Origin of the sequence: Corynebacterium limaceinasi (assembly GCF_046717465.1) — a bacterium.
Classification (GTDB): Bacteria; Actinomycetota; Actinomycetes; order Mycobacteriales; family Mycobacteriaceae; genus Corynebacterium.
This window is the reverse complement of record NZ_CP177100.1, coordinates 340,544-1,246,670: the sequence shown is the minus strand read 5'-3', so window position 1 is coordinate 1,246,670 and position 906,127 is coordinate 340,544. Positions and strand designations below refer to the sequence as shown.

General features: G+C 59.1%; 848 protein-coding genes, 13 tRNA genes, 3 rRNA genes, 1 other RNA gene, 18 pseudogenes and 1 riboswitch (2 of these 884 cut by a window edge). Of the genes and pseudogenes, 353 read left to right on the top strand and 530 right to left on the bottom strand.

The window, feature by feature from the left end; translation table 11 throughout:
• The 5 genes in view from ACLI1Q_RS06130 to ACLI1Q_RS06110 are tightly spaced (at most 38 nt apart) and all read left to right on the top strand, a layout consistent with a single transcriptional unit that may run on beyond the window.
• Positions 1-156 carry the end of a thiamine phosphate synthase gene (locus tag ACLI1Q_RS06130; RefSeq protein ID WP_284772185.1) on the top strand. It extends 519 nt beyond the left edge of the window, so 156 of the gene's 675 nt are visible here — the last part of the coding sequence; the start codon falls outside the window, past its left edge; it ends in the stop codon at positions 154-156.
• Positions 149-1,270 (top strand): glycine oxidase ThiO, encoded by a 1,122-nt coding sequence (thiO, locus tag ACLI1Q_RS06125; protein ID WP_284772186.1) that lies wholly within the window; start codon positions 149-151, stop codon positions 1,268-1,270. The genes ACLI1Q_RS06130 and thiO overlap by 8 nt, the downstream gene beginning before the upstream one ends.
• A 38-nt stretch (positions 1,271-1,308) precedes the next feature.
• Positions 1,309-1,512 (top strand): sulfur carrier protein ThiS, encoded by a 204-nt coding sequence (gene thiS, locus ACLI1Q_RS06120; RefSeq protein WP_284772187.1) that lies wholly within the window; start codon positions 1,309-1,311, stop codon positions 1,510-1,512.
• A 9-nt stretch (positions 1,513-1,521) separates the two neighbouring features.
• A complete protein-coding gene (locus ACLI1Q_RS06115; RefSeq protein ID WP_284772188.1) occupies positions 1,522-2,304 on the top strand; it encodes a thiazole synthase in 783 nt (260 codons plus the stop codon).
• On the top strand, positions 2,304-3,464 hold the full coding sequence (locus ACLI1Q_RS06110; protein ID WP_284849749.1) for a ThiF family adenylyltransferase: 1,161 nt from the start codon (positions 2,304-2,306) through the stop codon (positions 3,462-3,464). The genes ACLI1Q_RS06115 and ACLI1Q_RS06110 overlap by 1 nt, the downstream gene beginning before the upstream one ends.
• 53 nt (positions 3,465-3,517) lie before the next feature.
• Here ACLI1Q_RS06110 and argH read toward each other — a convergent pair whose 3' ends face one another.
• The 17 genes from argH to uvrA all read right to left on the bottom strand — a co-directional run bounded on the left by argH (position 3,518) and on the right by uvrA (position 22,633).
• On the bottom strand, positions 3,518-4,957 hold the full coding sequence (gene argH / locus ACLI1Q_RS06105) for an argininosuccinate lyase (protein WP_284772190.1): 1,440 nt from the start codon (positions 4,955-4,957) through the stop codon (positions 3,518-3,520).
• 6 nt (positions 4,958-4,963) lie between these two features.
• Positions 4,964-6,184 carry an argininosuccinate synthase gene (locus tag ACLI1Q_RS06100; RefSeq protein ID WP_284772191.1) on the bottom strand — a complete coding sequence of 407 codons (1,221 nt, stop codon included), beginning with the start codon at positions 6,182-6,184 and terminating at the stop codon, positions 4,964-4,966.
• Between the two features lie 78 nt (positions 6,185-6,262).
• Positions 6,263-6,745, bottom strand: a complete 483-nt coding sequence (locus ACLI1Q_RS06095) for an arginine repressor (RefSeq protein ID WP_005282729.1) — start codon at positions 6,743-6,745, stop codon at positions 6,263-6,265.
• A 3-nt stretch (positions 6,746-6,748) separates the two neighbouring features.
• Positions 6,749-7,669: an ornithine carbamoyltransferase gene (gene argF, locus ACLI1Q_RS06090; RefSeq protein WP_284772192.1), complete on the bottom strand. Its 921-nt coding sequence runs from the start codon at positions 7,667-7,669 to the stop codon at positions 6,749-6,751.
• Positions 7,666-8,844 carry an acetylornithine transaminase gene (locus ACLI1Q_RS06085; RefSeq protein ID WP_284772193.1) on the bottom strand — a complete coding sequence of 393 codons (1,179 nt, stop codon included), beginning with the start codon at positions 8,842-8,844 and terminating at the stop codon, positions 7,666-7,668. The genes argF and ACLI1Q_RS06085 overlap by 4 nt, the downstream gene beginning before the upstream one ends.
• Positions 8,841-9,776 carry an acetylglutamate kinase gene (gene argB, locus ACLI1Q_RS06080; RefSeq protein ID WP_284772194.1) on the bottom strand — a complete coding sequence of 312 codons (936 nt, stop codon included), beginning with the start codon at positions 9,774-9,776 and terminating at the stop codon, positions 8,841-8,843. The genes ACLI1Q_RS06085 and argB overlap by 4 nt, the downstream gene beginning before the upstream one ends.
• A gap of 8 nt (positions 9,777-9,784) precedes the next feature.
• Positions 9,785-10,954 carry a bifunctional glutamate N-acetyltransferase/amino-acid acetyltransferase ArgJ gene (argJ, locus tag ACLI1Q_RS06075; RefSeq protein ID WP_284849750.1) on the bottom strand — a complete coding sequence of 390 codons (1,170 nt, stop codon included), beginning with the start codon at positions 10,952-10,954 and terminating at the stop codon, positions 9,785-9,787.
• Between the two features lie 28 nt (positions 10,955-10,982).
• Positions 10,983-12,026 (bottom strand): N-acetyl-gamma-glutamyl-phosphate reductase, encoded by a 1,044-nt coding sequence (argC, locus tag ACLI1Q_RS06070; protein WP_284772196.1) that lies wholly within the window; start codon positions 12,024-12,026, stop codon positions 10,983-10,985.
• 202 nt (positions 12,027-12,228) lie between these two features.
• Positions 12,229-14,745 carry a phenylalanine--tRNA ligase subunit beta gene (gene pheT / locus ACLI1Q_RS06065; RefSeq protein WP_411697141.1) on the bottom strand — a complete coding sequence of 839 codons (2,517 nt, stop codon included), beginning with the start codon at positions 14,743-14,745 and terminating at the stop codon, positions 12,229-12,231.
• Between the two features lie 23 nt (positions 14,746-14,768).
• On the bottom strand, positions 14,769-15,815 hold the full coding sequence (pheS, locus tag ACLI1Q_RS06060; RefSeq protein ID WP_239269862.1) for a phenylalanine--tRNA ligase subunit alpha: 1,047 nt from the start codon (positions 15,813-15,815) through the stop codon (positions 14,769-14,771).
• A gap of 120 nt (positions 15,816-15,935) precedes the next feature.
• Positions 15,936-16,742 (bottom strand): TrmH family RNA methyltransferase, encoded by an 807-nt coding sequence (locus ACLI1Q_RS06055; RefSeq protein WP_239269863.1) that lies wholly within the window; start codon positions 16,740-16,742, stop codon positions 15,936-15,938.
• 93 nt (positions 16,743-16,835) lie between these two features.
• Positions 16,836-17,246, bottom strand: a complete 411-nt coding sequence (locus ACLI1Q_RS06050) for a TM2 domain-containing protein (protein ID WP_239275777.1) — start codon at positions 17,244-17,246, stop codon at positions 16,836-16,838.
• A 163-nt stretch (positions 17,247-17,409) separates the two neighbouring features.
• Complete coding sequence (gene rplT, locus ACLI1Q_RS06045) at positions 17,410-17,793, bottom strand: 50S ribosomal protein L20 (protein ID WP_023017886.1); 384 nt, start codon at positions 17,791-17,793, stop codon at positions 17,410-17,412.
• 56 nt (positions 17,794-17,849) lie between these two features.
• Positions 17,850-18,044, bottom strand: a complete 195-nt coding sequence (gene rpmI / locus ACLI1Q_RS06040) for a 50S ribosomal protein L35 (protein ID WP_239269865.1) — start codon at positions 18,042-18,044, stop codon at positions 17,850-17,852.
• A gap of 35 nt (positions 18,045-18,079) precedes the next feature.
• Positions 18,080-18,601, bottom strand: a complete 522-nt coding sequence (gene infC / locus ACLI1Q_RS06035) for a translation initiation factor IF-3 (protein WP_081443661.1) — start codon at positions 18,599-18,601, stop codon at positions 18,080-18,082.
• A gap of 270 nt (positions 18,602-18,871) precedes the next feature.
• On the bottom strand, positions 18,872-19,708 hold the full coding sequence (locus ACLI1Q_RS06030; protein ID WP_239269866.1) for a hypothetical protein: 837 nt from the start codon (positions 19,706-19,708) through the stop codon (positions 18,872-18,874).
• A gap of 84 nt (positions 19,709-19,792) precedes the next feature.
• Positions 19,793-22,633: an excinuclease ABC subunit UvrA gene (gene uvrA / locus ACLI1Q_RS06025; protein ID WP_239269867.1), complete on the bottom strand. Its 2,841-nt coding sequence runs from the start codon at positions 22,631-22,633 to the stop codon at positions 19,793-19,795.
• Positions 22,634-22,697: 64 nt separating this feature from the next.
• On the opposite strand from uvrA, the gene ACLI1Q_RS06020 reads away from it, so the two are divergent.
• The 3 genes from ACLI1Q_RS06020 to ACLI1Q_RS06010 all read left to right on the top strand — a co-directional run bounded on the left by ACLI1Q_RS06020 (position 22,698) and on the right by ACLI1Q_RS06010 (position 26,796).
• Entirely contained in the window at positions 22,698-23,300 is a 603-nt protein-coding gene (locus ACLI1Q_RS06020) for an MBL fold metallo-hydrolase (RefSeq protein WP_239269868.1), read from the top strand.
• A gap of 77 nt (positions 23,301-23,377) precedes the next feature.
• Positions 23,378-24,394, top strand: a complete 1,017-nt coding sequence (locus ACLI1Q_RS06015; protein ID WP_239269869.1) for a DoxX family protein — start codon at positions 23,378-23,380, stop codon at positions 24,392-24,394.
• Between the two features lie 143 nt (positions 24,395-24,537).
• Positions 24,538-26,796 (top strand): HelD family protein, encoded by a 2,259-nt coding sequence (locus ACLI1Q_RS06010; RefSeq protein ID WP_239269870.1) that lies wholly within the window; start codon positions 24,538-24,540, stop codon positions 26,794-26,796.
• Positions 26,797-26,885: 89 nt separating this feature from the next.
• Here ACLI1Q_RS06010 and ACLI1Q_RS06005 read toward each other — a convergent pair whose 3' ends face one another.
• The 7 genes from ACLI1Q_RS06005 to rpsA form a co-directional block, all read right to left on the bottom strand.
• Positions 26,886-27,326, bottom strand: a complete 441-nt coding sequence (locus ACLI1Q_RS06005) for a universal stress protein (RefSeq protein ID WP_005282685.1) — start codon at positions 27,324-27,326, stop codon at positions 26,886-26,888.
• 83 nt (positions 27,327-27,409) lie between these two features.
• Positions 27,410-27,862: a universal stress protein gene (locus tag ACLI1Q_RS06000; protein ID WP_239269871.1), complete on the bottom strand. Its 453-nt coding sequence runs from the start codon at positions 27,860-27,862 to the stop codon at positions 27,410-27,412.
• A 149-nt stretch (positions 27,863-28,011) separates the two neighbouring features.
• Positions 28,012-30,105 carry an excinuclease ABC subunit UvrB gene (gene uvrB / locus ACLI1Q_RS05995; RefSeq protein ID WP_239269872.1) on the bottom strand — a complete coding sequence of 698 codons (2,094 nt, stop codon included), beginning with the start codon at positions 30,103-30,105 and terminating at the stop codon, positions 28,012-28,014.
• Positions 30,106-30,144: 39 nt separating this feature from the next.
• Positions 30,145-30,507 (bottom strand): DUF4259 domain-containing protein, encoded by a 363-nt coding sequence (locus tag ACLI1Q_RS05990; protein WP_239275779.1) that lies wholly within the window; start codon positions 30,505-30,507, stop codon positions 30,145-30,147.
• Between the two features lie 75 nt (positions 30,508-30,582).
• Positions 30,583-31,185: a dephospho-CoA kinase gene (gene coaE, locus ACLI1Q_RS05985; RefSeq protein ID WP_239269874.1), complete on the bottom strand. Its 603-nt coding sequence runs from the start codon at positions 31,183-31,185 to the stop codon at positions 30,583-30,585.
• A 74-nt stretch (positions 31,186-31,259) separates the two neighbouring features.
• Complete coding sequence (locus ACLI1Q_RS05980; protein WP_239269875.1) at positions 31,260-33,323, bottom strand: glucose PTS transporter subunit IIA; 2,064 nt, start codon at positions 33,321-33,323, stop codon at positions 31,260-31,262.
• A gap of 297 nt (positions 33,324-33,620) precedes the next feature.
• Positions 33,621-35,084 carry a 30S ribosomal protein S1 gene (rpsA, locus tag ACLI1Q_RS05975; RefSeq protein WP_411697140.1) on the bottom strand — a complete coding sequence of 488 codons (1,464 nt, stop codon included), beginning with the start codon at positions 35,082-35,084 and terminating at the stop codon, positions 33,621-33,623.
• 249 nt (positions 35,085-35,333) lie between these two features.
• On the opposite strand from rpsA, the gene ACLI1Q_RS05970 reads away from it, so the two are divergent.
• Positions 35,334-36,065, top strand: coding sequence for a class I SAM-dependent methyltransferase (locus ACLI1Q_RS05970; protein ID WP_239269877.1), 732 nt, complete (start codon positions 35,334-35,336; stop codon positions 36,063-36,065).
• A gap of 113 nt (positions 36,066-36,178) precedes the next feature.
• A complete protein-coding gene (locus ACLI1Q_RS05965) occupies positions 36,179-36,544 on the top strand; it encodes a hypothetical protein (RefSeq protein ID WP_349883490.1) in 366 nt (121 codons plus the stop codon).
• On the opposite strand, the gene ACLI1Q_RS05960 is transcribed toward ACLI1Q_RS05965, so the two are convergent.
• Genes ACLI1Q_RS05960 through polA form a run of 3 tightly spaced genes read right to left on the bottom strand, consistent with a single transcriptional unit; the run spans position 36,508 to position 40,509 of the window.
• Complete coding sequence (locus ACLI1Q_RS05960; RefSeq protein WP_239275783.1) at positions 36,508-36,879, bottom strand: hypothetical protein; 372 nt, start codon at positions 36,877-36,879, stop codon at positions 36,508-36,510. The two genes, ACLI1Q_RS05965 and ACLI1Q_RS05960, sit on opposite strands and share 37 nt — an antisense overlap.
• A gap of 38 nt (positions 36,880-36,917) precedes the next feature.
• Positions 36,918-37,895, bottom strand: coding sequence for a DNA glycosylase AlkZ-like family protein (locus ACLI1Q_RS05955; protein WP_411697139.1), 978 nt, complete (start codon positions 37,893-37,895; stop codon positions 36,918-36,920).
• Positions 37,861-40,509, bottom strand: coding sequence for a DNA polymerase I (gene polA / locus ACLI1Q_RS05950; RefSeq protein ID WP_239269881.1), 2,649 nt, complete (start codon positions 40,507-40,509; stop codon positions 37,861-37,863). The genes ACLI1Q_RS05955 and polA overlap by 35 nt, the downstream gene beginning before the upstream one ends.
• 144 nt (positions 40,510-40,653) lie before the next feature.
• On the opposite strand from polA, the gene ACLI1Q_RS05945 reads away from it, so the two are divergent.
• Positions 40,654-40,727 (top strand) — tRNA-Leu (locus tag ACLI1Q_RS05945).
• A 357-nt stretch (positions 40,728-41,084) separates the two neighbouring features.
• Here the strand turns inward: ACLI1Q_RS05945 and ACLI1Q_RS05940 are convergent.
• The 3 genes and pseudogenes from ACLI1Q_RS05940 to ACLI1Q_RS05930 all read right to left on the bottom strand — a co-directional run.
• On the bottom strand, positions 41,085-41,366 hold the full coding sequence (locus ACLI1Q_RS05940; protein WP_411697138.1) for an IS3 family transposase: 282 nt from the start codon (positions 41,364-41,366) through the stop codon (positions 41,085-41,087).
• Positions 41,367-41,459: 93 nt separating this feature from the next.
• A pseudogene (locus ACLI1Q_RS05935) lies at positions 41,460-41,802 on the bottom strand (transposase).
• Between the two features lie 303 nt (positions 41,803-42,105).
• Positions 42,106-43,061, bottom strand: a pseudogene (locus ACLI1Q_RS05930) (IS3 family transposase); the annotation flags it as partial.
• A gap of 61 nt (positions 43,062-43,122) precedes the next feature.
• Here ACLI1Q_RS05930 and ACLI1Q_RS05925 point away from each other — a divergent pair.
• Positions 43,123-43,374 (top strand): annotated as a pseudogene (locus ACLI1Q_RS05925) (IS110 family transposase); the annotation flags it as partial.
• A 169-nt stretch (positions 43,375-43,543) separates the two neighbouring features.
• On the opposite strand, the pseudogene ACLI1Q_RS05920 reads toward ACLI1Q_RS05925, so the two are convergent.
• Positions 43,544-44,716, bottom strand: a pseudogene (locus ACLI1Q_RS05920) (IS3 family transposase); the annotation flags it as partial.
• A 636-nt stretch (positions 44,717-45,352) separates the two neighbouring features.
• Between ACLI1Q_RS05920 and ACLI1Q_RS05915 the strand changes: the two are divergent.
• From ACLI1Q_RS05915 to ACLI1Q_RS05900, 4 genes are read left to right on the top strand one after another with little or no spacing between them, the layout of a single operon-like run.
• Entirely contained in the window at positions 45,353-46,189 is an 837-nt protein-coding gene (locus ACLI1Q_RS05915; RefSeq protein WP_239267614.1) for a DUF368 domain-containing protein, read from the top strand.
• A gap of 15 nt (positions 46,190-46,204) precedes the next feature.
• Positions 46,205-47,065, top strand: coding sequence for an ABC transporter substrate-binding protein (locus ACLI1Q_RS05910; RefSeq protein WP_411697146.1), 861 nt, complete (start codon positions 46,205-46,207; stop codon positions 47,063-47,065).
• The gene (locus ACLI1Q_RS05905) at positions 47,058-48,011 is read left to right on the top strand and encodes an amino acid ABC transporter permease (RefSeq protein ID WP_239267978.1); all 954 of its coding nucleotides are present in this window, start codon (positions 47,058-47,060) and stop codon (positions 48,009-48,011) included. The genes ACLI1Q_RS05910 and ACLI1Q_RS05905 overlap by 8 nt, the downstream gene beginning before the upstream one ends.
• On the top strand, positions 48,011-48,775 hold the full coding sequence (locus tag ACLI1Q_RS05900; protein WP_284849490.1) for an amino acid ABC transporter ATP-binding protein: 765 nt from the start codon (positions 48,011-48,013) through the stop codon (positions 48,773-48,775). The genes ACLI1Q_RS05905 and ACLI1Q_RS05900 overlap by 1 nt, the downstream gene beginning before the upstream one ends.
• A 28-nt stretch (positions 48,776-48,803) precedes the next feature.
• Here the strand turns inward: ACLI1Q_RS05900 and ACLI1Q_RS05895 are convergent, their stop codons facing one another.
• The 8 genes from ACLI1Q_RS05895 to ACLI1Q_RS05860 are packed head-to-tail and all read right to left on the bottom strand — an operon-like array spanning position 48,804 to position 56,038.
• A complete protein-coding gene (locus ACLI1Q_RS05895; protein WP_239267618.1) occupies positions 48,804-49,550 on the bottom strand; it encodes a sulfite exporter TauE/SafE family protein in 747 nt (248 codons plus the stop codon).
• Positions 49,547-50,020 carry a pantetheine-phosphate adenylyltransferase gene (gene coaD / locus ACLI1Q_RS05890; protein ID WP_023031110.1) on the bottom strand — a complete coding sequence of 158 codons (474 nt, stop codon included), beginning with the start codon at positions 50,018-50,020 and terminating at the stop codon, positions 49,547-49,549. The genes ACLI1Q_RS05895 and coaD overlap by 4 nt, the downstream gene beginning before the upstream one ends.
• Positions 50,021-50,035: 15 nt before the next feature.
• Complete coding sequence (rsmD, locus tag ACLI1Q_RS05885) at positions 50,036-50,629, bottom strand: 16S rRNA (guanine(966)-N(2))-methyltransferase RsmD (protein ID WP_239267620.1); 594 nt, start codon at positions 50,627-50,629, stop codon at positions 50,036-50,038.
• Positions 50,630-50,842 carry an acetyl-CoA carboxylase biotin carboxyl carrier protein subunit gene (locus tag ACLI1Q_RS05880; RefSeq protein WP_239267622.1) on the bottom strand — a complete coding sequence of 71 codons (213 nt, stop codon included), beginning with the start codon at positions 50,840-50,842 and terminating at the stop codon, positions 50,630-50,632.
• A gap of 19 nt (positions 50,843-50,861) precedes the next feature.
• Entirely contained in the window at positions 50,862-52,994 is a 2,133-nt protein-coding gene (locus ACLI1Q_RS05875) for an ATP-dependent DNA helicase RecG (RefSeq protein WP_284849489.1), read from the bottom strand.
• Between the two features lie 2 nt (positions 52,995-52,996).
• Positions 52,997-54,349 (bottom strand): DAK2 domain-containing protein, encoded by a 1,353-nt coding sequence (locus ACLI1Q_RS05870; protein WP_239267626.1) that lies wholly within the window; start codon positions 54,347-54,349, stop codon positions 52,997-52,999.
• A 10-nt stretch (positions 54,350-54,359) separates the two neighbouring features.
• Positions 54,360-54,998 carry a uracil-DNA glycosylase gene (locus ACLI1Q_RS05865; protein ID WP_239267628.1) on the bottom strand — a complete coding sequence of 213 codons (639 nt, stop codon included), beginning with the start codon at positions 54,996-54,998 and terminating at the stop codon, positions 54,360-54,362.
• A 2-nt stretch (positions 54,999-55,000) separates the two neighbouring features.
• The gene (locus tag ACLI1Q_RS05860) at positions 55,001-56,038 is read right to left on the bottom strand and encodes a thiamine-phosphate kinase (protein ID WP_239267630.1); all 1,038 of its coding nucleotides are present in this window, start codon (positions 56,036-56,038) and stop codon (positions 55,001-55,003) included.
• On the opposite strand from ACLI1Q_RS05860, the gene ACLI1Q_RS05855 reads away from it, so the two are divergent.
• Positions 55,986-56,885 carry a DUF3515 domain-containing protein gene (locus ACLI1Q_RS05855; RefSeq protein ID WP_239267633.1) on the top strand — a complete coding sequence of 300 codons (900 nt, stop codon included), beginning with the start codon at positions 55,986-55,988 and terminating at the stop codon, positions 56,883-56,885. The two genes, ACLI1Q_RS05860 and ACLI1Q_RS05855, sit on opposite strands and share 53 nt — an antisense overlap.
• Positions 56,886-56,899: 14 nt before the next feature.
• On the opposite strand, the gene ACLI1Q_RS05850 is transcribed toward ACLI1Q_RS05855, so the two are convergent.
• Both ACLI1Q_RS05850 and ACLI1Q_RS05845 read right to left on the bottom strand, forming a co-directional pair.
• Positions 56,900-57,967: a D-alanine--D-alanine ligase family protein gene (locus ACLI1Q_RS05850; protein WP_239267635.1), complete on the bottom strand. Its 1,068-nt coding sequence runs from the start codon at positions 57,965-57,967 to the stop codon at positions 56,900-56,902.
• A 22-nt stretch (positions 57,968-57,989) separates the two neighbouring features.
• Positions 57,990-58,988 carry an NAD(P)H-dependent glycerol-3-phosphate dehydrogenase gene (locus ACLI1Q_RS05845; RefSeq protein ID WP_239275843.1) on the bottom strand — a complete coding sequence of 333 codons (999 nt, stop codon included), beginning with the start codon at positions 58,986-58,988 and terminating at the stop codon, positions 57,990-57,992.
• Positions 58,989-59,137: 149 nt separating this feature from the next.
• Here ACLI1Q_RS05845 and ACLI1Q_RS05840 point away from each other — a divergent pair, with 149 nt between their 5' ends.
• Positions 59,138-60,136 carry an NUDIX hydrolase gene (locus tag ACLI1Q_RS05840; protein ID WP_239267639.1) on the top strand — a complete coding sequence of 333 codons (999 nt, stop codon included), beginning with the start codon at positions 59,138-59,140 and terminating at the stop codon, positions 60,134-60,136.
• Between the two features lie 29 nt (positions 60,137-60,165).
• Here the strand turns inward: ACLI1Q_RS05840 and ACLI1Q_RS05835 are convergent, their stop codons facing one another.
• The 3 genes from ACLI1Q_RS05835 to leuC form a co-directional block, all read right to left on the bottom strand.
• On the bottom strand, positions 60,166-60,954 hold the full coding sequence (locus ACLI1Q_RS05835) for a hypothetical protein (protein ID WP_411697137.1): 789 nt from the start codon (positions 60,952-60,954) through the stop codon (positions 60,166-60,168).
• 136 nt (positions 60,955-61,090) lie between these two features.
• Entirely contained in the window at positions 61,091-61,681 is a 591-nt protein-coding gene (leuD, locus tag ACLI1Q_RS05830) for a 3-isopropylmalate dehydratase small subunit (RefSeq protein ID WP_239267643.1), read from the bottom strand.
• A gap of 22 nt (positions 61,682-61,703) precedes the next feature.
• The gene (gene leuC / locus ACLI1Q_RS05825; RefSeq protein ID WP_239267645.1) at positions 61,704-63,125 is read right to left on the bottom strand and encodes a 3-isopropylmalate dehydratase large subunit; all 1,422 of its coding nucleotides are present in this window, start codon (positions 63,123-63,125) and stop codon (positions 61,704-61,706) included.
• A gap of 52 nt (positions 63,126-63,177) precedes the next feature.
• On the opposite strand from leuC, the gene ACLI1Q_RS05820 reads away from it, so the two are divergent.
• From ACLI1Q_RS05820 to ACLI1Q_RS05800, 5 genes are all read left to right on the top strand, one after another.
• The gene (locus ACLI1Q_RS05820; RefSeq protein ID WP_239267647.1) at positions 63,178-63,861 is read left to right on the top strand and encodes an IclR family transcriptional regulator; all 684 of its coding nucleotides are present in this window, start codon (positions 63,178-63,180) and stop codon (positions 63,859-63,861) included.
• A gap of 206 nt (positions 63,862-64,067) precedes the next feature.
• Positions 64,068-64,361 (top strand): hypothetical protein, encoded by a 294-nt coding sequence (locus ACLI1Q_RS05815; RefSeq protein ID WP_239267650.1) that lies wholly within the window; start codon positions 64,068-64,070, stop codon positions 64,359-64,361.
• A 213-nt stretch (positions 64,362-64,574) separates the two neighbouring features.
• A protein-coding gene (locus ACLI1Q_RS05810) for an IS3 family transposase (RefSeq protein ID WP_232208497.1) occupies positions 64,575-65,788 on the top strand; the annotation gives its coding sequence in 2 pieces (ribosomal slippage) (positions 64,575-64,848 and positions 64,848-65,788; 1,215 coding nt in all).
• A gap of 130 nt (positions 65,789-65,918) precedes the next feature.
• A complete protein-coding gene (locus tag ACLI1Q_RS05805; protein ID WP_284849485.1) occupies positions 65,919-68,591 on the top strand; it encodes a YhgE/Pip domain-containing protein in 2,673 nt (890 codons plus the stop codon).
• Complete coding sequence (locus tag ACLI1Q_RS05800) at positions 68,588-70,777, top strand: YhgE/Pip domain-containing protein (protein ID WP_239267654.1); 2,190 nt, start codon at positions 68,588-68,590, stop codon at positions 70,775-70,777. The genes ACLI1Q_RS05805 and ACLI1Q_RS05800 overlap by 4 nt, the downstream gene beginning before the upstream one ends.
• A 331-nt stretch (positions 70,778-71,108) precedes the next feature.
• On the opposite strand, the gene ACLI1Q_RS05795 is transcribed toward ACLI1Q_RS05800, so the two are convergent.
• A tRNA-Glu gene (locus tag ACLI1Q_RS05795) sits at positions 71,109-71,181 on the bottom strand.
• A 352-nt stretch (positions 71,182-71,533) separates the two neighbouring features.
• Here ACLI1Q_RS05795 and ACLI1Q_RS05790 point away from each other — a divergent pair.
• Positions 71,534-72,748 (top strand): IS1249 family transposase, encoded by a 1,215-nt coding sequence (locus ACLI1Q_RS05790; protein WP_239267656.1) that lies wholly within the window; start codon positions 71,534-71,536, stop codon positions 72,746-72,748.
• A gap of 107 nt (positions 72,749-72,855) precedes the next feature.
• On the opposite strand, the gene ACLI1Q_RS05785 is transcribed toward ACLI1Q_RS05790, so the two are convergent.
• The 3 genes from ACLI1Q_RS05785 to gltX form a co-directional block, all read right to left on the bottom strand.
• Positions 72,856-72,928, bottom strand: a tRNA-Glu gene (locus ACLI1Q_RS05785).
• 40 nt (positions 72,929-72,968) lie between these two features.
• Positions 72,969-73,040 (bottom strand) — tRNA-Gln (locus tag ACLI1Q_RS05780).
• Between the two features lie 226 nt (positions 73,041-73,266).
• On the bottom strand, positions 73,267-74,760 hold the full coding sequence (gene gltX / locus ACLI1Q_RS05775) for a glutamate--tRNA ligase (RefSeq protein ID WP_239267982.1): 1,494 nt from the start codon (positions 74,758-74,760) through the stop codon (positions 73,267-73,269).
• A 233-nt stretch (positions 74,761-74,993) separates the two neighbouring features.
• On the opposite strand from gltX, the gene ACLI1Q_RS05770 reads away from it, so the two are divergent.
• The 7 genes from ACLI1Q_RS05770 to ACLI1Q_RS05740 are packed head-to-tail and all read left to right on the top strand — an operon-like array spanning position 74,994 to position 84,694.
• Positions 74,994-77,456: a choice-of-anchor M domain-containing protein gene (locus ACLI1Q_RS05770; RefSeq protein ID WP_239267658.1), complete on the top strand. Its 2,463-nt coding sequence runs from the start codon at positions 74,994-74,996 to the stop codon at positions 77,454-77,456.
• Between the two features lie 57 nt (positions 77,457-77,513).
• Positions 77,514-79,106, top strand: a complete 1,593-nt coding sequence (locus ACLI1Q_RS05765; protein ID WP_239267660.1) for a choice-of-anchor M domain-containing protein — start codon at positions 77,514-77,516, stop codon at positions 79,104-79,106.
• Positions 79,106-80,611: an anchored repeat ABC transporter, substrate-binding protein gene (locus tag ACLI1Q_RS05760; protein ID WP_239267662.1), complete on the top strand. Its 1,506-nt coding sequence runs from the start codon at positions 79,106-79,108 to the stop codon at positions 80,609-80,611. The genes ACLI1Q_RS05765 and ACLI1Q_RS05760 overlap by 1 nt, the downstream gene beginning before the upstream one ends.
• Positions 80,604-81,494, top strand: coding sequence for a choice-of-anchor M domain-containing protein (locus tag ACLI1Q_RS05755; protein WP_239267664.1), 891 nt, complete (start codon positions 80,604-80,606; stop codon positions 81,492-81,494). The genes ACLI1Q_RS05760 and ACLI1Q_RS05755 overlap by 8 nt, the downstream gene beginning before the upstream one ends.
• Complete coding sequence (locus ACLI1Q_RS05750; protein ID WP_370657774.1) at positions 81,481-82,215, top strand: anchored repeat-type ABC transporter ATP-binding subunit; 735 nt, start codon at positions 81,481-81,483, stop codon at positions 82,213-82,215. Before ACLI1Q_RS05755 ends, ACLI1Q_RS05750 begins: the two co-directional genes overlap by 14 nt.
• The gene (locus ACLI1Q_RS05745) at positions 82,212-83,132 is read left to right on the top strand and encodes an anchored repeat-type ABC transporter permease subunit (RefSeq protein ID WP_239267668.1); all 921 of its coding nucleotides are present in this window, start codon (positions 82,212-82,214) and stop codon (positions 83,130-83,132) included. Before ACLI1Q_RS05750 ends, ACLI1Q_RS05745 begins: the two co-directional genes overlap by 4 nt.
• A complete protein-coding gene (locus ACLI1Q_RS05740) occupies positions 83,129-84,694 on the top strand; it encodes a choice-of-anchor M domain-containing protein (RefSeq protein WP_411697136.1) in 1,566 nt (521 codons plus the stop codon). Before ACLI1Q_RS05745 ends, ACLI1Q_RS05740 begins: the two co-directional genes overlap by 4 nt.
• Positions 84,695-84,718: 24 nt before the next feature.
• Here the strand turns inward: ACLI1Q_RS05740 and ACLI1Q_RS05735 are convergent, their stop codons facing one another.
• Complete coding sequence (locus ACLI1Q_RS05735) at positions 84,719-85,825, bottom strand: alpha/beta hydrolase family esterase (protein ID WP_239267672.1); 1,107 nt, start codon at positions 85,823-85,825, stop codon at positions 84,719-84,721.
• Between the two features lie 108 nt (positions 85,826-85,933).
• Between ACLI1Q_RS05735 and ACLI1Q_RS05730 the strand changes: the two genes are divergently transcribed.
• On the top strand, positions 85,934-87,037 hold the full coding sequence (locus tag ACLI1Q_RS05730; RefSeq protein ID WP_239267674.1) for an isochorismate synthase MenF: 1,104 nt from the start codon (positions 85,934-85,936) through the stop codon (positions 87,035-87,037).
• A gap of 10 nt (positions 87,038-87,047) precedes the next feature.
• Here the strand turns inward: ACLI1Q_RS05730 and ACLI1Q_RS05725 are convergent, their stop codons facing one another.
• From ACLI1Q_RS05725 to ACLI1Q_RS05685, 9 genes are all read right to left on the bottom strand, one after another.
• Positions 87,048-87,566 carry a class I SAM-dependent methyltransferase gene (locus tag ACLI1Q_RS05725; protein ID WP_255716810.1) on the bottom strand — a complete coding sequence of 173 codons (519 nt, stop codon included), beginning with the start codon at positions 87,564-87,566 and terminating at the stop codon, positions 87,048-87,050.
• A 106-nt stretch (positions 87,567-87,672) separates the two neighbouring features.
• Positions 87,673-88,485 carry a fumarylacetoacetate hydrolase family protein gene (locus tag ACLI1Q_RS05720; RefSeq protein ID WP_239267678.1) on the bottom strand — a complete coding sequence of 271 codons (813 nt, stop codon included), beginning with the start codon at positions 88,483-88,485 and terminating at the stop codon, positions 87,673-87,675.
• A 115-nt stretch (positions 88,486-88,600) separates the two neighbouring features.
• Complete coding sequence (locus ACLI1Q_RS05715) at positions 88,601-89,620, bottom strand: 3-isopropylmalate dehydrogenase (RefSeq protein WP_239267680.1); 1,020 nt, start codon at positions 89,618-89,620, stop codon at positions 88,601-88,603.
• A 133-nt stretch (positions 89,621-89,753) separates the two neighbouring features.
• Positions 89,754-91,340: a phosphoglycerate dehydrogenase gene (gene serA / locus ACLI1Q_RS05710; RefSeq protein ID WP_023026408.1), complete on the bottom strand. Its 1,587-nt coding sequence runs from the start codon at positions 91,338-91,340 to the stop codon at positions 89,754-89,756.
• Positions 91,341-91,404: 64 nt separating this feature from the next.
• Positions 91,405-92,316, bottom strand: coding sequence for a hypothetical protein (locus tag ACLI1Q_RS05705; RefSeq protein ID WP_023026406.1), 912 nt, complete (start codon positions 92,314-92,316; stop codon positions 91,405-91,407).
• Positions 92,300-94,090 carry a DUF262 domain-containing protein gene (locus ACLI1Q_RS05700; RefSeq protein WP_239267682.1) on the bottom strand — a complete coding sequence of 597 codons (1,791 nt, stop codon included), beginning with the start codon at positions 94,088-94,090 and terminating at the stop codon, positions 92,300-92,302. Before ACLI1Q_RS05700 ends, ACLI1Q_RS05705 begins: the two co-directional genes overlap by 17 nt.
• 127 nt (positions 94,091-94,217) lie before the next feature.
• Positions 94,218-95,231: a ketol-acid reductoisomerase gene (gene ilvC, locus ACLI1Q_RS05695; RefSeq protein WP_005280254.1), complete on the bottom strand. Its 1,014-nt coding sequence runs from the start codon at positions 95,229-95,231 to the stop codon at positions 94,218-94,220.
• 102 nt (positions 95,232-95,333) lie between these two features.
• On the bottom strand, positions 95,334-95,849 hold the full coding sequence (gene ilvN, locus ACLI1Q_RS05690) for an acetolactate synthase small subunit (RefSeq protein ID WP_023026400.1): 516 nt from the start codon (positions 95,847-95,849) through the stop codon (positions 95,334-95,336).
• A gap of 3 nt (positions 95,850-95,852) precedes the next feature.
• Positions 95,853-97,703, bottom strand: a complete 1,851-nt coding sequence (locus tag ACLI1Q_RS05685; RefSeq protein ID WP_411697135.1) for an acetolactate synthase large subunit — start codon at positions 97,701-97,703, stop codon at positions 95,853-95,855.
• A gap of 302 nt (positions 97,704-98,005) precedes the next feature.
• Between ACLI1Q_RS05685 and ACLI1Q_RS05680 the strand changes: the two genes are divergently transcribed.
• The 3 genes from ACLI1Q_RS05680 to ACLI1Q_RS05670 all read left to right on the top strand — a co-directional run bounded on the left by ACLI1Q_RS05680 (position 98,006) and on the right by ACLI1Q_RS05670 (position 101,805).
• Positions 98,006-98,548, top strand: coding sequence for a PH domain-containing protein (locus ACLI1Q_RS05680; protein ID WP_023026397.1), 543 nt, complete (start codon positions 98,006-98,008; stop codon positions 98,546-98,548).
• Positions 98,549-98,602: 54 nt separating this feature from the next.
• A complete protein-coding gene (gene ilvD, locus ACLI1Q_RS05675) occupies positions 98,603-100,456 on the top strand; it encodes a dihydroxy-acid dehydratase (RefSeq protein ID WP_239267686.1) in 1,854 nt (617 codons plus the stop codon).
• A gap of 77 nt (positions 100,457-100,533) precedes the next feature.
• Entirely contained in the window at positions 100,534-101,805 is a 1,272-nt protein-coding gene (locus tag ACLI1Q_RS05670) for a glycosyltransferase family 87 protein (RefSeq protein ID WP_239267688.1), read from the top strand.
• Here the strand turns inward: ACLI1Q_RS05670 and ACLI1Q_RS05665 are convergent.
• From ACLI1Q_RS05665 to ACLI1Q_RS05655, 3 genes are all read right to left on the bottom strand, one after another.
• The gene (locus ACLI1Q_RS05665; protein ID WP_239267690.1) at positions 101,780-102,097 is read right to left on the bottom strand and encodes a transcriptional regulator; all 318 of its coding nucleotides are present in this window, start codon (positions 102,095-102,097) and stop codon (positions 101,780-101,782) included. The two genes, ACLI1Q_RS05670 and ACLI1Q_RS05665, sit on opposite strands and share 26 nt — an antisense overlap.
• Positions 102,087-102,542, bottom strand: coding sequence for a cb-type cytochrome C oxidase subunit IV (locus tag ACLI1Q_RS05660; RefSeq protein WP_239267692.1), 456 nt, complete (start codon positions 102,540-102,542; stop codon positions 102,087-102,089). Before ACLI1Q_RS05660 ends, ACLI1Q_RS05665 begins: the two co-directional genes overlap by 11 nt.
• A 146-nt stretch (positions 102,543-102,688) precedes the next feature.
• Positions 102,689-103,576, bottom strand: a complete 888-nt coding sequence (locus tag ACLI1Q_RS05655; protein WP_239267694.1) for a DoxX family protein — start codon at positions 103,574-103,576, stop codon at positions 102,689-102,691.
• A 195-nt stretch (positions 103,577-103,771) separates the two neighbouring features.
• On the opposite strand from ACLI1Q_RS05655, the gene ACLI1Q_RS05650 reads away from it, so the two are divergent.
• The gene (locus ACLI1Q_RS05650) at positions 103,772-104,869 is read left to right on the top strand and encodes a glutathione S-transferase family protein (RefSeq protein ID WP_239267695.1); all 1,098 of its coding nucleotides are present in this window, start codon (positions 103,772-103,774) and stop codon (positions 104,867-104,869) included.
• Here the strand turns inward: ACLI1Q_RS05650 and ACLI1Q_RS05645 are convergent.
• The gene (locus ACLI1Q_RS05645) at positions 104,838-105,710 is read right to left on the bottom strand and encodes an ArgP/LysG family DNA-binding transcriptional regulator (RefSeq protein WP_239267697.1); all 873 of its coding nucleotides are present in this window, start codon (positions 105,708-105,710) and stop codon (positions 104,838-104,840) included. The two genes, ACLI1Q_RS05650 and ACLI1Q_RS05645, sit on opposite strands and share 32 nt — an antisense overlap.
• Positions 105,711-105,779: 69 nt before the next feature.
• Here ACLI1Q_RS05645 and ACLI1Q_RS05640 point away from each other — a divergent pair, with 69 nt between their 5' ends.
• Complete coding sequence (locus ACLI1Q_RS05640; protein ID WP_239267699.1) at positions 105,780-106,499, top strand: LysE/ArgO family amino acid transporter; 720 nt, start codon at positions 105,780-105,782, stop codon at positions 106,497-106,499.
• A gap of 113 nt (positions 106,500-106,612) precedes the next feature.
• On the opposite strand, the gene ACLI1Q_RS05635 is transcribed toward ACLI1Q_RS05640, so the two are convergent.
• The 3 genes from ACLI1Q_RS05635 to gatB all read right to left on the bottom strand — a co-directional run bounded on the left by ACLI1Q_RS05635 (position 106,613) and on the right by gatB (position 110,931).
• On the bottom strand, positions 106,613-108,043 hold the full coding sequence (locus ACLI1Q_RS05635; protein ID WP_239267701.1) for a hypothetical protein: 1,431 nt from the start codon (positions 108,041-108,043) through the stop codon (positions 106,613-106,615).
• A 202-nt stretch (positions 108,044-108,245) separates the two neighbouring features.
• The gene (locus ACLI1Q_RS05630) at positions 108,246-109,298 is read right to left on the bottom strand and encodes an NAD(P)-dependent alcohol dehydrogenase (protein WP_239267703.1); all 1,053 of its coding nucleotides are present in this window, start codon (positions 109,296-109,298) and stop codon (positions 108,246-108,248) included.
• Between the two features lie 127 nt (positions 109,299-109,425).
• A complete protein-coding gene (gene gatB / locus ACLI1Q_RS05625) occupies positions 109,426-110,931 on the bottom strand; it encodes an Asp-tRNA(Asn)/Glu-tRNA(Gln) amidotransferase subunit GatB (protein ID WP_239275322.1) in 1,506 nt (501 codons plus the stop codon).
• Positions 110,932-110,988: 57 nt separating this feature from the next.
• Here gatB and ACLI1Q_RS05620 point away from each other — a divergent pair, with 57 nt between their 5' ends.
• Complete coding sequence (locus ACLI1Q_RS05620) at positions 110,989-111,774, top strand: DUF4261 domain-containing protein (protein WP_284849478.1); 786 nt, start codon at positions 110,989-110,991, stop codon at positions 111,772-111,774.
• Here the strand turns inward: ACLI1Q_RS05620 and ACLI1Q_RS05615 are convergent.
• The 3 genes from ACLI1Q_RS05615 to ACLI1Q_RS05605 form a co-directional block, all read right to left on the bottom strand.
• A complete protein-coding gene (locus ACLI1Q_RS05615; protein ID WP_411697134.1) occupies positions 111,771-112,736 on the bottom strand; it encodes a bile acid:sodium symporter family protein in 966 nt (321 codons plus the stop codon). The genes ACLI1Q_RS05620 and ACLI1Q_RS05615 overlap by 4 nt on opposite strands.
• A gap of 72 nt (positions 112,737-112,808) precedes the next feature.
• Positions 112,809-113,840, bottom strand: a complete 1,032-nt coding sequence (locus ACLI1Q_RS05610) for an ATP-dependent 6-phosphofructokinase (protein ID WP_005280236.1) — start codon at positions 113,838-113,840, stop codon at positions 112,809-112,811.
• A 24-nt stretch (positions 113,841-113,864) separates the two neighbouring features.
• Positions 113,865-115,241, bottom strand: coding sequence for a DHA2 family efflux MFS transporter permease subunit (locus tag ACLI1Q_RS05605; protein ID WP_284631832.1), 1,377 nt, complete (start codon positions 115,239-115,241; stop codon positions 113,865-113,867).
• Positions 115,242-115,288: 47 nt separating this feature from the next.
• Here ACLI1Q_RS05605 and ACLI1Q_RS05600 point away from each other — a divergent pair, with 47 nt between their 5' ends.
• Complete coding sequence (locus ACLI1Q_RS05600; RefSeq protein WP_005282483.1) at positions 115,289-115,612, top strand: membrane protein; 324 nt, start codon at positions 115,289-115,291, stop codon at positions 115,610-115,612.
• A gap of 77 nt (positions 115,613-115,689) precedes the next feature.
• Here ACLI1Q_RS05600 and ACLI1Q_RS05595 read toward each other — a convergent pair whose 3' ends face one another.
• From ACLI1Q_RS05595 to gatC, 3 genes are all read right to left on the bottom strand, one after another.
• Positions 115,690-116,205: an META domain-containing protein gene (locus tag ACLI1Q_RS05595; protein WP_239267715.1), complete on the bottom strand. Its 516-nt coding sequence runs from the start codon at positions 116,203-116,205 to the stop codon at positions 115,690-115,692.
• Between the two features lie 104 nt (positions 116,206-116,309).
• Positions 116,310-117,797, bottom strand: coding sequence for an Asp-tRNA(Asn)/Glu-tRNA(Gln) amidotransferase subunit GatA (gene gatA / locus ACLI1Q_RS05590; protein WP_239267716.1), 1,488 nt, complete (start codon positions 117,795-117,797; stop codon positions 116,310-116,312).
• Entirely contained in the window at positions 117,798-118,094 is a 297-nt protein-coding gene (gatC, locus tag ACLI1Q_RS05585) for an Asp-tRNA(Asn)/Glu-tRNA(Gln) amidotransferase subunit GatC (protein ID WP_005280231.1), read from the bottom strand.
• Between the two features lie 207 nt (positions 118,095-118,301).
• Here gatC and ACLI1Q_RS05580 point away from each other — a divergent pair, with 207 nt between their 5' ends.
• A complete protein-coding gene (locus ACLI1Q_RS05580) occupies positions 118,302-118,964 on the top strand; it encodes an amino acid-binding ACT (RefSeq protein ID WP_005280230.1) in 663 nt (220 codons plus the stop codon).
• 17 nt (positions 118,965-118,981) lie between these two features.
• Here the strand turns inward: ACLI1Q_RS05580 and ligA are convergent, their stop codons facing one another.
• Positions 118,982-121,051, bottom strand: coding sequence for an NAD-dependent DNA ligase LigA (gene ligA / locus ACLI1Q_RS05575; protein ID WP_255716799.1), 2,070 nt, complete (start codon positions 121,049-121,051; stop codon positions 118,982-118,984).
• A gap of 45 nt (positions 121,052-121,096) precedes the next feature.
• Here ligA and ACLI1Q_RS05570 point away from each other — a divergent pair, with 45 nt between their 5' ends.
• Genes ACLI1Q_RS05570 through ACLI1Q_RS05555 form a run of 4 tightly spaced genes read left to right on the top strand, consistent with a single transcriptional unit; the run spans position 121,097 to position 123,604 of the window.
• Positions 121,097-121,768, top strand: a complete 672-nt coding sequence (locus ACLI1Q_RS05570) for a 3'-5' exonuclease (protein WP_239267720.1) — start codon at positions 121,097-121,099, stop codon at positions 121,766-121,768.
• Positions 121,769-121,808: 40 nt separating this feature from the next.
• Positions 121,809-122,306: an ArsR/SmtB family transcription factor gene (locus ACLI1Q_RS05565; RefSeq protein ID WP_239267722.1), complete on the top strand. Its 498-nt coding sequence runs from the start codon at positions 121,809-121,811 to the stop codon at positions 122,304-122,306.
• Positions 122,306-123,304 carry a serine hydrolase domain-containing protein gene (locus ACLI1Q_RS05560; protein ID WP_239267724.1) on the top strand — a complete coding sequence of 333 codons (999 nt, stop codon included), beginning with the start codon at positions 122,306-122,308 and terminating at the stop codon, positions 123,302-123,304. Before ACLI1Q_RS05565 ends, ACLI1Q_RS05560 begins: the two co-directional genes overlap by 1 nt.
• A 9-nt stretch (positions 123,305-123,313) precedes the next feature.
• Positions 123,314-123,604 (top strand): hypothetical protein, encoded by a 291-nt coding sequence (locus ACLI1Q_RS05555; RefSeq protein WP_239267725.1) that lies wholly within the window; start codon positions 123,314-123,316, stop codon positions 123,602-123,604.
• Here the strand turns inward: ACLI1Q_RS05555 and ACLI1Q_RS05550 are convergent.
• Complete coding sequence (locus ACLI1Q_RS05550) at positions 123,601-124,518, bottom strand: methionine synthase (RefSeq protein ID WP_411697133.1); 918 nt, start codon at positions 124,516-124,518, stop codon at positions 123,601-123,603. The two genes, ACLI1Q_RS05555 and ACLI1Q_RS05550, sit on opposite strands and share 4 nt — an antisense overlap.
• Complete coding sequence (gene mnmA / locus ACLI1Q_RS05545; protein ID WP_239267729.1) at positions 124,519-125,604, bottom strand: tRNA 2-thiouridine(34) synthase MnmA; 1,086 nt, start codon at positions 125,602-125,604, stop codon at positions 124,519-124,521.
• A gap of 97 nt (positions 125,605-125,701) precedes the next feature.
• Between mnmA and ACLI1Q_RS05540 the strand changes: the two are divergent.
• Positions 125,702-126,538, top strand: a pseudogene (locus tag ACLI1Q_RS05540) (spermidine synthase).
• On the opposite strand, the gene ACLI1Q_RS05535 reads toward ACLI1Q_RS05540, so the two are convergent.
• Positions 126,519-127,682: a glycoside hydrolase family 25 protein gene (locus tag ACLI1Q_RS05535; RefSeq protein ID WP_239267733.1), complete on the bottom strand. Its 1,164-nt coding sequence runs from the start codon at positions 127,680-127,682 to the stop codon at positions 126,519-126,521. The pseudogene ACLI1Q_RS05540 and the gene ACLI1Q_RS05535 sit on opposite strands and share 20 nt — an antisense overlap.
• A 206-nt stretch (positions 127,683-127,888) precedes the next feature.
• Between ACLI1Q_RS05535 and ACLI1Q_RS05530 the strand changes: the two genes are divergently transcribed.
• Positions 127,889-129,067: an HNH endonuclease signature motif containing protein gene (locus tag ACLI1Q_RS05530; RefSeq protein ID WP_284610942.1), complete on the top strand. Its 1,179-nt coding sequence runs from the start codon at positions 127,889-127,891 to the stop codon at positions 129,065-129,067.
• Here the strand turns inward: ACLI1Q_RS05530 and ACLI1Q_RS05525 are convergent.
• The 25 genes from ACLI1Q_RS05525 to rho form a co-directional block, all read right to left on the bottom strand.
• The gene (locus ACLI1Q_RS05525) at positions 129,064-130,179 is read right to left on the bottom strand and encodes a cysteine desulfurase family protein (RefSeq protein ID WP_239267737.1); all 1,116 of its coding nucleotides are present in this window, start codon (positions 130,177-130,179) and stop codon (positions 129,064-129,066) included. The genes ACLI1Q_RS05530 and ACLI1Q_RS05525 overlap by 4 nt on opposite strands.
• Positions 130,179-131,120, bottom strand: coding sequence for an electron transfer flavoprotein subunit alpha/FixB family protein (locus ACLI1Q_RS05520; protein ID WP_239267739.1), 942 nt, complete (start codon positions 131,118-131,120; stop codon positions 130,179-130,181). The genes ACLI1Q_RS05525 and ACLI1Q_RS05520 overlap by 1 nt, the downstream gene beginning before the upstream one ends.
• 8 nt (positions 131,121-131,128) lie before the next feature.
• On the bottom strand, positions 131,129-131,911 hold the full coding sequence (locus ACLI1Q_RS05515; protein ID WP_239275318.1) for an electron transfer flavoprotein subunit beta/FixA family protein: 783 nt from the start codon (positions 131,909-131,911) through the stop codon (positions 131,129-131,131).
• A gap of 26 nt (positions 131,912-131,937) precedes the next feature.
• Entirely contained in the window at positions 131,938-133,071 is a 1,134-nt protein-coding gene (locus tag ACLI1Q_RS05510; RefSeq protein WP_239267742.1) for a class I SAM-dependent methyltransferase, read from the bottom strand.
• Positions 133,068-133,895 carry an NUDIX hydrolase gene (locus ACLI1Q_RS05505; RefSeq protein ID WP_411697132.1) on the bottom strand — a complete coding sequence of 276 codons (828 nt, stop codon included), beginning with the start codon at positions 133,893-133,895 and terminating at the stop codon, positions 133,068-133,070. Before ACLI1Q_RS05505 ends, ACLI1Q_RS05510 begins: the two co-directional genes overlap by 4 nt.
• Positions 133,895-134,713 carry an ABC transporter ATP-binding protein gene (locus ACLI1Q_RS05500; protein WP_239267745.1) on the bottom strand — a complete coding sequence of 273 codons (819 nt, stop codon included), beginning with the start codon at positions 134,711-134,713 and terminating at the stop codon, positions 133,895-133,897. Before ACLI1Q_RS05500 ends, ACLI1Q_RS05505 begins: the two co-directional genes overlap by 1 nt.
• 50 nt (positions 134,714-134,763) lie before the next feature.
• On the bottom strand, positions 134,764-135,681 hold the full coding sequence (locus tag ACLI1Q_RS05495; RefSeq protein WP_239267747.1) for a tetratricopeptide repeat protein: 918 nt from the start codon (positions 135,679-135,681) through the stop codon (positions 134,764-134,766).
• On the bottom strand, positions 135,681-135,989 hold the full coding sequence (locus ACLI1Q_RS05490; RefSeq protein ID WP_034653892.1) for an MTH1187 family thiamine-binding protein: 309 nt from the start codon (positions 135,987-135,989) through the stop codon (positions 135,681-135,683). Before ACLI1Q_RS05490 ends, ACLI1Q_RS05495 begins: the two co-directional genes overlap by 1 nt.
• 10 nt (positions 135,990-135,999) lie before the next feature.
• The gene (locus ACLI1Q_RS05485; protein ID WP_239267748.1) at positions 136,000-136,284 is read right to left on the bottom strand and encodes a hypothetical protein; all 285 of its coding nucleotides are present in this window, start codon (positions 136,282-136,284) and stop codon (positions 136,000-136,002) included.
• Positions 136,284-136,976, bottom strand: coding sequence for an endonuclease NucS (gene nucS, locus ACLI1Q_RS05480; RefSeq protein WP_005280206.1), 693 nt, complete (start codon positions 136,974-136,976; stop codon positions 136,284-136,286). Before nucS ends, ACLI1Q_RS05485 begins: the two co-directional genes overlap by 1 nt.
• Positions 136,977-136,997: 21 nt before the next feature.
• Positions 136,998-137,477: a DUF2550 domain-containing protein gene (locus ACLI1Q_RS05475; RefSeq protein ID WP_411697131.1), complete on the bottom strand. Its 480-nt coding sequence runs from the start codon at positions 137,475-137,477 to the stop codon at positions 136,998-137,000.
• Positions 137,478-137,660: 183 nt separating this feature from the next.
• On the bottom strand, positions 137,661-138,035 hold the full coding sequence (locus ACLI1Q_RS05470) for a F0F1 ATP synthase subunit epsilon (protein WP_005280202.1): 375 nt from the start codon (positions 138,033-138,035) through the stop codon (positions 137,661-137,663).
• A 10-nt stretch (positions 138,036-138,045) separates the two neighbouring features.
• Complete coding sequence (gene atpD / locus ACLI1Q_RS05465; RefSeq protein WP_005280201.1) at positions 138,046-139,491, bottom strand: F0F1 ATP synthase subunit beta; 1,446 nt, start codon at positions 139,489-139,491, stop codon at positions 138,046-138,048.
• Positions 139,492-139,494: 3 nt separating this feature from the next.
• Positions 139,495-140,484: a F0F1 ATP synthase subunit gamma gene (locus tag ACLI1Q_RS05460; RefSeq protein ID WP_239267750.1), complete on the bottom strand. Its 990-nt coding sequence runs from the start codon at positions 140,482-140,484 to the stop codon at positions 139,495-139,497.
• A gap of 50 nt (positions 140,485-140,534) precedes the next feature.
• Positions 140,535-142,175 (bottom strand): F0F1 ATP synthase subunit alpha, encoded by a 1,641-nt coding sequence (gene atpA, locus ACLI1Q_RS05455; protein ID WP_023017789.1) that lies wholly within the window; start codon positions 142,173-142,175, stop codon positions 140,535-140,537.
• A 60-nt stretch (positions 142,176-142,235) separates the two neighbouring features.
• The gene (locus tag ACLI1Q_RS05450; RefSeq protein ID WP_239267752.1) at positions 142,236-143,051 is read right to left on the bottom strand and encodes a F0F1 ATP synthase subunit delta; all 816 of its coding nucleotides are present in this window, start codon (positions 143,049-143,051) and stop codon (positions 142,236-142,238) included.
• Between the two features lie 6 nt (positions 143,052-143,057).
• Positions 143,058-143,627, bottom strand: a complete 570-nt coding sequence (locus ACLI1Q_RS05445) for a F0F1 ATP synthase subunit B (protein WP_005280197.1) — start codon at positions 143,625-143,627, stop codon at positions 143,058-143,060.
• Positions 143,628-143,670: 43 nt separating this feature from the next.
• Positions 143,671-143,910: an ATP synthase F0 subunit C gene (locus tag ACLI1Q_RS05440; protein WP_005280196.1), complete on the bottom strand. Its 240-nt coding sequence runs from the start codon at positions 143,908-143,910 to the stop codon at positions 143,671-143,673.
• A gap of 104 nt (positions 143,911-144,014) precedes the next feature.
• Positions 144,015-144,815: a F0F1 ATP synthase subunit A gene (gene atpB / locus ACLI1Q_RS05435; protein WP_005280195.1), complete on the bottom strand. Its 801-nt coding sequence runs from the start codon at positions 144,813-144,815 to the stop codon at positions 144,015-144,017.
• A 445-nt stretch (positions 144,816-145,260) separates the two neighbouring features.
• A complete protein-coding gene (locus ACLI1Q_RS05430) occupies positions 145,261-145,692 on the bottom strand; it encodes a hypothetical protein (protein ID WP_239267753.1) in 432 nt (143 codons plus the stop codon).
• Positions 145,693-145,702: 10 nt separating this feature from the next.
• Positions 145,703-146,878, bottom strand: a complete 1,176-nt coding sequence (locus ACLI1Q_RS05425) for an MraY family glycosyltransferase (RefSeq protein ID WP_239267754.1) — start codon at positions 146,876-146,878, stop codon at positions 145,703-145,705.
• A gap of 14 nt (positions 146,879-146,892) precedes the next feature.
• Positions 146,893-147,561 carry an L-threonylcarbamoyladenylate synthase gene (locus tag ACLI1Q_RS05420; RefSeq protein ID WP_239267756.1) on the bottom strand — a complete coding sequence of 223 codons (669 nt, stop codon included), beginning with the start codon at positions 147,559-147,561 and terminating at the stop codon, positions 146,893-146,895.
• Positions 147,562-147,593: 32 nt separating this feature from the next.
• Positions 147,594-148,427 (bottom strand): peptide chain release factor N(5)-glutamine methyltransferase, encoded by an 834-nt coding sequence (gene prmC, locus ACLI1Q_RS05415; protein ID WP_239267758.1) that lies wholly within the window; start codon positions 148,425-148,427, stop codon positions 147,594-147,596.
• Positions 148,428-148,436: 9 nt separating this feature from the next.
• Entirely contained in the window at positions 148,437-149,513 is a 1,077-nt protein-coding gene (prfA, locus tag ACLI1Q_RS05410; RefSeq protein ID WP_005282411.1) for a peptide chain release factor 1, read from the bottom strand.
• The gene (rho, locus tag ACLI1Q_RS05405) at positions 149,506-151,383 is read right to left on the bottom strand and encodes a transcription termination factor Rho (protein WP_239267760.1); all 1,878 of its coding nucleotides are present in this window, start codon (positions 151,381-151,383) and stop codon (positions 149,506-149,508) included. Before rho ends, prfA begins: the two co-directional genes overlap by 8 nt.
• Positions 151,384-151,757: 374 nt before the next feature.
• Here rho and ACLI1Q_RS05400 point away from each other — a divergent pair, with 374 nt between their 5' ends.
• The 5 genes from ACLI1Q_RS05400 to ACLI1Q_RS05380 all read left to right on the top strand — a co-directional run bounded on the left by ACLI1Q_RS05400 (position 151,758) and on the right by ACLI1Q_RS05380 (position 157,009).
• Positions 151,758-153,545: a long-chain fatty-acid--CoA ligase gene (locus ACLI1Q_RS05400; RefSeq protein WP_284869747.1), complete on the top strand. Its 1,788-nt coding sequence runs from the start codon at positions 151,758-151,760 to the stop codon at positions 153,543-153,545.
• Positions 153,546-153,606: 61 nt separating this feature from the next.
• On the top strand, positions 153,607-154,722 hold the full coding sequence (moaA, locus tag ACLI1Q_RS05395; protein WP_239267764.1) for a GTP 3',8-cyclase MoaA: 1,116 nt from the start codon (positions 153,607-153,609) through the stop codon (positions 154,720-154,722).
• 11 nt (positions 154,723-154,733) lie between these two features.
• Positions 154,734-155,939, top strand: a complete 1,206-nt coding sequence (locus ACLI1Q_RS05390) for a molybdopterin molybdotransferase MoeA (protein ID WP_239267766.1) — start codon at positions 154,734-154,736, stop codon at positions 155,937-155,939.
• Positions 155,940-155,954: 15 nt separating this feature from the next.
• Entirely contained in the window at positions 155,955-156,434 is a 480-nt protein-coding gene (moaC, locus tag ACLI1Q_RS05385; protein WP_239267767.1) for a cyclic pyranopterin monophosphate synthase MoaC, read from the top strand.
• Positions 156,434-157,009: a molybdenum cofactor guanylyltransferase gene (locus tag ACLI1Q_RS05380; RefSeq protein WP_239267769.1), complete on the top strand. Its 576-nt coding sequence runs from the start codon at positions 156,434-156,436 to the stop codon at positions 157,007-157,009. The genes moaC and ACLI1Q_RS05380 overlap by 1 nt, the downstream gene beginning before the upstream one ends.
• Before the next feature lie 63 nt (positions 157,010-157,072).
• On the opposite strand, the gene ACLI1Q_RS05375 is transcribed toward ACLI1Q_RS05380, so the two are convergent.
• Positions 157,073-157,552, bottom strand: coding sequence for a molybdopterin-binding protein (locus ACLI1Q_RS05375; protein ID WP_239267771.1), 480 nt, complete (start codon positions 157,550-157,552; stop codon positions 157,073-157,075).
• 228 nt (positions 157,553-157,780) lie between these two features.
• Here ACLI1Q_RS05375 and ACLI1Q_RS05370 point away from each other — a divergent pair, with 228 nt between their 5' ends.
• From ACLI1Q_RS05370 to narI, 5 genes are read left to right on the top strand one after another with little or no spacing between them, the layout of a single operon-like run.
• Entirely contained in the window at positions 157,781-159,106 is a 1,326-nt protein-coding gene (locus ACLI1Q_RS05370; RefSeq protein ID WP_239267773.1) for a nitrate/nitrite transporter, read from the top strand.
• 19 nt (positions 159,107-159,125) lie between these two features.
• On the top strand, positions 159,126-162,863 hold the full coding sequence (locus ACLI1Q_RS05365) for a nitrate reductase subunit alpha (RefSeq protein WP_239267774.1): 3,738 nt from the start codon (positions 159,126-159,128) through the stop codon (positions 162,861-162,863).
• Positions 162,863-164,455, top strand: a complete 1,593-nt coding sequence (gene narH, locus ACLI1Q_RS05360) for a nitrate reductase subunit beta (protein WP_411697130.1) — start codon at positions 162,863-162,865, stop codon at positions 164,453-164,455. The genes ACLI1Q_RS05365 and narH overlap by 1 nt, the downstream gene beginning before the upstream one ends.
• Before the next feature lie 7 nt (positions 164,456-164,462).
• The gene (gene narJ / locus ACLI1Q_RS05355) at positions 164,463-165,290 is read left to right on the top strand and encodes a nitrate reductase molybdenum cofactor assembly chaperone (protein ID WP_005280179.1); all 828 of its coding nucleotides are present in this window, start codon (positions 164,463-164,465) and stop codon (positions 165,288-165,290) included.
• A gap of 10 nt (positions 165,291-165,300) precedes the next feature.
• Positions 165,301-166,080: a respiratory nitrate reductase subunit gamma gene (gene narI / locus ACLI1Q_RS05350; RefSeq protein WP_005280178.1), complete on the top strand. Its 780-nt coding sequence runs from the start codon at positions 165,301-165,303 to the stop codon at positions 166,078-166,080.
• Between the two features lie 403 nt (positions 166,081-166,483).
• Here the strand turns inward: narI and ACLI1Q_RS05345 are convergent, their stop codons facing one another.
• Genes ACLI1Q_RS05345 through ACLI1Q_RS05335 form a run of 3 tightly spaced genes read right to left on the bottom strand, consistent with a single transcriptional unit; the run spans position 166,484 to position 170,132 of the window.
• The gene (locus ACLI1Q_RS05345; RefSeq protein WP_411697129.1) at positions 166,484-167,866 is read right to left on the bottom strand and encodes a multicopper oxidase domain-containing protein; all 1,383 of its coding nucleotides are present in this window, start codon (positions 167,864-167,866) and stop codon (positions 166,484-166,486) included.
• Positions 167,867-169,066, bottom strand: a complete 1,200-nt coding sequence (locus tag ACLI1Q_RS05340; protein ID WP_411697128.1) for a beta-carotene 15,15'-monooxygenase — start codon at positions 169,064-169,066, stop codon at positions 167,867-167,869.
• Positions 169,056-170,132, bottom strand: a complete 1,077-nt coding sequence (locus tag ACLI1Q_RS05335; protein WP_239267780.1) for a hypothetical protein — start codon at positions 170,130-170,132, stop codon at positions 169,056-169,058. The genes ACLI1Q_RS05340 and ACLI1Q_RS05335 overlap by 11 nt, the downstream gene beginning before the upstream one ends.
• Positions 170,133-170,202: 70 nt before the next feature.
• Here ACLI1Q_RS05335 and ACLI1Q_RS05330 point away from each other — a divergent pair, with 70 nt between their 5' ends.
• The 4 genes from ACLI1Q_RS05330 to ACLI1Q_RS05315 all read left to right on the top strand — a co-directional run bounded on the left by ACLI1Q_RS05330 (position 170,203) and on the right by ACLI1Q_RS05315 (position 173,833).
• Positions 170,203-170,463, top strand: a complete 261-nt coding sequence (locus tag ACLI1Q_RS05330; RefSeq protein ID WP_239267782.1) for a DUF2249 domain-containing protein — start codon at positions 170,203-170,205, stop codon at positions 170,461-170,463.
• Positions 170,464-170,547: 84 nt separating this feature from the next.
• Positions 170,548-171,309, top strand: coding sequence for a molybdate ABC transporter substrate-binding protein (gene modA, locus ACLI1Q_RS05325; RefSeq protein ID WP_239267784.1), 762 nt, complete (start codon positions 170,548-170,550; stop codon positions 171,307-171,309).
• A gap of 3 nt (positions 171,310-171,312) precedes the next feature.
• Entirely contained in the window at positions 171,313-173,169 is a 1,857-nt protein-coding gene (locus tag ACLI1Q_RS05320; RefSeq protein WP_239267786.1) for an ATP-binding cassette domain-containing protein, read from the top strand.
• Positions 173,170-173,173: 4 nt separating this feature from the next.
• Entirely contained in the window at positions 173,174-173,833 is a 660-nt protein-coding gene (locus tag ACLI1Q_RS05315; RefSeq protein ID WP_239267788.1) for a helix-turn-helix transcriptional regulator, read from the top strand.
• Here ACLI1Q_RS05315 and thrB read toward each other — a convergent pair.
• The 4 genes from thrB to argS form a co-directional block, all read right to left on the bottom strand.
• Complete coding sequence (gene thrB, locus ACLI1Q_RS05310; protein ID WP_239267790.1) at positions 173,820-174,749, bottom strand: homoserine kinase; 930 nt, start codon at positions 174,747-174,749, stop codon at positions 173,820-173,822. The two genes, ACLI1Q_RS05315 and thrB, sit on opposite strands and share 14 nt — an antisense overlap.
• Positions 174,750-174,772: 23 nt before the next feature.
• Positions 174,773-176,116, bottom strand: a complete 1,344-nt coding sequence (locus ACLI1Q_RS05305; protein ID WP_239267792.1) for a homoserine dehydrogenase — start codon at positions 176,114-176,116, stop codon at positions 174,773-174,775.
• A gap of 178 nt (positions 176,117-176,294) precedes the next feature.
• The gene (lysA, locus tag ACLI1Q_RS05300; RefSeq protein WP_239267794.1) at positions 176,295-177,632 is read right to left on the bottom strand and encodes a diaminopimelate decarboxylase; all 1,338 of its coding nucleotides are present in this window, start codon (positions 177,630-177,632) and stop codon (positions 176,295-176,297) included.
• Positions 177,633-179,285, bottom strand: coding sequence for an arginine--tRNA ligase (argS, locus tag ACLI1Q_RS05295; RefSeq protein WP_411697126.1), 1,653 nt, complete (start codon positions 179,283-179,285; stop codon positions 177,633-177,635).
• A 224-nt stretch (positions 179,286-179,509) separates the two neighbouring features.
• Here argS and ACLI1Q_RS05290 point away from each other — a divergent pair, with 224 nt between their 5' ends.
• The 7 genes from ACLI1Q_RS05290 to ACLI1Q_RS05260 all read left to right on the top strand — a co-directional run bounded on the left by ACLI1Q_RS05290 (position 179,510) and on the right by ACLI1Q_RS05260 (position 186,597).
• Positions 179,510-180,295: a (Fe-S)-binding protein gene (locus ACLI1Q_RS05290; RefSeq protein ID WP_239267798.1), complete on the top strand. Its 786-nt coding sequence runs from the start codon at positions 179,510-179,512 to the stop codon at positions 180,293-180,295.
• Positions 180,295-181,800 carry a lactate utilization protein B gene (locus ACLI1Q_RS05285; protein WP_284771526.1) on the top strand — a complete coding sequence of 502 codons (1,506 nt, stop codon included), beginning with the start codon at positions 180,295-180,297 and terminating at the stop codon, positions 181,798-181,800. The genes ACLI1Q_RS05290 and ACLI1Q_RS05285 overlap by 1 nt, the downstream gene beginning before the upstream one ends.
• Positions 181,797-182,417, top strand: coding sequence for a lactate utilization protein C (locus ACLI1Q_RS05280; RefSeq protein ID WP_239267802.1), 621 nt, complete (start codon positions 181,797-181,799; stop codon positions 182,415-182,417). Before ACLI1Q_RS05285 ends, ACLI1Q_RS05280 begins: the two co-directional genes overlap by 4 nt.
• Before the next feature lie 111 nt (positions 182,418-182,528).
• Positions 182,529-184,085 carry an alpha/beta fold hydrolase gene (locus tag ACLI1Q_RS05275; RefSeq protein WP_411697124.1) on the top strand — a complete coding sequence of 519 codons (1,557 nt, stop codon included), beginning with the start codon at positions 182,529-182,531 and terminating at the stop codon, positions 184,083-184,085.
• A 53-nt stretch (positions 184,086-184,138) separates the two neighbouring features.
• Positions 184,139-184,212 (top strand) — tRNA-Arg (locus ACLI1Q_RS05270).
• A gap of 553 nt (positions 184,213-184,765) precedes the next feature.
• Positions 184,766-186,400 carry an IS21 family transposase gene (gene istA, locus ACLI1Q_RS05265; RefSeq protein WP_239270169.1) on the top strand — a complete coding sequence of 545 codons (1,635 nt, stop codon included), beginning with the start codon at positions 184,766-184,768 and terminating at the stop codon, positions 186,398-186,400.
• A 2-nt stretch (positions 186,401-186,402) separates the two neighbouring features.
• Positions 186,403-186,597 (top strand): hypothetical protein, encoded by a 195-nt coding sequence (locus tag ACLI1Q_RS05260; protein WP_284849815.1) that lies wholly within the window; start codon positions 186,403-186,405, stop codon positions 186,595-186,597.
• Here ACLI1Q_RS05260 and ACLI1Q_RS05255 read toward each other — a convergent pair.
• A pseudogene (locus ACLI1Q_RS05255) lies at positions 186,594-187,811 on the bottom strand (IS3 family transposase). The gene ACLI1Q_RS05260 and the pseudogene ACLI1Q_RS05255 overlap by 4 nt on opposite strands.
• Before the next feature lie 69 nt (positions 187,812-187,880).
• Between ACLI1Q_RS05255 and ACLI1Q_RS05250 the strand changes: the two are divergent.
• A pseudogene (locus ACLI1Q_RS05250) lies at positions 187,881-188,528 on the top strand (ATP-binding protein); the annotation flags it as partial.
• A 279-nt stretch (positions 188,529-188,807) separates the two neighbouring features.
• On the opposite strand, the gene ACLI1Q_RS05245 reads toward ACLI1Q_RS05250, so the two are convergent.
• Positions 188,808-189,257, bottom strand: coding sequence for a Panacea domain-containing protein (locus ACLI1Q_RS05245; RefSeq protein WP_239267806.1), 450 nt, complete (start codon positions 189,255-189,257; stop codon positions 188,808-188,810).
• 197 nt (positions 189,258-189,454) lie between these two features.
• Here ACLI1Q_RS05245 and ACLI1Q_RS05240 point away from each other — a divergent pair, with 197 nt between their 5' ends.
• Positions 189,455-190,354, top strand: a complete 900-nt coding sequence (locus ACLI1Q_RS05240) for an ABC transporter ATP-binding protein (RefSeq protein WP_239267808.1) — start codon at positions 189,455-189,457, stop codon at positions 190,352-190,354.
• 3 nt (positions 190,355-190,357) lie between these two features.
• Positions 190,358-191,527, top strand: a complete 1,170-nt coding sequence (locus ACLI1Q_RS05235; RefSeq protein ID WP_239267810.1) for an ABC transporter permease — start codon at positions 190,358-190,360, stop codon at positions 191,525-191,527.
• 56 nt (positions 191,528-191,583) lie between these two features.
• Here ACLI1Q_RS05235 and ACLI1Q_RS05230 read toward each other — a convergent pair whose 3' ends face one another.
• The 7 genes from ACLI1Q_RS05230 to ACLI1Q_RS05200 form a co-directional block, all read right to left on the bottom strand.
• A complete protein-coding gene (locus tag ACLI1Q_RS05230) occupies positions 191,584-191,787 on the bottom strand; it encodes a hypothetical protein (protein ID WP_023017763.1) in 204 nt (67 codons plus the stop codon).
• A gap of 72 nt (positions 191,788-191,859) precedes the next feature.
• A complete protein-coding gene (locus tag ACLI1Q_RS05225; RefSeq protein WP_239267812.1) occupies positions 191,860-192,180 on the bottom strand; it encodes a molecular chaperone GrpE in 321 nt (106 codons plus the stop codon).
• A complete protein-coding gene (locus ACLI1Q_RS05220; RefSeq protein WP_239267814.1) occupies positions 192,167-192,673 on the bottom strand; it encodes a MarR family winged helix-turn-helix transcriptional regulator in 507 nt (168 codons plus the stop codon). The genes ACLI1Q_RS05225 and ACLI1Q_RS05220 overlap by 14 nt, the downstream gene beginning before the upstream one ends.
• 5 nt (positions 192,674-192,678) lie before the next feature.
• On the bottom strand, positions 192,679-195,264 hold the full coding sequence (locus ACLI1Q_RS05215; RefSeq protein ID WP_239267816.1) for an AAA family ATPase: 2,586 nt from the start codon (positions 195,262-195,264) through the stop codon (positions 192,679-192,681).
• 5 nt (positions 195,265-195,269) lie between these two features.
• Entirely contained in the window at positions 195,270-196,385 is a 1,116-nt protein-coding gene (locus tag ACLI1Q_RS05210; protein ID WP_239267818.1) for an exonuclease SbcCD subunit D, read from the bottom strand.
• A 2-nt stretch (positions 196,386-196,387) separates the two neighbouring features.
• The gene (locus tag ACLI1Q_RS05205; protein WP_411697123.1) at positions 196,388-197,209 is read right to left on the bottom strand and encodes an SWIM zinc finger family protein; all 822 of its coding nucleotides are present in this window, start codon (positions 197,207-197,209) and stop codon (positions 196,388-196,390) included.
• Between the two features lie 4 nt (positions 197,210-197,213).
• Positions 197,214-200,243, bottom strand: a complete 3,030-nt coding sequence (locus ACLI1Q_RS05200; RefSeq protein WP_349819901.1) for a DEAD/DEAH box helicase — start codon at positions 200,241-200,243, stop codon at positions 197,214-197,216.
• Positions 200,244-200,411: 168 nt separating this feature from the next.
• On the opposite strand from ACLI1Q_RS05200, the gene putP reads away from it, so the two are divergent.
• Genes putP through ACLI1Q_RS05185 form a run of 3 tightly spaced genes read left to right on the top strand, consistent with a single transcriptional unit; the run spans position 200,412 to position 203,084 of the window.
• Entirely contained in the window at positions 200,412-201,983 is a 1,572-nt protein-coding gene (putP, locus tag ACLI1Q_RS05195; protein ID WP_239267824.1) for a sodium/proline symporter PutP, read from the top strand.
• A gap of 34 nt (positions 201,984-202,017) precedes the next feature.
• Complete coding sequence (locus tag ACLI1Q_RS05190; protein ID WP_255716798.1) at positions 202,018-202,584, top strand: HNH endonuclease family protein; 567 nt, start codon at positions 202,018-202,020, stop codon at positions 202,582-202,584.
• A gap of 56 nt (positions 202,585-202,640) precedes the next feature.
• A complete protein-coding gene (locus tag ACLI1Q_RS05185) occupies positions 202,641-203,084 on the top strand; it encodes a hypothetical protein (RefSeq protein WP_005282326.1) in 444 nt (147 codons plus the stop codon).
• Positions 203,085-203,092: 8 nt separating this feature from the next.
• On the opposite strand, the gene ACLI1Q_RS05180 is transcribed toward ACLI1Q_RS05185, so the two are convergent.
• The 4 genes from ACLI1Q_RS05180 to ACLI1Q_RS05165 all read right to left on the bottom strand — a co-directional run bounded on the left by ACLI1Q_RS05180 (position 203,093) and on the right by ACLI1Q_RS05165 (position 209,242).
• On the bottom strand, positions 203,093-204,331 hold the full coding sequence (locus tag ACLI1Q_RS05180) for an HNH endonuclease signature motif containing protein (protein WP_239267828.1): 1,239 nt from the start codon (positions 204,329-204,331) through the stop codon (positions 203,093-203,095).
• A gap of 146 nt (positions 204,332-204,477) precedes the next feature.
• Positions 204,478-206,349 carry a DEAD/DEAH box helicase gene (locus ACLI1Q_RS05175; protein ID WP_239267830.1) on the bottom strand — a complete coding sequence of 624 codons (1,872 nt, stop codon included), beginning with the start codon at positions 206,347-206,349 and terminating at the stop codon, positions 204,478-204,480.
• Between the two features lie 46 nt (positions 206,350-206,395).
• Positions 206,396-207,565 (bottom strand): imidazolonepropionase, encoded by a 1,170-nt coding sequence (gene hutI, locus ACLI1Q_RS05170; protein WP_239267832.1) that lies wholly within the window; start codon positions 207,563-207,565, stop codon positions 206,396-206,398.
• Positions 207,566-209,242, bottom strand: a complete 1,677-nt coding sequence (locus ACLI1Q_RS05165; RefSeq protein ID WP_239267834.1) for a urocanate hydratase — start codon at positions 209,240-209,242, stop codon at positions 207,566-207,568. It abuts the gene before it with no gap.
• A 181-nt stretch (positions 209,243-209,423) separates the two neighbouring features.
• Here ACLI1Q_RS05165 and ACLI1Q_RS05160 point away from each other — a divergent pair, with 181 nt between their 5' ends.
• Positions 209,424-210,230, top strand: coding sequence for an SGNH/GDSL hydrolase family protein (locus ACLI1Q_RS05160; protein WP_239267836.1), 807 nt, complete (start codon positions 209,424-209,426; stop codon positions 210,228-210,230).
• On the opposite strand, the gene ACLI1Q_RS05155 is transcribed toward ACLI1Q_RS05160, so the two are convergent.
• From ACLI1Q_RS05155 to ACLI1Q_RS05145, 3 genes are all read right to left on the bottom strand, one after another.
• Positions 210,213-210,875: a flavin reductase family protein gene (locus ACLI1Q_RS05155; RefSeq protein ID WP_023021803.1), complete on the bottom strand. Its 663-nt coding sequence runs from the start codon at positions 210,873-210,875 to the stop codon at positions 210,213-210,215. The two genes, ACLI1Q_RS05160 and ACLI1Q_RS05155, sit on opposite strands and share 18 nt — an antisense overlap.
• Position 210,876: 1 nt before the next feature.
• Entirely contained in the window at positions 210,877-212,430 is a 1,554-nt protein-coding gene (gene hutH / locus ACLI1Q_RS05150) for a histidine ammonia-lyase (RefSeq protein ID WP_239267838.1), read from the bottom strand.
• Positions 212,431-212,504: 74 nt separating this feature from the next.
• Positions 212,505-213,248 (bottom strand): IclR family transcriptional regulator, encoded by a 744-nt coding sequence (locus ACLI1Q_RS05145; RefSeq protein ID WP_239267841.1) that lies wholly within the window; start codon positions 213,246-213,248, stop codon positions 212,505-212,507.
• Positions 213,249-213,310: 62 nt separating this feature from the next.
• On the opposite strand from ACLI1Q_RS05145, the gene hutG reads away from it, so the two are divergent.
• A complete protein-coding gene (gene hutG / locus ACLI1Q_RS05140; protein ID WP_239267843.1) occupies positions 213,311-214,249 on the top strand; it encodes a formimidoylglutamase in 939 nt (312 codons plus the stop codon).
• A 3-nt stretch (positions 214,250-214,252) separates the two neighbouring features.
• Here hutG and ACLI1Q_RS05135 read toward each other — a convergent pair whose 3' ends face one another.
• The gene (locus ACLI1Q_RS05135; RefSeq protein ID WP_239267845.1) at positions 214,253-215,599 is read right to left on the bottom strand and encodes a YjiH family protein; all 1,347 of its coding nucleotides are present in this window, start codon (positions 215,597-215,599) and stop codon (positions 214,253-214,255) included.
• 127 nt (positions 215,600-215,726) lie between these two features.
• Here ACLI1Q_RS05135 and ACLI1Q_RS05130 point away from each other — a divergent pair, with 127 nt between their 5' ends.
• The 3 genes from ACLI1Q_RS05130 (at position 215,727) to ACLI1Q_RS05120 (ending at position 220,634) form a co-directional block, all read left to right on the top strand.
• On the top strand, positions 215,727-216,113 hold the full coding sequence (locus ACLI1Q_RS05130; RefSeq protein ID WP_239267847.1) for a (deoxy)nucleoside triphosphate pyrophosphohydrolase: 387 nt from the start codon (positions 215,727-215,729) through the stop codon (positions 216,111-216,113).
• 12 nt (positions 216,114-216,125) lie between these two features.
• The gene (locus tag ACLI1Q_RS05125; protein ID WP_239267849.1) at positions 216,126-219,248 is read left to right on the top strand and encodes a DUF3427 domain-containing protein; all 3,123 of its coding nucleotides are present in this window, start codon (positions 216,126-216,128) and stop codon (positions 219,246-219,248) included.
• A 93-nt stretch (positions 219,249-219,341) separates the two neighbouring features.
• Positions 219,342-220,634, top strand: a complete 1,293-nt coding sequence (locus tag ACLI1Q_RS05120) for an Nramp family divalent metal transporter (RefSeq protein WP_239267851.1) — start codon at positions 219,342-219,344, stop codon at positions 220,632-220,634.
• On the opposite strand, the gene ACLI1Q_RS05115 is transcribed toward ACLI1Q_RS05120, so the two are convergent.
• Positions 220,631-220,858 carry a hypothetical protein gene (locus tag ACLI1Q_RS05115; protein WP_239267853.1) on the bottom strand — a complete coding sequence of 76 codons (228 nt, stop codon included), beginning with the start codon at positions 220,856-220,858 and terminating at the stop codon, positions 220,631-220,633. The genes ACLI1Q_RS05120 and ACLI1Q_RS05115 overlap by 4 nt on opposite strands.
• Positions 220,859-220,897: 39 nt before the next feature.
• Complete coding sequence (locus ACLI1Q_RS05110; RefSeq protein WP_284849465.1) at positions 220,898-222,133, bottom strand: MFS transporter; 1,236 nt, start codon at positions 222,131-222,133, stop codon at positions 220,898-220,900.
• 112 nt (positions 222,134-222,245) lie between these two features.
• On the opposite strand from ACLI1Q_RS05110, the gene ACLI1Q_RS05105 reads away from it, so the two are divergent.
• Complete coding sequence (locus ACLI1Q_RS05105; protein WP_411697122.1) at positions 222,246-222,758, top strand: hypothetical protein; 513 nt, start codon at positions 222,246-222,248, stop codon at positions 222,756-222,758.
• A gap of 4 nt (positions 222,759-222,762) precedes the next feature.
• On the opposite strand, the gene ACLI1Q_RS05100 is transcribed toward ACLI1Q_RS05105, so the two are convergent.
• On the bottom strand, positions 222,763-223,617 hold the full coding sequence (locus tag ACLI1Q_RS05100) for a DNA primase (protein WP_239267859.1): 855 nt from the start codon (positions 223,615-223,617) through the stop codon (positions 222,763-222,765).
• An 81-nt stretch (positions 223,618-223,698) separates the two neighbouring features.
• Positions 223,699-225,402 carry a carboxylesterase/lipase family protein gene (locus tag ACLI1Q_RS05095; RefSeq protein ID WP_239267860.1) on the bottom strand — a complete coding sequence of 568 codons (1,704 nt, stop codon included), beginning with the start codon at positions 225,400-225,402 and terminating at the stop codon, positions 223,699-223,701.
• A gap of 143 nt (positions 225,403-225,545) precedes the next feature.
• Between ACLI1Q_RS05095 and ACLI1Q_RS05090 the strand changes: the two genes are divergently transcribed.
• Together ACLI1Q_RS05090 and ACLI1Q_RS05085 are read left to right on the top strand one after the other, a co-directional pair.
• A complete protein-coding gene (locus ACLI1Q_RS05090; protein WP_239267862.1) occupies positions 225,546-226,277 on the top strand; it encodes an EcsC family protein in 732 nt (243 codons plus the stop codon).
• 169 nt (positions 226,278-226,446) lie between these two features.
• Positions 226,447-230,202 carry a multifunctional oxoglutarate decarboxylase/oxoglutarate dehydrogenase thiamine pyrophosphate-binding subunit/dihydrolipoyllysine-residue succinyltransferase subunit gene (locus tag ACLI1Q_RS05085; RefSeq protein WP_411697121.1) on the top strand — a complete coding sequence of 1,252 codons (3,756 nt, stop codon included), beginning with the start codon at positions 226,447-226,449 and terminating at the stop codon, positions 230,200-230,202.
• A gap of 373 nt (positions 230,203-230,575) precedes the next feature.
• Here the strand turns inward: ACLI1Q_RS05085 and ACLI1Q_RS05080 are convergent, their stop codons facing one another.
• Complete coding sequence (locus ACLI1Q_RS05080; RefSeq protein WP_239267866.1) at positions 230,576-231,322, bottom strand: hypothetical protein; 747 nt, start codon at positions 231,320-231,322, stop codon at positions 230,576-230,578.
• A gap of 123 nt (positions 231,323-231,445) precedes the next feature.
• On the opposite strand from ACLI1Q_RS05080, the gene ACLI1Q_RS05075 reads away from it, so the two are divergent.
• Positions 231,446-232,576: an Mrp/NBP35 family ATP-binding protein gene (locus ACLI1Q_RS05075; RefSeq protein WP_239267868.1), complete on the top strand. Its 1,131-nt coding sequence runs from the start codon at positions 231,446-231,448 to the stop codon at positions 232,574-232,576.
• 12 nt (positions 232,577-232,588) lie between these two features.
• Here ACLI1Q_RS05075 and ACLI1Q_RS05070 read toward each other — a convergent pair whose 3' ends face one another.
• The 3 genes from ACLI1Q_RS05070 to sigE all read right to left on the bottom strand — a co-directional run bounded on the left by ACLI1Q_RS05070 (position 232,589) and on the right by sigE (position 234,315).
• Positions 232,589-233,122: a twin-arginine translocase TatA/TatE family subunit gene (locus ACLI1Q_RS05070; RefSeq protein ID WP_239267870.1), complete on the bottom strand. Its 534-nt coding sequence runs from the start codon at positions 233,120-233,122 to the stop codon at positions 232,589-232,591.
• 21 nt (positions 233,123-233,143) lie between these two features.
• Complete coding sequence (locus ACLI1Q_RS05065; RefSeq protein WP_239267872.1) at positions 233,144-233,620, bottom strand: anti-sigma factor family protein; 477 nt, start codon at positions 233,618-233,620, stop codon at positions 233,144-233,146.
• Between the two features lie 65 nt (positions 233,621-233,685).
• Positions 233,686-234,315: an RNA polymerase sigma factor SigE gene (sigE, locus tag ACLI1Q_RS05060; RefSeq protein ID WP_239267874.1), complete on the bottom strand. Its 630-nt coding sequence runs from the start codon at positions 234,313-234,315 to the stop codon at positions 233,686-233,688.
• A gap of 151 nt (positions 234,316-234,466) precedes the next feature.
• On the opposite strand from sigE, the gene ACLI1Q_RS05055 reads away from it, so the two are divergent.
• Both ACLI1Q_RS05055 and ACLI1Q_RS05050 read left to right on the top strand, forming a co-directional pair.
• Positions 234,467-235,114 (top strand): O-methyltransferase, encoded by a 648-nt coding sequence (locus ACLI1Q_RS05055; RefSeq protein ID WP_239267876.1) that lies wholly within the window; start codon positions 234,467-234,469, stop codon positions 235,112-235,114.
• 190 nt (positions 235,115-235,304) lie between these two features.
• A complete protein-coding gene (locus ACLI1Q_RS05050; RefSeq protein WP_239267878.1) occupies positions 235,305-236,747 on the top strand; it encodes a GH32 C-terminal domain-containing protein in 1,443 nt (480 codons plus the stop codon).
• A 533-nt stretch (positions 236,748-237,280) separates the two neighbouring features.
• Here the strand turns inward: ACLI1Q_RS05050 and ACLI1Q_RS05045 are convergent.
• Genes ACLI1Q_RS05045 through dapE form a run of 7 tightly spaced genes read right to left on the bottom strand, consistent with a single transcriptional unit; the run spans position 237,281 to position 242,046 of the window.
• Complete coding sequence (locus ACLI1Q_RS05045) at positions 237,281-238,147, bottom strand: methyltransferase domain-containing protein (RefSeq protein WP_239267880.1); 867 nt, start codon at positions 238,145-238,147, stop codon at positions 237,281-237,283.
• Positions 238,148-238,156: 9 nt separating this feature from the next.
• The gene (locus ACLI1Q_RS05040) at positions 238,157-238,324 is read right to left on the bottom strand and encodes a DUF3117 domain-containing protein (RefSeq protein WP_005280113.1); all 168 of its coding nucleotides are present in this window, start codon (positions 238,322-238,324) and stop codon (positions 238,157-238,159) included.
• Between the two features lie 11 nt (positions 238,325-238,335).
• Positions 238,336-238,641 (bottom strand): DivIVA domain-containing protein, encoded by a 306-nt coding sequence (locus ACLI1Q_RS05035; RefSeq protein ID WP_239267882.1) that lies wholly within the window; start codon positions 238,639-238,641, stop codon positions 238,336-238,338.
• A gap of 3 nt (positions 238,642-238,644) precedes the next feature.
• On the bottom strand, positions 238,645-239,367 hold the full coding sequence (locus tag ACLI1Q_RS05030; RefSeq protein ID WP_239267884.1) for a glucosyl-3-phosphoglycerate synthase: 723 nt from the start codon (positions 239,365-239,367) through the stop codon (positions 238,645-238,647).
• Positions 239,364-240,176: a dihydropteroate synthase gene (gene folP / locus ACLI1Q_RS05025; RefSeq protein ID WP_411697145.1), complete on the bottom strand. Its 813-nt coding sequence runs from the start codon at positions 240,174-240,176 to the stop codon at positions 239,364-239,366. Before folP ends, ACLI1Q_RS05030 begins: the two co-directional genes overlap by 4 nt.
• A 14-nt stretch (positions 240,177-240,190) precedes the next feature.
• A complete protein-coding gene (locus ACLI1Q_RS05020) occupies positions 240,191-240,955 on the bottom strand; it encodes a TIGR00730 family Rossman fold protein (protein WP_239267886.1) in 765 nt (254 codons plus the stop codon).
• A 2-nt stretch (positions 240,956-240,957) separates the two neighbouring features.
• Positions 240,958-242,046 (bottom strand): succinyl-diaminopimelate desuccinylase, encoded by a 1,089-nt coding sequence (gene dapE / locus ACLI1Q_RS05015; protein ID WP_239267888.1) that lies wholly within the window; start codon positions 242,044-242,046, stop codon positions 240,958-240,960.
• Between the two features lie 88 nt (positions 242,047-242,134).
• Between dapE and ACLI1Q_RS05010 the strand changes: the two genes are divergently transcribed.
• The 7 genes from ACLI1Q_RS05010 to ACLI1Q_RS04980 all read left to right on the top strand — a co-directional run bounded on the left by ACLI1Q_RS05010 (position 242,135) and on the right by ACLI1Q_RS04980 (position 247,972).
• Positions 242,135-243,493 (top strand): amino acid permease, encoded by a 1,359-nt coding sequence (locus tag ACLI1Q_RS05010; RefSeq protein WP_239275294.1) that lies wholly within the window; start codon positions 242,135-242,137, stop codon positions 243,491-243,493.
• Between the two features lie 17 nt (positions 243,494-243,510).
• Positions 243,511-244,482 (top strand): 2,3,4,5-tetrahydropyridine-2,6-dicarboxylate N-succinyltransferase, encoded by a 972-nt coding sequence (gene dapD, locus ACLI1Q_RS05005; protein WP_411697120.1) that lies wholly within the window; start codon positions 243,511-243,513, stop codon positions 244,480-244,482.
• A gap of 101 nt (positions 244,483-244,583) precedes the next feature.
• Positions 244,584-245,915, top strand: a complete 1,332-nt coding sequence (locus ACLI1Q_RS05000) for an amino acid permease (RefSeq protein ID WP_349819867.1) — start codon at positions 244,584-244,586, stop codon at positions 245,913-245,915.
• A 461-nt stretch (positions 245,916-246,376) separates the two neighbouring features.
• Positions 246,377-247,222 (top strand): DUF559 domain-containing protein, encoded by an 846-nt coding sequence (locus ACLI1Q_RS04995; RefSeq protein ID WP_411697119.1) that lies wholly within the window; start codon positions 246,377-246,379, stop codon positions 247,220-247,222.
• 65 nt (positions 247,223-247,287) lie between these two features.
• The gene (locus ACLI1Q_RS04990) at positions 247,288-247,497 is read left to right on the top strand and encodes a helix-turn-helix transcriptional regulator (protein ID WP_023017728.1); all 210 of its coding nucleotides are present in this window, start codon (positions 247,288-247,290) and stop codon (positions 247,495-247,497) included.
• Positions 247,490-247,768 (top strand): hypothetical protein, encoded by a 279-nt coding sequence (locus ACLI1Q_RS04985; protein ID WP_239267898.1) that lies wholly within the window; start codon positions 247,490-247,492, stop codon positions 247,766-247,768. The genes ACLI1Q_RS04990 and ACLI1Q_RS04985 overlap by 8 nt, the downstream gene beginning before the upstream one ends.
• Positions 247,769-247,837: 69 nt before the next feature.
• Complete coding sequence (locus ACLI1Q_RS04980; protein WP_255716967.1) at positions 247,838-247,972, top strand: hypothetical protein; 135 nt, start codon at positions 247,838-247,840, stop codon at positions 247,970-247,972.
• Positions 247,973-248,403: 431 nt separating this feature from the next.
• Here ACLI1Q_RS04980 and ACLI1Q_RS04975 read toward each other — a convergent pair whose 3' ends face one another.
• From ACLI1Q_RS04975 to ACLI1Q_RS04945, 7 genes are read right to left on the bottom strand one after another with little or no spacing between them, the layout of a single operon-like run.
• The gene (locus ACLI1Q_RS04975) at positions 248,404-248,964 is read right to left on the bottom strand and encodes a GtrA family protein (protein ID WP_005280100.1); all 561 of its coding nucleotides are present in this window, start codon (positions 248,962-248,964) and stop codon (positions 248,404-248,406) included.
• Between the two features lie 29 nt (positions 248,965-248,993).
• Positions 248,994-249,782: a pseudouridine synthase gene (locus tag ACLI1Q_RS04970; protein WP_411697144.1), complete on the bottom strand. Its 789-nt coding sequence runs from the start codon at positions 249,780-249,782 to the stop codon at positions 248,994-248,996.
• Positions 249,783-249,834: 52 nt separating this feature from the next.
• Complete coding sequence (dapC, locus tag ACLI1Q_RS04965; RefSeq protein WP_239275754.1) at positions 249,835-250,923, bottom strand: succinyldiaminopimelate transaminase; 1,089 nt, start codon at positions 250,921-250,923, stop codon at positions 249,835-249,837.
• Between the two features lie 3 nt (positions 250,924-250,926).
• Positions 250,927-251,250, bottom strand: coding sequence for a ferredoxin (gene fdxA, locus ACLI1Q_RS04960; protein ID WP_023017724.1), 324 nt, complete (start codon positions 251,248-251,250; stop codon positions 250,927-250,929).
• A 54-nt stretch (positions 251,251-251,304) separates the two neighbouring features.
• Positions 251,305-251,682, bottom strand: a complete 378-nt coding sequence (locus ACLI1Q_RS04955) for a hypothetical protein (protein WP_239267902.1) — start codon at positions 251,680-251,682, stop codon at positions 251,305-251,307.
• Entirely contained in the window at positions 251,682-252,551 is an 870-nt protein-coding gene (locus ACLI1Q_RS04950; RefSeq protein ID WP_239267904.1) for a PIG-L family deacetylase, read from the bottom strand. Before ACLI1Q_RS04950 ends, ACLI1Q_RS04955 begins: the two co-directional genes overlap by 1 nt.
• Positions 252,541-254,160, bottom strand: a complete 1,620-nt coding sequence (locus ACLI1Q_RS04945; RefSeq protein WP_239267906.1) for an ABC transporter family substrate-binding protein — start codon at positions 254,158-254,160, stop codon at positions 252,541-252,543. Before ACLI1Q_RS04945 ends, ACLI1Q_RS04950 begins: the two co-directional genes overlap by 11 nt.
• A gap of 89 nt (positions 254,161-254,249) precedes the next feature.
• Here ACLI1Q_RS04945 and ACLI1Q_RS04940 point away from each other — a divergent pair, with 89 nt between their 5' ends.
• On the top strand, positions 254,250-254,906 hold the full coding sequence (locus tag ACLI1Q_RS04940) for a GPP34 family phosphoprotein (RefSeq protein WP_239267908.1): 657 nt from the start codon (positions 254,250-254,252) through the stop codon (positions 254,904-254,906).
• A 12-nt stretch (positions 254,907-254,918) separates the two neighbouring features.
• Here the strand turns inward: ACLI1Q_RS04940 and typA are convergent, their stop codons facing one another.
• Positions 254,919-256,829, bottom strand: a complete 1,911-nt coding sequence (gene typA / locus ACLI1Q_RS04935) for a translational GTPase TypA (RefSeq protein WP_239267910.1) — start codon at positions 256,827-256,829, stop codon at positions 254,919-254,921.
• Positions 256,830-257,100: 271 nt separating this feature from the next.
• On the opposite strand from typA, the gene ACLI1Q_RS04930 reads away from it, so the two are divergent.
• The 3 genes from ACLI1Q_RS04930 to ACLI1Q_RS04920 are packed head-to-tail and all read left to right on the top strand — an operon-like array spanning position 257,101 to position 259,310.
• Positions 257,101-257,829 carry a hypothetical protein gene (locus ACLI1Q_RS04930; protein ID WP_239267912.1) on the top strand — a complete coding sequence of 243 codons (729 nt, stop codon included), beginning with the start codon at positions 257,101-257,103 and terminating at the stop codon, positions 257,827-257,829.
• Entirely contained in the window at positions 257,829-258,365 is a 537-nt protein-coding gene (locus ACLI1Q_RS04925) for a DUF402 domain-containing protein (RefSeq protein ID WP_239267914.1), read from the top strand. The genes ACLI1Q_RS04930 and ACLI1Q_RS04925 overlap by 1 nt, the downstream gene beginning before the upstream one ends.
• Positions 258,366-258,368: 3 nt before the next feature.
• A complete protein-coding gene (locus ACLI1Q_RS04920; RefSeq protein WP_239275750.1) occupies positions 258,369-259,310 on the top strand; it encodes a DUF808 domain-containing protein in 942 nt (313 codons plus the stop codon).
• A 1-nt stretch (position 259,311) separates the two neighbouring features.
• On the opposite strand, the gene zupT is transcribed toward ACLI1Q_RS04920, so the two are convergent.
• Together zupT and ACLI1Q_RS04910 are read right to left on the bottom strand one after the other, a co-directional pair.
• Complete coding sequence (gene zupT / locus ACLI1Q_RS04915) at positions 259,312-260,109, bottom strand: zinc transporter ZupT (protein ID WP_239267918.1); 798 nt, start codon at positions 260,107-260,109, stop codon at positions 259,312-259,314.
• A gap of 35 nt (positions 260,110-260,144) precedes the next feature.
• The gene (locus ACLI1Q_RS04910; RefSeq protein ID WP_370657776.1) at positions 260,145-262,061 is read right to left on the bottom strand and encodes a BCCT family transporter; all 1,917 of its coding nucleotides are present in this window, start codon (positions 262,059-262,061) and stop codon (positions 260,145-260,147) included.
• A gap of 250 nt (positions 262,062-262,311) precedes the next feature.
• Between ACLI1Q_RS04910 and ACLI1Q_RS04905 the strand changes: the two genes are divergently transcribed.
• Entirely contained in the window at positions 262,312-263,418 is a 1,107-nt protein-coding gene (locus ACLI1Q_RS04905) for a hypothetical protein (protein ID WP_239267919.1), read from the top strand.
• Positions 263,419-263,433: 15 nt separating this feature from the next.
• Here the strand turns inward: ACLI1Q_RS04905 and selB are convergent, their stop codons facing one another.
• The 3 genes from selB to ACLI1Q_RS04890 form a co-directional block, all read right to left on the bottom strand.
• Positions 263,434-265,218: a selenocysteine-specific translation elongation factor gene (selB, locus tag ACLI1Q_RS04900; protein ID WP_239267922.1), complete on the bottom strand. Its 1,785-nt coding sequence runs from the start codon at positions 265,216-265,218 to the stop codon at positions 263,434-263,436.
• Positions 265,219-266,547, bottom strand: a complete 1,329-nt coding sequence (gene selA, locus ACLI1Q_RS04895; RefSeq protein ID WP_284849459.1) for an L-seryl-tRNA(Sec) selenium transferase — start codon at positions 266,545-266,547, stop codon at positions 265,219-265,221.
• 23 nt (positions 266,548-266,570) lie between these two features.
• Positions 266,571-266,665, bottom strand: a tRNA-Sec gene (locus ACLI1Q_RS04890).
• Positions 266,666-266,741: 76 nt separating this feature from the next.
• Here ACLI1Q_RS04890 and selD point away from each other — a divergent pair.
• Positions 266,742-267,731: a selenide, water dikinase SelD gene (gene selD / locus ACLI1Q_RS04885; protein ID WP_284771512.1), complete on the top strand. Its 990-nt coding sequence runs from the start codon at positions 266,742-266,744 to the stop codon at positions 267,729-267,731.
• Position 267,732: 1 nt separating this feature from the next.
• Positions 267,733-268,314 (top strand): hypothetical protein, encoded by a 582-nt coding sequence (locus ACLI1Q_RS04880; protein ID WP_284771511.1) that lies wholly within the window; start codon positions 267,733-267,735, stop codon positions 268,312-268,314.
• A 16-nt stretch (positions 268,315-268,330) separates the two neighbouring features.
• Here the strand turns inward: ACLI1Q_RS04880 and nrfD are convergent, their stop codons facing one another.
• Genes nrfD through pcp form a run of 4 tightly spaced genes read right to left on the bottom strand, consistent with a single transcriptional unit; the run spans position 268,331 to position 274,421 of the window.
• Entirely contained in the window at positions 268,331-269,446 is a 1,116-nt protein-coding gene (gene nrfD, locus ACLI1Q_RS04875; protein ID WP_411697118.1) for an NrfD/PsrC family molybdoenzyme membrane anchor subunit, read from the bottom strand.
• A complete protein-coding gene (locus ACLI1Q_RS04870; protein WP_284771509.1) occupies positions 269,443-270,501 on the bottom strand; it encodes a 4Fe-4S dicluster domain-containing protein in 1,059 nt (352 codons plus the stop codon). The genes nrfD and ACLI1Q_RS04870 overlap by 4 nt, the downstream gene beginning before the upstream one ends.
• Complete coding sequence (gene fdnG / locus ACLI1Q_RS04865; protein ID WP_284771508.1) at positions 270,502-273,777, bottom strand: formate dehydrogenase-N subunit alpha; 3,276 nt, start codon at positions 273,775-273,777, stop codon at positions 270,502-270,504.
• Between the two features lie 47 nt (positions 273,778-273,824).
• On the bottom strand, positions 273,825-274,421 hold the full coding sequence (gene pcp / locus ACLI1Q_RS04860) for a pyroglutamyl-peptidase I (RefSeq protein ID WP_284771507.1): 597 nt from the start codon (positions 274,419-274,421) through the stop codon (positions 273,825-273,827).
• Between the two features lie 505 nt (positions 274,422-274,926).
• Here pcp and ACLI1Q_RS04855 point away from each other — a divergent pair.
• Positions 274,927-276,288: a dicarboxylate/amino acid:cation symporter gene (locus tag ACLI1Q_RS04855; protein ID WP_284771506.1), complete on the top strand. Its 1,362-nt coding sequence runs from the start codon at positions 274,927-274,929 to the stop codon at positions 276,286-276,288.
• Between the two features lie 45 nt (positions 276,289-276,333).
• Here ACLI1Q_RS04855 and ACLI1Q_RS04850 read toward each other — a convergent pair whose 3' ends face one another.
• The 3 genes from ACLI1Q_RS04850 to ychF all read right to left on the bottom strand — a co-directional run bounded on the left by ACLI1Q_RS04850 (position 276,334) and on the right by ychF (position 279,276).
• Complete coding sequence (locus ACLI1Q_RS04850; RefSeq protein ID WP_284771579.1) at positions 276,334-277,206, bottom strand: cation diffusion facilitator family transporter; 873 nt, start codon at positions 277,204-277,206, stop codon at positions 276,334-276,336.
• 352 nt (positions 277,207-277,558) lie between these two features.
• Positions 277,559-278,092, bottom strand: a complete 534-nt coding sequence (locus ACLI1Q_RS04845) for a type 1 glutamine amidotransferase domain-containing protein (RefSeq protein WP_005282146.1) — start codon at positions 278,090-278,092, stop codon at positions 277,559-277,561.
• A gap of 98 nt (positions 278,093-278,190) precedes the next feature.
• A complete protein-coding gene (gene ychF, locus ACLI1Q_RS04840) occupies positions 278,191-279,276 on the bottom strand; it encodes a redox-regulated ATPase YchF (protein ID WP_284771505.1) in 1,086 nt (361 codons plus the stop codon).
• A 29-nt stretch (positions 279,277-279,305) separates the two neighbouring features.
• On the opposite strand from ychF, the gene ACLI1Q_RS04835 reads away from it, so the two are divergent.
• The 3 genes from ACLI1Q_RS04835 to ACLI1Q_RS04825 all read left to right on the top strand — a co-directional run bounded on the left by ACLI1Q_RS04835 (position 279,306) and on the right by ACLI1Q_RS04825 (position 282,775).
• A complete protein-coding gene (locus ACLI1Q_RS04835) occupies positions 279,306-280,793 on the top strand; it encodes an AI-2E family transporter (protein WP_411697117.1) in 1,488 nt (495 codons plus the stop codon).
• A 36-nt stretch (positions 280,794-280,829) separates the two neighbouring features.
• Complete coding sequence (locus tag ACLI1Q_RS04830) at positions 280,830-281,900, top strand: DNA recombination protein RmuC (protein ID WP_411697116.1); 1,071 nt, start codon at positions 280,830-280,832, stop codon at positions 281,898-281,900.
• A gap of 65 nt (positions 281,901-281,965) precedes the next feature.
• Positions 281,966-282,775 (top strand): DUF6542 domain-containing protein, encoded by an 810-nt coding sequence (locus ACLI1Q_RS04825; RefSeq protein ID WP_239267939.1) that lies wholly within the window; start codon positions 281,966-281,968, stop codon positions 282,773-282,775.
• A 74-nt stretch (positions 282,776-282,849) separates the two neighbouring features.
• Here ACLI1Q_RS04825 and ACLI1Q_RS04820 read toward each other — a convergent pair whose 3' ends face one another.
• Positions 282,850-283,800 carry a 4-hydroxy-3-methylbut-2-enyl diphosphate reductase gene (locus ACLI1Q_RS04820; protein WP_239267941.1) on the bottom strand — a complete coding sequence of 317 codons (951 nt, stop codon included), beginning with the start codon at positions 283,798-283,800 and terminating at the stop codon, positions 282,850-282,852.
• A 153-nt stretch (positions 283,801-283,953) separates the two neighbouring features.
• Between ACLI1Q_RS04820 and xseA the strand changes: the two genes are divergently transcribed.
• The 3 genes from xseA to ACLI1Q_RS04805 are packed head-to-tail and all read left to right on the top strand — an operon-like array spanning position 283,954 to position 285,877.
• Positions 283,954-285,195: an exodeoxyribonuclease VII large subunit gene (gene xseA / locus ACLI1Q_RS04815; RefSeq protein ID WP_411697115.1), complete on the top strand. Its 1,242-nt coding sequence runs from the start codon at positions 283,954-283,956 to the stop codon at positions 285,193-285,195.
• Between the two features lie 23 nt (positions 285,196-285,218).
• On the top strand, positions 285,219-285,497 hold the full coding sequence (locus ACLI1Q_RS04810) for an exodeoxyribonuclease VII small subunit (RefSeq protein ID WP_023026190.1): 279 nt from the start codon (positions 285,219-285,221) through the stop codon (positions 285,495-285,497).
• Positions 285,497-285,877, top strand: a complete 381-nt coding sequence (locus ACLI1Q_RS04805) for a hypothetical protein (protein WP_239267944.1) — start codon at positions 285,497-285,499, stop codon at positions 285,875-285,877. The genes ACLI1Q_RS04810 and ACLI1Q_RS04805 overlap by 1 nt, the downstream gene beginning before the upstream one ends.
• Here the strand turns inward: ACLI1Q_RS04805 and ACLI1Q_RS04800 are convergent.
• Positions 285,861-286,430, bottom strand: coding sequence for a DUF4245 domain-containing protein (locus ACLI1Q_RS04800; protein ID WP_239267945.1), 570 nt, complete (start codon positions 286,428-286,430; stop codon positions 285,861-285,863). The genes ACLI1Q_RS04805 and ACLI1Q_RS04800 overlap by 17 nt on opposite strands.
• A 217-nt stretch (positions 286,431-286,647) precedes the next feature.
• Between ACLI1Q_RS04800 and glpX the strand changes: the two genes are divergently transcribed.
• The 4 genes from glpX to ACLI1Q_RS04780 all read left to right on the top strand — a co-directional run bounded on the left by glpX (position 286,648) and on the right by ACLI1Q_RS04780 (position 291,573).
• Positions 286,648-287,661: a class II fructose-bisphosphatase gene (gene glpX / locus ACLI1Q_RS04795; protein WP_239267947.1), complete on the top strand. Its 1,014-nt coding sequence runs from the start codon at positions 286,648-286,650 to the stop codon at positions 287,659-287,661.
• A 108-nt stretch (positions 287,662-287,769) separates the two neighbouring features.
• Positions 287,770-289,170 (top strand): class II fumarate hydratase, encoded by a 1,401-nt coding sequence (locus ACLI1Q_RS04790; RefSeq protein ID WP_239267949.1) that lies wholly within the window; start codon positions 287,770-287,772, stop codon positions 289,168-289,170.
• A 217-nt stretch (positions 289,171-289,387) separates the two neighbouring features.
• On the top strand, positions 289,388-290,011 hold the full coding sequence (locus ACLI1Q_RS04785; protein WP_239267951.1) for a TetR/AcrR family transcriptional regulator: 624 nt from the start codon (positions 289,388-289,390) through the stop codon (positions 290,009-290,011).
• Positions 290,005-291,573, top strand: coding sequence for an MDR family MFS transporter (locus ACLI1Q_RS04780; protein ID WP_239267953.1), 1,569 nt, complete (start codon positions 290,005-290,007; stop codon positions 291,571-291,573). The genes ACLI1Q_RS04785 and ACLI1Q_RS04780 overlap by 7 nt, the downstream gene beginning before the upstream one ends.
• Here the strand turns inward: ACLI1Q_RS04780 and ACLI1Q_RS04775 are convergent.
• From ACLI1Q_RS04775 to ACLI1Q_RS04755, 5 genes are all read right to left on the bottom strand, one after another.
• Positions 291,570-291,713, bottom strand: a complete 144-nt coding sequence (locus ACLI1Q_RS04775; protein WP_239267955.1) for a hypothetical protein — start codon at positions 291,711-291,713, stop codon at positions 291,570-291,572. The two genes, ACLI1Q_RS04780 and ACLI1Q_RS04775, sit on opposite strands and share 4 nt — an antisense overlap.
• Positions 291,714-291,748: 35 nt before the next feature.
• Entirely contained in the window at positions 291,749-292,327 is a 579-nt protein-coding gene (locus tag ACLI1Q_RS04770; RefSeq protein ID WP_005280037.1) for a GNAT family N-acetyltransferase, read from the bottom strand.
• Positions 292,328-292,404: 77 nt separating this feature from the next.
• Entirely contained in the window at positions 292,405-293,769 is a 1,365-nt protein-coding gene (locus ACLI1Q_RS04765; RefSeq protein ID WP_239267957.1) for a PhoH family protein, read from the bottom strand.
• Between the two features lie 236 nt (positions 293,770-294,005).
• Positions 294,006-294,614, bottom strand: a complete 609-nt coding sequence (locus tag ACLI1Q_RS04760) for an LGFP repeat-containing protein (RefSeq protein WP_239267958.1) — start codon at positions 294,612-294,614, stop codon at positions 294,006-294,008.
• A gap of 146 nt (positions 294,615-294,760) precedes the next feature.
• Complete coding sequence (locus ACLI1Q_RS04755; protein WP_411697114.1) at positions 294,761-295,435, bottom strand: LysR family transcriptional regulator substrate-binding protein; 675 nt, start codon at positions 295,433-295,435, stop codon at positions 294,761-294,763.
• Positions 295,436-295,512: 77 nt separating this feature from the next.
• Between ACLI1Q_RS04755 and ACLI1Q_RS04750 the strand changes: the two genes are divergently transcribed.
• Positions 295,513-295,875, top strand: a complete 363-nt coding sequence (locus tag ACLI1Q_RS04750) for a DUF5997 family protein (RefSeq protein ID WP_239267993.1) — start codon at positions 295,513-295,515, stop codon at positions 295,873-295,875.
• On the opposite strand, the gene glyA is transcribed toward ACLI1Q_RS04750, so the two are convergent.
• Positions 295,872-297,155 (bottom strand): serine hydroxymethyltransferase, encoded by a 1,284-nt coding sequence (gene glyA / locus ACLI1Q_RS04745; protein WP_005282107.1) that lies wholly within the window; start codon positions 297,153-297,155, stop codon positions 295,872-295,874. The genes ACLI1Q_RS04750 and glyA overlap by 4 nt on opposite strands.
• A 119-nt stretch (positions 297,156-297,274) precedes the next feature.
• Between glyA and coaA the strand changes: the two genes are divergently transcribed.
• Positions 297,275-298,201 carry a type I pantothenate kinase gene (gene coaA, locus ACLI1Q_RS04740; RefSeq protein ID WP_411697113.1) on the top strand — a complete coding sequence of 309 codons (927 nt, stop codon included), beginning with the start codon at positions 297,275-297,277 and terminating at the stop codon, positions 298,199-298,201.
• Positions 298,202-298,204: 3 nt separating this feature from the next.
• Here the strand turns inward: coaA and ACLI1Q_RS04735 are convergent, their stop codons facing one another.
• Genes ACLI1Q_RS04735 through mca form a run of 3 tightly spaced genes read right to left on the bottom strand, consistent with a single transcriptional unit; the run spans position 298,205 to position 300,199 of the window.
• Complete coding sequence (locus ACLI1Q_RS04735) at positions 298,205-298,975, bottom strand: isoprenyl transferase (protein WP_284771501.1); 771 nt, start codon at positions 298,973-298,975, stop codon at positions 298,205-298,207.
• 18 nt (positions 298,976-298,993) lie between these two features.
• Positions 298,994-299,305 carry a hypothetical protein gene (locus tag ACLI1Q_RS04730; RefSeq protein ID WP_239267964.1) on the bottom strand — a complete coding sequence of 104 codons (312 nt, stop codon included), beginning with the start codon at positions 299,303-299,305 and terminating at the stop codon, positions 298,994-298,996.
• Between the two features lie 3 nt (positions 299,306-299,308).
• Entirely contained in the window at positions 299,309-300,199 is an 891-nt protein-coding gene (gene mca / locus ACLI1Q_RS04725) for a mycothiol conjugate amidase Mca (protein ID WP_239267966.1), read from the bottom strand.
• 92 nt (positions 300,200-300,291) lie between these two features.
• Here mca and ACLI1Q_RS04720 point away from each other — a divergent pair, with 92 nt between their 5' ends.
• The 3 genes from ACLI1Q_RS04720 (at position 300,292) to ACLI1Q_RS04710 (ending at position 301,733) form a co-directional block, all read left to right on the top strand.
• The gene (locus ACLI1Q_RS04720) at positions 300,292-300,762 is read left to right on the top strand and encodes a DUF4307 domain-containing protein (RefSeq protein WP_239267968.1); all 471 of its coding nucleotides are present in this window, start codon (positions 300,292-300,294) and stop codon (positions 300,760-300,762) included.
• 120 nt (positions 300,763-300,882) lie between these two features.
• Positions 300,883-301,404, top strand: coding sequence for a transcription elongation factor GreA (gene greA / locus ACLI1Q_RS04715; protein WP_005280026.1), 522 nt, complete (start codon positions 300,883-300,885; stop codon positions 301,402-301,404).
• 56 nt (positions 301,405-301,460) lie between these two features.
• Complete coding sequence (locus ACLI1Q_RS04710) at positions 301,461-301,733, top strand: thiamine biosynthesis protein X (RefSeq protein WP_239267970.1); 273 nt, start codon at positions 301,461-301,463, stop codon at positions 301,731-301,733.
• Between the two features lie 57 nt (positions 301,734-301,790).
• On the opposite strand, the gene ACLI1Q_RS04705 is transcribed toward ACLI1Q_RS04710, so the two are convergent.
• The 3 genes from ACLI1Q_RS04705 to ACLI1Q_RS04695 all read right to left on the bottom strand — a co-directional run bounded on the left by ACLI1Q_RS04705 (position 301,791) and on the right by ACLI1Q_RS04695 (position 305,603).
• Positions 301,791-303,455, bottom strand: coding sequence for a hypothetical protein (locus tag ACLI1Q_RS04705; protein WP_239267972.1), 1,665 nt, complete (start codon positions 303,453-303,455; stop codon positions 301,791-301,793).
• 306 nt (positions 303,456-303,761) lie between these two features.
• On the bottom strand, positions 303,762-304,487 hold the full coding sequence (locus tag ACLI1Q_RS04700) for a DUF3558 domain-containing protein (protein ID WP_239267974.1): 726 nt from the start codon (positions 304,485-304,487) through the stop codon (positions 303,762-303,764).
• 369 nt (positions 304,488-304,856) lie between these two features.
• Positions 304,857-305,603: a Bax inhibitor-1/YccA family membrane protein gene (locus ACLI1Q_RS04695; RefSeq protein ID WP_255716968.1), complete on the bottom strand. Its 747-nt coding sequence runs from the start codon at positions 305,601-305,603 to the stop codon at positions 304,857-304,859.
• Between the two features lie 297 nt (positions 305,604-305,900).
• Between ACLI1Q_RS04695 and istA (ACLI1Q_RS04690) the strand changes: the two genes are divergently transcribed.
• Both istA (ACLI1Q_RS04690) and ACLI1Q_RS04685 read left to right on the top strand, forming a co-directional pair.
• Positions 305,901-307,535 carry an IS21 family transposase gene (gene istA, locus ACLI1Q_RS04690; protein WP_239270169.1) on the top strand — a complete coding sequence of 545 codons (1,635 nt, stop codon included), beginning with the start codon at positions 305,901-305,903 and terminating at the stop codon, positions 307,533-307,535.
• 2 nt (positions 307,536-307,537) lie between these two features.
• Entirely contained in the window at positions 307,538-307,732 is a 195-nt protein-coding gene (locus ACLI1Q_RS04685) for a hypothetical protein (protein ID WP_284849815.1), read from the top strand.
• Here the strand turns inward: ACLI1Q_RS04685 and ACLI1Q_RS04680 are convergent.
• Positions 307,729-308,946, bottom strand: a pseudogene (locus tag ACLI1Q_RS04680) (IS3 family transposase). The gene ACLI1Q_RS04685 and the pseudogene ACLI1Q_RS04680 overlap by 4 nt on opposite strands.
• Positions 308,947-309,015: 69 nt before the next feature.
• Between ACLI1Q_RS04680 and ACLI1Q_RS04675 the strand changes: the two are divergent.
• Positions 309,016-309,663 (top strand): annotated as a pseudogene (locus tag ACLI1Q_RS04675) (ATP-binding protein); the annotation flags it as partial.
• Between the two features lie 742 nt (positions 309,664-310,405).
• On the opposite strand, the gene ACLI1Q_RS04670 reads toward ACLI1Q_RS04675, so the two are convergent.
• The 7 genes from ACLI1Q_RS04670 to ACLI1Q_RS04640 form a co-directional block, all read right to left on the bottom strand.
• Positions 310,406-310,479: transfer RNA gene (locus ACLI1Q_RS04670), tRNA-Leu, on the bottom strand.
• A 40-nt stretch (positions 310,480-310,519) separates the two neighbouring features.
• Complete coding sequence (locus tag ACLI1Q_RS04665; protein ID WP_005280018.1) at positions 310,520-311,485, bottom strand: Ppx/GppA phosphatase family protein; 966 nt, start codon at positions 311,483-311,485, stop codon at positions 310,520-310,522.
• Between the two features lie 9 nt (positions 311,486-311,494).
• Positions 311,495-312,043 carry a DUF501 domain-containing protein gene (locus ACLI1Q_RS04660; protein ID WP_023026136.1) on the bottom strand — a complete coding sequence of 183 codons (549 nt, stop codon included), beginning with the start codon at positions 312,041-312,043 and terminating at the stop codon, positions 311,495-311,497.
• 8 nt (positions 312,044-312,051) lie between these two features.
• Positions 312,052-312,612: a septum formation initiator family protein gene (locus tag ACLI1Q_RS04655; protein WP_239270114.1), complete on the bottom strand. Its 561-nt coding sequence runs from the start codon at positions 312,610-312,612 to the stop codon at positions 312,052-312,054.
• A gap of 178 nt (positions 312,613-312,790) precedes the next feature.
• On the bottom strand, positions 312,791-314,068 hold the full coding sequence (gene eno / locus ACLI1Q_RS04650; RefSeq protein ID WP_023026132.1) for a phosphopyruvate hydratase: 1,278 nt from the start codon (positions 314,066-314,068) through the stop codon (positions 312,791-312,793).
• A gap of 92 nt (positions 314,069-314,160) precedes the next feature.
• Positions 314,161-314,922 carry a lytic transglycosylase domain-containing protein gene (locus tag ACLI1Q_RS04645; protein ID WP_239270115.1) on the bottom strand — a complete coding sequence of 254 codons (762 nt, stop codon included), beginning with the start codon at positions 314,920-314,922 and terminating at the stop codon, positions 314,161-314,163.
• Between the two features lie 90 nt (positions 314,923-315,012).
• Positions 315,013-315,603 carry a MazG nucleotide pyrophosphohydrolase domain-containing protein gene (locus ACLI1Q_RS04640; RefSeq protein WP_239270116.1) on the bottom strand — a complete coding sequence of 197 codons (591 nt, stop codon included), beginning with the start codon at positions 315,601-315,603 and terminating at the stop codon, positions 315,013-315,015.
• A 69-nt stretch (positions 315,604-315,672) separates the two neighbouring features.
• Between ACLI1Q_RS04640 and ACLI1Q_RS04635 the strand changes: the two genes are divergently transcribed.
• From ACLI1Q_RS04635 to nadC, 3 genes are all read left to right on the top strand, one after another.
• Entirely contained in the window at positions 315,673-317,148 is a 1,476-nt protein-coding gene (locus ACLI1Q_RS04635; protein ID WP_239270117.1) for an amino acid permease, read from the top strand.
• A gap of 129 nt (positions 317,149-317,277) precedes the next feature.
• Positions 317,278-318,300, top strand: coding sequence for a quinolinate synthase NadA (nadA, locus tag ACLI1Q_RS04630; protein WP_370657804.1), 1,023 nt, complete (start codon positions 317,278-317,280; stop codon positions 318,298-318,300).
• Positions 318,301-319,236: a carboxylating nicotinate-nucleotide diphosphorylase gene (gene nadC, locus ACLI1Q_RS04625; RefSeq protein ID WP_411697112.1), complete on the top strand. Its 936-nt coding sequence runs from the start codon at positions 318,301-318,303 to the stop codon at positions 319,234-319,236.
• A 41-nt stretch (positions 319,237-319,277) separates the two neighbouring features.
• Here nadC and mfd read toward each other — a convergent pair whose 3' ends face one another.
• A complete protein-coding gene (gene mfd / locus ACLI1Q_RS04620) occupies positions 319,278-322,919 on the bottom strand; it encodes a transcription-repair coupling factor (protein ID WP_239270119.1) in 3,642 nt (1,213 codons plus the stop codon).
• Positions 322,920-323,537: a TetR/AcrR family transcriptional regulator gene (locus tag ACLI1Q_RS04615; protein ID WP_005282075.1), complete on the bottom strand. Its 618-nt coding sequence runs from the start codon at positions 323,535-323,537 to the stop codon at positions 322,920-322,922.
• Between the two features lie 610 nt (positions 323,538-324,147).
• On the opposite strand from ACLI1Q_RS04615, the gene ACLI1Q_RS04610 reads away from it, so the two are divergent.
• Positions 324,148-324,573, top strand: coding sequence for a hypothetical protein (locus ACLI1Q_RS04610; RefSeq protein ID WP_239275864.1), 426 nt, complete (start codon positions 324,148-324,150; stop codon positions 324,571-324,573).
• A 452-nt stretch (positions 324,574-325,025) separates the two neighbouring features.
• Here ACLI1Q_RS04610 and ACLI1Q_RS04605 read toward each other — a convergent pair whose 3' ends face one another.
• Together ACLI1Q_RS04605 and ACLI1Q_RS04600 are read right to left on the bottom strand one after the other, a co-directional pair.
• Positions 325,026-325,811 carry a DUF4300 family protein gene (locus ACLI1Q_RS04605; protein ID WP_239269133.1) on the bottom strand — a complete coding sequence of 262 codons (786 nt, stop codon included), beginning with the start codon at positions 325,809-325,811 and terminating at the stop codon, positions 325,026-325,028.
• A gap of 367 nt (positions 325,812-326,178) precedes the next feature.
• Entirely contained in the window at positions 326,179-327,087 is a 909-nt protein-coding gene (locus ACLI1Q_RS04600) for an NAD(P)/FAD-dependent oxidoreductase (RefSeq protein ID WP_239269134.1), read from the bottom strand.
• Positions 327,088-327,826: 739 nt separating this feature from the next.
• Here ACLI1Q_RS04600 and ACLI1Q_RS04595 point away from each other — a divergent pair.
• Together ACLI1Q_RS04595 and ACLI1Q_RS04590 are read left to right on the top strand one after the other, a co-directional pair.
• Entirely contained in the window at positions 327,827-328,453 is a 627-nt protein-coding gene (locus ACLI1Q_RS04595) for an Ltp family lipoprotein (protein ID WP_239269135.1), read from the top strand.
• A 119-nt stretch (positions 328,454-328,572) separates the two neighbouring features.
• The gene (locus ACLI1Q_RS04590) at positions 328,573-328,722 is read left to right on the top strand and encodes a hypothetical protein (protein WP_239269136.1); all 150 of its coding nucleotides are present in this window, start codon (positions 328,573-328,575) and stop codon (positions 328,720-328,722) included.
• 38 nt (positions 328,723-328,760) lie between these two features.
• Here the strand turns inward: ACLI1Q_RS04590 and ACLI1Q_RS04585 are convergent, their stop codons facing one another.
• Both ACLI1Q_RS04585 and ACLI1Q_RS04580 read right to left on the bottom strand, forming a co-directional pair.
• On the bottom strand, positions 328,761-329,477 hold the full coding sequence (locus ACLI1Q_RS04585; RefSeq protein WP_239269137.1) for a trimeric intracellular cation channel family protein: 717 nt from the start codon (positions 329,475-329,477) through the stop codon (positions 328,761-328,763).
• A gap of 161 nt (positions 329,478-329,638) precedes the next feature.
• Positions 329,639-330,876, bottom strand: a protein-coding gene (locus ACLI1Q_RS04580; protein WP_284853453.1) for an IS3 family transposase whose coding sequence is annotated in 2 segments (ribosomal slippage) — positions 329,639-330,549 and positions 330,549-330,876 — 1,239 coding nt in all. Because the reading frame shifts where the segments join, the coding sequence is not laid out codon by codon here.
• Between the two features lie 85 nt (positions 330,877-330,961).
• Here ACLI1Q_RS04580 and ACLI1Q_RS04575 point away from each other — a divergent pair.
• The 11 genes from ACLI1Q_RS04575 to ACLI1Q_RS04525 all read left to right on the top strand — a co-directional run bounded on the left by ACLI1Q_RS04575 (position 330,962) and on the right by ACLI1Q_RS04525 (position 342,484).
• Positions 330,962-332,158 carry an MFS transporter gene (locus ACLI1Q_RS04575; protein WP_239269138.1) on the top strand — a complete coding sequence of 399 codons (1,197 nt, stop codon included), beginning with the start codon at positions 330,962-330,964 and terminating at the stop codon, positions 332,156-332,158.
• 69 nt (positions 332,159-332,227) lie between these two features.
• A complete protein-coding gene (gene glmU, locus ACLI1Q_RS04570; protein ID WP_411697111.1) occupies positions 332,228-333,673 on the top strand; it encodes a bifunctional UDP-N-acetylglucosamine diphosphorylase/glucosamine-1-phosphate N-acetyltransferase GlmU in 1,446 nt (481 codons plus the stop codon).
• A gap of 16 nt (positions 333,674-333,689) precedes the next feature.
• On the top strand, positions 333,690-334,664 hold the full coding sequence (locus ACLI1Q_RS04565) for a ribose-phosphate diphosphokinase (RefSeq protein ID WP_005279993.1): 975 nt from the start codon (positions 333,690-333,692) through the stop codon (positions 334,662-334,664).
• A gap of 469 nt (positions 334,665-335,133) precedes the next feature.
• Entirely contained in the window at positions 335,134-335,793 is a 660-nt protein-coding gene (locus tag ACLI1Q_RS04560; protein WP_239269139.1) for a 50S ribosomal protein L25/general stress protein Ctc, read from the top strand.
• Positions 335,794-335,980: 187 nt separating this feature from the next.
• The gene (gene pth / locus ACLI1Q_RS04555; RefSeq protein ID WP_239269140.1) at positions 335,981-336,514 is read left to right on the top strand and encodes an aminoacyl-tRNA hydrolase; all 534 of its coding nucleotides are present in this window, start codon (positions 335,981-335,983) and stop codon (positions 336,512-336,514) included.
• 5 nt (positions 336,515-336,519) lie between these two features.
• A complete protein-coding gene (locus ACLI1Q_RS04550; protein WP_302518755.1) occupies positions 336,520-337,359 on the top strand; it encodes a fumarylacetoacetate hydrolase family protein in 840 nt (279 codons plus the stop codon).
• A gap of 100 nt (positions 337,360-337,459) precedes the next feature.
• On the top strand, positions 337,460-338,335 hold the full coding sequence (gene ppk2, locus ACLI1Q_RS04545; RefSeq protein WP_239269142.1) for a polyphosphate kinase 2: 876 nt from the start codon (positions 337,460-337,462) through the stop codon (positions 338,333-338,335).
• A gap of 30 nt (positions 338,336-338,365) precedes the next feature.
• Positions 338,366-339,544, top strand: a complete 1,179-nt coding sequence (locus tag ACLI1Q_RS04540) for a sensor histidine kinase (protein WP_239269143.1) — start codon at positions 338,366-338,368, stop codon at positions 339,542-339,544.
• Positions 339,537-340,196 (top strand): response regulator transcription factor, encoded by a 660-nt coding sequence (locus ACLI1Q_RS04535; protein WP_239269144.1) that lies wholly within the window; start codon positions 339,537-339,539, stop codon positions 340,194-340,196. The genes ACLI1Q_RS04540 and ACLI1Q_RS04535 overlap by 8 nt, the downstream gene beginning before the upstream one ends.
• A gap of 85 nt (positions 340,197-340,281) precedes the next feature.
• Complete coding sequence (locus ACLI1Q_RS04530) at positions 340,282-340,995, top strand: ATP-binding cassette domain-containing protein (RefSeq protein WP_239269145.1); 714 nt, start codon at positions 340,282-340,284, stop codon at positions 340,993-340,995.
• 91 nt (positions 340,996-341,086) lie between these two features.
• Positions 341,087-342,484 (top strand): hypothetical protein, encoded by a 1,398-nt coding sequence (locus ACLI1Q_RS04525; protein ID WP_411697110.1) that lies wholly within the window; start codon positions 341,087-341,089, stop codon positions 342,482-342,484.
• Positions 342,485-342,530: 46 nt separating this feature from the next.
• On the opposite strand, the gene ACLI1Q_RS04520 is transcribed toward ACLI1Q_RS04525, so the two are convergent.
• On the bottom strand, positions 342,531-343,985 hold the full coding sequence (locus ACLI1Q_RS04520; protein WP_239269147.1) for a glyceraldehyde-3-phosphate dehydrogenase: 1,455 nt from the start codon (positions 343,983-343,985) through the stop codon (positions 342,531-342,533).
• 63 nt (positions 343,986-344,048) lie between these two features.
• Positions 344,049-345,044 (bottom strand): nitronate monooxygenase, encoded by a 996-nt coding sequence (locus ACLI1Q_RS04515; protein ID WP_239269148.1) that lies wholly within the window; start codon positions 345,042-345,044, stop codon positions 344,049-344,051.
• Between the two features lie 35 nt (positions 345,045-345,079).
• Between ACLI1Q_RS04515 and pth (ACLI1Q_RS04510) the strand changes: the two genes are divergently transcribed.
• The gene (pth, locus tag ACLI1Q_RS04510; RefSeq protein ID WP_239269149.1) at positions 345,080-345,727 is read left to right on the top strand and encodes an aminoacyl-tRNA hydrolase; all 648 of its coding nucleotides are present in this window, start codon (positions 345,080-345,082) and stop codon (positions 345,725-345,727) included.
• Here pth (ACLI1Q_RS04510) and ACLI1Q_RS04505 read toward each other — a convergent pair.
• Together ACLI1Q_RS04505 and ACLI1Q_RS04500 are read right to left on the bottom strand one after the other, a co-directional pair.
• Positions 345,724-346,416 (bottom strand): potassium channel family protein, encoded by a 693-nt coding sequence (locus ACLI1Q_RS04505; RefSeq protein WP_239269150.1) that lies wholly within the window; start codon positions 346,414-346,416, stop codon positions 345,724-345,726. The two genes, pth (ACLI1Q_RS04510) and ACLI1Q_RS04505, sit on opposite strands and share 4 nt — an antisense overlap.
• Positions 346,409-347,761: a TrkH family potassium uptake protein gene (locus ACLI1Q_RS04500; RefSeq protein ID WP_411697109.1), complete on the bottom strand. Its 1,353-nt coding sequence runs from the start codon at positions 347,759-347,761 to the stop codon at positions 346,409-346,411. Before ACLI1Q_RS04500 ends, ACLI1Q_RS04505 begins: the two co-directional genes overlap by 8 nt.
• A 117-nt stretch (positions 347,762-347,878) precedes the next feature.
• On the opposite strand from ACLI1Q_RS04500, the gene ACLI1Q_RS04495 reads away from it, so the two are divergent.
• A complete protein-coding gene (locus ACLI1Q_RS04495; protein ID WP_239269152.1) occupies positions 347,879-348,715 on the top strand; it encodes an SDR family NAD(P)-dependent oxidoreductase in 837 nt (278 codons plus the stop codon).
• Positions 348,716-348,739: 24 nt separating this feature from the next.
• A complete protein-coding gene (locus tag ACLI1Q_RS04490) occupies positions 348,740-350,374 on the top strand; it encodes a peptide chain release factor 3 (RefSeq protein WP_239269153.1) in 1,635 nt (544 codons plus the stop codon).
• A 16-nt stretch (positions 350,375-350,390) separates the two neighbouring features.
• Here ACLI1Q_RS04490 and ACLI1Q_RS04485 read toward each other — a convergent pair whose 3' ends face one another.
• Together ACLI1Q_RS04485 and ACLI1Q_RS04480 are read right to left on the bottom strand one after the other, a co-directional pair.
• Positions 350,391-351,953, bottom strand: coding sequence for a TrkA C-terminal domain-containing protein (locus tag ACLI1Q_RS04485; protein ID WP_239269154.1), 1,563 nt, complete (start codon positions 351,951-351,953; stop codon positions 350,391-350,393).
• A 153-nt stretch (positions 351,954-352,106) separates the two neighbouring features.
• Positions 352,107-352,976: a patatin family protein gene (locus ACLI1Q_RS04480; RefSeq protein WP_239269155.1), complete on the bottom strand. Its 870-nt coding sequence runs from the start codon at positions 352,974-352,976 to the stop codon at positions 352,107-352,109.
• Between the two features lie 74 nt (positions 352,977-353,050).
• Between ACLI1Q_RS04480 and ACLI1Q_RS04475 the strand changes: the two genes are divergently transcribed.
• On the top strand, positions 353,051-353,455 hold the full coding sequence (locus ACLI1Q_RS04475; protein WP_411697108.1) for a hypothetical protein: 405 nt from the start codon (positions 353,051-353,053) through the stop codon (positions 353,453-353,455).
• Positions 353,455-353,994: a gamma carbonic anhydrase family protein gene (locus ACLI1Q_RS04470; RefSeq protein WP_239269157.1), complete on the top strand. Its 540-nt coding sequence runs from the start codon at positions 353,455-353,457 to the stop codon at positions 353,992-353,994. The genes ACLI1Q_RS04475 and ACLI1Q_RS04470 overlap by 1 nt, the downstream gene beginning before the upstream one ends.
• A gap of 7 nt (positions 353,995-354,001) precedes the next feature.
• Here ACLI1Q_RS04470 and ACLI1Q_RS04465 read toward each other — a convergent pair whose 3' ends face one another.
• Positions 354,002-354,655, bottom strand: coding sequence for a hypothetical protein (locus tag ACLI1Q_RS04465; RefSeq protein ID WP_239269158.1), 654 nt, complete (start codon positions 354,653-354,655; stop codon positions 354,002-354,004).
• A 184-nt stretch (positions 354,656-354,839) separates the two neighbouring features.
• Between ACLI1Q_RS04465 and ACLI1Q_RS04460 the strand changes: the two genes are divergently transcribed.
• Genes ACLI1Q_RS04460 through ACLI1Q_RS04450 form a run of 3 tightly spaced genes read left to right on the top strand, consistent with a single transcriptional unit; the run spans position 354,840 to position 359,017 of the window.
• A complete protein-coding gene (locus ACLI1Q_RS04460) occupies positions 354,840-357,218 on the top strand; it encodes an MMPL family transporter (RefSeq protein ID WP_411697107.1) in 2,379 nt (792 codons plus the stop codon).
• Positions 357,211-357,810, top strand: a complete 600-nt coding sequence (locus ACLI1Q_RS04455) for a TetR/AcrR family transcriptional regulator (protein WP_239269160.1) — start codon at positions 357,211-357,213, stop codon at positions 357,808-357,810. Before ACLI1Q_RS04460 ends, ACLI1Q_RS04455 begins: the two co-directional genes overlap by 8 nt.
• Positions 357,811-357,835: 25 nt before the next feature.
• A complete protein-coding gene (locus tag ACLI1Q_RS04450) occupies positions 357,836-359,017 on the top strand; it encodes a DUF6882 domain-containing protein (RefSeq protein WP_239269161.1) in 1,182 nt (393 codons plus the stop codon).
• On the opposite strand, the gene ACLI1Q_RS04445 is transcribed toward ACLI1Q_RS04450, so the two are convergent.
• Positions 359,007-360,041 (bottom strand): 3-hydroxyisobutyryl-CoA hydrolase, encoded by a 1,035-nt coding sequence (locus tag ACLI1Q_RS04445; RefSeq protein ID WP_239269162.1) that lies wholly within the window; start codon positions 360,039-360,041, stop codon positions 359,007-359,009. The genes ACLI1Q_RS04450 and ACLI1Q_RS04445 overlap by 11 nt on opposite strands.
• Positions 360,042-360,109: 68 nt before the next feature.
• Here ACLI1Q_RS04445 and ACLI1Q_RS04440 point away from each other — a divergent pair, with 68 nt between their 5' ends.
• Both ACLI1Q_RS04440 and ACLI1Q_RS04435 read left to right on the top strand, forming a co-directional pair.
• Positions 360,110-360,907 (top strand): HAD family hydrolase, encoded by a 798-nt coding sequence (locus ACLI1Q_RS04440; RefSeq protein WP_239269163.1) that lies wholly within the window; start codon positions 360,110-360,112, stop codon positions 360,905-360,907.
• A 138-nt stretch (positions 360,908-361,045) separates the two neighbouring features.
• Positions 361,046-364,225, top strand: a complete 3,180-nt coding sequence (locus ACLI1Q_RS04435) for an acyltransferase family protein (RefSeq protein ID WP_411697106.1) — start codon at positions 361,046-361,048, stop codon at positions 364,223-364,225.
• A gap of 225 nt (positions 364,226-364,450) precedes the next feature.
• On the opposite strand, the gene ACLI1Q_RS04430 is transcribed toward ACLI1Q_RS04435, so the two are convergent.
• The 4 genes from ACLI1Q_RS04430 to ACLI1Q_RS04415 form a co-directional block, all read right to left on the bottom strand.
• Positions 364,451-364,774, bottom strand: a complete 324-nt coding sequence (locus tag ACLI1Q_RS04430; RefSeq protein ID WP_239269165.1) for a putative quinol monooxygenase — start codon at positions 364,772-364,774, stop codon at positions 364,451-364,453.
• Between the two features lie 100 nt (positions 364,775-364,874).
• Positions 364,875-365,453: a hypothetical protein gene (locus tag ACLI1Q_RS04425; protein ID WP_239269166.1), complete on the bottom strand. Its 579-nt coding sequence runs from the start codon at positions 365,451-365,453 to the stop codon at positions 364,875-364,877.
• 138 nt (positions 365,454-365,591) lie between these two features.
• Positions 365,592-367,325 (bottom strand): alpha/beta-hydrolase family protein, encoded by a 1,734-nt coding sequence (locus tag ACLI1Q_RS04420; RefSeq protein ID WP_239269167.1) that lies wholly within the window; start codon positions 367,323-367,325, stop codon positions 365,592-365,594.
• Positions 367,292-369,100, bottom strand: a complete 1,809-nt coding sequence (locus tag ACLI1Q_RS04415) for an ABC-F family ATP-binding cassette domain-containing protein (RefSeq protein ID WP_239269168.1) — start codon at positions 369,098-369,100, stop codon at positions 367,292-367,294. The genes ACLI1Q_RS04420 and ACLI1Q_RS04415 overlap by 34 nt, the downstream gene beginning before the upstream one ends.
• Positions 369,101-369,191: 91 nt before the next feature.
• Here ACLI1Q_RS04415 and ACLI1Q_RS04410 point away from each other — a divergent pair, with 91 nt between their 5' ends.
• The gene (locus tag ACLI1Q_RS04410) at positions 369,192-370,523 is read left to right on the top strand and encodes a hypothetical protein (protein WP_239269169.1); all 1,332 of its coding nucleotides are present in this window, start codon (positions 369,192-369,194) and stop codon (positions 370,521-370,523) included.
• 51 nt (positions 370,524-370,574) lie between these two features.
• Here ACLI1Q_RS04410 and ACLI1Q_RS04405 read toward each other — a convergent pair whose 3' ends face one another.
• The 4 genes from ACLI1Q_RS04405 to ACLI1Q_RS04390 form a co-directional block, all read right to left on the bottom strand.
• Positions 370,575-371,555 (bottom strand): 4-(cytidine 5'-diphospho)-2-C-methyl-D-erythritol kinase, encoded by a 981-nt coding sequence (locus ACLI1Q_RS04405; RefSeq protein ID WP_239269170.1) that lies wholly within the window; start codon positions 371,553-371,555, stop codon positions 370,575-370,577.
• Complete coding sequence (gene rsmA, locus ACLI1Q_RS04400) at positions 371,555-372,415, bottom strand: 16S rRNA (adenine(1518)-N(6)/adenine(1519)-N(6))-dimethyltransferase RsmA (protein ID WP_239269171.1); 861 nt, start codon at positions 372,413-372,415, stop codon at positions 371,555-371,557. Before rsmA ends, ACLI1Q_RS04405 begins: the two co-directional genes overlap by 1 nt.
• Positions 372,416-372,502: 87 nt before the next feature.
• Positions 372,503-373,678, bottom strand: a complete 1,176-nt coding sequence (locus tag ACLI1Q_RS04395; protein WP_239269172.1) for a transglycosylase family protein — start codon at positions 373,676-373,678, stop codon at positions 372,503-372,505.
• A gap of 269 nt (positions 373,679-373,947) precedes the next feature.
• Positions 373,948-374,787: a TatD family hydrolase gene (locus tag ACLI1Q_RS04390; protein WP_239269173.1), complete on the bottom strand. Its 840-nt coding sequence runs from the start codon at positions 374,785-374,787 to the stop codon at positions 373,948-373,950.
• Between the two features lie 25 nt (positions 374,788-374,812).
• On the opposite strand from ACLI1Q_RS04390, the gene ACLI1Q_RS04385 reads away from it, so the two are divergent.
• Entirely contained in the window at positions 374,813-375,307 is a 495-nt protein-coding gene (locus tag ACLI1Q_RS04385) for a GNAT family N-acetyltransferase (protein ID WP_239269174.1), read from the top strand.
• Positions 375,308-375,317: 10 nt separating this feature from the next.
• The gene (locus ACLI1Q_RS04380; protein WP_239269175.1) at positions 375,318-375,818 is read left to right on the top strand and encodes a GNAT family N-acetyltransferase; all 501 of its coding nucleotides are present in this window, start codon (positions 375,318-375,320) and stop codon (positions 375,816-375,818) included.
• Positions 375,819-375,911: 93 nt separating this feature from the next.
• Here ACLI1Q_RS04380 and metG read toward each other — a convergent pair whose 3' ends face one another.
• From metG to rsmI, 3 genes are all read right to left on the bottom strand, one after another.
• Positions 375,912-377,744 (bottom strand): methionine--tRNA ligase, encoded by a 1,833-nt coding sequence (metG, locus tag ACLI1Q_RS04375; protein WP_023028548.1) that lies wholly within the window; start codon positions 377,742-377,744, stop codon positions 375,912-375,914.
• A gap of 134 nt (positions 377,745-377,878) precedes the next feature.
• Complete coding sequence (locus ACLI1Q_RS04370; RefSeq protein ID WP_284849635.1) at positions 377,879-379,735, bottom strand: BCCT family transporter; 1,857 nt, start codon at positions 379,733-379,735, stop codon at positions 377,879-377,881.
• A 282-nt stretch (positions 379,736-380,017) separates the two neighbouring features.
• A complete protein-coding gene (rsmI, locus tag ACLI1Q_RS04365) occupies positions 380,018-380,866 on the bottom strand; it encodes a 16S rRNA (cytidine(1402)-2'-O)-methyltransferase (RefSeq protein ID WP_411697105.1) in 849 nt (282 codons plus the stop codon).
• A 24-nt stretch (positions 380,867-380,890) separates the two neighbouring features.
• Here rsmI and ACLI1Q_RS04360 point away from each other — a divergent pair, with 24 nt between their 5' ends.
• Entirely contained in the window at positions 380,891-382,516 is a 1,626-nt protein-coding gene (locus ACLI1Q_RS04360) for a dolichyl-phosphate-mannose--protein mannosyltransferase (protein WP_239269177.1), read from the top strand.
• Positions 382,517-382,536: 20 nt separating this feature from the next.
• Here the strand turns inward: ACLI1Q_RS04360 and ACLI1Q_RS04355 are convergent, their stop codons facing one another.
• The gene (locus ACLI1Q_RS04355) at positions 382,537-383,238 is read right to left on the bottom strand and encodes a zf-HC2 domain-containing protein (RefSeq protein ID WP_239269178.1); all 702 of its coding nucleotides are present in this window, start codon (positions 383,236-383,238) and stop codon (positions 382,537-382,539) included.
• Entirely contained in the window at positions 383,225-383,638 is a 414-nt protein-coding gene (locus ACLI1Q_RS04350; RefSeq protein ID WP_239269179.1) for a DoxX family protein, read from the bottom strand. Before ACLI1Q_RS04350 ends, ACLI1Q_RS04355 begins: the two co-directional genes overlap by 14 nt.
• 171 nt (positions 383,639-383,809) lie before the next feature.
• On the opposite strand from ACLI1Q_RS04350, the gene ACLI1Q_RS04345 reads away from it, so the two are divergent.
• Positions 383,810-384,469 carry a DNA-3-methyladenine glycosylase I gene (locus ACLI1Q_RS04345; protein ID WP_239269180.1) on the top strand — a complete coding sequence of 220 codons (660 nt, stop codon included), beginning with the start codon at positions 383,810-383,812 and terminating at the stop codon, positions 384,467-384,469.
• On the opposite strand, the gene glpR is transcribed toward ACLI1Q_RS04345, so the two are convergent.
• The 4 genes from glpR to ACLI1Q_RS04325 form a co-directional block, all read right to left on the bottom strand.
• Positions 384,470-385,909 (bottom strand): gephyrin-like molybdotransferase receptor GlpR, encoded by a 1,440-nt coding sequence (gene glpR / locus ACLI1Q_RS04340; protein ID WP_370657790.1) that lies wholly within the window; start codon positions 385,907-385,909, stop codon positions 384,470-384,472.
• Positions 385,910-386,066: 157 nt separating this feature from the next.
• Complete coding sequence (locus ACLI1Q_RS04335) at positions 386,067-386,777, bottom strand: GNAT family N-acetyltransferase (RefSeq protein ID WP_239269182.1); 711 nt, start codon at positions 386,775-386,777, stop codon at positions 386,067-386,069.
• A complete protein-coding gene (glp, locus tag ACLI1Q_RS04330; RefSeq protein ID WP_411697104.1) occupies positions 386,777-388,111 on the bottom strand; it encodes a gephyrin-like molybdotransferase Glp in 1,335 nt (444 codons plus the stop codon). The genes ACLI1Q_RS04335 and glp overlap by 1 nt, the downstream gene beginning before the upstream one ends.
• Before the next feature lie 73 nt (positions 388,112-388,184).
• Positions 388,185-389,111 carry a UTP--glucose-1-phosphate uridylyltransferase gene (locus tag ACLI1Q_RS04325; RefSeq protein WP_239269184.1) on the bottom strand — a complete coding sequence of 309 codons (927 nt, stop codon included), beginning with the start codon at positions 389,109-389,111 and terminating at the stop codon, positions 388,185-388,187.
• A 68-nt stretch (positions 389,112-389,179) separates the two neighbouring features.
• Between ACLI1Q_RS04325 and ACLI1Q_RS04320 the strand changes: the two genes are divergently transcribed.
• Positions 389,180-389,761 (top strand): 5-formyltetrahydrofolate cyclo-ligase, encoded by a 582-nt coding sequence (locus ACLI1Q_RS04320; RefSeq protein ID WP_239275449.1) that lies wholly within the window; start codon positions 389,180-389,182, stop codon positions 389,759-389,761.
• 39 nt (positions 389,762-389,800) lie between these two features.
• Positions 389,801-390,526: an SAF domain-containing protein gene (locus ACLI1Q_RS04315; RefSeq protein ID WP_239269186.1), complete on the top strand. Its 726-nt coding sequence runs from the start codon at positions 389,801-389,803 to the stop codon at positions 390,524-390,526.
• 33 nt (positions 390,527-390,559) lie between these two features.
• On the opposite strand, the gene ACLI1Q_RS04310 is transcribed toward ACLI1Q_RS04315, so the two are convergent.
• Positions 390,560-391,891: a lyase family protein gene (locus ACLI1Q_RS04310; protein WP_239269187.1), complete on the bottom strand. Its 1,332-nt coding sequence runs from the start codon at positions 391,889-391,891 to the stop codon at positions 390,560-390,562.
• 48 nt (positions 391,892-391,939) lie between these two features.
• Positions 391,940-393,307 (bottom strand): C4-dicarboxylate transporter DcuC, encoded by a 1,368-nt coding sequence (gene dcuC, locus ACLI1Q_RS04305; protein WP_411697103.1) that lies wholly within the window; start codon positions 393,305-393,307, stop codon positions 391,940-391,942.
• Between the two features lie 242 nt (positions 393,308-393,549).
• On the opposite strand from dcuC, the gene mscL reads away from it, so the two are divergent.
• Positions 393,550-394,047, top strand: a complete 498-nt coding sequence (gene mscL / locus ACLI1Q_RS04300; RefSeq protein WP_239269189.1) for a large-conductance mechanosensitive channel protein MscL — start codon at positions 393,550-393,552, stop codon at positions 394,045-394,047.
• Positions 394,048-394,157: 110 nt separating this feature from the next.
• Here the strand turns inward: mscL and ACLI1Q_RS04295 are convergent, their stop codons facing one another.
• The 5 genes from ACLI1Q_RS04295 to ACLI1Q_RS04275 all read right to left on the bottom strand — a co-directional run bounded on the left by ACLI1Q_RS04295 (position 394,158) and on the right by ACLI1Q_RS04275 (position 397,488).
• Positions 394,158-394,391, bottom strand: coding sequence for a hypothetical protein (locus tag ACLI1Q_RS04295; RefSeq protein WP_239269190.1), 234 nt, complete (start codon positions 394,389-394,391; stop codon positions 394,158-394,160).
• A 28-nt stretch (positions 394,392-394,419) separates the two neighbouring features.
• Positions 394,420-395,028, bottom strand: a complete 609-nt coding sequence (locus ACLI1Q_RS04290; RefSeq protein ID WP_239269191.1) for a molybdenum cofactor biosynthesis protein B — start codon at positions 395,026-395,028, stop codon at positions 394,420-394,422.
• A gap of 60 nt (positions 395,029-395,088) precedes the next feature.
• Positions 395,089-396,570 carry a S1C family serine protease gene (locus ACLI1Q_RS04285; RefSeq protein ID WP_411697102.1) on the bottom strand — a complete coding sequence of 494 codons (1,482 nt, stop codon included), beginning with the start codon at positions 396,568-396,570 and terminating at the stop codon, positions 395,089-395,091.
• Positions 396,571-397,029: 459 nt separating this feature from the next.
• A complete protein-coding gene (gene rpmF, locus ACLI1Q_RS04280; protein ID WP_005279913.1) occupies positions 397,030-397,203 on the bottom strand; it encodes a 50S ribosomal protein L32 in 174 nt (57 codons plus the stop codon).
• A gap of 15 nt (positions 397,204-397,218) precedes the next feature.
• Positions 397,219-397,488, bottom strand: a complete 270-nt coding sequence (locus ACLI1Q_RS04275) for a type B 50S ribosomal protein L31 (protein WP_005279912.1) — start codon at positions 397,486-397,488, stop codon at positions 397,219-397,221.
• A 513-nt stretch (positions 397,489-398,001) separates the two neighbouring features.
• Here ACLI1Q_RS04275 and rpmB point away from each other — a divergent pair.
• From rpmB to ACLI1Q_RS04245, 6 genes are all read left to right on the top strand, one after another.
• Positions 398,002-398,238 (top strand): 50S ribosomal protein L28, encoded by a 237-nt coding sequence (gene rpmB, locus ACLI1Q_RS04270; RefSeq protein WP_005279911.1) that lies wholly within the window; start codon positions 398,002-398,004, stop codon positions 398,236-398,238.
• Between the two features lie 2 nt (positions 398,239-398,240).
• On the top strand, positions 398,241-398,405 hold the full coding sequence (gene rpmG / locus ACLI1Q_RS04265; protein ID WP_023025964.1) for a 50S ribosomal protein L33: 165 nt from the start codon (positions 398,241-398,243) through the stop codon (positions 398,403-398,405).
• Positions 398,406-398,408: 3 nt separating this feature from the next.
• On the top strand, positions 398,409-398,714 hold the full coding sequence (gene rpsN / locus ACLI1Q_RS04260) for a 30S ribosomal protein S14 (RefSeq protein WP_005279906.1): 306 nt from the start codon (positions 398,409-398,411) through the stop codon (positions 398,712-398,714).
• Positions 398,715-398,729: 15 nt separating this feature from the next.
• Complete coding sequence (gene rpsR, locus ACLI1Q_RS04255) at positions 398,730-398,984, top strand: 30S ribosomal protein S18 (protein ID WP_005279904.1); 255 nt, start codon at positions 398,730-398,732, stop codon at positions 398,982-398,984.
• A 331-nt stretch (positions 398,985-399,315) separates the two neighbouring features.
• Positions 399,316-400,098 (top strand): putative nucleotidyltransferase substrate binding domain-containing protein, encoded by a 783-nt coding sequence (locus ACLI1Q_RS04250; RefSeq protein WP_239269193.1) that lies wholly within the window; start codon positions 399,316-399,318, stop codon positions 400,096-400,098.
• A gap of 111 nt (positions 400,099-400,209) precedes the next feature.
• The gene (locus ACLI1Q_RS04245; protein ID WP_239269194.1) at positions 400,210-400,929 is read left to right on the top strand and encodes a TetR/AcrR family transcriptional regulator; all 720 of its coding nucleotides are present in this window, start codon (positions 400,210-400,212) and stop codon (positions 400,927-400,929) included.
• A gap of 37 nt (positions 400,930-400,966) precedes the next feature.
• Here ACLI1Q_RS04245 and ACLI1Q_RS04240 read toward each other — a convergent pair whose 3' ends face one another.
• The 5 genes from ACLI1Q_RS04240 to ACLI1Q_RS04220 are packed head-to-tail and all read right to left on the bottom strand — an operon-like array spanning position 400,967 to position 406,700.
• Positions 400,967-401,581: a hypothetical protein gene (locus tag ACLI1Q_RS04240; RefSeq protein ID WP_411697101.1), complete on the bottom strand. Its 615-nt coding sequence runs from the start codon at positions 401,579-401,581 to the stop codon at positions 400,967-400,969.
• A 32-nt stretch (positions 401,582-401,613) separates the two neighbouring features.
• Entirely contained in the window at positions 401,614-402,612 is a 999-nt protein-coding gene (locus ACLI1Q_RS04235) for a hypothetical protein (protein WP_239269196.1), read from the bottom strand.
• A gap of 31 nt (positions 402,613-402,643) precedes the next feature.
• Entirely contained in the window at positions 402,644-404,176 is a 1,533-nt protein-coding gene (gene purH / locus ACLI1Q_RS04230; RefSeq protein WP_239269197.1) for a bifunctional phosphoribosylaminoimidazolecarboxamide formyltransferase/IMP cyclohydrolase, read from the bottom strand.
• Between the two features lie 27 nt (positions 404,177-404,203).
• Positions 404,204-404,812 carry a phosphoribosylglycinamide formyltransferase gene (purN, locus tag ACLI1Q_RS04225; protein ID WP_239269241.1) on the bottom strand — a complete coding sequence of 203 codons (609 nt, stop codon included), beginning with the start codon at positions 404,810-404,812 and terminating at the stop codon, positions 404,204-404,206.
• 22 nt (positions 404,813-404,834) lie between these two features.
• Positions 404,835-406,700, bottom strand: a complete 1,866-nt coding sequence (locus tag ACLI1Q_RS04220) for a DUF6350 family protein (RefSeq protein WP_349889281.1) — start codon at positions 406,698-406,700, stop codon at positions 404,835-404,837.
• A 446-nt stretch (positions 406,701-407,146) separates the two neighbouring features.
• Here ACLI1Q_RS04220 and ACLI1Q_RS04215 point away from each other — a divergent pair, with 446 nt between their 5' ends.
• The 3 genes from ACLI1Q_RS04215 (at position 407,147) to ACLI1Q_RS04205 (ending at position 410,993) form a co-directional block, all read left to right on the top strand.
• On the top strand, positions 407,147-407,902 hold the full coding sequence (locus ACLI1Q_RS04215; RefSeq protein ID WP_239269199.1) for a M23 family metallopeptidase: 756 nt from the start codon (positions 407,147-407,149) through the stop codon (positions 407,900-407,902).
• A gap of 268 nt (positions 407,903-408,170) precedes the next feature.
• Complete coding sequence (locus tag ACLI1Q_RS04210; protein WP_239269200.1) at positions 408,171-409,811, top strand: histidine-type phosphatase; 1,641 nt, start codon at positions 408,171-408,173, stop codon at positions 409,809-409,811.
• Between the two features lie 423 nt (positions 409,812-410,234).
• On the top strand, positions 410,235-410,993 hold the full coding sequence (locus ACLI1Q_RS04205; RefSeq protein ID WP_239269201.1) for a M23 family metallopeptidase: 759 nt from the start codon (positions 410,235-410,237) through the stop codon (positions 410,991-410,993).
• Here ACLI1Q_RS04205 and pcrA read toward each other — a convergent pair.
• Entirely contained in the window at positions 410,990-413,533 is a 2,544-nt protein-coding gene (pcrA, locus tag ACLI1Q_RS04200; protein WP_239269202.1) for a DNA helicase PcrA, read from the bottom strand. The genes ACLI1Q_RS04205 and pcrA overlap by 4 nt on opposite strands.
• Positions 413,534-413,651: 118 nt before the next feature.
• Here pcrA and ACLI1Q_RS04195 point away from each other — a divergent pair, with 118 nt between their 5' ends.
• The 3 genes from ACLI1Q_RS04195 to pgi all read left to right on the top strand — a co-directional run bounded on the left by ACLI1Q_RS04195 (position 413,652) and on the right by pgi (position 417,120).
• Complete coding sequence (locus ACLI1Q_RS04195) at positions 413,652-413,975, top strand: chorismate mutase (protein WP_005279891.1); 324 nt, start codon at positions 413,652-413,654, stop codon at positions 413,973-413,975.
• A gap of 64 nt (positions 413,976-414,039) precedes the next feature.
• Positions 414,040-415,386 (top strand): Na+/H+ antiporter family protein, encoded by a 1,347-nt coding sequence (locus tag ACLI1Q_RS04190; protein WP_239269203.1) that lies wholly within the window; start codon positions 414,040-414,042, stop codon positions 415,384-415,386.
• Between the two features lie 96 nt (positions 415,387-415,482).
• Positions 415,483-417,120: a glucose-6-phosphate isomerase gene (pgi, locus tag ACLI1Q_RS04185; protein ID WP_239269204.1), complete on the top strand. Its 1,638-nt coding sequence runs from the start codon at positions 415,483-415,485 to the stop codon at positions 417,118-417,120.
• A 209-nt stretch (positions 417,121-417,329) separates the two neighbouring features.
• On the opposite strand, the gene ACLI1Q_RS04180 is transcribed toward pgi, so the two are convergent.
• The 3 genes from ACLI1Q_RS04180 to ACLI1Q_RS04170 form a co-directional block, all read right to left on the bottom strand.
• On the bottom strand, positions 417,330-417,755 hold the full coding sequence (locus ACLI1Q_RS04180; protein WP_239269205.1) for a YccF domain-containing protein: 426 nt from the start codon (positions 417,753-417,755) through the stop codon (positions 417,330-417,332).
• A gap of 35 nt (positions 417,756-417,790) precedes the next feature.
• A complete protein-coding gene (locus ACLI1Q_RS04175; protein ID WP_239269206.1) occupies positions 417,791-418,597 on the bottom strand; it encodes a DNA-formamidopyrimidine glycosylase family protein in 807 nt (268 codons plus the stop codon).
• Positions 418,598-418,667: 70 nt separating this feature from the next.
• Complete coding sequence (locus tag ACLI1Q_RS04170) at positions 418,668-423,584, bottom strand: DEAD/DEAH box helicase (RefSeq protein ID WP_239269207.1); 4,917 nt, start codon at positions 423,582-423,584, stop codon at positions 418,668-418,670.
• Between the two features lie 35 nt (positions 423,585-423,619).
• Between ACLI1Q_RS04170 and ACLI1Q_RS04165 the strand changes: the two genes are divergently transcribed.
• From ACLI1Q_RS04165 to ACLI1Q_RS04130, 8 genes are all read left to right on the top strand, one after another.
• Positions 423,620-424,378, top strand: coding sequence for a 3'(2'),5'-bisphosphate nucleotidase CysQ (locus ACLI1Q_RS04165; RefSeq protein ID WP_239269208.1), 759 nt, complete (start codon positions 423,620-423,622; stop codon positions 424,376-424,378).
• Between the two features lies 1 nt (position 424,379).
• On the top strand, positions 424,380-425,186 hold the full coding sequence (locus ACLI1Q_RS04160) for a thymidylate synthase (protein WP_239269242.1): 807 nt from the start codon (positions 424,380-424,382) through the stop codon (positions 425,184-425,186).
• Positions 425,186-425,716: a dihydrofolate reductase gene (locus ACLI1Q_RS04155; protein WP_023017603.1), complete on the top strand. Its 531-nt coding sequence runs from the start codon at positions 425,186-425,188 to the stop codon at positions 425,714-425,716. The genes ACLI1Q_RS04160 and ACLI1Q_RS04155 overlap by 1 nt, the downstream gene beginning before the upstream one ends.
• Positions 425,716-425,997, top strand: coding sequence for a glutaredoxin domain-containing protein (locus ACLI1Q_RS04150; protein WP_239269209.1), 282 nt, complete (start codon positions 425,716-425,718; stop codon positions 425,995-425,997). The genes ACLI1Q_RS04155 and ACLI1Q_RS04150 overlap by 1 nt, the downstream gene beginning before the upstream one ends.
• A gap of 131 nt (positions 425,998-426,128) precedes the next feature.
• A tRNA-Arg gene (locus tag ACLI1Q_RS04145) sits at positions 426,129-426,201 on the top strand.
• Between the two features lie 133 nt (positions 426,202-426,334).
• Entirely contained in the window at positions 426,335-427,132 is a 798-nt protein-coding gene (locus ACLI1Q_RS04140; RefSeq protein WP_239269210.1) for a protein phosphatase 2C domain-containing protein, read from the top strand.
• Complete coding sequence (locus tag ACLI1Q_RS04135) at positions 427,129-427,914, top strand: hypothetical protein (protein ID WP_239275443.1); 786 nt, start codon at positions 427,129-427,131, stop codon at positions 427,912-427,914. The genes ACLI1Q_RS04140 and ACLI1Q_RS04135 overlap by 4 nt, the downstream gene beginning before the upstream one ends.
• Before the next feature lie 193 nt (positions 427,915-428,107).
• On the top strand, positions 428,108-428,437 hold the full coding sequence (locus ACLI1Q_RS04130) for a malonyl-CoA-ACP transacylase (protein WP_239269212.1): 330 nt from the start codon (positions 428,108-428,110) through the stop codon (positions 428,435-428,437).
• An 11-nt stretch (positions 428,438-428,448) separates the two neighbouring features.
• Here ACLI1Q_RS04130 and ACLI1Q_RS04125 read toward each other — a convergent pair whose 3' ends face one another.
• The 3 genes and pseudogenes from ACLI1Q_RS04125 to ACLI1Q_RS04115 all read right to left on the bottom strand — a co-directional run bounded on the left by ACLI1Q_RS04125 (position 428,449) and on the right by ACLI1Q_RS04115 (position 430,760).
• Positions 428,449-428,658: a hypothetical protein gene (locus tag ACLI1Q_RS04125; RefSeq protein WP_239269213.1), complete on the bottom strand. Its 210-nt coding sequence runs from the start codon at positions 428,656-428,658 to the stop codon at positions 428,449-428,451.
• A 360-nt stretch (positions 428,659-429,018) separates the two neighbouring features.
• A pseudogene (locus ACLI1Q_RS04120) lies at positions 429,019-430,192 on the bottom strand (MFS transporter).
• A gap of 121 nt (positions 430,193-430,313) precedes the next feature.
• Positions 430,314-430,760, bottom strand: a complete 447-nt coding sequence (locus tag ACLI1Q_RS04115) for a DUF2871 domain-containing protein (protein WP_239275441.1) — start codon at positions 430,758-430,760, stop codon at positions 430,314-430,316.
• 227 nt (positions 430,761-430,987) lie between these two features.
• On the opposite strand from ACLI1Q_RS04115, the gene ACLI1Q_RS04110 reads away from it, so the two are divergent.
• The gene (locus ACLI1Q_RS04110; RefSeq protein WP_239269215.1) at positions 430,988-431,242 is read left to right on the top strand and encodes a hypothetical protein; all 255 of its coding nucleotides are present in this window, start codon (positions 430,988-430,990) and stop codon (positions 431,240-431,242) included.
• Between the two features lie 81 nt (positions 431,243-431,323).
• Here ACLI1Q_RS04110 and ACLI1Q_RS04105 read toward each other — a convergent pair whose 3' ends face one another.
• Positions 431,324-431,662, bottom strand: a complete 339-nt coding sequence (locus ACLI1Q_RS04105) for a P-II family nitrogen regulator (RefSeq protein WP_023025886.1) — start codon at positions 431,660-431,662, stop codon at positions 431,324-431,326.
• A gap of 27 nt (positions 431,663-431,689) precedes the next feature.
• The gene (locus ACLI1Q_RS04100; protein ID WP_239269216.1) at positions 431,690-433,012 is read right to left on the bottom strand and encodes an ammonium transporter; all 1,323 of its coding nucleotides are present in this window, start codon (positions 433,010-433,012) and stop codon (positions 431,690-431,692) included.
• Between the two features lie 304 nt (positions 433,013-433,316).
• On the opposite strand from ACLI1Q_RS04100, the gene ACLI1Q_RS04095 reads away from it, so the two are divergent.
• From ACLI1Q_RS04095 to ACLI1Q_RS04080, 4 genes are all read left to right on the top strand, one after another.
• On the top strand, positions 433,317-434,348 hold the full coding sequence (locus tag ACLI1Q_RS04095) for an ABC transporter substrate-binding protein (RefSeq protein ID WP_239269217.1): 1,032 nt from the start codon (positions 433,317-433,319) through the stop codon (positions 434,346-434,348).
• Between the two features lie 18 nt (positions 434,349-434,366).
• Complete coding sequence (locus ACLI1Q_RS04090) at positions 434,367-435,971, top strand: ABC transporter permease (protein ID WP_370657791.1); 1,605 nt, start codon at positions 434,367-434,369, stop codon at positions 435,969-435,971.
• Between the two features lie 2 nt (positions 435,972-435,973).
• Positions 435,974-437,002 (top strand): ABC transporter ATP-binding protein, encoded by a 1,029-nt coding sequence (locus ACLI1Q_RS04085; protein ID WP_411697100.1) that lies wholly within the window; start codon positions 435,974-435,976, stop codon positions 437,000-437,002.
• A gap of 179 nt (positions 437,003-437,181) precedes the next feature.
• A complete protein-coding gene (locus ACLI1Q_RS04080; RefSeq protein ID WP_411697099.1) occupies positions 437,182-438,924 on the top strand; it encodes a prolyl oligopeptidase family serine peptidase in 1,743 nt (580 codons plus the stop codon).
• On the opposite strand, the gene ACLI1Q_RS04075 is transcribed toward ACLI1Q_RS04080, so the two are convergent.
• A protein-coding gene (locus ACLI1Q_RS04075; protein ID WP_284853453.1) for an IS3 family transposase occupies positions 438,864-440,101 on the bottom strand; the annotation gives its coding sequence in 2 pieces (ribosomal slippage) (positions 438,864-439,774 and positions 439,774-440,101; 1,239 coding nt in all). The two genes, ACLI1Q_RS04080 and ACLI1Q_RS04075, sit on opposite strands and share 61 nt — an antisense overlap.
• A 71-nt stretch (positions 440,102-440,172) precedes the next feature.
• Between ACLI1Q_RS04075 and ACLI1Q_RS04070 the strand changes: the two genes are divergently transcribed.
• The 3 genes from ACLI1Q_RS04070 to ACLI1Q_RS04060 all read left to right on the top strand — a co-directional run bounded on the left by ACLI1Q_RS04070 (position 440,173) and on the right by ACLI1Q_RS04060 (position 441,952).
• Positions 440,173-440,529 carry a hypothetical protein gene (locus tag ACLI1Q_RS04070; RefSeq protein ID WP_411697098.1) on the top strand — a complete coding sequence of 119 codons (357 nt, stop codon included), beginning with the start codon at positions 440,173-440,175 and terminating at the stop codon, positions 440,527-440,529.
• A gap of 10 nt (positions 440,530-440,539) precedes the next feature.
• Positions 440,540-440,968 carry an OsmC family protein gene (locus ACLI1Q_RS04065; protein ID WP_239269221.1) on the top strand — a complete coding sequence of 143 codons (429 nt, stop codon included), beginning with the start codon at positions 440,540-440,542 and terminating at the stop codon, positions 440,966-440,968.
• A gap of 78 nt (positions 440,969-441,046) precedes the next feature.
• Complete coding sequence (locus ACLI1Q_RS04060) at positions 441,047-441,952, top strand: DUF1906 domain-containing protein (protein WP_239269222.1); 906 nt, start codon at positions 441,047-441,049, stop codon at positions 441,950-441,952.
• A gap of 2 nt (positions 441,953-441,954) precedes the next feature.
• Here the strand turns inward: ACLI1Q_RS04060 and ACLI1Q_RS04055 are convergent, their stop codons facing one another.
• The 6 genes from ACLI1Q_RS04055 to ACLI1Q_RS04030 form a co-directional block, all read right to left on the bottom strand.
• Positions 441,955-442,884 (bottom strand): hypothetical protein, encoded by a 930-nt coding sequence (locus ACLI1Q_RS04055; RefSeq protein ID WP_239269223.1) that lies wholly within the window; start codon positions 442,882-442,884, stop codon positions 441,955-441,957.
• A 39-nt stretch (positions 442,885-442,923) separates the two neighbouring features.
• On the bottom strand, positions 442,924-444,567 hold the full coding sequence (locus ACLI1Q_RS04050) for a cation acetate symporter (protein ID WP_239269224.1): 1,644 nt from the start codon (positions 444,565-444,567) through the stop codon (positions 442,924-442,926).
• Positions 444,568-444,915, bottom strand: a complete 348-nt coding sequence (locus ACLI1Q_RS04045; protein WP_005279845.1) for a DUF485 domain-containing protein — start codon at positions 444,913-444,915, stop codon at positions 444,568-444,570.
• Between the two features lie 395 nt (positions 444,916-445,310).
• Positions 445,311-446,174: an aldo/keto reductase gene (locus ACLI1Q_RS04040; protein WP_239269225.1), complete on the bottom strand. Its 864-nt coding sequence runs from the start codon at positions 446,172-446,174 to the stop codon at positions 445,311-445,313.
• 110 nt (positions 446,175-446,284) lie between these two features.
• Entirely contained in the window at positions 446,285-446,644 is a 360-nt protein-coding gene (locus ACLI1Q_RS04035; protein WP_023025863.1) for an FKBP-type peptidyl-prolyl cis-trans isomerase, read from the bottom strand.
• A 121-nt stretch (positions 446,645-446,765) separates the two neighbouring features.
• Positions 446,766-448,058 (bottom strand): citrate synthase, encoded by a 1,293-nt coding sequence (locus ACLI1Q_RS04030; RefSeq protein ID WP_239269226.1) that lies wholly within the window; start codon positions 448,056-448,058, stop codon positions 446,766-446,768.
• Between the two features lie 157 nt (positions 448,059-448,215).
• On the opposite strand from ACLI1Q_RS04030, the gene serC reads away from it, so the two are divergent.
• The 3 genes from serC (at position 448,216) to ACLI1Q_RS04015 (ending at position 451,123) form a co-directional block, all read left to right on the top strand.
• Complete coding sequence (serC, locus tag ACLI1Q_RS04025; protein WP_239269227.1) at positions 448,216-449,334, top strand: phosphoserine transaminase; 1,119 nt, start codon at positions 448,216-448,218, stop codon at positions 449,332-449,334.
• Between the two features lie 106 nt (positions 449,335-449,440).
• Positions 449,441-450,289, top strand: coding sequence for a septation protein SepH (sepH, locus tag ACLI1Q_RS04020; RefSeq protein WP_239269228.1), 849 nt, complete (start codon positions 449,441-449,443; stop codon positions 450,287-450,289).
• A 3-nt stretch (positions 450,290-450,292) separates the two neighbouring features.
• A complete protein-coding gene (locus ACLI1Q_RS04015; RefSeq protein ID WP_411697097.1) occupies positions 450,293-451,123 on the top strand; it encodes a DUF6928 family protein in 831 nt (276 codons plus the stop codon).
• Here ACLI1Q_RS04015 and ACLI1Q_RS04010 read toward each other — a convergent pair.
• Genes ACLI1Q_RS04010 through ACLI1Q_RS04000 form a run of 3 tightly spaced genes read right to left on the bottom strand, consistent with a single transcriptional unit; the run spans position 451,084 to position 454,023 of the window.
• On the bottom strand, positions 451,084-451,890 hold the full coding sequence (locus ACLI1Q_RS04010; protein WP_239269230.1) for a TrmH family RNA methyltransferase: 807 nt from the start codon (positions 451,888-451,890) through the stop codon (positions 451,084-451,086). The two genes, ACLI1Q_RS04015 and ACLI1Q_RS04010, sit on opposite strands and share 40 nt — an antisense overlap.
• 10 nt (positions 451,891-451,900) lie before the next feature.
• Positions 451,901-453,304, bottom strand: a complete 1,404-nt coding sequence (locus ACLI1Q_RS04005; RefSeq protein WP_239269231.1) for an NCS2 family permease — start codon at positions 453,302-453,304, stop codon at positions 451,901-451,903.
• Between the two features lie 50 nt (positions 453,305-453,354).
• Positions 453,355-454,023 (bottom strand): DUF3027 domain-containing protein, encoded by a 669-nt coding sequence (locus ACLI1Q_RS04000; RefSeq protein ID WP_239269232.1) that lies wholly within the window; start codon positions 454,021-454,023, stop codon positions 453,355-453,357.
• Between the two features lie 5 nt (positions 454,024-454,028).
• On the opposite strand from ACLI1Q_RS04000, the gene ACLI1Q_RS03995 reads away from it, so the two are divergent.
• Complete coding sequence (locus tag ACLI1Q_RS03995) at positions 454,029-454,835, top strand: glutaminyl-peptide cyclotransferase (protein ID WP_284849643.1); 807 nt, start codon at positions 454,029-454,031, stop codon at positions 454,833-454,835.
• 6 nt (positions 454,836-454,841) lie between these two features.
• Entirely contained in the window at positions 454,842-455,375 is a 534-nt protein-coding gene (locus ACLI1Q_RS03990) for a DUF2771 domain-containing protein (protein WP_239269234.1), read from the top strand.
• Here the strand turns inward: ACLI1Q_RS03990 and ACLI1Q_RS03985 are convergent.
• The gene (locus tag ACLI1Q_RS03985; RefSeq protein WP_239269235.1) at positions 455,372-455,752 is read right to left on the bottom strand and encodes a cold-shock protein; all 381 of its coding nucleotides are present in this window, start codon (positions 455,750-455,752) and stop codon (positions 455,372-455,374) included. The genes ACLI1Q_RS03990 and ACLI1Q_RS03985 overlap by 4 nt on opposite strands.
• Before the next feature lie 295 nt (positions 455,753-456,047).
• On the opposite strand from ACLI1Q_RS03985, the gene ACLI1Q_RS03980 reads away from it, so the two are divergent.
• Positions 456,048-456,668, top strand: coding sequence for a resuscitation-promoting factor Rpf1 domain-containing protein (locus ACLI1Q_RS03980; protein WP_005281857.1), 621 nt, complete (start codon positions 456,048-456,050; stop codon positions 456,666-456,668).
• A 48-nt stretch (positions 456,669-456,716) separates the two neighbouring features.
• Here ACLI1Q_RS03980 and ACLI1Q_RS03975 read toward each other — a convergent pair whose 3' ends face one another.
• The gene (locus tag ACLI1Q_RS03975; RefSeq protein WP_005279826.1) at positions 456,717-456,902 is read right to left on the bottom strand and encodes a hypothetical protein; all 186 of its coding nucleotides are present in this window, start codon (positions 456,900-456,902) and stop codon (positions 456,717-456,719) included.
• A 65-nt stretch (positions 456,903-456,967) separates the two neighbouring features.
• Here ACLI1Q_RS03975 and ACLI1Q_RS03970 point away from each other — a divergent pair, with 65 nt between their 5' ends.
• From ACLI1Q_RS03970 to ACLI1Q_RS03950, 5 genes are all read left to right on the top strand, one after another.
• Entirely contained in the window at positions 456,968-458,995 is a 2,028-nt protein-coding gene (locus ACLI1Q_RS03970) for a helicase-associated domain-containing protein (protein WP_239269236.1), read from the top strand.
• A complete protein-coding gene (locus tag ACLI1Q_RS03965) occupies positions 458,992-460,617 on the top strand; it encodes a DNA repair helicase XPB (RefSeq protein ID WP_239269237.1) in 1,626 nt (541 codons plus the stop codon). The genes ACLI1Q_RS03970 and ACLI1Q_RS03965 overlap by 4 nt, the downstream gene beginning before the upstream one ends.
• The gene (locus tag ACLI1Q_RS03960; protein ID WP_239269238.1) at positions 460,614-461,246 is read left to right on the top strand and encodes a DUF3239 domain-containing protein; all 633 of its coding nucleotides are present in this window, start codon (positions 460,614-460,616) and stop codon (positions 461,244-461,246) included. The genes ACLI1Q_RS03965 and ACLI1Q_RS03960 overlap by 4 nt, the downstream gene beginning before the upstream one ends.
• A 334-nt stretch (positions 461,247-461,580) precedes the next feature.
• Positions 461,581-463,215, top strand: a complete 1,635-nt coding sequence (gene istA / locus ACLI1Q_RS03955) for an IS21 family transposase (RefSeq protein ID WP_411696935.1) — start codon at positions 461,581-461,583, stop codon at positions 463,213-463,215.
• A 2-nt stretch (positions 463,216-463,217) separates the two neighbouring features.
• Entirely contained in the window at positions 463,218-464,015 is a 798-nt protein-coding gene (locus ACLI1Q_RS03950) for an ATP-binding protein (protein WP_349837246.1), read from the top strand.
• 256 nt (positions 464,016-464,271) lie between these two features.
• Here ACLI1Q_RS03950 and ACLI1Q_RS03945 read toward each other — a convergent pair whose 3' ends face one another.
• From ACLI1Q_RS03945 to ACLI1Q_RS03915, 7 genes are all read right to left on the bottom strand, one after another.
• Entirely contained in the window at positions 464,272-465,300 is a 1,029-nt protein-coding gene (locus ACLI1Q_RS03945; protein WP_284849798.1) for an Abi family protein, read from the bottom strand.
• Positions 465,301-466,071: 771 nt separating this feature from the next.
• Positions 466,072-467,253, bottom strand: coding sequence for a hypothetical protein (locus ACLI1Q_RS03940; RefSeq protein ID WP_411697096.1), 1,182 nt, complete (start codon positions 467,251-467,253; stop codon positions 466,072-466,074).
• A gap of 111 nt (positions 467,254-467,364) precedes the next feature.
• Positions 467,365-467,482 (bottom strand): 5S ribosomal RNA (gene rrf, locus ACLI1Q_RS03935).
• A 147-nt stretch (positions 467,483-467,629) separates the two neighbouring features.
• Positions 467,630-470,706: ribosomal RNA gene (locus ACLI1Q_RS03930) — 23S ribosomal RNA — on the bottom strand.
• A 519-nt stretch (positions 470,707-471,225) separates the two neighbouring features.
• A 16S ribosomal RNA gene (locus ACLI1Q_RS03925) occupies positions 471,226-472,743 on the bottom strand.
• Together the 16S, 23S and 5S rRNA genes form the textbook arrangement of a ribosomal RNA operon.
• A 591-nt stretch (positions 472,744-473,334) precedes the next feature.
• Positions 473,335-474,090, bottom strand: coding sequence for an ABC transporter ATP-binding protein (locus tag ACLI1Q_RS03920; protein WP_023025818.1), 756 nt, complete (start codon positions 474,088-474,090; stop codon positions 473,335-473,337).
• Positions 474,087-475,064 (bottom strand): iron chelate uptake ABC transporter family permease subunit, encoded by a 978-nt coding sequence (locus ACLI1Q_RS03915; protein WP_239270097.1) that lies wholly within the window; start codon positions 475,062-475,064, stop codon positions 474,087-474,089. The genes ACLI1Q_RS03920 and ACLI1Q_RS03915 overlap by 4 nt, the downstream gene beginning before the upstream one ends.
• A gap of 185 nt (positions 475,065-475,249) precedes the next feature.
• Between ACLI1Q_RS03915 and ACLI1Q_RS03910 the strand changes: the two genes are divergently transcribed.
• Positions 475,250-475,411: a hypothetical protein gene (locus ACLI1Q_RS03910; RefSeq protein WP_349883543.1), complete on the top strand. Its 162-nt coding sequence runs from the start codon at positions 475,250-475,252 to the stop codon at positions 475,409-475,411.
• Between the two features lie 36 nt (positions 475,412-475,447).
• On the opposite strand, the gene ACLI1Q_RS03905 is transcribed toward ACLI1Q_RS03910, so the two are convergent.
• From ACLI1Q_RS03905 to ACLI1Q_RS03775, 27 genes are all read right to left on the bottom strand, one after another.
• The gene (locus ACLI1Q_RS03905) at positions 475,448-475,822 is read right to left on the bottom strand and encodes a hypothetical protein (protein ID WP_349883542.1); all 375 of its coding nucleotides are present in this window, start codon (positions 475,820-475,822) and stop codon (positions 475,448-475,450) included.
• On the bottom strand, positions 475,819-476,232 hold the full coding sequence (locus ACLI1Q_RS03900; RefSeq protein WP_302522081.1) for a hypothetical protein: 414 nt from the start codon (positions 476,230-476,232) through the stop codon (positions 475,819-475,821). Before ACLI1Q_RS03900 ends, ACLI1Q_RS03905 begins: the two co-directional genes overlap by 4 nt.
• A gap of 5 nt (positions 476,233-476,237) precedes the next feature.
• Positions 476,238-476,603 (bottom strand): hypothetical protein, encoded by a 366-nt coding sequence (locus ACLI1Q_RS03895; RefSeq protein WP_349883541.1) that lies wholly within the window; start codon positions 476,601-476,603, stop codon positions 476,238-476,240.
• Complete coding sequence (locus ACLI1Q_RS03890; RefSeq protein WP_349883540.1) at positions 476,603-477,400, bottom strand: N-acetylmuramoyl-L-alanine amidase; 798 nt, start codon at positions 477,398-477,400, stop codon at positions 476,603-476,605. Before ACLI1Q_RS03890 ends, ACLI1Q_RS03895 begins: the two co-directional genes overlap by 1 nt.
• A 65-nt stretch (positions 477,401-477,465) precedes the next feature.
• A complete protein-coding gene (locus tag ACLI1Q_RS03885; protein WP_349883539.1) occupies positions 477,466-478,053 on the bottom strand; it encodes a hypothetical protein in 588 nt (195 codons plus the stop codon).
• Positions 478,054-478,063: 10 nt separating this feature from the next.
• Complete coding sequence (locus ACLI1Q_RS03880) at positions 478,064-478,780, bottom strand: hypothetical protein (protein ID WP_411697095.1); 717 nt, start codon at positions 478,778-478,780, stop codon at positions 478,064-478,066.
• 165 nt (positions 478,781-478,945) lie between these two features.
• Positions 478,946-479,998 (bottom strand): hypothetical protein, encoded by a 1,053-nt coding sequence (locus ACLI1Q_RS03875; protein ID WP_349889607.1) that lies wholly within the window; start codon positions 479,996-479,998, stop codon positions 478,946-478,948.
• 224 nt (positions 479,999-480,222) lie between these two features.
• The gene (locus ACLI1Q_RS03870; protein WP_411697094.1) at positions 480,223-481,863 is read right to left on the bottom strand and encodes a hypothetical protein; all 1,641 of its coding nucleotides are present in this window, start codon (positions 481,861-481,863) and stop codon (positions 480,223-480,225) included.
• Positions 481,860-482,738: a hypothetical protein gene (locus ACLI1Q_RS03865; RefSeq protein WP_411697093.1), complete on the bottom strand. Its 879-nt coding sequence runs from the start codon at positions 482,736-482,738 to the stop codon at positions 481,860-481,862. The genes ACLI1Q_RS03870 and ACLI1Q_RS03865 overlap by 4 nt, the downstream gene beginning before the upstream one ends.
• Positions 482,729-483,457 carry a hypothetical protein gene (locus ACLI1Q_RS03860; RefSeq protein WP_411697092.1) on the bottom strand — a complete coding sequence of 243 codons (729 nt, stop codon included), beginning with the start codon at positions 483,455-483,457 and terminating at the stop codon, positions 482,729-482,731. The genes ACLI1Q_RS03865 and ACLI1Q_RS03860 overlap by 10 nt, the downstream gene beginning before the upstream one ends.
• A gap of 20 nt (positions 483,458-483,477) precedes the next feature.
• Positions 483,478-489,285: a tape measure protein gene (locus ACLI1Q_RS03855; RefSeq protein ID WP_349883533.1), complete on the bottom strand. Its 5,808-nt coding sequence runs from the start codon at positions 489,283-489,285 to the stop codon at positions 483,478-483,480.
• 28 nt (positions 489,286-489,313) lie between these two features.
• Positions 489,314-489,694, bottom strand: a complete 381-nt coding sequence (locus ACLI1Q_RS03850; protein ID WP_349883532.1) for a hypothetical protein — start codon at positions 489,692-489,694, stop codon at positions 489,314-489,316.
• Positions 489,695-489,750: 56 nt separating this feature from the next.
• Positions 489,751-490,023 (bottom strand): hypothetical protein, encoded by a 273-nt coding sequence (locus ACLI1Q_RS03845; RefSeq protein WP_349883531.1) that lies wholly within the window; start codon positions 490,021-490,023, stop codon positions 489,751-489,753.
• A gap of 106 nt (positions 490,024-490,129) precedes the next feature.
• Positions 490,130-490,801, bottom strand: a complete 672-nt coding sequence (locus ACLI1Q_RS03840; RefSeq protein WP_349883530.1) for a hypothetical protein — start codon at positions 490,799-490,801, stop codon at positions 490,130-490,132.
• A gap of 40 nt (positions 490,802-490,841) precedes the next feature.
• Complete coding sequence (locus tag ACLI1Q_RS03835) at positions 490,842-491,081, bottom strand: hypothetical protein (protein WP_411697091.1); 240 nt, start codon at positions 491,079-491,081, stop codon at positions 490,842-490,844.
• Between the two features lie 132 nt (positions 491,082-491,213).
• Complete coding sequence (locus ACLI1Q_RS03830; protein ID WP_284612666.1) at positions 491,214-491,462, bottom strand: hypothetical protein; 249 nt, start codon at positions 491,460-491,462, stop codon at positions 491,214-491,216.
• Positions 491,463-491,468: 6 nt separating this feature from the next.
• The gene (locus tag ACLI1Q_RS03825) at positions 491,469-491,636 is read right to left on the bottom strand and encodes a hypothetical protein (RefSeq protein WP_023031001.1); all 168 of its coding nucleotides are present in this window, start codon (positions 491,634-491,636) and stop codon (positions 491,469-491,471) included.
• The gene (locus ACLI1Q_RS03820; RefSeq protein WP_411697090.1) at positions 491,633-491,974 is read right to left on the bottom strand and encodes a hypothetical protein; all 342 of its coding nucleotides are present in this window, start codon (positions 491,972-491,974) and stop codon (positions 491,633-491,635) included. The genes ACLI1Q_RS03825 and ACLI1Q_RS03820 overlap by 4 nt, the downstream gene beginning before the upstream one ends.
• Before the next feature lie 22 nt (positions 491,975-491,996).
• Positions 491,997-492,380 (bottom strand): hypothetical protein, encoded by a 384-nt coding sequence (locus ACLI1Q_RS03815; RefSeq protein ID WP_349883527.1) that lies wholly within the window; start codon positions 492,378-492,380, stop codon positions 491,997-491,999.
• A 128-nt stretch (positions 492,381-492,508) separates the two neighbouring features.
• Positions 492,509-493,531: a major capsid protein gene (locus tag ACLI1Q_RS03810; protein ID WP_349883526.1), complete on the bottom strand. Its 1,023-nt coding sequence runs from the start codon at positions 493,529-493,531 to the stop codon at positions 492,509-492,511.
• Between the two features lie 3 nt (positions 493,532-493,534).
• Positions 493,535-493,936, bottom strand: coding sequence for a hypothetical protein (locus tag ACLI1Q_RS03805; protein WP_023030997.1), 402 nt, complete (start codon positions 493,934-493,936; stop codon positions 493,535-493,537).
• Positions 493,937-493,939: 3 nt separating this feature from the next.
• Positions 493,940-494,515, bottom strand: coding sequence for a hypothetical protein (locus ACLI1Q_RS03800; protein ID WP_349883525.1), 576 nt, complete (start codon positions 494,513-494,515; stop codon positions 493,940-493,942).
• A 93-nt stretch (positions 494,516-494,608) separates the two neighbouring features.
• Positions 494,609-495,442 (bottom strand): hypothetical protein, encoded by an 834-nt coding sequence (locus ACLI1Q_RS03795; protein WP_349883524.1) that lies wholly within the window; start codon positions 495,440-495,442, stop codon positions 494,609-494,611.
• Positions 495,442-496,848 carry a phage portal protein gene (locus tag ACLI1Q_RS03790; RefSeq protein WP_411697089.1) on the bottom strand — a complete coding sequence of 469 codons (1,407 nt, stop codon included), beginning with the start codon at positions 496,846-496,848 and terminating at the stop codon, positions 495,442-495,444. Before ACLI1Q_RS03790 ends, ACLI1Q_RS03795 begins: the two co-directional genes overlap by 1 nt.
• Entirely contained in the window at positions 496,849-498,474 is a 1,626-nt protein-coding gene (locus ACLI1Q_RS03785) for a hypothetical protein (RefSeq protein ID WP_034658377.1), read from the bottom strand.
• A gap of 22 nt (positions 498,475-498,496) precedes the next feature.
• Positions 498,497-498,961 (bottom strand): hypothetical protein, encoded by a 465-nt coding sequence (locus ACLI1Q_RS03780; protein WP_023030992.1) that lies wholly within the window; start codon positions 498,959-498,961, stop codon positions 498,497-498,499.
• Positions 498,962-498,971: 10 nt separating this feature from the next.
• Entirely contained in the window at positions 498,972-499,364 is a 393-nt protein-coding gene (locus tag ACLI1Q_RS03775) for an HNH endonuclease (RefSeq protein WP_349883522.1), read from the bottom strand.
• Between the two features lie 139 nt (positions 499,365-499,503).
• Here ACLI1Q_RS03775 and ACLI1Q_RS03770 point away from each other — a divergent pair.
• Positions 499,504-500,720 (top strand): IS3 family transposase gene (locus ACLI1Q_RS03770; RefSeq protein WP_411697013.1). Its coding sequence is split into 2 segments (ribosomal slippage): positions 499,504-499,765 and positions 499,765-500,720, totalling 1,218 coding nucleotides; the frame shifts between segments, so codons are not numbered across the junction.
• Positions 500,721-501,355: 635 nt separating this feature from the next.
• On the opposite strand, the gene ACLI1Q_RS03765 is transcribed toward ACLI1Q_RS03770, so the two are convergent.
• The 28 genes from ACLI1Q_RS03765 to ACLI1Q_RS03630 form a co-directional block, all read right to left on the bottom strand.
• Positions 501,356-501,637, bottom strand: coding sequence for an HNH endonuclease (locus tag ACLI1Q_RS03765; protein ID WP_349883521.1), 282 nt, complete (start codon positions 501,635-501,637; stop codon positions 501,356-501,358).
• Between the two features lie 247 nt (positions 501,638-501,884).
• Positions 501,885-502,502, bottom strand: a complete 618-nt coding sequence (locus ACLI1Q_RS03760) for a hypothetical protein (RefSeq protein WP_349883520.1) — start codon at positions 502,500-502,502, stop codon at positions 501,885-501,887.
• Between the two features lie 7 nt (positions 502,503-502,509).
• Entirely contained in the window at positions 502,510-502,860 is a 351-nt protein-coding gene (locus ACLI1Q_RS03755; protein WP_349883519.1) for a hypothetical protein, read from the bottom strand.
• Positions 502,857-503,237 (bottom strand): hypothetical protein, encoded by a 381-nt coding sequence (locus ACLI1Q_RS03750; protein ID WP_349889203.1) that lies wholly within the window; start codon positions 503,235-503,237, stop codon positions 502,857-502,859. The genes ACLI1Q_RS03755 and ACLI1Q_RS03750 overlap by 4 nt, the downstream gene beginning before the upstream one ends.
• Positions 503,238-503,251: 14 nt before the next feature.
• Positions 503,252-503,491: a hypothetical protein gene (locus ACLI1Q_RS03745; protein WP_349883517.1), complete on the bottom strand. Its 240-nt coding sequence runs from the start codon at positions 503,489-503,491 to the stop codon at positions 503,252-503,254.
• Positions 503,491-503,811 carry a hypothetical protein gene (locus ACLI1Q_RS03740; protein ID WP_349838022.1) on the bottom strand — a complete coding sequence of 107 codons (321 nt, stop codon included), beginning with the start codon at positions 503,809-503,811 and terminating at the stop codon, positions 503,491-503,493. Before ACLI1Q_RS03740 ends, ACLI1Q_RS03745 begins: the two co-directional genes overlap by 1 nt.
• Positions 503,804-504,160: a hypothetical protein gene (locus ACLI1Q_RS03735; RefSeq protein WP_349883516.1), complete on the bottom strand. Its 357-nt coding sequence runs from the start codon at positions 504,158-504,160 to the stop codon at positions 503,804-503,806. The genes ACLI1Q_RS03740 and ACLI1Q_RS03735 overlap by 8 nt, the downstream gene beginning before the upstream one ends.
• Complete coding sequence (locus ACLI1Q_RS03730; RefSeq protein ID WP_349883515.1) at positions 504,153-504,434, bottom strand: hypothetical protein; 282 nt, start codon at positions 504,432-504,434, stop codon at positions 504,153-504,155. Before ACLI1Q_RS03730 ends, ACLI1Q_RS03735 begins: the two co-directional genes overlap by 8 nt.
• Positions 504,434-504,805 (bottom strand): hypothetical protein, encoded by a 372-nt coding sequence (locus tag ACLI1Q_RS03725; protein WP_349883514.1) that lies wholly within the window; start codon positions 504,803-504,805, stop codon positions 504,434-504,436. The genes ACLI1Q_RS03730 and ACLI1Q_RS03725 overlap by 1 nt, the downstream gene beginning before the upstream one ends.
• A complete protein-coding gene (locus ACLI1Q_RS03720; RefSeq protein ID WP_411697088.1) occupies positions 504,793-504,927 on the bottom strand; it encodes a hypothetical protein in 135 nt (44 codons plus the stop codon). The genes ACLI1Q_RS03725 and ACLI1Q_RS03720 overlap by 13 nt, the downstream gene beginning before the upstream one ends.
• Positions 504,928-504,929: 2 nt before the next feature.
• Entirely contained in the window at positions 504,930-505,295 is a 366-nt protein-coding gene (locus tag ACLI1Q_RS03715; protein ID WP_411697087.1) for a hypothetical protein, read from the bottom strand.
• Complete coding sequence (locus ACLI1Q_RS03710; RefSeq protein WP_411697086.1) at positions 505,292-506,200, bottom strand: hypothetical protein; 909 nt, start codon at positions 506,198-506,200, stop codon at positions 505,292-505,294. Before ACLI1Q_RS03710 ends, ACLI1Q_RS03715 begins: the two co-directional genes overlap by 4 nt.
• 229 nt (positions 506,201-506,429) lie before the next feature.
• Positions 506,430-507,206, bottom strand: coding sequence for a DNA-methyltransferase (locus ACLI1Q_RS03705; protein WP_284624393.1), 777 nt, complete (start codon positions 507,204-507,206; stop codon positions 506,430-506,432).
• A complete protein-coding gene (dut, locus tag ACLI1Q_RS03700; RefSeq protein ID WP_411697085.1) occupies positions 507,193-507,636 on the bottom strand; it encodes a dUTP diphosphatase in 444 nt (147 codons plus the stop codon). The genes ACLI1Q_RS03705 and dut overlap by 14 nt, the downstream gene beginning before the upstream one ends.
• A protein-coding gene (locus ACLI1Q_RS03695) for an IS3 family transposase (RefSeq protein WP_284853453.1) occupies positions 507,633-508,870 on the bottom strand; the annotation gives its coding sequence in 2 pieces (ribosomal slippage) (positions 507,633-508,543 and positions 508,543-508,870; 1,239 coding nt in all). Before ACLI1Q_RS03695 ends, dut begins: the two co-directional genes overlap by 4 nt.
• A 175-nt stretch (positions 508,871-509,045) precedes the next feature.
• Positions 509,046-509,915 (bottom strand): DNA cytosine methyltransferase, encoded by an 870-nt coding sequence (locus ACLI1Q_RS03690; RefSeq protein WP_349883506.1) that lies wholly within the window; start codon positions 509,913-509,915, stop codon positions 509,046-509,048.
• Between the two features lie 330 nt (positions 509,916-510,245).
• The gene (locus tag ACLI1Q_RS03685; protein WP_349883594.1) at positions 510,246-510,725 is read right to left on the bottom strand and encodes a single-stranded DNA-binding protein; all 480 of its coding nucleotides are present in this window, start codon (positions 510,723-510,725) and stop codon (positions 510,246-510,248) included.
• The gene (locus tag ACLI1Q_RS03680) at positions 510,726-511,565 is read right to left on the bottom strand and encodes a recombinase RecT (protein ID WP_349889194.1); all 840 of its coding nucleotides are present in this window, start codon (positions 511,563-511,565) and stop codon (positions 510,726-510,728) included.
• A 2-nt stretch (positions 511,566-511,567) separates the two neighbouring features.
• Entirely contained in the window at positions 511,568-511,732 is a 165-nt protein-coding gene (locus tag ACLI1Q_RS03675; RefSeq protein ID WP_349883573.1) for a hypothetical protein, read from the bottom strand.
• Positions 511,732-511,935, bottom strand: coding sequence for a hypothetical protein (locus ACLI1Q_RS03670; RefSeq protein WP_349883572.1), 204 nt, complete (start codon positions 511,933-511,935; stop codon positions 511,732-511,734). Before ACLI1Q_RS03670 ends, ACLI1Q_RS03675 begins: the two co-directional genes overlap by 1 nt.
• Entirely contained in the window at positions 511,932-512,102 is a 171-nt protein-coding gene (locus ACLI1Q_RS03665; protein WP_349883571.1) for a hypothetical protein, read from the bottom strand. Before ACLI1Q_RS03665 ends, ACLI1Q_RS03670 begins: the two co-directional genes overlap by 4 nt.
• Complete coding sequence (locus tag ACLI1Q_RS03660) at positions 512,102-513,019, bottom strand: YqaJ viral recombinase family protein (RefSeq protein WP_349883570.1); 918 nt, start codon at positions 513,017-513,019, stop codon at positions 512,102-512,104. Before ACLI1Q_RS03660 ends, ACLI1Q_RS03665 begins: the two co-directional genes overlap by 1 nt.
• Complete coding sequence (locus ACLI1Q_RS03655) at positions 513,006-513,311, bottom strand: hypothetical protein (RefSeq protein WP_349883569.1); 306 nt, start codon at positions 513,309-513,311, stop codon at positions 513,006-513,008. Before ACLI1Q_RS03655 ends, ACLI1Q_RS03660 begins: the two co-directional genes overlap by 14 nt.
• A gap of 4 nt (positions 513,312-513,315) precedes the next feature.
• On the bottom strand, positions 513,316-513,486 hold the full coding sequence (locus ACLI1Q_RS03650; RefSeq protein WP_349883568.1) for a hypothetical protein: 171 nt from the start codon (positions 513,484-513,486) through the stop codon (positions 513,316-513,318).
• A complete protein-coding gene (locus tag ACLI1Q_RS03645; RefSeq protein WP_302522126.1) occupies positions 513,473-513,667 on the bottom strand; it encodes a hypothetical protein in 195 nt (64 codons plus the stop codon). Before ACLI1Q_RS03645 ends, ACLI1Q_RS03650 begins: the two co-directional genes overlap by 14 nt.
• Before the next feature lie 81 nt (positions 513,668-513,748).
• A complete protein-coding gene (locus ACLI1Q_RS03640; protein ID WP_411697084.1) occupies positions 513,749-513,937 on the bottom strand; it encodes a helix-turn-helix transcriptional regulator in 189 nt (62 codons plus the stop codon).
• 489 nt (positions 513,938-514,426) lie between these two features.
• Positions 514,427-514,729, bottom strand: a complete 303-nt coding sequence (locus ACLI1Q_RS03635) for a hypothetical protein (protein ID WP_411697083.1) — start codon at positions 514,727-514,729, stop codon at positions 514,427-514,429.
• Positions 514,730-514,733: 4 nt separating this feature from the next.
• Complete coding sequence (locus ACLI1Q_RS03630; RefSeq protein WP_411697082.1) at positions 514,734-515,531, bottom strand: antA/AntB antirepressor family protein; 798 nt, start codon at positions 515,529-515,531, stop codon at positions 514,734-514,736.
• A gap of 105 nt (positions 515,532-515,636) precedes the next feature.
• Here ACLI1Q_RS03630 and ACLI1Q_RS03625 point away from each other — a divergent pair, with 105 nt between their 5' ends.
• Entirely contained in the window at positions 515,637-515,903 is a 267-nt protein-coding gene (locus ACLI1Q_RS03625; RefSeq protein ID WP_349889187.1) for a hypothetical protein, read from the top strand.
• A gap of 133 nt (positions 515,904-516,036) precedes the next feature.
• Here the strand turns inward: ACLI1Q_RS03625 and ACLI1Q_RS03620 are convergent, their stop codons facing one another.
• The gene (locus ACLI1Q_RS03620; RefSeq protein WP_411697081.1) at positions 516,037-516,267 is read right to left on the bottom strand and encodes a transcriptional regulator; all 231 of its coding nucleotides are present in this window, start codon (positions 516,265-516,267) and stop codon (positions 516,037-516,039) included.
• Between the two features lie 158 nt (positions 516,268-516,425).
• On the opposite strand from ACLI1Q_RS03620, the gene ACLI1Q_RS03615 reads away from it, so the two are divergent.
• From ACLI1Q_RS03615 to ACLI1Q_RS03600, 4 genes are all read left to right on the top strand, one after another.
• A complete protein-coding gene (locus ACLI1Q_RS03615; protein WP_411697080.1) occupies positions 516,426-516,911 on the top strand; it encodes a hypothetical protein in 486 nt (161 codons plus the stop codon).
• A 76-nt stretch (positions 516,912-516,987) separates the two neighbouring features.
• The gene (locus ACLI1Q_RS03610; protein ID WP_411697079.1) at positions 516,988-517,368 is read left to right on the top strand and encodes an ImmA/IrrE family metallo-endopeptidase; all 381 of its coding nucleotides are present in this window, start codon (positions 516,988-516,990) and stop codon (positions 517,366-517,368) included.
• Between the two features lie 33 nt (positions 517,369-517,401).
• Positions 517,402-517,905 (top strand): Ltp family lipoprotein, encoded by a 504-nt coding sequence (locus ACLI1Q_RS03605; RefSeq protein ID WP_411697078.1) that lies wholly within the window; start codon positions 517,402-517,404, stop codon positions 517,903-517,905.
• A 144-nt stretch (positions 517,906-518,049) separates the two neighbouring features.
• Positions 518,050-519,261, top strand: a complete 1,212-nt coding sequence (locus tag ACLI1Q_RS03600; protein WP_349883555.1) for a site-specific integrase — start codon at positions 518,050-518,052, stop codon at positions 519,259-519,261.
• Positions 519,262-519,292: 31 nt separating this feature from the next.
• Here the strand turns inward: ACLI1Q_RS03600 and ACLI1Q_RS03595 are convergent, their stop codons facing one another.
• The 8 genes and pseudogenes from ACLI1Q_RS03595 to ftsE form a co-directional block, all read right to left on the bottom strand.
• A complete protein-coding gene (locus tag ACLI1Q_RS03595) occupies positions 519,293-520,237 on the bottom strand; it encodes an ABC transporter permease (RefSeq protein ID WP_411697077.1) in 945 nt (314 codons plus the stop codon).
• 68 nt (positions 520,238-520,305) lie between these two features.
• Entirely contained in the window at positions 520,306-521,298 is a 993-nt protein-coding gene (locus tag ACLI1Q_RS03590; protein ID WP_370657801.1) for a siderophore ABC transporter substrate-binding protein, read from the bottom strand.
• A gap of 85 nt (positions 521,299-521,383) precedes the next feature.
• A pseudogene (locus ACLI1Q_RS03585) lies at positions 521,384-522,150 on the bottom strand (amidohydrolase family protein).
• A 74-nt stretch (positions 522,151-522,224) separates the two neighbouring features.
• Positions 522,225-522,607: a transfer-messenger RNA gene (ssrA, locus tag ACLI1Q_RS03580) on the bottom strand.
• A 67-nt stretch (positions 522,608-522,674) separates the two neighbouring features.
• Positions 522,675-523,040 carry a DUF488 domain-containing protein gene (locus ACLI1Q_RS03575; RefSeq protein ID WP_239270080.1) on the bottom strand — a complete coding sequence of 122 codons (366 nt, stop codon included), beginning with the start codon at positions 523,038-523,040 and terminating at the stop codon, positions 522,675-522,677.
• Positions 523,033-523,536: an SsrA-binding protein SmpB gene (smpB, locus tag ACLI1Q_RS03570; protein ID WP_023016945.1), complete on the bottom strand. Its 504-nt coding sequence runs from the start codon at positions 523,534-523,536 to the stop codon at positions 523,033-523,035. The genes ACLI1Q_RS03575 and smpB overlap by 8 nt, the downstream gene beginning before the upstream one ends.
• Positions 523,537-523,580: 44 nt before the next feature.
• Entirely contained in the window at positions 523,581-524,483 is a 903-nt protein-coding gene (ftsX, locus tag ACLI1Q_RS03565) for a permease-like cell division protein FtsX (protein ID WP_239270081.1), read from the bottom strand.
• Positions 524,480-525,178 carry a cell division ATP-binding protein FtsE gene (ftsE, locus tag ACLI1Q_RS03560; protein ID WP_239270082.1) on the bottom strand — a complete coding sequence of 233 codons (699 nt, stop codon included), beginning with the start codon at positions 525,176-525,178 and terminating at the stop codon, positions 524,480-524,482. The genes ftsX and ftsE overlap by 4 nt, the downstream gene beginning before the upstream one ends.
• 120 nt (positions 525,179-525,298) lie before the next feature.
• Between ftsE and ACLI1Q_RS03555 the strand changes: the two genes are divergently transcribed.
• Positions 525,299-526,927: an AbgT family transporter gene (locus tag ACLI1Q_RS03555; RefSeq protein WP_284849788.1), complete on the top strand. Its 1,629-nt coding sequence runs from the start codon at positions 525,299-525,301 to the stop codon at positions 526,925-526,927.
• Positions 526,928-526,948: 21 nt separating this feature from the next.
• Here ACLI1Q_RS03555 and prfB read toward each other — a convergent pair whose 3' ends face one another.
• The gene (gene prfB / locus ACLI1Q_RS03550) at positions 526,949-528,052 is read right to left on the bottom strand and encodes a peptide chain release factor 2 (protein WP_239270084.1); all 1,104 of its coding nucleotides are present in this window, start codon (positions 528,050-528,052) and stop codon (positions 526,949-526,951) included.
• Between the two features lie 60 nt (positions 528,053-528,112).
• Between prfB and ACLI1Q_RS03545 the strand changes: the two genes are divergently transcribed.
• Positions 528,113-528,949, top strand: a complete 837-nt coding sequence (locus tag ACLI1Q_RS03545; RefSeq protein ID WP_239270085.1) for an inositol monophosphatase family protein — start codon at positions 528,113-528,115, stop codon at positions 528,947-528,949.
• A complete protein-coding gene (hisN, locus tag ACLI1Q_RS03540; RefSeq protein ID WP_023016942.1) occupies positions 528,942-529,724 on the top strand; it encodes a histidinol-phosphatase in 783 nt (260 codons plus the stop codon). Before ACLI1Q_RS03545 ends, hisN begins: the two co-directional genes overlap by 8 nt.
• On the opposite strand, the gene ACLI1Q_RS03535 is transcribed toward hisN, so the two are convergent.
• The 4 genes from ACLI1Q_RS03535 to ACLI1Q_RS03520 all read right to left on the bottom strand — a co-directional run bounded on the left by ACLI1Q_RS03535 (position 529,721) and on the right by ACLI1Q_RS03520 (position 533,533).
• Positions 529,721-529,981 (bottom strand): MarR family transcriptional regulator, encoded by a 261-nt coding sequence (locus ACLI1Q_RS03535; protein WP_239270086.1) that lies wholly within the window; start codon positions 529,979-529,981, stop codon positions 529,721-529,723. The two genes, hisN and ACLI1Q_RS03535, sit on opposite strands and share 4 nt — an antisense overlap.
• Positions 529,978-531,915, bottom strand: a complete 1,938-nt coding sequence (gene feoB, locus ACLI1Q_RS03530) for a ferrous iron transport protein B (RefSeq protein ID WP_239270087.1) — start codon at positions 531,913-531,915, stop codon at positions 529,978-529,980. The genes ACLI1Q_RS03535 and feoB overlap by 4 nt, the downstream gene beginning before the upstream one ends.
• Positions 531,916-531,918: 3 nt before the next feature.
• Positions 531,919-532,203 carry a ferrous iron transport protein A gene (locus ACLI1Q_RS03525; RefSeq protein ID WP_239270088.1) on the bottom strand — a complete coding sequence of 95 codons (285 nt, stop codon included), beginning with the start codon at positions 532,201-532,203 and terminating at the stop codon, positions 531,919-531,921.
• Positions 532,204-532,441: 238 nt separating this feature from the next.
• Positions 532,442-533,533 carry a S1 family peptidase gene (locus ACLI1Q_RS03520; RefSeq protein ID WP_239270089.1) on the bottom strand — a complete coding sequence of 364 codons (1,092 nt, stop codon included), beginning with the start codon at positions 533,531-533,533 and terminating at the stop codon, positions 532,442-532,444.
• A 211-nt stretch (positions 533,534-533,744) separates the two neighbouring features.
• Here ACLI1Q_RS03520 and ACLI1Q_RS03515 point away from each other — a divergent pair, with 211 nt between their 5' ends.
• Positions 533,745-534,185, top strand: coding sequence for a DUF1990 family protein (locus ACLI1Q_RS03515; protein ID WP_239270090.1), 441 nt, complete (start codon positions 533,745-533,747; stop codon positions 534,183-534,185).
• 64 nt (positions 534,186-534,249) lie between these two features.
• Here the strand turns inward: ACLI1Q_RS03515 and ACLI1Q_RS03510 are convergent, their stop codons facing one another.
• Positions 534,250-534,867: a kinesin gene (locus tag ACLI1Q_RS03510; RefSeq protein ID WP_411697076.1), complete on the bottom strand. Its 618-nt coding sequence runs from the start codon at positions 534,865-534,867 to the stop codon at positions 534,250-534,252.
• Positions 534,868-534,939: 72 nt separating this feature from the next.
• Here ACLI1Q_RS03510 and ACLI1Q_RS03505 point away from each other — a divergent pair.
• Positions 534,940-535,297: pseudogene (locus ACLI1Q_RS03505) on the top strand (transposase).
• Between the two features lie 106 nt (positions 535,298-535,403).
• Here ACLI1Q_RS03505 and ACLI1Q_RS03500 read toward each other — a convergent pair.
• Positions 535,404-535,541, bottom strand: a complete 138-nt coding sequence (locus ACLI1Q_RS03500) for a hypothetical protein (protein WP_411697153.1) — start codon at positions 535,539-535,541, stop codon at positions 535,404-535,406.
• On the opposite strand from ACLI1Q_RS03500, the gene ACLI1Q_RS03495 reads away from it, so the two are divergent.
• From ACLI1Q_RS03495 to ACLI1Q_RS03485, 3 genes are all read left to right on the top strand, one after another.
• Entirely contained in the window at positions 535,485-535,655 is a 171-nt protein-coding gene (locus tag ACLI1Q_RS03495) for a hypothetical protein (protein WP_411697143.1), read from the top strand. The two genes, ACLI1Q_RS03500 and ACLI1Q_RS03495, sit on opposite strands and share 57 nt — an antisense overlap.
• An 804-nt stretch (positions 535,656-536,459) precedes the next feature.
• Positions 536,460-537,629: a P-loop ATPase, Sll1717 family gene (locus tag ACLI1Q_RS03490; protein ID WP_370657802.1), complete on the top strand. Its 1,170-nt coding sequence runs from the start codon at positions 536,460-536,462 to the stop codon at positions 537,627-537,629.
• Between the two features lie 393 nt (positions 537,630-538,022).
• A complete protein-coding gene (locus ACLI1Q_RS03485) occupies positions 538,023-539,222 on the top strand; it encodes an MFS transporter (RefSeq protein ID WP_239270094.1) in 1,200 nt (399 codons plus the stop codon).
• On the opposite strand, the gene ACLI1Q_RS03480 is transcribed toward ACLI1Q_RS03485, so the two are convergent.
• On the bottom strand, positions 539,152-540,951 hold the full coding sequence (locus tag ACLI1Q_RS03480) for a siderophore-interacting protein (RefSeq protein WP_239270095.1): 1,800 nt from the start codon (positions 540,949-540,951) through the stop codon (positions 539,152-539,154). The genes ACLI1Q_RS03485 and ACLI1Q_RS03480 overlap by 71 nt on opposite strands.
• A gap of 404 nt (positions 540,952-541,355) precedes the next feature.
• Positions 541,356-542,336 (bottom strand): ABC transporter substrate-binding protein, encoded by a 981-nt coding sequence (locus ACLI1Q_RS03475; RefSeq protein ID WP_239270096.1) that lies wholly within the window; start codon positions 542,334-542,336, stop codon positions 541,356-541,358.
• 557 nt (positions 542,337-542,893) lie between these two features.
• Here ACLI1Q_RS03475 and ACLI1Q_RS03470 point away from each other — a divergent pair.
• Entirely contained in the window at positions 542,894-543,961 is a 1,068-nt protein-coding gene (locus ACLI1Q_RS03470; RefSeq protein WP_239270170.1) for a FecCD family ABC transporter permease, read from the top strand.
• A 212-nt stretch (positions 543,962-544,173) separates the two neighbouring features.
• Here ACLI1Q_RS03470 and ACLI1Q_RS03465 read toward each other — a convergent pair.
• A protein-coding gene (locus ACLI1Q_RS03465) for an IS3 family transposase (RefSeq protein ID WP_284853453.1) occupies positions 544,174-545,411 on the bottom strand; the annotation gives its coding sequence in 2 pieces (ribosomal slippage) (positions 544,174-545,084 and positions 545,084-545,411; 1,239 coding nt in all).
• Between the two features lie 79 nt (positions 545,412-545,490).
• Here ACLI1Q_RS03465 and ACLI1Q_RS03460 point away from each other — a divergent pair.
• On the top strand, positions 545,491-546,396 hold the full coding sequence (locus tag ACLI1Q_RS03460; RefSeq protein WP_239269442.1) for a FecCD family ABC transporter permease: 906 nt from the start codon (positions 545,491-545,493) through the stop codon (positions 546,394-546,396).
• Complete coding sequence (locus tag ACLI1Q_RS03455; RefSeq protein WP_239269441.1) at positions 546,396-547,208, top strand: ABC transporter ATP-binding protein; 813 nt, start codon at positions 546,396-546,398, stop codon at positions 547,206-547,208. The genes ACLI1Q_RS03460 and ACLI1Q_RS03455 overlap by 1 nt, the downstream gene beginning before the upstream one ends.
• A 157-nt stretch (positions 547,209-547,365) precedes the next feature.
• Here ACLI1Q_RS03455 and ACLI1Q_RS03450 read toward each other — a convergent pair whose 3' ends face one another.
• Positions 547,366-548,196 (bottom strand): GDSL-type esterase/lipase family protein, encoded by an 831-nt coding sequence (locus ACLI1Q_RS03450; protein ID WP_239269440.1) that lies wholly within the window; start codon positions 548,194-548,196, stop codon positions 547,366-547,368.
• 653 nt (positions 548,197-548,849) lie between these two features.
• On the opposite strand from ACLI1Q_RS03450, the pseudogene ACLI1Q_RS03445 reads away from it, so the two are divergent.
• Both ACLI1Q_RS03445 and ACLI1Q_RS03440 read left to right on the top strand, forming a co-directional pair.
• Positions 548,850-549,206 (top strand): annotated as a pseudogene (locus ACLI1Q_RS03445) (transposase); the annotation flags it as partial.
• A 139-nt stretch (positions 549,207-549,345) separates the two neighbouring features.
• Positions 549,346-549,741, top strand: a complete 396-nt coding sequence (locus ACLI1Q_RS03440; protein ID WP_239269439.1) for a hypothetical protein — start codon at positions 549,346-549,348, stop codon at positions 549,739-549,741.
• 487 nt (positions 549,742-550,228) lie between these two features.
• Here the strand turns inward: ACLI1Q_RS03440 and ACLI1Q_RS03435 are convergent, their stop codons facing one another.
• Entirely contained in the window at positions 550,229-551,065 is an 837-nt protein-coding gene (locus ACLI1Q_RS03435) for a hypothetical protein (protein WP_239269438.1), read from the bottom strand.
• A gap of 354 nt (positions 551,066-551,419) precedes the next feature.
• On the opposite strand from ACLI1Q_RS03435, the gene ACLI1Q_RS03430 reads away from it, so the two are divergent.
• On the top strand, positions 551,420-551,569 hold the full coding sequence (locus ACLI1Q_RS03430; protein WP_255716953.1) for an HNH endonuclease signature motif containing protein: 150 nt from the start codon (positions 551,420-551,422) through the stop codon (positions 551,567-551,569).
• Positions 551,570-551,713: 144 nt separating this feature from the next.
• Here ACLI1Q_RS03430 and ACLI1Q_RS03425 read toward each other — a convergent pair.
• Positions 551,714-551,790 (bottom strand) — tRNA-Met (locus ACLI1Q_RS03425).
• A gap of 162 nt (positions 551,791-551,952) precedes the next feature.
• On the bottom strand, positions 551,953-554,922 hold the full coding sequence (locus tag ACLI1Q_RS03420; RefSeq protein WP_239269436.1) for a UPF0182 family protein: 2,970 nt from the start codon (positions 554,920-554,922) through the stop codon (positions 551,953-551,955).
• A 123-nt stretch (positions 554,923-555,045) separates the two neighbouring features.
• On the opposite strand from ACLI1Q_RS03420, the gene ACLI1Q_RS03415 reads away from it, so the two are divergent.
• Both ACLI1Q_RS03415 and ACLI1Q_RS03410 read left to right on the top strand, forming a co-directional pair.
• Positions 555,046-555,582, top strand: a complete 537-nt coding sequence (locus ACLI1Q_RS03415; RefSeq protein ID WP_005277569.1) for a PPA1309 family protein — start codon at positions 555,046-555,048, stop codon at positions 555,580-555,582.
• Positions 555,583-556,287, top strand: coding sequence for a beta-N-acetylglucosaminidase (locus tag ACLI1Q_RS03410; RefSeq protein WP_411697075.1), 705 nt, complete (start codon positions 555,583-555,585; stop codon positions 556,285-556,287). It begins immediately after the preceding gene.
• Positions 556,288-556,309: 22 nt separating this feature from the next.
• Here the strand turns inward: ACLI1Q_RS03410 and ACLI1Q_RS03405 are convergent, their stop codons facing one another.
• Positions 556,310-557,374, bottom strand: a complete 1,065-nt coding sequence (locus ACLI1Q_RS03405) for a PDZ domain-containing protein (RefSeq protein WP_239269434.1) — start codon at positions 557,372-557,374, stop codon at positions 556,310-556,312.
• A gap of 93 nt (positions 557,375-557,467) precedes the next feature.
• Here ACLI1Q_RS03405 and ACLI1Q_RS03400 point away from each other — a divergent pair, with 93 nt between their 5' ends.
• Positions 557,468-558,934 (top strand): zinc-dependent metalloprotease, encoded by a 1,467-nt coding sequence (locus tag ACLI1Q_RS03400; protein ID WP_239269433.1) that lies wholly within the window; start codon positions 557,468-557,470, stop codon positions 558,932-558,934.
• Positions 558,935-558,940: 6 nt separating this feature from the next.
• On the opposite strand, the gene ACLI1Q_RS03395 is transcribed toward ACLI1Q_RS03400, so the two are convergent.
• On the bottom strand, positions 558,941-559,462 hold the full coding sequence (locus ACLI1Q_RS03395; RefSeq protein ID WP_239269432.1) for a M48 family metallopeptidase: 522 nt from the start codon (positions 559,460-559,462) through the stop codon (positions 558,941-558,943).
• 90 nt (positions 559,463-559,552) lie between these two features.
• Here ACLI1Q_RS03395 and ACLI1Q_RS03390 point away from each other — a divergent pair, with 90 nt between their 5' ends.
• Positions 559,553-560,449, top strand: coding sequence for a hypothetical protein (locus ACLI1Q_RS03390; protein ID WP_284849710.1), 897 nt, complete (start codon positions 559,553-559,555; stop codon positions 560,447-560,449).
• Here ACLI1Q_RS03390 and ACLI1Q_RS03385 read toward each other — a convergent pair.
• The 8 genes from ACLI1Q_RS03385 to ACLI1Q_RS03350 all read right to left on the bottom strand — a co-directional run bounded on the left by ACLI1Q_RS03385 (position 560,427) and on the right by ACLI1Q_RS03350 (position 572,779).
• On the bottom strand, positions 560,427-562,481 hold the full coding sequence (locus ACLI1Q_RS03385) for an ATP-dependent DNA helicase UvrD2 (RefSeq protein ID WP_284849711.1): 2,055 nt from the start codon (positions 562,479-562,481) through the stop codon (positions 560,427-560,429). The genes ACLI1Q_RS03390 and ACLI1Q_RS03385 overlap by 23 nt on opposite strands.
• Positions 562,474-563,205 carry an NAD(+) diphosphatase gene (locus ACLI1Q_RS03380; RefSeq protein ID WP_239269429.1) on the bottom strand — a complete coding sequence of 244 codons (732 nt, stop codon included), beginning with the start codon at positions 563,203-563,205 and terminating at the stop codon, positions 562,474-562,476. Before ACLI1Q_RS03380 ends, ACLI1Q_RS03385 begins: the two co-directional genes overlap by 8 nt.
• Positions 563,206-564,324, bottom strand: a complete 1,119-nt coding sequence (locus tag ACLI1Q_RS03375) for a potassium channel family protein (RefSeq protein WP_239269428.1) — start codon at positions 564,322-564,324, stop codon at positions 563,206-563,208.
• Between the two features lie 99 nt (positions 564,325-564,423).
• Positions 564,424-567,603, bottom strand: a complete 3,180-nt coding sequence (locus tag ACLI1Q_RS03370) for an ATP-dependent helicase (RefSeq protein WP_239269427.1) — start codon at positions 567,601-567,603, stop codon at positions 564,424-564,426.
• On the bottom strand, positions 567,596-570,703 hold the full coding sequence (locus ACLI1Q_RS03365; RefSeq protein WP_284849720.1) for an ATP-dependent helicase: 3,108 nt from the start codon (positions 570,701-570,703) through the stop codon (positions 567,596-567,598). Before ACLI1Q_RS03365 ends, ACLI1Q_RS03370 begins: the two co-directional genes overlap by 8 nt.
• 32 nt (positions 570,704-570,735) lie before the next feature.
• A complete protein-coding gene (locus ACLI1Q_RS03360; RefSeq protein WP_239269426.1) occupies positions 570,736-571,524 on the bottom strand; it encodes a hypothetical protein in 789 nt (262 codons plus the stop codon).
• 10 nt (positions 571,525-571,534) lie between these two features.
• A complete protein-coding gene (locus tag ACLI1Q_RS03355) occupies positions 571,535-572,488 on the bottom strand; it encodes a DUF3152 domain-containing protein (protein ID WP_239269425.1) in 954 nt (317 codons plus the stop codon).
• 66 nt (positions 572,489-572,554) lie between these two features.
• A complete protein-coding gene (locus tag ACLI1Q_RS03350) occupies positions 572,555-572,779 on the bottom strand; it encodes a DUF3107 domain-containing protein (RefSeq protein WP_239269424.1) in 225 nt (74 codons plus the stop codon).
• 73 nt (positions 572,780-572,852) lie between these two features.
• Between ACLI1Q_RS03350 and ACLI1Q_RS03345 the strand changes: the two genes are divergently transcribed.
• Positions 572,853-574,193: a DEAD/DEAH box helicase gene (locus tag ACLI1Q_RS03345; protein WP_239269423.1), complete on the top strand. Its 1,341-nt coding sequence runs from the start codon at positions 572,853-572,855 to the stop codon at positions 574,191-574,193.
• A complete protein-coding gene (locus ACLI1Q_RS03340) occupies positions 574,190-575,428 on the top strand; it encodes a hypothetical protein (RefSeq protein WP_239269422.1) in 1,239 nt (412 codons plus the stop codon). The genes ACLI1Q_RS03345 and ACLI1Q_RS03340 overlap by 4 nt, the downstream gene beginning before the upstream one ends.
• Before the next feature lie 35 nt (positions 575,429-575,463).
• Here ACLI1Q_RS03340 and ACLI1Q_RS03335 read toward each other — a convergent pair whose 3' ends face one another.
• Positions 575,464-575,943, bottom strand: a complete 480-nt coding sequence (locus ACLI1Q_RS03335) for a hypothetical protein (protein ID WP_239269421.1) — start codon at positions 575,941-575,943, stop codon at positions 575,464-575,466.
• Between the two features lie 516 nt (positions 575,944-576,459).
• Between ACLI1Q_RS03335 and ACLI1Q_RS03330 the strand changes: the two genes are divergently transcribed.
• The 3 genes from ACLI1Q_RS03330 (at position 576,460) to ACLI1Q_RS03320 (ending at position 578,080) form a co-directional block, all read left to right on the top strand.
• Positions 576,460-576,720, top strand: coding sequence for a WhiB family transcriptional regulator (locus ACLI1Q_RS03330; RefSeq protein ID WP_005277545.1), 261 nt, complete (start codon positions 576,460-576,462; stop codon positions 576,718-576,720).
• A gap of 104 nt (positions 576,721-576,824) precedes the next feature.
• Positions 576,825-576,899, top strand: a complete 75-nt coding sequence (locus ACLI1Q_RS03325) for a 50S ribosomal protein bL37 (protein WP_369707509.1) — start codon at positions 576,825-576,827, stop codon at positions 576,897-576,899.
• A 731-nt stretch (positions 576,900-577,630) separates the two neighbouring features.
• Complete coding sequence (locus ACLI1Q_RS03320) at positions 577,631-578,080, top strand: hypothetical protein (RefSeq protein WP_239269420.1); 450 nt, start codon at positions 577,631-577,633, stop codon at positions 578,078-578,080.
• Positions 578,081-578,435: 355 nt separating this feature from the next.
• Here ACLI1Q_RS03320 and ACLI1Q_RS03315 read toward each other — a convergent pair whose 3' ends face one another.
• Entirely contained in the window at positions 578,436-578,708 is a 273-nt protein-coding gene (locus ACLI1Q_RS03315) for an anti-sigma factor (protein ID WP_239269419.1), read from the bottom strand.
• Positions 578,708-579,310 (bottom strand): sigma-70 family RNA polymerase sigma factor, encoded by a 603-nt coding sequence (locus ACLI1Q_RS03310; RefSeq protein ID WP_239269418.1) that lies wholly within the window; start codon positions 579,308-579,310, stop codon positions 578,708-578,710. The genes ACLI1Q_RS03315 and ACLI1Q_RS03310 overlap by 1 nt, the downstream gene beginning before the upstream one ends.
• Positions 579,311-579,346: 36 nt before the next feature.
• Here ACLI1Q_RS03310 and ybaK point away from each other — a divergent pair, with 36 nt between their 5' ends.
• Positions 579,347-579,853 carry a Cys-tRNA(Pro) deacylase gene (ybaK, locus tag ACLI1Q_RS03305; protein WP_239269417.1) on the top strand — a complete coding sequence of 169 codons (507 nt, stop codon included), beginning with the start codon at positions 579,347-579,349 and terminating at the stop codon, positions 579,851-579,853.
• Here the strand turns inward: ybaK and ACLI1Q_RS03300 are convergent.
• Complete coding sequence (locus ACLI1Q_RS03300) at positions 579,836-580,486, bottom strand: SOS response-associated peptidase (RefSeq protein WP_239269416.1); 651 nt, start codon at positions 580,484-580,486, stop codon at positions 579,836-579,838. The two genes, ybaK and ACLI1Q_RS03300, sit on opposite strands and share 18 nt — an antisense overlap.
• Between ACLI1Q_RS03300 and aroA the strand changes: the two genes are divergently transcribed.
• The gene (aroA, locus tag ACLI1Q_RS03295; protein WP_284849713.1) at positions 580,485-581,786 is read left to right on the top strand and encodes a 3-phosphoshikimate 1-carboxyvinyltransferase; all 1,302 of its coding nucleotides are present in this window, start codon (positions 580,485-580,487) and stop codon (positions 581,784-581,786) included. The two genes, ACLI1Q_RS03300 and aroA, sit on opposite strands and share 2 nt — an antisense overlap.
• Complete coding sequence (rsgA, locus tag ACLI1Q_RS03290; protein WP_239269414.1) at positions 581,779-582,813, top strand: ribosome small subunit-dependent GTPase A; 1,035 nt, start codon at positions 581,779-581,781, stop codon at positions 582,811-582,813. Before aroA ends, rsgA begins: the two co-directional genes overlap by 8 nt.
• A gap of 6 nt (positions 582,814-582,819) precedes the next feature.
• Here rsgA and ACLI1Q_RS03285 read toward each other — a convergent pair whose 3' ends face one another.
• On the bottom strand, positions 582,820-583,335 hold the full coding sequence (locus tag ACLI1Q_RS03285; RefSeq protein WP_411697074.1) for a DUF6912 family protein: 516 nt from the start codon (positions 583,333-583,335) through the stop codon (positions 582,820-582,822).
• Positions 583,335-583,745 (bottom strand): HAD-IA family hydrolase, encoded by a 411-nt coding sequence (locus ACLI1Q_RS03280; protein WP_005281786.1) that lies wholly within the window; start codon positions 583,743-583,745, stop codon positions 583,335-583,337. Before ACLI1Q_RS03280 ends, ACLI1Q_RS03285 begins: the two co-directional genes overlap by 1 nt.
• 176 nt (positions 583,746-583,921) lie before the next feature.
• Between ACLI1Q_RS03280 and ACLI1Q_RS03275 the strand changes: the two genes are divergently transcribed.
• Positions 583,922-584,305 (top strand): hypothetical protein, encoded by a 384-nt coding sequence (locus tag ACLI1Q_RS03275; protein ID WP_239269413.1) that lies wholly within the window; start codon positions 583,922-583,924, stop codon positions 584,303-584,305.
• A gap of 78 nt (positions 584,306-584,383) precedes the next feature.
• On the opposite strand, the gene secA is transcribed toward ACLI1Q_RS03275, so the two are convergent.
• From secA to ACLI1Q_RS03235, 8 genes are all read right to left on the bottom strand, one after another.
• Positions 584,384-586,969 (bottom strand): preprotein translocase subunit SecA, encoded by a 2,586-nt coding sequence (secA, locus tag ACLI1Q_RS03270; protein WP_239269412.1) that lies wholly within the window; start codon positions 586,967-586,969, stop codon positions 584,384-584,386.
• 236 nt (positions 586,970-587,205) lie between these two features.
• A complete protein-coding gene (gene hpf / locus ACLI1Q_RS03265; RefSeq protein WP_005277524.1) occupies positions 587,206-587,850 on the bottom strand; it encodes a ribosome hibernation-promoting factor, HPF/YfiA family in 645 nt (214 codons plus the stop codon).
• Positions 587,851-587,986: 136 nt separating this feature from the next.
• Positions 587,987-588,616, bottom strand: a complete 630-nt coding sequence (locus tag ACLI1Q_RS03260; protein ID WP_284771774.1) for a ComF family protein — start codon at positions 588,614-588,616, stop codon at positions 587,987-587,989.
• A 64-nt stretch (positions 588,617-588,680) separates the two neighbouring features.
• A complete protein-coding gene (lpqB, locus tag ACLI1Q_RS03255) occupies positions 588,681-590,426 on the bottom strand; it encodes an MtrAB system accessory lipoprotein LpqB (RefSeq protein WP_239269410.1) in 1,746 nt (581 codons plus the stop codon).
• Positions 590,427-592,256 carry an MtrAB system histidine kinase MtrB gene (gene mtrB, locus ACLI1Q_RS03250; RefSeq protein ID WP_411697142.1) on the bottom strand — a complete coding sequence of 610 codons (1,830 nt, stop codon included), beginning with the start codon at positions 592,254-592,256 and terminating at the stop codon, positions 590,427-590,429.
• Between the two features lie 90 nt (positions 592,257-592,346).
• On the bottom strand, positions 592,347-593,039 hold the full coding sequence (gene mtrA, locus ACLI1Q_RS03245; RefSeq protein WP_005281774.1) for an MtrAB system response regulator MtrA: 693 nt from the start codon (positions 593,037-593,039) through the stop codon (positions 592,347-592,349).
• 3 nt (positions 593,040-593,042) lie between these two features.
• Positions 593,043-593,657: a dTMP kinase gene (locus ACLI1Q_RS03240; RefSeq protein WP_239269409.1), complete on the bottom strand. Its 615-nt coding sequence runs from the start codon at positions 593,655-593,657 to the stop codon at positions 593,043-593,045.
• 63 nt (positions 593,658-593,720) lie between these two features.
• Positions 593,721-594,074: a DUF4259 domain-containing protein gene (locus ACLI1Q_RS03235; RefSeq protein WP_239269408.1), complete on the bottom strand. Its 354-nt coding sequence runs from the start codon at positions 594,072-594,074 to the stop codon at positions 593,721-593,723.
• Between the two features lie 212 nt (positions 594,075-594,286).
• Here ACLI1Q_RS03235 and ACLI1Q_RS03230 point away from each other — a divergent pair, with 212 nt between their 5' ends.
• On the top strand, positions 594,287-595,147 hold the full coding sequence (locus tag ACLI1Q_RS03230; protein ID WP_239269407.1) for a hypothetical protein: 861 nt from the start codon (positions 594,287-594,289) through the stop codon (positions 595,145-595,147).
• A 119-nt stretch (positions 595,148-595,266) separates the two neighbouring features.
• Here ACLI1Q_RS03230 and manA read toward each other — a convergent pair whose 3' ends face one another.
• The gene (gene manA, locus ACLI1Q_RS03225) at positions 595,267-596,520 is read right to left on the bottom strand and encodes a mannose-6-phosphate isomerase, class I (protein WP_239269406.1); all 1,254 of its coding nucleotides are present in this window, start codon (positions 596,518-596,520) and stop codon (positions 595,267-595,269) included.
• A gap of 6 nt (positions 596,521-596,526) precedes the next feature.
• Complete coding sequence (locus ACLI1Q_RS03220) at positions 596,527-597,576, bottom strand: exopolyphosphatase (protein WP_239269405.1); 1,050 nt, start codon at positions 597,574-597,576, stop codon at positions 596,527-596,529.
• A 41-nt stretch (positions 597,577-597,617) separates the two neighbouring features.
• Here ACLI1Q_RS03220 and cobA point away from each other — a divergent pair, with 41 nt between their 5' ends.
• Positions 597,618-598,370, top strand: a complete 753-nt coding sequence (cobA, locus tag ACLI1Q_RS03215; RefSeq protein WP_239275623.1) for a uroporphyrinogen-III C-methyltransferase — start codon at positions 597,618-597,620, stop codon at positions 598,368-598,370.
• Here the strand turns inward: cobA and ACLI1Q_RS03210 are convergent.
• From ACLI1Q_RS03210 to ACLI1Q_RS03195, 4 genes are read right to left on the bottom strand one after another with little or no spacing between them, the layout of a single operon-like run.
• Complete coding sequence (locus tag ACLI1Q_RS03210; RefSeq protein ID WP_239269403.1) at positions 598,367-599,386, bottom strand: sulfite exporter TauE/SafE family protein; 1,020 nt, start codon at positions 599,384-599,386, stop codon at positions 598,367-598,369. The two genes, cobA and ACLI1Q_RS03210, sit on opposite strands and share 4 nt — an antisense overlap.
• Positions 599,380-600,105: a sirohydrochlorin chelatase gene (locus ACLI1Q_RS03205; protein ID WP_239269402.1), complete on the bottom strand. Its 726-nt coding sequence runs from the start codon at positions 600,103-600,105 to the stop codon at positions 599,380-599,382. Before ACLI1Q_RS03205 ends, ACLI1Q_RS03210 begins: the two co-directional genes overlap by 7 nt.
• A 9-nt stretch (positions 600,106-600,114) precedes the next feature.
• Positions 600,115-600,366: a hypothetical protein gene (locus ACLI1Q_RS03200; protein WP_005277497.1), complete on the bottom strand. Its 252-nt coding sequence runs from the start codon at positions 600,364-600,366 to the stop codon at positions 600,115-600,117.
• Positions 600,363-602,039 carry a nitrite/sulfite reductase gene (locus ACLI1Q_RS03195; protein WP_411697073.1) on the bottom strand — a complete coding sequence of 559 codons (1,677 nt, stop codon included), beginning with the start codon at positions 602,037-602,039 and terminating at the stop codon, positions 600,363-600,365. The genes ACLI1Q_RS03200 and ACLI1Q_RS03195 overlap by 4 nt, the downstream gene beginning before the upstream one ends.
• 303 nt (positions 602,040-602,342) lie before the next feature.
• Between ACLI1Q_RS03195 and ACLI1Q_RS03190 the strand changes: the two genes are divergently transcribed.
• Positions 602,343-603,695: an FAD-dependent oxidoreductase gene (locus ACLI1Q_RS03190; RefSeq protein WP_239269400.1), complete on the top strand. Its 1,353-nt coding sequence runs from the start codon at positions 602,343-602,345 to the stop codon at positions 603,693-603,695.
• Positions 603,696-603,712: 17 nt separating this feature from the next.
• Here the strand turns inward: ACLI1Q_RS03190 and ACLI1Q_RS03185 are convergent, their stop codons facing one another.
• A complete protein-coding gene (locus tag ACLI1Q_RS03185; protein ID WP_239269399.1) occupies positions 603,713-605,080 on the bottom strand; it encodes a phosphomannomutase/phosphoglucomutase in 1,368 nt (455 codons plus the stop codon).
• Between the two features lie 104 nt (positions 605,081-605,184).
• The gene (locus ACLI1Q_RS03180; protein WP_239269398.1) at positions 605,185-605,694 is read right to left on the bottom strand and encodes a DUF3499 domain-containing protein; all 510 of its coding nucleotides are present in this window, start codon (positions 605,692-605,694) and stop codon (positions 605,185-605,187) included.
• A gap of 88 nt (positions 605,695-605,782) precedes the next feature.
• Between ACLI1Q_RS03180 and ACLI1Q_RS03175 the strand changes: the two genes are divergently transcribed.
• Complete coding sequence (locus tag ACLI1Q_RS03175) at positions 605,783-606,259, top strand: metallopeptidase family protein (RefSeq protein ID WP_239269397.1); 477 nt, start codon at positions 605,783-605,785, stop codon at positions 606,257-606,259.
• 85 nt (positions 606,260-606,344) lie between these two features.
• Here ACLI1Q_RS03175 and ACLI1Q_RS03170 read toward each other — a convergent pair whose 3' ends face one another.
• The 3 genes from ACLI1Q_RS03170 to ACLI1Q_RS03160 form a co-directional block, all read right to left on the bottom strand.
• A complete protein-coding gene (locus tag ACLI1Q_RS03170; RefSeq protein ID WP_005277485.1) occupies positions 606,345-606,638 on the bottom strand; it encodes a WhiB family transcriptional regulator in 294 nt (97 codons plus the stop codon).
• Between the two features lie 438 nt (positions 606,639-607,076).
• Positions 607,077-608,171 (bottom strand): sugar phosphate nucleotidyltransferase, encoded by a 1,095-nt coding sequence (locus ACLI1Q_RS03165; RefSeq protein ID WP_411697072.1) that lies wholly within the window; start codon positions 608,169-608,171, stop codon positions 607,077-607,079.
• 93 nt (positions 608,172-608,264) lie between these two features.
• Positions 608,265-609,173, bottom strand: coding sequence for a glycosyltransferase family 2 protein (locus ACLI1Q_RS03160; protein WP_239269395.1), 909 nt, complete (start codon positions 609,171-609,173; stop codon positions 608,265-608,267).
• Between the two features lie 134 nt (positions 609,174-609,307).
• Here ACLI1Q_RS03160 and ACLI1Q_RS03155 point away from each other — a divergent pair, with 134 nt between their 5' ends.
• From ACLI1Q_RS03155 to ACLI1Q_RS03125, 7 genes are all read left to right on the top strand, one after another.
• The gene (locus ACLI1Q_RS03155) at positions 609,308-610,939 is read left to right on the top strand and encodes an LCP family protein (RefSeq protein ID WP_411697071.1); all 1,632 of its coding nucleotides are present in this window, start codon (positions 609,308-609,310) and stop codon (positions 610,937-610,939) included.
• A 25-nt stretch (positions 610,940-610,964) separates the two neighbouring features.
• Positions 610,965-611,627 carry a TIGR03089 family protein gene (locus ACLI1Q_RS03150; RefSeq protein WP_239269393.1) on the top strand — a complete coding sequence of 221 codons (663 nt, stop codon included), beginning with the start codon at positions 610,965-610,967 and terminating at the stop codon, positions 611,625-611,627.
• A 28-nt stretch (positions 611,628-611,655) separates the two neighbouring features.
• Positions 611,656-612,393, top strand: a complete 738-nt coding sequence (locus tag ACLI1Q_RS03145; RefSeq protein WP_411697070.1) for a sulfite exporter TauE/SafE family protein — start codon at positions 611,656-611,658, stop codon at positions 612,391-612,393.
• Positions 612,394-612,582: 189 nt separating this feature from the next.
• The gene (locus ACLI1Q_RS03140; RefSeq protein ID WP_239275615.1) at positions 612,583-613,218 is read left to right on the top strand and encodes an ABC transporter permease; all 636 of its coding nucleotides are present in this window, start codon (positions 612,583-612,585) and stop codon (positions 613,216-613,218) included.
• A 2-nt stretch (positions 613,219-613,220) separates the two neighbouring features.
• Positions 613,221-614,435 (top strand): ABC transporter ATP-binding protein, encoded by a 1,215-nt coding sequence (locus ACLI1Q_RS03135; protein ID WP_239269390.1) that lies wholly within the window; start codon positions 613,221-613,223, stop codon positions 614,433-614,435.
• Positions 614,422-615,174 carry an ABC transporter permease gene (locus tag ACLI1Q_RS03130; protein ID WP_023016900.1) on the top strand — a complete coding sequence of 251 codons (753 nt, stop codon included), beginning with the start codon at positions 614,422-614,424 and terminating at the stop codon, positions 615,172-615,174. Before ACLI1Q_RS03135 ends, ACLI1Q_RS03130 begins: the two co-directional genes overlap by 14 nt.
• A complete protein-coding gene (locus ACLI1Q_RS03125; RefSeq protein WP_239269389.1) occupies positions 615,171-616,127 on the top strand; it encodes a glycine betaine ABC transporter substrate-binding protein in 957 nt (318 codons plus the stop codon). The genes ACLI1Q_RS03130 and ACLI1Q_RS03125 overlap by 4 nt, the downstream gene beginning before the upstream one ends.
• A 289-nt stretch (positions 616,128-616,416) precedes the next feature.
• On the opposite strand, the gene ACLI1Q_RS03120 is transcribed toward ACLI1Q_RS03125, so the two are convergent.
• Entirely contained in the window at positions 616,417-617,739 is a 1,323-nt protein-coding gene (locus tag ACLI1Q_RS03120) for an MFS transporter (RefSeq protein WP_239269388.1), read from the bottom strand.
• A gap of 452 nt (positions 617,740-618,191) precedes the next feature.
• On the bottom strand, positions 618,192-619,463 hold the full coding sequence (locus ACLI1Q_RS03115; protein WP_239269446.1) for a threonine/serine exporter ThrE family protein: 1,272 nt from the start codon (positions 619,461-619,463) through the stop codon (positions 618,192-618,194).
• A 536-nt stretch (positions 619,464-619,999) separates the two neighbouring features.
• Between ACLI1Q_RS03115 and ACLI1Q_RS03110 the strand changes: the two genes are divergently transcribed.
• From ACLI1Q_RS03110 to ACLI1Q_RS03085, 6 genes and pseudogenes are all read left to right on the top strand, one after another.
• A complete protein-coding gene (locus ACLI1Q_RS03110) occupies positions 620,000-620,884 on the top strand; it encodes a carbohydrate ABC transporter permease (RefSeq protein WP_239269445.1) in 885 nt (294 codons plus the stop codon).
• A gap of 29 nt (positions 620,885-620,913) precedes the next feature.
• Positions 620,914-621,759, top strand: coding sequence for a carbohydrate ABC transporter permease (locus tag ACLI1Q_RS03105; RefSeq protein ID WP_239269444.1), 846 nt, complete (start codon positions 620,914-620,916; stop codon positions 621,757-621,759).
• Positions 621,760-621,834: 75 nt separating this feature from the next.
• On the top strand, positions 621,835-623,157 hold the full coding sequence (locus ACLI1Q_RS03100) for an ABC transporter substrate-binding protein (RefSeq protein WP_239275588.1): 1,323 nt from the start codon (positions 621,835-621,837) through the stop codon (positions 623,155-623,157).
• 37 nt (positions 623,158-623,194) lie between these two features.
• Positions 623,195-624,288 (top strand): annotated as a pseudogene (locus ACLI1Q_RS03095) (ABC transporter ATP-binding protein).
• A gap of 167 nt (positions 624,289-624,455) precedes the next feature.
• Positions 624,456-625,073 carry a hypothetical protein gene (locus tag ACLI1Q_RS03090; RefSeq protein ID WP_239269385.1) on the top strand — a complete coding sequence of 206 codons (618 nt, stop codon included), beginning with the start codon at positions 624,456-624,458 and terminating at the stop codon, positions 625,071-625,073.
• A gap of 166 nt (positions 625,074-625,239) precedes the next feature.
• Complete coding sequence (locus ACLI1Q_RS03085) at positions 625,240-626,634, top strand: GntP family permease (RefSeq protein ID WP_239269384.1); 1,395 nt, start codon at positions 625,240-625,242, stop codon at positions 626,632-626,634.
• Here the strand turns inward: ACLI1Q_RS03085 and ACLI1Q_RS03080 are convergent.
• Entirely contained in the window at positions 626,631-627,140 is a 510-nt protein-coding gene (locus ACLI1Q_RS03080; RefSeq protein WP_239269383.1) for a gluconokinase, read from the bottom strand. The genes ACLI1Q_RS03085 and ACLI1Q_RS03080 overlap by 4 nt on opposite strands.
• Before the next feature lie 246 nt (positions 627,141-627,386).
• Here ACLI1Q_RS03080 and ACLI1Q_RS03075 point away from each other — a divergent pair, with 246 nt between their 5' ends.
• On the top strand, positions 627,387-629,816 hold the full coding sequence (locus tag ACLI1Q_RS03075; protein WP_411697069.1) for a DUF262 domain-containing protein: 2,430 nt from the start codon (positions 627,387-627,389) through the stop codon (positions 629,814-629,816).
• Between the two features lie 91 nt (positions 629,817-629,907).
• Here ACLI1Q_RS03075 and ACLI1Q_RS03070 read toward each other — a convergent pair whose 3' ends face one another.
• A complete protein-coding gene (locus tag ACLI1Q_RS03070) occupies positions 629,908-630,849 on the bottom strand; it encodes a nucleoside hydrolase (protein WP_239269381.1) in 942 nt (313 codons plus the stop codon).
• Between the two features lie 150 nt (positions 630,850-630,999).
• On the opposite strand from ACLI1Q_RS03070, the gene ACLI1Q_RS03065 reads away from it, so the two are divergent.
• From ACLI1Q_RS03065 to hepT, 3 genes are read left to right on the top strand one after another with little or no spacing between them, the layout of a single operon-like run.
• Positions 631,000-632,202 (top strand): amidase, encoded by a 1,203-nt coding sequence (locus tag ACLI1Q_RS03065; protein ID WP_239269380.1) that lies wholly within the window; start codon positions 631,000-631,002, stop codon positions 632,200-632,202.
• 56 nt (positions 632,203-632,258) lie between these two features.
• Positions 632,259-632,678, top strand: coding sequence for a hypothetical protein (locus ACLI1Q_RS03060; protein WP_239269379.1), 420 nt, complete (start codon positions 632,259-632,261; stop codon positions 632,676-632,678).
• The gene (hepT, locus tag ACLI1Q_RS03055) at positions 632,675-633,109 is read left to right on the top strand and encodes a type VII toxin-antitoxin system HepT family RNase toxin (protein ID WP_239269378.1); all 435 of its coding nucleotides are present in this window, start codon (positions 632,675-632,677) and stop codon (positions 633,107-633,109) included. Before ACLI1Q_RS03060 ends, hepT begins: the two co-directional genes overlap by 4 nt.
• On the opposite strand, the gene ACLI1Q_RS03050 is transcribed toward hepT, so the two are convergent.
• Positions 633,095-633,604, bottom strand: a complete 510-nt coding sequence (locus ACLI1Q_RS03050; RefSeq protein ID WP_239269377.1) for a 2'-5' RNA ligase family protein — start codon at positions 633,602-633,604, stop codon at positions 633,095-633,097. The genes hepT and ACLI1Q_RS03050 overlap by 15 nt on opposite strands.
• 349 nt (positions 633,605-633,953) lie before the next feature.
• Here ACLI1Q_RS03050 and ACLI1Q_RS03045 point away from each other — a divergent pair, with 349 nt between their 5' ends.
• The 4 genes from ACLI1Q_RS03045 (at position 633,954) to ACLI1Q_RS03030 (ending at position 640,185) form a co-directional block, all read left to right on the top strand.
• Entirely contained in the window at positions 633,954-635,900 is a 1,947-nt protein-coding gene (locus ACLI1Q_RS03045) for a fructose-specific PTS transporter subunit EIIC (RefSeq protein WP_239269376.1), read from the top strand.
• 145 nt (positions 635,901-636,045) lie between these two features.
• Positions 636,046-636,807: a LamB/YcsF family protein gene (locus ACLI1Q_RS03040; RefSeq protein ID WP_005277447.1), complete on the top strand. Its 762-nt coding sequence runs from the start codon at positions 636,046-636,048 to the stop codon at positions 636,805-636,807.
• On the top strand, positions 636,807-638,408 hold the full coding sequence (locus ACLI1Q_RS03035) for a 5-oxoprolinase/urea amidolyase family protein (protein ID WP_284771779.1): 1,602 nt from the start codon (positions 636,807-636,809) through the stop codon (positions 638,406-638,408). The genes ACLI1Q_RS03040 and ACLI1Q_RS03035 overlap by 1 nt, the downstream gene beginning before the upstream one ends.
• Positions 638,398-640,185 (top strand): acetyl/propionyl/methylcrotonyl-CoA carboxylase subunit alpha, encoded by a 1,788-nt coding sequence (locus tag ACLI1Q_RS03030; protein WP_284771780.1) that lies wholly within the window; start codon positions 638,398-638,400, stop codon positions 640,183-640,185. Before ACLI1Q_RS03035 ends, ACLI1Q_RS03030 begins: the two co-directional genes overlap by 11 nt.
• Before the next feature lie 30 nt (positions 640,186-640,215).
• On the opposite strand, the gene ACLI1Q_RS03025 is transcribed toward ACLI1Q_RS03030, so the two are convergent.
• Complete coding sequence (locus ACLI1Q_RS03025; protein ID WP_239269373.1) at positions 640,216-640,899, bottom strand: hypothetical protein; 684 nt, start codon at positions 640,897-640,899, stop codon at positions 640,216-640,218.
• Positions 640,896-641,042, bottom strand: a complete 147-nt coding sequence (locus ACLI1Q_RS03020) for a hypothetical protein (RefSeq protein WP_239269372.1) — start codon at positions 641,040-641,042, stop codon at positions 640,896-640,898. Before ACLI1Q_RS03020 ends, ACLI1Q_RS03025 begins: the two co-directional genes overlap by 4 nt.
• Before the next feature lie 116 nt (positions 641,043-641,158).
• Between ACLI1Q_RS03020 and ACLI1Q_RS03015 the strand changes: the two genes are divergently transcribed.
• A complete protein-coding gene (locus ACLI1Q_RS03015) occupies positions 641,159-641,776 on the top strand; it encodes a GntR family transcriptional regulator (RefSeq protein ID WP_239269371.1) in 618 nt (205 codons plus the stop codon).
• Between the two features lie 20 nt (positions 641,777-641,796).
• On the opposite strand, the gene ACLI1Q_RS03010 is transcribed toward ACLI1Q_RS03015, so the two are convergent.
• The 3 genes from ACLI1Q_RS03010 to ACLI1Q_RS03000 form a co-directional block, all read right to left on the bottom strand.
• Positions 641,797-642,576: a putative hydro-lyase gene (locus ACLI1Q_RS03010; RefSeq protein ID WP_239269370.1), complete on the bottom strand. Its 780-nt coding sequence runs from the start codon at positions 642,574-642,576 to the stop codon at positions 641,797-641,799.
• Positions 642,567-643,730: an NRAMP family divalent metal transporter gene (locus ACLI1Q_RS03005; protein ID WP_239269443.1), complete on the bottom strand. Its 1,164-nt coding sequence runs from the start codon at positions 643,728-643,730 to the stop codon at positions 642,567-642,569. The genes ACLI1Q_RS03010 and ACLI1Q_RS03005 overlap by 10 nt, the downstream gene beginning before the upstream one ends.
• Before the next feature lie 196 nt (positions 643,731-643,926).
• Entirely contained in the window at positions 643,927-644,826 is a 900-nt protein-coding gene (locus ACLI1Q_RS03000) for a DUF559 domain-containing protein (protein WP_239269369.1), read from the bottom strand.
• 541 nt (positions 644,827-645,367) lie between these two features.
• Between ACLI1Q_RS03000 and ACLI1Q_RS02995 the strand changes: the two genes are divergently transcribed.
• The gene (locus ACLI1Q_RS02995) at positions 645,368-646,411 is read left to right on the top strand and encodes an RNase H family protein (protein ID WP_239269368.1); all 1,044 of its coding nucleotides are present in this window, start codon (positions 645,368-645,370) and stop codon (positions 646,409-646,411) included.
• Between the two features lie 6 nt (positions 646,412-646,417).
• Here ACLI1Q_RS02995 and ACLI1Q_RS02990 read toward each other — a convergent pair whose 3' ends face one another.
• Positions 646,418-646,873 carry a YdcF family protein gene (locus tag ACLI1Q_RS02990; RefSeq protein WP_411697068.1) on the bottom strand — a complete coding sequence of 152 codons (456 nt, stop codon included), beginning with the start codon at positions 646,871-646,873 and terminating at the stop codon, positions 646,418-646,420.
• Positions 646,874-646,993: 120 nt separating this feature from the next.
• Here ACLI1Q_RS02990 and ACLI1Q_RS02985 point away from each other — a divergent pair, with 120 nt between their 5' ends.
• Positions 646,994-647,980 (top strand): LacI family DNA-binding transcriptional regulator, encoded by a 987-nt coding sequence (locus tag ACLI1Q_RS02985; RefSeq protein WP_239269366.1) that lies wholly within the window; start codon positions 646,994-646,996, stop codon positions 647,978-647,980.
• A gap of 11 nt (positions 647,981-647,991) precedes the next feature.
• Positions 647,992-648,900 (top strand): ribokinase, encoded by a 909-nt coding sequence (locus ACLI1Q_RS02980; RefSeq protein ID WP_239275598.1) that lies wholly within the window; start codon positions 647,992-647,994, stop codon positions 648,898-648,900.
• An 18-nt stretch (positions 648,901-648,918) separates the two neighbouring features.
• Here ACLI1Q_RS02980 and ACLI1Q_RS02975 read toward each other — a convergent pair whose 3' ends face one another.
• From ACLI1Q_RS02975 to ACLI1Q_RS02965, 3 genes are all read right to left on the bottom strand, one after another.
• Entirely contained in the window at positions 648,919-649,782 is an 864-nt protein-coding gene (locus ACLI1Q_RS02975) for an endonuclease domain-containing protein (protein ID WP_239269364.1), read from the bottom strand.
• 301 nt (positions 649,783-650,083) lie between these two features.
• Positions 650,084-650,584 (bottom strand): 5-(carboxyamino)imidazole ribonucleotide mutase, encoded by a 501-nt coding sequence (purE, locus tag ACLI1Q_RS02970; protein WP_239269363.1) that lies wholly within the window; start codon positions 650,582-650,584, stop codon positions 650,084-650,086.
• Positions 650,585-650,608: 24 nt separating this feature from the next.
• The gene (locus ACLI1Q_RS02965) at positions 650,609-651,817 is read right to left on the bottom strand and encodes a 5-(carboxyamino)imidazole ribonucleotide synthase (RefSeq protein ID WP_239269362.1); all 1,209 of its coding nucleotides are present in this window, start codon (positions 651,815-651,817) and stop codon (positions 650,609-650,611) included.
• Between ACLI1Q_RS02965 and budA the strand changes: the two genes are divergently transcribed.
• Positions 651,803-652,534: an acetolactate decarboxylase gene (gene budA / locus ACLI1Q_RS02960; RefSeq protein WP_239269361.1), complete on the top strand. Its 732-nt coding sequence runs from the start codon at positions 651,803-651,805 to the stop codon at positions 652,532-652,534. The genes ACLI1Q_RS02965 and budA overlap by 15 nt on opposite strands.
• Here budA and ACLI1Q_RS02955 read toward each other — a convergent pair.
• A complete protein-coding gene (locus ACLI1Q_RS02955) occupies positions 652,512-652,952 on the bottom strand; it encodes a hypothetical protein (protein ID WP_239269360.1) in 441 nt (146 codons plus the stop codon). The two genes, budA and ACLI1Q_RS02955, sit on opposite strands and share 23 nt — an antisense overlap.
• Positions 652,953-653,025: 73 nt before the next feature.
• Entirely contained in the window at positions 653,026-653,895 is an 870-nt protein-coding gene (locus ACLI1Q_RS02950; protein WP_239269359.1) for a biotin--[acetyl-CoA-carboxylase] ligase, read from the bottom strand.
• A 43-nt stretch (positions 653,896-653,938) separates the two neighbouring features.
• Here ACLI1Q_RS02950 and ACLI1Q_RS02945 point away from each other — a divergent pair, with 43 nt between their 5' ends.
• The 6 genes from ACLI1Q_RS02945 (at position 653,939) to ACLI1Q_RS02920 (ending at position 660,006) form a co-directional block, all read left to right on the top strand.
• Positions 653,939-654,931, top strand: coding sequence for an ABC transporter ATP-binding protein (locus ACLI1Q_RS02945; protein WP_239269358.1), 993 nt, complete (start codon positions 653,939-653,941; stop codon positions 654,929-654,931).
• Positions 654,932-655,032: 101 nt separating this feature from the next.
• On the top strand, positions 655,033-656,295 hold the full coding sequence (locus ACLI1Q_RS02940; protein WP_239269357.1) for an ABC transporter substrate-binding protein: 1,263 nt from the start codon (positions 655,033-655,035) through the stop codon (positions 656,293-656,295).
• 297 nt (positions 656,296-656,592) lie between these two features.
• Positions 656,593-657,498 (top strand): carbohydrate ABC transporter permease, encoded by a 906-nt coding sequence (locus ACLI1Q_RS02935; RefSeq protein ID WP_232207994.1) that lies wholly within the window; start codon positions 656,593-656,595, stop codon positions 657,496-657,498.
• Positions 657,498-658,319, top strand: coding sequence for a carbohydrate ABC transporter permease (locus ACLI1Q_RS02930; protein ID WP_023016855.1), 822 nt, complete (start codon positions 657,498-657,500; stop codon positions 658,317-658,319). Before ACLI1Q_RS02935 ends, ACLI1Q_RS02930 begins: the two co-directional genes overlap by 1 nt.
• Positions 658,319-658,504: a hypothetical protein gene (locus ACLI1Q_RS02925; protein WP_239269356.1), complete on the top strand. Its 186-nt coding sequence runs from the start codon at positions 658,319-658,321 to the stop codon at positions 658,502-658,504. Before ACLI1Q_RS02930 ends, ACLI1Q_RS02925 begins: the two co-directional genes overlap by 1 nt.
• Positions 658,501-660,006 (top strand): alpha-amylase family protein, encoded by a 1,506-nt coding sequence (locus ACLI1Q_RS02920; protein ID WP_411697067.1) that lies wholly within the window; start codon positions 658,501-658,503, stop codon positions 660,004-660,006. The genes ACLI1Q_RS02925 and ACLI1Q_RS02920 overlap by 4 nt, the downstream gene beginning before the upstream one ends.
• A gap of 269 nt (positions 660,007-660,275) precedes the next feature.
• Here the strand turns inward: ACLI1Q_RS02920 and ACLI1Q_RS02915 are convergent, their stop codons facing one another.
• From ACLI1Q_RS02915 to ACLI1Q_RS02905, 3 genes are read right to left on the bottom strand one after another with little or no spacing between them, the layout of a single operon-like run.
• Complete coding sequence (locus ACLI1Q_RS02915; RefSeq protein ID WP_239269354.1) at positions 660,276-660,854, bottom strand: hypothetical protein; 579 nt, start codon at positions 660,852-660,854, stop codon at positions 660,276-660,278.
• 3 nt (positions 660,855-660,857) lie between these two features.
• On the bottom strand, positions 660,858-661,430 hold the full coding sequence (locus tag ACLI1Q_RS02910; protein ID WP_239269353.1) for a hypothetical protein: 573 nt from the start codon (positions 661,428-661,430) through the stop codon (positions 660,858-660,860).
• Between the two features lie 22 nt (positions 661,431-661,452).
• Positions 661,453-662,721, bottom strand: coding sequence for a hypothetical protein (locus tag ACLI1Q_RS02905; protein WP_239269352.1), 1,269 nt, complete (start codon positions 662,719-662,721; stop codon positions 661,453-661,455).
• A 339-nt stretch (positions 662,722-663,060) separates the two neighbouring features.
• On the opposite strand from ACLI1Q_RS02905, the gene ACLI1Q_RS02900 reads away from it, so the two are divergent.
• From ACLI1Q_RS02900 to ACLI1Q_RS02880, 5 genes are read left to right on the top strand one after another with little or no spacing between them, the layout of a single operon-like run.
• Complete coding sequence (locus ACLI1Q_RS02900) at positions 663,061-664,521, top strand: acyl-CoA carboxylase subunit beta (RefSeq protein WP_239269351.1); 1,461 nt, start codon at positions 663,061-663,063, stop codon at positions 664,519-664,521.
• Positions 664,522-664,527: 6 nt separating this feature from the next.
• Positions 664,528-664,737, top strand: a complete 210-nt coding sequence (locus tag ACLI1Q_RS02895; protein WP_239269350.1) for an acyl-CoA carboxylase subunit epsilon — start codon at positions 664,528-664,530, stop codon at positions 664,735-664,737.
• Positions 664,737-665,324, top strand: a complete 588-nt coding sequence (locus ACLI1Q_RS02890; protein WP_239269349.1) for a Maf family protein — start codon at positions 664,737-664,739, stop codon at positions 665,322-665,324. Before ACLI1Q_RS02895 ends, ACLI1Q_RS02890 begins: the two co-directional genes overlap by 1 nt.
• Positions 665,325-665,354: 30 nt before the next feature.
• Positions 665,355-665,771, top strand: coding sequence for a DUF3151 domain-containing protein (locus ACLI1Q_RS02885; protein WP_239269348.1), 417 nt, complete (start codon positions 665,355-665,357; stop codon positions 665,769-665,771).
• Between the two features lie 2 nt (positions 665,772-665,773).
• Entirely contained in the window at positions 665,774-666,502 is a 729-nt protein-coding gene (locus ACLI1Q_RS02880) for an LppP/LprE family lipoprotein (RefSeq protein ID WP_239269347.1), read from the top strand.
• Between the two features lie 121 nt (positions 666,503-666,623).
• On the opposite strand, the gene ACLI1Q_RS02875 is transcribed toward ACLI1Q_RS02880, so the two are convergent.
• The gene (locus tag ACLI1Q_RS02875; RefSeq protein ID WP_411697066.1) at positions 666,624-667,535 is read right to left on the bottom strand and encodes a DUF4282 domain-containing protein; all 912 of its coding nucleotides are present in this window, start codon (positions 667,533-667,535) and stop codon (positions 666,624-666,626) included.
• A 275-nt stretch (positions 667,536-667,810) separates the two neighbouring features.
• On the opposite strand from ACLI1Q_RS02875, the gene ACLI1Q_RS02870 reads away from it, so the two are divergent.
• The 6 genes from ACLI1Q_RS02870 to ACLI1Q_RS02845 all read left to right on the top strand — a co-directional run bounded on the left by ACLI1Q_RS02870 (position 667,811) and on the right by ACLI1Q_RS02845 (position 674,305).
• Positions 667,811-668,674 (top strand): sulfurtransferase, encoded by an 864-nt coding sequence (locus ACLI1Q_RS02870; protein ID WP_411697065.1) that lies wholly within the window; start codon positions 667,811-667,813, stop codon positions 668,672-668,674.
• Positions 668,675-668,824: 150 nt separating this feature from the next.
• Positions 668,825-670,585, top strand: a complete 1,761-nt coding sequence (locus tag ACLI1Q_RS02865) for an acetyl/propionyl/methylcrotonyl-CoA carboxylase subunit alpha (RefSeq protein ID WP_239275602.1) — start codon at positions 668,825-668,827, stop codon at positions 670,583-670,585.
• A 22-nt stretch (positions 670,586-670,607) separates the two neighbouring features.
• Positions 670,608-671,066, top strand: a complete 459-nt coding sequence (locus ACLI1Q_RS02860; RefSeq protein WP_239275604.1) for a hypothetical protein — start codon at positions 670,608-670,610, stop codon at positions 671,064-671,066.
• A gap of 158 nt (positions 671,067-671,224) precedes the next feature.
• A complete protein-coding gene (locus ACLI1Q_RS02855; RefSeq protein ID WP_411697064.1) occupies positions 671,225-672,730 on the top strand; it encodes an ATP-binding cassette domain-containing protein in 1,506 nt (501 codons plus the stop codon).
• 85 nt (positions 672,731-672,815) lie between these two features.
• Complete coding sequence (locus ACLI1Q_RS02850; RefSeq protein WP_239270053.1) at positions 672,816-673,184, top strand: GntR family transcriptional regulator; 369 nt, start codon at positions 672,816-672,818, stop codon at positions 673,182-673,184.
• On the top strand, positions 673,181-674,305 hold the full coding sequence (locus ACLI1Q_RS02845) for a DUF1648 domain-containing protein (RefSeq protein ID WP_239270052.1): 1,125 nt from the start codon (positions 673,181-673,183) through the stop codon (positions 674,303-674,305). The genes ACLI1Q_RS02850 and ACLI1Q_RS02845 overlap by 4 nt, the downstream gene beginning before the upstream one ends.
• On the opposite strand, the gene ACLI1Q_RS02840 is transcribed toward ACLI1Q_RS02845, so the two are convergent.
• A complete protein-coding gene (locus ACLI1Q_RS02840; protein ID WP_411697063.1) occupies positions 674,302-675,588 on the bottom strand; it encodes a thymidine phosphorylase in 1,287 nt (428 codons plus the stop codon). The genes ACLI1Q_RS02845 and ACLI1Q_RS02840 overlap by 4 nt on opposite strands.
• Before the next feature lie 205 nt (positions 675,589-675,793).
• Between ACLI1Q_RS02840 and ACLI1Q_RS02835 the strand changes: the two genes are divergently transcribed.
• From ACLI1Q_RS02835 to ACLI1Q_RS02810, 6 genes and pseudogenes are all read left to right on the top strand, one after another.
• Entirely contained in the window at positions 675,794-676,234 is a 441-nt protein-coding gene (locus ACLI1Q_RS02835) for a cytidine deaminase (RefSeq protein WP_239270050.1), read from the top strand.
• A gap of 33 nt (positions 676,235-676,267) precedes the next feature.
• Positions 676,268-677,488: a NupC/NupG family nucleoside CNT transporter gene (locus tag ACLI1Q_RS02830; protein ID WP_239275610.1), complete on the top strand. Its 1,221-nt coding sequence runs from the start codon at positions 676,268-676,270 to the stop codon at positions 677,486-677,488.
• 595 nt (positions 677,489-678,083) lie between these two features.
• Positions 678,084-678,665 carry an ATP-binding cassette domain-containing protein gene (locus ACLI1Q_RS02825; protein ID WP_005281569.1) on the top strand — a complete coding sequence of 194 codons (582 nt, stop codon included), beginning with the start codon at positions 678,084-678,086 and terminating at the stop codon, positions 678,663-678,665.
• A gap of 259 nt (positions 678,666-678,924) precedes the next feature.
• Positions 678,925-679,683, top strand: coding sequence for an ABC transporter permease (locus tag ACLI1Q_RS02820; RefSeq protein ID WP_239275612.1), 759 nt, complete (start codon positions 678,925-678,927; stop codon positions 679,681-679,683).
• Between the two features lie 140 nt (positions 679,684-679,823).
• Positions 679,824-680,102 carry a GntR family transcriptional regulator gene (locus tag ACLI1Q_RS02815; protein WP_005281564.1) on the top strand — a complete coding sequence of 93 codons (279 nt, stop codon included), beginning with the start codon at positions 679,824-679,826 and terminating at the stop codon, positions 680,100-680,102.
• A 94-nt stretch (positions 680,103-680,196) separates the two neighbouring features.
• Positions 680,197-681,243 (top strand): annotated as a pseudogene (locus ACLI1Q_RS02810) (DUF1648 domain-containing protein); the annotation flags it as partial.
• A gap of 253 nt (positions 681,244-681,496) precedes the next feature.
• Here the strand turns inward: ACLI1Q_RS02810 and ACLI1Q_RS02805 are convergent.
• The 4 genes from ACLI1Q_RS02805 to prpD all read right to left on the bottom strand — a co-directional run bounded on the left by ACLI1Q_RS02805 (position 681,497) and on the right by prpD (position 689,029).
• On the bottom strand, positions 681,497-684,928 hold the full coding sequence (locus ACLI1Q_RS02805) for a pyruvate carboxylase (RefSeq protein ID WP_284771789.1): 3,432 nt from the start codon (positions 684,926-684,928) through the stop codon (positions 681,497-681,499).
• Positions 684,929-685,411: 483 nt separating this feature from the next.
• Positions 685,412-686,572 (bottom strand): bifunctional 2-methylcitrate synthase/citrate synthase, encoded by a 1,161-nt coding sequence (locus ACLI1Q_RS02800; protein WP_239270045.1) that lies wholly within the window; start codon positions 686,570-686,572, stop codon positions 685,412-685,414.
• Between the two features lie 13 nt (positions 686,573-686,585).
• Entirely contained in the window at positions 686,586-687,518 is a 933-nt protein-coding gene (gene prpB / locus ACLI1Q_RS02795) for a methylisocitrate lyase (protein ID WP_239270044.1), read from the bottom strand.
• Complete coding sequence (gene prpD, locus ACLI1Q_RS02790; RefSeq protein WP_239270043.1) at positions 687,518-689,029, bottom strand: 2-methylcitrate dehydratase PrpD; 1,512 nt, start codon at positions 689,027-689,029, stop codon at positions 687,518-687,520. Before prpD ends, prpB begins: the two co-directional genes overlap by 1 nt.
• Before the next feature lie 165 nt (positions 689,030-689,194).
• On the opposite strand from prpD, the gene ACLI1Q_RS02785 reads away from it, so the two are divergent.
• Complete coding sequence (locus tag ACLI1Q_RS02785; protein WP_239270042.1) at positions 689,195-690,508, top strand: short-chain fatty acyl-CoA regulator family protein; 1,314 nt, start codon at positions 689,195-689,197, stop codon at positions 690,506-690,508.
• A 9-nt stretch (positions 690,509-690,517) separates the two neighbouring features.
• Here ACLI1Q_RS02785 and ACLI1Q_RS02780 read toward each other — a convergent pair whose 3' ends face one another.
• From ACLI1Q_RS02780 to upp, 5 genes are all read right to left on the bottom strand, one after another.
• Complete coding sequence (locus ACLI1Q_RS02780) at positions 690,518-691,945, bottom strand: NAD(P)H-quinone dehydrogenase (protein WP_005281545.1); 1,428 nt, start codon at positions 691,943-691,945, stop codon at positions 690,518-690,520.
• A 70-nt stretch (positions 691,946-692,015) separates the two neighbouring features.
• Positions 692,016-693,206 carry a M20 family metallopeptidase gene (locus ACLI1Q_RS02775; RefSeq protein WP_005277354.1) on the bottom strand — a complete coding sequence of 397 codons (1,191 nt, stop codon included), beginning with the start codon at positions 693,204-693,206 and terminating at the stop codon, positions 692,016-692,018.
• 78 nt (positions 693,207-693,284) lie between these two features.
• A complete protein-coding gene (locus tag ACLI1Q_RS02770) occupies positions 693,285-693,479 on the bottom strand; it encodes a hypothetical protein (RefSeq protein ID WP_411697062.1) in 195 nt (64 codons plus the stop codon).
• A gap of 31 nt (positions 693,480-693,510) precedes the next feature.
• Positions 693,511-693,648, bottom strand: a complete 138-nt coding sequence (locus ACLI1Q_RS02765; RefSeq protein WP_411697061.1) for a hypothetical protein — start codon at positions 693,646-693,648, stop codon at positions 693,511-693,513.
• 54 nt (positions 693,649-693,702) lie between these two features.
• Positions 693,703-694,338 (bottom strand): uracil phosphoribosyltransferase, encoded by a 636-nt coding sequence (gene upp / locus ACLI1Q_RS02760; protein ID WP_411697060.1) that lies wholly within the window; start codon positions 694,336-694,338, stop codon positions 693,703-693,705.
• Between the two features lie 57 nt (positions 694,339-694,395).
• Here upp and ACLI1Q_RS02755 point away from each other — a divergent pair, with 57 nt between their 5' ends.
• The 5 genes from ACLI1Q_RS02755 (at position 694,396) to ACLI1Q_RS02735 (ending at position 699,570) form a co-directional block, all read left to right on the top strand.
• A complete protein-coding gene (locus ACLI1Q_RS02755) occupies positions 694,396-694,674 on the top strand; it encodes a chemotaxis protein (protein ID WP_239270040.1) in 279 nt (92 codons plus the stop codon).
• On the top strand, positions 694,675-695,583 hold the full coding sequence (locus ACLI1Q_RS02750) for a C40 family peptidase (RefSeq protein WP_411697059.1): 909 nt from the start codon (positions 694,675-694,677) through the stop codon (positions 695,581-695,583).
• Between the two features lie 54 nt (positions 695,584-695,637).
• A complete protein-coding gene (locus ACLI1Q_RS02745) occupies positions 695,638-696,876 on the top strand; it encodes a hypothetical protein (RefSeq protein ID WP_239270038.1) in 1,239 nt (412 codons plus the stop codon).
• A 259-nt stretch (positions 696,877-697,135) separates the two neighbouring features.
• On the top strand, positions 697,136-698,770 hold the full coding sequence (gene istA / locus ACLI1Q_RS02740) for an IS21 family transposase (RefSeq protein ID WP_239275901.1): 1,635 nt from the start codon (positions 697,136-697,138) through the stop codon (positions 698,768-698,770).
• 2 nt (positions 698,771-698,772) lie between these two features.
• The gene (locus tag ACLI1Q_RS02735; RefSeq protein WP_349837246.1) at positions 698,773-699,570 is read left to right on the top strand and encodes an ATP-binding protein; all 798 of its coding nucleotides are present in this window, start codon (positions 698,773-698,775) and stop codon (positions 699,568-699,570) included.
• A gap of 138 nt (positions 699,571-699,708) precedes the next feature.
• Here ACLI1Q_RS02735 and ACLI1Q_RS02730 read toward each other — a convergent pair whose 3' ends face one another.
• The 11 genes from ACLI1Q_RS02730 to ACLI1Q_RS02680 all read right to left on the bottom strand — a co-directional run bounded on the left by ACLI1Q_RS02730 (position 699,709) and on the right by ACLI1Q_RS02680 (position 709,411).
• Positions 699,709-700,533: an alpha/beta hydrolase fold domain-containing protein gene (locus ACLI1Q_RS02730; RefSeq protein ID WP_239275584.1), complete on the bottom strand. Its 825-nt coding sequence runs from the start codon at positions 700,531-700,533 to the stop codon at positions 699,709-699,711.
• Between the two features lie 179 nt (positions 700,534-700,712).
• Positions 700,713-701,390, bottom strand: a complete 678-nt coding sequence (locus tag ACLI1Q_RS02725; RefSeq protein ID WP_239270099.1) for a type 1 glutamine amidotransferase domain-containing protein — start codon at positions 701,388-701,390, stop codon at positions 700,713-700,715.
• Between the two features lie 31 nt (positions 701,391-701,421).
• Positions 701,422-702,333, bottom strand: coding sequence for an adenosine deaminase (locus tag ACLI1Q_RS02720; protein WP_411697058.1), 912 nt, complete (start codon positions 702,331-702,333; stop codon positions 701,422-701,424).
• Positions 702,334-702,378: 45 nt separating this feature from the next.
• A complete protein-coding gene (locus ACLI1Q_RS02715) occupies positions 702,379-703,272 on the bottom strand; it encodes an RDD family protein (RefSeq protein ID WP_239270101.1) in 894 nt (297 codons plus the stop codon).
• Between the two features lie 55 nt (positions 703,273-703,327).
• Complete coding sequence (locus ACLI1Q_RS02710; protein WP_239270102.1) at positions 703,328-704,407, bottom strand: YhjD/YihY/BrkB family envelope integrity protein; 1,080 nt, start codon at positions 704,405-704,407, stop codon at positions 703,328-703,330.
• A gap of 94 nt (positions 704,408-704,501) precedes the next feature.
• Positions 704,502-705,533, bottom strand: a complete 1,032-nt coding sequence (trpS, locus tag ACLI1Q_RS02705; RefSeq protein WP_411697057.1) for a tryptophan--tRNA ligase — start codon at positions 705,531-705,533, stop codon at positions 704,502-704,504.
• Positions 705,534-705,544: 11 nt separating this feature from the next.
• Complete coding sequence (locus tag ACLI1Q_RS02700) at positions 705,545-706,024, bottom strand: DinB family protein (RefSeq protein WP_239270104.1); 480 nt, start codon at positions 706,022-706,024, stop codon at positions 705,545-705,547.
• A gap of 15 nt (positions 706,025-706,039) precedes the next feature.
• A complete protein-coding gene (locus tag ACLI1Q_RS02695; protein WP_239270105.1) occupies positions 706,040-706,231 on the bottom strand; it encodes a hypothetical protein in 192 nt (63 codons plus the stop codon).
• A gap of 50 nt (positions 706,232-706,281) precedes the next feature.
• A complete protein-coding gene (locus ACLI1Q_RS02690) occupies positions 706,282-707,229 on the bottom strand; it encodes a trimeric intracellular cation channel family protein (protein ID WP_239270106.1) in 948 nt (315 codons plus the stop codon).
• Positions 707,229-708,122 (bottom strand): exodeoxyribonuclease III, encoded by an 894-nt coding sequence (locus tag ACLI1Q_RS02685; protein WP_239270107.1) that lies wholly within the window; start codon positions 708,120-708,122, stop codon positions 707,229-707,231. The genes ACLI1Q_RS02690 and ACLI1Q_RS02685 overlap by 1 nt, the downstream gene beginning before the upstream one ends.
• A gap of 35 nt (positions 708,123-708,157) precedes the next feature.
• Positions 708,158-709,411, bottom strand: a complete 1,254-nt coding sequence (locus ACLI1Q_RS02680) for an MFS transporter (protein WP_239270108.1) — start codon at positions 709,409-709,411, stop codon at positions 708,158-708,160.
• Positions 709,412-709,602: 191 nt separating this feature from the next.
• Between ACLI1Q_RS02680 and ACLI1Q_RS02675 the strand changes: the two genes are divergently transcribed.
• From ACLI1Q_RS02675 to ACLI1Q_RS02665, 3 genes are all read left to right on the top strand, one after another.
• Entirely contained in the window at positions 709,603-711,816 is a 2,214-nt protein-coding gene (locus ACLI1Q_RS02675) for an NADP-dependent isocitrate dehydrogenase (protein ID WP_411697056.1), read from the top strand.
• Between the two features lie 200 nt (positions 711,817-712,016).
• Entirely contained in the window at positions 712,017-713,438 is a 1,422-nt protein-coding gene (locus tag ACLI1Q_RS02670) for a PepSY-associated TM helix domain-containing protein (protein WP_284849561.1), read from the top strand.
• Positions 713,439-713,493: 55 nt separating this feature from the next.
• Complete coding sequence (locus ACLI1Q_RS02665) at positions 713,494-715,545, top strand: M3 family metallopeptidase (protein WP_239270111.1); 2,052 nt, start codon at positions 713,494-713,496, stop codon at positions 715,543-715,545.
• Here ACLI1Q_RS02665 and pdxT read toward each other — a convergent pair.
• Entirely contained in the window at positions 715,542-716,150 is a 609-nt protein-coding gene (gene pdxT, locus ACLI1Q_RS02660) for a pyridoxal 5'-phosphate synthase glutaminase subunit PdxT (RefSeq protein WP_239270112.1), read from the bottom strand. The genes ACLI1Q_RS02665 and pdxT overlap by 4 nt on opposite strands.
• Positions 716,151-716,160: 10 nt before the next feature.
• The gene (pdxS, locus tag ACLI1Q_RS02655; RefSeq protein WP_126318381.1) at positions 716,161-717,048 is read right to left on the bottom strand and encodes a pyridoxal 5'-phosphate synthase lyase subunit PdxS; all 888 of its coding nucleotides are present in this window, start codon (positions 717,046-717,048) and stop codon (positions 716,161-716,163) included.
• A gap of 81 nt (positions 717,049-717,129) precedes the next feature.
• On the opposite strand from pdxS, the gene ACLI1Q_RS02650 reads away from it, so the two are divergent.
• Positions 717,130-718,446: a PLP-dependent aminotransferase family protein gene (locus ACLI1Q_RS02650; RefSeq protein WP_284849562.1), complete on the top strand. Its 1,317-nt coding sequence runs from the start codon at positions 717,130-717,132 to the stop codon at positions 718,444-718,446.
• A gap of 37 nt (positions 718,447-718,483) precedes the next feature.
• Positions 718,484-718,681 (top strand): hypothetical protein, encoded by a 198-nt coding sequence (locus tag ACLI1Q_RS02645; protein WP_023016815.1) that lies wholly within the window; start codon positions 718,484-718,486, stop codon positions 718,679-718,681.
• A gap of 4 nt (positions 718,682-718,685) precedes the next feature.
• Here ACLI1Q_RS02645 and ACLI1Q_RS02640 read toward each other — a convergent pair whose 3' ends face one another.
• The 3 genes from ACLI1Q_RS02640 to ACLI1Q_RS02630 are packed head-to-tail and all read right to left on the bottom strand — an operon-like array spanning position 718,686 to position 722,731.
• Complete coding sequence (locus ACLI1Q_RS02640; protein WP_370657789.1) at positions 718,686-719,522, bottom strand: SPFH domain-containing protein; 837 nt, start codon at positions 719,520-719,522, stop codon at positions 718,686-718,688.
• Entirely contained in the window at positions 719,523-720,167 is a 645-nt protein-coding gene (locus ACLI1Q_RS02635; protein WP_239275580.1) for a hypothetical protein, read from the bottom strand.
• Positions 720,167-722,731 carry a nitric-oxide reductase large subunit gene (locus ACLI1Q_RS02630; protein ID WP_239268996.1) on the bottom strand — a complete coding sequence of 855 codons (2,565 nt, stop codon included), beginning with the start codon at positions 722,729-722,731 and terminating at the stop codon, positions 720,167-720,169. The genes ACLI1Q_RS02635 and ACLI1Q_RS02630 overlap by 1 nt, the downstream gene beginning before the upstream one ends.
• Positions 722,732-722,952: 221 nt before the next feature.
• On the opposite strand from ACLI1Q_RS02630, the gene ACLI1Q_RS02625 reads away from it, so the two are divergent.
• The 3 genes from ACLI1Q_RS02625 to metX all read left to right on the top strand — a co-directional run bounded on the left by ACLI1Q_RS02625 (position 722,953) and on the right by metX (position 725,837).
• Positions 722,953-723,165, top strand: a complete 213-nt coding sequence (locus ACLI1Q_RS02625; protein ID WP_239268998.1) for a hypothetical protein — start codon at positions 722,953-722,955, stop codon at positions 723,163-723,165.
• 252 nt (positions 723,166-723,417) lie between these two features.
• Positions 723,418-724,734 carry an O-acetylhomoserine/O-acetylserine sulfhydrylase gene (locus ACLI1Q_RS02620; protein ID WP_411697055.1) on the top strand — a complete coding sequence of 439 codons (1,317 nt, stop codon included), beginning with the start codon at positions 723,418-723,420 and terminating at the stop codon, positions 724,732-724,734.
• Positions 724,731-725,837, top strand: a complete 1,107-nt coding sequence (gene metX / locus ACLI1Q_RS02615; RefSeq protein ID WP_239269002.1) for a homoserine O-acetyltransferase MetX — start codon at positions 724,731-724,733, stop codon at positions 725,835-725,837. The genes ACLI1Q_RS02620 and metX overlap by 4 nt, the downstream gene beginning before the upstream one ends.
• Before the next feature lie 283 nt (positions 725,838-726,120).
• On the opposite strand, the gene ACLI1Q_RS02610 is transcribed toward metX, so the two are convergent.
• The 3 genes from ACLI1Q_RS02610 to ACLI1Q_RS02600 form a co-directional block, all read right to left on the bottom strand.
• The gene (locus ACLI1Q_RS02610) at positions 726,121-727,089 is read right to left on the bottom strand and encodes an HNH endonuclease signature motif containing protein (protein ID WP_239269004.1); all 969 of its coding nucleotides are present in this window, start codon (positions 727,087-727,089) and stop codon (positions 726,121-726,123) included.
• 115 nt (positions 727,090-727,204) lie between these two features.
• Positions 727,205-727,519 (bottom strand): DUF3017 domain-containing protein, encoded by a 315-nt coding sequence (locus tag ACLI1Q_RS02605; protein WP_239269006.1) that lies wholly within the window; start codon positions 727,517-727,519, stop codon positions 727,205-727,207.
• Positions 727,516-728,364 (bottom strand): bifunctional methylenetetrahydrofolate dehydrogenase/methenyltetrahydrofolate cyclohydrolase, encoded by an 849-nt coding sequence (locus ACLI1Q_RS02600; RefSeq protein ID WP_239269008.1) that lies wholly within the window; start codon positions 728,362-728,364, stop codon positions 727,516-727,518. The genes ACLI1Q_RS02605 and ACLI1Q_RS02600 overlap by 4 nt, the downstream gene beginning before the upstream one ends.
• Positions 728,365-728,387: 23 nt before the next feature.
• On the opposite strand from ACLI1Q_RS02600, the gene ACLI1Q_RS02595 reads away from it, so the two are divergent.
• Positions 728,388-728,858, top strand: coding sequence for a tRNA (cytidine(34)-2'-O)-methyltransferase (locus tag ACLI1Q_RS02595; RefSeq protein ID WP_239269010.1), 471 nt, complete (start codon positions 728,388-728,390; stop codon positions 728,856-728,858).
• On the opposite strand, the gene ACLI1Q_RS02590 is transcribed toward ACLI1Q_RS02595, so the two are convergent.
• Together ACLI1Q_RS02590 and ACLI1Q_RS02585 are read right to left on the bottom strand one after the other, a co-directional pair.
• Positions 728,842-730,158 carry a PH domain-containing protein gene (locus ACLI1Q_RS02590; RefSeq protein WP_239269012.1) on the bottom strand — a complete coding sequence of 439 codons (1,317 nt, stop codon included), beginning with the start codon at positions 730,156-730,158 and terminating at the stop codon, positions 728,842-728,844. The two genes, ACLI1Q_RS02595 and ACLI1Q_RS02590, sit on opposite strands and share 17 nt — an antisense overlap.
• Positions 730,155-730,616, bottom strand: a complete 462-nt coding sequence (locus ACLI1Q_RS02585) for a PH domain-containing protein (protein WP_239269014.1) — start codon at positions 730,614-730,616, stop codon at positions 730,155-730,157. The genes ACLI1Q_RS02590 and ACLI1Q_RS02585 overlap by 4 nt, the downstream gene beginning before the upstream one ends.
• Positions 730,617-730,923: 307 nt before the next feature.
• On the opposite strand from ACLI1Q_RS02585, the gene ACLI1Q_RS02580 reads away from it, so the two are divergent.
• The 3 genes and pseudogenes from ACLI1Q_RS02580 to ACLI1Q_RS02570 all read left to right on the top strand — a co-directional run bounded on the left by ACLI1Q_RS02580 (position 730,924) and on the right by ACLI1Q_RS02570 (position 731,795).
• Positions 730,924-731,277, top strand: a complete 354-nt coding sequence (locus ACLI1Q_RS02580) for a hypothetical protein (protein WP_239302398.1) — start codon at positions 730,924-730,926, stop codon at positions 731,275-731,277.
• The gene (locus tag ACLI1Q_RS02575) at positions 731,261-731,488 is read left to right on the top strand and encodes a helix-turn-helix domain-containing protein (protein WP_255716931.1); all 228 of its coding nucleotides are present in this window, start codon (positions 731,261-731,263) and stop codon (positions 731,486-731,488) included. The genes ACLI1Q_RS02580 and ACLI1Q_RS02575 overlap by 17 nt, the downstream gene beginning before the upstream one ends.
• 42 nt (positions 731,489-731,530) lie before the next feature.
• Positions 731,531-731,795, top strand: a pseudogene (locus ACLI1Q_RS02570) (helix-turn-helix transcriptional regulator).
• A gap of 113 nt (positions 731,796-731,908) precedes the next feature.
• On the opposite strand, the gene ACLI1Q_RS02565 reads toward ACLI1Q_RS02570, so the two are convergent.
• Positions 731,909-735,028: an error-prone DNA polymerase gene (locus tag ACLI1Q_RS02565; RefSeq protein ID WP_239269017.1), complete on the bottom strand. Its 3,120-nt coding sequence runs from the start codon at positions 735,026-735,028 to the stop codon at positions 731,909-731,911.
• Positions 735,029-735,164: 136 nt separating this feature from the next.
• Here ACLI1Q_RS02565 and ACLI1Q_RS02560 point away from each other — a divergent pair, with 136 nt between their 5' ends.
• From ACLI1Q_RS02560 to ACLI1Q_RS02550, 3 genes are all read left to right on the top strand, one after another.
• Positions 735,165-736,028 carry a MetQ/NlpA family ABC transporter substrate-binding protein gene (locus ACLI1Q_RS02560; protein ID WP_239269019.1) on the top strand — a complete coding sequence of 288 codons (864 nt, stop codon included), beginning with the start codon at positions 735,165-735,167 and terminating at the stop codon, positions 736,026-736,028.
• 72 nt (positions 736,029-736,100) lie between these two features.
• Positions 736,101-737,138, top strand: a complete 1,038-nt coding sequence (locus ACLI1Q_RS02555; protein WP_023025305.1) for a methionine ABC transporter ATP-binding protein — start codon at positions 736,101-736,103, stop codon at positions 737,136-737,138.
• Positions 737,135-737,815, top strand: a complete 681-nt coding sequence (locus ACLI1Q_RS02550; RefSeq protein ID WP_005277229.1) for a methionine ABC transporter permease — start codon at positions 737,135-737,137, stop codon at positions 737,813-737,815. Before ACLI1Q_RS02555 ends, ACLI1Q_RS02550 begins: the two co-directional genes overlap by 4 nt.
• Here the strand turns inward: ACLI1Q_RS02550 and ACLI1Q_RS02545 are convergent.
• Entirely contained in the window at positions 737,802-738,674 is an 873-nt protein-coding gene (locus ACLI1Q_RS02545; RefSeq protein ID WP_239269021.1) for a sucrase ferredoxin, read from the bottom strand. The genes ACLI1Q_RS02550 and ACLI1Q_RS02545 overlap by 14 nt on opposite strands.
• Positions 738,675-738,784: 110 nt before the next feature.
• Between ACLI1Q_RS02545 and ACLI1Q_RS02540 the strand changes: the two genes are divergently transcribed.
• Positions 738,785-739,342 carry a hypothetical protein gene (locus ACLI1Q_RS02540; protein ID WP_239269023.1) on the top strand — a complete coding sequence of 186 codons (558 nt, stop codon included), beginning with the start codon at positions 738,785-738,787 and terminating at the stop codon, positions 739,340-739,342.
• Here ACLI1Q_RS02540 and ACLI1Q_RS02535 read toward each other — a convergent pair.
• The gene (locus ACLI1Q_RS02535; RefSeq protein WP_239269025.1) at positions 739,339-740,871 is read right to left on the bottom strand and encodes a DNA polymerase Y family protein; all 1,533 of its coding nucleotides are present in this window, start codon (positions 740,869-740,871) and stop codon (positions 739,339-739,341) included. The two genes, ACLI1Q_RS02540 and ACLI1Q_RS02535, sit on opposite strands and share 4 nt — an antisense overlap.
• Positions 740,868-741,497 carry a hypothetical protein gene (locus tag ACLI1Q_RS02530; protein WP_239269128.1) on the bottom strand — a complete coding sequence of 210 codons (630 nt, stop codon included), beginning with the start codon at positions 741,495-741,497 and terminating at the stop codon, positions 740,868-740,870. Before ACLI1Q_RS02530 ends, ACLI1Q_RS02535 begins: the two co-directional genes overlap by 4 nt.
• A 97-nt stretch (positions 741,498-741,594) precedes the next feature.
• Here ACLI1Q_RS02530 and ACLI1Q_RS02525 point away from each other — a divergent pair, with 97 nt between their 5' ends.
• Positions 741,595-742,014: a hypothetical protein gene (locus ACLI1Q_RS02525; RefSeq protein ID WP_005277210.1), complete on the top strand. Its 420-nt coding sequence runs from the start codon at positions 741,595-741,597 to the stop codon at positions 742,012-742,014.
• 137 nt (positions 742,015-742,151) lie between these two features.
• Positions 742,152-743,210: an HNH endonuclease signature motif containing protein gene (locus tag ACLI1Q_RS02520; RefSeq protein WP_411697054.1), complete on the top strand. Its 1,059-nt coding sequence runs from the start codon at positions 742,152-742,154 to the stop codon at positions 743,208-743,210.
• A gap of 63 nt (positions 743,211-743,273) precedes the next feature.
• On the opposite strand, the gene guaA is transcribed toward ACLI1Q_RS02520, so the two are convergent.
• The 3 genes from guaA to guaB all read right to left on the bottom strand — a co-directional run bounded on the left by guaA (position 743,274) and on the right by guaB (position 747,721).
• The gene (gene guaA / locus ACLI1Q_RS02515) at positions 743,274-744,848 is read right to left on the bottom strand and encodes a glutamine-hydrolyzing GMP synthase (RefSeq protein ID WP_239275576.1); all 1,575 of its coding nucleotides are present in this window, start codon (positions 744,846-744,848) and stop codon (positions 743,274-743,276) included.
• Between the two features lie 193 nt (positions 744,849-745,041).
• Positions 745,042-746,193: a GuaB3 family IMP dehydrogenase-related protein gene (locus ACLI1Q_RS02510; protein ID WP_239269031.1), complete on the bottom strand. Its 1,152-nt coding sequence runs from the start codon at positions 746,191-746,193 to the stop codon at positions 745,042-745,044.
• Positions 746,194-746,200: 7 nt separating this feature from the next.
• Complete coding sequence (gene guaB, locus ACLI1Q_RS02505) at positions 746,201-747,721, bottom strand: IMP dehydrogenase (protein ID WP_023016786.1); 1,521 nt, start codon at positions 747,719-747,721, stop codon at positions 746,201-746,203.
• Between the two features lie 120 nt (positions 747,722-747,841).
• Here guaB and ACLI1Q_RS02500 point away from each other — a divergent pair, with 120 nt between their 5' ends.
• Positions 747,842-748,213, top strand: coding sequence for a DUF5319 domain-containing protein (locus ACLI1Q_RS02500; protein WP_239269033.1), 372 nt, complete (start codon positions 747,842-747,844; stop codon positions 748,211-748,213).
• A gap of 19 nt (positions 748,214-748,232) precedes the next feature.
• Here ACLI1Q_RS02500 and ACLI1Q_RS02495 read toward each other — a convergent pair whose 3' ends face one another.
• Together ACLI1Q_RS02495 and ACLI1Q_RS02490 are read right to left on the bottom strand one after the other, a co-directional pair.
• On the bottom strand, positions 748,233-748,991 hold the full coding sequence (locus ACLI1Q_RS02495; protein ID WP_239269035.1) for a hypothetical protein: 759 nt from the start codon (positions 748,989-748,991) through the stop codon (positions 748,233-748,235).
• Positions 748,992-749,056: 65 nt separating this feature from the next.
• Positions 749,057-749,629, bottom strand: a complete 573-nt coding sequence (locus ACLI1Q_RS02490) for a sigma-70 family RNA polymerase sigma factor (protein ID WP_239269037.1) — start codon at positions 749,627-749,629, stop codon at positions 749,057-749,059.
• Positions 749,630-750,048: 419 nt separating this feature from the next.
• On the opposite strand from ACLI1Q_RS02490, the gene ACLI1Q_RS02485 reads away from it, so the two are divergent.
• Positions 750,049-750,345 (top strand): WhiB family transcriptional regulator, encoded by a 297-nt coding sequence (locus ACLI1Q_RS02485; RefSeq protein WP_239269039.1) that lies wholly within the window; start codon positions 750,049-750,051, stop codon positions 750,343-750,345.
• A 374-nt stretch (positions 750,346-750,719) separates the two neighbouring features.
• Here ACLI1Q_RS02485 and groL read toward each other — a convergent pair whose 3' ends face one another.
• The 5 genes from groL to ACLI1Q_RS02460 form a co-directional block, all read right to left on the bottom strand.
• A complete protein-coding gene (groL, locus tag ACLI1Q_RS02480) occupies positions 750,720-752,339 on the bottom strand; it encodes a chaperonin GroEL (RefSeq protein ID WP_239269041.1) in 1,620 nt (539 codons plus the stop codon).
• A gap of 9 nt (positions 752,340-752,348) precedes the next feature.
• On the bottom strand, positions 752,349-752,642 hold the full coding sequence (groES, locus tag ACLI1Q_RS02475; RefSeq protein ID WP_005277188.1) for a co-chaperone GroES: 294 nt from the start codon (positions 752,640-752,642) through the stop codon (positions 752,349-752,351).
• Between the two features lie 176 nt (positions 752,643-752,818).
• Entirely contained in the window at positions 752,819-754,060 is a 1,242-nt protein-coding gene (locus tag ACLI1Q_RS02470) for an ATP-binding protein (RefSeq protein WP_239275574.1), read from the bottom strand.
• A 106-nt stretch (positions 754,061-754,166) separates the two neighbouring features.
• Positions 754,167-755,426, bottom strand: a complete 1,260-nt coding sequence (locus ACLI1Q_RS02465; RefSeq protein WP_239269045.1) for an FtsX-like permease family protein — start codon at positions 755,424-755,426, stop codon at positions 754,167-754,169.
• Positions 755,410-756,015, bottom strand: a complete 606-nt coding sequence (locus ACLI1Q_RS02460) for an ABC transporter ATP-binding protein (RefSeq protein ID WP_239269047.1) — start codon at positions 756,013-756,015, stop codon at positions 755,410-755,412. Before ACLI1Q_RS02460 ends, ACLI1Q_RS02465 begins: the two co-directional genes overlap by 17 nt.
• Positions 756,016-756,127: 112 nt before the next feature.
• Between ACLI1Q_RS02460 and ACLI1Q_RS02455 the strand changes: the two genes are divergently transcribed.
• Together ACLI1Q_RS02455 and ACLI1Q_RS02450 are read left to right on the top strand one after the other, a co-directional pair.
• Positions 756,128-757,324 carry a sensor histidine kinase gene (locus ACLI1Q_RS02455; protein WP_239275572.1) on the top strand — a complete coding sequence of 399 codons (1,197 nt, stop codon included), beginning with the start codon at positions 756,128-756,130 and terminating at the stop codon, positions 757,322-757,324.
• A complete protein-coding gene (locus ACLI1Q_RS02450; protein ID WP_239269051.1) occupies positions 757,321-757,956 on the top strand; it encodes a response regulator in 636 nt (211 codons plus the stop codon). The genes ACLI1Q_RS02455 and ACLI1Q_RS02450 overlap by 4 nt, the downstream gene beginning before the upstream one ends.
• Before the next feature lie 11 nt (positions 757,957-757,967).
• Here ACLI1Q_RS02450 and ACLI1Q_RS02445 read toward each other — a convergent pair whose 3' ends face one another.
• The 10 genes from ACLI1Q_RS02445 to ACLI1Q_RS02400 form a co-directional block, all read right to left on the bottom strand.
• Complete coding sequence (locus ACLI1Q_RS02445) at positions 757,968-758,396, bottom strand: hypothetical protein (protein WP_005277173.1); 429 nt, start codon at positions 758,394-758,396, stop codon at positions 757,968-757,970.
• Between the two features lie 89 nt (positions 758,397-758,485).
• Entirely contained in the window at positions 758,486-759,529 is a 1,044-nt protein-coding gene (gene tsaD / locus ACLI1Q_RS02440; protein WP_284771941.1) for a tRNA (adenosine(37)-N6)-threonylcarbamoyltransferase complex transferase subunit TsaD, read from the bottom strand.
• On the bottom strand, positions 759,529-760,050 hold the full coding sequence (locus ACLI1Q_RS02435) for a GNAT family N-acetyltransferase (RefSeq protein ID WP_284771940.1): 522 nt from the start codon (positions 760,048-760,050) through the stop codon (positions 759,529-759,531). Before ACLI1Q_RS02435 ends, tsaD begins: the two co-directional genes overlap by 1 nt.
• Entirely contained in the window at positions 760,047-760,739 is a 693-nt protein-coding gene (tsaB, locus tag ACLI1Q_RS02430) for a tRNA (adenosine(37)-N6)-threonylcarbamoyltransferase complex dimerization subunit type 1 TsaB (RefSeq protein ID WP_411697053.1), read from the bottom strand. Before tsaB ends, ACLI1Q_RS02435 begins: the two co-directional genes overlap by 4 nt.
• Entirely contained in the window at positions 760,739-761,248 is a 510-nt protein-coding gene (locus tag ACLI1Q_RS02425) for a hypothetical protein (protein ID WP_239269059.1), read from the bottom strand. Before ACLI1Q_RS02425 ends, tsaB begins: the two co-directional genes overlap by 1 nt.
• A 174-nt stretch (positions 761,249-761,422) precedes the next feature.
• A complete protein-coding gene (locus ACLI1Q_RS02420; protein ID WP_284849565.1) occupies positions 761,423-763,012 on the bottom strand; it encodes an aspartate:alanine exchanger family transporter in 1,590 nt (529 codons plus the stop codon).
• 88 nt (positions 763,013-763,100) lie between these two features.
• Positions 763,101-763,601 carry a tRNA (adenosine(37)-N6)-threonylcarbamoyltransferase complex ATPase subunit type 1 TsaE gene (gene tsaE, locus ACLI1Q_RS02415; RefSeq protein WP_284849566.1) on the bottom strand — a complete coding sequence of 167 codons (501 nt, stop codon included), beginning with the start codon at positions 763,599-763,601 and terminating at the stop codon, positions 763,101-763,103.
• Positions 763,591-764,688, bottom strand: a complete 1,098-nt coding sequence (gene alr / locus ACLI1Q_RS02410) for an alanine racemase (protein WP_284849567.1) — start codon at positions 764,686-764,688, stop codon at positions 763,591-763,593. Before alr ends, tsaE begins: the two co-directional genes overlap by 11 nt.
• A gap of 115 nt (positions 764,689-764,803) precedes the next feature.
• The gene (gene glmS / locus ACLI1Q_RS02405) at positions 764,804-766,675 is read right to left on the bottom strand and encodes a glutamine--fructose-6-phosphate transaminase (isomerizing) (RefSeq protein WP_284849568.1); all 1,872 of its coding nucleotides are present in this window, start codon (positions 766,673-766,675) and stop codon (positions 764,804-764,806) included.
• 224 nt (positions 766,676-766,899) lie between these two features.
• On the bottom strand, positions 766,900-769,704 hold the full coding sequence (locus tag ACLI1Q_RS02400; RefSeq protein WP_411697052.1) for an FAD-binding and (Fe-S)-binding domain-containing protein: 2,805 nt from the start codon (positions 769,702-769,704) through the stop codon (positions 766,900-766,902).
• A 202-nt stretch (positions 769,705-769,906) separates the two neighbouring features.
• Between ACLI1Q_RS02400 and ACLI1Q_RS02395 the strand changes: the two genes are divergently transcribed.
• Entirely contained in the window at positions 769,907-770,740 is an 834-nt protein-coding gene (locus tag ACLI1Q_RS02395) for a dienelactone hydrolase family protein (protein ID WP_284849570.1), read from the top strand.
• Between the two features lie 22 nt (positions 770,741-770,762).
• Here ACLI1Q_RS02395 and ACLI1Q_RS02390 read toward each other — a convergent pair whose 3' ends face one another.
• From ACLI1Q_RS02390 to glmM, 4 genes are all read right to left on the bottom strand, one after another.
• Positions 770,763-771,041 carry a hypothetical protein gene (locus ACLI1Q_RS02390; RefSeq protein ID WP_023016768.1) on the bottom strand — a complete coding sequence of 93 codons (279 nt, stop codon included), beginning with the start codon at positions 771,039-771,041 and terminating at the stop codon, positions 770,763-770,765.
• On the bottom strand, positions 771,041-772,771 hold the full coding sequence (locus ACLI1Q_RS02385; protein WP_284771935.1) for a hypothetical protein: 1,731 nt from the start codon (positions 772,769-772,771) through the stop codon (positions 771,041-771,043). Before ACLI1Q_RS02385 ends, ACLI1Q_RS02390 begins: the two co-directional genes overlap by 1 nt.
• On the bottom strand, positions 772,771-773,085 hold the full coding sequence (locus tag ACLI1Q_RS02380) for a hypothetical protein (RefSeq protein ID WP_034653448.1): 315 nt from the start codon (positions 773,083-773,085) through the stop codon (positions 772,771-772,773). The genes ACLI1Q_RS02385 and ACLI1Q_RS02380 overlap by 1 nt, the downstream gene beginning before the upstream one ends.
• A gap of 96 nt (positions 773,086-773,181) precedes the next feature.
• Entirely contained in the window at positions 773,182-774,525 is a 1,344-nt protein-coding gene (gene glmM / locus ACLI1Q_RS02375; RefSeq protein WP_005277129.1) for a phosphoglucosamine mutase, read from the bottom strand.
• A 195-nt stretch (positions 774,526-774,720) separates the two neighbouring features.
• Here glmM and ACLI1Q_RS02370 point away from each other — a divergent pair, with 195 nt between their 5' ends.
• Positions 774,721-776,646, top strand: a complete 1,926-nt coding sequence (locus tag ACLI1Q_RS02370; protein ID WP_239269070.1) for a BCCT family transporter — start codon at positions 774,721-774,723, stop codon at positions 776,644-776,646.
• Positions 776,647-776,981: 335 nt separating this feature from the next.
• On the opposite strand, the gene rpsI is transcribed toward ACLI1Q_RS02370, so the two are convergent.
• The 6 genes and pseudogenes from rpsI to eccCb form a co-directional block, all read right to left on the bottom strand.
• The gene (gene rpsI / locus ACLI1Q_RS02365; protein WP_005281349.1) at positions 776,982-777,524 is read right to left on the bottom strand and encodes a 30S ribosomal protein S9; all 543 of its coding nucleotides are present in this window, start codon (positions 777,522-777,524) and stop codon (positions 776,982-776,984) included.
• Positions 777,524-777,967, bottom strand: coding sequence for a 50S ribosomal protein L13 (rplM, locus tag ACLI1Q_RS02360; protein ID WP_239269129.1), 444 nt, complete (start codon positions 777,965-777,967; stop codon positions 777,524-777,526). The genes rpsI and rplM overlap by 1 nt, the downstream gene beginning before the upstream one ends.
• Positions 777,968-778,325: 358 nt before the next feature.
• Positions 778,326-778,613, bottom strand: a complete 288-nt coding sequence (locus tag ACLI1Q_RS02355; RefSeq protein WP_005277116.1) for a WXG100 family type VII secretion target — start codon at positions 778,611-778,613, stop codon at positions 778,326-778,328.
• Positions 778,614-778,657: 44 nt separating this feature from the next.
• The gene (locus ACLI1Q_RS02350; RefSeq protein ID WP_005277114.1) at positions 778,658-778,972 is read right to left on the bottom strand and encodes a WXG100 family type VII secretion target; all 315 of its coding nucleotides are present in this window, start codon (positions 778,970-778,972) and stop codon (positions 778,658-778,660) included.
• 133 nt (positions 778,973-779,105) lie between these two features.
• Positions 779,106-780,320 carry a type VII secretion-associated protein gene (locus ACLI1Q_RS02345; RefSeq protein WP_239269072.1) on the bottom strand — a complete coding sequence of 405 codons (1,215 nt, stop codon included), beginning with the start codon at positions 780,318-780,320 and terminating at the stop codon, positions 779,106-779,108.
• Positions 780,321-782,702: pseudogene (gene eccCb / locus ACLI1Q_RS02340) on the bottom strand (type VII secretion protein EccCb); the annotation flags it as partial.
• A 720-nt stretch (positions 782,703-783,422) separates the two neighbouring features.
• On the opposite strand from eccCb, the gene ACLI1Q_RS02335 reads away from it, so the two are divergent.
• From ACLI1Q_RS02335 to ACLI1Q_RS02305, 7 genes are all read left to right on the top strand, one after another.
• Positions 783,423-783,662 (top strand): helix-turn-helix domain-containing protein, encoded by a 240-nt coding sequence (locus ACLI1Q_RS02335; protein ID WP_396127270.1) that lies wholly within the window; start codon positions 783,423-783,425, stop codon positions 783,660-783,662.
• Complete coding sequence (locus ACLI1Q_RS02330) at positions 783,659-787,804, top strand: DNA polymerase (RefSeq protein ID WP_302518484.1); 4,146 nt, start codon at positions 783,659-783,661, stop codon at positions 787,802-787,804. Before ACLI1Q_RS02335 ends, ACLI1Q_RS02330 begins: the two co-directional genes overlap by 4 nt.
• Before the next feature lie 168 nt (positions 787,805-787,972).
• A complete protein-coding gene (locus ACLI1Q_RS02325; RefSeq protein ID WP_046203532.1) occupies positions 787,973-788,398 on the top strand; it encodes a hypothetical protein in 426 nt (141 codons plus the stop codon).
• Positions 788,395-788,913, top strand: coding sequence for a hypothetical protein (locus tag ACLI1Q_RS02320; RefSeq protein WP_239205759.1), 519 nt, complete (start codon positions 788,395-788,397; stop codon positions 788,911-788,913). The genes ACLI1Q_RS02325 and ACLI1Q_RS02320 overlap by 4 nt, the downstream gene beginning before the upstream one ends.
• Positions 788,914-789,318: 405 nt before the next feature.
• The gene (mobC, locus tag ACLI1Q_RS02315) at positions 789,319-789,531 is read left to right on the top strand and encodes a plasmid mobilization relaxosome protein MobC (protein ID WP_284798100.1); all 213 of its coding nucleotides are present in this window, start codon (positions 789,319-789,321) and stop codon (positions 789,529-789,531) included.
• Positions 789,512-791,164, top strand: a complete 1,653-nt coding sequence (locus ACLI1Q_RS02310; protein WP_302518493.1) for a relaxase/mobilization nuclease domain-containing protein — start codon at positions 789,512-789,514, stop codon at positions 791,162-791,164. The genes mobC and ACLI1Q_RS02310 overlap by 20 nt, the downstream gene beginning before the upstream one ends.
• On the top strand, positions 791,142-791,678 hold the full coding sequence (locus tag ACLI1Q_RS02305; RefSeq protein ID WP_236881326.1) for a hypothetical protein: 537 nt from the start codon (positions 791,142-791,144) through the stop codon (positions 791,676-791,678). Before ACLI1Q_RS02310 ends, ACLI1Q_RS02305 begins: the two co-directional genes overlap by 23 nt.
• Positions 791,679-791,823: 145 nt before the next feature.
• Here the strand turns inward: ACLI1Q_RS02305 and ACLI1Q_RS02300 are convergent, their stop codons facing one another.
• Complete coding sequence (locus ACLI1Q_RS02300) at positions 791,824-792,609, bottom strand: ArsR/SmtB family transcription factor (RefSeq protein ID WP_302518496.1); 786 nt, start codon at positions 792,607-792,609, stop codon at positions 791,824-791,826.
• A 29-nt stretch (positions 792,610-792,638) separates the two neighbouring features.
• Between ACLI1Q_RS02300 and ACLI1Q_RS02295 the strand changes: the two genes are divergently transcribed.
• On the top strand, positions 792,639-792,941 hold the full coding sequence (locus tag ACLI1Q_RS02295; RefSeq protein ID WP_197712571.1) for a hypothetical protein: 303 nt from the start codon (positions 792,639-792,641) through the stop codon (positions 792,939-792,941).
• Positions 792,938-794,302 (top strand): MFS transporter, encoded by a 1,365-nt coding sequence (locus ACLI1Q_RS02290; protein ID WP_302518503.1) that lies wholly within the window; start codon positions 792,938-792,940, stop codon positions 794,300-794,302. The genes ACLI1Q_RS02295 and ACLI1Q_RS02290 overlap by 4 nt, the downstream gene beginning before the upstream one ends.
• A gap of 1,907 nt (positions 794,303-796,209) precedes the next feature.
• Here ACLI1Q_RS02290 and ACLI1Q_RS02285 read toward each other — a convergent pair.
• Both ACLI1Q_RS02285 and ACLI1Q_RS02280 read right to left on the bottom strand, forming a co-directional pair.
• Positions 796,210-796,404, bottom strand: coding sequence for a hypothetical protein (locus ACLI1Q_RS02285; protein WP_232221025.1), 195 nt, complete (start codon positions 796,402-796,404; stop codon positions 796,210-796,212).
• Between the two features lie 340 nt (positions 796,405-796,744).
• Entirely contained in the window at positions 796,745-797,170 is a 426-nt protein-coding gene (locus tag ACLI1Q_RS02280) for a YjdF family protein (protein WP_302518507.1), read from the bottom strand.
• 1,306 nt (positions 797,171-798,476) lie between these two features.
• On the opposite strand from ACLI1Q_RS02280, the gene ACLI1Q_RS02275 reads away from it, so the two are divergent.
• Positions 798,477-799,711 (top strand): IS3 family transposase gene (locus ACLI1Q_RS02275; RefSeq protein ID WP_167315507.1). Its coding sequence is split into 2 segments (ribosomal slippage): positions 798,477-798,765 and positions 798,765-799,711, totalling 1,236 coding nucleotides; the frame shifts between segments, so codons are not numbered across the junction.
• Between the two features lie 632 nt (positions 799,712-800,343).
• On the opposite strand, the gene ACLI1Q_RS02270 is transcribed toward ACLI1Q_RS02275, so the two are convergent.
• Entirely contained in the window at positions 800,344-800,658 is a 315-nt protein-coding gene (locus tag ACLI1Q_RS02270) for a hypothetical protein (RefSeq protein ID WP_023022042.1), read from the bottom strand.
• Positions 800,659-800,689: 31 nt separating this feature from the next.
• Positions 800,690-801,217 carry a hypothetical protein gene (locus ACLI1Q_RS02265; protein ID WP_232212625.1) on the bottom strand — a complete coding sequence of 176 codons (528 nt, stop codon included), beginning with the start codon at positions 801,215-801,217 and terminating at the stop codon, positions 800,690-800,692.
• Between the two features lie 152 nt (positions 801,218-801,369).
• Between ACLI1Q_RS02265 and ACLI1Q_RS02260 the strand changes: the two genes are divergently transcribed.
• Together ACLI1Q_RS02260 and ACLI1Q_RS02255 are read left to right on the top strand one after the other, a co-directional pair.
• The gene (locus tag ACLI1Q_RS02260; RefSeq protein WP_023022044.1) at positions 801,370-801,510 is read left to right on the top strand and encodes a hypothetical protein; all 141 of its coding nucleotides are present in this window, start codon (positions 801,370-801,372) and stop codon (positions 801,508-801,510) included.
• Between the two features lie 1,114 nt (positions 801,511-802,624).
• On the top strand, positions 802,625-802,825 hold the full coding sequence (locus tag ACLI1Q_RS02255) for a CsbD family protein (RefSeq protein ID WP_250413150.1): 201 nt from the start codon (positions 802,625-802,627) through the stop codon (positions 802,823-802,825).
• Positions 802,826-803,168: 343 nt separating this feature from the next.
• On the opposite strand, the gene ACLI1Q_RS02250 is transcribed toward ACLI1Q_RS02255, so the two are convergent.
• The 5 genes from ACLI1Q_RS02250 to ACLI1Q_RS02230 form a co-directional block, all read right to left on the bottom strand.
• Complete coding sequence (locus ACLI1Q_RS02250; protein WP_239208482.1) at positions 803,169-803,762, bottom strand: recombinase family protein; 594 nt, start codon at positions 803,760-803,762, stop codon at positions 803,169-803,171.
• Positions 803,762-804,019: a hypothetical protein gene (locus ACLI1Q_RS02245; RefSeq protein WP_302518515.1), complete on the bottom strand. Its 258-nt coding sequence runs from the start codon at positions 804,017-804,019 to the stop codon at positions 803,762-803,764. Before ACLI1Q_RS02245 ends, ACLI1Q_RS02250 begins: the two co-directional genes overlap by 1 nt.
• Before the next feature lie 201 nt (positions 804,020-804,220).
• On the bottom strand, positions 804,221-804,649 hold the full coding sequence (locus ACLI1Q_RS02240) for a hypothetical protein (RefSeq protein ID WP_248100326.1): 429 nt from the start codon (positions 804,647-804,649) through the stop codon (positions 804,221-804,223).
• Positions 804,650-805,054: 405 nt separating this feature from the next.
• Positions 805,055-806,557 (bottom strand): recombinase family protein, encoded by a 1,503-nt coding sequence (locus ACLI1Q_RS02235; RefSeq protein ID WP_046202906.1) that lies wholly within the window; start codon positions 806,555-806,557, stop codon positions 805,055-805,057.
• Positions 806,536-807,879, bottom strand: coding sequence for a cell division protein FtsK (locus ACLI1Q_RS02230; RefSeq protein ID WP_411697051.1), 1,344 nt, complete (start codon positions 807,877-807,879; stop codon positions 806,536-806,538). The genes ACLI1Q_RS02235 and ACLI1Q_RS02230 overlap by 22 nt, the downstream gene beginning before the upstream one ends.
• Before the next feature lie 152 nt (positions 807,880-808,031).
• On the opposite strand from ACLI1Q_RS02230, the gene ACLI1Q_RS02225 reads away from it, so the two are divergent.
• Together ACLI1Q_RS02225 and ACLI1Q_RS02220 are read left to right on the top strand one after the other, a co-directional pair.
• Positions 808,032-809,477, top strand: coding sequence for a type VII secretion integral membrane protein EccD (locus ACLI1Q_RS02225; protein ID WP_239275519.1), 1,446 nt, complete (start codon positions 808,032-808,034; stop codon positions 809,475-809,477).
• A complete protein-coding gene (locus tag ACLI1Q_RS02220) occupies positions 809,477-810,718 on the top strand; it encodes a S8 family serine peptidase (protein ID WP_239269080.1) in 1,242 nt (413 codons plus the stop codon). Before ACLI1Q_RS02225 ends, ACLI1Q_RS02220 begins: the two co-directional genes overlap by 1 nt.
• Here ACLI1Q_RS02220 and eccB read toward each other — a convergent pair.
• The 12 genes from eccB to secY form a co-directional block, all read right to left on the bottom strand.
• On the bottom strand, positions 810,715-811,998 hold the full coding sequence (gene eccB, locus ACLI1Q_RS02215) for a type VII secretion protein EccB (RefSeq protein ID WP_239269082.1): 1,284 nt from the start codon (positions 811,996-811,998) through the stop codon (positions 810,715-810,717). The two genes, ACLI1Q_RS02220 and eccB, sit on opposite strands and share 4 nt — an antisense overlap.
• Before the next feature lie 92 nt (positions 811,999-812,090).
• On the bottom strand, positions 812,091-812,972 hold the full coding sequence (gene truA, locus ACLI1Q_RS02210; RefSeq protein ID WP_239269084.1) for a tRNA pseudouridine(38-40) synthase TruA: 882 nt from the start codon (positions 812,970-812,972) through the stop codon (positions 812,091-812,093).
• A gap of 381 nt (positions 812,973-813,353) precedes the next feature.
• Positions 813,354-813,866: a 50S ribosomal protein L17 gene (gene rplQ, locus ACLI1Q_RS02205; RefSeq protein ID WP_005277082.1), complete on the bottom strand. Its 513-nt coding sequence runs from the start codon at positions 813,864-813,866 to the stop codon at positions 813,354-813,356.
• A 67-nt stretch (positions 813,867-813,933) separates the two neighbouring features.
• On the bottom strand, positions 813,934-814,944 hold the full coding sequence (locus tag ACLI1Q_RS02200; RefSeq protein WP_239269086.1) for a DNA-directed RNA polymerase subunit alpha: 1,011 nt from the start codon (positions 814,942-814,944) through the stop codon (positions 813,934-813,936).
• Positions 814,945-815,058: 114 nt separating this feature from the next.
• The gene (gene rpsD, locus ACLI1Q_RS02195; protein WP_023016758.1) at positions 815,059-815,664 is read right to left on the bottom strand and encodes a 30S ribosomal protein S4; all 606 of its coding nucleotides are present in this window, start codon (positions 815,662-815,664) and stop codon (positions 815,059-815,061) included.
• 21 nt (positions 815,665-815,685) lie between these two features.
• Complete coding sequence (gene rpsK / locus ACLI1Q_RS02190) at positions 815,686-816,090, bottom strand: 30S ribosomal protein S11 (protein ID WP_005277076.1); 405 nt, start codon at positions 816,088-816,090, stop codon at positions 815,686-815,688.
• Between the two features lie 3 nt (positions 816,091-816,093).
• Entirely contained in the window at positions 816,094-816,462 is a 369-nt protein-coding gene (rpsM, locus tag ACLI1Q_RS02185) for a 30S ribosomal protein S13 (protein WP_023025213.1), read from the bottom strand.
• Positions 816,463-816,644: 182 nt separating this feature from the next.
• Positions 816,645-816,863 carry a translation initiation factor IF-1 gene (infA, locus tag ACLI1Q_RS02180; RefSeq protein WP_003854422.1) on the bottom strand — a complete coding sequence of 73 codons (219 nt, stop codon included), beginning with the start codon at positions 816,861-816,863 and terminating at the stop codon, positions 816,645-816,647.
• Between the two features lie 259 nt (positions 816,864-817,122).
• Positions 817,123-817,914 carry a L,D-transpeptidase gene (locus tag ACLI1Q_RS02175; RefSeq protein WP_239269088.1) on the bottom strand — a complete coding sequence of 264 codons (792 nt, stop codon included), beginning with the start codon at positions 817,912-817,914 and terminating at the stop codon, positions 817,123-817,125.
• Between the two features lie 68 nt (positions 817,915-817,982).
• Positions 817,983-818,777 carry a type I methionyl aminopeptidase gene (map, locus tag ACLI1Q_RS02170; protein WP_239269090.1) on the bottom strand — a complete coding sequence of 265 codons (795 nt, stop codon included), beginning with the start codon at positions 818,775-818,777 and terminating at the stop codon, positions 817,983-817,985.
• Positions 818,777-819,322, bottom strand: coding sequence for an adenylate kinase (locus tag ACLI1Q_RS02165; protein WP_411697050.1), 546 nt, complete (start codon positions 819,320-819,322; stop codon positions 818,777-818,779). Before ACLI1Q_RS02165 ends, map begins: the two co-directional genes overlap by 1 nt.
• Entirely contained in the window at positions 819,322-820,647 is a 1,326-nt protein-coding gene (gene secY, locus ACLI1Q_RS02160; RefSeq protein WP_411697049.1) for a preprotein translocase subunit SecY, read from the bottom strand. Before secY ends, ACLI1Q_RS02165 begins: the two co-directional genes overlap by 1 nt.
• A gap of 377 nt (positions 820,648-821,024) precedes the next feature.
• On the opposite strand from secY, the gene ACLI1Q_RS02155 reads away from it, so the two are divergent.
• Together ACLI1Q_RS02155 and ACLI1Q_RS02150 are read left to right on the top strand one after the other, a co-directional pair.
• Positions 821,025-822,332 (top strand): class I SAM-dependent methyltransferase, encoded by a 1,308-nt coding sequence (locus ACLI1Q_RS02155; protein ID WP_239269094.1) that lies wholly within the window; start codon positions 821,025-821,027, stop codon positions 822,330-822,332.
• A gap of 11 nt (positions 822,333-822,343) precedes the next feature.
• Positions 822,344-823,846, top strand: a complete 1,503-nt coding sequence (locus ACLI1Q_RS02150; RefSeq protein ID WP_411697048.1) for an FAD-binding oxidoreductase — start codon at positions 822,344-822,346, stop codon at positions 823,844-823,846.
• 106 nt (positions 823,847-823,952) lie between these two features.
• Here the strand turns inward: ACLI1Q_RS02150 and ACLI1Q_RS02145 are convergent, their stop codons facing one another.
• The 7 genes from ACLI1Q_RS02145 to rpsH form a co-directional block, all read right to left on the bottom strand.
• Entirely contained in the window at positions 823,953-824,093 is a 141-nt protein-coding gene (locus tag ACLI1Q_RS02145; RefSeq protein ID WP_239269098.1) for a hypothetical protein, read from the bottom strand.
• 142 nt (positions 824,094-824,235) lie between these two features.
• Positions 824,236-824,682, bottom strand: a complete 447-nt coding sequence (rplO, locus tag ACLI1Q_RS02140; RefSeq protein WP_005277000.1) for a 50S ribosomal protein L15 — start codon at positions 824,680-824,682, stop codon at positions 824,236-824,238.
• 3 nt (positions 824,683-824,685) lie between these two features.
• Positions 824,686-824,871 (bottom strand): 50S ribosomal protein L30, encoded by a 186-nt coding sequence (gene rpmD / locus ACLI1Q_RS02135; protein WP_005276997.1) that lies wholly within the window; start codon positions 824,869-824,871, stop codon positions 824,686-824,688.
• 3 nt (positions 824,872-824,874) lie between these two features.
• Positions 824,875-825,498, bottom strand: a complete 624-nt coding sequence (rpsE, locus tag ACLI1Q_RS02130; RefSeq protein ID WP_005276995.1) for a 30S ribosomal protein S5 — start codon at positions 825,496-825,498, stop codon at positions 824,875-824,877.
• A gap of 40 nt (positions 825,499-825,538) precedes the next feature.
• Entirely contained in the window at positions 825,539-825,940 is a 402-nt protein-coding gene (rplR, locus tag ACLI1Q_RS02125) for a 50S ribosomal protein L18 (RefSeq protein WP_023025204.1), read from the bottom strand.
• Positions 825,941-825,943: 3 nt separating this feature from the next.
• On the bottom strand, positions 825,944-826,480 hold the full coding sequence (gene rplF, locus ACLI1Q_RS02120; protein WP_023025203.1) for a 50S ribosomal protein L6: 537 nt from the start codon (positions 826,478-826,480) through the stop codon (positions 825,944-825,946).
• Positions 826,481-826,495: 15 nt separating this feature from the next.
• Positions 826,496-826,879 (bottom strand): 30S ribosomal protein S8, encoded by a 384-nt coding sequence (gene rpsH, locus ACLI1Q_RS02115; protein ID WP_005276990.1) that lies wholly within the window; start codon positions 826,877-826,879, stop codon positions 826,496-826,498.
• Between the two features lie 354 nt (positions 826,880-827,233).
• Between rpsH and ACLI1Q_RS02110 the strand changes: the two genes are divergently transcribed.
• Positions 827,234-827,482, top strand: a complete 249-nt coding sequence (locus ACLI1Q_RS02110) for a DUF6457 domain-containing protein (RefSeq protein WP_005276987.1) — start codon at positions 827,234-827,236, stop codon at positions 827,480-827,482.
• Complete coding sequence (gene fdhD, locus ACLI1Q_RS02105; RefSeq protein ID WP_239269102.1) at positions 827,482-828,300, top strand: formate dehydrogenase accessory sulfurtransferase FdhD; 819 nt, start codon at positions 827,482-827,484, stop codon at positions 828,298-828,300. The genes ACLI1Q_RS02110 and fdhD overlap by 1 nt, the downstream gene beginning before the upstream one ends.
• Here the strand turns inward: fdhD and ACLI1Q_RS02100 are convergent.
• Complete coding sequence (locus tag ACLI1Q_RS02100; protein ID WP_239269104.1) at positions 828,297-829,082, bottom strand: formate/nitrite transporter family protein; 786 nt, start codon at positions 829,080-829,082, stop codon at positions 828,297-828,299. The genes fdhD and ACLI1Q_RS02100 overlap by 4 nt on opposite strands.
• 610 nt (positions 829,083-829,692) lie before the next feature.
• Here ACLI1Q_RS02100 and ACLI1Q_RS02095 point away from each other — a divergent pair.
• The gene (locus ACLI1Q_RS02095) at positions 829,693-830,217 is read left to right on the top strand and encodes a sortase (RefSeq protein ID WP_239269105.1); all 525 of its coding nucleotides are present in this window, start codon (positions 829,693-829,695) and stop codon (positions 830,215-830,217) included.
• A gap of 233 nt (positions 830,218-830,450) precedes the next feature.
• Positions 830,451-833,867 (top strand): choice-of-anchor M domain-containing protein, encoded by a 3,417-nt coding sequence (locus ACLI1Q_RS02090; RefSeq protein ID WP_411697047.1) that lies wholly within the window; start codon positions 830,451-830,453, stop codon positions 833,865-833,867.
• A 1,210-nt stretch (positions 833,868-835,077) separates the two neighbouring features.
• Here the strand turns inward: ACLI1Q_RS02090 and rplE are convergent.
• The 5 genes from rplE to ACLI1Q_RS02065 form a co-directional block, all read right to left on the bottom strand.
• Positions 835,078-835,629 carry a 50S ribosomal protein L5 gene (gene rplE / locus ACLI1Q_RS02085; RefSeq protein ID WP_005276969.1) on the bottom strand — a complete coding sequence of 184 codons (552 nt, stop codon included), beginning with the start codon at positions 835,627-835,629 and terminating at the stop codon, positions 835,078-835,080.
• Positions 835,630-835,631: 2 nt separating this feature from the next.
• Positions 835,632-835,946 carry a 50S ribosomal protein L24 gene (rplX, locus tag ACLI1Q_RS02080; RefSeq protein WP_005276967.1) on the bottom strand — a complete coding sequence of 105 codons (315 nt, stop codon included), beginning with the start codon at positions 835,944-835,946 and terminating at the stop codon, positions 835,632-835,634.
• 4 nt (positions 835,947-835,950) lie between these two features.
• On the bottom strand, positions 835,951-836,319 hold the full coding sequence (rplN, locus tag ACLI1Q_RS02075) for a 50S ribosomal protein L14 (RefSeq protein WP_411697046.1): 369 nt from the start codon (positions 836,317-836,319) through the stop codon (positions 835,951-835,953).
• A gap of 1,174 nt (positions 836,320-837,493) precedes the next feature.
• Positions 837,494-839,521 carry a sucrose-specific PTS transporter subunit IIBC gene (locus ACLI1Q_RS02070; RefSeq protein WP_239269107.1) on the bottom strand — a complete coding sequence of 676 codons (2,028 nt, stop codon included), beginning with the start codon at positions 839,519-839,521 and terminating at the stop codon, positions 837,494-837,496.
• Positions 839,522-839,645: 124 nt separating this feature from the next.
• Positions 839,646-840,854: a glycoside hydrolase family 32 protein gene (locus ACLI1Q_RS02065; RefSeq protein WP_239269108.1), complete on the bottom strand. Its 1,209-nt coding sequence runs from the start codon at positions 840,852-840,854 to the stop codon at positions 839,646-839,648.
• Between the two features lie 20 nt (positions 840,855-840,874).
• Here ACLI1Q_RS02065 and ACLI1Q_RS02060 point away from each other — a divergent pair, with 20 nt between their 5' ends.
• Together ACLI1Q_RS02060 and ACLI1Q_RS02055 are read left to right on the top strand one after the other, a co-directional pair.
• Complete coding sequence (locus ACLI1Q_RS02060; protein ID WP_239275515.1) at positions 840,875-841,759, top strand: carbohydrate kinase family protein; 885 nt, start codon at positions 840,875-840,877, stop codon at positions 841,757-841,759.
• The gene (locus ACLI1Q_RS02055) at positions 841,756-842,151 is read left to right on the top strand and encodes a multidrug transporter (protein WP_239269110.1); all 396 of its coding nucleotides are present in this window, start codon (positions 841,756-841,758) and stop codon (positions 842,149-842,151) included. Before ACLI1Q_RS02060 ends, ACLI1Q_RS02055 begins: the two co-directional genes overlap by 4 nt.
• A gap of 38 nt (positions 842,152-842,189) precedes the next feature.
• Here the strand turns inward: ACLI1Q_RS02055 and ACLI1Q_RS02050 are convergent, their stop codons facing one another.
• The 4 genes from ACLI1Q_RS02050 to ACLI1Q_RS02035 form a co-directional block, all read right to left on the bottom strand.
• Positions 842,190-843,017: an ABC transporter ATP-binding protein gene (locus ACLI1Q_RS02050; RefSeq protein WP_284849572.1), complete on the bottom strand. Its 828-nt coding sequence runs from the start codon at positions 843,015-843,017 to the stop codon at positions 842,190-842,192.
• An 84-nt stretch (positions 843,018-843,101) separates the two neighbouring features.
• Complete coding sequence (locus tag ACLI1Q_RS02045) at positions 843,102-844,136, bottom strand: FecCD family ABC transporter permease (protein ID WP_411697045.1); 1,035 nt, start codon at positions 844,134-844,136, stop codon at positions 843,102-843,104.
• Positions 844,133-845,212, bottom strand: a complete 1,080-nt coding sequence (locus ACLI1Q_RS02040; RefSeq protein WP_349819804.1) for an iron ABC transporter permease — start codon at positions 845,210-845,212, stop codon at positions 844,133-844,135. Before ACLI1Q_RS02040 ends, ACLI1Q_RS02045 begins: the two co-directional genes overlap by 4 nt.
• Complete coding sequence (locus ACLI1Q_RS02035; protein WP_239275511.1) at positions 845,213-846,160, bottom strand: ABC transporter substrate-binding protein; 948 nt, start codon at positions 846,158-846,160, stop codon at positions 845,213-845,215.
• A 127-nt stretch (positions 846,161-846,287) separates the two neighbouring features.
• Between ACLI1Q_RS02035 and ACLI1Q_RS02030 the strand changes: the two genes are divergently transcribed.
• Complete coding sequence (locus ACLI1Q_RS02030) at positions 846,288-847,082, top strand: siderophore-interacting protein (protein ID WP_239275509.1); 795 nt, start codon at positions 846,288-846,290, stop codon at positions 847,080-847,082.
• 71 nt (positions 847,083-847,153) lie between these two features.
• On the opposite strand, the gene rpsQ is transcribed toward ACLI1Q_RS02030, so the two are convergent.
• The 11 genes from rpsQ to rpsJ are packed head-to-tail and all read right to left on the bottom strand — an operon-like array spanning position 847,154 to position 852,328.
• Positions 847,154-847,462 carry a 30S ribosomal protein S17 gene (rpsQ, locus tag ACLI1Q_RS02025; protein ID WP_239269114.1) on the bottom strand — a complete coding sequence of 103 codons (309 nt, stop codon included), beginning with the start codon at positions 847,460-847,462 and terminating at the stop codon, positions 847,154-847,156.
• A 2-nt stretch (positions 847,463-847,464) separates the two neighbouring features.
• Positions 847,465-847,695 (bottom strand): 50S ribosomal protein L29, encoded by a 231-nt coding sequence (rpmC, locus tag ACLI1Q_RS02020; RefSeq protein WP_005276944.1) that lies wholly within the window; start codon positions 847,693-847,695, stop codon positions 847,465-847,467.
• Positions 847,695-848,111: a 50S ribosomal protein L16 gene (gene rplP, locus ACLI1Q_RS02015; RefSeq protein WP_005276943.1), complete on the bottom strand. Its 417-nt coding sequence runs from the start codon at positions 848,109-848,111 to the stop codon at positions 847,695-847,697. The genes rpmC and rplP overlap by 1 nt, the downstream gene beginning before the upstream one ends.
• 3 nt (positions 848,112-848,114) lie before the next feature.
• Positions 848,115-848,861: a 30S ribosomal protein S3 gene (gene rpsC / locus ACLI1Q_RS02010; protein WP_005276941.1), complete on the bottom strand. Its 747-nt coding sequence runs from the start codon at positions 848,859-848,861 to the stop codon at positions 848,115-848,117.
• On the bottom strand, positions 848,861-849,223 hold the full coding sequence (gene rplV / locus ACLI1Q_RS02005; RefSeq protein ID WP_005276938.1) for a 50S ribosomal protein L22: 363 nt from the start codon (positions 849,221-849,223) through the stop codon (positions 848,861-848,863). Before rplV ends, rpsC begins: the two co-directional genes overlap by 1 nt.
• Positions 849,224-849,226: 3 nt before the next feature.
• On the bottom strand, positions 849,227-849,505 hold the full coding sequence (gene rpsS / locus ACLI1Q_RS02000; RefSeq protein ID WP_005276936.1) for a 30S ribosomal protein S19: 279 nt from the start codon (positions 849,503-849,505) through the stop codon (positions 849,227-849,229).
• 13 nt (positions 849,506-849,518) lie between these two features.
• Positions 849,519-850,355 carry a 50S ribosomal protein L2 gene (gene rplB / locus ACLI1Q_RS01995; RefSeq protein ID WP_005276935.1) on the bottom strand — a complete coding sequence of 279 codons (837 nt, stop codon included), beginning with the start codon at positions 850,353-850,355 and terminating at the stop codon, positions 849,519-849,521.
• 35 nt (positions 850,356-850,390) lie between these two features.
• Entirely contained in the window at positions 850,391-850,693 is a 303-nt protein-coding gene (gene rplW / locus ACLI1Q_RS01990) for a 50S ribosomal protein L23 (protein ID WP_005276934.1), read from the bottom strand.
• Positions 850,693-851,346 (bottom strand): 50S ribosomal protein L4, encoded by a 654-nt coding sequence (gene rplD / locus ACLI1Q_RS01985; RefSeq protein ID WP_239269115.1) that lies wholly within the window; start codon positions 851,344-851,346, stop codon positions 850,693-850,695. The genes rplW and rplD overlap by 1 nt, the downstream gene beginning before the upstream one ends.
• The gene (gene rplC / locus ACLI1Q_RS01980) at positions 851,343-851,999 is read right to left on the bottom strand and encodes a 50S ribosomal protein L3 (protein WP_005276932.1); all 657 of its coding nucleotides are present in this window, start codon (positions 851,997-851,999) and stop codon (positions 851,343-851,345) included. The genes rplD and rplC overlap by 4 nt, the downstream gene beginning before the upstream one ends.
• A 23-nt stretch (positions 852,000-852,022) precedes the next feature.
• A complete protein-coding gene (gene rpsJ, locus ACLI1Q_RS01975) occupies positions 852,023-852,328 on the bottom strand; it encodes a 30S ribosomal protein S10 (RefSeq protein ID WP_003848085.1) in 306 nt (101 codons plus the stop codon).
• A gap of 711 nt (positions 852,329-853,039) precedes the next feature.
• Here rpsJ and ACLI1Q_RS01970 point away from each other — a divergent pair.
• Genes ACLI1Q_RS01970 through amaP form a run of 6 tightly spaced genes read left to right on the top strand, consistent with a single transcriptional unit; the run spans position 853,040 to position 856,326 of the window.
• Complete coding sequence (locus ACLI1Q_RS01970) at positions 853,040-853,519, top strand: Asp23/Gls24 family envelope stress response protein (RefSeq protein WP_005276899.1); 480 nt, start codon at positions 853,040-853,042, stop codon at positions 853,517-853,519.
• Positions 853,520-853,524: 5 nt separating this feature from the next.
• A complete protein-coding gene (locus ACLI1Q_RS01965) occupies positions 853,525-853,872 on the top strand; it encodes a hypothetical protein (RefSeq protein WP_005276897.1) in 348 nt (115 codons plus the stop codon).
• Between the two features lie 2 nt (positions 853,873-853,874).
• Positions 853,875-854,069: a hypothetical protein gene (locus tag ACLI1Q_RS01960; protein WP_239269116.1), complete on the top strand. Its 195-nt coding sequence runs from the start codon at positions 853,875-853,877 to the stop codon at positions 854,067-854,069.
• Positions 854,069-855,199, top strand: a complete 1,131-nt coding sequence (locus ACLI1Q_RS01955; protein ID WP_239269117.1) for an Asp23/Gls24 family envelope stress response protein — start codon at positions 854,069-854,071, stop codon at positions 855,197-855,199. Before ACLI1Q_RS01960 ends, ACLI1Q_RS01955 begins: the two co-directional genes overlap by 1 nt.
• Entirely contained in the window at positions 855,192-855,758 is a 567-nt protein-coding gene (locus ACLI1Q_RS01950) for a DUF6286 domain-containing protein (RefSeq protein WP_023025174.1), read from the top strand. The genes ACLI1Q_RS01955 and ACLI1Q_RS01950 overlap by 8 nt, the downstream gene beginning before the upstream one ends.
• Positions 855,751-856,326, top strand: a complete 576-nt coding sequence (amaP, locus tag ACLI1Q_RS01945; RefSeq protein WP_239269118.1) for an alkaline shock response membrane anchor protein AmaP — start codon at positions 855,751-855,753, stop codon at positions 856,324-856,326. Before ACLI1Q_RS01950 ends, amaP begins: the two co-directional genes overlap by 8 nt.
• Here the strand turns inward: amaP and ACLI1Q_RS01940 are convergent.
• On the bottom strand, positions 856,315-857,013 hold the full coding sequence (locus ACLI1Q_RS01940) for a hypothetical protein (RefSeq protein WP_239269119.1): 699 nt from the start codon (positions 857,011-857,013) through the stop codon (positions 856,315-856,317). The genes amaP and ACLI1Q_RS01940 overlap by 12 nt on opposite strands.
• Positions 857,014-857,401: 388 nt before the next feature.
• Between ACLI1Q_RS01940 and ACLI1Q_RS01935 the strand changes: the two genes are divergently transcribed.
• From ACLI1Q_RS01935 to ACLI1Q_RS01920, 4 genes and pseudogenes are all read left to right on the top strand, one after another.
• On the top strand, positions 857,402-858,343 hold the full coding sequence (locus ACLI1Q_RS01935) for an ABC transporter permease (protein ID WP_239269132.1): 942 nt from the start codon (positions 857,402-857,404) through the stop codon (positions 858,341-858,343).
• A complete protein-coding gene (locus ACLI1Q_RS01930; protein WP_023016732.1) occupies positions 858,344-859,336 on the top strand; it encodes an ABC transporter permease in 993 nt (330 codons plus the stop codon). It begins immediately after the preceding gene.
• Complete coding sequence (locus ACLI1Q_RS01925) at positions 859,333-861,216, top strand: ABC transporter ATP-binding protein (RefSeq protein WP_239269120.1); 1,884 nt, start codon at positions 859,333-859,335, stop codon at positions 861,214-861,216. Before ACLI1Q_RS01930 ends, ACLI1Q_RS01925 begins: the two co-directional genes overlap by 4 nt.
• Positions 861,217-861,361: 145 nt before the next feature.
• Positions 861,362-863,067 (top strand): annotated as a pseudogene (locus tag ACLI1Q_RS01920) (ABC transporter family substrate-binding protein).
• Positions 863,068-863,606: 539 nt separating this feature from the next.
• On the opposite strand, the gene tuf reads toward ACLI1Q_RS01920, so the two are convergent.
• The 13 genes from tuf to istA (ACLI1Q_RS01855) form a co-directional block, all read right to left on the bottom strand.
• Positions 863,607-864,797, bottom strand: a complete 1,191-nt coding sequence (tuf, locus tag ACLI1Q_RS01915) for an elongation factor Tu (protein WP_023025170.1) — start codon at positions 864,795-864,797, stop codon at positions 863,607-863,609.
• A gap of 390 nt (positions 864,798-865,187) precedes the next feature.
• The gene (fusA, locus tag ACLI1Q_RS01910) at positions 865,188-867,317 is read right to left on the bottom strand and encodes an elongation factor G (RefSeq protein WP_237799365.1); all 2,130 of its coding nucleotides are present in this window, start codon (positions 867,315-867,317) and stop codon (positions 865,188-865,190) included.
• A 319-nt stretch (positions 867,318-867,636) separates the two neighbouring features.
• On the bottom strand, positions 867,637-868,104 hold the full coding sequence (rpsG, locus tag ACLI1Q_RS01905) for a 30S ribosomal protein S7 (protein WP_023025169.1): 468 nt from the start codon (positions 868,102-868,104) through the stop codon (positions 867,637-867,639).
• A gap of 6 nt (positions 868,105-868,110) precedes the next feature.
• Entirely contained in the window at positions 868,111-868,482 is a 372-nt protein-coding gene (rpsL, locus tag ACLI1Q_RS01900) for a 30S ribosomal protein S12 (RefSeq protein WP_005276879.1), read from the bottom strand.
• Between the two features lie 263 nt (positions 868,483-868,745).
• Positions 868,746-869,297, bottom strand: a complete 552-nt coding sequence (locus tag ACLI1Q_RS01895; protein ID WP_411697044.1) for a hypothetical protein — start codon at positions 869,295-869,297, stop codon at positions 868,746-868,748.
• Between the two features lie 26 nt (positions 869,298-869,323).
• Positions 869,324-870,094: an energy-coupling factor transporter transmembrane component T family protein gene (locus ACLI1Q_RS01890; RefSeq protein WP_239269123.1), complete on the bottom strand. Its 771-nt coding sequence runs from the start codon at positions 870,092-870,094 to the stop codon at positions 869,324-869,326.
• Positions 870,087-871,514 carry an ABC transporter ATP-binding protein gene (locus ACLI1Q_RS01885; RefSeq protein ID WP_239269124.1) on the bottom strand — a complete coding sequence of 476 codons (1,428 nt, stop codon included), beginning with the start codon at positions 871,512-871,514 and terminating at the stop codon, positions 870,087-870,089. The genes ACLI1Q_RS01890 and ACLI1Q_RS01885 overlap by 8 nt, the downstream gene beginning before the upstream one ends.
• 13 nt (positions 871,515-871,527) lie before the next feature.
• Complete coding sequence (locus ACLI1Q_RS01880; protein WP_411697043.1) at positions 871,528-872,088, bottom strand: ECF transporter S component; 561 nt, start codon at positions 872,086-872,088, stop codon at positions 871,528-871,530.
• Positions 872,089-872,131: 43 nt separating this feature from the next.
• Positions 872,132-872,287, bottom strand: a riboswitch (TPP riboswitch).
• 217 nt (positions 872,288-872,504) lie between these two features.
• Positions 872,505-876,500 carry a DNA-directed RNA polymerase subunit beta' gene (locus tag ACLI1Q_RS01875; RefSeq protein WP_239275503.1) on the bottom strand — a complete coding sequence of 1,332 codons (3,996 nt, stop codon included), beginning with the start codon at positions 876,498-876,500 and terminating at the stop codon, positions 872,505-872,507.
• Positions 876,501-876,632: 132 nt separating this feature from the next.
• Entirely contained in the window at positions 876,633-880,127 is a 3,495-nt protein-coding gene (locus tag ACLI1Q_RS01870) for a DNA-directed RNA polymerase subunit beta (RefSeq protein WP_023016723.1), read from the bottom strand.
• Between the two features lie 376 nt (positions 880,128-880,503).
• Positions 880,504-881,517, bottom strand: a complete 1,014-nt coding sequence (locus tag ACLI1Q_RS01865; RefSeq protein ID WP_239269126.1) for a DUF3068 domain-containing protein — start codon at positions 881,515-881,517, stop codon at positions 880,504-880,506.
• A gap of 494 nt (positions 881,518-882,011) precedes the next feature.
• On the bottom strand, positions 882,012-882,809 hold the full coding sequence (locus ACLI1Q_RS01860) for an ATP-binding protein (RefSeq protein WP_349837246.1): 798 nt from the start codon (positions 882,807-882,809) through the stop codon (positions 882,012-882,014).
• Between the two features lie 2 nt (positions 882,810-882,811).
• On the bottom strand, positions 882,812-884,446 hold the full coding sequence (gene istA / locus ACLI1Q_RS01855) for an IS21 family transposase (protein WP_239275901.1): 1,635 nt from the start codon (positions 884,444-884,446) through the stop codon (positions 882,812-882,814).
• A 385-nt stretch (positions 884,447-884,831) separates the two neighbouring features.
• Here istA (ACLI1Q_RS01855) and ACLI1Q_RS01850 point away from each other — a divergent pair, with 385 nt between their 5' ends.
• From ACLI1Q_RS01850 to ACLI1Q_RS01840, 3 genes are all read left to right on the top strand, one after another.
• On the top strand, positions 884,832-885,551 hold the full coding sequence (locus ACLI1Q_RS01850) for a RimK family alpha-L-glutamate ligase (protein ID WP_239270077.1): 720 nt from the start codon (positions 884,832-884,834) through the stop codon (positions 885,549-885,551).
• Between the two features lie 148 nt (positions 885,552-885,699).
• Positions 885,700-886,605, top strand: coding sequence for a SagB/ThcOx family dehydrogenase (locus tag ACLI1Q_RS01845; RefSeq protein ID WP_239270076.1), 906 nt, complete (start codon positions 885,700-885,702; stop codon positions 886,603-886,605).
• Between the two features lie 24 nt (positions 886,606-886,629).
• Positions 886,630-887,880, top strand: coding sequence for an MFS transporter (locus ACLI1Q_RS01840; RefSeq protein ID WP_239270075.1), 1,251 nt, complete (start codon positions 886,630-886,632; stop codon positions 887,878-887,880).
• Between the two features lie 7 nt (positions 887,881-887,887).
• Here the strand turns inward: ACLI1Q_RS01840 and ACLI1Q_RS01835 are convergent, their stop codons facing one another.
• The 3 genes from ACLI1Q_RS01835 to rplJ all read right to left on the bottom strand — a co-directional run bounded on the left by ACLI1Q_RS01835 (position 887,888) and on the right by rplJ (position 889,599).
• Positions 887,888-888,241: a HigA family addiction module antitoxin gene (locus ACLI1Q_RS01835; RefSeq protein ID WP_239270074.1), complete on the bottom strand. Its 354-nt coding sequence runs from the start codon at positions 888,239-888,241 to the stop codon at positions 887,888-887,890.
• A gap of 358 nt (positions 888,242-888,599) precedes the next feature.
• A complete protein-coding gene (gene rplL, locus ACLI1Q_RS01830) occupies positions 888,600-888,989 on the bottom strand; it encodes a 50S ribosomal protein L7/L12 (RefSeq protein WP_023025160.1) in 390 nt (129 codons plus the stop codon).
• Between the two features lie 88 nt (positions 888,990-889,077).
• The gene (rplJ, locus tag ACLI1Q_RS01825) at positions 889,078-889,599 is read right to left on the bottom strand and encodes a 50S ribosomal protein L10 (RefSeq protein ID WP_023025159.1); all 522 of its coding nucleotides are present in this window, start codon (positions 889,597-889,599) and stop codon (positions 889,078-889,080) included.
• 286 nt (positions 889,600-889,885) lie between these two features.
• Here rplJ and ACLI1Q_RS01820 point away from each other — a divergent pair, with 286 nt between their 5' ends.
• Positions 889,886-891,223, top strand: coding sequence for a cryptochrome/photolyase family protein (locus ACLI1Q_RS01820; RefSeq protein WP_239270073.1), 1,338 nt, complete (start codon positions 889,886-889,888; stop codon positions 891,221-891,223).
• Positions 891,224-891,333: 110 nt separating this feature from the next.
• Here ACLI1Q_RS01820 and rplA read toward each other — a convergent pair whose 3' ends face one another.
• The 7 genes from rplA to ACLI1Q_RS01785 form a co-directional block, all read right to left on the bottom strand.
• Complete coding sequence (gene rplA / locus ACLI1Q_RS01815; protein ID WP_239270072.1) at positions 891,334-892,038, bottom strand: 50S ribosomal protein L1; 705 nt, start codon at positions 892,036-892,038, stop codon at positions 891,334-891,336.
• A 68-nt stretch (positions 892,039-892,106) separates the two neighbouring features.
• Positions 892,107-892,550, bottom strand: a complete 444-nt coding sequence (gene rplK / locus ACLI1Q_RS01810) for a 50S ribosomal protein L11 (protein WP_237791528.1) — start codon at positions 892,548-892,550, stop codon at positions 892,107-892,109.
• A gap of 169 nt (positions 892,551-892,719) precedes the next feature.
• Entirely contained in the window at positions 892,720-893,637 is a 918-nt protein-coding gene (gene nusG / locus ACLI1Q_RS01805; protein ID WP_284849678.1) for a transcription termination/antitermination protein NusG, read from the bottom strand.
• A gap of 129 nt (positions 893,638-893,766) precedes the next feature.
• Positions 893,767-894,099 carry a preprotein translocase subunit SecE gene (gene secE, locus ACLI1Q_RS01800; RefSeq protein WP_284869936.1) on the bottom strand — a complete coding sequence of 111 codons (333 nt, stop codon included), beginning with the start codon at positions 894,097-894,099 and terminating at the stop codon, positions 893,767-893,769.
• A 172-nt stretch (positions 894,100-894,271) separates the two neighbouring features.
• Positions 894,272-894,344 (bottom strand) — tRNA-Trp (locus ACLI1Q_RS01795).
• Between the two features lie 137 nt (positions 894,345-894,481).
• Positions 894,482-894,553, bottom strand: a tRNA-Met gene (locus ACLI1Q_RS01790).
• A 48-nt stretch (positions 894,554-894,601) separates the two neighbouring features.
• Positions 894,602-894,677 (bottom strand) — tRNA-Thr (locus ACLI1Q_RS01785).
• Between the two features lie 174 nt (positions 894,678-894,851).
• On the opposite strand from ACLI1Q_RS01785, the gene ACLI1Q_RS01780 reads away from it, so the two are divergent.
• The 5 genes from ACLI1Q_RS01780 to ACLI1Q_RS01760 all read left to right on the top strand — a co-directional run bounded on the left by ACLI1Q_RS01780 (position 894,852) and on the right by ACLI1Q_RS01760 (position 900,237).
• On the top strand, positions 894,852-895,787 hold the full coding sequence (locus tag ACLI1Q_RS01780) for a sugar-binding transcriptional regulator (protein ID WP_239270069.1): 936 nt from the start codon (positions 894,852-894,854) through the stop codon (positions 895,785-895,787).
• 113 nt (positions 895,788-895,900) lie between these two features.
• Positions 895,901-896,626: a purine-nucleoside phosphorylase gene (deoD, locus tag ACLI1Q_RS01775; RefSeq protein ID WP_239270068.1), complete on the top strand. Its 726-nt coding sequence runs from the start codon at positions 895,901-895,903 to the stop codon at positions 896,624-896,626.
• A 15-nt stretch (positions 896,627-896,641) separates the two neighbouring features.
• The gene (locus ACLI1Q_RS01770; RefSeq protein WP_284772090.1) at positions 896,642-897,997 is read left to right on the top strand and encodes an MFS transporter; all 1,356 of its coding nucleotides are present in this window, start codon (positions 896,642-896,644) and stop codon (positions 897,995-897,997) included.
• An 11-nt stretch (positions 897,998-898,008) separates the two neighbouring features.
• Positions 898,009-898,656 (top strand): deoxyribose-phosphate aldolase, encoded by a 648-nt coding sequence (gene deoC, locus ACLI1Q_RS01765; protein ID WP_239270066.1) that lies wholly within the window; start codon positions 898,009-898,011, stop codon positions 898,654-898,656.
• A gap of 3 nt (positions 898,657-898,659) precedes the next feature.
• On the top strand, positions 898,660-900,237 hold the full coding sequence (locus ACLI1Q_RS01760; protein WP_239270065.1) for a phospho-sugar mutase: 1,578 nt from the start codon (positions 898,660-898,662) through the stop codon (positions 900,235-900,237).
• A 165-nt stretch (positions 900,238-900,402) separates the two neighbouring features.
• Here the strand turns inward: ACLI1Q_RS01760 and ACLI1Q_RS01755 are convergent, their stop codons facing one another.
• Positions 900,403-901,440: an ABC transporter substrate-binding protein gene (locus ACLI1Q_RS01755; RefSeq protein WP_239270064.1), complete on the bottom strand. Its 1,038-nt coding sequence runs from the start codon at positions 901,438-901,440 to the stop codon at positions 900,403-900,405.
• Between the two features lie 141 nt (positions 901,441-901,581).
• On the opposite strand from ACLI1Q_RS01755, the gene ACLI1Q_RS01750 reads away from it, so the two are divergent.
• Genes ACLI1Q_RS01750 through ACLI1Q_RS01740 form a run of 3 tightly spaced genes read left to right on the top strand, consistent with a single transcriptional unit; the run spans position 901,582 to position 904,407 of the window.
• The gene (locus tag ACLI1Q_RS01750; RefSeq protein ID WP_239275285.1) at positions 901,582-902,529 is read left to right on the top strand and encodes a FecCD family ABC transporter permease; all 948 of its coding nucleotides are present in this window, start codon (positions 901,582-901,584) and stop codon (positions 902,527-902,529) included.
• A complete protein-coding gene (locus ACLI1Q_RS01745) occupies positions 902,526-903,581 on the top strand; it encodes a FecCD family ABC transporter permease (RefSeq protein ID WP_239275283.1) in 1,056 nt (351 codons plus the stop codon). The genes ACLI1Q_RS01750 and ACLI1Q_RS01745 overlap by 4 nt, the downstream gene beginning before the upstream one ends.
• Positions 903,582-903,603: 22 nt before the next feature.
• Positions 903,604-904,407, top strand: coding sequence for an ABC transporter ATP-binding protein (locus ACLI1Q_RS01740; RefSeq protein ID WP_239270061.1), 804 nt, complete (start codon positions 903,604-903,606; stop codon positions 904,405-904,407).
• A gap of 223 nt (positions 904,408-904,630) precedes the next feature.
• Here ACLI1Q_RS01740 and ACLI1Q_RS01735 read toward each other — a convergent pair whose 3' ends face one another.
• The 4 genes from ACLI1Q_RS01735 to ACLI1Q_RS01720 form a co-directional block, all read right to left on the bottom strand.
• Positions 904,631-904,786: a hypothetical protein gene (locus ACLI1Q_RS01735; RefSeq protein WP_298692284.1), complete on the bottom strand. Its 156-nt coding sequence runs from the start codon at positions 904,784-904,786 to the stop codon at positions 904,631-904,633.
• A 95-nt stretch (positions 904,787-904,881) separates the two neighbouring features.
• A complete protein-coding gene (locus ACLI1Q_RS01730; protein ID WP_239270060.1) occupies positions 904,882-905,631 on the bottom strand; it encodes a hypothetical protein in 750 nt (249 codons plus the stop codon).
• 28 nt (positions 905,632-905,659) lie between these two features.
• Positions 905,660-905,741: transfer RNA gene (locus tag ACLI1Q_RS01725), tRNA-Tyr, on the bottom strand.
• A 109-nt stretch (positions 905,742-905,850) separates the two neighbouring features.
• Positions 905,851-906,127, bottom strand: partial view of a polyprenyl synthetase family protein gene (locus ACLI1Q_RS01720; RefSeq protein WP_239270059.1) — the final stretch only. 728 nt of this gene lie beyond the right edge of the window; 277 of the gene's 1,005 nt are visible here — the last part of the coding sequence; its start codon lies off the right edge, out of view; it ends in the stop codon at positions 905,851-905,853.

Here is a 906,127-nt window from a genome sequence, read left to right as displayed (position 1 = left end):
GTGCAAGCCACCGACGCCGAAGCGCTGGCGGAAACCGGTGTGGCTGGTGTCGCGATTGTGCGCGCATTTATGGACTCCGACGATCCGGCGGCGCTGGCGACCACGGTTGTCCGAGCTTTCGACCGCGCGAATGCAGCCACAGGTTCACATGAATAATGCCGAGCACGCCATCATTGGCGCGGGAATCATCGGGCTTAGCACCGCATTCGAGCTGGTGGATGCGGGTGTCGACCCACGGGAAATCGTGGTGATCGATCCCCACCCCATTAGCGGAGCCACGTTCGTGGCCGGCGGCATGCTGGCTCCGGTGGCGGAGGTGCAATACCGGCAAGAGCCGTTGTACCCGCTGATGGTTGCTTCAGGCGAGATGTTCCCGGATTTGCTAACCAGGTTGAGTGCGAAAACGACCGCTCCGACGGGGCATCGCCGTGAATCCACCCTGGTGGTGGGCGCCGACCGCGCCGATGGCGTGCACATCCGCGAACTGCTGGCGCTACAGCAGAAACACGGCATGGATGCCCACGCGCTGCCACTTCGGCAGGCCCGAAAGCTAGAGCCTGGGCTCAGCCCCCAGCTGGCCGCCGCAGTGGAAATCCCGGGCGATCACCAGATCAACCCGCGCATGTTCAGCGCGTGCCTGTTGGAATACCTGCAGCACGCCGGGGTTCGCTTCGTGGCTACGGCGGCAACGCGCATCGACGGGCACACTGTGCTGCTTGCCGATGCCCAGCTGGTCACCGCCGACATGATCTACCTCTGCAACGGTCTGGGCGCCAAAGACGTGGATGGCTGGTTCGAGGGCGCCAATCCCCTAGCGCTACGGCCGGTGTTGGGTGACATGCTAAGGCTGCGGGTACCAGAAGAGCTAGCGCCAATCACCCGAGTGGTGCGCGCATTCGTGGAGGATCGGCCGGTGTATGTTATCCCCCGCACCGACAGCACCATCGCTATCGGTGCCACCAGCCGCGAGGACAACCGCAAGGGCCCGTCCGTGGACGGTGTGCACACGCTCCTTCGCGATGCTATCCGCGTGGTGCCGGGGCTGGAGGACTGCGAGTTCATCGAGGCTATCGTTGGAGCCCGGCCTGGCACCCCCGATGATTTGCCCTACCTGGGCAAAGTACGCGACGGGCTAGTGGTTTCCACCGGCTACTTCCGCCACGGAATCCTCCTGTCCGCCCTGGGAGCTAAGGTGGGTGCCCAGTTGGGAATGGGCACGTCCCCGAGGATGGACATCTCGGCCTGCGATCCGCTACGCCACGCCCGATAGCCTCACAAGAATAGCCTCACAAGAAAGGAATAAGCACCATGGACTACACACTTAATGGCGAGCCCCGCCACAGCGATGGGCCGATCACCGTGAGCGCCATCGTAGAAGCAGAGACTGGCGATGCCTCGCCAAAGGGCGTGGCCGTGGCCATTAATGGCGATGTGATCCCCGCCAGCAACTGGTCTCATGAGGTTACCGACGGCGACCAATTGGATGTCCTCATCGCGGTACAGGGCGGGTAGGAATCTCCTATGCTTACTATTGCAGACAAACAATTCGATTCGCACCTAGTAATGGGAACCGGCGGGGCCAGCAGCCAGGACATGCTGGAGCAATCCCTGGTTGCCAGCGGTACGCAGCTCACCACCGTCGCCATGCGTCGGCACAGCGCTAAGAGTCCCGGTGGCGAGTCCATCTTCGAGCTCTTACAGCGGTTAAACATTGACGTGCTGCCCAACACTGCGGGATGCCGCACCGCCCGCGATGCCGTAACCACCGCCAAGTTAGCCCGCGAGGCGCTGGGCACCAATTGGGTGAAGGTAGAGGTGATCGCTGATGACCGTACGCTTTTGCCCGACGTGGTGGAGCTCGTGGATGCTTGCGAGATGCTGGTTGCTGAAGGATTCGTGGTGCTGGCATACACGAGTGACGATCCGGTCATCGCCAAGCGGCTAGAAGACGTGGGCGTGGATGCGGTGATGCCTTTGGGCTCGCCGATTGGTACAGGTCTGGGCATCCTGAACCCGCACAATATTGAGCTGATTTGTTCGCGCGCCCAGGTTCCCGTGCTGCTGGATGCCGGTGTGGGCACGGCCTCCGATGCGGCGCTGGCCATGGAGCTGGGCTGCGATGGGGTACTTTTAGCCAGTGCCATTAACCGCTGCCAGGATCCCCTGGCGATGGCCTCTGCAATGAAATACGCCGTGGAAGGCGGCCGGTTGGCCCGCCAAGCTGGTCGCATTCCGAAAAGGCAGCACGCCGTGGCCTCGTCCTCGTTTGAAGGTTTGGCTAGCTGGGAAGATAAGGTCCTGTAATGAGCCAACTGCCCCACGATGAGCTGCATAGAGTGGCCCGTCAAACCCTGCTGCCCGGCTTTGGCATCGCCCAGCAGGAAGCGCTGCACGGCACCCACGTATTCGTCATCGGCGCTGGCGGATTGGGATGTCCCCTGATGCAGCAACTGGCTGCCGCCGGTGTGGGCGAGATTTCTGTTATCGACGGCGACACGGTGGATCTCACCAATATCCACCGCCAGATCCTGTTCGGCGCCGAGGATGTGGGTAGATCCAAGGTGGAGATCGCCGCCGAAAAGCTCGAACAGCTACAGCCAGGCATCGTCGTGCATGCGATTCGCGACCGGCTCACCGCGGACAATGCGTTGGACTACCTCCGTGGAGTGGACATCCTGGTGGATGGTTCCGATACGTTTGCCACCAAGTTCCTAGCCGCCGATGCTGCGGAGATCACCGGCACCCCGCTGGTATGGGGTTCGGTGCTGCGATTTCGCGGTGACTGCGCAGTGTGGTGGTCTGGACCCGGTGCCGAATCGGGCGTGGGCATGCGCGATCTCTATCCTCTGCAACCCGATCCCGATTCCGTGCCGGATTGCGCCACCGCCGGCGTGCTGGGCGTAACCACCAGCGTGGTCGCGGGCCTGATGTCCACCGAGCTGATTCAGTTCGCCACCGGCATGAACCGCGACCGGGTAGGTTTGTTGAGCATCTACGATGCCCTGAGTTCCTCCATCACTCACTTCCGCGTGCCCCACGACCCAGCACGTGAGCTAACCACACAGCTGCAAAAAGACTACGGTGACGCTGCCTGTACCGTGCTGGGGGCCGAAGTTGCCGCCGCGATGTTCGACGATCTGCGCGAAGGCGCCGCGGCTATCGACGTACGCGAAGCCGGGGAAGCTGCCATCGATGATTTCTTTTTTGACGCCACCGCGAAGCATTACCACTTACCAACGTCCGAGTGGCAGGAAGATCCAGGGATAGTGCGCTCCCTGCTCGATTCCCTGCAGTCCGAGGGGCTTAGCGACGCCTGGGTATACTGCGCCTCCGGCAAGCGATCTGCCACTTTCATCTCGGCCTTCGCCGAGGAAGCCGAACAGCGTGACATTAAGCTGCACAACGTTGCAGGCGGCATAAAGAGCCAGCCCGCAACGTCTCATGGAATCCCTTCCTCTCATTGATGAGGGCATTTTTATCTTCCAGATGAGCCAAAGGACCCCTATCGGTCGCCCTTCTAGTTCTGCGTGCGCACCGGTTCGGTAGCCCACTTGCGCGCTGCGGCGGCATGTTCGCGGACGGTTTCGCGCTGTTCAGCAACGCGGACCCCGGCGGTTCCGCCCTTAGTTGTGCGGGAAGCGACCGCACCGTCAATGGTGAGGACCTCACGCACCTCTGGGGTCAGCCGCTTGTCGACGCCCATGAGTTCCTCATCAGTGAGATCCACCAGGTCCACTCCCCGCTCTTCGGCGATGCGTACGCACGCGCCGGAAGCTTCGTGTGCTTCGCGGAAGGGCACGCCTTGGCGCACCATCCACTCGGCCAAGTCGGTGGCCAAGGTGAATCCGCGTGGCGCCAACTCGCGCATCCTGTCTTCATTAAAGGACAAGGTGGACACGAGCCCGGTCATCGATGGCAACAATAGGTTGAGCTGTGCCACCGAGTCCACGATGGGTTCTTTGTCCTCTTGCAGGTCGCGGTTATAAGCCAGCGGCTGTGCCTTGAGCGTGGACAACAACCCGGTGAGATTGCCAATCAGGCGCCCAGTCTTGCCGCGGGTAAGTTCCGGGATATCCGGGTTCTTCTTCTGCGGCATGATGGATGAGCCCGTGGACCATGCATCGTCCAAGGTGACGTAGCCGTATTCCGGGGTGCACCAGTAAATGATCTCTTCTGCCAGCCGGGACATGTCAACGGCGATCTGTGCCAAGACAAAGGCCGTCTCCGAAGCGAAATCGCGAGAAGCGGTGCCATCCAAGGAGTTCTCCGCGGCTGAATCAAAGCCGAGTTCCGCGGCGATGGCCTCTGGATCGAGCTGCAGGGAGGAACCTGCGAGTGCACCCGAACCATATGGAGATACGGCTAGCCGCTTATCCAAGTCCTGCAGTCGCTGAATATCGCGCAACAGCGGCTGAGCGTGGCCCAGCAGCTCGTGCGCAAGCAAGATGGGCTGCGCGGCTTGGGAGTGCGTTTTACCCGGCATGATGGCCTCGGGGTGCGCGGCGGCTTGATCCGCTAGGGCATCGACAAGCTCGGAGACCTGCACTGCCGTATCGCGGATGGCATCGCGCACCCACATGCGAAAGAGCGTGGCGACCTGGTCATTGCGGGAACGTCCCGCGCGCAGGCGGCCGCCCACCTCGGGACCGACGATGTCGATAAGGCCGCGCTCCATGGCGCCGTGCACGTCTTCATCGGTGGGTGCTGGGACAAATTCGCCCGAAGCTACCCTCTCCCCGAGCTCGGTGAGCCCGGAAAGCATGGTGTCGAGGTTGGCATCGGAAAGCAGCCCTGCCTTGTGCAGCACCTTGGCATGCGCCTTCGAGGCAAACACGTCGTAAGGGGCAAGCACCCAGTCAAAATGGGTGGAAACCGAGAGGGCGAACATCGCCTCGGAAGGGCCGCCGGAGAATCGGCCGCCCCAGAGCGCGCCTTCGTTAGTCTTGTGTGGTTCCATCGGTGCCTATTTCTCTGCGCTGGTGGGGAAACCACCCTCGCGGTCACGCTGGTTGGAAATCTGGGTGGACAAGCCGTGCAACTGGACAAAGCCCTTTGCAGCGGTCTGGTCGAAGGCATCGCCGGTGTCGTAGGTAGCCAAATCGAAGGAGTACAGCGACTGGCCAGAGCGGCGGCCGGTCACGGTCGCGGTACCTGCGTGCAGGCTCAGGCGGATATCGCCAGTGACATTCTCCTGGGACTCCTCGATGAAGGCGTCCAGGGAGCGCTTGAGCGGCGAGTGCCACAGGCCGTCGTAGACCTCTTCGGACCACCGTGCATCCGTCAGGCGCTTGTAGCGCGCGAGCTCGCGCTCCACGGTGACATCCTCCAGCGCCTCGTGGGCCTGGATGAGCACCATGGCACCCGGTGCCTCGTAGACCTCGCGGGACTTAATGCCCACCAACCGGTCCTCTACCATGTCTAGGCGGCCGATGCCCTGGGCGCCGGCGCGGCGGTTGACCTCTTCGATGACCTGCAGCGGGGTCAGCTTCTTGCCATCGACAGCAACCGGAACACCCTTCTCAAAGGAAATGATGATCTCATCCGGAGCATTGCCCAGGCCCGGATCTTCCGTATATGCGTAGAGATCCTTTGTCGGTGGGTTCCACAGATCCTCAAGGAAGCCGGTTTCTACCGCACGGCCCCACAGGTTCTGGTCGATGGAAAATGGCGAGGCCGCCGACTGCTCAATGGGCAGGTTAATCTCTTCTGCAAAATCGATGGCCTTATCGCGAGTCCATGCATAATCGCGTGCTGGGGCCACAATCTCTAGCGATGGATCCTGGGCGCGGAAAGAAACCTCAAAGCGCACCTGGTCATTGCCCTTACCGGTACAACCGTGGGAGACGTGCGTCCCGCCGTGCTCCTGCGCGGCCTTCACGAGGTGCTTGGTAATAAGCGGGCGGGAAATGGCAGATACCAGCGGGTACTGCTTCATATACATGCCATTCGCCTTGATGGTGGGCACGCAGTATTGCTCCGCAAACTCATCTTTGGCATCGATAACGATGGACTCCACCGCGCCGCAATCGAGTGCGCGCTGGCGTACGGACTCCATGTCCTCGCCGCCCTGGCCCAAGTCAAGGGAGACGGCAACGACATCGCCGCCGGTCATTTTTGCCAGGTATGGAATGGCTACCGAGGTATCGAGGCCACCGGAATAGGCCAAGACTACGCGTGCAGACATGCTAAGACTCCTTAATTAATTGAAAACAATTCGGTTAGTTACATAATATACGATCGGTTGCGAGAATGCCACCATTTATTAAATCCTCTGCGAGGTCAGCGTCTCCGCCAATTCTGCGCCGGTAACTCCCTCGCGCGCCAGCACAAAAATGGTGTCATCACCAGCGATGCACCCCACCACGTCGTGCAGACCCACGCGGTCGATAAAGCTGGCGAGGTATTGCGCCGCGCCCGCTGGCGTGCGCAGCATTGCAATATTCATCGAGGAATCGTGAGAGACCACCAATTCATCCAACATGCGCCGCAGCTTCTCGCGCGGTCCGCCAACCTGGTCTTCGAATTGCTCCAGCTCGCCGGCGACCATATAGTACGAGCGCCCACCGTCTCGCTTGACCTTCTTCGCTCCCAGCTCATCAAGATCCCGCGACAGCGTGGCCTGCGTAATATCGATGCCTTCTGCCAACAAAAGCTCCGATAATTGCACCTGGCTCGTGACGCGATTGCGGTCCAGGATTTCCAAAATCTTTGCCTGCCGGGCAGTTCGAGTGCTCGGAGTGCTCATGACCTAGTTGTTCTCCTTATTGATATCAAGCAACCACACCAATAGTGCCTTTTGGGCGTGCAGGCGGTTTTCCGCCTCATCAAAAACCCGGGACTGCGGTCCGTCGATAACCTCTTCGGTCACCTCATTCCCACGATAGGCCGGCAGGCAGTGCAAGAAAATCGCGTCTTGCTTTGCCTTAGCCATCACGTCTTTAGAGACCTGATATGGCAAGAACGGGGTGCGCCTGTCCTGGCCATCGTTTTCCTGTCCCATAGATACCCAGGTATCCGTTATTACCACATCAGCGCCGGAAACTTCTTCCACATCATCGGTCACCGTCACATTGCCGCGCCGCCGTGCTCGCTCGACAAATTCGGGACGGGGCTGGAACCCTTCCGGCGACACGATGGAAATATCCATGCCTGCGGTAGCAAAGCCAATCATATAAGAATTGGCCATATTATTATTGCCATCCCCAAGATAGACCGCCTTGCGGCCAGCAAGATCGCCAAAGTTCTCCCGGCAGGTTAGAAGATCAGCCAGGATTTGGCAGGGATGCAGGTCATCGGAAAGCGCATTGACCAGCGGAACCGTCGATGTCTCCGCCATCTGTTCCAGGTTGTCGTGGGCATAGGTACGCCAGACGATGGCCTCCACGTAACGGGACAGGACCGCGGCCGTATCCTGGTAGGACTCGCCCTTGCCCATCTGCGTGCCCGAAGAGTCAACGGTAATGGCGCTGCCGCCCATGTGCGCGATTCCAGTTTCAAAAGAAAAGCGGGTGCGCGTAGACGTCTTATCAAAAAGGACGGCTACCGTCTTTGGGCCTTCCAACGGGCGACGCGCGAACGGATCGGCCTTGAGTTTAACCGCGAGATCGAGGACTTCTTTTTGTTCCTCTGGGCTAAGGTCATCATCGGCTAAGAAATGGCGCAAGCTCATACTAATTCCTCCACAACGGTGCGTAGCTTTTCCAAGGCAGTATCGATTTCCTGCTGGGAAATGACCAGTGGCGGGGTAAGGCGCAGGATCTTCTCGCTCGGGGCATTGAGGATAATCCCCTGCTCAAATCCACGCTTGACGGCCTCGCGAGCCACCGGTGCATTTAATACAACACCTAGCATAAGACCGCGGCCGCGCACATTGCTGACCCCGGAAATCTTTTTGACTTGCTGCGTTAAATACTCGCCCTTTGCGGAGACATCATTCAAAAACTTCTCATCGAGGGCATCGAGTACAACATTGGCCGCCGCACACGCCACGGGGTTTCCGCCAAAGGTGGTCCCATGGGAACCTGGCTGGAATAAGTCCTTGGCGCGACCGCGGGTGATGGTGGCGCCGATGGGCAATCCGGCACCCAACCCCTTGGCCATGGTGATGACATCGGGGGAAATATCTTCGAGCTCGTGGGCAAAGAATTGCCCCGTGCGCCCAGCTCCGGCCTGAACCTCATCGACGATGAGCAAAATACCGTGTTCATCGCATAAATCAGAAACGGCGCGCATAAAACCGGCGGGAGCTGGGATGACCCCGGTCTCGCCCTGAATTGGCTCGAAGATTATGGCGGCGGTATCCGCGGCATCTTGCTCCACCAACTGGCGCAGGTAGTCGATATCGCCGTAGGGGTAAAATTCCACGCCACTAGGCAGTGGGCGGAATGCCTTTTGTTTATCGGGCTGCCCAGTCATGGCCAAAGAGCCCATCGTGCGGCCGTGAAAACCATGGTGTGCAGCAAGGATGCGCCGCTTACCGGTCAGCCGTGCGAGTTTGAATGCCGCCTCGTTTGCCTCCGATCCGGAGTTGCAGAAAAATACGCGCGCCTCGCTATCGCCCACCCGTTCAATCAGCTTTGCCCCGGCGTCTAGCACGGGTTGGGTGGCAAAAAGATTGGAGGTATGCACAAGGGCGCGGCTTTGCTTGGCAACAGCATCTGCTACCTCCGCATTGCCATAACCCAAGGAAGTAACGGCGATACCCGCCAGCAGGTCAATGTAGGTTTTCCCGTTTTCATCAGTAAGGGTGGCGCCCTCCCCGGACACCAAGCCTAGCGGTGGCTGGCCATAGGTATTGGCCAGCGTTTCTGACCACCGGCCGGTTAGTGTTTCTTGCATGCTCATGCGATATCGTCCTTCCTAAACACTGTGCCTTCGGGATAATCATGTTTTTCGTAATCATCGGGCAGGACCATCGTTCCAATGCCGCCCGGGGTTAAAAGCTCAAGGAGCACGGAATGGCCTATTCGTCCATCGATGACGTGCGCCGCGGAAACCCCGCCCTGCACGGCGTTGAGGCAGGATTCCATCTTGGGAATCATGCCGGAGCTCAGGCCGGGAAGCAGTCCGGTAAGTTCATCGCTTTCGATTTTGGACACTAGGGAATCTTTATTTGGCCAGTCGGTATAAAGGCCTTCCACGTTGGTCAAAATGACCAGGCGTTCTGCTCCCAGTGCACTCGCTAGCGCACCCGCGGCGCTATCGGCGTTGATGTTATACACCTCGCCATCAGATCCTGGCGCGATGGTAGAGACCACCGGGATGCGGCCGGCCTCGATGATGTCATTGACGGCTGCCGGGTTGACCTCCACGATATCGCCCACCATGCCGATATCGGTTGCCTCTCCTTCTACGTCCACAAAGCGCTTGGTGGCGCGGAAGAGACCTGCGTCTTCACCGCTTGTGCCCACGGCGTATGGCCCGTGCGAGTTGATGAGGTTCACCAGTCCGCGGCCGACTTGACCAAAAAGGACCATGCGCACCACGTCCATGATTTCGGGTGAGGTGACGCGGAAACCGCCCTTAAATTCTCCTTCTATGCCGAGCTTATCCAGCATGGAATTGATCTGCGGGCCACCACCGTGGACGACGACGGGCTTTGCCCCGATGGTGCGCAGAAACACCATATCCGCCGCAAAGGCTTCCTTGAGTTCCTCATCCACCATGGCGTTGCCGCCATACTTGACGACGACGATTTTATCGCGGAAGTGCTGCAGCCATGGCAGGGCTTCAGCCAGCACCGTAGCGCGTTCCTGATTATTTAATCCGGGAAACATTTCTCCTCCTAGGAGCTATACGCCGAGTTGATCTCAACGTAGGAGTAGGACAGGTCCGTAGTGTAGACGAACGCCGTTCCCTCACCGCCGGTGCCGAGATCCACGCGGACATCGATATCCGCCCCGCTCAAGTCCACATCGCGGGCTCCGGGCGCGCCCGTCGAGTGCACGCATACCGGCTGGTCATTGAAGTAGACGGAGATATTGTCCGGATCCATGTCCGCATCCGCCATGCCGACGGCGGCCAGTACCCTGCCCCAGTTGGGATCGGAACCGAACATGGCGCACTTGAATAAGTTATCCCGCCCCAGGGTGCGAGCGGCATTAAGCGCCTGCTCATCAGAGCCCGTGCCTTCGACGGTGATCTTTACGCGCTTTGTCACTCCCTCAGCATCGGCCTGGAGCTGATCCGCAATATCCGCGCAGACCTCAAGGATTGCCTGATCCAACTCCTCTTCGCTGGGCTGGACGCCGGAGGCCCCGGAAGACATGACGATCACGGTGTCATTGGTAGAGGTCGAACCGTCCACATCCAAGGTATTAAACGTCTGTGCGCAGGCCTTCTCCAGCGAGCTTTGCAGGACCGCTGCGTCAGCGACGGCATCGGTAGTAATGCAGACCAACATCGTGGCAAGCGACGGCGCCATCATGCCAACGCCCTTGCCCATAGCGCCCACGGACCAACCATCACCCGTATAAACAGATTCCTTAGGAACGGTATCCGTGGTCATAATCGCAGTGGCGGCGTCATTGCCGTGCTGTGGGGTCGTGCCCACGTGATTGACTACGTCCGCGATGCCCGCAAGCGCATTGTCCATAGGCAGCGGCTCGCCGATGAGCCCGGTAGAACAAATGGCAATATCCTTCACGGCGATATCCGTGCCATGGGATACGGCATCGACCATTGCGCGTGCATCGACGTCGCCTTGCGCGCCGTTGCACGCATTGGCATTGCCGGAGTTGATGACTACGGCGCGCAGCTGGCCATCCGCTACGGCCTCGCGGGAGACCTTAACGGGGGACGCCACCACGCGATTGCGCGTGAACACTGCCGCGGCGTCCGAGCGCGGGCCTTCATTGATAATCAATGCCAAGTCCGACTTGCCAGAGGGCTTGATTCCGGCCTTCACGGCGCCGGCGCTAAATCCGGCGGGCCCGGTTATTCCAGGTGTAGTCATAAAATTCTCCTCTAATTAGTGCGCAGCCCTACGGGGCGACTGCGGCTTGGGGCAATCCCAAAGTTTCTGTCCATCCCAGCGCAAGGTTCATGCATTGCACGGCGGCACCGGCAGTACCCTTGCATAAATTGTCGAGCGCCGCGGTGATGATGAGGCGGTGGGAATTGTCATCGACATGGGCTTGGATATGCACCATGTTCGTGCCCACCACGTTCTGGGTTTCCGGTTGTTGGCCTTCTGGCAGCACGAGGCAGAAAGGCTCATCTGCATAAAATTCTTCGAAGGCGGTGCGCACCTGCTGCTTGCCGATGCCCCCTTTCAGCTCCGCCGTAATCGTCGCCAGAATCCCTCGGGGCATGGGTGCGAGCACCGGGGTGAAACTCACGGATACCTGGTCGCGAGAAAATGGTTGCAGGTTTTGTACGATTTCCGGGGTATGGCGGTGGGTGCCGCCTGGTTTATAGGCCTTGACGTTTCCCATGGTCTCCGCGCCCAATTGCGCGACGGATGCCTTCTTTCCCGCTCCGGAGACGCCGGTAATAGCGATGACGGACAGGGCGGGCTCCACGAGCTCGCGGGCAATGGCGGGCAACGCCCCCAAGGTAATGGCCGTGGGGAAACAACCAGGCACGGCGACCCGGTTTGTACCTTTAAGGTTCGACCTATTGCCCGGGATTTCCGGGATACCGTACGGCCACTGCCCCGCATAGTCCCCGCCGTAGTAGGCTGCCCAATCGCTCTCCTCGCGCAGCCGAAAGTCGGCGGCGCAATCGATGATGGTGACCTCATCGCCTAATTGCTCCGCGAGCCGCGCCGAGTGCCCGTGCGGCAAGCCCAAGAAGACGACGTCGTGTCCGGCTAACTCTTCGGGCGTGGTGTCAGCAATGACGCGATCTGCCAGCTGCGGCAGATGCGGCATGATTTCTGCGACGCGCTGGCCCACTTGGGAATTTCCCGTCAAGGAACCGATGCGCAGGTCACCGGAGTGATAGGCAGGGTGGGATAGCAGCAGGCGCAGTGTCTCACCGCCGGCGTATCCTGTGGCCCCTGCCACTGCGACTGAAATCGTCATACGAGGAACTATAGCAAGAAATACGTTCCGCTGTATGTTATTCAGTGAATTGGGTTACTTTCCCCAGTTCAGGCGGCATGAAAATAATTAACATGTTGCATGAAAACGCAAAACGGCGAAGACCCAAGACCCGAGTGGTTTATGTTCCACCAAAGTCTGGTTCTTCGCCGTTTAATGCAAAAGGCTGGGCTTCTGGCCCGTCCTATGCTCGCATTTCTGCGCCGAATCGCTGCTTGGCCAATTCGGCGGCCGTCGTGCGGTGCTCGTTGACTTCCTCATCGGTCAAGGTACGGTCCGCAGCGCGGAATTGCAGCTGGAAGGCCAAGGACTTCTTGCCCTCACCCAATTGCTCACCGCGGAAGATATCAAACAAGTCGACCGACTCGATGAGGTCTCCCGCACCCTCTTCCACCGTGGCGCGCACCTTTTCCGCTGGGATATCCTCATCCACTACCAACGCGATGTCCTGGTGCAAGGCTGGGAATGCCGACAGTACCGGCGCTGGGAAGCGCTCGGTCCGCGGCAGCGCGGTGATATCAAGCTCCATCGCGCACGTGCGCGGTGGCAGGTTGAGGGCCTCAAGCACCTGCGGGTGCAATTCGCCGGCATAGCCCACGATGTCATCGGCTCCTGCCACCTTGATGGCGGCGCACCGGCCTGGGTGCCACGGCAGGTGGTCCGCGGCTTCGACCTCGATATCCAGGCCAGCGGCGCGGGCCACCAAACGCGCGGATTCAATCGCGTCCGCGTAAGTGTAATCGCGGCCTTCGCCCCACGGCCCCTCGTGCTCCATCTTGCCGGTTGCAACGGTTGCCACGTGCAAGGGCTGTTCAGGAAGCGTGCGCAGGAGTTCTTCTACCACTTCATCGCCAGGACGCTGCGCAACAGACGGCATGGGCGAAGATTCTGCGCGCTTGAAGGCTACTTGCTGCAGGCCATAGAGGGCTAGATCCTTGCGTCCGCGAGCTACGTTGCGACCCAAAGCCTCAAGCGTTGCGGGGAGCAAGGTCGTGGCCAAGATGGCCTTGTCAGATTCCAAGGGGTTCTGCACGGCGACGGTATTGCGGCGAGCATCGTCAGCCGCAAGGCCCCACAAATCAAAGGTGTCGTTTGCGATAAACGGCGTGGGCAAAACCTCTGCATAGCCCGCATAAGCCAAACCGTGGCCAATGGCGCGGCGGCGCTTTTGCGTTGGGGTCAAACCGCGACCGCCAGCCGGCGTGGGCAGAACGGTGGGGATATCCTCTAGGCCTTCCAGGCGCAGGACCTCCTCAATGAGGTCAACGTCCATGGAAATATCGGTACGCCACGTCGCGGGCGTAACCTGCAGAACCGAATCCGATCCTTCCTCGACCGTGCAGCCCACCTCTTTAAGGCGGGAGATAACGGTCTCGCGGGAGTATTCGACGCCGGCGTATTCGCTCGGTTTTTCGGCACGCAAGCGAATGGCTTGGGGCTCGGCTATCTCTCCGACGAGGGTACGCCCCTTTTCGACCGTTCCGCCCGCAATGGAGTGCAATAGCGCGCACGCAATATCAAGGGCCACCTCAACGAGGGCAGGATCGACGCCGCGCTCAAATCGGCGGGATGCCTCAGAGGACAGCTTGTGGCGGCGAGAGGTACGGGCCACGGTAATGGGATCCCAGATAGCGGATTCGAAGTAGACATCCGTGGTCTGATCAGAAATCTCTGAGTGCGTGCCGCCCATAACACCGGCTAACGATTGGATGCCGTTGTCATCACAGATGACCACGTCTTCACCAGAGAGCTCGCGCGTGACGTGATCGAGGGTCTCAAACTTCTCGCCCTCTTGTGCATTGCGCACCGTGAGATCGCCCGCGATTTCATTGGCATCAAAGGCATGCATCGGGGTGCCCAAAAGCAACATGACGTAGTTGGTCACGTCCGTTGCCACATTGACGCTGCGTTGGCCGCACAGCATGAGTTCGCGCTCCATCCAAAATGGCGTGCGCGCCTGCGGATCGATGCCGCTTACCTTGCGCACGCCAAATCGCTGCGCCTTTGTCTCCTCGCGTAGATCGATGTTGATAAGCGAGCCTTCTGCCTCTGGCACCGCAGAGGTATCGATTCCGGCCACCGCTGGATCATCGGCGACGTCCTTAAACTGCAGATCGAAGGAAGAGGCGATTTCGCGGCTGAGACCACGGGCGGATAGCGCGTATCCGCGGTCTGGGGTGATGTTGACGTCAAAGTCGGTATCGGACAGGCCGATAGCTGGGCGAGCATCTTCGCCAACCATATCCGCGACTTCCTCACCCAGGACGATGATGCCGTTTGCCTGCGTGCCAAGGCCCAGCTCAGCAGCGGAGCACATCATGCCATTGGAGATGTGATCGTAGGTTTCGCGCGCCGCGATTTTGAACCCACCAGGCAGCTCTGCGCCGGGCAGGGAGACTACGACGTAATCGTGCAAGCGGAAGTTACGCGCACCGCAGATAATGCCCTGCAATTCACCGGTGCCATTTGCCTGGCCAACGTTGACCTGGCAGTACCGGATGGGCTTTTTGAACTGCGTGAGCTCTTCGATTTCTACGACCTGGCCAATAACCAATGGGCCAGTAGTCTCGGGGATCGGCTCATATCCTTCGGTTTCAAAGCCCACGCGGACGAAACCGGAGTCCATATCTGCAGCGGACACGCTCCAATTCGGATTGGAGGCGCCAAGGATACGGGTAACCCAGTCTTGGGAAATAAGCATGATGTATCTATCCTTTCTGGGTTTTAAGCCTGTACGCCAAAGGGCAGGGTGAAGCGGACATCGCCTTCAACCATGTCGCGCATATCGGTTAGTCCATTGCGGAATTGCAGGGTGCGCTCAAGGCCCATGCCGAACGCGAAGCCCGTGTACTCTTCCGGGTCAACGCCTACCGCGCGCAGCACGTTGGGGTTGACCATTCCGCAACCGCCCCATTCAATCCAGCCGGCGCCGCCCTTTTTATTGGGGAACCAGACGTCCACCTCGGCGGAAGGCTCCGTGAACGGGAAGTAATTCACGCGCATGCGCGTCGTGGTTTCGGAACCGAAGAGCACCTTGGCTAGGTGCTCGAGCGTTCCGCGCAGGTGAGCCATGGTAAGTCCCTTATCCACGGCAAGGCCCTCCATCTGGTGGAAGACCGGGGTGTGGGTGGCGTCCAGTTCGTCCGTACGGAAAACGCGCCCTGGGCAGGCGATGTACAAGGGCACATCGCGCTCGAGCATCGTGCGCACCTGCACAGGCGAGGTGTGCGTGCGCAGGACCTGCTTGGAGCCTTCCTTGCCCACGTGGAACGTATCCTGCAGGGTGCGCGCTGGGTGATCCGGCTTAAAGTTCAGGGCATCGAAGTTAAAGTACTCGGCCTCAATCTCTGGGCCATCGGCGATTTCCCATCCCATGCCAACGAAAATATCGGCAATGCGCTCCGATAAGGACGTAATGGGGTGCAGCGCACCCGTTTGCGCTCGGGTCGTAGGAATGGTCACATCGACGGTTTCGGCCTTGAGCTGGGCCTCGCGGGCCTGCTGCTCCAATTCCTCCTTGACCTGCGCAAACCGCTTTTCCATCTTGCCGCGGGCCATGTTGACGGCCTTACCGGCGGCTTTGCGTTGATCCTTAGGTATTTGGCCGAGGGATTGGCGGGCTTGCGGGATATACCCGTTATCGCCTAAGTGCTCGCGGCGGGCAGCGGCGAGATCCTCTAGGGTCTCTGCTGCTTCGAAGGCTGCGATAGCCTTATCGGCCGCGGCCCCGAGGGCCTGTTCGGTCAATTCGATCTGCGGTGTATCGGACACGTACTTCGTACCTTCTTCTCGCGCGAAAACTAACGCGTGCAATCTTACTCTGTCACTAGGACACGGACAGCCCCAGGGACCCCCTTTTCATTCGCTACCGCGGAGCAACGCGATTGCGGCCTAGTTCTGGTCCTGCGCCTTGGCGGATTCGTACAAGCAGATGCTGGCCGCGGTGGCAAGGTTGAGTGACTCCGCGCTCCCCCGCAGTGGGATGCGTACCCGCATATCGGCCTCTTCAAGCAGCTCGCCCAGCCCGTGAGCCTCATTGCCGAAGAGCCAGGCGGTGGGTTGGGAGAGGTCGGCATCAGCAAGCTCTACTTCCCCATCCGCGGCTGTGGCAACGATTTGCATGCCAGACTTGCGCAGCTGACCCAATACGTCCTTGATATTTGGATCGCGCGCGACAGGGACGTGGAATAAGGAGCCGGCTGAAGCGCGGACAACCTTGCTGCCTAAGGGATCCACGGTCTCGCCTGCAAAGATCACGCCATCGGCGCCCATCGCATCCGAAGTCCTAATCAACGTACCCGCGTTTCCGGGCTCAGAGGTAAGCACCGGCACCGAAATCAACTTCGGCTTCCCATTAAGAATCTTTCCCGCAGACCACAAGACGGAAGAACTGCACAAGGCAAAAATTCCCGTCGTCGTCGCGGTATCGGCCAAGTGCTTCGCGGCCTTATCTGTAATGGGGTGAACATAAACGTCCATATACCCGCAAGCCGTAACGATGTCCGCGAAGCGCTCTGCAGCCTTTTCCGTCACGAATACATCCGTCGCCGCCCCCGTGGATACTGCGGCGTCGACAGCATTTTCGCCCTCGATGATGAACTGTTTCGCCTTCTTACGGCTAGCAGCCCGGTGCAATTTCGCCGCGTTGACGATGCGCGGAGTGCGTTCAGTAAAGGCCGAGTCAAAGTCTAAATTCATAGGCCCTACCCTACCTTGGGCACGTTTGCGCACGTTCCGAACCTTAGGTATAACAAAGCCCTGCCAGAAATCCGGCAGGCCATGGGAAAAGTATTATTTCTTTAGCGGAACTCCGCGTGCGTCTTTGTCGTAATCGCCCACGCCAAGGAGAATCATGAAGAACTCAATAAACACCCAGATTCCTAGAACGGTCCAGAAAAGGAAGCCCAACAGGAACCAGAAGGTAAACCAGCCGAGGATATTCAGCGACAACTGCACGATGGCATAAGTTGTACGGCCAGTGTAGAAGTTATGCGCTCCAACACTGCCCAAGAAGAAGCACAGAAGCAACGCAGCTACCCAGGACTTTTGGTTACCAGTCGCCGCATATTGTTGCTGAGGATAGCCCTGCTGCGGATAGCCACCAGAGTGGAATTCCTGGGAGTAATACGGCCGATCCTGGCCGGAAAATTGACTAGAACCAGGGTTGCCTTCTGGTTGCTCGCAGTTATATGGGCTCGTCATGCCGCGCCGGTCTTCTTGCAAATGCTGGTTTTATCGACTCATCAATTTAGCACATACAGCGAACAGATTATTAGCAGGCTTGAGACAGTGAGATAGAACAAAACCCACCCCTCACCGCGTCGAGCGGCGTGGAGTGGGCGAGCAGCTATGTAGCTGGAAAGGCTTACGCAGCCTTTGGTGCGTTGACGTCCTCAGGCAGGGCGGCCTTAGCGGTCTCGCACAGTGCGGAGAAAGCCTCGAAGTCGTTGACGGCAAGCTCGGCGAGGATCTTGCGGTCTACCTCGATCTCGGCCAAGCGCAGCCCGTGGATGAGGCGGTTGTAGGTGATGTCATTCATGCGGGCAGCAGCGTTGATGCGCTGGATCCACAGCTTGCGGAACTCGGACTTACGCGCGCGGCGGTCGCGGTAAGCGTAAGTCATAGAGTGCAGCCACTGCTCCTTAGCCTTACGGTACAGGCGGGAACGCTGACCGCGGTAACCCTTGGCGGACTTCAGGATCGCGCGACGCTTCTTCTTTGCGTTAACTGAGCGCTTTACTCGTGCCACAGTAATACTTCCTTAAATTCTGGTTGAGATGGTGGATGTGGGTTGATTGGGCGCTATTAAGCGCGACCGAGCAGGCGCTTGACGCGCTTGGTGTCTGGCTGGGAGACGGACTCGGTGCCCTTGAGGCGACGGGTACGCTTGGAAGGCTTGCCCTCCAGCAAGTGGCGGCGGTTTGCCTGCTCGCGGCGCAGCTTGCCGGAACCGGTCACCTTGATGCGCTTTGCGGTGCCCTTGTGGGTCTTCTGCTTCATGAGTATAAGTCCTTAAATCCTACGTGGAATATGGTTTACTTTTTGCCCTTACGAACCGGACCCAAAACCATGGTCATGTTGCGACCATCCTGCTTGGGGCGGGACTCAACTACGCCAACCTCAGCGACGTCATCGGCCAACCGCTCCAAAAGCCGGAAACCTAGCTCCGGTCGCGATTGCTCGCGGCCGCGGAACATGATGGTCACCTTAACCTTGGATCCCTTTTCCAGGAAGCGAACTACGTTACTCTTCTTGGTCTCATAATCGTGATCGTCGATCTTCGGACGGAACTTCTGTTCCTTCACCACGGTCTGCTGCTGGTTCTTACGAGATTCGCGAGCCTTTTGGGCCTGCTCATACTTGAACTTGCCGTAGTCCATGATTTTGGCAACTGGGGGCTTAGCCTTTGGAGCAACCTCGACCAAATCCAGGTCAGCTTCATAGGCAAGCTTGCGGGCATCATCGGTGCGGACGATACCCACCTGTTCACCACCGGGGCCGACAAGACGGACCTCGGGTACTCGGATACGCTCATTAATGCGAGCTTCAGCGCTGATTGTGGTTCTCCTCGATTAGGGGTTTTGGGTAATGAGTTCACCTACCGTGGACCACAAACGAATCTAACCCGGTCTGCCAAAGGCAGCCGGGAGATCTCACAGAGCCAGACGTAAATGTCTGGTTACCTTTACCGTTATCCAACGAACCTGAAGTTCGCGGCATCGGGTGGGAGAATCTCCGCTTGTGACCCAGGTTCCTAGAAAAGGTACCTTGGGCGGTAGTGGATACGACACTAGCAGCCGCTACCATTTAAGGCAAACCGCAGAATACTAGGCATCCTCGCAGGTGGAATCGGGCTCTAGTTTTTCATCCGCAATGGCTTTATCAATGGACTTGAGGACATCATCGGCAAGGTCATCGATCGCGGCGGAGCCATTTTCATAATCCTCGCCCTCGACGATGACGCTCAAGGCCACGCCTACCCTTTTACCGTCCTTTTCATGGACACCGAATTGCCGGAAGGTGTAGTCATCGCTATTTTCATCGAGCCCCCACCCGCTTTTTGCCCGGGTGCTTGTGTGTTTGGAGAGGCCAACGTTTTGCCATTCCACGATGTCATTTAATACCTCATGGACATATTCGGCTTCTTTGATGCAGGGCAATTGCGCCCCGAAATTTGCTTGCTCCTGCAATGGCCAGATGGAGTACCCAAAAGCATCGTCCTCAATGGAGGCATTCGAGCCGTGCTCGCGCAAGAGCTTTTCCACCGCCTCCGAGGCCACACCTTCTTCCCACTGCACTTGCGACCACAATGCGTAGGCGGCATCATTATCGGATTCCTTGATGGCCAAATCCACCAAGGATGGATCGGCGCCGTCCTGCAGGGCCGTAATCGCGATGGGCACTTTGATGGTGGACCATGCTGGGCCTTCGCCTTTGTCGCCCGCAGAAATTTTTTCTTCGCCGACGGAGATGGCCACGCCGACCTTAGCGTCATAGTCCTTGGACACTGCCGCAATGGCGCGGTCTAGATCTTTGGCGATTGCGGCATCGGCATTATCGCTAGCGCTTGCCGATGCCCCTTCCCCCGCCGTATCCGGCGCCTGTTCCGGCGACGAGCACGCCGCCACGGCAGCAAGCGATACCGTCGCCAGTATCGCTCCCATTCTCCGCCGCAGATTCATTCCTCACAGACTAGCCCATCTTTTAGAAAGGGGACAATTTTTCACAGAAACTATCGACTTTAGTTTTTAAGGAAGCAGTTCCTTGAGGTAGCCGCCGGTATAGGAGCCTTCCACTTGTGCAACCTTTTCCGGCGTACCCTGCGCAACCACGGTGCCGCCGCCGGCACCGCCTTCAGGGCCCATATCCACAATCCAGTCCGCTGCCTTGATGACATCGAGGTTGTGCTCAATGATGAGCACGGAATTGCCCTTATCTACCAAGCCTTGAATCACCAGCATCAACCGGCGAATATCCTCAAAGTGCAGACCGGTCGTCGGCTCATCCAAGATATAGATGGTGCGGCCATTGGTGCGCTTTTGCAGCTCCGAGGCGAGCTTCACGCGCTGAGCCTCACCGCCGGACAACGTGGTGGCGGCTTGGCCGAGGCGGACGTAGCCCAGGCCGACATCGACAAGCGTGGCCAAGTAGCGGTGGATGGAGGTAATGGGCTCGAAAAAGTCCGCGGCTTCAGAAATCGGCATGTCCAGCACTTCCGCGATGTTTTTGCCCTTGTAGTGGACCTCCAGGGTCTCGCGGTTATAGCGCGCGCCCTCGCAGACCTCACACGGGACATAAACATCCGGCAAGAAGTTCATCTCAATCTTGATGGTGCCATCGCCCTGGCAAGCCTCGCAGCGCCCGCCTTTGACGTTGAAGGAAAAGCGGCCGGCCTTGTAACCGCGCACCTTTGCTTCTTGGGTCTCCGCAAAAAGGTTGCGAATCTTATCAAAGACGCCGGTGTAGGTCGCCGGGTTGGAACGCGGGGTGCGGCCAATCGGGCTCTGATCCACCTGCACCAATTTATCCAGGTGCTCAATGCCCTCCACGCGCTTGGCGCGCCCAGGAACCTGCCGGGCGCGGTTCAAGTTATTGGCCAAGGTCTTGGCGAGGATTTCATTGACCACGGTGGACTTGCCGGAGCCGGATACGCCGGTAATGCACACCAGAACGCCGAGCGGAATCTCAACGTTGATTCCCTTGAGGTTATTTTCCCGGGCACCAACCACCTTCAGGGTGCGGTCCTTATCGATCTCGCGGCGGTGATCCGGAACGGCCAGGACCTTGGAACCGGATAGGTACTGCCCCGTTAGAGACTCCTTTACCTTCTCCACGCCGGCGGGCTCGCCTTGGTAGACCACTTCGCCGCCGTATTCGCCGGCGCGCGGGCCCACATCCACGAGCCAATCGGACGAGCGAATGGTGTCTTCATCGTGTTCGACCACGATGAGCGTATTGCCGATATCGCGCAGACGCTGCAAGGTCGAAATCAGGCGGTGATTATCGCGCTGGTGCAAACCGATGGACGGCTCGTCCAACACGTAGAGCACACCGGCAAGCCCGGATCCAATCTGCGTGGCCAGGCGGATGCGCTGGGCCTCCCCGCCAGACAGGGTCGAGGCGCCGCGGTCCAGGGTGAGGTAGTTAAGGCCCACGTCCAATAAGAAGCGCAGGCGGGCTTGGGTCTCCTTCAACACCGCCCCAGCGATGATTTCCTCGCGGTGACCCAAGACCAGCGAATCCAAAAACTCCGAGGCATCCTCGATGGACAGGGCGCTAAGCCCCGCGATGGACTGTTCGCCATGCGTGGTCGACGCCAGGCGCACGGCGAGGATTTCCGGCTTCAGGCGCGTTCCCTTACACGTGCTACACGGCACCCGGCGGGTGTATTGCAGCAGCCGATCCTTTTGGGACTGCGAATCCGTGGTATCCAATTTGCGGTGCAGGAATCCGACGGCACCCTCAAAGGGCGCGGTCCAATTGCGCTGGCGGCCATAGCGGTTCTTATAGCGCACCCGCACCTCGGTTTCGGTGCCATAAATCAACGCATCGCGCTGCTCCTTGGTCAGCTCGCTGACAGGGGTCTGCGGGTCAAAGCCCAGGGCCTTGCCCAAACCTTCCACGAGTTTGACGAAGTACCGGGAATTCGGGCTGGAATGCCACGGCTGCACGGCATCGACAGCCGGGGCATCCGGATCCGGGATGAGCAGGTCTACATCCACTTCGAGCTTCGTGCCCAAGCCATCGCAGACCGGGCAGGAGCCAAAGGGCGCGTTAAAGGAAAACGCGCGTGGCTCGTACTCCTCGATGGTGAGGGTATGGCCGTTGGGGCAGGCCGCCTTCTCGGAATAGGTATGCGTGAGTTCCTCTTTATCAACAAACTCGATGGTGACGAGGCCATCGGCAAGCCGCAAAGCCGTTTCCACGGAATCGGTGAGGCGCTGCTTCTGCGATGCCTTGACCTGCAGCCGGTCCACCACCACCTCGATGGTGTGTTTGACCTGCTTCTTTAGCTTCGGCGGATCGCTTAATTGGTGGGTCTCACCATCCACGCGCACGCGGGAGTAGCCCTGCGCCGAAAGGTCCTGGAAGAGGTCGACAAACTCACCCTTGCGCTTGCGGGCCACCGGGGCAAGCACCTGGAACTTCAGCTTTTCTTCCTGCTCCAGGACGGCATCAACGATCTGCTGCGGCGTCTGGCGCTCGATGACGGCATCGCACTTGGGGCAGTGCGGGGTGCCGGCGCGCGAGAAGAGCAAGCGGAGGTAATCGTAAATTTCCGTAATCGTGCCCACGGTAGAGCGCGGGTTGTGGTTCGTAGACTTCTGATCGATGGACACCGCCGGCGACAGGCCACCGATGTATTCCACATTGGGTTTATCCATCTGGCCCAAAAACATCCGGGCATAAGAGCTCAACGATTCCACGTAGCGGCGTTGGCCCTCCGCGAAGATGGTATCGAAGGCCAGCGAGGACTTACCAGAGCCCGAAAGCCCAGTAAAAACCACCATTTTATCGCGCGGAATATCGATATCCACGCCCTTGAGATTGTGTTCCCGTGCGCCTCGCACAATCAATCGTTCTGCCACTGCGCTCCAGCCTCCACATCATAGATTTTAATCTCCCCTTGAATGTACCCGTAGGCTGGGACGTATGACTAACGAGCTACATCTTCACCAAATCTCCGTTTCGGAAATGGACAATAACTGCTACCTGCTTACCGCCGGCGATCAAGGCTTGCTTGTCGATGCCGCCGATAACGCCCCCGCCATCCTCAACATGGCGCGCGAGGCAGGGGTTGACATCACCGCCGTTCTTACCACGCACCGCCATTGGGATCACGTGCGGGCTCTCGACGAGGTTTTGGAGGCCACCAACGCAAAGCACTACGCCTCCTTCATTGATTCGCCGGCCATTCCGGAAGACGTAGACGTTGAGCTGCGCGAGGGCGATTCCATCGAGTTTGCCGGCATGAAATTGCCCATCATCATCCTGCGCGGCCATACCCCCGGCGGCGTGGCACTCGTGGCCACCGTTGACGGGGTCACCAACCTGTTTGTGGGAGATTCCGTATTCCCCGGTGGATTGGGTCGAACGACCTCTGAAGGCGACTTCGTGCGGCTATATAAGGACGTCACCAAGCGTGTTTTCGAGGAGTTCCCGGATAACGCCATCATCCGCCCAGGGCATGGCAAGCCCACCACCTTGGGGGAAGAACGCCCCAAGTTGGGTGATTGGTGGGAGCGCCGTTGGTGATCTAGGCGGCTATTTCAGCGTATAATGGTCAATCACACGATTGGTCTAGAACAACGAGCTAAGGAGCTTAAAGGACTATGATTCGCAAGTTTGCCCGCCCCATGCTGGCATCGGTATTTGTATGGGAAGGTGTAGACGACCTGCGCAATGCCTCGGAGCACACCAAGGAAACCGAAGGCTTCCTCAAGACCCTGCGCAAGTTCGTCCCCTCCGGTTACAAGAACCTGATTCCCAATGATCCGGAACTAGCTACCCGCGCCCTCGGCGGCGCAAAGATCGGTGCAGGTACCACCTTGGCTCTGGGCAAGGCACCCCGCACCTCCGCAGCCGTGCTGGCTGCCGCTACCCTGCCTAACTTAGTGGGCAAAAATAACTTCTGGGCCGCAGATAACAAGAAGGACAAGGAAGACCGTCGCAACGGCTTCATTACCAACACCGCCCTGCTCGGCGCGCTCTTTATCACCACCCAGGACACCGAGGGCAAGCCTTCCCTGCGCTGGCGCGCACAAAAGGCCGGTGAGCGCACCAATAAGAAGATTCAGCAGGCGCTGCCTACCAAGTCTGAGTCCCAGGAAAAGCGCGAGGAGCTTTCCGCTCGCGCCAACGAGCTGTCCAACAAGGCCGGCGACTGGTTCAATGAGACCTCCCAGAAGGCTCAGGCCTATGTGGATGACAACAAGGATGACTGGCAGTCCACCGGTCGCGGCCTCCTGGATACCGCCAAGTCCTATGTCGATGACGCCAAGGACTACGTCGATGACAACAAGGATGACTGGCAGGATTCCGGTCGCGGCTTCTTGGACAACGCGAAGTCCTTCATCGAGGACTCCGTGGATAGCGCCAAGTCCTACGTCGGCGACAACAAGCAGGACTGGCTGAAGTCCGCTGAGTCCAACGCTAAGACCGCCCGCAAGGGTGCCGTCAAGGCCGCGAACAAGGCACAAAAGCGTGCCGATGACGCCGCATCGAAGCTCGACAAGGCAGACTCCAAGCGCGCTGCTAAGAAGGCTTCTAAGCACGCAGATAAGCTGCAAAAAAAGGCTAATAAGAAGATCGAAGCCGCTATCAAGAAGATTGAAAAGCGCGCTAAGTAATTCGCCTTAACCCTCGCACACGGCCCAGCCCCTACGCTGGGCCGTTGTTCTTTGTCACGGCAAGGTCTAAACTCGAACCTCCCCTACACGGCACGCGGATGCGCGCCCACCCCATATTTTCGTGTTTCATTCTGAGGAGTCTTGTGAACTCTGCACCGAAGAATTCTCCAGCCACTCATTCTCCCGCTGACGCATCTTCATCCAGCCGCGCGGATAACGCTGGAATTTCAGCCATCGAAGCCGAGCAGAACTATGTCGATGGCCTTTTTGACCGCCTAGATGACGAGGTAGCCGCGGCAAACGCGCGCCTGAATGAGGTCCAGGCCGAGGTCGATCCGGCGACCCCCGATGCCGATGCCTTAGTGCGCCGCGAAACGGAATACCACGGCTTGCAGGCCAAATTGGACCGCCTCAACGTCGCGCAGATGGGGCTCGTCTTTGGCCGTATCGATATCGATGCTCCCGGCGATAACCCGACTGAAGAAGGACTGGACCGCCGCTATATCGGCCGCATGGGTTTGGATGCGCGCGAAGAAAACTATCGCACCCTCCTTCTGGATTGGCGCGCGCCCATGGCCCGCCCCTTTTACCTCGCCACCACCGCACAACCTGAAGGCGTACACACGCGCCGCCAGATCCGCATGTCCGGCCGCACGGTCACTGATGTCAATGATGAGGCCTTAGATGGCCCAGGCGTGCGAGAGGAAGAGGCGGGCGTGGCGAGCGAGTCCGCCCTGTACTTTGCCATGCAACGCGCCCGCACGGGACACATGACGTCCATCGTGGAAACAATCCAGCGCGAGCAGGACGAGATCATTCGGGATAATACCCGCGGCGTCATGGTCGTAGAAGGCGGCCCCGGCACCGGTAAGACTGCCGTCGCGCTGCACCGCGTTGCCTACCTGCTCTATACCCACCGCGAACTGCTATCTTCCACCGGTGTACTCATCGTTGGGCCCAATACCAATTTCTTGGACTATATTTCCCGCGTGCTGCCAGAACTCGGTGAAACCGGTGTCGTGCTCTCCACCATCGGTGGGTTATTTCCCGGCATTACTCCCACCCATACCGAGGGGCTTGTGGGCCGCGAGATTAAGGGCAGTGCGGCCATGGCGGAAATCCTGAGCGCCGCCGTCAAGGATTATCAGCAGGTGCCGAATGAGCCTCGGGACATCACCGTGGATGGCCTGACCCTGACCATCACGCCGTCCATGGTGAAGAGGGCGCGCACCCGCGCCCGCCGCTCACGCAAGCCGCATAACCAGGCGCGCGAGGCGTTCATCGAGCACTTCGTAGAGGACCTGGCCCAGGAGATGGCCACCAAGGTGGGCACGGATCCCCTGGGCGGGGAAAACCTCTTAAGCCGCGCGGATGTGGACCAATTCCACGACGATCTTGCCATTGATGAGTCCGTGGTGGGCTGCATCGATGATTTTTGGCCCGAGCTTGATCCCTCTGAGGTACTCGCCGCGTTATTGTCTTCCCGCGAACGCATTGCCTCGGCTGCCCGCGGCTACGACGAGGAAACCCAGGCCGCCTTGTACCGCGCTGATGGCTACGCCTGGACTGATTCCGATGCTGCCCTTTTGGATGAGTTGGCCGTCCTCATCGGGCTGCCCAATCCGGAGGAAAAGAAGGCGGCCAAGGACGCCGAGTGGCGCGAGCAAATCGCGGATGCAGAAGGTGCGCTGGATATCCTGTCCTCCTCCGAATCGACCGATAACGACGATGACATGTTTGAGGCGGAAATTCTTTCGGCGCACGACGTGATCGACGCAGAAACCCTGGCGCAGCGCCAGGAGGTGCGGGATACGCGCACCACCGCGCAGCGCGCCCGGGAGGATCACACGTGGGCCTTTGGCCATATCATCGTGGACGAGGCGCAGGAGCTTACCCCGATGGAATGGCGGATGCTCTTCCGCCGCTGCCCGTCCCGGTGGATGACGTTGGTTGGCGATACCTCGCAGACGGGCTCCCCTGCCGGCGTGGATGACTGGGGCGAGGCCCTGGAACCGTTCATCGCCCAGCGCTTCCGCCACCACCTCCTTACCGTCAATTACCGCACGCCCGAGCCCATTACCGAGCTTGCCAATGGCCTGTTGGCCTCCATCGATCCGGATGCCACCCCGGCCATTGCCATCCGCGATGGCGAGCCGGTGCGCCGGCTTGCCGATGCCGACTTCACCCCCGGCATTACCACCGAGGACGATGGCCGCCTGACCGCGGTCATTGATTCCACGAACGCCGAAGCAGTTAAGGGCCTCGAATTCGACCACGTTATCGTGCTTCACCCGCGCGAGATTGTCGATGCCTCCCCGCAGGGGCTGCAGAATCTGTACGTCTGCATCACCCGGGCCACGCAAACGCTGACCCTTGTAGGAGATACTGCCGGCGTGCTTTAGCCCGCTGGGATCACAAAACCCACCGCGCGAATCCAGAGGTGGACTCGCCGCGGTGGGTAAGGCGAAAGCCGGTCAGGCGAAAGCCTAGATTAATTGACGGTGTGAACAATCATGACGTCACAATCGGACTGACGCGCCACATCCGCTGGCACCGAGCCGAGCAGACGGCCGGTCAGGGAATTAATGCCGCGGTTACCAACGATGAGCAGGTCTGCATCATTGTCATTGACAATGGACATCAGGGCTTGCACCGGCGTGCCAGGGCGGACGGCGGTTTCTACCTTGGAAACACCGTGCTTTTCCGCTTCTTCCTTGCCTGCCTGCAGGTTGGCTTCGGCTTTCTCATCACCAAGAATAGTGACGGAATCCTGACGCAAGGTCTTCGAAGCCTGCTCTTGATTCTCGTAGTAAGCACAACCGATGATCAGCGTGGCATCGAATGCAGCGGCAATCTTGGCTGCTCGCTCCACGGCGAGGAGGGAGGACTTGGAACCGTCAGTACCGACAACAATCGTGCTGTAGTCGCTCATGATGACCTTTCTTTGTGGGTGTGTACCCTAACTATTCTAGTGTGCCAACTTGGCGTTACTGCAAGTCTAACAATGAAAAGTGATTAACGTTTTTCACTCGTGTTAACCACCACGACATCCACCTTGGATTTATGGGTAAGTTCCGTTGGCACCGAGCCAAAAACGCGCCCGCGCATGGAATTAACGCCGCGATTGCCCACGACTAGGAGCTCAACGTCGTATTTCTCCGTGACCTCGATTAAGGCGTTGACGGGGTCACCGGGGGTGGTGACCACCTCAATGTTTTCCGCCCCTTCGGACTCAGCAATCCGCTGCGCGTTCGTGAGGTAGGTATCGGCCATTTCTTCGCTGACCACCGGTAGCCTGGAGCCCTCACCGCTGGGGGCGCCGAGCATGGACCCAGAATGGTTATAGGCTGCGGAGACGATAATGAGCTTGGCATCGTATGCCCGCGCCATGGATGCCGCCGAGCGCACGGCGCGCAGGGAAGTTTCAGAGCCATCGGTACCGACGGCGATGGTGTGATACGAAAGCATGATTCTCCTTGCTGGTGAAGTACTAGGTCGGCACATTGAACCGGCTTTTAGTCGCCCCCAGTATAGTCAGGACGCCGGACCAATAAGCCGATCGTTGCAGTAGTGCGCACTTTTAGGGGGAGAGCGTTACCAGGACGGCGCGCACGCCGCTAGATTCCGGCTTCCTTCAGCCCGCGCAGTTCTTTCTTCAAATCCGCAATCTCATCGCGCAGCCGGCCGGCCAACTCGAATTTCAGTTCGCGCGCGGCAGCGCCCATCTGTGCCTGCAGGTCATTGATGAGCGCCTCAACCTCATCGGTGGCCATGCTGGACACGTCGCGCTTTTCCACCACCGCTGAAGGATCCGACTCGGCGGTCTCCTCCCCATTGTTCTCATAGACCTGGTCCAAGATATCCGCGATCTTCTTGCGCAGCGGCTGCGGATCCACACCGTGTTCCTTGTTATAGGCAATCTGCTTCTCGCGGCGGCGCTCCGTTTCATCGATGGCTTCTTGCATCGAGTCGGTGATTTTATCCGCGTACATGATGACCTCGCCCGATACGTTACGCGCGGCGCGGCCAATGGTCTGGATGAGCGACGTCGTCGAGCGCAAGAAGCCTTCCTTATCCGCATCGAGGATGGCCACGAGCGAGACCTCGGGCAAGTCCAAGCCCTCGCGCAAGAGGTTGATGCCCACGAGCACGTCGAATTCGCCCTGGCGCAATTGGCGCAGCAGCTCCACGCGCTGCAGCGTATCGATATCCGAGTGCAGGTAGCGGACCTTAATCCCCTGCTCCAAGAGGTAATCCGTCAGGTCTTCTGCCATGCGCTTGGTCAAGGTGGTGACCAATACGCGCTCCTGAGAGGCGATGCGGCCGCGGATCTCATCAATAAGGTCATCAATCTGGCCCTTTGTGGGCTTCACCGTCACCTTAGGATCGACCAGGCCGGTCGGGCGAATGACCTGCTCGACAAACTCGCCGCCGGAGGAGGTCATTTCGAAATCGCCAGGGGTGGCGGACATATAGACGGTTTGACCAACGCGCTCTTCAAACTCATCGAAGGTCAGTGGCCGGTTGTCCACCGCGGATGGCAGGCGGAAGCCAAATTCCACCAGGTTTCGCTTGCGCGACATATCGCCTTCGTACATGCCGCCTATCTGTGGCACGGTCACGTGGGACTCATCGATGATGGTAAGAAAATCCTCTGGGAAATAGTCCAAGAGCGTGGCTGGCGCGGACCCCGCCGGGCGGCCATCCACGTGGCGGGAGTAGTTCTCAATGCCGGAACAGAACCCCACCTGCTCGATCATCTCTAGGTCATATTCCGTGCGCATGCGCAGCCGCTGTGCTTCTAGGAGCTTGCCGCGGTTTTCTAGATCCTCGAGGCGCTCAGCCAACTCTTCCTTGATATCGGCCACGGCCTTTTCCATCCGCTCTGGGCCGGCCACGTAGTGCGTGGCGGGGAAAATGCGCACTTCATCGACCTGTTCGATAACGTCACCGGTTACCGGGTGGATATAGTACAGCGAGTCGATATCATCGCCGAAAAACTCAATGCGCACCGCGCGCTCCTCGTACGCCGGAATGATATCGACCGTATCGCCCTTGACGCGGAAGGTACCGCGGGTAAAGCCCACATCGTTGCGCTCATATTGGATATCCACCAAAAGCCGGAGGAAACGGTCCCTATCGAGCTCCTCGTCGACGGCGATAATGACCGAGCGATCCAAATAGGATTGCGGGGTACCCAGGCCGTAGATGCACGAGACCGAGGAGACCACCACGACATCGCGCCGCGAGAGCAATCCAGAGGTGGCCGAGTGGCGCAGGCGCTCGACGTCCTCATTGATGGAGGAGTCTTTTTCAATATAGGTATCGGTCTGCGCGATATAGGCTTCTGGCTGGTAGTAGTCGTAATAGGAGACGAAATATTCCACCGCGTTATTGGGCAATAATTGGCGCAGCTCATTGGCCAGCTGCGCGGCCAAGGTCTTATTGGGCGCCATGACGAGCGTGGGTCGCTGCTGCTTTTCAATCAACCACGCGGCCGTCGCGGACTTACCCGTACCGGTTGCGCCCATGAGCACAACGTCGCGCTCGTCACGGTTGAGGCGCTCATCAAGTTCCTTGATGGCCGCAGGCTGGTCACCTGCGGGTTCATAATCAGAAACGACCTGAAACTTGCCGGGGGTGCGTTCTACCTCGCCGACGACGCGGTGTTCAGAGTTTGGAATAAGGGGATGTTCAGCAGCAAAAGCCATGCCCGCTATTCTACTGCTTGGACGCTCCTGCTAGCCATTTCACGGCAGCGCGGCCTGGGCGGTGTGCAGCCACTGGTTCAGCTCCCCCGTTGGTTCCCAGAGCGCGTAGACCGACGAGGACTCAGAGCACATCGCTTGGTTGATGCGCCGGCGCAGCCATGCCTTAGATTGCGGGGTGTACAGGGACGTAAGATCCCGTGGGGCTACGCCGTCTGGCAGGCCATCGGCAGGCAGCTTCGTCAGTGCACCTAATGCTATGACCGCTTCGGCTTCATCGGAATCGAGCACCCCCGTGCCGCACGATCGCTGAAAGTGCCGGAGATCAAAAGAACCATCCCGCAGGCTATCGAGTACGTCTCGCGCCGCGTGATTATCGAATGGTCCAGTGCCCCAAGTTCCCACGCTCAAGTAGTGTAGGAGCCAAAAGTAAACATTAATAGGAAAATGCGTTAACGCTACCTACCAAAAAGGTTAAGGTTAAGAAGACGCCGCCTCGATCTCATCGCAGACCGCCGCTGCGTGCTCGGCCAGTTGTTCCTGCGTGCCGTTATTGTCTATGACATGGCTTGCTGCCGCGAGCCGCTTCTCATCAGAAATCTGGGCGTTAATCCTTTTGCGCGCGTCTTCCTCATCGAGTCCGCGGAAATCCACGAGGCGCCGCACCCGCTCTTCTGGGTCCACGTCCACGACGATGACAAAATCCATATCCCCGTCGAGCCCATTATCCACCAGCAGCGGCATGTCATAGACCGTAAAATCAACGCCCTCTTCGCGCGCGGCGGCAAATTGCCGCTGGGTCTCTTCTTGGATGCGCGGGTGCGTAATCGAATTGAGGAGCTCGGTATGCTCCTTGTCCACGAAGGCCCGGCGAGCGAGTTCCTTGCGGTCGAGGCTGCCGTCTTCCTGCAGGATGTCCTCGCCGAATTTCTCCGCTAGCTCGGCCAATGCCGGTTGGCCAGGCTTGACGATGTCCCTCGCTATGCGATCTGCGTCCACCACCCGCCAGCCGCGCCGGGCGCACAGCTTCGCTACCGTAGATTTCCCGCTGCCAATTCCCCCGGTTAATCCGATTAGCTTCATAAGGTACCAGGGTACACGAAAAGGAGCCCGGCACGACTGCCTGGGCTCCTTGGTACGGAATTTACGCGTGTCTATTAGGACTCGAGTTCTTCTTCCGGCTTTGGATGAATCTGCAAGAGTTCATCGCTTGGGGTGACAGCGCCGGTAGTGCCGCTCACGGAACCAAATTTCTTGGCGTTGGTAACAACGACCGGGGTAATCAGGTTGTAGTCCTTGGACTTGATGAAGTCTGCGTCAAAGCTGATGAGCTTATCGCCAGCGGAAACGCGCTGTTTCTTTTCCACGTGGACATCAAAGCCCTCGCCGCCGAGTTCCACGGTATCCAGGCCAACGTGGATGAGCAGCTGTACGCCGTTATCCAGGTTCAGACCGATCGCGTGGCCGGACTTTTGGACGGTGAGCACGGTGCCATCGGCAGGCGCGTAGACGGTATTGCCGGTTGGCTTCACTGCAGCGCCTGGCCCAAGCTTCGCGCCGGCGAAGATGGGATCGGGTACCTCGGACAGGTCCACGGCCTCACCCTCCAGAGGAGAGTCCAGCTTGATGGTTGCCTGTTCTGCTTCCTTGGTGGCGATCCCGGTGGCGGACGCAACCCCTGCAGCCTGTGCATTGTCAGAACCGTCCGACTCATCATCGGATCCTCCGATGATGCGGGACTCGGAGCGGCTAGCGACCTCTTCCACAGTCTCGTTATTTTCGCGGGCGATGCGCTCGAGGTCGGCCTGCTTTTCCTCTGCGGTGCGGTAGCCAAACAGCAGCGTGAGGGAGAAGGAGGTGAAGAATGCCACGGCGATGCCGATGATGTAGCCCACCTGCGGGGTCATGGCTGGGGTGGTCAAGATGGAGGTGAAGACGAAGGCGTTAGCGCGGACATCGAATAGCCCCATCACTGCACCACCAATGGCACAACCCGGCAGCAGGCGGTAGTAGGTGCGGCGGAAGCGGAGCAAGATACCGTAGAGGGACGGCTCCGAAATACCGCCGAGCATGCCGGCTGCGAATGCACCGACGGAAACCTGGCGCATGGAGTTGTTCTTCTCCCTCATGGAGATGACCATCACGGCGCCGGTGACACCGAAGCAGGCAAAGTTCCACGCACCCATCGGGCCCTGGATAAAGTCGTAGCCGTAGGTCGTGATGTTTTGAATCATGATCACGTTGAGCGGCCAGTGCAGGCCCATGGGCACCAGGAATGGGTACAGCAGCGGAATGACAATGGCCAAGATGAACGGCGAGAAGTCATTGATCTGGAACAGTACCCAGGAGATGCCGTTGCCCACGCCGATGCCGAATGGGCCGAGCAAAAAGGCCGTGGCCGGAATCATGATGAGCAGCGAGAAGAATGGCACGAAGACCATGTGTACGGCGCTCGGGATGACCTTCTTCAGACCCTTTTCCACCCAGAACAGGCCGATAGCGGCCAAAATCGGGGGGAATACCTGGGAGCCGTAAGAGTTAATCACCAGCGGCAGGCCGAAGACGTTCACGGTATCGCCCTGTTCACCCAGGGACATGAATTCCGGTGTCAGCAGTGCGGCAGGAATTGCGGCCGAGACCCACATATTCGCACCTAGCTTCTGCGCGGCGGTGGCACCCACCATCACCGGCAGGAAGTAGAAGACCGATTGGAACATCGCGTGGGCCAAGCGGTAGCCCTCAGGCTGTTCTTCCAACGGCGCGCGGAAGTCTTGGATGCCAATGGTATCCGCCAGCACCAGCAGCGTGATGATGAGGGAGGCACCAAGCAGCGCCCACAGAATCGGGCGGAAGGTATCAGAGAGAAACTCGAAGCAGTAGTCGATCCAATCGTACTTACCGCGCACACCATCGTAGTTCTTCTTGGATGAGGAGCCCTCCTCATCCGGCGGGTTTACCCCAGGGTCCTTGATGATTTCGCCGTAGTAGTTGGCCACGCCGCCACCCATGACCACTTGGTAGCCATGCGTACCCTGCGTGACGGAACCGAGAACGGCCGTATCGCTTTCTAGCTTTTCCTGATCTACTTTCCCCACATCAGCGAGTTGAAAACGCAGGCGCGTCGCGCAGTGCGTCAGCGACGTGATGTTATCGGCGCCGCCCAAGCTATCGATGATGTGTGTGGAAGTGTCCTTAACAGATGCCACTTCAACTCCTTGCATAAAGACAAAACAATAGTCAGTACTCAACTGGCTATTACGTCACACTCGGATTATAAGTGAGAGACAACACAAACAAAAGCCCAATTCAGTGGCCTTTAGTGGGGGTAGTTGTCTTTTCTGGAGGCCCAGTCACTTCTCCGCAGGTCAAGAACCCGCAAACGAAAAATAACGGGCAATCGTTTGCATATACTGTCATAAAACTCACAAAGCCGCGTCCTGTCTCCCAAAAGGAGAAGGACGCGGCTAGTGCAGCTGCGTGGAGTTAGGGGTTATATCACCCCAAGTTCCAAAGGCGTCTTAGTTGCCGGCGAGCTTGTCGCGCAGTGCAGCGAGCTGCTCGTCAGAAGCCAAGGATCCACCGGACTCTGCCTGAGTCTCCGATGCCGGAGCTGCATCGGAGGAGTCAGACGAGTAGTTGGAGGATGCTTCAGCGGACTCCGCGGCCTCTGCGGCGGCAGCGCGGTTGCGTTTGATCTGAGCGGTGTGCAGGTTGAAGCGGCGCTCGGACTCTGCGTAGCGTGCTTCCCAAGCCTGACGCTGCTCGTCGAAGCCTTCCTTCCACTCGTTGGTGTCCGGGTCGAAGCCTTCTGGGAACACGTAGTTGCCCTGCTCGTCGTAGGAGTCAGCCATGCCGTACTTGGACGGATCGAACTCTTCGGAGTAGTCCTCGTCAGCCTGCTTGACGGACAAGGAGATACGACGACGCTCGAGGTCGATGTCGATGACCTTGACCATAACTTCCTGGCCAACGGTGACAACCTGGTCCGGAACCTCGACGTGGCGCTGAGCCAGCTCGGAGATGTGAACCAGGCCCTCGATGCCTTCCTCGACGCGAACGAACGCACCGAACGGAACCAGCTTGGTGACCTTGCCCGGCACAATCTGGCCCACAGCGTGGGTGCGGGCGAAGACGCGCCATGGGTCTTCCTGGGTTGCCTTCAGGGACAGGGAAACGCGCTCGCGGTCCAGATCAACGTCCAGAACCTCAACGGTTACCTCGTCACCAACGGTGACAACCTCGGATGGGTGGTCGATGTGCTTCCAGGACAGCTCGGAAACGTGAACCAGGCCGTCGACGCCGCCAAGATCGACGAAGGCGCCGAAGTTGACGATGGAAGAGACAACGCCCTTGCGGACCTGACCCTTCTGCAGCTGGTGCAGGAACTCGGAACGGACCTCGGACTGGGTCTGCTCCAGGTATGCGCGACGGGACAGGACAACGTTATTGCGCTGCTTGTCCAGCTCGATGATCTTAGCTTCCAGCTCCTGGCCAATGTAGGGTTCTAGGTCGCGGACGCGACGCATCTCAACGAGGGAAGCAGGCAGGAAGCCGCGCAGGCCGATGTCCAGGATGAGGCCGCCCTTGACAACCTCGATGACGGTACCGGTAACCGGCTCTTCCTTGGCCTGCAGCTCCTCGATGGCGCCCCAAGCACGTTCGTACTGTGCGCGCTTCTTGGACAGGATCAGGCGGCCTTCCTTGTCCTCCTTGGTCAGGACAAGCGCGTCAACCTCATCGCCGACCTCGACAACTTCGTCGGGGTTGACGTCGTGCTTGATGGACAGCTCGCGGGAAGGGATAACGCCTTCGGTCTTGTATCCGATGTCCAGCAGTACCTCGTCGTGGTCAACCTTGACGACGGTACCCCCGACAATGTCACCATCGTTGAAGTACTTGATGGTGGCGTCTACAGCTGCGAGGAAGTCCTCTGCGGTTCCGATATCGTTGATCGCAACCTGAGGGGTAGTAGAAGATGGCATATTGTAAAAATGCTCCGAATAAATGTAGGAAATCGTTCGTGGACAACTGCGTGTCTCTCGAATTAAAAGCCCATCTGCGCTGCACAAATACAGGAGATAGAGGCCACATTCGATCCCGCCGCGTGATTGCCCCAAGCTTTCCTACAATAGCCTGCAACAACCCGTGGCATAGACATGCTTGTAAAAGCCTACATCTGTCCAGCTTATACGGCAAATATTGCACGCCAATCAGAAAGGTAACCCACCCCAGTGACTTCACCCTCTCACGCCAATCAATCCCACTGGGATGATGATGCGGTCTCTTACCATGCCGAGCACCCCGAGTACCTTTCCTCTTTTTATTGGTGCCCAGAAATGCTGCACGAGGCCGATGCGCAGCTGCTTGGCGATGTCTCCTCCGCCGCCGTCCTCGAAATCGGCTGCGGGTCTGCCGCCTGCACCCAATGGCTCAGCACCCGCGCCCGATTTGTCACCGGCTGCGATATTTCCCGCGGCATGCTCGCCCACGCAGAACCTGGTCTGGCACTCACCCAAGCCGATGCACTGGCACTTCCCTACGCCACCGATTCCTTTGACGTGGCGTTTTCCGCCTTCGGTGCATTCCCCTTCCTCGCCGATCTTGATGCCGCGCTCGCGGAAGTTGCCCGCGTTGTACACCCAGGCGGGCGCTTCGTCTTCTCCGTGACCCACCCAATGCGCTGGATCTTCCCCGACGATCCCACCAGCCTTACCGCAGAGATCAGCTACTTCGACCGCGCCTACCTGGAACACGATTCCACCGGGACGCTCACCTACGCCGAATTTCACCGCACCATCAGCGATTGGTTCCGCGCGCTTCAAGGTCGCGGCCCGTTTCTCATCGAGGACATCATAGAACCGGAATGGCCCGAAGGCTTAGAAACCACCTGGGGTCAGTGGTCCCCGCAACGCGGGGAGATTTTCCCAGGCAGCATGATTTTCATCTGCCACGCCTACAGCTAACGTGGACAACATGATTGCCGAAAGACTGGGAATTGCCCTGCGCCGTGCTGTGGCATGGTGGATCGACGCCTTTCTCGTCGCCGCCATCGTCACCGTGGTGCGGTGGCTGATTAATGCTCTTGCCAGTACCCCCTTATCCGGCCGCCCCGAAGAAATCTACGAGGCGGTCGCTCTCGCCGTGGCCTTTTATATCTACCGCGTGTGGGTGGGAGACGAAGAAGTCTACCTCGCTGGGCAAATGGTCGATGCAGTTAGAAATTATCCCGGCCCGCTCGCCGTTTGTCACCGCCTGCCTGCGCAATTCGTGGCTGCTGCTCACGCCCCTGACGCTTACCGGCTGGGGCATCGACGGCATTATCCTTGCAATTTTAGGCCTTTCGGTTTTAGCCATCGGCCAAACGCCCTTTGACCTCTTGGCCGGCTGCCTAGTGGAAAAGCGGCCTCAGCAAGATTCCACCGCGATGCGCGGCGAGAGGTAGTACACCACGGCAGCAATAGTAATGAGCGCAAATACCCACGAATATGGGAAGGCCACGGCAATGACAGTTACCGCGATCATTACACCGGCCGCCTGTATTCGGTAGCGCCACGGGTTCTCGCCTTCCCTGGCGGCGTTGCCAGCAGAAAGGAAAAACCCAAAAGTTATAACCGCATAGAATATGAAGTCGGATGTATCGCTGCTTACCGCTTCTTTTAAGCCGCTCTCAGCAATCTGTCCCGCCGGGTATGCGACCATGGCTGCCCACGTAGTCTCAAAAAAGCGCAAGGTGTAGGGGTGAGACTTCCACGTAATACGTTTTCCGAGAAACTCCATGAAATTACTTTAAAATCCTCTTCTGCCTCACGCACTTCTCAGCACTCCTTCCACTGGCGTTCCACGCGGCCTGCTGCGTAAGCGGGAATCCCCCAGTCCTCAATCCCCTGTTTATTCCACATGCCGCGCACTTGGCCGTCGATAACGATGGCGCGGCGGAAAATGCCCTGGTTCCCGGGAACGAGAGCATGGTGCATATCCGCTGACATGGCAAAAAGCCGATCTTGGTAGCCCAGGATATACTCATCAAAGGCGCCTAAAAGCAGCACCGATTTCTTCTTTTTCACCTCTGGTAGCTCTAGGACCTCTGCAGAGACCAGCTCCTCGCCTTCCCTTCCTATCCGGATAAGGTCATCAGGCAACTTCTCGGCTGCGGGACGAATAAGTCTTTGGGGCAGCTTGCACCACCACGCAAAGTCCTGCACAGTCGCCGGCCCATGGGTGCGAAAATAGCGCGTCATCAATTCCGTCGTGGCGGCCACCGAGTCGCCATTAAAAAGGGCCTCCATGCCGTCTAGCTCGACCGGAGTAATGAGCTGTTCTTCGCCCGCATAACACGCATGCCCGCTTTCCATGCTAATACGTACTACGTGCCAGAAAGGCAACTCGGGCAAGGCTTGGGCGGCGCGTGATTTCAATTCTGCGCGCGTTAATGGGGCATCGATAAGCTGCAGCACGGCTTCCCGTACCGCGGCATCTCCCTTGCGAGGCTTTGCGCACAGTTCAGTTATCCAGCCCATATCCTTGACGGAGGCGGCGAACAACGTATTGCGCATCGCATAGCCGCGCACGATCTCGGAGTTATCCGATTCATTCGGTGCACGCAGTGCCAAGGACCGGCGCACCGAATGCAGGTCCTGGCCCTGCATGACGCCAAAGGCGCGCACTGCCTCTGCGGCGGTGTGCCAGCGCAGGGCCGTAAGCCCCTGGGCGGCCAAGCGCATGCGGGCGCGCTCACGCCGGTTAAGCATCATCATCGAACTAGTGGGCCGCGGCGTCCCAATCCGTGCCGGCACCAGCAGAGACCTCGAGTGGCACATTCAGCTCGATGGCAGAATCCATCTCGCGCTCAAGAATCTCGCGGACTTGATCGGCCTCACCGGGGGCGACCTCCACCACCAATTCATCGTGCACCTGGAGCAATACACGGGATTTCATATCGCGCAACGCGCGGTCCACGCGAATCATCGCGACCTTAATGATATCTGCGGCCGTTCCCTGGATTGGGGCATTGAGCGCAGCGCGTTCCGCGTTTTCGCGGGCCAGCCGGTTATCGGAGTTGAGCTCTGGCAGGTAGCGGCGGCGACCAAAGAGCGTGGCCGTATAACCATCCTTGCGGGCTTGCTCCACGACATCATCCAGGTATTTCTTCACGCCGCCAAAGCGCTCGAAGTAGCTTTCCATAATGGACTTGGCTTCGCCCGCCGGGATTCCCAGCTGCTGCGAAAGTCCAAATGCGGACAGACCGTAGACCAAGCCATAAGACATGGCCTTTACCCGGCGGCGCAGCTCAGGGGTCACCTGGTCAACGGGCACATCGAAGACCCTAGAACCAACGAAATTGTGCAAGTCCTCGCCGGCCTTGTAGGCCTCAATCAACCCGGGATCGGCAGAGAGGTGCGCCATAACGCGCATTTCAATCTGCGAGTAGTCCGCGGTCATTAGCTGCTCAAAGCCCTCTCCCACGATAAACGCCGAGCGAATTTGGCGACCGGCCTCCGTGCGCACCGGGATGTTTTGCAGGTTGGGCTCCGTCGAGGACAAACGCCCCGTCGAAGTCACCGTCTGGTTAAAAGTGGTGTGGATGCGGCCATCCGGCTGAACGGTCTTGATGAGGCCCTCGAGCGTGGTCTTCATCTTTTGGTACTCGCGGTGGGCCAAAAGGTGATCCAAGAACGGGTGCGGGTGCTTGATGGCCAGCTGCTCGATTTCCTTCGCGGCCGTGGAGTAGCCCGTCTTCGTCTTTTTCGTCTTGGGCATATCGAAGGTCTCAAAAAGTACGTTCTGCAGCTGCTTGGGCGAATTCAAGTTGAGCTTGTCATCGCCAGCAAGCTCGCGCGCGGAGCGTTCTTGTTCCGCGACCTGCTCCACAAAGGCATCCTTTTGGGTTTCCAAAATGTCTACATCGACCGCGATACCCGTAGCCTCCATGCGCGCCAGGATGGTCACCAGCGGCAGTTCCAGGTCGGTGTACAACTCGAAAGAGTCGATGTCCTGCAGTTCCGTAGTAAGTTTTTCCGCCAGCTCCATGATCGCTGCTGCCTGATCTACCAGAGAGGAGTTATCCAGCAGCGACATCTGATCCGAGGCGGCGCCGAGGGACTTTTGAAGGTGGCGCTGGTAGACATCGGAAAGCTCGTAGGTGCGCTGGCCTGGGCGCAGGATATACGCCGCCAAGGCCGTATCGTGTGCAAGCCCGTTAAGCTCGATGCCGCGCCCTGCCAACATGTGGAACGCGGCCTTCGCGGCGTGGAAATACTTGGGGGCCGGCGATTCTAGCCATTGGACCAAGGCCTTTTCCTCATCGGCGGATAGGTCCCCGAGTTCCACCTGCAGGCCGTGGTGCTCACGGTCCACCAAAGCGATGGCAGAGGCATCACCCTGACCCGGGGTGCCCGCGCCCTGCACATACACGGCTACGTGCTCGCGACCAGGTAACCATTCGCTCAGCGAGGCGTCATCGATGGTGAGCTCGACATCTGGGGCATCCGCGGATTGCTCAGCAGCCTCTGCGCCATCGTTGGGAATGGCCGCTAAGACACGATCGCGCAGGTTGGTGCCGAACTCCAGCTCATCGAACTTCGCGGCAACATCGGCAACCTTGGCTTCTCTGAATGCCAGATCGTCTGGGCCGACGTCTAAGTCCATATCTGTAATCATCTGGGTGAGCTTCCGGTTCATCTGCACCTGCTCGATGCGTTCGCGGAAGTTATTTCCCACCACGCCATTGATTTCCTCGGCGTGCTCTACCAGCGAAGCCAAGTCTCCATACTTGACTATCCACTTGGTGGCGGTCTTTTCTCCCACCTTGGGAATGCCGGGAAGGTTATCGGAAGGATCGCCGCGCAAGGCAGCAAAGTCGGGATACTGTGCGGGGGTCAGCCCGTATTTATCCTCGACGGCTTCCGGCGTAAACCGGTGCAGCGTGGATACGCCCTTCATGGGATAGAGCACCGTGGTCGAATCCGTAACCAACTGCAGGTAATCGCGGTCACCGGTGACAATCAGCGTCTCGTAGCCCTGCGCTTGGGTTGCCAGGGTGGCCAAAATATCGTCGGCCTCGTAATTTTCACGCGAGAGCGTCGTAATGCCCAAGGTCTCCAAGGTATCGCGAATGATGTCTACTTGGCCCTTAAATTCTTCCGGCGCGGCCTCTCGCTGCGCCTTATATTCCGGGAACATCTCCGTACGGAAAGTCTTCCGGCCGACGTCAAAGGCCACCGCGATAGCATCCGGCCTTTCCTCAGAGACGATATTGGACAGCATGGATAAAAAGCCATACACGGCGTTGGTGTGCTGGCCGCCGGAGGTAGAAAAGTTTTCCACCGGCAGGGCATAAAAGGCACGAAATGCCATCGAATGGCCGTCAATGAGCAAAAGGCGGGTCTTATTGGAAGTCACCTGCCCCATATTAGGCAACACAATGGACACGGCGATACCCCGCCCAACCCCACCGTCTTGAGCAGGCCTTTTCACCGGAAAGGGACCCCAATTAGGAATTGCGCCAACCCCTGCGCTAGTATTTCCAACAGTCAAAGGCGCTCGCTTTTGATTGCCCCTGTAGCCCAATTGGCAGAGGCAACGGATTCAAAACCCGTCCAGTGTGAGTTCGAGTCTCACCAGGGGCACATTGCAACCCCGCTTCCTTCCGGATAGATATCCACGGAGGAAGCGGGGTTTTGCCCGCATATCCGAATTTGTTGAGTTGTGGGGTTCGCGAACTAGACAACATTTAATGTTGGCGCGGTGAGGTTTCCAAGGTGTTCTCTTCTACTTAAACGGAACAGATCCTGGGACACTTCACAATCGCTTGGTTGAGTGCTTGCAGCGGTAATGCCTCGGTGCGCATCGAGTCCGATAATGCCCATCCACTATCCGTCGGGAGTAAACGTCAGTGACAAATGCGGCATACACAAAGCCTTTCTTCGTGCGCACGTAGGTAATGCCGGCCACCCACAGCTTGTTTAAGGCCTTGGGCTTTGAACTCACGCTCGACCAAATCCGGGCGCAGATCCGGCATGTTGAGGTGTACGGGTTGTGATAGGTGATCCGCCTGTGCCTTTGCCAGAAACACCGGCCAAGCGCATCAGCCGGGCGGTTTGCTCACGGCCGATATCTATTCCGTCACGGTGAAGCGCATGCCACATTTTCCGCACGCCGTAGACACCGTAATTATCCCGATTAACAGCACTAATGCGTTCAACTAGAACAGCATCACGAAGGCGACGAGCACTTAAGCCCTCGGGCTTTGGACTGGCGATAACCACGCGAGGTGATGAACCCACCAGCCCGGTTATTTTTCAACGTCTTGCAAATGAACTCGACAGAGAAACAATCCCGGTATTTATCGATGAACCGGATCATTTCCGACGTTTGGGGTCGAGTTCCGACGCGAAAAAAGCTGACGCGGCCTTCAGTAACTCGTTGGTATCTCGAAGCTCTTGATTTTCGCGGCGTAGCCTGGCGTTTTCGGCGGCCAAGTCTTCAGGCACTGGTTCTGGGGTGTTTCCTGCACGGCGAGCCTGTTGGGTCCATTGACGAGCTGTGTGCCATGAAACCCCCAACTTTGGAGCTACTGCCTGGCACGCGGCCTGCATCGACATATTTTCCGCCAAGATGCGGTCCTCTACAAGATGGACCACACGGTCCTTTGCATCCTGGTCAAATTTTCTTGGCATGTTCCAGATTTTCCCATCTACTCAACCGGAACAAAACCTGGGACACTTCAGATCGACCGCCACAGCAGTGACATCAGCTTCGTTATTAGGTAGGCCATTAATGCTGATCATATGAGTGATGTCATTACGCCCTCCGGGGGCCTGCCCATTACGTTGTTAGCAGTTCCGCTTGAAGGAGCCCAGGATTCGTAACTCTGCCCCTGTGCAGGGGCAGGTTATGTTTGTCTGCGTTCCTTTTGCTTTTCTTTTTGAGGAGCAGTGGAACTAGTCGCTGGCTTCGGTATGGCTTATTTTCGTCCCTGTCTGACAATGATCCGGGGGTCGGGCCCGTATAGACGCTGCCATGATCGGAGTGAAAAATCGCCCCGTCAAGGTTGCCTCGGACCCCGTGGGCCATCGTGAGAGCTTCTTCGACCAACTCCGTGCGCATGTGGTCGGCGATCGCGAAACCGGTCAACTGCCGCGAATAGCAGTCGATGACGGTGGCCAGGTACATATTCGACCCGTCCGCGATCGGCAGGTACGTGATATCGCCGACGTAGATGGTGTTCGGTTTCTCCGCGGTGAACCGGCGTTTCAGCAGGTCGGGCAACTTCGGAGCCCGTTTCGCAGACACGGTGGTCTTCACCCGGCGTTTTTTGGTGTAGCCGAACAGGCCCATCTGGCGCATCAACCTGGCGGTGCGCTTGTGATTGAAAAGGTCGTCGTTGGCTGGATCGGAATTGATGGCCGCCGTCACGCGTTTCGCCCCGTAACAACCGTTCTCGGCCGTGAACACGGCCTTGATCCTCGCTCCCAGCACCGCGTCGTCAAGGACGCGTCGCCGGCGGGCAGGAGCAGCTGATTTCCATTTGTAATACGAGGACCGGTTGATCTTCAAAACCTCACATAACCGCTTGACCTCGTAGAGGCCTCGGTTGTCATCAACGAACCGGAAGCGGTTCACCAGTTCGTCTCTTCCGCGAAATATTTGGCCGCCTTGCGGAGAATCTCTCGTTCCTCCCGGAGCTTGGCGTTTTCGCGTTCCAGCACGCGGATGCGTTCGGCGTCGGAGAGTCCTTCAGCAGGCGTGCGTGCGCTGTTGGCTGCGGCAATGGGGCTGGCGACTTTTTCACCGTTGGCGTTGGTTTTGGTGCCGGTGCCGAAGGCGTCGAGCCAGGTGCGCAGGGAGTTGCGGTTGACCCCGAGATCGGAGGCGATCGCGTTGAGCGTTGCTCCGGGGGTCGACTCGTACAACGAGACTGCGTCGCGCTTGAACTGCTCGGTGTAGGTCTTGCGTGGCATGGTGGAAAGGTACCTCACTTCCCCAGCGAGATGCTGGTTTCAAGGTGTCCACCATCTGGGGGTCAGGTCCGTCTCGCTAAATAGAGCCGACAACAAAAACCTAAAGAACGCCCTATGACAATCATCTTTTGCATCCATCAGATTCCACGAGCGTTCACGCCAATTCTATGAACGAAAGCGCAATGAAGGCAAAAGACACAACGCCGCAGTAGTAGCACTCGCCCGCAGACGACTCAACGTCCTTTACGCCATGATGCGCAACTACGAGTATTACCACGACCCCGCCCCCGCAAAAGAAGCCGCAGCAGCTTAACCCCTAACAGTGAAACAAGCCGCCTGGAAAAATCCCAGTCGGCTACCAGTCGCGCGCAAAACAACACACCTAAAAATCCCGAGTTAGGGATCCGCCCCCGTCCACCCCACCCGCGAGATTGACAAACTACATAGGAACACCCCCGGAAAGTAGACACGTCGGAGGGTAGCTATGCTACTAGGCTCAATGTAGCTGAATTAAGTGCTTCGAAGTCATCGGGGGCTTGAAAGTTGCACCAGGAGTGTCGTCTGCGCGTGTTGTAGCGTATGCACCACCGGAAGACTTCCTGGCGGCAGCTGATTGGACTTTCGAAGACTTTCCAATCACGCAGGACTTCACGCTTGAAAGCGGCGTTAAACGATTCTGCTAGGGCGTTATCGGTACTTGTACCCACCGCTCCCATGGATTGGCGCACACCAAGCTGGGCGCAGTGGTCCCTAAATGCCTGCGATGTGTAAACACTGCCGTAATCGGAATGGAAAATTGCCCCTGTAAGGCTTCCGCGGACCTTTCTAGCATGAGACAAAGCTTCGATAACCAGCGATACCCGCATGCGATCCGCGAGTGCATGGCCAACGAGCTTGCGCGAGTAGGCGTCGATGACTGTGGCCAGGTACATATTCTTGCCGCCCTTACACGGCAGGTACGTAATGTCGCCTACGTACACGTGGTTGGGCCTGTCCGCAGTGAATTTGCGGCCTACTAAATCTGGCATGGCTCGGTCGCCAGGCTTACGCCGAGTGGTGATGCATCGACGCTGTTTCGAAAAGCCTTTAAGCCCCATGGATTTCATGATGCGTGCGACCTTCTTGTGATTGATTGGGCGAATGCCCGAATCGTTGTTGAGGCTTGCAGCGATGCGTTTAGCACCATAAAGCCCGTGCTCATCATCGAAGATGGTCTTGATTCTTGCGCCAATAAGAGCATCGGAACACGTCTTTAACCTGCGATTTTCGCGGGTGTTGAGCCATTTGTAGAATGAGGATCGATTGAGCTTTAACACGTGGCACATCCGTGTGAGCCGAGTACTCGGTTCGGTGGTCATAGACAAACTGGAAGCGGATTACCAGCGTGTCTCTTTGGCAAAATACTTCGCGGCCTTGCGCAGGATGTCGCGTTCTTCGCGCAGCTTCGCGTTCTCTCTTTCTAACTGACAGATCCGCTCTGAATCAGTCATCACTTGAGCTTCATCGCGCAGGGTCTTCGTGCGGGCACGTTTGCCGGTGCCGTACTGCTTGATCCAAGAATAAAGTGAGGAACGATTGACTCCTAGCTCTGCTGAAGCCACGTGAAGTGAGAGGTCCTCATTATTTTCGCAGAGGGCCACAGCATCACGTTTGAAGTGTTAGGAATACCTAGGCATGGTGGTAGATTACCTTTCTTCCCAACCCAACCGGGCTGGATATCAGGTGTCTACCTAACAGGGGTCAGGTCCTTTTGCTACTTTTTGCCGCAATGGGGTTCCTTTCTAACTTTGGATGTTTTTATCAGTATTGGTTTTGTGAGATTTTTGGGTATTGGCGTTGTCAAATCGTTGTCGCAAAACGTGGCAACATAAATTACTCCCTGGTCAGACCCTTACATTACGTTAGTTGGTGTGAGTTCGAGTCTCACCAGAGGCACATTTCAACCCCGCTTCCTTCCGGATAAATATCCACGGAGGAAGCGGGGTTTCGTCATGCCACCTTGTTTATCTTGCTGCTGCCTCGATTGTGCGTATATCCTTCCGCGAATTGCATATTTACACAACGCTCGAGAAGCATAGCCGTTGCAAAATAACACGTTCTTCCCTCGAGACTTTAAGCACAAGCCCATCTCATATAAGGTAGATAACCGTTAAAGTAATGAAAGATATGCAGACTTAAACCACCGCGGGCGATGGTGCACCACGCCGTTCGGTCTTGAGCCACGAGTTTTTGGCACCCCGAGTGGCCCGTCAACCGCAGTCATGTCTTATACCCAGGTAGATTTTTAATTTATGCACTATATTTTGAACGCCATTCGTGGCGCCCTCATCGGTATGGCCGAGCTGGTTCCCGGCATCTCCGGCGGAACCGTCGCCCTCATCGTGGGGATTTATGAGCGCGCCGTCCGCAATGCCAATGACCTCATTTCCGGCAACTTTAAAAAGGTCGAGTGGTCCTTTCTGGGCTCTGTCGCCGTCGGCATGCTGATCGCCGTCTTTGGCTTTTCCACGCTCCTATCCAACTTCGTCGACAACAACGTCTCTGCCTCCAGCGCACTCTTTTTAGGCATGGTGGTCATCTCCATCATCGTTCCGCTATCCATGTTGTCCAAGGCTGAGCGCACCGCCCCCTCCTCCATCATCGCGTTTATCGCTGCTGCGGTCGTAATTTTCATCGTCACGGGCTTTACCTCCGAGCCGCAGAATGACCCGAGCCTCATCGTGGTCTTCTTTGCGGCAGCGATTGCTGTATGCGCGCTAATCCTGCCGGGCATTTCCGGTTCGCTCATTTTGCTAACTATGGGGCTGTACCAGCCGATCATCGGCGCGGTATCAGACCGCGAGTTGGGCACCATGGGTGTTTTTGCATTAGGCGCCCTGTGCGGACTCGCCGCCTTCATCAAGTTGCTCAACTATTTGCTCAGCAGCCACCGCGCCCCCACCTTGGCCGCGATGGCGGGCTTCATGCTGGGCTCCCTGCGCGCCTTGTGGCCGTGGGGTGCAGACCAGGATGCCTCTTCGGGCGCCATCATCGGATACTTCATCCTCGGTGCCATTATCGTGTCCGTCTTCATCTACGTAGACCGCAGGAACGCGCGTGCCATTGGGGAAAGGACGGCGGAATATTAATGCCCTGGGCGATTAATCATCGACCACTCACGGCTGTCGTTATGGCGTGCGTACTCGTGCGTGGTCAACGAGGAGGATTCGACTCCAGAGGGCTGGGAGGAACCACAGACCAGCGAGGTTCCCGAGATCGCCGCGATGTACCACGACGATGACGGCGTGCTGACGGCGGGAACGAACCCGCCCTATGCCCCGTTTCAGCTCAAGGACTCCCACGGAGATCTGCAGGGCGTAGAGCTCGACCTTGCCCGCGCCGTAGCCGGGGTGCTGGGTCTGAAATTCCAGGCCCTGGAGCAAGACTTCTCCATGATCCTGCCGGCGGTACAGTCCGGCCAGATAGACATGGGAGCCTCCGGGTTTACGGATACGGCCGATCGCCGCGATGAGTTCGACTTCGTGGATCACCTCTATGCGGGCATCCAGTGGGCAGAGCTTGTCGATGGCCCCAATATGGTCGATCCCCAAAACCCTTGCGGTTTGACCGTCGCCGTGCAGCGCACCACCGTGTCCGAGACCGACGATGTACGCCCCAAGCAAGAGGCCTGCGACGGCGATCTCACCGTCTTGTCCTATGACACTGGGGATAACGCCGCGCTCGCCGTCCTGATGGGCCGCGCCGATGCCCTATCCGCAGACTCGCCGGTAACGGCTTGGGCGGTCAATCGCTCCGAGGGAAAGATGCGCGCAGTGGGCGATATGTTCCAGGCCTCTCCTTATGGCTTCGCGGTTCCGAAGGACTCGGACTTGGGCAAGGCCTCGGCTGCAGCCCTCCAGCATCTTATCGATACCGGTGAGTACGCGGAGATCTTGGCCCGCTGGGGAATTGAGGATGGATTAGTAGACCAGGCGATGATTAATGAAAGGCCCATCAATGGTTAACGAGCACAAAGACACAGCCGGCCCTACGGCACAGCAGGAGGCACCCGCCAAGGTTGAAGCCCGGCCTCTGCGCCACCCCTGGCGGTGGATTTTTGCCGCTGTACTGTTGATCCTCGGCCTGTGGTTTGTCATAGCCTCCGCGCGCAACGAGGCCTTTGGGTGGGATACGTACTTCCAGTATCTCTTTGACCGGCGCATCGCCATCGCCTCCCTGCATACGATTGCGATCACCATCTTGTCCATGATCATTGGCGTGGTAGGCGGCGCCATCCTCGCCGTGATGCGCATGTCGCCCAATCCCATCCTGCGTGCCATTTCCTGGATCTTCTTGTGGATTTTTCGCGGCACCCCGATTTATGTCCAGCTGGTTTTCTGGGGCTTGCTCTCCGCGATTTACCAGTCCATCAACTTGGGCTTTGCAGAGGTTTCCCTGCAAAGCGTGTTGACCAATGCCTTCTTCTTGGCGGTCATGGGCTTGGGACTCAATGAGGCCGCCTATATGGCCGAAATCGTGCGCTCGGGCATTTCCTCGGTGCCGGAAGGACAAAAGGAAGCCTCCAAGGCCCTCGGCATGTCTTGGTGGATGACCATGCGGCGCACCGTATTGCCGCAGGCGATGCGCATCATCATCCCGCCGACAGGCAATGAGTTCATTTCCCTGCTCAAGACCTCGTCACTGGTGGTGGCCATCCCCTATACCCACGAGATCTTCGGCCGCGCCACGGACATTTCCGCAGCCCTCTTCCAGCCCATTCCGCTCTTGATGGTCGCCGCCTCGTGGTACTTGGTCATTACTTCCCTGCTCATGGTGGGCCAGTATTTCCTCGAGCGCCACTTTGAGCGCGGCGCCACCCGCGAGCTCACCGGGCGCCAACTTGCCGCGCTTGCCGATGCCGAAGGTACTATCCCCCGCAACGTCTCCGTAATCCAGGAGGGTAAAAACTAATGACTACTCCCATGATTTCCGCCCAGAATGTGCACAAATCCTTCGGGCAATTCGAGGTGCTCAAGGGTATTGACTTAGAGGTCCAACCCGGCGAGGTTGCCTGCCTTTTAGGTCCTTCCGGTTCCGGTAAGTCGACCTTCCTGCGCTGCGTTAACCACCTGGATAAGGCCACGGCGGGCCGCCTTTATGTCGATGGTGAGCTCATTGGTTACCGCGAAAAGAATGGAATCCTCTACGAAATCAGTGAGAAGCAGGCTGCGCAGCAGCGCTCCGATATCGGCATGGTATTCCAGTCTTTTAACCTCTTCCCCCACCGCACGGTGATTGAAAACATCATTGAAGCACCGATGCAGGTTAAGAAGATGCCAGAGGATAAGGCCCGGAAGCGTGCCATGGAGCTATTAGATGAGGTGGGACTTGCGGCGAAGGCCGATAATTACCCGGTCCAGCTGTCCGGTGGCCAGCAGCAGCGCGTGGCCATTGCTCGCGCCGTGGCGATGGACCCCAAGCTCATGCTTTTCGATGAACCTACTTCCGCCCTCGATCCCGAGCTCGTCGGCGAGGTCCTTCGCGTGATGAAGGATCTCGCGGCCCAGGGCATGACCATGCTCGTGGTGACCCATGAGATGGGCTTTGCGCGCGAGGTCGCCGATAAAATTTTCTTCATGGACAGCGGCGTAGTCCTAGAGTCCGGTACCCCGGCTGAAGTGCTCGAAACCCCACAGCAGCCGCGCACCAAGGAGTTCTTATCCTCCCTGCTTTAGGTGGGCTTCGCGCGGTGCCGGCCGCGCCCTAGGAACCGTAGGTGACGATGCCGCGAATCAGTGCACTGAGTGCACCGAGGCTTGCTACCGATAGCGACAGTGCGCGCGCGATATTCCTGGAGACTACATGCGCGATGCGCGTGCCCAGCCAGATGCCGATAAACATGCCGGCAATGCCTGCGGGCCAAATGATCCAGGGCAAGCCATCAAATGTCGCTGCACCGAGCGCCGTCTTGGTGATAACGGAAAAGAGCCCGCCCACCACAAAAATCGGCTGCAAGGTCGCTGTATACATGGCTTGCGGCCATTTGGCTGCCTGGGCGTAGACGGTAATGACCGGGCCTGCCACTCCCGCCAAAGTATTGGTAAATCCGCCAAGAATGCCCGCAGAAATGGCCGGGCCCTTGCCCTCCATCGGCGGGACGAACCTAGCGCCGTAGGTCACCACCGCCAAGGCGATAAGAAGCGCTGCACCCACCACTATCAATAGGCCTGCGGTATCGATCTTGCTAATCAACGCCGCGGCCGCCAGAGAACCGATAATCATCACGGGCGCGATGAGCCCGAACATTCTCCAGCTCACATTGCGGCGGACAGTCACCGTGGTCAGCAGCGCATTGACCGCCGCCAAGACGTTGATCACGAGGATGCCTTCTACTGGGCCCATCACCAACATAAGAATGGGCCCGCCGATGAGGCCAAGCCCCATGCCGGAGACGCGTTGCAGCGTGGATCCCGCAACAACGACGGCAAAAATAGTCAGCGCCAATATCATCGGCGGTATTTTTCTTTCACCGCTTGAACTACCGGATCCGGAAGCATCCCGGTGACCTCACCGCCGAATTGCGCGACCTGTTTGCACAGCGATGAGCTGATGTAGCCGTACTTTTCATCGGTAAGCAAAAAGACCGTATCGATGCCAGATAAACGCCGGTTCATCTGGGCCATCGGCAGTTCATATTCATAGTCCAGGGAAGAACGCAGCCCCTTGACCAAAACGTCGACGCCGTGCTGCGAGGTATAGTCCACGAGCAGGCCGGACCAGTAGTCCACGTTAATGCGCGCATCCACGCTTTGGCGGATGAGATCCATGCGCTCGTGCACGCTAAATAACCCGGAAGGCTTTTCTGGGTTGCCGGTAACGAGCACCGTAACCTCATCAAACATCTCGCTGGCACGCTCAAAAATATTCACGTGGCCAAGAGTGATGGGATCAAAAGAACCGGGACACACGGCTGTGGTCATACAATATCTCTTTCTCTAGTTATCTAAGGTGTCATCGGCATCGTCAGTACCGGGACGGGTATAGACTGCCATATCCATGCGCGCGATGCCGAAGGTACGCTTCTTTAATTTCTGCCCCGTCGGCGCAAACCCTTCTGGCCAGTCGGTCTCGGGCGATTCAACGTGGCGTTCAATGACCACCATCGCGTTATCCGTCAGCACAGGCTCTACTGCGGCGATGAGCCCGGGGACATCATCAAACGCATAAGGCGGATCGGCTAAAACCAGATCAAAGTAGCCGCGCGGGGCGCTGGCCAAGTACGTTGATACCTTCCGTTCCTCCACGCGGGCACCAGGATGCTTCACCACGCCAATGTTGTGCTTGATGATGGAGACCGCCGCAGGGTTGGACTCCACCAGCACTGCCTCGTCTGCCCCACGGCTTAATGCCTCCAAGCCCAAGGCGCCGGAACCAGCGAATAGGTCAAGCACCTTGGAGCCTGGGAACCCCCAGCGGGCATTCAACGAGGAAAAGAGGCCTTCCCTCGCGCGATCGGCGGTCGGGCGGGTTCCCTCTGCCGGAACTTTAATCGTGCGCCCCCGTGCTTCGCCTGCAATAATCCGCGTCATTTACGCTTCTCCAATCTCCATAATTAAGTCTCCGCCAATAACATCGCTAAAATCCGCCACCGCAATGCGCGAAATCGTCCCTGGACCAGGGGACACGACCGGCGATTCCAGCTTCGTTGCCTCAACGGTAGCGAGCTCCTGACCAGTGCTAATTTTCTCGCCTACATCGACATGGCAGCGAGCGATGCCCGCGAAGGGGGCGTAGATTTTCATACCTATAGCCTATCCCCTCTTAGTTTTTCTCCAAGTATTCCTGCTCGCTTTGGCTCAGATTCCGCGTTAGCTCTTCGGCCAACTGGGGATTGCGCTGGACCATGGCATACGCATCCGCGTGGGTGCGCTCGACAATATCTTGGTCATCTGCAAGGTTGAGCAGCCGCAGCGTCCGGTGCGTACCAGACTGCACCGCACCCAGGATATCGCCCTCGTGGCGTTGCCGAAGGTCTAATTCCGCAAGGTCAAACCCGGACGAGGTCTGGGCGATCTGGGTAATGCGCCGATACGAGGGCGAGTTATCCTCCGCTTTCGTATGCATCAGGCAAATCGATGCATTCCCACCGCGCCCTACGCGCCCGCGCAATTGGTGCAGCTGCGAGACGCCAAAATTCTCCGCTTCTCGGATGAGCATGACCGTGGCGTTGGGAACATCGACGCCCACTTCGATGACCGTGGTGGATACCAAGATATCGATCTCACCCCGGGCAAAAGAGGTCATGACCTCATCCTTATTTGGCATCTTGCCGTGCAAGATATCTACCCGCAGCCCTTTAAACGGGCCGGCGGCAAGCTGTTCTGCCAACTCAAGCACGCCGCCCTCGCCTTCGATGCGCGGACAGACGATATACGCTTGGTGCCCATGCGCCACTTCCTCACGGATGCGCTCGAGCGCCCGCGCCACCCATATGGGCCGCCATTCCGCCACCACGGCAGACTGGATCGGTTTTCTCCCACCGGGTAGCTCGGCGAGCGTCGATACCGCAAGGTCGCCGAAAATCGTCATGGCGATGGTTCGCGGGATAGGAGTTGCCGTCATGACCAAGACGTGGGGGCTAATCCCCTCGCGCGTTTTAGAACGCAGGCTATCGCGTTGTTCCACGCCAAAACGGTGCTGCTCATCCACGATCACCAAACCCAAATCGAAGAACTCGACGGATTCTTGAATGATGGCATGCGTGCCGATGACGATATTCGCCTCACCCGAGACGATATCCAGGAGCGCTTGGCGCTTCTCGGCGGTCCGCATGGAACCGGTTAAGAGCACAACCTTGACGCCTTCTGGCACGGACGTACCAATGGAGGCCGCGTGCTGGGAAGCCAAGACTTCGGTGGGGGCCAGTAGTGCCGCCTGGCTCCCAGCATCGATGGCCTGCAGCATGGCGCAGGTAGCAACCATGGTTTTTCCCGAGCCCACCTCGCCTTGCAACAGGCGCATCATGGGTAAGGAACCGGACAGATCATCGTCGATTTCAGTAATAACCCTGCGCTGGCCTTGCGTGAGCTCAAAGGGAAGATGGGTCAATAACTCTTCGCGGAAACCGCCCAAAATTGCAGGCATCGTCGGCGCCGTGTGCGCATGAGCATCGCGCTGGCGTAGCGCCATGACCAGGCCAATGGAAAGCGCCTCGTTGTACTTGAGGCGCTGAATCGCGCGTTGCGGGCCAGCCGCGCCGGGCTCATGGATTTCGCGCACCGCTTGATCCAGGCTGATAATCATCTGCTGGTCTAAAGGTTCCCTAATGGTTGGGGTGTGGGCGAGCACGTAGTGGATGGCCCCCATGAGGTACCACGAGGTGATCTTCGCCGTGGCGGGATACACCGGGATCCATTCCCGCTCGAGCAATAATTTATCGAGCCGCCCGAATTGGGACAGGTTGCGCAGGGACCCGGTTGCCTTCTGGGACTTTTTCTTCCCCGCCGTTGGCGCCTGTTCACGGTAGGCTGCGAGTTCCCCGTCTGGGCGCCCAAAAGCGTCGATTTCTACGAAATCCGGTTGCTGCAGCTGGGGCTGCTGGCGGAAATATTTCAATTTTCCGCTCATCATCACCCGCTGCCCACGGTGGAGCATCCGCAAGACGTACATGGCATTAAAAAACGTCGCGACGATATGACCATCGAGCTGGACATTGATGATGGTGGTCTTGCCCGTATCGCGGGTCGTTATTCCCGTTACGGTTCCGGTTACGGTGACGATATCGCCCTCGGCGGCATCGCCAAGCCCCACGTCTTGATTATGGCGAATGTAATCGCGCGGATAGTGCGCTAAGAGCTCCCCGCAGGTCTTATACCCCAGCGCCTTAGTGATCTTGGTGGCGTCTTTTTTCTCCAAGACATCGGTCAACGGGCGATCATCTTGCCAGCCGAGCATCGCTATTCCACCCCGATCTCGGTAGGAATATCGGGCACCTGCAAGGCCACTACATCGACGCCTAGCTCTGCTGCCAGCTCTTCTTGCGAGATGGCAAGCGGGCTTATAACCGTCACCTGTTCCCCACCGGCGGTAAGCAGCTGGCGGCACGTCTTAGCGATGGCTGCCGCAGATTCTTCTGCCGGGTGCGCCACCCGCATCGAGTGCGCTGCATCGCGCATGGATTCTACGACCGCGGCGGTATCCGCATTATCCGGCTCATAGACGGAGATGGCGGCCAGCCCCGCCGCAAGGGAAGAGATTTCTACTGTATGCGCTGCGGTTGCGTGTTCTTCTAGCCCGCTAGATAACACGATGTCCTGGCCTGCCGCATGGATTGTTTCTCCTGGTTGAACCACCGTCACCCCGGCGGACTGCACCAGCTCGGCCACGGGGCCGGCGGGCACTGCAGCATAGACGGTGCGCGCATGACTAGCATCGGTCTCTTTGCTCCTTGCCGGGGCTTCCGGAAGGGACTCTAGGCGCAAGTTGCTCACCGATCCTGTGGCAAAGGCGGTCTCAATGACCTCACCGGCCTGGGTGGAATGAATGTGGATGGAGGCGCTATCCTCGCCTGCCTGCGCGATGACCAGGCTCGTACCCAAGGAGGCAATCTTTTCTTTCAGCGCCGCGCTATCACCTTCGAAAAAGAAGACCACCTCGAGTTCGGTGACGGTCTCTTGCATGGATTCGGGTGCGTGGCTGGTGGTTCCTTCAATTTCTGCAAGGAGGGCTTCTAAAAGGATGACTAAACCGGCACCGCCTGCATCCACGACCCCGGCTGCACGCAGTTCTGGCAGCTGCGAGGGTGTTTCCGCAAGAGCTTTCTGGGCAGCCGAAATCGTCTCTGCTACGACGCCGTGAAAACTAGATTCGGGTTGCCGCGCGGTGTGCTCCGCCTTTTCTGCTGCACACCGCAATACGGTGATGACCGTGCCTTCCACCGGCTCTGCAATGGCTCGGTCCACGAGCTCTACCGCATGCATGAGGGAGGCGGCAAAGATGGCGCCATCGATGGTGGAATCCACGGTGGCCTCCGCGATCCCGCGCAGGACCTGCGAGAGGACCATTCCGGAATTTCCCCGCGCCCCGCGCACGGCGCCCATCGCAAGCGCGGCCGCAACGTCGCCGCCACCCTTTTCCACCTCGGCGACGGCGGCTTCCATGGTGTGCGCCATATTCGAGCCGGTATCAGAATCCGGCACCGGAAAAACGTTGAGCGCATTGATTTCGGCGCGACGATGGGAAAGCTCGCCTACAGCGCGGTGCGCCCAATTGCGCAATCCGTGAGCGTCCAGCGTACTGGGGTATGACATGCGCAATAGTTTACAAGTCCCACGCGATCTCTCGCGCGCCTTGGTCCCGCAAAAGGGCGTTTGCCCGGGAAAATGGGCGGGAACCAAAGAACCCGCGGCTGGCCGAGAGCGGCGAAGGGTGCGGGGAGGTAATGCAAGGCACATCGGGGAGGAAGCGCTCGCAGGATTGGGCATCGCGGCCCCATAATATGGCGACCATCGGGGTGCGGTTAAGAGCGCGGATGGCGGCTTCGGTCACCTCTTCCCAGCCAATGTGCCGGTGCGAGCCCGCCTGTCCCGGTGCCACGGTTAGCACCCTGTTAAGGAGCAAGACTCCCTGGTCGGCCCAGGCGCTTAGATCGCCGTCCTCGCGCCCGCGAACGCCCACATCGTCATACAGCTCGCGGTAAATATTGACCAGGGACCGCGGGGGTTTAACCCCCTGCTTGGTGGAAAAGGCCATCCCCATCGCGTGGCCCGGGGTGGGATAGGGGTCTTGGCCAACGATGAGCACGCGGACATCGTCAAGCGGCATCTGCAATGCCCTGCACACGTCTTCTGCCGGCGGCAGGTAATCCTGATTGTCCAGCGCCTGAGATATCCGTGGCCACTGCTGCTCCAGCACCGGCGCGAGGACCGGTTCCCACGAGGGATGGTAAGTCGGGTGCATATCTAAAATCCTGCCCACCCTTCTGCATAACGGGGTTGTTTACCATCCACTGTAACGCCGCTGCCGCGCGAGACGGTGCCAATTTCCCGGAACCCCGAAGGCGCCTGCTTTGCGGTGGTTCCAATTAAGGTATGGTCCTCGCCGCCGGCCAGGACCCACTGCCAAGGATCGCAATCGAGGACGGTGGCCGCGGCGTGCAGGAGTGGATCGGGCTGGATGGCATCGGCCTCCAAATCGATGTGGACCCCAGAGCGCTCCGCCATGGTTCCGCAGTCTTGAATCAGTCCATCGGAATTATCGGTCATGGCGGTGACCTCGGCGGCGCGGGCGATAACGCCGCGGCCGGGGCTGAGCCAGGGGGCGCAGTGGGCATCAATAAGTGGGTACAAATCCGCATGCTCTGCCGGCAGGTCGCGGCCAAAGCGCTGCAGCAAAGATAAGCCTGCCGCCGCGTGGCCAATCGCGCCATGGGCTACGACCTTCTGGCCCGCGCGCGCCGCATCAAGGGTCAACGCTGCCCGGCTACCGCCCAAAAAGCCGACGGCGGTGATGTTGATAACCAGCAGGTCCGATTTCGTAATATCTCCGCCCACCAGCTCGGCGTTGTAAAAAGAGCAATGCTCGGCGATGCCCTTAGCCACGCCCCTGACAAAACTCACCGGCGTATCACCCGGTGCGGCGATGGCTAAAAGGGCCGCCACTGGGCGCGCTCCCATGGCCTCGATATCGGCGAAGTTGCGCAGGATGGCCTTTTTGCCTATTTCGCGCGGGGTGGACCATTCCCGCAGGAAGTGCCGGCCATCTACCATCAGATCGGTAGACGCTACCGTGCGCGAATTGGGCGGTGCCGCGAAAAGTACCGCGGCATCATCCCCATTCAAGCTGCTGGGAGCGGCCGCTGTGATTTCTTGAATCACCGCCTGCTCCCCCACGTCCGCGAGAGTCTGACTTAAGTTCACCGGCATCCTTTCGATAAAATGAACCCCTATGACATCCCAATTTAACCGCACCGCGATCCTCATTTCACTTGGGTTGTCCATAGTGATGGTTCTAGCGGTCCTTTTCGGCGCGAAATACGTATTCACAAACACAGCCAAGGCCCCCGTGGCGGTTTCCCCGGTGGATTCCCAGGAGGCCGATTCGCAGGCGTGCACGGACTTTGTGCAGGCGCTTCCCGATGAAGCCATGGGTCAACCGCGCGCCGATATTGCAGAACCCGTCCCCGCCGGCGTTGCCGCTTGGGCCGCTAATTCCCAGGAAAAGGTGACGGCGCGCTGCGGTGTTGCCATGCCCGTCCAGTACACCGATTACTCCACGACGCAAGACGTCGACGGTGAGCAGTGGTTCAAGGTCAAGGATGCGACATCTGGTTCTAGCCTCTCTACCTGGTATTCGACCCAGCGCTTTCCCGTCGTGGCGGTAACGACCTTTAATGATGAAAAGCCGCAGGACCTCAATGAGGCCGTTGCCACCCTGGAGAAAAAGCCAGCCGAGACCCATCCAGCCCCGTTGCGCGATCTTAAGGCGGCAAAAAATGACCGCTGCGCCGCGGTAGAAAAGGCGCTACCGGATGAGATTGCGGATGGCTACCACCGCCGTGAGGTTGACGATAAAGACACCTACGTGTGGAGCTCTGAAGGGCACGAGGACATCGTCGCGCGCTGTGGCGTCGCCCAGCCGGAAAATTACGAGGCTGGCGTGCAGCTCCAGCAGGTCAACGATATTGCCTGGTTTGAGGATACGACCTTGGCCCAAGGCACGACCGCAGGAACCTGGTTTGCGCTCGGCCGCGAGAACTACTTGGCGCTGCACGCCCCGCAGGATTCCGCACAGGCAGCACTGGTAGCCCTAAGCGATATCACCGCGAAGCACGTCCCAGAAAGGTAAAGGAAGCCGCAGACCTACGCGGTCCGGGCCTCTGCGCGTGCGATGAGTACCTCAAGCAGCGTGGGGTACTCCACGCCAGAGGCCGCCAGCACCTGGGGGTACATGGAAATCGGGGTAAATCCCGGCAGGGTATTGACCTCATTGATGTACAGGCCTTCTTCAGTGACGAAGAAATCCACGCGGGAAAGGCCTGCGCAGTTGAGCGCTTTGAAGGCCCGAATCGCCATATCGCGCAATTGCGCCGTGAGTTCTTCTGGGAAAGGCGCGGGAATCTGGGCCGTGACCACGTTATCTAGGTATTTGGTCTCAAAGCCATAGAAGCCCTCATCGGAGTCATCGATGCCCTTGAGCAGCGCCGGCACCGAGGCAATAAGCTCGCCATCCGGGTATTGCAGGACGCCGACCTCTACCTCGCGGCCGACGATTTCTGGCTCGACCAAAATCTTGTCATCGTCTTCCAAGGCAATGCGCACTGCTTCTGGGAAATCCGCCCAGTCGCTTACCTTGGAGACTCCAATCGAGGAGCCCCCGCGGGCAGGCTTGACGAAGACCGGCAGGCCAAGGCGGTCTTTTTCTTCCGCGGTTAATTCCGTGCGGCCCTGCACAATGACCTCTGGTGCCACCGGCAGGCCCGCGGCGGATAAAATCTTTTTGGTAAATTCCTTGTCCATTCCCACCGAGGACGCTAATACGCCTGGGCCCACATAAGGGATTCCGGAGAGCTCGAAAAGCCCCTGCATGGTGCCGTCTTCACCATAAGGCCCATGGAGAATGGGAAAGATAACGTCAACGTGGGCATACAGCGAACCGTCACTAATCGTGCGGATTTCACCCTTACGCGATGGATCCGCAGAAAGCGCCAATTCCGTGCCGCGCTTGACCTCAGGCATGACGCCATCGACGATTTCTAAGCCCTCGGTATCGCCCGGCGTCCACGTACCCTCGCGCGTAATGCCGATGGGCACCACCTCGAATTTTTCCGGATCAAGGTGCTTCATGATTGCGCCTGCGGATACGCAGGACACGGAGTGCTCGGTACTGCGGCCACCGTAAAGGACGGCCACGCGGGTCTTTTCAGTCATGGGCGATGATTTTACCTTTCTGCTACTCCGACTTCTTGGAGCGACCCATAAGGGCGATAATCATATCGTCTACAGCCATGCCCTGATGGCACACTCCGTAGACGGCTTCCGTTATTGGCATCTCTACCCCAGCCTGCTGGGCTAGGCGGAAGATGGAATCAGAGGAAAACACGCCCTCTGCTACCTGGCCATTGGTGGCCGCCTTCGCTTCTTCTAGGCTGCCGCCTTGACCGAGGCGGTAACCGAAGGTCCTATTACGCGAGAGCGTGGAGTTACACGTAGCCACCAAATCGCCCAACCCCGCCAAGCCGGAAAAGGTAAACGGCTCCGCGCCCAAGGCCGTGCCCAGGCGGGTAATCTCCGCTAAGCCGCGGGTAATCATCGTGGCCATAGTGTTATTGCCCAAGCCCTTGCCCGAGGCCATGCCGCAGGCCAAGGCGATGACGTTTTTGCAAGCACCACCGATCTCCGCGCCGATAACATCGGTATTTGTATAGGGCCGCAAGTAGGGCGCGGCGATGGCCGCCTGCACCGCCTTGGCACGCTCTTTGTCAGTGCAGGCGATGACCGTGGCCGTAACCTGCCCCTGCGCCACTTCTTTGGCTAGGTTGGGTCCAGATAGCACCGCCACGCGCTGCGGATCTACGTCGGCGGCATCCACGATGACTTCGCTCATGCGCTTGAGCGTGCTGGTTTCTACGCCCTTGGAAATGGAGACCAGCGTGGAATCCTCGGGCAATACGGGCGCCCAGCGCTCCACGTTGGCGCGCAAGGACTGGGATGGCACGCCGAAGACCACGATATCCGCGCCGGAAAGCACCTCTTCCTCATCGTGCGTGGCGCGCAGTGCCTCCGGAAGGTGGATATCCGGCAGGTAATCAGGGTTTGTATGCGTTTCGTTGATCGCTTCCGCCAATTCGGCCCGTCGCGCCCACAGGGTGACATCGTTTCCTGCGTCCGCAAATACCTTGGCCAAGGTGGTGCCCCAGGAACCGGCACCCATTACCGCTACTTTTACCATGGCTTCCTCCAAACGTTTTCCTATTAGTTCCACCTTAAGGCATTTATCGCTCTGGGCGTGGCAAGGATGCGGCAGGGATCTCCCCCGTGGAACAATGATTATGAGGTTAACGCCAATTTTTCAGTCACCGAAGAAAGGCACGAAAAGCTATGCCGAGCGCGAAGAAGATGCACGAGACCGATAAAGATAAAAAGTCCGAAAAATTCATTTCCGGCCGGCATCAAGAAATTCCGGTGGATCCTGCCAAAGAATTTCCCCGCACTACCCTTGCCGCCGGCGCTGTAGTCTGGCGCGGCGACCCCGCGAACCCTGAAATCGCGCTCATTCACCGCCCGCATTACGACGATTGGTCCCTGCCCAAGGGAAAGGTGGATCCAGGCGAATCCCTGCCCACCACCGCGGCGCGCGAAATTGAGGAAGAAACCGGCTTCCAAGTGCGCTTGGGCAAGTTGATTGGCAAGGTCACCTACCCCGTACAGGGGCGCACCAAGGTGGTCTATTACTGGGCGGCGTTCTACCTCAGCGGCACCTATACCCCTAATGATGAGACCGATGAGCTGCGTTGGGTGCCCATTGACCAAGCACAGCAGCTCTTGTCCTATGACGTGGACAACGACGTCGTCGCCAAGGCACAAAAGCGTCTGCAGCTCGCCCCCACAACGCGCGTCTTGTACGTCCGCCACGCCCACGCCCACGACCGCAAGAAGTGGGAGGGCGATGACAACCTGCGGCCTCTGGATAAGAAGGGGCGCCGCCAAGCAGAAATGCTCGTGCCCATGCTGGCGGCCTACCACCCCACCGCGATCTATTCCGCTCGCCCGCATCGGTGCCAGCAAACTGCTGCGCCGCTTGCCGATGAGCTGGGTAAAGACATTGCCATTAATAAGGACTTTGGCGACGAGGTGTGGGAAAAGAATCCGGCGGCTGCCAAGAAGGCTTTCCGTCGCGTCGTAAACGACGGCGGGGTGCCGGTCATTATTAGCCAGGGACAGACCATCCCCGGCATCATCGAGGACTTAGCCCCGCAATTCCTCAAGAAGCCACAGGAGGAATTGAAGTTTAAAAAGGCCTCGGTGTGGGTTTTGTCCTTCAACAATGGTGAATTAACCGGTGCTGATTGCCTTCCCAGCCCCCTGCCTGTGCGCTAAATAGCTCGGGCCGCGCGAGCCCCTAGCCCTTAGCCGCGCATGCCAAGGTTGCGGCGCACGAAGAGGGTGGGGGCTAAGGCCATGAGCCCCGGCAGCACGACAACACCCACCACGGTTGAGCCCAGCGCCATGTAGAGGATGATGAGCGCGATACCGACCAGCAAGGTGGTACCGATGTTCCTCTTTGCGATATCCGCGGAAAGCTTAAAGCAGTCACCCAAGCCTAGGTCTGGGCGCGCTGCCTTGACGGCTGGGACCCACCACCAGAAGAACAGGGCGAAAAGTCCGGGGATTATGAGCAAGACAAAGCCGATGCCGATGACCACGCTAGTGACGAGGTAGGCCAACATGATGCCGCCCATGCCTTTGAACGTGAAGAAATCCCCGAACATCAAATCCTGGCCATTGACCTGCTTATTAGCGGCTTGGTACCAGATTGCATTTGCCCACAGATAGACAATTAACAGGGCTATTACCGCGATGGCGAGTAATAGCATGCCCAGTACGCCGAGGGAACCGTCCAAGGCGGTTCCCTCGGTCGACGCCTCGATGGAAAGGGAGCCGCCGCCGGCGGCAAAGACTACGGCGATGATGAGGTATGCGACGAAAAGGACAACCATTTGCACTAGTGGGGCAAAAAGCCACTGCACCCAATTGCGACCGAAATAGCGGAAACTATCGCCAATAATGTTGACGGCATCGATGTCGCCTGGAGCGGTCGACTCACGAAAATATCCCGGCTGCCCACCTGAGTAGGGCTGTTGGGAGCGGTGATTGTATCCATCATGGTCGCGTGATCCGGAATAAGGCGAAGTCATACCACAGAGAATAATAGATAAACCCAGCTGCACGCTTGCGAAGTCAGTTTTGTTACTCGACCGTTACCCCACCACTGCCCCGGATCATGACGACGGTGGTGTGCGCCCCGGCAAAGCGTGGGGCGCACCTGCTGGATTAGTCCGCGTGAACCGCGGGCTTGAAGCTGGTGCGAGAGTTCTCGAAGCTCGTGATCGCCTCTTCATCGCGCAGCGTGATGCCAATGTCATCGAGGCCTTCCATCAGGCGCCAGCGCGTGTAGTCATCGATGTCGAATGAGTAGGTGTTTTCGCCAATCCGAACGGTGCGCGCCTCCAGATAGACCGTGACTTGGGTTTCCCCGGCCTCCAACTGCTTCCAAATAAGCTCGATGTCTTCTTGTTCCATCAGCCCAGTAAGCAGACCAGACTTTCCCGAGTTACCTCGGAAGATATCCGCAAATCGGGAGGAGAATACTGCTTTGAAACCGTATTCGCGCAAGGCCCATACTGCGTGCTCTCGGGAGGAACCGGTGCCGAAGTCGCGGCCGGCAAAGAGTACGGAGCCGTCCTTAAACTGCTCTTGGTTAAGTACGAAGGTGGAATCAGAGCGCCAGTTGGAAAATAGCCCCTCCGCAAAGCCCGTGCGCTTGACCGATTTGAGGTAGCGCGCGGGGATGATTTGATCCGTATCCACGTTGGACGCCCGCAGCGGGACTCCCGTGCCGGTATGGGTGATAAATTTCTCCATTATTTCAACCTTTCTCGCGTGCTTATTTCAGGTCAGCCGGGCTGGACAGGTATCCGGTGACGGCGGTAGCGGCAGCAACCTGTGGGGAAACGAGGTGGGTTCGCCCGCCAGGGCCCTGCCGGCCTTCAAAGTTGCGGTTGGACGTGGATGCTGAGCGCTCCCCTGGTTTCAGCTGGTCGGGGTTCATGCCCAAACACATGGAGCATCCCGCCGTGCGCCACTCTGCGCCGAAGTCTTGGAAAATCCGGTCAAGGCCTTCCTTTTCCGCATCGGCCTTGACCACCGCGGAGGAAGGAACCACGATCATGCGCGTAGTGGAATCGATGGTGCGGCCCTTGACCACCTCAGCGGCGGCGCGCAGGTCCTCGATGCGCGCATTGGTGCACGATCCCACGAAGACGGTGTCGATCTTGATGTCGCGCAGTGGGGTGCCTGGTTGCAGGTCCATGTACTCCAAGGCCTTTTTCACGGTGGCCTTGGAATTGTCATCGCCGAAGTCTTCTGGGTCCGGTACGGTTTCGCCCAGCGGCAGGCCTTGGCCCGGGTTCGTTCCCCAGGTGACAAATGGGGTCAGGGATGATCCATCGATTTCTACGACGCGATCGAACTCGGCGCCATCGTCAGTAGGCAGCGTCTTCCAGTAATCCACCGCTTTATCCCAGTCGGCGCCCTTTGGGGCGAACTCACGGCCCTTGACGTACTCAAACGTCGTTTCATCGGGTGCGACCATACCGGCACGCGCACCGGCCTCAATGGACATATTGCAGATGGTCATGCGGGCTTCCATGGACATCTTGCGGATGGCTTCACCGCGGTATTCGATGATGAATCCTTGGCCACCGCCGGTGCCAATCTTGGCGATGATGGCCAGAATAAGGTCCTTTGCGGAGACGCCTTCCTGCAATTCGCCGGTGACTTCGATGGCCATCGTCTTAAAGGGCTTCAAAGAAAGCGTCTGGGTGGCCATGACGTGCTCTACCTCTGAGGTACCAATGCCCATGGCGATGGAGCCGAATGCACCGTGGGTCGAGGTATGCGAATCGCCGCATACAATAGTCATGCCGGGCTGGGTAATGCCCAACTGTGGGCCAACGGTGTGCACGATGCCTTGTTGCTCATCACCCATTGAGTGCAACCGCACGCCAAATTCTTCGCAGTTCTTGCGCAGGGTAGAAACCTGGGTGCGCGATACCTCGTCTTTAATCTCTAAGAGGTTGCCGGATTTAATACCCTCCGTCGGCACGTTGTGGTCCTCGGTGGCCAGGTGCAGTTCCGGGTGCCGCATTGTGCGACCTTGCAGGCGCAGCCCATCGAAGGCCTGCGGGCTGGTAACTTCGTGCAAAAGTTGAAAGTCAATATAGATAAGGTCTGGTGCGCCCGCGTCGCCCTGCTGGACAACGTGGTCACGCCATACTTTTTCTGCCAAGGTCAGCTTCTGGTTCATAAACATCACTCCACACTTGAAATCTCATAATTTGGGACGTAGATTTCATTATATGGGAGAGTATAGCGCAGTTTCCGGCATTAAGGTACTAGATCGTGCAATGGCCATCATGATGGCCGCCGCAAACAACCCATCGACCCTTAATGAGTTATGTGAAACCACGGGACTACCTCGGGCAACGACACACAGGCTAGCCACTGCGTTAGAAGCGCACCGCATCCTCGTACGCACCCCTGAAGGAAAGTGGAAAGCCGGTCCTGCGCTCCCCGGCAACCGCGACCACATTTTAGAAGTCGCAGGCCCCATCATGGACCAACTCCTCGACCGCACCGGTGAGTCCATTCAGCTCTATGAATTCACGGGAACCACCCGCACCTGCATCGCCACCCGCGAGCCCACGTCAGGGCTACACAACGTGGTCCCAGTAGGCCGCCAGCTGCCGCTGACCTCCGGTTCTGCAGCCCGCATCATCGCAGGCTACGTAGACTTCCCCCTTGACGCCGCACAATTCAGTGCCGCCGATGTAGAAACCGCCCGCCGCCAGGGCTATGCAGAATCCATCGAAGAGCGCGAGGCCGGCTTGGCTTCCATTTCCGCTCCCGTCTTTGATTCTTCCGGCGTTTTCCGCGCAGCACTGTCTATCTCCGGTTCCGCTGAGCGCTTCCGCCCCTCGCCCGCCAAGAAGTACGCCCGCCTGCTAACCTCCGCCGCCCAAGAGCTTTCAGAGCTTCTCTAGCCTCACCAACGCCCTGGACCTCCCACCGGCCCAGGGCGTTGCTGCGTTTTACCTCCACATACCCCACCCCGCCGTAGCCTATTGAAAAAATATCGAAAATCTCCCGCACGCTATTGAAACCGAACTGAAAACATGATTTAATGAAAACAGAGTGAAAACGAGAAGGACACTCCTTGACCCCAAAGGCAAAGAAAGGATTCATGATTATGACTCACGCTACCCACACTGAACACGAGCACACCCACGGCGAAGGCTGCGGCCACGTTGCTTTCCCGCACGAGGATCACACCGACTTCGTGCACGATGGTCACATCCACCGCGAGCACGAGGGCCACTGGGACGAGTGCGAGACCAACGAGCACATTGAGGCTGAACCTCACAGCGACCACACCCATGGTGAGGGCTGCGGCCACGTTGCTGTCCCTCACGGCGACCACGTTGACTACATCCACGACGGTCACCGCCACGCCGCTCACGGCGATCACTACGACGAGCACTAAGCTGCGCCGGCACGCGCCCTGCAGCACCCTAGCGCCGCGATGTTCCACCGCTTTGATGCATGGAGTATCGCGGCGTTTTTCTGCGCATTAGCCCAGCGTGAATTAACCTTTTATTAACCCTAGCCACAATTGCGTACGTCGCACGGTGGCCAATGAGGTTACCCTCGTTTAGTGGACACCCTATTAGTACGGATCTTGTGTCCGTAGGAGAGGATGTTCATTGTGAGTTCGTCAAGGAAGAAGTACACCCCGGAGTACCGGCAGGAGGCCGCCAGACTGGTCATTGAGTCTGGGCGCCCAATCGCTCATGTGGCTAAGGAAATTAGCGTATCAGCCACAATTTTAGGCAGGTGGGTCAAACTTGAGCGGGAACGCCAAGGCTCGGTAGATGGCCGCAGTGATGCCGATATACGAGCCGAAAACGCTCGCCTGCGTCGTGAGTTAGCTGAGGCCAAGATGGATAATGAGTTCTTGTCAAAAGCCACCGCCTTCTTCGCTGCGAAGCAACGCGATCGGAAAAATTTGAGCTAATGCAGCAGGAGAAGGCGAACTACAGCATCAAACGAATGAGCAGGTTATTAGAGGTTTCTCGTTCTGGCTACTATAAATGGCAAAAGGCTCAAGCAGTACGGCTTCGTGGTGAAAATCAGCGTCAGAGATTCCTCGACCAGTTAGACAGGAAAATTCATGACATCTGGGAAGATTCTGACGAAGTCTACGGTGCCCCACGGATTACTGCAGAACTCGCCGAGGGTGGGGTCTATGTGAATCGCAAAACCGTGGCCAAACGCATGCGGATGATGGGTATTGAAGGCATCTCACCCAGGGCGTTTGTTCCCGTAACGACGATTCAATCCAAGCGGAAGTCAACGCTTCCAGACCTAGTGAAACGCCTATTTGATCAAGGGCAGCTTAATCGAGTGTGGATGTCGGATATTACCTATCTACGCACGAATGAGGGCTGGCTGTACCTATGCGTTATCCGCGATGGACACTCCCGCCGAGTCCTAGGCTGGTCCATGGATAGTGTGCAGGATTCTTACCTAGTTGAACGTGCACTGCGCATGGCTTACACCCTGCGTGGTGAAGTACCCGACGGCGTGGTCTTCCACGCCGATCGTGGTACCCAGTTCACCAGCGAACAGCTGTGGCAGGTCTGTCAAGAACTAGGGATTGCACAATCGGTCGGCCGTACTGGTGTCTGCTTTGACAATGCGATGGCCGAGTCGTTCTGGTCGACATTGAAGACCGAATTTTACGATCGGAAGGAATGGCGAACCCGCAACGAAGCCCGGAAGGCGGTGGCTCGCTGGATTGAGATTGTCTACAACCGGCGCCGTCGCCACTCGTCCATCGGGATGGTAAGCCCCGTCGATTTCGAAGCCCAGCTCGCTGATCAAAATGGTAATAAGAAGGCCGCTGCTTAACCCCTAAGCAGCTTAACTACGTGTCCACGATTTGCGGGCAACCCTACCAAGAGGCAATCAAGCTGTCAATTTCGCCGAATCTGCCTGCTTGACTATTAGTTAACACCGTTTCGGTGCTACGGTCTTTCGAGTGATTACTAGTTGGAAGCTTTTTCTCCAAGACTTCGTCCGCCTGTGGCGGACGCCGCAAGTCTGGGTGATTCTCATCGGTTTGATGATTACCCCTGCCTTATATTCTTGGGTCAATGTCTCCGGTTTCTGGGACCCCTATGGCAATACCGAACACCTCAAGGTAGCCGTGGTGAACGAGGACAAGGGTGCCTCGTCAGATCTCACCGGCGATATTGACGTCGGCGGGCAGATGATGGAAAAGCTGCACAACAATGACAGGCTCGGCTGGCAGTTTATGGACCGCGGCGAAGCTGAACACGCCGTAAAATCCGGCGACGTTTTTGCATCCATCATCGTGCCGGAGGATTTTTCTTCCGACTTTGTCAGCCTGTTCCAAGGCACCTATTCTCAGCCCACCTTGGAGTATCAGGTCAATGAAAAAATCAATGCCATTGCCCCCAAGGTCACTGACTCTGGTTCTTCTACCCTAGAAACCACGATTAGCGCGACCTTTAATGAAAACGTCGCGAAATCGGTTTCCACCGAGTTGAGAAACTCCGGCGGCGACCTCAGCGATAGGATCAATAGAACCGCGGGTGATACCGCGAATTCTTTCTCAGAGACCGCCGATACCGTGGCCAATTCGCGCAATTCCTTGGCGGATGTCAACACCACTATCGACGATGCTCGACCCACCATCGCACAGGCTCGTCAGTCCCTCGGCTCTGTGCAGGCCACGATTGATGACGCGCAGCAGGCCTTAAACCAGGTCACCTCCTTGACCGACGAGGTGCAAAAGGAAGTTACTTCCTTCGCCGACGATGCCACTGCCGCTTATATCCAAGGCACGACTGCGCTTGCCGATGGCACCGCAAACGCCAATGCCAATATCGGTTCTGTCACCGGGCGGTTAAACGGCGCTCTCAACCGCGTCGATGCCGCGACAGACGGCGCCCAAGGCATCCTCGGTCAGGCTGATAAAGCCATCGACCAATTAGCCGGAGTCGCTTCCCTGCCAGCCCTTCCCCCAGAGGTATCGCAGCAGATCAACCAGTCGGTTTCTGATCTGCGTGACCGCAACGATCAAAACCGCGCGGTGCTAGGAGAGCTGGATTCCCTTAATAGCGATACTAATGCCACCCTTGATTCGCTGAATAAGACCTCGGAATTGCTCAATTCCATGGCATCCCAGGCCCGCGATGATTCCCACGGACTGCGCGATGACGTGGCCAACGGCTTACCTAAGCTCAATTCTGCGCTGTCTAATGTCTCCGCTACCGCTGGGCGGCTATCTGCCTCGCTCAACAGCCAAAAGGCTCTGGTTGGGCAAACGGACGGGCTTCTCGGGGGCGTCGACGAGCAGTTGACCCACGCCCAAGAAGTGGTAAAGCGCTTCTCGGTTGATCTGGATCGCGTTGAAGAAGGGCTTCGTTCCGCGCGCACCGATGTTATTGCCTTGAGCAACACGGCCAATAACAATACCGTGCTGAAGTCCGTCAACGGTCTTGATACGGACCACGTGTCTTCATTCCTTTCCTCGCCCGCAGAGATGGAAAGCCATGCAGTCTTCCCCGTCGCGCACTACGGCTCCGGCATGTCCTCGCTGTTTATCAACCTCACGCTGTGGATCGGTGCCTTTATGCTCCTAATCATTTTCCGTGCCGAGGTTGACCCACAGGGCCGCCGGGATCTGACCATCAATAAGGCGTACTTCTCGCGCTTCTTGCTCCTCGGCTTTTTCGCCATTGCCCAAGCGCTTATTGTTTCCATCGGTAACTTAGTCATCGGCGTTGAGCACGTCAGCGCCACCGCTTATATCCTTACCTCTGTATTTATCAGCCTGTGCTACCTCAGCATTACCTATGGCCTCGTCTCGACATTCGGTCACGTGGGCCGCGGCATAGCGGTGGTCTTGGCCTTTATTCAGATTCCCGGCGCATCAGGCCTGTACCCCATCGAAATGACGCCGGACTTCTTCCGCGCCGTCCACCCCTTCTTGCCCTTTACCTACGGCATCGATGCCATGCGCGAGACGGTAGGCGGGTTCTACGGCACCCATTACATCCGCGATATCGCCGCGCTGACCGGCATGGCAGTTGTCGCCTACCTCATGGGCACCTTCTTAAGGCGCGGGCTGTCCAACGTCACCATGCTGGTCAATGACGAGCTGGCCAAGGGCGGGCTCGTTATCAACGAGCAGGTCCACCTGATCGGCAGCCGCTACCGTTTTACCGACCTCCTGTATGCTTCCGCGGACCGCGAGGGATACCAAAAGAGCTTGGATACCAAGTGGATGACCGCCCGGAAGAATTATTCTCAGCTAATGAAGCTCACGATCGCCATCGGGATAGCCTTGGTGCTCGCACTCGTGATTTGCTCCCGGTTCATGCCGGAACAGAAAGCGATTCTTTTCGGCATTGCGTGCCTTGTGGCGCTGATTGCGGTCGCGGTCATTTGCTCGCTGGAATACGTGAAACAAAGCATCGCGCACGATAACCGCTTGGCGGATCTCAGCGATGAAGAAATTCAGCAGCACCTAGAACATCAACGCCAAAACCCCAATCAGTATCGGCTAGAAGATGTCCAGTCGGATAAACACCCCGAAATATCTTCTACCCCACAATCGCAGGGCGATACCACAGATAAGCCCGCCGACGACGGCGAAGAAACCGGAAAGGGAGATAAGTCATGAGCAATATTCTGACCATTCTCCGCGATGACCTCAAGGCCATCCGTGGCAACGTAATGACCGCCGTCATCATTTTCGGCCTCGCCATTATCCCGCTGCTTTTTACCACTTTTAACGTGCTGGCCAGCTGGGACCCTTTTGCCAATACCAAACAGCTCAAAATCGCCGTCGCCAGTGAGGACGAGGGCCACCAAAGCGACCTAGCTTCGCTCAAGCTTAACTTGGGAGATGAGGTTTTATCCCAGCTCAGCCGCAACGACGAAATCAATTGGGTTCTTACCAATAGCGATGATGCCGTAGAGGGCACCAAGTCCGGTGAGTACTACGCAGGCATCGTCTTGCCCAAGGATTTCAGCTCAAACCTCCTCACTTTCTACGTGGAAGGCACCGAGCCAAGCAAACTTAATCTCTATACCAATGAGAAGAAGAACGCGCTGTCGACCACGATTACCCAACGCAGCGCTACCGGTGTGATCGAGAAGATCGACGAGTCCTTTACCCGCGTTGTGTCCAATGTGGGTCTTGGCGTCATTTCCTCGTTGGACCAGTACCTTGATGAGGGCGATACCCAGGCCGCGCTCAACAACGTGCACAACCGAGTCAATACCGTACAGTCGCGCCTCGATGCAGCCTCTGGCACGGTCATGGCGCTGAGTAACCTGGTAGATTCCACCATTCCGCTCACCCAGGCGGCCAATAACATCCTGAATGAAGCGGGAAACCAGGCCTCCAGTACCACCAATGACAACGGCGAATCACCCATCGATATCTTAAAGTCCACGCTGGATGAGTCCACTGGTTCCTTGGATGCGTCCCTTGCCGCGACGACGCAGAGCTACGAGGTCCTATCCTCACAAATCGAGGAATTGCTGAACAATGCCAGCGCCACCTCCGCGCAGACCGCCCAAACCTTCCGCACTGCCGCGGACCGCGTGGGACAGCAGACCGCAGCCTTCCAAGGCGTGAAGGACAGCATCCAGAAAGAAGCCGATAAGGTCGATCTCCCAGGCCCGGTAGCGGCAGGCTATGCGGCCATGATGGGGCAGCTGGATGCCAGCATCGCCCAGAGCAATGCGCTGCACGATTCCTTGACCTCTACGGCCGATAACATCGAAAACGGCAGGAATTCCCAAGAGTCCAAGCAGCAAACGCAAGCTGCGATTGCCAGCGCCAAGCAGGCCGTCGAAAACGCCCGCAACTCCTATAACTCTAATCTGAAGCCACAGCTAGCGGCTCTGGGAGATAGTGTGGGTACGGTTGCCAACGATGTTGATGCGGTCAAACGCGATATCGCAGGCATCCGAAACACCATCTCTAATGACAACGATGCCCTCGTGCGGGTGCGCGATCTAACCGCAAGCCTATCCGGTACATTGCAGCAGCAGGCGAGCCGCTTTGGCGAGCTCAGCCAAAAGATCGATGAGATCCGCGACGGCGGTGACCTCAGCCAGCTCGCCGGTCTCATTGGCGATGATCCCGAGCTACTGGCCTCCCGAATCGCTTCGCCGGTCAACGTGGACCGCCAGCCCATCTACGATGTTGCTGCATTCGGTGTTGGTATGACGCCGTTCTACCTCACGCTTTCACTGTGGGTAGGTGCCCTGCTTGCCTGCGTGCTGGTGCACACCAACGCCGAACGCAAGTACTTGAAGAAGAACGAAGGCCTCGACAAGAAGGATCACTTCACCAGGAACCAAGTCTTCCTGGGCCGCTTCCTTACCTTTGGGCTCATCGGCATCGCTCAAGCCACCCTCGTCGTCCTCAGCCTGATTTTCTTCGTGGAGATCGAGCCCGAGCACCCATTCATGATGCTCTTTGCCTCGTGGATAATCTCACTGGTGTTTATGTTGATAATATATTCACTGGTTATCACATTCGATAGCGCGGGCAAGGCCCTCGCGGTTCTGCTTTTGGTCATCCAAGTCTCCGGTTCCGGCGGCGCCTATCCCCTGCCGCTTCTTCCAGAGTGGTTCCAAAATGTCAGCCCGTGGCTGCCGGCCACCTACGGCATCGACGCGTTCCGCAGCGCCATCGCCGGCATTTACGAGGCCGACATCCTCCGTGAGCTCGGCATGCTCCTTCTCTTCGCCATCCCGGCACTCATCCTCGGTCTGTTCTTGCGTCCCGCCATGGATAACTACCACAAGCGCCTCCAGAAGGCGATTAAGAAGACGAAGGTCATGGCATAGCCTTCCACCTACATTCAACGCCCAGTGCAGCCTGAGAGGCTCGCTGGGCGTTCTTTTTGCAGTGGCGGACCCATCCCCTCCCTTGGCGCTCACGGGCGCTGACCCGGCCCCAATTCCCGCTGACCCGGTGAGTGCGAAGGGATGGCTGCGGCTACAGCAGGCGCTTTCCGATGCCTTCTCGCCCACCGCACTCTCTCCAACGCAATGCTCCATGTGGCGCAGCGAGAGCCGTTTAAGCGCCGCTTAATCTACTTCTCAAGCCCTGGGAAACGCAGAAAGAAAATGGCAAAACAAAAGGCTGCGAGCGGTGGCGCTCGCAGCCTTTAAATTGTACCCCGTACGGGATTTGAACCCGTGTTACCGGCGTGAGAGGCCGGCGTCCTAGGCCGCTAGACGAACGGGGCTCGGTCGCGCGTAGCACGCAAATCAAAAGCGATGCTGCTTAAAGCTTGCTTGCTGCGGACTCGTTAAATAGTAAACGATGGGTAAACACATTACAAATCAGCAGATAGTAAGGGAATTCGTGCCAATAGATCCCCCGGGTTAAGACCCACTTAACCCCCGTTTAGACCGCAAGCGCACATACGAAAAATTGGCTTAAGGGACATTTTGTGTGGGATTTGAGGTGTCGATTCATTCCTTGAGCTGGGGCAAGGTGCGGATATTGAATTGGAATCAGTTCCAACCTGAGGTTTAGCCCTCAAATACGCCGGTCATTGCCCACCTGTGGTATTTGAACCTGCTACGGCAATTCTTATGACAGGTCGTAGGAATCGCCCAGCATGCGCGATCTGCGGAACAAGCATGCACAAGAACGGCACAACAACAGCAGGAACCCCACGCTGGCGTTGCCCCAACTGCAACGCTTCACAAACCGGCACCAGGGCCAACACCGCCAATATCCAGCACTTCAAAGTCTTTTTAGACTGGGTCCTTACCGGCGAACCAGCAGAACGCATAGCACACCGCCTTCACGTCACCCGACGCACACTCACCCGGTGGTTTACCTTCTTCTGGTTCATCGTGGTGCCCTCACATACCGACAAGTTCCGCGTCTACGACCAGTTGTTTATCGACGGCACCTACTTTCACAACAAATGCCTGCTTGTTGCGTGCACCGCCGAACACCCCGTGGCCTGGCTATGGTGCACCGGGGAATCAAAATACAACTACGCCAGACTCCTGGACATGCTCGCACCACCGCTGATCGTCACGATCGATGGCTCTGGCGGTGCCCGCGCAGTCATTAAAAAGCACTGGCCAGATACTAAAATCCAGCGATGTCTCGTTCATGTTCAGCGCAATATCCTCACCGACATCTCACGTCATCCCCGCTATCCAGCGCATAAAGCACTGCGCACGTTCGCGTATCAGCTCACACATATCGAAACTCAGGATGAAGCACGCGAGTTCATCACCAGAGTCCACAAGGCCAGCGTGACATTCGGCCCCTGGTTGAAAGAGAAAACATACCGCAGCCAGGTAAAAGCCGCAGATATACCGCGGTGGGTCAAGCCGAGTCAAAAATTCTGGTTCACGCACCGTGGCGCTAGGCGAAGCTTCAACAGGCTCAATGAACTTATCAACGACGGAACGCTATTTACCTACCTGAATCCGCCTGAAGGCGTGACCTGCGACGTGAAGTCCACAACGAACCTGCTTGAAGGCGGAATCAACAAGCAGCTCAAAGACCTTGCCAGAGCCCATCGTGGAACCTTCGATGAGCATCAACGCATCATCATGGATTGGTGGCTCTATGTCCGCACGGAAAACCCAGTGCCGCCGCTACAGCTAGCTCTTGAGCAAGATTTCGGACGCAAAGGCGAAGAGAAGGCACAGGCGGCCTGGGCCGAAGAAGAAATCAAGCGCCGAGGCCATGCTGATGGTCGACCAGCCGCCTATGACACGGGAATCGATTCCGAATGGAATCCCAGCCTTGGAGTGCGCAAAGGCTGGGCTGGACGCGGATAAATCCCACACAAAATGTCTCTTACCACGACACGCCACAGATCCCACACATTTTGTCCCTTAAGCCAAAATTCCTCCAACCACTGTGGCTGGAGGAATCTTTTTATTTGTACCCCGTACGGGATTCGAACCCGTGTTACCGGCGTGAGAGGCCGGCGTCCTAGGCCTCTAGACGAACGGGGCATAGAACTAGTGAGCCTGCTTCAAAAAAGCGTTTTCACTGCTGGCCTACCAGGACTCGAACCTAGAATGGCGGTACCAGAAACCGCTGTGTTGCCAATTACACCATAGGCCATTTGCTCACTCGCTTGGAATCGCATCCTTATCGGCTGCGCTCCCTTGCTCGCTGCAACGTGTTATAACTATAATCATCGTTTCCCAATGCGCCAAATCGCCAGCGCAACTGGAATTTTTAGGCGTTTTTCTTGAGCTAAAATAAAGCGGCGGATGACATCTGTGTAGTTCGATGTTCATCCGCCGCTTTAACGGGCTGCGCCCTCCACACTTCTGGTGGTGCCGATTTACTCCGCAGCTGGAACGTACGGAGTTACCTCGCGGGCAGCACGCAGGCGCGCCAAGGTGGACTCCTTACCCAGAAGCTCCATGGACTCAAAGAGCGGCGGCGACACCTGGGCGCCGGAAATGGCTACGCGCAGCGCGCCGTAGGCCTTGCGCGGCTTTAACTCTAGATCTTCAATGAGCGCCTTGGAGAGCGCGGCTTCAATAGCGTCGGTCTTCCACTCCTCTACCGCTTCAAGGGTGTCAATGCCCACCTCGAGCGGCTGGACGGCGTCGTCTTTCAGGTTCTTCTTGGCCGCCTTTTCATCCAAGGTGAGCTCAGCATCGGGGGTGATAAGGAAGCTGAGTAGCCCATAGGCATCGGCAAGCGTCTTAATGCGCGTTTGCACTAAGTCTGCGGCGAAGGCGAATTTCTCGCCATCATAATCGGCCGGGAAATCCGTGTACTCCGTCAGGTAATTGCGCAGGCGGAAGGCAAACTCTTGGGGCTCGAGCAGGCGAATGTGATCGGCATTGATGGCCTCGAGCTTCTTCTGGTCAAAGCGCGCGGGGTTGCCCAGAACATCGTTGACATCGAAGTTCTCAATCAGCTCGTCCATGCTGAAGATGTCCTGATCTGCAGACAGGGACCAACCCAACAGCGACAGGTAGTTGAGCATACCCTCCGGGATGATGCCGTTATCGCGGTGGTTGAAGAGGTTGGACTGCGGGTCGCGCTTGGACAGCTTCTTCTTCCCCTCACCCATCACGAAGGGAAGGTGGCCAAACTCCGGGGTAAATTCCGCGATGCCGATTTCCTTCAGCACGTCATACATGGCCAGCTGGCGCGGGGTGGACGAGAGCAGATCCTCACCGCGCAGCACGTGGGTAATGCGCATCAACGCGTCATCGACCGGGTTGACCAGGGTGTACAGCGGGGCGCCGTTGGAGCGCGCCACCACATAGTCAGGCTGCGTTTCGGATTTGAAGGACATCTCGCCGCGCACGAGGTCAGTCCAGGCCCAATCCTTGTCCGGCATGCGCAGGCGCCATACGGGCTTGCGACCTTCAGCCTCAAAAGCATCAATCTGTTCCTGCGTCAGGTCGCGGTCGTAGTTGTCATAGCCCAACTTGGGGTCGCGCCCTGCGGCCTTGTGCCGCTCTTCTACCTCCTCAGCGGTGGAGTAGGCGGGGTAGACATGTCCGGCATCGATAAGCTTATTGAGCACATCCTTATAAATGTCCATGCGCTGGGACTGCCGGTACGGTTCATGCGGGCCACCCACGTTGACACCTTCATCCCAGCCCAATCCGAGCCAGGTCAAGGAGTCAATGATGGCCTGATAGGACTCTTCCGAGTCACGGGCAGCATCGGTATCTTCGATACGGAATATCAACTTTCCGCCTGTGTGGCGGGCATAGGCCCAGTTAAACAGGGCCGTGCGCACCATGCCAACGTGCGGGGTACCGGTGGGAGAAGGGCAAAATCTAACGCGAACTTCAGTCATGGCCACCATCGTAGTGGAGTCACAGGACACAGTCCGCACCAGCCCAAACCAGCGCCTCACCCTACCACCCAAAAGTGCGCCCCCATGTACTTTATTACACGCAAAAAGGGGTAGATGATAACGGGTTTCATTATAAACACACAGGTAAACGGGAACAGTTTCTAAAAGATTATCCAGTATTGGGAATCATTTTCTATAGTTTCGAGGTGAACTACTGACAACTGCAGAAAGGTAACGCGCTGGTGGCTTCTCCTCGTATTCGCTTCATGGCCGCATTCAGCACGATCGCGCTGATTGCCCCGGCTACCGCCTACGCCGGCCCCGACGATGGCAAACACATCGCAACCCAAACCCACGTCGATTCCCCCAAGAGCTTTTGGGAAGGAGACAACTTCCTACTGCGATCCGAATTTTCCGGCCAAACTCCGCTTATCGATGACACCGTTGCCTGGATAGGCAAAGGCTATAACCGCGAAGACGAGGACGGTAAGCGCCGCCAGAACTTTATGTATTCCCTGCCAGAAAACGGCACGCAGGACTACATCGGTCCTACAGGCACCACCTACTACACGGCCCCGTACCAAGCCTCCGCCAATCAAGAACCCATCTGGATCGGTTTCGGCGCAGACACTGGGCTTCCCGTGAAAGATTTCCGCGATAACATCGCCTTCCTCGACCTCTTAAGCGTGGATGGCCCAGGCGACGTGGAGCTTTTTACCAACAAGGACGATAAAGACGGCGCCGAGCTCCATCGCATGCTGGGCTCCTTCCAAGACTCACCGCACTCTACATACCTCAATGCCGGTACCCATACCCATAACGCCACTCTCTTTACCAAGCCCGGCCGTTATCGATTGACCTATCGCACCACCGCTCGCACGGCGGATGGGCAGCTCGTGGCTAGTGAGCCGCAAACCACCAGCTACCAAGTGGGCGGGCAAAAGCCAAAGGATGACAAGACCCCAAGCCTCAAGGAACGCTTCGATAGCTCCTCCTCCGGCGATGCCGCCGCTGCTGGTTACAGCCTGAGCATGGACAAAAAGCAGAACCCGGAAAAGGACGGTGACGATAAGCTCACCACCATTTCCTTCGATGCGGAAAATAAGGCATCCGGCACGCTTACGCTGCTTATCGATGGCTACTTCCTCACCGATCTGCCTGTCGCCGACGGCCACGCCGAGTGGGATGAGTACATGGGCCCAGACTCGTCTAATATCCAGGCGGTATTTACCCCAGAAGGCGATGCGCCGCGCTGGATCTCGCAGCAGGTGGAATTTACCCCAGGCTCTTCTGTCCACACCGACTCTTCTGATGCCGCAGAGGCATGGGAAGAAGCCGAAAATCCGCGCCAGCTGGCCCCCACCGAAGAGGTAACGCTGCAAGAAACCGGCTATACGGTGCGGATGCGCAAACAGGGCGAAGAAGGAACCAAAATCATCATCGACATGGAGGACAATAACTTCAGCGGCGTGATGACTGGTGGTCTCTATGACGACAAGAACGACGCGGAACCCACGGCACCAGTGGAAGCCCCAATTACCAACGGGCACGGAGAGGCAACTTTTACCAATGGCGAACTCTTTAAGAACACGATTGCCAAAGTAAACGTCTTCCCTCACTCCACTGTCAAGGCAGGACATGGCAGCACGGTGCTAGCTGAGCCCTTTGAATTCGGCGAAAACTACGAAGCGACAGGCGAGCTTTCTACCAGCGCGGATGACAACGCCGCTACCCCAGGCGAAAAACCTGGGTCCGGCGATTCACCCGCACCCGGCGATACGCCTGCACCATCTCAACCGTCACAGGACGAGGAAGCTCAGCGCTGCAGCGAAAAGCAGGTACTTGACCGCGGGCACGTCGATATCAAGGCACTGCCTACTGACGATGGTTTCCGCACCGTCCTACGCGATGACACAGGACAAATTGATAAGAACTCGGTAGACCGCTCGTTGGATGACGTCGTACTTGGCGTGCACAAAAACGCGCTTACTCCCCGCTCCCGACAGCTGGGTGATAAGGAGTTCGATTTCCTTGGCAACATCGGTGACCGTTTCTACCACCTGCCGCAGACGCAGAACCAAGCCATCATCTGGCCGGGGTATAACACCGAAAAATTGGATTACTCCAAGATGAAAGATGGCCAAGTCAATTTGAACCTCAAGCCCAAGCACACGCCAGAGGGCGCTGAGTGGGGCGTATATATCGATAAAACCAGGGGCGTTGGATATGACATCCTTGCCAATTCCGCCGAAGACGATCACACGATCGAGACCACCTTCGCATCGCATAGGCATACCCACTGGGCTTTTACTAAGCCGGGCATCTACACGTTTGAGGCAACCTATACGGCAACTACTACCGACGGCAAAGAACTTGCATCCAAGCCACAGACGTTGACCTTTGCCATTGGTGATGACGCGGTGAAGTCCTGTTCTACGGCTGCGCCATCCGATGCCCCATCGGAAAAGCCTTCCGAGACGCCGTCCGAAAAGCCTTCGGACTCGGCAAAGCCATCTAAGCCCTCGAAACCGTCTAAGCCTTCGAAGCCGTCCGAGCCATCTAAGCCGTCTACTCCTGCGGGGCCATCGTTTAATCCTTGGGCTCTGGTCTTGCCTGCGGTTCTTGGCATCACCTTCAAGGCCTTCTACAACTTCTTCCGCGACAACCAAGATCTCATTCGTGAGCGCTTTGGCTGGCGCATCTAACTACTAATCCACAGCTAATGGGAACCCCAGCCCAAACGCTCTAAAGGAATAACAACCATGGATACCAACACCATTTCACGCACCAGAGCTCACCGGCCTGGCAGCCGCATCATCGCGGCGGTAATTACCGCCCTCATCGCGTTTTTCGTTCCGGTCACACCGGCCTTGGCCTTCGATGAGGTCTTTGATTCCGGACATATCGACGCGTTCTACGTCACGGCACCTGATGGCCAGCTACACCTATCCATGCAGGAAGATGTCACCGGCTCGCACGTCCAGCGCCCTGGCGATGACGTGCTGCTCCAGGTCGTGGAATCGGCATGGTCCGATGCCACCGAGGCCGTTCCCGAGATTGGAGAATCGACCTACTTCCTGCCCCAAACCCAAGACCCAAATATCATCTGGCCGGGCTGGGATACTCAGCCGGCACGCGATGGCGGATTCACCAGCGTTGACTTCGAATTCACCAATATCTCTGGGCCGGGCTCAGTCTATGTTTTTGAAACCTCTGGGTTCGGCAACGTCGGTGCCGTGACCAATTCCGGTTCGATGGAGCTGACCAGCGGCGAGGTTATTAACCAGCCGAGTCCTGCACACCGGCACGTCAACTGGGCCTTTAGTGAGGCAGGTACCTATGAGATGACTGTTCAGGCCTCCTCTAATGGCCAAACCAGTAACGCAGTGACCTATACCTGGCAGGTAGGCGAAGGCGGAGAGACAGTCTCCGGTCACCGTTCTGCGGGCGGTTCTGGCGAGGCAGATAACTCCGGCAATGACGCTGGACACAGCAATTCCGAGGGTGGCCAAGGCGGCAACGCTGCAAGCGGCGGACAGTCCACGGATCCAGAGTGCCGTCCGGGTATTATCCCGCAGATTAAAGACGATACGGTCTCGCCGCCGCAGTGGCGCGATGCCGATGGCGCAACTTTTTACCTCTCCGATAATTCCAGCGTCGAGCTGCCAGAAGATGTTGGACCTGTTTCGGCCGGCCAAGCCTGGATGATTGGTTCTACGCAGGTCGATGGCGTGCCGTGGCTCGGTGCGAATACCCAGAGCCCCTCCATGCGCGAACACATTCCAGGTGATGTTACTTGGGAGCTCGTCGATATGAAGGGCCCTGGTGCCATGATGGTCTACAGCCAGGGTGGCCTGGGCAAAATCGTCGGCGATGAATGGTTCCGCGGCGCGAACGGCGCTGTGGAAGGCAGCTACAATATCGCCCCCAATACCCACGTGCACCCTAACTGGGTCTTCGAAAAGCAGGGCACCTATGACGTGACGATCCGCCAGGTGGCCCAGACCTCTGCCGGCAAGCAAGTAGCAGGCCAAGCAACGCTGCACTTTGTCGTCGGCGGTGGCAGGCCAGATGGCTCCTTCGATAATGGCCACTTCGACCTGGGCGCGGAAGTGAACCCGGATGGCGGCGACTGTGGTGTTGGCGCCGCAGCCGGCGCGGGCTCTAATGGTTCCGGTGCTGGCCAGGATGGCGCTGGCGGTTCCGGTGCGAATACGTCCGGTAAGGGCAGCAACGCGGCTCTTGCCAATACTGGGACCCCCACCATGCCTCTCGGAATCGGTGTGCTCGGCCTGGGCATGCTGTTCCTTGGCCTGGGTATTGCACGACTCGCTGTCGCGAGGGCAAAGAATTAATGCCAGTGCCCCACTACCGTTTCGTACCGCGCGGGCTGCAGGCCGTAGGGGCGCTCTGTAGCGTCTCCCTCCTCGCGGCAGGCTGCACGACCTCGGCAGCGGTGGATACCTCTGATCGCTTCAGCGTGGTTGCGACGACGCCGATTCTGGCGGATATGGCCCGCCACGTCGCAGGCGAGGATGCCTCGGTCACCGGCCTTATCCCAAGCGGAAAGGACCCGCACACCTTTGAGCCGACGCTGCGCACGGTGCGCAACGTGGCCAATGCGGATCTTGCCTTGAGCAATGGATACCTCTTGGAACCGCAGTCCCTGATAGATACCTTGCACGAGTCCACGGATGCGCCCGTGGTAGAGGTCGCTGACTCCGCCTCCACCCGCGGCGCTACCCTCGTGCCGCTGGTAGAAGATGTCTCCCTGGATGCCATCTGGTTGGGCCTGCGCATTAGCGGTGCCGAGCAGCGCAACTCCGGCGTGGATTTCCGCATGGTCTCTGCCGAGGGGCCAGGCGATGTCGCAGCCTACGTGGTCTCCACCTTCGGCACGCCGGAAGTGCTGTTTAATAGCGCCGATGGCATCGACTCAGGCGAAGATGCGGTCACCCTCCCGGCCAACGCGCACACGCACGTCTCGTGGGGTTTTTCGGAGCCGGGCATCTATAAGCTGGGCTTTCAGGCAGATGGCACTGAGGTAGAGCATCTAACCGTCGCGGTAGGCGTGAACCCGCCGGAAGATGTGGATGTCATTGATTCCGGCCACGTGGATATTGCCGCTGATGTGGCTAAGGGATCTATTGATCTGCGCGATCAAGACCAGCATTTTGATCCCGCTGATACCGCGGTGGCGGTCCCCTCCTCGGTATTGCAGCCCATTCCGCCGGATCCCGCCTACCGCTTCTTGGGAACCCCCGGTGCGGATACCTACCTGCTCCCCCAAGCGGTCTTAGGTAAACACATCCACGGCGAAGTGGACCCGCACCTATGGCACAACGTGGACAATGCCATTGCCTATGTCGATGTCATCGCTGAAGAAATGGCGAATGCGGATCCGTCGCACGGCGCCGATTACCGCGCCCGTGCCGAGTCCTATATCGCAGAACTGCGCGAGCTTGACGGGTATGTGGACCGCGCGATCTCTTCCATCCCGCAGAGCAACCGGCACTTGGTCACCACCCACCACGGCTATGCCTACTTAGAGCAAGGCTATGGCCTGTCGGTGGCTGGGTTCGTGACGCCCAATCCCGCCATTGAGCCTTCGCCACGGGAGGTCATTGCCCTGCGCCGGACGCTGGAGAACCTGCACCTTCCCGCGGTCTTTGTGGAGCCGGTGGAACAGGCTAGTGCCAGCACGCTGAAGGAGGCCGCCGCGCAGCAAAACGTGGAGCTGTGCCCCATTTACGGCGACACGCTTGATGATGCCGTGCCTACTTATATCGATCTCATGAAATTCAATGCTGACTCGCTGCAGCGTTGCCTACATCCTTCGAATGGAGATAACCATGCTTAACCTTGCCTCTCGAACCGTTACCCGCGCGGCCACTCGCACGGCAGCCTGCATCGTCACCGCCGGCTTAGCCGTATCCGCAACGCCTGCTTGGGCCGACGACCTCGCGCAGGTGGTCGGCGCGGATGAAACCGTGGCGCCCGAGGGCGAAGAAAAGGTCATCGATGCGGGCCACGTTGACATCGGCACGCTGCTGGATGGCTCCGATGCCGAGCTATTGGCCCGCGATGATGCAGGCGATTCCCCGGTGTGGCGCCACCTTGATGACCTGGTGTTCTCAGTAGGCGACGCGGCCCAGCAAACGCTGCCGGATACCGATGAGTTCAGCTTCGTCGGTGCACAATCTGGCGAGGATGTCTGGGTTGTCCCGCAGACTGAGCAGGCCGGCGTCCCGTGGCTGGGGTGGAATACCCAGGCGCCTTCGCTTGTCGATAACGCTGATCGCGGCGTCACCATGGAATTCCTCGGCCACTCCGGCCCAGGGGATTTTTCCCTCTTCTTGCAAAACGGCGGCTTTGAGGCACCCCAGCTGCTGTGGTCTACGGCAGAAAAAGGCGAGTCTGAGTTCTGGGTAGACCTCAATACGCACACCCACGCCAACTGGACTTTTACGGAGCCGGGCACCCACCAGGTGGGTATCCGGATCAAGGGTGAAACCACAAACGGCGAGGAGTTTAGTACCGATGGCGTGCTGACCTTCGCCGTGGGCGATGGCGCAGCCATCCAGGCCGCCCAGGATGCGGAGTGGAGCCCAGCAGACGCCACGACCGAGGATTCTTCCCTACCGGTATGGGTGTATGTCTTGGTCGGCGGCGGAATTATCGTGCTGATCGCCGGTGTTGCCGTGCTCGTGAAATCTCGTAAGCGAGGCGATGGCCATGTCTAAGCCGTGCATTCAGGTGCGCGGATTGCAGGTAGCGCTATCTGGCCGCACCGTGATTGAGGACGCCAACCTCGAGGTAGGTACCGGTGAATTCATTGGGCTTCTAGGCCCCAACGGCGCGGGCAAGACCACGCTGATGCGCGCCATTTTGGGCCTAATCCCCTCCTCCGGCACGTGCACCGTCACCGGCTCTGTGGGCTATGTTCCCCAGCGCCACGAGGTGGAATGGGGCTTTCCCATCAACGTGTACCGCACCGTGCTCAGCGGGCGGACCGGACTCATCGGGTGGTTCAAGCGCCCTAAGAAAAAGGATCATGCCGCCGCTGCAGAAGCGCTGCGCTTGGTGCATATGGAGGAATTTGCCTCCCGGCCCATCGAGGAGCTTTCCGGCGGCCAGCGCCAGCGCGTACTGATCGCCCGCGCCCTCGCCATTCAGCCGGAGGTCTTGCTACTCGATGAACCTTTTACCGGGCTCGACGCCCCGAATACCGAGGCCCTTTTGGAGCTTTTCGCCGAGCTTGCGGCGCAAGGAAAATCCATCGTGATGTCTACCCATAACCTGTCTGAGGCGGCGCACACGTGCAAGCGCCTCGTGCTATTTAATCGCACGGTCATTGCAGACGGCCCCGCCGAGGAGCTTTTGGCCGAGAAAGATCCGTGGACCCACGCGTTTGGCGTCAGTGCCTCGTCCCCGTTGCTCGCTGCGATTGGAGTGGCTGCATGATTGATATCTCATTTATCGATTTCCTGCGGGATTTAACCAATCCCCACCTCGATTTCCTAGCCCGGGCAGTGGGCATTTCGCTCATCGCCGCCATCGTGTGCGGAATCATCGGCTGCTATGTGGTGCTGCGTGGCATGGCCTTTATTGGTGATGCCGTCTCACACGCCGTGTTCCCAGGCCTGGCCATCGCCTTTGCGCTGCAGACCTCAGTCCTCTTGGGCGGGGCGGTTGCCGGCGCGGTCGTCGCGGTGCTTATCGCCGCGTTTTCGCAACGCAACCACGTGCGCGCGGATTCCATTATCGGCATCTTTTTTGCCGCCGCCTTCGCCTTAGGCATGGTGATCATCTCGCGCACGGATGGCTATAGCGCATCGCTCACCAGCTTCCTCTTCGGTTCGCTCACCGGCGTTTCGCGCACAGATATCACCGTCGCCGCGAGCGTCTGCCTCGTGGTCCTAGCCGTGGTCGTGGCCTTTGGCCCGCAGCTCAATGCCACCTGCTTGGACCGGGAGACCGCCCGCGCCATGGGCCTGCCGGTCTTTGCCCTGGATATCATCCTCTACCTGTGTGTGACCGCCGCGGTGGTCATTTCCGTAAGCACGATCGGCAATATCTTGGTCCTCGCCCTGCTGATTACCCCAGCCGCCACGGCGCGCCTGCTGACGGCCAACCTCACCACGATGATGTTCCTCTCGGCCATCATCGGTGCCGTCTGCAGCTTCTTCGGCATCTATTTGGCGTGGGCCATCGATCTTCCCGCGGGCGCGACCATCGTGCTCACGCTCACGGTCCTCTTCCTCATTGTCTGGGCCCTGCATCCCTTCCTGCGCTCTCGCCGCAAACCGGGCCACTCTTCTCCTCGCGTGCCAGCTAACGCCTCCGAGAACACCCCACGAAAGGAAACCATCGAATCATGAAACCCTTGTGCCGTACCGCTCTTGCCCTAGGCACCGCCGGATTCCTCAGCGTGGGAACCCTCACCGGTGTGGGTCTACCCTCTTCCGTTATGGCCACCGCGCATGCCGCAGAGACCTGCAGCGCAGAGGACTTTATCCGCATCACCGAAGGCCACCAAGACATGGCGCTCAAGGATGAAGGCGGGGATATCAGCTTTGTGGTCAAAGACGACCAAAAAGAAAAGGAATACCAGTCCGAAGAATTCGCGGTAGAGGTAGCGGAGAAGAACAAGCAGCGTATTTCTGATCTCAACATCCCTTCCCTGCCTGACGAGGGATGGGTGCTCCCGCAAACCCAGATTGAGGATGTTCCGTGGCTGGGCTTTAATACCCAGGAACTCTCGGAGGAATACCTCGGCTCGAAGCAGACCGCGACCTTGAGCATGGCCATCGCGTCTGGCCCAGAGGATGGGCGCATCGTGGCCTTCCAAAACGAGGGCATCGGCGATCTCAAGGTCCGTATGGATACCGAGGACGGCACCGCTTGGGACTATCCGGGCAGGTCCCACTCCCACCCTGCCTTCGCTTTTACCAAGCCGGGCACCTACGCCGTGAGCTTTACCTTTGAGCTTCCCGATGGCTCCCGCCACCACCTGCACGCCGGATTCCTCGTGGGAGATGACGCGGATCCAGCAGAGCTGTGTGGTGTGGACTACGACGAGTCCGATGATGCCGAGGGAAGCGTCCCTTCCGATGGAACCTCCCGCCCGAAACAGCTGGCCAAGGACATCAGGGGAGTAGATAAAGCCATCGCGGGCCTGGATAAGGAGCTGGAAAATACTTTGAAGGAAGGCCAAAAATTCCTCGAGGGCGATAAAAAGAAGGAGAAAGATTCCAAGGATAAATCCGGCGATAAGCCGTCTAAGCAGGGCCAGTCCGGTGGATCCGGCGGCTCCGGTGGGAAGGCCGCAGAGAAAAATTCTGGTTCGAAGCAGGGATCCAACCAAGGCTCCAAGTCTGGGTCGAAGTCCGGTTCCACCAAGGGCTCTGATCGCGGTTCTGGCCAGAGCAAGACTAACCAAGCCCACGGTTCTGGGGCAGGCTCTGGTGCTGCGTCGCGCAATTCGGGTGGGGGCTCATCGAAGGGATCATCGGCAAGCAGCGGCTCTCGCTCCGGTTCTAAGGCTGCGCACTCCAAGTCCGGCGGAAGTTCTGGCCAGAAATCCGCGGGCAAGTCCTCCCCGCAATCCAAGAGCAACAAGTCTAAGGACAGCAAATCAAAAGGAACGAAGTCTGGAAAGCACAGTTCAGCTCCTGCGCCCAACGCGTCTGCAGGTGGCAAGAACCAGAACAATGAAGCGCTTGCCGGTGCCGCCTACACCGCCTCACTGACCAAGAGCAGCTTTTGGGCGGGCATCTTGGCGGGGCTCGGCGCATTCGCCCTCGTGCTAGGAATTGGCCTGTTGGTCTATGTCCAATTCTTCCGCAAGAAGAAGCAAGCTGGAGAACAGTCTGAGCAGCCAGAACAGCCTGGGCCGCCGCAAGCAGATGCGGCCACGACGCAGATCCCGCGCGTCGACTAGAAGCTCTAAAAGTACTGCCTAGGGCTACACACGTGTCTTGGTGGAAAGGAAGTCCCACACAACATTCGGGGTATCCGGTTGCCAAAACCACGTGTGTTCAGCAGGCACCTTGATCAATTCCACGTCCTTGTGGCAACCGTTGAAGTTCAGGCGCTCGGCTCCTCCAACCTCCGCCTGGGTTTGGAAGGTCATTTCGCAGCGATTGCGGTTAAGATAGCCTCCCAAGACTGTGCGCACGGGAAGATAGCCAGCTTCGTGCCGGTCGCCGCCTTCATAGGTCATCATCTGATCGTGGGTGCCATGCATGATGAGTGTATGCATTGGCGCGTCGCCGCAATTGGTTTCAACGGGGTTATAAAAAGCTCCGGAGACCATGGCAACCGCAGCAAACGTATCTTGCGCGTGACAGCCCAAGACGGAGGTGAAACCGCCTCCATTGGACATTCCCGTGGCGTAGACGCGATTGCGATCCACATGATAGTCCGCATCCACCGCATCCAAGATGTGCTTGATGAAGCGGATATCTTCGCCATCATGGGTTTTGGCATATGGAGCTGCTTCCCAAGCGCGTTCGTAGCCCTCCGGGTAAATGATGATGGCCTCATCGGTGGCTGACGTATTTCCCATTCGTGCGTAACTAGAGAAATTTTCCGGGGAATCTCCCCAACCGCCAAATCCAAAAAGCACCGGGGATGGCTTCTCGGGAGAGTAGTGATCCGGGATACGCACGAGGTAGCGACGCTGTTTTCCCTCGTGTTCCATTTCAAGCGACTCCATAGTTCCCGGTGCAATGGCCGGATCAGGATTAATGCCGGGATCAGCAGAAGGCATGGGTGGAGTCGGCTCCGAATTGCCCGGATGTGGTGACTCACCGGGAGCGGACGTATGCTCCTCAGGATTGCGGGGAGTCGATTCAGTGACACCTTCTGGGAGCAAATGCGAGCCATCTGGTTTTGGAATCACGGGCTCGCCGGAGTGGTGGTCTTGTTCTGGCACAGGTTCCGGGTGCGTCGGTTGTACCGGCGATCCGGCGCCTTCTTGTTCCTGCGCCGTCGCCGGCACACTTATGGCGGCGCCTATCACTAGGAGCGAGGTCAAGAGATAGGTAAATCGAAGAAAAACTTTAGTCACAGTAGCCACTTTGGTAACAATAGTTACATCGGTTGTGTCACAGGGTGCCCACACGCTTGGCGAGGGCAATTTCTACCAACTTTTAACGAGGCACTAAGCTAGATCCCCATGCACGAAGACAGACCAAGCACCGCCCCCGATTTCTTGCTCTCCCGGGCAACGGGGTCTGTCCGTACCCAAGGTGCGCGGAAAACCTTTACCAGTGCCGAAACCGCGGTTGACGCCTTGCACCGAGGCGAGGCCGAGATGGTCGTTGGCGCCATCCCCTTTGACTCCGATACCCCCGCCGCCCTGACTGTTCCAGAATCGATCATCCGCGAAGACGGCCCGCTAGAACCACATGCGTTCTACCGCAATCAAACCCTCAATTCCCGCGTCGTGGGCTTTGACCCTGAGCCCGAAGAACACCTGCGCCGCGTGGAGGCGGCCATCGGCACCATCGAAACCTCGAAGCTAGAAAAGGTGGTTCTCGCCCGCGCGGTCGATATCGAATTTGCCTCCCCCATCGATCCCAGGCTGGTGGCCGCGCGCCTTATCGATCTCTCCGTCAACCGCGATGGCTTCATTGCGGATCTCTCGCCCGCAGGCCGCCCAGGGGCCATGCTGGTCGGTTCCTCTCCGGAGGTGCTCATCAAACGGCAAGGCTCGACCGTGTCTGCATTCCCGCTCGCCGGCTCCACCCCGCGCCGGGCCAATAAGGCGGCAGACCACATTGCCAGCCAAGACCTCTTGCACTCCGCCAAGGATTTGCTGGAGCATTCCTTTGTAGTAGAACACCTGCGCACTGTATTAGAACCGCTGTGCAGCAGCCTCGATATCCCCGAGACCCCGCAGCTCATACACACCAATGAGATGTGGCACTTGGGCACGCCGGTCACCGGCACGTTGCGGGATAAAGACCTCACCGCCCTGGAACTGGCAGAAGTAGTCCACCCCACCCCCGCAATCTGCGGCACGCCGACGGAAGCGGCGCAGGCGCTTATCGAGACCGCTGAGACCGACCGCGGCTTCTATGCCGGCACCGTCGGCTGGTGCGATAGCTCCGGCGATGGCGAATACATGGTAGCCATCCGTTGCGCGGAAGTTGCCGGCGATGGCCTCTCCGCCCGCGCGTGGGCCGGCGGCGGCGTGGTCGGTGCTTCCAATGCCCAAGCCGAGCTGGAAGAAACAACCGCCAAGCTCCAAACAATCCTCCGCGCGCTCAGCCTTTAAACGGTGCGGCTTAGAGCCGTTTCGCCACGAGGACCACGTCGCTTGTGTGGTGGGATCCGGCACCGCTAGTAACATGGCGCGACGATCGCCGCAGGGTCTGCACCGTCAATTCGGTAAGATTATCCGCCAGCCATTCCGGCATGGCAATCTCTTCTGACTCCATATCATGGTGAACATAGAGCAAGGTTCCACCCGGGGCGACGAGTCTTTCTAACAGCGCCACTTCCCCTGCGGTGGCACGGACGCTGCCGTAGTGAACGGTAACCAGGTCAAAAGAATCGTGGCTAAATTCATCAAAGGTAGCAACCTCGGCGGCAACTCCACGTGCCCTAGTCCGCGCTACGGCAGTAGGAGCAAAATCGATGCCGAGCACCTGCCAGCCACGATCCTGTAGCCACTGCGCATCAGCGCCTTCCCCACAGCCGATATCGAGTGCGGTACCTGCCGGAAGGTCGCTGACATAGTCCACCAGCGTGGCATTCGGGCTCCCTGACCACACCTGCGCGGTGGCACGGTAGCGCTCCTCCATCTCCTGCGCGCTCGGCGCGGACCCGCGGTGGCCTTGATGTGAATGATCCGGCACGCCGTTCTCCTTCTACCAATACCTCACCAGCGGCAGCTGACGCGAGATGAAACTATTGCGCCCTAGAGATGGTATTGCGCAAAGTACCAACCCCTGGGATCTCAATTTCAATGGTATCGCCCGGCACCATCGGTGCGGTTCCTGCTGGCGAACCGGTAGTGATGACATCGCCAGGCAGCAAGGTATAGGCGGCAGAGATTTCTTCCAAGATGCCGCCCATCTTGACGATCATCTGATCCGTATTGGAATCCTGCTTCTGCTCACGGGAACCATCGTGGGTCAGGTAAGCATTGATCTTCTGATCATCAAGATCCAAGCTATCCAGGTCCGTTTCAATCCACGGGCCCAGCGGGCAGAAGGTATCAATACCCTTGGCGCGCGCCCACTGGCCGTCCTTGAACTGCAGGTCGCGGGAGGAAACGTCGTTGCAGATGGTATAGCCCAGCACGTGGTCTTTCCAGTTTTCAGCCTGGATATTCTTCGATGGCTTGGAAATAACCACGGCCAGCTCACCCTCAAATTCCACGTTGGTGGCATAATCGGGAATCTTGATGGCCTCATTCGGGCCGATAACCGCAGTCGATGGCTTCAAGAAGATGGTTGGTGGCAGCTTATCGGAGGACTTCTTGAATACCTCCGCGACGTGGTCGGCATAGTTGCGGCCGAGCGCCACTACCTTGGTGGGCAAGGTCGGCGCCAACAGTCGCACCTCGCCCAGCTTCCATTCCCGGCCGGTGGGCTCCGGCGGGGTAAATGGAGTGCCGGAGATTTCTTTAGCTACGAGCTCCTCCATCGGGGCATCTTGTGGCCCTTCAATGATGGCAAAGCAAATTCCTTCTGGGTGTGCAATTCGTCCTAAACGCATAACGGCCATCCTACTAAAAGGTAGCCTTTACATGTGTGCAAAGTTTGCGGTGTTAATTTGCAAAGATTATTCAGTTCCCTGACAACACCGCATTCATGCGAAGGACTTCTTACGCTTAAGCCTGCAGGCTCTCCGCGATGCGGTCCCCCACCTCAACGGTCTTGATTGGGGCATCGCCGCGCTTGGCGATGTCCTCCGCCACCGCCTTTTCAATCCTCTGCGCATTGCCTTCATCGCCCAGCTGCCGCAAGAGCATCGCTGCCGACAAGATGGCCGCGGTCGGATCCGCGATGCCTTGTCCGGCGATATCGGGCGCCGAACCGTGCACCGGTTCAAACATGGAGGGGTTTACACCCGAAGCATCGATATTGCCCGAAGCAGCCAGCCCAATCCCGCCGGTAATAGCGCCTGCTAAGTCCGTTAAGATATCGCCGAAGAGGTTATCGGTAACGATGACATCGTAGCGGGACGGCTCCGTCACCATGTAGATCGTCGCGGCATCGATGTGGTTATAGTCCACTTCCACCTGCGGATACTCTGCCGAGACTTCTTCTACCGTGCGGTGCCACAGATCGCCGGCGTTGACGAGGACATTCGTCTTGTGCACCAGGGTGAGGTGATTGCGGCGCTGCGATGCCCGCTCAAAGGCGTCCCGCACCACGCGCTCCACCCCGAAGCGGGTATTTTGCGAAACCTCGCTGGCTACCTCGTGCGGCGTTCCTTCCCGCAGCGTTCCGCCATTGCCGCAGTACAGACCCTCGGTGCCTTCTCGCACCACGACGAAGTCAATCTCGCCCGGGTTATCCAGGGGCGAGTGGGCCGTGGGATACAAGATGGAGGGGCGCAGGTTCACGTGCTGATCGAGCGCAAAGCGCATCTTCAATAACAGGCCACGCTCCAGGACGCCCGGGGGGACCTCGCCGGGTGCGCCGATGGCGCCCAGCAAAATGGCATCGTGTTCGCGCAGGCTAGCCAGGTCCGCGTCTGTTAAAAGCTCGCCATTGCGCAGGTAGCGCCGCGCGCCCAGGTCATAATCGGTGGTTTCAATATCGCTGCGCACCGCCCGCAGCACCTTCAGGGCTTCCGCCGTTACTTCTGGCCCAATGCCGTCGCCGCCAATAACCGCTAATTTCATTAGATAGGATTCCTTTCTCACATAGTGGATTAGGCTTTAGCTTACCAAAGGAAACCCGCCCATCGCAGCAGAAATCTACGCGATGGGCGGGCACGAGTACGCGGTTAGGCCACTCTCCTAACCTGCGCTGAGGTTATTCATCCATGTCGAATTGCTGGCACGTAGCGCCAAGGGCCGAGTTGATCTCCTCGATGAGAGAATCTGGTACCTCGGACTCCACGCGCAAGATGAGCACGGCATCCGTTTCCTGCTTGCCCTGCGTCAAGGCTGCAGCGATGATGTTGATGCCCGCCGCGCCCAGCTTGGTACCCACGGTACCAAGCGCACCTGGGGCATCGGCATAGCGGAAGAACAAGTTGCGGCCCTCGGCCCGCATATCCACGCCGCGGCCATTGATGCGCACAAACTTTTCGGTGCCATCGATGCCAATGAGAGCACCGGTGAGCGAAGAGGTCACGCCTTCCGCGCTAATGACCTTGACCTGCAAGGAAGAACGGTGCCCCCTGGATTCTGGGTTAGTGGATACCGAAACTTCGACCCCACGGCTCTCAGCAATCTGCATCGCGTTGACGAAGGTAACCGGCTCCGAGGTCACACCGCTAAACAGGCCGCGGACGGCGGAAAGGCCCAGCACATCCACATCCTCAGTGGACAGCTCGCCGCAGGCTTCGATCTCCACGGCGACGGGAGCCTGATCAAGCAGGCGCCCGGCGGTAAGGCCCAGCTTGCGGGCGAGGTCGAGCCAACCGGCAACCTCTTCGCCCACAGTGCCGCCGGAGACGTTGACCGCATCGGGAACAAACTCGCCGGCCAGAGCCTTGAGCACAGATGCGGCGACATCGGTACCCGCGCGATCCTGTGCCTCCACGGTGGACGCGCCCAGGTGCGGCGACACCGTGACCTGCGGCAGCTTAAACAACGGGGAATCCGTGCACGGCTCCGTGGAGTAGACGTCAAAGCCCGCACCGCGGTGGTGGCCGGAAGTAATAGAATCCGCCAAGGCCTGCTCATCTACGAGGCCGCCGCGGGCGGCGTTGATCAGAATCTGGCCTTCCTTTGCCTTGGCCAAAAGCTCCGCATCGAACATTCCGGCAGTCTCGGGCGTCTTGGGCAGGTGAATGGTGACAAAGTCTGCCTGCGCCATCAGCTCTTCAAGCTCGACCAATTCCACGCCAAGCGCTGCCGCACGCGCCGGATTGGCATAAGGATCGTAGGCAATAATCTTCGTTTCAAAGGCGCTCAACCGCTGTGCAAAAAGCTGACCGATGTGGCCGAAGCCGACGATACCAATAGTCTTGCCGTAGACCTCCACGCCCTTGAAGGAAGAGCGCTTCCACTCGCCCTCGCGCAAGGACTGATCCGCCGCTGGAATCTGGCGGGCAGTGGCCAAAAGCAAGGCAATCGCCTGCTCGCACGCAGAGTGGATATTGGAGGTAGGAGCGTTGACCACCATGACGCCTTTGTTGGTGGCGGTGTCAATATCCACGTTATCGAGTCCCACGCCCGCGCGACCCACAATCTTAAGCTTGGGCGCGGCTTCTAGAACTTCAGCGTCGACCGTGGTGGCAGAGCGCACGAGCAGCGCATCTGCTTCTGGAACCGCAGCAAGCAATTCCTCGCGGTTCGGGCCATCTACCCAGCGCACCTCGACAGAATCCCCCAAAGCCGTCACTGTGGATTGGGCCAATTTATCGGCGATAAGAACTACCGGCTTCGACATATCATCCTTCGTTTCAATTCGTTGTGCATTACGCGAAAATCACCGCGTGTAAAGGAAGTGTAGTTCAGTTTGGGGTGCCCTGCCTTATTTTTTCCTTAAATTCTTTCACTTGACCGAATTCCGGGCCCAAAGCAATCAGTGAACCCTCGTCCAGCCCCGCCACCATGGCCATACTCCGCTTATCTTCCAGCGGATCTGCCGTCGGCATCACCAATACCGAGCCACCATAGGCCGCGGCCGTAATGACATTGGCTACCGGGCTATCCGCCGTGGCCACAATATTGGGCGCCATCTGGCCATCGCGCCGCGACTGTGCCGGAACGGGCGATAACTTTTTACCATCGTCGTCGGGCTCACCCTCATAAGGAATCCAGGCAGGGCGCAACTCAACGTAAGGTGTTTTATCCAGCCGCGCGATGTCCTTGACCATTTGTTTCGGCGAGGCGACCACCTTGGACTCATATTGGAATGCCGTGAAATCTCCCAACGCTTCGTGCGTTCCCGGGTCCTTGATGACAGTGAAATCACCGCTGGATTGTGTCCATGGAATATCGCCAATGATGACGAGTCGTTTTACTTCCAAGTCACCTACCAGGTTGAGGATGTCACCGCGGCGCGAGCGATCGTATTCCACGGCCGGCAGGTGCTGGTTAATAGCCAACGTCGCCGCGCGCAGTTCGGATTTAGCATCGGGTGCAAAGAGCACCATCGAGTCAGAATCCTCGAAAAAAGTCCGCGCAGCGTCAATGCCGCTAGGATCATCGATGATTTCAAACTTGCCAGCGAATTTGGGATCGATAAGGCGGTTTTGATTCTCTGACTTGGCGCGCTCAAGCTCAACGTCGGACTCGGAGAGATCCGACAGCCCACGCTTTACCAGTTTGGGCTCCTGCAAGGCATCGCCGCAGCCGACAAGTACAAGGGAGGCTGCGATAACCGCTGCAGCCGCCCGGAACCTCTTAGCGGCCAAATGCATGTGGCCCCTCTTCACCGCCGGCCAGGTTTGCTTCATCGACATCTCGAATGACGGGAATGCCCAAGGTTTCTTCCACCAGGTTCACAAAACGATGGCGCCGATCCGCCAAGAATTCCTGAATCTTCGATTCCCTTAAGTTAGCGACATCGAGGTCGTGCGACGCCAAGACGGCATCAAATTCCTCGTCTTCCATGATGGACTTGGATTGCACGCGTGGCAGGTAGCGATTCGGTGCGAATCCATCGAGGACGACCTCTGTGCGTTTGCCCATCGGGGTAAAGTTCATAACCGACTGCGCCAAGACCGAATCCACCCCGTGGCGCTGGCACCAATTCAGTGGGAATACTGGGAAAAATCCAGGCTTGAGCTCTTCAAAGGTATGGCGAGTAAACTCGCTGCCCGTCCGCCAGTCCTTCGCGCCACGAGCCATGAGTAAGGCGTAGATTCCGTGCCAAACGCCATCGTTTTCATCGACCGAGAGCAGGCGGGATTCCCGGAATCCTGCATCTGCGACCGTTTTGGGAACGTCATCGGTGGCCCCGGCCACCCACTCGGTCACTTCATCCACGTCGCGGGCGGCGCGCAGCGGCACCGCGGAAGAGCCATAGAGCTCACCAAAGACGCCACACCAGAACCACTGGTCGATGCGATCCCATGCCTGCTGGCTAGAAAGCGCCCCAGGCCGCTTGGCCAAGCGCGCGATGATAACCGCCAGCGGCACGATCTGTTCCGTATAAGGAACCTGATCCAGGCTTAAAATACGGCGCTGCGCCAAGAATTCGGCGACCTCGTGGAAGGTGATGCGCAGGTCGTGCGCGGCCGCCTTGTACTCGCATAGGGACAGCTTCAAAATATCTTCGCGCTGGCCGCCGGCATTGCCCTTCTCCCCTGTGACCAAGAGGGATACTGCGGAGAGGAATTCATTGCGTCCGATGCCATCGAGCGCGGGAGAATCCCGCAGGTCCTTTTCCACCTGCTGCCAATCGTTGGCAAGGTGGAAGGTGGGATCTTCAGAAGCAAAGACGGCGGTTAAGAGATCGAAGACATCCATCTGCAGGCCGGCGGAATTCGCCTGGGCAAAGATGGAACCGATTCCGGCCCGCTCCGTTTCGCGGGATAGCCGGATCATCGGGATGTCATAGCCCGCCAAGGGACGCACGATGCGGTTATTGAACGCAGCGAGCTCGGCGCTGTACCGCTCGTGTGTGGCGGCGAGCTCGAAAAGCATGCTGGTGCCTTCCTCGCTGAGTAGCGAGGCCACAGGGATGCACATATTATCCAGGCCATCCTGGCGGCAGGTGATAGCCCCATCAATATCGGGGCCGAAGTGCGAACAGATCTCGCCGTTCTGGTCGACGGCGAAAATGGCGTCATCGGCAAGCAAGTCCCCGCTTACCGCGGCCCGGACGTCAATGAAAAAGCGGCGGCGAACCTTCTTTTTCCGGAAGTCGGTGGTCTTGACAAAACCCTCGCCGTTAAAGCAGTGATAAAGGGAGGTAAGGCGCTGTTGGCCGTCCAAAAGGAGCAGCCCAGGCTCGACGCCAGCCTCGGGCGCACCCGCCAACACTCGGGGGCGGAAACGCATCTTTTCATTGCGGATATCCAGGGCCATCAGTGCGCCGATGGGATAACCACGCAGGACCGTAACGATAAGTGAGCGGATGCGGTCTTCATCCCAGGCATAGCTGCGCTGGAAATCTGGAAGCTGGATATCGCCCCGGTCAATCCGCGAAAAAAGATCCTTGAGATCATAGCTTGGCGTCGTAAAACCCATAGGGCCAATACTACCCGCAACACCTCTGCGATACCTCACGGACTTAAGTGCTGGGATAGCACGTAGCCAAACCGCAAAAGCGGCCCGCCGGGAACCTCCCGCGGGCCGCACTGGCTTCAGCTATTGCCTAGGCAGTAGCGTCCAAAGGATTCTTTACCCAGCTCATGAGATCGCGCAGCTTGGTGCCGGTCTTTTCGATCTCGTGCTGTGCAAATTCCTCGCGCAGGTCTTCCAGTTCCTTGTTGCCGCCTTCAACGTTGGCGAGCAGCCGCTTGGTGAAGGTGCCGTCCTGGATATCGGACAGGACATCCTTCATGCGCTGCTTGGTATCAGCGTTGATGATGCGCGGGCCGGAGATGTAGCCACCGAACTCGGCGGTATCAGAAACCGAGTAGTTCATGTTGGCAATGCCGCCCTCGAACATCAGGTCCACGATGAGCTTCATCTCGTGCAGGACCTCGAAATAAGCCATCTCTGGCTCGTAGCCGGCCTCGGTGAGGACCTCAAAGCCATTGCGGATGAGGAACTCGACGCCACCACACAGGACGGCCTGCTCACCAAAGAGGTCGGTGACCGTCTCTGCCTCGAAGGTGGTGGGGATAACGCCGGCGCGGGCGCCACCGATCGCAGCGGCATAGGACAAGGTCAGGTCATGGCCCTCGTTCTTCGGGTCCTGCTCGGTGGCAATCAAGCAAGGAACGCCCTTGCCGTCAACGAACTGGCGGCGGACCAAGTGGCCCGGACCCTTTGGCGCAACCATACCGACGGTGACGGACGCAGCCGGCTCAATCAGCTTGAAGTGGATATTCAGTCCGTGACCGAATAGCAGTGCATTGCCGTCTTCCAGGTTCGGGGCAATGTGCTCTTCGAAGATCTCCTTCTGGGAGGTATCCGGCGCCAAGAGCATAACGACGTCGGCCCACTTGGATGCCTCCGCGACGGACTTGACTTCGAAGCCAGCCTCTTCCGCCTTGGCTGCGGACTTAGAGCCCTCGCGCAGACCGATAACAACCTCAACGCCGGAATCGCGCAGGTTCTGGGAGTGGGCGTGACCCTGGGAGCCGTAGCCGATAACAGCTACCTTGCGGCCCTGGATGATCGACAGGTCAGCATCGTCGTCGTAGTAGGTATCAATAGCCATTTCAAATCCTCAATTCTTTGGTAGGAGAAGCTGTAATGAAGCGTCCTAACGCAGAGTATATACCACTGCGCGAGACATTGTGTTCACATCGTGAGATTTTATTTACTTTTTGGGAGCTGTCGCCTTCGGGCCGCGCCCCAAGGCTACGTGGCCCGATTGCACGAGTTCACGAATCCCGAAGGGCTCGAGAACTTCAAGCAGCGCCGCGAGCTTGCCCGGCGTACCGGTAGCCTCCACGACAACCGATTCCTTTGCCACGTCCACCACGCGGGCGCGGAAGATATTTACCGCATCCACCACCTGCGCGCGGTTGGAATTATCGGCCGATACCTTCACCAGCATGATGGCGCGAGCAACGGTGGAATCTTCTTTAAGTTCCACGACCTTGATGACCGGAATGAGCTTATTGAGCTGCTTCGTTACCTGCTCAATGATCACCTCAGAGGCATCCACAACGATGGTCAGCCGGTTAATTCCGGGGGTTTCCGTGTGCGCGGAGACCAAGGACACCAGGCTGTAGCCACGGCGGCTAAACATTCCCACCACGCGGGCGATGATGCTTTCTACATCCTCAACTAATACCGATAAGGTATGCCGAGTTACCTCGTTTTGCGTCATGGTTTATGCCTCCTGGATGGTTTCGTCAATCTCAGCCGGGGTTTCCGCGGCGGATTCAGCTTCATCAAAAAGCGGGCGCAGGCCGCGGGCGTATTGGATTTCCTCATTGGAGGCACCTCCACCGATCATCGGCCACACCTGCGCATCTTGGCCGACGATGAAGTCAATGACAACTGGCTTATCGTTAATTTCCTGCGCGCGCTTAATGGCCGGAACGACTTCTTCTTCGCTCGTGACCCGGATGGCTTCACAACCGAGTGCCTCGGCCAAACGGACGAAGTCCGGGGTGAAGGCGTTTTCTTCGCGCAGCTTGGTGTGCGAATAGTGCTGGTCATAAAACAGCGTCTGCCATTGCCGGACCATTCCAAGGTTTCCGTTATTAATGACGGCAACCTTAAACGGGAAGCCTTCCACGGCGGCGGTGGTAAGTTCCTGGTTGGTCATTTGGAAGCAGCCATCACCATCGATGGCCCAGACTTCCTTATCTGGGCGCGCTGCCTTTGCACCCAAGGCAGCGGGAACGGCATAGCCCATGGTTCCAGCACCACCGGAGTTGATCCACGAACGCGGGTGTTCAAAGTCCAAGAACTGCGCGGACCACATCTGGTGCTGGCCCACGCCCGCACAGTAGATAGCTTCCGGCCCCACGGTCTCACTGAGCTTTTCCAAGACGAATTGCGGGTTCAGCAGGCCATCATCGGTGGGCTCATAACCGCGCGGGAAACGCTGCTGCATGCCGCGCAGGTAATCATGCCACTGTTTCACCTCGGCGGCCGGCTGTACATCCTTCTTGCGGTACTCCTTACTCAACGCGGTCAAGCACTTTTTGGCATCGCCGACGATGGGGACCGTAACTTCCCGGATCTTGCCAATCTCAGCTGGGTCAATATCGGCGTGGACGACCTTCGCCTTGGGTGCGAATGTTGAGGTATCGCCGGTCACGCGATCATCGAAGCGGGCACCGATGGCAATGATGAGATCGGCGCGCTGCATCGCCGCGACGGCTGGGACCGTGCCGTGCATGCCCGGCATTCCCAGGTGCAGCGGGTGGGAGTCCGGAAAGGTCCCCAGCGCCATCAAGGTGGTAACCACAGGGATATTCGTGAGTTCCGCAAACTCCAGCAACTCTTGGGAGGCATTAGCTTTAACGACTCCGCCGCCGACGTAGAGCACGGGCTTTTCCGCTTGCGACATCAATTCCACGGCCTGGGCCACCTGCCGGTGGTGTGGCTTGGTGACTGGCTTGTATCCCTGCAGGTCAAGCGTTTCCGGGAAGCGATAATCTACAAAGCCGTTTTGCACGTCCTTCGGGATATCCACGAGCACCGGACCGGGGCGGCCGGTGGAAGCCAAGTGGAAGGCAGCCGAAATTGCAGAAGGGATCTCGGCGGGATCCGTCACGATGTAGTTGTGCTTGGTAATGGGCATGGTGACACCGCGGATATCGGCCTCTTGGAAGGCATCGGTGCCCAAAAGGTTGCTGCCCACCTGGCCGGTGATGGCGACGATGGGAACGGAGTCCAGGTTGGCATCGGCAAGCGCGGTAACCAGGTTGGTCGCACCAGGACCGGAGGTAGCGATGCACACGCCCACCTTTCCGGAAGCCTGCGCATAGCCCTCGGCGGCGTGGCCGGCGCCTTGTTCATGGCGGGTTAGCACATGGCGAAGCTTCGTTGAACCATGCAGTGCATCGTAGAGCGGAAGCACGGCACCGCCGGGAATACCGAATACGAGATCGGTGCCCAGATCTTCCAGCGTGCGGACAATAGCATGAGCCCCACTCATTCGCTCCGCAGACGCAGCAGAAGTTGCAGCGGCCGCGGAAGCAGGCGTGGGCGAGGATGTCGTTACCACGGTGTATGTGCTCCTTGGTTTGGTCTGTCATGGAAACTGATCATCGAAAACGCCCTAGTTACAACTAAAGCCCCCGCGGGCCGGTGGTCTGCGGGGGCGAAAGCGTCGACGTTCAGGAAACGTCGCGGTCACCGCCGCGCTCGTACCACCTGAAGTCGAATAATGATCATATTTCCAACTATATACCGATAGAATTATATCTGGAAGCGATTACCCCCTTTTGGGAAAACTTTCCCATATGTTGAAACGCGGTGGAAAAATGGTTCGCTTCCCCACCACATGGTCAATTAGGCTGGCTGACTATGACCCCACCAGCACAGGACAAACAACCTCGTCAGTCCACCACCCAGGCAGAGGTCTTCACCCCTTCCCGCGACCACATCTTGGGCATTTTAATTCTGTCCACGATCGCCTTATTAAGCATTGGCTGGGCGCCCAAATACCTGGGGTGGCTGCTGATTATCCCCGTTATCGGCCTCTGGTGGGTCCTCAAGGCCCGCACACGGGTCTCTGAGAAAGGCATTTCCATTTCGTATGCGTTCCGGAAGAACGTTTCTATCGCATGGGATGATTTCGCCGGGATTGGCTTCCAGCGCGCCCGGGCCTTCGCGCAGACTAAAAATGGTGCGAAACACAACCTGCCTGGCGTAACCTTCAACTCACTGCCCCGCCTGGCGCAGGCATCCCGCGGGCGCATTCCCGATGCCCTCACTCAAGGCCGCGAGGCAGCCGATGACAAGGTCGTCATCGTGCACCGCGACGGTCAGCAGATCCTCCTAAGCAAAGAGGAATATGCTGCATACCTAGAAAAACACCCCGAGCTTAAAGATTCGGCAGAAAACTAAATCTACTTTCTCCTCCCCCCATTGACCAATCTAAAAGGAATGGTGACTTAAACCATGTTCCCACTGCGCTCTAAAGTAACCACCGTCGGACGTCAAGCCTCCGGTGCGCGTGCCTTGTGGCGCGCTACCGGTACCAAAGAAAATGACTTTGGCAAGCCGATTGTCGCCATCGCCAACTCTTATACGCAGTTCGTCCCCGGCCACGTGCACCTGAAAAATGTCGGTGATATCGTCGCCGATGCCGTCCGCGAAGCCGGTGGCGTGCCCAAGGAGTTCAATACCATTGCCGTGGACGACGGCATTGCCATGGGGCATAGCGGCATGCTGTACTCTTTGCCCTCGCGCGAAATCATCTCCGATTCCATCGAGTACATGGCCAATGCGCATACTGCCGATGCCCTCGTCTGCATCTCCAACTGCGATAAGATCACCCCGGGCATGCTCAATGCCGCAATGCGGTTGAATATCCCCACGATCTTCGTCTCCGGCGGACCTATGGAGGCCGGCAAGGCCGTCGTGGTCGATGGCGTTGCTCATGCTCCGACCGACCTGATTACCGCAATCACCGCATCCGCAAACGATAGCGTGAGCGATTCCGGCTTGGCCCAGGTCGAAGAATCCGCCTGCCCCACCTGCGGTTCCTGCTCCGGCATGTTTACGGCCAACTCCATGAACTGCTTGACCGAGGCTCTCGGTTTGGCGCTTCCTGGCAATGGCACCACCCTAGCCACCCACAGCGCGCGCCGTGAGCTCTTTGAGAAGGCCGGCTCCACCATCGTGGATATGTGCCGCCGCTACTACGGCGAGGAAGACAAGTCCGTCCTGCCGCGCAATATCGCCACCAAGGAAGCCTTTACTAATGCCATGGCCCTCGATATGGCCATGGGCGGATCCACCAACACCATCCTGCACACCCTCGCCGCAGCGCAGGAGGGCGAAGTGGACTTCACGCTGGATGATATTAATGACATCTCCTACCGCGTGCCTTGCCTGTCCAAGGTTGCGCCCAACGGCACCTATCACATCGAGGATGTGCACCGCGCCGGCGGCATTCCGGCCATTTTGGGCGAGCTGCGCCGCGCGGGCCACCTCAACCTCAAGGTGCACACCGCCCTCTATGACAATGCGGAGCAGTGGCTCGATGATTGGGATATCCGCAATCCCCGCGTAACCGATCAGGCCCGCGAGCTGTACTACGCCGCTCCCGGTGGCGTGCGCACGACGGAGCCATTCTCCCAGTCCAACCGGTGGGATGAACTAGATACTGACGCGGTCAATGGCTGCATTCATGATGCCGACCACGCCTTTTCTTCCGACGGCGGCCTGGTGGTCCTGCGCGGCAACCTGGCGCCAGACGGGGCCATCGTCAAGGCAGCCGGCGTGGAAGAAGAGCTGTGGACCTTCTCTGGCCCAGCCCGCGTGGTGGAGTCCCAAGAGCAGGCCGTGTCCATCATCTTGAATAAAGAAGTCCAGCCAGGCGATGTCGTCGTCATTCGCTACGAGGGCCCCTCCGGTGGCCCCGGCATGCAGGAGATGCTCCACCCGACGTCCTTCCTCAAGGGCGCAGGTTTAGGCAAGGCCTGCGCCTTGATTACCGACGGCCGCTTCTCCGGCGGCACCTCCGGGCTCTCCATCGGCCACATTTCTCCTGAGGCCGCCCACCAGGGGCTTATCGGGCTCATTGAGAACGGCGATACCATTTCCATCAATATCCACGAGCGCGAGCTCACGCTCGACGTGGACGATGATGTTCTGGAGCGCCGCCGCGCCGCGCAAGAACAACGCGAAAAGCCATGGACGCCGGTGGACCGCAACCGCCCGATTACCAAGGCGCTGCGCGCCTATGCCGCGATGGCGACCTCCGCGGACCGCGGCGCGGTGCGCGTGGTAGACGGCTTTGTGAACTAGCACAATTGGCTGCTAAATCACTGTGACCTCGGTGGGGTGCGAGCTCTGTAGTTAAAAATCGCGTAACTTGTACCGCGATGAAATTCGCTCGTACCCCGTTATTCCGATATACCGTGGCCCTGCTGGGGTTCCTTTTCGGCGCTCGGAAGGTCGTTGAAGACACCCGCATCACAGACTTCCCCATCGATATGGTGGTCTACCGCGAGGGAGTCAAGGCCTTCCTCGAGCACCGCTCCGTCTATAGCGCGCCGATGCCCGCCGGCGATATTCAGCTGCCCTTCATTTATCCGCCCTTTGGCGCCTTAGCGATGGTGCCGTTGACGGCCTTTGACGCCATCGACCACACCCTGGCCGGCAATATCATGGTGATCCTTTCGGATCTCCTAGTGCTCGTGTGCCTCTACTTCGTTTTCAGGGCGGTGCTCAAAAAGCCAGAATTCCTCTTGCCCGTAACCGCCATTACCTGGGCCATTGTCTTACACTTTGAGCCGGTCGACCTCAATAACAACTATGCCCAAATCAATATAGTGGTCATGGCGCTTGTTATCTTCGACCTCGTTCCGCGCAAGCGATTCCTGCCGCAGGGAATCCTCGTCGGCGTGGCGGCCGCCATCAAGATAACCCCTCTGGCGATGCTGCTCTACTTCCTTGTGCGCAAGGAATGGAAGCAGATTGCGACCGCACTTTTCTCCGCCGTAGCGGCCACCCTTCTTGCCGCCGCCTTCCGCTGGGAGGCTTTCGTGGAGTTCTTCAGCTCCACACTGCTCGACATGGGCTCCGGCCGCGACTTCGGCGTGGGAACCGAGTACCAGTCCAATAGCTCCATCAAGGGCGCCATTCAGCGCATGTATCCATCCATCGAACCCATGGAGGCGAATGGCCTGACGATAGGCTTCGCGTGGATCGCGGCCTCCCTTATTGTCATCGTCGTTGCAGCGTGGCTCATCAAGCGCCTGTGTGAGGAGCATTTGCTTGTCGATGCCCAATTGGTCACCGCCCTCACCGTCCTGCTCATCTCCCCTGTTTCTTGGTCCCATCACTGGGTCTGGCTCACGCTTATCATCCCGGTCTTCGCCTACCGCGCGTGGAGCTGGCTTTCTACCGGATGGGCTGCCCGCAACCTCCTGGCCGTCCTCATCGCCTGGGCAGCCCTGTTGCTCACCGTTCCACCGAAGTGGTGGTGGGGAGATCAAGTCGATGTCCATGCCATGAACCACTTCCAGAAATTCTGGGTGGATGACTTCGTCTGGCTCACCGTGCTTACCGTAGCGCTGTATGCGGCCGCATTCTGTGCCGCCCAGCGCAAGCAGACCACACGTAGCGCTACTCCTGCTCCGCTAGCGACTTAAGCGCGGCGAGGTGGGCATCGAATGCGGACTTGCCGGTAGCAGTGAGCATAACCCACACGGTGTCCTTATCGCGGGAAGACCCGTACTCGCGGAATCGGCTGATATAGCCTTCGTTTTCCAAGGCGGTTAATTGTTTAGATAAAGTAGCGGCCGATTGCCCCACTTCTTCCCGCAGCGCCGCGAAGCGCATTTCGCGGCGCACCTGTCCCTCCACCGCACCCCGCGCGTTTAATACCGCGCAGATCTTGAAGCGATTGAGAGGATAGATAACCGGGTCAATATCACTGAGCACTACGGCCTTCTCCTTGCCGCGCTGCAAGGTCCAAGGCACGAGATTGCAGCACCCAGACCATTGCCACTGCCCACACCGCGATGAAGATCACCAAGGCCCACATGTGCTCACGCAGCATGTTGGTGATAAAGATCGGGATAAGTATTACTGCCATCCCCGCGTAGTATTTCTTATCGGCCTTGGGCTGTGAATGTGGGTCCTGGCGATAGCTGGTCCGCACCTTGCTCTGATGATGAAGCAGCGCCCACACGATGAGGCCTATAAGGACAAAGTAGAAAATGAGAAACGCGACGGGGTGTATTATCTCCGCGAATACTGTTATTCCCACATAGAACACAGCGAATGCGATCACTAGGAGGATATTTTGCATAAGCCGCTTTCGCTCAGCGCCTTGATCCTGCAGGCTGTCATTAAACTCGAGCGACTTCTTTAGCTCATCTTCCATTTTCTACCACCATCCCCAAAATCCAGATTCCATACTTTCCGTTATGGCAATTCTTTCACTTTCCATGATGGAAAGCAAGGGTGAAAAGAAAATCCCCACCGCATTAACTGCGGCGGGGTTCCACTTACGCGGTAGCGAGTAACAGGCTAAGCGATGGGGTTTACGGCTGCGCCAAAGAACCACACGGCAACCAAGATGGCGATACCGACCACCACAAAGACCCACGACGTACCCAGCGGGCGCCGCGCCCAAGAGCGACCAAAGTCCAAGGAAATGAAACCAGGACCGGTAAATTGCAGGCCAATCGCGATAACGAAAAGGACCAGCGATAGCCATACCGAGTCCGGCCAGTCAAAGACCTGCAGACCAGCGCCCGATTCCGCCAGTTCGTGCAAGGCGGTGAAACCGGTAACGACCAAACCGAGCATGGCCGCAAGAGGGCTAATCAGGCCCAAAAGGAGGAATGCTCCGGCGATCAGCTGCACGGTTGGTACCGCCAAGGCAAAGGAATTAGCCCAAGCGTACTGCGAGTAATCGCTTTCCAGTCCGGAGACTCCGGCGCCATCGCCCAGCGAGAAGAACGTGGACACGCCAGCGATGATGAGGTAGGCGCTCATAGCCAAGCGGACAAAGAAGAGGCCAAAGTCAATGGTGCCGCGGCGCCCATAACGCTTGTAGCCTTCCTTATCCTCCTGTTCCTGCTGAAGCTTGCGCTCTTGTTCCGCCAGCTCTTCTGGACTCAAGCCGGCATCGTCTGCCGCAAAACCTTCGGCCTGCGACGCCGCTGCGGGATCCAATACCGCGGTATCCTCACCTGCGGATTGCTGGTTTCCCTGCTGCGTGGCCCCATTAGCGGCATTGGGCAAAACCTCCGTCTCCGCCGCCTCTTGCTTCTGCGGCCGAATTTCTTGCGGTTCGGCGCGCCCTGCGCGGGCAAAGACATCGGGGTTATCCTGCCGCATGGAATCGTAGGCTGGAACGTTAAGATCCTCGTCTAAGGGATTGGCTTTATCCGGTTGCTGCTTATCGCTCATATGACCAACTTAAGACAGTTGCCTGCAGTTTTGCGGTACCGTTATCGGCGCGCCGCAATTGTCCCCGCACTCCTCTTCCCCCAGCCCCCATCTTGTTGTAATATCAACAATGTCACATAGTTGACATATAAACATTAATTACCGGCGGGGACACTTTCCCCGCCTTATGAATCCACCAGAATTGGGAACGAATCGATGACTTCACACGACTCCGACTGGGCCGGAGATGCCCGCAATGCTTCACCAGATGGCGAGTTTATTCGCGATACCACCTATATCGAAGACCGCATTTCACCAAAGGTATCCGAGATAACCGCGCAGGATGATGGCACCTTTTACTGGCCCATGGAGGCTGGCCGTTACCGCCTGGTGGCGGCCCGTGCCTGCCCGTGGGCGCACCGCGCGGTCATCGCTCGCCGCCTGTTGGGCTTAGAGGACTCCATTTCCTTGGCCCTCGCCGGGCCCGTACACGATGCGCGGTCCTGGACATTCGACCTCGACGAGGGCGAAGTAGACCCGGTTTTGGGCTACAAGCGCCTGCAGGAAGCCTACTTCGAGCGCTTTCCAGATTACCCCCGCGGAATTACTGTGCCAGCCTTGGTAGAAGAATCCACCGGCCGGGTAGTCACCAATGATTACCCCTCGATGGTGCGCGATTTTATTGAAAAGTGGACGGACTTCCAGGCAGAAGGCGCTCCCGATCTCTTCCCTGAACAGCACCGCGAGGAGATGAACGAGCTCAACGAGTACATCTTCCACGGCATCAATAATGGCGTGTACCGCTGCGGTTTTGCCGGCTCGCAAGAAGCCTACGAAGAGGCTTATGACCAACTGTGGGAGGCGCTCGATTGGGCCGAGGAGCGCCTGGGCACCCAGCGCTATATGGTTGGCGATCACATTACCGAAACCGATATCCGCCTATTTGCCACCCTCGTGCGCTTCGATCCCGTGTATTACTCGCACTTCAAGTGCTCGCGCCACAAGATCCAGGAACTGCCCAACCTGCGCGGCTACCTGCAAGAACTATTCCAGCTACCGGGCTTTGGTGATACCACCGATTTCACCGAGATCAAACAGCACTACTTTGCCACGCACACCGAAATCAACCCCACCCGCATCGTTCCGGTGGGACCGGATATGTCCTGGCTAGCAGAGCCGCACGACCGCGATCGCTTTGGCGGGCAGCCCTTTGCCCCTGGCGTGCGACTCCCGGGCCCCATTCCCTCCGGCGAGGAAGTAAAGAATCCGGAAGACTTTCAGCTTAAGCTCTTCCCAGCCCCGCAGCCGCGTTAATCACAGACCGCGTCAGATCGCTTAAGACCTCGGATTCTAGGCGCCAACGCTGCCAGTAGAGGTCGATGTCGAGCTGGTGGTCATCGAGAAGCAGCAGCTCTTTCGATTCCACCAGCGGCTGGGCCTGGACCTGCGGCAAAAGCCCCCACCCCAGGCCCACGCGCACGGCCTCCAGGTAGCCTTCCGAAGAGGGAATTTGCGAGACCCGTGCGCGCACGACGTGGGAGTCAATAAAGCGCTCGCGCATGGCATCATCGAGCACTTGGTCATTGGGGCCATAGCCCACCAGCGGCATCGTCTCCCAGGTAAACCGCCCTGAATGAAAGCCTTCCGCGATATGCGGGGCGGCAACGGCGAAATAGCGCATGGTCCCCAAAAACGTGGAATCGCACCCGGATACCGGCGAATGCTCCCTCGTTACCGCACCCAAAACATCGCCGCGCCGCAGCATCGCGAGCGTGCGGGCCTCATCCTCAATGCGTATGCGCAGGGCAACGTCTCCCTGCTGCGCGGTATCGCTTAATACCTGCGTAAACCAGGTGGCGAGCGAGTCGGAGTTGATGGCCACCGACAGGGGCACGCGCGCTAGGCGCTGGCCCAACCGGGCATCGGTTTCCGCCTGCACCAACGCCATGCGCCGGGCCGCCTGTACGAGGACTTCGCCGGCTTCCGTCGCCCCCACCGGATTCGCCCGCCGCACCAGCACACGGCCGGTGCTCGCCTCCAACGCCTTAATGCGCTGGCTTACCGCAGATGGGGAAATCCCCAGGACCGAGGCGGCGACCTCAAAGCTTCCTTCCTCCACGATGGCCAGCAAGGTTTCCAAATGTACCGGGTTCATGAAGCTATTCTAAACCATATGAAGATAGATTAACTGGACTTATTTACCGCTTGGATCCACACTAGGGGCATGTCCATCGTGCTTGCTGGTTTTGTGCTTGGTTTATCCCTCATCGTGGCCGTCGGCCCCCAAAATGCGATGCTGTTGAAATACGGCATCCGCCGCGATCACATCGGGCTCATCATCGTGGTGTGCGCGCTTTCCGATGTCATCCTCATTACCTCCGGCACCGCCGGTGTCGGCTACCTGGTTGAGCGCTTTCCCAATGCGCTTGAGGCGCTCAAGTACATCGGCGCGGCATACCTCGCCTTTTTCACCTTCACCTGCTTCCGCGATGCCTTCAAAACCAAGGGCGAGGCCATCGACGTGGAATCCACTTCCCCTAATTCCACCGAGGAAGTCGCGACCTTCGACGGCGACACCACGGGTGGGGCCGGCACCGGGCACGGTTCTGTCGCCACAGCTACCGCCACCCAGCGCCAGGAAATTAAGCGCTCTCCCTCCTGGGTTAAGCCACTACTTACCGCGCTGGCGCTAACCTGGCTCAATCCAGGCGCCTATGTTGATGTGCTGGTCATGCTCGGCGGCATCGCCAACCAGTATGGCGACCCCGGCCGGTGGCTTTTCGCCGGCGGTGCCATTGCCGCCAGCTTTACGTGGTTTCCCGTCATTGGCTTTGGCGCTGCCCGCTTCTCCCACGTCCTCTCCCGCCCCGAGGTATGGCGCTGGATCAACGTTGGCATCGGCGTCATCATGGTTGGCCTGACCCTCAAGCTCCTCCTGCTGTAATCCCTTGGCCAGCTCCAGCCCTAAGCGTTAAAAGGGGCATCGGCAAGCACAAGGCATAGAAAATCCCTCCCCGGGAAATCCTGGGGAGGGAAATTTATTGCTCTAAGGCGAGATTACTTCTGGGAGCTTTCCGCTTCGGAAGACTCATCGTCTTCCTCTGGGTCACCGATAGCACCGGTTTCTTCGATCCACTTTTCAATCTCTTCCGGCGAGCGGTCGTGCTCTACGCCCTCGCGCTCGATGTAGTAGGTGTGATCGTCCTGGTTTTGCTTCTCAAATTCTTCCTTATCAAAGTCCACATCGTCATCACCGTCAAGCTTTTCCGTCACCTCGGTCACGAGCTCTTCATAGAGGGATTCGCTATCCATATTGGAATCCTCGAGGTGCTGGCCAATCTCGTCGTCGTAGCGATCTGCGTCGTATTCCTTGTTCGGGTTCAGCTTCAGGTGCATCAGCGAACGCACGCGCTCGCGGCGCAGCGCCTCGTCCTGAATCTTGGACTGGCTGCGGAACCATGCGAAGACCAAGACGGCCACCATCGCGATGCCCATGTAGCCGATGACCGGGTAGACGTACTGCATCAAGGTCTTGAAGCCGAAGAAGGAGACGCCGAAACCTGCGAAACAGCCGGCGATGAAGATAACGCGGAACTTTGCCTCATTGCCCGCGGAAAGGCGCTTACCCAATGCGTAGAACATACCAATGGCGGTATTGAAAATCATCAGGTAAATAATGATGGCCATGATTGCGCCCAAGACTGGGTTGACGCTATCGACCAAGGACAGCATCGGGATATCGGAGCCCTCAATCTCCTCGGCGTTCATCAGCAGGGAGAAGCCTGCCAGGCCCATCATGACGGAGTAGACGATGCCGCCTACGATGCCGCCCCAACCGGCCTCACGGGGGCTAATGTTATCGCCGCCGATAACCAGCGACATCGAAACCGCCAGCATCAAAGCTAGGCCGTTGTAGTTCAGCGCGGAGACCAACCAGTTGCCGATCGGGGTATCGATTTGGCTGGAGGCTTCCATTGCCGCACCGATATCGTCCGGCATATTGAACATGGTGTAGATGGCCACACCAATGACGGCAATAATGATGGACGGCGTGAGCATACCGATGACCTTGGACACCTTATCGACGTCCATCATACCGACGGCAATCACGAGCCCCAACATCAGCGTCGAGCCGATCCAAGCCTGCCAGCCAAATTGCTGCTCCATATTGGAACCGGCACCGGCCAGCATCACGAAGCCGATGGCGAAGAGCGTGATGATAACGGCGACGTCCAATAGCTTAGACACGATAGGGTGGGTGACCTTGCGGAATACCGTGTTGTGCTCAGTGGCGTGGAAATAGCTGCCCAATTGCAAGAACACGGTGCCCGCCAGCGTCATAATGGCCGCTGCGACCACAATGCCGGCAATACCCCAGGTGCCGAAGGCGGTGAAATATTGCACGACCTCTTGGCCCGTAGCAAAGCCCGCGCCTACCAGCAGGCCCACGAAGGACATAGCCATGGCGAGAATATTTTTATAAGACACAGTTGCCTAACTTTTGTAGCGGATAATTTTCACACACCAGTGCGCGCGTCCTAGGCCCCCTCCTTATCCCCCGACGCGTGCGGGGAGGCGCGGCGCAGGAGTGTGCTCCTGTGCACATGGTACGTAACCCAATAACGAAATCCTACTTGCACGTGCGTGAAATACAATACATCATCTTTTGTCGATGAAGTAGCTTACATACTTAATCCGCGAAAGTTTCCGTATCGATGACAAAACGGAACTTCACATCACCGGCAACAACCCGCTCATAGGCTGCGTCAACGTCATCAACGCCCACCTTTTCGATGACCGCGCCGATGCCGTGTTCTGCACAAAAGTCCAGCATCTCTTGGGTTTCGGCAATGCCGCCAATATTGTTTCCGGTCAATACTTTACCGCCACCAACGAGGTTGCCCATCGTGATTCCCAGTTCCTCCGGCGGCAGGCCGACCACAGACATGATCCCCCGCGGCTTCAACAGCTGCAGGTAGTCATTGAGGGAATAGGAGGCGGAAATAGTAGACAAAATCAGGTCAAACTCGCCCTTGTGGTTGGCAAAGAAGTCGGGGGCCTCACCCGTTGCCAACACCCGCTGCGCGCCGAGCTTGTAGGCTTCTTGTTCCTTGCGCAAGGAGCGGGAAATGACGGTGACCTCAGCGCCCTTGGCGGCGGCGATCTGCACGCCCATGTGGCCCAGACCGCCAAGGCCAACGACGGCTACCTTATCGCCTTCCTTGACCTGCCACCGGGCCAAGGGCGAGTAGGTGGTAATTCCGGCGCACAAGAGCGGGGCGGCAACATCAAAGTCGAGGCCTTCCGGAATCGTCAACACAAAATTCTCATTGACCACGACCTTTTGCGCATAGCCGCCCTGGGTAATGGTCCCATCGACGTCTTCAGAGTTATAGGTTCCCACCGAGCCGTTCAGGCAGCTTTGCTCCTGCCCATTGCGGCACTGCTCGCACACCCCGCAAGAGTTGACCAAGCAGCCCACACCCACGCGGTCGCCTACCTTAAACTTGGTGACCTTGTCCCCTACCGCTTCGACCACGCCAGCGATCTCGTGGCCCACCGTCAGCGGGAAGTGGGCCTCGCCCCACTCATTGCGAATGGTGTGAATATCCGAGTGGCAAATGCCTGCCGCCTTGATATCGATGACGACGTCATCTTCGCGCGGATCGCGCCGTTCGATTTCTACGGTGCGAAAAGGTGCATCTGGGCTCGTTTTTTGCAGAACTTTAGATTTAATTGGCATGTCACATAGTCTACGCTTTGCCGTCCTGACCTGCCCAAATGAAAACTATAGTCAATTTAAAAACCACGAAAGCCAGCCTCCGCCCCTTGTGGAAGCAGGGACGAAGACTGGCTAGATTAGTGGCGTATTAGCTCAGCTTTTCCGCGATCAGCTTATTAACCTGACCCGGATCCGCCTTGCCTTGCGTCGCCTTCATCACGGCACCGACGATCGCGCCGGTGACCTTCTTATTGCCGGCGCGGTACTTCTCCACGATGTCCGGGTTTGCGGCCAAGGCATCATCCACGGCCTTTTCGATGGCCCCATCATCGCGCACGACCTCGAGACCGCGCTTGGCGACGACCTCATCAACATCGCCCTCGCCCGCCAGTACGCCATCGACGGCTTGGCGCGCCAGCTTGGTGGTCAGCTTGCCTTCCTTGACCAAGGCGATGACGCGGGCGATGTGGGCCGGGGTGATATCCAGCTCAGCCAGGGTCTTGTCCTGCTCATTGGCCTTACCTGCAAGATAAGACACCCACCAGGAACGAGCCTCGTCCGGCTTCGCGCCGACTTCGACCGTCTCCACGATGAGATCCAGCGCGCCCGCGTTGACTAGGTCGCGCATCTCCTCGTCCTTAATGCCCCACTCCTTTTGGATGCGGGCGCGGCGGACCCACGGCAGCTCCGGAAGGGTTGCGCGCAGCTCTTCTACCCACTCGCGCGGGGCGATGACCGGCGGCAAATCCGGGTCATTGAAGTAGCGGTAATCTTCCGCGGTCTCCTTCGGGCGGCCCTTAGAGGTAGAGCCATCGGTTTCTTGGTAGTGGCGGGTCTCCTGCTCGATGCTGCCGCCATCTTCTAATACCTGTGCCTGGCGCTGCATCTCAAAGCGTACGGCCTGTTCGACCGAGCGCATGGAGTTGATGTTCTTCGTCTCGGTACGGGTACCGAATTCTTCTTGGCCGATAGGGCGCAAGGAAAGGTTGGAGTCTACGCGCATGGAGCCTTGATCCATGCGGGCATCGGACACGCCCAACGCAGCGACGAGCTCGCGCAGCGCCGAGACATAGGCCTTTGCCACCTCGGGGGCGCGCTCGCCGGCGCCGATGATGGGCTTGGTGACGATCTCAATGAGCGGAATGCCCGCGCGGTTGCAGTCCACCAGGGATGCGGTAGCGCCGTGGATGCGGCCATCGGCGCCGCCCAGGTGGGTCAGCTTACCGGTGTCTTCTTCCATGTGGGCGCGCTCGATTTCCACGCGCCATTCCGTGCCATCTTCCAGTACGACGTCGAGGTAGCCGTCATAGGCAATCGGCTCATCGTACTGGGAAATCTGGTAGTTCTTTGGCTGGTCCGGGTAGAAATAATTCTTGCGGGCAAAGCGCGAGGACTCCGCGATGGAGCAATTAAGCGCCAGGCCAATCTTGATTGCACCCTCCACGCCCTTGGAGTTAACCACGGGAAGAGCCCCGGGAAGGCCCAGCGATACCGGATCGGTATTGGAGTTAGGGGCTGCGCTGAAGTTCGTGGCGGATGTGGAAAACATCTTGGTTTCCGTATCCAGCTCCACGTGGACTTCCATGCCCATTACCGGTTCATACTTGTCGAGGACCTCGTCGAAGTCCATCAGGTCATACATCGCAGCAGTCATGCGTGCCATCTTAATACGTCCGTGCACTCTCGCGCGCTAGCCCCTAGGGTGACTGTCATGACGACTCCACATACAGTAGACACTTCGCTTGTCGATGCCCCACTGATTAACATCGCAGTCTTTTCTACCGCCCCCTCGACCGAAGAGATCACAGAGGCTGTTACCGGGACCTTTTCGGGGCGTGCCGGAGAGATTACTCCCGGCAAGAACCCAGGCAGCCTCGTCGTTCCTATCGATGGCGCGTTTGTCCTGCACTACCAGACCATCGATTCTGCACCCACCCCAGATAGTTACGGCCTCCACCCCATCTTGAGCGCCGATGCCGGCGACCTCAACACCGCGGGAGCCCAAGTGCTAGTCTCAGTCCTTCCGGATAATCAGGAACACGACCTCTCTCACCAATTCCGCGAGCCGCGCCGCGAGCACCTAGAGCTGCTATCCCAAGCGACGTCCGCCGTAGCCCAGCACCCCAACTGCCTCATCATCCACAACCCGCGCGGCAACGTCTCCATCTCCCCGGCGATGTTTAACGATGCCGTGCGCAATAACCTCGCCCCCATGCATATCGCGCCGGTGTGGATTACGCAATCGGGCGGCGAGCTCCGCGGCTATTCTATGGGACTGGTCCAAGCGGGCCACCCGGAAATCCAGGCGCGCACCAGCTCGATGGATCCCACGGACCTCTATTACAAGCTGGCAAATATCGCCAACCATATCCTGCAAGGCGCCACCGTCAAAGGCGGCGATACCTTGGCCTTCGAGGAAGGCCAGGCCTCACTCACCATCACGGAGGAGCCCTGGTTCGTAGACCAGAACTTCCCCGCTGTCACCATTAACTTTTAGCTGACTTTGGCCTTGCGGGCATCGCTAAAGCGGCACAGCGCAGCCAGGATCGCGCCGGACAAGTTGTGCCACACGGAAAAGACAGCGCCGGGCAAGGCAGCCAGTGGGCTCATATAGGAAGAGGCAAGGCTAGTGGCCAGCCCGGAATTTTGCATTCCTACCTCCACGGCCATGGTGCGGCGGACCGGAACCGGCTGGCGGGTAAAGAGGCCCGCGAGATAGCCCAAGCCATAGCCGCACGCGTTGTGAATGACCACGGCGGCAAAGACCAGCACACCGGCGGTGACGATATTGTCATGCGCGCCGCCGACGACAATGCACACGATCAAGGCAATCGCGGTAACCGAAATCCACGGCAATGCCGCCTGAATCTTCGCCACGAGCCGGGGAAGCAGCATGCCGATGACGATGCCCGCGATGACCGGAACGAGCACCACCTTGACGATGGACCACGCCATCGATGCCGCGGAGACCGGCATGTATTCGCCCGCCAACCACAAGGTCAATAGCGGGGTGAGGATGGGCGCCAAGAGCGTGGAGATGGAGGTCATGGTCACCGAAAGCGCGACATCGCCGCGCGCTAAGTAGGACACCACGTTAGAGCTCGTGCCGCCTGGGGCGCAGCCGACCAAAATCACTCCAGCCGCAACCGCTTCTGGCAGATCCATGACTGCCACCACCGCGAGCGCGATCAGCGGCATAATGACGAACTGCGACACCACGCCGAGCACCACGGGCAGTGGCCGGCGCACCACGAGCGCAAAATCGACGGGCTTGAGGGTAAGCCCCATGCCAAACATGACGATGCCCAACAGCGGCGTTACCTGCGGGGCAAAGGATGCCGCGGTATCCGGGGCGATGTAGCCAATAATGCTGCCGATAATAACGAGTATGGGAAAACCCAGCGCCGCGATGAGCGCTTGCCGTTCTTCCTGTTTTTCTGTAGCGCTATTGGTACTCATATACAAAAGAATACCCTCCCACCATGTGAGAGGGCGATCTTAATATTCGAGACGGCGGAGGTTTAACAGACCTTAGCCGAACAGGGCTTGCGCATTGCGGTAGCGGGCATCTGGCACCGTCTTCAGCGTACCCACGGCCTCTTCCAATGGCACGAGGTCGATATCTTCACCGTGCAGGGCAACGCACATTCCCGAGTCCCCATTGTGCGCCGCGCGGGCAGCGTGCACGCCGTAGCGGGTCGCCAGGACGCGGTCATACGCGGTGGGTGTGCCGCCGCGCTGGATGTGGCCCAACACGGTGGTGCGCACGTCATAGCCGGTGCGCTTATTGATTTCATCGCCAATGACCTGGCCAATGCCATTGAAGGTTTGGTGGCCAAATTGGTCGACGCCACCGGCCTCAAACTCCATGGTGCCCTCCTTCGGCAGGGCACCTTCGGCCACACAAATGATGCCGTATTTCTCACCCATCTGGAAGCGGCGTTCCATCGCCTTGGTAATCTCCGCGATATCGAAGGGCTCTTCTGGAATCACGGTGTAATGTGCGCCGCCGGCCATGCCTGCGTGCAAAGCAATCCAGCCCACGTGGCGGCCCATGACCTCCACGATGAGGATGCGGTTGTGGGATTCAGCCGTCGTGTGCAGGCGGTCGATCGCATCCGTTGCCACCGATACCGCGGTATCGAAGCCGAAGGTATAGTCCGTGGCGTTGACGTCATTATCAATGGTCTTCGGCACGCCCACGACGGGGATGCCATTATCGTTAAGCCACTTAGCGCCCTTGAGCGTGCCTTCGCCACCGATGGCAACGAGGGCATCGACCTCGGCCTCGCGCATATTCGTCTTGATCTGCTCCAGGCCGGCCTTAAATTTATCGGGGTGCAGTCGGCCGGTACCCAAAATGGTGCCGCCACGCAAGAGAATCCGGTCGATGCCGGCATCGTCGTAAAGATCGCGCCGACGGTCTTCTAAAAGGCCAACCCACCCGTCTTCGTAGCCCACGACGGTATCGCCAAATTCGTTGGATGCGGTTCGCACAACCGCACGGATTACAGCATTCAGGCCGGGGCAATCGCCACCGGAAGTCAGTACAGCAAGACGCATAACCCCCAATTTAGCGCAGGATTTTTATCCATGCAGCGTGTCCACGTAGCGCAGTGAGGAGATAAGTCCCACCACCAGCGCGATAACAATCACGAGAATCGAATTGATGATCGCCGTAGTCGGATTACCCGTTTGCATTACGGCGGAGACTAGAGCCACGCCCACCACGGATCCCACCTGGCGGGAGGTGTTATACGCCCCCGACGCCGCGCCCATGTGGTGAGGTGAAATATCGCGCAGCGTCGTTGCCGCATTAGAGCCCCAGATAAAGGACTGGCCGATTCCTAGAACGGCGATGGGCAAGGCCAACCACCACGGATTGGCGTCGGCATGCATGACCCACCAGGCCAAACACAGCGAGGCGATCATCAGGCTAAACCCCACCAGCCCCATCAGGCGCGGATTCACCACGTCCGTGAGGATGCCGGCGATGGGTGACATCAGCATCGAGACCAGCGCCATGGGAGCCACGATAATGCCGGCCTCCCCGGCGGATAACCCCTTGACCGATTGCAACCACAACATCACCGGCAGCATGACCGAAGCCGCCATAAAGCCCATGGTTAATATGCCCACGGAACCGGCCGCATAATTGCGGTTGTGGAAGAGCTCCACCGGAAAAAGAGGCGTAGAGCCGCGATCCTGCGCGCTAGTCTGCAAGCGCACAAAGGCGATGCTTGCGACTATGCCGATGGCAAGCACCACTAGCACCCGCCAGTCCCAATCCAGCTCTGGGCCTTGTTGAATGCCAAAGACGATGGACCCTAGCGCAATGAGCGAGACTATGGCCGAGGGCTTATCGATGTCCTGGGCCGTGGTCGGCAGCTTCGGTATCCACAGCAGGGCCAGCACGATGGCGGCGATAACAAATGGAATATGCACCCAGAAGGCCGCCTGCCAGCCAAAAGAAGCCACGAGGAACCCGCCGAGCAGCGGCCCAGCCAAGGATGCCACCGAACCGATAATCCCCCATACCCCCAGCGCGCGCCCACGGCGCTCGCGGGCGAATACCCGGTTAATAACGGACATCGTCTGTGGCATCTCCAGCGATGCTCCGAGACCCTGCACGATGCGCGCGACGATGAGCACTTCTATCGACGGCGCCAGCGCACACGCTACTGCGCCGATCCCAAACAGTGCCACGCCGATGCAAAACAGGGCGCGCTGACCGAGGACATCGCCAAGCCGCCCCGTAAAAAGCAGCGGCACTACGACGGCAAGCAAAAAGGCGGCCGAAACCCACATGATTTCATTGACCGTGGCGCCCAAATCCGCCTGAATCTCCGGCAAGGCGATGGCTACCATCGATTGGTCCAACAGGGATACAAAGAAACCGAGGGATAGGGCAAACATGGCGAGCCATGCTTGGCGCTCCGATGGCAGGTTAGTCTCCGCAATCATGGCAGGAATTCTAGCGGGGCACACAAATCAGGCCTAGACTGGCCACCATGTCCATGATTGATATCAAGAAACCGCAAGACGTATCCACCGCCACCACCGTTACCCTCGGCCTTATCGGTGGTTGGGTCACCGCCCGCGAGACCGGCATTCGCCCGCTCGGCGGCGTCATCCTCGGCGCAGCGGGCCTATGGGCCGGCCGTTCTTGGGCCAAGAAGACCAACCCCGCCACGACCGCAGGCCTGTCCGCCCTGTATGTCGGCGCGTTCGGCGCCTCCCACCCATTGGCAAAGAAGATTGGTTCCTGGCCAGCAGTCCTCGCCGTGACGGCCGCCTCCGCAGGCGCTGCCTACGCGCTTTCCGATGCCAAGTAGTCCACCCCGCCACATACACAACAGCACCATGGTCCCCCGCCAAGGAGGATCATGGTGCTGAATGGTTTTGTGAGTATTTACTCCACAACGTTGAAGACAACGGCGTTGTCCTCAGTGCCCAGTGCGGCCTGGCCGTCAGGCAGAGCATAGAAGGAAGGCTCGGACTCGAGGACGTCACGCAGGGAATCAGAAAGTGCCTGGGTGTGGTCATCACACGCCACCTTGGTGGAGACGAAGTCACCTACGTGAATGGTGCCATCCTTATCCACATCGTAGGAGGTGGTGTAGGTATTGCAGCCATCATCGAGAACCAGGGACTGATCCTTGTCGAACTGCACGGTGAACTGACCGTCTTCCTTAACGGAGTGCAGCTCACCGGTGATGGTCTGGCCCTCGATGTTGGGCACCAGCTTGTCAGCGTCTGCCGGCAGGGATTCCACCAGGTCGCTCTTGGCGGTGGTGTCTGCCACCTCGGTGCCGGGCTCAGCCGGTGCCGGGTTTGCTGCGGGTTCCTCAGCGTTTGCTACGCCCATGGTCATGAGCGCAGCTGCGGAGACGGACATCGTCGCGGTTGCAATCTTTTTCAAAGTCATACCCATTAATCTACCCCTGCCGGATGGGCATCCAACAGGGGTGTAAACGAATCGTTATCTAATCCGCAGCTATTTCACAGTGACAACGATTTTAGATAGCGCGGCTAGCTTTGGCGCTTAGCTTCATAGGCTGCACCCACCTTGTACAGGCGGTCATCCTGGAAAGCCGGTGCCATGATCTGCAAACCGGTAGGCAAGTTGGTATCGGCGGCCAGGCCGGAAGGCACGGACATGCCGCACAGGCCGGCCAGGTTTAGCGGCAAGGTGCACAGGTCGAAGTTGTACATCGCCATGGGGTCTTCGGCCTTCTCCCCCAGCTTGAACGCGGTGGTTGGGGTGGTCGGCGAGACTAGTACGTCAGCCTGCTCAAAGGCGCGGGCAAAGTCCTGGGCCACGAGGGTGCGCACGCGCTGCGCCTGCAGGTAGTAGGCATCGTAGTAGCCCACGGACAGCGCATACGTGCCCAGCATGATGCGGCGCTTGACCTCGGGGCCGAAGCCCTCTGCGCGCGACTGGGACATGACCTGCTCCGCGGAGTGGGATCCGTCATCGCCAGCGCGCAGGCCGTAGCGCATGCCATCGAAGCGGGCCAGGTTGGACGAGACCTCACACGGCATGATCAGGTAGTAGGCAGCCAAGGCCTCGTCGAAGTGCGGGCAGTCCACCTCGACGATTTCCGCGCCCTGCTCGCGCAGCTGTTCCACGGCGGCGTGGTAGTTCTCCATCACGCCGTCCTGCCAGCCATCGCGCTCGAATTGCTTAATGAGGCCTACCTTGACGCCGCTCAGATCACCCTTCGCGCCTTCGCGGGCGGCCTCCACCACGGGGGCAACAGGCCTGTCCACAGACGTGGCGTCGAAGGCATCGTGGCCGGCAATAACCTCGTGCAAGAGCGCGGTATCCAGGACGGTACGGCCACAGGGACCCGCCTGGTCCAGCGAGGACGCGGCTGCAATCAGGCCGTAGCGAGATACCGTGCCGTAGGTGGGCTTTACGCCCACGGTATTGGTCAGCGCCGACGGCTGGCGAATGGATCCGCCGGTATCGGTACCAATACCTAATGGAGCTTGCCCCGAAGCCAGCGCCGCTGCAGTGCCGCCACCGGAACCGCCCGGGGTGCGCTCGGTGTCATACGGGTTGTGAACCGGGCCAAATGCGGAGTTCTCATTGGACGAACCCATCGCAAACTCATCCAGGTTCGTCTTGCCAAGGATCGGGATGCCGGCCTCGCGCAGGCGCTTGGTCACCGTCGCATCATACGGAGACATGTAGCCTTCGAGCATCTTGGATGCGGCGGTAGTGGGGGCATCGGTAGTAACCAGCAGGTCTTTTAGAGCCAGCGGCACACCGGCCAGTGCCGATGCGGGCTTTTCGCCGGCGTCGAGGGCCTTATCCACGACATCGGCAGCCGCCAATGCTTCCTCCTGCCCCACGTGCAGGAAGGAGTTGAGTTCCGGGTTGGTTTCCGCAATGCGATCCAAAAAGGCCTGGGTGACCTCGCGGGAGGTCACCTCGCGCGCGTGAATCTTGTCCGCCAGCTCGGCGGCGGTCAAAGAGGTCAGCCCCTCCGCAGGTACGACAACGTTGGTCATTTACTCTCCTCCCAAAATCTGCGGCACGACGAATCGCTCATCTTCCACGGCCGGCGCTTGGTCCAAGGCCTGCTCGGCGGTAAGGGTGCGCACGATGACGTCTTCGCGCATCGGTGCATCCACGGAGTGCGGGTGGCTCATCGGTTCCACGCCTTCAGTGTCCACGTTCCTTACTGCGGAAACGGAATCAACAATTTCATCAATCTGGCTTGCGAATTGGGCTAGCTCTTCATCGCTTAATGCCAGGCGGGAAAGCTTGGCAAGGTGGGCTACCTCATCACGCGAAATCTCAGACACGCGAACTCCATCCTTTTTCCATAATCGACGCGCAGGTGAAAATTATTTTCCCGCGCGTACTATGTAAATTGCTAAGGCTCCATGATACTGCACCAACCCGCGCGGTTGCCGAGTCACCCCGAATTATTGCCCCTTGAACGTCGCACTGTGACCCAGGTATCGTTATTGGAACTATAAGCTTATAAGCTACTGAAAGCGTGCGACTTAATGTCTTACCTAATCCGTGTCCTGCTTCCCGATACCCCTGGTAGTTTGGGCCAGCTTTCGGAGGCCTTCGGACTGGTTGACGGCAATATCCAATCCGTTGACATCGTAGAATCCTTCCCGGATGGCACCGTCATGGATGACATCGTCATTGAACTTCCCGCAGACGCTATGGCCGATGCCTTAATTACCGCCGCCGCCTCTGTTCATGGCGTGGAAGTAGATTCCATTCGGCCCTTCAGCGGCCGCGTGGACCGGCGCGGGCAGATCGAGTTATTAGCGCGCGTTGCCGCCAATGCCTCCAATGTCACGGCAGCGATGGAGGAAGTCGTCGCGGCTATTCCGAAGGCGGCGACCTCCACGTGGGCCATCGTCATTGACAATAATGAGCCCATTCACCGCGTCGCTTCCTCAAACGCGGCCCCTGCCGATGACGATACGATTCCGGTCGATCTCAACATCGACAGCGCGCGCACCTTGCACCCCGATAAGGACGAATGGGTGCCAGAAAGCTGGGCGCTGCTCGATTCCGCCCTGGCCGCGGCTCCCCTGGGAGATACCGGGATGGTCATCGCCATGGGTCGCACCGGCGGGCCGGAATACCTGGCCTCTGAAGTCGAGCACCTCGGCCACATCGGCACGATTTTGGGCGCCTTCCTCAAATAAGCCCCAGCCCGGCGCGCCTATACCTCCCCGGTGTCCAAGAGCGTGTGGAATTGCTCCTCGTTCAAGATAGGCACGCCAAGGTCGCGAGCCTTATCCTCCTTGGAGCCGGCTTTGGCTCCGGCGACGAGGTAGGAGGTTTTCTTTGATACGGAGCCGGTTGCCTTTCCGCCGCGGCTGATGATGGCTTCCTTGGCGGAATCGCGCGTGAAGTCTTCGAGGCTGCCGGTAACAACGATGGTCAGGCCCTCTAGGGTTTGTTCCTTCCTGTCCTCGGCGGCTACCTCCATGGCTAGACCAGCCTCCGCCCATTTCTCAACGATGGTGCGGTGCCAGTCCACCTCGAACCAGGCGTGGAAGGATTCCGCGATGACCGCGCCTACGCCATCTACCTCTGCAAGATCTTCGGTTTTGGCCGCGCGCAGCTTTTCCATGGAGCCATAACGCGCTGCCAAGGCGCGGGCGGCAATGGGGCCCACGTGGCGAATGGATAGCGAGACTAGCACGCGCCAGAAGTCGCGGTCTTTGACCTCTTCTAAGTTCTGCAGGAGGTTCTTGCCCGCGGTATTGACCTTGGCATTGCCCTCTTTTTTGCTGCGCTTATCCTTCGTATCGCGCTTGGCCGTATAGACATCGGAAGCAAGCAGCTTTTCTTCCGTTAGTTCGAAGAGCTCGGATTCATCGGTGAGGATTCCGTTTTCGATGAGGTCCATAGCTCCCTTCTCCCCCAGTGCCTCAATGTCGAGGCCCTTGCGGGAGGCGAGGTATTCCAGGCGCGCGGAAAGTTGGGCTGGGCAGGATTGGGTATTGGGGCATCGCCAGTCAGCATCGCCATCTTTTTGCGGGGCGAGCGTCGTGCCGCAGGCTGGGCACTGCGTGGGGAAGGACCATTCGTATTCGCTGCCATCGCGCTGTTCGCGCACGGGGCCTAGTACCTCAGGAATGATTTCCCCGGCCTTGCGGATAATAATGGTATCCCCGATAAGCACGCCCTTGCGCTTGACCTCAGACTGATTGTGCAGGGTCGCCATGGATACCGTGGAGCCGGAGACAAAGACCGGTTCCATGATGGCAAAGGGGGTAACGCGCCCCGTACGCCCGACACCGACCTCGATGTTTTTTAGCTTCGTCGTGACCTCTTCCGGCGGGTACTTATAGGCAATGGCCCAGCGGGGTGCGCGGGAGGTCGCCCCGAGCTGGCGCTGTGAGCCCAAATCGTCCACCTTGACCACGAGCCCATCCATTTCAAAAATCGCATCGTGGCGGTGTTCGGCCCAGTAAGATACTTCCTCTTGTACTTCTGCGGCGGAGTGGACCTGCTTGGTATAGGGCGAGACGGGCAAGCCCCATGCGGCGATGGCCTTATAGGCGTCGTGCTGGGAGGAGGGGGAAAATCCCTCGCGCGCGCCTAGGCCGTGACACACCATGCGCAGGCGGCGTTTTTTCACCTCGGCGGGATCCTTCATGCGCAGTCCGCCGGCCGCAGCGTTGCGGGGATTGGCAAACCGCGCCTTGCCGTCCGCCGCGCGCTCCTCATTGATCTCTTCGAAATCTTCGGGGCGCATATAGACCTCGCCGCGGATTTCAATAAGTTCCGGGACTGGGTACTCATCAGTGCCCGTAAGTTCGTGCGGGATATCAGAAATAACCCGCGCATTGGCGGTAATCTCCTCGCCCACGGTGCCATCGCCACGGGTAGCGGCCGTGTCCAAACGCCCGTTGCGGTAGACCAAGTCGATGGAGAGGCCATCGATCTTCAGCTCCGTCAGGTAGGTTTTGGCGGGCGTCCTATCCAGCCAGTCCTGCATCTCACCGGCGCTAAAGACGTTATCGAGGCTCATCATGCGCTCGAGGTGCTCAATATCCTCGCCGGCGTTCGGGGTTGCACCTACCTGTTGGGTAGGCGAATCCGGAACCGCCAGCTCCGGGTGCTGCTTTTCTAGGTCCATCAGGCGCTGGAAAAGCGCGTCAAAGTCGGCATCGGGAATTGCCGGTTCACCGTTGTAATACAGGTTGCGGTGGCGGCGCACTTCCTGCGCCAGGTCGTTCCATTCACGTTGCACATCAGCTGGATTAGTCACGGTATCCAAGTCTAGCGATCCCCCATGTCCGGGCTAGCTACTAAGGTATGGACCATGAACTTCGACGCCTCCCGCATGCTCGCCTTCGACCTTGAGACCACCTCCGCCAACCCCAAAGACGCCCGCATCGTTACCTCTGCCCTAGTCCGCATTGACGGCCACGATGTCCAGAAGGTGGAGCACCTTGCGGATCCTGGCATCGAGATCCCCCAAGCCGCCACCGACGTGCATGGGATCACAACGGAAAAGGCCCAGGCAGAAGGCCGCCCGCACGAGGAGGTCCTCAAGGACACGGTTGATGCCATCAAGGCTGCGTGGGACGACGGCCTGACACTCATCGTGTATAACGCGCCTTTTGATCTTACTGTGCTGCGCAGCCTCACTGGCGATTTCACGGTCACCGGCCCTGTCTTCGATCCGTACGTCATTGACCGCGTGAGCGATAAGTGGCGCAAGGGAAAGCGCACCCTCGGAGCGGTGTGCGAGCACTACGGCGTGGAATTGGGCAATGCGCACGAGGCTACTGCCGATGCCCTCGCTGCCGCTCGCGTGGCCTGGAAGCAGGTGCGCCAGCACTACCCCAACCTCGCGCAGATGGACGAAAACGAGCTCATGGAATTCCAAGCAGTCAAGTGGTACGAGGACCGCGTCGCCTTCAAGAAGTACCTAGAAGGCAAGGGCCGCGATGCCTCCGATGTCTCGACGGCGTGGCCGCTCATTTCCTAATCCCCTTGCCATATTTCTAGTGTTTTGGAATTCTAGAAATATGGATTCCTTAGAATCGCGCATTGCCCGTCTCGAGGCTCGCGTCACACAACTCGAAAACCCCGACCCTGACCCCGTCGAATCATCCGCGGGAGAGTCCACCATGTGGCTCGCGGATGCGCTTGAACCTTCTGACCAGCTTCCTGAAGGGTCCGTCATTTTTGGCGGCAACATCACCACCGGCCTAGGTTCCTATGTCTACCAATGGCAGCGCCCAACAAACACGGTGACCGCTGGAGATTGGTCCGACAATCTCGACCGCCTCGCCGCATTGGCGCACCCCGTGCGCGGTGAAATTCTGCGCCGCCTCCTTAGCGCACCAGCCACCGCCACAGAACTGGTGGAAGAGGAAATCGTCACCTCCACCGGCACCGCCTATCACCACCTCAGTGCGCTTACTAACGGTGGCTGGACCACCAAGACACACGGGCAATACTCAATCCGTGCGGCCCGCGTCATCCCCCTGCTCACGATCATTACCGCAAGCGAGGATCACTAATGCGAAAGCGAAAAATGGCGCTAGCCATCACCGTCACCATCATGTCAGCAGCCCTCCTGCTCGTGATTGGGCCGCGGCGGATCGCTGTGGCCACCACGGAAACCGGCAATGCCGAACTTTCCGCCACACTGCGCAAACACACCGAACCGGGTTTCAATAATCTCACCGCCTTCACGCTGCACGAAGGGAAAGCCACCTTCGCAGGGCTCGGCGCGGATGAACACACAGAGGTAGAAATCGGTTCGGTGACCAAGATGTTCACCGGAGAAATAGCTCACCAGCTTGTAGAAGAAGGAAAAATAGGCCTTGATACCACCGTGGGCGATGTCCTAGACGTTGGCCAAGCACCCATTTCCGAGGTCACAGTACAAGAGTTGCTCAACCACACCTCAGGATTACCCCGGCTAGCACAAGGGAATTTTTTCGCTGATGCAATATCGGCCGTTACTGGTGTTAATCCCTACGCAGGTGAGACCACCCAAGATATCCTCGATGCCGCCACCGAAGCGGATCTTAAAGATCGTGGAACGGAGACTTATTCCAATATGGGGTATGGACTGCTTGGCCACCTCCTGGAAACGGCAGCCGATTCAGACTATGAAGACCTGCTCCAGGAGAGAATCTTCCAACCCGCCGGAATGACGGAGTCCTACCTCATGACCCCAGGATCTGTCCCCGATGATGCCCCACGGGGCCTTACTGCCACCGGCCGGGAGGCCGATCCATGGGAGATGGGAGGCGGCAATGCCGCAGCGGGCGCACTACGATCAACCGCACATGACATGGCAGCTTTCGCCGAGTGGATTATGGATAACGGCGATATGGCCTATGGCTGGCAAAAAAGTGAAGACAACCAAAGCTTCTGGCACGACGGCGGAACGGGTGGCTACTCGACGATGCTCATCATAGATCCCGAAAATAAGCGCGCAGCCTTCGCCAATAATGACACCCCGGCGTGGACTAGTGACCTCGCCCAAGCGCTATTCGATGAGATTTAAGGAATTAAAATGATTACCACCCTAATCTTTGCCGCCATCACAGCATCCGAAATCTGGGGAACGTGGAAAGCGCTCAAGAAACCACCTTCCTCGGGGATGCTTATCACGTCGGCGATTGTCAGCATCGCCATGATCGCCTTCGTTGGTAACGCCGCTCCGTGGTACAGCCTAGTCAATTATGGCTGGTGGTATGTCCTCGTAACCGCTTGCTCCCTACACATGGGCGCCGTCGCCTGGTGTATATACACAGACCGCAGTGAAAAGTCTCCGAAGACAGATAGCCTTGGGCGAGCTGCTTAAAGGTCGCCCGCATCGCGGGTGAGGATCGCGGCGGTCTCGGTTACAGAGTGCAATGAGCTTGCCGATGCCCGAGCCGGAAACACATCAAAGTGGTCCACGAGCAGCTCACGCGGCATGCCAATGCGGTCCAGGTGGCGGGCAAGCGAAATCGCCTCGTCCTGCGCGTTGGTGCCGGAAAGTGGAACGCCGACTCGGCGGCCTTCGGACAGGTGCTCGCCCATCCCATCGAAATGCTCCGGGGTAGATAGACGGTCGCGGTAGCGCGCATCAACGAGGAATGTCTTCACGGCCCCAGCCACCGACCACAGCGGCGGAGCATGGAGATAATCCGCCTCAAACCGCAGGAGGGTCTCGAGTGCCGCCTCATCAGGGACGGCGGGGATCGAATCAAAGTCGGTGGTTCCTGGAATGCGGCCGGCGATGACATCGGCAAGCAGCGGCTCATCCAGTTGCACCACGACCTCGCCGTGGAAGCGGCGTGCGACGTCGGCGGCGTGGGTGCGGATGCCGTGCAGCAGGGCATCGGAAAGCTCTGCAAAGGCACCGGGATCGGTGAGGACGCGGTGGCCATCGGCAAGCTCGATGCTGGCCGCCAGCGACCATGGGCCAAGCGCCTGCACCTTGATGCGAGGGACGGTCTCACCCCAGACCTGCTGCACCTCATCGAGGTCGCGCTCGAGGCGATCCCACGCGCGTCGGGTAAGCAGCTGGGGCCGAGCCGTCATGCGCCAGGAACGGGGCCCGCAGTCAATGGTGATGGCCTCGAGCATGCTGGCGGTGCGCCCTACCGAATCGGAGCCCAGCCCGCGTTCCGGCAGCTGCGGGATGGCGGGGAGCTCGGTCTCGCCAATGATGATGTCCGCTGCCTCCGCCATGGACGTGCCGGGCATGGGGCCGAGTGCGAATCCGGTCATTTACACGGTCTCGCAGATGGTGCCAGAACCGATGACGATATCGCCGAGGTCATCGGGGGAAGGCAGGTACAGCACCGCGGCCTGTCCACGGGCAACGCCGGACAGCGGCTCCTCGAGCTCCAGGCGCATCGAATCCGCGGCGCGGTCCACGTGGGCGATGCACGGCACGACAGAACCGTGCGCGCGAACCTGCACCTCGCACTCAAAGTCGCCGTCCATGCCAGGGTGCAGGTACTTCAGGCGATCGGCACGGATGGCGGTGACCGCTAGGTCCTCGCGCGCGCCGACGGTCACCGTGCCCGATGCAGCATCGATATCGGTGACGTAGCGCGGGCGGCCATCAGCAGCTGGAGCTTTAATGTCCAAGCCCTTGCGCTGGCCGATGGTGTAGTTCCACGCGCCATCATGTTCCTTAAGCTCCGTGCCCTCTTGGTCCACGATCATGCCGGGGCGAAGCCCGATGCGCGATCCCAAGAACTGCTGGGTATTGCCGTCTGGAATGAAGCAGATGTCGTAAGAATCCGGCTTCTTCGCCGTGGAGAAACCGTGCGCCGCAGCCTCTTCGCGGATCTGCGGCTTGGGGGTGTCACCGATGGGGAAAAAGCAGTGCTCCAGCTCCTCGGCAGAAATGACGCCGAGCACATAAGACTGGTCCTTATTCTCATCCTTTGAGCGGCGCATATAACCGTCATCATCAAGCGTGGCGTAGTGTCCGGTCGCAACGGCATCAAAGCCTAGGGCCATGCCCTTTTGCAGCAATGCGCGGAATTTAATCTTCTCATTGCAGCGCAGGCAGGGATTCGGGGTTTCACCGCGAGCATAAGAATCCACGAAGTCCGTGATGACCTCTTCCTTGAATTCCTCCGAAAAGTCCCAGACATAAAACGGAATGCCCAACTTATCGCAAATGCGGCGGGCATCGGCGGAATCCTCCAGCGAGCAGCAGCCGCGGGCCTTTTCACGCGTTTGCTGCGCGTCCTTGTGCAGCGCCAGGTGCACGCCGACGACATCGTGGCCAGCCTCCACCGCGCGGGCGGCGGCGACAGATGAGTCCACGCCGCCAGACATTGCTACCAATACTCGCATTGCATTCCCCTTTTAAATACCTCGACTACAGGCCCGAAAGTGTACTCCCTTGCCCCAACGCAGCTTAAATCGATTCCATTCCCTAAGCTTGAACCCCATGGGTAGAAAGCGAGCCGCGAACAGCTCAAGCATTACCGGCACCTACGAGATCTCCACCGGTACCGCCGAGGTTGTGCCGGATGAATTCCGCGACGGAGCCTATATCCTTAACGTCAATGGCGTTCCTAGCAGCCATATCGTGCTGGGCGAGCCGCAGGAACTCGACTTTGAATACATGCGTTAGATCGCAGCTGCGGTAGAGCAGCTTAATACGGTCTCGCCTAATAAGTTGCGTGTTACCCACCTCGGTGGGGCCGGCTGCTCACTCCCGCGCTACTTCGCCGACCTGTGGCCGGACAGCCGCCATACAGTAGTCGAGCTCGATGCCAAACTGGGCGAATTAGTCCGCGAGCTTTTCGATGTCCCCCGTTCCCCCACCGTCAAAATCCGCCCCGGCGATGCCCGAAAAGAGACCGAAGGTTTTCTGCCCGCTAGCCGCGATATCATTATCCGCGATGTATTCGCTGGGGATAAAACCCCGAAAAGCCTGACTACGGTGGAGTTTTTCCGCGCGGTGAAGTCATCTCTTTCAGCCGGCGGCCTCTACGTGGCCAACTGCGGCGATCACTCGGACCTCCAGCTGGCGAAGCAAGAATTAGCCGGGCTCTCTGAGGTCTTCGACCACCTCGCCGTCATCGCCGACCCACCCATGCTCAAAGGGCGCCGGTATGGAAATATCATCTTGCTGGCCTCAGATACAGAACTGCCAGCTGAGGGCTCGGTCCAAGCCGCTCAGCTGGCAAAGGCACTCTTAGGTGGGGCCGTTCCCGCACACTTTAAGGATGAAAACTGGACCCGTAAATTCTTTGCAGGAGCTACTTCAGCACGCGATTGAGCAAGTCAGCTACTTGATCAGCATCGAAGTCCGGCACATCAGCACCCGCCTTCTTCGCCGCATCCTTAGCTTCTTCGACTTGAGAGCCGGAGACCTCGCCCTTGTCGACGCCATTGACATGGCCAGCGTTTTCTAGCAGCATCGCCAAGTCGCCCACGGTGAAGTCACCAACCGCCATCTTGCCAAGTTGCTTGAGAGGTAGAGCGTCCTCGTCTTCCAAGGTCTTCACAAAATCTGCCAGGCCCTCAGCAGCCTGGGCATCGAGCCCGGCGTCTTTGGCGGCATCGGCAAACTGGGGCATTGCGATGAGACCAGCCGCAAGGGCGAAGATTGCACCAATCAGCGGCGTGCTATCGGAGCTCAGGTCCACACCATCGTCGAGGACGAGGCTATCGAGCGCGCCGCCAATATCGATGTAATTGCCGCCGCTAAAAGACTCTAGCTGCTGCTTCGAGCCATTAAAGAGGTTCATGTCCACGTCGGTAGGAATACCAGCGACCTTGCCCGATCCGGATCGCTGCCAGAAGGACAGGTTCTGCCACCCACCCACTGGATCCGGGGCTTCATCCTGGTATGCCGCCAACCACAGTGGCATATTGGAGAACTTCTGGGAGTTATTCATCTCGCCCATCCAGAAGTACTTGTAGGTATAAATCATTGGGGTGCGGTTGGTCAGGCGTTTGAGCTCGGAGGTAAATTCCTCGATCCAGCTCTCCAGCTGGGAGGCCGACTTGCCTTCGGAGACCTCGATATCAAGCACCGGCGGCAACGTCTGGTTCGGCGCCAACGCAATCTGCGTGGCAAAGTTTGCGGCCTGCGTCTTCGCATCGCCAGCTGGGCGCGCATAGTGGTATGCGCCGGTCTTCAGGCCGTGCACATTGGCGGCTTGAATATCCTTGACGTAGTGCGGGTTAATCCAGTCTCCACCCTCAGTTGCCTTAACAAAGGCGAAGGACTGGCCGTCAGATTTCACCTTATTCCAGTCAATAGGCATGCCACCTGGGTGCTGGTGGGCAGCAATATCGATACCTTTTGGTGCGCTGGTTCCCAATGCTGCCTGTGCGGCAGCGGTCCCGCTTACCGTGACTGCAACTGCAGCGATAACCGCGATGATGCTCTTGCGGAGTGCCCTCATAGTTGTCATGCGCGAGAGTCTAACAATCATTCACACTAACCACATTTGCAACACACGCACCTTGGAGACAAATTTTTCACTCGCGTAGACAATTTCGTTGAAAATGTACCATCTAGAACAGATATTCGCTTTTCGGCTTGCGGGGGTTGAGTGGGTGGCTTATGGTGAAGCTATGGAAATTAGAAACTTAGTGCGAAATTCGGGGGATAATCGCCGTGGAACCCTACTACCTCATCACTGACCCACACGATGACATCGCGGTTAGTGCCACCTGCAATAGAAAGTCCGACTACCGACTCTGGAAGGAAATTAAACCAAGCCTAGAAGACGATTTCGATATCTCGTGCCATATCTTAGCGGGTCGCACCGGCTTAAGCGAGCGGCGCACGAGGGATATCACCATGGCCCTGTACCGCTTAGAAGAGTTGCCGCGCACCCAACTGCTGCAGGAAACCCACTACTTCCTCGACTTCTCTCGGCTTATCACCATCGATGCGGTCTTGAGCAAACTTGGCGAGGTAGACAGCCGCATCCTTCAGCGCATAGACGCAGAATTAGAAAAGTACCTCACTCCCACAAAGCCGGGCCAAAGTTTTCCATCGAACGCTGCCCTGCGTCGAAAGCTCAATGGGCTCATCACGATGGAATCCCCGGACTCTACGGGAGACAAGGAGCCCGAGGAAGAGGACGCGCGAAATGAATCCTATTTCATCTACCCCACCGCGGGCGGACGAGCAGGGTTAAACGTAGAGTTCGACGAAGACGCGCTCATCCTCATTGACGAGGTTGTTCAGCGCACGGCGGAAGAACACGGAATCAGCAAGGCCGATGCCCTAGCCCAGCTGATCCTCGGAACCGTCGAAGATAAATCTCAGGTGCATCTATATATGTACCGCGCCAGCGATATAAAAGCGGCTCCCGGTTTTATCCAGGGCTATGGATGGGTACACCCTGATACCGCAGACCGGCTAACCCCGACTACGACACGGGATATGGACCAGGCGGAAACAAGGGTAAGCCCGGCCTACTCCACGCCGCCGCTCATCGGTGCCTATGTGGAAGGTCGCGATGGTGTGTGCCGCTGGCCTGGATGCAACCGCCCGGCCTACAGGTGCCAGAAGGACCACCGGATCGATTTCTCAGAGGGAGGAAAAACAACGGCGGGAAATTTGGCCTCGTTGTGCCAGCACCATCACAATGTAAAAACGGATAAAAGCGCCTTTTACATCATGGATCCGCACAGCGGAGACATTATCTGGCTCTTCCAAGACGGGCGGTGGGAATACGACGAACCGCAGGGGCCGCTAGCGGCGAAGAATAAGAACTGGGCGCTCACCGTTGCCCAGGCAATCGCCGCGCGGCGCAATGCTGCCAAAGAAAGGGCTGATACCTAAACCGTGCGGGCCCGAGCAACAACATCTGGCAAGTGCGCGAGCATGTAATCCACATCGTCTTCGGAGGTAAGGCGCCCCAAGGTAAACCGGAGGGATCCAATTCCTTCATCCTCGCTGACACCCATTGCAGAAAGCACGTGGGACATGCGGTTGACGCCTGCGCTGCAGGCACTGCCAGTCGATGCCTCAATCTGCAGCGAATCCAGCAGCATGATGAGGCTGTCGCCATCAGTGCCGGGGAAAGAAACGTGTAGGTGCGACGGCAAGCATGGCTCGGTGGAATTCACCACGACGTTGTCAATGGAAGAAAGGATCCGATCCCGCAGCTTGTTCCGGAGTCCAGCGATGCGCTCGCCCTCGGCAGCGCTTTCGGCAATCGACTCTTCCAAGGCAGCGGCGAGCGCCGAGGCGCTGGCGACGTCCACGGTGCCTGGGCGTAGTCCACGCTCTTGGCCGCCGCCATAGGAAATCGGCTGCGGCGCTGGGGTGCGCTTGGCTAATAGCACGCCGATGCCGCGCGGGCCGCCAAACTTGTGGGCGCTGGCGGCGAGCGTTGTGATGCCCAACTCCGCGAAATTGATGGGCAGCTTGCCCGCTACCTGCACAGCATCCACGTGCATGGGAATACCGGATTGTTGCGCGAGGGAGGCAAGCTCCTCGATTGGCTGAATCGCCCCGGTTTCGTTATTGGCCCACATGCAGGTGGCAAGATCGGCAGGCTCCGCGAAGGCGCCCCCATCGCTAATATGCCCGCTGCGGTCCACGGGGAGTAGGTCCACGGTGGCGCCGGCTTGGGCAAGCTTGCCAACGGTATCGCGCACGGCTGGGTGCTCAATATCCGTCGAGATGATGCGGTTGGTGTTTCCCGCCGCATAAAGGCCCTGGATAGCGATGTTATCCGCCTCGGTGCCAGAGGAGGTAAAGACGACCTCGATGGGTTCGCACCCAAGGAGGGAGGCGACTTTCTCGCGGGCATCGTCAAGCACGGAGCGTGCCCTGCGGCCAGAGGCGTACTGGGCGCTGGAGTTAAGCGAGCCGGAGGCGGCAACCCATGCGTCGATGGCGGATTGGCGCATCGGCTGGGTTGCTGCGTAGTCGAAATAGTGCGGCATTACTGGCGTGCCTTCAATTCCTCGGTCAGGGCTGGGGCAATTTCGTGCAGGTCGCCGACAACGCCGAGATCTGCGATCTGGAAGAACGGCTCATCCTGGTCCTGGTTGACCACCACGATGGTGCCGGAGGTCTGCATGCCCGAGGTGTGCTGAATGGCACCGGAAATGCCCAGGCCAATGTAGAGATCTGGCGACACGGTCACGCCAGTCTGGCCCACCTGGTGGGTGGCATCGTAGAAGCCTTCATCGACGGCGTCGCGGGTGGCACCGACGGCGCCACCGAGGGCATCGGCAAGCGGCTCGACGATCTCGGCGAAGTTATCGCCCACGCCGCGGCCGCCGGAGACCACGACCTTGGCTGCGGTGAGCTCGGGACGAGCGGACTTCTCAGCGGGAGTAAAGGAATTAACCTTGACATCCTTCTCGGTTGTCGCAGGCAGCGGCATGGAGGCTGGCTGGGCTTCCACCTGCTGAGGATCCGCCGCAACCGAGCCGGGCTGCAGGGTATAGATCGGGCAGCTGCCGGAAGCCTGCGAGGTGGTCTCGTAGGTGCCACCGAAAATGGTCATGGTTGCAGAGCCATCCGCCTTGATGGAATCCACATTCGCGAGCGCGCCGGAAGCCAGGCGAGCGGACAGGCGGCCCGCAATCTCGTTATTCGTCGGGCTGGCGGCCAGGACGATTGGCGCCGGATTGGCTGCGCCCAGGGCGTGCAAGGCATCTACCTCAGGGGTCACCAGGCGCTGGTCATAATCCTCCGCCGTTGCCTGCACCACCTGGGCGGCGCCGAGGGCGGCTAGCTCGGCATCGAAGGCATCTGCCTGCTTGCCGACGACCACCGCAGACACCGTCCCCAATTCGCGTGCGGCGGTAATGAGCTCACCGGTAACGGGGAGAATGCTGTCTGCATCGTGTTCAACAAGTACGTAAACGTGAGACATTTCTACTCCTAAATCAAGTTCTTTGCGGCTAGGAAGTCAGCAATCTTCTTCGCAGCATCCTGCGGCTGCGGCTCAGAGATAACCTCGCCGGCCGTTCGCGGCGGGCGCTTGGAGGATTCGGTAACGGTCGTGGTGGGCGCAATGGCATCAATGCCCAGGTCCGCCACGCTCAGAGTGGTGATCTCCGCCTTCTTTGCAGCCATGAGCCCCTTGAAGTTGGGGAAGCGCGGCTTATCCGCCTTATCGGTGACGGAAATAATCGCAGGAAGGGCGGCCTCGAGCACCCAGGTTCCGCGGGCGTCCTCGCGGCTACCTTTTACCGCGCCGCCCGAAAGTTCCACCTGTTGCAGCTCGGTCAAGGCGGGCAGCTGGCGGTATTCAGCGAGCAGTCCCGCGAGCGTTCCGGTCGAGGCATCGGAAGCCTCATTGCCCAAGGTGATCAATTGGACATCCTCTAGCGTGTTAATCGCTGCGTTCAGGGTCCACGCGGTAGACAGTGCATCGGCGCCGGCTAGGGCGTCATCGGAAACGAGGACCGCGTCATCTGCACCCATCGCAAGCGCCTTGCGGAGGGCCTCATCTGCTTGTGCGGGGCCCATCGTTAAAGCCACAACACGGTAGTTTTCATCCGGATTTTCATCGCGCAGGCGCAACGCCTGTTCCACGGAGTATTCATTAATCTCATCAATGATGTTGTCCACGGAGGTGCGATCCAGGGTATGGTCATCCTCCAAAGATTTGGTGGACCACGTATCCGGTACATGCTTGACCAGAGCCACAATCGTTGGCATTGGGGGCACTCACCTTTCCGATAGATTTATATTGCGTAATTATCTTCGGACGATAATACTCGGGGTTGGCAAAGCAACGCGATACCCTGTGAGCCAATTCGCGTAATGATGACCGCGAAAGACCGCGATCCTTTCAGCTTCATCTGTTTCCTTAGCTGGTCAGGGTCAACATCGACGCCGCGCACAAGGATTTCTAGGATTCCTGCATCATAGGCCTTTAGTACAGATTTTAGGCGCTTTAGGGGGACCTTTTCTATGAATGGAAATCCCGACGTCCCCTGCGGAATGCGCTCGCCCGTCAGGTACGCAATTCGCGGATCGATCTGCCACAACCCCTCGCGCGCCGCATAGTGCTGCACGAGTCCAGCACGCACCACTGCCCCATCTGGATCAATGAGGTAGGTGCCGATTGCGCCAGCGTCTGGCAGGTTCTGCTCTTCATCCGTGAGGACGTCAACTGACTCCCCCTGAATCATCACTGCCTGCTTGCCCGTTCCGAGGCCTGGTGTGTAGAGGCACGCTTCCTTAACTGCCCCATTGACGCTGCTGACGGTGACCAATCCGTCCCAGTCACTAAAATCAAGGCCGGGTGCGCACTTAATGGCCACGTGTGCGTCCCTGTGCGCGGCGATCAGGTCCGGTAGCGGTGGCAGCAAATCCTCCGGGCGAGAAATCCGCCGCCCCGCCTTCCTACGGGCGGGATCGGCGATAATGACGTCCGCGGTAGAGGTGGTGGTGAGTGCATCTGCTTGAAAGAACGCGTTAGAAGCCAAATTATGCCGGGCCATGGCAAGGCGGGAGGCATCGATATCGGAACCGAAGTAGTCAAGGCTCGATCCATAGCCTTCGGTACCGATGGAACACGTGACATCGTGGACGGTGCGCATTCCCTGGTGCTGCAGGAATTCTGAGCGATAGCGCGCAACCGACAGCGGGGTGGCTTGCTGCGCGGAATCGGCATCCATAAGCCAGGTCTCGGGCAGCTTTCCGCCCCGCCGGGCTGTGAGTAGCTCCATGGCGCAGCGCGCATAATCGCCGTAGGCTGCTTTCAGCTTTTCTAGATCCTTCAGCTGCGAAGCCTTGCTCAGATCCAAGTCCAAGCTAGCCAGTTCGGCGTTGTGCTCGCTTAAGAAACGGACTTCATCGAGGTTAAAACTCATATGCGCTCTGTAGGGGTGGTGGCGAAATATTCCGCATACTGCGGGTCATCGCGGGGCTCGCCGATGACGGGGCGAAGGTCGGACGAGGAGGCATCATCAAGCACCTCTTGGACGGTGGAGTACTTGCATAACCGTTGCATTTGCGCCCATGTAGGAACTACGAGGCGGACGAGTCCGGCCCGCCAGCCCTCTAGGATGAGCTGCGGCGAAAACCATCCGGCATCATCTGCTTCGTGAGTGTCCCCGTCCGGCTCCTGCCCGCTCGGAAGCAGGCCAACGAAGAAAAATGTATCGAACCAATGGTTTTTGCTTTGCCCTACCCACCGGGCCCATGGGAGGAGCATATCGGCATCGACGCGCATCCCGTTATTACTAAGGAACTCGGTAAAGGAGATGGTGTGGCTTTCTAGGAGCCTGCGCTCGCGGTGATACCGGCGCGCATTAGAAATCGTGCCGTCATCCCGGATCGCAAACAAGGTACCGGATTCCTCGAAGAGCTCGCGGGCCGCGGCGAAGACGAGGGCGTGGGCTTTGTACTTGGTCACGCCCATCCGCCGAGCCATAGCCACAACGGACTTTCCAGCCCACAAATCACCGGAATCCCACGAACGCGGTGGGAAATCGCGCGGGTCTACCCCACCGCCAGGGAATACGGCATGGCCCGGGTAGTTACGCATGGTGCTCACGCGTTCTTGGACCCAGACCTCGAGCCCGTCGTGGCCATCGCGAAGCAAGAGCACGGTCGCCGCCATGCGCCCACCGTTAAACCCGGTGGTATCGCTGGCGTCGATCGCATCGAGCCGGTCATGAATCTGGTTGTTCATTAAGATATCCGGCGGGCAAAGTATCGCTGCCCAATACGATCTACCTGAATGGGTTGGTGGAAGGCCTGGGATAGGTTCTCCGAGGTCAGCACGGAGTTAATGAGACCTTTTGCTACCACTTTTCCTTCATCCAGAAGCATCGCGTGGGTAAAGCCGTACGGGATTTCTTCCACGTGGTGGGTAATCATGACGATGGCCGGGGCATCCGGATCCATCGCGAGATCGCCCAAGTATCCCACGAGATCTTCGCGCCCGCCAAGGTCCATGCCAGCAGAAGGCTCATCCAAGATGAGCAGCTCCGGGTTGGACATCAAGGCGCGGGCGAGGATGACGCGCTTCTTCTCACCTTCCGAAAGCGTCGTCCACGTACGGTCCTTTAAGTGGCTAGCGCCAACCTGGGCCAAGATGTCATCGGCGCGGGAAAAGTCCATGTCTTGGTATTCTTCGCGCCACCGGCCCAAGACCGCGTAACCGGCAGAAATGACGAGGTCATAGACCCGCTCATCCGCGGGAATGCGCGATTGCACGGCGGCGGAGGACAGACCAATCAGCGCGCGCAGGTCACGCATATCGGTCTTGCCAATTTGCTCGCCCATCAAAAAGGCCGTGCCCTTGGAGGGAAATTCCTCCGCGGCCGCCATGCGCACCAAGGAGGTCTTTCCGGCGCCATTCGGCCCGATGATGACCCAGCGTTCATCGAGCTCGACCTGCCAGTCCACGGGCCCTACCAAGTGCTTGCCACCGCGGCGAAGCTCCACGCCACGGAAGTCGATGAGCCAGTCTTGATCAGTTGGGGTTACGTCGTTCACGCCTTCCATTGTGACTGATCTATTCACCACCCGCAGTAATTGACACAGCTCCGCCGACTTTAATACAGCGCGCTTGCCAGCTTCGTGCGCGCTTCAAGAACGCGCGGGTCATTACCTGCAAAAAGGCCAAAGAGCTCAAGTAGGCGTTCCCTGAGCTGGGCCTTCTCATCGCCGGCGGTAACCTTCATGGCCTCGATGAGGCGGTCGAAGGCCTTTTCTGGGGCACCTGCGACGACTTCGGCATCGGCGGCACGCATCTGCTTGTCGATGTCCCCCTTATCCCCATCCGCAGCAGCAATCGGGTCCTCGGTTTGGTTTGCCGGATCCAACCGCTTGAGAAGCTTCGTTGTGTCCCGCGCCTGCTTAATCTGCGTATTATCCGGTTCCGCTTCCAAGATGGATTCGTAGACCTTAATCGCGCCGTCGAAATCGCCGGAGTTCAGGAAGGATTCTGCCTCTTGCAGGCGAGGGTCGTCCTCTTCTTCCTCCTCCGCTGCGGCCGGTGCGGGCTCAAGCCCCTTAAGCTGCGGTCCGACGTTTTCTACCAAGCTATCCAGCCACTGCTTAAGGGCCTCCTTCGGTTGGGCTCCCTCGAAATTGGTCAGCGGTTGGCCTGCGCCAATGGCTACCACGGTAGGCAGGTTCTTCACGCCGAAGGCCTGCGCGACCTGTGGAGTGGCGTCCGCATCCACGTAGCCTACGAGGAAGCTAAGGTTTCCCGCCGCGGCTAATTCCTGCAGGTCCTGCTTCAGCTGGTCGGACTGGGTAGAGCGCGAGGTGCCAATGAGGACGACTACTGGAACCTCGGTGGAGCGGCGCACCACCTCGGTCTCGAAATTCGCCTCGGTGACGGTAAAAAATGGCTGGACTCCGTTAGACTGTGGCTGCTCTTGCGCCTGCTGGCGGGCTTCCGCACGCGCCTTGACCTGGCTGAGATCGAGGGCACCGCCTACATAAGCATTATTCGCAGAAGTCATTAATCCTCCTTAGCTAAACGACGATTCACGGCGTCTACTTTATCTGTCAATTGATTCGTCACGCCTTCGCGGATATCGGCCTTAATAACCAATGAGGTGCGCGGTGATACCGCACGCACGGCTTCGGTGGCTTTCTTAATAGTGCCGAAAACCTCGTCCCACTCGCCTTCTACAAGGGTAAACATGGCGTTGGTTTCATTGGGCAGGCCGGATTCCCGCACCACGCGGACCGCCTCCGCCACGGCATCAGCCATCTCGCCGGAGTCATTATCCACCACTGCGGGTGCTACTGAAAATGCAACAATCATGCCCGCAAGTCTACCTTCGCTCCCAGCAATGCCGGTGCCAATGGCGGCGGTCATCGCCCTGCCTGCCGGTATCGCGCGGCCAGGCGACGATGTGGGCAACCCCAGGCGGAATATTTTGGTTACACCCCGGGCAAAGATAGAACTTCTGCGCCCGCGCGGACCCGATGTGCCGCATGATATACGGCTCCCCGTGCGTCCAGCTGGGGCCCTCGACCGTCTGCGAGCCAAAGAAGGTGGAGCCGTCCTTGGGCAGTGGCCGGAATTCCTGTGGTTTTCGCCTATTTCGCCGTGGCATTAAAACAACCGCAATTCTTTCGACTCGAGTCCGCGCAGCTCCTGGTAATCCAAAACCACGCAGCGGATGCCGCGGTCTTCGGCAAGCGTTCGGGCCTGTGGTTTGATCTCTTGCGCCGCAAAGATGCCGGATACAGGCGCGATTAATTCATCGCGGTTCAATAGCTCAAGGTAGCGGGTTAATTGTTCTACTCCGTCGATGCCACCGCGGCGCTTGACCTCCACGGCAACGTTCCGGTTATCGGCATCTTTAGCCATAATGTCTACTGGGCCAATAGCCGTGGGATACTCGCGGCGCACGAGGGTGAAATTGGAGCCCAGGGTGTCGATCTTTTCGGCCAAAAGCTCCTGTAGGTGCGCCTCCACGCCGTCCTTTACCAGGCCTGGGTCTTCGCCCATCTCGTAGGAGATATCCTCGTGGATTTCCGCAATTGTAATGCGCAATTGCTCGCCCTTCGGATTTTCAACTAGCCACAACACCTCGCCGGTGTCATTGCCATCCACGTCCTCGATGACGGATTCACTCACCGTACACGGCGGCGTCATCCAATTGAGGGGCTTATACGCGCGGTCATCGGCATGCACCGATACCGAGCCATCTGCTTTGACGATGAGCAGGCGGTCCGCCAAGGGCAGGTGGGCGTCGAGCCGTCCCACGTAATCAACTGAACAACGGGCGATTACTAAGCGCATGGGTACTACCCTAGCCTGTTGCTATTGGCGCTTGGACTGCCGGGTGGCGCGTTCCCGCAACTGCTTGTAATCAAAGCGCTGTGGCCGCTTAGACGGCGCCGCCTCTACCCAGGCCTCGAAGGCCATGATTCCGCGGGCATCGGAAGCCAGCTCATATTCCGCGTCCCCGGTGCTAAAGTGCACCACCTCGGTGGCATCAGACATAAAAGAAGCCTCGTCATCATCCAAAGAACGAGAGTTCAAAATGGTGATGTCGAGGCGGTTAAACCACAGGTTATAGCGCGGGAATACGGAGCGCAGTTTGAAGTATTCAACAACTTCTCCGGTATAGCGCAGCACGCCATGGCGCCAAGAAAAGCTATCCTTTGCCGGCATTGAGCGCAACAACACCGCGGTTCCGCGCGAGCGCAGAGTAAAAAATCGCAGGGCTGCCAGCAAGACCACCAGCAGTACCACCAACGCTAAGGCCCACAGGACCACCGAGATAACCGTTGAATTCATGGGCTCCACACGCCATCCTTGGTTAGTGAAAGAACAATTATTTGGATTGTAGCGCCTGATTCCGCCTCCGCGCCAATAAGAAAAGGCAAAGAAAACGTGAAAAAGCGCACCGGATAAATTCCAGTGCGCTTTTCTGAGAGCAGGAAGGGCGGCTATTGCTGCCCTCTCCTACCAATCCAAGGTTTATTCAGCCTTTGCTGCGCGGCGAAGTGCACGCAATGCAGCCTCACCGCGGGACTTGGTGAGCTCATGAGCCGAAGAGGAATCCTCTTCCGCCTGGGCCTCATCCACCTCATCGGACCAGATGGCCCAATCAGCGAGGACGGTAATCTTGTCCTGGGTAACGGAGAGGAAGCCACCCTGGACGGCGGCAACGCGCCGCGCGCCATCAACTGGGTGGATGGTCACTACGCCATTGTCGATCAACTGACCGATCACAGGCTCGTGACCGGGAAGCACGCCGATCTCACCCTCGGTGGTCTCAGCCGTCACTATGGAGGCCTGACCAGACCACAATGAGCGCTCGACGGAAACCAATTCGGCGGTGATGTCAGCCATGTGCCTCTCCCTACTTCTCGTTCAACTTCTTGTATGCAGCTTCGACGTCGTCCAAGCCACCCAAGCCGTTGAAGGCCTGCTCTGGGTAGTGGTCAAACTCACCGTTGCAGATGCGCTCGAAGGCATCGATGGTATCCTGCAGCGGCACGTAGGAACCCTCCAGGCCGGTGAACTTCTGCGCGACGAAGAAGTTCTGGCCCAAGAAGCGCTCGATGCGGCGGGCACGCTGCACGGTCACCTTGTCTTCTTCAGACAGCTCGTCCATACCAAGGATGGCGATGATGTCCTGCAGTTCCTTGTTCTTCTGCAGAATACCGATGACGCGCTGTGCTACCTCGTAGTGCTTCTCGCCCACAATGCCTGGCTCGAGGATACGAGAGGTAGAGGTCAGCGGGTTCACTGCTGGGTAAATACCCTTGGAAGCAATGGCACGGTCCAGCTCGGTCGTCGCATCCAAGTGGGCGAAGGTCGTGGCTGGGGCCGGGTCAGTGTAGTCATCGGCAGGCACGTAAACGGCCTGCAGAGAGGTAATGGAACGACCCTTGGTGGAGGTAATGCGCTCCTGCAACACACCCATCTCATCAGCCAAGGTTGGCTGGTAACCCACGGCGGAAGGCATACGCCCCAGCAGGGTGGATACCTCGGAGCCGGCCTGGGTGAAACGGAAGATGTTGTCAATGAACAGCAGCACGTCCTGGTTTTGCACATCGCGGAAGTACTCCGCCATGGTCAGGCCGGACAGGGCCACGCGCATACGAACTCCTGGTGGCTCGTCCATCTGGCCGAAGACAAGTGCGGTATCTTGCAGAACGCCCATCTCTTCCATTTCCAGGAAGAGGTCGGTGCCCTCACGGGTGCGCTCGCCGACGCCGGCGAAGACCGACGTACCGGAGAACTCGCGGGCAATACGGGTAATCATTTCCTGAATCAGGACGGTCTTACCCACACCTGCACCACCGAAGAGGCCAATCTTGCCGCCCTTAACGTAAGGGGTCAGCAGGTCGATGACCTTAATGCCGGTCTCGAGGATCTCGGTCTTGCCCTCGAGCTGGTCGAACGCTGGTGGCTCGCGGTGGATGCCCCACTGCTCGCCATCGCGGCCGAGGCCCGGCTCGTCGAGGCAGTCACCGAGGGCGTTAAAGACGTGGCCCTTGACGACGTCGCCGACGGGAACGGAGATAGGCTCTCCGGAGTCGACTACCTCGGCGCCACGGACAAGGCCATCGGTAGGTGCCATGGACACGGTACGAACGAGGTTGTCACCGAGGTGCTGCGCGACCTCGAGGGTGACGGTCTTTGCCACAGCTTCGAGCTTAATCTCGACGTGGAGTGCGTTGTACAGGGCCGGAAGTGCCTCGCGTGGGAATTCCACGTCCACCACCGGACCGATGACGCGCACGACACGACCGGCGACTGCCGAAGACTGTGCATTCTGCTCTTGCAGAGCTGTAGTCATAATCTAGTCACTTTCTGCGCTGTCAGATAGCGCGCCAGCGCCACCGACGATCTCTGAAATTTCCTGGGTAATCTGCGCCTGACGGGCCTGGTTGGCCACGCGAGACAGGTCATTGACCATCTCGGTTGCATTGTCAGTAGCAGATTTCATAGCTGTACGGCGTGCAGCGGACTCGGAAGCCGAAGCCTCCAAGAACATAGCAAACAGGATACGCGAGACGTACTGCGGAAGCAGCGCTTCCATCAGGGTATCCGCGTCCGGTTCGAACTCGAAGTCCGCGGAAATGTTTTCCGTCGGCTCCGGATCCTCCAGTGCGGAGTCACCCATCTCGTACTCCTCGCCCTGCACTACCGGCTCAACAGGCAAAAGCTGCTGCGCACGCGCGGTTTGAGTCAACATGGACTCAAACTCGGTGTAGACCACGTGCACCTGGTCGAAGCCGGTAACACCTGCGCCTTCACCTTCCGCGTGCAAGCCCTCGCGGCCCTTGGTAGTGCCCTTCGAACCAGCAACGAAGCCATCGATCATGTGGCGACGCACATCGTGGGTGCCCTCCCAGGTTGGATCCTGAGAGAAACCATCCCAGCTGCCCGCTACCTCTTCCTCGCGGAAGTTGTAGTGGCTGATGCCCTTGCTGCCGGTGACGTAGCGAACTACCTCGTAGCCTTTGCTTTCGAGGAGGGCCTTGAGCTGGGCTGCCTTCTTGAAGACGTTGTTGTTGTAGCCACCGCACATGCCTCGATCAGAGGTGATTACGAGAATCGCGGCGACGTTGCCGTCTTCACGCTCGCGCAGCATAGGGTGCTCTAACGTCGACGCTGCAGCCAACCTGTTCATAACATTGGTCAGCTCAGTCGCGTACGGCTGAGAGGCTTCCACCCGAGCCTGCGCTTTGGTAATGCGCGAGGTAGCAATGAGCTCCTGGGCTTTAGTGATCTTCTTAGTCGAGTTCACGGACCGGATGCGGTCGCGCAATTCGCGAAGATTAGCCATCGTTTCTCCTCCCTTCTTTCATATAGACGGTTAATTGCGAGAGCTGAACTCTACTTAGCCGTCTTCCGGGAGACGTTGAGCTCGGTGCTTTTCACGTCATTTTCGTCCAAAGGATCTACAGGCTCTTCGGTGCCCAAGTTGTGGCCCTCGGAGGTGCGGAACGTAGGAGCGAACTCCTTGGCTGCAGCCTCGAGTGCTTCCTTGGACTCATCGCTCAGCGCCTTGCCGCCGGCGATCTGCTCAAAGACCTCCGGAGTATTGGCGTTGAGGTACTCGTGCACCTCGGCCTCGAAGCGGCGAACGTCTTCGACGGGAACGACGTCGAAGATGCCTGCCTCGGCGAGGTAGATGGATACCATCTGGTATTCCACCGGCTGCGGCGAGGACTCGGACTGCTTCAGCAGCTCGACCAAGCGGGAGCCGCGCTCCAGCTGTGCCTTGGAGGCAGCGTCCAGGTCGGATGCGAAGGCAGCGAATGCCTGCAGGTCGCGGTATGCAGCAAGGTCAAGACGGAGGTTACCGGCAACCTTCTTCATACCCTTGGTCTGTGCCGCACCACCAACACGGGAGACGGACACACCGACGTTAATAGCCGGGCGCACACCCTGGTTGAACAGGTCGGACTCCAAGAAGACCTGACCGTCAGTAATGGAAATGACGTTGGTCGGAATGAAGGCACTGACGTCGTTCGCCTTCGTTTCGATGATGGGCAGTGCGGTCATAGAGCCGGCACCCATGTCATCGGAAAGCTTGGCAGCGCGCTCCAGCAAACGGGAGTGCAGGTAGAAGACGTCACCTGGGTAGGCCTCACGTCCCGGCGGGCGGCGCAGCAACAGCGAAATTGCGCGATAAGCCTCAGCCTGCTTGGTCAAGTCATCGTAGATGACCAGGACGTGGTTGCCCTGGTACATCCACTGCTGACCCAATGCAGCGCCGGAGAATGGTGCCAGCCACTTGTAGCCGGCGGAATCAGAAGCCGGGGCCGCCACGATGGTGGTGTAATCCAGCGCGCCATGCTCCTCAAGAGTGCGGCGCACGCTGGCGATGGTCGAGCCCTTCTGGCCGATGGCGACGTAAATACAACGGACCTGCTTGTCCTTGTCGCCGGACTCCCAGTTGGCCTTCTGGTTCAAAATGGTATCGATGGTAACCGCAGTCTTACCGGTCTTACGGTCACCAATGATCAGCTGACGCTGACCACGGCCGATCGGGGTCATCGCATCGATAGCCTTGATGCCGGTCTGCATTGGCTCTTCAACCGGCTGGCGCTGCAGCACCGAAGGTGCCTGCAACTCGAGGACGCGCTCCTCTTCGCTTTCGATTGGGCCCAAGCCGTCAATGGGCTGGCCCAGTGGGTTAATAACGCGGCCGAGGAAGTCCTCGCCCACGGGGATGGAAAGGACCTCTCCGGTCCTCTTAACCTCGTCGCCCTCCTTGAGGGACTCGTAGTTACCCAGGACCACGACACCGATGGAGTTGGTGTCAAGGTTCTGTGCGACGCCAATTACGCCGCCGGGGAACTCGAGCAGCTCATTCGCCATAACGGATGGCAGGCCAGAAACCTGCGCAATACCGTCAGCTGCCGAAATGACCACGCCGACCTCCTCACGGGAGGCCTCCGCGGAGTAGCTCGAGGTGTAGTTCGCAATCGCACTACGGATCTCGTCGGAGGAGATCGTCAGCTCCGCCATGTTCTTCCTGCTCTCGGTAGTATCTTCCAGCACTTACTTAAATCGTTTCTGTCGTTTCGGCTACACCATCTGGGCACGGAAGCGGGCAATCTTGCCTGCCGTCGAGCCGTCAATGATTTCATCGCCGACGCGGATGCGCATGCCACCGAGGAGGCTGGTGTCAACCTCAGAGTGAATGGACATCGCACGACCATAAATTTTGCCCAGCTTCTCAGCGAGTACTGCCTGCTGGCCTTCATTCAATTCACCCGCAGCGACAACGCGCGCGATGGTGCGATCCTGCAGGGCTGCTGCAGTATCGGCCAATCCGGCTACGTCATCAATCGGGTTCTGCTCTGGGCGGCTGATGGCCTGCAGCGCGAGCGCCTCAGTAAACATCGTCACCTTGCCGTAGAGCACGTTTGCCAGCAATCCGCGCTTGCGTGCGGATTCAGCAGTTCGATCGGAAAGCAGCTGGGTAAGCTCGCCCTCGCGGTCCAGAATCTGGGCCAAGCGGAAAAGCTCGTCTTCGACCTGGCCCAATTGGCCCTGCGCCTCGGCTGCGCGCAGCAATGCGCGGCGGCCCAAGGATACAAGCCCGTTGACGAAGTCCTTCGGCGAAGACCATTGGTTCGCCGCAGCTTCCTGCAGGATGCTCAGTGCACCGGCAGAAATCTTGGAGCCAAAGAGATTCTCGGCCAAGGACTTGCGTGCTTCAGCCGGGGCTGCAACGTCGATGAAGGACACGCGCAATTCGCGGTCCCCATCCAAAACGTCGGCGACCTCAAAGATATCCAGGCCCGCTTGGACTGCACTAGCGACGTTCTTATCGCCAGCGAGGATTTCATCCACACGGGATTGTGAGTTCGCGAGTGCTTCGCGGCTAGCTGCCTTCATAGTTGCCTACTTTCCGGCCGGTGCCACAGAGTCGAGCTCGGACAAAAAGCCATCGATGGTAGAGGACTTCTTGGAGGCGTCAGAAAGCTCGCCGCCCAGAATCTTTTCTGCCAAGTTGATGGAGTTCTGTCCCATTTCGGAACGCAGCTCAGTAACAACCTGCGCACGAGAAGCTTCCAACTGCTTTTCGCCATTGGCGACGATGCGGCGGGATTCCTCTTCCGCTTGGCTCTTCGCGTCAGCCTCGATCTGCTTGCCGCGCTCGCGCGCCTGCTCGCGGATCTCGGCTGCCTCTGCGCGGGCATCAGCCAGCTGAGCATTGTACTTTTCTAGAGCAGCCTTGGCCTCGGCCTGCTGGGCCTCAGCGCGCTTCATGCCGCCCTCAATCCGGTCTTCACGCTCTTCGAGCAACTTGGTGTAACGAGGAAGCACGAACTTCCAGAACAACCAGAGAATTACGATGAAGCACAGCAAAGACCAGAAAATGTCATAGTTCTTGGGCAGAAGAACGGAGAAGCTACCCGAACCTGGGTTCTCCTCGCCCTCTGCTGCAAGCATATAAACGACGTTATTCATAGGTCTCCCGTCTTAAAAGTTTCGGTTTGGAAAACTCGTACTTTTAGAACAGGAAGCCGGCAACCAGGCCGATAAGGGCCAGGGCCTCGGTGAAGGCGATACCCAGGAACATGGTGGTACGCAGCTGGCCGGCCATCTCCGGCTGGCGAGCCATAGCCTCAACGGTCTTGCCGGCAACGATGCCGATACCGATACCTGGGCCGATAGCAGCCAGGCCGTAGCCGATGGTGCCGAAGCCTTCGAACGTCGTAGCAGCATCCTGTGCCAGAATGATTTCGTTCATGGTGAAAGTCGTTCCCTTTCGTAAAAATCTTCAGTCCGAACCGGACCGAATGTCAGTGTTGTGTAATTAGGTGGATTACTCGGTCGCGCTCGTCGACCTCGTCCTTAGTGCGAATCAGCGTGCAAGGACAACTCGATGTACACCGCCGTCAACAAAGCGAAGATGTACGCCTGCAAGAAGATAACCAGAATCTCGAACAGGCTCATAGCCAAGCCCAAGACCACGGTTAGCCCAGACAGGACGGTCCAACCATTTAGCTGCCAGAAGAAGAAGTTCGTAGCAGAGAAGAGAAGAACCAGGATGATGTGTCCAGCAAGGAAGTTCGCCATGAGACGAATTGCAAGGGTAACCGGTCGCAGAATGAACGTAGAGAAGAACTCAATCGGTACCACCAAGAGGTGCAATGCCGGTGGCAAGTTCGGAATCACTACGGAGGAGCGAATGAACTTACCAAAGCCGTAACGCTTGGCGCCGGCGTAAATCATGACGATGTACGAAACGGCTGCCAACACAATTGGCATACCAATACGACCGTTGGGCGAGACGTTAAGTCCCGGAATAACGGTCGCGACGTTCATAAACAGAACCGCGAAGAAGATGCTAGCGATAATTGGCAGGAATCGCTTTCCCTCCTTCTTACCCAAAATGTCCTCGGCGATGTGGACGCGGACGAAGTCGACCGCGTTCTCGCCCACATTCTGAATGCCAGAAGGAACCAACTTAGGGTTCTTAAAGGCAGCCCAGAAAAGGATCACCACAATTAGCGTCATCAAAATGCGAATCAGCATCAGGCGATCAAGCGCGAACCATCCGTCGGCGAAGTCACCGAAAAACAGATGGTCGGCATCAATTTGCCCCGGGAAGAATTCTTCACCTAGATCGGGCGTATGGAAGTGCCCTTTCATAGCCAATGTTGTAACGCTCAGCGTTCTCTCCCGTGTTCGGGCCACACAGCCAATAGCTGGCTTCTGTGGTGCGATGGACGTCTCAAACTCTCTGCCTTGAACACGGACTCCGTCGCACATCAGCGTGAACAAGACAGGGATTTACCGTGCAGGATAAAAGCGCAACACTTAACCCCGCGGTAACCCGAAGCAAATCGTATCAGCTGGATCGACAGTTTTCGCACGTGGGGGCCCCATAAGCCACACCCGATACCGCCATATCCGTCTTTTGGCAGACAAAACCGCGCTATTCCTGCCTAATTCACAAACGTGCATTTGATCACACCCCCAAGCCAACACACCTCCTCGGGGGTGGCGGCCTGCCATTAATGCCAGCATGCAGGCATAAAAAGGCCGCCGCGCACCACCCCAGTGCGCGACGGCTAAGCCCTAATGTGGGCGCGGGTTAGGACACGTAGGTGACCCGAGAGGTAACCACGGCCCAGACTTCGGAGCCTAAGGTAACGATGAGTGCGACGACGACAGTAAGAAAAAGCGCCCAGGTGTCATAGAAATCCATGTCCCGGATAATGGCCAGCACGCCGATAAGCACGATCAGCTTGATAAGCCAGCCGCCCAATACCACCGCGATGGTGGTTGAGGGCGTCGAGTTCGCGGTAAAAAGGACCGATAAAGCGGTAAACAAGACAAAGCCGCCGCCGAGGGCAGCGCCGACGATAACGCCCCAGAGCCCGGCGACACCTTGTGCCCCGCCCCAGACGGCGAGGGAAATGATGGTAAAGATGCCGAGGGCGGTAGCCCCCTTCTTTACGGCGCGCTGCAGCGGCACGCGCGGGTCATCGAAATTAACATTTTCCGTTGTGTCACTCACGGACATTCACCCTACATCACGCGCTCGGAGAGTCATGCAATACGCAATCATCCGATGACCGGAGGCCAATCTTGCCCTGCCGCAGTGGGATCAAGGTCGCACCAAAGGCAACCAATAATGCCGTGATGGACAGGCCGATCGCTACTGGAGCCGGCACGATGGAAAAAGACACCGCACCGAAGGCCACCGCGGATACCCAGAGGTACAACACGAGCACAGTGCGCCGGTGCGTATGCCCCAACGACAACAAGCGATGGTGGATATGCGCCTTATCCGCAGAAAATGGCGAACGGCCCTGAGACAGGCGACGAATAACCGCCCAGACAAGGTCTAGGACTGGAATAAACACCGCTGCGATCACCACGAGGATGGGTGACATAAGCGCCACCATGTCCACGGTGCCGTAGAGCGACATATTGATCTTGCCCGAGGCCGAAGTAGAAGCCGCGGCGAGCAAGAGCCCGATGAGCATGGAGCCGGAATCGCCCATAAAGATTCGCGAGGGTTCAAAGTTATGGGGCAAAAAGCCCGCACACATCCCCACCAACGCAGCGCTGATGATAGCGGGTGGATACGCCGATACCGCCCCGCCCTGGTCATGCAGAACGGTGAGCGAAAAGACCAAGATGGCGCCACCGGCGATAAGCCCAAGTCCTGCTGCGAGGCCATCGAGGCCGTCGACGAAGTTGATGGCATTGATAAGGAGCACGGTGAAAAACGCGGTAAGCAGGGTGCTTTGAATCTGGTCGAGCACTACCGTGGTCCCGCCACCGAAGGGGATGAAAAGCAACGTCCACGTCAGGCCCAGGCCACTCATGAGCGCGGCGGCAAAGAGCTGCCCAAAAAGCTTGATGAGGGCGCCGAGCTCTAGGTAGTCATCGGCAACGCCAACAAGCACGATGGCCAGCGCCGCCCACATCACCGCGCTCATTTCCGGGGTGACGGGCATGAACCCGCGAGTCAAGGCTGGAAGCTGGGCTGCGAGGAATATCGCCGCGCCGAAGCCGGTAAACATGGCGAGCCCGCCCATGCGGGGCGTGGGCTGAGAGTGGGAATCGCGCAGGCGAATTTCTGCCACCCGGCCTGTGCGGACCAAAAAGGATCGCACCACGCCGGTGGTCAGGTAGGTAAATGTCGCTGCAACGAGGATGACCAAGGCCAACTCGCGCAGCGGTACGCCAGTGCCGCTCACGCGAAATGCTCCTTCTATCCTTGGGGCCGGGTGCGCAACGAGTCAGCCGAGACGCCGAGGACCTCACCGATCTCCTCTGCGGATAATGCACCCTCCCGCAGCAGGTATGGATGGTCACCGGCGAGGTCAATGATGGTCGAGGGCTTGCCGATGTCCGTTTCTCCCCCGTCCAAATACACGGTGACGGCCTTGCCCAGTTGAGCCTTGGCCATTTGCGCGGTCGTCGGCGGTTGGTGTCCAGAAATATTGGCAGAAGAGACCGCCATCGGCCCCACCTCGCGCAAAAGCTCGATGGCAATCGGGTGAAGGGGCATCCGCAGCATGACGGTACCGCGGGTATCACCTAAGTTCCACGGCAGGGACGGGGCCTGCGGCACGACGATGGATAGTCCGCCTGGCCAAAAGGCTTCAACGAGGTCACGGGTGGAATCGGGATACGAGGCGACGAGGCCGCGAACGGTGTTCCAGGAGCCGACGAGCACGGGAACCGGCATATCCGGCCCACGCTGCTTAGTGGCAAGTAGATTGGCTACCGCGTCATTATCGAAGGCATCGCAGCCCAAACCGTACAGCGTATCGGTGGGCATGACCACGAGCCGCCCAGACTTGGCGGCCTTGGTGGCGATGCTCACGCCTTCCTCACGCTCGGTGTCATCGGCGCAATTATAAATTTTTCCTTGCATCAATTATCCCCTTCTTGCCCGACGGTGATGCCTTAGTCTACCGCGCGCTGTGCGGTAATAAAGCGCGGCGTGCCTGTTAAGTCCTTAAGCGGAGCGATATGGGAAAAGCCGCCGTGGTCACCCACCGCATCGCGCACGGCATCGCCAGTCGTATCGTCGTGTTCAATCGCCATGACCCCACCGGGCCGCAATAGCCTGGCGATGGTGGGAATCAACCCGCGGATTACTCCCATGCCGTCATCGCCGCCGAAGACGGCCACGTGCGGATCGTGATATACCTCCGGTTGCAGGTTCGGATCTTCCGGAACGTATGGCGGGTTGCTCACCACGAGATCGACCGTGCCATCCCAGTCCGCCAGAGTCTGGCTGTCGGTCGCGTCCGCCTGCACCACCTCTATCCCGGTGCCGAGAGTATTGGCGCGGGTGAACTCGAGGGCGGCATCGGAAAGCTCTACTGCCTTAACCTCCGCCTGTGGTACGTAATGCTGCAGGTAGAGCGCCAGCGCGCCCGAGCCCGAGCACAAATCCACCATGCGCGGGCCGGGGGCGTGGTGGACCGCCCAGTCCGCCATCACCTCCGTTTCCGGGCGCGGGATGAATACGCCTGGGCCCACCTTCAATTCCAAGGGCCCAAACCACGCCGTACCCAGCACGTATTGCAGCGGCTCGCGCTGTTCCCGCCTGCGCAATAGCGCCTGGAAGGCTATGTCAAAGCCGGGCATGGGCGGCTCATGCAGCGGAATATCCAAATGCCCACAGTGAATGAGGTGGGAGATGAGGATCCGCGTATCCCACTCGGGGCTTCCTACTCCAGCAACGCGAAGGCGCTGCACCCCATGGCGCAGCGCCTCACCGTACGATTTCATCGACCGCGATTACCCCTCGGCCTCAAGGCGCTCGGCGCGCTCTTGGTCCTGCAGGGCCTTGATGAGATCCTGCATATCGCCGTTCAACACGGAATCCAGGTTATTGGCCTTGTAGCCAATGCGGTGATCCGTGATGCGGTTTTCGGGCCAGTTGTAGGTGCGCACGCGCTCGGAGCGGTCCATGGTGCGCACCTGGGAGGCGCGCTGCTCGCCAGCCTCGGCCTCGCGGGCCTCGCGTTCCATCTGGTCCAGGCGGGCCTGCAGCACCTGCAGGGCGCGGGCCTTGTTCTGGATCTGCGAACGTTCCTTCTGGCAGGTAACGATGAGCCCCGTGGGCAGGTGGGTAATGCGCACCGCGGAGTCGGTGGTGTTCACACCCTGACCACCCTTACCGGAGGAGCGGTACACATCGACGCGGATATCCTTGTCATCGATATTGACCGATTCCACCTCTTCCGGCTCTGGGTACACCAGCACGCCAGCGGCAGAAGTCTGAATGCGGCCCTGCGATTCCGTGACCGGCACGCGCTGCACGCGGTGCACGCCGCCTTCAAACTTGAAGACGGACCACGCGCCATCGCGCGTCGGAGACTTAGCGCGGAAGGAAATGGTCATGTCCTTCACGCCGCCCAAATCGGACTCGTTAAGGCCCAAGACCTCCCACTTAAAGTCGATCTTATCGGCAAAACGCTCATACATGCGGGCCAAGTCGCCGGCAAAGAGCGCGGCCTCTTCACCGCCGGCGCCGGCCTTGATCTCCATGATGATGTCTTCCGAGTCCTGCTCATCGCGCGGGGCGAGCAGGTCTGCCAGCTTTTCTTCCAGCTCTTCCACGGACGCTGCTAGGCGGTCCGCTTCTTCCTGGAAGTCGTGGTCTTCATAAGCCATCTCCTTGGCGTCCGCGAGATCCTCGCGCGCCTGGGTCAGCTCCTCGTTGACCTTGATGATGGGGCGCAGCTCCGCGTACCGCTTGGATAGCTTGCGAAAAGCCTGCTGATCGCCGGCGATTTCTGGGTCACCCATCTGCATTTCAATACCCTGGTATTCCGACACAATGTCATCAACCATGGAAACTTGATTAGACATAGTCTTCCTCGTCCTTATCCGCAGCCATTGGTGCAGAAGAAGCCACCTGCATGAGGAACTCGCCATTCGAGCGGGTCTTCTTAAGCTGCTTGATCAACAGGTCAATTGCCTGGTGGGAATCCAGGGCCGACAGGATGCGGCGCAGTTTGGTCATAATGCGCGCCTCCTCAGGCACCAGCAGGAGCTCGTCCTTGCGGGTACCAGAGGGGTTGACATCCACCGCCGGGAATACGCGGCGTTCCGAGATCCCGCGGTCCAGCTTCAGCTCTGCGTTGCCCGTACCCTTGAATTCCTCGAAGATGACGGTATCGCCAGTAGAACCGGTCTCCACCATCGCGGTGGCGATGATGGTCAGCGAACCGCCCTCTTCGATATTGCGGGCAGCGCCCAAGAAGCGCTTTGGCGGGTAGAGCGCATTGGAGTCCACACCACCGGACAGGATGCGGCCCGATGCCGGGGAGGAGTTGTTGTAGGCGCGGCCCAGGCGAGTAATGGAATCCAGCAGCACCACGACGTCCTTGCCCTGCTCCACCAAGCGCTTGGCGCGCTCGATGGCCAGCTCGGAGACGGAGGTGTGCTCTGAGGGCGGGCGGTCAAAGGTGGAAGAAATGACCTCGCCCTTCACCGAGCGCTGCATATCCGTGACCTCTTCGGGGCGCTCATCCACCAGCACGACCATGAGGTAGCACTCGGGGTTATTGGTGGCAATCGCATTCGCGATATTTTGCAAAATCGTGGTCTTACCGGCCTTCGGCGGCGAGACGATGAGCGCGCGCTGGCCCTTACCAATCGGCATGATCAGGTCGATGACGCGGGTGGTCAGGATCTTCGGATCCGTTTCCAAGCGCAGTCGCTGGTTGGGATACAGCGGTGTCAGCTTATTAAAGTGCGGGCGCTGCTTAGCCTCTTCAGGATCGATCCCATTGACGGTATCGACCTGCACCAACTGGTTGTACTTGCGGCGGTTGCGGCCATTGCCGTGGGTGTGGGTAGGCCCAGCCACCTTGACCTGACCGGTAATAGCATCACCAGAGCGCAAGCCCAGCCGGCGCACGATGTTTTTATTAACAAAGACATCCGCGTCGCCCGCGCGGTACCCAGTGGTGCGCAGGAAGGCGACGTTATTGTCTACGACATCCAAGATGCCGCCGACTGCCTGTAGCTCATCGCCCTCGCGCACCTGCAGGTCATTGCCGCCGCCGTGGTTATCATTATTGCCCCGGCCACCCCGGCGGTTCCGGCGGTTGCGGCGGCCACGGCGGTTGCCGCGGTCAAAATTATTATCGTCATTGCGATTATTACGGTGATTATTATCGCCGTTCTTCTCGCCCTGCTTGTCTCTCTGGTTATCGGAGCCATCCTGGGAGTCATCGCGGCGATCCTGGTGACGATTCTGGTTCTGTCCCTCGCCCCGGTTGTTGTCACTCCGGTTATTCTCGCCGCGGTTATTATCGTCCTGCTCTTGACGCTCCTGGCGGCGGGCGCGGTTGCGGCGGGCACGACGGGCCTGCGACCGCGATTCATAGCGTTGGTCGTCGCCGTTGTCCTTGCGGTCTTTGTCGCGATTGTCCTGCTGGTCGCTGGACTTGCCGTTATCGCTCTCGCCGCGATCGTCTTTCTTAGACGGCTTATCTTTCTGCTTGGCAGGCGCCGCATCCTTAGCGGGTTTCTCGGCCTTCTCGGCCTTTTCTGCCTGCTCTATTTTTGCCTTCGCCTTTGGGGGAACCTGACCGGTCTTAATAGCGGTGATGAGATCCCCTTTGCGCAGGGCAGAGACGCCGCGAAGGCCGCGCTCAGCGGCCATTTTGCGCAATTCCGGCAGCTTCAGGGATGCGAGATCCTGTGCCGCGGTGTTGTCCGTATCGCTCACGGATATCCTTTCGTTGCTTGACCAGGTCCATAGTTGGGATCCGCCCTCCCCCATTTCGGGGAAGCTTGGGCGGGTGCACTGGAAGCCGATGTGTATTTTTCTTATCTTCTCGCCCTCGTGCCAAGGTGCGAGCGCACCCTGCCGGGCAATAAGCATGAGGCCTCTTCCGGTTACCGTATGGGAATTCCCCCTTGTAGCTCGTACGCGGGGGCGGAAGAATTCAAGAAACGACTGTGGGCAATGTTTAACAATGGGACCTGTCACTGGGCCCGATTGCATAGGACTGGGAAGATTTTCCCGCTTTCCTATCAGTCGAAAGCAAGTATAGCGCATTAGCTACACCGTGAGTACTTGGACACCGCTACAGTGGAAGCATGCTTTCCACGATGATGGATATTCCCCTGTCTCTAACCCGTATTTTGGAATACGGCGCGTCAGTGCACGGCAATACCACTGTTACCACCTGGCACGGCGAGGGCACCGGATCCGAGTTTGGCCCCGCAGAAAAGGTCACCTTCCGCGATATCGCCGCCCGCGCGGCCGCCTTTGCCCATGTTTTGCACGATGACCTCGGTATTACCGGCGATCAGCGGGTGGGCAGCTTTATGTGGAATTGCGCCGAACACCTCGAGGTCATGTTTGGTTCCGCCTGCAAGGGTGCGGTTTTCACCCCACTGAATAAGCAGCTGATGAATGACCAGATCCGGCACATCATTAGCCACGCTGAGGTCTCCGTCATCGTGTGCGATCCCCGGCTCGCCCCGCAGTTGGGCACGGTTTTAAACGGCGCGCCTTCCGTGCATTCGGTTATTTTTACCGGCTCCCAATCGCCGCAGCGCTTTGCCCATCATTTCCCGCGCGGCATCGAGTTTTATTCCTACGAGGCGCTGCTGGATGGCCGCTCCACCATCTACGATTGGCCCGAGCTCGATGAACGCACCGCCGCCGCACTGTGCTATTCCACCGGCACCACCGGCGCGCCGAAGGGCGTTTTATACTCCCACCGCTCGCTCTACCTCGAGGCCATGCAGCTGCGTTCCTCGGATTCGCTGTGCATTACCCACGGTGAGACCTTCCTGTGCTGCATTCCCATCTATCACGTGCTGAGCTGGGGCGTTCCCTTTACCTGTTTCATGACGGGTACCCCGCTCGTGCTTCCCGATGCCGATGTCTCCGCCCCCACCCTTGCCAAGGTCATCGCGGCCACGTCGCCCCGCGTGGCCCACGGCGTGCCCACCATCTGGATCCAGCTCTTCGTGCACTACATGCACAATCCGCCTGAGCGCATGACGCTGACGGAAATTTACGCCGGCGGCTCACCTGTGCCGCCGCAGCTTATCAAGATGTGGGAGGAGCATTACGGTGTCGACGTCGTCCACGTCTGGGGCATGGTCGAAACCTCGACGGTCGGCAGCGTCGCCCGCCCGCCGCAGGGTGCCTCCGGCGATACCCGCTGGGCATATCGCATCTCCCAGGGCAAGATTGCCGCATCGCTGCAGTACCGCGTGGTCAATGATGGCCAAGTGGTATCCAAGACCGACCGAAATGCCGGTGAGCTCCAGGTGCGCGGCAACCTCGTGACCGGTTCTTATTATCATTCTCCCACCGCCGAGCCGGGCGAGGTGGCTTCCGAGTTTCGCGGCAAGCCGGTCGAGGCCGCGGAATCCAAGTTCACCGCGGATGGCTGGTTGCGCACCGGCGATGTCGGTTCCGTGACGAAGGACGGCTTCCTCACCGTTGAGGACCGCGCCCGCGATGTCATCCGCTCCGGCGGCGAGTGGATCTACTCGGTGCAGCTGGAAAACCTCATCATGGCCAATTCCGATGTGGTGGAGGCCGCGGTGATCGGCTACCCCGATAAGCAATGGGTGGAACGCCCCCTTGCCGTCACCGTCTTGGGCGAGCAGGCCTCGCCCACCATCGAGACCGCCGAAAAGTTGCGCCAGAGCCTGCGCAAGGAATTGCCCAGCTGGATGCTGCCGGAGTACTGGACCTTCGTAAAATCCATCGATAAGACATCAGTGGGCAAGTTCGATAAGAAGGATTTGCGCGCCCACTTGGCCGAAGGCGATTACAACATCATCCGCCTCAAGGGCCCGGGTGAAGCCCAGCGCCTTGACGATATCGACGAAAGCGATTTTAACCGGGAAAACGAGGAATAATCCCCGGCCAGGTGGCGTTGTAGCTTGGTGTACCTTGTTCCCCACTCTTAAACTGGCAGCAATGACTTCACCAACGCCTTCTTCTTCAGCGGTCTCCCTGCCCCTGCCCACCGTGGGCCGGTCGCAGCCGCCGGAGGACTTACCTGCCGCCGCAAGCGACGGCACCCGCGCCTTGGTTGATCGCTACGGCCGCAGGGCCCGCGACCTGCGCGTGTCGCTTACGGATCGCTGCAACCTGCGCTGCACGTACTGCATGCCGGCCGAAGGCTTAGAGTGGATGCCCACGCAGCAAACGCTGTCCGATGATGAAATCATCCGGCTTATCCGCCTCGGCGTGGAAAAGCTCGGCATCCGCCAGGTGCGCTTTACCGGCGGCGAACCGCTGCTGCGCAAATCCTTGGCGGATATCATCGCCGCCACCAAGGAACTCACAACGGATGAAGGCATCGCACCGTCCACGGCACTGACCACCAATGGGTTGGGCTTGGAAAAGCGCGCTGCAAAGCTCGCTGACGCTGGGCTCGACCGCATCAATATCTCGCTGGATACCATCGATCCTCAGCGCTATGCCGCACTCACCCGCCGAGACCGCCTATCCCACGTGCTCGAGGCCATCGCCGCCGCAGCGGATGCCGGATTAAATCCCGTCAAGATCAATGCCGTGGTCATGCCCGGCGTCAATGAGGAAGATATCGTCCCGCTGGCGGACTATGCCCTGCACCAGGGTGCCCAGCTGCGCTTTATCGAGCAGATGCCACTCGGCCCGCGCGAAAAATGGCGCCGCGAAGACATGGTCACCGCCGATGATATTTTGCTCAGGCTCCAAGACCACTTTTCCATGCGCCCTGCGCGTGAGCCGCGCGGATCGGCCCCGGCCGCGTTATGGGATACTATCGCCCCCGATGGCACCGTCGGCAAGCTGGGCATTATCGCCTCCGTGACCCATCCCTTCTGTGGCGACTGCGACCGCACCCGGCTTACCACCGATGGCGCCGTGCGCAACTGCCTCTTTGGCAATTCCGAAACCCAATTGCGGGATCTCATGCGCTCCGGCGCCAGCGATGAGGAGTTGATGGAGGCATGGGCCGGGGAAATGTGGACGAAGAAACCGGGCCACGGCATTGATGATGAAGGCTTTTTGCAGCCGGATCGTCCCATGTCTGCCATTGGCGGCTAATCTAATAATTTATGTCCGCATCGCGTTCCATTTCTGAGCACCTTTCCGCGGTTCTGGCGCTGGCGCCGGCCCCGCGCGCAGAGTCCGTTCCCGTGGGCCCAGCGCTGCGCGGCCGGGTATTGGCGGAGGATGCCACCGCGCGTTTTCCCGTCCCGCCGTTTGCCAATTCCGCGATGGATGGCTTCCTCGTCCGCGCCACTGATATTTCGGGCACGGGCCCAGGCCCGTGGACGCTGCCGGTAGCAGGCGATGTCCCCGCTGGGGCTACCGCCCAAGAAGTTCCCGCCGGCCAGGCCGTTCGCATCATGACCGGCGCGCCGGTGGGTGATGCCACTGGCTTAATCGTCGTCCCAGTAGAAGACACCACCGTCCCGCCTGGGCCCACACAGTTGCCGAGCGAGGTCACCATCACCGCCGCGCCCACAAAATCGCATATCCGCACCGCAGGCGAAGATATACAGCCAGGCATCATCGTTGCTACGGCTGGGATCACCGCGAATGCCGCCGTGATCGCAGCGCTTATTTCCACCGGAATCTATTCCGTGGAGGCTTACCGGCGCCCGCGCATCGCGGTGATTTCTTCCGGCAATGAGCTATCCCCGTATCCGGACGAGCTTTCCCCAGGGCGCCTGCCGGATTCCAATGGACCGATGCTCGCCTCCCTTGCCTACACGGAGTCCTACTCCCACGTCGGCGACGACCCCGCGGAGTTATCCCGGCTGCTTGATGAGCTCACCGAATCCCACGATCTCATCATTACCTCCGGCGGGGTATCGACCGGCGCCTTTGACGTGGTGCACGGGGTGCTGGGCACAGGCGATGATTCGTGGTTCGGGCACGTTCATCAGCGGCCGGGCGCGCCGCAGGGCATCGGCACGTGGCGGGGCGTTCCGGTGCTCTCGCTGCCGGGCAATCCGGTGGCGGCGTTCGTCGGTTTCCAGCTCTATGCCCGCCCGCTTATCGCCGCCTTATCGGGCCAGCCGCACCCGCGGGAGGCCGTCCAACTGCGCGCGGAGGTCGCGGTACCGCTGCCACCTGCACACACGCGCCCCTGTATCGTTCCGGTCACCGTCAGCTTTGCGGGAAAACCCAGGATTACTGGCGCGTTAAGCCGCGGCAGCCACCGGGTGGTCTCGCTGGCAGGTACGAATGGGTATTGCATCATCGATGGACCTGCCCCCGCCGCGGGCGAAGAGACCACCGTCTATCTGTATTAAAGAGGAGAATTTTCTATGGAGTTTACCCACCTCAATTCCGCCGGCACCGCCTACATGGTCGATGTGACCGAGAAGCAGCCAACCGTGCGCACCGCCACCGCCGAGGGCGAGGTCGCCTGTTCCCCGGAGGTCATGACCGCGCTGCGCGAGGGCACCGTACCCAAGGGCGACGTGCTGGCGGTCGCGCGCATCGCCGGCATTTCCGCGGCAAAGAAGGTTCCAGAACTCCTGCCACTCGCCCACACCATTGGCGTGCACGGCTGCGCGGTAGATCTTGAGCTTGCCGATACCCACGTGAAGATCACCGCCACCGTGCGCACCGCCGACCGCACCGGCGTGGAAATGGAGGCGCTGACCGCGGTCAACGTTGCCGCCTTAGCGCTCATTGACATGGTCAAGGGCGTTGATCGCTCCGCCTTTATCCGCCGGTGCGGCATCGTGGCGAAATCGGGCGGCCGCTCCGGCGATTGGTCTAGGACCCTCCCGGAGGCTTAATGGACGGCGCGATCATTCTGGCCGGCGGGCAATCGCGCCGCATGGGCGGGGCCGATAAGGCACAGGTGCGCGCCTTTGGCCTGCGCCTGGTGGATCGCCTGCGGCACCAGCTTCCCTATGGCATGCCGTCTATTGTTATCTCCCCGTATTACCTCGGCCTGCCGCAGGTGTGCGAGTCCCCACTTTTCGGCGGCCCCGTCGCCGGCATCGAGACCGGGGCGCGCGCACTCTCCCAGTGCGACCGCCTGGCGCTCTTCGCGGTGGATGCGCCCGATTCCCCACAGCTGCTGCCATGCCTTGATAACGCCTTAAACGCCGCGCCCACCGCCGGTGCCGCGATTACCCGCGCCGCGGATGGGTACTTACAACCGCTGTGTTCGTTGTGGCATACCGCTGCGCTCTTTGAGCGCTTGGGCGCGCTGGAGTCGACCCGCAATGTCTCCGTGCGCAGGCTTATCCGCGGCGCCGATTTCGTCGAGGTGGCCGGCACCGGCGCCGAGCGCGATTACGATACCCCTGCCGAATTGCAGGCCATTCCGCCACACCCCGCCCTTCGCGCTCACCGGCGCGGCTAATCTAGCCACACTCCACCCACCCCGTGAGCGCGAAGGGCGGGTTACGGGGAGGGGTGAGAGAGATTATTCGCCGCGGGAGCGGAAGACATCGGCAAGCAGCGGCGCAATAACCCCAAGGGCATCTGCGACGGCGCCGGTGGATGAGGCGCAATTGATGATGAGGCTGCCGCCGCCGTGGTCGGTCATGCCAATGATCCCGCGGGAGAGGCCCGCCTTGGGCGAGGACCCGAGCCCGCGCAGGAGCACCTGGGTCTCCAGGCCGTAGAGGCGGGCCTTGATATAGCGCTCGGTGACCTCTGGGGTCAGGTTCGTCGCCCCGATGCCAGTGCCGCCGATGACCACGACGATATCGGTGCCGGTATCCACGGCGGTGCGCAGCGCGTCGTCGACTGGCGTATAGCCCTCCGGCACGATGCTCGGTGGCGCGACATCGATGTCGTGGGTGCGCAGGATTTCTGCCGCTTTCTCCCCGGCGCGGTTCGGTTTTTCCCCGGACAAAATGCGGTCCGAGCTGACGATTATCTGTGCCTTCCTTTGGGGCATAAGTCTCATTCCTTTCCCATTGTGGAGTGTGGTTAATATCACATTATTCAGTTTTCGATACCAACACACTTGGGACATGGGGCTAACCTGCGATATCGGAATCGATCAAGAATTACGCAACATTTGTATGCCGTAATTAGATACGGATTTTACCGTTTTTATTTACCTGTTCGAGCATAGTCGCCGGTAAATTGAGGAGTCGAACGACCTACTACCTGTGAGGAAATCATGACTGCTCTTGATACCTCAGGCAAAGTCATCCAAGGTTGGGATCCAGAAGATTCTGACCACTGGGACTCTAAAATTGCCTGGCGCACGCTGTGGATCTCCACATTTGTCCTTATCATTGGCTTTGCCACCTGGTACCTCGTATCGGCAATTGCCCCACAGTTGAACCAGATCGGTTTCGACTTATCCCGCAGCCAGCTCTACTGGCTGACCGCCATCCCCGGATTGGCCTGCGGTATCTTCCGCCTCATCTTCATGTTCTTGCCGCCCATCCTGGGCACGCGCAAGCTCGTCTTCAGCTCGTCGCTGCTATTTATCATCCCCATGCTGGGTTGGTTCTTCGCGGTGCAAGACTCCTCCACCCCATACTGGTGGCTGCTGACCCTCGCCTTCCTCTCCGGCATCGGTGGCGGCGTGTTCTCCGGATTCATGCCCTCGACCGGTTACTTCTTCCCCAAACGCCTGTCCGGTACCGCGCTGGGTATCCAGGCCGGCATCGGTAACTTCGGTATCTCCTTTATCCAGCTGGTCGCCCCATGGCTCATGGGCTTTACCCTGCTGGGCGTGGGCTTTGTCGCCCCGCAGCGCACCGATGACGGCGAAATCTTTGTCCACAACCCCGCCATCTTCCTGGTGCCGTGGGCCATCGTCGGCGCATTCCTCGCGTGGACCCTGCTCAAGGACGTTCCCGTGAAGGCGAATTTCCGCCAACAGATGGACATCTTTGGCAATAAGAACACCTGGATTCTTACCGTCGTCTACTTCATGACCTTTGGCGCATTTTCCGGCTTCGCGGCGCAAACCGCGCTGCTTATTAACCAGATTTTCGGCGAAGGCTCCGAATTTGCCGGCACCTACGATAACCTCCCTGCCGGCGCGAGCTACGCCTTCCTGGGACCACTCATCGGCGCGCTCGTCCGCGCGCTGTGGGGCCCGCTGTGCGATAAGTTCGGCGGCGCCATCTGGACCTTCATTGGCTGCCTGGGCATGACCATCTTTACCGTCGTGGCCACCTTCTTCCTCACCCCGGACGAGCCGGATGAGGTCTGGTGGTTCCTGGGCACCATGCTCATTTTCTTCTTCTTCACTGGCCTGGGCAATGCCGGCACGTTTAAGCAGATGCCCATGATTTTGCCCAAGCGCCAAGCAGGCGGTGTCATCGGTTGGACCGGTGCCATCGGCGCCTTCGGCCCGTTTGTCGCGGGTGTCTTGCTCTCCATGATGTCTGCACCGACGTTCTTCTGGGGCTGCGCCGTCTACTTCGCCATCACCACCGTGCTGGTGTGGATCTACTACGCCCGCCCCAACGCCCCTTTCCCCGGATAATTAGGAGCTTTCATTCCCCATGACTGCATACTTCGCGCCCGAAAAAGGCAACTCAAATCCACTCTTTAAGCTCGGTGCCTACCTGCGCAAAGGCGAAGCTACCGATTCTGGTCAGCAGCTTTTCTTAAAGGGCGGCCGCCAGGCAGACGTCTTCTACCGCAACCGCTGGGCCTTCGACAAGATGGTGCGCTCCACCCACGGCGTGAACTGCACCGGTTCATGCTCGTGGAAGGTTTACGTCAAAGACGGCGTCATCACCTGGGAGTCCCAGGCGGTGGATTACCCCACCACCGGCAATGACATGCCGGAATACGAGCCCCGCGGCTGCCCGCGCGGCGCCTCCTTTTCCTGGTACACCTACTCTCCTACCCGCGTGCGCTACCCGTATGCCCGCGGCGTGCTGGTGGATATGTTCCGCGAGGAAAAGGCAAAGCACGGCGATTCCGTCCTGGCATGGCGCGCCATCCAGGAGGACCCAGAAAAGCGCAAGGCGTATATCTCCCAGCGCGGCAAGGGCGGGCTTATCCGCATCTCTTATGAAGAGGCCATCGATATCGCCTCGGCCGCGCACGTCTACACCATCCGCAAGTACGGGCCGGACCGCATCAACGGCTTTACCGTGATCCCGGCCATGTCCCAGATCTCCTATGGCGCGGGCATGCGCTTCCTGCAGACCATCGGCGGCGTCGCGCTCTCCTTCTACGACTGGTACGCCGACCTGCCCCCGGCATCGCCGCAGACCTTCGGCGACCAGACCGACGTCCCCGAATCCGGCGACTGGTACAACTCTTCCTACCTCATGATGTGGGGCTCGAATATCCCGGTCACCCGTACCCCGGACGCCCACTTCATGGTGGAATCGCGCTACAAGGGCACCAAGGTCGTCGTGGTCTCGCCCGACTTTGCCGATAACACCAAGTTCGCCGATGAGTGGGCTCGCATCGAGCCGGGCACGGATGCCGCCCTCGCCTTTGCCATGGGCCACGTGATCTTGAAGACCTTCCACGTAGACCGCCAGGAACCGTACTTCCTGAACTACATGCGCAAATACACCGACTCACCCTTCCTGGTATCCCTGGAAGACCGCGGCGACGGCACCTACACCCCGGGCAAGTTCCTCACCGCCTCGCAGCTTGCCGATGCCACCTTGAATTCCTCCCCCAACGCCACCCACCGTGGCCTGGTGATGGAGGAAGACGGGTGCATCGTTGACCCAGGCGGCACCGTGGCAGACCGCTGGGATAACGAAAGCGCCAAGTGGAACCTGGCGCTAGATAACGCCGATCCGGTCATGTCCATCGCAGAAACCGATAGCTTTGATACCGCCGAGGTGCTCTTCCCGCGCTTCGACCTGGATACCAACCCAGAGGACGTGGGAACCGATAAGCCCATTGGCGCGGGCATCGTCCACCGCGGCGTGCCAGTCCGCGAGGTCGACGGCAAGCTGGTTACCACCGTCTTCGACATCATGCTCGCCCACTACGGCGTCAACCGCGAGGATCTCCACCTGCCGGGTAGCTGGCCGAAGGACTTCCACGATTCCAGCGAAGTCGGCACCCCCGCCTGGCAGGAAGAGCTCACAGGCGTGGCCGCCGATACCGCTATCCGCATCGGCCGCGAATTCGCGCAAAACGCCGCGGATTCTAAGGGCCGTTCGCAGATCATCATGGGCGCTGGCGTCAACCACTACTTCCACGCCGATAATATCTACCGCACCTTCTTGGCACTGACCTCCATGTGCGGTACCCAGGGCGTCAATGGCGGCGGTTGGGCGCACTACGTGGGCCAGGAAAAACTTCGCCCGATCAACGGCTGGACCCAGTGGGCCATGGCCGCCGACTGGCAGCGCCCGCCGCGCCACATGATTTCCACCGGCTTCTACTACTTCGCCACCGAGCAGTATCGCTACGATAATTCGCGCGCCTCCCACTTGGGATCGCCGCTTGCTAGCCACGGTTCCATTGGGGACAAGATGGTCTCCGATACCATGGCAGAATCCATGCGCCGTGGCTGGATGCCGGCCTACCCGCAGTTCAACCGCAACTCCCTCTTCCTTGCCGATGAAGCCGATGAGGCCGGCATGGACATCAACGACTACGTGGTCCAAGAGCTAGAAAACGGCCGCCTGGAATTCTCCTATGACAACCCGTCTGCCGAGGAGAACTGGCCGCGCATCCTGCTCAACTGGCGCACCAACCTGCTCGGCTCGTCCGCCAAGGGCACCGAGTTCTTCCTGCGCCACCTGCTGGGCATCGACTCGGACGCCACCGCGGAAGAACTAGCCCCCGAAGACCGCCCACGCAGCATTAAGTGGGTGGATGAGGCACCGGAGGGCAAGTTGGATCTGATGATGACCACGGACTTCCGCAATACCTCCACCACGCTGGTCTCGGATCTCATCTTCCCGGCCGCTACCTGGTACGAAAAGCACGATATGTCCTCTACCGACATGCACCCGTACCTGCACTCGTTTAACGCGGCGATTAACCCGCCGTGGGAGGCACGCTCGGACTATGAGGTCTTCCGGGACCTGGCCGCGGCACTCTCTGATAAAGCCACCAAGTGGCTTGGCGTGCAACGCGATGTCATTACCCAGCCGAGCCACCACGACAGCCCAGACGAGCTCGGCATGCCCAATGGCATCGTCCCCGACCCCGAAGAACAGGGCCTTATCCCTGGGGTCACGATGCCGAAGCTGCATGTGGTCGAGCGCGATTACACCAAGGTCTACGAAAAGTGGGCCCACCTGGGCCCGCTTCCCGCCAAGGCCGGCACCGGCGTGCACGGCACCAAGTTCAACGTGGAAAAGCAGGTCAAAGAGCTCGAGCTTATCTGTGGCACCACGGAGACCTCGATGGGCGAGCTGGTGGACCTATCCAAGGACACCAAGGTCATCGACGCCATCCTGCACCTTTCCGGTGTCTCCAACGGCGAGCTAGCCAAGCAAGGCTTTGAGTTCCTATCCTCGCGCACCGGCAAGGATCTCACCCCGCTGGGCGCTCCCGATGAAGACGTACGCATCACGTGGGACGACATCAAGGAACGCCCGAAGGAGGTCATCACCTCCCCGGAGTGGACCGCCGATAAGCGCAATAAGCGCCGCTACACCGCCTTTTCCATCAACGTCGAGTTCGACAAGCCCTGGCACACGCTGACCGGCCGTATGCAGTACTACATCGACCACGACTGGTTCATGGACTACGGCGAAGCGCTGCCGATCTTCCGCCCACCGCTCGACCACGTCCACATGCACGGCGAATTCGCGCCGGGCACGGAATTGACCAATGACCGGGGCGAGGCCGAGGTCACCCTGCGTTACTTGACCACGCACAATAAGTGGTCCATCCATTCGCAGTACTTTGACAACCTGCACGTGCTCTCCATCTCGCGCGGTGGCCAGGTGGTCTGGATGTCCAATAAGGACGCCGAGAAAATCGGCGTGACGGACAATGACTGGGTCGAGGTATATAACCGCAACGGCGTCGTCTCCGCCCGCGCCATTGTTTCCCACCGCATTCCGGAGGGAACCATGCTGTGCAACCACGCACAGGAGCGCACCGTGGGCACACCTATCAACGAGCACACCGGCCGCCGCGGCGGCACGCACAACTCGCTGACCCGCATTTCCATCAAACCGGTGCACATCGCTGGCGGCTATGGCCAGCTGACCTACCACTTCAACTACATCGGCCCTACCGGTAATAACCGCGATGAAGTCACCCGCGTTCGCCGCCGTTCCCAGGAGGTATCCTACTAATGAAAGTCATGGCCCAAATCTCCATGATCATGAACTTGGACAAGTGCATTGGCTGCCACACCTGTTCAGTTACCTGTAAACAGGCATGGACCAACCGCGAAGGCACCGAGTACATCTGGTTCAATAACGTCGAAACCCGCCCCGGCCTCGGCTACCCGCGCACCTGGGAAGACCAGGAAAAGTGGAAGGGCGGCTGGGAGCGCACGGCGTCCGGCAAGATCAAGCCCAAGGCCGGCGGGCGCCTCAAGAAACTGGCTACCCTCTTCCACAACCCCAACCTGCCCACCATCCAGGATTACTACGAGCCCTGGACCTACCAGTACGAGGACCTGATGGGCGCCGAGGCGGGCCAGAAGACCCAGCCGACCGCCAAGCCGGTCTCCCAGATCGACGGACGGGACATCGGCAAGATTGAATGGTCCTCCAACTGGGACGATAACCTGGGTGGCTCTACTGCCACGCTTGACGATGACCCCGTTCTCCACAACATGAACCTCGAGGTCAAGAAGGAAATCGAGGACTCGTTCATGTTCTACCTGCCGCGCATTTGCGAGCACTGCATGAACCCGACCTGCGTATCCTCCTGCCCCTCCGGTGCGATGTACAAGCGCACCGAAGACGGCATCGTCTTGGTGGACCAGGACCGCTGCCGCGGCTGGCGCATGTGCGTATCCGGTTGCCCGTATAAGAAGGTCTACTTCAACCACAAGACCGGTAAGGCCGAAAAGTGCACGCTGTGCTACCCGCGCCTCGAGGTGGGCCAGCCCACGGTGTGCTCCGAGACCTGCGTGGGCCGCCTACGCTACTTGGGCGTTATCCTCTACGATGCCGACCGCGTCGCCGAGGCCGCCTCCACCGAGAATGAGCATGACCTTTTCGAGGCACAAAAGTCGATCATGCTCGACCCCCACGACCCAGAGGTAGTCCGCGCGGCCCAGGCGGAGGGCATCCCGCACTCCTGGATCGATGCCGCGCAGCAGTCGCCGATCTACGACCTCATCTTCAAGTACGGCGTCGCTCTGCCGCTCCACCCGGAGTACCGCACGCTGCCGATGGTCTGGTACATCCCGCCGCTGTCGCCCATCGTTGACAAGGTGACCGCAACCGGCAACGACGGTGAGGACCACAAGATCCTTTTCTCGGCGCTATCGAATATGCGCATTCCGCTGGAATACTTGGCGGGCCTATTTACCGCCGGCGATACCGTCCCGGTGGAAAAGTCGCTGCGCCGGCTCGTCGCCATGCGTTCGTATATGCGCGATATCAACCTGGGCAACGAGCCGCAGGAGGAAATCGCCCAGGCAGTCGGCATGACGGGCAGGGATATGGAAGGCATGTACCGCCTGTTGTCCATCGCTAAATACGATGACCGCTACGTTATCCCCACCGCCTCGCCGGAATCCCCGCGCGGCATTACCGATTTGGATCCGTTCGGCGATGTGGACCCGGCCAAGGCCTCCGAGGACGTCTTCCACAACCTTGGCATGGGCGCGCCCGAAGCTTGCACCCACGGCGCCGAACCGCAAGGTAAGGTCTCGCTGCTCTCCTGGAGCGGCGACCGCCCCGATGCCATGTTCCCGCCGCGGAAGTAGGTTAGCCGTGAATATCTTCGATAAACTCCGCAAGCGCCAGGAATCCCTGCAGCGGCAATCTGCCCCGCAGGGTGCCGATGCCCCCGTGGCCGGGTTCGGAACTCCCGCCGGCATCGGTTCCATGGGCGGTGCCAAGGACGTCGAAAAGACGCTGCGCACCCACACCGGTCAAGTCCCGCGCGAATTCGTCACGCCTGTCGAGGTCACCGAAGACCAGCGGCGGATAGTCGCCATGGCCGTGTCCGTGCTGCTTAATTACCCAGGCGAAGACATTTTTGACCGCCTCTCCGTGGTCGAAGACCAGGTAGATGACCTGCCGCTGGCCATTGCCACCGACTTCATCAACTTCGCCGAATGGGCCCGCAGTATCGGCCCGCGCGGCTTGGAAGAGCACTACGTCGAGACCTTTGATCAACGCCGCCGCTGCGCGCTGTACCTGTCCTACTTCGCCGTCGGCGATACCCGCCAGCGCGGAATGGCCATCTTGTCCTTCCGCCAGCAATTGGAATCGCTCGGCTTCGAAATTTCGGATGAAGAACTACCCGATCACCTCTGCGTCGTCCTCGAAGCCCTCGCCATGAGCGAGGGGGACACGCACGAGCGCGCCGTCGAATTGGTAGCCAGCTACCGCGAGGGAATCGAGGTGCTGCGCGCGGCCCTCGCCCACGAGCGCTCGCCGTACGTCAGCTTGATCGTGGCGCTGTGCAAGGCCCTTCCAGAAGTCGATTCTGATACCGCGCAAAAGTACGTCGATCTCATCCGCACCGGCCCACCCGCCGAGATGGTCGGCATTGCAGACCTTCCCTTCCCCACTACCCAACCAGACCTCGTCTAGGAGCCACATCATGTTTGATAACTTCCTCTGGGGTGCCTTCCCGTGGTTAGCCATCGCGGCATTCTTCGTGGGCATCTTCTGGCGGTGGCGATCCGACCAATTCGGCTGGACCACCCACTCCTCCCAAATCTATGAATCCAAGCTGCTGCGTTTATCCTCGCCGCTCTTCCACTGGGGCATGGTTTTCGTGGTCATCGGCCACCTGATGGGCTTGGCATTCCCCAAGTCCTGGACCCAGGCCGTTGGCATCAGCGACCACGCCTACCACCTCCTGGCCACCATCCCCGGCTCCATCGCCGCACTGGCGGTCCTGCTGGGCTTTGCCGGATTGCTGTACCGCAGGCTAAAGAACCGCTCCGTATTCTTGTCCACCTCCACCTCGGACAAGGTCATGTACGCGCTGCTCGGCCTCGCGCTGGTATCGGGCTCGTTTGCCACCTTTACCCTGCAGCTTTTTGACCTCGCTGGCACCGGCGGATACGACTACCGCGAGACCATTTCCCCATGGCTGCGCCAGCTGTTGATTTTCAACATTCAGCCCGACCTCATGGCCAGCGCCCCGTGGCAATTTAAGGTCCACGTCCTCTGCGGTTTCACCATCATCGCAGTATGGCCCTTTACCCGCCTCGTCCACGCATTCTCGGCACCGGTTGGCTACGTCACCCGCCCCTACGTGGTGTACCGCTCCCGCGATGAACGCACCACCCCGATGCGCTCCAATACCGCGTGGGAGCCTATCCGCTCCAACCGGAAGCAATTGGAGGGAGAAACCCCTGGCCACGGTGCCTAGGTAGTTCCTCGGTCCTTTTCACCACCGCGCGTCGTCCAGTATTTGGATGGCCCGCGGCGGTTTCCTTATGTCTGAATCTACTCCGACGCTACCCACGCGCCCACCCCGCGCCCCCACTCGCCCTTCGCGCTCACCGGCAAAGCGGCGCGGCCGTGAAATCACCACCCGGTGAGCGCCAAGGGAAGGTGCCGATCAACCCCCGCACCCTTCGCGCTCACGAGGAAAGCGGCGCGGCCGTAGATACTTCCGCCCTGTGAGCGCCAAGGGGGAGGCTGCAATCAAAGGACCCCCGCCCTTTGCGCTCACGAGGAGAGGTGGATCTATCTCTCTACAGTGCCCTGGTGAGCGCCAAGGGCGGGGGAACGAAGTGCGCGGGAACGAAGGGCGGGGAACTAAGGCCGCTTTATTCGGTGACGACGAACTTGCCGTGCTGTCCCTTTTCCGCGTTAGTCATGATGTGGTTGACAAAGGAATACGTTCCAGGCTCGTTGAAGGTCATCTCCACGAACCCGCCTTGTGCGGGGAGCAGGCCGAGGGCTTGCGAACCGGTCTTATCCTCGTCCTTGATGAGGTAAGCACCTTCCTTATAGGCAGTATCGAATTGCTCGCCCACCACGTGGAAGCTAAGCGGCTGATCGGGGCCCACGTTCAGGATCCACAACCGGACGGTATCGCCCACCTTGGCCTTGATGGGGTCGACGTCGTACTGGCTGGGGTAGTAATTAAAGGCCATGAGGTCGAAGTCGCCATCGGCCACGCGCTGGGCGTCGGCGCCGGTCTTTTCCTCACCGAGGAATACATCGTTGGCGATGAAGTTGTACTCGGCATCTACGTCCTTGAGATCTGGTGGATCGATGATGACGTTACCGGCCATGCCGTTGGCGATGTGCAGGGACATCGGGGCGGTTGAGCAGTGATACATCCAAATGCCGGAGCGATTCGCGGTGAATTCGTAGGTTAGTTCTTCCCCGGGCTGGATGGACTTCATGTTTTCATCCGGGTTGACCTCACCGGCGTGGAAGTCGATGGAATGGGCCATGCTGCCCTCGTTCTTGATGGTGATCTTGAACTTATCGCCCACCTTGCCGCGCAGCGTCGGCCCTGGCGCCTGGCCATTAAAAAGCCATTGCATCTGCTTAACTCCTGGGGCTACCTCAACGATTTCCTCGGTCATCGACCAGGTTTCTTCGTGCGTGGTGGTATTAGCCGCCGGCGCCAGGGAGGCGTCATAGGCGCTAAAACCTTCGCGGGAGGCACCGAGTTCGGCGGCGCTCGGAACATCAACGTGCGGGTTGGATGCCCCTGCCACGGCGTGGTGGTGATCGTGCCCGCCGGTGCTTGGCGCGGAATCGTCCACGTTGACGTCAAAGGTCATACCTTGCAGGCGGTGACCGGCAATGGTGCAGTAGCCTTCGATGCTGGATTCGATGACACCGGCATCGAGCTGCACGGTATCGCCGGGATCGACGCGGCCGGTTTCGGCATCACCAATCTTTAGATCGTGGACTTGGTCCCCGGTATTGGTGAAGTTAACCACCAAGTGGGTGCCGGGATCGATATCAACGTGGTTGGGGACGAAGGCCATACCATCGACTTCTACGTCAATGGTGTGGGTTTCACCTTCGGCAACAGAGCCCGCCGGTTGAGAGTCCTTAGAGATGGTATTGACTAGGGCGAGCGCGATCACCGCGGCCAGCGCGATACCGATAAGTAACCACGAGGCCCATTGGGAGTTACCGGACTCCGGCGGCTTATCCTGTGGCTGTGGGGAAGAAACACTAAGCATTTAATTCTCCAGATTCTGTTGTTGGTAGACGGCGCGTCCCACGGCAAGCACGTTTAATGCTAAGCCTATCCCCATGAGGATAAGCCCAGCAGAAAGGGCGTTGACAAGGCTCAGCAGGGCGCCGAGGTTGATGAGGACGAGTCGGGCAAAACCGGCGCGGTCCGCGGTATCCCGGCCGTGGTGCACCTTGGCAGGACCGCCTCCCACCAGCGTGGGCAAGAGATGGTGCAAGACGCCGGTGACCAGCTGCAAAATGCCGCCGCCGATGAAGGCCGGAACCACAAACAGCGTGATGACGCGCGGGTAAGCGCCGAGCGCTGCGGCGACGGCATCGCCGGCGCACAGGGCCACCATCCACAGCAGTCCTGCGATAACGGATACCGATGCTGTGGTGAGCCGGGGGTTGCACCCCAGCACAGTGGCCAGTACCGGTTGGATGATCATAATTGCAGCTAGCACGACAAGCAGCTGGGCGATGCCCGCCGCGCGCGTCCACCCCACCGCGCCACAGACCATGGTCAGTATTAGCCCGGTGCAGTGGACGATGAGCCCGCGTGTGCACCGCATCCGCGCGGTGGGCGAAATCGCGGTATTAGACAAGGTGGGAAGCAGCGTCACGATGGTGCCCACGATGGTCAGCCACGCAAACCCCCAGACCATGCCGCGCGAGTGCGCTGCCACTAGGAAGGAATAGTTACCCACGCCATTGCCGCTTAAGATCACGAGCACCACGGAGGCGATCATGAAGATGGATGCGGCCGCATAAAACGGCACCGTCACCGCAAAGGATCCGGAAAGCGAGCCGCGCAAACGCGTATAGGTGAATACGAGCTGCCAGGCAAGGGCGGCGATGATGAGGAGGGAGGCGGCATCGGCAAGCAGGCCCCAGTCATAGCCCGCGCGATCGATCATGAGCAGGATGAGGCCCACCTGGATGAGCGCCACGCGCGCGCCCACGCCGCGGTAACCATTATTGACGGTGCGGGTGAGCGCCTCGGTGAAATGGGTGGAAAATACGATGATGGCGGTGGTCAGCGCGCCAATGGTCAGCGGGTGGATGAGTTCCCACCACACCACGGGGGCGCCCAGGTGGCCCGCCACGTTGATGCCGATGCCGATGAGTACCCACGCGCCGATAAGCGCGGCGGTAAGGATATGCCAGCGGCTGCGGGCGGCCAGGGAGATGTCATTAATGCGCACGGTGGGCCTCCTTCACCGTCAACGTAATGCCGCAGGCGAGGAATACCAAGACGGCGGCGATGGTGGTCAGGCCACCTACCTGGTAGGCAACGGTGTGGCGGGCGACATCGGCAAGAATGCGCAGCGCCAGCCCGCCGTGCAGGACCGCTACGGGGAGAAAAAGCACCGGATGGTAGGGCAAGTGGCGGCGGATGACGGAGGTAATGATGATGGGGGCATGGGCAAAAATCATGGACATGACAAAGCCTAAAAAGATGGCGTGCACCGAGGCGTCGTAGGCAAAGCCCGAGCTTTCGCCATAAAGCAGCCAGAAATATCCGCCCAGGGCCAGCCAAAAATACCCGGCGAGCATGCAGGCTGCGGAATAGCGCGGCAGCCCGCGCGAGCGCACTAGGTTCTTCGCCACATCCACGCGCACGGTAGAAACCGCAACGCCGATAAGCGCCGCACCCATCGCGCGGTAGCCCACGGCCGGGGAAAGGATATAGACCACGCTGAGCGCCGCCAACCCCAAAACCCACAGGGTAATGCGCTTTTCCGCCTGGGTGCCGGCCATGGTGATGCGGGCAAGCTCCATGCGCTCGCCGATGATCGTCGCTACCACGTAGAGCACGCACAGCGGCATCGCCGTAGAAAAGGCCGGCTCCATGGCCCACAGCAGTGCCGCTGCTACCCCACCGATGACGCCGGTGGCCTGCACAATGATGGGCAGGGCCGGCTGGCGCCGGTGGATGGTGGCATAGATCAACCCCAGCACGATGAAGCCGGCGGCGAAGCACAAGGCCGGGACCTGCCGCGGTAAGCCTGCCACGATGCCCACGAAACCGGCTACGTGGAAGATGGGTCCTGCCCAGGCCCACCGCGTGCGCACGGCGACGGCGCGCTCTAGCCCAATGGCGCCGCCGACAAAGCCAAAGACCATCAGCGGGCCGTGATCGGCGGCGACGGAGGCTGCCGACGAAAATCCCACGCCGAGCAGGGATGCCCCGGCGGCGAGCCCAACCAGCAAGGACAGCCCCGCGCAGGCAAGGAAGAAGAAGCGGTGCGCGAGCCTATTATTTATCACGGCTTTAATCGTACTAATATTGGTGGCAAGGTAAAACCCTCGCCCCACCTCCGAAAGGATGATCCTCGCCATGGAACTTCCCATCACCGATTCCTCCCAGCAGAACTCCATCCCCACGCTCAACGCCACCGAAATCCCCCACGCCGTGCGCCACGGCGCCATCCACGGCGCTTTGGGTACGCTGAACGTGGGCCAAGCCATGGTCCTCATCGCCCCGCACAACCCGCTGCCGCTGCTCAAGGAAGTAGAAGAGCGCGCGGAGAAATTTGAGCTGTCGTACCTCAAGGAAGAAGAAAACGACTATCACATCAAGTTCACGCGAATTTCGTAACGTATTTCCTTGCAAGTCGATACGCTATGTGCTGATAACTCCATCTCTTATACCCTGTTGCCTACATAACACGGAGCATTCACTATGAATAAGAAATTTGCCGCAGCCGCCGTTGCTGCGACCGGCTTGGCGCTCTCCGCCTGCTCTCCCGATACCTCCACCACCTCCGATGCAGAGCAGACCAGCTTGAACCTCTTGGCTGCATCATCCACCCGCGTCATCAACGACGAACTAGAAAAGCGCGCTTCCGAGCTCGACACCCCGGTTGACCTCGAGTTCCAAAATGGCGGCTCTTCTGACTTGGTCAATAAGCTGAGCGAGGGCGCTCCTGCGGACCTGCTGCTTACCGCGTCCAAAAAGACCATGGACAAGGCAATCAATGACGGAACTGTGAAGGACCCGAAGGTGCTTGCCACCAACGTCATGGTGATGGTCGTACCGAAGGGCAACCCGGGCAATATCCACTCCATCGAGGATCTGCAGAACGAAGACCGCTTCGTCATCTGTGACCCGCAGGTTCCCTGCGGCGATATCTCTTCCCAGATCATCGAAGAAAACGACCTGGACGTAAAGCCCGCCTCCCAGGAGCAGCAGGTCGCTGACGTTTTGGGCAAAGTCGTCTCCGGTGAGGCCAATGCCGGCTGGGTCTACTCCACCGACGCCGCGGCCGCTGGCGATGATGTAGAGGTCATCGAGATCCCGGATGCTGATAAGTTTGCCAACCAGATCCTGGGCGCAGTCTCCGCCGAGGCTGAGCACCCAGAAGAGGCACAAAAGGTCCTCGACCTGTTGGCCGATGACTTTGATAAGACCTGGGAAGAGTACGGCTTTAACCCAGCAGATTAATCAATGACCCCTCCCCAGCCCATTCGCCTTCAGTCTCCCCTCGTTATCGGCCTTATCGGCCTCATCGCGGTCGTTGTTATCCTCGTTCCCGTAGCCTCGCTGGGTCTGCGCGTACCGTGGGACCGCATCGGCGAATACCTCGCCAAACCGGAAATTTGGGACATGCTCAAGCTGTCCTTCACCGCGGCATTCCAATCAATGCTGCTGGCGATGGTACTGGGGACCGGTCTTGCCTTATGGGTCCAACAGCTTGGCCGGGGCAGCGGCGTTATCCGCCTATTCATCTATTTGCCCCTGGCCATGCCACCCGTCGTGGGCGGTTTGGCGCTGACCGCCGCCATTGGCCGCCGGGGCTATTTGTCCCCGCTTCTTGACGCCATCGACTTCCATTTTGCTTTTGCTTTCCCGGGCGTCATCGCCGCGCAGTGCTTCGTCGCCTTGCCCTTCGTCGTGGTGGCGGTCGATTCCGCCCTGCGCCAATTGGATCAGGAGATTTTGGCCTCTGCCGCCAGCATAGGCCTTTCCCGCTGGGAGGTACTGCGCAAAATCACCATCCCCTCCATCGCCCCTGCCTTGGCCACCGGCGCCGGCCTTGCCTTTGCCCGGTCCCTCGGCGAGTTCGGCACCACGCTGACCTTCGCGGGCTCCCAGCCGGGCGTGACCCGCACGATGCCGCTCGGCATTTACTTGGAGCGCGAGGTCGATACCGATGGCGCCTACGTGCTCTCCGCCATCCTCATCGCGATGGCGATTGTCTGCCTCGCCCTCGCCGGGCTGCCCTCGCTCCTCCAGCATTCCTATCAGGCGCAGGCCCGCGAGCTGCACAGCATGGACTACGAGAAACTCCGCGCCCTGACCGCCCCGGATAATGCCCCTGCCCTATCCGTCACGGCGGATGGGGAGACGACTGAATTTACTCCGCGCGCGATCACCACCATCGTCGGTTCCAATGGATCGGGCAAAACCACGCTGATGAGCCGCATCGCCGGGCGTCTGACCGGCGCGGAGATTAGCGCCAACCAGGATGACATCGTCCTGCTGACCCAGCGCCCCGGCCTGCCGCCGCAGGCTACCGCCAACCAAGCCATCGCGATGGTCACCCGCGATAAGCAGCGCGCCACGCAGTTGCTGGAGGCTGCGGGCTTGCGTGAGCTTAACGATGTCCCCGTGCCAGCCCTTTCCGGCGGCCAAGCCGCCCAAGTCGCCTTCGTCCGCGCGCTCGCCGCGCGGCCCGCCATCCTGATTCTAGATGAGCCCTTGGCGGCCATCGACGTGGAATCCGCCAGCAAGTGGCGCCGCTTCCTGCGCGCCACCCGCCGCGACCGGACCACGCTGCTGGTGACCCATAATGCGCTGGATATTGCTGGGCTTGCCGATGACATGGTGGTCATGAATTCCGGCAACGTCATCGCCCACGGCTCGGCTGCGGATTTACTCGATGTCCCGCCCACCGGCTTCGTGGCTTCCATCGCCGGGCTCAACCGCGTAGAAGGTACCGTCAAAGCCGCCACCGCTACCGAGACCATCGTCTCTTGCGGGAGCACAACCATCACCGGTGACGCGAGCGATCTCCGCGCCGGCGATAAGGTAGTGGTCACGTTTAAGCCAAGCGACATGCACCTTACCTCTGAAGCCTCTACCGGGGTCAATCACTGGTCTACCAAGGTCATCGCGGTGGAAGCGGCCAGCATGGCGGGTGCCCGGCTGAGCCTGGATATGGGCGGACACACCATTACCGTGCCGGTCAGTAGGCAGACGGCTTTAGGCATTGATACAGGAAATACCGTATCCTATAGCGTGGCTAAAGATAAGATTTCTGTTAATCAAGCCCCTCATCAGCACCCAGAGATACGAAGTTAATCGCATGCCCAATTCGCTCCCACGCCCCAGCTCCGACCTTTTCCCAGAAGCGCTCAAGCTATCTCCTAAGCAGCGCGAGGTGCTCACGCAGCTGCAGCATTATTCGCGAGGAGCCCGTGCAGCGGAGGTAGCAAAAGATTTAGGCATGCACGTCAATACCGCGCGCGGGCACATCGATGAGCTCATTCAGGTTGGCGCCATCACCGCCGTTCCAGAACGCAGCTCTGGGCGCGGGCGCCCTTCCCTGGTGTACCAGGCCCGCGTGCCGGATAACCGTGCCATCGCAGAGGAATACGTCAGCCTCATTAGCGTGCTGACCTCCATGCTCGCGGGCAAGGAAGAGCTCGATGATTTCTCTTCCCCACAGGCCCGGGAATTGGGGCGGCAATGGGCGCGCGCTACGGGCGCGGATATCCAGAGCGGCGCGCTCGATACCCTCTTTGCCACCCTGCGCGATATGGGGTTTGATCCTTCGCAGGGCGCGGATCCTTCCGAAATCGAGCTGAATGCCTGCCCGTTCGTCTCCTCCGGGACCACGCCGAGCCCCTTTGTCTGCGCCATACACGCTGGCTTTTTGCAAGAAGCCAGCGGCACGGACACGGACATTGCCTTAACCCCGATGCAGCGCCCCGAGGTCTGCCAGATCGAGATTAAGCCTGTGTAACTTCCACGCGGACTGGGCCCGCGACCTTGAGATCGAAGACGCGCAGGCCCTGCTCGCGGGCATCATCAAGAATGCTCTCGTCGATGTCCTCCGTGTGCAGCACCATCACCGTCGGCCCCGCCCCAGAAAGATAGGCGGCGTACCCGCGGTTGCGCAGGCGGTTCACCCACTCCGCGGTCACGGGGAGCACGTCTGCGCGATACGGCTGGTGCAAGCGGTCGCGGGTGCCTTCCCACAGTAATTCCGGGTAATTCTGCAATGCGGCTACCTGGACGGCGGTGCGGGAGACGTTAAAGGCGGCATCGGAATGCGTCACGTGCGAGGGCAGCACGCGGCGCACCGCCTGGGTGGAGGCGTGGGAATCCGGCACCAACGCGGTCGCCCGGATATCGGGATGCACGTTGATGGTAGCGGCCTTGTATTCCGGCAAGGAGCGGCCATCGACGGGCACCGTCGTCCACGAGACCACGGCGCTGCCCAGCACCGAGGCCGCGGCATTATCCGGGTGTCCCTCAAACGCCGAGGACAATTGCACCAGCTGTTTTTGGATCAGCGGGCTGCCTGCCAACGCATTGCCCGCGGCCACGCCGGCGACCGCCGTGGAGGCAGAAGAGCCCAAGCCGCGCGATTGGGGAATCGTATTATGCGATACCACGCGCAGCCCTGGCACCGTGGCTTCGGCGGCAGATAGTGCGGACCGGATGGCCTTGACCATCAGGTGCGATCCATCGCGTGGGAGCTCTTCTGCCCCCTCGCCAAAAATCTCCACCTCGAGGCCGGAGGGAATGACCTCCACCTCGGCGGTGTCGTACATGCTCAGTGACATGCCGAGGGTGTCATATCCCGGTCCCAAATTCGCCGTGGAGGCGGGGACGGTGACTATCGCTTTGGTGCCGACTTCAACTTCGATGCTCATGGTGACTAATATATCGAACCGATTTAGCTGCCCAGGCGGATGACCGAGTGAACGGCCTTGACCTCATCGAGCTCGCCCAAGGCGGAGACGATGTTTTCCAGGGTTGCTTCCTTGGCGGCGTGGGTGACCACGATAAGGCGCGCGGTGTCCTCGCCGTCTTCTTGGCGCACGGTGCGCAGGGATACCCCATGCTGTGCGAAGAGCGCCGAAATGGCTTCCAAGACGCCGGCGCGGTCCTGGACTTCCATATCGATGTGGAAGCGGGTATCGACCTCGCCAAAGTCTGCAATGGGCAGGTTGGCGTAGGTATTCTCGCCAGGCGCGCGACCGCCGTGCACGATATTGCGGGCGGCACCGACGACATCGCCAAGCACTGCCGAGGCAGTAGGGTTGCCGCCGGCACCATTGCCGTAGAACATGAGCGACCCGGCGGCTTCAGCCTCGACGAAGATGGCGTTATAGGACTCACTGACAGAAGCCAGCGGGTGATCCTTAGCCACCAGGGTCGGGTGCACGCGCGCGTTGACCACTTCGGATCCATCCTCGCGGCGGAGGCGCTCACAAATGGCCAGCAGCTTGATGGAATAGCCGGCATCGTTTGCCGCGGCGATATCGTCTGCAGTGATATCGGTAATGCCCTCGCAGTGCACGTCCTCGAACTTCACGCGGGTGTGGAAGCCGATGGAGGCCATGATGGCGGCCTTCGATGCTGCGTCGTGGCCCTCCACGTCCGCGGTGGGATCCGCCTCGGCATAGCCCAAGCGGGTAGCTTCCGCCAGGGCTTCGTCATAGGTGGCGCCGGTGGACTCCATGGCATCCAGGATGTAGTTGGTCGTGCCGTTGACGATGCCGGAAATGCGCTCGATTTGGTCGCCCGCCAGGGAGCGGCGCAGCATACCCACAACCGGAATGGCGGCGGCCACGGCGGCCTCAAAGTAGAGGTCAACCCCGGAGCGTTCCGCAGCCTCGGCCAATTCATCAGCATGCGCGGCAACGAGCGCCTTATTAGCCGTCACCACAGACTTGCCGGAATTAAGCGCGGTCAAAACCAGCTCGCGCGGGAAATCGATACCGCCGATAACCTCCACCACCATGTCGATATCATCGCGGGAGATCAGGGCCTTGGCATCATCAGTCAGCAGCTCATTAGGCACGCCCGGGCGCAGCTTGTTCTTGTTCTGGATTGCGATGCCGCGGATCTCTGCCGGCCCGCCGATGCGGTGAGCAAAGGCATCCGCATTTTCATCTAAGAGACGGAAGACTTCCGCGCCCACGGTGCCGAATCCAAGCAGTGCAATGCCAACGGTTTCGCCTTCGCCCTTGCCGGTACGCGAATGTAGCTGTAGCTCACTGTTTGAAGCATCCATAGTCCGTCTCCATGTTGGTTTAGTGGTGGAAAATGTCCCCCGCTTTACGCGGCTACAGGACACTATACAGAACGAGCTGTCTATATTGCGACATGCGGGGGATAATATTCGTTCAGCTACAGAAAACCCCCGCCGCACGGGCCGAATGCGGCACCTGCTTAACGGGGGTAGTACTGACTTAATCCACTTCCAAGGACAAGAGGTCCTCGATGGTTTCGCGCCGCAGCATGGGTTTGGTATTTCCCACGCGCGTTGCCACCACAGCCGGGCGCACCGCGCCGTTATACCGAGACGACATCATGTACTGATACCCACCGGTGGCCGCGAAGGCGAGCAAGTCCCCCGACTGGATATCATTGGGCAATTCGCCTTCTTCTAGCAAGATATCGCCGGATTCGCAGTGGAAGCCCACGATGCGCGAGGGCACCATCTCACCATCGCTAAAGCGGTTCACCAGGCGCACATCGTATTCGGAACCATAGAGCGCGGGGCGGATATTATCGGACATTCCCCCGTCGATGGAAATATAACGGCGCACCGGCAAATCGGCCTTGCCGGTTTCCACGTCCTTGACCGTGCCCACGCGGTAGACGGTCACGGCAGAACCCGCCACCAAGGAGCGACCCGGCTCCACGAGGAGGAACGGCGCCTTAATGTCGAGTTCTTCCGCGGTTTGGTCCACAGCTCGCAGCATGTCCTTTGCCACGCGGTCAATATCCAGCGCTTCCTCATAGGGCATATATGGAATACCAAAGCCGCCGCCCAAATCCAGCTCGGCAAGGTCAACGCCCAGCTCGGTGTGGATTTGGCGGTAGAGCTCCAGCACGCGCTCGGCGGCGAGCTTAAAGCCCTCAGCATTAAAGACCTGGGAGCCCACGTGGCAGTGCAGTCCGCTCAAGTGGAGGTTATCCACCTCGAGGCAGCGCTTCGCGGCAGCAAAAGCCGCACCCGTGGCCAGGGAAATACCGAATTTCTGGTCCTCGTGCGAGGTGGCCACGAACTCGTGGGTATGCGCGTCCACGCCCGGCTTGACGCGAATCATCACCGGCTGCACCACGCCCGCCTCACCGGCGATACGGTTGAGCTCTTCGAGCTCCTGCTCATTATCGATGACCACGTGGCCCACGCCCGCATCCACGCACAGGCGCAGGTATTCCTCGTCCTTATTATTGCCGTGCGCGGTAATGCGCGCGGCTGGGAACTCTGCGGCGAGCGCAATCTTTAATTCATTGAGCGCGGCAGCATCGAGGCACAGGCCCTCTTCATTGACCCACTGCACTACCTTTTTGGAAATGAACGCCTTGGAAGCATAGTGCACGTGATCCGGCCCGCCGAAGGCACGCGCCATATCTTGGCACCGCGAGCGGAAGTCGTCCTCATCGAAGACGTAGAGCGGAGTCTGGAATTCCTCTGCCAAATCCGGCAAGGGCACTTCCGCCACGGTAACGACGCCGTCCTCTTGGCGGCTCACGTTCCGCGGCCACACGTGCGCGGGTAGCTCGTTGAAATCAGCCATTTACATCTTCTCCGGTGCGCTCACGCCCACCATGGTCAAGGCATTGGACAGGACGACGCGGGATGCTTCCGCCAATGCGAGGCGTGCGCTGTGAATGGGCTGCTCTTCCTCCCCCGCCTTGGGCAGGACCTGGCAGGTGTCGTAAAAACGGTGGAACACGCCCGCCAGCTCTTCGGCATAGCGCGCCACTCGGTGCGGCTCGCGCAGTTCCGCGGCATCTGCCACCACGGCGGGAAACTCGCCGAGGGTGCGGATAAGGTCGCCTTCGCGCTCATGCTCCAGCAGCGACAGGTCCGCACCTTCGGAACTAACTCCCAGCTCCGCTGCCTTGCGCCCGATCGAGCACAACCGCGCGTGTCCGTATTGCACGTAGTAGACCGGATTATCCGAGGACTGCGACTCCCACAGGCCCAGATCGATATCGATCGACTGATCCACAGAAGATCGCACCAGCGAATACCGCGATGCATCGACGCCGATGGCGGCGACCAGATCCTCAATGGTGATCACAGTGCCCGCGCGCTTGGACATGCGCACCGGCTTGCCATCGCGCAACAGGTTGACCATCTGACCAATGAGCACCTCCACGCCATCGGCGTCATAGCCCAAGGCAGCTGCCGCCGCCTTCAAGCGCGGGACATAACCGTGGTGGTCAGCGCCCAGCATATAGATATTGAGGTCATGGCCACGGTCGAATTTATCGGCCACATAGGCGATATCGCCGGCGATGTACGCGGCATTGCCGTCCGATTTCACCACGACGCGATCCTTAGAATCGCCATAGTCGGTCGATTTCAGCCACCACGCGTTGTCCGCCTCATAAAGGTGACCTTCAAACTTCAGGGTCTCAAGCGCCTTGTCCACCGCCCCAGATTCGAACAGTGAATTTTCGTGGAAGTAGACATCAAAGTCCACGCCAAATTCATGCAGGGACTGCTTAATCTGGGCAAACATCATCTCTACGCCATCGGCGCGGAAGGCCTCCTGCACCTGCGCAGCATCGCCCTCGAGCGCGTTGGGGTTCTTTTCCACAACCGCGTTTGCGATGTCGCGAATATAATCTCCGCCGTAGCCGTCCTCCGGCGTGGGCTCGCCTTTAGCTGCGGCAACAAGGGAGCGCGAGAAGCGATCGATCTGGCCGCCGTGATCATTGAAGTAGTACTCGCGGGTGACTTCTGCACCGGAAGCCGTGAGTACCCTGCCTAGCGAATCGCCGACGGCGGCCCACCGCGTCCCGCCCAGGTGAATCGGGCCCGTGGGGTTGGCAGACACAAATTCCAGGTTAATCTTCTTGCCTGCAAAGGAGTCATTCGAACCGTAGTCCGCGCCTGCCTGCAGAATCTGGGCGACAATCTCACCCTGGGCAGCGGCGGCTAAGCGGATATTAATAAATCCAGGCCCGGCAATATCGGCTTCCGCAATGGCATCGTGCTGGGCTAATTTTTGCGCTAACCAGCCACCAAATTCGCGCGGATTCGCGCCGGCTTTCTTGGCCACCTGCAGTGCAAGGTTGGTGGCGTAGTCACCGTGTTCTGGGTTGCGGGGGCGCTCTACCGTGACAGATTCCGGCAATACGGACGCGTCTAGGTCATGTTCTGCCATGACCTCGGTGGCGGATTCTTTAACTAAGGTGGCCAAATCAGCTGGAGTCATGTGGCAAGAGTCTAGTTCACTGCCCCGACACGTGCGAAAAGAAGCACTGGCTAACATTTCCGCGGGCGGAGATCACTCATTTAATAGACCTCTTAGGCAAACCTATATTGCGATATATATTACAAAATATATGCTGGTAGAACGTGATTCACACTACATTCCACGCAGTGAATGTGTAGTGTTAATGACACCTCCATGACTTAAAAACTAATAAGGAGCACCGTATGCGCATTGCGCTTTTTTCTACTTGCATTGGTGACACCCTTTTCCCGGACGTCCAAAAGGCGACGGCATTGGTTCTCTCCCGGTTAGGTCACGAAGTTGTCCTTCCGGAGGAGCAAACCTGCTGCGGCCAGATGCACATCAACACCGGCTACCAAAAGGAAACTCTGGGGATGATCCGCTCTTATGCGGATGCCTTCGCAGATCCTTCCATTGACTACGTCGTGGCCGCCTCCGGTTCCTGCGTTGCAGCAGTTCGCGACCGCCACGAAAGCATTGCCGACCGCTTCGGCACTTCCGCCGATGTCGATGGCGCGCAGAAGACCGCGGGAAAGACCTACGATCTCACGGAATTTTTGGTCGATATTGAAGGCGTGACCAACGTCGGCGCTTTCTTCCCACACCGAGTGACCTACCACTCAGCCTGCCACGGCCTGCGCTTCCTTAAGCTGGAAGACCGCCCCTACAAGCTTTTGCAAGAAGTCGAGGGCATCGACTTGGCACCACTAGCCAATAGCGAAGAGTGCTGCGGCTTCGGCGGCACGTTTGCCCTGAAGAATGCAGAGGTGTCCCAGGCAATGGTCTCCGATAAAACCCGCCACATTAAAGACACCCAAGCCGAGTACGTTACCGCTGGTGACTCGTCCTGCCTGATGAATATCGGCGGCGCGCTCCACCGCCAGCGCTCCGGCATTCGCGCCCTACACATGGCAGAGATTTTGGCCTCCACGAAGGAACACCCGTGGCAGCCAAACTCCGCCGCTTACTCCAAGGAGACGATGCTCTAATGACCTCTTTCCTCGACACCACCCCACCACGCGCCCCTGAAGGCTACGGCAACCTGCGCGGCAGCAAGGCCTTCGTCCCGCTCGCGCACGTCGGGCTGAATAACGCTACCCAGCGTCATAACCTGCAGCACGCGACCACCACCATCCGCCAAAAGCGCGCTAACACCGTGCAGGAAGTGGATGACTGGGAGCTGCTCCGCAACGCCGGCTCTGCCCTCAAAGAGGACGTCGCAGCCCGCATGCCGGAATTGCTCGAGCAATTTGAGAAGGCCGTGTCTGACCGCGGCGGCATCGTCCACTGGGCACGCGATGCCAAGGAAGCCAACGAGATCATTGAAGGTCTCATCCGCGAAACGGGCGAAACCGACGTAGTCAAGGTTAAGTCCATGGCTACCCAGGAAATCGGCTTGAACGAGCACCTCGAAGACGCCGGAATCCACGCCCAGGAAACCGACTTGGCAGAGCTCATCGTCCAGCTTGGTGACGATATGCCATCGCACATTCTGGTGCCCGCAATTCACCGAAACCGCGCGGAAATTCGCGATATCTTCGTCGATAAAATGCCCAATACGGACGACTCGCTGAAGGCCGAGCCCGCCGAGTTGGCCGAGGCATCCCGCCAGTTCCTGCGCCAGCAATTCATGAAGGCCAAGGTCGCCATCTCCGGCGCCAACTTTGGTGTGGCAGAAACCGGCACCGTCAACGTTGTCGAATCTGAGGGCAATGGCCGCATGTGCGTGACGTTGCCGGAAACGCTGATTACCGTCATGGGCATCGAAAAGCTCGTGCCTACCTTCCAGGACCTGGAAGTCTTCCTGCAGCTGCTGCCTCGTTCCTCCACCGCGGAGCGCATGAACCCCTATACCTCCATGTGGTCCGGTGTGACGGAGGGCGATGGCCCGCAGAACTTCCACATCGTCTTGCTGGATAATGGGCGCACCGCAGCACTGTCTTCGCCCGTTGGTCACCAGGCGCTAAAGTGCATCCGTTGCTCGGCCTGCCTCAATGTCTGCCCAGTCTACGAGCGCGCCGGCGGACACGCCTATGGCTCCGTGTACCCGGGCCCCATCGGTATCTCGCTGACTCCGCAGCTTACCGGCATGAAGGACCACAACGATCCATCAGCAAGCCTGCCGTATGCTTGCTCGCTGTGCGGGCGCTGCGATGACGTGTGCCCGGTGAAGATTCCGCTTTCTGATGTCATCGTGGAAAACCGCCATCAGAAGGTCACCCACGCTGCCTCGCCGATCGAGCCGAAGCTGTTCAAGACGGTGCAGCTGCTCTGGGACAACCCGAAGATGTGGGATAAGGTCACCCACCTCGTGGCACTTGGCCGCGTGATGGGCGGATTCAACGGCACCATCGAGTCGCTGCCGCTATTTATGTCCGGTTGGTCCGATGGCCGCGATACCGCGATTCCGCCGAAGAAATCCTTCCGCCAATGGTTCGACTCCGATGAAGGCAAAGAGCTGCTGGCTAATGCCCGTAAGGAGGCCACCAAGTGAGCGCAAAGCAAGACATCCTAAACCGCATTCGTTCGGCGCAGAAACAGGCTGGGCTCCCAGATCACGTCGATGTGCCGCGCGAATACCAGCGCGAAGGCACGCTGAATGATGATGAACTGCGCGAAATTCTGGTCGATCGCCTCGAGGATTACAAGGCAGAAGTCCACGTCACGGAGGAACGCGATCTGAAAAAGACGCTGGATACCATCGTCCACGACCGCAACTGCACCGACATCCGCTACGCCCCAGGCATGAATGCCGATTTTTTTGATGGCCTTCCTGCCCGCCCGGACGACGAAGACGCGGATCCGCGCGAGCTTGACGATGCCGATGCCGTCGTCACCGAGTCCCTCGTGTCCTCCGCACAGACCGGCACCATTGTGTTGCAGTCCGATTCCCGCTGCGGCCGCCGCGCCCTGACGCTGGTACCGGACCGTCACATCTGTATCGTCCGCCGCGACGAGATTGTCTACGGTATCCCCGAGGTCATTTCCCGGATGAACCCTGACAAGCCCGCAACGTGGATTTCTGGCCCTTCCGCGACCTCCGATATCGAGCTCTCGCGCGTCGAAGGCGTGCACGGCCCGCGCGATCTGATCGTGATTATTGTGAAGTAGCGTGGCTAGGGTGCCGAGTTAGGGCACCCGTCACGTGGAAATTCCTGCCACGAACCTGAAAGAAGCATAAGCTAACTCTGACAAACGTTATAGGAGTCGGAGCTTTAGCTTATGCTTTCTTTTTCTCGAAAAATCTCTACCGTAGTGTGCGCTAGCGCCCTCGCGCTGGGCGTGGCAGCCCCCACCGCCGCGGCGACGGAGCCGGACATCACCTGGGAGGATTGCCCCGAACAGGTCAACCTCAATGGCGCCGAGTGCGGCCGGGTAGAGGTGCCTACCTACTACGATAACCCCGCGGCCGGCACCATTAGCGTCGGGTTCGTTCGCGTGCCCGCGGCACAACCAGATGCGCGCCGCGGCGCGCTCTTTACCAACCCAGGTGGCCCAGGCGGCGACGCTTATTCTTGGGCTGGAAACGATGCCGTCGAATGGCCCGAGGAAATTCGCAACGAGTGGGATCTGATCGGCGTCCAGCCGCGCGGCCTGCCCGGTTCCACCCCGGTGGACTGCGCTACCACCCCGAACTTCAATCCCATCGAGGCCACCACCCAGATTGGCAAGGCTACTCGTGACGCCTGCGAGCAGAATACCCCTGGCTATACCAACTCTTTAACCACCGCCAATACCGCCCAAGACTGGGAGATGGTGCGCCAAGCGCTGGGCGAGGACGTCATTGACATCGCCGGTGTTTCCTACGGCACCTACCTTGGTTCCGCCTACGCCACCAAGTATCCGCAGCACACCGGCAAGGTGCTGCTCGATTCCGGCATGATCCCCCAGTTGGCGTGGAACGGCATCTTCGCCTCGCAGCAGCAGGGTTATGAGAATGCGCTGCACGATCTGTTCCAGTTCATTGCGGATAATGACGCCACCTATCACTTAGGCACTACCCCACTTCAGGTCTATGAAAAGTGGTCGCAGAAAGTCGCCATGGAAGCCGGTGCCCGTCCCACCGTATTGCCACCGGATGCGAAAATCGGCGACCTTCCCCCAGGGCTCGAGTTCGCCGGCCAGCCGGGCGCGGACATCATGACCGCCACGGGTGAGCTGCGCGTACAGGCGGAATTCCTCGCCAACAAGGCGCTTAACCCACAAGCGGACCAGCGCGCCTCAATCACCTTGGGTAAGACCCGCGAGGTCGTTCCTATGCCCGCGCACTGGGATGAGTTTGCCAAGTACTTAAACGGCAGCACGCCCCTCGAGGTCGTCGATGACCCGGAGCTTGCCCGCGCGGTGCAACAGCAAACTATCCAGATGATGAATATGCAAAACCTCATCGTCTGCAACGAGAACACCGTCGCCGGCAACCCGTGGCTCTTCCCCACTTATCTATGGTCCAACTTTGTCACCGGCGATATTTTCTCCCTGGTTAATTCCATGTATGGATCTGGCGCCGGGTGCGGCGGCCGCGGACCCGTTACAGGCGGGGCTCCACTCGATGGCTCGCACCTTGCCACCAAACCGCTGCAAATCCAAGGTACGGGCGATCCGCAGACCCCGTACCAGTATCACGAGGCACTCTCCCAGCCCATGCAATCGCGCGTCGTCACCGTCCACGGCCCCGGCCACGGGCACTTTGCGCTGGGTAATAAGGCCGTCGATGAGATTGGCGTGCACTATCTGCGCACCGGTGAGGTAACCACCGCAGACGCACCGGGCCTGATTTAGTTCCGCGGCTGCCGATGCGCTAGAATCACATCGTTGGGAATTTTCCCAGCGATGTCTCCGTAGCTCAGCGGATTAGAGCATCGGTTTCCGGTACCGAAGGTCGCAGGTTCGATCCCTGTCGGGGACACAAAATTTTTAGCCCCTCGCTTTTGCCAGCGAGGGGTTTCACTATGCGCCCCGTTTTCGGATTATGTAGCCACCGAGGGTTCAGGAAGGACCAATCATCCCGAACGCCGAACGAAAATTGTGAGACGGGCTGGGTCTAGCAAGGTCAAAGTCGCGGGCTCCGCTTTAATGTGAGTAAAGATCCCCATATTTAGTCTCTATCCATAGAACATAGAAAATTCCACCGTCTTTCCAGCCAACGAATGGAAGGTTTTCTTGGTGTCGGAACACGCGGAATTTGGTTAGCTCTTGGAACTGCCTAGGGATTTGAGCTTTGATTTCCTTTTTCGGGATAAATTCTGAGCCGAGGCCGTGCCTGTGGTGATTAACAAACTCTGTCCAAGAAATTAGTGACCGTTTGTGCCATTTTGACGCGCGACGCTATTTAGTACCGGTAGGGCGGTATCGAGTACCGACCGGTGCGGATATCGGGTACCGGGGGTAGTTTTTAGGCACTCTTTAGTGGACGGCCCACGCAGTGTGTACGCGTGGGTCGTGTTCACGTGGAAGGAGTGATGGTGGTGACGGATTACCGTGCCATCATGTTTGCCTTGGTTGCCGGGAATCGTTCCTGGAACCAGATTCGAGCCGATTTAGGGGTCTCGAAGTCGACGATTGATAAGGCCAGTCGCGTTGTAAGGGACCATCGACTCGATGCTCGTGGGATTGCTGGATTGTCGAATGCCCAGTTAGAGGAGCTATTTCCGGATAACCGGCGTCGCAACGATGCGGAGTTCCTCGCACCGGATTTCAAAAAGGTTGCTGAGCGGATGGTCTCTGGCAAGCGCGTGACGTTGAAAGTCGCGCACGCCAAGTACCTGGAGTTCCCTGTTGGTACTGGTCAGCGTCATTATTCGTATCGACAGTACTGTTCGCTGTTTGAGCATTATGTCGATGTTCATCAGCTGTCAGCGCCACTGAATCACGATCCCGGTGACGAGCTCATGGTGGACTGGTCGGGCGATGGAATGGTCGTTGTGGATCCTGTCTCAGGCCAGCGGGTTACCGCGCACTTGTTTGTAGCTTCATTGCCGCACTCAGGGATGATGCATGTATCGGCGTGGCCGGATCAAAAAATGCGGTCGTGGCTTTTAGCCCACCGTGCGGCTTTGGAGTATTTCGGTGGTTGTCCGCTGCGGTTGATCCCGGATAACGCGCTCACAGCCACGCAACAGATTTCCTGTGGGCTGCGGGGGCGTATCCCGGTTGCGGAGTATTCTACATTTGCCGATTTCTATCAGATAGGTATTACTGCGGCGAAAGGCTACCGGCCGCGGTATAAGGCGAATGTTGAAAAGGCCGTGGATATTGCCCAGCAATGGTGCGTGGAATACCTCGACGACCAGGAGTTCTACAGTTTCGACATGCTCAATAAGGCCCTCGAGGACCAAAGCGATTTCATCAACGATCGCCGTCCCTTCCGCGGGCAGGATATCTCTCGTCGCCAGTTGTTTGAAGACCATGAGCAACAGCTGCTGCGCCCATTGCCCGACCGGCGGTGGTCGTGGTCGCGGTGGAAGAAGTCCAAGGTCGCAATGAACTACCACATCCGGATCGCCAATCACTGGTATTCAGTGCCGTGGAAGCTAGCGGGCAAGTTCGTCGACGTGCAACTTTTTGATGACTATCTGGATGTCTTCTACGACGGTGAGATTGTTGCTTCACATCGTATTGCCCCTGCTAATTATGGCTACTCCACCTTGGATGAGCATGTCCCCGACAACCATAAGGACTTAAACACCCAGTGGAACCGGCAACGCTTGGAAGACTGGGCGAAAAGTATTGGGACCGCGACAGCACAGCTCATCGGCCAGATGTTTAACGCTCGTAAAGTCGAAGCCCAAGCATATTCTAGCGTTCTGGGCGTACTGAACCTATCGAAGGATTACTCCCGAATCGAACTCGAACAAGCCTGTGGTCAGCTGTTATCGCGCAAAGCAGTCCCCAGCGTCAACAAAGTAGCCCAAGAGCTCAAGGATCTAAAACAGGCCGCAGCACAGGCGTATTTGCCCACCGATGTACCACTGTCGACGGCCATCGACACTACGCGTGCGCACCGCCAACAGCCCACGGCGGACACGCCGGACTCTGTGTCGCATGTACGCGGGGCCGGGGCGTTTGCCTTCACTGATAAAGAATGGAAGGTATAGCCATGGCTCTTACCGATGAAGACTTCGAACTGCTCGGTTCTCTTCGCGGGATGCGTGTGTTTGCCACGACGCTGCAGGAGATCGTCAACGATCCCAGTCGTGACTTGGACTCCTTTGAAGACAAGATCAAAGAAGCTCTCGATGCTCTGGGGTTGCCCGCAAATCGTGGACACGTAGTAGAGCTACCTAGCGGTTAGGCAGCGATTTTTTCTTCGTTTCTGGTTTGGGTGATGTGATTTTCGAAATCGACAGGGCGGACCATCCCAAGGGCGGAGTGCCGGCGCCGACGGTTGTAGACTACTTCAATCCAGTAAGCCACAGCCTGACGCGCAGTATCGCGGGTTGCCCAGCGTTTCCGGTCGTAGAACTCGGTCTTAAGCGTCGACCAGAACGACTCGGCCATCGCGTTATCGAAACACACCCCAGTGCGCCCTACCGACTGAGCAACCCCTAGGTTGCGGCACACGTCCCAGAGCTGCTCGCTGGTAAATTGTGTTCCCCGGTCAGCGTGAAACACCAGCCCCTCAGGAACATCACTACGCAGTGTATGTGCCATCCGCAGCGCTCGTTCGACCAGGTATGTATCTTGCACGCTATCCATAGCCCAGCCCAGTACCCTGCGGGAATGACCGTCGCGAACTGCGCATAAGTACAACCAGCCCTCGCCGGTGCGCAGGTAGGTAATGTCCGACATCCATACTCGATTGAGCTCGCCGGTATCAAACATGCGCTTTACCAGGTCAGGAAGAGCAGATTTACGCTTAGATTGAATCGTTGTCACCGGCACAAAAGCACGCGGTGAAATCCCTTCAATGCCCATCAGACGCATCCGCTTGGCCACAGTCTTGCGATTCACACTGATCTGGTAGCGCTCACCTAGCTCTGCGGTGATCCGCGGAGCACCATAGACCTCATCGGAGTCTTTCCAAATCTGATGAATCTTGCGATCAACATCATCGTAAAATGATGCACGATCATCCTTACCGGTTAAGCGTTGCTGCTGTATATGGGTCCATTTGTAGTATCCAGACCGAGATACCTTCAACAAGCGTGCCATGCGCTTGATGCTGTAGTTAGCCTTCTCCTGCTGCATTAATTCGAACTTTTCTCTTCGCGTTGCTTTGCGGCGAAGAAGGCTGTCGCTTTTGACAAAAACTCATTATCCATCTTGGCTTCTGCCAGCTCACGACGCAGACGAGCATTCTCCGCACGAAGATCAGCCTCGCTTAATCCATCGGAAGATCCTTAGGCGTTGACGCTCATTTTTTACCCATCGGCCTAAAAGACCAGGTGCGACACCAATTTCTTTCGCTACATGAGCAATTGGGCGCTGCGATTCGATTACCAGGTTCGCGGCTTCGCGTCGATACTCAGGTGTGTATTTCTGGCGTTGTTGACTCACAATGAACATCCTCTCTTACGGACACAAGATCCGCACTAATCGGGTGTCCACTAAACGAGGGTAACCTCAGCTCAGGTAGCTGCACGTGATTCGAAAGTAATCGAAAAACTCGTCAAAGCCGCCAAGCTACCCAACGCGCTTGCGGCTTTGGAACGCTTTGAAGCACACAGCAACCGAGGGATCACTCCAGACCGTATTGAGCGGTTAGCTACCTGCGACTGGATTACCTACGGCAGAGATCTAACCATCGTGGGAGCTACCGGCACCGGCAAAAGCTTCCTCGCCCAAGGCCTAGCCGTGGCTGCGTGCCGGCATAAACTAACCGCACGCTACTTTAGACTCGCCGACTTAGCCGACGAGTTCGACGCCACAGCCGACGCTGCCTATGAGCGCAAAGCCCTCCTTGAGGAACTGACAAAGCCGGCTGTGTTGGTCATCGACGACTTCCTGGCCACGGACGTATCTGCCTTCGCCTTAGCCCAGGTATTCAACCTCCTGGTCAAGCGGGAGCATTCCTCAACCGTCATCGTCAGCCAGCACGAGCCGGAATACTGGTACAGCGTCTTTAGTGAAAACGCGATCGCCGACGCTGTCCTATCCCGACTTGCAAACAACGGCAGCAAACTCACCCTCATCGGTGAAGACATGCGCACCCGTGACGACTTCCAAGAAGAAAGGGGAACACTTAGCAAACAGCTCAAGCAACGTCAACGGTCCAAACGATAAGCGGGGGTAAAACCGGCTACCGGGCGGCTACCGCCACCCCGGTACCTGGTACCGCCTTACCGGTCCCTAAAACAAGCCCGCGTCACCATTTGTCGAGGAATTCTCTGCGCATTCTATCGGTCATTTGCCCGAACCCCCATCCGCTCTGCAAAAACCTAGTGGACAGGAGTGGGTATTCGTTTGATGCTGCTCTTACGGCACTCAAGACGCTTGTATCGGCACCACTTTGGCTCTTTGAGGCAGGCCGAGTGCTACGTCTCTTACTTTTCTTTCCCATATCTAGTCGAAGTACTCTTTGAGGTCTGCATCAGAAACCTCGAGCCCCCGTTCTTCTTCAACGAAGTTTTTCTTCCAAGGCGACTCCGTGTGGGTTTTATTACGTAAAGCCCATGCGGAATAGGGCCCGTACTTATTCCATACTTCAATCAAGGTATCTTCCACAGGCCGGTAATCGTCCCAGTTGAAGTCATCAGAAATAAACGTATCGGGGTCGATGGGGCTCTTACCGTACTTTTTAAGCTCGTGGTAGATGTCTACAACGACAGGTCCGTGGGCCCATGCTTCCATCCGTTCATTGAAGAGAGGAACCCCTCCGGAGGCTGGCATGTAAAACCCCTTTGCATAGTAGAGGAGCTTTTGAAGTTTCAGTGGTGTCAGCTCGGCTTCTTCGGTTTCTTCAGCCCAAGCTACGAGCCATTCTGCGATTTGGCGGGCAGTGAATTGCTTCATTGTGCACCCCCTTCCTGCATGTTCTTAACGTTACAGCACCTAGATAGCACTTTCTATTCCTACCTACTCAGCAGGGGCTTGACCCATGCAACCTGGCTTTCGATGGATTCCATTGTCAAACTATTAGGCTTATGAAATACTAAGGTACTTAGAACCACGACAGTTATGCAGTATAGGCGCGACATGGAGGAGACCCCTTGCCCACCTTAGAAATCGACCATCTCAATAAATCTTTTGGCAGTGTTCGCGCGCTGCAGGATATGACCTTTAACGTGCAGGAGGGCGAGATCTTCGGTTTCGTCGGTTCCAATGGCGCGGGCAAGTCCACCACCATGCGCATCGCGCTGGGCGTGCTCGCGAAAGACTCCGGCGAGGTTTATTTCGATGGCTCCCCCATTAATGACGATAATCGCCGCCGCATTGGCTATATGCCCGAAGAGCGTGGACTCTACGGCAAGGAACCGCTGCTTAGCCAGCTGACGTTTCTGGGCACCCTGCATGGCATGAGCAAGCAGGCCGCCCAGAAATCCGGCACGGAGCTACTGGAACAGTTGGGGCTGGGTGAGCGCCAGGACGACAAGCTGGATGATTTATCCTTGGGCAACCAGCAGCGCGTGCAGCTGGCCGCGTCCCTCATTCACGATCCGGATATGTTGATTCTGGATGAGCCCTTTTCCGGCTTGGACCCCGTCGCCGTCAATGTCATGTCTGACATGCTGCGCGAGCGCGCCGCCCGCGGGGTGCCGGTCATCTTTTCCTCCCACCAACTGGACTTGGTGCAGCGCCTGTGCGACCACGTGGGCATCGTCACGCAAGGCCGCATGGTGGCAGAGGGCACGGTAGATGAGCTGCGCACCCAAGGGGCCTCGCGCTATGCGGTGGAAACCCCTGCCCGCGGTTGGTATCCGGAGGGCACCCACCTAGTAGAGGAAACGGACCAGGGCGTAGTGCTCGAAGCCGATGACGGCACCGATGACCAAGCCATCTTGCGCGCTGCCATGGCCGCTGGCCCCGTCCACTCCTTCGGCCTCAAGGTCCCAGACCTTACCGAGCTATTCCAAGACGTCGTCACCAGCACCACCACCGAGGAGGCCTAGCCCATGCAGTATTCGGCAATGAAGACCATAGGGACCGTCGCCAAGCGCGAGATGGCGGTTGCCCTTAAGACCAAATCCGTTGTCATCATGATGCTGCTGCTTATCATTGGTGCCATCGCCACCCCTATCATCATTGACTTGCTGTCCGGTGGTGACGATGAACCAGATTCCGTCGCCGTGGTGGGCCTGGAGGCAGACGCATTCGCTGATTCCGGACTGGAGACGCAGGCCGCAGATGACCGGGATAGCGCGGTGCAGCTTATCGATGACGGCGACGTCGACGCCGCCCTCGTGCCCGCCGACGACGAGGGGTGGGAGCTTTTGGCCAACGGCACCGTCTCCACCACGATCTCCACCACGGTCAATCAAGTGGTCGCGGCGCAGGCGCAGGCAGAGGCACTAGATACGCTGAATATTGATGCCCAAGACCTTGCCGACGCCACCCCATCGACCAAGGTGACCGCGGTAGATCTGGAAACAGATGAGGCCTCCGAAGAACAGATGGGCAATGTTGCCATCGTCCTTATCGCCGCCATCGTGGTGGTCTTTTCCATCATGACCTTCGCAGGGCTCATCGGCGGCCGCGTTACCGAAGAGAAGTCTTCGCGCGTGGTCGAAATAATCCTTTCCACGGTGCGCCCGGTGGATTTCTTGGCAGGCAAGGTCATTGGCAATACCATCATCGGGCTGCTCGGCACCTTCCTCATCTTGGCCGGCGGCGTGGCTTCCCTGGCATTTACTGGCGCAGCAAGCGAAATCCAGCTCGACTATGGTCTAATCGCTGCCCTGCTCGTCGGGGAAATCCTCGGTCTCTTATTCTTCGGCAGCCTCTATGCCGCAGCCGGCTCCATGGTGCAGCGCACCGAGGATCTGCAATCGACGCAGATGCCCATCCTGCTCATCGTCTTTGCCACCATGTATGTCCCCATGTTTGGCTGGACCAACTTGGATGCCACCTGGATGCAGGTCATGGGCTGGGTGCCGCCGGTCTCCATGTTGGTCGCTCCCCTCCAAGTTGCTGGCGGCAATATGAGCTGGCTAGGCTTGGCGGGAAGCTATGCGGTCCTCGCTGTAGTTACCGCGCTGATCCTCATCGTTGTCGCGCGCATCTACCGCCGTGCCATCTTGAATAACGGCAAGAAGATGACCTGGCGCCAGGTGCTCAAGAAATAAAAATAAATCCGGCCTCCCACTTTCCAAGGGAGGCCGGATTTTTCTATTGCGCCGAATTACTCAACGATGAATTCGTTGGTGATCGGCTGGGTGATATCCAGGGTGCCGTGCTCGATGTAGTACATGCCAAAGAACATGGCGCCGAGCAGCACTACGGACAGCAGCATGCAGGGAATCCACTGGACAAAAACGGAAACCCAGCCCTCGGATTGCTGGCGGGCCGCTGCCTCGCGTTGTTCTTGAGCCTCGCGCTCGTTCATAATGATAAAACCTCTCACTTCACCGAAGATTAACTAAAAGTATCTTAACAGTTTATGGTCTCCGCGGTGGCATTAGATCCCCGGATCTTCATCATTTAATAAAGCCTCGAGGAATGCCTCGCGGTCCGCGAACATTTTCTCGATATCCTCTTCCGCGCCCACGATCCAGGCATTGGCATCCTCATCAAAGGTCACCGCGGAATCGGGATAGGTTTCCAGGGCTTCCTCCATCGCAGCAAGCTGATCGGCATCGGCACGGTCCTCAGCAAAAGCCTCTGGATCGCCAATACGCTGGCCCAGCTCACCCAAGGCCGTCAAGCCATACGTTTTATGCTGCTTTTTCGGGTACTCGAAAAGTTCTTGGCCCATCATGGCGGTATTATTTTCCTCCATTCAATAAAGAATCCGGGACGAATCCCGAATAGCCGGGGATATTATTGACCTGCAATACCCCATGGAAAAAGCGCTTGAGCGCGGGAACGTCATCCTCGTGGAGGTGGTCGAAGACCAACCGCCGGACGGATTCCACGTGCTCGGGGGCCGCGCGCTCGAGGTGGTGGAGCCCAGCCTCCGTGATGTGCACGTTGACCCCGCGGCCATCATCGGTGGTCTTTTCCTTGACCAAGAGCCCGCGCTTTTCCATGCGCGTGACCTGGTGGGAGGCGCGCGAGCGATCCCAGGCCAGTTCCGTGCACAGGTCGCGCAGGCGCAGGTGCTGATCTGGGGCTTCCGAAAGGGATGCCAAGACCGCGAATTCCGAGACGGAAATCTCCCCGCCCGCCTTAAGGGTCTCGTCCATGCCCCTATCTATCTTGCGGGTCGCAGCCAATAATAGGCGCCATAGCTCCTGTTCATCATCGTTTAACCAGCGGGTTTGTTCAGACATAAGGACTAGATTACCCCCTTCAGCATGGCGATGTCGCGCTCGCTGCGCCCGAGCACCCGCGAATAGCGCTGCGGCATGCAGGTAAAGACCAAAACCTGGTTCTCGCGGCCCACCTGTGAGAACAAGGTGGACATGAGTTGCAGGCGGTGGGCGTCGGTGGAGCCTAGCGCATCATCGACGATGACCGGCACGGTTTCCTCCCCCGCCACCAAGCGCGCGATGGCAAAGCGGGTAAGGATGGCCAGCTGCTCGCGCGCGCCGCCAGACAGGCTGGTCATGGCCACCGTTTCATTATCGCGGGTGCGCGCGGTAACAGAGAGATCGTCCGCCAATTCAAAGCTGATATCCCCGCCGTAAATAGTGCGGGCCAGCTGGGCGAGCGCCGCCACGAAGGGCTCGGCATAGCGCTGGCGCGCGGCATCGCGGTGCTTGAGCAGCAACTCGCGCAGGTAGCGTGCCGCCAGCGCGCGCTTTTCCACGCTTTCTAGCACCGCCTGCGCCATTTCTGCTTCCGCTTGCGCCTGCTGCTCGCGCTCTGCCGCGCCGGAGTGATAATTAATTTCACTCGACAGCTTGCCCAGCTCCACCTTGGTATCTTGCACCTGGTTCTGCAGGTACTCTAGGTGCGATTGCGCACCCTCCACCAAGCTCTGAGCGGTGGCCAGGTCCACGGCCTCCATCTCAGATAGCTGTTCCTGCAGCCGGGTCACCAGCGCACCCAACCGCTCCGCTTCTTCTGCCAAGCCGGCATCGGAAGTTTTCTCCCGCGCTTCGGCCAGCTCGCGCTCGGCGCGCTCGGCCTTCTCGTTGGCGGCCTCAAGCTCGGCTTCTAAGCGCACCACGTCGTGGGCGATGCGGCTATCGCGGAAGGGAATAAGCTCGCGGTCGAGGGCATCGACAAGCTCGCGCGCCTCTTCCTCCGCCTCCTCCGCAGCGGATAAATCCTTGGCAGGGGCATCATCGAGGCCGGCGACCTTCTCCTTGAGCGCCGCGTGTTGGGCGCGCAGTTCACCTAAATCATCCGGCCCCAACTCGCTTTCGAGCTTGCGCGTTGCCACATCCAAGGCGGCATTCTGCTCGCTGTGCGCCTCGTGCAGGTTCTCTGCGGCGGCGATGGATTCCACGCCGGTGGCATCGAAAAGCTCCTGCAAACGCGCCTCGGCCTGATCCACCTCGCGCTGGGTCTTATCGGAAGAGTACGCGCCAGCCACGAAGCGGGCGGTGATATCGCCGATGGTGATCTCGCGGCCATCGACAAGCTCAATTGCGGGCTGCTTGCCGATGTCCACCTGCGTCCCATCCACCCCAATCTCCGCGCCCTCAGGCCCGGAAAATTCCACCTTAGCGGCGGTGGCATCGTGCAGGCGCTTGGCCAGCGACAGATCGGCATCCGCCTTGCGGAGTTCCTCGACATCCGCGGCGGTCATCTCGCGCCCGCGCTGGGCTATCTCCGTTTGGGCCTTCTCCACGCCACGTACCAATTCTTCTACCTTGAGCAGGCGTTTATCCAGGCGCTTAAAGGTCTCCTTGTCCTGATACGCCCGCGCCTGTTTGAGCGTTGCGCGCGCGGTGGCGTAGTCCTCCTTCGCGGTGGACAGTTTCTTTTCCACCGCTTCTTTCTTCTCGTTTTCCTCTGCGGCCTTCTCGCGGGCGGCCGCGAGCTTATCCGAGGCGCTCGCCTGCGCCGTGCCAGCGGCCTCGAGCGCCTCTGCCATCTCCCGGCGCTGGGTTTGCGCATCCTTCGCGCGTTGGAAATCCTCCTTGGCGCGGGTGAGCTCGGCCTTGTGTGCATCCACCTGGTGCTGGGCCTTCACGGCCTCGTCCGCGGCGGACTGTTTCTCTGCGAGATCCTTGCGGGCAGCGGGAAGCTGCGCTTCCGCCTCTTCTTGCTGGTGTTCCAGGTGCTCGTAGCGCTCCACCACGGAATCGAGCCCGCGCACCGCAGCGGTTGCTTCCTCCAGCTCTTGCTCGGCACGCTCCAAGGTCTCCTGGGCCTTCTTGTATTCGCCAGCCGGTTTGCCCCACCTTGCTCCGTAGTAGCGCTTATATTCCCTATCTACCTTGCCCAAAAGTTGGGAGTCGTCGCCGGATACCTCGTCTTCAGCCAAGCCGGACTCCTGCTCGAGGGCCTGCGTCAACGTGGGAATGCCCGCTGCGGAGATGGCGTCATTGGAGTCATCCTGGCGCATAAAGAGGACATCGAGAAGCTGGCGGTCCAGGTTCTCGCTTAAGATCTGATCCAGCTCATCATCGGCCTGGCGGCCGGTATACTGCGCGTGGCGCGGGGACGAGATGGCCAATTCACTGTACTTCTTCTTCAGCCAGCGCTTGGCAATGCGAAAGCGGTACTCCCCCACTGATATATCCGCGATGACCTCCGGTGAAACGTCCTTGCCTACCGGCTGCAAGTCCTTTGTAGCTTTCGTCCATGTGTGTTTTTCCGTCAGCACCACATCGAGGGCCTCCACGATGGTGGACTTACCGGCCTCGTTCTCGCCGTGGATGACCACCACCCCGGTTTCTGGAAGGTCATCTAAAACCAGGTGCTCGATGCCGCGAACATTTTTAATCTCTAAGCTGTGGATGCGCATGTGGTTTATCCTTCCAGGCGAAATAGCAGGTTGGCGGCGTCGCGGGCCACCGGATCCTCGCGGTTATCCAGCAGCTCCTGCAGGGCGTCGGCGGCATAGCCGGAAATATCCAGGTTGGCTAGTTCGTCTTCGCTCGGTTCCAAGAACAGGTACATGGTCCGCTCGCGCGGGCGCAGCGAGGCGAAGACCGCCTCCAACTCATCCAGCCCGCGCTGCAGCCGGGCGTGCGCCGCAATACCGAGGGTCCCCTGCAGGCTGTATTTAATCGCCGTGCGCACCTTATCCGGGTACTCCTCCAGGCTGCGCAGGAAGCGCTCGACGTCCTCGGTGGAATTGACGGAGGCATCGAGGGCTTCAAAAGTCCAGCGCCCGATGCTGCGCTTATCGATGTCTATGTCCTCCCCCTCAATCCTTACCACCAGCGCATTCCCGGAATCGGCCTCGCCGCCACCGGTGGAACATTCCTTAAAGTCCGTAGTCTCCGGGCTGCCAGAGAACCAGACGCGGCCGGTCTTTCCCAGGCTGGCCGTCGAGTGGGTATCGCCCAGCGCCAAGTAATCGATCACCCCGCGCTCCAAGCACTGCTCTACGAATTCCAGGTCGATGGTATCGGCATCTCCCCCGCTAGAGCGCGAATCCACCTGGCCATGGCCCACGGCAATTCGGATTCCTTCCGTGGGTTCAAGCGGCTCCAACGCCTGGCGCACCAAATCGTGGTTGGCGCGCTTAGACAGGTACGGCGCGCCCACCAATTCCACGCCCTTGCCCACCTCGATGGGCTCTGAATCCGCGATGACGTGCACATTATCTGCGCTGGTACGATAAAATACCGAGTCCGCGACCAGCGGATCGTGGTTTCCCGGCAGCACATATACAGGCACGGGCAAGCGCTTAAACATCTCGGTGGCACGCGCCAAGATTTCCCGGGAGAGCGCATTGTGTTCAAATACATCGCCCGCAACGACGATGAACTGCGCGCCAACCTCCTCCGCGAGCTGGCCTAGGTGCATGATGGCGGACTCGCGGTCATCGTTGAAACGACCTTGCGCCTCCCCCTTTAAGAACCAGCGGGTCATTCCCAGCTGGAAGTCGGACGTGTGGATAAAGGTCGTTGCAGTCATAATCAGTGCGTTAAGTGGTAGTAGAGGTCTTCAATATCGGACACGGCGCGCAAGAGATCAATATTGGTATGCGATACGGCTCGAAGGGCCTTGCGCAAGAGGTCAGGATCGGAATCTTCCAATGCTGGGGCCACCTTGGGGTGCGGCAGCTTAGGCATCTCGCGGCCATTCCAGAACACGTCGTTCTTTTCTTCCGCGGATAAATCGCTGGCGCCAAAGCTTTCACGGGAGATCTGCTGCGATTGCTCCATGACGGCCTTTTCCAAACGCGCAAAATCCAGCCCGCGCATATTGAAAATCACGGCTGGATCCGCATCCGCGCGGGTGGCGAGCCTATCTCCCACCGCCACAATGTGCTTGCAGGTATAGGCGGAATCCGGGCACGTGCAGGATAGACGCAGTTCTTCGGCCTCGCTGGCAAAAAGCGTATCCAGCGCTTCCTCAGATAACAGGCCCTTGCGCGCATTCGCTACGGAATTAGGGGTGCGCGCGAATTGGCCGGCGAGTGCCGCAATATCGTCATTATCGCGGTACGGCAGCTGAATGAGTATGGAAAAAGGCTCGTTTTGGGAACCAGCCACGCGCCCATGGATGGCACCATTGCGGATCTCCAAACCAACGACGTGACCGCCTTCGGCGTACTGGCGCCCGCGGCTAATCCGCCCCCGGTCCGCATCATAGCTGGTAAAGGACGAAATCCGGGCGGCGGTCTTGGACAGCAGCCGCCCGCTGCGGTCGACATGGTTGACCTCGTCCGGGGTACTCACGCGCTTGCGGGTACCAAAGTTCACGTAGATGACATTGTCATCGCCCTTAACGGCCATCCGCTTACTCCTTTCCCCGGTAACTCATGAGCTCTGCCAGCTGGTCCGGCTCCAGTTCCGTGAGCCAGCCCTCGCCTTCGCCGACGACGGCGCCAGCCAGCTGCGTCTTGCCATCCAAGATGTCTTGGATGGATTCTTCCAACGTGCCAGCCGTAATCATCTTATACACCTGCACGTTGCGGCGCTGACCAATGCGAAAGGCGCGGTCCGTGGCCTGGTTTTCCACCGCGGGGTTCCACCAGCGGTCCATGTGCACCACGATGGACGCCGCGGTTAGGTTCAGGCCCGTGCCGCCTGCCTTGAGCGAAAGGATCATCGCCTGTGGGCCATCATCGGCCTGGAAGTCCTCCACCATCTGGTCGCGCTTATTCTTGGTCACCCCGCCGTGCAGGAAGGGAATCTCGTGGCCCAGTTGCCCGCTCAGGTAGGGCTGCAAGATATCACCGAAGGCCTTGTACTGGGTAAAGATCAGCAGGCGCTCGCCGGATTCGGTGGCGGCATCGACAATCCGCATCAGCTCCTTCACCTTGCCCGAGCGGTGCTTGCCCTTGATAACCACCGGCGAATCGTCTCCCAAATAATGCGCCGGGTGATTGCAGATCTGCTTAATGCGCGTCAGGGAGGCCAAGACGATCCCGCGCTTGCTGATGCCCGCAGCATCCTCCAAGCTCTTCTTCACCTCATTGACCAGCGCCTTATACAAAGCCGCCTGCTCTGTAGTCATGGATACCGTAAGAATCTGCTCGGACTTTTCCGGCAGGTCATCGATGATATTGGGATCGGTCTTGACGCGGCGCAGGATAAGAGGTGCGGTCAGCGCGCGCAGGCGCTCGGACATCTCCTCATCATTATTGCGCTCGATGGCCTTGGCAAAATGATTGCGGAAAAAGGACGCCGTGCCCAAAATGCCTGGGTTGCAAAAGTCCAAGATGGACCGCATCTCGGACAGGCGGTTTTCTACCGGCGTACCGGTCAGCGCCACGCGGTGTTCAGACGGCAGCGATCGCACCGCCTTGGAGGAACGCGTGGCCGAGTTCTTAATGGCCTGCGCTTCATCAAGGACCACCCGCTGCCAGGACACCTCACCCAAGAGGTTGAAATCCCGGCTCACGGTGCCATAGGTAGTAATGACGAGATCTGCTTTTCCTGCGGCCTCGAGGAACTTCTCCCCGCTCGGCCGTCCCGCGCCGTGTTGCACCATGACCTCGAAATCCGGCACGAAGCGACGGGCCTCGCGAGCCCAGTTGCCCACCACGGAGGTGGGTGCGACGACCAAGGTAGGCCCGGTCTGTTCACCGCGTTCCTTCTCCACCGCCAAAAGGGACAGTAGTTGGAGTGTTTTGCCGAGCCCCATGTCATCGGCAAGCACGGCACCAATATTATTGCGCGACATCCAATACAGCCAGTCCACGCCAGTGCGCTGATACTCGCGCAGCTCCGCGTGGACGGCCTCCGGAATGTCCACGCGCTTCGGCGCAACCGTATCCATGCCGCCGAGCAACGCGGTATGCCACGTGCTGCCAGTAAATTCGATGGGCTCCTGAGCCATCGACTCGAGCGCCAGCTCCCGCAGCTCCGCCACCGTGACCTGGTGCTCGCTCTTCTCGTTGAACTCTGCTCGGCGACGCTCGACCTCTGCCATGAGCTGCTGCCAGCCCGGCTCACCTAGCTTCTTGGCCATCTCCGCCGAGGCCGCCAGCTGCTCGAGCTCCTTCTTGGCGCGCTCGCGGGACTTATCCGCCAGCTCCTCCATATAAAAAGAAACCTTGGACACGACCTGGGTATCGGCCATGACCCACTTGCCGCGCAGCTGAATGAGCCCGGACTTGGAATTGACCAGCTCATTCATCTCGGATTCGGTAAGTTCCACATCGCCCACGGACATGCGCCAGTTATAGTCCACCAGCTGGTTCATACCGATGTGCTTCTTTGTCGCGGCCTCTGCCGGATCCCGTGCCTCGCGGGTTTCTAGCTTGGCCTTCGTATCCATCTGCGCCCACGATTTGGGCAGCATGACGGTAATGCCCCGCCTCTTCAGCTCGGGTACCTCGTGCGCAATAAACTGCGTGAGCTGTTCCGTGTCCAGGTAGACGTCCCAATCGCCGTCGCCTGGCTGGGGCATTTGCGTGCTCTGGCCCAGGCTCGGCGCCGCGTGCAGGGCCTTGCGGTGGTTTTCGCGCAGCTTCTCGATGCTCGCCCGATCCAGCTCCTCCGCCAACACCGGCCGCGGCGAATCCGTTCCCGAGCGCACCCGCACCCGAATCGGCCACGCTGCATCCTCGGGGTCCTGTTCTTCAGGCTCCTCCACGATGTAGACGAGTTGGAGTTCCACCTGGTAAATGGAATTTTTCCATTCATTGAGCGCGCGCAGTAGTTGCGCGCGGCCGCGGCGAATGGGCGACGTCGTCAGTAGTGCACGGGCGAAGTCGTGCCACGGCATTGACCGGGGTTCATTGAGCAGCGGCTGCAATTCCCGGTTGGCAATCCAATGCGTCAGTTCATCCGCTAGGTCATCTGAAAGGGCTCTATTATTTATATGGAGAATCCCGGGTGCCGCGGCCATCATCTCTGCGAGCCAACCGCGCTCGCCCAAACCTGAGGCCAACTGCCACATGGGGAACCACTCGTTGGCCTGGTAGGCCAGCCGGAACGTCACCCTGCCCGCGCGGACAAACTTGCTCAGGCCGCTATATGCGTGAATGAGCCAGTGCAGATCCGGCGCAATTGATGCCGGTGGATGATGATCCAGGTATTCCAGCTGGGCTAGGGCTTCTACCGCTTCTTCCGGGGCAAACATGGCCATGGGCACCATGAGCGAGACGTCCTTACCCTTTGGCGTCCGTAGTGATACTCGCGCCCGGTTCCGGAATGATTTCTTAGCCAAGATGGCATCAATAGCCTGCGGAAACGTCCCTTCTGGCACGGCCGAAGGCATAACAATCTTGTGCCCTTCTACCTGCTCAATCCATAGACCAAGCCCCGAGACCGGCAGCCAAAGGCCATGCACAAGGTAAGAAGCCATAGCCGCCAGCATAGCAGCCCGGCAAAGTTTTGTTACAAGCTCGTTATATTCACGTCTTTACGCAGTTAAACGGTGAAAAATATCACCAGAGATCTATGCCACAGCTGGATTTTAGCTTGGTTGAACCTTAAGTCACCGTTAACGTAAGAATGTCCGACAAATCACTACAAGGAGTGAAACGTGCAAGAATCAACTTGGTACGTCATTGCGATGATTGTCTATTTCCTCGTAATGGCAGCCATTGGCTACTGGAGCTACAAACAAACCGACGAATACGACGATTATGTTTTGGGCGGCCGTGGCCTGCACCCATTCGTAGCTGCTCTCTCCGCCGGTGCATCTGATATGTCCGGCTGGCTGCTCATGGGTCTGCCTGGCGCGCTCTTCCTTTCCGGTTTTTCCGAGCTGTGGATGCCTATCGGCCTCCTTATCGGTGCATGGGCAAACTGGAAGTGGATTGCGCCGCGTCTGCGCGCGTACTCGGAGGTTGCGGGCGATTCCATTACGGTCCCCTCCTTCTTCGAGAACCGTCTGCGCGATAAGTCGCGCCTGCTGCGTATTATCTCCGCAGTTATCATTATCTTCTTCTTTACCTTCTACGTCTCTTCCGGCATGGTCTCCGGTGGTCGTTACTTCGAGTCCACCTTCGGTGGCGACTACATCACCGGTATGTTGGTCATCGCCGCAGTGACCATTTTCTACACCTTCATCGGTGGCTTCTTGGCAGTGTCCTACACCGATGCTATGCAGGGCATGCTCATGTTCGTCGCCCTGCTGATCGTGCCAATCATGGCGCTTTTCGCTCTTGACGATGCCGGCGCGATCTTCTCCTTCGCTACCGAAAACAACTACGCTACCGACGGCGCACTAGAGCCAAACGATAACTACTTCTCTCTCTTCGCTGGCGTTTCCGCTGGTGTTATCGTTGGTAACGCCGCTTGGGGTCTTGGCTACTTTGGTCAGCCGCACATCATCGTGCGCTTCATGGCGCTGCGTAAGCCTTCTGACGCCAAGCAGGGCCGTTTCTACGGCATCACCTGGATGGGCCTTTCCGTCATCGGCGCTATCTTCGTTGCGCTGACCGGTACTGTGTACTTCACCCAGTTCGGTGAAACCATTACTGACCAAGAGAACTTCGAGACCATCTTCTTGGATATGGCTCAGGCCATGATGCACCCATTGCCTGCTGGTTTCATCTTGACCGCAGTCTTGGCAGCGATCATGTCCACCATGTCCTCCCAGATGCTCGTGGTTTCCTCTTCCCTGATTGAGGACCTCTACCTCATCATCGCAAAGCGCAAGCCTGACGAGCGCATCCTGATTAACCTGTCCCGTACCGCCGTTGTGGTCATCGCGGTTATCGCCGCACTCCTGGCTATCAACCCGTCCGACTCCATTCTTGGCCTGGTCGGCTTCGCATGGGCTGGTTTCGGTTCCGCATTCGGTCCGCTGGTCATCCTGGCTCTGTACTGGAAGCGCCTCAACGCAACCGGTGCAATCGCCGGTATGGTCACCGGTGCAGTCGTCGCCATCGGCTGGGGCATGTCCCCGCTCGGCGATTCCCTCTACGAGATGGTTCCGGGCTTCTTCTCCGCACTCATCGTCACCGTTCTGGTCACCTTGGCTACCAAGCAGCCAGACCAGGAGGTCTTGGACGAGTTCGAGGAAGCCGAGAAGCTTGCCAAGCTCGTTGAAAAGGACGACTCCCTGGACTTCGAGGAAGCAGCAGAAAAGGTTTCCGATAACAAGTAGGAACCTTCCCGCACCTCGCGGAGTCCAATAGGACATGAAGTCCTATTACCTGGCCGCGCTATCATGCATAACCGCTCTCGTTATCGCATGGTATGCGTGGCCTTTTCCGCGTTTTGATGTCTCCACCGTGCCAGCTCGCACGGAATTGCAAGGCTACGACCGCGACGAGTTCGGCGGCTGGCAGCCCAACGGCGCATGCACTACGCGGGAGGCCATCATGGAGAACCAAGCCAGCGAGGCCTTCGCTGACTGCCGGCCACAATCCGGCACGATCTATGACCCCTACGCGGGCGAGACGATTTCAGCCACCTCCCCCATTGAGGTCGACCACATCTTCCCTCTTTCTGCCGCCTTTGACATGGGTGCCGCAGAATGGGACCAAGACACCAAGAGGCGTTTTGCCAACGATCCTCTCAACTTGGTGGCCACCAGCCGGAAGCTCAATCAAGAAAAGTCCGATTCCCTTCCTTCCGAATGGTTGCCGCCTGCCAACCGCTGCGATTACTCGCGGCGCCTCGCAGAGATCGCGCGGAAGTACGAGCTGCCCTTGTCCCGCGCGGACGTCCGTGCAATGAGAAGGCAATGTCGGTTCGATTTCTAGCAGGGAAATTGATTAGGGTGAACAAGGCAACTTTTCTTAACTGAAGGGCATCCTCCATGACTACTTTGTTCATCTTCCTGCACGTGGCAGCGGCCATCGTCCTACTTGGCCCCGTGTGCATTTCCACCTCCATCTACCAGACTCAGCTGCAGGGCGCAGCGCAGGGCGATAAGACGGCCCTCGGAGCCGCCCGCAACCTGCACAACATCACCAATACTTACGGCTACATTTCCGCCCTCGTGCCGGTCCTTGGTCTTGCTGTGTTCCTGTCTGATATCGAAACCTTTAAGAGCCAGGTCAACTTCCACATCGCCATCCTTGTGGCCATCATCGCGTGGTGCCTGCTCTTCTTCCTCATCCTTCCTAAGCAGCGCACGGCGCAGGCAGCCCTAGAGTCCGGCGATACCGCCAACCTGGGCTCCATTAAGAAGTCGCTGTCCGCTTTCGGCGGCGTCTTCAACCTCCTGTGGATCATCTGCCTTATCCTGATGTACCTCTAGGAAGCCATTTACTTTTCGGGGACAGTGTCATCGCTGTCCCCTTTTTCATGCGTGGACTCCTCCCTAAGCTCTTCTTTTAGTTGCTGCGCACCTGCATGCGCATTCTCCCGCCGCTTCTGCGTGGCCTGCGCCACCGTCTGCGCCCACCTGCGGTTCTTCGGCGCCAACGGTCCGCTCGCGGAGTCGTAGACCCACGTAGAGTCATCGAAAAGCCAGACGATGTCCCCACTTATCGGGTCCTTGATATAAAACGCCCTCCCATCGGTCTTTATATTGTGATGGTGCTGGCACAGGCAAGTGAGGTTTGCCGCCGAGGTCGGCCCACCATCTGCAAAGTCGTGCCGATGGTCCATCTGGGACGCCACCGCCGGCCGCGTACAGCCTGGCCACCGGCACGTGCCATCCAAGCCCTCTACAAACGCCCGGATATCTGGCGGAGTCACATAATTCGGGCTCTCCGCCTGACCGGCCTTCTCCATGTCCCTTGTCGTTGTCGCCCGAGCCTCTAGGTCATCCGCGGTCTCCGGGGATACCCAGCCTAAGTTTTGTACAAACGCGGGTGCATCCGGCAGGTCGCAGCGATACATATTCAACACGACCTTGGCCTTTGGTTGCGCCTTTCCGGTCAGCAGCTCCACTGCGGCCTCAGCCATCGTGAGGTCCTTGTCCGTAGCGATATCCCGAATATTGCGGTCGATTATCTCCGCGGTTTCTAACCCGACGTCCAGACAAACCGCAGCCCACTCCCCGCCTGTAGGTTCAACGCTATAGGCTTGCTTGCGGCGCGGATCCCGCGCGGCAATTGAGGGATCGAGGCGCACGATGAGCTCGCGTAACTTGCGGCGGAGATTGCGGTGCGAGGGCAGCTTTTGATTGGGGCGGGTTGGGGTCAAGTAGTTGGTCAGGGCGTCATCGATAGTAAACTTCTTCTCCGCATCAATGGCGCCGAGCTTGGCTAGGGTTTGGTCAATCGTAATCAGGCGGTCTAAATCTAAATGGAAATGCTGTTCTTGCCGGGCGCGCAGCCGCGGCAGCTCCTTTAATCGCTCGAAGGCGAAGATAATATTTCTAATTCGGGACTGACGCGCCCCAGTTAAGTCAGACAGGGATTGGCTAATAACTTCGATATCATCATCCGGGTCAGGGTGAAGCCTCTCCCAGAACTGGTATTCCGCTTTCCTAATCTCTGTAGCTGCACGGGAGGTAGAATTTTCCGGATTAGTATTGGCATAATATGGCGCATTCATGGACTTTCTTTCGAGAGATTTACTAGAACATGCTTTCGCCATACACCATACAAAACCGCCCCGACACACTACCCCCATTTATAGTAAAAGCGCAGGTCACAGGGCATGAAAAAAGGGCCTCTAAAAGAGGCCCTTTGGAGGTTTAATTAGTCGCGGAAGCGACCACCATGTTTGCGTCCACCGCCGCCGCCATCACGGCGAGGCGGGCGACCAGTATCCTTCTGAATCTTGATGAGCTGCCCAGAAATCCGGGTATCCTTCAGACGGTCCAGCACAGCTGGGTCCATGTTCTTCGGCAGGTCCACGAGAGTGTGTCCCACCGCAATGGTAATGCGGCCGAAGTCCTTGGCGGACAGGCCACCTTCGTTGGCGATTGCACCGACGATGGCACCTGGGCGGACATTCTGGCGCTTGCCGACGTCCAACCGGTACGTCTCAAAGTCACCATCCGGCCGCTTGGAGCCGCCGCGGTTCTTGCCGCCGCCCTTGAAGTCACGGTCGCGCTTGCGGTCATCGCGATCGCGGCGGTCCTTCTTTGGCTTGGGCAAAGGCTTGTCTTCCAATAGGAAGTTCTTGCCACCCTGGTGCATGACGGCCAGCGCCGCGGCGATGTCATCCATCGCGACGTCATTTTCTTCCGAGTACTTGCGCACCAAGTTGCGGAAGAAATCGGCCTGCTTGTTGTCCATGGACTGGGTGATGGCCTGCGCAAACTTTTCCTTGCGCTTTTCATTGACCTCATCGACGGAGGGCAGGTCCATCTCTTCGAGGCGTGCGTTGGTCACGCGCTCGATGGAACGCAGCATGCGGCGCTCGCGCGGGGTGACAAACAGGATTGCCTCACCGGAACGGCCAGCACGACCGGTGCGGCCAATGCGGTGCACGTAGGACTCGGTATCGTTCGGGATATCGAAGTTCACCACGTGGGTGATGCGCTCCACGTCGAGGCCACGTGCGGCGACGTCAGTGGCCACGAGGATGTCTAGGCGGCCATCCTTGAGCTGGTCGACGGTGCGTTCGCGCTGCGCCTGGGCGATGTCGCCGTTAATGGCAGCAGCGCTGTAGCCGCGATCGCGCAGGGCCTCGGCCACTTCTTCGGTCTCGTGCTTGGTGCGGCAGAAGACGATGATGGCGTCATAGGTAATGACCTCGAGGATGCGGGTGAACGCATCCATCTTTGCACGGTGCGGAATCAGCAGGAAACGCTGCTTAATGTTGTCGTTGGTACGGCGCTCGGACTTAACGGTTACTTCCGCCGGGTTGTGCAGGTACTGCTTGGACAGCCGGCGGATGGCATTAGGCATGGTGGCGGAGAAAAGCGCCACCTGCTTGCGGTCCGGGGTGCTTTCGAGGATGCGCTCGACGTCTTCCTGGAAGCCCATGTTCAGCATCTCATCGGCCTCATCGAGGACGAGGAACTGCAGCTGGGACAGGTCAAGCGAGCCCTTTTCCAAGTGATCGATGACGCGACCCGGGGTACCCACGATGACCTGGGCGCCGCGGCGCAGGCCAGACAGCTGGATGCCGTAGGCCTGGCCACCGTAGATGGGAAGAACCTCGATACCCTTGAGGGTTTCTGCGAAGGATTGGAAGGCATCTGCAACCTGCAGGGCGAGCTCGCGGGTAGGCGCGAGGACGAGTGCCTGCGGGTGGCGCGCATGCGGGTCAAGCTGGGACAAGACCGGCAGCGCGAAGGCTGCGGTCTTGCCGGTACCGGTCTGTGCAAGGCCCACGACGTCGCGGCCTTCCATCAGGATCGGGATGGTTTCTGCTTGGATGGGGGACGGCGTGGTGAAGCCTACTTTCGCAACGGCTTGCAGAATTTTATCTGGCAGGCCGAGGTGCTCGAACCCCTGGGAGTTGTCGTTGGCCGAGTCCTTGGACTCAGCGCCGGTGCCCTCAGAAGTATTCGCAGCCCTGGTGTCCTGGTTGACACCTTGCGAGTTGTCCTGAGATTCCGACTTATTAAAATCTTCCGGCTCGTTTACGCCGCCGGTGGCGTTATCGGTAATGCTCATTGCTCATCCAACCCTACGCGATACCGGCGGCAAACTCCATTCCTCGCTATACCCCCGCCACGAACGTGCGGTAGCTCAGCGGCATGCCCGGCCGGTAGGCCAAGTGCACCGCGCTGGGAGCATCGAGCACGTGCAGGTCAGCGGCAGCTCCTTCCACCAGGGTGCCCTTCGCGGGGCGGCCCTGCGGGTCGAGTCCGTTGCCCACATTATGGCGGCGCAGCGCCGTGGCACCACCGGTGGTGGCGGCGTGGATGGCCTCGTCGACGGATAGGTGCTGCTGCAGGACGGCCGTGGTCACGCAGTAGTTCATCGACGAAGTATAGGAGGTACCTGGGTTGAGGTTGGAGGCGATGGCGAGGGTGGCGCCGGCATCGAGAAGCGCACGGCCAGGCGCCAAGGGCTCGCGCGTGGAGAGATCGCAGGCCGGGAGCATGGTGGCCACGGTCTCGGATGCGGCGAGCTTTTCGATGTCACTATCGCTCAGGTAATTCACGTGGTCCACCGAGGCGGCGCCGAGATCGACCGCGAGGCTAACCCCCGGGCCCTCGCCAAGCTGGTTGCCGTGCACGCGCAGGCCAAGCCCCAACTTTTTACCGGCTTCGAGAACCCGGCGCGACTGCTCTTCATTGAACGCGCCGCGCTCGCAGAAGACGTCGATCCACTGGACGTATTCGGCAACCCCGTCCAGCATGGGGCCGACGACCTCATCGAGGTAGTCTTCCGCATCCGCTCCCGGCGGCACGAGGTGGGCACCCAGGAAGGTGACGTCATCGACATGCTGGGATGCCACGCGCGCGGCTTCCACTTCAGATTCCGTGTTGAGGCCGTAGCCGGTCTTGGTCTCGAAGGTGGTGGTGCCACCACGGCGGCCGGCTGCCACGCGCTCGGCGACGAGCTTATCCAAGCGGTCTGCCCCCGCCTCCCGGGTGGCGTCCATGGTCACCGCGATGCCGCCTGCCTCGTAGGAACCGCCGGACATGCGGGCCTCGAACTCGGCGGAGCGGTCACCGTCGAAGACCATGTGGGTGTGCGAATCCACCCAGCCCGGCAGGACGGCGCGCCCGCCCAAGTCCACCTGGTCATCGGCGGCAGGCGCCTGGGAAGCGGGGCCAATCCAGGCGATGGTGCCGTGGTCGGCGATAAGGGCGGCATCGTTAAGCGTGCCGTGCTCGCTGACCGTGCGGAGTTCAGAAATTCCGGTAAAAAGTGTGCTCATTTAATCCCTTGCCTTAAATTCCATGGGAACGCGAACGCCGCGCTCCTTGGCTACTTCCTCTGCGCGAGAGTACCCGGCATCGACGTGGCGGATAACACCCATGCCTGGGTCATTGGTCAGCACGGCGCGCAGCTTGGCGGCGGCGAGATCGGTGCCATCGGCAACCGTGACCTGGCCGGCGTGGATGGAGCGGCCCATGCCCACTCCGCCGCCGTGGTGGAGGGAGACCCAAGTCGCGCCGGAAGATACGGCGGTCATGGCATTAAGCAGCGGCCAGTCAGCGACGGCATCGGTGCCATCGAGCATGGCTTCGGTCTCGCGGTACGGGGAGGCAACCGAGCCGGAGTCGAGGTGGTCGCGGCCAATGACGATGGGGGCCTTGATCTTGCCCTCGCGCACCAAGTCATTGAAGAGCAGGCCGGCCTTGTGGCGCTCGTTGTAGCCAAGCCAGCAGATGCGGGCGGGCAGGCCCTCGAACTCGACGTATTCTTCGGCGGCGTCCAGCCAGTTGTGCAGGTGCTCGTTCTCTGGGAAGAGCTCCTTCAGGGCTTCGTCGGTGACCTTGATGTCTTCGGGGTCGCCGGACAGCGCTGCCCAACGGAACGGGCCCATTCCCTCGCAGAACAGCGGGCGGATATAGGCGGGAACGAAGCCGGGGAACTCAAATGCGCGCTGGTAGCCGGCGTGGCGCGCCTCATCGCGGATGGAGTTGCCGTAGTCAAAGACCTCGGCGCCCTCGTCCTGGAATTCCACCATCGCCTGGACCTGTGCGGCCATGGATTCGCGGGCCTTTTTGGTAAAGGTCGTGGGATCGGCCTTGGCCTCGGACTGCCAGTCATCCACGGTGATTTCGGTGGGCAGGTAGGACAGTGGGTCGTGCGCGGAGGTCTGGTCGGTGACGATGTCTACCTTGAATTCCCCGGCGCGCTGGCGGCGCAGCACCTCGGGGAAGACCTCGGCGGCATTGCCCACCAGGCCGACAGAAAGGGCCTTTTTGTTTTCCTTGGCATCGAGAACCAAGCGCAGGGCCTCGTCCAGGTCGGTGACCACTTCATCGAGGTAGCGCTTGTGCTGGCGGCGGCGCAGGCGGTGTTCATCCACGTCCACGATGAGCACTGCTCCGCCGTTCAGCGTCACGGCGAGCGGTTGGGCACCGCCCATGCCGCCGCACCCGCCGGTCAGGGTCAGGGTGCCGGCCAGGCTGCCCTCGAAGCGCTTCTTGGCCACGGCCGCGAAGGTCTCGTAGGTGCCCTGCAGGATGCCCTGGGTGGCGATGTAGATCCAGGAGCCGGCCGTCATCTGGCCGTACATCATCAGGCCCTCGTCCTCGAGCTTGCGGAAGTGCTCCCAGTTGGCCCAGTCGCCCACCAGGTTGGAGTTGGCGATGAGCACGCGCGGTGCCCATTCATTGGTCTTCCAGATGCCCACCGGCTTTCCGGATTGGACGAGGAGGGTTTCATCGCTTTCTAAGTCCTTCAGCGATTCCACAATGGCATCGAAGGCCTCCCAGCTGCGCGCTGCACGACCGGTACCGCCGTAGACCACGAGGTCCTCGGGGCGCTCGGCAACCTCGGGATCGAGGTTATTCATCAGCATGCGCAGTGGCGCTTCGGTTTGCCAGGATTTTGCGTTGAGTTCGGTGCCGCGGGGTGCGCGGACTTCGCGTGGTTCAGACATGGCTTCCTTTCGCTCGTGCTTATCGACGCCGTGCCCTACCCCAAGGCCGGTTTCCCGGGGCTGTCTCCCGGGGGCTTGGCGAGCGTCACAGATATCAATTTAGTGTGATACACAACGTATTTAGAGCATTCACAATCACCAACTGTCTGGCATTTCAGACTCGACGGCTACGATGGCAGTCATGCGCCACGTATTGCCCGCCCTCGCCGCCGCCTGCCTGCTGGCAGGATGCTCCTCGCAGCCGCAAGAAGCCCAAGAAGCCACAGAAGACCCCGAAAACTATGTGGCCCTCGGGGATTCCTACGCGGCGATGGGCTCGACGACGCTCCCTCTCGATCCGCCCGATTCCTGCGCACGCGCACAAGATTCCTATCCAGAACTCGCCGCGCAGGAGATCACCACCAGTTCTTTCCGCAACGTCGCCTGCCAGGGCGCGAGCACGCTGGATGTTTTATCCTCCGCGGGCGAGCACCCCGCCCAGGTGGACGCACTGGCCGCGGATACATCCCTTGTCTCCTTGAGCATCGGCGGCAACGACGTAAGCTTTGTGCGCCTGACCCAATGCGCAACGGACGATATATGCCAAGACGAATCGGGAGCGCAGATAGACCTGGAGCTACACGATCTACCCCAACGCCTGGACAAGGTCTACGGGGAAATCGCCCACCGCTCGCCCGAGGCAAAGGTCATTGCCACCGGCTATATCCCCCTCATCAACCCCGGCGAGACCTGCCCCTTCATAGAAAAAATCCCGGCCACAGACCGGGAGTGGTTGGCAAATACCATCCAGCGCATCAACCAAGCGGTGCGCGAGGCCGCCGAGCGCAACGGCGCCACCTACGTGCTGCCTGACGATGCCCCGCAGCACTCCGCCTGCTCAGGCAAACCGTGGGTGGACTTTACGGGGCAGGATACCGATTCCTTCCCCATGCACCCCACCCACGCGGGCCAGCGGGCTATGGCCGATGCGCTACGCGCTGCCCTCTAGTCCGGCGCGCGCGGCGTCGTCGGAGCCGGGCACGCGCATCTCGAATTTTTCTGTGACCACGGTGTAGTCAAAGTAGCCCATGCGCGCGATGGGCTTAATCTTGAGGATGTCAAGCTTGCCTTCCTCATCGATGACAGATTCATCGATATGGATAGTCTTTACATCCGCCACCACGAGGTCGATGCTGCCCACCTTGGAATTGCCAGGCACGCGCAGCGTGGTCTTGTACTGGCACTCGAACTTCACCGGCGATTCTTTCACCATGGGAATGCGGTAATTGTCCGCATATTCCTTGGTAACGGACAGGCGGTCCCACTCGCTGTCGCCATAGTCGAGCACCTGGGCGGATTTATTGACTTCCTCGCGAAGATCATAGGTGGCCATATTCCACACGAACCAGCCGGTCTCCTCCGCGTTAAGCACCGTGTCCTTGCGACGACCATCCGGATACTGGTTGGCCGAAAACATCACCATGGGCGGATCGAAGGTGAGGTTTTGCCACTGGCTATAAGGAGCGATATTTTCGCGGCCCTCACCATCCACGCTGGAAAGCCATCCAATGGGGCGCGGTACCGTGCTGGCTTTGAAAGGGGAAAACGGCAAAGGGTTGGGCTCAGATTGCGGGTGCCAAGAGATGGTCGACATATTAATCACGCAGCTTTCCAGTAGCATTCTCGACAGCTTCGACAAGCGCGCCCTCCTTGACTAGGCGCACGGTCTCCTCGATTTCCGGCGAGAGGTAGCGGTCCACACCTGGCCCCTTGACGGTTTCGCGCAGCTTGGCGATTACCGCGCCGGTTCCCTTGGCCGGGGTACCCTCGCGCATGTCGATAGCGCGGGCAGCGGTGAGGATTTCTACGGCAAGCACGCGTTGTAGGCCATCGACGGCCTTGCGCAGCTTGCGGGCGGCGGACCAGCCCATGGATACGTGGTCTTCCTGCATGGCAGAGGAAGGAATGGAATCGGCCGAGGCCGGGGTGGCCAGGCGCTTTAATTCGCTGACGATGCCAGCCTGGGCGTATTGGGCGATCATGTGGCCGGAGTCGACTCCGGGGTCATCGGCAAGAAAGGCGTTCAAGCCGCGGTTGCGGGCCGGATCCAAGAAGCGGTCGGTGCGGCGCTCAGAAATGGACGCCAGGTCCGCGGTGACGATGGACAGGAAATCGAGCGCATAAGCCACCGGGGCGCCGTGGAAGTTGCCGTTGGAGACCACGCGGCCGTCCTTAGCCACGACCGGGTTGTCCACGGCGGCGGCGAGCTCGCGCTCTGCCACCTGTGCGGTATGCGCCAAGGTATCGCGGAAACCGCCGGCCACCTGTGGCGCGCAGCGCACGGAGTAGGCGTCTTGGACCTGGTTCTTCTTGAACTCCTCCAGCGCTGCGGCGAGGATCTCGGAGCCGTCCGCCACCTGGCGGATATTGGCGGCAGAATCGGCCTGGCCCGGGTGCGGGCGCAGCTGCTGGAGGTCATCGGCAAAGACCACGAGGGTGCCAAGCAGGCCTTCTACCGTCATCGCGGTGGCGATATCGGCGGTCTTGGCGGCCGCACGCAGGTCAGTAATGGCCAGGCAGAGCTGGCCCAGCATGCCATCGGTTCCGTTGATAAGCGCAAGGCCCTCCTTCTCGCGCAGCTCCAGCGGCTCGATGCCGGCGGCGGCAAGAGCCTCGTCGGCGTCCTTGAGCTCGCCGCCCACGCGTACCTCACCCTCACCCAACAGCGCTAGGGCGCAGTGAGCCAGCGGGGCCAAGTCGCCGGAGCAGCCCAGCGAACCGTATTCGCGCACCACCGGCACGATGCCGGCGTTGAGCGCCTTGGCATAAGTTTCTACCACCACGGGGCGCACGCCGGTACGGCCGGTACACAGGGTGGATAGGCGCAGCAGCATGAGCGCGCGAATTACTTCTTCTTCCACCTCAGGGCCGGTGCCGGCCGCGTGGGAGCGCACCAGGGACAGCTGCAGCTGCGCGCGCATCTCTTCTGGAATGTGGCGGCGGGCAAGCGCGCCGAAGCCGGTGGAGATTCCGTAGACCGGCGTGGGATCCTGGGCCAGTTCTTCGACCCGGTCGCGTGTGGAGGCGACCTCGTCCAAAGCCTCGGCGGAGATTTCTACCGTGGCACCGTAGCGGGCAACGGCCACGACTTCCTCAATGGTCAGCGCTCCGACGCCGACTGTAACGGTGGATGGGTATGCATTAGGCATGATGACTCCTAGTGTCTTTAGGGCAACAAAATATAGCTCACGTCACAGCCTAACGCGCTAGCCCGCATGGTACCTCACTTTTCGCGCTGGCGATACATTTTCCCCGCAACTTTCTCCGCGGCCTGGCGCAGCGCCGCAATGAGCTCCTCTACCCTATCCGCCGGCGTGGACACGGGATAGGTCACCGCAATGGCCGCCGCAGGCCGCTCCAAGTGGTCCAGGATGGGCACCGCCACCGAGGCCTGGCCCCGCGAGATTTCTTCCACCTCCTGATCCCACCCGCGCGCACGGGCCAGGTGCAGCTGCTCTTTGAGGAAACCAAAATTTTCCCCGCCCGCGGTATCAAAGGCGGCCTTGACCTCGGATTCCGGCAGGTGCGCCAGCATCACCCTGCCCGAGGCCGTCTTATGCGCCTGCAGGCGCACCCCGACCTCCGTAACCAACGAGGTCGCGCCCGGCGCGCGGACCTCCTGCAGGTATAAAATCTCCGAGCCCGCCATACGCGAAAGGTGCCCAGATCCACCTACCAGCCGCGCGCATTCCTCCAGGTCGCGCGTTGCCATGCGCACTAGCGGCTGCTGGGTTACATAGGCAGAGGCCATCGAATACGCGGCCAGCCCCAGGCCGTAGGTCTTGTGCTCGGGCAGGTGGGCAACGAAGCCGGCATCGACCATCTCCGCGAGCAGGTGGTACGTGGTCGAGCGCGGCAGGCCGAGCTCGCCTTGGATGCGGGCGGCGGAAATCGGGACATCGATAGTCGATAGCAGCTTGAGGATGTCCAGGGCATGGCGCGCAGCGGGGACTCGATTAGCACTCACAGCGCCCAATTATATTCCGCTACTGCCAGACAAACTCACCGCACGCTTCTAGTATCGGCACTATGAATACCGAATCAGCCCCACTTTTTACTCCCGCCCCCGAGTGGTCCGGCCGCTCCGATGGTCCCGGCCCCGAGCACGCGCGCTGGCATAGCGTTATCAACCAAGCCGAATCCGCGCCCGTAACCCTGCTGGGGTTTGCCTCCGATGAGGGCGTGCTGCGCAACGGCGGCCGCCAAGGTGCTGCCGCCGGCCCCGCCGCCCTGCGCACAGCCCTCGGATCCCTCGCGGTTCACCACGGCCATGCGCTTGCCGATGCCGGAACCATCACCACCCAAGCCGACGATCTCGACGGCGCCCACGAGGCCCTATCTGACAAGGTCGAAGAACTCGTCCGCAGCGCTACCCTGCCGATTATCTTGGGCGGCGGGCACGAAACCGCCTTCGGCTCCCACCGCGGCCTGTTCCGCGCGCGCGGTGCCACCCCGATCATCAACCTGGATGCCCACTTCGATCTCCGCCACGCGGACCACGCCACCTCCGGCACGCCCTTTACCCAGATTTCCCAGCTCACCGATGACTTTGAGTACACCGTCTTCGGTATTTCCCGCCCCAATAACACCGCGGTGCTCTTCAACGATGCCGATAAGCTCGGCGTCAACTACACCCTGGATGAGGAGCTGGTGAACCTCACCCCGGCCGAATGCGGCGCGCTCGCCACCCAGGCCACCGCCGCTGCGGACAAGGTCCACCTCTCCATCGACCTGGATGTCCTTCCCGCCTCCACCGCGCCGGGTGTATCCGCTCCGGCCAGCCTCGGCGTTGCCTACGAGCGCATCCGCGCCCTGGCGGTCGCCATCGCCGCGACGGGCAAGCTCGCGCTTGTCGATGTCGTCGAGCTCAACCCCACCTTCGACATAGACAACCGCACCGCCAAGGCAGCGGCACGGCTTATCGATGACATCGTTAACGCTCACCTCACTGCGGTAAGCGGGCAATAAACCTCAAAACAGCAGGTGCGCAATCGGGGTCGCAATCACGATGGTGAGGGCCACCCGCTCAAACCAGATGATGACCAGGTGAGATAGCTTCACCGGAATCTTGGTGGCCAAAATGCACGGCACCAGGGCGGAGAAGAAGATGATGGCAGAGACCGCCACGACCCCGATGACGAATTTCAGCACCATGGAATCGCTGTCGGCCACCGCTGTGGCGGGTAGGAACATCTCCGCAATGCCCATCGCCGCGGCCTTGCCGCCAAGTGCCGGCTCCGGCAGCTGCACTATCCAAGCAAAGGGATAAAACAGGTACCCAATCCATTCAAAGATCGGGGTAAACCGCGCAAGCAGCAAGCCAATAAGGCCCACCGACATGATGGACGGCACGATGGCCGCGGCCATGCGCACGCCATCGCGCAGGTTATCCCAAATGGCCTGCGGCAGCGACGGCGCGCGCTGCAAAGCCAGCATCGCTTCGCGCCACGCATTCTTAAAACGCGATCCTTCCACCGGCTTTTCTGGGTCAGGCTCTACACCCGCGCAGTATTCATCCGGAATCGTCCGCAGCGGCGGGATGCGCACGGTAATGGCCGTAACCAGGAACGTCACCAGCAGCGTGACGGCGAAATAGGTGCCCCAGATATTCATCAAATCCAGTTGCTTGGCCACGATGACCATAAACGCCGCCGATACCGTGGAAAACCCCGTGGCAATAACTGCAGCCTCTCTGCCGGTATAACCGCCCTTTTGATAGACACGGTCCGTGACCAAGATGCCCAGCGAATACGACCCGACAAAGGATGCCACCGCATCGATGGCGGAGCGCCCCGGCGTCTTCCACAGCGGACGCATGATGGGTTGCATCAGCACCCCAACAAATTCCAAGAGCCCAAAGCCAATGAGAAATGCCAGGAAGGTACCGCCGATGGGCACGATAAGCCCCACCGGTGTGGCAATGGAGTTCCACAAGAAGGGAACCAAGTCCTCATCGCCCAATACCCACGGCAGCGCGTCAATGACCATGAGGAAGGAAATGACCGCACCGGCGATATTGAGGACCGCAAAGACCGCCTGCAGCGCACTTTGCTTAAACGCCCCAGTGCTAAAGCTACGGACCGTGCCATACACGGCGAGCGCAAAAATAAGCCACGGCACCACCGCCGGAATGCTATCGCGCACGATGGTGACCATGTGGTCCAAAGGAATGGAGTTCTTTTCCTTATACGTCACAGGAAAGAAGAACACGAACGCGCCAATGGCGCTATAAACAAAGAGTTTCCACCGTCCCTCAGGCCGCGGGACTTCCCCGTCATGGCTCTGGATGGAGGAATTAACTGAATCAGTAGAAGTCACGATAGACCGCCCCTCAAGCTTGCATGATGATCAAGCCCGCGCGACAGCCTGACGCGAACATTGCGATTATGTTAGCTAAATTACATCTTCTTGTCTAGCGTTTCTTAGCTCAAGGCACAATGGGATTATGTCTAACCCCATCCGCGTCGTCGGCGCCGTCTTTCACGATGGCGATCGCTTCCTCGCCTGCCGCAAGAAACCCGGAAAACCCCTAGAAGGACATTGGGAATTTCCGGGCGGAAAAATCGAACCGGGAGAATCACCCGAACAGGCTTTAGCCCGCGAAATTCGCGAGGAACTCAACCTTACTGCCCGCGTAGGCAGCAAACTCACGACGACCATCTACGAGTACGACTTTGCCACCATCGAACTAACCACCTTTTATTGCACGCTCACCAGCGGCGAGCTTCGCCTGAGCGATCATGACGCAACCAGGTGGGTTACCCCCGCAGAAGCAATGGAGCTGACCTGGGCGCCAGCAGATATTCCAGCCGTGGAAAAACTTTGCCCTTAGAATCTTGTAGCTATGAGTCATTCCTTGGATTCCTCGCTCCCCTTCGGCGTTTACGAAACCCCGGTGACCTCGCGCATTCGTGAGCGAATGGAGGAAACGCAAAGCCGACACCCATCGGCGGGATTCGGGGTAGGAAACGGCACAGATGATAGCGCTCGCGGGCGCTATACCTCGGCCATGTCTCAACACATCGGCGATTTACTAGAGCAACGCCTCATGGGGCTCAAATCCTCAGCAGACCGAGTAGCCCTTATCAATACAATCGCTGGAATGCTTGGCGAGGACGAAGATATTGATACCGAGCAACTCCTCTACGCCGTCTACAACACTTCTTTAGCCGAGCCTCCGCTGCTTCCGGATGTATCGCTGACTAAGAGCGCGCTTTTTACTAATGCCCAGGGCGAGACCAGCCTGACCAGCGAGGTTGAGCGGGAGATAAAGACAGCCGATTCCGTCGACTTATTGTGTGCCTTCATCAAAAGCTCCGGAATCAGTGTCCTTGACCAGCAATTGCAGTTCCTGCGCGACAACCAGATTCCATTCCGCCTATTGACCTCTACTTACTGTGGGGCTTCCGATGCGGCGGCTCTTAAACGCCTGGTAGAAAAATATCGCGCCGATGTAAAGATTTGCTATGAGCATAAATCCACACGCCTGCACGCCAAAGCATGGCTATTCCGACGGGATTCTGGCTTCGACACCGCTTTTATTGGAAGCTCGAACCTTTCGAGGTCTGCTCTTATCGATGGCTGGGAATGGAACGTGCGCGGCTCTGCTACGGCGACGCCTGAGGTCATCGAAAAATTCATAAAGACTTTCGACAGCTACTGGCACGATAGCCACTTCAAGACTTTTGACCCCGCCAGGGATATGGATCGCCTGCAGGAATCCCTGCGCATTGCAAAAGGCACGGAGTCCCCACAAGCTTTGCGCCAATTAGAGCTTTCTGGCCTAGAAGTTACTCCCTATCCTTATCAAGAAGAGATGCTCGAGGCGCTGCGGTCCGAACGTGAGGTAAAGGATCGCCACAAAAACCTACTCGTTGCGGCGACAGGCACCGGCAAGACCGTCGTAGCTGCCCTGGATTACCTCAATCTTTGCCGGCAGTGGAAGCGTCGCCCACGTTTGCTCTTCGTCGCACACCGCAAAGAAATTCTTCACCAAGCGCGGCGTACGTACCGCGAGGTGCTCAAGGATGCCAACTTTGGCGAGTTGCTTGTCGATGGCACCGAGCCCCGGCGCTGGGACTTCGTATTTGCGAGCGTTCAGTCGCTCAATTCCACTCGCTTAGAAAAGCTCGCGCCGGATCAATTCGATGTGGTGGTCATCGACGAATTCCACCATGCAGAAGCTCCAACATATAACGCGCTTCTTAGCCATTTTGAACCAGACGAATTACTTGGGCTGACCGCAACACCTGAGCGCGGCGATGGCAAAAATGTCCAACAGTACTTTGACTACCGCATTGCCCATGAGCTTCGCCTCTGGGATGCTTTGCGCCTGCAACTTTTGGTTCCCATGCATTATTACGGAATTGCAGACGGTACGGATCTTTCTTCGCTTACGTGGAACAGGGGCAAGAAAGATTACAACACCAACGAGTTGTCAGAGTTTTATATCAAGTCTGGTGAAAAACGGACGCGCTTTATTCTTAATGAACTGGATAAACGGATTTTCGATCTTTCTGAAATGAAGGCGATCGGCTTTTGCGTCTCCATTGCCCACGCAGAGCATATGGCCCAGCAATTTCAGCACTTTGGAATTCCAGCCCAGGCCGTAACGAGCAAATTAACTTCTTCTGAACGCGCAGAAGCCATTCAACAACTCGAAAGCGGCGCCATCAAGGCTCTCTTTTCCGTTGATATTTTCAATGAGGGCGTCGACATCCCAGCGGTCAATACACTGCTCTTGCTCCGGCCAACCCAAAGCCCGGTTATCTTCCTACAGCAACTTGGCCGCGGTCTTCGCCTTGCTCCCGGAAAGGATTCTTGTACCGTATTCGATTTCATTGGCCAACAGCATGTTGAATACGATTTTGAGCGTAAATTCAATGCATTAACGAGAAAACGCGGGAAACATCTACTCACCGAGATAGAGCAGGGCTTTCCCACCACGCCGCCGGGAACGCACATCCAATTCGATGAATCGACGACGGAACAGGTCCTCAACAACGTAAAGAAGACGACACGGAGCAACTTGCGGAAAGTGCGTGCGCTGGTGGCGGAATTGCGAACTACCGATCTCAAAGAATTCCTCGACGAGGCAAACCTCGAATTGGAGGATATTTATCGCCCCAACAAATACTCCTGGACCCGCCTCCTGCGCGAGGAAGGCCTCCTCGAGCCACGTGACGATGAGATGGAAAGCTTCTTACTCAACCGGATTAAAGTTTTCCTCCACGTCAATGATGCGACACGCATTGAGGCTTATCTTCGAATCCTAAAATCCTCCACTTCGCAATTCGGCGATATGTCGCCCACTGATCAAGCCTTTGCACGAATGCTGGTCTTGGGCTTTTGGGCTAATTCCAATGCACCCAGCCCGTCTTCTTTTGACCAAGCGCTGGGGATATTGCGAGAGCACCCGCGAGTTATTTGGGAACTTGAACACGTCATGCGGCTACAAAACGATGCTTCGCGCATTATCCCGCAGCCTAGTGACGACACCGTTCTGGAAACTCACGCAGACTACTCTCTGGCAGAGTTAGTCGGCGCCTTGCAAACTGGCGAATTAGAAAAACTGGTCAGCCTTCCGCGCGAGGGAGTGAAATACTTCCCCGAGATGAACATGGACTTATTCTTGGTGACTTTCCAAAAAGACGATCAAGTTAGCGCCACCACGAATTACCGGGACTACCCGATTTCACCGGATCTCCTCCACTGGGAATCGCAATCGACAACAACTCTAAAATCGAAGGCCGCACGTCGTTATATTCGGCATGATGAGCTCGGCGGGAAGATTCTTATCGCCTCTCGCTTTACTAAGAAGAACTCAGTGGGCACCGCGAGCGCCTATACATTTTTGGGTGCTGTGGATTATGTTTCCCACCACGGTGAAAAGCCCATTCAGTTCCAATGGAAGCTGCAAAGAACCATGCCAAAGGCGCTGTACGCTGCTGGCCGGACCGTCGCTTAGCACGCATGGTTGAATAATTGGGCTGCACTCTACCAGTCAAGAGTGATACATTTCTCTTAAGTGATTCACACCATAGCCACTTAAGGAAGTGTCATGAGCCATTCAGATAACCACACCGGCGTAACATCCGCCGAAGGCCAACAGACACACAACTCTGAGCCACAAGCAAAGGTGAAATGGACCCTCGTTGGTCCGGGTTTGGTCGCCGCAGCTACCGGCGTCGGTGCCGCCGACCTGGTGGCAACCATGATTGCCGGCCAGCGCTACGGTTACGCACTGTTGTGGGCCGTCATCGTCGGTACGATTATGAAAATCGTGCTGGTGGAAGGCGTCGGCCGCTATAGCTTGGCCACCGGAAACACCATGTTCCACGGCTGGCGGGAACTAGGGCGCTGGACCTCGTGGTACTTCGCGCCCTACATCGTCATCTGGGGATTGGTATATGGCGCCGCCGCCATGTCCGGCACCGGCTTGGCATTGAGCGCACTCTTCCCCGGGACAAGCTTGACCATGTGGGCTATCCTGACCGGCGTATTGTGCTTTGCGCTTACGTGGTTGGGTCAATACCAGCTCTTTGAAAAGCTTGCCGCCGTATTAGTTGGCATCATGTTCGTCACTGTGGTGGGCATCGCCGCAATTACAGCGCCTAATTTGCCAGAGATTCTGCGCGGCCTCGTCCCCACCATCCCGGATGGGTCTTTCGTCTACGTGCTCTCCATCGCCGGCGGTGTCGGCGGCACTATTACCCTTGCTGCCTATGGCTACTGGCTGCGAGAAAAGAAGTGGTTCACGCCCAAGTGGATGAAGGTCATGCGCATGGACAACTCGGTGGCCTATGCCGTCACCGGTATCTTCGTCCTAGCTACGCTGGTCCTTGGTGCCGAGCTTTTGTACAGCGCTAATGTCGCTGTCTCCGATAACGACCAGGGCTTGGTGGACATGGCGGACGTGCTGGAGGCTCGCTACGGAACCTTTATTTCTAAGTGGTTCATCGTCGGATTCTTCGCTGCCGCATTCTCTTCCTGCTTGGGCGTGTGGAACGGTGTGTCCCTCATGTTTGCGGACTACGTTGGGCACCTGAAGAACCTCCCACAAGGCCACCCCAGCACCAGCACGGGCGGTAAGTACTACCGCGCTTACCTCATCTGGTTGACCTTCCCACCGATGCTGCTCCTGCTGCTGGGCAAGCCCACCGGGTTGATCATTGGCTACGGCGTCTTGGGCGCATTCTTCATGCCCTTCCTGGGACTTACTCTCTTGGTTCTGCTGAATACCAAGCACACCCCGAAAAAATGGCGCAATGGCTGGTTCATCAACACCCTGATGGGCATCATTTCTGCGGCCTTTGTCTACCTGTGCGTGTCCCAGGTCGCAGGGCTCTTCTAGCCCTGTTGCTCGTAATCTTCAAGGTACGCGCCGATCACCCTTAAGCTCTCGACCTCGTAGAGAGGGATGCGCCGGCGTGTACCGTCCTCAAGCCGGCGAAGCACCCAAGTATTTTCTTCCATCCACCAGGCGCGGCCTACAACTACGTCTGCATTATGAAGCCGTACCCAAATAATCAAAGCGTTATTAACCGCATCAAGAAAGCGCGCGTTTAAGTCATCCACACGCGCATAACTTAGCCGGCACTGAGCGGTTGCCGTCAACTATTTTTTCGGCATTCGCTCTACTTCCACCGTGGACTCCTGGCGGGGTTCGCGGCCGAAGAGCCAGGCGATAATGCCGAAGATGGCAATGGCACCGCAGACGGTGAAGGCTGTGGGGAAGCCATAGACATCGGCAAGCAGCCCAATGAGCATGGGTCCCACGATCTGGCCGAGGTCTCCTGCCATCTGGAAGGCGGACAATACCTTGCCGCCGGAGCGCTCGTTGCCCACGATGTCTGCCACCGCGGCGGTCTGGGAAGGATTGATTAGGCCCGATGCTGCACCCGCAAGGGCGGATACGAGCAAGAGGAACCACACGCTGGTGGCCAGGCCCATTAGCACCATGAAGATGGCGGAGCCGACCAAGCCAATCAAGATAAGCGGCTTGCGGCCATGGAGATCGGACCACCGGCCGGAGAACTGAAGAATAATCGCATTGCCTGCGGCGAAGGCGGCGAGGGCTAGGCCCGAGGCTGCGGCGCCATTATGGAAAATCGCGGCGGCGAAAAGCGGCAGGACGGACACGCGTACGCCCATATTGATCCAACCGTGGGCGAAGTTGGAGGTCAGCACCGCGCGGAAAGCGGTATCACCCCAGGCCTCCTGCAGGCGCATGGGAGGCAGGTCCGACGTAGTGGATTGGGAGTGGTTGACCCGCGGCATCTGCCACCAGACAACGAACGCAGCAAGCATCACGCCAATGCCGTAGATGAAAAATGGCCAGCGAAAGCCCAGGAAGGACAGGCTGGCGCCGAGCACTGGGCCGGCGACATTGCCCAGCAGGAATGCCGTGGCATAGGTGGCGGAGCACTTACCGCGAATCGACGGTGGAGACAGGCGCACGATAAGGCCCATCGCGGAGACAGTAAACATGGTCGAGCCAAGACCTGCCAGGGCGCGCAACACCACGATGTGCCAATACTCTTGGGCAATGGCGACCAAGCCCGTGGTCACGGCAACGGTCATCAGGCCCACCAGGTAGACGCGGCGCGAGCCGACGCGGTCTACCAACGAGCCAGACACGGGCGCGAAGATCAGCCGGGAGGCGGCGAAGATAGAGACCACCAGGCCGGCGGCGGCCATCGAGACATCGAAGCTGACCACGAACTGCGGCAAAAGCGGTGCGATAAGGCCATAACCTAAGGCGATAATGAACGCCGCCGTTTCCATTACCCAGATTTCCCGCGGCACCTTGGGCTTTTCGTAGGGCGCCGGTTCGGCATTAGCACTCTTCATAGCACGTGCAACCTTATGCCTTTGAAGGTCTGAAATCTATTTAAGCTACCTTTTCGAACTTGTGTTTGTATTGTTCGAACTCGTGTCGGCCTTGCGGTTTAGAGTAAGGGCCATGCACAACGTAGATAAGAACTTTTCGCACACAGTACCCAGTCAGCCCAGCGCCACGGCTACGGAAATCGCCGCCGACTTGGCCTATCACCACTATGAGACCGTCAGCTCAATTTCCGCCATCATGCACCACCCGCGGTCCTTGGCTCGCCCCACCCCGACGTGGCGCCCGCCCATAAAGCAACTGCCACCCACACCAGGCGGCGCGGACTACAGCATGAGCATTACCCGCCACCGCGTGGGAGCACGAGTAAAGGCGCGGATCCGCGGGTTCGGCGAAAGCCGCATCCCCGCCTACCTCATCACCATTCGCATCACCGATAACTTTGGGCAGATAGTCGATCCCGCCACGGCGGAAGGATGGGTGCGCACGCTTGTCCCCGCCGAGTTAGCTGGCGCCGTCCACGAGATTGCCCGTGGACCCAATGCCACCTACGTGTGGCTGGTGGATAGCGCCTTTAAGCCCGTACGCTCTCCGGAATCCCTTTTCGCGGGATTCCAGCAAGCGGCTTAGGGGCTTAGTTGTTGTCGCCCTCGTCGTCAGCGTCAGCGTCGTCGTCTTCGGTGAAGGTATCGAAGAACTCAAGGGCCTCGTCCGCGTCATCATCGGCGTCTTCGCAGAAGATGTCGTAGACGTCTGGTTCTTCGAAATCGTCCTCATCGAAGTTGACGAGCTGGGCTTCCCAGTCCAGGGCCTGCTCCGAGACCAATCCGAGCACGTCAAAGAGGCGGTCGAAATCGGTGTAGGTGCCCAGTTCCAGGGCCTCAGCGGGGACTTCCACGATGGGGATGTCATCGGAGTCAGTGTTGTCAAAGAGGGCAAGGCGCTCGTTTTCATCGAGGTCCTCGCCTTCCTCGTCCACCTGCCACAGCTCCGTCACGGCCTCATCCTCGAGCTCTTCCATGTCTTCTTCATCGAAGTCGAAGGCCAAGAAGCGCACGATGGCAGAGGGCACGCCGTCGATGGTTTCTACCAATACGCGCAGCTCAGAATCGTTGCCTACTTCCGCGACCACCAGGTGCGGGTTGAGTTCATCCTGGTCAAACTCCAATTCCGCGATGCGCTCATCGGTGCCTTCCAAGAGGTCCCGGAGGACGGTAACAACCTGGTCGGTGGCGATGTGGCGGGAGACGGCCTCTACGGCGTCGTCGACGGAAAAGGCGACGGAGACCAAGACGGCCTCGAATTCTTCATCGTCTTCATCCACATCCGCGGCAGCGATGTACACATTGGCCGCCGGCAAGAGAGGATCGATTTCAACAAACTGGATTTCCAAATCAGAGGTGATTGGAACGAACATGACGTCTTCGTTGACGCGGGACTCAATGCCCTCGGCGTCCAATGCGGAAGCGATATCTTCGAAAAAGCTCATGGTGGTGAAAAATCCATCCTTCGGAAGCAGAGGTCCCCGCGGTGGGCAAGACGCCGCCCGCGGTCACCCTGGATTCTACCGCTAATCCCGCCGGTGTGGTTGGAAACCAAGGGAGCGCACCAGCTCTGGGCGCCCACTTCCCCACTCCACCATGTGGTAATCCTCCCACGCCTTGCGGCGACCGTCATTGGGGGCGTGCACGATATAGGCCTGTTCATCAAAGATCATGGTCGCGCGCTCACCGCCCTCATAGCGCGGCCACTGCGCCTTCGGGCTGCCGCCGTGGATGAACGCGGCCCAGTGCTCCTGCATGGTGGAGGTCAATTCCTCCATCTCAGCCCGCGAGCCCCAGCCAGTTAGCAAGGAGGCGCGCGAGGATCGGGGATCACCAAAGACATTGCCCAATTCCATCGAGTGCATGGCGCCTAAGCCCAGCCACTTCAAGACGGCAGAGGCGAAGTCGAAGCGGTACATCCACGTATCGGCCACTTCAGAGTGGGCGCTGGCGATGCGGGTGGAAGGTGCCCAGAAGAGGGCATCGGCAAGCAAGTGCGCAAAATCTTCCCGGCGGACCGCACCGCGGTAGGCGGCGACGACCTCGGGGGCGTGGTGGGGATCGTAGGAGGCCAAGAGCCGCAGGGCGGCGCGCTCTCGGGCGCTTTGGCGCTGAAAGAGGAACTTGCCAAAGCTGGCTTCGTCCGAATTCGTGCCTATCAGCAGCGGGATTTTGTGCTGGTGGCCCTGCTCAAAGGCGGTGATGGGGTGCTCGGGCAATAGCTCGCCGTCCACCGTGGGCGCGTAGCAGGAGTTTAAGTGCAGTAGCTCGCCGGCGCGCCACATCATGGATTGGCCGGAGCGCACCACATCCGCACAGTCTTCCTGGCGCAGGTCATCCACGCTCACCCGGCGCGGCAGGCCCACCCGGCGTGCGAGTTCGCGGGCCCACAAGGTGGATTGGGCGCGGGAATGCACCAACGCAATGGGTGGGGACTGGGCAATGGCGCGGTGGAAGAGCCCTTCGGCGGGCGGGCTGGTCATCAGTGCCAGCACCGCGGCGCCGCCGGCGGATTCGCCCATGAGGGTGACCGAGTCTGGGTCGCCGCCAAAGGCAGCGATATTCTCCCGCACCCATTTCAGGGCCAGAATCTGATCCGCCACGGCGGGGTTGGCGCTGCACTCGCCGCCGAGGCTGCGCAGATCGAGATATCCCAGGGCGTTGAGGCGGAAGTTGATGGATACGTAGACCACGTTCATGCGGGTGGCGAGCTCAAACCCGCGCAGCATGAGCATGTGGGACGAGCCCATGATGAAGCTGCCGCCGTGCAGGTACACCACCACGGGCAGCTTTTCCTCCGTGCGGGGGCGCACGATGTCGAGGTACAGGCAGTCCTCGGAGCCGACAATGCGGTCGGTCCAGGAGTACGTGGGTTGTGGGGCAATTGGCCCGAATTGGCTGCAATCGCGCACGCCCTCCCAACGCGGTGCCGGGCGTGGGGCGCGAAAGCGGCTGTCGCCGGCCGTAGAGGCACCGAAAGGAATGCCGCGCCACGTGCGCACCGGCCCGGCGCTAATGGGGCGATCTACTCGCAGGTCTTCTTCGATGACCCCGCGCACCCAGCCGGAGGTCGTGCGCACGGTGACCTCATCCGCGTAGGCATTCTGTGCCCGCTCGTGGGCCTGACGGGCGCGCTCGTGTGCGCGCATGGCCCGCAAGCGCGCGGCAGCGGTGGACTCTTCGGAATAAGAGTCCCTACTGTCGCGTTGACCATCCTGCGGGTAAGGCATACTCCCTACCTTAGGTAGGTTGCGCGCCGGTGGCGATCTGAATCGCACCTGGCGGCCCCTTCTTTCAAGGTCAGGGCTATGCTAGGTAAAAAATCAATTGATACCACTACCCCAACAAACTAAGGATTGGTGTGGGAGAAGGCATGTCCATATTTAAAAAATCCACCCCGGATAAAGCAGCTACTGACACATATGACATCGATCCGGAGCACAGCGGCCGTTTTACCAAGGCGCTGCTGAATTCCTTGGACCGCGCCGTATCCGTGCAATCTGGTGTTATTTCCAAATACGTCACGAGCCTAAAGAAGCACCACCCAGAAGCCACTGACCAAGAATTGCAGGGCTTTATTAACAAACACTTCATCAATATCACATCCGGCACGGGCGCGGCCGCTGGTGCCTCCGCATCCGTGCCCGGCATTGGGCTATTTACGGGCGCGGCCACCATTGGTGCGGAATCCGTAGTCTTTCTTGAAGCCGCTGCGTGGTACATCCTGGCGTCCGCGTACCTGCGCGGCGACGATATCTCCTCGCCCGAGCGTCGCCGCGCCCTCGTACTGGTGGTATTGACAGGCTCGAAGGGCTCCGCGGTGGTCGATACCTTCGTTGGAGACCTCGGCACGGTCACGGGGGCGCGTTCGGTTGCCTCGCTCTCCCGCTTTTCCGGGCCCACACTATCTGGCATCAATGGCAGGTTGACCAAGGTATTTACCAAGCAGATCACCAAGCGCATGAAGTGGGCATGGGTGGGCAAGCTCATGCCTATGGGCATCGGGGCGGTCATCGGTACAAAGGCCAACCGCAAGCTGGCCAATCAGGTCATCGAATACGCCCGCCAGCAGCTCTCCCCTCTTTCCCACACAAAGGCGGGTTAGTGGTGATCGTTTAGAGCGAATTCGCTACCCCTGACATAGTGAAGGTGAGGGATTGGCCCGTATCATATAGGCAGACACTTTGGCGGGTGAGAAATGCGCTCGTACAAAGTCCGGACTAAAGTCGAATAAACGACCATTTTAAAGCAGAGAAATGAGGCGAATACCTGCCGTGAGCACATCGAGCATCTTCGGCCCGAATGCGTGGCTGATAGACGAGCAGTTCCAGCAGTACTCCAAGGATCCTAGCTCCGTAGACAAGGAGTGGCGCGACTATTTCGAAGCAAACGGCGCGCCCAAGGCGCAGCCAGAAGCTGCGGCTCCTTCTCAAGCATCTAAGCCACAGCCAAAGAAGGCACAGGCAGAGTCTAAGTCCTCGGCCAAGAAGACCGAAGGCACTACCACCGCCCGCAAGCAAGAGGCCCGCGATACCAACGTGAAAGAGTCTGTATCTAGGGCCAAAGAAAAGTCCGCGAAGGCAAAGCATTCTGCGGGCAAGAATGCGCAGTCTCCGCTGGATAACCTAGAAGATTATAAGGGCGGCGACGAGCGCCAGCTCAAGGGCATGTTCAAGGCTATTGCTAAGAACATGGAAGAATCCCTTGAGATTCCTACCGCTACCACCGTGCGCGATATGCCGGTCAAGCTCATGTGGGAAAACCGCTCCATGATCAATGACCACCTGAAGCGCACCCGCGGTGGCAAGATCTCCTTTACCCACATTATTGGCTACGCCATGGTCAAGGCCGTACAGCTGCACCCTGGCATGAACGTGCGCTACGAGGAAAAGGACGGCAAACCCTTCGTCGTCCAGCCTGAGCACATCAACCTGGGCCTGGCAATCGACCTCCCGCAGAAGGATGGCTCCCGCGCCCTCGTGGTTGCCGCCATCAAAGAATGCGAGACCAAGTCCTTCGCTGAGTTCATTGAGGCTTACGAAGACATCGTTACCCGTTCCCGTAAGAACAAGCTCACCATGGATGACTTCTCAGGGGTCACCATTAACCTGACCAACCCGGGCGGCATCGGCACCCGCCACTCCATTGCCCGCCTGACCAAGGGCGCAGGCTCCATTATCGGCGTTGGTTCCATGGATTACCCGGCAGAGTTCGCCGGCGCCTCCGCTGACCGCCTGGCTGACCTCGGCGTCGGTCGCCTAGTCACGCTGACCTCCACCTACGACCACCGCGTCATCCAGGGTGCAGAGTCCGGCGAGTTCCTGCGCACCATCGGCAAGCTCATCGTTGATGACGCCTTCTGGGACGAGCTCTTCGAGTCCATGGGCGTTCCTTATGAGCCCTTCCGCTGGGCTCAGGACATCCCCAACTCTGGCGTGGACAAGAACACCCGCGTCATGCAGCTCATCGAGTCCTACCGCTCCCGCGGGCACTTGCTTGCCGATGTCAACCCGCTCGGCTGGTCCCAGCCCGGCCTGCCTAGCCCCGATCACCGCGACCTCGACATCGCTACGCACGGCCTGACCATCTGGGATCTGGACCGCGTCTTCAACGTCGGCGGCTTCGGTGGCAAGGAACAGATGACCTTGCGTGAGGTGCTCTCCCGCCTGCGCGCTGCTTATACCCTGAAGGTCGGTTCCGAATACACCCACATCTTGGACCGCGACGAGCGCAGCTGGATGCAGGACCGCCTCGAGGCCGGCATGCCAAAGCCGACCAATGCCGAGCAGAAGTACATCCTGCAGAAGGTCAACGCCGCCGAGGCATTCGAGAACTTCCTGCAGACCAAGTACGTGGGCCAAAAGCGCTTCTCCCTCGAGGGTGCCGAGACCCTCATCCCGCTGCTGGATTCCATCATCGACACCGCTGCGGGCCAGGGCCTCGACGAGGTCGTCATGGGCATGCCGCACCGTGGCCGCCTGAACGTGCTGTTCAATATCGTCGGCAAGCCGCTGGCAGATATCTTCGGCGAGTTCGACGGCAACTACAAGGGCGGCCAGCTCGGCGGCTCTGGTGACGTGAAGTACCACTTGGGCTCCGAGGGCGAGCACCTGCAGATGTTCGGCGATGGCGAAATCAAGGTCACCCTTGCCGCCAACCCGTCCCACCTCGAGGCCGTCGACCCAGTCATGGAGGGCATCGCCCGCGCCAAGCAGGACATCTTGGACAAGGGCAAGGACGGCTACTCCGTCGTTCCCGTCATGCTCCACGGCGATGCGTCCTTCACCGGCCTCGGCGTCGTGCAGGAGACCATCAACCTCTCCCAGCTGCGCGGCTTTACCAACGGCGGTACCGTCCACATCGTGGTCAACAACCAGGTGGGCTTTACCACCACCCCGGACTCCGGCCGCTCCACCCACTACGTCACCGACCTGGCCAAGGGCTTTGACTGCCCGGTCTTCCACGTCAACGGTGATGACCCAGAGGCCGTTGTCTGGGTAGGCCAGATGGCCGCAGAATACCGCCGCCAGTTTGGCAAGGACGTCTTCATTGACCTCGTGGTCTACCGCCTGCGCGGCCACAACGAGGCCGATGACCCATCCATGACCCAGCCGCAGCTGTACTCGGTCATCGAGAACCACGAGCCGGTGCGCGAGCACTATACCAACGAGCTCATCGGCCGTGGCGACTTGTCTGCTGAAGACGCCGAGGCAGCGGCGCGCGACTTCCACGACCAGATGGAGTCCGTGTTCACCGAGCACAAGGAAGCCGAGAAGGCCGGCCCGAAGGAACAGACCGGTATTACCTCCTCGCAGGAGCTCACCCACGGTCTGGATACCTCCATCACCGCTGAAGAGATGGTCGAGCTTGGCGATGCCTACGGCAACCCACCCGAGGACTTCGAGTACCACAAACGCGTGGCCAAGGTAGCCAAGGACCGTGCGAAGTCTGTCCGCGAAGGCGGCATCGACTGGGGCTGGGGCGAGCTGCTCGCCTTCGGTTCCCTGGCTAACCAGGGCAAGGTTGTGCGCCTGGCCGGCGAGGATTCCCGCCGCGGTACCTTTACCCAGCGCCACGCCGTGACCTTCGATCCCCGCAATAGCAACGAGTACAACCCGCTCAACTCCTTGGCCGTGTCCAAGGACAACGGCGGCAAGTTCATGGTCTACAACTCCGCGCTGACCGAGTTCGCCGGCATGGGCTTCGAATACGGCTACACCGTGGGTAACCCCGATGCCCTCGTGGCATGGGAGGCTCAGTTCGGCGACTTCGCCAACGGTGCCCAGACCATCATCGATGAGTACCTGTCTTCCGGTGAGGCCAAGTGGGGCCAGCTGTCCAGCCTGGTTCTCCTCCTGCCGCACGGCTACGAGGGCCAAGGCCCGGACCACTCCTCCGCCCGCATCGAGCGCTACCTGCAGCTGTGCGCGGAAGGTTCTATGACCGTGGCCCAGCCGTCCACCCCGGCTAACCACTTCCACTTGCTGCGCCGCCAGGCTTTGGGCGAGATGAAGCGTCCGTTGGTCGTCTTCACCCCGAAGTCCATGCTGCGCAACAAGGCCGCTACCTCCTCCGTTGAGGAGTTCACCGAGGTCAAGAAGTTCCGCTCCGTTATCAATGACCCCCACTTCGTGGACGTCAATAACAAGAAGGTCGGCGACACGGACAAGGTCAAGACCATCATGCTGGTCTCCGGCAAGCTCTATTGGGACTTGGAGAAGAAGCGCGAGGCCGACGGCCGCGATGACATCGCCATCGTCCGCGTGGAAATGCTCCACCCGATTCCGTTCAACCGCCTAAGCGAGGCATTCGAGATGTACCCGAACGCCACCCAGGTCCGGTTCGTACAGGATGAGCCCGCCAACCAGGGCCCATGGCCGTTCTACAACGAGCACCTGCGCGACCTCATTCCGGATATGCCGGAAATGGTCCGCGTCTCCCGCCGCGCCCAGTCCTCTACGGCTACGGGTAACGCCAAGGTACACCAGATTGAGCAGAAGAACCTGCTTGAAGAGGCCTTCGACGTTTAACCACGTGTAACCGCTGAAAAGGCACCTAGCGCGCTGCAGCGCTGAATGCCCCAGTGAGGTTATTTCCTCACTGGGGCATTTTCATGGTTTCTGCTGCCTTCTCCTCGGTCCTCCTACCTCGCCGCCGTTCCTGCTCTCCCTACCTTCAGCTCCCCTCCTTCGCCTCACACCGGTCACCTACTCGTCCTTCGCGCTCACCGGCGAGATGGTAGGGGCATCGACAAGCTGCGCCCGTGAGCGCGAAGGGCGGGGCGGTAGCTGATGGCGACGCCGGGCGCCCTTCGCGGTCACGGAGGGGGCGATCGCATGTTAAAGGGCGGCTGCCCGTGAGCGCGAAGGGCGGTAAGTGGGTAGCACGGACCGCGCCGCTTACTTAAGAACTGCTCAGATCCGAGCCACCGGAGGAGCCGGAGTCGCTTTCTTCATTGACAATGTCCAGTCCGGAGGCTTCCATCCATTCGTGGACGACCTTCTTCAGCTCTTCGCCATCCTCTAGAGCCTCCACCATGTCAGAGATGTCTTTTTGCGTGATGAATTTGGTGACCGCGGCGACGGATTTTTCTTCTTCGCGGTCAAAGAGGCTGTCGCTATAGATGACCACGAAGTTTTCTGGCAGCTCTGGTTGTGCATCCTCACAACCGTGAGCGCCGGATGGCTCGACGGTAGCAAGTTGGGTGGGCAAGGTAGACATGAGCGCGATATGGGTGCGGGCAAGAAAGTCTTCCCCGCCCGGCTCACTGTCTTCTTCTGCCTTTTTATATTCCGCCGAGATATCGCGCGCCTCACCGGGATTAAAGTGGCTTAAAAAGTTGCCGGTGCAGCCGACGTAAAAGTTGCCTTCCGGGTTTAGGGAACTGCCCTTGCCTCCATGTGTTTTGAAGGTTTCTTCTTCCTTCAGCTCGGCTGTGCGTCCTTCCTCCAAGAGCGACTGCCGGAATACCTCGCCCAAGATGAGCTGATCTGTTTCTGCAGGGTCAACGACGATCTGCACCTGTTCCGGCTCGGATTGTGCCGCAGCGGGACTGGTATCGACTTTGTCTGAACACCCAGCAAGCAATGCAGCGCCTACCACCGCGGTAACAGTAGCGCGGGCATATCGACGGGCGGGGCTGCGCTTCACTGAGTGTGCTCCTTCTGATTCTGCTAGGTCACCGATACAAACGGATGGATTTAAGTGTCCCACAGAGTCTACCGTGCAAGCGTGTTTACCTGAGGTAGCGCCGTGACTAAGATGGCAAGAGTTATGTCTAGCTCTATTACCGAATCAGTCGTACGCGAGGCTCTTTCCCACGTACAGGATCCAGAAATCGGCCGCCCCATCACCGAACTGAATATGGTGAAATCGGTCGATATCGAAGGAAACGACGTCACCGTTGGCGTTTATCTGACCATCGCGGGCTGCCCCATGAAGTCCACCATCGAGACCAATACCCGCGCCGCGGTCGAGGACATCGACGGCGTTGGCAAGGTTACCGTGACCATGGACGCGATGAGCGATGAGCAACGCCGCGAGCTGAAACAGAAGCTGCGCGGCGGCCAGGCCGAACCCGAGATTCCTTTTGCGAAGCCCGATTCGACGACCCGCGTCTTTGCGGTGGCGTCGGGTAAGGGTGGCGTCGGCAAGTCCTCGATGACCGTCAACCTAGCCGCCGCGCTGGCGGATAAGGGCCTGAAGGTGGGCATTGTCGATGCCGATATTTACGGCCACTCCGTGCCCAGCCTGCTCGGCTCGACCGACGGCCCCACCGTGCTTGATGATGAAATGCTGCTGCCTCCCATCTCCCACGGCATTAAGCACATCTCGATTGGGCAGTTCGTGGAGGGTAACGCGCCCGTCGTCTGGCGCGGACCTATGCTCCACCGCGCACTGCAGCAGTTCTTGGCGGACGTATTCTGGGGCGATCTCGATGTTCTCCTCCTCGACCTGCCTCCGGGTACCGGCGATGTCGCGCTGTCCGTTGCGCAGCTCATCCCGAATGCAGAGCTGCTCATCGTCACCACGCCGCAAGCAGCTGCGGCAGAAGTGGCCGAACGCGCCGGTTCCATCTCCCAGCAAACGCGCCAGCGGGTGGCCGGCGTGATTGAGAACATGAGCGCCATGGTCATGCCGGACGGCTCCACCATGGACGTCTTTGGTGAAGGCGGCGGCCAGATTGTTGCAGACCGCCTCGGCGTCATCCTGGGCCACGAGGTGCCACTGCTGGCCTCCGTGCCGCTGGATCCGGCCCTGCGCTCGAATAGCGATGCCGGCACACCCATCGTACTCGAGGCACCTGACTCCCCTGCCGCCAAGGAAATCAGGGCGGTGGCTGATCAGCTCGCCATCCGTTCCGATTCCCTCGTGGGCAAGAGCCTCAACTTGGGTGTGAACTAAGAGCGCGTTGTATTAGGTAACGTCGCTCCACTCAGAGCCGCCGCCGGTGGAATCTTCCCCACCGCGCTGCGGCTTTTGTTGTTGCTGGGGCGGCTGCTGCGCCGGCTGCTGGGTCGTTTCGGTGGTATCGCCATATACCTCGGCATAGTTAAAGGTGGGCCGGGTAGCACCACTGTTGTCCTGCGCGCGCTGTTCGGGTTCTTTCGGCGCGGTGCCGGATTTGATGTCTTCGGCCATCTTCTTGGGGTTGAAGTCGTCCCAGGCGGAATCATCGCCATCGAAAAGCGCCTTGGTAATAGCGCCTTTGGGGCCTAGCCGCGTCCACTGCGCCGCCTGATTGAGCGGGCCGCGGATATCATCGAATTCCGCGGAGATCGACCCCATTTCGCCATTGAGCTCGGCCTTCGCGTTGTTGATGGCCTTGCGGGCGGCATAGATGGCCGCGCGCACGTCCTTGATGACCTCCGGCATGCGCTCCGGGCCGATGATGACGATGCCGAGGAGGACAATGACAATAATCTCAGGCCAGCCAATGGAAGAAAACACGATTAAATCCTCGCCCTCCGTTTAGTTCTGCCCGCGCTGATTGTGTTTAATCGCGCGTACCACCGTCTCGACTTTATCCAGAAAATCCTGCTCCGGCCGGTGCGCCGGGGTCGACGCATCGGGCCCCGGCGCCACGCCCTCCGTAGCCATTCCCGCCAGCTTAGCCAATAAGGACTGCGGGGCCTTCACCGCGGAATCATCGCTGCAGTGACGTACCCACTCGGAGGCGTGGCGCTGGTGGTGCACGTCGGCGCGACACTCCGCGCAGTGTACTAGATGGATGCGCACGCGGTGCATGGCTTTGGGTTCCATCTCCCCATCGACGAAGGCAACGACGGCCTCTGGGCCAAGGTGACCGATGGAATCGCTGCGCCGCGCCCGCGCCTTTGCCTTATCCCGGGCCTTCGCCTGCGCGGGGGTGAACTCGCCCCGTACGCTGAGCCTGGAGAGGGTGCGGCGTCCTCGCAGTGAGTCCATCGACACCCTCCTCACGTTCATTCCACAGACGGATTACTCACACTTAAGTCCCCCTGCCACGCGGCAGGGGAGGTAATGATTCGATTCTAGCGCGTGCGCAGCAAGATGCGCGCTTCCGCATTGGTCTGTGCCTCTTTTTCCAGCGCCGCGCGCAGTTGGGAGCGGCCGCGGTGGATGCGCGAGCGCACCGTGCCCATCTTTACGCCGAGGGTCTCGGCGATTTCGTCGTAGCTCATGCCTTCGATATCACACAGAACCACGGCAACGCGGAAATCCGGCGCCAAGCTATCCAGCGCGGACTGCAGCACCGGGTCCAGGTTCGCCACGGTATAGGCCTGCTCCGGGGTCATATCCGTCCCCGGAACGCGCTCATAATCCTCTGGCAGGGACTCCATGCGAATCTTGGAGCGGTGGCGCACCATATCCAAAAAGAGGTTCGTAGTGATGCGGTGCAGCCAGCCGCCGAAGGTACCCGGTTGGTACTTATCCAAGGAGCGGAAAACACGCATGAAGGTCTCTTGGGTGAGATCCTCGGCATCCTGCTGGTCACCGGATAAACGGTAGGCTAGGCGGTACACGCCATCGGCATGCTCTGCCACCAATTCGGCCCACGAAGGCATCGTAGCTTCCCCAGCATCGAACGCCGCGGTACCGGTCAACTCCACGTTCGCATCGGTGGAGGCAACGGACTCGGCATCGCGCTTCGTTTCTGTCATGGGTGTCATTTTTCTATACTCGGCGCGGAAACTCCAGCTGCTGCGCTGATAATATCCTGTGAGTCCGTCACATACTTCCCACAGACCACAATTTCGCTGGCTAGGCGCGTTTTTGCCACCCTTGCGCGCAACTTTACCTATTGTCTTAATCGTGACTACTACCGCATATGACGCACTGCGCTCCTATATCGATTCCACCAGTGAGCCTTCGGCGGCTCTCCGCGGCGCCCGCGACCACGCCGAGGAATACGGCCTGCCCGTCCCGGATGAATCCACCGGCCAGCTTCTCACGACGCTGACGGCGACGTCTTCCGGTGTGGTAGACCGCCCCCAGGCCGTGGCGATTACCCCCGCCGCCTCCGTCGTGGGCCTCTACCTGTTCGCGGGCATGCCGGATAACGGCATCCTCACGTGCATCGACCCTGAGGCCGAGCATCAGCGCAGCGCCAAGGCCGCCTTCCGCGAGGCCGGCTACGCCCCCACCCGCGGTCGCTTCCTTCCCTCGCGCCCCCTCGACGTGCTCGGACGCCTGGCTACCGAGGCCTACCAGATCATTTACGCGGACGTCGCTGCCCTCGACCTCCCTGCCCTCATCAAGGCGGCCTGGCCCCTGCTGCACCAGCACGGCACGCTGGTGCTTGCCAATGCGCTTCTCGATGGCACCGTTGCCGACACCTCCCGCACCGACCGCGATACCGCCGCCGCGCGCGAAGCCGATGAATACCTCCGCGAGCTCGAAGGCGCCACCGTGACCCGGCTCCCACTGGGATCGGGGCTGACATTGGTGACGAAGCTTTAAGGGAGCATCGGCAAGCAAGGGCCCCTGCACGCGCTAAAAGATATCCGTATTCTGGGTGTACATGACAGCCGGACACTGGCCCATAAAGTTCGCGAAAGCACCGCGTGGCAGGTCAACGAGTTTCCTCCCCGGCGTAGCTGCCACCCCAACCCAAGCTTGTAACCCGCACCTGATTTAAGAGAGGAATGCCGTGACGACTCACCGCCCCGAACTCCACTTCATCCCCGATGCCGGCATCCTAGACGCGCCCGCCGGCGTCCTTCGTGATGGCGATACATGGCACATGTTCTACCAGTACCGCCCCACTCCCGATGCCCCGGCCCGCTGGGGACACACGTACTCGGAGGAAGTACCGTTTAACTGGCTGGACTGCGATGACGTCCTCGCGCCCGTCGGCGGCGAGCTCGCCCTCCGCGCGGGTTCCGTGGCCCAAGGTGAGGACGCCATCAACCTCTATTTCACCTCTGTGACCGCGACCGGCACCTCCATTCGCCTCGCGCGCTATTCCGGCATCGACGATGTCTGCGAGGTCTCCGATGACTCCTCAGCCCTCGACCCCAACGTCGTGCGCTTTGGCGAGGTGGCCGGCAATACCACCGACCACACCCGTTTCCGCTCGCCTTCCGTCGTGCCCGATTGGGCCACCGATGACCGCGAAGACGGCCACATGGGTTGGCTCATGCTGGCGCTATCCGGCCGCACCGAAACCCCGCAGCCGGTCATTCTAGAAAGCCACGACGGCATCTCATGGTCCCTGCGCGGCAGCCTCACCTTCGAGGGTGACCCAGGCTTCCTCGACGGCGAGGTGCCCGCCGATTCCCCCATTCCCCCAGTGGTTTCCCCGCGCATCGTGCGCCTGCGCGATGAAATCGACGAGGAAATCTACGACGTGCTTTTCGTCACCCTCGAGCGCGACGGCCGCGATGTCTCCGGCTACCTCGTGGGCCAGCTGGAAGATACCACCTTCACGGTGGTCTCCGGTTTCCGCCGCGTGGACTTCGGCCACGATTTCTCCCGCCCGCGCAATACCAACGCCACCGCAGGCACGATTCCTGAAGAAAGCCGCTACGAGCGCGCCGTCATCCTCGGCCTGCTCAACGGCAACGGCCGCGGCGATGACGCCACCCAGCACGCCTCTTGGGATGCCGAGGGCTGGTCGAATGCCCTCTCCCTGCCGCGCCAGGTCACGCTCGAGGGCGGCGTCTTGTACCAGGCACCGGCCACCGGCCTGCCCGAGGCGGTCAAGCTTTCGGATTACGCGCGCTCCTGGACCGGCGTCATGGAGGTTCCCACCGGCTCCAGCGTCACCATCACCCTTCGCGATGGCAACGGCAACCCCGCCGCCACCATCTGCCACTCCGGCGAGGAAATCAGCCTCGATCGTTCCATGAACAAGGCCTTCGATCACTTCTTCGCCGATTCCGCTCCCGCCACCGCCACGCTTGCCGATGGCGACTCCGACACCCTCACCATCATCCAAGACGGCTCCACGGTGGAGGTCTTCGTCGACGGCGGCCTCATCGCCATGGCCTCCCGCGTCTATTTCGACGGCGGCTGCTCCGGCATGGATGTCGAGACCACCGGCGACGCAGTCATCGAACAAGACTGGCAGCGCTCCGGTTCCAAGCTCTAATACTGCTACCCTCCCCCTGCCGCCACGCGCCTTTTGGCCAGCCTCTCGCCACCCGCCTTTCGGCGCCCGCCCTTCGCGCTCACCGGCGAGGCGTCGCGACATCGGCAAGCAGCTCCCCGTGAGCACCAAAGGAGGCAACGGTGGCTGGCTGACTCCACACCCACCCTTCGCGCTCACCGGCGAGCGACTCCGGCCATCAGAATGTGCTTGCCGTGAGCGCGAAGGGCGAGTATTCCTTCCATCTGTCCCTAGGACCGACCGCACGAGTCAAATGATGCCGTCCTTAGCCGCATTCTGCACCCTCGTTTTCCGTCAGCCACCGCCCTGCCGATGCCACCAGCTCTTCGCGCTCACGGGCAAGGTGGAGGGGTATCGGCAAGCTGTTCCCTGTGAGCGCCAAGGGAGGGTACGGTGACTGGCCTATTCCACACCCGCCCTTTGCGCTCACCGGAAACACAAATGAACCGCCCCGGGCGCTGCTGGTGAGCGCGAAGGGCGGTATGTATGCCGAAGGCGAGGTGAACCTGCGTTTATTAAACCGCGCGGAGGCGGTCTAGGCGAGCGCGGGCGGTGACCGTCAGCGTGGGAGGAAGGGCGGCCATTCGCTCGGCGAGCTCATCGGCGCTGATGTGGCGGGCGGACGGGCTCATTCCTACCTGTGCGGCGATGGCCGCTTTATCCAGGTGAATGGGGAAGGAAATATCGACCGGGTCGGCCGCTTGCTCGAGGTGGCCTTCTGCCTGCTCATACATGCGCTCGACCTTGCCCTCTTCCACGCCGAGGATGCCGAGGGGTTCGCGCAGCTCATCGAGGTGCCCCGCGCCCGGGGTCAGAACGATGACCTGGCCGCCGGGGGCGAGGACGCGCTGGAATTCGGATGGGTTGCGCGGGGCGAAGACCACGGAAATCGCGTCGATGGATTCATCGCGGATGGGAAGTTGCTGCCAGACATCGGCAACCACGGCACCCACGCGTGGGTGGCACTTAGCCAAGTGCTTGGCCGCATGCGGGGAAATATCGAGGCCGACGCCGCGCGCGCCGTCGATGGAGTCAAGCGTGTGGGCCAGATAGTAGCCGGTTCCGGCGCCGACCTCGAGAAGCGAGGCGGGCGTAGAGGCAGACAGCGAGCTGGCATCGAGCGCGTCTTGTACTGCGCCGGTCACAGACTCAACGAACGGCGCGAAATGGCCGGTGGCTAGGTACGCTTCGCGGGCGTTGACCATATCCATGTCATCGCCCTTGTGCTTCAGGCCAGCACCGGCCGCTAAGGTCACATACCCTTGCTTGGCCACATCAAAGGAATGGCCGGATTCCGAAACGAGGCGGGAAAAATCATCGGCGCCGGAAAGCGCCGTGCCGTCGTTTGGATCGGCCAGAATGTCGACGATATGAGAAAGCATGTATCCAGACTAGCTAGAAACCTCGGTCAACAAAGAACCGAGCTCCGCGGCCTCTTCTTTGTTCAGCTCGATAACGATGCGCCCGCCGCCGTCGGATGGGATGCGCATGACGATCTTGCGGGATTCCACCACCGCTTCCATTTCGCCGCCAGTGGTACGTGGCTTCATTGCTGCCATAGTTGGGCTCCTTAACTTTCTTCGTTTCTTTCCAGCTTAGTCCCTTTTTGCCCGCTTTTCCGCGCGGCCGCTAATTCCAGCTCCAGTTGCGCGAGCAGATCATCAACCTGATCTTGGCGGTACCCACGCGGCACGACCTCGAATTGCACGTCCTCAAAACGGCCCTGAGCTGCGGCGGCGCGGTTATTTTCCAGCACCTTCTGCGGCTCATCGGGCGGGTCCATCACGGTCCCGGGGCCAAAAATCGAACCCCACAGCCACGTTCCGATCACAATGAACGCAATGAGCACCACGATGAGCACAATCCAGGACAGCATGACTTAAATCCTACCTAGCAGCGGTGGGCGCTGAGCAATCGGCGCACTCACCCCGGCGCGCGAGAGCAGCGTGCGCGCCACGATATCCGCCATCGGCGCGAGCTCATCAAGCGGCCGATTGCGGTGGACACGAGTGCCTAGGTCGACTTCTGTCAGCCCGCCGCGCTTGCCGATGTCCACCAGCAGCCCCGCTTCCACCCCATAGCCCTCCACGAAGGGCACTTCTAGCGCGGCAGAGCGGCGAAGCGCGTACTCGCCGCCCAGAGGCTGATCGATGTGGGCTAGCTCCGGGAAGAATTGCCGGATGAGCGGCTTTGCAGTCAATTCGGTCACGCGCCCGCCGCCGGTGGGTTGGCCATTGAGACTACGGCGATAGCGGGCCTTGACCATGTTCACACCCGGATCCTTAAAGGGCGCCGCGAGCGCTGTGACCATGCCGGGCGCGGCGGATTCTAGATCGGCGTCAATAAAGACGACGATGTCCCCGCGCGCGGCGGCGACCCCGCGCCACAGGGATTCCCCCTTGCCGGGGCGCGGCGGTTCGGGCAGGATATCGCGCCAATTGCGCACGTCGGCACCGGCTGCGCGCGCCACTGCGGCGGTGTCGTCGGTGGAATCGGCGTCGATGACGAGCACTTCGAGGGGGTCATCGGCAAGGCAGGCGCGGATAACGCCGGCCACGGTGGGCTCCTCGTTGAGGGCGGGGATGATGACGGAAACGCTCATGCGAGTCCACGGGTGGTGTCAAGGGGCGCGGCCGTGCCCTGGATGGCGGCGGTCATGCGGATGACGTCTATGGTTTCAGCAACCTCGTGGACGCGGAAGGCGGCCACCCCGTGCGCTGCGGCCCAGGCGGTGGCGGCGAGCGTTCCAGCGACGCGATCTCCTACCCCGCGCGCGAGGGTCTCACCCACGAAGTCCTTATTGGATAGCGCCATGAGCACGGGCCAGCCGGTGTCGACGATCTCATCAATGCGCCGCAAAAGTTCTAGGCCGTGATAGGTGTTTTTACCAAAGTCATGCGTGGGATCGATGAAGGTGAGATCTTCCGGGCAGCCAAGCCCCGCAGCCTTTTCTGCCAGGGCGGTGGTCTCAGCAATGACATCGGCAACGACGTCATCAAAGTGCACGCGGTGTGGGCGGGTGCGCGGGGTAATCCCGCCGGTATGCGAGCACACGTAGCCTACGCGGTGGTGGCCGGCGACCTCGATAAGCTGCGGATCCCAGCCGGCCCAGGTGTCATTGACCAGCCCGGCCCCGGCGGCGATGGCGGCCTCGGCGACCTCGCTGCGCCAGGTGTCCACGGAAATGAGTACCTCTGAGTGGCGCTCGTGCACGCGGGCAATGGTGGGCACGACGCGGTCGATTTCCTCCGCGCTATCCACCTCCTCGCCCGGTCCGGCCTTGACCCCGCCGAAATCGATGATGGAGGCTCCCGCCGCAATGGCCTCATCGCAGCGCTTGAGGGCGGGGTCCATGTCAAAGGTGGCCCCCTTGTCATAAAAGGAATCCGGGGTGCGATTGACTATCGCCATCACGCGCGCGAGGCTCAACGCGGCTCCCTAATGCGCTTATCGCTCATCACCTTGTGGCGCTCGATGATGTGGGCGACGGCCTCATCGGGGTCATCGGTAAGCAGGAAAAGCTCTTGGTCATCTTCGTTGATGTACCCGCCAGCGGCGAGGGTATTTTTCATCCACTCCAGCAGGCCAGACCAATAATCGGTGCCCATGAGCACGATGGGATAGTTGGTGACCTTACCGGTCTGAACCATGCAGAGAACCTCGAAGAACTCATCCATGGTGCCCATGCCGCCGGGCAGGCAGACGAAGGCCTGGGAGTACTTCAAGAACATGGTCTTGCGGGCAAAGAAGTAGCGGAAGTTCAGGCCCAAGTCCACGTACTCGTTGAGGCCCTGCTCGTGCGGCAATTCGATGCCGAGTCCCACCGAGAGGCCATCGCCCTCGTGCGCGCCCTTATTCGCGGCCTCCATGATGCCGGGGCCGCCGCCGGTGATGACGGCGTAGGCGCACTCGGCGAGCTTGCGGCCGAGTTCTTCGGCCATCTGATAGCTCGCATCCTCAGGCTTGGTGCGCGCGGAGCCAAAGACCGTCACTGCCTTGGGCAGCTTGGCCAGCGCATCGAAGCCGGCGACGAATTCGCCTTGGATGCGCAGCACGCGCCACGGATCGGCATGCTGCCATTCGTGGTCCGCGCCGGATTCCAACAGGCGCTGGTCAAAGGTGGAGCCTTGTTCTCCTTCGCTGCGCAGCAAGAGCGGGCCGCGCAGGGTACGCATGTGGTCAGGGGTCATTTTTATCCCTTCAAGTAATTAAGCAGAGCGGTAGAAACTTCGGTGATTTGCGCCGTGGGCACCTGCTCGTCCTTCTTATGCGCAAAGCCCGGATCGCCGGGGCCAAAATTCACGGCCGAAATGCCCATCTCAGCAAAGCGCGAGACATCGGTCCAGCCGAACTTGGCGCGGACGTTGCCACCGACGGCATCGACAAGCGCACGCGCCGCAGGCTGCCCCAGGCCAGGCAGGGCGGCGCCAGCAATGTCGTCGATCTCGATGGTGACGTCCTCATGCTTGCCGATGACCCCCTTCATGTACTCCAGTGCCTCCTCCGTGCTGCGGTCCGGGGCGAAGCGGAAGTTGACGAACATCCAGGCCTCGTCCGGCAGGGTATTGGTGGCCACGCCGGCCTCGAGGTGGACGATGTTCAGCCCCTCGTGGTAGGTGCAGCCATCGATGGTGACCTCGCGCGGCTCGTAGTCCGCAATGCGCGTCATGACGGGGGCAAGCTTGTGCGCGGCGTTGGAGCCGAGCCACGCGCGGGCCGAGTGCGCGCGGGTGCCATGCGCCGTCACGCGCAGGCGAATCGTGCCCTGGCAGCCGGCCTCGACCATGGCGCCGGAGGGCTCACCCAGGAGCGCGAAATCGCCCTGCAACCACTCGGGGTGGTCCTTTTGCAAGTGGCCCAGCCCATTAAATTCAGTGGATACCTCTTCGCCCTCATAAGCGATGACGGTCAGGTCGTGCTGAAGCTCTTCCGATTCATGCAGGTGAGCAAAGGCGTTGAGGTATACCGCCATGCCGGATTTCATGTCCACAGTGCCGCAGCCGAACATGATCTCGGCGCCATCTTCGGCGGTGTCCATGCAATGCGGTACGTTATCTGCCAATGGAACGGTATCGATGTGGCCTGCAAGAACCACGCGGGAATCCATCCCGCGGTTCGTGCGCGCGCACACGGTATTGCCAAAGCGGGCGACCTCCACGTTGAGACCACGCAGGGCTTCTTCCACCGCATCCGCGATGGCCTCCTCGTGGTGGGAGGGGCTCGGGATATCGACGAGCGCCTTGGTCACTTCAATGGGGTCGGCATATAGATCTAAAGTCACAAGCCGCCATGGTAGCGCCCCGCTGGGTCCGTTGCATTGTGTAATGTTCACTTCACTGCAAAAAATAACCTCTCACAAGGTGGTAATTATGGCCGAAGCCACACAATTGAAATCGCGACACCTCACCATGATGGGCCTTGGCTCCGCGGTGGGTGCCGGTCTCTTCTTGGGCGTCGGATTGGGAATCCAAATCTCCGGCACCTCGGTGCTCATCTCTTATGCCGTCGCCGGCGTCCTCATCGCGCTCATCATGTGGATGCTCGGGGAAATAGCCGCGGCGCGTCCCTCCCTGGGTTCCTTTTCCACCTACGCCGGCCAAGCTTTCGGCCACTGGGCGCGCTTTACGATGGGCTGGATCTACTGGTTCATGCTCATCATGGTCATGGGTGCCGAGATCACGGGCGCCGCCGCGATCATCGGCAGTTGGTTCGATATCGCCCCGTGGATTCCCGCGCTCATCGCGGTGGCCTTTTTCGCCGTGGTGAATTTCGCCGCCGTCCGCGGTTTCGGTGAATTCGAGTTCTGGTTCGCCATCATCAAGGTCGCCGTCATCCTCGCCTTCCTCGTCGTCGGCATCCTCATGGCACTCGGCATCCTGCCCGGCATGGATCTCTCCCGCGCCGGCACCAACTTCACCGATAACTTCCTGCCCAATGGCATGCCGGGCTTCGCCGCGGGGCTGCTCGCCGTGGCCTTCGCCTTCGGCGGCATCGAGCTGGTCACCATCGCCGCCGCCGAGTCGGAGGACCCCGCCCGCAACGTGGCTACCGCAGTGCGCGCCATCATCGTGCGCATCATGATCTTCTACATCGGCTCCATCGTGGTCATCACCATGGCCCTGCCATTTAGCCAGATTCAAGATGCCGATGCCGCCGCCGATTCGCCGTTTACCTTGGTGCTCGAGGCCGCCAAGATTCCTTTCGCCGCAGGCTTCATGGAGGCCATCATCGCGCTGGCCCTGTTGTCCGCCTTTAACGCCCAAATTTACGCCACCTCCCGCTTGGTCTTTGACATGGCCAAGGACCACTGCGCGCCCAAGTTCTTCCTCAAGACCAACCACTCCGGCTCCCCCATCAACGCCGTCATCTTGTCCATGATCTTCGCCTTCGCCTCGGTGGGCCTCCAATTCTGGAACCCGCCGGGACTGCTGGCCTTCCTCTTCAACGCCGTCGGTGGCTGCCTCTTGGTTGTGTGGGCGTTTATCGTCGCCTCCTTCCTCAAGCTTCACCCGCAGTTGAAAGCAAACGGCGAGCTCACGGATATCCGCGTGCCCGGCTACCCCTGGTTGCCGTGGGCGACCGCCGCCGCGCTGGCCGCGCTGACCATCTTCATGCTCTTTGATCCCTCCGCCCGCAACCAAGTCATCGCCGTCATCATCCTCTTTGCCGCACTCGTCGCCTTGTCCTTTGTGGTTCCCGCGGGCAAGCGCGAACAAGTACGACAGTAATTGCTAAGCTAGCCACCATGACTTCTGCATCCGCACGTGGCCTGGCAACCATTACCCACGACGGCACCGTCTTGGACGTTTGGTTCCCAGCAGTTCATACCGATAAGCAAGTAGAGACCACCGGCACGACGCGTTTGGAGGAGACTCCGCAGCAGTTCTCCGCCCTCGTCGGCCCCGATGAGGAGCGCGGCGTGGCCCGCGTGGCGGTGGAAACCTCCATCGCTGACCTCGACGAGGCCCCGACCGATACCTACGACGCCTACCTGCGCCTCCACCTGCTCTCCCACCGTGAGGTAAAGCCGCACGGCCTCAACATGGACGGCATCTTCCGCCACCTCAATAACGTGGTGTGGACCAACTACGGCCCCTGCGCCGTGTCCGATTTCCAGATGGTGCGCGGCCGCCTCGCCTCCCGCGGCCCCGTCGTGGTCTACTCCGTGGATAAGTTCCCCCGCATGGTGGACTACGTTGTCCCCTCCGGTGTGCGCATCGGTGACGCCGACCGCGTCCGCTTAGGCGCCCACCTCGCAGAGGGCACCACGGTCATGCACGAGGGCTTCGTCAACTTCAACGCCGGTACCCTGGGCGCTTCCATGGTGGAAGGTCGCATTTCCGCGTGCGTCGTCGTGGGCGATGGCTCCGATATCGGCGGCGGCGCCTCCATCATGGGCACCCTGTCCGGCGGCGGCAAGGAAGTGATTTCCATCGGCGAGCGCTGCCTGCTCGGCGCTAACTCGGGCATCGGCATTTCGCTTGGCGATGACGCCGTTATCGAAGCCGGCCTCTATGTCACCGCCGGCACCAAGGTCGCCGTCTTTGGCAAGGTGGCTGAGGCCCTGGGCGTCGGCAATGGCGAGGCCGTCAAGGGCTCCCAGCTCTCTGGTGCCTCCGGCCTGCTGCTGCGCCGCAATTCCGTCTCTGGTGCCGTCGAGGCCGTGGAGTGGAATGCCGAGGCCGTCGCGCTGAACGAGGACCTCCACAAGAATTAACGCCACCCCAATTCCCGTGCCCTGCGGCCGAGAAATACCATGGAGAAGTGTCTGATAACTCTTCTGCCCTTGGTTCTGGCCTGAAGGTCCGCCACCTGACCATGATGGGGCTTGGCTCCACCATTGGCGCCGGTCTCTTCCTTGGCACGGGCGTCGGCATTTCCGCCGCTGGCCCAGCGGTGATCATCGCCTACGCGATCGCCGGCTTCCTCGCCATCCTCGTGATGCAAATGCTCGGAGAGATGGGAACAGTCATCCCCGCCTCCGGCTCCTTTTCCGAATACGCCGAGCACGGCATCGGCCGCTGGGCGGGCTTTACCCAAGGGTGGATCTACTGGTGCGCCACCGTCGCCGTCCTCGGCGCCGAAATCACCGGCGCCGCGGGCTTCATCGGCTCGTGGTTCGACGTCCCGCCCTGGATCCCCGCCGCCATCTGCGTCGCCGTCTTCGGCCTCGTCAACCTGCTGCGCGTGCGCACCTTCGGCGAGTTCGAGTACTGGTTCGCGCTCATCAAGGTCGTCGTCATCATCGCCTTCCTCATCATCGGCGTCCTCCTCATCTTCGGCCTCCTGCCCGGCCACACCTTCGTGGGCACATCCGTCTTCCTTGCCGATGGCTTCATGCCCAACGGCCTCGGCGGCGTCGCCGCCGGCTTGCTCGCCGTCGCCTTCGCCTTCGGCGGCATCGAGGTCGTCGCCATCGCCTCCGCCGAATCCGAGGATCCCGAAAAGTCCCTCGTCAACGCCGTGCGCTCCACCATCCTGCGCATCTCTGTGTTCTACTTGGGCTCCGTCCTCGTCATCACGTTCCTGCTTCCCTATTCCAGCCTGGACGCCGCCTCCACCGCCGCCGAATCGCCCTTTACCATGGTCCTCGACCGCGCCGGCATCCCCGGCGCAGCCGGCATCATGGAGGTCATCATCGTCCTCGCGCTGCTATCCGCCTTCAACGCGCAAATCTTCGCCTCCTCCCGCATGATGCACTCGCTCGCCTCCCGCGGCGAGGCCCCGCGCATCTTCGCCGCCACCAATACCGAGGGCGTGCCCACTACCGCCATCGCCTTGTCCGTCGCACTGTCCGCGCTCATGGTCGTCCTCAACTACGCCGATACCGGCTGGTTGCTCACCTTCATGCTCAACGCCGCCGGCGCCTCCCTGCTCATCGTGTGGGTCTTCATCGCAGTCAGCCAGCTGCGCCTGCGCCGCCAACTCGAGGCCCTGCATCCCCTCCCCATCCGCATGTGGGCCTTCCCCTACCTCACCTGGTTCGCCCTCGCCCTCTTCGCGGCCATCGCGGTGCTCATGCTTACCGATGCCACCGCCCGCACCCAACTCCTCTCCGCTGCCGCCATGTTCACGGTGCTCGCCATCGCGGGTGTGCTCAATTCCAAGGTTCGCGGCATCGACCCGACCTCCACGCTCCCGCTGACCTAGCGGCCGCTCCCCGCCTCCGGCCCACCATCACTGCCTCACACCCCGTTACGCCGCCCGCACGCCCTACCGCTGACACCCGTCCCTGCCCTCACGCCCCATTACCCCGCCCTTCGCGCTCACCAGCGCTGGGCGGGGCACTGCGTTTTCACCTCCCGGTGAGCGCGACGGGTGTGGGACCGCCCCTCGCGGTCACGGGGATGAGGAAATGGACATCGGAAAGCGTGGGCGTGAGCGCAAAGGGCGGGCTGGGACCACACTCGCCCTTCGCGCTCACCAGGGGACGCTCCAGCGCATCTAAGTGGCCCCCGGTGAGCGCGAAGGGGACGTCGAGGGAGGCATGGAGGGAGTTATCCACAGGGCGGCGACGAAAATGGACCGTGGGACCGTGAAATGGGACGGTTATCCACAGGCTGGCGAAAGCCGTATGGACGGGGAGGCGGCTGCTTCTTTAGGTTGAAGCCATGGGGGCATGGACGACTGCGCAGTTGCGCGAGCAGGGGCTGGGCAAGGACGCGATTCGCCGGCGGGTGCGCGCGGGCAAGCTGCACCGCGTTCACCGGGGAATTTATACCGACGAGTGGTCGCCGCTGGCGGTGGCGAAGGCGCTAGTGCATGGGCTGAGCCGCATTCATTTTACGGGGAAGACCGCGCAGGAGATTCACCTTGACCGGCCGCTGACCTTTCCGCTGGAAGCGGAGGGGCCGCGGACGCTGAGGGGCAAGAATTTCCGTGTCTCGCATTCCCGGCTCAAGGCAACGAGCCTGGTCAAGGGGCTGCCGGTAGTGCAGGTCCTGTGGGCCGCTCGGAAGATTGCTAGGGCCTGTAGCCCGCTGCTGGAGGAGTTTAATCGCGGAGAGAAGGGGCCCGGCCGGCTGGAGCGGGACCGCAAGCGAATGGGCCGGACACCGCGCGCGTTGAAGGAGACGATTCGGATTTCGGCCATCGGCGCGGATAGCCCGCCGGAGCGAAAAGTCAGCCGCGCGCTGCGCGCAGAAGGCATTTTCCCTGTTCACAACGCCCTGGTGTGTGGGTACCGGTTCGACCTATTGATGGGCAAGCTCATCGTGGAAATCGACGGCTGGACCTACCACAGCCACAGCGTCGCGTTTCAGGCCGACCGCTCCAAGCAGAACGCCGCAACCGCGCACGGGTACACGGTTTTGCGCTTTACTGCCGATGACGTCACGCACCACCTTGACCAAGTCATTCTCCTCATCAAAGCCACCCGTGACCTGCTCAAAGGCCGCAAGCCACAGCTGCCTATATCCGCCACCCAGCCATATTGGCGCTGGCATCTGTGCGTCTAACCCTTGCCATAATGTAAAGTTTGCTTTACATTAGGTCATGTAAACACGACACGAGAGGTGATGTTGTGGCCGGACAACCCAACATGGTCCGCAAGTGGCGGCGCTGGCGCGAATGGTCGCAAGGCGAACTAGCAGAGCGCGTCGGCGTCTCCCGGCAAACTATCGCAAATATCGAACGCGGCAACTACTCCCCGTCCGTGCACCTCGCATTGGACATCTGCCACGAACTAAACAAAACAGTCGAAGAAATCTTTGGAGCTGAACAACATGATTAACGCCATCGCCAACATATCCCTCAACCAGATGGAGCGCGCCTCCACCGACGAGTTCGAACGTGACATCCTCACCAAGGCCTCCGCCATCACCCTCACCCCAATCACCTTCCTCGAGCTCATCGTCGCCGCCATCCTCGCCTGGTCCCTCCCCGGCCGCCTCAGCCTCCTCGCCCCCTCGCCATCGTCCCTTCCCTCGCCGGCACGTCCCTCAGCGCCGCCTGGATGCGCAGGCACATCGCCACCCCCACCGTCCACTCCAACTGGACTTTGACCGCCCTCTACCTCATCCCGATGTTCCTCTGCTTCGCCGGCATCGCCTACCACGCCTTCACGCTTTCCGATGTCCCTGCCGCCCCCCCCCTACCTCATCTGCTCGACCGTAGGCGCCGTCACGGCCGTCCTCATCTCCCCCGCACTCCGACGGAAACAAAACCGCCGCGACCAGTCCCGCCTCGACGCCGAGCTCGAGGACTAATGCTCACTCCCACCGCTATCACGCACTCCACCACCCGCCCTTCGCGCTCACCGCGGACGGCGGGTGGTTTCCGTTTTCTACGCCCCGTGAGCGCGAAGGGGTGCTAGCGTCAGCGGCTCCCGGCCTCCCCACCCTTGCCGCTCACGGGGAGGAGATTTCGCCGACGGCAACCGTTGGCGGTGAGCGCGAAGGGCGAGGCCTCCCGTGCCGCTCACCGGGGGCGAGCGCTGCGCACGAAGTCCACCTCCCCGTGAGCGCGAAGGGAAGGGTGCCTCACACGCACCTGCTTGGCGATGCCCCTCCCTGCCCTTGCCGCTCACCGGCGGGCACAAAAAGACCCCAGCGCCCCACGCTGGTGAGCGCGAAGGGCGGCTGGGGCGGCTGGGGCTGTGCGGATGGCAGGGCCGTGGCCGGCGGCGAAGGGCGGGTAGTTAAACCGGCGCGACCTCGTCGACGACGACTGGCTTATTGGGCTTGGAGCGGAACGTCCAGAGCTTGTTGATGATGAAGTTGATAGGCATCGCCACGACGATGGAAATGGCCTGCGCCCAATAGGACTTGGTGCGCAATCCGGTGGAGTTATCAAAGACATCGGTGGGCAGGCCCACGGGCGAGTTGGGGTTCATTAGCAGCGTCAGGATGACCTGGCTGACGATAAACGCTCCGATTCCCGCCAAAAGGAACGGGAAGAAACCGCGAATCCAGGACACTTTGGACACGGTCCGAAAGGTCCACATGCGGTTGAGCTGGTAGTTCCAGGTATTGGCCACGAGGAAGGAGATGGTGGCAAAGACGTGGTACCAGCGGATGTGGAATGCAGAACCGAAGAGGTTCATGAAGGGGTCCTCGGCAAAGATATCCGCCGCACCAAAGAGTTTCTGCGCGAGAAAATACACGAAGAGGTTAACCGCGGTACCCGAGCCGCCGACAAGACCGAACTTAAGGAATTGCCCAAAATTGGACGCAAAGCGCGCAACGCTGAGGTCTGCCATGGGCCGCCTTTCTTGCCGGAGGTTAGTAATTACCTGATTGTAGTTCCTAAGCCCCGCGAACTGAAAAACTGACGCTCCGAATGTGATAAAGGATCTCTAAGAGATATAGTTTCGTGCAGCAAGGAAAGCGGGCGCGAGAAATCGTAGAGGCTGAGCGGACGCGGCGTGGGATAGGTGTCATCGCCGATGAGCGGGCGCCCAAGATGGTTCAGTAGCACCCGCAGCTGGTGCGTATGCCCCGTCCGCGGCCACATGGTCACCTCCCGCCCCGCAGCGCGCACATACGTCGAGGTCGGCGTGCCATTATCAGCCACGAGCACCTGCCTGCTGCCCCGCGGCTTGTGCATAGGCAGCCTGATTTCCTCATCGCAGAAAAGCGGCTGCTTGACGATGCCCCTATACCTCTTCACCGCCCTCCCCTCCAGGAAGATGCGCTGGTAGGGCGCGCGGGTCGCGGGATTGCGCGAGCAGATGACAAGGCCTGCGGTGAGGCGGTCAAGGCGGTGGAGCGGCACGATTTCGTCTTCGCCGAAGTCCACGCGCAGGCGAGTTTGCAGGGTTTCGCGCTGCAAACGGCCATTCGTGGTGGTGGGAAGAAAGTGCGGTTTATCGGCAACAATGATGTTTTCATCCGCGTGGACGACGGTGTAGACATAGGGGATCGGTTCCTCCGGCGGGACGAAGGGGTGATACCACGCGGGAATGGGCCGCGAAAGTACCGTGTCCGCGGGAAGGAGGGTTCCCTCCGGAAAGGGTGAGTCCCCGGCACGGGCGGCCCAGTACTCGCCTTCTAAAGGAACGCGATCGCGCAAGACCACCTTGCGGGGAGAAATCCCCTCCCGCGCAGGCGGGCGAAACGCGCGAGGCGAGTTAGGCACTGGCGAGGCGTTCGACAGCGGCGCGCACCCGCTCGTCGGTACCGTTTAAGCCGATGCGCACGTGTTGCGCACCCGAGGGGCCGTAAAAGTCGCCAGGTGCAGCGAGGATGCCCAAGGAAGCCAACCAGTCGATGGTCTCGCGGCAGCCTTCGCCGCGGGTGGCCCAGAGATACAGGCCGGCATCCGAGTGGTCGATGGTAAAGCCCGCTTTGATAAGCGCCTGCATCAATTCGGCGCGGCGCGCGGCGTAGCGCTGGCGCTGGAGGGCTTCGGTGGGGTCATCGTCAAGCGCGGCAACCATGGCCGCCTGAATCGGGCCTGGCACGATGAGGCCGGCGTGCTTGCGCAGCTCCAAGAGCTCCGCGATGAGGTCGTTATCGCCGGCGAAGAATCCGGCGCGGTAGGAGGCCATATTCGCGGACTTGGACAGCGAATGCATGGAGATAAGGCCGGTGTTATCGCCGTCGGTCACGCGCGGATCCAAGATGGATACCGGCGGGTTGTCATCGTTCCAGCCCAAGCCCATGTAGCACTCGTCGGAGGCGATGATGGCGCCCGTCGAGCGGGCCCAAGCCACGATGCAGCGCAGCTCCTCTACCCCAGCGACGCGGCCGGTAGGATTGGACGGGGAGTTGATAAATACCAGGGAGGCGTCCTGGAAGTCGTCGTCGGCTCGCAGCGGAGTGGCCCCAGCGAGGAGGGCGCCGACCTCGTAGGTGGGATAGGCCACCGAGGGGAAGGCGACGGTCTCGCCGCGCATGCCCAACAGGGTGGGCAGCCACGCGATGGCCTCCTTCGTGCCCACCACGGGCAGGACGCGGTCCACGTCCATGTGATAGCGGCGGCGGAGAGCGGAGGCGATGGCTTCGCGCAGCTCGGGCGTGCCCTGCGTTTGCGGATAACCGGGGGTCTCGGCGGCAGAGGACAGCGCCAGCTGCACGCCAGGGGCGACCGGATCTACGGGGTTGCCTACCGAAAGGTCAACGATTCCATCTGGATGCGCCTGGGCCTTCTTCTTGGCGCCAGCCAGCGAGTCCCAGGGGAAATCTGGAAGCGATTGTCCTAGCGGTGTGCGGGCCATGAATTACTCCTGATTCTGTGGGGGCAGCGCGGCTACCATTGACGCATCGAAATCTTGCGGGCCGAGGGCTGCCGCTCCACCGGGTGAGCCCAAGTCATCGAAGAATGCTGCGTTGGCATCGTTGTAATCGATCCACTCATCGGGAACGTCGTCCTCGTAGAAGATGGCCTCTACCGGGCATGCGGGCTCGCAGGCGCCGCAGTCCACGCATTCATCTGGGTGGATGTAGAGCATGCGCTTGCCTTCGTAAATGCAATCGACGGGGCATTCCTCAACACAGCCGCGGTCCATTACATCAACGCAAGGTTGAGCGATTGTATAAGTCATGGAGAATCCTTGAATCTTCCTGATTTCATGGGTTTGGGGATGAAATATAGTATGTCACTTCTGCTTTAGGAAAGGCCAAACGCCGCCGCCGATTCCGGCCAAAAGCAGGAGCAAGCTGAGAATATTATTGCCGACGATGACATCACCGGTAATCGGAACCAGCAGCATAAGCGCGAAAAATCCCAGGCCCCACACTATGAGCGGGATGGCCACGATATAAGTTCGATCACTCCACAGCCGCGCCGTACGGGTTAGCACCACGTTAAAGGCGGCGGCGATGACGATGGTGATGGGAAACGCGATGCTCGCGCCATCAGCCAGGGGAATCCGGGCGGTAAGGTAAATGACCTCTAGGAACAGCGATAGCAGGGCGCCGAGGGAGAGCCAGATGAGGCCGGTGACCTGCTCACCGCGGCTAAAATCAGTGCGCATTACAGCTCCCCTAGGAGGTCGGTTGCGGGCTCGCCCCGGCCGAGTTGAAAGTATTCGGCGCGCAGCAACGGCATCAGTAATCTATTGGACAGGCAGTAGGCCCCTGGCACAGCGGCCGGGTCGTGCACGGCGGCCACGGCGGCCTCGGGGTTGGTGGCGGTGGTGGTGCCATCGGCCAGCCAGATTTGCGTGGCGTGGGCGCGCATGGCGGCGCGTTTGGCGTTTAGGGCAGCATCGTCAAGCGCGAAGGCCAGATCCGCGCCGGCGGTGGTGAAGTTATCCAGGTACGCGGCATCGGGCTTGCGCCAACCCGCGGGCGCGTCGAGCGTGTCCAGGCCGGCGTAATTGGCGGCGCGGTCAAAGATCGCCCACCAGATGCGCGTGCTTGCCGATGCCGCCTTCTCCACCACCCTATGCACCGCCACGTGGTCCGGGTGGTTATAGCCACCGTCTGGCCCATAGGTCAGGATGGCGTGCGGCTGGAGAACATCTAATTCCGCGCGGAGCAGGTCTACGGCCTCATCCAGGCGATTGACCAGCGCGCGGGGGTTGTCATGAGAAGGAGAACCCACCATGCCGGAATCGTGGAAGTGGCCGAATCCGCCCAGCTGTATGCCTTCTACTCCTAGGGCGGAGAGGGCACAGGCCAATTCGCGGGCACGGAAGCCACCGAGCTGGTGGTGCTCGGCCAGGCCTTGATAGGGCGCACCGATGACCTCGCCGTCCTCGCCAAGGGTAAGGGTGATGACCGTGACCTGCGCACCGCGCGCGGCCAGGGTGGCAAGGGTGCCGCCGGTAAAAAGCGTCTCATCATCAGGGTGCGCGTGCACCGCAACAACGCGGTAGCCCGCCAAGTCCTTAGTCCTCATCTTTCCTCCAAACCGGCGCTGTGACCAGCCCTTTATCCCAATCATCAATACTTTGGCCGGGGCCTACAATACCCTCCCCTAGCGCGTGCACACGCGTTTCATCTAAGAGCGGGACGTACAACACGTCCTGGGCATTGATCTCGCGGATTCGGCCCAGCGCGGTTGAGGGGCTGATTTTTCCGGAGAGAATGTCCATGCGCGTCTCGGCGGCGTTGTCGGGGCAGAATCCGGAGAGGTCCCCGGCGAGCGGCTGGTCTTCGGCGCAATTGAAGATACTCGCCGCAGAGAGCGAAGTTAGGGTGATATCCTCCCAGGTCACCACCGCATCCACCTTGCCTTCAGGAAGCAGCTTAGAGGTAATTGTGGTAAGCCTATCGGTGGTGACCTCAGCGGGGATGCCGTGGGCCTCGAGGACATCGTAAAGCGTATTTGCCGCAGCCAAAGCCGTGGGGCTGGTCGGATCGACGGCGAAGCGGATGGGCTTCTTGCTGGCGCGCTCGCGCAGCGCCGTCAGGTTTGCTTCCCCGGAGACCGGATTATGCCCGGCCTTCAGGTTAGAGGCGCGGCCGGTGGCCAGCCGGGCAACCTGCCCGGTATCGATAAGCGAGGCCAGACCGCGCCGCGCAGCCGCATCCTCTAACGCACCCTGCTCGGTGGACATGTGCAAGCGCAGCTGGCGCGGGCGGGTGACCGTCTTATCGCTTACGTGGCCCAGCAGTCCGAGCGCTTCCTGCGAGGTTTGGTCCGGGGTAAAGTCCGCGAACCCAATTTGACCGGAACGCAGCATATTCAGCGCCTGGGTGCTATCGCGTACCTCGCGCAGCTGGACGACATCGATGTGGGCGGGGTCAGCGCCCCAAAAGCGATCATTGCGGTTGAGCGTGATGACCCCGCGGCTGCGGTCCACGCTATCGACCGCGAAGCGGCCGGCGGAGGCAGGGATGTCATTGGCCAGCACCGAATCAAAATCGGCATTTTGCAGCAGGTGCGAGGGAAGGAGCTGGTTGAATAGCTGCTTCCAATCCTTAACCCGCTCGGCAAAATCCACCGTGACCACGCGGCCGCCATCGGATGTGGTCACCGCGGAAATGGCGCGGTAGCCCGCCGGGTCCTTGACGCCTGCGGTCGTGGTCATCTTCTTCCACAAGTAGTTGAAATCCGCACCGGAAATCGGGGTGCCGTCAGACCACTGCGCGGGAGAGGCAATAACGTAGCGCACCCGTTGGGCCACGCCCTCCGGCGCGGTGACCTCCGTGGCAGATTCCAGAACGTCTGTGTCCATGCGGCCCCAGTGGAATGTCGAGGGCAAGACCAGCTCCGCGATTTGATCCACGAGCTCGGAGTTATTGGCCACCAAGTGTGGGTTAAGGCCAGCGCGCAGTGGATCGACGCCGATGGAAATGGTGGGCCGCGAATCGTCTTCCTCCGCGCGCGGCGGACCATCGTCCGTCGCGGCCGTGGTTGATTCCGTTTCTTGGACGGTAGATTCCTGGTCGTCCGAATCTTCTACCACCGGCGGTGGGCCAGGATTGGCCGAACACCCGCTGACAAACGCGAGGCCGATGGCGGCAGTGGCAGCAAGTGCACGAGCCTTGAGACTATTTTTCATCGCGGACTACTTTAGTACCTACTTCCCGCCACACGAAGATTCTGCGCGCTAAACTCGGACAAAATCACTGTTGAAGGGATTACCCCACCATGCTTATCTGCCAAGAAATGTTCCTCCTGCTGACCAAGGACAACGGTAAAAAGGAGGCAGTGACCAATAACGAGACCGCCTTGAGCGCCGGCCTTTTTAGCGATTTACTCATGCATGACGCGGTTGGCATAAGTGCAAAGAATAAGGTGCACGCCACGGATAAAAAGCCAGAGCACCCAGTGCTTGCTTGGGCGTGGGATGGCCTGCACGAGCGCCGGACCAGCTCGGTCAAGACGCTACTGCAGGCGAGGTGGTTCTCCCCGCGCGAGAAGATTGCCCAGGATTTTAGGGACCACGGCCAATTGGAGATTGAGGATGCCGCGTGGTGGCAGCTGGGTGGCGACCGCTACATCATGACGGACACGGCGCTAGAAGATGAGGTGCGCGAGAGGCTCGCTGCGGTGCTTGATGGCACCCAAAACCCAAGCGTCAAAGACATGATTATCTTGGATATTCTCCGCGAGGTTAAAGGGGCCTATCCCCTGCTCAAGGAGGACGCGCCCGAAATGAAACGCCGAGAGATGCGCAACCGCATCAAAGAATTAAAACAACAGGTGGATTACGACGATGCCGCCGCCTCTGCGGTAAAAACCATACTGCAGGAGACGACGGCGATTATCACGGCGGTTGCGGCATCAACCGCAGCCACGACTTAGACCGAGGGCAGATTACTTCTTCATCTGCTTAGCGCGGGAGGCGGCGCGCTTGCGGTCGGTGGCGGAAAGCTCGAGCTTGCGCACGCGCAGCACGTCTGGAGCAACCTCGACGCACTCGTCGTTGCCACAGAATTCCAGCGCTTCTTCCAGCGAGAGCGTGTGGGCCTTGGCCAGGGTGACCGTGGCGTCTGCGGTGGCAGAGCGCATATTGGTCAGCTTCTTTTCCTTGGTGATGTTGATGTCAATATCCTCATCGCGGTTATTGGCACCCACCACCATGCCTTCGTAGGCCTCAGCACCTGGCTCGACGAAGAAGTTGCCGCGGTCAGCCAGCTGCATCAGTGCGTACTGGGTGATCTGGCCGGTGCGGTCAGCCACCAGGGAGCCGGTGGCGCGGGACTTGATTTCGCCGGCCCAGACATCGATGCCATCGGAGATGGAGTTGGCGATGCCGGCGCCACGGGTTTCGGTCATGAACTGGGTACGGAAGCCGATGAGGCCACGGGCGGGAACGCGGAAGATCATGCGCACCCAGTCGCCCTCGCGCACGTCCATGGACTGCATCTGGCCCTTGCGGGAAGCCAGCAGCTGGGTGATGGCGCCTTGGTGCTCCGACGGGGAGTCGATGGTGAGGATCTCGTAAGGCTCGTAGGTCTTGCCATCGATCTGCTGGGTAACAACCTGCGGCTTACCGATGGTCAGCTCGAAGCCCTCGCGGCGCATGGACTCGATGAGCACGGACAGAGCCATCTCGCCGCGACCCTGAACCTCCCAGGTATCTGGGCGCTCTGTGGGCAGCACGCGCAGGGAGACGTTACCGATAAGCTCCTGCTCCAAGCGGGCCTTGACCATGCGGGCGGTCAACTTGGTGCCGCCCCCGCGGCCTGCCATCGGCGAGGTGTTCACACCGATGGTCATGGAGATGGCCGGCTCGTCAACGGTGATGCGCGGCAGAGCCTCTGGGTTTTCCGGATCTGCGATGGTGTCACCAATCATGACATCGGAAATACCAGAGATGGCGACGATATCGCCGGCGATGGCCTCTTCGGCCGGCTGGCGCTCGAAGCCGACGGTGCGCAGTAGTTCGGCAACCTTGACGGTCTTGGTGTGCTGGTTGCCCTCATCATCGTAGTGGATCCAGGCCACCTGCTGGCCCTTCTTGATGCGGCCGGCGTAGATGCGCAGCAGCGCGATACGGCCGAGGAAGTCGGAGGCGTCAAGGTTGGTGACGTGCGCCTGCAGCGGGGCATCGACGGTAGCGGAAGGCTCTGGCAGGACGTTGTAGATGACATCGAAAAGCGCCTGCAAGTCCTTGCTATCGGGGACGTTGCCGTCGCCCGGGTTCTCGGTGGAGGCAACGCCGGCGCGGCCGGAGGCGTACAGAACCGGGAGATCGAGCAGCTCTTCAGCGGCGGCTGCGGCTTCCTCGTCCTCGAGGCCAGCTGCGATTTCCAGCAGCAGGTCCTGGGACTCGGTGACAACCTCGTCGATGCGGGCATCGGGGCGGTCGGTCTTGTTCACGCAGACGATGACCGGCAGTTTGGCCTCTAGCGCCTTGGTCAGGACGAAGCGGGTCTGTGGGAGGGGGCCCTCAGAGGCATCGACAAGCAGCACGACGCCGTCCACCATGGAAATGCCGCGCTCAACCTCGCCGCCAAAGTCGGCGTGGCCCGGGGTGTCGATGACGTTGATGATGAGGTCTGCGCCGTCCTTGCCCAGACCCTGGCGGCGGATGGCCGTGTTCTTGGCCAAAATGGTAATGCCGCGCTCGCGCTCCTGATCGTTGGAGTCCATGACGCGGTCCGTGTGCTCACCGTGTTCGCCAAAAGCACCGGACTGCTCCAGCATGCCGTTGACCAACGTGGTCTTGCCATGGTCAACGTGCGCGACAATGGCAACATTACGGAACTCGGTATTACTCACTAGTTGGGTTCTCCTTCGGAGGATCTACAAGCGCTGGTGCGCGAGAAATGTTCTTGAACGACGTCCTACGATACCCCCTAACAGGGCATAGTGCAGCATTGGGGAGCCAAGACGCGACCCAGGCAACCCCGTAACGTCACGCGCGCCTGAAACGACCTACTACTTGACACTTCCCAGCGGATCACTATCGTTACTAGAGTTATTACTGTTACTGCTGTGACTGGTGGGACTATACTGCTTCCCCTCCGCGAGACAATAAGGACCTGATACCGTGAGCCACGCCCGAACTTCCTGGCGCCTAAGCGGACGCACCGGCTACATCGCCGCTGCCACCGCCGCGCTTATTGGCCTCGCTTCTCCCCTGGTAGCGCCCGCACAGGCCTTCGCCCCGGATCTCTCATCGCTGGCACAACAACACATGCCCGCCAGCCCGTTGGATGAGCTCGGCCGCCCCACTCAGGAGACCCAAGACCGCGTGCGCGCCTTTGCCGCGCAGCCGTGGATCCCCGAAGAGGCCCGCAATGCTATCTTGTCTGCCTTGGACTTCTTTGCCGGCAACGGCGACGGTAGTGGCGGTGTCGCTATGCCGCAGGGCGATAATCCACACTTCCGGCAGTTTTATTGGCCTACCGTCTCCGCGCACTGCATCGGTGGCACCAACGCCGCCACAGGCTCTGCCATCGCGGTACCTGGCCCTACGGAAATTCCTGCCCCCGGCGCCGGCGAGGGCGAGACCGCCTTCCTCTTTACCGCCCTGGGCACCCCTCCGGCAGCACCGGACCAAGAAGGCATGAACGTGCAGTGGTTTAATATCAACACCCTGCAAAGCGGCATTACCCCGCTGCACAATAACGGTATCAATCAGGATGGTCCGACGACGCTGTCCGGCACGGCCCACACGGGCAAGGGCCTGGTCGTCGCGCTGCTCTCCGGTTCCGTGAATACCACCGAAGCGCGCTGCGATTTCGCCCCCACCGCCGCCTTCCTAGAGGTGAAGTAATGGCCGTTGATCTCCACCCAGTCAAGCGGGAGACCTTTAATACCGGGAACTTCACCAATACCGATCCCAAGGGCTACCTGCGCCAGGTCGATACCTACACCGAAACCGAGTTTGGCCTGTATATGGCACGCGGTGCCGATCACCCGCGCTTTGGCTACCTCGAATCCTGGCTGCTGCCCAGCCTGAACCTGCGCGCGAATATCTTCCACTTCCGCCCCGGCATCGAGGTGGAGCAGGACTTTTATATCGACGTCGCCGAGATCCAGCGCCAGGGCAACGAGTGGACCACCCGCGATCTCTACGTCGACCTGGTCACCACCACCGGCGAGCCGATTACCGTCCTCGACATCGACGAGCTCTCCGCGGCGACGTCCGCGGGCCTCATTTCCGCCGAGGACGCCGAGCTCGCCATCGACACCACCCTGGACGCGGTCGAGGGAATTACCCGCCACGGCGACGATGCAATGGCCTGGCTTGCCCACCACGGCATAGACTTGTCCTGGTCAGAAAACGTAACTTTAGCCCCCGAAGGATAAGCCATGGCCGGTGGCCTTTTCGCCCTGCTTGACGATGTCGCCCTCATAGCCCGCGCCGCCGCCTCCAGCGTCGACGATGTGGCCGCCTTAGGCGGCAAGACATCTATGAAGGCCATCGGCGTCGTCGTCGATGATGCCGCAGTAACCCCGCAATACGTCGAGGGAATTAAACCGCAGCGCGAGCTGCCGATGATCTGGCGCATCACCAAGGGCTCGCTTATCAACAAGCTCGTCATCATCTTGCCGATTGCGATGATCCTGTCTTGGATCGCCCCATGGGCGCTCACGCCCATCTTGATGTGCGGCGGTACCTATCTGTGTTTCGAAGGCGCGGAAAAGATCCTCTCCTTCTTCAACTCCTCCCCTAGCGATGCAACCGATACCGTCCAGCACAAGGGTCCAGAGGCCGAAGATAGCTTGGTGAAATCCGCCATTACCACCGACCTCATCCTGTCTGCTGAGATCATGGTGATTTCCTTAAATGAAGTCATCGATCAGCCCTTCTGGCTGCGTCTCGGCGCGCTTATCGCCGTTGGCATCATCTTGACCTTGAGCGTCTACGGCGCCGTGGGATTGCTGGTCAAGATGGATGACATCGGCTTGGCCTTAACCCGGCGCCGCGATGGCAACTCCCCGCTGGGCAATGCCTTGGTCAAGGGTATGCCGATCGTGCTGGACATCATCGGCGTCATCGGCACCGCCGCCATGTTATGGGTAGGCGGGCATATCGTCACCACAGGCCTGCACGAATTCGGGGTAGACCAACCGCATGGACTTATCGAGGCCGCCACTGAACACATCCACAACGGCGCGCTGAGCTGGCTCGCCGAAACCGGCTTGTCCATGGTGTGCGGGCTCATCCTCGGCCTTGTCATCGCCAGCATCGTCATGGCCGTTAAGGCCTCGACCGGCTCGCCCTCTGCCACCTCGGCAGCGCAGCACTAAATTACATAAACAGCATGAGCGATACCGCCATAATGGCCATGCCGGCAATAAGGCCGTAGATGGCGTAGTGGTGCTCGCCGGTTTCTTCCGCGGTGGGAAGCAGCTCATCCAGCGAAATAAACACCATGATGCCAGCCACTGCGGCAAAGCTAATGCCCATGGTGGCCGGCCCCAATACCGGTAAGAGCAGGCCAAATCCGATGAGCGCGCCGAGCGGCTCAGCAAGCCCAGAAAGCGTGGCCCACCAGAAGGCCTTCTTGCGCGAGCCGGTCGCCTCCCGCAACGGCACCGCGACGGCGATGCCTTCCGGAATATTGTGGATGGCAATCGCCACGGCCACCGGCACCGCAATCTCCTTGGACTCCAGGCCCGATAAGAAAGTGGCAAAGCCCTCCGGAAAATTGTGCAGGCCCAGCGCGACCGCGGTAAATACGCCCGTCTTCATCAACCTGCCGCGCCGGGCATCTTCTTCCGTCGTGCCGGGTTCGTGCGGGTTAATTTCTTCTGGCACCATTCGGTCAATAATCGCGATGACCGCAATACCGGCGAAGAAGGCCCCTACCGCGGCCCAGGTGCCGGGTTTCTCGCCCCCGAGGGCGTCGCTAAGCTGCTCTATACCCTCCGGCAGGATTTCCATGAAGGAAACATAGAGCATCACACCCGCCGAAAGGCCCAGGGCCGCGGCCATAAATGCGGGCCCTGGCTGGCGCTTTCCCACCGCCAGCGCCCCGCCAATGGAGGTGGACAGGCCCGAGAGCAGCACCAATCCAAAGGCGAAGGCGAACGTGGACAAGGTCATGGTCTGTGACTGTACCTAACTAAAATTATCGAGCCTTAATGAGCGGGCGGGGTCTGTGCATCGTCATCGGTGGAGCCAGAGACGAACTCGCCATCGGCCACCGAAGGATCATCATCCACGTAGCGGCCGGCTTCATAGTCATATCCGATGGCGTGGCCTTCCTCATCGGTACGCGCGTACCACTCGGTGACCTCGGCGGCGGTGGAATCGAATTCGCCGCCGGTGGCGTAATCGGAGTCTCCCGCAGTGGGCTCGACCGACAGGGCAAAGTTATCGCCGTATTCGCGCACGCCGTGAATGACCGCATTGGACACGGCTTGGTGCTCGTAATAGTGGCGGATGGAGGCCGGATCGTGGCGCAGTTCCCTAATCAGGGCAATACACATCAACACGATGATGACGGCAAAGGGAAGCGCCGTAATGGTGATGAGGTTTTGCAGGCCTTGCAGCGCGTTTTTGCCACCGGACATGAGGATGACCACGGCGATGCCCGCCATGCAAATCACCCAAAAGACAGTAACAGTGGCTTTCGGCTGTGGGTTGCCGCGCTGGGTGAGCTGGGAGTTGACCAGCGAGGCTGAGTCCGCAGTGGTGATGAAAAATACCACGAGCATGACAATGACCAGCGGGGCCATCCAATTGGATCCGGGGAAATGGTCCAAGACGTTAAAGAAGATGTCTTCGGCCGCCGGCATGGAATCGATTGTGCCATCGGGGGCGATATCGCCATCGCGGCGCTGCAGCCAAATGGTGGTGCCGCCCAAGATGGTAAAAGCGGCGATGATGATAGCGGAAGGAATAAACAGCACGCCAAGGACGAATTGGCGGATGGTGCGACCGCGGGAAATCTTGGCCACGAATACGCCGACGAACGGCGACCAGGATACCCACCACGCCCAGTAGAACGTGGTCCACGAGGATAGGAAGGAGACCATATCTTCGCCCTCGCCCATGTTGGCGGACAACATTTCGGGGGTGTTATCGAGGTACTCGATGATGACCGCGGGCATCATATTGGCCAGCAAGGCGGTTGGTCCGATGACGAAGAAGAAGATGGCGATGCCCAGCGCCAATGCCAGGTTGATATTGGATAGCCACCGCACGCCCTTAGCCACACCAGACACTGCGGAAAAGATGGTGCCGATGGACAGCACAATGATGATGACCAACGCCGCGGTATTGCCGGCGGTGGACCAGCCGCTGACGATTTCCACGCCGCGGCCGATCTGCAGCGCGCCAATTCCCAAAGTGGCCGCGGTGCCAAAGAGGGTGGCGATGATAGCCAGGCCATCGATAATGCGCGCCGGTGTGGAATCGGTGGAGCGGTTGCCAAAAAGCGGCATCAAGATAGAGCTCATCAGGGGTACGCGCCCGCGGCGGAAGGATACATAGGCCACGCACAGCCCGACGATGGCGTAGATGGCCCACGCATTAAGGCCCCAGTGCATGGCCGATTGGGCCAGCGCGCCAAGCACCGCTTCATCGCTGGCGGCCTCATAGGCACCTGGGCGCGGCGAGAGATAATGGGTAAGCGGTTCGTAGGGTCCGAAGAAGATAAGCCCGATGCCGATGCCCGCACCAAAGAGCATGGCGGCCCAGCTAATCGTGGAAAACTCCGGCTTTTCGCCATCCACGCCGAGTGGGATTTTCCCGTACTTGGAAAAGGCCAGAATCAGCAGCAGGAACATCAGGAAGGTGGCCAGCGCCGTAAAGATCCAGCCTAGGTTGCGCATAACCCAGTCCAGGGCCGTAGAGGAGGTATTAAAGACCTGTTCGGGGGCGAGCACTCCCCACACCACGAAGGCGATAACGAGCCCACCGACGACGCTCAGGATGGTCTTATCCACACCGTATTTAACCTTTTGGTCCTCGATGGATACGCCAGGGACCAAGGCGGGGTGGATATTGTGCGGGTAGATGATGTCGTGCAGGATGCGCTTGGCACCGCGCACGCGCTTTTGGCTTTCTTCCGTATTATTAACGTTTTCCAGCCCATTGGTGGTTCCGTTATCGGGCCGGGGCGATGAATTAGATGACAAAGCCCTACTCCTATTTCGTTATGCACTTTTCAACTTGAGGGAATCATTAATACGTTAACGAACATTGGCTAAAACCACCGACTAAGCGCTGTTTTACCCCCACATGCGTAAAATGAGATCCGTACGTTACGCCCCGCTTTAAAGCTTTGGAGTTACTTTTCCTATGGTGCCCTACCCGCTTGCGACCAGCTACTTCGGCGTCGAACACGTCGCCATCTTGGAACATGTCATCTCCGGCACGGTGCTGAGCATTCCTGGCGTGGGTAGTCAGCCTGCTCTTATCGATGTCTCTTTAGAGCCCGATACCTACTCCAACGGCTGGCGGGTGCGTTCGGAGTTTGGCTTCATCGGTTTTCTCGATGAGGTTGAGGCGGCCGAATACCCTGACCTGCACCGATTGAAGGCCTCACAGGCCACCCCGCAGACGGTGGCCACGGTCGGCATCGTTGACGGCGAACTCGAGGTCGCCGTCTCCCTCGGGCTGTGGCCGTGGCTGCTACCGGTCAATGACCAACCGGCCGAATCAGTACTTCTTGCCGGCGGCCATGGTGCAGTGATTGATACTGGGGCAGGCGATCTGACCGATGAGCAGCTATCTCACTTTGATACGCAGCAATTCTTTGTCACGCTCAAGGTCATCGATAACGCCGTCGTGGCCTCCTGTGGCGATACTGTGCTGGGACCGTGCGGGGCATTAAGCCAGCTGCCGGGCCTGCGCACCGCGTATGCGGCGGCGCAAGAGGCCGGTACTGTGTTGGCCGCCCGTGCCTATAGCGGCGGCGGGATGATCGCGATAGATATCCCGGTAGCGGATGCCACAGAAGCCGAATTATTCTCCCCTGCGGTACCGCCCCTGCGCGTGCCGTCCGGCCGCACCGTGCTGCCTAATGCCACCACTTCCCGTCCTACCACCCCAGCCCCGCCCGAGGAATGGGAGTTCGCGCTGGAGTCCGCCGACATTGCCGGCGATCTTCCCACCGGCTCCCGCCGCCCGGTCAGTCCCGATACCAATGTAGACACTGCGGTCACTGGTTCTGCCGAAGCCTCGCCCGCACCTCGTGCCCGCGACGAGGGCGAGGCTGCGGCACCGCCTGCTAGCAGCGGCTTGGCTGACTTGGTCTCGTCCATGCCGGGCTCACAGAACCTGAGCTGGCGCGCGCTTCCCGTAGCGGAGGAACCGGGCCGCTTTTCTTCCGAGTCCGCCCGCGTGCGCGCCCGGCGCGTGGCGCGCGAGCAGTCCCGCCCGCGCGGCGGAAACCACCGCAAATAGGTCGGCCGCCTCTGTTTAGCGCAGCGTGCGCTTGCCGCCCTCGCCGCGGCGGGTAATGCCGTGGGCATCGAGGTATTCCAGCAGAGGTATGGCCACCCGGCGGGTGGTCCCCAGCGCTTGCCGCGCGGCGGACAGGGTAAAGGGCTGCTCGAGTTCTTCTAGGAGCTCCCGTGCCTTGCCCGGTGCGTCCGGTAAGAGGATGATGCCGTCTTTGAGGCGTAGCAGGCGCCCGGCGCGCTCGGCGGCGGCCAGTTCTTTCTCGCTCAACCCCAGCTCTTTAAGTTCGTGCGCCTCTGGTGCCGCGAAGGGATCCTTATTTAACCTGCTCTCCAATTCGGCCACGGCGGTCTCGGCGGCGCCGAGATCCACGCTGTGGCCGGGCAGGCGGATAAGCCCTTCGGATTCCTCCGCGTGCGCGGCGGCTACCGCCAGGCGCAGGAGCGCGTTGTCCGTGAGCCCCAAGGCATCGAGTGCCGCCTTGCGGGGCATCCCGGGTGCGAGCGGGTTAGCCGCGGCGTGTTCCTGCAGCGCGGTAGTCAGCGCTTCTTTCCAGCGCGTTACCTGGCGGGCGGCAATCCACCACTGGTCGAAGTTAATGACGCCCTGCGGGGCGGCGTCGGTGTCATAACCATCGAATTCCAAGTCCACGCGCCGGGCATAGCCCACGCGCTGCAGGTAGGAGGAAGGATTGCGGAAGGAGCTTAACTCAGCCAGTGCGTTAGCCCGCTTGCGGGCGGCACCGCGGCGGTCTAACTCCGGCGGGCGCACGTCGATGACCTCCACGCCGGCGCTGACATGGCGGCCACCGGGGCTGCGGACAACCAAGCGATCCAGGAGGACTAGCGGCAGAGCGCGCGTTAGGCGCAGGCGGGCAAAATCCGCTGACAGCGGCCGCAGATGCGCTTCTATCCCGGCGGTGCCGCAGTGGACCACGAGGTTATCGGGCAGTTCATCAAGCGCGGTGCCAAAGGTGCGGTGGACGTCCACGGTATCGACGCCGCGCCACGCATCGGGGCTCAGCAGCAGGTCACCGCGGTGGATATCGGCGGCATCGACCCCGCGCAGGTTAACCGCGGCACGTGTTACGGGGCCCAAGGATTCCTGCGCGGTATTTTCGCTGTGCAGGCCGCGGATCTCCACGCGATTGGCGCCCTCTGCGGTGGAGAGCACCAGGGCATCGCCGGTGCGCAGCGTGCCAGCGCTCAGCGTCCCGGTCACCACGGTTCCCGCGCCCTTGACGCTAAAAGCGCGGTCGATCCACAGGCGCACAGGGGCATCGGTGTCGGGTGCGGGCACGCGGGCGACCAAATCATCGAGCGCCGCGCCCAGTTCCGCCAGGCCCTCGCCGGTGTGGGAGGAAACGGGGATGATGGGGGCATCGGCAAGCGGCGTGGCAGAAAACTGCGTGCGCACTTGGGCGGTGACCTCCGCGCGGCGCTTTTCATCGGCGCGGTCGCTGCGGGTCAGGGCGATAATGCCGTGCTCGATACCCAGCGCGTGCAGCGCGTCGCGGTGGTCGGTGGATTGGGCCTGCCAGCCCTCGTCCGCGGCGACCACGAAGAGCACCACGGAGGCAGGCCCCACCCCGGCGAGCATATTGCCAAAGAACTTTTCGTGGCCGGGGACATCGACAAAGGCCACGTCCGCACCGGAAGGCAGCGACGTCCACACAAAGCCTAAGTCAATGGTCAGCCCGCGGCGCTTTTCCTCAGCCCACCTATCCGGATCCATGTCCGTTAAGGCGCGCACCAGGCTGGACTTGCCGTGATCGACGTGGCCGGCGGTCGCGATGACGTACACCTACATCACCGCCCGGATGGCCGCGATGAGCTCCTTGTCCTGGGCCTCGGGCACGCAGCGCACGTCAATGAGGCAGCGGCCTTGGTGCTGGCGCGCCACCACCGGTGGGGTGTGCTGTCGCAGTTTTGGCGCAAGTTCCTCCGGCAGCGCCACCGCAACGCCGGGCAGCGGGTACTCGGGGGCTCCTCCCCCGCCCACGCGGCCAGCGTGCTCAACAATCTCGCCGCCCACCGCCGCGGCGATGGCCTCGGTGCGCGCGCGGTGGCGCGCCGGGTCAAGGTGGAGGGCCTGCTGCACCGCATTGGCGGGCGTTGTGATTGCAGCCTCCAGGGCATTAAGCCGCAGCTTATCTATGCGCACCGCCCGCGCCAACGGGTGCTTTTTCACCGCCGCAATCGCGTCCTTGGTGCCCAATAAAATGCCGGCCTGCGGCCCGCCCAAAAGCTTATCACCCGAGGCGATGACGATATCCGCCCCGGCCTTGAGCTGCGCATGAATATCGGGCTCGTCTGGCAGCACCGGATCGTGGGTGAGCAAGCCCGAGCCGAGATCCACAATGAGGTGTGTACCCTGCTTCTTCGCCAGGCGCGCCAGCTCGCCCACGCCCACCGAGGAGCTAAACCCCTCAATCCGAAAATTGGACGGGTGCACCTTCACAATCGCACCGGTCTCCTCCCCCAGCGCGCCTTCATAATCGTGGAGGTGCGTCCGGTTGGTCGCGCCCACCTCGCGCAGGCGCGTCGCGGTGGATTCAATAAGTTCCGGCAGGCGGAACCCCGCACCGATTTCAATGAGCTCGCCGCGCGAGATGATGACCTCCTTGCCCGGCGCCAGCGCGGCCGTGGCCAGCAATAAGGCCGCCGCACCGTTATTGACCACCAGCGCATCCTCCGCGCCGGGGCACGCCGCCAAAAGCGCCTGGGTGGCACCGGCACCGCGCCGGGACGAGCGCCGCCCGGTGTCTAGATCCATTTCCACGTCGGTATATCCGGCCGCTGCCTGCAGCGCGTCGATCGCGGCATCAGGCAGCGGTGCGCGTCCCAAGTTCGTATGGATGATCACGCCGGTGGCGTTGATGACCGGCTGCAAGGAATGGGTGCTGTGGTCTGCCAAGCGCCGCGCTATTTCTTCCTCCACGCCGGCAACGGGCACGTCCCCGCGGCGGGCGGCGGACAGCACGCCTTGAATCATGGCGCGGATGGCATGTTCGGCGATTATCTCCCGCGCGCTTTCTACCGCGGGGAGCCGCAAGAGCTCATCCATGCGGGGTAAATTCCGGCGGGGATCACGGGCATTATTCGCGGGGCGACCAGCGTTATGGCTCGGCACTCGTTTTCCTCCTTGCGCGCTTTTGGCGGAGACGGACAGGAATCGAACCTGCCAGACCGAGATGCTCGGCCTCACCGGTTTTGAAGACCGGGGCGCCCACCAGGACACGTACGCCTCCGCCTGGCTACTTTACAGATCCCGCGCGCGGCCCACCGCCGCCGCCCCACCACTTTCCGACGGGTAAAATGACCAGCATGACGGAGCAGATTAATCTAACCTCTTTCGCAGCCGGTGGCGGCTGCGCCTGCAAGATTCCCGCCGGGGAATTGGAATCGGCGGTAGAAGGGCTCATCGGCAAGGCCGATCCCAACGTCTTGGTCGGCCTCGACGATGGCGATGATGCCGCAGCGGTCAAGATCGACAACGGCCTCGCCGTGATTTCTACCGCAGACTTTTTCACCCCCATGGTCAATGATCCCTATACCTGGGGCCAGATCGCCGCGGCCAATGCGCTATCTGATGTCTACGCCATGGGTGGCACCCCCATTACCGCCATCAACCTCGTGGGCTGGCCCAATGAGAAGCTCGGCTTGGACGTCCTGCGCGAGGTGCTGCGCGGCGGCATGGATAAGGCCACCGAGGCGGGCATTTCCATCACCGGCGGCCACTCCATTACCGCCCCAGAGCCCTTGTACGGCATGGCGGCGACGGGCATCGTCGATCCCGATAATCTCATGCGCAACGATGCCGCTGAGGCCGGGCTGCCCATTACGCTGACCAAGCCCATCGGCGTGGGCATTTTGAATAATAAGCACAAGGCCACCGGCGAGGTATCCCAGGCCGCCATCGATTCCATGACCGCGCTCAACCGCCAGGCCGCCCAGGATGCGGTCGCCGCCGGTGCGCGCGCGGCCACCGATGTCACCGGATTCGGGCTGCTCGGCCACCTGTACAAGATGTGCCGCGCCTCCGGGGTGTCGGCCGAGCTGGACTTTTCCGCCGTGCCCACCGTAGACGGTGCCACCGACGCTCTCGCGGAAGGCTTTATCCCAGGCGGTTCGCGCCGCAACCTGGATTGGGTGCGCCCACACCTGCAGCCCTCTTCCCTCTCGGAGGAAGAGCTAGTGCTGCTTGCCGATGCCCAAACCTCCGGCGGCCTCCTCATCATCGGCGAGGTCCCTGGCTACCCGGTCATCGGTCGCACTACGCCGCTTTCTAACGATGCCTACATCACCATTTCCTAAGATGAAACACCGTATTTTTAGCCTGCCCCTTGCCACCCTCGCCCTCGGCGCGGGCCTTGTCGCCTGCGCCGACGAGACCACCAACCGCAGCTGCTCGCCCATCGAATTATCGGAACTGCGCACTTCCCTGCCAGACACCCTCATAGGCGCTAACCAGGATCCCGATTCCACCAGCGAGGAGGATGATTCCTTTTCCGTGCTCTACGGCGGCGATTCGCCGGAAAAGATTAGCGTGCTGGGCACGAAATACGAGTCCGATAATGAGGCCGTATGCCCCGATGACCCAGATGCGGCGGCGGAGCGCTACTTGGAACTGGTCAATGAGGACATCGATAAGCAAAATGCCGCCCAAGGCCGCGCGGGAAATGAGTACAAGCCATTCGATTTCACCGCCGCGGACCGGCATTTTTATTGCTCGGCCTGGGAGGTCGAGGATGCCATCTCGACCACCTGCGTGACCACGGTCCATGACGCGGCGGTGAACTACTACCTCCACCGCGATTCCGAGTCCTTAGAGGCCGAGCAATCGCGCATGCAGGAAATCGGCGAAGAACTCGCCGATTCCTTTGCCAACCTCGACTAAGCCTGGCTCGCCCTCGCTAGCCTGCGCTGAGCACGTCGGTGGCAAGCCCCTGCTCGCGCCGGCGCCGCTCCGCGCGGCGTTTTTGCGGGCCCATCGTGGTGGCCGGGTTCTTGACTGCTTCCAGGCCCGCGTTGAGCACGCCAAAGCGCGTGCACGCGGATCCGGCAAGCAAGGCTAGGCCCGAGGCCACAGACACGGCGCGGGACTTCGTCGCCGCCGCCACCGCGCTGCCCACGCCGCCAGCGGCGATCAGGTATTCCGAGGCGCGCATGAGCTTTCCCGGCGTGCCGTGATGCAATTCCTCGCGGGGCTCCGGCTCCATGTTGTTTTCTAGCACCTTCGTCGCCGCGATATCGCTGGCTGCGGCCGCCATGCCCAAGGCCCGGGCGGGACCGGCGTATTTCACCGGGGTGGTCACCATGGCCAGGCCGGACGCCGCTGCCGAGGCAGAGGATACAAAGACATAGGGCAAGTGCCGCTTCATGTCATTCCATACCGGGTTGGACGTATTAGACAACAATACCGCCGTATATCCGGCCAGCGGGCCACCGAGCACACCGGTGACCACTCCGGCCGGAGTCGCGGCCTTCCCTAGGCTCGCGCGCAGCCACTTCGGCAGCGGCAGCTTCCGCTTGGTCGCGTCATCCACCTCTACCACGGCAGGAATGGCCGCCGCGGTGGAAAAGCCCGCGAGCAGCCACGATCCGAGCGACATCGGCGAGGTCACCTTGAATACGCGGAACATATTTAACGCGCGCTCCGGTCGGCCCAGATCCAAAATCAAAAAGACCGATCCAGCGGCCGCCGCGCCAAAGGCCGCTACCCGCGTGGCCCGGCGCAAGGGCGCGTTGCCCGCGGCCTGTGCACCGGTAGCCAAAAGGCCCGAACCGCCGACAATGCCGCCCAAGAAGAAATACCCACCGATGGGCCACTCCCACGGCGGGGCCTTGACTACCGGCCTGCCGTAATAGGAAGAAAACTCGAAGTCTTCTGCCATCCGCTCCTCTTTGGAGCCATCCTGCGCACCCGCCCCCGGGCGCTTGCGCTTCTTCTTGCGCTTCGGCCCGTCGAAGTTGCGGTAGCGATTCGGCCGCTCCGGCTGCGGTGGCCGGTACTCATCAAAACCGCTCATTTGCGCCCTCCAATCAAAAAGGAACCCGCCACGGCCAGCGCCATCCCGCCGATGGCCTTCGCCGCGGTTTTATACATGCTCGGCAAATCCGCGGTGGGCACACGCGGATCCGGCGGCAAGCCATAGACCTCTGGCGAATCCAGCAATAAGAAGATAGAGCCGGTTCCGCCCACGCCATCGTTATCATTGGCGCCATAGAGCCGCGCCTCCGTCATGCCTTGTTCGTGCAGGACGCGCACGCGCTCCTTCGCCGCGGCCAGCATGTCCTCATAGGTACCGAATTGGATGGAATCGGTAGGACACGTCTTGGAGCACGCCGGCTGCTCGCCCTGTTTCAGGCGGTCATAGCACATGGTGCACTTCTGGGCGACGCCCACATTCTTAATCGGCATTGCCTCACCCGGCGTGTGGTCCGCGCCTTGGGGCTTGCGCTGCTTGAGCTTTTTCAGCACATTAATACCGGCGTGCGAATTATCCTGATAATCCACCGTCGCGGTCTTATCGTATTTCAGCGATACCCCGCCATCATCGCGGCGTTCGATGACGCCGAAGGGGCACCCCGCCACGCAGGTTCCGCAGCCATTGCACACGTCATCTTGGACGACCACAGTGCCAAACTCTGTGCGGAAGAGCGCGCCCGTGGGGCACACGTCCAAACACCCCGCATGCGTGCAGTGCTTGCAGACGTCCGAGGACATCAACCACCGGAACGTATCCGTATCCGGCGGAGTGGTATCGACTTCGTCCGGTGTGCCACCGATGGTAGGCATGCCAAGGGAAATAAGCTGTTTTCCCTCTTCGCGCGCCTTCTCAATGCGGTCATTGTTTTGCTCCACAAAGGCCACGTGCCGCCACGTATTAGCACCTAGCGCGCCGGTGTTGTCATAGGAATCACCGGTGACGTCATATCCTTCTACCGGGTTGCGGTTCCATTCCTTGCACGCGACCTCGCAGGCCTTGCAGCCGATGCACACAGACGTATCGGTGAAAAAGGCCATGCGGCGGTAGGAATCATAGCCGTGCCGGCCCGCGTCCTCGGTCAGTAGATTAGTCATTTACTTACCTTCTTCGCCATTACTCGCCGTATCGCCGTCACTACTTTCCGCCCCAGGCTGGCCATGCTTTTCGGGCTCCGGGTTATAGGTAAACGAGTCCGGAACCGACAACAAATCATTGCCAGAATCCACGCTTAACTGAGCCCGCTCCTGATACTGCTTGAGCAGCTTCAAGCGGCCTTCTCCCCTAGGTCGGCGGCCCGGCTGGATATCGCAGGCGCCGATCTTCGAGTTCTGAATAAACACATTCGGCTCGAGCGTAAGGCCCAAGAGATCGTTAACGCCGTCGCCTGCCACAGCGGTGGTCTCGGACTCGCCGTAGTGGAAGGGCAGGCCAATCTGGTGGAATTCTTCCCCATTGATCTTCAACATCTGCATGCGATCGGTGACCAAGACCTGCGCCTCAATCACACCGCGCGGCGAGATAATCGTCGCCCACTCGCCATTTTCCAGGCCGCGCTTTGCGGCCAAGTCCTTATCCACCTCGCAGAATAGGCCTGGCTGCAGCTCCGCCAAATAAGGCAGGCGGCGCGACATCGCACCCGAGGTATACATCTCTGTTAGGCGGTAAGTAGAAAATACGAACGGGAAAACCTCCGCACCAGGCATACCCGGTTCTGGGCGCTGCAGGTTATCCGGGCGCTTGATGGCCAAGCGCGTCGGCGATTGCTGCTGCTTATACAGCACGTTCGTAACCGGGGACTCCTGCGGCTCATAGTGGGTAGGCAAGGGGCCATCGGAAAGCCCGGAAGGCGCAAAGAGCCAACCGCGACCGTCCGCCTGCATGATGAAAGCGTCCGTGCCATCGAGGGCGTCTGGACCGACGGCATCGGCAGGTGCCTTGTACTCCGGCGACTTCGTCACAGGGAAGTCAGGGACGTCATCGCCTACCCACTTGCCCTGGGCCTCGTCCCACCACACGTACTTCTTGCGCTCGGACCACGGGGTGCCATCCGGCTTGGCCGAAGCGCGGTTATACAAAATGCGGCGGTTAGCAGGCCAAACCCAGCCCCACTCGGGCGCGACCTCGTTCTGCTCCGACCCCGGGACCTTGCGCGCGGACTGGTTAACGCCATCCTTGTACACGCCGGTGTAGATCCAGCAGCCGCCGGAAGTCGTGCCGTCATTCTTCATCTCCACGAAGGTGGGCAAAAGCTGGCCCTTCTTGGGACCATCCAAGTAGTAGCCGTTGATCTCTTTGAGGACGTCCTCAGAGTTCGGCTCGCCTTCCTCATTTTCCGCATAATCCCACGTCACCTTCTGGAGCGGGAGATCGCGCGGATCAGTGGAATCGCGCAGGCGTTCCTTGAGCTTCTTACCCAGCTGGTAGAAGAACCACAGCTCGCTCTTGGCATCGCCTGGCGGCGGTGCCGCTTGGAAACGCCACTGCAGCATGCGCTGCGTCTGGGTAAAGGTACCAGCCTTTTCCACGTGGGTGGCAGCGGGCATCAAGAAGACCTCGGTTTCGATGTCTTCCGTCTTCAGCTCGCCGTTTTTAATCTCCGGCGCGTCCTTCCAGAACGATGCGGTTTCGATTTCCTGGAAATCGCGCACGACCAGCCACTTCAGCGATGCCAAACCGCGGCGCTGCATGCCACCATTGGACTGCGCCACCGCCGGGTTCTGCCCGAAGACGAAGTAGCCATCTACCTGACCATTGAGCATGGCCTGCAGGGTTTCATAGGTAGAATGCGCGCCGAAAATGCGCGGCATGAGGTCATAGCCCCAGTTATTTTCCTTGGTCGCCGCATCTCCCCAGTAGGACTTCATCAAGGACACGGCGTAATTCTCGCCAATCTGCCAGAAGCCCTTTTGGGACTCATCCCGGATCTCATCCACAAATTCCGGCCACGTCTGCTTTTCCACGCTCGGCATGGGCAGGTAGCCAGGCAGGGAGTGGAAGAGCGTCGGAATATCGGTGGAGCCCTGAATGGAGGCGTGCCCGCGCAGGGCCATGATTCCCGAGCCCGGGCGACCCACATTGCCCATCAAAAGCTGCAGGATCGCAGCGGTGCGGATGAATTGCGCGCCCAAGGTGTGTTGGGTAAAGCCCAAGGCATAGGCGAAACACGTGGTGTGTTCCGGATCGGAATTCTGCGCAATGGAATCCGCCAGGTAGAAGAAGTCTTCCTGGGCGATGCCGCAGGTTTCTTCTACCAGCTCAGAGGTATAGCGCGCATAGTGGCGCTTGAGAATCTGGAAGACTGAATTCGGGTGCTCCAGAGTGTCATCGCGCTCGACATTCCAGGAGGAACCTTCCGGCTTTTGCACGTACTGCCACGAATCGGTCACGTACGTGCCGGTTTCTGGGTCATATCCAGAAAACAGTCCGTCCAGTTCCTCGGTGTCCTGGTAGTCCTCCGAGATAATCATCGGCGCATTGGTATATGCAACGACATAGTCGCGGAAGTACAGCTCATTTTGGAGCATATGGTTGATAACCGCGCCTAGCAGCACCACGTCGGTACCTCCGCGAATGCCAATGTGACGGTTGGAGAACGCAGAGGTACGCGTATAACGCGGGTCCACGTGAATAATGCGGGCACCACGCTTTTTGGCTTCTACGACCCACTGGAATCCCACTGGGTGGCACTCGGCCATATTCGAGCCCTCGATGACGATGCAATCAGCATTCGCCATATCCTGCAGCGGTTGGGTTGCGCCGCCGCGGCCAAACGAAGTTCCTAAACTAGGAACTGTGGCGGAGTGTCATATGCGCGCCTGGTTTTCGAGCTGCACCGCACCGGCAGCGGTAAAAAGCTTCTTAATGAGGTAGTTTTCCTCATTATCCAAGGTCGCGCCACCAAGTCCAGCGACACCCATCGTGCGGTTTAGAGTCCGCCCCGAGTCATCGGTGTCTTGCCAGCCCTTCCGGCGCGCCTCCAAGAAGCGATCCGCGATCATGTCCATCGCGGTGTCTTCATCCAGCTCCTGCCACTCGGTGGAGTGCGGTGCGCGGTACTTAATCTTGGTCAATCGCGTTGCGGAATTGACCAACTGCTCCGATGCCGAGCCCTTGGGGCACAAACGCCCGCGCGAAATCGGCGAATCCGGATCGCCCTCAATCTGGATGACTCGGTTATCTTTGACGTATACGCGCTGGGCGCAACCAACCGCGCAATATGGGCACACGGATTGCACCACGCGGTCAGCTTCTACCGTGCGCCCGTGCTTTTCCTTACTCTTGGTTGATTGCGTATTGATATCCCTGCCAAAGGGATCGCCGCTACGCAGCTGGCGCACAACCGGCCAGTTGAGAGGACTTAAGCGAGACATGACTTTAAATCTATATTTGGGCGGAAAATTTCTCTAGCAAGGTGACCCTAAGCGTTTTTCGCCACTGCGCCAATCGCGCGCTCCACGCCCTGAACGACCTCCGTAAGCTCCAGCATCGGGCTGTGTTCTTTAGCCTGTTCCTTAATAAACGGCACGTGGATAAAGCCTACCTTTACCTGCATATCTTTGAAATGGTGCAACAGGCCGTAGAGCAGATGGTTGCAGACGAATGTTCCCGCGGTAGTCGAGACCCGTGCCGGAATCTCCGCCTCCTGAATCGCTGTGACCATTGCCTTAACCGGCAGGGTAGAAAAGTACGCGGCAGGGCCACCTTCAACCACTGACTCATCGCTGGGCTGGTTACCAGCATTATCCGGAATGGAGGCATCCGCCAAGTTGATACCTACTCGTTCCGGAGTGATATGGCCGCGCCCAGCGGCTTGCCCCAGGCAGACCACCGCGTCCACGTCTTCTTCCTCGGCCACAGCAATCGCCTGCTTCAGTGCTTCACCGAACACTGTTGGCACAGGGTGCTTAATAATCTGCGCTCCGCCAATTTCGTCCGGCAGCTTATCCAGCGCGCGTTCCGTAGGGTTAATTTCTTCGCCACCAAAGGCATCAAAAGCAGTTACCAGAATCTTCATCGTTCCAGTATGGCAGCTGACGGTGCCCCGCTGCATTGATTCAGCGCTGTTCTCTTAGTTTCCTCGTGGTGCACCACCGACCTTCGCGCTCACGGGCGGCGGTCTTTAACGGGGCACCGTGCTCGCGGTGAGCGCGAAGGTGAAGTGAACGAATTCGAGCGGGCGAACAGTGTGTTCAATCGAAACCTTATGAATCGCCCCGCCGCCCTTCGCGCTCACGGGGAAGCGCTCAATCGGGCCATCCGACTTTCGCGGTGAGCGCGAAGGGCGGGTCTGCAGGATGAGGGAATAAAAGGCGGGGATGGAGGTCGCGGCTGAAGGCGAAAGCGAGAGTAGGTACTGAACTGCTTTGTCTGCAAAGCGGTCTTTGCGATTCCCCTGCTGCAAACGAGACCCTTTTTCTTTGCGGTTTGACGTGTGGAATAAAGTGAAACTAGTTGAAGTTGAACAGAACCGTACTCAACAAATAGTCAGACCTGTTCAGTTGATTTCTAAAGGACGTTCTATGACACAAAAAGTTTCCTCTCGCCCCAAGCTGCCTAGCTGGGCAACGGGGTTTGGCGCGCAAGTCATTGCGGGCCTTATCATCGGCCTTATCCTGGGACTGATTGCATCTGGAATGGATACCGATCCAGATAATCCAGGGTGGCTGACCAGCCTGCTCAGCGGAGTTGGTGGCGCCTATGTCCAACTATTGAAGGTCATGGTTCCGCCGCTCATCTTCGCCGCGGTAGTCACCTCGGTGGCCAACCTGCGCAAGGTTGCCAATGCAGCGTCACTGGCCATTTCTACGTTGGTGTGGTTCGCCATTACGGCGTTCTTCTCCGTCCTTGTGGGCATCGTCGTGGCATTAGTCTTGAAGCCCGGTGCTGGCACGAGCGTCGATGCATCCACTGCGGGGGATCCGTCTAGCGTTGGTTCGTGGACTGCCTTCTTCGAGCAGCTGCTCCCTCAAAACTTCATCGGGCTTACGGCCTCTGCTAGCGATGGCGAAGTTACCCTCAATTTCGGTGCGCTTCAGCTGCTGGTTATTTCCTTGGCCATTGGCATCGCCGCCGTACAGACCGGTAAGGCTGCCGATCCCTTCCTGCACTTTACGGAGTCCTTCCTCAAGGTCATCCAGAAGGTCCTGTGGTGGATTATCCGCCTGGCACCGATTGGTACCGCAGCGCTTATCGGTAAGGCCGTTGCTACCTACGGTTGGGACGCACTTGGCTCGCTGGGCAAGTTCGTCTTGGCAATGTATGTGGGTCTAGCCATCGTCTTCGCCGTGGTCTACCCTGCAGTGCTGAAGTTCAACAATATTCCGGTCAAGGGCTTCTACAAGCGCATCTGGCCGGTAACGTCCTTGGGCTTTGTCACCCGTTCTTCCATGGGTGTTATGCCCGCAACGCAACGCTTTAGCGAACGTGCCTTGGGCGTTCCCACCGAGTATGCGTCCTTTGCAGTGCCACTCGGCGCTACCACGAAGATGGATGGCTGCGCCTCCGTCTACCCCGCTGTTGCTGCGATCTTCGTCGCGCAATTCTACGGCGTAGACCTGGACTTCACGCAGTACCTACTCATCATCTTCGTCTCCGTCATTGGTTCCGCGGCTACCGCGGGTACCACTGGCGCGACGGTTATGCTCACGCTGACCCTGTCCACGCTGGGACTGCCGCTGGCTGGCGTCGGTTTGCTGCTGGCCGTTGAACCCATCATTGACATGGGCCGTACGGCGCTGAACGTCACGGGTCAGGCATTGTGCGCGACGGTCGTCGCCAAGCGCGCAGGCATCCAAAACCAAGAGGTGTGGGATGAAGCCGAAAACGGCGTCAAGCACATCATGGAGGAAGACTCCGACGAGGAAGTAAGCGTCAAGGCTTAATAAAACGCGAATAAAGGCCCCGGGCAGTACGCCTTGGACCTTTATTTATTGCCGGAATGGAAGTGGGCGGCGATGTGCAACGCCGGCCGGCTCCACGTGAATAAACACACTGCATCCGGGGAAAAGCTGGTCAAGGGCGACTTCGACGTCATCGGCAATCTCGTGCGAGTATAAAACGCTCCAGTTCGCCGGCACCTCCATGGTCAGGTAGACCATTCTTTGCCTGCCAGAGGCTACCGTGCGCCGGTCCGTGAAGGTCACGGACTTTTCTTTTTCCAGTTCAGCTAAAAGATCCCAAATTTGATCTTGCTCTTCTTGCGGAAGGGCCTCAGAAAGCAGGCTGCTGACAGAATCGCGCAAAATCTTAAATCCAGTCCACAAGATATTGATGCCAACGGCCAAGGCCACAAGCGCATCGAGCCACAACCAGCCCGTGAGATACACCGCAGCCATGCCCGCGAGGACGCCGGCGGAGGTCCACACATCCGTAATCAGGTGATGCCCATCCGCATTTAGCGTCGCAGACCGGTAGCGCTTACCCGCCTTGATCAAGGCTAGACCGACGCCCAGATTGAACAACGAGGACAAGAGCGACAGCGCTAAACCCCAACCGCCTTCTTCAACGGGCTGGGGAGTAAAAAGGCGTTGGACCGCGGTGTAGATGATGGCCCCTGCTGCGAGGAAGATCATCGCCCCTTCTACCAACGCGGAAATATACTCCGCCTTGCCGTGGCCAAAGTGGTGATTATCATCGGCAGGCTTAGCGGCAATGCGCAAAGCGCAATAGCCAGCGATGGCTGCCACGAGGTTCACGAGGGATTCGAGGGCATCAGAGAAGAAACCAACCGAGCCCGTCAGCCACGCCGCCAAGGATTTCAGGACAATTGTCGCCACCGCCGCGGCGATGGACAACATCATAAAGCGCTCTAAAATACGCTGCTCAGTACTTAAAGAAGACAAGGTCCACTACTCTCCCTTCGGCAACCAGAATCAGTCCGAAGGTCTCGTTCGCATCGATGCATCGATGCTGAGTGGCCGGGCTATTAAGCCAGTGTGTCGACCAGTCATCGCGGCGCGGGTGGGCACCGTAGGAACTACTCCCCTTCTGGGTTCATAGGTTAGCAGACGGCGAGAATCCTTAAACATTCAACCAAATCCTTGATCCGCCCTAGCGAGTTCAAAAATGCCGCTATAGACGAAAAATCTCCCTACGAACCAGGAGGTTTCTCACCATCTGGCGCGTAGGGAGTAATGAAGGCTCTAGCCTAATTTAGTGCTGGCCCTCGGCGAACTCTTCAACCAACTTCGCGTTGAATGCAGGCAGGTCATCCGGGGTACGGGAGGAGACCAAGCCCTGATCGCAGTGGACCTCTTCATCAACCCAGGTAGCACCTGCGTTGCGGAGATCGGTCTGCAGGGACGGGAAGGACGTCAAGGTGCGACCCTTGAGGGCCTCTGCATCGGCTAGAATCCAACCGCCGTGGCAGATGGCGCCCAAGGGGCGGTCCTCGCCCATGTGCTTGCGCACGATGCTAACGGCTGCCTCATCCAGGCGGATGAGGTCAGCGTTATTGGTGCCGCCAGGCAAGATGATGCCGTCGAAGGTCTCACCCTCGGAGTCCTTGGTCGTAGCATCAACGTTAATCTCGGTACCGTTCTTGCCCGTAATGGTGCCAGCCTTAGGCGCCAGAACCTTCACGGTAGCGCCGGCCTTCTGCACAGCCTCTAGCGGAGAGGTCAGCTCGGAGTCTTCAAAGTCATTCGTAGCAATGATTGCGATCGTCTTGTTTTCTAGCTCAGCCATTATTATGATCTCCTTATTGTTGTTGGGTACGCAAATAGGATAACTCTACATTCGCGCGCTCGCCACGTTTACTTTCGCAACCTGCAACAAGCTAGGATTTAGCCACCGATCTTGAAGTCACACACGTCGCCATCGTGCATGATGTAGTCCTTGCCTTCTTGACGGACCTTGCCGTTGGCGCGCGCCTCGGCCATGGAGCCGGCGGCAACGAGATCGTCGAAGGAGACGATTTCAGCCTTGATGAACTTCTTTTCAAAGTCGGTGTGGATAACTCCAGCGGCCTGGGGTGCGGCAGCGCCTTGCTTAATGGTCCACGCGCGGGCTTCCTTTTCACCAGCGGTGAGGTAGGTCTGCAGGCCCAAGGTGGAGAATCCGGCCTTGGCCAGGGTAGCCAAGCCGGGCTCTTCTTGGCCTACTGCCTCGAGCAACTCGCTTGCCTCGTCCTCATCCAGCTCCAAGAGCTCAGACTCGGTCTGTGCATCGAGGAAGACGCAATCTGCTGGGGCGACGAGCTGGCGCAGCTCTTCCTTCTTGGCGGCATCGGTAAGCACAGCCTCATCCGAGTTAAAGACATAGAGGAAGGGCTTAGCCGTCATCAGGTGCAGCTCGCGCACGAGGGAAAGATCAATCTCGCCGGTCTTGGCGGCGGCGAAGAGGGTGCGGTCATCCTCTAGGATTTCCTGCGCCTTCTTGGTGGCCTCCACCACAGGCGCCAAGTCCTTATTCTTCCGGGCATCCTTTTCTAGGCGCGGCAGGGCCTTCTCGATGGTCTGCAGATCCGCCAGAATCAGCTCTGTATTAATAACGGAAATGTCATTGCCGGGATCTACCTGGCCATCGACGTGGATGACATTGTCATCAGAAAAGGCGCGGACCACCTGGCAGATAGCGTCGGCCTCGCGGATATTGGCTAGGAAGGCGTTTCCCATACCCTCGCCCTGCGAGGCACCTGCGACGATGCCGGCAATATCCACGAAGGACACGGTTGCCGGCAAGATGCGCTCGGAGTTGAACATCTTAGCGAGGGTGTCCAAACGGGGATCCGGCAGCTCCACCAAGCCGACGTTGGGCTCGATGGTGGCGAATGGGTAATTAGCCGCCAAGATTTCGGAACGGGTCAGGGCATTAAACAAAGTGGACTTGCCCACATTGGGCAAGCCGACGATTCCTAGTGTAAGACTCACGGGGCTAATCCTAACGCACCTACCGCGTTATGAGGCAAGATGGTGGGGTGAGTTCTGATAAGCAACCAACACCCGAAAAGCCGCAGGCGAGCCCGGGCGATAAGATGGACGGTGACTTCGACACCAGCCAATTGGACGACGTATCGCCACATCCCCCGGGCAATCAGGTCGATCGCTCCGTCATTGCGGGCGAAATGGTGAAATCGACCTCCCTGTGGGCCGTGCGCCTGCTGATAATCGGCGTTTTCCTTTTTGCTGTATATCAGGTCCTGGGTAGCTTCTGGCAAGGCATCCTTCCAGTGCTCTTGGCTCTTATTATCTGTACAGTGCTTAACCCCATGGCGCGTTGGATGCGAACAAAGGGACTACCCGCGGGCCTGGCAGCGATTGTGACAATCCTGCTCTCTTCAGCCGCCGTCGGTGGGCTCATCGCCTCGGTGGCGCCGGACTTCATGCGGCAATCCCAGTCGCTCTACCTACAAACGGTCTCCGGCATCCAGCAGCTCCAGGTTTGGGCCCAGGGCCCACCCTTGAACCTCGATAGCGACGATATGAGCACCTATATCGACGAGGCCGCAGGCTGGTTGCAGGAGCGTGCGGGCGTTATCGCCGGGTCTGTATTTACGGGTATCGGCAATGCCACCTCATTTTTCGTCACGGTGTTCATTGTCTTGGTGCTCACCTTCTTCTTCCTCAAGGACGGCACCAAATTCCTGCCGTGGCTGCGCGATGCCACAGGCCGGCGCGCCGGCTGGCACCTCACGGAATTGCTCACGCGCGCCTGGAATACCCTGGGCGGATTCATTCGGGCGCAGGCGGTGGTCTCGCTTATCGATGCCATCTTTATCGGCCTCGGCCTCGTGCTTATCGGCGTGCCCTTGGCGATGGTCCTGGCGATCATTACCTTCATCGCCGGCTTCATCCCGTTCGTCGGCGCCATTGTCTCTGGCGCGCTCGCAGTGGTTATCGCCTTGGTATCTTTGGGCTTTACCCAAGCACTGTTGGTCTTGGGCCTCGTTATTTTGGTCCAGCAGCTTGAAGGCAATGTACTCTCGCCGTGGCTGCAGGCAAAGGCCATGAACCTGCACCCAGTTATTGTTTTGGTCTCCGTCATCGTCGGCTCCGCGCTCTTTGGACTCATCGGTGGATTCCTGGCCGTGCCGACCGCCGCCATGATCGCGGTTGCCTATCGCTACGTGCAGGACATGATGAAGCTGCAGTCCGGGGAAAAACACTCCTCCGAGCTCAATTACTCCACCGTCGCGGGCTATCTCATCGGCCGCTATACCGAAGAGCAGGCGCAATACAAGCGCGAGCAGTGGCGCAAGGTTCCAGAACACGCCAACCCCGATATCGCAGGCGCCGATGCCGCATCCGATGGCGCGTCTAACACCCTGGATGATTCCGTCGACGTCGATTCCACCCCGGACGACTATGACGATCCGAGCATGCGCTCCAACCTGCGCCGCGCGCGGGATGCCTTCGAAAATCTTTTGAACGGAGATTCGAATAAATAGTGTGCCATGTCGGCAGCACGTGTCATAGTGGATTCCATGACATCCACTTTGCCTGTGCTGCTGCTGTTCATCGGTCTCCTATTGGGCGCCGTGCTGGGTTGGTTGGCCCACTCCCATTCCGTGTCCCGCTCCGCGCCGAGCGAGGAGCACCGGGCGCTGCAGGAATCGCAGCGCCGCCAGGCCGAGCTGCAACCGCTAGAAAAGGCCATGGATAGGCTCGGATTCCAGCTACAAGAACTGGAAGAAGACCGCACCGCCCACTTAGCCTCCCTGTCCAGCCAAGTGCAGGCGGTGACCCACACCTCGTCCCGGCTAACAGAGCGCACGGATCAGCTCGTTACGGCTCTCCGCTCGCCCAATGTGCGCGGGCGGTGGGGCGAGATCCAGCTAGAGCGCGTCGTCGAACTCGGCGGCATGAGACGGCACGTGGACTTCGATTCCCAAGTCTCTGCCCCCTTAAATGGCCGCATCGTGCGCCCAGATATGCTCATCAACTTGGCCGGTGGCAGGCATATCATCGTCGATGCCAAGGTTCCGTTCTCTTCATACCTCGATGCGCTAGAAACCGACGATCCAGAAGAACACGCCGGCTACCTGCGCCGCCACGCGCATCAGCTGCGCAGTCACATCCAGGCGCTATCCCACAAAGACTATATTGAGGCCTTCCAACCCACCCCGGAATTCGTGGTGCTCTTCGTACCCGCGGATCCTTTCCTCGATGCTGCGTTATCGGTCGATCCTGAGCTCATCGAGTTCGGTTTTGAACGCAACGTCGTCATCGCGACCCCGAGCTCACTCTTCGCGCTCTTGCGCACGGTAGCTATGGGGTGGCACCAGGAAGATATTTCCGCCAAGGCAAAAGAAGTCCAACGCTTGGGACGTGAGCTCTATTCGCGTCTCAATACCCTTTCGGAGCACTATGGCAAGGTGGGCCAAGGACTCGAAAAGGCAGTAGAAGCCTATAATTCCACGCTCTCCTCGCTTGATTCGCGCGTGGGCGTGACCGCCCGCAAGCTGCACGAAATGGAGATTCCCGGCCGTACGAACAGAGCGCCGCGCGAGCCCTCCCCCATTGATACGTGGCCGCGCGGGACAAATTCTTCTTAAAATCTAGGCAGTTTTACTGCGTGGATATAGCCATTGGCCCGCGCCAGACGGTAGGATTTTGCGACGTGTCACTAGCCAAACAACGAAAGCCTACCGCCGCGCAAAGCCTGAGCATGCCGAGCATCTCGCTGCTGAAGGGCCTTGGACTATTGGCGGCACTTTTGCTCACCGGCGCATTGATTTCCATTCTTGTCGGCTCCATAGGCTGGATGTACTTTGCCTTTCTCATCATCAGCTCCCTGCTCATAGCGCTCATCGTTGAGGAGCGAGGATTATTCCTGTCCATCGCGTCCATCCCCATTTTGTACGCGGTAACCGTGGTGACGGCGGGAATCTTCATCACCAAGTCCAATGCTCCGGAAGGCACCAGTTTTTCTAAAACGTCCCTGCTGACCTCCGTGTATCCGCTGGTCCAGAACTTCCTGTGGTTGCTTATCGCGGTTCTCGGCGCGACCGCAATCGGCGTCTTGCGCTGGATGCGCTTCCGCAAGGCCGCCCAACGCGCTGTGAATCAGCAAAAGGTCGCGCGGCGCGCGGACATGAAGCGGGATCGCCAGAACCGCGCTGAACGGCTTTCCGTGGCGGAACTCATGGCGCGCAATAGATCCGAAAACCCGCAGGCCCCCTCTCCACGCGCCTCCCGCCGCAGATCACACGCACAGGCGCAACCTCCGCGGAAGCCGCAGGACCGCATCCGTGGCCGCGACCGAGAAGAGCGCCGTCGCGAGCAACAGGCGGAACGCGAAAATCGCTTGCAACCGGATCCGCACCGGCGCGCAGGGGACGTGATACCACCGGCTCCCGAACCAGATCTCGCTTCCTCGACAAAAGACACTGCCAAGAAACAGCGTTGGGACGATAACCTCTACGAATAAACTAAACCGTGAGCCCCGGCACTCTTTAAGAGGCCACCAGGCTCACGGTTGTTGTCGTTTTAGGCGTTGCAGCGCTAGGTGCGGGCAGGACGCAGATCGCGCGGCAGCGCGAAAGTAATGGATTCGGTGGAGGTGGTCACTTGCTCCACGTCATTAAAGCCGCGCTCATCCAAGTATTCGAGCACCTCGCGCACAAGAAGTTCTGGCACGGAGGCGCCACAGGTCACGCCAACGGTCTCTACGCCGTCTAGCCACGATTCATCGATCTCGTCGGCAAAATCCACCAAGTGGGAGTCGCGTGAACCCGCCTCGAGCGCGACTTCTACGAGGCGCACGGAGTTGGACGAGTTCTTAGACCCCACCACGATCATAAGATCGCACTTCGGTGCAATGGCTTTGACGGACTCTTGCCGGTTTTGAGTGGCGTAGCAGATATCATCTGACGGCGGGTTTTCTAGGTGCGGAAAACGCTCGCGCAGCTTATTGACGATGACAACGGTCTCATCCACCGAGAGTGTGGTCTGCGAAAGCCAGATGAGTTTCTCATCCTGCAGGTAGTCTGGCAGCTTGTCCACGCCGTCGACGCCATCGACCAGATGCGTAACATCGGGGGCCTCGCCCGCGGTGCCTTCTACCTCCTCGTGGCCTTCGTGGCCCACGAGGAGGATGTGGTAACCATCGCGCTCGAAACGCTGGGCTTCCTTGTGCACCTTAGTCACCAAGGGGCAGGTAGCGTCCAAGGTCAATTGCTTGCGCTCCTGTGCCTGATTGCGCACCGCCGGGGAGATGCCGTGGGCGGAAAAGACGAGGTGAGCACCCTCCGGGGCCTCGGCGGCCTCTTCAACGAAGATGACTCCGCGCTTGGCCAAAGATTCAACGACATAACGGTTGTGGACGATTTGCTTGCGCACATAAATGGGTGCGCCGTATTTTTCTAGCGCCTTTTCTACGGTCTCGACGGCGCGGTCCACTCCAGCGCAGTAACCGCGCGGTGCCGCGAGGAGAACATTTTTACCATCAGTCATGCCTCCCAGAGTATCGAAAGGTAAAGCAAAACAATAGTAAGGGCTATCCAGCAGGGAAAGCGCCCATCTAGGCCACCCAAGCGGGGCGCCACGTGCCTTGAGCACCTACACTAAAGGGCACCGTATGGCGCTGTAGATGGAAAGGGGGGCTGCGTGAATCAACCGGCAAATACTCCAGAGACCCCGTGGCCCGTGGGCCAGGTCAATGACCAGGTGAAGGGATGGATCGAGCGCCTTGGATACCTGTGGGTGGAAGGCCAATTAACGCAGATCAATTACAAGCCCACCTGGAAGCTGTCCTACCTCACCCTGCGCGATGTGCAGCAGGAAAAGTCGGTGCAATTGACCTGCTCTTCCTCAATGCTGCACAACTTGCCCACGCCGCTAAAAGACGGCGACCGCGTCATCGTGCACGGCAAACCCGCCTTTTATGCCGGCCGCGGATCCTTTTCCCTGTGGACCACGGAGATTCGGCACGTGGGCATCGGCGATTTATTGGCGCGCATCGAAAAGCTGCGCGCGCAGCTTGCCGCAGAAGGCCTCTTTGATCCCGCGCGCAAGCGCCCGCTTCCCTACCTCCCGCAGAAAATCGGCCTGATTACCGGCCGCGGTTCTGCCGCCGAGCGCGATGTCGTGGCGGTAGCCCGCGACAGGTGGCCGGCCGTGCAATTCCGCGTCATTAATACCGCTGTTCAGGGGGCGAATACCGTCCCCGAGGTGATTTCCGCCTTGCAGGAGCTCGACGGCGATGCGGAGATCGATGTCATCATCATCGCCCGCGGTGGCGGTTCCGTCGAAGATCTCCTTCCCTTTTCTGAAGAAGCCCTGCAACGCGCCGTCGTGGCCGCCAGCACCCCGGTGGTCTCCGCGATTGGCCACGAGCCGGATAGTCCGGTGCTCGATAACGTCGCAGATCTGCGCGCGGCTACCCCGACGGACGCCGCCAAGCGCGTGGTCCCGTCGGTGGCAGAGGAACGCGCGGTCATCGCTGAGGCGCGATCCCGCATGGCGGCGGCCTTGCGCGGCTGGGTAGAACGCGAGCGCCGTGGATTGGATAATATCCGCTCGCGCCCAGTGCTGGCCGATCCGATGACGCCAATCCGCGCTCGGCGCGAAGAGGTCGAGCGCATGCGCACGAGCATGCGCCGCGAACTGCGGGTGCTCTTAGACCGTGAGACCCGGCACGTGGAGTCCCTTCGCGCGCGGGTTTCTGCTTTAGGTCCTTCGGCGACGCTTGCCCGTGGGTATTCTATTGTCCAGGTCTTGCCCAAAGATGGCACCGATCCGGAGGTCGTTAGCTCTTATGAGCAATCACCGCCCGGCGCGCAATTGCGCATTCGCGTGGGCGATGGTTCCATCACCGCCGTGTCCATGGCCTCCCAGGCCGCCGATTAGCCAGAAATAGTAGGAGAATGCTGATGTCAGATGAAACCATTGGTTCCGGCCAGCCAGGCCAAGATGCCTTTACTCCCGTAGAGGAATTGAGCTACGAACAGGCGCGCGATGAGCTCATTGAAACTGTCAAGATTTTAGAGCTCGGCCAAATGGGCCTGGACGAGTCCCTGAAATACTGGGAGCGCGGCGAGGCGCTTGCTCGCACGTGCGAATCCCACTTGGATGGCGCCTCCAAGCGGGTGGAGGATGCCCTTGAAAAGGCGGAACACAGCGAGCAGCAGGCTGAGGAGGGTGAAGAGTAATGCAGATTTATGGTTACCCGGGAAGGCGGATTGATTTCGTCTCCAAATCGGCATCGGCAGGCTCCATCATGGGCGGCGATTCCCGCGCGCTGGTAGAGGAATTTTTCGGGCCGGCGCATACCAGCACCCAGGTTTCGGCCACAGAAGAGGAATTGAGTTACTTTTCCCGGTCCATCGTGCTGCTGCTTGCCGATGCCAAAGTGGTCCAAGTCTCCATCTACCCGCGCCGTTCCCAGCGCGAGCGCGTGGACGTCTACCTAGAAAAGACGCGTTTGAGCGGGCTGGATGCCGCTGCCTTGGACGAAGCCACCGGTGACACTGAGGGAATCACAGTGGAAGCGGACGCCGAGGGGCTCAGCGAGGTTACTTTCCGCTTATAGGTTTGGCCTCGATAAAGGCCTCGGTGGCGGCGGCGAATTCTTCATCGGGGGCTGCACCGGAGATGATGAGGCGGGCATCGCCCAAGTCGGCGATCCACAAGCGGCGCACAGAATCGTCGTCACTTGCCAGCACGCGCACCTGATGGCCGGCTACCTCGCGCATTGAGTTCAGCCCGCGATAGTTAGCGTCGTATTTTTCGCCCGCCTCTTCTGCAGAAACCTGGGTTTGGGTGGATTCCACGTAGTTTCCATCCGCGGTAAGCCAGCTGACGACGGTGACTGTGTCGCCGCCTAGCTGCGAACGGCGGGCCGCATTGGCCTGCCAGCCTTCGGGCATCTGGGGATCTCGGATAGCACCAATACCGGCGCGAGCCTGCGTATCCAGGAAGGTCTCCTCGTCTACCTCTTGAACTGGGCCTTGCTCTGTTTCCGGATTCACCGAGCAAAGCCCCGTCGCGCCCACCACGAGCAACATCATGACCACCACTACGGAAAGGGACAAAATGATGTCGCGAGCGCCTTCGAAAATCTTCGGTCTTTGTTCTGCAGCCACGCGCCTTAGTATCGCATGAGCCACCGTGAAAGTGCCACATGCCTCCCGCGTGCGCACATTCGCGCCGATAATGCTGCCTAGAGAAAGGAAAAACCCCGCAAAAGGGGCCCCAAATCGGACCTATTGACGCCAAAAAGTGCCAGAATAGGACAAGTAGAACACTAATCGCGTGGGAATTACCCCCACGGTGAGAAAACATGGAAGGCAACCACTACACATGTCCGAAAATACTTCTTATTTGCCCGACCGTAACTTGGCCATGGAGCTGGTGCGCGTGACCGAAGCCGCCGCCTTGGCCTCTGGCCGCTGGGTTGGTCGTGGCATGAAGAATGAGGGCGATGGCGCGGCAGTCGATGCCATGCGCAAACTGATTAACTCCGTGGCGATGAAGGGCGTTGTCGTCATTGGTGAGGGCGAAAAGGATGAGGCCCCGATGCTCTTCAACGGTGAAGAGGTCGGCACGGGCGAAGGCGCGGCGATGGACATTGCTGTGGACCCGGTAGATGGCACGCGATTGATGGCCGAGGGCCGCCCCAATGCCATTTCCGTAATCGCCGCCGCAGAGCGCGGCACCATGTATGACCCATCTGCGGTCTTCTACATGGAAAAGATCGCCGTGGGCCCAGAAGCCGTCGGATCCATCGATATCAACCAGTCCGTGCAATGGAATATCGAGTCCGTGGCCAAGGCAAAGGGCCTGCGCACCGCCGATATCACCGTGGTGGTATTGGACCGCCCGCGCCACGAAAAGCTCATCCAGGAGATCCGCGAGGCAGGCGCAAAGGTGCGCCTCATTATGGATGGCGATGTGGCAGGTGCCATCGCCGCCTGCCAGGATTCCAACTCCATCGACATAATGATGGGCATTGGAGGTACCCCTGAGGGCATCATCACCGCCTGCGCCATGCGGTGCATGGGTGGCGAGATCCAGGGCAAGCTGTGGCCGAAGGATGAAGAAGAAGCAGAAAAGGCCCGCGCTGCCGGACACGACTTGGATAAGGTCTTGGGCACCAATGATTTGGTTTCGTCGAAGAACTGCTACTTCGCCGCTACCGGCGTGACCAATGGTGACATGCTGCGCGGTGTTTCCTACCGCAATAATGGTGCCTCCACCCGTTCGCTGGTCATGCGTTCCAAGTCCGGCACCATTCGCTACGTCGATTCCTTCCACAAGCTGGCTAAACTGCAGGAATACTCAGTGGTGGACTACTCGGACCCCACCAAGAACTAAACCTCACCCCCAAATGGCGGGGCAGGCTCGGGCTTTTCACCCACTGACTTTTAGCTTTTCGCCATACTGGGGGTAGGTGCACACAATCAATCAACCGAGGTGATTCTCATGACCGAATACCGTACCGAACATGACACTATGGGCGAGGTTAAAGTTCCCGCTGATGCCCTGTGGCGCGCACAGACCCAGCGCGCGGTAAACAATTTCCCTATTTCCGGCCGCGGCTTGGAAGATGCGCAGATTCGTGCGCTTGGCCTGCTCAAGGCTGCATGCGCACAGGTCAACAAGGACTCCGGCAGCCTGGATGCAGAAAAGGCAGACGCCATTATCGCCGCCGCACAGGAAATCGCGGATGGCAAGCACAACGATGCCTTCCCCATCGACGTATTCCAGACCGGCTCCGGCACCTCTTCCAATATGAACACCAACGAGGTCATCGCCTCCTTGGTGCATAAGCAGGGCGTAGAGGTTCACCCGAACGATGACGTCAACATGGGCCAGTCCTCCAATGACACCTTCCCCACCGCCACCCACGTGGCGGCTACGGAAGCGGCTGTCAATGACCTCATTCCGGGCCTAAAGGTCCTGCACGAGTCCTTGACTAAGAAGGCGAAGGAATTCGCGGACGTCGTCAAGGCCGGGCGCACCCACCTCATGGACGCCACCCCAATCACCTTGGGCCAGGAGTTCAGCGGCTACGCCCGCCAGGTGGAGCTCGGCATCGAGCGCATCGAGGCTACCCTCCCGCGCTTGGGAGAGCTCGCCATCGGTGGTACCGCCACCGGCACCGGCCTGAATACCTCCGCTGATTTCGGCGGCAAGGTGACCGAGGAGCTCAAGAAGCTCACCGGCGTTGAGAACCTGAAGGAAGCAGAAAACCACTTCGAGGCACAGGCTAACCGCGACGGCCTCGTAGAATTTTCCGGCGCCATGCGCTCGGTGGCCGTATCCTTCAACAAGATTGCCAATGACCTGCGTATGCTGGGCTCCGGCCCACTGACCGGCCTGGCAGAAATCCACCTGAAGGACCTGCAGCCTGGTTCCTCCATCATGCCGGGCAAGGTCAACCCGGTTATCCCTGAGGCGGTTACCATGGTGGCCGGCCAAGTTGTGGGCAATGACGCAGCCGTTGCCTTCGGCGGCGCGCAGGGACAGTTCGAGCTCAACGTCTTCATCCCGATGATGGCGCGCAACGTGCTCGAGTCCGCTCGCCTGCTGGCCAACTCCGCCCGCGTCTTTGCTGAGAAGTGCGTCGACCACATCGAGGCCAACGAGGAGCGAATGAAGCACTTCGCGGAGTCCTCCACCTCCATCGTGACCCCGCTGAACTCCGCCATCGGCTACGAGAATGCCGCCAAGGCCGCAAAACACGCCCTCAATGAGAAGATCACCGTCCGCCAGGCCGTAATCGACTTGGGCTTTGTTGACGGCGAGAACCTCACCGAGGAAGAGCTGGACAAGCGCTTGGACGTATTGAGCATGACCAACCGCGAGCGCGACAATATCTAACCTCAGCCGCCTTTAGCGCTGCAACCCCGCTCGGAAATCGCTTCTGAGCGGGGTTTTGCATGCCCGGGAACATGACCGGGTACGGGAAGTGCGCGCAAAGAAAAGGGGCATCGGCAAGCACATGCCGTGACTTGCGCCATAAATTCAGCGTACACATCTACAAAATCACTCATTTTGCACTTGGTGCAAGTTTGCACCGAGTGTAAAGTTGCATTCTGTGCAAGAAGAACTATCACTACGCGAGCAGAAACGCCTAGAAACACGGCTACGCATTGAGGATGCCGCCACCGAACTGGTGGATAAGCATTCCTTTGGCGAGGTCACTATTGAAGAGATCTGCGAACTAGCCGGTATTTCTCGGCGCACATTTTTTAATTATTTCGATTCGAAGGAATCCGCCGTGCTCGGGGCACCAAGCGCTGACTTCACCGCGGAAATGCGCGAGTATTTCCTCCACGAGCCCACCACCAACATCATGGAGCTCGTCCTTAACCTGGTGGAGCAGCACATGGAGGGCCATCACGTTAATCCCACGATTCGGGAGCGACGCAAGCGCATTGCTAATGACCCGGAGGCGGCCGCCGCCTCCATTAGTCGCAAGCGGGCGAAATCCATCGAGCTTATTGGACTCATTGAGGAGCGCCTTGACCGGGAACCGGAACTGCGCATCCTGGAGGGTCATTCCACGGCAACGGAGGCCATGGTCATCGCCGGTGTGGTCCGCGAGGCCCTGTGGCTTTCCATCGCCGCCCCCGATAGCGATTGCAGCGACGCCCTGAGTTCGCGTCTGAATGATTCACTGACTTTGATTAATGATGTTATGAAAGGAATCCGATGGTAGATACAGTCGAAAAGGCTCCTGCGCAGGGCCAGTCGCGGGCGGATAACCTGGGGCTCATCTTCTCTGCGCTGGTGCTCACCATGTTGATGAGCTCGCTGGGCCAGATGATTTTCTCTTCCGCTTTGCCAACGATTGTTGGTGAGCTTGGCGGCGTTGACCACATGAGCTGGGTCATCTCCGCATTCCTGGTCACCATGACCATCGCCATGCCGATTTCCGGCAAGCTGGGTGACATGCTGGGCCGCAAGTGGCTCTACATTGGCGGCATCGCCGTCTTCGTCGTGGGCTCCGCCATCGGCGGTTTCGCCGATTCCATGACGGTGCTCATCATCGCCCGCGCCGTGCAAGGCTTCGGCGCCGGGTTCATGATGATCTCCTCGCAGTCCATCATCGCCGAGGTCACCTCCTCCCGCGAGCGTGGCAAGTTCATGGGCATTATGGGCGGTGTCTTCGGCCTGTCCTCCGTCCTTGGCCCCGTCTTGGGCGGCTGGTTTACTGATGGCCCCGGCTGGCGCTGGGGCATGTGGATGAATATCCCGCTCGGCCTGCTGGCCATGGTGGTCTGCATCCTGGTGCTCAACCTGCGCGTGGGCCAGGCCGATATGAAGCGCTTTGACTGGCTCGGCGCCACCTTCATCGCCATTACCACCGCTTCCCTAATCCTCATGACCACCTGGGGCGGCACCGAGTACGACTGGGATTCCTCCATGATCCTCACCCTCGGCGCCATCACCCTCGTCGGCGCGATCATTACCACCATCGTGGAATTGCGCGCTGCCGAGCCGCTCATCCCGGTTCGCCTCTTCAAGAACCGCAACATGGCCCTAACCACCCTGTCCGGCGTCATCTTGGGTCTGGCCATGTTCGGCGTGCTGGGCTATATGCCCACCTACCTGCAGATGGTCCACACCCTATCGCCCACCAACGCTGGCCTGATGATGATTCCAATGATGGTTGGCCTTATCGGCACCTCCACCGGAGTTGGCTTCATCATCGCCCGCACCGGCCGCTACAAGATCTACCCCCTCATCGGCCTAGCCATTACCGCAGGCGCCCTGTTCTGGATGTCCCGCCTCTCGGTAGACACCTCGCTCACACAGCTCGGCTTCGAGTTCCTCGCCTTCGGCATCGGCCTGGGCATGGTCATGCAGGTGCTCGTGCTCATCGTCCAGAACTCTTTCCCACTGTCTCAGGTGGGCACGGCCACCGCGGCGAATAACTTCTTCCGCCAGATCGGTTCTGCCCTGGGCGCTTCCCTGGTCGGTTCCATGTTCATCAACAACATGCAGGATGAGATGGCCAACCGCCTGCCGCGGGCCATCCAGCAGCTGGGCCCCGAGGGCGCGGCCTATGCTGAAAAGTTTAATAACGCCAATGGCAATGCCAATAGCCTCACCCCGGATATGGTTTCTTCCCTGCCAGAGCCCCTCGAGCAGGCGATCCTCAATTCCTATAACGATGGCCTCACCCCGGTCATCGCGCTGATGGTCCCGCTCGTCATCATCGCCCTGATCGTCCTGCTTCCCCTGCGCGAAGAGCGCCTGAAGGAGACGATCGATTAGGGGAGCTGCATGCGCTGCGCGATAGCCTGCTGCTTGCCGATGCCCCCATCGAGTCCGCCCTCGGCTACCCACCCGGCGGCCTCGCGAAGTAGAAAACGACTAAAGGCCGTAGCGGCCGAGATTATTAATTCCCTCGGCATCGCTACGGCCTTCGTGGTTACTAGGCACAGTGTATTTAGCGGTTCTTTTCCTCCGGCTTGGGGAGCAGGAGCTCGTAGACATCGGTATCGCGCCACTGACCGGCCAACTCGCCATAGGTCATCTTGGCCATGTGGGAGTAGGTGCCGACCTTTTCAAAGCCGCGGGACTTGTGCAGGCCCGCAGAGCCTTCATTTTCCGGGAAAATCCAGGAGTGGATGGCCCACTTGTGCAGATCCTTGCACACCTCAATGAGGCAATCGAGCAAGGCCCCGGCGATGCCACGGCCTTGGGCATCAGATCCCAAGTAGATGGAATCCTCCACCACGCCGTGGAAGACGGTGCGCGATGAAATCGGGGCGGCCGAAACCCACCCCAATACCTTGGAATCATCGTCCGCCTCAACGGCTACGTGCACCGAAGCCATGATTTTGGAGTTCGTAAACTCCTCATAGGTCAAGGAACGGGTCTCATAGGTGGCATGGCCGGTTTGCAGGCCCTGCTCGTAGATCTCCCGCATCTGCGGGTAATCGGCCGACGTGAAAGGCCGGATACGGAAATCCTTTTTCTTTTCGTCCGCAGACGTCTGCTTGGCGTTCTCGCTCATAGGCACCATTATTACTGGTCTTAGGTGATTTTTGCCATATAAATTTGATTAAATTCGCTGTCTGCGAACACGCTTTCATCTCTCCCTTAATCATTGCCCTCCAATAGATCCGTTACTAGCTCCGCAATGGCAGAGCGCTCCGATCGCTGAAGGGTAATGTGCGAGAAAAGCTCATGGCCCTTGAGCTTTTCGATGACCGCCTGTACCCCATCGTGGCGGCCCACCCGCAGGTTATCGCGCTGGGCAACGTCATGGGTGAGCACTACTCGCGAGCCTTCCCCCAAGCGCGAGAGCACGGTAAGCAAAACATTGCGCTCCAGCGACTGCGCCTCGTCCACGATAACGAAGGCATCGTGCAAAGAACGGCCGCGAATATGGGTTAGGGGCAGGACCTCGATGAGCCCGCGTTCGTGGATCTCCTCCAGCACGTTGTCAGAGACTAAGCCTTCCAAGGTGTCATAGACCGCTTGGGCCCACGGGTTCATCTTCTCTGACTCAGAGCCCGGCAGGTAACCCAGCGACTGCCCGCCGACGGCGTACATCGGCCGAAAGACCACGATGCGGCGATGTTCACCGCGCTCTAAGACCGCCTCCAAGCCGGCGCATAAGGCCAGCGCGGATTTGCCGGTGCCTGCCCTACCACCGATGGACACGATGCCGACTTCCGGATCCAACAGGAGATCGAGGGCGATGCGCTGTTCCGCCGAACGCCCCTGCAGGCCAAAGGCATTTCGATCGCCGCGCACCAGGCGCACCGCCCCGTCCGGCAGAATGCGGCCCAGGGCAGATTGCGCGCCGCCGACCAAGGTGATGCCGCAGTGCACCGGCAAGTCTTCCACTGGGGTGTCATCGTCCGTGACGACCCCATCGAGCAGCACTTCCCCATCGCTGTAGAGGGCATCGATGACATCCGTGGTGGTATAGGCGGTGGCCATACCGGAGTACCCGGTCAAAATGACGTCCTGAGCGTGATATTCATCGGCCTGCACGCCCACGGCGCCAGCCTTAACGCGCAGCGGCACGTCCTTGGTAACAAGAACCGTGTCCTTGCCTTCGTGTGCCAGGTTCAAGGCGCAGGCCAAGATGCGGTGGTCTCCTTCCGGCCCGCGGAATGCGGCCGGCAAGAGCGATTGGTCTTGGTGGTTGAGCTCTACCCGCAAGGTACCGCCGTCCACGTTGACCGGAACGGGCTGGTCGAGCGCCTCATAGGTAGCGCGCAGCTCTTCCAAAAAGCGAAGAGCTTGGCGGGCGAACCAGCCAAGCTCTGGGTGATGACGTTTTCCTTCCAATTCAGAGATAACCACGACGGGAAGGACGACCTCGTGTTCGGCAAATTTTCGCAGCGCCCACGGGTCAGATAATAAAACCGAGGTATCAAGCACGTAGGTCTTGGTAGCGACGTCATTTTCCGTGGTGCCTAGTGCAGTAGAAAGTACAGAGGGGCGAGTCATGATGGCAGGAATCTTCCTTTGTAAAGCGGTAGAAAGCTGTTCTTCCTTGTCTGCCCCCTAGAGCCGCTAGTGCTGCGAACTCTTAGGGGCTGCCACCCAACCTAAGCACCCAAGGTTGAAATCACATGGGTGGAAGATGAACTTTAAGAAAACGACAGATCCCTGCGGGAAAGCCGCAGGGATCGTGGCGAGAGGTAATCGACGCGCCGCGTGGGCAGGGCGCCGACTTTTAGCTTTTAGGCGTTGATATCGGCCGCGAAGGTGCCGTCTTCACCCTCAGTCCAGGAGATGGTGCCGTTGCTAAACTCCTGGGTCCAGCCGTTCGCCTCGACTGCGTCAGCCTCTGGCTTGGTAGGCAGGCCAACGGAGGAAGCGAGTCCGCCCTCGTTTACCCAGGTTTCAGCAATCTTGCCGATGACCGGCTGCGCACCAGTCTCCTCAGAGTATGCCAAGTACTTGCCACCCTCGAAGGTAGCCAGGGTGCCTTCATCGGAGGACTCTATGCTCTGCACGTCGCCCCACTCGGCCTGCTTTTCCTCGATGGCAGCTGCAAGATCAGCGGGAACTTCTTCTTCGCCATGTGCAGTGGTGATGGTCTGGGTTTCGCCCTTGGCGCCCTCTGCATCACCGTCCTTGGAGCCGGTTGCCTCTTCGGCGGCGGAACCAGCGGCGTCGGTGGCATCGGATGCGGCAGAGCCGGCAGCATCCGAGGCGTCTGCGGCTACGGAGCCAGCGCTATCCTTAGCGTCATCGGCGGCGTCCTCTGCGTCCGAGCATGCAACGAGAGCAACGGAAAGGGTTGCGGCCGCGAAGCCACCTGCAATACGACGAGTCATCTTGCGCATTTCTGGATCTACCTTTCGATTTTCAGCTGAAAAATTAGTTCGTTGTAGGTTTAAGCCGCCATTGTGGCGAGCGCAGCCAACGGTATACCCCAAATGCACTTCCTTGCCACCGTGTGCAACGGGGTTAGCGCGGATCAACCCTCATATCATCGTCGTTTGCGCTGCTTAGGGCACTTCTTTTGTTTCTGTAACGGATTGTTAACAATCCTTCGAGACTGTTTGGCTTTAGCTTTTTCACGGGCGGTGCGCTTCGGCTTTTCCTGCCTGGAGGAGCGAGCGGTGCGGCCCTTAGCGATGCCCACAAAGTCCTGGATGGCCTCGCCATCCTCCGCCTTCCGCCAAACCAAGGCAATTTCCGTCACCGGCACGCCGCTATCCTCGAGCGCGAGCGGAACCACCTGTTTCTTGCTGAGGATTTTTAATAGCGGCAGCGGTGCGATGGCGATGCCCACATTGGCCGCGACCACCTGCAGGGCCTCTCGTACGGCGGCGATATCGACCTCGCCGGCATCGGTGAGGCGGTAGTTGAGGTGCTCATCGGAGACATCGGCAAGCGCAAGCGCCTCACCCACCTCCGCATAGACCGAGTCTTTTGGAACCGCAAGGCCGGGGGCCTCCTCATAAAGGCGCACCACGTGGAAAGAGTCATCCACCCGCGGATCCGGCAGGCGCGTTAGCGCCAGATCCACGTGACCTGCGAGCAATTCTGCCATGCTGTCATCCGCATCGACGGTGGATAAACCGCCGTGGGCAGTATTGTCCTGAAATCTCTGAAACCATTTTCCAGGTTCCGTACCGGTCACAAAGGCTAAGCGCAGCATGGAGCACAGTCTACTGAAAGTGCTACGGTTAAACCGTGAGTGAACAACATAACCAACAGCAACCGTCCGGTACCGCGATGCGCGCGCAGACCGCCGCTAAGAAGCTGAATATCTATCTGCCCGCCGCGCCTGAAGAATTTCAAAATAGCGCGGTCAGCCACGAGGAACTGCGTGAGCTGCAGCACAATCCCCCGCAGTGGCTGCAAACGCTGCGCCGCGAAGGCCCCCACCCCCGGCAAGAAGTTGCCCACAAACTGGGCATTTCCGTTACCGCGCTAAAGAAGAACGACATGGATAAGCCGCTGACCACCGCGGAAATCAGCGAGCTTTTGGAAAAGCAGCCGGAGTGGCTGCAGCAAGCCCGCGCCACGCTGGCGCAGGCTCGCGGCCACGACGTTCACAAGGACGCCGCAGAGGATGCTTTAGAAGATAAGGACTAAACCAGCTTCCAGTCCTCGAGGCCCTCATACAGCGGGTAGTCCTCCGCGATCTTGTCGACGCGCCGGCGAAGTGCCTCGACATCGGCGTTATTGCCCTGCGCCAAGGCGGTACCGATGACATCGGCAACCTCGGTGAAGGCTTCCGCATCGAGGCCACGGGTGGCCAGGGCGGAGGTGCCGATGCGCAGGCCCGAGGTGACCATCGGCGGACGAGGATCGTTCGGGACCGCATTGCGGTTGACGGTGATTCCTACCTGGTGCAGGAGGTCTTCTGCCTGCTGACCATCGAGCTGCGAGTTGCGCAGATCGACCAAGACGAGGTGGACATCGGTGCCGCCGGACACAACGTCCACGCCAGCTGCCTGAGTGTCTTCTGCCAAGAGGCGATCGGCCAGAATGCGGGCGCCCTCAAGGGTGCGCTCCTGCCGCTCCTTGAATTCCTCGCTGGCCGCAATCTTCATGGAAATGGCCTTTGCCGCCACCGCGTGCATCAGCGGTCCACCCTGCTGACCCGGGAAGACGTTGGAGTTCAGCTTCTTTGCGTACTCCTGCTTGGCCAAGATCATGCCGGAGCGCGGACCGCCCAAGGTCTTGTGCACGGTGGTGGAGACGATATCGGCGTGCTCGACAGGGTTCGGGTGCAGGCCCGCGGCAACCAAGCCCGCGAAGTGGGCCATATCAACCCACAGGTAAGCGCCCACCTCATCGGCGATTTCGCGGAAGGCCGCGAAATCCAGGGTGCGCGGGTAAGCGGACCAACCGCCGATGATAACCTTTGGCTTCTCCTTAAGTGCCTGCTCGCGCAGCTTATCCATGTCCACGCGCATGGTCTCTGGGTCCACGCCATAAGCTGCGACATCGTAAAGCTTGCCGGAGAAGTTCAGCTTCATGCCGTGGGTCAGGTGTCCACCGTGGGCCAAGGACAGGCCGAGGATCTTATCGCCCGGTTCCGCGATGCTGGACAGGACTGCGGCATTAGCCTGCGCGCCGGAGTGCGGCTGCACGTTGGCAAATTCCGCGTTGAAGAGCGCCTTCGCGCGGTCGCGGGCAAGATCCTCAACGACGTCGACGTGCTCGCAGCCGCCATAGTAACGACGCCCTGGGTAGCCCTCGGCGTACTTATTGGTCAGGACAGAGCCCTGTGCCTGCAAGACGGCGCGCGGCACGAAGTTTTCAGACGCGATCATTTCCAGGGTTTCGCGCTGGCGGGAAATTTCTCCCTGGATAGCACCGAAAACATCTGGGTCAAGATCGCGCAGGTCAGTATTAAAAGAAGCCATAAAAGACTAGTCCTCTTCTCGGTAGGAAGCAGTATGAACTATTACATATCATAACCTTTCGGCTACCTTACAGGGGGCAAATTTTTCATTCCCTTATCGCCGCGTGCGACAATTAAGTTATGGCGCGCAACCTGGATTCAAGCCCCTACCTCGACTTTGACCGTGAAACCTGGCGTGAACTCCGCAAATCCATGCCGCAGGTGCTGACAGAAAACGAGCTAGAAGAGCTACGCGGCATCGGCGACCGCATTGATTTGGACGAGGTGGCAGACGTCTACCTCCCCCTCTCCCGCCTTATCCACATGCAGGTCACCGCCCGGCAGCAGCTCACCGCCGCCACCGAGGCCTTCTTGGGCAACCCACCCACGCACGTGCCCTTCGTCATCGGCGTGGGCGGTTCCGTGGCCGTGGGTAAATCCACCACCGCCCGCCTCCTCCAAGTGCTCCTACAGCGATGGGACTCTCACCCGAACGTGGACCTAGTGACCACGGACGGGTTTCTCTTTCCCACCCAAACGCTTAAAGACCGCGGACTGATGAAGCGCAAGGGTTTCCCCGAATCCTATGACCGCCGTGCACTTATGCGCTTTGTTACCGACGTCAAATCCGGAAAACCCGTGGTCAAAGCGCCGCTGTATTCGCATATTACCTATGACATCGTCAAAGATCGCTATCAAGAGGTCAATCAGCCGGATATCTTGATTTTGGAAGGCCTCAACGTCCTCCAGACCAGCCCCACCTTAACCATCGCGGATCTATTTGATTTCTCCGTCTACGTCGACGCCCGCACGGACGATATTGAACAGTGGTACATCGACCGCTTCCTCACGCTGCGCCACACCGAATTCCGCCGGCCCAATGCCCACTTCGCTGCTTATGCCGATATGAACGACGAGCAGGCGCGCGCCCAGGCCCGCGAGATTTGGCAATCCATTAACCTGCCAAACTTGGTGGAAAATATCCTACCCACCCGCGTGCGCGCATCGCTGGTATTGAAGAAGGGATCGCATCACCTGGTTGAACAGGTCCGCATGCGAAAAATCTAGCCGCTACTTACCAAAGCGGCGCGAACGCTGCGAATAATCACGCAGCGCGCGCAGGAAATCTACCTTCCGGAACGCCGGCCAATAGGTATCGGTGAACCAGATTTCTGAATAGGCCGCTTGCCACAGCAGGAATCCGGAAAGACGCTGCTCGCCGGAGGTGCGGATCACCAAGTCTGGGTCCGGCAGGCCCTTGGTATATAGGTGTTCCGTGATCGAGTCTGCGGTGACTCGGTCCGCCATCTCGGCAGCGCTGGTGCCCTTTTCAGCCTCGCTGCGCACCAGCTTCTGAACGGCATCAACGATTTCTTGGCGCCCACCGTAGCCCACAGCCACATTGACGATGACCCCTTGGTTATCCTTGGTTTCCTCGGCGGCATCGACCATGCGCTGTGTTACCGGCGCGGGCAACAACCCTAAGTTACCCACAAGACGAACCTGGCAATCCAGATCTCCCTGGGACAGATGCGTGACCACATCAGAGATGATGTCAAAAAGTAGCTGCACTTCCTGCTGGCTGCGCTTCAAGTTCTCCGTGGATAAGAGGTAGATGGTGACTACCTCAATATCGGTATCGCGGCACCACGCGATCATCTCTCCAATTTTCTTCGCCCCTTGGCGGTGGCCGTGGCTAATATCTGTAAACCCGGCTTCCCGCGCCCAGCGGCGGTTGCCGTCAGCCATGATCGCCACGTGCTTCGGCTGCGGTCTGCCCTTGATAAGCCGCACGAGGCGTGCTTCATACAAGGGGTACATCAGCCGCTTGAGAAATGTCACGTTGATTACTCCAGCCGCTTAGAAAATCGACTTCTTGCGGTTATCGTAAAGGCCAGCTTCCTTGAGCGCCGCATCCACTGCTTCTTCGTCGAATGGATCGATTCCGTGGTCTTCAGCGAACATGGTGCGCCGACGGAAGCGCGAATAGCGGCGGTGGAAGTTCCAGCCCGCTACCAGCACGGCAACGCCCAAGATGGCCAAGATGAGCAGTCCGATGGGCGAGGCTTTGCCAAACTCGGGCCCCATTGGCCCACCCTCAGCACCTTCTGTGCCTTGCGCAAGGACAGTGACATCGTGCGCAGCCAAGAAAAGGGAGTCATAGACGCTCATGCTTTAAGTCTCCTCGTTCTTTTCAATGCCCGCAAATAAATCATTTTCCGGCAGCGACGTCGATACTCGGGTCTTAGCTAATTCAAACTCTTCTGTAGGCCACAGACGCTGTTGAACCTCCACGGAGGTGGCCAAGAATGCGCCCGCAGGATCGATCTGCGTCGCGTGCGCCCGCAGCGCATCGTCGCGGTTTTGGAAGTAATCGGCGCACTCCACCTGCGTGGTAACGCGAGCCATGATATCGCCAAAAGCCGTATCCCAGCGCGCCAGCATAGGACCATACGGGCTGGGTTTGCCCTCCTCAAGGAGGAGATCGTGGAACATCTTCATGCGCTGGTACACAAAGCCATGCGAGTAGTACAGCTTCAGCGGCTCCCAGGGCTCGCCCAATTCTGGGTGGTAGTCAGGGTCACCGGCTTTTTCCCACGCAATCATAGATGCTCGGTGGACCATGAGGTGGTCTGGGTGCGGGTAGCCGCCATTTTCGTCATAGGTAATGATGACCTGCGGGCGGAACGAGCGAATAACGCGCACCATTTCCTGGGCCGCCGCATCATCACCCATCAGGGCAAAGCAGCCTTCCGGCAAAAGGTCTTCCATGCTCTTGCCTTCCTCAGGATCCGGCAGGCCGGAATCAACGTGGCCTAACCACTGGTGTTGGACCCCAAGCGCGCGGGCTGCCTTAGCCATTTCCTCGCGGCGTACCTCAGCCATGTTTTCCTTAACGCCAGGACGGTCCATAGCCGGGTTAATAATGTCACCGCGTTCACCACCGGTGCAGGTCAGCACCATTACATCCGCACCTTCTGCAGCGTAACGGGCCGTAGTCGCAGCACCCTTAGAGGATTCATCGTCCGGGTGTGCGTGGATTGCTAGGAGGCGAAAGTCGCTCACTGAAAATCCATCCCCTTTAAAACTAGCTTTTAGAACAGATCACTATCTTAGTAGATAATGGGAAAATGGTACTCCTCGGTTAAAGTAGGGCTATGACTTCCGCCGGAAATTCTCGCTCCGCCGCGCGCTACGGCTCGCGCGATAAATCACAAAAGAACTCTGGTAGCTGGACCAATAAGGCGCTGGTGTTGATTTTCGCCGCCATGCTCGTCACCCTTCTTTATTACGGTTTCCAGTATTTTCGGGAAAAAGAATCCGTCAATGCTCAGATCTCTATGGTCACCCAGGAGGTTCTCAGTGATGACACCACGCGCGTCTGGGTCGATGTGACCCGCAATCACACCGATGAAGACGCCTATTGCATCGTGCAGGCCTACGATTACTCCAAATCCGAGGTAGGCCGCCGCGAATTTGCCGTTCCCGCCGGCGGAAAAGAAACGCATCGCATTGCCGTCGATGTCCCCACCAATGCCCGCGCCGTCGCCGGTGGCGCCTATGGCTGCTCCGGCAATATCCCGGATTACCTGGATATGGACAACCCCGACTACGCGGAAAGTCGCTAGCTCCATGTGCTAGGATTTGTACAGCCTAGAACTGGGCATTTGCCTGGTTGCATACTTAACTTCGGTCCCGCCACCATCGCGGGGCTTTGACCACTATTCCACAGCACGGAAGGTTTTAGAATGGCTGAGCAGCAAAAGCAGTACATCACCCCAGAAACCAAGGCAAAGCTCGAGACCGAGCTGCAGGAGCTTATCGATCACCGCCCTGAGGTTGCAGCGGAAATCAATGAGCGCCGCGAAGAGGGCGACCTGAAAGAAAACGCCGGCTACGATGCCGCCCGCGAGATGCAGGACCAGGAAGAGGCCCGCATCAAGCAGATTTCTGAGCTGCTGGCTAACTCCACCACCGAGCGTGGCACCATGCAGGAGGGCGTTGCCTACACCGGCAGCGTCGTTCACGTGTACTACAACGGCAACAAGGACGATAAGGAAACCTTCCTCATCGGCACCCGCGCTGCTGCGACCGATAACAAGGACTTGGAGACCTACTCCGAGCAGTCCCCGCTGGGCGCCGCCATCATCGGCGCACAGGAGGGTGAAACCCGCGAGTACTCCGCACCAAATGGTAAGACCATCTCAGTAACCATCGAGTCGGCCGCCCCGTACGATTCCGCCAAGGCTGCCACCCCGCGCGAGTCCTAATTCCCTCCATCTACCCCACTACCGCCTTCACTACTCTGGAGAAAGAGCACATCCCCATGAAGAAATTCTCCCGTTTCGCTACCGCTGGATTAGTATTTGCCGCCGGCCTTTCCTTGGCCGCATGCCACCCGCCGAATCAGCAAGATTCTGAATCCGGCAAGATCGACAATGCATCGACCTTTACCGGCGAAGCACCGGCGCAGAAGGATGCCGAGACGTCCTCGTCTGCTGCCACCACCGAGACCGAAGTGGATCCGGAGGGCCTGCAAAACGGGGTCGAGGAACCTGAGCAGCAGCCAAAGGCCACCGCGACGCAACTGCCGCAATAAAAGAAGTGGGCTGAAGGATTATTTCCTTCAGCCCTTTTTCTTTCCACAATTCACTGGCTAGGATTCTCGCGCCCAATTGCCGATGACCCCAGGCACGACCGCCGGCGGCTCGCCCAACAGATCCCGCTTATTCGGATCGCGCTCCACCTGCGTGGTTACCGCCTTCACCCGGTTCTTGTCATTTCCCTGACCCCGCGTTCCCATCATCGGCGCAAGGGCGCGCATGCCAGCGGCCGGTCTCCCGGCACCGGTTTTAGCACCGGTACTATTGGCGGCGCCTCCCCCGCGCACCACAGCTTCACGCGCAGCGCCCCTTTCTAGGTGTCCGCGGCTACCGTTACCGCCGCTGCTATTGCCAGCAGCTTCACCTGCGGCCCGAGGAAGCGCGCCTCCCACGCCGCGGGCGCCGACACCCTCACCGGCACCGCCGCGCATTCCTACTCCGCCGCGCGCAGCAGTTCCGCCAGCTCCCAAACCTGGGGCGGAATTTACGAGTGCACCCATATTTCCACCTGCCCCAGAACCAGGCCTTCCGCCCGTACCGATGGCCCCGCTGCCGAGCCCGGCCAGCGAATTGAATCCGCCACCACGAAGCGCACCAGTGTTTCCACGTCCAGTTCGCCCGCCGACGCCAGGACCACCTGCTGCACCGGCAATACCGGTTCCTGTGCCGACCCCGGATCCGGCTCCGTTACCAGAACCAGTTCCACGTCCAACACCAAGCGGTGCTCCCATCCCGGTAGAACCGAGTCCGCCGCTACCGCTGCCAGCTCCAGCACCAATACCCGAGGTACCGGGAGCGGCACCTGCCGTTGGCATAGATCCTAAGTGGCCATGCGATGCCGTCGCCCCAGGAAGTGAGGCCCCACTGGTTGCGATATCGCGACCGCTGATATCTATACCGTCGCCCACGCCTAGCTCAGAAAGCGCCCTTCTGCCATCTGCATGCAATTGCTCCTGGAACGCGGCAGTTTCCTCAGGAGTCATGCCGACGGATTCCAAATCGTGGACCGTACCATTAGCCACGTCGAAGTTTCCCGGGCCCACATCGCCGCGAGCAATAGCTTCCTGAATTGCACGCGGCCAGACGACGTTGTCGGTGTTATATTTCTGGCCATCGCCCTCCACACCTGACAAGCCAGCATCTACGCCGCCGCCTCCGGATGCCGGCGACTGTTCCATCAGCGGATGTTGATTAGGCATGGCGTCGATGGCAAACCTCTGGAGATCCGGCTGCAGCTTTGCCAACGCCGCCTTCTCTGCAATTTTTCGCTTCGCTGGATCAGGGATTTTCATAATATCCATCGCCATGGCCATCGCCGAAGGCTGAATCATCATCAACCGCGAGTGGAACCCAGTAAGCTTTTCTCCCATTGCTGCGGCATTGGCCACAAAGTGTTTCCCGGAGGCTGCCACTTCCCTAATCTTCGCCGCCGCCCGCGACGTGGTTTCGCTGTCATTCTCACTTTCCAAGGAGCCTGCGGCTTCTTCAAGACCGCTCACGATCTCCCGAACCTCAGAACCTAACGACGCCCAACGCGCATTAGCTTCAGACACACTCCAAATCTGCGTTGACATCAAGTCCGTTGCCAACTTGGTAATCGACGTGCCGACGTTAACTACCGGAGGAGTAAAGGCGAAGGGGCTATACCCCGGCTCCGGCTGATCCATAATCGGCATTGATTCAACGCCAATCTCACCACCCGCATCAGCGATATCCATCGCCCTACTATTTGCAGTTTCTTGGGCTTCAAAGCCTCGAGCTTCTCGGGCAAGAGCCTGCGACAACCATTCGACTTGCGAGGCATAGTCCAGGAGCGTCCCTTTAGCCGACCCCGGGTCGGTGGTAAGTGTCCTTTCGTGCACACCCCCTACGTGATCAATTCCCGACACATTCGAAAAGCCCGAATTAAGAGGGCTATTTACTCGGTCCTTTAGTGACTGAGCTCGACGGTATAGATCAGATATTATGCTGGTATTTCGTTGTAGATTTTTGACACTAACAAGCATGTTTCCCCCAAAACACGACTATTGTTTGAGATTAGTAATGAGTTCAGCAACCAATTGACATCTCTTCATTGCACTTGACTGTGGTGTGACATCATTTATGCCGACGGTAATCGTTCCTCGGCTGGTAGAAAGATATCCATTACACTGGGAATCTTTAAAAAGCTCAGAGTTAAATAGGTGAATACCTTCGATATCTGCTGTTTCATCTTTTTGTCGAAGATCTTCATTTAACTCTAGCCCATCAATAGCAGTTGAATCGCTAGCTGCAGAGACTAGAATGCTTTCAGAAAAATTCCTCCCATTCGATGCAAAATTGCAAAAATAGTGCCCCGGCTCTTTTCGATAATCGAGTATTCGTGGTTCTAAACCAATTTCCTCCAGCCTGTCCGGCGGAATTTCCGTACATGGATCGAATAGCTCGAAATCTGGATCAGCAGGATCAAATTCTCCCGGTGGCGGTAGTGCCCCGGAATCCTCATCTCCCGTGGCGCCGGTCTCCCCCCGAAGACCGGCGCCGGCCCTCGAATGCTCGCCTTCGGGGTGTTCCGAATCCCCCGGATTGTCTTCCACATCATCCCCCTGGCTCCCGTTGGCATTACCCGCGCCATCGACCGAACTAGTGCCATCAGTTTCTGCCGTCATCGCGGCATCTTCTGATGCGCTCTTCGAGCCGACTTCCGCAGCGCAGCCACTCAGCGTGACCGAGCTGACTACCAGCGCTGCTACGGTTGCCTGACGTTTCACAACAATCCTTCGGTTACTCCTTTTAGACGAGCTGGAACGAGAAGAAAATAGAGGAGAGAACTCTCTACCTTCCGGTTTCCCGTTCCCGCCACATAGCATGCATGAATCGTGCAAGAATTTCTCGTTGAGAGCGCAAATTAGTCAATATTTAACTATCTCATTATCCTCATTCGCCACATTTAAATCTTTTCAAATGGTGAAATTAACTGCTCATTGACTGTCTTTGACCTGAAAGCCCGCTCCTACCCGCTTAAAACCTAAAGAACGGCTTAATACCCCCTGAATTACCCCAATAATTACACGCCCGTAAGCCAAAGGAAAACACAAAAATGGCCCGCACCGAAGTGCGGGCCGAAAGCGTAGAGAGGCTTAGTTGCGCTGAACGTAGCTCAACAGGCGAAGGATTTCGGTGTAGAGCCAGACCAAGGTCACGGCCAAGCCAAGGGCTACGCCCCATGCCTGCTTGGCAGGAGCGCCGGCACGGATAAGGCGGTCTGCTTGGTCAAAGTCGGTCAGGAAGGACAGAGCAGCCAAGACAATGCAGACCAAGGAGAAGATGATGGCGAGGGGGCCACCATCGCGCAGCGGGTTGAAGTCGAAGAAGATGGCGCCCAAGAAGTTAGCGAGAGCCATTACCGCGACACCTGCAATGAGGCCGACCAAAATCTTAGTGAACTTTGGAGTGACCTTTACTGCACCGGTCTTGTAGACAATGAGCATGCCGATGAACACGCCGATGGTGCCAACGATTGCCTGGCCGATCAGCGCCATGCCATTAGAACCACCGATGGTGCTGTTAGCGAAGACGAAGGAGAATCCACCAACGAAAAGGCCTTCGAATACCGCATAGATGAGGGTCGCAGCCGGGGAACCCCACTTACGACCAAAGGAGGCCACCAGTACGGTGATGAATCCGCCGATGCCGCCGACCAGCATAAGCATCATCGCGGTGCCTGGGTTCATGGTGCCTAGGTAGAAGTTGATAGCAGCGGCCACGATAATAACGCCGAGGGTGATGCCCGTCTTGGTGACGACGTCATCCACGGTCATGGGGCGAGGGGCTTCGCTCGCGTAGCCGGGGTTCTGCTGCTGGTTAGTTTCAGTCAGCGAGGTCATAACCGGATTGCTTGAACGCACGGTTGTCCTTTCTCAGTGATGTACGAATCATCTTTCTCATGGAGATCAACGTCATCACGCCCCACAAAGTTCCTCATTTAGAATAATTTGTTCAAGATTCCAAGAAATTTATTACTGAACAGGTCTCTCCTGACGCGCGACGCTATTTAGTACCGGTAGGGCGGTATCGAGTACCGACCGGTGCGGATATCGGGTACCGGGGGTAGTTTTTAGGCACTCTTTAGTGGACGGCCCACGCAGTGTGTACGCGTGGGTCGTGTTCACGTGGAAGGAGTGATGGTGGTGACGGATTACCGTGCCATCATGTTTGCCTTGGTTGCCGGGAATCGTTCCTGGAACCAGATTCGAGCCGATTTAGGGGTCTCGAAGTCGACGATTGATAAGGCCAGTCGCGTTGTAAGGGACCATCGACTCGATGCTCGTGGGATTGCTGGATTGTCGAATGCCCAGTTAGAGGAGCTATTTCCGGATAACCGGCGTCGCAACGATGCGGAGTTCCTCGCACCGGATTTCAAAAAGGTTGCTGAGCGGATGGTCTCTGGCAAGCGCGTGACGTTGAAAGTCGCGCACGCCAAGTACCTGGAGTTCCCTGTTGGTACTGGTCAGCGTCATTATTCGTATCGACAGTACTGTTCGCTGTTTGAGCATTATGTCGATGTTCATCAGCTGTCAGCGCCACTGAATCACGATCCCGGTGACGAGCTCATGGTGGACTGGTCGGGCGATGGAATGGTCGTTGTGGATCCTGTCTCAGGCCAGCGGGTTACCGCGCACTTGTTTGTAGCTTCATTGCCGCACTCAGGGATGATGCATGTATCGGCGTGGCCGGATCAAAAAATGCGGTCGTGGCTTTTAGCCCACCGTGCGGCTTTGGAGTATTTCGGTGGTTGTCCGCTGCGGTTGATCCCGGATAACGCGCTCACAGCCACGCAACAGATTTCCTGTGGGCTGCGGGGGCGTATCCCGGTTGCGGAGTATTCTACATTTGCCGATTTCTATCAGATAGGTATTACTGCGGCGAAAGGCTACCGGCCGCGGTATAAGGCGAATGTTGAAAAGGCCGTGGATATTGCCCAGCAATGGTGCGTGGAATACCTCGACGACCAGGAGTTCTACAGTTTCGACATGCTCAATAAGGCCCTCGAGGACCAAAGCGATTTCATCAACGATCGCCGTCCCTTCCGCGGGCAGGATATCTCTCGTCGCCAGTTGTTTGAAGACCATGAGCAACAGCTGCTGCGCCCATTGCCCGACCGGCGGTGGTCGTGGTCGCGGTGGAAGAAGTCCAAGGTCGCAATGAACTACCACATCCGGATCGCCAATCACTGGTATTCAGTGCCGTGGAAGCTAGCGGGCAAGTTCGTCGACGTGCAACTTTTTGATGACTATCTGGATGTCTTCTACGACGGTGAGATTGTTGCTTCACATCGTATTGCCCCTGCTAATTATGGCTACTCCACCTTGGATGAGCATGTCCCCGACAACCATAAGGACTTAAACACCCAGTGGAACCGGCAACGCTTGGAAGACTGGGCGAAAAGTATTGGGACCGCGACAGCACAGCTCATCGGCCAGATGTTTAACGCTCGTAAAGTCGAAGCCCAAGCATATTCTAGCGTTCTGGGCGTACTGAACCTATCGAAGGATTACTCCCGAATCGAACTCGAACAAGCCTGTGGTCAGCTGTTATCGCGCAAAGCAGTCCCCAGCGTCAACAAAGTAGCCCAAGAGCTCAAGGATCTAAAACAGGCCGCAGCACAGGCGTATTTGCCCACCGATGTACCACTGTCGACGGCCATCGACACTACGCGTGCGCACCGCCAACAGCCCACGGCGGACACGCCGGACTCTGTGTCGCATGTACGCGGGGCCGGGGCGTTTGCCTTCACTGATAAAGAATGGAAGGTATAGCCATGGCTCTTACCGATGAAGACTTCGAACTGCTCGGTTCTCTTCGCGGGATGCGTGTGTTTGCCACGACGCTGCAGGAGATCGTCAACGATCCCAGTCGTGACTTGGACTCCTTTGAAGACAAGATCAAAGAAGCTCTCGATGCTCTGGGGTTGCCCGCAAATCGTGGACACGTAGTAGAGCTACCTAGCGGTTAGGCAGCGATTTTTTCTTCGTTTCTGGTTTGGGTGATGTGATTTTCGAAATCGACAGGGCGGACCATCCCAAGGGCGGAGTGCCGGCGCCGACGGTTGTAGACTACTTCAATCCAGTAAGCCACAGCCTGACGCGCAGTATCGCGGGTTGCCCAGCGTTTCCGGTCGTAGAACTCGGTCTTAAGCGTCGACCAGAACGACTCGGCCATCGCGTTATCGAAACACACCCCAGTGCGCCCTACCGACTGAGCAACCCCTAGGTTGCGGCACACGTCCCAGAGCTGCTCGCTGGTAAATTGTGTTCCCCGGTCAGCGTGAAACACCAGCCCCTCAGGAACATCACTACGCAGTGTATGTGCCATCCGCAGCGCTCGTTCGACCAGGTATGTATCTTGCACGCTATCCATAGCCCAGCCCAGTACCCTGCGGGAATGACCGTCGCGAACTGCGCATAAGTACAACCAGCCCTCGCCGGTGCGCAGGTAGGTAATGTCCGACATCCATACTCGATTGAGCTCGCCGGTATCAAACATGCGCTTTACCAGGTCAGGAAGAGCAGATTTACGCTTAGATTGAATCGTTGTCACCGGCACAAAAGCACGCGGTGAAATCCCTTCAATGCCCATCAGACGCATCCGCTTGGCCACAGTCTTGCGATTCACACTGATCTGGTAGCGCTCACCTAGCTCTGCGGTGATCCGCGGAGCACCATAGACCTCATCGGAGTCTTTCCAAATCTGATGAATCTTGCGATCAACATCATCGTAAAATGATGCACGATCATCCTTACCGGTTAAGCGTTGCTGCTGTATATGGGTCCATTTGTAGTATCCAGACCGAGATACCTTCAACAAGCGTGCCATGCGCTTGATGCTGTAGTTAGCCTTCTCCTGCTGCATTAATTCGAACTTTTCTCTTCGCGTTGCTTTGCGGCGAAGAAGGCTGTCGCTTTTGACAAAAACTCATTATCCATCTTGGCTTCTGCCAGCTCACGACGCAGACGAGCATTCTCCGCACGAAGATCAGCCTCGCTTAATCCATCGGAAGATCCTTAGGCGTTGACGCTCATTTTTTACCCATCGGCCTAAAAGACCAGGTGCGACACCAATTTCTTTCGCTACATGAGCAATTGGGCGCTGCGATTCGATTACCAGGTTCGCGGCTTCGCGTCGATACTCAGGTGTGTATTTCTGGCGTTGTTGACTCACAATGAACATCCTCTCTTACGGACACAAGATCCGCACTAATCGGGTGTCCACTAAACGAGGGTAACCTCAGCTCAGGTAGCTGCACGTGATTCGAAAGTAATCGAAAAACTCGTCAAAGCCGCCAAGCTACCCAACGCGCTTGCGGCTTTGGAACGCTTTGAAGCACACAGCAACCGAGGGATCACTCCAGACCGTATTGAGCGGTTAGCTACCTGCGACTGGATTACCTACGGCAGAGATCTAACCATCGTGGGAGCTACCGGCACCGGCAAAAGCTTCCTCGCCCAAGGCCTAGCCGTGGCTGCGTGCCGGCATAAACTAACCGCACGCTACTTTAGACTCGCCGACTTAGCCGACGAGTTCGACGCCACAGCCGACGCTGCCTATGAGCGCAAAGCCCTCCTTGAGGAACTGACAAAGCCGGCTGTGTTGGTCATCGACGACTTCCTGGCCACGGACGTATCTGCCTTCGCCTTAGCCCAGGTATTCAACCTCCTGGTCAAGCGGGAGCATTCCTCAACCGTCATCGTCAGCCAGCACGAGCCGGAATACTGGTACAGCGTCTTTAGTGAAAACGCGATCGCCGACGCTGTCCTATCCCGACTTGCAAACAACGGCAGCAAACTCACCCTCATCGGTGAAGACATGCGCACCCGTGACGACTTCCAAGAAGAAAGGGGAACACTTAGCAAACAGCTCAAGCAACGTCAACGGTCCAAACGATAAGCGGGGGTAAAACCGGCTACCGGGCGGCTACCGCCACCCCGGTACCTGGTACCGCCTTACCGGTCCCTAAAACAAGCCCGCGTCACTCTCCTGTGACGTGTCCCGAATCTTGTTGCTAGGAACTTACTCTCATGTCGGGTGAGCCGCCGGAAAAGTCCTCGGCGTAGGACCAACAGATTGCAAAAGAGCATCTGCCTACGAGGCAGATCACCATGGTGATCTGCTCTGTTAGGGCGCTACCGCCCCTCATTCCTACTGCTCTTTTCTCGATCCTTCGCCGCCCATCATGCTCGGTCTGGTGCACCGAGGATTTACTATCCGTAGCTTCGATATAAGCTTAGAAGAGGCATCTTCTTCATGAGCTGATCCTCAAGTGCCTAGACAGTCATACTTCGGCCGAGAGTTAAGGAACACCTTGCGATTTACACTCATTTCCACTGCCACAGCAATCATCATGACGCTGGCGGGAGCTAGCGCATTTTTCATCCCTGCATTCATCGCAGTCGGAATTGCCATCGACGGCAACAACCGGAAAAACCGTACAGCCTAAAATTATTGACGCAGGTCCAGACAAGGAGCTGTGGACCGGCTGGGATTGGGCTGCACGCGTCTTTGACTCGCAGATTAGGTGCGAGAAAGGCATGCGAACAGGCTGGGCTCTCCCAGCCAGTTAAAACGCTAGGCCCAGCCATACTAAAAGTCTCGAGACACCATAGGAACGATGTCTCGAGACTTCAGAGCGTGCCCCCAGTGGGACTCGAACCCACACTGAATCGATTTTAAGTCGACTGCCTCTGCCGATTGGGCTATGGGGGCGGGCGCAAGGAATAGTGTAGGACACTATTCCTAAAAAGAGTTAATGAGGGGTCGATTCACTAACCAGACCAGCAATGATGCCGTCCAGGATGTCTTTTTCACTGATGAAGAAGCTGCGTGCATCGCTAGTGCGCTCGATGAGCTGCATGATTCCTTCAACTGCTACTGCCCCACCGCCGATGACATCGGCGCGGCCAGGGTGAATGACGGGATTCAGGGCGCGTTCCTCCGAAGGGATGCTGACGAGTTGCTTGAGCAGCACTCGCAGGGCATCAAAACGTAGCTCCGAGCCGTGGATCGCATCGGGGTCATAGCGCTCTAGGCCCTGGGCCAGGGCGGATAGCGTGGTAAACGTGCCCGCACAGCCCACAATGGTGCGCGCCTTGGACATGGGGACGATCTTTTCCACCTCGCCCATGCGCTCTGCCACGTATTCGGAGGCAATCTCGATTTCTGATTCCGTGGGCGGGTCGGTGCGCATGATGCGCTCTGTCAGGCGCACGCAGCCCATGTACGCAGAGTGCGAACCTAGAATCTCTTCATCTGCGGTGCCCACGACGAATTCGGTGGACCCGCCACCCAAGTCAATGACGCAGAAGGGACCGCGGTCCGGCTCCATATCGGCGACCGCGCCGTTGAAGGACAGGAGTGCTTCTTCTTCGCCGGATATAACCTCCGCCTTTGCGCCGGATTGGATCTGCCCCAAAAGCTCGGCGGTCATATCGAAAAATTCCTGCTGGTTCTTCGCATCGCGGGTGGCACTGGTTGCCACCATGCGCACGCGGGTAACCTTCTCGAACTTCATCTGGCGCACATAGCCCTCCAAGGCCACGCGGGCGCGCTCTAAGGCATCGGGCGCGATTTCACCCGTTGCATCCACGCCTTGGCCCAGACGAATGATTTCCATGGTGCGGGTGATATCGCGCACCTTGCCGTCTTCATCGATTTCAGAGATTAAAAGGCGAATGGAATTGGTACCGCAGTCAATGGCTGCCACGCGAGTCATGTCGTACTCCTATTCAGCGTTGGAAAAATCGAACTCCGCCAAGTCAATGCCCAGCTCTTCCACCGTGGGCCAATCCTGCGGAATCGCCGTACCGCGTAGCTTACCGTGGTCGGCCGCCATTGCCACGGCCTCGGTGCCGAGGCGGAAGTGCTGGGGGCCTTCGGCAAGCGCATAGGCGATGAGCACGTGCAGGCACTTCACCCGCTCGGGCATGCCGCCGCCAGAAAAATCTGTGCCCAAGTCCTCAATCTCATTGCGCTTGGCCAAGAAATGCTCATGGGCCTGGTGGTAGTCGGCAGCAAGCTCCTTATCCTCGGCCAGGCGGGACTCCATCCACTTCATCACGTGGGCGACCTCCAACCGGGAGGCTTCCGCGGTCAGGCGGGGATCGGTGAGGTAATACAGTGTGGGAAACGGGGTGCCATCCGGCAACTTGGGAGAAGTTTTAATCACGGCCGGTTGGCCATCCGGTGTGCGGAACGATACCTCCAGCACGCCGCGTGGGGTGCGGCCCAATTGCTCGGAAACGATGGCTAAATCTGCATCAGTGACGGTCATGCGAACAATTATCGCACATCGTCACTCTCCTCAGGCGCTGGCTCAATTGGCAGGTGCTGCGACTCGCCCGCTGGGGCCTCTTCTTCCGGCGGCTGCGCCACCGAATCCCACAACACCTCAAACCACGGGCGCGAATCTTCCTGCGACTGACCATCGGTAGTGACCTGGTCATCGGGCTGAATATTAGGATCGAGGATGCGGTACGCGGTCTCACCCTGCTCTACCACGCCGAAGCGCCGCCGGGCTTCCTGCTTGATAAAGTCCTCTGATTTATATTTATCGATCTCTTCTAATAGAGCATCTTTTTCATCCTGCTTCGCCGCAATCGATTCATTCAGCCGAGCGATTTCGGAGCGGCCGTGGTAGTAATTGCGCAGCGGCACCGCGATGATGACGAGCACCACCAACACAAAAACAACGATGACGGTCATGCCAACGATGCTCATGCGATCGGGCTTGCGGTTCTTCTTTTCCTGCGCCCGCTGGGATTTGCGGATATCCGCAGCACGCGAGGCCACCGGAACCCTAGTGCGGCTCCGGCGGCGCTCCGTCTTCTTCTCACGTGCCATAGGGTTACTATCCTAGCGCCGCCACACCAGTAACACAGGCGTGGCACGCGCGGAATTTCATCAACTTTCTCAGGCGCTCGAGATGCTCAGAACGAGCAAGCCCCCACCGCACCTTTTCGGGGCACATCGGGGGCTAAATTCCTAGCGGCGTCTAGCTTCTAGACTAGACCGCTAGGCCTTAAGCGTTGAAACGCGGGAAGGCGGAGCGGCCGGCGTAGACGGCGGCATCGCCAAGCTCCTGCTCAATGCGCAGCAGCTGGTTGTACTTAGCCACGCGCTCGGAGCGGGCCGGGGCACCGGTCTTGATCTGGCCGCAGTTGAGGGCGACGGCCAAGTCCGCAATGGTGGTGTCCTCGGTCTCGCCGGAGCGGTGGGACATCATGGTGCGGTAGCCATTGCGGTGTGCAAGCTCTACGGCATCGAAGGTCTCGGTCAAGGTACCAATCTGGTTGACCTTTACCAGCAGCGCGTTGGCCGCCTTCTTATCGATGCCCTCCTGCAGGCGAGCCGGGTTGGTGACGAAGAAGTCATCGCCGACGATCTGGACCTTATCGCCAATAGCGGCGGTCAGGGTGGTGTAGCCTTCCCAGTCGTCTTCCTGCAGTGGGTCCTCGATGGACACGATGGGGTACTCGTTGATGAGCTCCTCGTAGACCTTGGACATCTCCTCGGCGGTGTGCTCGCCGCCTTCGAAGTGGTACTTGCCGTCCTCGTAGAACTCGGAGGAAGCGACGTCGAGGGCCAAGGCGACGTCCTTGCCCGGCTCGAAGCCGGCCTTCTTAATGGCCTCAACGATGACGTCGAGCGCAGCGCGGGTGGAATCGACGGAAGGAGCAAAGCCGCCCTCATCGCCCAAGCCGGTGGACAGGCCCTTGTCCTTCAGGACGGCCTTCAGGGAGTGGTACACGCCAGCACCGATGCTGAGGGCCTCGGTGAAGGTCTCCGCACCGATGGGGGCAATCATGAATTCCTGCACATCCACGCCGGAGTCAGCGTGGGAACCGCCGTTCAGGATGTTCATCATGGGAACGGGAAGAACGTGAGCGTTCGGGCCGCCAATGTAGCGGTAGAGCGGCAGCGCGGCGGACTCGGCGGCAGCCTTAGCGGTAGCGATGGACACACCGAGAATGGCATTGGCGCCAAGGCGGGACTTGTTATCCGTGCCGTCCAGCTTGATGAGCGCCTGGTCAATGAGGCGCTGGTCATCAGCCTCGAGGCCAGCGATTTCATCGCCGATTTCCTCGTTGATATTCTCTACGGCCTTCTGCACGCCCTTGCCTAGGTAGCGGTCGCCGCCGTCGCGCAGCTCGTGTGCCTCGTGCACACCGGTAGATGCGCCGGAGGGAACGCCGGCAACGCCGTGGGCGCCGTCGTCCAAGAAGACCTCGGCCTCTACGGTCGGGTTACCGCGGGAATCCAAGATTTCGCGTCCAAATGCGTGGATGATACCAGCCATGCTGTAACTCACTCCTTATAGATGATGTTCGTCGCTGAGCCAGTTAGTTCAGTTACATGCCCAATTGTTCCAGAAAACCGCCACGCGTGAGGCTAGCGAGCCGGTTGCGGGACCGAGTAGGCATTGGCCGCATGGGCTACCTTGTCCAGATATTCCCTGGACTGGTTGTAATTTAAGATGGCCTCTTCCCACTGATCCGGGTCATTGAGATCCCTATCACCAAAGCACAAGAGGTTCGCCGCGCCCAGGGCGGCATCGTCAATCTGGTTCGGGTCGGCCTTGCCATCGCCATTGGCGTCGCCGCCGGCGGACTCCCACGAGGTAGGGATGAACTGCAAGGGACCCACCGCGCGGTCAAATTCCGTATCCCCGTCGATTTCGCCGTTATCGGTATCCGGGGTGTGCGCGGTGTTATTCGAGCCATCCAGGGTGATGCCGACGATCGGCGGCTGCGGGTAGCCGTTGTCATCCAGCTTGGAGGACTTAAACCAGTTGCCGTTATAGGTACCGTGCCGAGTCTCTACAAAGCCCAAGCCTGCCAGGGTATTCCACCGCAAATTGCAGCCCGGGTGCTGCTGCCGGGCGATAAGTTCGGCGTTGCCATAGGCGCGCAGCGCCTGCGGCGGGATATCGGTAGCTTCCGCCAGATCCGATGCCCAGTGGGTGAGCTTATCGGCCGTGCGGCCCGGCGCGTTGACATCGATATTGGCCACCTCTTTTCCACCTACGGGCGGGGTGGCGTCTGGGACCGAAGAATCATCGGTGGAATTGGATACAATTAGCCCCATTACCAGCGCAATGATGATTACTACGGCTAGCCCGCAGCCCCCGATTGTTCGCAGCAGCCTGTTCATGAGTAGCCATCCTACTAAGTGAAATTCACCCCGCCGGATAACTACACGCGCCCGCCGCGCGTAAAAGTCCCTGCGACTTTCACCCCACTTTTACTCCCGCGATTTCCCCTCCGCCCAGAGGCGGTTTTGTTCTTCTACGCCCACTATTTCCGCCGTGCCATCAAAGAGATACGGCGCGCGGGAGCGCATCTTGCGCACGAAACTTGTGGCGACATCGTCAAGCGAGAAGGTAGAAATCTCGGCGTGAAAAAGCACCTGCAGGAAAACATCCCCAAGCTCTTTGAGCAATTCCTCCTCGGGTGCGTGCTGGCGCACGGCTGCTGCAAATTCCCCCGCCTCCTCTTCTAGGTACGGCAGGAGCGATTCATGGGTCTGCTCGCGCTCCCATTCGCCGATACGGCGGGCCGTTGCCATAGCGCTGCGCGCTTGCATCACGGCATCGTCAAGCGACTCGGCCCTAATGACCTGTTCCCCGGTGGCAATGCGCGCCTGGGTTTCCGGATCGTGTTCATCGGTGGTGACCAAGGTGCCGGTGGCATCATCGCCACTTAAGAGATCCGAGAAGTTCCACCGCACTGATACCGGTACTTCCCCGGTGAACTGAACGGGGCCATATAACTTGCCATAGGCGCGCATGGGGATCATGGTGGGCCAGCGTTCATCGAGCAACAGGACTGTCATAGCTACAAAGTCTATCCCGTGTGTTTTCTCAAGTTCCCTTTAACGGGGCAGGCGCGGTACTTTAGGCCAATGACCTCCAGCCAAAATAAGTCCCACTCGGTGTCATTGTGGACGCTTGTCGCGCTGATTATCGGATCCACCGTCGGCGCGGGCATATTTTCGCTACCCCAAAATATTTCCTCCGTGGCAGGCCCAGGTGCCATGCTCATCGGTTGGTTGGTGGCGGGTATCGGCATGCTGTCCGTTGCCTTCGTCTTCCAGATTTTGGCGTACCGAAAACCCCACCTTGATTCCGGCGTCTATTCTTATGTGCGCGCTGGCCTGGGTGATTTCATCGGCTTTACCTCAGGCTGGGGCTACTGGCTGGGCTCGGTGATGGCGCAGGTGGGTTATGCCACGCTGTTTTTCAATACGATTGGGCATTACCTGCCGCTTTTCGATGCCGACCACCAGTGGGCGTCCGCCATCGCCGTCTCCCTTCTATCGTGGGGAATCTTCGCCGTTTTGGCCCGCGGGGTGCAGCAGGCCGCATTCATGAACCTGGTGACGACGATTGCCAAGATCGTGCCCATCCTGGCCTTCATCGTCTTGGTCGCGTTCATCGGCTTTAGCTGGGATAAATTCACCCTGGATTTCTGGGGGCGAAATTCCAATGCCAGCGTCTTTGAGCAGGTCCAAGGCATCATGCTCTTTACTGTCTGGGTCTTTATCGGCGTAGAGGGCGCCTCCGTCTATTCCAAGCAGGCCGCTAAGCGCACGGATGTCGGCCGTGCTACCGTCATTGGCTTCTTCTCCGTGCTGGCGCTCTTAGTCTCCGTATCCACCTTGAGCTTTGGCGTGATGACCAAAGAGGAGCTGGCCGCGCTGCCGGATAACTCCATGGCTTCGGTGCTTACGGAGGTCGTCGGCCCTTGGGGCGGCGCGCTGATTTCCATCGGCCTGTGCCTCTCGGTCCTCGGTGCCTACGTTTCCTGGCAAATGCTGTGCGCTGAGCCCATCGTCATGATGGCCATCGATGGCCTCATTCCCCGCCGCATCGGCACCATCAATGTGGCCGGCGCCCCGTGGGTGGCGCAACTGATTTCCACCTCCGCAATCCAGATCTTCATCGTCGTCTTCTACGTCAATGAGGCGTCCTATGCCGCGATGGTGCAACTGGCCACCATCATGTACCTGCTACCCTATATCTTTTCCTCGCTGTATCTGCTACTGCTAGCGATACGTGGAAAGGGCGTTACCCACCCACACGCCGGAACGCGATTCGACCTGTCTGGGCCAGATATTCCCAAACGCGAAAACCGGCGCCACTTTGGCATCGCGCTAGTGGCCTTCGTGTACTCGTTGTGGCTAATTTACGCCGCCGACCCGGTTTATATTCTCTTCGGCGCCCTCGCCGTCGTGCCGGGACTTATCCCATATGTGCTCACCCGCCTCTCGCGCCGCGAGAAGCTTTTTAATGGATTTGAGTGGTCAATCGTCATCGTTGTGCTGGTTGCCGCTATCATCGCCGCGGTCGGCCTCACCCAAGGATCACTGGAACTCTAGTCTCCCTGCCCCACCAAAAAGGGCTACATCGGCGCGCTCGCCCGCCATCGCAAGTGGTCTTGGACACAGACAGTTTAGTACGGTAATTACACCCCACTAATTCTTGTGAATATCACTTTTGGAGCACTTGTGACTCAAACCAATGCGAGCGTTATGCCCTCTGCCACTCCTGCTGGTTCAGACCCCGCGGTAGACAAGGCCTGGGCGGAGCGGATTAAAGAGTTGGCGGAACAGCGCAATGCGGTGATCCTGGCGCATAATTACCAGATCCCGGAGATCCAGGACGTTGCCCACCACACCGGCGATTCCCTGGCGCTGTCCCGCAAGGCGGCAGAAACCGATGCAGATATCATCGTCTTTTGCGGCGTGCACTTCATGGCGGAATCCGCCAAAATCCTTTCGCCAAATAAGAAGGTCCTCATCCCCGATGAGCGCGCCGGGTGTTCCCTGGCAGATTCCATCACCGCAGATGAGCTGCGCGCATGGAAGGCCGAGCACCCCGATGCCCTAGTGGTCAGCTACGTCAACACCACCGCCGAGGTCAAGGCGCTGACCGATGTCTGCTGTACGTCCTCCAATGCCGTCGACGTGGTCAATTCGCTGCCGGCGGATAAAGAAATCCTCTTCTGCCCCGACCAGTTTTTGGGCGCCTACGTCAAGCGCGAGACCGGCCGGGAAAATATCCGCATTTGGGCCGGTGAGTGCCACGTGCACGCCGGCATTAGCGCCCAGCAGCTAGCCCAACAAACCCAAGATAACCCGGACGCGGACCTGTACATCCACCCGGAGTGCGGCTGCTCCAATTCCGCTTTGTACCTGGCCAACGAGGGCTTGGTGCCGCAAGAGCGCGTGCACATGCTCTCTACCGGGCAGATGATCACCCAGTCCCAGAAGCAGCCGCAGAACAAGGTGCTCGTTGCTACCGAGACCGGCATGCTGCACCAGCTGCGCCAGGCCGCGCCGGATATCGATTTCCAGGCCGTCAATGACCACGCCGAGTGCAAGTACATGAAGATGATCACCCCAGACGCCTTGGAGCGCTGCCTGGTGGAAGAAACCGATGAGGTCACGGTGCCAGAAGATATCGCGAATGCGGCGCGCAAGTCCCTCGAGGCCATGATTTCCATTGGCAATCCCGGCGGGGGCGAGTAAATGGACAACCTGCGCCTGCCGGATTGCTCCGCGCTCATTGCCACGGCCTTGGATGAGGATTTCGCTTACGGGCCCGATTACACCTCGCTTGCCACGGTGCCGGGTGAGAATCGTTGCACGGCGGAGTTCACCGCGCGCGAGGCCGGCGCCATCGCAGGCTTGGGCCTTATCGAGCAGGCCCTTGACGCGACCGCCCAGCGCTTGAGCCAGTGGGGCGTGGATACAGGCGCCGCGCTTGCCGATGCCCCGACCTCCACCATCACCCTCCACTCCACCGACGGCGACAGCGTTACCCCAGGCCAGGTCATCGCCACGGTGCAGGCCCCTACCCTCTTGGTGCTGGCAGCTGAGCGCACCATGCTCAATATGGTCTCGCACGCAAGCGCCATCGCGACGCAGACCCGGTGTTGGGTCGATGCCATCGCGACAACGGCGGAGGAAACGGGGACTCCGGATAGCATTAAGCAGGCCCAGGTGCGCGATACCCGCAAAACCCTGCCTGGCCTGCGGGCGCTGCAGAAATACGCCGTGCGCGCCGGCGGCGGGGCAAACCACCGCATGGGCTTGGGCGATGCCGCCATGATTAAGGACAATCACGTACTCGCCGTGGGCGGCAGCGTGGCCACGGCCCTGCGCCGCGTGCGCGAGCATGCCCCGGATATCCCCTGCGAGGTCGAGGTCGATACCTTGGACCAGCTCGAGGAGGTCCTCCCGTTGCACCCGGATATGGTGCTGCTGGATAACTTCGCGCTTGCCGATGTCCACACCGCCGTCCACCGCCGCCAAGCGCTCAGCCCAACCACGGCGCTAGAAGCCTCCGGCGGGTTGCAGCTTGAAAACGCCGGCGAGTACGGCACCTCGGGCGTGGACTATATCGCCGTCGGCGCCCTCACCCACTCGGTTCGCGTGCTGGATATCGGCTTGGACTTCTCCTAAGCGCCGAGGGGCTACGCGCCCTTCGGCTTCTCGCCCATCGGCTACTCGCCTACGCTGATGACCGACCCGGCGCCGGCTTCCTCGCCGGAGACGTTGATGGGTTGGACATCAAAAAGCGCGCTTAAGAAGTCCGCTGCCCACTGGATAAGCTCCTCATCGCGCAGCTTGGGCGAGGTGACATTGCGCCCGGCCTTGGGGAAGGGCACGTTGATGGCCTTGGCCGCAGCGCGGAAGCTCGACCCCGGGTAGAGGCGCTTCAAACGGACCTGCTTGGAATCCGGCAGCTCCACCGGGTGGAATTTCACGCGGGTGCCCTGCACGGTAATGTCTGCCACCCCGGCGCGGCGGGCTTGGTGGCGCAGTCGCGCCACGGCGAGCAAGCGCTCGACCTCCTTGGGCAAGGTACCGAAGCGGTCTTCCATTTCCTCCCGCGCCGCCGTGAGATCCTTGTTGTCCTGCGAGGCCGCGAGCTTGCGGTAGACCTCAAGGCGCAGGCGCTCGGAGTCGATATAAGACTCTGGGATGTGCGCATCCACGGGGAGATCGATGCGGATTTCCTTCGGGCCTTCGTCTGTTACCGCAGGTGCCTCGCCGCGGGCCAGGGACTTGAAGGCCTCGACGGCCTCGCCGACCAAGCGCACGTAGAGGTCGAAGCCCACACCTGCGATGTGGCCGGATTGCTGGGCACCCAGCACGTTGCCGGCACCGCGCATCTCAAGGTCCTTCATGGCCACGGCCATGCCGGCGCCCAGATCGTTGTTCTGGGCGATGGTGGCCAGGCGGTCATAGGAGGTCTCGGTCAGCGTGGCGCCCTTGGGGTACAGGAAGTAGGCATAACCGCGCTCACGGGAGCGGCCCACGCGCCCGCGCAACTGGTGCAGCTGCGACAAGCCCATGTGGTGGGCATTTTCCACGATTAGTGTATTGGCATTGGCGATATCCAGGCCGGTTTCCACGATGGTGGTACAGACCAAAACGTCATACTCACGGTCCCAGAATCCCTGGACGGTCTTTTCCAGCACGTCCTCATTCATCTGACCGTGGGCGACGACGATGCGCGCTTCTGGCACCAAGTCGCGCAGTTCGCGCGCCTTCTTTTCAATATCGGAGACCTTATTGTGGATAAAGAAGGTCTGGCCATCGCGCAACAGCTCGCGCCGAATGGCTGCCGCGACCTGCTTGTCCTCGTAGGCACCAACATAGGTCAGCACCGGGTGGCGATCTTCTGGCGGGGTGAGGATCGTCGACATTTCGCGGATGCCGGCCATGGACATCTCCAGCGTGCGGGGAATCGGCGTCGCGGACATGGTAAGCACGTCGACGCTGGCTTTGAGCGCCTTGATGTGTTCCTTGTGCTCCACGCCAAAGCGCTGCTCCTCATCGACGACGATAAGGCCCAAGTTCTTCCAGTGCACGCCGGTTTGCAGCAGGCGGTGCGTGCCGACGACGATGTCAATCGAGCCATCGGCAAGCCCCTTAAAGATCTCCGTGGCTTCCTTCTTGGAGGTAAAGCGCGAGAGCACCGCTATCTTGACGGGGAAACCGGCCATGCGCTCGCTAAAGGTATCGTAGTGCTGCTGTGCCAGCAGTGTGGTCGGCACCAGCACGGCGACCTGGGTGCCATCTTGGACCGCCTTGAAGGCGGCGCGAATGGCGACCTCGGTCTTGCCATAGCCCACATCGCCGACGACCACGCGGTCCATCGGCACTGTGGATTCCATGTCCTCTTTCACCGCGTCGATGGCCAACATCTGGTCTTCGGTTTCGACGAAGGGGAAATTATCCTCCATCTCCGCCTGCCAGGGGTTATCGGGCGCGAACTGGTGGCCCGGAGCGGCCTGGCGCTTGGCATAGAGATCCACCAATTCGCCAGCGATCTCGCGCACGGCGGCGCGCGCTTTTTTCTTGGTGTTCTTCCAATCCGAGCCGCCCATCTTGGATAGGTGGGGCGATTCGCCGCCGGTGTACTTGCTGAGCAAGTCCAGCGAATCCATCGGCACCCACAGCTGGTCCGCCGGCTGCCCGCGCTTGGAGGGCGCATATTCCAGCACGATGTATTCGCGCCGGCTGGTCTCATCGCCGGATTGGATGGTGCGCTCGGCCATCTTCAAAAACTTGCCGATGCCGTGCGTTTCATGCACCACAAAATCGCCCTGCTTGAGCGCCAGCGGATCCACCTTATTGCGGCGCTTGGCCGGCCGCCGCTTAGCGTCTGCAATATCGCCAACGCGGTTGCCGGTCAGGTCCGTTTCCGTGACCACGACGAGCGGCAGCGCCTCAGCGTCTTTGAGCTTGCGCACCTTGGGAAAGACCAAACCGGCATGGCTGAGCGCCTGATACAAGGTGACCTCGCCCGCGCTGGGTTCCCAACCGGGGGTGGCCACCTTGGTGCGAATGCCCTGCTCGGCAAAGCGCTCCACCATGCGCTTGATGGCGCCCTGGGCAGGCGCGATAAACGCCGCGCGCCCGCCGGCGTTGGTATGCGCGAGCAGCTGGGCCATCATGGCGTCGATTTCTTTGATATCTCCGCGCGGGGTGGGCCCGGGCTCGAACTCGAGCGGCAGGGTTTCTTCCTCTGGCCCGGCCAGCATACCCGGTGGGGAAAATGTCCACAGTGGCTGCCCGGCCTCGCGAATGGAGACCTCCAAAGACTCAAAGGAGCGGTAGCTCGAACCTTCAGTATCGAGCCCTTCCGTGGACAAGGGGCCATCCGCGCCCATGGCGGCGGCCTCCCACCCGGCGGCGAGGAATTCCGCGTCGGTCTTTTCCAGGTCCTCCACGCGGCGCCTGATCTTTTCCGGTGCCACCATCACCACGTGCGTGGCGGCGGGAAGGAACTCGGAGAGGGTGATCAGTGGGGCATCGGAAAGCACGGGCAACACCGCCTCCATGCCCTCTGCCGGAATATGCTCGCTGACCTTGGTGAGCAGCTCCACCAGCGCTGGGTTTCCGGTATGCGTCGACGCCAGTTTGGCCGCGCGCTGCGCCACCGCATCCGTAATCGGCAGCTCGCGGGCGGTAAAGATATCCACGCGGCCGACCTCGATTTCCGGGATGGTGCGCTGGTCAGCGACAGAGAACTGGCGGATATCGGTAACCTCATCGCCCCAAAACTCCACGCGCACCGGGTAATCCAAGGTGGTGGGAAAGACATCGATAATGCCACCGCGGGTGGCAAACTCACCGCGCTTAGCCACCATGTCCACGTGCTTATACGCCCTAAATTCCAGGCTGCGCACCACATCATCAAAGTTATATTCGTGGTCTTCTTCCAGATGCACCGGGGCGCGGCCCTCGATGTCCTGCAGGATGGGCTGGGAGAGCCCGCGCGCGGCCGTGACAATAATGCGCAGGTCATCAATGTTGTGCAGCACCTGCGCGCGCTTGCCGATGATATCCACGCCCGGGCTCAGCCGCTCGTGCGGCAGCGTCTCCCACGACGGGAACATCGCGACTTTATCGCCCATCATCGCGGTAAGCTCCGCGGTGAGATCCTCCGCCTCGCGGCTGGTGGCCGTGACCGCCAGCACCGGCGCGTGGTGGGCCAAGGTGCCAAGAGCCCAAGGGCGCGCCTGATCAATACCCGTAATGTGCAGGTCCTGGCCCACATTGGCCACAAGCCCCTTGAGCTTCGGGTCCGTGGCCGCGACCTTAAGCAGACCTGCCAGCATTGGCGTCGCCATTTACTTCCTGCCTCCTAGCTTGGGCTTAATTTCCATACCGGACAAACCATTCCAGCATAGATTGACTATATGCGTAGCGACGACTTCCTTATCCGGTTTATCCGGGCTGCGCTCATCCAACCACCACTGCGCTGTGGTAGAGACCATGCCAACGAGGGCCTGCCCATAAATATTGGCTAACTCCGGATTAATACCGCGGTGCTCAAAAGCTTCGCCCAAGATATAGGCCACCTGCCCCACCGCGGCATTCAGCAGCGTGGAAAAACTGCGTTCCTCGCCCGGCTTCGAATCGCGCACCAAGATGATGAAACCATCGGTTTCTTCCTCAACGTAATTCAGCAGCGCCATTACGGCCTGCTCGATGCGCTCGCGCCAGCTGCCTTCTTCTAAAGAATCCTTAATGACTTTTTCCAGCGCCAGCATCTCCCGATCCACGACCACCGCATACAGGCCTTCTTTGCCCCCAAAATGCTCGTAGACCACCGGCTTCGATACGCCGGCGCGGGACGCAATCTCTTCAACGCTGGTGCCTTCAAACCCCAATTCCGCGAAGGCGGCGCGCCCAATGGAAATCAATTGCTCGCGGCGCTCGCGTCCGGTCATTCTCTGTCGAACCATGCCTTCTACCATATCCTTTGCCCCACCCCTACCTAGTAATTTGTTATTTACCCGGGGGCGTCAGGTACGCTATAGCTACAGCAATCGCTGTGGTTCCCCATGGTGTAATCGGCAACACTGCGGTTTTTGGTACCGCCATTCTAGGTTCGAGTCCTGGTGGGGAAGCATTTTCGCAGCCCTCTCTAAAGGCATAAACGCCGGCGAGAGGGATTTTTTAGTTTTCTCTTTGCAGTGGCCTCAGAAAAACAGTCACCAAGAGAATCGCCCAAACGCGAAAATCTACTAATCTCAGGGCTCGCTGTCTTTAGCGATCACATTCATCGGCGGCAAATTAGTGCTCCTTCTTCCCTCTCCCTAGGACCAATAGATCAACCCGCGGAAAGAGGCCCTGCGCAGGCTCATCGATGCCATCCCTCCACGTATTTATCCCCCTGTAGATCCTCAAGATACGCAGAGATTGACCTCCCTAAGTTTTAGAGGAAAAGTAAAACACACCTGACTCATTCCTGTGTGTTCCGACACAAAAGCTGAATATTTTATAAATAAGCATTAGTATGTTTCCGGTGTAAACACCCACCTTTTGAAAACAAAATTCCATCAAGGAGGAATCATGCTGCGCAAAGCATCCGTCGGACTTACCACCCTGGCCATCGCCACCACCACCGCAGTGGCACCGGCACTCGCTGAAGACACCACTCCCGAAACCACTGCAGCCGAGACCACCGCAGCGGTAGAAACCACCACCGAGACCGCCCCAGAGCAGGATGACAACGGCTCCTCCAAGCTCAACAAGGAGAACATCCACGACAAGCTGGACGAGCTCTCCAGCAAGCACCAAGATAACAAGCAGGATCTCGGCGACAAGCACGAAGAGCACAAGGAAAACTTCCACGCCAAGCTCGACGAGCTCTCCAGCAAAACTGATGACTTCAACGAAAAGGCCGAAAAGTTCATCAAGAACATTGACTTCAGCAAAATTCAAGACGCACTGAAGGTCATTGAAAAGATCATCGAAATCTCCGCTAAACTCGCCTAACTCAAACGATCTCCACAATTCCACCAATGCTCTGGGTGTATTCCAAACACCTAGAGCATTTCTCTTTTCTCAAATTCACCGAGCTAGTCCCCTCCTAAAGGGCAGAACCCCTCCAAGATTAAGGGACACCGGTCATAAGAAACCGTCCAGTGCGCCACGTGCGCATTGGACGGTCTCACTGGGTTCCCAAAAGAACCAATTATTGAGCGCCCTGTATAGCCACAAAGCTAATACAGAAGCGGGATGGGACCTGACCCCCCGACGTGTCCACTGTCCGGGGGTCAGGCCCATCACCCACTGACGCCTGAATATGCAGCAACTGTTCGGAAAAGGCGGGAAAGTACTTCCCGCCGCGAGTATTCGAACTATTCCGCCGTGATTTAGCTACTAAACGTCACGTGTCTCTTAACGGGAAGCAGTTGATTACTGTCACACAGGGTTAAACTGCCCTTTTACTTCTTGGCGTAGCGCATTCCTTCTATCACGTCGTCATTGTCAAAGATAATGGGTTGGCCGTATTCCAGATCGGGGCCGTCATCGTATTTATGCATCAGGTAATCATTAAGCTGCTGCATATCCTTCACCGTCACCGCCTGATAAGGCATGTCGAAGGCAAGCTTCTCCAAGAATAGGTAGCCATCCTCATACGGCACGGCAACGCCGGTATGCCCGATGAAAAGCGTGGCCGGTTCTGTCAAGGTATCGTGCGAGAATACCGACACCACTCGGGCATCTGTATCCGCAAACTCGATGCCGCGGTCTTTAAAATAAGCCTTGATATCGGCAATGTGCTGTCCGGGATCTTGCTCCATGGTAGTTTCCACATTCCCATAGAAGGCCTCAAACTTGGCGCGCTCGGCTTCATCAAAGATTTGATCCGGCGCGTTGTCTAGGGACTGTTGGTCTAGGAACAACAAGGAGTCATTGGGGTTGTCCTGGTCATCAACGGAAAAGAGCGAATCCGCCAGGGTAAAGGTATTGATGCGGCAATTGGTACCCACATAATCCGCATGGTGGTCATTCCACGCCTTTGAAATGGCCTCCACATCGTATTCTGGGTCCTGCTTCCTGTACTCCGCGAAGCCTTCGGTCACCATGCTGTCCGTCGGTACAGCAGTGTTGTATTCGTCTACCAGCTCAAAAAAGCCATCGATGCTTTGTTGTGGCACTCCGGCACCGGCAAGCGCAGTGCGGGCCACCTCTTGCGATTGCTTATCGACGAGATTGCTAATAGTCATCCCCGCCAGTAGCTGCGCCGCATCGGCATCTGCGGTCGGAATCTCCGTGTGCTGTTCGCTCGCCGCCTTTGACTGTGCGCCGGCACTGGAGGTCGACGCAGAGTCGGAACTATTCGCAGCCTGATTCGTCTCCCCACTATCTGGATTCGAGCAAGCCGCTAACAATAAACACGCTGTCACGGTAGGGACAGCCAGGTAGGAAAAGCGCATCATCACATGCTAGCGAAAAATGGCCCACACAAGATAGCCCCCTCGAAAAATCGGGTAGCAAGGACTCCCAACGCATCTCGGTTCACCACTTGTTTGTTCTTTGAGGAGAAGCCACCACTATCCAATCTCCAGCATGAGCAACAAAAGTATAAATCCTTCAGCCGGAGATATCCTCATCAAACATCTTCTGATCCACCTTAATGGCAACGGCGGCTCCAGCGCCCATGGCTTGCGGCATTTGGTCTGGGGAGCTTATGACATTTCCTGCAGCCCAAATACCCTCCAGTGACGTCATCCCAGAGTCCGCTTTAACCCAACCGTGTTCTACAGCGCATCCGGCTTGCTTAAGTAGTGAGTCATTAGGAACAAATTCGGGACCGGTAAAACAAGCTTCGTATTCCTTCTTTTTCTGCCCAACGTCAAGTACTACGCCGCCATCAAAGCGTTCAGATTCTCTAACCCCTTGCACCGAATTAGGTTCAATTGTGATTCCTAGCGATTCCATAAGGCGTTTTTCATCCTGGGAAAGCTCCAGCCCATGTGGATAGAAAGTCACTCGATCCGTCCACTTAGTGAGCAGCTTCGTTATACGGAAAGTAAATGGAGGGTTCTTCCCACCAATAACGACCAGGTTCTTATTTTTGGCCTCATAACCATGGCAATAAGGACAGTGAAAGACCCGGTTGCCCCACAACTGTTCAAGGCCAGGGATGTCCGGCAATTTGTCAGTGATACCTGTAGCTACGATTACATGGCTCGAGTAAATGGCGTCGCCGCTTTCCAATTCGGTTTTCCACCTATGCGAGTGGTCCTCAGCAGGCATAAGCGACTTCGCAGTTTCAGGGATGACCTCTCCGCCGAACGATTGAAATTCTTGGCGGCCACTTTCCAGCATTTGAACAGGCGATGCAGATTCGAATCCTAAAACTCCGTGGGAATGCTCGCTAAACCTATTGCGTGGCTGATCTGAGTCCACTAACGCGACAGACCGATTCGCGCGAGCCAAGGTAATAGCCGCAGAAGTGCCCGCGAATCCGCCACCAATAATTACTACGTCCACTCTCATAGAAATCTTTTCCTTACCCTACTTTAAGCCAAGGAAAGTCAAGGCAATCTACAATTTTCGTACACATAGGCGATTTTCCTTGCTCGCCTGCATACTTATGTCCGAACCAGTTGATTTAGTTAAACCATTGCTACTTCACACTACAGCCAGATGCTGGGGGTGTGCATCGGCAATAATCACTCATTATCTCTCTTCCGAAAGACCAAAGCGTTGGACAACTCTCCTTACTCGTCTCCCTCCCTTGAAACTCCTGCGCCACTTCCATCAGCAAACGTGGAAAAGCCGCTTTTAAAGCGGTGGTTGGTTCTGGCTATTGTTTATTGGGGCCGCCCTCGTGGTGTTTGTGGCCTTTATTTTTTCCATGCTGAAAATAAGCGAAGCCCAAGACACTGAGGCCGCTTTAGACAAATGCCGCGAGGATGTAACCCGCCGTGCCAAGTACCCCGGTGGAGTCAGTTTTCCAGAAGATATTGATATCCAGTCGGCAGATTCAATAACTGAATCGCCACGTACATACCACGCCTTCGGCCACGTTGATTTTCCCAATGGATTTGGCACTCCAGTCCGAGAGTTCTATTCCTGCAACATTGTCGTTGATTTGGGAGATATTCAAGACAGTACCGTCCGTTGCCAAGGATCCGCTGCGCTAATCGCTCTCGACCACTGCTGCGCTTTTGCAGCCAATGTCGGAAAACTTTCCTCTTTCCCTCTCTCACTCACTTTGAAAGGAACCCACACCATGTCCTCTCCATCCCCCTATTCCGATAATTCTCAACCGGCTGGTCAACCAGCAGCTGGGCAGCCGGCTTCTGAGCAGCCCCAAAAGAAAAAGGGCGGCTGCCTCAAGTGGGGCGCAATCATCATCGGTGTCCTCATCATTATCGCCATCATCGCCAATATGGGCGGTAGCGACGATAAAACCAGCGAAAGCTCTACGGACCAGACCACCCAGCAAGGCACTGTAGAGGCCGCCCCGGAGGAAGAAGCCCAAGAAATAAACGCGGACGACGATGCTCGCGATGAGCACGACAATCAGCCAGAAGAACGAAGCGAAGACCAAGATGTCCCGCGCGAATTCAAGAATGCTTTGAAGAGTGCCAAGGTGTACTCAGATACCATGCACATGTCCAAGCAGGGATTGTACGACCAGCTCAGCAGCGAGTACGGCGAACAATTCAGCCCGGAAGCCGCCCAGTACGCCATTGATAATTTGGAAGCGGACTACCACGATAATGCTCTTCAAACGGCCCGCGATTACGAAGAAACGATGAGCATGTCACCCAATGCTATCTATGACCAACTCGTCAGCGAATACGGTGAAAAATTCACCGCAGAAGAAGCACAGTACGCAGTGGATAATCTGTAGTCGCACCCCACAGGGTACTAGCGCAACTCCGCCGAGGGACCTTGCTCTTGCTTGAGGGCGACGCTTATAGTCGCCCTCACTAGCATTGCGGCAATGTTGCACTCGAAAGGATTCCTGCCATGACCGATCCACACTCCACGTCTACCCCGGAACCTGGTGATGACGATTCCCAGAAGCCATTGCCCCTAACCAAGGATCCGTTCCTTAGGTGGAGCGTTCTTGTCCTTATTATCCTTGTCATCATCGCCATCGTCACCAACCTGCCTTAAAGTCGGCCACGGTACGGTCCTACGCGCCGTCTAAACCGCTAGCGTTTGCGCCGACCGCGGCGAAAGCCTTTTAGCTCCGCCTTCTTCGCAATCGCGGCCACCTGTGCCGCGGTGTAGTTCACTGGCGCGACTCCGGCGCGGGGCAGGACCCATCCCCGCCAGTAGGAAATGATGGCCATGCCACTGCCGATGATTGGGGAAACCACCATCCCCATGGCGAATTGGTCATTGGATGCAAAGGTCACCATGACGATGCCTGTGACGATAGAAGGCACCGCATAGAGGGGGCTGCCGCCAAAAATGGACGGGATTTGTCCAGAGGCGACATCGCGGACCATTCCCCCGCCGACGGCGGTTAAGACACCTAAAAACACGCACGGGATCATGGGCATACCCGCAGCCAGTGCCTTCACACAACCGGTGGTAGACCACATACCCAAAATGATGGCATCGCCGTGCTCGCGGAAAATCTCCCACGCCTTTCCCTTCAGCTCCATGAGGAAGGCGGTCAGCGCCCCGGCACAGGCAAGGCCCAAGTACCAAGGATCTGAAATAGCGGCGGCAGGGCCATCATCGATAAGCATGTCGCGGATCATGCCGCCAGCCAGGCCGGAAAATAAGGCGAGGAAGATAAATCCCACGATGTCGAATTCGCGGCGGCGAGCAATCGTGCCACCGATGATGCCGTTCAAGGCCACTCCGATCAGATCGAAGGCCTGGTACATCGTGTTGATGAGGGGATCCACGTCATGCATAACAACTACTGAACATAGCCGATCGCAGCGGTTTCGCCCTTTCCAGGGGTAGGAAGCGAGTAAAGTTGATCGACGGTCTCTTCTGACCGGATTACAGTGTTATCCCGCTTTGTCTCGGTTATCTCGGGCCCGAACCCCGGAAAGTGGACACGGGGATTTAATCAAGATGCGATAGTAAGTGTAGCTGATCCGGCGGCTTCGAAGGCGTTCGGCGAGCGATAGCCGCACCACGAGTGCAAGCGCTTGGTGTTGTAGTGCGTGCACCACCGGAACACGTCCCGACGACATACGAGCTGACTTGGGAAAACGGACTCGTCCTGGAGGACTTCCCGTTTCAGCGTGGCGTTGAACGACTCCGCCAACGAGTTGTCCGCGCTCGTCCCGATTGCTCCCATCGACTGGGTGACACCGAATCGTTCACACAGCTTCCGGTATTGCCCAGAGGTATAGACGCTGCCATGATCGGAGTGAAAAATCGCCCCGTCAAGGTTGCCTCGGACCCCGTGGGCCATCGTGAGAGCTTCTTCGACCAACTCCGTGCGCATGTGGTCGGCGATCGCGAAACCGGTCAACTGCCGCGAATAGCAGTCGATGACGGTGGCCAGGTACATATTCGACCCGTCCGCGATCGGCAGGTACGTGATATCGCCGACGTAGATGGTGTTCGGTTTCTCCGCGGTGAACCGGCGTTTCAGCAGGTCGGGCAACTTCGGAGCCCGTTTCGCAGACACGGTGGTCTTCACCCGGCGTTTTTTGGTGTAGCCGAACAGGCCCATCTGGCGCATCAACCTGGCGGTGCGCTTGTGATTGAAAAGGTCGTCGTTGGCTGGATCGGAATTGATGGCCGCCGTCACGCGTTTCGCCCCGTAACAACCGTTCTCGGCCGTGAACACGGCCTTGATCCTCGCTCCCAGCACCGCGTCGTCAAGGACGCGTCGCCGGCGGGCAGGAGCAGCTGATTTCCATTTGTAATACGAGGACCGGTTGATCTTCAAAACCTCACATAACCGCTTGACCTCGTAGAGGCCTCGGTTGTCATCAACGAACCGGAAGCGGTTCACCAGTTCGTCTCTTCCGCGAAATATTTGGCCGCCTTGCGGAGAATCTCTCGTTCCTCCCGGAGCTTGGCGTTTTCGCGTTCCAGCACGCGGATGCGTTCGGCGTCGGAGAGTCCTTCAGCAGGCGTGCGTGCGCTGTTGGCTGCGGCAATGGGGCTGGCGACTTTTTCACCGTTGGCGTTGGTTTTGGTGCCGGTGCCGAAGGCGTCGAGCCAGGTGCGCAGGGAGTTGCGGTTGACCCCGAGATCGGAGGCGATCGCGTTGAGCGTTGCTCCGGGGGTCGACTCGTACAACGAGACTGCGTCGCGCTTGAACTGCTCGGTGTAGGTCTTGCGTGGCATGGTGGAAAGGTACCTCACTTCCCCAGCGAGATGCTGGTTTCAAGGTGTCCACCATCTGGGGGTCAGGTCCCTCGAAAGTTCTTTCATGTCTAACTCAAATGCTAGGTACTTCATCTGGTCCAATGGCCTGCAAAATTTAGGCGACCAGATCGTTGCTTCCAAAACGGTGCTGCCAGCGCTGTTTAATGCGGCAGGCGTCCCCGCCTTCTTTACCGGCCTGCTTACCCCTATCCGGGAATCTGGCTCCATGCTGCCGCAGGCCGCTCTTACCCCCTGGGTGACCACGCACCGCGCCCGCAAGCGCCTGTGGATGATCGGCTCGACCGGCCAAGCCATCTCCGCCGCCGTGATTGCCCTTGCCGCATTCTTTATCCGCGGCGCATGGCTGGGCGTGGTCGTGCTTCTCGCCCTGGCGGCGCTTTCCCTGTTCCGCGCGTTGTGTTCCATCGCCGGCAAGGACGTGCAGGCGCGCACGATTTCCAAGGGCCAGCGCGGCCGGGTCACCGGATCCGCAGCGGCCTTGGGCGGCGGGGCCACCCTGCTGGCCGGTGTCATCTTATTCCTCTTGGGGGATCTCACGATTTCCACTATGGGCATCGTTTTATTGGTCGGCGCTTCTACTTGGGGCATTGCCACGTGGGTATTTTCGCACGTGGAAGAGCCAGTGCCGGAGGGGGAACAAGAAGGCATCGATAAGAGCTGGTGGTCAGATACCTGGAAGCTTTTTACTGGCGATGCCCAGTTCCGCAACTTCGTCATCGTTCGCGCTCTGTTGCTGGTCTCGGCGCTTTCTACCGCATTTATCATACTGCTGCACGATGACCTTTCCGGCATCTACGGCTTCGTGCTTGCCTCCGGCCTGGCTTCGCTCGTAGGCGGGCGCGTTTCTGGCATATTTTCGGATAGATCCTCCAAGAACACTATGGCGGCTGGTGCGGCCATTTCCTCCGTCATCATTCTGCTCATCGTGGCTAGTTCCCACTGGGCCCCAGACTCCGTGAATGCTTGGGTCATGCCTCTCGGCTTCTTTGCTGTCAACCTCGCGCATACGGCAGTCCGCGTGGCCCGAAAGACCTACGTGGTGGATATGGCGGGCGGCGATAAAAGGACGCAGTACGTGGGTGCCGCGAATACAATGATGGGCATCATTTTGCTCATCATGGGTGGTATTTCCTCCGTCATTGCTCTCGCGGGACCAGAAGCGGCGTTGATTTTCTTGGCGCTCGTTGGCTTTATTGGAGTGTGGCGCGCGGGCAGCCTTAAGGAGGTTTCTCGCACATAGTTGAAATAGGGACTATAAGATGAAGCCCGAAGAACTAATCAAACTCAACCCCCAGGAGTTTTGTTGACCGTGGAAGCAACTATTCCAAGTGCCGTCGTCGTCCTCGCGGCGGGTGCCGGCACGCGCATGAAATCCACAAAGCAAAAGACTTTGCACGAAATTGGCGGTCGCACGCTGCTTGGACACGCGCTGCACGCCGCGGCGGGAATCAATCCGGACCATCTCGTGACCGTCGTGGGCCACCAGCGCGAGCAGGTCTCACCCGTCGTAGAAAAGATTTCGAATGAGCTAGACCGTGAGATCGTGCAGGCCGTGCAGGATGAACAGCGCGGTACCGGCCATGCCGTGTCCTGCGGGATTTCCCCGATTTCTGATTTCGAAGGCACCATCATCGTTACCAATGGTGACGTGCCGCTTTTGACCCCAGAAACCATCGAGGGGCTGCGCGATACCCACACCGCTCAAGGCAATGCGGTCACGGTGTTATCCATGCGCCTTGCAGATCCCACCGGTTATGGCCGCATCATTCGCGACACGGATGGGTCTGTGTCCGCCATCGTGGAGCACAAGGATGCCACCGAAGAACAGCGCCTGGTTGATGAGGTCAATTCCGGTGTTTTCGCTTTCGATGCGGCAGCATTGCGCGATGCCCTGACCAAGCTTGATACCAATAATGCGCAGGGCGAGCTGTACATTACCGATGTCCTCGAAATCGCCCGCACCGCCGGGCATGGCGTGGGTGCGCACGTGGCCGCGGATCCACAGGAACTAGCCGGCGTCAATGACCGCGTGCAGCTGGCCGCTGCCGGCCGCGAGCTCAACCGCCGCATGGTGGAAAAGGCCATGCGCGGTGGCGCCACCATCGTCGATCCAGAGACCACCTGGATCGGCGTTAATGTCACCATCGGCACCGATGTCACCATCCACCCCGGCACTCAGCTATGGGGTGCGACGAGCATCGCCGATAATGCCGAGATCGGCCCGGATTCCACGTTGACGAATATGCAGATTGGTACAGGCGCTTCCGTGGTCCGCACACACGGCAGCGATTCCGTCATCGGCGTCAACGCCAAGATTGGGCCTTTTACCTTTATTCGCCCGAATACCATCGTGGGCGAAGACGGCAAGCTCGGCGGCTTCGTGGAGGCGAAAAATGCCGAGCTCGGCCGCGGTACCAAGGTGCCGCACCTTACCTATATTGGTGATGCCACCGTGGGCGAGGAATCCAATATCGGTGCGTCCTCTGTCTTCGTCAATTACGACGGTGTGAACAAGCACCACACCACCATTGGCAGCCACGTGCGCACCGGCTCGGATACGATGTTTATCGCTCCAGTCAATGTCGGTGATGGCGCGTACTCCGGTGCGGGTACAGTAATTAAAGACGATGTTCCCGCGGGAGCACTCGCAGTCTCCGGTGGCAAACAGCGCAATATCGAAGGCTGGGTTGAAAAGAAGCGTCCGGGCACCCCAGCGGCAGAAGCCGCAGCCTGTGCACAGGACAACGAAAAGTAAAGGGGCATATTCTCCTATGACTGGTAAGGTAACTGGTAGTAGCAAAAACATGAAGCTCTTTTCTGGGCGCGCACACCCAGAATTGGCAGAGGCAGTGGCAAAGGAACTTAACACCGATTTGGTTCCTACCACCGCCCGGGACTTCGCCAATGGCGAGATCTTCATCCGCTTCGAAGAATCCGTGCGCGGCGCTGACTGCTTCGTCATGCAATCGCATTCCCAGCCGCTCAATAAGTGGCTGATGGAACAGCTCATCATGATCGATGCGTTGAAGCGTGGTTCCGCCAAGCGCATCACCGCGATCTTGCCGTTCTACCCATATGCGCGTCAGGATAAAAAGCACTTGGGCCGCGAGCCCATCTCCGCCCGCCTGGTCGCAGATCTCCTGCAGGCAGCCGGTGCGGACCGCATCGTCTCGGTGGACCTACACACGGACCAGATTCAGGGCTTCTTCGACGGCCCAGTGGATCACATGCACGCCCAGCCCATCTTGACGGACTACATCAAGTCCAAGTACGCCACCGATAACATCGCCGTCGTCTCCCCCGATGCCGGCCGCGTGAAGGTCGCCGAAAAGTGGGCCCACGACCTGGGCGATGCCCCGCTGGCCTTCGTGCACAAGACCCGCTCGAATACCGAGGCCAATAAGACGGTCTCCAACCGCGTTGTGGGCGAAGTTGAGGGCAAGGACTGCGTGCTTCTCGATGACATGATTGACACCGGTGGCACCATCGCCGGCGCCGTGCGCGTGCTCAAGGAAGCGGGCGCAAAGAAGGTCATCATCGCCTGTACCCACGGCGTATTCTCTGACCCCGCCCGCGAGCGCCTGTCCGAGTGCGGTGCCGAGGAAGTCATCACCACCGATACCCTGCCGCAGTCCACCGAAGGCTGGTCCAACCTCAAGGTCCTGTCCATCGCCCCACTGCTGGCTCGAACCATCCACGAGATCTTCGAAAACGGTTCTGTAACTACCCTTTTCGACCGCGCATAAGCGTTCCACCGATCGCACTACACCTCACACCCCGCCCTTCGCGCTCACCGTGAACGGCGGGGTGTCGGTGTTTTCCATCCCCGTGAGCGCCAAGGGCGTCGCAGGTATACGCAAGCACTACCGCACTACCGCCTGCCGTTCTCCCCACCCTCCCCTCGCGCTCACCGCGCAACCCGAGCTACAGTCATACGCGCCGCCGGTGAGCGCGAAGGGCGCGACGGGCGGGACGGGCGCGAAGGAAGACTAACGGGGCGGGTTTTGGTTTCATCGACCGAGAGATGCTAATCTAACTCAGTCTCGGCGAGGGCGACTCAAAAATTGGGAAGCCGTTATCGACGCGATTGAAGTTAGAGCATGTTGCTTTTATTGACGCCTGCGATGACTCGTCCAAGACGTTCATCGGCAGGCTTTCGTCGTTTTTATAACTTCGATAGCCTCGCCGCACTACACCGACAAAGGAGATTGCATCATGGCAGAGCGCCCAATCATTAAAGCAGAACCACGTACCGTCTTTGGCAAGGGCTACGCCCGCCGCCTGCGCCGCGACTGGAAAGTTCCCGGCGTAATCTACGGTAGCGACCAGGAGCCAGTACACTTCGCAGTGCCCCTGCTGGACATCCAGTCCCTCGTTCGCAACAACGGTGTCAACGCCGTTTTGGAGCTCGAGATCGAGGGTGAGCAGTACCTGACCATGGTCAAGAACGTTGACCAGAACGTGCTCACCATGGACATCGACCACGTTGACCTGCTGCTGATTAAGCGCGGCGAGAAGGTCGAGGTTGAGGTTCCGATTACCCTGACCGGCGAGTCCGCACCGGGCACCATGCACATCCAGGACGCAGACGTCCTCATGGTTGAGGCTGACGTACTGAGCATTCCGGAAGAGATCGAGCTGTCCATCGAGGGCCTCGAGGACGGCGAGGTCATCACCGCCGCCGACATCACCATGCCGGAAGGCACTACCCTGGTGGCAGACCCAGAGACCGTTATCCTCTCCATCTCCCTGCCTGAGGTTGACGAGGAGCTCGAAGAGGCCGCTGAGGCTGCTGAGGAAGGCGGAGCCGACGCTGGTGCCGACTCCGTCGACGAAGAGGGCGAGTCCTCCAAATCCGACGATTCCGAGGAGTAATTTCTCACCCCCTCAAGCACACATCGCCGTGAGCATTGCTGCTCACGGCGATGTCGTGGTTTTATAGATGGTTTTATAAATCTTGTCCGGCAAGTTCACGAATTCTGGGCTTACTACTCAAGTTCATATTCAGTGCCGCATAGGTTTGTATTTCCAATAGAATTTCAATCTATGCGACAATAATGCAGTGACTCCACTACTCGTAGTAGGCCTTGGCAATCCTGGCCCGAAATATTCCGGCACGCGGCACAACATCGGCTTCGACGTTGCGGATGAGCTCGCCGGTGAATTAATGAGCAGCTTTTCGGTGCATAAGAAGACGAATACCGAGGTCGCGGAAGGAATGCTATCCGGCCGCAAGGTCATCTGCGCTAAACCACGGTCCTTTATGAACCTGTCTGGTGGGCCGATCAAGGCACTCGCCCAGTACTTCCATCTGGCACCCGCAGATATTGTGGTGGTGCACGATGAATTAGAGCTCGACTTCGGGACCGTGAAATTGCGCCAAGGCGGTGGCGATCACGGGCACAACGGTCTGCGCTCTACTACGAAGTCGCTCGGTACTAAGGACTATCAGCGTCTTTCCATCGGCATCGGAAGGCCGCCAGGCCGGATGGATCCGTCATCGTTTGTGCTCAAGCCGTGGTCCAAGCAAGAAAAGGTGGAGATCCCCAGCCTCTGCGCTGACGCGGTAGCAGAAATAAGGAGTGCGCTAGACTAGCTGGCATGAAATTGGCTACTCTTCGCACCGCGTTCGGCACCTCCGCAATCCGCATTGAAGGCGATAATGTGGGTGTGGAGCTGGACTACGAAGACGTAGGGGCGCTGCTGCGCAGCGAAGATTGGCGCAAGGCCGCACAACTATCTGGCGAGCCGATAGTCTTTGATCAGCATGATTTAGAAGCAGTCGTCCCAACGCCAGGAAAAATCATCTGCGTAGGACTTAATTACGCCAAGCATATCCGGGAAATGGGCCGCGACTTTCCCGAGCACCCCACGCTGTTTATCAAGTTCGCCGATGCCCTGACCGGCCCCTTCGATGACGTCTATATCCCCGAATACGCTACCCAGAAGCTGGACTATGAGGGTGAGCTTGCGGTGGTCATCGGCGAGCGCACGCACCGCGTAACCCGCGCGGATGCACTAGATTACGTGGCGGGGTATGCCATCATGAATGATTACACCCTGCGCGATTTTCAGCGCCAGACCAGCCAATTCCACGCAGGCAAGTCTTTTTACCGCACCGCAGGCTTTGGACCTTGGCTCACTACCCCTGATGAATGGGCGCCAGGTGGTAACGCGCGCCTTACCACCACGGTTAATGGCGAGGTGCGCCAGCAGGACAATACTGATGACCTCATCTTTTCCATCGCTGGCCTCATCGAATTCTGCTCGCAGCTCTATCCCCTCAACCCCGGTGATGTCATCGTGACCGGTACGCCCGAAGGCGTTGGTTTTGCCCGCGACCCGCAACAATTCCTCCAGGATGGCGATACGGTAGCCATCGACGTCGAAGGGCTCGGCCATATTTCTAATACCACTCGCTACGGCGAGCCCGGCCTCTAAGCCTGCTGCATATACCCCGCACAAGCTGTGGCTGGGTTCTCACTCCAACGAGGGCACACCAGTTTTCTAGATAGTGCCACCAAGCCGTTAAGCTGGAAGAATGAGCACCAAAAGCAGCACATCCCCTAAGAAGCTGAATAAGAAGGCCTACGAAAAAGAGCTCGAGCGGTTGCAAGCAGAGCTCGTCGATATGCAACAGTGGGTTGTTGAGACCGGCGCCCGCGTGGTCATCATCATGGAAGGCCGCGACGCCGCCGGCAAGGGTTCTGCCATTAAGCGCATCACGCAGTACCTCAACCCCCGCACCTGCCGCATCGAGGCGCTTCCGGCCCCGAACTCGCGCGAACAGGGCCAGTGGTATTTCCAGCGCTACGTAGAAAAGCTGCCCACCAAGGGCGAAATCGTCATCTTTGACCGCTCCTGGTACAACCGCGCCGGCGTTGAGCGCGTCATGGGCTTTTGCACCGACCAAGAATACGTCCGCTTCTTGCACCAGGCTCCCACCTTTGAGCAGATGCTTGTGGAAGACGGCATTATCCTGCGCAAATACTGGTTCTCTGTCTCTGATGAAGAGCAGATTAAGCGCTTTGAATCCCGCCGCAATGATCCGCTGCGCCGCTGGAAGCTCTCCCCCATGGATCTCCAATCCATTACTCGCTGGGAGGATTATTCCCGCGCCAAGGATGCCATGTTCATCCACACCGATACCCCGACCGCACCGTGGTACACCGTGGAGTCCGAGGATAAAAAGCGCTCGCGCATCAACGTCATTTCGCACTTGCTCAATACCATCCCTTACGAGAAGATCGAGCGCGAGCTGCCGGAGATCCCACACCGTCCCGATTCCGATGGCAAGACCTACGAGCGCCCAGACCGCGAAGAGTTCCGCTACGTACCGGATGTAGCTGCCAAGCTAGAGGCCTCGTCTACAAAGAAGGATAAGAAGAAAGGCAAGAAGAAGGACAAAAAGAAGTAGTCCCCCGAAGGCGTACTACTATGTCCTGCTATGAGCACTGACACCGTCGCCAAAGCACGCTTGGGAGATAAAATCCTCACCGCGGCGGCAGCGCTCATGGCGCTGTTTTATCTCATCGGGGCTTGGGCGGCTCCAGGAGCTATCGAGCTCATCCAAGCAGCGCTTTCGCTTTTATTCTTGCCCTTCATCTGGGTCTGGCGTACCAAACCGGTACTCAGCGCAGCCGGCTTTATCGTCCTCCTTGGTGCGTGGGCCGCGGCGTGGATAAGCCAGCTACCAGCGAACCTCGGGGTCACTCCATGGGCAATGACCGCGCCGATGGCCGTCTACGCTACCTCCCGCTACGTGGAACGCCGCTCAATTCCCCGCGCGGTGCTTACCGCCGCGTTCTTGGGTTCCTTTATATCGCCTGCGATGTGGCGCATTGACCCCGAGTCCTTTCTCTTATCTTTCCAGCTCGATCGCCGCTACATCACTTTGCTGGTGGTACATTGGGCGGTGCTCGGCAGCGCCTATTTCATCGCCGCACGCTATTTTGATTTGGATAGGCAACGCGAGCGCTTAGCCCAAGAACGGTTCCACCAAGCGCAGGAGGAAGAGCGCTTACTCATCGCGCGGGAATTGCACGATGTCTTGGCCCACTCCCTCACCCTGATCAAGGTCCAAGCTAATGCCGGGATTATCGCCGCGCGCACTGATACCACCGCCGCAGAGGACACTTTGAAGAGCATTCGCGATGGTGCGGATTCCGCGCTGGAGGAAGTGCGCGGCATCGTCACGGCGCTACGCAGCACGGGGCCTGCGGCTTTAGAACCCGCGCACCAGCTCGAGCACGTACAGGGCATCATCGACGGTTTTCGCACCGCTGGCCTGGAGGTTGACGCGGAATTGCCTGCCTCCTACGAGGTTTCCGCGCTGACTCAGCTGGCCCTGGTGCGCATTATTTCTGAAGGGCTGACCAATGCCCTGCGCCACCAAGGCCCCGGCACGCATGTGCAGCTAAAGCTCACGCTTTCCGATGCCGCACGGGTCACCCTCACCTCCACCGCTTCTTCCCCGACTCCCAGTGAGGTATCCGGCAGCGGCGTGGGTTTGGTGGGAGTTAAGGAACGCGCCCAAGCCTTGGGCGGGCACTTAACCAGCAGTGGCGATGCCCAGAAATTTACACTGGCTGCGGAACTACCATTACACAAGGACAACCATGCCTAAGATTCGCGTCATGCTTGCAGACGATCAAGCGATGCTCGTCGCTGCCTTATCGACCATCTTGAACGCGCAGGAAGATATTGAGGTGGTGGCTACCGCAGCCTCCGGAGGCGACGCCGTCTCCTTGGCACTTCGCCACCGCATTGATGTGGCCATTTTGGATATACGCATGCCTGGCATGGATGGAATCGCCGCAGCCCAAGCCATTCTCTCCCGCACCCCTGACTGCCGGATCATCATGCTCACCACGTTCAATGAAGAGGATCTGGTATCTCAATCTATTGCCGCGGGGGCGCATGGATTCTTGCTAAAAGATGCGGATCCAGAGGTGCTGGTAGAAGCCGTACGCGACGTTGCTAAGGGAGAGTCTGTCCTCGCCTCCCAGGTAACGGGCCCTGTTTTAGAGGGCTACCGCAAGGCGCTAACGCACAGCCAGCTTAGTCCGCACGAGCGCCAAGGACTTAGCCTAGTTACTCGGCGCGAGATGGAGGTTCTCTCGCTCATCGCGCGCGGTGCCACGAATCGCGAGATTGCCGGCCACATGTCTATCGCAGATACCACGGTAAAAACGCATGTCTCTGCGCTGATGTCCAAGCTAGCTGCACGCGACCGCGTGGCTTTGGTGCTGCTGGCGCACAAAGCTGGCATTGCTTAGCCTCCTACTGTGGTAGGACTACCCCGGCGCGAAGACCGTCTCGCAGGCGGAAGATTTCGATAGTTGCGCAGCTCATACTTTTGGTATGAGCTATGAGGTTGCTTTCGAACACATCACAAAGTCTTTTGGTTCCCAGGCAGTGCTGCGGGATATCAGTTTTCAGGTCTTACCTGGCCGCGTGCACGCTGTGCTCGGGAGAAATGGCGCCGGCAAGTCCACCTTGTTTTCCATTTTCCTCGGTCTGCTACCCGCCGATTCGGGAACGGTGCGCGTGGCCGGAAAACCATGGTCGCGGGAAGTTCTCGACCATGTTGGCGCCTCGGTTAACGGGCCGGCTTTCTATGGCCACCTGTCCGCCACGGATAACCTCCGCGTGCATACCCGTCTGCTCGGATTGCCCGATACTGAAATCGACCGTGTCTTGCACATTGCTGGTCTAGCCGGGGCTGGTTCTAAGAAGGCAAAGTCTTTTTCCACTGGGATGAAAGCCCGTTTGGCCTTAGCTCAGGCCTTGCTCGGCGATCCGGAAATCTTATTGCTAGATGAGCCGCAAAATGGACTCGATCCACAGGGCATCGCGGAGCTGCGAAAGCTCCTCCAGCAGCTCGCCGCCGCTGGCCATACCGTCGTGGTCAGCTCCCATCAACTCGGTGAGGTCCTTCACCTAGCCCACGACATCACTATCCTGTCCCAAGGCACCATCCGGTATTCCGGCTCCCTGCAGGAACTGGCCCCCAGCGGTGAACTGGAAGCCGAATTCTTCCGCCTGACTTCTGCAGATGGTGAGACCGATGAGTAACCAGTATCGACGGTATCTCTCAGCAGAACTATTGCGTTGCCGCGGCAGCGCCCTGCAGTGGTTACCCTTGCTCGCCCTGCCCCTAGTGATAATGACGGTATTCTTTTCTGCGTTCGCCTCCTCCGCTGAGGACGCTACCGGGGTTCTTGGCTGGCAGTCCATGTTTATCACCGGGATGTACGCGCCGCTCATTGCGCTTTTTGCTGGCGTTCCAGAGCGCCGCGAGGTGCTCAGCCGCGGCGGCGGCACCCTATGGCGCCGGATTCATCCTCGCTACGAGCACGCCTCCCGTTTCTTCATCGTCGTGGCAAGCCTCGCAGTCTTTCACCTTCTTAATTTCGGTCTGTCCTGGGCTGCGGTTGCAGCGCAAGGGCGTGCAGACCACCAGCTGCTTCTCATCACTGGGGCTTATTCTTTCCTCGGAGCCATCGGCATCGCAGGGCTTGCGACCGCATGCGCCCGCAGGCTGGGCTTTGCCGTCACGCTTATCCTCGCGGTTATCTGGCAGGTCATTAGTGTGCTTCCTCGCGTTGTCGAAGGGCAGCTATGGTGGGCCTTCCCACCCGCGTGGCCGCTGCGGTTACTGTTGCCTGCGCTACGTATCCACCAAAATTCGGTTCCGCTCGATCCTGGCGATCCACTCCTGCTGGAAAGTCCGCTTCCTGCACTGGCGTTATGCCTCATCCTCGCTGTAGCGGGGGCTTTGACCGCGACTATGCCGCCTCGGCGAGTACGTCCGCTTTCCCGACGCCGCCGCGTGGCGATATCCACGGTCAGTACCGTCGCCACTCCGGCTCAGGGATGGCAGCCTGCGGCTGTCCCTCGTGCCGCTGCCCGCTCGCGCCGTGCCGATGCGCTGCGTGGCTTTCACCGGGCCATAATGACGCCAGTGGTCATTACGTGCTTGGTATTAAGCGCCTTAGCGCTGATCTTTATTGCCCTTATCTATCCACCACGTTATGTGCAGGGATTCTACGTATTTTTGCTTCTCCCTGTGGGTGCCGGTGTACTTCCTGTACTGGTCTGGCCGGGGTTCTCGGGCGCGTGGCCGATTGTTTATACAGAATCTCGCCACTGCTCTACTGCCCTTCTCCTGTGGTTACTGGGCATCATCGCAGCGGTGTGCACTTGTGCTTCGGTCGCGATTATCTTTGCCGGTGAAACCACCCTAGCTGTGCTCGCCCAACTGCCGCTGGCCATCGGCGTCGGGTACGTCCTCGCGGCGGTGTCGCTCATCGTCATCATCCGCTTTGGTATCTGGAGTTCGCTTGCTCTCACCATCATCGGCACCATTGTCTCCGTGACGGTAGGCGGCGATGTCCTCGCGAAGACTATCCTTTGGCTCATTGCCTTCCCAGCCTGGCCGATGAATGCGGATTCTCCCGACCGCTACGCCGCTGCGGCAATGATGACTCTGCTTTTCGCCGCCATTACTTCTTGGGCCGCCAAGCGGTTGCTGCGCACACGGGCACTTCGCCCCACCGCTTAAATAACTAAGGCCCGCAGGGACTCCGCGGGCCTTAAACTATGCAAGCTTAAAGCTCAGAGGGAGATACGCGCTTGGGCAGGACCACCGGGCGGGCATTAGAAAGCCCCTCCACCACGCGGATGACCTGGTTGGAGTAACCGAACTCGTTGTCGTACCAGACGTAGAGCACCAGGTGCTTGCCGGAAGCGATGGTGGCGATGCCATCGACGATGCCGGCATTAGTATTGCCCACGAAGTCGCTAGAGACGACCTCTGGGGAGGCGATGTAGGAAATCTGCTGGCGCAGATCAGAGTGCAGGGAGACGTTACGCAAGAAGTCATTGACCTCATCGCGGTCGACCTCTTGCTCCAGCTCCAAGTTAAGCACCGCCATGGACACATCCGGGGTAGGAACGCGGATGGCGTTACCGGTCAGCTTGCCTTCGAACTCCGGCAGAGCCTTGGCCACAGCCTTGGCGGCACCGGTGGCGGCAAGCACCATGTTCAGGCCAGCGGCGCGGCCGCGGCGCTCGCCCTTGTGGTAGTTATCAATGAGGTTTTGGTCATTGGTAAACGAGTGCGCGGTTTCCACGTGGCCGTGGGCCACGCCGTAGCGGTCATTGATCACCTTGAGCACCGGGGTAATGCCGTTGGTGGTGCACGATGCGGCGGAGAGGATCTTATCGTCATCGGTAATGGCGGAATCGTTGATGCCAAAGACGATGTTTTTGATATCGCCCTTGCCCGGCGCGGTCAGCAGCACGCGGGCCACGCCCTTGGCCTCTAGGTGCTGGGACAGGCCTTCCTTATCGCGCCAAACACCGGTGTTATCCACCAGCACGGCGTTGTTGATGCCGTATTCGGTGTAATCGATCGTGGCTGGGTCGTTGGCGTAGATCATCTGGATCTTGGTGCCATTGGCCCAGATAACCTGTTCTTCCTCGTCCACGCTGATGGTGCCGTTGAAGGCGCCGTGGACGGAATCGCGGCGCAGGAGGCTGGCGCGCTTGATAATGTCCCCTTCGCCCTTATTGCGCACCACAATCGCGCGCAGGCGCACGCCGCCGTAAGCGGCCTCGCGGGCAACAAGGATGCGGGCAAGGAGGCGGCCGATGCGGCCAAAGCCGTACAGCACGACATCGGTTGGGTCGATATCCTCGCCGGCACCGACGATTTCCGTGAGTTCATCTTCGAGGTAGCGGCGCAGGTCTTCTTCGCCTGACTCTTCAAAGCCCAGGAGGAGGCGTCCGACGTCGATGGACGCGGAGCTTAGGTTCATATCCGCTAACTCGGACAGGATGGGCAGGGTTTCTGCCGTGGAGAGCTGGCGCTGGGCAATGCGGCGTCCGTAGCGGTGGGACTTGATGATGTCGATATCGGTCTGCCCCACCAGCGGGCGGCCGAAGATGGTGGCGACGACGTTGTTATTGCGGTGCAGTTGGTGGATGAGGGGAATCATCTGTTGCGCCAATTCGAGGCGCTCGTTCCAGTCATCATGTCCAATATGTGCGTTCGCAGTCACGAGGCTCCATCCATTTCTATTTCGGGGGTGGCTAGAAATCTTCGCCCCAAATTTTAGCGTGTATCAGTGTTTGTTTTGGCATAGGGAGTCCAGAATGTCTGCGACACTACCCCCGCGGATTTTGGCGGCCGGCTCACCTACGAGGCAGTAGGCTACGGCGTCATCGTGCTGCGCTCGGCGTTCCTTGAGCACGGAATTAAGCATGGGATATACCGGAGGTACATCGGGGTGGGCGCGGGTGTAGTCGGTCTCTAAACCGCGGGCATGGCGCCCCGAAAAGGCGCGGGTGGAGACGGTGGCCCCGCCGCGCTGGAGAAGCTTACGGTTGTAGTCACTGGTTCCGGCTTCTTTACTCAGCAAAAAGGCAGAGCCGCACGACGCGGCGGCCACGCCGGGCAGGCTTAAAACCTGGGTTACCTCTCCTGCCGTGCGCAACCCGCCTGCGGCAATCAGCGAGATGTTTGGTGCGACCGTGTGGACGGCTTCGTGGACGGCGGCGATGAGATCTGGCAGAGGTCGATCATCGGGAAGCGCGGTGCGGTCCCACGTGCCGCGGTGCCCGCCGGCATAAGGGCCCTGTACGCACAGCGCGTCCACTCCCAGTTTGGCGGCGGCGCGGGCCTCATCGGGTGTGGTGACGGTGGTCCAAGCCTCGGCACCCGCGGCGTGGATGCGGGCAAGCTGCGCTGCATCAAAGGTGCCGAACATGGACCACACGACGCGCGCGCCGCCCTGCAACGCCAGCTCGAGCTTGTCGCGGAAGCCGAAGGAATAATCGGGATCCGGTAGCGAGGTGCCTTCGGCCGCGGCCAGGTCCGCGGCGGCGGCCAACTGCTCAGGAGTTAACGGATCCTGCGGGCAAAACAGGTTCGCCCCAAAGGGGATGCCGGCGCAGGCATCAATCTGGCTGCGGGCAGAATCCACGCTGGCAGACCCAAGCCCCAAGGTGCCAAAGGAGCCCGCCGCATGCGCGGCGCGCACCAGATCCACGGTGGTAGGCCCGCCCGCCATGGGCGCTGGCATTACGGTTCGGCGCAAAGATTGAATAACCTTGCTCATAGGAAACCACTGTACCAAGCTAGAAAGGCGCATTCGTGGCAGCTTTGACAGATATTATTGCCCGGATTTTCGGCGGTCCCTCGCCAGCGCAGCAGGGGCTGGATCCGTCCGAGTTAGAGGCAGACTGGCTCATTGTTGGCCTGGGCAATCCCGGCGCGAAGTACGCCGCCACGCGCCATAACGTGGGCTATATGGCCGTCGATGATGTGCTTGCCCAAGGCGGCGACGTGCTCGAGCCGGTGCGCGGGATGGACCTCGAGGTGGCCCCGCTGCGCTGGGGTGATACCCGCGCGCTGGCGGTGCGCACGACGACGTTTATGAACCTCTCCGGCGATCCGATTGCCCCGCTGGCGCAGGCTTTGGGCATTGCGGCAGACCACATCATCGTCATCCACGATGAGCTCGATCTGCCGGCCAATAAGATTCGTCTGAAGCAGGGTGGCAATGAAAATGGGCACAACGGGCTGAAGTCGCTCACGCACAACCTGGGCACGCGGGACTATGTGCGCGTGCGCATTGGCATCGCGCGCCCGCCCAAGGGCTCGTCGGTTCCGGATTATGTCTTAGCGCCTGTCGATGCCGGCCCCGGCTTCGATACCGCCATCGCCACCGCCGCCGAAGCTGCCCAGCTCATCGCCACGCAAGGGCTCGTACAAGCCCAAAACCGCATTCACTCACGCTAGGACTGGGAAAATTTCTCCAGCGCCTGCGGGCTGCCGGCGGCGACGATGAAGTCAGTGGGGGCGAGCTGGGTGGCATCGGCAAGCGGGGCCCAAGCACCCTCTGCCTGGCAGACCGAGACCAACTGCACGTGGTAGGTGCGCCAAACCTCGCCCAGATCGAGCGGGCGGCCTGTGACCGAGGAGGGCGCGGCCATCTGCGTCACGCCGTAGTACGGGGCGATCTCAGCAAAGTCGCGGAAGCGCCCGCCCAAGAGGTAGGCCACGCGGCGGCCTGTGTCCCGCTCCGGGCGGATGACGTGGTGGGCGCCAATCTGGCGCAGGATGCGCTCGTGGGCCTCCGAATTCGCCTTGGCCCAAATATCCTTGACCCCCAGCTCCACCAGGTTAGACACAGTGAGGATGGAGGCCTCCAGGTGCGAGCCAATGCCCACGATGACCCGCTCCACCTCGTCGATGCCCAGCTGGCGCAACGCCGCCGGATCGGTGGTATCGGCCGAGATGGCCTCGGTTAAATGCGGCGCTCGTTCGCGCACGATTTTCTCATCGGAATCGATACCGAGAACCTCTACCCCATGGCCCATGAGCTCGCTTGCCAGGGAACAACCAAACCGCCCCAAGCCAATGACGACGACCGGGGCGATGTCGAGGGTGGCGCGGGAGCGGCCCAACGCCTTAAAAATGCTAGCCAATGAAGGGCCTTTCTTCGGGGTAGCTGTAGCGGCGGCTTAAATTCTTTGCCGCCAGCGCTGCTACCAGGGTGGTTGGGCCAACGCGGCCCAGGTACATGATGAAGCACAGCACGATTTGTGAGGGTGCGGACAAGCTGGCGGTAATCCCAGTGGATAGGCCCACTGTGGCGAAGGCGGACATGACCTCGAAGGAGACCTGATCGCCGCTAAATTGCGGATCGAAAAAGCGCAGCGCCGCCACACCGAGGGTCACCACCAGCACGCCGGCGAAGCTCAATGCTAGCGCCTGCCGGGTAACGCTGTGGGGAAGGCTGCGGTGGTAGATCGAGGTCTTTTCCTTGCCCAAGAACTCCGCGGCCATGACGGCTAGCAGCACGCACGCGGTGGTGACCTTGATGCCGCCGGCGGTACCGGCAGAGCCGCCGCCGATGAACATCAACGTATCGGTGCCCATGAGCGTTACCGGGTGAACCTCACCGTAGTCGAAGGTATTAAATCCGGCCGTGCGCGGGGAGACGCTGGCAAAGAACGCGTTGAGGATTTTCTCGCCCCACGACATCGGCGCCAGCACGCCATTCCACTCCGTCAAAGCGAAAAATATCGTGCCGACTACAAGTAGCACGCCGGTGGCCGCCAAGGTCATGCGCGCCGTGATAGAAATGCGGCGCGTCGCCTCCGACCCGCGACGCACGTGGCGCACCAATTCCGCCCAGACCGGAAAACCCAGCCCGCCGCCGATGACCGCCCCGGCCAGCGGCAAGAGGATCCAGGCATCGCCCACAAAGGGCACGAGATTATCGCTATTGGTGCTAAACCCAGCGTTATTAAAGGCCGAGATGGCGTTGAAGATGCCCTCCCATAACGCCCGCGGGAAGGAATGCCCGTAGCCCACCATAAGCCGCGCGGTGACCGCCGCGGCGATAATGCTTTCTACCACCGCGGTAAAGGCGAAGGTAAAAATCAGGGTGCGGCGGATGCCACCGGCGAGGATGGGCCGGCTTTCATAGGCGCCGGTCTTGCGGGCCTTAAAACTAATCCGGCCGGTCAAAAGCAGGCCGGATAGCGAGGCCAGCGACATAATCCCCAAACCACCCAGTTGGATCAGGGCCAAGATGACGACCTGCCCGGCCGGGCTCCAGAAGCTGCCGGTATCGACCACGACCAGGCCGGTCAGTGAGACCGCGGAGGTCGCGGTAAAAAGGGCAGATAAAAACGAGGCGCGGGAATCTCCGGCCTCGGCGAACGGCAGTAAGAGCAGAACCGTTCCTATCAAGATGAGCAGTAGAAACCCGGTGGCGGTTAGCCGCGCTGGTCCCCACTGCCGCAGAAAAAGCAGGCGCTTCACAAGCCGGAAGTATAGACCTGTCCAGCCCCAAGCGGAACTGCTAGGCGGCCCCCAGTGGACAAATATCACGAACGAATGTCGCGGACGGATATCACGTCCGCGGCTAAAATCGGGCCTATGACTTCGCCGTACTCCGCAGCTAGGACCATCGTGATTACCGGGGCATCGTCAGGCATTGGTGCCGCGGCCGCCCGGCAAATTCACCGCACCCGCCCGCAGGATAACCTCGTCATCATCGGCCGCAATCCGGACAAGACCAAGGCCGTTGCTCAGGAAGTAGGCGGGCAGTATTTCCTCGCCGATTTCGAATCGCTGGCCCAGGTCCGCCAGCTGGCCGATGATCTGCAACAACTGGAGCGCATCGATGCCTTGGGCAATAATGGCGGCGGCATTTTCGATGGCCCCACCATGACCGCCGATGGTTTCGAGCGCACGTGGCAAGTCAACGTCGTCGCGCCGTTCCTGCTGACGTCGCTGCTGCAAGAAAAGCTGCGCGATAGTAACGCCACCGTGGTCAACACGGCGTCGTTAGCTAATATGCTGATCTCGAATTTCGATCCGGCAGATCCCAATACGCTGGAGCATTTCAGCCCAGAGCGCGCATACGGCAATGCCAAGCTGGCGGATATCTTGCTCGCCAGGTTTATCGATGCCCACGGCATCAACGCGGTGTCCTTTCACCCGGGCGTTTTAGCCACCGAGTTTGGCAAGTCCTCCAAGGGGCTTACGGGCAAGGTGTACTCCGGGGTCATCGGCAAAGCCTTTGGCACCGCAGAGGCCGGCGGCGAGAACTTGGCCTACTTCCTCACCGGCACCGAGGGCATCCATTTCCAGTCCGGGGAATATTACAATAATAGGCGTTCGCTGGGCCTGCAGCGCCCGATTGCGAAGAACACCTCCGTGGCCCACCGCGTCTTTGAGGATCTGGGCCGCCGCCTCAATGTGGAGTGGTAGCGCGCAAGCACTAGACTATGGCGCATGAGTTCTGTCGCTTTTGAGGCCTCGCGCCGCCGCACGTTCGCCGTTATCGCCCACCCGGATGCCGGTAAGTCCACGCTGACGGAGGCGCTGGCGCTGCACGCGCACGTGATTAATGAGGCCGGCGCGGTCCACGGCAAGGGCAACCGCAAGTCCACCGTGTCTGACTGGATGGACATGGAGAAAAACCGCGGTATCTCCGTGGCCTCGTCCGCGCTGCAGTTTGAATACGCCCCAGAGGGACACGAGGGCGAGCCTTATATGATCAACCTGGTTGATACCCCAGGTCACGCGGACTTTTCGGAGGATACCTACCGCGTGCTTACCGCGGTAGATGCCGCAGTGATGCTTATCGATGCCGCCAAGGGCCTCGAGCCACAGACCCTCAAGCTCTTCCGCGTCTGTAAGGCGCGCGGGCTGCCCATCGTCACGGTGATCAACAAGTGGGACCGCGTGGGCCGCGAGCCGCTCGAGCTCGTTGATGAGATCGTGAACGAAATCCAGCTGCAGCCCACCCCGCTGTACTGGCCAGTGGGCATCGCGGGCGATTTCCGCGGCCTAGCCCACATCAACGACGACGGCGAGGCCGATAATTACATCCACTTCATCCGCACCGCTGGTGGTTCCACCATCGCACCGGAGGAACACTACGATCCGGCGGCTGCAGAAGAAAAGGAAGAGGATGTGTGGGAAACCACGGTGGAAGAAGCCGAGCTGCTTGCAGCCGATGGCGCCCTGCACGATCAAGAGCTCTTTGAGCAGTGCGTGACTTCCCCACTCATCTTCGCCTCGGCCATGTTGAACTTCGGCGTCCACCAAATCCTGGATACCCTGTGCGCTATCGCCCCGGCCCCGCATTCCCGCGAATCCGATCCCAAGGCCGTGGAAGCGGCCACCAGCGCCATCGATGAGGTGCGCGAGGTCGCCGATGACTTTTCCGGCGTCGTCTTCAAGGTGCAGGCGGGCATGGACCAAAAGCACCGCGATAACCTGGCGTTTATGCGCGTGGTCTCCGGCGAATTCGAGCGCGGCATGCAGGTCAACCACGCCCAATCCGGGCGCAGCTTTTCCACCAAGTATGCGCTGACGGTCTTTGGCCGCACCCGCGATACCGTGGATACCGCTTACCCGGGCGATATCGTTGGCCTCGTCAACGCGGGCGCGCTGGCGCCCGGCGACACCATCTACTCCGGCAAAAAGGTGCAGTTTAAGCCCATGCCCCAATTCGCCCCGGAGGCCTTCCGCATCCTGCGCGCGAAATCGCTGGGCAAGTACAAGGCCTTCCGCAAGGGCTTGGAGCAGCTCTCGGCCGAGGGCGTGGTGCAGATCCTGCGCAACGATGAGCGCGGCGATGCCTCCCCGGTCATGGCTGCGGTCGGCCCCATGCAGTTCGAGGTCATGCAGGCCCGCATGGAATTCGAGTACAACGTCGAAACCGTCACCGAGCCCATCCCCTACTCCGTGGCGCGGCGCACCGATGCCGAATCCGCACCGGAGCTCGGCCGCCAGCGCGGCGTGGAGATCTTCACCCGCCAGGACGGCGAGCTCATCGCCCTCTTTGGCGATAAATGGAAGCTCGCCTTCATTGAAAAGGAACACCCAGAGCTCACCATGGAGACGTTGGTCGCGGATTAATAGAGCGGCTGCCCCGTCAGAGCAGCATGACGGGGATGACCAGGATCTTCATGAACTGCGCCACCACAATGGTGGAGGCATAGCCGGTAAGGATGCGGGAATCCGAGCTGGCGCCCGTGGCGTAATTGACCACCGCAGGCTGGCCAAAAAGCCCGGAAATGCCGCCTGAGGTGCGGGTTTCGGATTGCCCCATAAAGCGGCTGGCCACCGCGAAAATCCCGATGATGATAACGGCGATGATCGCGGCCAGCACCATGGACTTTAGCCCCATCCAGGAAAAGGCGGTGGAGACAAAGGCCTCTCCGGAGGACAGGCCCACCGAGGCCAAGAAGATGGCAAGGCCCCACTGCTGGAATGCCGTATTGATCGGGGAGGGAATCTGCCACGGAATGCGGCTGGTGCGGTGCAGGGCGCCAAGGACTAGGCCGGTGATGAGTGGGCCCAGCGCGAAACCGAGCTCGAAGGACGCGCCACCGGGCAGCGGGACGACGATGAGCGAAATGAGGTAGCCAATGGTCAGCCCACCGCCGAGTGCTACCCAGTTAAGCTGCGAGTATGCGGTCACGGAATCGCCAAAGTAATCGCGGACATCGCCCAGGCGGTCATGCTTGACCACGATCTCTAGGTCATCGCCAGATTCCAAGTGAGTCTCGTTGGTGGCAAGGAATTCCTCATCGCCGCGGCGCACCCGCACGATACGCGCGCCGTAGCGCGAAAAGAGGTTGAGCTCCTTGACCTTACGGCCCTCGATATCCCCGTTGGAGATGGCCACGGTCTCATTGACCAGGCGCTTATCCACAAACGGGGTTTGGGGCTGGCGCTTTCCCAGGGCATCGGTAAGCTCCTTGGCCTTTGCCTTGGTCACCAGTACGCGCAGGACATCACCGCGGTGCAGCTCCGGATTATCGCCTGGCACGTCGATATCGCGGCCGCGGCGGATGGTGGCAATGATGAAATGATCCGCGAATTTCTCGCGCAGCTCAGCATAGGAAATATCGCGGGTAACCTTAATCATCCGCGAGCGGAAAATCTTCTCCGCCGAGTGGTCTTGGTCGTTCTGTGCGGGCCAGCTATGCCGCAGGACGAATGCCACAAGGAGGATGGCCACGGCCACGCCGACCGGGTAAGCCAAGGAGTATCCCACGGCGGGCAGTTCCTCGCCGGATTGCTGCTGGGCCACGGCGAGCGATGCCGTGGACGTCGTCGCGCCAGAGAATACGCCGGTTACCGCCAGTGGCGATAGCCCCATGAGGCTGCCGATGCCCAGCGCTGCGGCCGCCGCGGCTATTACCGCCACCGTGGCGAGCAGCATGTGTTTTAGCTGGGTGGAAAAGCCCTTGAAGAAGGCCTCGCCGGCAGAGAGCCCCTGCATATAGATAAAGAGGCCCAAGCCCAGCTCCTGCAAGGAACTGAGGATATTGTCATCCAGATCAATAAAGGATCCGAAGGCTAAGCCGACAAAAAGGGTACCCGCCGCGCCGAAGCGCAGCGGGCCAAAGGGAATCATGCCAAGTAGCGTGCCGAGCACGATCATGAAGAAGATGCTCAGCCAAATATGGCCATCAAAAATCGCTAACACGCTGTGCAATCTTAGGAGCTTGGCGCGATTTAGCTAGCTGATAATGCTTGGCGCTTTGCACCGAATACCGCCATTAGTGCAGCGCACACGGTTATTATTCCTGATGCCGCCAAGAACCAGGAGGGCGATCTCACACCACCGTGCAGAGGTGAGCTAGTCCAGCAGGAATTCCTTCCACTTTGGCCACTCGGCATGGGTTTGTGCCTTGCCTGCCTGGTAATTCGCGCGCAGCTTATCCACGTTGCGTTCGGTGGAGGCCACCTGCATGTCTTCTGGGAAAAACAGCTGCGCCTTGCCCTGGCGCTCTAACTCGAGGAGCCGGTCCTTGGCCGCGTTATAGATGGGTGGGCGGCCAATGAGGGCATCGGCAATAGCGGGGTACTTGCGGAAGATGCGGCGGGTGATCGCCGGGCGCGCAACCTCAGGGCGGACATACCCGCGCGGCTTGGAGCCGATAAAGAGGAATTTCTCGTAGCCGGCTTCTTCCGCCTGCTCGATGGTAATGCCGCCGGATGAGCCCAGGGCACCGTCCACATAGGGTGAGCCACCGATGACGCGGATCGGCATAAGCAGCGGCAGCGTGGACGAGGCGCGCACCCGCACGTACAAGTCCTCTGGTTCCTTCACGTCCTCGCGGGTCCAATACACGGATTCGCCGGTATCGGCCCGCGCGGCGGCGAGCACCATATCCGCTGGGTGCTTGCGGTACGCGTCCCAGTCAAACGGCATATCTTTATCCGCGGAGCGCTCATAGATATATTCCGCGTTGAAATAGCCATTGCCGCGCACCAGCGAGCCCACGCCACCGAAGCTGGGGTTATTGACAAAATCCGTGAAGGATTCCTCCGCGCGCTTGGCATCGTGCGAGAGGTAATTGACCGTGTGGGAGGCGCCAGCTGAGACCCCGCCTACCCATCCAAAGGTGACGTTTTCCTGGATGAGTTTGACTATGCAGGCGGCGGTATAGGAATTGCGCATCCCGCCGCCTTCGATCACGAGGGCGGTGTTGCTGGCATCAATCATGGTCTCCCATAGTACGCGCGGCGATGTTACAGCGGTCAACCCGCTACCTGGCTGCGCGGCTAGACTTAAGGGCTATGGGATTATTGGATGCTCTTGCCAAGCTCACCGGGAATGGGGCGCCGCAGTTGGCGCGGCCCGATTCCGCGGCGACGACCGTGCAGGTGGACCGGCTGGATATTAGGACCGCCGGCCAGCTCATCATCATTATCACCGGCCGGCAGGGCGCGCGGGCCCTTGATGAGCTCGCCGCCTCGCGCGAGTCCGCGACCCTCATCTCCCCCACCACCACGGCGCATTTCCCCGCCATGAAGACGGACGTGCTGCCGGTCAAAGACCCCAAGCACGGCTGGATCATCCCCATCACGCCAACGCTGGCGGGCGCGCTTTCCCAGGCCGAGCTTGCGGGTGCTCCGCTTGCCGATGCCCCAGCTTCCAGCGAGTACGAGCTATCCCCCAGCCTCGCGGTGGTGGTGGAATAATGCCCATCTATTCCTTTCAAGGCAAGCGCCCGCGCATCCACCGCAGCGCCTGGATCGCGCCGAATGCCACGATCATTGGTGACGTGGAAATCGGCCCGGATTCTTCCGTGTTTTATGGCTGCGTGCTGCGCGGTGATGTCGGCCCCATCCGTATTGGCAGCCGGTGCAATATTCAGGACAATAGCGTTGTCCACGTGGAGCGGGCGGCGCCGTGCGTCCTTGAAGACGATGTCACGGTAGGCCACATGGCCATGCTCCACGGCACCCATGTGGGCGCTGGCAGCCTGGTGGGCATGTCCGCTACCCTACTGTCTCACTCCACCATCGGGCCCGGTTCGCTCATCGCCGCCGGCGCGGTGGTGCGCGAGGGCGCGGATATCCCGGCGCGTTCCTTGGCCGCCGGCGTCCCGGCTACCGTGCGCCGCGCGCTTTCCGCCGAGCAATCCGCGGCGTTTATCCCGCACGCCGCGCGCTACGTGGACATAGCTAAGCAGCAATCCGGCACCGAACTGACGCTGGATGATGTTTACTTTGACTAGCGCATCCTTATAGGTTCACGACACCCATGATGATGAGGAAGGCGGCGACGACATAGCCGCTGATGAGCGCGACCCGCGTGCTGTTTTCGCGCGCCGCCGCAAAGACTCGGCCCGCAGCTGAGTCTGGGTGGGCGCGCACCACGGCAATAAAGAGTCCGCACACCACCGGCAGGGAAAGAGCCAGGGTGGCGTACCACAGCAGGCCGCCGTATTGGGCGGCGAGCGACAGATCCTCGGTGGCCAAGAACATAAGGCCGAAATAAAACGGCACGGAGGTCAGCGATTGGACCACGCCCATCACAAAGCCGATGAGCACGGTGACGAAAGAGGGCGTGCGCAGCGGCTGCAGCATGCGCCCGATCAAGGCATTGGGTTTTCCTTGGGAATGCCAGGCGGCGAAGGCCAGGGCGATACCGACGATGATGAGGATGCCGCCGGCAATCGGTGACTCCAAGATGGCCGCGATCTGCTCGCGCACGCCCAACAGGACGAACATGACCACGGCAGCGGCGGTAAGAACTCCCAACCAATCGCCCAGGATGACCAGGCCTGCGATCCAGCGGTACTTCCCGCGCGGGAGCATGATGCCGATGGCCACAAGGATGCCAATGAGCAAGGCATTGACCGAATCCAAGAGGGCGAAACTTACCGCGTGAATCATGCGCGATAGTCTACCTATCCTTCCCGCCACCCTGTGCTCTCTGGCCGCGCGTGGGTTATAGGTCACACTAAAGAGCTACTATGCCCATCTGCACCTTATTTTGCGCCATATGTGCAGGATTGCATAGACTATGCACGATTTTAGAAGCAGCGCCCACCTCTCTCACTCGTAAAGGAGATCGCCCATGTCCAGATTCCTCTACCGGCTGGGAAGCTGGTCCTACCGCACGGTATGGCCCTTCCTCGCCTTCTGGCTCATCGTCCTGGTGGCAATGGTCGTCCTCACCGCCGGCTTTGCCAAGACCCCGAACCCCAACTTCGCCATGCCGGAGATGGACTCCACCACCACTCAAGAAGAGATGATGGAGCACTTCGATCAAGACACCGATGCCATGAGTGCCCCGGAGGGCACCGTGGTCATCCAGGCCCCTGAGGGCAAGGAGCTGAGCGATGATGCCGTTGCCGGGGACATCGACAAGCTGCTCCAGGACCTCAAGGACACCGGTGCGCTGAAGAACGAGGATGAGCTGGTCAGCCCGGTCCTCACCGCCGCCGGCATGGAAAAGCAGATGGGCGAGCAGATGCGGGCCCAGGGCATGCCCGAAGAGCAGGTTGCGAAGAACCTGCAGCAGCTGTCCCCGCTGAGCGAGGATAAGACCACCGGCACCGTCACCATCGCCTTCGATGCCAAGGACGTCATGGACATCAATGATGAAGATATGGCTGCGGTCACGGATGTCCTGCACCAGCACGACGGCGAAGGCCTTTCCGTTAAGTACCAGGGCAATGCCTTCGCGATGGCCGATGCCGGCATGAATGGCAGCGCCGAACTCATCGGCATGGTGGTTGCCGCCATCGTGCTGCTGGTGACCTTCGGCTCCTTCGTAGCTGCCGGCATGCCGCTAATTTCCGCCGTCATCGGCGTGGGCATTGGCATCCTCGGCGTGCAGCTGGCCACCATCTTTACCGATACCGTCTCCGATATGACCCCGACGCTGGCCTCCATGATCGGCCTGGCCGTGGGCATCGACTATGCCCTATTCATTGTCAACCGCTTCCGCAATGAACTCATCACCTCCTCCGGCCTGAATAACCTGACGCCCAAGGAACTGGCCAAGGAGCTGAAGAAGATGGAGAAGGGCACCCGCGCCCACGCCATGGGCATGGCGCTGGGCACCGCCGGCGGCTCCGTCGTCTTTGCCGGTACCACCGTGGTCATCGCGCTGGCAGCCCTGACCATTATCGGCATCCCATTCCTGTCCACCATGGCTATCGCCGCCGCGGGCACCGTGGTCATCGCCGTGCTAGTGGCCAATACCTTTTTCCCCGCGGTGCTGGGCCTGCTGGGCACCAAGATCTTCGCCGGGCGCGTGCCCGGCCCCAAGGTTCCAGATCCCGAGGACGAGAAGCCAACCATGGGCCTGCGCTGGGTCCGCCGCGTGCGCGCCCACCCGTGGCTGCACCTTGGCGTGGGCGTTATCGTGCTTGCCATCCTCGCCATTCCCTTTGCGAATATGCGCCTGGCCATGCCCACCGATGGCTCCGCCAAACCTGGCACCCCGCAGCGCGAGGCCTACGAGATGTCCGCAGAGGCCTTTGGCCCCGGCCGCAATGCCCCAATGATCGCCTTTGTGAACGTGGAGGGCGTCTCCGAGCAAGACCGCATGCCGGCCTTCCAAGATCTGCTCCACAAGTTCAACGACACCGAAGGCGTGGACAACGCCCAAATCGTCCAAACCACGGATAACGGTGATGCCGCCCAGATCATGATTACGCCGACGACAGGTGCAACCGATGAGGAAACCACCGAGACCTTGGAGCGCCTGCGCGAGTACCAGGGCGAGTTTTCTAAGGACGGCGGCTCCTACGGCATTACCGGCATCACCCCGATCTTCGACGATATTTCTGAGCGCCTCAATAGCGTTCTTGTTCCCTATGTGGCCATCGTCTTAGGCCTTGCCTTCATCGTGTTGATGCTGGTCTTCCGCTCCATCTGGGTTCCGCTCATTGCCGCCGCGGGCTACGGGCTGTCAGTGGCCGCCACCTTCGGAATCACCGTTGGAATCTGGCAAGAGGGCATGTTCGGCCTCGTCAACGATCCGCAGCCGCTGCTGTCCTTCCTGCCCATCATGCTCATCGGCCTGACCTTTGGCCTGGCCATGGACTACCAGGTCTTCTTGGTCACCCGCATGCGCGAGGGTTACGTCAGCGGCAAGACCGCCGCCAACGCGACCTCGAATGGCTTTAAGCACGGCGCGCGCGTGGTCACGGCAGCAGCGCTCATCATGATTTCGGTCTTTGCGGCGTTTATCCTGATGGACGAGCCATTCATTAAGACCATGGGCTTTGCCCTGGCTATGGGCGTGCTTATCGATGCCTTCGTTATCCGCATGATGGTCATCCCCGCCACCATGTTCCTCCTAGGAGACAAGGCGTGGTGGTTCCCCAAGTGGTTGAATAAGATCGTGCCTAATATGGATATCGAGGGCGAGGCCCTGCACAAGGAACGCGAGGCGCTCCTGCACTTCCAGCACGACAAGGTAGGAAAGGTTCATCGTGACTAGTTTGCGCGAATCCAAGAAGCGAGCAACGCGCCAGGCCATGTCCGATGCCGCGGCCCGCCTCGCCTTGGACGGCGGCGCTGAGGCAGTCACGGTCTCCAATATCACCAGCGCCGTCGGGGTCTCCCCGCGCACGTTCCACAATTATTTTTCCTCGGTGGCCGATTCCCTCTTGCACTACACCGCGGATGTCCTCGAGGCATTCGCGGCGGATATTCCCACCGCCTTTCCCGGCGAGCCCATCTCTTCGGTCTTGGAATTAACGCTCATTGATGCCCTCGACAACGAATACATGGAGCTGCGCTCGCTGCACAGTCTGTTCAAAATCGGTGAGGCGATGGAAAACCTCAGCCACACCGCTGAGGAAAAGAAGAAATTCGATAGCGTCACTCACAGGATCATCGCTGCTTTTCAAGAGCGCTACCCCGAATATTCGACCTTCGAGCTCACCGTCATCTTGAACGCGTGCGGCAGCACCGGCAATGCCTGCCAGCAAGAGCTGAAAAGGCGCTGCGAAGGTGGCAAGCCCCCTAACAAGCAGGAACGCGATGAGTTGGTGCACCACGCCTTTGCCACCCTGCGCGGCCTTGCCTGAGGTTTCAGTATCCTCGTAAGCAATTATGGATACTTCGAATTCGCTTGCCCAGGCCACCCGCGATGCCTGCTTTATTCAGGCGGGCCTTGATGCCGCCTTCCGGGCCCGCCTGGGCGATACCACCGATGTGGAATTTAATTTCCTCACCCCCTCGACGGATGCCGAGGGCCGCCTTAACCACAATCAGCCTGTGGAGATCCGCTGCAGCTCATCCTCCGGCGTCAAAGACTTCCAGGGCACGCGCATCGCCGTCATCGATCGCGCCGGCTCGCCCACCTGGCGGTGGGCGATGCAGGCGGAAACCGATCTGCCGCAGGGCGGGGATGACCCGGCTAAGTTTATCCCCCTCGCCCGCCTCCTGGCAGGCAATGCCCCGGTGCTGCGGGCGCGGCAAGGCGATCATGAGGCGATCATCGCCGTGGATTTCCATCCGCGGCTCGACTTTCCCACCAGCATTGCCGCGGGGCTTCGCCGCAGCTCGCCAGATACTGATGAGCGGCGCGCGGTGCACGAACTCGCCCACCACTTGGGCATTACGGTCGCGGAATCTGCCGCGGATGCTGCTACGGAGACCGCCGAGCATTTCTCCGAGGGAACGACGCTGCATTTTTCTAGCGCACTGGGCGCACCCCAAATCACGGCCATCGAGCCGGGCATGAAGGCTACTCGCATCATCGAGGATGCCTTTTATTACGGCATGGAGCACCAGCTGTACTTCCAGGGCAATTTCCCCGAGGCCACGGTGCACCTCGATCTGGACGGTGCCACGGCGAAGATCCGCCACTCTGGCGGGAAAGACGAGGCCACGGCGGTGCTCATCGCCACCATTTCGGAGGATCAATTCCTGTGGTCCTGGGCCGATCCCGCGGTCAAGGACACCGCGGCCGCGCACTCGGCAGCCAACCTGTACCGCTTCGGCATCGATCACCGGGTACCGGCGTTGATCCGGCCCGCGCTGCCGCTGGACTACGCGCGCGCCCGGCAGGTACCGCAGCTAGCCCTGCCCATCCTGGGCATGTGGACGCTGGTGGGCACCACGCTTGCCGATGGCCGCGTCGGCCTCGCCCTCCTCGATTCCGAGGCGCTGCATCTGCCGCAGCCCACGTCAGCGGCCACGGAAGCAACGCTCGCGGCGACCCCGCCCCGAGAGATCAACGAGGCGCAGGCCCGATCGGCCTACGCCTCCTTCCGTGGGATTAACCTTTAGCTAATACGTCGCGGATAGCGTCTACATCCACCTCCGCGACGCTTGCGGGGTTAAATGCCGCGTCATTGGATTTATCCACCAATACCGCGCGCACGCCATCGGAAAAGTCATCGCGGCGATACATATAAGCGCCGAGTTTCTTTTCCAGCTCGAGGGCATCGCGAATGCTCGAGCACTGCGCCTCTGCCCGGTAGAGCTCCAGCGCGGCCACGATGGAGGTTGGGCAGGCCTGCGCGATGAGCTTTTCTACCAGCTCCTTTAGTTCCGGGTATTCCTTAGCGGCCGCGGTGATGTCCTGCCAGGAATCGTGGCGGAAGCTAGCCTCGATTCCCTCGATGAGCTCTGCAAGTGGGGCCTCGTCTTCCGGCTGCACGGAGTGCTGTTCCAGCGCGGCATCAATGCCTTTGTCAATGACGTCGTTAGCAAACGCATCGCCGTCTTTGACGTAGTCAGTGGCCAGCCCGCTCCATACGAGGTCTGCGGCGTACATGCGGTAGCCGGTAATGCCCCAGAACTTCGCGAGTTCTGGCGAGGCCTTGCCGCGCGTACCCACGGCATTTTGGGAGGCATAGGCCATACCCACATCCGTGACGTAGCCAATATTCATCTCGGGCATGGAGGCGAAGGTCTTGTCCGTGACCACGCAGTGCGAGCCGTGCGCGGATACGCCAAGCCCGCCGCCCATAGCGATGCCATCGACCAGCGCGATGACCGGCTTGGGGTATTCCGCAATATCCCCGTTGAGGGTGTATTCCGAGGCAAAGAAGTCATCCACCTCGTCGTAGTTGCCGTCGACGATGCCATCGCGGGCCAAGCGGACATCGCCGCCCGCGCAATAGGCCTTGGGGTTGGTAGAGGTCAAAAGGACCTGCTCTACCTCGTCATCGGCACGCCACTTATCCAAGGCAGCGGCGATGAGATCGATCATTTCTGGGCTCAGGGAGTTGAGAGCCTTTGGGCGGTTGAGCTCAATGACTCCGGTATGGTTGCGGATTGAGGACACGATAGGTGCATCATTAGTCATATCCTCTATTGTGACACACAACTCATATACCTAGCTACCGTTTGCGACTTCACAGATAGGTCTTAATTTTGCTTCCACAGCTTATCGCCCTAGACATGGACGGCACCCTGCTCGATGGAAACGGCGACTTGCCGCCAGGATTCACGGCGACCAGCCAGCGCGCAACCGAGCTTGGCGTCACCCTCGTTCCGGCATCTGGGCGCCAGATCGCCACCCTGCAACAGATGTTTCCCCATGAAGAGACCTTTATTGCAGAAAATGGCTCCGTGGTCGTGCACAATAACGAGCTGCTGAGCACAACTCCCCTGCCGTCATCGGCCGTCCGCGCTGCGGTGGCAGCGCTCGACGCGGTAACCCAACCCCACACCGTGGTGCTGTGCACGCCGGCTACGGCGTTTGTGGAAAGGGGCATCGACGGCCAAGCCTCCGCCGAGATCTCCAAATACTATAAATCCATCAGCTGGGTGGATGACCTGCACGATCTGCTCGATGAGGAGATCATCAAAATCGCGGCCTTCTGCGCCGATGGTAGCGAGAAACACCTCCACGATCCGCTGCGCGAGGCTGTGCCCGAACATAATATTGCGGTATCTGGGGCGGTGTGGCTCGATGTGATGGCGGCCGGGGTCAATAAGGGCGTGGCGCTAGAAACCATGGCGTCGCTGCTAGGTATCCCCCAATCTCGCACCGCAGCGTTTGGAGACTTCCTCAACGATTTCGAACTACTCCAGGCCGCTGGAACCGCCATTGCCATGGACAATGCGCACCCTAAACTCAAGGCCATCGCAGATACCATCGCCCCACCCAATACCGAGTATGGGGTGCTGACAGTGCTTAATCAGCTTTTTGCCAGCAAACAGGATTAGACTCTTTTCTTTCAGCATCTATCCGTAAGATATTGCCAATTTCCCGCGCCACGCCGTGCTCTCTACTTTGAGTAATGGCGCTGCTCGCGGTCTAAAATTGGCCGATTAGTACATTTTCGTAGTGCAATGGGAGTTCATGTGAATCGTTTTCTGCGCTCGCTGCTGGGGAAGAAAGATTCCGAGCGTAATGAGGCCACGCCGCCCACGACGCGGCAATCAGATGGGCCTACAGGTGATTCCTCCACTGGGGCTTCCACGCCTGAATCCGGTATCCCTACGGGGCCGGATCCACATGCCCGCAATAATCACGAGGGGCGCACGGAACACCAGCCGCCCACCTCGAACGCACAGGACGGCACTAAATCCTCGCAGACACAGCCCACGGATCCTACCCGTGGGTTCGCTCGCCAATCCCGCCAGGTGGGTAACCCCACGCCTCAAGACAAAAAGCCTTCCCGAAACCAGGGCGCACAGACCCCCAAATCCGCTGCGGCCAAAGGCTCTGCCCAAGACAAGCAGAATAATTCTGCCCAGAAGAAGACCGGAGCAAAGCCACACCAGCAGGTAAAGCCGGCCACGCCCAAGAATCCACAGAAACCGCAGCAATCAGCCGCCGAAACGAAGGAATTTCCCGCCAGCCCCGCCGGTACTTCCCGCGCGTCCGGGACCTCTGGCGCCTCTCGAACGTCCACTCCCGCCGGTTCCAAGAATTCTTCCCGCTCCAATAACTCCGCTGGCACTCCTCGGCCTTCCGACGCCAACCGGTCCACCGGCTCTGCGAAATCCTCCGACTCCACCCGGACTTCTGGCGCTACTCGGTCCACCGAAACCGATCGGCCCACCGGCACCGGCTCCGCGAAGCCTTCCGACAATACTAAGAACTCCGCGCAGGGAACCGCGGAATTTCCTGCCCAGCAGTCGTGTCCTGCCCAAAGGCCAGAGCAGCGCAAGCCCGAACAACACAAGCCTGAGCAAAGCAAAGCCCAGCCGCGCAAGCCGGAGCAGCGTAAGCCAGAGCAACGAACATCTGGGCAGCAACAACCTGTTCAGCGTGAGCAGGAGCAGCGTCAGCAGGAACAGCGCCAACCGGAGCAGCAGGCATCCGGAGCCGGGCGTCAGAAAGCAGAGCAGCGCAAGCCTGCGCAAAAGTCTGCCTCTGCGCAAGAACAAAAATCAGGGATTCCTGCTGGGCAAAAGGCCGCCGCTATGGGGGCTTCTCAGCCCCAGCGCATTCCTGCCGAAGAGAACGCGCGAGAACAACAGCCTGCAGCCGATCACTTTGCAGAGAAGTCATCTTCGCAGGGCAAGCAGGGCGCCAATAAATCGAAATATGCCTTGCAGAATCAACAAAACGACTCTGAAGTACTCGCAATACCGCCAGAGGATAAAAACGTGCGCAAGAAGCGGCACGCGCGGCTACGCCAAGTCAAGGGCCTTGATGGCCTGCGCGGCCTAGCCGTTGTCGCTGTGGTCTTATACCACTTTTTCGGTGACGCCCTACCCGGCGGCTACTTGGGCGTGGACATGTTCTTTGTCCTCTCTGGCTTCCTTATTACATCGCTCCTCGTGCGCGAATACCGCACATCCGGGACGATTAGCCTGAAGGACTTTTGGGTCCGACGCTTTAGGCGCATCCTGCCGGCTGCCGTCACCGTGCTCGTTTTCTGTACGGCAATCGTTGCGTGGGTTGGCGGAGATTTGGCCGTCGGCCTGCGTCAGCAATTCTTCGGCACCCTGTTCTTTGTCAATAACTGGACGCAGATTGCCACCTCGCAATCCTATTTTGCTGATAACGAGATCCAGGTATTCGCCCACTACTGGTCACTCGCCGTAGAAGAGCAGTTCTACCTCATTTGGCCGCTGCTCATGCTGGGTATTTTCCGCATCTCATCGCGCCAGCCGCGCCGCCTTCCAGTCGTGGTCTCCAGCGTGCTGGGGCTTGCCTCTTTCGCGGCCATGTGGTTTATCTTCACCCCAGGCGAAGACCCCACCCGCGTGTACTACGGCACGGATACCCACGCATTCGGCCTGTTGACCGGTGCAGTCCTCTCCTTGTTAATGACCTCTACGAAGTCCGATCCCAACGCGGATTCCTGGGCCACCACCGGCAAGGTAGAAACCCGCGCCGCCGGCATCATTGGCTTCTTGGCGCTTATCGGCTACGTTGCGCAGCTATTCCTCATGCCTGACGACGCCGAATTTACCTACCGCGGCGGCCTTTTCCTTACCAGCATCCTTGGTGCCCTCATGGTGTGGGGCGTCATCCACGAGTATGGCCCGATGACGCCGCTGTTTAGGACCAAGGTCATGCGATGGTTCGGTCAGCGTTCCTTCTCGCTGTACCTCTGGCACTGGCCGGTCATCATGATCTTGGAGGCGCTATTCCACGGCAATCAGAACTCTGAGGACTCCTGGATTCTAGGCTTGATCGCCATCCCCATCTCCCTGATCCTCTCAGAGATCTCTTATCAATTCATCGAGAACCCTTTCCGCCGCGGCGGATACAAGAAGACGTGGAAGAGCTACTGGGCCTCGCGCCCGAGCTTCAGCGAACTCAAGGATGGCTTTGGCAAGGCCATGTGGCCAGTGGTCCCATTCTTGGTTGTCGCCTCTCTGGTTGGTGTTGTCTACGGCGTGGTCAATTCCAGCGACAAGACCGAGTTGGAGCAGCAACTCAACCAGCTCCAGCAGCAAAACGAAAGCAATAACCCACCTCCACCGGAGGTATCCGCTCCGTCGACAGCATCGACTGAAGACGATAAAGACGGGGCGAAGGAAAAGGATGACGCCAAGACCCGCCCCATCCCGAAGGGAACGGACATTACCGCGATCGGTGATTCGGTGATGCTGGCGGCTAGTGATGCCCTCAGCCAACGGTTCCCTGGCATTTATATCGATGCCCAGGAATCCCGCCACTACACGGTGGGTATCCAAATCCTTCAGCAAATGAAGGATGCCGGTACGTTGCGCGATACCGTATTCTTGGGATTCGGTACCAACGGCGCCGCCCAGCCAAATCAAATCAGCCAGGCCATGGACATCATCGGCAAAGACCATACCGTGGTAATGGTGGTTCCCTACGGTGACCGCGAGTGGATGGCGCAGTCCCAGCAGGACGTCATCGACGCCGCCAAGGAATACGACAATGCCTATATCGCTGACTGGTGTGGCTACGCCGAAAATAATCCGGACATGCTCTACTCCGATGGCGTCCACCCGCTTCCCGAAGGCGCCACCGGCTATTCCGACGCCTTCTACGACGCTCTGAAGCAATATTCCAAATACGACAAAAGCGTGTCCTCACAATGCCAGGCTTAACAGAGAGCGCGGCGGTAGGCAGTTAGCGCATGTGCGCCGGCTTCCTACCCTGGCCCCTTCCTCGCCCGCCCTTCGCGCTCGCGGGGTGGTTCGATCTCACCGGGCGGGTTCCCCGCCCGTGACCGTGAAGAGCGGGGTTAAAAGTTCTGACTCGTAGGTGAACGCATAAATGAAGACCGCACCCATAGTTCACATGAGTGCGGTCTTTAGTATTAGGCAGCGAGATTAATCGACGGCGAACTCGCCCATCTTGTCCCAACCGGTGCGTCCATCGATGTGGACGTTGATGATGTCTGGGGTCTCTACGAGGTACTTGGGGAATTCGTCGCAGGCGCGCTTGAAGTGCTCGCCCTGAACGTGCTCTACGTCCTTACCATCAGCGTAGGACTCGAGCAGCAGGAAGCGCTGAGAATCTTCCGGATCGCGGTACCACTTGAAGTCGATGCAGCCAGACTCGGCGTTGCAAGCCTCGGTGTACCAGTTGATCTCATCAAGGAAGGTATCGGCGTATTCAGGCTTTACGCGGAACTGTACGTTAATCAAAATCATGCCCCCGATTCTACCAATGATGTGTCCACTACGTCATGGCTGCTCTGCCATGCGCGCGGACCTCGGAAGAATCGGGGGCAGGTTCCGCGGAAGCTAAGAACTAGTTGAGGAAGTACTCCGCGATGTAGATGAACTCGCCATCAAAGGCGGTAGCGACGCCATAACCGTACTCGGGTCCGGGGGTTACTTCGAGGCCTCGGTTGAACCAGTTGAGGCGCTCTTGGGCTTGCTCTTCGGACAGACGGTAGACGTTGCCCTGCCCTTCTTCAGTGTGGGTCACGCCGCTTGCCACATCGCCGTAGTACTTTAGCTCACCATTTGCACCCTGGTTTGCCCATTCCTGCGCGATAGCGCTTGCGGTCTCATCCGGGTGGTGGCCAGCCTGGGCTAGGTGATCAGCGGTGGCTACCTGCAAGTCAGCGGCAACCTGCGGGGCTTCGAAGGCCTCAGGCTCCGGTGCGGCTTCAGCCGTAGGCGCTTCTTCCGCTGCTACTTCTGGTTCAGCTTCGGGTGCGGCCTTTAGAAAGCTGGGCAAAGTAACGTTGTACTTTTCAGCAAGGGTAGACACCTGCTGAACCTGCGGGACCGCGTTAAGCTCCGCAGAAGCCACTGCCGTGGTGCCAGACAGGGCGAGTACGGTGGTCAGGACTGCTGCGGTGGCGCTTCGAATCGGCTTCATAATTTTCAGCCTGTCATAACTTTTCAGAGGGCGAAAGCATATCGCCGGTTCCACCGCACTTCGATATGGCTTTGTTATAGAAACGGCGCTCGGTGAGTTCTCGGCTACCTCGCGGTAGTGAAGAAGCCTCCAGGAGGCCTAATAAATACCTACATCGAGTTCATCGAATTGCCGCTGCAGCTCCTCCGAATCAATGGAGCGGGCAACATCGGGCCCGGCGATGGCCGCAAAGCCATCGAGGACAGAGTTCCCGTAATTATGGCCCACACCATCGGGAACATCCTTGGCTCCGGGTAGATCCGCGGCAACTTGCAGGTAGGTAATAATAGGCATCCACTGCATCACGCGTTCACGGGAATAGGGGGTATCTTCTTTCATCCAATCCGGCTCTTTGAAGGCCAATTCGGGCGACCACCAGCTCACTGGATCGGAAGGATGCTGAATATACAGCATGCGGGTCCTGCCCCACTCCTCTTCCGGAACGCGTCCCCAGCGGCGGACTTGGTCCACCTCGTTGGCAAAGCGAACCACGAGGCCACCGGCGTAGACCGGCGAGATTTCCGTGGACCCGGGATCGCGGCGCTCCACAAACTGCGAGCGCAACTGGTTAAAGTGCGGCGGGCCAGTCAATAAGATGCCATCGACGGAATTGGCAATATCGCGCACGCCGGAAAAGGCTGCCTCGATGCCGGTTGTGCCTAAGGACTCGCCGTAGAGGTAGAGCTTGGGTCGGTCATCTTCTGGCAGTGAATTCCACCAGTCCACGATGGGGTTGATGAACTCTTCCCCGGCGCGCTCTACTTGGCCGCCGCCGCCAAGGAAGTGGAATACAGACGGCATGGCGGAATACTGTGCTGCGGCAATGGCGGTATCCCCTCCATAGAGTAGTTCGAAGGCTTGCGCGGAATAGGACGATACCCAGCCGGTGCCGGTAGGCATGGTCAACAGGAGGGCCTTGCGGTCTTGGGCGTGGGTGCGCTCGAGTTCATCGATAAGCAGCTGCGCCCGCCCTTCATTAGAGTCGCGGTTACCCAGGCCGGCGTAGGCACGGATGGGTTCTTTGGCAGGTTTCCCGGTCACCTGTTCTAGCTCGGCCTTATGCGCGCCGGAGCTGAGAAACCGGGAGCCTTGCAGGCCGACGCCGTTCCAGTCGACATCGGAAGTAGGCGATCCGGAGCGCTCACTCAGGGTGGGGCGCTGAGTGTCCGGATCGGGGTCGGCGTTCTGGGCGGTAAATACCCTATCGCCCAAGCCCACGATGGCACCGGGAATGATGTTTTCAACGGTGTAGATAGCGATAACCGCAATGATAAGTACTGCCCCGAGGCGGCGGTACGTGGAGCGGAACCGCTGCGGGAAGCGCCGCGCTAACCAGCGCACCAGAAAGATAATGGAGCGCAGGATGAGCAGGAAGACGGTAAATACCGCCAGCGCCAGGGGCACCACCAGCAGGTAGCTAGACATGGACGGCGCGGGCACGGAATATACGCTCGCGAGCTCGTGCTGCCAGCGCACGGCGATAATGACGAAACCGACCAGCCAGGCTATGAACGCACCTGTGGCGATGCGCGCGAGCAACCGGTAGTGCTTTGGCTCCCATGCGGAGGCGGCAAGCCAGGGATACTTATCCGCCCATTTGCTCACGACGAAGCGGTACCACACCAGCTTCACGCCGATGCCCACCACGTAGCCGAACCCGGCGGCAAGGCCCGAAATCAGGCCTTGATAGGGCCAATCGCGGGGCAAAATGGACGGAGTAAGGCCCAGCGTAGACAGAATGGCGGCGCCGATAATGCCCCACGGATCGAGGTGGCGGACAATATCGGCGATGCGAGCTTCTACTGCTCGAGCTTCTCCCCTAACTCCAGCCATTCCATCTCCAAATCCTCATAGGTGCTGCGATTGTCCTTTAATTCCGTATCGAGGCGAGTCATCGCTTCGGTATCGACTTCTTCTGCCGCCGCGGCCAATTTCTCATTGATCTGCGCGGCGGATTTTTCCAGCTTCTGCATCTTCCGCTCAAGCGCGTTCATCTTCTTGGTGATTTCGCGCTCTTGCTGGGAAGAAAGCTTCTTTTCCGGCTTCGGCGCCGGCGCGCCCGTCTTCTTTTCTCCCAGGTTTATAACCCCTGTGTTCTTGCCGGCCTCAATTTCTTCGCGCTTGCGCAGATACTCGTCGATGCCACCGGGAAGGTTCGTCAGGTTGCCATCCCCAAACAGCGCATACGTATTATCCGCAATGCGCTCGATCAGGTAGCGATCGTGCGAAATGACCACCAGGGTACCCGGCCACGAATCGAGCAGGGATTCCAGTTCCTGGAGCGTATCGATGTCCAGGTCGTTGGTGGGCTCATCGAGGAGTAAAACATTGGGTTCTGCCATGAGCACGCGGGTGAGCTGGAGGCGGCGGCGCTCGCCACCGGAAAGATCACCGACCGGGGTGCGCTGGCGCTTGGCGGAAAAGCCGAGGCGCTCGGCCAGCTGAGAGGCGCTGAGCTCCTTTTTGCCTAGCTGCACGTAGGTGGCAACATCCTCGACGGCATCGAGAAGCCGGCGCTGCGGATCCAAGTCATCGAGTTCCTGGCGCAGCCAGCCCAAGCGCACGGTTTGGCCCTCGATGCGCTTTCCGGCCGCAAGCTCGTATTCGCCAGCCAGTGTGCGCAGCAGCGTGGTCTTTCCGGAGCCATTAACACCCACGAGGCCGATGCGCTCGCCTGGGGCCAGGCGCCAGGTGAGGTGATCGACCAAGGTGCGGCCATCCGGGGACTTCACCGTGGCATCTTCTAGCTCGATGACCACCCGGCCCTGACGCTGCTTGGAAAAGGACATGAGCTCGACTTTGTTGCGCGGCTCGGGGACATCAGAAATAAGCGCTTCCGCAGCCTCAATCCGGTAGCGCGGTTTTGAGGTACGCGCCGGTGCCCCGCGGCGCAACCACGCCAATTCCTTGCGGGCTAAGTTTTTGCGGCGCTGTTCCATCGCATCGGCCTGGCGGGCGCGCTCGGCGCGGGCAAACGTCCAGTCGTTGTATCCGCCCTCATATGCATCGACCGTGCCGTCGTGCACCTCCCACGTCCAGGTGGCGATGGTATCGAGGAACCAGCGATCGTGGGTGACCACGATGACGGCGAGGTTGCGCTTGAGCAGGTGATCCGCCAGCCACTGGACGCCTTCCACGTCAAGGTGGTTCGTGGGCTCATCGAGCACCACCAGATCTAAATCCTGCACCAACGCGGCCGCGAGGTTCACGCGGCGGCGCTCGCCACCGGACAGGGAGCTCACGGGAGTATCCAGCCCTAGGTCCACGATGCCGAGGCCACCGAGCACATCGCGCACCTTGGCATTGGAGGCCCATTCGTAGGTCTCGAGCTCGAGGGGCTCAATGATCGCCTGAGCGATGGTGAGCTCTTCGGGCAGATCAAAGCGCTGCGTCACCACGGCCATGCGCAGATCCGAGGTGTGGGAAACGCGGCCGGAATCCGGCGGCTCGATGCCGGTGAGCACTTCCAGCAGGGTGGTCTTACCGCCGCCGTTAACGCCCACGATGCCGATGCGATCCCCGGTTTGCACGCCGAGGGATACCCCATCAAGGAGGCTTTTTAAGCCATAAGACTTGGTGACTTGCTCGAGGTTAATCAGGTTTGCCATAACAGGGACTCATCTTAATACCTCCCTACCGCCACCCCCGCATTCCCAAACATGTTGCTACCGAATTTCACTTGCAATACTCTGCGTGTGTATGAAGAAGCACACACTTACCCTCTGCACTATCCTCTCTGCCTCAGCGCTCACCATCGCTTCCTGCTCGGCGCCGGAAGAAGACACCGACGCCCAAAACACCAGCGAATCCACCACCGCGGAAAGCCACGAACATGACCATGACCACGATCATGACCATGACCACGATCACGAGGGCCACTCCCACGACGGCATGGAGGCAGAAGAAGGACAGACCGAGGTAGCCCAGCTTCCCACGCGCATCGTCTTCTCCCACGCTGATGGTCTGACCACCTACGATGCCAAATCTGGAGACGTCCTCGATGAAGAAGAGATGAATGCCTTCCTTCGCCTCAATGACGCCGGCAACGACCGCCACGTCATGGTAACCAAGGGCGATAACTTCCTCACCTACGACACCGGCCTCATCACCAAGGCCCACGGTGACCACAACCACTACTACACCGCGGATCCGAAGCTGGGCGATGACAAGATTAAGGCGCCCCACGCTGGCCACGTAGTCCACCACGATGGTTTTACCGCCCTATTTTCTGATGGCGATGGCGTAGCCAAGATTTATAAGACCGAGGACATCGGCTCCAAGGACGCCAAGCCCGTCAACACCGTCAAGACGGGCGAGGCGCACCACGGCGTGGCCGTCCCGCTTGAGGATGGCTCCGTGGTCATCACCAAGGGTACCGAGGACGAGCGCCACACCATCCAGCACCTGGACAAGGACGGCAAGGTCTTGGATGAGACCACCAAGTGCCCCGGCGTCCACGGCGAAGCAGCCGCTGGAAATGGAAAGCTCTTCTTTGGCTGCGAAGACGGCCCCGTAGTCTTTGACGGCTCCAAGTTCCACAAGGTGGACGTCTCCGATTACGCCGGTGCCGATGGCTACCAGCGCTCCGGAAACGCCGCGGGTTCTGAGGAATCGAACGTCATCCTGGCCGATAATAAGACCGACAAGGACGCCGAGTCCGAGCACCCCACCTCCGTGACCCTGATCAATACCGAGGACTACTCCGCCAAGAAGGTGGACTTGAACGGTTCCTACTGGTTCCGCTCGCTGGCGCGCGGCCCAATGGGCGAGGCCCTGGTGCTGACCACCGATGGCAAGCTCAATGTCATCGACCCAGACTCCGGCGAAATCACCAAGCAGATCGACGCGATTTCCAAGTGGAAGGAAAACGAGGAATGGCAGCAGCCGGGCCCGATCCTGAAGGCCGCCAATGGATATGCCTACATCACGGATGCGCAGAAGAAGGAGCTCGTCGTCATCGACCTCTTGCGCGGTAAGGAAACCGACCGCTACGAGCTGGACTTTGAGCCCACCGAAATGGCCGTGCTCTAAAAATCCAGCACTCTAGTGCTCGTGCTTGGCGATGCCCCTACTCGCCCTAAGCTAGAGCACTTCCGCACCCGCAGCCGGGCCCTGGGCTACAACGCCCTTGGTGCCCGGTATTTCTATGCTGACCTGCGCTGCGACTTCCTCCGCATCTTCCTTCGAAGCACATAAGAAGGCGCAGGTGGGCCCGCTGCCGGAGACGATGCCATTGAGCGCACCCGCATCCATGCCTGCCTCCAAGGTCTTGCGGAGATCTGGGCGCAGGGATAGCGCGGCGGGCTGCAGGTCGTTGTGCAGGTGCGCCGCCACGCGGTGGGCATCGCCGGAGATAAGCGCCTGGGAAATCTCCGTCGTATCAAGCGCCGGCGCGGTTACCCGCCCTGCATCACGCAATTCATCGAGTTTGCTGAACACACTTGGTGTTGAGAGCCCACGGTCAGAAGCGATCAGCGCCCAGTGATAGGTGCCCCTGGTCATCATGGAGGTCAACTGCTCCCCGCGCCCAGTACCAAGCGCTGTGCCGCCCAGCAAGGTAAACGGCACATCGGAGCCGAGGGCGGCGCCCAAGGCATTCAGAATGTGATCTCCTACCGAATCAATCCCGTAATAACGGCCGTAGCAGCGCTCCGCAAGGCGCAGCGCCGCCGCGGCATCCGCGGAACCGCCGGCCATGCCGCCGGCGGTGGGAATCGCCTTGTGAATCTCAAGGCCCACCTCTGGAATCTTGATGCCGCCGCGGGTGACATACAGGTGCTGCATGATGCGGTCTACCGCAGCCCAGGCCAGGTTCGTATCGTCCTCGGGCACGCCCGCCGCGTGCGGACCGGATACCTTGAGGTACTGCACGCGGGGCTTATCCACTTCGGCATTGCCTAAATCAGTCAGCGTTACCGTATCGTGCAGGCTCAAAGACTGAAAGACCGTGACCAGCTCGTGAAAGCCATCCTCCCGCGGTTCCGCCACGCCAAGGTGCACATTGACCTTGGCATGCGCATGCGCGGTATAGGTAATCGGCTCGTTTCCGTGTGGTGCGCTCACTATAGTCCTGCCAATCGTACAAAGTCTGCAACAGCGAGCTTTTCCCCGCGCTGCTTCGGATCGATTCCGGCCGCGCGCAAGGCCTCCTCGGCGGCCGCGCCGGAGCCATAGTGGCCCGATAGCGCGGCGCGGAGGGTCTTGCGGCGTTGGGCAAAGGCGGCATCGACAAGCGGCCAGACCGCAGCGCGCGCGGCATCGTCAACCGGCCAAGGCGGGGTATCGAAGACATCGATGCGCACCAAGCCGGAGGCGATATTGGGCGCGGGCCAAAAGACATTCTTACCAATGGTCCCCGCTTGGCTCACCGCGCCATAAAAGCCGGCCTTCACAGAAGGCACGCCGTAGATCTTGCTGCCGGGCTCCGCAGCGAGGCGCTGCGCCACCTCCAGCTGCACCATGACGAGCACGCGGCGAATGGAGGGAAAGGTTTCCAAAAAGTGCAGGAGCACCGGCACCGCCACGTTATAGGGCAGGTTGGCCACCAGCGCCGTAGGTGCCGCGACATCTTCGCTGGTCACGCGCAGCGCGTCCTTTTCCACCACGCGCAGGCGCTTAGCGTAGTCCGCCGCTCGCTCGCCCACCGTTTCCGGCAGCTGCGCCGCCAGGCGCGGATCAATCTCCACCGCGGTGAGATCCTCAACGGTCTCCACCAACCCGAGGGTCAGCGACCCCAACCCAGGGCCGACCTCCACGACGCGGTCTGTGGGTTCCAGGTCCGCCGCCGCGATGATGCGGCGGATGGTATTGGGGTCGTGGAGAAAATTCTGCCCCAACTTCTTGGTGGGCGTGATATCCAGTTTCTCCGCTAAAGCTCGGATTTCTACTGGGCCTAAAAGCGCGGCGCCCGGGGAATCAGTCATGTTTTCTAACCTAGTAGAAGAATGCAGAAAATCGCACCCCGCGCCGTAATGACGCGGGGTGCAGAGTGCGCGGTGCTGTGCGTGCTTTTAGCGCAGCCCCAACTTAGAGGTACATGCAGGCCATGCGCCCCAGCCCTGGGAAGCCTGTACCTTCTGTGCCACGGCGATCTGCTGCTCGCGGGTGGCCTGCCATGCCTCGGGCGCGTATTCGGTGCCCCCAAAGCCAGCCCACGTGGAAGGCGTGAATTGCAGGCCGCCGGAGAAACCATTTCCGGTATTGATGGACCAGTTACCGGTGGACTCGCACTGCGCGATGGAATCCCATACGGAGCCATCGGCCACGGCGGGGGCTGACGCACCCGAGTTACCGCCTTGCGGCTCCGGCTCCGCCTGCTTGGTGCCGCGGGCGATGGTCGCAGGCTTTGGCCCTACAACGACCTCGTCCTTGATGACCTCTTCGGATTCCTTCTTGCCATTATTCAGGGTTACCTTGCGGGTGATCTCGCGCTTGCCCTTTTCGCCCTGTTCGCGCACCTCTTCGGCGCCGGCTTCCAGTTCGGGGTCATCCACGAAATGCGGCTCGGCGTCGAATTCCTCAGTGACATCCTCGGTCTGAATGTCGATGCGTTCTACCTTGATAGACATGCCCTCGGTGACCTTTTCTTCCTTGGCTGGGAAGACGCGGTCATCCTCATCGAGCTTAATACCGCGCTCCTTGAGGACATCGCCCACGGTCTTGGCGGCAATCTTGGTGTAGGTATTCTTGCCACCATCGTTGATCTTGATGATCTTGGGGGAAACGACCTCTAGATCCATGCCGTCTTTGAGCTGCGCATCTTTATCCACGTCATCCTCGCCAGACTTCACGGCGGCTCCCGGGTTTACTCCCTGCAGGTTATTGAGCAAATCAGACACGGTGAGATCGGTGGTAGAAAGCTGCTGCTGTTCACCATCGATGGACACGGCGACCGGCTTGGCGGTGCGCACGGAGATTTCATCACCATCGGCCACGGACTCAGATGGTGCGGGCGAGACGATATCTTCTTCGCCCACCTGGACGCCGGCGGCCTGCAGGGCGCCGTCCACGTCCTCGGCAAAGGTGGCCAGCTCTACCTTGTCGCCGTTGACTTCTACGACCAAGTCTTTCTGCGCGGCAATCGCCACGACACCGCCGACGGCGAGGGTGCTCAAGACGCCACCCGTTGCCAGGCGCAGGGGCAGGGAACGTGAATTATTGATGCGCTTAATGTGGTGAGGTGCCATGTGTAGTTAATCTCCGGTGGTGCTGTCTATCCAGTATCACAATTGTTGCCGCTGGCTAAGGAAAACCAGCGGCGATGCCGCGCTGCTCCACTGTGAACCGGCGCGGCGGGAAGGTAGAGGCGTAAAGCCTCAACGAACAATCAATAACAATACGATAACGAGTAGGGAAAGTCGAGAAGCGGTGCGCCACAGTTATAACGGGCGAAAACAGTTGTCACATCCAGCACCCATACCACCAGCGACCAGCGGATTTAATTTTGTGACAATCCTCACTGTCCTGTCATGCTAATTCCATACACACGGTCAAAAGTCTCATTGACCTCCGCCGCCAATGCCTGAGTGGTTTGGTGGCGGGCCCGTGCAATGCAGTCATAGGTGTGCCCGATGAGGGACGGCTCATTGCGCTGCCCGCGGAACGGCTCTGGAGTCATAAACGGCGCATCGGTTTCCACCAGCAATTGCCCCGCCGGGGCCAGCGCGGCCGCCTGGCGTAGTTCCGCATTCCGCTTGAAGGTGACGTTGCCAGCAAAGGACAAAACGTAGCCGCGCTCTAATGCTTCTTCCGCCACCCGCAACGGTGAGGAGAAGCAGTGGAGCATGACGGTCTCAGGCGTGGGGGCATCGGCAAGAATGCGCAGCAAGTCTTGATCCGCCTCGCGGTTATGGATCATGAGCGTCTTGCCGGTGCGCACCGCCAGATCGATATGCCAGCGTAGGGATTCTTCCTGCTGGACCAAGCTCGCGGTGGTCTCCGGTTCGTGGTGGACCCAATAGGCGTCCATGCCGGTCTCCCCCACCGCCACGCACCGCGGATCCGCCACCATCTCCTCCAACGCGGCTTTGGTGGGCGCGTCTAGTTCATTCGCCCGCACCGGGTGGATGGCGCAGGCGGCATACACGTTGGGAAAAGCATGCGCGGTCGCAAGGGCCGCCTCGGACTCGCGGCGGTCATCGCCAACCGTCACCAGGCGGGATACCCCAGCAGCGCGGGCGCGGTTGACCAGCACCTCATCGGTATCTTTATGCGAGAAAAGGTGGGTATGTGCATCGCTGAGGCCGCTGAGCCCTGGGGCCGGAATGGGAGTAGGACGTGGCTTCTTTTTAGACATACCCGCAATTGTAATATTGGCAGCTATGTTGATCAGACCAGCGGACCTGAGCGATGTCCCCGCCATGACCGATACCCTCAACTGGGCCATCGAGCACACCGATGTCATCTTTAACTCCACCCCAGTCACCGTGGCTGAACGCGAAGAACACCTGCGCCACATCCAGGAACTGGACTGTCCCTTCCTCGTTGCCGAAACCGACGAGGGCGAATACTTGGGCTGGGCGCTCTATCACCCCTACCACGATCCCCGCATCTGGCAGGGCTGCTATGAAACCACGATTTACCTTTCCCCCAATGCCCAGGGCCAAGGCGTGGGCACCGCCCTTATGCGCGAGCTGGTAGACCGCGCCCGGGCGGATGACAAGGTACATTCGCTGCTCGCCCTAATCGTGTCCACTAATACGGCATCATTAAAGTTGCATGAAAAGTTCGGGTTTGAAAACGTGGGAACTCTCAAAGAGGTAACCTACAAATTCGATCACTGGCTTAGCCTCACTCACTTAGAACTTCTGGTGTAAAGGACTTTTAATGCATATTCGCCCCGCTGAGCTTGCCGATGCCCTTTCCATTTCCGCCATCTACAACGCCGCCTCCGCCGCTAAACCGGCCAATAACCTCATTACCTGGCAAGAAGAGGTTGCAGACCGCGAGGATTGGCTGAAGGACATGTCCAAGGCGGGCTCGCCTGTGCTTGTCGCCGTAGACGATGATGAAATCATCGGCTGGGCCGCCTACTTTCAATTCGTCACGCCCGCCATCTACTACGGCACCGTCGAAGATTCCGTGTACATCTCCCCCTCAGCCCAGGGCAAGGGCGTGGGCTCTGAGCTTCTCGATGCCCTCATGGACATCGCCGCCGACGATCCCTATATCGAGACCATGATTACCTACATCGTCGATACCAATGCCGGTTCCATCGCGCTGCACAAGAAGTTTGGGTTTAAAGAAACCGGCCGCATGCCCAATATCCACACCAAGCACGGCGTACGCCTAGGCCTGGTTCACCTGCAGCGCGATTTCCAGCACTAGGCAGAACTTTTAGGCATAGCAAAAGCGCGGTGGCCTCCCCTTTTTCATAGGGATTGGCCACCGCGCCTTCGTATCTACGCTGGGGTTACCGAGCTAGTTCATCACCGGCGCCCATTCCGGGCCGGTCTCGCCGAGCTCTGGATCCAGCTTGGAAATAAGCGGCTTCGGCTTTGCCAAGGTCGTACCCGGTGCCACCTGGATGCGCTCCCACTTGGCCTGCTGCTGGGTGTAGTCACCCATAATCACCGGATATTCGTGGTTTTCTGGCGGAAGGCCCGCACCCACGAGCTCAACCGGGATATCGTCCTTAACCTCGCGCACCTCAGGCTGCGCGGCCCATTCGCCGGTGCGGCCCAAGGTCTCGTGCACCTTCTGCGCGGTAAACGGCAGGAACGGGGTGAGCATGACGTTGCAGTCAGACACGACTTGCAGGGCGGTCCACAAAACGGTGGCCAGGCGCTCGCGCTGGGTTTCATCCTTGGCCAGCTTCCACGGCTCTTGGGAGGCAATATATGCATTCGCCTCGCCCACCACGTGCATGATGGAGACGATGGCCTGTTTGAACTTGGATTGCTCCAGCAGGTTACCGGCGGTGGTAAAGGTCTCCTCCGCCAGCTGCAAGATGGCCTCGTCGCGCTCCTCCAGGGCCGCCGGAACCGGAACCTCGCCGAAGTTCTTGTGCGCCATGGACACGGTGCGGTTGACCAGGTTGCCCCAGCCATTGGCCAGCTCATTATTGACGCGGCGCACGAATTCATCCCACGTAAAGTCCGCGTCGTTGTTTTCCGGGCCAGCCACGGCGATGAAGTAACGCAGCGGATCCGGGCCAAACTCCGCCAGGAAGTCCTTAACGTAGATCACCACGCCCTTGGACGAGGAGAACTTGGAGCCGGACATCGTCAAGTATTCCGAGGACACGATTTCCGTGGGCAGGTCCAGCTCGCCGTACTGGTGCAGCTCGCCGCCCTTCGAGCCCTTGCCCGCATAGCCCAACAATTCCGCCGGCCAGATCTGCGAGTGGAAGGTGATATTGTCCTTGCCCTGGAAGTAGTAGTGGCGGGTTTCTGGGTCCTGCCAGAATTCCTTCCACGCCTCCGGCTGGCCGGTGCGGTGCGCCCACTCGATGGAGGCGGACAAGTAGCCCACGACGGCATCGAACCACACGTACAGCTTCTTCGCGTTATTGTCCTGCCAGCCATCCACCGGAATGGGAATGCCCCAGTCGATATCGCGGGTCATGGTGCGCGGGCGCATATCCTCCAGCAGGTTGAGGGAGAACTTCAGCACGTTCGGGCGCCAATCTTCGCGGGTAGAAAGCCACTTTTGCAGCTCGTCCTTAAGCGATGGCAGATCCAGCAGGAAGTGCTCAGTCTCTACGAACTGCGGGGTTTCGCCGTTGATCTTGGATACCGGGTCAATGAGGTCTACCGGATCCAGCTGGTTGCCGCAGTTATCGCACTGGTCACCGCGGGCGCCATCCGCGCCGCAGATGGGGCACGTGCCCTCGATATAGCGGTCCGGCAGCGTGCGGCCGGTGGATGGAGAAATTGCCCCCTTGGTGGTCTCTTTCAGCATGTAGCCGTTCTCATTGAGCCCCTTGAACAGCTCCTGCACCACCGAGTAGTGGTTGCGGGTGGTGGTGCGGGTAAAAAGGTCGTACGACAAGCCGAGGTTGGCCAGATCGTTGACAATCTGGCGGTTATAGCGGTCCGCGAGTTCGCGGACGGATACGCCTTCCTTATCGGCCTGGACCAGCAACGGGGTGCCGTGCTCATCCGTGCCGGAGACCATGAGTACGTTGCGGCCACGCATTCGCTGGAACCGGGCGAATACGTCAGAGGGAACGCCAAAACCAGCCACGTGACCGATGTGGCGCGGGCCATTGGCGTATGGCCAGGCAACATTTACTACTAAAGACTCAGTCATGGAGTCCAGTTTATCGAAGCACCTGCACGAACACACGTTGAGGGCACATTACCTCTACCACCGAAAAGCGCCCGCCTCCCTCCCAAGTATGGGAAAGCGGCGGGCGCTGCTACCGAAGGCGGTAGATGGTCTATCTACTTGCGCTTCATCGGGTTCTTCAAACGCTCGTTGCGGCGCTTCTTGAGCACCTGCGTGCGCTGGTAGTCGCGGTGCAAGCGGCGCTCGCGGGCCATCTTGCGCTGGAACTGCTGCGCCTCGCGGTACTCGAGGTAAATGATGTCCTGGCTCAAGTCCTTGTAAATGGCGAACATCAGGCCAATGACGATGAACAAGAACGGCAGCGCCGCCACGATGGTGACATTCTGCAGGTTGGACAGTGCGTCCTCATTGACCAAGAGCAGGGTCAAACCAACGGCTGCGGTCAGGGCACCCCACAGGGCGGATAGCCACGGCTTCGCGGTTGCGGCACCATTCTGGGTCATCGAACCCATCACCGTGGAAGCGGAGTCTGCGGAGGTAATGAAGAAGGTGGACAGCAAGATGACGGCGACGACGCCGGCAATGAAGCCACCGGGCAGGTTGTGCAGGAGGTTAAACAGCTCTACTTCGGCGGATTCGCCGGTGATGGATTCGCCGTTTTGCTCCATGTGGATTGCGGTGCCACCGAAGATGGCGAACCACAGGGTGGAAACGCCCGCTGGGATGAGCAGGACGCCCAAGCAGAACTCGCGGACGGAACGGCCGCGGGAAATGCGTGCCAAGAACATGCCCACGAATGGGGACCAGGAGACCCACCATGCCCAGTAGAAGATGGTGTAGCTAGACAGCCACTCGCCGGCGGTGCCGTTTTCGGACTCGGCGGTACGGCCGATCATCTCGGTGAAGTAGTTGAAGTAATTACCGATGGATCCTGGAATCTGGTTCAGGATGGTCACGGTTGGGCCCAAGATGAAGACGAAGATAGCCAGCACCGCAGCCAAGACCATGTTGGCATTGGACACGTACTGAATGCCCTTGCCCACACCGGAGAGCGCGGACAGCAAGAAGGCCAAGGTCAGGACCAACACAATACCGATAACCACAGACTGGGTTGGGTTATCGATGATGCCGGAGGCTTCCAGGCCGGCCTGAATCTGCAGCGCGCCAAGCCCCAGGGAGCAGGCGGTGCCGAAGACAGTGGCGAAGATGGACAGGATGTCAATGAACTTGCCCAATCCGCCGTTGGCGCGGCGCTCGCCGATGAGCGGCACGAAGGCCTGGCTCAACAGCTGCTTGCGACCGATGCGGTAGGTCGAGTACGCGATGGCCAAACCAACAATGGCGTAGACAGCCCAGGGGTGCAGCGTCCAGTGGAACATGGCATAGGCCATGGACGAGCCCACGTTTTCCGTTCCTTGGCCAGGCGTACCGTCGCGGTAGTTCGCCAGCGGCTCGGAAGCACCGTAGAACATCAGGCCGATGCCCATACCGGCAGCGAACATCATGGCGATCCACGAAGGCGTGGAAAACTCCGGTTCCTCATTGATGTGGCCCAACCTAATGGAGCCGAACTTAGAGAACGCGATGAAGATAACGAAGGCCACGAAGACAGTGCCGAAGAGCACGTAGGCCCAACCGAACTTATCGACGACCCACGTCAGGGCCGCGGAAGAAAAGTCCGCGAAGTTATCCGGTGCGGCCAGGCCCCAGATAACGATGGCGGCAACGAGCACACCCGCAATCCCCATGATGGTCCAGTCAATCGGGATATTATCGCGGTCTGCGGCGATTTCGATTTCCGGATCATCATACTCTTCGGGGTGGAACCCCTCAGAGTTGAGCATGTCCTGGATCTGGCTCGTCGCCGTTTGCTCGTCCAGTGCCTCTTCTACCGTTTGATAATCCTCAATCGGCTGTTCACTCGAAGCAGCAGAAGTGGTCCCAGCCGGCGCTTCGCCGGGCCCCTTCCCCTCTTCGGGCACACCAGCGCCGTTATTTTCAGTATTAGTCATGCTCTCTAGACTGGTGGCGCGACCCCAATTTTTCAAACCGTTTTGCTATCAAAACCCCAGCTTACATACATTTTTGAGCATTTCCTTAAGACTTCCTACATGCTTATAGGCTGCATATCCCCACGTAGACAGGTTTTAGGCGCCACACGCCCGGGAAAGATAACGATTCGATAACATATATAGAAGCGTGAAACCACCAGTTAGCACGAGTAATTGTGACGTTTTATACGCTACATAGAAATGACCTGAGGACGGCTCAACAAGAGCTCAATTAGCGGGCGCTCAGCGGGCATCCAACGCGGCATCATAAAGCTCCCGATTGGACACCCCAGTCCCCTTGGCAGCCTGCTTGCACGCGTCTTTCAAGCGCATGCCGGCCCCGGCAAGCTCCAAGGCTTGCGGGACCAGGTCTGCGGCGGTCACAGCAGCGCCGGTTCCGCCTTCGATCACCACGGTAATCTCGCCCTTCACGCCCTCGCTTGCCCATTCGGCCAGCTCTGCTAGGCAACCGCGGCGCACCTCCTCGTACGTCTTGGTCAGCTCGCGGCATACCGCGGCGGGGCGATCGGCGCCGAGGACCTGGGCGGCATCGGCAAGCGTATCGGCGATGCGGTGGGGAGATTCAAAAAATACGATGGCGCGCTTTTCATTGCGCAGCGATTCCAGCCACGCCTTTCGCGGGCCGGGCTTGCGCGGCGGGAATGCATCGAAGAGGAAGTGGCCCACGCCCAAGCCAGACAAGGCAAGCGCCGTGGGCACCGCCGAAGGACCCGGAAAACACGTCACGGGGATATCGCGCTCGGCGGCCGCGGCCACCAGTGACAGACCGGGATCGGAGATGATTGGCATGCCGGCATCGGTGACCACGAGGACGGTGCCGTGCTGGGCGGCATCGATAAGCTGCTGCGCACGCGCCTGCTCATTGTGGTCGAAGTTGGACACCACAGAGCCGGAAATTTCGATGCCCAGGGCCTGCGCCAGGTTGCGCACGCGGCGGGTATCTTCGGCGGCGATGACATCCGCATGCGCCAATGCCTGCATCAGGCGCGCAGAGGCATCAGCGACTTTCCCCAAGGGCGTGGCGGCGAGGATAACGCCGCGCGGAAGTGGTTCCAGACCTAAAGCTGACATGCCTCTAGCATTCCACATTCTCCTATGCGCCCGCGCGAAGGCTCGTGGCCTAAACTCTTCTTCGTGACTATTGCTACCGCTGCCCCCGCTAGCTCACCGCGCACCCCGCATAACCGCGTGATCCCGCCGGCACCGCGTACCTATACGTGGGGCAAGGCCGATTGGATTAGCACCGGCATCATCGCCGTTCTCGCGCTGATTACCCGGTTTGTGGGGCTTACCGCGCCGGTATCCCAAGGCACGCCCGTCTTCGATGAAAAGCACTATGTCCCCCAAGCCTGGGACATGGTCAAAAGCTGGGATAACTTATTCATCGGCGGCATCGAGACCAACCCAGGCTTTGGGCTCGTGGTTCACCCGCCGCTGGGCAAACAGATCATTGCCATTTCAGAATGGGTCTTTGGTTATACCCCGCTGGGCTGGCGCTTGATGACGGCTCTCTTCGGCGTCGCCACCGTCCTGATGACCATGGCTCTGGCTCGCCGGCTGTCCTTTTCCTGGCAGGTGGCCACCTTTGCCGGCATTTTGGCCGTCTGCGATGGCGTCCTCTTGGTCTCCGCGAAGTTTGGCATGCTGGATATCTTCCAGGTCTTTTTCATCGTCGCCGCAGCCTGGGCACTGGCCCGCGATCATCAACAAATGCGCGAGCGTCTGCACAACGCCCTGCTGAGCGACGGGATGGGCACCTCCCCCTTCGGGCCGCGTTTTGGCTTCCGGTGGTGGCGCTTTACCGCCGGCGTCTTCTTAGGACTGTCGCTCGCCGTGAAGTGGTCCGGGCTGTACTACATCATGTTCTTCGGCCTGCTCTGTGTCTTTAGTGACCTCGCATTGCGCCGCAAGTACGGCGTTCGCCGCTATATTGTGGGCACGCTCATTCGCGATACTCCCGCGGCACTAGCCTCCCTAGTTGCCGTCCCAGTAATGATTTATGTGTGGAGCTGGCGCGCATGGTTCGCCTCAGAAACCGCGGTCTACCGGCACGCCAAGGTGGATGGGACCATCGGGGAAGACTCCTGGCTCATGCACTTACCAGAATCTGTGGCCGGCTGGTTTTATTACCACTTATCCGTATTGGATTTTCACGCCAGCTTGACCTCTTCCGGTGGCCACCACCACCCGTGGGATTCCAAGCCGTGGGCATGGCTGGCCGGGGCCCGGCCCATTCTGTACTACTCCAGCACGGACCTGGAATGCAGCGGCGGTGGCGAATGCCGCAAGATGCTCTACCTCTTTGGCACCCCGGCGATCTGGTGGCTGGTGGTCCCCGCGGTACTTTGGGGGATGTGGTCGCTTATCATCCGCCGCAACCGCGCCTTCCTCATTCCCCTCGTGGGCTTCGCGGCCGGATTCCTGCCGTGGCTCGCGGCCTTTGACCGGCAGATGTACTTCTTTTATGCCACCGCGTTTATCCCCTTTGTCATCGTGCTGCTTGCCCTCATACTGGGCCAAATGGTCGGGCGCGGTAAGCCCATCAAGTGGCAGTGGATAACGCGCATCGCTGGCGGGCCGATGCGGCGGGGAACATTTGCCGCCGCCTGCTACCTCGCGCTGGTGGTCGCGATGTTCTTCTACTTCGCGCCCATCTTGTACGGCTTCATCATCCCGGAATCGTGGTACCAATCCATGATGTGGTTGCCCAGCTGGAAATAGCTCGCAGAACCTCGTTCGCCTTAGTGCGGCTGCGCGTTCAGGGATTTCCACCACGCGCGCACCAGGTAGCCCTTCTCGGCCGCCCACGCCCAGCCCAGGCTCATGGTCGATAGCGCGGTAGCGATGAGCAAATAGACCTGCTCCATGGTGACGGTACCCAGCGCAATATCGCGCACGCCAAAGCCAAAAAGAAACGCAAACATCGTGGCGGATACCGGGAACAGCCCGGTCACAGAGGCTGGGCGCCACGCGCTCCACAGCAGTCCGCACGCCATGCCAAAGCGCACGGCCGCGCCCTCCATCAGCAGGTTGGCGCGCTCCGGGTCGGCTGCCGGATCCAGCACCGAGCCCTCTGCGCCCATGGGCACTAGGCCGGAGGCGCGTACCACCTGCACGATGGCCCACACCGCAAAGACAAGCCCCATGGCCACCAAGGCGATGCGCGCCACCGTGAGGTTGGCCTGCCTGGCGCTCGAGGCCCGCTTCCACTCCGGTTCTACACCTGCGAGGATCACCTCTGACAGATCGGTCGGTGGCGCCATGCCGGAGTCCGCCGGTTCCACGAAGCTTAAGGAGCGCGATAGCGCCGCTGCCTTATCGCGAAAGGCCCGGCACTCCGCGCAGTGTTCTAGGTGGGCGTCGATGACATCGGCGGAAAGCTCCGCGTCTTCCCCATCCAGTTGGGCGGAAATCGCCGCTTGTACTTGGCTATGCGTCAACATTGCTTAACGCCCTATCCAAGCTCGCCCGGCCAGAACCAAAAATGACGATCATCAGCAGGGACATGCACAGCACCAAGGGGTACTCGATGCCGCCGTCGCCAGCAAAAAGGCCATTGCCCCAGTGCACGAAGTACAGCGCGCCCACCATATCCACGGCCAGCGCCGCCGCGGCAAAAGTGGTCAACAAACCGATGACGAGGAAGGCGCCACCTACCATTTCCCCGATTGCGGCGGCATAACCGGCAATCTGTGGCTGCGGGATGCCGAGGGCGGAAAACTGCCCTACCGTCTCATCCATTCCGTCCATGAACATCTTGTCCACGCCGTGCGCGATAAAAATGAGTCCGAGAACCAACCGAAAAAGCAGCAATGCGGCATCGCGAACGGCAGGTCTATTCATGGTCAATAGACTACATCGAATGCCTACCCCAACGCGAAGACGCCACCGCTCCACCCGCTGAGCTCGCAATTTCACCATCTAGCGAGGTACGCGCTGCGCCTCATCCGCAATCGCTGCTTCAATGGGAAAGACAAGGAAAATAGGCACTACATACCAACAGGAGAACCTCCCATGGACACTGAAACCACTACCGAAGAACGCACCCCGCTGGCCTATGACGCGCACGGGGTAGCCCGCACGCCGTGGGCCGTGACGTCGTCGCTGCTAACGGATTATTACGACACCGAATGGGGCCTTCCCATTAGGGACGAGGACGGGCTATTTGAGCGCTTGAGCTTGGAGTCCTTCCAGTCTGGGCTGTCCTGGGCCGTGGTATTAAAAAAGCGCCCCGCCTTCCGCGAGGCCTTTTGCCACTTTGATCCGGACAAGGTTGCGGAATTCGGCGAGGCCGAGGTGGAGCACTTGCTTGCCGATGCCTCCATTATCCGCAACGAGACCAAGATCCGCGCCACCATCAATAACGCGAAGGCCACCATTAAACTGCGCGAAAACGGCGGCCTAGCGGATTTCATTTGGAGCTTTCAGCCTGCAGAAAATACCTACCCCGAGGTTATGGAGGATATCCCGAAGAAGAGCCCCGAGTCGCAGGCCATGTCGCGTGAATTGAAGAAGGCCGGTTTTAAGTTCGTAGGGCCGGTGACCTGCTTTGCCCTCATGGAGGCCATCGGCATGGTCGATACCCACCTCTTGGGCTCCCACCGCCGGGCTACCTCCGGCGTATGGCCGGAAGAAACCGAAAAACTCCCCGGAAGCGAGGGAGAAGCTGTCTAATTAACCCGCGCGGCGAGCGGCCAGGTCATCGCGGCGCCCTACCCCATCGGGCCCGGCGTGCGGGCCATCAAAGTCACCGTCTTCATCATCGCTGTAGCTTAAGGGAAGGTGCTCAAAGTCGGGGCTTTCATCGTCGATTTCGACGACGACCGCACCCGGCCGGCGCAGGTTGCGGGGGATCTTTAGCGCCTCATCATCGGTATTGTGAACGCCCAACCGCGCCCGGCGCAGGTGCTTTACCCGGCGGCGCAACAGTGCTTGTTCTTGGCGGACTTGCGCGCGCAGCGCCACCAAATAGGTGCCGGTCAGGACACCGACGATGCCTGCCAGCCACCAGGTCCATCCACCGGCCACAATCCCCAAGGCCACGGTGAGGACCACGGCGATGGCTAGGCCAATGAGCGTGCGCTGGCGGCGCTGGTAGCGCGTAGCGGACTTCTCCTTATCCGCCACTGGGTCCCATCCACCGCGGCCAAGGCGGCGCTGAGCAAAAGCTACCTCGTCCTCAGAAAGGTCTGTATTCAGCGCCGCGTCCTCGGAGCCCTGGGCACCGTACTCATCGGCTCCGGCCGATTCCTCGGCTGCACCGTCGTTGTCTGCCTCTTCCGAATCGGTCTCTGCGGTGTCCGTTTCTTCGGCATCGATAACTGGGGCGGGATCGACCGCACCTGGGTACATCAGGTCTACCGGGGAAGTATAGGTCTCGTCGTAGTCGTACGCGTCCTCGGCAATGTCTTCGGTCGCCGGCGCGGTGAAGGACTCGGTGGAATCGGCAGCCACATTCCTGCGGCGGCGCTTGCGCTTTGCACCACCTTCTTCGCCAACGCGCTCATCATCTTCGAGCAAGACATCATCGGCATCGTCTGCGTCCGCATCCGCATCATCGGAAGCGGTGGCCGTGCGCGCGCCATCGGCGTCAGCGGTGGAACCATTTGATTCAGCGGCAGCGGCCGGAGCCGCGGATTCCTCAATGACTTCACCCTCGATGGTCTCTGCCTGCCCCTCTGCCTGGGTGACCTGCTCGTCGCGCGCGTCAGCCTCGTCCTCGTCGGCGGAGCGGTATGCACGGCCACCTACGCCAAAGGGTTGCGCTCGGGCGCGGCGGGCCGCGCCAGCAATGGTCCGCGACTGCGCTCGGGAAGCGCGGTCCTCTGCTTCGTCATCGATCAGCACGTCATCGACGTCTGCCTCGCTGTCCGGGTCCTCAGCGGCAGCGGATACAACCTCGTAGTCGTGGTCTTCATCCGAGCCGCTGCGGTGGACATCATCGGCCCGCAAGCGCGGGCGGCGGCGGCCGGCGACATTGCCGGAATCGCCGGAAAAGAGCACGCGGGTATCCTCAAAGGCCTCGCCGGTATGGCTCATCGGGCGATTGCTCCTGCCCAATAGCCACGGCGCGAGCACGAAGAGCCACACCACGATGATTGCAATAACTGGCACAGCTGTGGACACGACTTAAGGACCTTCCCTTGGGGTGCAGATGATTACTCCACTCTAATCACCAAAACCGCACTTTAGGGGCCACAGAAGCTGTAAATTACAATGTTGTTACTTATGTGAAAATTGAGAAAGCATTACTTGGATTTAGGGATGATTTTCACACCAAACGCCTAGCTTGGTGCAGCCGCTCAACCGCCGTGGATGAGAAGTCTTCCTTGACTAAGGCCACGAAATGGTGATCCCGCCAGGCGCCATCTATATGCAGGTTGCGGCGCAAATACCCCTCGGAGCGAAAGCCGTTGGCACCTAGCACGCGCCCGGAGGCGGGGTTTTGTTCCAGGTAAGTGGCGGTCACTCGGTGCAGGCCTACCCGCCCAAAGGCGTGATCCACGCCCAGGGCGGTGGCCGCGGTGGCAACGCCAGCGCCCTGCACAGCGGAATAAACCCAATAGCCGATCCAACAATCTCGAATACTGCCGTGTTGAATATTGCCGAGCGTTACCTGGCCGGCAAACTTTCCCTCGAGCTCGATAGCCAGGGGGATCACCTGCGCATCGCGCGCGGAGTTGCGCAGAAAAATGAGGTAATTCCACCAGGCCTGCGAGCTGTGGGCCTCTGCCCAAGTGGTCGCTTGGGTCGGCTCCACCGGCCGGAGCAAAGCTTCGTCCTCAATGCGCTGGCGCCGCCACTCGGGACCATCCGAGCGCAGCAAGGGGCGCAGCCGCAACCGCCCACCAGACGGCAGCGCCCCCGAGGGAGGAAGCTGCACCGTCGGCGTCGCCTCCGGCCAACCGGGGTGCAGATCATCGGTCGGCCCGGTGACTGGATGGCGCAGCTTGGCTGCGGCGGTACCGAAGGGGTCAAGCATTAGCTGCGCTGGGTGAGGAATAAGACGTCAACAACATCGCCCGGGCGGATCTCGGTGACTTCCTCTGGCACTCGAATCATTGCATTGGCCTCAGAGAGTCCTGCCAGAAGGTGGGCTGGCGCGCCGGTCGCACCTCCAAGACCCTCGACCAGGTAATCGGCGGTTTCGGCATCGCGCATCAAGCGGGCACGGATGAAACCACGGCGCCCTGGGCGGGAATCAATGTGGTTCAGTGCGCGGGCCCGGACCACCCGGCGGTGGGCATTGCGCTTGCCCAGGGCCAGGCGAATCAAGGGGCGAATGTAAATTTCGAAAATAACCAGCGACGATACCGGGTTCGAGGGAAGGAGGAACGTAGGGATGCGCTCATCTCCTACCAGCCCAAAGCCTTGCACGGATCCTGGGTGCATGGCCACGCGGGAAGTATCGATATCGCCGATTTCTGCCAGGATCTCCCGGATCTGTTCGGCACCGACACCACCAACGGCACCGGTGATGACGAGCGCCTCGCTGCGCGTGATGTGGGTTTCTAGCACTTCCCGGATGCGGCGGGGTTCGCCTTCGGCAATGCCCACGCGGACCACGTCCGCCCCCGCTTCTTTTGCGGCGGCGGCCAAGGAGTAGGAGTTCACGTCAAAGACTTGGCCCAGGCCCGGTTCCTTGTCCACATCGACGAGCTCGCGACCGAAGGACACGATGGTCACGCGGGGCTGCGGATAAACCAGCACCTTGGAGCGCCCCACGGCGGCCAGCAGGCCAATCTGCGCCGGGCCAAGGACGGTGCCAGAGGATACGGCGACATCGCCGGGCTGGATATCGTCGCCCACGCGGCGGACGAAATCGCCCGAGCGCACCGTCCGGTGCGCCGTGATGCGCTTGCGGCCGCGGTCGGTCCACTCGAGGGGCAGGACGGCATCGGCAAGCGTGGGCAAGGGCGCGCCCGTATAGACCCGCACGGCCTGCTTGGGCTGCAGGCGCAGCGGCTGCTTCGAACCGGCCGGAACCTCACCGACGACGGGCAAGGAACGCTCGACCTCGGGTTGGGCGGGCTGCGCGGCGGCGTCCTCGGCCTGCTCGGCAGACCCCTCCCCTTCGCTGCTTTCCTGGTCCTGATTCTTCGGGCGGCGCACCTTCAGCCCTCGCTCGCCGCCGATATCAACCGCGCGAACTGCGTACCCATCGATGGCTGCCTGGGGAAAGCCCGGTAGAGGCTGATAGGCCTGCACCTGCTCGGCGCACATTAACCCCAGCGCATTAGAAATGCTCATCCGCACCGGCTCCGGGGTCGTCGCCGCATCAGTAACCAGCGCCAACTGGTCATCAACTGAACGCATACGGTCTCTGCCCGCCCTTTCTTCTTGCCCTTTTACCTTGCTGCCCTCAACGCACGTGCGCACGGCAAGATAGTTAGTTCAGGCCTTGCTCCGCCTCGAAATCGGACATAATTTGTTTAATAGCTTTATACAGCGCTGGGCCGTATTTTTCATCGCGCAGACCAAAGTCCACGTTGGCCGGGATATAGCCACCGGGGTTACCCAAATCGTGGCGCTTGCCCTCGTGGACCACCACGTGGACGGGCTCGCCTTCCTCAATGAGCAGCTCGATGGCATCGGTCAGCTGCAATTCGCCACCCTTGCCCGGTTCGATCCGGCGCAGCGCATCAAAGATCTTCCGGTCCAACAGGTAGCGCCCGGTAGCCACCAGGTTGGACGGCGCGTCCTCCGGGTCCGGCTTTTCTACCATGCCGATAACCTTTTTCACGCCCGGCACGTCAGTATCTTCTACGTCGAATACGCCGTAGTTAAACGTCTGCTCCTGCGGCACCGCAAAGGCACACAGCACGCTACCGCCGAGCTCGGCGCGAACGCGCGCCATATCCGCCATGACGGTGGCCGGCAACACGATGTCATCCGGCAGCATGACGGCAAAGGAGTCCTCGTCATCTGCCAAGACTTCTTCCGCCAGCCCCACGGCGTGGCCCAAGCCCAAGGGCTTTTCTTGCTCCACCGCGATGGGCTCAATGAGCTGGTGGGCGCGGTTGACCTTAGCTACCTGCTCATCCTTGCCGCGGGAATCTAGGGTTTCTACCAGATCCGGAAATTCCGCAAAATGGCGCATTACTTCTTGTTTTTCGGGTGCGGTAATGACCGCAAGCCTGCGCGCGCCCACAGAGGCTGCCTCCTCAGCAATCAATTCGATGCCGGGAGTATCCACAACGGGCAGCAATTCTTTGGGGACGGTTTTCGTGGCGGGCAGAAAGCGGGTGCCCATGCCAGCCGCTGGAACTACAACCGTGGTGATTCCGGTGGCGGAATCTTCGCGTTCATTAGCCATGAATCTTAGGGTACAACGGCGCACTATTTTCCTGTGTAGCGCTACGCCACGGACGCTATTATTTATTTATGCCTTCTTCCAGCGATATCAAAGAGCAACTGCGCACCCGCCTGCTTCGCGCGCGCCGCGGCCTCACCGCCGAGAAGCGCACGGAATGGTCCGCTGCCCTGCGCGAGCAGCTAGAACCTGAGCTTGCCGGCATTTCGAGCGTTGCCGCCTATTGGCCGTTGGGCACGGAGCCTGGCGGGGCGGACTTCATCCCCTGGCTTTCCCGCCGCGTCGACCGCGTATTATTGCCTATCACCTGCGACAACGGCGTTTTAAACTGGGCAGAATACAAGGGCGCGCACAGCATGCAGCCTGGCCAGCTGGGCATTTCCGAACCCGCCGGCCCGCGCTTTGATAGCCGCGTGCTGTGCGGTTGCGATCTGATTTTGGCTCCCGCCATGGCCATCGATGCCGCCGGAAACCGCTTGGGTAAGGGCGGCGGATACTACGACCGCGCGCTTTCCCTGGTGCCGCGCAACCACCCCGCGGTACTCGCCATGGTCTATCCCACTGAATTCCTCGACTCCATTCCAGCCGCGGCCCACGATCGCCGCGTTGAGGCCGTGGTTACCGCCGCAGGAATCCACCGCTTTCCTTCTTAAATGGGGAACCACACAGGCGGTAGCGCAGTCTAATTGTGCATGGCTTATTCCCCGTCCCCGCGAATCTCACAGTTCTTCCGCACCCTGCGCACCCCTGGCCACCGCCGCGGCGTGCTCGTGCGCCGCGCCATCGCGTTGGCACTGCTAATCGCCGCGCTGGCCTCCGCAGTCTCTCGCGCGAAGGAACTGCCGCAGGTACTGGTCTTTAGCCGCGATTTACCCGCCGGCGCGGAGCTTTCCGCCGCCGATGTCTCGCTCGAGCGCCTGCCTTCTTCCTCCATTCCTAGCAGCGCGCTTGCCGATGCCCCCTCCGATCTCGCCGGCCGCATCATCACCGCCGCCGCGGGCAAGGGCGAGGTCGTCACCAGCCAGCGGCTCCTCGGCCAAGAATTGGTGTCTAGCCTCGTCGCGAACTCGGGATCTGCCGATTCTAAGGGAGGCGGCTCCGGCCGCATGATCCCAGTCAAACTTGCCGATCCAGACATCATCCCCCACCTGCACCACGGCGATACCGTCGATATCGTCACGGCAAGCGATGCCACCAATTCAGAACCCGTTACCGCCCGCGTCATTGCCTCCGGCGCCCGGGTCGTATCCACCACTACCGCAGAGGGCGAGATTTCTTCTGCCACCGTCTTGCTCGCACTGCCTAATGAACACGCCAATGACGTGGCCGCCGCCTCTTTAAACCAACCGCTGACCGTGGTTATCGTCGGCGATCGCGCTCAACCCCATGCCGTTAATGAGGCAGATTCTGCTACTTAACGACCGCCTGAACCTTTTGCGTACTGGTGGTATTTATTCCTGCGCCGATTCCGCGATTTCAACAGCTTGGCCGATGTAATTAGCTGGATTTGTCAGGGACTCAAGGTCCAGCTTTTCCGTAAGGCCCGCGAGCTTCGGGTGGGCTGCGCAAAACTCTTCCAGGCAGGTGCCGTTCTCTCTATTGTCTCGGGCGAATTCCTGAAGAACATCGTGTGCGGCGCTGTGACCAATATGCGGTGCCAGCTCCATCATGATTCCCTCAGTCATCAACGAAACACCCGCGCTTTTTACGTTGTCCTCTAATGCCTGGGCATCAAAACGCAAACGAGGAAAGAGCTGGTCCAGCTTTTCCAACGCTCCATCGACGGCAACAAAGATTTGTGGAATCAGGTTGCGGTGGATCTCGGATTGGCGGTGGTCGCGTTCAAAGGTGGCCGGTGCTTGCGTCAGCATGTTTGCCGCCATGCCACAAGCCATGCTGGCTCCCACGGAAATTTTCATTGTGGCAAAGGGATTGAGTTTTTGCGGCATGGTAGACGATCCAGAGGTATGCGCATCCATGTCCTCGCGGGCCTCGACCAGATCGGATTGCTGCATAGCAAAGAGATCCTCTGCAATCTTGGCCAAACTTTGCCCCAAGGTAGCCACGGTCGACGCAAGCTCTGTCATCGTATCCGAGCTCGCATGCCAGGAAACCGGTTGATAAACCAGTTCCAATTCTTTGGCAAGGCGCCGACTTAACTCAGGTCCTTGTTCTCCAAAGGACGCCAGCGTGCCTACAGCACCGGTAAATTGAATCTGTTCCGTGCGCTCTCGCATCGCTTCCAAGCGTTCCCGGCTCCGGCGCAGCTCCGCGTTCCACCGCGCAAAGCGTGTACCCAGTGTCGTCGGCAGTGCATACTGTCCATTGGTACGCGCGACCATTAACGTTCGGGCGTGCTCGTGAGCGAGGTTGGCGGTAGCAGCGATAACGGCGTTCAGGCGTTCCAGTATCAGGTCGGTAGCTGCTTTGATCTGCAGGGCCCGCGCGGTATCCAAAATATCTTGAGTGGTCGCCCCGAAATGGACCCAACCACGCTGGTCTTCCGGAATCGCGTCCCGCAATGCATCGAGGACAGCAACCGAAGGATTGCCAACCCCGCCGCTTTGGGCCTTTTCTATCAGCTCATCACTGGCGACTGCATTATCTGAGATCGCCTCGGCAGCCTCCTGCGGGATAATTCCCATGTGTCCCTGCGTCCGCGCCATTGCCGCTTCAACAGCGAAAATTTTCCGGATAAGTTGTGCTTCTTCCCAGTGGGCTTCCATGTCCGCTGTGACATGGCCCTTCTTCTGAAAAGACGAGTTCAGTGCGCCGATTCCCATGATAAATTCCTTCTTCTTAGAGGTTTAGGTTGTAATCCCAGAACGTGCTTAGAGCAAGACCAGGCTGGATACGATCATCACGACGAAGCCAACTCCCATTGGAAGCAGCGTGCGGCGAATAAGCTCGGTGGTAGAAATTCCCACGCCACCAGCAACGGAAATGATTACTCCGGAGACCGGAGACACCGCGCGAAACAAGCCGCTGGCAAATTCCATTGGGGTAATCACTGCCGCTGCCGAAGCGCCGAGTCCGCGGCTGACATCTGGCACCAAGCTGGCAAAGGAAGAAAATGCGCCGACACCGGAACCGGTCAGGAACGTCACCAAACCCACAATCAAGGTGAATAGGAGGGTGATGACGATTGCGCCTGCACCGAGTTGCTGTCCTCCATCGATCAGCATGGAAATGGCGCCTGTGGCCGTTAAACCGGTGGCAAAGATTTGTGCCGCGATAATCAATGCGACGATGCCACCGAACATCTTTCCCATGCCCGTAAAAAAGGATGTGGCTTGTTCGGTCGCGGTGGAAAAAGAACGGTGGCGAATGATTTCGCACAGCAAGGCTATGAGCCAGACGATTACGAATGCTCCAACCGTGGTTAGCTCGATGCTGTCATTAACCAAGGGGCTAAAGATCACCAACAAGATAATGGGCAGTGCGAGAAATACCCCGTACCACTTCGGGCCAGCCTCACCAGAACCATCGCCCATGGTGTCGGTTTCCTTGTACTCTTCCAACTCCCGCTTATCGTAATGCTGCTGCACGAAGTAGTGAGTTATCGCAATTGCAATGGCAGTGGGAATGGCCACGATCAGCTGATACTGGACGAAGTAGACGACTGGGGATAAATCAATGGTTCGCGCCGACAGCACCGAAGTTCCCGATGCCGGCCCCATTGGCAACGCGGAGGCTGACACGATGACCGCGCCTGCTGCGGCGGGGCTAACCCCTACTGCCTTCAACACTGGCAGCAATAGCACTAGAAGCAAAATAGCGAGCCCGGCAGCGCTGGGGATAAACATAAAAAGCACCACGCCGAGGAAATACGTGAGAATTAGCGTGATGTAGGGGTGCTTGAACTTTGCGATTGGAGCGGCTAGCACCTCAACCAGTGCCTGCGAGGCGCCGATCTTATTCATATATGCTGAGAAGCCACCGGCCGCCATAATAATGAGGCCGACGCCTGTTAATTGGCTACCAGCAACTTGTTCGAATATGCCGATGATGTCCAACCACCGGGAGCCGGTGGAGTCTTCCTCATCTAAAACTCCGTCGCCAGCTTTGGCCGCAGTGGAAACTGCAATGAGAATAAACCCGGCAAGCAATAAAATAATGACTGGCTTATGACCTTTAACAAGGAAGTAGCCTGCACCAATGGTAACTGCCAAGGCAAATAGAGCGAGTGCGATATTCATGCTGGGATCCCTTCTGCCCACGCATTAGAATACTGTTATTTTTACAAACAATATTTTTACATTCTACTTTCACACTAACACTGAATACCTATATCGCAACCGGTGTGCATTAGTTAACAAGGCAACATTAGTGCCGCCTCCGCCCCTCCGAGTTGTCAATACTTTTAGCTTGAACTAAACTCCCTGCTTGCTCATGGTTCACACCCATCCTTACCTACCCCCAGAAAGGTTCGTCTTCTCCCATGCTTAAGGGCTTTAAAGACTTCATTATGCGCGGCAACGTGGTCGAACTTGCCACCGCAGTCATCATCGGTTCCGCATTCACGGCGATCGTCACTTCCGTGACGGATTCCATCATCCAGCCGATCATTAACTCCCTCGGCTCCGCCGAGGTCGATGGCTTGGGCTTCCAAATCACCGATAATAAGTCCACCCTCGTAGACTTTGGCGCCGTCATTACCGCCGCGATTAACTTCCTGATCATCGCCGCAGTGGTCTACTTCCTCATTGTCATGCCGCTGAACAAGCTCACTGAAGCTGCTAAGCGCCGCCAGGGTGTGGACCCAGAGGCCCCGGCACCAACCTCGGAAGAACTCTTGGCAGAAATCCGCGATCTTCTGCAGGCGCAGAACGCTGATGCTGTCACCACCGCAGATAAGGCGCTTAGGGATGCTACTGCAGCCGAGAACACCGATAACTCCACTGCTTCTGAGGGCAAGCACAGCCGCCACGACGACTAATCCTTGCTAAAGACACAGCTGAGCCCGTGCCCACCTTCGCAATGAGGGAGGACACGGGCTTTTGTTAAGACTGCATTAGCATTTCCAAGCTCGCGAATAGGATGCGCGGGCTACCCGCCGTGGTGCGGCGGCTGGTTCTCGCGGTAAAACTCTTCGCCGCGCTCGGCTGCTTGAGCTCCGTCGCCTTCTGCCGCGGCATCATCGAGAGTGACGATGCGCTGTGCATCGGCACCTTCTCCACTAGCTAATTCCTGCTCTACCGGGCGATCCGCGCTGCGGTCATATTCCGGCGCATCTGACTGCCTGAATACACGCCTGCGCTGGCGGCGTGGTTGAGAGGTCATGGCAGTATCTCCCCCCCTTTCCTTCGCGTTATTGCACGCTGGATTCTTGCAATTGATCCACAAGGTGGTGGACCAGCGGGGTCAACGTGGCCATGCCGTCGCGCACGGCAGCGCGCGATGGTGCGAGGTTGACCACGACGGTGGAACCAGAAACGCCCGAAATGCCGCGGGATGCACACGCATCGACCGCGCCGCAAGCCTGACCAGAAGAGCGCAAGGCCTGGGCCACGCCCGGCACCATCTTGTCGATGACCCCAGTAGTAGCTTCCGGGGTCTTATCGCGCGGGCCTACTCCGGTTCCTCCGACGGTGAGCACGAGATCCACACCGCCGACGACGCCAGTTTCGATGGCTTGCCGGATCTTGGATTTCTTCGAACGCACGACCACCGAACCATCGATGCGGAAATTCGCCTCTGCCAAAAGCTCAGTAACCAGTTTGGCGGTGCTATCTGAATTTTCGCCGGGGTGATCCGTGACGATCACGACGAGCGCGCGGCGCGGCGCCGCCACCCGGTCCTCCTTCTCGCTGGCCAAGAGGTAGGCGTCATCCGGCTCCGCCACATCCCGCAAAGCGTCTGTGGAAGCCGAATTCTCCAACCTAGTGGAGTCGGTCAAGTCTTGCTGGGAGTCTGCCATTTTTCTCCTTCAAAGAAACGTCGGGGCGCAATGCGGACACGGCGCGGGCTGCGTTTTAATCTACTCGCCCGTCAGGGTTACCTCTACCTGACGAGTATCATCCGAATTTCCATCGGATACTTCCAAGGTGACGGTCGCACCGAAGTCTTGGGAACGCGCGGCAGCGATAAGCGCATCGGCGTTTTCAATCAGCCGGTCATTGACGCGGGTGACGATATCTCCCTGCTTCAAACCTGCTTGTTCCGCCGGGCTCCCCGGCTCGACCTTGGCAATGCGCGCGCCATTTCCGTCATCGCGCGCCAAGACCTTAACCCCCAAGGTGGGGTGAGTTACCTGTCCTTTATTGATGAGCTCATCCGCCATCCGCTTAGCAAAGTTGGAAGGGATGGCAAACCCGAGGCCGATAGAGCCGCCCTCGCCCGTGGCTTTATCAGACAACGAGGCAATCATCGAGTTCATACCAACGATATTGCCGTCCATATCCACCAAAGGACCGCCGGAATTGCCGGGGTTAACGGCGGCGTCAGTCTGGATGGCATCGATAAGCGAAGACTCGCCACCCTCCTGGGACGCACGCACCGGACGGTTCTTTGCGGATACGATGCCAGAAGTCACCGTGGCATTGAGTCCAAGCGGCGAACCGACGGCGACTACCTCTTGGCCAACCGCTACCGCATCCGAGTCGCCGAATTGGAGGTGCGGCAGGTCTTGCACGTCCTTGATCTTGATGACGGCGACATCCGTATTGGCATCGGAAGCCACGAGATCGGCTTCGTGCTTGCTACCATCGTTCAAGGTCACCTGCATGATGCCACCCTGTTCCGCACCGGCGATGACGTGGTGGTTGGTCAACACGTAACCATCGGGAGAAATGATCGAGCCAGAGCCTTCCGCAGCCGAGGTCCGAGTAGCGGTCTGAATGGATACCACGGCCGGCAAAACCTTGGAGGAAACCGCTTCCACCGAACCTTCCTCTGGTTCCTTACCCATGCTATTGGCGGCCGGTTGGCTGTGAAGAGCCTCGTTAACCACGGACGTACCGCTGCTGGACTGGTTCTTACCCACGACCACACCGGTAATGGAGCCTGCTGCAATTGCCGCTACCGCTGCGATTGCGGTCGCGGCGCCAAGTCCGATCTTCTTTTTCTCCTTAGGCTGCGGCGGCAAAGGCGTTACCCCAGGCACGGGCGGCTGGCCGGGTTGGTTGTTCACAGGCCCTTGCTGGGAATCATCGCCCTGCTGACTAGAGAAGCTGGATGTTTCATCCTGCCCCCGGGTAGCACTCGGCTGAGCGCCACCAAAGAGGCGATTGCTGGGCGGGGTGTGCTGCCCGTATGCGGAAGCTTGTGCATCCTGCTCGTTGATGCGCGGCTGGTTCCAGCCCTGGGAATAGGTTCCGTTGGAATATGCGGATCCAGAATTCTGCTGCCCACCGCGCGGCTGGTTATACGGCGCCTGCCCATTGTTCATGCCGTAGGGTTCCTGCGGGACACCGTGCGACTGACCATTATTGCCGCGGTTGTCATCATTCCTCATGTTCATAGGAACACTATGCCTCGCTTCGCTTAGTCACAACTTAAACTACTCTGCCAACGTACTAGAAGTTCCTGTGAAGTTACTGTAGACAATAAGCTGCCCAAACTCGCCGCACACATCACCCCCTTCACGCTCGTACACGCCTTCACAATCGCCGCACTACGCACCTTTCATGCTGGGGCGCGAACCGCCACGAGCACAATCGCAGAGAAAAACTGATCCACCATCGGGTTAGTGCGCTTTTATATTAATTTTAGGATTAGCCTGGCCTTAACTTGAAGTGGATTTCCTTGGTCTTTAAGACCCGAAGAGTAGACAGCACTGGCACAGCCCAAGTCTCCCCCATCGCTTGGCGCCGCCCAGGCCGGAAGGCGCTTTTTAATATCCCTTTCCCGGGCCTAAAACATCACAACCCCCTCGCAGTCGCTAATAAGCAACCGGGAGGGGGTGGGATTGAAAGCAGGCTTAGAACTGCTCTACGTCAACCAGGCCGAGCTTAGCGGCCTTGACCAGACGGCGCGGGATGCGCACGGTCTGACCATCGATGGTGACTTCCTGGAGGGCGACGTTGTCAGCCTTCCACTGGGAACGACGTGCGTGGGTGTTCGCACGGGACTTCTTAAACTTAGGAGTTGCCATTTTCTCTTCTTCTCCTTACGCGTTCTTCTTCTTGCGGCGAGCCATGGCACCGAAGCGCTGGTTGAAGCGCTCGACACGGCCAGCGGTATCCATAACGCGCTGTGCACCAGTCCAGAACGGGTGGGACTCAGCAGTAACGTCAACGACGATGAGCGGGTACTCGTTGCCGTCTTCCCACTCAACGGTGCGAGAAGAGGTAGCGGTGGACTTGGTCAAAAAGGAGTGACCGGTACCAGCATCGCGGAAGACCACTGGGTGATAATCCGGGTGGATGTCTTTCTTCATAGATATTCCCTCAGGGTTGGACTACGGGTCGGTTCCGCACACTGAATAATGACGGTACGGATCGTGCCCGAGTTGGGATGTACAGTTACAGCTCGCCCGGCGGCACTAAGCGCGCCGACCGATAACCTGAATTATCCTACATTCCACCGTCATATATACGAAATTGCTCACCTGCGGCAACCACAGTCGCCACAGGCGCACATCTACGCCCCACTCGTTATAGTAAGCTTTCGAACTTCCCCAATGCGTTAGGCAGTGCTGCTTGATTATCGACGCAAAGACGACGGCTTTATGCGCTAGGCTATCGCGGCAGCGATTAGGTATATCGTGAGTAAGGCTGTAAGATTTGCTCTTGCTGTTGTCAAAATATACGTATTACGCCCCGTCTACTGGTTTTTGACGACGATGCCGCACCTGCTCACACCTCACTTTTTGAGCACTGCCACCCTCACACGGCAGTCGGCACGTAGTCGTTTATAGCCACGATGTGGGCGGCTAGGAGAAAGAAGACCCATGTCGGCTATTTGCCAGGTAACGGGCCGCAAGCCGGAATTCGGCAAGCAGGTCTCGCACTCGCACCGCCGCACTTCGCGCCGTTGGAACCCCAACGTGCAGCGTCGTCGCTACTACCTGCCCTCTGAGGGCCGTACCATTACTCTGAATGTTTCCACCAAGGGTATGAAGATCATTGACCGCGACGGCATCGAGTCCGTTGTTGCCAAGATCCGCGCACGTGGGGAGAAGATTTAAGTATGGCACGTAACGATATTCGCCCAATCATCAAGCTGAAGTCCACTGCGGGCACCGGTTACACCTACGTGACCCGTAAGAACAAGCGCAATAACCCGGATCGCATCTCCCTGAAGAAGTTCGATCCGATCGCCCGCAAGCACGTCGAATTCCGCGAGGAGCGATAATTCATGGCTAAGAAGTCCAAGATCGCTAAGAACGAGCAGCGCAAGGAAATCGTCGCCCGCTACGCGGAGCGTCGCGCTGAGCTCAAGAAGATCATCAAGAACCCGAACACCCCGGATGAGGAGCGTTTGGAGGCTCAGTTCGAGCTGAACCGCCAGCCCCGTGACGCTTCCCCAGCCCGCGTTCGTAACCGCGACGCAGCCGATGGCCGTCCGCGCGGTTACCTCCGCAAGTTCGGCCTGTCCCGTGTCCGTATGCGCGGCATGGCTCACCGTGGTGAGCTGCCGGGCGTTCGCAAGTCCAGCTGGTAAAGGGGTAATTGCACAATGGCTAATAAGCGCAATAACCAAAAGAAGTTCCGTATGGAGCAGAGCCGTCGCCCGAAGAAGAACCCTTTGAAGGCTGAGGGCATTGAGAAGGTGGACTACAAGGACACCAAGACTCTGCGTCTATTCATCTCGGATCGCCACAAGATCCGTTCCCGTCGCGTCACCGGCTTGACCCCGCAGCAGCAGCGTCAGGTTGCTACCGCAGTCAAGAACGCACGCGAAATGGCTCTCCTGCCGTTCACCACCCGCTAAACAGTAGCTGGGTATCAACAGCGCACTTTTGCCGCTGGCAAGTGTGACACGGTAAAAGAACCATAAACTTTCGCCGCCTACCTTTCGAGGTGAGGCGGCGAAAGTCGTTTTGGGGTCTTTTCGAGCGCTACACCGCAAGCGCGCTCCACCTCGCGGCAACACCACCCGCACAGCTCCTCCACGCACGCCTCCAGTCCCGGACGCGACGCACCCGCCGCACGCTCCCCCAAGCGCTACTGTGCTATTGCATAAGTGTTACATTTATAGCAATCCTGCGCCGCACAACTTTTAGATGCGCACCGCTTTGCAATGAGTGAAAGGCAGTGACTGTATGGCCCTGCATCAATCCCTTCTCGATCTTTCGGAGCTTGCTCCCCATTGCCAGTCCCGGGCAACCGCTCGCGGCTTATTGGCGGAGGCACAAGATGTCTTGCGCAATGCGGTAGCACACCAGGACGATGAGATTGAATTAGCCAATTGGTTTTCGCGGCTGCTGACAGATATCGTGCGCGCACCGGGCGTGGACGCGGATATCCGGTTAACCGGCGCGGCCGCGCGCGGTGATCAGCTGCCCAGCATGTCCATCGAGTGGATGGGAGAAGACGGCGATTTGGAGTCCGTTTTTCGCGATGTCGGGCTAGAGGTACATCAAGCAGCCGATTCCATGGCAGCGCGCGTCGATGCCGGCCTGCCTTTAGGCCGCGGCGGCGAGCAGGCCTTATTGGAGGAGGCCTTGGCCCAGCGCCCGCCGCTTCTGCAGCGCGTTGGCGGTTTGCCCGATCGCAGCGCGGCCGTGGATATCAAGTCCATGCTGTTATCCCCCATCGCCGCGATTGCGCGCTGGGCGGCACCGGGACCGCGCCCCACGGTCGATCGCCTCGCCATTGGCCAAGAGCGCGGGATGCTCACAACAGAGGACACAGAGACCTTGGACCTTGCATGGCGCACGGGCTATTCGGTAGAAATGCGGCGCTGGTTCGATAATGTGCACGGCCGCGAATCCATTCTGCAAGACCTGCCACCGCTGGAGCGCACGGCCTACGGAACGGCCTGCCGCATGGTGTCTGCGACCTTCGAGTCCATCTCCCGACGCACCGCGGATGGCGCGAATTAGAATCGCCACAAAGTTCTTCTGCCACGCATGCGGTCCGCGCCAGCGGGCTACAGGGCTGTAGAGTTGTTGAGTAAAAGCATTTTCTGCTGAGAGAAAGGAGGCGTCCGCCGCATGTCAGGAAACGTCGGTAGGCCGCGTAAACATAGCCCCCGCCGCAGAGGCAATAGCGCCCGGGAAGAGATTTTGGACGCCTCCTCAGAGTTATTTACCACCCAGGGCTTTGCCACAACGTCGACTCACCAAATCGCGGACGCGGTGGGCATACGTCAGGCATCGCTGTACTACCACTTTCCCTCCAAGACGGAGATTTTCCTCGCGCTGCTTAATTCCACCATTGAGCCTTCGCTGGAGCTAGCCGATGAGCTGGTGGATTCTGATGCCGAGCCGGAGCAGCGCCTGTGGTCCTTGGTCGCCGCGGAATCGCGCCTTTTGCTCACCAGTGGTTGGAACGTCGGCCGGTTGTACCAGTTGCCGGTGGCCAATTCGCCGGAGTTTTCGGAGTACCACAGCTCTCGCGAACGGCTGCAGAGCCACTTCCGTACCACCGCCGCTGCCATTGTGGGAGACGCGGACCCGCGTATCGAATTGCCTTTCCACATCGCACTATCTGTCATCGAGATGCGCCCCAATGATGGCACGCCTCCCTATGCAGCGGCCCAGTCGGTTCCGGAGACCGCTGCCATGCTTGCCGATGCCGCCCTTGCAGTCCTCGGCGCCACCGTCCCCGAGAACGCGGAAGCCATGACGCTGGAGTTACTAAAGAACCGCAATGACTCGATCTCTGCGGCTGCGGCGGCTGCTGCAGACCGCAAGAAGAAAAAGTCTCGCTAACCACTTCCTTGTGGAATCGTTAACCACTAACCAGTGGTTAACGTTGCCAGGAATCGGTAAAGTCCGCCGTTGCGGCCAACCCGCCGCCCTCGCGCACGCTAATCCCGCTGGGGGTTACAACGATGGTCGAGGGCGAGGCATCCACGTAGTAGTTACCGCCGTCTTGGCCAATGATGGATCCGGTAAATTCGCCGCCGAAGATGGTGGACCGGTAGGTCAGCGTTCCTCCCGTGTTTTCGCAGACAATGGCCCTCCCGTCTGGGCCTTTACCGGCGAAGACGACGCGCTCAAAACGGTGACAATCGGCGTAGGTATTAATATCGGTCCAGCCGTATTCACCCAGGCCGTCGATGAAGTCGCCTCCGCCGCCATTAGTGGTCTTCGGCGGCTGTGCCTGTTCTTGTTCGGTCTCGGTCACCGTGACCACGGGTGGTTCTTTGTCTTGGGTTTCCGGGGACTTTGTTGCCGTCGAGGTTTCTTCGGTGGAAGTCTCCGTCGTGCTTTCGACGGTGGTCATACCGCCATTGCCGGAAAAGTCGGGCTGATTCCCATCCGTGCTACTGCTACAGGCGCTTAAAACGATGCCCGCGGTCGCTACTACGCCGAGGTGCAATCCCCAACGCACACGAAAAGTTAATTGAAAGTGCGGCATGATAAGTCCTTTCTCATAAGCCGGAAGTGGGGCTAACAAGCTGGGGTGGGCCAGGCAATATCGGCCTTGGAAAGATCGAGCGCCATGCCCGAAAGTATTGGTTGGGCGGAGGCGTATTGACCATCGGGGGCCGAGGCGATGAGCGCTACCGCCACCTCTCGGCCGCCGATGGTGGCAAGACCCATCTGCCGCACATCATAGCCGCCCGCGGTATCTGGGCCCCAGCCACCTTTAAGGGCGGCACCCTCTAGGTTGCGCAGGCCATAGCTTTGGGCGGGGTCGGGAGTAGACATCGCGGTGAGGATGGGCTCGGCACCGTTGACGCAGCGCAGCTTCGCCATGAACGCGGCTTGGTCGCCCACGCTCCACTGCGTTTGCCCGAAGGCGCTAAATTCCGGGCGGGTGACCTGGCTTTGTACCTGGGTGGTGGTATCGCCGGCCTCAGCTAATACCTGTTGCGCGGCCTGGGCGGCTTGTGCGCCGCCGCCGAGTGCGTCCCAGGCGGATTGCGCCGCTTCATTATTGGAATAGGTAATCGCAGATGTCACCACATCCGGGCCGATAAGCCCTGCGCGATGGGCGGCGATGAGCACCGGCACCTTGGAGGTGGACCAGGCGGTTTCGGGCGCGGTGCGCCCGGCGGCAACGGTGGTGTTGCCATCCGATACCGCGATGCCTACATTCCCGTAGTTGGCGGCGATGCGGTCGAGTTCGCGCTGCAGGTCGCCGGCCGACGCCAACTCACCGTCACCAGCTCCGGCTCCAGCATTGGCATCGGCTGGGGCATCTGGCTGGGCATCGGCCGGCGTAGCCTCGGCCTTCTCTGCGGCATCGCGAGGGCTATCCGCCCTATCCGCTGCGCTCTCCGTAGAGCGCGACGTTTCCTGCTTGGCGATGTCCGGCTCTGATTCCGTCTCCTGCTCGCCCTGCCCGCACGCGCTAAGGCACAGCGCCCCGGCCATAACTAGGCCGCCGAGCGCCATGCGCCTCGGGGCGGTACGCCTCGGTGCGGTGTGGGTTGGTGCGAGCATGATCAGAATCCTTAGGTGTCAGGCGCTATCGCTAGTGCGCGAAGTGGCGCGTTCCGGTGAGATACATCGTAACACCAGCGGCCTTAGCTGCCTCGATAACTTCTTCATCGCGGATGGAGCCGCCGGGCTGGACAACGGCTTTGACGCCGGCATCGAGAAGCACTTGCAAGCCGTCGGCGAAGGGGAAGAAGGCATCGGAGGCGGCGAAGGAGCCTTGGGTGCGGTTGGTGGCATCAGCAAGCGTATTGGCGCGCTCGACCGCAAGCTTGGCGGAATCCACGCGGTTAACTTGGCCCATGCCCACGCCGACGGTCGCGTTGTCCTTAGCCAGCAAAATGGCATTGGACTTGACCGCGCGCACCGTGCGCCAGGCGAATTCGAGCTGGGCCAAGTCCTCGTCGCTCAGGGCCTCGCCCGCTGCCAGAGTCCAGTTTTCGGGCTTATCACCCTCGGCCTGGTAAGTATCCGGCTCTTGGCGCAGCACACCGCCGGAGATGTACTTGCGCTCCTCGCCTTGTTCCTCTGGCTCGGCCAAAAGAACGCGCAGGTTCTTCTTGGACTGCAGAATCTCCAGCGCCTTATCTTCATAGGCGGGTGCGACGATAACCTCGGTGAAAATGCCCTTGACCTGCTCGGCCATCTCTACGCTGACCTCGCGGTTGACGGCAATAACCCCGCCGAATGCGGACATCAGGTCGCAGGCGTGCGCCGCGCGGTGGGCCGCAGCGATGGACTCGTCCGATACGGCGATGCCACAGGGGTTGGTGTGCTTGATAATCGCCACACAGGGGCGCTCGTGGTCCCAGGCCGCGCGCCACGCAGCGTCGGCGTCCTGGTAGTTGTTGTAGCTCATTTCCTTGCCGTTGAGCTGCTGGGCATTGGCCAGACCCTTGGTGCCAATCCGGGTGACGGTGGCGGCCTGGTGGGAATTCTCGCCGTAGCGCAGCGAGGTGGTCTCCTCGCCATCGCTGAGCTGGCCCACGAACCATGCGGAGACCGCCGCATCGTAGTTAGCGGTGTGAAGGAAGGCATCGCGGGCGAGCCCACGGCGCTGGTCAAGGCTAAATCCACCCTCCTCAACGGCCTGGGTCACCTCGCCATAGCGCGCCGGATCCACGACCACGGCAACGGACGGGTGATTCTTGGCGGCCGCGCGCACCATGGACGGTCCACCGATGTCGATCTGCTCCACGCATCCATCGAAGTCCGCGCCGGAGGCTACCGTTTCCTGGAAGGGATACAGGTTGACCACGACGAGCTGGAAGGGCTCTACCTCAAGCTCGTTGAGCTGCGCCAGGTGGTCTTCCTTGCGGGTATCGGCCAGGATCCCGGCGTGCACGCGCGGGTGGAGCGTCTTCACACGGCCTTCCAGGCACTCGGGGAAACCGGTGAGCTTTTCTACCGGGGTGACCTCGATTCCCAGGTCAGCAATCTTCTTGGCGGTGGAGCCGGTAGAGACGATCTCTACGCCCGCCTTATCGAGTGCGCGGGCCAGATCCTCCAGCCCCGTCTTGTCGTACACGCTAATGAGTGCGCGTTTTACCTGCTTGCGGTCTTCGCTCATGAGGAGGATTAAGCCTTTCGAAAAGTCTTAGTCTGCGAGTTGAATAAAAAGTTCCTCGCCGCGGGGCTGCGCCGCGCGCAGCACGTCGACGATGAGTTCGCGCTCTACCTTCTTAATGCGTTCGTGGAGACTTCCTTCATCATCGTCTGCCCGCACGGCCACCGGCCGCTGCGCAATGATGGAGCCGGTATCCACGCCCGCGTCCACGAAATGGACGGTAGAGCCTGTGACCTTCACGCCATACTCCAACGCATCGCGCACCCCGTGCGCGCCCTTAAACGCAGGCAATAACGCCGGGTGGGTATTGATGGTGCGGCCTTCGAAGCGGCGGAGGAACCCTTCCCCCAAAATCTTCATAAAGCCTGCGGAAACAACAATGTCTGGCTGCGCAGCATCTACTGCATCAGCCAGACATGTATTCCATTCGGCACGGTCCGCGCCCATTTCCACGATCTCGGTATCGATATCGCGTTCTCGGGCGCGTTCAATACCTCGACATGGTTTATCCGCCACCACTTTCACCACACGGTAGCGCTCATCCTGGGCATCCAAGATGGCTTGCAAAAGCGAGCCCGTCCCAGAGACAAGCACAACAACTCGTAGGCGATCAGTGGCAGCAGTAGCGCGTGGTGGCATCGGTGAAGTCACGCGCTATAGCCTAGTCCCTCCTACCGCTTTCAGTAGAATCTGCCGCTTCCGATTGTGCTGCTTCGCCGCCTTCTGCCGCGCCTGTGTCGCTCTCTTCGGATTCTTCCACGAGTTCGCCCTCCAAGATCTCGGGGTCTGCATCCTCGGCCGGGGCTGCCGCTTCACGCTCGCCGCTTGCCGATGCCCCCTCGTCCTCACCATCTCCCGCGGTACTCTCCGCGTCATCGCCGTCGTCGCTGTCTTCGACGACCTCCCCTTCGATGACCTCGTCGGCGTTGTCTGCGGTTGCCGTGGATTCTGCGGCAGCGTCTTCGTCGTCGGCTGCGTCGTCCGCGTCATTCGCTGCTGACTCGGAGCCCTCACCGTCGCCAGATTCCGAATTATCCTCGTCCTCGTCCGTTTCGATCTCGTTCGGATCGGCATCAGCATCGTCGCCGTCAGCCTCGTCGGTTTCGGCCTTGTCTGCATCAGACTGCTCTGCGTCAGCGGTGCCCTCGGAAGCGGTATCTTCTGCCGACTCTGCAGCATCTTCTGAATCCTCTTCGGAGGCCTCCGCCGCCGACGACTCCGCTTCAGCTGCGCGGGTATCCCGCCAGTTCATAAGCGCAAAGGCTGCCGCAACGGCCAAGCCCACGACGGCGATCCACAGCGCGGCGAGGCCAGCAGCGGTCCACAGGTGCGGGCCGGTGTGACCGTAGTAGCCAAGCGTGCCGCTAACCAGATAGCACGCGAAAAACATGATGACCGCGGTAGCCACCGTGGCCGCGAGCACCTTCTGGAAGGACGGGCGTTTTTTATACAGGGACATCGTCGCCGCGATGAGGGGAACCACCATGAAGACGACCGCCCAGCCGGGCGAGGATGCCGGGATGCCACCGGTAATAGGCAGCGGCGGCAGCGGAACAAGGTGGGTGCTAAAGAGGCTGACCTGTGCCTCCCCCGCCGAAAACTCCGAACCAACAAGCACTGCCCCGGTGCTGACGATGGCGTTGGGAATATACAGCAAGCTCAACAGGATGAGGGTGAAAACGCCCAGCCCAGAGATGGACGGATATTCATCCATCATCTCCCCTTGGCGCGAGAAGTTCACGATGAAGACGAGCACGAAGACCACAGTCGCGCCAATGGCGAGGTAGGCGAGATAGCGCAAGGCGATAAGGGCGGCATCAACAAGCAGCGGCGGGGCACCATAGCGCTTGGCCAAAGCGCGCCACAGGCGGGTACCCATGCCGGCCGCCATCGCCGCTAGGTGCACCACGATGACCCGGGCAAGCGCAGCAGCGAGGTTCGGCGGGGATACATCGAAGACCTTGCCGGCATCCCACAGCATCACCCAGGCGATGCAGGTCAGTACCACTGGCACGCCAACCACACAGGCGACAAGAATAGCCAGGTCCTTCACGCTGACTTTGTGTTTTACCGCGGCACGCACGCGCACCGCCACCACCGTGGCGAGGATAAGCGCGGGCAAGGCTGGGAGGAACGACAGATCCACCCCGGCCGCAGATACCGGCGCGAGGTTAAAGACCATCCACGCTTCCGCCACGATGGTGGGCAGCCACGCGAGCGGTGAGCCGAAAAGCAAAAGCGTGCCGAATGCGAGCGCCACAATAATAAGGACAACAATAATATTCGGCAGCGCCGCCGACATGAATAATTGGCGGATGCGCCCGGCCTTCGTCAGCGGGGCCGGCGTGCGACGGGCCTTCGCCTTCGACCCGGCTTTGCGAGCGACGCGTTCTGCAGAATTATGTGGCTTCTGCGTCGCGGTGGCGTGCGGTGCACGAGGGGCGCGCTCTGTCTGCACTGTCCGGCCCCGCGCCTGGCTACGCGGGCGAGGCGTTGACCGAGATTGGGGGCTGGTGTTTTTGTTCATCGGCGTCCACTTTGCCACCTTTTGCGCGCGGTAGCGGGGTGGCGCGACGAGGCGCCTCCAAAATCACCGTGGACTTCTTCAGTAACTACTGTAGACATATATATGGAATAAAGTTTTCCCCCTTATTCCCCACTGGTCACAGTAATTTCACACTGGGACGCTTCCGCAACCGGCCCCTCAGGTGCACTATTACAGCCTCGGGGCTACCGCGAGGGTTTGGCTTTGAGAGATTTATATCGCACTATGCGTAAAATTCTCCAGAAGTTGCCTGCATGTAGGCTTATTCCAAACCGGCGCGAGAAAAAATTCACTTTTGGCTTGCTGTTATCTTTTTGAGACGCTACTGTTACATCTCGTTGGTAACAAGAAGGTCACAATCTCGTAACTAACCTAAAGACGCTGTAACGCTCTTTTTGAAGATTGTGAAAGACACGAAAGAAGATTTAATGCGAAGCAAAGTTCAGCGTGGCGCCGGTCGCCATCGCAAGATTGTCACCTCGCAGACCACCAAGGGTCGTATCGCTGTCATGACCGTTGCAGCCGGTGCCGTGTCCACCGCCGGCGTAGGCGGCGCAGCTGCCGCTAACGTTGAGTCCGACAACACTGCGGCTACCACCACCAAGACGCAGTCTGTTGACTACAAGCTTGCCGCTGATACTTCCGAGGTTAACAACGCCCCAGAAGGCTCCTCCGATGCTGCACCACAGATCCTCAACGTGGCTGAGGCAAAGCCGGTCACCAACTTGGTTGACCAGCTGAGCAAGTCCATCCAAGCTTCCGCTGACCGCGCCGCCGAGGACCTTGCCGCTCGCGCCCCTTCCATTGCTCGCCCCGCTGAAGGCGCCTTCACCTCTGGCTTCGGCCCGCGCTGGGGTTCGTTCCACTCGGGTGTTGACATCGCCAATGCCATTGGAACCCCCATCCTCTCCATCATGGACGGCACCGTTATCGATTCCGGCCCAGCCTCCGGCTACGGCCAGTGGATTCGTATCCTCCACGATGACGGCACCATGACCGTCTACGGCCACATGCAGACCCTCGACGTTGCCGTGGGCGAGCACGTGCACGCAGGCCAGAAGATCGCCGGCATGGGGTCCATGGGCTTCTCCACCGGTTCCCACCTCCACTTCGAGGTTCACCCGAACTCCGGTGACGCCGTTGACCCACAGGCATGGCTGGCCGAGCGAGGCATTCAGCTCTAAGAGCCTTCTTTCCTTCTTGTTAAAGCGCCGCAGATATCCTCTGCGGCGCTTTTACTATGCCTTCCGCCTCGGCACCTCCGCTAGCTCGCAATCACAATCATTCAACGCAGCGTTGCGGCTGCAGGGTCTGGGACCCGAATCCGCCAACACACCGCAAAGCGCCGAAAAGTATTCCTGCAATTTACCTATATGCCATGTGGCCGCAAGATGCGGCCCTTAAGCTGTCAGCTGTCTTTTTATCAAGCTCTCCAGCAAGGAATACCTTTATATGCGTACACGCACTCTCTCCCTCTTCACCGCCCTTAGCTGTGCCCTCGCACCCGCACCAGCTCTAGCTTCCGAAAGTGCTACCTACTACTCCACCAAGCAGCATTACCAACCACAGGGCTCAAGCTACGCCCAAGCCCCCAGTGGGTTTCACCAGATTTACACCTCAACGGTAGATCGCCACGGATCCCGCGGGCTATCAAGCTTTAAATACGATGACCTCGCGCAGCAGATGCTGGAGTATGCCCAACAACGCGATCAGCTCACCGAGCTCGGTACAAAGCTCATCCCGCAAGTAGAGGCCATGATAGCGGTAAACCGAGAGCTATCCGGTGGCCCTGGCCAAGAGGCCGGTTATGGAAATCTAACGGAAGTGGGACGAGAAGAGCTCAGGGGCATCGGCAAGCGCAATGCACAGCGCAATGCGGAACTACTGGGATCGATTGCTAACGATGACCTCAAGGTGAGCTTTACTTCCTCAGGAGAGGACCGTGCCAATGACTCTGGGTGGAATTTCGGGGAAGGTCTACTGGAACAATCCCCGGCACTGGCCGAGCAGTTGGGCGATGAAATGACAGATGGCCACGTTAACATCGCCGCACGCCCTGACTTGATGTACGCACACAAGGATAAAAAAGCTGCATCCTATGAGCGCTATACAGAGTGGAAGGACTCTCAGGCCTTACAGGAAAAAGTACAGCAGGCCTACGCCAAGCCAGAGTCGCAGCAGGCTGCACGCAGCTTGCTGGCTAAGATTTTTGCGCCAGAGTTTATCGACGGTTTAGCAGATGGTTCCGTGCACTTTTCCGCCCGAGAAAAGGACGATAAATCCGTTGAGGGCATCGTCGATGCTGCCTTACAGTTCTACAACCTTTACATCATCGCTCCAGCTCTAGAGCATGAGGAAAAGGCCCCAGCGGAGGGCTGGATCTTTGATAAGTACATGGACGATACCAGCGGACCAACCTTCGCGTACCTGCTTGACGTAGAAGACTTCTATGAGAAAGGCCCGACTATCAAGGGGCAGACGGTTGCCTACGACAACTATGAACCACTGCTTGAAGAGATGATTAGAAACGTTCAGGACCGCGCTGCTGGCGGCGACGTAGCGGCTAATTATCGCTTCGGTCACGCCGAGACCATCATCCCGCTTGCCGCGCTACTGAAGCTGCCAGGGTCCGAGCAGGGGATCCCGGAAGATGATTTATATAGCTGGGATAACTCCGCATGGCGTGGTGATTCTGTCTCACCGATGGGCGCGAATATCCAATGGGACGCATTCCAAAATGATCGCGGCGAGACCCTCGTGCGAATGCTCTACAACGAAAAGGAAATCCCGTTCCACGATGGCTGTGAGCCTATTTCCGCTGACTCAACGTTTTATACCATCGAGGAACTGGCCGAGTGCCTGCCCTTAAACTCCACCTCAGATCACTCTCAAGCCCACCTTATTAACGCTGAAGACGCTGCAGATCACCAAGCACCGGTTGATGATTCCCTCTCTTCCAAGCCGCAGTCCTGGGGGATCATCGATGCCATTGCGGGCGCACTGGCCATCGGTATAGGAATCGGTGCGGCCAACGCTTTCGGGCCACAAATTCAACAGCTACTGCAGAAATTTAGCAGCCAGCTCCCCTTCTAGTGCCGTTCGAGAGGCCCCTGCCCGACAGGGGCTCAAAACGCTTTCAGCCGAGTCCAGTACAGGGCCTTGTCGCAGGTGAATGGCAGTTTTCCACCCCGACACCGACAAGCTCAGCCCGCCACCCCCACTAGCCACCCCCAGAGCTTAAACCAGTACTTCAAACCCGCAACTTTAGCCACTTTCGTAACACGCGCAACAAGCTGGCATGTTCGAAACTTTTCGAACAATCATGGTTTCTACCAGCATTTTTCCAGATTGCGCGACACCCATGGGCAGGCTAACTTTTAACTCGTTGCCACAAGCGAACGCCAAATGGGGTATTTCCATTCCCTCGGCGTGTCGCACAGGGCAGTTGAAAGACGCCAAACCTTCAAGGTTTGCTCGCCTCGAGACCATGCACAGCCATGAAAAGGACTTAAACTTATGAAGCGCATGAACCGCGCACGCAGGAATGTAGCGCTAAGCATCATCACGCTTGGCACCGTTTTTGCTACCGGCACCTCCGCTTTTGCTGCTGATCCAGTGGCCAGCGTGGACGTTTCGAACGGCTCCTCTGAGCCACAAGCCACCAACGTTGATAACGCGGGCGTGATCGACGCCGCCGTCGGCCTCGCGAATACCGCCGTTGGTGTACTCAACGGCGATGCCACCCCGAAACTTAGCCAGAATGACTCCGGCGGGGTCAACATCGTCTTAGACCCCTCCTCCGTTCCTGGTCTGGGAGAAGCCTTCACTCCCGAGGGAGACCGCTCCGGGCTTACCCCTGAGCGTGGCAAGGACGCCGCTGGTAATACGGTGGTCTTCCCCACCTCCGGCACCTTAACCTCGGGCTTCGGTATGCGCTGGGGCGCGATGCACAACGGCATCGACGTCGCTAACCCAGTCGGCACCCCAATCCACTCCGTCATGGACGGCACGGTCATTAACTCCGGTCCGGCACAAGGCTTTGGCAACTGGATTCGCATCCAGCACGTCGATGGCAGCATCTCTGTCTACGGCCACATGCCCGCCAACTCGCTGCGCGTGAACGTGGGCGACCACGTTTCTGCGGGCGACCACATCGCGGACATCGGCAGTGAGGGACGCTCCACCGGCCCGCACCTGCACTTCGAAATTCACCCAGGCGGCGGCGCAGCCGTTGACCCAGTGGGCTGGTTCGACGAGCGCGGGATTTCGGTCTAAAGCTTTTCCATCGGCACACCGCCGATGAGCATGAGCCGCACCTTGCCGGAGGAACCGAAGTCCACGGTCACCGTGGCGCGGGCACCGGAACCGGCCGTTTCAATCACGGTTCCGAGCCCGTACTTCGCGTGGTTAACCCGGTCTCCCACAGCAAGGTTGAGGTTCTTATTCTTCGGCATGGAATTGGCTGCAGGCTGGCGAGTGCGTTGCGAAGGGGAAGACGTAGCGCGCTGGCCAAACCCAGCACCCCCACTACCGGCATAGCCACCACTAGAACCGCGGCGATAGCTCCGGCCATATTGATAGTCATCGGCTCCCCAGGAACCGGTGAGGTCACTATCGGAATCCTCTCGCCGCCAGTCGATGAGATCCTCTGGGATCTCGGCGAGGAAGCGACTGGCGGGATTGGTTACCGGATTGCCCCACGCAGAGCGCAAGATGGCGCGCGTGAGGTACAACTTTTCGCGGGCACGCGTGATACCCACATACGCCAAGCGGCGCTCTTCGCTCAATTCCTTCGGGTTACCCAGTGAGCGCATGTGCGGGAATTGGCCGTCCTCCCAGCCAGCGACAAAGACGACGGGAAACTCCAAGCCCTTGGCCGTATGCAGGGTCATCATGGTCACTACCCCAGTCTCAGAATCCGGAATCTGATCCGCATCTGCGACCAGGGAGACCTTTTCCAAAAAGGCCTGCAACGAGCCCGGCGCGGCTTCGCCTTCTTCTAATAGCTCATTGGGATCGACCGCATCCGCCCCGGCAGCGGCCAGCTGGTTGGCGGCCTCCGAGGTAAATTCGCGGGCCACGGATACCAGCTCATTGAGGTTATCGAGGCGCGCGCCATCCTGCGGGTCGTTGGAGTTTTCTAACTCCGCCTTATAACCGGTGGCATCCAGGATGGCGGTGAGCAGTTCGCCCAAATCGGGCTGGCCGGTCACCTCATCGCGCATGCCTGGGATTTGTGCGCGGATGCTGTCCATCATGTCATTGAATTTGGTAACGGCATTTACGGCGCGGGTGCCAAGACCGGGGACGTCGCCCCGGGGGACATCGGCAAGCGCCTTGCCAAAGCTTATCCCCTGGTTTTCCGCGTGCAGGGCAATCTGGCCCTGGGCCTTATCGCCAATGGCGCGCTTGGGGACGTTGATGATGCGGCGCAGGCTCACCGTATCGTCCGGGTTATCCATAATGCGCAGGTAGGCCACCATATCGCGGATTTCGCGGCGTTCGTAAAAGCGCGTTCCGCCAACGACCTTATAGGGGATGCCGGAACGAATGAAGATATCCTCCAGCGCGCGGGAGGCATTATTGGTCCGGTACATCACGGCGATATCGGAATAGCTGTGGCCCTTATCCGCCAGCGCATCAATCTCTGCGGCGATAAAGCGGGCTTCATCGTGTTCGTTATCCGCCACATAGCCCACGATGGATTCGCCATCGCCATGCGCGGTCCACAGGTTTTTCTCCCGACGGTTCTCGTTTTTCGCAATCACGGCATTGGCCGCGTTCAAGATGGTCTGCGTGGAGCGGTAGTTTTGCTCCAATAAGATGGTGTGCGCCTGCGGGTAGTCGCGCTCGAATTCCTCGATATTGCGGATGGTGGCGCCGCGGAAGGCATAAATGGACTGATCGGAATCGCCCACCACGCACAGCTCTGGGGCATCGGGACCTAGCTCGCCCTTGCCCACGAGCGCCGCTACCAGCGCGTACTGGGCGTGGTTGGTGTCCTGGTACTCATCAATAAGCACGTGCTTAAACCGTCGACGATAAAACTCCACCACCTGCTTGTGCTCGGTGAAAATGCGCACTACTTCCCCAATAAGATCGTCGAAGTCCACCGCATTGGCCGCGCGCAGGCGGCGCTGGTACTCGGCGTAGACATCCGCCACGGTGGTTTCAAAGGGGTTCTTGGTCTGCTGCGCTTTGTCGGCCGCCTCGACCGGGCCCACGAGCTCGTTTTTGTGGTTAGAGATCTGGTTTGCCAGCACGCGCGGGGTGTATTTCTTCAGATCCAGCTGCATGTCCTTGGCAATCATGGATAAAAGCCGGCGGGCATCGTCGCCATCATAAATGGTGAAGTTGGTATTAAGGCCCGGCACGAGCTGCGCGTTCTGGCGCAGGATGCGCACGCAGATGGAGTGGAAGGTGGACACCCACATGCGCTCGGCTACCGAACCCACTAAGGAGCCCACGCGCTCCTTCATCTCCGCGGCGGCCTTATTGGTAAAGGTAATGGCGAGAATTTCCCACGGGTTTACCCCGCGGTGGCGCATGAGGTACGCGATGCGGCGGGTAAGCACCGCGGTCTTGCCGGAACCCGCGCCGGCAACGATCAGCAGGGGCCTGTCGGTATGGGTGACCGCCTCTAATTGCTGCGGGTTCAGGCCTTGGGTTAAAGGATCGGATTCCGCGGGCCTGGGCGTGCTGCCAAAAGGGTTCTGCTGTTCGGGTTGGCTAGGGGCAAAGCCGCCGCGGGAGGAGGCACCAGATGCGGGTTCGCGCGGGGTGAAAGAAGGGCTAAATGGAGAGTTATTCGTCATAATGCCTACCAACCTACTAGCCCCACCGGACATGGCCCGTATTTGCGGCATACACTGCGCTTTCCAAAACCCTGACCAAGTAGCACGATGGCACCGCGAAGTGGCACAATAAAGGACCATGACCGCTGAAGATAATGAATCCATCGTTGACAATGGCTTGGATATCCGCACGCCCACCGGCACGGATGATCCCCTATCTGATGCGGAAATCCAGCAGTATCGCGAGGAAATCAACCGCCTGGATCAGATCATCTTGGATGCCGTCAAGCGCCGCACCGAGGTCTCCCGCGCGGTGGGCCGCACCCGCATGAGCTCCGGCGGCACGCGCTTGGTGCACACCCGCGAGATCGCCATCCTCAATGAGTTCCGCGCGGAACTTGGCGAGGAAGGCCCCACCATCGCCTCTGCCCTGCTGCGCATGGGGCGCGGACGCCTAGGCTGAATCCACTATAAAAGACCCGGATTAATTACGATCTCATCCATACTATGCAGTACGCTTTCGGGGCATGAATGCAGTACTCATCGCCGTCATTATCATGCTCGCGCTCGCCCTCCTGCGGGTGCACGTGGTGGTGGCGCTTTTCATCGGCGCGATAGTCGGCGGCCTCCTATCCGGCATGGGCCTGGATGCCACCATGGTCGCCTTCCAGGACGGGCTCGGCGGCGGCGCCAAGATTGCCTTGAGTTATGCCCTCTTGGGCGCCTTTGCGATGGGTGTTGCCTCCGCCGGGCTGCCGCAGATCCTGGCCAACTTTCTCATCGCCAAGCTCGGCGGCACCGGCGAATTAGACCCCAAGGCCGCGGCCACCACCAAGTGGATGCTCATTCTTGGCCTTATCGCCATGGCCGTGATGAGCCAAAACCTCATCCCCGTCCACATCGCCTTCATCCCGCTGCTGGTCCCGCCGCTATTGGCGGTGATGAATAAGCTCAAGCTGGATCGACGCCTTATCACCACGTGCCTGACCTTCGGCCTTATCACCACCTACATGTTCATTCCGGTGGGCTTCGGGTCCATCTATTTGAACGATATCCTGCTCTTCAATATCGAAGAGGCTGGCCTGGATACCTCCGATATCAATATTATGCAGGTCATGGCCATTCCCGCCCTGGGCATGCTCACCGGCCTGCTCATCGCCATCTTTATCAGCTACCGCGCCCCGCGCGAGTACGAGGACCGGCCTATTGCCGCCGAAGAGCACCAGGAAACACCCTCGACGTATAAAATCTGGGTCTCCATCCTGGCGATTATTGCCACCTTCGCCGTCCAAATCATCATGCAGACGCTCGATTTCGAATCCGATGGCCTGCTCGTCGGCGCCCTGACCGGCCTGGGTATCTTGCTCATTTCCGGCGCGGTGGATTGGAAGCACGCCGATGACGTTTTTACCAACGGCATGAAAATGATGGCGCTTATCGGCTTTATCATGATCACCGCGCAGGGCTTTGCCTCCGTCATGACGGCCACGGAGGAGGTCGGCCCGCTTGTCGATGCCACCGCCAGCCTCTTTGGCACCAATAAGTTCCTCTCCGCAGGCGCCATGCTCTTGGTGGGCCTGGTGGTCACCATGGGCATCGGCTCATCCTTTTCCACCCTGCCGATTATCTCCGTTATCTACGTTCCCCTGTGCGCCTCGCTCGGCTTTAGCCCCGCGGCCACGGTAGCGCTCATTGGTACGGCAGGCGCGCTTGGCGATGCCGGCTCCCCCGCCTCCGATTCCACCCTCGGCCCCACCGCGGGCCTCGGCGCCGATGGCCAACACGACCACATCCGCGACTCCGTCATCCCCACGTTTATCCACTTCAATATCCCACTTCTGATCGCCGGCTGGGCGGGCGCTCTCATCCTCTAAATGCCACATTTTCACGGTGCCGTTGGCACTCATTCTCGACTACGGTGGGAGGGGTACACATTGCCAATGCGCTCGTCGCCAGAAAGGCCAATTGCCATGGATATCACCGCATCGTCCCAGTGGAAAGACCTGGTCAAGGTTTATGAAGAAAAGCAGGACCTGCGCCTGCGCGAACTCTTCGCCGCAGATGCAAACCGCGCCGAGAACTACACCTTCGACGCCGCCGGCCTGCACGTGGATTTATCCAAAAACCTCATCGATGAAGACGTCCTCCAGCACTTGGTTGAGGTAGCCCGCGCCGCCGACGTGGAAGGCCGCCGCGATGCCATGTTTGCAGGCGAGCACCTCAACAACACTGAGGATCGCGCCGTCCTGCACACTGCCTTGCGCCTGCCGGTAGAAGATGACTTGCACGTCGATGGCCAAGATGTCGCCGCCGATGTCCACGAGGTTTTGGGCCGCATGCGCGATTTCGCCACCGCCCTGCGCTCCGGTTCCTGGTTGGGGCATACCGGCCACACCATTAAAAAGGTGGTCAATATCGGCATTGGCGGTTCCGATCTCGGCCCCGCCATGGCCGCACAGGCCCTGCGTTCCTATGAAGTAGCCGGCATTTCCGCGGAGTTCGTCTCCAACGTGGATCCCGCCGATATGGCCGCCACCTTGGATGGGCTCGATGCCGGCTCCACCCTCTTTATCGTCTCCTCCAAGACCTTTACCACCCAGGAAACCCTGACCAATGCCCACGCGGCCCGCCGCTGGCTCATCGAGCAATTCAATGGCGATGAATCCGCCGTAGCCAAGCACTTCGTGGCCGTATCTACCAATGCGGAGCAGGTGGAAAAATTCGGCATCAATACGGACAACATGTTCCCGTTCTGGAATTGGGTGGGCGGGCGCTACTCCCTCGATTCCGCCATTGGCCTGTCCTTGATGTGCACCATTGGCCCGATGGATTTCATGCGCTTTTTGGAAGGCCTCCACGCCATGGATGAGCACTTCCGCACCGCCCCGCTAGAGCGCAATGTGCCCGTACTCATGGGCCTGCTGGGCATCTGGTACACCAATTTCTTTGGCGCTCAAACCCACGCCGTCCTGCCGTACTCGCAGGACCTCGGCCGCTTCCCGGCCTACCTGCAACAGCTAACCATGGAATCCAATGGCAAGTCCGTGCGCCGCGATGGCACCGCGGTCACCACTGGACAGACCGGCGAAATCTACTGGGGCGAGCCGGGCACCAATGGCCAGCACGCCTTCTACCAGCTCATGCACCAGGGAACACGCCTCATCCCGGCGGACTTCATCGGCTTTGCCCGCCCCAAGGAAGACTTCCCCACCGCAGACGGCACCGGCTCGATGCATGACCTGCTCATGGGCAATTTCTTCGCCCAAACCAAAGTGCTGGCCTTTGGCAAGACGGCCGAAGAAATCGCCGCCGAGGGCGTTGAGGAAGACCTCGTGCCGCACAAGGTAATGCCGGGCAACCGGCCCACCACCACGATTATGGCCGAGGAGCTTACCCCCTCCACCCTGGGCGCGCTCATCGCGCTCTACGAGCACATCGTCTTTACCCAAGGCATCATCTGGGATATCAACTCCTTCGACCAATGGGGCGTGGAGCAGGGCAAGCAACAGGCCAATGATTTGGCCCCTGCCGTCTCCGGCAGCCAAGAGGTAGATTCCGGCGACCAGTCCACCGATAAGCTCATCGGCTGGTACCGCGCCAACCGTTAGCTCCGGCCCGCGCCCGAGTCATGCGCCCCGCGCCTCGGGCTCTAGCGTAAAGGTGTCCACAACAACCGCGTTCTTAAAAAATCTGCCCGCAAATTCAGACAAACGCGGTTGTTGTGGACACTTTCGTGCCTAAGCACCACAGATCGCTAAAGCGCCCAGCCGCGAAGCAACATGTCGCTTCGGGCTAGGCGCTCTCAGGCTTGGTGAATTTACAGCTTCACCATGGGCTGCCAGCCGGCCGGGATTTTCTTCGAGCTGACGACCTTGCGGCCGAACGGGAAGCAGGTCACTGGAATCATCTTGAGATTGGCCCAGGCAACGGGGATACCGATGATGGTAATCGCCTGGATGACGGCGGTAACGACGTGGCCAATGGACAGCCACAGGCCTGCAATGACGAACCAGATGACATTGGAGATGGCAGACATCCCGCCGGTGCCCTTGCGGGGCTCCACCACGGAGCGGCCGAACGGCCACAGCGCGAACTGGCCCATGCGGAACGAGGCCACGCCCGCCGGAATCGTCACGATGAAGATGCAGGCGATGATGCCGAAGAGAAAGTAGCCCAGCGCAAGAACGATGCCGCCGGAGAGTAACCAGATGATATTAAATACGAGATTTAGTAGTGATCGCATGCCCGCTAGCTTAGCGCGAAAAGCGTAAAGGAACCTTAGAGCGGCTGGCAGTGCGGGCAGAACCAGATGATGCGCTCTAATTCTCCCTCATCCCCGCCACGGTCAACGCCGCCCAGGGAATCTTTCTGAATAATGGTGCCGCAGCGCCGACAGCGCTTGCGGTTGCGCCCAAAGACATAGGTGGTCTCCCCGGCGCGGCGCACACCGGTGGTCACGCGGATGGGCGAGTTCCGGTTGGCCCACATAATGCGCTTGCCGATGTCCAGTACCTGTTCCACATCCACCTCTGCCACCGAGGTGGCCGGGTGAACGCCGGCGAGGAAGCAGATTTCGGCGCGGTATTCATTGCCAATGCCCGCCACGACCTTCTGGTCCAAAAGCGCCGTGCCGATGCTGCGCTCGGGTCGCGCGCGCAAACGGCGCACCGCTTCCTCGCGGTCCCAGTCGGGGTCCAAGATATCCGGTCCAAGGTGGTTGATGCGGCTAAAGTACTGATCCGCGTCGAAGATATCGACAAAACCCAGCCAGTGGCCCACGAGTTCAATATCGCGCGGTGAATGGGCCAATTGCAGCACGATGCGCGCGCTATGGCCGGGCTTGCGCCAGCGGTCGCCGGCGTAGTGGATGGCCCAGGTGCCCTCCATCTTTAGGTGGGTGTGCACGATGGTCTGATCGAATTGCATGAAGAGGTGCTTGCCATAGGGCCACACGCGCTCGCAGATGGTGCCGGTGAGGTTTACGGTGGCGTGCTGCGGCACGCGCACGGAACAGCCGGTAACCTCGCGCCCAGTCATAAACTGCAGGCGACGCGAAAGTTGTAGGACGGAATCGCCTTCGGGCATGGGGGCTGGCCTCCTTCCGTGGGCCTCAGACACTGTGGCCCCACCAAAATACACCTGCGGGCGCGTAGCGCTAGCGACGGTACCCGCCGCGCGGGCGGAAACCACCGGAGTTGCGGGGTGGCGGAGGCGGGGGCGGATCATCGAAGCTGAGCTCCTCGATGGCCTCAGAGGCACGTCGGCCCCCGCGAAGGCCACCCCGCGAGTCGTCGGGTGAACTACCCTGCGCCCCGTGGCGCGGGACGCGCGGCGGCGCGGCGCGACCGGCAATGCGCACGCCCTTAGGGGTGATTCCGGCGCCCAGCGAGCGCAGGATGCTAGCGGTCGGGGTGTGATGGATGGGGTTGCCATTGCACTTTTCAATCACCAGCGGCGACATGTGCCCGGCGGCGATGAGTTCTGTGAGCGCGGAAAGGAGCCGGGCGTAGACGTCGGTGGTCTCGATTCCATCGGGCAGGGCGTCGATGAACGTGGTCAGGGTCTTGCCGCCGCGGGTGAGGTGGGCAATGGGGAGGCCATCGCAGAGCACGACCAGTGCTCCGGCGGAGCGGGCGGGCCCGCCGGGAGCTTTGCCACCCGCATCATCGCGCTGCGGCCACGGCAGCGCCGCGCCGTAGGGGTTGGCGGGATCCACGGCGGCGAGCACGAAGGTCTCTGGATCGGTGGTGCCGGACGGCCAGCCGGTGACATCGGGGGAATCCGCCAGGCCGCGCAGGCGATCGATAATGGCCGGGGTGGAAAATTGCGCGGCACCGAGATCTTCGATGACATAGCCGCGCATGGCCTTGCCGGATTCCTCAAAGCCGGACAGGACCTTATAGGCCAGCGCGAAGCCGCCGAGGACGTCCTCTGCCACCACGGAACCGCGGGTGACCACACCGTAGCGATCCAGCCAGGCCTCGCCGTGCGCCACAGAGCGCGAGGTGGCGTCCTGGGCGGCGGGCACCGCCAGCGACCAGCGGCCGAGCATATCGGGTGGGGTCTGGCCGGCGCCGCCAGTGGCGTTCTGGGTCTGGGCGAACGAGGTGCGGCCCATGCGCAGCCGCGAGCGCGTGGGGCGCCGCTTGGAGCGGTGGGCGGTAGCACCGCGGCCAGCGCGGGAGGCACCGCGCCCGCCTGACGATAAGCGCGTGCGGATGGGCGCGAAGGAATCCGGGCTGGCCAGCCCCATTTCCACCAGCCCCCAGAGGGCCTCGCGGGTTTCCTCGGCGGTACCAGGGACCTCGGCGGCAATATCGGAAAAGAGGAAGCCGCCGCCGCGCTCGAGCACGCTTAAAATGGCCCGCTGCAGCATGCTCACGCCCTCCGGATCGGTTTCAGGGGCGAGCTGGGCGGCGTAATCGGTGGGCAGCAGCATCACCCAGGGGTCGGCGGCACCGGCCTTTCCGGCACCGAGGATCATCACCTCACCATTGGCGGTCAGTTCATCCAGCATGCGAGGCGAAAAATCCCCCACGCGGGCAGGCAGAATAATGGATTCCCATGCAGAAGCCGGCAGGCGCACCCCGGCGAGCTGCTCGATAGCGGAGAATACGCCATCGGCACCGCGGAGTGCCGGACGCTTCCCGGCAGGCGCGATGCCGTGCCATTCCGGGAGGAAGCGGGCGAAGGCGGCGCCAGAGACCGGCTCGGTATCCGCGCGCGCGGCTGCAAGCGAGCGCGAGCGAATGGTCTTTAGTACCTCGGCGGCGCAGTACTCTTGCTCCTCTATTCCCTGCCGGTAGTGGCCCTCCACAATCGAATCCAGGCCGGCCAGGGTGGTGTGTGCTGCGGATACGGAAATGCCGAAGGCGGCGGTTAGGTCCGCGAGCACGAACGGGCCGCGGGTGCGCGCCCAGCGGCTGACGAGCTGTGGGAGGGCATCGGCAAGCGTGGCGACCTGGGCGGGGATGCCGGGAGGAATGGGGACGCCGAGGGCATCGCGAAGCAGCGCCGCGTCCTGGGACTGGGCAAGGTGCTCGCGCCCGCCGATGCGCACCCGCATTATACGCGTGCCTAGGCTATCCAGGGCGGTAAAGGGAACGTCGGTATGCTCGCCCAGCTCCTCGACCGGGATGGGGCCCAGCATGCGCAGGAGATCCGCAACCTCCTCGGTGGTGCGCGCCCGGCGCGAGGGTGCGGTGCGTTGCAGCTGAGTATGGACCTCGTCGATGATCGCGGGATCCAGAAGCTCGCGCAGCTCCACCGTGCCCAGTAGCTTGGCCAAGAGCGCCGGGTCAAGGGCGAGGGCCGCCGCCCGCTTTTCCGCCAGCGGGGAATCGCCCTCGTACATGAAGGCGCCGGTGTAATTAAACAGCAGCGAGGAGGCAAAGGGTGAGGGCTGATCCGTGGTGACCTCCGCGATGCGCACGCGGCGGTGCCCCAGATCGCGCATGACCTCCTGCAGCGCCGGCACATCGTAGACGTCCTGGACGCACTCGCGCACCGTTTCCAAAATAATGGGAAAGGACGGGTACTTGCGGGCGACATCCAAGAGCTGCTCGGCGCGCTGGCGCTGCTGCCATAGCGGGGCGCGCTTGCCGGGATTGCGGCGGGGCAAGAGCAGCGCGCGGGCCGCGCACTCGCGGAAACGGGAGGCAAAAAGGGCGGAATTGCCCACCTGCTCGGCCACGACATCGGCAATATCGTCGGCGTCAAAGGCAAAAATCGTGCCATCGGGATCGGCCTCACCCTCGGGCAGGCGCAGCACGATGCCATCATCGCCGGCCACCGCCTGCGGGTCCATGCCGGTGCGCTCCCCCACCCGCGCGCCCACTGCCAGGGCCCAGGCGGAGTTGACCGGCCGGCCAAAGGGCGTGTGCAGGACCACGCGCCAGTCCCCCAGCTCATCCTTGAAACGCTCGAGCACGAGCGTCTTTTCATCCGGAATAATCCCGGTGGCCTCCTGCTGTTCGCGCAGGTAGGACAAGATATTGCTGCGGGCATTCTCATCGGCATCCGCGAAAATGCCCGGGTCCGTATTTACCTCGCGGCGGTACTCGCCCAAAGCCTGGCCCAGCTCATAGGGGCGCCCGGCGCCATCGCCATTCCAAAACGGCAGCCGGCCCGTATGCCCCGGCGCGGGCGTGACCAGAACTTGATCGCGGGTGATCTCCTCGATGCGCCAGCTGGTCGCGCCCAGGGTGAAGACATCGCCCACGCGGGATTCATAAACCATCTCTTCATCAAGCTCGCCCACTCGCCGCGGGGCCTTGCCGGATTCGCCACCGCTATAGAGGAAGACGCCGAACATTCCCCTATCCGGGATGGTGCCGCCGCTGGTCACGGCCACGCGCTGCGCCCCCGGCCGCGGGGTCATCACGCCGGAGACGCGGTCATAGACCACGCGGGGTTTCAGCTCCGCAAAATCCGTGGACGGGTAGACGCCGCTGACCAGATCGATGACGGAATCATAAACCTCGCGGGCCAGCTCGCGGTAGGGATGGCTGCGCTTGACGATGTCATACCAGTCATCCGCGCTTAAGCCCTCCTCGCCCGCCGCGGCCACCGCCGCCACGGTCTGCTGCGCAAGCACGTCCAGCGGGTTGCGCGGGGTATGCATCTTCTCGATCATGCCGCCGCGCATGCGGGCGACCGTCAGCGTGGACTGCACCAGGTCCGCGCGGTGCTTGGGATAAAACGCGCCGTGCGAGACCGCGCCCACATGGTGCCCGGCGCGGCCCACGCGCTGCAGGCCCGAGGCCACCGAGGGCGGCGATTCCACCTGCACCACCAAATCCACCGCGCCCATGTCGATGCCCAGCTCCAGCGAGCTCGTGGCCACCACGGCTTTCAGCGTTCCTTCCTTCAGCATCGTTTCCGTCATGGCGCGCTCATCCTTGGACACCGAGCCGTGGTGGGCCCGCGCGATGACCGCTGGCGCCTTGCCCGCAACATGCGAGTGCGCCATCAGCTGGGCGGGATCGCGCCGGGTTTCCGGCGAGAGCGAATCCGGATCATATTCCTGAGCGTATAGCTCGTTAAGCCGGCTGGTCAGGCGCTCGGCGCTGCGCCGCGAATTCACAAAGACCAGCGTGGAGCGATGCGCCATGATGTCCGCGTAGAGATCCTGGGTAATAAACGGCCAGATGGAGTTCGCGGTGGGCAGCGCGGTGTCTTCTTCCCCGCCGAAGTTCTCCATGCCGAATTCTTCCCCGCCGTCGCCGCTGCCTTCCGGCCCGCCGGTAATGCCGATGGCATCATCGACGGTGAGCTCCCCAATGGTCGAGCCCGCCTCCGGCGTGGGAAGATCCGACATATCCTCTACCGGGACGCGCACGTCCAGGTCCCACTTCTTGTGGGCCTCCGGCGCCACAATTTCCACCGGGCGATTGCCGCCTAAGAAATCCGAGACGGCCGAAAGCGGGCGCACCGTGGCGGAAAGCCCAATGCGCTGAACATCGCCCGCAATTTCTTGTAGGCGCTCCAGCGTCAGGGCGAGGTGCGCGCCGCGCTTGGTGCCGGCCAGCGCGTGGATTTCATCGATGATGACGGTATCGACGGTTTTCAAAATCCCCGCCGCCTTTGACGTCAGCATCAAATACGCCGATTCCGGGGTGGTAATGAGGATATCCGGCGGCTTGCGCACCTGCCGGGAGCGCTCTGCCGAGGGCGTATCGCCCGAGCGCACGCCCACGGAAATATTCGGCACCTCCAACCCCAGCTTTTCCGCGGTGCGCGCTATGCCGGTCAGCGGGGCCCGCAAGTTATTTTCCACGTCCACGCCCAGCGCTTTGAGCGGCGAGATATACAGCACCCGCACCCCGGTAGCGGAGCCGGAAGCATTGCCTACCGGCAGGGCCAATTGGCCTTCGCGTTCCACCAGGTTATTCAGCGCCCATAAAAACGCCGCGAGCGTCTTACCAGAACCAGTGGGGGCAACCATCAGGGCGTGATCCCCGCGGGAAATCTTGTCCCAGGCCTGGGCTTGTACCGCGGTGGGAGCGGCAAAAACGTCCTGGAACCACTGCGCCACTTGGGGGCGAAAGCGCTCGAGGATGTTTTCTGGCATGACCACACTCTAGTCCCCGTTGTAATGTGGGCACCATGACCGTCGAGATTTCTGATTCCCGCCTGACCAATTCGCTCGCCCAAGGCTGCGGCGAGATTTTAAAGGGGGTGCGCAATGGTGGCCTGCTGCGGGGCCTTTCGCTTGGCGATGCCGGCGATGACGCCGCCCAAGAATGGATCGCCCGCGTATTAGAACAGCACCGGCCCGGCGATGGCGTGCTTTCTGAAGAGGCCTCCGATGATCTCGCCCGGCTAAAAAAGAAGCGCGTCTGGATCGTGGACCCACTTGACGGCACCAAGGAATTTGCCACCGGCCGCCAGGACTGGGCGGTACACATCGCCCTCGTTGAGGACGGCACCCCAGTCCACGCCGCGGTGGGACTGCCAGACTACGGCGTAACCTTCAAGTCCTCCGATGTGCGCGCCGTCGACGGCCCACTGTCTAAGAAATTCGTCATCTCCCGCAACCGCCCGCCCAAGGTGGCCGGCTATATCGCAGAACAGATGGGCTACGAAACCGAGGGCGTCGGCTCCGCCGGCGCTAAGGCCATGCACGTGCTGCTTGGTGATTATGACGGTTATATTCACGCCGGCGGCCAATACGAATGGGATCAAGCCGCCCCAGTAGGCGTTGCCTTGGCAGCCGGCTTGCATTGTTCCCGCCTCGATGGCAGCCCCATCACCTTCAATAATGAGGACACCTTCATCCCCGATCTGCTCATCTGCCGCCCCGAGCTGAAAGACGAGATTCTAGAGCACGCCGCGGCCTTTGCCGAGGAGAATGGCGGCTTCTAAACTGGTGCCTATGACTGAGACTCCTTATGAGGATCTCCTCCGCCGCGTCCTCGAAGAAGGCACGGCCAAAGGCGATCGCACCGGCACCGGAACGCGCTCCATTTTCGGCGCGCAGCTGCGCTATAACCTGGCAGAATCCTTCCCGCTGCTAACCACAAAGAAGGTCTACTTCCGCGGGGTCATCGGCGAGCTGCTGTGGTTCCTGCGCGGCGATTCCAATGTGAAATTCCTGCAGGATAATAACGTGCGCATCTGGAACGAGTGGGCCGATGAGAATGGCGATTTGGGCCCGGTCTACGGCGTGCAGTGGCGCTCTTGGCCCACCCCGGATGGGAGCCACATCGACCAAATCCAACAGGCGCTTGACACCCTGAAGAATAACCCGGATTCGCGCCGCAACTTGGTCTCTGCATGGAATGTATCGGAGCTCGACCAGATGGCACTTATGCCCTGCCACCTGCTCTTCCAGCTCTACGTGGCCAATGACACGCTGTCGTTGCAGGTCTACCAGCGCTCGGCGGATATGTTCTTGGGCGTGCCCTTTAATATCGCCTCCTATGCGGCGCTGACCCACATGTTTGCCCAGCAGGCCGGCCTCAAGGTGGGCGATCTCATCTGGACCGGCGGCGATTGCCACATCTACAACAACCACGTGGAGCAAGTCCAAGAGCAGCTTTCCCGCGAGCCGCGCGAATACCCGCAGCTCAAACTCAACAAGGCGAAGGACCTCTTCTCCTATGACTTCGCCGATTTTGAGGTGCAGGGCTACGACCCGCACCCGGCCATCAAGGCGCAGGTGTCGGTCTAATGCTCGGCGCGATCTGGGCGCAGTCCCTGGACGGCATCATCGGCGATGGCGCGCAGATGCCCTGGCATGTGCCGGAAGATCTCAAGCACTTCAAGGACGTCACCATGGGCGCGCCGGTGATCATGGGCCGCAAGACCTGGGAGTCCCTCAACCCCAAGTTCCGTCCCCTGCCCGGCCGGGAGAATTACGTGCTCTCCTCGCGCGCGCCCGGCACGTGGTCAACTGGTGCTACGGTGGGCAGGACGATGCCCGCGCTTGCCGATGCCTGGGTCATCGGCGGTGGCCAAATCTACACCGCCGCCCTGGACCAGGTGGACCGCATCGAGGTCACTCTCATGGGCGTAAACATCGGCGATATCTATGGCGAGGATGCCGTCTTTGCCCCGGATATCCCCGATACGTTTGGCTTGGCCTACAGCACGGATTGGCTCACCTCTGACAAAGGGCATTTAGAGCTTCCCGAGCAGCCGGCCAGCGAGCTACCCATGAAGTACCGCTTTTTAACTTACGATAGAAAGGACGCAGCCTAATGACTGTACAAGCACCCAAAACCAATGCCGATGTCACCATCTTCTACGCCGACTGGTGTCCATTTTGTGCCAAGCTCATTAAGAACTTGGACCGCACCGAAACCCCATACGAGCTCGTGGACGTAGAAGGCGATAACGCCGACGACATCAACGAGTGGATCAAGTCCGTCAACGACGGCAACCGCATTATCCCCACCGTCTTGTACTCCGACGGCACCCACGAGACCAACCCGCCTGCATCCTCCGTGCGCAATAAGCAGGAAGAACTGGCAGGCGCCTAAACCTCATAGCTAAGGCTGCGAGCCCGACCCGGGCTACTCGCCCACCCACACAAACGGCCGCGCACGCAGCCTTTTGGGGCGCACTCGCGCCCCACTGCTATGATGATCCGAGTTGCATACGCAACATCCCCGCCCCAGTAGCTCAGGGGATAGAGCACGGCTCTCCTAAAGCCGGTGTCGGAAGTTCGAATCTTCTCTGGGGCACGAAGCGATCTGCTTTAAGGTAACCAACACTATTGGTATCGACTCTTTAAACCATGGTGTCAGGCCGGTCTGCACCCCGCCGGGGTAGACAATTTGCTTCAATGCGTGGTCCCAATTTTGGAGAAATGACCCTATGAGTACATCCTTTCCCAGTGTGGAAATCACCGCGCATTCCCAAAAAGGAAATAGCCATGCAACAAACGAAGATTCGTGGGGTAGCTATAAAAATTTAGTTTGGGTCATCGATGGAGCTTCGAATCCCAAAACCATCTCTGACGAGGTCGTTAGCTTTGTCAATGCTCTCAATACCCAACTCAAAAATTGTGCCGCTAACAATCCTCATGCTTCTTTAGCTACCATCCTCGCAGCATCCATCTCTGCGACAGCACAGACTGAAAACGTTCGTGCAAGTGCGACCGTAGCGCTGTGCCGATTCAATGAAAAAGATTTCGATTACCTCGTCCTTGGCGATGCTGGAATCGTTTTTGCGGATGCAGATTCTGACATCAAATTGCTCCAAGACACGCGCCTACAAGAATGCGCCGTTGTGGAACGGCAACGATACCGTGAGCTTTTAAAAGCAGGCTCTGCCCAAGGTGAAATTGAAAAGGCTCATCTCGCTCTTGTTGAAGCCGAGTCTAAGCTGCGCAACACCACAGGAGGGTTCTGGGTAGCCGAAACGGAACCAAATGCGGCATGTCATGCTCTACAGGGACGCATCAAGAATGCCCAGTACCCAGTCATTCTAGGAACCGACGGGTTTATAGGGCTCGCTAAACCATCCGTACTTTTTTCACAGGCCCGTCAAGCTGAGGGTCTCCCATATAAGCTTGCAGAAATGACTGAAGCATTACTCCCACAATCTGGGAAAATTGATGATGCTACCGTAATCACAGTAAATCTTCCGACCACGTATGACCGAGTGAAATGATTGGATTCGCGACAGCTAACGTTGCTCTAACTTGGTTATCCCACTTTATTGCGCTTTCCTCAATTGCTACCGCGGGTTATCAGTGGCTCACGCGTTTTAGTTCTCGCAAGAGGGTGCAGAAGTTCTTCGGCGCCTCCAATATCACGATCGTCATTCCCATGCGGCTCTTGGAAAAGCGGAGGGTTATTGCGGAGCCTGATTTTGTAGCAGCTTCCCTTCTGGCAGAGTTTTTGAAAGCGGCAAAGATGGATGTGACATTCGATTACGTCAATCCAGACGGCTCCATCGATCTGTCCACCGAAGGATTGGTCGTTATCTGCGGACCCAAAAATTCTTCCCTAGTCGCGAAAGCAATGGACCACGATCCTTCCCTTCGCTTTCACGAAAGCGAAGGACATTGGAAGATCAGCGAAAGGCAAGGCTCCCAGGAGTTCCAGTCACTACTTGACCACGGTGAAACGGAAAGCGACACGGCGTATGTAGCACGTGCGCCACGGCGGCCAGGTTCCCGGCAAACATTTGTGTCAATCGCGGGTATCCATGCGCAAGGATCAGCAATCGCGGTTGCACACCTGACGGATAAACACAAATTCAAAAAGCTAGCCCAAAACGTTGGCGGAGACCTATTTTCGATGGTCGTTTCCGGGGATTTCTCCGATGAACCGTTGCGACCTAACGAAACCCATCAACTAGCGCTGTATACGCACGGGCCTCCTCAGGTGCATGCACCAACTGGGATAATTTCAACGAAAAGCTCGGCTCAGGGGCCCGAAAATGAGTAATGATGACTGCTTGGCCCCACGATCAATCAAGGGCGCTGCACCAGAAGAAGCCGGGATGACAAACGCACCCCTCGTCGGCCTATTCTTGAGCTAATTCAGAACTAAGCTAAAATTACCACCGTTAATTTTGCAGGTTGGCGGGTGTTTTGCACCACGCTCACACACACCATACGCCGTACAGAAAGGTACTCAGATGATTACCACTATTCTTGCTGGGCTATTGGCTGCAGGCACTGGTTTAACCGGACCCAGCACTCCAACCACAGAAGCTTCCCCTGCAGCCCAACACCAAGGACATGCGTCCACGGCTACTCCTGACCGCGATACTTCTGACGTGCAGGCGCTTATCGATGATGCCCAAGACCAAGCCGGCTACGAGTTCATTACTGTGCGCTACGAAGGAGAATTCGCGCATATCGCTTTGGATCCCGAAACCTACAATCCGGATAGCGATAGGGCGACATTTGAAGCAGTGTCCCAGTTGCTCACTGAGAAGGGTTATGAGGTCACTGCAGTTCTCTAAACCGTAAGCCCTTACTGCCCCGCAGGGGCTTTATCCTCTGTTTTGTTGCTGTTTTGTGCTACAGCACGGCGCACTCGAAGTGCACCAACAAAGCCCAGCGCAAGGAATGCGGTAGCGGCCACGAGCGACCACTGCGCGGGGTTGGTCATGCCTTCGCTTAAGGCCTGCACCACTGCCCCAGTCTGTTCACCGAATGGGCCATTTCCACCTTGCTCGCGCAATTGCGCGATGCTCGAGCCTGCGTGTCGATTTGGGGTAGTTGGTACCGTGAGTCCGCGTAGTTGGTGCCAGGGTTGCGCGTACCTGGTACTGCAAGGGTTTTCTTTCATAGTTGATGTTGGCGACACCACGATTCGTTGGTGTCACATCAACTTCTACTTGGAAAGAAGCTCATTGTTGTGGCTAACTTCAAACAAATTCTTACGATATGCCTTGACGGTGCTAGCTATACGCAGATCGCACATACATTGGGGTGGGGCCTAACCCCCGACGTGTCCATTTTCCGGGGGTCAGGCCCTCACTCGTAAGCCGTCTCAACAACGGCTACCGAATCCGCATAGGAGACTTTGACATGCGCAAAGCTACATCCCCAATAGGACCGGACAAATAGAGCAAAAGCCGGGCCGACTCAGTCGGGCCGCCCCGGTACCAACTACCCAGAACACGGCAGTACCGAGTCCCCAGAACACCGGTACCAAAAACTCGCATCTGACACCTGCGGATTGACGGATAGCTTCGGCAATGCTGTCGGCGCCGGGCCCGGTGATTGCGGCATCGTCAAGCGCCTTCGGCAGTGTGAGCGCTAGGGCGGCCGATAAGACCGAACCGGATACGGCGGTGCCCAGTGAGGAACCAATCTGGCGCACGGTGCTCTGTGATGCGGAGGCTTGCCCGGAGTCATCGACGGGAATATCCCGCAGCACCGTGCCGGTCAGCTGCGCGGAGGCGAACCCAAGCCCTAAACCGTATAGGGTCAGCGGGGCGGCGATGATCCAACCATTCGTGTCCGGCCCCATAAGCAGGACGAGGATTAGGACACCGACGACTTCCAAGCCGAGCCCGATGAGCACGGTGCCAGGCGCCCCGAACCGGGCCGCGACGTGGCGGGCTGCCGCACCGGAGAAGAATGCACCGATTGCCATGGCGGCCAGCAAAAGGTCCGCCGACATCGTGCTTAGATCCAATGCATTAATCAGGTACAGCGGCAGCACGAAAATGATGGCGAGCTCACCGATTGCTACCGCGCCTGCGGTGATATTGCCCCACGAGAACGTGGAATAAGAAAACAATCCAAGGTTCAACAGCGCCGAGCGTTGACCCCGCTCGCGGTGCTTTTCCCACCGAATAAACAGCGCGAACCCCACAGCCGAAATCGCGAGCGCCACCGGCAAGCGGTCCGACCGCTGCTTCGCCGGAAATCACCGCGCTCCGCCCACCAAAGGCTGCGGCGCGGTACTTGCCGCGAAACACGGCATTAACGGTCGAAAGCACGGACGACATGATGAACGCAGCACCGATTTCCTGTACTGCGCACGCGGAGATCAGCGTGGCGGCGGAGGTAGAAAATCCCGCCAATACGCTGCCTGCCACAAATATTGTCAAGCCGATGAGGAAGGCGCGCTTGCGTCCCCAGGTATCAGCGATCTTGCCCGTTGACAGCAGCAGCGCAGCTAATAGCACCGCATAGAGTCTATTGACCCACTGCGCCTGCGTCAGGTTAAGCTGCAGGTCAGTGATGATCGAGGGCAATGCCACGCCGACGATAGTGCCATCTAGAACAATGACACCCAGCCCGACGGAAAGAACCGCCAAGCTTATCCAATCGCGGCGAGTAGGCGCCGTAACGATTTCTTGTGCGCTGTGCTCTCGCTCATAGTTAGGCGTTCACCGAAGCATTGGCGCTGCCTGCATCTGGCTCCTTGATGGCCCGGCCCAAATTCACGAGAAAGACCGTCAGCCCCACCGTGATAAAGATGTGGCCCAGCCCGGCGATGCCCGAAATCATCTCATTGGATTCCTTGCCCAACACCGTCAATATGCCGTGTGAAATTTGCATGCCGACGGTGAGTACCACGCCTACGTTGTAGAGCCAGAAGAACGAGTTGAACAGCTGGTGGTGCCGCGACAGTGCAAAGACCTTTTCCAACGCCAAGAAGATAAGGAATAGCATGAAGCCTAGCGCCAGCAAGTGGGTGTGAGCCACGCTTAGCTGCGTATATTCGCCTTCCGGGAAATCTTGTAGCTTCGTAAACTCCCGATAAAACAAGCCGGCGACCAAGCCCAAGACGAGGTAGAAAATCGCTGCCCTGTACAAAGCCTTCATATCATTACTCCTTCCCAGTCATCGCTGTGACTGGATAGCCGAGGGGATCAAGTTCTCTAAATACATATCTTGCCCCGACTTGTCCGGCTTTGAATCGCAGAGGCGGTTGAAACTTCAATCAACCAGTAGGTTGATTGAAGGCTTGTTCCCCTCGTGTCCACCAATCAGGGGTCGGGTCCCTTTTCTCGCTCGCGGGAGTTGACGTTGACAGCGGTGGTACTGCTCAGATGATCGTTGCTGCATGGGGTACGCTCTCCAGCCAGCCCGCGGCCGTGAAACTCGGCCAAGAAAACTCCAAGGAGCAGCTCAAGCGCTCTAAGCGGTTCAAGGCAGAAGCAACGCGTGCAATTTTTAGCGGCATCGAACAGCGCAAGCAGCGCGATGCTCTAGTGTCCAGCGATAAAAACGTGCTGGATAGCTTGGTGGATGCCTTGGCCAATATTATGGCCTCCGCAAAAGAAACTGGCCAGCTAGAAAGCTAAAATCCCAGGTTCACACACCGCAGCAAAAGCCCTAGGCCTCCAGTCTTCTGTGGAGGCCTGGGGCGCTGGTGCGTTGGAGCCTTAAATAGCCTTCTCGCCTCGCTCGCCGGTGCGAACGCGGATGACGTCTTCGACGGGTGCGATCCAAATCTTGCCGTCGCCGATTTCGCCGGTGCAGGCGGCGTCGACGATGGCATCGACAATCGCTTCGGCGTCATCGTCTGCCACGATGAGCTCGATTTTGGCCTTGGGCACAAAGGAGGTGGCGAATTGGGCACCGCGGTAGATTTCCTTGTTACCGCGTTGCTGGCCAAAGCCTTCGATTTCGGTGACCGTCATGCCCGGTGAGCCGAGTTTTTGTAGTGCTTGCTGGATATCATCAAGCGTAAAGGGCTTGACCACGGCTGTTACGAGTTTCATTGTTGCTCCTAGGTATCGCTGGGCGTTTTAGTTGCGGCTGGTGGTACCGCGCATAGCGCGGCCGCCAATGTCATAGCCGGTCTCACGGTGACCACCAAAGTCAATGCCGTCGGTTTCAATCTGGTCGGTCACGCGCCAGCCGATGGTCGCCTTCAAAATCACCGCAATGATGGCGGTAATGACTGCGGCGAAGGCCACGGCGATTGCGGCGATGAGGATCTGTACGATGAGCAGCTTCCAGCCCTCGGCGCCGCCACCGGTGAAGATGCCGCGGTCATTGGCAAAGAAAGCAACCGCCACGGTGCCCCACAGGCCGGCGACCAGGTGGACGCCCACGACGTCGAGAGAGTCATCGAAGCCGAAGCGGAACTTCAGGCCCACGCCCAGGCAGCCCAGCATGCCGCCGAGGGCACCCATGATGAGCGAGGTCACTGGGTTCAGGTCGCCCGCAGCTGGGGTAATGGTGACAAGTCCTGCGACCACACCGGAGGCTGCACCCAGGGAGGTGCAGTAGTTATCGCGCAGCTTTTCCACGAGCAACCAGCCCAGGATTGCCGCAGCCGTTGCGGCGGTGGTGTTGACCCAGGCCAGGCCGGCGAGGCCATCGGCTGCGAAGGCGGAACCACCGTTGAAGCCGAACCAACCAAACCACAGCAGGCCGGCACCGAGCATGACCATGGGCAGGTTGTGGGGGCGCTGCACGCTCTTCGGGAAGCCTTGGCGCTTGCCCACGACAATCGCGAGGACCAGTGCGGCCGTACCGGCGGAAATGTGGACGACGGTACCACCGGCAAAGTCAATGGGGGCCACAAGCGCTTCCCCGCCTTCGCTGCCAAAGATCCAGCTGGTGACGCTGCTTTCGCCCTCACCCAGGATGCCGCCGCCCCAGACCATGTGAGCCAGCGGGAAGTAGACAAAGGTTGCCCACAGGCCGCTGAATACCATCCAGGTACCGAACTTCACACGGCCGGCGAGTGCACCGGAGATAATCGCGGTGGAAATAACGGCGAAGGTGAGCTGGAAGCCGATATCAATGATATTGGCGTAGCCTTCCGCGCCTTCGAGGTATTCACCATTGGCATCAAAGATGGAATCCTTCAGCCCGAAGAACTCGAAGGGGTTGGCAACGATGCCGCCCCAGGACTCCGTGCCGTAGCTCATCGACCAGCCCCAGAGGACATAAATGATGCTGACTACCGCTAGTGAGCCGAAGGACATCAACATCATATTGAGCACGCCGCGGCGCTCTGTCATGCCTCCGTAAAAAAGTGCCAGGGCTGGGGTCATGAGAAGCACGAGAGCCGCGCTCATGAGCATCCAGCTCGCATTGCCTGCGATCACCGAATCCATTGTTTCTCCTTGTAGGGTTCCTTCATTGCTTTTCATAACGGTAGTACTACAGGTATACAAATATCTATTGAGCTATAGGTTAACCCCCAATGTGGGGCTACTTCGAGCTTGTCACCTCGTGGTTTCCCGCTTTTTAGCGCTAACCGCTGCCCACTCGAGCGAGGCTCCTTGGCCACACCTCCACGACATCCGCCCAGGAGCTCAAAGAATTTACTGTGCGTTCACACCTATCCCAAGTTGCCTTAACTTCGGCGCAGTTAGATAGACGTTCCTGTTAACTACTCTCTCTGGAGGACCTTCCCCAATGAAGCCGAAGCACTCTTCTCTCGCTGCCCTAGCCCTTGCTTCAACCGTTCTTCTTAGTTCGTGCGGTGAGCCTGCGACCGACAATGACGATACGCAGGTCGCAAGCGATTCAACCACTATTACCGTCTATACCTCCGAGCCGGAAGAGAAGGTCGATGAAATCAATGCGGCCTTCAATGAAGAAAACCCCGATATCGAGGTCAAGGTATACCGCGCTGGTACCGGCGATTTGAACGCGCGCATTTCTTCGGAGAAGCAATCTGGCGACATTGAAGCAGATGTTTTCTGGGCGGCCGATGCTCCTACCTTTGAAAATTACGCCGAGGACGGTGACCTCATCGAGCTTGCCGATGTCGATTCCGACGACATCATCGACGAGGCCAAGGACGACGAGAATTTTTATGTCGGCACGCGCATCATCCCTACGGTCATTGCTTATAACACCGATGAAATCGCAGAAGTTGATGCCCCGACCTCGTGGGCAGATCTCACCGATCCGAAGTACAAGGACAAACTCGTCATGCCTAACCCGGCGGTCTCTGGTGCGGCGGCCTTCAATGCCTCAGCATGGAAGAACAATTCAGACCTCGGTGAAGCGTGGATCGAAGACCTAGGCAAGAATTCCCCGATGATCGCAGAGTCCAATGGCCCTACTTCCCAAGAAATCGCCTCCGGTTCTAGGCCCGTCGGCGTGGTCGTCGATTACTTAGTCCGCGACCTCGCGGATAAGGGATCCCCGGTTGCCCTCGCCTACCCCACCGAGGGATCACCGTATATTTCTGAGCCCGCGGGCGTATTCAAAGACTCCAAGGAACAAGAAGCAGCACAAAAATACATCAACTTCTTGCTTTCGAAGAAGGCACAAGAAATTGCCGTCGATCAGTCGTACCTCCCGGTGCGCGAAGACGTGGGAACCCCAGCAGCCACCCCTGAACTCGCAGACATTGAGTTGATGGACCAAGACCTAGAAAAAATCACCAAGGATAAAGACGCCGCCGTCGAGGTTTTCCAGAAGGCAGTTTCTTCCTAGTTCTTGATGGCTCCCTTGTTGAAAAATCCCTCCGTATCCGCGCTGCGCGTTGGCGTGTGGCTCATTGCCATCGGCCTGTTCATCGCGCCTTTAGCCCTTGTTGTCTCCCTTGCACTGGGCGGAAACCAAATTCCCGTCCTGCTAGAGCAAGGTCTCGGCATCGCCACATGGAATTCGCTTTTTACCACGGCGCTTTCGGCGCTCGCCGCCGTCATCATCGGCACCGTTATAGCCATCGCGCTAGACCGCACGGATATCTACGGTTCTTCGGTGCTGCGCCTATTCCTGCTTTCCCCGCTCTTGGTTCCACCATTTATCGGAGCGATCGCCTGGATTCAACTCTTCGGCCCGAATCAGGGATTAAATAAGCTCTTTGGGTTCGAAATATGGAATATCTACGGCGCAGACGGGGTCATAGCGCTGATGACTATCCACTCTTTTCCCACGGCATACGTCATCATTTCTTCAAGCCTGCGCTCCATCTCCCCTGATTTTGAACTGGCCGCCCGGGTATCGGGCGCTTCCGTGGTGACAGTTCTGCGCACGGTCACCCTTCCGCTCCTGCGCCCTGCATTGTTGTCCGCGTTTACCCTCACGGCAATTGCTAATCTGGCTGACTTTGGGATTCCCGCCATTATCGGCTCACCTGCTCGGTTCGAAACCCTTGCGACGATGATTTACCGCTTCATTGATTCCGGCACCGTATCCAATCCTTTGCAGGTGGTCTCTACCATCGGCGTTGTCCTCTTATTCTTGGGAATCGGCGCCGTCATTTTGGACTATCTCACCTCCCTGAAAAACTCGTCTTCTACCCATAACTCCGGAAGCCCGGCGCGCTTTGCGCTGCATTCAGCGCGTTGGCCGGTCACGATCATCATGTGGGTGTGCGGACTCGCCATTTCCATTGGCCCGATCCTCGGTTTGGCCTACCGCGCGTTGCTGCCAGCCCCTGGGGTTCCATTTACTCTTGAAACCATTTCGCTGGCGAACTTTAGCGCTGCTTTATCCAACCCGCGCGTTATCGACGGCCTAACCAATTCCGCATTTTTGTCGATAACCGCCGCGATAATCTGCGGGATTCTCGGCTGGGTCATCGGAATTCTAGTGACTCGGACCCAGGCGCGGGGAAATACGCTTTTAACACTTTCTGCGCTGCTACCGAGCGCGCTGCCTGGGCTCATCATCGGCGTCGCCTGGCTGATTGCCGGGCGCTATACCGGGCTGTATAACACCATTTGGATAATCCTTATCGCCTATGTCTGCGCTTTTACCGCACTCGTTGTCCAATCCGTGCGTGCACCGCTCATTAGCACCCCGGTCACCGTGGAAGAAGCAGCGCGTATTTCTGGCGCCACACCGCTTAAGGCGCTATTTACTACCACCGGCGCGATGACCATTCCGGCGGCCATCTCCGGCGCGGTACTGGTCGCGGTGACCGCGATTCGAGAACTTACTATTTCCGTACTCCTCGTCGCCCCCGGAACCACAACACTGGGTGTCCAAGTATTCAATCTGCAACAGGCAGGAGATTATAACCAGGCATCAGCACTCGCCCTGCTCTTCGCGCTGCTGGGCATCATTGCCCTCGCACTGACTATCCGCGCTCCTAAGGTAAGGACATAATAATGGCGAAAATTGCAGCTTCCCACCTCACGATCACTTTTCCAGATGGAACCACCGGCCTGCGCGATATCAGCCTCTCCATCGAACCCGGAGAACTCATCGCGCTCGTTGGCCCGTCAGGCTCCGGTAAAACCACGCTTTTGCGCACCATCGCTGGTTTTATTTCTCCATCGTCAGGTGAGCTTTACATAGATGGCCGGCAGATGACTGATATTCCGCCGGAGAAACGCGGCATCGGCATGGTCTTCCAACAGCACGCGATCTGGCCGCACATGTCTGTGAAGGACAACGTTGGCTACCCGCTGCGCCAGGCAAAAGTAGCTAAGGCAGAGCGCGAAGTGCGCATTTCTGAGACCTTAGCTCTCGTGGGCCTGCCGGGATTCGAGGAGCGTATACCGGACAGCCTTTCTGGCGGGCAGCGCCAGCGCGTTGCTTTGGCCCGGGCGATCGTCGCTAATCCCACAGTTTTATTGCTGGATGAGGCTCTTTCGGCCCTCGATGAACCACTGCGCGATAATTTGCGCCGCGAATTGGTAGCCCTGACACAAAAACAACGCCTAACCACGGTGCACGTCACCCACGATCGCGCCGAGGCGCTGGCAATTGCAGATAGAGTCGTGGTTCTAGACGGCGGCGAAATCCAGCAGATTGCTACCCCGCAACAATTACTGGAAAATCCCGCTAACCCGGTGGTCGCGGGATTTATTTCGGATGCCACGATTGTCCAGGCCTCTATTTCAGGTGACAGCGTCGAGTGCCCTGCTCTTGGCATCTCTTGGCCATTGAGCGAAGTAACCGTGCGAGGCGAAGGCACTAAAGCCGCCATCTTGCCGCGCCACGCCAAAATCGTGGAGGAAGACCAACCAGGTGCCACGGTTCCAGCGGTAGTTGACTCAGCCATTTTCGAAGCCGGGCACTACTCCGTTACCGCCTCCCATGAATCTGGGGTCACGTTCCGGACTACCGCAGCTCATAAACCAGCCCTTGGACAATCGGTGCGTATCCGCTTCTCGCCGCCCTTGATTTATTAATTCACCGCATCGCGCGAGCTTTTGCCTGTTCAGCACTTGTCCAGCACCCCCTTTTACTGCAACGGTTGCACCCGCTTTCCGGCGGGCCTAATGTGCTTCCACGCTGGACTTTAAGTTTTCCACTATCGGACTTTCAGCCCACTCGTTTCAATTAAGCACCACCAACAAGGAACGCGTATATGTCCGACTCCGCATCCCCCTCCCCCACTCCCGTGGAAGAACAGTCGTCTCTTTCTCTAGAGCAGCAGACAGAGCAGTTGCCCGCTGAGGTTTCGAAGAAGCGCCGCTTTAGCGATGGCTGGAAACTCTTTGTGTGCATCGTCATCGTTCTCGTCGGTGGGTTGGGCTCATCCCTGGTACAAACCGATGGCGGCAAAATTCAGGTCACTGACCTCAAAATCGCCGGCAAGCACGGCGCTACGGTCACCGCAGATCTCTTCCGGCCGAAGGACGCGACGCCGGAGAATAAAGCGCCGATGGTCATCGTCTCGCCCGGTTTCCAGCGCACTAAGGAAACCCAGGTCTCCAACTCGTTGGAATTGGCCCGGCGCGGCTTTGTCACCCTGGTGGTTGACCCGTATAACCAGGGCGAGTCCAGCTCGCAACACCCAGACGATAGTGATTCCGCCGTGGTGACCGCCATTGATTACGTCACAGACCACCTGGATACGTTTAATTACGTCGATGAGGATCGCATCGGCATTACCGGCCACTCCGCCGGTGGTACTGCGGTGCGCACCGCAGCCAATAAGTACGGCAAGAAGGTAGACGATGCCCTCGAAGCTGCCAAGGACCCGAATAGCGAAGGCGGCACCACCATCACAGATGGCGAGCGCAAGCGCGCCGAGGACCTAGATAAGATCTCCGCGGTCTTTATCTCTGGCTGGCTCAAGAACTTAAACGATAAGAAGTTTGCCCACGTGCACTCAAATATGGCGCTGGGCTATGCCCGCTTCGATGAAGGCGGCTACCGAAATATCAACGGCGATGGCGATCTGCGCGATGCCCCAGAGGCTCTGTCCATGGTCAACTCTGGGCTCAAGAAACAAGACCAGGTGGACCACATTGAGATCGGCCGGGGCTACGGGGACATCGACAAGGGCACGTACCGCGTTGCCTATAACGATGAAACGCTGCACCCGCTGCAGCCGCTCACACCTAGTGCCATCGGCAGCATTCTCGAGTTCTTCGATGACACCCTGGATGCCCCAGTGAAGATGGATTCCGGCAACCAGACGTGGTGGCTGAAAGAAGTCTTTAACCTCATTTCCCTCATCGGCGGCATCGCCATGCTCTTCCCGCTGACCCGAATGCTCCTGCGCACCCGCTACTTTGCGCCAGTAGCCCAGGCGCTCCCAACCGTACCGAAGCGTCCGCGGGGCAAAGAAGCCGCGAAGTTCTGGGGCTTTTTCGTGTTAACCGCAGCCATCGCCTTTTTCACGTTCATGCCGCTGGCGAACCTTTCGCAGGACGTCTTCTACGATGCCGCGAATAAGGTCAGCACCTGGTTCTTCCCGGCGCGCATGGTCAACTCGGTGGTCTTGTGGGCCATCGTCAACGGCATCGTCGGGCTTATCTTGTTCTATATCACCCGGGATAAGTCCACCTATGCCCGCGGCGAGCGCGCCCGCGCGTGGGGCATCACGATGAGCTGGCGCACCTTTGGGCGCACGCTACTGCTGGCCTTCATCTTGCTCTTTGTGTACTTCTCCGTGCTATCCATTGTGTATCTTGCCTTCCACAATGATTACCGTTTCTTGGTCGTGGCCTCGCGCCCGCTGACGCTGCGCTGGTTCCTGGTGGCGCTGATGTACGTACCTGCGATGGGCCCGAACCCCGGAAAGTGGACACGGGGATTTAATCAAGATGCGATAGTAAGTGTAGCTGATCCGGCGGCTTCGAAGGCGTTCGGCGAGCGATAGCCGCACCACGAGTGCAAGCGCTTGGTGTTGTAGTGCGTGCACCACCGGAACACGTCCCGACGACATACGAGCTGACTTGGGAAAACGGACTCGTCCTGGAGGACTTCCCGTTTCAGCGTGGCGTTGAACGACTCCGCCAACGAGTTGTCCGCGCTCGTCCCGATTGCTCCCATCGACTGGGTGACACCGAATCGTTCACACAGCTTCCGGTATTGCCCAGAGGTATAGACGCTGCCATGATCGGAGTGAAAAATCGCCCCGTCAAGGTTGCCTCGGACCCCGTGGGCCATCGTGAGAGCTTCTTCGACCAACTCCGTGCGCATGTGGTCGGCGATCGCGAAACCGGTCAACTGCCGCGAATAGCAGTCGATGACGGTGGCCAGGTACATATTCGACCCGTCCGCGATCGGCAGGTACGTGATATCGCCGACGTAGATGGTGTTCGGTTTCTCCGCGGTGAACCGGCGTTTCAGCAGGTCGGGCAACTTCGGAGCCCGTTTCGCAGACACGGTGGTCTTCACCCGGCGTTTTTTGGTGTAGCCGAACAGGCCCATCTGGCGCATCAACCTGGCGGTGCGCTTGTGATTGAAAAGGTCGTCGTTGGCTGGATCGGAATTGATGGCCGCCGTCACGCGTTTCGCCCCGTAACAACCGTTCTCGGCCGTGAACACGGCCTTGATCCTCGCTCCCAGCACCGCGTCGTCAAGGACGCGTCGCCGGCGGGCAGGAGCAGCTGATTTCCATTTGTAATACGAGGACCGGTTGATCTTCAAAACCTCACATAACCGCTTGACCTCGTAGAGGCCTCGGTTGTCATCAACGAACCGGAAGCGGTTCACCAGTTCGTCTCTTCCGCGAAATATTTGGCCGCCTTGCGGAGAATCTCTCGTTCCTCCCGGAGCTTGGCGTTTTCGCGTTCCAGCACGCGGATGCGTTCGGCGTCGGAGAGTCCTTCAGCAGGCGTGCGTGCGCTGTTGGCTGCGGCAATGGGGCTGGCGACTTTTTCACCGTTGGCGTTGGTTTTGGTGCCGGTGCCGAAGGCGTCGAGCCAGGTGCGCAGGGAGTTGCGGTTGACCCCGAGATCGGAGGCGATCGCGTTGAGCGTTGCTCCGGGGGTCGACTCGTACAACGAGACTGCGTCGCGCTTGAACTGCTCGGTGTAGGTCTTGCGTGGCATGGTGGAAAGGTACCTCACTTCCCCAGCGAGATGCTGGTTTCAAGGTGTCCACCATCTGGGGGTCAGGTCCGATGTTCATCTTCTATCTGGCCAACTCCATTCGCGCCGGCGTGGGCACGCGTTATAGCGATACGCCCAAGTGGCAGACCTACCTCATCGCGGCGCTGGCGAACTCTGTCGGCTTGGCGATGATCTTCGTTATCCAATATTCCGTCTTCGCCGCCACCGGCACGGTGCACTGGACCGATGACTGGCTGTATGTGAACATGCTGCAGTCCATCTTGCCCATGATGATCCTGCTGCCCATCTTGAACAAGATGTTTTATGCCAATACCGGCCGCGTATGGCTCGGCCCCCTGGTTATCGCGCCCATCTTTATCACCATGTCCTTGGGCGGCAGCGTGGCCTATATCCCGAGCCTGGCTTAAGCTCTAAGCCATGAGTGAAATCATCAAGCAGTATTCCGTTGACCTTAACCGCGTAGAAAATTCGGTGTACCGGGCCACCAATGCGGATGGGGCCAGCATCGAATTTGGCCGCGGGGAGGGCCTGTTGTCGCCGGTAGAGCTCCTGCTGGCCGCCGTCGCTGGGTGCACCGCGGTGGATGTGGATGTCGTAACCTCCCGGCGCACCGAGCCGGAGTCTTTCCAGGTGCGCGCAGAGGGCGACCGCGTGGATGAGGATGGCGCTTCGCGGCTTTCCGATGTCCGCGTTTCCTTCGACCTCGCCTTCCCCTCCACCCCAGATGGCGATAAGGCCCGCGCGCTCGTGGATAACCTGATCCGCATCTCCCACGAGAAGGATTGCACGGTATCGCGCACCGTAGAACACGCCACGAACGTGGAATTTAGCAACGAGTCAAAATAAACACGATTCCCCCACCGTCTCCTGCTATGGTGCATTTGTTAACTATTGTGACTAATGCAATCACCGCAGGAGTTATTCATGTCGCCGTCTCTATCTCGTCGCGGCCTCTTGAAGGCAAGCGCCCTTGCCCTTACCGCCGGCGCCATTGGTGCGGCCGCACCCTCTGCCGCCGCCCTCGGCCCGGTGCGCGGCACCATTATCGATTTTTCCTCCGGCATCCCCTCCCCCGCCGCCATCAAGCGTGCGGGCCATATCGGTGCCATTCGCTACGTTTCCAATAAGCGCCCCGGCGCGGCCTGGATGACCGGCAAGCCGGTCACACTCCAAGAGACTGCCGCCAATGCCGCCGCCGGCCTACCCACGGCTTCGGTCTATCAATTCGGCCGCGCCGAAACCGCCGATTGGAAGCAGGGCGCGGCGGGCGCCGCCATCCACGCCCCGCAGGCCATTTCGCTGCACAAGGCCGCCGGTGGACCCACGCACCGCCCCATTTATATCGCCATCGACGATAACCCCACCCGCGAGCACTACACCCAGTTCATCCGGCCATACCTGCAAGCGTTTTCCAAGGCCCTGTCCGTGGCCGGCTACCAGACCGGCGTCTACGGCAACTACAACACCATCGAGTGGGCCAGCCGCGATGGGATTGGCACGTTCTACTGGATGCACGACTGGGGCTCCAACGGGAAAATCCATCCCAAGACCACCATTCACCAGCTTCCGCAGTCGCGCCAGCAGACCATCGAGAACGTCATCGTCGATGTCAACGAGGTCTACGCCAGCGACTGGGGTCAATGGACGCCCGGGTCCAAGCAGCCAGGCATCCAGGATCTCAGCTCCACCCTGGACAAGGCCATCCCGAATATGCCGGAGCTGCCGCAGGTCACCGCGGATGGGGTGAGCTTTAAGGGGTCATCGCTAAGCAACGAGCAAATCCGCGGGCTTGCCGATGCCGCCCAGGACATCGCCAAGGCCATTAAGTAGGCCTATTTCCCCTTGGGCTCGGAGGACTTCTTTTCGTCCTTTTTGTCCTTGTCCTTCTTCTCGCTCGAGGTCGGCTTCTTTGAGGTTGTCTCGATGGGCGGGACGTCCTCGCCGTCCTTGTACTTCAGAAACCGCTCGGTGGCCTTGCCCAGGTTCTCACCATTGATCTCACTCTTGACGTAGTCCGTGAGGTCATCGGCAGAGCCATTAATGGAGGCCGCGGCGACGAAGTTTTTACCAAAGGACACCGAGGAATTGATGGACTTATCGTTGGACCAGCCCCACTTGCTGCCCACGACATTAGAAAGCTTCGCGGTGCCATAATCCTGGTCATAACCATCTTCTGAGACTGGATCCGCGTGCGACATCGCCACCAGCACGGGATGGGTTTCATCGCGCTTGATGAGCTGCGAGATAAAGCTGGCCACGTCATAGGTGGAGGTTTCCGAATAGCCCCAGGTCTCGCCCGCCTTGGTGGATTCCAGATCGTATTCCTTGGCAATCTTATCGATGGAATCCGGGTACTTCTTAAACAGCTCCTCGGCGCTCTTATCAGAAGAGCTGGCGATCATGCCGAGCGCCTCGTACTTGTCTTCGTACTCACCCTGTTCAATGACGTAGGTGGCGATGTAGAGCTTGATGAGGCTAAGCGCCGGGCGGGGATCGTGTTCTGCCGCAGAGCCCATATACATGCCATCGTGCAGGCGAATATAGCTAATGGAATGGTCCTCATCCCCCTTGAGGAACTCATTGATGCGCGGGGGCACCTTTGCCGCCCTATGCGCGGTAATCGTGGTGTCTTCGGCTTTGGCGGTGCTATCTCGCTCGCTATTGCTGCACCCAGCAACCGTAGAGCAGGCAAGCATGCACACGGCAAGGGCGGCACCAGCCTTTACTGATGCCGCCGCGTTGAGAGAGGACGGATTAAACACGTCGAACCATATTACCGGTAATTGCTACCTTTCGGGCAATTAGTGCTGGACTGGGGCCTCGACGCCCACACCGGTCAAGGAACGAACCTCCATCTCTGCCGCCAACTCGTCCAAGTTGTCCGGCTTGGTCACGATGGATACGAACCAACCGACGAAGAAGGACAGCGGGATACTGACCAGACCCGGCGAGGTCAGCGGGAAGATCGCCCAGTCCGCGTTCGGGAACATGGCGCTTTCGGTGCCGGATACCGCTGGAGAGAAGAAGATGAGGACCAAGCAGGAGACAACACCGGTATACATGGAGGCCACGGCACCCGCGGTGTTGAAGCGGCGCCAGTACAGCGAGTACAGGATGGTCGGCAGGTTAGCCGATGCCGCCACTGCGAAGGCCAGGGAGACCAGGAAGGCCACGTTCTGGGTCATCGCCAAGATGCCCAAGATAATGGAGACGATACCCAGCACCACCACGGTAGCCTGCGAGACGCGCACCTGCTCTGCCTCGGTGGACTCACCGTTGCGAATAACCGCGTGGTAGATATCGTGCGCAATGGAGGCGGAGGCGGTAATCGCCAGGCCCGCCACCACGGCGAGCACGGTAGCAAAGGCCACGGCGGAAATAATGGCCATGAAGATGGAGCCACCGATTTCCAGTGCCAGCAGCGGTGCCGCGGCGTTCGCGCCACCCGGTGCGTTCAGGATGCGGTCCGGGCCAACCAGTGCGGCTGCACCGTAGCCCAGAATCAGGGTCATCAGGTAGAAGGCACCGATGATAACGATGGCCCAGGTCACGGAGCGACGAGCCTCAACGGCGGTGGGCACGGTGTAGAAGCGCATCAGAACGTGTGGCAAGCCGCCCACACCCAGCACGAGGGACATACCCAAGGAGATGAAGTCCAGCTTAGCGGCGGTAGAGCCACCGTACTTCAGGCCCGGCTCCATGATTTCCTTAGCCTCATAGCCCTTTTCATGGAGGTAATCAGACGACGCGTGCATATCAATAGCGGTGCTGAACATGTTGCTGAAGCCACCGCGCAGTGAGACAAACACCATGATGCACATGATGACCACACCGGTCACCAGCAAGACGGCCTTAATCATCTGCACGTAGGTCGTGCCCTTCATGCCGCCGACCAAGACATAGAGGATCATCAGCACGCCGACGATGCCAACGACGACTGCCTGCCACTTAAAGTCATGGATGTTCAGCAGCACGGCCACCAGCGAACCGGCGCCGGCCATCTGGGCAATGAGGTAGAATAGCGTCACGAAGAGCGTGGCAATGGACGCGGCCACGCGCACCGGCTTTTGCTTCAGGCGGAAGGACAAAACGTCCGCCATGGTAAAGCGGCCCACGTTACGCATCGGCTCGGCCACGAGCATCAGGGCCACGAGCCAGGCGACGAAGAAGCCGACGGAGTACAAAAATCCGTCGTAGCCGTTAAGCGCCACCGCACCGACGATGCCGAGGAAGGATGCCGCAGAAAGGTAGTCACCGGAGATAGCCAAGCCATTCTGGCGGCCGGAGAACGAGCCACCACCGGTATAGAAGTCAGACGCCTTCTTCGTGGACTTGCCGGCGCGCAACACGACGGCCATGGTAACCACGAGGAAGATGCCGAAGATGGAGATATTCAGAATCGGGTTACCGGCAGAAGTTTCTTGTGCAAGGTAAGTGGTAGTCATTTACTTGGCCTCCAACTTCTCGCGAATAGCAACCGATTTAGGCTGAATATTCTTATTGGCGTATTTCACGTAAATCCAGGTAATGATGAACGTGGTCAGGAACTGGGCCAGGCCGAAGACGAGGCCGACGTTCCAGCCGCCATCGCCAAGCTCAATGGCCATAAAATCAGGCGCAAACACGGCGGTGAGCACGTAGACGATGTACCACACGAAAAACGCGACGGTCATGGGAAAAGTGAAACTACGATAAGCGCTGCGCAACTCGCCAAACTCTTCGCTATCGCGCATTTCTATGTAGTCGGCTGCCGTAAGCTCACGACGCTCGACTGGAGCAGTTGTATCACTCATAGAAGGGTTGTCTCCTTGGGTGAGAGAGGTTCTGTACAAACGAGGCGCAATGTGTTGTTCATCACTACCCGCGTTGATATGTAAGATACAGAACAATCTTTGCAAAGCAGTAAATATTGCCAATACATCCCACAAAAACTCCCCCCTTTTAGCCCGATAGGTTCCGGTGAACTGGGCTAATATTCTATGCAAATCACCCCCTCCATCCCAGGTTTAACGCGTTCGCAAATTTTGTTAACCAGACGTTAACTAATCAGTGAAGGCGGCGCGAAAGGAACCACCTATCAGCGAGGTGAGTGCCTTAACCAGCACGTACTCGCCCACTCAGCCATCCTGCACAGCAAAAGCCACCGACGACGCCGTCGCCGGTGGCTCCTTCGCCCGAGAGTGCTTTCTTAGCCCTCCGCGCCCGGGAATTCACGGGGATCATTAAACATGCGGCCAAAACCTTCTTGACCTTCCAAGGAGTCAATCGCCGTGATTTCATCCTTGCCCAGCTCCAGCTCCGCGGCGGCCAGGTTCTCCTTGAGCCGCTCACTGCGGGCAGACTTCGGAATAACGGAAATGCCCTTGGCCATCAGGTACGCCAGTACTACCTGCCCCTCGGTAGCCTCATGCGCGGCGGCAATCTTTTCAATCTCCGGGTTATTAAGCACCACACCGCGCGCCAGCGGAGACCACGCCTCGGTCACGATGCCGTGCTTGTGGTGGAACTCGCGCAGCTCCGGCTGGGTGAACCCAGGGTGCAGCTCCACTTGGTTGAGCACCGGGGTAATGCCGGTCTTGTCAATAAGGTCCTCGAGGACCTCTTCGTAGAAATTAGCGACACCGATGGAAGCGATTTGCCCCATCCCCTGCAGGCGGGCAATGGATTCGAAAGTCTCCACATACAGCCCACCCTGTCGCCACGGCCAGTGGATGAGGTACAGGTCCAAGTAATCCAGCTTCAGCTTCTCCATGGATTCCTGGAAGGCCTGTTCCGCCTTCTGCGCGCCGTGGTGAGAGTGCCAGACCTTGGAGGTAATAAACAGGTCCTCGCGGGTGACGTCGCCCGCGTCAATGGCTTGTTTGAGCGCAGTACCCAATGCCTCTTCGTTCTTGTACAGCGTCGCCGTATCAAAGTGGCGGTAGCCCAAGTCAATGGCTTCGCGGACTACGCGAATGCACTCATCGTCATTGAGTTTGTAGGTGCCCAGTCCAAGCTGGGGCATCTCGCGGTCATCATTGAATGAAATAGTTGGCACAGTCATAATTCCCATTGTGCCCCAGTTTCTCGTCTTATGCGGCCCCTTGCGGGAACTGACTGCCACTACACAACGAAAAACCGGCTCCCTTTAAGGAGAGCCGGTTCAACGATTTTTAGCGCAGCTTAGTCGGCGCGGATGAGGTCAATGATAAAGACCAAGGTGCGGCCGGACAGCGGGTGCGCACCGCCGGCGGGGCCGTAGGCCTTTTCCGGCGGGATGATGAGTTGACGGCGACCGCCTACCTTCATTCCCGGGATGCCCTCTTGCCAGCCGGCAATGAGACCGGTCAGTGGGAACTCGATGGACTGGCCACGGTCCCACGAGGAATCGAATTCTTGGTTGGTCTCATATTCGGCGCCAACGTAGTGGACCTCCACTACGCCACCAGGCTTGGCTTCAGCGCCATCGCCTACGACGATGTCCTCGATGACGAGGTCGGTCGGCGCTGGGCCAGACTGGGCTTCAATAACAGGTTTATCCATGGGGATTAGTCTCCTTGGGAAATCTAGTTTGTTCGTGCGGTCGCAATGAAACCGAACCGAGCTGCACCAATTATAGTGCTCAAGCCCGATTCGGTTGAATTGGGGCGACCAAAAGCGCTATTTAGCGCTCGCTGCGAGGGGTAACCTTGCGCAGGGTTTCACCGGTGTAAATCTGGCGAGGACGGTTGATCTTGGTGTTCATCTCCAGCTGCTCGCGGTACTGAGCGATCCAGCCCGGCAGGCGGCCGATGGCGAAGAGGACGGTGAAGAAGTCCGTCGGGAAGCCCATGGCGCGGTAGATGAGGCCGGTGTAGAAGTCCACGTTCGGGTAGAGCTTGCGGGAGACGAAGTAGTCATCGTTCAACGCAATCTCTTCCAGCTTCATGGCCAGGTCCAGCATCGGGTCGCCGCCCAGGTGATCGATGATCTCGTGTGCGGTTTCCTTGACGATGGCCGCGCGTGGGTCGTAGTTCTTGTACACGCGGTGGCCGAAGCCCATCAGGCGAACACCCTTTTCCTTGTTCTTCACGCGGTTCATGAAGTCGGTAGCGTCGCCGCCGTTGTTCTTCTCGATGTCCTCGAGCATCTCCAGCACGGCCTGGTTAGCGCCGCCGTGCAGCGGACCGGACAGGGCGTTGATGCCGCCAGCGATGGAGACGAACATGTTGGCCTGTGCGGAACCAATCATGCGGACGGTGGAGGTGGAGCAGTTCTGCTCGTGGTCAGCGTGCAAAATGAGCAGCTTGTCCAGCGCCTTGGAGACAACCGGGTCAACCTCGTACTCCTCGGTGGGGTAACCGAACATCATGCGCAGGAAGTTCTCGCGCGCGTTCAGGTTGTTATCCGGGTACATATAAGGCTTGCCCTGGGATGCGCGGTAAGCGTAAGCGGCCAGCATCGGCACCTTAGCCAGCAGGCGAACGGTGGCCTTGTCCAGCTGCTCCTCATCCAGCGGGTCCAGCTGGTCCTGGTAGTAGCTGGAGAGAATGTTCACGGAGGACGCAAGCACGGCCATCGGGTGTGCATCGCGCGGGAAGATGTTGAACTGCGCCTTAAAGTCCTCATCCAAGAGGGTGTGGTGGCGGATGGCGTTATTGAACTCCGACAGTTCCTGCTCGTCCGGCAGGTGGCCCTTAATCAGCAGGTAGGAAACCTCATTGAAGGTGGCGTTATTTGCCAATTCCGCAATATCGTAGCCGCGGTAGCGAAGGATGCCCTCCTCACCGTTAATAAAGGTAATCTTGGACTCGGTGGAGCCGGTGGAGGTGTAGCCGGGGTCGAAGGTAACAAGCCCGGTTTCCTTGCGGAGCTTGGAGATATCGAAGCCGGAATCGCCCTCAGTGGACTGCTTGATGTCCATCTCGTACTCGTTGCCGGCGTGCTTGAGTACTACCTTGTTTTCTTCAGTAGACACGGAATTTCCTTTCCCTGTTAAAGAGTTCTTTAAGGCACTAACTTATTCAAGTCAGCCTTATACCTATTCACACTCTAGCAAACTTTGTGATACTGCCAACAAGTTTACGGGCATCAAAATACCTGCCATCCAACCGGAACTGTTCTACACTAGCGGCGTGAGTACTCCAGAAATCACACTGCCAGCAGATCTCTTGCCTTCCGATGGCCGCTTTGGCTGCGGACCCTCCAAGGTGCGCCCCGCCCAGATCGAGGCTATTGACCCCGCTATCGTGGGCACCTCGCACCGCCAGCCGGCGGTGAAAAACCTCGTCGGTTCCGTACGCGAGGGCTTAAGCGATCTCTTCTCGCTCCCTGAGGGATACGAAATTGTCCTGTCCCTGGGCGGCGCCACCGCCTTTTGGGATTCAGCTACCTTCGGCCTCATCGAGCGTCAGTCGGCCCACCTTACCTTCGGCGAGTTCTCCACCAAGTTTGCCAAGGCCTCTTCCAAGGCCCCGTGGCTCGATGCCCCAGCGCTCACCGAATCCCCCGTCGGCACCGCCCCGGATCCGCGCGAGCTTGCCGCCGATGCCGATGTCGCCGCCTGGGCCCACAATGAGACCTCGACCGGTGCGATGACGGAGGTTGTCCGCCCCCACCCCCACAACGACCAGCAGCTCGTGCTTGTCGATGCCACCTCTGGCGCCGGCGGCCTCCCCGTCAATATCGCAGAGACCGACGTGTACTACTTCTCGCCGCAGAAGTGCTTTGCTTCCGACGGCGGACTCTGGCTCGCCGCCATGTCCCCAGCCGCGCTGGAGCGCATCGAAAAGATCAATAACTCCGACCGTTTCATTCCGGAGTTTTTGAACCTGCAGACCGCGGTGAATAACTCCCGCAAGAACCAGACCTATAACACCCCGGCGATCGCCACCCTGCTCATGCTGGATAACCAGATTCAGTGGATGAATGACAATGGCGGCCTCGACGGCATGGTCAAGCGCACCACCGAATCCTCCTCCACGCTGTACAACTGGGCCGAATCCTGCCCAGAGGCCACTCCGTTTGTTAGCGAACCGGCAGCGCGCTCGCTAGTCGTGGGTACCATCGACTTCGACGACTCCGTCGATGCCGCCCACCTTGCCGCCACCCTGCGCGCCAACGGCATCCTCGATGTCGAGCCGTACCGCAAGCTGGGCCGCAACCAGCTGCGCGTGGGCATGTTCCCGGCGATTGAGCCTGGGGACATCGCCAAGCTCACGCAGTGCATCGACTACGTGCTGGATGCCAACTAAGTGATCAACATGCCCCGCCGCCTCGCATGGCGCGGGGCCTTTTCGCGTTATAGTTGACTGCATCACAGATCCGTCCTTCCGTCGATAGGCAAAGGAGCGCCACACTATGCGCGAGCTGTTTCTCGTTGACAGCGAATCGAGCGAAGACTCATTGGTGCTACGCACCGAAGAAGGCGAAGAGTTTTCCCTTCCCATCACCGATGAGCTGCGTTCCGCCCTCACGCCCACCGCTAGCAAGCCGGAGCCGCCAAAGCTAGCGCCGATGCCCAAGCCCTCCCACGAAGAGGAAGAAAAGCAGATCCGGCCGGCAGAGATCCAAAACCGCATTCGTGCCGGTGCCTCCACCGCGGAGCTCGCGGAAGAGATGCACGTCGATGAATCGCGCATCGAGCCCTTTGCCTACCCAGTCATGCTGGAGCGCAACCGCATTTCTGAGGTGTCCAAGCAGGCCCACCCGGTGCGCGAAGACGGCCCGGCCAAGCTCACCCTGTGGGAGGTACTGGCAAGCTCCTTTGCCGCCCGTGGCCACTCCCTCTCGGAGTCCACGTGGGATGCCTACCGCCACCAAGGCGAGCCGTGGGTTGTGCGCGTGACCTGGAAGGCGGGCCTTTCTGAAAACGAGGCGGAGTGGACCTTCAAGCAGTCCATGTCCTCGCCCGCTACGGTTGAGGCCCGCAACTCGGTCGCGGCAGACCTTACGGACCCGGACTTCGTACAGCCGGTGCGCTCGCTAACCTCATTGGGCAGCGGCCGCTATGACGAAGCCATTGACGGCGATCAGCCCGCCAATGTCACCGATATTTCCGGTTCCAGCGAGGAGACGGAAGAAGAGGAATTCCTGCAGAATCCGTCCTCCGAATCCAAGCCCTCGAAGCGCCGCCGCAAGGCCGTGACCCCGCACTGGGAGGACGTGCTTTTGGGCGTTCGCTCCAATACCAAGCGCCCGAGGGACTAAACAGTGGACATCTCTCATGCCGTTCTCACGCTGTGGTACATCTCCAAGCCCGGCGCCGAAGAGGTTCTCAAAACCGAGCCCAAGGCGGACCGCGGGTTCGGCCGCAAGTTCCTAGCCCAGCTCAACCCCAAGTTCCCGGTCACCCCGATTGGGCAATTCCCCCTCAACCGCTCCGCGCAGACGGATCCGAATGAATACTACATCGGCGGCTACCCGGGCACTACTGTGGTGCAAACGGTCTGCGAGGGCGAGTCCGTCCTGCTCTCCCAACTGCCGAACGACCTCTTAAACGCAGTCCCCGCCCAGCGGGTTATCGCGCTTGTTAGCAACGCGGACGAGGACTATGCGGGCTTCGCGCTGTGGGAAGGCGGCGAGCTCAAGCGCAGCCTGTGCGCCACCCGTGACCGCCTGTACGAGGACACCGGCCTGCCCGAGCCCTTCGAGGCGCCGTTTTGGGCCGGCGAAAAGGACGAATCCCTCGGCGGCATTTCCCTGCCATTTCGGCCCCACAGCATCATGGAGGCCGGCCAGGAACACTGGTTGGGCATCACCGTGGGGCGGGAAGGCCCAGACCTGGACGTCGTGGGTTATGCCGTGGACGGGCGCCCAGAACCCAAGATCGATCCGCCCAAGCCAAAGCAGCCGGTCAGCGAGTTCGCCGCGCAATCCGCGAATAGGCTGGGCCTAAACGACTATGACGACTACGAGGATCACGATGCCGAGCCGGATTCCACCGGCGATGAGATCCTTTCCACCGCCAAACACCTCGGCTCGTTGATTGGCAACTGGCTGCGTCAGACGTTCAAGTCGCTTAAGGAGCGCTGGCGCTCATAAAAGGAAATGGCGGCCGCGGTCGCAACATTTAGAGAATCGGTACCAGGGGCCATCGGTATCCGCGCGCGGATATCTGTGGCCTTCATTGCGTGCTCGGTAAGCCCGGGGCCCTCCGCGCCAACGAGCATGGCCACCTTGTCTTGCCCGTGCATGGCCTCTGCCAGGTGCACCGCCTGGGGGTTGGGGGTTAAGGAAATGAGGGTAAAGGAGGCATCGGCAAGCGCCTGCAGCGAGCGCTGCCACGTGGTGAAACCGCCCTCTAAATGTGCGAAGGGCACGCGCAGCACATGGCCCATGGATACGCGCACCGAGCGGCGATAGAGCGGATCCGCAGCGCCGGAGCCGAGCAATACCGCATCCACGTTCATGCCCGCCGCGTGGCGGAAAATGGCGCCGATATTTTCATGATCCCCCACGCCCTCCAGCACGGCGATGGTGCGGGCCTGCTCCAGGATCTCACCCACCTCCGACTCTGGGGCGCGGTCCGCTGCGGCAACCAGCCCGCGGTGCATATCGAAGCCCGCGACCTCCGCCAGGGTCTCGCGAGAGACCTCGTAGACGGGGCACTCGGGCTCGCCGTACTCGGCAAAGAAGGCCTCCAGCTTCTGGGGAAAGCCCACAAGGCAGCGCATGGGGAACCGCGATTCCATGAGGCGGGCTGCCACCAAGGGGCCTTCTGCAATGACCAAACCCTCGCCGGATTTATCGGATTTGTTGAGGTTCCGAATATCGTCCAGGCGAGGGTCACGGGGATCAGAGATATGCATGCCTTCCAGGCTAGCCGATGGCCTCCGAAATCGGATCGATGCCAAAGTAAATGACGAACAAGCCAGCAAGCAGCCACATGATCCAGTGCACCTGCTTGGCCTTACCAGCAAAGGTGGACATGAGCGCGAAGGTAATAAAGCCCACGCCGATGCCATTGGCGATCGAATAAGTAAACGGCATGACCACGATGGTTAAAAAGGCCGGGATGGCCACCTCCATGCGCGTCCACGGGATATCCGTGAGCTGCGCGGCCATCATCACGCCCACGATGACCAGGACGGGTGCGGCGGCCTCGATGGGCACGATCTCATAGAGCGGGGTGAAAAACATGGCGGCGATAAATAGCAGGCCGGTCATGATATTGGCCAGGCCGGTGCGCGCGCCATCGGCAATGCCGGCAGAGGAATCCGCAAAGACGGTATTCGAGGACGCCGAGCCCAAGCCACCGGCCACCGCGCCGGCGCCTTCCACGACCAGCGCCTTCTTCATGCCCGGCAGGTTGCCGTTGTCATCCACGAGCTTGGCCTGCTTGCCCAGCCCGGTCATGGTGCCCATGGCATCAAAGAAGTTGGTCAGCAGCAGGGTGAAGATGAGCAGGACCGTGGAGATCACGCCGATATTGGCAAAGGCGCCGACCAGGTTCACATCGCCCACGATGGACAGATCCGGCAGCCCACCCAGCGCATCTGGGGCCTCTGGGGCGGCCATGCCCCAGTCCTCGGAGTCCGTGAGCGCCTGGACAATGAAGGCAATCACCGTGTTGAGGATGATGGCGATAAATAGCCCGCCCGGCACATTGCGGATGACCATGAAAGCACAAATAATAAGGCCGATGACGAAGACCACCGCCGGCCAGGTGGCAATCGAGCCATTAATGCCCAGCCCCACCGGCACGGTGGTCTGTGCGGCATCGGGCACGCGGGTAACGAACCCGCCATCCACGAAACCGATCATGGCGATGAACATGCCAATGCCCACGCCCATCGCGGCCTTCATGGGCTGCGGGATGGCGTCAAATACCGCGGTACGGAATCCGGACACGGCGAGCAGGACAATGATAAGGCCCTCGATTACCACGAGACCCATGGCTTCTTGCCAGGTCAGCCCGCTGGTAGCGACCATGCTGACGGCGACGAAGGTATTCATGCCCAGGCCCGCGGCCATGGCGAAGGGGTACTTCGCAATCGCACCGAAGGCAATGGACATCACGCCGGCGACCAGCGCAGTGGCGGCCGCAACCTGCGGCACGCCTAAGGTATAGCCCTCCGCGTCCGGGCTCGTGCCCAGGATCAGCGGGTTGAGCAAAATGATATATGCCATGGCGAAGAACGAGACCGTTCCCGCGCGTAGCTCGGTTCCGATGGTGGAACCGCGTTCAGAAATGTGGAAATAGCGATCGAGAGTGGCTTTCACGCCGTGCCCTTTCACGTAGAGCGGTATTTTTACGCCCTAAGTGTGCTGCTTTAATCCTCAAAATCAAAATCTTGGTAAATGGGCTTTTCATCATCGAAGGCCGCGGCCGGCGCCTTCTCCTCGCTCACCCGCGTCTGCGAATGCGCACCGCAACCGTAGCGCGCGTGCACCACGCGGCCATCAGCGGAATACTCGTTGGCGCATACCCCAAAGTTATCCATGAGCTGCATATAAAAAGCGCACGTGCGGCACTGCAGGTGCGCCTTGGCCGCCATCTCCGAGTTTGGACCATATTCCTCTTGCCAGCGATGCTTGGCATCCGCCAGGCCCTTGGCGGAAAGCTCATTTCCGTTCAGGCGCTCATCATCGATGGCCGGCGGCATGAGGTCTCCCGGGCCCAAATCCCCCGGCAGCACGCGGTCCTCATACGGCACCCATTCCGGGGCCTGCAGCGCCTCCCCGCCAGGCACCAGCGCCACCTCGTTGACGGTGACGTAGCGCGAACCTTCCGCGCACGCGAGCACGGCCTGCCATTCCCATCCTGGGTAGCCCGGCATATCCGCCGCAAAGCGATGGGTGACAACATTGCGGCCCATTCCAGCGACGCCCCTATGCTTGCCGATGCCCCCTTCCCCCACCTCTTCCAATGCCTCACGCGCAATGCGTACGGCGCGGGAATCGATCAACGGATTTGCTTTTCGCTTACTCACGCCCCTCATTATTCATGATGGCCCGCCAACAGTGGTACATATGGTGCATGTCGTTTCTCCGCCGCGCCGCGCTCATTGCCGTGCCCTGCTGCGCCTTAACCGCCTGCTCTTCTGATAATTCTGAATCTTCCTCCCCCGAGCACCTATCAGTGGAAGTCCTCGATACCGCGCCGCTGCCAGAGAACTCCTTTACGCAAGGCCTCGAAGAAGACGGCGAGGGCAACCTCCTGCTCGGCACCGGGCAATGGGGCGAATCCAAACTCATCCGCTTCTCCCCTGAAACCGGCGAGGTCCTCCAAAACCACGCCCTGGATGACTCGCTTTTTGGGGAGGGCATTACCCAATACGGCGATTCCATCTGGCAGTTGACTTGGAAGCGCGGGCAGGCCCTGCGCTATGACGGCGACTTCCAGCGTACGGACACCGCCACCTATGCCGGCGAAGGCTGGGGGCTCTGCGCCAACCAGGACGAGCTCATCATGTCCGATGGCACCTCTACCCTGCGCCACATGGATCCAGAAACCTTTGCGGAGCACTCCACCACCGAGGTCACCCTCGAGGGCTCGCCCGTGGAAGATCTCAATGAGCTGGAATGCGTGGACGGTGATGTCTACGCCAATGTGTGGGGAAGTGAAGATATCTACCGCATAGATCCCTCCTCCGGCGAGGTCACCGCGGTGATTTCTACCGATGCCATCGATAAATCGAAATACACCGATCCCGATGATGTCTTAAACGGCATCGCGCATATCAAGGGCACCGATGAATTCTGGCTTACCGGCAAGCGGTGGGATGAGCTCTACCGCGTTCGAGTAAAGTAATGGGCCATGGCAACCCGTAAGGAAGCAAGGAAAAAGTCGCTGCTGCAGATCCTCGCGCTCATCGTGGTCGTGGCGGTCATCGTCGCCTCCGTGGTGATCTTTCAAAGCTGGCGCAATTCGCGCCCAGGCCCAGAGCCGAGCGAGATTGCTATTACCGCCTCCGTGGGGGATAACACCAAGGAGGTCACACCCTACCTCGTGTGCGAGCCGGGAACCGATTGCCCCGAAGGCGATGTTCCCCAGCTAACCGTGGGCGAAGATGACACCTTGCATCTGGACATCCCCGAAGAGATTTCTAATCACGAATGGAAGGTACTGTCCATTTATGATGATCCCGCCGCCAATGACGAAACCTCTCACGGTGCGAATGAAACGACCGAGGTGGATATCCCCGGTTCGGTAGACCCCATCGAGGCATCGACTGGCGAGCGCCCCCGGCTCATGGTGGTGGAGGTCTCCTCCCTCATGATTGGCACCGACGACGATGGCGAAGAAACCCCCCTCGCCACCGTGTGGTCCCTATCCACCATGGATGATTAACTATCTAAATCCTTCGCAATCGCGCGGAGGATTTCTGCTACTTGGCGCCCGGTCTTGCGCTCGGGGTAACGCCCCGAGTTCAGCACCGGCTGCACCTGGGATTCCAGCAGGGTCATGACATCAGAGACCATGCTGCCGAGCTCTTCCGGCTTGCGCGCCGGCGCGCGCCGGCGCGGCTTATCCAGCACGCGCACCCGCAGCGCCTGCGGCCCGCGGCGCCCCGCCGCGAAATCGAATTCGATGCGCTGGCCCGGAAAGATTTCTTCTATTCCCTTGGGCAGGACATTCCGGCCGACGTAGACGTCTTCATCGCCCGGGTTGCTAACGAAACCGAAACCTTTCTCGGCGTCATACCACTTCACTTTGCCAATGGGCATAGGTATCCACCTCTTCTCTTGGGTAAATTCTTAAGTTTAGCTGGAAGTTATACAGAACAGAAGTTCCACGCGTCGTGTGACATAGTTCACAACGCCGCAATTACCTGCGGAAACTTTGCTGACGGAACCACAATAGTCTCAATTCTTTCCCGTTTAGTGCCCAGAACGTGACTATTTCGTTATAAACCGCTACGCTGGCCCCCAGTGTCGCCGCAAAGAAGGTTTCCCTGCCCATCCTTTCTTCTAGGCGCAATACATTTACACGAAAACGGGCACCACGGAAAGGACTACTTTTATGGGACGCCACTCCGCTAAGACTAACCACTTTGCCGCCAAGTTCACCGCGGGCACCGTTGCCTTGGGCGCAGCCGCCGCCATCATGGCGCCGAACGCCGCCGCTGCCCCTGACTCCGACTGGGACCGCCTCGCACAGTGCGAGTCCGGCGGCGACTGGCACATCAACACCGGCAATGGTTACCACGGCGGCCTGCAGTTCAACGCGCAGACCTGGCAGGCATACGGCGGCGGTGAGTTCGCCCCTACCGCTAACCAGGCAACCCGCGAGCAGCAGATTGTCATCGCTGAGCGCACCCTGGCTAACCAGGGCTGGGGCGCATGGCCCGCATGCTCGGCCTCCCTTGGCCTAAACTCCGCGCCAACCGAGCGCACCGCACCTTCCGCACCCGCTGAGGCACCACAGCCAGTGCAGCAGGCAGTAGAAAACAAGTCCGATGAGCTCGCCGTAGACGCCGTCTACAACCTTGTTAAGGACACCGCTAATGCTTACGGCCTGCAGCTGCCGGCGCAGTTCACCGACTTCTACCACGCAAACCGCCACGACTTTAACGCGTTCTACTCCGCGAACCGCAACGTCATCGACCCGGTTGCGCAGCTGGTTGAGAACTTCAGCCGCTAAATAAGCACATAAAAATTCCCCTCGCCGTCCGCGGCAAGGGGAATTTTTTTAGCGATTGATGCGGGTATAAGGGTGAACGTAGTTCAACTTCTCTGCCGGCATCGGCAGCACCAGATCGTCGCCGTAGGGGCTGGAAGCACCAGCAAAAGGCGCAGAAATTTCCGTAATTGCATGCTCGCGGTGTTCATTGTCCGGCCAAGCCGGGGAAACAAAGCCATTCTTTTCATTCGACATAGCCTTATTATTTCAAACCTCGGGCAAAAACGTAACTCAATCCGGCGCTAAAATTGTGATTTATCATGACTCAGTCCTCCCACCTCCCGCATTTTCGCACCTGGCTTAATTCTCTTTCGGAAGAGGAACTGGCCACCATCCTTCGCCACCGCCCCGATGTTTTAACCCCGCTGCCGCCCTCCATCGCGGCGCTGGCCACGCGCCTCCTCTTGCGCACCTCTATCGCCCGGGCGCTAGCGGAGTGTAACGCGCAGCAGTTGGCGGTGCTGGAGGGCATCGCCAAGCGCGGCGGCGAGCTTGCAGAGGTAGAAGACCACAACCCCGAAATTACCCGCGAGCTGAAGGAGCGCGGCCTCGCCTTCGGCGCGGTGCAAATCCCGCCGGAGGTCATGCCCGCGCTGCCCACGGGCTGGTCGCTACTCAACCAGCTCGAGGTATCGCCCGCGACAATCGATGCCCTCGCCGAAGACGAACGCCACGTGCTTGCCACCCTGGCGCGCTCCAATGGCATCGGTACCACCCGCGAGACCAATCCGGCCCACCCCGTGCCGCGGCTGATTGCCAAGCAACTCTTGCAGCGCGTTGACTCCCAGACCGTTCGCCTCCCGCGCGAGGTTCATCGCGCGATGAAGGGGCACACCGTCCCACACATCCCTACTGAGCCCTCCGCGCGCCGCGGCCAGCCCACCGCTGACCGCAAGGCCGATGACGCCGGCACCGCCGCAGGCCTGTCGGTAGTGCGCGGCATGCAACAGCTGATTTCTGCCCTCGGCGCCCGGCCGATCGAGCTGCTCAAGGATAAAACCGTCGGCGTGCGTCCCCTTGCCCAGCTCAGCAAGCAGCTGGACATCGCGGAACCAGAGCTGCGCCGCCTGATTACGCTTGGCCTGTCTGCGCGACTTATCAACCGCGGCGAGCCGTCCGGGTACGAAGGGAACTTCCTCGCACCCACCGACTCCGCCCAAGAGTGGCTCGATGCAGAACTAGCCGCGCAGTGGCGCGTGCTCCTCTCGGCCTGGGAATACTCCCCTTGGACCCCGTGGGAATCCGGCCGGGTGCTCTCTGCCAGCACCGACCGCCTACCCAAATTTCGCCGGCACATCCTCGATGTCTACCTCCACTCCGCGCAGCCGCTGTCCGCGGCCGAATTTCAAGAGGATCTGCATTTTTCCTTCCCGCTTTTTGCCACGCATACCTCCCCGGAGACCATCGAGGAGCTGCACCGCGAGGCCGAATGGATAGGCGCCATCGCGCTCGGGCGAGCCACCAGCGTGCTTATCGATGGCTTCGATGCCGCCGATACCCTCACACCCGACACCATCGATTATTTCCTGGTCCAGGCGGATATGACCGTGCTCGTGCCAGGGCCCCTCGAGCCCGCGGCCCACCACACCCTGGAGTCCCTCGCGGACTTGGAATCACCTGGACTCGCCAGCGTCTACCGCATTAGCGATGCCTCCCTCCGCCGCGGCCTCGACCGCGGGATGACAGGCACGGAGATCCGCGATTTCTTCGCCGCGCATGGCGATGTCCCGCATACGCTGGCGTTCCACATCGAGGACATCGCCAAGCGCCACGGCACCCTGCGCTCCGGCCCTGCCCTGTCCTACCTGCGCAGCGAGGACCCAGCCCTCTTGCAGATCGCCGCGAAGGCCACCCCGCTGCGCCTGCTGGCCCCCACGGTCGCGATTTCCCAGCTGCGCGTCAGCGAGCTGTTGGAACTCCTGCGCGAGCACGGCCTCTCCCCCGCCGCCGAGGACGAAACCGGCGCTAGCCTGTCCATCGCGCCCGAGCCCGCGACACTTCCCACGCCCAGCCCTCGCGCTCAAGCCGCGCCGCCGGATATCGCGCGTGCGCTGCGCAACCTCACCACTGGCGAGGCCCCGAGCCTGCCCAACCTGGATCTGGTCCACGCCGCCGCGCGCACCGCACGCCCCATCACCATTGGCTACGCCGATAAAAATGGCAATACCAAGACCCGCACCGTTACCCCACTGACCGTCGCCGGTGGCCAAATCGATGCCCGCGCCGCCGATGGCTCCACCATCCGGTTTCCCTTGCACCGCATCACCTCCGTTACCCTAGACGCATGAACGGACCACTGATTGTGCAGTCGGATAAGACCGTCTTGCTGGAAGTCGATCATCCAGATTCCGGCGCTGCGCGCACCGCCCTCGCGCCGTTCGCGGAACTGGAACGCGCCCCCGAGCACGTGCACACCTACCGCATCACTTCCCTGGCATTGTGGAATGCCCGCGCCGCCGGCCACGACGCCGAGCAGGTCGTCGATGTCCTAGAAACCTACTCCCGGTTCCCGGTCCCGCAATCGCTGCTTGTCGATGTCGCCGAGACCATGTCCCGCTACGGCCGCGTCCGCCTCCAGGCGCACCCCGCCCACGGGCTCATCCTCGAATCTGAAGAACCCGCCATCCTCACCGAGCTCTCCCGCAGCAAGGTAGGAAAACTGCTGGGTTCGCGCATCGATGACAACACCATCGCCGTGGCGCCCTCAGAACGCGGCCGCCTCAAGCAAGAACTCCTCAAGGCCGGCTGGCCCGCCGAAGATCTCGCCGGCTATATCGACGGCGAATCCCACCCCATCGCGCTGAACGAGGACGGCTGGCACCTGCGCGATTACCAGGAATACGCCACCGATGCCTTCTGGTCCGGCGGTTCCGGCGTCGTCGTGCTGCCCTGCGGTGCCGGCAAAACCATCGTAGGTGCTGCCGCCATGGCCAAGGCGCAATCCACTACCCTCATCTTGGTTACCAATACCGTTGCCGGCCGCCAGTGGCGCGACGAACTTTTGCGCCGCACGACGCTTTCTCCAAACGATATCGGCGAATACTCCGGTGAGAAGAAGGAAATCAAGCCGATTACCATCGCCACCTACCAAGTGGTCACCCGGAAAACCAAGGGTGAGTACCGCGCCCTCGAGCTCTTCGACTCCCGCGACTGGGGGCTTATCATCTACGACGAGGTCCACCTGCTTCCCGCACCCGTATTCCGCATGACCTCGGACCTGCAATCGCGGCGCCGGCTAGGACTTACCGCCACCCTCGTGCGCGAGGATGGCCGCGAAGGCGATGTCTTCTCCCTCATCGGCCCGAAGCGTTACGACGCGCCGTGGAAAGAGCTGGAAATGGCCGGCTATATCGCCACCGCGGAGTGCATCGAAGTCCGCGTGGATATGGATCCGGAAGAACGCATGCTCTATGCCACCGCGCAGCCGCGCGATCGCTACCGCATCGCTGCACAAGCCTCGGCCAAGCTCCGGGCTGTCGATAAGATCCTTGCCTCCCATGACCAACAAGCGCTCATCATCGGCGGATATGTGGATCAACTGCGCGAATTAGGCGCGCACCTCGATGCCCCCGTCATCGATGGCACCACCTCTACCGCCAAGCGCGAAAAACTCTTCCAGCAATTCCGCGAGGGCGAGCTGGCCATCCTCGTCGTATCCAAAGTGGCCAACTTCTCCATCGACCTGCCCGAAGCGGCACTGGCCATCCAGGTCTCCGGCACCTTTGGCTCCCGCCAAGAAGAGGCACAACGCCTTGGCCGCCTGCTGCGCCCGAAGGAAACCGAGGCGCTCTTTTATACCCTGGTCACCCGCGACAGCCTAGATGCGGACTACGCCATGCACCGCCAACGCTTCCTCGCCGAGCAAGGATATGCCTACCGGCTCATGGACGCAGTAGACTTAGGCCAATGAAGATCTTTAAGTTCGACGTTGACGAGTCCTTTGCCAAGGCCAATAACGAGTTATTGCGCGATTCCAACCGGCTTCGCGTATCCGGGCTTATCTTCGGCCTCATCCTGATCATCGCCGGCGCCGCCGTCTGGTGGAACTTTTCCTGGGGAATCACCCTGGGCTTAGGGCTCATCCTCTTTGGCATCGTCGTTGCCATCGTCGGCGTCGCCGCTGCAAGCAAGGTGGGAACGGCCCAATCCCTCTATGACTCTTATCCGCTCGCTCCCGCCGTCATCGCGCAGGTCAACGAGCGAGACATGATCCTTCTTGCCTTGGTAAATACCAATGTGGATCCGTCCCTTCCCCCACGCTGGGGCGCGTGCCTGCGCACGGTGTCCTCCATTCCCGGCGTCCAACGCACCGTTGGCACCAAGGTTCCAGTCGCCGCCGTGTCCGGTCAGCGTTCTACTTCCGATAAAGAGCATTGGCAGCAGATATCCCCCATGCCCATTGCTTGGGGAACCCCCGATGCTGAAACCGTCACCATCGCCCGGAAATCCATCCCCCAGGAACAATGGCAGCGCTTAGAGCGCGCCCGCAAGCGGCTTTCCGATGTCAAAGCCACCCGCTATGACCTGCTCGTTCTCTAGGCAGGACCCTCAAGCACCAGATTGTTTCTGGTGCTTTTTCTTTTTGTGGTCCAAGAATTTCCTCCAGGTATAGTGCCAGTGTGTGTTGTGGGTGGTCAGTGGTCCTTTGGGGTGGTCTACTTGGTAGGTACGGTGCCGGTGACCGGGTCCATGATGTAGTGGATGCGTTGGTCGGTTTTGATGTTGTGTGACGCGCGACGCTATTTAGTACCGGTAGGGCGGTATCGAGTACCGACCGGTGCGGATATCGGGTACCGGGGGTAGTTTTTAGGCACTCTTTAGTGGATGGCCCACGCAGTGTGTACGCGTGGGTCGCGTTCACGTGGAAGGAGTGATGGTGGTGACGGATTACCGTGCCATCATGTTTGTCTTGGTTGCCGGGAATCGTTCCTGGAACCAGATTCGAGCCGATTTAGGGGTCTCGAAGTCGACGATTGATAAGGCCAGTCGCGTTGTAAGGGACCATCGACTCGATGCTCGTGGGATTGCTGGATTGTCGAATGCCCAGTTAGAGGAGCTATTTCCGGATAACCGGCGTCGCAACGATGCGGAGTTCCTCGCACCGGATTTCAAAAAGGTTGCTGAGCGGATGGTCTCTGGCAAGCGCGTGACGTTGAAAGTCGCGCACGCCAAGTACCTGGAGTTCCCTGTTGGTACTGGTCAGCGTCATTATTCGTATCGACAGTACTGTTCGCTGTTTGAGCATTATGTCGATGTTCATCAGCTGTCAGCGCCACTGAATCACGATCCCGGTGACGAGCTCATGGTGGACTGGTCGGGCGATGGAATGGTCGTTGTGGATCCTGTCTCAGGCCAGCGGGTTACCGCGCACTTGTTTGTAGCTTCATTGCCGCACTCAGGGATGATGCATGTATCGGCGTGGCCGGATCAAAAAATGCGGTCGTGGCTTTTAGCCCACCGTGCGGCTTTGGAGTATTTCGGTGGTTGTCCGCTGCGGTTGATCCCGGATAACGCGCTCACAGCCACGCAACAGATTTCCTGTGGGCTGCGGGGGCGTATCCCGGTTGCGGAGTATTCTACATTTGCCGATTTCTATCAGATAGGTATTACTGCGGCGAAAGGCTACCGGCCGCGGTATAAGGCGAATGTTGAAAAGGCCGTGGATATTGCCCAGCAATGGTGCGTGGAATACCTCGACGACCAGGAGTTCTACAGTTTCGACATGCTCAATAAGGCCCTCGAGGACCAAAGCGATTTCATCAACGATCGCCGTCCCTTCCGCGGGCAGGATATCTCTCGTCGCCAGTTGTTTGAAGACCATGAGCAACAGCTGCTGCGCCCATTGCCCGACCGGCGGTGGTCGTGGTCGCGGTGGAAGAAGTCCAAGGTCGCAATGAACTACCACATCCGGATCGCCAATCACTGGTATTCAGTGCCGTGGAAGCTAGCGGGCAAGTTCGTCGACGTGCAACTTTTTGATGACTATCTGGATGTCTTCTACGACGGTGAGATTGTTGCTTCACATCGTATTGCCCCTGCTAATTATGGCTACTCCACCTTGGATGAGCATGTCCCCGACAACCATAAGGACTTAAACACCCAGTGGAACCGGCAACGCTTGGAAGACTGGGCGAAAAGTATTGGGACCGCGACAGCACAGCTCATCGGCCAGATGTTTAACGCTCGTAAAGTCGAAGCCCAAGCATATTCTAGCGTTCTGGGCGTACTGAACCTATCGAAGGATTACTCCCGAATCGAACTCGAACAAGCCTGTGGTCAGCTGTTATCGCGCAAAGCAGTCCCCAGCGTCAACAAAGTAGCCCAAGAGCTCAAGGATCTAAAACAGGCCGCAGCACAGGCGTATTTGCCCACCGATGTACCACTGTCGACGGCCATCGACACTACGCGTGCGCACCGCCAACAGCCCACGGCGGACACGCCGGACTCTGTGTCGCATGTACGCGGGGCCGGGGCGTTTGCCTTCACTGATAAAGAATGGAAGGTATAGCCATGGCTCTTACCGATGAAGACTTCGAACTGCTCGGTTCTCTTCGCGGGATGCGTGTGTTTGCCACGACGCTGCAGGAGATCGTCAACGATCCCAGTCGTGACTTGGACTCCTTTGAAGACAAGATCAAAGAAGCTCTCGATGCTCAGGTAGCTGCACGTGATTCGAAAGTAATCGAAAAACTCGTCAAAGCCGCCAAGCTACCCAACGCGCTTGCGGCTTTGGAACGCTTTGAAGCACACAGCAACCGAGGGATCACTCCAGACCGTATTGAGCGGTTAGCTACCTGCGACTGGATTACCTACGGCAGAGATCTAACCATCGTGGGAGCTACCGGCACCGGCAAAAGCTTCCTCGCCCAAGGCCTAGCCGTGGCTGCGTGCCGGCATAAACTAACCGCACGCTACTTTAGACTCGCCGACTTAGCCGACGAGTTCGACGCCACAGCCGACGCTGCCTATGAGCGCAAAGCCCTCCTTGAGGAACTGACAAAGCCGGCTGTGTTGGTCATCGACGACTTCCTGGCCACGGACGTATCTGCCTTCGCCTTAGCCCAGGTATTCAACCTCCTGGTCAAGCGGGAGCATTCCTCAACCGTCATCGTCAGCCAGCACGAGCCGGAATACTGGTACAGCGTCTTTAGTGAAAACGCGATCGCCGACGCTGTCCTATCCCGACTTGCAAACAACGGCAGCAAACTCACCCTCATCGGTGAAGACATGCGCACCCGTGACGACTTCCAAGAAGAAAGGGGAACACTTAGCAAACAGCTCAAGCAACGTCAACGGTCCAAACGATAAGCGGGGGTAAAACCGGCTACCGGGCGGCTACCGCCACCCCGGTACCTGGTACCGCCTTACCGGTCCCTAAAACAAGCCCGCGTCAGTTGTGGTGGTGCTGGCTAAAATTCACTGAATTGCTAATCCATGAAATGCTCTAACTCTTATGGGCCATCCTGTGTAATGACGATCTTTCAGCCACCGTAGGAATCACGCGGGCAAGAAGCAGAGTTACCTCAAGCCGTTCCTATATAGAGCGATATTGCAGTAGAAAAGCTTACTCTGACCATGGAGGAACTGCAGCCCCATTCACTAATGCCAAGCCTGTACGCCAAAGGCCGAGTTTTTCCCAGTTGTCGGGGAACCCCATAGTTTGCAAGCTAAGCCCATCAATTTTGGGAAAGCGCTCCAGCAGCATGACTAGTCGATTGCGCCAATTCCCCCGGGGCTCAAGATAGGAAAGCGTATAAGCAATTAAAGCGAGTGTTGGATATATCTTTTTAAACGCAATAGGGTCTCTAGAATCCGCAAGATGGAAGATTTCCGGATCCACTACGCTTCGATTTGGTGCCTGAATTCTCGTTACGATGAGGCGATTCCATAACCGAGAGTGATGGGCTGCGATATTTCTGGTGTAGTTAAAATTTCTTATCCAACTAGCTAACACATTGCCTTGAAGCGTCCCGAATGCGGGAGCAATACTATTCTTTACATTTTTTGGCAGGAATTCGAATAACTTAGACACGCTACCAAAATCTAGGATCTCCGTCGCTACCCAAATCGGAAGTTCTTCCCCATAGCGCTCCATATGATGACGGATAAAATCCTCACTGCGAGCCCGTTTTAGCTGTTTCTTATAATTCTCTTGCCAATAGCTGTAAGAATCTTGCTTACTTCGACGAGGAACGCGCTCACACTCCTTTTTATCCAGAAGTGAACGGCGTAAGTGAATAAACCCGTCTATTTCGCCTGCAAAATAGGCGATCTTAGTCCGCAATTGGATTTCGATTTGACCTAATGCTTCAAGGAGCAAAAGTCGTAAACGGCTATCAAAATCATAAAGAGCGAGTGCCTGTTCAAAAGAATGATTCGGCTCGAATTCATCGTACCGGTAATTGAATTTAGTTGTACGTAGATATTTTGGTTTATTCTTCCTGAAAGGATACCAATAAGCCGAAAGACGGTAATATCCAATTTTTCCTAAGGCGCGGATAGCATTAGCTGGATCTTCGATAACAAGCTTTCGATCCTCTAGGAGTGCTAGTTGTTGTTCGAAGGTTAAATGGGGCTTGTTGTATTTTTTCACTATTTTACCCCCATAAAAATGAAAACCACACCATCACAATTTTCATTGTGAGCGGATGTGGTGTGTGTAGATATAAGTATACAGATTTACATCTGGACGTCAAGTAAATACATGCAAATCACGTCAAATACTAAAACATTGATAGCAATCAGCTTAGATAGCCCTATTTAGAATGTTTAATCTACGAGAGTGTCGAAAATAGCTTTCAATAACTCTAGTCGAATAAGCCAAGCGTGATGGGCAACGTGATCACCTCGTAGTTGGAGTCCCCTACGGAAGGCCGTTCTTGATACCGCGAAGCGCGTTAGCAAGGCGGAAGACCAACATCGTTTAAATCAGTCGGAGCTGACTCCCGTTTGGTCCGACCTACAGGAACGACTTCGCCGCACGCGGGGTGATCTCAATCGACCAATCCACACTCGTCCGCTAAGTCCTGCAGCGAGATTGTGTCCAATTCTCCGCGTCGTGCTGCTTCGGCCTCGGCTTCAAGCGCATACACATACTCAAGTTCATCTAGGTAGGAATCTAGGGCCTTGCGAAGATAGAAGGCCCCTGTCCGTCCAGTTCGCGAAGCAAGCGCATCTAAGTGCTCCTTTTGCTTCGCGTCAACGCGAAAACTGATCACTGACTCGCTCATGTAAACACGCTTACAACAAGTTAACGGATTTGTACACCCCGTGAGCATTGTCCGCGCCTTGCAGTCCCCCACCTGGTGCCGTTGACTTCATGCACGCCAATAGGAACTGCCTGGGCGTTTTAGCGGTAGCCGAATCAAGAAATAAGGGAAACCTCGTCGAGTCGCCTTAAGATGACATACCGCTCTGCGTAGCGGCACCGTAGATCTGTCAAGAGCGTGTTGAAATCCGTATCCCAGGGCGCTCCCAGTTCCGCCGACTTTTCTCTCATGGTTTGTAATAGATCGATGCCCATGTCGCGGCCGACCCTCGTCGAATCTAGGTAAGTTGCAACATCGTCGCGAACAAAAGGAAGAACCTGCGCCGGGAGGTCATCAAGAAATCGGTGCGCCATCGACTCTTCCATTCCCGCCTTAACGACGGTGCTCCAGGCAAGTTCAGGGTCTTCAAGGCACAAGTGCTGGAACATGGCCAAATCCCATGACTTATTCCCCAACAAGCGTTGTATATGCGCCGCAGCTTCCACCTTGTCGGCGGCAACTGCATAGAGTTGCTGAGCGGACGACAGCTCCGGGTACGTATCGAATACTGTCCGGGCAACGCGTTCCGAATGTTCGGGAAAATACTCCCTGGCAAGCACAGCCCAACCCGAGGCTATATTTCGGGTTTCCTCCACGGCGCACTCGTTAACCGCCTTCTCGGACCAATCAAAGGCAAGATCATAGCGGCGGATGTCACAAAGACCGGCAATGATCTCCGTATAGCGCGTAGCCGCACTTCCCTGCAAACCATGGGTTCGAAGAACGGCTTCAGCAGTGCCTTCAAGCACCGCTAGCCGACGCCCCACGTAGCCACCGCCCTGTTCCGCCGCATACCACGAGCGGATGCGGGCCACGCCCTCTTCCCCGAGAGCAGGTGCCAAATAGACTGGGTCAAGGTCAATTTCTTCTACCGAAAGAATCTCGTTCATTCGTATGCACCAGTCAGCCAAAGCGCTACCGGAATAACTAGCTCGCTGCGCCGCGGAGGGAACTACCCGCGCCAAGACTTCGCCGGCATCCCTTACAGCATGGGCATAATCATTGACCCTAGGGATAGTCTTGAGGACCTCTTCTACTGCATCTAGAGCAACAAGCACGATATCGGATGGACTCGGCGGCACGATGCCAGAAAGTTGTGCAGGATCCTCTACTGCCTGTTCTAAAAACTCAGCAGCTTCCAATATGCGGTCGCTGTAGTACACGCTCCGAGCACCTTTGTACAGATCGGGATCATTAGACCGGACAAGCCCGGTTACCGCCTGTGCATGAGTTCTCATGAAATCCAGTATAGAAAATTCTGGGATCACACAGAAGAGGAGCAAGGCCACCAGTAAATTGGTAACCTTGCTCCTCTCGAAATAAACACTATTTTGTTGTTTGTTGTTTGGTGTCGGCGGTGACTTACTCTCCCACAACCTCCCGGTTGCAGTACCATCAGCGCGTACAGGCTTAGCTTCCGGGTTCGGAATGGGACCGGGCGTTTCCCTGTAGCTATAAACCACCGACAAACCTAAAAGAACACTACCCACCACTGCGTGTGGTGTTGTGTCAGATACTGCATAGTGGACGCGACACACAATAATGTGTTCATTTATTTGTTTACTCGCTTCACAAGTCCACCCAACATATCCAAACATTGTTTGGGTTGTTGTGGTGTGTTTGTTTTGGTCAATTAGTACCAGTAGCCTTCACACCTTACAGTGCTTCCAAGTCTGGCCTATCTACCCCATAGTCTTTAGGGGACCTCAAAAGAAACCTCATCTTAAAACAGGCTTCCCGCTTAGATGCTTTCAGCGGTTATCCCTTCCGTACGTAGCCAACCAGCGATACCCCTGGCGGGATAACTGGCACACTAGAGGTACGTCCGTCCCGGTCCTCTCGTACTAGGGACAGCCTTCTTCAAGTTTCAACGCGCGCGGCGGATAGAGACCGAACTGTCTCACGACGTTCTGAACCCAGCTCGCGTGCCGCTTTAATGGGCGAACAGCCCAACCCTTGGGACCTACTCCAGCCCCAGGATGCGACGAGCCGACATCGAGGTGCCAAACCATCCCGTCGATATGGACTCTTGGGGAAGATCAGCCTGTTATCCCCGGGGTACCTTTTATCCGTTGAGCGACACCACATCCACAAGTAGGTGCCGGATCACTAGTCCCGACTTTCGTCCCTGCTCGACATGTCTGTCTCACAGTCAAGCTCCCTTGTGCACTTACACTCACCACCTGATTGCCAACCAGGCTGAGGGAACCTTTGGGCGCCTCCGTTACATTTTGGGAGGCAACCGCCCCAGTTAAACTACCCACCAGGCACTGTCCCCAACCCAGATCATGGGCCAAGGTTAGATGCTCAATCCGATCAGAGTGGTATTTCAACAACGACTCCACCACCACTAGCGTGATGATTTCACAGTCTCCCACCTATCCTACACAAACCGAACCAAACACCAATACCAAGCTATAGTGAAGGTCCCGGGGTCTTTTCGTCCTGCCGCGCGTAACGAGCATCTTTACTCGTAATGCAATTTCACCGGGCCTGTGGTCGAGACAGCAGAGAAGTCGTTACGCCATTCGTGCAGGTCGGAACTTACCCGACAAGGAATTTCGCTACCTTAGGATGGTTATAGTTACCACCGCCGTTTACTGGGGCTTAAATTCTCAGCTTCGCAACCACAAAGGTTACTAACCGGTCCTCTTAACCTTCCAGCACCGGGCAGGCGTCAGTCCATATACATCAACTTAACGTCTTCGCATGGACCTGTGTTTTTGATAAACAGTCGCTTCCCTCTATTCTCTGCGACCCCACAACACTCCAGCAGCTAGTGCCTTCACGTCACAGGGCCCCCCTTCTCCCGAAGTTACGGGGGCATTTTGCCGAATTCCTTAACCACAGTTCACCCGAACGCCTTAGTATCTTCAACCTGACCACCTGTGTCGGTTTAGGGTACGGGCCATACACACACTCGCTAGAGGCTTTTCTCGACAGTACAGGATCACCACCATCAACCCCTTTAGGGTCTACGCATCACGCCTCAACCACATGTGCGGCGGATTTACCTACCACACGGCCTACACGCTTACACCACCAATCCACTAAGTGGCGCGGCTACCTCACTGCGTCACCCCATCACTTGAACCACACATCAGGCCCCACGACATCAACACCACCAACACTCAAAGAATGCTAGGTAGCGTATCCGCAGTGGTTAGTATCAGTGCTTCATCATGGGCGCACATGTACGGGTACCAGAATATCAACTGGTTATCCATCGACTACGCCTGTCGGCCTCGCCTTAGGTCCCGACTCACCCTGGGAAGACGAACTTGACCCAGGAACCCTTAGTCATCCGGCGGTAAGGATTCTCACCTTACAATTCGTTACTCATGCCTGCATTCTCACTCGCACACAGTCCACGCCTCCTCACGGTAACGCTTCCACCCATGCACGACGCTCCCCTACCCAAACAACAAAAACTGTTGCTTGCCGCGGCTTCGGCGGTGTACTTGAGCCCCACTACATTGTCGGCGCAGAACCACTCGACCAGTGAGCTATTACGCACTCTTTCAAGGATGGCTGCTTCTAAGCCAACCTCCTGGCTGTCTTCGCGATCCCACATCCTTTTCCACTTAGTACACCCTTAGGGGCCTTAACCGGCGCTCTGGGCTGTTTCCCTCTCGACTATGAAGCTTATCCCCCACAGTCTCACTGCCGCACAACACAATTGATGGCATTCGGAGTTTGGCTGACATTGCTAAGATTGTAGTCCCGCTCAACCAACCAGTCGCTCTACCTCCACCAAGCTAATACGACGCTGCACCTAAATGCATTTCGGGGAGAACCAGCTATCACGGAGTTTGATTGGCCTTTCACCCCTACCCACAGCTCATCCCCGCAGTTTTCAACCTACGTGGGTTCGCGCCTCCACAACCTCTTACAGCTGCTTCACACTGGCCATGGGTAGATCACCCCGCTTCGGGTCCAGGACATGCCACTAACCACCCCATTAGGATTCGGTTTCCCTACGACTACCCCACACGGGTTAACCTCGCGACATGCCGCTGACTCGCAGGCTCATTCTTCAAAAGGCACGCCATCACACACACAAGGTGCTCTGACGGATTGTAAGCACATGGTTTCAGGAACTATTTCACTCCCCTCCCGGGGTACTTTTCACCATTCCCTCACGGTACTATCCACTATCGGTCACACTGAGTATTTAGGCTTACCGGGTGGTCCCGGCAGATTCACAACAGATTCCACGAGCCCGTTGCTACTCGGGAACCCAACAACCCCCACATCATCATCTTCAGCTACAGGACTCTCACCTACTCCGGTAGATCATTCCAAACCACTTCACCTAACAACAATGCGAAAAAGGGCGTGCCACTGGTAGATGACACAAAGCTAGGCCCCACAACACCGCACACACAACCCCTACCAGGTATCACATGCACACGGTTTAGCCTCATCCACGTTCGTTCGCCACTACTAGCAGAATCATTATTATTTTCTCCTCCTACGGGTACTGAGATGTTTCACTTCCCCGCGTAACCCCCACAACAGCTATGAATTCACTGAAGGGTAACCCCACATAACCAGGGCCAGGTTTCCCCATTCGGACATCCTCGGATCAACGCTTTATTGACAACTCCCCGAGGCTTAACGCAGCCTTACACGTCCTTCATCGGCTCAGCATGCCAAGGCATCCACCATGCGCCCTCAATAACGAACACACCAACCACCACACACAAACCACACAACCAACAAAAAGCCATGCAGCCACATGCGGTAGCAACAAGTGAACTTGACAAAATAAACAAAAAAGAAAAATCACATCACACACACAAAACACCACCAACCACAAACAGCCGATGGCATCATGCAGATGCTCGCGTCCACTATACAGTTCTCACACAACACCCCAAACCAGCAACACACACCACCACAACAGATGGCATCCATCAACCAGTCAGGCACACACTAAGGGGATAATGCCCCAGACACCCAACAATGCACCAACAACTTATCCACAACATTATATTTTGTATGCATGGACACTTTTACGCATGCCACAAAGCACCATTCAAACACTTGATACTGTCGATTAAGGTGTGTCTCCTACCCGGAATTTCCAAACAATCGGTGGCAGCAGAACACTCGCCTACTCAACCACCAACCCACACAAACTGTGTAGGCAACCCACAAACAGTGGGCCATTGGCTGCAACTGCAGCCCAATAAAAAGCTCCTTAGAAAGGAGGTGATCCACCCGCACCTTCCGGTACGGGTACCTTGTTACGACTTCGTCCCAATCGCCGATCCCACCTTCGACGGCTCCCTAACACGTTTAGGCCACCGGCTTCGGGTGTTACCAACTTTCATGACGTGACGGGCGGTGTGTACAAGGCCCGGGAACGTATTCACCGCAGCATTGCTGATCTGCGATTACTAGCGACTCCGACTTCATGGGGTCGAGTTGCAGACCCCAATCCGAACTAAGACCGGCTTTCAGCGATTCGCTCCACCTCACAGTGTCGCAGCGCATTGTACCGACCATTGTAGCATGTGTGAAGCCCTGGACATAAGGGGCATGATGATTTGACGTCATCCCCACCTTCCTCCGAGTTAACCCCGGCAGTCTCTCATGAGTCCCCAACCAAATGCTGGCAACATAAGACAAGGGTTGCGCTCGTTGCGGGACTTAACCCAACATCTCACGACACGAGCTGACGACAACCATGCACCACCTGTACACCAACCACAAAGGGAAACTACATCTCTGCAGCGATCTGATGTATGTCAAGCCCAGGTAAGGTTCTTCGCGTTGCATCGAATTAATCCACATGCTCCGCCGCTTGTGCGGGCCCCCGTCAATTCCTTTGAGTTTTAGCCTTGCGGCCGTACTCCCCAGGCGGGGCGCTTAATGCGTTAGCTACGGCACGAAAGTCGTAGAAAGACCCTCACACCTAGCGCCCACCGTTTACGGCATGGACTACCAGGGTATCTAATCCTGTTCGCTACCCATGCTTTCGCTCCTCAGCGTCAGTAACTGCCCAGTAACCTGCCTTCGCCATCGGTGTTCCTCCTGATATCTGCGCATTTCACCGCTACACCAGGAATTCCAGTTACCCCTACAGCACTCAAGTTATGCCCGTATCGCCTGCACGCCCGGAGTTAAGCCCCAGAATTTCACAGACGACGCGACAAACCACCTACGAGCCCTTTACGCCCAGTAATTCCGGACAACGCTCGCACCCTACGTATTACCGCGGCTGCTGGCACGTAGTTAGCCGGTGCTTCTTATCTAGGTACCGTCACACAAAGCTTCGTCCCTAGCGAAAGGAGTTTACAACCCGAAGGCCTTCATCCCCCACGCGGCGTCGCTGCATCAGGCTTGCGCCCATTGTGCAATATTCCCCACTGCTGCCTCCCGTAGGAGTCTGGGCCGTATCTCAGTCCCAATGTGGCCGTACACCCTCTCAGGCCGGCTACCCGTCGCCGCCTTGGTAGGCCATTACCCCACCAACAAGCTGATAGGCCGCGAGCTCATCCTACACCGAAAAAACTTTCCACCACACACACTAAAGTGCGGTCCTATCCGGTATTAGACCCAGTTTCCCAAGCTTATCCCGAAGTGCAGGGCAGATCACCCACGTGTTACTCACCCGTTCGCCACTCGAGTACCCTGCAAGCAGGGCCTTTCCGTTCGACTTGCATGTGTTAAGCACGCCGCCAGCGTTCGTCCTGAGCCAGGATCAAACTCTCCACAAAAAGAAAAATTTCAGAACAATAACCTGAAATAGGCCGTGAAAAGCCCAAACCTAACCAAAAGAACAAACCACCACACACCCACAAAAGCAGGCCCATGCTGGCGTCCAAAAATTACTACAAGAAAAAATAAACTGCCTCCCCAACCCGACGGGGCACAAAAAAGGGAGACAAAAAGTTGAACACAATCACATGCCAACCAATCCATCAATGCAGCCGAAACACTAAACAGTATTCAAAAAGGTACATGCTTCACATACCTTACCGGCACACACCAACCAACAAACCAACTTTAGGCTTGCTGGCCAACAGACCAATCAACACACAACCATGCACACAAAAATAAAAAATAAGTACATTGGCACACTATTGAGTTCTCAAACAACATCCACACACCACAAGAAAATTAACCAAACGTTAACCTCTCATCGGCGGCTCGTACTAACCTACCCAACAACCTGAACCAAGTCAAATCCTCGAACCAAGTCAGTACAAAAAGTCACTCAAAAGTAACCAACCGGCTACCTCTCGGCGACTCGCTAAAATTTATACCACCCCACTACACAACGCAAACTCGCAGGCTAACGTTGGTTTTTAGTGATAGCACGCGATCTTTCCATCGGGCCCATCGATAACGCGCACCGGAGTATTGAAGATGGGCGTCAGGATATCGTCGCGCATAATCTCCTCGGCCGGGCCGAATTCGACGATCTGCCCGTCCTTGCAGGCGCAGATATAGTCCGCGTAGCGCGCGGCAAAGTTGATGTCATGCAGAACCACGATGACCGTGCGCCCCAATTCCTGGGCAGCCTCGCGCAGGTGGCGCATCATGTCCACCGAGTGCGAGATGTCCAAGTTATTCAGCGGCTCATCCAACAACACGTAATCGGTTTCTTGGCACAGCACCATTGCTACGTACGCGCGCTGGCGCTGACCACCAGAAAGCTGGTCAAGGTAGCGGTGCTGCAATTCTTCCAAATGTAGGAAGTGGATGTATTTGGAAATGACCTCTTCATCGTGTTTATTGAGTCGACCCTTGGTATAGGGGAAACGGCCAAAGCCCACGAGCTGGCGCACGGTCAGTTTCGTGACGAAGTGATTTTCCTGCCGCAGGATAGACACGATCTTTGCCAAGTCGGCGGACTTGCTGGATTGGATGTCATAGCCGGCGATTTCGATGCTGCCTTCATCCATGTCGAGCAGGCGCCCGATCATGGTGAGCATCGTGGACTTACCCGCACCATTCGGCCCCACCAGCGCGGTGATGCCTCCCTGCGGGATGGTCAGGTTGAGTGGACCAATAGCGGTCTCGGCGGAATAGGTTTTAGAAACGTTCTTTAATTCGATCACAGTCGGCCCTTTCGCATAATGACAAAGAGGAACACGGAGCCACCTACCAGCTCAATGATGATGGACACCACGCCTTGGGCGGAAAATACGTGCTGCATGAGGAAGTACGCCGCAATCAACACGAGGAATGCTAACCCCACCGCCATCGGAAAGATGTAGCGGTGGTCGTAGGTATCGGCGAATTGATAGGCCAGCGTAGCCACCAAAAAGCCCAAGAAGGTCATGGGCCCTACCAGTGCGGTCGTCGTCGCCATCAATAGCGAGACCAACACCAGCGTGTAAATTGCATGCGCTTTGTGGTTCACGCCCAAGTTGGTGCTGACATCGGCACCCAAGGAAATCACGTTGAGCTTGCGCGCATTGAGCACCAACAGCGTGGTGGCGATGGCCACGATGGGAATAGCGATGGGATAGTACTCAGTCTCGGCGTTATTGACGGAGCCAAAAAGGCGCGCGGTCAGCACGTCGAACTCGCTGGGGGTCAGCATGCGCTGCATAAAGGTAGACAGCGAGCCCAGGCCACCACCAATGACCACGCCGACTAGCAGCATGGCGTGCATATTCTGCTTTCTATTGGTCAGCAGCCACGAATAAAGCACCAGGGAAAGGCCCACCATGACGCCCATTTGCATGAGGAAGGTGGGCACGGTGCGGGCATCGTTAAGCCCACTAGCACCCAGGAAGAAAATGGTCGCGGTATTGATGGCAACGTACAGGGACTCAAAGCCCATGATGGATGGCGTCAAGATGCGGTTATTCGTCACGGTATGAAAAGACACCGTGGCCATGGCTTGGCACACAGCGACGATCGCCATGGCGATGAGGGCATCGGCGCGGCGCTGGGCGATGAGCCAAAACTTGCGGGTGCCAAACTCCATCGGGTTGCCATAGGCCAGGTAAGCAAAGGCCAAAGCCGCAGCTAGGCCCCATACGCAGACTAGCGTGATCCAGTACTTCTTGGGTGGGGCGGACATCTTAGTTCGCACGGGTCGACCTCACAATCATGCTGATGATGATATTGCGGCGGTTTTGTGACCTGTGGGTTGGGTGTTTGTGCTGGTCACAGAGTTTCAATACGTCCGATAATTCCGGCGATTCCAGTGGATCTGGAGTGAATTGCGGGATTTTTGCGGGATTTTGGGGACGGTTTTGCGGGATTTTGGACCCCAGTTTCACCCCACTTGGCAAGTACGCCGACCAGCACGATGTGGACGTCATCATCGACGAGCTGATTATCTCCAGCGGAACCGAGGCCGACCCACAGTTCTACGTCGACCCGGACGCTGACTTCTGGGCCGTAGCCGCTTCCCACGCCCTGTAAAACGACGAAAAGACCCCACCCGGGGCGGGGTGGGGTTTATCCGTTGATGACGTCCTCATGCACATCGGGTGGGAGCTGGGCGGCATCTAGCTGCACATCGTGTTTTTGGGTGATGCGGCGCAGGCCGTTGACGGCGGCCCAGTATTTCCGCCGGGTGGTCTCCACAATCTCTTGTAGGGATTCCACCCGGTCGCGCAGAGCGTCGATTTGGTCGGATTGGGCCTTGAGCTCTTCCTGCTGCGCGTCGATGCGTCGCATGATGGAGTCGGTGAATGCTTTCCACTCTGGCTTGTCCGACTCGATGCGTTTGGCGTCGCGGGTGGCTTGGGCTGTGACTTTCGTCCCGAGGTAGGTGAGGATGGCGGCACCTATGACGCCTATGAGCGTGGCGGCCTCACCGCTGATTGTCATAATGCCCCCTTAATTTCGGGTACCTCCAGCTTGTCGGGGGCGCGGCCCCTACCGAATGCCCAGAGGGCGAGGAGGGTGATGGTGGCGTAGCCGATGGCTGTGACCCACCCACGACCACCGAAGACGATGAAACTGACTGCCCACATGAAGTGAATGCCGATACCCAGGCCGACGGCCAGGGGGCGGGCGTGCCGCAATGGGATGGCGGCCAGGCAGAAAAGGCCGATGGTGAGCCACACCCACGACCATGTAGATGGTTCCGCCAGCGACTCCAAAAAGTGCACTGGCTTGCGGCGTTGGTCCACAATCATCGGGAGGTATGAGGAACCGCGCACGATGATGGAGATACCTAGAATAGCCAACCCTGCGGCGTCACTCGTGAGCCATGCACGTAGCTTGCAGGAGTCCATGATTATCACTCTCCCGCGGTGGTGGGGCCACTATAGACCGGCAGGCCAGCGGGTTGCGCGGCGATGTGAGCACGGTCTGCCTGCCCCGCTAGGCGCGGCCCCATGGATGGGGTGACACCATCAATCGTCAAGCGGTTCACCAGCGTGGTGAGGAAAAATCCGATGCCACCAACGAGGGCGATAGTCCATTCTGGGGCGTCCGCATAGTAGACGGGGATGATACCCGCCACCCATGCCAGGGCCTGGAGCACGAGCATAATCGTGCCCTTGTAGCGCAGCCACCACGGCTGCTCACGAAGCTCAGTAGCTACCGCATCAGCCACCTGCTCTGAAATACCTGCCAGCGCTTCTTGCTTATAATGCTTGCCCATTACTTCCTCCCGATAATCTGGTCGAGCTTCTTTTCGACTCGCACAAGGTCACCCCGAAGCGCAGCCACCGCATCCACCAAGGTCAGGTTCTGACCCCGGTCATTCTTCCCCAATTGGGGCCAGCCCTTCCCCTGTGGGCCGCGTAGCTGCGTCCAAATCTCCTGAATCGCCTCAAACTGCGGGGAAAAATAGCCGGTAATGAAATCAGTGAAATACTTCGTAGTCAAAGCAGGTTCTTTCTTCGGGGCCGGTGCAGGCGCGGGGGCGGATTTACCGGAGGCCATACGGTCGTACCACTCTTGCGCCCGGCGAATATACGCATCATGGTATTTATGACCAGGGCGCAGATGATACGGGCATGAGGTTGAGCCGCCGGATTCAACATTATGGAATCGGACGTTCTTCCCCGATTCTGGCCGTCCAAGCTTGTAGTAGCGGCATAGTGCGGCGACGAGGTGAGCGCCCGCTTCACGGGTAGCGTCACTGATTGGCCAATCTTGGTCAGGCCCGGCACTGTTGGAGTGCTCGATGCTTAGTGAGCGCTGGTTGGAATAGAGATTCGCGTTTGACCATGCGGTGTCCGTATCGTTGACAGCTTGGCCAATCATGCCGGTGGGTGAGATGGCGTAGTGGGCGCTGGCTGGCCGTTGCTGCCAGACGCGTACGCAGTCGTCTACGTCTCCTACCATTGCCATGTGGTGTAGGGTGACGAATTCTATTCGTGCTCCCCCGCGGCCGGGTGTGTAGTGTTTGTTGAGCAGGTTGTATTTGTCCGGCTCAATGTTTTCCCAATCCATACATATCCTCCTGTGGATATAAGTAAAGCCGCCCGAGGGCGGCGGTCAGGGCTGGTTGGTGGGCTTTATTCGCTGGTTTCTTCCCAGCTGTCATCGGCACCGGGTTCGGCCCGGTTGCCGTCTACGGTGGAGCGCCATTGCTTGCCAGCGTGTATGACCTCAGCCCCCTTGGGGTAGAGCTCGTCCTTGTTGGCGGGTTCACGCCATGCGGGTGGGCCTGCTAGGGCCTCCTCTGGCTCTTCCTCTGGGGCTGCTGGGGACTCCGCCTCGTCTTCCTTAGGCGGGTTGTACACCACCCAGCCGGAATCAGGGGCGGACGGGCGGGCGTAATTCAGCCCGTCGGCGCGGTTGATGTAGATACGGCCCTCGTCCAGCACCGCATCACCACGCATGTACGCCTTGTGCGTACGCCCCTGCGGGTCTACCCACGGCGGGACGATGCCGTCACCATTAATCGCAGCCTGCTCCGTCGCCACCTCCGGGCGGGTAATCTCACCCTGCTCGGCCAAATCCTGAATCAGGCCCGCCTGCGCCTCCTCCACCGCAGGCAGCGACTCGCGGCGCTTCACCTCGTCGGCAAAAATCCAGCGGCGTAACTCCGCAAAATCAGCCTCATCTAGGGCCTTAATTTGCTGCTTAATCTCTTCCATCATTTCCTCCAAATTAAATTCGTTCGTAGTAGGACTGTGCAATACCCGGAATGTCAACGGCTGCGGGTGAAGCTCCACTCGAGCTGGTATGAGCCTGTTTCACGCGGAAGCGTTGCTTCTGGAAGGTGAACGTGTCACCCTCCACGTATTGCACGCCTGCGACCCATTCCCCACGGAAGCGCCCACCGGAACTGTCGGGCGTATCGGAATTTATCTCTATGAGTGGGTCCACCCCGAAAAATACGACCTGCGCATACCCGTCACCGCCTTTACCGCCGTCACCTGCGGAGGTGAAGAAGCTTCCTTGCTGACCACCTGCGCCACCACCACCGAAACGGCCCGCCTCACCAGGTGAGCCACCTGCGTCGGGTAGGGTAAATGCGCCGTTTGGGTCGTCGAGATGCGCAGATAAATACGGGTAGCTTAGCGGGCGCAGATGTGTACCATTAGCTCCATTTAATGCCCCAGTCTGTCCTACACCGCGAGAAGCTACGATACTCGTCCGTGACGACACAGTCTTGTTGTACACAATGCTCGCTGGCTTCCCGGGCTCGGGTGATTGGGAGGATGTGCCGCCCCTGCCGCCCGTGGGGACGTCGATACTAATGCTTGAGCCTGGCTGGATTTCCACACCATCCATTTTGGTGTCACCGGCTCTGCCGCCTTTACCAGTGGAGCCGTAAGCACCCGCGCTGCCACCGGCACCGCCGCCGACGAGAATGTATGTCATAAACGACGCCCACGATGGGACGTTAAGGGTGTAGTTGCCGGGGCTGGAGCGTGTGTATTGGGAACGTCTGTTCCAGATGAGTTTGTCGCCTGCTAGCAATGCCCCGGCTTCTACAGTGCCTAGACGTACGTCCGTGATGTCACTCTGATTCACTAGTGGCATGGGCTACCTCACGATGTAAAGCGTGTTCGAGTCTTTACGGCCAATGCGGTCATACTCCGCCTTCGAGCCTGTCCAGAATGAACCACCAGACTCCAGCGCACCTACGCGGTCACGTACCGCACTGACTTCCTGTTTGGTTGCCAGCCCTGACGTGTCCACGGTGACGTTCGAGACCTGCTCGTCGACGTAATTTTTGTTGACGACATGATTTGCCTCTTCAGGGTCACCCTCGACAGTCACCCACCCATCATTACCAGTGACGACAACCCTTCTAGGTAAGGCAAATCGCCCAAACCCACCTATTGTCGACGTAGTACCTTCTAGGGAGCGTGAAAGGGCGTCGAGTACCGCCGATTTATCCTGCTTCCCATCAACAGCGCTATCTACGTACTTCTTATTAGCCATCTCAGATAGCTGCTCTACCTTGGCGTACTGCTCAAAATCAATCCCGTCCACAGTGCCTGGTGGGCCCTTTGGGCCACGCTCACCCTGCGGGCCAGTCAGATGTGGGGACTGCTTGCCATTGACAATGACCTGGTCGCCGTCCCACCGTGTAGAGTCCGCGATTTCACGCACTTGCTGCGCCGAAGATTCTGCACGGCCAGCCGACGCTTCCGCCGCCGCTGCGTGCTCCCCAGCGCGACCCGCATGCCCCTCAGCCGTAGACGCATGCCCCTGCGCGGCATCGCGGGCCTCTTTCGCCCCGTCCCACGCCGTGCGGGCCTCCGAACGTGCACCCTCTGCACGGTCAGCAGCACGCCCCGACTCCTCCGCAGAAGACTGAGCACGAGACGCATACCCCTCAGCCGTCGAAGCAGCACCCTTAGCTTCCTCCGCCGATGATGCGGCAGCCCCGGCCTGCTCACGCGCCACCGATGCCTGCTCACCAGCTATCGAAGCGTGACCCTGGGCGGAAGACGCTTCCTCCCGCGCAGAGTCCAGCGCCTCCATCATCTCTGCCGACAGGCGCTCAATCTCGCGCTGGGTGGAATCGTCCACAATTTGGGCGGCGCGCACCACATTCCGCAAAGACTGGGCCTCGGACTCTCCCACCACAATCGGCACCGTATCCACAGCCCGACCCTGCGAAATCAAAGCCAGAACCGCAGGCCCCGGCAAGCACGTAAAAGTGACTTCCCCCTCATGAACGGGGAACCGGTCATTCCCCGTCGTCACCACGCCACTGTCATGCGTACGTACCTCACGGGCATGCAGCCACACCTCCGACACCTGCGCCGCACGAGACGACACAAACAACAAATTGCCACTAACAGTTGGCATTATTCCTCCTCAATCCACGATGCACGACACACAGCCGACTGCACACCACGAGACGCAGCACCCGACGCATCCGTACGAACCTCAAAAACCACACGCTGCCCCACACGCAAATCACGCTGCACAAGGTCAGCCTCACGCGAACGCACACCATTGCCCCACGGCCCAATAGGCCCGAAATCAGTACCCGATGAATCCGACACCACCGTGCCCCCATCAACACGGACGCGGAAATCATAATTAGCGCCACGGTGCACCGCAGCCCACACCACACGCGTCTGCAGCGTATAGCGTCCCGCATTCAGCACATTAAAAGCATCGACTTGCACCCACTGATTGTGCTCGGGCAGAAAATTCGTGCGCTCCAACCTGACGGTGCGCACACGGCCGGCGTCCACGCGGTACCACACAATGCCGGACGATCCACCGATACTAACGGTGCGATTACCAGCAGAAACAGTCAAACTCAAAGGCTTGGTGACGGTCTCATTAATATAGCCACTATTCGTAGTACCGGAGATACTATTTCTTTTCGTGTAGGTGTGCATGCCGACAGCTGAGCCGACCCAATCACCCTTCGCAGACAACGAATACGAATCAGCTCCAAAAGTGGCGTCCTGTTGGGTGACATCCCAGTGCTCATTCGACCCATCAGCCAGCGAGAAAAACCGAATCCGCTGACTACGCGACTGCAGCTCCTGCTGCTGCAACCGATCCACCAAAAGGTCGCGGGCTTTGTTCGTTTGCTCAATCTCCCGCAAAGCCTCACGGTTCGCCTCCGACACAGCCTGCTGCACCTCAATCAAATCCCGGTTAGCACGCTGCCCCGCCTCCAAAGCATCATTCACCTTCTTCTGCGTCTCCCACAGCTTCGTATTCAGCTCAATATACGCAGGAATCAGGCCAGGTTGCGGGTCAGAATCCGTCGCCTGCAACTGCCGATTCATCCCCACCAACGACGCCAAAAGGTCAGAATCAGACCCACCAGCCCCCGTCAACACCTCACGCACAGACCCCACATCAGACTTACGGGCCTTGCGTTCCTTAGCGACAGACTCCACCCGCTCCCGCCGCTCCTGCGCAATCGTGCGCTCAACCTCACGATTCGCCCGCTCACGAGCAGCATCATCACGCAACAACTGCCCACCAACATGCACCCGGTAATCCACCACCGCGCCGGCCTCCGCCACGTCCTCAATCGACGTCACCGGCGACAAAATCGTCTTACCCCAAATAAGCACCGGCACCACATCATCAACATCGAAATCGACACGCGGCACCAGGGCACCCAGCCCGGCGCGGGTAATCTCCCGCTCAAAGAACACGTCCCCATCGACACGTTCAGCGGCTTCTTCAAGGACCTGCTCAACATCAGACTCGCCACTAAAAGGCATCGGCTGGCCCTCATTGTCGAAATCCTGCGCCGTGATAGACACGTTGGCACGCACAAACCTGCGCCCCATACGGCCCGGTGGTTCCTTCAGCTTTAAGGCGTAGCCAAAATCCCTATCATCAGGCAATTCAGGCCGCTGCTCCTCCGGTACTGACTCCGGCCATTCCACAGCCCAGCTCCCATAAGAAAAAGCGGCCAAGTCACGTAAAACCGTGACCTCGCCACCATCAGCAACCAACGGATACATCACTTCTCCTTAATGCGACGGATACGCACAACCTGCACCGGATGCGCCCACGACCGCACCTCAAAACGTTCAGGGTCACGAGACACCCGCACCCGCACCGGCGTATCCCCCGGCCACCACAACGACACCTCAATACCAAGCCCCGCCGAGCGTGCCGGTTCCGCCACCGTCTCCAACACAGGGTCATCATTGACACGAATCAGCACCTGGCCGGAATTATCAACCGAAGAATCAAACTCCACCACCGCATGAGGGTCATCACCCCACCCATACAATGCGTTAACGCCATCGAAAGAATCTTGGATAAGGCGACGAATCGTATCCCGCGCTGACCCCTTCACCGTGTACCCGTCCGCCTTAGTCGCAAACGGCACCTGGGCCAAAACACGCGGCTTAGAATATGCAATCCCTGATGCGTCCGTGTCCCAAGTCTTGAACTCTTTGCCTGCCCACTCCACGGGGATAGATGGGCATGGCCATGCTGCTAATCCATCGACCAAATCCAAGCCATGAATCGTGAGCACAGACGGGGCATAACGCCCCTCAGCAACGGTATGTGTCACATACGCCACACGGCGTTCCCCGCCGCGGCGAATAAGGCATAGCATGCGCAATGCACCAGTGGCCGGCACAAGTCGGCCCTCGTCACTCGTCTTGCCGAGCCCCTCGCCAACAAGGTCATCAACAACCCTATCGCCAAGTGTCACGTTTACCGCGACCTCTACCGACGATGCTGCCAGCCGCGTTTCTGGGAAAGATACCCGCGATACTTGTCCGAGCTCATAAAACGGCAAACCGTCCTCATTAAGAATGCCGAGCCACTGGCCCTCATCCTCCACAACCTGCTTAATGTGTGAGCGCCACTGCACTAAATCCATGGGTCAAGCACCCCCACCGACCATTCCAGCCTAGCGTCACCGGTAAGCGTGTAATCGCGGGTTGCTGCCACTGGCACCATCTCCCCTACCGCATCAGTAGAGATACTCTCGCCCGTGGCTTCGTTGACTGCCCGGCCACTCGCCCGGCGCGACAACGACAGGCGATGTGGTGTCGATACCGTTGGAAGTGTGAACGCGGCGCCTGATGGGAGGGTGAGGCTGCAATTTGCACCATTCCAGATGATTTCGGGCCATACTGCAACATCACCCCAATTCGTCACACTGACTTTATTGGTGGCAGAAGCACGCGATAGCCACACGCCACCGTCAGCAATCATGCTCACTTCAAGCCGCACACCAACCTTCGGCACACGGCCCGGCGTCGGCAAAGACGCCGCCAAGCGGCACGGCAACTCAAGAAGACTACCATCATCAAGAATCAGCGTGCCCTGCTCACGGGTAGAGAAATCACGCCGCACTTGCCGCCACTGCTCTTGGCTAAACACCACAAGCGTAAACGAGCCATCCATCTGATGGATTACACGGTCACGAATATCAACAGTCGCACCCGGCAACCCCACCGAAGACACAGGCATGTCCTCAAACTGAGCGACAAACCCCGTCAGCGTATCCAGCTCGATAAACGGGCCACCATCAGAACCATGAAGAAACTCGTACTCGTTGCCAGTCGGCGACAAATACGACAATGAATACGACACTACAATTCTCCTCTACCTCTTTAGCGACGCGACGCCACAACCTGCGACGCCGAAGCACGTGGATTCTCCAAACGTTCCACGCGCACACCCAACTCGCGCATCGCATCCTCCAACTGAGCACGTGTAAACGACTCGCCAGAAATATGCACAACCCGATTAGGCTCAGCAGACATCTTCTTCAACTCGGACGCATAATCCGCCTGGTGCTGCGCAAGGTCAGCAAGAGCTTTTCGAATATTCTCATTATCCGTGCGCCAGTACTCTGCCCACGTCTTATTAGAATCCTGCTCCTGCTTCAGTCCCTCAATAAGCGTCTCAAGCGGGTCGTTCTTCCTGCGGTATTCAACCTCGGCAAGATTCTTTTCCATCTTCCGACGCATCTCCGCCTGCTCGGCCTTCAGATCAATCAGATCATTCTCGAACTCCATCTGCTCCAGGGCACGCGAAGCGTCACCCAAAGCAGAGTTCTTTATCGTCTTATCAACCTTGTCGCCAGCACCGAAGAATCCCATCCAGCCCGCAGACTTCACGGCCTTTTCAATATCCCGGCGCGTACGCTTGTCGAAGCTCTGGAACTCCGGCATGGCCTCTAGCTGCTTAAGCTGCTGGTCAATCTGCTTAATGCGACGCTGGTTAGCCGGCATTGACGTAAACCAGTTCACGGGATTCAGCCACGTCTTCAAGCTAGCCTGGTCAGCATTCAACGATGCTTTTTCAGCCATCAAGTCGGCATAGCGTTGCCCAACCGTGGCACCAACTTGATCCATGCCGAATGCTTGGCCTGATGCTACAGCCAATTTCTTCGCAGCAACCTCAAGGTTCGCCGTCACATCGTTGAGCTCAAGAACAGCCAAAATGTGCTTGTACGATGCCTCAAGGTTGGCCCGCTGCGCCTGCTTCTCCACCAACTGCTGGTTGACCTGCGCCGCCAGCAATTCGGAATACAAAGCATGAGATTCGTCAGACCATGCGGCCATAGAGTCCATCATGTCCTCGTTGGCGCCAATCATGTCCCACCGGAATCGGTCGTATGCCAACGACAAGTCCGTGTAGTCCATCGCAGCCAAGCGCATGTCATTTTTGCGCTGCGCATCGAAATCGGCCTGCGCTTCTGCCAGCGTCTTCGTAGCCTCAAGCTGCGCAGTAATCCCATCCATCTGCACCATGCGAGCTTCACGAGCCGCGGCGGCCCACTCAATCTGCGCCATAGCGTGGTCAATAATCACGCCGGTGACAGATTCACGAAGCTTCAGCACCGTCTCATCCAATTTAGCGACAGCGCCCATAGCGTCAGAAACAGCTTCGAATGCATCAACGTGGGCTTTCATGACGCCCTGGATTCGGGCTTCGATGAAATCAAAGACCGCCTTAATGAGCTTAATCGCCATTGCAGCGAGCTCAATCATCATCGCGACCTGGGCCTGTCCCATAGCCGCAGCAGCAACTTGAACAGCACCACGTGCCTTAGTTAAGTCCTGCTCAGCAGCAGCAACATCCTCTGGGGAGCCTTCCTTGCGGGCGCGAGCCAGATTCTTTTCTGCCTGCTTTACAGAATCAGCAGCATCAACCTCCGCAGACGCCGCAGACTCCATACCCTCGAAGGCACTAGCGACCCCACCAAACGTGGACTTAATGCCGTCAATGCCGATTAGAGAACCAATCCTGTCGGCAAGGTCAACACCTTCAACAACACCGATGTTTTCGAGGTACGCCCCAATCTTGTCGCCGCGTTGAATACTGCGCGTTTGAGCACCAGCAAACGACGCGTATCCGGTGAGGCGTTCTGCAACACGGTCACCCACGGCAGCGGCCAGGTTCTTATTTCCTGCGTTGCCGCCAGCGAACGCAACCGACATTTCATTACCAATACCGGCCCAATTGACGTTAGCGAAATTGTTCATCGCCTTCGCCAAATCAGGCGAAACCTTGGCAATCTGCTCAACAGCAACGGTTAATGCTGGGTCAAGCACGCGCTCGGGCTTACCGGACGCGTTGATAGCAATGTTGCCTGGTTTCAGGATGCCGCCGGTGTCAAAGATTCCGGCAGACCAACGACGAAGATTCTTCTTCGTCCTTTCGTCCTTTTCCCAGTCCGTAGCCAGTTTGGAGGCTTCGCCCCAATCTATCTGCTCCGCCTGGAACTTATTCTTCTCATCAACGGTGCCGACAGTAACGCCGCTAGTAGAGGTGGACTGCACGCCGGTAATCGTCTTAGACGAAGATTTCAGCGGGTGCCACCACACATCAGTGAACTGTGGATGACGCGAACCAGCCGCAGGGCCGCCAAGCTGGCCGTTACCGCGACCGCCGCCCATCTCAAAGTTGACCGACCGGCCCTGCGAGTCGAACAGTGTGCCCGCGGTGTGGCCACCCCAAGGCCCGCCATTGAAATAGCCGGTCTCGAATGCGTTCTTGCCCGGGCTACGTCCACGCTTAAAGCCGTGCTGGCCCAGCCAACTGCCTTGCGTGCCGGTGGCGAACTTGCGGCCTGCGGTGTTCACGCCAGCCACGAGTGCGGCCTCAGCCGACTGTGTACCGGAGCAGTCACCCCAGTTGGCGTTCAGGCCGCCGCCCCACACGTAGGCTGAGCCTTCCAGTGGGCGTGGCGGGCGTGCGCCATTGATGCTTTCGCCTTTGAGGAAGCGGTAGGCCTGGTCGTAGGAGACGACGCCGCCGTTGGCGTAGCGCGGCAGGCCAATATCGCCCTGCTGGCCATCAACCTTGCCGCCATTAATCGCGGTGAGTAGTCGCCAGTTCTTGCGCGTAGCTTCACGGTTGACGATGAACTCGCCGGGTTCCACGCGGGCGATGGGTTGTTTCTTTTCTGACGACCAGCCCAAAATTGGGTCACGTTCGTTTCGAGAAATACCCGGCACGCTAGGCAGTACACCGCCGCGGGCGAACGCCGGAACAACACCACCCAGATGCAAACCTGGTACGAATCGTTCCAGGTTATCGGGGATAACCGCCCGAATAGCATTTTCAACCATGCCAGCAGCGTTACGGATACCTTGAGCAAGACCACTAATAATGCTGCGGCCTGCATCCAGCAGCCACGAACCAGCGTTAGCGAACGCGCCCTTAATCTTGCCCGGCATGGCCTTAAAGCCATTAATCAGGTCATCGATACGCCCCTTGGCAACGTTCACCATCTTGATGACGGTGTCCTTGAACGTATCCACGATGGCGCCAGCAGCGTTCAACGCGGTAGTCACCACAGAGCGCAGAAGGTTCCACGCACCTGTGAAGATACCGGTCACCAGGCCCATGATGCGGGAACCAAGCTCACTGAACCGGTTACCCAGGTTGTCGAAATTACCCGTCAATACGTCAGCAACAACCCCGAATACAGACTTCATTACTTCCCACGCAGGGCGGATAACGCTATTCCACACCGTGGAAATAACAGAGCCCATAATCTGGAATGCGGCACCAACCACAGTGCCAACAATGCTGGCAACAGCTGGGAAAATAATCTCAGCTACCTGCTTAAACGTGTCAAACACCGGCTTAATGACACCATTCCACACTGCGGATACAGCATCACCCAAAGCAGTCCAGGCGGCAGACACAACCTCACCCATGACAGTGAAAGCCTCACCCATCGTTTCCACAATGGGCGAAATCCACGTCTCATAGAACTCGCCGAAGCCCTGCGTAAATTCAGACCACTTATCCTGCATGGCCTGCCACGCCTCAACCGCGAGCTCTTTAGCCCCAGTGAATTTCTCACCAATAAAGTCCACAACCGGGGCAATCCACGTTTCGTAGAATTGGCCGAATCCGGTGGTGAACTCGGCCCACTTCTCCTTCATCAGGCCCCAGGCCTCAATGGCAACGTCCTTGAGCAGGACTATCTTGTCACGCAAGAACGTCATCACAGTAAAGATGGGCGAATCTTCACTAAGACCAAAAGCTGCGGCCAAGTCCGTAGTCTCACCAGTCTGGAAGAACTCTAGACCACCGGCGAAGATTTCTTTGACTTTGTCGATGCCCGCGGTGATTTTCTCGACCGTGGCGTCCCACGCGGCGGAAATGGTGTCACCAATTTGGGAGAAAATAGGCCCAAACGTGGACTGTATCCAGTCAATACCGGCCTGGAATTTCTCAACGAGCCAATCCCACCCGGCGCCGATAGCTTGGGTGAAAGACTCCCAAATTTGCTGTCCCCACTCGGTCTTGGTGAAAAACCACGTTAATGCGCCGGTAAGCAGTGCGAATCCAGCAACCCACGGGTTGATGAACTTGATGGCTTTCATTGCGGCACGGCCAATCGTGCCAAAGGCCTTACCGACAGGACCAAGCACTTTACCCATACCGCCGAAGGCTTTACCCGTAGCGCTGGCAGCCATGCTGCTTTTAGCCAGACCACGGCCCGTCTTAGCAGTGGCTTTGCCCATCTTGGATACAGCTGGGTTAGCGGAATTAGCGCCCGACATGAGTGTGAGCATTGCTTCGCCAATCGAGGCGCCCTTAAATGCGCTGCCGGCGAACTTTGCTGCCCCGCCCAGGTTCTTAATGATGCCGACGGCAGAGCCCACGGGGCCTGCAATGGCGGACAGTCCCTTGAATCCAAGGAATGCTGTAACTACGGCCTGCACGGCCCCCGGGTTCTGTGCAGCAACGTCTGCAATCTTTTCGACCAGAGGAACCAGCACAGACGAAATGAGAGGCTCAAGGGCGTTGAGTACGTCTGCCAGCGCCTGCCACACAGCAACACTGACGGATGCGGACACTTGCGCCAGTGAGCCAATCAGGTCACCTAACGCGGGTCCAAGGTTTGCCGCCGTGTCCTTAAGAGATGAAAACGCGTCGCCTAGTTTCTCCCAGTTCTCCGGGTCAACAACAACGTCTGTGACCTTAAGCGCAATATCGCCCAGCCATTCTGCAAAGCCAGCCATGGCCGGGGTGATTCTATCTTCAATTATCCCTGCAAAAGACTCAAAAGCAGGCCCGAGCTTTTCGCCCACCTGCTCCATTGCAGGCGACATGGCCTCTTCCATGCCGTCAAAAACTCCACCGACAGCAGAAAGCAATGCCGGAGATGCCTCATACAGTGGCTTCAACAGCGTCTCGCCGAAACGGCCCATGGCAGCACCCATGTTCATGAACGCGCCGTCGAACGTTTCGGCCATCTTCTGCGCGCCGCCGCCGACGTACTCGTTCATCGCTTCCGAGAACGTCTTAAAGTCCACCTCGCCCTTAGACACCATGTCGGCGATGTCTTCAGATGCGACCCCCATCTTTTTCGACAAAATGTCGTAGACAGGGATTTGTCGTTCAAGCAGCTGGGCTACGACCTCACCATCAAGCTTGCCCTTAGCTGCGGCCTTACCGAAGATAAGGCCCATATCCTCCATGGACGTGCCTGCTACCGAAGCGGTATCGGCTACGCCCTTAAGGACAGTCTCAAGTTCTTGGCCTGGCTTAATGCCAGATGCAACCATCGTTGCCGCGGTGCCAGCAGCTTCACCAATACCAAACGCGGTGCCCTTTACCGACGCTAGGGCGTTATCCATGATGCCGGCGACATCAGTGGCCGAGTTACCCAACGCTTCCAGCTTCTTTTCCGCGTTCGAGGTTGCGTTCAGGCGGCTAAAGCCTTTGGCGATAGACCCAGAAAGGGCTGCGCCGGCAGCAACACCTACCGACGCGGCCCCAACCTTAAGGGCCTTGCCCATAGCGTTCGACAGGCCAGTGCCGATGCTCGTGCCCTTCTTCTGGACAGCGGGTTCAACATCACCGAATGCAGATTTAATCTTCGGGGCAATTTTTGACGTATCTGGGATGATAGTTACCCACGCGTTCGCGAGTTCAACGCCAGCCATAATTAAATCTCCATTCAGTAAGTGTTGTCTATGTCCACCCCAGCCACTCGTTTAATTCGTTCAGCGGGGTGGGCTCACCGCGGAATACGCCGGATTCATCGTCTGAAAATGGGTTGCCTTGCGGCCCCTCTGCCACCTCTGGGCTATGCGGAGGTGCGGTGGTCGTGTCCTCGGGGCGTGGGAATGGTTTCGGCTTGGCGCCCTTGCCGCCGCCGTTTTGCCAAATGATGCCCTGTACAGCATCAAAAATTAGGGCCTGCAAGTGTTCCTGCAAGCCCCACTGGCTATCCCCGCCTGTCACCTGGATAGACAGTGACGAATCAGGAAGCGGATGATGCACCAGCGCAATAAGGTCACGCCACGACATACGGTCAGTGCCGTCACCAATCCACCGCAGTCGCAGCCCCATGCGAATAAGGTCAGCTTCTAGGGCTGCGAGCGTGTCCTCGTCCTCAAGGAGTTGGACTACTTCGAAGATTCCCCCAAATCCACATCCTCGGAGGATTCAGACCATCCACTCATAAACGCGTTGAAGTCACGCATCGACAGGTTCTCAACCTTTTCGAGTTCGTCCTTGTTCAGGGCTGCTTCGAGGAGTGCGTCGCCCTGGGCTTCGCCGTCCCCGTCGAAGTCCTTGCGAATCTTGCGCATCTTCTTATAAGACAACTTGTCCAGCATGTAGTGGACGTCGATGGTGGTTCCGTCTGCTGCTTCAAAATGGAATTTCTCGAGTGCCATAGTGGTTTCCCTTTCTCGAATTGTGTTCGTGTAACAACTGCATAGTGGTTCGTTGGGTGGCCCTGGGGTGAACCACTATGAAAAAGTCCCCAGGGCCGTCGTACTACTAGCTCTCTTCGGTGTCGCCCTCGCGAGGAGAATCCTCTTCACCGCGCCCGTCGCTGGTTTCCTCAGCGCCGCCGGCGACCGCGACACCATCATCATCAGCGCGCTTAATCAACGAAATGAGCTTCTTGTTATCCACACCGAAGCACTCCAACGTGGCTTGGTACTTCACCACGTCAGAACGCACGTAAGACACATCGCCAACCTCAGTGACCTGCGCATCCGGGGCAAACACCAAAATGCGGGCACCATTGCCGCCCTTGATGTAGAACGCAATGGAACGGTGCGGAAGCTCGTCCGCATTATCAACCACGCTGACAGTGTCGCCGGAAACAGTGACGTTGTTCTCACCTGCAATCATCTTGAGCACTTCACCATTAGCGCCCTCCATGAAAGTCAGCTGCAAAGTCACCGAGTGGTCAGACTGGGTGATAAGAATCGTGTCACCGTTCCAGTCCTTAATCTTCTCGGTCGAACGGTCAACGGTCTTAGTCACGCCGTCTTCGGACACGTAGCCAGCAGCAACATGCTCTAGGGAAGAATCCAGCTCCTTAGACGCATCAGTTGGGAAGTTATCCGACGTCTTCAATGCCGGGCCAATGGTGATACCACCAGCGGCCTGCACATCTGGAGCGCCAACGAGAACATTGCGACGATTACGCAAATCAGCCATGTGAGTCTCCTAACTCAAAAGAAAAGACCCTGCACCTGGCTTAGGTGAGGGTCGTGGTCATTGTGCCCGTAAGCTGCCAACGATGATGATTATCCGTATCGGGGTCTGGAAATTCCATCGGCCCCGATACTTCCTGCCACCACAGAATCTTTGGGTTACGGGCATAAATTTCATCAGCAAGGACGAACCGCAAAGCACCAAGCAGGTTGATGACTTCTTCCTGATTCGCCCCGTACACCTGCACCGCAATGGTCGTATCCTGCGAGTTTGGGGTGGTCATCTCATTAGAGGTGACATCCAACCTCACGAATAGTCCAGGCGGGCGCATCGGCACTTTCGTATAAATCGGAGCATCAAGACTCTCCCGCAGTGCCGACTGAAGAATCTCAACAGGAGTAACAAACAATGCTATTTACCCCTTAAGTGCTTTCAACAACGTATTATTCCGGGCATTGACAACCATGGCGCGAGGCGTATCCGTAAAGACGATGGCGCGGTAACGACTGCCGCGCTTGCCGCCGCGAACTTCTGCTTTCCACCCGAAGCCACGGCCCGCACGAGTGGCGATACCGGATGCTAAATCGTCAATCTCACCGCGTAATGCTGGGTCTTGACGAATCTTGTTGAATGCGCCCGATGACCATTTAAAACGAACAGTCATCGCGCATCACATCTTCTGAAACGTCAACCACTGGCCCGCAGCAAAACCAGCGAGGAAATCACGAGCATCCATTGAATACACAATCAGCGCCCCGTCCATGACCTCAACAGCGTTCGTGTCAAAATCCAACGGCTTAATCGCCCCATGCTCATCGCGGATATTAACCTGGATCATCCCTCTACCTTCTTTGCATTGACCACCACTAGGCCCGGCGCCCAGCCGTGCCAGCCGTGGTTATAGTCCTCAACGTTTCCCTGTACCTGCCACTGTGACCCATCCGGTAGACGAATCACAGAATCAGGTTTCGGTGCATCCTCAGGTCGGAAATGCACATGCAGATAATCAATGGTGCGCAGAATTGAATCGCCGGATTTTTCATCCGTGCGGTCTACCCACCATGACGCCACAGACACCGAACGCCACACACCCTTACCAGGACGCTCATTGCCGAAGCGGTCTGTTTCAGGCTCACCCCGAACGAGTATGTCTACCTTTTGTGCTAAAGGAAACATGTTCGTGGTCCTCCCCCTTTTTCTAGTACGGGAACACCGTAAAAACGCGAGCTCGGTAGCCGCGTAGGCGCTGCTTGTCATTGGCCGATAGCCACACACCGGAGGTGGTGGAACCGGTTTCGAAGCCCATAGAACGTGAAAAAGGCCCAGCCGTAAAGGACGCGTTCGAGGCCCCCTCTGGAACCTGCATCCCATCGAGTTGTTCCTTATACGCCCTAGCCACCATGCGGGCGGCTACGCGGCGAATCTTTTCCGGTATGTGGTCGTCAAATGCCGTTCGGCAGTACGCACTGATTAGGTCGCCGGATTCTTCGATTAGCGCGGCAACGAAATCAGTGTCACTTTCCGGAATTGGCTGGTTGGGAAGCAGCCTTTGCACGTCGCTTAGTTCCGCTAGTTGCGGCATTCTTGCCACCCTTTCCTGCGTCTACCAGCGCGTCATCAATCGTGGCCCCATCAGGGACAGTATCGCCTGCTTGGAGGAATACTGGCCCTGCTGGGGTGTGAACTAGCACTGTTCCAGTGAGTGTGTTTTTAACCTGCAAAGTTAAGCACCTGCGCAACCATCGAAGCGTTCGGGTTCGTCATCACCGGCAGAGAAATACCATTGACGCGCACCCAGTATGCATACGGGTCGAACTCGATATTTACGCCGGCCACAAGACCTGGGGCGGCGCCGGTAGCAATGCCATACTCTGGGGCGTTTGCCTCAGCGGTGGTGCCGTACACGGTCTGGCCGAGCTCGTTGGTGCCTGCGGCTGGCAGCAAGAATACCTTGTCCGGGGACAGCACATTTTGCATCTTGCCGCCAATGTTTACCCGGCGAGTGAATCGGGTGAACGTCGGCAGGTCATAGGAACCAAGCAGAGCATTGAGCTCATCGATGGATACGACGTTTCGGGTGGCGTTGCCGCCAATAGCATCGCCTACCTGCTTGCTGCGCTGGAATGCGGAAATAACCTTGTTGGAAGCAAGGATAGAGCCCGGCAGAACACCGTTTTCGTCCTGGTACTTTTCAGCCCAAGCAATGAGGTCATCCAGTGGGGTGCCCTCGTCGGTGTCCCACTGGTTGGCGGCCTTGGTGGTCATGTCCTTCTTGCGGCCAAGGTCTTCATCAGCGTAGAAGCCGTTCTCGTTGATGGTGACACGACCGGTTTCAAGGACAGTACCGCGAATTGCTTCGATGCGGTTGAGTACCGCGGCGGTGGTGTCAGAGGCGACCTGTCCAATCTTCAGTTCGGCCTGCTCATTGCCTGCACGGGAACGAATCTGGTCGAGCTCGCCAACACGGTTCTTCTGCGATACCGGCGGCAGCTGGATAGCTACCTGTCGGCCACCGCGAACACCGCCGATAGACGATTCAGCGTCGTAGGAGCGGTACTCTGCGGCAGGAACCAAGCCACCATCGGCGATGGTGTACTTAGCCACGTCAGAGTCGGTCAGAGTGTCCGGGAAGTACTGCGACAACGATAGGTTGTTCGCGTTGATGTCCTGCTGGGTACGGCGGGCGAACACCGTAAGTTCAGAGGCAGAAATCAAATCATTGTAAAGCGCCATGGGTTAAACCTCCGAGTCTTCAGTTACACCTTCTTCTGCTGCCGGCTTAGTGGGGAAAGACAGCAGAGGCGGAACGTTGGTTAGCGTGGTGATGTCGAATGCCTTTTCTGGCAGGTGCTTAGGCCGGATACGGCCATGCCACAGCATCGGCGCGACCTGGAACTCACCGCGGGCGGGCTGGTCAGTGAAAAGGAACCCAGCAAGGGTGTCACCGGCGTCGGTAACGGGCTCGTAGGTGCCCTTTTCGTTCTTCTTAAGCGGCACACCAGATGGGATGGTGTCGCCGAATGCGCTGAATGCTTCCACCTTCAAGGTGACAGTCTGCGCTTCGCTAGTAGCGTGGGCAGAACCCAACCACTTCTGGTTAAAGTTGCCCAGCTTTTCGTCTGCGAGGATAAGGGACATGTTCTAGTTCTCCTTCTCTTTGTTGAACATGCGTTGGTACAAATCAATGCCGCTGGACTTTTCTTGCCCCACTTCCACCTGGCGTTGAATGCCGGCAGTCGTCTTCGGGGCGCGCTTATCGACAATTTCTTGTAGCTTGTCAGCAAAATCGTCGGCTTCACGGTCCAGGGCATCGTACGCGTTGCGGAACGCGATTGAGTCCGCCAGCTGTGAAATTGGCACCGGGTTTCCCGACTCAATTTCTAAGGCGATGAGGTCACGGAACATGCCGTTTTCGGCCTGTGCTTCGCTAAGACGCGATTCAGTGTGTTCGACGCGACTATTGAGCTCGTCGAAGTCCTGTTCTTTAGGTGAATTGTTATCCACCTGCTTTTTCCACGACTTAGCGCGCTTTTCCCACTCCCGGGAATGTTGCTTCCACTCGTTGGTCTCTTTAAGGACGTCTTCGGGGGATTTTCCGGGGAATGCTTCTTCCCACGGGTTCGCGGGGATATTGTCTTCGTTGGGGGTAGAAGGCGTTGTGGCCTCGTTGGTGGTTGCTTCCTCTTGGGTTGCTTCCTGGTTTACGCCATCAGTCATAGCGGTCTCCTTTGTTTTCCTTTTCGGACATGACTTATGAGCGCGACCACCCCACCGTGGGGCGTTCCCGCGCTACTAACTCGGCCTTTCCGGCTATTTACCGTGTCCCTGCTCGCGCATCATTTTCGTAACTTCAGACAATGAATGCGGCTTATCAGGGTTGATCTTGTCTAGGGCACTAATCGCCTTCCTGTACTCGTCATCGAACTTGTCGATATAAGACGGCGTGTTCGCGTCGATATGCTTCGGTATCGGCGCCGCCACACAGCGGCAATGGTCGTGATACTTACTGCCAGCGGCTTGGACTCCACGCACCCGGCCCTGCTTGAGCCGGTAGCCGCGGTCATGCCCGTCAGAATAGTGCTTGCGCACTGTAGCCGCGCCGACATACAGTGCCGCCGATTCGGAACCGTAGACAGCTCCACGTGAAGCAAGCATTCGACAAAAAGCACACGCATCGGGCTGGGCCATGCGCGCATACCCTGTCTTAGTGTTCAACGCGTTCAGGTCCACAGTGTCGCGGTGCGCCCCAAAAATATGCTTCTGGGTCAAAAGCGCCATGCGGGATAAGACATCACGCCGGCCATTCGCATTTAACGCTGTACCCCATGCCACTTCGGTGCGTAACTGGTCGTAGGTTGGCATGTCAGCCGGGCGGGCGAAGTAAATATCATCCGCCATAATCTCGTCCCACCAGGTGGCAGTGAGGTCGCCGGCCACACCACCATAGGTGTTTACCAGAGCTTCGAAAGCGTCTGTCAGATATGCCTTACCAGACCAGGGGTCCATTTCTTGGGCGCGGTTGACGATGCTGATTAAGTCCCGCATTGCCATGGCGTTGACTTGCGTGAGCTGGTTGCGCATCAAGTCCCATTCCAGCTTATTGCCAGAAAGAACTGACACGCCCGCTAATACCGGGGCGGTCATTATGCTTCACCCCGCTTATTGGCTAACTCGTTGGCGAGCTCGTCATCATTGCTGTGTGATGCCGTTTGCTGCTGCATCTTTGACTCCACTAACTTGTTGAGCTTTTCGGCTCGCGCATTCTGACGAATCTTAGGACGTTGGTCATCAGGAATGCGTAGCCGGTCAAGCGCCCAATCAGAGGTTGGGTCAATGAACTGCGATAGCTTCATGATCGCATCAGCATCAGACGATAATGTTGGCGAAGCAGGGTCTTCCCAACGTTCCTTCACGTTGGTGGTGAACTCCTGCCAGGGGATACGATTCCCATTCAGCCATGCTGCCATCCACCCCACCCGACGTAAATCCGGGTTAATGAGGTCTTGCTGATTACGGCAACCCAAAATGAGCCGGTCGAGCCACGCTCTAATAGCATCCGCACTGGGCGGGTTTTCTGTGGAGAAACCAAGATACGCCACCGGGATACCAGTAGCCGACGACATGAGCTGCGAATACGTTCGTATCTGCTCAATAAACGGCGTTGGCGGCGACGATGAAAATTGATGCAGTTCCATCTCTGGTTCTCCCGGTTCCTCCGGCGGCGGCAACGTCAGCATAGAACCAGTCGTGGCCTTAAACCCGGCCATGACTTTCTCCGAATGAGATGGATTATCCGAATCCACGAACATGTCCATCGTTCCGTTCTTCAACCACCGCTGCGGGTACGTATAGAACTCACGGTTCAGCTCCATCCCCTCAAGGGTGCGGCACGCGGCAACGGTGTAATAACGCACCGGGCGGGAAATCATCGAACGGCCATACCATCGGCGTGAGCGCACACTGTTGCGAATACGCACAATCGACGGCATCCCCAAAGTATGCGGCACGAAATCATCTATCTGCCGCGAAGCGCCCGACACATAGGCCACACCTTCCGGCAGGTACATGACCGTCTGTTGCGAACCATCCATGAAGGTTCTCACCCTCATGCCGGCCACCGGGCGATTGTTGAGATTATCCCAAATAATCGTGCCCTCAGTCGGCGGCACCGATTGGGTCACCCACGTGCCAGAATCGTCTGGCTCCAAGGCAATGAACCCGATGCCAAAAATAAGGGAATCAAGAACAGATTCTTTCGCCGCCAATGACACTCCAGCAAGCTGCGTAGTCTCACTAACGCCGCGGTTACGCTGGTCAGCCCACCCAAGGAATCGCATGCGCTCCGCGTAAGAATCAACCACCGTAGCCGGCCAATCCGATGCCACATTAAGCTTCGAGGACAATTCCGGCGGAACGGCAATGTCCAGGGTGCCGGTGATGTACTCACCAGTGTAAAACTGCTCCGCAGTCTTGTTCGCCGATAACCGCGACAAGCGCACGTTATCCAGCGTGGAAAGATACTCATGGTGCGACTTGGAAAGCACAGCCATTTACAGCACCCCAATCTTTCTTTTATCAGTACGGTCTTTATTCTTCGTATAACCCAACGACACGGCCTCTGTCATCGCTCTAAATGCCAACATTGCTGCATAAGTGCCATCGATTTTGTCCGGCGAGTCCGGGTAAGCCTTATACAGCAAATAGCCCGAGCGCGTAGCACGCCGGCGGGCGTTCAGCAGGTGCCGAATAAGATGCGGCGACGGGCCTACACTGACTTCCTCCATGACAATCGCCTGGCGGAAATTCTCAACCCATTCCGAAACCGACGACGTTTTAGAACGTGGCCACGCCGCAATAGGCGAATTACGAGACGCACGAACACGCAAATACTTGCGATAACGCGCTTCCCATTCAGCAACCTGTGACTGCCACCCGGACGGGTCGGCGTAGAACCCGACGACGCGATACTTGCGGAAACAATCATCAAGCGTGGCTTGGACATCAAGCAGGTTGGGTTGCCAATCCTGCGGGTCATCCGGGCCTTTTTCCCAAATCTTAATCTCGCAAATATGCCTATCAGACGGGCGTGCAGCCACAAGGGCAGTCGCATCAGGATTGCCGCGCACGCGGCCACCGGAACCATCGAATCCCAGCACAATCGTGTCGCCGGGCTCTAACTGCTTCGAATCGTCTTTCACAGCACGAACATCAACCTGCGACAAATACGAATCCGAGGCATGAGTCACCTGGTTCAGGAAGTATTGCCGCGCATCTTGTGGATCAGTAGCAGGGTCGTAAATATCCGCCATAATGCGGTCAATATCTACCCAACCACCATTGTCTTTAGCAGAATCACCATAAGCCACCGTAAGCCCAGCACGTAATGATTCTTCATCAGACATATCCGTATCCGGCGGGGCTTCTTGATGATCCATCAAAAGGCCCTCATCACGCACAGTCCCTTCTTTAATGGACTGGGCATATTCAAACGACGCCTCCGACACAGACCCCGAACCTGGGCGATAAGCATTAGGAGTCTCAATTGATGTACCACCAGTACCCGCCAAGTTACGGCGAATAACGGCAGCCAAATTTACCCCACCATTATTGCGGTACCAGCTTTCAGTCTGGTCTAACGCCGCGAACACTGGGCGTTGCCCCTCTTTCGACGTACCTGCGGCAGTAATGTACTCAATGCGGCCTTGTGGTAAAGCCACAAACGTCTCCATTGGGTCAATCGAGTAATAATCCATGATCGGCCCTTGGCGAATCATCTGTAAGACTGGATCAAACGCGTTTCGTGTCTGGTCTTCATTTACCGCCGCAAACTGCACCCACGGGGTACGAACTTCCGACCATGGTTTACCTACAGGCTTGCCATCAGCATCCCACCCGTCAAAAACGACTGGGCCAAGCGCCTCACCGATGCCAAGTGCGCCCATCATTGGAGACTTGCCGTACTTCTTCGCACGACTAAACACAGCACGACGATAAACCCGCCGCCCTGTCAATGGATCTATGCGATAGAAATCAAGAACAAACTTTGCCTGCTCATTAGTCAACGTCAACGGTCGATAGTCTGCACAATCCGGCTGCGCCAACATGTCCGTGTAAAAATCGAGCATCGCCCACCCCAATGTGGGAAATTCGCCTGGATAGTCCGGCTTCCACGGCAAAGCAGACCACCACCTTAGCTATTTAAGAATCAACCGCTCGTAACTTGGAATAACGCTTCTTAGTGTCTTCTCCCGCCTGCCCTGAACGACGGCGCTCACGCTTATCATCAGCTTCATCGGCTGCCGCGAACTGAATACGCAACCGAGCACGAGACTCCGCCGTCGTGCCAAACATCTGGGTACGCAAACGGAGCTCATTAGCCATGCGCACATTGCCAGACCACACCTCAGCATGTATCAACGCGCAGTCCAACAATTCCGCCCAATCAACCTCGCGGAACTCTGATGAAAGCGGGTCATCTTTCCACATTTCCCACCACCGCACAGTCTGCTCTGGCCAATCCTCTCCACCTGGGCGAGACTCTGGCAACGGTGGCTGCGCAACAGGGTCAGACACCAGAACAGTCATCTGTGCTTCACGCTTCTTACGTGCGCCATGCCCCGCTAACTTATCCGCAGGCTTACCGACCATTCCCTTACCAGCCATCACAACCTCCTTAAATCAACGCTAATTGCTCACCACTGCCCCGGTTTTGCTTCACGCTATTGCACCCCAAATGCGAAGCCTGAACGTTCCGCATGTCATGTTTCCCGCCACACGACAACGGCACGATATGGTCAACCGACGCGCTACGCATATCAGGCCACTTAGCCCGCTTTGGGATTAGCTCCCCACAGATTCCACAAATCCATTTATCGCGCTCAAACACAGCTATCGGCTCCACATCTTCAACAAACGCAGACCGCTTGCGAGCGCGATAGCGTCCTCGAACCGCAGAAGCCTTATCGGGATTCTTCTTCCTCCATTGAGCCGAATAATGAGAACCACACAAACCGTAAGCAGTAACAGGACGCGAGCAACCATCCACAGAACACTGTGGTTGACTCATCGCGTATTCCTTGCGCGACACGGAACGACACTCAGGCTTAGAGCAAAACACATTAGCCTTACGCCTACTCATTTCCGCGTGAGGTTACCCTCGTTTAGTGGACACCCGATTAGTGCGGATTTTGTGTCCGTAGGAGAGGATGTTCATTGTGAGTCAACAACGCCAGAAATACACGCCGGAGTACCGGCGTGAAGCCGCGAACCTAGTAATCGAATCGCAGCGCCCAATTGCTCATGTAGCGAAAGAAATTGGTGTCGCACCTGGCCTTTTAGGTCGGTGGGTAAAAAATGAGCGTCAACGCCGAGGATCCTCTGATGGGCTAAGCGAGGCTGATCTTCGTGCGGAGAATGCTCGTCTGCGTCGTGAGCTGGCAGAAGCCAAGATGGATAATGAGTTTTTGTCAAAAGCGACAGCCTTCTTCGCCGCAAAGCAACGCGATCAGAAAAGTTCGAGTTAATGCAGCAGGAGAAGGCGAATTTCAGTATCAAGCGCATGGCGCGCTTGTTGAAGGTATCTCGGTCTGGATACTACAAATGGGCCCATATGCAGCAGCAACGCTTATCCGGTAATGATGATCGGACATCTTTTTACGATGATGTTGATCGTAAGATTCATCAGATCTGGAAAGACTCCGATGAGGTCTATGGTGCTCCGCGGATTACCGCAGAACTCGCCGATCGCTACCAGATCAGTGTGAATCGTAAGACTGTGGCTAAGCGGATGCGTCTGATGGGCATTGAAGGGATTTCACCGCGTGCTTTTGTGCCCGTGACAACGATTCAATCTAAACGTAAGTCGAGTCTTCCTGACCTGGTAAAGCGCATGTTTGATACCGGCGAGCTCAATCGAGTATGGATGTCAGACATTACCTACCTGCGAACCGGCGAGGGTTGGTTGTACTTATGCGCAGTTCGCGATGGTCATTCCCGCAGGGTGCTGGGCTGGGCTATGGATAGCGTGCAAGATACATTCCTGGTCGAACGAGCACTGCGGATGGCACATACACTGCGTGGTGACGTTCCTGACGGGCTGGTGTTTCACGCTGACCGGGGAACACAATTTACCAGCGAGCAGCTCTGGGAGGTGTGCCGCAACCTAGGGGTTGCTCAGTCTGTGGGGCGTACTGGGGTGTGTTTCGATAATGCGATGGCTGAGTCGTTCTGGTCGACGCTTAAGACCGAGTTCTACGACCGGAAGCGCTGGCCAACCCGCGATGCTGCGCGTCAGGCTGTGGCTTACTGGATTGAAGTAGTCTACAACCGTCGGCGCCGGCACTCCGCTCTCGGGATGGTCAGCCCCGTCGATTTCGAAAACCACACCAGCCTAACCACCAGCAGAAAAGAAATCGCTGCCTAACCACTAGGTAGCTCCACTACGTGTCCACGATTTGCGGGCAACCCCACGCGCCGCAATTCTTACAACGCGGCCTAGGTGGCTTACTAGCCTCCATACGTCGCAATGAACGCTGATAGCTAGCCACATTAGACTCGCGGTAGCTCTCACTATTTCTGCGATAAAACGCAACCCGGCACGCAGAGGAACACCAACGACGAGGATTACGGCACCCCGACTGGTCAAGCTCAACGCCGCAACCACGACAGCAAGTAGGAACTGGCTTCTTATCAGCAGGATACCTTGACCCAACGATCCCCCTGACACGAAAAGCAGACGCTTTACTGCCACATGAGTCTGAACACCATCTTCTATTCCTGCGGACAGGCTTCGGCAATGCCGAACCGCACCACAAGCAGCACCCCGGGGCAAAACTGCCATAAGGGTATGTAACATTATCCACGTTGAAACTCCTTAACAGTTTCAGCCATGAGCCGGGATGGTTGCCGCCATCGCCGGTTCTTTCATTCATGTATCAATTTTTAGTTATCTGGATCTCCACGGTTAGGCACAGCCTTAGCAACATTGCCCTCCGGCGCGTCCGGTAGGTGGGGGAAGGGGTAATCCCCCTGCCCTTTTGTGAAATTCTTTTTCGATTATTATTTTTTTATCAGTCCGGGGTGGGTTTCTGCTGGATACCGGGCGCGGGTTTTTCTCCCCTGGTGGCCGGCGCGCATTTCCCCAAGTGTTTTTTGCTTGTGACATGGCCTGCAGAGTGTTTGCAGATTATCGAGGTTGTGTGTTCCTCCGTTGGCTATGTTGATGATGTGGTCAACTTCTAGATGTTCGGTGTTGCCACATTTTACGCATTGGTGTTGGTCGCGGTTTAGGGCTTGTTGGCGTTGTTTGTGGGGTGCGCCGCCTGAGGGGTTTTGCCACATGGTGTGTCTTTCTGGGTTTTGTGCCTTGTTCCAGTCGTGAGCTGGTGGCCGGCGCCTCGGGTTGTCGCTCAGTACACAACTTGGAGGGTGTACATGATGGTGAGGTGGCTACAAGGCTTGTAAAACGACGAATACCCCCAACATGATGTTGAGGGTTTACGTTCGTTTAGTGGGGGTTTAGTTTTCGCTCTATGCGAAGCATAGCATATGTGTGGAAAATATTTGCTATTTTTGCGGTTTTCTTTTCCTATGCGGTCGATGCTTCCTGTTTTATGTAGTCGATGATGTCATTGAGTCGATAGCAGCTCTTCCCTTTCTTGTCTCGGTGCGCGGTGATGTACCCGGCTTTACCCCAGTAGGTAATCTGCTTGCGGTCTATGCGGTGGCCGGTGGCTGCGGTGGCTGCGGCTGCGGCATGCGCGGCGGTTAGCAGTTGGGTGGATGATTGGGCTTGGCGGATGAGTGCGCTGGGTGTTTGTGGTGGATTGACCCACCGGTTGATTTGGCGGGCTTGGTCTTGCAGTTCTTGTGTGAGGTCTTCTACCCAAGCGAGTTGTGTAAGTTGGTGTGCATTCCATGCGATGAGTCGGCATAGTCGGGGGGCTGATAGGTCTTGGCCTGTGATGTGGGTGTTGATGCCATCTTTTCCTAGGGCATTGAGTGTGACTTCTCTTAGTCGTTGTTCCAGTGTGACGTAGCGTTCTATCCATAGCCAGTTTCCGGGGGACTTCGGGCCAAGTCCTTTCACACTATTGCGGGTTTTTATTTCGGGTGGGTTGGGGGTTGTGTGTTTGAGGGTTTGGAGTTGGTGGTAGTGGTGTTCGAGTTCGCGGGCGAGTTGGCGTAGTTCGTGTTCGTCTACCATGGGGTTCCTATTCGTCTTGGCACTTATCGGCGGGCGCTTCAATGAAATATGCGGATGGGTGGCCGATGATGGTGACGCTGCCGTGTTCCTCTACTGCTTTGGCGATATCGTGGCCGAGTTTGCGTTCTATTCCTGTGTTGCGGATGTAGGTGTGGCATTCGTCCAGTCGGAGGCCGAGCACCATCCCGAGGTACATGAGGATGGCGAGGCATACGTAGAGGAGGAGGTTCAGGACAGTGGTCACGCTTGGGTTGGCGATGGTGATGCCGAGACTCCAGATGAAGATGAAACCGATTATCGTGAGGTTGGTTTTGCTGCCCCGGCTGAATCTGTCCCAGTTTTGCTTGAACTCACTCATTTCGTTATCTCTTCCCAGTTGCTTTTCCATTGGCGGTGGGTGGGGTCTCCGTCGAAGTAGTACACGTCGGTCATGCCGTAGTGGTCGCCGAGGTATTCGGCGTATTCCCATTTCCCTGCTAGCGGCTGGCCGTTTGGTGCCCAGGCGCGAGGCAGGTCGTAGAGCGGGGCTACTTCGTCTAGTTTGGCGTTGCAGAGAAATGGGTGATGCCGTCCTGGCTTGACGAGTAGGACGCAGGGTACGCGTGGCTCTTCTTTTCTAAGGCGGGTGGGGGTTGCTGTACCAGCAATAATCCATTGTTCCGTCCCGGTTTTTAGTATTGGGTCGGTGTAGTCGCACCAATTTCCGACGCATTCGGCGCGTTCTTCTTCGGTCATGTCTGCGAGTGTTTTCATGCTTCACTCCATTCTGTGGTGTGGCGGCGCATTAGGGTGCCGGGTGGGGTGTCGAAATAGTGGGGGTCTTTGAAATCGCCGTTCCAGCTTCCGCGTGGGTGGAATTGGGCGGTGACTTCTTCGGTGTCCATGTCGGCGATGGTGTGTAGGGCGCGGCGGGCGTGGGTTTGTGGCACGCGGCCTGTGTATCGGTATTCTTCGAGCCAGCGCTCCGCTTCCTTAGGGGTCATTTTCATTACTCTTCCTTTTCTGCTTCTTCTGCTGCTGCGAGTAGGGCGAGGCCGATATTCCGGGCCATTTTTGGGGAAAGCCAACCGTATTCTGTGTAGGTGAAGTTGGTATAGACAGCCATTTCGTCATCTTCTACCCAGATGTCCCCAAAATGCCATTCAAGGGCCCCATCTTCGCCTTCGCTTGGCAGTGGTAGCTCTGGTGCTAGAAGGTTTGCGTCATGAAGTGCTTGAGCGTGCTCTTGGCAAGCTGTCTGGGCGGCATGTCCCTCCACCCCTGAGCGCTGGTAGAGAATATCAGCGGCTTTGCGAACAGTATCAGTCATTGGCTTCTCCTAGGATTGAGTCGATGTGGTCGAGTGCGTGGTCGGCCAAGTTCTGCTCTACGGGGGTGCGCATTGCATCGGTGGATATGAGTTCCCATGCATGTCGCATGGAGCTGAGCTCCAGCCTCATCCGTATGACTTCTTCCGCGAGTTGTGGGGCTGCGGTTGCGAGTTCGAGGTCTGCGTTTGTGCCTTTGGGGTGTTCGCTACTGTCGCCCATGTTGATGCACATGGTTGAGGTTTGCGTGTCGTGGGTGTGGGCGTCTTCTTGGCTTGGTATGTAGTCCCACGTCCCTGGTGTGGCCTGGTCTAGTAGTTGTTGGAGGTGGTCGGTGGTGAGGTCAGTCATTCCTTTCCCTTTCGATGAAGTTAAGGTAGGTGTTCCACTCTGGTTGTTCGCGGGTGAACTGGGCTTTTTCTTCCGGCGTTAATTCTGCGCGTGCCTGGAGGTCTACGCTTACGTCGCTGGCCAGCTGCGCTTGGGCGCGCTCGTCGAGAAGATCCCAGTTCGACGTGATCCACTCGGTAGTTTTCGCGGTGAAATAGGATTGCGTTTCTCGGCAGTGGCGTAGGGCACTGATGATGATGTGCTGGTCATTCGAGTGCAAAATGGGGTCGGGCATTATTCTCCCTCCTGGAGTACGTAGCGGCGGCCAGTCGGGGTGAGGTCTTTCTTAGGCACTCCCAGCACGATTCCCCCTGCGCTCGGTGGTTGCATGCACCTAATGAAGTCGAGCTCGTCAGAAACCATGATCATTCTGATTCCATGCTCATCTTCCGCTTCCGCCAGGTGGTGCTCATCGTCGTCCCACTCCACATCTGCCATTGTGGGTTGTGGCTTGGGTGGTAGGGCGGCGAGTATCCGTTTCTCCCATAGCGCGCACGCTACTGTGTCGCTACAGTATTCTGCCGCATTCCATGCCGCGTTCTTTAGCTCCTCTAGCGCGTTGTGCGCGTCGATGATTTCTTGGCGGGTGGGGTTTAGTTGTCCCATAGTTGGTCGTCCTTTTTGATGTCGTGTAGTTGTTCGTACCAGCGTTCTTGACTGTCGAAATTGTTTTCTAATTCTTCTTCGTCGGGTTCGTTCGTGTCGTCGAACGGGAATGGTTTAGCCATGGTTAGTCCTTTGGGGGTTGGAGGAGTCGGGTGAGGTCGTCGAGGGTGCAGATGACCCATTGCTGTGTGGGGTCGGTTGTGCCGCGTCGTTTGGCTATGACGATGCCTACGTGGGCGTTGTCGTTGGTGGCTTCTTGGTGGGCTTCTTTGGTCCATTGGGGGAGGTTGAGTTTGCCGCCGTAGTCCTTGCATTCGATGGTGATTCGGCGGTTGTGTGAGTCGCGGACGTTGGCGATGTCGCCGCAATCCTTAGCGCCGGTTTTGACTCGGCGGTCTATGCGGTCATCGAGGTTGTCGCGGAGAAAGTCGGCGATTTGTCGTTCAAAGCGTGCTCCTGCTTGTTTTGCGCTGTTTCTGTTTCTGCTCAAAATGGTGGCTCTTTTCTTCTCTGGCGGGTTTGAGTGTTGTTTTGGGGTGATTGCCCATGGGTGGCGTGTTTGTCGCTCTGTGTGGCTGCTGGGCCGGTTTTTGGGCTTGTTTCGGGCTTGTGGTCGCAGCGCCAGGCTTTCCCGTCCTTGTAGCGCATGCCGTTGGCGTCACAGAGGTCGCATTCCCGGCGCGCCTGCAACGCCGCCTCACGCTCCCGGGCCTCGTCGGCTTCGGCGCCCTCGCGGAGTTTCTGGCATTCGCGGCAATCTTCATCGACCCACTCCCCCGGCGGGATGTGAGCATGCTTCGGGCATCGAGTGCGTGCGGCGTGAGCCGCCGCTAACTCGTCCAAATTCTGGGGGGTCGATGGTGCGTTTTCGGCAGCCGCGTTAGCGGTATTTTCGGCCTGTTCCCCCTCCCCCTTCTTATTCTTATTCTTGCTACATTTTGCTAGGGGTTTTGCTAGAGGTTTGCTAGGCGTTTGCTTAGCACCGTGCTTAGCACTTGCTGTAGCACTTGCTAGACGTTTGCTACTTTTCGCAGCGTGCGCCCTACTTTTAGCCAAGCCGCCAGCACGCCCAGCAGCCCTCCTTTTCTCCCTAATTTCCTCAATTTCAGCCCGCGTTGTCTGGTGTTCAGCGAAGTCATGTATGAAAAAATCACCATTTTCGAGCTCCACAAGCGACGGCGCATCGGGGTCGTTGTCTAGCAACTCCTGGCACACGTCTAGCAAATGCTTAGCACTTGCTACACGGCGGTCAATGACCCCATCGGTCTGCATTCGGCACGACCATAAAATCATCTCCAAAAGCCCCAATTTCGCTTCCGGAGACAGCACCATAATCTTCGGCGACTCGAAAAAATCATGCGTGATATTCGCGTACAAACGACTATCTTTCGGCATCGTTTTCCACCTCCTTTTCTATGGATTCAAATAGGCGTATAAGCGCGTCCAGGAAATCCGGTTGGGCGCAGTGAATGTCGCGGGATTCGAGGTAGGCGCGCATGTCTCACGCTGCCGATGAGTGGTCACATGGTCACCTGCTTCAGCACCCAAATCAGGGCGTAAATCGGGTGATTAGGGTCAGCCACGCCACCGTCTGGGGTGTAGGCGTAAGCGGTGAGGGCTTCGATTAGGGCATTAAGCATGGGGTTTCACTCCAAAGATCCAAAGATGGGGTTACGGCGGGGGCCATTTTTTCTTCAAAAAGGCGGCAAAAATCTTTCTTGATCTCAAACCCGTATCCCCGACGGCCTAGGTTTTCCGCCGCCACCAATGTGGAGCCACTGCCAGCGCATGGGTCGATGACCACATCGCCGGGGTCAGTGAATAGCTCTATGAGGCGTTCAATGAGGGCGACGGGCTTCTGCGTGGGGTGCACCTTGGGGATGTGCTTTCCGTCTTTAGCCCAGGGCTGCACATTCATCACCATGTGGCCGTGATTGTTGAATTTCGGTAGCTTGTCGCGGTAGAGGATTAAGGCGTATTCCGCGTTTCCTACCACCCGCATGTTGGCTTTCAGTACCTGGGGTGAGCTGGGCTTATGGAATACAAGATTGATGTAGTTCTTGAATCCGTAGCGTTTTGCTTCCTCAATGAGGGGTACTTGCTGCTCGAATGAGCAGAACACAATCATGCAGGGCGCTTGGCCTTTTTTCTTCGGTTCCGGGCGCAGCATCTTCGACGCGAAATGCATGAATTCCGGCACTTTGAAGCTTTTATCCGTGTCAAAGAATTGCTTGCCCGCCAATTCGGATTCACCGTTCTTGTTGTCGCCGCCTATGTACCAGGCCGGGCTAGAGCCGTAAGCGTTAGCGCCTAGGTTGTAGGGGATGTCAGCTAGGATTAGCTGGGCTTTTGGAGTGTTATAGCGCTTAAAATTCTGAAAATGGTCATTAAACAGTTCCATGGTCGCTGCTCCCGATTCCGTTGCTGCCGCGTTCACTGTCCGCAAGTTGGGCGACTTGTGTGGCGCCGGCGGTGTTTGCGGGGACGGTGACGAGTTGGGCGATGTATTCGCCGGGGCGTATGTTTTGGCGTTTGTGGCCGGTGTTGTGGAGGCTGATTAGTAGTTCTCCGCGGTATCCACTGTCGATGATGCCGGTACCATTGGATAGAACAAGGTTTCGTTTAATTCCGGTGCTGGAACGCACAAAAATCATGCCCACATGGCCGTGCGGGATGGCGACATGCACCCCGGTTGATCCGAGCTTGTGACCACCGGGTGGCACGGCAAGAAAATGATTGAGGGCGAGGTCTATGCCGGCATCGCCCGTATGGGCGTGGCGAGGTGGCGTGGGGGCCCGAACCCCGGAAAGTGGACACGGGGATTTAATCAAGATGCGATAGTAAGTGTAGCTGATCCGGCGGCTTCGAAGGCGTTCGGCGAGCGATAGCCGCACCACGAGTGCAAGCGCTTGGTGTTGTAGTGCGTGCACCACCGGAACACGTCCCGACGACATACGAGCTGACTTGGGAAAACGGACTCGTCCTGGAGGACTTCCCGTTTCAGCGTGGCGTTGAACGACTCCGCCAACGAGTTGTCCGCGCTCGTCCCGATTGCTCCCATCGACTGGGTGACACCGAATCGTTCACACAGCTTCCGGTATTGCCCAGAGGTATAGACGCTGCCATGATCGGAGTGAAAAATCGCCCCGTCAAGGTTGCCTCGGACTCCGTGGGCCATCGTGAGAGCTTCTTCGACCAACTCCGTGCGCATGTGGTCGGCGATCGCGAAACCGGTCAACTGCCGCGAATAGCAGTCGATGACGGTGGCCAGGTACATATTCGACCCGTCCGCGATCGGCAGGTACGTGATATCGCCGACGTAGATGGTGTTCGGTTTCTCCGCGGTGAACCGGCGTTTCAGCAGGTCGGGCAACTTCGGAGCCCGTTTCGCAGACACGGTGGTCTTCACCCGGCGTTTTTTGGTGTAGCCGAACAGGCCCATCTGGCGCATCAACCTGGCGGTGCGCTTGTGATTGAAAAGGTCGTCGTTGGCTGGATCGGAATTGATGGCCGCCGTCACGCGTTTCGCCCCGTAACAACCGTTCTCGGCCGTGAACACGGCCTTGATCCTCGCTCCCAGCACCGCGTCGTCAAGGACGCGTCGCCGGCGGGCAGGAGCAGCTGATTTCCATTTGTAATACGAGGACCGGTTGATCTTCAAAACCTCACATAACCGCTTGACCTCGTAGAGGCCTCGGTTGTCATCAACGAACCGGAAGCGGTTCACCAGTTCGTCTCTTCCGCGAAATATTTGGCCGCCTTGCGGAGAATCTCTCGTTCCTCCCGGAGCTTGGCGTTTTCGCGTTCCAGCACGCGGATGCGTTCGGCGTCGGAGAGTCCTTCAGCAGGCGTGCGTGCGCTGTTGGCTGCGGCAATGGGGCTGGCGACTTTTTCACCGTTGGCGTTGGTTTTGGTGCCGGTGCCGAAGGCGTCGAGCCAGGTGCGCAGGGAGTTGCGGTTGACCCCGAGATCGGAGGCGATCGCGTTGAGCGTTGCTCCGGGGGTCGACTCGTACAACGAGACTGCGTCGCGCTTGAACTGCTCGGTGTAGGTCTTGCGTGGCATGGTGGAAAGGTACCTCACTTCCCCAGCGAGATGCTGGTTTCAAGGTGTCCACCATCTGGGGGTCAGGTCCTGGCGCCTTCATCGAGCTGGTAGTAAACAGGCATAAATAAGGCTCCTATTTATTTTGTGTAAAGAAAGGCCCCCGCGGGTGGACTGTTGAGGTCCCATGCGGGGGCTAGTTGTCTAGTAGTTGTCGTAGGGCTGCGGCGGCACATTGTGGCACCACCCCGTTGCCTAGAGCTTTTATCTGCTGATTGCGGGTCAATCCTGGTACCTCGGTCACCCACCCCGCGGGCAAGCCCATCATCCATTCAATGAACTCTGGGTTGGTGGCTGCGCGTGATTCCGGGAATCGTGAGTGCAGCTGCCGGTCGGGGTGGTCGATGACGATGGGCGGTGGTTCGCGGCCGGTGAGCATGGCCCAGGTGAGGATGGCGGGCGCGGTATCTCCCCATCGCAGTTTCATCTCGTGGTTGATGTTGGCGGCGCGACTAAGCCCGGCCAGTGTGCTGTGCAGGTCGTTATCCCAGGTGATTTGCGGCGCTGGTCGGCTGGTGAGTCCGCCCGCTTGTGGTCGCTTGCTGTGGGGGTGGGCAAGAATGAATAGGCGTTCGCGGTGGTGCGGCGCCCCGACGTCGGATGCTCGTAGAGTTGTCCATTGTGCATCCCACCCGATTTCGGCAAGGTCTTTGAGGACAGTGTCAAGGCCGAGTGTGAGATGTCCACGTACGTTCTCGAACACTGCGAGTCGAGGTCGAAGAGACTTAATTGCCTCGTAGACGTGGGGCCAGAGGTGGCGTTCGTCATTAGTTCCTTTCCTGTACCCTGCCTGCGAAAACGGTTGGCACGGATAACCAGCGGTGAGGATGTCAATCGATGGCACGCTCCTCCAGTCCACGCGGGTCACGTCCCCCAGGTTCGGCACCTGCGGGTAGTGATGTTGGAGGATGCGGGCTGGGGCCGGGTCAATTTCCGCAAACCACACGGGCTTCGCGTCCAGCACCTGCCGCACACCCATCTCCAGGCCGCTGTAGCCTGCGAACATGCTGCCAATCCTCACTTGACTTCACACCACCAATCCGTCTCCGGGGTCTTCGTGGCAGCGTTGTAGTGGCTTGATTCTCGGTACACAGTGCCAGGGCCGCAATGCTCACTATTATCATTCTGCGAGTCGATTAGGTGGAACATCGTGACGAAGCAGCCCACAAAAGAAACGATCCCTATCGCGAGAATGCTCCCTCCACTTATCCAGCTATCGTGCAGAATATCGAAGGCTGCTAGGCAAATGAATGCGCTCATCGAGAGCCATGCCATAAAACCTATGACCGCAGCAGCCATGAGTACGTACTCCATGCGAATATGCTTCCTGTACGAATCAGAATGGCGGCGCTTGATCTTGCTGCCCTGCTTGCGCCGGCGGCGTTGACCATGCTCCACTGGTGGCCGTTTGACCCTGCTGGGCGGCGTCATTCCACGACTGTTGCGCCTGATTAGGCTGCTGCTGTTGATCGCCTTGCCCCCGCGGGATGATGGTTACATCATCGGCGTTAATCTTGTGCTTCGAGCGCTTCCCGCCGCCATTCTTATCCTCCCAAGTGTCCTGCTTGAGGGCACCGACAACGAGGACGGGGCGCTTCCCGTTCTGCGTGTATTCGTGGTAGAAGTTTTCGCCCTTCTTGCCCCACATTTCCACATCAATGAAGCATGGTTCGCCGTCTTCCCACTGCTGGGACTGACTGTTATAGCGGCGGGTGTTATGCGCAACGGTGAACGCCACAACGGAACGCCCATTAGGCGTGAATCGTTGTTCTGGGTCGCGGACTAGGTTCCCATCAATTACGGTCAGGTTAGTCATTTACTTGTCTTCCTGTAGTTCGTTCCAACGCTGGCGGCCTAGGTCGATGACTTCTTCGGGTACGTCACCGTCGTTGCGGATTTCTTGCATGAAGCTAGTAACTTCATCCGCGGTGGTGAGCCCGGCGAGGGCCTGCTTGATGTCTTCTACGAACTGGTCTGGTTGTTCGTCTTGATGTTTCTTTTTCAGCTTCGGTGCCGGCGCTGTCAAGGCTTGCTGTGCTACATCCTGGCGGGTGGCTTTTTGGTGAATGGTTTCGGTGGTATCCACGAAGCTTTCAGAGTCGAAGTAGACGTCCCCTAATTCGTCGGGGAATGCCTTTCGAAATGCGCCGGCGGCGGCATTCTTTCCCAGCATGAAGGATGGCTTAGCATCCCACATGGGTGTTAGGTTTCCGTTTTTCCCAAAGGTTTGCTTGGACTCATCCCAAGTAACAACATGCGGGAATGGTTCACCGTCTCGGTACACAATGACCTTCGCGAACTCCGGGTACCCCATGCGAGAGACGTTCCACGTATCTCGCCATTCTGTCTCCTGCCCGGTGGACTGGTCGATTCCCTTGTATAGCCATTCACCTTCTCGGTAGGTTCCGCCTTCTTGTTTGGCGATACGCCGGGCGGTACGCCTTGCCCCACCAATACCGACTTGGAGCGTGTAGGTTTTCCCGTTCTTGGAGTTGCGCTCAATAAGGGAAATTTGTGATGGGTCTTGCGGGTTGAGTCCTAATGCGTCAGCGCGGGCAAAGAACATTTTGAGGTGATTAGCGGGGATTTGTTGGTATCCCAATTGCTCAATCAGTGTCATTTCCTGCTGGTTGAACTTGGCAATTTCGTTGCTCATGGTTAGTTCTCCTTGATTTGTGCTGCGAGGATGCTGGTGACGATGTGGATTGCTTCTTCGCGGGTGAATCCTGCTTCGATGTGAGCGGATACCATGGATGCGTTGTTTCCTGCGAACTCGCGGTTTACACTGCTGGCTTCTGGTAGTTGCTTTCCCCAGATTGGCATTAGATGTTCCTTTCGTCGTCGAATCGGTCGAGGGTGATTTCAGTGAGTACGAAGGCAGTATTTACGTCGTGGCCGTGCCGGGTGAAGTGCTCCATGAGGTAGGTGGCTTGGTCGGCGAATGCGGTGAGGGCGGCGTAGTTGGCGTCAGTGGCGGTGCGGGCCACCTCCAAACGCCGGTGTGGCATGTCGCTTGGTTTGTTCATAGTTGTTGTCGTTCCTGGTCGATGGTGGTTTCTATCTCGTGGCAAAGGTCGCGCAATTCGGGGAAGGTGTCTCCGTGGTCTCGCATCCAATCCAGGACTTCGCCTTCGAGGCGTGCGAGGGCAATTTTCTTTGCTTCTTTGCTGGGGACGATGGTGTAGATGTCCATTAGTTGACTACCTTTGTGAGTCGTAGGCGGGGGGAACCACGGCGGGTTTTGGTGTTGAACTCGGCGAATAAGTCCGGGTGGGCGGACTTAAACGCCTTGGAATCAAACGTCTTCGAATCCTTAGTGGTGGACACGCTGACCTTGTAGCCAGCATGAGTACCGGCGTAGGACTCGCCGAGGAGCTTTAGCAGGTCTTTCTTGTATGTCTTTGCCAGGTCAGACCAGGTGGAGGCTTTTTCCTCAGCGTCCGCTAGCTGCGCCACGAGGTCTTCTACCTCGTCGGCGTCTTCTAGGCTGGTGACCTCACCCATCCAGTCTGGGGTAGTGCCTTCCAGCCAGGCGAACCAGTCTGCGGCGGTGAGCTCCAACTCCTTGCAAACATCGCGGTCATACAAAATGGTGTGCGATTCACACTCCCGCGGGGTGAACTCTCCGTCTTCTTCGTCGTAGTACTCCACCAGTAGGACACAGGCTTCCGCCCCGGCGTGCCACATGTTGGCTTGTATTTGCAGGTAGTAGCCATCCGGGCACCAGTCATGGAAGCGGCCGCCGGTGAATTGGTGCTTGGCGGTTTTAATCTCACCAATCACTTCCCCATCCGCACTGAACAAGTCCGGGGTGCCGCAGAGGCGGTCATCGTCGGGGTTAATAATGATGGTTTGCGGGTCGGCGTTATATTCCAGGCTGCTATCAATATCCAAGACCAGTGGGGCCAGGACGGGTTCGCGAGCGGTGCCCCAAACCGTGTAGTCATTACCGCCCCACCGCTTCCCTGTTTCTTTCTGCTCGCGTATCTCCTGCCACGCCCTAGCCGTCTTACTCAGGTGAATTCCCGCCAATTCCGTCGATGTGAGATGCTGGCGGCGGAACTCCAGCCAATCCTCTGTACTTTCAGGTTCGTATTTATGCAGTTCCAAAGCGTGCCTGCCTTTTCGTCGTGTTGACCAGCGGATTATCTAGAATATGGCGAGCATTGCGCGCATGATTTTCACAGAACCGGAAACCCACCCCATAGCTCATGTTCCTGCCCGTTAGTAGGCATCCGTAGTAGAGACAGCGGCCGGGGGATTGTCGTTTACCCGCGATGAATTTGCGCGCCTCCCCGGCGGTTTTAAATCTTCGCAACCCATCGCCAATATCAACCCACCAAAGGTCGTCGTACATGCGGGGCTGATACATGCTCATAATGTCTTGTGCTTCAGTGGCCATAGACTCACATCCAGACTGGTGGCACGGAGATTACCCAGTGGAAGATGAAGCCAACCATGCCGCCGAAAATGCCGGTGGCCCAGGCAAATCTCATGCGTTTAGCGGCAGTATCTTTCCAGTAGGCAAGCTCCTTGTAGCTAGCTTCTTGGCGTGGGGGGCGGTTAGTCTTCTGCATGGCGTAGTTTCCTTTCGTGGGCGTTAACAAGTCCGGTGATGTGGTGGGCTTGTGCGGCACCATCCTTAATTTGGCGGCGTACCTTCTCCGGTAGGTGGGTGTAGAGGTAGATGTGCTGGTAGGTCTTTTCGATGTGCCTCAGCTGGGATATTGCTTCAGCCGGGGTGATTTCGTGAGCCAATGTTTTATCTCCATTTCATGCTGAATTTCAGGGTGCGGCGACGACGATGCCGACCTCGATGGAGCAGGGCCTTTAGCCAGCTCATGCGATTGCTTCCGGGTCGAGTAGCTGGTCGATGACGCGCTTTGGGAATACAGTCCGGGCGCCGACCGTGATGGGGCGTAGTTGCGGGACGGTGCCTTGTTTCACGTGCTCGTAGAGCGTGGATTGTGAGATGCCAAGCATGCCGGCGACTTCTGGGACTGAGTATGACCTTTTGGTAGTGTTCATAGTGTCCTTCCAGGGATTGATTGGCCCCGCGTAGTGTGCAGCTACGCCGGGGCCTTCTTTGTGTTCGAGAGGTGGGTGCAGGGGCGGGACAAGACATGAAAAATCCCCACATACCCTTCACTTACGGTGCAGCGTTCAATCACCACACCCACCCCCAGTGCCGCGCCCGGGACTCGCACCCGGGGAGTAGCTATTTCACGGCCTCAATGTTTTTCGTGCCCACTTACGTGGAATTTGCCTCACCCTTGGCCCGCTACGGCGGTCAGGTGGTTTCAGCCTGTCGGCACTAGTGGTCATGGCGTTCTAAGACCCGCGCTCGCACTAGTAAGTAGTCCCACATGGACACGGCCCGGCTACTGTTCTCTGCCGGGATAGGCTCTCTATTCAGTTCTCTGTACAACGTGGCCTGCCAGTCCCTCGTCTATCCCCTAGGGAGGAATACAGGCGGCCTTGTGCCTATGCGGTGGCTCGCACACCGCTGCCTGCTCGTTAGGCCTTAAGATCATTGCCCTGCCACACACCAATGGCGGCATGATTACGCGCTTTACTACGTGAGCTCGTAAACCCGATACGGCGGATAAGCCCACGGCCACGCCAGTAGTGGAACAGTCCGCCCCATGAGTTGGGGTTATCTGGCTCCATGCCACAGGCAGCACGCACATCATCAGCGGTAAACGGCCGGCGGGACGTAGCCAGGCTGGCTACCGCCTTATCAGCAGCGGCGTACCAATCAGTGCCGGAACAAACCGCGGCCATGTAGGCAGCCTCCGCAGGATGCAAATCATCAGTCATGGCACTACACCGCCCCTGGTAGTGCGTCGTAGATGGACTGGTCAACCTGGATGCCAGCATTCTTCGCTACGGTGATTGCCCAACCAGCGCGCACGTACAGTGTTTGCCGTACTTGGCCGTTGTGGTAGCGGGGCGCGTTGTGCTGTGCCCTAATGTCGAAAAGGTTCCTGTAGGCGGCATAGGCACGGTATTCATTGCGGTCAACCACATCGCCCTTGCGAGATGACCATTCCCGCGTTTGGGTCTTGCGGTAAATCATCTTCGCGTCCAGTAATTTCTGACGTGCCTGCGGCTCGGTCAGGCCAAAGTGGGCGCCCCAATCTTTTACGGTCATCACGTCCGACTCAATGGAGACGCAGTGGTCGTAGTACTCGACTTTGGGTTTAGCTGCCTCCAAGGCGAGGGCCTGGTCTGCGGTCTTGGCTTCCAGTTCCTTAATCGTGTGGTCGGCGACCTTGATGGCGCGGGCCATGATTTCTTCCGGCGACAACTCGGCGGTCTCCTTGGCGCGGCGTTCACACTCGATGAAATACTGACGGGCTTGCTTACCCTTTTCGGTGCGCTGAATCATGGAAATTTCCTTAGCCATGTCCAGAGTGACGATGTGGTCGGTACGCGGGCGACCAGCGCCTTTTGGTTTATCGGAAATTTCCGAGAAATCCTGACCTGCGGAAAAGCCGTAGGCCACCATTCGTTTCATCCAGTCGGTGTAGTTGTCGCGCACTTCCAGGAATGCGTGGAGGTCGCGGCCCATGACGGCTTGGGCACCGTCGTTATCTTGAATGGGGATTAATTCACTCATTGTGATATACTCCTTATATCTTTCTTGTTGGCCCCGCTTCGGCGGGGCTTTCTTTATGTGCTTCACTTAATTCAGGGCAACCAGCCCTAGAAAGTGAGGTGAAAAATGATGGAAAATTCAGATTCTTCGAGCCAAGAGTTTGGGTTTGAAGACGTGGAATGGCGACTACGGGAAATAGGCCTTTCCGTAACCCCGGACTTAATGGCGGAACTTGCGCCTCTTGCTGAGAGACTCCCGGTCGGTGACGTCCCGATTGAGGAAGCGGTCACGGAGTACACGCAGTTTTCGAAGCAAGCCATTGCGACGATTGCGTTGAAGATGTCGCTTTTGGAGAAGCGAATTCTCGACCTTGAGGGTCTCGATGAGATGTAGTACCTGCTCCTTGTTGTAAACCGGTCCTCCATCGATATTTACGGTCGCCCCTGGTGTTGCAGCGCCGGGGGCTTCCCTCTCTTCGTGGGTCATGTCATGAACTCCTTCTTGCATCATTTCTCACCTACCTTCCTTATGCGGCTTGTTCTGCTTCGTCTTTGATGACGAGCATGGTGCCGTACGGTCGACCAGTGAGGAATTGCAGTTTCACCAGGTCTTGAGCACTAGGCAGGGTCTGTCCGCGGTACCAATTGCGCACGGTGTGCGAAGTGCGGTTCAGTTTGTTGCCTACCTGCTCGAAGTTGGTGAATCCGTATTGCTTGCGGAGCTGGTCGATAACCGTGGGGTCTAACTTTGCGGTCATAAGGCTCCTTTTGGATTATCCGTACCGTTTCGGTTCGGTAATTTCATTTTGGCACACTATGGCAGATTACGCAAGTCTAAATTCGTTTTTTATATGTTTATGCAGGCTATAGGCCGTTTCAGATTGACATATGGCGTTCTTTTAGATACGCTTAAAGCATGCAGGAAACACACACTGAGTGGTTCAAGCGCGTAACCCGAAATGACTCAAACCGACGCGCTGCGGACCTCGCCAACATCTCCCCTGTCACCCTCGGCAGGCAGTTGAAAGCCAATGAGCTCAGCGCGGACCTCATCATCAAAATTGCCCAGGCCTACAATGAGTCCCCTGTCGTGGCTCTCGTGGACCTCGGATTCGTCAGTGCCCGCTGGCTACAAGAAGTAGGCACCACCACCGCACTAACCCGCGCCAGCGACGAGGAACTCACAGACGAACTCCTACGACGCCTACGCCTACTTGACGACCACCCCATCGACGACCTTGCTGCCCGTCGTGCGGGTGCCCCTATGTCCGGCCCGCATGATTCTGTAGACGATGATGACGGTATCGTCCGCGAGTTTGACTGGGAGGAGCCGCACGCCGCGGATAGCAGTCCAGACGAAGATAAGCTTCGAGAAGAACGAGGAGAAGACCTAATCGACTAAATATTGTTCGGAAATTCCGAAAAGAAGCAGGCCACAGGGTGTAATCTCAGCCACATAGAACGAGGTGAATATCCGATTGACTACTCCCCTTGACGCCCTCATCGAGGTCGCCGAGTCACGCGGATACGGCATCCGCTGGCACAAGGGCGGGCCCAAGGCCGCCTGGCAGCCACACCGAAAAATCGTCACTATCCGCCTCGGAATGAGTGACGCCACCACCCTCTGCGCCCTGGCGCACGAGCTAGGCCACGCCCACTACAACGACCCACCCGGCCACCACGGGGCACACGAGTACCGCGCCGACCGCTTCGCAGCACGCCTACTCATCTCCCCCGTCGAATACGCCGCAGCAGAATCAATTTATGGACCACACCCGGCCACCCTTGCCAACGAGCTCGGGGTGACGGTCAAAGTCCTAAAAACTTGGCAGACCATGGCTGCAAACCAAGCAGCCTAAACTACAATCCCTCTCTTTGAAAGGAAAGCTCTCATGTCCTCCAACAACGAACAGCCCAAGAAAAAAGGCGGCTGCCTCAAATGGGCCGCAATCATCATCGGCATCATCATCGTCCTTGCCATCATCGTCACTGCAGGCAGCGACAGCGACGACAAATCAACCTCTGACGAAACGAACGCCACGCAACAAGACGCCCCAGCAGACGAGCAACAACCCGGCGAAGAAAACAACGACAAGGACGTACCCCGGGAACACAAGAACGCCCTAAAGAAAGCAGAGACCTACTCCAAGTACCAGCACATGTCCCAAATCGGCATCTACAACCAGCTAACCAGCGAGTTCGAAAGCTTCAGCCCCGAAGCGGCACAGTACGCTATCGACAACGTAGAAGCCGACTGGAATGAAAACGCCCTGGAAACGGCTAGGAATTACTCCGACATGCAGGCTATGTCGCCAGATGCAGTCTACGACCAGCTTGTCAGTGAGTTTGAAGGCTTCACTCCAGAGCAGGCTCAATACGCTGTAGACAACCTGTAAACGCAAAAGGGGCCCCTTGCTCTTGTTCAGCTGCTGTGCGGCGGGGTACTGAACAAGAGCAAGGGGCACATCGCAAACCCAGCACAAGGGTCCGGAAGTGTCGCCCGGGGCGTATTGCAGCCCTGGCTAACAAGGAGCATCATAATGGCTATCCAAAAAAGACTCAACAAAGCAGGAAAAACTGTTTACATCGCCCGGTGGCGCGACCCCGCAGGCAAAGAGCACTCCAAAAGCTTCACCCGGCAAAAAGAAGCCAAAGCCCACGTTCAGGAAATGGAGCGCGACAAACGCCTCCACAAGTACCTCCCCGAGGCAGAACAGGACATTACCGTCAAAGAGCTGTTCAACCGGTGGATGAATGACCGCCCGCTGCGCGAGGCGAGTCTTGTCCAGTATCGGAATGTACGCGACCGGCTTTTAGGTCCGCTTGGGCAGTGGCCAGCTCGCCAAGTCACTTCCGCCGATGTTAATGAGTGGGCCAATCAGCTTCGCACGTGCCGGCATTGGCTCGCCCCGGACGATAAAGGGATTGCAGAGCGGTCAGTGCGAATCATCTTGAGTTGGCTGCGGTCCGCGTTCACCTACGGGGTGGATAATGACCTGGTGGGGAAAAATCCTGTGCGGGTGCCGAAAAAGGATACCGCGGTGGAGCCCGACGCGATTCCTACTTTGAGTGAGATTCAGCGCGTTATTGATGCTGTGGAGCAGGGTGGCGTCGAGTATGTGTCGGTACCGCGTAAAGGTATGCCGCCGCGGCGGTGGGCTTACCGTCCGGATAGGTCCATGGCGGACATGCTGAGGACGGCCACTTTGACCGGTATGCGTATCTCTGAGCTGTGTGGCCTGCTGGTCGAGGAGGTGGACCTGGAGGCGGGTGTGATTCGGGTCAGGAAGCAGCTATCGAAGTCGGTCCCCCGGCGGCGGGTGGAGCTGAAATCGTCGCACTCCCGGCGCGATGTACCAATTGCGAGCGAGCTCGTCCCAGTGCTTAAACGCGTTATTGGCGGGCGTGAGGACGGGTTTCTGTTCGTCAATGGTGGCGGCGGGCCGGTGCATGCGAATGTGGCGGCGCAAAAGGTGGCCCGTGCGGGGAAGGCTGTAGGCGCGGAGCGGGTGCACTTTCATGCTTTGCGGCATCGGTTCGCGTCGTCATTGCTGACGGGTGGTGTGCCGGTCCAGGACGCGGCGCGGGTTTTGGGGCATACGCCGACGACGTTGATGCAGACATACGCGCATGTTTTGGACGGGTCTCAGGAGCGTGTTGCGGGCGTGATTAATTCTGCGTTGGGATGCGGGATTTCTGCGGGATCGCCTCGGTTGACGGTGGTGCATGGAGGTCAGGAAACCCCCGCTTAGCTGGTGTTTTGTCTGCCTGGTTGCGTGTTTTTTACTTGATGATGATGAAGACGATGGCGCCGATGACGCCAAGAATGACCGAAACTGGCATCTCGAATGGGGCGATAATCACGCGCCCCACCAGGTCACACACCGTGACGATGCCGATGCCCAGCAGGCAGACCCAGGGAACGTTGGAACGCAGGTCATCGCCCCGCACCATGGAGACGATATTGGGCACGATAAGGCCCAGGAAGGGCAGCGAACCCACGACGACGGTCACCACGCCCGTAGCAATGGCGATGAGGCCGGTTCCCATCAATAACATGCGGTTATAGTTCAGCCCGACGTTGGTGGCCACGTCCTCGCCCAAGCCAACCACGGTGAGGCGGTCGGCGTAGATATACACCGCCACCAGCACCAAGAGGACGATCCACAAAACCTCGTATTGACCCTTGTACACCGCTGTAAATGAGCCCATGAACCAGATGCCCAATTGCTGGAGCATGTCCGTCATCAGGGCGAAAAACGTCGAAATTGCAGAGACCACGGCGCCCAGCATGATGCCGATGATCGGCACGATGAGTGAGGAGCGCAGGGTCACCCGGCGCAGGAAGAGGAAGAATACGACGGTTCCCAGGAAGGAAAAGACCACCGCACCAATCATCTTGACCAGAATCGAGGACGTGGGCGCGACGGCCATGACGATGAGCAAGCCCAAACCGGCCCACTCCGTGGTGCCGGTGGTAGACGGTTCGACGAAGCGGTTCTGGGTAAGCAGCTGCATGACCAGGCCGCTTACAGCCATGGCCGCGCCGGCCAGCACCAAGGCAATGGTGCGCGGTAAGCGGGTAATGCCGAACATGGCGGCGCCATCGTCGGCGCCAAAAACGTCGTACTGCCCGGTCAGCAAGGAGGCAACGAGCAACGCGGCGACGATGAGCACGCCGAGGCCGAGCTTCCAATCCCAGACCTTTGTGCGGGTGGTGGTTTCCATAACTATCCTTTACGCACCTGAAAACCGGAGGGCACAAAATCCCTCCGGTTTCCGGTTTTTAGTGGTGGCTAGTTCTTTTCAAACGCGTCTGCCATCGCGTTGAGCGTCTCCGTGAAGGTAATGATGTTTTCATTGGTGTAGGTATCCTGCGGAGCGGCAACGATCTTGCCTTCCTTCACGGCAGTCACGTTCTTGAGTGCCGCGGAATCCTCTACCAGCTTCTTACCTGGGGTGTAGCCTGCTTCATCCTTGGCAATGGCACCGTCGCGGTCCATGATGAGGATGTAGTCAGGGTTGGAATCAGCAATTGCCTCGACGGAGATGTCATCGCCCTCGTGGTCATCGCTGGCGTTTTCCACCTCGAGGGAAGGCTTCATGCCCAGCAGGTCAAAGAATGGTCCGAAGAAGCGGCCCTTACCTGGGGCGATGTAGTTGATATCGCCACCGGAGGTGTTGACGGCCATTACGGTCTTCTCAGGATCGTAGGCATCCTTGGCGCGGTCCAGCGCCTTGTTGAAGTCATCGACAAGCTTCTTTGCTTCATCTTCGTGGTCGAAGATCTTGCCCAGTGCTTCGGTCTGGCGAATGAGTTCTTCCGCCATGTCCTTATCATCGCGCGGGGAGAAGTCCAGGACCGGGGTATCTTCCATCAAAGCCTCGATATCGGCCTGGTGCTGGGTGAAGCGCTGACCGTTGATGACGATGTCCGGCTCTGCGGCAACCAGCGCCTCCAGGTCGGGTTCGCGGTGCATGCCCAGGTTGGCCTCGATCGAGTCTTCGTTGATCTTGTCCGAGAGGGTATCCGGGACGATGCCCAGCGGGGCTGCCACGATGTTGACGTCCCAATCCGCGAGGATTTCGAAGGCGCGGTTATCCGTTACCGCGACGCGCTCGAACGGTACGTCCAGCTCATGGGTGCCGTTATTATCTTCGATCTGCAGTGCGCTTTCCGATGTCCCCTTGTTCGAACCCTGGTCCTCTTCTTCCGCAGTGCTACATGCGGTAAGCGCCAGGGAGGCGACAGCCACGACAGACAAAAGAGCGCGATGAATTTTCTTCATTGTGCTTTCCTTATAGACGAGAAACAAATGCCCCATTAACTTAGCTTAAGTCACCCTAACCAATCAAGGGTGAGGGTAACCTTTCCTAAAGCACATCGTCCAGGCCATAGAAACGCGCTGCATTTGCGTAGAAAACATGATCGGCATGTACCCCGCGGCCTTCTCAATGAGCCGGAAATCATCAACTGAAAACACCCGGCTCGCCCGCTACGAGGGCAAATCGGTACCCGCCATGAGCGCCGTTGGATCGACGTCGACAATGCGGCGCACCACCTCCCCTGGGTCGAGGTCCACTCGCCCGAATCCGGTGGCCTTGACCTTTACGCCGGCATCGACAAGCTCCAAGAGGCCATCTACTCCCTGCGCGCTCAGGCCCAGGTGGTCGATGCTCACGGCCGGCAGCTTCTTCAGCACCGGCGCCATTTCGCCCAGCGCAGCCGCGTCGACATAAAGCTCCACGTGCCAGCCGGCTAGGTCATAGATCCGCCAGGCGAGCTCCTCGAGGTCCTCCCGCGCTGCGCTGCCACCGCGCCGGAAGTTAAAGCGCACCGCCCGCACGCCCAGGCCATCGAGGCGGCGGATTTCGGCATCGGGGACATCGGCAGGCAGCTGCGTCACGCCTACGAAGTTATCCAACTCCCCTAACGCATCCGCCAGATACCCCTGGTCAAAGCCCTGAAAGGAACCGGAGACGACCGCGCCGGCGGTGATATCAAAGCCCTCACCGCGCAGCTTCTCGCGCCATACGTCATATTCCGGAACCAAAAATTCCGGCGGCGTATAACCCTGATTCTCCTGGATGGGGTGAGAAAAATCGATGATATGGAGGTGGGAATCGAATACTCGCTGCATGGCCACCACCCTAGCCGCGCGCGGGCAACCTTATGAGAAAAGCCCCAGCTAGAACTGAATCTAGCTGGGGCTCTCGGTGGAGCTGCCGGGACTTGAACCCGGGTCCTTCGTCACCTTGCCAGGGCTTCTCCGTGCGCAGTTCGCACATGATCTCTGCTCGGCCCTCCGGTTCGGGCGAACTCGTACCGGATGATGGGCCCAGTCACCAGTAAGAGTCCCATCTGGCCCTGATGACACAGCCAGACGGCAAGTTCCTTAGTCGATGCCAGGTTCTAGGTCAGGAACGAAACCTAGGCTGACAGACACGCGTCGCTGCAATTAGGCAGCGAGGGCGTAGTCACGCTGAGAGTTCTTCTCTGCGTTTATTTGTTTGCTACGACGCTTAAACGGTGGTCGATAGCCTTCACCGGCACGCTTCCCCTGGCGCAGTGTACGAAGTCGAAACCAAATCAACCCCATAGCACTTGTAGGGACGGGATAGTGCATCATTCCCTACGGTTGTTCTAACACTACCGCAGACGCTTTTATTTCTCCAAGTGCTCTTCCAGCCAGTCTTTTAAGACCACCGCGTGGTTAATCTCGCGGTCGGCAGCGCCAAAGAGCAGCGTGAGGTCCCCCTCCTTTGCCAAGGAGAGCAGCTGGGTGAGCTCTTCCGACTCGCGGTCATCGAGCTCGGCGCGGTAGCGGCGCGAAAACTCCTGGAAAGAATCCTCGTCATGGCTCCACCACTTGCGCAGCTCGGGGCTAGGCGCCACGTCCTTGAACCATTCGTCATAGTCCAGGTCCGCCTTGGCGATGCCCCGCGGCCACAGACGATCTACTAGGACGCCGGTTCCGGAAATGGAGTCTTCGCCCTTGACTGCATCGTGAACCTTTACCGTCTTAAGCATTAATCCCCTTCACGCGGCGGCCGAGCTCGCGGGTGATTTCGCGGTTCTGGTCGCGCCGCTTGATGTCCTCGCGCTTGTCATAATCCTGCTTACCTTGCGCGAGCGCCAGCGACAACTTCGCGTACCCGTTTTTTAGGTACACCTTGAGCGGCACCAGGGTTTTATTGCCATTGCGCACCTGCCCGTAGAGCTTGTCGATCTCCCGGCGGTGCAGCAAAAGCTTGCGGGTGCGCCGCGGACTGTGGTTGGTCCACGACCCCATCGAATACTCCGGAATGTGCAGGTTGCGCAAGTACACCTCGCCATTATCAATGGTGGCGAAGGCATCATTGAGCGAGATCTTGCCCTCCCGGAGGGATTTGATCTCCGTGCCGAGCAAGACGATGCCGCACTCGAATTCTTCGAGGATCTTATAGTCGTGCCGGGCCCGGCGGTTGGTCGCAAGCGTGGCGTCCCCGGAAGCCGCCTTCTTATTCTTCTTGCCCTTTTTAGCCATAATTGCCTCAGTGTACTGCTCGTTTACCGCACCCGGCAAACGGCTTAGCGGCGGACATAAGAACGTAGGGTAATCTGCGCGGTGGCAGCGGTAACCGCCAAGGCGAGCAGGCCTACCAGCGGCAGCGCTACCCACAGATCGCTGGACTTCATCGGCGCCAGCAATTGCGATTCATACAGGCCCTGCAGGGAAGGATCGATCACTTGAGATTTCGCGACGAGCAGCCCGGCACCGCCCAAGACCAAGCCGATGAGGGAAGCGAGCACGGCTTCTACCACGAACGGCGCCTGCGTCATCCAGCGCGAAGCGCCCACCATGCGCATGATTTCGGTCTCGCGGGTGCGGTGGAAAGCGGCGATTTGCACCATATTGGCCACCAGGAAGATGGCCGCAATGGACATCACGATGGCCACGATGAAGGTGGCGGTGCGGATGGAATCGAGGTTGCTTGCAGCCTCGCGCACCTCTTCTTGCTGGTCCACGACCTCTTCTACCGCCGGGTTATCCCGCACAGCATCGATGGCGGAGGCCTCTTCCGGGTCAACGAGGCGCACGTGCAACGCTGCCGGCAGCGCGTCCGGCGAGGTTTGTTCCACCATCACCGGATCCGTGTCCTGGAAGAGCTCGCGGAAGCGCTCGTAGGAGGCCTCCCGGTTGCGAAATTCCACGGACTCTACGGAACTATCGGATTCCAGCTGTTCTTTTAAGTCCGCGCAGGCGGGCGTGGTGCAGTTTGGATCCGTGGCGGAAATGTCCTCGTTGAGCTGCACCATGACCTCCACACGGTCCAAGTAGATATCCTTCGTATCCTTGGTGAGGTGGGTGACCATGATGCCGGCAACCACAGCGCCGACAGAAATGGCCGTGGTAATGATCATCGCGATGGTCATCGTCAGGTTGCGGCCCAAACCCTTAGTGGCCTCGCGGAAGATGAATCCTAGCTTCATGCCTGCTCCTCCTGCGCCGAATAGGCTGCGTTGTGCTCATCGCGAACGAGCGTGCCATCGCGCAATTCCAGCACGCGTTTGTGCGCCTTATCCACGGCGCGGGAATTGTGCGTGGACATCACTACGGTGGTGCCACGCTTGTTGATGCGCAGCAGCAAGTCCATGATCCCGTCGGCGGTGGCGGGATCGAGGTTGCCCGTGGGTTCATCGGCAAGCAACAGCTTCGGGCGATTGACCAGGGCGCGCGCGATGGCCACGCGCTGCTGCTCACCGCCGGAAAGCTCGTGCGGCATCGCATGGTGGCGGTTTTCCAGACCCACCATCTCCAGTACCTGCGGCACCGCGGTGGAGATGCGGTGCTTGCTCTTGCCGATGACCTCCAGGGCAAACGCCACATTCTGGTACACGTTGAGCTTGGGTAGCAGCCGAAAATCCTGGAATACGTAGCCAATGGATTGGCGCAGGGCGTTAATATCCTTGCCCTTCAACTCATTGACGTGGAAGTCACCGAAGTAAATATCGCCCGAGGTCACATTGCTATAGCGCACCATGAGCTCTAGAAAGGTGGACTTTCCGGACCCCGAAGGTCCGATGAGGAAGGCAAACTCACCATCCGCAATGTCAAAAGACACCCCATCGAGCGCGGGCCGGAACTGGGCGGAATACACCTTAGTCACGTTTTCGAAAGTAATCACTCCGCTACTGTAGCAATCAAAGTTGACAGCAACCTGTGAACGCTATCTAGTATTGTAGTCTGGAACACAATATCTGGTACGAAATGGTGCCCGACTCGATCGACAGAAAGTGCCGATACTATGGCCGAGACTAAAACCAAAGAAAAACCGGAGAAAGCAAGCGGCTTTTTAGGCACCGTAGAAAAGATTGGCAATAAACTCCCCGATCCTTTCTGGCTCTTCGTCATCCTCGCGATAATCGTCGCCATTACCTCTTGGATTGGCCACTTAATTGGCATGAGCGCCGAGGATCCTAAAACCGGCGATACCATCGAGGTTGAATCACTCCTGACCACCGAGAATATCTCGCGTATGGTCACAGACGCGGTGGAAAACTTTACGAGCTTCCCGCCGTTGGGCGTCATCCTTGCCGTCATGCTGGGTGTGGCCGTGGCCGAGCAGTCTGGGCTCTTGTCCGCGCTTGTGCGCGCCATGGTGACCAAGGTCAGCCCGAAGTTCCTTACCTTCCTCGTCGCGCTGGCCGGCGTGACCGGTTCCGTGGCTTCGGATGCGATTTATGTCATCCTCATCCCGCTGGGCGCGATGGCCTTCCACTCGGTGGGCCGCTCCCCCATCGTGGGTGCCATGGTGGCCTTTGCGGCGTCCTCGGCGGGTTTCAACGCCTCGCTGATCCTCAACATTACTGACCTCCTGCTGGCCGGTATTTCCACTCCCGCCGCACAATTCGTGGATGAGGCTTATGAGGTCAGCCCGCTGGCCAATATCTTCTTCGTCATACCATCCGCTATCGTGCTATCGCTTATCATCACCGCCGTCACGGAATGGTTCATGGTGAAAAAGGCCCGCGAGCTGGTCAACCACGACAAGATTAATTACGAGGAAGTATCCTTCTCCCAGGCTGCCGGCGCCGCTGATGACGAGACGGACGAGGACGGCGAAGATAGCGACGTTGATTTCGAGGAAGAAGAAGACGAGCTGCGGGTAAAACCGGAGGAGCAAAAAGGCTTGGTTGCCTCTGGTATCGCGCTACTTATCTTCCTCGCGGGTTTCTTCGCCCTGCTCTTTATCCCAGGCTCCCCGCTGGCTAGCCAAGAAGATAGCTTCATGGAATCGCCGCTGATTAGCGCGATTGCGGTTCCCATTGCCCTGGCATTCTTGGTCTGCGGCATCGTCTACGGCATCTACGCCGGCACGCTGAAGTCCGCCTCCGACGTGCCAGATTTCATGGCTAAAGGCATTAAGACCTTGGTCCCCATGCTGGTGCTCTTTTTCGCCGTCGCCCAGTTCTTGGCGTGGTTCCAGTGGTCCAACCTCGGTGTGTGGACCGCCATTAAGGGCTCTGAGCTGCTGCAGGCATGGTCGCTGCCGCCCATCTTGATGTTCGCCGCGCTCGTGGCCATGGTGGCAGTCCTCAACCTGTTCATTACCTCAGGTTCCGCACAGTGGGCACTGATGGCACCGGTGATCGTGCCGATGATGATGTACGTGGGCATCTCGCCTGAGGTCTCCCAGATGCTCTTCCGTATCGGTGACTCACCGACAAATATCATCACCCCGATGTCGCCGTACTTCGCCCTGGCGCTGACCTTCCTGCAGCGCTATTACAAGCCGGCGGGCGTTGGCACGCTGATGTCGCTGGCGCTGCCGTATTCCATCGCCATGATCGTCGGCTGGTTTATCTTCTTTATCGTGTGGTACCTACTGGGTATCCCACTCGGACCGGGAGCCCCGATGCACTATCCGGCTTAAGCCTGCAGAGCGCGGTCGAGGTTAATCCTCGCCGCGCTCTTGTTGCATGCGCCAGCGGATGCCGGCTTCCAAGAAGCCGTCGATGTCCCCATCAAGCACCTTGGAGGGATCGCCCATTTCAAAATTGGTGCGCAGGTCTTTGACCATTTGGTACGGGTGCAAAACATAAGAGCGCATCTGGTTGCCCCAGGAGGCATTGCCGCCGGCGCCGAGCGCATCGAGCTCCGCCTGCTCTTCCTGGCGCTTGCGCTCCAAGAGCTTGGCCTGCAATACCCGCATGGCAGAGGCCTTATTTTGAATCTGTGATTTCTCGTTCTGGCAAGTGACCACGATGCCGGTGGGGATATGCGTCAGGCGGACCGCGGAATCGGTGGTATTGACCGATTGCCCGCCGGGACCAGAGGAACGGTACACGTCCACGCGCACCTCGTTATCCGGCACGTCGATGTGGTCCGTTTGCTCCACCACGGGAAGGACCTCGACCTCTGCAAAGGAGGTTTGGCGCCGGCCTTGGTTATCGAAGGGCGAAAGGCGCACGAGGCGGTGCGCGCCCTGTTCCACGGAGAGCTGGCCGTACATGTATTCCCCGTGCACCACGAAGGTGGCGGATTTAATGCCCGCTTCTTCGGCATAGGAAATATCGTAAATATCCACTTTGTGGTCGTGCTTTCCCGCCCAGCGGGTGTACATGCGCATGAGCATCTCCGCCCAATCGGCCGCGTCTACCCCGCCGGCGCCGGAGCGGATATTGATCACGGCCTCGCGCGGGTCATATTCCCCGGACAGCATGGTGGTTACCTCGAGGGATTCGATGGCACTTTCCAGCTCCGCAAGGTCTTCATCGGCAACGGAGACGGTGCCTTCTTCCTCCGCGAGCTCGTACATCACCGGCATATCATCTAAGCGCCCGCGCAAAGACTCCAGTTTGCGGACCTTTGCTTGCGCGCTTGATAACTCAGAGGTGACCTTCTGTGCGTGCTCGGGATCATCCCACAGCAAGGGATCCCCAGCTTGGGCTTCCAGTTCCCGAATACGCGCAGCCAAGGCTTCCGGATCCATGACCTTTTCAATGGTGGTCAGGGTGGTGTCCAATTGCTTGAGCCGTGTAATTACTTCGGGACGCATAGGGCCCAATCTTACCCACCTCCCCCACAGAATTAGCCATTGGTTGGATTTAGGGTGACAATGGTGTGCATGGATCAAAAGCCAAGCTTGCAGGAGATGATCGATGCGGTCATCAAAACGTTTATTGTCGCGCATGCTGACGATGGGGATGCCCATTTGGCGCAGGCGCTTGTGTATAACGCCGGACGCTTAGCTTGGCGCTTGCGCGAGATGGGCGTCTCGGTTGAGCAGAAAACCTCTATTTCTGATGTGGTCACGGATGCAGACCGCGCCGCAGAGCGCTTCGTTGCCGGAGTGCTAGAGGCCGTGCGCCCCGAGGACGGCCTCGTGGGCGAGGAAGGCACAGCCCGCGAGTCCCAGTCCGGACGCAATTGGGTCATCGATCCGGTCGATGGGACCTACAATTTCACCTCCGGCTCCGATTATTGGTGCTCGGCGCTCGCGCTTACCGATGCCTCCGGGGTCGCCCTCGGCGCCGTCCACCGCCCCGCCATGGGCTATACCTGGTTTGGCGGGCGCGACTACCCCACCTCGCTCGATGGTAAGGACGTTGCCAAGCTGCAGGATAAGCCGGCAGAAGAAATCTCGCTCTCGTCCTACCTGCACCCAACGTCGCTGGCGGATCCAGAAATTCGTGCGGCGTGGCAGCGGGTGACCGAAAACTTTGCTACAGTCCGTATGCTTGGTGCCGGTTCAGTGGACTTGGCCTCCGTGGCAGAAGGCACGTGGGGCGCATGGATGCAGCATTCGGTAGCGGATTGGGATTGGTTCCCCGGCAAGGCTCTCATTGAGGCCGCTGGTGGTGCCGCCCGCAAGGTAGAAGCCGGTGGCGTCGAGTGGTGCTTGGCCGGAAATAAACAGGTAGTTCAACAAATGGAGGAATGGCTCCGTGGGTAAATTCAAAGAAGACTTAGGTCTCGCGCTCGAGTTGGCCGGTCACGCCGATGTAGTCACGATGCACCGCTTCGAGGCCACCGACCTATCCGTCAAGGAAAAGCCGGACCTGACCCCGGTCTCGGATGCGGATCTCAACTGCGAGAAGCACATTCGCGATTCGCTGAAGCGCTCCCGCCCGCGCGATGAGGTTTTGGGCGAAGAGTTTGGCGGCCAGGCCTGCTACGAGGGCCGCCAGTGGGTCATCGATCCCATCGATGGCACGAAGAACTTCGTGCGCGGTGTGCCCGTGTGGGCCACGCTTATTTCCCTGCTCGAAGACGGCGAACCGGTCGTCTCCGTGGTCTCCGCCCCAGCCCTGCGCCGGCGCTGGTACGCAGCGAAAGGCGCCGGTGCCTACCGCGTCTTTGGCGGTGAGCCGAAGCGCCTGCACGTCTCCCAGATCGAGAAACTTGGGCATGCCTCCCTTGCCATGAGCTCGCTCACCGGCTGGTCCGAGCGTGGATTACGCGATAAGTTCCTCAACCTGACGGATAAGACATGGCGCCTGCGCGGCTACGGCGATTTCTGGTCCTACTGCCTCGTGGCAGAAGGCGCTGTCGATATCGCCACCGAGCCTGAGGTCTCCCTCTGGGATCTCGCCGCCCCGTCCCTGCTCGTGACCGAGGCCGGCGGTACGTTTACGGATCTGTCCGGCAATCCTGGGCCGCACGGCGGATCGGCCATTGCCTCCAATGGCCGCCTGCACAAGGCCGCGCTGCAGATGCTGCAGGATTAAGGCCGGACCGTAAGTTTCAATAAGACCGGTTCACGGCGCCCGCCCTCGGCGCCGGAGCAGCCATCACTGTGCGAGCAATTACCACAGCCGCCCGTGGGGCACGAGGAGAGCGATTCGCGCACGAGCTGCGCGCTGTGTTCCAAGTGGGCGAGGATAACCTCCACGGTCCCCTGCCCCAGTCCGGTCGCGCGGGCGATGTCTGCGGGGGTGGAGTGACCGCCGCGGATCGCTTCTTTTACCTTGTCTGTAGGGCTCATAGGAATAACCTCAGCACCTGGAAGACTCCGACTGCCAAGACCCAGGCCGTGACGAGCTGGAGCGCAAAGCCGATGAGCGTCCACTTCCAGCCAATTTCGCGCCGCTGCGCGGCCACCGTAGCCACGCACGGGGTATAGGCCAAGAGGAAGACCATGTACGCCCACACCGCGGCCAGCCCGTGCCCACCGGAGGCGGCATCGAAGTCGCTGCGGATGTGATCGGCCAGCGAAGACTCGGCTTGTTCCTCAGGATCCGCATCCGTGACGTCATCGACGGCGTAAGTCTGCGCCCAGGTGGAAATCAGCGTTTCCTTCGCCACAAAACCTGTTACCAGCGGGCCGGTGAGCGACCACGAATCGAAGCCAGCCGGCGCAAACGCCGGGGATATCGCCTTCGAAACCGCGCCATAGGCCGAGTCCTCCGGCGGGACGGCTTCCTCGTCAAAGGAATGCCCACCGGTGACGGGTATGGACATGAGCAGCCAAATAACCACCACCGTGGCCACGATGATGCCACCTGCGGTGTGTAAGAATCCCTTCAGGCGCACCCACATGACCGAGAGCGATAGCTTAAACGTGGGCAGCTGATACGAAGGCAGGTCAATAACGAGTGCCTCGGACGGCATGGCGCGCCAGACCGTTTTGCGCAGTGCCAAGCCCACGGCTACCACCAGGGCGATGGACAGAACGTACATGCCAAAGACCGCCGATCCGGCGTGATCTGGGAAAAAGACCTGCGCCAGCATCATAAAGACGATAAGCCGCGCCGAGCACGAGGTGAAGGGGATAAGCAGGCAGGTAAGGATGCGGTGGCGGACATCGCCAAGCACTCGCGTGGCCGAAATCGCCGGCACGTTGCAGCCATAGCCCACCACGATGGGGATAAAGGCCTTGCCAGGCAGGCCAATCGAGCGCATCACCCTATCGGTGACCACCGCAGCGCGCGCCATATAGCCGGAATCCTCCAGCACCGCCAAGCACAGAAACATCAGCGCCAGTAGCGGAGCGAAGGTCAGCACCATGCCGACGCCACCAATGAGGCCATCAACAAGCAAGCCCGAAATCAGCCAGTGATCCAGGCCAATGGCTTCCAGCCCGGCGCGGGCCGCGTCCGAGACCGGACCGGTGACAAGGTCTTCGAGGCCGTCCTGCATGGGCCCTGCCACCGTGGTGGTGATGAAGAAGACCGCCCACATCACCGCGAGGAAGAGCAGCGGGCCCACCACTGGGTGCAGCACCACGCGGTCCACGCGCTGGGTGAGGGTCTCGCCTACCTCCACGCGGTGGACCGCAGCTTTTTCGGCGGCATCGAGATCCGCAAAGCGCTGATCCAGGCCGGAATCCTGGCGGATGATGGTTGGCTCGACGCGCATGGCCTGTGCCACGGTGGTTTCCAGCCCGTCGAGGTTGCGCCGGCGCCGTCCATTGACGCTGACCACTGGCATGCCAGTGGCGCGGGAGAGCGCTTCAGTATCGATGCTAATGCCCTGCTGCTCGGCCATATCCTCCTTGGTCACGCCGATGACCACGCGGTATGGCTCGGCGGCAATTTGCAGCGCCAAGTTGAGCCCGCGGGCCGGGGCCGTTGCGTCCACGAGGACCACGACGACATCAGGGCGCTCGTCTGCCGGGCAGTCAATGAGCATCTGCTTGGTAAAGGCCTCATCCGGGCTCATGGGCTCAAGTGAATAGGCGCCGGGCAGGTCGATGATGTCAAAGGCCTCTGGCTGCGCATTCCAGAGCCCGCGGCTGACCTCGACGGAGGTGCCCGGCCAGTTGCCGGTCTGGACCTTCGCGCCGGTCAATGCGTTAAAGAGGGTGGACTTTCCGGAGTTGGGCGCGCCCACCAGTGCCAGGACCGGCGTGCCTTCCGCCGCTATCCGCATGGTGGAGGTGCTGTGGCAGCTTGCTGGGGCCGTGGAATTATGTGCCATCGCTTATGCCTCCACCGGAACGACTTCGAGTTGGCGCAGAGTGTGCGCATCCACGGCATAACGGGCCGTACCTACGCTGACAATGCGCGCACCGCCTGCGACGGTGCGGCCGATCTGCACGCGGGTGCCAGGCCGAAAGCCCAGCTCGCGCAGCCGCACGGCCAGCGCCGGTTGGGTCTCGATCGCGTTGTGCAGGCAATCAGCGGACAGTTCCACCACGGCATCGGTGGGTGCTTGATCCGCGCGAATGGGCCCAGTTTCTGGTGGAGTGGAATGGGTTTTGTACATGGGGAAACCTCGGTTCAAATTTCGCTGCGGATGCGTTAGCCACAGCAGATATTGACTATCCCTAATTGGACAATAGGTAAGTCTCACCTTAGTTTATGTCTCCGATTGCAGGCAAGGCTATCCTGCGCTTTCCCCCACTTTGGCGGGACGCATGCGCGTTATATGCCCATAGAAATTGCGCATAAAAAAGCGCCCCGTGCAGCACTCAAGGCTGAACGGGGCGCTATCTGCTTCGCGCTTATGCTTCGGGCAAGGTAAACCCAGCACCAACGCCACCACGGCGGTTCATATCCGCCAACACGGTATCCATGTTGGTAGCGGCGGTGGGGTTATGAACCGCACCCTGCAGCGGGGTGCGGCACGGGAAGTTCACCGGCAGGAAGCCGCCGGAGATGGAACCGATGAGGCGGTCACCGGCGAGCAGCGGCGCACCAGAATCGCCCATCATGGCGCAGACCTGGTTGACCTGGATGCTTTGTGCCTGCTGATAGGTCATACCGCAGGTCTTGCCGGTGGCAACGCCCTGCTTGCATACGGTCTCACCCGGGTTTACGGTCCCGCCTAGGGAGTTAACGGTTACTCCGTTGTAGCTGCGGGTGACCTCAGCATTAGAACCGAATTCGATCACCGAATAATCCAGCTTGTCATTCTTGGACACGATGGTGCCCGTCGGGCCAATGTGATCAGAATCGGCCGAGGTAATGGCATCGCCCTCATTGCCGCAGTGCCCTGCGGTTAGCCCCACCTTGCGGCCGGCATCGTCATTACCGGCAACGCTCAGGGTGCACATGGTGTCACCATTGATATAGATGGGAGTTCCAGGGCCGTACAGGGACTTACCCTGATTCATGGCAACATCGGATTCCTCGGGAGTGCGCGGGGCATCGAACAAGGACCCCGGCACGCGGTGCAGAACAAAATCTGCATCGGGCTTGCCCGCAGCTACCTTGGAAAATCCATCATTTTTCCACTGGTAATTGGGATTATTACCCAATGGCTTTTGCTCTACCTGAGTGGCCTGTTCCAGTAGCCCGAAGGGATTCGGGTTGGTGGCCGGCTCCGCGTACTTAGCCCCCTGCTGGGCGTTATTCGCCACCGTATCGTGCGCGTTCTGCACCGCGGAATCCACGGTATCGGTGACCTGCTTATCCACCTCTGGGGTCTCAATTCCAAAGTCCGCGAGGCCATCGCGCACGTGGTTGATTAACCCTGCCGAGTCAATATCCGGTTGGGGCAATTCTTGGGCGCCTGCTGCCGGGGAACCCAGGAAAAACGCACCAGCGAAAGCCGAGCCCACCAGGACTTTCTTTAGGTGCGGAATGCGAAGCATCAAAGTACCTTCTTTCAGTTGTCAGGATCGTGCTAGCTAAATCCTGACATGAATCTCGTGTGAAAGCAGCTAAGTCCTGTGACTGTTTCCAAGCCGTTACCGTTCTTTCAGGTTTCGGGGGTGATCACACTATTAATCCGTACCCAAAAACTTTTCGATGCCCTATTCTTCACCCCCATGAGGTCCCCACAGATAAGCACTGAGACTTAAGATGCCAGAGCCGCTTTCCTATACCGATACCGCCGGATTCCCGCAGCTGCACATGAGCCGGGTCATCGACGCCGATTTCGATGCCGCGGCCCACCGGCTCTTTCGCTGGGGCATCCAGCGCAGCGGCCTCTTCCGCGTGCGCCCCACCCACCCGGTCGTCCAAGAAGGCGCCGAGGTCACCATGGGCCTTGGCCCGTTTGATTTCCGCTGCCGCGTGGTCGAGGCTTTCTCTGACGATGGGCGCTGCGGTTTTACCTACGGCACCTTGCCCGGACACCTCGAGCGCGGCGAGGAAACCTTCACCTTAGAGCGCCTGCGGGATGGGCGGACGCTGCTGCTTATCGATGCCACCTCCGAGCCCTTCCTGCCCTTCTTGCGCCCGCTTGTCGATATCCCCCGCCGTCTGCTCATCCGCCGGTTCTACCTGCACGCGCTGGACTAGCACGACAGCACAAAGGCCGCTGCCTCTCCCCTTCGGGTTAAGACAGCGGCCTGGGCGTAGTTAGCTACTTGCGCTTTTCGTCGAGGTTATCGCGAGCCTCGCGCACGACGTCTTTCACGCGGTCGAAGAAACCGCCCTTCTTACCGGATCCATCCTGGTATTCCTGCGCCTTGTCTTCCACGAAGTCCTTAGCGCGGTTGATGGCTTCTTCAACGACGTTGCCGGCCTCGGTGACCTTGTCCTTCAGGTCATCAAAGTCATCGCGCTCATCATCAGCTGCAACCCCTTCCGGCTGCTCGGGGGCGGCAGCGATGTGTTCCTCTTCGGCCTCGCCCACCACGTGCTGTGAGGGCTCATAGTCCGCGTTATCCTCATCCAGCTGTTCCTGCAGATCCGGTTGCTCGGACGCTGCAGCGACGTGCTCTTCCTCAGCGCCGGTAACGACGTGATTCTTCGGCTCGTAATCGCTCTGCGCCGCAGCATCATTTTGCCCATCTGCGCTTGCCGCTGCGGCGGCGCCGGCAGCAGCAGCCCCGCCAGCCGCGGGTCCGGCTACACCGGCTCCCGCAGCCTTGCCGGATTCAATCTTGTTGCCCTCGGCATCAGTGGATGCCAGGTAGGTAAATTTCTCGCGATCCACGTCTACTTCGTGACCAAGGGCGCGTGCAGTTTCTTTAGCCATTGCTTTGTACTCCTTAACTAGATCTATTTTCTCCTATCCTAGCGTTTCGGAGTGTCCCAGGTTTTGTTCCGTTTGAGTAGATGGGAAAATCTGGAACGTGCCGAGAAAATTTGACCAGGATGCAAAGGATCGTGTGGTCCGTCTCGTGGAAGATCGCATCGTGGCGGAAAATATGTCGATGCACCCCGCGTGCCAGGCAGTAGCTCCAAAGTTGGGGGTTTCATGGCACACGGCTCGTCAATGGACCCAGCAGGCCCGCCGTTCGGGAAACATCCCAGAACCTGTGTGTGAAGATTTGGCCGCCGAAAACGCGAGGCTGCGCCGTGAAAATCACCAGCTACGCGACACTAATGAGCTGCTGAAGGCTGCCTCAGCTTTTTCGCCTCATGACCAGGCCCCAAGCCTCGGTTATGATCCGGTTCATCGATGAATACCGGAATTATTTCTCTGTCGAGTTCATTTGTAAGACGTTGAAAAATAACCGGGCTGGTGGGTTTATCACCTCGCGTGGGTATCGCCAGTCCAAGGCCCGTGGGTTAAGTGCTCGTCGACTTCGCGATGCTGCGTTGGTTGAACGCATTAGTGCTGTTCATCGGGATAATGACGGTGTCTACGGCGTGCGAAAGATGTGGCATGCGCTTGACCGTGACGGAATCGACATCGGTCGTGAACAAACCGCCCGGCTGATGCGCCTGGCCGGTGTTTCTGGCACAGGCACAGGCAGATCACCTACCACAACCCGTACACCTCAACGTGCCGGATCTGCGCCCGGATTTAGTGGGGCGTGAGTTCAAAGCCCAAGGCCTTAAACAAGCTGTGGGTGGCCGACATTACCTACGTGCGCACGAAGAAAGGCTTCGGGGGTCGGGCCCATGCGCACTGCAGGCATTGCCGCTACAAGCACTCAATCAAGCGATTGTAAGTGCGAGGGAAACAACAGGTCTCATTCACCATTCGGATCACGGCTCGCCGTACGTCAGCGTTGTCTACAACCAGCGTCTCGCCCAGCACGGGACCACTGCTTCCACCGGAACTGTTGGCGACTGAAATGACAATGCTCTAGCTGAAAACGTTAACGGCTCCTCACAAGAGGCGAACTCATCTATAATCGCAGGTGGAATAACGTTGTCGAGGTAGAAATCGCGACATTCGAGTGGGGTGTCATGGTGGAACGAGGTAAGGCTCCACCAAAGCCTGGGATACCGAACCCCAGCCGAGGTGGAAACCGAACTGTGGAATTAGAATCAGCCACAGGATAAAATGCAAATCAAGGCAAATACCAAGGAACAAAAAGTCAGGACACTTCGATAGAATTGGCTGCTATAGGGGCCAAACCAACTTTACTATGGAGGGATAATGGAATCATCACTCAACGAAATCAACTTAGGCCGTATTGACGCTGAAAGCGACGAACAACTCGAGGCTTATTTTGTTGAAACTGGAGCCGTCGATGGGGTCCGTTCAGGGAAGCAACTGATATTGGGTAGGAAAGGCTCAGGAAAGACCGCTCTATTTGCCCATATCAGGGACGCTTTTAGCCACAGGACAGTCGATCTTGAATTAACAAATTATTTTTTGAAACTCACAAGCTGTTGCGGGAAAAGGGCGTCGCAGAGACGAATGCATACACTACTGCATGGGAATTGCTAATCTACCTTGCAGCGCTCGGTTCGATACAGGAAAAAATGTCTTCGAAACAGCGGAGCAATTTCAATAAATTCCTCCATGATCTTCAGGTTCAAGATCGACAAGGTCGACTCAATCAGATGTTTGACTGGCTCAGTCGCATAAAGAAACTTAATTTACCTAATATCTCTACCGTGGCAGATTTAGGGGGAGTAGAGTTTGATACCACATCTCAGCAGACATTAGACGATAAATTTATCCAAGTATTTAATCAGTTTCAAAAATTTGCTTTAGAAATCCTTGCCGAATTCCCTCGGACTGTACTTATCGACAGGATTGATGAAGCATGGGACGGCAGCGAGGAAGCAAGGCTTCTAATCATCGGGGCCATCAAGGCCATGCGTGATATTAACTTGAAAGTTAAGCCCAAAGGATTAGCAACTGTAATTATTTTTCTTAGAACAGATTTGTGGCAGGCAATTTCATTCAACGATCGAAATAAAGTGAGTCAAGATATCGAGTACTTGGATTGGAGTGACGATGACCTAATCAAAGTAATCGAAGCTAGAATTAAAAGTAGTGTCGGCAACAAGCAAAGTAGTTCCTCGACTTGGCATTCGCTGTTCTACGATGGAGAAATGCGGCAACGCGCCCGCTCTGAAACTTATATGTTGAAACGGACCATGGGGCGACCGAGGGACATAGTAGCCTTTTCTATCTCTTGCCTCGAAGAAGCTCAGCGAAATGGTCATTCTTTAATTGAGCGAGAGGACATTTATTCAGCCGAGCCCAAATATTGCATGCATGTCCTTGAAGAGCTTCGTGATGAATTTAGTCATACTATTGATAATTTTCAGAGTGTCCTCAATCTTGTCCGGAAGCTTAGGAAAAGAAATTTCTTCATGGAAGATTGGCTCACTGTCGCTCAAGCACAGAATGTCTGCGAAGAAGAAGCTCGAATATGGCTGAATTTACTCTTCGAGGCTTCTGTTGTAGGCGTATTTGAAATTGGGGGCGGGGGCGGAGGATCCCGCTGCATTTACCGTTACCAAGATCTTAATGTGCAACCCGAAGAAGAGTCACACATGCAGGTCCACCTAGCCGTGGCAAAAGCTTTGAAACTAAAAGATTCATAAGAGGCCGTATTCACAATCATGGCATTTACTTAAGTGCTTATCCACTGAATCTGGATTCTTCAACATCAAAATGCACGAAATCCGAGTGCAGCACTACGCTGTTCACCCTTGTTTGAGATGGGCCCGCTTGCGATAGCACAAAGATTCGTCATTTTGATCTTTCGAACCATTGGAAAGCACCTTGCCGTCAGCTCTAAGGGCGCCTGATGAGTCTGCCCTAAAGACGCTGCGACTAATTAACTGCAATATTGAATACAAACACGTTGTAGAACGAACCAATCCAAAACAGCCCTCTGCTGCAGCCAGTAGACTCCTTGAGGGAGCACGAACATCCGGATGGAAACAAGCCATCAACAAAATGGACAGGGTCCATCCCGGCCATATATAATTAACGTGGCTGGCCAAGGGGTATCGACCCATATCGATATGCTCATCGCCTTCCGAATCCTGCAGGGATTCGCGGCGGGCTTCTCGGTGGCGGTGATGCAGACCCTCATCGTCACTAATGCCGGAAAGGACCAGGCCACACGCGCCATCACCGCAATCGGTCTACCAGCGGTAATTGCGCCTGCGATTGCCCCGCTACTGGGCGGGCTGCTTGTTGATGCCATCGGCTGGCGCGCCATCCTCCTCATCAACGTCCCCATCGGCATCGCCGCAATCGCCCTAGCCGCTCACTATCTAGAACGGACCCCAGCAGACCCTGCAGCCCAGCTGGACCGCATGGGATACCTCTTGCTCGCGCCAGGTTTGCTCGCGGCAGTCTATGGCTTTACCACCATCGGGCACATGAACTCTTGGACAAGCATAATTCTCCTCGCCGCCGGCGCGGGGCTGATTGGATACTTTGTCCTGCATGCGCTCCGGGCACCATCGCCGCTTATCGATGTCCGCCTATTTACCCACGCCTCCTTTTCCTCAGCGTGGGCAACGCTGGCCATTGCAAGCACCGTGTTTTATGGCGGGCTCTTCCTTATCCCACTGCACTATCAGAGCAGCTACGCCTACACCGCACTGCATGCGGGACTTCTGCTAGCACTACAGAGTGTGGGCGCGTATTTCAGCCGCTCGGCGTCGGAAAAGTTCATCGCCCGTTGGGGTACGCGGAAGACCGTCTACATGTGCATTGCCGCCGCTATTATCGGAACGCTACCTTTCGCCTTTCCCACCGGCCAGGCGGCAGGCTGGCTCATCCTTCAAGGCTGTGGGCTATTCGTGCGCGGCGGCGGAATCGGAGCCCTTACGGTGCTCACGATGTCCGCGACCTACCACGGCTTATCCAAAGGTGAAGTCGTCCATGCCAGTGCTGCGGGCCGCATCGCGACCCAACTTGGTAGCGCACTCGGCGTATCCGTCTGCACGGTGCTGATGACCCTCACCCACGGGATCGGCTGGACAACGTTCGCCTACTTCACCGTGTTCACCACACTTATGGCAGCCACGGCCCCCGGCTCCCGTCCGGGACCGTGGTCCGGAAATAAAAGGTTATGCTCGAGGCATTTTGTCCTACCGAGGTTCCTCTTTAGGAATTCGCTTCTGCTTCCAGGACGAAGAGGTGTTTGCCCCAGCCAACAGCCGTGGCAGAAGAAATAAGAGCGCGGCTATCAGCGGTAGCAGCGCTGACATCGTCCTGAGTCGGCACCTTGGTGCCGAACATGGAAAGCCTCACCAAGTCCTCTTCATAGGAATGCTCATCGCCGCCTGCTTCCTCGAGGACCTCGGTAAGGATAAAAGCCCGGCGGGACTTATCCCCACTAACCGCGCGGCCTAATTCGGCAGCCACCTCTTCGCTGCCAAAGATGCTCCAGGGATCGATGAAAATCACGTCAGTTGCCCACGCATAGTCCGTCTCGGTGGGAGAAAGGCCGCGTCCGTCGCCGCCCATCTCGCAGCGCGCATGAGAGGCTACTGCGATTTCCCGTAGCACCGCTTCCGATGAAGCATCGGTGATAATCCGGCATTCAGCATGCTCGCATCGGCGGAGGATTTCATCTGCATATACTGCACCGCCCTGGCCAATGATGAGAACACGAGCAGTGTCATCCAGATACTGCTGCAGTTCCTTTGCTGCGGAAGGAGCGGTCCACCCAGCACTCACATTCTTTTGCTCAAAGCGTTCGGCTGCCAGGTGCGGGTCCTGGCCAAGATATTCTGACCACGGCAATCCCTTTTCGCCTTGAAGCGCTGGCCCACCGGTGCGAAGGCTGTCCTCAAGGCGCATCAGCGCCATCGCCTCAAGGTGCGCTGGCCCGCTTAACCAACGCACTACATTTGAATCTGGGTCCGCCAGTTCCATGCCCATTGCGGTCAATGCGAGGGTGGTTTCGCTAACTTCGACAAGTTCAAGAGCCGCCAGGTAACGGATAAACCTCCGTAGCGCCTCCTCGTGCAGTTCTGTCGCAGCAGCAAGAGCAGGGACCGTGTTCGCACCCGCATCGATTTCCTGGAAGAGCCCTAAACGCACGGCAGTGCGAAGCGCAAAGGCCGAATTCAACTCAGCCAAATCATGGATATTGTGCAAAACACTATTGCTGCTGCTCGATGCGCTTTCTTTAGCGTCGCTCTGGCTGGTACGCCGCCAGTAGCCTGTGATTTCCCGATGCTCAGGGGAAATTCCGGAGGCCTTAAACAAACGCCGCAGCGGTTTCAGCCGGGAGGCCTCCCCCGCCGCCCATGCATATGCTTCGCCACCCGGCAATGCCGACTGAGCAGTCTCCTCAAAAAGCGCACGTGCCTTTTCTACGAAGTCCTCGCCCTGGTCACGTACTGCCCAGTGGATCTGTACCGAATCCGAAATATCGAGGTTCTGAATATCAGCACTCGTAGGAACCTCTACCACCGCAACCGCGCGATGCCCTGACGGGAGTGATTCCAGGCAGCGGCCGATTGCTGGGAGCGCAGTCTCGTCTCCGGCCAAGAAGAGCCAATCGGTGTGCGTAGGTAACTGTGCACACGACTTCGGGCCTGCCACAAAAATGGCGTCACCGATTCGGGCATTCTGGGACCAGTTTTCGGCCAAGCCCTCACCATGGCGCGCGAAATCTATGGCTAATCGCCCGCGTACAGCGTCAAAGTGGCGAACCGTGTATGTGCGGAATAGGTTTTTCACGGCTTCTGGCCACAAGAGGTTGCCATCATTTTGGGCTATTGGGTGCGGCCGCTCCCCCGTTTCAGGATCCGGGAAGATGAGCCGAACGTCGTCGTCAAAACCATGGCTTACCAGCGAGGGAACGGAAATACCATCGCGCTCGTGGTCTTGGAGTTGCTCCCCGCTCAGCGTAATGCGCCGCATGGATGGCGATATATCTTCAATTTCTTCCACATATAATTCCCGGTAAGAAATTGGATAAATTTCCCTGCTCCGGCTGTTCCTTGGCATATTTGAGACCAGTCCCCTCTCGGTCTAGATGGCTTTTAATTCACTTTGTTCGATTGTCTATTTTCTTATTAAGTTTTTGCTGGTGCTTTGAACGCTTTTCCCAGCGCCAAGCATTTTCCAGCTCACCTACATACCTTTTAATACAGTCATCGTGCTGCGCCGGTGAGCGAAGATGCGGAAAGCCTGACGCTGGTTTTCCGTGCCGGAAAGGCATGAGCGAACGGACCACTGCCTTGGATACAATTCATTTAAGAGAACGCCTTCCGATGCATCGGAAGGCGTTCATGACTACCTGCTGCAACGGGCTGAGCCCCATCTAGCAGGCGTCGGAGTCGTGCAGACCTTGACTACTTTCCAACCTTTTCCAGCGTCGGCATCGTCTTATCCAGCACCCAAGCTCGACTCAAGCTCGTCGGGTTGTTGAGTCCAGCGACGACCGCTTCATCGCCAGCGAGAGTCGCACCGGATTTCACCTGCGGCAAATCTTTGTATCCCGGAGTATTTTCAACTTCCTCGATTGAGCCGGTGCGGTTATAAATAACCATAAAATCAGCGGCCAGGTGGGATACGTTTTCCGGAGAAAGCGTGACGCGGCCTTTATCAACTGGAACCGTACCGTCAGTCAACTTATCCGGGAACTTCATACCCAAATCGTAGATGAAGGATGCACCCGGATCCTCAGGGTCTGCAACGGCACCAAAGGATCCCTGGGCGAATTGAGAAACAATGCCGGTTTTACCCGCGAGGTTCGGCAATTTTTCCTTAACGTCAGCGAAACGCTTCCGATCCTCATCGATAGCTTTCTTCGCTTCGGATTCCTTATTAAAGATCTTACCCAAAGCTTCTAGCTGTGCCTCCCAGCCAATCCCCTCCCCTTTATCGGAGATGCCGCCGAGAGTCGGTGCGATTGCAGACAATTCTTTGTAATTAACCTCAGATATTGTCCAGTAATCCCCAACAATGAAGTCGGGTTCAATTGCCGCGATTTGTTCTTGTGGCAGAGTTTTGAAATCTGCCTGATCGATCACCTTGACACCATCGAGCTTCCCCTCGCGCCAGGGTGAGTTCTTATCTTTTGCATTCTGCACGACGGCTGCTGGTTTAATTCCAAGTTCCAGCAGGTTATCAACAGCCGGCCCCACGGCAACCACATTTTGTGGATTGACCGGATACGTATCCGTACCCCGTGCATGCTCAATGGTCACGTCTTCTGCAACTTTGGAGGTTGCCGCTTCATCGGTCGAATCGTTCGACGAGCATCCTGACAAAACCAATCCGGCGCAGATAGCGGCTGCGATAACTGACTGCACTCTCCTCTTTACTGCCATCCCTTTTCCTTAAAGTCGGTTTCCTGAAGTTGTCCTCGACGTTTTCCACTGGATTTCTCACAGACCCGCAGGCAACTTTTAGATTAGGTTAGCTTTACCTACATCGCATTGCAATAGTGTTCCACCACAAATCAACACAATATGCCATTAACCAGCCTTATCTAGAGGGAAAATTATTCCCGTAGAGAAAGCACGCCCACCTGCAATCCGAAGATAAAAAGCGCTTCTACAACCACTTCTCCACCCCTAAAGCGCTCGACATCAATCTATCCAACAGTATTAGGGTTGACTAACCTAACCTACAGTGCATATATTTGTGCCACACCTAACACTTCCCAGGTTGTCAATGACGCTTAACCGCGCAAATTCAGTCGCTAGCTCAGCGTGAGCCCCAAGTGGGAACAGGAGTTTTCTTTGAGGAGATGGAAGGACTTCCACCGCAAGCCAAACGCCTGATACGACTGTTTTCTCATTCTTATGGGCTTGACCCCCGGACGAGCCAGTCTTAGAGAACACAGGTCTTACCGCACAGAACAGGAACTTTTCGACTGACCATCATGAGTATTCATTCCAGTTTCAGCATTAACAGCGCCCAAGTGCCTCGAAGCCGCACCTATTCGCGACGCGTTGCTGGACTCATACTGTGCTTGGTGCTGCTCGTCCTCGGAGTTTGCTTGAGTATCGCTGTCGGAGCTAGAAGTATTCCACTAACCGATGTCATATCTGCTCTCAGAGAAGTTCCTTCGCACCGTGAAACTGCTCTAAACTTCGAACAGCGCGTACTCTTCGAGCTCCGTATACCGAGGACCTTGATCGCAATCGTAGTGGGCGCTTCCCTCGGAGTAGCTGGCGCTTTAATTCAAGGCCACACCCGAAACCCGCTCGCTGATCCAGGCATTCTTGGGGTCAACGCTGGTGCCGCTTTAGCTGTAGTTTCCAGTTTCGCAGTCTTTGGATCGATCAGTATGTTTGCAACAACTGCGGCTGCCTTCTTGGGCGCTGTAAGTGCAACCATCATTGTCTTCGGCCTGGGACGCATCAATGGAGGCAATGCTAGTTCGCTCACTCTTACGCTTAGTGGCGCAGCCTTATCTGCCGTGTTGAATTCGATCACTACAGGCCTCATTCTGGCAGAAGAGGCCAACCTGGACCGTATGCGTTTTTGGACCGTAGGTTCGGTAGCGGGACGTGGTCTAGACGTCTTTTGGGGAGTATTACCATTTTTGGTCTTGGGTATCGTTTTAGCCTTTGCTTCTGCGCCGTCTCTAAATTTACTCAGCCTCGGTGACGATGTAGCTCAAAGTCTCGGTGGTCGAACCGATCGGGCTCGCCTCTTCGGCATGGTCCTTATCTCTCTGCTTGCGGGTGCTGCGACCGCTATGGCAGGACCAGTTGGGTTCATTGGCTTGATAGTGCCGCACTTGGTACGTGCCATCACGGGTCCTGACTATCGGTGGATTTTGCCGTATTCCGCCCTATTAGGTGCCACGCTACTGGTGCTAGCTGATGTCATTGGCCGAATCATCGCACGTCCAGGCGAGTTACCAGTAGGAATCGTCGTCGCTTTTATTGGCGCTCCATTATTCTTCGTGCTTGTCTTCCGGCGGAAGGGGGTAGCGCTATGAATGGTCACCGCAATACTGTCCCAGGCCGCCCCGCCTTCCGCATTGGCACAAAACTATTTGAGCTCTCAGCTGTTTGGCGCCCGTGGCAGCTATCTGCCACTTTCATCCTCGCCATATTGGCCCTACTTCTAGTGCCCTTATCTATCACGCTGGGAGATTATCCAATCTCTTTCGGTGGGCCCGAACCCCGGAAAGTGGACACGGGGATTTAATCAAGATGCGATAGTAAGTGTAGCTGATCCGGCGGCTTCGAAGGCGTTCGGCGAGCGATAGCCGCACCACGAGTGCAAGCGCTTGGTGTTGTAGTGCGTGCACCACCGGAACACGTCCCGACGACATACGAGCTGACTTGGGAAAACGGACTCGTCCTGGAGGACTTCCCGTTTCAGCGTGGCGTTGAACGACTCCGCCAACGAGTTGTCCGCGCTCGTCCCGATTGCTCCCATCGACTGGGTGACACCGAATCGTTCACACAGCTTCCGGTATTGCCCAGAGGTATAGACGCTGCCATGATCGGAGTGAAAAATCGCCCCGTCAAGGTTGCCTCGGACCCCGTGGGCCATCGTGAGAGCTTCTTCGACCAACTCCGTGCGCATGTGGTCGGCGATCGCGAAACCGGTCAACTGCCGCGAATAGCAGTCGATGACGGTGGCCAGGTACATATTCGACCCGTCCGCGATCGGCAGGTACGTGATATCGCCGACGTAGATGGTGTTCGGTTTCTCCGCGGTGAACCGGCGTTTCAGCAGGTCGGGCAACTTCGGAGCCCGTTTCGCAGACACGGTGGTCTTCACCCGGCGTTTTTTGGTGTAGCCGAACAGGCCCATCTGGCGCATCAACCTGGCGGTGCGCTTGTGATTGAAAAGGTCGTCGTTGGCTGGATCGGAATTGATGGCCGCCGTCACGCGTTTCGCCCCGTAACAACCGTTCTCGGCCGTGAACACGGCCTTGATCCTCGCTCCCAGCACCGCGTCGTCAAGGACGCGTCGCCGGCGGGCAGGAGCAGCTGATTTCCATTTGTAATACGAGGACCGGTTGATCTTCAAAACCTCACATAACCGCTTGACCTCGTAGAGGCCTCGGTTGTCATCAACGAACCGGAAGCGGTTCACCAGTTCGTCTCTTCCGCGAAATATTTGGCCGCCTTGCGGAGAATCTCTCGTTCCTCCCGGAGCTTGGCGTTTTCGCGTTCCAGCACGCGGATGCGTTCGGCGTCGGAGAGTCCTTCAGCAGGCGTGCGTGCGCTGTTGGCTGCGGCAATGGGGCTGGCGACTTTTTCACCGTTGGCGTTGGTTTTGGTGCCGGTGCCGAAGGCGTCGAGCCAGGTGCGCAGGGAGTTGCGGTTGACCCCGAGATCGGAGGCGATCGCGTTGAGCGTTGCTCCGGGGGTCGACTCGTACAACGAGACTGCGTCGCGCTTGAACTGCTCGGTGTAGGTCTTGCGTGGCATGGTGGAAAGGTACCTCACTTCCCCAGCGAGATGCTGGTTTCAAGGTGTCCACCATCTGGGGGTCAGGTCCGGTAGAGTCTTGGAAGTTATTGCCAGCGGCCAAGGAACCAGACTGGAGAAACTAGTAGTCTTCGAATGGCGAATGCCGCGTGCTCTCACTGCACTTACAGTAGGCTGTGCTCTTGGTCTCGCTGGAGCTTTAACACAATCAGTAACCAGAAATCCGCTAGCCAGTCCTGACATTTTAGGCATAACCGCCGGCGCCTCAGCAATGGCGGTTACGGTTATCGTCTTCGGCTCGGGTACCGGCATCATAGGCTGGTTGGCCGGCATTGGAGTCCCACTGGCCGCTTTTATCGGAGCTGTCAGTACAAGCATCGTCGTGTGGGTTCTTTCCTGGAAAGGAGACGCAAACCCGTTCAGGCTCTTACTCTCGGGCATAATCATTACGTCGCTGTTGTCTGGTTACATCAGCTTCGCCATGATTCGTGCGCAATTGCACGATGCCTCCGTCGCTCAATTTTGGCTAACTGGCTCATTAGACCGAGCAAATTGGACGACTACCTTTCCAGTAGCTATTGCATTAATAATATCTGCACCAACCCTCGGATGGGTTAGTTACCAACTGCATCCCACGGCACTGGGCCAGGATTTGGCAAGAGCTCTTGGCTCTCGTTTCAATGCGGTGCAATTCTCTGTACTCATGCTCGCCGTAGCGTTGACTGCCGTTGCTGTCTCCGCAGCAGGCCCCATTGGCTTTGTAGCCTTTGTTGCTCCTCAAATAGCACTTCGTGTCTGTCGTACCGCAACACCACCGCTGCTAGCTTCCGCCTTTACTGGAGCGATTCTTCTACTCGGCGCAGACGTCGTCATTCAAGCTCTGTTGGGGGTCGAGCTTCCTGTTGGAATCGTTACTTCGATAATTGGGGGCCTGTTTCTGCTCTATTTACTTGTTCAGCAAAATCGGAAGGTCCAATCAGCTTAATGTCTGCCCCATTAAACTCCCCACGCACAGCAATTTCCGCCTCAAACCTCACCGTAGGATACGCGCGCAATACTCCGATCCTTGAAAATATTGATGTAAGACTCCCGAAAGGCAAAGTCACTACGATTGTTGGTCCCAACGGGTGCGGAAAATCAACACTCTTACGCAGCCTCGCAAGACTGTTACCCCTAGAAAGTGGCACTGTCATGTTAGGTGAACGCAATATCACTGAACTTCGCCGAAGGGATGTGGCTACAAAAATTAGTGTGTTGCCGCAGGCCCCCGTTGCGCCAGAGGGTTTACTAGTATCCGATCTTGTCGCTCGCGGGCGCCATCCACATCAATCATGGCTGCGCCAGTGGTCAGCAACCGACGAGCAGGAGGTTTATTCCGCGCTCACACAAACCGGATCCCTTCAATTCGCCGAACGCTCCATTAATGAACTTTCCGGTGGCCAACGCCAACGAGTGTGGATTTCCATGGTTCTAGCTCAAGACACAGAGATTATGTTCCTCGACGAACCCACAACATACTTAGATTTGGCGACGTCCATCGAAATTCTCGAGCTCATTCGTTCGCTGCGAACAAAGCTGGGGCGCAGCATCGTCATGGTTTTACATGACCTCAACTTAGCCATTCGATATAGCGACCATTTGATTGCAATGAACCAAGGGAAAATCATTGCAACCGGGGCGCCCAAGGAGATCATTTCTCCTCAATTACTTCACGCCGCATTCAACTTAAACGCTTTGGTTATTGAAGATCCGGTTACAGGAGGCCCACTCGTTGTCCCCTCTGGCGCTAATATCTAGCTACGCCACACCCCCATGCACGCCTACAACTGCCGGCGGGCTTAGATCGAAAATATAAAAAGACCTTCACCCGTGCTTTCCACCGGTGAAGGTCTAAAAATTGGAGACAGGGGCAGAATTGGAAACCACTGTCTCCAATTAAAAGAGCTTCGAATACTTATACGTGAGCCAAAAGAGTGTTGGCCATGTACTCGGAGCCTGCATCCGACGGATGGAAGTTCATGTTGTAGTTCGGCGTCGTGGTGTCAATCAAACCGGCAACCCAACGCTGGGCATCTGGAGCACATGTATCATGGCCGCGAGCGCCATCAATCATGTCAACGTAGGTCGCCCCAATGGAATTAGCCGCCTCGATTTGGTTAGCGCGGTTCCAATTTTCGACATCCCGCAGGATTGGGACGTAGATACCGCCTGGGCGGTTCGGAATCACATTGACTGCGCAGAAGGTTGCGTGTTCACGATCCACCGTGGGTAGCGCGCCCGATACAACGATCTTAGCTCCCGGTGCTGCACGGTGAATCTTGTCGCCAGCTTCCCGCAGACGGTTCACATAGTTGTCGTGGACGTTTTTCGGGATATCCGGAGAACTCTTCAACACATCGAAGTTAAATGGACCGTAGTCATTCATTCCTACAGCGATGACGACGGTAGAGTCGTTGCGGACGTCACCGTTGGCAATAGCCCGGTCCAAGCGTTGATTCATGGTGTTGGAAGTCTGAGCGGTGCAGGACCAATCGGCCAGTGGTCGATTCGTCTTTGCAGCAAGCTTCCGCGGCCAGTTATTAGGCGCCTGAAGGCACCCCTCGCGTTGGGGATAGTTATCGGTTGCGCCAGGAACCCCACGGAAGGTATTCCGGACTTGGTCAGGGTTAGCGGAGTAGGAGTCACCGAGCGTGACGAGATTACCGGTCGGTGCGGCTGACGCGACACCGGAAAGACCAGTAGCGAGCATGACTGCTCCGCAAGCTGCAGCAATGTATTTGCTCACAAGGCGCATAGTTGCGTTTCCTTTCAATCAATATTGAGTTACTTTTCTAGCCTTCCGATAGATAACGTCCCGCATTGAGGGCGTCATTAACATCGATATACACAATTTATAGATAGTATCCATCGGCGACCATGATTACCGCTATGACTATAGCGAACTCTCCCAGTGAGCGCAGCTTTTCATACTTTAATCTCAACACATTAGTATTTTTACTCACATTTCTTATATTTCTTACGCAACCCCAGAGGAAGTATTTAATTTTAATATAAGCGAGCTCTATTACTACTAGGTTTTGCGATATCAAAACTTGGAATTTTTCTGACGGGGAAGGTATCCCACTTAAATTCTCATTTTTGTTCCAATATCCAGCCGCGGAATCCAAATCATTTGCATCGGCCCCACGCACCTGTACCCCGCCGGAAGGGCTGAAGTCTCCGATAGCTTCTGAGGAATCCGCGGACCCGCCCTCGACCTCCTCAAGGATGCGCTCACCGAATAATGTGACCCCCAGATATCACTCAAGGGGTGGTTACGTCCGCTAGTGTGGTGTATCTGTAACCCGTGGTAAGCCTCGTGCCGGTGCACAATAAGGCGACCATCACGGGTACCTTTCGAATCAACTTCTACTTATCCTCGAAAGGAATGTAACCGCGATGGCCGCTAACCCCCATCATATCGATCCCACTGCGTATCTGGAAGAATTGCTCACCCAAGCCTTACCAGACTTGATGCGCCAGATGCTGACAGACTTCATTAACCAGATACTTTCGGCCCAGGCTGACACTGTCTGCGGCGCTGATTACGCCACGGTATCTCCACAACGGACTAATACCCGCAATGGCTACCGCCACCGTCCCTTAGACACCAGGGTAGGAAGCATTGACGTTGCTATCCCGAAGCTACGTCACGGCGCATTCTTTCCCGACTGGCTCTTAGAAAGGCGCACCCGGACCGAAAGAGCCCTGACTACCGTGATAGCCACGTGTTATCTCAAAGGGGTCTCCACGAGATGCTCAGAACGGGGTGTTTGAAGTAGCTCGGTGAGGATCGTGAAGTGCGATGGTGGGGATCGTGAAGCGGTGTTTTAGGTAGATCTTCTCTTATGCGTATGGCAACTCGGCTGTACGCGGAAAGAGAAAGGACGCCTTTATGGTGGACTACTGTCATGTGATGCGCTTGTTGCTTCGGGGCGAGTCGTATCGGTTGATTCAAGCCCGGACTGGGGCTGCCCCGGCAACGATTTCAAAGGCCAAGAAGTCCATGGACGCGCACGGCATCGTTGATGAGGCTCAGGTCAATGATTTGAATTCGGAAGACCTTCCCAAAATGGTCGGTGACAAGCGTTCTATCGCGTTTAGTGACTTTGTTCCTATTGACTTTGATGCGGTTGCAGCTGAGCGTGTTGGCAGGAAGAAAACGCCGCTGAATGTCTTGTGGTCGAATTACGTCGCTACCCCTACTGAGTCTTCGCTGCTCTCCGCCCAACTTTACAACAGCACGACGATTTGTATACCTATAGCACCTTCAATGCCCGATACACGGTAGGTTTGGAACGGAATCTATGTGGGCACAATCAGAAGCTATAAAAGATCATATTACTTGCATCCAAGCCTATACTTTCGGAGAATCTCCTTGGCTTGGCGGCAACAGGTGCTAGGTGTGTGTTAGTAAAATTGGCGCGGGTTAATGTCGCGACCGGGTGACATCGATTTATACATCCTTAATGCGGGTCGATTTACTTCGATTGCGGGACTGGCCTATGGCCAACAATATAAACGTGTTTAAAAATACGTTTACTAGAGACAACAAATCGATGGAATCATGTCCTAGACCTAAAAATCCTGATAGGCCTAGGACAAACGCTAGACAGGTACTTAAAGAGGCTGCTATAAAAACCCATTTAGCGGTGGTTTTTCTGTACCTGTATAGCGCGCACCAAATAATTAGGGTGATTCCAATTAAAACTAGAACTCGGCTATTTTCCATGTCTACTTACGATGAAATGCGCAACTGTATTTCTTGATTCTAGATTCTAGCATCGAGTTGCATACGGGAATACGATGTTTGGGGAGTACTTTCCTCCGAGGGCTCGGATGGTAAGGCATCGACCTGTATTAGTGGCGTGAGCTGCTACTGCGGAAGCGCCTGCGCACGCACCTTTGGCTAACCAAGAGCCTAGGCCAACTCCTGCTAATTTACGGGCGCAGTAAGCAGTTCCTATGGCGATCCCGCTCGTCTCGTCTTTGGAAAAGACTAGCTCTTGTCCGATTTTCTTTCCCCAGCCATGAACGTCTCGGATATAAGGATCTGAAATAACCGGCTTGCCGGCAGGGCTCGACGAGATGTGCTGGATTATCCTATCTCCATCAACTGAAAAATGAGTATTTACCTGGTTTCCATCTACGTCTTTGGCCCAGGCAGGTTCAATGTATGCGCTAGGTTCCTCACCTTCTGCTGGACGTACTAAAATATGTCCGCTTGGAAGCTTTTCAAGAAAGGAATCTGAGAACTCAAAAGAAAGTTCCAAAGGGGCGTCTCCATCGCTAATGCTAACTAGCTGGTTGCCATCTTCGCGCTCTATTAACTTTGTCTTTGTTCCTGCGTTCTTCGATGGCGCCGGAGTGGTTATGCTGTCCTGCTGTGGAAGCAAGGATCCTTCGTTTATTTTTAAGCTTCCATCGTTTGGTACCCATTTCTCTCCAGTAGAGGGAGAGGGAGTCTTTGTATTTGCGGCAACGATTGAGTCAACTAGTCCGTCATCAATCTCTGTAGCTGTAGCCGAGGGAGCGAATGCTAAGAAGCTGACACTAAGCGTGGAGGCGGCCAAGATGGAGATTCCCCTTTTTGAAAATGGGGTGTAGTGAAGCATGTTCTTATCCTTGCTGAGGGAGTGAGTATGTTCTTGGAACAATTTGACTATCCCACAAATAAACCTATTTCGTAAGATAATGTGATAAATATAATCACTGCACCTAGGGCCGGTTTTATTTCTGTAAAATAGGCAAGGTTGCATTCTTAATATTCGGGATCGAAGTTTGAGAGTGGGGACGAATATGCCTTTCTTCCTGATCGATGAAACCGTTACAGGAAGCGAATAAGGCAGGCCTGGTGATTACGTTCTATGCCTTTGCAACCACAGTGGTTATGCTGTCACTCTTTCTTCTTTAGGCGATAAGCACCATCGTGCTGTTTAACAAAGAGATGAGTGCTCTTTTGCACCTATATGACTTGCCGTGATTGTTATTCTGCCAACCCTTGGCCGCAGTCTGAGATGGATGCCGACCATGTCACAGCGTGGTCGAAGGGTGATGCCACCGAAAGCAACTGTGAGCTGTTGTGTAAGTCCCACAACCGCGCGAAGGGTAACGCTTAGGGGCGTGTCGGGCAGCATCACTTCCAAACCGGCTTAAGTGACAAAATGCCATCGCTAAAGTCCCAATTTGAGTCCCAGGGCGTGCGCCTTAAGAGAAATAACTAAAGCCCCTACCAACGTTTCCGCTGGTAGGGGCTTGGAAGTTGGTAGCGGGGGCAGGATTCGAACCTACGACCTCTGGGTTATGAGCCCAGCGAGCTACCGAGCTGCTCCACCCCGCGTCGAGATGACTTCCATCATCTGCGCTTGAACAGTGCGTTAATACTTGATGTATTCGCTCTGTCCCGGCGACTTCTGTAACTATACAGACAGGAAGGCACCTACCCAAATCCCCTGGGTAGGTGCCTTATTTCCTGAGTTTCTACTACGAGAAGTGAGAGGCTTTAGCCCTCGGACTTCTGGTAAGACTCGACTGCCTTGTCCAACTCGTCCAAGGCGCGGCCGTACTCTTCGAAGGAACCGCCGCGGGCATCCTCCAGGCCCTTCAGGGCCTTGTTGATGTCCTCGATAGCGCCTGCCTCATCGGAGGAACGAGGGGCCGAAGCCGGAGCGGATTCCTCAGTAGATTCCTTCTTCTCGTCCTTCTTGTCCGCAGAAGAGCTGTCCTTATCGGCATCGTCGTCGCCGGAGTCGCCCTCAATCTCTTCGATGTCCTGGGCAGACTTGGCGTCGATTCCCACCTGCTCAAGGGCATCACCGATAGTCGGTGCATAGCCCACGCGGCCCTTGTAGGACACGAGCACGCGCAGCAGCTTCGGGAAGGCGGAGGCCTGATCCTTGCGCTGCGAGTAAATCGGCTCGAGGTAGAGGATCTCGCCGCCACCGACCGGCAAGGCCAGCAGGTTACCGTTATGCAGGTCGTTGGTGCCCTCCCACAGAGTGCGGTCGCGGGCTACCTGGTCAGAAGACATCATGGCGTCCTGCGCCTGCTTCGGACCCTGCGTCTGCGTATTGGTTGGCAGCACGCGCACGGTGATATCGCCGTAGGTATCCGGATCGGAAGATACCGCCATGTGTGCGGACAGGAACTCACGGTTCAGACCACGGTACGAGGTAGTCAGCTGGAAGCTCGGCTTACCGGTCTCCGGATCTGCAGCCATCACGTAGTACGGCGGCTGATTCAGGTCGCGTGATTCTTCCGCGGTCGGGTCATTCGGCACAGACCAGAAGGCATCGTTATTAAAGAAGACGTTCGGGTCATCAACGTGGTAGCGGGCCAAGAGGTCACGCTGAACCTTGAACATGTCCTCTGGGTAGCGGAAGTGCTCGCGCAGCTCATCGGAGATCTCCGATTCTGGCTTGACCACATCCGGGAAAACGCCTTCCCATGCCTTGAGCACGGGGTCTTCCTTGTCAAACTCGTAGAGGTCCACGCTGCCGTCATAGGCATCCACGGTCGCCTTCACGGAGTTGCGGATATAGCCCACCTGGTCATTGACCAAGCGCTGGGTGGTGCCATCGGGGTTGAGGGCGTCCTGGGTGGCATCCGAAAGCGAAGCGCGCTGCGAATACGGCAGGGAGTCCAGGGTGGTGTAGCCATCGACGATCCACTTCAGGTGGCCGTCAATAACGGCCGGGTAGGTAGCGGAATCGGTGGTCAACCATGGAGCAACCTTCTCCACACGCTCGCGGGGATCGCGGTCATAAAGCAGCTTGGATTCGCTGCCCACGCGATCCGAAAGCAGGAAGTTCAGCTCGCGGTACTTAGCGGCATACATGGTGCGGTCAAACAGATTGCCAATCTCAACGCCGCCCTCACCGTCATAGGTGTAGTTGGTGCTATCGGTGTCGTACTCCACCGGTTTTTCGCCGGTGGTACCGGTAATGGCGTAGTCCAGGTTATCTGCGGCACTAGCGATGACCGGGCCGTAGTAAATGCGTGGCTGGTCTACCTTGATGCCCAAAGACTTCTCGGCATCTTGGGTCTCGCCCTCGCCCTCGGACTCGCCGGCCTGGGTCTGCAGGTCAGAGACGGTGAAGATGGGGTAACCACCGCGGGCGGAACCGGCATCGCGGGCAACCTCATCGACGGTATTGGCCTGCGCGGCTACGAAGCCATTGCCGTGGGTATATACGGTGTGGCGGTTGATCCAATCGGACTGGTTTTCACGCAGCTCGTTCGGGTCCAGCTCGCGGGCCGCAACGACGAAGTCGCGCATCTTGCCATCGATTTCATAGCGGTCCATGGACAGCGTTTCTGGGAACCCATAGAAGTTCTTCAGCTGCTGCATCTGGGTAAACGTCGGCGACAAAATCTCTGGATCCAGCAGGCGCAGGTTATTGATGGTGGCGTTATCAGAGGCAACCTTGTCATCCGATACGTTATCGCCGCCCCAGTTTTCCTTGTAGGTCACGTGGTCATCGGTAAGCCCATAGGCATACCGCGTGGCCTCAATATTGCGGGCGATGGACTCATTTTCCTTGGCCTGGCGGTTTGGCTGGACCGAGAAGCGCTCCATCAGCAGTGGCCATGCCTGGCCGATGATCAGCGAGGACGCGAGCATCAGCACCACGGCGAGGCCAGGGATGCGCAGGTCCTTGATGACGATGGCCATAAAGAGCGCAATAGCGACGAAGACGCCGATGATCATCAAAATGATCTTGGCCGGCAGGTAGGCGTGGATATCCGTGTAGGAACCACCGGTAAACAGGTCGTGCTCGGAATACAGCAGCCCGTAGCGCTCCAGCCAGTAGCCGGCGACCTGGGCCACCATCCACAGCCCGGCCGTAATGGCAAGCTGCAGGCGCGCCGAGCGGGAGATGGAACCGCGCACGCCCGCGGCCTTATTGCCAATGCGGATTCCGCCCAAGATGTAGTGGCCGAATAGGGCAATGAGGAAGGCGAGCACAAGCAGGATGGACAGGGTGCTGACCACCATCTGCAACACGGGCAGACTAAAGGTATAAAAGCCCAAGTCGTGGTGGAATTGGGGGTCTTGTACGCCGAAGTCCTGGCCGTTGAGGAATAGCATCACATCGCGCCAGTGGGACTGGCCGATGAAACCGGCGATGATGCCCACGATGGCCGGGATGACCTTGAACAGCACGCCCATGGACTTCTCAATGGACTGGCGGTACTGATAGACCGGCGAATTCAAATCCCCCATATCCAGGGAATCGGGGCGGCCGCGCCAAGCAAAGAACCCGGCTGCCCACACTACTGCGGCAGCAACGAGCCCGAAGATGATAAAGAGGACTATGCGCGCAATAATCGCGGTGGTGAAAACACTGCGGTAATCAATGGAGCCAAACCACCTCCAATCCGTGTACATGCCCACGAGCATGGGGCCGAAGAATAAGAGGACGGCAATGATGGCCGCAATAATTGCCGCGACCTTAGGAGGCCGCTTCAATGGGGCGGCTGGTGTGGATGACCCTAGGGACAACGCCAGCTCCAATCAAGTAGTGCGAATATTAAACATGTAGACTTTTTCCAGTTTAAGGAATCAATACCCAGATAACGAATAAGGATGCCTATGAGTTCCCCCGAATTATCACAGCCAGCTTTAAACCGCGCCATGACGGAGGCCGTGGAGTTCGTCCATGCTGAAGGTTGGGACGCCCGCCCCACCATCTTCGCGCTTGTCCCCACCCATCTGGTGGCAGACCAGCTAGCGGCCATGGATGAGGAAACCGCGTCCCCGCTAACCCTTATCGTGCAAGACAATGTCCCGGAAAACATCGAGCCGGGTTCCGAGGAATTGGCTGATTACGTCTCCCGCTTGGCCTGGCCGCGCGAGGTCGCAGGTGCCATCTTGGCCCAGGAGATTAAGTTCCGGGATACCTCTAGCGAGGACCCCTCCCCTCGCCCGGCGCGCCTGTATTCGGGTGCCCTGCGCGAGGAAGGAATTGAGACCACTTTGCTGCAGCTGCGTCCCACAGAGGAAGAGCTTGAGGCCGCAGGCCCCTTTGCTGAGGACGATATTCAGCTCCGCGGCGGCCCGCAGGTAGCCCCCGGCGTGATCGCCGCTTTGCGCTATGGCCTCAACCAGGATCCGGATGAACTAGACTAAGTGGCAATTAAGCCCGCGACCAAGGAGTTCTATACAGTGCGACGCCTTTCCTTCTCCCGCCGTTTTCCTGCCCGTACCGCTACCGCGGCGGCGCTACTGGGGCTCAGCGTGGCTGCGGCAAGTTGTTCCTCCGATGCCGATGCGCCTGACGATGCCCCCGTAGAGACCACTCCTGCCGCCTCCACCACAACCTCTGAAAACGACGAGGAATCCACGGCATCCAGCACCGAATCCTCCGCCGCGTCCTCCTCGGAGTCAGAAACGGCGGACAAGGATGAAGACGAGGCTTCCGAGGAAAGCACCACCAGCGAGCCGAGTGCTGGCGGCGAGTTGGATAAGTCAGTCGCCAAAGTCTACGACGTATATAAGTCGCTGGCACCCAAGGACCTATTCGCCCAGTTTGAGCGCTGCGATTCCACCGGCGGGGACTCTTCGTACAATTGCTCCGGCCCTAAGGTGGGGCAATTCCAGTTCTTTAAGTCCCACTCCAAGGCCTCCCAAACCACCCAGGTACTTACGGAGCTGCGCAGCTCCCATGCCATCGAGGACGATGGCGATCGCGTCGTCGGCTGGTCCACGTTGGGCACCACCGCGGTTATCACCGTGGTGGATAATAAGGAAGGCCTGGTCATGCAGCAGATGATCTCTTCTGACCAGGTGGACCCGGAAGAAAAGATTAAGGAATTGGGCCTAGTAAAGGACTAGGCCTCGGCCGCACAAGCTCTTTTTAGCTGCATTCCTTGACGTCTTTGCCCGCCGCAAAGTCCTTCATGGCCGCCACGGCATCGTCCAGGTTTTCTACCTGTGCAATGGTCATATCGCCGTGGTCGCTGCCGGCCGCCGCTGAGCAGTTGTCCTTGGGCGCCAAGAAAAGCTCGGCGCCTGCCTCGTGCGCGGCGGCGATTTTATGCTCAATGCCACCAATCGGCCCGACCTTGCTATCGGCCTGAATGGTGCCGGTGCCGGCCACGAAGGTGCCGCCGGTTAGGTCTTCATCGCTGAGCTTGTCGATAACCGCCAGGGTAAACATCATTCCCGCTGATGGCCCGCCGATATCCTGTAGGTTGTAGTTCACCGAGATATCGTCCTTGGGCTGGGATAGCATGGCGATTCCCAGCAGTGCCTTGCCCTTATCGTGCGGGTTTTCGCCCAATTCGATTTCTTCGCTGAGCTCTTTATCCCCGCGCGTGACGCTGACTTTCACCTTATCGCCAGGGCTTTTGTCCTTGATGATGTCTTGGACCTCGCTCGGCTCGGTAACCTCGGTGCCATCGACGGCGGTGATGACATCGTCTTTTTTAAGGTGCTCCGAAGCGGCGCCATCCTCAATGACCTCCGCCACCGTGATTTTGACCGGCAGGTGCAAATAGTCCATCGCCGCGATGGTGGCAGCGGACTCCGATTGGGTAAAGGCCTGCTTATTGGATTCTTGGACCTCTTCATCGGTCATGTTTTGCGGAATGACGGTATCGATGGGCACCAGGGTGTCATCGGTAAGCGCCCAGCGCCCCAACGCCTGCGCCAAGGTCATATTGGTGCGCACGGATACGGTGGTCATATTGAGGTGCCCACTGGGCTCATAGGTCTTTGGCGCCTGCACATCAACGACTTGGGTGCCATCGACCTCGCCCAGCGTATCCACCGTAGGACCGGGGCCTTCGGCGGCATAGGGAACGGTCAGCGAGACATCGGTGCCCGGGATATGGTCAAGCGATACCAACGCACCGGTAAGCACAACGGGGATAGCACCCCAGGCGATGGTGCGGACGCGACGGCTAGCAGGAGAATTCACGAAGCAATAGCCTACAACCTTTGGCGTACTGTTCGCTGTCAGCGTTGCTGTGATCATGGAAACTTTCCGCACGGTGCCGGTAGATTGGAGCGCATGAGCAACGGATTCGGTTTTTCTTTCCCAAATAACGATGACGACGATAATGACGGCCGTCGTGACCAGAACCCGTTCGGCGCATTCGGCGGCGGTAATGGTGGCGGCCTCGGAGACATGCTGAACCAGTTCGGTCAGATGCTATCCGGAATGGGCTCGTCCATGAACTCGCCCCAGAACTCCGGGCCGGTCAATTACGACATGGCCAAGCGCATCGCCCTGCAGCAGATCCCCAAGTCAAAAGACATCAGCGCGGAAGATTCCAAGGCAGTAGAAGAATCGGTGCGCCTGGCGGAGCTCTGGCTTGACGATGCCTCCATTCTCCCCACCGCTTCCGGAACCACGCAGGCATGGGATTCCAAGCAGTGGCTGGAAGAAACCATGCCCGCCTGGGAGCGCATGGTCACTCCCGTGGCCCAGCACATGAACGATGCCCAGCTGGAATCCATGCCGGAAGAGGCCCGCCAAATGATGGGCCCGATGACCAAGATGATGGGCCAAATGTCCAGCATGAATTTCGGCATGCAGCTAGGCCATGCCCTGGGCGATCTGGCCAGCCAAGCGCTGACCGGCTCCGACTTTGGCCTCCCCATCGCCCCGGCCAATACGGTGGCACTTTTGCCGCATACCATTCAGAAGGTCGCGCGCGAGCTCAACGTTCCTGGCCAGGAGGTATTGGTCTACATCGCCGCGCGCGAGGCCGCCCGCCAGCGCCTGTTCAAGCACGTGCCGTGGCTGGTAGAGCGCATCGTCTCCTCCGTGGAGGAATACGCCATCGGCTTGGTCATTGATACCTCCCACATTGAAGAGCTCGCCCGCGAGCTGAACCTGGAATCCGGCGATCCGCAGGCCATCCAGGAAGCCATGAGCAAGCTGCAGGGAATGGATCTCTCCCCGCGGATTACCTCCAAGAACACCGCTGCCGCCTCCAGGCTGGAAACCCTGTTGGCCTTGGTCGAGGGCTGGGCCGAGCACGTCGTGAGCGAGGCCTTGGGCGAGCGCATCCCCTCCACCTCCAAGCTCACTGAGGCATGGGCGCACCGCCGCAGCACCGGCGGGTCTGCTGAGCAGGCCTTTAGCAAGGTTGTGGGCATCGAGCTCAACGCCCCCAAGGTCACCGAGGCCGCCGAGCTGTGGCGCCGCGCCACCGTGGCCGTGGGTGCCGAAAAGCGCGATAAGGCCTGGGACCACCCAGACTTCCTGCCCACCGCAGAGCACCTCGATAACCCGGCTGCCTTCATCGATTCCCTCTTGGATGATGAGCCTGATGAGGGCTTCGAGGAAGAATTTGCCAAGCTCGAAGAGATGCTCAAAAACGGCGAGGGTTCCGGCGAGGACTCCGAAAGCAAGTCCGAAGAGGACAAGGATTCTGCACAAGACAAGGACTCGCAAAGCAGCGACGACGGGGACGACGTGGACGACGGCGACGACAACTCCGAAAAGGACAACGGCGGCGAGGATAAATAGCTCGCGCTAACCGCCCCAGCGCTGGTAGGCCTCAAGGTAGCCCTTGGCCCGCTCGGCGTGGGGCGCCCTATCGGCCCACCGCCAGAATTCGCGCCCATGGCGCGGGATGAAGGTATGGGTCAGCTCATGGATGATGACCGAATCCAATACATAATCCGGCACCTGCTGTAGGCGGTTGCTCAGCCGGATATCCGCGGTGGAGGTAGTACAACTACCCCACCGCGTATTTTGATTGCTCACCCACCGGATGGACCCAATCCACGCGCGGCCTTCCAGGTACTGCGCGTTGAGCTGTTCTGCGCGCTGGAGAAGCGCCGCATCGGTCTTCGTACCACCACCGGTTTTCTTCTCTAAGCGCGCGAGCATGTCCTGTACCGCCTCGTTTTCCTCCCGGGCGGACATCCAAGCCGGAATGCGCACTTCCAATACCCCGGCCACCATGCGCGCCTGCACCGACTTCCGCCGCCGCGCAGAGCGGATAACCTTGACCTCAGGGTGGGTACGTCCTGGTGGTTGCGTGCTCGACATGACAGGCCATTGTACCTGTGGTGCAATGGACGCACATGCGGCACATATGCCGTATTCGGGGCGATAGAGGGGATTTGAGGGGGAGAACCAGTGACTGGCTCACACGGCACGGCTCAACGTGTGACATTGGCGCCAGGGTGCGGCGTATTTTGCCGCGAGAATTCCGTGGTGCAATTCGGAATGGACGCCACCCGGGTGGCGGTGGCGGATACGGGCAATGCACAGGGCGTGGCCCGTGCCTTTGCCACGGCCCATCAGCCGGTCGATTCCGGGGAATTGGCGGCGCGGTTGGAAGCGGCCGGCTTGGATAGCGCCGCCGCCAGCAGCCTCATCGATGATGCCTTGGACTATGGCATTCTCTGGTCCCAGCCACCACATCCAGAGCAGCCTGAAACCATCATCATGCTGGGCGAATCCCCGCTTGCTCTGGAGTTGCGCGCCCGCTTGGCAGCAGATGGATATACGGTGCGCATCCCCCTTGATGAGGACAATATCTTTTCCTATATCCACGACCTCGATGGGCTTTTTACGGTGCTTGCCATCGACCAGCTCCATTGCCCCATCGATTGCGCCAATGCGCTTGCCGGAACCCCAACGACGTGGCTACCCATCTCCCTCCTAGATAACCGCGGCATCATCGGGCCCCTGCGCGTGGAGGGGCAAGGCCCCTGCCCACTGTGCATTCACTTATACCGCGTGGATGCGGATCCGCAGTGGACCACCATCGCCTCCCAGCTCACTAGCGTGCGCAGGCAGCCAGAAAAACTAGTCATCGATGCTGTAGCGGCCCAAGCACAGGTGGTGGTCCGCCGCTTAAGCAAGCGCCCCTTACCGCCAGGCGCGCCAACCTCATTTCCGCGCCCAGGCCAACAATGGGAGGTAGACGTCTACGGCCGCCACCAGCAGCGCACGGCCATCGCCCATCCGCGCTGCCCGGTGTGTTACGGCGGCAAGGTTAACCTGGCTACATCCGCACCGAGCGAATGACCTCTAGGATTTGCTCGCCGTAGCGCTCCAACTTATTGGGCCCAATTCCAGATATAGACAGCAGCTCCGCTTCATCTACCGGCAGCTCTTCCGAGATGGCCTGCAGCGTGGCATCGGTAAAGATAACGTATGCCGGAACCTTTTCTTCCCGAGCGACCTGCGCGCGCCACGAGCGCAGGGCGGAAAAGACCTCATCATCGCCATTGCCCTCGCAGTCTTCATGCCGGCCAATGACCTTTTCCGCCGGTGTCTCTAGTACCCCACTGCACACGCGGCAGCGTTTCGGGCGACGGGAGCGGCCACTTCCCGCAGCCGATTCCACGCCTGGCGCGATGCCATCGAGAAACCGGGTGCGCTCCCGGGAGGCCCTGGAACCGGCGGTCTTCGCCAATGCCCACGACAGGGCTAGATGCTCGCGGGCGCGGGTAATGCCTACATAAAACAGGCGGCGCTCTTCCTCGATCTGCTCGTTGCCCGCTTTGATGGCGTGGTTGATGGGCATGAGCTTTTCGCTCAGCCCGACGAGGAAGACGGCGTCCCACTCCAAGCCCTTCGCCGCGTGCACCGTAGCGAGGGTAACGCCCTCCATAGCGGGGGCTTGCTTATCAGTGGAGCGGCGGCGCAGCTCGCCCAGCACGCCATTGAGATCGATGCCCGGGGTGGATTCCACGATCTTTTCGATCAACCCCACCAGCGCGTTCAGTGATTGCCAGCGCTCGCGGGCCTGCGCGCCCTGCGGTTCGGTCGCGCTGAGCCCAAGCTCGACAAAGGCGGCACGCGCAATCGCCACGGGGTCCTCCGGTAAATCATCGCGGCGCGTGGCGGCAATGAGCACGCGAATGGCCTCCAGAATCTCCGGGCGGCGGAAGAAACCTTCACCGCCGCGGACTTGGTAGACCACTCCGGCATCGGCAAGCGCCTGCTCAAATTGCTCCGACTGGGCGTTGATGCGGTACAAGATGGCAATTTCTGAGGCCGGCACGCCCTGGTTGAGCAGGGTCAGCACCTGCCCGGCCACCTCCTGCGCCTCATTTTCCTCGGACTCGTAGGCCTTAAACGTCGGCTCCGGCCCAGGCTCGCGCATGCCCTGCAGCTCTAGGCGGGTGCCCGCCGCGCGCCCCGTAGCCTTGCCGATGACCCGATTAGCCAGGTCCGTGACCTGCGGCGTAGAGCGATAGTCGCGCTGCAGCTTGACGATGGTCCCGTCCGGATAGCTGCGCGAAAAATTCAACAGGTACTCCGGCGAGGCGCCGTTGAAGGAATAGATGGTCTGGTTGGCATCGCCCACCACGGTGAGATCATCGCGATCACCCAGCCAGGCGTTCAGCACGCGCTGCTGCAGGGGCGTGACGTCCTGGTACTCGTCAACGACGAAGGTGCGGTACTGCTCGCGAAAGGTCTCTGCAATGGCCGGGACATTTTCGATGGCTCCAGCGATGTGCATGAGCAGATCATCGAAGTCCAAATGCATCATATCCGGCGTAGCCTTGGCCTTCTCGTAGCGCCGGAAGGCCTCGGCTACCTTAGCGGCATCGGCTGGAGCGGTGCGATCCGTTTCCGCGATGACGCTCTCATAATCCTCCGCGCTGACCAGCGCGGATTTTGCCCATTCGATTTCTGCCAGCACGTCGCGGATCATGTCTTTGGAATTATCCAGCCCCACCGAGCGCACCGCGCGGGCTACGAGCGGGAATTTATTATCCAATAGAGTCCACGGCAGATCGCCTGCGACCTGCGGCCAGAAATACTTCAGCTGGCGCCGCGCGGCCGCGTGAAAGGTCTGGGCCTGCACGCCAGCCACGCCCATCATGCGCAGGCGATCCCGCATTTCTCCTGCCGCACGCGCGGTAAAGGTCACGGCCAAAACGCGCTGGGGGTTTACGAACCCTTGATCCACCATGTTGGCGATGCGATAGGTAATGGTGCGCGTCTTACCGGTGCCCGCGCCCGCCAAAATGCACACCGGCCCGCGTGGGGCGGTGGCCGCGCGGCGTTGATCCTCATCCAGCAGGGATAAATCCGGCTTATTCACCGTGATACCACTCCATAATCATCGTGTGTGCGATAGAACCCGCGGTGGCCAACGGGAGCTCAGGCAGCTCGGCGCGGGTCACCCAACGAATTTCTTCCAGTTCCCCATCAGTATGGCAGGTGGCCTGGACATCCGATGTCTCTGCGTGAAAGCCCAGCATAAGCGAGCCACTCGGCGGCCACGGCTGGGAGCCCCAGTAGCGAAGATTGTCAATGCGGCGCCCGGTTTCCTCCATGGTTTCGCGGGCAAAGGCGGCCTCAATGGTCTCGCCCGGTTCCACGTATCCGGCGATAAAGGAAAAGAAGCCATTGCGCCCGCGATTGCGCGCCAGCAAAATCTTCTCCTCGCCCTTGAGCTCAATGAGCCCGATAACCGCCGGGTCTAGGCGCGGAAATACCATGCGGCGCGAATCCTGCGGATCGCGGCCAATAATACCCGGCGTGGGATAATCCAACGGGTGGCCCGTGCGCGGATCGAAGCGCTGCTCCAGCCGGTTGCGAATCAAGGCAATGGCCTGCATGACGAGGGAATCATCGGCGAAAAAGGTCGCAGGTTGTAGCTGCCCCATGCCCCGCGCAATTGCTTCCGGGCAGGCAAAAACGTGCAGCGTGCCGATGTCCACCATCTCCGGTGTCCCCACGCCCTCCGGCAATTGCTCCACCAACGCGGCGTCCCCGCTCGCGGTGGCAGGCACTAGACCCGTGTGCGTTACGGGCAAATACAATTAATCCTCCTCGTCCTCATCTTGCACTTCCACGGGTTGTTCCAAGTCATGCTTGATATACAACAGGCGGTCGCCCGGTTTCAGTGCGGAGGCATCAGCAGTATCGACGCGGTGGAGCTCGTTATTGCGCAACACCGCGAGCACGATATCCGCCAGGTGGCGTGGGTTGGACCCGACCTCGAATTCGCGCACGGCGCGCTCTGATACCGAAAAGCCCTCGTTGGGAGAAAGCAGGTCTTCCATCATTTCCACCACGGTGGGGGTCACGGTGGCAAGCCCCAGCAGGCGGCCGGCGGTCTCTGCAGAGGTAACCACGGAATCGGCACCGGATTGGCGCAGCAGGTGGCGGTTTTCGGACTCGCGCACCGAGGCCACGATCTTGGCCTTAGGGGCGAGCTCGCGCACGGACAGGCAGCACAGCACCGCGGTATCGTCCGAGGATGGGGTGACCACCACGGAGGTTGCGTGCTCCACCCCGGCGATCTTGAGCACGTCCTGTTTGGTGCCCGAGCCAAAGATGGTGACCAGCCCGTGGTGTTCCGCATGCGCCAGCGAGGCGCGGTTATTATCGATGACCACGATTTGGGAGGTGGGCACGTCGTCTGCCAAGAGCGCGGCGACCGCCCCGGCACCCTTCGTTCCATAGCCGATAACGACGGTGTGGTTACGCAATTGCTTTCTCCAGTTCTGGATTTCAAAGGTGCGGCGGGCCTTGTCCGTGAGCACGGAGAGCGTCGCACCAACCAACAGCACAAGGAAGATGAGGCGGGCTGGGGTAATAAGTACGAGGTTGATAAACCGCGATTGCTCCGTGACCGGAACGATATCGCCATACCCCACGGTGGTCAGCGTGACGGCGGCATAGTAGGAGGAATCCAAAAGCGACATGTCCTCGCTATAGCCCCCGCCGTCTAAGTACACCACGACGGTGACAAAGATGAGGATGCCGAATGCCCACAGCGCGCGTTTAGCCAACTGGCGCCACGGGCTGGCATTTTGATCCTTGGGCACAGTGATGACATCAAGGAGCGCGTGATCAGGTTGCGAGGACAACTCGACCTGCGGCAAAAAGCGCTGTTTAATACGCCCTTTGAACACCTTCGCATGTTTTTTGGCCACTGGCCCAGCCTTCTTTTCTGGATCGATTTTTGATTCCGCCGGTTATACGGGGACGCAATTATCCATTCATCGTCCGCATTCCGTCCCCATACCTTAGCCCTAGTGGCCTGCTACTGACGATTCAAGCAGGCTACGCAGCTCCTCACCTTGGGCTAAAGTATCTGGCTCAAAAGTATAACCATCGTGAACGTAATGGAAAGCGGCGCGGATTTTATCGCCGCCGTGGATGCGCCGCCAGGCTTCGGCATAAACCGCCAACTGAATCTTCGCCGCGTCCATGGCCGCGCCCTTCGGCGGCCGCCCGGTCTTCCAATCCACCACCATCCAGGTGCCATCTGCCAAGCGGAAGACGGCATCCATTCGCCCGCGCACCACCGCACTGCCGATGGTGATTTCAAACGGCGCCTCCACAAAGTCCGGCTGGCGCTGCGCCCATTCGGAATTCAGGAAGGATTCCTTGAGCTCTTCCAGATCGAAATCCTCTGGCTCATCGATGCCCGGCAATTCCTCTTCCCCTAGCAGCGCGGGGCTGCCAAAGCGCTCTTCCAACCACGCGTGGAAGGCGGTGCCTCGCTTGGCATAGGAATTGGGCTTAAACGGCACCGGGCGGCGTTGCCGGCGCGCAAACTGTAGCGGATCGCTGCCCAAGGCCACCATGTCAGAAGCGGTAAGTTCACTGGGAAGTTCCACATCCACAACCGGTTGTTGCAGGGACTTGTATTCCTCAATGAGCGCGCCCGCATCCTGTTCCCACAACTCGAAGGTCTCGCCGTGGCTCAGCTCAGGAAGGTCCTCCATGGCGGCCAGGACCGCATCCGCGCCGGCCAGGGAATCCGGATCCGCTTCGAGGGCTGGGAAGAGCCCGCTTTCTGCCCCATGAGCCGCGGTATCCACCGGCTCTTCGGGCACCGTCCACTCCCCCACGTACTGGGGGAAGGATTCTTTTAGCCTTTCGAGGTACTCATACGGGCCCTTCTTGGCCTTGCCCGTCCGGTTATTCGTGCCGGAGCCGGTAACGGTCAACGTGGACTCGGTTCTGGTCAAGGCCACATAAAACAGGCGTGCTGCTTCCTCCGCATTATGCGCGCGGTCATCATCCAAGAATGCCTTGCAGGCCTTTTCAAATTCGGAACGGGTGACCGCATCGGGTGAGACCTCGATGTAGTCATTGTCACCGGGTACCTTCTCGATCTTGGACAAAAAGGTCTCTGCTTGGGCCTTATAGCTTGAAGAGTCAGCGTGCACGACATAGACGTGCTCCCACTCCAAGCCCTTGGCCTTATGCACGGTCATAATCTGTACGCGATCCGTGGAGGCGGGCACCTCCCCAAGCCCGAGGCCATCTTCATGCTCGCGAGCGAGCTCCAAATAATCTAAGAGCGCATACAAGGAGTCTCCGTGGAATCCCGCGACGATATCGGCGAATTTATCCAGGTGGGTGGCTCCCCCGGCGCTGCCGCGGGCAAGGACCTCGGTGCGGATATTGAAGATGGCCTCAATATCCGCAAAGAGATCGCTTAAAGGCTTAGACAGCGAATAAGTGCGCAGGTAGCGCAGCTTGGCAGATACCTCTTCCATGCGCGCCAAGCCCTGCGGGGTATAGCGATCGCGCTCGCCGAGGTCCGCCAGGGCATCGGCAAGCCCCACCGTCTGATCAGGGCCCTCAGCCGTAAGCTGCGCTAATTGGGCGCGCAGATACTCCTCAGGATCCATGCCCTCTTCCCACTGCAGGCGCTCTTGTTTTGCTCCCGCCAAGTTCTTTTGCCGCGCGGCAAGGGCTTGGATATCGCCCATGCCCAGCCCGCAAATGGGCCCGGCGAAAATGCGGAGGGCGGCTTGCGCGTCTTCCGGCCGCACCAGCATGGTCGCCAGCGCTACAAGGTCCTGGATTTCCGGTTGCCATAGCAGTCCACCCAGACCATTGATTTCATTGGGGACATCGACGGCGTCCAAGGCTGCTGCAATGGCCGCGGTTTGCCGGTTGGTACGCACCAGCACCGCTGCGCGAAAGCCATCGCCCTCGCGCGCATCCCACTGCTGCCTTAATTTCTGCGCAATATAATCATGTTCCTCATCTTCGCTGGCGAAATAGCCGAGCTCAATCTCGCCCTCGCCCTTGTGCGGGGCCGCATGCAGCTCATCGACGGGCCGCGGGCCGCCCCCAAAGACCCCGGCTGCTACCGAGTTGGCCAGCTCTAAGGCACCCGACGGGTTGCGCCACGAGGTAGTCAGCTGATCCTTGGGAGCAGGGGTGCCATCTGCCTGCGGGAAATCCTCCACGAATGCGGTGAGGTTTTCTGAGGTAGCCCCGCGCCAGCCATAGATAGCCTGCATGGGATCGCCGACCGCGGTCACGGAAATGTCCTTGTGCTCCCCACCAAAGAGGCTGCGCAGGAGTACACGCTGAGCATAAGACGTATCTTGATATTCATCCAGCATGATCACGCGGTAACGCTGCGCCTGTTGCTTGCCCACCGCCGGGTGCTCTTGCGCGAGGCGCGCTGCCACAGACATCTGCTCACCAAAGGTGATGACCTGCTGCTCTGCCTGGGCGCGCTTGAGTTCCTCGATCAATGGCACGTACTGCACGCGCAGATCCTGGACATTGATGTACTTCTGCAGGTCCTTGGAATACTCGCCCTTCGTCCTCGGCGCCTTTTCCAGGTTGTCAATATCAGCGCGGAAATCCCGTGCGAACTCGGCGATATCATCCGGATCTTTCAAGGAATTGTCCATATCGGAAGTGATCTTGAGCAGGGTTTCCGTAATGGAGCCCAAGGTCTTTTCATCCGATAATTTGCCACCGTAGTTTTTCACCACGTCATAGGCAATGGCGAAGCGCTCTGCCTCCGTGATGATGCGCGCCGAGGGCTCTACTGGGACCAGGAGGCCGTATTCGCGCACGAGCTCGCCGGCATAAGAGTCATAGGTGGCCACGGTGGGCGCGATATTGTTAAGCGCCTCGGCGGCGGGGCTACCGGGGACGATGAGGCCGGAATCGCGCAGCTGAATGAGCTGGCGGCGAATGCGCTGTTCTAGTTGCTGGGCCGCCTTGCGCGTAAAGGTTAGCCCCAATACCTCTTCAGGGCGCACGTAGCCATTGGCCACCAAATAGACCACGCGGGAGGCCATGGTTTCCGTCTTACCGGCACCCGCGCCGGCCACCACGAGCTTGGGGCCAAAAGGACTCTCGATGACGTGGGCTTGTTCCTCGGTGGGTGGGTAGTCCTTGCCCAGTGCTTTCGCTATTTGTTCCGGGGAAAAATTCTGCTTAGGCATGGATGGTCATCTTTCCTTCCTCCTGCACTGGGCAGATGATACGAATGGGGCACTTATCGCAATCTTTATTGGTGCGCGCGGTAAGTTGCGGACCACGCAGTTCCGCTGCCAGTGGTGGCAAAAGTGCGGAAAATTCTTCCAGCGCCTCCGCGGTGAGCTGGCTTTGTGTGCGCGTGGTGATTTTGCTGGAATCTTTTCCGGGATAGACAAGCACCCCGCCTGCGCGCGGCATCCCTTCGCCATCGCGCACGCGCTGCCCGTCAAAGCTTCCCCGGGACAAGGCCAATTGGTAGGTCATTAGCTGGCGGTTTTCTTCCGCCTCTGCCTGCGTCGCTGCAGATTTACCGGTCTTGAGATCCACGACCAAGTAGTTTCCGTCTCCATCCTGCATCAAGCGGTCCATGAAGCCGCCCACCCGGATATCCGGGGTGACCTCGACGTAGACGGGTACTTCTACCCCGGCGAGCTCGTTTTTCACCTCGGATTGCTGTGCCCATTGCTGCGTGCGTTCCAGCAGGCGAGAAAACTCTTCCAGCTTGCTCTGTAGCTGCCACTGTGGAACGTCCAGGATGAGCTCATAGGCCTCCATGACGAGCAGGCGCGCCTTTTCTGCATCCATGCCGCGGCCGATGGCCTCCAAGAAGGCGTGTGCCATGGTGCCGCGCAAAAGGTGCTCGGCGCCGCTGGGATCTTCGGCCAAGTTTCCCACGATCGCCTTGAGCGGGCAGTTAAGCAGGGCTTCGACCCGGGATGGCGATAGGCTCTTGCTACCGCGCAGCTGCGTATGCGAGGCCACAGAGCGCGCGGAGAACCACTGGTCTGGATGGGCGCCTGGGATTCCCGCCTGCGCTAAGCGCGCCAGCTGCCGGGCCGCCTGACGTCGATCCGCCTCGCCGGAATCTGGGTTCGTGACCACGCGGCGCAATTGCGCCACAAAGGAAGGGACGGAAAGCACCGATATATCGAGGGGATCGACCTCGAGCCCATCGCGCAGGGACACCGGTGCCGGCTCAGGAACATCTAAGCCCAGCTCGCGGGGAAATTGGGTGGCGCGCAAGGCGCGGCTGGCCTCCCGGCGCGCCATTGTGCCGGGCACATCGACCCCGCGCCCGGTAAATTCCGCGATGAAACGGGAGGGCTCTGCAAAGGCATCCTCGTTGGGGTTTTCCACCGCGGCGATGAGCAACCGGTTCCGGTGGCGCGTGGTGGCGACGTGGAAGAGCCGACGCTCCTCGGCCAGACGGGAGGCAATGTGGCTAACAGGGGTATCAGGCTCAATATCGCGGTCCAGGAGATCGATGAGATCTTCTTGGCCAAAAATGGAACCGGTCTCCCCCAGCGAGGGCCACGCGCCTTCTTGGGCTCCGGCGACGATGACGGTATCCCATTCGCGGCCGACGGCGCCGTGGGCGGTGATGATCTCCACGGCCTGTGGGATGGCGGTGCGGCGGTCGCGCACGCCGGTGGGCAGTTCTTGTTCGGTGATATGGGTTAAAAAGGACTGCAGTGAGGATCCAGGGCGGCGCTCGGAGTAATCACCGGCGGCGTCAAAGAGCGCCATCATGGCATCAAGATCGCGGTCCGCCTGCGAGCCGGTGGCGCCGCCGCGCAAGGCGGATGCCTGCAGGCGCATATCCAGCTCGGTAGCACTCCATACCTCCCACAGAATCTCTTCCACAGAGGCTTGGGCTTGTATGGCCTGCCGGCCCGCGGCGAGTACCGCGCGCACGCGCTCCAGGATGGAAAACTCGCGCTCTGTGAGCTGGCCATTGAAGTCCGGCAGCTCGCCCTGCAAGAGCTCGCGCAGGCTATCCATGCCGCGCGTATCGGGCGCCCACCGGCGCAGACCGCGAATCAGGCGGCGCAGGGTGACGGGATCCGCCCCGCCCACAGGCCCGGTCAGCAATTCCTCAAGCTCCGCATTGCTGAGGTCTTCTTCCAAGGCGCGCAAGGCAAGGAGCATGGCAGATACTAGGCGCTGCTCAGCCAAAATGACGTCGGTTGGGCTGATATGCACCGGCACCCCGGCCGCCAGCAAGGTGCGGCGCATCTGGCCAATATCCGCCGTTGAGCGCACGATGACGGCGATATCGCGCCACTGCACGCCATCGTCCAAATGGCGGCGGCGCACGGTATCGGCCACCACATCGCGCAGGCGGCCCTCAGAATCCACGATGGAAACGCAGGCTGGGGATCCGCTGCGATGCGGCTGCGAAAGCTCCACGGAGTGTTCCGCGGGAAATTCCTCAAGGAACTGCGAATTCGCACCGCGGAAGGCAAAGACGGATTGGTCCGCATCGCCGCCGATGACCAGCAATTGTGCATCGGGGGCCAAGCGAGAAATGAGCTCGCCCGCAGTGGGATCCAATAGCTGGGCATCATCGACCACGATGGTGTGCCACGGGTGCGAACTCGTAAGTTCTGGGCGCAGCAGGACCTGGTTGACTAGCTCGGCCGCGGAATAGGAGTGCGCCCCGGATAGGGCTTGGACGCGTTCGTATTCGCGCAGGAACGTACCGGCGGCAACCCACATACTGCGGCCGTACTTGGCTCCGAGGTTCTCCAAATCCGCGGGGCTTAGTCCTCGTTCGATGGAGCGCAAAAGAAAATCGCGCAATTGGCGGGCAAAGCCTACGTACTCTAGGGCGGGTCGGACTTCCTCCGGCCAGTCGCCGTGGCCGGACTCCGCGTGGCCTTCGAGCAATTCACGGATAACGGCGTCCTGTTCCGCGCCGGTGATAAGGCGCAATTCCTCATCGCTAGCGCTGCGCAGGAGGGCAAAAGCCAGGGAGTGGATGGAGCGAACCATGGAGGACTGCGCCGCATAATCTTCGAGGCGCTCAGAAAGCTCGCGGCGCAATCGAGCACCGGACTCCTTAGAGGCGGCAACCACGAGGATGCCGGAAGGGTCTGCCCCCGTCTCCTGGGCGCGGTCGAGAGCATGAATGACGGTATCGATAAGAAAACTGGATACGCCGGTTCCGGCGGTGCCGGTTACCTTCCAGGTACCGGTTTCCGGCAGCTCAACGGGCCAGGATCGGGCGTGTGCGGACGTGGTGCGGGCGATGAGTCGTACCTCGGGCGACGGCGGTAGGACCACTCCCGCGCGGGCGGTGGAATGGGGATCGTAAGTCACCGCCCCAGTATTGCAGATGCCCTAGACACGAGAAACTGTTCCACCCGCTCAATATTGGAACGCACATTCGAGCGCGAGCGCGGGTTAAGATCATTAATGTGCCGACGATAGGACACCGCTCGCAGCAAAAGCTCCTGCATGCCTGGCACATGGCCAAACCGCTGGCAGATATCATCATCTACCACTTGTGCGATCAGACCATCCACGATCACAAGCGCTGCGCTCCACCCGGCTGGGCGCGCGGATTGGCTCGGCACGAGATCCACGATTCCTGGTGGGTGCGCGCCATAAAAGACCGTGGTGGTCAGCAGGGCGGTATGGGCGGTGATCAAGGGGACATCGGCAAGCGCGGCCTTATCGTAGGCCTCCCCCGTCTCCGCCCAGGCGGTGCGCTCCGCGCGGGCAAAGGCATCATCGCGGTGCGCACCCGGCGGCGCAGGTGCATTGGCCATGGCATCGTCCAAGCGCAAAGCCGTCTGCGCTGCTTCATCGATGCGCCCGGTGACCTCGCCGGGAAGGAACTGCGTCGCCTTCCACCCGGCGGCGGTGTGGCGGCCGTCGCTCGCTAGTACCGGCCGCGATACCCGCGCGCCCGGCACGCTGAGTTTTTCGCGCACCTTGGCAGACCACGCAGCGAAGGGGCCGGCCTGGGAGTAGACCACGTCGCCCACCTTGATGCCGTTATCCCATACTGGGCCCAGCTGATCGCCTTGGGCCCGGCGCGAGCCTGTCGCTCCGGTTTCTGCGTGGAAGGCGCTTAAAACATGCTCTGGGGGAAGCGGCATCCAGTACTCCTTATTGGGGTTGGTGGGGATCCTTTTGCTCCGGATTAGGATATGGCCACGGATTGGGCTCGCAGGTCACATCCTCATCAGGATAGACCTCCTTGGGATTGCGGTCATGCAATTCCTTGTTGTTCAAACTCAGCGTCTGCTGCATCATTACCGGGGCCAATTTGCCCTCGCCGCCGCATTGTTGGTGGGAGGCATATCCGATGGCGTGGCCCAATTCATGATTGATGACGTACTGGCGGTAATTGCCCAAATCGCCCTCAAAGGGCGTGGCCCCGCGCACCCACCGCGCCTCATTAATGATGGTGGTGGATTCGCCGGTAAACATGGTGTGACAGGAGGTTTCCGTCTCAATCTTCTCGCCACACCGCTCCGCGGCCGTGGTCAGAGAGGTCAGCTGGATGCGGGTATCGGGATCGTCTGCGGAGGCAACGTGCTCGAATTCGAAGTCACCTCGAGCGGTCCACCCGCGTGGATCCGCAAGGGTTGCCTCCACCATTGCGGCAAAGGCATCATCTCCGCCGTAGGGAGCGGTATTGAGCCCATCTTCTACCTCGATGGAATAGCGCACCTTCTTCTCGCCGCCCTCGCCCGCTACAGCGCCGGGGCGGCCGATTCCGTGGAACGTGCCCTTGCCCTTTTTGGTGAAGTCACTTCCAGGGGGCATCTCACTAATCTCGCGCTCTACCGCCTCCGCGTTTGCGGGGTCAGGCCCCGTGAGATCCTCGTGGGTAGGGGTGGCGGCTGCGGTGGTCTCGGCGCTGGATGCATCGCCATTGTCATCGGCCGAAGAGCCGGACGCGATATCCACAATCACCCAGATGGTAAGCAGCACCATCACGGGGATAGCCACCACACGCCACCAGCCGTAGCGGCGGGCGAACCGGACCACCGGGTTCGGATGATCCGGGATTCGCCCATGGCTATGGTGAGCCTTGCGATTCTGCCTACTTTCCATAGGCATTGAGCGTACCCGGTTGCCTATTCAAAAACTGAATTAGCAAACCTTTAAAAAGCCCCAAGCTTAGGCGCCGGCGAAACCGACGGACTGCTTCTTCGCGGCACCAACTTCGACGTACACCACGCGGTCAGTGCGCACGAGGTACTTGCGGCCCTTGTCATCTTCTAGCTCCAACGTGGAGTTTTCCGCCAGGGCGCTATTAATCTTTTGCGTCAGCTCCGCCTGCTCGCCACTGGTGCTAATGATCAGCTCGCGCGGGGTATCTGCAAAACCAAACTTGATATCCATAAAATTATCCTCCTTTAACGAGAGTTTTACATGCCAATGGCCCCACTATAACCATCCCGGCTACTATCAAGGTGTGTCTGTCATAAAAACCCAGCCACCGACCTTCGCGGAACTCGGCGTCGCCGCCGAAATCTGCGATGGGCTCGCTGACCGTGGCATCGCGCGAACCTTTGCAATCCAGGAATTAACCCTGCCCATTGCGCTTAAAGGCCAAGACCTTATTGGCCAGGCGCGCACCGGCATGGGCAAGACCTTTGGCTTTGGCGTGCCGCTGCTCGATCGCGTTTTTGATGACGCGGATATTGCCCCGCTGGATGGGACACCTCGGGCGCTCATCGTCGTTCCCACCCGCGAGCTAGCGCAGCAGGTCACCGCGGATTTGCAGGACGCGGCTGCGCACCTGCCGGTCCGCCTCGCCTCCATCTACGGCGGGCGCCCCTATGAGGAGCAAATTAAGCTTCTCCAGCGCGGCGTCGATGTGGTCATCGGCACGCCAGGCCGCCTGCTCGATCTGCACGAGCGCGGCGATCTGGTCCTGCGCCACGTCGCCATCGTGGTGCTCGATGAGGCCGATGAGATGCTGGACCTAGGCTTTTTACCCTCCATAGAGGCCATTTTGGAAGCGCTCGATGGCAACGCGCACCAAACAATGCTGTTTTCTGCCACCATGCCCGGCGCCATCTTGAACCTATCGCGCCAGTTCATGAATAAGCCCGTACACATCCGGGCCGAATCGGATGCGGATGAGGTCACGCACGAAACCACCCGCAAGGTCACCTTCCAGGCCCACCGCATGGATAAGGTGCCGGTCATCGCGCATATCCTGCAGGCCCAGGGCCGGGGTCGCACCATCATCTTTACCCGCACCAAACGCTCGGCCGCGCAATTGGCCGATGACCTTGCTGAGCGCGGCTTCCGCGTCGGCGCCGTGCACGGTGACTTGGGCCAAAAGTCCCGGGAGAAGTCCCTGCAGGCCTTCCGCTCGGGCGAGGTGGACATCCTCGTCGCCACCGATATCGCGGCGCGCGGCATCGACGTCGACGATGTCACCCACGTCATCAACTACCAGGTTCCCGATGATCCCATGACCTTTATCCACCGCATCGGGCGCACCGGCCGCGCAGGGCACACCGGCACCGCCGTCACCCTGGTGGGCTACGATGAGCTGGCCAAATGGCAGGTCATCAACGATGAACTAGGCCTAGATACGGCCACGCCGTCGCAGTGGTTTTCCACCTCCCCGGAGCTTGCCCAGGCGCTGTCCATCCCCGCTGGCGTGCAGGAAAAGGTGGGGCCGGCCACCAGCGTGATTGGCCAACTTCCGGCGCATAAGCGGTCTGCGGGACAAGCCCAATCGCGGTCCCGGGACGGGTCTCGGCGCAGCAAGGGCACGCCCCGAGGAGGGCGCCGATGACTAAGGCCCCCATCTTGCGGGCTACCGCGGCGGATTGGAAGGCCACCGGCGTCATCGGCGCTATCTGCGCCATCGCGGTGGGCGGCGCGGTCGCCACGGCCAATATCCACCAGGCTGACCTGCACCAAGAGGCCGTTCCTGGGGAAAGCGATGCCGCCGTGCTTGCCGATGTCCCCTCCTCCCTCACCGCCGCCTACAGCCTGCCCAACCAGCCCGTACCCGGCCAATACCGCGCCATTTCCGCCCACGGGTTGAGCATTAGCCACGATGGCGATGTGCTCACTGCCACCAATGCCGACGGCTCCACGGCCTGGACCTATACCCGCAGCGATGCCGAACTCTGCTCGCTATCGACTGCTTGGGGCAAGGTGGTTGCCACCTATCGCACGGGCGTGGGCTGCGGGGATACGGTGGCCATCAACGCCGCGACGGGTGAATATGACTCCACCCGCAGTGCCATCAATTCCCCGGACGTTATCCCCGTGCGATCCAATGACCGGGTAGGTACCGTATCTGCCGGGCGAATCGACCTATGGCGCTCAGATCTCGTGCGCACCGTGGAATACGGCGACGTGGAGGCCAAGCAGGAGGCGCAGAAGCAACCGCACGAGGAATGCGCCATTTCTTCGGCGCTCACGCGTACCGAGAACCTCGCGCTGACGGAATCATGCCCGGAGGAACCTCACACCACGTGGTTAAGGTTTCAAAACACCACCCCGGAGGACTCCCGGGAACCAGAAATGGACGCCGATGTCTCCCTCGAACGCGATGGGGCGCGGCTTATCGCGGTGGGCCAAGACGCCGCCGCGGTCTATATCCCCGGCCCAGAACCCCGCATTGAGTCCTATAACAACCAGGGCGACAAGCTTTCTTCTACCCCCGTAAAGCCTTCTGCCGCCATCGATTCCGGCACAAGTCCTTTTGCCCCAGCCGTAGCGGATCTCCCGCACCACATGACGTGGTTTGATGGGCAGCGCCTCTACCTTCTAACCCCCAGTGATTTGCACGTCGATCACGTCATTGACGGTGCCATCGGCACCCCGATTTCAGTGGCTGGGCGCATGCTAATGCCCACCGAAAAGGGTATAGCCGTGGTGGACTGGTCTACCGGCGAGGTACTGCGCGAGATAGCCGTCGACCGCGGAGGCTACCGCGGTCCTGTCCACCTCACGTTGGCGGGCGAGACCATTGTAGAAACCCGCGGCGATACCGTCGTTGGCCTCAGCAGCGACTAAGCGAGTGCCACTCGCGGTTCCCGCGCGAGTGGCCCTTAGAAATTCGAGGCGGCCCACTCTGAGGACTCGCGCCTAAACATCAAGAGATAAAGCACCGCGACCGCGCTTAGCAGTGTGATAGTTCCCAGCACCGGGGATCCACCGCTATACATTTGAAACGCACTCGCACCCAGGATGAGCTCTACGAGGACCACGGCACCTCTTCCCCATCGCTTTCCCTTCACCATGGCCCAGGCGCCCGCGATGACAAAGCCAAAGACAATGAAGATAAAGATGGCGGTGCCAAGCCCTACAAAGCTTCCTGATCCGGAATCAGAGACCATCGAGTCATTTTCCGCACCCACCGCTTCGCGCACAATGAGGAAAATGCCAAAACAAATAACCGCGATGGATTGCACCGTGGCAATACCAGCGCCTATCAGCACCGACTGCGGGGCACTCTCCGGTGCCGGCGCGGGCGCTGCCGACTTATCTCGCTGCTGTTTATTTACCTGGCGTTTGTTCTGCTTAGACACAAAGCCACAGTCTACTAATCCGGCGCGAATTTTTTCTGCGCCACCCACGGTGGGCCTCGATGTTGCCAGCAGTAGCGCGGGGGCAGGGGGCTGAACTGGGAAATTTGACGGTCTCTTCCTCACCACACTCACCATATAACACCTATAGCTGCAGCTCACGGCGATTCTCACAGGTTTCTTTAAAATTCGATTTTGACATTTATGGCCCCCACACTGCACCTATTTGCGTGATGTTAACCACAATTTAGCCTTTAACCCTAGCGGCGATCGGGTAAACATGTCATGATTCTCTAGTAGCAAAAAGAAAGAGGGCGTAAACCTCTTCTTAACCTGGAGGAAACTTCAGGTAACAACACCGTGAACCATAGGCGGCGGCGACGCTGGCCCGACCTCGAGACCGGGCCCCACTGCTAGCAGACCAGTTCACACACCACCTAAAAATCAAGGTGCTTTCCTGCCCCTCATGGATTGCGCTCGTATTTACTGCTGTCAAAAATTTGTTAGGAGATATCAATCATGGATTGGCGCCACGAAGCCGTTTGCCGCGACGAAGACCCAGAGCTGTTCTTCCCAGTAGGTAACTCCGGCCCTGCTCTTACCCAGATCGCTAAGGCCAAGCTGGTCTGCAACCGCTGCCCCGTTGCCTCTTCCTGCCTCAACTGGGCACTCGAGTCCGGCCTCGATGCCGGCGTCTGGGGCGGCCTGTCTGAAGAGGAGCGCCGCGCCCTCAAGCGTCGCCGCAACCGCGGCCGCGGCCGTTCCCGCGTGTCCGCCTAAAAGCGCGGACCCGGGGAGCCTAACCCCTACCCCAATTTTCGTTTCGGCGCCCTTAGCCGCTACAGTTGAATAAAGTTCAGAAACCCTCAACGAAGGAGTGCGCAATGAGCAAGCGTGGTCGCAAGCGCAAGGATCGCCGCAAGAAGGCCGCTAATCACGGCAAGCGTCCTGGCGCATAACGTACAGCACATATTAAAAGCCCGGTTTCGTACCAGTTCACCTTAAGAACTCGTACGGCCGGGTTTTTAATCTTTCTATTAGAAATCCGACTCTCGGAGCAGTAGCGACCAGGGCGCTCATTTGGGTTGGTACTACTGGTCCATATCGGGACATCGGTCATAGCTTCCCCGAAGTGCACTAATTGAACTCATTTCGTGGTTTCCTTTTGCCGGCTTCCGTTAGCAGGTATAGCGATCGGCGATGGTGGCCCCTGTTACATATGGGTGCCCATCGTCCGTAAGCTGTTCGCCTCAACTACCTCCTCAAGGCGAAAGACACTTGACGACGACGAGTATGCAGGACTAGCCCGAGACTCACCGTGCAAACTGGTAGTAGCCGGAACCCGCACAAACATCGCTCCTCATTACGCCCAAATTGATGGAGTAGAGACATACTAAATCTTGCTGACACCAGAAACCGATTTAGGCGCATAATTATCCTCGGGGCAGCGATTCTCGCCTTCTTCACTTCGACAACATCTCTGCTGCACCCCACAGAGCCGAATCTTGAATCCTCAGGACACAACAGCCAAATCTTCGTTGTAGAAAAGTGAATGCTGGAATACACTCGATCGTCTAAGAAGACAGCAAAACTGGGTACTGGGCTATATCCGCAACCTGTTTTCGACAAGACTTTAAATCAATATTCAGGGGCTTGGGTTATACGCCCTGCATAGCCCGAAAGGAATCTCATGTGGCTTGACGGATACCATCAGCAATTCGGAAATAGGCTGGAAGACTTCCTTTCAACAACAGTCCCCACGACACTTGCAGACCTTACGCCTCTTCAGCGCAAGCAGGTCACCGATGGCACAAAAGAGTTTCCCTTCGAGATCGTACTCGAAATCTTAAACTCTAAACACAGCTATGAAGAGAAAGCATCCCGCATCCTCGCCATCAACGGCACATGGATGAATGCGATGTCAGGGAGTCAGTGGGCACTTGGCCCTTTAAGTAGCACGGCCTACTCCGAAAGAGTAGGTATAGGCATCAGATGGGGCGAGATCGCTTTTTCACCGTTGCTAAACATCGCAGAAAACCTTATCGATACGTATCCCATCTGGCCGGGCGTACTCATGGAATTTGCTCACATGCAAGAAGACAATCGTGATTACTACCGCCAGCGAATTCAGAAAAACTAGCGCTGGTACCACCAGAGAGGTACCAGCCCCAAAAACAGAACCCGTTCTTCAACTATTCGCAGGATGCGTATTTACCAGTCGGGGCCGGACATGACCCCAGAAAATGGACACGTCAGGGCTAGGCCCCTACTATTTGCCTATCCACTCGCATTACGCCCCAGGGCGTGTGGGTAGGGTTTGACTCGCGGGTTGACCGCTGCGAGTGCGATCCTATGGAAAATTTTTTCTACAGCACCGCTTCGGCAGAGGGCGCCTGACGGTAAGTATGCTTGCTTCTGAACTGGATGAGGAAACACGGCAGTACGAACTGTCCCGACTCTTGTTGCGAGACGTTCGCAGCTCTGAAGGGCGCTTCTTACCAGCGGGATTCGATCTCCGTAATTTCTATCGAGATGCGGCGGCGCAGCGATTGCGGTGCCTTAGCTTGGCCGGCACAGCAATTGCGCACGAGGGAGCGGACGAGCTCTTCGCGCTCTAGTCGTTGCTGGCAAAAATCACATTGGGCGATGTGCTCGCGGATGGCTAAAGCGCGGGCGTAGGTCGTGGATTCATCGAGAAGCTCGCAAAATAGGTTGTGTACCTCAGTGGAGCTACACGCACCACAGTTCTTTCCGGTTGCGCCTTCCATTACTTCTCCTCCATGTCCGGGTGTTCTAATCCAATTCCTTGTTCACGTGCTACGTCCTTCAACGCCTTGCGGAGCATTTTTCTTCCACGATGTAGCCGGGACATCACCGTTCCCAATGGAGTATCCATGATTTCGGCGATTTCTTTGTACGCTAAGCCCTCCACATCGGAGTAGTAGACCACCATCCGGTAGTCCTCAGGTAGGTCATTAATGGCCTGCGAGATGGACCTATCTGGCATCTCTTTAAGCGCTGCCACCTCGGCGGATTCCAAGCCGGTGGAATCGTGTCCCGCGGTGGTATAGAGCTGAAAATCACTCAGATCATCGGCAGAAGACTCGGTAGGGCGCCGCTTCGCCTTGCGATAAGAGTTGATGTAGTTATTGGTCATGATGCGATACAGCCATGCCTTCAAATTCGTTCCCTGCTTAAAGGAATGAAAGGACTTATAAGCCTTGAGATAGGTCTCTTGCACCAAGTCTTCCGCGTCTTGCGGGTTTCGCGTCATGCGCAGCGCGCCGCCATAGAGCTGATCAAGCAGCGGGAGCGCTTCCTTTTCAAAGCGGCGCTGCAGCTCCTTTTCGCTCACTGTTTCTTTAACCACACAATCTATCCTAACGTCTCACGCTAAAATTCCTATATGGCCAAAAAGTCCCCGCATGCCGCTACCCCGGCCCTGAAAGTCATCGAAGATGCCGGAGTCAAGCACTCCGTATCCACCTTTGAAGCGGGCAAGGATCACTTTGGTGATCGTGCCGCGGCGGCCTTAGACGTAGAACCCGAGCGCGTGCTGAAAACGCTCATTATCGATCTCACTGCGGGCAAAGGTCCGCGCCGCGAGCTGGCGGTATGCGTGATTCCCACGACGCACCATTTAAGCCTCAAGAAGGCAGCCGCTGCCCTTGGCGTATCTAAGGCAGCCATGGCGCAGGTGCACGATGCCGAGAAATCCTCAGGCTACGTGCATGGCGGCATTTCCCCGCTCGGACAAAAGAACCCGCTGCCCACGGTGATCGAGGAATCCGCGGTGCTTTTCGATACTGTCTTTATATCCGGCGGCCGCCGCGGCCTAGATATCGAGCTCAACGCAGAAGAACTCGCGCACTTGTGCGGGGCCGACTTTGCCGATCTACTGGCGGATGAGTAGCTCCGGGTAGTCATTGGAGACAGTCCCCACGGCCTTATCCACCGCGTGGTAGTCGAATCCCCGCAGGCCAGTGGGCACTAGCAGCTCCTTAGCTTCGTCGGCGCTGCCCTCGAGCCAGGTGCGCATCTCCTCCGGCGCCAAAAATCGCGGCAAGCGGTGGTGCAGCCACTCCATCTCTTCGGTAGCCGCGGTGGTCACGATGGTGGCAGAGAGCCGATCCAGCCCGGTATCCCAGAGCCCCGCGGCCCACAGCAGGCCCTGGTCGGGATGGACGTAGTACGGCGTCTTGGTGGAGCCATCCTTGTGCCACTCGTAATAGCCGTTCATGGGGATAAGGCAGCGCTGGGATTTAAAGGCCGTGCGAAAAGACGGCTTGCTCGCCACCGTTTCTGCCCGGGCATTAAAAAGCGGCGGGCCATCCATGTCTTTCTTCCACTGCGGCAACAGCGCCCACCGCGCGGGTTCGACTTCCGCCAGTTCTTCGCGCACGCGCACGATGGGAATGGGCTGAGTAGGGGCAATGTTATATCGCGGCCCGGGCGTGCCCTGTGGGGCGTGGACTTCCTGGACACCTGGGAGGTTTCCCACCTCATCGAGGAGGGACTCGGTAAAAAGAACGAATCTTCCGCACATGGCCTCTATTATGGACACTATGTCTCAACCTTGGACCGCCCCGCTGGCTACCAGCCCCGTTACGGGGGAACACCAGGTGCCAGGATCGAAATCGATTACCAATCGCGCCTTCATCCTGGCCGCGCTGGCTGATTCCCCGTCCATCCTGCACGCCCCGCTGGTATCGCGCGATACGCAACTGATGGAGGACGCACTCAGTGCCATGGGGGTTCGCTTCACCCATGACGGCGCCAATATCCACGTCCAGCCTGGGAAGCTGCACGGTGCCAGGGTGGATTGCGGGCTGGCCGGCACCGTGATGCGCTTTGTGCCGCCGGTCGCAGCGCTGGCGGATGGCCCGGTGCGCGTCGATGGCGATAAGCAGGCCTATAACCGCCCCATGTCCACGACGCTGGATGCGCTGCGCAGCCTCGGCGTCGATGTGGAAGGAGGTAGCCTTCCCTTTACGGTGTCCTCCAACGGCGTGCCAGAAGGCGGCAAAGTCACCATCGATGCTTCTGGTTCTTCCCAGTTCGTCTCCGGCCTGCTGCTGAGCGGGGCGCGCTTTTCCCAGGGCATCCAGCTCACCCACGAGGGCGGCCAGCTGCCATCTATGCCGCACGTGGAAATGACGGTGGGCATGCTGCGCCAGGCGGGCGTGCGCGTGGATTCGGATGGCACCACGTGGACGGTGCACCCCGGCCCCATCGCCGGCCGCGAATGGTTCATCGAGCCGGATCTCTCCAATGCCACGCCGTTCCTCGCCGCAGCGGCGGTCACCGGCGGGCGCCTGACCATCAAGAATTGGCCGGCGAATACCACCCAGCCGGGCGATGCCATCCGCCAGATCCTGCTGGATATGGGCGTGATGGTAACCCAGGAGCACAACAGCGTCACAGCAGAGGGCAACCCGGCGGGAAGGTTGCAGGGCATCGAGCGCAACATGGGCGATATCGGGGAGCTTACCCCCACCGTTGCGGCCCTGTGCGCGCTCGCAGAAACGCCGTCCCGGCTCACGGGCATTGCCCACCTGCGCGGCCACGAGACCGACCGTTTGCAGGCGCTCGCGGCGAATATCAATGCGCTGGGCGGCAGGGTCACCGAGCTTGACGATGGCCTGGTGATCGAACCCGTCGAACTCCACGGCGGCGATTGGCCCTGCTACGCCGATCACCGCATGGCCACCGCCGGTGCCATTCTGGGTTTGAAAGTCCCTGGTATCCAGATTGAGGATATTTCCACCACTTCCAAGACCTTGCCCGGCTTGGCCCGCATGTGGGAGACGATGCTGCACCCCGACCAACAGGATTTACATGGCTAGACGTTTCGGTTCCTTTGATGAATCTGATGTGCGCGTGCGCCCCGGCAAGGGCTCGCGCCCGCGCACCAAGGATCGGCCCAAGCACAAAAATGCCAAATACGGCATGGTAATCACCAAGGACCGCGGGCGGTGGGGCGTCGCGCTTGACGATGGCCCCCACGTCACCGCCATGCGCGCCCGCGAGCTGGGCCGCACCGCCATCGAGGTCGGTGACCGCGTCGGCGTGGTTGGTGATACCTCTGGTGCGAAGGACACGCTGGCGCGCATCGTCAAGCTGGCGGATCGCACCTCCGTGCTGCGCCGCACCGCCGATGACACGGATCCGTATGAGCGCATCGTGGTGGCCAATGCCGATCAATTGCTGATCGTTTCTGCCGTGGCAGACCCTCCCCCGCGATCAGGCTTTGTCGAGCGCGCCTTGATTGCCGCATTCGTGGGCAACCTCCACCCCATCCTGTGCCTGACCAAGACGGATCTTGCAGACCCAACGCCGTTTGCAGAAGAATTCGCCGACCTAGATGTCACGGTGGTCGAAGCCGGAGTCGAGGATGGCCTAGATGCCGTGCGCGCGCAAGTAGATGGCCATATTACCGCGCTCATCGGGCATTCCGGGGTAGGCAAGTCCACGCTGGTCAACCGCCTGGTTCCAGATGCAGAAAGGGAAACGGGGGAAGTATCGGGCATCGGCAAGGGCCGGCATACCTCGACGCAATCGGTGGCCCTCCCCTTGCCCACCGACGCTCCAGGCGCCGAATCTCAGGGCGGCTGGATCATCGATACGCCGGGCATTCGCTCCTTCGGGCTGGCGCATGTGGACGCGGATACCGTCCTTGGCGTTTTCGAGGACCTCGCCGCGGCCATTGAGGAATGCCCGCGCGGCTGTACGCACGCGGGGCCACCGGCGGATCCCGAGTGCGGGCTCGATGATCCAGAAATCATTCCCGAGGGCACCGCTACCGCCCGCCGGCGCGATGCGGTACGCGGGCTGCTGCAAGCCCTGCGCACCAACGTGGAGTGGGAAAACTAGCGCGGCCTAGAGCAATTCCACGAGGAAGGGCAGCTCCGTGGGGTGGTAGAAGGCCATGAAGTTATCCAGGGCATCACCTACCGCGAGCTCCGCGTCCTCATCGCCGAGGTCCGCGGAATCGATGGCCTCGATGGCCTTGGCGGTTGCCTCTTCGGATTCTTCGATATCCACGTGAATGGCGGCGAGGCTATCCGTGCCAAACTGCGCTGGCTGAAGTTCCACCACCGGCTCGCCCATATCCGGGCGCGGGGTGACCGCCGTGTCATCAACGTCGATGGAAATGACCACGCGCCGGTGCGGGAACTTCTCCTCGTCTCCAATGGTCAACAGGCGCAGCGAAGCCATGGAGGCCTCGAGGAAGGCGGAGTAGGCAATCTCTTCTTCATCGCCTGCGGTATAAAAATCGCGCAGGGCTGGGGTCACCATGAATCCCCACCCGGAGCGCGCCGCGAGCGTTCCGGTCTCAGCGAGCTCCGCCAGCATGGCATAGGTCGCCGGAATATAGACGCGGGCTTGAGCCACTAAAATTCCCCTTCAATATCGAATACGGCTTGAATTTCTACAGACACGCGATCGAAGCTGGTGTATAAGAAACCGATCATCCCGGCATCGACAGCGGCGCGCACGTTGAGGATCGAATCGTCGACCATGACACAATCGCTCAAGGGCAGCTCGAGGGCATCGGCAGCCGCCTGGAAAGCCGCAACCTCCGGCTTTTCCGCCCCGATTTCGCCAGACAACACCACGGCATCGACGTTGCCGCGGTATTCCCACTCGCGAATGTGCTCAGCGCCAGAGCCGCCCGGGTCATTAGACAAGATAGCGGTTGCGGCACCATTTGCCTTCGCCGCAGATAGCAGAGCCTTCCAGCGGCGATTGTCCTCTTCAGCGCCATCGAGGACGCCGACATAGTCAACGATGAGACCACGCATAATTTTTAATCCTTCAGTACACGAATACTTTGTAACTCCCGAAAGTATAGCGAACTGCGCTTATATTCTCGCCCGCCTCATACAGGAAACTGCCAGAAATAGCGCGCGCAGCGCCCCCATGAGATAATTATCACGCGTTCGCCTCCTGCCTTTTTCGCAGGAGCACTCATTTCACCATGTATGAGCCCATTCCCGGCTACTCTCACCTCAAGCTGTATATCGCCCCGCACCGCATCCATTACGGCCGCCTCCCCACAACGGCCGAGGTTGCCGCCCAGCACCATATCCAAGCCTGGGTCGTCTTCATCCTTGAGGTCGCCGCCGGCTACCGCCCCATTGCCCACCTCAATTCCCCGCGCTTTTCGGATTCCATCCGCCTGCACATTGGCTCCTGGGTGCACCGCCGGGAAAGCCCCTATGACACCGATGCCTTGCGCCTTACCAGCCTGCACGCGCGACCCAACGGCGAATACTTCGGTTCCGCGGTCATCGGCACTCACCGCCACGCCTTTACCGGCTCCGCCACTGACCAAGGGCTACGCTCGTTTCGGCTGCTCTAAAACTAACAGCGCCCCTCCCGCTTCCCCACCGCGCAAGGACGGGGAGGAAGAGGAAGGGCGTGATAGGACGTTGAAGCGTTATGCCTCTACGGTTTCTTGGCCTGCAGGACCAGAGCCCGAGTCACCGCCGGATTCTTGGTTTTCTTCCTGCTGCTTGAACTGCTTGCGCAGCATGAATAGCTGGCGCACGGTTTCTTCCTTCACGCCTTCATTCATGGCATTGAACATATCGCCACCCTCCTTCTGGTATTCCACCAGCGGGTCGCGCTGCGCCATCGCGCGCAGGCCGATGCCCTCCTTGAGGTAGTCCATCTCGTAAAGGTGCTCGCGCCATTTCTGGTCAATAATCGGCAGGATCACCATGCGCTCGGTATTGCGCATCTGCTTGTCGCCGCCGATGGCAGAAACGGCTTCCTCCAACTTGTCGTACTCCCGGTTCGCGTCGGTAACGAGGGCATCGCGCAGCTGCTCCGCAGTGAGCTCGCCTGGGGAACCGTACTCGGAGCCTTCCACGAGTTCCTCCGGGGACATCGTGGGGCCGTACAGCGCCTCGAGGGCATTCCAGAGTTCCTCGAGGTTCCAGTCTTCGACATAACCGGTGGCGGTAGCGCCCTCGACGTAGGCAGAGACCGTGTCATCGATCATGGTGCGGATATCGTCCTTGATGTCATCTGCATCGAGGATAGAATAGCGCGTGGAGTAGACCACCTTGCGCTGCTCATTGAGCACCTCATCGTACTTCAGCACGTTCTTGCGCATCTCGAAGTTCTGGTTCTCCACCTGCGCCTGGGCACCCTTGATGGAGTTCGAGACCATCTTGGCCTCAATGGGGACATCATCAGGCACGTTGAGGCGGTTCATCATGTGCTCCATGGACTGGCCCACAAAGCGCACCATCAATTCATCGCGCATGGACAGGTAGAAGCGGGTCTCGCCCGGGTCACCCTGACGGCCGGTACGGCCGCGCAGCTGGTTATCGATGCGGCGCGACTCGTGGCGCTCGGTGCCCAAGACATAGAGCCCGCCCGATTCGCGCACCTCATCGCCCAAGCGCTTCGAGCGCTCTTTCTCGCCGTCGATCTCGGCCTCCCAGGCCTCCTGGTATTTTTCCTCATCCTCAAAGGGGTCAAGGCCGCGTTCGCGCAGCTTCTCATCGAGGATAACTTCCGGGTTACCGCCGAGCACGATATCGGTACCACGGCCGGCCATGTTGGTTGCCACGGTCACGGTGCCGGGGCGGCCCGCACGGGCAATGATCTGGCCCTCTTCTTCGTGGTGCTTGGCGTTAAGCACGTTGTGTTGCACACCGCGCTTGGTCAGCAGCTGCGACAGGTATTCGGAACGCTCCACGGAGGTGGTACCGACTAGGACCGGCTGGCCGTTTTCGACATGCTCCGCAATATCATCAACCACCGCAGCGAACTTTGCCTCTTGGGTCTTGTAAATGCGGTCCGAGTGGTCGGTGCGCTGGTTCGGCTTATTGGTAGGAATAGGAACCACATCCAGCCCATAGATGGAATGCAGCTCCGCGGCTTCCGTTTCCGCGGTACCGGTCATGCCGGAAATCTTTTCATAGAGGCGGAAGAAGTTCTGCAGGGTAACCGTCGCCAGCGTCTGGTTCTCGTTTTTGATCTCCACCTGCTCCTTGGCCTCAATGGCCTGGTGCATGCCCTCGTTGTAGCGGCGTCCCGCCAACACTCGGCCGGTAAAGCCATCCACGATCATCACTTCGCCATTGCGGACGATGTAGTCCTTATCGCGGGTAAAGAGCTCCTTGGCCTTCAACGCGTTATTGAGGTAGGAAACCAACTGGGAATGCTCCGGCGCGTAGAGGTTATCAATACCGAGCTGATCTTCAACGTACTCCACCCCCTCTTCCAAGACACCGATGGTGCGCTTTTTGTGGTCCACTTCGTAGTGGATTCCCTCGCGCATGCGCGGCGCCAGCTGCGCAAAGACGCCATAGAACTGGGAGGACCCATCAACCGGGCCGGAGATGATGAGTGGGGTACGGGCTTCATCGATAAGGATCGAGTCCACCTCATCCACGATGCAGAAGTTGTGTCCGCGCTGAACTACATCATTGAGGGTGCGCACCATGTTATCGCGCAGGTAATCAAAGCCCAGCTCGTTATTGGTGCCGTAGGTGATATCGCAGTCGTAGGCTTTCTTGCGCTCTTGCGGGCGCATTTCTGCCAAGATAACGCCCACGGACAGGCCCAACCAGCGGTGCACACGCCCCATCATCTCGGCGTCGCGCTTGGCCAGGTAGTCATTGACCGTGACGATGTGTACGCCCTGGCCCTCCAGGGCGTTGAGGTAAGCGGGCAGCAAGGAGGTCAGGGTTTTGCCCTCACCGGTGCGCATCTCTGCAACATTGCCAAAGTGCAGGGCGGCGCCACCCATGATCTGCACGGGGTAGTGCTTTTGTCCTAGGACGCGCCAAGCGGCTTCGCGGACGGTAGCAAAAGCATCGAGCAAGATGTCGTTCTTTTCTTCGCCATCCTTCAGGCGAGTTTTGAACTCGTCAGTCTTGGCCTTTAGCTCATCGTCCGAAAGCTCCGCGTACTGATCCTCGAGTGCAATTACATCGTCTGCAATTTTGCCCAGGCGCTTGACCGTACGGCCCTCGCCCGCGCGCAGCAGCTTGGAAAGTCCAAACACTATTCGTTAGTCCTTCTTGTCGCGACACATTAGTTAACTTCCCGCAATTGTACTCACGCCACTGCCCTTGTCGCCTTCCACCCGCCCTTAAACGATAGTGATTTCACACTAAACACACTAAGAAAATGGATAACTCACAGCATGACAAATCACCCCCTCCCCGCCTCATCGAGCAATAGCGCGATGGGCAGGAAGGGGGTGAAGAAACTTAACGCCCTAGCCGGGCACGAGGGATTCTAGCCCTCTGCATCCTCAGACAAGGAGATGATGCCGTAGTCGAAAGCGTGGCGGCGGTAAACCACGGAAGGCTTGTTGTTTTCCTCGTTGACGAAGAGGAAGAAATCGTGGCCAACCAGCTCCATCTCGCTCAAGGCATCGTCCACGCTCATCGGGGTGGCCGGGTGCTCCTTGGTGCGCACGATCTGGCCGGGGCGAACGTCCTCGACGGTCTCGGCATAAGGATCGACCAAGCGCTCTTCCTTGGCGCGCTGTGCTTCTGCCTCCGCAACCATCTCTGCGGCGATTTCGCCGGTGCCCTTCTGTGCGCGGTGACCGCCCTTGACGTATTCACGGCGCACCTTCACCTTCCGCAGGGAACGTTCCATCTTCCCCATCGCGGTTTCCAGCGCTGCGTAGAAGGAGTCTTCCTTAGCCTCTGCGCGGGCGATGTGGCCCTTGCCGGTTGCGGTGATCTGGATGCGGTCGGACTCTGCTTCGCGGCGTGGGTTTGGCTCGTGCTGCAATTCCACGTGGAAGAAGGTCAGTGTGGGATCAAGGCGTTCAATCTTTGCCAGCTTGTCGTTGACGCGCTCCTGGAAGTGTTCCGGTACATCAACGTTACGGCCCGTAATCGTTACCTGAGCTTTGTTTGGCTGGGACATTGAGATGCCTCCCTTTGGTTGTGGGGACTAGAAACAATCACAGTAACTGTTCCTCTGTGACACCTCTAATAATACCAGTGGTTATGACCTGATGGCATTTGGGGGTAACACCGTACACCCCACTATGTGATGTGCCTTAAGCATCGGCAAAAGCCAACGCCCCATAGACCGTGGCGCCGGCGGCGCGCAGGGCCGCCATGCTGGCCGCGAGGGTGGCGCCGGTGGTTATAACGTCATCGACAAGCAGCGCCTGCTCACCGCCCACCGGGGCGCCAACCCCCACGCGCCCCTGCAGGTTCGCCCACCTATCCTGCGCATTGAGCTCAGATTGATCCGCCGTATCCGCGCCCATGACAAGCGCCTCGCGCACCCGCAGCCCCTGCTGTCGGCGCGCCGCACCTTGACACATGGCCGTCACGGGATCACCGCCGCGCATGCGCGCCGAGCGGCGCCGCGTAGGGGCCGGCACCAGGCACAGCTCGCGGGGAATCTCGCCACGGGCGGCCAAGTGCGCCACGCCCGCGGCAACCACCGCACCTATATAATCGCGCACTTCCCTATTGCCTTGTTCCTTCATGCTGATGATGATGTTGCGGCGAATATCGGAATAGGACCCTAGGGCAAATACCGGTGCCCTGAGCAGCCGCGGCCGGCTTACCAGGTAAGGCGGCTGGCGCAGGTGCTCCCGGCACTGCGGGCATAAGACGTGGCCGGGCGCGCGGCACCCGGCACACGCACGCGGAAAAATCAGCTCTCGCACGCTCACGGCGCGACACCACCCCATCCCCCGAAACATCCTCTGCGGCAGCGTCGCCCAGCGCGGCCGCCTCTTAGCTAGACACGATAGGCGAAGAGCGCCGACCCTGCAGGCCAGGCACCTCGCGCCAGTTCACCTCATCGACCACCGTGGCGGGAAGCTCCAGCATGGCATGGGAATCCGTAATATAAAGCTTCGATGGCGAGGTAGCCACCGCGACTACCGGGGCGGTGATATTACCCGTCGGCATGGTAGAGGCCGAGGAACCATCCTGCTCGATGCGCCATACCGGCGACTGCCCAGAGGACGTACCGACGATGAGCGAACCATCGTTATTCCAATCCAGCGATAATGCTGAACCAGAGACCTCAGGGCCCACCTCGCGGGCGTTGACGATGCGCTTATCGCCGCTGCTGGATTGGGCCACCGCGGCGATGTAGACGTGGCCATCGATGATCATCGCCGCGCGTGCGCCGCTATGGGAGAGGCGGATAACGGAGATTTCTCCCTCGATATCGTCGATGCTGCGCGCATCGACCTCGGATTCTGAAATCCGTCCGGTGGTCTTGGAGCGCACGACGCGCACGATGCGGTCTCCATCGACCACCGTCCACACGGCTTGCCCGTTATATTCAAAGGTGGGCCGCGCCAGCGTCTTACCTTCGACCGAATCCTGCAACGCGGCGCCGATTTCGCCCATCTGCAGCTTGAAGTCACCGCTAGGCTTCCGGCTGACCGCCGCAATCATGCCGGATTCGGTGACATCGACCGATTGCACATTGCCGCTCGAGCCCAAAGAGCCCTTAACCGGCTCGGCCACCCCGCTATCGACCTCCAGCACGTTGCCCTCATTCAAGGCGTACAGCGTGGACAGGGAATTACTGTTTACCTTGGGGTTATAGTCAGCAAAATCATCCACGCTGACGGTGTCCATGCCTTCTACCAGATTGCTGCCATCGGCCTTAACCTTGAAGGGGCCGATATGCCCGGCATCAGAAAGCGTCCAGACCAATTGCGCCGCAAAGCGGGTGCGGTCATTTTCATCCAAGTCTGACAAGCCCTCGAACTGGTAGCCGTTTTCGTTGTCGTAGCCAGCGAAGGTGACCTTTTCATCCGCCGCCCGGCGGGTGGCCGGGGCGATGCTGCTAGATGGGCCTTCCATCAAGAGGGTGATCAGCGTGGACTCGGATTCCTCGCTGCCCTTATACAGCCACCGGCGGTCCGGGGCGAGGACGTCATCGGTTTGTTTATAAAAGTAGAGCGATTGCGGGGTGTAATGATTGCGCAGCTCATTACGCTCGATAACCAGCCCGGCCGGCAGACTATCAACGAGCCACTGGTCATCTACCATTTTCATGTCGATGGTAGCTTCGTAGCTCTCATTTTCTGGCACATAGGCCCCGCCGGATTTGAGGCGTCCAATGATGGTGCCGCGCACATTGAAGGAGCGCGCATCCGCCGCCGTATTCTGTTTCTTATCGGGCGCGGTCACGATATCCAGGCTATCGACCACCATGACATCGCCTGAGGCATCCCAGGCCCCGCGGGCGTTATTCGTGAGGAACCCGCGAGCGGCATCGTGGTCATTGGTTGGAACGGCCGCGGCGCGATAAAAATCGCGCAGGGTAAGGTCCGGGTCCGCCCCCGCCTCAGGGGCAATGACCTCTTCCGGGCCATCGGCCTGTTTGTGGTAGGTACCCACGACCTGGGGGCTCGTATCGTGCGGCAAGGTTGAGCAGCCGGTAACAAAGCACAGCGCCACCACCGCGCCCACGGCGGTGTGCCGCCGCCATATTCCCTTCATAATGACCGAATTCATTTATTTATCCCCCTTAAAATCCGGCGCCTTATAGGAGCGCCCCTCGGGCGAGGCGGCCCCACGGTTGCGTTCAGAAGGCCACAGGATTCCGTCACCATCCGCCTCGGTCGCCTCCGCCGAGTCATCGTCGATGCCAATTCCGCGGCCTACCACCGAGCTGCTGCTTGGCGATGCCCCACCGGCGCCGCCCTCGTCCTCGTCTTCTGCTGCACCAGCTTCCGCTGCACCAGCTTGCCCGGTGTCGGCATCGCTAGCTGCGTCGGCAGCGGCGCCAACAGCGGCGCCGGTTGCGCCGCTGGGGTCGGCGGTAGCTGGGGCATCGGCAAGCGCGTCGTGCGCGGCGTCTGAACCAGTGCCCGGGGCGCCTGGAATCTCTCGGGAGATGGGCTCTTCACCAATCTCGGTATTCGGCTCTCGCGGGATGATGAGGCGGAAGCGGGAGCCGTAGCCAAATACGCCAAATGCATCGAGCGTGCCGCCGTGCAGGGCCGCGTCCTCGCGGGCGATGGCAAGGCCCAGCCCGGTGCCGCCAGAGTGGCGCTTGCGGGAAGAATCCGCGCGCCAGAAACGGTTGAATACTAGTTCTTCTTGTCCGGGTTTCAGGCCCACGCCGTGGTCCGTAACGGCTACACCCACGGCCTTATCCGTGGTGGCAATATCGATCACCACAGGATTGCCCTCAGAATGGTCGATGGCATTGGCCAAGAGGTTGCGCAAAATGCGCTCGATGCGGCGCGAATCGGCCTGGATGGAAATCCGCTCATCCGGCATATTGCGAACGACCTCCACGTCGAGCTTCTGCGCCAAATGCTCAACCTGGCGGTAGGCGGCATCCACGCAGGAGCGCAGGTCAATGGCCGTGGTGGATAGGTCCGCCACGCCGGCATCGTGGCGGGAAATCTCTAGCAGATCCGCGAGCAGCTCCTCGAAGCGGTCCAGCTCCCTGGACATGAGCTTCGAGGCGCGCTGCGCGCCCGCGGGCAGGCTATCGGCCTCAGATTCGATGAGGTCTGCGGCCATGCGCACGGTGGTAATGGGGGTGCGCAGCTCATGGGAGACATCGGAAGTAAACTGCCGCTGCAAATCGCCGTATTCCTCCAGCTGCGCAATCTGGGAGGACAATTTATCCGCCATATTATTAAAGGAGGCGGCAAGCCGGCCCATCTCATCGTCCCGATCCACGGCCATGCGCTCCTTGAGGTGGCCGGCAGCCAGGCGCTGGGCGATGCGGGACGCGGACTTAATCGGGGTAATGACCTGCTGGGTTGCCAACCAGGCAATGCCCACCAGCAAGACCACGACCACCACGCCGGCGGCAGAGAGCAGGCCGCGCATAAGCGCCATTGTTGATTCTTCCGATTCCATAGAAAGGGCCAGGTAGACCTGCAAATTCGGAATCTCGGCATCGGTGGGTGTGCCCACCATGAGCGCGTTATAGTAATCGCCATTGCCGCGCGGGACGGGGTAATACTGCTGCGCAATCTGGTCTTGGCCCACCATCTGCCGCATTTGTTCCGGCACCGGGAAATCCTCCGGCGAGGTGGTGATGGATCCATCTTGGTTTTCCACCACGATGACGGGTTCATACACGGCCTGCGCATCGCCTTGTTGCGCAGAGAGCTGATCCAAAGAAGCGCGGGCGGAATTGATGCGCACCTGCACCGAGTTGGCGGAACTGGTGGCATCGATTTGCTGCTCCACCGCCGTGCGGGCGCGCTCGAGCTCCTGCAGCGCCACGTCTTCTTTTTGGGATACCAACCGCTGGGTCAGCACGGAGACCAAGGCGTAGGCCAAGATAATCATGACCACCGAGGAGGCGACCACAATCATACCGATAACGCGCGCCTGCAATGAGGTGCGCAGCGTATCTACTATGGCGTCACGAATGCGCCGCACGCGGTCCAGAATTCTGATTTTTCCTTACTCCCCGGCACCGGCCTTGCCGGTCTTATACCCCACGCCGCGCACGGTCAGCACGATCTGCGGATCTTCCGGATCGTGCTCGATCTTGGCGCGCAGGCGCTGCACGTGCACGTTAACCAAACGAGTATCGGAGGCATTGCGGTAGCCCCAGACGGATTCCAGCAGCGACTCGCGGGTATGCACCTGCCCTGGGTGGCGCGCCATTTCCAGCAGGAGATCGAACTCCAGCGGGGTCAGGTTTAATTCGGTGCCATCAGTACGGCGCACCGTGTGCTCCGGCACGTCGATGATGAGATCAGCGACCTCAAGGGTTTCCGGTTCCGCGGAGTCGGTGCGGCGCAGGCGCGCCCGAATGCGGGCGATGAGTTCCTTCGGTTTAAAGGGCTTGGTGATGTAATCATCCGCGCCGGATTCAAGCCCCAAGACCACGTCCACGGTATCGGTCTTGGCGGTAAGCATGACGATGGGCACCGCGGACTCGCGCCGGATGGTGCGGCAGATATCCACACCATTCATGCCCGGCAGCATGAGGTCCAAAAGGATGAGATCCGGTTCATGCTCGCGGAAGGCAGGAACGGCATCATTGCCATCCATGACGGGGACGGGGTTTAGTCCCTCAGATTCAAGGACAATGGTCAGCATTTCCGAGATCGCTGGATCATCATCCACGACCAAAATCGTTGGCGCCACGTTTTAATCTCCTACAAGGTCATTTATTGCTGCCGTAATAGTATCCGCATCGGCGGTGGCGATCCAGCGCCCGCCCCACCCGGACTCGACTAGGCGCCGGTAAGCGGCGGCGGTGCGCTCCTGCAATCCCCCATCGCGTTCATAGTGGTCGCGCTCGCGGGTGGAATCACTGGCGGCTCGGGACTGCGCTCTTGCCGATGCCACCTCCACCGCCGTATCCACATACACCTGCAGGTCTGCTTGTGGCAGGCCCAAGGTGCCAAATTCTAGGTCATAGACCCATTGGAAGAGGCTATCGTCGCGCAACCGGGCTGCGGAATAGGCAGCGTTGGAGGCTACATAGCGGTCTAAGATCACTACCTCGCGCGTTTGCTTCGCCGCCAGCAATTCCTCTTTTATCCCAAAACGGTCGAGGGCGAAAAGCGTGGCCATACCGTAGGCCGAATCCGTAAGGTCGCCCATCTTTCCGTAGAGCGCCTCGCGCGCAAGCTGCGCGTGGATGGAGGTCTCATAACGCGGAAAGGAAACGGTTTTTACTGGGACTTGGAGGGCGTCCCGCACTGCGGTCGCAAGTGTATTTTTTCCGGCGCCGTCAATGCCTTCAATGCTTATAAGCATGGTGAGATATGCAGAATCCTTTCTGCTCCTAGGCGGCGCCAGCGGCACCGAGGGAGGTGGTTTTTAAGAAAGTGCCTCGATAAACGGTTCCACGTCGTAGTCTCCTTCGACGGTATCCAGGATCTCAAGGGCATTTTCGGTCAGGGTATCGTCAACGGTTCCCACCAAGTCCCTAATATAGGGGTAGTCTTCAACGGTTTCGCTGGCGCTGAACGGCGCGCCTGCCCAAATGGCGGCGATCGTGGCCGCAGCGTGGGCGTTGAGCTGTTCTTCCTCGGTTAAATCGTTCTTGCTGCGAGCCACCTCGCAGGCATCCTGTACTGCGCGGATTACCCCTTCTTCATCGAGGTTTGCCAATTCATCTAGAAAATCCACGTTGAGATCGGTGCTAAAAATCTCTTCGTCCCAGCTGCTCATTTCTCACTCCTTCGACGGGTTTAGCGCCATTTATACACGCTTTTCCGGCGGAGAAAAATCGGGCATGAAAAGGATTGCATAGGCACTGCCTTTTCTCATCTCTGCGTTGTTTACATATCACGGAATCCGCAGCCTGTCGCGGAAATTCCAATACATGATACTCTCGTTATCAACTTGTTACCCACCCTATGCAACCAAGAAAGGAGGGCACGATGAAACCAGATTCACGTCGCGTGTACGTCTTCATCGTGCTCGGCCTTATCGCCGCCGTCGTCGTGGGAGTGGGCGTGTGGCGCATGAGCACGCCGAGCGCCCGTTACTCCAATGCCGCGAATGAGTCCCCTACCTCTACCGTGGCACCAAAAAATACGTCCGCTGAAGAATCGACCTCATCGTCGACGCATAAGAAGCCCTCGACGGAAAACTCTGCCCCCGCAGAGGCCAATTCTGGCGCCGGTGAATCAGACCACCAGCACCCTGAATCAACGGACCCATACTTGGCGCCCAATGCAGTCACGCATCCCCACGCGGCCACCCGCCCTACCAAGGTGTACCGCCCCGACAATGTGTACTCTCCAGGCACTTCCGTTAATAATGCCCCGTCCAACCAGGGCGGGCAGGTGCCGCAAAATGGCACCGGCACCATGCAGGCGGTCCCGGATAACCCCAGCAAGCCGGATAACCTAGCACCGTCGTCCCCGGCACCGAGCTCTCCTGTTCCATCCCCTGCCCCGGGCGAGGAGAAGCCTGGTCAAAGTGATCAGGGTAGAGAGTCCGGAAAACCGGTAGAGCCCGCCGGATCAGAAACCCCGGAGCCGCCATCGACGCAGACCCCACAAAAGTCATATACCAAGGGGAGCGCGCAGCGCACCCCAGCGGCTCCTGACGCCACCGCAGAGGGACACGGTGCAGGTGCGGGAGCGCCTTCTAGCGCACCGCAGGCGAAAAATAAATCACACGCCGAGCCGGAAGCAACCGGGAAGCCTGCCGCTACGGAACAGGCGGGAAACCAAGAGCCCACGGATATCCCGGCAACGGGAAGCTCTGCCGCAGGATCTTCCGCTGCGCGCTAAGTCCTCTATGCGGCTAGCGCAACTGGTACTAGGGAGTTAGCCTCGGCCAAAATGCGGCCAGCACCTAAAAGTGCCCCCTTGCTGGGTTTTCCAGCAAGGGGGCACAGTTATAAGGCCCCTTAGACTCGGGCCACGAATAATTGCGCCGTGGGGCCCTCAGGATTTGCCTCATTTACAGTGTGAGCATGGGCGGTAACCACCCCTTCGGAGGCTGGCAACCATGCGGCTTGGCCCGGAGAAAGGATTAGTTCCTCGCCCGCGGCATTGCGCAGGTTGAGGGAACCAGCGGTGCACAAGGCGATGGTGGGGCCGTCATAATCGAGATCGACGGAAGAATCCGGCCCGAGCTCGGCGCGATCGAGCAGAAACTCATCGATAGGCACCGGATAGGACCATGCCTCGGCGCCGTGGACATTGTCCTGGTACTGCTTATCCTTTTGCTGCACCCGTGGCTCAGTGGCGGCCGCGTAGGTCAAGACCTTGACCAGCTCCGGCACATCCACGAATTTCGGGGTTAACCCGCCGCGCAAAACGTTATCGGAATTGGCCATGATTTCTACGCCCAGGCCGGAGACATACGCGTGGAGCTGCCCGGCATCGAGGTAGACGGCTTCGCCTGGGGCAAGCTCGATGTGGTTGAGCAAGAGCGCACCGAGCACGCCGATATCGCCAGGATAGCGGTCATTAAGGTCTATCACCGTGGCCATGACCCGCGCTTTCCAATCCGTCGGATCGGCGGCAATTAGGCGCTCACCGGCAGCGACGATGGCCTTAATGAGCTCCTTGCGCTTGGCCGAGGGGATGGTAATCCACGTGGTGAAAAGCACGCGGAGGTTGGCGGACTCGGAGGATTCCGCGGGGTCATCGTCAAGCATAGCTAGGTAGCGCTCAAGCTCTGGGCACTCCAAGGCGGCAAAGAGCTCGCGGGTTTGTGCCAAGGGACGGAAACCGGCCATGGCGTAGAAATCTGAAAGAGCCACGATAAGTTCCGGCTTGTGGTTATCGTCCTTGTAATTGCGGTTTGCAGCCTGCAGGGCAATGCCCGCCTCGTTTTCGCGGGCGAAACCCTCCTCGGCCTGCTCCTTGGACGGGTGGGCCTGCAAAGACAGCGGATCTTCGGCGGCGAGGATCTTCAGCAGGAACGGCAGGTTCTCGCCGTATTCTTTATAGACTCGAGCGCCCAACTGGCCTTCTGGATCCGCCGCAATAACCTCATTGAGAAGCTGGCCATCCACCGTGGAGGGATCGCCCGGGTGGGCGCCAAACCAGAGTTCAGCCACCGGCTTTTCTGCGGCTTCTTCGCCCCGCAGCTCAGGGATGAGGGTGCGCGAGCCCCACGAGTAGTTGCGGGTAGCGCCTTCCAGTAATTGCATTTATTTCTATCCTTTAGAAATCTCGTAGGCGGTCGCGGCAAAACTCCGCGTAATAAGCTGCAGTGAGCGGGCAAGATGCCCAAGGCCCGGTTCCGGGTCGGTGCTGCGGACTGCAAGCGAGTTGGGCAGGTTCGCCTCTTCCTGCCCCCAGAAAATCACCTTCAAGGGTATCAAAGGTGCATCCGCGCCAGCACCGTCGATGAAGGGGTCGTAGAAAAGGTCATCGGCAGGCGCGGGCGCCGTACTGGATTCGGCACCCCGATCGAGTGCGCCGCGCAGGTCAGCGGGCTCGACAAAGGTGCCGGGCAACCCGTGCACGGCCCAGATGGTTGCTGCCATGCGGGCGACCAGGGTATCGATGTGCACGCGCTCGCGGCGCTCGGCATACGCGTAGGGATCGATGACGCAGGAGTGGATAATCCGCGCGCCCTCGGCGTATTCGCGCAGCTGCCGGCCGGGATTGATGGCATCATCGCGCTCTGGCGAAAGCTGCTCAATCTCGCGGTCCACGGCGGCGGCTAGATCCTCTAGCTCCTCGCGCACCGCGCGCGGGGAAGTATGCACGATGCTGCACAGCGCGTACAGGGCCGTGATAAACCGCGCCGGCGAGCAGCCCTCTGCGGTGGGAAGCGAGGGGGCAATCAGGGTGTCTTCCGGGCAATCCTCTACCAAGGGGCCGCTTGCCGGGCCCACCAAGATGGTGGTGGCGCCACGCTGGCTCGCCGCGATGAGCGCGCGGGAGGCCCAATCGCATTCTGCGGGCTCGCCTACCGCTACGACGATATCGAGCGCGCCCACGTATTGCGGCAGCGATTCCGTCACCACCAGCGGGATGCGCAGCGGTTCGGCCAAGCCGACGCCGAGGTGCGCTGCCTCGCGGGCGATGGCATCGGTGGGCAGGATGACCAGGGAGCGCGGGTTGAGCCCGTTGAGGATCTCACCCCAGCGCCCCATTTGCCCGGCGAGCAGACGAATCTGCGCGCCCTCGTGGGCGACATCAAAAAATCGCACCGCTTCGGTGTCATAGGCGGAACCATCAGTGAAACCGTTATCCATATCGCTCAAGCATAGTCTGGCTCCCACTATGATGGTGCGGCATGACGTCCGCACAAATTCACCCCGTATCCCTTATCGGTGGCGGCCCTGGCGCGTGGGACCTGATTACGGTTCGCGGCATGCGCGCCTTGCAGGAGGCCGAGGTCATCCTGACCGATCACCTAGGCCCTGCCGCGCAGTTGGATAAGCTCTGCAATATCTCCGCCAAGGAGCTTATCGATGTCTCCAAGCTGCCCTACAAGAAGTCCATTACCCAGGACAAGATCAACGAGCTGCTCATCGAGCACGCTCAAGCCGGCCGGAAGGTAGCGCGGCTGAAGGGCGGAGATCCTTTCGTGTTCGGCCGCGGCTTTGAAGAAGTACAGGCCTTAACCCAGGCATCTATCCCCACCACCGTCATCCCAGGGGTGACCTCCGCGGTTTCCGTGCCCGCGGGCATTGGCATCCCCGTCACCCAGCGCGGAATGGTTCACGGCTTTACCGTCGTATCAGGGCATCTGCCTCCAGGCCACGAGAAGTCCCTGGTGGATTGGCATGCCCTGGCCCAGTCAGGTGCGACCTTGTCCATAATCATGGGCGTGAAAAATGCCCCGGCGATTGCCAGGGCATTGCAAAAAGGCGGGCTTGCTGGGTCGACGCCGTGCGCGATTATTCAGGAGGGCACCCTGGATACGCAGCGGGAATTTCGCTGCGATCTAGAACACCTTGCGCAGACGATGGAGGACAATAACGTCTCCTCCCCCGCTGTGTATGTCATCGGCGAGGTTGCCGGCCTCGACCCGGCCGAGGATTAGGCTTTATCCGCCCGCGGTGCGGATTCCTCCACGGCGCTCACGTCCTTGGAGGCACCGGCCGCGCTGTGTGCAAAACCTGCGGCATGAAATTCCGCGTGCGCCTTGGTTTCGGCGTTTTCGGCCTCCAGCTCCCTCGCGCGGGCTGCCCGGGTAGCGCGCGCACCGTGGATGGTGGCGGAAATGCCCACGACGAGGACTAGGACCATGAGCAGCGGGGAGACGAAGCCCGGTACCGTCAGCCCGAAGTAGGTTTCTAGCCCGCCTAAGACCTTGCCGATATTGAGAGCCACGATGGCCGTACCCACGAGGCCTCCGAGGACGACCGGCTCGATCCGGGAAATCACCCATGCCGCAATCGGGGCGGCGATGGACCCGCCGATGAGCAGGGCCAGCACGGCGGAGAGGTTGGCGACGATATCCTGCCACAATCCAACGACGAAGCCGAGGGTGGCACCCAGTGTGACCAAGAATTCGGCGGTATTTACCGTGCCGACGATGCGGCGGGGCTGCTCGCGGCCAATCGCCATGAGCGTCGAGGTCGATACCGGACCCCAGCCGCCGCCACCGGTGGAGTCAACGAAGCCGCCAACGGAACCGAGCCCGATCAAAAATGGGGTGGAATGGCTGCGCCTTTGCACAAACTTCGCCCGGCGCGGGCGGGAAAAGCGCCAGATGAGGTTGCTGCCGATGGCCACCAAGATGAGCGCGGTAATCGGGGCTGCCGCATCGGTGGAGATATTGGAGAGCACGGTGGCGCCGATAAACGCCGCGATGGCCCCCGGCACGCCCAGCCGGAAGACGGTTTTCCAATCCACATTGCCAAAGCGGGCGTGGCTCAGGCCAGACATTGCGGTGGTTCCTAGCTCGGCTGTGTGGACGACGGCGGAGGCTTGGGCAGGCCCAAGGCCCGCGAGGAGAAGGATGGTGGTTGAGGTGACGCCGAAGCCCATGCCGATGCCGCCATCGACAAGCTGGGCGGCCGCACCGGCCACGGCGATTAAAATAAGGGTTAGCATGGGACACCGACCTCCTGGGCGATGTGATAGTGGGCAGCAACGATGCCAGCGAGATCGGTACCAAGAACGGGATCGACGGTGACATTGCTGGGAGTAGATGACAGTGGTTTAAGGAGCAGTCCTGCGGTTACAAAGAGCGGGATAACCCGCATTCGCGCAGTGCTCCTTGCCAATGCATGAATGCCGTTGCTGCCACCCCGGGTGGCGAACGCGGCCGTGGCGGGTACACCGGTAAGCTGGGATACCCGAGCGGCGAGCCGGCGGATGGAGTCATTGGCCGCAGCATCGGAGGAACCAACGGAGTAGATGACGTGGTGGGTATCTCCAGGCCTGGCGCGCGCGGCGAGTACCGCCGCCAGTTCCTCTTCCCCTGCTTCCCGCCTGTCCGCATCTCGTGCGGCGCGCCCTCCGCCTAAGCACTCGCCTTGCACCAAGCGCAGGCCTGAGGCTTCTTCAGCCGCAGCGATAACGCGGGGAACGTCAACGCGCTGGTGGTAGCCCTGCGTAAAAAGCAGCGGAATCACTACGGCCGAATCTTTCCCGCAGCGCGCGAGGTCGAGCGCAGCAGAAGTGAGATCAGGGGTATTGAACTCCAAGTGCGCCGCCCTATAGGCCGGGTGAGCTGGTATCGCGGCGGCCGCGGCTTGGGTGAGCCGTTCAATGCCGACGGCGGCGCCCGGGTGGCGCGAGCCGTGGGACAAGGTGATGAGTGCGGTCATGGTGCATCCTTAATCCACTGGAGCCGTGGAGTGTCCGCGGCGGGCTAGGGAGCGCTGCAGAGCTTCGGTGGACGAAACGGCCGGGGCCGGTGCCACGGGGGCATCGTCTTGTCCGTGGAAGCGGACCGAAAATACGCGCAGGCACTCCTGGCAGTTCCAGGCAAAGTCGTCTTCTTCATCGGGGAAAAGATCGGTGCCGGCGCAGTACGGGCAAAAGGTGGGGTGGTTGCGATTGGGATTAGGCTTACGGCGAAAATTCACTGCAGATCTTCCTCCTCGGCGCGCAGTACCCAGTGGCGAAACTGCTCGCCTTCTTCGCGTTGTTCCTTATACTTATTGACCAGCCGGATGACGTAGTCCGGTACTTCATCGGCCACGACCTTGTGCCCGCGGAGCTTGCGGCCCCAGTCGGGGGACAGGCCGAGGGCACCGCCCAAGTGGACCTGGAATCCCTCGACGCGGTTACCATCGGCATCGGTGACGATCTGGCCTTTAAGCCCGATATCGGATACCTGGGAACGCGCGCACGCATTGGGGCAGCCATTCAAGGCGATGGAAATGGGTACATCCAAATCCCCCAGGGTGTCTTCAAGAATGTCCACCAATTCGATGGCGCGGGCCTTCGTGGTCACGTGCGCCAACTTGCAAAATTCCAGTCCGGTGCAGGAGATGACACCACGGCGGAACTCCGTGGGCTGGGAATACAAGCCCGTTTCATCCAGTGCGCGGGAGAGAGCCGGAATATCGTCTTCTTCCACATCGAGGAAGAGCAATTCCTTCATCGGGGTGGTACGGATGCGCGAAATGCCAAATTTTTCTGCGACATCGGCAATGGCAATGAGCTGCTCGCCCGTCGCGTGGCCCACGGTGGGTTTCACGCCGACGTAGAACTTGCCGTCCTTTTGCCGGTGCACGCCCAGGTGATCGCGGCTCCCGGGATTGACCTCGAGCGGGATGCCATCGATAAGCGGCTTGTCCAAGTATTCCTCCTCGAGGACCTGGCGGAACTTTTCGATGCCCCATTTAGCCACCAAGAACTTCAAGCGCGCGCGGTTGCGGTTGCGGCGGAAGCCATAGTCGCGGAAGATGCTGACCACACCGGCCCATACTTCCGGCACGCGCTCGAGTGGCACCCACGCGCCTAGAGACTGCGAGAGCATCGGGTTGGTGGATAGTCCCCCGCCCACGAAGCAATCGAAACCGGGGCCATATTCGGGGTGGTTGACGCCTACAAAGGCAACGTCTTGGATTTCGTGCGTAACGTCCTGGCGCGCATTGCCGGAAATGGCGGTTTTGAACTTGCGGGGAAGGTTGTGGAACTCCTCGCGCGGTAAGTAATTATTCTTAATCTCTTCGATGGCTGGGGTGGCATCGATAATTTCATCCTCGGCTACCCCGGCGACCGGCGAGCCCAGGATGACGCGCGGCACATCGCCGCAGCCCATCAAGGTGCCCAGGCCCACGGATTCGAGTTTGTCCCAGATGGTGGGCACGTCTTCGATCTGGATCCAGTGCAGCTGAATATTTTGGCGGTCTGTAAAGTCCGCGGTGGAGCGAGCATAATCGCGCGAGATTTCTCCCACCGCGCGCAGCTTGGCTGGATCGGCGCGGCCGCCATCGAAACGCACGCGCATCATGAAGTATTCATCTTGCAGCTCCGCGTTGGATAGCTTGGCGGTCATCTCCCCGCCCAGGTTCTGGTTGCGCTGCGTATATAGTCCGAGCCATTTAAAGCGCGGTGCTAAATCCTCCGGCGGGATGGAGGAAAATCCCTGCTTGGAGTAGATGTCTATCACGCGCTGCTTGGCAGAAAGCCCACCATCGTCCTGCTTGATGGCCTCATCGTTATTCAACGGTTCCTTACCGTCAATTTTCCACTGGCCCTCGGGCTTATTGGCGCGTGGCTTGCGTTTGGTCGTTGTTGCGGTAGCCATAATGTGGTGTAGACCTCCCTTTCAAAGCGTTGAGGTGAAACCTACTCGTCTATAGATTACAGACAAAGCGGTCTGTTTTATTTTCACTTTTCCCAAAGCTGTGACCTGCACTTTGAGAAGGTTTAATAAAGAATCTAATTCTTCCACTTGTCTGCAAATAGACCATACGGTTCACTCTCTTAAGAGAAATCCCGCACTCAACCGCGATAAATAGACTATGTGGTCTATTTACGCATATTTATCGAGGGTCGTTCCCTTCACCCCACCGCGGGAGAATACGCAGACAAGAAAGGCAAAATTACCGTGTCAGAAAAGCCCTTAAACGTAGCCGTCATCGGTTCCGGTCCCGCCGGCATTTACGCCTCCGATATCTTGGTGAAAAAGACCGGTGGCAATGTACACATCGATCTCATTGAGCAGATGCCCGCCCCCTTCGGCCTCATTCGCTACGGCGTGGCCCCTGACCACCCACGCATTAAAGGCATTATTAAATCCCTGCACCGCGTATTGGACACGGAGCAGATTCGCCTGCTTACCAACGTGCACATCGGCCGCGATATCACCGTAGACGAGCTGCAGCAGCACTACGATGCTGTCATCTTTGCCACCGGTGCGGTAGGCGATCGCCACCGCGATATCCCTGGTGCACAACTGCAGGGAGTGCACGGCGCCGGTGAGTTCGTAGGCTTCTATGACGGCAATCCGCGTTTTGAGCGCGAGTGGGATCTCTCCGCCAGCGAGGTCGCCGTCATCGGCGTGGGCAACGTGGGCCTGGACGTCTCGCGCATCTTGGCCAAGACGGGCGATGAACTTAAGGTGACCGAAATCGCCGATAATGTCTACGATTCACTGGCGCGCAATAAGGCAGAAACCGTGCGCGTCTTCGGGCGGCGCGGTCCCGCCCAAGCCAAGTTCACCCCGCAAGAGCTCAAAGAGCTCGACCACTCGGACAACATCAATGTGGTCGTCTCCCCCGAAGATATTGATTACGATGAGGCCTCGCTAGAGGCGCGCGCTTCCAGCAAGTCCACGGATTTGGTCTGCCAGGTTCTTGAGCAATATGCCATTCGCGATCCCAAAAAGGCCCCGCATACGCTGCAGATTCACCTCTTTGAACAGCCGGTGGAGATCCTCGGTGAGAACGGCCGGGTCAGCGGGATTAAAACGGAGCGCACCGAGCTGACCGGCGATGGCAACGTGCGCGGCACCGGTAAATTCACCACGTGGCCGGTGCAAGCGGTCTATTTTGCCACGGGCTACCGCTCGGACGCCGTGGACGGCGTGCCGTTTAATAGAGAGAAGAACGTCATTAACAATGACGGCGGCCACGTCATCGACGAAGAGGGTGCCATTGTTCCCGGCCTCTATACCACCGGCTGGGTAAAACGCGGGCCCGTCGGCCTGATTGGCATTACCAAGTCCGATGCCAGCGAAACCATTGGCATGCTGCTTGATGATGCCGCCGCGGGCAGCCTACCTTCCCCCACCGCCGGCGATATCACCGAGGCCTTCGCGGATAAGGGCGTCGACTACCTCACCTGGCAGGATTGGCAACGCCTCGATGCCGCTGAGCGCGCACTGGGCGAGCGCGAAGGCCGCGAGCGAAAGAAGTACGTGGAGTGGGAAGACATGGTGGCCCACTCCCGCGCGCAGTAGTTCAGTGATTCCAGCAATTAGCGCCTGATGATGGCGAGGACCTCGTCCACAATCTGCTGGACCTCTTCGGAGGTCTTCGCCTCAACATTGAGCCGTAGCAGCGGCTCGGTATTGGAAGCGCGCACATTAAACCACGCGTCCGTGCCCTTGAGCTCGACCGTGACGCCATCGAGCTCATCGACAGATTCGATCTTATCCGCCAGCCCATCGAGCACGGCCTGGGTGGCGGCCTTTTGATCCGCTACCGTGGAGTTGATCTCGCCGGATGCCTCGTAGCGGGAGTATTCCGCCATGAGCTCGCTGAGCGGCTTATCCGTCTGCCCCAGCGCGGCCAGCACGTGCATGGCGGCCAACATGCCGGAATCGGCGTTCCAGAATTCTTGGAAGTAGTAGTGCGCTGAGTGCTCGCCGCCAAAGGCCGCCTTGTGCTCGGCCATTTGGGCCTTAATGAAGGAGTGGCCCACGCGCGTGCGCACGGCGGTACCGCCCTTTTCCGCGATGAGCTCCGGCACCGTCTTGGAGGTAATCAGGTTGTGGATAATGGTCGCGCCTGGGAACTTATCCAAGTAGCGGCTGGCCACCAGCGCGCAGATGGCAGAAGGCGATACCGGCTGGCCCTTTTCATCCACCACGAAGCAACGGTCGGCGTCGCCATCGAAGGCAAGGCCGATATCGGCGTTTTGCTCTACGGTAAATGTCTGCAGATCCTCCAAGTTCTTGGGATCCAGCGGGTTCGCCTCGTGGTTGGGGAAGGTGCCATCAAGCTCAAAGTAGAGATCGCGGACATCAAAGGGCAGGCCATCGAAGACGGCCGGGACGGTGTGCCCACCCATACCATTGGCGGCGTCGACGGCGACGACCAGCGGCTTGGACTCTTCCAGCGGCACGAGGTGGCGCAGGAAATCGGCGTAGCCGGTCAGGATTTCTTGCTCTGCGATGGCACCATGGGGGCCGTCGTAGTTTGGGGTGCCATCGATAAGCATCTGCTTGATTTCTTCCAACCCAGTCTGCTGCCCCACGGGGACGGCACCGGCGCGGCAGAGCTTGATGCCGTTGTACTTCGCCGGGTTGTGGGAGGCGGTAAACATCGCACCCGCGCACTCCATAGAACCCGCGGCATAGTAGAGCTCATCGGTGGAGGTAAGCCCCAGAAGCGTCACGTGGAGGCCTTGGCTCACCACGCCTTCAGCAAAGGCTTGCGCCAACGCGGGTGAAGACGGGCGCATGTCGTGGCCGACGGCCACGGTGTTTTCGCCTTCTTCGCGCAGGATCGCGGCGAAGGCGGCGCCAGTATCGCGCACAAAGTCTTCATCGATATCTTCGCCCACCACGCCACGGACGTCATAGGCCTTAATCACTGCATCAAGATGCTCACGAGTTCGCATACCTCGCAATAATACTCCCTGCCTGCGGGCAACTAGCGCAGTGCTCCTTCCGTGTCTGCAGCTAACTAGCGCGGGGCTTTTCAGGCGCTGTGCTCAACCCGCGCTTAGTCGGACTCGGACTCGGTCGCCGTGTCTTGCTCCGCGGCGGAGCTGGAACTGTCCTCGCTGTTCGCATCGGGGACGACGGACAGGTGAGCGCGGCGGGCCTTTTTGGCATAGGCCACGCGGCGGGTGCGAAATACCGGGTGGTTGGAATTGGCGGGATCAGCGCCATCGAAGGTGGCGGCGTAATCGATGGGATCTGCCCCGGAGCCGGCGCTGCGGTCATCGACAAGCCCCGTAGTAACCCTGCCTTCTTCCTTGACCGCCTGGGCCAGGGCCATAAGGTCGTCATCCTCGTCGAGCTCGATGCGGTCTACTCGCACCAGCTCCCACCCCACCGGCGCGGAGATGCGGTCGCGGTGAGTGCTGCAGAGATCCCAGCTGTGCGGGTTATCCTCTTCTGCCAGCGGGCCAACCACAGCGGTCTGATCCGCATATGCGTAGGTCAACGTCGCCACGGCGGGTCGGCCGCAGCCTGGGCGGGAGCAATGGCGAGATTCAGTCACGCGCATTAGTCTAAACCCTTGGTTGAGATTTAGATAGTACTTCCCCGGCGTGGCTGCACTTATTGCGCCGCCACCGAGCTTTAGAATCAACGCCATGACCGCCGCTCGCCCCCGCCCGCATATCCGACCCGCCCGTGACCGCCACGGGCGCGGCCTGCACGGGCCCCTGCTGCCGCAGCAAACCCCGCGCTACCGCAGCGCCCGCGAGCTTTTCGATGCCGCTGTCCTCGAGGCCTACGCCCCCATTCAGCACGCCTTCGCCCCGCAATTGCGCGGGCTCGACCTTGCAGTAGATACCATCCCGCGCATGCGCCTTTCGGCGGATATGACGGTGCTGCCGGATGAAATCATTGCCGATGGTCCCGTGCCGCTCGGCCGCATCGTGCCCGCCGGAGTCGACTCTTCCGGCAGCCCTACCCGCGCCCGCCTCGTCATCTTCCGCATGCCCATTGAGCAGCGTGCCGTCACCGCCGCCGAGCGCGCGGAGCTCCTCGGCACGGTCATTACCGCCCTGGTGGCCAATTACTTAAACCTCGCCCCAGAGGAGGTAGACCCACGCTATAGCTGGTAGGAAAGCATAGTCGCGCTAAAGAAAACTCTAGCCCTTGACAGCACCACATGGGGCGCAGCCAAGGGCTAGAGCACACACAACTTAATTAACCAATCTCGCGCTTGAGGCGGCGGCGTTCGCGGTCCGAAAGCCCGCCCCAAATTCCGAAGCGTTCATCGTGCTCCAGCGCGTATTCCAGGCACTCATCGCGCACCGCGCAGGCTTGGCAGATACGCTTTGCCTCACGGGTGGAACCTCCCTTTTCGGGAAAGAATGCCTCTGGATCCGTCTGCGCGCACAACGCTTGATCCTGCCACTCCTGCTCGACGGCACCGAAGAGTTCATCGAGCGATACCTCTGCAGCAGCACCGCCACGGAGAATGGCGTTGTTATTAGCCATTTTGTCCACGCCTTTTCCTTTCTCCGAGGTTGGGTAATCCTAATCAGTGCAACCGACTGTACACGAGGCTGAAGTACGACTGAATCGCCGTCAATCCGCGAGCCAATCCGTAAAACGGGTGTGTCGGTCGCCGTTTCTTGCACTGATGTAATTTCACACCGGATCACTAAATATCGTCAACCTGAATTAGTGCCTTTTCTGCGCTTTATCGCAAAAACGCTGCACACGATCCCCATCCGTCACATTAGTAACATCCGGTGCCATCCGGGGGTATAGGTAGGGGGTACTAGATATAGTGGTGCCCGGTTTTTCTGTCAACAATTTTCAGGAAGTATCGGCGTGTCTCCCAAAATCTCGGCCGGGCGGGGAGCACAAAGCCCTCCGCACCGCGCTCGCGGCCGAGCTGCAAGCGGTGCGGAGGGGTAGGTGGTGGGCGCTTTAGGCGTCGGAGCTAAAGCGGATGCCGGCATCGGGGATGGTCACACCAGGAAAGACCCGCATGCCGTCCACGAGCTCGCAGCGGGCGCCAACGTGGGCACCTTCGCCGATGACGCAGTTTTCGATGACCGCGTTGGCACCGATGTGTGCGCCCGAGGCAATGATGGAGTTGTGGATGATGGCGCCTGGTTCGATGCGCACGCCATCAAAGACCACGGTTCCTTCAAGGCGGGAGCCGGCGCCCACCTCGGATCCGCGGCCCACCGCGGTGCCAGACAGCAGCAGCACGCCGCCGGCAATGCCGACCGAGGATTCCACGAGGGATTCACCGGTGCGGCCTTCCAGCAGCGGCGATGGCGCGATGCCGCGCACCAAGTCGGAGGAGCCGCGAGTGAAGTCATCGGGGCGGCCCATATCGCGCCAGTAGGAGTTATCGACGTGGCCGACGACCAGGCGGGCATCGGCAAGCAAGCCCGGGAAGGTCTCACGCTCGACCGAGACCACGCGGTCTGCCGGGATAGATTCGATGACGGAGCGGTCAAAGACGTAGCAACCGGCGTTGATCTGATTGGTTGGTGGATCCTCGGTCTTTTCCAAAAAGGCCGTGACCCGGCCCTCGGAATCCGTGGGCACGCAGCCAAAGGCGCGCGGATCCGCCACGTTGAGCAGGTGCATGGTGACATCCGCACCCTTGTTGTGGTGCGTGGTCAAAATGCCCTCAAGATCCATGCCGGAAAGAACATCGCCGTTGAAGACCATGACGGTGTCATTGCGCAGCTTGTCATAGACGTTGCGAATGCCGCCGCCGGTGCCCAGCGCGGTTTCTTCCACCACGTATTCGATGTCCAGGCCGAGCTCGGAGCCATCGCCAAAGTATTCCTCGAAAACCTCTGCCTTGTACGAGGTGGACATCACCACGTGCTCAATGCCCGCGGCCTTGATGCGGGCGAGCAGGTGCTGCAGGAACGGGTAGTTCGCCGTCGGCAGCATGGGCTTGGGCGTACCAATGGTCAGTGGGCGCAGGCGAGTTCCGCGCCCGCCCACCAAAATCACTGCATCGGTGGTGGCACCGTGGGTGGTGGCTGCTTCAGTCATAGTCATCCTTTGTATGCAGACAATCTTATTCTGAGGTTTTTCGAAGGTCAGTGTATGCGGCCGCGGCCAGAAACCAGGTCAACGGCACGCGCTTCAGGCGTCCGAATCTTTGGCGGTACTAGCGCGAGCGGCCGTTACCGCTCCCCGCACCCGCAATCCCAGCCACAACGCTGCGCGCAGCGGGGCCTGCCACCACGCCGGGTGGCGGTCCGCCTGAAAGCGGTACGCAGAGCTGTGGTGCGCGCGCAGCATCGCCCCGGCGTGCGCCTGGGTGGAATGCCCCTTGGCATGGCTGATGACGGCTTCTGGGCAGAAAATGTTTTGATACCCGGCGCGCGCGAAGCGATCGCCCAAGTCCACGTCTTCCAAGTACATGAAGTAGCGCTCATCAAAACCGCCGATGGCATCAAAGGCGTCCCAACGCACCAAGAGGCAGGATCCGGATAACCACCCGGCGGGGCGCTGGACGGACATATCGGCATCGTTGCGGTAGGTGCGCGTCCAAGGATTAGAAGGCCACAGGTTAGAAAACAGCGCGTGGCCGATGCCGGTGGATATATTCGGCACAGACCGGGCGGATGGGTAGTTGCTGCCGTCCGGTTCCACGATGCGCGGGCCAACCGCCGCGGCATCCGGCCAGCGGCGCGCGCACGCAATCATCTGGTCAATGGCATCTTCACTAAAGGTGACATCCGGGTTAGAGATAAGGAAGAACTCTTCGTCTACGCGCCGGTTCTCGCGCACCCACCGAGCACCGGCGTTCATGCCAGCGCCGTAGCCAATATTGCCGCCGGTATCGAGGAAGTCCACGCCTTCCCTTTCCGCTGCAGCGGCTTCGGGGATGCCGTCGGTCGAGCCATTATCCGCCAGCACCACCTGGGCGCCTTGAGCGCTGGCGTCCGGCAGGGAGCCTATAAATCGCGCCAAGTACTCACCGGGGTTATAGGTCACGGTGATAATGGCGAGCGGAGCTGTAGTTTCAGTAGTCACAATGGGCCCCAAGTTTAGTCACGCCAGAGGCTGTGTCCGGAGACAGACACTGTTTCAAACACGCGAAACTGGTCACGGATCCCTAATTTTGGCGAGATCTCCCCTAAACTGTCTCCAGATCCCCGGAAAGTAGAAAGCCTTCACTTGTGACTTCTGAGAACACTCGCCGGGCGCGCAATATCCAACCCGCGCCCTCTGCCGCTAGCGCGGTTAAGCAAAAGGGTTCCACGGCCACCAAAACCATCGTGGCTGTTATTTCTGCCCTCATCCTGGCTGTCTCCGGCGTGGGCTACGCCACGGTGGGGCGCCTGGATACGGGCATGTCCTCCGCCTCGGACTTATCTTTGGGCGAGGATGGTTTATCCGATCCTTCCTTGGACGGCGCCGCCGATATCTTGCTCGTGGGCAAGGACTCGCGCACCGATGCCCAGGGCAACCCCCTCTCCGAAAAGGAGCTGGCGGATCTCCACGCCGGCGTTGCCGAGGGTGAGGAAAATACCGACACCATCATGCTCGTGCGCATTCCGGAAGACGGCTCGCGCGCTACCGCGGTCTCCATTCCGCGCGATACCTATGTCAACGATCCGGACTACGGCAATATGAAGATCAATGCCGTCTACGCCTCGCACAAAAACGACAAGGTCCAGGAGCTCCAGCAGGAAAACGCCAAGGCGGAGGCGCAGGGCGAGAAGAAACCGTATTCGGATAAGGACATCGAAAAGCGCGGCGTGGAAGCCGGCCGCGAAGGCTTGCTCAAGATGGTGCACTCCCTGACCGGAGTGTCCATTGACCACTACGCCGAGGTGGGCTTGCTCGGCTTTACGCTGCTTACTGATGCCGTCGGTGGCGTCGAGGTGTGCCTCAACGAGGATGTTGAGGACGAGATGTCCGGCGCCAATTTCCACAAGGGCATCCAGACCCTCGATGGCGCGCAGGCGCTGACCTTCGTACGCCAGCGCTATAACCTGCCGCGCGGTGACCTTGACCGCATCGTGCGCCAGCAGGCGTATATGGCCTCGCTGGTGAAGAAGGTGCTCGATAATGACACGCTGACCAGCCCGTCCAAGCTCTCCAAGATTGCGAAGGCCGTGGAGCGCTCCGTGGTCATCGATGACGGCTGGGACATCATGGGCTTTGTCACCCAGCTAGCAGGCCTGGCCGGCGGCAATGTCACCTTCACCACCACCCCGGTGACCTCCATCGATGGCCGCGGCGATTACGGCGAATCCATCGTCACCATCGATACCAATGAGGTCCACCGCTTCATGGAGGATCTGGCCATGTCGCACGAGGAAGCCGAAGAAGACGCGGCCCACAAGGAGGAAAACGCCGAAAACGCAGCGGAGCACGATTCCGATATCAACTCCGATAACGAGGTCCACGTCCTCAATGCCGGCAATATCGATGGCTTGGCCGCCGGCATCGGCACCTGGCTGGAAAACACCGGCTATACCGTCGAGCGCTCCGCCAATGCCCAGCCCGGCATCTACTCTGAGTCTCAGGTCGTGGCCGCGGACCCCGAGAGCGAAGATGCCAAGAAGCTGGCGGAAAAGCTCGGTGGCCTGCCAGTGGTAGAAAACCCGCAGCTCGATGACAATACCTTGCTCGTCGTGGCCACCGATGACTACCAGGGCCCCTCCGATGAGGAAGCCAGCGCCGAGGAATCCGCGGCCGAAGAAGATACCGACCTGGTGGGAACCCCGGGCAACGACTTCGGCGCCAACAAGGTTGCGCCTGAAATCGACGCTGGTGGCGACGGTCCGCGCTGCGTGAACTAAGCAGGCTGGCCTACGATGGGCGGGTATGGAACTACTCGCCCATCTTTTAAACGCCGATGCCGCCACCCCACGGCTGACTGTTTATAACGAATCCACCGGCGCGCGCATGGATTTTTCCGCCCAGACGCTCGATAACTGGGCGGCCAAGATCGCCAATATGTTGGAAGAAGAGCTCGACTTGGAGCCTGATTCCACCATCGCCATCGACGTGCCCACCTCGTGGCAGGCTGCCGTCATTGCCTTAGGCGCCCTCGCCGCCGGGCCCACCTTTGATTTTGGTGAATCGGCCGCGCTTGCCGATGTCGTCTTTACCTCCCCCTCCCGCTACCTCGCCGCCCAAGAGCGCCAGCCGCAAGCCGATATCGTGCTCATCAGCGACGACCCCTTTGGCCGCGGCATCGTTGAATCCGGCGGGGATCTGCCCACCGGTGCCATCGACTTCGGCCCCACCGTCCGTTTTTATGGCGATCAGTACTTTGGTGAAACCCAGCCCCTGCCGGAATTGGTGACCCCGCCCGGCGGCGCCGAGCGGCTGCTATCTACCGGATGGAGCGACAAATCTTCCTTCACCCGCGCCGTGCTCGAGCCCTTAGCAGCCGGCGGCTCCGCCGTTATCGTCGCTGGACTCTGCGCCGCGTCCCGCTTGGATGAAATTGCAGCGAATGAGAAAGTAACCGCCCGGCTGTAGGTTAAGTGCCCTATACTTGCCTTCCATCATGTTCTTGGGAATCTCTTCAGACGCGTGGGTCTACATCTTTATTGGTGTGCTCATCTTGGTCGGCACTATCACTCAGGGCTCGATCGGCTTTGGGCTCGGCACCATCGCCACCCCCATAGTCGCGCTCTTGCGCCCAGATTTAGTCCCCACGCTCATCTTGCTCCTCGCGCTGTGCATTTCCATCTATACGCTGGCGCGAACCTACCGCGAAACCTCATGGCGCTTGGTCGGCATATCCGTCATCGCCCGCATTCCGGGCTCGTTCGCCGGTGCGTGGGCGATCGCATCCCTCTCACACGACGGCCTGTCCATCTTCATCGGCTGCTCCGTGCTCTTGGCAATGTCCCTCTCCAGCCTCGGCTGGAGCCCCGAGCCCACCAGGCGCAATACCGTCTTAGCCGGGCTTACCTCCGGATTCCTGGGAACCTCTACCTCCATCGGTGGCCCGCCGATGGCGCTGATTATGAAGCGCTTCGACCCACAGCGCACCCGCGGCAGCCTCGCCGGCACCTTTGTGATCGGTACCGTCATGTCCCTTATCATCCTGGGCTTTAACGGCCAGGTGACCCAGCCGCAGGTCTACGCCGCCGCTGCCTATAGCCCGTTGGTGGTCGTCGGTTTATTCATTGCCAACTATCTCAACCATTTCATCGATACTAAGCGCCTGAACCGCATCGTCACGGTGGTAGCTATTACCGCTGCCCTGGCACTTATCGGCCAAGTGCTGTTTTTCTAGGCCGCCAATAAGACCGGTATTACCTCGTGCTCACTGCCCCCGGTTTTGTGCCCAGCCTGTCACGCTATTGTTTCGCGCGTAAAAAAGCTTGTACGCTAGAAGCACATCATCAGCGCAGAGGAAGGACCAGAGAGTCTGTGCTCCTAATAATTTTCCCTGCGCCCTATTCTCTTTCTTTTAGGTGATGAAATGAACGAATTTATCGCTGCGCGCTGGCAGGATATCCTTTTCCGCAGTTACCAGCACGCAAGCCTTGTCATCCAATCAGTCGTTGTGGCCCTGGTCATCGCGTTGGTAATTGCCATCTTTGTGGCCCAACGCCCGCGCGGTGCGGCTATTGCTAATGCCTTAACCTCCATCGGGTTGACCTTGCCTTCGCTGGCGCTCCTTGGTCTTGCCATCCCGCTTTTTGGCATCGGCACCATACCGTCCGTTGCCCTCGTGGTCTTTTATGCTGTCCTTCCCATCCTGCGCAATGCCATCGTCGGCTTGCACAATGTCAGCGACGATGTCATCGAATCCGCCCGCGGGCAGGGCATGAGCTCGACGGCCATCCTCTTCCGCATCCGGCTGCCGCTGGCCTGGCCGGTGATTATGACCGGTATCCGCGTCTCCACCCAAATGTCTATGGGTGTTGCCGCCATCGCCGCCTACGCGCTCGGCCCAGGGCTGGGTGGATATATCTACTCAGGGCTTAGCCAAATCGGCGGCACCAACGCACTTAATTTCACGCTGGTGGGCACCATCGGCGTCGTCATCATCGCGCTCATCGTGGATGCGATTCTCGCCGGAATCCAAAAATTGACCACCCCGAAAGGTATCTAAGAATGTCCGATACAACGCACGCTTCATCCACGCACGCCGAGGACACGAGCAATAGCGGTGCCAGCATCGTCTTCGATCACGTCACCAAGGCCTATTCGGGCCAGGACTCCCCCGCCGTGGAGGACCTTTCCTTCGAAATTCCGGCGGGCGAGCTGGTCGCATTCGTCGGCCCGTCTGGTTGCGGTAAGACCACCTCGCTGAAGATGATTAACCGCTTGGTGGAGCCAACCAGCGGCACCATTTATATCGATGGCGAGGATGCCACCAAGAAAAACCCCACGCAGCTGCGCCGCGATATTGGCTACGTCATCCAAGGCGGCGGCCTCATCCCGCACATGTCCGTCGCGGATAATATCGCGCTTGTGCCCAAGCTAAAGAAGTGGAAGGCCGATAAGATTTCGAAGCGCACCGACGAGCTTTTGGATATGGTCGGGCTCGATCCTGCCACCTACCGCGATCGCTTCCCCAGCGAGCTATCCGGTGGCCAGCAACAGCGCGTCGGCGTCGCCCGCGGCCTGGCTGCGGATCCGCCGGTGGTCTTGATGGACGAGCCCTTCGGCGCGGTCGACCCCATCACCCGCACCCGTCTGCAGGATGAATTGGTCAATATCCAATCCGAGTTGAAAAAGACCATCATCTGCGTCACGCACGATATCGATGAGGCCATCAAGCTGGGCCACCGCATCCTCATCTTTGAACCGGGCGGAAAGATCAGCCAGTACGATACGCCCGAAAACATCCTGGCCGCGCCCGCGAATGATTTCGTCGCCGATTTCATTGGTTCCGGCTCTGCCTTAAAGCAGCTCAACCTGCGCCGCGCGGATGAGCTGGACCTTGCGGACCAGGCCACCGCGCGCATCGGCGAACCCACAAGTGAGGCCCTAGCACGCCTGCGCGAAGCCGGCGAAGAAATGGTGGTCATCATCGATGACAAGGGCCATCCCCGCGACTGGATCTTCGCCCGCCAGCTCGAGCGCTACGAGACCATCCCGGAGCCGCAGTTCGAGCTCAACTCCGTTGTGGATGCGCGCTCTACGCTTAGCGATGCCATGTCTGCCATGCTTGCTTCCTCCCACAGCGGCGCACTTGTCACCCGCCGCGGTGAATTTGTGGGCGTTTTGTACTACGAAACGGTCACGGATTATATCCAACAGATGAACGCCGCGGCCCAAGAGGCTTTAGATGACCAGGAGGTGGATTCCGGTGGAGAAATTTAAGCGCCTGACCGGTGAAGACCGCCTCCTTATCATCGGCATCCCCATCCTGGTGGTACTTACGGTGGGCGGCTGGCTCATCTGGCACGCCACGGCCGAGCTCGATGATATTGAAGAGCGCACCCTGCAGATTAGCTCCGTGCTCACCATGACCCGCGAGCACTTAGTCCTCGTGGTCATCTCCGCGCTGCTGGTCATCGCCACGGCCGTGCCGCTGGGCATCGTGCTAACGCGCAAGTCCACCAAGTTCATGGCGCCGATCATCACCAGCATCGCGAATATTGGCCAGGCCGCGCCCGTCGTCGGCGTCATCGTCTTATTGGCCATCTGGCTGGGCTTTGGCGAGCCGGTGGCAATCCTCGGCCTCTGGTTCTATGCCTTCTTGCCCGTGCTCGCCAACGTGATTGCGGGCTTGCGGGGCGTGGATAAGCAGCTTGTCGAGGCCGCCTATGGCCTCAGCATGTCACCAATCCAGGTGCTCACCAAGGTTGAGCTGCCCATGGCCCTGCCGGTCATCATGACCGGCATCCGCACCTCCTTGGTGCTTTTGGTCGGCGCTGGTGCGTTTGCCACCTTTATCGATGCCGGCGGCCTCGGCGGGCTGATTACCACCGGTATTACTCTCTACCGCAACCCTATTCTCATCTCTGGCGCGGTCCTTATCGCCGCCTTAGCCTTAGCGGTCGAATGGGTGGGCCGCGTTCTTGAGGTTGTCTTCGCCCCGAAGGGAATGATCAAATGAAACGCCTCCTCGCAACCCTCGCCGCCGCAGGCACCTTCTTCCTCGCCGGGTGCGGCCTCGGCACCGCCGGTGGCCTCATCCCGAGCGGACAGTTAAAGGGCGACCTAGCCGATATCGACTTGGATGGCGCCAATATTTCCATCGGTTCCAAGAACTTCACCGAGCAGGTGATCCTGGGCAAGATTGGCGCCATCCTCTTGGAATCCGCCGGTGCCAACGTAAAGGACTTGACCAATATCCCCGGCTCCACCTCGGCGCGCCAAGCGCTGGAGGTCGGCGATATGGACTCCATGTTTGAATACACCGGTACCGCCTGGATTACCTACCTGGGCAACGCCGATCCGGTCCCCGGCTCGCAGGAGCAATACGAGGCGGTAAAAGAAGCCGATAAGGACCATGGACTTACCTGGCTGCCCCCTGCGCCGATGAATAATACGTACGCGCTGGCCATTAGCGAACAGTCCCGCGCACAGTACGGCCTTGAGTCGCTGGCCGATATCAAGGGTATTCCCGCCAATGAACAGACCTATTGCACCGATAGCGAGTTCTTGGCCCGCAACGACGGCCTGCTTACCATGCTGGATAGCTATGGCATTGAACAACCACCGCGCGACCGCATCCGGATTATGGATTCCGGCGCCGTCTATGCCGCCTTGAATAAGGGCGAGTGCACCTTCGGTTCGATCTTTGCCACCGATGGCCGCATTAAGTCCTTAAACCTCACCGTGCTCGAGGATCCTGAGCTCTTCTTCCCTAAGTACAACCTCGCCCCAGTTGTACGCACCGAGGTCTTGGAAGAACATCCAGAGATCAAGGATCTCTTCGCGCCCCTCGCGGAGCTCCTGACGGATGAAAAGATGCAGGAGCTCAATGCCCGCGTGGACGTGGACGGTGAGGACTACACCGCCGTGGCCCGAGATTTCCTCATCGATGAAGGGCTGATAGAAGGATAATCTTTGGGGCCGCTTACCAGCACAAATGGATGTACAGGAAACTTTCAGTAATTTTCAGCGACCTATCAGATAGATTCCATTGCTGTTCCAGCCGCGTGCCCCATACTTAAATCATGCGTTTGAGAGAGCGCATACGAGAGAGATAGAGAGAACCCCTCAGTTTCCAGAGGGCGGTGAAAACCGATACATGGAAACACCCTTGTAGAGAGAGACGCCAGCGGCACTCGGAGCCGAAAGGAACCGAGTGCCGCTGGCGTTTTGCTAGTTCCACAGGCATAACCCGCACGGGTTATGCCACCAGGTCGTTCTTGCGCGGCGCGAAGAGCACGGCGGTGCCCGTCACGATCGCCGCGGCCACCAGGTAAAAGGCCGGGGCGAGTCTATTTCCGGTGGTATCAATCAGCCACGTCGCGATCATCGGGGCGGTACCGCCGAAGATGGCATTGGCCGTATTAAACGTCAGCGCGAAGCCAGACAGGCGCACGTGCGTGGGGAACTGCTCGGAAAGGAAGGAGGGCAAGACGCCATCGTTAAGCGCCAGCACCCCACCCAGGCACACCTGAATGATGATGACGAGCAGGATGCCTGCGCCATCGAGAAGCATGAATGCCGGAATGATGGCAAGGCCCATAAAGAGCGCGGCGCACAGCATGGTAGTCCGCCGGCCCAGGCGATCAGAGAGCAGGCCGGTAAGTAGCGCAAACCCCACGTAGAACGCGGAGGCCACCGAGGACGCGATAAACGCCGGGGTTTCTGCCATGCCCAGCTCCTCTGAAAGATAGGTGGGCAGGTAGGTCAAGATGACGTAGAAGCCAATCGCGTTGAGCACCGCGCCGGCAAAGGCAATAGCCAGGGCCTTGGGGTATTTCAGCACCTGTCGCAGGGGCGAAAGCTCGGTGTCCGCGTGCTTTTCAAAGCGGTTGGATTCCTCCGTGTGGCGGCGGATCCACAAGCCGTACAGGCCCAGCGGCAGCGCTACCAGGAAGGGCACGCGCCAGCCCCAGGAATGCAGGGCACCATCATCAAGCACGCCGGTAAGAAAAGCCGCGATGAGCGAGCCCAAGAGCAGCCCGGATGCGGTGGCCGAGGGCACCACCGCGGCATAAATCCCGCGTTTTCCAGGTGGGGCAATCTCAGCCAGGTGGGTGGCGGCGCCGGCATATTCACCGGCGGCGGAAAAGCCTTGCACCATGCGGCACATAAGGAGCAAGAGCGTGGCGGCAAAGCCGATGGTGGCATACCCAGGCAATAGGCCGATGCAGGCGGTCGCCAGCGACATCAGCACGATGGAATAGGTCAACGTGTGGATGCGGCCGTGCTTATCACCAATATGGCCCCAGACGATTCCACCGATGGGGCGCACCAGGAATGACAGCGCGAAGAGCGCGAAGGTCAAAATCAGCGCGCGGCGGCCTTCCATTTCTGGGAAGAAGACACGCGAGATAATCGCGGACATATAGATATAGGCCGCATAATCGAACCACTCAATAAACGTGCCGATGAATGCGGCCTTGATAGCGGAAGCGCGCTGTTCGTGTGAAGTGCCAGGAACGTCCACATCCGTTGGGGCAGATTCGTCACTCGCTGGCGGTGGGGCTATCAGAGGAGCCATGCTCCTCACCTCGTTTCTGTTGAGCTTTTCGCAAAAATGGCGCAGCATAGTCTGCACCCATAGCAACGAGCCTACAGAATTTACTATGGTTTATGTCACTTTTATATGCCTTTATAGCCTCGCCTACAAGCTTTGCTTGCCGATGCCTCCCTTCCCCACCCAACTCACAGCACTTAGCAGCAACCTTTCAGGCAGATTCCATGGTGAGCTCAGCCGCGTGCCCCATACTTAAATCATGCGTTTGAGAGAGCGCATACGAGAGAGATAGAGAGAACCCCTCAGTTTCCAGAGGGCGGTGAAAACCGATACATGGAAACACCCTTGTAGAGAGAGACGCCAGCGGCACTCGGAACCGAAAGGAACCGGGTGCCGCTGGCGTTTTACTGGTTCTGCGTTGTGGGGTGCCGCTACTGCCTGCTGCCTCTGGCCGCCCCACTGCTAGACCACCCGAACTAAGAGGGCTTTTTCCGCGGGATTTCCTTATCGAAATCAATAAGGCGTCCCAGCGCCCAATCGCGGTCCGTCAGCAGCCGGGCAAATACCATCCCAGCACCGATGGCGCCTACCACCATCAAGCCCGTGGCTACATTCGCCACCGCCTGATCCATCTGGCCATCATTGAGGTAGTAGACCGCGCGGAACATCGTCACCCCAGGGATCATGATGACGGCGGCCGGCACGGTGGTGGTAATGCGCGGCAACCGCGCCTTTTGCGAGGCCACCGCGCCCAAGAGCCCGATAATGAGCCCGCCGATAAACGCTGCAAAGTAGATGGTCGTGCCCAGCTCAAGGAGGCCAAGGCGCACCGCGTTGGCCACGGTTCCCACACTTGCAGCCACCAGCACCATGCGGCGCGAGGAATTAAAGAGGAAGGCAAAGCCCGCGATGCCGAAGAAACTGGCAACAAACGCCAGCAGGTACCACCGCGTATCCGGGGCGGGAACCGGCGGATCTGGGCTGAGATCCGTTAGCCAACTGACCATGGAGACGGTAAACGTAGCGGTAAAGATGACCGTGAACGCATAGCCCAGCCTGGCGATGCCCGCATCAAAATCAAAGCGCGCAATATCGATCAGCGCCGAAAAGAGCGGGAACCCCGGGATCAAAAAGAGTACCGCTGCGACATAGCCTGAGGACAGCTCGCTCGGCTCCACCACCCCAGCAAATCCGAGGAGCTCAATGAGGATAAAGAAGGTGATGCTGGCTGCCGCGCCACCAGCGATGATCCCGCCAATTTGGTGCACGTGCTGGTGAAGCACCTCATAGCGTACAAATTGCCCCACGAATGCCGCCAGCGCCACGAGCCCTACCGCTTGCACTGGGAAGAAATTCAGGTAAGCGAACGCCGCGCACGCGACCGCGGCCGCCGTGGATAGGACCCACACGCTCCAGCGCTTTTTCACATCGCTTTCTATGGAATCGAGCATCCCCGCAAGCTCTTCCGCGGTAATGCCGGAATACAAGTGGTTATGGGTGAGGTCCTCCAATGCCTCAATGCGGGAAGCATCAACGGCCGGCGAATGCGTGCGCGCAATCACCGTGCGAAAGGAATCGCCCCGGTGAAAAGTACAGGTAATCTGCGTCAGGCCCACGTTTGCGTCCAAATAATCAAATCCCAGTGCCCGGGCGCTGCGCTTCATACCGCGCAGGACGCGATAGCCCGATGTGCCCGCCCCCATCAGCATCATTCCGACGCGCAAGACGACGTCAGCTTCCACGCCCATCTGCCGGTGAAAATTCGGATCATACTGCGACGACAAATCTTCCACCTCTACCTCGCGGGAAAGCTGCGATCCAGGCCACTTCTCGGCGGCCATTGCCCCAGCTTCCACCCACATTTTGGCTGTTTCTTCTACCTCCCAGACTAGCGCACCGTGCGCCTCCCTCGCGGCCTTCTTACCCTCCACTAACTTCCAGGAAAATTTCAGCTTTCTTCAATGCCCATAACAGGGTCTAGCGCCATACTTTTCTTAGCGTTCGAGAGAGCGCAAGAGAGATAGAGAGAACCAGCTCCAGCGCCCTGCGGCCCTTCACTGAGGCCCGGGCGCTGGAGTTGTTTTCAATAGAGTTCGCAATAGCCCCCTAGCCTTTACGGACTCGACGTTTTAAATTCATCAAAAGTTTCCATTATGTGAAACACCCCGTAATCTACGCGGTTTACGTTGGCTGGGTGACTCTCAGGGATGACCACGCCGACGCTAAGAACGGCATCGCGACTGCCACGGCCACCGGCCCGAGCAACGATAATTCATCGGAGCTCGTGCGAAAGGCTACAAAGAGCCGACATAAGGAATGGTTGCTGGCTGCCGCGCTTTTGGCGCCCAACCTCATCTTGCTGGCCATTTTTACCTACCGGCCACTACTGGATAATATTCGGCTTTCCTTTTTTAACTGGAATATTTCTAGTTCAAGCTCCACTTTTGTTGGTTTTGATAATTACGTGGAGTGGTTCACGCGCGACGATACAAAGACGATCGTCTTTAATACCGTCATTTTCACCTTTTTCACGGTCATCGGCTCCATGGTTATTGGGCTCGCGCTTGCGCTACTTCTCAATCAAAAGATCAGAGGCCGCAACTTCGCACGCTCGGTGGTCTTCGCGCCCTACGCCATCTCCGGTGCCGCAATCGGTATCGCCTTCCAGTTCGTATTCGACCCCAACTTTGGGTTGATTCAAGAAATCCTCGGATGGTTTGGCATTAGTTCTCCAAACTTTTATGCCGTGCCTGGCTGGGCGTTGTTCATGGTGACATTTACATTCGTGTGGAAGAACTTGGGTTATACGTTTGTCATCTACTTGGCTGCCCTACAGGGCCTAGATAAGGAATTAGACGAAGCTGCCGCCATTGATGGAACAGGCCGTTGGCGCAAATTCTGGCGCGTGACAATGCCGCAACTGCGCAATACCACCTTCTTCCTTTCCATTACGGTACTGCTCAACTCTGTGCAGGTCTTCGACATCATCAACGTCATGACCCGGGGCGGCCCTCAAGGAAACGGCACCCAGACCCTGGTTTTTCAGATTTATAACGAAACCTTTGTCAACTTCCGTGCTGGTTACGGCGCCACTGCTGCGACAATCCTATTCCTCATCCTGCTCGTCGTTACGTTGATTCAGGTCCGCATCATGGATAAGCGAGGTTAACCCACCCTATGGCTGATTCAAATCTTCACATGATCACAGACTCTTCCCCTGTAGCAAGGCGTGCCAAACTCATCGGTGGGTACGTAGGAATTATCCTCGTCCTCCTACTCGTGGGACTGCCGTTGTTCTGGATCTTAATGACCTCATTCAAGGCCAGAGGTGATATTTACACCGACCCAGTTAACTGGCTACCGCCGACGTGGGAAACCAAAAATTACGCAGATGCCACAACGCGCGTCCCTTTCTGGACCTACCTGCGTAACTCAGTCTTCATTACCGCGGTGCTATCCGCTATAAAGATTGTGCTTGGTGTCGTCTCCGCCTACGCGTTATCTATCCTTCGCTTCCCAGGACGCAATCTAGTGTTCATCGTGGTGATTTCTTCCCTGATGGTCCCCGCAGAAATCACGGTGATTTCCAACTACGCCTTGGTCAATTCCTTGGGCTGGCGTAATACCTTTGTAGGCATCATCGTCCCGCTGGCTGGTGTTGCATTCGGCACCTTCCTCATGCGCAATCACTTCCTGTCCTTGCCTTATGAGCTTGTGGAAGCTGCTCGCATGGACGGCGCCGGCCCCATTCGCTTGCTCACCAAGGTGCTTCTTCCCGTTTCTTGGCCAACATTGACAGCTTTTTCCGTGATCACCCTAGTAAACGAATGGAATACCTACTTGTGGCCATTCCTGATGGCGGATACAGAACGGGTTGCTCCCCTGCAGGTGGGTCTGACCATGCTGCAAAACAACGATGGCGTTACTAACTGGGGACCAGTAATGGCCGCAACCGTTCTAACCATTCTCCCGATGGTCGTCATTTTCCTTGGCCTGCAGAAATACATGATTCAAGGTCTCACCACTGGCGCCGTAAAAGGTTAGAAGGCTTCTATCCTTATCACGCTCGCCGTTGTCGCCCTATTCTTCTCAATCTGACTTCAATTTAAGGAGATACCCATGCTTCGCCGTAAGTTTCTCGCGCTAGCCTCCACTGCTTCTACCGCTTCATTTCTTGCCGCTTGTGCTGGCACCTCATCTACCAGTTCCCAGGGCAGTAGCGACGGTGGCGATGGTGGCGAGGTCACGGAATTGACGTGGTGGTCCAACCACCCGGCTTCCTCAAAGGACATCGAAAAGGAAATCATCTCTCGCTTCGAGAAGGAAAACCCTGACATCAAGGTCACCCTTGTTGACGCTGGAAAGAACTACGAAGAGGCAGCGCAAAAGTTTAATGCTGCACTTACCGGCTCTGATCTTCCAGACATCGTGGTTCTGTCTGATGTGTGGTGGTACAACTTCGCTATCAATGGGCAGATTGCCAATGTTGATGATCTAGCCAAAGAAGCCGATATTGACCTCTCGACCTATGTCCAGCCGCTCTATGAGGACTATAACTACGACGGCGGCCACTTCGCGCTTCCCTTTGCCCGGTCAACTCCCCTGTTCTACTACAACAAGGACGCATGGAAGAAGGCTGGCTTGCCAGACCGTGGACCGGAGTCTTGGGACGAAATGGATGAGTGGTCTAAAAAGCTCGCCAGCGCGGATTCTAAGATGAAGCCCTTTGGCTGGGGCGATGCAGTCGGCTACTTGGGATGGATTTTCCAAGGCCCCTTGTGGTCTAAGGGCGGTGCCTACTCCGATGAATGGGATTTGAAGTTCACTGATGACAAAACCATCGAAGCTGTGGAATGGCTCAAGGATGTTACCGATAGCAAGAATGGCTACTCCTACATGGGCAATGACATGGCTATGGAATTCGGCACCGGACGCGCTGCAGCCACTGTCCTATCCACAGGCGATCTCGCAGGTATCTCTGATACCGCTGACTTCGAGTTAGGAACCGCATTCCTTCCCAATCCAAAGGGAGACGGCGCTTGCCCCACCGGAGGTGCAGGCCTCGCCATTCCTTCCGGTATTAGCAAGAACCGCCAGGTGGCAGCCATCAAGCTGATTGATTTCATCACGAACGAGGAAAACACCTCGTATTGGTCCCAAAATGTGGGTTATATGCCAGTCCGCTCTTCTGCTGCCGACAACGAGGATCAGAAGAAATTCATGGAAGAGAACCCGAATTTCGAGACTGCTATCAAGCAGCTTCCAGAAACTCGCCCACAGGACAACGCCCGTGTATTCCTCCCTGGTGCAGATCAGGAGATTGGTGGTGCCTTTGAGAAGATCGTCACCAACCGCGACGATGTCACCAAGGTGCTTACGGATCTAGAAAAGACTCTGCAATCCATTTATGACAACCAGGTAAAGCCCGTCATTAACGGCTAATCTTGCCAATTTTCCTTAGTATCTGAAAGGTAACACCATGGCTACTGTCACATTTGATGGTGCAAGCCGCATCTATTCCAAAGACGCGGAGCGCCCCGCAGTTGACCGTCTTAATCTAGATATTTCCGATGGCGAGTTTTGGTCCTCGTCGGGCCTTCTGGCTGCGGAAAATCCACCAGCCTACGAATGCTCGCTGGCCTTGAGCCGACAGACCGAGGTTCCATTCGGATCGGCGGAAAAGACGTCACTGGAGTCAGCCCATCAGATCGTGACGTAGCCATGGTCTTTCAAAACTACGCCCTGTACCCGAATATGTCGGTCGCACAAAATATGTCTTTCGCCTTGGAAAACCGGAAAGTACCCAAGGACCAGATTAAGACACGGGTACAAGAAGCCGCCAAAATTTTGCAGATGGAGGATTTGCTTGACCGGAAGCCCGCGAATCTGTCAGGCGGCCAGCGCCAGCGCGTAGCGATGGGCCGCGCCATCGTGCGCGAACCAGCTGTATTCTGCATGGACGAACCATTGTCCAACTTGGATGCAAAACTGCGCGTATCCACCCGCGCGCAGATTTCGAATTTGCAACGCCGCCTTGGCACTACCACGGTGTACGTGACCCACGACCAAACCGAAGCAATGACCATGGGTGACCGCGTCGCGGTGCTTAATGCAGGTGTCCTACAACAAGTAGATACCACTCGTGAAATCTACGACCGCCCCCAGAACGTCTTCGTTGCTGGGTTCATCGGCTCCCCTGCCATGAATATCTACGACCTCGCACACACCTCTAGCCGGCTCACCCTGGGGTCGACTCGCATCAACTTGGCGAATTACGACTTCGATGGTGGGAAATCCGTTACCGTTGGCGTTCGCCCCGAAGATTGGGTGCACACAGAGGAAGGTGCGGAATTCACCGTTAAACACGTTGAAGAACTAGGCAATCAAACCTACCTCTATGGTGACTTAGCGGACTCCGGCGAAGATCTGCAGTCGACGACCCGAATGGGCGGACAAACTGGCATGTTGGTAAGCGCTCGCTGTGATTACGCAATTGGTGATACTTTCCACGTCTCTCCCGATCCTGACCGTGTCCACCTATTTAGCTCTACTACTGGTGAGCGTCTAAATTAGAGTCGACAAAGCGAAGTTAACAATGTAAATTTCTACTTTGGCCGGTGTAGTAAAAATTGATTATTACTCGCTTGCCTGAGGCATCCACGCAATTCTTTTCCGCGGATATTGCTAAGGCAAACTGCACTCCACGAACGATAAGCCAATCGAAAGGTCACTAACTGCCGATGCGCTCTCTGAAGAAGCTATCTGTCACCGCCCTTGCCACCACCGCCATACTCGGTACTATCGCCGCGCCGGCCGCGAACGCAAAGAGCGACCCAGTACGTTCCATCATCGATCCTGGAACCTGCAAGGCCATCACCAAACTGGCTAACGAAGGGAAACCGGTCCCAGATCCTTCCATCCTCCACGATGAGGACTCTGTAAAACCTTATTTCAGCGATGGCGTACTGAAGTACAAAGTGGCGGATAACTTCCCCTACCGCAAGCAGCTAGACGCCGCCGTTGCCGAGTGGAACGAGGCTCTCGAGGGGAAGGCTTCCCTTAAGGAAGTAAAGCCTTCCGAAGCTGATGATGACACCATTTCCATCATCTACAATCCAGATCCTCGCGGCTACGTCCAAGGCTCGGCTTACCCGGATCACAAATTAGTCTCCATCAAGATGCCCAATGCTACTTACCCTGAGGCTCTCCAAGGCACCATCGCTCACGAGCTAGGCCACATGATGGGCGCGGGACACTCCTGCGCCGGCGCACTTATGGCAGGTTCCAACCAGAACCCGATCTCCTATCACGTAACGCCGCTTGATGCGGCCGCCATTATCCAAGGCCAGTTCGACTAAGCTCGCCTCTGCTCCCCCTTGGTTCTCAACGAGAATCAGGGGATTTTTATATGCCCAGTTTCGGGGCGGTAGATAAGCCGCGTTGGTGAATGTGGGCATCGGCTAGCAGAGCTACTGCTAACGTTGCCCATATTCAAAGGTTTGCACAAGAAAAGGAGCCTTTTCTATGGAGACGTGGGAACCCACATTGTCCACTGGTCCGCTGCTGGGGATTGCGGTCGCTGCGGTCGCTGTGATTTTGGTACTGGTCATATATTTCAAGCTCCACGCTTTTCTCACTCTGCTGGTGGTCTCCGCGCTGACAGCACTTGCATCTGGCATACCACTGGAAGGCATCGTCCCTACGATGACGGAAAGTTTCAGCTCCACCCTTGGCTCGGTGGCGCTTCTGGTGGGCCTCGGCGCCATGATCGGCCGGCTCGTGGAGGCTTCCGGCGGTGCCCAGTCGCTTGCCGACGCCATGGTTCGCCGCTTCGGCGAAAATAAAGCACCCCTTGCACTCGGCATCGCCTCGCTGATTATGGGCTTTCCAATCTTCTTCGATGCTGGGCTTATCGTGATGCTTCCGGTTATCTTTGCCGTCGCCCGCCGCTTGAATGGCCCGGTCCTTGCCTTTGGCCTGCCGGCCGCCGGCGCATTCTCTGTCATGCATGTCTACATGCCACCGCACCCCGGTCCTGTCGCCGCCAGTGAATTCTACGGCGCCGACCTCGGCTTGGTGCTGCTCGTCGGCCTGTTACTGGCTCTGCCTACCTGGTATATCTCCGGCTACCGCTTCGGCCTTTTTGCTGGAAAGAAGTTCCCTTTCAAGGTCACTGACGCCATCGCCGGGCCCATCGTTAATGAAGAAGAACAACCCTTAAAACCTGCCTCCGCCACCACAGTAATTTCCATTTTGCTCATCCCGATGGTGCTCATTTTCTTCAATACCGGGCTCAACGCCCTAGCTTCCTACGGCACCATCGACGCCGATGCCACGTGGGTCAGGTTCTTCGTCATGCTCGGCCAAACTCCAATCGCATTGCTGATTACGGTGCTTATCGCACTGGTAGTCCTCGGTCTGCGCCGCGGCGTGGAAAAGACGGCGCTGGAAAAGCTCGTTGACTCCTCGCTTGGCCCTATCTGTTCCGTCGTGCTCATCACCGGCGCGGGCGGCATGTTCGGCGGCGTGCTCCGCACTTCCGGCATTGGCGATGCGCTTGCCGATTCCCTCTCCGGCCTCGGCATCCCTGTCATCCTGGCCTGCTATCTCATCGCCGTAGCCCTCCGTTTGGCACAAGGTTCAGCCACCGTAGCCCTCACCACGGCCGCTGCCCTCATGGTCCCCGCCGTGGAAGCTGGCGGTTTCAACGAGCTCCAACTCGCACTCATCGTTGTGGCCACAGCCGCCGGTTCGGTCTTCGGCTCCCACGTCAACGATTCCGGCTTCTGGCTCGTAGGCCGCCTGATGGGCATGGACACGATGACAACTCTGAAGACGTGGACCGTTAATCAGATGCTCATCTCCGTCATCGGCTTCGCACTCGTGCTCGTCCTCTACGGTGCGGCTGCAGTCTTTTAGGAGCCAGCCTTTATCCAGGCAGTAGCGTCTTTAGCAATCTCTTCTACTGGCCGCGTCACATCGAAGACGCGGCCAGTTTCATCTTCTTCCAGTGGCTCCAAGGTATCGAATTGCGATTGCAACAACGACGCTGGCATGAAGTGTCCCGGCCGGTGTTGCATCCGCTCATACAACACATCAAAGTCACCGTGTACATGCACAAACGCCACGCCAGGGCAGTACTCCCGAATCAGGTCCCGGTATTTTCGCTTCAGCGCGCTACACCCCACCATCGCGCCTTCTGGTCTTTCCGCTAGCCACTGACCGATCTGCCTCAGCCACGGCTCGCGGTCCTCATCATTCAGCGGCGCCCCAGCGGCCATCTTGTCGATATTCGCCTGCGGATGCATATCATCGCCGTCGCGGTACTCTAGCCCAACCAGCGGCGACAGGGCCTCCCCCACCGTTGTCTTGCCAGAGCCAGAGACTCCCATGACGACGACATGACGGAATTTGTTCTGGTTCATGGTGGCTCCTTGGGTTGGGGTTATTCCCATTCATTTTATCCGCATCGAGTTACCAGCCCCGAACTGTGAATTTGCGGATGCAAATCTCGAGGAGGAGCAGCCTCCTAATGAACCGACATCAACCCTGAGCCGGACCCCAACACTGTCACCCGATTCACAGATTCAGAAAGGACAGATACACCACTCCACCGGACTTGACCTAATATAGCCTTGTCCTCCTAATTTCCTTCTCGCGAAAGGTCTCCCATGCGCGGCAGCATCCGCGAAATCTATACGCTTTATGATGGCAATAATCGCCGTCTCCTCATCCCCGTATACCAGCGCAATTACGACTGGCAGCACAAACAATGTGCCCGGCTTTTTGACGATCTCGAGGAAATAATCCTTAGCGACCGAAAGAAACACTTCTTCGGCGCGGTAGTCGGGAAGAACCAAGATTCCTGGAATTGGATTGTCATCGATGGCCAACAGAGGCTTACCACCGTCAGCATCCTCATGCTTGCTTTCGCTCATGCCCTCCGAGATGGCGAAATCCAGAGTGAAGATCCCTCGCTTGCTGAGAAAATTATTTCTGACTACCTGCGAATCGGCCACAACAAGGAGAACCCGCGTTTCAAGCTTAAGCCTGTAAAAGACGATGACAATGCTTATCAGAAACTATTTGGTCCTGAAAGTGAATTCATCAACTCATCGAATGTAACGTCTAACTACCGTTTCTTCCGAGAAAAGCTGCGTTCTACCCCTTTAGACGCTGACCAGGTTTGGAAAGCGATCTGCCGCCTCGAAGTAATGCACTTGGATTTGGAGGAATACGACGAGCCCCAGCGCATCTTCGAAAGCTTAAACTCCACCGGTTTGGAACTTAAAGAAGCTGACAAAATTCGCAACTTTGTCCTCATGGGCTTGGACTCTACGCAACAGGAAAGGTTATATAACGAACGCTGGAATCCGATTGAAGACAACTGCAACTTTCAGACCGACTCTTTCATTCGCTGGTATCTCACTACGTACACCACCAAGACCCCACGCGAACAAGACGTTTATGAGGCATTCAAATCTTTCGCTTCCAAGCGCAAGACGAATATGCCAGAGCTCTTGGATGATTTATACGCCTATTCCAAGTATTTCCGTGAAATACGCGAATCCGATACCGGTTATCCTGAAATAGACACGCAGCTAAAGCGCATGAACGAATTTATGGGCGCTGTGGTTCTACCATTCCTTATGCCGCTTCTTCGCGATGTCCACGAATCCAAGACGACGCCTGAGGACTTCCTCGAAGTGTTGCTCACCATCGAGTCCTATATCGTCCGCCGATTTGTCACCGGCATCGCTACCAACTCACTCAATAAAATCTTCGCGACTATGTACGCGGAGGTCAGTAAGCTTCACTCAGACGGCACCCCATTCGCCCCAATCGTCATCTATCAGATCAACAGGCGTTCAGGCAGCGGTCGTTTCCCCACCGATGCTGAGTTCAAGGAAGCCTTTGCCACCAAAGACTTCTACAACATTCGGGCATACTGGCGGCAGTACCTTTTCAATTGCCTGGAAAACGGTGATTCAAAGGATATTCGCGATGTCTCCAAGGCGCTTGCTGAAAATAGGATTTCCATCGAGCACATCATGCCCCAGACCCTTACTGATGCTTGGCGCCAGGAGCTCGGTGACAGGGCCGAAGAAATTCACGAGTCATGGTTAAACCGAATTGGCAATCTCACGGTCACCGGCTACAACTCTTCCTACTCGAATTCTCCATTTACCATCAAGAAAACCATGGAGAACGGCTTCGACAGCTCGCCGTATCGCCTCAATGAGCTCCTGCGGGAATCCGATCGCTGGTCCTTACCCCAGATTGAAAAGAGAAACGAGGTCCTTACCGATAAAGCATTAGATTTCTGGGAAACTAAGTCAACCAACTTCGCACCGCCAGAGGCAGTACTCCCAAAGGAGCCGATGGGTGAAAGCGAAGAATTCAGTGGTCGAAAAATTAGAGGATTTGAATTCGGCGACTTTAGAAAGACCACTAAATCGTGGGCTGACATGGTCGAAGCAGTACTGAAGTATTTACTTCACGAGCACCGGACTGAAATTCTTTCTTTCGCAGAATCTTCGAAATTCCTTCGGTCTAAAAAGCCTACCACCGAAAAAACTGGGTCTTTCCGAAAGATTGAGGAAGGCCTTTATGTTCAGGTTGGCAACAACACTTCTGCCAAAATCTGGTTCCTTCGAAGCCTTTTCGAATATCTCGACTTAGATCCAGAAGATCTTGTATTCACCTTCCCTGTATCCAAAACAGGTCGGACAGATGACACAGGAGACCAAGATAGCAGCGACACTTCAGGCAAGTATGCAGAGCTCACTAAGTTCTATGATCAACTGGTTGAAGCACAAGAGCTAAAGGGTACGCCCCAGAGTACCGAGTCACTTCGCAGTGAGTTCATTAAGGACTTTGAATACTTTAGTGTCACAGACCCCCAAGCATTATTTGGCGGTAAAGAGCTCGCGGAATTCATTTCGTCCACCGCGATCCCTGAAATGAGCGACGACCAAGTCCTAGCTGTACTCACTCAGCACATCAAAGTGTCTCAAATGCTTGGTGGAAGTTATCTCCACCAAGAAATAATTAACGGCTCAATCGCTGAGCTAATTCACCGATTGAGCGAGTTTTCATAAAACCCATGAGGACTTTTACAGAGCCCCAAACAGCCGTGATATGCCCTGCAATTAGCAATACAGCGGCTGTAACAGGGCTAATGGCTCACTTTTAGGCCAGGTTCTTTAACGCGTCAGTAACCAAGCGCCAGAACCCCGCGTGATCCAACTTGGTAGCGACTTGGGTATGGCAGCTGTCATCGGCGGGTTCACGTAAGTCAGTCACGGTCATGCCGGTGGTAAGTGCGCCGGCAAGCTCGACATGGACGGGCGCTTTGCGGGTTTGTACGATGCTCGGATCGATGAGGTAAGCCACCGTACACGGATCGTGCACCGGGGGATCCGTAAAGCCTTGGTTTTGCTGATACGCCTCGCGGAAGAAACCGAAGAGTCCGACAACAAAGTCCGAGACGGGTGTATTCAACGCCTTAATTGCAGCTTCGACCTCGGCTGTTGCTAGTGCTTGGTGGGTAAGGTCGAGCCCGACCATGGTGACCAGCCACGGCTCTTCGAAGACGATATGTGCTGCCTCAGGATCGATCTTGATATTGAATTCGGCGACTGGGGACCAATTGCCCTCGTGGTAGCCGCCGCCCATGAGCACGACCTCTTTGACGCGCTCGACGATGCGCGGTTCTTTACGCGCCGCCATAGCGATATTGGTCAACGGCCCCGTTGGGACCAAGGTAATGGTGCCGGGTTCGTGGGACATGACGGTGTCGATGATGAAGTCGATGGCGTGGGCATCGGCAAGCGCGGTGCTGGGCTCCGGAAGATCGACGCCGTTGACGTCCATGCCGGTGGAGCCGTGGATCGCCTCAGCGACTTCTACGGGGCGCACGAGCGGGCGATCGCAACCGGCGTAGACAGGAATCTCTGGGTGGCCGGCAATTTCCTTGACCACGAGGGCATTGCGGGCAACCTTGTCCAAGGTCTGGTTGCCGCCGACAGTGGTAATGCCCAGCAGATCGATGTTGGGGTTTCCCATGGCCAAGAGCAGGGCTACCGCATCATCGTGGCCAGGGTCGCAATCCAGAATAATTTTTCGCGTCATGTCTCGAGCCTACTTTTGGTCGGTGAAGACCGCCACGGTTTCATCGTGTGGCACAGCTTCATTTCCTCCGTGCTCACCAGCTGTACCCTGGAAAGCAGCAAGTCACCCCGCAAACGGTATGAACCGTCGTGGAAAGGAATTCGCCCCACCATGTCGACAGTTTCTGACCGCCTGACTCACGCGCAGCAGGAGTTTAACGCGGTAATTTCCACCATCCCTTTTGATGAGGACACCGTGGATACTGCCCCTACGCTGCACGGATTACCCGTTGCCTTTAAAGACATCGTGGATATCGCCGGAGTGCCAACGACCTGTGGCACCAACGTTGATACGGGACCGGCTCCAACGCAGAATGCCACGGTGGCACAGCGGCTAATGGATGCCGGCGCGATTCCCGTGGCCAAGGCCAACCTCCAGGAATTTTCCTATGGCATCTTGGGCGATGCCTCCGCGTATGGCCGCGTCATCAATCCGCGTGATCCGCAGGTCTGCGGCGGCGGATCCAGCTCTGGGTCGGCGGCGCTGGTTGCGTGCGGAGCGCTCGATCTCACGGTGGGTTCCGATAGCGCAGGTTCTGTGCGTGTCCCGGCCGCCAGCCAAGGCGTGCTGGGATTTAAGCCAACCACCGGCACGATCCCGCTCGATGGGGTCTTCCCCTTCGCGCCAAGCTTCGATTGCATCGGATTCTTCGCCAGCTCCATCGACCTCATCGAGCAGGCCCTGCTAGCAACGGCGGATAAGACACCGGAGCCGGCCGAGAATGTATCCACCATCGATGTCTCTGCGCTGAATACCAAAGGTGAGCGCTTTGCTGGTCTGCTGTCTGCGCTGCAGGATTCCACGTTCACCGCCGTAGAAGACCTCGATTACTCCCAGCTCGAATCCACCATTGCTGCCACCGCGAAGCTCTACGCGCCGATGCGCCTCAAGGAGGCCTACGCCGTCCACCAGCCCTACCTCGATCAGCGGGATAAGTACCAGGGCGTCATCTTGGAGCGCGTCCTGGGCGGGCAGGATATTACTCAGGCAGAATACGACGCTGCAGCGCAGCAGGTACAACAACTGCGTACGGAAGCACTAACGCTTGTCGATGCCTCCCCCATCATCCTCGCCCCCACCCTCGACGCCGGTCCCATCAGGTGGGACGACATCACTGCAGAAAATACTGCGGATTCTGCTGGCAGCCTGCGCCGCTGGACCGAGCCATTCAATGTCTTGGGCTGGCCGGCGATCACTATCCCGCTGCGCACGAGGGAAACCACGGGGGTGGGTGATGCGGTGCAGGTCATCGGCAAGCCGGGCCAAGACCTCACCGTTTTGCGCGTCGCCCGCGAGATTCAGGCGCTGCTTTAGGCACAGTACAATTCTTCGTGCATCCGCCTGCTCACGGCGTTGGTAAGGTGATGGTTATGAGCACTCCAGCACAGCTTGCCGCGCGGTTGCGCGCCGAGGCCGATGACGGGTCCTTGGAGTCATTCTGCTTGGATACCGGCATTGACCTGCTGGTTCTTTTTGGCAGCGCGCACGTCAATGCCGCCAATGCGAATGATGTTGACCTTGCCTATTCGATCGATTTCTCGCGTGCGAAAGCTGACCGGCCGAACGTGCTCGACGTTGCCACGGCGTTTTACTCCCGCTATGGCGACGGCATCGATCTCATGTGCCTGGATACTGCGGACACGGTGGCGCAGCATGAAGCTCTGCAAAAGTGCGACCTCTTGGTCGATCCATCCAATACCAAATATGGAACGCTGCAAATGATGGCGGCACGGGAGTACATCAATACGGCGTACCGCCGCGAGTTCGAGCTCAGGAGCTTAATGTCATGAGTCCACGGGATTTTCAATCAGACACTATCCGCAAAAGGCTTGTCTCCCTCCAGCGCATACTTGGAGAACTTGAAAAATACCGGGATTCAGACGTGGAAGAACTGCGCTCTGACCTTTCACAAATGTATGCCGTGTTTTTCATGCTGCAGCAAGTAATCGATCTTGCCACGGATATTAACCAACACATTGCGGCAACGACCTTAAACGTTGCGGACTCTAATAGCCGTCGCGGTTTCGAAGATCTCATTCGCGCGGGCGTTTTGCCCTCCGACCTGGAGCAAGATTTCTATAAGAGTGCGGCTTTGCGCAATGTCATTACTCACCAATACGTTGAAGTGGATTTGGGAATCGTCTCCAATTCAATCCCGCGAGTATTAGATGTATATACGCAATATGTTAAATCGATTTCGCGCTGGCTAGCCTCCCGCTAGCACCGTCTTTTCTTGCGTGTGCGGGCGCCAATACGCCGCTTCTACTGCGTTAAGTTCCTTGAAATGCGAGGACGTCAGCTCATCCATCGCGGTTAAATAGCCACCCACATCCTCGCGCGGTAAGCGCAGGCCCATGGTCAGGTGCGGCGTCCAGCGCGGACCGCGGCCCTCAGGATTGGCGGCGCTAATCTTCCGCGCTGCCATTTCGAGTTCATCGCTGGTCTCTAATAAGCATGCCACGGTCCGTTTCCTCTTCGTGCCGAAGATGACGTTTCCCACGCGCCGAAACGTCGCCGGAATGACCGGCGGTAAAAGCTCCGCGGCAAGCTCTACAACGTGGGGCTCCATCTCCTGCGCGAAAGTCACCGTAATATGCGGGCGCTGATTTTGTACGGGGAATCCGCGCTCGGCAAGACCTGCAAAGATCTCCCGAATCTGCTCTTCCTGCTTTTTCGGCAGGTAGAGCAGGATATTATCCGGCGATGCTGTACTCACGATGCGGCTTTCTTCGGTTCAAGTGGGCACGATTCATTCGTGTGCCCAAGATGCGGGCGGTTTCGGTTCTGTTTCTAGGGTACCGCCGGTCAACAATCGTTCGATCTCCGCGATGCTATAGGTCCCATGCTCATTTTGAGCAAAGTCGCCCCTCAAAAATCGCATCGCGCCTTCAATTGACGCAGAGGAGGATGCGCATAGGAGGTTGCGCATAAGACCCTGCACAGAAGAGGTTGTACATCGGGCACTGCGCATTGGCTCCCGCGCATAGGCCCCCATACAGCGGACTCTGCGCAAAGAACCTCCCCTTTTCCTTGTGCTCGTTTACACGGGTGCCTTTAATAAGAGTATGAGCACATCAGATTCTTCGCCTTTCATTCTCGCCATCACGGCGTGCCCAACGGGTATCGCCCATACCTATATGGCCGCCGAGAACTTGGAGGCCGCCGCCAAAAAGCTGGGCTACCGCATCAAGATTGAAACGCACGGTTCCATCGGCGTGGAGGGCAACTTCAGTACACAAGACATCGAGGAAGCCGATTCGATTGTTATCGGTGCCGATACGACCATCGCGAAGGACCGATTCCACGGCAAGCGCTTGGTGGCAACCGGTGTGGACGAGGCCATCAAGCACCCAGAGCGGCTGTTAACCAAGTCCTTGGAGGCAGCAGCGTGGAAGGGTGAGGATAACGGGGCATCGGAAAGCGAGGCGGAGGACGCTGCGGGAGATGCTGGGCTGCGCGGTATTGGGCAGACCATGTACAAGGCGCTGATGAATGGCGTTTCCCACATGATTCCCTTCGTGGTTACCGGCGGATTGCTCATCGCCGTGGCGCTGTCCTTGGGCGGCACGCCCACGCCGGAGGGGCTGTCGATTCCTGAAGATAGCTTCTGGAATACGCTCAATGAACTTGGTGGCCTGGCATTTTCGCTGATGGTGCCGGTCTTGTCTGGTTACATTGCCGTTGGCATCGCGGATAGGCCGGGGTTAGCGCCAGGGCTTATCACCGGGCTCATCGCCACGACCGGTTCGCTGTACGGGTCCGAGGCCGGAGCCGGATTCTTGGGAGGTATCGTCACCGGTATCCTCTCCGGCTACGTGGCCCTTGCAATCAAGAAGATTCCGGTGCACAAATTCATCGCGCCGATTTGGCCGATTATCGTCATCCCGATTTTCACCACGCTGATAGTGGGCTTGGCCTTCATCTATTTCATCGGCGCGCCGATTGCCAGCGCCTTCGAGGCCATGACCGAATACCTCGGTGGGCTGCAGGGCTCGTCTGCGATTGTGCTGGGTCTTATCATTGGTGCGATGATCGCCTTCGATATGGGCGGGCCCTTCAATAAGACAGCCTTCCTGTTTGGCGGCGGCATGATCGCCGCGGGGAATGCAGCCCCGATGGGTATGGCCGCCGCCGCGATTGCGGTTCCGCCGCTCGCAGTGGGCGTGTCCACCCTCCTGCGCCGCGGTTGGTTCAATAAGGCGGAAAAGGATTCCGGTATCGCCGCGCTATTCATGGGATTTTTCGGCATCACCGAAGGCGCCATTCCCCTAGCGGCGGCGCGTCCCCTGCAGGTCATCCCGGCCAACGTCGCCGGTGGTGCCGTCGCCGGTGCGATGGCGGGCGCGTTCGGGGTCCAAGATCATGTCATGCACGGTGGCCCCATCGTCGCCGTCCTCGGCGCGGTGGATCAAGTGGCGTGGTTCTTCCTGTCCATGCTCTGCGGCGTTGCCGTGTGTGCCGCGCTCATGCTCCTGCTCATTCGCCTGACACAGCGCTCCCCGGAAACAGACAAGGAAACGGAGTCACCCGCAGTGCTCCCTCTTCTCGGTACCTCTACTATCAGCCTCGATGAACCGCTCGGTTCCGATCCGAAGGACGTCATCAAGTCGCTCGTTTCCCTCGCCGCCGCCGATGGCCGCATTAACGACGCCGCCGCGGTTGCCGATGCCGCCCTGAACCGCGAGGCCCAACACTCCACCGGCGTGGGCCACGGCGTGGCCATCCCGCACGCTCGTTCCGCCGGAGTTTCCGCACCAACTCTGGCCTTCGCCCGGCTTCCCGAGGGCGGTATCACCTGGGCAAGCGGCGAAGAGCCCACGACTTTAGCGTTCCTTATCGCCGTTCCCGATGACGCCGGAAAACAGCACTTAAAGCTGCTGTCCACCCTCGCCCGCGCCATCATGAAGGAGGATTTCCGCGCCCAGCTGCACGAGGCCAGCTCCTGTGAAGAAGCAGAAGGGATCATCTCCTCTGTCCTCCAGGTCGAACCCCAAGCCGCCGTGGAGTCTTAGTTTTCTTCCTTGCCCACGGCCGCTCCTGAGAGGAGCTGTTCTATCGACACCACTCCGCCCAAAGAGTAACCGCCTTCACAAATGGCAGTGGCACGGGTTACACTTGGAACCACACTTATTGTTCAACAATTAAGGATGGTGTTGAATGGCTTCGCTCCACATTGATCTCAACGCGGACTTGGGTGAAACCACCGCCGGCAACCCGGTAGCCGATGATGCCGCGATGCTGGAGATGGTCTCCTCCGCCAATGTCGCCACCGGCTTCCACGCCGGTGATCCGCACTCCATTGCCCAGACCCTGAAGGCTGCGGCGCGTGCGGGAGTCACGGTCGGAGCACACGTGGGCTATAACGATCCGGCCGGCTTTGGCCGCCGCTTCATCGACTACAATGCAGCGGAGCTCGCGGACGAGGTCACCTACCAAATTGGTGCGCTCGATGCGCTGGCGCGCGCCAATGGCACGCGGGTGTCTTATGTGAAGCCGCACGGCGCGATGTACAACACCATCGTCAAAGACGAAGCACAAGCCAAGGGAGTTATCGCAGGCATCAAGGCCTTCGGTGACCTCCCCGTGATGCTGCTGCCGGGCGGCCTCGCGGTCGATATCGCAGAATCGCAAGGCCTCACCGTCATCCGCGAGGCCTTCGCGGATCGCAACTACAACCCGGATGGCACGCTGGTCTCACGCAAGCAGGACAATGCGGTGATGGGGGATGAAGGGGATGTCGTCAAGCGCGTGCTTGAAGTCGCCCAAACCGGCTCCATTACCGCCATCGATGGCACCACGCTCGATGTGGATGCCCAATCCGTGTGCACCCACGGTGACTCGCCGGGCTCCGTGAAACTGCTGCGCGGTGTGGTCGAGCGCCTCAGCGCGGAAGGAATCGACATTCGGAGCTTTATCTAATGCCGCATATTCACTTCGTTGGCACCCGCGCCCTGCTCATTGATTTGGACGGGCTTGAACAGGTCATGGCGTGGCATGCGGCGCTGTCCGCTAAACCGCTGAAGAATCAGGTGGATTGCATTGCCGCCGCCACCACGTTGCTCATTACCTTTGAGGCGCCTAATTCCGCGCGCGCGGCCGCAGAGTTTCTGGCAGACTTCTCCCCTGCCGCCGCTACCGCGAAGGAAGCGCGCACGGTAGACATCGACGTGCTTTACGATGGCGAAGACGTCGACGCCGCCGCCGAGCTCCTCGGCATGTCGCGCGAGGCCTTGATTGACTGGCATACCTCTGCCGAATGGACCGCCGCCTTTGGTGGTTTTGCCCCCGGTTTTACCTACTGCGCGCCTTCCGATCCGGCCCAGGCCAAGGCCGTGCCACGCCGCTCCGATCCGCGCACGGCCGTTCCGGCTGGCGCCGTGGGCATCGCGGGCGAATTCTCTGCGGTCTACCCGCGCGTTTCGCCAGGCGGCTGGCAGCTGCTCGGTACCACCAATACCCCGATGTGGGATTCGCACGCGAACCCGCCCGCGCTGGTGCAGCCCGGTGACCGCGTGCGCTACCGCGCAGTGGACGAGCTGCCGGACTTGGTGGATCGCAGCGCGGAATCCAAGCGCTCGCCGGCCCGCCTGCCCCGCATGGAGGTCCTCGATGCGGGCCTGCTCACGCTTTATCAAGACCTAGGCCGCCCCGGTGTGGGCGACCTCGGCGTGACCCCGTCCGGTGCCGCCGACCACGCCGCCGCGGCAACCGCGAACGTTGCCGTGGGCAATCCGCGGGGCGCGACGGTGCTAGAAAATATCGGCGGCATCAAGCTGCGCGCGCTTACCGATACCGTCATCTGCGTTACCGGCGCCACCGCCCGCGTCCGCCTGGGTGAGATGCCCGTGCACCTCGCCCGCCCGGTGCTCGTTACCGCCGGCCAGACCGTGACGGTCGGTGCCGCAACCGTGGGCATGCGCAACTACGTAGCCATTCGCGGCGGCATCATCGCCGAATCCGAGCTCGGCTCCTCTGCCACCGATGTCCTCTCCGGCCTCGGCCCCGACCCCGTCACCACTGGCGATGTCATCGGTGTGCTGCCGCGCTCGACCGGCATGACGGATGCACAATTGGTCAACCCCCTGCGCGTATCCGCTGATTCCGCTGGCAAGACGCGCGCGACGCTGCGCTGCGTGCTAGGCCCGCGCGATGACTGGTTTGGCGATAATATCTCCACCTTCCTAGATACCGAATGGGTCGTTTCCTCTGATTCCAACCGCGTTGGCCTGCGGCTTTCCGGGGCTAAAGACAGCGCAGAGACTTCCGATATCACCGTGCAGCGCGTGAAAGACGGCGAGCTCCCCTCTGAGGGAATGGTGGCCGGTTCCATCCAGATCCCGCCGAATGGCAAACCGGTGGTTTTCCTGCGTGACCACGCCGTCACCGGCGGCTACCCCGTCATCGCCACCGTGTTGGAAGAAGATATCGACATCGCCGCGCAGCTCCCGCCCGGCGCGCGCGTGACCTTCCGCCTCGTGACACCCCAAGCTTTAAATACTGGAGAAGAAAATGCAGATTAAAACCGTCCTCATTGCTAACCGCGGCGAAATCGCCGTGCGCATCGCCCGCGTGGCCCGCGACTTGGGCATTAAGTCCGTCGCCATTTATTCCGAGGCCGACGCCGGTGCCCTGCACACCCAGGTTGCCGATGAAGCCTATGCGCTGCCCGGCAATACCGCTGCCGATACCTATATGAATATCCCGGCGCTGCTGGATATCGCCGTGCGCGCCGGTGCGGATGCCATCCACCCGGGTTACGGTTTCCTCTCCGAAAACGCCGACTTTGCCCGCACCGTCACCGATGCCGGCATGATCTGGATCGGCCCCTCGCCGGAATCCATCGAGCTTTTGGGCGATAAGATTGCCGCCCGCCGCGTTGCCGAGGAGGTCGGCGCGCCCCTGGCTCCGGGCACCTCCGATCCCATTGATGATTGGCAGGAGGCCCGCGCCTTTGCCGAGGAGCATGGCCTGCCGATTGCCATCAAGGCCGCTTATGGCGGCGGCGGGCGCGGCCTTAAGGTCGTGGATTCCATGGATGAGATCGAGGGCGCGTTCAACTCCGCCGGGCGCGAGGCCATGGAGGCATTCGGCCGCGCCGAGTGCTACGTGGAGAAGTTCCTTACCCACCCGCGCCACGTAGAAGCGCAGGTCCTGGCGGATACCCACGGCAACGTCCGCGTGCTGGGCACCCGCGATTGCTCCACCCAGCGCCGCTTCCAAAAGCTCATCGAGGAGGCCCCCGCGCCCGCGCTTTCCGATGCCCAGCGCACCGGCATCATCGAAGGTGCCCGCTCCATCTGCTCCCACGTGGGCTATACCGGAGCCGGCACCGTGGAATACATCGTTTCCGAGGATGGCACCATCTCCTTCTTGGAGGTCAATACCCGCGTCCAGGTCGAACACCCCGTGACCGAGGTGGTGACCGGCACCGATATCATCGCCGAGCAATTCCGCATCGCCGCGGGCGAGCCCCTTTCCATCGCTGAGGATCCAGCCTCCACCGGCCACGCCTTCGAGTTCCGCATCAATGCCGAGGACATCCTCAACGGCTTTGCCCCCTGCCCCGGCACCATCGTCTCCTTCGAGCCGCCAACCGGCCCCGGCATCCGCGTCGATTCTGCTGTCCGCTCGGGTTCTATCATTCCGCCGTACTATGACTCGCTCATCGCCAAGCTCATCGTCTGGGGGCCCACGCGCGAGGTAGCCCTCGCCCGTTCGCGGCAGGCGCTGCGCGAGTTCGATGTCTCCGGCGTGCGCACGGTGCTGCCCTTCCACCGCGACATGATGGACGAGCCAGCACTTATTGGCACCGCGTCTTCCGCTGAGGCCGATGCCGGCGCCAGCGACATCGGTGTCTTTACTGACTGGCTCGATCACAACTACCGGCCCTCTGCCGCCAACCAGGTAGACAAGGTCGAGGCAATCTACACCAAGCGCCGGACGGTCGCGGTAGAAATCGACGGCAAGCTCGTCAATATCGGCGTGCCCATGGATTTCCTCGCAGGCGCCGGTGCCGGCGCTGGCGCGGGCGCCGCGGATGGTTCTGGTGCCACCGCTCCCTCGACGGCCGGGGCGCAGTCCACCGACGATAGCGCGGTCACCTCCCCCTTCGAGGCCAACCTCGTGGCCTGGAATGTATCCGATGGCGATAGCGTCTCCGAAGGAGATTCCATCGCCACGGTTGAGGCCATGAAGATGGAATCTGCCATCAAGGCCCCGCGCGGCGGCACCATCAAGATCCTTGCTGAAGAGGGCGACCGCCTGGATTCCGCGACGGTGATTGCGACCATCGACTAGCGCATGCTGCCTGCCGGTGGGCCCGCGCACCTACCTGGGCGCCTGGCCGTGCAAATACTCGCCAAGGTAGGGCAAGAGGAAACGCACGGTTCCATAGCGGCGGCTAGCGATGAGATCGCGTTCTAAAAGCAGCTTGCGGGCCATGAAAATGGCATTGGGAGTCTTGCCCAGGCTCGCGGCGATGGCACCGGTGGGAATATCAGCGCCGTGTTCGGTTTCCAGCTCCGCCATGGCGTTGAGAAAAGCGCGCTGGGCGTCAGGAACATTCTTCAACGCAATCCTGTGCACCTGGTTGCCCATGTGCGCTGGAATCTCGCGCGCAATGGAGGACACGTGACGCTCCTCGATGGCATCCGCCCCATCGAGTACCGCACGGGTCCACGCCAAAGCGCCGACCAGCTGCAATAGGTACGGATAGCCCTGCACCAATGCGGTCGCCTCTTTTAAAGCGTGCTCGCTGAAACCGCGCCCAGCCGCGGTAGCGGTGCTGTGCAGGGTATCGGCTACGGTGGCATCATCAAGCAGCCCCAAATCCAGCCTTTGAGCGCGGCGCAAAAAGGTGGTGCCCTCATGCTCCAAAAGTTCTTCTACCCCAAACGTCAATCCCGCGGCGGCGAAGGCGATATCGTATTCGTCGCGAATGAGATCCTGGATGGCGGTTGCGAGCTGTGCAAGCTCATCCACGGAAGCCGCTTGCACCTCATCGACAGTCAACAGGACACCAGCAAGGCGCGCTGCATGCTGCCCACGCCGCCCACGAGCCCATAGTTAAACGAGCTAATTTCAAATTCGCGCCCGGCCAGCTGCACCGGCGACGCGCCGAAACTGGGGCGAAAAGGATTCTTATCCAGAATCACTATGCCAGAGCTTCCATTTAGATCCTTTAGAACTTTGCCACCTCTTTAGAACTTTTAGATCTTTAAGTCATACGGAATGGCCGTTGACGCCTCACCCATTCAGTAAGGTGAGGGTCATGCTTTCCCAGTCCGTCGCCACCGCTTTGCGCCAAGAGATGTCGGCCGGCAATTTTCAGCCCGGCGAGCAGCTCAGCGAGGTAAAGGTGGCCGAGCAATTCGGTTGCTCCCGCAATACCCTCCGCGAGGCTTTCACCACGCTCGCCGCCGAGCGCCTGGTCGAGCGCATCCCCCACCGCGGCGTCTTCATCGCCACCCCGGATGCCGCCTATATCCGCGATTTATTCGCCGCCCGCGCCGCCATCGAGCCGGCCGCGGCGCGCTGGGGCGCGTTTGCCGATGCCCCCTCGCTTATCTCCCTCGCCTCCTCCGCCTTCGAGTGCGCGAGGCGCGATAAGCACCAGGAAGTCTCCTCCATTAACCAGCGCTTCCACCAAGCCCTGGTGGCAGGGCTGGGTTCCCCCACCTTGGATGAGCAGATGAGCAACCTGCTCGCGCGCATGCGGCTTACCTTTTTATTGGTCATCCCCCGCTACCCACAGCTGCACGCCGAGCACATTCAAGGCAACGTGGATGTGGCCACGCTCATCGCGGATGGAAAACGCGAAGAGGCCACCACACACTTGCGCGATAGCCTCTTAGAAACTTGCGATACCATCTTATCCTTCACGGACTAATTAAGCGGCGGGGTCAATACCTAAGGGATGAGGTACTCCGCATCGCGGGCATTGGTCACCAGCATCTTGCCCGGGGCATGGGAAATAGCCAGATCTGGCTTTGATTCCATCACGATGGCCTGCGGGGTAACCCCACACGCCCAAAAGACGGGCAGGCAACCTTCTGGAATGTCCACCGCATCACCAAAGTCCGGGTGCGCTAAATCCGCAATACCGATAGCCGCCGGATCCCCCACGTGCACCGGAGCGCCATGCACGGACGGATAGCGAGAGGTAATGCGCACCGCATCGGAGACCTGCGATGCCGGAATCGGGCGCATCGATACCACCATCGGTCCGGAGAATACGCCCGCAGGAGTAGTAGGGATATTCGTCCGGTACATCGGCACATTGCGCTGCTGCTTAATATGCGCGATCTCGATACCCGCATCCACCAGCGCCGTTTCAAAGGTAAACGAGCAGCCGATAAGGAAGCTGACCATGTCGGGGGTGTAATAGGAGGTGGCATCGGCAAGCGTGGCCGTGTGCTCACCATGCTCAAAGATGCGATAGGCCGGGATATCGGTGCGGATATCGCCGCCAGGCAGGAGATCAGAGGTGTACTGTCCCGCCTCAAGCACGCCGACGATGGGGCACGGCTTGGGATTGCGCTGGGCAAAAAGCAGGAAGTCGAAGGCGTATGCGCTGGGCAGCGAGAGCAGGTTGGCCTGCATGTATCCCCGCGCATGCGCGGCGGTGGTGGTCATCTCGTGGGTGCGCGCGAACTCGCGCACCTCTTCTGGCGTGTGCATTATGCCCATATCGCTGTGATTCCTGAGACTGCTCGGAGGCCGATGAAGATGGTAAGCAGCCAGGCCAGGCCGCCAAGGATTAGGAGCCACTTTGGGTACTTATAGCCCTGCAGCAGATCCTTGCGGCGCCAAGCCACCCACATCACCAGCGCGAAGCCGATGGGAAGGATGAGCCCGTTAATCGCACCGGCGAAGATCAAGAGCTTTTGCGGCGCGGAGTTGATTATTACAAAAATGACCGTACAGACCGTAATGAAGATGACGGTGAAGATATTCCGAGTCCGGGCCGAAGTTTCCTGGGTGGTCACGAAGGATACCGAGGTATAAGCGGCACCGATGACGGAAGATAGGCCCGCAGCAAAGAGCACCATGCCGAATGCGCGGAGACCGAATTCACCGGCCGCGTGGTAGAAGGCATCGGCGGCAGTATTATTTTCTTTTAGCGTGACGCCGGTAGTCACCACGCCCAATACCGCCAAGAAGAGCAGCATGCGCATAATACCGGTGACGATGATGCCGCTAACGGAGGTCCGCGTAATGTTCTTCACGTTTTCAACGCCAGATAAGCCCGCATCGATCAACCGGTGCGCGCCGGCGAAAGTGATATAGCCACCGACGGTGCCGCCGATGATGGTGGTGATAACGAAGAAATCGATTTCACCCGGCGCGACTGTATTCTTCAGCGCCTCCCCTACCGGCGGCTGGCTGACGATGGCCACGTACAACATGAGCAGGATCATCACCGCGCCCAGGGCGGCCACGAGGCGGTCCAGCGCCATTCCGGCGCGGCGGGAGAGGAAGATAAACACCGCAATCGCCGCCGCAATGACGCCGCCGATGCGCGCATCGATGCCCAGCATCGCGTTCAAGCCCAAGCCTGCGCCGGCGATATTACCGATATTAAAAATCGCCCCGCCGAAAAAGACGAAGCCGGCGAGCACCCAACCTAGACCGGGCAGGACGGTATTGCCCAAGGTATTGGCGCGCATTCCCGTCACGCAGAGCACGCGCCACACATTGAGCTGGATGGCAATGTCCACCAAGATGGACAGCGCGATAGCGAAGGCAAAAGAAGCGCCCATCTGGACGGTAAAGACCGAAGTCTGGGTCAAAAAGCCCGGGCCAATGGCCGAGGTAGCCATGAGGAACATGGCTCCCGCCATGGCGCCAATGCCCTTGGGCGGGGTTTTCGCATCCGCCTCCGCCCCCGCCGGTGACGGGGCGGAAGCCTGTTTTTCAGCACTCACTAGTCTCACCTTTCGTGACGCCGGTCTCTCTTAATTGTGATTCGCATCATCATAATTGCTATTACGGAGGTTGTTCAACAACATCTATAGCTAGGGGTACCACGGGGGTGATCTACGCTACTTTTCCCGTCTTTCGCCCCAGGTATTCAACTATTGTCTCTACGACCCTATTCGGGTCATTAACCAGCTCTTTTGGCCCAAACCTCAATACCGTAAATCGCTGGTTTTCGATTTCTCGTTGCCGGCGCATCTGTTCCTTGACCACTGTTTCCGGCGCTTTCCCATAAGTACCGTCGTACTTGGTATCCCCGTCGACCTCAATAATGAGCCACCCATCGATGCATAAGTCAGCCCGGTACTTTCCCAATACGCGAAATTGTGGGTACACAGTGGCCGAGGGAATCTTTTCAATAATTAACGCCCGCAACAGCGACTCGTACGGTGATTCAGAACCGGCATACGCATGCTCCACCACCATTTTCATGGGGAGAGGCCCCTTCATCCGAGCCATTACTGCCCGGGTTTCCTTTAGTTCTTCTACCGAAACTAGGCCCGCACGCAATGCGGAATCGACCGCAACAAGCCCCTCCGCAAACCCATGTAGCCTGGCGATATCCAAGCACGTCCGCGCCGGATTCGTCACCCGAACCCCAGACCTTTCCACCGATGTCTCCCCTATACGTGACATTCGGTAGTACTTTCGCGGCCAGTGCGTTTTCGGTGGGATACTTCCTGAAGGTGAAGCGAGTTCGACGACCTCATTTCTCCGCGGAATTACCCAAATTCCCCAAATACGCGCAGCCGACTTAGCCACCAATGACGCTCGGTGCGCACTTAGGCCGGCCGCTAAAGTAAGGGCAAGCTGTTGCTTATGCCATGGCCAGCTTTCCCACGTCGTTGTTTTCACTGCAATCCATGGAGCGACTCGCTTTAATTCGCCCGTGTACAGCGCGGGATAGTAAGGACTAGTTGAACCTGCGTAACGAAGATTAATTAACTCATGATTTAACATGCTCTTTATCTTCGCGGCTTCCTAGAGAAACTGCCGGGCGTGATGCTCCAAATGGTCACATTCTGAGCTCTCCGCCGGCAATCTGCACCGAACGGGTGACGGTCCACGGAGCGGACGGCCAGCATCTGTTGCGGAAGGCTAGGTAGTCGGCCGCTTTCAGTCAGGGGTTGGAGGGTCAGCCTCCTATGGTCAGCCTCCTATGGTCATCCTCCACTGCAATAACTGAGCAAACTAGCGCCTCAAATATCGCAAATCTTCTTCAAATGTTGCATGGGACCCTGCACTTTTGCGGAGCAACCTAAAGAGGCCTTTGAGCAACCGGTTGCGGAGCAACCTGAAGGGGCCTTTGCACAGCCCATTTCGGAGCTTCCTGAAGGGGCCTTTGCGCAGCTTCCTGAACAATCCGTTGCACAGCTCTTTTGTGGCACTGTTGCGAGACTGGCCGCAACGAGTACTAGAACTATCGAGAACCTTCACGAATCGAGCCCACATCAGGCGCGTGCAGCTCACAGCTGGAATGGGGCGTGATTTACTAGTACCAATGGAACCCCTCGAGCTCTCAGCACTCACCGGCACGCAATCGCGCACCTACGGCACCCGCAAAATTACCAAGAACATGGTGTCTGCGCCGGTGCATGTGGCGATCGCGTTGTGGGATGAACGCTGGGACTCAGCGGAGGACGGAACTATCGAGGGGTGGGTCATCGCGGTCAACACCCCGCAGGCACGCTTCGTGCGCAAAGGCCAGATCAAAAAAGGCGATATCGTCAAAGTTGCAGTAAACGAGCTACAGCGGGCCTTGCACGGAATAGATGGACGCACCTGGATTGTCACCGGGCGTAGGCAAAATGCGCTGCGAGCGACACTCGAGAAGCGCGGCTATACGGTGACGGGGAGCTTTGCGGGGGAGAATCGGGCATCGGCAAGCGCGAGCTCCGCACGCCGCAAACAAGCTGGTTTGACCGCACGGAAGGCCCGCAAGCTGGGCGAGGCCCCGAAGAAGAAGGAAACCAACCAGGTCGAAACACCAGAGGCGAAATGGTGGCCCAACTTCTCGCACACGACGTCGTGGCCGGCGGGCGCGGTGGTGCGCATCGCCACCGATGCCTCCTCCGATACCGTGTTCAAGGGCTCAATGTGTTTCGTGGCGGGAAACGGTGACTACCGCCTGCGCACCCGCGAGACGAAAGCTAGCACGGACGAACTGGAGCTTGAAGCGCTCACGCTCGCGTTAAAGTACCTGCTCAAGGTAGGTGCAACGAAGGCCGTGATCGAATCCGATTCCGTCGCGGCACTGGACGCGGTCAACCATATCCTGCACAAGAAGGGCTCCAAGGCGGCACGGTCTGGACGCAGGTGGCGCGGTGTCTCGTCTGGCGCGCGTTCCCGTTTCCAACAGGCCTGGGGCGACCTTGAAGGCACCTGCGAAGTGGACATCCGCAGGGTACTCGGGCATGCCGGAGATCCGCTCAATCGCGCCGCCGATCAGATTGCGTATATGGGGCTGCGCGCCATTGCCCACCCCATGAAGCAATCTCGGCCTACCTTGCAAAGCGGGATCAGTAAGGCACTCAAAGTGGTATAGCCTCGGTTACCTCCGCAGTCGCCGCCACAGGATTCGCGCCGCGGAATGCGGGGTCGCCGCAAGCTCGCGCAGGTAATTGCGCGGCATCGACAGCCACGGCGTGCGCGCGGAGTGAACGGTTATTGCAATGCCCAAATGCCAGGCCCACAATGCGGTGCGCAGGGCATGGAAATCGTTGGTGACCACCTGCAATACGGCATCTGGTGCGAGGCTGTGCGCGTTTTCTAGGTTCTCATTTGTACTGGTAGCAACCGGTTCCACGAGCACATCCCGAGGATCAACACCCCGCTGGATTAGGTATTCGGCCATCGCGCCCGCTTCCCCGCGGCCAGAGACGATGACCATCTGCCCAGAATAGAGTTCGAGCGTCTTATCCAAACGCGATCGCAGCATGGCGCCCGGATGACCGTGGGTAACCCGGGAGCCCAAAACAAGGAGCGGATCTCGTGGGGAATTTTCCATGCTCATTAGCTTAGACCGGCGCGAACCCTTGACAGGCACAGGTACTGAACCGTAAATTGAAACATAAGTGTGCAATCGATTGCACACCCCGTCGAAGCTGCTCTACCCCTAGGAACCGAAATGGCCGCAACCACCCTCAAGCACGTAGCCGCTGCTGCTGGGGTGTCCATTTCCACCGCCTCGCGCGCACTGGCAGGAAACCCAGCTATTTCCGTAGCCACCCGCACGCGCGTAAAACAGGCAGCTGAACAGCTCAATTACCGCCCAAATGCCCAGGCACGCGCGCTGCGCAACGCACGGTCCAATGCCATCGGCCTCGTCATACCAAGCCTGGACAACTCGTATTTCGCCGCCATGGCCGCCGCAATTGAGCAAGAGGCTAATGCACACGGTTTTGCCACCATGATTACTAGTTGCGGCGAGGATCCTGCGCGTTTGGAACGCGCCCTCGATGCCCTCACGCAGCGGCAGGTCGATGGAATAATTACTGTTCCCCTCGATGGCGCAGAAGAGGCGATTGACCAAGCCCACTCCCATCGGCCGTTGCTATTGATTGACCGAACACTCGGAGAATTTCCCGCCGTGATTTCTGATCCCAGTCCGGGAATGCACAGGGCAATTGCGCAGCTCAAGGACAAAGGCCATACCTCGATTGGCTATCTTTCCGGCCCCCAAGAAACCTCTACCGGCAGGCAGCGCCTCGCTGTATTCACAGAAGCGGCTCGCGACCTTAATATCCACATTCACCACGGCAGCTTCCGGCACCGAGAGGGATACAAGGGTGCAATCGAACTACTTAATGCAGGGGTTACGGCCATCGTCGCCGCTGATTCGATGATGACTGCAGGCGCATTAGAAGCCTGTCATAATTCCGGCAAGGCCATTGGAGAGGAAGTCGCACTCGTCGGTTTCGATGACTTCATTTACCTGCGCTTCCAGCCGGCACCCATATCCGTAGTGGACCAAAACGTCGATCACATGGGCAAGATAGCCACCGCAGAACTCATCGCGGCCATCAAAAATAGGCGCCTGCCTCAAGGATCAATAATCGATACGCGATATATCCCCCGCATGTCCACCGCATTCACCGTAGAATCCGATTCATAGGAGGATTTCCAATGAGCAAGCTCACCGTCGTCGGCTCGATTAATGCTGACCTTATTGTCCACGCCGAACGCCACCCGCACCCCGGCGAAACCCTGCTGGGCTCCGGCGGCGAGATCCTCGCTGGCGGCAAGGGCGCAAACCAAGCGGTCGCCGCTGCGCAATTGGGCGCCAATGTAGCTTTCGTCGGCGCGGTCGGCTCCGATCCCTACGCCGAGCCCGCCATGCACTACATGCACAGCTCCGGCATCGACCTCAACGCGGTGGAACAGGCCGATACCACTACCGGCTTGGCGGTCATCACGGTCTCCGCCGATGGCGAAAACACCATCGTCATCTCCCCCGGCGCGAACGCTCTTGTCGATGCCCCCTTCGTCACCGCCCGCCAATCCACCATCGCCGATGCGGACGTGGTCCTGCTCCAGGGCGAAATCCCCGCCTCCGGTTTCAAAGCCGCAGTCGATGCCGCCCAAGGACGCGTAGTCGTCAACCTCGCCCCAGTCATCGAGGTGGACCGCGACGCGCTCCTGCAGGCCGATCCCCTCATGGCCAACGAGCACGAGGCTGGCCTCATCCTTGAGCAACTGGGCCTTTCTTCCACCGGCACCCCGCGCGAGCTCGCCCACCGCCTGGTTTCCGCCGGCTTTAAATCGGTGGTGCTGACCCTCGGGGCCGAAGGCGCCTACGTGGCAACGCCCGAATCCAACACGGATATCCCCACCCCACAGATCACCGCGGTCGATACCACCGGCGCCGGCGATGCCTTTGCCGGTGCATTTTGTACCAAGCTCCTTGCAGGCGCCACGCTTGTCGATGCCGCCACCTTCGCCGCCCGCGTCGGTGCCTTTGCCGCCACTAGCGCCGGCGCCCAGCCGTCCTATCCCACGACCTCTTCGAGGTTGCCAGAGGTAACGCAAGAATAGAACTGCGTTCGGTGGTATCTAGCCGTAGATTGGTTCGGACTCAAATCCGGCGAGAATCCAATGCCACTGCCACACGGGCTTGTGAACGTGCGACGTGAAGTTGGTGTGGCCCTCGTCTGCTTCGATTATTTGCTGCACTACATCAACTAAGTGGTGCTTCACGCAGCTCCCCGAGTACCGCAACACCGTATAGCCTTTCAACGCAGCGTTATTTCCCTTCCACCGGTCCTTAATGAAGGTACCTAGGTCTTCAGCCTTGTGGTAGTCGTAACCATCAATCTCTACCGCCACCTTACCCACCACAATGTCCCACAGGTACGGACCGATTTGATGGTTAACCTGCACCTTTTTACCGCGCTTCTGCAATGCGCGGGCCACCTTCCTCTCCACTTCACTATCGGCACCGATGGCGGCCTTTTTCACCAGTTCTTTGACCCTTGCCGGTACCCGAGAGATAGCGCCCCATTCCTTCTCTAGGGCTTGTTTCCCGCGTCGCGTCTGATAGCGCGCTTCTAGCATCGCCAGCGCTTCCGCTTCACCTACCTCTCCCGCAGCCAATAGTGGATTCTGAACAGGAACGCCATCCTGGCTAAAGGTCGTTGTCTGCCGCGTACGCTGCACCTTTAACCAAGTAGAGTTCGCCAGCGGGTGCTCGTAGGCACAATGCAGCGGAAAGGTCAGTTCCTTCTTGGAATAGAGCTCAACCGCAGATTTCCCCGCGAGCATTATTCCAGGCCATTTTTCATGCACGATGCGAGCGAGCTCGAATGGCGTAGGTTTCCGCCACGTATACAACCCACGGCGAATTTTAATTATCTTGCCGCTGGCCAGACCGGACCGCAGTTGCCTTTGATTCAACCCCGATACTAAAAGTTCCTTCATCTACTCCCCCCTCGAAACAGTTACGCCCCGAGTGGAATTGTAAGTGAGGCAGCGCGGATTCGCAGGGCCACGTGCCACCGACCCCAGCCTTGAGGCGTCCATAATAACCGCGTTCCTCTAAATATCTGGCCAAAAAAATGAACAATCGCGGTTGTTTTGGACGCAGCGCCGCCCGATCAACGCCCTGGATGCCAGAAAACCTACGCACGCCATACAAAAACGCCTAAAACAACCGCATTCCTCTAAAAATCAGACCCCAAATTGGAGAAACGCGGTTGTTTTGGACGCAGAGTACTAGGGGCTACTCCCCTAGCAACTTCGAGCGCAGGTTCTTATCCTTCTGTTCGACTTCTTCTGCCATCTTTTCTTGGTAGGCAACCATCTTGTCTTGCAGCGCTGGGTCTCCGGCGCCCAGGATGCGGACGGCCAGCAGACCGGCGTTCTTTGCGCCGCCGATGGAGACGGTGGCCACGGGAACGCCGCTAGGCATCTGCACGATAGAAAGCAGGGAGTCTAGGCCATCGAGATCCTTGAGTGCGCGCGGAATGCCGATAACGGGCAACGGCGTGGCCGCAGCAACCATGCCTGGCAGGTGGGCGGCGCCACCGGCACAGGCGATGATGGCTTTAAGGCCGCGGGAGTGTGCGCCCTTGGCGTAGGCCAACATCTTTTCCGGGGTACGGTGGGCGCTGACCACGCCAACCTCAAAGGGGATGCCGAAGTCCGCGAGGACTTCCGCTGCGGGTTCGACGGTGGGCCAATCCGAATCCGAGCCCATAATGATTCCTACCTGCGGTTCCATAATGTCCTTTCTAGGTTTTAAGAGTTATGCCCAGGTTGCGTGCATCAGAAAGTGCGCGGCCTGGCGGGCGGCATCGTGGGTCTCATCGAGCGATGTACCAGCGACATTGACGTGGCCGATCTTGCGGCCAGCGCGGTGGTCCTTGCCGTACAGGTGAATCTTGGCGTGTGGGAAGCGCTCCATGACCTCGCGCACGCGCTGCGGCATGGGCATCTTGGGGTCTTCGTCCGCACCGAGCACGTTGGCCATCACGGTCACCGGAGCGAGGGCATCCACCGCGCCCAAAGGCAGGTCGAGTACGGCGCGCAGGTGCTGTTCGAACTGCGAGGTCACGCAGCCATCCTGGGTCCAGTGGCCGGTATTGTGCGGGCGCATGGCCAATTCATTAACGGAGATGTCCTCGCCATTCTCACCGTTGAAGGCGAAAAGTTCCACGGCCAGCACGCCGGTCACGCCGAGGGATTCGGCAATGCTCAGCCCCAGCGCAGAGGCGCGTTCTGCCAGCTCAGGCGAGAGATCGGGCGCGGGCGCGATGGCCTCGGCACAGATGCCGTTGGCCTGGCGGGACTGGGTAATGGGCCAGACCTTGGCTTCACCGGATGGGCGACGCGCTACCAAGATGGACAGCTCGCGGGTCAGATCCACCTTCTCTTCGGCCATGAGCGGCGTGCCGGCATCTAATAGCTCGGCGACGAGCTCATCAAGATCGGCATCCGAGGGAAACCACACGCCCTTGCCGTCATAGCCACCGCGGCGGGCCTTGAGGCACACGCGCCCGTCTACGGCATCGAAAAAAGCGCGGGCATCGGCGACGGATTCGATGGCGCTAAACCGCGGGACGGGCGCCCCCAGAGCGGAAAGCTTTTCGCGCATGTCCAGCTTGTCCTGGGCATAGCGCAGGGCGCTGGGCTGGGGCTGGACGTTGAAGGAGGCATCGATAAGCGCGGCGGAATGCTCATTGGGCACATGCTCATGCTCGAAGGTAACCGCATCCGCGCCGCGGGCTGCCGCGAGCAGGTCCTCGTACTTGTGGTAATCGCCCACCACGATATCCGGGGTAACCTGCGCGGTAGAAGAATCCGGGCTACCAGCAAGAATCCGCAGATGAATATCGAGTTCAGCGGCGGCAGGCTGCATCATGCGCGCCAGCTGACCATCGCCACAGACAGTTACAATAGGTTTTGAGACACTCACGCCCACAATATTAGCTTGGATACCATGTTTACCCGTCATTCGATCTTCCAGAACTCCCTCATGAGCGCCCTCCTTGATGGCATTTATGACGGCGAGATGACCATCTCTGAGCTGCTAGGAAAGGGCAATTTTGGCATCGGTACCTTTAACGGCCTCGATGGTGAAATGATCATCTTGGACGGGACCTGCTACCAGCTGCGCGGCGATGGCTCCGCGCGGGTTGCGGACTTGGACCAGCAGACTCCTTATTCCGTGGCCACCAACTTTGTGCCGCGCATTCTTGTCGATGCCCCACGGGGCCTGCGCCGCGACGAGCTTTCCGCCTTCATCGACGAGATAGGGCCTTCCGCCAACTACATGTATGCCGTCCGCATCACGGGCAGGTTTTCTGAGGTCTCAACGCGCACCGTGGTCAAACAAACCAAGCCCTATCCCCCAATGACCAAGGCGGTCGGCGGCGATAAAGAGCTGCACTTTAGCGATGTCGAAGGCGTCATCGGTGGCTTCCGCACTCCCGTATACGAGCGCGGGATTTCGGTGCCCGGCTGCCACGTGCACTTTATCGACGCCGCGCGTAAGTCCGGCGGACATGTGCTGGATTACACCGTGGATGAAGCGAAAATCGAGCTCTGCCCCGGTTCCGATTTAGAACTGCGTCTTCCGTTGACCCAAGAATTCAGCAGCGCTAATCTCGCACCGGAGGACCTAGATAAGCAATTGCACTCGACCGAGGTTAAAACCAGGGGCGATCATTAATAATCTCCGCCACCTGCTTTGACTTGGCCACGGTGGGAAAATACATGGCCCTGTCCCAACCGTTGAGTGCAATGGAAATGCCGCCGCGGCGCTTGCGGGCGCCGCGAATATCTTCCAGCGGAATCGAATCGATGTGGCGGCCCTCTCGCACGATGACGCGGCGGTTGGTCACGATGAACCGCTTGCGGCGGGCCCTATATAAAGGAATAAGGAAGCGCCACGTGCTCAGCCCAGCCCACAAGACGACGAGCCCATTGCGCAACATCGGATCTACTCCCTGGGCATCGCACCAGCCGATGGCAATCCACAGCACGCCGGTGATGAGGATGAGCTCCAAGAATGGGAAAACGAGCGCGCGAAACGGCGCGGATACATCCGCGCGCTTTACCTCGCCTTGGCCCATCTTCATCAATCCCATAGCCATGGATAGTACCAGTGCGAGGCCGTGCTGCTCAGACCACGCGGACTCCGCAGCACCCGCCGCGCAGTACCTATCGTGCCGGGCGCAGATGCGTCACGTCGCCGGCGGAGTAGTACTCGCCCGCGACGTTAATGCGGCCGTCATCGCCGATGCCCTCGACGCGGCCGATGACATCGCCAGTCGGGGTCTCCAACCGCACCTCCTGGTCAATGGATGAGCACACCGCGCGGTAATCCTGCATAAGCTGCGGATCCTGGTTTTCCCACTGCGTAATGCGGCGGCGCAGGTTTTTCAGCACGGTAATAGCCAGCTCGGTGCGGTCGGTATCGCGGCCTTCAAGCGCCAGCGAGGTGGCCCTTTCGATGGGTAATTCCTCGCGGGTGAGTGTGACATTAATGCCCATACCCACGACCACGCGCGCGGAGGGTGCCTGCCCGCCGACGGTCTTATTTACCTCGGCTTTATTGACTTCTGCTTTGTTGACCTCAGCCTTGTTCAACTCAGTCTTATTGAGTTCTGTCTTGTTGAGCTCGGTCTTCGGAGCGGACTTGAAGGCTTGGCCCACCGGACCGGCCTCGGCAAGGATGCCGCAGAGTTTATTGCCATCTATATGCACGTCATTCGGCCACTTGAGCACGGAACCCTCGATGGAATCGGTCACGGCCAGGCCCGCAGCCAGCGGAAGCGTGCCCAAGTAATCGAGGGAATCGGGCAAGAGCAGCACGGAAAAGATCACCTGGGATCCGGCGGGCGCCGTCCACGCCCGGCCGAGGCGGCCCTTGCCGGATAGCTGCTCATCGGCAAGCAGCACGGTGCCATCGGCAACGTTGGTGGCCTGCATCAGGTCGGTATTGGTGGAACCGGTCTGATCCACAAAATCGATGGTGCTGAAGTCCTCTGCCAGGGCGGTGCGGATGCGGTGCTTATCAAGTGCAGTCATAGATTCCAAGATACCGCCCGCCGGTGGTGCTAGTGTGTTGCGCATGGCAAAGGTCACTTTTGAAAAGGTAAATATCACCTACCCCGGCGCGGCGGCGCCCACAGTGAAGGAATTGGACCTAGAAATCGCGGACGGCGAGTTCCTCGTCTTGGTGGGACCGTCTGGCTGCGGCAAGTCCACGACGCTGCGCGCGCTGGCCGGCCTTGAACCAATTTCTAGTGGCCGGATTCTCATCGATGATGCGGATGTCACGGGCCTTGAACCGGGCGATCGCGATATTGCGATGGTTTTTCAAAATTATGCGCTCTACCCGCACCTTTCGGTGGAAGAAAACATGGGCTTTTCGCTCAAACTGGCCAAGCTCTCGAAGGCTGAAATCAAGCAAAAGGTCCAGGATGCAGCAGACATGCTGGGCCTAAGCGAGTTCCTCAAGCGCAAGCCCAAGGACCTATCGGGTGGTCAGCGCCAGCGCGTGGCCATGGGCCGTGCCATCGTGCGCAATCCTAAGGCCTTCCTCATGGATGAACCGCTTTCTAACCTGGATGCGAAGCTGCGCGTGCAGACTCGTACCGAGCTTGCGAGCCTGCAGCAGCGGCTTGGGACCACCACGGTCTATGTCACCCACGACCAGGTCGAGGCGATGACGCTGGGGCACCGGGTAGCGGTGTTAAAAGATGGCGTATTGCAGCAGGTTGCCCCACCGCGTGAGCTTTATGCGGAGCCAGCCAACGAATTCGTCGCTGGCTTTATCGGATCGCCTGCAATGAATATCTTTGACCACAACGGCGAGCGCCTGGGCGTGCGCCCGGAAAACATGCACCTCAATGAGGGCGCTGAGGGCCTGCGCGGCGTGGTCGACCTAGTTGAAGAATTGGGTTCCGAATCCTTCGTTTACGCCACGGTGGGTGGCGAGCGTTTCGTTGCGCGCTGCGAAGGCACCCCGCCACAGCGCGGCGAGGAGGTTGTATTGACCTTTGATGAAAGCGCCGCACACCGCTTCGATCCAGAGACCGGGCAGCGCATCGCTACCTCTTAAAGCACCCCCGTTTAGAGGTGAATAATCAAAATCTATTCTGCGCGCGGTGTTTGTAAATTATTTTTAAGGAACACCCAAGCTTTCTGAAAGGTGAATTCCCCATGAAGAAGTACTTCATTCGCACCACAGTCGCCACCACGGCAGTACTGGCACTAGCCGGCTGCTCCACGTCTGACGACGGTGCAGATAACGCAGATGGCTCCGCATCCGGTTCCGGTTCCGGCGCTGACTCCCACGGCCCCATCACCTTTGCCATGGGCAAGAACGACACGGATAAGATCACTCCCATCATCGATAAGTGGAATGAAGAAAATCCGGATGAAAAGGTCACGCTCAAGGAGCTCGCGGGCGAGGCAGATGCCCAGCGCGAGACCCTCGTGCAGTCCCTCCAGGCCGGCAATGATGACTACGATGTCATGGCCCTCGACGTGGTCTGGACCGCGGAATTCGCCGCCAACCAGTGGCTCCAGCCGCTCAACGGTGACTTCGAGACCGATACCTCGGAGCTCTTGCCGGCCACCGTGGAATCCGCAACCTACAATGACGTGCTGTATGCGCTCCCGCAAAACACCAATGGCCAGCTCCTGTTCCGCAATACTGAACTCGCGGACGCTACCCCGGAGAAATTCGCCGACCTCGAATCCGCCTGCAAGGCACTGGAAGACGGCAAAAAGTGCCTGACCACGCAGCTCAAGCAGTACGAGGGCTTGGCTCTTAATACCGCCGGCTTCATAGAGGGCTGGGGCGGCTCGGTGCTTGACGATGACGGCAATGCCACCGTCGACTCAAAGGAAGCCCAGGAAGGCCTGCAGGCCATGGTGGATGCTTATGAAGACGAAATCATCTCCAAGGACTCCACCGCCGCCACCGAGGAAGAGACCAACATGGCCTTCACCGAGGGCAAGACCGCCTTCGCAGTGAACTGGCCCTACATGTACACCAACGCGGTCGATGCCGGCATCGACGTCGAGGTCCAGGCACCGCTGGGCAAGGACGGCGTTGGCGTATCCACTTTGGGCGGCTACAACAACGGCATCAACATCAATTCCAAGAACAAGGGCACCGCCCTGGACTTCATGAACTTCATCATCAATGAGGAAAACCAGAAGTCCTTTGCTGAGCAGTCCTTCCCGCCGGTTCTTTCCTCCATCTACGATGACCCGCAGCTGCAGGAGGAATTCCCCTACCTGCCAGCGCTGAAGGAATCCCTGGAAAACGCCGCACCGCGCCCAGTATCGCCGTTCTACTCCGCCATCTCTAAGGCCATCCAGGACAACGCTTATGCCGCGCTGACCGATGGCAAGTCCGTCGAAGATGCCACCTCCGATATGAAGGCGGCCATCGACTCTGCTTCGCAGGGTTAAAGATACGCTCCCTGCCCCTCGTATCCCACGAGCAGGGAGCATGCATAAAACTGAGAAATACATAGCGAACCGCTAGTGCACAAATGGGTGAGGAAGGCGCATACGCCATAGCCTCACCCTTTGTGGTTTTCCCACCCTAGTTGGGGATAGAATCTAGCGCACCAGAAATTATCTGAACCAGAAAGGCGAATAACCGTGGTCACCACTTCGCCGACGCAACAGACGCACTCATCATCGAAGAAACCCAAGCGCACCCCTAGCTCCAGCAGGTTAGCCAATTTCGGGCGGCCCGCCGCGCTGATCGCCCCAGCGCTCATCGTGCTGGGCATCATCATCGGCTATCCCATCGTGCGCGCGGTCATCCTGTCTTTCCAGGGAAACCGGCAGCTGAACCCCAAAACGGGCATCTTTGAAGAAGGCGGTTTTGCCGGCCTAGACAATTACCTGTACTGGATCAATAACCGCTGTGTTTCCGGTGCGGGGGAAATCACGACGTGCCCGCCCGGTGTTATCGCCACCGACTTCTGGCCCGCCGTAAAAATCACGCTGTTTTTCACCGTGGTCACCGTCGCTTTGGAGACCATCCTCGGCATGTTCATGGCCATCATCATGAACGGCGAGTACCGCGGCCGCGGCTTGGTGCGCGCCGCCGTGCTCATCCCCTGGGCCATTCCTACCGCCGTGACGGCCAAGCTGTGGCAGTTCATGTTCGCCCCAGAGGGCATCGTCAATTCCTTGCTTGGTACGAATATCGCCTGGACCACGGACCCGTTTTATGCGCGCTTTGCCGTTATCATCGCAGACGTGTGGAAGACCGCGCCATTTATGGCGCTGCTCATCCTGGCCGGCCTGCAGATGATCCCCAAGGACGTCTACGATGCCGCCCGCGTCGATGGCGCCAACCGCATCCAAACCTTCTTCCGCATCACCCTGCCGCTGGTGCGCCCAGCCCTGATGGTGGCCGTGCTCTTCCGCACCCTGGATGCGCTGCGCATGTATGACCTTCCCGTCATCATGATTTCGAGCTCGTCTAACTCCCCTACCGCCACCATTTCCCAGCTGGTGGTGGAAGATATGCGCCAAGGTAACTTCAATTCCGCCTCGGCGCTATCCACCCTTATCTTCTTGCTCATCTTCTTCGTCGCCTTCATCCTCATCCGCTTCCTCGGCGCGGATGTCTCCGGCAGAAAGGGTGCAAAGTAATGCGTAAATTCGGACACTACGCGGGCATTATCTTCATCATGTTCTGGGGCCTTGCGCCCTTTTATTGGATGGTGGTCACCGCCCTGCGCAGCCAGGAATTCACCTTCGATACCACGCCCTGGCCAACGCATATCACGCTCGATAATTTCCGCGATGCCCTCGCGACGGACAAGGGCAATGACTTCCTCGGCGCGCTGGGCAATTCGCTGTTCATCTCTCTCGCGACCACCGCGGTAGCCGTTTTAGTCGGCGTATTTACCGCGTATGCGCTCTCCCGCTATGACTTCCCCGGCAAGGGTATCGTCACCGGCATCATCCTGGCAGCCTCCATGTTTCCCGCCATCGCGCTGGTTACCCCGCTCTTCCAGCTCTTTGGGCGCCTGGAATGGATCGGCACCTACCGCGCGATGATCATCCCGAATATCTCCTTCGCCCTGCCGCTGACGGTCTATACCCTGCTCAGCTTCTTCCGGCAGCTGCCCTGGGAGCTTGAGGAGGCCGCCCGCGTGGATGGCGCGTCCCGCGCCCAGGCCTTTCGGCTCATCCTCCTGCCGCTGGCCGCCCCGGCGCTCTTTACCACCGCGATCATTGCCTTTATCACCACGTGGAATGAATTCATGCTGGCCAAGCAGCTGTCCACGACGGGCACCGAGCCGGTCACGGTGGCCATCGCCCGTTTCTCTGGCCCCTCGGCCTTCGAGTACCCTTATGCCGCAACCATGGCGGCTGGTGCATTGGTGACCATTCCGCTTATCATCATGGTGCTCATTTTCCAGCACCGCATCGTCGCCGGGCTTACCGCAGGAGGTGTCAAGGCCTAATGCGCCGGTCCCTGCTGTGGGATTCGCTCCTCGGATTCCTCGGCTTCTTCGCGTGCCTTGCGGTCATCCAAGCCGTAGTGAACTTATTTGAAGACTCTCCCGCCGTATGGCCCAGCCTGGTGGCCGGCGTGCTGTGCGCACTGACGTACTTTGCGTGGCGGGCAAAAAGAAAGGATCTGCAATGAGCTGGCACCACAACACCGTCTTCTACCAAGCCCTGGTGGGCTCGTTTAAGGACTCCGGCAATAACGAGGCCGAGAATAAGGGGATCGGTACACTGCGCGGGGTCATCGACAAGCTGGATTACCTCCAGTGGTTGGGCGTGGACTGCCTCTGGCTCTCGCCGTTTTATGCCTCGCCGCTGCGCGATGACGGCTACGATATCGCCGATTATTACTCTATCCACCCCGATTACGGCACGATGGCGGATTTCGAGGAACTGGTTGAGGAATTGCACCGTCGCGATATGCGCATCATGACGGACCTGGCGCTCAACCACACCAGCTCCGATCACCCGTGGTTCCAAGCCTCGCGCTCCGACCCGGATGGCCCGTTTGGGGATTTCTACGTCTGGGGCGATGACCCCGAGCGCTACCCCGAAATTCGCGTCATTTTCACCGACGTTGAAACCTCCAACTGGACCTGGGATGATAAGCGCCAGCAGTACTATTTCCACCGCTTCTACTCCCACCAGCCGGATCTCAATTACGATAACCCGGACGTGCAGGATGAGGTCTTTAATATCTTGTCCTTCTGGATGGACAAGGGCCTCGACGGCCTGCGCCTCGATGCCATCGCGTACCTCTTCGAGCGCGATGAGCTCGGCGGCGAGTCCCTGCCGGAGACGGTGGAGTTCGTGGAAAAGATTCGCGCCTTTATGGATACCCACTATCCCGAGGCCGTCCTCATTGCGGAGGCCAACCAGCCTCCCAAGGAGACCATGGAGTACTACGGCTCCGGCAATCGCTTCCACATGGTCTTCAACTTCCCGGTCATGCCCCGGCTGTACCAGGCGCTCGCGCTTGGCGATGCCACCCCCGTCTACGACATCCTCAACCAGCTACCGCCGCTGCCCGAGGGGTGCCAGTGGGGTACCTTCCTGCGCAACCATGACGAGTTGACCTTGGAAATGGTCGACGATGACGTCCGCGAGCTGATGTATCAGACCTACCTGCCAGAAGAAGGCATGCGGGCGCATGTGGGCATCGCCAGGCGGCTCATGCCGCTCATGGGCGGGGACCGCCGCAAGGTGGAGCTGATGTTTTCGCTACTGATGACCCTGCCGGGTGCGCCCTTTATTTATTACGGCGATGAAATTGGCATGCTCGATGACACCTCTTTGCCGGATCGCTATGCCGTTCGCACCCCTATGCAGTGGGACGATAGCGAAACCGCGGGCTTTAGTGCCCGCACCCCGGCGCGGCTGCCTATTGTCGGCGGCACGTCCGTGGAATCGCAGCTCAATGATGCCACTTCCCTGCTGCACAGCGTGCGCACCATGATCACGGAGCGCCACGCGCACCCCGAGCTGGGTACAGCACCCTGCGAGCCGGTGGAAACCGGTAAGGAAAGCGTGCTCGGTTACCAGCGCGGCGACCTGCTGTGCCTGCACAATTTCAGCGACCGCTCCGTTGACCTAGGCCCCGTTGAGCTTGGGCCTTACGGGTATGCGTGGTTGCCGGCTTAAAGCGGCCGCCTTCGGCCCTGCATAGCCACTGCACAGCCAGCCATGCCGGTGGATGGGCCCGGCTTTGCCATTTGTGCATCCTCCACTGCGATAACTGAGCAAACCCGGCCCTCAGATATCGCAAATCTTCCTCAAATGTTGCAGAGGAACCTGCACTTTGGAGGATGCACTTCAGAGGATGCACTTCTAATAAGGCACCGTAGCTGCCAAAAAGAGCCCAGCTCCACACCCCGATGCATAGGGTGCGGGTGGGCTCATTTCCTGATGAATTAACTCCAGTCCGGAGCGTCTTCTAAGCGCAGCTCGGAATAGCGAGCTTCAGGGACAGTGGCCGAATATGGTTTTCCTACCGTTTCCCATACTTGGTCTCGGTTGCAGCGCACATCCTGGCCATCGGTATCCAGCATGGTAAAGCCCCACACCAACTTGCCTTGGGAATTTGCAGGCAAAGTATATGGCCCAACTACCTGGTTAATCTTCCAGTGCTGTTCGCTGACGTAGTTGAAGCCGTAGGTCTTGGTCAGGATCTTGGCCAAATCTCCCTCTCCCTGCACGGAGCCGGAAACCTCAACGGTTTCTGTCCGCGCTTTGGATACGGTGTGTTTGACCGGCACCGGCTCAGCATTGTGGTTGGCCACGCTGGCGGCATCAGTTTGCTTGAACCAGCGGCGCTTCGCGGTGACATAGGTGGAGTTCTCCCCCGGCGTTGCGCAATGCGTGCCGGGCTTATAGTCATCGTTCCAGCGCTGGGGCAGTTCAAAGTCTCCGCCGAAGTCAGAGGCGTGGGCTACTGGAACGGCCACCAAGCTCAGCGCTGCGATTGCACTAGCGATGGTCTTAGCCTTCAAGGTTTAACCCCAATCGTTGTTATCACGGGTGGAGACCGCGACGTGGCGTTCCTTGGGCAGAGTTGCGGTAAACTTACCGCCATTGGCCTGCCAGGTGTGGTCGGAACCGCACACGGTCTTTTGACCCTCGAAGTCAGAGACTACCCAGCCAGCCTTCAGCACGGCAGTCTTACCCGGAGCAATATCGTATGGGCCGACCTGCTCGCCTACCTCGTAGGTCTGGCTAGAGGTGTAGCTGGAGGAGAAGGTGAAGTGAATCAGATCCAACAACTTAAAGTCCACACCAGCAGAAACGTCCCAAGACTTGGTCTTGGTTTCCTTGATGGAACGGGTGACTGGAAGTGGCTCATCGTTGTAGTTGGAAACGGTCCAGGTGCCGGCGGAACCGTCGAAATAGGTGCGCTTAATATCAATGGTCTGGCCGGTATCGCCAGGATTGGCGCAGCGCTCGCCAATCGTGGTGGGGTTTGCTGGGCCCAGGTCGCGCTGCGGCAATGCATTGGCGGCTGGGGCAGCGAATACGCCGGTGGCAACGGCTAAAGCCGCGGTGGTGGACGCAATCTTGGAAATGCGCATGAGATGTACTCCTAGCAGGTAGTTAGTAGATGGTTTGGGTGGGTACGGGCAGATCGCGGTATTCGTCAGGGGTGACGTCTACGGTGCGGGTACTACCGTCTTTGGAAGTGATTGTGGCTTCGGCCCAGAAACCGCTCGGGGCGGTGGTCTGTTTATAGTTCGAAGTAAGGTCGTACTTGCCGGATTTTCCGCAGTGCACCTCGCGATAGTTGATACGGGTCATGGTGGTGCCGTATTCCACGCGAACGCGCTCTCCGGGCGCAAGGTTTACGTGTTTGAGCTCAGTACCAACCGGCATATAGGCACGCTTGATGGCGCCGACCGACTCGAGCCAGCCCTGGGGAATATCGCCCCTATTGCCTCGCCAATTGGTATATGGATCGTGCTGGGCACCAACTACGAAGTCCGTTACCGGCGCGAATTCATAGTCACCCTGAGACCAGTTGAGGAAGTCGGTGGAATAACCGGGTTTGCGGAAGGTGGGTTTCACCGCCGTGATATCCAGCGGATACCAGGAGTTATCGTTGGCCTCGCACTTTTCGCCTTCCTTGGGCCACGCAGGATCGCGTTGGGGTTCGGCGGCTGGTTGCATGATCTCGTCTTTGCTCGGATCAGCGATCTTTTCCAAGCTGGGTCCGGAAACCGCAGTGTAGTTACCTTCGATGGGCTTAGAGTTAGTGCTGCCGGAACGAGACGGAATTTCCATTGCCAAGTCCGATACGGATCCATCAGCCTTGATGATATAGGCAAAGGCATAGCGCTCTGCTGGGGCTTTACCGCGGATGACGTTGGCGCCGGGAATGTTTTCGAGGCGGTCATCATTGCAGCCGACGAACATGGAAATAAAGTCCTTTTCCACCACGCCGTATTCCACGCGGAAGGATTCGCCCGGCTTGAGTTTGACGGGCCCGAAGGTTTCTTTATCTCGCCAGCCATTGGCCATTTTTAGGCCAATATCGGATTTGGCGGTGGTGTCCCAACCAGAGGGCAACTTGGCCTTGGAGTTGGCGTCAATTTCGTGGTTGGTGCCGGTTTCTACCTCGGCGGTGTACGGCACCTCCTGGTCGGTGGTGTTTTTGAATTGCAAGGTTCCGTCGCTCATGTAGCGACGGCCTGTTTCAGCAAACCGCCATTCGCGTTCGGTGTTATCTCCGGCGGCGCTGCAGCTTTTATAGAGGTTGGTAATGGGATATGCCTGTGGCATCGGGGGAATATCGCGCGCATGTGCCGCGGGCGCGAGAAGTGTCGCGATGGCAAGCGGCGCGACAAGTCGCAGTCCCTTTGAAATCACCAGAAGACCGTCCTTGTGGTTGTTTAAGGATACGAGAAATAATTCATGAAGACACAGCCGATATTAAGCTCTTCGTTATAGCTCCTCAACAGTTACGGCTATCTCTCTTTATGACATTTATCGTCGATACGGTGGGAAAACGCCCCTTACCGGTAACGAACGCTGCACATCACATTTCACCCTTACCCCTATAAAGGGGAGCTAATATTTCCTAATGTCTGGCAGGTACTCCGGTTGCGCTGATGCCGCACCGATAGCGCTCCGACACCGACCCCTGTGACGATGCCCAAACTGCACAATTTCCGCATCTTTGGCCTTCCACTAGTACACTCAGCGCCTATGACTGACCTGAAGACCACCGCTGGCAAAATTGAGGACCTGGACAACAAGCTCGCCGAGTCCCGCGCGCCGTTGGGGGAAGGCGAGCCAGCCGCCCGCACTCGCGTGAATCAGCTGCTAGATGAGGGTTCCTTTGTAGAAACCGATGCACTGGCCCGCCACCGCTCCACCGACTTTGGCCGCGAGCACGATCGCCCGTACACCGATGGCATCGTCACCGGTTACGGCACCATCGACGGGCGCCGCGTGTGCATTTTCAGCCAGGATGCCACCGTCTTTGACGGCACGATGGGTGAGGTTTATGCGGAAAAGCTCACCAAGGTCTATGACCTTGCGCTGAAAACCGGCGTGCCCATCGTCGGCATCTATGATTCCACCGGCCCGCGCGCGCAAGAGGGCATCGTCACACTTGCTGGCTACGCCCGCATCCTCGCCCGCGCGACCGAGGCCTCAGGTCTTATCCCGCAGATCTCCGTGGTGGCCGGGGATACCAGCGGCATTGCGGCATTTGCGCCCACGCTTGCCGATGTCCTCATTGTCACCCACGGCACCAGCCTGCACCAAGCAGGCAGCGATGTCGCCGAAGCGGAACCGGAAACCTTTGGTGGTGCCGCAGTCCACGCGAAGTCGGGCACCGCGCAGATCAGCGCCCCGAGCGAGCAGGCAGCTCTCGACTTGGTCCGCGACGTACTGGCTTACCTGCCGGCCAATAACCGCGCCGAGGCAACGCGCATCGATACGCGCGAGGTCACCGAATTCGATCTGGATTCCGTCATCCCGGATTCGGCAGCGGATGCCTATGACATGCGTGAGGTGGTCAACGCGGTCGTCGATAAGGGCTCCTTCTTTGAGCTTTCGGCCGAGGCCGCGCCCAATATCATCACGGGCTTTGCCTTCGTGGATGGCCGCGCCGTGGGTATCGTCGCCAACCAGCCGCTAGCGCTGGACGGCGCGCTGGATTCGGCCGCGGCGGAAAAGGCGGCACGCTTTGTGCGTCTGTGCGATGCCTTTAATACCCCAATCATTGAGTTCGTGGACTCGCCCGGTTTCGTTGCCACCCCGGCAGAAGAAAAGGCCGGTCTCCTGCGCCGGGCGGCGGGGTTTGCGTATGCACAGGCGGAAGCGAGCGTCGGCAAGCTTACGGTGGTCACCCGCAAGGCCATTGGCCCGGCCTACGCGTTTATGGGATCCAAGGATCTGGGCGCGGATCTGGTCTATGCCTGGCCGACCGCGGAAATCGCCGTCGCCGAGGCAGCCCAGACCGCGCTGACCATCTACGGAGATGAGGATAAGCAGGAAGAAATGGACGAGCTTTTCTTGCACCCCTACGCTGCCGCCGAGCGCGGACTGGCCGATAATGTCATCGAGCCTTCCGCTACCCGCCACTACCTGGTTGAAGGCCTGCGCCTGCTAGAGCGCAAGGTCGTGGCCCAGGTACCCAAGAAGCACGGAACTGTTTAGGAAAAGATGTCTGAACCCGAAATCAAAGTCCTGAAGGGAAACCCCACGGAAGAAGAGGCCGCCGCGCTCTCGACGGTGCTCAAGCAGATGCAAAAGGACCACTCCGGTGCCTTTGGGGATCGCAACCACTGGGGCAGGCCCGGTGAGCGCTTCGACCACTACGGCGCGCAGCGCGTCTTTAATCCATCTGCCTTCCACACCGTGCGGTATTACTAATGCGCCTCATTTTGGCCTCGCAGTCCCCCTCGCGCGCCGCCATCCTGCGCGCGGCCGGCGTGGAACCGGTGCTCGAGCCCGCCGATATTGACGAGCGCGCCCTGGAAACCCAGTTGGCGGGGCACTCGCCTGCCGATACCGTGGCAAAGCTTGCCACCGCCAAGGCCGAAAAGGTCGCTTGCCGGTACCCCGACGAGCCGGTTATTGGCGGCGATTCCATGCTGCTATTGGATGGCCAGTTGCAGGGCAAACCGCACACCGTCGATGCCACAATCGAGCGTTGGCACCAACAGGCTGGGCGCACCGCGCAGCTACTTACCGGCCATTGCCTGATTTTTGGCACGCAACGCCACGTGGAAACCTCTACCACGACCATCCGGTTCGCAGAGGCTTCTGCCACCGATATCGAGGCCTACGCTCGCAGCGGCGAGCCCTTGGAGTGCGCGGGCGCGTTTACCTTGGAGGCCATGGGCGGCTGGTTTATCGATAGCATCGACGGCGATCCCTCTTCTGTCATCGGGCTGTCCCTGCCGGTGGTGCGCCGCGCGCTTTACTCTTTTGGGCTCAGCGTTTCTGATTTCTGGTAGGCCCGCACGAGCATCGCTAGAGTGTGTCTTATGGAAATGAAAGACATGCTTGCCCCAGAACCGATTAAATTGCCCGCTGATCCCGGCGCTCAGGACGCGGCCGCGCCTGCGGCCGGCATCGTAGACCACCCGGATTCCCCGTTGCTGTGGGCCATGCTCGCGGAGCAGGAGCTCGACAAGCTAGAGGGCGCGGATCCCAACGAGTACATCACCGCTTATGCCTACGCCCGCACCGGCTACCACCGCAGCTTAGACCGCCTGCGCGGCAATGGCTGGAAGGGATGGGGCCCGGTCCCCTTCTCCCACGAGCCCAACCAGGGTGTCCTGCGCGCCATTGCAGCCCTTGGACGTGCCGCCAAGGCCATCGGCGAGGACGATGAATACGACCGCATTCGCCAGATGCTTTCCGATGCCGACCCCGATAGCGTCTCTCAGCTCCTCGATTAAGTATGTTTGCTAGAAATATATCCCGCTGCTTAAGTTCCAAGGCCGCAATAACGCTCCTCGCTGCGGCCCTGCTGCTTAGCTTGGCGGCGTGTGGCTCGGGCGATCAGGAATCTAATTCAGCTTCGTCCCAATCCGAATTTTCTACCCACAGCCCAGAAACCTCGGGGCAGACCCACACGGTAACCGAAACGCCCACTGAAGAAGCCCCGGAACAACCCAACGATAATAAGGGCAAGGATTCTTCCACCGATTCCGAATGCGCGGATCTACCAAACGATCCCCGGGAAGCCTATGCATCTGGCACCGCGCCCGGGCGCATGCCCTCTGATAGAGGTGATGACTTCAACTTTTGGATCGCGGATATCGACAACTCCTACGATCCCTGTGCGCCCATCAGTTGGATTACTTTCAACGGTGAGGTGGGGGACAAAAATGGCCCCAACAATAACGCAGCATCGGTCGGCCATGCACTGGCCCTATACGTCCATGGAGAGCCCGTGAATGAAGTCACCATGTTTGACTCGGTTGATAAGGTCAGCCGCGTCTCAGACGATGCAGTCGACTTCACGTGGGGAGAGCGCTCAATTACTACGTCCGCGGGGATCACCGCGCATCACACAGTGCGCCTCCAGGTTGATGGTGACTCGGTGGAACCAGTCTCTGGCGATATTGACCTTTTCAATAAGGCTTTGAATGAGCACATGACGTTCATGCTCGGTTCTTATGGCTAGGCCATAGGAGTTGCCGTCTTCCATTCGTCTTCGCGCACCACATAAAAATGACCCCGCGGATTGCCGCGGGGTCATTATCTATAGGAGTTTCAGGCACAATTCATAGTGCCCAGTCTTTATCCTAAGACTCCTTGTCCAATAGGTCTCCGGTGTTTTGCGCTGTGCGCACGTTTGCCACTAACGCTTCCAAGGCGAGCCTTGTGATCACCATCCCAGCATAAAAAACCACAGTAGCTAGCAGGACGAGGACGATGAATCCGATAAAGCTGAGGAGAACGTATCCAAACTCGCCCTCCGAAATTCCATCTATACCGACGATGGTCCCTAGAATAAATGCCACTAGAACGTGGAGAGCCCACCAAACTCCGCCCAGCACCATAGCGTCGACATAGATCGCCTTCACATGGGTCAGAGTCATGAAATCTTTAAATTCAAATTCCCAAAGCCCACCTAAGAGGCCTTTTTTATTCCCCAGGCCCCTCATAGCTGCACCGAATCCACGTTTGTTCTGTCCAGCTACTCGCCCATAGCTTTGAGGGGCCTCAGTGCCCTGAGGGGGTTGACCAAAATTTGGGTGAGAACCTGCCTCCGGGTTGTACCCGCCTGCAGCCGATGCCTCCTGTGATTGTTGTCCCGTGCCCCACCCGGCGTCTGGCCCAGCATCATTAGCAGGCCGGCGGTTGTTTTCTGCCGAGTTTGCGGACGAGGGCTCCGAATCAGTAGCAGATTTATGGTCCTGCGATGCGGATTCTGCATCTGCTGCGGACGATTGGGAATCCTGGGGGCTGGACTTATCCGAACCAGCATCTACAGGCTGATCGCCGCCTGGAGTTGAAGCTGCATTCTCAGCAGACGTACTAGGTTCTTTGGCCTCCTGCGCACGAGGCTCCTGTCCACCATTTTTCTGCGCCTGATCGTTCTGTGGTTTAGGAACGGCGGACTCAGGAGTTTCAGTGTTCTGACGGGGTTGTTCCGAAAAATCACGGGGTGTAAAGCTTTGAGGGGCGTCAGAGTTGCGGTCGTTTTCAGCCATTATCTGGTCCTTTTAGTTGTAGTCAGGGTAGGTAGGAAAGTGTCCCACGCCACTAATTCGCGGGGCCACTAAGCAGGTTACAGCGTCAACCCAAAATTTATCCATCTCTGACGCAGCTCACCCCTTCGCAACGTCGCGGCCCCTACCGAGTCAATTCATTCCACGCACGTTATGTATGGAAAACCACTTTCACTATTCCAATGTGATAAATCGAGAAAATTCGAGTTAAAGTAGTGGGAGCGAAAAAATAGGTTTATTAGAAAGGTAGGCGGGCAGTGACAGACGTAGACCCCTATCCCCCATTCCAGCAATATGCGCACCCAGAGCGGCTTGTTTCCGCTCCGTGGCTGTCCGCGCGCCTAGGCATTAAAGGGTTACGCGTTATCGAGGTCGATGAAGACTCTCTTTTGTACGATATCGGGCACATTCCCACGGCGACGCGGATCAACTTCCGCACCGAGCTAATAAGCTCGCTCACGCGCGACTTTATCAACGGTGAGGAATTTACCCGCTTGATGCGGGAAAAGGGCATCCACGAAGACGATACCGTTGTCCTGTACGGCGATAAGTCCAATTGGTGGGCGGCCTACGCACTATGGGTATTTACCCTCTTTGGCCACAAAGACGTCCGCCTCCTCGATGGCGGACGCGATGCGTGGATGTCAGAAGAGCGCGATACCTCCTTCATGGTCCCAGAATTCCCCGAATCCAACTATCCAGAGGTAACCCGGGACGACTCCCTCCTGCGCGCCTTTGTCGCCGACGTACACGAGGCAACCGGCTCCCTGGTTGATACCCGGCCGCCGGAAGAATTCGCAGGTGAAGCGACAGAGTTCGACCCCAATGGAAACTCGCCTTATGGCACCACCATGTGCCACGGGCACATTCCGGGTGCGATCAACTTGGAATGGGATCGCGCAACCTACCCCAACTCCTGTTTCCGCAACGTTGATGACCTGAAGGTCAACTACGGCATGCTGGAACCTGATACCCACACCATTTTGTATTCCCACCTAGGAGCGCAGGCCGCGTTCACGTGGTTCGTGCTCACTTACCTTTTGGACTTTAAAAAGGCGCAGGTCTACGATGGGTCATGGTCTGAGTGGGGCAACATGGTCAATATGCCGATTGAAAAGTAGATTTTCGTCCGGCCAATAATTACCCACATCACAGCGATGTGGGTTTATTTTTGTTTAAACGTAACAATCATTGCCAAACGGACGACTTTATATTTTGGTGTGCAACAATAGATCCCGTAGTAAACGAAGTGTATTCAGGAGGTTACTGCCGTGGCAGTAGAAACCAAGAAGATCTCCAAGGTTCTCGTAGCGAACCGAGGTGAGATCGCCGTACGCGTTATTCGTGCTGCTCGCGATGCCGGGATCTCCTCCGTCGCCGTTTATGCCGAGCCGGACGCGCAGGCACCCTTCGTCACGCTGGCCGATGAAGCTTTTGCCCTCGGCGGTTCTACCTCTGCTGATTCTTATCTTGTCTTTGACAAGATTCTGGATGCCGCCGCTAAGTCCGGCGCGGATGCCATCCACCCCGGCTATGGTTTCTTGTCCGAAAATGCCGATTTTGCCCAGGCAGTTATCGATGCTGGCCTGACCTGGATTGGCCCGCCTCCCCAATCCATCCGCGCTTTGGGAGATAAGGTCACGGCCCGCCACATCGCCGAGCGCGCCGAAGCTCCCATGGCCCCTGGCACCAAGGATCCGGTGGCCAACGCGGATGAGGTCAAGGCCTTTGCGGATGAGCACGGCTTGCCCGTAGCCATCAAGGCGGCGTTTGGCGGCGGCGGCCGCGGCATGAAGGTCGCGCACACCGCTGAAGAGATTCCGGAGCTATTTGAATCCGCGACCCGCGAGGCCACCACTGCCTTTGGCCGCGGCGAGTGCTTTGTCGAGCGCTACCTCGATAAGGCCCGCCACGTGGAGGCCCAGGTTTTGGCAGATAAGCACGGCAATGTGGTGGTCGTCGGCACGCGCGATTGCTCTCTGCAGCGCCGCTTCCAAAAGCTCGTAGAAGAAGCGCCGGCGCCTTTCCTGAGCGACGAGCAGCGCGCCTCCATCCACGAGTCCGCCAAGCGCATTTGCCGCGAGGCTGACTACTGCGGTGCCGGCACCGTGGAGTATTTGGTCAGCGCCGATGGCCTGATTTCCTTCCTCGAGGTCAATACCCGCCTGCAGGTGGAGCACCCCGTTTCGGAGGAAACCACCGGGCTGGACCTCGTGCGCGAGCAGTTCCGGATTGCCCAAGGCGAAAAGCTTTCGCTCAGTGAGGATCCAGCACCGCGCGGGCATGCCTTTGAGTTCCGCATCAACGGCGAAGACGCCGCGGCCGACTTCATGCCCGCTCCCGGGACCATCGTCAAGTACTCCGAGCCCGCTGGGCCGGGCGTCCGCGTGGACTCGGGCGTCGTCGAGGGCTCCGTCATCGGCGGGCAATTCGATTCCATGCTGGCCAAGCTCATTGTCTGGGGTTCGGACCGCGAAACCGCCCTGCGGCGCTCCGCCCGAGCCCTGGATGAATACCAGGTTGAGGGCCTGCCCACCGTGCTGCCCTTTGACAGAGCCATCGTTGCAGATCCCGCCTTTACCGCGGAAAATGGTTCCTTCGATGTCTACACCAAGTGGATCGAGGAGGCGTGGGATAACCAGCTGACGCCGCACGATGATTCCACCGATGCGGAAGCCGGCGCGCCCGAGGCCTCGCAGGTCCACACCGTGGAAATCGACGGCCGCCGCATCGAGGTAGCATTGCCCGCCACCTTTGGCATTACCGGCGCGCGCAAGCGGAAAAAGCGCAAGGGTGCCGGCACCAAGTCTGCGGTGTCCGGCGATGCCGTGACCGCACCGATGCAGGGCACGGTCATCAAGGTCAACGTGGAAGAGGGCCAAGAGGTAGAAGAGGGCGATATCGTCATGGTCCTTGAGGCCATGAAGATGGAAAACCCCGTCAAGGCCCACAAGTCCGGCACAGTAACCGGGCTGGCGGTCGAGGCCGGCTCGTCCACCACCAAGGGCGCGCAGCTGCTGGAAATTAAGTAGCCGCGCCAGCTAGCCTGGAAGAATGACTGATTCTTCTCTTGGTGTTCGCTTGGCCAAGGAAGAGGACCGCGACTACCTTGCGGGCCTCTTCCCTTCCCATATCGCGGACTGGTCCCCCATCGTTGATGGCGGCGTCATCGCCTTGCCCCTTGCCGCCAACGAGGACCCAACTGTAGAGCCCGTGGGGGCCGCGCTCCTGCGCTACTACCCCGCCGCCGCCAAGGGCCCAGCCTTCCTTGGGGATCCGGGCGCTGACCCGCTTGACGATGCCACCTGGCTCACCCCCTTCGACCCCGAGGACATCCCCGAGCTCATCGTCGCCACGAACGGCACCGGCGACGAAGCAGACCGAGCCCACGACCTGCTCGTTGCTAACGCTATCGATCTCGCGGCCGAGCAAACCGCCCCTGGTATCGCGTCCGCCACGCCACTACCGGGCTTCGAGGAGCTCACCCAGGGTAAGTTCTTCCGCCGCTTCTAATCTGGCGTCTGTCTCTTGCAGGCCTCTGGTTCCAGCAAGAGATGAATTTTAGCTAGAGCCCTTGTGTTTTGCACCACAGCTGCTATTGTTGAGGTCTATGAAGATTTCCGCCTAGTACGACGTCCCTTGCACACTCGTTCTTTAAAGGTGGATTCTTCATGCCGATTTCTTTTTCCCAGCTCAGCCTGTCGTGGCCAGACGGCACGCCCTGCTTTTCCCAACTTTCCGGAACAATCCCTGACTCGGTTACTGGAATGATTGGCGATAATGGATCCGGAAAATCAACCCTTGCTAAGGTCCTGTCCCACCAGATCGCACCATCCTCGGGCACATTCACGGCACCAGAGGTCACGTATCTAGACCAAGATCTTGGCTTGCGTGACTCCTTAACCATCGCCGAAGTATTCGGCGCGGCGGAAAAGATTGCCGCGCTCCACGCACTAGAAGCGGGAAATTACTCCGAGGAACTGCTGAAAACCATTGGTAACGACTGGGATATCGAAGACAGGATTCATGCCTGCCTCCATAACGCAGGCGTTCCCTACCCGCTAGATCGCACCATCGGTACGCTGTCTGGAGGCGAAGCGGTCACCATCGCATTAAACGCCGCCTTTTTTGATCACCCAGACTTTGTCATCCTCGATGAGCCGACCAATAACTTGGACGCAGCAGGAAAATCCAAGGTCATCAACCTTATTTCCAGCGCTTCTACGCCCATTCTTGTCATCTCCCATGACCTAGACCTGCTCTCCCATGTCGAGCACATTGCAGAACTCTACGCGGGAAGTTTGCGGTTATTTTCCGGAAATTATCACGCCTACCGGGAGGCCATAGAAACCGAACAGCGCGCCGCCGAAGCAGAAACTCGCGAGGCCAAAGCCGAACACCGCAAGCAAGTGCGCGAGCGCGAGGCGATGCAGGTGCGCATTTCCCGGGACAATCGCCGCGGCAAAGCCTTCTCGCACAACCGCCGAAAGCCCGGGATGGCGATGGGAAACGATAAGAACCGCGCCCAAAATACCGCGGCTAAGCGGTCGGCTCAGGCATCGGGTTCGGTGCAGGAAGCATTTGCTGCCTATCAAGCTGCGCAACATAAGATCCGCCCAGACGAGCACGTTCACCTTGACCTCCCAGGCACGCAGTTGCCCAATGGCACCCGCGTGCTCACCAGTAACATCGTGGATATAACCGGCCCTGAGCATGTTCGTCTTATGGGTCCAAACGGCAGCGGGAAAACCACGTTCCTTAATGAGGTTGCGCGGGGCGGCGTTGAGTACAGCGTGGACTGTGGATATTTGCGGCAGAAAATCACCTTGCCGGAAGATCGCACAACCTTAGAGATGGTCACAGAGGCCAACCCCACTGCTCCCCCACAACTCATCCGCGATCAATTGGCGCAGCTGTTATTTCGCGATGACCAGGTGCACCGCCGCACCGGCCTGCTATCCGGTGGCGAACGTTTCCGCGCGGAATTTGCCAGGGTGCTTTTGGCCGATCCCAGCCCGCAATTCCTCTTGCTTGATGAGCCCACCAATAATTTGGACATCACCACCATAAAGTGGCTCGTGCAGATCCTCGAGTCCTACAAAGGTGCATACTTGCTGGTCAGCCACAATGAGGGCTTCTGCAAAGAGCTCAGCCTCACGTCGCAGGTGCATATCTAGGCCCCAGTCTCCGCTTTGTATTACCTCCACTAATACAGACTGTGCTACTATTAGTTGCACAAAACTTATTGGAAGGAGGTAGCTCATGCTTATCACGCTCAACCCTGACGCGGATGCGCCGGTCTTCCAGCAGATCCACGATGAAATCGTGCTGGCCATCGCCCGCGGGCAGCTTTTCGACGGCGACAAGCTCGATCCCGTGCGCCAGGTCGCCGCGGATATTGGCATTAACCCGGCCACCGTAAAACACGCCTACGACTTGCTCGTTGCTGATGGCCTCGTCGAAACCGCGGGTCGCTCCGGATCGATCGTCCGTCCCGGCGCGCACACCGCGGCGCAAGAACAGCAGGTTCGGCAACGCCTGTGCCGCGTGGCGACCCTCGCCCGCGCCCAGGGCTTTTCCACTGAGGAGCTCCACGGCTATCTCGATTCCATACTGAAGGAGCTCGCATGATTCTTACCGTCCTCATGGCCGCGACCACGCTGGTCATAACGTGGATAATGACCACGATCCCAGCACTTGCGGCGCCAGGCGCCCCGCTCGGCGTTCGCGTTCCCCAAAGCCATCTTTCGGATCCCGTTGTGGTCGACGCTATTTCTGGTTTTAAGACTCGGACGTGGGTTGTGGGCATCGCAGCGGCGGTTATCTCGCTGTTCTACGTCAACCACTCGTGGGTGGCGGCTCTGTCTTCCCTGCTGGTCATTATCGGCAGCACGTGGGCTTACCTCTCCCAGCGCCGCTATATCATCGCGGCCAAGAAGGACGGCGGCTGGTTCGACGGGGTAGAAACCGCGGTCAGCGCCCAGGTAGCGGAGCGGGACGCCGACGCCACACAAGATATTGATGTACCAACGCCGTCTTTTCCCTGGCTGACCATGTTGGGTTCCTTGCTGGTCATCATCGCCGGTGCTCTCATCGTCGCCGCCCATTGGTCCGACATCCCCGATCCCGTGCCAGTGCACTGGGATGATTCTTTGGAGCCGGATAGCTGGAGCGACAAGTCCATCGGCAGCGTCTTTTTCATCACGTTTATCGCGCTGGGAATGTGGTTGCTTTTCGCCGGCATCTGCTGGCTTATCCAACGCACCGCGGTTCGCCCGCGCTCGGAGCGCTCCATCAAGGCGCGGCTACGCAATCAGGCAAACCTTACAGCCTCCAACGAAGCGATGGGCGTCCTGCTGCTTCTCATGTCCCTCGGGCTGTCGTTTATACAGATAACCGGCCCGGTACCGAGCTATCAGGACCTGGCTGGCTTCTCCTTTATCACCATGGTGGTGATGACCATTAGCGGCACCATAGCCATCGTGGCAATGATACTTCGCGCCCAATCGCAGCTCGAGGATCAGCTGCGCGGGGTGAAACTTCCGGATGGAGACAAAGAGTCCCCCGATAATGACGAACATTATAAATGGGGGATCCTGTATTACAACCCCGATGACCCAGCGGTGCTGGTGGACAAGCGCCTAGGCGTCGGAGTGTCCTTCAACTACGCCACATGGCAGGCGAAGGCCTTCCTCGCCGTCATAGCGGTCATCGTCATCGGGTCGATTGCTCTTCCATTAATCCTGATTTAGCCAATGCGGTCCAGGATGATCTGGCGCTCCTTATCCAGCGGGGCGTCGGTAATCTTAAAGCCCTGCTGCAAGGTCTCAAGGGAGCGCTCGAAGCGCTCTGGGGTTTCCGTGTGCAGGGTGAAAAGCTTCTGGCCCTTGGATACCTTTTCGCCCTTGACCGCGTGCAATTCGATGCTCGCGGTTGCCTGTACCGGGTCTTCCTTCCGCGCACGGCCAGCGCCCAGGCGCCAGGAGCTCACGCCGACGGACAGGGCATCAAGCTCGGTAAGGTAACCATCGGATTCAGCGATGACATCGTGGGTATGTGTAGCCACGGGAAGCTTGGCGTCTGGGTCTCCGCCCTGCGCCTTAATCATTTGCTTCCACTTATCCATGGCGCGGCCATCCTTGAGCGCCTTTTCCACGTCGGCATCGTGCACGCCGGCCGCTTCCAGCATCTCGCACGCAAGGGCCAGGGTCAGCTCGACGACATCGCTTGGCCCGCCGCCTGCCAGGACCTCGACGGATTCCTCGACCTCGAGGGCGTTGCCCACCTTTCGGCCCAACGGGGTGGACATATCCGTCAGCAGTGCCGTGGTAGCCGTGCCGGCGTCATTACCCAAGTCCACCATGGTCTGCGCCAGCTCGCGGGCCAAGGTCTCATCCTTCATAAAGGCGCCGGAGCCCACCTTGACGTCGAGAACCAGCGACGAGGTACCTTCAGCGATTTTCTTCGACATGATGGACGAAGCGATAAGCGGAATCGCCTCAACGGTGGAGGTGATATCGCGCAGGGCATAGATCTTCTTATCCGCGGGCGCCAGTCCAGAGCCTGCCGCGCAGATGATGCAGCCCGGGTCCTCCAGGATTTCCATCAATCGTTCATTGGAAATATCCGCCTGCCAGCCAGGGATGGCCTCCAGCTTGTCCAGGGTGCCACCAGTGTGGCCCAGACCGCGGCCGGAAAGCTGCGGAACCGCGACGCCAAAAGCGGCAACGAGAGACGCGAGAGGCAGCGTAATCTTATCGCCAACACCACCGGTGGAGTGCTTGTCCGCAGTCTTCTTGGACAAGGACTCAAAGCTCATTGTCTCACCGGAGGCGATCATCGCCTTGGTCCACTGCGAGATTTCCTCGCGGTTCATGCCGTTGAGGAAGATCGCCATATTGAGCGCGGCCATCTGCTCATCTCCCACGACCCCGCGCGTATAGGCATCGATGACCCAGTCGATTTCCTCCGGGCTAAACACCCCCTTGTCGCGCTTGGTACGAATAACATCTACCGCATCGAATTTCTCGGCCATGACGACTCCTCCTGTACTGATTTGGAAACCGAAACATACAAGCACATAATGTGATTTACTGCACTATATACAGTGGTTGTGCACTCCACCACGTCCAATTATTATTCCCTATAGAACAGATGTCAACGAGTATTTTTCTTTTTGTTCTATTGGAGAATTAACGCAGTCTCTCTTCACCCCCCGTACAAAGAAAGCCCATACCGCAATGAACACCACCCCGGATTCGCCTCCCACCGATGCCGAATTGCTCAACCTCGCAGAAGAAGCAGCCCACCACGCCTGGGCGCCCTATTCCTCTTTCCCCGTCGGTGCGGCTTTGCTGCTTGCCGATGGCCGCATTGTCACCGGCTCCAACGTCGAAAACGCCTCCAGCCCGTTAGGCATTTGCGCCGAACGCAACGCCGCCGCACACATGGTCACCACCGCAGACGTGACGGCCACCGATGGCCACTTGCCCAGCATTCCGCAGATTAAAGCGGTTGCTATCGTCGGTTTGAAGTCCGCACCTTGCTACCCTTGCGGTGCCTGCCGCCAGGTCCTGCGGGAGTTTAACTGCGAGCGCGTCATCGTCTCCGTCGATGGAAAGCCCCGGAGCCATGACTTTGCTGAGATCCTCCCCCTCTCCTTTGGCCCAGAGTCACTCTAATTAAAAAGTCCCTTCAAAGAACGGTCAGAAAATATGGAACGCTTACAAGGATTGCTCGGCATCATCGCCATTCTTGCAGTAATTTACGTCCTGTCGAGCTCGCGTAAAAATATCAAGTGGCGCACCATTGGCGTGGGCCTTGTCCTGCAGGTGGTCTTCTGTTTCTTGGTCCTCGCGTGGGAACCTGGATTCAAAGCCCTCAAGGGCATCGCCAATGGGCTAACTAAGCTCACGGAATTTACCAACGAAGGCACCCAATTCGTCTTCGGCGGCCTCTTCGGTGATGACTTCGTTTTCGCCCTCAATGTGCTGCCCGTGATCATTTTCTTGGGCGCCATCATCGCCGCCCTGTACTACCTCCGGGTTATCCAGTACTTCGTGGAATACGTCGGATCCGCCATCAAGTGGCTCATGGGCACCTCCAAGGTGGAATCGGTCTGGGCCACCACCGTGATCTTCCTCGGCCAATCCGAGGCACCGCTGGTAATTAAGCCCTACCTGCCCAAGCTCACCCGATCCGAGCTTTATACCTGCATGGTCGGCGGCTTTGCCTCCGTGGCCGGTTCCACGTTGATCGGCTACTCGCTCTTGGGTGCGCCCCTGGAGTACTTGCTCGCCGCATCGCTCATGAATGCGCCGGGCTCCCTGCTCGTCGCCAAGGGCCTCATGCCAGAGACCGAAGAGACGAACCTCGACGCTACCGTTAAAGACGTTCGCGATACCGAATCCAAAAACATCATCGATGCCATCAGTAGCGGTGCCATGGCCGGCGGTAAGATCGCCATCTCGGTTGCCTGCTTGCTCATCGCCTTCATCGCCTCGATCGTGATGCTCTCTGCCATCCTCGGCGGCATTGGTTCCCTCTTCGGCCAGGATAACTGGTCGCTCGAAGGCCTCTTCGGCATCATCTTCGCCCCAGTGGCCTGGCTTATCGGTACGCCTTGGAACGAGGCCCTCGAGGTGGGTAACTTCATCGGCCAAAAGACCATCCTTAACGAGTTCGTTGGCTACACCGCCTTTGGTGAAAGCGTCGATGAGCTCAGCGATAAGGCCATCTTGATCTCCTCCTTCGCCCTCGCTGGCTTCGCCAACCTGTCGTCCATCGGCATCCAGATTGGCTCCATCGGTGGCCTCATCCCTGAGCGCCGCGGTGAAGTAGCAAAACTTGGCCCGCGCGCACTCTTCGGTGGCTTCCTTACCAATATGCTCAATGCCGCCATCGTCGGCGTCATCGTTGCACCAATGGTTCTCTAACCCGCCCGGCCAGATTCGATAACTAATCACGCCAAAATTTCCCAAAAGCAACCGCGTTTCCACAAAAATCAGGGCCGAAAATGGCCAAACGCGGTTGCTTTTAGACGTTTCCGCGAACTAGGTATGCAGCGACACAATTAATTGGTTGCGTCCTCTAGCTTTATACACCTTGAACCGTACGGAGTTTGTGTCAGCTCACGGCGCAGACGAGCATTCTCAGCGCGAAGATCGGGCTAGCTTAGCCCATCGGAGGATCCTCGGCGTTCGCGCTCATTTTGCCCCACCGGCCTAAAAGAACCTCGGCAGTGGGAGTGTCTAATGGTTTGTGTGTGGCAATCTATCCCGAATCAAATACTGGGCTCGACGAGAAAGAGAAACCTGTGATCCGATTCGCCATGAGAGATTACGGCACCCTAAAACCTCTAGACAGGCTCTTGTGACTTACATGCCAGGCACAAGGAGCCAAGCCCATCAATAGAACAGGAACGCACAATCATACCCAAGGTTTTAATCCAAGATTACTTCCTGAAACAATTGAATCGCATCAAAGCTACCGCCCCCTAGGGCCAGCCACCTGTCTGCTAACCTGGCAACGATGTTGACAATAGATGCAGACTACGGACATTCCGCCGCCTTGGGGCACCTCAATCGCAGCTTTAATGCCGGTCGCGTATACGGCCTAAAAGGCCCGAATGGTGCGGGTAAATCTACGCTGCTGCAGACGTTGAGCGGCGAGATTGCCCCACTAAATGGCACCGTTTTCATCGACGGTGCCGCGCCCGGTAGCGCTGCGGCGGCCGGTTCCGTCATCTCCGTCGGGGACCCAGTCTTCCTCCCCGATCTCACCGTGGGTGAGCACTTTAGCTTGCTATCCCGCCGCTCCGGCGTAAACTTTGCCGAGGTCCATGAGCTCTGGGCCATCGACGACGCCATCCGGAACTCCGCTGTCAGCAGCCTTTCTTCTGGCCAGCGCCAGCGGGTCTACCTCGCAGCCCAGCTTTATCAGCCGGCCAAAGCCTTGCTTATCGACGAACCCGAGCGCCACCTCGACCACACCTGGACCGCCTTCTTGGCCGAGGAGCTACGCCACCTGGCAGCCAATGGCCGCTGTGTGGTGCTCGCTTCCCATTCTCCGGCCATCTTCGCTGCCTGCGACGAAGTAGTGAAGATTTCATGAAACTTCTTCCACAGCTTCCTCAGCCATCTATTACGCCTTCATCGCGGCACTTATCGCGAGCGTCAGCGTCTACGCCTGGCACAATGCTGCAGCGCTTCTGCCCTCGCTAGCACAGCGCACGGCCGCTGCTCTGCCCGCAACCGCGACCATTGGTGCCGGGCTCGGCTCGCTCGCCCTCATCATCCTCCTCGAGGCGCTCTATCCGCTGCGCAGCCTTTCGCTCGGGCGTTGGGTCTATGCGGATAGGCCGCGGGGGCGCATGGGAGGCGTCGATAAGCTGTCTATTGCCCAGCTCGCCGGCGTGAGCCTCCTAGGTCTTGCCCTGTGTGCATCGCTGCATCTTCCACTCTATGCGGCGATAACCCTCCCCCTGCTGCGGTTTGCCATCGGCTGGCGATCCTTCGAACTCGCCTCGCTCCTCCGCGCGGGCCGTACCCGTGCCATCGGCTCGTCCTCCTTTGGGCTACTGGATTCTGAGGTTTCTGCCGATGCTATCGCCTCCCAATCCGCTCGCCTGCGCCCGCGCTCACATGCCACGGCTTCGCTCAGTCTCCTCTTTGCTCGGCGCCTGTTTCGCCGGTGGTACATCCCCCTCGGTGCGGTCGCCGTCATGGGACTGACCCTAGCGCTAGCACCTCAGCTCGGCGGCCTTGCTCTTATTGGATTTGCTGCCGCTTGGACCATTGTCGGCGCCGCTACTGGCCGCGCCGCCTCCTTCGGCCGCATCGTCGATGGTGCGTGGCCCGACTGGGGACTGCCACTGGCTGCCACCGCAGGTGCTGCCGTTGTCGGCACCGCCTTCATCGCCACCGTGTGGAAGCTGTCCCTGTTCACGCTCGCAGCATGTTGTTTGGGGCTTAGTTACACCGCTTTTAAGCGCTCCCGTCCCGCACGCGTTACCACCATGAATATCATCGATACCGGCGGCTTCGGCGCCTCCTTCTCTCCCGAGGTCTTCGGTTACTTCATGCGCGGGAGCTACGGTATTGCTGCCATCGCTGGGGCCCTTTTTCTCTAGTCTCCCTGCCCCGCAACCCAGGTACGTCACTGCATTAAGTCGCAGGTACCTGGGATTCTTTTTGCCCTCTTTTCTGTACCACATAAAATAATACAGCTTGTGTTACAGCAAGTAATACAGAAAAAGATTGGAGGTGACAGATGTTCATTACCCTTCACCCCGAATCTGACGTCCCCGTTTTTCAACAGATTCACGATGAAATCGTTTTGGCTATCGCTCGCGGACAGCTTTCCGATGGCGACAAGCTAGATCCCGTCCGCCGCGTTGCCAAGGATATAGGCATTAACCCTGCCACCGTGAAGAAGGCATACGACCTCTTGGTTTCCGAGGACCTTGTAAAACCGCCGGACGCTCCGGCTCCATCGTCAGGCCTGGTGCTCGCACCACCGCGCAAGAAAAACAACTGGAAGAGCAATTAAGCCGCATAGTCGCACTCGCCCGCGCCCAAGGCTTTAGCCCAGATGAGCTCCACGCTCGACTCAGCTCCACCCTTAATGACCTGGAAGTATCACCATGATTTTCACACTCATAATGGCCGCCACCACCCTGGTTATCACCTGGATCATGGCCACAGCCCCCTCCCTGGCCTCACCTGGCACACCGCTCGGAGTGCGCGTGCCCAAGGCTTATCTTTCTGATCCTGCGGTTACCTCCGCCCTCGCCGGATTCAAGATACGCACGTGGAGCTGCGGCATCGTGGCAACGGCCATGTCCCTCTTTGCCTGGAAACTGCCGTTATTAGCCGCACTACCTTCCCTCGTGGTGGCGCTCGGTGGCATGTGGGCTTATGCGTCCCAACGCCGCCGTATCATCGCGGCTAAAAAGGCGGGCGGCTGGTTCGACGAGGTTGAAACCAGCATCGCTGCCCGTGTTTCCACCACAGCCATTGATGCGCCCGAATTTCGCGGCATCCCTACCCCGACCTTTCCGTGGGTAACCATGCTCTCTTCCCTGCTGTGCATCGCGGCCGGTGCCATCATCGTCGCTTCCCACTGGTCCGCCATTCCGGACCCCGTTCCCGTGCACTGGAATGAATCCATGGAGGCCGACAATTGGAGCGACAAATCAATTGGGAGCGTATTTTTCTCCTCATTCGTCGCTTTAGCATTGCTGGGCCTATTTGCCATTATCTGCTCTTTTATCGCGCATAGTGAGGTGTCCCCACGCTCTGAGCGCAGCATTAAAGCGCGGCTGCGTAACGAAGCAAACCTCGCCCTGACGAACACCGGCATGGGAGTCCTCACCCTGCTCATCAGCGCCGGGATGGCGCTGATGCAGGTAACCGGCCCTATCCCGCATTATCAACGCTTCAACGGCGCCGCGATCACCACAATGCTGATTCTCACCATTGGTGGCAGCATCGGTCTAGTTGTATTTCTTCTCTACAAGCAATCCCGGTTATCCGAACAATTGCGCGGTATTCACTTCGCTGATGAAGACAAAGAATCACCGGACAATGACCACCTCTATAAATGGGGAGTAATATATTACAACCCGGATGATCCGGCGGTACTGGTAGATAAGCGCTTCGGTACGGGAATGTCATTTAATTATGCCCGGTGGCAGGCCAAAGTCTTTTTCGGCCTCGTGGTACTCATCTTGGTCGGCTCGTTAGCATTGCCCGTCATCCTTGGTTAAGGCGAGCCTCCGCCATCCTCGCGAATCAACGATTTCGTCCATCTAGAGCAAGGATTTCGTCGACGGTTGCGGTCATTTGGATGGACGAAATCGTTGATTTTTAGCACAGCTAGACACCAAAGCGCCCCGCTGCCTCGAGATAAATCGAGGGAAGCGGGGCGCTTGAGTGTGCAGACTAGTTGATTACGGCAATGAGGTCGCCGCCTTCCACCTTGGTGGCCTGGCCAATGGCCACGCGTTCGACCACGCCATCCTTGGTGGCGGAAATGGAAGCTTCCATCTTCATGGCCTCGATGACCGCGATTTGGTCGCCGGCCTTGACCTCGTCGCCTGGCTCTGCCGTGGGGTTGACCACACCGGCGAACGGGGCCGCTACGTGGCCGTCATTGGACGGGTCCGCCTTCTCCACCGTGGCCACGGTGGATTCGGCGTTTTCATCGCGCACCTTCATCGGGCGGATTTGGCCGTTGACGTTGAGCACAACATTGCGCATGCCCTTCTCATCCGGCTCACCCACGGCATCGAGGCGCACCACGATCTGCTTAAGGTTGGAGCGATCGGTGGAATCTTCTGGGAAGAAGTGCACTACCTTTTCTTCGCCTTCGGTCAGGCCGTAGAAGAAGGTCGTATCCGTCAGCGCCTCGGTATTGCCATACTTGCGGCGGAACTCGTTGAATTCCTCGAACTGCTTGGGGAAGAGCAGGCGGTTCAGGCTGGCGCGGCGCTCATCCGAGTTATCCGACTCCAGGTGCGGCTGCTCCTCTGCCGGGACATCGTTAATCTGCGCACCGGTTTCGGCGCGGCCATCGAGGACCTTATCGCGCAGCTCCGGCCAGCCACCCGGAGGGGTACCCAGCTGGCCGCGGAGGAATTGATCCACGGAATCCGGGATATCGTACTTCGTCGGGTTCGCCGCAAAGTCTTCCGGAGAAACGCCGGTGCCCACGAGATGGAGCGCCAAATCACCCACCACCTTGGAGGACGGGGTGACCTTGGTGGGGCGGCCTAGCATCTCGTTGACGGCGGCGTAGTTATCCTCGATGACCTCGAAGCGATCCGCCAGGCCCAATGCGACGGCCTGCGCGCGCAGGTTCGACAGCTGACCACCCGGAATCTCGTGCTTGTACACACGGCCGGTCGGGCCAGGAATGCCGTTCTCGAACGGGGCGTATAGCTGACGCACGGCCTCCCAATACGGCTCCAAATCCGAGACCGCTTGCAGGTCGATTCCTGTATCGCGCTTGGAGTTGGAGAATGCAGCGATGAGCGCGGAAAGCGAAGGCTGCGACGTGGTGCCGGCCAGCGGTGCCGAGGCGCCATCGACGATATCGGCGCCGGCGCGCGCCGCCGCGAAGTAGGTAGCGATCTGGCCACCGGCGGTATCGTGCGTGTGGACGTGGACCGGCAGGTCGAATTCCTTGCGCAGCGCGGTCACCAGCGTGTGTGCGGCCTCTGGGCGCAGCAGGCCGGCCATGTCCTTAACGGCCAGGATGTGCGCGCCGGATTCTACAATCTGCTCGGCGAGCTTCAAGTAGTAATCCAAGGTGTAGAGGTCTTCCTTCGGCGAAGAAAGGTCACCGGAATACGCCATGGCTACCTCGGCCACGGTGGTATTCGTCTCGAGCACGGCATCGATGGCAGGGCGCATCTGGGAGACATCGTTAAGCGCATCGAAAATGCGGAAGACATCCACACCGGACTTGGCCGCTTCCTGCACGAAGGCGCGGCAGACCGAATCCGGGTACGGGGTATAACCCACGGTATTGCGCCCGCGCAGGAGCATCTGGATGTTCTGATTCGGCATGGCCTCGCGCAGTAGGTCCAAGCGCACCCAGGGATCCTCGTGGAGGAAGCGCATGGCCACGTCATAGGTAGCACCGCCCCACGCCTCCACAGAGAAGAGGTCCGGGGTCAAGCGCGCCACGGCCTCTGCCGCTGAGACCAAGGCGGTGCTGCGCACGCGGGTAGCAAGCAGGGACTGGTGGGCATCGCGGAACGTCGTGTCCGTAACCATCAATGGTTCTTGGGCACGAATCTTTTCCGCGTACTTCTGTGGCCCTAGCTCCAGGAGATCATCGCGGGAACCGCGCGGGAGCGGCTCTTCCGTGTTGAACTCCGGCAGCTTATCAAACGGGCGCAGCGCGGTGGGCCTATCACCATTGGGCTTATTCACGGTGACATCCGCGATGTAGTCCAGGATACGACCGGACTCATCTACCGCCGGTGGCGCCTTGAGCAGATCCGGGTGCTCGGTAATGAATCCAGTATCGACGCGGGTATTGACGAAGTCAGATTCATTGAGCAACGCGCGCAGGAAGCCGATATTGGTGGCCACGCCGGAGACGTGGAACTCGTTCAGCGCGCGGCGAGCACGGTGCACAGCCTGCTCGAAGGTGGTGCCGCGGCAGGTCATCTTCACCAACAGGGAGTCGAAGTTGGGCGATACCTCAGCACCCACGGAGGTAGCGCCGTCCAAGCGTACACCAGCGCCGCCCGGCGAGCGATATGCGGTCAACGTACCCGTATCTGGGCGGAAGCCGTTATTCGGGTCTTCGGTAGTAATGCGGCACTGCAGGGCGGAGCCGGTAATGGTGATATTTTCTTGCGACAGGTTGATGTCTTCCAAGGAAGCACCGGCGGCGATATTCATCTGCGCCTTGACGATGTCCACACCGGTAACCTCCTCGGTCACGGTGTGCTCCACCTGCACGCGTGGGTTCATCTCAATAAAGACGTGGTTGCCGCGCTCGTCCACGAGGAATTCCACCGTGCCGGCGCCCTCATAGTTAATGTGCTCGCAGAAGTTCACGGCATCCTGGCAGATGCGATCGCGCAGCTCCGGATCCAGCGACGGCGCGGGAGCGATCTCTACGACCTTCTGGTGGCGGCGCTGCACGGAGCAATCGCGTTCAAAGAGGTGAATGACATTGCCCTGGGCATCCGCGAGCACCTGCACCTCAATGTGTTGCGGATTAATCACCGCGGTCTCGAGGTACACGCTGCCATCACCAAAGGCCGCCTCGGCCTCGCGCGAGGCTTCTGCTGCCCGTTCGCGCAGCTCAGATTCCGATTCCACGTAGCGCATACCGCGCCCTCCACCGCCAGAGACGGCCTTGACAAAGACTGGGAAGCTGAAGTCACCGGCGTCTGCCACCAGCTTATCGATGTCCGTAGTCGGCTCCGAGTCCTGCAGCGTCGGCAGCCCTGCTTCCTTCGCGGCGTTAACCGCAGCGGATTTATCACCGGTGAGATCCAGCGTGCTCGGGGTGGGGCCAATGAACTTAATGCCATTATCCTCGCAGGCACGGGCCAAATCGGCGCGCTCGGACAAGAAGCCGTAACCCGGATAGATTGCGTCCGCCTCAGACTTCTTGGCAGCGCGGATGATTTCCTCGATATCGAGGTATGCCTTGACGGGCTGTCCCTCGTCACCAATGCGCACTGCCTCATCCGCAAAGGCGCGGTGGAAGGAGTTGCGATCTTCACGAGGATAGACGGCGACGGTCTTCGCCCCCGTTTCAAAGGCAGCGCGGAAGGCACGCACGGCGATTTCACCGCGGTTGGCTACCAAAATCTTGTCGAACGATGGAAGGGCGGAATTGGCCACTTGGGTGTTCCTTTCAACTTGGAAGACACTGCGTTGCAATGTCCCCACTGGGGTGATCCGTCTCTCAGTTTAGAGATAAAAATAGTTTTTATCATCCCTTTTTTGAACGGAATTTTCTACACTCACCTGCAACTTAAACCCCGCGAAAGCAATTTCTGCCAGTCAACCAGTAATAACAGGCCTAACAATTTTGCAAAGTCTGCAAATTTCATCTGGCAAATTTTTCGCAGCCGGTACCGCAGCCGCAGCTGGATCCGCAGCCGCAGTCGGGGCCGGAGCTGCAGCCGCTACATGCGCATCCTCCTATGCAATACCTGAGGCGAAAATGCAACATCTGAGGGCGCGGGTCGCTCAGTTATACCGTAGAAGGATGCACATATAGCGTAGGAGGATGCGCAAATGCTCCCCACGCAGGCATGGGGAGCATGGACGGCTCACTACCCGGTTACACGGACCGCCCGAACCGCGCGGGAAGCCGAGTGTTTAGAAGGACTTCGGTGGAACGGAGCGCTGGTCTTCGCCGACGTATGCGGACAGCGGGCGAATCAGCGAGTTGTTCTCATTTTGTTCCACGATGTGCGCGGTCCAGCCGGTAATGCGGGCCATGACGAAGATCGGGGTGAAGAACTGAATGTCGAACCCGAGGATGTGGTAGGCAGGGCCGGCCGGGAAGTCCAGGTTTGGCTTGATCTTGATCGAGGTGTTTTCCTCCATGGTCTTGGCCATGATGTCGTACATCTCGATCCACTTGGTCTGGTCGTGCTGCTCCGCCAACTCCTTGAAGGCGGCTTCCATGGTGGGAACGCGGGAGTCGCCGTTCTTGTACACGCGGTGACCAAAGCCCATGACCAGTTCCTTATTAGCCAGCTTGTTCTTGGTCCACTCCTCTGCCTTGGCAGGATCGTCTACCTCGAGGAAGTTCTTCATGACGGCCTCGTTGGCACCGCCGTGCAGTGGTCCCTTGAGAGCGCCAATGGCGGCGACGATGGCGGAGTAGGTATCAGACATCGTGGAGGTAACCACGCGTGCCGAGAAGGTTGAGGCATTGAAGGAGTGCTCGGCATAAAGGATGAGGGACTTATCAAAGGCCTCGATATCGGCGCGGTTTACCGCTGGGGAGCCTTCTTCATCGCCGAAGACCATCCACAGGAAGTTTTCGGCAAAGCCCTTCTTGCGGGACGGCTCGATGTAGCCCTCACCGCGGCGGCGACGGATATCGAGCGCGATGATGGTGGGGATCTTCGCCATGAGCTCGAGCGCGGTACGGCGCACGTGCTCGGAGTCCTTGGTGTATTCCTCCGCATCCTGGGCACCGATGAAGGAAATCGCCGTGCGCAGAACGTCCATTGGGTGGCAGCTTTGCGGCATGGACATGATCAGGTCAATGAGGTGGCGGTCCAGGTGACGCAATGCCTTCTCACGCGCGGAGAAGCGGATGAGGGATTCTTGCCCCGGCAGCTTGCCATTCCACAAGAGGTACGCAACCTCTTCGAAGGAGCAGTAGCGGGCCAGTTCTTGGACCGGGTAGCCGCGGTAGGTCAAGGAGTTGGTCTCAGGAACGACCTTGGAAATGGCGGTTTCATCAACAACGACGCCATAAAGCCCCTTGCGGATTTCTGGGGTTTCGTTTTTCTTATCGGACATGGCCACTGGCTCCTTAGCCTTCAAAAGTGGGTTGATAGTTGTCTTTGGAATAGGTGAATACGGACTGGTCGAACTCGTTGTATTCCTGGTAGCGGACCAGTTCGTACAGGCGGGAGCGGTGCTGCATGCGCTCTAACCACTCAGTCTGGATACCGGTTTCCTGCAAGTCGCGCAGGAATTCTTCGGTAGCGCCCATGGCCACGCGGAAGCTGGAGACCGGCCAGATCACGGCGTTGTATCCCAGTCCGTCGAGGGTCTTTGCTGATTGCAGCTCGGTTTTGCCGAACTCCGTCATATTCGCCAACAGCGGCGTATCCACGGCGGCGCGGAACTTTTCAAAGTCCGCAGGGGAATACAGCGCCTCGGTGAAAATCAGATCCGCACCGGCTTCGGCATAGGCCTTAGCGCGATCGATGGCGTCATCGATGCCATTGACACCGGCGGCATCAGTGCGCGCGCAGATGATGAAATTAGGATCGCGGCGCTCATTGACGGCCGCGCTGATGCGGCGGACCATGACTTCCTTGTCCACCACTTCCTTGCCATCGAGGTGCCCGCAACGCTTCGGGTTAACCTGGTCCTCCAGGTGGCAGCCGGCCAGGCCGGCATCCTCGAGGGCGGCGACGGTGCGGGCGGCGGACATGGGTTCGCCGAAGCCGGTATCGGCATCGACAAGCACGGGCAAGTCGGTAGCGCGCGCGATCTGCCCGGCGCGCTGGGCCACCTCGGTCAAGGTGGTAAGCCCGATATCGGGCAGGCCTAAATCGTTAGCCAGCACCGCGCCGGATACGTAGACGCCGTCGAAACCGCCAATGTCCTGGATAAGACGGGCGGTCAGCGGATTAAACGCGCCCGGCAGCGTGGTAATCGATCCGGATTCGATGGATTTGCGGAAGTTCGCACGCTTTTCAGCGTTGGTGATTGTAGAACCAAATAGTCCAGCCATTAGAAGATTCCCTCCGGTTTCTCGGGCGCGGTGGCGAGGTGCTCATCGCTGACCCGCACGTTGAGTTCGGTTAGATCGGTGAGGTTTTCTAGGTCTTGCACGGCGGTGAGGAAGCGCTCTTGCTCGGCCTCGTCGACGACGCCATCGGCAAGCTTTTTGAACTTGGCAATGTACTGCTCGCGGGCGAAGGGGCGGGCGCCCAGCGGGTGGGCGTCTGCCACGGCGCGCTCGTCCTCGATGACGGTGCCGTCCTTGAAGGTGATAACTGCCTTGCCACCGAAGGCCTTTTCCTCCAGGTCGTTGGAGTGATAGCGGCGCGTCCACTCGGGATCCTCGACGGTGGAGATCTTCTGCCACAGCTCGATGGTCTCCGGGCGGTTGGAGCGCTCAGGGGAATAGGAGGTTTCGTGGTCCCACACGCCATCTTCTAGCGCGACCGCGAAGATGTACATCACAGAGTGGTCCAGGGTTTCGCGAGAGGCGGAAGGATCCATCTTTTGCGGGTCGTTCGCGCCGGTGCCGATGACGTAGTGGGTGTGGTGGGAGGTGTGCAGCACGATGGACTCGATATCCGCCGTCTTGAGGCCCTTGTCCTCTAGCGTCTTTTTCAGCGCAAAGGCCATATCGATGGGCGCCTGCGCCTGGTATTCCGCGGAGTGTTCCTTAGTGTAGGTATCCAGGATGGCGGTCTTGGCCTCCCCGTTTTCCGGCAGGGGCACGGTGTAGGTGCGCTCTGGCGAATGCAGCATCCAGGCGATGAACCCGTCCTCGCCCTCCCAGATCGGCGCCGGGGCACCCTCGCCGCGCATGGTGCGGTCGACGGCCTCGATGGCCATCTTGCCGGCGAAGGCTGGCGCGTAGGCCTTCCACGAAGAAATCAGGCCCTTGCGGGACTGGCGGGTTGCCGTGGTGGTGTGCAGCGCCTGGCCGACGGCCTGGTAAATCGTGTCCCTATCCAGGCCCAACATGGTGCCAAGCCCCGCGGCTACCGATGGCCCCAAGTGCGCCACGTGGTCGATCTTGTGCTCGTGCAGGCACATGCCTTTGACCAGGTTGACCTGGATTTCATAGCCGGTTGCAATGCCGCGGATAAGGTCGCGACCGCTCAGACCCTTGTGCTGCGCTGCAGCAAGGAGCGGTGGAATATTATCGCCGGGGTGTGAATACTCGGCAGCGAGGAAGGTATCGTGGTAGTCCAACTCGCGGACCGCAGTGCCATTGGCCAGTGCTGCCCACTCCGCGGAATACGTGCCATCGATGCCGAAGATGGTGGATCCGCCCTTGTCCACGGGATGGGCTTCTGCCATCACCCGCGCGGAGGTGACGGGGCCACGGGCAACGGAGGCCATAGCTACGGAGGCGTTATCGATGATGCGGTTGATGATCATCTCGGTGGTTTCTTCCGGGACCTCTACGGGGTCCGCGGCCACCTCGGCCACCTTGTACGCCAAGTGCTCCTCGTAGGGGAAGTCCTCGGCGGATTTATGAGTGCGTACCTCATGGTTTTTCACTGGTTGCGTCCTCCTTCATCAAGAATGCGTTGCACATCACAGTAAATGCTTGCATGTGGTGCACGCTATAGGTAATGTTTGTGGAAATTAGCGGACTTCTTTTGTGAAATCTGCAAAACTTGTGATTTTCACAGCGCATGGGCCTTAAAGGAAGGAGGGGGACGCATGACCAAGCACTACGCGGGGGCACGGATTCACGCTTTGCGCAAGCAGCGCGGGCTCACCCAGGTGGCGATGGCGAAGAAACTCGGGCTATCCACGAGCTACCTCAACCAATTGGAAAACGACCAGCGCCCACTCACCGTGACCGTGTTAATGCAGCTAGCCCAGCGCTTCACCGTGGATCCCAGCTACTTCGCCGAAGACCGCGATATCCATACGATTACCGAACTCCGCCACATCTTCCCCGATGCCTCTGAAGAAACACTCTCGGATCTCGCCTCCCGCTTTCCCGAGTTGATGCCGCGGTTTGTCGACGTTGCCTCCCGCGCGCCCGCCGCGGACCCCTCCCCCTTTGAAGTGGTGCGTGATTTCTTTTATGACGCACATAATTACATCCACGAGCTCGATGTGCTCGCAGAGGAACTAGCCGGGCAATTGGGCGATCGCGTTCTGCGCCGCGGCCGGCTCGCCTCCCGGATGCATGAGGATCTGGGGGTTACGGTGCGCTTTTCCAGGCCCGGCCCTCGGCGGAGCTTCGACCCAGACACGCGCGAGCTCTCGCTGCGCGATGGGTTATCTGAGGCACAATTGGTCTTTGAGATGGCCCTGCAATACTGCCTGCTGGCCTACGGCGATATCTGCGACAACCTCGTATCTGAACTGCCCGAAGGTGAATCCCAAGACTTAGCCACCCTGGGCCTTGCGCAGTACTTCGCGGCGGCGGTGACCATGCCCTACCAGCGCTTTCTCAGCATGGCAGAAGATACCCGCTACGATATCGACCTGCTATGCAACTACTTTGGAACCGGGTTTGAAACAACGGCGCAGCGCCTCGCCACGCTCCAGCGCCCAGGGCTAAAGGGCGTGCCGTTTTCCTTCATCCGCACCGACCGCGCGGGCAATATTTCCAAGCGGCAGTCCTCCACTGCCTTTCACTTCGCGCGCTCTGGTGGATCCTGCCCCCTGTGGGTAGTCCACCGCGCCTTTGAAACCCCGAACCGCATTACCCGGCAGGTCGCCGCCATGCCAGACGGCCATGCTTACCTGTGGATCGGGCGTTTCGTGCAGGGAACGGCCAAGTCGTGGGGTACGCCGCGCAAGGAATTCGCTGTAGGCCTAGGCTGCGATATCACCCAGGCGGATCGCATCGTATATGCCGATGCCCTGAACCTAGACATCTCCGCCGCCACCCCGATTGGCCCAGGCTGTACGGCCTGCCCCCGCGAATTCTGTCCGCAGCGCGCCCTGCCGGAGGCAGATAGGCCGATCAAAATCGAGCTCAACCGCACTGCAGAGCAGGCCTACTCCACGTTCTAGGAACGAGGTTTATTCCAGGTCATCGTGGGCCACCAAGCGGCGGGCGGCCTCGGTAATGGTGCCGGAAAGCGATGGGTAGACCGCGAAAGAATCGGCCAGCTGGTTCACCGTGAGCTGGTTGGTCACCGCCATCGCAATCGGCAGGATGAGCTCGGAGGCGGTCGGCGCGACGATGACGCCACCGATCACGCGGCCGGAGGTAGCACGGCAGAATAGCTTGACAAAACCGTGCTGCAGCGAACGCATCTTTGCACGCGGGTTGGTATTGAGCGGCATGGTAATGGCGCGGGCGGCGACCTCACCGGCCTCGATCTCGGCCTGGGTAAAGCCGACCGCGGCGATCTCCGGGCGGGTAAAGACCGCGTTAGCCACGGTCTTCAGGCGCAGCGGCGAGACGCCTTCACCGAGCGCGTGGTACATCGCCACGCGGCCCTGCATCGCGGCCACGGAGGCAAGCGGGAAGAGATCGGAGCAGTCACCGGCTGCGTAAATGCCGGCAATATTGGTGCGCGAGACGCGGTCTACCTGGATGTGGCCAGACTTCGCGGTTTCCACGCCCACGTTTTCCAGCTTCAGGTCCTTGGTATTCGGGACGGAACCAATGGACATGATGACGTGCGAGCCATGGATCTCACGGCCGTCCTGCGTGGTGACCAGCACGTTGCCGTCCTCAGTGCGGTTAACGGTTTCCACGCGGCAGTTCTTTTCCAGCTCCACGCCGCGCTCGCTCAGCACGGTTTCGAGGACGTCGGCGGCATCGGCATCATCATGCGGCAAGATGCGATCGCGCGAGGCCACCATCGTGACCTTGACGCCCAGCTCGGCGAAGGCCGAGACGAACTCGGCACCGGTGACACCGGAACCCACCACAATGAGGTGCTCTGGCAGCTCGGTGAGGTTATATACCTGCTGCCAGGTCAGGATGCGCTCGCCATCCGGCTGGGCGCCGGGCAAAATGCGTGGGGTGGCGCCGGTAGCAACCAAGACGAGATCCGCATCCAGCGTCTCCTCGTGGCCATCCTCGTTGAAGACCGCGGTGACCTTGTGCCCGCCGAAGGCATCGGCCTGCTGATCCTCCGGGAAGTGCGCGCGGCCATCGATAACGCGGGCACCCAGGGAATCCATGGTATTGCGGATATCACCGGATTGCTTAGCCGCTAGGTCCTGCACGCGCTGGTTCAGCGCGCTGATGGAAAGCTGTGCCTTGCCGATGCCCTCGTTCAGCTCCATGTCATCCGCGCGGCGCAAGTCCGTTTTAATATTGGCGCCGGCGATGAAGGACTTGGAGGGAACACAGTCCAAGACCACGCTATTGCCGCCCATGCCTTGGTCTTCGATGATGGTGATTTCCGCGCCGTACTTGGCGCCAGCCAGCGCTGCCTCGTAGCCCGCTGGGCCACCGCCGATGATGACAATTCGCTTGGTCTGGTTCAACACGCAATTGCTCCTTTATAGGCTCCACTTTTAAAGTCGCCTACGAGTCTAACCCGTAGGTAACCCCAGCGCGTTAGTCCGCCTGCGCATTCTCCCCCATAAATTGCTCGACGACGGCCCCAAAAAGCTTAATGCCCACACCAATTGCCCGCTCATCCACGATGAGGTCGCCCATGTGCAGATCGTGCTGCTCCCCCTCCCCGGACCAGCAACCAAGGCGCGCCATGGAACCGGGTACCTTTTCCAAGTACCAGGAAAAGTCCTCCCCGCCGGAAGACTGCGGGGCCTGAACCACGGCCTGCGGGTCGATGGACTGTGCGGCAGAAGCGAGCATGGCGGTAGCGACGTCATCGTTAAGCACCGGCGGGACACCTCGGTTATAGGACAATTCGTGCTCTACCCCTACCGGTGCAAGGATCTGATCCACTAACTCCGCGAAGAGTTCCTGCATCTGGCGCCAGATGGTGATATCGGCGGTGCGCATCGTGCCGGTCAGCATGCCGGTTTCCGGGATTGCGTTAGGGGCGTAGCCGGAATTGACCTGGCCAAAGACCAAAACCGTGCCGGTGCGCGGGTCGACGCGGCGCGACAGCAGCGCCGGCAGCTCCGTAATAACCTTGCCCAGCGCATAGACCACGTCCGCGGATAGGTGCGGGCGCGAGGTATGCCCGCCCGGGCCCTTAATCTTGAGCTCCACTACGTCCGTTGCGGAGGTAATGGCCCCGGCGCGGATTCCGATGCGCCCCACGCGCAACTTCGGCTCGGCGTGGATGGCAAAGATGGAATGCACGCCTTCTAACGCGCCCCAAGAAATAACGTCGGTGGCCCCGCCGACCCACACCTCCTCTGCCGGTTGGAAGATGACGCGAATGCCCAGCTCCAGCTCATTAACCCGCTGAAAATCCGCCAGCGCGCACGCCAAGCCGAGCGCCACGGTAGTGTGCACATCGTGGCCGCACGCGTGCATGGTCCCGGGCTTCTCGGAGGTAAACTCCAGCCCTGTTACCTCCGTGATGGGCAGGGCATCGATATCGGCGCGGAAGGCCAAGCGGCCAAGCTCCGTGTCCGGGCCGATGTCTACCATGAGGCCGGTGTGCGGGAAGCGCTGCGGCTCAAGCCCGTAATCCGCAAGGATATTCGCGATGTAATTGGTGGTTTCCACCTCTTGGTTCGCCGTTTCCGGATTGCGGTGGATATGGCGCCGCCACGCGATGACCTCCGCACGGTGAGCATCGAACCACTCGTTAATAAACTCCGAGATCACGCGCACGCCTCCCTGTTGCTGGACTATCTCTTGGAGGCAGTCTACAACTAGACCATGCGGTTCAGTAAGTCAGGGTGGTTAGCCCCGCGCATTACTAAAGCGCCGCTGGTTGATGTAGTCCTGTGGAAAGGGCGCCACGTCTTCTACCCCGAGCACGGCGGAGTCTGCCAAGTGGCCCTCCACCACGTCCCCACCGGCCGGCAAGAGGACCGCCGGCGGGATTTCTAAAGCCAGCGCCAGCTTGTACACCGTGGATAATTGCGGGTCCGCCATGGTGTGTAGGCCATTTTCATTGCGTTCCAGGTTAGAAATCTGGCTGCGCGATACCCCCGAAAATATCCGCAAGCACTTGCTGGGATACCCCGCGCCGCTCGCGCACGCGGCGCAGTTGTTGCGAAAATCCGTAGCCGTAGCTCGACCACATTAGTTGAATAAAACTCACGATCTTTTCCCCCTTTTGAAAGCCACCTTCGGGCTTTCAGGGAGAAATACTAGCTTAAAGATCGATATTGCGCGGGCCGTATAGGCGATCGCCGGCATCGCCAAGCCCCGGCACGATATAGGCATCCGCATTGAGTTCAGGGTCAATGGCGGCGGTGACGAGGCGAACGGGAAGGCCCGATTTCTCCAGCGCATCCACGCCGTTTTGGGCCGAGACCATGCAGATGGCAGTGATATCGGTAGCGCCGCGGGCGGCCAAGAGGCGCAGGGCGTGCAGCAGGGATCCGCCGGTGGCCAGCATGGGATCAACGACGAAGACGGTGCGCCCGGTGAGGTCTTGCGGCAGCGCCTCCAAGTACGGCACGGGCTCGTGGGTTTCTTCATCGCGCGCCATGCCGATGAACCCGACCTGGGCATCCGGAATCATCGACAGGGCAGGATCCACCATGCCGAGGCCTGCGCGAATGATGGGCACGATGATGGGTGGATCCTGCAGGCGGGTGCCTTGCGCTGTGGCAACCGGGGGTTCGCAAGCGAAGTTTTCTACCGCCAAATCGCGGGAGGCTTCATATACGAGCATGGTTCCCAGGTCCTTGAGCGCGGCGCGAAAAGCGGAGTTATCACTGCGCGCATCGCGCATCAGGGTCAGGCGGGAAGCGGCAAGCGGGTGGTCTACGACGTGGATATCCATGCCCACTACTTTAAACTTTTTGGGAACCACTTGGGCCATTGGCCAGTCCAATAGGGCATGAGACCATTTCAGATAGATACCGCCCACGCCCGCCATTTAGCCCGTGACCTGCACGCGAACGCGCAGGGAGACAATCCACCCCACCCGGCATTGCCCGAAGATTCGGCCTTTACCAGGTTCAATGAAGCGGTCCATGCCGCCTTAGACAATATTGGGGCGCGGATGACCATGCTGCGCCACGATATGGGGCACATCGCGCAGTCTTCCTTCCAGATGTCGCGCGAGGCGGAAGACTCCGATGCGGCGTTGCGCGACTCCCTCGGGGCGGCGATCTAAGTGCTTGCTACCGCCATTAAAAACATCGCCGCGCTGCAGCCTTCGCCGCTTCCCGATGTCCAACTTCCCCGCGTCCCAGATCTCTCCGCCGCGCAACCGCTGGCGGATATCGCGCACGGCGATGCCTCGCAGCTTATCGCCGCCGCGAACCTCCTCACCGGCGATAACGAGACCGTCTCCGCAGTACTTGGCCAGGCCCGAGGCCTCGTTACGGCGGCTGCCGGCGATATCTTTGGCATCGGCACGCAGCTTATCCAGGCCGCGGCGCCCATCGCGATGGGATTAATCTCCCTCGATCCCGCCTCCCGCGCCGCAGCGCTTGTGTCCCTTCGCACCGTAATAGACGAGCACATTGGCTTGGCGATGGCCCGAGTCAACCGCCTGAAAGACGAGCTCACCACCACCGCGGCGGCCCTGTTGCCCATCTCCCAGCGGCCGGTGGAATCCGCCGTCGGCCAGCCCCAGCAGGCCACGGCCGCCGCGGCGACGCATAGCGCCGTGGCTCCTCCGGCGGAGCTCGGTGCTGCACCCGCGCCGCACCCATCAGCGGGCGCAGAAGCCGGCTCGGAGGCAGGCCGCGCGGCCGTGGCCGCGGCTAAGAGCCAAGTGGGCCAGCCCTATACCTGGGGCGGAACCGGCAACGGTGGCTTTGACTGCTCGGGGCTTACTCAATGGGCCTATTCCCAGGCAGGGGTGGATATTCCGCGCACGGCGGACCAGCAGGCCATCGGCAAGCAGGTCAGCGCCGATCAGCTCCAGCCCGGCGATCTGGTGGTCTGGGATGGCCATGTGGCGATGTATTCCGGCAATGGCGAGATTGTGGAGGCCGGGGACCCCGTGCAGACCAACCCGCTGCGCACGAATAATATGGGCATGCAATTTAAGGGTTTTTGGTGGCCGACTGCCTGACAAGGCCCCGGCAATTCCGCACGGCAGCTGGGGCGTTGGGTAGACTAAAAGCTCATGAGTACCCGTGCGATTGTGCCTATTAAGCTCTCCTTGACTGAGGGCGATTTTTATACCCTCTGGGCGCCCAAGTGGCGCGAAAATGGCTCCGAGTGGCAGGCCTTTTTGGGCGACGATGACTCCGTTTTGGTCTTTGATTCCCCCGCTGAGCTGCTGTGCTACCTCGAGTCCGATGCCAAGCATGACCTGCTGGATCACCCGCAGTGGGAGCATTTTTCCGCCCGCCCGGCGCACCGCGTCACCCCGGCCAAGCGCGATGAATACGATCTCATCGGCATGCCAGAAGCCCTCGCCGGCCGCCCCAGCCACGCCAATGTCTCCACCGTGGCGCGCGACCTCGAGGTGGCATCCGCGCTTGCCGATGTCGCCGCTGCCGAACAGACCACCATCTTCTTCGCCACCCACTCCATCCTGCGCAACGTCTCCCGCGGCGCCGACCACTACTCCGGCGAGCAGGGAATGAACGAATGGACCGGCGTCGGGCGGGTCATCTTGACCAACTGGAAGAAGGTCATCGCGGATCTGGATAAGCACGTCCGCGTGGTTCCGAGCGATGAATTCGACGCCGCCGCTATCTCCGATGCCGAAACCCGCATCTCCGAGGCAGCGAGTGCCGCCGACGCTGCCGCCAAGGAAGCCGAAGAAAAGCGCAAGGCCGCAGCAGACGCCGCCGATCCTTATGACGAGTCCCCCTGGGCCGCCGCCGGAATCGACCCGATTAAAATCACCGCGCAGTCCAAGTCCGTCTACACGCTGCGCACCTACCTGGACGGCAAGCCCATCTTCTTGGGCAAGTGGGGCGAAATCTTTACCTTCGATTCCTCCAAGACCCTGGTGCGGTGGCTCATCGATAATGATGACCATGACTTAGCGCGCGTGTCCACCTGGCAGGACGTCGTCACCGCAGCCAACGCCGGCGAGCTAGAGGTGCAGGTCCACCCGGATAACCAATATTCCTTCAATGGCATCGTGCGCGATATTGAAAAGGGGCCCGAAGCGGTCGACTCCGACCAGCTAGCCCGCTGCTACGAGGTCTGCGCCGATGCCGCGGACTGGGCCGGGGACGATTCCATCAACTCCTATATGCTGGCCAATCCGCGCTTGCAGGACTACCTCGGCTACATGCTCGGTTCCACCGAACACGCCGGCTACGTCCCGTCGAAGCCCTATAACGAGCACGCCGAGTCCTGGAAGGGCCTCGAGAACATGCTAATTAAGCGTTTTTCCCGCTTTTAGGCTTTTACTCTGCCCTGCGGACTACCGGCTCTAGCGACCTCAGCTGCCGGTATCGGCCACTAACCGCCAACCGCCCCAGTCCAACCACTCCTCATAGTGGAGCGTGGACTGGGTGACGCGCGACGCTATTTAGTACCGGTAGGGCGGTATCGAGTACCGACCGGTGCGGATATCGGGTACCGGGGGTAGTTTTTAGGCACTCTTTAGTGGACGGCCCACGCAGTGTGTACGCGTGGGTCGCGTTCACGTGGAAGGAGTGATGGTGGTGACGGATTACCGTGCCATCATGTTTGCCTTGGTTGCCGGGAATCGTTCCTGGAACCAGATTCGAGCCGATTTAGGGGTCTCGAAGTCGACGATTGATAAGGCCAGTCGCGTTGTAAGGGACCATCGACTCGATGCTCGTGGGATTGCTGGATTGTCGAATGCCCAGTTAGAGGAGCTATTTCCGGATAACCGGCGTCGCAACGATGCGGAGTTCCTCGCACCGGATTTCAAAAAGGTTGCTGAGCGGATGGTCTCTGGCAAGCGCGTGACGTTGAAAGTCGCGCACGCCAAGTACCTGGAGTTCCCTGTTGGTACTGGTCAGCGTCATTATTCGTATCGACAGTACTGTTCGCTGTTTGAGCATTATGTCGATGTTCATCAGCTGTCAGCGCAACTGAATCACGATCCCGGTGACGAGCTCATGGTGGACTGGTCGGGCGATGGAATGGTCGTTGTGGATCCTGTCTCAGGCCAGCGGGTTACCGCGCACTTGTTTGTAGCTTCATTGCCGCACTCAGGGATGATGCATGTATCGGCGTGGCCGGATCAAAAAATGCGGTCGTGGCTTTTAGCCCACCGTGCGGCTTTGGAGTATTTCGGTGGTTGTCCGCTGCGGTTGATCCCGGATAACGCGCTCACAGCCACGCAACAGATTTCCTGTGGGCTGCGGGGGCGTATCCCGGTTGCGGAGTATTCTACATTTGCCGATTTCTATCAGATAGGTATTACTGCGGCGAAAGGCTACCGGCCGCGGTATAAGGCGAATGTTGAAAAGGCCGTGGATATTGCCCAGCAATGGTGCGTGGAATACCTCGACGACCAGGAGTTCTACAGTTTCGACATGCTCAATAAGGCCCTCGAGGACCAAAGCGATTTCATCAACGATCGCCGTCCCTTCCGCGGGCAGGATATCTCTCGTCGCCAGTTGTTTGAAGACCATGAGCAACAGCTGCTGCGCCCATTGCCCGACCGGCGGTGGTCGTGGTCGCGGTGGAAGAAGTCCAAGGTCGCAATGAACTACCACATCCGGATCGCCAATCACTGGTATTCAGTGCCGTGGAAGCTAGCGGGCAAGTTCGTCGACGTGCAACTTTTTGATGACTATCTGGATGTCTTCTACGACGGTGAGATTGTTGCTTCACATCGTATTGCCCCTGCTAATTATGGCTACTCCACCTTGGATGAGCATGTCCCCGACAACCATAAGGACTTAAACACCCAGTGGAACCGGCAACGCTTGGAAGACTGGGCGAAAAGTATTGGGACCGCGACAGCACAGCTCATCGGCCAGATGTTTAACGCTCGTAAAGTCGAAGCCCAAGCATATTCTAGCGTTCTGGGCGTACTGAACCTATCGAAGGATTACTCCCGAATCGAACTCGAACAAGCCTGTGGTCAGCTGTTATCGCGCAAAGCAGTCCCCAGCGTCAACAAAGTAGCCCAAGAGCTCAAGGATCTAAAACAGGCCGCAGCACAGGCGTATTTGCCCACCGATGTACCACTGTCGACGGCCATCGACACTACGCGTGCGCACCGCCAACAGCCCACGGCGGACACGCCGGACTCTGTGTCGCATGTACGCGGGGCCGGGGCGTTTGCCTTCACTGATAAAGAATGGAAGGTATAGCCATGGCTCTTACCGATGAAGACTTCGAACTGCTCGGTTCTCTTCGCGGGATGCGTGTGTTTGCCACGACGCTGCAGGAGATCGTCAACGATCCCAGTCGTGACTTGGACTCCTTTGAAGACAAGATCAAAGAAGCTCTCGATGCTCAGGTAGCTGCACGTGATTCGAAAGTAATCGAAAAACTCGTCAAAGCCGCCAAGCTACCCAACGCGCTTGCGGCTTTGGAACGCTTTGAAGCACACAGCAACCGAGGGATCACTCCAGACCGTATTGAGCGGTTAGCTACCTGCGACTGGATTACCTACGGCAGAGATCTAACCATCGTGGGAGCTACCGGCACCGGCAAAAGCTTCCTCGCCCAAGGCCTAGCCGTGGCTGCGTGCCGGCATAAACTAACCGCACGCTACTTTAGACTCGCCGACTTAGCCGACGAGTTCGACGCCACAGCCGACGCTGCCTATGAGCGCAAAGCCCTCCTTGAGGAACTGACAAAGCCGGCTGTGTTGGTCATCGACGACTTCCTGGCCACGGACGTATCTGCCTTCGCCTTAGCCCAGGTATTCAACCTCCTGGTCAAGCGGGAGCATTCCTCAACCGTCATCGTCAGCCAGCACGAGCCGGAATACTGGTACAGCGTCTTTAGTGAAAACGCGATCGCCGACGCTGTCCTATCCCGACTTGCAAACAACGGCAGCAAACTCACCCTCATCGGTGAAGACATGCGCACCCGTGACGACTTCCAAGAAGAAAGGGGAACACTTAGCAAACAGCTCAAGCAACGTCAACGGTCCAAACGATAAGCGGGGGTAAAACCGGCTACCGGGCGGCTACCGCCACCCCGGTACCTGGTACCGCCTTACCGGTCCCTAAAACAAGCCCGCGTCAGACTGGGGCGGTTGCTGCATTTTCACCTACACTTCGCGCCACATAAAGTGCGGCTAGAGGTGAGAACCGAGGTGCTCGATAAGATCTGCCAGCATTCTGCGCGACTGGGGCGCACGCGGGCGTACCTGATCGAAGCCGTGATAAGCACCTGCATACACATCAAGTGTGGTCTCGACTCCGGCGTTCTGCAGTGCGGTAGCAAAGGCTACGGATTCATCATGAAAAAGGTCGATGTCTCCCACGCCGATCCACGTGGGCGGCATCCCCGAGTGATCCGAACGCGTCGCCGGCGATGCATACGGTGGCAGCGGGGTTCCTAAATGGTCCTTGCCTAAGTACATATCCCAAGCGCCGCGATTTAAATTCGGAGGACAAATAAACTGCCCCACCGCACCCTCTTTAACAATGGTGCGGTGATCAAGCATTGGATAGACCAATCCAAGCGCTCGAATGGAATGACCTTCATCCACCGTGCGCTGGGCAAGGCCTGCGGCCAAGCCACCGCCGGCGCTATCGCCAGCGACCGCAATGCGCGAAGTATCCGCGCCTAAAAGCTCGCCATTTTCCTGCATCCAGCGCAAAGCGGCATAACACTCTTCCAGATCCGCAGGAAAAGGTTCCTGCGTGGATTTGTGATAGCGCGGTGCGATGACGATGGCCCCCAGCTCCGATGCGATGAGCGAAGTTTGGGGATCATGCATCGCGGGACCACCGAGCAGGTGACCTCCGCCGTGAATCCACATCACCACGGGACGTGGCTCGGCTGGCGCTCCATCTCCGCGTGGAGTAATAACGCGGGCACGGAATGCTTGGCCTTCAAAAGAACAAGATAGCTCTTCGATGTCCACCGGACGCCACTTCGGACGTGCCACGTCCATATTGGCAAATAACCTGCTCGTTCGAGCGAATCGATCACCCGAAAGCAAGTGCAGCGGCAGGTACAGTAATGGGCTGCGAAGCTCAGGAGCAACGCTGCGTAGATAAGGACGGCGGCTCTTTATATATGCCGCCGCCCCTACTACCGCACTACCTGCAGCGAGAGCTTTCAGCGCCCGCATTAAAAGTCGCGCAGGATGCGCTGTGCCAAAGGCTCAGAGGATGCTGGGTTCTGGCCCGTGTAGAGGTTGCGGTCAACCTCGACATAAGGCTGCATCGGATCGGTCTGCTTGAAATCAGCGCCGAGCTCGCGCAGGCGGGTCTCAACAACCCACTTGGCAGCGGCGATGGTCTCCTCGCCCTCTTCGGCGTTGGTAAAGCCGGTCATGGTGTAGCCCTTGAGTGGCCAGTTGTCATTGTCCAGCGCGAGCAATGCAGCCGGTGCGTGGCAGACCAGGGATAGCGCGCGACCGGAGTCGATGCGCTCCTGCAGCAGCTTGGCAGAGTCCTGGTCATAAGCCAAGTCCTCCATCGGGCCGTGGCCGCCGGGGTAAAAGACGAGGTCGTAGTCGGCTTCCTTAACATCGGCCAGGTTCAGTGGGTCTTCCAGGTCCGGGCCGATTTCTGCGAGGTAGTTCTCCTGCTCGGCGCGGTCGCCCTCAGACAATACCTCGAGGCTGTACTCGTCTACTACTGGTGCCTTTGCGTTCGGCGTAGCAAAGTCGATATCCCAACCAGCGTTCTTAAACACGCGGTGCGGAGCGATGAGCTCCTCGGCCCAGTAACCGGTAGGGCGGGCGCTGCCATCAGCAAGCGTCCACTTATCAGCGGCGGTAACAACGAATAGTGCGGAAGGCATGTCTTCCTCCTTTATGTAGATTAACTATCTATTACTCTTCGGAAGCGTTGTCATTCAGGTTCATTGAGAACCCGGAATCTTGGAGCGACTCCTCAGTATCGGGGCCGGCAAGTTCCGGATCGGAGAGGTCCTCGTAGGCCGAAAGGACAACGGTCTCAAGGATACGCTGCCTTGTTTCTTCGGTGTCGAAAATATTCTCAATCGCCTTCACGGTAAGATCGAAAAACTCCTCCAGTCCGTACCCAAAGGTCTCGCTCAAGGCGAGAAACTGCCTGCTCAGCGTGGAATCTCCGGAGGAGACCGAGCAGGTAAAACCAAGCTGCTGTAACAGCGGCAGCGGGTGATCAGTGAGTTCCTCAACATCGTCCACGGGCGAAAATACCAGTGGAATGTGTCGGTCACGGATCCATCCGGAGGCCTTGCCTGGGCGGATTCCATCGACATCGGCGGTGAAATCATCAATCATATTCACCGGTCGCAGCAAACGGTTCACGCCGGCCTGGGCGGCGCTTTCGGTAGCGGCGAAATCCTCGCCCACCGCGATCTGGGTAGGCAGGTACTTCGTGCGGAACTCCGCCGCGGCGGCAGCATTCCCCTCCGGCAGGGTGTAGCCAGCAATGCCCGCAGAGTCCTCGGCATTAGCCGCCGGCTCTGCCGCCTCGAGGACAAACCGTACCTCGAGATCTCCGAATCGTTCCGCGGCCACCTCGCGTACGACTGCGGACGTATCGAAAGAGTAAGCCGCAGGGTTGAGCTGCAGCTCGGCGTAGACCAGGTGGTCATCGGCAAGCTGGGCGCACTGCTCGCGGATATCCGCGTTCAATTCCTCCGCGGTGCTGGCCTGCGAGCGGACCGGTTCCCACAGGGATACCTTTGGAAGTTGTTCCACCACGCTCTCGGCGGAATCCTTATTTTCGGGGCTAATTAATGGTGCATCGTGCATGCGCACCATCGTAGGTATCTGCCCGAAGTTGCGCCATGCGGCGTTCTACTTGCGCGGCTTCCTCTTAACCACTTCGGCGTTTGCGAGATCGTCGTGGGAACCGCGCAGGTTGTTTTCCTCGTTGATGGTGGTCGCGTGCACCACCGCGCCCAGCATGCCCACCAATTGCCCAATGCCAGGGATCACGTTGATAAGGCGCCACCACTGGCGCTTGGCGGACTGGCTAAGGCTGAGCTTTTCCTTCGTATCCACGTCCCGCACGGTATAGCCGGCAAGAATCTTTGCCGGGCTAGCGCCCATCCATACCTCGCTGCCCAGGACGTAAACCACCATCACGATGCAGGCAACAACAAAGGACAACGCTTCCACATCCGCGAGCTCGTCGACGCCCGCGCCAACCGCGCTGCTGATGCCGCCGGCCAAGAAAAAGTCCAAGATGCCCATGCCGATGCGCGTTTCCTGGGACGGCCGTTTCTGCGCTTGGTGCTGGACTGGCGCCGGCGCGGCAGCGGGCGATGGCACCATCTGCTGCTGCGGCGAGGCATGCTGGGCGAATGGATCGCGCGCGTACGGGGAGGCATACGGGCTAGGCTGGGCAAAACCCGGCACCTGCGCCGGGCCCTGCGGTTGATCGTGGAAGCTCGGTTGCGGGCGCGGCGCCGGCGACCACTGCCCCACCGAGCTCAGCGTGCCGAGCTCGCCCCACGTCGGGCGGAGACCAGTGCGCAATGCTTCATCGTATTCGGCCCTCTTCTTCGCCGAACCCAGGATGCTGGCCGCTATGCGCAGCTGGACGCGCCGCGGCTCATCCTGGTTATATCCCTGCTGCCCGAGCTTGATGTCTTTTGCTTCCAATAAAACGGAAAGCTCATCCTCGCCACCATTGCGGTCGAGGTCCCACTTTTCGTAGAAGTCTGGGGCAATATCATCGGCGTTCATAGTGTCCTATCTTAAAGGTATAGCTCGGCGCACTCCTCCCCCGTAGGGAGGATTTTTATTTCCGGCGGAAAAGCTTCGCCACGCCCACGGCCGCAGCGCCCAAAGCGGCACCCACGCCGAAGACCGCGCCGGCCGGTGCGCCCTCGCGCACCTCATTGCGCACGCGAATAACGGCGGGTTCTGGAACCGGCGGGTGCGCATACTTCAGGGATTCTGCGGTCGTCGCAGTCCATGCGGAGATATACAGCACCACGCGCCACACCAGGTACATGACAATCATCAGGACGATGACCGGGCCAAAGACCGCACCGGCCGGGCTGCCGGTGGCAGAGGACATAATCACCGTGGACAGCTGCTTAATGGCCTCGAATGCCACCGCACCAATGGCAGCGCCGATAAAGCCGGACTTCTTAGGCACCTTCGTGCGCGGCAGGATCATAATCAGCCACCACATGACGATGAAGTTGGCGATAAGTCCCAGCAACAAGCCACTGAAGAAGAAGACATAACCCATGCCGGGGAAAGAATCGATACCTAAGAGGTCAAATATCTTCTGCGTAAGGCCGGAGGAACCCGCCGCGGTCACGCCGAAGGCGACGACAAAGGCAATGATCAGGCCGATAAGCCCCAGAAGGTCAGAGAACTTCTTTTTCAGGAAGGAGCCGCCGTCATTGGCATCGATGCCCCACATGGCAGAAATGCCGATGCGCAGGTGGTTCATCCACCCCAGTCCGGACCACAGAGTAGTCAAACCACCAATACCGAACATGGCGCCGCGCTGGTCGATGGCCGTATCCAAAATCTCATTGACCGACTCGCTGAGGTTCCCGTCAATGGAGTCGGTGATATAGGACTGCAAGTCATTGAGCAGGTCCTCACGGTTAGCAAGGACAGCGGCGATGGTGGCCACCAGCAGCATCGCCAACGGGAAGATGGACAGGACCGAGTAATAGGTAATGCCAGCAGAAAACTGGTTGCCGCCTTCTGCGGCATAGCGCTCCTGCATGCGCATGAGGTGGTCAACAAAGGGCGATTTACGCCGTACCTTATCTATCGCTCCCGGATCATCGGCGTTCGCACGCTCGATGCCGTAGTGGTCCGTCTTCTTAGAGGAGGATTGCGTGGTGGTGGACACGTGCTTCCCTTCTTGTTCGCACAGCGCTTATCCCGTATAGCGTAGCTGGCAAACACCCACTTGTCCCTCGGTGGGGTGGGTTAAGGGGTACCTACTACCTGCGCGGGCGAGGAAGGAAGCCGACTTTTTCATAGACGGCATCGACAAGCGGCTGCGCTACTTCCTGTGCGGTCTGGGCGCCGCGCTCCAAGATGCGCTCCAGCTCGCCGCGATCCGCCATGAGCTCGTCATAGCGCTGCTTGAGCGGGGTGGTAAAGGCCTCGAGCGCCTCCGCGGTATCCACCTTCAGGTGCCCGTAGCCCTTGCCGGCGTACTTTTCCACCAAGGAGTCGATGGACTCGCCGGTCAGCGCGGACTGGATGACCAGCAGGTTCGATACGCCCGGCTGGTTTTCCCGGTCGAAGGCGACCGAGCCCAGGTCATCGGTCACGGCGGACTTAATGCGCTTGGCAGAGGTCTTCGGGGCGTCGAGCAGGTTGACCAAGCCCTTGGGGTTGGGGCCGGACTTAGACATCTTGGACGTCGGGTCCTGCAGGTCATAGATCTTCGCCGCGCCCTCTGGAATGAACGGCTCCGGCACGTGGAAGGTCTCGCCGTATTTATTGTTGAAGCGCTCAGCCAGATTGCGGGTGAGCTCCAAGTGCTGGCGCTGGTCCTCGCCCACTGGCACGTAATCCGGCGAATACAGCAGGATATCGGCGGCCATCAGGATGGGGTAGGTAAAAAGGCCCACCGAAGTGCGATCGGCGCCGCGCTTGGCGGATTTATCCTTGAACTGCGTCATGCGGGAGGCCTCACCGAAGCCGGTCAGGCACTGGAATACCCAGGTCAGCTCCGCATGGGCGGGCACATGGGACTGGACGAAGAGGGTGGATTTCTCCGGGTCGATGCCCAGCGCAATGAGCTGCGCCGCACCGGCCATGGTGCGGTTGCGCAGCTCCTCCGGATTCTGCTCCACGGTAATCGCGTGCAGATCCGGGATGAAGTAAAAGGCATCGTAGCCTTCCTGCAGGTCGATCCACTGCTTGAGCGATCCCAAGTAATTTCCCAAGTGATAGGAATCAGCGGTGGGCTGAATGCCGGAAAGTACGCGGGATGCGGAATTAGATGCAGTGGAATCAGTCATGTCAGGTAATGTTACTCCGTCATTTTTGCTTGTTGATTGGCCGCCCCAAGATGCTGCGCGGCATCATCAAAAATCGAGACCAGCCGGACACCGCGGGTAACGTGCGGCGTCCACGAGGTGTCGATCACGTCATCGAGGTTGTCATCCTCCAGCGAGGACACATACGCCTTGACCTGTTCCAATGCTTCCTGGGTATAGCTGCGGAGCTTGCCAATGTCCTGCGTGGTCACCGCACGCGCTTCCTCCGCCGATTGGCCATAGCCCATGGCATCCGGCAGATCGAGGTCGTAGCGCTGCCACAGCTCTTCTTCCCCGGTTAGTTGCGCAAGCTGCAGGTCCGCCATGCGGCCGGTGTGCCATAGCAGCCACGTGATCGAATTCGGGTGATCACCAAAGTGCGCATTGGCGGTCTCGTTGCTCAGCTCCGGCAATGCGGAGAGCGCATCGAGCGGGCGCTGCGCCATGTCCGTGAGTAGATCGATAGCTTTCATCTCAGACCTTTCCCCTTAGACCTTGCGGGAGGTGGGGCTGACGATGTCCATGAAGATGGCGAAACCGGTCACCATGAAGGCACCGCCGACACCCATGAGAACGATGGGGCCAAGGAAGGCGAAGGACGGTCCGACAGTAGTCCACCACCAGATGCTCAAGGCGAGGATTACGGCGCCAAGGACAAAAGGAATAATTGCGCGAGCCATGAACTTTCTCCGTTGCAGATTTCGAAATTTTTAACGTGTTTATACTAGCACTACTGCTTGTGCTTGGGGGTCCTTTGCCTGCCCACATCCTCCTTGTTGAAGGTCCATTGCTGCTGCGCATCCACTCCCCTCGCCCCAGGTGAGTGCTTGCCGCTGGGGCGGGTAATGGATGAGCGGGCGGTCGGCCGTGCAATCCGGTTGCTATTTAGCTCCTCGAGGCTGAGCGGGGAGGAAAAATCGCTTGCGTTGCGCTTGCTGCGGCCCAGCGGCCGGGTAATCGGGCTGGCGTAGCGGGTGGCCGCGCCCGCCTTCCGCTTTGCACGGCGGGCGCCATCGCGCACGATGCGCGCCGATAGCCGCAGGCGCGGATCCATCTGTTGCTCACCATCGCGGTATTCAAAGACGGGCAGGCCCGTCTTGAAGTAGATAGCCGCAAGGCGCGCAGCGAAGCAGACCAAGGCGGTAATGATCGCCGTGGGTTCCTCCGATAGCCCGGCGCGTAGGAGAATCATGTAGAGTCCGGCCGCGAGGATCGAGATCGCCGCATAAAATTCGCCAGAAAATACCAGCGGAATGCGGTCTGAGAGCAGATCACGCAACACGCCGCCGAAGACGCCGGAGATGACCGCGGATACCGAGGCGATGATGAAGCCGTAGCCCAAGTGCGCGGCAATCTGGGTGCCCAGCACGGAAAAGACCGCCAGCCCCAAGGCATCGAGGATGAGGAAGAGGTGGCGGAAATAGTGCATGAGGAAGGACATGCCCACCGTGACGATGGCGGCGGCGATGACGATGACCAGATAGACGGGGTGCTCCACCCAGGTCAGCGGCGGATCCGCGAGCACGATATCGCGGACGGTGCCGCCGCCTAGCGCCGTGATGGAGGCGATCATCGTCACGCCGAAGAGATCGAGCTTCTGCCGTCCGGCCGATAGCGCAGCGGTCATGGACTCGGCGGTAATACCAATGACGTACAGGACGCTAAATAGCGGCGACATCAGGCGTATTCCACCAGGAGCGGCGAGTGATCGGACCAGCGCTGCTCTACGGTCGGGGCCTTATCCACCCAGGTGCGCCGCGCGCGATCGAGTAGCGGCTGAGTTGCGGCTTGGTAGTCGATGCGCCAGCCCGCATCGTTATTGAAGGCCTGACCGCGGTAGGTCCACCAGGTATAGGGTCCATCGGCCTCTGGGTGGAGCCGGCGCGCCACGTCGAACCACTGCGGCGCGGTGGCCGGCTCCCACGGCGTGGTGCCCGCGTAGTCCACGACGCCGAGCCACTCACCCAGGTTCTTTTTCTCCTGCGGCGCCTCATCCGGGAAGCTGCCGAAAACATGATCCATAAAGGCACGCTCTTCCGGCAGGTGGCCGGCCTTCTTCTCGTTGGCCTTATTATTCTTCAAGTCTTGGGCGCGGTGGCAGATATTCCAGTCGCCGCCGATGACCATGTCCTTATCGGCGTTTTCTGCCAGCACGGCATCGAATTCATCCAAGAAGCGGTACTTTTCATCCAGCTTCGGCGAATCGGTATCGCCGGAGGGCAGATACAGCGAGGCCACGCGGATATCGCGGGTGGTAGCGGCAATCCAGCGGCCGGCGTCGGTGAAGGAACCGAAACCGATATCGACATCGGCAAGCGGCGTGCGAGAGAGGATGCCTACTCCGGCGCGGCCCTTAGCGGCGGCATCGGCAAGCTCCAAGTGCCAGCCCGCCTCCAGGGCTGGTGCCAGGGCCTTTCTGGCTTGGTCCGGGGTGGCGCGGACCTCTTGCATCAGCACGATATCGGCCGGGGTCTGTTCCAACCAGGCATTCATGCCGGGGTTATTCTCATTGCGCTGCTTGCACGCGGCGCGGATTCCGTTGACGTTGACGCTAGCGATGGTAAGGCTCATGGTGCTCCAGAATATAGGCGTGTGCGGTGGTAGTTCTAGCCGCGATTGGCAAGGCGTTTTTTATCCCACATTGTTATCGCCCACACAACGCAACCCGCGGCCGCCAAGCCGGCGCCCGCCAGCGCCGGAGCAGAGTAACCCAAGCCCGCGCCGACGACGATGCCGCCGATGGTCGCACCGGCCGCGTTCGCGATATTGAGCGCGGACTGGTTGAGCGCTGCGGATAAGGTTTGGGCATCGCCCGCCACGTGGACCAAGCGCAGCTGCAGGGAGGGAACCAGCGTGGAGCCCATAAACGCCACCATGCCAAAGCAAATGGTGGCCGGGATGGCGTGGCTGGAAAGGAAGTAGAAGGTCGTGAGGATGATGATCAGGCTGGCCAAGGCGAAAATGATGCCGAATTCGAGGTTGCGGTCCGCCAACCAGCCGCCAAAGGCATTGCCTATCGTCATGCCAATGCCGTAGGCCATGAGCACGACCCAAATCAGGCTATCGCTCAGGCCCGCGACCTCGGTCATGGTCCAGGAGATATAGGTATAGACGGAGAACATGCCGCCGAAACCCACCACGCCCATGATGACGGTGAGCCACACCTGGCTGTTTTTAAAGGCGCCGAACTCGGTGCGGATATCCGTTTGTTTCATCTCCGTCATGTGCGGCATGAGAAAGAACAGGGCCACGGCGGTAATAAGGCCGATGACCACAACCACCAGGTAGGCCGCGTGCCAACCCAGCGCGGACCCCAAAGCCTGTGCCGCGGGCACGCCGATGACCGTGGCGATGGCAAGGCCCATGCCCACAAACGCCATAGCCTTGCCGCGCCCGCCGGGAGGGGCCATTGACGCCGCAGACAGGTTAGCCACGGAGAAGTACGCGCCGTGAGGCATGCCGGCGATGAAGCGTGCCACCATGAGCACCCAGTAATTCGGCGCGAGGACCGAGAGCAGGTTGCCCACCACCAAAAAGCCGATGAGCAAGAGGATGAGGCGGCGGCGCGGGAGCTTGCCGGTAAACGCCGCAATCAGCGGCGCGCCGACCACCACGCCGAGCGCGTAGGTAGTAATCAGCGTGGAGGCGGTATCTTCAGAAACCCCGAAGTCCTCCGCGATCAGCGGCAGCAGGCCCATCGAGACGAACTCGGTAGTACCGATAGCAAACGCGCCAAGGGCCATCGCCACCATGACGATGGTGCGGCGCTCGGTAGAAATCTCCGTCTGGCGGGGCAAAGGCCGACGGTGAATACGGTGTTCGTGGGCGCTGCGCGGGCTTAACTGATCGATAATTTTCACGAGGGGCGACGATACACCCCACCTGGGCATAAAGCATGTTCAGGGCGTGGGCAGGTGAAGAGATTTACCCAGCGCATGGCCCCGTGACCGATGCCACCCAGCCCCAGAATGTACCGAGCGCTCCACATGGAGCGGACAAAATCGGTAATCTGGTCATCTGAAGAAATTTTCCCACATTTAATAGGAGAATCATGGCTAAGATTACGTGGACCCGTACCGATGAGGCGCCGCTTCTGGCGACCTACTCCCTCAAGCCCATCGTGGAGGCCTTCGCTTCCACCGCGGGCATTGACGTAGAAACCCGCGATATTTCCCTGGCTGCCCGCATCGCCGCGCAGTTCCCGGAGCGCCTCACCGAGGAGCAGAAGGCGGAAGACGCCCTGGCTGAGCTGGGCAAGATGGCCAAGACCCCAGAGGCTAATATCATCAAGCTGCCGAATATCTCGGCTTCCCTGGTGCAGCTGAAGAAGGCTATCGCCGAGCTGCAGGCCGCCGGCTACGATCTGCCTGATTACCCGGATAACCCTTCCACCGACGAGGAAAAGGACATCGCGGCCCGCTACGATTCCGTCAAAGGCTCCGCCGTTAACCCCGTCCTGCGTGAGGGCAACTCCGACCGCCGCGCGCCGGAGGCCGTGAAGAATTTTGTTAAGAAGCACCCGCACCGCATGGGTGAATGGTCCAAGGATTCCAAGACCAACGTCGCCACCATGGACGATAACGACTTCCGCCACAATGAGAAGTCCGTCATCATCCCTGAGGAAGATACCCTGTCCATCGTGTTGAAGACTGCCGACGGCGAACAGACCCTGCTGCCGGAGCTGCCGGTACTTAAGGACGAGGTCATCGACGGCACCTTCATGTCCGCCAAGGCCCTCGATGAGTTCCTGCTCCAGCAGGTCAAGCGCGCCAAGGAAGAGGGCGTGCTCTTCTCCACCCACCTGAAGGCCACCATGATGAAGGTCTCTGACCCCATCCTCTTCGGCCACGTCGTGCGCACCTACTTCGCCGATGTCTTTGATAAGTACGGCGACGAGCTCATCTCCGCCGGCCTCAACGGCGAGAACGGCTTGGGCTCCATCCTGGAGGGCCTGGACAAGCTCGACAATGGCGAGGAGATCAAGGCGGCCTTCGAATCCGCGCTTGCCGATGGCCCCGATCTCGCCATGGTCAATTCCCACAAGGGCATCACCAACCTGCACGTGCCTTCCGATGTCATTATTGACGCCTCCATGCCGGCAATGATCCGCACCTCCGGCCACATGTGGAATAAGAACGACGAGGAGCAAGACACCCTCGCCGTCATCCCGGATTCCTCCTACGCCGGCGTGTACCAGGCCGTCATCGAGGACTGCAAGGAAAACGGCGCCTTCGACCCCACCACCATGGGTACCGTTCCGAACGTCGGCCTGATGGCCAAGAAGGCCGAGGAGTACGGCTCCCACAACAAGACCTTCAAGGTGCCCGCTGCCGGCACCGTTGAGGTCCGCAATTCCAAGGGCGAGGTGCTCATCGAGCACGACGTCGAGGCCGGCGATATCTGGCGCGCCTGCCAGACCAAGGACGAGCCGATCCAGGATTGGGTCAAGCTCGCCGTTAACCGCGCCCGCCTGTCCGGCATGAAGACCATCTTCTGGCTCGACCCAGAGCGCGGCCACGACCGCAATATCCAGTCCCTGGTGGAAAAGTACCTGAACGACCACGACACCGAGGGCTTGGACATCGAGAGCCAGGATCCGGTCACCGCTACCAAGACCTCCATCGAGCGCATCCGCCGCGGCGAGGACACCATCTCCGTGACCGGTAACGTGCTGCGTGACTACAACACGGACCTCTTCCCCATCCTCGAGCTGGGCACCTCCGCAAAGATGCTGTCCGTGGTTCCACTGATGGCAGGCGGCGGCCTCTTCGAGACCGGTGCCGGCGGCTCCGCCCCGAAGCACGTCCAGCAGGTGCAGGAAGAAAACCACCTGCGCTGGGATTCCCTCGGTGAGTTCCTGGCGCTGGCCGAGTCCTTCCGCCACGAGAACCAGACCAACGGCAACGAAAAGGCCGGCGTGCTGGCCACCACCCTGGACAAGGCCACCGAGCGCTTGCTCAATGAGGGCAAGTCCCCATCCCGCAAGGTGGGCGAGAACGACAACCGCGGTTCCCACTTCTTCCTGGCCACCTTCTGGGCCGAGGAGCTGGCTAACCAGACCGAGGATGCCGATCTCGCGGCCGCCTTCAAGGACGTCGCCTCCGAGCTTTCTGGCAAGGCCGATGAAATCTCCCAGGCTCTTATCGATGCCCAGGGTGAGCCCGCCGACCTCGGCGGCTACTACTGGCCCAACGACGAGAAGACCTCCGCTGTCATGCGCCCCGTCGCACAGTTCAACGAGATCATCGACGGCCTGAAGAAGTAAGAGCTTTCTTCACCAGCTAGATTTCACCGCGCGTTCCCTTTGCAGGGCGCGCGGTGTCGTCGTTTTCGCCCCCCTCGTTTTCACACAACTGAAAAAATTTTTCACCTTCCGGGAACCAGGGTTGCCTAAGTTCCGACTATTAGTGCAGTTGATATCAGCACCCATGCAACTGACCACTAAGCACGAAAGAGAACTATTTTATGAGTCGGACGGCTCTGCGTTCCTTCATCCAACGCATACACTTCTACGGCGGCATGTTCGTCGGCCCCTTTATCCTGATCGCGGCATTGACCGGCTGCCTCTACGCACTGGCGCCCACCCTGGAAAATTTTGCTTACCGCGACGTCATGACCGTCGAGGAAGTAAATAACCCGGTAAGCCTGGAGGACCAAATCAGCGCTGCCCAAAAGGAGCACCCGGAAATGCCGGTCTCCCAGGTGTGGCCGGCAGAATCGGCGAAGGACTCCACGCGCGTGCTGGTGGCGGATCCGGGCATCGACGAGAGCCTGCAGCGCACCGTGTTTATTAATCCGGCCGATGGCGAGGTCATTGGTGACTACCCCACCTATTCTGGCCTGGGCGAAATGCCGCTGCGCCGCTGGATCTCCTCGCTGCATGAAAGCTTCCACCTGGGCCAGCCGGGCGAGCTCTATTCCGAGCTAGCCGCCTCCTGGCTGTGGGTCCTGGCCTGCGGCGGCCTTTACATGTGGTGGATTCGCCGCCGGCCTAAGAAGGCTGCCGCGCCGCTAAAGAACCAGCCGCAGCGCTCCAAACGCTGGAAGGCCACCCGCCTGCACTCCACGATGGGCGCTTGGATTTTCATCGGGCTCATTGGCCTGTCTGCCACCGGCATCACCTGGTCCCAGCTGGCCGGCGGGAACGTCAATTCCGTGGTGGAGAAAATGAACTGGAAGGCCACGCCGGTAGAAACCGCGCTTACCACCGATTCCTCCGCCGATGCCGCACACGATGCCCACGCCGGGCACGAAGGCCACGGCGCCCACGGCGCTCACGGTGGGGATGCGGAAGCTGCGGGCGAGGCACTGGAGCCGGCGGTCATCGCCGAGCAGGCCGAGCGCGTCTATGCCACCGGCCGCGCGGAAGGCCTAACCGGCCCGCTGCGCCTGTACGCGCCGGAAGACACCGACTCGGGGTGGAAGGTCAGCGAGCGCTGGGTCGAGTGGCGCTATACCTCCGACGAGGTCTCCGTCGACGGTTCCACCGGCGAGGTCATCGACCGCCTTCCATTCTCTGAGCTGCCGCTGTTTAGCAAGCTCAGCAGCTGGGGCATCTACCTGCACATGGGCATCATGTTTGGCCTGCCGCTGCAGATTGCCCTCTTCGCACTCGGCCTCGCCATCGCCGCCATGGTGGTGCTGGGCTACTACATGTGGTGGAAGCGTCGGCCGCAATTTGCACCTGGCTCCAAGCGGCACTTCTCCTGGGCCACCACCGGCCTAGGAGCGCTCTTTGCCGCCACCATCGGTGTATTTATGCCACTTTTGGGCATTACCCTTGCCGCATTCCTCGTACTAGACATCATCTTGATGAATACCGGAAAGCGCAAGACCACCGCGCCAAAGAAGCAGGATGAAGACGCGGAGCTCGTTCCCGTGGGCTAGCAATCTTAGTGAATACCATCACACAGGGTGGAGTTAATGGGTACATTGGTCATTTATGACTAATCCATTACTCCACCCTTCATCGTTGCCCTACCAACTCCCGCCGTTTGCGGAGATTAAGGTCGAGCACTACCGCCCCGCCTTCGACGAAGCGCTCGCGCGCCACGACGCCGAGCTTGCCGCCATTACCGAAAACACCGCCGTCCCCACGTGGGAAAACACCGTGGAGGCCCTCGAGCGATCCGGCCAGGACCTCGACCGCGTCATGGCGGTCTTTGGCAACCTTTCTGGCACGGACGTCACCGATGAGATGGAAGTAATCGCCGCCGATATCTATCCGCGCCTGTCCGCCCATTACGATGCGATGTACCAGGACGAAAAGCTCTACCAGCGCATCAAGGACGCCACCCCACCCGCCGGCGATGAGGAGGGCGCGCGCCTGCACGAACACCTGCTGCGCACCTTTGCGCGCCAGGGAGCGGATCTCGATGCCGCCGGCAAGGCCCGCCTCTCCGATATCAACCAGCGCCTCTCCGCCCTCTCGGAGGAATTCGGCCGCAATCTCATGGCCTCCACGCGCGAGCGCGCCGTCGAGTTCACGGAGGAAGAGCTCGAGGGGCTGCCGCCGGAGCGCATCGCCTCAGCCAAGGCGGATGCCAAGGCCCTAGGCCGCGAAGGCTATGTCATCCCGCTCGAGCTGCCCACCGTACAATCGGAGCAGTCCCGGCTGGCGCAGGAGGGGGCGCGCAGAAAGCTCTATGCGGCATCGGCAAGCAGGGGCTCCGAGAACAACATTCCAGGGCTTATCGAGGCCGTCCAGCTGCGCGCCGAACGCGCCGAGCTGCTGGGCTATGCCTCCCACGCCGATTACGTCATCGCGGAAGAAACCGCTGGCAGCGCCGATGCCGCGCGCGACATGCTCGCAGACCTCGCCCCCGCGGCCGCGGCCAATGCCGCCGGCGAACACAAGCTATTAGCCGAGGAAGCCACGCTCAACGAGCAAGACTTCCACGCCGCCGACTGGCCCTACTGGGAATCCAAGGTCCGCGCCCGCGACTTCTCGCTCGACGAGGAAGAGCTGCGCCAGTACTTCCCCCTAGACAACGTCCTTACCCAGGGCGTATTCGCCGCCGCCGAGCGCCTGTACGGCATTACCGTTATCCCGCGCGAGGACCTGGAGGGCTATGCCGAGGGCGTGCGCGTGTGGGAGGTGTTCGACAAGGATGTCGAACACAAAGAACAGGGCGAGCACGGAGATAAGGGAATCGGCCTGCTGCTCACGGATTACTTCGGTCGCCCCACCAAGCGCGGTGGCGCGTGGATGAGCCAGTTCGTGGGCCAATCGGGCCTGCTGGAGCGCAAGCCGGTCATCGTCAACGTGCTGGGCATTACCAAGCCCGCCGATGGTTCCCAGCCCCTGCTGAGCCTGGACGAGGTGCACACCCTCTTCCACGAATTCGGCCATGCCTTGCATGGGCTGCTTTCCGATGTCCACTACCCCACCTTCGCCGGCACCAACGTCCCGCGCGACTGGGTGGAATTCCCCTCGCAGATCAATGAGAACTGGGCGCTGGATAAATCGCTGGTCAAGCAGTACGCGCGCCACGTCGATACCGGCGATCCGATCTCCGATGAGCTGCTCGATGCCGTAACCGCCGCCTCCGAATTTGGCCAGGGCTTTGCCACCTCGGAGTACTTGGCGGCCTCCATTATCGACTTGGCGTGGCATTCGCTCAGCGCCAAGGATGCCGCAGCGCTGGATGCTACCTCGGAGGCGGTGGACTCATTCGAGGAGGAGGCCCTGCGCGCGGTGGGCCTGGATAACCCGCACATCGCCCCGCGCTATCGCTCGACGTACTTCAACCACATCTTCGCCGGTGGCTACTCCGCGGGCTACTATTCCTACCTGTGGGCGGAGGCGCTCGATGCCGATGGTTTTGAGTGGTTCAAGGAGCAAAGCGATCTGCGCGCCGCAGGACAAAAGTTCCGGGACCTCATCCTCTCCCGCGGCGCCTCCCGCGATTTCGGCGCGGCCTACCGCGACTTCCGCGGCCGCGATAAGGACGTCGCGCCGCTGCTCAAGCGCCGCGGCCTATCCGGCACCTAGCGGATACTGGCCAGCCAGGCGGCATGCACGCGCGCCTCATCGTTTTCTTCCGGGTGAAAGCTCAAAGCGGTGACGGTGCCGTGGCGCACGCCCACGACCGCCTCCTCCGCGCCGTCGTGCGGCACGGTCGCGATGACCTCCACGCCCTCGCCCACACGGGTGACCAGCGGGGCGCGGATAAAGCTGGCCTCGATGGGCAGCGTTTCTTCCCCGACCGCGACCGGCACGGTGCGCTCGGCGGAAAAGCGCTGGTTGCCAAAGGCATTGCGCCGCACGGTGATATCGAGCAGCCCCAGGGTCTGCTGGCCCGGCGAGGGGTTATCCAGCTCGCGGGCGCAATAAATCAGCCCGGCGCAGGTGGCGAGCACGGGAAGGCCTGCGGCTACAGCCGCCCGCAGTGGATCGGCCACGCCGAAGGTGCGGGCGAGCTTGTCGATGACACTCGACTCCCCGCCCGGGATCACCAGCCCATCCAGCCCCTCGAGGTCGTGCGGCACGCGCACCCGGCGCGTGTCCGCCCCCAGGCCTTCAAGGATGCGCAGGTGCTCTTCCACGCCGCCCTGCAGCGCGAGCACCCCGATCGTGGCGCTAGCTTCTTGTGGCATGACCACGCGATTACCAGCCGCGCTCGGCTAGGCGGTGCGGTGCCGGCACATCGCCGACATTGATGCCGACCATGGCCTCGCCCAGGCCGCGGGAGAGCTTGGCGAGCTCGGCGGGGTCATCGTAAAGCGTGGCGGCCTTCACGATGGCCTCCGCGCGCGCCGATGGGTTACCGGATTTGAAGATGCCGGAGCCCACGAAGACGCCTTCGGCACCCATCTGGCGGACGAGGGCGGCATCGGCAGGCGTGGCCACGCCACCGGCAACGAAGAGGACGACCGGCAGCTTACCGGTCTCCGCAACCTCCGCAACCAGGTCGTACGGCGCCTGGAGTTCCTTGGCGGCGACGTACAGCTCGTCGCGGTCGAGGTGCTGCAGGCGGGCGATTTCCGCGCGAATGGTGCGCAGATGCTTGACGGCCTCGGAGACATCGCCGGTGCCGGCCTCGCCCTTGGAGCGAATCATGGCCGCGCCCTCGGTAATGCGGCGCAGGGCCTCGCCCAGGTTGGTCGCACCGCACACGAATGGCACATCGAAGTCCCACTTATTGATGTGGTTGACGTAATCGGCGGGGCTGAGCACCTCGGACTCGTCGATGAAATCCACGCCGAGCTCGCCCAGAATCTGCGCCTCGACGAAGTGACCAATGCGCGCCTTCGCCATCACGGGGATGGATACGGCGTCGACGATGCCCTCGATAAGCTCCGGATCGGACATGCGGGCCACGCCGCCCTGGGCGCGGATATCGGCAGGCACGCGCTCAAGTGCCATGACGGCGCTCGCGCCCGCATCCTCGGCGATGCGCGCCTGTTCCGGGGTCACGACGTCCATAATGACGCCGCCCTTGAGCATGTCAGCTAGTCCACGTTTCACGCGCGTGGTCGCAATGTTTTCGGTCATGCGCTCTATACTGCCCTGCCCAAGTGGTACAAGTAAAGAACCATTTCCCGCGTGTTGGGTTGTACCACTTATACTGTTCTTATGCCCCTGCGCCTCGACCCCGCCGATACGCGCGCCCTGCCGGTCCAAATCGCCGCCGCCGTGCGCGCCGATGTCACCTCCGGCGCCCTGCTGCCCGGCGAACCCGTCCCCTCCACCCGCGCGCTGGCCACCCAGCTCGGCGTCTCCCGCGGCAGCGTCGTTACTGCGTATGAGCAGCTCACCGCCGAGGGCTACCTCAGCGCTGAGGTTGGTTCCGGCACCGTCATCAATCCCCGCCTGCCCCACAGCCCGCCGCCGCGCCCCGAGCCCGCGCCGCAGCCCGCTCCCACACCCGACCTGCTGGAATTGACGCCCGGCCTGCCCGATACCGCCGGCATCATCACCCCCGAATGGCGCGCCGCCTGGCGCGATGCCGCCGCCCAGCCGCTTTCCGATGCCCCTCCACTCCCCCACCACATAGCCAACCACCTGCGCCACATGCGCGGGCTGCGGGTGGATCCGCGCCGCATCGTCGTTACCGCCGGTGCCCGCGATGGCCTAGCCTTAGTGCTGCGCACGCTCGGTACCGCGCTGCGCGTCGGTGTCGAATCGCCCGGCTACCCCAGCCTGCGCCGCATCCCGCAGGCGCTTGGCCATGAGTTGGTGAACGTGCCCACCGATGCCGATGGCGTTACCGTTCCCGATACCGACCTCGACGCGCTCATTGTCACCCCAAGCCACCAGTACCCGTATGGCGCCTCGCTGCCGGCCGAACGCCGCGCCGAACTCGTCGCCTGGGCCCGCCAGCATGGCGCTTTACTCATCGAGGATGACTTCGATTCCGAGCTGCGCTACGTGGGTCAACCGCTGCCCGCGCTCGCCGCGCTCGCCCCAGAGCGCACCGTGTTGCTAGGTACGTTTTCCACCGTCATTTCGCCGTCCATCGCCTGCGGCTATGTGGTGGTCCCGGATGGGCTGCGCGGGGGCATCGACAAGCAGCGCGAAATCTTTGGCCAGCCGGTCGGCACCATCCCACAGGCCGCGCTCGCCCATTACCTGGCAAGCGGGGCGCTGCGGCGCCACACCGGCCGCATGCGCCGGACCTATAAGCGCCGCCGCGACCTCGTGGCCGATGCCCTGGGCACTCTCCCCGGCGCGCGCCTGCTGCCCATCAACGGCGGCCTGCACGCGGTTTTGCTCTGCGATCCGGCCATCGTCCCGCGCGCCGCCGCCCGCGGCATCAAGCTGACCCCGCTGCGCGAATACTGGGGCGGAGTGGACGCCGAAGACGGCGTCGTTTTAGGCTTTGGCCACCTAAGCGATGACGACCTGCGCCACAGCCTGAGCGCAGTCGCCGCAGCCCTGCGCGAGTGTTAGCCTGAAATTAAATACCCCCGCACAGAAAGGCGTAAGAATGACGCTTGGCCCGCTCGAACTTCTGCTCATGCTCATCCCGCTAGCTATCTACATCGGACTTATAGCCGGTGTCATTTATTTAATCGTGCAGGTCGCGCGTAATTCCAATGATATTAAGCAAAATTCGCAGGCCATCGCGCAGCTTCGCGAGGCACAGAAAAACGGCCCCTCCGCTGGGCAGGGGCCGCATTCTTAAATGCCTAGTCCGCAGGCTTTTCCGTATTTACCACCTGCGAGAAGTTCTCGCTGAATTCCTTGAACCCCTTATTAAAGGTGCCCAGGTTTTCCATGAAGCCACCCATGATGTCTATGGGCAGCGGAAAAACGATGGTGGAGTTTTGGTCCGCGCCGAGCTCCAGCACCGTTTGTAGGTAGCGCAGCTGCAGCGCCGCCGGAGCCTTGCCCAGCTCCTCGGCGGCCTCGCGCAGCTCGCGGGAGGACTGCAGCTCACCGTGGGCCGAAATAACCTTGGCGCGGCGCTCGCGCTCCGCCTCCGCCTCGCGCGCCAGGGCGCGCTGCATCATCTCTGGGATCTCAACGTCCTTAATCTCTACGATGCGGGTCAGCACGCCCCACCGTTCAGTTTGGCCGTTGATGATCGCCGCCAGGTCCTCGTTGAGCTCCTCGCGGTGGGCCAACAGGTCATCGAGGCTCGCCCGCCCCAAGAGCGAACGCAGGGTGGTCTGGGCAATCTGCGAGGTGGCCACGGCGTAGTTTTCGACCTCGAGGACCGCCTTGCTCGAATCGGTGACCTCGAACATGACCACCGCATTCACGCGCACGGACACGTTATCCTTAGTGATGATTTCCTGCGGCGGAATCGTCAGCGTCACCACACGCAAATCCACGCGCTCCAGCTTATCGATGCCCGGCAGCAAGAAATGCAGCCCCGGCTCCAGCATCGGCCGCAGGTGGCCAAAGCGGAAGGTCACGCCCCGCTCGTACTGCTTAATCACCTTGAGCGAGTAGGACAAAAATACCCCGATGAGGGCGATGATGATGCCGATGACGATCGGCCAGAATACGGGAGCGGACACTTAGACTTCCCCTTCCAGTTCTTGACGCACCGAGCGATAGCGCGTGGATTTTCCGTACTTCGAACCATAGCGGTCAACCTGCGCTGCCAATTCCGCCTCGTGGTTATCCATCTCCGGCACCACCAGCTGCGGCGCGTTCGAGGGAGTATTCCACAGGTGCCGGGCCAGCGGGTACACGCCGAACCCGGTGATGATGAGTACCGTGGCCAGCGTCAACGCCACCTCCGAGGGCGAATGATAGCTAATCAGCGAGGCCAGCGGCAGCAGGTAGCCCATCGCCGCGACCGCCAGCGCGATGCCGCGGTGGAAGCGCCCCGAATCCGAGTGCGGCCACGGGTCCAATTGGCGCGTGACCTCCCGGCCATGGTGCGAGACCGTGCACTGTTGCTTGACTGGGCAGGTATTGCACACGGTCGGGTTCGCACGGTAGCGCATGACGCGGTTTTCCGGGTCGAAGCTGGAGGGCCAGAGCCAGTGATCTTCGGGGCATCGCCAAGCATCGTGGTCTTCCAAGTACCGGAACGTGCCGGATTGGTTGGACATGGTGCGGTTGGCGGTTTGTTGCGCGAGCAAGTCGAATACCCAGGCCACTGCGAGCAGGAAAAGCCCGTAGCACGCGGATAGTACGGTAAATGCACCCGGCATTAGTCGTCCTTCTTATCCGAGCGGTAGGTACCGCCCCACTTGGTGCGCGATTCAAATTCCTGGCGCGGCGCGGTGGCGGAATCGCCGCGCTCGGCATCGGGATCTTCCTCCTCAACGAAGGCACCGCGCTCATCGATGTACCCGTAGCGCCGGCCCGTGGAGCTGCGCTTGTCGACGCGCCCCTTGCCGCCCGAAACCAGCCCCACCGAGGAGCCCACGGGGACCTCGCCCGCGTGGTCGTCCTCGTCCGGGGTGATGATGCTAAACAGCGGGTTGGTTGGGTGTTCCTCCACCGTTGGGATCTCCTTTTTGTAAAGCACGCCGCGCAGCGCCATCCAGAGGAAGGGCAGGACGCCGAGGAGGAACATGACATCGCCAGGCAGGCGCAGCCATTCCATGATGAAGTTGCCGGGCTGGGTGATATAGCCCAGCGACCGCGCTTCCACGTAGCCCGATCCGACGGATTCGTAGAGCTGCATGATGCCAAGCGGCAGGAGCGAAATGACCACCATCCACAGCAGGCCCAGGTTTTGCAGCCAGAAAGCCCAGCCCATGGCCTTATCGGACCACTTGTCCTTGGGGATGAGGTAGCGCAGCGCAAAGACCGACAGGCCCACGGCGAGGAATCCGTAGACGCCCATCATCGCGCCGTGTGCGTGGTTGGCGGTAAGCGCCGTGCCGATTTCGTAGTAGGAGACGATGGGCAGGTTGACGAGGAAGCCGAAGATGCCCGCGCCCAAGAAGTTCCAGAAACCGACGGAGACGAGGAACATGACCGCCCAGCGGTGCGGGAAGGGGCGCTCGCCCGAGGCGCGCTGGCGGGAGCCCAGCTGCATGAAGGTCCATGCTTCAACGGTCAACAGGGTCAGCGGCACGACCTCGGCGGCCGAGAAGAATGCGCCCAGGGCCATGTGCTCGACCGGGGTGCCCGAGAAGTACAGGTGGTGCATCGTGCCCAGCACGCCACCGGTGGAATAGAGGATGACGTCCAAGAAGATGATGCCTAGGGCGATCTTTTCGCGGACCACGCCGAGCAGGACGAAGACGTAGGCCACCATGACGGTGGTAAATAGCTCGAGGAAGTCCTCCACCCACAGGTGAACCACCCAGAAGCGCCAGAACTCAGCGACGGAGATGTGGGTTTCCGATCCCGCCAGGTTGCCCACCGCGTAGAACGCTGGGATGGCCAGGCCGGCGTAGAAGAAGAGCCACGGCATATTGGACTTGTGTTCATTTTTCAGGCGGCCGCGCAGCTGGCGGTAGATGATGCCAATCCACACGAACATGCCGATGGTCAGCAGCACCTGGAAGAAGCGCGGCAGGTCCAGATACTCCCACTGCTGAGAAAAGAGCGTGCCCTCTTCGATGTAGCCCATGGTGGAAAGCCATTCAAAGGCCATGGAACCAAAGACCACGACCGCGATGGCGCCGAGCAGGAACCATACGAGCCAATTCTGCTTCTTCGGTTCCTTCTTACCCACGAACGAGGCCAGGAAGATACCGGCTGCCAAGAGCCCGCCGGCGGTCCACAGGAGGGAGAGCTGCACGTGCCAGGTGCGCGAGACGTTATAGGGGAGGATTTCTTGCAGCGGTATGCCAAAGAAGCCGGTTAGCTCCGTGCGATAGTGCTGGCTGGCCGCACCCAGCAGCGCCTGAATCAAGAACAGCAACGCAATGACTAGGACGAACCAGGCCACCACCTTTTGCGACTTAGTCAGCCCGACCTCGCCCGGTTGCTTAAAGTCCAGGTTCGGCGCTTCTTCCGAATGCCAACCGATGGACTTGGACCACCGGCCGTAAATGGCAAAGATCAGGCCGGTACCGCCGATGAGCGCGATGAGCGAGAGCACCGACCACACCACGAGGTCCGCGGTCGGGCCGTTGTCCACGCGCGATTCCGCTGGCCAGTTATTGGTATAGGAATAGTCCTGGCCCGGACGCTCTGCCGCCGAAGCCCACGCGGTCCAGCCGAAGAAACCGACGAGGTTATTGATGTCTTGCTCATCGGTAATAAAGTCCGACGGCAAGCCACTGTTGTGGGAATCCGGGCCAAAGTACTGCGCGTAGTAGTCCTTATTGGCCTCGAATGCCGAAATCTGGTTATCGGTCCACTCCAGTACGCCCGTTTCTTCGTCATAGCGGTTGGTGCGGAATTCTTCTACCACGGCTTCTTCGGGAGTGGCGGAGGAATCAACGAAATCGGGCATACCATTCGCGTCGTTTTCCTCACGGGCATGGTCGAGGGCGCGGCGCAGGTACTCCGCCGTATAGTCTGGGCCCAAGTAGGCGCCGTGCCCCAGCACGGAGCCGTATTGCTGCAGGCCGCGGGCCTGGTACAGCGCCTGGCCGTTAGTGATTTCGTCCTTGGTGAGGACCGTTTCGCCCGTGGATTCGGAGACAATCTTTTCCGGCAACGGCATGGATGCGTCATAGGTGCGGTACGCCAAGAATCCCATGACCAAGAAGCCAAAGATCATCACGAGGGCGATGCCCTGCACCCACACGTTGCTCACCTTGAGGACCGGTTTCTTCCGGTCTTCAACCCCAGTCGTGGTGGTGGCCATAAAGTGTCCCTTTCACAGTTGTAGAGAGTTCGACATACATCATTATGAACGGGCAAAGCGGTGTTAAATAGTCGAACGGAGCACCTCTACCCCCATTCACCCTCATTAGACGGACCGCACGCGGTCACTATTGGAAAAATCGGTGCACCATATAGCCGGGTTCCGCCCCCAGAATGCCCACCCAGCTTGTTTACCCCCGGTTTTTCCGTAACAATTAATGCATGACATTCGCAGAGCACACCAAGCGCAATTGGCTCATCACGTTCTTCGCCGCGATCTTCCTCGCCGCCATCGTCTGCATGATTTTCTTAAACGATCCGCACCGCACGATGGTGGTCGCCATGGTCTTTATCGCCTCGGCAATCCTGCTCTTCGGCGCGATCCTCGGAATCTGGTACCTATTTCGCCGCAAGGACACCAAAGACCCGCAGTAGTTAGGCTGGGCAGCTTCCCGAAGCCTGCGAGCAGCGGCGCCGCGATCACGATGCCCATCCATGACGCCGCGCTTTCCGATGTCGGCCGCCCCGCCTTCGACACCATGCTCACCAAAGCCGGAGTACAGGGCTATAAGCGGCTAAGCCCAAGCGATTAATTTACCGCTTAGTCTATTTTTATTCTCCGACTACCCTGCGGTTTCGCGCCAGGGTGCTGTACGTTACATACCGCTTGGTCTAGTCTTGCGTGGCATGACGACGAAATACGATAACTCCAACGCAGACTGGTCCTTCGCTACCCGCTCCGTTCACGCAGGCCAAAACCTCGACGGCGCGCACAACTCCCGCAACGTGCCGATTTACCAAACTACCTCGTACGTCTTTGATGACGCCGAGCACGCGGCCAACCGCTTTAACCTCTCCGATGCAGGCCCCATCTACACCCGCCTGACCAACCCAACGCAGGATGCGCTGGAAGAGCGCCTGGCCTCCCTTGAAGGCGGTGTGGCCGCCGTGGCCTTTGCCTCCGGCCAGGCCGCAGAGACCGCGGCCATTTTCAACCTCGCCTCGGCAGGCGATCACATCGTCACCTCCCCGCGCCTCTACGGCGGCACCTCCACCCTCTTTACCGTCACCTTCAAGCGGCTTGGCATCGACGTCACCCTCGTCGAAAACCCGGACGATCCTCAGTCCTGGCAGGACGCCGTGCAGCCTAATACCAAGGCCTTTTACGGCGAGACCTTTGGCAACCCGGTAGCCGATGTCCTCGACATCCCAGCCATCGCCGAGGTGGCCCACACTAACCAGGTCCCGCTCATCGTGGATAACACCATCGCCACCGCGGCGCTGGCCCGCCCGCTCGACTTGGGTGCGGACATCGTCGTGGTTTCGACCACGAAGTTCTACACCGGCAACGGTTCCGCGGTGGGCGGCGCGATTATCGATGGCGGCTCCTTCGACTGGACCGTCGAGCGCGACGGCAAGCCAGTATTCCCCTACTTCGTCACCCCGGACGAGGCCTACCACGGCCTAAAATACGCCGACCTCGGCGCCCCCGCCTTTGCACTCAAGGCCCGCGCCGGCCTGCTGCGCGATACCGGCGCCGCCATTTCCCCATTCAATGCATGGCTGACGCTCAATGGCATTGAGACGGTAGGGCTGCGCATCGACAAGCACAATGCCAACGCCCAGGCCGTGGCCGAGTACCTGGAAGGCCACGCCAAGGTGACGAAGGTCAACTACGCCGGCCTGGATTCCTCGCCGTATAAGAAGATTAAGGAGAAGCTGGGTTACTCCTATACCGGCTCCGTGCTGTCCTTCGATATTGACGGCGGGCGCGAGGAAGCATGGGCGTTTATCGATGCCCTGAAACTCCACTCCAACCTCGCCAATATCGGCGATACCCGCTCGCTGGCGGTTCACCCGGCGACCACCACGCACTCGCAATCCGATGATGCCGCCCTGGCCGCGGCGGGTATTGCGCAGTCCACCATCCGTTTGTCCGTGGGCATTGAAGATATCGACGACATCATTGCTGACCTCGAACTGGGATTTAAAGCACTGGCATGAGCTGTATAAGTATCGGCGATTTTCGCACCGAAGCAGGCGCCACGCTTTCCGATGCCCACATCGCCTACCACCGCTTCGGCCATTTCCTCGGCGATCCGCACGGCGGAAATAACGTCATTTTGGTGGAACACGCGCTGACCGGCAATGCCGATGTGGCCGAGTGGTGGTGTGATCTCATTGGCCCAGGCAAGGCGCTGGATACGACGAAGTGGTGCGTTATCGCCATGAACGCACTCGGCGGCTGCAATGGCTCCACCGGCCCCTCCTCCCCGCATGCGGATGGCCGCAGTTGGGGATCGCGCTTTCCGGCGCTATCCATTCGCGATTTGGTGGCCGCGGAGAAAAAGGCGCTAGAAGAGCTGGGGATAACGCGCGTGCATGCGATCATCGGTGGTTCCATGGGTGGAGCGCGCACCTTGGAATGGACGCTGATGTACCCGGATGCGGTCGATGCCGCGTGCGTTATTGCCGTCTCCGCGCGCGCCTCCGCGTGGCAGATTGGTATCCAGTCGGCGCAGATTTCCGCGATTGAACGCGATCCCTTCTGGCACGGCGGCGACTATTATTCCTCCTCTCAGCGTCCCCGCGAGGGCCTGGCGGCGGCGCGGCGCATCGCGCACTTGACGTATCGCGGCGAGCAGGAAATCGATGAGCGCTTTGGCGTCCAAGCCCAAACCGGCGAAGAACCGCTGGGGCCCTACCGCCGGCACGACCAGCGCTTCGCTGTGAATTCCTACCTGGATTACCAGGGCTCGAAGCTGGCGGATCACTTCGATGCCGGTTCCTACGTCACGCTTACCGAGGCCCTCAACCGCCACGACATCGGCCGCGGCCGCGGCGGCCTGAACCGCGCTCTCGGTTCCTCGCAGGTACCGACCATGGTCGTGGGTGTTGACACGGACATCCTTTATCCCTACCACCAGCAGGAACACCTCTCGCGCAACTTGGGCAACCTGCTGGCCATGGCGAAGGTAGTCTCACCCGTTGGCCACGATGCATTCCTCACGGAATCGCGCCAGATGGACCGCATCCTGCGCAACTTCCTCACCCTGTCCCAACCGCACCCGCTGGACGTGGACAGCACCATCGACTACGCCATCTAGCCGTCCCCGCCTGCGCACGGCCACTCGGCCCCAGACACAGCTGCTTGCAGTGACAGGTGGTTCGGCGTGGCTGGGCGAGCAGCGCACGGGTGGCCATCGATCTGGCGCGCAGGTTTACGGTCGCGGGTGGTCCGGCACACGAACAGGACGCGGCGCGAGGCAGGCAGTGGCGGGGTCCGGATCGAGGGGCGCGATGTGTGGCTAGCCAGGACTCTTTACAAAAGGCATACAGAAGGATCGCCGAAGCGGCGCAGCATTTACTGCGCTGGCTTCGGCGATGTTTTTATCGGGCCCAGGGCGGGCGCCACACGATTCCTTCGTGCGGGCGGCGCTCTAAGCGCCCACGACGGGGCGAGGCATTCGGGTCATCGTCGTTAACGGAGTTGTGGTACTTGCAGGCGATGGTCAGGTTCTCGGCATTGGTCTCGCCGCCGAGCAGCCACGGTTGCAGGTGGTGAACCTGGCATTCATCGGCCGGAATATGGCAATCGGGCCACGGGCACACCGGATTTTCCGCCATCGCCATCTGCCGCTGCTTCCAGGTGGCCAGCCGGCGCGTGTGGTACAGGTTCACGGGACCGGTGACGGGGTGGATGAGGGTGATGAGGCCGGCATCGGCAAGCGCGCGCTCCGCTAGCTGCGCACCGGTGATGGTGGCGCCGTTGGTCAGCTGCAGGGTGACCTCGTCCTCGCCGTGGGTGACCTTCACCATGTCATCCAGGGTTAGGACCACGTTGGTGGTGATGGTGGAGGTAGCCGCGCCCTCTGCAAAGACCCGGCGCGCATCGTCCACGGTGGAGACGTGGTTATTAATCTCGGCCACCAAGTCCGATTCCGCGGTGATGGTCAGCGTCCACAGGTCATCGGTGCGGCGGGTGAGCCGGACGCCCTCCGCGCGCTTCTGGGTGCGTTCCTCCTTGACGCGGCGGCGGGCGCGCTTTTCTATCTCGCTGGTAGAAACGTTGAGCCGGCACAGCTCCTCGCGCAGGGCCCACGCCGCGCGCTGGGTCTTCAGCTTCTGCGCGTGCACCTCAATGATTTTCAGCGCATCGAGCGGGAGCGCGGTTTTGCGGGCGGCGCGCTGCTTGGCGCTAAACGATGTCCTACCAAAATACGTATCCGCCAAGCGCGCGAATTCCGCGGCCTCTTTATCGCTGAAACCGCGGTCTACCAATTCGGCTTCGGATAGCCCGGCGCACTCCCCGATGAGCGCCATCGGGGAGTTTATCGCTGCGAGGTAATCCGAAATCATGGCCCCGAGCCTAAACCGCAGGTAGCGGCGGGCGCGAGGCCAAGAGTGCTGCGGCTGTGGATAACCACGCGACACGCCGCAGATTGGTGATACTGAAACAATCACCTGTGGATAACTAGCTGCCCAGCGCGTCCACGGAGTAGGCGAGAAAGGCCATCAGCGCGCCGATGACGCCTGTAAACGTGGCATCGAAGCGGCGCGAGCGCACCGCCAGCACGCCGACGCGGCTCGAATCGCACGTCAGGCGCACCACCGTCAGCCACAGCAGCGCAAGCCCGAGCAAAAAGGTGGCCCTGCGCCAATACTCGAAAATGGCGTAGCCGCCGGACAGGGCCACCCCGGCGATGAAGAGCCCGATGGCCACCCACTGCACGGAGGCGGGCAGCGGGGACGGTGTCAGGTGCGCGTCGTGGGGATTGTCTAAATTCACGCCAGTTTTTCCGCGCGCTCAACGATGTTGCGTACCAAAAAGGCGCGCGTGAGCGGTCCGACGCCGCCTGGGTTGGGCGAGACGTACCCGGCCTTATCCCAGCAATCGGGGGCGATATCACCGGTGAGCTTGCCGTCGACGCGGGACACGCCGACATCGAGAAGCGCGGCGCCTTCCTTAATCATGTCCGCGGTGAGCATGTGTGGCTGGCCGGCGGCGGCGATGACGATATCGGCATCGCGAGTTTCGGCGGCGAGATCCTTCGTGCCGGTGTGGCACAGGGTAACGGTGGAGTTCTCGCTGCGACGGGTGAGCATCAGGCCAATGGGGCGGCCGACGGTCACGCCGCGGCCGATGACGACGGTCTTGGCGCCGTTCAGCTCCACGCCGAAGCGGCGCAGCAGGTGCAAGCAGCCATTCGGGGTGCACGGCAGCGGGGCCTCCTCATTGAGCACGAGCTTGCCCAGGTTGACCGGGTGGAGGCCATCGGCGTCCTTTTCGGGATCGATGCGCTCGAGGATGGCGTTTTCATCCAGGTGCTTGGGCAGCGGGAGCTGGACGATGTAGCCAGTGCAGGCGTCATCGGCATTGAGCTCATCGATAACCGCCTCAAGCTCTTCCTGCGAAATATCCGCCGGCAGGTCCTTGCGAATGGAGTTGATGCCCAGCTTTTCGCAATCGCGGTGCTTCATCTTTACATAGGACTGGGAGCCTGGGTCCTCGCCCACCAGAACGGTGGCCAGGCCAGGGGTTATCCCCTTATCCTTCAAGGCGGCCACGCGCTCGGCGAGGTCCGCAAAAATCTCGTCACGGTACAAGGTGCCATCTAGTTTGGTAGCGCTCATAGCCCCCATCCTAGACTGAAGGCATGAGCCAGCTGCACATCGTCTTTGATAATCCCGTCATTCCCACCAATACCGGCAATGCCATTCGCACCGCGGCGGTAACGGGCGCGAGCCTGCACCTGATTGAGCCACTGGGATTTAACTTTGACGATAAGCACTTGAAGCGCGCCGGGCTGGACTATCACGACCTGGCGGATGTGCAGATTCATAAGGATTTCGACGCGTGCATGGAGGCGCTGCCCGGCGCGCGCGTTTTCGCGTTTACCACGCATACGGATAAGTGGTTTACGGAGGTCGACTACCAGGATGGCGACGTGCTGCTCTTCGGCACGGAGCCGACAGGCCTGCCAGATGAGCATGTCAACCATCCGCGCATCACCGATCAGGTGCGCATTCCGATGGTCCCGGCTAGGCGCTCGATGAACCTCTCCAACTCCGCATCAACCGCGGTCTTTGAGGCCTGGCGCCAGCTGGGGTTTAAGGGAGCGGTGTAAGTTCTGGCAGGTCGCGGGAGCGCAGGCGGTTGAGGAGGGCGTGGGCATCGGCAAGCGCGAGGTTGCGCGCCGCCATCTTGACGGGCCCCTGCACGAGGTCGAGCTCCACCGTGGCCAGGCCGAATAGCTGGGAAATCGGGCCGCGGCGCAGGGTGAGCTCCTGAATGTGGCGCAGCTCGATGGCCTGGACGCGGCGGTTGAAGCGGCCGGCGCGCACGATGACGTAGTCGCCGGCCAGCGCGACGGTTTGCTGCCGGTAATCGATGGGCGAGACCCATTTGGCGCGCGCGGGCGAGGCGTAGGTCGGGGCGGCATCGGCGGGCAGGAATTGCCGGGCTTGCTCGCGCTTGCCGACGGGCACGATCCGCGTCGACCCCGATCCCTCGCCGCTGGCCGTGCCACCGTAGCCGGCGACCGACACGCGCGTTTCGTACCAGCCGAAGGGCCGCCACAGGAACGGCTGGGTGACCTGGACGGCGTGGATGCGCTCGAGGCGGATGTTTTGGCGGCGGCGATCGGCAAGGCCGTAGGTGATATTGAGCACGTCATCATCAAGGCTGGCGGTGTAGCGCCACGAGGAGTCAATCACGTTCCAGGCGCGCGGGACAGTAGCCAAAAGGATGGGCAGCGTGATGGTCAGGGACATCGGCGTGACCACGAGGAAGATGAGGGCCGCAAGCAGGACGATCGTGGACGCGTGCAAGGCGGCCGCGGCCAGGGAACGCGCGATGGGGATTTCGGGGATGAGGACGTTGTCTTCCCCCTCGGCCAGCTGTTCCTCAGCTGGCCGCTCTTCAACTGGCTGCTCTCGCGGCTCACCGTGGACTCGGGAGAGGATTTCGGCGCGCAGGGCCTCGGCATCGCGCTTTGTCAGGAAGGCGATTTCGATGGCAGACGACTGCCCGCCGGCCGTTTCCACGCGCACGGCCGCGAGCCGAAAGAGGCGGGCGATAACGGGCTCGACGACGTCTACAGCCTGCGTGCGGTCATAGCGTGCCGTGCGCTGCTGCTTCGAAATAACCCCGCGGCGCAAGGTGAGTTCCTCCTCGCCCAGCTGGTAGCCCATCTGGCGCCACCACACGCCAGAGACGAGCCAGACCACCGCGCACACTGCGATGAACCCGGCCAGCGCGAGGCCAATATCGCGCAGGTCTGCCGCACTGTGTTCCCCGGTAACGAAGGCAAAGATTCCGCGCAGCGCCTCCATATTGACGTTTAAGGCAAATGCTGCGATGACGGCCAGGATGACCGACCACAGCCGCAGCAACGGGGTCAAGCGGTGGACGCGGTGGTACTTCATAGCCCGCTCATCCGTTCGCGGGCGTGGTGGGTGAGGCGGGTGCGGAGGGCATCGGCAAGCGGGGCTTCCAAACCCTTCACCGTGGCGTCCGTGGTTGCGGAGGCGGTGTGCAGCTGCAGCTCCTTGAGCCCGAAGGCGCGCTCGAGGGGGCCGGCGGTCACGTCCACGAACTGGATGCGGCCGTAGGGCACGACGGTGAAAGAATGCCACAGCTTGCCGCGCGTAATGAGCAGCTCATCGTCGGTTTCGCACCAGCCCATCCGGCGCACCTGGGCGGGGATGAGCCAAAGCAGCCAGAAAAAGAGGACGGCGAAGAGCCCCGCCGCCCAGTAGAACCACGGGGTCCACCAGTACCCTGCCGCTGCGGCCGCCGCGGCGAAGATAATCGTCCAGCCCAGGTGGCGGATGTAGCGCACCTTAACCAAACGCGGCGAGACGGGGTTCATTTCTTCGCTCATAGCTATTGACAGTAGCAATCGAGCCCGCACTCTTGCGCAACTTATCGTTAATCGATATTATCGAATTACGACAACATCGAAAGTCGATAAGGAGTCGACGGAAAGGATTGTCACGACCACCCCACAGGCCACCTCTCAAGCTGAGCGCCGCGAAATTAACGCGGCGGCCGCCTTCTGCCTGTTCACCATTGTCATCCTCGGCCCCACCTACCTTCGCGACCTTGTCACCGGACGCTTTTCCACCACACTGAGTGCGGCCATCCCGGAAGGCCTTAGCAAGCACAACCTCGACGGCGGGCCATTCTGGATGCTCACTGCGGGGCTCGTCGTCAAGATTGCAGGAATCTTGATTATCGCGTTCTTTGCCTACCGCTTGGTCAAACCAATGCTTCGTGGGCAGGTTTTCAATACGAAAAATATCCGCTTCCTTAATGGAATGACCTTTGGGATTTTCGTCTGGTTTATCGGACGCTTCCCACTCGAAGGGATGGGCAATAACTGGGCTTCCTCGCAGCTCGAAATTGACTGGTGGGCCAACCAGAGCGGATCCTCATTAGGCGAGCTTGCGCTGCCCTACCTTTTTGTCTGCACCCTCCAGCTCTTCTCAGTTGCCATCAAGCGCGGCAGCAAGCTCGAAGAGGAGGTTGAAGGCCTTGTCTGAGGGGCAAGAACCCCAGGTGATCTGCCACCTCGACCGGATAATGGAGGAGCGCGGTATTACCGGAGCGGCGCTCGCCAAAGAGGTGGGCATCACCCCAGTTAACCTGTCCGTCCTGAAGAATAATCGCGCCAAGGCCGTGCGCTTTAACACCCTTGCGGCACTGTGTGCGGCGCTGGACTGCCAGCCGGGCGATATTTTCGAAGTGGAATAGAAAACCTTGTCTTTACTTTGGGTTTATGCAATATTCTGACCCATATCTCCAAAGAAAAAGCCCTCCGCACCCATCTATAACCTGGGTACGTGTGCTGCGCGCCGAGCGGGACATGTCGCGCGCCCAGCTGGCTGAGGCCATCAACGTCAACCCGCAGACCGTCGGCGCCCTCGAGCGCGGGGACCACTCCCCCAGCCTGGACCTAGCCTTCCGCGTCTGCGAGGTCTTTGACCTCCCCGTGGAGGCTATCTTTTCCCGCCAGGAGCTTTCCCCGATGTCCACCGAAATCTATAGGAAGAACTCCTAATGGCTAACTAGCTCACCGCAAGCGCCTAGTCCTGCCCGGCGAACTTTTCCTCGGCCTGTCCACCGCATTTGGGCTGCAAATCTTCGGTGCGGAGCGGGTCGCAGCGCAGGAAACTAGCGGAAATCGCGGGAGCCGCGGGAGAGGAAATCGCCAAAATCCAGCGGCTCAAGCTTGTCTGCAACCACGCTTACCGCGCCGGTGGCATTTTGCACGATGCCGCGGATGATAAGGGCGCGGGCGGTGCGGGCGAGCACCTTCTGCCGGGACCACAGCCCGGGCGAGACCATGACATTCATCAGGCCGGTTTCATCCTCCACGCCCAAAAAGGTCAGGCCGGAGGCGGTGCGCGGGCGCTGGCGGTGCGTAATGATGCCGGCGATGCGTACGCGTGTGCCATCGGGGACGTGGGGAAGGTGGGAGGAAGGCAGGACATCGCCAAGCGCGGCCCTGACTAACTCCATAGGCTGCTTATCGTGGGTGACGCCGGTGGCGGCGACATCGGTAGCCATTAGCTCGAAGGCCGACATGCCGGGCAGGTGCGGCGAGGCGAGCGCGGAGGTGCCCGGCAACATGCCCTCGCGCTCGGTGGCGGCGACGCCAGCCTGCCAAAGCGCTTGGCGACGCTCCAACCCCAAGCACTCCAGCGCCCCCGCCGTGGCCAGCGCCTCCACCTGCTCCACGCTGAGATCCGCCCGGCGCGACAGATCGGAGACGCCGCTAAAGGGCGCGGCGGCCTCCACGCGCTCGGCGGCCTTATCCCCCAGCCCCTTGATGAGGTTGAGGCCCAACCGGATCTCGCCGGTGGGCAGCGCCCTGGCCTGCGCGCCGGAGTCGTTGATACTCACTGGCAGCACACGCACGCCGTGACGCCGGGCGTCCTGAATGAGCGACTGCGGCGAATAAAAGCCCATGGGCTGCGCGCGCAGCAAGCCCACGCAGAACTCCGCCGGGTAGTGATGTTTGAACCACGCGGAGAAATACACCAGCGAGGCGAAGGACTGCGAGTGCGATTCCGGGAAACCGTAGGCGGCAAAGGCGGTGATCTTGGCCCAGAGCTTCTCCGCGACCTCGCCATCGATGCCGTTGGTGGCGCGCAGTCCCTCGAAAAAGCGGCTGCGCAGCGCGGCCATCTTGGCCGGCGAGCGCTTCGAGCCCATGGCGCGGCGCAGGTCATCGGCCTCGGCGCCGGTAAAACCGGCGGCATCCACCGCAATCTGCATCAGCTGCTCTTGAAAGAGCGGGATCCCCAGGGTCTTACCCAGCGATTTCTCCAGCACCGGGTGGTCATAGGTCACGGGCTCGAGGCCATCGCGCCGGCGCAGGTAGGGGTGCACGGAACCGCCCTGGATGGGGCCGGGGCGGATGAGCGCGACCTCCACCACGAGGTCGAAGAAGCAGCGCGGTTTGAGCCGCGGCAGCGTGGCCAGCTGCGCGCGGGACTCCACTTGGAAGACGCCGACGGCATCGGCGCGGCAAAGCATGTCATAGACCGCGGGTTCGGCCAAGTCGAGCTCCCACAGGCGCACCTTGCGACCGGTGGTGGCGCGCACGGCATCGATCATGTGGTGCAGCGCCTCCAGCATGCCGAGGCCCAGCAGATCGAATTTCACCAGCCCGGCGGCGGCGCAATCGTCCTTATCCCATTGCAGCACGGAGCGGCCTTCCATTCGGGCCCATTCCATCGGCACCACGTCCGCGATCGGCCGGTCACATAAAACCATGCCGCCGGAGTGGATGCCGAGGTGGCGCGGCTGGTCGAGGAATTGCTCGGCGAGTAAGGAGACATCGGCAGGCGGCTCAGCTATGCCCTTTGACCACGCATCGGCCGAGCCCTGCGGGTAGCCCAGCGCGCGGGCGGCGTCGCGGGTAGCCCCCTTGCGGCGGTAGGTAATGACGTTGGCAACCTGTGCTGCGCGGTCGCGGCCGTGGGTGCGATAGACGTACTGGATGACCTCCTCGCGCCGTCCAGATTCGATGTCGATGTCGATATCGGGCGGGCCATCGCGATCCGGCGACAGGAAGCGCTCGAAGAGCAGCTGCGCCGAAATGGGCTCGGCGTTGGTAATGCCCAGCGCGAAACAGACGGCGGAATTGGCCGCCGAGCCGCGCCCCTGGCAGAGGATATTTTCCTGGCGGCAAAAATCCACCAGGTCGCAGACGATGAGGAAGTAGCCCGGAAAGCCCAGCTGCTTGATGATGCCCAGCTCGTGCCGCATCTGCTTTTTCGCCTTGGCCTGTATTTCGGGCGGGCGCGAGGCGTAGCGCTTTTTACCGCGCCGCCACACCTCGTGTTCGAGCCAGCTCATCTCGGTGTGCCCCTCTGGGACGACAAAGTCCGGCAGGTTGGGCGCGAGGGCACCCCAGGTAAAGGAGCACTCGCGGGCAAGGCGCACGGTTTCGGCGATAAGCTCGGGCCGGCCGGGAAGCAACTGGGCCATCTGCTCGCCGGAGCGCATCCAGCCTGCGCCCATCGGGTGGGCATCCGGTGCGGCTTCCTCTAGGGATTGGCGGTGCGCCAAGGCGCGTTTGGCGGCGGCGAGCCGTACCTGGTCGCGCGTTGCTGCCGCAGGTCGAGCGGTTGCTATGGCGCGGAGATTATTGTACTTATCCAGGAAACTGTGGTGATCCGCATCTTCGGGAGACATTGTGCACGCATATTCGAGAACTATGCTGTCTATTTTTATTCTTTCGAGAACGTGATCGATTTTTTGTATAGCCTCCCACCCCAGCAGGAAAAAGCACTCTTCCTCCAGCTCGCGCGCCACGGCATCTAGGGGCGGGTACGCGACACTCCCCTTCTCGCCGGCGTCCATCCGCGCGCGGGCAATAAGGCGCGAGAGGCGACGATAGCCTTCCGGCGTGCGCGCCAGCACGGTCACTGGGGCCTCAGCGAGGGAAAGCTCCGCGCCATACATGGCCGGAAGGCCCGCTTTAGCTGCGGCTTCCGCAAATTTCATCAGGCCGTAGAAGCCATCCCGATCCACGACGGCCAACCCCTCGAGGCCAAGCTCTAGGGCGCGGGCGACCAGCTCTTCCGGCTCGGCGGCGCCATCGAGAAAACTATAGGAACTTACCGCATGTAGCTCCGCAAAGGGCACAGCGGAGCGCCCGCGCTGGACGGGGTCATCGCCGCCGCCAAGGTGATGTACGGCGGCGGGCGCGGCGGTATCCTTGCCGGATAGTATCCTTTCTAAACGCGACCACGGTAGCGCCTTTCCACCATTAAATTTCACCCTTCACAGGGTAGTGTCGAATCAGTGTTCTATACAACCCGGCGCGATGAGACGTGTTCAATAGACAAAGCGGTTCGCTTATTGCTAGATTGCTAAACGGTCAATTTATTTAAACTCCTACATGTAAGGGGACCTCATGCAGATTCGTCGCGCAGCGGCCACTACCGCCGCCGTTACCGTCGCCGCCACTAGCCTCGTGGCCTGCTCCTCCGACGCAGATGATGACAAGACCATCGCCGTTGGCACCACCGATGATGCAAAGCAGGCCTGGGTTGCCTTTGAGCAAGAAGCCAAGGACGCCGGCTACGACATCGACATCAAGTCCTTCTCGGATTACAACACCCCGAACCAGGCCCTGAACCAGGGCGAGCTGGATACCAATAACTTCCAGCACCTGAAGTTTCTGGCCGAGTACAACCACGGCAACGGCACCAACCTGGTGCCCATCGTTGCCACCGAAATCGTGCCGCTGGCGCTGTTCTGGAAGGGCCACGACTCTCTCGACGGCATCGAGGGCGAAGAAGTTGCCATCCCGAATGACTCCACCAACCAGGGCCGCGCCATCAACGTGCTGGTCCAGGCTGGCCTTATCACCTTGAAGAAGGACGGGCTTATCACCCCGACCCCGCTGGACATCGATGAGAAGAAGTCCAAGGTCAAGGTCGTGCCGGTCGATGCCGCCCAGACCCCATCCGCACACGGCGAGGGCACCCCGGCGATTATCAATAACTCCTTCCTGGAGCGCGCCGGCATCGACCCGGCCACCGCCGTCTTCCAGGATGACCCGAACTCCGAAGAGGCAGAGCCTTATATCAACGTCTTCGCCGTTCGCGAGGAAGACGCCGATAACGAGGACATCAAGAAGCTCGCCGAGCTCTGGCACTCCGATGCGGTACAAAAGGGCGTCGACGAGGACTCCGCAGGCACCTCCGTCGAGGTCGAGCGCACCCCAGAAGAACTCCAGGAAATCCTGGACAAGCTCGAAGCAGATTTGGACTAATCACCCTTGCCTTCTACCCCGCCGGTTTTCACCCCGGCGGGGTTTGGCACTTCCCCGCTAAGGACGCAACCCGTGGCAGATTCCACCCAGAACGGCACTCGCATCGAGTTCCGCAATATCACCAAGGTCTTCCAGCAGAAAAAGGCCGAGGTCAAAGCTCTTGACGATGTCTCCTTGACCGTCGATTCCGGCGAAATCATCGGCATCATCGGCTACTCCGGCGCCGGCAAATCCACCCTGGTCCGCATGATCAACGGCCTGGACACGCCCACCTCCGGCGAATTGCTGCTCGATGGCCAAAATATCGTCGGCATGTCCGAAAAGAAGCTGCGCGGCATCCGCCGCAATATCGGCATGATCTTCCAGCAGTTTAACCTCATGAACTCCCGCACTGCGGCGGGCAATATTGAGTACCCGCTGCAGCTGCAGGGCATCGGCAAGCGCGAGCGCCAACAGCGCGTGCAGGAGCTGCTGGATTTCGTTGGACTGGGAGATAAGGGAAAAAGCTACCCGGAGCAGCTTTCCGGCGGCCAGAAGCAGCGCGTGGGCATCGCGCGCGCCTTGGCCACGAATCCGTCGCTGCTGCTTGCCGACGAAGCCACGTCCGCCCTCGACCCCACCACCACGCAGGAGGTCCTCGACCTGCTGCGCCGGGTGAATAAGGAGCTCGGCATCACCATCGTGGTCATCACCCACGAAATGGAGGTCGTGCGCTCCATCGCGGATAAGGTTGCGGTGATGGAAAATGGCCACGTCGTGGAGCAAGGCAGCGTCTACCAGGTCTTTTCCAATCCCCAGACCGCCGTGGCCGCCAAGTTCGTCGCCACCTCGTTGCGCAATGAGCCCGACGTGGTGGAAACCGATGACCTGCTTGCCCACGAAGGCCGCCTGTTTACCATCAACCTGACCGAGGAATCCGGCTTTTTCGGCGCCGCCGCCAAGCTGAAGGATGCGGGCGTATCCATCGCCGTCGTCCACGGCGGTATTACCACCTTGCAGCAGCACTCCTTTGGCAAGCTCACCGTGCGCTTGAGCGGCGACGACGCCGCCATCGAAGAGTTCTACCGCGCCCTATCTGCCACCACTCAAATTGAGGAGATTGAACGATGAACGTCAACTATCTCGCCGCCGCCGACTGGGACCGCTTGGGCGGATCGCTTGTCGATGCCATCGTCGACACCCTCATCATGGTCTCGACCACCCTCGTCGTCGCCGGCATTCTGGGCCTAGGGCTCGGCATCTTGCTCTATACCGCCCGCCCGGGCGGCATCCTGCAGAATAAGGCCGTCTACCTGGTGGTCAACCTGCTGGTGAACTTCGTTCGTCCCATCCCGTTTATTATTTTGCTGGCGTTTGCGCAGCCGCTCACCGTCGCCGTGATGGGCGGGTCCATCGGCCGCGAGCCGGCCACCTTCGTGATGGTCATCGCCGCCACGTTCTCCGTAGCGCGCGTGGTGGAACAAAACCTCGTGGCCATCGACCCAGGCGTTATCGAGGCCGCCCGCGCCATGGGCGCTTCACCGTGGAAGATCATTACCTCCGTAATCATTCCGGAGGCCCTCGGCCCGCTGATTCTGGGCTATACCTTCCTGTTTATCGCCATCGTGGATATGTCCGCCATGGCCGGCTACGTCGGCGGCGGCGGACTGGGTGACTTCGCCATCGTCTACGGCTACCGCGCCTTCGAGTGGGAAGTCACCGTCGTGGCCACGCTTATCATCATCGTGCTGGTGCAGGCCGCGCAGTTCTTCGGCAACTGGCTCTCCTCCAAGGTTATGCGCCGCTAATAAGCTCCACGCCCGTGGCTACAAGCGCCTTGCCGGTCTTGGGCGCGTCGCCGCAGGAAGAGACCACTCCTTCCACGGCGCGCTGCTCGAGCGTCACGCTCCACCGCCGGCCATCGGCATGCGTGACCACGGGGCCCTGTTTTTCGTCCTCTGCGTGGAGCTGGCCGTAGTAGAGGTCCTCGGAGTCATCGATAAGCTCGCGCGCTACCGCCAACTCCGCCACCTGGCCGCGCGGGCCGAAGATGCCGCGCCCGCGATTGACCGGGTAGAAATACTTTCCTTGCGCCGCCGCCGCAATCATCTGCGCGGCGGCTTCTTTATTCATCCGGCCAAAGGAATAGGCCCAGGGCATGAGCATGACCGAGGGCGCGAAGCGGTGCCCCTTCGTGTGCGAGGTTTCCCACACCATATCCGGGTAATCCTCCACCAGCTCCGCGGCGAGCGGCCGGCCCTTCACGGCGCAGCACTTATCGCGCTTAGCATGGGTGCACACCAAAACCAGCGGCGTATCGAGGGTTCCTCCCCCGTTGCGGCCTGGCGCGGTGAGATCCAAATCCAGGATCTTTTCCGGGCCGGTCAAAAGGATCAATTCCATCACGCCCTGCTCGGCCCACACCAGGTAGCACCGGTGCATGGTGCCGATTTGGCGGCCATCGCGGCCGGGGCGACGAATCAATTGCAGCCCGGCCTGACCGTTGAGCTTTTCCTTCAGCTGGGCCGTGAGCTCCGGGCCAAAAGTATCGCCATCAAGCACATCGCGCGACCAGCCGCCGGGCCACTCAAAGAGGACAAACACGGACTCTTTTTTCGCCGTGCCGGGCAGCGGTTCCACCTGGTAATCTGAACAGAAATCGGTCATGTACCCTAGCCTAACCTGTCTGCAACTCAGCTCACATATTTGGCAACAATTCGGTCAAGATCTGCCCCCAACGATAGGCAGTAATTACTAGAAATTATACTCTAGTGGTCATGTATAAAGCCCGCCTCTCGCTCCTGCTTGCCGCCGCAGCCTTCCTCACCGGCTGCAGCACCGAATCAGCGGATGACACCACCATGGCGGCCTCTGTGGGAAACTCGCACATCAACCCTCTGGGTGAGGCGGATATGAGCATGAAAACGCTGCGCCCTGAGGCCCCCTCAGAACTCGTGGTGACCAAGGTGCGCGTGGGCCAGCACGATGGTTTCGAGCGCGCCGTCTTCGAGCTTGAGGGCGAAGGCTCCCCGGGCTGGTTCGTGGATTATGCCGATAATCCCAAGCAGCAAGGCTCCGGCCAGCCCATCAACTATGCCGGCGATACCGCGCTCAATGTCAATATCGACGGCGTTGTCTATCCGTTTGAGGCGGGCATCGACGAGCCGCGCATCGGCATCGTCGAGGCACCTGCCGGTGGCGTTATTACCCAAGTGGTCAACGGCCGCACCTATGAGGGGCGCAGTCAGTTTGTCATCGGCATGAACCAGCGCAAGCCTTATTCCGTACAGGTACTAGAAAATCCCACGCGCCTCGTGGTAGATATTCGCTCCTAATACGTCGCCTCCACGCGCCAGCGCCCCTCTGACCACACCAAGAGCCAGGCGCGCTGGCGTTGCTCCCGCTCAGCCTGGCCCACAATTTGTAGCCGCGCCGCGTGCTGCGGCTTTTCGGTCCACCACTGCGTATCCACCGGCCACGGGCCAGCCCAGCCGATGACGCGGTAGCGGTGTGCGCCCCACCCGAGCGCCACGGGTACAGAGGATAGGAGGGCCTCGGCGGTGACGATGACGTCCCGCGCGGCGGCATCGATAAGCCGAATGCGCGCGGCCGGGTGGTTCGGCCCACCGCCTAGGCGCGCGGGAAGCGGCGCGGGGAGCCTGCCCGGCCAGCTGCCTTGCGGCGTGGCATCGCGCTGCTCCCCATAGGGAACGTACTCGATACGCTCGGCCACCCCGCGGCCACCGGCGGCCCGCGGCTGCAAGACGCGATCTATGCCCAACTGCGATTGCACGCGCGAAATTACCCGCTTGACTTGTTCCTGTGAGGCATCCCCGCCCCATAGGCCATCGGCCTGCGGCCTAGCTACCTCCACAGGCTCGAGCACCAGCCGCACGATCGCGGCACCGTCCTTGCCGCTCGAACGCGCCGCCGTAAGCCACCCATCCAGCTGCCAGCGCACCCGGTTCGCGGTCGCTTGCTCCGTCAACGCCTCGTGCGTGCGCCATACCCGGGCCACAGTTTCACCAGTGGCCAGCTCCGCCACCACGCGCAGGCGCACGCACACCACTTCCGCTTCCGCCAACCGCACGTGCAGCTGCGCGGCCAAGTGCCGAGCCACGAATGCCGCCGCATCCACGCGCTCGATGGATTGCTCGCTGCTCACGGACAGATCAGGCCGCGCCATTTCCGGGGACACGCGCTGGTCCGCCCGCGCGTGCGCCACCTCATGCGCGCGTTTTCCCTGCTGCCCAAACCGGGTAACCACCTGCTTAAACGGCAGCGCCGCCACATCACCCAGCCGGCGCACGCCCAATTTCTGCAGCTGGGCCACAAACTCCGCAGAAAACCCCAGCGCGGCCTCCGCGGCTAAAACACTCACGGGCTGGGCAGCCAAGAAATCCCGCGACTCTCCCTCCGGCACCACCGCGCCTACCCCGCGGTGCCGAGCCGCGATGATGGCCGTGGCAATCTCGTCTGCCACACCAAGGGTGGAATCAAAACCGGCGTGCGCGGTGGCATCGGCAAGCATCTCCAACGCCTCCGGCCCGTGGTAGCGCAGCGCCGCCCCCGCATCCACGATGGCCAGGCCGGGCCGCAGCACCTCTACGGACGAGGCCACGGCATCCAAGCCCGCCGCAATCTCCGCGAAGGCCGCGCCGTCCCTATCCGGGTTCGCCTCCATCACCTTTACCTCAGGGCAAATCGCTTGGGCCTGGCGCAGGCGCATCCCGCGCCGAATGCCGGCCCGGCGCGCCGCGCTATCGCAGACCAGCACCGCATGATTGCGCGCAACCAGCACCGGCCCCGCCTGCGCAACCGCCTGAATGGGCCAATCCGGAAACCACACCGCAGCCACCCTCATACGGCCTCCAACCTGCGGGCTTCGCCCATGGTGAGACTGCCGCGCGCCGTGCCCTTTTTCGAGTCCACCGCAAGATCGATATCCACGCCGCGGATGCGCCCGCTGCCCTTGCCGATGCCCCGATACGTACTCACCTCCGCCCCAATGCGCACCGCGGTGCCCGGCAGCCGCGCACCCACGGTCAGCACCGCGGCCTGCCCGCCGCGGATCTTCGCCCACACCGGCCGCGCCTTGGCCGGGCTCAGCTCGCCGGGCGGGCCATGGTGGATAATAAGGTCCATGCCCTCTGCCAGCACGCTGGTTACTGCCCATGACTCCAGGCCCGGATCGGGGACGGTGACCACGTTATTGAGCTGCCCTATTTCGGCAACCTGTGCGAGAGAAAGATCCGGCCACCCCACTATCCCCACATGGCCCCCGCGGGCCGTAAGATGGCAGATAAGCTCCACCACGAGCGCGGGACATTCCGCGCACGAGACCACCTTCCGCCGGGCGAGCCCACCTGCGGGAAGTAGCCGCGCCAGCTGGGGAAGGGTGTCTACCAGCTCGTCTTCATCCTCCTGCTCCATCGCCTGCATGCGGGCGCGCAGCACCGCAACGCGGTCGGGCCTATCCAACCCTGCCACCGCTTTTTCCAGGCGAACGTTCGTTTGACTCACCCATACAGTATGAACCCCCAACCGGACACATGCAACTGTATGTTCGAATGGTAGCCTTAAGCGCATGAACCTGAACGAGGCCTACGGTGCTATGCGCGAGAATCCAACCCCCATCCCCACCCCGCCGTGGGTGCGCCTCGGATCCTCCATCCTGCTCGGCGCCACCGTCGCGCTGCTGACCACCCGCACCCATTTCTTCGCCACCCTATCTGGGGCCGCGGTCTGCCTCGTGGCGGCCTTCGTCTTGGTCTTTGCCCACCCCTACCGCCGCGAGATGCGATCCTATGCCGACCGGCACGATGCCGATCTCATCCCCACCATCGCGCAGCTAGTCCCGCTGATGATTCTATGGCTCCTCATCATGCTCGCGCCCATCCTAGGCCTGCCCGCGTGGGGCTCGGCGCTGGTGTGGGTTGCGGTCTCATGTATAAGTTTTATCGCCTTCCCCCACGTGGATGGCACGCGCCGGCTGGCCTTCGTCTAATCCATGCGACACTGCGGGGACTTATCCACAGGATTTCCCCGAGTTTTCGCGCTGCGGATCCGGGTTATCCACAGTTTGTGCCCTTGCGGTTGCCCTAGCAATTGAGCGCGGGCTGCTACCGCCCTAGCGTAGGCGGCATGAACGCACTCGAGACCTACCTCACCGCCCTCGCGCCCGGCATGGATATCATCGCCGCGTGCCGCGGTCTATCTGGGTCTGAGCTCATGGAGCGCGGCGCGCCCGATACCATCGCCGCCGACCTGCTCCTTTTGTGCGAAAGCTACTACGGCCGCACCGCCTTTAGCCGGATGCAGCGCCGCGCCATTGCCGATGCCCGCACCAACGCCCACCCCATTGCCCTCCTCGCCGGCATCGAGCGCGTGGTTAATCGCGCGCCCAGCAAGAAGCAGGCGTGGGAGCTGCGCGCGGAATGCTGTGCGATGTCCGCGGAGATGAGCGCCATTATCAAACACGCCCGGCGCCGGGTGCGCGAGATGAAAAAGTCCACGGTCAGCCCCGGCGTGCGCACCTATCGGCGCCCCAATGACTACTGGACGCTCGCCATTACGGGTACCTCCCGCTTCATTGCGGATCTGCAGGGCGCGATTACGGCCGCCGATAAAAAGCCGCTGCAGGCGGTGGAAGATATCTTCTTCGGTACAGGCAGCGCCGCGCGTTCCACGGTGGTCACCAACGCCGTCGTGCCGCTGGAGAAATTCATTCGCATTCGCGATGGCCACGGCGACGACGTGCAGCTCGATCTCACCAATGGCGCGACCATGTCCGGAACCGAGTACCTGCGCCGCGTGCTTAACGATGCCGGCTATTCCGCCCCCGGCCTCAGCGGCAGCGGTGACGGTGAAACGGGCTATGTCACCCTCGTACATCCGGTGGAGGGGCCGGTCAACCTCTACCGCACGGCGCGCGTGGCCACCGATAAGCAGAGGATGATGGCGGCCGCGGAAAATCCGCGCTGCGCCTGGCCCGGATGCAATCAGCCGGCCGATTTATCCCAGGTCCACCACCTCACGGCCTGGAGCCGCGGTGGGGAGACCAATATGAACAACCTCGTCGTGTGCTGTGCTTACCACAACGGCGTCAACGACGACGATCCCAATGCCCCGCCCCGGCGCGGGCGGCTAGAAAGAGTGGGCGGTCGCATCGTCTGGCGGCCACCGGTGACACCCCGTAACTAGCCGCAGGCATGCGAAAAGGCGCTCAAGCACTGAGCGCCTTCTACGCATGCCGTTTTGTGGTTTTTACTCCCACTCGATGGTTCCCGGTGGCTTGGAGGTGCAATCCAAGACCACGCGGTTGACGTCCTTAACCTCGTTGGTGATGCGGGTGGAGATCTTCTCTAGCACGTCATACGGCAAGCGGGTCCAGTCCGCGGTCATGGCATCCTCGGAAGATACCGGGCGCAGCACGATGGGGTGGCCGTAGGTGCGGCCATCGCCTTGGACGCCGACGGAGCGGACATCGGCAAGCAGCACGACCGGGCACTGCCAAATCTCCTCGTCCAAGCCGGCGTTGGTCAGCTCGGTGCGGGCAATCAGATCCGCCTGGCGCAAGGTCTCGAGGCGATCCTCGGTAACCTCACCAATGATGCGGATGCCCAGGCCGGGGCCTGGGAAGGGCTGGCGGCCGACGATCTCTTCCGGCAGGCCCAACTCGCGGCCCACCGCGCGCACCTCGTCCTTAAAGAGTAGACGCAGCGGCTCGACGAGCTCGAACTCGACGTCATCTGGGAGGCCGCCGACGTTATGGTGCGACTTAATATTGGCGGTACCGTCGCCGCCGCCGGATTCGACGACGTCCGGGTACAAGGTGCCTTGGACGAGGTAGTCGACGGTGGAGCCGGCGGGGGCATCGGCAAGCACGCCGGCCACGGCGCGCTCGAAGGAGCGAATGAACTCCGCACCGATAGCCTTGCGCTTTTCCTCGGGGTCGCTAACACCCGCCAGCTTCTTGAGGAAGGCCGAACGCTCGTCGGCAGTGACCAGCTTGGCGCCGGTCGAGGCCACGAAGTCAGTTTCGACCTGCTCGCGCTCGCCCGCGCGCAGCAGGCCGTGGTCGACGAAGACGCAGGTCAGGCGATCGCCGATGGCGCGCTGCACCAAGGCCGCGGCCACGGCAGAATCCACGCCGCCGGACAGGCCGCAAATAGCGCGGCCCTCCTCGCCTACTTGGGCGCGAATATCCGCGATGAGCTGCTCGGCGATATTATCGGCGGTCCAGTTTTGCTCCAGACCGGCAATCTCCGTGAGGAAGCGGGTAAGCACTTCTTGGCCGTGCGGCGAGTGCAACACCTCTGGGTGGTACTGCACGCCGGCCATCTGCTTGGCCGGGCACTCCATCGCGGCGACGGGGGCGCCGGCGGAGGTAGCGGTTACGTCGAAGCCCTCGGGGGCGGCGGCGACGGCGTCGCCGTGGGACATCCACACCTTGTGCGTGGGCTCGAGGCCCTCGTGCAAGATGCCGCCCTTGACGTCGATATCGGTGCGGCCGTATTCACGCTCACCGGTAGACGATACGGTACCGCCGAGAATGTGGTTCATGGCCTGGAATCCGTAGCAAATGCCGAAGACCGGAACGCCAAGCTCTAGCAGCTCAGGCTTGAGCGCCGGGGCGCCGTCGGCATAGACGGACGACGGGCCGCCGGACAAAATGAGCGCGGCGGGGTCCTTGGCTTTGATTTCCTCGATGGAGGCGGAGTTGGAAACAACCTCGGAGTAGATTTTGGCCTCGCGCACGCGGCGGGCAATGAGCTGCGCGTACTGAGCGCCAAAGTCCACGACGAGGACTGGGCGCGGGGTAGTATTTGGCTTAGTCACGCCCCATAGTCTAACCCATAGGCCCCGCGGCCCAGGAAGCGCTTACCTATGTGGGGCATTGCGGCGGCTTTCGCGCCGTGGGGCGCGGGCCGCACAGGCAACTCGCCATGCAAGGGGGGGGCGGGAGTGCAGCTGCGAGGGGCGCAGCGGTGCGGCGCGGGTCCCGCACGATGCGAGGCGCGCCGCGTGCTACTTAATAGCGCACCGCGAGCTCGACCTTCTGGAACGACTTCAGGTCGGTGTACCCACACTTTGCGAGGGCACGCCGCAGCGCACCCACAAGGTTGGTGCGGCCGAATGGCTCGCTGGATGGGCCATGCAGCACGGTTTCCAGGCTCGGCGCAGCCGCGGGTGCGGCATCGCCTGCGGTAAGAAAATCCACATCGAGGTCGGTATCGACGCCGGCGAACTGCGCATATCCGCGCGGGAACCGCGGGTGGCCTGCGGTAGCCGGCCAGTACCATCCCCTACCGCCTGCCTCTCGGGCCTGGGCGAGAAGGGGGCCGAGCGCGACGCTATCGGCACCGCAGGCAAAGGCCTTGGCGATGGTCCCGGAGTTATCGAATTCCGCATCCGCAATGATGTGCACGTAGCGACCTTCGGTCTCGTCGAGGTAGTCACGGCGGGCCGCGGCGGCATCGGCAATGGCGGTGGCCATGGCGGTATCGATGCCGACGGTTTCCGCGTTGGTCGTCACGCCCGCGCCCACGATGACGCCGGCCGCCCCTGTGCGCATTAGGTGCAGCGCCGTGGTGTAGTCCGCCACGCCACCGGCGATGACGGGCACTTCGAGCGAGCCGATAAATTCCTTCAGGTTCAGCGGCTCGCCGCCCGTGGCGACGTGCTCCGCGGACAGCAGCGTGCCCTGGATGAACAGTAACTCGGCCCCAGCCGCAATGGCCTTCGGCGCCATCTCGCGGGCATTTTGGGGCGAGACGCGCACGGCGACGGTCACACCGGACTCGCGCACTTGGGCAATGCGGGAGGCAAGGAGGGCATCGTCAAGCGGGGCGGCGTGCAATTCCTGGATGGTGGAGTTATCGCCCGGCTGGGAATAGATGCGTGCCAAGGCACCCTCAAGGTCCTCGTGGCGGCCCCACAACCCTTCGGCGTTGATGACGCCGAGCCCGCCCTGCTGGCCCATCTCGATGACGAACTCGGGCGTGGCGAGCGCATCGGTGGGGTGCGAAACGAAGGGGGTATCGAAGGTATAGGCATCGATATTCCACGTGGTATCCACGTCCTTGGACGAGCGCGTGCGGCGCTGGGGAACGATGGAGACCTGGTCTAAATCAAAGGTGCGGCGGGCCTCGCGGCCGATGCCGATTTCGGCGTATTCACGCATGTTTGTCCTAGCGGTAGTTCGGGGCTTCGGCGATTTGCTGCAGGTGGTGCGGGTGGGATTCCTTCAGGCCCGCGGCGGTGATCTGGACAAATCGCTTGGTCTTGAGCTCATCTAGGGTGGCCGATCCGGTATAGCCCATGGCCGCGCGCAGGCCGCCGATGATTTGGTGCACGATGGCATCGATCTCGCCGCGGAAGGGCACGCGACCCTCCACGCCTTCTGGCACCAGCTTGTCCTCGCTGCGCACGTCGGCCTGGAAGTAGCGGTCCTTGGAGTAGGAACGCTTTTCGCCGGAAAGCCCGCGGCCCTGCATGGCGCCCATGGAGCCCATGCCGCGGTAGCGCTTGTACTGCTTGCCCTGGTAGACCACGATGTCACCGGGCGCCTCGGTGGTGCCGGCGAACATGGAGCCCAGCATGACGGTATCGGCACCGGCGGCCAGCGCCTTGGCGATGTCACCGGAGTACTGCATGCCGCCATCGCCGATGACCGGCACGCCCGCGGGGGCGGCGACGGCTGCGGCTTCCATCAGCGCGGTGATCTGCGGCGCACCAACGCCGGCCACGACGCGTGTGGTGCAGATGGATCCCGGGCCGATGCCGACCTTGATGGCGTCCGCGCCGGCGTCGATCATCGCCTGGGCTGCCTCGCGGGTGGCAAGGTTGCCGCCGATGACATCGACCTTGTCGCCAAAGTCCTTCTTCACGCGGGAGACCATCTCGAGCACGCGGTTATTGTGGGCGTGGGCGGAGTCGACGACGAGGGCGTCAACGCCGGCATCGACAAGCGCGGCGGCGCGCTGATAGGACTCCTCGCCGGTACCAATGCCCGCGGCAACCAACAGACGACCGGAAGCATCCTTGGAGGCGTTGGGGTACTGCTCGGATTTGACGAAGTCCTTGACGGTGATAAGGCCAATGAGCTTGTTATTGGCATCAACAATAGGTAGCTTTTCTACCTTATTGGCCGACAGCAGCTCTAGGGCCTCGTCCTTGGACACGCCCTCGCGCGCGACGACGAGCGGCATCGCGGTCATGACATCGCTGACCTTGCGATCAAAGTCCGGCTCGAAACGCATATCGCGGTTGGTGCAAATGCCCAGCAGGGTGCCGTCCTTATCCACGACCGGCAGGCCGGAAATGCGGAAGCGGGCGCACAGGGCATCGACCTCGCCAATGGTCATCTCGGGGCGGGCGGTGACCGGGTCCGTAACCATGCCGGACTCAGAGCGCTTGACGATTTCTACCTGCTCAGCCTGCGCTTCCGCAGACAGGTTGCGGTGCAGCACGCCGATGCCGCCCTGGCGCGCCATGGCGATGGCCATGCGGGCCTCGGTTACGGTATCCATCGCTGCGGATGCCAGCGGCACGCCCAGGCGAATATTTCGGGTAAATTGCGCGCCGGTATCGACCTCAGAGGGCACGATATTGGACTCGGCGGGCAAAAGAAGCACGTCGTCGAAGGTCAAGCCGCGCAGGGCTACCTTGTTCGGGTCATCTCCACCAGTGTGAATAGGGTAATCGCTCATCGAGGTATCTCCTTAAACAGGTTCAGCGGCTACCCCAACTGTAGTGTGTGCCCGGCCAATGACACCATTCAGGCTAGGGGTTAATTGCCTTAAGCGGGCAAGTTCAATAGGCTCGCAGGCGTGAACTTCTTCGCCAATATGCCCCGCGATCCTTTTGCAGACGATCCGAATGACCCCGCCTCCTTCCTGGAGGAGGACGAGCAGGTCATGCCGCTTTCCGATGAAGACCGCCTCGCCCTCATCCACGATCTCGCCCTGGTAGAGAAATTCGCAAGTGTGCTCGGCCCGCGCGGGATCGATGGCATCTTCTTCCTGTGTGAAGACTGCCAGGAAAACCACTTCTACGAGTGGGATATTATGGCCGCCAATATGCGCGCAACGCTGGCGGGCGAGCTCGCCCCAGTGCACGAGCCTGGAGCAGAACCCGACCCGCGCCGCTACGTGCCGTGGGACTACGCGCTAGGCTACTTGGACGGCCTCGAGGGCCGCTAGGGTTGTAGCACTGCCCTCGCTACTCGGCGCCCGCCCCCAACTGAATAGTTGTGGTGGGTGCTTCTTCGGGCTCGCGCGTCTCCGGCTGCGGATTCGCTGGCGCCTGCTCCGTTACCACCACGGTTGAGGTCTCGTACTGCGTTTCCGTTACGGTCTTCGGCGCTGGCTCAGGATTCTCCTGCGACTTTTGGCCCGGCGCGGTCTCGGTGGCGGTTTCCGTCACGGTTTTCGTCTTCGGGCGGGCAGGACGCTTCTTTTCGGCTTCTTCCTTGGCGGCGATGGCATTTTCTTCTTTGCCTTCAGCCTCTTCGAGCTTGGTGCGGGCTTCCTTCATAAGCTCGCGCGCACCTTCGATATCTCCCTCTGCCGCGCGGGATTCCATCTCATCTAAGGTGCCGGCCAACTCCACGTTGCGGGTCTCATCCGGCCTATCAAATACGCCAGAATTAACCATGACCCCGCCCGCACCGGCGAGGATGACTGTGGCGGCGGCCGCGCCGATAAGTCCATGCATCACGGGGCGATTGCGCCGGCGAGACCGCGCCTTATCGAGGCTGATGACGGCCGGTTCTTCCTCTACCCCATCCACGCGCGGGGCTGGCGGCATCTGCTTATCGATGTCCCCCTTCAGCCCCAACAGCAGCCCAGCGAGCTCATCGCTGCCATTGGAGGGATCCTTGCCCTGCGACAGCTCGGTGAGGAATGCATCATCATCTACCAAGGGCTGGAGCTGCTCCGTCAGGTCATCGTTATTCTTTTTAGAATGCTTGGAGGCCATGATGGTTTCTGTCCCTCCTTCCTTTCTTAAGGTTTACGCGTGTCTCTAGAGCGGGGGTTGTGGCTTTAGCCCTCGGTGGCTAATTGTTGCCCAAGGGCCTTTCGCAATTGTGCGAGAGCTCGGTGCTGTGCGACGCGAACCGCGCCCGGGGTAGACCCCACGATATCGGCGGTTTCTTCTGCCGAAAGCCCAACGAACACGCGCAAAATAACGATGTTTTTTGCCTTGTCACTTAAGGTATCGAGCAAGGCGCGCATTCTGTTACTACCATCATTTTCTAGCGCCCATTCCTCGGGAGTCGCCTCGTTTGCGGTGCTTTCTGGAAGCTCCTCGGCGGGCGTGGAGCGATCGCGGCCCATGGCGCGGTGGGCATCGGTTACCTTATTAAAAGCGATGCCGTAGACATAGGCCATGAAGGGTCGGCCCTTATCTTCATAGGATTCGATAGATGTGGCGACGGCGAGGCAGATTTCTTGGGTCACGTCCTCCGCGGTGGGCTGGCGCCCGCCACCGATGCGCGCACGACAATAGCGCAGCACCTGCGGATGAATAATTTGCAGGATAGATTGCAGTGCGCGGCGGCTTCCACCAGCGGCCAGCGGAACGAGATCCGCTAGCTCTTTATCCTTATCGCTCACGAGTGCACCCTCTGCAGACTATTAAATCGATATTCAACCATATTTCCTCTGGGGCAGGGAGTGCAAAGGGACAACTGCCTTGCACACCTCCGCCTCGGCACTGCCCTTGCTTGGCGATGCCCCAGCAAAGAAAACCCCACCAAGAAACCCGTGCCCAGCGGTTGTACCCGCTTTGAAGGCGGGTTTATGGCCCCTGCACAATAGAAAGAGGAAAATTCATAATTCGTTAACCTTAGCCATTATTGCAGGTAAATGGGCGCTAACGAGTCCCATAAATAGATACAATACCTAGAAGTTAAATACTAGTAACCCTTTGTTTACCAAGACGCGACACACTACAAATCGTTGCGGTTCGCGGATGACTCTCCACCGGCCGCCAGCGTAAGAATTCTCGTCCTGTTATAAGGAGCTTAAGAAACGTGTCTCAGTCCAAGTCTCTTCTCGGACCTACTGCAGATGTATGGGATTGGCAGTTGCAAGGTGCGTGCCGCGGTGAAAACTCGGACGTGTTTTACCATCCAGACGGAGAGCGTGGCCGAGCCCGCGCCCAGCGCGAAAATCGCGCCAAGGCCATCTGCAATTCCTGCCCGGTTATCGAGCTCTGCCGCGAGCACGCCCTGCGTTCGGCCGAACCGTATGGCGTCTGGGGCGGCATGAGCGAGTCTGAGCGCGTGGTGGCGCTGCGCAAGCGTCGCCGCGAGACGGTCAACGCTTAACCCAAAAATTAAGTTAGCGCGCAGAGCCCACACACCGCGTTCGTGGCGGGCGGGAGTGCGGGGTTCCGAATTATCCCTGCGTAGCAAGCGCCTGCTGCAAATAACGCCCTGTGAGGGACTCCTTCGAGCCCGCTAAGTCCTGGGGCGTGCCGCTAAAGACGAGGCAACCTCCAGCTGAGGAGGACCCCTAAGCTTGGCGCCTTTTGTGAACTATCCTCTCTTCTGCTGCCGCTGGCGGCTAAAAAGGCCTACCGTGGCATCGCACGGGTTATGTGGTTCCCGCGTGCTTTACGTATAAGCCAGAAGCCCGCCGCAGCCTCCCCAATAAGGCGGGGAAGGCGCGGCGGGCTATGGGGCTAGGTATAGCGCAGGAATTAGTGGTGGTGATGGCCGTGGCCGGCCTCAGCGTTATCTTCTTCCTGCGGCTTTTCCACGACGGATGCCTCGGTGGTAAGAACCATGCGGGCAACGGAGGTGGCATTGACCACTGCGGAGTGGGTGACCTTCACGGGATCGATGATGCCGTTATCAATGAGGTTGCCGTACTCCAGGGAGTTGGCGTTAAAGCCTTCACCGTTGGCCATCTCAGAAACGCGGGAGACGATGACAGAGCCATCGAGGCCTGCGTTTTCTGCGATCCAGAATGCCGGTCGGGTCAGAGCGCGGGCGACGGCGAGCACGCCGACCTTAGCCTCGCCCTCGAAGTCCTGGGCAAAGGACTCGAGTTCCTTAGAGATCTGCACCAGCACGGAACCGCCGCCGGCGATGACGCCTTCTTCTACGGCCGCGCGGGCGGCGTTGATGGCGTCCTCGACGCGCAGCTTGCGCTCGTTGACCTCGGTCTCGGTTGCGGCACCAACGCGGATAACGGCGACGCCGCCGGAGAGCTTAGCCAAGCGCTCCTCGAGCTTTTCCTTATCCCAGGTGGAGTCGGTGCGGGCGATTTCGCCGCGGATCTGTTCACGGCGATCATCGAGGGCTGCGGCGCTGCCGCCGCCATCGACAAGCACGGTGTCTTCCTTGGTGATGGTCACGCGGCGCGCGGAACCCAGCACCTCGAGGCCGACTTCGTTCAGGTTGACGCCCACCTCAGGGTCCACCACGGTGGCGCCGGTAACTACGGCCAAGTCATCCATGAAGCCCTTGCGGCGCTCGCCAAAGTACGGTGCCTTCACGGCGGCAACCTTCAGGACCTTGCGGATGGAGTTGACCACGAGCGCCTGCAGCGGCTCGCCCTCAACGTCTTCCGCGATGATGAGGGTCGGGCGGTTGGTCTCCGCAATCTTTTCCAACAGCGGCAAGAAATCCGGCAGGGAAGAAATCTTGTTGCGGACGAGCAAAATGGCGGCATCGTCAAGCACGGCGTGGTTAGTCTCTTCCTCCGTAGCGAAGTACGGGGAAAGGTAGCCCTTGTCAAAGGAAATACCTTCGGTGACATCCACGGTGGAGTCCATGGTCTGGGACTCCTCGACGGTGACGACGCCGTCCTTTCCCACCTTTTCCATGGCGCCGGCAACCATCTCGCCGACCTCCGGATCGCGGGAGGACACGGTGGCTACCTGCGCGATTTCGGAGGCGGAGTTGACCGGAGTGGCGCGTGCTTTGAGCTCCTCGACGGCCTTTTCCGCCGCTGCGGAGATGCCGCGGTTGAGCTCAATTGGGTTAGCGCCGGCTGCAACGTTGCGCAAGCCCTCAAAGATAAGCGCCTGGGCCAGCAAGGTCGCGGTGGTGGTGCCGTCGCCGGCGATGTCGTTGGTCTTGACCGCAACGGACTTAACCAGCTGCGCGCCGAGGTTCTCGAAGGGCTCCTCGACGTCGATATCGCGGGCGATGGTCACGCCGTCATTGGTAACGGTCGGGCCACCGAAGGCCTTGGACAATACGACGTTGCGGCCGCGCGGGCCGAGGGTGACCTTGACGGCATCAGCCAGCGTATCGACGCCGCGCTGAATTCCCTCGCGGGCTTCTTGGTCGAATGCAATAAGCTTTGCCATAAGTAGTTCCTACTTCTCGATGATGGCGAGGATGTCGCGCTGGCTCAGCAGCAAGTACTCTTCGCCGTCGTACTTCAGCTCGGTGCCGCCGTAGCGGGAGAAGACAACGGTGTCGCCTTCCTTAACGTCCATGGGGATGCGGTCATCGTCGTCTTCCCAGCGGCCCGGGCCGACGGCAATAACGGTTGCTTCCTGCGGCTTTTCCTTTGCCGAATCCGGGATAACCAGGCCGGATGCGGTGGTGGATTCTGCTTCTACGATCTGTACGAGGACGCGGTCCTCAAGCGGCTTAATAGTTGCCATGATGTTTCCTCCGTATTGTTCGTTTGCGCACCTTAATGGCGCGCGCGTGCCGGTTGTGGATGTCCAGCACAGCCGTCGTCGCGGGTGAACAACTGTGGGTCAAACAACCTGATTAGCACTCTACCCTCGTGACTGCTAACCCTCAACAATGACGCGATCCCCGCTGCCGGACCGCGCTACGGCGCCAAGTGCGTCAGGGACACCACGTGTACTCCGCTCGGATGCCGAAAGCTCAGGTTTCCTCCCGTCACGATCATTAAGACGGGCGGGACCTCCCATTCAAAGCGCTCTGCGAAGGCCTGCAAATTGCTTGCCGCCTTCTCAATGATCTCTTGGCTTTGCCCCAATTTAATTTCTACGAAAACGGTCCTGCCTGCCAGCTCAAATACCGCATCTACTTCCAGCCCAGATGCGTCACGGGCGTGAAAAATACGCTTTCCACTTAACACCGCTAAGTCGTGGACTACTTGGGATTCAAAAAGCTGCCCGGCAAAGGCAAGGTTGCGCAGCAACTTGTCTGGGGACGCGTCCACGGCAGCAGCGGCCAACGCCGGATCCGCCAGATGCCTCTTCGGTGCCGTTCGCAGACTAGCCCGCGAGCGCAGATGAGACGACCACGCCAGCTGTTCTTCCACGATGAAGATGCGCTGCAACGCAGCAAGGTACTCGCTGACCGTAGCCCTTTGCGCGCCAATATCGGCAGCAATAGAAGAAATGGACTGTTCTGTGGCTACCCCACGGGCAAGCGAACGAATAAGTGTCGTTACTTTTACCGGATCCCTTCGCACACCATCGGCGGCATTAATATCCACGTGGGCCACAGTATCGATATAACTGCGCAGATTCTCCTGCGCCGCCTCAACGGAATAATTCCGGTTTGCGGGCCAGCCGCCATGCGCCATGCGCGTAATGACCCCTGCAACATCCACGACCGTTTCCCCATTCGACTGCGGGGATTCCTGAGCTACCAATTCGGCTAATGATACTGCGCCATTAGAATGCCCCGACTCATAAAAACTGAAGGTCTTCATCCGCAGCCTGGCTATGCGCCCCGCACCCGAGTGCCTGGATTGTTCCTCCATTGGCGCAGTCGACCCAGTAAGAATGAACTGCCCAGGCGCTTGCCGACGGTCAATCTCATGCCGCACCAAGTTCCACAACTGCGGTTTTTCTTGCCACTCATCAAAAACTCGCGGCGTATCCCCCTCCAACGCCAAATCCGGGACGGTGCTGAGCTGCATGTCGAGGTTTAAATCCGTATCCACCTGGACAAGACTGCCCGCAATTTGCCGAGCGGTCGCGGATTTCCCACAGCCCTTTGGGCCTTCTATCAACACTCCACCGGATCGCTGCAGGGCTCCATGAAGCCGCGAATCCTCTACTCGCGGGAGATAAAAATAGCCTTCTTGACCAGTCATTTTAAACCCATCCATCAGTTTGAGTGCGTTCTACCCATCAGAATATCAGAGTTTCACCCATCAGTTTGAGTGCGTTCTACCCATCAGAATATCGGCGATCCATCCATCAGTTTGTACGGATCTGGGCGGTTGAGCGCAGGAATCCCGCGAGAATGAGCTTGACCGCACACAGCGCAAGAAACATGGCGCCAAAAATTAGACCGAATGGCGCCCACCACACTCCGGCAAGCCCCTCCCACAGCGCGCTCATCCCGGAATAGAAATCGGGATGCAACAGGTGGTTGAGCAGCGCGACCACCGTCACGCTCAAGGTGATGACTATGGCCGCGGCAGTAATGGTCAGGCAGAAGGCCTCGCCCACCTGCACCCGCGCCCACGCCACCGGCGCGGCGCCGGCCAATCGCAGGCCGCGCACATCGCTGGCGATGCGCGAGCGCATGATGAGTGAGGTCAACACCGCACCAACGATGCTTGGGGCAACGACTGGGCCGAGGAATGCCGCGAAGACTCGCCCCGATGACAGGGTGTCGAGGCTGTCCGTACCTTTGAGCATCATCACCCCAGAGCCCACCGCCACGATCAGGCCGCCGAGCAGCACCCACGGCACGATATGAGGCACGGAAAAGCGGCGGCGCACCCGCACGTTGGCCCCGGCGATGCCGCACAAGCGCGTCCATTGGTCCACGGCGGGCATCAGCCACGGCGTCATGAGTGCAACCAGGATGACCAGCCCCATAGAGGCGGCGAGGCTATCGCCCGGATCCTCTATCTGCAGGCAGCCGTAGACGGCACCGCCTACCAAACCAACGGCAACAAGGCAGCGCAGCACTACCCACACCGGGCGCGGTTCCACCCGCGGGCGAAAGACCCGGCGCAGCGGTATGAGGGCACCGCAGACCGCCGATGCCACGCAGACGGATACGGCGATGCGGATGACCAGCGGGGTAATGGCCAACTCCGGCATGGGAATCCCGTCGCTGCGAAAGGCCGCGGCCATGGGGTCGACCAATAGGCGCGCCGGGAAGGTCCCGATGAGCGCCGCGATAGCGCTCACGGCACTCACCTGCCCCACGATGAAGCTATTGATCATCCACCCAGGCATGCCGATCATGCGCCACGAACGGTACACGGGTTCGCGCTCCTCAATGATCAGCCGCATCTGGGACAACGTGATCAACACAACGGCGCAGACCGCCATGCCCAGCACGGTGCCGCCGAGCGGCCCAGTGGGATCTTCGTCCGCGTCCGAGGTGGCCACCAGCATCGATACCGCCAGCGCGCACGCGGCCGAGGAAACCACCATGGTTAGCGCCACGGCAAGCCATGAGAGCCAATTGCTTTGTAAGTCCTTAAGCCACACCAGCATGGTTGGCCTCCTGGAGCTCAATGATGCGGTCGGCGGCCTCTGCGGCGAGGTGCGAGTGGGTCACCATGACCACCGCGGCCCCACCCCGTGCGGCGGTGCGGAGGTGGGTGAGGACGAGCTGGGCGGTGGCATCGTCAAGCGCGCCCGTGGGCTCATCAGCAAAGATATACGGCGCACCGGCCAGCAAGGCGCGCGCAACGGCGACGCGCTGCTGCTGACCGCCGGACAGCTGCGCGGGCAGGCGGCGCTCCAGCCCGTCAAGCCCCAAAGACTCGAAGGTCTTCTGCACCGCGTCCCGGGTGCAGCGCCGGCCGGAAAAGTGCGCGGTCAACGTGGCATTTTTGCGGGCGTTGAGCGATTCCAGCAGGTTATAGTCCTGGAATACGAAGGCGCGCTCTGTGCGGGCCGGCGCGTTGACCGTGCCGGAACTGGGCTTATCCAGCCCGGATAGCAGGTTCAACAGCGTGGTCTTGCCGCTGCCGGATGGCCCCATAATCGCGACAAATTCCCCCGGCTCGATGCTTAGGTCCACCTCGGCGAGTGCGGTATGGCTGCCGTAGCGCTTGCTCAGATTTTGTGCTTTTAACATGCCTTCCATTCCACCGGCCGTGCCCCGCACGCGCGATGGGGAAGGCTGCCCGAAAAATGGTGGGGCTAGCTCTACTGCCACCACCCCGGCGCGGCGGCTAGGCTGAACGGATATGCGAACTGTCAAGGCCAACGGGTGGAGCCTCGTCCTCGGAATACTTGCCCTTCCGGGACTGGTGATTTCGGTGCTCATGCTGCCGTGGATTCCGCTGGTAGCCCGCGCCGCGGAGTTTATCGGCCGTTTTGGTGCGAAGTGGATGGGCGTTGATATTCCCCCACGGCGGGCCAACCGTTGGTTTGATTGGCAGCAGTTTTATCACCTTTTACTGCAGCTTCTTATTTGCGTGGCCTGCTTTGCCAACTGGGTCTCTGTCGGTTTTGTCGCGGGCGTACTGGTTATCGCGCCGTTTATTCCGCAGGCCGAGTTCAACGTCGGCGAGTGGACCACCGATAATCGCCCATTGATTTTTGTCGTGTGCTGGCTCGCGGCCGCCGTGCTCTTCGTCCTACTGGTGGTGCTCAACCGCCTGCTGGTCAAGGCCTCCATTTCCCTCACCCGGCTCGCCCTGAGCCCCTCTGCCCAGGAGTTGGCGGCCTCGCGCGCCACGCTTATTGATGCCTTTTCGGGTGAGCGCCGCCGCATCGAGCGCGAGCTCCACGATGGCCCCCAGCAGTACCTCACCGCGCTCAAGCTCAACCTGGCCGCGGCAAAACTCCAGTCCCCGCCCGAGGCTCAGCAGGCGCTTGCCGATGCCGAACATAACGCCACCCAAGCCCTATCCGCCCTGCGCGCTACCGTGCGCGGCATTGCGCCACAAGTGCTTTTCGATGACGGCCTCATCCCTGCCCTCGATGAGCTCTTGGCCCACAGCGGGCTCGACGCGGAACTGCACGTCGAAGGCGCGGAGCGATCGATTGGGGAAACCACGGCGCTGCTGGCCTACCACGCGGTAGCAGAGGCGCTGACCAACGCCTCCACCCACGGCGCGGCCACCGCCGCCACCGTGTCCATCTGTTTTGGCGACGATCTTCGCCTCAGGGTCCGCGATAACGGCACCGGTGGCCTCTCTACAGGAGGGGGCCCTAGCGCGTCTAGCACCGCGCATTCCCGTGTCGGTGCTGATACCAGCGCCGACGCGACTGCCGGCACGGACACCAGAAAGACCGCGGGAACGACTGGGGGCACTGGCCTGGCCGGGCTGCGCGAGCGGGCCGCGGCGCTCGGCGGCAGCGTCGACTTCTCCCCCGCGCACGCAGAAGGACAAGGAGCAACCTTAACCATGTCACTACCGCTGAAGGAGGCCCGATGAAACTCTTATTGGCAGAAGATTCTGCCCTCTTGCGCGCCGGGCTGGAGCAGCTGTTAACGACACTGGGCCATAGCGTGACCGCCGTCAACGATGCGGAGAAATTGCGCGCCTGCGCGGACAGCGATGACTTCGATCTGATCATTAGCGATGTCCGCATGCCGCCCACCATGAGCGATGATGGGCTGCGCGCCGTGCACGATGTGCGTGCGGCAGACCCGTCGCAACCGGTGGTGGTGCTCAGCCAATACGTGGCGGCAAGCTACTTGGACCGGCTTTTAGAGCACGGCGGATTCGGCTACCTGCTCAAGGAGCGCGTATCCGATGTGGACGAATTCGTACGCACCCTAGAAGAAGTGGCGGGCGGTGGCACCGTGGTCGATCCAGAAGTGGTCACCGCCCTGCTCTCCGCGCGGCGCACGGGGCTGAGCCAATTAACCGCCCGCGAACGCGAGGTTTTGGGGCTTATGGCGCAGGGCTTGAGCAATCAAGAGATCGAAGGCAAGCTGGTCTTAACCGCCGGGGCGGTAAGCAAGCACGTCTCCAATGTTTTTCTCAAGCTCGGGTTTCGGCCAGAAGACGCCAATCGCCGCGTCAAGGCCGTGCTAATGTGGCTGCGCCACACCGAGAGCTAAAGGAGGGGTGCTTACGCGCTCTTCGTGGAGTTAATGACCGCCGCGCGCCAGAGCGTGTACTCGTCAGGAAAATCCTCGCGGTAGTTTTTCACCGCGCGGATGCCGTGCTCGACGGAAGCGATGACCTCATCGATGGAGTCCTCCTCGCCCTCTGCATCCACGAAGATGACCGGGCCGCTAATAGCGCGGATGGGATCCTGCAAAAAGGCGGAGTTTCCAGTGTCCGCGGCATTGCGCGCTAGGGATGCTACCGGGTTGGGCTCGGCGCCTTCCTGCTTGGCTTCTGGGTTATAGAGCGCGGCGTAGGTCGTGCCGTCATCTTGAAAGACGACGGAGACGCGATCCTCGGTGGTGCCGCCCAAGAACTGGTTGGCGTGTTCTAATTCGAACTCGATTTTGCGGCGAGTGAGATCGGGGTTGACGAGGAAACCAACGGTCATGAGAGAAAGCTCCTTTAAAGCGGAGAAGGCGTGAACTCGTTAAAGGTTACCGCCGCTTCCCCCACCTCGCAGTGCGAGGAAGAAGAACTTTAGGTTAACTGCGGCTCTTCCACGTCCAGTTGCGTATCGGTGCCAATACCCAGGCTCGACGGTGCAGCCCTCTCATGAATGAGCTGGGCGCCAAGGGCGGCAATCATCACGCCGTTATCGGTGCACAGGTTAAACCGCGGCACGCGCAGCTCCACACCAGCGGCGTCGCAGCGCTCGGCGGCTAGCTCCCGCAGCCGGGAATTGGCCACCACGCCGCCACCGAGCAGGAGCACCTTCGCCCCGGTATCCTCGCAGGCGCGAATGGCCTTGGCGGTGAGCACATCGGCCACGGCCTCTTGGAACGAGGCGCATACATCCTCCACGGAGATGGTCTCGCCGGCCTTTTCGGCGCGCTCCACATAGCGCGCAACGGAGGTTTTCAATCCCGAGAAGGAAAAATCATGCCGGTGCTCGCCGCGCAGGTCCTCGGCGCGCGACATGCCGCGCGGGAAGTCGATGGTGGGTTTTCCGCGGCTAGCCAGCTTATCGATGACCGGCCCGCCCGGGTAGCCCAGCCCTAGGAGGCGGGAGACTTTGTCGTAGGCCTCACCGGCGGCATCGTCAAGCGTGGAGCCCAACTCGCGCATGGGCTTTCCCACGGCCTCGACCTCGAGCAGCTGGGTATGCCCGCCGGAGACTAGCAGCGCGACCGAGTGCGGCAGGCTCTCGCCCTCGAGGTTGGCCACGGCTACGTGGCCGCCGAGGTGGTTGACGCCATAAAAGGGCACGCCCCACGCGGCGGCATAAGCCTTGGCAGCGGAAGCGCCGACGAGCAGGGCTCCTGCCAGGCCCGGGCCCACGGTGGCGGCAATGGCATCGGGCTTATCGATGCCCGCCTCATCCAACGCCGCCCGCATCACCTGCGGCATGGCCTCCAGGTGCGCGCGGGAGGCGATTTCGGGCACGACGCCGCCAAAGCGCGCGTGCTGCTGCATCGACGAAGCAACGGCATTGGCGATAATCTCCATGTGGCCGTCCTGGTCGAGCTCGACGATGCCCACCCCGGTCTCATCGCAGGAGGACTCGATGCCCATGACCTTCATTACTGCTCCTTTGCTTCGCGCTGGCTTGCTTGTGGCGACTGGCTGGCGCGCACCATGACGTGCGCATCCGCGCCGGAGGGCTGATAATAATTGCGGCGAATCCCCTCGACGCTAAAGCCATAGCACCGGTATAGCTCGATGGCGGGATCGTTTCCCACGCGCACCTCTAAGAAGATGGGCGCGCTTTTTAAGTCCGCGATATAGCAAATATTGTCCATCATCATGCGCGCGATCCCGCGGCGCTGAGCCTTTGGATCGACGCCGATGGTGTGGATTTCAAACTCCGGGTCTGCGGCTGGACCCATCATGCCGATGCCCGCATAGCCCAATAAGACCGGCTCCTCGTCGCCTTCTGAAGCTGCGGGTTCGAGGGCGCCTTCCACCCCGAGATAGAAGTTGAAGGGTTGGGCCATTTCTTGCTCAAATACCGCTTCCGTCCACGGAGTTTCACCGGGAAAAAGCACCTTTTCCAGTTCGGCGCAGCGCGGGACATCGGCGGGGGTGAGCTCGCGCAGGTTCACAGGCGCACCTCTGGAATGGCTGCGGAAAGCTGCTGCTTTTTGGGAGGAACCGCATCGGGGCGGCGCAGGTACATGGGCACGAATGGCGCCGGATCCGCGCCGAGCTGCGCGACGGCCACCAGGCCCTCGGCGGTGGGTGCGGCCTCACTACGCGGCAGCGCGGCGAGTTCTTCCGGCAGTTGGTCGGCCAGCTTCTCTGGGATGACCACCTGCGCGATATCCTGCACGGAAAGCTCCCCCGGCTTCGATACGTCTGGGCCAGCCAGGCGTTGTCCCGCGCGGTAGGTGGCCCAATAAATCTCCTTGCGGCGGGCATCGGTGGCAACTAGCGCCGCGTCCGCCACGTCCCTTTCATCGGCTGCATCGGCCCCCGCTAACGCGGCGTGCGCGATGGCATCGTGGGTGCAGACGCCGTGGAGGGGGATGGAGAGGGCATCGGCAAGCGCCTGCGCCGTGGCCATGCCGACGCGCAAGCCGGTAAAGGGGCCAGGGCCCACGCCCGCCACGATGGCATCGAGGTTGCCGAGCTCCAGACCGGTCTCGCTCATCACCTCGAGGATGGTGGGCATGAGCCGTTCATTATGCGCGCGCGTATCGGCCAGAACGCGCTGCGTCAGCTGCCCAGACTCGGTGTCGACTACCCCGGTGACCAGGGCGGTCGTCGCCGTATCGATGGCCAGGACGCGCATTAGCCGACCAGCTTCCACACGCCGTCTTCGCTCTGGAAGGCCAGCGGCTGGGAGCCCTGAACCAGCGGAACCCCGCCGTCTAGGCCGTGGCCCTGCTGCTCCATGGCCTTAACCTGCGCATTGATCGTTTCGCAGACCTCAACCTCGGAGGAATCCAGTTCCTCTACATAGGGATCGACGCTGTGGCCCAGCGCCATGACGTAGCTCTTGCCCTCAGGAACGACACCGTCCTCGAAGGTAATGTCATCAGGGTTCGGGGCGGCTTCCTTGACCTTGTCTTCTGCCATGCCTGGGCAGATGAAGCCAATGGCACTGTAGTCGGCGCCGTAGACATCAGACGGGATGAGCGACATTACCTCAAGGTTCCGCGGGGCATGCTGCAAGGTGTTGGTGAGGTTGCCCTCTAGGGAATCCTCATCACGCAGGGTAGCCCCGGCAACGAGCACCATCATCACAATGATAAATAGCGCGATAATGGTCGTGGTCAGGTTGCGAGCAAATTTAGTCATGGAGTGAGTAACGCTCCTCGGGTCAAGGGGGTCCTATATGTACATATGGTGAAGTGATTGTCAGCTCTATTGCCGAGGTTACTCGGCGGCCAACAAGCACTCACCCACGGGGTAGTGCCTGCCAGTGTAGGCGGATTACCCAGTGGGTGAATAATTAGCGCGGGACATATGGGGCTAAAGCAATAACAATAGCAGCACCTGAGCGGCGATAATCTTGCCGATGATGGTGGTTGGATACACCGTTGCCCAGCCGCGCCCGGCAAGTTCCGTTCCGGTTTGGCCCCGGATATAAGCAAATACTGCCGGGTTCGTGGTCATGCCGGCCGCACAGCCCATAGCCTCGTCCCACTTCAAGCGCAGCACCAGCATGCCGATAACACCGATGAGGATGGCCGATACCAAGGTAATGATAAAGCCGACGCCGATGATGGTCAGCGAGGATGGATCCGTCAGGGCATCGCGGAACGATGCGCCTGCTGACGTCCCCACGCCCGCTAGGAAGAGCGTCAGCCCCAGGTTCGAAATGGTTTCCCTGGTATGGAAGGGCATCTGCCAATTAATGGGGCCGGTGCGGTTCAGGTAGCCGAGGATAAGGCCGACCACGACGGGACCGCCGCCAAACCCCAGCTGCAGGGTCGATCCACCCGGCATGGGGATGGGAATAAGGCCCAACAACATTCCCAAGGTCAAGCCGATGGACATAGACAATAGATCAGCATTACCGAGCGCCGATTCGGAATCGCCCAAGTACTTGCGCACCTCGCGCACGTGGTGCGAGCTACACACCACGCGCACGCGGTCAGAGTAATTCAGCACCATATCTGGGTGCGGAACCGCATCGCTATCGCCCTTGCGCACGCGCGCGATAATAAAGCCATGCTCGAGCGCATCGATATCGCGGATGCGCTTGCCCGCGACCTTCGGGTTCGACACGGTCACGCGCTTATACTGTAAACCCGCCTCTGGGGTGAGCTCGACGGGGTATTCCTCACCGAGCACCTCGATGGCACCGGCGACGTCCTTTTCGGAGCCATTAATAAGGAATGCCTCGCCCTTGCGCAGTGGCATATCCGGCTGCGCAAGCCGGTGGTGTTCCATATCGGAAATCTCGCGGGTAGCCACCACGGTATGCCCTGTGACGCGGTACAGGTGCCCGGCCGTATCCGGGAAGTCTTTGGTCAGCCGCACGCCTTTGGCCACCAGCGGAGCGGGAATCATTCCCTCTTTCTTGGCATCCTCCTCGTGGTCTACCTTGAGGATTTTCGCGCCAATAGCGGCGACCAGGATCGCTCCGATAACCGCACCCGGGTAAGCCAGCGAATAACCGACGACCGGGGTGGAATTGCCCAGCATTTCCACCACCGCTGCCATACCCGGCGTGGATGACAGCGAACCGGCAAACATACCGGCCGCCACATCGGTTTCGAGGCCAAAGACGCGGATGAGTCCAAAGCCTACGCCCACGAGCAGGACCAACATGCCGATCATAAAGACGGTCAGCTTCCAGCCGCGGGTAGCAAATTCGCGGACGAACGACGGCCCGAAATTAAGACCGATGGCATAAACAAAAATGGCCAAGCCGAATTGATATACCAGCGGTGGAATTTGGATATCCGGATTGGCGGTAGAAAGCCCGAGCGCCACGAACATCGCGGCCGCGGCGCCAAGAGAGATGCCAAAGAATTTGATTTTGCCGATGGCCAAACCAATGGCCATGATGGCAAAAAGGGCGAGCAGAGGACTAGAGGCTAGGAGATCTAACACCCTTCAAGGATCCCGCACCTTAAATACCTAAAGCAACTTGACGTCCTAAGATGTCCATCACTTATACCTTGAAATTAATGAGACCTAGCTAATCATTGTGTCGCCACGACCAGCTAATGCGGCGCACGTCCTCATCTGCGCCGGAAAACTCCGCCGGTTCGCGGTCGATGCTGATAAAGAGGTACCTATCTGCGATCTGCTCGATGAGGCCGCCGCCCCATTCGGCGACGACAACGGCATCGGCAAGCTCGGTATCCAAATCCAAGGCATCCAGCTCCCCCAGGGGATCGCCGGAATTGGCCCCGCCCTCATCCAAGAGGCGGTAGGCGTCCACGTGCACCAGGTCCGACCCCCCAACCCGTGAGCGATGCACGCGGGCGATGACGAACGTGGGCGAGGTAATCCGCCCCTTGACCTGCATGCCCTGCGCAATTCCCTGAGTAAAGGTGGTTTTTCCCGCGCCCAATGGGCCATCCAGGATAACGACATCGCCGGCTTCGAGCGCGGCGCCCAATTCCTTGCCGCAGGCGTGGGTCTGCTCCACCGTTGCCAGATCGCGGGTCCCAGACTCCGGAAAATTACTGCGCATCGGCCTCTCCTATATATTCGCGTTCGGTGCGGCCGGTAGGTCGGCACACCACTTCATAGTTGATGGTGCCCACGGCATCAGCAAGCTCGGTAGCAGACATGCCACCCCGACCAAAGATGACGACCTCATCACCGGGGGCAATGCCGTGCGGGTTATCTCCTAGATCCACCACTATTTGGTCCATGCACACTCGGCCTACCTGCGGATAGAGCCGCTCGCCGATGCCCACCTGAAGGTGGCCCTGGTACGCCCGCGGCAGCCCATCGGCATAGCCACAATCCACCGTGGCCAGGAAACCTGGCTTATCCGCGCTCCAGGTACGCCCGTAGCTGGTGGCCTCACCCTTATCGATTGGCTTGAGACCGAAGACATTTCCGGACCAGGTCATCGCCGGGCGCAGGCCATGGTGCCGCCCAGCGATGGGCTCGAGCCCGTAACACGCGATACCAACCCGCACCTGCTCAAAGTGCGCCGATGGGCGCGAGAGCGTGGCCGGCGAGTTGGCCAAATGATTGACCGGGCACTCCAAACCTGCCGCGCGCGCCGCATCCAGGGCGCGCCGAAACTCTTCTTCCTGGGCGTCATTATGCGCATTATCCGGCTCGTCCGCGCAGGCAAAGTGGGACATGAGGCCCAGGACCGTGATGTGCGGGGCATCCCGCAGCAGCGCAAAGACCTCGTCCCAGTCCGCCTTATCCACCCCGGAGCGGTGCATTCCGGTTTCGACCTTGATATAGACCTCGGCGGGAATCTCAGCCTCTACCAGCTTCTGCGCCTGCGCCGGGGAATTGACCGCAATCTGGATGCCACATGCCAGAGCCTCTTCTAGTACCTGATCCGTCTGCCAGATCCATGCCGCGATGGGTGAGTCCACCCCCATGCGCCGCAACTGCACGGCTTCTGTCAGCGTGGCGACGCCAATAGAATCTGCCCCCGCTTCCAGCATCACAGGCACGACCCTTTCTACGCCGTGCCCGTAAGCATCCGCCTTCACCACGCACATCAGCTTGACGTCTGGGCCGATCTTCTCCTTAATCAGCCACACATTATGCGCGATGGCAGCAAGGTCAATTGTGGTTTTCAGCATGCCACTATTGTGCCACTTTCCACCCGCGCGCTGAATTTACCGCAGATATGCGCAAGACCCCTCTCCCGCCTCCATGCAAACAAGGACGAGAAAGGGGCCTGAACCGCCGGAAAGGTTATTCCACGGTGACGGACTTAGCCAGGTTACGCGGCTGGTCAACGTCGTAGCCCTTGGACTTTGCCACGTGTGCGGCAAAGATCTGCAGGGGCACCGTAGCAAGGAGCGGCTGCATCAATGTCGGCGCCTTTGGCACGCGGATGACGTGGTTAGCGTAATCCTCTACCGCGGTATCGCCTTCTTCTGCGATCACGATGGTAATGGCACCGCGGGCGCGGATTTCCTGGATATTGGACACCACCTTGGAGTGCAGCGAATCGCGCCCGCGCGGGGAGGGCACGATGACGAAGACCGGCTGGCCCTCCTCAATCAGCGCGATCGGACCGTGCTTGAGCTCGCCGGCGGCAAAGCCTTCGGCGTGCAGGTATGCGATCTCCTTGAGCTTCAGCGCGCCTTCAAGCGCAACCGGGAAGCCCACGTGGCGGCCCAGGAAGAGCACGGATTCCGCATCCTTCATGGAGTTAGCCAGGCCAGCTACTTGCTGTTCTTCATCGATGACGCTTTGTACCTTGTCCGGCATATTGCGCAGCTCAGCAAGAACTCCCTGGATTTCATCGGAGAACATGTTGCCGCGCAGCTGTGCCAAGTAGAGGCCCAGCAGGTAGGTCGCGGTAATCTGCGCTAAGAAAGCCTTGGTAGAGGCCACCGCGATTTCGGGACCCGCGTGGGTGTAGAGCGCCGCATCGGATTCGCGCGGAATGGACGAGCCCTGCGTATTGCAGATGGCGATGACCTTCGCGCCCTGCTGGCGTGCGTGGCGCACGGCCATCAAGGTGTCCATGGTCTCGCCGGACTGGGACAAGGCCACGACCAAGGTCTTCTCGTTGACGATCGGATCGCGGTAGCGGAACTCGTGGGCGAGCTCGACCTCGGTGGGAATGCGGCACCAGTGCTCGATGGCGTACCGCGCCACATGGCCGGCATAGGCCGCCGTGCCGCAGGCAATCACGATGATCTTATCGATGGACTTCAAAACCGACTCATCGATGCGCAAGTCATCCAGGGTCAGCTGACCCTGCTCGTCAAAGCGGCCGAGCAAGGTATCGCGCACAGCGGCGGGCTGGTCGTGGATTTCCTTTTCCATGAAGGAATCAAAGCCACCCTTTTCAGCGGCGGCCGCATCCCACTTGATCTCAAAGGCCTTGCCCTCGGTGGGGTTGCCGTCGTAGTCAGTAATGACGACATCGTCAGCAGTGATGGTGACCACCTGGTCATTGTCCATTTCCACTGCGGACTTGGTGTAATCAATAAAGCCCGAGACGTCAGAGCCCAAGAAGTTTTCGCCCTCGCCCAAACCAATGACCAGGGGCGAATCGCGGCGGGCGGCAACGATGCGATCCGGCTGGTCAGCGTGAATGGCCAGCAGGGTAAACGCACCGTCGAGGCGCTTGGCGGTCAGCTGCATTGCCTTGGTGAGGTCACCTGCGGCGTCGTTGTGGAAAACATCGCCAAGCAACGCAGCGGCAACTTCAGTATCGGTTTCAGAAACGAAGTTGTAGCCCTTATTCAAAAGCTCGGTCCGCAGCTCCGCGAAGTTTTCGATGATGCCGTTGTGCACCACGGCCAGCTTGCCGCCGTCAACGACGTGGGGGTGCGCATTGAGATCGGTCGGGCCACCGTGCGTGGCCCAACGGGTGTGCCCGATTCCCAAAACGGAATCCTTCAGCGGACGCGCTGCAATCTCATCGTCCAAGGCAGCAACCTTGCCCGCCTTCTTCCGCCAGCTAATCTCCCCATCGGCGTACATCGCCACACCAGCGGAGTCATAGCCGCGGTATTCCAGTCTGTGCAGACCTTCCACGACTACATCCAGAGCGAAGTATTCGCGGTCACCGCTAGCGTGACCAACATATCCAACAATTCCACACATAAAAAGGAATCCTACCTCATTGGTCAACACGAACCGGGGGTTGGACTAGGGCCTGTTATTTATGGCCGCACACTTATTCGGGCCTTTTATAGTTACTGGAAACTGGCCTGCCCACCGCTAGTTTTCGCACCCTCGGTGAGCAGCCCTCCCGCCCTGCGGCTGACTGGGGCGCGGAAGAAGACGGGGGCATCGGCAAGCAGCCGCGCCCCTTCCCCACCGGGCTGCTAGCGCGTGGCGCGCTCCAGCATCTCAAGGACGTGGTGGTAATCCTCGCCGGTGGCGCGGGTCATGCCCAGCTCACACGTGCGGTTGGTAGAGGCGTGATACTGCGCGCCCAGCTCCGTGACCTGGGCGGCCTCGGCGCGGGTGGCGGACTCCGTGAGCTCTGGGGGGAGCATGCCGCGGTCGCCGGCATAACCGCAGCAATTCCAGGCGGTGGGGATGTGTACCTCCGTGGCTGCGGCTCGGGCGACCTTTTCTACATCTCCCATCATGCCAAGCTGGAGCGCCGAACAGGTCGGGTGAATCGTCATGGAATCGACCGGCTGGGTGGTCTCGAGGCGCGGCAGCAGCGTATCGGCGGTGAAGCTCAGCGCATCGATGACGGTGATGCCGATGGATTCCAGCATCTCCTGAAAACCCGCGGTACAGCTGGACGCGTCCACGATCACGGGCAGGCAGGCGTTATCCGTGGCCTCCATGACGGTCTCGCGCACGCGCTGCTCCATGATGTCGTGACCCTTGCGCATGCCCTTTGAGGACCATGGCGTGCCACAGCAGAGCTTTTCGATGCCCTTGGGAACCTCCAGCGCCATCCCCGCCCGCTCCAAGACGGTGATGAAGGCTTCCGTTGCTCCCATGCCTTCGCCTTGCGGGGCGAACATGGAGTTTACGCAGGCTGGAAGGTAGATTCCCGAGGTTTCAGCGTAGCGATCTCCCACGCGCCCGGCCAGGCGCTCGCGGGATTTGCCGCCTTTGCCTAACTCCGGCTGGTATCCCGGCACGGTATCGGGGCCGATGAGCGAGCGGGCCACGTCGGTAACCTTCGTCACCAGCTGAGCCGGCAGCATGTGCGCGCCGGTCAGCGCCGTTGCGGCACCGCGGCTGGTGACCTGCCAATTCTTGGCGGCAGCGGACCAGACCTTTTCTTCTGTGGCCCCGGCATTCTCGTGGCGCAGCTTCTTGATGAATTTGCCGGTATCGATGCCCACCGGGCAGGCGGTCAGGCACATGGAATCCACGGCGCACGTATCGATGCCCATGTACTCATTAGCCTCATCGAGTTCTGCAACCAAGTGCGTATCGCCACTTTCCTGCGCCCGCTGGCGGGCACGGCGCACCACGATGCGCTGGCGCGGAGTCAAGGTGAGATCCCTCGACGGGCACACCGGCTCGCAATAGCCGCACTCAACGCACGGGTCGATTTCCTCTTCCACCGTGGGGTTGAGCTTGATATTTGTAATGTGTGCACCGGGGTCATCGTCCAAGATGACGCCTGGGTTCATGGTTCCAGCGGGATCGCAGGCGCGCTTGAGCAGCTGCATGACCTCGTAGAGCTCATCGCCGTACTGGCGGCGCACATACGGGGCCATGGCGCGGCCGGTGCCGTGCTCGGCCTTGAGGTTTCCCTCTGCCGAAAGCACCAAGTCCACCATTTCCTCATTGAAGTTGTTATAACGGCCAATGGCGCTATCGCCCTCGAAGCGGTCCGTTAGGAGGAAGTGGATATTGCCGTCTTTCGCGTGGCCGAAAATGACCGCATCGTCGTAGGAATAGCGGGTAAAAAGCTCCTGCAAGGAGGAACAAGTATCGGCCAAATCCCCCACCGGCACCACAACGTCTTCCAAGAGCGCCGTGGTTCCTGAGGGCCTCGCTTCTGCCACCTGGGCATACAGGCCCTTGCGGAAGTTCCACGCGGCGGTGCGGGTGGGAATATCGGCAGAAAACTCCGCCGGCGATTGCAGGTCCAATTCCCGCAAAAGGGACGAGCCCTTGTTCTCTTTTTCCCGCAGCTCTTCCTTGTCATCGGATTGGTACTCGATTAGCAACGCGGCCTGTGAATCCACATCGAAGCCGGTAATGGCCTGCGGGACCTTATCAAAGCCTTGACCCACACGAATGGAGGCAGAATCCATCAACTCCAGGGTGGCGGCACCGGTCTCCACCAAGGACGGCAATGCCTTCGTAGCGGCGGAGAGATTATTAAAGACCGCCACGGTAGTCGTCGTGAGGGAAGAGATGTGCACGGTACGAAAGACCGCTTCCGCGATAAACGCGAGCGTTCCTTCGGAGCCAACCAAGAGGTGCTCAAAAAGCTTGACGGGGCTATCAAAATCCAGGAAGGAATTAAGCCCGTAGCCCATCGTGTTTTTCAGCTGGAAATGGCGGCGGATGATATCTACTGATTCCTGGTTATCGCGCACGCGGCGCTGCAGGCGGATGAGCGTATCCACCAGTTCGGGTTCTTGCACCTGGAATTGCCGGTCCGCATCCGCGTCCGCGGTATTGATCACCGTGCCAGAAGGCAAGACAAAGGTCAGCGATTCCAAGGTGTTATAGGTATTAAACTCGGTACCGCAGGCCATGCCAGAGGAATTATTCGCCACCACGCCGCCGATGGTGCAGGCCGCCTCGCTGGCCGGGTCCGGGCCGAGCTTGCGGTTGCGCAGCCCCAACCGCGCATTGACCTGGCGCACGGTCGCCCCTGGCTGCACGCGCACCCGCTTGCCGTCATCGAGGACGTCTATGCCCCGGAAATGCTTGCGCACATCCACCAGGTAGCCCTCGCCGGAGGCCTGGCCTGCCAGGGAGGTACCGCCCGAGCGCAAGGTCACCGGAATACCCTGCTGCCGCCCTGCCTTGAAAATGGCGGCCACGTGTTCTGCCGAACGCGCTTCAATAACGGCCTTCGGGGTGTAGAGGTAGTGCGAGGCATCGGAGGCATAGGCCACTCGGTCGATGATGCCGGTCTTTACCTCCGGCCCATCCTGCGAAAATAATTGGTCGATCTTAAGGGTGCCGGTAGTCATATGCGGCGACCTGCCTTCCCAGAAAAGCATAGAGAATGTTACCTAGTGCACATTTTCGCCTGCGTTCTCACCGCCGCGCAAGTAAGGCACCCCATATAACTTCGGCGCCGCGCACCCCTTTTGGCCTCCGCGAATCCCCCGCATGTGCCACTCGCCACCCCTTGCCACCAGCACGGGGTGATCTTCATCTATCCTAGAATGCGTGTCTGCGAATTTGAATAAACACTTAGGAACGTTATCGAAGCGTGGCCGCAACCGCGTGCTGGTTGGCGACCTCGATTATGCGGGTATTACCGGCAAGGTTTATACCCCTGCGGAAGGCCAAGGCCTGCCCGCCGTCGCCTTTGGCCACGATTGGATGCACAAAATCAAGGATTACCACGCCACACTGCGCCACCTCGCCAGCTGGGGCATCGTCGTGGTCGCCCCCAATTCTGAGACCGGCATGTTCCCCGATCACCGCAACCTGTCTGCAGACATGGAATCTGCGTTGCAGATCGCCGCTGGGGTAAAGCTGGGCACCGGCAATATCACCGTATCGCCGGGCAAGCTCGGCATGGTAGGCCACGGCATGGGCGGCGGCACCGCGGTTTTGAGCGCGGTTGATAACCCAAAGGTGAAGGCCGTCGCCGCAATTTATCCCGCCGTAACCGCCCCTTCCGCCGTTGAGGCTGCCCGCAGCCTCGATACGCCGGGCTTGGTCATTGGCTCTGGGCGCGATGATATTTTCAATGCCGGAAACCCCGCCAAGCTGGCCTATAACTGGCGCGGCCAGGTGGCCTACCGGGCCATCGACAAGGGCACGCAGGCCGGCTTTAGCGAAGATCGCTTCCGCAAATTGGCCATCGGTTCCGGCGCCTTCCAATCCGGCCCCACCGAAATCGCCCGCGGCCTCGTCACCGGCTTCTTGCTCTCTACCCTTGCCGGCGAGTCCGCCTATGACGGCTTTGCGGATCCTGAGGCGAGCGCGAAGAAGGTAGAAAGCTTGACCGGCGATGAACTGGCCGAGCGCGCCGGCGTTGCCCTCGATGACTAAAAGCTAATCCGCTGAACTAGGCCTATCCACGTCGCAGCACAGATTTCACCTGCCCCGATGCGTTATTGACACGCGTTGGGGCAGCACTATTTCGGCGCCACGTTCCAGCAGCTGCTTGCCGATGCCCCACCGCATCACCGTCTCTTCCCCCACGCTGCTCATTTTTGGCCTGCTGTACGGCCTTGGCCGTGGACTTTTCTAGCTCGTCTTGGGCCTTCGCCAGGCTTTTTTCAAATTCCAACATGCGTCGCGCGGTGCGCTCGCGAAACCCCTGCGCGAATTCTGCAAAATCGTTATTCATTACCACTGCCCTGCCTTTCGTGCAGTCACGGATGGTTCATCTGAGCTTGGCTCTGGTGCAGGCTCGGGGGCCGGAGCAGGTGCCGGTGGCTGTTCAGGTTCCGGTGCTGGTGCGGGCTCAGGTTGAAGCTGCGGCTCTGGCGCAGGTGCACCAGCTCCAGCGGCTTCTGCTGCCTGCAGGTGCTGTACCTTTTCTGGAGGCGGGGCCGGTTCTTCCACCTGGGAAAGCTCCGGAGGTGGCTCAATTGTTCCTTCTTCCGGGCACAGTTCAGGCGCGGGCTCGGGTTCCGGTTCTGGTTCTGGCTCAGGGCAAGGTTCTGGTTCAGGCTCCGGTGCGGGCTCGGGTTCCGGTTCAGGCGCAGGTTCCGGTTCCGGTTCCGGCTCTGGGCAATCTGCATCGGCGATATTTTCCAGGCACTCCGCAGCGCCCTCAATGATGAGGCCTACACCTACCAAAGCGATTCCTGCACCGACGATTCCCAAGCTGCCGCTGCAGGAGGACTCGATGTCACAGGCCGCATCATCTTCCACGGCAGCCGGTGTTGTTGCTTCTTCTTCGCATTCAGAATCTTCCGGCACAGGCTCAGGTACTGGGTCCTGTTCAGGCTGCAGTGCGGGCTGTTCCGGTTGTTCTGGTGGGCAGTCTTGTGGTTTGGGTTCCGGCTCAGGATCCGGTTCCGCGTGCGCCGGGGTGGTCGTGGACTCGTTCTGTCGAGGCGGCTCGTTTACGAAACCGCGGCACTGTTGGCACTGGCACCCGGAAGGGTGCTGCTCAGGTGCGGGTTCAGGAGCCGGCTTCGGAGCCGGTCCTGGTTTCGGCTCCGGTTGCGGCTCGGGAGCTGGTTTCGGCTCGGGTGAGGGTTGTGGTTGCGGTGCCGGTTTCGGATCTGGCTTCGGCTCTGGGGTCGGCTCTGGCATCGGTTCCGGATTGGGCGGGCACTCAGCGGTGGATGCGGGTTGCGTCGGCTGCGCTGGCTGTGGCGGGGTGGAGTCGGCGCCGCCTCCGCCATCGGGCATCGGGCGCGTGGGAGCTGGCGTATCTGGGCACTTTTCCACTGGCGGTGGGCAAGAATCCTCCTCGGCCTCTGCCGGCTCGGGGCATTCCTCAGGAAGAGGCCGCTCGCAGACGCATTCGCAGCGGGATTCAAACTCGTCGTAACAGGATTCAATGGCATCATCGCGGTCCCGGCACGTGCTGGCGATGGAGTCATTGGTGTCATCGATGATCTTCGCACCAATGGTGGAGACGATGGGAATAATGAACTTGGCCAGCGGGTGCCTGGTGGCCACCATGGACAAGATATTGAGCAGCGGGATGACCGCGGAAATCAGCTCGGTGAGTGCGGTGTCGGAGGTATCGACGACATCGGAAATAGCGCCCGAGCATTGCTTGGCAGAGTCAGTAAGCTGCTTGCTTTCATCGCGGTGGATATCAAAGTCTTTTTGAATGCCGGTCAGGTGCTCGCGCAAGGTGCCGTTTGCAAAATCGGAGTCGTCAGTGCGCAGGAAATCCGCAAGCCCCTTTCCACCACCGTGCGGAAGATTGCCGCCCACCGCGGAAATGGTATGGCGCAGAATGTTTTGTGGGGCGATTCCATCTACCGCGCTGATGAGCTCACTCAGAAGCCCCAAGGGCATGCTGGGGCCGGAGTAATTTCCCAGGCATGCCAATTGGAACTGCGAAATGGCGGCGGAATAATCCCCTAAAAGCGATTTAGTCAGCGCACTCATTAGTCCACTGCCTTTCCGCTTTCTCCTGCAAAGGAGCGGCTAAAGCCGGCATCGTACGTGGCGAATGCGCGCATCTGATCGTGTGCTGCCTGGCCTGTGGCAGAGATATTGTCTAAGCGCCACGTTCCATTGTCATGAATGCGCGCGAGGATGCTTCGTATGCGCTCGCCGTGGCCGGAAAAATTCCGCCCAGCCGCGGCAACGGGAAAGTCTGGAACATCGGCGCGGTGGGCTTGGCGCTGTTCATCGTTGGCGCTTATAGCTTGTTGTAGTGCGGACATCGCCTCTGCGGGGCGAAGAAAAACCTCAGACATCGGTATAAATCCCCAAATCCATATGCGGTAAGTGTGCTCACTTTCATTGGACTGGGGTTTATACCAAATGGTTCCCGGTACTTCTTATTTTCCTGCCTATACCGAGGCGACGACGGCAGAAAGCCTACCAGCTACCTTGCGGGCGTGTTCTTCTTCGGCCGCTTCTACCATGACGCGGAACAGCTCTTCGGTACCAGAGGGGCGAAGCAGGACGCGGCCGGTTTCCCCGAGCTCTTCTTCTGCCTCCACGATGGCCTGCTTGACCTCGGCAGAATCCATGATCGCGGCCTTATTGGACACCGGAACGTTGATGAGCACCTGCGGCAATACGGTCATCACGGAGGCCAATTCCTTCAGGCTCTTTCCGGACTTGGCCATACGCGCCATGATGGAAAGACCGGTGAGGGTGCCATCGCCGGTAGTGGAGTCATCGGGAAGCACGACGTGCCCGGATTGCTCGCCGCCCAAGGAGAAATCGCCGCGGTGGAGCTCTTCGAGCACATAACGATCGCCCACCGCCGCGTGGCGGACCTCAATGCCTTGCTCCTCCATGGCAAGCGTCAGGCCCAAATTGGACATGACCGTGGCCACGAGCGTGTTAAAGCGCAGGTCATTGTCTTCCTTCATCCCTACCGCGAGCAAGGCCATGATCTGATCGCCATCAACCACGTTGCCTTCGGCATCGACGGCGAGGCAGCGGTCCGCATCGCCATCGTGGGCAAGACCCAAATCGGCACCATGCTCGAGCACCGCTGCCTGGGCTTTTTCGATATGGGTAGAGCCACAATTTTCGTTGATATTAAAGGCATTTGGCCGGTGGTAAATCGGGATGACCTCAGCGCCTGCTGCTTCATAGGCGCTCGGAGCAACCTTCGAGGCCGCGCCATTGGCCGTATCCACAACCACCTTGATGCCGCTCAAGTCAGTGGAGACGACCTCCTTCAGGTGCGCTAGATAGCGCTCACGCCCATCGGGCGCCTCCGAGATAATGCGGCCCAGCTTGGTGCCCGTCGGGCCCTCCTCAACGAGGTTATCCATAGCGGCCTGAATCTTATCTTCCACACTATCCGGCAGCTTCTTGCCGCCAGCGGAGAAGAACTTAATGCCGTTATCTGGCATCGGGTTATGGGAGGCAGAGATCATCACGCCGAGATCCGCACCATAATCATCCGTCAAAAAGGCGATAGCTGGGGTAGGAAGCACACCCACGCGCACAACGTCCACGCCGCGCGACGCCAAGCCGGCGGCGATGGCGGCATCGAGCATCTCGCCCGATACGCGGGGGTCACGGCCGATGATTGCCAATGGGCGGCGCTCATAAGATTCGCGCTGCGCAGTAAAGACCTCCGCCGCCGCTTGTCCCAGCGTCAAGGCCAAAATGGGAGTCAGCTTTTTATTCGCGAGGCCGCGAACTCCATCGGTTCCAAATAGTCGAGTCATGAAAACAATTATGCCCTGTAAGTCCCACCCGTTGCATGTTTGGGGCATCGACAAGCGAGCTAATTAGGTAACCAACATCACGAAAAATGTCCTTGTGATGAAAAGCAAAATTTGCTTAAAGTAGTACTTTTTGGCATTTATATGAAATTATTAGCTAGGTTATACTTCACTCTTTTGCCTTAGAGAGGATCAACGATGAACGAACCTAGATCTTCAGGTGACAAGTCACCTGAAACTACCTCGCAGAAGGCACGGTCAGCCATTGCGAAAGCCGCTTCTGGGGAACGCGCTATTCATCCAGCCCTCATTCCCGGAGTAAGTGTCGAAAACACCCGCGCCGATTTTAAGACCAATAAAACGGTCTTTGCGGTGGCGTTGGCATCAACCTTTGCCGTTATCCTGTGGGCCATCATCGCCCCAGATAATCTGGCTAGCACAGGAAGTACCATGCGGGCGTGGGTCGTCCAAAACTTTGGATGGCTATTTACGATCATCATGATTGCCACCACGGCATTCCTGCTGACGATCGCTATCGCCCCAACCGGCAAAATTAAGCTCGGCGCCGATGATTCCAAGCCCGATTTCTCCCGCAACGCATGGATCGCCATGCTCTTTGCCGCTGGTATGGGAATCGGCCTGGTCTTCTACGGCCCGATGGAGCCGCTTGCCCTATTCTTGACTCCCCCGCCGTATCTTTCCGGCGTCGAATCCGGCAGCCAGGAGGCCATCCTTCCGGCCTTTGCCCAAGCAGTACTTCACCACGCTACGTTGCCGTGGATGATCTTTGCACTGGTGGGCGGCGCGCTTGCCTATGCCGCTTATCGACGCGGCCGTATCCCGCTTATTTCCTCGCTCTTTGAACCCCTCATTACGGATTCGAATAACCGGGTATTTGGAAAGATCGTCGATATCTTCGCGGTTTTGGTCACCCTCTTCGGCACGGCTACCTCCCTGGGTATCGGTGCGCTGCAGATCCGCACGGGTACCTCGATCCTTACCGGCAAGCCTTTAGAGGGCAACGGAATCATGGTGGTGATCATTACGATCCTCACCATCCTTTTCATTCTTTCCGCGATGTCCGGCATCAAGCGCGGCATCCGCATCCTGTCCAATATCAACATGGGCTTGGTCATCGGCCTCGCGGTCTTCGTTCTCATCACTGGGCCGACGCTCTACATCCTGGATCTGATTCCCGCCTCCCTGCTGCAGTTTTTCAAGCACTTCGAAGACATGATGTCCCTGTCCGCCTCCCAGGGTGAACCAGAAAAGGAATTCGTCACCGCATGGACCATGCTGTACTGGGCGTGGTGGATTTCTTGGTCGCCCTTCGTCGGTATGTTTATTGCGAAGATTTCCCGCGGGCGCACCATTCGCGAATTCGTCTTCGTCATCATGCTCGTGCCTACCACCCTGTCGCTTTTCTGGTACGTCATCTTTGGTGCCACGGCTATCAAGACTCACCTGGATGGAGACGGAATCGAGATTGAAGGTTCCGGCGAGAATGTGATGTTCGATCTCATGAGATCGCTGCCGCTATCTAGCATCACCACGGTCATCGTCCTCCTCGCTGTGGTCGTCTTCTTCAATACGGCTGCTGACTCCGCTACCAACGTCATGGGCTCCATGTCCCAATCAGGCCGACCAATTCCCTCGACGTCGATTTCCGTTATTTGGGGCGTTGCCCTAGGTGGCATTTCCTTGTCCCTGCTGCTCATCGCCGGCAAGGATGCCCTGAGCGGCCTGCAGTCCATCATGGTCTCCAGTTCGCTGCCGTTTACCTTCATCCTCATCGGCATCATGGTGGCGTGGGGCAAGGACTTGGCACGCGACCCTGCAATACTGCGCAGGAAATACGCCCATGCCGCCATTGAGCGCGGCACCCACTTGGGCCTCCAAGAACACAACGGTGACTTCGTATTCAGCTCTTCCGCCGTTCCAGAAGCCCACGGTGCCGGGGCAGAAATTGAAAACGATGACCCGTACCTCCACGAGTGGTACACCATCAACGCATCGGATGAATACCTCGCAGAGCAGGCAGCCCTCCGCGAAGAGCGCCGCGCCGAGCTCAAGAACTTTGCAAAGAAGAAAACCGAGGACAAGGCCGCAGAAGACGATGAGTAATCTCTCCGCCTAACCGGACCTCTCCCCTAGGCCCTAGGCCCTCGGTCCCTAGCCCGTCTCCATCGCACTGCGCATTAGCGCTTCCCGCGATGAGAGGCGGGCTTTTCTCTGTTCCTACAGTCCGTGGTGCGCTGCGGCGTGAGGGCGCTTCATCGCGCCCTCGACTGAGCGCTTATGCCTCACGCACGGCTAAGCCTCAAGAGGCTGGCCAAGCGGGGTTTGGCCGGCCCAATCGGAGGGGCATCGGCAAGAGCGATAAAACGACAAAGCCGCCGCCTCCCAGAATGGGGAAGCAGCGGCAGTGTACGGCGCTTGCGCGCGCAGTAGAAGCGAGATTAACGCTTGGAGTACTGCGGTGCGCGACGTGCCTTGTGCAGACCAGCCTTCTTACGCTCAACTGCACGAGCGTCACGGGTGAGCAAACCAGCCTTCTTCAAGGTGGAGCGATCAGCCGGGTTGTAGATGTTGAGCGCACGAGCGATAGCCAGGCGCAGGGCGCCGGACTGACCGGTCGGGCCACCACCGTTAACGGTGACCTTCAGGTCAAACTGGTTCTCGCGGTCCAGCAGGGTCAGCGGGGTGAGGATGTCCTGCTGGTGCAGCTTGTTCGGGAAGTACTCAGCGAACTCGCGGCCGTTGACCACGATCTGGCCGGAGCCAGCAACGAGGCGAACGCGAGCGACGGCGCGCTTACGGCGACCGACGGTCTGAATTGGGCCCTCGTGAACCGGAGCAGCGGCCTCAACCTCTGCCTCGGTCTCAGGGTTGGCGCTAGCCAACGAATCACCGATGGTGTTGGTGAACTCTTCGGTAGCGGCGCTTGCTGCAGCGATGTCAGCAGCCTCGGCTACATTGTTGTCGATGTTCTGCTCAGCCATTACTGTGCCACCTGCTTAAACTCGAAGGTTTCCGGCTTCTGACCGGCGTACGGGTGCTCATCGCCTACGAAGACGTGCAGCTTCTTGATGGAAGCGCGGGAGAGCTTGTTGTGCGGCATCATGCCGGCAACAGATTCTTCGATAACGCGGACCGGGTTGGCGTCCAAAGACTGACCCAGGGTCATGGACTTCAGACCGCCCGGGTAACCGGAGTGGCGGTAGCGCAATTCGCGGTCGCGCTTGTTGGAAGAAACGTGAATCTTGTCAGCGTTGATGATGATGACGTGGTCACCGGTGTCAACGTTGGGTGCGAACTGTGGCTTGTGCTTGCCGCGCAGCAGGTCTGCCACGGTGGAAGCAAGCTTGCCCAGCACCACGTCAGTAGCATCGATGACGTACCACTTGCGGGTGATGTCACCGCTCTTTGGGTGGAAAGTAGACAAAATGACTCCTTGAAAGTCTGTCTCGGAACTGCCGGCCAGCGCTAAGCATCCATTCGCTTCCCAACAGCGGCCGGTGGAGACCTGCGGGAAGCGCTTCGCCAGCTGCTTGCCGACGAGCGAACACATAGGGCTACAACTTTAGCCGCTACCGGAGTAAAAGACCAAAACGCCGAAACCGGCACCTTCCAGGAAGAAAAGGTACCGGTAAAAGAGGTTCTATGTGGCAGTTTGTGTAAGTGGCGTGGTAGGGGACGGCGGCTGCGTTCGCCTCCTGCCAGATGGATACGGGCACGGGCACCGCCCGACTCCCCTACTGCGCTTTAAAGAAGCAGGCTAGATAGATGCTGCCAAGGGTGCGTTAGCCCCAGCTAGCGGCGGCGCGGCGGTTGACATCGCTCATGGCGTCATTGCCCTGGGACACGGTCTTGGAGATGGTTGCCAGCACGGTATTGAGTTCCTGCGCTGCCTTATCCCACTTGGCCTGGGCCTGGTTATAGGCCACTGCGGATTCACCTTCCCAGGTGCTCACCATGGGCTGCAGGCGGGATTTGAGGTCGGCCAAGGTGCTGTTGATGCGGCCGGAGGTGGCGTTGATATCGGCTGCGGCAGAAGAGATGGCGCCGAATTGGTACTTGATCTCGGACATGTCGAAAATGCTTCCTTTCGAATTTGCTGGTGGAGGTGACTGGGTTACAGGGCGAGGCCGCCGCCAACATTGGAGAAGGCCTGGGTGTTTTCGGCTTCGACGTTGTCGAAGTTGTGGGCATTGCTGCGAATGTTTTCAGAAATCGAGGTCAATGCCTCGCGCAGTTGCTGCGCGGAGGTGTTGTAGCGCTGCATCAAGTTATCGAATGAAACCTGCGCCTGGCCGGCCCAGCTGCCGCGGACAGAATCAACGACACCCTGCAGACGGGTGAGCTCGCCTTGGACCTCGTCATTGGTGTTATCGACGCGGCCGGCGGTGGAGACCATGACATCGGCTTGTGTCTTAAAAGTCTGAGACATAACAGTGCGCCCCTCCTTAGGGCGGGAAGAGATGTTGAGTGTGATTTCCCCCGAAAAAGCTTCTGTGCTTTCTCACCGTTATTGGACTGTGCTCAGACCCATTTGGTTCCCGGGATGTTAAAAACTTTTCTGTTTATTTCTTGCTCAGGGATTCGGTGGCCATCCGGCACGCGGCTTTTTGCACGGCATTAGCGTTATGCCGGGTATGGCACCCCACCGACATGTGGTGGCCGGTATCTTCCCATATGGTCCATTCCACTACGGAGCCATCGCCGGGGTCTTCTACATAGTGCAAACGCCCCGCGTCCTCAGATACATCGCGCAGTTCTGGATCCTTATCCACCTGGGCTTTGATTTCATCAAAGAGCGCCCTGGCTGGAACGTTGAAAAGCGAGTCCGCCGCTAAGAGAATCCTTAGATCAGGGTCTTCTCCTGTAGCGGTCACCAGGCCTTCCTCCACAGTGGCCTGAAATCCGGTGGGAAGGACGACGGACAGCCCTTCGATATCAAGGCGCTTTTCGCCTGGGTTGAGCTCGCCATCACCGCCCGCGTCGCCAGCCGCGTCCGCGTTGTCATCGCTGCCACCACCAGATTCGTCCGTCGGCACGGAATCGGCGGCGCTCGCAGCGGTGGCACTTCCAGCGGTGGTGACCGCCTCGCCGTCTTCCTCATCATTGGACGCATTCGCGCCCATGGCCCACCACGAGGCGCCGACGACGGCGAGGATCACCACGACGATCGCGACGTGGAACATGTCGATGGCACCTATCCAGCCGCGCAGCTTATCGGCCCACCGGGTGCCCGTTCCTCTCTCCTTTCCTGCTCGCTTTCCAGTTCCGGTTCCGGTTCCGGTTCCGGTGCCAGTCTCGGTTTCCATTCCCGATTCCGCGCGTTCCATGGATATATCCATCTGGGCTGTGGGCGCGGATTCTGAAGCGTCTGCAAGAGCCGCCGAAGCCGATGCAGGCACTGTTTCCTGCGCCCCTGCCTCGCCCGCAACCGATTCAGCCTCTCGTACTGGAGTTGATTCCGGTGCGGGCGTTGCGTCCTGCTGCCGCACGCGGGCGCCAGCTACATCGAGTTGTCGGGTCAGGATGGTGACGGCCTCGCGGGAGACGGCGGTGCCAGAGGGATCCGCGATGACGGATACGTCCACGTCCGGCCAGGCGGATCCAGCGATCTTCGCAATCTGGTCCATGACGTGGCCTAAGGCCTTGCCTTCTACGATGCCTGTTCCGGCGAGATCGTAGCGGTACACGGTTTCTGGGCCTTCAAAGATGGTGGCCGCATCCATGACGGTCACCGTAATCGTTGCCGTTGGTGCGGAGATAGGCGTTTCTGTAGACATTTATTCTTCTCCTTCCCCGTAAACCACCTGGGCGATTCCCAAGTTTTCGCCGCGGATGCTCCATTGCCCGCGCCCAGGCGGCTGGTGGCTGGGCTTGAGCCCGAAGATGGTGCCTTCATCGCGGTCGGCATCGAAAAGCAGGAATGCGGGTTGCAGGTCGCGCACCGCGGAAAAGAACTGACCGAACAGCGCCCGGCCGATGCCGCCGGATTTTCGGGCGATGACCATGTGCAAGCCGATGTCCCGCGCGTGCGGCAAGAGATCGATCAAGGGCGCGAGGGCGATATCGCTGACCAAGTCCGCATCATCTACCACCACGTAAATATCCGGGCCCGCCCACCAATCGCGGGCGGCGAGCTGCTCTGGGGTGATATCCGGTCCCGGCAAGCGTTGTTCCAGCGTGCGAACGGTATTGACGATTTCCTCCTGCGCACTGGATTGCGTTGCGGCATAGGCCGCCACCATGTCCTGATCCAGCGTGCCCAGATGGGCGCGGCGCTGATCGATGACCACCAGTCGCGCCGCCTCGCGCGGAAGGCGGCTAATCCCGCGCATGACCTGCGCCAAGAAGTTGGACTTGCCGCAGCCTTGGGCGCCGATGGCAACCAGGTGTGGTTCGCGCTCCGGATTCCAGGCCAAGGTGGAAAGGTCGCGCCCGCCGATGCCCCACGGGATGCCGCCAGTGGGGGCTTCGCCATGGGCAGCCAGCGCCTCTGGGGTCAGGACCGCGGGCAACATCTTCAGCTGCGGGGCGGGAACGGCGTTAGCATGCACGCGGCAGATATGGGCAATATCTTGATTCGAGGTGTGCGCGAGCAGCATATTTTCGCCGGCCTGTGTCAGCCCCCTGCCCGGAGCGCTGGGCAGTTTTTGCTGCAGCTTGCGGTCAATAAGCGAATCGAGCGCCTCACCTAAGCGCAGCTCGAGGCGGTTTGCGATGAGATCCCTAATCGCCGGGCGCATCGTGGTCCACCGGGAGGTGGCGATGACGACGTGTACGTTGGCGGAGGCGCCGTCCGCAACGATATCCGTGATGGATTCGGCTATATCCTCAAACTCCGCATTGGATGGGCCGATGTGGTGCCAGCCATCGATAATCAAGAAGGTCTCGCGCGATTCCGGCCGGCGAATAAACCCGGCAACCTCATCGACGATGCGGCGGATCTTTTCGCCTTCTTCGCGCCCGGCTACCCCGGCAACGTGCGGTAGCCGGTCGAGGGCGGCTAGCTGCCCACCGCCCAAGTCGATGACATAAAAACGGATATCTTCCGGCCGCCGGTTGAGTGCTAGGGAGGAGACTATCGTGCGCAGCGCGCCCGACTTGCCGGATTGCGGTCCCCCGCACAGGGCAAGGTGGCCGCCGTGCTTGTGAAAGTCGATGACCAATTGGTCTTGGCGCTGGTAGTAAGGCCTATCGATGACCCCAATCGGCGCGGATAGTTGCCCTGCGGTGGAACCCGCATTCTCCATATCGAGGGACGAAAGCTCGATGACCGGCGGCAGCGGTGGCAGCCAGATGCGGTGGGCCTCCTGGCCCCGCGCGGCGGCCTCCTCACCGGCGGCGCGAACCACCTCGGTAAGAACCGATGTGGATTCATCCATGACCACCGAGGGCGAATTCTGTGCAGCGGCATCGTCCTGCGCCCAGCCTGTAAAAAGCTCCACCCGGCGCGGCGGCCCTGCAGGGTTGCCATCTTGGTCCGTGGCCGCGTGCGTCCCCGTGCCAGGTGCAGCCCGGCGCGCGAGCGGCCCTGATACGTAGGAGGCCTGAAACCGAGTGAGAGCCTCGGCATCGGATTTGAGGTAGCCGGCGCCGGGTTGGCCGGGAAGGTGGTAGGCATCGGTGACGCCAAGGACCTGGCGGGATTCGGCGGAGGAAAAGGTTTTCAGGCCGATTCTGTAGGACAAGTGGGAGTCCAGCCCCCGCAAGCGCCCTTCCTCAAGCCTTTGGGAGGCCAAAAGCAGGTGCACGTGGAGGCTGCGCCCCAAGCGCCCCACGGCAACGAAGAGCTCGGCGAAATCCGGGTGCTGGCCCAAGAGCTCGGAAAATTCGTCCACGACGATGACCAGCGCCGGCAAGGGGCCGTAGTCCCGCACGGCATCCGCAGAGGCGTTGTACTCGCCCACATTGGCAAAGTTTCCCGCGGTGCGCAGGAGCTCTTGGCGGCGATTCATCTCCCCGGAAATGGCGTCATACATGCGCTCTACCAGGGTGGATTCTTCTTCAAGATTAGTAATGACCGCGGAGGTATGCGGCAGGCGGTCACAGCCTAGGAAGGTCGCACCACCCTTGAAGTCCACCAACACCAGGTTGAGTTCATCCGGGCTATGCGTGGCAGCAAGCGCGGTGACAAGAGTACGCAGGAGCTCAGATTTAAATGAATGTGGGTTGTGGGTACTATATAGCATTTCCATACACAGCAGCACGGCAGCACAGCAGCACGGTACAGCAGCAGGTGGGGGTTAGGGGGCTTACTTTTAACCCTGCGCTAGAAAATAGGAAAATTTAAAAGGTTTTGTGTACCTAATCTTCCATTTTTTCATGTTTTGCATAGAGGGCCGAAATCCAAGCCCCATAAGCCCCATAACCCCCACCAAAAAGCACGCAGTAAGACTGATAGCACCGGAGCAATCTCGGACGGTACCTAGGCCGCGCCAACCCCTACATGTCCCGTACCTAACGGCGGCGACCTGTGCCGAAAAAGTGCTCTTTTTTCTTGACGGCTGGCGGGTTGCTCCCTATACTTGTCATCAGTGTCGATTTTCCGTTATGCGAGGGAGTCGGCAGGGATAACCCCGAGAACAATGCTTAAAATGGGTAGCCCCGACGGCACGAGCATGCCGTTTCTCCGACGATAAAAGATACATCCGCGTAAGTCCTGGAACGGCAAGCCAGGCTGGGGACAGAGGTTGGGTAGGGAGTTAGCGCTCCCGTAAAGCGAAGCTGCGCACGGTGCTCTCAGACCGCCCAGATATAAGCCGGGAACGCACCCCTCTCCGGATAGCGATTAATGCTGTCTGGAGTACGCTTTGTCTTCCTCTGTTACCGCTCCTGCGGTCAACCCCCGTCTTTCGTTTTATACCCTCGCTGACCTCACCGACATGGGTCTCGGCAGCGCTGACGTTCTGCGCGACAGGATTAAGCGTGGCGAGCTGGGAGCACATCTTATCGGCGGCACGTACCGAGTAAGCCGCGCCGATCTCGATGCTTACTTAGCGGCATGTCACCGCCCGGCGACTGTCGAGGATTTCGTCGATGCCATTGTAGCTGTTGCGCCTGCTTTAAGTGAGGAGCAACGTTGCCGCCTTACAACTGTTCTGTCTGGGGGTGCAGCGGCGTGACACATAAGAAAAGCGCCCCGGAGAGCGCCTCTCATAATCTGAACAACTCTGATTCTACTGCCTCGACTGTCATAAGTCCAGACATTGACCTTAATTCAGACCATCTAGCTGAGCTTCATGCCTCTGCTATTAGCGATGAAACAATCGCTGCAACTGGTGTCTATACTGCCTCCACCCGTGACGAGCTGCCTGAGCCGTTGCGCTGGATTGCAGATAGAAACGACACCCTTCCGGCTTTGGTCTATCCAATGGTTGAGGCCGGGCGCGGTGTGACGTGGCAAGTAAAGCCACAACCTGGTTCTTTGGTGGACGAGGAGGGGCGACCCCGTAAATACATCTGCCCGAAGAAAGAAGGGTCGAATATCTCGCCGTCGTTTATCGAGCGGCGACCGATTACGAGTGCCACACGTCGCGTGCTGGTGGTCGAGGGTACGAAGCAGGCTCTTGCTGCGATGACCTGGACTGATGACACGACTGCTGTGTACTGCATCCCTGGTATTCAGACATGGATGGGTGGCGAGGACGGGCCTAACCCTGCTTTTGCCCGTCTTAAAGGGCAGTCTGTCTACATCATCCCTGATGCTGATGCTGGCTCTAACCGTGCTGTCTACGACGGTGCGCAAGGCCTTGGTGAACACTGTAAGGCGTGGGGTGCATCCCCTGTCCGTTTCGTGCGTATGCCAGGCCACGGGTCGCAAGGGTTAGATGATGTCCTTGCCACTGTGGACGATGGCGAGCGCTCGGAGATGCTTGAACTGTGGATTCGCCAGGCGCAGGCTAAGCCTGCCAGCAAGATGCCGAAGCGTGCTAGCAAGAAGCAGCGCAGCAACACTGACGAGACTCGCAACGACTCGCGTCCGAAGCTTCATACCGACTTGCCGCCTGAAACGCTATGGGATCGAGCTTGGGAGGCAATTGAGAGTAAACATGCAGGTGTGACACTGTTTCGCCAGGATTCTCGTCCTGTAATGATTTCTCGGCGTGATGGCCAGGCTGTCCTGGTGCCGGTAGACCGTGCAACGGGGCGGCGTCTGGCTGCTGCTGCTTTCGATTTGGTGCGTGAAACTGACGATTCCACCACTGTCGTGGCACCGATGGACAAAGATATCGACGTGATTTTCACTCCTTTCTATACCGATAGTCTGCCGCCGCTGCACAGCGTGACGCGGTCGCCGCTGGTTACAGAGACTGGCGAAATTATCACGCGCTCGGGTTACCACAAGGGCACGGGTGTCTATGTAGACCTCGACGATTCCCTTACCGGTATCTCTGTGCCAGATAAACCAAGTGATCAGGACGTGGAGAATGCAAAGGTGCTGCTTGAGGATGTTCTCTACGATTTTCCGTGGGTAACTCCTGCTGATCGCACCCGTGCTCTCGGTGCTCTGCTAACTCCCTTGGCGCGCCCGATGCTTACTACAGCACCCATGCACGTGATTTCTGCCGTGCGCCGATCCTCTGGAAAAGGTCTGCTCACAGATGTTTTCCATCTGATCGCAACAGGCGAGACTGCTGCGGTGCAGGACTTGCCTGGTACTGAGACAGAGATGCGGAAGGTAATTGCGTCGAAGCTTTTTGCTGGTGCTGCAACACTTTTCCTCGACGAATGTAGCGTCGGTGTGGATAGTAAAGCTCTATCTGCCCTGCTGACAGCCGAGTCTTATACCGACCGCATCCTTGGTGAGTCGCGCATGATTTCGGTACAAAACAACCTGTGCGTGTACGCAGCCGGAAATAATATCGCTGTTGACGGCGACCTGGCCCGCCGTGTCGTTCCTATTCTTCTCGACCCGAAGTGCTCCAGGCCTGAATCTCGCAGCGGTTTCCGGCATCCTCACCTGCGCCGATATGTGCGTGCTCACCGGCGTGAACTGCTGGCAGCGGCACTGACACTAATCCGTGCATGGGCTGTGGCTGGCAGGCCATCGCCTAATGTGGCCGGCCCGTTCGGCTCTTTCGAGGGCTGGTATCACGTGGTCGGTGGCACCTTGGAGCACGTCGGGTATGCCGATCTCACGACAGACTTGGAGGAGATCCGAGCACGGTATAACGCTTCTGAGCAGGAAAACGCTGAGCACCTAGCGTGGCTCTATGAAGCAATGGAGGGCGACGATTTTCGCGCCTTCGACGCAGAATGCAAGATCGCTGACTCCCGCGACTATGTCCCTCTGCCTGAGGGTCTGGTTTCTTTGGACGAGGTCTCAGCACGCCGCCTCGGGCGTGTCTACTCCCGTCTGCAAGGCGCGTGGATTGGTGGATACTGTCTTGAAAGCGCTGGTGTAAAGCACCACACGAAGCTTTTTCATGTGGTGTGCGAGGATGACTGGGGTGGTGGCCCCGGCCCTGGTGCTGGTCCCGATAACAGTGTGCCGCCAGAGCCTTCTACGCCTGCAACACCTGAGCCTTCGGATACAGATAGTGTTGACACGCTGGTATTCGACTTGGAGACCGGCAGTGCCGATGACCTGCACGTGACGGATGACCCTGGCTTTGTCCGGCTGGCTACTTACTCCATCAATGGTGCAGAACCTGTAGCTACAACCGATATTGCAGGTGAGCTGCTACCTCTAATCGAGCGTGCAGGCGTGGTCGTAGGCCACAACATCGTCCAATACGACCTGGCTGCGCTACGCCGTCTTTATGGTCTCGATGTTGAGGCTCTGGTGAAGTCTAACCGTGTGCATGACACTCTCGTCATGGCGCGGCTGGCTGCAGGTGGTGCTAAGAACTTAAAGTACGACCTCAATGCTGTCGCGTCACGTTACAGCGTTGGTGGAAAGTTGCTCAAAGATGGGAAAACAGTACTTGACGCGCAGGCGGAGCAGTTTGGTGGCTTCGACAAGATACCCACCGATCACCCTGACTATGTCAAGTACGCGCTCCAGGACGTGCGGGCGAACACTGCCGTATACAGCAAGCTTCTGCCTGAGACCATCGACGCAGTGGGCGAGGAATATCTCCAGCGTGAGCACGAAAAGACGTACGCTCTATCCGTCGTGGAAGCGAAAGGTATCCGTGTAGACACCGGTAAGGTCGAGGCTTTTTTCGCGGAGGAAGAACAGACGAAAAGCAATATCCGACAGTGGCTAGTAGACACTGTCGGTATGCCCGACGAAGGTACGTCGCCATGGGCTTCGGTAGATGGCAAGCAGGCTATTGCAGACTACTTTGGCCGATTCGGTGCCGAAGTGCCGCGTACAAAGAAAGGTGGAATCTCGATTAGCGGTAAGGCGATGCAGGAGCTTGCTAAGCAACATGCAGGCACCCCCGAGGTAGTCGAGCTGGCGACCAGGATGCAAACACTGCTGCAAGCCTCGACGCCTGCTGCGACGATTAAAAAGTATCTGCACGGTGACCGTGTGTACCCGTCTATTAAGTCCAGTCAGAACACTGGACGCTTGAGCACCAAAGATCCAGGTATGACGGTTTTCGGTTCTCGTGATAAAAGGCTTATCCGTCAACGCGAGATGATCCTCTCGGATAGTGCTGACGAGGTTCTTATCAGCGTGGATTTGAGCCAGATTGATGCTAGGTGCATGGCTGCTGGCAGCGGTGACGAGCGCTACTCAGAGCTATTCGCGCTTGGTCGTGACGCACATACAGAGATGGCTGTCCGTGTATTTGGCGATAAGTCCCGCAGGTCTGAGGCTAAAGCTCTCGGCCATGCGGCAAACTACGGCATGGGGCCAAAGTCGTTTGCCGACCATGCTGGCATCTCTGTTGTTGAGGCTCGGTCTCAGCTTGACCGCCTGCATCGTGAGTTCCCGGAGCTGGAGTCCTTCAAAGAGTCTCTGCGTAAAAGCGCCGAGACTCGTGGCTGGGTTTCCACCGGCTTCGGTCGCCGTGTAGCTGTCGCACGAGATAGGGCTTATACCCAAGCACCGGCTGCATACGGTCAAGGCACGGCCCGAGACGTATTCCTGGAGGGCGTTCTCAATCTCCCGAGGGAAGTCCTGGAGATGGTACGCATTTTCGTCCATGACGAGATTATTCTCTCGGTGCCACGCGAGCGTGCTGAGGGGATTAAGGAGTGTGTGGTAGCCGCCTTTAAGGCTGTCGAGCTGCCTTCCTCTGGTGGGGTCTCTGTCCCTGTGCTCTCGGATTCAGCTGGCCCTGGCGACAACTGGTCTGAGTGTAAGTAGGCGGTTTGCATGCAGCTCTCTCGCAGCCCTCCCCTAGGCACTTTTATCGTCACAGAGACGTTAACAACGCAGGAAACACAGTACCCCTGGGAAGCCTTGAACCATCGGGCGCTTAACCCAAGTGCCCGATGGCACCGAAATACCGCAACCTAAAGAAAGGAGTTGGCCATGGAGCCACAATCACCGCAGCCACCCCGGACACCTCGCGGCGGGTCGAAGGAACGCTACGAAGCCGAGGAATCTGCAAAAGGCCTTATCGCAGGTTTAGTCGGCCTAGACTGCGCCGACATCATTCGTCGTTCTAATCGCGTCCAGGAGATTCTCGAGGATCTTGCCCAACACGCTCCCGCAGAGGGCGTGTCCCTGGAGCAGCTTAGGGAGGAGAGGAAAAAGGTCGATGCCGAAATAGACCAGCTGTCACGAGAGCTTGACGAACGCGACAGGAAAATGCAGGGCAAGCCCAACGGCAATCCCCCGGGCCAGCCCGAGCGCAAGCCCCGTAACGTCACGGTTAAAGACCCGCGATTTGCCCCTCTTTTCCAGAATGAACCAGAAGAAAACGACACAGATAAAGGATGGGAACCAGAACTATGATTACGAAGTCTCAGACCGCTTCTGCGATAAAAAAGTTTGAAGCTCGCCTGGAGAAGCAGAAGCGAGAGGAAGCCGAATTGGCTGCGGAGTTCGAGGAAATTGAGCGTAGGTTAGGCAAAGTTCTCGCCGCCTGCGTTTATGAACCGTCGAGCAAATGGGCCGCATTTCTCGACCGTTCTGTCTGGGAACTGCTCGTGGAATGCGGCGCACAGGTGGCCCCCTCCCGCGAAGCGTCCGAGGAGGACGAGGGCGCTCATCGCGGGGAGGACGAAGGAGCTGATAAAGGCTCCGAAGTCGATTCCGAAGGCTCTACCGAGCCGGAGGAGTCGGAGGACGAAGAAGCCGATGAAGGCTCCGATGACTCTACAGAGTCGGAGGAGTCGGAGGGTTCTGAGGACTCCCACGGCGGGGAATACGAAGAGGCTGACGAAGCCTCTGAGGCAGATTCCGAAGGCTCCCCAGAGCCGGAGGAATCCCCCGCAGGACCGGAGCAAACTGACTACTACGGTCAGTGAGCGTAGGGCCAGAGGGTCGAGGGAGAGAATCTCCCTCGCCAGCGCCACGAGGCACCGGAGGTGCCCGAGTGGCTTGCTGGCCGCCGCCTGTTAGGGAGGGCCGTCTTTGACGGTGGCGAGTACGCCTGAAGATGCGCAGCAGATTCAGGGGGCCGACACCGGAGAAGCGTGACCCTCACTAACAGACTGTGGCCCTGGCTGCGTCAGCAGTCGGGGCCACCCTGCCACAGTAAGTATGGAATGTAGGAGGTGGATATGCGAGACAAGTTCTCGACATATTCGCGGACAACCGTGCGCCTCGACAAGGATTTGGACAAATTTGTCGAGGAGGTCGCACGGTTCGCAGGTGTGCAAAAAGCAGTCGTGTTCCGGGAAGCTCTCTATGTCCTCGCAGAGGAGGAGAGCGTGCTAACGCAGAAGCGTTTGGCCCCGGAGACGCTGCGCCGGTGGGACGAGATGAACGAGCAGCTGCGTCGGATTGGCATCAATCTGAACCAGCTGGCTCGGCGCGCCAATATCGACGGGACTGAATCGGTGTCCGAGTTGGTAGAAGGCATCGCTGATAAAGTCGATTCTCTCCGCCAGGAGGTGAAAGACTTTGTCCACAATCAAGATTAGCTACAGTCAGAACCTCCGCGCGGCGACGGTGTATGCCGTCTACGGAACGGCAGACAATGCCCGCAAGGGTCGGGTGCGAGCTGATGCTTTATGCACGGTTCAACCTAATGCTGAATCGTTCTCGCCGTCGGCGACATCTGGCCGCTGGTCTGGAGTGGACTTCATGGAGGCCAGTGTGGACGAGATGGAGCGTTATGCTCCGGCTCAGCGCACTGACCAAGCAATTATTTATATCCAGTCGTGGGCGAAAGACGAGCTGGATAAGGATGACCCGGCTGATGTAGCTCGGGCTAATGCAGCCGGTTCAGAGCTGGCGATGCGGCTGACTAAAGGCACGGGAGTTCCGTTTACCGTTGCCACGCACACCGACAGTAAAAGCGGCTGCGTCCACAACCACATCGTCTTTGCCAATCACGACCCGCAGACAAAGAAGGCTGCGCCGAGGGACATGCGTAACTGGTTTAAGTTGCGCAACGTCAACGATGAGTTGATGCGCGAGTTGGGGATGCGTGTCCTGGGCAAGCCGGGAGGCCGGCAGGGAGGCAATGGAAGCAAGCCGATAAAGCCGGAAATATCGCTACTTCCTGCCGAGCGCAGGGCACGCAAAGAGGGCCAGTCCACCGACTCGACGGGCCTGGGCGTGGATGAATTAACAGCAATCACCTGGGCTGATTTCGCTCGCAAGCGCATAGACGCGCTGTGTGCTGATGAACGAGTAGCCGATGCTGAGGACCCGCTGGTCAAGGCGCTAGAGGTTGCTGGCGACTACAACCTGTCCCTGAAAGTGCAGCCTAACTCAAAGACCGAGGGCGAGTCGTTAACCGTGGCCCTGGTCGATGACGACGGAGAGGAGGCCTATTTTACGAACACCACGAAGGCCGGGCGTACCCGAAAGCGTAAAGCAGCTAAGGCCGGCTCGAAATTAGGCCGCAGCTATTCGCTAGAGGGTGTGACCGAGCGCGTTAACGAAGCTCAGGCAGCTCTCGTTGCGCGACAGGAGGTGGAACTCCAAGCTGATGCAATTGACGATGACCTGGAGGCGAAATACGGCTCCAGCCTTCTCGATGACGAGGAGGAAGAGGATAACTACTACTCCCAGGAGGGATTTAATTATGGTCTCAGTGACCGAGATGAAACAGATGGCCCAGGCAGCAGCCAAGGGCAAGGCGGAAAGCGTCTTGAAGATCGTCAGCCCGCGCCTGGACAAGGCGGAGAGGGCTATCAAGGCGACGCAGGAGAAACTGAAGAGTCTGCCGGAGAACGCGGGGGAGATTATCAACAGTCTGCCCAGCGACTTCTCAACGCGATTAGCGAAAGTGGAGACCGAATTAGGAAGCGTAAGGGGCAAGCTCGCCGAGAACAAGAACTACGTGAGCAGCAGTCACTTCCAGGTAACGATGATGGGAGTGCAACAGATGATCACCGGCCTGATAAGGAATATCGAGGCACTGCCCAGCGGCATGGACGGGGTCAAGGGAACTCTACTCGAGCTAAATCAGCAGATGTCGCAGCTCGTAAAGCTGCAACGGGAGGTAATCAGGGCAGCACAAAGCCCCATCCAGCTCGACCGGGCTTCCAGCCAAGCAGTAGCCCAGAGCCTCAACAACCAGATGACGGCCAGCCTGACTACTGACCTGGAGCCACTGGTAGCAGTAGCGGTCTCTGAGGCAATGTCGAAAGAGTCAGAAAGCCTGCACAAGGCAGCAGAAGCCTCTAAGAAGGCCCGCAGCGCCTTGCTCCAGGAGAAGGAATCCAACGAAAAGCTGCTGGAGGAGATACGCGCAGAGCGCAAGCAGTATAACGAGGACATGGCAAAATCAAACACTCACTTCATTAAGGCCTGCATGTCTGCCTCGTGGATTGCAGCCAGTGTTCTCTTCGTTACTATTGCACTCGTTGCTGTCGGCGCCTTGGGGAAAGGGCTGCTAAGTATGCTCGGCATACCTGAAGGCATGGGTGCTCTGTGGAGCCACGTCCAGGAGGCTAACGGCATCGGCCCGACACTGGGATGGTTGGTGCTAACCCTTATCACCATAGGCATCCTTATAGCGCTTATGACCTGGATGCTATCCCAGGCTGTGCCAGGTATTGCTCATTTGGTCGAGGAATACCGTCGCAGCCACCCGAGGAAAGAAACGAACCACTAACTCGAACACATGCACTGTAAAAAAGCTAAAAGACTCCCACACACAGCGTAGCGGTTAACCGCTACGCTTCTTTTATGCTCTCTCTGGTGCTGTTCCGACCGGCTTTCGATCGTCCGAAAGGTCACGTCGGTGCCAAAGAACGACTTCAGCCCTCAGGGACGGCTGTCGGGCAATTGAGGGAGATCCCCGCGTCGTTGAGCGCTGCCCGCCCGGCGGGAGTGAGACGCACGGCCCGGGTACGACCCCTGCGGGAAAGCCATTCCTTATCCAGCAGAGTCTTGCAGATTCCCGTGCCGAGAGGGCCGGCGAGGTGGAAGCGGCGTTCGGTGGAGTCCATGCACGACCTGCCAGTGTCGAGCATCTTCGGGGGCACACCCCACTGTATGAACAAGCGATGACCTTGATTAGTGACCTGACAGTGCGAGTCGATGAACTCGTGCTCTTCTAGTTGTTCAGCCAGGCGCACCCCGAGCTTACCGGCGAGGTGCTGATAACAGGTGCGGCCTTCACGTAGGTTCGCATTCGCCCGTGACGCGCTGAGGCTGTGAGGAGTGGGCAGGGGCGAGCGGGCGACCACGCCAAGGCTCTCGACCACTCGTGCGATATCTTCCCCGGCCAGGCGAATGTAGCGGTGCCGGCCCTGCCGAATGTCGTGGACGAGACCGTGGGTGACGAGCACGTCAACATGCTCGCTCGCCGTCGACCGGGCCAGGCCCGCGTACCTGCCCAGTTCACCAACCGTCCAGGCCCGCCCGTCCATGAGCGCAGCACACATGGCCGCCCGCGACGAGTCAGCCAGAGCCGACGCGACTGTCGAGATATCCGGGACCGCTTCAGGAAACACGCGCGCAACCATGCCTCCAGTATGCACCCGGAACTGTTCGGTGACGACCGAACAATCGCTGGCGTAGTCTGAACTCACCAGATTCATTGCATCAGGAGACGAAGGGAGCGATCGCGATGAACGGGGACCGCCAACGGCTACGCGGGCACTACGATGAGGACTTCTACTGGGAACGCGTTGACCGCAACCTGGGTTGGCTCGACGAGGGCCCCCTCGTCGCCCAGCAACTCCTCGCGCTCACCGGGGGAGAGACGGCCAGGGAGATCCGGGACATGCACTTCGCCGCGTCCTGGCGCCTGTTCGATCTGGTGCTGCCGACACTGCTGGACCGGTCCTACCGGACCTGGGATCAAGACCTGAGCAAGCGCACCTACTTCGGCCACCCGCCCGCCGAGGCTTCGCTGGAGTCTCGCGTATGACCGCGCATCGGCGCACGGCGCTGGTCGCGACCCTCCTCGGTTTCTTCATCGTCATGCTCGATACGACCATCGTCAATGTCGCCCTCGCCGAGATCGGCACTGACCTCGACACGACCGTGGGCTCACTGCAGTGGGTCGTCGACGCTTACACCCTCGTGTTCGCCGCGCTCCTTCTCACAGCTGGGGCCGCATGCGACCGTCTCGGGGCCCGCAGGGTCTACCTCGCTGGCCTGGTGGTCTTTGCTGTGCTCTCGGCCGTGTGTGCCCTGGCTCCCACAGGCGGGTTCCTCGTCGCTGGTCGCGCCGTCCAGGGCGTGGGCGCGGCAGCGATCGTGCCGGGCTCTCTGGCATTGCTGTCGGCTGTGTACGACGATCCGAAGGAACGAGCACGCGCCATCGGGCTGTGGGGCGGCGCAGGAGGTGTTGCCGCCGCGATCGGACCGGTCCTGGGCGGAGCGCTGGTGTCGACGATCGGGTGGCGGGCGGTGTTCTGGGTCAACCTCCCCATCGTCGCTATCGGCTGTCTGCTCACCTTGTGGGCAATTCCCGCGCTCACGAGCGGTCGCGCGAGACGGGTGGACCTACCCGGACAGGTGCTCTCCATGCTCACGCTGGTGGCAGTAACCTATGCAGTCATCACCGCAGGCGAACACGGATGGTCACCCTGGCAGGTAGCCGTGCTGATCGCCGGGGGCGTCTTCCTCGCCCTGTTCATCATCGCAGAGCGACGACACCCGGACCCAATGCTGCCGATGGCCTTGTTCACTCGTGCCCGGTTCTCCGTGGCCGCAATGGTAGGGCTCGCGCTCAACATCAGCTTCTTCGGACAACTCTTCGTGCTCTCCCTCTTCTTCCAGCAGTACCTGGGATACGAGCCGTGGCTGGCAGGCCTCGCGCTGGCACCACAGGCGTGCAGCGCCGTGGTCGCGTCACCGCTGGGCGGCCGTGCCGTCGCCCGGTGGGGCGCGTTCCCCACCATGCTCACCGGCCTGGTAGTCGGCACGATCGGCTTCAGCAGCCTCGTGCTGCTCACCGCAGAAACCCCTTACGTGGTGGTCGCGGTGTTGACCTTCACGGCTGGATTCGGGATGGCCTTCGCGATGCCGGCCGCGACCTCGGCCGCAGTGGACTCGGCCCCGCCGGAACATGTCGGCATCGCAGGAGGAGTCATCAATGCCGCCCGCCAGACCGGCAGCGTCGTCGGCGTCGCAGTCCTCGGCGGAATGGTCGCCAGTGGAGCGTTCCTCACAGGCTTCCACACAGCCGTCGCGGTCGCCGGTGGAGTCTTCGGTGCCGCAGCGCTCGTAGTTGCTGCCACCATCATCAGTCACCTACAGGAGCCAGTTACACCTGAAGTTTAGAATCATTGTGTGATGAAGCACCATCGGAGGAGGTCGAAGAAGCCGCCAGTCGAACGCGTACTGTGCTCCGAAACTGGTAAACGCGAACACGAGCACTATGATGACGCCGTGCATGTAGCACTGAAACGGTCGCGACGGGCAGGGCCGCTGCGGATCTACGAATGCCCTCGTGCGGGTCGTGGCACCTAACCAAGCGCCCTGACTGGGGCAAACCACCGGCGAACTAATGACACTGTACGGGTCTGTCTCGGCGAGGAACGCTCCGGAGTGCGTCTTTCCTGGACGCTCCAGGAGTTTCGTTCTCATGCATAGGCAGCCGAGGCGCGCTGCAAGGCTTGTAGCCCTGAGGCCAGTCGCCTAGGGCTTTGTACCATGAAACTAGGCGCGCCAGCGACCATAGGCCATGGTCAGAGAGTATGAACACCGGTGACCAGATAGCAGGTCGCTTGTGTCAGGCAATGCGCCGGCGCATTGCCTGACCAGTATGAGCAACAGAGCGCGTTCAAAACGTTAGGGCGCGAGCGCAGTCCTTTCTCGCAGTCACCTATACTCCTCAGCCCACCAGGGGTATGCACACAGCGCTCATACACTAAAAGAGTCACACCGAGAGAGAAGACCACTGTGACGACAGCAAGTTATTTTCAACCCCACCACCAATGAGGAGTACTTCACCACTCCATGCTTCAGCACTCGCGCCGAAGCCTGGGCATGCGCAACCGGGTTCATCTTGGCACGCTATAGCGGGGAGTAGGACGCCGCAGTAAGAGGCAACCTCGCAGACGCCACGCTGAACAAGGAATACGAGTTTTACTCCACGATCGACCTACGCCAAGCATCGCTCTACGGCCCTCCAGTCTCGATCGTTCTCAACGACTAACCCCAAACAAGACAAACAAAGGCAGCACCCCTCGGGGTGCTTTCCCTCTTGCTGGTCGGGCTGCGCATATTTACCCTCACGCGTGCGCAGATTTACGCATACAGAGCTAGTTATCCACAGGGGTTCACCTGCTGGTTTATCTATTTTCCCAGGTGGCTTATAACTATATCCCTGTAGATCTATATCCTCAGTCGATCAACCAACAAACCGTTCACTACGGGGTGCGGTTCTTGCTCCCGCCTCGCCTTGCGGCTCGTTGGGCTGCCGCCCAAATCAATAGATTTGGTTGCCACCAAAACACCCCACAACAACCACGGGCCTGACCCCGGACAGTGGACACATCGGGGGTTAGCTATGCTGCTTTGGTCAGTGTAGCTGATGTGAGTGCTTCGACCATTCCTGTTGAGAAAGGGTACCTAGAGTTGAAAGACGATAAAAACGTAGAGAACTTTGTGGACTGCCGCGAAATCCGCACGGTTTTCAAACCAACTTGGGTGAGCTGGTGGTTCCACAAGATTTTTACGTTCCCGCGTGTTGAGTGCGATGGGATCGTAAGCAATTGTCACTGGGGAAGAAACAAAGCGTTAGTGAGGGATGGTGGGACGGTTACGGTTGGATTTAGTTATCGTATTTTCCATGATACGAAAATTAGATGTAAGAGCTCCCCTATCGAGGTTTCCCCTTCACATGCTGAGTTAGAAGCCAAGACAGCCATAATTAACAACTCCCCGATGACTGCCGTGCTCTACTAGCATTCGTCTCGAGCCTATCGATGGTTCGGGCGCGTACTTCCCGCGACGTTGTGAACGCGGGCCTAACCCCCGGACAGTGGACACGTCAGGGTTAGGCCCTATGGCGGAACATACGCTATAATATATGCCTAAACATACGTCCCGCCATATGGCGAGATATGTCACGCGGGCCGGTGCGGGTAGGCGGTACCGGTGAAGGAGCCGCGCCCATGCCCCGCGTCTTGTGGTAGTTGTAGAAGAAAAAAGGGGGCGCATCTACTACCACTGCGGTATCTCGCTTACTCCGGCTTGCGCCCTGCGTTTTCTGCCCGCACACGCACTCCCACAGAAGCAGCAGTCAGAACAATAACGAGAACAACCGCTAAGCCGAGCCCTATTACATCAGTCAGCCACAAAACGAGGAGTACTAAAGAGGCAACCGCCAAGGCGAGCAAAACTCCGATTTTTATCTTCTGTACCTTGTCCATGTCCATAGCGCCATTATTCAAAATAAAACCAACCGCGCGGGAAGTTTTCCCGTTTTCGAAGAAATCTCCTCCAATCCTAAAAGCGCCCTCAGGGACCTGCTTTTCTACTTTATGCGCGTAGTGGAGAACGCTCGTATCCCTCTCGCGGAGTGATTCTTATTTCTCGGTAGGACTATATAAATGCAGGTAGAACTATATGTAATTAAACATATGCTAAAGCATATGTTTAGGCATATGGCGGGACATATGTTGCGCCATACGGCAGGCCTGACGACTGCGTATAGCTTGATAGGCGGCTACACAGCTTTACTCCCGCAGTATGGCAACTTCGCTTTGATGTCTTCGACTACTTGCCTTTATGTTTGGCCTTCTTTTTAGCGGCACGGATCTGAAATTTCCGTTGTGCTTCTTCGCGCCGAGCGATCCGCGAAGCTTTCTTCTTGTTTGCGTTAGCTAATTCGAAATTTAATTTTGTTGCTTCTTGGGCTTTCGAAGACACACCTGAGGTCTTGCGTTGCTCCTTATTGACTTTCCGCTGCAGGCGTTTGGGATTTCCTCGCTGTGGCGCTTCAATAGTGCCAGGTATAGGTACGGAACGATGGGCCCGTTTGACTAGGGAGGAACCGTTGACGAGTAACCACTCATAGAGTTCGGCATTATTAGGTTCTGGACCGAAAACTACTCGGACGGCGCGGAGTTGGTTGTTGCTGGAAGTCTCGTAGACTCCGCACCAAAATTGACCATCGTGGAAAAGGGTGAATTGAGCAGGCATAGTTGTCTCCAGGTACGCTAAAGCGGACCTGACGACGCTGGATTCTTTAGCTCTCATGAGAGCAAGAGCTAAAGCGACGGATAGCACTAGCTAGTGTTATCGCTCAGACTTCCTACTGAGACTGTGCGTTTTGCGCATCAGGATCTTACGGGAATAACGCTAACACACCCTGAGGGCAGAGAACGCAGCCAACTGATGTGGCAGGAATGAATACCTAAGCAGGAGAAGAGACATGGGTACTCAGTGTGGGAGTATTGCGAAACCTTCGCGCGCCAATTAGCCTAAGACATGACAGCATGGTTCGTCCCTGAACCATCGCTGCACAATAAAAAGGGCCCCAACGAGCGGCCACTCGTTGAGACCCTCGGGCCTAAAGACCCACGTGAAGCACAACTGCAATGAGCTTCACTGTTACGGTCGCAAGTGTTATGACCTTGATTGCCACATCGAGCCAGCTAAGCTTCGTGGCGTCAAGGTCTTTTCTTTTGCGACCGGGTGTATCCAATGAGTGCTTACCTATTGTCTACCTCCCCTTGCGTCGTAGGGTTGTCCGCTCGCCTGAAAAAGGGCGCGCGGGACAGCCCACGTCACGCGCGGGCCTTACCGCGCACCGACGAGGAAGTCACGCCCACACCCCACCACAAGTAGCGGGGCGTGATTGTGAACCAGCACTAACGCTAGCAGCCACCCCTGACGAGACCTAGAAGTATGATTCCACCCCTGCCTTTATAAAAGCCGCTCATGAGGCAAAATATGCACACAGAGACACTCGTAGCCGCCCTTAAGTCTGTCGATTTCACCACCCAACACCCTAGCTAGACGTACAAAAGAGCAGGTAAGACTACATATTACTAGGCGTATGCTTTAGCATATGGCAAAGCATACGCATATAACATATGTCCCGCCATATGGCAAGACATATGGCAAGACTGACGGAGTGACGGTCACGAGGACTGCCCCATCAGTTCAGCAGAAACCGCCCCGCCCCGAACTCGACTAAGCCGAACGCGGAAGACTAGCGTCCCTCTAGGTCGCTTTCTTTTTACCCCAAACAGCTTGCACAGATTTACCCTCACGCAAAATACGACTGCGCTGATTTACCCATACGGAAACCCACATGAGACTACTGCGCATAAGTTGACACACGCCTGCGCATAAGTTGACACACAGAAAAAGAGCCTGCGCATAAGTTGACACACGCCTGCGCATAAGTTGACACATAAAGGCGCTTATACACAGAGTTTTACCTGCGGGTTTGAAGTGTCCCAGGTTTTGTTCCGTCTGAGTAGATGGGAAAATCTGGAATATGCCAAGAAAATTTGACCAGGATGCGAAGGACCGTGTGGTCCGTCTTGTAGAGGACCGTATCTTGGCGGAAAATATGTCGATGCAAGCCGCGTGCAAGGCAGTAGCTCCAAAGTTGGGGGTTTCATGGCACACGGCTCGTCAGTGGACCCAGCAGGCCCGTCGTGCGGGAAGCATCCCAGAACCTGTGCCTGAAGACTTGGCCGCGGAAAACGCGAGGCTACGCCGTGAAAATCAAGAGCTACGCGACACCAATGAGCTACTGAAGGCTGCCTCGGCTTTTTTCGCGTCGGAACTCGACCCAAAACGTCGGAAATGATCCGGTTCATCGATGAGTATCGGGATCGTTTCTCCATCGAGTTCATTTGCGAGACGTTAAACACCCACCGTGTTGGCGGTTTCATCACGTCCCGTGGATACCGCCAATCAAAAGCCCGTGGTATGAGTGCCCGCAGTCTTCGTGACGCTGCTCTAGTCGCGCACATCGCCGAGGTCCATGAAGAAAATTTTGGCGTCTACGGCATCCGTAAGATGTGGCATACTCTGCGCCGTGAAGGAATCGACATTGGCCGTGAGCAGACCGCACGCCTGATGCGTCTTGCTGGAGTCAGAGGCAAAGGTAAAGGTAAGTCTCCTATTACTACCCGCAAGCCGAAGGGACCAGATCTGCGTCCTGATTTAGTTAATCGCAAGTTCAACGCCCCGGCACCGGCCCGATTGTGGGTGGCCGATATTACTTATGTGCGCACTAGAAAAGGATTCGTGTACACCGCTTTTGTTACCGACGTGTTCTCCCGAAGGATCGTCGGGTGGGCACTATCTGATTCAATGCGTACCGAGGCGCTGCCGCTGCAGGCGCTTAATCAGGCGATTGTCAGCGCGAAGGAAACAACGGGGCTGATTCATCATTCAGATCATGGCTCACAGTACGTCAGCATTGTCTACAACGAACGGCTGGCTGAGTATGGAATTGCTGCCTCTACCGGGACAGTAGGAGATTCCTATGACAATGCTTTGGCCGAAAACGTCAACGGTTCCTACAAAAATGAGCTGATTCATCGGCGGTCGTGGGACAGCGTGGTTGACGTGGAGATCGCGACGTTTGAATGGGTTAATTGGTGGAACGAGGTACGGCTTCACCAAAGTCTCGGCTATCGCACGCCAGCTGAGGTTGAGTCAGAGTTTTGGGAAACCAACCCGGCCCAAGAAATAATGGAAATCAAGGCAAATGCCTAGGAACAAAACCCGGGGCACTTCAGTTTACCTGTTTTCCCAGGTGGCTTATAACTATATCCCTGTAAATCTATATCCCCAGCCGATCAACCAACAAAACCGTTCACTACGGGTTACGGTTTATGCTCCCGCCTCGCCTTGCGGCTCGTTGGGCTGCCGCCCAAATCAATAGATTTGGTTGCCACCAAAACCTCGCAATTAAAATTAAAAATTCCTTCAGTTCTTTTACATTGCAAGGTAAATAGACTGTGGCACATTAAATGTCGACGTTTAAAAAATTCTGTACTCTAAAGATCAGTGCTTAAGGGTATGATTTCTCCCTAATAGCGCATTCACGACTTCCACCAACGTCACTTTCAAAGTGAAAAGAGAAATTTTGAAGAAAGTCAATCGTCTAGGTGTAGCGATAACCACCATCTTGGCATCAGCCGCTATTGCTCCTACGGCGTTAGCTGATACATTCCCGAATTCGAGTTCGTTCACATCTCCGTTGAATGATCCCGCAATAGCCAAGATAGGAATGTGTCCACCTGTGGCTGGAGTCGCACTTCCTTGGACTTGCGGAATTAAGTAGCAAAAAGGGGATGCGGACGAAATCTTGAAGAGTTTTCCGCATCCCCTTCTGTCGCATATCCTTATAGTACGGCAAGCATAATCAACAGGACAATCACGATCGCTGAAATTGTAGCGAATCCAATAACCTTCGGTTTGCTGACAACCGCATAGCCTTCGGAACCATCAGCGGTAGTCAGATCACGAGAAATCATATAAACGATAGGTAGAAGGATCAAAGCCTCTGCAGCCCAAACCCACCATGGGAAGCTCAATTTGTACATTGTAGTAGCAGATCCGGCAGCAATTAAAACCGCAATTGATACTGCGTAGAGAAATAGAGGAACCCGCAATCCCGTCGGGGTCTTTACAATAGTCCTGCCGGATATTTTATTCATTCCTTTAAGCCTCCGTCTCAGAACCGATACGCTAGCAGCTGGCTGCAGTAATACCTGCACCTACAGCAGCGCCACATCCCCAACCGCCAACAGTACCAGTAGCGGCGCCGAACGGGGCACAGACCAATGCATCGGCAGTGGCATTAATACCCAAACTTACCCACTTGTTGCTGATGCAACGCGCAGCTTGTCCACTCTCGTTACCCGCGTAAATTACTCCGTCGGTGTACTTCAGAACAACGCCCTCCGGAAGATCTGCTTTGATACTCGCCACGAGGTTCCCCTGCGTGTCATAAGTATTAATAATATTTCCTTCGATCTTGATTTGATCACCATCAAGAACTTTAGGAACGAGGACATTGCCATCAGCGTTAAAGCTACGAATCCCATCCGCTGATTCAAACCAAAAATCACCTCGCTCTTTCTGGTCAGAAGATACGGGATCTGCAGTAGAAACCGATTCCGCAGCATACGCTGGACCGTTTACAGCAACCACCCCAACGAGAGCAGCTGCCGCCATAGTTGCGGCGGGTACGAATCGAGAAACAAGAGATTTCAATGGACTAAGCCACCTTTCATGAAAGAAGATAAAATTTCAAGCTCTTAGGGAGAGCCAATTAAAGACTAACAAAAGACCGATGGTTATGGGCTCATTCAAAAGTGTCTAGTTAGATACTCCTAAATGAGGCGGGACACTTCAACATTGACAGTATGCAGCTATTTGTCCGCAACGCCCCGTTTGACTCAAAAATGATCGTTGCTGAGGTCGACCGCATGACCGGCGGAGATAATGACGAGGACGAGTTCTTCACCGCCTGGGACTGGACAATCCGGACGCGCACGCAGCAGTAGCCGATGCGACCGCCCCGGTGAACATGCTTCACGCCCTCTTCGGTTTCAAGCGCGGCGAAATTGGCCGCCAGATTTTGCGTCAAGGTCAAGCATTCCGCGCCACCAACACCTGGCGTACAAGCCACTCCGCCCCGCTGCTTCTCCGCGAAATATAGACGCCCACCAGCGCGAACACTAACCATGGCAGTCCATGCGGGTGGACATATGGTATACCATATGATGGGCCTCGCGGGCTCACAGAGGTGGGAGAACGACTACGCAGATTCCTGCCCACAGCAGAGAAAGGGGGGGTACGGGCCTAGGGCGGGAGTATTGCGAAACTGTAGCGCGCGCATTAGCCTAAAAAGTGACAGCACAGTTCATCTTTGAATTGCGGCTGCACAATAAAAAGGGCCCCAACCGACTGGTACTCGGTTGAGACCCTCGGGCCTAAAGACCCACGTGAAGCATCGCGGTAACGAGCTTCACGATTACGGTCGCAAGAACTATGACCTTGGTAGCCACATCTAGCCAGTCAAGCTTGGTGGCATCAAGGTCTTTTCTTGTGCGACCGGGTGTATCCAATGAGTGCTTACCCATTGTCTACCTCCCTTGCGTCGTAGGGTTGTCCGCTCGCCTGAAAAAGGGCGCGCGGGACAGCCCACGTCACGCGCGGGCCTTACCGCGCACCGACGAGGAAGTCACGCCCACACCCAGCGGGGTGTGATTGTGAACCAGCACTAACGCTAGCAGCCACACCTGACGAGACCTAGAAGCATGATTCCACCCCTGCCTTTATAAAAGCCGCCCACGAGGGAAAACGCGCACAGAGCTACCCGTAGCTGTACCTGGATCCGTCAATTTCCGCGCCTACATGCTGGGGATGAGCATGTGAACGCGCAGGTAGAACTGCACGCGAGCGGACATTTGCTTTGGCAGATGTCATAGCGTGTGCCGTGCCATATGGCGGAACATGCGCTATGCCATATGTTTCATCATGTGGCTTTTAGATCTATGGTGTCTCTCTTTACGGCTAAACACACCGCGGTGTGCCGAAAGTTCTTCTCTTGCCTGCACTAAAAGAGGAGCGTATTATGGGTATTAGTTATCGACTGACTACCCCAAAGGAGTGATTATGGGCGATTTGGAAAACAAGAAGGACGGCCTCGTAGGCAAGGCAAAGGAAGCCTACGGCGAAGCTACCGGCAACGAGGACGTAGCTAACGAGGGCAAGGCCGACCAGGTCACCTCCGAGGCTAAGGACAAGCTGTCCGACGCTGCCGACGGCATCAAGGACAAGGCCAACGAGGTTATCGGCGGCCTGAAGGACGACTAATCCTCGTCCGTATTTCTGCATATCGCTGCGCTGGCACCCCGCTGGCGCAGCGATATTTTGATCAACACTACTTTCACGTCACACAACGCGGTGGCGTGTCCGAGCGGAAGAAGATAATCGCCTGCGAAAGCAACCATTGGCCAGGTCCCAACTGTGGTGCCATAATCACATCGCCAATTCCAGCTTTCTCGGAACCGGCGTCGGGTTTGAACGGAAAGCAGCAGGTAGAACTACATATGGACAGACATATGGTAAAGCGTATGTCTTACCATATGCCTACACATATGTCCTGCCATACGGCACATACTGTGGGGAGTATATTCACCCGCACTCCCCGCCGTATCTAGGCGTTTTTCAACGCCCGATACACCGTGGGTCGGGTAACTCCGAATTCCCGCGCCAAGGCTGTTTTCGACTCCCCCGCCAATGCACGCCGCTTAATCTCCGCCACCTGCTGCGGGCTTAGAGCGGGTTTGCGGCCTTTGTACTTTCCGGCCTTTTTGGCCAGCGCAATCCCCTCTGCTTGGCGCTCGCGGATAATGGCCCGTTCAAACTCCGCGAAGCTACCGAGAATACCGAGCATTAAATCCGCACGCGGATCTGTGGTGTCTTTCGCAAAGACAAGATTCTCATGCAGGAAAGTAACAGTCACACCCTTGTTGGTGAGTTCATCAACAATGCCGCGCAGATCCGTAAGTGAACGGGCGAGGCGATCAATCGACGACACGACGAGTTCGTCACCGTCGCGCACATACGCCATGCACTCGACAAGCCCAGGGCGGGCAGTCTTGGTGCGGCCGGAAATCTTATCTTCAAAGAACCGGTCAATCCTGCCGGAAGCATTGAGCAGTTCTTTCTGGCGCTGATTATTCTGCTCTACCGTCGAGACACGGATATAGCCCACCCGCTGCCCATGCGAACCAGAGCTTTTGGCCATTAGTCTTCGCCCCGCGAGGGTTCAAAGGCAGCATTCTCCTGAGCGACAACCGCATCACGATACGACTCAACCACCCGCGCCAAGTCAGACAACTGTGCCCCGTCGAGACCATCAGCGTCAGCAAGCAAGGCTTGCACAATCCTGCCCAACGCCTGCTGCCCCGACGACAACCCACCATGCAGATCTTTCACCCGCGCCAACGCGGGCACTTCATCAATATGACCTTCAATATGGAAACCGTCAGACGATAACACCACACTCGCCACTTTCTGTAAACATAAGGCCTAGACCCCGCTAGACATGTGTAAAACAATGCTAGGAACGGCCCTATTTTACAGGAAACATTCTTCCTCAGACTGGCGTAACAATAGGGTGTACCACACTGATACACCCTCTGCCTTAATCAAGAGGTGACGGCATTTATCATATGGATATTCCGTTGAATTTCCGGATCACAATCAAGCACAAATAGATCCCAGAGGGAACCCTCTGCCATCGCTCGACACATTAACGGCTTTTACATGACTGGTAAATTCCCTAGGTACTGTCTCTTCACCTAATGCCAAATCACGCCATAGCCGAGAGACACCAGCCCCTTCCATCGCGGGTTCGTCAACGTCTTTAGCCACACATGAAAGGCTATACAAACCCCATTCAGATTCATCAAATGGGTAAGTGCCAAAGTCTCGCATATCCCTACGGAAATCTTGCATCATGACTTCGCGAATTACTCCGTCTCCCCCATGTGTAATTTCGTCAGTTACATAGAGTATCTCTGTGATATCTCGAGCCTTATCCACTCTTTTTAAATACTGTTTATGGAATTGTTCAAGGTCAGACTCTCGAGCGAGGAAGTAAGTTGTAAAAAGAAGAGTTTCGCCCAACATATTAAATCGGATCACCTTTTACTGTGAAAGCTCCAGAATTTGCATACCTAGGCTGAGGGTAGCAGTGTCTTTTATGCACATTTTCCGAATTTGTTCATGTACAAATCCGCATCTTTCTCCGCCTTTGATGGAAGTGCGCAATTTACTACCGCCAATCTTCCCGCCATCGCTGTTGGCAGGAGGTCGAGAATGTAACTCCACTGTAGCGGAGAAGTGTAACCCAATTAAAAAATTAACGATATCAGACAGTTAAGATATTCTTTCCAGCGCTCGACATGCGAGGCTGCGAGAGTCGTGTCTAATTTTTCCCAAACGCTACGGTTGAGCGGTGTCGCCCCCGAGGAACGTGGACAGATTGGTTGCCAGCTCTCGCAGCACTCCCTCGGAGAAGCGCTTCACAGACAGCTACTGTAGCCAGGTGATCTTCACGCGGTGCGGGTCGAATTTCTTAGCGCCAGGCTTGCCAGGCAGGATGCGAATTTCCATTAGCAGCCGAGTCAGCCGTCGCTTATCCTCAACAGAGGCACCGCCCCACCACTTGGCAAAGTCCGGCACGTCGACAAGTTCTACAGCAAGGGGGTCAGCAGCATGACTGGTCGTTAGTTCACGCATTTTTCCATCAAGACCTGCAATCTGAGCTTCAATTTTCTTTGACATTCGCACGAATGTTGGCATGTCAATCTCTTCATCGATAGCAGAATTTTCAATCTGCTCACGCTTGGCCAACAGCGCGTTTCGCCGTCCTGAAAGTTCTTGGAGTCGTTCGGTAAGGGTGTTGTTCTCTGGTGCCAAGGCCTTACGCAACGCATCCACGGCGTCAGGTTGCTCCATGCGTTTAAGAATGACAGCTTCGATAAGATCATCAACCTCAGCACCGATAGAGACATGGGTACCGCCCGGCTCAGAGCGCTTGCAGGTATAGAAACGACGAGGTTTACCATCCGTGTTCCGCCGACTACGCGAATACATCGGTTCTCCGCAGGTGCAGGTCAGGACAGAAGCGAGGAAATAGCGCGGTGCGTTACCGCTATGTGAGAGCCGCCGCGACGGGTCGCGCAAGATTGCATCGAGCTTTTCACCTGTAACCTCGTCGATAATCGCAGACCAGTTGCCTTTACCAATGATTTTGCGATCTTTAACAAGACGTTTCCCCGTATCCGGGTCAGTTGGGTTGAACGTACTCAAGCCGCGCACGCGTGGGTTGAGTAAAATGTCTCGCAGCGTTGGCGCCGACATAGGCCTGCCTGAAGTCGCAGTAAGACTGCGTGCATGAAAGACCTCGCGCACGGTTTCGCGCAGAGTCTTTCCAGCAATGACCATCGCGGCGGCGTCGAGAATAGCCTTGGCCTCTTCGTCGATGATGGTCTCAGCGTCAGCCTCGTAGCCGAACATACGCCGCCCGCCTGTCTTAGGCCGCCCTGTCCGGGCCCGGTCTTCGTAGGCAGCTCGGATACGTGCAGCACGATCAATAGACTCCTGCTCAGCAATCAGACCAAGAATCACGATAGTGAGCCGCGATGCAGGGTCTGAAGGGTCAATGTTGTAGCCACGGTTCGCTTTGACGGTGACGTTGTACTTCTCGCACAACTCAAAGAGCGCCAATGTGTCTTTGGTGCGACGGGTCAGCCTATCGAGTGCGTAGACGTAAACAACGTCAATCTCGTGGTTCTCGATGGCGTGAATAAGCTTGTTGTAATCAGGGCGAGGGTCGCCAGAGAAGGCGGAGATGTTGTTGTCCACGTAGGTGGCGACCACCTTAGCCTCGTCAGCCTCAGCCTGCTTAGTGGCGAGGTGAATTTGCCGTTTCACACCGGCTTCTTCCTGCTTATCCAACGAAATACGTGCGTAAATCGCCGCACGCTGTGATGTAGTCGCTGTCATATGCCCTATTGTACCCCAAACCCACATTCCTTATTACCGCTGCCCGTCGCCCCGATGCACAGGCCGTGCGGCCCCATTCCGCCGTGCGCGGATTCTTTGAGATCCACGGTCACCGGCTGCCCGATTGAATCGATGCCAATGGGCACCATGAGCCGCGAGGCGCCATCGCGCCCGTGCCACATGCCGCTAGCTGCCAACTCATCCACGCCGCTGTAACCAAGCAGCCCCAGCAAATCATTGCCCCGGCGCCCAGAGGTGCTATCGGGGCGGCGAAAGACCGCCATCCGGCGGGCCATAATCGTGGCCGAGGCAGTACCTAAACTATCGGGTGTACCCAGTTCTTCCACGCCCGCGGCCGTGACCGCCTGCAGGGTATCCGCCGCGACGAGGCACAGGCCTTCTTGTTCCGCGCGCAGGCTCAACGCAGACGACGGCGCACCATCTACCTCAATGACGGTGGTATAAGAATCGCCGTGGAAGAAGTCTTCGGTGCCGGTGGTCAGGAGGGCATCGACAAGCACAATGCGAAACCGCGCCTTGTCCGGCTCCCGGGTGTGCGGCAGCCATTTCAGCCACTCCCAATCGCCGCCGATGGCCTCGATCCCGATGGTCTCGGGGCCGTGCGCCAGGGCTAGTTGCATGACGAGGGCGCGCACCGTATCGCGGGCATTATTGCCGGTAAAGGATAAAAACCTAAAGGCCTGCAATTGGATCACCACCGGCATATCGGGCACGGTGCCCACCGCCTTGATGGCCTGGCGCATGCTCACCGCACAGACCGGGTCCAGGTCCTCGGTCGCACCAGAATCAGGCACGTTGATGGGCGTGCACAACGTGGTGGGCCCAGTGCCCACGCGCACCTCCAAGGCATCCGGATCATCAGGCCCGCGCTCCCACATGCGCCGCGATCCCACCAGCGGTTCCAACCCCGCCGGATCCGGGTGCCGATACAGCTCGTGTGCGCGCTGCGCACCGGCATTATCCAGGGCCTTTTCCCGCAGCGCCTTAATGTGGCGCAAGTAAGTCCGCCGGGTTTCATCCGGGTCCTGCCCGCTATTGTGCGGCCCAAACATCATGGCCATGCTGGCCAGCATCATCAGCGGAAACATCAAGGATACCGGGCTGATATGCCGCGAATCGCCCGCGCCCAGCACCATCAACGCCACCATGCCCAGCATGGCGGCGATCATCACGATGGGCAGCAGCAGGCGCACCAGCAGCACCGGCTGTGGGCGCACCGCTTCCGGAACTTCCTCTGCCTCGATGGTGCCGGTGGGAAGCGGCGGTGGCGCGTCCCGAAGCGGCATGGACAATGGCTCCACGATGTGGGTTTCCCCGATCCCAAGCATGGGTAAAATCCTCCCCCGATCCACACGCTTAGCGCTCTTGGCCCCCTGCCAAGATTCCCCGCGCTGCGGTGGACACGACGCCACCAGTAAGCCACAATATGTGGCATTGGGCAAGGGGGACGCCCACAATCTTTAGACAATTCGGGGGAATTATGACCGCTCCAACGGCGCATCACCTGCGCCTTACCATCCGCATCCACGCAGACTCCTTCCACAAGGAAGCAGACGTGGCATTGCCATTAAGCTCCAGCCTCGGCGAGCTCATGGCAGAACTTACCGATCTTGTCGATGCACCCGCGATCGACTCACCCTGGCGCGCCAGCACGGCATCCGGGCGCACCATCGACCTCACCGCACCGCTTGCCGCCACGCCGCTTGCGGAAGGCTCCATCCTGGTGCTCTCCCCGCGCGAGGAGCGGCCCGCGCCCGTAATCCGCGATGCGGCCGAATCCCTCGCCGCCCAAAGCCGCGACGACACCACCTCCGCCATTCCCATCGTCTGGGCGTGGACTGGGCTTGCCGCGGCCTTCGCCGTGGCCTGGGTGCTCTCACTTCCGGCGGTGGCCTGCGCCGGGCTCGCCATCGCGGCCTTCGTGCTCGCGCTGTGGACGCGGGCGCTATCGCTTGTCATGCTCACCCTGGCGGCAGGGGCGGCGAGCGGGTGGGCGCTTATTTCGCCCGCGCTTGCCGATGCCCCCTATGCCGCCCTCAGCACCAGCGCCACCCTCCTCGCGGCGTTATTGGCCTGCCACCTCACCCGGTTAAGCACGGTACGCATTACCTCCGGTGTGCTCACCATCGCCGGGCTAGTGCTCATTGCGGCCGTGAGCTACCTGCTTCCTGGGCTCAGTGGGAATTCGGGCATCGGCACGAGCCACGGCACCGCAGCGGCCGCGGGCACCGTTATCGCAGGCGTCATTGTGCTTGCCACCGCCCCCGCGCTGACCATCGCCACCGCGGGACTCAAGGTGCCGCAATTGCCCACCGCAGGCCAAGACCTCGCCGTATCGGATGAACTCCAGCCCGATGTGGACGATCGCGCCACCCGCGCCGGGTACGCCTACGAGGGCATCTGCTGCGCAATCGCGCTCTGCCTCATCCCGGCCCTTATCGCGCTCAGTTTCACCGGCACCGGCACCCTCGTGGCCACGGACGGGACCGTGAACGAGGCGGGAGACGCTTCCATCGGTTCTCGCATAGCCGTGCTCTTCGGCACCGGTTTAACCGGGCTCGGCTTCGTCCAAGCGCTCTGCGTCTCTGTTGCCGGAACGGTGGTCATGCACGCCGCGCGTCACGGGCGCGTGCTTGCCAGCTGGGCTCTCATGCTCGTCGCTATGGTTGCCTGCCTCACCGCCTGCTTGTGCGCCGTGCATGCGATTGCCACCAATGGGCTTGCCGGCGCTTGGGCGCCGACGGCGGTCGCCGCCCTCCTGCTTGCCGCGATGTTAAGCGCACCACTGTGGACGGCCAAAATGAGCGAGGTGGAACCAACAACCATCGCCTGGTTCGAACGCATCGAGTCCCTGACCATCGCCGCCTGCCTGCCGCTTGCCGCGCACCTCGCCGGGATCTTCGAGCTCATTCGGGGGCTAGGATAATGCACCACAATCGCTCGCGTCGTTCTTCCGTACTACCTGGTTTCAGCGGCAGTTCAAGGCTTGCTGCTTGTGCCCTCACCGCGTGTGTCCTCGCCGAAACCGGCGGCTTCATCGCAGCAGCTCCCATCGCGGGCGCGCGGGAACCGGACCGGGAATGCGCCACCGCGCATCCTTCTCCCCTAGCGCCAGAACCTTCCGAGGATCAGCGCGCCTACCGCTCCCAGCTGCATTCCTTTGCCACGGGCGAGGGCATTAAGGTAGCCGTCATCGATACCGGCGTTGCCCACCACGATCAGCTGCCGAATCTCACCGCAGGCGCGGACCTAGTCACTCCGGAAGAACCGGATCCGCACCGGGATTGCGACCTGCACGGCACCGTTGTAGCCGGCATCATTGCCGGGCACGATATTGGCATCGCCCCGCGATCTGAGATCCGCGCCATCCGCCAAACCAGCGCGCATTATCGCCAATACGATGGCACGGCCGGCGAGTCCGACGAGGACAGCACTACCGGCTCGCTCGACACATTGGCCAGCGCCATCGATCATGCCGTGGAGGACAACGCCCAGGTCATCAATATTTCCGTCGTGTCCTGCGTTCCAGCGAAGACCGCGCAGCGCATCGATAGCTCCCGCTTGGATGAGGCGCTCGGCCACGCGGAAGATGCCGGCGCGGTAGTCATCGCAGCCTCCGGCAATATTTCCTCCGGCACCTGCGAAGAAGGCGATCACGTCTTTCCCGCTGATTCACCGACCGTATTATCCATTAGCGCCCAAGAGGATGCCCACGCGCTGGCGGAGTACTCCCTCACGCCTGCCGATGGCCCACAATTATCCGCCCACGGCTTCGTCCCTTTAGCGCTTAATCCCGCCGGTGGCTGGGCAGACGGGAAGAACCAACAGGATTCCCTGGCGCAGTTTCATGGCACCTCGTTCGCGGCTCCGGTGGTTAGCGGCACCGCCGCCTTATTAGCCGAGCGCTACCCAGACGCCAGCGCCGCCGATATACGCCAACGTCTCCTCTCTGCCGGCGAGCCCGGCAACGGTTTCATCGACCCGCTCGCCGCCCTGACCCATATCGATGGCGAATATGCCGCACCCGCGCGCGATCTGACCATCCAACCCGCCAAAGACGAACACTCCCCAGCGGCGAGCCGTACCGGGTGGGTGATCGGCGGGTTAGTCCTGCTGCTGACCGGCCTGACGGTTGCCCGCGGGCTACGCCGAGCCAAGTCGGCCTAGCGGCTGACCTGCAGAGCTTCGTCCCGGTCCAAGCGCGAGGCTTCTGGCAGTAGCCGGATGATTTCCCACGGAACCTCCGCCCCGATACCGGTGCCGAGGGCCTCCAAGAGTTCCTTATTGTCCACCGCATGGCGCTGCCCCGTCGGCGAGACAACGTGATAGCCATGCCCGGTATCCACACCAACTCCTCCTGCCGATAGCCCACCGAAGCGATCCGCTATGCCCTCACCTGCGAGCGCTACCGTCCCGGGGTTCTCAGTCACCATCGCTGCCCCACCGTTGCTATCGGCGCACATCCAGCCCTCACCTGGGTCAACGAAGTCGAAGGTGGTGGCGGGCAGGCGGAAGTTTAAGGGGGAATCGGCAAGCGCGCCTATCTCTCGTGGTGAGGCTTCTTTGCGCGTCGCGCCGTAGCTAACCAGCATGTCAGCCTGGGTGGCGGAAAGCTCGGCGACGCCGTCGTCCGTCCGGGCCCACTGATCCTGCCCGGTATCCATGATGTCCGGCAGCGGATCGGGAAACGTCAGCGGCGGCTGCTCCGCAAAGGCATTGAGCAATTCCGCGGGAACGGGCCAGGCATGGGTGCTCCCGTCGATGCCAATCCCGCGGCGGATGACCCGGCCCTCCGTGCTCTGCGCATCGGGTAAACGCACCCGCCCGTCCGCGGTGAGCAGCCACTGCGTGCCATCCGTTTCTGCGAGCGCAGCACGCTCCTCCCCAAAGCCCTCCTGCGGCGGATCCGCTACCACGATGACCTCTTCTTGGGCCACCTGTTGGCTATCGATGCTGGTGGGGTTATCGGCAGGCTGCTCATCGTGTCCGGCAAGGCACGCCGCCCACGAGCGCTGCGGGGTCTCGCCCGGTGCGGCCAAATAGCCGGGCGCATCCGAAATCCCCACGGGAGTGCCCAACGAGGCCTCGCGTAAATGCTCGTCCCCAATGGTCTGCGCCTCGGCCGCCTCGCCGGCGATGATCCGCGCGGAAGAGAGGTTGTAAACGGGGTGGTACGTATCGTTGACATCCACGAAGAGCTGGCCCTGTTCCGAGCGCACGATGGGCGCGTCCCCTGGCTGCGGGCTCGGCTGCAACCAGGCTAAAAGCCCAGAACCGACGGCCAAAAAGGCCACGCCTACCCCGCCGAATATCATCGCCTTGCGGCGGCGGGCTAGCGGATCATGGATCATGCGCGTATCGCCCAATACGAGCCCGTGTTCCACGCGGCGGCGCAAAAATTTATGGCCCGAGACTTGGGCCTTCGTCGTTGGCAATGGACGTGCCATGAATTTCCCCCCGAAAATTCCCCGAAAGTCTAAATAAACCCAGACCTCAGGCTAGCGTAGGCTCCACGGCCCTGCCACTTGGCAGCGTGTTTTCACAAGGTCGTGCGCTTTTCCCTCGTCATATGCGCGCGCGCGGACATGTCGCCCGCCTCCGGGTAATCCACTTGTACTAAGGACAAGCCCCTCGCCGGTGCTACGGGAATGCGAGAGGAGCGCTTGGTTTCCTGAAGCAATGCCGCGGCAAAGTCGACGTCCATGCGGCCTTCCCCAACGCTTAAGCAACAGCCCACCAAAGAGCGCACCATCGACCAGCAGAAGGCGTCCGCGGTCACCCGGGCTTCAAAGAGCTGCGGTTCTTCCGGTGTCGAGACATCCTGCCAGCTAAATTCCTGTAATTCTCGAATGGTGGTGGCATTCGGCTTGGCCTTGCAAAAGGCCGCAAAATCGTGCAGGCCTACCAGCGCGTTGGCCGCATCCTGCATGGCATCGATGTCTACCGGTTTGAACCATTCGGCCGTATCGCGCGCCCGCGTCGGCAGCGCACCCCGCGGGCTGGTGGTTATCCGGTACACGTAGTGCCTACGCAGCGCAGAAAATCGGGCATCAAAACCTTCCGGCGCCACCTCGCAGCCGTGCACCCGGACGTCTTCCGGCAACAGCTTGGCAAGCCTGCGCACTAACTTTCCCGGATCGCCTCCTACGGACCGTTGTTCCAACATCTCTTGCGGTACGTCCACGTGCGCCACCTGCCCGCGGGCATGGACGCCCGCATCCGTACGTCCGGCCACCGTCAGCGGCACCTCCGTGCGCGCGATCATGGCCAGCTGCTCCTCGAGCACGCCCTGGACGGTACGCAGTCCGCCCTTTTGCTTAGCCCAGCCGTGGAAATCGGTGCCGTCATAGGCCAGGTCTAACCGGAGCCGAACGAATCCTTCCGCTGGTCCCTCATCTGCGATCGGTGCTGCTTCAGTCATGGTGGACCTAATGCTACCGGAGGCGGCGGCGGGTTCCCGAAATGTGCAACTTCTCCTGCTACACCTCCCCTATTCGTTTTGAGCAGAAAATGCAATATCTGAGGGCCGTAATTGCTCAGTTATCGCAGTGGAGGATGCGCATAAGAGGTTGCGCGGGTGGATGCGCGGGTGGATGCGCGACGAAACCGGCTCATAGTCACACTAAAATACCGAGGCCCAGGAGGTCGCGGCGCAGGGGCTGAGGGAAAACGACAAAAGCCGCCTTCCCGTCTCTCTTCGTAAAGAGTATGGGAAGGCGGCGATTGTGCGCTACTGCTGCGAGTAGTCGGTGCAATCCACGCGCGGCGTTAGGGCCGACGCGGATTCAGTGGCCGAGGGAGATTACTTCTCCTCGGACTCCTCAGCAGAGGTGTTCTCAGCTGCGGTGTCCTCGGCCGGAGCCTCGGTCTCTGCAGCCTCGTCTGCCTGAGCTTCTTCAGCCTCAGCGGCCTTGGAAGCGGCAGCGCGGGTAGCGCGGTTAGCCTCGGAGGTCACGGTCTCCTCAAGAACGAGGGAGATCTGGGACATCGGGGCGTTATCACCGGTGCGGTTGTCCAGCTTGATGGTGCGGGTGTAGCCACCCTCACGGTTCTCAAACTTCGGTGCAACCTCGTCGAACAGGTGGGAAACAACATCCTTGCGCGGGATGAGCTTCAGCACTGCGCGGCGGTCAGCAATGGTGCCGGACTTAGCCTTGGTGATGATCTTTTCGACGTACGGGCGAAGAACCTTCGCCTTGGCATCGGTGGTCTTGATGGCGCCGTGCTCGATCAGGCTAGCTGCCAAGTTGCTCAGCATGTGAGCTTGCTGCTTGGCGGAGCCACCGAGACGGGCACCCTTCTTCGGGGTAGGCATTGTTTACTCCTCGTGTGCGGTAAAAGTTGAGCGCGCGGCAACGAGTGCCGCAGTTCAGGGTGATTCTTTACTCGGAATCGTCCGCAGCCGGGTCCTTGAAGTCACCGGTTTCTGCGTCGTAGCCCTCGAGCTGGGTGGGGTCGAAGTCCTCAGGGGTGTCCTTCAGAGCAAGGCCCAAGTTAGCCAGCTTGATCTTTACCTCATTAATCGACTTCTGACCGAAGTTGCGGATATCCAGCAGGTCGGACTCGGTGCATTCTGCAAGCTCGCCGACGGTGTGGATTTCCTGACGCTTCAGGCAGTTATAGGAGCGAACGGAGAAGTTCAAGTCCTCGATAGGCATGCCGTAGGCGGCGATATACTCGGTCTCCTGCGGGGAGGGGCCGATCTCGATGCCTTCGGCTGCGTTGTTCAGCTCGCGTGCCAGGCCGAACAGTTCGACCAAGGTGCCGCCGGCAGAAGCCAGGGCATCGCGGGCGGAAATCGAGTTCTTGGTTTCGACGTCGATGGTCAGCTTGTCAAAGTCGGTGCGCTGCTCAACACGAGTAGCTTCGACCTTGTAGGAGACCTTCAGCACTGGGGAGTAGATCTGGTCGATTGGAATACGGCCGATTTCCCCAGAGGTTGCGGCAGCCGGGACGTAGCCACGGCCGCGCTCAACGACGAGCTCAATGTCCAGCTTAGCGGTGTCATTCAGCGAAGCGATGTGCAGATCCGGATTGTGGATCTCCACGCCAGCCGGCGGCTGGATATCGCCCGCGGTGACATCACCAGGGCCTTCCTTGCTCAGGTACATAACCACCGGCTCATCGAAGTCGGAGGACAGGACCATGCTCTTGATGTTCAAGATGATCTCAGAAACGTCTTCCTTCACACCGTTGATGGTGGTGAACTCGTGGAGCACACCATCAATCTTGATGGAGGTTACCGCTGCGCCCGGGATGGACGACAGCAGGGTGCGACGCAGCGAGTTACCGAGGGTGTAACCAAAGCCCGGCTCGAGCGGTTCGATAACGAACTTGGAACGAGACGAGTCGATGAATTCCTCGGTGAGCTGAGGACGCTGGGAAATGAGCATTTCAATTCTCCTTTTCGGCGACCGCTATTTGACGCCGGTAGAGGGGGTAAAAATCTTGAGGTTGAAGATTCCTGATGGACCGCGTGGCCGTGAAGGGCCGTGCGGTATAACAGTTTACTTCGAGTAAAGCTCGACGATGAGCTGCTCTTGCAGCGGAATGTCGATCTGAGCGCGCTCGGGCAACTGGTGCACGAGGATGCGCAGCGTATCAGGAACGACCTGCAACCATGCCGGTACGTTGGCATCGATAAGAGCGTCCTGAGCGTCTTCGAACCATTCCATCTTCTGGGACCGCGGGCGGACATCGATGATGTCGTACTGCGTAACCCGGTAGGACGGGATGTTGATGTTCTTGCCGTTCACGGTGAAGTGACCGTGGGAAACGAGCTGGCGAGCCTGGCGGCGGGTGCGTGCCAGACCGGCGCGGTAAACCACGTTGTCGAGGCGGGTCTCCAGCAGGATGACCAGGTTGTCACCGGTCTTGCCTGGGAGGCGGTTAGCCTCGGTGTAGTAGCGGCGGAACTGACGCTCCAGCACACCGTAGGTGTACTTTGCCTTCTGCTTCTCCTGGAGCTGCAGCAGGTACTCAGATTCCTTGATGCGGTTGCGGCCAGCCTGTCCCGGAGGGTACGGGCGGCGCTCGAATGCCATGTCTCCGCCGACCAAGTCGACGCGAAGACGGCGGGATACGCGGGTAGCGGGGCCAGTGTAACGAGCCATTTTCTTACCTCTTTCCTTCCCTTAAACCTTGCGACGCTTGGTCGGACGGCAGCCGTTGTGCGGCTGTGGAGTTGCATCCGTGATCGAGGAAACCTCGAGGCCTGCAGCCTGCAGGGAACGGATGGCGGTCTCGCGGCCGGAGCCCGGACCCTTGACGAATACGTCAACCTTCTTCATGCCGTGGTCCATTGCCTTACGTGCGGCGCTTTCAGCGGCCATCTGCGCAGCGAACGGAGTGGACTTGCGGGAACCCTTGAAGCCAACGTGGCCGGAGGATGCCCAGGAGATAACAGCACCGGTCTGATCGGTGATCGAGACGATGGTGTTGTTGAAGGTGGACTTGATGTATGCGTGGCCCAGAGCCACATTCTTCTTGACGACGCGACGGCCGGAACGGCGTGCGCCGGAACGAGTCTTTGGAGGCATGAACTACTTCTTCTTTCCTGCGATCGTCTTCTTCGGGCCCTTACGAGTACGCGCGTTGGTCTTCGTACGCTGACCGCGTACCGGCAGACCGCGACGGTGGCGCAGACCCTTGTAGCTTCCGATTTCAATCTTGCGACGAATATCAGCCTGAACCTGGCGGCGGAGGTCACCCTCTACCTTCCAGGAGCCTTCAATTGCGTCACGCAGTGCCGAAACCTGTTCATCATCCAGGTTGTCGGTGCGCAGGTCAGGAGAAATGCCAGTCTTTTCTAGCAATTCCTTGGCACGGGTTGGACCGATGCCGTAGATGTAGGTGAGAGCGACCTCCATACGCTTATTGCGTGGGAGGTCAACACCAGCTAGACGTGCCATAAGGCGTGTCCTTTCGGGTTGTTACGGCGGTTTTCTCCCCATCCGTCCCGCTCCATGCAACGCTTCGCCCGGACCGTGCCGGGGATCCTTGGGTTGCTTACCAGTGCGGGCTCAGGCCACCGTAGCCTGAGGTGTACAGGACAAAACCATGCTTCGCCCTTGGGTGAGGAGGCTGACTGTGTTTACTTGTAGCGGTAGACGATGCGTCCGCGGGTCAGGTCATAAGGAGACAGCTCTACGACGACGCGATCCTCCGGGAGGATGCGGATGTAGTGCTGACGCATCTTACCGGAAATGTGTGCAAGAACCTTGTGCCCATTGTCGAGCTCGACACGGAACATTGCGTTTGGCAAAGGCTCGACGATGCGACCCTCTACCTCAATTGCGCCTTCCTTAGCCATAACCTCTACTTTTCTGGCGACAGACAAGTACCTGTCACCTGCATGTTTGTTGTCTACTGCGGTGGTGCAAGCCAACCAGACCTACTGGCGCTATACACCGTCAAACCAGCATACGCTGCAGCGACACGATTTCCAAACCGTACGCACTTTCATAAATCCCAAACCAGCGGAGTAAAACTAAAAATACCCTCGAGCTCAGTTCCTGATTCTGGAACCAAGCGCGAGGGCGAGGCGCGTTAACGCGGTGAGCTACATCGAATTAGTAGATGTAGACCTTGTCACCAATCTGGACATCGTTCCAATAGCGAACCGCGGCATCGTACGGCAGATGCACGCAACCGTTGGAGTCAACGTTGGTGTTGTCCAGGTGGAAAGCGTGGCCGTTATTGGTGAAGTAAATGGAGTACGGCATCGGTGCGTTATTGAACTCGCGGGAGATTTCGTCCTTCACCTTGCGGTTGACGTGGAAGGTACCGCGCGGGGTTTCCTCACCCACCATGCCGGCGGACATGGATGGGGAAATGTAGGAGACGTCGCCACCTTCCTGCAGCCAGGTGCGGCGGCCGTCAAGGTCGACACAGATCTTGGCGTCTGCCGGGCAGGAACCGCGGTCGAACTGGTTAGCGCGGCGCTGCTCCTCCGCACGGCGCGCCGCCTCTTCAGCCTTCGCCTTTTCTTCCGCAATCTGCTGTGCGTGTGCGCGCTCAGCGGCCTCGCGAGCCTGGCGTGCTTCCTCGTTCTTCTGCGCAACTAGGCCCGGGAAAAGGAATTCCAGTGCACTATCCACTGCGGACTGTACATTCGGTGCCAGTTCTGGGGCGTACTTCTCAGCCTGATCCAGGATGTCAGTACGGGTCTGCCATGCCTGGTCACGGGTCTGGCCTTGGAAGTTATCAACCTGCTGCTGGGCCTGTGCGGTGAGCTGGTCGAGATTAGGGAGTTGCTGAGCAGAAGCTGCCGGGGCGCCGGCAATAGTGCTCAATGCCATGACGCCAGCCACTGCTGGTGCAGCAACGGTGGCACTTAACTTGCGGAGGCTGAATTTAGACATAGTGGTGAGTATAAACCTTTCAGGGAATTATCGCCTAGTTTAAGCGGCGATTTTTCGGGGAATAAGTATTAGTAGCGCCTGGTGAGGATGCGCGGGCCGTCCACCGTCGCGGCCACCGTGTGCTCCCAGTGGGCGGCAACGGAGCCGTCGAGCGTGACCACCGTCCAGTCATCTTCTAGCACCGCACTATCGACGGTGCCCAAGGTGAGCATGGGTTCGATGGCCAGGACGGAGCCCTCCTGGATGAGGGGACCGCGGCCGGGCTTTCCCTCATTTTCCAAGTAGGGCTCTTCGTGCATGGTGCGGCCAATGCCATGTCCGCCGTAACCATCCACGATGTAGAGGGATACGCCAAACTTGTCCTCTGCGCGGTAAGTCGCCTGCTCCAGGGCGTGGGAGACATCCGTCAGGCGGTTGCCCGGCACCATCGCCTGTAGCCCTTCCATGAGCACCCATTCGGTCGCCGCGTTCAATGCCGCAACGCCCGGGTCGAGTTCGCCGATGGGAAAGGACCACGCGCTATCTCCTACCCACCCATCGAGGGTGGCGCCGCAGTCGATGGAGACGAGGTCGGCATCGGCAAGCACCGTCTTAGCATCCGGGATGCCGTGCACGATGACATCGTTAACGGAGGAGCAAATGGAGCCCGGAAAGCCTTCGTAGCCCTTGAAGGTAGGGGTGGCACCGGCATCGCGGATTGTCTGTTCCGCCACCGCATCGAGCTCCAGCGTGCTCACTCCTGGCGCCGCCGCGGCACGGACTGCTTGCAGCGCCTTGCCGACGATCTCGCCAGCCGCCTGCATAGCATCCAGCTCGCCCGGGGTGCGGGCGGGAATGCGCTTGGTGCGGCGCCGAAAAGCCATTACTTGCCCAGCGCTTCCATGGCGCGAGCGTTGATCTCTTCGACGGAGCCTTCTGCCTTGATGGGGATGATGGCATCGCCGTAGTGCTCGATGAGCGGGAAGGTCTCATCGCGGTAGACACCCAGGCGGGTGCGGATGGTTTCCTCGTTATCGTCGGCGCGGCCGCGGGCCATCATGCGCTCGACAACGACGTCCTCAGAAACCTCGAAATTCAATACGCCGTCGAGCTTTTCGCCCTTCTTGGACAACAGCTCTTCCAGGATGTCTGCCTGCTCGGTGGTGCGCGGGAAGCCGTCCAAGAGGAAGCCGTTTTTGGCGTCGTCTTGGCTGAGGCGCTCTTCTACCATGCGCGCGGTGACATCGGTAGGCACTAGCTTTCCGGCGTCAATATAGGACTTCACCTCAACGCCCAGCGGGGTGCCCTCGCCAATATTGGCGCGGAAGAGGTCACCGGTAGAGATGTGTGGAACGCCGAGCTTTTCGCTCAGGATTGCTGCCTGGGTGCCTTTGCCAGCACCGGGAGGGCCAAGAAGTACAAGACGCATTATTTCAATAGTCCTTCGTAGTTGGATTGGAGAAGTTGGGATTCAATTTGCTTGACCGTGGTCAACGCGACGGAGACCATAATCAAGATGGCGGTACCGCCAAAGGCGGAGGTGCCGTTAGCAGAAGAGTGGCCGACGCCGAGGTCCAGGAGGATATTCGGCAAAATGGCAATCAACGCCAAGTACAGGGCACCGACGCTGAGCAGGCGGTTCATAACAAAGCCGAGGTACTCCGCCGTAGGGCGGCCCGGGCGGATGCCTGGGATGAAGCCACCGTACTTCTTCATGTTATCCGCTTGCTCGGCGGGGTCGTACTGCACCGAAACGTAGAAGTATGCGAAGAAAATGGTCAACAGGAAGTACAAGACGATGTACTGCCAGGACGACGGCGCCTGCAGGTGCGCAATGACATTGCGCTGCCACCAGTTATCCGGGGTGTTCACGGAGCTGGAGTTGACGATCTGCGTGATCAGCACCGGCATGTAGATAAGCGAGGAGGCGAAGATGACTGGGATAACGCCGGCCTGGTTGACCTTGAGCGGCAAGTAGGTGGAAGAGCCACCGTACTGGCGACGGCCCACCATGCGCTTGGCGTACTGCACCGGGATGCGGCGCTGGCCCTGCTCGATGAAGGTAATGCCGACGACCAAGACGATAAGGCCGACCAACACCATCGCGAAGACCATGCCGCCGTTGTTTTGCAGGATATTCATGCCATCGGTAGGCAGGCGCGTAGCAATACCAGCGAAAATGAGCAGGGACATGCCGTTGCCAATGCCCTTTTCCGTAATCAGCTCGCCCATCCACATTACGAGGACGGCACCGGAGGTCATCGTCACCACGAGCAGGATGAGGGTGAAGAAGTTGCGGTCTTCTGCTAAGACCGGCACGCCCTGGCCCAGCAGCTGCTCGCGGTCCGCCAGCGCGACGATGCCGGAGGATTGCAGCAGCGCCAAGGCGACCGTGAGGTAGCGGGTGTACTGGGTCATTTTCGCCTGCCCAGATTGACCTTCCTTCTTCAGCTGCTCAAAGCGCGGGATGACCACGGTCAGCAGGTGCACGATAATGGACGCCGTAATGTAGGGCATGATGCCGATGGCGAAGATCGACAGCTGCAATAGGGCGCCGCCAGAAAACAAGTTAATCACGGAGTAGAGGTCTCCGGATTCCTCTGTCAGTTGACGCAAGCGTCCTGCAATTGACGCGTAATCTACACCCGGCGACGGGATCTGTGCACCGATGCGGTACGCAATGATCATCACGACGGTGAAGACGATCTTCTTGCGTAGGTCGGCATCCTTAAAAGCCTGCAAAATGGCGGACACTACAAAATCCTCCTGGCCTACCGCTGTCACGCGCGAATCTATGGATTCCTCACGCAGCAACACACGGAGGTGGACACTCGTTGGCCCCCTCAGGGCTCCACATCTTTCTCACACGGCGTTAAGAAGTAAAGACAAGGAGTCCCAAAGGAACGGTGGAACACTTTTGACCCCATAACCCTACCAGCTATATAACTGCGAGCCACATCTAACCCGCATTATGTGACAATGATTGCCCATTCTTTCGCGCTTATTCCGCTAGGGGTTTACCATGTTAATTATTGCCCTGCGCAATTTTCTACCCGTAGGATTCCGGCCTTGCGGTCCCTAAACACCAAGGTCGTTATTGGTGTGACCCCAACATTGCGAAAGAAGTCTGAATGAGCAAAAAATTCACGCCGATGACCGTTGCTGAGATCATCGACGTCTTCATCCCTAGTCCCAACCCGTTCCGCTGGGAGGCCTTTGATGGCTCGGCCACCGGCCCTGTCGATGCCGAATACAAGGTCACCATCAATAGCCTTGGCGGACTTGCTTATATCGCCACCCACCCAGGCGACGTCGGATTCGCCCGCGCCTATGTCACCGATGGCATCTCTGTAGAAGGCGAGCACCCCGCCCACCCGTACGGCATCTTCAATGCCCTGCACGCCATGTATGACAAGTTTGAAAAACCCAGCGCTAAAGACTTGGCCCGCGTGGTTCGCTCGCTGGCTTCCATGGGCGCTTTCCACATCCAGCCGGTGCCTGAGGTAGAGCGCGCCTCTTGGCTGCGCCGCAAGCTGCACGATGGCCTGTCCAAGCACTCCAAAGAGCGCGACGCCGACGTTATTTCTGATCACTACGACGTGGGCAATGACTTCTACGAGCTCTTCTTGGGCGATTCCATGACCTATACCTGCGCCTACTTCCCCACCCCGGACGCCACCCTGGAGGAGGCACAGGAAAACAAGTACCGCCTCATCTTTGACAAGCTGCGCCTGAAAGAAGGCGACACCCACCTAGACGTGGGCTGTGGCTGGGGCGGCATGGTGCGCTACGCCGCACGCCGCGGCGTGAAGTCCATCGGCGTGACCTTGTCGCAAGAGCAGGCCGAGTGGGGCCAAAAGAAAATCGAGGAAGAAGGCCTACAGGATCTGGCCGAGGTCCGATTCATGGACTACCGCGATGTCACCGAAGAAGGCTTTGATGCCATCTCCGCCATCGGCATCATCGAGCACATCGGCGTGCAGAACTACGATGACTTCTTCAAGTTCATGTACAGCAAGCTCAAGATCGGCGGCCTGATGTTGAACCACAACATCACCTACCCGGATAACCACAAGACGCCCAAAGGCGGCTTCATCGACCGCTATATTTTCCCCGATGGCGAGCTCACCGGTTCCGGCAACGTCACCAAGGCCATGCAGGACAATGGCTTCGAGGTCTTCCACACCGAATCCCTGCGCTTTGATTACATGCGCACCCTGCACGAGTGGTGCGAGAACTTGAAGGAGAACTGGGAAGAGGCCTGCAACCTGGTAGGCCTGCCCACCGCCCGCCTCTACGGCATCTACATGGCCGGCTCGGAGTGGGGCTTCGAGCGCAATATCATTAACCTCTACCACTTCTTGGGCATCAAGCTCGGCGAGGCCGGCTCCCGCGCCGGCGTGCCTGAGCGCCGTTGGTGGGAAGACAGCCGCTTTTAAAAGGAGCCCATATGACCCTTTTGGATCACTTACGCGAGCGCGTTTCTGCCCTGCAGCCGCGCCCCGTCGACGCCGTGCGCATCGAGCCCGTAGGCTGGCAGGCCCACCGCGCCGGCGTAGACACCTTACTGCGCAGCTTCCGCGAGGTCCCCGCCGGCAAGCGCGTGCGCTTGGCCAAAAAGACCTCTAACCTCTTTCGCGGCCGCAGCGAGAATCAGGTAGGCCTTGATGTCTCCGACCTAGGCGGGGTTATCGAGGTCGATCCCCTCGCCCGCACCGCCGATGTGCAGGGCATGTGCACCTACGAGGACTTGGTCGATGCCACCTTGCCGCACGGCCTCATGCCGTTCGTCGTTCCGCAGCTTAAGACCATCACCCTGGGCGGCGCGGTGACCGGCATGGGCGTGGAATCCACGAGCTTCCGCAACGGCCTGCCGCACGAGTCCGTCATCGAGATGGATATCCTGACCGGCACCGGCGAAATCCTTACCTGCTCGCGCGAGCAGAACGTCGATCTCTTCCGCCTCTTCCCCAATTCCTACGGTTCTTTGGGCTACGCGGTGCGCCTGAAGATCGAGCTCGAGCCCGTCCCGCCTTACGTGGAGCTGCGCGAGCAGCGTTTCCACACGGTGGAGGAGGCAAGCCGCGTGCTTGCCGATGTCTCCGTCAACCGCACCCACGAGGGTGAGTCCGTCGATGGCCTAGACGGCGTGGTCTTTTCCGAGGACGAGGCTTACCTCGTCTTCGCCCGCTTTACCGATGAGGAGGGCCCTACCTCCGATTACACGCGGGATAAGATCTACTACCGCAGCCTGCAGCACGCCCAGGGCATGCGACGCGACCGCCTTACCATCCGCGACTATATCTGGCGCTGGGATACCGACTGGTTCTGGTGCTCGCGTGCCTTTGGCGCCCAGAACCCCAAGGTGCGCAAGGTCTGGCCGCGCGAGCTGCGCCGCAGCTCCTTCTACTGGAAGCTGGTGCGCCTGGACCGCAAGTACGAGTTGGAGTACAACTTCATCAAAAAGCCGCACGGCAAGCCGCGCGCCGAGCGCGTGGTCCAGGATATCGAGGTCACCCCGGAAAACCTCCCGGAGTTCCTCCACTGGTTCTTCCAGGCCTCCGATATCCAGCCGGTCTGGCTCTGCCCCATCCGCCTGCGCGATGGTGTGGGCGATCTCGTGGGCACCGGCGATATTGCCGCCGAGTCCCAGGACCCCTGGCCGCTCTACCCGCTGCGCCCCGGAAAGACGTGGGTCAACGTCGGCTTCTGGTCCGGTGTGGACGGCGATCACGTCGATCCCAGCGCCCCCGGCAATGGTGCGTTCAACCGCGTCATTGAAGAGAAGGTCAATGACTTGGGCGGCCACAAGTCGCTGTACTCCGAGGCCTTCTACTCCCGGGAGCGGTTCGAGGAGCTCTACGGCGGAAAGCTTCCCGATGCCATCAAGGCCGTAACGGACCCCGATGACCGCTTTCCCGGCCTCTTTGAAAAGACCGTGGACGAGGCCTAGGACGGGTCCCAAAACACATAAGGGTGGAACGCTAGTGAAAGCGTTCCACCCTTTTTGCAGCTACGGGCCCAATCCCTGACAGGGCCCGAGGCTTTAATCAGCGCGACTACTGCGCTTGGGCCACCTGCGCGGTCTCAGCGTTATCCGGCTGGGACAGCTGCGGGTTGGTGTCAACGGGGCCGGTGGAGCCGGCGAGCGCAAGCACGGCGGAGATGACAGCGGCAAGGAATGAAGAAATGGACGACATAGCAAAATCCTAGCTAGTAGGGATGAGTGTTTACGGTGATAACACTACCACTGCCATGCATACGCCCGCATAGATCGACTACACCCCCTCACCCCGCACATAAGGTGCGAGGAAAGGGGGTGTAGTTATTCCCTAGTCCAGATTACTTGGTGTTGGCGGAACCGCCAGCAGCCTCAATCTTTTCTACAGCGGACTTGGAGAACTTGTCTGCGGTGACGTTCAACTTAACGTTGATGTCGCCGCTGCCCAGAACCTTGACCGGCTGGTTAGCGCGGACGAGGCCAGCAGCTGCGATGTCAGCGACGGTGATGTCGCCGCCATCGGCAAACTTCTCGGCCAAGTCAGCCACGTTAACAACCTGGTACTCAACGTGGTTCGGGTTCTTGAATCCCTTGAGCTTAGGCAGACGCATGTGGATGGGCATCTGTCCACCCTCGAAAGCAGCGGGAACCTGCTTACGAGCGCCGGTACCCTTGGTACCGCGACCAGCGGTCTTACCCTTGGATGCCTCACCGCGGCCAACGCGGGTCTTGGGCTTATTTGCTCCTGCGGTTGGGCGCAGGTCGTGCAGCTTGATGATATCAGCCATGGTTTACTCCCCTGCCACTTCTTCGACGGTGACCAGGTGGCGAACCTTGTGAACCATGCCGCGGATGATCGGGGTGTCCTGCTTAACAACGGACTGACCGATGCGCTTGAGACCCAGAGCCTCAATGTTCTTGCGGTGGTTCGGCTTGGTGCCCACCAGGCCCTTTACCTGTGTAATCTTCAGAGCCATTGTTTATGCCTCCTGACCTGCGCGCTTGCGCAGCATACGGGCCGGGGTGACCTCTTCGATGGACTTGCCACGGCGTGCGGCAACCTCTTCGGGGCGGACCAGCTGCTTGAGGCCGTCCACGGTTGCGCGGACGACGTTGAGTGCATTGTCGGAGCCCAGGGACTTCGACAGAATGTCCTGCACGCCAGCGCATTCAAGCACTGGACGAGCAGCACCGCCGGCGATGACACCAGTACCAGGAGCGGCGGGCTTCATCATGACGATGCCCGCTGCGTCGCGACCCTCTACCGGGTGGGTGATGGTGCCGGCAACCATAGGTACGCGGAAGAAGTTCTTGCGAGCCTCTTCTGCACCCTTCTGGATTGCAGCCGGAACTTCCTTAGCCTTGCCGTAGCCAACGCCTACCTGGCCCTGGCCGTCACCAACGACGACGAGAGCGGTGAAGGACATGTTGCGGCCACCCTTGACGGTCTTGGAGACGCGGTTGATGGTCACAACGCGCTCGATGTACTTATCGCGCTCGTTGTCCTGCTGGTTACGACGATCGTTGCGACGGCCGTTGCCGCCGCGGTTGTTCTTGTTGTTCTCGGCGGAGCGTCCGCCGTCACGCTGTTCACGGTCCGACATTACGCGATCCTTCCGTTGATGTTTCCGTTGACGATGATCATTAGAACTTCAGACCACCTTCACGTGCGGCGTCTGCCAGCGCAGCGACGCGGCCGTGGTACTTGTAGCCTGCGCGGTCAAAGACGACCTGCTCAATGCCAGCGGCCTTGGCGCGCTCAGCAATCAGTTCGCCCACCTTGGCAGCCTTTGCCTTCTTATCGCCCTCGAATGCACGGATGTCCGCTTCCATGGAGGATGCGGAAACCAGGGTGTGGCCTGCCAAGTCATCGATGACCTGGACGTGCATGTGGCGCGAAGAGCGGTGCAGGACCAAGCGCGGGGACTCAGGGGTGCCACGCAGGGTCTTACGGATACGGAAGTGGCGGCGTGCGCGTGCTTCGCGACGACGAGAAGAAATGTCCTTGCCGACTGGAGTGCGCTTCGTGTTTTCAGTGTTTGCCATTGCTTACTTACCCGTCTTTCCGACCTTGCGACGGATCTGCTCGCCTTCGTAGCGAATACCCTTGCCCTTATAAGGATCGTCCTTACGCAGGCGACGGATATTAGCGGCGATCTGTCCGACTAGTTGCTTGTCAATACCGGTAATGGACAGCTTGGTGTTGCCGTCCACTGCGAAGGTGATTCCCTCCGGAGCCTTAATGAGGACCGGGTGGGAATAGCCCAGGCTGAATTCCAGGTCCTGGCCCTTTTGCTGCACACGGTAGCCGACACCAAAGATTTCCATCTTGATGGTGAAGCCCTCGGTCACGCCGATGACGGCGCTGTTGAGCAGCGAGCGGGACAGGCCGTGCAGTGCACGGTGCTTGCGGTGATCATCAGGGCGGGAAACGGTCAAGATGCCGTCTTCCACGTTGATGGTGATCGGATCCGGAACGTTTACGCTCTGGGTACCCTTAGGGCCCTTGACCTCAACGTCTTGGCCGTTGATGTTGATTTCGACGCCGTTTGGTACGGCGATCGGTGCTAGACCGACTCGAGACATGTGTCAAACCTCCCTTTACCAGACGTAGGCGAGAACTTCTCCGCCTACGCCCTTCTCCTCAGCCTGACGGTCAGTCAGCACACCGTGGGACGTGGAAATGATAGCCACGCCCAGGCCGCCCAAGACCTGTGGCAGTTCGGTGGACTTTGCATACACACGCAGACCCGGCTTAGACACGCGACGCAGACCAGACAGGGAACGCTCGCGGTTGTTGTACTTCAGCTCGAGGGACAGGGTGTGGCCCTCAACGGTGTAGTCAGCGATGTAGCCTTCCTGCTTCAAGATGTCAGCAATGTTTGCCTTCAACTTGGAGGTAGGCATCGACACGACGTCGTGGTGTGCGTTACTTGCGTTACGCACGCGCGACAGCATGTCGGCAATAGGATCAGTCATAGTCATATGAGTGACCGTGTACCTTTCTCGTTGCGGTTCCCGTGCTCACCAAAGCGTTTTCCGTGTGATTTCGGGCTACTCACGCTCCTCACGGTCAATACCGCAAGGCGCTCGCCACCCTTTGATTCAGACAACGGTCCGCTATAAACGGCGAGGGGCCTACAACAAAGTTGATGTTCAATTCTTTTTCGGCTCTGCGTTTTACCAGTTCAGCACGCAAAACCCGCAAGGCTTTGCGCGTGCACCGGCTGCAGCGCAGGCACGCCGGAACACTTTACGCCATATTCTGCGGTTTTCCAAATAAATCCCCTGCATTCATTACAGTCGGATACAGCGCCACATAGTTGAGGAGTAGTTGAGATGAGTACCGAGAACGAAGATCCGATCCGCACCGCCCACCAATGGCTTGAAGAAGCCGCGCGGCTATTAAACCTCGAGCCACATGAGGCCACGGCGCTGACCCGGGAACTGCTGGATTTAACCAAGGACGTGGCCCATACCCAGTCGCGGCCGGCAGCACCGTTGACGGCGTTCGTGGTGGGGTTGGCATCGGCAAGCACGGCAGAAGCCAAGGTAAATATCGAAACCCTCAAGGAGGCGCTGAAGTAATGGCCGGACGCAAGAATGCCACCTTCGCTGTCACGAAGGTCCGCTTGGGCGAGCATACGCAGGTAGATACCCGCGCCGATACCGTCGCCGGTGAGGAGCCGCTTGAGATTCGCGTGGGCGGGCAGACCATCACCACCACCATGCGCACCCCGGGCCACGATATTGAGCTGGCGCACGGTTTCCTCCACTCCGAGGGGCATATTGCCGCGCTTTCCAATGTCACCACTGCCCGCTACTGCGCCGGTTCCACCGTCGAGGGCATGAATACCTATAACCTGCTGGACATAGACTTGGTGAAGAATACGCCGTTGGACTTGAGCGATCTCCGCCTGACCACGACGACGTCCGCCTGCGGGGTGTGCGGCACTTCGTCCATCGAGGCGCTGGCAAAGAAGTCGCGCTACCCCATCCCCCAGATCCCCGTGGACCCACAGCTGGTGGTCCAGCTGCCGGAGAAGCTGCGCGCCGCCCAAAAGGAATTCCGCAAGACCGGCGGAATCCACGCCGCCGGCGCATTTACCCTCGAGGGTGAGCCGGTGGTCATCCGGGAGGACATCGGCAGGCACAACGCCGCCGATAAGGTTATTGGCCACCTGCTCATGGAAGAGCGCCTGCCCGCCGATGACCTCATTTTGGTCATGAGCTCCCGCGCCAGTTTCGAGCTGGTCCAAAAGGCCGCCATGGCCGGTTTTGGCATGCTCGTTGCCGTCAGCGCCGCCTCTTCCCTTGCCGTAGAGACCGCCCGCGAGACCGGCATGGCGCTAGTGGGCTTTGCCCGTGCCGATCGCTTTAACCTTTATTCGGGCACGCTGGCCTAGTCGCGGTAATCTTCCGGCCCATTATTGAGCCAGGCGTACACGCCACCGATGAGCAAGCCGCCGCCGATGAAGTTGCCAATCCACACCAGCGTCCAGTTGAGAGCAACATTGCCAACGGTCAGCGCGGCCGGCAGCGGATCGCTGCCGAAGAAGGTGAGCGCGAAGAGACAGAAATTGGCAATCACGTGCTCCAGGCCTAGGCCCACGAAGATGCCGATGATCGGGACGATGACGATGAACTTCGACACGATTTCCTTGGCAAAGACCGCGCCAACGATGCCCATATTGACCACGAAGTTCGCGGCCATGCCCTCCACGAGCATTCCCTGCGGGGATTTGGTCAGCTTGCCTTCAGAGATGGTGACCAACAGGTGCGAGGGATCCATATTCGCGAGCTTGGCAGACATGCCCATGACGGCGGCAAAGATGATGGCGCCGACAAGGTTAAAGATCGTGGTAATAAGCAGTACGTAGAAGGCCTTGCCCCAGGACAAGTGTTTCTGCATCGCCCCGTAGACCATGTACATCATATTGCCCGTGGCCAGCTCAGCACCGAGGATAACGATGGCGAAGAGGCCTAGGCCGAAGAACAGGGCAAAGATCACGGAGCCCAAGCCTGGGGCAAGCTCTTCCACCGCTTGGCCAACGACGCCGGCAAATACGGTGCCGATGCACAGATACACACCGGCGAGAATTGCGCGGACAGAAAATCGTGAAAATGATTGATCGAGTAGGGCGGCCTTTTTCAGGGATCCGGCCTTGGCAGCTTCGTTGAGAGACACCGTTTTTATTTTCCTTATTTAGCTGTACTTATACGGACAAGAGAATCACGGAGTATCGTAGCGGTTAGCGCAACCGCTGCCTCGATAAGCCGGAAAAGAAAATTATTACTCTAAGCTGGGTTCACACCCACCCCTATTGTCCCTAGTTTCCTCGGAGGTCGCAGTGGAGCACCAAGACCACCCACGGAGGAAGGGATCTCACTTATCCGCAGCGCAACCGCGCCACACTACATCCTTAAATCACAACACTCCAGGCCATGCTTCTAGCGTTGCTGATAAAAATTCCCGGCCCAAAGGTGGATCTGGCCGGCACCATTCCACAGAGCGCGATTGGCGGAAAGCAGAGCATCACGCGCGTCACATCCAAAGCCGTTACCCGAATCGCAGGATAAAAGAGACCTCAGCTCCAAGGCACCGAAAAGCCCCTTCTTCCCCTTGGGATCGCTTTAAAGGCGCATGGGCGTCCTCCGGAGTCCTTCGAGTCTCAGCCGGCATCGTTGCAACGATCCTCGTCATCAGCACGATCGATCGCAGCATCAATACGTCCGAACGCAACATCAGCTCGCCCGAAGGATTAGATACTAACCAAGTTTCTGCAGAAAATGCTCCCGTGTTCGAACCGTCCGCGGCAGTAGAAATGTTTATCCCTGCCATCGACGTCCATGCCCAATTTGAGGATGGCACGTGCCGCGTAGTCGATGGCGCCATAAACCCTGACACCATGGATAAGGCTTGCACTTATACTGCCGATGACCGCCCCTACTCCCTGCCTAGAACAAATGCCGACGATATCGTCGTTATCGCTTGGCACACCGGCGCCGGCGTGCCTGCCGTATTCAATAAGCTTTACGATGGCGCTGCCAACGAGCACAAGGTCAGCATCGGCGACAAGCTGTACGTACGCACCAAGAATTCCGACCAGAACTGGCTCACCTACACCGCAACCGATCTCCATGACCCCGATAAACAAGGCCTAGCCGGTGACTCCAGCGTATGGGGCGAGGACGCGATGCCAGGCAGGCTGCTGACGACTAGCTGCATCCAGCCCGCCAATCCCCTCGAGGCCGCCGTGCGCAATGCCGTCGTGGGATGGCAATTCGAGGGCACCACCCACACCGCGGACGACAAAGTTTAACCGCTCAGCAGCACTGCGGTCACTCGCCCGCCTTCCGCTTATCCGCTCCTTTTCCTCAGCTTTACACAGTCCCCGCTTCCGCAACCGGAGGTGGGGACTTTCTATATCTTCTTTCCCAGCTCGCGGGCAAAGGTTCACTATTTTCAACAACGCTAACGATAACGGTTTGCAATAGTGTAGTATTCGTCGCAACCTATATAAAAGTTCACTGCACCTAACCTTGGGAGAACCTTATGCCGTTGCGCACCTCACTACCGCGCCTTGCCACCATAGTCGTGGTCTTGGCGCTCGCGTTATTCCACGCTCCCTTCGCCCTCGCTGAGGACGCCCCACTTGTCCGCACCCAAACGCACGTAGATTCCCCGCACGCGGTGTGGAAGGACGGAAACTTCAAACTCATGTCCAATAGTGCGGGCCTAGTCCCCATCGAGGACACGATCAACTGGGTCAGCCACGGCCGCGTCGATGGCGGCCTAGGAGCCTATGCCTGGCGCGTTCCCGATGACCCGCGCTTCGAGTTTCTCAATGCCGAGAAAAACCAGCTCATGTACTACGGCGGCCCCGCAGTAGGCTTCCCGAAAAACACCATGCCCATCTGGGCTGGGTTCGGTGCCGCCGCGGATCTTCCCACCGATCAATTCCGCGATAAATCCTTCAACATGGAAATCGTTGATTTTAAGGGCCCCGGCCGCATGGAGCTGTTTACCTACAGCGACGAGAACTATCCTCTGAACCGCCTCTGGTCCTCCCACGACCCGGGATTCCGTACCACCTGGGTCAATGCAGGCACGCACACGCATAACGCCACGACGTTTACCCGTCCTGGCCACTACGAGGTCACCTACCGCGCTTCTGCGCGAAAGAAGGATGGCACTTTCATCCACTCCGAGCCACAAACCTTGGTCTGGCAGGTAGGCGGAACCAACCCCGCCGAGCGCACGATCACCGACCTTGATACCGCCTTTAACGACGCCAAGTCTGAATACTCAGGCTCCGAAGGGGCCGAGTCCAACGCTCCTATATTTAAGATGGCTCCCTCCAAGGCCGATACAAAGGGCGCGAAGCAAGGCATCCTCACCACGCTCTCCCTCGATACTGGCAATGCCAAAGACTCCGGCCGCGCCGTATTCACCATCAACGGCCACTACCTTGCCGAGCGCAAGGTAGAAGGCGGTAAAGCTTCGTGGGATGAAATGATTGGTGATGAAGAATCCAACTTCCAAGCCATCTTTATTCCCGACAATGATTCCCCAAGCCCTCGCTGGGTATCCGAACCCGTAAAGTCCTGGACCAGCACCGATGGGGAAAAGGACGATGAAGATGCCGAAGCTTATACAACGAAAAGCGGCGAGCTTCCTACCCCTGAGATGGAAGAGATAGAGCCGTTTGAGACCGATCCCCTTAAGATCGAGAGCTCAGATATCACCGTGTCCACCAGCGAGGTGTACAGCGATGGTGACCGCAATATCGACATCACCGTAGAGCCCGAAGATGACCGCACCACGGTGCGCGTTACCGGCGGTTTCTACAAGGTAAATGGCGAACCGATGACCAGCCTGCCGGAAAAGCATATTGCAGATTGCGAAATCAGCTTTACTTCCGGGCCGGGGCAAAGAACGAGCAGGCAACTCATCGATAGTTGTAAGCAGCCCGGATACCAACTCATGCTGCGCATCGTTCCTGATTCCCGCTCCGATGCCGGTGGCGCCACGCTATTTAGCCATACTCACAAAGATGCTTATGAGCCGATCGCTGAGACCACCGTCTCGTTCGCTGAGGCTTCTGACTCCACGGATTCACAGGAACCAGAAGGATCGGAGAAGCCAGAAGACTCCGACGCCCCAGAGAAGCCGCAGGATTCGGAAGAATCAGAAGGCTCTGCCCCATCCAAGAATCCATCGCCTTCCACGACCTCGAAGCCTTCTGTTCCCAAGATCCCCTCACCCAAGCCGCAGAACCCGAAGGATAAAGACACCCCGCACAAGGAGCTCAATCTGCACCGGGGTCACGTAGATATCTCCCCGATCCACGAAGATGGTGAGCTGCACCTGGGCATCAAGGACGAGACGAACCTGTACCACATTGGTGCAATCTGGCGTAAGCCTTCCGATGTCTTTTTCACCGTTCCAAAGCAGGTCAAGTACACTTTGAACAAAGACATTCCGCACTTTGGAAAGAAAGGCAGCGCTGCCTACGTCCTGCCAGAGACACAGCGCACCGGTGTAGTGTGGCCTGGGCTCAGCACTGAGGATGCTTACAAGGACACCAAGAAGAATTACACCTTTACCTTCACCCCCGTCAGCGCCCCGAAGGACGGCGAATGGTTGGCATACCAGGCTGATCAGACCGGGCTGGACCAGCGCCTTGCCGGCAGCGATGACACGCATTCCTACACCACCGAAACCGCAGAACACATGCACCTCAACTGGGCATTCAACAAACCCGGTACGTATGAAGTTGGTGTCACGGTCGCAGAAAAAGACGGTAAGCCTGCGAAAAAGGCTGTTCTGCGCTTCAAGGTAGCTACCGAGGATTCATCATCTGCTGCCCCACCCACTACTGGGAACGACAGTGCCACTGAAGGCGACTCCAACGGCACGGAAAGCACCACACCGTCGAAGGAACCAAGCCCAGAGACAACGGAACCTGCTCCCAGCGCAGAACCGTCTAAGAAGCGCGAGATTACCAAGGGCCACATCGACTTCGGGCCAAAGGTTGTGGACAACAAGCTCGGCTTCTATGTCAACGAAGACGACCAACACAACGTGCCTGAAGACGTAGCGCTGCGCATTCACGATGCCCGCCGCGTGACGGTCGCTGACTCCCTGGCTAAGACGCTGTCTTTTACCGGAATGGTAAAGACTGGCTCAACGATCTACCACCTACCATTGCAACAGGACCACGACGCTGTGTGGCCGGGGTGGGACACGATCAAGGTGGGGCAAGACTACCGTGACGCCGCGATCGAAGTTCGCCCTAAGTCGGCACCTACGGACGGAAAATGGTGGGCCGGCCACACTGCCTCCCTAAACACACCGGCACGCACCTTAGCCGATAGCAACGGTACCCATACGATCAAAGGCGTTGAGGATGGTCCTTTCCACGTCCACGCGCACTGGATTTTTACCGAACCAGGGCGCTACGAAATGGAAATGCGCACCGTCAACAACGACGGCGACAAACTCACCGACTGGCACACCGTGACCTTCCTCGTGGGCGATTCAACCACCCAGCCCGGTGGAAAAGGCACTGACAAAGAAGGCGAAGAGGAAGAGGGCAAGCCCGCAGACTCCTCGAAGGTTAAGCAGCCAGGCGCTACCAAGCCAGATAACGGCTCGAATAGCACCGACACTAATAAGCCGGGGTCCGATAAGTCCAAGGCAACTAACTCATCTGGATCGAATGCGGGCGCTAAGGCATCCATGGGAAATGGCGCTGGGAAGTCGAACGGCTCCACCAAGTCCACTACTGCTAAGGGCGCAGGCAGTGGCTCTGGTCCAAGCTCCGGATCCGGCGGAGGCTCTTCCAGCCCCCACAACGGCGCACTAGCTTCTACGGGTGCCAATATCGGTTGGGTTCTCGTGCTCGCCGCACTCTTTGTTGTCGGCGGCATAGTACTGGTGAAAAAGCGGTCTAAAGGCAGTCAGTAGCCCTTAAGCTCCGGGGTTCGTTGACCGCCCAACCGCAACGAACTCTCACCGAGGAACTGCTCCACGACCTTAGAACCCAAGAAGCATCAACCCCTAACGCAGAGCTCAGCCCCGAGCATGGTCGATTACTAGCTCGGGCCGGGCTCATTTTGCGTTTTAAAGTGGTTTTTACGCACCAAGCCTTTAATCTCTGCCCGAATAGGTTGGAAGCTAACCTGGACTGCTGCATTCAGCATGTTAAACATAGTTCAATGGAATATGCCGGGTATCTACCTACCTTCCTGATTCATTCCTTTTGACAAAGAAAAACTATGCATAATAAATTTAGCTAACTGTTTACGGGTTCTTGGGAAAGTCAGTGGAAATTGAGCCCGTATGCAGTGATGACCCAAATAAGTGATAGAATAGACTGACCACTAAGAGAAATTGGGTCTATGCCGATCACCGTGATGACCTGAGCTATTTATAACCAATGGATGGACGAAGGCTCCCCCGTGAGAAATGTGATTAGCTTTGTTTAGTCGTATATCGAAATCTGTTTTACTTCCTTTAATCATTCTTGTATCCACTTCTCTAGCGGGCTTTTTCTGGGGAGAATTAAGTGTTTTCCCTCTTGCTATGGCAGTAATATACTTGACCCTGTATAACGCCTCTATACGTAGAGATTTTTACCCAAGATCGGAGTCTGGGGTATTTTTCGTCGGGTTTGTGCTATCCATTTTTGGTGGATTAATGAATGATTCAAACTACACGTTCTCCCTCGGGCTAATGATAGGTTCGACCCTCCTTATGTTAATAAGACTTAATAAGGAGGACTCAACCGGACCAAGGAAGTGAAGTGTCTGGCCATATAGCTTTTACCATGGCCACTGATATTCCCATCTACTTCTGCCGTCCAGGATCGCCGTGGGAGAGAGGCAGCAACGAAAACACCAACGGTAGGCTCAGAAGAAACCTTGCCAAAACAGTGGCCTGTACATCTACGCCGCCACGGACCTAGAGATGATCGCCAACATTCACAACCACAAACCACGCAAAGCACTCAACTGGCGCACCCCAGCCGAAGTCATGACCAACGCCCTGACACAAAACGGTAGTATCACACCCAAGTAACCGTCATCGTTGCAATGACCCCTAGAATCCACAGATGACAATAAAACTAAAAGGTCCCAACTCCTTCCATGGAAGTTGGGACCTTTTAGCGATCTATTTACTTGAACGGGAAGCCGAGCTCGCGCAGGAGCTTACGGCCCTCCTCGTCGTTGGTAGCACTGGTAACGACGGTGATATCCATACCACGGGGACGATCGATCTTGTCAATGTCGATTTCGTAGAACATGGACTGCTCGGACAGGCCGAAGGTGTAGTTACCGTGACCGTCAAACTGCTGGTCAGACAGACCACGGAAGTCACGAATACGTGGCAGCGCGATGGTCAGCAGACGGTCCAGGAACTCCCACATGCGGTCGCCACGCAGGGTAACGCGTGCGCCGATGGGCATGCCTTCACGCAACTTGAAGTTCGCGATGGACTTCTTTGCGCGACGCAGCTGCGGCTTCTGACCAGTGATAGCGGTCAGGTCCTCGAGAGCGCCATTGATGACCTTGGAGTCACGAGCAGCTTCGCCAACACCCATGTTGACGACCACCTTGGTGACGCCAGGGATCTGCATGACGTTGTCGTAGTTGAACTCTTCGTTCAGGTTCTTGCGGATTTCCTCGCGGTAGCGAGTCTTCAGACGCGGGGTGTAGTTCTCGCTCATTTTTAGATGTCCTTCCCGTTGCTACGCGCGATACGGACCTTTTTGCCGTTCTCGTCGAAACGGTAGCCCACGCGGGTCGGGTTGCCCTCGGAGTCAACGATCGCAACGTTGGACACGTGGATCGGGGCTTCTTGGGTAACGATTCCACCGGACTCAGCGCCACGCTCGGTAGCGGAGTTTGCGACGTGCTTCTTGATGCGGTTAACGCCCTCAACGAGGACCTTTTCGCGCTTCGGGTATGCCTCGATGACCTTGCCCTTCGCACCCTTATCTGGGCCCGAAATGACAATCACCATATCTCCCTTATGGATCTTCATAAGATTAGATCACCTCCGGTGCTAGAGAAACGATCTTCATGAAACGCTTGTCACGAAGTTCACGAGCAACCGGGCCGAAGATACGGGTACCGCGAGGTTCGCTATCGCCCTTCAGAATAACTGCAGCATTCTCGTCAAAGCGGATGTAGGAACCGTCTGGACGACGGGTCTCCTTCTTCGCACGGACGATAACTGCCTTAATTACATCGCCTTCTTTTACGCTGCCGCCTGGAACAGCGTCCTTGACGGTCGCGACAATTACGTCGCCGATGCCAGCGGAGCGTCGGACAGAGCCACCGAGAACGCGGATGCACAAAATTTCACGTGCACCAGAGTTGTCGGCGGCGCGCAGACGCGATTCTTGCTGAATCACTATGGGTCTCCTGACCTGGATTGATGTGCGACAAGATTTCCGTCCTTGCCACACGCGGTCTACAAACTTGCTGTGCTCGAGCCTTTACAACGAACACCGTAAAGCGTCGATGGGTCTCGGACCGGCGATTCGGAAACGCACCGCTACGGACCGACCAGCTCTCGCAACCTATACATTCAACCATATGGGGGTGGCGCTTTCCAAACTTCGAATGCGAAGCAACTTTTCGCCCTAGCACCCCCCTATTTAGGACAGCTGTGCCTGGTTTTAAATAATCGGACGATTTTTCTTTGCGCAGCGGTAATGCAGCACAAAGAATCCTGTTAATCTTTAGATCCGTTTATCTCTCAGACGGACTCTTCCCTATTCCACTGCCCCCTAAGGACAAAAATAAATCGCATACCTAAAGTTCTGACCGCCACGGCGTTAGCTGGCGCCCTCACCTTCGGCGTCACACCCACCGCCCCTACGCCGGAAGCAAACGCTCAGGCGCAAAGTGGAATTGGAATTGCTACCTTAGCAGCAGTTCTCGTAATCGGTGGCGTGACGTGGTACCTCGCCAAGGACGGCATTACCTACATCAGAGATCAATCTCGGACTCACTTGGAGCCTACTCCAGAAGAGAAGGCCGCCTCCCAAGAAATGATCAAAAACAACAAAGAAGAAGTAATCGCTCAAAGTGGCGCAATCGAGGAAACAGCTCCTGAGCAGGCCCCCCGTCGAAACACCGGTGGAAGCCGAAGCACCTGCAGCTGTTGAGGCTCCGCGTGGCATGGCGGCAGAAACCGGCTCGAACACTGTCGCTCGGCTCCTGGCAGCCCTCAGCATTGCAGCAATGATGCTTGGCGGCGTGTTCACCGCCCGCCGGAAATTCTTCGCATAGTTCAATTCTCTTGCACTAAACGGTAGGTGTGCGTTAGCACTCGTATTCCTGAGTAGTCCTAAGGCAATTTCCCACGCGATTGGCCCACAACAAAACTTAGCCGTGCCGGTGTTGGTAGCGACCGACTTGGCGGTCTCTTATGGTTTCTAGGGGATCGATACCGTAGCCATTGTCACCGTGGTGACACCAGCCGCCCAAAGCCTGGGCAACGGCGCAACGGCGCCTAATGAACACCTGCAAGTAAAAGGCTGGGTTTATCCCCAGCCTTTCTTGTATCAGAAACCCCAGCCCTTAAGACGTTGCTTCCTTTGTAGAAGTCTCCGCAGTCTCCTGCTGAGCCTTCGGGTCAACGGTAAATAGGTCCGTCCCAGAGCCAATGAGCTCGCCCTCGCGGAAAGCCGCGGTGGGAATAACGGGACCGGTCTTCTTGGCGTTGGACACAACGATTGGCGTCGTTACCGGCAGCCCCGCTTCCTTGATGGCCTCGATATCGAATTCAGCCAGGACCTCGCCTTGCTTGACGGTATCGCCCTTATTGACATGCGAGGTGAAGTGTTCGCCCTTGAGGTTTACCGTATCAAAGCCAATGTGCATAAGGATGTCAATCGGTCCCACCGCTGGGTCGTCTACGCGCAGGGCGTAGGCGTGGTGGGAAGGAAAGGTCACGGTGATGGTGCCATCGGCAGGCGCGACGAGCTTGCCGACGGTCGGTTCGATAGCAACGCCTTTACCTAGCTTGCCCCCGGCGAACATGGGGTCCTTAACTTTGGATAGGGGCACAGCATTTCCCTCTAGCGGGGAAAATATTGTCGCGGCATCTGCGGCGGCGGAAGCGCTGGCAGCAAACTCTTCAGCAGCCTCGGCGGCCATAGCCTGTGCGGCGGGAGGATTGACCTCATCAGGATCGATGGTGCCGTTGCGGTGGATGAGCACCCGCCCGTACAGGTAGGCCCCGATGAAGGCTGCGGCGAAGGAGATGACACCACACAGCAAGAAGGTCGGGACAAAGCGGGGGACGGAAACGAAACCAATGAAGCCGGCGGCACCGAGGGCATCCGCAAGCACGCCAAAAATGGCGATAAACGTAGACGCAATAGCTGATGCCGCCATACCGATATAAAACGGCCAACGCAGGCGCAGGTTAACGCCGAAAATCGCGGGCTCAGTAATACCAAACAGTGCCGAGATACCTGAGGCGCCGGCCAAGCCCTTGAGCTTTTCGGAGCGCGCCAAGAAGTACACGGCCAAGGCCACACCACCTTGGGCAATATTGGCCATCGAGGCAATGGGGAAGATGAAGGAACCGCCCTCATTCCACAGCATCGTCTCAATGGGCGGGAAGGATTGGTGTAGGCCGGTAATGACGATCGGCGAATAAACCAGACCGAAAAGGAAGCCCGCCACGGGACCGGCAAAGTCATACAAGTTGGCCAGCCCCATGCCCAACCACTCACCGGCGGTGCGCAAGATTGGGCCCAGCCCCATAAAGGTAATAAAGCCCGTCACCAGCAGGGTAAGCAGGGGTGTAAGCATGAAGTCCACGGTGCCCTTGAGGTGCTTGTGCAGGAACTTTTCAATCGTCGCCAGGATCCAGGCGATGACCAGAATGGGCAAGATGGAGCCCTGGTAGCCAGCTTGGGCAACGTCGATGCCAAAGATATCCCAGTAGGGCATCTCGCCATTTTCAATAGCCTCGGCAACGTTATAGCCGCTAACCAAATCCGGCATGACCATCGCCATGGCCATGCCAGCGCCGAGGAATTCATTGCCGCCAAAGCGCTTAGTAGCAGTAAAGCCCACAAGGATGGGCAAGAAAGCAAAGGGAGCGGATGCCAGGAGGTTGACCAGCCCAGCAAAACCTTCCCACGAGGGATACATTTCGATGACGGATTGATCCCCAAATAGTCCCGGCGCGGTCAGCACATTATTTAATGCCATCAACAAACCGCCGCCGAGCAGGATGGGGATTAGCGGAACAAAGATATCGGCCAAGACCTTGACCGCGCGGGAAAACCAGTTGCCGGATTCCGCGGCAATATCCTTCAAGCGATCGGTGGACACGGCGACGTCCTTGGAAATGGACTTGGTCATCTCCTGAAAGACGATATTGACATCACCCGGGCCCACGATGACCTGGAACATGCCACCGGCTTCGAAGGTGCCCTTCAGATCCGGATCGTTGTCTAGCGCTGCGGTATCGACCTTGTCCGAATCATCCAAGACCATGCGCAAGCGCGTGGCGCAGTGGGCAAGGGCAATAATATTTTCTTCGTCGCCTAATGCCTTCAGGGTGCGGGCGGCGACCTCTTTATGCTCCATGGACCGACCTTTGTTATTTAGGCCACATCAAATGACCGGATGTGATTGGCTACTTCCCATTTAAGTCTGTTTGGACCCAAATGTCCACAAAGCAAAAAGCTGTCGACCCTAGTTTCGCAGGGTCTTAGTCCAGCGGCTCCCATGCCTGCCAGGGAGCATCCCCAAAAACGGCGAAGGACGCGGCGATGCGACCGCCGCCGGCAAAGACTTCTACGGCGCAGCCATCGGCAATGAGCCGCATTTCTCCATCGGGGCATGTGATCGGCTCACCGCCGTTGAAAGAGATGGTGCCACCGCCTTGCACCACGCGGAACGCTTCCTTCCCGGTGGCGTCGACAAGCGCATAAGCCCCCTCCCCCGTTACATCGATGGTCGAGCCAAAGCCGTCCCTGCCGCGGGTTTCCGGCAGCGCAGGCCACAGCGGTTCTTGACACAGGTAGTTATCTTCCAGCCACAGCCGCCGCGGAATAGTCAAGGTATGCACCCACCCCTGCGTTGGCGTCTCATCATGCCCGGGCATGCCCATCCAGCCCAACAGGATATTTTCCTCGGTTGCTTGCGGCGCATAAAACTGCGTGCCGTGATCCAGAAGGGTAAAGCCGCGCTCAACGTGGAAATTAAGCCCGTCCAAGGTGCCGACGACGTAGCCACACCGGTCCGTTTCCTCCTGTGGGCAGAAGATCAGCACGTGTTTATCCCCAAAGGTCAGCAGGTTGGGACACTCCCACATATAGCCACCGGGAAGCTGCGCGGGATCATCAAAAACAAGCTCACCTTGGAATTCCCACCGCTTTAAATCCTGCGAATAATACAGCACGATGGTTCCGCGTTCGTCTTCCGTTTGCGCACCAATGACCATGCGCCCTCCCTCCCCGGCGCGGGAAATATGGGGATCGCGGAAATGGCCGGTATATCCCTCCGGAGAATCAGCGATGAGCGGGTTGTCGGTATCGCGGACATAGATCCCGCCTTCTGGCCCGGAAGGGTCTATAACCCGCACGCGGTTCTGCGACGGGATGCGGCGCCCGTCTTCTTTCAAGTTCCCCGTATAAAAAAGCCACACGTCAGTGCCGTCAACAACGGCCCCGCCGGAGTAGCACCCATCCTTGTCATAGGGCAGGTCAGGATAGAGCGCATCGGGATAATGCCGCCATGGAGTAGGCGCGGACACCGTGGTGGTGGCGTGACCCCAGCCAGTCCGCTTGGGCTTGTGCGGAAAAGCAGGGTCATGCTGGTAATACGCGTGCAGAATATCGCCATCCACAAAAAGGCCATTGGGGTCATTGAGGCGGCCCAGTGGTGGGGCAAGGTGAAAGTTCGGTCGGTGGTTCATGTCCCCGATACTATGGAACTATGACTATTCATGTGTGCGGCGAAGGCCTCGTGGACTTGGTTCCGGTATCCCCCGGCCGCTTGAATGACCTCACCCCGGCGCTGGGCGGCGGCCCCTTCAACGTGGCCATCGCGGCGGCGCGCTTGGGCGCGGACGTGGAGTTTCAATCGCGGATTTCTACCGATGGGTTTGGCCAAGAATTATTTCGACGCTTGGAGGAAGAAGGCGTCGAGACCGCCCACGTGCAGCGCGGCGAAGAACCGACCACCTTGGCGGTGACCACCATCGCGGAAAACGGCACGGCTTCTTATAACTTTTATGTGGAAGGCACCGCAGATCGCTTCGTTGAGCCCAAACTAGCTCCGGCAGATATCGCCTGCTTCGGTACCGTCTCCCTGGCCTTGGAACCGGGCGCTTCCCGCTACGCGCAGCTGCTCAGGGACTTCGCCGCACAGGGAACGCTCGTGGCCCTAGATCCCAATATCCGGCCCTTTTATGCCACCGAAGCGCATAAGAAATTCCTGACGGATTTGCTGCCACACGTCTCGGTGCTGAAGCTATCAGATGAAGAGGTGGACTTTTTAGGCGAGGACTTCACCAACCAAGTGCCCATCGTGGTCACCACCCGCGGCGGCGACGGAATTAGCGTCAGGGCTGGGGACACGTCCCTCGACGTTCCCGCCGCCGCAGTTGAAGTCACCGATACCATCGGTGCCGGCGACACCATCATGGCAGCCCTTTTGGCGCAATTAGATGAACGTGGCCTCGATGTGGACAAGGCCGCAGCACTAAGCGCCGAAGAGTGGCGCGAAATCCTCCACTTCGCTGCCACCGCAGCCGGCATCACCGTCTCCCGCACCGGCGCCAATCCCCCACTGCGCAAGGAAGTAGAGTCTGCCCTATGAGCTATACCAAGCGCACGCTGTGGATACACCTGGGACTATTCCTCTTAGCGTTCCTCGCGTTCATCCTCCCCGTCGTCGTCGGCACCGCAGCCCTACTCCCCCTCTGGCTCTCGGGTGGAGTAAGCATCATCCTTGCAGCGGGCGCGCTTATCGATGCCGCCTTTAAATTCTTCGCCCCCGCCTCCCCACGCAGCCTCAAGCTACTCTCCGGCATCGCCGGCATCGTGCTGCTGGTGGGCTGGGTAATCTGGATCTACATATACGGCAACATGGCGGCCGTGGGTACGGGCACCTACCGCATTGGCAATTTCCTGTTGAGTGTCGGCTGCGTGCTCAACCTCTTCATCATCGCCATTTCGGTTTTGGACATCCGCCGGTTGGCGCGGCAGTAGCCAAGCCAAACGCTCCTGGCGCTTAGCGCGGGCAGCGCTTAGCTGTCGCTGGGGAGGACGCGGCGAGGGACGATAATGGGGGCATCGCCAAGCGGGTCGTCCCAGGCCTCCGCCTCGATACCATAGGCCTGCGCCAATACCTTCGGAGCCAGCGCTTGTTTCGGCGCCCCGCGCGCGATGATATCGCCGGCCTTCATCACCACCATGGAATCGGAGTAGTGGCCCGCCAGCATGAGATCGTGCAGGACCACAACCACCGTTTTGCCGGCGCGCGCCTGTGCGCGAGCCAGCTCCAGCATGCTCATGGCATGGGCGGGGTCGAGGAAGGTCGTGGGTTCATCGAGAAGCAGCACCGGCGTATCTTGCGCAAGCGCGAGTGCCAGCCAGACGCGCTGGCGCTGCCCGCCCGACAGCGAAGCGATATCGCGATCGAGGAAGTCCACAATCTCCGTGGCTTCGCAGGCCTGGGCGATGATCTCCCGGTCCGTTGGAGAAAGGCCGCGCATCCTGCCCTGATAGGGGTGGCGCCCGCGCGCAACCAACTCGCCTACCCGCAATCCATCGGGTGCTACAGGGTGCTGTGGCAGCAGCGCCACCTGCTGCGCGGCTTCCTTCGCATTCATCGCATGCAGGTCAGCTTCCCCGACCATGACGCTGCCCTGCCGCGGGGCCAGGATTTTAGACAGCGTTTTGAGCAGCGTGGACTTGCCGCAGCCGTTGGGCCCGATGAGCGTGGTGACCTCACCGGCGCGTGCATGCAGGTCGACGCCGGCGAGAATATCCTCACCGTCCTTATATCCCGCATGGATGCCGGTGGCTTGGAGGCTGCACCGGCGCTTCGAGCGCGTGGGCTGATTATCCGTCATATCTTTTCCTTCATCCACGTACGAGTGTGTAGCACTTTTTGGGTGGCTCGTTTGCCCAATCCGCGCTGTGGCGCGCCACAGCGATTAGCTGCGCCGGGCCGCATTCCACACCAAGACCACCAGAGCGCAGCCGCCGATGACCGAGGAGACCGCGCCCACCGGGGCGTTGACTGGAATCGCGCCGGCGATAACGGCGCACACGGTCAACAGCGCCGCACCTGCGGCTGCCGATGCCACCGGCGATGGCGTGGGCGTGCGCGCCGCCATCCGCGCCAGGTGCGGGGCCAGCAGGGCGATAAACCCAATGGGCCCCACCACCGAGACCACCACGGCGCAGATCCCGGTTGCCGCGATGAGCAGCAAGGCGCGCTGGCGGGAGATATTTACGCCCAGGGTGATGGCAGAGGAATCATCGTGGGCAAGCAGCGGCAGCTCCCGCGCGCACCAGATGCCTATGGCAAGAAACGGCGCTAATGCCACGAGTAGAGGCACGATGACCTCCATGCGCACGAACCCGGTCGAGCCCGTCAGCCACGTTTGCGCCTCCGCTGCGCGCTGGATCTGCGCGCTGCGCATCAAATACGCCACGACGGCCTGAAACATCAGTGATAAGGCAATGCCGACGATGACGATGCGGTTGCTCGTGCCGATGCCACCCAGGACGGCGAGGAGGATGACAACGAGGAAGGCGCCGATCATCGCCAAGCATGCCCGCCACCAAAAGTCCGGGATGCCGTCCGCGAAACCGGGGCGCGAATGCACGGTGCCCAGCACCACCAGCACCGATGCGCCGCCGGTCACGCCCAGGATATCCGGCGATGCCAGTGGATTGCGGGCCATGGTCTGCGTCCATGAGCCGGCCACGCCGAGGGCGGCGCCGACGATGACGGTGGCGATGGCGACCGGCAGGCGCAGGTCCCACACCACCCTGATGTGGCTCTCGCTGCCGCCGCCGGTGAGCACATCGAAGACCTGCCGCGGGCTTAGGTCCAAAGGCCCTTGCCCCAGTAACACCAGGTACGCGGCGAGGGCGATAAGGGCAAATACCAGCGTGGCGGCGAGCACGCGGACGTGCCTGCGACGCTGCTGCGCTTGCAGGGTACTGCTTATTGTTGTCATGCGTTATCGCCCCACGCTCTGCCCACGCCGCGGTGGGCGCCCCAAATGAGGAAGGGCGCGCCCACTATGGCAAGCACGATGGACATTTCTAGCTCCGAATTACCCACGATGAGCCGGCCGATGATATCCGCGGCGAGCACGGCGCAACCGCCCAAAAGCGCGGAGGGCAGGATCATCGTGGCAACGCTGGGGCCGACCACCCGCCGCACGATGTGGGGAATGGCGAAGCCAACGAAGGCGATGGGACCTGTTGCCGCCGTCGCGCTGCCGGCTAGCACCACGACGCTTAGCGCCGCGCCCACCCGCGCGGTGGTCGGGGATCCGCCCAAGGCGAGCGAGGACTCCTCCCCCATCGCCAAAAGATCAAGCGGCCTGGCCGCCATTGTCGCGCACGCTAGGCCGATGAGGAGGCCAATGCCCGCGATGGCGACGTCTTCTGGACCGCGCCCGAAGGTCGAGCCGATGGTCCAGCGCCGCATGCTATCGAGCACGTCCGTGGAATACAGGCCGATGATCGCCGCGCCCGATCCCAAGGCGGCGGAGACGCCGGCGCCGACGAGAATGAGCGTCAGTGGGTCCTGGAACCGCCGCGAGACGGCCAGAACCAGCAGCGTGGTAATGCCCGCGCCAACGAGCGCGAGGGTGGTCCGCATGCCGGTGGTGGTAGCGATGCCAATGGCCGTGCCTAGGGCAACGAAGAACGACGCGCCCGCGGTAATACCGATAAAGCCCGGGTCCGCCAGCGGGTTCCTGGTCCACGATTGCGCCAAGACACCGGCGACGGCAAGGGCCGCGCCGGCGAAATAGGCCAAGAAGGTGCGCGGCATGCGCAGGTTCCACACGATATCGCGGATATCCTGCTCGCCTGCCCTGCGCAGCGCGGCGATGACCTCATCGGGTGGAATGGAACGGGAACCCAGCGCCAAGGACGCCACCGCCAGCGCGAGGCTGGCGAGGATGAGGGCGACAAGGAACGTCGTGCGACCCTTTCCCCGCTCCATCACCGGTGTGGCTGTGGGGTTTTGCGCTGTGGAACCCGTCTGGATAGTCTGGCCGTCCTGCGTGGTTGCTGACAATTACAGCTTCTCTTCAAACTTATCTATTGCCCAAGGGATGGTCACTGGGTTCGGCATGCTCATGGCGTTGCCAGTATCCGTGTCCAGGTAGCGCACACGCTTATCCTTGACTACATCGAGGCCCTGGAAGGTCTTATCCTTCTTCAAGACATCGGCAGAGCCGTTGTAGTCCAGGACAAAGAGGTGATCAACCTGGTTCAGCTTTGCGTAGTTTTCCGGGGCAATGTCAACGAAGAAGCTGCTGCCATCGCCCTTCAACTCATCGGGGATTTCCATGCCAAGATCCTCGATGAACTGGCCGCGCCCATCCTCATCGGTGTACAGGCCAATCTTGCCGTCATAAGGCATGACGATGGCTGCGGACTTGCCCTGCAACTCGGTGTGCTCGCGGCGGAATTCCTCGAAGGCGTTCTCGGTGTCCTTGATAAGTTTATCGCCTTCGTCTTCCTTATCCACGGCATCCGCGATGGCCTCAACTTGGTCCTCCCAGGGAACCTGCCAGTCTTCATAGCCATCCGGCTTGACGGTGGTCGGCGCGATATCCTCCAGGGATTCCTTCGTGCGCGCATCTACTGCCTGGTTCACAGCAATAATCTTGGTGGGATCAGCAGCGGTAATCTGCTCGAAGGTATCCGCGGTGAAACCAGTTGCGGTGTTGTAGATGACCTCAGGCTTGGCATCGCCAAGCAGCTTCTTTGACCACGGGCCAACGCCGGAAGGATCGCCATCGCCCTCAGCGCCCCACGGCGCCACCGTCACGGGAGTAATGCCTAGGGCGAGCAGCGTATCGGCATCCCCCAGGCCCAGGCTAGCCACGCGCTCTTCGCTGGCGGCGTCGGTGGACTGCGTGCTTTCATCGCCCTCACCACGCGAGCAACCGGCTAATGCGACGGCTCCGGCTGACAGCAGTGCCACAACGCCCATGGTGCGGCGTCCGAAAATCTTCATGAAGCTGGCCCTTTCAAAAAGGAAGAAATTGACGTTGCTGATCCTAGACCCCAATCAAAGGATTAGGCAAGGCTTAGCTTCGAACGAGTATGTTGAATGCATGAGCTGTTCCCTACAATCGTCCCCGATGACTGAACACCAACTGATTCCCGTTACCCTGACCGCGAATGAACTGATCCGGCCGCGCCTGCACCGCCTGACGTTTCATGCCGAGGCGTTCCGGACGTATGACCTTGCCGGCCCCGATGAATTCTTTGGCCTTGTCATGCCCCAAACCGGGCAGGAATTTACGCCCTTCCCCGTCGACGGCGTTAACCTCCGAGCCGCCGTCGCCGCTATAGACGAGGAGACGCGGCCGGACCTGCGCTGGTACACCATCCGCGCGCTCCACCCCGAGGAGGCCACTATCGATGTCGATGTGGTCACCCACGGCGATTCCGGCCCCGGCTCGCGATGGATTCTGCGCGCGCAACCCGGCGATACAGCGGGGTTCTTTACCTGCAACGAGATGTGGCGGCCTACCGAGGCTGCGCAGCTATTGGTCGCCGATGCCTCCGCCCTGCCTGCCCTTCGGCACATCCTTTCCTACCAAGAGGAACATGACCCAGCGAAGCTCGGTTCCACCGACGTTGTAGCGGTGGTCACCAGCGATGACGAGGTAGAGCCCGGGCTTACGGACAGGTGGGAGTCCCGCGTGCGCAGCATGCGCGTCCTTCGCACCGAGCCGCACAAGGAGGCGGATTCTGTCGTTGCCACGCTGAAAGCAGATTATGCCGGTGCGCCGACGCCAGGATACGTGTGGGTCTCCGGCGAGGGGGACTTGGCGAAGAAGGTCCGGGGCCTCGTGGTGAGAGATTGGGGCCTTTCTTCCGACGACGTCACCTGGGTGCCCTACTGGTTCTACGGAAGGGCCCGGCCTTAAGAGCTCTAAAACAGCGAAAGGCCCCTGTATCGAACCATATGGTCCGGTACAGGGGCTGCGCTGGCTAGGTTTTACTTAGCCTTCTCGATGATCTTTACGAGACGGAAGTGCTTGTCCTTGGACAGCGGGCGGGTCTCAGCGATACGTACGAGATCGCCTACGCCTGCGGTTTCTTCCTCATCGTGCGCCTTAACCTTCTTGTTAGAGCGCATGATCTTGCCGTACAGAGCGTGCTGCTTGCGGTCTTCGATCTCGACGACGATGGTCTTGGACATCTTGTCCGAGACGACGTAGCCGGTGCGGACCTTAGGAGCACCCTTGACCTTCTCCTTCTTCGGAGTTGGTCCCTTCTTGGATTCAGTCACGTTAGCCTCACTCATGATTAAGCCTCAGCTCCCGGAGCGACAGACAGGCCCAGCTCGCGCTCGCGCAGAACGGTGTAGATGCGGGCAATGTCGCGCTTAACCGTGCCGATGCGGCGGTTGTTGGTCAGCTGGCCGGTGGCCTTCTGGAAACGAAGGTTGAACAGTTCTTCCTTCGCATCCTTCAGACGGGTTTCCAGCTCTGCGTTGTCGAGCTCACGGAACTCGTGGGCGGGGGTACCGGTTGCCATTAGAACTGGTCCTCCTTCTTGATGATGCGGACCTTGCAAGGAAGCTTCTGGCCAGCGCGGCGCAGAGCCTCGATTGCAACAGCCTCAGTTGGGTAGCTCATCTCGAAAAGTACGCGGCCAGGCTTCACGTTAGCCACCCACTTCTCAACCGGGCCCTTACCAGAACCCATACGAACACCGAGCGGCTTCTGGGTCAACGGACGGTCCGGGAAGATGTTGATCCACACCTTGCCACCACGCTTAACGTGGCGGTTGATGGCAATACGTGCGGCCTCAATCTGACGGTTGGTGATGTACGCAGGCTCCAGTGCCTGGATTGCGTAATCGCCGAAGTTAATGCGGTTTCCGCCCTTGGACACGCCACGACGGCTCGGGCGGTGCTGACGGCGGTACTTAACACGCTTAGGAATCAGCATGGATTAGCCCTCCTGCTTCTGCTGTGCACGCTGGCGGCGCTGGCCACCGCGGCGGGAGCGACCGTTGCGGTCACCACGGCCACGGCCCTGTGCCGGAGCGTTCAGTTCGGACTCGCGTACGCCACCGACGACGTCACCCTTGTAGATCCACACCTTGATGCCGATGCGGCCGAAGGTGGTGTGGGCCTCTGCGGTGCCGTAGTCGATCTCGGCGCGAAGAGTGTGCAGCGGAACGCGGCCCTCGTGGTAGCGCTCGACGCGGGACATTTCTGCACCGCCCAGGCGGCCGGACAGCAGGATCTTGATGCCCTTAACCTGTGGCTGGCGCATAGCGGACTGGATAGCCTTGCGCATTGCACGACGGAATGCGACGCGGTTAACCAGCTGCTCCGCAATGGAGTGAGCAACGAGGGTTGCGTTTGCGTCTACCTGCTTGACCTCGAGGATGTTGAGGGCAACCATCTTGCCGGTGAGCTTTTCCAGCTCGCGACGGATGCGGTCAGCCTCAGCACCACGGCGGCCAATCACGATGCCCGGGCGGGCGGTGTGAATGTCCACGCGTACGCGGTCACGGGTGCGCTCGATAACAATGTCGGCGATGCCGGCGCGCTCGAGGCCCTTGTTGAGGTAGTTACGAATCTTGATGTCTTCGGCTACGTAGTTCGCGTAGTCCTTATCCGCGAACCAGTGGGTCTTCCAGTCGGAGGTGATGCCCAAACGTAGGCCGTGAGGATGGATCTTCTGGCCCATTACTTGGCCCCTTCCTGCTGGCTTTCGACAACCACGGTGATGTGGCTGGTGCGCTTACGAATCATGAATGCACGACCCTGTGCACGCGGCTGGAAACGACGCATGGTCGGTCCCTCGTTGGCGTATGCCTCAGAGATGACCAGGGTGCGTGGGTCGAGGCCGAAGTTGTTCTCAGCGTTAGCGGCTGCGGAAGCAACGACCTTTGCAACTGGCTTGGAAGCACCCTGCGGTGCGTACTTCAGGATTGCCAAAGCTTCGCTTACGGACTTGCCGCGGACCAGATCGAGCACACGACGTGCCTTCATCGGGGTAACGCGGACGTAGCGGGCCGTGGCGGATGCGGAGGTGATGGTCTCACTCATCGCTTATCGACGTCCCTTCTTGTCATCCTTGACGTGACCCTTAAAGGTCTTGGTTGGTGCAAACTCGCCCAACTTGTGGCCGACCATGGAGTCCTCGATGAAGACCGGCACATGCTTGCGGCCGTCGTGGACGGCGAAGGTGTGTCCGATGAAATCGGGGAGAATGGTCGAGCGGCGAGACCAGGTCTTGATGACCTGCTTGGTGCCTGCATCGTTTTGAGCATCCACCTTGTTGAGGAGGTGCTCATCGACGAACGGGCCTTTCTTAAGGCTGCGTGGCATTGTTTACCTCCTCTTAGCGCTTCTTGTTCGGGCGACGACGGCGCACGATCATGTTGTTGGAGTAACGGTTCGGGTTGCGGGTGCGACCCTCCTTGTGACCCCATGGGGACACTGGGTGGCGACCACCGGAGGTCTTACCCTCACCACCACCGTGTGGGTGGTCAACCGGGTTCATAACGACACCACGGACGGTCGGGCGAACGCCCTTCCAACGCATGCGGCCGGCCTTGCCCCAGCGGATGTTCATCTGCTCGGCGTTGCCAACTTCACCAACCGTTGCGCGGCAACGGATGTCCACGCGGCGGATTTCAGAAGACGGCATACGCAGAACTGCGTACTTGCCTTCCTTACCCAGCAGCTGGATGGAAGCACCAGCAGAGCGAGCCAGCTTAGCGCCAGCGCCAGGCTTGAGCTCAACAGCGTGGATGGTCGAACCGGTCGGGATGTTGCGCAGCGGCAGGTTATTGCCCACCTTGATATCTGCGTTCGGGCCGGACTCGACAACGGCACCCTGCTTCAGGCCCTTCGGCGCAATGATGTAGCGCTTCTCGCCATCTACGTAGTGCAGCAATGCAATGTTTGCGGTGCGGTTCGGGTCGTACTCAATGTGAGCGACCTTTGCCGGAATGCCGTCCTTGTCGTTACGACGGAAGTCGATCAGACGGTAACGGCGCTTGTGGCCACCGCCGATGTGGCGGGTGGTGATGCGGCCGTAGTTATTACGACCACCGGTTTTGCTCAGCGGGCGCAGCAGGGACTTCTCCGGAGTCGAACGAGTGATCTCGTCAAACTCAGATACGGAGGATGCGCGGCGACCCGGAGTTGTCGGCTTGTACTTACGAATAGCCATAATTCTTCCTTTTCCTTTCGGCTCTCCGGTGGCGCTTAAGCGCCTGCGCCGAAGACGTCGATGGAGTCGCTGCCTTCACGGAGCGTCACGTATGCGCGCTTGGTGGACTTACGCTGACCGAAGCCGGTGCGGGTGCGCTTGCGCTTACCTGCACGGTTTACGGTATTCACGGAGTCGACCTTCACGTCAAAGATCTGCTCGACGGCATCTTTAATCTGGGACTTGTTGGAGTCTGGGGAGACGAAGAACGTGTAAACGTTCTGCTCCATCAGACCGTAGGACTTCTCAGATACAACCGGGGCGATGATGACATCGCGCGGGTTAGAAATCTTAGCCATTAGTTCTCCTCCTTATCCGCGCCGGTAGCGCGAGTGATGAAGGTGTGTAGCGCCTCAACGGAGAACACAACGTCATCGGAGTAGAGAACGTCGTAGGTGTTGAGCTGACCGGCGTCCAGGATCTGAACGTTCGGCAGGTTATTAGCGCTACGACGGGCGTTGATATCCTCGCGGCCGATAACCAGCAGCACGTTGTCGCGCTCGGTCAGGGACTCGAGGAAAGCCTTGGCCGCCTTGGTGGACGGCTTCTGGCCTGGAACCAACTCTTCGATGACATGGATGCGCTCGTTGCGAGCACGGTCAGACAACGCACCGAAGAGAGCAGCCTTGATCATCTTCTTAGGGGTGCGCTGTGCGTAGCTACGTGGCTGCGGGCCGTGGACGGTGCCACCGCCGGTGTAGTGCGGCGCACGGATGGAACCCTGGCGCGCACGACCGGTGCCCTTCTGGCGGAAAGGCTTGCGGCCACCACCACGGACAGCGCCGCGAGTCTTGGTGGCGTGGGTGCCCTGACGAGCAGCAGCAAGCTGTGCGTTGACAACCTGGTGCATCAAAGCAACGGATGCCTCGGTGTCAAAGATTTCAGCCGGCAGGTCCACGGAGCCATTGGTCTTACCTTCAGAGGTGTGGACGTCTAGCTTGAGGTTGCTCATGCGTGTGCACCGCCCTTCACTGCGGTCTTAACGGTGACGAGGCCGCCGCGCGCACCAGGGATAGCACCCTTGATGAGCAGCAGGTTGGACTCGACATCGACTTTCTGAATCTTCAGGTTTTGGGTTGTCACGCGGTCGTGGCCCATGCGGCCAGCCATGCGCTTGCCCTTGAAGACGCGGCCCGGGGTAGCAGCGCCACCGATACCACCAACGCGGCGGTGAGCGGCCTGGTTACCGTGAGCTGCGCCCTGACCCTGGAAGCCGTGGCGCTTCATAGCACCAGCGTAGCCGTGGCCCTTGGTCTGGCCGGTGACGTCAACGAAGGTGATGCCTTCGAAGATGTCTACCTTGACCTCTTGGCCAACCTCGTATGCGGAGGTGTCGTCCATGCGGATTTCTGCAACGTGACGACGCGGGGTTACGCCAGCCTTCTTGAAGTGACCAGACTCAGGCTTGTTTGCCTTGCGTGGGTCAATCTCGCCAAAGGCGATCTGGATGGCACTGTAACCATCGGTTTCGGGGGTGCGAATCTGGGTGACAACGCATGGCCCTGCTTCAACGACGGTAACCGGAACAACGCGGTTCTCATCGTCGAAGACCTGGGTCATGCCGAGCTTCTTGCCCAGAATGCCCTTGATCTCGTTTTCACTCATTATTAGTTCTCCACCAAAGTCGCTTACTGGATGTTCACGTCGACGCTTGCCGGAAGATCGATGCGCATCAAAGCATCAACGGTCTTCGGGGTCGGGTCGAGAATATCGATCAGGCGCTTGTGCGTGCGCATCTCGAAGTGCTCGCGAGAGTCCTTGTACTTGTGCGGAGAACGAATAACTGCGTACACGTTCTTCTCGGTTGGGAGCGGCACTGGGCCAACTACACGAGCACCCGTACGGGTAACGGTCTCGACGATCTTCTTTGCAGAAGCGTCGATTGCCTCGTGGTCATAGGCCTTCAGCCGAATGCGGATCTTTTGTCCCGCCACGCTTATCCTCTTCCTCGCTTCCCCACTTTCACATTCCCGGCGTTTCCGGGGCGTGAAGCGGTGGGAAATTGCTTCTCGATTTCTCTATAACGTTGTCCGGGCCTGGGGCCTGACACAACGCCAGTGGTCTGACTGCCATGACAACCAAGAGATACAGCACATGGCAAATGCCAGTCTGCAGTGCTCCTGACGGGGTACAAGACCCGTAGTCAAAGTATTGTGAAGAGGACGGTTTTCACGCATTACACGTGGAGAGTGTCCTATTCGCTAACTGCCGCTGTTTATTTGCCATGCCCCTTCTCCGGTCCATCGTCTCGGGGTGTCTCTGCTCTAGCGCGGACCTAGCCCGATCGGATGACCTTCCAGTCTGTGTTTCAGGAAACCCCTGAGCCACGGTGACAACGAAGGTGTCATGTTCGCTTTACCAGCTCAGCGTCTCCCCGATATGCACCGTGTTTAAGACGGCCCATTATCGGTTCGCGCTGCCCTGTTAAAGCAACCTAAGTATTTAAGCACGATGGGCTGGTGTTTTTCAAACCACTCCGGCAATAGTGCCAATAATCACGTTTTGGTAAATATTGTTGTCCTAGACCCCACGTCTGCTTGGGCGGTAGGTACGCTCAAGGAAGGATTTTGAACCGTTGGTTCTTGGTCCTTCAATTTCATATTGCGACCATGCAAGTCAATTTTTAAGGAAAGGCCTTAAAGACCATGTCTGAGAACAACACTCCTGCAAAGCACTCTGAGAACAACGTTGCCGCTTCTGAAGAGCGCGAGGTAAACAACAACCTGGAGACTCAGTACGGCACCACCACCATTGATGACGTCGTTGTTTCCAAGATCGCTGGCATTGCAGCCCGCGAAGTTTCCGGCGTTGACTCCCTCGGTGGCGGCGGCGCTCGCATGATGGGCACCATCCGCGAGTCCTTCGGTGCATCCGAGGACGTACGCCAGGGTGTTGACGTAGAGGTAGAAAACGGCTCCGCAAAGATCGAGATCGCCATCACCGCTGAGTACGGTGTTGCTATCCACGAGCTGGCTGAGGCAATCCGCCGCAACATCATGAATGCTGTCGAGCGCATGACCGGCCTGACCGTAGAGCGCGTTGACGTTGTCGTTCACAACGTCAAGCTGCCGAAGGAAGACTCCGAGTCTGAAGAGCAGGCTGCACTGAACCAGGGCCAGGCATAAGAACAATGCCTGAACCCCGAGCACAATTTGAGCTCGAGGTAAGCCACGCTCACGCAATTGCGGAAGCGGTGCAAAAGCTCAACGGTGTCGCGGGCCTTGACGGCGGACGCTACGGCTCGGTGAACCTACTCTTCCCGGGCGAAAGGGTTTCCGGCATGCGCCGGCCCGATCCCCGCGACGATCGCCACCTGCAAATCAACGTTCGCGTTGATATCAGTGCGCAACCTGATCTGTACCGTCTGGCGGAAGAAATCCGCTCGACCGCCCGCAAGGCATGTACGGAACTAGATCGCGTCGACGTTGAGTTTTCTGATGCCGTAGATGGCTTATCCGCTGCTCCCTCGAAGGATTAGATATGAAAAATTACACCACATTGGGCATTGTTATCGGCCTGCTACTTGCCTTCTTTTTGTACTTAGGTTGGGGTTGGATGCTGCTGGCCGTGCTGCTTGCTGCCATCGGTGGCCTCTTGGGCTCCCACTTTGATGGCCGCATCGACCTCACCGCTGTGTGGAATGGCCTCATTGGCAAGGAGAAAGGCCAAGGCTAATGTCAGAAGGTTCCACTAAGGGCCACACGCGTTTCTCGCTGCGGACCATGGAACGAATCGTGACCGCCGCAATTGCTAGCGTGCCTGGCACAAAAGATTTAGATGCCAAGCTTGCTGGCATTGGCGGACGCGGTTATCCACGGGTTTCGGTACAGATGGATCCAGAGCGTGAAGTCGCTGCCGTGAGCGCGACCATCGCTGTGGTGTGGCCGTCTCCGGTTACCGCAGTCGCGGAAAGTACGCGTGCCGCCATTTCAGAGGCTATTGCTGCCCATACCGGCTATTCCACCACCCGCGTTAATGTCACCGTCGGTGAATCGGTTCCGGATACCCGGGTTACCGCAGAACAGCTTGCGCAGCGTCCTGCCGCTTCAGCTTTTACCCCGGAGGTCAGTCCTTCTACCGTGACCCAACCCGTTACTCAGGACTCGGTCGAAGTGCGAAGCATCGAGACTCCGGAAGAAGCAACGGTTCGCAACGTCGACACCCCGCAAGAGGCGGAAATCCGCGAAATTTCTTCTGGAAAGGAAGTTGCTGTTCGCGGAGTATCGACACCCTCTGGTGACACGCCAGTGCGCTCCGTCGATACGCCGCGAGAAGCATCGGTGCGCAGCATTTCCGCTGCTCTTCCAGACCACCAGCTGCTAGAAATTAGCGCTCCAGAAGATCACGAACCGCGTCGCATCGTCGAACCACGCCCAGAGCAGGTACGCAGCGTTCGCGCTCCGCGCCCTGGCAGGTTGCTTCCGAGCGGACAGGTACGCCCCTTTGTCAAAAAGGCAAAGGTCTCTGTTCCCCGTCCGCAGCCTTTGCGCAAAATCGAGATCGACAATTCAGAACAGAAAAAGCGCGTTCGCATTGCCCGCCCGGCTCCCCTGCGCAAGGTGCAGCCACCGCGCCCGCAGCCGCTGCGCAAGATCGAGATCGACAACTCCCGAAGCGAGCAACGCGTGCGGACCGTTAGGCCCGCGTCACTGCGCAAGGTTCAGACCCCGCGTCAGGAACCGCTAAAGCGCATTGAGGTATCGCCAGCTAGCCAGCGCCCGTTGCACGTCTATGCGCCACGACCTGAGCCGCTGCGTGCCATTTCCATTACCCCGTACCACGAGCAAGGAGGCAATAATGGCTGAAATGAATTTGCCTGAGCATTTCGGGCAGCGGCCCAAGGCGTCTCCTGCAGTGCGCACGTGGACCGTAATTCTGGGTTTCGTTCTGCTTGCCATTGGCATTGTGGGTGTCCGCGAAACCTGGCTTGTCGGAGCAGATGCCAATGCCCAATCGTGGGTTCAGCCGGTCCTTGATCTTATTGCCACCGAGCAATTAGAGACGTGGATGATCTGGGCTGGCGTGGCTTCCATCGTGGTTGGTCTCATCTTTGTATTCGCTGCGGTAAAGACCCGTCGCAATACCCACACCCAGGTCGCTTCCGAGTCCGCTTCCATGTGGATGCGGCCAGTCGATGTCGCGCGATTGAGCTCTGCTGCAGCACGCCGTGTTCCGGGAGTTGCTTCCGCGCAGACTTCGGCGGATACCAAGAGCGCGAAGGTCACCGTTAATGGCGATGAGCAAGACGCCGATTTGCCTGGGCGAGTGGAAAAGGCTGTCACCCGCGCTTTAGAGGTCCTTGCAGACCCACCCAAGGTCACCGTAGCCGTAGAGAAGATTCCGGAGATGGATAATCATGTCTAAAAAGCTTGCTACCTTTGACCGAATCCTCCTCGGCTTGCTTGGAATCATCCTCATCGCGCTAGGTGTATGGCCGATCCTCATTAACTTCAATGTGGAATTTGCTGAGTACTTGGCCGAGTGGGTAGACCACGATACGTGGCGCACTTTGGGCGATAATAATTGGTGGGTGTGGGTCTTGGCTGGCGCCTCTGCCCTGCTGCTCATCATTGGCTTGTGGCTCATCGTCGTGAACCTTCGTCACCGCCGCTTTAATAATGTGGAATCCGCAGCCTCCAATGAACAAGGAGCAATCTCTGCATCCATGAACGCCATCGCCACCGCGGTGGCCAAGGATCTGGACTCGCTCGATGGAGTGGAACGCGTAGACCGCTTGGTTGCATACGACCGCGCCCGCCCAACGCTGCAGTACACGGTGGTTGCTAACCCAGATACCCCGCTGGAGAGACTGACTGATGCTGTGGAGACCAATGAACGCGACTTCCGGGAGGCTTTCCCCGACGCTGACCTGGATACCAGTTATAAGCTGCACTTCACCAAGGTCAAACCTATGAAGGATTTAGCTGAATAAGGGGTTTGGGGTCTCTGCAATAAGGACCTCAACCACCCTGCCCAATCGCGCATAATCGCCGCCCTCGAGGAGTACTTCCAGCTCCTCGCCGGGGCGGCATTTTTCTATCCTTTTCCACGCATAATCGCGGGCCACCACCCGCCGATTCTCCTTATGAAAGAGATGCAATCCGTGGTCTAGAACTGCAATCGCGTCCTCCAAGCGGAGGACATAGACAAAGTCACCCAACTCGTAGCGGCTCAGGCCGCTAAGTTCCGGCAGCGGTTCATCCAGGCGCATGATGCTGGAGACGATCCCAAGCCGGTGTTCAAAGCCCTCAGTATCCGTAACCACAAAGGGCCGCCCGGGCCCCGTTGGCCTAATGGCGCTGTATTCCCACACCACCGGCTGAGCATTCGGGCGGCGCACAATGATGCGGGAGGTATCGGCGGTGATGCGGGAGGTGGGGGCATCGCTAAGCACGAGCCACACACCAGTGCCCACGCGGCCGCCCTCAAGGGGCAGTAGGGGCGGGTGGACCTCGGCCTGCCGTTCAAGTTCGGTCACCAAGTCCGCGTCGCTCACGCCCCAGCCGATGCCCCGGTTGGCCAATAAGGCAAAGAGCGTCGGCAGGCTCAGATCGGGCTGGCCCTCCCATGCGTTGCGCAGCGCCGCCAAGGTCGGGTCAATGCGAGTGGGATCTTCCATAAGGGTCTAGCCTACCGAGCCATTCCGCCCTATTACAGCCACGGGCAGCAGCCCGCCTTGGCTGATTGGTTACCCCCGTTTTCCCTTATTTTCAGGTAAGCGTTCCTTATAACTGTTGAACAATTCAGGTTTTTAAATCTGCAGCTGAATCCCATTTTTCTTTTTAAGACCCTAAGCGTCTACACTGAAAAAATACCTGTCGTTTGATTGGCGATGTACATCACGGAACTACATGAATTGTGCGCTCGCTTATATCTTATTAGATTGGTCACATACAACGACTCCATCGTTGGCTTCATATTTGTTCGCACTGTTTCCTGCTTAACCGCGCACGGAGAATTTCCCAATGACAAAGTAGTTGATCAAAAAGATCTTGGGCTGGTTACTCATGATCTTTTTAGCCACTAACTTGGCTTATTTCTTGGCGGCCTCGTTTTTGGACCCGCGTTCAAACTACACCGAGCGCCGTCCACCACTTTCAGATGAGGAAATCAATAACCTCCTCGAGCCTTATAACCTCAGCCCAGAAACCCCGCTCTTAGAGCGTTGGTGGACCCGGCTGACCAATATCCTCACGAGGTGGGACTGGGGACAATCTCCGGTCGGTGAGATGGTTAACGAAGAGATCAGCTACCGCATCTGGGTATCCGCACAGCTGCTGTTGCTGGCCACCATCCTCTCCATCGTCATCGGTGTGGCCGTTGGTGTGTACACCACCTCCCGCCAGTACAAGACCGGTGACCGCGTGTGGCAGGGAATTTCGATCATTGCGATGAACACCCACGTGGTTGTCGCCTCGATCGCCGTCGTCTGGGCCGCCCTGGAGATCAACGATTTGACCGGCAAGAAGATCTTCTACGTCGTCGGTTCCAAGTCCCTGGGGGTCGAGGGATTCTTCCCCAAGCTCCTGGACTCCGCGCAGCACCTCGTCTTGCCCACGATTTCCCTGGTGATCATCAGCTACGCCAGCTACCACATGACCCAGCGCACGCTGTTGCTCGATAACCTCGATGTGGATTATGTCCGCACCGCACGCGCAAAGGGGCTTACCCGCCAGCAGGCCATCCGCAAGCACGCGCTGCGCACCTCCATTATTCCGGTGGCAACGTCCGTCGCCTTCTCCGTGCCCGGCATTTTCACCGGTGCCGTGATGACGGAGCGTATCTTCGGCTGGAACGGTATGGGCCAGTACTTCATCCAGACCATCAGTAAGAACGACATCAATGGCGCGGTAGCCGTCGCGGCATTCGGTGCCGCGATGACGGCCGTGTCCGCCGTCCTGGCAGACCTCGTTGTTGTCGCCTTGGATCCACGAGTAAGGGTGAGCTAAATGACAAATCCCAAAGAACCAAAGATGTCCAAGAAACAGCCCCGTGGCGAGGTTTCTACGCGCACCGAGGTCGTCTCCGAGGATCCTTTAAGCAATGAGGAGGCCGAGCGCATGGCCACGCTGCCGGAGGTTCCCCGCGGTACTTCCCGGTACAAGCTGTACGTCCGCCGCTTCTTCCGCAACAAGCTGGCTACCGTCGGCGTTTTCATCTTGGGTTTTCTCATCTTCGCCGCCCTTTTTGGCAATTTCTTTGCCCAGTGGGACTACACGGAACCGGACTTCCTCGCCCTGTCTGAGCCACCGAGCTCCGAGCACTGGTTCGGTACCAACGATTCCGGTAATGACCTTTATGCCCAAACCATCCACGGTCTAGGCAGGTCCCTGACCATTGCCATCGTGGTGTCCTTTGCCACGTTGGTCATCTCCGCATTCATCGGCTGTGCCGCAGCCCTGTGGGGCGGAATCGCGGAAAAGGCCGTCCTCGCCGTTATCCACTTCCTGCTGTCCATCCCGACCTTCCTGCTCATCGCCCTCGTGGTGGCAGACTCCGGCGGTGACTGGAAGCTTTTGATGGTCGTCCTTATCGCCTTCGGCTGGATGTACCAGGCCCGTGTGATTTGGTCCTTGGCCCTTACCGTCCGCGAGCAGGACTATGTCCGCGCCGCAAGCTACATGGGCGTATCCAAGATGCGCACCATCATCCGCCACGTCATTCCCAATATTGGTTCGCTGCTTATCATCCAGTTCGTCTTCGGCGTTGTGGGCACCGTGGGCTCTGAGACCGCACTGTCCTTCTTGGGCTTGGGTGTAAAGCTTCCCGATGTCTCCCTCGGTACCTTGCTGCAGGGCGGCACCGCCTCCCTGCAATCCGCCCCATGGCAGTTCTACTTCCCCGCCGCTACCTTGACGCTGCTGACCGTCTCCATGGCATTTATTGGCGATGGTCTGCGCGACGCACTCGATCCCAACTCCAATTCCGGAGGTAAACTATGACTTCGCCTATCTTGTCCGTCAATGACTTACGCGTCAGCTTCCCCTCTGAAGCTGGAACCGTCTCTGCAGTGCGCGGTGTCAGCTTTGACCTGCACCCCGGCCGCACCCTGGGCATCGTCGGCGAATCCGGCTCCGGTAAGTCCGTAACCTCCATGTCCATCATGGGCCTGCTGCCGGAATACGCCAAGGTAGAAGGCTCCGTGAAATTCGATGGCCGCGAGCTCCTTGGGCTTTCTGATAAGGAAATGTCCGGTATCCGAGGCGATGGCATCGGCATGATCTTCCAGGATCCGCTCTCCGCGCTGACTCCAGTCTTCGATATTGGTTCGCAGCTGGTGGAGGCAATCCAGGCACACCAGGACATCGGCAAGAAAGAAGCCCTGAAGCAAGCCACCGAGCTCTTAGATCTGGTGGGCATCCCCGAGCCCCACCTGCGCCTGAAGTCCTTCCCGCACGAGTTTTCCGGCGGTATGCGCCAGCGCGTGGTCATCGCCATTGCGATTGCGAATAACCCGCGCGTACTCATTGCCGATGAGCCGACGACGGCCCTCGACGTCACCATCCAGGCCCAGATCCTGGACGTCATCCGGCTGGCCCAGCGCGAAACCGGCGCCGCCACCATCATGATCACCCACGATATGGGTGTGGTGGCAGAAACCGCCGATGACGTCATGGTCATGTACGCCGGCCAGCCGGTAGAACACGGCGATGTCGATACCATCTTCTCCAACCCGCGCATGCCCTATACCGTGGGCCTGCTTGGTTCCACCCCGCGCCCCGATGCCTCGGCCTCGGAGCCCCTCACCCCCATCGAGGGCAACCCGCCGGTCTTGGTGGATCTAAAGGATCGTTGCCAATTCGCCCCGCGCTGCCCCGTCGCGCAAGAGGCTTGCCTTTCCGGCGAGCCGGAGCTGATTCCGCTCAAGGACGAATCCACCTCCCACCGCAGCGCCTGCCTGCGCGCTCCGGAGATCCACGACCGCAAGATCGACGGTGAGCTGATGTTCAAGCCACCGCTGCTTTCCGATGACGTCTTGGCCGACGTTCCCCGCGAGGATCGCAAGACCACCCTCGCCGTAAATGACCTGCGCAAGCAGTTCCCGCTTACCAAGGGCGCGTTGATTAAGCGCAAGGTGGGCACCGTCAAGGCCGTGGACGGCATCACCTTCGATATCCGCGAAGGCGAGTGCCTGGCCATCGTCGGCGAGTCCGGCTGCGGTAAGACCACCACCCTGCTGGAGATCATGGACTTGGACCCAGAAAACGGTGCCGTGGTCCTCAATGGCAAGGACGCCAATGGCATGAGCGGCTCCGAGCGCCGCGAGGCCCGCAAAGACATCCAGATCGTCTTCCAAGACCCGATGAGCTCACTCAACCCCCGCCTGACCGTGCGCGAGGTCATCGCGGAACCGCTCAACTCGCTTGGCTACGACGGCGATGTCGATGCCCGCGTGAACGAACTCATGGGCCTAGTCGGCCTCGACTCTTCGCAGCTGGACCGCTTCCCTAGCCACTTCTCCGGCGGCCAACGCCAGCGCATCGGTCTGGCCCGCGCCCTGGCCACGCGCCCTTCGGTGCTCGTGCTCGATGAGCCCGTCTCCGCTTTGGACGTATCCATCCAGGCGGGCGTCATTAACCTGCTCGAGGACCTGAAGCGAAAGCTGGGCCTGTCCTATCTCTTCGTTGCCCACGACCTTTCCGTAGTGCGCCACCTTTCGGACCGCGTTGCGGTCATGTACAAGGGCAAGTTTGTTGAGTCCGGTTCAACGGATGAGATTTTCGATAACCCCCAAGACGACTACACCAAGAAGCTTCTGGATGCCATCCCGAATCCAGATCCCAAGGTTGCCCGCGCACGCAGGGAAAAATCCCGGGCCTAGCTCCCAGACCCCCGCACTCTTTCCATAAAGTGATTGCGGACACAAATATAAATATTGTAAAGTATTTCACATAGTTGCAGCAGATGGTCACCTAATCGGCCGTCTATGCCAACTTCGTCTTCATCTCACGCAAGGAGTAATCCCCATGAAAAAGTTCGGTCGCTTCCGCATAGCAACGGTTGCCACTCTCTCCGCCACGGCACTCGCACTCACCGCCTGCTCGGGCTCTGACGGTGGCAACGGCGACGGTTCCTCCAATAAGGCAGTTGGCGGTCTCGAGATCGACGTCAAGCCCACCGGTGACTACAACGAAAAAGAACGCGATGAGATTAAGGATGGCGGTGAGCTCACCCTCGCCCTCGGCGAGCTAACTGAGCAGCAAAACAACTTCCACGCCAACATGACCGTGGATACCGGCACCGTGTGGAGCTGGTACAACCCGCAGATGGCGCTTTATGACGGTGAGGGTCACTACACCCCAAACCCCGCGTACCTGGATTCGGTAGACGAGTCCACTGAGGGCGATAAGACCGTCGTAACCTACGACATCAATGATGACGCAACCTTCAACGATGGCACCCCCATTGACTGGACCGCTTTCGAGAACACCTGGCGCTTCAACAACGGCAAGGACATGGACGTCCAGGTCAACTCCACCGACGGTTACGAGCTCATCGAATCCGTGGAGAAGGGCGAGAATGACAAGGAAGCCGTGGTCACCTTCGAGGGTCCATACCCATGGTGGCAGGGACTTTTCAACGACATCCTGCACCCAGCAATCGATACCGCCGAGAAGTTTGACCAAGAGTACTTGGGCAAGCTCAACCCACAGTACGGCGCGGGCCCATTCAAGGTTGACAACGCCGACTTCCGCGGCGGCACCGTGTCCTTCGTACCTAACGAAAAGTGGTGGGCGATGAGCCGAAGCTGGACAAGGTCAGCTACCGCGTGATGGAGTCCCAGGCAACCATCAACGCTTTCCAGGCCGGCGAAATCGACGCGGCCGGTGTGGGAAGTAAGAATAACCTCACCATCGCCGCAGATATGGGCGATTCCATCGATGTCCGTGCAGCTACCCGCCCGGCCAGCGTCCTGTTCACCTTGAACTCCAAGGCCCCACAGCTGGCTGATAAGGATGTTCGCCACGCAGTATTTGCAGCCATCGACCGCGACCAGCTCGCAGAAATCCGCTACAACGGGCTTGGCTATGAAGAGGAAATGCCGGGATCCCTGACCCTCTACCCAACCCAGGAAGACTACAAGGACAACCTCTCTGAGGTTCTCGAGTACGACGTTGAAGAGGCAAAGAGCCTACTGGAAGACGCCGGCTACTCTGAGGGCGATGACGGCTACTACGCCAAGGACGGCGACAAGCTCTCCCTACGCTACGTGCTTATCGGCGATGACGAGGTCTCCAAGTCCACCGCTGCCGCCGTCCAAAAGATGCTGAAGGACGCGGGCATTGAGCTGAAGATTGAGGAGCGCCCAAGCTCTGACTTCTCCAAAATCACCAGCGAGCGCGACTTCGACCTCCTGCTCTCCGGCTTCGCTGCAAGTGACCCATTCGGCCCAGCATACTTCGGCCAGACTTACGCTAGCGACTCTACCCTCAACAAGTCCTCGACCGGTAGCGAGGAATTCGATAAGAAGATCGAGGAAATGCAGAAGCTGCCAACCCGCGAGGAGCAGATCGAGCGCATCAACGAGCTTGAGTCCGAGGCCTTCGCTGAGTACGGACTGCTTCCATACGCCAACGGTCCAGTGATGGTCGGCCAGAAGAAGGGCCTCGCCAACATGGGTGCCCTCGGCTTCGCCGTCATCCCTAAGGAAAACATCGGCTGGGAGAAGTAGTACCTACCTCCCTTAACGAGTAAAGGCCTTCCACCACCTGCTAGCAGGTGTGGGAGGCCTTCCTTCGTCTCTGAGTGTGTTTGGCCCCGGTATCCCAATCCAGGCCCAACTCAAAGGCAATAGCCTCGCTCCTCCGTGCGTGCGAGCGGGACAGCATCGCGCCGCCGGACCATTAGGCGTTAGCGCAGTCCGTACGCCAGCTTAAGGGCCCCACGACCCCGGAATACCCTTAGAACCATCCTTAAGCGCCTCCTGCCGAAGGGGGCCAGCCAAGCCGTTGGCCCAAGCGCCTAGGAACCTCTGAGATAGCCTCTACCCTGGCATAACCATATCGCTGCCTTCAGGCCTCCAACAGCGATCCTATGCCTCCGGCTGGCTCTACAGTTACCACGGAGTGCAGCAGACAGCCGCTAATGCACCGGCGGCCGGTGGACGAAGACCTTTCCAATTCAAGGCGTGTAGGAATCAAAAAAGTCCGCCACACCGGCATGCGGTGCAGCGGACTCTTAAAGCTCTACTGAGCGGTTACGAAGCCTCGATTAGTCAAGAACCTTGGTAACGCGGCCAGCGCCGACGGTGCGGGAGCCCTCGCGGATAGCGAAGCGCAGGCCCTCGTCCATAGCAACAGGCTGGATGAGCTCAACAGACATCTCAACGTTGTCGCCAGGCATAACCATCTCGGTGCCCTCAGGCAGGTTCACAACACCGGTAACGTCGGTGGTGCGGAAGTAGAACTGAGGACGGTAGTTGTTCATGAACGGGGTGTGGCGGCCGCCCTCGTCCTTCTTCAGGACGTAGACGGAACCCTCGAACTTGGTGTGAGGGGTGTAAGCGCCCGGCTTGATAACAACCTGGCCACGCTCAACGTCTTCGCGCTTGGTACCACGCAGAAGCAGACCACAGTTGTCGCCAGCCTCGGTGTAGTCCATCATCTTGCGGAACATCTCGATACCGGTAACGGTGGTGTTCTGGGACTTCTCCTGGATACCGATGATCTCAACGTCCTCGTTGACGTTCAGACGACCACGCTCAACACGGCCGGTAACAACGGTACCGCGGCCGGTAATGGTGAAGATGTCCTCGATAGGCATCAAGAACGGCTGATCGGTAGCGCGCTCCGGATCAGGGATGGAGTTGTCGCAGGCCTCCATCAGGTCAACGATGGACTGCACCCACTTCTCGTCACCCTCGAGTGCCTTCAGAGCGGAGATGTGAACGATAGGAGCTTCCTCATCGTAGTCCTGCTCTGCGAGCAGCTCGGAGATTTCCATCTCCACGAGCTCGATGATTTCCTCATCGTCAACCATGTCGCACTTGTTCAGTGCAACGAGGATGTAAGGAACGCCAACCTGGCGAGCAAGCAAAACGTGCTCGCGGGTCTGTGGCATCGGGCCATCGGTTGCAGCAACAACCAAGATAGCGCCGTCCATCTGAGCTGCGCCGGTAATCATGTTCTTGATGTAGTCGGCGTGGCCCGGGGCGTCAACGTGTGCGTAGTGACGCTTCGGGGTGGAGTACTCCACGTGGGAGATGTTAATGGTAATACCGCGCTCCTTCTCCTCAGGAGCCTTGTCGATCATGTCGAACGCGAATGCCTGGTTCTCCTCAGGGTACTGGTCAGCCAGAACCTTGGTGATCGCTGCGGTGGTGGTGGTCTTGCCGTGGTCGACGTGTCCGATGGTGCCGATGTTCACATGCGGCTTCGTACGCTCGAACTTCTCCTTTGCCACTGTATGTCCTCCTGGACTATATGGTGGCTACGACCTTCGCAGCCACGTGGTTGACAGTTGTCATTGGCACCTGACCCAATATCTGGGACAAAGCGCTAATGACGCTTTCTTTACGTGCCAGTTACACGATCCTAGATTTATCCCGCGGTTTTTTCAAACCGCCATTATAGGAGGTAACCCCGCGAATCTTCGCGGCCATTTCCCTCAACAAGAGTCTCAAATAAAGGATCCTGGGAGGGTAACGGCCGGCTCAATTCACAACCAATGGTTTTAGCTGCAAACTCAGCCCGCCGCTACCCTGGCCCAGTTGCCACATTTAGCGGTGAGGCTGGCATCTACTGGCAGAGACTACCAGCCCTTAGCCACCGCTGAACGGGCGGGGCGTCGCTATTAGTTAGCGCCGCCGGTGCGCTCTTCGATGATCTCCTGAGCCACGGAGGAAGGAACCTCAGCGTAGGAGTCGAAGACCATGGTGAAGTTAGCGCGGCCTGCGGTGGAAGAACGCAGGTCACCGATGTAGCCGAACATTTCAGACAGCGGAACCTTGGCCTTGACAACCTTGGCACCAGAGCGGTCTTCCATGGCGAAGACCTGGCCACGACGGGAGGAGATGTCACCGTTAACGGTACCCATGTACTCCTCAGGGGTAACAACCTCAACGGCCATCATTGGCTCCAGCAGAACCGGCTTTGCCTTGGCCATAGCTTCCTTGAATACCTGGGAGCCAGCCAGCTTGAAGGCCATCTCGGAGGAGTCAACGTCGTGGTAAGCGCCGTCTTCCAGCGTTGCCTTGATGTTGACCATCGGGAAGCCAGCCAGGTAGCCGTACTGCATAGCGTCCTGGATACCAGCATCGACGGAAGGAATGTATTCCTTCGGCACGCGGCCACCGGTAACGGCGTTCTCGAAGGCGTAAGTTGCAGATTCGCCCTCTTCCAAGGTCTCTGGGTCCGGGTTGTACGGCTCGATGGTGCAGATGACCTTTGCGAACTGGCCGGAACCACCGGTCTGCTTCTTGTGGGTGTAGTCGATGGACTCCACCTTGCGGCGAATGGTCTCGCGGTAAGCAACCTGTGGGTTACCGATGTTCGCCTCGACCTTAAACTCGCGCTTCATGCGGTCAACAAGCACGTCGAGGTGGAGCTCGCCCATACCGCCGATGACGGTCTGGCCGGTTTCCTCATCCAGCTCAACGGTGAAGGTTGGATCCTCGGCAGCAAGCTTCTGGATGGCGTTACCCAGCTTCTCCTGGTCGGCCTTGGTCTTTGGCTCGATGGAGACCTTGATAACCGGATCCGGGAAGTCCATGGACTCAAGAATGATCTGGTCATTCTTGTCACACAGGGTGTCACCGGTGGTGGTTTCCTTCAGACCAACAACGGCGTAGATGTTGCCGGCGTCAGCCTGCTCCACCGGGTTCTCCTTGTTGGCGTGCATCTGGAAGAGCTTACCGATGCGCTCCTTCTTGCCCTTGGTGGAGTTCATGACCTCGGTACCAGGGGTGACCTGGCCGGAGTACACGCGCACGAAGTTGAGCTGACCGAAGAACGGGTGAGCTGCAATCTTGAAGGACAGTGCGGAGAAGGAAGACTCAACGGAAGGCTTACGGGTAAGCTGCTGGTCCTCATCGCCCACAGCGTGGCCGATAACCTCGCCCACGTCCAGCGGGTTAGGCAGGAAGTCCACAACAGCATCCAGCAGCGGCTGGACACCCTTGTTGCGGTAAGCGGTACCGCAGTAGACCGGGTAAATCTCGGAGTTGATGGTCAGCTTACGGATGCCGGCCTTCAGCTCGTCGATGGAGAGCTCTTCGCCGCCGAAGTACTTCTCCATGAGTTCTTCATCAGACTCTGCAACGGCCTCAACCAGCTGCTCGCGGTACTGCTCAGCCTTTTCCTTGAGGTCCTCAGGGATCTCCTCGTAGGTTGGCTCAGCGCCGGTCTCGACCTTGCCGCGCCAGGTGATGGCCTGCATGTTCAGCAGGTCAACAACGCCGTCGAAGTCATCCTCAGCGCCGATAGGCAGCTGCATAACGAGCGGCTTGGCACCCAGGCGCTCAACGATGGTGTCAACGGTGTAGTAGAAGTCTGCGCCCAGCTTGTCCATCTTGTTGACGAAACAGATACGCGGAACGTCGTACTTAGCGGCCTGGCGCCACACCTGCTCGGACTGTGGCTCCACACCTTCCTTACCGTCGAAGACGGCGACGGCGCCATCGAGGACACGCAGGGAGCGCTCAACCTCAACGGTGAAGTCAACGTGACCCGGGGTGTCAATGATGTTGATCTGGTTGTTGTTCCAGAAACAGGTCACGGCAGCCGAGGTAATGGTGATGCCGCGTTCCTTTTCCTGTGCCATCCAGTCAGTGGTGGATGCACCGTCGTGGGTCTCGCCCACCTTACGGTTAATACCGGTGTAGAAGAGAATACGCTCGGTGGTGGTCGTCTTACCAGCATCGATGTGGGCCATGATGCCAATGTTGCGGACCTTGTTCAGATCCTTGAGCACTTCTTGTGCCACGTTTATACCCCAACTTAATAGTCGTCGACGCCGTGACCAGAAACCTGGCTAAGACGCCTGCATGGATAAGTTCTTGAAAAGTTTGCCATTGAGTGGCCGTGCTAGGTGCCCAGCGGCTCCTAGACTTCCATCGCTTCAGTGTACTGGACACAAAGCGAATGCGCTGGACTAGGCCAGCTGTGCTGGACTAAATCACACCACGTGCCACCAAAATGGCCTAAGCAAGAGATATGAAGTTTTAATTCGCCGCCGGGAAACCCGGAAATCGGCGCGAAACTCGTTTCTCGTTGCTTAGGCCATTGATGAAGGTGCTTAAAAATTACCAGCGGTAGTGAGCAAAGGCGCGGTTAGCCTCAGCCATCTTGTGGGTATCCTCACGGCGCTTCACGGAAGCACCGAGGCCGTTTGAGGCATCCAGGATCTCGTTGGAGAGACGCTCGATCATGGAGTTCTCGCGACGCTGGCGGGTGAAGGTCACCATCCAGCGCAGTGCCAGGGTGTTGGCACGGTCTGGGCGGACCTCAACCGGCACCTGGTAGGTAGCGCCACCCACACGGCGGGAGCGAACCTCGAGGTCCGGGCGGATGTTGCCCAGGGCCTTTTCCAGGGTGCCAACCGGGTCGGTGCCGGTCTTCTCACGGCAAGCCTCAAGCGCGCCGTAGACGATGCGCTCTGCGGTGGACTTCTTGCCATCCTGGAGGATCTTGTTGACGAGCATGGTTACCTGCTCGGAGTTGTATACCGGGTCCTTTACTACAGGACGCTTCGGAGCAGCATTCTTACGCATTGTTTATTACTGTCCCTTCTTTGCGCCGTAACGGGAACGAGCCTGCTTACGGTCCTTGACGCCCTGGGCATCCAGGGAGCCGCGGATGATCTTGTAACGAACACCTGGAAGGTCCTTCACACGGCCGCCGCGAACGAGGACCATGGAGTGCTCCTGCAGGTTGTGGCCCTCACCTGGGATGTAGGCCGAAACCTCGATGCCGCTGGTAAGGCGCACACGAGCAACCTTACGAAGAGCGGAGTTCGGCTTCTTCGGGGTGGTGGTGTACACGCGGGTGCACACGCCACGACGCTGCGGAGAACCCTTCAGCGCAGCGGTAGAGACCTCTTTGCGCTTGGTCTGGCGGCCCTTGCGGACCAGCTGTTGAATAGTTGGCATTAAACAGTCTTTCTGTCGAATTGCACCACTTCTTAAGAAGGGAACCAAACATGCAAAAATAGGCGCTCTTTCCCGGGGCGCTTCCGCATGTCCAGAACTCTTCCCAAGGCGGGCGCCTTGTTAAGGATCAGACTTTTCACCATGTTCTTTGCGCGCCATATTCACACAGGGCGCGCAGTACATAGTGAACTAGCGCTAAGACTAGCAAAGCCAGCGCCATGAACACAAAACCGGTAGTCCATCCTGCCGGCGGCGCGGAGGGACTACTCCCACTCCCACGTCAGGTCTGGCTCTGCAGCCTTGTCAGAAAAGTAGGATTTTTCCTGTTCTTCCCAAGTGGCAAACCACTTTTCGTAGGCCGGCTCGCGCGCAATCGCGCGCTCATAGCGCTGCTCGCGGGGGCCATCGATGCGCACGGTTACTACTGCGCCGCGCTTTTTCGCGGCCGCAATGTTGTCAGCGGTGACGGAGCCAACGCCCTCGACGATGAGATCATCGCGCACATCGAGGCTGGCCCAGTCACCGGGGCAGTTGGCTTCCCAATCCCAGCGCCAATAGCCGGGATTCATGGTGCGCAAGACTTGCTCGCCCACCATCTCGGAGCCCTTTTCCAGGCCATGCCAGCCGGGATAGAATTCATCGAGGTAAACCACCCGCCAATTGGTACGATCTGCCAAGGCGGCGGAGGTCCAGGTTTTGCCGGAGCCCGAGGGACCATCGATAAGCACCGTGACGGGTTTAAACGCACGCTTTCGTGAGGCTGCTAGCTTAACGATGTCCTCCAAGAGGCGCTCTTGTTCGGCATCAATGTCCATAGTGCTTGAATCACTGCTTTCGCGGATTAAAGGCCAAAGAATCTCCAGGCCCCAGTAAGTACCGAAGTTACCACCGGTACACAAGCAAGGGCGAGGCCGCAGGCCATCACCCACCCATCGTGGGCGTGCAGCCTGGATTCTCGGGCCCAGGTCCGCTCCCCTCCTCCGGGTGGGGTGCGCCCGAAACCGCGTGCTTCCATCGCGGTCGCAAGCTTGCCGCCGCGGCGCAAAGCAATCACCAACAGACCAAAGGACATCGTAAGCAAGTGCTTTAAGCGCCCTTCATCCATGAGCCCGCGGGCCCTGCGCGCCATGCCGAGCGATTGCCAATCGGATTTCAGGAGCGTCATCATCCGCACGCCGGCCACAGCACCAATGACGAAGCGGGAGGGAAGGCGGAGGATCTGCGAGAGGGCATCGCCAAGCTCGGTGGGATCGATATCGCGTGCGAGCACCACCGTTGGTAGTGCGACCGCAAGCACACGCAGCGTGATCGCAATGGCCAAGGTGAGCGAATTTTCCGTCACCGTAATCAGCCACCAGCTGAAGTACTCCTCTCCCCCGGGCGCGCCATAGAGCAGCATGGAAATGCCCGATAGCGGGGCGATAAGGAATAAGAACCAACCGGCCTTCCACAAGCGCACCCAGGAGACGCCACATAACGGCGCCAAGATGAGTGTCAGGCTTAGCGATATCGCCGCCGATACCCAGTCGATGGAGGCAAGCAGCGGCGTAACCCAGACGAACATCAAGAAGATGCGGGTTAGCGGGTTGACGTTGCGCAAGAGATTAGGCACCGTGCACCTCCACCTGGTGGTCACCCAAGGCTTCTATAAACAGCGGGTCATGGGTAATGGAGGCAATGGTGGTGCCGTCATCGGCCAATTGGCGCAACAAGCCCACCAATTCCACGAAGGTGCCGGGATCCTGGCCAAAGGTCGGCTCGTCCAAGAGCAGCACCTCCGGCGCGGTCACCAGAGCCGTTGCTACCGAAAGCCGGCGCTTTTCGCCGCCGGATAGCGTAAACGGATTGGCCTTGAGCAAGTGCCCCAAGCGCAGCGATTCCAACAACTGGGCGATGCGTTCCTCTGGGGGATCAACGCGCATGACCTTGGGCGCGACCCGCAATTCCTCTTCCACGCTGCGGGAGACAAATTGGTGTTCCGGATTTTGGAAGACGAAACCAATGCGGTCCGCCAATTCGCGGGATTTCCACCGGGAAGGTGGGCCCTTCACGCCGCGGCGGATGAAGTCAGCGACCCCGATTTCCCCGGACTCGGCCGGAAGTAGCCCCGCCATAGTCATCAGCCACGTGGATTTTCCCACGCCATTGCGGCCGGTAATGACGGTCGACGCCCCCGCCGGCAGGGAGATGGACCGCGGTGGCCCATAGCGGGTTACCAAGTCCGTGCTCCACAGCGCCGCGTTGGACTCATCGAGGGCATCGCTTGCCAACGACCGCGCCTGCGGGAGGCCGGTGACCTGGCGCTTGCGGGCGGCATCGGCAAAGGGGGCATCGGAAATAATGCGCCCATCCTTCAGCTCTACCGCGCGGTCCAGCACGCTTTCCCACGCCGCATGCTGATGCTCGACCACCACCAAGGTGGCACCCGTGTGCTCTACCAGCTTGCCGACGGCCCGCACCACGTCCTGCGCCCCTTCCGGATCCAGGTTGGCGGTGGGCTCGTCCAATAGGACCACGCCCGCGCCCATGGCGATGACCCCGGCAAGCGCCAGGCGTTGCTTCTGCCCGCCGGAGAGGTGCTCGGTGGGAAAATCCAGGTCCACATATGGGCCAACCAACTCTTGGGCTTGGCGCACCCTGCGCCAGATCTCCTCGCGCGGATAAGCTAGGTTCTCGCAGCCGAAGGCGATATCATCGCCCACGCGCGCGGAGATAACCTGGGAATCCGGATCCTGCAGGACCAACCCCACCGGAATGGTCCGGCCCGGTTCTTCGACCGTGCCCGCAGAGTCCTCCAAGGTGATGGTGCCGGTTCGCGTACCTTCTTCATCAGAGCCCAAGACGCCGGCGATCGCCGCCAAAAGCGTGGACTTTCCGGAGCCGGAATCCCCGCACAGCAAGACCTTCTCACCGGGTTCGATGACAAGGTCTATGTCCTGCAGCGCCGGTTGGGAGCGCCCAGCGTGAGTCCAGCCGTAGCCGCGAGCCGATATTTTTGTGGCGTTTCCTGCTAAGCGTGAAAAATCAGTCACAGCGGTCTAAGCCCTAAGCGCGCTGTTCGCGGCCTACTGCAAAGCGGTCAAGGGCACCGGTCTTTGCCAATGCCTTCACCACATAGAAGCCCAGGGCGCCGGCCAAGATGGCACCGGAGATGGTCAGGGTGACCAAGTAGATAATATTGAACTCGAAGGACTTCGCGAGGTTACCGGAGGTAAACAGCTCCAGGACGAAAGCGCCCCAGCCTGCTGCCATACCGGCCAGGATGGTCACCCCAAGGTTGAACTGGCGGTACATGAAGATGGCGAAGATGATCTCCACACCGATACCCTGTGCCAGGCCCGAGTACAGGGTGCTAATGCCCCACTGCGAGCCCAAATCGGCTGACACCGTGGCGGCAAGGACCTCCACGTAGACTGCCGCACCCGGCTTGCGGATGACCAATCCACCCAGGATGCCGCCTAACAGCCAAATGCCCGTGGCCAAACCGCCAAGGCCCGGCGTAAGCGCATCCATGGCCTCATACCAGGCATAGCCCACGGCATTCCAGCCCAAGAATACGAAGCCACAGGCAACACCCAAGACGGATGCCACCACGATGTCCACCACGCGTCAATTCAAGTTGCGCTTTGGCGCTGCGGACGCAGCTGCATTAGTAGTCATTATTTCCTCCCTCTCGCCGGAATTACCCGGATCAGGTTCAACGGTTCACCGCGTTATATCGCAGTATCTCAGCCTTCATTTCTGTGCCGGGGCGACCTGTGCGTCCGCGGGCCCACAGATTCTGAAAGCTCCCGTGTAATGGTTTAAATCAAGTAGTCTAAGGCCCACATTTTACTTATCTGGGCCACAGGCTTTACTCATACTAGCAGGCACGCATACGGGTCCCCGTAACCGATTCGGCGGCCGAATCAGGCATGCGCAACCGTGACAACAACCCCAACAACAAGAGCCCCCGCTTACCGTATGCACGGAAGCGGGGGCTCTAATTGAACGCGGTGCCGAGGGACACGAGCGCCTAGGACTTAGAAGGTGAAATCCTCATCCAGCGGAACGGAGGCGCCGGTGAATTCACCGAAGCCATCATCGCCGTAGATGGAATCGCCGTAAGTCGGAATCGAGTATGCGGCGTTGCGCGCAGCCTCGGTCGGCTTGACGGAGATATTGCGGTAACGGGAGATACCAGTGCCGGCCGGGATCAGCTTACCGATGATGACGTTCTCCTTGAGGCCGATAAGCTTATCGGAGCGCTTGTTAATAGCGGCATCGGTAAGCACACGCGTGGTCTCCTGGAACGAAGCAGCGGACAGCCAGGACTCGGTAGCCAAGGAGGCCTTGGTAATACCCATGATCTCCGAGCGCAGCTGCGCCGGCTCGCCGCCTTCTGCAACCTGTGCAGCGTTCATCTGCTTGGCCTCAGAAAGGTCGATCAGGTTGCCCGGCAGCAGCTCCGTGGTACCGGCGTCGATGACGGTACCGCGGCGCAGCATCTGGCGGATGATGATCTCGATGTGCTTGTCGTGGATGGCCACACCCTGGGTGCGGTACACGGCCTGCACCTCGTTGATGAGGTGCTGCTCCACGCCACGACGGCCCAGAACCTCGAGCACGTCGTGCGGGTCAGCCGCACCACGCATCAAGCGGTCACCGGTCTCAACGTGGTCGCCGTCCTTCAAGGAACGCTCGATCATCGCATCCGGGTTGGACTCCATCGGGCGACGCACCTGGGCCAAGCCCTGGCGCTTGGAGAGCTTCTCGTAGATCACGTCATCAGAACCATCATCCGGGGTGATGGTCATGGTCCAGAAGTTGCCCTCATCAGACAGGGACACGGTGCCGTCCACGGAAGCAATTGGTGCGCGGTTCTTCGGGTTACGGGCCTCGAACAGCTCCTGCACACGCGGCAGACCACCGGTAATGTCGCCACCAACACCACCCTGGTGGAAGGTACGCATGGTCAGCTGGGTACCAGGCTCACCAATGGACTGTGCAGCCACGATGCCGACGGCCTCGCCGATGTCGACCAACTGACCGGATGCCATGGACTTGCCGTAGCACTTAGCACAGACACCGGCCGGGGTCTGGCAGGTCAGCACGGAGCGGACCTTGACGTCGGTGACCTTGGCATCGAGAAGCTTCTGCGTAAGCTCCTCGGTCAAGTCTGCACCAGCCTCTGCAACGACCTCGCCGCTTTCGTCCTTGACGTCGGTGGCAAGCACGCGACCGGAAGCGGAGGTCTCCCACAGCTCGGAGAGGACGACCTTGTCGCCGGAGACCTCGCCGATAGGAACGCGCACGCCCTGGCGGGTGCCACAGTCCTCTTCGCGGACGATAACGTCCTGAGCAACGTCCACCAGACGGCGGGTGAGGTAACCCGAGTCAGCGGTACGCAGCGCGGTATCGGCCAGACCCTTACGGGAACCGTGGGAGTTGTTGAAGTACTCCAGCACGGACAGGCCTTCACGGAAGGAGGTCTTAATCGGACGGGTGATGTAATCACCGTGCGAGTTCACAACCATGCCCTTCATACCGGCCAGCGTCCAGATCTGACGCATGTTACCGGCAGCACCCGACTTCACAATCATTGGAATTGGGTTGTAATCCGGGTAGATGCTCTCAACGGCCTCACCGACGGTGTCGGTAGCGTCCTTCCACAGCTCCACCAGGCGGTCATAACGCTCGCGCTCCGTAAGCGCACCCTGCTCCCAGTACTTACGCTCGATGCGCTCTGCTTCCTTCTCATAAGACTCGAGGATCTCGGTCTTATTCGGCAGCACCAGCACGTCAGACATCGTAATGGTCACACCGGAGCGGGTTGCCCAGTAGAAGCCGGCGTCCTTCATGTTGTCCAGAACCTGAGCCACGGTGATCATTGGGTACTTGGTGGCCAAGTCATTGACCACGTCACCAATGAGTACCTTGCCGTCGGTGCCGCCGCCCTTGCGGACCATGATGCCCTCAAGGTACGGGTAGTTCCACGGCAGCAGCTCGTTGAACATGATGCGGCCGATGGTGGTGTAACCCAACCATGCCTGGCCCTTGGACCAGCCATCGGGGAAGAGTTCTGCCTCAATATCCTCTGGCGGGCGCAGGTGATCGATGCGGACCTTGATAGGTGCCTGCAGGCCAACCGTGCCGCGGTCGTAGGCCATGAGGGCCTCGGCGTAGGAGGAGTACACGCCGGTTGCCGGGTAGTCCTCGCCAGCCTCGCGGTAGCGACCGTTGCCGCCGATCTCATCCTCTGCCTTGTCCATGGTGAGGTAGTACAGGCCAGTCACCATGTCCAGACGTGGCATAGCCAGTGGCTTACCGGATGCCGGGGACAAAATGTTGTTGGAAGCCAGCATCAGCACGCGAGCCTCTGCCTGTGCCTCGGCGGATAGCGGCAGGTGGACTGCCATCTGGTCACCGTCGAAGTCGGCGTTGAAGGCCTCACAGGCCAGCGGGTGCAGCTGGATAGCCTTACCCTCAACCAGCTTAGGCTCGAAGGCCTGAATACCCAGGCGGTGCAGCGTAGGCGCACGGTTGAGCATCACTGGGTGCTCAGAAATGGCCTGCTCCAGCACGTCCCAGACCTCTGGGCGCTGGCGCTCCACCATGCGCTTTGCAGACTTGATGTTCTGGGCGTAGTCATTTTCAACCAAGCGCTTCATGACGAAAGGCTTGAACAGCTCGAGTGCCATCAGCTTCGGCAGACCACACTCGTGCAGCTTCAGCTGCGGGCCGACGATAATAACGGAACGGCCGGAGTAGTCCACGCGCTTACCCAGCAGGTTCTGGCGGAAACGACCCTGCTTGCCCTTGAGCAAGTCAGACAGAGACTTCAACGGGCGGTTGCCCGGGCCGGTAACCGGACGGCCACGGCGGCCGTTATCGAAGAGCGCGTCCACAGACTCCTGCAGCATGCGCTTCTCGTTATTCACGATGATCTCTGGTGCACCCAGGTCGATCATGCGCTTCAGGCGGTTATTGCGGTTGATAACGCGGCGGTACAGGTCATTCAGGTCCGAGGTGGCGAAGCGGCCACCGTCCAGCTGCACCATCGGGCGCAGCTCAGGCGGGATAACCGGAATAGCGTCCAGCACCATGCCTGCCGGGTCGTTGCCGGAGTTCAGGAATGCGGCAACAACCTTGAGGCGCTTAAGCGCGCGCATCTTCTTCTGGCCCTTGCCGTTGTTGATGATCTCGCGCAGCTCCTCGGCCTCTGCCTCGAGGTCGAAGTTGCGGACCAAGGTCTGGATGGCTTCTGCACCCATGCCGCCGGTGAAGTAATCCTCGTAGCGGTCAACCAGCTCTTCGTAGATGGTCTCATCGATGACCATCTGCTTCGGAGCAAGCTTCAGGAAGGTGTTCCAGATTTCATCCAGGCGTGCGACTTCGCGCTCGCCGCGCTCGCGGATGTGCTGCATTTCCTTATCGGCAGCGTTTTGTACCTTCTTGCGGGCATCGGCACGCGCACCGGCTGCCTCCAGCTCTGCCAAGTCGGACTCGAGCTTGGAAGCGCGCTCTGCGATCTCGGACTCGGTATCGTCCTCAACGTCCTTCTTCTCCAGCAGCATTTCAGCTTCCAGAGTGGACTGATCGTTGTGGCGAGCCTCTTCATCAACGGAGGTGATGATGTTGGCAGCGAAGTAGATGATGCGCTCAAGGTCCTTCGGAGCCAGGTCCAGCAGGTAGCCCAAGCGGGAAGGAACGCCCTTGAAGTACCAGATGTGGGTTACCGGAGCAGCCAGTTCGATGTGGCCCATGCGCTCACGGCGCACCTTGGACTTGGTGACCTCAACGCCGCAACGCTCACAGATGATGCCCTTGTAACGCACGCGCTTGTACTTACCGCAAGCACACTCCCAGTCACGGGTAGGTCCGAAAATGCGCTCGCAGAACAGGCCGTCCTTTTCCGGCTTCAGCGTGCGGTAGTTAATGGTCTCGGGCTTTTTAACCTCGCCCTTAGACCAGCGACGGATATCGTCAGCAGTGGCCAGACCGATGCGGAGCTCGTCGAAGAGATTTACGTCAAACACGTAATGTCTCCCTTTCATCCTCGTAATGTGAGGAATTGATGGCTTTTAATGAATTAATCTTTATTGCCCGCCCGCGGCGGCCCCGGTGCTATACACCGGAACCGTGCATTCCGCAGTGGACCGAGAATCTATTTAGGCGATGTCAGCGGAAGAACCCTCATCGCGGGACAAGTTAATGCCAAGCGATGGGCTATCCATGTCATCGTCATCAGAGCCAGACAGCTCCATCGGGGTGCCGTCGGTGGAAAGAACCTCCACGTTCAAGCACAGGGACTGCAGCTCCTTGAGCAACACCTTGAAGGACTCAGGGATGCCCGGATCTGGAATATTATCGCCCTTCACGATGGCCTCGTAGACCTTCACGCGGCCTACCACGTCATCGGACTTGATGGTAAGCAGCTCCTGCAGGGTGTAGGCAGCGCCATAAGCCTGCATTGCCCACACCTCCATCTCGCCGAAGCGCTGGCCACCGAACTGAGCCTTACCACCCAGTGGCTGCTGGGTAATCATGGAGTAAGGACCAGTGGAACGGGCGTGAATCTTCTCATCGACCAAGTGGTGCAGCTTGAGCATGTACATGTAGCCCACGGAGATGGGGTACTTGTACGGCTCGCCCGAGCGGCCATCGAAAAGCGTGGCCTTGCCGTGCTCGTTGACCAAGACGTCACCGTCGCGGTTCGGGCGGGACGATGCCAACAGTCGCTCGATCTCGTGGTTGGTAGCACCATCGAAAACCGGGGTCGCGGTCAAGGAGTCCGCTGGGACATCGTAAAGCTCTTCCGGCAAGGTCTTGAGCAGCTCGGCGTTAGCCGGATCCTCGGTGTCGACCTTCCAACCAGCGTGAGCCAACCAGCCCAAGTGCAGCTCAAGCACCTGACCGATGTTCATACGACGCGGCACACCGTGGGTGTTCAGCAGGATATCCACCGGGGTGCCGTCCTCCATGAACGGCATATCCTCTGGCGGCAGAATCTTGCCCACAACACCCTTGTTGCCGTGGCGGCCGGCCATCTTATCGCCGTCCTGAATCTTGCGCTTTTGTGCAACGTAGACGCGGATCATCTCGTTGACACCAGGTGCCAGGTCGTCATCATCATCGCGGGAGAAGCGAGCAACGCCAATGACTTTGCCCACCTCACCGTGCGGAACCTTCATGGAGGTATCGCGCACCTCGCGGGCCTTCTCACCGAAGATGGCGCGCAGCAGGCGCTCTTCCGGAGTCAGCTCGGTCTCACCCTTCGGGGTGACCTTACCCACCAGGATATCGCCGGCACGAACGTCAGCACCGATGCGGATGATGCCGCGCTCATCGAGGTCGCTCAAGACGTCCTCGGAGACGTTTGGAATCTCGCGGGTGATTTCCTCGGCGCCCAGCTTGGTGTCACGAGCATCGATCTCGTGCTCCTCGATGTGGACGGAGGTCAGGATGTCCTCTTCCACGATGCGCTGGTTGAGGATGATGGCGTCCTCGTAGTTGTGGCCTTCCCACGGCATGAACGCAACCAGCAGGTTACGGCCAAGCGACATCTCACCGTTGTGTGTACCTGGGCCATCGGCCAAAACCTGGCCAGCCTCTACGCGCTGACCCATGGACACCAGCGGGGTCTGGTTGTAGTTGGTGCCCTGGTTGGTGCGCTCGAACTTGCGCAGGATGTAGGTATCGCGCTGGCCCTCATCGTCCATGATGGTGATGACGTCAGCGGTGACGTTTTCCACCACACCGGCCTTAGGCGTAATGACGACGTCGCCAGCGTCATATGCGGCGCGCTGTTCCATACCGGTACCCACCAGTGGGGCCTCGGAACGAACCAGCGGAACCGCCTGCTTCTGCATGTTCGCACCCATCAAGGCACGGTTAGCATCGTCGTGCTCCAAGAACGGAATCATGGCGGTACCAACGGAGACCATCTGGCGCGGGGAAACGTCAACGTAGTCCACACCGGAGGCATCGGTCACTCCGATGTCACCCTCCTTCAGGCGGACCTCGATGCGCTCACCGATCAGGCGGCCTTCCTCGTCCTGCTCGACCTCAGCCTGAGCAATGGCGAAGCGGTCCTCCTCATCAGCGGTGAGGTACTCAACCTGATCCGTAACCTTGCCGTCAACGACCTTGCGGTACGGGGTCTCGATGAAGCCGAACGGGTTCACGCGGGCGTAGGATGCCAGCGCACCAATCAGGCCAATGTTCGGGCCCTCAGGGGTCTCAATCGGGCACATGCGGCCGTAGTGCGAGGCGTGCACGTCTCGCACCTCAATGCCGGCGCGCTCACGGGACAGACCGCCTGGGCCCAGCGCGGACAGGCGGCGCTTGTGGGTCAGGCCGGACAGGGAGTTGTTGTGGTCCATGAACTGCGAGAGCTGCGAGGTACCAAAGAACTCGCGGATAGCAGCAGAAACCGGACGCACGTTAATCAGGGACGTCGGCGTGATGGACTCTGCGTCCTGGGTGGTCATGCGCTCGCGCACAACGCGCTCCATGCGGGACAGGCCCACGCGGACCTGGTTCTGGATGAGCTCACCCACGGTGCGCAGACGACGGTTACCAAAGTGGTCGATGTCGTCGGTGTTCAGCGAGATCATCTCACCGTTGGGTGCCTTCATCTCACGCTCGCCAACGTGCAGGCGTACCAGGTACTCCAGGGTGACGGCGATGTCTTCTTCAGTCAGGGTCATCAGACCGTCGTGGTCGCCGCCAAGACCCAGCTTGCGGTTGGCCTTGTAGCGGCCAACCTTGGCAAGGTCATAGCGCTTAGCGCGGAAGAAGGAGTTATCCAACAAGGACTGCGCCAGCTCACGGGTAGGCTGCTCGCCCGGGCGCTGCTTGCGGTAGATCTCCAACAGTGCTTCATCGGTATTGGAAACGCCGTCAGATTCCAGGGTGGACATCATGAGTTCAGAGAAGCTGAAGCGCTCCCTGATCTGCTCCTCGGACCAACCCAGCGCCTTCAACAGGACGGTCACCGGCTGGCGGCGCTTACGGTCAATGCGCACGCCGACGGTATCGCGCTTGTCCACGTCGAACTCCAGCCAAGCACCGCGGGAAGGAATAATCTTCACGGAGTGCAGCGGGCGTTCGGTGGACTTATCGATGGAACGATCGAAGTACACGCCTGGGGAACGCACCAGCTGGGAGACGATGACACGCTCGGTACCGTTCACGATGAAGGTACCCATATCCGTCATGATCGGGAAGTCGCCGATGAAGACGGTCTGCGACTTAATCTCTTGGGTGTCGTTATTAATGAACTCTGCGGTCACGTACAGCGGCGCGGAGTAGTTGATGTCCTTTTCTTTACACTCGTCGACGGTGTTTTTCACCGGCTCGAAGCGAGGCTCCGACAAGGACAGGGACATATTGCCCGAGTAGTCCTGAATCGGCGAGAGCTCTTCGAGGATATCCTCGAGACCACTCGTCACGCGTGCGTTATCGCCGCGCTCAGCCTGCTCACGCTCGCGCCATTCCGGCGAGCCGACGAGCCAAGCAAAGGAATCGAGTTGTACGTCAAGGAGGCCCGGCAGGGCGATAGGCTCGCTAATTTTTGCAAACGAGTATCGCTTCGGGGCTCCGGGGATATTGGCCACTGACTTGGTCTGGCGGGAGACTGCCAAGATGGGTCCTTCCAGCACCTCACGCGGATTGCTACTCGCCCTGGCCGACGAGCAGCAAAACCGCTGGTAATTTTAGCATTCGGTCTGCTGTGGAGTGTCTGGGTTCAGAATGCACAAAATCACCTTGTCAAGTCGGTTTTGCCATCACCAACCCGAAAGGCTAAATGTGCACCGAAGATCCAGATTCCAGCGCAACGAATTAGTGTATAGGAAAAACTCAAGTATGTAAAGACACACCACTCTTAAGGCTTTTTTCATTCCGCGTTCGGGGGCAAGCTCTCGCTCGCCGCTGCGCCAACGCGGCAATAATGTTGCGCCAGATCTAGCGGGGCAACCACAAGCACCGTACCACTAAAAACTCATTCCACCGCAACCCGAACCGCGCTTAATACTCTTATCTGGCACTTTCGCTAGTAATTTCGCTGGCGCTTTTCTTTCCGCGTCGGCGCACATGCTTGTTTTTATGGTCGTAAATTCCCAGCGCCCCAATGACTCCAATAAAGGTGAACACGATACCGATACCCAGTGCCGCCCACCGCGCAATCTCCGCCACGCGGTTACGTGGGAACGATTTCGCTTCATCGAGTAGCGCCGCGCGGGACTTCTCTGAGGTGGAACCATTAAAGACGAATGCTTGCTCGCGGCCTACGCCCTCTCGGTCCGCGTAGTAGTCATCGATATCCATGTCCATGCCCACCACCAGGCCGGTAGCTTGGTCGACGTAGAAATCCGTACTGCCCGAGTGCATCAAATAACCAGGTTCGTGTCCCCCATCTTCCTTGGGGAAAGAGGTGGTATTGCCATCGGCGGCATAAAGCTGCGCTACGTTTGTTGGCTCGATTTCCTGGTGATACCGATACACCGTACGGCCATCTATTTCAGTTTCCTCTTCAAAGACCGCGTCCACTGCCTTGCGCAAGGTGGGGTCAAAGACTGGGTAATTCGTCTTTTCCACATCCGCCGGGAATTTTAGCCAGTACCCATCGACAGCAACCTTCTCCTCAGGGCTGGCCAAGGTATGGCTCAGGCTGGCCTCTGCCTTTGCCTCACCGCTCAGGCGGTCAATGGGATAGGTCCACACCTGCGCCTGGCTTAAATCATCGAGTCCTTGGCCATCGTCGCGCAGGCGCGTCTCCCCTATGCGCAGCGTCGCAGTATCTTCATCCGAAGGCTCTTGGATGCCCGCATTGATCTGGTAGGTCATCGGCCCGGAATAAGGCGACGTTCCATCCTTATTGACCACTTGGGAATCCGCGAACTCATCCTTAAGAGTCCACGTGGTGTTTTTGAGTTCCAACGGCAGCCGCGGCGAGAAATCCAAAAACGCCGGCGCCGCTACTCCGGCGGCCACCAGCGCAACGCCGAGGCCGAGCAGGAGGACGGAGAAGATGCGGGACTTGGGCAGCATGGTGGCTTATCCTACCGACTCGTTTGTTCAAAACACACTTCCTGAAACGAGATATAGAACTTTTGTAGGATACCCGGACCCAAAGTGCTCATGTAGATTCTAATTACCTCAAGTAATGCACATCACACTACCGGGAGATTTTACCTTGCATCACACAGAAGTAGCACCGCGTCTCAGCGCTCAGATAGCACGGGAGATTCTAAACCAGACAGAACACCCCACACCACGACCCAATCACAAGCTGGACGCCTTTGTTAATGATTACAAAATCAAGGCAGCAAATCACGACGTAAAAAAGGACTTTTAGCTAGCCCCTGTGGATGCAAGCCCCTCAAGCATGCATCCACAGGACCCCGCCATTTATCTATGACGATCCTTATAGACAAAAATATCACCATAAGACTTCAAGTGACGCGGGCTTGTTTTAGGGACCGGTAAGGCGGTACCAGGTACCGGGGTGGCGGTAGCCGCCCGGTAGCCGGTTTTACCCCCGCTTATCGTTTGGACCGTTGACGTTGCTTGAGCTGTTTGCTAAGTGTTCCCCTTTCTTCTTGGAAGTCGTCACGGGTGCGCATGTCTTCACCGATGAGGGTGAGTTTGCTGCCGTTGTTTGCAAGTCGGGATAGGACAGCGTCGGCGATCGCGTTTTCACTAAAGACGCTGTACCAGTATTCCGGCTCGTGCTGGCTGACGATGACGGTTGAGGAATGCTCCCGCTTGACCAGGAGGTTGAATACCTGGGCTAAGGCGAAGGCAGATACGTCCGTGGCCAGGAAGTCGTCGATGACCAACACAGCCGGCTTTGTCAGTTCCTCAAGGAGGGCTTTGCGCTCATAGGCAGCGTCGGCTGTGGCGTCGAACTCGTCGGCTAAGTCGGCGAGTCTAAAGTAGCGTGCGGTTAGTTTATGCCGGCACGCAGCCACGGCTAGGCCTTGGGCGAGGAAGCTTTTGCCGGTGCCGGTAGCTCCCACGATGGTTAGATCTCTGCCGTAGGTAATCCAGTCGCAGGTAGCTAACCGCTCAATACGGTCTGGAGTGATCCCTCGGTTGCTGTGTGCTTCAAAGCGTTCCAAAGCCGCAAGCGCGTTGGGTAGCTTGGCGGCTTTGACGAGTTTTTCGATTACTTTCGAATCACGTGCAGCTACCTGAGCATCGAGAGCTTCTTTGATCTTGTCTTCAAAGGAGTCCAAGTCACGACTGGGATCGTTGACGATCTCCTGCAGCGTCGTGGCAAACACACGCATCCCGCGAAGAGAACCGAGCAGTTCGAAGTCTTCATCGGTAAGAGCCATGGCTATACCTTCCATTCTTTATCAGTGAAGGCAAACGCCCCGGCCCCGCGTACATGCGACACAGAGTCCGGCGTGTCCGCCGTGGGCTGTTGGCGGTGCGCACGCGTAGTGTCGATGGCCGTCGACAGTGGTACATCGGTGGGCAAATACGCCTGTGCTGCGGCCTGTTTTAGATCCTTGAGCTCTTGGGCTACTTTGTTGACGCTGGGGACTGCTTTGCGCGATAACAGCTGACCACAGGCTTGTTCGAGTTCGATTCGGGAGTAATCCTTCGATAGGTTCAGTACGCCCAGAACGCTAGAATATGCTTGGGCTTCGACTTTACGAGCGTTAAACATCTGGCCGATGAGCTGTGCTGTCGCGGTCCCAATACTTTTCGCCCAGTCTTCCAAGCGTTGCCGGTTCCACTGGGTGTTTAAGTCCTTATGGTTGTCGGGGACATGCTCATCCAAGGTGGAGTAGCCATAATTAGCAGGGGCAATACGATGTGAAGCAACAATCTCACCGTCGTAGAAGACATCCAGATAGTCATCAAAAAGTTGCACGTCGACGAACTTGCCCGCTAGCTTCCACGGCACTGAATACCAGTGATTGGCGATCCGGATGTGGTAGTTCATTGCGACCTTGGACTTCTTCCACCGCGACCACGACCACCGCCGGTCGGGCAATGGGCGCAGCAGCTGTTGCTCATGGTCTTCAAACAACTGGCGACGAGAGATATCCTGCCCGCGGAAGGGACGGCGATCGTTGATGAAATCGCTTTGGTCCTCGAGGGCCTTATTGAGCATGTCGAAACTGTAGAACTCCTGGTCGTCGAGGTATTCCACGCACCATTGCTGGGCAATATCCACGGCCTTTTCAACATTCGCCTTATACCGCGGCCGGTAGCCTTTCGCCGCAGTAATACCTATCTGATAGAAATCGGCAAATGTAGAATACTCCGCAACCGGGATACGCCCCCGCAGCCCACAGGAAATCTGTTGCGTGGCTGTGAGCGCGTTATCCGGGATCAACCGCAGCGGACAACCACCGAAATACTCCAAAGCCGCACGGTGGGCTAAAAGCCACGACCGCATTTTTTGATCCGGCCACGCCGATACATGCATCATCCCTGAGTGCGGCAATGAAGCTACAAACAAGTGCGCGGTAACCCGCTGGCCTGAGACAGGATCCACAACGACCATTCCATCGCCCGACCAGTCCACCATGAGCTCGTCACCGGGATCGTGATTCAGTTGCGCTGACAGCTGATGAACATCGACATAATGCTCAAACAGCGAACAGTACTGTCGATACGAATAATGACGCTGACCAGTACCAACAGGGAACTCCAGGTACTTGGCGTGCGCGACTTTCAACGTCACGCGCTTGCCAGAGACCATCCGCTCAGCAACCTTTTTGAAATCCGGTGCGAGGAACTCCGCATCGTTGCGACGCCGGTTATCCGGAAATAGCTCCTCTAACTGGGCATTCGACAATCCAGCAATCCCACGAGCATCGAGTCGATGGTCCCTTACAACGCGACTGGCCTTATCAATCGTCGACTTCGAGACCCCTAAATCGGCTCGAATCTGGTTCCAGGAACGATTCCCGGCAACCAAGGCAAACATGATGGCACGGTAATCCGTCACCACCATCACTCCTTCCACGTGAACGCGACCCACGCGTACACACTGCGTGGGCCGTCCACTAAAGAGTGCCTAAAAACTACCCCCGGTACCCGATATCCGCACCGGTCGGTACTCGATACCGCCCTACCGGTACTAAATAGCGTCGCGCGTCATTCAAGGCCCAAGCAACGATTTTCAGCGAGAATTCCGCCACAATCACCCCGAATCGCTTCCATCAAAAAGTGTAGTCTTCATAACCCGCCAAGATGACCGAGAATGTGACCTCCTGTCGCTGATTCTCGCCAGCCAAAACATTGGAGTCGTACGAATTGACAGCGACGGCGAACTCAGTAAAGAGCTATTACCAATAGATAACTTCGGAAGACTGGTTACGGAACATGGCAACACCACGGTGGCAGTAGCTTGGATCCGCCATTTTTCACGCGAATCTATAAAAAATATATCCTGCGCTAAAGAGGAAATAATTTATATCAAAGATCAGGCAATATCCTACATACAAACGCTTGAAGAGATTGCTTTATTTAGCGTAAACCATTTTTGTAACGCTCGGTCACGGCTTGCACAAATTCAGCTCGCCAATTCTATTGGACTTACTACCCCTCAAACGTCAATTGGATATGAAGCGGCGTTTCCCTTTTCAATTGCCAAACCGATTGGCCCCCACTGGGTAGAACCGACTCCGGGAACACTTCTTGGAGCTATGCCTAAACGTTTGAAGCTAGATGAATCAACTCGTGATGAGCCGGTACCTCTCCTATTCCAGAAGTATATGAACTCAGAGTATGAGCTCCGCTGCTACGTAATCGACCAAGAAGTTATCGTTTTCCGAGTATCAGGATATGACAATGCAGACGACCTGTGGCAAGAGAACAACGGCGTGAGCGTATCTCTATATAAATCTACCCAAAGATTAAAAGATATTCTAATTGAATACTCCCAACTATCCGGTTGTAATTTATGTGCCATCGACCTCCTAATACAAGGAGGTGACCCAATATTTCTTGAATGTAACGTTTGCTTCGATTGGCTATTCTACGAAGACCGAGCTGGCACGAATCTCGTCTCCAACGCCATTGCTAGATATTTACAAAGGACTTTAAACGATGCTTAGAATAGCGACAGTGGGCCATTTTCGGTTCAAGGGACCGTACCTCGTTTGGGACAACCCTCTAGAGCAAACTCAGACAATCTTAAACCAGAAGGCAAGGGAGGAACTCTTCCGCTTACTAGATAGTCAAACTATTAGTGGAGTAACGGTCGTGTCTAGCGAAGATTCATTTCCGGAACTCCAGAACTTAGGGGTACTACAGCATTTTTCTAATGAACCCCCCAATACCGAATGCACGGTTCTAGATATGTGGCCCGATACTCCTCCGCTCGCGCGCGACTACGCATTTGCCAGCGGAGTCCGTTCCGGCGAGACAATCGCTCAACTAGATGAGCATCACCAGCATTTAAGGGAAAAACTCGCGCTCACCGGCCCACCGCATCATGTATGGGAGAATCCGATTTTCGCCAAGCAGGAATTGAACCTTCCGCACGGCGAGACAATAAGCTACACCAGAAGCTTCAAATCTGTTTTGAATTCTCGAAAATCTGCACGTTTTACGAATACAGAGCTAAAATCAATTAGCCTTAGGTCACTAGCATCAATCCTTTACGATTCCGCAAGCTTTTCAAAGCGCCCAACAACAAACGAACAGAAGTCCGGAAACATCCATTTTCGTTCGGCCCCATCTGCCGGAGGATTGTGCTCAACCGAGCTCATTGTCCGCGTTAGTAGATGCGATTCAATCGACGATGGTTATTATTTATACCACCCGAAAAACCATTCCTTACTGTTTCTCAATCATCTAGAGCCCTATAAGGAATGGAAGACCGCGGTTGGGAAACAATCGCATGTCGTGGATGCCCCAATACATTTTATTACTGTTGGTGATCCTCGAGTCATATCCTGGAAATACGAAAGTCTAAACTCGATTCGAACGCTCTGGCTAGAAATTGGGCACCTTAGCCAAGTTATTCAAATGGTTGCTACAGCCACTGACCACCTCTCTCGGGGCATTTCTCTCTTTCGGGAAGACATCATCGCTGACAACGCGGGACTAGATTGGCGATCTTTCCTCTGGGGCATGCTAATTGCAGTTGGGCCTAAGGACGACTGAGATGGCTTTGTTATAGGAGGAGCATTGAATATAAATGAAGTTGATCGCACCAACCCAAGTGATTTTAGACTATTCCTGTGGTCTGACCTCGTGGCTCAGATAGCCGGGGTAGGAGCCGGGCTTGCTATTCCGGTGGTCACTCTACGCTTGAGCGATAGCCTTACCCTTGCCGGCCTGTATGGAACCATCACCGGAATAGCTGCACTGGCAGGCGGAATCATCGGCGGCTCTCTTGCGGATATGTGGCGCCGCAAGCCACTCATCATTGTGACCAACGCTCTGGCCGGGGTACTCAACCTCGCGTTAGCGAGTCTCATCCTATCCGGAAGTTTCTCCCCCATGGTCTTCGGTGCGCTTCTCGGGAGCATGATGTTCTTTTACCGGATAGGTCAAGCTTGCTCCGACCCTTGCCTGCCCCAGCTCGTTGAGGAAGAACAGCTCGCCGCCAAACAAGGGCTCATCCAAGCACGTCTGCAATTTGCGGGACTCATCGGCCCCACTGTGGGCGGCGCGCTTCTAGAAGTCAACGTGGCACTGCCCTTCGTGTTTGTCGGTCTGGCAAATATCCTCACCATTGTCTTCTTCCTCTTCATCAGGGCTCGCCTAGACCCCACAAAGAAGGCAGAGAACAAGCTCCTACGCACGACGAAGGAAGGCTTAGCCATCGTGGCTCGCGCGCCACTACTTCGCGGGCTCATTGCCATGCAAACACTGTCGAACTGCGCAATTAACGGCTCGCTGTTCATGGCGGTCCTCATACTGGAGGAGGGGAATAACCCTGGATGGGTAACGGGACTAGCCCGCACGTCCATAGGCCTCATCGGGATTGTGGGGGCTTTGTCGACGGGTTGGTTGCAGAAGAAGTTCTCCTTCGCCACCCTTCAGGTAGGCACATGCGCCTGGGTTGCTGCATCAATCGCATGTGGTGCCCTGCTCAGCCCCAGCCTGTTGATGATCATCCCCTTAGGGCTGTCTGTTCTTACAGCCCCAGCCGCCGGCGCGGTAACCTATGCCGCACTCCACAGGCTTCTGGCAGAAGAAACTTTTGGCCGAGTCACCAATATCCAAATGAGCACCGTCGTTTCACTCTCTAGTGTGTGGTCGACCCCGCTGGCCGCATTGTCTCATCGCTGGACCTTGACCACTGGTTTGTGGGCCAATGCGCTCGCCGGGCTCCTCGCTATCGGGCCTGCCCTTATCTTTGTGCGCCGAGCCGATCGCGTCCTTGCGCAAGCAGACGCGAGGGAGAAAGGGAATTCCCCTAGCCACTCATGAGCGCAAGTCAACTGTTCCTATGAATGAGACTCGGCTTCTTCTTTGTGATTCCACGGAACGATGGCGCTGACATCAGTGGTCTGGCGAGTTTTCCACAGATCGTATTCCTCTTGAGTCCGAGCCAGAACTCCGCGGAATTCCCAAAGTAGGCCGACCAGCGCAAGGCCATATCGGCGCTGATACCGAGCGCACCGCGGGTGATTTTGCAGACTTGAGAGCGGGTAGTGCCAATGTCGTTGGCCAGGCGATACTGGGTAATTCCGCAGGGTTTGAGGAATCCTAGGAGAAGAATTTCTCCGGGATGCGGAACGGGAACAACATCAACATGATTGCGTGCTTCAGTGGTAGTCGATAAAGTCAACGCCAACAGCTCCTTCGGGGGCCTAAACGACAGGATGTGTTGGTGAACTTATATGTTTAGCCCATCTGGCCTTCTGGTATTAGGACTATTTCACTTATCCGGAGGGATAACGCAGCCTCGGACCTGAAATACCGTCGGGGACGTGCTGATGTGCTAGGTGCCGAGGTTCAAGACGATCCGACTCAGACAACGAATGAAACGGGCCCACAACTCCAGGCACAACAACACCCTCCTAAGGGAAAGTGTTGCAACGACCCTCTGAGCTCAAGAGGGGCATATAAAACGGGAGAAACCCCCATCTCCCACCGCGTATAGCGCGGTAAGAGTGGGGGCTTCGAAAGCGTGAAGCTCAGTAAAATTACTTGAGCTCGACGGAAGCGCCAGCCTCTTCCAGCTTGGTCTTAGCAGCCTCAGCGTCGTCCTTGGAAGCGCCTTCGATGATGGCCTTAGGTGCACCCTCAACCATTTCCTTAGCTTCCTTCAGGCCCAGGCCGGAGACGAGCTCGCGGACAGCCTTAATAACGCCGATCTTCTTAGCGCCAGCGTCGGTCAGAACGACGTCGAACTCGGTCTGCTCCTCAGCAGCGGCAGCGCCGCCCTCAGCCGGAGCGCCCGGTGCAGCAGCGGCAACCGGTGCAGCAGCCTCAACGTCGAAGACGTCCTCGAATTCCTTAACGAACTCAGACAGTTCGATGAGGGTCATTTCCTTGAAAGCTTCAATGAGCTCGTCCTTGGTGAGCTTAGCCATGATGGCAAGTCCTTTCTGTGTTGTGTGCTTGTTCCCCGGTGATGAGGTAGCAAGCACGGTGTTTTATATGTGCGTCTGTCGTGACGACTTAAGCTTCTGCTTCCTTCTTGTCCTGCAGAGCAACAACGGTGCGAACCGCCTTGGTTGCAGGAGCGTTGAAGACAGCGGCTGCCTTCGCCATAGAACCCTTCATAGCGCCAGCCAGCTTTGCGAGGGTGGTCTCGCGGTTGTCCAGCTTGGCGATGGCCTGAACCTGCTCCGCAGACAATGCGTCGCCGTCCATGTAGCCACCCTTGATGACGAGTGCCTTGTTGTCATCAGCGAACTTGGTGATGACCTTCGCAGCATCTACTGCCTCGCCCTTGATGAACGCAATTGCGGTCGGGCCAGTCAGCAAATCATCAAGACCTTCGATGCCAGCTTCGTTGGCAGCGATCTTGAAGAGGGTGTTCTTGGCGACGGAGTAGTCAACGTCAAAGCCCAGGTTGTTACGCAGCTCCTGCAGCTGGGATACGGTCAGGCCGCGGTACTCAGTCAAAACGACGGAGCTAGAATCGGCCAGCTTTTCCTTCAGCTCTGCCAAGTCTGCAGTGTTCTTTGGGTTTGCCATTGTCTCTCGCCTCCTTCCAAAACATCTCTTTTATTTTCCGCCGGGGCCTTCCGAAAAGAAAAGCCCCGTGCAAGAGCACAGGGCGTGCGACATGAGAAATGTCGCGGAATGCGCAAAGTGTCTCCTGCGTGGGCCGCCTCCAAGGTGGAGAACTTTCAATCCTTAGTGGATGACCAACGGTCTTCGGTGAACTTTGACTCGGCCACAAGGCCGTTCAAACTTCACAAGGGATACTACCGCGCTTTCCTCGTATTCCCAAATTGCCCACCCGCGTAGGCTATTTAGTATGACTTCCCTCATGTGGTTTCGCGATGACCTGCGCTTATCCGATAACCAGGCCCTTACCCGCGCCGCGGAGGCCGCCGCCGATAAAAACGGTTCAACGCCAGAGTTAGTGGCCGTTGTCCTCGATGAGCCCGCCTACCCCGGCAGCCGGCCGCTCGGTGGCGCCACTCACTGGTGGCGGGAGCGTTCGCTCTATGCCCTAGCGCAGGAGCTTGCCTCCCGTGGGGTGAAGCTTATGCGCGCTACCGGCGATGCCCGCACCGTCATTCCCCGCATCGCCCGCAAGGTTGGCGCCGATACCGTCACCTGGACCCGCCGCTACCACGGCCCGCTGCGCGAGGTAGACGCGAGGGTCAAAGCAACGCTTGCCGATGCCGGAATTAACGCCATCTCCTGCCCCGGTTTCACCCTCGTGGAGCCATGGGAGGTCACCAATGGCCAGGGCAAACCTTATAAGGTCTTTACTCCCTTCGCTGCCGCCGCGCGGTCCCAGCTCGCTGATGACGAACCGCTGCCCGTGCCGGAATTGCTGGCGGGGCGGGAGATGGGGGCATCGGCAAGCAGTAGCTGGCCCAACCCCAGCGCCGATGAACCGCAGTGGGCTGCGTCGCTCGCCCAGTATTGGACTCCCGGAGAGGCCGGTGCGCGCGAACGCCTAGCCCAGCTCGACTTAGCTCACTACGCCGAGGAGCGCGATATACCCGCGCGCAACGCCACGTCCCTGCTCTCGCCGCACTTGCGCTTTGGCGAGGTATCCCCGCGCGAGGTCTGGGTGGCCGCCGCCGAGGAGCCCGACGCGGAGAAATTTCAGTCCGAGTTGCTGTGGCGCGACTTTTCCTGGCACCGGCTCTACCAGCTGCCCGATCTGGCCACCCGCAACGTGCGGCAAAACTTCGACCGCTTCGACTGGTCCTGGGATGACCCGCGGCTGAAGGACTGGCAGGAGGGCACGACAGGCATTCCGCTTGTCGATGCCGGCATGCGCGAGCTCTGGCACACCGGCTACATGCACAATCGCGTGCGCATGGTGGTGGGTTCGTTTCTTACCAAGAACCTGGGCATCCATTGGCGCCTAGGCGAGGAGTGGTTTTGGGACACCCTGGTGGATGCCGACGCCGCCTCCAATCCATTTAACTGGCAATGGGTGGCCGGGTGCGGCGACGATGCCGCACCCTTCTTCCGCATCTTCAACCCGGAAAACCAGGCCCAGCGCTTCGACCCGGATGGTGCGTATATCCGCCAGTGGGCGCCCACGCTATCCGCCCCGCCCATCGTGGACCTCAGGCAGTCGCGCCAGGCGGCCCTAGATGCCTACGCCGAGATCAAAGACGCAGACTAATGCCCAATACCTAGGCCCTTCGTTTACACCGTAGGGCCTGATGATCGATGCAAAAGACCCCAAGGAAAATCCTCGGGGTCTTCGTTCACGCTCTATGCGCTATCACCGTCTTAGTCGGTGTAGCCCTTCTGCACGGAGCCGTCCACAGGAATACCTGGGCCGGAGGTGGTGGAGATGGTAGCGCGCTTGATGTAGATGCCCTTTGCGGAAGCAGGCTTCAGGCGCTGGATTTCATCCATGAGGGCGCCGTAGTTCTCAGCGAGCTTCTCAGCATCGAAGGAAGCCTTACCAAGGATGGCGTGCAGGTTTGCAGCCTTGTCCACGCGGAAGGAGATCTTACCGCCCTTAACCTCGCTAATTGCCTTAGCAACGTCATTGGTCACGGTACCGGTCTTCGGGTTAGGCATCAGACCACGTGGGCCCAAGACGCGGGCGACGCGGCCAACCTTGGCCATCTGGTCGGGGGTAGCGATGGCAACGTCGAAGTTCAGGTTGCCCTCGTTGATCTGCTCGATCAACTCGGAGGTACCAACGATGTCAGCGCCAGCTTCCTGAGCTGCGGTAGCCTTTTCGCCCTCTGCGAAGACGGCGACGCGAACGTCCTTACCGGTGCCGTTAGGCAGGGAAACGGTGCCGCGCACCAGCTGGTCAGCCTTGCGTGGGTCAACGCCCAAGCGGAAGACGACGTCAACGGTGGCGTCGAAGTTCTTGGAGGAGGTCTCCTTGGCCAGCTTTGCGGCCTCGATCGGACGGTACAGGCGGGACTTATCTACCAGTTCCGCAACGGCCTTATAAGCCTTAGACTTGGTGCTCATTTAACAATTCCTTTTCTGGATTGGCGTGGTATTTGGCGGGCCGAAGCTGGCCCTACCACATAAAATTTTTACTTCTCCGGTGCGCCATCGATCTCGAGGCCCATGGAGCGGGCGGTACCAGCGATGATGTGTGCGCCGGCCTCGATGTCGCGGGCGTTGAGGTCCTCGAACTTGGTCTGTGCAATTTCCTTGCACTGATCCCAGGTGACGGAGCCGACCTTATCGGTGTGCGGGACACCGGAGCCCTTCTGAACGCCTGCGGCCTTCAGCAGCAGCTTGGCTGCCGGCGGGGTCTTCAGCTTGAAGTCGAAGGAGCGGTCTTCGTAGACGGTGATCTCAACAGGGACCACGTTGCCACGCTGGTTCTCGGTAGCGGCGTTATAAGCCTTGCAGAATTCCATGATGTTGACGCCGTGGGCACCGAGTGCCGGGCCAACTGGCGGTGCCGGGTTAGCGGCGCCAGCCTCGATCTGCAGCTTGATGAAGCCAGATACCTTCTTCTTTGGAGCCATCGAATTACCTCTTTCCTGTGGTACCGGACCTGCGTCACGATGAATAACGCGGCCCGTCCGGATGCTCACCTCAGTGGGCCACCGGAGGATGAAACGATTTACGTGTGCGCACGCAAAAGGCGCACGGCGTTCCAGTCTAGAACACCGTGCGCCCTGCACAAAATCATTTTTAAGAAATGCGCTCGATTTCCGTCGGCGACAATTCCACTGGGGTTTCGCGGCCAAAGATGGAGACCAAGCCCTGCATCTTGCCGGTTTCCGGGTCGATTTCGGAAATAGTAGCGGACACGGCAGCCAGCGGGCCGGACAGGATGGTAACGGCCTCGCCCACCTCGAAGTCGTGGGCGTACTTCTTGGCCACTTCCTTCTCCGGCATTTCGACGACCTGCTCGCCCTCTTGCTCGTTCGGGGCAGCCTCGCCCTTGGCGGGAGCTTCATTCGGCATGAGGAACTTTGCCACATCGCGGGTCTTGACCGGCGTCGCGTTGCCTTCGTTTCCCACGAAGGAGGTCACGCCGGGGGTTTCGCGGATGACGGACCAGGCGGCATCGTTAAGCTCAGCGCGTACCAAGACGTAACCCGGCAGCAGCTTGCGCTTGACAATCTTCTTCTTGCCGTCCTTGTTTTCCATAATCTGCTCGATGGGGACGACGACCTCGAAGATGGAATCTTCCACCTCAAGGGTTTGCGCACGCATATCGAGGTTCGTGCGCACCTTGTTCTCGTAGCCGGAGTAGCACTGGATGATATACCACTGGCCCGGCTGCTTCTTCAGCTCGCGAGTGAATTCGCGCAGGCGCTTGCGGTAAGCGGCGTCCTCGGCCTCTTCCTCGGTTTCGGCGGAAGCCCCTGCAGCGTCCTCTTCTGCGGCGGGCTCGGCCTCTGCCGAGGGCTCGGACTCTGCTGCGGGGGCATCGGCAAGCGCAGCGTCTTCTGCGTCACCTGCGCCAGCCTCAGCAGGCGCTGCGGCCTCCTCTTGGGCGTCCTCGACTGCGCTGGCGTGCTCTGCCGCCTGCTCTTGCACGTTGGACTGCATGGCCTCCTCTAGGGAGGTTCCTGGGTTTTCGACGTTATTCTCGTCGCTCATGAGTGGTACTCCAAAATGTCATCGGCGCGTGTTGTAGAACCAGCCTACCCGCGGCGCGTGTGGGCAAAAAGTATCCCGCCGTTCCGGAGTGCGGAAACAGCGGGATAAAAGTTTATGGAGTTATTCTAACTAATTGGTCAGAATCTTCTCAACTCCGAGGCCAGCCAGGGTGTCAACGCCCCAGACCAAGGCGGTGATGACGATCAAGAAGGCGAACGTGATGAGGGTGTACTGCAGCATCTCTCCACGGGTGGGCCACACCACCTTCTTCATTTCAGAAACAACCTCGCCAGGGAATGCGGCGACGCCGCCACCCGGACTATCGGTGCGGTTTTTATCCTCAACGCGGACGACGTTCTTGTTCGCCGAGTCCGTGGAGGTCGTGGAAGCCGCACCAGAAAGCTGGCGCTTACCGGTGGGACGCGGGGCCGCCGAGTCCTTCGGCTGCTGCTCATCGCTCACAGCTAACCCTCCTTGGGAAATGAATTCTTTTTCCGAGCGCGATATTCCGCCCAGACATAACTTTGTCAACCCTAGCAAAAGGTGCACGGGCAGGAAAGCACGCCGGGGCGGATGCGCGCCGCTGTGACAAAAATATCCCCGCCATCTGGAAAGCAGATGACGGGGATCCTTGCAGGGGCGACAGGACTCGAACCTGCAACCTACGGTTTTGGAGACCGTTGCGCTACCAATTGCGCCACGCCCCTATTTTCTTATCCGTGACGCTTGAACGTCACGCGCCGATGACCTTACCAGATCCCTAATTCCGCACGGAAACCAGTACGCCGCTAAGGCCATAGGCACGGTAGTAAAAAAGCGCCGTAGTGGCGCTTTTCTTTCCCGGTAGCGATGGCGAGAATTGAACTCGCGACACAGCGATTATGAGTCGCTTGCTCTACCACTGAGCTACACCGCCATGGTGAACACCTTCATCCTGAAGGAAGGTAATTCCTCCAGACATGAATGGAGCCCCCTGACAGAATCGAACTGTCGACCTTTTCCTTACCATGGAAACGCTCTGCCGACTGAGCTAAGGGGGCATATCCCAGCATCAAGCACGTCAATATTTCGTTGTGCTCTCCGTTGCGGACTTCAATAATGTAACCTGCCACCTCCACTTTGCACAAATCGCCACGTCAGCGTCCATAAGTGGGGAATTTTCTGCGGCTTAGACGATGGTGCTCCTGCCCGCCCGATGTGCTTGAATGAAAGGCATGCTGGATCATAAAGACTGTCTTTCTCTCGACGCCGCGAAGCTCTACTACAACTCCGGTTTTTCGCAGGCGGAGGTGGCGGCGCACCTGGGGATTTCCCGGCCGACGGTCTCCAAATTGCTCACCCACGCCGCCGAGCGCAGCTTTGTCACCGTGAGCATCACCGATCCCCGCGAGCAGTCCGATGAGCTGGTTTCTGCGCTCTGCGAGCGTTTTTCGCTTGCCGATGCCCGCGTCACCGCCACTCCTCCCGGCGGATCCCTGCTTGCGGATCTAGGCAGCGCCGGCGCCGCCCTACTGGAAGAGCTCATTACCGATCACACTTCAGTGGGGCTTTCCTGGGGCGAAACCATGTCCGCGGTGGCCTCCCACTTGCGCAAGCGTCCGCTAGAGGGCGTGGACATCGTCCAACTCAAGGGCGGACACTCCCACTCGGAGCGCTCCACCAAGGATCTGCACACCATGCAGGCGTTTACCCAGGCTTTTAATGCGGAGGCGCACCTACTCCCCCTCCCGGTCATCTTCGATTCCGTCGAGGCCAAGGAGTGGGTCGTCCGCGACCGGCATATCTCCACAATCCTCGATATGGGGGCGTCGGTAGACGTGGCGGTATTTACCGCGGGGGCCATCGAAAAGGAGTCCCTGGCGCTGAACCTGGGCTACCTCACCGAGGAAGAAAGTGAGGAACTTCTCACCAACGCCGTAGGCGATGTCTGTTCCCGCTTTTATACCGCCGAGGGCGCCATCGCCTCCCCCGCCGTGGATGCGCGCACCGTCGGCATCGATTTGAAGGACTTAGCCCAACGCCCCACGCGCGTGCTCGTTGCCGGTGGGCACACCAAAACCCGCGCCATTAATGTCGCCCTTGAGATGGGCTTGGCCACCCACCTCGTGACTGATCAATCCACAGCTCACAGGCTATTGGAGCTTAATTAACATAAAACGCGTCACACTTAAGGAACATTTGTTAACTTTTCTATTGACATTGGTTCCGGGCGGGCTAGACTAACCCATGTACACACCCGAAGTTCACATGGAGGAGCACGTCAATGTCCGCCACCGACATTTCCACCCCGCACATCAACCCGCACGGCGCACCAATCGCAGAGACCGTCCTGCTGCCCGGTGACCCACTGCGCGCGAAGTTCATTGCTGATAACTTCCTCGAAGACACCGTCCAATTCAACGAGATCCGCAATATGCTGGGCTTTACCGGCACCTATAACGGCAAGCCAGTATCCGTCATGGGAACCGGCATGGGCATCCCGTCCATCGGTATTTACTCCTGGGAGCTCATCCACAAGTTCGGTGCGAAAAAGCTCATCCGCGTCGGCTCTATCGGCGCGATGCAAGAGGACATCGAATTGCACGATGTCATCGTTGCTTCCTCTGCCTCCACCGATTCCAACTTCTTGTCCCAGTATGACCTGCCAGGCACCTACGCCCCCACCGCATCGTGGAAACTGCTTAAAGCGTTGGTGGATGAATCCGAGAAGCAGAACCAGCACATCCACGTGGGCAATATCTTGAGCTCGGACATCTTCTACAACATGGACCAGACCGTGAACGACCGTTGGGCACACATGGGCGTGCTCGGCGTGGAGATGGAATCCGCGGCCCTCTATGCCACCGCCGCCGAGGCCGGTGTTGACGCCTTGGGCCTGTTTACCGTCTCCGACAACATCGTCACCGGCAAGCAGCTTTCCGCTGAAGACCGTCAGACCGCCTTCCGCACCATGGTGGAGCTTGCTCTGCCGCTCAACGCGCTGGATTAATAAGGACCCACCGCCATGCTGAAAAAAGTTAAGGCCACCCCGGGTGAGCGCACCCAGGTAAACCCCAAGGCCGCCGTCCCCATCCTGCTGTTTGTCTTCGTCTTCTCCCTTATCATTGACAATGGTTTCAAGACGATGACCATGCCGATCGCGGAAGCGCTCGAAATTTCCGATAAGACCGCGTCGCTGCAGGCCTCCCTGGCCGGCGTGATCATTGGTATCGGCGCCGTCGTCTACGCCGCCTTGGCGGACTCCATTTCTATCCGGAAACTGATGCTTACCGGCATCGTTTTTGTGGCCGTGGGTTCCATCCTGGCCTTCGTCTTCTCTGGTTCGTGGGCCATGATATTAACCGGCCGCCTGATTCAAACCACCGGTTTGGCCGCCGCTGAGACACTCTATGTCATCTACGTGACCAAGCACTTGAGCGAGGATGATCAAAAGACCTACCTCGGCTTTTCCACCGCCGCCTTCCAGGCTGGCCTGCTCATTGGCGCGCTGACCTCCGGGTTCATCTCCACCCACGTGTCTTGGACGGCGATGTTCCTCATCCCGCTCATCCTCCTGCTGACCATTCCGCCCATCATTAAGAATGTGCCGGAAGATGAGGCCGTGGAAAGCCACCTGGACGCGCTCGGCCTGTTCTACGTTGCCCTCTTTGCCAGCGCTCTTATCTTGTTCATGCAGGATTACACCTGGTACTGGCTCATCTTCGCCATCGTGGGCGTTGCCGCATTCATCGTGCACATCAAGAACGCGAAGAACCCCGTGGTTACCCCGGAATTCTTCACCAATGGCCGCTACGTGTGGACCATTATCATGGTGCTCTTTGTCTATTCCACGCAGCTGGGCTTTATCTTCCTGCTGCCGTTTGCAGCCCATGACATGCACGGCATGAGCTTGGATCAGGCCTCGCTGTTGATGGTGCCGGGCTATATCTGCGCCATCCTCGTCGGCATCTTTTCCGGCAAAATTGGCAAGGTCATGTCCTCTCGCGCCACCATTTACACCGCCTTTGGCATGGTTGCCGGCGCGCTCTTGTTCGCCGCGTTCTTCGCGCAGGTTCACGTTTCCGTGCTCATCATCGCCATCGTGGCCTTTGCCAGCGGCTTTGCCCTGATGTACGCCCCACTGGTCAATACCGCTTTGCGCAATATCAGCGCAGCCAAGTCCGGCATCGCCATTGGTTTCTACAACCTCACCATCAATATCGCCGTGCCCCTGGGCATCGCTTATACCGCCAAGCTGCAGGAATCCACCAGCTACACCACCACGCTGTTGGTCCTCACCTTCATCGCCGCCATCGGCTCTGGCCTCTATGTGGTCTCTGACCTCAAGATGGCCCGTAAAGAATCCGCTGCTATTTCCTAAAGGAGAAAATCATGACTTCTCGCAACGACGTTGCTTCCTACATCGACCACACCCTGCTCAAGCCAGAGGCCACCCCGGAGCAATTCCGCGCCCTGGTAAAAGAGGCCACCGAGCTTGGCACCTACGCCGTGTGCGTCTCCCCTTCCGCCCTGCCGCTCGAGACCCCGAAGTCCCTCCATGTCGCCACGGTCGTGGGCTTTCCCTCCGGCGCCGTCAAGCCGGAAATCAAGGCCGCTGAAGCCGCCCGCGCGGTTGCCGATGGCGCCGAGGAAGTAGACATGGTCATCAACATCCCGCTGGCCATCGAGGGCCGCGCCGAGGAGCTGCAGGCAGAAATCCAGGCCGTGCGCGATGCCATCCCGGGCAAGGTGCTCAAGGTCATCATCGAGTCTGCCGCGCTTTCCGATGCCGCCATCGTCCTCGCCTGCCAGGCCGCCGCTGCCGCCCAGGCGGACTTTGTCAAGACCTCCACCGGCTTCCACCCCGCCGGCGGTGCCTCCACCCACGCCGTCAAGCTCATGCGCGAGACCGTAGGCGACAAGCTGGGCGTGAAGGCCTCCGGCGGCATCCGCACCGCCGAGGATGCTCTCGCCATGATCGAGGCCGGCGCCAGCCGCCTGGGGCTGTCCTCCTCTGCCAAGATCCTCGAGGAGCTTTAAGCCATGTCTGTGGATAAGACCTTCGATTTCGACTACGCCCGCACCTGGGCCGAACACGATCCGGATGCGGACACCGCCCGTCAGGTGCTCACGTGGATCGAGGAAGATAACTCCGAAGAACTCGCCGCCGCCTTCGCGGGCCCCCTGAACTTTGGTACCGCGGGCCTGCGCGCCGCCGTGGGCGCGGGCGAATCCCGCATGAACCGCGCCGTGGTCATTCGCACCACCTACGGTCTTATTACCTGGCTCAAGCAGCAGGTCGATACCCCGGTCGTTGTCATCGGCTGCGATGCCCGCCACGGCTCCGCGCAGTTCCAGCGCGATGCCGCGCAGGTTATCTCCGCCGCTGGCGGAAAGGCCTTAGTCCTGCCTGCGCAGAATCCGACCCCGCTGACCGCCTTCACGGTGCGTTCCTTAGGCGCGGACGCCGGCATTATGGTTACCGCCTCCCACAACCCGCCTGCCGATAATGGCTACAAGGTGTATCTGGGTGGCCGCGTTGCCACCGGCCCGGGCGAGGGCGTGCAGCTCATCTCCCCAGCCGATAAGGAAATCGCCGCCGCCATCGCTAAGGCCCCCTATGCCGATGAGGTCCCGCTCACCTCTGATCACATCGAGGACGTCAATACCCGCGCGGAGTACCTCGACCGCGCCGCCACGTTGGTCGGTGAAAATACCGATATCACCATCGCTCTGACCGCCATGCACGGCGTAGGTGCCGAACTGGGTAAGGAACTGCTGTCTCGCTGCGGCTTTACTGTCTCGCTGGTGCCAGAACAGGCCGCTCCCGACCCAGATTTCCCCACGGTTTCTTTCCCCAACCCGGAGGAGCCCGGCGCCCTAGACCTTGGCATTCAGCATGCTGAGAAAATCGGTGCCGATATCCTTATCGCTTATGACCCTGACGCCGATCGCTGCGCCGCCGCCGTGCCTACCGATGGCACCTGGCGCCAGCTCAGTGGCGATGAGACCGGCGCCTTGCTTGGCGATTACCTCGCCCGCCGCGGCGCTACCGGCAACTTCGCCAACTCCCTCGTATCGTCCCGCCTGCTCGGGCGCATCGCCGCACACTACGGCCTCGGCCACGAGGAAACCCTGACCGGTTTCAAGTGGATCGCCCGCACCCCGGAGCTTGCCTTCGGCTACGAAGAAGCCATTGGTTTCTGCCCCGATCCCAACGCAGTGCGCGATAAGGACGGCATCTCCACCTCCGTGGTGCTCGCCAGCCTCGCCGCCGAATGCAAGGCCGCTGGAAGCAGCCTCCTAGGCCTCTTGGATGACATCTACGCCACGGTCGGCGCCCTGCACACGCAGCCGCTGACTTTCCGCGTCGAGGACTTGAGTCTGATTACCCAAGCAATGGACAAGGTCTCTGCCACCCCACCGACCGAGCTCGCCGGCTCCCCGGTGTCCAAGGTGGAAAAGTTTGCCCAAGGCTCGAAGTTCTTCACCGATAACGATGACCGCGTTATCGTTCGGCCCTCCGGCACCGAGCCCAAGCTCAAGTGCTACCTGGAGTCCCCCGACGCCGGTCGCCTCGATGCCATCGCGGCTGATTTGCGCGATTACTTCGGGCTCTAATCCGCCCGCTTACTGAAAACAGGTTTATGGGCCAGCAGGATTTCGCCACCATAGCGCGAATCTGCTGGCCCATAAGACTTTATAAGGCGGACTAGAGCACAAGGGCTCTTCTTTCCCTACGCGGGAAGCGCCCAACTCGGGCGGGCCCTCATGCCCTCAGGTCAATTACTTAACATCCAAGTATTCGACTAGTTCTTCCGCAATCTTTTTCGCACCCGTTGGGCCAAGACCCAAGAACCAGAGGTCATCGCTGACGCGGAAGGCCTTGCCTTCCTTCACCGCTGACAGATTCTTAAATTGTTCGGATTCAACAATTTTGTCCTCACCAGTGGCCGATGGATCGCCATAGCTGGAGTAGAACAGGTAATCTCCGTCTGCCTCAGAAATGGACTCTGGAGAAATCTCCGCTGCCAGCTCATCAATGTCCTGGTTTTCAGGGCGAGCCAGTCCTGCATCGCGCAGAATGACACCGATAAGGGACTTATTGGCGTACAAGCGGATCTTATCCGGCATGAATCGAAGCATAGAGACCGTCGTGTCCTTCGGCATCTTCTCCTTGATTTCAGCCAAGGTATCCGCATAGTCATTGAGGATATCGACGGTTTTCTCCTCTTCACCGAGCGCATCACCGATCAGCCGGAAGTCTTCCTTCCATGGATATCCTGGGCGGATAGCCAACACGGTCGGCGCGATATCGGAAAGCTGCCCGTACAGATCGTCCACGCGCAGTTGGCTGCCCACAATGAGATCGGGCTTGAGCTCCGCGATTTTTTCGACATTTACCTCCTGAATGGTGCCCACCGAAGGTACGTCTTTCACCTTGTCAGCCAGATAATCCGGCACTGGATTCGCACCCTTAGAGGTAACCATGCCTACCGGCTTAATCCCCAAGGACAGCACAGAGTCGAGCTCACCCATGTCCAGCACCACGACGCGCTCTGGCTTCTCTTTAATCTCAGTTTCACCATTGGCGTGCTTGATGGTGCGGGGGAATTGGCCCGGCTCAGCATCAGTTCCCAACTTGGCGGTTTCTTCATCAGCGGTACCAAAGCGCTCACCGCTATGGGAGACGCTTTCATTGCCCGGACCGCCCTTGGAATCGTCATTTTCGGCAGCACTGCAAGCAGACAGTGACAAGGCAATGGCGACGGCGGCAGCCATGCTTGATAGCAGGCGTTTTTTGTTAAACATTATTTCTGACATAATGGTTAGCCTAAGCTAACTTACTTATTTATTGAAAATAATATGACGCATACCAAATCAACGCTCCCCCCAATGGGTGTACCGAATACTCGTCGCCGCAGGTGGCGGGTCGGCGCCTTCCTTGCACTTGCACTTTTGCTAATGGTGCTTCTGATTGTGCTCAGCCTGTTCATCGGCGCGCAGTCTTTTACCCCCTCTGAAATAGTCGCAGGCCTCCGCGGCGGCCCCGGCAGCAGCACGGCTGGAGACATCCTGTATGAGCGACGAATCCCACGCACCGTCGCCGCCATCCTCGCGGGTACTGGGCTCGCGGTCGCCGGTTGCATTCTCCAGATCATCACCCGAAACCCGCTGGCAGATACCGGAGTATTCGGCATGAACGCCGGCGCCGCCTTCGCGGCCGCGCTCGCTCTTAGCGTATTCGGGCTATCTTCACCCCTAGCTTTTACCGCCGCTGCCTTGATCGGTGCGGGTGGCACCATGCTATTAGTTGCGCGCCTTGGCCGAGACATCTCTGGCGCCATAGATCCGCTCCGTATCGTGCTTGCCGGCGTGGCGTTAAGCGCTGTGTTCGAAGGCCTTTCTGAGGGCATGTCACTCCTAGATCCGCAAGCCTTTGCCCGAATCAAGGCATGGATGGTGGGCAGCATGGATATTGCTTCTACCACCCCGCTTTATCTCATGGGGTGCGGATTGGCCGTCGCCGCAGTGATGTTGGTTTTCCTAGCGCCCCGCCTGACCGTCCTGCCGCTGGGTGAACACGCTGCAGAAGCACTTGGCATCAACGTAGCCCAAACCCGCGCACTGGCCCTCTTTGTTGTATCTTTGCTCGCCGCAACGACCACTGCCGCAGTCGGCGTCTTAGCATTTGTCGGCATGCTTGTCCCCCATTTGGTTCGCCAAGTAGGCATCACCAATGAGCGCGATCAGATTTGGATTAGTGGGTTAATCGGTCCAAATCTGCTTCTCTTCGCCGACATCATTGGGCGGCTTATCTTGCCCGGCGAGTTACCCGCCGGAGTAACCGTCGCAATAATCGGTGCTCCTTTCCTCATTTTCCTTGCACAACGCAAGCAGGTGGTTCTATGAGGACCACAGACCTAAATGCCACGCGAGCCGCTACCACCTCGGTACGCACCATCGCTGCGCGATACCGCCGCCGCGAAACAATTGTGCTTTTTGTGGGCGTCGCCGCAGTCCTTCTCGCTGCCGTCGTAGCGCTGACGTACCCTGGCGCAGGACTAGATCGCGTGTCGGCTTGGCAGGCGCTTATTCACCCCGACTCCGGCTTCGGCACCACCGTAATCTACGAATGGCGCTTGCCCAGAGTCACCGCTGCCATCGTGGTAGGGGCTGGCCTCGCTATTGCCGGCACGCTTTTTCAGACCGTAACCCGCAACCCGCTGGGCTCGCCCGACATCATTGGTTTTAACACCGGTGCCTATACCGGGGTGATCGTGGTGAGCTACTTAGGGTTCAGCAGTTTTATTAACGTCGCATTAGGAGCGGTGGTTGGGGGCGGGATCACCGCACTGATCATCGTCGTCCTAGCCCTACGCAGGCAGGTAAGCGGCATGCGACTCATCCTGGTCGGTATCGGAGTCTCCCTTACGCTCTCCGCGGTCAACCGTTACCTCATCTTGAGCGCAGATTTGGACACGGCTATGGCTGCGGCCACGTGGGCTGCTGGTTCGCTCAACGGCATTGAATGGATTTTCGTCGGCCCAGCGGCCATCGTGCTGGCACTAATCATCGTGCTAACTTTCACGTTGAGGTCGCGTTGCGAGGCCCTAGAGCTTGCCGATGACACCGCCTACTCCCTCAGCCTAAATGTAACCCGCACCCGCCTTGTTCTAGTGTTCCTCTCTGCCCTTTTAACAGCACTGTGCACCGCGCTGGCCGGTCCGATTTCTTTCGTAGCCTTAGCGGCACCACACCTGACAAGGTTCCTTACCGGTGGCCAACGAGTCAGCCTCCCTGCTGGTGCACTTATCGGCGCCACCTTGCTATTGGTCTGCGACATCATAGGGCAACAGCTTTTCCACCCCACCATGCTTCCGGTTGGCGTCGTAACCGTCACCTTGGGCGGCACATACCTGATCATCCTCATGCTCTTCGCGCACCGCACCTACCGCAGGTAATTTTGAAAGGACTTTCCCCAAAATGGCTTTCCCAGATTCAGACAGCGATGGAGACATCGCGGTAGCAGTACAGGGCGCTACCGTCACTTACGGTGACTTCACCGCCGTAAACAACGTAAGCGTGGATTTCCCGCGCGGAAAATTTACGTGCATTATTGGCCCCAATGGCTGTGGCAAATCCACGCTTCTGCGCGCTATGGCGCGAGTATTGCCCACAGAGGCAGGCACTATTTCCTTAGAAAACAAAGCGATTGATTCTTTCGGCCGCAAAGAATTATCGCGGCGCATCGCGCTCATGGCCCAAGATGCAATAGCCCCTGAACATCTCACCGTAACGGAACTGGTAGCACGTGGCCGGTTCGCACACCTGGGAGCGTTGGGGCAACGCAGCAGCCAAGACTTCGACAAGGTATCCCAAGCAATATCGACGGTGGAACTGGATTCGCTGGCTGACCGGCGAATGAATGAATTATCCGGCGGTCAACGCCAACGCGCTTGGTTGGCCATGGCGCTAGCCCAAGACACCCCAGTGCTCCTACTGGATGAGCCCACAACCTTTTTGGATTTGGGCTATCAGCATGACTTGCTCACTCTGGTGAGAAACCTCAGCGAAAACGAGGACAAAACAGTCATCGCCGTAGTACACGACCTCCAGCAAGCGATACGTTTCGCCGACCATCTAGTAGCGATGCAAAGCGGGCAGTTAGTCGCCCACGGAAATCCCGTGGACATAATCACCTCAGAACTAATTGAGCACCTATATGGCCTACCCGTAGAGGTTACCAAGGCTGGGCAGCAAGGACGGACAGTAATCATTCCAGACTGAAGTTTGAAGTGTCCCAGGTTTTTCCTCTGAGTAGACGGGAAATCTGAACTAGGGCCTGACCCCCGGAAAGTAGACACATCGGGGGTCAGGCCCAGCGGATTCATAAGGCCTTGGACTACGCCACCCCACAAAAAGTGGAAACCGAATACTATCTCACTCAGCCCATCAACACAGGGTCGTAAACGGAGCGGAACTCAACCCAGGACGCTTCAAAATTTGGGAATCACCTACCCGTGGCCATTTCCTCTTTATCTTTATCCGGCCATACGGTCACTACTTTGTACGTGTTGTAGACCATTGCTACGAATACAACAATATTTCCAAAGATGAGCCACTGCGGTGCATCGTTCGGCAGAACTATCTGTAGAACAGCACTCACGAAACACAGCATTGCAATGTTCGTACCCAACGAGATGATCAGCATTCTACGTCCAAGGCTCATTTTTATCCCTTACTTTTTCGTGTTTCTTATATTTATCCGCACTGGTCAGCGGCTGTTATGATAGAGCCAGATGCGTTTGCCATGGTAACCGCAGCCATCGTAGGCCCAATAGGGCCTGTGAGCGGCGCGGACGCGACTTCGACTGCGGATCCCACAGTTGCTGCGCCCCCTAGAAGGACAGCCCCCGCACACCCAGCAGCAGACCGAGTCTGAATGAGAGTTGCGTCGACCAACTCTGGATCAACATTCGTTGAATACTTTGCAGCGATCTGGTTGCCCTCTACCGAGTATTCGATGTTTACTTTCTCTCCAGTGATGAGAGTCTTTGAAGTGGGCAGAGCTTCTTCTTTGCCATTCGGGCTTTCTACAACTACTGCGTCTGCTTCTTTATGAACATTGCCGTTTACTACTTCAGCGGAGTATCCACTCTCATTAGCGTCATTGATTACGAGAAGTGCCTGTTGCTCCTCCTGGGCCTTAGCAATCCTTTCCTTAAGGACATCATTTCCCGTCCCTGTGTTGGTTGACTGCTGAACCTCGTTCTGAGAATTTTCTGCGGATGTAGCGACTGGCACTGGTACGAGTACAGAAGCTAGTGCGATAGAAGCAGCAAGCTTAGTTCCAAACTTCAAGGAAAACCTCTTTTTGAATTCTGGAATACGAATGAACTCAGGTGGATGATAAGGTCTGCGCTCGTCCTGCGCAAGACATAACTGGAATATCCCCTTTTGACCTTTAAGCCCCAAGACACACTTTTTGTCGCATATGCCACGAAGCCCCACAAGCTTCAGCTTGTGGGGCTTTATGTTGTGCCAGGTAGAAGATTCGAACTTCTGAAGGCAATGCCGGCGGATTTACAGTCCGCTCCCTTTGGCCGCTCGGGCAACCTGGCATGCACTCTGCGGTGCGTGTATGTACTTTACTATGAATCACCCACCTACCTCCAAATCGCCAGCGCAGCGGGGAGAAATGGAATGTTAGGAGGGGCCACCAGCAAGCAGCTAGCCCACTCGGCGAACGGTGTAATCCGCGAGCTGGCGCAGCGCTTGGCTAGCGGAATTTTCCGGCAGTACGGAAAGCTGTTCTTCTACCGTGCGTAGGTAGGCATTAATGTCCTCTAGCGCCCTCTGCCGGCCGCCAGACTGGCGCAGGAGGGCGATGGCACGCTCGACCTCAGCATCGGTTTCTAGGGGTCCTGTCAGCAGCTCACGCAGCTGGTCGCCCACTTCCCCGTCCTCTTCCAGGGCGTAGAGGACGGGGAGGGTAAACACGCCCTCT

What these genes read in the sequence shown, in the direction of transcription:
- ACLI1Q_RS05445 (WP_005280197.1), bottom strand. Translation starts at nt 143,627, where the DNA reads ATGAATAACGTCGTTTATATGCTTGCAGCAGAGGGCGAGGAGAACCCA.
- ACLI1Q_RS03940 (WP_411697096.1), bottom strand. Translation starts at nt 467,253, where the DNA reads ATGAGAACTCATGCACAGGCGGTAACCGGGCTTGTCCGGTCTAATGAT.
- ACLI1Q_RS04325 (WP_239269184.1), bottom strand. Translation starts at nt 389,111, where the DNA reads ATGGCTAATGAACGCGAAGATTCCGCCACCGGAATCACCACGGTTGTA.
- glmS (WP_284849568.1), bottom strand. Translation starts at nt 766,675, where the DNA reads ATGTGTGGAATTGTTGGATATGTTGGTCACGCTAGCGGTGACCGCGAA.
- ACLI1Q_RS03135 (WP_239269390.1), top strand. Translation starts at nt 613,221, where the DNA reads ATGTCCGATACAACGCACGCTTCATCCACGCACGCCGAGGACACGAGC.
- sepH (WP_239269228.1), top strand. Translation starts at nt 449,441, where the DNA reads ATGCGCGAGCTGTTTCTCGTTGACAGCGAATCGAGCGAAGACTCATTG.
- gltX (WP_239267982.1), bottom strand. Translation starts at nt 74,760, where the DNA reads ATGGTGGCCATGACTGAAGTTCGCGTTAGATTTTGCCCTTCTCCCACC.
- ACLI1Q_RS03315 (WP_239269419.1), bottom strand. Translation starts at nt 578,708, where the DNA reads ATGGAAGGCGCAACCGGAAAGAACTGTGGTGCGTGTAGCTCCACTGAG.
- atpA (WP_023017789.1), bottom strand. Translation starts at nt 142,175, where the DNA reads ATGGCGGAGCTGACGATCTCCTCCGACGAGATCCGTAGTGCGATTGCG.
- ACLI1Q_RS04385 (WP_239269174.1), top strand. Translation starts at nt 374,813, where the DNA reads ATGTTGATCAGACCAGCGGACCTGAGCGATGTCCCCGCCATGACCGAT.
- ACLI1Q_RS03005 (WP_239269443.1), bottom strand. Translation starts at nt 643,730, where the DNA reads ATGGCGGGAGCCATGTTCCTCATGGCTACCTCGGCCATTGGCCCGGGC.
- ACLI1Q_RS04975 (WP_005280100.1), bottom strand. Translation starts at nt 248,964, where the DNA reads ATGGCAGACCTCAGCGTTGCGCGCTTTGCGTCCAATTTTGGGCAATTC.
- ACLI1Q_RS03880 (WP_411697095.1), bottom strand. Translation starts at nt 478,780, where the DNA reads ATGACATACATTCTCGTCGGCGGCGGTGCCGGTGGCAGCGCGGGTGCT.
- ACLI1Q_RS05850 (WP_239267635.1), bottom strand. Translation starts at nt 57,967, where the DNA reads ATGACTGAAAAGACCCGCGTGGCCGTCCTTTACGGTGGCCGCAGTACC.
- ACLI1Q_RS04205 (WP_239269201.1), top strand. Translation starts at nt 410,235, where the DNA reads ATGAAGCGCATGAACCGCGCACGCAGGAATGTAGCGCTAAGCATCATC.
- ACLI1Q_RS05755 (WP_239267664.1), top strand. Translation starts at nt 80,604, where the DNA reads ATGCTTAACCTTGCCTCTCGAACCGTTACCCGCGCGGCCACTCGCACG.
- ACLI1Q_RS02220 (WP_239269080.1), top strand. Translation starts at nt 809,477, where the DNA reads ATGCACCACAATCGCTCGCGTCGTTCTTCCGTACTACCTGGTTTCAGC.
- ACLI1Q_RS05605 (WP_284631832.1), bottom strand. Translation starts at nt 115,241, where the DNA reads ATGATTGCGGAGACTAACCTGCCATCGGAGCGCCAAGCATGGCTCGCC.
- ACLI1Q_RS01740 (WP_239270061.1), top strand. Translation starts at nt 903,604, where the DNA reads ATGGCTTTCCCAGATTCAGACAGCGATGGAGACATCGCGGTAGCAGTA.
- ACLI1Q_RS02835 (WP_239270050.1), top strand. Translation starts at nt 675,794, where the DNA reads ATGAACACCACCCCGGATTCGCCTCCCACCGATGCCGAATTGCTCAAC.
- ACLI1Q_RS04640 (WP_239270116.1), bottom strand. Translation starts at nt 315,603, where the DNA reads ATGACAGTCCTGTTGCTCGATGAACGCTGGCCCACCATGATCCCCATG.
- ACLI1Q_RS05500 (WP_239267745.1), bottom strand. Translation starts at nt 134,713, where the DNA reads ATGGAAGGCGTGAACGACGTAACCCCAACTGATCAAGACTGGCTCATC.
- ACLI1Q_RS02715 (WP_239270101.1), bottom strand. Translation starts at nt 703,272, where the DNA reads ATGAACGCCGATGATATTGCCCCAGACTTCTACGAAAAGTGGGACCTC.
- ACLI1Q_RS02595 (WP_239269010.1), top strand. Translation starts at nt 728,388, where the DNA reads ATGAGCCAGCTGCACATCGTCTTTGATAATCCCGTCATTCCCACCAAT.
- ACLI1Q_RS02820 (WP_239275612.1), top strand. Translation starts at nt 678,925, where the DNA reads ATGGGAGGCGTCGATAAGCTGTCTATTGCCCAGCTCGCCGGCGTGAGC.
- rplJ (WP_023025159.1), bottom strand. Translation starts at nt 889,599, where the DNA reads ATGGCAAACCCAAAGAACACTGCAGACTTGGCAGAGCTGAAGGAAAAG.
- ACLI1Q_RS02855 (WP_411697064.1), top strand. Translation starts at nt 671,225, where the DNA reads ATGCCGATTTCTTTTTCCCAGCTCAGCCTGTCGTGGCCAGACGGCACG.
- ACLI1Q_RS04115 (WP_239275441.1), bottom strand. Translation starts at nt 430,760, where the DNA reads ATGAAGGCTTTGTACAGGGCAGCGATTTTCTACCTCGTCTTGGGCTTG.
- ACLI1Q_RS03720 (WP_411697088.1), bottom strand. Translation starts at nt 504,927, where the DNA reads ATGGCTAAACCATTCCCGTTCGACGACACGAACGAACCCGACGAAGAA.
- ACLI1Q_RS05505 (WP_411697132.1), bottom strand. Translation starts at nt 133,895, where the DNA reads ATGAACAACCAGATTCATGACCGGCTCGATGCGATCGACGCCAGCGAT.
- ACLI1Q_RS04705 (WP_239267972.1), bottom strand. Translation starts at nt 303,455, where the DNA reads ATGGATATCGCTGATGCGGGTGGTGAGATTGGCGTTGAATCAATGCCG.
- ACLI1Q_RS02350 (WP_005277114.1), bottom strand. Translation starts at nt 778,972, where the DNA reads ATGTCTCAGACTTTTAAGACACAAGCCGATGTCATGGTCTCCACCGCC.
- hutI (WP_239267832.1), bottom strand. Translation starts at nt 207,565, where the DNA reads ATGAGCACACTTTTTACCGGAATTTCTGAACTCCGCACGGTCAGCGAG.
- ACLI1Q_RS05105 (WP_411697122.1), top strand. Translation starts at nt 222,246, where the DNA reads ATGCACAACGTAGATAAGAACTTTTCGCACACAGTACCCAGTCAGCCC.
- ACLI1Q_RS02850 (WP_239270053.1), top strand. Translation starts at nt 672,816, where the DNA reads ATGCTTATCACGCTCAACCCTGACGCGGATGCGCCGGTCTTCCAGCAG.
- ACLI1Q_RS04215 (WP_239269199.1), top strand. Translation starts at nt 407,147, where the DNA reads ATGCGAAGCAAAGTTCAGCGTGGCGCCGGTCGCCATCGCAAGATTGTC.
- ACLI1Q_RS03185 (WP_239269399.1), bottom strand. Translation starts at nt 605,080, where the DNA reads ATGCGAACTCGTGAGCATCTTGATGCAGTGATTAAGGCCTATGACGTC.
- ACLI1Q_RS02770 (WP_411697062.1), bottom strand. Translation starts at nt 693,479, where the DNA reads ATGGCGGACCCGCAATTATCCACGGTGTACAAGCTGGCGCTGGCTTTA.
- ACLI1Q_RS03030 (WP_284771780.1), top strand. Translation starts at nt 638,398, where the DNA reads ATGCAGATTAAAACCGTCCTCATTGCTAACCGCGGCGAAATCGCCGTG.
- leuD (WP_239267643.1), bottom strand. Translation starts at nt 61,681, where the DNA reads ATGGAGAAATTTATCACCCATACCGGCACGGGAGTCCCGCTGCGGGCG.
- ACLI1Q_RS05915 (WP_239267614.1), top strand. Translation starts at nt 45,353, where the DNA reads ATGCACTATATTTTGAACGCCATTCGTGGCGCCCTCATCGGTATGGCC.
- ACLI1Q_RS04235 (WP_239269196.1), bottom strand. Translation starts at nt 402,612, where the DNA reads ATGCTCGCACCAACCCACACCGCACCGAGGCGTACCGCCCCGAGGCGC.
- ACLI1Q_RS05205 (WP_411697123.1), bottom strand. Translation starts at nt 197,209, where the DNA reads ATGGCCGTTAAGGGCGATGACAATGTCATCTACGTGAACTTTGGTACC.
- ftsX (WP_239270081.1), bottom strand. Translation starts at nt 524,483, where the DNA reads ATGAAGCTAGGATTCATCTTCCGCGAGGCCACTAAGGGTTTGGGCCGC.
- ACLI1Q_RS02885 (WP_239269348.1), top strand. Translation starts at nt 665,355, where the DNA reads ATGGAAATGAAAGACATGCTTGCCCCAGAACCGATTAAATTGCCCGCT.
- ACLI1Q_RS04585 (WP_239269137.1), bottom strand. Translation starts at nt 329,477, where the DNA reads ATGCATGACGTGGATCCCCTCATCAACACGATGTACCAGGCCTTCGAT.
- dcuC (WP_411697103.1), bottom strand. Translation starts at nt 393,307, where the DNA reads ATGAATATCGCACTCGCTCTATTTGCCTTGGCAGTTACCATTGGTGCA.
- ACLI1Q_RS02730 (WP_239275584.1), bottom strand. Translation starts at nt 700,533, where the DNA reads ATGGACGTGGCACGTCCGAAGTGGCGTCCGGTGGACATCGAAGAGCTA.
- ACLI1Q_RS05490 (WP_034653892.1), bottom strand. Translation starts at nt 135,989, where the DNA reads ATGATTGTTGCATTTTCAGTAGCACCCGCAGTGGTGGATAATGACTCC.
- ACLI1Q_RS05750 (WP_370657774.1), top strand. Translation starts at nt 81,481, where the DNA reads ATGGCCATGTCTAAGCCGTGCATTCAGGTGCGCGGATTGCAGGTAGCG.
- upp (WP_411697060.1), bottom strand. Translation starts at nt 694,338, where the DNA reads ATGGATATCCACGTCGTAGACCACCCGCTTGCCGCTTCCCGCCTGACC.
- ACLI1Q_RS02645 (WP_023016815.1), top strand. Translation starts at nt 718,484, where the DNA reads ATGACGCTTGGCCCGCTCGAACTTCTGCTCATGCTCATCCCGCTAGCT.
- prfA (WP_005282411.1), bottom strand. Translation starts at nt 149,513, where the DNA reads ATGTCTAATCAAGTTTCCATGGTTGATGACATTGTGTCGGAATACCAG.
- ACLI1Q_RS04645 (WP_239270115.1), bottom strand. Translation starts at nt 314,922, where the DNA reads ATGAACAGGCTGCTGCGAACAATCGGGGGCTGCGGGCTAGCCGTAGTA.
- ACLI1Q_RS02560 (WP_239269019.1), top strand. Translation starts at nt 735,165, where the DNA reads ATGCAGATTCGTCGCGCAGCGGCCACTACCGCCGCCGTTACCGTCGCC.
- ACLI1Q_RS04610 (WP_239275864.1), top strand. Translation starts at nt 324,148, where the DNA reads ATGCTGCGCAAAGCATCCGTCGGACTTACCACCCTGGCCATCGCCACC.
- ACLI1Q_RS01925 (WP_239269120.1), top strand. Translation starts at nt 859,333, where the DNA reads ATGACTTCGCCTATCTTGTCCGTCAATGACTTACGCGTCAGCTTCCCC.
- ACLI1Q_RS04590 (WP_239269136.1), top strand. Translation starts at nt 328,573, where the DNA reads ATGACCGATCCACACTCCACGTCTACCCCGGAACCTGGTGATGACGAT.
- ACLI1Q_RS04180 (WP_239269205.1), bottom strand. Translation starts at nt 417,755, where the DNA reads ATGCGATCACTACTAAATCTCGTATTTAATATCATCTGGTTACTCTCC.
- ACLI1Q_RS05260 (WP_284849815.1), top strand. Translation starts at nt 186,403, where the DNA reads ATGGCTCTTACCGATGAAGACTTCGAACTGCTCGGTTCTCTTCGCGGG.
- ACLI1Q_RS03980 (WP_005281857.1), top strand. Translation starts at nt 456,048, where the DNA reads ATGGGACGCCACTCCGCTAAGACTAACCACTTTGCCGCCAAGTTCACC.
- ACLI1Q_RS03195 (WP_411697073.1), bottom strand. Translation starts at nt 602,039, where the DNA reads ATGGCTACCGCAACAACGACCAAACGCAAGCCACGCGCCAATAAGCCC.
- fdhD (WP_239269102.1), top strand. Translation starts at nt 827,482, where the DNA reads ATGGCCGGACGCAAGAATGCCACCTTCGCTGTCACGAAGGTCCGCTTG.
- ACLI1Q_RS06000 (WP_239269871.1), bottom strand. Translation starts at nt 27,862, where the DNA reads ATGCTTTCGTATCACACCATCGCCGTCGGTACCGATGGCTCTGAAACT.
- ACLI1Q_RS04195 (WP_005279891.1), top strand. Translation starts at nt 413,652, where the DNA reads ATGACCGCTGAAGATAATGAATCCATCGTTGACAATGGCTTGGATATC.
- ACLI1Q_RS04635 (WP_239270117.1), top strand. Translation starts at nt 315,673, where the DNA reads ATGACCTCCAGCCAAAATAAGTCCCACTCGGTGTCATTGTGGACGCTT.
- rplV (WP_005276938.1), bottom strand. Translation starts at nt 849,223, where the DNA reads ATGAGTGAGACCATCACCTCCGCATCCGCCACGGCCCGCTACGTCCGC.
- ACLI1Q_RS04465 (WP_239269158.1), bottom strand. Translation starts at nt 354,655, where the DNA reads ATGATTCACGCGGTAAGTTTCGCCCTCTTGGATTCGGTCAATGCCTTG.
- ACLI1Q_RS03990 (WP_239269234.1), top strand. Translation starts at nt 454,842, where the DNA reads ATGGCAACCCGTAAGGAAGCAAGGAAAAAGTCGCTGCTGCAGATCCTC.
- aroA (WP_284849713.1), top strand. Translation starts at nt 580,485, where the DNA reads ATGGCCTCTATTATGGACACTATGTCTCAACCTTGGACCGCCCCGCTG.
- ACLI1Q_RS02930 (WP_023016855.1), top strand. Translation starts at nt 657,498, where the DNA reads ATGCGTAAATTCGGACACTACGCGGGCATTATCTTCATCATGTTCTGG.
- ACLI1Q_RS06005 (WP_005282685.1), bottom strand. Translation starts at nt 27,326, where the DNA reads ATGAGCGACTACAGCACGATTGTTGTCGGTACTGACGGTTCCAAGTCC.
- ACLI1Q_RS03320 (WP_239269420.1), top strand. Translation starts at nt 577,631, where the DNA reads ATGTGGCTTGACGGATACCATCAGCAATTCGGAAATAGGCTGGAAGAC.
- ACLI1Q_RS05815 (WP_239267650.1), top strand. Translation starts at nt 64,068, where the DNA reads ATGACTCACGCTACCCACACTGAACACGAGCACACCCACGGCGAAGGC.
- ACLI1Q_RS05875 (WP_284849489.1), bottom strand. Translation starts at nt 52,994, where the DNA reads ATGCTCGGCTGGCAAGATGATCGCCCGTTGACCGATGTCTTGGAGAAA.
- ACLI1Q_RS03145 (WP_411697070.1), top strand. Translation starts at nt 611,656, where the DNA reads ATGTTCTTGGGAATCTCTTCAGACGCGTGGGTCTACATCTTTATTGGT.
- rpsE (WP_005276995.1), bottom strand. Translation starts at nt 825,498, where the DNA reads ATGTCGGACCGTGAACAGCGTGACGGCGGACGCTCCGCCGAGAACAAC.
- ACLI1Q_RS04165 (WP_239269208.1), top strand. Translation starts at nt 423,620, where the DNA reads ATGACCGTCGAGATTTCTGATTCCCGCCTGACCAATTCGCTCGCCCAA.
- ACLI1Q_RS05185 (WP_005282326.1), top strand. Translation starts at nt 202,641, where the DNA reads ATGACTACTTTGTTCATCTTCCTGCACGTGGCAGCGGCCATCGTCCTA.
- ACLI1Q_RS02200 (WP_239269086.1), bottom strand. Translation starts at nt 814,944, where the DNA reads ATGCTCATTTCCCAGCGTCCTCAGCTCACCGAGGAATTCATCGACTCG.
- amaP (WP_239269118.1), top strand. Translation starts at nt 855,751, where the DNA reads ATGTCTAAAAAGCTTGCTACCTTTGACCGAATCCTCCTCGGCTTGCTT.
- rplE (WP_005276969.1), bottom strand. Translation starts at nt 835,629, where the DNA reads ATGAGCGAGAACTACACCCCGCGTCTGAAGACTCGCTACCGCGAGGAA.
- pdxS (WP_126318381.1), bottom strand. Translation starts at nt 717,048, where the DNA reads ATGACCGAAAACATTGCGACCACGCGCGTGAAACGTGGACTAGCTGAC.
- ACLI1Q_RS05420 (WP_239267756.1), bottom strand. Translation starts at nt 147,561, where the DNA reads ATGCAAGGAAAAATTTATAATTGCGCCGATGACACCGAGCGTGAGGAA.
- ACLI1Q_RS05065 (WP_239267872.1), bottom strand. Translation starts at nt 233,620, where the DNA reads ATGAACGTGAGGAGGGTGTCGATGGACTCACTGCGAGGACGCCGCACC.
- coaA (WP_411697113.1), top strand. Translation starts at nt 297,275, where the DNA reads ATGGCGCGCAACCTGGATTCAAGCCCCTACCTCGACTTTGACCGTGAA.
- ACLI1Q_RS02250 (WP_239208482.1), bottom strand. Translation starts at nt 803,762, where the DNA reads ATGGCCAAAAGCTCTGGTTCGCATGGGCAGCGGGTGGGCTATATCCGT.
- ACLI1Q_RS03655 (WP_349883569.1), bottom strand. Translation starts at nt 513,311, where the DNA reads ATGGCCACTGAAGCACAAGACATTATGAGCATGTATCAGCCCCGCATG.
- ACLI1Q_RS05460 (WP_239267750.1), bottom strand. Translation starts at nt 140,484, where the DNA reads ATGGCTAATCTTCGCGAATTGCGCGACCGCATCCGGTCCGTGAACTCG.
- ACLI1Q_RS02335 (WP_396127270.1), top strand. Translation starts at nt 783,423, where the DNA reads ATGGGTCTCGGCAGCGCTGACGTTCTGCGCGACAGGATTAAGCGTGGC.
- ACLI1Q_RS05880 (WP_239267622.1), bottom strand. Translation starts at nt 50,842, where the DNA reads ATGAAAATCTACGCCCCCTTCGCGGGCATCGCTCGCTGCCATGTCGAT.
- serA (WP_023026408.1), bottom strand. Translation starts at nt 91,340, where the DNA reads ATGTCGAAGCCGGTAGTTCTTATCGCCGATAAATTGGCCCAATCCACA.
- ACLI1Q_RS03685 (WP_349883594.1), bottom strand. Translation starts at nt 510,725, where the DNA reads ATGACTAACCTGACCGTAATTGATGGGAACCTAGTCCGCGACCCAGAA.
- ACLI1Q_RS03995 (WP_284849643.1), top strand. Translation starts at nt 454,029, where the DNA reads ATGATGGCCCGCCAACAGTGGTACATATGGTGCATGTCGTTTCTCCGC.
- thiO (WP_284772186.1), top strand. Translation starts at nt 149, where the DNA reads ATGAATAATGCCGAGCACGCCATCATTGGCGCGGGAATCATCGGGCTT.
- ACLI1Q_RS03125 (WP_239269389.1), top strand. Translation starts at nt 615,171, where the DNA reads ATGAAACGCCTCCTCGCAACCCTCGCCGCCGCAGGCACCTTCTTCCTC.
- ACLI1Q_RS05330 (WP_239267782.1), top strand. Translation starts at nt 170,203, where the DNA reads ATGGAACTTCCCATCACCGATTCCTCCCAGCAGAACTCCATCCCCACG.
- ACLI1Q_RS05440 (WP_005280196.1), bottom strand. Translation starts at nt 143,910, where the DNA reads ATGAACGAAATCATTCTGGCACAGGATGCTGCTACGACGTTCGAAGGC.
- ACLI1Q_RS02550 (WP_005277229.1), top strand. Translation starts at nt 737,135, where the DNA reads ATGAACGTCAACTATCTCGCCGCCGCCGACTGGGACCGCTTGGGCGGA.
- ACLI1Q_RS02990 (WP_411697068.1), bottom strand. Translation starts at nt 646,873, where the DNA reads ATGGAAAATTCCCCACGAGATCCGCTCCTTGTTTTGGGCTCCCGGGTT.
- cobA (WP_239275623.1), top strand. Translation starts at nt 597,618, where the DNA reads ATGACGTCCGCACAAATTCACCCCGTATCCCTTATCGGTGGCGGCCCT.
- ACLI1Q_RS03535 (WP_239270086.1), bottom strand. Translation starts at nt 529,981, where the DNA reads ATGAGCCCTACAGACAAGGTAAAAGAAGCGATCCGCGGCGGTCACTCC.
- ACLI1Q_RS05905 (WP_239267978.1), top strand. Translation starts at nt 47,058, where the DNA reads ATGGTTAACGAGCACAAAGACACAGCCGGCCCTACGGCACAGCAGGAG.
- ACLI1Q_RS05820 (WP_239267647.1), top strand. Translation starts at nt 63,178, where the DNA reads ATGGGAGAGTATAGCGCAGTTTCCGGCATTAAGGTACTAGATCGTGCA.
- ACLI1Q_RS05650 (WP_239267695.1), top strand. Translation starts at nt 103,772, where the DNA reads ATGACTTCACACGACTCCGACTGGGCCGGAGATGCCCGCAATGCTTCA.
- ACLI1Q_RS04605 (WP_239269133.1), bottom strand. Translation starts at nt 325,811, where the DNA reads ATGACTATTAGCAATCTCGTCGATAAGCAATCGCAAGAGGTGGCCCGC.
- ACLI1Q_RS05640 (WP_239267699.1), top strand. Translation starts at nt 105,780, where the DNA reads ATGTCCATCGTGCTTGCTGGTTTTGTGCTTGGTTTATCCCTCATCGTG.
- ACLI1Q_RS03620 (WP_411697081.1), bottom strand. Translation starts at nt 516,267, where the DNA reads ATGACCGCAAAGTTAGACCCCACGGTTATCGACCAGCTCCGCAAGCAA.
- ACLI1Q_RS03890 (WP_349883540.1), bottom strand. Translation starts at nt 477,400, where the DNA reads ATGGATTGGGAAAACATTGAGCCGGACAAATACAACCTGCTCAACAAA.
- ACLI1Q_RS06100 (WP_284772191.1), bottom strand. Translation starts at nt 6,184, where the DNA reads ATGTCTGCACGCGTAGTCTTGGCCTATTCCGGTGGCCTCGATACCTCG.
- ACLI1Q_RS05520 (WP_239267739.1), bottom strand. Translation starts at nt 131,120, where the DNA reads ATGTCTCACGTTTACGTACTTGTTGAACACGATGCAGACAGCATTCTC.
- ACLI1Q_RS02755 (WP_239270040.1), top strand. Translation starts at nt 694,396, where the DNA reads ATGAGACCATTTCAGATAGATACCGCCCACGCCCGCCATTTAGCCCGT.
- ACLI1Q_RS02800 (WP_239270045.1), bottom strand. Translation starts at nt 686,572, where the DNA reads ATGTCCGATAAGAAAAACGAAACCCCAGAAATCCGCAAGGGGCTTTAT.
- ACLI1Q_RS02875 (WP_411697066.1), bottom strand. Translation starts at nt 667,535, where the DNA reads ATGGCTGAAAACGACCGCAACTCTGACGCCCCTCAAAGCTTTACACCC.
- ACLI1Q_RS03755 (WP_349883519.1), bottom strand. Translation starts at nt 502,860, where the DNA reads ATGAGTGAGTTCAAGCAAAACTGGGACAGATTCAGCCGGGGCAGCAAA.
- ACLI1Q_RS05225 (WP_239267812.1), bottom strand. Translation starts at nt 192,180, where the DNA reads ATGGAGGAAAATAATACCGCCATGATGGGCCAAGAACTTTTCGAGTAC.
- ilvN (WP_023026400.1), bottom strand. Translation starts at nt 95,849, where the DNA reads ATGACGCAAAACGAGGTAACTCGGCATACCTTATCGGTATTAGTTGAG.
- ACLI1Q_RS05320 (WP_239267786.1), top strand. Translation starts at nt 171,313, where the DNA reads ATGACCCCTCCCCAGCCCATTCGCCTTCAGTCTCCCCTCGTTATCGGC.
- ACLI1Q_RS05400 (WP_284869747.1), top strand. Translation starts at nt 151,758, where the DNA reads ATGCTTTCCACGATGATGGATATTCCCCTGTCTCTAACCCGTATTTTG.
- lpqB (WP_239269410.1), bottom strand. Translation starts at nt 590,426, where the DNA reads ATGAATTCGGTCATTATGAAGGGAATATGGCGGCGGCACACCGCCGTG.
- ACLI1Q_RS02980 (WP_239275598.1), top strand. Translation starts at nt 647,992, where the DNA reads ATGAGCAAGCTCACCGTCGTCGGCTCGATTAATGCTGACCTTATTGTC.
- ACLI1Q_RS01755 (WP_239270064.1), bottom strand. Translation starts at nt 901,440, where the DNA reads ATGTCAGAAATAATGTTTAACAAAAAACGCCTGCTATCAAGCATGGCT.
- glyA (WP_005282107.1), bottom strand. Translation starts at nt 297,155, where the DNA reads ATGGCTTCTTTTAATACTGACCTGCGCGATCTTGACCCAGATGTTTTC.
- ACLI1Q_RS03985 (WP_239269235.1), bottom strand. Translation starts at nt 455,752, where the DNA reads ATGCCCATTGGCAAAGTGAAGTGGTATGACGCCGAGAAAGGTTTCGGT.
- ACLI1Q_RS01965 (WP_005276897.1), top strand. Translation starts at nt 853,525, where the DNA reads ATGCCTGAACCCCGAGCACAATTTGAGCTCGAGGTAAGCCACGCTCAC.
- ACLI1Q_RS05765 (WP_239267660.1), top strand. Translation starts at nt 77,514, where the DNA reads ATGGATACCAACACCATTTCACGCACCAGAGCTCACCGGCCTGGCAGC.
- ACLI1Q_RS03975 (WP_005279826.1), bottom strand. Translation starts at nt 456,902, where the DNA reads ATGTCGAATGAAAAGAATGGCTTTGTTTCCCCGGCTTGGCCGGACAAT.
- ACLI1Q_RS05800 (WP_239267654.1), top strand. Translation starts at nt 68,588, where the DNA reads ATGAGCAATATTCTGACCATTCTCCGCGATGACCTCAAGGCCATCCGT.
- ACLI1Q_RS05200 (WP_349819901.1), bottom strand. Translation starts at nt 200,243, where the DNA reads ATGCTGGCGGCTATGGCTTCTTACCTTGTGCATGGCCTTTGGCTGCCG.
- ACLI1Q_RS01955 (WP_239269117.1), top strand. Translation starts at nt 854,069, where the DNA reads ATGTCAGAAGGTTCCACTAAGGGCCACACGCGTTTCTCGCTGCGGACC.
- rpsH (WP_005276990.1), bottom strand. Translation starts at nt 826,879, where the DNA reads ATGACTATGACTGATCCTATTGCCGACATGCTGTCGCGCGTGCGTAAC.
- ACLI1Q_RS03835 (WP_411697091.1), bottom strand. Translation starts at nt 491,081, where the DNA reads ATGACCACCCCAAACTCGCAGGATACGACCATTGCGGTGCAGGTGTAC.
- ACLI1Q_RS02290 (WP_302518503.1), top strand. Translation starts at nt 792,938, where the DNA reads ATGACCGCGCATCGGCGCACGGCGCTGGTCGCGACCCTCCTCGGTTTC.
- ACLI1Q_RS01865 (WP_239269126.1), bottom strand. Translation starts at nt 881,517, where the DNA reads ATGCTGCCCAAGTCCCGCATCTTCTCCGTCCTCCTGCTCGGCCTCGGC.
- ACLI1Q_RS05485 (WP_239267748.1), bottom strand. Translation starts at nt 136,284, where the DNA reads ATGCCACGGCGAAATAGGCGAAAACCACAGGAATTCCGGCCACTGCCC.
- ACLI1Q_RS05525 (WP_239267737.1), bottom strand. Translation starts at nt 130,179, where the DNA reads ATGCCGCACTATTTCGACTACGCAGCAACCCAGCCGATGCGCCAATCC.
- ACLI1Q_RS04105 (WP_023025886.1), bottom strand. Translation starts at nt 431,662, where the DNA reads ATGAAACTCGTAACAGCCGTGGTCAAGCCCTTTACGCTTGATGATATC.
- rsmI (WP_411697105.1), bottom strand. Translation starts at nt 380,866, where the DNA reads ATGTCAGCTTTAGGTCTGGAACCACTTCCGCGCGGCGTTATCCTCGCC.
- ACLI1Q_RS05600 (WP_005282483.1), top strand. Translation starts at nt 115,289, where the DNA reads ATGTCCATGATTGATATCAAGAAACCGCAAGACGTATCCACCGCCACC.
- ACLI1Q_RS03630 (WP_411697082.1), bottom strand. Translation starts at nt 515,531, where the DNA reads ATGAGTGAATTAATCCCCATTCAAGATAACGACGGTGCCCAAGCCGTC.
- ACLI1Q_RS02225 (WP_239275519.1), top strand. Translation starts at nt 808,032, where the DNA reads ATGACCGCTCCAACGGCGCATCACCTGCGCCTTACCATCCGCATCCAC.
- ACLI1Q_RS03340 (WP_239269422.1), top strand. Translation starts at nt 574,190, where the DNA reads ATGACTAAGGCCCCCATCTTGCGGGCTACCGCGGCGGATTGGAAGGCC.
- ACLI1Q_RS05475 (WP_411697131.1), bottom strand. Translation starts at nt 137,477, where the DNA reads ATGAATTCAACGGTTATCTCGGTGGTCCTGTGGGCCTTAGCGTTGGTG.
- ACLI1Q_RS04805 (WP_239267944.1), top strand. Translation starts at nt 285,497, where the DNA reads ATGCAGATTTATGGTTACCCGGGAAGGCGGATTGATTTCGTCTCCAAA.
- ACLI1Q_RS04855 (WP_284771506.1), top strand. Translation starts at nt 274,927, where the DNA reads ATGACACAAAAAGTTTCCTCTCGCCCCAAGCTGCCTAGCTGGGCAACG.
- ACLI1Q_RS03865 (WP_411697093.1), bottom strand. Translation starts at nt 482,738, where the DNA reads ATGGATTTAGTGCAGTGGCGCTCACACATTAAGCAGGTTGTGGAGGAT.
- ACLI1Q_RS01940 (WP_239269119.1), bottom strand. Translation starts at nt 857,013, where the DNA reads ATGGAAGATCCCACTCGCATTGACCCGACCTTGGCGGCGCTGCGCAAC.
- ACLI1Q_RS03040 (WP_005277447.1), top strand. Translation starts at nt 636,046, where the DNA reads ATGGCTTCGCTCCACATTGATCTCAACGCGGACTTGGGTGAAACCACC.
- ACLI1Q_RS04920 (WP_239275750.1), top strand. Translation starts at nt 258,369, where the DNA reads ATGGCCGGTGGCCTTTTCGCCCTGCTTGACGATGTCGCCCTCATAGCC.
- ACLI1Q_RS03730 (WP_349883515.1), bottom strand. Translation starts at nt 504,434, where the DNA reads ATGCCCGACCCCATTTTGCACTCGAATGACCAGCACATCATCATCAGT.
- rpsM (WP_023025213.1), bottom strand. Translation starts at nt 816,462, where the DNA reads ATGGCACGTCTAGCTGGTGTTGACCTCCCACGCAATAAGCGTATGGAG.
- ACLI1Q_RS02470 (WP_239275574.1), bottom strand. Translation starts at nt 754,060, where the DNA reads ATGACTGGTCAAGAAGGCTATTTTTATCTCCCGCGAGTAGAGGATTCG.
- ACLI1Q_RS05180 (WP_239267828.1), bottom strand. Translation starts at nt 204,331, where the DNA reads ATGAATGCGCCATATTATGCCAATACTAATCCGGAAAATTCTACCTCC.
- groES (WP_005277188.1), bottom strand. Translation starts at nt 752,642, where the DNA reads ATGGCAACTATTAAGCCGCTTGAGGACCGCGTCCTCGTACAGATCGTA.
- ACLI1Q_RS05370 (WP_239267773.1), top strand. Translation starts at nt 157,781, where the DNA reads ATGACTGCTCTTGATACCTCAGGCAAAGTCATCCAAGGTTGGGATCCA.
- thrB (WP_239267790.1), bottom strand. Translation starts at nt 174,749, where the DNA reads ATGAGCATCGAAGTTGAAGTCGGCACCAAAGCGATAGTCACCGTCCCC.
- eccB (WP_239269082.1), bottom strand. Translation starts at nt 811,998, where the DNA reads ATGGCACGTCCATTGCCAACGACGAAGGCCCAAGTCTCGGGCCATAAA.
- ACLI1Q_RS05210 (WP_239267818.1), bottom strand. Translation starts at nt 196,385, where the DNA reads ATGACTGCAACGACCTTTATCCACACGTCCGACTTCCAGCTGGGAATG.
- rpmG (WP_023025964.1), top strand. Translation starts at nt 398,241, where the DNA reads ATGGCACGTAACGATATTCGCCCAATCATCAAGCTGAAGTCCACTGCG.
- rplX (WP_005276967.1), bottom strand. Translation starts at nt 835,946, where the DNA reads ATGAAGATCCATAAGGGAGATATGGTGATTGTCATTTCGGGCCCAGAT.
- ACLI1Q_RS03670 (WP_349883572.1), bottom strand. Translation starts at nt 511,935, where the DNA reads ATGAACAAACCAAGCGACATGCCACACCGGCGTTTGGAGGTGGCCCGC.
- ACLI1Q_RS02940 (WP_239269357.1), top strand. Translation starts at nt 655,033, where the DNA reads ATGAAGAAGTACTTCATTCGCACCACAGTCGCCACCACGGCAGTACTG.
- modA (WP_239267784.1), top strand. Translation starts at nt 170,548, where the DNA reads ATGAATAAGAAATTTGCCGCAGCCGCCGTTGCTGCGACCGGCTTGGCG.
- ACLI1Q_RS03800 (WP_349883525.1), bottom strand. Translation starts at nt 494,515, where the DNA reads ATGACTGATGGCGTAAACCAGGAAGCAACCCAAGAGGAAGCAACCACC.
- ACLI1Q_RS03970 (WP_239269236.1), top strand. Translation starts at nt 456,968, where the DNA reads ATGACTCAGTCCTCCCACCTCCCGCATTTTCGCACCTGGCTTAATTCT.
- ACLI1Q_RS05895 (WP_239267618.1), bottom strand. Translation starts at nt 49,550, where the DNA reads ATGATATTGGCGCTGACTATTTTTGCCGTCGTTGTTGCGGGATCCACG.
- ilvD (WP_239267686.1), top strand. Translation starts at nt 98,603, where the DNA reads ATGTTCCCACTGCGCTCTAAAGTAACCACCGTCGGACGTCAAGCCTCC.
- ACLI1Q_RS03520 (WP_239270089.1), bottom strand. Translation starts at nt 533,533, where the DNA reads ATGCTTCGCATTCCGCACCTAAAGAAAGTCCTGGTGGGCTCGGCTTTC.
- ACLI1Q_RS03090 (WP_239269385.1), top strand. Translation starts at nt 624,456, where the DNA reads ATGCGCTCTCTGAAGAAGCTATCTGTCACCGCCCTTGCCACCACCGCC.
- ACLI1Q_RS04695 (WP_255716968.1), bottom strand. Translation starts at nt 305,603, where the DNA reads ATGACCTCGCTGACTGAAACTAACCAGCAGCAGAACCCCGGCTACGCG.
- ACLI1Q_RS05365 (WP_239267774.1), top strand. Translation starts at nt 159,126, where the DNA reads ATGACTGCATACTTCGCGCCCGAAAAAGGCAACTCAAATCCACTCTTT.
- ACLI1Q_RS05010 (WP_239275294.1), top strand. Translation starts at nt 242,135, where the DNA reads ATGGCCGAAGCCACACAATTGAAATCGCGACACCTCACCATGATGGGC.
- ACLI1Q_RS05125 (WP_239267849.1), top strand. Translation starts at nt 216,126, where the DNA reads ATGAGTCATTCCTTGGATTCCTCGCTCCCCTTCGGCGTTTACGAAACC.
- ACLI1Q_RS04395 (WP_239269172.1), bottom strand. Translation starts at nt 373,678, where the DNA reads ATGGCACCTCACCACATTAAGCGCATCAATAATTCACGTTCCCTGCCC.
- ACLI1Q_RS04060 (WP_239269222.1), top strand. Translation starts at nt 441,047, where the DNA reads ATGTCGCCGTCTCTATCTCGTCGCGGCCTCTTGAAGGCAAGCGCCCTT.
- ACLI1Q_RS02150 (WP_411697048.1), top strand. Translation starts at nt 822,344, where the DNA reads ATGACCCTTTTGGATCACTTACGCGAGCGCGTTTCTGCCCTGCAGCCG.
- rpmB (WP_005279911.1), top strand. Translation starts at nt 398,002, where the DNA reads ATGTCGGCTATTTGCCAGGTAACGGGCCGCAAGCCGGAATTCGGCAAG.
- ACLI1Q_RS04175 (WP_239269206.1), bottom strand. Translation starts at nt 418,597, where the DNA reads ATGCCCGAAGGCGATTCCGTCCTACAACTTTCGCGTCGCCTGCAGTTT.
- budA (WP_239269361.1), top strand. Translation starts at nt 651,803, where the DNA reads ATGTTTACCCGTCATTCGATCTTCCAGAACTCCCTCATGAGCGCCCTC.
- ACLI1Q_RS04320 (WP_239275449.1), top strand. Translation starts at nt 389,180, where the DNA reads ATGCCTTCTTCCAGCGATATCAAAGAGCAACTGCGCACCCGCCTGCTT.
- ACLI1Q_RS02380 (WP_034653448.1), bottom strand. Translation starts at nt 773,085, where the DNA reads ATGTCTGAGGTTTTTCTTCGCCCCGCAGAGGCGATGTCCGCACTACAA.
- ACLI1Q_RS03080 (WP_239269383.1), bottom strand. Translation starts at nt 627,140, where the DNA reads ATGAACCAGAACAAATTCCGTCATGTCGTCGTCATGGGAGTCTCTGGC.
- rplB (WP_005276935.1), bottom strand. Translation starts at nt 850,355, where the DNA reads ATGGCTATTCGTAAGTACAAGCCGACAACTCCGGGTCGCCGCGCATCC.
- ACLI1Q_RS03820 (WP_411697090.1), bottom strand. Translation starts at nt 491,974, where the DNA reads ATGTTTCCTTTAGCACAAAAGGTAGACATACTCGTTCGGGGTGAGCCT.
- ACLI1Q_RS02540 (WP_239269023.1), top strand. Translation starts at nt 738,785, where the DNA reads ATGTATAAAGCCCGCCTCTCGCTCCTGCTTGCCGCCGCAGCCTTCCTC.
- argB (WP_284772194.1), bottom strand. Translation starts at nt 9,776, where the DNA reads ATGTTTCCCGGATTAAATAATCAGGAACGCGCTACGGTGCTGGCTGAA.
- ACLI1Q_RS02455 (WP_239275572.1), top strand. Translation starts at nt 756,128, where the DNA reads ATGCGAACTGTCAAGGCCAACGGGTGGAGCCTCGTCCTCGGAATACTT.
- ACLI1Q_RS04355 (WP_239269178.1), bottom strand. Translation starts at nt 383,238, where the DNA reads ATGTTGACGCATAGCCAAGTACAAGCGGCGATTTCCGCCCAACTGGAT.
- ACLI1Q_RS05535 (WP_239267733.1), bottom strand. Translation starts at nt 127,682, where the DNA reads ATGACAACTATGAGGGCACTCCGCAAGAGCATCATCGCGGTTATCGCT.
- ACLI1Q_RS05495 (WP_239267747.1), bottom strand. Translation starts at nt 135,681, where the DNA reads ATGACTTCTGCGAATAATGCTTATGTAGGCGGTGCCCTCGATCTCAGC.
- narI (WP_005280178.1), top strand. Translation starts at nt 165,301, where the DNA reads ATGTTTGATAACTTCCTCTGGGGTGCCTTCCCGTGGTTAGCCATCGCG.
- ACLI1Q_RS02525 (WP_005277210.1), top strand. Translation starts at nt 741,595, where the DNA reads ATGAACCTGAACGAGGCCTACGGTGCTATGCGCGAGAATCCAACCCCC.
- ACLI1Q_RS04410 (WP_239269169.1), top strand. Translation starts at nt 369,192, where the DNA reads ATGAAGAAGCACACACTTACCCTCTGCACTATCCTCTCTGCCTCAGCG.
- ACLI1Q_RS02260 (WP_023022044.1), top strand. Translation starts at nt 801,370, where the DNA reads ATGCAGCTATTTGTCCGCAACGCCCCGTTTGACTCAAAAATGATCGTT.
- ACLI1Q_RS04070 (WP_411697098.1), top strand. Translation starts at nt 440,173, where the DNA reads ATGTTCATCTTCTATCTGGCCAACTCCATTCGCGCCGGCGTGGGCACG.
- ACLI1Q_RS02425 (WP_239269059.1), bottom strand. Translation starts at nt 761,248, where the DNA reads ATGACTAAATTTGCTCGCAACCTGACCACGACCATTATCGCGCTATTT.
- ACLI1Q_RS04315 (WP_239269186.1), top strand. Translation starts at nt 389,801, where the DNA reads ATGGCTTATTCCCCGTCCCCGCGAATCTCACAGTTCTTCCGCACCCTG.
- ACLI1Q_RS02695 (WP_239270105.1), bottom strand. Translation starts at nt 706,231, where the DNA reads ATGGCTCGCGCAATTATTCCTTTTGTCCTTGGCGCCGTAATCCTCGCC.
- ACLI1Q_RS05570 (WP_239267720.1), top strand. Translation starts at nt 121,097, where the DNA reads ATGAACTTCGACGCCTCCCGCATGCTCGCCTTCGACCTTGAGACCACC.
- rplK (WP_237791528.1), bottom strand. Translation starts at nt 892,550, where the DNA reads ATGGCTCCAAAGAAGAAGGTATCTGGCTTCATCAAGCTGCAGATCGAG.
- ACLI1Q_RS04495 (WP_239269152.1), top strand. Translation starts at nt 347,879, where the DNA reads ATGACTTCGCCGTACTCCGCAGCTAGGACCATCGTGATTACCGGGGCA.
- ACLI1Q_RS03905 (WP_349883542.1), bottom strand. Translation starts at nt 475,822, where the DNA reads ATGACAATCAGCGGTGAGGCCGCCACGCTCATAGGCGTCATAGGTGCC.
- ACLI1Q_RS02090 (WP_411697047.1), top strand. Translation starts at nt 830,451, where the DNA reads ATGCCGTTGCGCACCTCACTACCGCGCCTTGCCACCATAGTCGTGGTC.
- ACLI1Q_RS02285 (WP_232221025.1), bottom strand. Translation starts at nt 796,404, where the DNA reads ATGGACATGGACAAGGTACAGAAGATAAAAATCGGAGTTTTGCTCGCC.
- ACLI1Q_RS02295 (WP_197712571.1), top strand. Translation starts at nt 792,639, where the DNA reads ATGAACGGGGACCGCCAACGGCTACGCGGGCACTACGATGAGGACTTC.
- ACLI1Q_RS02055 (WP_239269110.1), top strand. Translation starts at nt 841,756, where the DNA reads ATGAGCTATACCAAGCGCACGCTGTGGATACACCTGGGACTATTCCTC.
- ACLI1Q_RS04760 (WP_239267958.1), bottom strand. Translation starts at nt 294,614, where the DNA reads ATGCGCAAGATGACTCGTCGTATTGCAGGTGGCTTCGCGGCCGCAACC.
- ACLI1Q_RS01750 (WP_239275285.1), top strand. Translation starts at nt 901,582, where the DNA reads ATGGTGCTTCTGATTGTGCTCAGCCTGTTCATCGGCGCGCAGTCTTTT.
- ACLI1Q_RS02580 (WP_239302398.1), top strand. Translation starts at nt 730,924, where the DNA reads ATGCTCACTGCGGGGCTCGTCGTCAAGATTGCAGGAATCTTGATTATC.
- ACLI1Q_RS05305 (WP_239267792.1), bottom strand. Translation starts at nt 176,116, where the DNA reads ATGGATGCTTCAAACAGTGAGCTACAGCTACATTCGCGTACCGGCAAG.
- ACLI1Q_RS03640 (WP_411697084.1), bottom strand. Translation starts at nt 513,937, where the DNA reads ATGAACACTACCAAAAGGTCATACTCAGTCCCAGAAGTCGCCGGCATG.
- ACLI1Q_RS02535 (WP_239269025.1), bottom strand. Translation starts at nt 740,871, where the DNA reads ATGAGGGTGGCTGCGGTGTGGTTTCCGGATTGGCCCATTCAGGCGGTT.
- ACLI1Q_RS04130 (WP_239269212.1), top strand. Translation starts at nt 428,108, where the DNA reads ATGATTACCACTATTCTTGCTGGGCTATTGGCTGCAGGCACTGGTTTA.
- ACLI1Q_RS02065 (WP_239269108.1), bottom strand. Translation starts at nt 840,854, where the DNA reads ATGAACCACCGACCGAACTTTCACCTTGCCCCACCACTGGGCCGCCTC.
- ACLI1Q_RS02860 (WP_239275604.1), top strand. Translation starts at nt 670,608, where the DNA reads ATGACTGATTCTTCTCTTGGTGTTCGCTTGGCCAAGGAAGAGGACCGC.
- ACLI1Q_RS03170 (WP_005277485.1), bottom strand. Translation starts at nt 606,638, where the DNA reads ATGGCTAATAACAACGCCATTCTCCGTGGCGGTGCTGCTGCAGAGGTA.
- fdxA (WP_023017724.1), bottom strand. Translation starts at nt 251,250, where the DNA reads ATGACTTATACAATCGCTCAACCTTGCGTTGATGTAATGGACCGCGGC.
- ACLI1Q_RS03665 (WP_349883571.1), bottom strand. Translation starts at nt 512,102, where the DNA reads ATGGACATCTACACCATCGTCCCCAGCAAAGAAGCAAAGAAAATTGCC.
- ACLI1Q_RS04750 (WP_239267993.1), top strand. Translation starts at nt 295,513, where the DNA reads ATGCGCGCGCAGACCGCCGCTAAGAAGCTGAATATCTATCTGCCCGCC.
- ACLI1Q_RS02590 (WP_239269012.1), bottom strand. Translation starts at nt 730,158, where the DNA reads ATGAAGTACCACCGCGTCCACCGCTTGACCCCGTTGCTGCGGCTGTGG.
- zupT (WP_239267918.1), bottom strand. Translation starts at nt 260,109, where the DNA reads ATGACCTTGTCCACGTTCGCCTTCGCCTTTGGATTGGTGCTGCTCTCG.
- smpB (WP_023016945.1), bottom strand. Translation starts at nt 523,536, where the DNA reads ATGGCTAAAAAGGGCAAGAAGAATAAGAAGGCGGCTTCCGGGGACGCC.
- ACLI1Q_RS03060 (WP_239269379.1), top strand. Translation starts at nt 632,259, where the DNA reads ATGAGCACTCCAGCACAGCTTGCCGCGCGGTTGCGCGCCGAGGCCGAT.
- rpsS (WP_005276936.1), bottom strand. Translation starts at nt 849,505, where the DNA reads ATGCCACGCAGCCTTAAGAAAGGCCCGTTCGTCGATGAGCACCTCCTC.
- rpsA (WP_411697140.1), bottom strand. Translation starts at nt 35,084, where the DNA reads ATGCCATCTTCTACTACCCCTCAGGTTGCGATCAACGATATCGGAACC.
- ACLI1Q_RS05680 (WP_023026397.1), top strand. Translation starts at nt 98,006, where the DNA reads ATGACCCCACCAGCACAGGACAAACAACCTCGTCAGTCCACCACCCAG.
- nusG (WP_284849678.1), bottom strand. Translation starts at nt 893,637, where the DNA reads ATGAGCGACGAGAATAACGTCGAAAACCCAGGAACCTCCCTAGAGGAG.
- ACLI1Q_RS03760 (WP_349883520.1), bottom strand. Translation starts at nt 502,502, where the DNA reads ATGGTAGACGAACACGAACTACGCCAACTCGCCCGCGAACTCGAACAC.
- ACLI1Q_RS04420 (WP_239269167.1), bottom strand. Translation starts at nt 367,325, where the DNA reads ATGGCTGGAGTTAGGGGAGAAGCTCGAGCAGTAGAAGCTCGCATCGCC.
- ACLI1Q_RS02230 (WP_411697051.1), bottom strand. Translation starts at nt 807,879, where the DNA reads ATGCTTGGGATCGGGGAAACCCACATCGTGGAGCCATTGTCCATGCCG.
- ACLI1Q_RS04765 (WP_239267957.1), bottom strand. Translation starts at nt 293,769, where the DNA reads ATGACTCGCCCCTCTGTACTTTCTACTGCACTAGGCACCACGGAAAAT.
- ACLI1Q_RS03240 (WP_239269409.1), bottom strand. Translation starts at nt 593,657, where the DNA reads ATGCTTATAAGCATTGAAGGCATTGACGGCGCCGGAAAAAATACACTT.
- ACLI1Q_RS03810 (WP_349883526.1), bottom strand. Translation starts at nt 493,531, where the DNA reads ATGGCGCTTTACAATGATTTGATTTCTGCCTCTGAACTTACGGTGTTC.
- ACLI1Q_RS03435 (WP_239269438.1), bottom strand. Translation starts at nt 551,065, where the DNA reads ATGCTTCACTACACCCCATTTTCAAAAAGGGGAATCTCCATCTTGGCC.
- ACLI1Q_RS05720 (WP_239267678.1), bottom strand. Translation starts at nt 88,485, where the DNA reads ATGCGTTTAGGACGAATTGCACACCCAGAAGGAATTTGCTTTGCCATC.
- ACLI1Q_RS05450 (WP_239267752.1), bottom strand. Translation starts at nt 143,051, where the DNA reads ATGAAGGCAGCTAGCCGCGAAGCACTCGCGAACTCACAATCCCGTGTG.
- nadC (WP_411697112.1), top strand. Translation starts at nt 318,301, where the DNA reads ATGGACAACCTGCGCCTGCCGGATTGCTCCGCGCTCATTGCCACGGCC.
- ACLI1Q_RS03300 (WP_239269416.1), bottom strand. Translation starts at nt 580,486, where the DNA reads ATGTGCGGAAGATTCGTTCTTTTTACCGAGTCCCTCCTCGATGAGGTG.
- ACLI1Q_RS04600 (WP_239269134.1), bottom strand. Translation starts at nt 327,087, where the DNA reads ATGAGAGTGGACGTAGTAATTATTGGTGGCGGATTCGCGGGCACTTCT.
- ACLI1Q_RS05645 (WP_239267697.1), bottom strand. Translation starts at nt 105,710, where the DNA reads ATGAACCCGGTACATTTGGAAACCTTGCTGGCCATCGTGGAGGAAGGA.
- ACLI1Q_RS05550 (WP_411697133.1), bottom strand. Translation starts at nt 124,518, where the DNA reads ATGACCGGATTCGCACTCGGCCCCATGCCCGGCACGTCCATGGCGGAG.
- ACLI1Q_RS04380 (WP_239269175.1), top strand. Translation starts at nt 375,318, where the DNA reads ATGCATATTCGCCCCGCTGAGCTTGCCGATGCCCTTTCCATTTCCGCC.
- ACLI1Q_RS02815 (WP_005281564.1), top strand. Translation starts at nt 679,824, where the DNA reads ATGTTCATTACCCTTCACCCCGAATCTGACGTCCCCGTTTTTCAACAG.
- ACLI1Q_RS04755 (WP_411697114.1), bottom strand. Translation starts at nt 295,435, where the DNA reads ATGCTGCGCTTAGCCTTTGTGACCGGTACGGAACCTGGAAAATGGTTT.
- ACLI1Q_RS04050 (WP_239269224.1), bottom strand. Translation starts at nt 444,567, where the DNA reads ATGACTACCACTTACCTTGCACAAGAAACTTCTGCCGGTAACCCGATT.
- ACLI1Q_RS03015 (WP_239269371.1), top strand. Translation starts at nt 641,159, where the DNA reads ATGCTTTCCCAGTCCGTCGCCACCGCTTTGCGCCAAGAGATGTCGGCC.
- sigE (WP_239267874.1), bottom strand. Translation starts at nt 234,315, where the DNA reads ATGACAGAAACGAAGCGCGATGCCGAGTCCGTTGCCTCCACCGATGCG.
- ACLI1Q_RS03400 (WP_239269433.1), top strand. Translation starts at nt 557,468, where the DNA reads ATGAGCAACGGATTCGGTTTTTCTTTCCCAAATAACGATGACGACGAT.
- ACLI1Q_RS03235 (WP_239269408.1), bottom strand. Translation starts at nt 594,074, where the DNA reads ATGAGCAGCTGGGACGAAGAGATTTTTAGCACCGATCTCAACGTGGAT.
- uvrB (WP_239269872.1), bottom strand. Translation starts at nt 30,105, where the DNA reads ATGGCTTTTGCTGCTGAACATCCCCTTATTCCAAACTCTGAACACCGC.
- ACLI1Q_RS06115 (WP_284772188.1), top strand. Translation starts at nt 1,522, where the DNA reads ATGCTTACTATTGCAGACAAACAATTCGATTCGCACCTAGTAATGGGA.
- ACLI1Q_RS05515 (WP_239275318.1), bottom strand. Translation starts at nt 131,911, where the DNA reads ATGCCAACGATTGTGGCTCTGGTCAAGCATGTACCGGATACGTGGTCC.
- atpB (WP_005280195.1), bottom strand. Translation starts at nt 144,815, where the DNA reads ATGAAAGGGCACTTCCATACGCCCGATCTAGGTGAAGAATTCTTCCCG.
- ACLI1Q_RS03370 (WP_239269427.1), bottom strand. Translation starts at nt 567,603, where the DNA reads ATGCCTAAGCAGAATTTTTCCCCGGAACAAATAGCGAAAGCACTGGGC.
- ACLI1Q_RS04490 (WP_239269153.1), top strand. Translation starts at nt 348,740, where the DNA reads ATGAGTTCTGTCGCTTTTGAGGCCTCGCGCCGCCGCACGTTCGCCGTT.
- ACLI1Q_RS03180 (WP_239269398.1), bottom strand. Translation starts at nt 605,694, where the DNA reads ATGCGCGTGACTGAATCTCGCCATTGCTCCCGCCCAGGCTGCGGCCGA.
- ACLI1Q_RS05045 (WP_239267880.1), bottom strand. Translation starts at nt 238,147, where the DNA reads ATGCTTTCTCATATCGTCGACATTCTGGCCGATCCAAACGACGGCACG.
- ACLI1Q_RS04905 (WP_239267919.1), top strand. Translation starts at nt 262,312, where the DNA reads ATGGTGCCCTACCCGCTTGCGACCAGCTACTTCGGCGTCGAACACGTC.
- ACLI1Q_RS03705 (WP_284624393.1), bottom strand. Translation starts at nt 507,206, where the DNA reads ATGGAACTGTTTAATGACCATTTTCAGAATTTTAAGCGCTATAACACT.
- mfd (WP_239270119.1), bottom strand. Translation starts at nt 322,919, where the DNA reads ATGGCGACGCCAATGCTGGCAGGTCTGCTTAAGGTCGCGGCCACGGAC.
- ACLI1Q_RS02390 (WP_023016768.1), bottom strand. Translation starts at nt 771,041, where the DNA reads ATGAATAACGATTTTGCAGAATTCGCGCAGGGGTTTCGCGAGCGCACC.
- ACLI1Q_RS02235 (WP_046202906.1), bottom strand. Translation starts at nt 806,557, where the DNA reads ATGTGGGTTTGGGGTACAATAGGGCATATGACAGCGACTACATCACAG.
- narH (WP_411697130.1), top strand. Translation starts at nt 162,863, where the DNA reads ATGAAAGTCATGGCCCAAATCTCCATGATCATGAACTTGGACAAGTGC.
- ACLI1Q_RS03210 (WP_239269403.1), bottom strand. Translation starts at nt 599,386, where the DNA reads ATGCTAACCCTTATTTTAATCGCCGTGGCCGGTGCGGCCGCCCAGCTT.
- ACLI1Q_RS06095 (WP_005282729.1), bottom strand. Translation starts at nt 6,745, where the DNA reads ATGAGCACTCCGAGCACTCGAACTGCCCGGCAGGCAAAGATTTTGGAA.
- metX (WP_239269002.1), top strand. Translation starts at nt 724,731, where the DNA reads ATGAGCTGTATAAGTATCGGCGATTTTCGCACCGAAGCAGGCGCCACG.
- truA (WP_239269084.1), bottom strand. Translation starts at nt 812,972, where the DNA reads ATGACTGAAGCAGCACCGATCGCAGATGAGGGACCAGCGGAAGGATTC.
- ACLI1Q_RS02050 (WP_284849572.1), bottom strand. Translation starts at nt 843,017, where the DNA reads ATGACGGATAATCAGCCCACGCGCTCGAAGCGCCGGTGCAGCCTCCAA.
- ACLI1Q_RS02830 (WP_239275610.1), top strand. Translation starts at nt 676,268, where the DNA reads ATGGAACGCTTACAAGGATTGCTCGGCATCATCGCCATTCTTGCAGTA.
- ACLI1Q_RS04445 (WP_239269162.1), bottom strand. Translation starts at nt 360,041, where the DNA reads ATGACTAATGATGCACCTATCGTGTCCTCAATCCGCAACCATACCGGA.
- rpmC (WP_005276944.1), bottom strand. Translation starts at nt 847,695, where the DNA reads ATGGCAACCGGTACCCCCGCCCACGAGTTCCGTGAGCTCGACAACGCA.
- rpmF (WP_005279913.1), bottom strand. Translation starts at nt 397,203, where the DNA reads ATGGCAACTCCTAAGTTTAAGAAGTCCCGTGCGAACACCCACGCACGT.
- ACLI1Q_RS04285 (WP_411697102.1), bottom strand. Translation starts at nt 396,570, where the DNA reads ATGAACATGAGGAATGATGACAACCGCGGCAATAATGGTCAGTCGCAC.
- ACLI1Q_RS04560 (WP_239269139.1), top strand. Translation starts at nt 335,134, where the DNA reads ATGGCAGAGCGCCCAATCATTAAAGCAGAACCACGTACCGTCTTTGGC.
- ACLI1Q_RS04085 (WP_411697100.1), top strand. Translation starts at nt 435,974, where the DNA reads ATGGCGAAAATTGCAGCTTCCCACCTCACGATCACTTTTCCAGATGGA.
- ACLI1Q_RS05245 (WP_239267806.1), bottom strand. Translation starts at nt 189,257, where the DNA reads ATGAAGCAATTCACTGCCCGCCAAATCGCAGAATGGCTCGTAGCTTGG.
- ACLI1Q_RS04730 (WP_239267964.1), bottom strand. Translation starts at nt 299,305, where the DNA reads ATGAGCGTCTATGACTCCCTTTTCTTGGCTGCGCACGATGTCACTGTC.
- purN (WP_239269241.1), bottom strand. Translation starts at nt 404,812, where the DNA reads ATGCCACCACGCGCTACTGCTGCCACTGATCGCCTACGAGTTGTTGTG.
- rpsK (WP_005277076.1), bottom strand. Translation starts at nt 816,090, where the DNA reads ATGCCTCCAAAGACTCGTTCCGGCGCACGCCGTTCCGGCCGTCGCGTC.
- ACLI1Q_RS03590 (WP_370657801.1), bottom strand. Translation starts at nt 521,298, where the DNA reads ATGAAGAAAATTCATCGCGCTCTTTTGTCTGTCGTGGCTGTCGCCTCC.
- ACLI1Q_RS05095 (WP_239267860.1), bottom strand. Translation starts at nt 225,402, where the DNA reads ATGCCTTACCCGCAGGATGGTCAACGCGACAGTAGGGACTCTTATTCC.
- ACLI1Q_RS03045 (WP_239269376.1), top strand. Translation starts at nt 633,954, where the DNA reads ATGAGCACATCAGATTCTTCGCCTTTCATTCTCGCCATCACGGCGTGC.
- ACLI1Q_RS05020 (WP_239267886.1), bottom strand. Translation starts at nt 240,955, where the DNA reads ATGACCCCTGACCACATGCGTACCCTGCGCGGCCCGCTCTTGCTGCGC.
- ACLI1Q_RS06110 (WP_284849749.1), top strand. Translation starts at nt 2,304, where the DNA reads ATGAGCCAACTGCCCCACGATGAGCTGCATAGAGTGGCCCGTCAAACC.
- ACLI1Q_RS04045 (WP_005279845.1), bottom strand. Translation starts at nt 444,915, where the DNA reads ATGAGTGATACAACTGCTCCAGTCGAGCGTCGTGAGCTTACGGCAGCC.
- istA (WP_239270169.1), top strand. Translation starts at nt 184,766, where the DNA reads ATGGTGGTGACGGATTACCGTGCCATCATGTTTGCCTTGGTTGCCGGG.
- ACLI1Q_RS05160 (WP_239267836.1), top strand. Translation starts at nt 209,424, where the DNA reads ATGCGCCACGTATTGCCCGCCCTCGCCGCCGCCTGCCTGCTGGCAGGA.
- ACLI1Q_RS02510 (WP_239269031.1), bottom strand. Translation starts at nt 746,193, where the DNA reads ATGCGTGAATACGCCGAAATCGGCATCGGCCGCGAGGCCCGCCGCACC.
- ACLI1Q_RS05290 (WP_239267798.1), top strand. Translation starts at nt 179,510, where the DNA reads ATGCGCATTGCGCTTTTTTCTACTTGCATTGGTGACACCCTTTTCCCG.
- ACLI1Q_RS05035 (WP_239267882.1), bottom strand. Translation starts at nt 238,641, where the DNA reads ATGCTGTCCTGGATTGTGCTCATCGTGGTGCTCATTGCGTTCATTGTG.
- ACLI1Q_RS02880 (WP_239269347.1), top strand. Translation starts at nt 665,774, where the DNA reads ATGTTTGCTAGAAATATATCCCGCTGCTTAAGTTCCAAGGCCGCAATA.
- ACLI1Q_RS04370 (WP_284849635.1), bottom strand. Translation starts at nt 379,735, where the DNA reads ATGACTAATACTGAAAATAACGGCGCTGGTGTGCCCGAAGAGGGGAAG.
- ACLI1Q_RS03440 (WP_239269439.1), top strand. Translation starts at nt 549,346, where the DNA reads ATGGTGGACTACTGTCATGTGATGCGCTTGTTGCTTCGGGGCGAGTCG.
- ACLI1Q_RS04665 (WP_005280018.1), bottom strand. Translation starts at nt 311,485, where the DNA reads ATGACTCGCGTGGCAGCCATTGACTGCGGTACCAATTCCATTCGCCTT.
- ACLI1Q_RS04390 (WP_239269173.1), bottom strand. Translation starts at nt 374,787, where the DNA reads ATGTCTAAAAAGAAGCCACGTCCTACTCCCATTCCGGCCCCAGGGCTC.
- ACLI1Q_RS05715 (WP_239267680.1), bottom strand. Translation starts at nt 89,620, where the DNA reads ATGAAATTAGCGGTTATTGGCGGCGACGGCATTGGGCCAGAAGTAACG.
- ACLI1Q_RS02465 (WP_239269045.1), bottom strand. Translation starts at nt 755,426, where the DNA reads ATGCTGGTGTGGCTTAAGGACTTACAAAGCAATTGGCTCTCATGGCTT.
- gatA (WP_239267716.1), bottom strand. Translation starts at nt 117,797, where the DNA reads ATGACCAACGTTGTCGTACCTGCGGAGGGGCTGACCTCTTTGACCGCC.
- alr (WP_284849567.1), bottom strand. Translation starts at nt 764,688, where the DNA reads ATGCTGAAAACCACAATTGACCTTGCTGCCATCGCGCATAATGTGTGG.
- ACLI1Q_RS05620 (WP_284849478.1), top strand. Translation starts at nt 110,989, where the DNA reads ATGACGACTCCACATACAGTAGACACTTCGCTTGTCGATGCCCCACTG.
- dapD (WP_411697120.1), top strand. Translation starts at nt 243,511, where the DNA reads ATGACTTCTGCATCCGCACGTGGCCTGGCAACCATTACCCACGACGGC.
- hutH (WP_239267838.1), bottom strand. Translation starts at nt 212,430, where the DNA reads ATGCCTAATGCATACCCATCCACCGTTACAGTCGGCGTCGGAGCGCTG.
- ACLI1Q_RS03000 (WP_239269369.1), bottom strand. Translation starts at nt 644,826, where the DNA reads ATGTTAAATCATGAGTTAATTAATCTTCGTTACGCAGGTTCAACTAGT.
- ACLI1Q_RS03360 (WP_239269426.1), bottom strand. Translation starts at nt 571,524, where the DNA reads ATGCCGCTTCCCCCAGAGCATGTTTTAAGCGCCTTCCACGCAGAAACC.
- ACLI1Q_RS02370 (WP_239269070.1), top strand. Translation starts at nt 774,721, where the DNA reads ATGAACGAACCTAGATCTTCAGGTGACAAGTCACCTGAAACTACCTCG.
- ACLI1Q_RS06055 (WP_239269863.1), bottom strand. Translation starts at nt 16,742, where the DNA reads ATGAATTTAGACTTTGACTCGGCCTTTACTGAACGCACTCCGCGCATC.
- rplQ (WP_005277082.1), bottom strand. Translation starts at nt 813,866, where the DNA reads ATGCCTACCCCGAAGAAGGGTGCCCGTCTCGGTGGCTCCGCCAAGCAG.
- ACLI1Q_RS04810 (WP_023026190.1), top strand. Translation starts at nt 285,219, where the DNA reads ATGTCAGATGAAACCATTGGTTCCGGCCAGCCAGGCCAAGATGCCTTT.
- argC (WP_284772196.1), bottom strand. Translation starts at nt 12,026, where the DNA reads ATGACGATTTCAGTCGCAGTGGCAGGGGCCACAGGATACGCCGGCGGT.
- ACLI1Q_RS04210 (WP_239269200.1), top strand. Translation starts at nt 408,171, where the DNA reads ATGCGTACACGCACTCTCTCCCTCTTCACCGCCCTTAGCTGTGCCCTC.
- ACLI1Q_RS04430 (WP_239269165.1), bottom strand. Translation starts at nt 364,774, where the DNA reads ATGATTTTGATTAACGTACAGTTCCGCGTAAAGCCTGAATACGCCGAT.
- ACLI1Q_RS04655 (WP_239270114.1), bottom strand. Translation starts at nt 312,612, where the DNA reads ATGGCACGTGAGAAGAAGACGGAGCGCCGCCGGAGCCGCACTAGGGTT.
- ACLI1Q_RS03010 (WP_239269370.1), bottom strand. Translation starts at nt 642,576, where the DNA reads ATGGGCATAATGCACACGCCAGAAGAGGTGCGCGAGTTCGCGCGCACC.
- ACLI1Q_RS02975 (WP_239269364.1), bottom strand. Translation starts at nt 649,782, where the DNA reads ATGAAGGAACTTTTAGTATCGGGGTTGAATCAAAGGCAACTGCGGTCC.
- ACLI1Q_RS04985 (WP_239267898.1), top strand. Translation starts at nt 247,490, where the DNA reads ATGATTAACGCCATCGCCAACATATCCCTCAACCAGATGGAGCGCGCC.
- ACLI1Q_RS03675 (WP_349883573.1), bottom strand. Translation starts at nt 511,732, where the DNA reads ATGCCAATCTGGGGAAAGCAACTACCAGAAGCCAGCAGTGTAAACCGC.
- ACLI1Q_RS05275 (WP_411697124.1), top strand. Translation starts at nt 182,529, where the DNA reads ATGCTTTCTTTTTCTCGAAAAATCTCTACCGTAGTGTGCGCTAGCGCC.
- ACLI1Q_RS02255 (WP_250413150.1), top strand. Translation starts at nt 802,625, where the DNA reads ATGGGCGATTTGGAAAACAAGAAGGACGGCCTCGTAGGCAAGGCAAAG.
- ACLI1Q_RS02995 (WP_239269368.1), top strand. Translation starts at nt 645,368, where the DNA reads ATGGAACCCCTCGAGCTCTCAGCACTCACCGGCACGCAATCGCGCACC.
- ACLI1Q_RS05510 (WP_239267742.1), bottom strand. Translation starts at nt 133,071, where the DNA reads ATGAGTTTTAACCTCGATGAAGTCCGTTTCTTAAGCGAGCACAACGCC.
- rpsI (WP_005281349.1), bottom strand. Translation starts at nt 777,524, where the DNA reads ATGGCTGAGCAGAACATCGACAACAATGTAGCCGAGGCTGCTGACATC.
- mnmA (WP_239267729.1), bottom strand. Translation starts at nt 125,604, where the DNA reads ATGCGAGTATTGGTAGCAATGTCTGGCGGCGTGGACTCATCTGTCGCC.
- ACLI1Q_RS04425 (WP_239269166.1), bottom strand. Translation starts at nt 365,453, where the DNA reads ATGAAGCCGATTCGAAGCGCCACCGCAGCAGTCCTGACCACCGTACTC.
- ACLI1Q_RS02385 (WP_284771935.1), bottom strand. Translation starts at nt 772,771, where the DNA reads ATGAGTGCGCTGACTAAATCGCTTTTAGGGGATTATTCCGCCGCCATT.
- ACLI1Q_RS05745 (WP_239267668.1), top strand. Translation starts at nt 82,212, where the DNA reads ATGATTGATATCTCATTTATCGATTTCCTGCGGGATTTAACCAATCCC.
- ACLI1Q_RS05845 (WP_239275843.1), bottom strand. Translation starts at nt 58,988, where the DNA reads ATGGTAAAAGTAGCGGTAATGGGTGCCGGTTCCTGGGGCACCACCTTG.
- ACLI1Q_RS03600 (WP_349883555.1), top strand. Translation starts at nt 518,050, where the DNA reads ATGGCTATCCAAAAAAGACTCAACAAAGCAGGAAAAACTGTTTACATC.
- ACLI1Q_RS04295 (WP_239269190.1), bottom strand. Translation starts at nt 394,391, where the DNA reads ATGACCTCTCAACCACGCCGCCAGCGCAGGCGTGTATTCAGGCAGTCA.
- ACLI1Q_RS04925 (WP_239267914.1), top strand. Translation starts at nt 257,829, where the DNA reads ATGGCCGTTGATCTCCACCCAGTCAAGCGGGAGACCTTTAATACCGGG.
- ACLI1Q_RS04010 (WP_239269230.1), bottom strand. Translation starts at nt 451,890, where the DNA reads ATGCATATCTCTGATCCCCGTGACCCTCGCCTGGACGATATTCGGAAC.
- nrfD (WP_411697118.1), bottom strand. Translation starts at nt 269,446, where the DNA reads ATGAGCGGTTTTGATGAGTACCGGCCACCGCAGCCGGAGCGGCCGAAT.
- ACLI1Q_RS03120 (WP_239269388.1), bottom strand. Translation starts at nt 617,739, where the DNA reads ATGGCTCCTCTGATAGCCCCACCGCCAGCGAGTGACGAATCTGCCCCA.
- ACLI1Q_RS04135 (WP_239275443.1), top strand. Translation starts at nt 427,129, where the DNA reads ATGATTGGATTCGCGACAGCTAACGTTGCTCTAACTTGGTTATCCCAC.
- ACLI1Q_RS03650 (WP_349883568.1), bottom strand. Translation starts at nt 513,486, where the DNA reads ATGCAGAAGACTAACCGCCCCCCACGCCAAGAAGCTAGCTACAAGGAG.
- ACLI1Q_RS05430 (WP_239267753.1), bottom strand. Translation starts at nt 145,692, where the DNA reads ATGTCCGTGAGTGACACAACGGAAAATGTTAATTTCGATGACCCGCGC.
- infA (WP_003854422.1), bottom strand. Translation starts at nt 816,863, where the DNA reads ATGGCTAAGGAAGGCGCAATTGAGGTAGAGGGTCGCATCGTCGAGCCT.
- ACLI1Q_RS04575 (WP_239269138.1), top strand. Translation starts at nt 330,962, where the DNA reads ATGTCTAACTCAAATGCTAGGTACTTCATCTGGTCCAATGGCCTGCAA.
- ACLI1Q_RS03515 (WP_239270090.1), top strand. Translation starts at nt 533,745, where the DNA reads ATGCCAGAGCCGCTTTCCTATACCGATACCGCCGGATTCCCGCAGCTG.
- ACLI1Q_RS02240 (WP_248100326.1), bottom strand. Translation starts at nt 804,649, where the DNA reads ATGTTGGGCGAAACTCTTCTTTTTACAACTTACTTCCTCGCTCGAGAG.
- ACLI1Q_RS03510 (WP_411697076.1), bottom strand. Translation starts at nt 534,867, where the DNA reads ATGGCTAAAGAAACTGCACGCGCCCTTGGTCACGAAGTAGACGTGGAT.
- ACLI1Q_RS05870 (WP_239267626.1), bottom strand. Translation starts at nt 54,349, where the DNA reads ATGTCATACCCCAGTACGCTGGACGCTCACGGATTGCGCAATTGGGCG.
- rplW (WP_005276934.1), bottom strand. Translation starts at nt 850,693, where the DNA reads ATGGCTAAGATTTCTAACCCGCGCGATGTCATCATCGCCCCGGTTGTA.
- ACLI1Q_RS01770 (WP_284772090.1), top strand. Translation starts at nt 896,642, where the DNA reads ATGCTGAAAAAAGTTAAGGCCACCCCGGGTGAGCGCACCCAGGTAAAC.
- rsgA (WP_239269414.1), top strand. Translation starts at nt 581,779, where the DNA reads ATGGCTAGACGTTTCGGTTCCTTTGATGAATCTGATGTGCGCGTGCGC.
- ACLI1Q_RS02345 (WP_239269072.1), bottom strand. Translation starts at nt 780,320, where the DNA reads ATGTCTACAGAAACGCCTATCTCCGCACCAACGGCAACGATTACGGTG.
- ACLI1Q_RS02785 (WP_239270042.1), top strand. Translation starts at nt 689,195, where the DNA reads ATGACCAAGCACTACGCGGGGGCACGGATTCACGCTTTGCGCAAGCAG.
- ACLI1Q_RS02445 (WP_005277173.1), bottom strand. Translation starts at nt 758,396, where the DNA reads ATGACCGTTGGTTTCCTCGTCAACCCCGATCTCACTCGCCGCAAAATC.
- ACLI1Q_RS03850 (WP_349883532.1), bottom strand. Translation starts at nt 489,694, where the DNA reads ATGGGGCTGCGACTGCGGTGGATTGGTGACGGCACTGACCGTATGTCG.
- hutG (WP_239267843.1), top strand. Translation starts at nt 213,311, where the DNA reads ATGAATACCGAATCAGCCCCACTTTTTACTCCCGCCCCCGAGTGGTCC.
- ACLI1Q_RS04110 (WP_239269215.1), top strand. Translation starts at nt 430,988, where the DNA reads ATGATCGTTGCTGCATGGGGTACGCTCTCCAGCCAGCCCGCGGCCGTG.
- ACLI1Q_RS06050 (WP_239275777.1), bottom strand. Translation starts at nt 17,246, where the DNA reads ATGACGAGCCCATATAACTGCGAGCAACCAGAAGGCAACCCTGGTTCT.
- ACLI1Q_RS04450 (WP_239269161.1), top strand. Translation starts at nt 357,836, where the DNA reads ATGGATACTTCGAATTCGCTTGCCCAGGCCACCCGCGATGCCTGCTTT.
- ACLI1Q_RS02630 (WP_239268996.1), bottom strand. Translation starts at nt 722,731, where the DNA reads ATGGCCACCACCACGACTGGGGTTGAAGACCGGAAGAAACCGGTCCTC.
- ACLI1Q_RS02650 (WP_284849562.1), top strand. Translation starts at nt 717,130, where the DNA reads ATGCCCCTGCGCCTCGACCCCGCCGATACGCGCGCCCTGCCGGTCCAA.
- ACLI1Q_RS05725 (WP_255716810.1), bottom strand. Translation starts at nt 87,566, where the DNA reads ATGGAGGAGCGCTACCGTGCCACCGCGCAGGTGTGGTCAGGGAGCCCG.
- ACLI1Q_RS03555 (WP_284849788.1), top strand. Translation starts at nt 525,299, where the DNA reads ATGGCCGAGACTAAAACCAAAGAAAAACCGGAGAAAGCAAGCGGCTTT.
- groL (WP_239269041.1), bottom strand. Translation starts at nt 752,339, where the DNA reads ATGGCAAAGCTTATTGCATTCGACCAAGAAGCCCGCGAGGGAATTCAG.
- ACLI1Q_RS05470 (WP_005280202.1), bottom strand. Translation starts at nt 138,035, where the DNA reads ATGGCTGACATCACCGCCGAATTGGTTTCCGTCGAGCGCTCATTGTGG.
- ACLI1Q_RS03220 (WP_239269405.1), bottom strand. Translation starts at nt 597,576, where the DNA reads ATGGATAACGGTTTCACTGATGGTTCCGCCTATGACACCGAAGCGGTG.
- ACLI1Q_RS04955 (WP_239267902.1), bottom strand. Translation starts at nt 251,682, where the DNA reads ATGCGCACTGATTTTAGCCGCGGTGAGCAGGTCACCGGCCTCATCTGG.
- ACLI1Q_RS04710 (WP_239267970.1), top strand. Translation starts at nt 301,461, where the DNA reads ATGAAGAAATTCTCCCGTTTCGCTACCGCTGGATTAGTATTTGCCGCC.
- ACLI1Q_RS04820 (WP_239267941.1), bottom strand. Translation starts at nt 283,800, where the DNA reads ATGACTGATGGTAAAAATGTTCTCCTCGCGGCACCGCGCGGTTACTGC.
- moaA (WP_239267764.1), top strand. Translation starts at nt 153,607, where the DNA reads ATGACTTCACCAACGCCTTCTTCTTCAGCGGTCTCCCTGCCCCTGCCC.
- ACLI1Q_RS06020 (WP_239269868.1), top strand. Translation starts at nt 22,698, where the DNA reads ATGACTAACGAGCTACATCTTCACCAAATCTCCGTTTCGGAAATGGAC.
- ACLI1Q_RS03395 (WP_239269432.1), bottom strand. Translation starts at nt 559,462, where the DNA reads ATGTCGAGCACGCAACCACCAGGACGTACCCACCCTGAGGTCAAGGTT.
- ACLI1Q_RS03625 (WP_349889187.1), top strand. Translation starts at nt 515,637, where the DNA reads ATGATGGAAAATTCAGATTCTTCGAGCCAAGAGTTTGGGTTTGAAGAC.
- eno (WP_023026132.1), bottom strand. Translation starts at nt 314,068, where the DNA reads ATGGCTGGTATCATCCACGCATTTGGACGCGAAATCTTGGATTCCCGC.
- ACLI1Q_RS05155 (WP_023021803.1), bottom strand. Translation starts at nt 210,875, where the DNA reads ATGTCGACCATCTCTTGGCACCCGCAATCTGAGCCCAACCCTTTGCCG.
- ACLI1Q_RS02635 (WP_239275580.1), bottom strand. Translation starts at nt 720,167, where the DNA reads ATGCCGGGTGCATTTACCGTACTATCCGCGTGCTACGGGCTTTTCCTG.
- ACLI1Q_RS03115 (WP_239269446.1), bottom strand. Translation starts at nt 619,463, where the DNA reads ATGGGCGTGGAAGCTGACGTCGTCTTGCGCGTCGGAATGATGCTGATG.
- ACLI1Q_RS03615 (WP_411697080.1), top strand. Translation starts at nt 516,426, where the DNA reads ATGCAGGAAACACACACTGAGTGGTTCAAGCGCGTAACCCGAAATGAC.
- ACLI1Q_RS05390 (WP_239267766.1), top strand. Translation starts at nt 154,734, where the DNA reads ATGTCCGCATCGCGTTCCATTTCTGAGCACCTTTCCGCGGTTCTGGCG.
- rplC (WP_005276932.1), bottom strand. Translation starts at nt 851,999, where the DNA reads ATGAGTGAAAACGAGATCAAGGGCATTCTGGGCAAGAAGCTCGGCATG.
- ACLI1Q_RS03750 (WP_349889203.1), bottom strand. Translation starts at nt 503,237, where the DNA reads ATGACCGAAGAAGAACGCGCCGAATGCGTCGGAAATTGGTGCGACTAC.
- ACLI1Q_RS02450 (WP_239269051.1), top strand. Translation starts at nt 757,321, where the DNA reads ATGAAACTCTTATTGGCAGAAGATTCTGCCCTCTTGCGCGCCGGGCTG.
- ACLI1Q_RS02950 (WP_239269359.1), bottom strand. Translation starts at nt 653,895, where the DNA reads ATGACTGCACTTGATAAGCACCGCATCCGCACCGCCCTGGCAGAGGAC.
- prfB (WP_239270084.1), bottom strand. Translation starts at nt 528,052, where the DNA reads ATGCGTCCCGAAGTAATTACACGGCTCAAGCAATTGGACACCACCCTG.
- ACLI1Q_RS02545 (WP_239269021.1), bottom strand. Translation starts at nt 738,674, where the DNA reads ATGACCGATTTCTGTTCAGATTACCAGGTGGAACCGCTGCCCGGCACG.
- ACLI1Q_RS05705 (WP_023026406.1), bottom strand. Translation starts at nt 92,316, where the DNA reads ATGCATTTGGCCGCTAAGAGGTTCCGGGCGGCTGCAGCGGTTATCGCA.
- ACLI1Q_RS04290 (WP_239269191.1), bottom strand. Translation starts at nt 395,028, where the DNA reads ATGGCAGACTCCCAGCAAGACTTGACCGACTCCACTAGGTTGGAGAAT.
- ACLI1Q_RS03735 (WP_349883516.1), bottom strand. Translation starts at nt 504,160, where the DNA reads ATGACTGACCTCACCACCGACCACCTCCAACAACTACTAGACCAGGCC.
- argS (WP_411697126.1), bottom strand. Translation starts at nt 179,285, where the DNA reads ATGACTCCAGCTGATTTGGCCACCTTAGTTAAAGAATCCGCCACCGAG.
- ACLI1Q_RS05175 (WP_239267830.1), bottom strand. Translation starts at nt 206,349, where the DNA reads ATGAGCATTACCGATAACGCCACCGGCGGCGTAAACGAGCCGGAAGAT.
- ACLI1Q_RS03960 (WP_239269238.1), top strand. Translation starts at nt 460,614, where the DNA reads ATGAAGATCTTTAAGTTCGACGTTGACGAGTCCTTTGCCAAGGCCAAT.
- rsmA (WP_239269171.1), bottom strand. Translation starts at nt 372,415, where the DNA reads ATGACTGATTCCCCGGGCGCCGCGCTTTTAGGCCCAGTAGAAATCCGA.
- ACLI1Q_RS04940 (WP_239267908.1), top strand. Translation starts at nt 254,250, where the DNA reads ATGCTTATCTGCCAAGAAATGTTCCTCCTGCTGACCAAGGACAACGGT.
- ACLI1Q_RS04150 (WP_239269209.1), top strand. Translation starts at nt 425,716, where the DNA reads ATGACTGTACAAGCACCCAAAACCAATGCCGATGTCACCATCTTCTAC.
- ACLI1Q_RS05190 (WP_255716798.1), top strand. Translation starts at nt 202,018, where the DNA reads ATGAAGTCCTATTACCTGGCCGCGCTATCATGCATAACCGCTCTCGTT.
- pgi (WP_239269204.1), top strand. Translation starts at nt 415,483, where the DNA reads ATGGATATCACCGCATCGTCCCAGTGGAAAGACCTGGTCAAGGTTTAT.
- ACLI1Q_RS05090 (WP_239267862.1), top strand. Translation starts at nt 225,546, where the DNA reads ATGTCCATATTTAAAAAATCCACCCCGGATAAAGCAGCTACTGACACA.
- argH (WP_284772190.1), bottom strand. Translation starts at nt 4,957, where the DNA reads ATGGAACCACACAAGACTAACGAAGGCGCGCTCTGGGGCGGCCGATTC.
- gatB (WP_239275322.1), bottom strand. Translation starts at nt 110,931, where the DNA reads ATGACTGCTGCGATGTATGACCTGATGGACTTCGACGAGGTCCTCGAC.
- ACLI1Q_RS03085 (WP_239269384.1), top strand. Translation starts at nt 625,240, where the DNA reads ATGGAGACGTGGGAACCCACATTGTCCACTGGTCCGCTGCTGGGGATT.
- ACLI1Q_RS04685 (WP_284849815.1), top strand. Translation starts at nt 307,538, where the DNA reads ATGGCTCTTACCGATGAAGACTTCGAACTGCTCGGTTCTCTTCGCGGG.
- ACLI1Q_RS02890 (WP_239269349.1), top strand. Translation starts at nt 664,737, where the DNA reads ATGCGCCTCATTTTGGCCTCGCAGTCCCCCTCGCGCGCCGCCATCCTG.
- rpsQ (WP_239269114.1), bottom strand. Translation starts at nt 847,462, where the DNA reads ATGAGTGAGGCTAACGTGACTGAATCCAAGAAGGGACCAACTCCGAAG.
- rsmD (WP_239267620.1), bottom strand. Translation starts at nt 50,629, where the DNA reads ATGACGCGGATTATTGCAGGCGAAGCACGGGGGCGCACGATTAAAGTT.
- ACLI1Q_RS02270 (WP_023022042.1), bottom strand. Translation starts at nt 800,658, where the DNA reads ATGAATAAAATATCCGGCAGGACTATTGTAAAGACCCCGACGGGATTG.
- ACLI1Q_RS03710 (WP_411697086.1), bottom strand. Translation starts at nt 506,200, where the DNA reads ATGCCGAAAGATAGTCGTTTGTACGCGAATATCACGCATGATTTTTTC.
- ACLI1Q_RS02155 (WP_239269094.1), top strand. Translation starts at nt 821,025, where the DNA reads ATGAGCAAAAAATTCACGCCGATGACCGTTGCTGAGATCATCGACGTC.
- ACLI1Q_RS05130 (WP_239267847.1), top strand. Translation starts at nt 215,727, where the DNA reads ATGTCTAACCCCATCCGCGTCGTCGGCGCCGTCTTTCACGATGGCGAT.
- ACLI1Q_RS04190 (WP_239269203.1), top strand. Translation starts at nt 414,040, where the DNA reads ATGAATGCAGTACTCATCGCCGTCATTATCATGCTCGCGCTCGCCCTC.
- ACLI1Q_RS05235 (WP_239267810.1), top strand. Translation starts at nt 190,358, where the DNA reads ATGCAGTATTCGGCAATGAAGACCATAGGGACCGTCGCCAAGCGCGAG.
- ACLI1Q_RS05730 (WP_239267674.1), top strand. Translation starts at nt 85,934, where the DNA reads ATGCACGAAGACAGACCAAGCACCGCCCCCGATTTCTTGCTCTCCCGG.
- ACLI1Q_RS06085 (WP_284772193.1), bottom strand. Translation starts at nt 8,844, where the DNA reads ATGAGCATGCAAGAAACACTAACCGGCCGGTGGTCAGAAACGCTGGCC.
- ACLI1Q_RS04080 (WP_411697099.1), top strand. Translation starts at nt 437,182, where the DNA reads ATGTCCGACTCCGCATCCCCCTCCCCCACTCCCGTGGAAGAACAGTCG.
- ACLI1Q_RS03175 (WP_239269397.1), top strand. Translation starts at nt 605,783, where the DNA reads ATGACCGCCGCTCGCCCCCGCCCGCATATCCGACCCGCCCGTGACCGC.
- ACLI1Q_RS04475 (WP_411697108.1), top strand. Translation starts at nt 353,051, where the DNA reads ATGGGATTATTGGATGCTCTTGCCAAGCTCACCGGGAATGGGGCGCCG.
- ACLI1Q_RS04995 (WP_411697119.1), top strand. Translation starts at nt 246,377, where the DNA reads ATGGGGGCATGGACGACTGCGCAGTTGCGCGAGCAGGGGCTGGGCAAG.
- ACLI1Q_RS05215 (WP_239267816.1), bottom strand. Translation starts at nt 195,264, where the DNA reads ATGCGCATCCACAGCTTAGAGATTAAAAATGTTCGCGGCATCGAGCAC.
- ACLI1Q_RS05220 (WP_239267814.1), bottom strand. Translation starts at nt 192,673, where the DNA reads ATGTCTGAACAAACCCGCTGGTTAAACGATGATGAACAGGAGCTATGG.
- ACLI1Q_RS04000 (WP_239269232.1), bottom strand. Translation starts at nt 454,023, where the DNA reads ATGAGGGGCGTGAGTAAGCGAAAAGCAAATCCGTTGATCGATTCCCGC.
- ACLI1Q_RS05860 (WP_239267630.1), bottom strand. Translation starts at nt 56,038, where the DNA reads ATGGACAACCCAAGTGAAATGAGGATCGCGGTGCGGTTAAATTGGGAT.
- ACLI1Q_RS03780 (WP_023030992.1), bottom strand. Translation starts at nt 498,961, where the DNA reads ATGGCTGGTAAGGGAATGGTCGGTAAGCCTGCGGATAAGTTAGCGGGG.
- ACLI1Q_RS04550 (WP_302518755.1), top strand. Translation starts at nt 336,520, where the DNA reads ATGAAATTGGCTACTCTTCGCACCGCGTTCGGCACCTCCGCAATCCGC.
- ACLI1Q_RS03915 (WP_239270097.1), bottom strand. Translation starts at nt 475,064, where the DNA reads ATGTCCGCCCCACCCAAGAAGTACTGGATCACGCTAGTCTGCGTATGG.
- mtrB (WP_411697142.1), bottom strand. Translation starts at nt 592,256, where the DNA reads ATGATTGTGGTCGCCTCCTCGGTGGTCATGATTATCTTGGCCTACGCC.
- ACLI1Q_RS02070 (WP_239269107.1), bottom strand. Translation starts at nt 839,521, where the DNA reads ATGGAGCATAAAGAGGTCGCCGCCCGCACCCTGAAGGCATTAGGCGAC.
- ACLI1Q_RS02895 (WP_239269350.1), top strand. Translation starts at nt 664,528, where the DNA reads ATGTCTGAACCCGAAATCAAAGTCCTGAAGGGAAACCCCACGGAAGAA.
- ACLI1Q_RS02925 (WP_239269356.1), top strand. Translation starts at nt 658,319, where the DNA reads ATGCGCCGGTCCCTGCTGTGGGATTCGCTCCTCGGATTCCTCGGCTTC.
- ACLI1Q_RS03825 (WP_023031001.1), bottom strand. Translation starts at nt 491,636, where the DNA reads ATGATCCAGGTTAATATCCGCGATGAGCATGGGGCGATTAAGCCGTTG.
- ACLI1Q_RS04220 (WP_349889281.1), bottom strand. Translation starts at nt 406,700, where the DNA reads ATGAACAAAAACACCAGCCCCCAATCTCGGTCAACGCCTCGCCCGCGT.
- ACLI1Q_RS01780 (WP_239270069.1), top strand. Translation starts at nt 894,852, where the DNA reads ATGCTGGATCATAAAGACTGTCTTTCTCTCGACGCCGCGAAGCTCTAC.
- rpsC (WP_005276941.1), bottom strand. Translation starts at nt 848,861, where the DNA reads ATGGGCCAGAAGATCCATCCTCACGGCCTACGTTTGGGCATCACCTCC.
- ACLI1Q_RS02845 (WP_239270052.1), top strand. Translation starts at nt 673,181, where the DNA reads ATGATTCTTACCGTCCTCATGGCCGCGACCACGCTGGTCATAACGTGG.
- ACLI1Q_RS03475 (WP_239270096.1), bottom strand. Translation starts at nt 542,336, where the DNA reads ATGGCAGTAAAGAGGAGAGTGCAGTCAGTTATCGCAGCCGCTATCTGC.
- ACLI1Q_RS05960 (WP_239275783.1), bottom strand. Translation starts at nt 36,879, where the DNA reads ATGGAGTTTCTCGGAAAACGTATTACGTGGAAGTCTCACCCCTACACC.
- ACLI1Q_RS03075 (WP_411697069.1), top strand. Translation starts at nt 627,387, where the DNA reads ATGCGCGGCAGCATCCGCGAAATCTATACGCTTTATGATGGCAATAAT.
- ACLI1Q_RS05580 (WP_005280230.1), top strand. Translation starts at nt 118,302, where the DNA reads ATGTCTTACCTAATCCGTGTCCTGCTTCCCGATACCCCTGGTAGTTTG.
- purE (WP_239269363.1), bottom strand. Translation starts at nt 650,584, where the DNA reads ATGGAACCGCAGGTAGGAATCATTATGGGCTCGGATTCGGATTGGCCC.
- ACLI1Q_RS03635 (WP_411697083.1), bottom strand. Translation starts at nt 514,729, where the DNA reads ATGACTGATGATTTGCATCCTGCGGAGGCTGCCTACATGGCCGCGGTT.
- rpsD (WP_023016758.1), bottom strand. Translation starts at nt 815,664, where the DNA reads ATGGCTCGTTACACTGGCCCCGCTACCCGCGTATCCCGCCGTCTTCGC.
- ACLI1Q_RS02665 (WP_239270111.1), top strand. Translation starts at nt 713,494, where the DNA reads ATGACTAATCCATTACTCCACCCTTCATCGTTGCCCTACCAACTCCCG.
- ACLI1Q_RS02030 (WP_239275509.1), top strand. Translation starts at nt 846,288, where the DNA reads ATGACTGAACACCAACTGATTCCCGTTACCCTGACCGCGAATGAACTG.
- ACLI1Q_RS04140 (WP_239269210.1), top strand. Translation starts at nt 426,335, where the DNA reads ATGAGTACATCCTTTCCCAGTGTGGAAATCACCGCGCATTCCCAAAAA.
- ACLI1Q_RS05040 (WP_005280113.1), bottom strand. Translation starts at nt 238,324, where the DNA reads ATGGCAGCAATGAAGCCACGTACCACTGGCGGCGAAATGGAAGCGGTG.
- ACLI1Q_RS03430 (WP_255716953.1), top strand. Translation starts at nt 551,420, where the DNA reads ATGACTTGCCGTGATTGTTATTCTGCCAACCCTTGGCCGCAGTCTGAG.
- ACLI1Q_RS05380 (WP_239267769.1), top strand. Translation starts at nt 156,434, where the DNA reads ATGGACGGCGCGATCATTCTGGCCGGCGGGCAATCGCGCCGCATGGGC.
- manA (WP_239269406.1), bottom strand. Translation starts at nt 596,520, where the DNA reads ATGCAATTACTGGAAGGCGCTACCCGCAACTACTCGTGGGGCTCGCGC.
- ACLI1Q_RS04275 (WP_005279912.1), bottom strand. Translation starts at nt 397,488, where the DNA reads ATGAAGAAAGACATCCACCCGGATTATCACCCAGTGGTCTTCCGCGAT.
- ACLI1Q_RS03765 (WP_349883521.1), bottom strand. Translation starts at nt 501,637, where the DNA reads ATGTGGCAAAACCCCTCAGGCGGCGCACCCCACAAACAACGCCAACAA.
- ACLI1Q_RS04170 (WP_239269207.1), bottom strand. Translation starts at nt 423,584, where the DNA reads ATGCCAGAAAACATCCTCGAGCGCTTTCGCCCCCAAGTGGCGCAGTGG.
- ACLI1Q_RS02725 (WP_239270099.1), bottom strand. Translation starts at nt 701,390, where the DNA reads ATGCCTTCCGCACTATTCGTTGTTACCGCCGCTGATAAGTGGACGCTT.
- ACLI1Q_RS03740 (WP_349838022.1), bottom strand. Translation starts at nt 503,811, where the DNA reads ATGACTGATACTGTTCGCAAAGCCGCTGATATTCTCTACCAGCGCTCA.
- mscL (WP_239269189.1), top strand. Translation starts at nt 393,550, where the DNA reads ATGCTTAAGGGCTTTAAAGACTTCATTATGCGCGGCAACGTGGTCGAA.
- dapC (WP_239275754.1), bottom strand. Translation starts at nt 250,923, where the DNA reads ATGGCCCGCACACCGCTAGGACAATCGCTTCCAGATTTCCCCTGGGAC.
- ACLI1Q_RS05900 (WP_284849490.1), top strand. Translation starts at nt 48,011, where the DNA reads ATGACTACTCCCATGATTTCCGCCCAGAATGTGCACAAATCCTTCGGG.
- ACLI1Q_RS01960 (WP_239269116.1), top strand. Translation starts at nt 853,875, where the DNA reads ATGAAAAATTACACCACATTGGGCATTGTTATCGGCCTGCTACTTGCC.
- ACLI1Q_RS01860 (WP_349837246.1), bottom strand. Translation starts at nt 882,809, where the DNA reads ATGGCTCTTACCGATGAAGACTTCGAACTGCTCGGTTCTCTTCGCGGG.
- ACLI1Q_RS05630 (WP_239267703.1), bottom strand. Translation starts at nt 109,298, where the DNA reads ATGCCAATTAAATCTAAAGTTCTGCAAAAAACGAGCCCAGATGCACCT.
- ACLI1Q_RS03680 (WP_349889194.1), bottom strand. Translation starts at nt 511,565, where the DNA reads ATGAGCAACGAAATTGCCAAGTTCAACCAGCAGGAAATGACACTGATT.
- trpS (WP_411697057.1), bottom strand. Translation starts at nt 705,533, where the DNA reads ATGACTGATTCCACTGCATCTAATTCCGCATCCCGCGTACTTTCCGGC.
- ACLI1Q_RS05760 (WP_239267662.1), top strand. Translation starts at nt 79,106, where the DNA reads ATGCCAGTGCCCCACTACCGTTTCGTACCGCGCGGGCTGCAGGCCGTA.
- ACLI1Q_RS04095 (WP_239269217.1), top strand. Translation starts at nt 433,317, where the DNA reads ATGAAGCCGAAGCACTCTTCTCTCGCTGCCCTAGCCCTTGCTTCAACC.
- ACLI1Q_RS01950 (WP_023025174.1), top strand. Translation starts at nt 855,192, where the DNA reads ATGGCTGAAATGAATTTGCCTGAGCATTTCGGGCAGCGGCCCAAGGCG.
- ACLI1Q_RS05375 (WP_239267771.1), bottom strand. Translation starts at nt 157,552, where the DNA reads ATGCCCCAAAGGAAGGCACAGATAATCGTCAGCTCGGACCGCATTTTG.
- rpsL (WP_005276879.1), bottom strand. Translation starts at nt 868,482, where the DNA reads ATGCCAACTATTCAACAGCTGGTCCGCAAGGGCCGCCAGACCAAGCGC.
- ACLI1Q_RS02600 (WP_239269008.1), bottom strand. Translation starts at nt 728,364, where the DNA reads ATGAGCGCTACCAAACTAGATGGCACCTTGTACCGTGACGAGATTTTT.
- ACLI1Q_RS02910 (WP_239269353.1), bottom strand. Translation starts at nt 661,430, where the DNA reads ATGCGCATTTCCAAGATTGCGTCCACCACCGCGGCTTTAGCCGTTGCC.
- ACLI1Q_RS04250 (WP_239269193.1), top strand. Translation starts at nt 399,316, where the DNA reads ATGGCCCTGCATCAATCCCTTCTCGATCTTTCGGAGCTTGCTCCCCAT.
- ACLI1Q_RS06015 (WP_239269869.1), top strand. Translation starts at nt 23,378, where the DNA reads ATGATTCGCAAGTTTGCCCGCCCCATGCTGGCATCGGTATTTGTATGG.
- ACLI1Q_RS05740 (WP_411697136.1), top strand. Translation starts at nt 83,129, where the DNA reads ATGAAACCCTTGTGCCGTACCGCTCTTGCCCTAGGCACCGCCGGATTC.
- ACLI1Q_RS02355 (WP_005277116.1), bottom strand. Translation starts at nt 778,613, where the DNA reads ATGTCCGAGATCAAGTACCAATTCGGCGCCATCTCTTCTGCCGCAGCC.
- ACLI1Q_RS03205 (WP_239269402.1), bottom strand. Translation starts at nt 600,105, where the DNA reads ATGACCGCACTCATCACCTTGTCCCACGGCTCGCGCCACCCGGGCGCC.
- prpB (WP_239270044.1), bottom strand. Translation starts at nt 687,518, where the DNA reads ATGGCTGGACTATTTGGTTCTACAATCACCAACGCTGAAAAGCGTGCG.
- rpmI (WP_239269865.1), bottom strand. Translation starts at nt 18,044, where the DNA reads ATGAAGCAGAAGACCCACAAGGGCACCGCAAAGCGCATCAAGGTGACC.
- lysA (WP_239267794.1), bottom strand. Translation starts at nt 177,632, where the DNA reads ATGGCTGATTTCAACGAGCTACCCGCGCACGTGTGGCCGCGGAACGTG.
- ACLI1Q_RS02985 (WP_239269366.1), top strand. Translation starts at nt 646,994, where the DNA reads ATGGCCGCAACCACCCTCAAGCACGTAGCCGCTGCTGCTGGGGTGTCC.
- istA (WP_411696935.1), top strand. Translation starts at nt 461,581, where the DNA reads ATGGTGGTGACGGATTACCGTGCCATCATGTTTGTCTTGGTTGCCGGG.
- ACLI1Q_RS04415 (WP_239269168.1), bottom strand. Translation starts at nt 369,100, where the DNA reads ATGGCAAACCTGATTAACCTCGAGCAAGTCACCAAGTCTTATGGCTTA.
- ACLI1Q_RS04720 (WP_239267968.1), top strand. Translation starts at nt 300,292, where the DNA reads ATGACTTCCGCCGGAAATTCTCGCTCCGCCGCGCGCTACGGCTCGCGC.
- ACLI1Q_RS04360 (WP_239269177.1), top strand. Translation starts at nt 380,891, where the DNA reads ATGCGCCCGCGCGAAGGCTCGTGGCCTAAACTCTTCTTCGTGACTATT.
- ACLI1Q_RS02460 (WP_239269047.1), bottom strand. Translation starts at nt 756,015, where the DNA reads ATGTTAAAAGCACAAAATCTGAGCAAGCGCTACGGCAGCCATACCGCA.
- ACLI1Q_RS03525 (WP_239270088.1), bottom strand. Translation starts at nt 532,203, where the DNA reads ATGTACAAAACCCATTCCACTCCACCAGAAACTGGGCCCATTCGCGCG.
- ACLI1Q_RS02675 (WP_411697056.1), top strand. Translation starts at nt 709,603, where the DNA reads ATGGCTAAGATTACGTGGACCCGTACCGATGAGGCGCCGCTTCTGGCG.
- argF (WP_284772192.1), bottom strand. Translation starts at nt 7,669, where the DNA reads ATGAGCTTGCGCCATTTCTTAGCCGATGATGACCTTAGCCCAGAGGAA.
- ACLI1Q_RS03150 (WP_239269393.1), top strand. Translation starts at nt 610,965, where the DNA reads ATGGAACTACTCGCCCATCTTTTAAACGCCGATGCCGCCACCCCACGG.
- ACLI1Q_RS02690 (WP_239270106.1), bottom strand. Translation starts at nt 707,229, where the DNA reads ATGTCGCCGCTATTTAGCGTCCTGTACGTCATTGGTATTACCGCCGAG.
- ACLI1Q_RS05075 (WP_239267868.1), top strand. Translation starts at nt 231,446, where the DNA reads ATGTCTAGCTCTATTACCGAATCAGTCGTACGCGAGGCTCTTTCCCAC.
- ACLI1Q_RS02610 (WP_239269004.1), bottom strand. Translation starts at nt 727,089, where the DNA reads ATGATTTCGGATTACCTCGCAGCGATAAACTCCCCGATGGCGCTCATC.
- ACLI1Q_RS02520 (WP_411697054.1), top strand. Translation starts at nt 742,152, where the DNA reads ATGAACGCACTCGAGACCTACCTCACCGCCCTCGCGCCCGGCATGGAT.
- ACLI1Q_RS05285 (WP_284771526.1), top strand. Translation starts at nt 180,295, where the DNA reads ATGACCTCTTTCCTCGACACCACCCCACCACGCGCCCCTGAAGGCTAC.
- ACLI1Q_RS02840 (WP_411697063.1), bottom strand. Translation starts at nt 675,588, where the DNA reads ATGGCCGAGAAATTCGATGCGGTAGATGTTATTCGTACCAAGCGCGAC.
- coaD (WP_023031110.1), bottom strand. Translation starts at nt 50,020, where the DNA reads ATGACCACAGCCGTGTGTCCCGGTTCTTTTGATCCCATCACTCTTGGC.
- rpsN (WP_005279906.1), top strand. Translation starts at nt 398,409, where the DNA reads ATGGCTAAGAAGTCCAAGATCGCTAAGAACGAGCAGCGCAAGGAAATC.
- ACLI1Q_RS05315 (WP_239267788.1), top strand. Translation starts at nt 173,174, where the DNA reads ATGCCCAATTCGCTCCCACGCCCCAGCTCCGACCTTTTCCCAGAAGCG.
- ACLI1Q_RS04245 (WP_239269194.1), top strand. Translation starts at nt 400,210, where the DNA reads ATGTCAGGAAACGTCGGTAGGCCGCGTAAACATAGCCCCCGCCGCAGA.
- ACLI1Q_RS03070 (WP_239269381.1), bottom strand. Translation starts at nt 630,849, where the DNA reads ATGACGCGAAAAATTATTCTGGATTGCGACCCTGGCCACGATGATGCG.
- ACLI1Q_RS04530 (WP_239269145.1), top strand. Translation starts at nt 340,282, where the DNA reads ATGAGCTATGAGGTTGCTTTCGAACACATCACAAAGTCTTTTGGTTCC.
- ACLI1Q_RS03415 (WP_005277569.1), top strand. Translation starts at nt 555,046, where the DNA reads ATGAGTTCCCCCGAATTATCACAGCCAGCTTTAAACCGCGCCATGACG.
- atpD (WP_005280201.1), bottom strand. Translation starts at nt 139,491, where the DNA reads ATGACTACAGCTCTGCAAGAGCAGAATGCACAGTCTTCGGCAGTCGCC.
- ACLI1Q_RS04155 (WP_023017603.1), top strand. Translation starts at nt 425,186, where the DNA reads ATGCTCGGCGCGATCTGGGCGCAGTCCCTGGACGGCATCATCGGCGAT.
- prmC (WP_239267758.1), bottom strand. Translation starts at nt 148,427, where the DNA reads ATGAAATCGTACGGTGAGGCGCTGCGCCATGGGGTGCAGCGCCTTCGC.
- ACLI1Q_RS03840 (WP_349883530.1), bottom strand. Translation starts at nt 490,801, where the DNA reads ATGGCTGATTTGCGTAATCGTCGCAATGTTCTCGTTGGCGCTCCAGAT.
- ACLI1Q_RS04240 (WP_411697101.1), bottom strand. Translation starts at nt 401,581, where the DNA reads ATGCCGCACTTTCAATTAACTTTTCGTGTGCGTTGGGGATTGCACCTC.
- ACLI1Q_RS03350 (WP_239269424.1), bottom strand. Translation starts at nt 572,779, where the DNA reads ATGGATATCAAGTTTGGTTTTGCAGATACCCCGCGCGAGCTGATCATT.
- rplA (WP_239270072.1), bottom strand. Translation starts at nt 892,038, where the DNA reads ATGAGCACCAAGTCTAAGGCTTATAAGGCCGTTGCGGAACTGGTAGAT.
- ybaK (WP_239269417.1), top strand. Translation starts at nt 579,347, where the DNA reads ATGGCCAAAAAGTCCCCGCATGCCGCTACCCCGGCCCTGAAAGTCATC.
- pdxT (WP_239270112.1), bottom strand. Translation starts at nt 716,150, where the DNA reads ATGCCACAAGAAGCTAGCGCCACGATCGGGGTGCTCGCGCTGCAGGGC.
- rplO (WP_005277000.1), bottom strand. Translation starts at nt 824,682, where the DNA reads ATGGCTGATATCATCAAGCTGCACGACCTGCGCCCAACCGCAGGAGCA.
- tsaE (WP_284849566.1), bottom strand. Translation starts at nt 763,601, where the DNA reads ATGCGCAGTAATTTTCCGGAGTCTGGGACCCGCGATCTGGCAACGGTG.
- ACLI1Q_RS03815 (WP_349883527.1), bottom strand. Translation starts at nt 492,380, where the DNA reads ATGCCGCAACTAGCGGAACTAAGCGACGTGCAAAGGCTGCTTCCCAAC.
- ACLI1Q_RS03775 (WP_349883522.1), bottom strand. Translation starts at nt 499,364, where the DNA reads ATGAGTCAACCACAGTGTTCTGTGGATGGTTGCTCGCGTCCTGTTACT.
- ACLI1Q_RS03105 (WP_239269444.1), top strand. Translation starts at nt 620,914, where the DNA reads ATGATCACAGACTCTTCCCCTGTAGCAAGGCGTGCCAAACTCATCGGT.
- ACLI1Q_RS03725 (WP_349883514.1), bottom strand. Translation starts at nt 504,805, where the DNA reads ATGGGACAACTAAACCCCACCCGCCAAGAAATCATCGACGCGCACAAC.
- ACLI1Q_RS04845 (WP_005282146.1), bottom strand. Translation starts at nt 278,092, where the DNA reads ATGGCTGAGCTAGAAAACAAGACGATCGCAATCATTGCTACGAATGAC.
- glp (WP_411697104.1), bottom strand. Translation starts at nt 388,111, where the DNA reads ATGCGTTCAGTTGATGACCAGTTGGCGCTGGTTACTGATGCGGCGACG.
- ACLI1Q_RS02060 (WP_239275515.1), top strand. Translation starts at nt 840,875, where the DNA reads ATGACTATTCATGTGTGCGGCGAAGGCCTCGTGGACTTGGTTCCGGTA.
- ACLI1Q_RS04790 (WP_239267949.1), top strand. Translation starts at nt 287,770, where the DNA reads ATGACCGAATACCGTACCGAACATGACACTATGGGCGAGGTTAAAGTT.
- glmM (WP_005277129.1), bottom strand. Translation starts at nt 774,525, where the DNA reads ATGACTCGACTATTTGGAACCGATGGAGTTCGCGGCCTCGCGAATAAA.
- ACLI1Q_RS04345 (WP_239269180.1), top strand. Translation starts at nt 383,810, where the DNA reads ATGGACACTGAAACCACTACCGAAGAACGCACCCCGCTGGCCTATGAC.
- ACLI1Q_RS05595 (WP_239267715.1), bottom strand. Translation starts at nt 116,205, where the DNA reads ATGACTTTGAAAAAGATTGCAACCGCGACGATGTCCGTCTCCGCAGCT.
- ACLI1Q_RS03790 (WP_411697089.1), bottom strand. Translation starts at nt 496,848, where the DNA reads ATGGCTGTGCTTTCCAAGTCGCACCATGAGTATCTTTCCACGCTGGAT.
- ACLI1Q_RS05100 (WP_239267859.1), bottom strand. Translation starts at nt 223,617, where the DNA reads ATGAGCTTTTTCGAAGATATCGCTTCCGCATTGGACGCCGAGGGCATT.
- ACLI1Q_RS03885 (WP_349883539.1), bottom strand. Translation starts at nt 478,053, where the DNA reads ATGATGGAAGAGATTAAGCAGCAAATTAAGGCCCTAGATGAGGCTGAT.
- ACLI1Q_RS05840 (WP_239267639.1), top strand. Translation starts at nt 59,138, where the DNA reads ATGCCGAGCGCGAAGAAGATGCACGAGACCGATAAAGATAAAAAGTCC.
- ACLI1Q_RS04880 (WP_284771511.1), top strand. Translation starts at nt 267,733, where the DNA reads ATGAAACACCGTATTTTTAGCCTGCCCCTTGCCACCCTCGCCCTCGGC.
- ACLI1Q_RS03855 (WP_349883533.1), bottom strand. Translation starts at nt 489,285, where the DNA reads ATGGCTGGCGTTGAACTCGCGAACGCGTGGGTAACTATCATCCCAGAT.
- ACLI1Q_RS05000 (WP_349819867.1), top strand. Translation starts at nt 244,584, where the DNA reads ATGATGGGGCTTGGCTCCACCATTGGCGCCGGTCTCTTCCTTGGCACG.
- ACLI1Q_RS04470 (WP_239269157.1), top strand. Translation starts at nt 353,455, where the DNA reads ATGCCCATCTATTCCTTTCAAGGCAAGCGCCCGCGCATCCACCGCAGC.
- ACLI1Q_RS03035 (WP_284771779.1), top strand. Translation starts at nt 636,807, where the DNA reads ATGCCGCATATTCACTTCGTTGGCACCCGCGCCCTGCTCATTGATTTG.
- ACLI1Q_RS04335 (WP_239269182.1), bottom strand. Translation starts at nt 386,777, where the DNA reads ATGCTTGACCCCTTCGGTACCGCCGCAGCCAAGCTGCGCCATCCAGTC.
- pcp (WP_284771507.1), bottom strand. Translation starts at nt 274,421, where the DNA reads ATGAAGATTCTGGTAACTGCTTTTGATGCCTTTGGTGGCGAAGAAATT.
- ACLI1Q_RS02745 (WP_239270038.1), top strand. Translation starts at nt 695,638, where the DNA reads ATGAGTACCCGTGCGATTGTGCCTATTAAGCTCTCCTTGACTGAGGGC.
- ACLI1Q_RS04515 (WP_239269148.1), bottom strand. Translation starts at nt 345,044, where the DNA reads ATGAGCAAGGTTATTCAATCTTTGCGCCGAACCGTAATGCCAGCGCCC.
- thiS (WP_284772187.1), top strand. Translation starts at nt 1,309, where the DNA reads ATGGACTACACACTTAATGGCGAGCCCCGCCACAGCGATGGGCCGATC.
- ACLI1Q_RS02965 (WP_239269362.1), bottom strand. Translation starts at nt 651,817, where the DNA reads ATGACGGGTAAACATGGTATCCAAGCTAATATTGTGGGCGTGAGTGTC.
- ACLI1Q_RS05865 (WP_239267628.1), bottom strand. Translation starts at nt 54,998, where the DNA reads ATGCACCCGACTTACCATCCCTCGTGGGAACCGGTCCTCGCGCCGGTG.
- leuC (WP_239267645.1), bottom strand. Translation starts at nt 63,125, where the DNA reads ATGAACCAGAAGCTGACCTTGGCAGAAAAAGTATGGCGTGACCACGTT.
- ACLI1Q_RS02300 (WP_302518496.1), bottom strand. Translation starts at nt 792,609, where the DNA reads ATGAATCTGGTGAGTTCAGACTACGCCAGCGATTGTTCGGTCGTCACC.
- ACLI1Q_RS04775 (WP_239267955.1), bottom strand. Translation starts at nt 291,713, where the DNA reads ATGCCGAGGGAATTAATAATCTCGGCCGCTACGGCCTTTAGTCGTTTT.
- rplL (WP_023025160.1), bottom strand. Translation starts at nt 888,989, where the DNA reads ATGGCTAAGCTCACCAAGGACGAGCTCATTGAAGCTTTCAAGGAAATG.
- tsaB (WP_411697053.1), bottom strand. Translation starts at nt 760,739, where the DNA reads ATGCGCGTCCTGGCCATCGATACGGCGACGACCGCCCTGGTCACCGGG.
- ACLI1Q_RS02165 (WP_411697050.1), bottom strand. Translation starts at nt 819,322, where the DNA reads ATGCGTCTTGTACTTCTTGGCCCTCCCGGTGCTGGCAAAGGCACCCAG.
- deoC (WP_239270066.1), top strand. Translation starts at nt 898,009, where the DNA reads ATGACTTCTCGCAACGACGTTGCTTCCTACATCGACCACACCCTGCTC.
- ACLI1Q_RS02825 (WP_005281569.1), top strand. Translation starts at nt 678,084, where the DNA reads ATGTTGACAATAGATGCAGACTACGGACATTCCGCCGCCTTGGGGCAC.
- ACLI1Q_RS03165 (WP_411697072.1), bottom strand. Translation starts at nt 608,171, where the DNA reads ATGACTGAAGCAGCCACCACCCACGGTGCCACCACCGATGCAGTGATT.
- ACLI1Q_RS02175 (WP_239269088.1), bottom strand. Translation starts at nt 817,914, where the DNA reads ATGTCTAAATTCAGCCTCCGCAAGTTAAGTGCCACCGTTGCTGCACCA.
- selD (WP_284771512.1), top strand. Translation starts at nt 266,742, where the DNA reads ATGACGGAGCAGATTAATCTAACCTCTTTCGCAGCCGGTGGCGGCTGC.
- ACLI1Q_RS02495 (WP_239269035.1), bottom strand. Translation starts at nt 748,991, where the DNA reads ATGGCCTCCAAGCATTCTAAAAAGAATAACGATGACCTGACGGAGCAG.
- ACLI1Q_RS05835 (WP_411697137.1), bottom strand. Translation starts at nt 60,954, where the DNA reads ATGACTTCGCCTTATTCCGGATCACGCGACCATGATGGATACAATCAC.
- ACLI1Q_RS04835 (WP_411697117.1), top strand. Translation starts at nt 279,306, where the DNA reads ATGAGGCAAGATGGTGGGGTGAGTTCTGATAAGCAACCAACACCCGAA.
- ACLI1Q_RS01970 (WP_005276899.1), top strand. Translation starts at nt 853,040, where the DNA reads ATGTCTGAGAACAACACTCCTGCAAAGCACTCTGAGAACAACGTTGCC.
- ACLI1Q_RS05345 (WP_411697129.1), bottom strand. Translation starts at nt 167,866, where the DNA reads ATGCTTAGTGTTTCTTCCCCACAGCCACAGGATAAGCCGCCGGAGTCC.
- ACLI1Q_RS05615 (WP_411697134.1), bottom strand. Translation starts at nt 112,736, where the DNA reads ATGAGTACCAATAGCGCTACAGAAAAACAGGAAGAACGGCAAGCGCTC.
- ACLI1Q_RS04615 (WP_005282075.1), bottom strand. Translation starts at nt 323,537, where the DNA reads ATGGTTCGACAGAGAATGACCGGACGCGAGCGCCGCGAGCAATTGATT.
- ACLI1Q_RS03280 (WP_005281786.1), bottom strand. Translation starts at nt 583,745, where the DNA reads ATGCGTGGTCTCATCGTTGACTATGTCGGCGTCCTCGATGGCGCTGAA.
- ACLI1Q_RS03845 (WP_349883531.1), bottom strand. Translation starts at nt 490,023, where the DNA reads ATGGCACTCGAGAAATTCCATTTTGAAGCAGCAGACGGAACCACCATC.
- ACLI1Q_RS04040 (WP_239269225.1), bottom strand. Translation starts at nt 446,174, where the DNA reads ATGGGAATTATGACTGTGCCAACTATTTCATTCAATGATGACCGCGAG.
- ACLI1Q_RS04660 (WP_023026136.1), bottom strand. Translation starts at nt 312,043, where the DNA reads ATGACCGTCACTGATGCAGATTTAGCCATCGTTTCCGAGCAATTGGGC.
- argJ (WP_284849750.1), bottom strand. Translation starts at nt 10,954, where the DNA reads ATGACTACACCTGGAATAACCGGGCCCGCCGGATTTAGCGCCGGCGCC.
- ACLI1Q_RS04350 (WP_239269179.1), bottom strand. Translation starts at nt 383,638, where the DNA reads ATGAATAGACCTGCCGTTCGCGATGCCGCATTGCTGCTTTTTCGGTTG.
- ACLI1Q_RS05700 (WP_239267682.1), bottom strand. Translation starts at nt 94,090, where the DNA reads ATGGGTTTTACGACGCCAAGCTATGATCTCAAGGATCTTTTTTCGCGG.
- pcrA (WP_239269202.1), bottom strand. Translation starts at nt 413,533, where the DNA reads ATGACGAATAACTCTCCATTTAGCCCTTCTTTCACCCCGCGCGAACCC.
- ACLI1Q_RS04950 (WP_239267904.1), bottom strand. Translation starts at nt 252,551, where the DNA reads ATGAGGACTAAGGACTTGGCGGGCTACCGCGTTGTTGCGGTGCACGCG.
- ACLI1Q_RS02045 (WP_411697045.1), bottom strand. Translation starts at nt 844,136, where the DNA reads ATGACAACAATAAGCAGTACCCTGCAAGCGCAGCAGCGTCGCAGGCAC.
- folP (WP_411697145.1), bottom strand. Translation starts at nt 240,176, where the DNA reads ATGGCGATAGTCAATCGCACCCCGGATTCCTTTTATGACAAGGGGGCC.
- ACLI1Q_RS03575 (WP_239270080.1), bottom strand. Translation starts at nt 523,040, where the DNA reads ATGCTTAAGACGGTAAAGGTTCACGATGCAGTCAAGGGCGAAGACTCC.
- ACLI1Q_RS02625 (WP_239268998.1), top strand. Translation starts at nt 722,953, where the DNA reads ATGACATTCGCAGAGCACACCAAGCGCAATTGGCTCATCACGTTCTTC.
- ACLI1Q_RS03595 (WP_411697077.1), bottom strand. Translation starts at nt 520,237, where the DNA reads ATGGAAACCACCACCCGCACAAAGGTCTGGGATTGGAAGCTCGGCCTC.
- ACLI1Q_RS03830 (WP_284612666.1), bottom strand. Translation starts at nt 491,462, where the DNA reads ATGACTGTTCGTTTTAAATGGTCATCGGGCGCATTCAACAAGATTCGT.
- ACLI1Q_RS02280 (WP_302518507.1), bottom strand. Translation starts at nt 797,170, where the DNA reads ATGCCTGCTCAATTCACCCTTTTCCACGATGGTCAATTTTGGTGCGGA.
- ACLI1Q_RS06030 (WP_239269866.1), bottom strand. Translation starts at nt 19,708, where the DNA reads ATGGGAGCGATACTGGCGACGGTATCGCTTGCTGCCGTGGCGGCGTGC.
- purH (WP_239269197.1), bottom strand. Translation starts at nt 404,176, where the DNA reads ATGAGCGAAGACCGCAAGCAGGTAAAACGCGCACTCATTAGCGTGTAC.
- ACLI1Q_RS04065 (WP_239269221.1), top strand. Translation starts at nt 440,540, where the DNA reads ATGAGTGAAATCATCAAGCAGTATTCCGTTGACCTTAACCGCGTAGAA.
- guaB (WP_023016786.1), bottom strand. Translation starts at nt 747,721, where the DNA reads ATGAGCGATTACCCTATTCACACTGGTGGAGATGACCCGAACAAGGTA.
- ACLI1Q_RS04565 (WP_005279993.1), top strand. Translation starts at nt 333,690, where the DNA reads ATGACTGGTAAGGTAACTGGTAGTAGCAAAAACATGAAGCTCTTTTCT.
- ACLI1Q_RS02945 (WP_239269358.1), top strand. Translation starts at nt 653,939, where the DNA reads ATGGCAAAGGTCACTTTTGAAAAGGTAAATATCACCTACCCCGGCGCG.
- ACLI1Q_RS03275 (WP_239269413.1), top strand. Translation starts at nt 583,922, where the DNA reads ATGTATGAGCCCATTCCCGGCTACTCTCACCTCAAGCTGTATATCGCC.
- ACLI1Q_RS03605 (WP_411697078.1), top strand. Translation starts at nt 517,402, where the DNA reads ATGTCCTCCAACAACGAACAGCCCAAGAAAAAAGGCGGCTGCCTCAAA.
- ACLI1Q_RS03690 (WP_349883506.1), bottom strand. Translation starts at nt 509,915, where the DNA reads ATGTTCGCAGGCTACAGCGGCCTGGAGATGGGTGTGCGGCAGGTGCTG.
- ACLI1Q_RS04945 (WP_239267906.1), bottom strand. Translation starts at nt 254,160, where the DNA reads ATGAAAAATAGTCTCAAGGCTCGTGCACTTGCTGCCACTGCCGCCATC.
- ACLI1Q_RS03895 (WP_349883541.1), bottom strand. Translation starts at nt 476,603, where the DNA reads ATGGGCAAGCATTATAAGCAAGAAGCGCTGGCAGGTATTTCAGAGCAG.
- tsaD (WP_284771941.1), bottom strand. Translation starts at nt 759,529, where the DNA reads ATGAAGGTCATGGGCATCGAGTCCTCCTGCGATGAGACCGGGGTGGGC.
- deoD (WP_239270068.1), top strand. Translation starts at nt 895,901, where the DNA reads ATGTCCGCCACCGACATTTCCACCCCGCACATCAACCCGCACGGCGCA.
- ACLI1Q_RS01820 (WP_239270073.1), top strand. Translation starts at nt 889,886, where the DNA reads ATGACTTCCCTCATGTGGTTTCGCGATGACCTGCGCTTATCCGATAAC.
- rpsR (WP_005279904.1), top strand. Translation starts at nt 398,730, where the DNA reads ATGGCTAATAAGCGCAATAACCAAAAGAAGTTCCGTATGGAGCAGAGC.
- ACLI1Q_RS05165 (WP_239267834.1), bottom strand. Translation starts at nt 209,242, where the DNA reads ATGTCTGAACCACGCGAAGTCCGCGCACCCCGCGGCACCGAACTCAAC.
- ACLI1Q_RS04850 (WP_284771579.1), bottom strand. Translation starts at nt 277,206, where the DNA reads ATGATGTTGTCCATCGCCGCGGCGGTGGCGACAATTGTCCTGAAATCC.
- ACLI1Q_RS02720 (WP_411697058.1), bottom strand. Translation starts at nt 702,333, where the DNA reads ATGCACGATGCACCATTAATTAGCCCCGAAAATAAGGATTCCGCCGAG.
- ACLI1Q_RS02400 (WP_411697052.1), bottom strand. Translation starts at nt 769,704, where the DNA reads ATGACTACCGGCACCCTTAAGATCGACCAATTATTTTCGCAGGATGGG.
- ACLI1Q_RS03230 (WP_239269407.1), top strand. Translation starts at nt 594,287, where the DNA reads ATGAAACCAGATTCACGTCGCGTGTACGTCTTCATCGTGCTCGGCCTT.
- ACLI1Q_RS03470 (WP_239270170.1), top strand. Translation starts at nt 542,894, where the DNA reads ATGAGTATTCATTCCAGTTTCAGCATTAACAGCGCCCAAGTGCCTCGA.
- rplD (WP_239269115.1), bottom strand. Translation starts at nt 851,346, where the DNA reads ATGAGCAACCTCAAGCTAGACGTCCACACCTCTGAAGGTAAGACCAAT.
- ACLI1Q_RS01930 (WP_023016732.1), top strand. Translation starts at nt 858,344, where the DNA reads ATGACAAATCCCAAAGAACCAAAGATGTCCAAGAAACAGCCCCGTGGC.
- ppk2 (WP_239269142.1), top strand. Translation starts at nt 337,460, where the DNA reads ATGAGCACCAAAAGCAGCACATCCCCTAAGAAGCTGAATAAGAAGGCC.
- rpmD (WP_005276997.1), bottom strand. Translation starts at nt 824,871, where the DNA reads ATGGCTCTGAAGATTACACAGGTAAAGGGCCTGGTGGGCACCAAGCCG.
- ACLI1Q_RS03950 (WP_349837246.1), top strand. Translation starts at nt 463,218, where the DNA reads ATGGCTCTTACCGATGAAGACTTCGAACTGCTCGGTTCTCTTCGCGGG.
- ACLI1Q_RS01935 (WP_239269132.1), top strand. Translation starts at nt 857,402, where the DNA reads ATGATCTTTTTAGCCACTAACTTGGCTTATTTCTTGGCGGCCTCGTTT.
- greA (WP_005280026.1), top strand. Translation starts at nt 300,883, where the DNA reads ATGGCTGAGCAGCAAAAGCAGTACATCACCCCAGAAACCAAGGCAAAG.
- ACLI1Q_RS04100 (WP_239269216.1), bottom strand. Translation starts at nt 433,012, where the DNA reads ATGGATTCGGTGATCGCAGGCAATGCGAGCTGGATGCTCATGAGCGCG.
- rplP (WP_005276943.1), bottom strand. Translation starts at nt 848,111, where the DNA reads ATGCTGATTCCTAAGCGTGTTAAGTACCGCCGTCAGCACCGCCCGAGC.
- ilvC (WP_005280254.1), bottom strand. Translation starts at nt 95,231, where the DNA reads ATGGCTATTGATACCTACTACGACGACGATGCTGACCTGTCGATCATC.
- ACLI1Q_RS02110 (WP_005276987.1), top strand. Translation starts at nt 827,234, where the DNA reads ATGAGTACCGAGAACGAAGATCCGATCCGCACCGCCCACCAATGGCTT.
- ACLI1Q_RS03100 (WP_239275588.1), top strand. Translation starts at nt 621,835, where the DNA reads ATGCTTCGCCGTAAGTTTCTCGCGCTAGCCTCCACTGCTTCTACCGCT.
- ACLI1Q_RS05230 (WP_023017763.1), bottom strand. Translation starts at nt 191,787, where the DNA reads ATGAACGAGCGCGAGGCTCAAGAACAACGCGAGGCAGCGGCCCGCCAG.
- ACLI1Q_RS05610 (WP_005280236.1), bottom strand. Translation starts at nt 113,840, where the DNA reads ATGCGTCTTGCTGTACTGACTTCCGGTGGCGATTGCCCCGGCCTGAAT.
- ACLI1Q_RS02145 (WP_239269098.1), bottom strand. Translation starts at nt 824,093, where the DNA reads ATGTCGTCCATTTCTTCATTCCTTGCCGCTGTCATCTCCGCCGTGCTT.
- ACLI1Q_RS03545 (WP_239270085.1), top strand. Translation starts at nt 528,113, where the DNA reads ATGGTGTGCATGGATCAAAAGCCAAGCTTGCAGGAGATGATCGATGCG.
- ACLI1Q_RS04780 (WP_239267953.1), top strand. Translation starts at nt 290,005, where the DNA reads ATGGTAGATACAGTCGAAAAGGCTCCTGCGCAGGGCCAGTCGCGGGCG.
- ACLI1Q_RS03140 (WP_239275615.1), top strand. Translation starts at nt 612,583, where the DNA reads ATGAACGAATTTATCGCTGCGCGCTGGCAGGATATCCTTTTCCGCAGT.
- ACLI1Q_RS04480 (WP_239269155.1), bottom strand. Translation starts at nt 352,976, where the DNA reads ATGATTGATGCCAGCAACACCGCCCTCGTGATCGAAGGCGGCGGGATG.
- moaC (WP_239267767.1), top strand. Translation starts at nt 155,955, where the DNA reads ATGGAGTTTACCCACCTCAATTCCGCCGGCACCGCCTACATGGTCGAT.
- rpsG (WP_023025169.1), bottom strand. Translation starts at nt 868,104, where the DNA reads ATGCGTAAGAATGCTGCTCCGAAGCGTCCTGTAGTAAAGGACCCGGTA.
- istA (WP_239275901.1), bottom strand. Translation starts at nt 884,446, where the DNA reads ATGGTGGTGACGGATTACCGTGCCATCATGTTTGCCTTGGTTGCCGGG.
- ACLI1Q_RS05555 (WP_239267725.1), top strand. Translation starts at nt 123,314, where the DNA reads ATGATTACCACCCTAATCTTTGCCGCCATCACAGCATCCGAAATCTGG.
- ACLI1Q_RS04540 (WP_239269143.1), top strand. Translation starts at nt 338,366, where the DNA reads ATGAGCACTGACACCGTCGCCAAAGCACGCTTGGGAGATAAAATCCTC.
- ACLI1Q_RS02035 (WP_239275511.1), bottom strand. Translation starts at nt 846,160, where the DNA reads ATGAAGATTTTCGGACGCCGCACCATGGGCGTTGTGGCACTGCTGTCA.
- ACLI1Q_RS02670 (WP_284849561.1), top strand. Translation starts at nt 712,017, where the DNA reads ATGAGTCGGACGGCTCTGCGTTCCTTCATCCAACGCATACACTTCTAC.
- ACLI1Q_RS02735 (WP_349837246.1), top strand. Translation starts at nt 698,773, where the DNA reads ATGGCTCTTACCGATGAAGACTTCGAACTGCTCGGTTCTCTTCGCGGG.
- ACLI1Q_RS03965 (WP_239269237.1), top strand. Translation starts at nt 458,992, where the DNA reads ATGAACGGACCACTGATTGTGCAGTCGGATAAGACCGTCTTGCTGGAA.
- rplR (WP_023025204.1), bottom strand. Translation starts at nt 825,940, where the DNA reads ATGGCAAACACTGAAAACACGAAGCGCACTCCAGTCGGCAAGGACATT.
- ACLI1Q_RS03795 (WP_349883524.1), bottom strand. Translation starts at nt 495,442, where the DNA reads ATGACCGCCCCGGTATTAGCGGGCGTGTCAGTTCTTTCTGGCAATAAG.
- ACLI1Q_RS05655 (WP_239267694.1), bottom strand. Translation starts at nt 103,576, where the DNA reads ATGAGCGATAAGCAGCAACCGGATAAAGCCAATCCCTTAGACGAGGAT.
- ACLI1Q_RS05660 (WP_239267692.1), bottom strand. Translation starts at nt 102,542, where the DNA reads ATGGAAGATGAGCTAAAGAAGTCGCTCGAGTTTAATGACAGCCTGCAG.
- ACLI1Q_RS05965 (WP_349883490.1), top strand. Translation starts at nt 36,179, where the DNA reads ATGCTCTTGCCAGTACCCCCTTATCCGGCCGCCCCGAAGAAATCTACG.
- ACLI1Q_RS01895 (WP_411697044.1), bottom strand. Translation starts at nt 869,297, where the DNA reads ATGGACATTGATGCCGAACAAGAGCGCCTCTTGGAGGACATCGTTAAG.
- ACLI1Q_RS03900 (WP_302522081.1), bottom strand. Translation starts at nt 476,232, where the DNA reads ATGGACTCCTGCAAGCTACGTGCATGGCTCACGAGTGACGCCGCAGGG.
- ACLI1Q_RS02305 (WP_236881326.1), top strand. Translation starts at nt 791,142, where the DNA reads ATGACGGCCAGCCTGACTACTGACCTGGAGCCACTGGTAGCAGTAGCG.
- ACLI1Q_RS04980 (WP_255716967.1), top strand. Translation starts at nt 247,838, where the DNA reads ATGTCCCTGCCGCCCCCCCCCTACCTCATCTGCTCGACCGTAGGCGCC.
- nucS (WP_005280206.1), bottom strand. Translation starts at nt 136,976, where the DNA reads ATGCGCTTAGTAATCGCCCGTTGTTCAGTTGATTACGTGGGACGGCTC.
- metG (WP_023028548.1), bottom strand. Translation starts at nt 377,744, where the DNA reads ATGACTGAGTCTTTAGTAGTAAATGTTGCCTGGCCATACGCCAATGGC.
- ACLI1Q_RS05560 (WP_239267724.1), top strand. Translation starts at nt 122,306, where the DNA reads ATGCGAAAGCGAAAAATGGCGCTAGCCATCACCGTCACCATCATGTCA.
- ACLI1Q_RS04830 (WP_411697116.1), top strand. Translation starts at nt 280,830, where the DNA reads ATGACATCCACTTTGCCTGTGCTGCTGCTGTTCATCGGTCTCCTATTG.
- ACLI1Q_RS03065 (WP_239269380.1), top strand. Translation starts at nt 631,000, where the DNA reads ATGTCGACAGTTTCTGACCGCCTGACTCACGCGCAGCAGGAGTTTAAC.
- ACLI1Q_RS01760 (WP_239270065.1), top strand. Translation starts at nt 898,660, where the DNA reads ATGTCTGTGGATAAGACCTTCGATTTCGACTACGCCCGCACCTGGGCC.
- ACLI1Q_RS03355 (WP_239269425.1), bottom strand. Translation starts at nt 572,488, where the DNA reads ATGGAAAGTAGGCAGAATCGCAAGGCTCACCATAGCCATGGGCGAATC.
- ACLI1Q_RS03805 (WP_023030997.1), bottom strand. Translation starts at nt 493,936, where the DNA reads ATGTCCCTTATCCTCGCAGACGAAAAGCTGGGCAACTTTAACCAGAAG.
- feoB (WP_239270087.1), bottom strand. Translation starts at nt 531,915, where the DNA reads ATGGCACATAATTCCACGGCCCCAGCAAGCTGCCACAGCACCTCCACC.
- ACLI1Q_RS05120 (WP_239267851.1), top strand. Translation starts at nt 219,342, where the DNA reads ATGAGCCATTCAGATAACCACACCGGCGTAACATCCGCCGAAGGCCAA.
- ACLI1Q_RS02955 (WP_239269360.1), bottom strand. Translation starts at nt 652,952, where the DNA reads ATGGGATTGATGAAGATGGGCCAAGGCGAGGTAAAGCGCGCGGATGTA.
- ACLI1Q_RS02620 (WP_411697055.1), top strand. Translation starts at nt 723,418, where the DNA reads ATGACGACGAAATACGATAACTCCAACGCAGACTGGTCCTTCGCTACC.
- istA (WP_239270169.1), top strand. Translation starts at nt 305,901, where the DNA reads ATGGTGGTGACGGATTACCGTGCCATCATGTTTGCCTTGGTTGCCGGG.
- ACLI1Q_RS05980 (WP_239269875.1), bottom strand. Translation starts at nt 33,323, where the DNA reads ATGCAAGGAGTTGAAGTGGCATCTGTTAAGGACACTTCCACACACATC.
- glpX (WP_239267947.1), top strand. Translation starts at nt 286,648, where the DNA reads ATGTCCGAAAATACTTCTTATTTGCCCGACCGTAACTTGGCCATGGAG.
- polA (WP_239269881.1), bottom strand. Translation starts at nt 40,509, where the DNA reads ATGGGGCAGGTGACTTCCAATAAGACCCGCCTTTTGCTCATTGACGGC.
- ACLI1Q_RS02585 (WP_239269014.1), bottom strand. Translation starts at nt 730,616, where the DNA reads ATGAGCGAAGAAATGAACCCCGTCTCGCCGCGTTTGGTTAAGGTGCGC.
- ACLI1Q_RS03745 (WP_349883517.1), bottom strand. Translation starts at nt 503,491, where the DNA reads ATGAAAATGACCCCTAAGGAAGCGGAGCGCTGGCTCGAAGAATACCGA.
- ACLI1Q_RS04460 (WP_411697107.1), top strand. Translation starts at nt 354,840, where the DNA reads ATGTCCAGATTCCTCTACCGGCTGGGAAGCTGGTCCTACCGCACGGTA.
- ACLI1Q_RS04035 (WP_023025863.1), bottom strand. Translation starts at nt 446,644, where the DNA reads ATGGATAAACCTGTTATTGAAGCCCAGTCTGGCCCAGCGCCGACCGAC.
- ACLI1Q_RS02325 (WP_046203532.1), top strand. Translation starts at nt 787,973, where the DNA reads ATGGAGCCACAATCACCGCAGCCACCCCGGACACCTCGCGGCGGGTCG.
- coaE (WP_239269874.1), bottom strand. Translation starts at nt 31,185, where the DNA reads ATGAAGCTAATCGGATTAACCGGGGGAATTGGCAGCGGGAAATCTACG.
- ACLI1Q_RS05110 (WP_284849465.1), bottom strand. Translation starts at nt 222,133, where the DNA reads ATGAAGAGTGCTAATGCCGAACCGGCGCCCTACGAAAAGCCCAAGGTG.
- ACLI1Q_RS05565 (WP_239267722.1), top strand. Translation starts at nt 121,809, where the DNA reads ATGGATTCCTTAGAATCGCGCATTGCCCGTCTCGAGGCTCGCGTCACA.
- hpf (WP_005277524.1), bottom strand. Translation starts at nt 587,850, where the DNA reads ATGTCCCAGCCAAACAAAGCTCAGGTAACGATTACGGGCCGTAACGTT.
- ACLI1Q_RS04535 (WP_239269144.1), top strand. Translation starts at nt 339,537, where the DNA reads ATGCCTAAGATTCGCGTCATGCTTGCAGACGATCAAGCGATGCTCGTC.
- ACLI1Q_RS03455 (WP_239269441.1), top strand. Translation starts at nt 546,396, where the DNA reads ATGTCTGCCCCATTAAACTCCCCACGCACAGCAATTTCCGCCTCAAAC.
- ACLI1Q_RS05790 (WP_239267656.1), top strand. Translation starts at nt 71,534, where the DNA reads ATGACAGGTCGTAGGAATCGCCCAGCATGCGCGATCTGCGGAACAAGC.
- ACLI1Q_RS02700 (WP_239270104.1), bottom strand. Translation starts at nt 706,024, where the DNA reads ATGAAAGCTATCGATCTACTCACGGACATGGCGCAGCGCCCGCTCGAT.
- rplF (WP_023025203.1), bottom strand. Translation starts at nt 826,480, where the DNA reads ATGTCTCGAGTCGGTCTAGCACCGATCGCCGTACCAAACGGCGTCGAA.
- ACLI1Q_RS05670 (WP_239267688.1), top strand. Translation starts at nt 100,534, where the DNA reads ATGAAATTCGCTCGTACCCCGTTATTCCGATATACCGTGGCCCTGCTG.
- ACLI1Q_RS05030 (WP_239267884.1), bottom strand. Translation starts at nt 239,367, where the DNA reads ATGAGCGTTTCCGTCATCATCCCCGCCCTCAACGAGGAGCCCACCGTG.
- ACLI1Q_RS04525 (WP_411697110.1), top strand. Translation starts at nt 341,087, where the DNA reads ATGACGGTATTCTTTTCTGCGTTCGCCTCCTCCGCTGAGGACGCTACC.
- map (WP_239269090.1), bottom strand. Translation starts at nt 818,777, where the DNA reads ATGGCTTTTCGGCGCCGCACCAAGCGCATTCCCGCCCGCACCCCGGGC.
- ACLI1Q_RS02900 (WP_239269351.1), top strand. Translation starts at nt 663,061, where the DNA reads ATGACTGACCTGAAGACCACCGCTGGCAAAATTGAGGACCTGGACAAC.
- hepT (WP_239269378.1), top strand. Translation starts at nt 632,675, where the DNA reads ATGAGTCCACGGGATTTTCAATCAGACACTATCCGCAAAAGGCTTGTC.
- ACLI1Q_RS04595 (WP_239269135.1), top strand. Translation starts at nt 327,827, where the DNA reads ATGTCCTCTCCATCCCCCTATTCCGATAATTCTCAACCGGCTGGTCAA.
- ACLI1Q_RS05855 (WP_239267633.1), top strand. Translation starts at nt 55,986, where the DNA reads ATGACATCCCAATTTAACCGCACCGCGATCCTCATTTCACTTGGGTTG.
- ACLI1Q_RS01745 (WP_239275283.1), top strand. Translation starts at nt 902,526, where the DNA reads ATGAGGACCACAGACCTAAATGCCACGCGAGCCGCTACCACCTCGGTA.
- ACLI1Q_RS04870 (WP_284771509.1), bottom strand. Translation starts at nt 270,501, where the DNA reads ATGACTAATCTACTGACCGAGGACGCGGGCCGGCACGGCTATGATTCC.
- istA (WP_239275901.1), top strand. Translation starts at nt 697,136, where the DNA reads ATGGTGGTGACGGATTACCGTGCCATCATGTTTGCCTTGGTTGCCGGG.
- ACLI1Q_RS02920 (WP_411697067.1), top strand. Translation starts at nt 658,501, where the DNA reads ATGAGCTGGCACCACAACACCGTCTTCTACCAAGCCCTGGTGGGCTCG.
- ACLI1Q_RS02685 (WP_239270107.1), bottom strand. Translation starts at nt 708,122, where the DNA reads ATGAGCCTTACCATCGCTAGCGTCAACGTCAACGGAATCCGCGCCGCG.
- ACLI1Q_RS03330 (WP_005277545.1), top strand. Translation starts at nt 576,460, where the DNA reads ATGGATTGGCGCCACGAAGCCGTTTGCCGCGACGAAGACCCAGAGCTG.
- pheT (WP_411697141.1), bottom strand. Translation starts at nt 14,745, where the DNA reads ATGCTTATTTCCCAAGACTGGGTTACCCGTATCCTTGGCGCCTCCAAT.
- ACLI1Q_RS02320 (WP_239205759.1), top strand. Translation starts at nt 788,395, where the DNA reads ATGATTACGAAGTCTCAGACCGCTTCTGCGATAAAAAAGTTTGAAGCT.
- ACLI1Q_RS04770 (WP_005280037.1), bottom strand. Translation starts at nt 292,327, where the DNA reads ATGGTGCCTATGAGCGAGAACGCCAAGCAGACGTCTGCGGACGAAAAG.
- ACLI1Q_RS04310 (WP_239269187.1), bottom strand. Translation starts at nt 391,891, where the DNA reads ATGGGAATCGGCGCACTGAACTCGTCTTTTCAGAAGAAGGGCCATGTC.